Here is a 922746-nt window from a genome sequence, read left to right as displayed (position 1 = left end):
CCGGCGTCGTCGGCCTCTCGGTGTCCGAGCTCCAGCCAGGCATCGAGATCAACTGGTGGCTCGGCCGCCAGTTCTGGGGCCAGGGCTACGCCTCCGAGGCCGCCCAGGCCACCCTGGAGTTCGCCCTCCAGGACCGAGGCATCGACCGGGTCGTCGCCCTGATCCGCCCGGGCGACACGGGGTCGGAGAACGTCGCCCGCAAGCTGGGCATGACGGAGGAGAACGAGTTCCCGCACCCGAAGCACGGCTTCTCGCTCCAGGCGCACGCGATCGACCTCACGGAGTACGAGGGCTGACGCGCGAGGGGGCGGCACCGAACGGTGCCGCCCCCCAACTTCCCTGCGCCCTACGTCACTTGACGTTGACCGCGGCCCACGCCCGGTCGACCGCCTTGTACTCCGCCGAGGAGGCGCCGTACAGGTCGGACGCCGCGCTCAGGGTGCCCGTGCGGGCCTTGGCGTAGTTCGTGTCGGTCGTGAAGTACGTCGTCAGGGCCTTGAACCAGATCTTCTCGGCCTTGTCGCGGCCGATGCCCGCGGCCGGCTGGCCGTCGGCGGTCGGGGAGTCGTACGAGACCCCGTTGATCTCCTTCTTCCCGCTGCCCTCGCTGAGCAGGTAGAAGAAGTGGTTGGCGATGCCCGACGAGTAGTGGACGTCGACGTTGCCCGCGCCGCTCTTCCAGTTGTCCAGGGACGCGCCGTCCTTGCTCGGCTTGTCCATGTAGCGCAGCGGGGTGCCGTCGCCGTTGATGTCGATCTTCTCGCCGATGAGGTAGTCACCGACGTCCTTCGGGTTGTTCGCGTGGAACTCGACCGCCGTGCCGAAGATGTCGGAGGTGGCCTCGTTCAGGCCGCCGGACTCACCGCTGTAGATGAGGCCCGCGGTCGCCGCGGTGACGCCGTGCGACATCTCGTGGCCCGCCACGTCGATCGACGTCAGGGGCTTCTTGTCGCCCTCGCCGTCGCCGTACGTCATGCAGAAGCAGCTGTCGTCCCAGAACGCGTTGACGTACGCGTTGCCGTAGTGGACCCGCGAGTACGCGCCCTTGCCGTCGCCGTTGATGCCGCTGCGGCCCTGCACGTCCTTGTAGTAGTCCCACGTCACCTGGGCGCCGTAGGCGGCGTCGACAGCGGCCGTGGCCGCGTCGTTGGTGGTGCCGTCGCCCCACTTGTCGTCCGCGTCGGTGAACAGCGTGCCCTTGCCGGACGACCCGTGCTTGAGGTCGTACGTGCTGTGGCCGCCGCGCGCCGCGTCCGTGAGGGCGTACGAGGAACCGGACTTGGACGAACCGACGGTCACGCTGCCGCTGTACTGGCTCTCGCCGGCGCCCGTGTGGATCGCGTCCCACTGGAAGATCTTCTTGCCGGTCGCGGCGTCCGTGACGACGTGCAGCTTGCGCGGCGTGCCGTCCTTCTGCGTGCCGGTGACGACCTTCTCGTAGGCGAGGCGCGGGGTGCCGGACGCCGCCCAGACCACCGTGCGGGCGCCCTTCGGGGCGGCCTTGAGGGTGGCGGGAGCCGTCGACACGTCGATGCTCTTCGAGGTCGCGCGGGTGACGCCCTCGGACTTGCCGGCCTTGGACTCGTGGACGACCAGGTCGCCGCCGAGGACCGGGAGTCCGTCGTAGGTGCGCTCGAAGCGGGTGTGCGTCGTGCCGTCGCGGTCCTTGACCACGTCACGGACGACGAGCTTCTCCTTGGAGCCGAGCTTCAGCTCCTTGGCCGTCTCGGCCTTCTTCGCGTCGGCGTCCTGGAGGAGGCCGGCGCGGGCTGCGCCCGAGAGCTTCATGGGCGCGGCGCTCGGCGTGGCGTCGGCCACGGGCTGTGCGGATGCGCCGGTGGTCATTCCGGCGGTCAGCAGGGCTCCGGCGGCAACAGCGGTGGCTATGGCCAGAGTCGAACGCTTCTTGGTGAAGCGCGATATGTGGGGGGTCACGCAAGCTCCTTGTATGTGGGGTAAGAGAGCTGTGTGGTGCTGAACTGAGTGGTGCTTAGCTGTGTGTTGCGTGTGGTGCGTGGGGGAAGCGTGCCAGTTGAGGCTTGTACATGTCAGGAGGGCGATCGCAGGTTGGCCGGAAATCGTCCGTTGAGCGATGTCTCTTGTACGTATTGCGAACGGCACATGAACGGGCGCGCCGTCCCGGGGAGTTGACTCACCCGGGGCGACGCGCCCAGACCGTGCGGGCCGAACAGCTCTCGATCGGCCTTGAGTTACCGCTGCGTGCGGTTTACGGGAAGGTGAGCTTCCAGCTGTTGATGTAGCCGGTGTCCTGCGCGGCCACGTCCTGGACCTTCAGCTTCCAGGTGCCGTTGGCCACCTCGGAGGACGCGTTGACCGTGTAGGTCGCGTTGACGTTGTCCGCAGAGTCGCTGCCGCTGGAGTTCTTCAGGCGGTACGTGGACCCGTCCGGAGCCACCAGGTCGATGACCAGGTCACCGCGCCACGTGTGCACGATGTCCACGGCGACCGCGAGGTTGCTCGGCGCGTTGCCGGTACGGCCGGTCACGGCGATCGACGAGGTGACCGCTGCTCCGGCGTCCGGGATCGCGACGTCGGTCGTGTTCTCGAACGACGTACCACCGCCGCCGCCACCGGAGCGCGAGCCCACGTTGACGCCCGCCCAGGCGTCCTGCACGGCCTTGTACTCGGCGCTCGTGGTGCCGTACAGCTCACCGGCCGCGGCCAGCGTGCCGGTGCGCGCGCCCGCGTAGTTCGTGGTGGTGGTGAACTTCGTGGTGAGCGCCTTGAACCAGATCAGCGCGGCCTTGTCGCGGCCGATGCCGGTGACCGGAAGACCGTCCGACGTCGGCGAGTTGTAGCTCACGCCGTTGATGACCTTGGCGCCGCTGCCCTCGCTCAGCAGGTAGAAGAAGTGGTTGGCGACACCCGACGAGTAGTGCACGTCGAGGTTGCCGACACCCGAGTACCAGGAGTCGGCGGACCCGCCGTCCTTGCTCGGCTTGTCCATGTAGCGCAGCGGCGTGCCGTCGCCGTTGATGTCTATCTTCTCGCCTATGAGGTAGTCACCCACGTCGGAGGCGTTGTTGGCGTAGAACTCGACGGCGGTGCCGAAGATGTCGGACGTCGCCTCGTTCAGGCCGCCGGACTCACCGCTGTAGTTGAGACCGGCCGTCGCGGCGGTGACGCCGTGGGTCATCTCGTGGCCCGCCACGTCGATCGACGTCAGCGGGTGCAGGTTGCTCGTGCCGTCGCCGTACGTCATGCAGAAGCAGCTGTCGTCCCAGAACGCGTTGACGTACGCGTTGCCGTAGTGCACCCGCGAGTACGCGGCGACACCGTCACCGCGGATACCGGAGCGGCCCTGGACGTTCTTGTAGTAGTCCCAGGTCAGCGCCGCGCCGTAGTGCGCGTCCGCGGCCGCGGTCTCGGTGTTCGAGGCGCTGCCGTTGCCCCACACGTCGTCCGCGCCCGAGTAGAGGGTCCCGGTGCCGGACGAGCCGTGGTTCAGGTTGTACGTCTTGTGCCCGCCGCGCCCGGTGTCGTTGAGCGTGTACGACGATCCGGACAGGGCCGTGCCGAGCGTCACGGAGCCGCTGTACTGCGTGTTGCCCGTGCCGTTCTCGATGCCCTGCCACTCGTACAGCTTCTTGCCGGTGGCCGCGTCCGTGACGACGTGCAGCTGGTTCGGCGTGCCGTCGTCCTGGAGACCGCCGGCGACGGTCTCGTACGCGAGAGTCGGCTTGCCCTGCGCCATCCAGACGACCTTGCGTGGCGCGCGGTCCGCCGTGGTCTTCTTCGACCCGTCGGCCGCCGCGGCCTTGACCGCCTGCCGCTCCGCCGCGGCCGGCTTGACCGCCGCGCTGGTGGCGACGCCCTTGAGCGCCGACTTCGCGGCGCGCGTCACGCCCTCGGTCTTCCCGGACTTGGCGGTGTCGACGACCAGGTCGCCGCCGAGGACGGGCAGTCCGTCGTAGGTGCGCTCGTAGCGGGTGTGCGTCGTGCCGTCACGGTCCTGGAGGACGTCCCGTACGACGAGCTTCTCCTTGGCACCGAGGCCGAGGTCCTTGGCGGTGTCCGCCTTGGTGGAGTTGGCCTCGCGCAGCAGCTCCGCGCGCTTGGCGGGGGAGAGCTTCACGGGGAGGGCGCCGGGGTCGGCGCCCTTCGCAACGGCCTTGGCGGCCGCCGCGGCCGGCTGGACGTCCGCCGAGGCCGTGCCGCCGGCCTGGACGGCGCCGGCGAGCAGGGCGGTGGCTGCCGCGAGCGCACCGTAGGCGGTCGCTCGCTTGCGGGAGGCGGATCTGTGGGAGGTGTCGGACGATCTCAAGGCTGACTCCTTCTGCGGGCCGCGGATCGCGCGGCCGGGGAAGACCGGACGGCGAATGACCGTCCGGGCAGAACAAGGCAGAACAAGGCAGAGCAGGGCCGTGCAGGGCGGTACGAGGTGGAACTGCGAAGCCGGGCACAACTGGGCACATCTGGGCACAACAGGCCGTGCTGCACTTCACGAACGGGACCCGCCAGTTCGGCTGTGGGACAGCTGTGCGAGGCCGAGGGAAGAGTGGCAGCAGAGAGCGTTGTCTGTCAGGACCGCGTCAATATGTTGGCCGGAAATAGTCCGTTGCCCGGAGGTTCACGTTCGATATACGGAGCTGTCGCCCGGGCGTGGTGGGGCCGCGTCCGGGCCGCGGCTCAGCCGACCACGCTCTCCCGCCAGGCACGATGCAGATCGGCGAACGCTCCTGTACCGCAGATCAGTTGGTCCGGTGTGCCGTCCTCGGCAATCCGCCCGTGTTCCATGACCAGAACACGGTCGGCGATCTCCACCGTCGACAGCCGGTGCGCGATGACGACCGCGGTACGGCCGCGCAGCACTGTGTGCATCGCGCGCTGCACCGCCCGCTCGCCGGGGATGTCCAGGGAGCTCGTCGCCTCGTCGAGGATCAGGACCGCCGGGTCGGCGAGCAGCGCGCGTGCGAACGCGACCAGTTGTCGCTGCCCGGCCGAAATTCGCCCCCCGCGTTTGCGCACATCCGTGTCGTAGCCGTCAGGGAGCGCCGTGATGAAGTCGTGCGCGCCGATCGCCTTCGCCGCGCGCTCGATCTCCTCGCGGCTCGCCTCGGGCCGGCCGATCGCGATGTTCTCGGCGACCGTGCCGGAGAACAGGAACGCCTCCTGCGTCACCATCACCACACCCCGCCGCAGCTCGGCCGTGCCCAGGTCGCGCAGGTCGACGCCGTCGAGCAGGACCCGGCCCGCCGAGGGGTCGTAGAAGCGGGCCAGGAGCTTGGCCAGCGTCGACTTCCCGGCGCCCGTGGAGCCGACCACGGCGACCGTCTGTCCCGCGGGCAGCGTGAGGTCGAAGCGGGGGAGCACCTCGCCGCCGGTGCGGTAGCCGAACGAGACCTGGTCGAAGACGACCTCGCGGCCGGGACGGTCGCCGGCGAGCTCGGGCAGATCGAGCGGCGACGGCGGCTCCGGCACGGTCGGCGTCTGGTGCAGCAGCCCCGCGATCTTCCGCAGCGAAGCGGCCGCGGACTCATAGGAGTTGAGGAACATCGCGAGCCGGTCGATGGGGTCGTACAGACGGCGGATGAACAGCACGGCGGCCGCCAGGACGCCCAGCTCGAGCGTGCCGTCGGCGACACGGTAGGCGCCCCACAGGACCATTCCGGCCACCGCGGTGTTCGCGAGGAGGCGGGAGCCGACGACGTAGCGCGCCATCTCGAGCATCGCGTCACCGTTGACCCGCTCGTGACGGTGGTTCAGGCCCGCGAAGTCCGCGTCGTTGGCGCGCTCGCGGCGGAAGGCGCGCACCGGCCTGATCCCGTTCATCGTCTCGGCGAATTTCACGATGACGCGCGCGATCGCCGATGACCGCTCCGCGTACACCCGGGCCGCGCGCCGCCGGTACAGCTGGATGAGGACGGCGAGCGGCAGGAACGACAGGGCGGCCACGGCGCCGATGCCGACGTCGAGCCAGAGCAGCATCGCCGTGATGTACACGGAGGCCAGGATGATGTTGATGAGCTCCTGGAGCCCCTCGGCGAGCAGCTCGCGCAGGGACTCGACGTCCGTCGTCGCACGGGAGATGAGCCGCCCGGACGTGTAGCGGTCGTGGAAGTCGACGCTGAGGGCCTGCGCGTGCCGGAAGATCCGGCCGCGCAGATCGAGCAGCACGTTCTGGTTCACCCGCGCCGACACCTGCACGAACGCGAACTGGAAGAGGCTGGAGCAGGACGCCGCCAGGAGATAGCCGACCGCCACCGCGATCAGCGGGCCGTGGTCACTCGCGCGGAAGGCGGGCACCGCGCTGTCGATGGCGTACGCGACGAGCAGCGGCCCCGCCTGCACGGCGGCCTGCTGGAGCAGCAGACACAGCACGGCCAGCCACACCGTGCGCCGGCTCGGAGCGAGCAGGGAGCGCAGCAACGCGCCGGTCGCGCCCTTGGGGGTGGGCAGGTCGTCCTGGTCGAAGGGGTCACCGGGGGAGGGGAGCCGCAGTTCCTCGCCGTCGTTGCTGCCTTCGGCCGCCGGATCCTGCGGCGTACGGTCCGGTTTGGTCGTCGTGGTCATCGCGTGCCCTTCCCCTCCGGCCCGTGTGGCCCGTCGTCTTCCCTCTCCAGGTCCGCACCGGACATGAGATGCCGGTACTCGGCGTTCGCGCGCAGCAGTTCCTGGTGCGTGCCCACGGCGGTGATCCGCCCGCCCGACAGGAGGGCGACGCGGTCGGCGAGCAGCACCGTCGACGGCCGGTGCGCGACGACGAGCGCCGTGCTCGCGGCGAGCACCTCCCGCAGGGCCGCCTCCACCAGGGCCTCCGTGTGCACGTCGAGCGCGGACAGCGGGTCGTCGAGCACGAGGAAGCGCGGGCTCCCCACGACCGCGCGGGCGAGCGCGAGCCGCTGCCGCTGCCCGCCGGAGAGGCTGAGCCCCTGCTCGCCGACCTGCGTACCGGCCGCGTCCGGCAGCGCCTTCACGAACCCGGCCTGCGCGACGCCGAGCGCCCGGTCGAGCTGCGCGGCCTCCGCTTCGACCGCACCCATCAGCACGTTCTCCGCGACGGAGGCCGAGAACAGCGTCGGCTCCTCGAAGGCCACGGAGACGAGGGTGCGCAACTCCTCGCGCTCCATGGATCCGATATCCCGCCCGTCGAGCGTGATCCGCCCGCCGGTGAGCTCGTGCAGCCGGGGCACGAGCGCGGTCAGGGTCGTCTTGCCGCTGCCGGTCGCCCCGACGAGCGCCATGGTCTCCCCGGACCGCACATGCAGATCGATCCGCTCCAGGACGGGCTCGGACGCGTCGGGGGCGTCCGGGTACCGGAAGCGGACCCCCTCGAACCGCAGCCCGCCCGCACCGTCTTCCGCCGCGGGAGCGTCCGCCGCCGAGACCCCCTCGCTCTCCTCCGGCTCGTCCATGACCTCGAAGAACCGCCGGGTCGCCGTCGCCGCCTCCTGGCTCATGGCGAGCAGGAACCCGATCGAGTCGATCGGCCAGCGCAGCGCGAGGGCCGTCGACAGGAAGGCCACCAGCGTCCCCGCGGACAGCTTCCCGTCCGCGACCTGCACGGACCCGAGCACCAGCGCGGCCCCGAGCGCCATCTCCGGCAGCAACGTGATGACGCCGAGGATCCCCGCGAGCAGCCGCGCCTTGGTGAGCTCGGTCCCGCGCAGCGTGCGCGACAGGTCACGGAAGGCCCGCGCCTGGCTGCGGTGCCGCCCGAACCCCTTGATGATCCGGATCCCGAGAACGGACTCCTCGACCACCGTGGTCAGATCCCCGACCTGGTCCTGGGCGCGGCGCGCGGCCGACGCGTACCTCGACTCGAAGCGGTAGCAGAGCACCATCAGCGGCAGCGCGGGCGCCAGCAGGACAAGGCCGAGCCCCCAGTCCTGCGCGACGAGCAGCACGAACCCGGCGACGATCGTCACGCCGTTGACGATCAGGAACGTCAGCGGAAAGGCCAGGAACATGCGTACGACCATGAGGTCGGTCGTCCCGCGTGACAGCAACTGGCCCGAGGCCCACCGGTCGTGAAACGCGACGGGCAGCCGCTGGAGATGCCGGTACAGATCACCCCGCATGGCCGCCTCGACCCCCGCCAGCGGCCGCGCCACCAGCCACCGTCTCAGCCCGAAGAGCAGCGCCTCGGCGACCCCGAGGGCCAGCAGCATGCCCGCGCCCAGCCACACCCCGCCCGGGTCGTGGTCCGTGACCGGCCCGTCCACGATCCACTTCAGGACGATGGGGAAGACGAGTGACAGACAGGAGGCCACCACGGCGACCGTCGCCGCCCCGGCCCAGCGCGCCCGCACCGGCCGTACGTACGGCCACAGGCGCAGCAGCGTGCGCACGGCGGACTGCTCTGCCGCCGGGACGAGTTGGTCGGGGTCCGTGGCCGGTGCATGTGTAGTGGGCATCAGAGGTGAGACTACGGATCGGCACTGACAACGCCCACCGGGTTTCCGGCGAACCCGCCCCCGCGCCATGGCCCGCCCCGCAGGGGTCGTAGCGCCGTATCAACCGATCGGCTGATGCCCTTTCGAGCGCGATGGGCGATGCCGCGAAGGGGCCCGCGCCGGGATTCTCGGAGCATGACGACGACACACAGCGCAGCACGGGGCGACAGGCCCCTGATCGAGGTCGCCGGGCTCCGCAAGGTCTACGCCGGGCGGGCCGTCGTCGACGACCTCTCGTTCACCGTCGGGGAGGGCGAGATCTTCGGCATCCTCGGCCCGAACGGTGCCGGCAAGACGACCGCGGTCGAATGCGTCGAGGGGCTGCGCGTCCCCGACGCCGGCCGCGTCCGCGTCGCGGGCCTCGACCCCGTCGCCGACCACGACCGCGTCACCGAAATCCTCGGCGCCCAGCTCCAGGAGAGCGAACTCCAGGCGAAACTCACCGTCCGCGAGGCGCTCGAACTGTACGCGGCGTTCTACCCGAACCCGGCCGACTGGCGACCCCTGGCCGAGCGCCTGCGCCTCACGGACAAGCTCGGCACCCGGTTCGCGAAGCTCAGCGGCGGCCAGAAGCAGCGCCTGTTCATCGCGCTCGCGCTGATCGGGAACCCGCGGGTCGTCGTCCTCGACGAGCTGACCACCGGCCTCGACCCGCGCGCCCGCCGCGACACCTGGCAGCTCATCGAGGACGTCCGCGACAGCGGCGTCACCGTCCTCCTGGTCACACACTTCATGGAGGAGGCCCAGCGCCTGTGCGACCGGATCGCCGTGATCGACAAGGGCAGGATCGCCGCCCTCGACACCCCGGCGGGGCTGATCAGCCGCGCCGCCGGGTCGACCGTCATCTCCTTCACCCCGTCCGCGCCGCTCGACGGCCGTGAACTGGCCGCGCTGCCCGGGCTCGCCTCCGACGAGCACAGGGACGGCCGGGTGACCCTGACCGGCACCGACGAGACCGTCAACGCCGTGATCACGCTGCTCGCCCGCCACCACGTCACCGCCCACCAACTCCGCGTGTCCGACGCCACGTTGGACGACGCCTTCCTCGACCTCACGGGAGCCGGTCAGTCATGAGTGCCGCCACCGCTGTCGCCGCGCGCCGACCGGGCGCGAACGCCGCTGTTCTCAAGGCCGAGGTCCGGCTGTTCCTGCGCGAGCCCGGGAGCCTCTTCGGGATCGCGGTCTTCCCGCCCGTGCTGCTGGTGATCCTCGGCTCCGTCCCGGCGTTCCGCGAGGCCGATTCCGGGCCCGACGGCCTGCGCCTCATCGACGCGTATGTCCCCGTCACCGTGCTGCTGCCGCTGATCGTGGCCGGCCTGCAGGCGATGGCCCCGGTCGTCGCCGGGTACCGCGAGCGCGGCATCCTGCGCCGGATGTCGACGACGCCGGTGCGGCCGCCCGCGCTGCTCGGCGCGCAGATGACCATCCACGGCGTCGCGGCCCTCTTCTCTTCGCTGCTCTCGCTCGCCATCGGACGGCTCGCGTTCGACGTGCGGCTGCCGCACCAGGCCTTCGGCTATCTCCTCGCGCTCGTCCTCTCGGCCGTCGTCGCCCTCGCGCTCGGCGCGCTGGTCGCCGCCCGGGCCCGCACCCAGAAGGTCGCGAGCGCCATCGGCTCGGTCGTGTTCTTCCCCAGCATGTTCTGCGCCGGGGTGTGGCTGCCGGTGCAGTCGATGCCGGACGCGCTGGCCCATGTCGTCGAGCTCACGCCGTTCGGCGCCGCGTCCCAGGCCATGAGCGAGGCCGCCGCCGGGGGCTGGCCCTGGTCGCACCTGGCCGTGCTGGCTGTGTGGGCCGTGCTGCTGTCCGGCGCCGCCGCCCGCTGGTTCCGCTGGGAGTGAGCCGATGACCGAGGGCGGAGCCGTGCAGACTGAGTGCATGACGACGGGAACGGACCAGGGCGGCGCCGCCGCCGAGGAGGCTGCCAGGACGGTCGAGGAGCGCTGGGCCAACTTCCACCGCTACGGCCCGTACGGCCTGCTCTGCGTCGGCATCGTCCTGTCCGTCGCCACGGCCGACGTCGTCGGCATGGACCGGACGGACTGGTACGTCTTCGTCCCCCTGTCCGCCGCCGCGGTTGCCCTCCAGCTGTGGTGGGGCCGGGCGATGCGCACCCGGCCGGGCCCGTCCCCCGCAGGCGTCTTCTACTACTGGGTCCGCTGGGCGATCGCCTTCGTCGGCTCCCTGATCAACCCGTTCTACGTGTTCTACGCGGCCTGCGGCTACTTCGATGTCGAGCGGCTGCTGCCGCGCCGCCAGGTCAGGCCGGGCCTGTTCGCCGCGATCGTCGTCGTGGCGGGTTCCCAGGCCGGCGGTCTGCCGCCGGACAACTCGCTCGGCTGGGTCCTGTTCGGCGGACTGCTGGCCGTCAACTCCGTACTGGTCGGGTTCATGGGCCACATCAACAACAAGGAGAAGGAACAGGCCCGCATCCAGATCGAGACCATCGCCGAACTGGAACGCACGAACACCGCGCTCCAGCAGGCCCTCGACGAGAACGCGCAGCTTCACTCCCAACTCCTCGTCCAGGCACGGGAAGCGGGCGTCGCCGACGAGCGCCGCCGGCTCGCCGCCGAGATCCACGACACCATCGCGCAGGGCCTGACCGGGATCATCGCCCAGCTCCAGGTCGTCGCGGGCACCACCGACCCGGAACAGGCCCGCCAGCACCTCGACCGCGCCGCCGACCTCGCCCGGCACAGTCTCGGCGAGGCCCGTCGCTCCGTGCACAACCTCTCCCCGGCGGCTCTGGAGGACTCCTCGCTCCCGGAGGCGCTGAAGAAGACCGTCACCGAGTGGTCCCGGCGCACCGGCGTACGTGCCGAGTTCACCGTCACCGGCACCACCGAGCAGCTGCACGACGAGATCGAGGCGACCCTCCTGCGCATCGCCGAGGAGGCCCTGTCGAACGCGGCCCGGCACGCCCACGCCGGACGGCTCGGCGTCACGCTCTCCTACATGGCGGGCGAGGTCACCCTCGACGTGCGCGACGACGGCCGCGGCTTCGACCCCCTGGAGCTGCCCGCCCGCACCGGCACCGGCGGGTTCGGCCTCGACGGGATGCGGGCCAGGGCCGAACGCATCGCGGGCGCACTGACGGTGGAGTCGGAGCCCGGCGGCGGCACGGCCGTCTCGGCTCGCGTACCGTTGGTCCGCCATGACCAGTGACTCCGCCATGCCCCATGACTCCGCGATCTCCCTGCTGATCGTCGACGACCACCCCGTCGTACGGGACGGCCTGCGCGGCATGTTCGAGTCGGCCGACGACTTCACGGTCCTCGGCGAGGCGTCGAACGGCGTCGAGGCCGTCGAACTGACCGCCCGCCTCGACCCGGACGTCGTCCTCATGGACCTGCGCATGCCCGGCGGGAACGGCGTCGACGCCATCAAGGAACTCACCCGCCGCGGTGCCCGCTCCCGCGTCCTCGTCCTCACGACGTACGACACGGACTCGGACACGCTGCCCGCGATCGAGGCGGGCGCCACCGGCTACCTCCTCAAGGACGCCCCGCGCGAGGAGCTGTTCACGGCCGTACGCGCCGCCGCCGACGGCCGCACCGTGCTGTCGCCGGCGGTCGCCTCCCGCCTGGTCACCGCGGTGCGCACCCCGGCCGCCCCGGCCGACGAGCCCCTCTCGGCCCGCGAGCGCGAGGTCCTCGCCCTGGTCGCCAAGGGCACGTCGAACAAGGAGATCGCCCGCGTCCTGTTCATCAGCGAGGCGACGGTGAAGACCCATCTCACCCATGTCTACGGCAAGTTGGGCGTGAAGGACCGCGCGGCGGCGGTCGCCGTGGCGTACGACCGGAAGATCCTCGGCTAGGGCCGGTTCAGCCCTCCCCGTTGTCCGAGTGGAGCACCCGCAGCAGCAGGACCGTTCGCCCTGGCACGGTGATGACCGCCCCCGCCGCGTGCGTCACCGCCGGTGCGTCCTGCTGCTCCTCCAGTGACGTGTCCACCACGACCTCGTACGCCCGTGCCCACGGTCCGCCGGGCAGGACACAGCTCTCCGGCCGGTCCCCCGCGTGCAGGACCGCGAGGAAGCTGTCGTCCGTCACGGGCGCGCCCAGTGCGTCGCGGCCCGGGATGTCGCGCCCGGAGAGGTACATCCCGAGCGTGGCCGCGGGCGCGTACCAGTCCCGCTCCGTCATCTCCGTGCCGCCGGCCGTGAACCACGCGAGGTCCCGCAGCCCGTCCGCCGAGTGCGCGCGCCCCGAGAAGAACGCGCGCCGCCGCAGCACCGGATGTGCGTGCCGCAGCGCGATCAGCCGCGACGTGAGGTCGAACAGGGCCCGCCAGCCCGGCTCTTCGAGGAGCGACCAGTCCACCCAGCTGATCTCGTTGTCCTGGCAGTACGCGTTGTTGTTGCCGCGCTGCGTGCGCCCCAGCTCGTCACCGGCGACGAGCATCGGCACCCCGGTGGACAGCAGTAGCGTCGTCACGAGATTCCTCAACTGCCGTCTGCGCAGGGCGAGTACGCCCTCGTCCGCCGTCTCGCCCTCCGTGCCGCAGTTCCAGGCCCGGTTGTCGTCGGTGCCGTCGCGGTTGCCCTCGCCGTTGGCCTCGTTGTGCTTGCGGCCGTACGACACCAGGTCGCGCAGGGTGAACCCGTCGTGGGCGGTGACGAAGTTGACCGACGCGTACGGGCGGCGCCCGCCCCACGCGTACAGGTCGCTCGACCCGGACAGGCGGTAGCCCAGGTCCCGCACATCGGGCAGGGCGCCGCGCCAGAAGTCCCGTACGGCATTGCGGTAGCGGTCGTTCCACTCGGTCCACAGGGGCGGGAAGGCGCCGACCTGGTAGCCGCCCGAGCCCACGTCCCAGGGCTCCGCGATCAGTTTCACCCGCCGCAGGACCGGGTCCTGCGCGATCACCGCGAGGAACGGCGACAGCATGTCCACGTCGTGCATCGAGCGGGCGAGCGCCGCCGCCAGGTCGAAGCGGAAGCCGTCCACGCCCATCTCCGTCACCCAGTAGCGCAGGGAGTCGGTGAGCAGGCGCAGCACGTGCGGCTGCACGACGTGCAGGGTGTTGCCGCAGCCCGTGTAGTCCGCGTACCGGCGCGCGTCGTCCTGGAGGCGGTAGTAGCCGCGGTTGTCGATGCCCTTCAGAGACAGCGTCGGGCCGAGCTCGCCCGCCTCCGCCGTGTGGTTGTAGACCACGTCGAGGATGACCTCGATGCCGGCCTCGTGCAGCGCCCGCACCATCCGCTTGAACTCGCCGACCTGCTGCCCGCCCGTCCCCGACGCCGCGTACGCCGCGTGCGGGGCGAAGTAGCCGATGGAGTTGTAGCCCCAGTAGTTGCGCAGGCCCCGCCTGAGCAGGTGGTCCTCGTGGGCGAACTGGTGCACGGGAAGCAGCTCGACCGCCGTCACACCCAGCTTCACCAGATGCTCCACGGCCGCGGGATGCGCGAGCCCCGCGTACGTCCCCCGCAGTTCCCCGGGGATCCCCGGGTGCCGCTGGGTGAACCCCTTCACATGCAGCTCGTAGATCACCGAGTCCGCCCACGGCGTCTTCGGCCGCCGGTCGTCCGCCCACTCGTCGTCGGGTGCGTCGTCGTGCACGACCACCCCCTTGGGGACGTACGGGGCCGAGTCCCGGTCGTCGCGCACGGTGTCGGCCACATGCTGCTCGGGCCAGTCGCGCACATGGCCGTAGACCTCGGGCGGCAACACGAAGTCCCCGTCCACGGCCCGCGCGTACGGGTCGAGGAGCAGCTTCGCCGGGTTCCAGCGTGCGCCCGTCCACGGGTCCCAGCGGCCGTGCACCCGGAACCCGTACCGCTGCCCCGGCAGCACGTCCGGTACGAAGCCGTGCCAGATCTCGTGCGTCAGCTCGGTCAGCGGGGCGCGCCGCTCGCGGCCCGCGTCGTCGAAGAGGCAGAGGTCGACCGACTCCGCGCCGCCCGCCCAGAGCGCGAAGTTGGTGCCCGCCGTGCCGTCAGGACCGACCCGGAAGCGCGCGCCCAGCGGGGTCGGGGCGCCCGGCCACACCGGCTCGACGGGCGGCGGCCTCTCTCTCGTGCGGCGGACCTTCCGTCCGGTCGCGGAGCGCGCCTGCGGAAGCCCCGCGTGCCGTTCCACCAGGGCATCCTGTGGTGCCTCCTGCTCGGGTGCGCTCGCCACCTGTCATGCCTCCCGCGGCTCGGTCGGGCCGGCGCCACCGGCAGGGGAAGGGCGTGCGGCGTCCCGGCCGCGGCTCCCCGTCGCGTCGTCCTCCCCAGTGTTCTGCCCAGAGCTTGGGTCGCACTCACGTTTCCCCGGCGGGGTGACGGTCGTTGATCGGGTGTGAGAACAGCTGTGAGAAACGCAGGGGCCACGCTGGCCGCCGTACTGACCTGGGCGGTGGTGCTGACCGGAGTCACCGGATGCACCGCCGCGGAGGATCTGCTCGGCAAGCCGCGGTCCCCCGAGGAAGCAATCAAGGTCGTCCCGGGCGACGGGACCAAGAACGTACGGGCCGACCGGCAGATCGAGGTGAAGGTGCCGGACGGGCGCCTGCAATCGGTCAAGGTCGTGAAGCTCCAGGACGGGGAGGAGGTTCCGGTCCAGGGCCGGATCGACGAAGACGGCACGCGATGGCGGCCGACCGACGAACGGCAGCTCTCCCTCGCCGCCAAGTACACCGTGGACGTGGTCGCGCGCGACGAGGACGGTCACCGCTCGGCACGCCACACCACCTTCACGACGTCCGTCCCCGCCAAGCGGTTCGTCGGCTACGTCACGCCGGAGGACCGGTCCACCGTCGGCACCGGCATGATCGTTTCGCTCGAGTTCAACAGGGACATCGAGAACCGGGCCGCCGTCGAACGCGCCATCCACATCACGACGAAGCCCGCCGTGGAGGTCGCCCCGCACTGGTTCGGCAAGTCCCGCCTCGACTTCCGGCCGCGCGACTACTGGAAGCCGGGCACGGAGGTCACCGTCGACCTGGGGCTGCGCGACGTGCAGTCGGCCCCCGGTGTGTACGGCGTGCAGCACAAGAAGATCGCCTTCACCATCGGCCGCAGCCAGACCAGCCTGGTGGACGCGGACGAGGACACCATGGAGGTACGCCGCGACGGCGAACTCGTCGACACCATCCCCATCACCGCCGGGGCGGTCAAGACTCCCACGTACAACGGGAAGATGGTCGTCAGCGAGATGCTCGAGATGACCCGGATGGACAGCCGCACCGTCGGGTTCGGCGGCGAGTACAACGTCCCCGACGTGCCGCACGCCATCCGGCTGACGACATCCGGAACGTTCCTGCACGGCAACTACTGGACATCGGACGCCTTCGGTAACCGCAACATCAGCCACGGCTGCATCGGCCTTGCCGATGACAGGGGCGGCAGCTCGGATTCGCCCGCGGGTTGGTTCTTCGACCGCACCCTCGTCGGCGACGTCATCGAAGTGGTCAACAGCAAGGACAAGGTAGTCGCGCCCGACAACGGCCTCAGCGGCTGGAACATGAACTGGAAGGACTGGAAGGCGGGCGCTGCCAAGCACTGAGCCCCGCGGTCGGCCGACCCGGCCCATGCCTCACCCCACGCCCCGTCAAAGCCGGACCAGTTGGGACTGAACGGTGACATACCTGGGGATCCATAACTGCAGGTCGTGTGGTTATCTGTCGCAGTGCGCGCTAGGACGCGCTGGGGTGCGGGCCTGACCGGCCTTGCGCGAGGGGAGACGAGATCGTGAACGGGCGACGACCGATATCGGGGGCTCTGCTGGGGGCCGCTCTGCTGCTGGCCACGGCTTGCGGCGGAGGGGGCGGCGGCTCCGGTGCGGGGAGTGACGGCAAGGGCGGCGACTCGGGGAAGGCGGACACCAACAAGCCGTCCCAGGCCGTCGTCACCATCGCCCCGAAGGACGGCGCGGACGGCGTGGCCACCAGCGGAGACCTCCGGATCACCGCCGACAAGGGCAAGTTGACCGAGGTGAAGGTCGCCGACACCAAGGGCAACCCGGTCGAGGGAAAGATCGTGGACGGCGGTGCCGGCTGGACGCCCGCTCACCACCTGGCCGCCTCCACCAAGTACAAGGTGCACGCGGTCGCCAAGGACTCCGAGGGCCGCGCGTCCGCGAAGGACGTCGCGTTCACGACGCTGGTCCCGAAGAACACGTTCGTCGGCCAGTTCACGCCGGAGGACGGCTCGAAGGTCGGCGTCGGCATGCCGTTCTCGGTCCACTTCACACGGGGCATCACGCACCCGGAGGACGTGGAGAAGGCCATCGAGATCAAGACGGAGCCGTCCGTGCCGGTCGAGGGCCACTGGTTCGGCAACGACCGCCTCGACTTCCGCCCCGAGAAGTACTGGGCCGCGGGCACCAAGGTGACCGTCAAGCTCAACCTCGACGGCGTCGAGGGCCGGCCGGGCGTCTACGGCAAGCAGGCCAAGACCGTGAAGTTCACGATCGGCCGCAGCCAGGTCTCCACGGTCGACGCCAAGTCGCACATGATGACCGTGAAGCGCGACGGCAAGACGATCAAGAAGGTCCCGATCACCACGGGCAAGCCGGGCTACTCCACGTGGAACGGCCAGATGGTCATCAGCGAGAAGCTCACCGTGACCCGTATGAACGGCGAAACGGTGGGCTACGGCGGCGAGTACGACATCAAGGACGTGCCGCACGCGATGCGCCTGACGACGTCCGGCACGTTCATCCACGGCAACTACTGGGGCGGCGGCGCCTTCGGCAACTACAACGCCAGCCACGGCTGCGTGGGCCTGCGCGACGTGCGCGGCGGGTACGACAGCAAGGTGCCCGCGGCCTGGTTCTTCAACAGCTCGATGATCGGTGACGTCGTCGAGGTGAAGAACTCGCAGGACCGGACGGTGGCCCCGGACAACGGCTTCAACGGCTGGAACATGTCCTGGGAGAAGTGGAAGGCCTGACCCCCTTCCGTCCCTGAGCGAAGAGGCCCGGCGCACTGTGACCAAGTGCACCGGGCCTCTCCCGTTAACGCGCACTAACCTGCTGTCCATGACTGCCTACCTCGAAGTCGCCGAAGGCGTCGGCACGATCCGGCTCGACCGGCCGCCGATGAACGCTCTGGACATCGCCACCCAGGACCGCATCAAGGAGCTCGCCGAGGAGGCCTCGCGCCGCGACGACGTGCGCGCCGTGGTCGTCCGCGGCAGCGACAAGGCGTTCGCCGCGGGCGCGGACATCAAAGAGATGCAGGCCATGGACCACGCGGCCATGATCGTGCGCTCCCGCGCCCTGCAGGACTCGTTCACGGCCGTCGCGCGCATCCCCAAGCCGGTCGTCGCCGCGGTCACCGGCTACGCGCTCGGGGGCGGCTGCGAGCTCGCGCTGTGCGCCGACTTCCGCATCGCCGCCGACGACGCCCGGCTCGGCCAGCCCGAGATCCTGCTCGGCCTGATCCCCGGCGCGGGCGGCACGCAGCGCCTCGCGCGCCTGGTCGGCCCCTCCAAGGCGAAGGACCTCATCTTCACCGGCCGCCATGTGAAGGCCGAAGAGGCCCTCGCCATCGGCCTGGTGGACCGGGTCGTGCCCGCCGCAGAGGTCTACGAGCAGGCGCACGCCTGGGCCGCGAAGCTGGCGCAGGGGCCGGCGCTCGCGCTGCGCGCCGCGAAGGAGTCCATCGACGTGGGCCTGGAGACGGACATCGACACCGGTCTCGCCGTCGAGCGGAACTGGTTCGCGGGCCTGTTCGCCACCGAGGACCGCGAGCGCGGCATGCGGAGCTTCGTCGAAGAGGGCCCGGGCAAGGCCAAGTTCCTCTAGCCGGTGCGCCGGTGCGCCCGACGCCGGCACACGAGCTCGCAGACCGCGCGAGAAGCCCGTATCAACTTCCCCTGATCTACTTGCAGTTGACGGGATGTCTCACCGCTGTCCCTCGTTGGGGCGGTTTATCGCAGCCTTAAGGGAACCTTAAGGCCGTTGGGGTCGCCGAGGTCGGTGATCGGGTCGAATCGCGCGATCGTCGCAGCTCAGCAGGTATGCGGCAAGGGTCTAACTGCCAGGGTCATATGCCAAACCAGCCCCCCGGAATGGAAGGTTCCGGGGGGCTTATTCGGCAGGAACGGCCCCGGAGCGCGCTCTGGGCAGCCATGATGGGTGCATGGCGGGGCTGGAGGGTATCGAACAGCCGCGGAGGCACGGGAGTGCGACCGCGGCGCGCTGGTCGCCTGCGGTCGAGGACGAACGGGCTCTGAAAGCACTGGAGTTGTTCGGGAATCCGGCCGAGGCGGAGGTGCCGCTGCCGTCGCGGCCCGAGTCGGCGGCGACCGCGCGCAGGCTCGCCCAGGTGGTCGTCCTGCGGCACTGGGGGCTCTCCCCGAAGGTGACCGAGGACGTCGTGCTGCTCGTCTCCGAGCTCGTCGGCAACGCGGTGCGGCACACGGGGGCCAGGATCTTCGGGTTACGGATGGTCCGCAGGCGCGGCTGGATCAGGGTCGAGGTGCGGGATCCCTCGCGCGGCCTCCCCTGTCTGATGCCCGTCCATGAGCTCGACATCAGCGGGCGCGGACTCTGTCTGGTCGACAAGCTCTCCGACCGCTGGGGCGTGGACCTGCTGCCGCGCGGCAAGACCACCTGGTTCGAGATGCGGGTCGCCGACCGCTGAGTGCGGGTCCCGGCGGCAGCAGAGATGTCGGGGGCGTCCGGGGGTACACGAAAGCCCCCGTTTTCGCCTTGTGGGGCGCCGCGGGGGCTTTCGTGGAGCGCCGTGGATGGTGGGGGTGTTATCCACGGCCGCTGTCGACGACCGAGCCCGGGTCAATGGGGGTCGTGTTCCCGACTATGGCAGACCCCGGCCCGTGAGGCCAAATGAATCCTCGGTGACATGGGCCACGAGCCTGGCAAATGAAGATTTATTAATGACCCCGTCCAGTAATTGTTAAGACTCTCGGGTCGGTAAGTCCCTTTTGTGCCGTATTGGCCTTCAATGTGACAGGTGACCACGACCGACCGCCGCGGAGCCCTCCGCTTCGGCGCCGGACTCACCGCCGCCGCCCTCACCACCGGCTGCTCCACCACGCCCCGCGACCCGGTGGCCGCAGGGCACTCCGCGAGCCCGGCCCACTCCGCGAGCCCGGCCCACCCCGCGCGCGCCGCCCCGGCGGCCCCGGGCCCCCGCCGCTTCCCCGGGCAGCCCGCCCAGATCGACCACGGCCCCCGCAACCGCCCCCGCGTCGCCCTCACCTTCCACGGCCAGGGCGACCCGGCGATCGCGTACGCGCTCCTCAAGGAGGCCGAACGTGCCCACGCCAGGGTGACGGTCCTGGCCGTGGGCACCTGGCTCGACGAGCACCCCGCCGTGGCCCGGCGCATCCTCGACGGCGGCCACGACCTGGGCAACCACACCCTGAACCACCGTGACATCAACGCGATGTCCGAGGCCGAGGCGCGAGCGGAGATCACCGGCTGCGCGGACCGCATCCGCCGGCTCACCGGCTCCATCGGCACCTGGTTCCGGCCCTCGCGCACCCAGCGGGCGACCCCGCTCGTCGAGCGTCTGGCCGCCGCCGCCGGCTACCCGCACGTCCTGTCGTACGACGTCGACTCCCTCGACTTCACCTCGCCGGGTGCCGCCGCGGTGACCCGCAAGGTCACCTCGGAGATCCGCGATGGCTCGGTCGTGAGCCTGCACTTCGGTTACGCGGACACGGTCGCCGCGCTGCCCGCCCTCCTGGAAGCCCTCGACCGCCGCGGACTTGCCGCGGTGACCACCACGGAGCTGCTGACATGACACCGCGCCGCACCCGCGCCACCGCAAGTCTCATCGCCGCCACCACCGTCCTCGCGGCCCTCGCGGGCTGCGGCGCCGAGCCCAAGCCGCACCGGGCCACCGAAGCGCTCGGTACGCACGGCGTGAAGGCCGTCGAGCCGAAGCCGAAGCCGAAGCCGGTCGTACAGGGCCTGCCCGGCATGCCGCCCGTCCTCGACCCCAAGGACCTCTACGCCGCCGACCGCCCCAACAAGCTGTCGCCGGTCGTCAAGGACTTCCCGTCCCGCGTCTACGTGCCCAACACCGAGTCCGACACCGTCTCCGTCATCGACCCCAAGACGTACAAGGTCATCGAGACGATCGACGTCGGCAGGCAGCCGCAGCACGTCGTGCCGTCCTGGGACATGAAGACGCTGTGGGTCAACAACGACAAGGGCAACACGCTCACGCCCATCGACCCGAAGACCGGCAGGGCCGGCAAGACGGTGGACGTGCACGACCCGTACAACCTCTACTTCACGCCCGACGGCAAGTACTCCATCGTGATGGCCTCGCTCGACCGTGAACTGGTCTTCCGCGACGCGCACACCATGAAGACGCTCAAGACCGTGCCCGTCAGCTGCTACGGCGTCAATCATGCCGACTTCTCGGCCGACGGCCGGTACTTCATCGTCTCCTGCGAGTTCAGCGGCGAACTCCTCAAGGTCGACACCGCGAAGATGAAGGTCGTCGGCCAGGAGCGGCTGCCGTTCAAGGGTGCGATGCCGCAGGACGTCAAGATCTCCCCGGACGGCAAGACGTTCTACATCGCCGACATGATGGCCAACGGCATGTGGGTCCTGGACGGCAAGAACTTCACCACCCCCAAGCTCCTGCCCACCGGCAAGGGCGCCCACGGGCTCTACGTCAGCCGGGACTCCCGCGAGATGTACATCTCCAACCGCGGCGAGGGCACCATCTCCATCTTCGACTTCGCGAAGAACAAGCTGACCAAGAAGTGGACGCTGCCCGACGGCGGCAGCCCCGACATGGGAGGCGTCTCCTCCGACGGCAAGATCCTCTGGCTGTCCGGCCGCTACGACTCCGAGGTGTACGCCATCGACACGCGTACGGGGAAGCAGATCGCCCGCATCCCCGTCGGGGACGGCCCGCACGGCCTGGCCGTGTACCCGCAGCCCGGCCGCTACTCGCTCGGGCACACCGGCATCTTCCGCTAGGGCCTCTCGTCCGGATCAGGCCGGGCCGCTACCGGGGTGCCGTGAAAAGCGCCTCAGCGCCGACGGGACGGTAACCGGCCGCTTGGAACGCCCGCACACTGCGGGCGTTCCCGGGGGACTGCTGGGACCACACCGGTCCGCCGTCCGGGACCAGATGCCGGGCGGACACCGCGAGGAGGCGGCCGAGGCCCCGGTGGCGCGCCTCCTCGTCGACCTCGATGGCCGTCTCCCAGCGGCCCGCGACGCCGCGCCCGAGGACCAGCACCCCGCCGTCCGCCGCCCACATCCGCACGTCGTCGCGGCGCAGCCGCGCCCGCACCACCCGCGGATGGTCCGGGTCCGCGATCTCCTTCAGGGTCACCGGCGGCCCGCCCGGCAGCGCCGGAGCCACCGTGAGCAGGTCCGTCGTGTCATGACGGCGCCCGGTCCGCTCCATGAGCGCGCCGAGGAACCGCGGATTCATCGTCGCCGCCAGCGGATCGCAGTCCAGGCCGCGCAACGTCTCGTGCACCCACCCCGGGTCCTCGTCCGTGAACACCACCGAGTGGGCGGTGAAGGACAGCACGCCCGCATCCCGGTGATCCGCCTGCGGCACCACCGTCGTGCCCCCGTCCGGCGGAGGGAAGACCCCTCGCGCCGCGGCGTCCAGAATGTTCCGCACACTGTCCGGCATGGCGTTCCCCTCGGCTCGCTTGAGTCTCCACCCACTGGAAGGCCCAGACTCCTCAACATGATCGACGACGGCCCGCGGCTGCTCACCATCGGGCAGCTGTCCCGGCGCACCGGCCTGTCGGTGCGCACCATCCGCTACTGGTCCGACGTGGGCGCCCTGCCGCCCGTCGGACGCAGCTCGGGCGGCTACCGCCTGTACGACGCACAGTCCCTCGCCCGGCTCGAACTCATCCGCACCCTACGGGAGTTGGGCCTCGGCCTGGACGACGTACGCAGCGTGGTGGACGGGGAGTCGGACATCGCGTCCGTGGCCGCCGCGCACGTGGCGGCACTGGATGCGCAGATCCGCTCGCTGCGGCTGAACCGGGCCGTCCTTTCGACCGTCGCGAAGAGGAACTCGAGCGCAGAGGAGATGGCCCTGATGAACAAGCTGGCGCGGCTGAGCGCCGCCGAGCGCAAGCACATCATCGACGACTTCATGGAGCAGACCTTCGGCGGCCTGGACGCCGCCGACCCGGACATCCGCACCCGGATGCGGGTCATGGTCCCCGACCTGCCGGACGACCCGACGGCCGAGCAGGTCGACGCGTGGGTGGAGCTGGCCGAGCTGATGCAGGACCCGGACTTCCGGGCGCACATGCGCAGCATGATCGAGTTCAACGCCGCCGACCGGGGGCCCGACGTGCCGCCGGGCAGCTCGCTGTGGTTCATGAGCCGCCTGGTGCAGCTCGCCGGGGAGGCACGGGAGCGTGGCGTCGAGCCCGAGTCGCCCGAGGCGGAGGAGGTGCTGCGGGGGCTGCTCGGCGCCGGCGCCGACCTGGCCGCCGTACTGGAGCGCATGGAGGCCGCGGCCAACCACGACGTGGCCCGTTTCCGTGACCTGGTGTCCCTGGTGCGGGGCCTGGAGACGCTGCCCCGGCACAACGAGGAGTTCGCGTGGGTGGTCGCCGCACTGCGCGCTCGTACAGCCGGTTAATCTGACCCCCGTCAGTGTTACAGCAAGAAGGGGTGGACCCGGTGGCGGACATCGAGGAAGCACGCAAGGCGTTCCAGCGGTTCGACGTGGACGGCGACGGCTTCATCACAGCGGCCGAGTACAAGAGCGCGATGGCTCAGATGGGCGACTTCAACGTCACCGAGTCGGTCGCCGAGGCGCTCATCGCCCGGCAGGACGCCAACGGGGACAAGGTCCTCTCGTTCGACGAGTTCTGGGCGAACCTGAACAAGGCCTGAGCGCTGCGACCCCAGCCACGTCCGCGAGTCCCGGTGCCCGAGGTGCCGGGACTCGCGGACGCTTCGCTGCTCACCCTCCTCGGACTCGGCCCCGAGGAGGACGCCGTCTACCGGCTCCTGGTGGACCGGCCCCTGGAAGGCGCAGGTGGCGCCGACCGCGGACGTGCTGGCCGGCGCCGCCACGTATGGCCGGGTCTCCTGCTCCTCCGGTACGCAGCCGGCCCCGTCCCTCGGTGATGGCCGGGGGATCGCGTGGCTGGACACGAGCGCCGCGGCGACCGATGTCGTGAGCCGGAAGACGCTCGCGGGCACCTGCGAGTAGCCCGGCCCGACCGTCATCGCGGCGGCGTCCACCGGACGTCCCACCGGACGTCCCACCGGACGTCCCACCGGACGTCCCACCGGACGTCCCACCGGACGTCCCACCGGACGTCCCACCGGACGTCCTGGTGGGCGCCCCCTATTTCCTACCGCGCCGCCACCGCCCGGTTCACGGCCGCCAGGACCGCCTGGACCGACGCCGCCAGCGGCGAGGGGTCACGGCCCGCGCCCCACGCCGTCACGCCGTCGACCCGGCACTGCGCGTACGCCGTCGCCTCCTCGCCGTGCGCGTCCTCGGTGAAGTCCACGATGTCGACGCCGACCCCGGCCGCCGCGAGCGCGTCCACGAACGCGGAGAGCGTTCCGCCGCCCCGCCCCTCGAAGTCGCCCGTGCGGTCGCCCACTTGGAGGGTGCACACGAACCGGTGCGCCTGCCCGTCGCCGTCCGTGGACCACGCCGTCAGGGACACGTGCCCGGCGCCGCGCCCCGGCTCCAGGTAGGTCGAGCGGAACAGTTCGTACAGGTCCTTCGGGGTCGCCTCGTGCCCGCTGTCGTCCGTGGCCTCCTGGACCACACGCGCGTACTCGGGCCGCATGCGCGCCGGCAGGTCGACGCCGTGGTGCGCGGCGAGCAGATGCGCCATCCCGCCCTTGCCCGACTGCGAGTTGACGCGGATCACGGCCTCGTAGCTGCGGCCCACGTCGGCCGGGTCGATGGGCAGGTACGGCACGTCCCAGCGGGCCTCCTGTGCCGGGACCCCGGCCGCGGCGGCGGACGCTGCGTGATGCGCGAGGCCCTTGCTGATCGCGTCCTGGTGCGTCCCGGAGAACGCCGTGTAGACGAGGTCGCCGCCGTAGGGGTGGCGGGGGTGGACGGGCAGCCGGTTGCAGTGCTCGACCACCTCCCGTACGGCGTCGATGTCGGAGAAGTCGAGCATGGGGTCGAGGCCCTGCGCGTACAGGTTCATGGCCAGGGTGACCAGGTCGACATTGCCGGTGCGCTCGCCGTTGCCGAAGAGGCAGCCCTCGACGCGCTGGGCGCCCGCGAGGACCGCGAGTTCGGCGCAGGCGACGCCCGTGCCGCGGTCGTTGTGCGGATGCACGGAAAGGATCACCGCGTCGCGGCGGGACAGGTTCTTGTGCATGTACTCGATCTGGTCGGCGTACACGTTCGGCGTCGCGATCTCGACCGTCGCCGGGAGGTTGTGCGTGACCGGCCGGTCGGGGCTCGCGTCCCACAGCTCGGTCAGGCCGTCGCAGATCTCCAGGACGAAGTCCGGCTCGGTGACGTTGAAGGTCTCCGGGGCGAACTGGAAGCGGATGTGCGCGCCGGGCCGGGCGTCCGCGAGGCGCGCCATGTGCGCGGCGGCGTCCCGCACGGTCTCCCACACCTGCCCGCGGTCGCGGCCGAGCACGACGTCGCGCCAGACTCGGGAGGTCGGGATGTACAGGTGGACGACCGCGCGCGGCAGACCCTCGATCGAGGCGAAGGTGCGCTCGATCAGATCGCGCCGCGCGGGCGTGAAGACGACGGGCGTGACGTCGTCGGGGACGGCTCCCGACGTCACCAGGTGGCGTACGAAGTCGAAGTCGGTGCGGCTCGCCGACGGGTAGCCGACCTCGATCTCCTTGAACCCCGTGCGGACGAGCAGGTCGAAGAAGCGGCGCTTGCGGCCGGTGTCCATCGGTTCGGCGAGCGCCTGGTTGCCGTCGCGCAGGTCGACGGGGACCCACAGGGGCGCCCGCTCGATCCGGGCGCCCGGCCAGCTCCGCTCCCGCACGGGGACGTCGACGCGGTCGTGGTGCGGGCGGTAGCGGTGGTACGGCATGGGGCCCGGCTGCTGCGGGTTCCAGTCGTGGGCGGTGGTCATGGGGTGACGTGTCCTTCGGCTCGGTCGGACGACGACCGGCAGCACGGCATCCCGCGGCGGGGTGCCGGTCGTGTCAGGCCCCGCCGCGGCAGCCGAGAAGAAGAAGCTGATGCCCGCAGCTGATCACGAGCAGTAGGCTAGTCACAGCTCAGGTCCTCAGACAAGTTGTTTGGGGAAAAGGAAAGGTCCGGTCAGCAGGGGGATAAAGTCTCCGCGTTCACGCGGTGTTCAGGATGAGCAGCGGTGTTCAACAGCGGTGTTCAACAACGGTGTTCAAGAAGAGCAGGTGATTCCCGTGGCGCTCGGCGCGCTCCGTCCCAGCCCTCTGGTCGAACAGGCCGCCGAGCGGCTGCGCGAGCAGATCGCGTCGGGGCACTGGCCGGTCGGCACCAAGCTGCCCGGCGAGACGACCCTCGCCAGGGAACTCGGCGTCGGCCGCTCCACGGTCCGCGAGGCCCTGCGGGCCCTCGCCGGGGCCGGTCTGGTCCGGGCCCGGCAGGGCGCGGGCGTCTTCGTGACCGCCGACCGGCCCGTAGAGGACTGGCCCGCGCGGCTGCGCGCCGCGGCCGTCGCCGACGTCTACGAGGTCCGCGTACTCCTTGAAGTGCAGGCCGCGCGCCTCGCCGCCCGGCGCCGCACCGACGGGGACGTCACCGCGATGCGGTCCGCGCTCGCCGGGCGACGGGTGGCCGCCGCCGAGGGTGGCGCCGCGTTCGTGGACGCCGACATCGCGCTCCACGCCACCGTCGTCGCCGCCGCGCACAACCCCGTCCTCACCGACCTCTTCGCCGAGTTCGCCCCCGCCCTGCGCCAGGGCCTCGTCGACCTGCTCGCCCTCGTCGACGTGCGCGCCGCCGAGTCCGACCACGGGGACGCGGCCCACGCCGCGCTCGTGGACGCCGTCGAGGCGGGCGACGAGGACGCCGCGGAACGCGAGGCACGGCAGGAACTCGCCGTGATGCAGGGCAAGTTGGCCCGCCGTGACTAGCCTCCCGTACGTCAGGTGACCCGAATGGCCGGTAGGCCGGAATACGTCCACCAGGCCGCCGGTTGACCGCCGTATCACCCCGCACGCACATCCGGAAGGGCTCCACATGAAGATCGGCATCATCGGCGCCGGCAACATCGGCGGCAATCTCACCCGCCGTTTCACCGCGGCCGGCCACGACGTGTCCGTGGCCAACTCGCGCGGCCCCGAGACCCTGCGCGACCTCGCCGAGGAGACCGGAGCCACGCCGGTGACCGTCGCCGAGGCGGCCCGTGGCGCCGACGTCGTCGTGGTCACCGTCCCCATGAAGGCCGTCCCCGGCCTGCCCGATGACCTCCTCGACGACGCGCCGGAAGGCGTCACCGTCATCGACACCGGCAACTACTACCCGCAGCAGCGCGACGGCCGGATCGCCGCCATCGAGGAGGGCATGCCCGAGAGCCGCTGGACCGAGCTCCAGCTCGGCCACCCGGTCGTCAAGGTCTTCAACGGCACCTACGCCCACGAACTCCTCGACAAGCCGCGCCCCAAGGGCGACCCCGAGCGCATCGCCCTGCCCGTCGCCGGCGACGACGAGGCGGCCAAGACGGTCGTACGCGGCCTGCTCGACGGGATCGGCTTCGACTCCGTGGACACGGGCGGCCTCGACGAGTCCTGGCGCCAGCAGCCCGGCACCCCCGTCTACGGCCTCGCGGCGGACGCGGACACCGTCCGCAAGGCCCTCGCCGAGGCGTCCCCGGAACGCACGGCGGAGTGGCGCGCCTGAGTCACCCGGTGCGAGGGCGCGTCACGGGGTGGCCCAGTCCCGCAGCGCGCCCTTGCTCGTGAACTGGGCGACGTCCTTGTCGTGCGGACTGTCCGTGTACTGATGGAACTTCCAGGCCGCCTTGATGCGCGGCTTGCCGGCCGTCGTGTAGTCGGCGATCCAGAGCCCGTCACCGGCGTAGGACGTCGTGTCGACGTTCAGCCAGAAGTTGCGGTTCGTGTAGAGCAGCACCCGGTGATGGGGGCGCAGGCGCTTCACCTCGCGGATGAAGCGGTCCTTCTCCGCGTTGCTCGCGCGGGTGCCCTCCCCGGTCGTCTCCCAGTCCACGGCGAGCAAGTCCCCTGCCTTCTCCGGGGCCTTGCTCACGAAGTACTCGGCCTGGGCCGTGAGGTTGCCCGGCCACAGGAAGTGGTAGAAGCCGACGACGCAGCCGCCGTCGCGTGCCAGTTTCGTCTGCGCCGTGAGCCGCGGATTGACGTACGAACGCCCCTCCGTCGCCTTGATGAAGACGAACGACTGGCCTTCCGTGTCGAAGGTGGACTGGTACGAGCTGACGTCGATACCGCGCAGCATGCTGGCCTCCCGGTCGGTGGGGCGACGAGGTCGAACATCCATCGTCCCCGATCCGATCCCGTCGGGGTACCTCTTTCCGCACGTTGATCCGCTGTGCGGTGCGGCGCCGCACCAGGACGTTTCGATCGCCTCAGTCTTGGAACACGCTTTACACGGCTTCGTGCAACTGCCGGAGCCGTGTCGCTGTCTGACAGGGAGTTGGGCCCGATGGGGGGCATGGGGTGACTCGGAGAGTGGGGCAGGTCGTGGGACGGCGCAAGGGCGGAATAGGGATCGCGCTCGTGACGGTCGCGGTGCTGGTGGGTGCGAGCGCCTGCGGCGGCGGCAGTGGCGACAAGAAAACGGGCGGGGACGACGGGAAGGCGGCGGGGAAGCCGGGCACGAGCGCCTCGCCCACACCGGCGAAGCCCAAGGGTCCGCCGATGCTCCTGGAGACGATCACTCCGCTGAACGACGCCAAGGTCGGTGTGGCGATGCCGATTTCGGTGGTCTTCACCAACCCGGTGGCCGCCAAGGCGCGCGCCTCCGTCGAGAAGCACATGAAGGTCAGCACCTCGCAGCCGGTGGCCGGTGCCTGGCACTGGTTCGGCGACAAGCGCGCGGACTGGCGCCCGAAGACGTACTGGCCCTCCGGTACGAAGGTGAAGATCGACGCCGACATGAAGGGCGTCAGCAACGGCAACGGCCGCTACGGCGTGCACGGTTACACGCACACCTTCACGGTCGGCGACGACGTCCGGGCCGACGTCTCCGTCACCGGTCACACCATGAAGGTCACCAAGAACGGCCAGGCCGTGCGCACGCTGTCGATCAACGCCGGCAGCGCCGAGTATCCGACCTGGAACGGCACGATGGCCGTCATCGACAAGCAGGAGAAGGTCCACATGACCTCCTGCAGCGTCGGCATCAGCTGCAACAAGGGCAGCGCCAACTACTACGACCTGACGCTGCCCTGGGACGTCCACCTCACCCAGTCCGGCACGTACGTCCACTACTCGACCGGTGACCCGAACCCGGGCAGCGGCTCCGCCCGTGGCTCGCACGGCTGCGTCCACCTGTCGCTGGCCGACGCCAAGTGGTTCTACGGCCAGGTCAAGCAGGGCGACCCCGTCACGATCACGGGCTCGCCGCGCGCCAAGGCTCCGGCCGACAACGGCTACGCGGCCTTCAACCTGAGCTGGGACCAGTGGCTCGCGGGGAGCGGGGCGGGGGAGGGCACGACGGCGACCCTGTGACCGCCGTCGCCCTCAACACCTGCTGATCCTCAACACCTGCTGATCCTCAACACCTGCTGATCCTCAGCACTCGATGATGTTCACCGCGAGCCCGCCGCGGGCCGTCTCCTTGTACTTGACGGACATGTCGGCGCCGGTCTCCTTCATGGTCTTGATGACCTTGTCGAGGGAGACGTGGTGGCGGCCGTCGCCGCGCAGCGCCATACGGGCCGCGGTGACGGCCTTCGCGGCGGCCATGCCGTTGCGCTCGATGCAGGGGATCTGGACGAGGCCGCCGACGGGGTCGCAGGTCAGACCGAGGTTGTGCTCCATACCGATCTCGGCGGCGTTCTCGACCTGCTCGGGGGTGCCGCCGAGGACCTCGGCGAGGGCGCCCGCGGCCATCGAGCAGGCGGAGCCGACCTCGCCCTGGCAGCCGACCTCGGCGCCGGAGATGGAGGCGTTCTCCTTGAAGAGCATGCCGATGGCGCCCGCGGAGAGCATGAAGCGGACGACGCCTTCCTCATCGGCGCCGGGCACGAAGTTGATGTAGTAGTGCAGGACCGCGGGGATGATGCCCGCGGCGCCGTTGGTGGGCGCGGTCACGACGCGGCCGCCCGCGGCGTTCTCCTCGTTGACGGCCATCGCGTAGAGGGTGATCCACTCCATGGCGCGGGCCGTCGGGTCGCCTTCGGCGCGCAGCTGGCGGGCCGAGTTGGCGGCGCGGCGGCGGACCTTGAGGCCGCCGGGCAGGATGCCCTCGCGGGACATGCCGCGCGAGACGCAGGCCTGCATGACGCGCCAGATGTCGAGGAGGCCGGAGCGGATCTCGTCCTCGGTGCGCCAGGCCTTCTCGTTCTCCAGCATCAGCGCGGAGATGGACAGGCCGGTGTCCTCGGCGAGGCGGAGCAGCTCGTCGCCGGTGCGGAAGGGGTACTTGAGGACCGTGTCTTCGGGCACGATCGGGTTGTCGCCGGCCACGGCATCCTCGTCGACGACGAAGCCGCCGCCCACCGAGTAGTACGTCTTCTCCAGGACGAGCGCGCCCTCGTGGTCGTAGGCGAAGATCGTCATGCCGTTGGCGTGGTACGGCAGTGCCTTGCGGCGGTGCAGGATCAGATCGTCGTCGAAGCTGAACGGGATCTCGTGGACGCCGAGCAGGCTGATCTTCCCGGAGGCCTTGATCGCCTCGACGCGGTCGTCGGCCTTCTCCACGTCGACGGTGCGGGGGGAGTCGCCCTCCAGACCCAGCAGGACCGCCTTGGGGGTGCCGTGGCCGTGTCCGGTGGCGCCGAGGGAGCCGTAGAGCTCCGCCCGTATCGAGGCGGTGTGGGCGAGCAGGCCCTCGTTCTTCAGGCGGCGGGCGAACATGCGGGCTGCCCGCATCGGGCCGACCGTGTGGGAGCTGGACGGGCCGATGCCGATCGAGAACAGGTCGAAGACCGAGATGGCCACGGGGAACTCCTAGGTGGGGTTTCGGCGGACGCCGTTGTCCGCCGGGTGGTGCGCAGGGCGATACGGAGGGCGGTGCATGGGGCGGGGCACCGCTCTCACTGTCCAGTGTGCGCGGTGCCCCGAAATTTCATACGCACAAATGCGTACGAAACTACTTCAGGCCGGGGTACAGGGGGTACTTGTCGGCGAGAGCGGTGACGCGGGCCTTGAGGGACGCCGCGTCAGTACCCCCGAAGGGAGCGGGCGCCTTGAGGGCCTCGGCGATGATGTCGGCGACCTCGGTGAAGTCCTCGGCCTGGAAGCCGCGGGTGGCCAGGGCCGGGGTGCCGATCCGCAGGCCGGAGGTGACCATCGGCGGGCGCGGGTCGTTCGGGACCGCGTTGCGGTTGACGGTGATGCCGACCTCGTGGAGACGGTCCTCGGCCTGCTGGCCGTCGAGCTCGGACTCGCGCAGGTCGACCAGGACCAGGTGGACATCCGTGCCGCCGGACAGCACGTTCACGCCCGCGGCGCGCGCGTCGTCCGAGGTCAGACGGGCGGCGAGGATCTGGGCGCCCTCGATGGTGCGCTGCTGGCGCTCCTTGAAGTCCTCGCTCGCGGCGACCTTGAAGGAGACGGCCTTGGCCGCGATCACGTGCTCCAGGGGGCCGCCCTGGAAGCCCGGGAAGACGGACGAGTTCAGCTTCTTCGCGAAGTCCTTCTTGGCCAGGATGATGCCGCCGCGCGGGCCGCCCAGGGTCTTGTGGGTGGTGGAGGTGACCACGTCCGCGTACGGCACCGGGTTGGGGTGCAGGCCGGCGGCGACCAGGCCGGCGAAGTGGGCCATGTCGACCCACAGGAAGGCCTCGACCTCGTCCGCGATGCGGCGGAACTCGGCGAAGTCCAGCTGGCGCGGGTAGGCGGACCAGCCGGCGATGATGACCTTGGGGCGGTGCTCCTTGGCGAGGCGCTCGACCTCGGCCATGTCGACCAGGCCGGACTCGTCGACGTGGTAGGCCACGACGTCGAACTGCTTGCCGGAGAAGTTCAGGCGCATGCCGTGGGTGAGGTGGCCGCCGTGGGCGAGGTCCAGGCCCAGGATCGTGTCGCCGGGCTTGGCGAGCGCGAAGAGGGCGGCCTGGTTGGCGGAGGCGCCGGAGTGCGGCTGCACGTTGGCGTACTCGGCGCCGAACAGGTCCTTGACCCGGTCGATGGCGATCTGCTCGGTGACGTCGACGTGCTCGCAGCCGCCGTAGTAGCGCCGGCCGGGGTATCCCTCGGCGTACTTGTTGGTCAGGACCGAGCCCTGCGCCTCCATGACGGCGACCGGAGCGAAGTTCTCCGACGCGATCATCTCGAGGGTGGACTGCTGACGGTGCAGCTCGGCGTCGACCGCGGCGGCGACGTCCGGGTCGAGCTCGTGCAGGGGGGTGTTCATGAGCGACATGGTCGTGGTGTCCCTAGTTGCCGGAGCCGGAGAACGCGTCGTACTCGTCCGCGGAGAGCAGGTCCTTCGGCTCTTCCGAGATGCGGACCTTGAACAGCCAGCCGCCCTCGAACGGGGCGGAGTTCACCAGCGCCGGGTCGTCCACGACGTCCTGGTTCGCCTCGACGACCTCGCCGGTGACCGGGGAGTACAGGTCGCTGACGGACTTGGTCGACTCGAGTTCGCCGCAGGTCTCGCCCGCGGTCACCGTGTCACCGACCTCGGGGAGCTGGGCGTAGACGACATCGCCGAGCGCGTTGGCCGCGAACTCGGTGATGCCGACCGTCGAGACGCCGTCCTCGGCGCCCGACAGCCACTCGTGCTCCTTGCTGTAGCGCAGCTGCTGGGGGTTGCTCATGATCTGAATTCTCCTGTACGCGAATGGGTGCTGCGGAACGAGAGGGGTGTGCGCTGGGTTACTTCCGGCGGCCCCCGTGAGGACTGGTCGGGCTACTTCTGGCGCTTGTAGAACGGCAGCGCCACGACCTCGTACGGCTCGTGGGCGCCGCGGATGTCCACGCCGACGCCCTCGGTGCCGGGGGCGGCGTGCGCCGCGTCGACGTAGGCGATGGCGATCGGCTTGCCGAGCGTGGGGGAGGGGGCGCCGGAGGTGACCTCGCCGATCACCTGGCCGCCGGCGACCACGGACATCCCGGCGCGCGGCACGCGGCGGCCCTCGGCGATCAGGCCGACGAGCTTGCGCGGCGGGGCGGTCTCGGCGCGCTCGGCGGAGGCCTGCAGCGCCGTGCGCCCGACGAAGTCGCCGGTCTTCTCGAACTTCACGACCCGGCCGAGACCGGCGTCGAACGGCGTCAGCGCCGTGGTCAGCTCGTGCCCGTACAGCGGCATACCCGCCTCCAGGCGGAGCGTGTCGCGGCAGGAGAGGCCGGCGGGGACGAGCCCGACCGGCGCGCCCGCGTCGGTCAGCGCCTGCCACAGCTTCTCGGCGTGCTCCGGGGCGACGAACAGCTCGAAGCCGTCCTCGCCGGTGTAGCCGGTGCGGGCGATGAGGGCCGGGACGCCGGCGACGGTGCCGGGCAGGCCCGCGTAGTACTTGAGGCCGTCCAGGTCGGCGTCCGTGACGGACTTCAGGATGCCGGGGGACTCGGGGCCCTGCACGGCGATGAGCGCGTAGGCGTCGCGGTCGTCGCGGACCTCGGCGTCGAAACCAGCGGCGCGCTCGGTGATGGCGTCGAGGACGATCTGGGCGTTGCCGGCGTTGGCGACGACCATGTATTGAGGAAGACCGGCCTCGGTCTCGCCCAGGCGGTAGACGATCAGGTCGTCGACGATCCCGCCGTCCTCCTGGCAGATCATGGTGTAGCGGGCGCGGCCGGGGCCGATCGTGGACATGTTGCCGACGAGGGCGTGGTCGAGGAGGTCGACGGCCTGCGGCCCGGTGACGGTGATCTCGCCCATGTGCGACAGGTCGAAGAGGCCCGCCTTGGTGCGGACCGCGATGTGCTCGTCGCGCTCGCTGCCGTACCGCAGCGGCATGTCCCAGCCCGCGAAGTCGGTCATCGTCGCGCCCAGCGAGCGGTGCAGTGCGTCGAGGGCGGTCTTACGGGGGGTGTTGCTCATGAGTGGTGCTCCAGGATCCCAGGCATGACAGACGAGGGCGATGGTCTTCCTCCCCATCTGTCATCGGAACCTGAGAGGTTCGCCGGCGCCACACGTACTGGTGGTCGCGGCTTGCACCTTGGGTGGAGCGGCCGAGGGCCGCCCGCTTTTCAGATATGCCTCGCCCGCGCGGTACGGGGCCTGAGAGATTCAAGGGAGGAACTTGCTCCTTCGGCGCCCCCGGGGACGCGTAGGCGTCCGGGGAGCTCTCCCGCGCGGATTCAAGCGGCCGGTATGCAGTTGGTTGTGCTCTTGGCGGGCACATCATTGCATGCCGACCGTACGGGGGAACCACTTGTACGGCATTACCGTCTCTTTACACTTGGCGGGCAAGGGTGGCGTGACCGGAACGGGGAGGACGATCACGGTGCACAAGGCAGCGGCGGGTGCGTACGCGGCGGCAGGGGTCGGACAGCGTGCGATGCCCCGCCCGGGGTCGGTGACGGGGCGCGGTCCGGTCGTCAGGGATCTGCGCGGCAGAGGCGGCCGCACGCCGAGGCGCCTCGGCTTCGCGCGGGGTGACCTGATCGTGGTCTCGGGGCTCCCGGGCAGCGGCAAGTCCACGCTGATGCGCCGCGTGGTCGGCGCCGGGGGAGCCGTGCGCATCGACTCGCAGGACGCCCGTGACCGCTGGGCGGCCCGACTGCCCCGGCTCCTCCCGTACGCCGTGTACCGCCCGCTCGTGCGGCTCGCGCACTTCGCCGGGCTGCGGCGGGCCCTGCGCTCGGGAGGCAGCGTCGTCCTGCACGACTGCGGCACCCAGGCTTGGGTGCGGCGCTGGCTGGCCAGGGAGGCCGGGCGGCGCGGCGCGGACCTGCATCTGATGCTGCTCGACGTCGACGCGGACACGGCGCTCGCGGGCCAGCGGGACCGCGGCCGCGGGGTCTCGCGCTACGCGTTCGCCCGGCACCGCCGCGCGGTCGCGGGTCTCGTGGAGTCGGCCGAGCGCGGTGACCTGCCGTGGGGCTGCGCGTCCGCGGTGCTGCTCGACCGGGACGCGACGGATGTGCTGAACGGGATCGCGTTCGAGGGCGGTTGACGTAATGCCGCGACCGCCTGTGAGTGTGTGGATGCAGAGGGTGTCGTGTCATTCGCACGCGCTAGGGTTCGGCCGCAGACAGAGCGGTTCCAGAGCGGGTGGTAGGCACATGGACATTCCGGCGCAGGCTCATGCACATCCGTACGGCGGGTGGCCGGCCAACGAGCTGGAGGAGGTGCTCGCCGCCTCCCTCGGGGTCGACTCGGCGGGCGGCCGGATCGTCGAGGTCCTCGGACGCAGTCAGGTGTGGATACCGCTGCCCCAGGGCGGCGGACCCGGCAGCCCGAACCTCGACCTGCCGACGCTGGAGATCGAGGGCCAGGCCTATGTGCCCGTCTTCAGCTCGGAGGAGCAGTTCCTCGCGGTCGCCGGCGACCGGATGGGCTGCACGGTCGCGCCGGCCGTCGAGTTCGCGCGCGGGCTGCCCCCGCAGGTCGGCATCGCGGTGAACCCGGACGGCGCCGTCGGCGTCCCGCTGCCCCCGCCCGCCGTCGCCGAGCTGTGCAGGTCCGGCCGTACGCCGCTGGACGGGCCGGCCTCGGGCGGCCGGGTCAGCCTCTACGAGCCCGACTGGCAGAACGACCCGGTCGACTTCCTGGCCGCCGTGCGCGAGGAGTTCGAGGCGTCCGGCGTCGTCCTCACCGCCCGCCGCTGCCTCGCCAGCGTCGAGGGCGGCGACCCTCTCCTCTTCGTCGGCGTCGAGCTGTCGCAGTGGGAGGGCCCCGCGCGCAACCTGCCCATGGACGCCCTGGGCCGCGCTCTGGGCCGGGTCCCGGCGCCCTGGCCGGTGAACCTCGTCCTGCTCGACATCACCCAGGACCCGGTCGGTGACTGGATGCGCGCCACGCTGCGGCCGTTCTACACGCAGGGTCACTGAAAGCCCGGCGCCGGTCCCCGTTCGGGAGAACACGGGAAAGCGGTCGACCGCGCGTACGTCAAGTCGGTGTCAGGATCGCCGCTTAAGCTGGTTTCATGACCTGTCTGGGCGGTCCCGCCGCGGGGAGCGGGTCGAAATCGTCGGGTACGTCACGAAGGGGCGGTTACGGGTGAGTGCGTCGGGCACGGCCGCGGCCGGTCAGGTCGAGCACATGCTGCGCCAGGTGACGCCGGGGCGTTACGACGCCTACGAGGCGCTGCTCAACGCGCTCGCGGACCCCGGCGCCGGCCAGGTGTGGATGCTGCTCTGGCACGGCCAGGCCGGATCCCCCGACGCGCAGTACGGGAACATGGAGGTCGAAGGCTTCTCGTACGCCCCCTGCGTCACCTCGGCCCAGGAGCTGTCCGCCTCCGGCTGGAGCCGCGCGTACGAGGTCGTCGGCGGGGTCGACGCGGCCCGCACGCTCTACCCCGACCACTACGGCCTTTGGCTCAACCCGCACGCGCCCGGCGGCGGCGTCGGCATCCCGTGGCTCGACCTGCGCCGGATCGCGGGCGGCCTCGACCGCCAGCCCGCCGGGCCCCTGCGGCTGAGCGACCCCGCCATCGAAATCCCCCAGTTCTACGCCCTGCTGACGCAGAACGCGCACCGCACCACCGCGATCCGCTCGCTGCGCCGCGCCTGGGTCCAGCCGACGCTCGGCGCGCCCTATCTGGCGATCGGCCTCGAGGTGTACGACACGTCGCCGGTGTCCGTGGACGCGGTGCGCGCGATGATGCAGCAGTCGGTCGTCGCCGTGCCCGACGGACTGCCCGTCTCCACGGTCGCGATGTCCGACGAGCACGACCCCGTCGCCATGTGGCTGCGCGCCAACGCCCGCCCGTTCTACGACCGCGAGGCCCACGCGGCCCCGCCCGCGTCCGCCCCCGTCGCGGGGTACGGGTACCCGCCGCCGCACGGGACGTACTGAACTGTTCGGTCTTCAAGTGACATTACGGAACGCTTGGTTGAACGTAAATGAACCGCCCCTCCGCAGTTCACGTGAAGACCAGGTGAGAGCGCTTACGTAATGCCCTGACCAGGTTTCGAGCGCACGCGTGGAGACTCGCAACTCGCGATCATCACTGTATAGTCACATCGATTCGGTGGCCGACGGGGGCGGATGGGACGCCCGTGTCCGGTCCACTCCTTAGGGGGGAGCCGTCGTGACAGCAGAAACAACAGCGAGTTACCGAATTCTCGGCCCACTCGAAGTCATCGGCGGCGATCTGCGGGAATGCCGCATCGCGCGCGGCAGGCAGCAGGTGATCCTGGGCATGCTGCTCCTGGAGGCCAACCGTGTCGTGAGCGCGGAGAGCCTGATCACGGCCGTGTGGGGCGATTTTCCGCCATCCACGGCGCGCACCCAGATACAGGCCTGCATCTCTTCGCTGCGCAGCGCCCTCGGGGAAATCGGTGAAGGCGACGCGATCGTGACCAGGGATCCCGGATATGTGATCCAGGTAGGCGATCAGCAGATCGACAGTCAAGTTTTCGCTAAGAAAGTCTCCGAGGCCAACTCCCTGATTGCCGAAGGGGCCCCGGGCGCCGCCGAATTGCTCGACGAAGCGCTCGGCCTGTGGCGCGGACGCGCCCTGAGCGGAGTTGTCAGCAGCAAATTGCTGTCGAAGGCGTCGGAGCTCGACGAAAACCGGCTGGTCGCCCTGGAGACGTACACGGACCTCGAGTTGGCGTCGGGACGGGCGGGCCGGCTGGTCGGCTCGCTGCGCGCGCTCGTCGCCGAGCACCCGCTGCGCGAACGCGTGCGCGGCCAGCTGATGCTGGCCCTCTACCGCTCCGGCCGGCAGGCGGAGGCACTGGAGACGTACCGCGCCGGACGGCTCCTCGCGATCGAGGAGCTCGGCCTCGAACCGAGCGACGAACTCAAGCGGCTGGAACTCGCCGTCCTGTCGGGCGAGGCAGCGCTGCACCCCGCCCCCGAGCCCGTCACCGCGCCGCGGGAGGCGGAGCCCGGGGCCGCCCCCGGACCGGAGCGCGTCGCCGACCCCGGGGCGCCGGTGTCCGTCTCGCCGCTCGTGCCGTTCCAACTGCCGTCCGACACCGCCGGGTTCACCGGCCGGGCCGCCCTGATCGAGGGGATCGACCGGGCCCTGCGCGACGACGGCAACCAGGCCACCCGCATCGTGACGCTGACCGGGCCGCCGGGCGCGGGCAAGAGCACCCTCGCCGTCCACATCGCCCACCGTGTCGCCGCCCGCTTCCCGCACGGCCAGCTGTACTGCGACGTCGGCGGCACCCGCGCCCAGCCCCTGACCCCCGCCGCCGTACTCGGCCGGTTCCTGCGCGCTCTCGGGGTGCCCGGCGCCGCACTGCCGGACGACGTGGACGAGCGCGCGGAAATGTTCCGGCACCTGCTCGCCGACCGGCGGGTCCTCGTCGTCCTTGACAACGTTCGCAGCGAACGCCAGCTGCGCATGCTGCTGCCCGGCAGCGCCAGTTGCGCCGTACTGATCACGGGAGGCCCGCGGATCACCGGGCTCGCCGGGGCCCGCGCGTTCAACGTCGACGTGTTCGAGAACGCCGAGGTCCTCGAAATGCTCGAAGGGGTCATCGGGGCGCAGCGCGTACGCGACGAGGCGGCCGCGGCGGAGACCCTCGGGCACATGGTCGGGCGGCTGCCGCTGGCGCTGCGGATCGTCGCCGCGCGCCTCGCCGCCCGCCCGCACTGGTCCCTCGCCTGGATGGTGGAGCGCCTCTCCGACCAGCACCGCACCCTGGACGAACTGGCGCACGGCGACCTGGCGATCAGGACCAGCCTCGCCCTGATGTACAACGGGCTCGACGAGGAGGCGCGCCGTCTGCTGCGGCTCCTCAGCCTCCTCGACGGCACGTCGATCCCGGCCTGGACGGCCGCCGCCCTGCTCGACACGGGCCTGCCCCGCGCCGCCGACCTGCTGGAGCTCCTCGTCGACGCGCAGATCCTGCACGTCGAGGGGACCGACCCGACGGGGTCGCCCCGCTACAAACTCAACGGGCTCATACGCCTGTTCGCCCGCGAGGAGCTGGACCGGAACGAGGGGCCCGAGGGACAGCGCGCGGCGGTCGCCCGCGTCGTCGGCGGCTGGCTGGCCGCGGTGGAGGAGGCCCATCGCCGCATCTACGGCGGCCACTTCACGGTCCTGCACGGCACGGCGCCGCGCCTGCGGTTCCCCGCCGGGTACTTCGACCGCGTGCTCGCCGATCCGCTCGGCTGGCTGGAGTCCGAGCGCGCCAACGCGTGTGCGGCGATCCGGCTCGCGGCCGACGCCGGTGAGGCCGAGGCCTGCTGGGACCTGGCCGTCAGCCTCGTCTCGCTCTTCGAGGCCCGCTGCTACTTCGAGGACTGGGAGCAGACCCATCTGTGGGCCCTCGACTGCGTGCGCGAGGCGGGGGCGCGGCGCGGGTACGGCGCCCTCATGTGCTCGCTGGGCTCCCTGCACATCAGCCGCTCGCAGCTGACCGCGGCCGGACAGCGGCTCGGCGTGGCCCGCGACGTCTTCGCCGAACTCGGCGACGTGCACGGGCAGGCCATGACCCGGCGCAACCTCGCCCTGCTCGACCAGCGGCGGGGCAACAACGAGGCGGCCCTCGCGCAGTACCGGCCCGCACTCGAGGAGTTCCGCTCGGCCGGTGACTCGGTCGGCGCCGCGAGCGTCCTCGTACACATGGCGAGCATGGAGATCGACCGCGACAACTTCGACGCCGCGGGCGCCCATCTCTCCGAGGCCCTGACGATCTGCCGTGCCACCGGAAGTCAGCGGGTGGAGGTGCAGGTCCGCTACGTACTCAGCGTGCTGCGCCAGCGCCAGGGCCGCTACACGGAGGCCGAGGAGATCCTCACGGGCATCCTGCGCCAGGTCCGCGAGCGCCGGGACATGGCGGGGGAGTCGCGCATCCTGCACCGTCTCGGACTGGTCAACGCCCGGCTCGGCCGCACCGGGGTCGCCCAGGGCCGGCTGCGTGAGGCCATCGCGATCCGCGAGCGGATCATGGACCGGGTCGGCGCGGCCGAAGCGCGCCTGGAACTCGCTCAGTTGGAGGTCGCCATCGAGGACCGGATGCTCCTCGGCGACCACGGCGGTGTCGTCTGCCGCACTGGTGGACCGGCCGGTCCGACGAACACCGCCGGCCCGGGCCGGCCCTGGGGCGACGGTCTGCCGGACAGGCCCTGAGGCCTTCGGTGGACTAGGCGGCGCCCTCGGCCGAGTTGGAGCCCGGGCCCGGCCACGGAGTGTCGAACGGTGTGACGGTGCTGTGCGCGGCAGCGGTGATGCCGGCCTGTGGGCCGGGCCACGGAGTGTCGTCGGTGGCCGCCCCCAGGCCCAGGGTGAGGGGCAGGACGGCCGCTGCGACGAGTGCTGCCAGGGTGAACGTGGTGGTCCTACGCACGTGTTCCCGCTTTCCCTTGTGAACGGGCCCGGACCTCTGCCCGGACCCAGCCCGTGGATCGTAGGTGACCCCGCTATCACTCAGCTATCGCTTCGCCACCGGCAATGTCCCCGGCGGCGACGGCCGACCGAGTCCGCGGCAGCAGCGGACCAGTAGGGCTCATGGTGATGATGCGTGACGGCGGCCGGAGCAGCGTCGGCCGACAGATCCTCGAACTCCCCGGCGCCGACCCAGGTGCCGTCATCCGACGAGGTCCGGGCGACCCCCGGGCATGGAGGCTGGTCCGTGGACGCGCCGTACCCTTCGCACTCCCTGCCGATCGGGGCGACCTTCGCCCGGCAGGCCCGCCGGACGCCCGACAGGACCGCGGTCCGCGGTGACGACGGCGAACTGACCTACGGCGAACTGGACGACCGCTCCGACCGTCTCGCCCGGCACCTCCAGGACCTCGGGGTGGCCGTCGGCGACGTCGTCGCCCTGGACGCCGGGCGCTCCGTCGCCGCCGTCGTGGGCCTGCTCGGCATCCTCAAGGCGGGCGCCGCCTATCTCGCGCTCGAACGCCGCTATCCGCCGGAGCGGCGCCGGCTGATCCTCGAGGACGCGGGCGCCCGGTTCGTCCTCACCGCGCCCGGCGCATCAGGGGAGTTGCCTCCCGGGTGCACGGCCCTGCCGCTCGAAGCGGAGCTGCCCACGCGGGCGCCCGCCGACCCCGGCGTGACCCCCGCCGACTCCGCGTACCTCGCCTACACCTCGGGATCGACCGGCGCGCCGAAGGGCGTCTGTGTCCCGCACCGCGCCGTGTCGCGCCTCGTGCTCGGCGCCGACTTCCTCGTCACCACCGCGGACGACGTGTTCCTGCAGTACGCGCCGATGGCCTTCGACGCGTCCACCCTGGAGATCTGGGCGCCGCTCCTCAACGGCGCGCGCCTGGACCTCGCCCCCGACCGCGACCTGTCCGTCAGCGAACTCACCAAGCTGGTACGGCACTCGGGCACGACCGTGCTGTGGCTGACCGCCGGTCTCTTCCAGCAGGTCGTCGAGTCCGGCCTGGACGACCTGCGCGGGTTGCGCGTCCTCCTCGCCGGCGGGGACGTCCTGTCGCCGCCGCACGTGAACCGCGCCGTCGCCGCGCTGCCCGGCACCACACTTGTCAACGGCTACGGCCCCACCGAGAACACCACCTTCACCTGCTGCCACGTCATCACCGGGCCCGTGACGGGAGCCGTGCCGATCGGCCGGCCGATCCGCGGCACCGGCGTCCACGTGCTCGACGCGGACCTGCGCCCCGTCCCCGACGGGGAGACCGGCGAGCTCTTCGCGACGGGCGAGGGACTGGCCCACGGCTACCTCGGCAGTCCGGAGCTGACCGCCGAGCGCTTCCTGCCCGACCCGTACGCGACCCGGCCGGGCGCCCGGATGTACCGCACCGGCGACCTGGTGCGCAGGCGCCCCGACGGCGTCCTCGAGTACCACGGGCGCGCCGACCAGCAGGTGAAGATCCGCGGCTTCCGCATCGAACCCGGCGAGGTGGAGTCCGCCCTCGCGGCCCTGCCCGGTGTGGCCGAGGCGGCCGTCGTGGCCCAGCCGCAGCCGGCCGGCGGCAAGAGCCTCGTCGCGTTCGTCACGGGCCGTCCCGGCGACGAGCTCTCCACCCTCGACCTGCGCAGGCGCCTCGCCGACGTGCTGCCGGAGTACACGATCCCGTCCCGGGTCAGGATCGTCGACGCGCTGCCCCTGACGGCGAACGGGAAGGTCGACCGCGCCGCGCTCACCGCCGAGCGGTCGCCCGGCAGGCCCGAACTCGCGGCGGCGTACCGGGAACCGGCGCCCGGGACCGAGACGGCCGTCGCCCGCCTGTGGAGCGACCGCCTCGGCATCGACGGCGTCGGCGCCGACGACGACTTCTTCGAACTCGGCGGCCACTCCCTGATCGGCGTCCGCATCACCGCGGACCTCCAGCGCGAGTACGGCGTGGAGATATCCCCGGTCGCCTTCTACCTCGACCCGACCCCGGCGGGCCTCGCCGCGGCCGTCGAGAAGGCGCGGGACGCCGCGTGAGGATCACCGCCGGATGCGTTCCCGTCCCGGCCGCGGACCTCGCGAAGGCCGATCTCTTCGACCCCGGGTTCCACGCGGACGGCGACCTCCATGCCGTGTGGGCGCGCATGCGGTCCGACGCGCCGCTGCACCGCCAAGTGCTGCCCGACGGGCGCGCGTTCACCTCGGTCACCCGTTACGCGGACGCCTGTCGCGTCCTGGGCGACCACCGTGCCTTCACCTCCGAACGCGGCAGCATCCTCACCCAGCTCGGCCACGACGACACCTCCGCCGGCCAGATGCTGGTCTCCACCGACCCGCCGCGCCACGGCGAACTGCGCCGTCCCCTCAACGGGAAGCTCACCGCCCGCGCGCTCGCCGACTGGGAGGGCAGGATCCGGCAGGCCGTCACCCACTTCCTCGCCCCCGCGCGCGACGGCGGCGTCTGGGACGTGGCGCGGCGCGCCTACGACCTGCCGATGACCGTGGCCGGCGCGCTGATGGGCGTACCGGAGTCCGACTGGGACGACCTGGTGCGGTGGACCGCGATGGCGGCGGCGCCGGACGACGAGACCTTCCGCGTCGGTACCAGCGGGGCAGCGACGCTGGCCATCGCGCACCACCAGCTTTTCGAGTACTTCGCGCAGACGCTGCGCACACGTCGCTCCGAAGGGCCGGGCGAGAACCTCGTCGGCCATCTGATGACCATGGACGCCGGCGGCGCGAAGCTGAGCGACGCGGAGGTCATCTACAACTGCTACAGCCTCCTCCTGGGGGCCAACGCCACGACACCGCACACCGTCTCGGGCACGCTGCTCGCCCTCTCCGAGCACGAGGACCAGCTGCGCAAGGTCGCCGACGACGCCGCGCTGATCCCCGGCCTGGTGGAGGAGGGGCTGCGCTGGACGTCCCCCGCGAGCAGCTTCCTGCGGTACGCGGTCGAGGACACCGAACTCAGCGGGGGACGAGTGCCCGCGGGCGAGGCCGTCGCCGTGTGGATCGGCTCGGCCAACCGTGACGAGAGCGTGTTCACCGACCCGTACCGGTTCGACGTGCTGCGCGCCGACAACCGGCACATCGCCTTCGGGCACGGCCCGCACTACTGCCTGGGCGCCACGCTCGCCCGCGTCACCTTCCGGATCCTCTTCGAGGAGTTCCTCGCCGGGTTCCGGTCCGTCGAAGTGGCCGGGCCGCCGCAGCACCTGAAGTCGGTCTTCATCGCCGGGATGACCAGCCTTCCCGTCGTGACCGCGCCGCGCTGACCTCCGCCCGGCGCCCAACGGAAGCCCCCCCGAAGCACTCGAGACACACCGAGATAGGTGAAGTATGTCTGCGAATCCTGTGTCCACCGGCGTCAGGGCCACCACGCCCTGGCTCCTGCGGAAGCCCTCGGACGACGCGACGGCCCGCGTCTTCTGCTTCCCCTACTCCGGGGTCGGCGCGTCCATGTTCAACGCGTGGCCCGCCCGCTTCGGCGCCGCCGACGCCGTCGAGGTGTGCGCGGTCCAGCTGCCCGGCCGCGAGAACCGGATGCGCGAGCCGCACTACGGCACGTACGAGGAGCTCGCCGGGCACCTCGTCGAGGCTCTGACGCCCTACCTCGACCGGCCCTTCGCGTTCTTCGGGCACTGCGCGGGATCGCTGCCGGCGTTCGAGACGGCGCGGCTGCTCGCGGCGCGTGAACTGCCCCTGCCCGAGACGGTGTTCGTGTCGGCGCAGGTCGCGCCGCACGACTGCCCGCACGACCGCTTCCTCGACATGACGGACGACGAACTGAAGGCCGAGCTGGAGTTCCTCGCCGTCTCCCGCGGCGGCACCGCCCACCCCGCGCTCATCGAGCTCGGCCTCGCCGTGCTGCGCGAGGACCTCGGCGCGAACCGGGTGTACGCGATGGAGCGGCCCGTACGGGTGCCGTTCGGCATCACCGTCCTGCACTGGTCCGACGACCCCGAGGTCACCCACGACGAGCTCAAGGGCTGGGACGCGTACGCCGACGGCGTCGCCTTTCCCGTACTCGACGGCGGGCACTACGACTTCCTGAAGGCCCCCGACGCTCTGATGGAACGGCTGGCCGATGCGTTCACAGCATGACGTGGACGTGTTCCGCGTGCCCGGCTTCCGGCGCCTCCTCGTCGGGCGCACCCTGTCCTTCCTGGCCACGGCGCTCGTGCCGACGGCGCTCACCCTCGCGGTGATCAGGGCGACGGGCAGCGCCGGGGACCTGGGGATCGTGCTGGCCGCCGAACTCGTGCCCCAGCTCGTGCTGCTGCCCGTCGGCGGCGTGCTCGCCGACCGCTTCCCCGCCCAGCGGGTGGCGTTCGCCGCCGACCTGGTGCGCGGCATCGCCCAACTCGCCATCGGTGCCGAGCTGTTGCTCGGTGTTGTGCGGATCGGCGACCTCTCGGTGCTCTCCGCCGTCACCGGCGCCGCCATCGCCTTCGGTACGCCGACCATGTCCCCGCTGGTCGCCGCCACCGTTCCGCAGGAGGCACGGCTGCGTGCCAACGCCCACCTCGGCGTGGCCCGCGGCTTCGCCCTCGTGGCGGGGCCCGGCATCGCGGGTGTCCTGGTCGTCGCCGTCGGCGCGGGCTGGGCCTTCGTGTTCACCGCGATGGTCTTCGGCGTCGGCGCCGTCACCCTGGGCGGCCTGCGGACCGAGCCCAGGGAGGCGAAGGCGCACACCCCGACGTTCTTCAGGGAACTCGCGGAGGGCTGGCAGGAGGTGCGCAGCCGCCCCTGGTTCTGGACCAACCTCGTCGGGCACGGGGTCTCCAACCTCGCGGCCGGGGTGCTCATGACGCTCGGACCGCTCATCGCCATCGAGCGGCTCGGCGGAGAGATCTCCTGGGTCGTCGTCTACCAGGCGGGTATGGCCGGCATGCTGGCGGGCGCGTTCGTCGCCCCGCGCCTGAAGGCCACGCGCCCCCTGGTCGTCACCTCGGTGTGCGGCGCGCTGTTCGCCCTCCCGATGATCACGTTCGCGGTGCCGCTGGCCGTGTGGGTGAACGCGCTCGCCTACGGGATCGCCATGCTCGGCATCGGTGTCCTCAACACGCTGTGGCAGACCACCATGCAGCGCCACTTCCCGCCGCACGCGCTGGCCAGGGCCGACTCGTACGACGCCCTGCTGTCCTTCGCGGCCAGACCGCTCGGGCTCGCCGTCGCCGCGCCGGTCGCCGCCCTCACCGGGTCCGCCGCGCCGCTCCTCGTCACCGCGGCACTCGTCGCCGTGGCCAACCTGGCGTGCCTCGCGCTGCCCGACGCCCGCGCCATCACGAACCGCGCCGAGCCCGACGTGCGCGTCGCCTGAATCCGTCCGGACCGCTCGACCTTCCACACTCACAGGGGGCAGGACCCATGGGCACGATCGAAGAGGGAGCGGCGCTCGCCGTCGTCGGCGCGGCTTTCGAATTCCCCCAGTGCGCCGACTGGGACACGCTGACCGCGCTGCTGCGCGAGGGCCGCAGCGCGATGCGCGGGCTCCCGCACAAGCGCGCGGAGTCCACCGGCGTCGTGCGCACCGCGAGCGACCGCGAAGGCGGCTGGATCGACGACGTCACCGGCTTCGACCACCGCTACTTCGGCATCTCCAAGGCCGACGCCGAGCTGACCGACCCGCGCCAGCGCCGCATGCTCCAACTCGCCGTGCGCGCACTCGGAGAGGCCGGATACACGCCCGACGAGCTGGCGGGCAGCGACACGGCGGTCCTCGTGGCCGGCTACGGCGCCCCGCATCCGAGCCTGTACAACCTCCTGCCCGCCGGGCAGCAGGGTGCCGGGCCCGCGATGACGGGCAGTCTGCACGCGTACGCGGCGGGCCGGGTCGCCTACCACCTCGACCTGCGCGGCCCCGCCGAGGTCATCGACACCTCCTGCTCGTCCTTCCTCGTCGCGCTGCACGAGGCCCGCTGGAAGCTGGCGCGCGGCGAGTGCGACCTCGCCCTCGTCGGCGGCTTCGAACTCGTCCTCGGCCCGCTGCCGCGCCGCACCACCGGCACGGACGGCCTCGGCGTCCTGTCGGCGGACGACCGCTGCCGTCCCTTCGACAGCGCGGCCGACGGCACGACCTACGGGGAGGGCGGCGGATTCGTCCTGGTCAAGCGGTACGAGGACGCTGTGCGCGACGGCGACACCATCTGCGCGGTCGTCCGCGGCAGCGCCGTCAACCAGGACGCCGGACGCAGCACCGGCCTCACCGCCCCCAGCCCCGCCGCGCAGAGCGAGGTCATCAGCGCCGCCTGGCAGGACGCGGGCGTCGACCCGGCGACCATCGGCTACGTCGAGGCGCACGGCACGGCCACGAAGATCGGCGACCCCATCGAGATCCAGGGCCTCGCCGGCGCGTTCGCCGCAGGGCGGGACGCCACCGGCGTACGGCCCGTGTCCTCGGTCAAGGGCAACCTCGGGCACCTCGGCTCCATGGCTTCGTTCGCCGGACTGATGCGCGTCATCGCCCAGTTCAGGGCCGGCGAGATCTTCCCCACCGCGCACTTCCGCGAGGCGAACCCGCTGCTCGCCCTGCCCGAGGACACCCTGCGCATCGCCGCCGGCGCCGAGCCGTGGCCCACCGGCCGTGGCCCCCGCCGCGCGGGCATCAGCAGCTTCGGTCTCAGCGGCACCAACGCGCACATGGTCGTCGAGGAGGGGCCGGCCGCCCCGCCGCCACCCCCGTACACGAATGTCGAGCGCCCCTTCGTGCTCTCCGCGCGCGACCTGTCGGGCCTCGACCGCCAGGTGCGCCGGCTGCGTGACCTGATCGCCGCCGACCTCACCGGCTTCGACCTGGCCGCGGCCGGCGAGGTCCTCACTGCGGCGCGCGAACACTTCCCGCTGCGGCACGCCTGGACGGCGCGCGACACCACCGAGCTCCTCGGCCATCTGGACGCCGTACTTCACGGGCCCGCCCAGGCGCCCGTGCCCGGCACGACGCCGCCCCTCGTCGTGGCACTCGGCGACACGGTCGCCACCACGGTCGCGGACCTGCGTGCCTGCGCCGCCGGACACCCCGCGTTCGCCGACGTCCACGAGGAGGCCGGGCGGGCGCTGCCCGCGGGCGAGTGGAACGCGGCGCAGCGCACGCTGGTGCGGCTGGTCGGCGGGCACGCGATGCTCGCGCGGGCCGGTCTCGCGCCCGCCCTGGTACTCGCCCACGGCGTCGGCGCCCACGCGGCCCGCGTACTGCGGGAGGAGACGGACCTCGCCACCGCCCTGACCGCCCTGAGCACTCCGCCCGACGAGCCCGCGCCGCCCAACCCTGAGGCCCTGCGCGGCGCCCTGTCCGGGCTCGCCGGGCACCCCCTGATCGTCGATCTGGCGCCCGGCAGCGCCCTGTCCGGGCTCCTTGCCGCACAGCCCGTCACGGCCGTCGCCACCACCCCCGTACAGGCCCTGGCCCTGGCGTTCGCCCACGGGCACACCGTGGACTGGCGGGCCTTCCTCGGCCGCCCGCCCGTGCGGCGAATACCGCTGCCGGTGGCGGCCCTCGCGGAGGAGCACTGCTGGCCGACGACGACAGCGGCCCCGGCCGAGCCGGACGCGCCCGAGCCGGAGACGGACGAACCCGCTCCCGGCGGCAGCGTCACGGACGTCGTGCTCGGCTTCGCCCGGGACGTTCTCAAGGAGCCGGGGCTCGGCGAGGACGACGACTTCTTCGACGCGGGCGGGAACTCGCTGAACGGCACCCAGCTCGTGGCCAGGATCAACGAGCACTTCGGCACCGACTTCGAGGTCCTCGACCTGTTCGACCTGCCCGACCTGCGCTCCCTCGCGGACGCCGTGGCCGGGGCCGCCCCGCAGGCGGCGACACCCAGGCCGGACGACGAACAGGAAGAAGGCACGGCACGGGGAGCCGGGGGCGGCGATGTGCGCGAAGGCCCCCTGTGCGGGCAGCAGACCGCCATCTGGGCCGCGCAGCAGCTCGACCCCGAGTCGGGCGCGTACAACGTGCCGGCCGCGCTGCTCCTCGACGGCGAGCCCGACCCCCGGGCGCTCGCGGCCCGGCTCACCACGCTGGTGCGCCGGCACCCGATGCTGCGGGCCTTTCTGCGGGACACGCCGGACGGTCCCGTGCAGTGCGTCGCGCCGGCCGACGGCGCCGAAGTCGTCCTGGAACACGTCGAGTCGGACCTCTCGGACCACACCCTGTCCAGCGGTGAAGGCGCCCTGCTCGAACGGCTGCGCGCCCTCGTCGCGGCACCCCTCTCGCCGTACGGCCGGCCCGCGGCCCGCCACCAGCTGATCCGCGCGCGCTTCGCCGACGGCGAGCGGCACGTCCTGCTGCTCACGTACCACCACCTCTTCGTGGACGGCTGGTCGTGGCGGCTCCTGTTCGAGGACCTGGCCGGTACGGCCCCGGAGGCCCCCGAGCCCGGCCGCCACTACCTCGACTACGTGACCGAACAGCGCGAACGCCTCGGACAGGAGACCGGGCGCACTCTGGAGGCGTTCTGGTCCGGCTATCTCAGCGGCTCCCGCCCCGCGCCGCTGCCTGAGGACCCGGCGGACCCGACCGCCCCCGGCGCCGCCGTCCGCGAACTGCCCGTCGCGCCCCGGCTCGCCGAGCGGCTGCGCGAGCTCGCCCGGCGCGAACGCGCCACGTCCAACATGGTGTTCCTCGCGGCCTGGGCGGCCCTGCTGTGGCGCATCACCGGAGAGACGGACGTGACGGTGGCCGTGCCGGCGGCGGGGCGCGCGCCGGTGGACGAACCCGTGGTCGGCAACTACGCCAACACCCTGGTGCTGCGCGTGCGGGTGCGGCCCGACGAGCCCTTCTCCGCGCTGCTCGCCGCGGTGCGCGACGCCTCGCTGGCCACGCTCGCCCACCAGGACCTGCCCACCGACCGCATCCGCCGCACCGCGCGTCCCGGCTCGGCCGAGCCGCTCGCCGCCACGATGTTCGGCTTCAACAGCGGTGTCGCGCCACTGCGGCGCCTCGGGCCCGACGGGCCGGCCGTCGAACTCCTCGACGTGGGCCAGGGCGCCCCGGCCTTCCCCGTGAGCGTCGCCGTCCTCGAATACGGCGAGGAGATGCGGGCCGGTGTCCAGTACACGCCCGACCGCTTCCGCGCAACGACGATCGAGGGCTGGCTCGACGCCTACCGGTCGCTGCTGGAGGCTGTCGCCGGACGCGGGACGGGCGCACGGACGGCGGACCTGCTGGGCGCCGCGCCCACGCCGCGTTCCGCGGCGGCCACCGACTCCACGGCGCCCGCCGCTGACGCGAGCGGCGGACACGTGGCTCCTCGTAGCCCCGTAGAACGTGAACTCGCCGCGCTCTGGGCCCAGTTCCTCAAGCGGGACCGGGTCGGGGTCACCGACGACTTCTTCGACCTCGGCGGCGACTCGATCACCGCCATCGCGATCGCCTCGGAGGCCGGACGCCGTGGCCTTGCCCTGCGGCCGCGGGCCGTCCTGGAGCTGCGTACGGTCGAAGCGGTCGCGGCCCGCACGACGCGGGCCGAGCCCGCTCCCGGACTTCCGGACATCGTGGCCGCCGACACCGCAGCCGACGCCCCGGACGAGACCGATCCCGCCGAACTCACCGAACTCACGCCGCCGCAGCTGGAGTTCCTCGCGCGGGGCGCCGCCAGGCCCGACCACTGGAACCACGGTGTGCTCTACCGCGCCCGCCGCCCCCTGGACGCGGCCGAAGTGGGGCGCGCCCTGCGGACGCTCGCGCTGCGGCACCCGGTGCTGCGCGCCAGACTGCGCGAGGACGAGGGCCTGTGGCGCCAGTCGGCCGGGCCCGAGGCCCCGCCCGTGACCGAGTTCGACCTGCGCGGCGCGGACGCCGGACGCATCGCCGAGACCGTCGACGCGCGCGCCACCGAACTGCACGAGTCCCTCGACCTGCGGGAGGGACCCGTCTGCCGGGCGGGCCTGTTCCGCCTCCCGGCCGGGCTGCCCGACGAACTCGTCCTCGTCGTCCACCACGTCGTGGTCGACCTCTACTCGTGGAACATCCTCACCGAGGAACTGTCGGCGCTCCTGCGCGACGGCGACGACCGGGCGCTCGCCCCGGCGGGGCCCTCCTACTTCCACTGGGCGCGCCGCCTGGCCCGCCACGTCGCCGACCGGCCCGACGACTTCGACGGCTCGTACTGGCTGGACCGCACCTGGGGCGAGGGCACGCAGCGGGCGACCGTCCCACCGGGCCCGCGCGGCGTCGAGGGCAACACCCAGGAGCTGGTCACCGACCTTCCCGTGCCGGACACCGCGGGCCAGGGCGTCACCCTGTACGAACGTCTGCTCGCCGCGCTCGGCGCCGCCTTCCAGGACTGGCTGGGCGTACGCGGCGGAGAGGTCGCCGTGCAGCTCGTCGCGCACGGGCGGGAGGACCTGTTCCCCGAGGGAGCACCGGCCGGCGCGGACGCCGGAGTCGACCTCGGCCGCACCGTGGGCTACTTCAACACGACCTATCCCTTCGCGCTCGCCCTGCCCGGGCGCCGAGCCGCCGCCGACCACACCGCGTACGTCGCACAGGAGCTGCGGTCCGTGCCACGGGCCGGCTTCGGCTTCGAGGCGCTGCGCCACCACCACCCGGACCCGGGAGCGCGGCGCGCGCTCGGCGCCATCGGGGTGCCCGGGGTGCTCTTCTCCTTCTGGGGCCGCCCGGCCTTCCTGGACGCCGGACAGGCCGGCGACGAGGACGGCGTCCTCACCGGCGTACGCACCGAACTCGTCGGAAGGGACCGGCCGTTCGACATGGAACGGCCCTGCCCCGTCGAGGTCTACCCCAGCCTCGCCGACGGCCGCCTGACCGTGCGCTGGCGCTTCAGCGGCGAGTTGTTCACCGCCGCGCGGATCCAGGACCTGGCGGACGCGTTCGGCGCGGCCCTCGGCACCTGACCGCCCTCATCCGTCCGGTACGGGATCAGGCCCGTACAGGAACTTCCCCACCACCAGCTAGGAGTAGCGATCCCATGACCGCGACCCCCCGGAAGAGACTCTTCCGGCTCAGGCCCCTGGCCGCCCTCGCCCTCGGCGCGGCCCTGCTCCCCCTCGGAGTGAACGGCCCCGCGCACGCGGCGGACGCCGACAGCATGCCCGCGAACGCCCTCGCCAAGGTGATGGCCGACGAGGTCACCGGGCCCGGCGCCTTCCGCCACCTCGAGGCGATCAACAAGGCGACCCTCGACAACGGCGGCACCCGCGTCTCCGGAACCCCGGGCTACGACGCGAGCGCCGCGTACATCACGAGTGAGCTCACCAAGGCCGGATACCAGGTCAAGAGGCAGGAGTTCGAGTTCCTCGACTACGACATCCTGTCCGAGCAGGGCTCCGTCGTGGCGCCCGAGGCAAGGACCCTGCACCCGACGATCGCCCGGTTCTCCGTGTCCACGCCGGACGGCGGCCTGACCGCCGACCTCGCGCAGCCGTCCGGCAAGAGCACCGGCTGCAGCGTCGACGACTACGCGGGCACCGACGTCAAGGGCAAGATCGTCCTGGTCGACGTGGGCACCGACTGCTTCATCACGCAGAAGCAGCTCGTCCTCAACGAGCTGGGCGCCTCGGCGATGCTCATGAACGTCAACTCGCCCAACCCCGACCTCAATCTGCGCTACCGCATGGTCCCGCCGACCGACGCCCGGATCCCCACCGGCACCCTGTCGCGGGCCGAGTCCGAGGCACTGCGCGCCGACGCCGCCAAGGGGCCCGTCTCGCTCCGCCTCGACCTGCGCGGCAACAACAAGATGACCAAGACGTACAACCTGCTGGCCGACACCCCGACCGGCCGGGCCGACAACACCGTGGTCATGGGCGCGCACCTCGACACCGTGGACACCACTGCGGGCGCGAACGACAACGGGGCCGCCGCCGCGATGGTCCTGGAGACCGCGCTCAAGCTCGCCCCGCACCGTAACCAGGTCAAGAACCGGGTGCGGTTCGCCTGGTGGTCCGCGGAGGAGAAGGGCCTGTCCGGCTCGCAGTTCTACGTCGACCAGCTCACGCCCGAGCAGCGCAAGCAGACCGCGCTGTACCTGAACCTGGAGATGATCGCTTCGCCGAACTTCGCCCGCCAGGTCTACAACGGCCAGACCGCGACCGGACCCGCCCCGGCCGGCTCGGAGCAGATCTCCAAGCTCGTCAACGGCTACTTCGCGGACCGTCACCTGCCGACCGTGCCGCTGATCCTGGACGGCCGCTCCGACCACTCGCCGTTCATCACGGCCGGCATACCCGCGGGCGGCGTCAACGCCGGCGCGGACACCGTGAAGTCGCAGGAGTGGGCCGACCTGTTCGGCGGCACGGCCGGGCAGATGCTCGACCCCTGCTACCACCAGGCCTGCGACACGCTCGACCACGTCAACAAGACGATCTTCGACCAGAACGGCCGCTCGATGGCCTGGGCCGTCGGCCGGTTCGCCGTCGACACCTCGGACATCAACGGCGCGGCGGCGTCACAGCAGTAACACCCGCCGTACGAGCAGCAGTTCACCGCGCACACCGGACCGGGGCCGCCCGAGCAGAGTCTTCGGACAGGCCCCGGTCCGCCTCCCGGGAGGAACGACGGATGTCATTTGGGATCGTGGCCTCGGGCCACGCGCTGGGCGCCCCGGTCACCGTGGACGAGCTGGTGGCCCACGAGGGCGCCGACGCCCGCAAGCTCACGGCGTGGGGCTACCGCCGCTTCCACCGCGCCGACGACGGCGTGGGGCTCACCGACCTGGCGGCCCGCGCCGCGGCTGCCGCGCTGCGCCGGGCCGGCGTCGCCGCCGACGAGGTCGACCTGGTCGTCCTCGCCATCCCCGACATCGCCGAGTACCTGTACTGGGACCCCGCCGCGGCCCTCCAGGGGCGGCTCGGGGCGCACCGCGCGGAGGCCGTGCTCCTGAGCCAGGCCTGCGGCGGCGGGGTCACCGCGTTCGACACGGTGGCCGGCCGGTTCGCCACCCATCCAGACCACCGCACGGCCCTCGTCGTCGCCGCGAGCCGGGTGGCGGAGCCGTACTGGGACCGCACCGGCAGCGGTACCTCCCTGACCTCGGACGGCGCGGCGGCCGTCGTGCTGCGCCGCGGGCACGACGCGTGCGCATGGCTCGCCACCGAGACCCTCACCGACGGCCGCTACGCCGACTTCATGCGCATGGAGACCGGGGGGGCGGCCCGTCCCTTCACGCCCGAGAGCCCCGCGATCCCGGCCGTGGCGAGCGTCGTCGACCGGATGGACACCTTCTTCGAGGGGGACGGCAGGGCCACGTACGAGTTCGCCACCCTCGTGAACACGCGCAACCGCGAGGTCCTCGAACGGGTCTGCGCACGCACCGGGACGCCCGTCGGGTCCGTCGAACGCGTCCTCTACCTGCACGACAACCGCAAGGCCTTCGAGGAACTCGCCAAGGAACTCGGCGTCCCCCTCGACCGCACCAACGCCGATGTCGCCATGGAGCTCGGCCACTTCGGCCCCGCCGACCAACTCCTCAGTCTGGACCGCCTCCTTGCCGCCGGAGAGCTCGTCACCGGCGACACGGTGGCCCTCCTGAGCATGGGCAGCGGCATGCACTGGACCTGCACCCTGCTGCGCGTCTGACCGACACGGATCACCGACCTGGACCACCGACGTAGATCACCGACGTAGAACACCGACGCAGATCACCGACCCGGAAGGAACGCTGGCTGTGGACGACCTGCTCCAGCGGGTGCGGCGCCTCGCCGGACCCGAAGCGGCACCTGACCCCGCCCTCCTCGCCGAGCTGGCCCGCAGCCAGGACGTCACCCTCGTACGAGAGGCGGGACGGCACCTCGCCGCGCTCGACCCCCGGCTCGTGACGCCGCCGGGCCGCACCCCGCGCCCCCTGCGCGTCGCCGTCGTCCCCTCGTTCACGGCTGACAACGCGCTGCCGCTGCTGCGTGTCGGCCTGCTCGCCGCCGGCATCGCCCCCGAGTTCCATCTCACGGCGCCCGACCAGCAGTTGATGGCCCTGGGCCGCCCCGGCTCGCCGCTCGACGACTTCGCCCCCGACCTCACGCTCTGCCTCGCCCACGAGGACGTCTTCCTGCCGCGGGACTGGGACCCCACGGACCTCGCGGGCCTCGCGGCCGCCGCCGACGAGCGCGCGGAGCGGTACACCGCCGCCGTCGCCTCCTTCGCCGGACGGACCACCGGCAGCGTCCTCCTGCACACCGTCCCGCTCCCGTCCGCCTGGCCGCGCACGGTCACCTCCCACCGGTCCCGGGCCGGGATCGGCAGGCTGTGGCGCGAGCTGAACCTGCGCCTCCTCGACCTCGCCGAGCGCACCGCGTCCGTCGACGCGCTCGACCTGGAGACCCTGCTCGCCGACTGCCCCTCACCCCTGCGCGACGAACGGCTCTTCCGCTTCGCGAGCATGGCGTGGGCCCCGGCCGTGGAGCGGCTGTACGCCCAGGAGGCCGCCGGATACGGGCGCGCGCTGGCCGGGCTCGGCAGGAAGTGCCTGGTCCTCGACCTCGACAACACCCTGTGGGGCGGGGTGCTCGGCGACGACGGGCCGGAGAACATCGAGATCGGACCGATGTACCCCGGCAACGCCTACGCGGCGCTCCAGCGCACCGCCCTCGCCCTGCGCCGCCAGGGCGTCCTGCTCGCGGTCGCCAGCAAGAACGACCCCGGCCTCGTGACGCGCGTTCTCGCCGAACACCCCGAACTCGTCCTGCGCCGCGAAGACTTCGTCTCCGTACACGCGAACTGGGACGCCAAGGACGGCAGCATCAGGGCCATCGCCGACGAGCTCAACATCGGCCTCGACAGCATGGTCTTCCTCGACGACTCGCCCTTCGAATGCAACCTCGTGCGCAGCACGCTGCCCCAGGTCGAGGTCGTCCGGGCGGCCGGTGACCCCGCGCAGCACGTCAACACCCTCCTGTCCGGCGGGTACTTCGACGTCCTCGACACCACCGTCACCGACGCGCGGCGCACCGACCTCTACCGCGCCAGGGTGGAGCGCCGGGAGTGGACCGAACGCCAGGGCCAGGCCTCGCCGGCCGACTATCTGGAGGGCCTCGGCCTGGAGGTCACGGTCCGTGCGGCCGACGCCTATCTGCTGCCGCGGGTCATCCAACTGGGCGTTCGCACCAACCAGTTCAACCTCACGGGAAGCGCACACGCCGAGGCCGAGACGCGGCGCATGGCCGGGTCCGACGACCACGAGGTGCTCGGCTTCGCGGTCCGCGACCGGTTCGGCGACGAGGGGGTCGTCGGCGCGCTCTGGATCGCCCGGCACCCTGACCACTGGATCGTCCAGAACGCGGTGATGAGCTGCCGGGTCTTCTCCCGCGGCATCGAGTTCGCGGTCCTGGCCGCCGTCGCCGACGCGGCCCGCGCCGCCGGAGCCACCCGTATCGAGGCCGACTTCCGCGACAGCGGGCGCAACGGACCCGCCGCCCGCTTCCTCGCCGACGCCGGATTCACCCCGCGGGACGCGCCCGCGGCCGACGGCACGGTCCGGCACGTACTCCCCCTCGAACCCGCCCCGGCGCTCGCCCCCGCGTGGATCTCCGTACGCGACGAACGCCCCGTCCCCACCGAAGGATGACGCACGCGATGACCGACCCGACCACCGGCGCCACCGCCACCGACACCACCGCCACCGACACGGCCACCGCCCCTCGCACAGACGAACTGGTGGAAGTCATCTCGGCCGTCACCGACGCCCCCGCCGGCACCCTCACCGGCGCCTCCCGGTTCGACGAGCTGGACAACTGGAGCAGCCTCGCCGCCCTGCGCCTGCTCACCGCCGTCGAGGACGCGTTCGGGGTGCGGCTGAACCTGCGCGCCTACCTCGCCACCGAGACCGTGGACGGCCTCGCCCGGATGATCGCGACCGGCCCCACGGGAGGCCGGTCATGACCGCAGACCTGCTCAGGGAGGAACGCACCATGGCGCCCGAGACCGCACCGCGTACACCGTCCGGCACGGCGGCCCACCGGTTCCTCGACATCGCCGCCCGCTGCGGCGCGCGCCCCGCGCTCCGCCAGGGCGATGTGACGTACACCTACGAGGAGTTGGCCCGGTCGGCGGGCGGCGTGGCCCGCTGGCTGCGGGAACAGGGCGTCGGACGGGGCGACGTCGTGGCCACGCTCATGGACCGCTCGCCCCGCTGCATGGCCGCCGTCCTCGGCGCCTGGGCCGTCGGCGCCGCCTACGTCCACCTGGAGGCCGCCGACCCGGACCCGCGCGTCGCCACGCTCCTCGCGACGACCGGGGCCCGCGCCGTCCTCACCGACGAACGCAACGCGCCACGCGCCAGGGACCCGTACGGGCGTCCCTCCCGCACCGTCCCCGACGCGGCGCAGGGCGCCCCGTACGAGATCGGCCCGGACCTGGACCCCGCCGACGTCGCCTACCTGGTGTGCACCTCGGGCTCGACCGGCACACCGAAGGCGGTCGTCGTCCAGCACAGCGCCCTCCTGAACTACTGCGACGCGTTCTGGGAGCGGGTCACCCCCGAGGCCCTCGACAGCTTCGGCCTCGCCACGACGTTCGCCGCCGACCTCGGCAAGGTGTCGGTGTACGGGGCGCTCCTGTCCGGCGCCCGCCTCGACGTGTACCCGCGCGACACCACGCTCGACCCGGCCGCGCTCGCCGCCGACCTCAAGGCGCACCCCGCGGACTGCCTCACCTACACGCCGTCGCAGCTGGAGGCCCTCGGCGCCGAGGGGGACCTCGCGGCGCTGCTGCCCGAGCGGGTGCTCGTGGTCGCGGGGGAGGCGTTCCCGCCCCGGCTCGCGGAAGCGGTCCTGCGCGTACGGCCCGACCTGGAGGTCCACAACGGCTACGGGCCCTCCGAGGCCACCATCCTCGCCACCACGCACCGCGTCGACCTCGCCGACGGCGGGCGGGCCCGCGTCCCCGTGGGTACCCCGCTCGCCGGGGTCCGCGCCCGGGTGCTCGGCGAGGACGGCCGCCCCGTGCCCGACGGCACCCCGGGGATCCTGTACCTCGGCGGTGCCTGCGCGGCCGCCGGGTACCTGGGCGAGCCCGAGCTCACCGCGGCCAAGTTCGTGGCGCTGGACGGGCCGGAGGGGGGAGTCTTCTACTGCACCGACGACCTCGTCGTCAGGGAGCCCGGCGGCGTCCTCGACTACCTGGGGCGCGCCGACCGGCAGCTCAAGGTCAGGGGCAACCGCGTCGAGCCCGGCGAGGTGGAGAGCGCGCTGCTCGCGCTGCCCGGCGTCCGGCAGGCCGTCGTCACGGGTGAACGGCCCGCACCCGAGGCCCCGTTGGAGCTCGTCGCCTATCTCGTGGGCGAGGCGGACCCGAGGGAGCTGACCCGGGAGCTGCGCGCCACCCTGTCCGCCGCGCTCGTCCCCAGCCGGCTCCACGTGGTGCCCGCCATCCCCGTGAACCTCAACGGCAAGGCCGACTTCGCCGCGCTGCGGGCCGCCGTGGAAGCCGCCGCCCGCACCCTTGCGGGCGGCGCGCCCGCAGAGCCGCCGCGCCCCGGCACCGAGCAGCTGATCGCGGACATCTGGGCGCAGGCCCTCGGCCGCGACGCGCTCGGCCGCAACGAGCGGTTCCTGGAGATCGGCGGCGACTCGTTCAAGGCGCTGACCGTCTTCGCGCGCCTGCGCAAGCACCACCCGAAGCTCGTCATCGCACAGCTCTACGCGCACGCGACGATCGCGGCGCTCGCCGCGGAACTCGACGGCACCGGCGCGACGGACAAGACGCCCGCACCGGCGGCCGTCGTCGAGCTGTGACCGCCACCGCCACCGCCACTGCCACCGCCACCACCCCAGGAAGGGTGACCGCCCCATGACCCACGCCGTCGTGGTCAACGATGAGGGATCCCACTCCCTCCGGCCGCCGCGCCGCACCCCGGGCGAGGCGACATGAAACGCCGCCAACTCACCCCGCTCCTCTGGCAGTTCGGTGAACACTCGCCGTCCCCGGCACGGACGTTCGTCCTCGCGCCCTTCGGCGGCGGCAGCGCCTACGCCCTCGCGGAATGGCTGCCCGGGCTCCTGGCCGAGGGCGAGAGCGCGCTCGCCCTCCAGTACCCCGGCCGCGGCCCCAGGGCCGGCGAGCCGCCCGCCGAACTCCTCACGGAACTCGCCGCCCAGGCCGCCCGCGAGATCGACGCCCGCACGGAGGGGCCCCTCGTCCTGGTCGGCCACAGCCTGGGCGCCGTCCTCTCGTACGAGATCGCGCACCGCCTGGAGGCCGCGGGCCGCGACCTCGAACTCCTCGCCGTCTCGGCGGCCAGGCCCCCGGACCTCCAGCGCCTCGACCCGGCCGCCGTGCTCGCCATGACCCGGGACGACTGGCTGACGGAGCTGGCCACCGGCGGCAACGCCGACATCGGCGAGAGCGCGCTCGCCGACATCGTCGACCTCATGATCCCGGTCCTGCGCGCCGATTACCTCCTGCTGGCCCGCTACGCCCCCGGCCCCCGCAGGCCGGTGGCGTGCCCGCTGCTCGCCACCGGGGGAGCGGACGACCCGTGGGTCGCCCGCGCCTACCTGGACGCCTGGCAGGCGTGGACGACCGGCGCGTTCACCGGCCGGCTGCTGCCCGGCGGCCACTTCTACTACCGGGACCGCACCGCCGACTTCTGCCGGACGGTCAGGGACTGCCTGCGCCCCGCCGCCGACCGGGTACCGGCGGCCGGCCCGCGCCACGGACAGGAGGCATGATGCGCAAGACCCTCATCGTGGTGTACGCGGACGGCGCGGCCCACCCCGGCGACATCGCCGTCGGCCTCGCCGACTGGGCCCGCTGCGTCTTCGTCACCGCCCCCGACGACCACACCCGGGCCATGGAGCCCCTGCTCGCCGGGTTCGGGCCCGTCGTGACGGCCGGGTCCCCGGCACAGGCCGCCGCGAAGGTGCGGGCGTACGAGCCCGAGGGCATCGTCACGTACAGCGAGCGGGCGCTGGCATACACGGGCGAGCTGGCCGAGGCGCTCGGGCTGCCGTTCCACGACCGGCGCACCGTCGGCCTGCTGACCGACAAGTGGCAGCAGCGGGACGCGCTGCGGGCCGCCGGGGTCGACGCGGTGCGGTGCCGCCGGATCGACACCGTCGAGGACTGGGCGGACGCGGTCGCCGAGACGGGCCTGCCCGCCGTCCTCAAGCCCGCGCACGGCGGCGGCAGCCGCAACACGTTCTTCGTGGAGGACGCCGGGGCGGGCCTCGCGCTCGCCCGCACCCTCCTCGCCGAGGACCGGCCCGGACTCGTCGCCGGCGGCACCCTGGTCCTCGAGGAGTATCTGCCGGGCCGGGACACGGGCGCGTTCGGCGACTACGTGTCCATCGAGAGCGTCGTACGCGAAGGCACCGTCATCGACATCGCCGTGACCGGCAAGTTCCCCATGGTGCCGCCCTTCCGGGAGACCGGCCGCTTCTGGCCCTCGCCCCTCGAACCGGCCGAGGAGGAGCAGGCGCGGGACCTGGCGCGGCGCTCCGTCGAGGCGCTCGGGATCCGCACGGGCCTCACCCACACCGAGATCAAACTGACCCCCGACGGGCCCCGGCTCATCGAGGTCAACGGCCGGCTCGGCGGCGGCATCAACGAGCTGTCCGTCCGCTCCCAGGGCCTCGACCTCATCGAACTCGCCGGCCGCACCGCCCTCGGCGAGCACCCGCCGCTGCCCGCCCTCTACGCCGGCCGCGCCTGCTTCCAGCTCTTCCACCCGGCACCCCGCCGCCCCGGCACCCTCCTCGCCATCGAGGGCACCGACGAGGTCAAGCGGATTCCGGGCGTCACCCTGCACCGCCCCTACGCCAGGCCCGGCACCCGCTTCCCCGGCGGGGTGCAGACCCTGGAACTCGACATCGTGATGGGTCAGGCCCGCGACCTGGCCGAACTCACGGTGCTCGCCAAGGACATCGAGTCGACGCTGCGGTACCGCTTCGCGTTCGAAGACGACGACGACACCCCGGACGCCCGCCTCACGACCACCCGCCTCACGACCACCGAGGTCACCGGCGCGGAACTGGGCGCCCTGTGACCTCGCCCCCCCGTCCCCGTCCCGGCGCCGCCCTCCGCGCACGGACAGCACAGCGAATGGAGAAACCCGTGAACGACAGCACGACGGCCGTGGCGCCCGAGGCCCTGCTCGCGGACATCTGGAAGGAGATCCTCGGCGTCGGCGAGGTCGGTCCCGACGACGACTTCTTCTCCCTCGGCGGGGACTCGCTCCTGGCCCTGAAGGTCATCGGCGCCGCCCAGGAGCAGGGCCTGTCCCTCTCCCTCCTCGACCTGTTCAAGAACCCGACGCCGCGCGGCGCGTGCCGGTCCCTGACCCGGGCCACGGACCGCCCGGCCCACGGCGCCCTCGACCAGCTCTCCGTCCTGGACCGGGCCCGGGTGCCCGCCGACGCCGAGGACGCCTACCCGGCGGCCAGGCTCCAGCTCGGCCTGATCTACGAGAGCCTGGTGAGCGACGGCGCCTTCTACCTCGACGTCATCTCCCGCACGGTCCTGCGCCCCCTCGACCCGGCGGTCCTGCGCGCGGCCCTCGACCTGCTGTCCGCCCGCCACCCCCTCCTGCGTACCCGCTTCGACCTGGGCATCTTCAGCGAGCCGATGCAGCTCGTGCAGAAGGAGGCGCCGATCCCGCTGGTCACCGCGGACCACGGGGACCTGACCGGGGCGGCGGCCACGGAGGCGTACGAGAAGGTGATGGCGGAGCTCGCCGAGCCCTACGACGCTGAGAGCGCTCCGCTGCTGCGCGTCCACGCGGCCACAACGGGGTCGGGGTCCGGCTCCTTCCGGCTCTCCTACTCCTTCCACCACGCGATCCTGGACGGCTGGAGCGAGTCGGTTTTCTTCAATGAGCTGGTCGTCGCCTACGCGGCCCTCCTCGACGGCACCCGGCCCGAGTTCGCCGACCCCGTCCCCTACGCGGAGTTCGTGCGCCTGGAGCGCGAGGCGCTGCGCGACGAGCAGTCCGTGCGGCACTTCCGTGACCTCCAGGCGGAGCTGCCGCCGCAGCGGGAGGCGTCGTCGGCGGAGCCCGAGCACCGCAAGGCGAGCGCCGACGTGCCCGCCGAGGACGCCCGCCGCCTCGGTGAGATGTCCGCGCGCTGGGGACTGCCCGTCAAGAGCCTGCTGCTCGCCGCCAACTGCGTGGCGGTGGGCGCCGCCTGGGAGACCGAGACCCCGGCCGTCGGCCTCCTCCTCAACGGGCGGCCCGAGCGCACGGGCGCGGACGTCACCCTCGGTCTGTTCCTCAACCAGCTGCCCATGCGCCTCGACCTGCGGGACGCCGACTGGCGGACCGCGGCCCGCCGTGCCCTCGACGCGGAGAACGCCCTGCTGCCGCACCGCCGCTTCCCGCACTCGGAGCTGCGCCGGCTGCTCGGCCGCAACCCGTTCGAAGTGACCTTCAACTACGTCCACTTCCACCCGCGCGACGAACTCCTCGCCGCCGGCCTCCTGGCCGCCGACGAGGACATGCGCGACCACACGAGCCTGCCCGTGCGGATCGAGGCGCTCGACGACCCCGAGGGCGGCGGACTGAGCCTGCACGTCACCGCGGACGTGCACCGCTTCGGCGAGGAGCTGCCGGGCCGGCTCGTCGAGGGCCTGCTCGCCGCGATCCACGCCCTGGTCACCGACGAGGAGGCGGCCGCGCGACTGCCCTGGTCATGACCTGGGACGACGGGCCCGTCCGGGGTGTTCTGCCCGCCTTCGTCGCGGTGGCGGGCGCGTTCGGGGAGGCGGCGGGCGCGGTCCTGTTTCCCGAGGAGCGCGCGTACGTCGCGGGCGCGGCCGCGTCGCGGCGCCGGGAGTTCGGCGAGGTGCGCCACTGCGCCCGACGCGCCCTCGGCGCCCTCGGGATCCGCCCGCTGCCGCTGGTGCCGGGCGCGGACCGGGCGCCGCGCTGGCCGGGCGGGGTGGTGGGGAGCATGACCCACTGCCCCGGCTACCGCGCGGCCGCCGTCGCGTCCCGTACGCGCCTGCTCTCCCTCGGTATCGACGCGGAACCGCACGAGCCGCTGCCGGCGGGCGTCCTCGATCTGGTCGCCGACCCGGTCGAGCGCGCGGCGCTGGCCCGTCTCGCGCGCACGCATCCCCGGATCCACTGGGACACCCTCCTCTTCTCCGCCAAGGAGAGTGTGTTCAAGGCGTGGTTCCCCCTCATGGGGAGCTGGCTCGACTTCACGGACGCCCGGCTCCGCTTCCGCCCCCGGGACGCGGCCTTCGACGTCCGCGTCCGGGTGCCCGTCCCGCCCCGGTCGCCGCTTCCGGGACAAAGCGCCATTACACCCTGTTTCACGGGCAGTTGGTGCATCGCGCGGGGCATTCTCGCCACATCGGTCACGGCGTCACATTCCGGACCCGTCGCCGAGGGGGTCGACGGGAGCGAATTGTCCGCTCAGCCGGTTCCCACGTCCGCATACTGCACGCCTGTCGCCTCATCACGGTTGCGCAACCTTTCACGGTGAGGGCTGGCGGCTGGTCACAGGCGCATTGAAGACTCCCTGCAGACACGGGGTTTCGACTCTGTGTACGAGCTGAACGGTCAACTACGAGGCCATGCCCCCGGACTGTCCAGCGTGTGAAACAGGATCAAGCCGCTACAGCGGCGGGCGTGGGCCGGCCACCGTCGGCCGAGAGGGGTCAACCACACCGTGACCGCACCGATCGAGACCACTGGGGCCCAGGCCGAGGTGCAGCCCGAGGCTGTGCTCGCCGGCACCAAGGGGCAGCAGATCGAGGGGCGCTCCCTCGGGCGCATCGCCTGGAACCGTTTCAAGAGGGACAAGGTCGCCGTCGCCGGCGGCGTCATCGTCATCCTCCTGATTCTCGTGGCCGCCCTGTCGCGCCCGATCCAGTCCCTCCTAGGCCTTGACCCGAACGCCTTCCACCAGGACCTCATCGACGCCAGCACCTCACTGCCCAAGGGCGAGTGGGGCGGCATGAGCGCCGATCATCCCCTGGGCGTCGAGCCGAAGTTCGGCCGGGACATCCTGGCCCGCATCCTCGAGGGCTCCTGGGTCTCCCTGGTGGTGGCCTTCGGCGCGACCGTGCTGTCGAACGTCATCGGCGCGGTCCTCGGTGTGGTCGCCGGCTACTACGGCGGCCGGGTCGACGCGATCATCAGCCGCCTCATGGACACGTTCCTGGCCTTCCCGCTGCTCCTGTTCGCCATCGCGATCTCCGCGACCCTGCAGGGCGGCGCGTTCGGTCTCGACGGACTTCCGCTGCACATCTGCGTGCTGATCTTCGTCATCGGATTCTTCAACTGGCCCTATCTGGGCCGGATCGTGCGCGGGCAGACCCTTGCCCTGCGCGAGCGCGAGTTCGTGGACGCGTCCCGCGGCATGGGCGCCCGCGGTCCGTACATCCTCTTCCGCGAACTGCTGCCCAACCTGGTCGGCCCGATCATCGTCTACTCGACGCTGCTCATCCCGACCAACATCATCTTCGAGGCTTCGCTGAGCTTCCTCGGTGTCGGCATCCAGCCGCCGCAGGCCTCCTGGGGCGGCATGCTCGACCAGGCCAAGGACTACTTCCAGGTCGATCCGCAGTACATGATCGTCCCCGGCCTCGCCATTTTCGTCACCGTGCTCGCGTTCAACCTGCTCGGTGACGGTCTCCGCGACGCTCTCGACCCGCGCAGTCGCTGAATCCGGCCGCACAGAGAGCTCCACAAGTTTCCGACAATGGAGGGGATTCCGACCATCATGCGAAGGTCATCACTTGCCGCTGTTGCGGCCATCGGCAGCGTGAGCCTGCTGCTCGCCGGCTGCAGCAAGGCCGACGACGGCAACGGCGACGGCAAAACGAAGTCGGCCGGCGCGGACGCCGCGACGAAGAAAATGGTCAACGCGTCCACGAAGAAGGGCGGCACGGTCACCTACGCGATGTCGGACGTCCCCGACTCGTTCGACCCGGGCAACACGTACTACGCGTACATGTACAACTTCAGCCGGCTCTACGCGCGCCCGCTGATGACCTTCAAGCCGGACGCCGGCGAGAAGGGCAACACGCTCGTGCCCGACCTGGCCTCCGAGCCGGGCAAGCAGAGCGACGGCGGCAAGACCTGGACGTACAAGCTGCGCGCGGGCCTCAAGTACGAGGACGGCTCGCCCATCACGTCCAAGGACGTCAAGTACGCCGTCGAGCGCTCCAACTTCGCGCGTGACGTACTCTCGCTCGGCCCGAACTACTTCCAGCAGTTCCTCAAGGGCGGCGACAAGTACAAGGGCCCGTACAAGGACAAGAGCGCCGAGGGCCTCAAGTCCATCGAGACGCCGGACGACACCACCATCGTCTTCCACCTCAACGAGCCCTTCCAGGAGTTCGACTACCTGGTCGCCACGCCGCAGACGGCTCCGGTCCCGCAGGCCAAGGACACCGGCGTCGACTACGTCAAGAAGATCGTGTCCTCGGGCTCGTACAAGTTCCAGAGCTACACCGAGGGCAAGCAGGCCGTCCTCGTGCGCAACAAGAACTGGGACGCCAAGACCGACCCGCTGCGCAAGCAGTACCCGAACAAGATCGTCGTCAACCTGAAGGTCAACCAGTCGACGATCGACAAGGACCTCCAGTCCGGCGACACCCTGATCGACCTCCAGGGCAAGGGCGTCGAGACCCAGACCCAGGCCCAGCTGGTCACCGACCCGGCGAAGAAGGCGAACACCGACAACGCCTACGGTGGCCGTCTCGTCTACGCGGCGATCAACTCCAAGCTGAAGCCGTTCACGAACGTCGAGTGCCGCAAGGCCGTGCAGTACGCGGTCGACAAGGTCTCCGTGCAGACCGCCGAGGGCGGCGACATCCGTGGTGACATCGCCACCACGGTCCTGCCGCCGGACATCACCGGCTACGAGAAGGCGGACACGTACGCCACCGCCGGCAACAAGGGTGACGCGGCCAAGGCCAAGGACGCCCTGAAGGCCTGCGGCAAGAAGACGATCTCGACCACCATCACCGCGCGCAGCGACCGTCAGGAAGAGGTCGACGCGGCCACGGCGATCATCGCGTCGCTGAAGAAGGTCGGCATCAACGCCTCCCTGAAGCAGTACCCGTCGGGCAAGTACTTCACCGACTACGCGGGCGTCCCGAAGTTCAACCAGAAGAACAACGTCGGCATCATGATGATGCAGTGGGGTGCCGACTGGCCCTCCGGCTACGGCTTCCTGCAGCAGATCCTGAACAGCAAGGCGATCGGCGCCTCCGGCAACACGAACCTGTCGGAGTTCACCAACAAGGCCGTCGACGCGAAGCTGGCCAAGGCCATCGCCGCGCCCGACGAGGCCACCCGCAACAAGCTCTACGCGGAGATCGACAAGCAGACCATGGATGAGGCGGTCCTCGTTCCGCTGACCTACTTCAAGGTCCTGCTCTACCGCTCGCCGTACGCCACCAACCTGGTGTCCACGTCGGCCTTCAGCGGTGAGTACGACTACCTCAACATCGGCACCACGAAGTAGCAGCGGCCCCGGAAGGCAGGTGAAGGCATTGGTGCCCGCAGGCCCAGCGGTCTGCGGGCACCAGCGCCGGTCCCCGTGATCTCGTACATCTTCCGCCGGACGATCGCGGCAGTGATCCTGCTGCTGGTCGTCACTGCGGTCACCTTTGGCATCTTCTTCCTGCTGCCACGTCTCGCCGGTCAGACCCCTGACCAGCTGGCGCAGCAGTACATAGGCAAGAGCCCCACGGCCGCGGACATCGCGGCGGTCAAGCACAACCTCGGTCTGGATCAGCCCGTCTACGTCCAGTACTGGCACTTCATCAAGGGGATCGTCACCGGCGCCACCTACGACCTCGGCCCCACCACGGCACACTGCAACGCGCCGTGCTTCGGCTACTCCTTCAAGAACCACGTCCCGGTGTGGCCCGAACTGACCTCGCGGCTCCCGGTGACGCTGTCGCTCGCTGCGGGCGCGGCGGTGATCTGGCTGCTCTCCGGCGTCACGGTCGGGGTGATCTCGGCCCTCAAGCCGGGCTCGTTCTTCGACCGAGCGTTCATGGGAGTCGCCCTCGCCGGTGTCTCGCTGCCCATCTTCTTCACGGGTCAGCTGGCGCTGCTGCTCTTCACCTATCAATGGCCGATCTTCGGCAGAACCTACGTCCCGTTCACCGAGAACCCGGCGCAGTGGGCCAACACCCTCTTCCCGGCCTGGTGTTCACTGGCGCTCCTCTACTCCGCCATCTACGCGCGGCTCACCCGCTCCGGGATGCTGGAGACGATGAACGAGGACTTCATCCGCACGGCACGCGCCAAGGGCCTGCCCGAACGCACCGTGGTCGGCCGGCACGGCCTGCGCGCCGCGCTCACGCCGATCATCACCGTCTTCGGCATGGACCTCGGTCTGCTGCTCGGCGGCGCCGTGATCACTGAGCAGGTCTTCTCACTGCACGGCATCGGCGAGTACGCGGTGCAGGGAATCACCGACAACGACCTGCCGAAGGTGCTCGGCGTGACGTTGCTCGCCGCGTTCTTCGTCGTCCTGTGCAACCTCGTGGTGGACCTTCTCTACGCCGCCGCCGACCCGCGGGTGAGGCTCTCGTGACCGAACTGTCCAAAACCGGTGCCGCCGTGGGCGAGCCGGTGGCCGCGGGCCCGGCCAAGCCCCCGACCGCCTTCCTCGAAGTGCGCGACCTCAAGGTGCACTTCCCGACCGACGACGGCCTCGTCAAGTCCGTCGACGGGCTCAGCTTCAAGCTGGAGAAGGGCCAGACCCTGTCCATCGTGGGCGAGTCCGGGTCCGGCAAGTCCGTGACATCGCTGGCGATCATGGGCCTGCACCGGCTCGGCGCGCGCGGCAAGAACGTGCAGATGTCCGGCGAGATCTGGCTCGACGGCAAGGAGCTGATCGAGGCCGCCCCGGACGACGTGCGCCGGCTCCGCGGCCGCGAGATGGCGATGATCTTCCAGGATCCGCTGTCCGCGATGCACCCGTACTACACGGTCGGCAACCAGATCGTGGAGGCGTACCGCGTCCACAACGACGTGAACAAGAAGGCCGCGCGCAAGCGGGCCGTCGAACTGCTCGACCGGGTGGGCATCCCCGAGCCGGCCAAGCGCGTCGACAGCTACCCGCACGAGTTCTCCGGCGGTATGCGCCAGCGCGCGATGATCGCGATGTCGCTGGCGAACAACCCGCAGCTGCTCATCGCGGACGAGCCGACCACCGCCCTCGACGTCACCGTCCAGGCGCAGATCCTCGACCTGATCAGGGATCTGCAGAAGGAGTTCGAGTCCGCGGTCGTCCTCATCACCCACGACCTGGGTGTCGTCGCCGAGATCGCCGACCAGGTCCTGGTCATGTACGGCGGTCGCTGCGTGGAGCGCGGCCCCGTCGACAAGATCTTCGCCGAGCCGCAGCACCCGTACACCTGGGGTCTGCTCGGATCGATGCCGCGCATCGACCGTGAGCAGACCGAGCGGCTCATCCCCGTCAAGGGCCAGCCGCCGTCCCTCATCAACGTCCCCTCGGGCTGCGCCTTCCACCCGCGCTGCCCGTACGCGGACCTGCCCAAGGGCGGCATCACCCGCACCCAGCGGCCCGAGCTGCACGAGGTCGGCAGCGACCACTTCTCCGCCTGCCACCTCGCGCCGGAGGACCGTACGCGGATCTGGACCGAAGAGATTGCGCCGAAGCTGTGAGTGAGCCCGTGAGCGAGACGAAGAAGGCATCCGCAGGGGACACAGCGGACACTGCGGCGGCCACGGTCCCCGCGCAGGCGGCGTCCCCCGAGGACCGGGAGGTGCTGCTCAAGGTCGAGGGCCTGGTCAAGCACTTCCCGATCAAGAAGGGGATCCTCCAGCGGCAGGTCGCCGCGGTGAAGGCCGTCGACGGGATCGACTTCGAGGTCCGCAAGGGCGAGACCCTGGGCGTCGTCGGCGAGTCCGGCTGCGGCAAGTCGACCATGGGCCGGGTCATCACGAAGCTGATCGAACCCACCGGCGGCAAGATCGAGTTCGAGGGCCAGGACATCACCCGCCTCGGCGCGCGGGGCATGCGCCCGCTGCGCCGGGACATCCAGATGATCTTCCAGGACCCGTACGGCTCGCTGAACCCCCGGCACACCATCGGCTCGATCGTCTCTGCGCCGTTCCGGCTCCAGGGCGTGGAGCCCGAGGGCGGGGTGAAGAAGGAGGTCCAGCGCCTCCTGGAGCTGGTGGGCCTCAGCCCCGAGCACTTCAACCGCTACCCGCACGAGTTCTCCGGCGGCCAGCGCCAGCGCATCGGCATCGCCCGTGCGCTCGCGCTCAAGCCGAAGCTGGTCGTGGCGGACGAGCCGGTCTCCGCGCTCGACGTGTCGATCCAGGCGCAGGTCGTCAACCTCATGGACGACCTGCAGTCCGAGCTGGGCCTGACGTACGTGATCATCGCGCACGACCTCTCCGTCGTCCGCCATGTCTCGGACCGCATCGCGGTGATGTACCTCGGCAAGGTCGTCGAACTCGCCGACCGCACCTCGCTGTACGAGGCGCCGATGCACCCGTACACCAAGGCCCTGATGTCGGCCGTGCCGGTGCCGGACCCCAGGCGCCGCGGCGCCAAGAGCGAGCGGATCCTGCTCAAGGGAGACGTGCCGTCGCCGATCTCGCCGCCGAGCGGCTGCCGCTTCCACACGCGGTGCTGGAAGGCGACGGAGATCTGCAGGACGGCCGAACCGCCGCTGCTCCAGCTCGCCCCCGGACGCCAAGTGGCCTGCCACCACCCGGAGAACGCCGAGGACCAGGCGCCGGGCGACACCAAGCTGCTCGCGGTCGCCAAGGAGGCGATCGAGGTGGTGACGCTGGCGCGGACGGACGCGGACGACGCTCCTGACGAGCCGGCCGAGGCATCGGCCAAGGAGCCGGCCAAGGAGCCGGCCAAGGCGTCGGTTGAGAAGCCGGCCGAGGAGTCTGCTGAGGCTCCCGAGGCGGCTGCCGACGCCGGTGACGACAGTGACGTACAGCCGTCGGACGACGCGGGTGACGCGGACGGGACGGATGACGTACAGGAGTCGTCCGGCAGTTAGCGGGGATTTGACCGAGCAGGTCATGTACACGCCCTGACGGGAGAGTGCAGAGTCTGCGTGTCCGTTACATCGGAACACGCGCGAAGGGACGACTCGATGGCACTCTCCCGTTCGGCACGTCTGGCGGCGGTCGCGACAGCGGCCGCCTCGTTCTGTCTGATCGCCGCGGCCCCGGCCCCCACCCCCGGCTCGGACGGCATCGGCGACCCGTACTTCCCGCAGCTCGGCAACGGCGGCTTCGACGCCACCCACTACGACCTGAACGTGGCCTACGACCCCGCGACCGACCGCCTCGACGGCGTCACCACCGTCACCGCGCGCGCCACCCAGAACCTCTCCTCCTTCGACCTCGACCTCCAGAAGCTGACCGTCACCTCCGTCGAAGTGAACGGCAGACGCGCCCAGTTCACGCGCTCCGGCGACGAGATACGCGTCACCCCGCGCGACGCGATCCGCGACCACCGCACGTTCTCCGTCACGGTCACCTACGCCGGCGTCCCCGAGGCGCTCAACGGCCCCATCGTCTTCGGCTCCGACTACGGCTGGATGAAGACCGACGACGGCGTCTTCGTCGCCTGCGAACCCAACGCCGCCTCCACCTGGTTCCCCTCCAGCGACCACCCCTCGGACAAGGCGACCTACGACATCCGCATCAAGGCGCCCAAGGGCCTCACCGGCGTCTCCAACGGCCGCCTCGTCGACACGTACGACGTCCGGGGCGGGCAGACCGTGCACCACTGGCGCGAGTCCCGGCCGATGGCGACCTACCTCGCGACCGCCTCCATAGGGAAGTTCGACGTCAGGACCGGCAGGACCCCTTCGGGCATTCCGATCTACGTAGCCATCGACCCGGTCCTGAAGAACAGCAACAACGTCGACGTCTACGGCGTCACGGCCGAGGTCACCGACTACTGGTCGAAGGTGTTCGGCCCCTACCCGTTCGAGGAGACCGGCGCCGTCGTCGACGACATGCCGGAGGCGGGCTTCTCGCTGGAGACCCAGTCCAAGCCGAGCTACTCCGCCGTCCGCTCCGAGGGCACGATCGTGCACGAGCTGGCCCACCAGTGGTTCGGCGACTCCGTCTCGGTGCGGCAGTGGAAGGACATCTGGCTCAACGAGGGCTTCGCGAGCTACGGGCCCTGGCTGTGGAACGAGCACAAGGGGCGTACCACCGCCCACGACTCCTTCCTCGCCGCCTACAACTCCGTCCCCGCCTCCTCATCCTTCTGGCAGAGCGTCATCGCCGACCCGCAGCGCGACACCATGTTCAACAGCGCCGTCTACAACCGCGGCGCGATGACACTCCAGGTCCTTCGCGAGCGGATCGGTGACAAGGACTTCTTCAAGCTCCTTCGCACCTGGACCGCCACACACCGCTACGGCAACGCGCAGACCGCCGACTTCATCCGCCTCGCCGAGAAGGTCTCCGGGCAGGATCTCGACGGGCTCTTCCAGACGTGGCTCTACACGAAGGGCAAGCCCGCGTTGTAGGCCATGCCACACCTGGCTCGGGGGGCACCCGGCGGTGCGTAAGAATGTCGGGTGCTTCTGGAACTCTTCACCCCCTCCGTCCAGCATTGGCTGGACCTCATCGGGATCTTCGTCTTTGCGATCTCCGGCGCTCTCCTCGCGGTCCGCAAGAACTTCGATGTCTTCGGCATCGCCGTTCTCGCCGAGGTCACCGCGCTGGGCGGAGGGCTGTTCCGTGACGTGATCATCGGTGCCGTCCCGCCGGCCGCGTTCACCGACCTCGGGTACTTCCTGACCCCGCTGGTCGCCGCCGGCCTCGTGTTCTTCCTGCACCCCGAGGTGGAGCGCACCCAGGTCGCGGTGAACATCTTCGACGCGGCGGGCCTCGGCCTGTTCTGCGTCACCGGCACGGTCAAGGCGTACGACTACGGGCTGGGGCTCACGGCCTCCGCGGCGCTCGGCCTCACGACTGCCGTGGGCGGCGGCGTGCTGCGCGACATCATCGCCAACGAGGTCCCGTCCCTGGTCCGCTGGGACCGCGACCTGTACGCGGTGCCGGCGATCGTCGGCTCGACGATCATCGTCCTGTGCATCCGCTTCGACGTGCTGTCCGCGTTCAGCAGCGGCGCCGCGGTCATCACGGCGTTCGTGCTGCGGCTGCTCGCGATGCGCTACCACTGGCGGGCGCCGCGGGCCTGGCACCGCAGGTCGTCGGCGGCGGAGGTGCCGGAGGAGACGCCCTGACCGGGGTCTCGGCGCTCGGCCTGCAATAAAAGCTACCGCTTAGTAGTTTCTTGTTGTACTGTACCTGCATGGCACAGGTATCGTCCGCCGCGCAGGCGGTCATCGGCGACAGCGAGTTCGACCGCGACACCGCGGTCACCCGGCGCGAGCCCGGTGTGTACGACATCGACCTCTCGGCCGGCTGGACGATCATCAGCGCCGTCAACGGCGGCTACCTGCTCGCCGTGCTCGGCCGCGCCCTCGGTGACGCCCTGCCGCACAGCGACCCGTTCACCATCTCCGCGCACTACCTGACCGCGTCCCGGCCCGGTCCCGCCGTGATCAGGACCGACGTGGTCCGCACCGGCCGTACCCTCTCCACCGGCCAGGCCTCCCTCTTCCAGTACGACGACGAGGGCGCCGAGGTCGAGCGGATCCGCGTCCTCGCCTCCTACGGCGACCTCGACGCGCTCCCGGACGACGTCCGCACCACCGCGAAGCCCCCTCACCTCCCGCCGGCCGAGCAGTGCTTCGGCGCGCAGGACGGCCCCACGCCGATCAAGGGCAGCTCCGCCATCACCGAGCGGCTCGCCCTCAAGCTCGACCCGGCCACGCTCGGCTGGGCGATCGGTTCGCCCTCCGGCAAGGGCGAGATGCGGGCCTGGTTCGGCCTCGCGGACGGGCGCGACGCGGACCCGCTCTCCCTGCTCCTCGCCGTGGACGCGCTGCCCCCGACCGCGTTCGAGATGGGCCTGACCGGCTGGGTCCCGACCGTCGAACTGACCGTCCACGTGCGCTGCCGCCCCGCCCCCGGCCCCCTGCGCGTCTCCATCACCACCCGCAACCTCGCGGGCGGCTTCCTGGAGGAGGACGCCGAGGTCTGGGACAGCGAGGACCGCCTCGTGGCCCAGTCCCGGCAGCTGGCGCGGGCGAAGCTGAGCTGACCGGGGCTCGGTCGCACGGCGTGCGCCGGGTCGGGGTGTGACGTGCGCCGGGTCGGGCTGTGAGGTGAGCCCGGCGCCCTCGGGCGCCGCGCGCCGGGTCGGGCTGTGAGGTGAGGTGAGGCCCCGCGCCTTCGGACGCCGTGCGCCGCGAGATCCTCTGACGTGTGAAATCCGACCGGCTGCTCTCGATCCTGCTGCTGCTCCAGACCCGTGGGCGGGTCGCCGCCCCCGAGCTCGCCGAGCGGCTCGAAGTGTCCGTGCGCACCATCTACCGCGATATCGAGGCGCTCTCCGCCGGCGGCGTCCCGGTGTACGCCGAGCGCGGCCGGCACGGAGGCATCGCCCTGCTGCCCGGCTACCGCACGGACGTCACCGGACTCACCGCCGACGAGTCGCGCGCCCTGTTCATCCTGGCCGCCCAGGGTGCCCACAGCGCGCTCGGTCTCGACGCCGCGTTCCGCTCGGCCCTGCGCAAGGTGATGGCCGCGCTGCCCGAACCGCACCGTCCCGCCGCCGAGCTGACCAGCCGCCGCATCCTCGTGGAGGCGTCACGCTGGAGGGGCGGGCCCATGCCCGCCGTGGACCTGGGCGTGCTCCAGGAGGCGGTGCTCGCCGAGCGGCGTCTGCGCCTGCGCTACCGGCACAGCGGCACCGACACGCCCCGCACCTACACCGTCGACCCGTACGGACTCGTCTCCAAGGCCGGGGTCTGGTACCTCGTCGCCGACCGGCGCGCCGAGCCCCAGCTGTTCCGGGCGGACCGGGTGCGCGAGGCGACCCTCACGGACGCGCCCGTACGGCGGCGCCACGGGGTCCAACTGGCCGATGCCTGGGCCGTGTTGAAGCGTCAGGTCGAGGACAGGCCGAGCGCTGTCGAGGCCACCGCGCGCGTGCGGCGCACCCACCTCGACCTGTTCCTGCGGCTGTGCGGCAACGCGCTGACGGCGCCGCCCGACGACGACGGCCGCAGCGAGTGGATCACCGTGCGTCTCGGCTACGGGGAGGTGCGCGAGGCGCGCTCACTCCTGTCGTTCGCCGACAATGTCGAGGTCGTCGGCCCGCCCGAGATCCGTGACGAACTCGCCCGCTGCGCCGCCGCGATCACCGGCGTGTACGGTCCGCCCACAGGAACTCCGTGACAGCACCGGTCAGTTCGGCCGGCGCGTCCTCCTGTACGAGATGCCCCGCGCCCTCGATCAGCCGCAGCTCCGCGCCCGGGATCAGCTTCGCCAGCTCGTGCCCCCGCGCGACCGGGATCCAGGTGTCATCGGTGCCCCAGCAGATCAGCACGGGCAGGTCCAACTCCCCGTACCGGCCCTGGATCTCGTCGGTGAAACGCTGGTCGTTCTGCTCGATCTGACGGTAGAACGCGGGCTGTCCCTCGGGCGTGCACCAGGGTGCGACCAGTCGGTCGAGTGTCGCCGGGTGCAGGCCCCGGTGGCTCGCCGACCTGATGTACTCGCGCACGAGTGCTTCGTGCAGGGCCGGCGGGAGCTGGGCGAACACCTCGGCGTGCGCGCCGAGATGGCGGTATGTGGGGGAGCCCCACGGGGCGAGCGCCACCGGGTCGACGAGTGCGAGCCGCTCGTAGCGCGCGCCGTGCAGCAGGCGGGCGCGCAGGGCGACACAGCCGCCGAAGTCATGGGCGACGACGGCGGGTTCGGCGCCGGGCCGGTCCAGGCCCCAGTGGCCGAGCAGCTCGGTCAGGACACGGGCGTGCGCGGCCAGGGAGACGTCCTGCCCGTCGTGCTGGGCCGAGGCGCCGTACCCGGGCAGGTCCCACACGTACACGCGGTGCCGGGCGGCGAGCGCGCGGGCCGGGCCGCGCCAGACGTACGAGGAGAAGGGCGTGCCGTGGACGAGGACGACCGGCGGCGCGTCCGCAGGGCCGAGCGCGGCCCAGGCGACGTCACCGGACGAACTGGCGTAGGAGCGGTCGAGGTTCCAGTCGGCGGTCATGCCCTTCAGGCTAGGGCGTGTCCCGGCCGCGGGCGTGGGGGCGCGGGCACCGGTGGCAGGTCACGGGTGGCAGGCCACCTGTGGGCCGGCTTCAGTCCAGCCAGTGCGCCCTGCCGAGGTTGACGAGGCGCAACTGCCGTGTGGCGACGTCGATCGCCGCGTCCATGCGCTCCGGCGGGGTCTCCAGGAAGGCGGACGCGGTCATCACCATGTGCTCGACGTAGTGCCAGGCGAGCATCCGCAGGTCGTCGCGGCTCCAGCCGGCGGACACGGGGTCCGCGGCCAGTCCCTCGGCCACCTCCTCGGCGAACCGCGCGAGCTGCCCGCCGATGGCATCCCGCACCCGCTGGACACCGCCGTGCCGCTCACGCGCGATGAAGCGCACGTGGGAGGGGTGCGTGCGGACCAGACGGGCGATCAACTCGACGGTCCGGCCGAGGCGTTCCTCGTTGCTGCCCGTCGTGGTCAGCATCGTGGTGATCGTCTCGTGCAGGCTGCCGAGCGCCTCCTCGACGAGCGCGACGCCGAGCTCGGCCGTCGAGTCGAAGTGCCGGTAGAACGCGGTCGGCGCGACCCCGACGGCCCGGGTGACCTCGCGCAGCCCCAGGCTCGACAGGCTCTGGTCCTCGAGCAGCTCCAACGCCGCGTCGAGCAGCGCCTGTCGGGTCTTCTGCTTCTGGGCCTGCCGGATGCCGAGGGTGTGACTCATGCCATGCAGTTAACACTTGTTCTCTGTAATGCGGAAGCCGTGCGCGCGCTAGACTCGGGAGTCAGTGAACGGTTGTAATCCCAACTGTCACCGACCCGACCATGAGAGGCACTCATGCTGTTCCTCGTAGCCGCCCTGCTTCTGTTCGGCGTCGCGCTGGGCTCCGTGGCCCACGCGCCTCTTCCCGTCACCCTCGTCGCCGCCGCCGTCATCGGCATCTGGCTGGTCGTCTTCGCCGTGCGCGAGCGGACCGCCCGGCGACGCCACCAGCACTGATCCGATCTGCTTCACCAGAGGGGGTACCACCATGCAACTCACCGCCGAAACCCGTACGACTCCTGACGTGACGCCGCGCGGCGGCGCGCGGGACGCCGACGGAATGGCCGTCGCCTCGTTCGTCCTCGGGCTGCTCGGACTGCTCGTCCTCAACCTCTTCCTCGGCCCCGTCGCCATCGTGCTCGCCGGTCTCGCCCTGTGGCGCGGCACCGCCCGCCGTGGCCGTGCGCTGCTCGGACTCGGGCTCGGCGTGGCCGACCTGGCGGTCCTCGCGGCGTTCGTCGCCGCCGACCACACGGTGTCCTGGAGCCTCACGGGCTGACCCCTGTCACGCTCTGCGTGGGACGGGACCCCACGCGGCGCGGAGCACCGGGACCGGGGCTCGTAGAATCGAGCCCACCATGGCTTACCTCGACCACGCCGCGACCACTCCGATGCTCCCGGAGGCCGTCGAGGTGATGACCGCCCAGCTCGCCGTCACCGGCAACGCGTCCTCGCTGCACGCAGCGGGCCGGCGCGCCCGACGCACCGTCGAGGAGTCCCGCGAGACCCTCGCCGAATCCCTCGGCGCCCGCCCCAGTGAGGTCGTCCTCACCTCAGGCGGCACCGAGGCCGACAACCTCGCGGTGAAGGGTCTGTACTGGTCCCGCCGCGACGCGGACCCCGCCCGCACCCGCGTCCTCTCCAGCCCCGTCGAACACCACGCCGTCCTCGACGCCGTGCACTGGCTCGGTGAACACGAGGGCGCCACCGTCGAGTACCTGCCCGTCGACGCGTACGGGCGCGTGCACCCGGACGCCCTGCGCGAGGCGATCTCCCGCAACCCGGACGACGTGGCCCTCGCCACCGTCATGTGGGCGAACAACGAGATCGGCACGATCCAGCCCGTCCGTGAACTCGCCGACGTGGCCGCCGAGTTCGGTGTCCCGCTGCATGCCGACGCCGTCCAGGCCTACGGTCAGCTCCCCGTCGACTTCGCCGCGTCCGGCCTCGCCGCGATGACCGTCTCCGGCCACAAGATCGGCGGCCCGTACGGTATCGGGGCGCTGCTCCTGGGCCGCGAGTACACCCCCGTACCCGTGCTCCACGGCGGCGGTCAGGAGCGGCATGTGCGCTCCGGGACGCTCGACGTGCCGGCCGTCGCCGCCTTCGCCGTCGCCGGGCGGCTCGCCGCCGAACAGCGCGAGTGGTTCGCCCGCGAGATCGGCGGCCTGCGTGACGACCTGGTCGACGCCGTGCGCGCGGCCGTCCCCGGGGTGATCCTCGGCGGCGACCCGGCCCCCGGCGGCCGGCTGCCCGCCAACGCCCACTTCACCTTCCCCGGCTGCGAGGGCGACTCCCTGCTGCTGCTTCTGGACGCCCAGGGCATCGAGTGCTCCACCGGCTCCGCGTGCACGGCCGGTGTGGCGCAGCCCAGCCACGTACTGCTGGCCACCGGCACCGACCCGGACCTCGCCCGCGGCACCCTGCGCTTCTCCCTGGGCCACACGTCGACCGAGGCGGACGTCGCAGCGGTGGCGGACGCGATCGGACCGGCGGTGGACCGGGCCAGGACGGCCGGGCTGAGCTGACGGCCGGGCTGGGCCAGGGTGTGTCCGGCCCGTGCCGGGCGGCCTACGCCTTGGCCGTGCGCCCCTCTTCATGGGCGCGCTTGACCAGGCGCATGTACCGGTCCCAGTCCCAGTGCGGACCCGGATCGGTGTGGTCCGTGCCCGGCACCTCGACGTGCCCGATGATGTGCTTCCGGTCGACGGGTATCCCGTAGCGCCTGCATATCCCGGCGGTGAGCCGCGCGGAGGACGCGTACATGGCGTCCGTGAAGTCGGCCGGGCGGTCCACGAACCCCTCGTGCTCGATCCCCACACTGCGCTCGTTGAATTCCTTGTTCCCCGCGTGGAACGCCACGTCCAGCTCGCGGATCATCTGCGCTATGTGCCCGTCCTTGCGCACCACATAGTGCGCGGCCGCCCCGTGCCACGGGTCCTTGAAGACCTTCAGCGTGCCCTGGTAGCTGCCCTGTGTGACATGGATGATCACGCGGTCGATCGTGTAGTCCGCAGGGCGGTCCGCCCGCCGCCAGTTCGCTGCCGCCGCGGCCACCCACTCCGCGCCCCTGAAGTCGACCTCGCCGGCCTTGCGCGGCTTGTCGATGCCGGGCATCTGCCACCACATGTGCGCCAGGTCGCTGCGGGCGAGCAGGCCCACGCCGACGGCCGTCGCCGCGCCTCCGATCAGCAGCGTCCGCCGGCTGACCCCCCGGTCACCGTCGCGCTTCGCGCGGCCCCCGGACTTCCGCCGGGACTTTCCCTGTGCTCCCACGACCCGCCCCCGTTCACGTCGTACGAGATCCACAACGGATACTCGCGGGATTCGGTTCCCGCGGCCCCGTACCCTGTTAGAGCTATGACTTCGCAGACCCCGCAGAGCACCCGCCCCCTTCGCGTCCTCGCCGCCATGTCGGGCGGCGTGGACTCCGCCGTCGCCGCCGCCCGCGCGGCGGAAGCGGGCCACGACGTGACGGGCGTCCACCTCGCCCTCTCCGCGAACCCGCAGTCGTTCCGCACCGGAGCCCGCGGCTGTTGCACCATCGAGGACTCCCGCGACGCCCGCAGGGCCGCCGACGTCATCGGCATCCCCTTCTACGTCTGGGACCTCGCCGAGCGGTTCCGCGAGGACGTCGTCGACGACTTCGTCGCCGAGTACGAGGCCGGGCGCACCCCGAACCCGTGCCTGCGCTGCAACGAGAAGATCAAGTTCGCCGCGCTCCTCGACAAGGCGCTCGCCCTCGGCTTCGACGCCGTCGCCACCGGCCACTACGCGAAGGTGGTCGAGCACCCGGACGGCACCCGCGAACTGCACCGCGCCTCCGACATGGCCAAGGACCAGTCGTACGTCCTCGGAGTGCTCGACGACCGCCAGCTCGCGCACGCCCTGTTCCCCCTCGGCGACACGGTCACGACGAAGGACGAGATCCGCGCGGAGGCCGAGCGACGCGGCCTCGCCGTCGCCAAGAAGCCCGACTCGCACGACATCTGTTTCATCGCGGACGGCGACACCCAGGGCTTCCTGGCGTCGCGCCTGGGCAAGGCCGAGGGCGACATCGTCGACGAGACGGGCAGCAAGGTCGGCACGCACGAGGGCGCCTACGGCTTCACGATCGGCCAGCGCAAGGGCCTGCGCATCGGCACCCCGGCCCCCGACGGCAAGCCGCGCTACGTCCTCGACATCTCGCCGGTGAACAACACGGTGACGGTCGGCCCCGTCGACTCCCTCGACGTCACGGCCCTCACGGCCATCAAGCCCCGCTGGTGCGGTACGGCCCCCTCGGGACCGGGCAGGTACACCGCGCAGCTGCGCGCCCACGGCGACGAGACGCCGGTGACGGCGGAGCTGGTCGACGGCACCCTGACCGTCACCTTCGACGAGCCCGCACGCGGCGTCGCCCCCGGCCAGGCCATCGTGCTCTACGACGGCACGCGCGTGGTCGGCTCGGCGACGATCGCGACGACCACGCGCGCGAAGGCCGTCGCCTAGGGGCTTTCGTTTGGATCATGCTGGGCTCGCGGGGTGCGCGGGCCTACGCCGAGAAGAAGTCGGTGAGCAGCGGACCGAGCGTGTCCGGGTCCACCGCGTGGGTCTGGCCGTCCAGCGTGCGGTACGTCCCGTCGGGCACCGCCTCCGCCACTGTCCGCGCCGCCTCGCGCATCCACGCGGGGCTCGCCCCGCCCGCGACGACGAGCACCGGCACGGTGATCGAGGCCAGCCGCTCCCGCGGCACCAGACCGTCACCCATCGCGGCGTCGTCGTAGGCGAGGGTCGGCGCGACCGCCTCCATGTCCAGCCACCAGGGTGACCGCCGGGCGCCCGCGATCAGCTCGGCGGGCGTGCCGGTGAGCGACATGAACAGCTCCACCGCGTCCCCGTTGCGACCGTCGGCCAGGAGCCCGGACAGCTGCCGCGTGTACTCCGCGCGCTCCTTGCCGCCCCCTTCGTCGGGCGCGAACGGGGGTTCGTACACGGCGACTCGGGTCACCGCAAGCCCGCTCGCCGCGGCCTCCAGGGCCAGCGCCGCGCCCGAGGACATGCCGTACAGCGCCGCGCTGCCGCCCACCGCGTCGATGAGCGCCGCGATGTCCTCCACCTCGCGGGCGACCGCGTACGGGGCCGTGTCACCGCTCGCGCCCCGGCCCCTGCGGTCGTACGGGACGGCGCCGAGTCCGCCGCTCAGCCGGGCGGCCAGCGGCTCCATCGACGAGCCCGCCGACAGGGCGCCGCTCACCAGGATGACCGCCGGACCCGCGCCGGTGCGCTCGTACGCGATGGCCGTGCCGTCGGAGGAGTTCGTCTTCTTGTCCATGAACGTGAAGACTCCCCCGCCCGGCGGAACTCATCACGCGGTCAGGCGATTTCCACCTCGTAGAAGCACAGGTGGTCCTTGATCTCGGCCACGTCCGGCTTCGGGTCCGGGTACGACCACACCAGGTCGGGGGCGTCCGGCAGGGACCAATAGGACGCCGTTCCCTTGAAGGGGCAGTACGTTTGCGTGTCGGACGGGGTCAGCAGATCCACGCGGACGTCCGCCGGCGGGATGTAGTAGCGCACGGGACAGCCCGTCTCGCGCAGCAGCAGCGGACGTGTGCTCTGCGCGAGCACCACCCCGCCGTGGACGACGCGTACGGAACCGGTGCCCTGCTCGATCGTGATCGTGTGTCCATCAGCCATACCTGAGACAGCACCGGCAGGGGCGCCGTTCTTCCCCCGTACCGTAGGACGAATGAACATCTGCGTCTTTCTCTCCGCCGCCGACCTCGCCGACCGCTACACCCGCCCCGCCCGTGAGTTCGCCGAACTGCTCGGCAAGGGCGGGCACACGCTCGTGTGGGGCGGTTCGGAGAGCGGGCTCATGAAGGTGGTGGCGGACGGCGTGCAGGAGGCCGGAGGGCGCCTCGTGGGCGTCTCCGTGGACTTCCTGGCCGCCAAGGCGCGGACGAACGCCGACGAGATGGTGATCGCCCGTGACCTCGCCGAACGCAAGGCACTGCTCCTGGAGAAGGCCGACGCCGTCGTCATCATGGTGGGCGGCACGGGCACGCTCGACGAGGCCACCGAGATCCTTGAGCTGAAGAAGCACGGCAAGCACACCAAGCCGGTCGTCCTGCTGAACACGGCGGGCTTCTACGACGGCCTCAAGGAGCAGTTCCGCCGCATGGACGAGGAGGGGTTCCTGCCGCTGCCGCTCACCGAACTCGTCTTCTTCGCCGATGAGCCCGTCGGCGCGCTGGCCTACCTGGAGACGCACCCATCAGCGGCTGCCGCCGCGGAAGTCGGCACGCTCTAATGCGAGCATGGCCCGTATGGCAACACATGTGATCACCGGGGCCGGATCAGGTATCGGCGCGGCAGTGGCGCGCCGTCTGCACGCACGCGGGGACGAACTCGTCCTCCACGCGCGCGACGCGGCCCGCGCGAAGGAACTCGCGGCCCAGTTCCCCGGCGCGGGCACCCTCGTCGGCGACCTCGCCGACCCGGACAGGCTCTCCTGGGCGTTCTCGCACCAGTCGCTGCCCGACCGGGTGGACTCGCTGCTGCACATCGCGGGTGTCGTCGACCTCGGCCCGGTCGGCGAGCTCACCCCCAAGTCGTGGCGCCACCAGCTGAACGTGAACCTGGTCGCCCCCGCCGAGCTGACCCGCCATTTCCTGCCCCAGCTCCGCGTCGCCCACGGCCACGTGATCTTCGTCAACTCCGGTGCGGGCCTCAGCGCACATGCCGACTGGTCCGCGTACGCCGCCTCCAAGCACGGCCTGAAGGCGCTCGCCGACTCCCTGCGCCAGGAGGAGCACGGCAACGGCGTGCGGGTCACGTCGGTCTACCCGGGCCGCACGGCCAGCGCCATGCAGGTCAAGGTGCACCAGCAGGAGGGCAAGCCGTACGACGCCGCCCGCTGGATCGACCCGGAGTCGGTCGCCACGACCATCGTCATGGCCCTCGACCTGCCGCGCGACGCCGAGGTCAACGACCTCACGGTGCGCCCCGGCCGCTGACGGAGCCTCGGTCCACCTGCGCTTGAGCCGGCCCCGGCCCCGTTACGTACGCTTCGCGGGTGAGCGAAAACAGCAAGTTCAGGCCGGGGCCCGCCACCGGCGTCGGATCGATGCCCGGTGGCGACGCGCGCGAGGCGGCCAAGACGGTCACCGGCAGTGTCGAGGAGTTTCCGTATCTGGCGGAACTGCCCGCACGCGGACCCGGCGCCGACATGATCGGCCGGACCGCCGGACTGCTCGTCGAGCTCTACGCGCGCGTGGAGCCCAGCGGCTGGCGGCTCGGGGACCGGCCGGGCCGCGACACCCGGCGCGCCCGGTCCTGGATGGGCGAGGACCTTGACGCCCTCGAGGAGTTCACGCAGGGCTACCAGGGGCCGTTGAAGGTGCAGGCGGTCGGCCCCTGGACGCTCGCCGCCGCCCTGGAACTCCGCAACGGCGAGGTCGCCCTCTCCGACGAGGGCGCCTGCCGCGACCTCGCCGGCTCGCTCGCCGAGGGCCTGCGCCTCCACCTCGACGACGTGCGCCGCCGCGTCCCCGGCGCCGAGATCGTGCTCCAGCTCGACGAGCCGTCCCTCATCGCCGTACTGCGCGGCCAGGTCAAGAGCGCCAGCGGATACCGCACCCACCGCGCCGTCGACCGCCAGCTCGTGGAGAGCACGCTCCGCGAGGTCGTCTCGGTCCACGACGGGCCCGTCGTCGTGCACTCCTGCGCCCCCGACGTCCCGTTCGCCCTGCTGCGCCGCGCGGGCGCCGACGCCATCTCCTTCGACTTCTCGCTGCTCACCGAACGTGACGACGACGCGATCGGTGAGGCCGTCGAGGCCGGCACGCGGCTCTTCGCAGGTGTCGTGCCGGGCACGGACAGCCCATCGGCGCCATTGTCGGACCCTGCCGGTAGCGTCATGGGAGTCAGGACGCTGTGGCGCAGGCTGGGGCTGAATCCCGGCTCCCTCGCGGAGTCGGTCACGGTCACTCCGTCGTGCGGTCTCGCGGGGGCCTCTCCCGCGTACGCGCGCGCCGCGCTCGCCCACTGCGTCCGGGCGGCGAGATCACTCGCGGACAACCCAGAGTGACGGGTCCGGGTCCGCACAGGGACAAACGGGAGGACGAGACGGTGGCCGGCGAACAGCAGCACGCACAGCCCGCAGAGGTGCCCGCGACGGCACGGGAGCAGCACGCGCGGCTCGCCGAGCAGATCGACGAGCACCGCTTCAGGTACTACGTGAAGGACCAGCCGGTCGTCAGCGACGGCGAGTTCGACCAGCTCCTGCGCTCCCTCGAAGCGCTGGAGGAGCAGTACCCCGAGCTGCGCACGCCCGACTCGCCGACGCAGAAGGTCGCGGGCGCGTACGCCACGGAGTTCACGGCAGTCGAGCACCGCGAGCGCATGCTCTCCCTCGACAATGCCTTCGACGACGCCGAGTTGGCCGCCTGGGCCGACCGCATCGCCCGGGACGTCGGCACGCCCGACTACCACTTCCTGTGCGAGCTCAAGATCGACGGCCTCGCGGTCAACCTCACGTACGAGGACGGCAGGCTCACCCGCGCCGCCACCCGCGGAGACGGCCGCACCGGCGAGGACATCACTCCCAACGTGCGCACGATCGCGGAGATCCCCCACCGCCTCAAGGGCGACCGCGTCCCGGCACTCGTCGAGATCCGCGGCGAAGTCTTCTTCCCCATGGAGGCGTTCGATCAGCTCAACGCGCGCCTGGTCGAGGCCGGCGACAAGCCCTTCGCCAACCCGCGCAACGCGGCGGCGGGTTCGCTGCGCCAGAAGGACCCCCGCGTCACCGCGACCCGCCCGCTCCACATGGTCGTGCACGGCATCGGCGCCCGCGAGGGCTTCGACATCGACCGCCTCTCCCAGGCCTACGAGCTGCTGCACGAATGGGGCCTGCCCACCGCCCGGCACAACAGGGTGGTCGACAGCATCGAGGACGTACGGGAGTTCATCGCCCACTTCGGGGAGAACCGCCACTCCATCGTCGAGCACGAGATCGACGGCGCCGTCGTCAAGCTCGACGAGATCCCCCTCCAGGGCCGCCTCGGCTCCACGTCGCGCGCGCCGCGCTGGGCCATCGCCTGGAAGTACCCGCCGGAGGAGGTCAACACCAAGCTGGTCAACATCCGCGTGGGCGTCGGCCGCACCGGCCGCGTCACGCCGTACGCACAGGTCGAGCCGGTCACCGTGGCCGGCTCCGAGGTCGAGTTCGCGACCCTGCACAACCAGGACGTCGTCAAGAAGAAGGGCGTCCTCATCGGGGACACCGTCGTCCTGCGCAAGGCGGGCGACGTCATCCCGGAGATCCTCGGCCCGGTCGCCGACCTGCGCGACGGCAGCGAGCGGGAGTTCGTGATGCCCGCCGAGTGCCCCGAGTGCGGCACCCCGCTGCGGCCCATGAAGGAGGGCGACATCGACCTCCGCTGCCCGAACGCCCGGTCCTGCCCGGCCCAGTTGCGCGAGCGCCTCTTCTACCTCGCGGGCCGCAAGTCCCTCGACATCGAGAACTTCGGTTACGTGGCGGCCGCCGCCCTCACCAAGCCCCTGGAGCCGGCCGAGCCGGTGCTCGCCGACGAGGGCGACCTGTTCGACCTCACCATCGAGCAGCTGCTGCCGATCCGGGCGTACGTCCTCGACCAGGACAGCGGCCTGCCCAAGCGGGACCCGAAGACCGGTGAGGAGAAGATCGCCACGGTCTTCGCCAACCAGCAGGGCGAGCCCCGGAAGAACGCCCTGTCCATGCTGGAGAACATCACGGCGGCCAAGGAGCGGCCGCTCGCCCGCATCATCACCGGCCTGTCCGTGCGCCATGTGGGGCCCGTCGCCGCGGAGGCGCTGGCCCGTGAGTTCCGCTCCATCGACCGCATCGAGCAGGCCACCGAGGAGGAGCTCGCCGCCACCGACGGCGTCGGGCCGATCATCGCCGCCTCGCTCAAGCAGTGGTTCGCGGAGGACTGGCACCGCGAGATCCTGCGCAAGTGGCGGGCCGCCGGGGTGCGGATGGAGGAGGAGGGCGCCGGTGAGGACCAGGGACCGCGTCCCCTCGAAGGCCTCACCGTCGTCGTCACCGGCACCCTCGAGCACCACACCCGAGATGGCGCGAAAGAGGCCCTGCAGAGCAGAGGCGCCAAGGTGACGGGCTCCGTTTCCAAGAAGACCTCCTTCGTCGTAGTGGGGGACAACCCGGGCTCCAAGTACGACAAGGCGATGCAGCTGAAGGTTCCGGTTCTGAACGAGGACGGGTTCGCCGTCCTGCTCGAACAGGGACCGGACGCGGCGGCGGACGCGGCGCTTCCGACCGAGGAGTAGCGGTTGAAGGCCACCCGTTCAGCGCATACCAGATGCATACGGGTGGCCGGGGCGCATTCGGGCAACCGTGGGCGACCGCTGCCCCTGGAAGCCTTCTGCGGCCTACTGTTGAGGGGTGCGCCTGCCGTGCCCGGCTGCGGATGGGGCACCCCCTGCCCACGACGGGCACGGGGCAGTGAACGAGGACGCGGTACCGCTGACGGAAGTCGTCCGCGGCGGATCGCGTGGCGTGGGCACCGCCGGCTGTGAGAGGGACGGGAATGGAACCGACCGAGAGCGCCGCTCCGGACTCACGGCTGCGCACGCGCTGGCGCGTGTGGCGAGGCGCCGAAAGCCCGGCGCCGGCCGCGCGCAGCGTGCCGGGACAGGACGAGACCGGCGAGAAGGACGAGACCGGCGAGACGGACCAGGGGGACGGGCGCCGCGCGGACGACGCCGCCCCGGCAGCGCGCTCCGCGGACGACGGTCCGGGCGGGAGCGAGCGCGGTGGTTCGGTGAGCAGGCGCGGTGCGTGGCGCGCAGCGTTCGGGATCCGCGGCGCAGGGCGTACGCGCCGTCGCGCGGGCTCCGGTGCGCAGGGCGAGAGCGGACGGAGCGGCTCCGCAGGCGCATCGGCGGGATCCGCGGCGCCCGCACCCGGCTGGCCCGCGTCCGGTTCGAACGGCGGAGCCGGGATCGGCGCCTACGGCGTCCCCGGATCCGGTGCGGTGGCGCCCGGTTGGCCCGCCCCGGGTTCGAACGGCGGGGCGGGCATCGGTGCCATCGGCGGTACCGGCTCCGGAGCGGCGGTGAGCGGCGGGACCGGCTGGACCGGGGCCGCCGCTGACGGTGGTTCCGGGTGGACGGGCGCCGAAGCGGGAGACGCGGGCGGCTGGCCGCGTGCGTACGGGACCTTCGGCGGGGCGTTCGGCGAGGCCTTCGGTGAGGAGGGGGACGGCCGGGAGCGCTCCTGGCTGGGCGCGCTGCCCATGCCGCCCCTCGCGATCGTCGCCCTCGCCTCCGCCGTGCTCGGCACCGGCTTCTACCGCGCCTTCACGGGCAGTCACGCGCTCTTCCCGTCCGGCGCCGTCGGCTGGTCCCTCGCCGTACTGACCGGCATCATCGTCGGCCACCTCGTCGCGCTCGGCCGCGACCGCTGGTGGGGCGGCACCGGCTCGGGCGCGGCCTTAACGCTCGCGGTCCTGCTGCTCTACGGCTGGGTGCCCGCCGGCATGGTCAGCCTCACCGTCGTCGTCCTCGTCGGCATCGCCCGCCGGCACCGCTGGCGCCAGGGCATCCTGCACGGCGCGGTCGACATCATCGGCATCGGCGCGGGCGCCCTCGTGCTCGCCGTGTTCGGCCAGGTCCCGTCCGTGGAGTCCCCCTGGAAGCCGGAGACCTGGACGGTTCTCAACGCCCCCGAGGTGGCGCTCGTCGCGGCCGCCTACCTCGCGGTCACCCGCAGCCTGCTCTGGTACGTCCACGCGCCGCGTGCCTCCGGGCTGCCCACCGTCGCCCGCACCGCCCTTCTGCGGCAGGGCCTCGTCGGCGTCGCGCTACTCGGCATCGCCCCGCTGATCTGCGTGGTCGCGATCGCGCTGCCCGTGCTGCTGCCGCTGTTCGCCGTCCCGCTCATCGCGCTCGACTCGACGCTGTGGATCGCCCGGGCCCGCGCCGAGGAGCAGCTGCGCGACCCGCTCACCGGGCTGCCCAACCGGCAGTGGCTACTGGAGCGGACGTGGACCGCGCTCGACGACGCCGAGCGGATCGGCGCGCGCAGCGCCCTCCTGCTCATCGACCTGGACCGCTTCCGGGCGGTCAACGACACCCTCGGCCACCTCGCGGGGGACCGGCTCCTGCTCCAGATAGCCGACCGGCTCCGGATGGCCCTGCCCCGCGGGGCGGAGGCCGCACGCCTCGGCGGCGACGAGTTCGCCGTACTCCTGCCCGTGGCCGACTCCACGACCTCCGCCACGCGAGTGGCGCGCACCCTGGTCGCCGCCCTCGGCTCCCCGCTCGACCTGGACGGGCTCACTCTGGTCCTGGAGGCCAGCGCCGGGCTCGCCGTCTTCCCCGACCACGCGCTCGACGCCGAAGGGCTCCTGCGCCGCGCGGACGTCGCCATGTACCAGGCGAAGCGCGACCGTACGGGCGTCGAGGTCTACGAGTCGAAGCGGGACTCCAACACCCCCGACCGCCTCGGCCTGCTCGGCGATCTGCGCCGCGCGCTCGACGCGGGCGACGTGGAGCTGCACTACCAGCCGAAGGTCCGCTTCGACGGACAGGTCGCCGGCCTCGAGGCGCTGGTGCGCTGGGTGCACCCCGAGCGGGGGAAGGTCCCGCCGGACGAGTTCATCGCCATCGCCGAGTCGTCCGGACTCATGCCCCATCTGACCGAGTACGTCCTGGAGACGGCGCTCGCGCAGGTTGCCCGCTGGCGGGCGCAGGGCCTGCGCGTGCCGGTCGCGGTGAACGTGTCGCCGAGGGACGTGCACACCCCGGGATTCGCCGGCGCGGTCGCCGCGCGGCTCGCCCGGCACGGCGTCCCCCCTGGCGCCCTCCAGCTGGAGATAACCGAGCACGTCCTGCTGGAGGACCCCCAGCGCGCCGCCGACACGCTCGCCGGGCTCACCGGGCACGGAGTGAAGATGTCCCTCGACGACTTCGGCACCGGCTACTCCTCCCTCGTCCACCTGCGCCGCCTTCCGGTCAGCGAGCTGAAGATCGACCGCTCGTTCGTGGCCCGCCTGGCGGTGGACAACGAGGACGCGGAGATCGTCCGCTGCACCGTCGACCTGGCGCACTCGCTCGGCCTGCTCGTCGTCGCCGAGGGCGTCGAGGACGACGAGACCTGGGAGCGTCTGCGCGACCTCGGGTGCGATGCCGTCCAGGGCTGGCTGGTCGCCGCCGCGATGCCGCCGGACGAGACGACGGCGTGGCTGCGGGCACGCGGCTCCCGCGGATGGCAGCGGCCCTCCGTCCTCGCCGCCGAGGCCGAGGACCAGTCATCGGGACAGACGGTCAACTGAGCCGTACAGGGGTGACCGGGGAGCGTCAGGACCCCTGAACGGGAAACCGTTTAGGGGGCACGGCCCCCGGCCCCATAGGATTGGGGCCAGTCGTCCCACACCCGTCTGTCGTGCGACGCCCGGCACGCACGCTCGCCGCGTTGCCGAATCGTCCACGCGGCTCCGCCGCGAGGACGCTCCGGCGCCTTGCGATCACACGCACCAGACGACGCACGACCCGCCCTTCGGGCGGACGACGGGAATGGGACGACTGGCCCCGGCCCACACCACACTCACTCACCCCAGAGGATCGCTGCATGCCTGGCATCACGCGCGAGGAGGTCGCACACCTCGCACGGCTGGCGCGTCTGGAGCTGAAGGACGAAGAGCTCGACCACTTCGCCGGACAGCTCGACGACATCATCGGCGCGGTCGCCCGCGTCTCGGAGGTCGCCGACCAAGACGTACCGCCGACCTCCCACCCGCTCCCGCTGACGAACGTCATGCGGGCGGACGAGGTTCGTCCGTCGCTCACCCCCGAGCAGGCGCTCTCCGGCGCCCCGGCCCAGGAGCAGCAGCGTTTCAAGGTGCCGCAGATCCTGGGGGAGGACTAATCACCATGACGGACAGCAACATCATCAAGCTCACCGCCGCCGAGATCGCCTCGAAGATCGCCGCCGGCGAGCTCACGGCCGTCGAGGTCACCGAGGCTCACCTGGCCCGGATCGAGGCAGTCGACGAGAAGGTGCACGCCTTCCTGCACGTCGACCGTGAGGGTGCGCTCGCGCAGGCCCGCGCCATCGACGCCAAGCGCGCCGCGGGCGAGAAGCTCGGCCCGCTGGCCGGCGTACCGCTCGCGCTGAAGGACATCTTCACCACCGAGGGCATCCCGACCACGGTCGGTTCGAAGATCCTCGAAGGCTGGATCCCGCCGTACGACGCCACCCTGACGCGCAAGCTGAAGGAGGCCGACGTCGTCATCCTCGGCAAGACCAACATGGACGAGTTCGCCATGGGGTCGTCGACGGAGAACAGCGCGTACGGCCCGACCGGCAACCCGTGGGACCTCACCCGGATTCCGGGAGGCTCCGGCGGTGGCTCCTCCGCGGCCCTCGCCGCTTACGAGGCCCCGCTCGCCATCGGTACGGACACCGGCGGTTCCATCCGCCAGCCCGCCGCCGTCACCGGCACCGTCGGCGTCAAGCCGACCTACGGCGGCGTCTCGCGCTACGGCATGGTGGCGTTCTCGTCCTCCCTCGACCAGGGCGGGCCCTGCGCCCGTACGGTCCTGGACGCGGCGCTCCTGCACGAGGTCATCGCCGGCCACGACCCGCTCGACTCGACGTCCATCGACGCGCCGGTCCCGCCGGTCGTCGAGGCGGCGCGCAACGGCTCGGTCCAGGGCATGCGCGTCGGCGTCGTCAAGCAGTTCTCCGGCGAGGGCTACCAGGCCGGCGTCGTCCAGCGCTTCAACGAGTCGGTCGAGCTGCTCAAGTCGCTCGGCGCCGAGATCGTCGAGCTGGACTGCCCGACCTTCGACCTGGCCCTGTCGGCGTACTACCTGATCGCGCCGTCCGAGTGCTCGTCCAACCTGGCCCGCTTCGACGCCATGCGCTACGGCCTGCGGGTCGGCGACGACGGCACGAAGTCGGCCGAGGACGTCACCGCCCTCACCCGTGAGGCCGGCTTCGGCGACGAGGTCAAGCGCCGCGTCATCCTCGGCACGTACGCGCTCAGCTCCGGCTACTACGACGCGTACTACGGCAGCGCCCAGAAGGTCCGCACCCTGATCACCCAGGAGTTCGAGCGGGCCTTCGAGCAGGTCGACGTGATCGTCTCGCCGACGACGCCCACCACCGCCTTCCCGATCGGCGAGCGCGCCGACGACCCGATGGCGATGTACCTGGCCGACGTGTGCACGATCCCGACCAACATGGCGGGCAACGCCGCCATGTCCCTGCCGTGCGGCCTCGCGCCGGAGGACGGCCTTCCGGTCGGGCTGCAGATCATCGCCCCCGCCATGAAGGACGACCGCCTGTACAAGGTCGGCGCTGCCGTCGAGGCCGCCTTCGTGGAAAAGTGGGGCCACCCGCTGCTCGAGGAGGCTCCGTCGCTGTGAGTGCCATGGCAAAGAAGGCCAAGAACTTCAAGAAGTCCAAGACCGGCGTGTACGTGTCGCTGGCGAGCACCGCTTTCGGCGCGATCAGTGTCGCGAAGCAGGCCAAGCTGGCCCGCAACGACAACGACACTCTGCGGCTGATCGACGCCGCGGTGTCCGCCGCCGCCATCGCTACCGGCCTGGCGATCCTCTACCGGGAGCTGAAGCGCCTGGGCGACGACGACGTCCTGCTGGGCTGAGAGGGAAAGTCTCACCGTGACCGTCACTGAACTGATGTCGTACGACGCGGCACTCGCGACGTACGACCCCGTCATGGGCCTCGAGGTCCATGTCGAGCTGGGTACGAAGACCAAGATGTTCTGCGGGTGCTCCACCGAGCTGGGCGCCGAGCCCAACTCGCAGACCTGCCCCACCTGTCTCGGCCTGCCCGGCTCACTCCCGGTCGTCAACGCGATCGGCGTCGAGTCGGCCATCAAGATCGGCCTCGCGCTCAACTGCGAGATCGCCGACTGGTGCCGCTTCGCCCGGAAGAACTACTTCTATCCGGACATGCCGAAGAACTTCCAGACCTCCCAGTACGACGAGCCCATCGCCTTCAACGGCTACCTCGACGTACAGCTGGAGGACGGCGAGATCTTCCGCGTGGAGATCGAGCGCGCCCACATGGAGGAGGACACCGGCAAGTCGCTGCACGTCGGTGGCGCGACGGGCCGTATCCACGGCGCCTCGCACTCCCTGCTCGACTACAACCGCGCCGGCATCCCCCTCATCGAGATCGTCACCAAGCCGATCGAGGGCGCCGGGGAGCGTGCGCCGGAGGTGGCGAAGGCGTACGTCGCCGAGCTGCGCGAGGTCATCAAGGCGCTCGACGTCTCCGAGGCCCGCATGGACAAGGGCCAGATGCGCTGCGACGTGAACCTGTCGCTGCGCACGGGCCCCGAGGCGCCCCTCGGCACCCGCTCGGAGACGAAGAACGTCAACTCGCTGCGTTCCGTCGAGCGCGCCGCCCGTTACGAGATCCAGCGCCACGCCGCTGTCCTGTCGTCCGGCGGCACGATCGTGCAGGAGACCCGTCACTTCCACGAGGAGGACGGCTCCACCACGTCGGGCCGCATCAAGGACAACGCCGAGGACTACCGCTACTTCCCCGAGCCGGACCTGGTGCCGGTGGCGCCCGCCCGCGCCTGGGTGGAGGAGCTGCGCTCGGAGCTGCCCGAGATGCCGCGCGTGCGCCGCAACCGGCTGCGCGAGGACTGGGGCGTCTCCGAGCACGACATGCAGTCGATCCTCAACGCGGGCGCGGTCGACCCGATCGTCGCCACGGTCGAGGCCGGCGCGGACTCCGTCTCCGCCCGCAAGTGGTGGATGGGCGAGCTCGCCCGTCACGCCAACGAGTCGGGCACCGCCCTCGACGAGCTGCCCATCACCCCGGCCCAGGTGGCCCGGGTGGCGGCGCTCGTCTCCGCCGGTGACCTCAACGACAAGCTGGCGCGCCAGGTCATCGAGGGTGTCCTCGCGGGCGAGGGCGACCCGGACACGGTCGTCGAGAAGCGCGGCCTGAAGGTCGTCTCGGACGAGGGCGCGCTGTCCACTGCCGTGGATGACGCGATCGCGGGCAACGCGGGCATCGCGGACAAGATCCGCGGTGGCAAGGTCCAGGCGGTCGGTGCGCTGGTCGGCGCCGTCATGAAGGCCACCCGTGGCCAGGCGGACGCCGCGCGCGTCAAGGAACTGATCCTCGAGAAGCTGGGCGTCGCCGACGGCTGAGGTTCTGTGTCCTCAAGCGCCGGACGGGCTGAATTCAGCCCGTCCGGCGCTTGAGCAATTCCTGGAGCAGCACCTTGAACACCCTTCCCGCCGAACTCCTCTCCGTCGCCCTCCTCCTGCTCATCCTCGGCTTCGCCGTGGTCCGTCCCCGGCAGCTGCCGGAAGCCGTCGTCGCCGTGCCCGCCGCGGCGATCGTCGTGGCCGTCGGCGCCGTGTCGCCCGCGCACGCGTGGGCCGAGACGCGGGACCTGCTCCCGGTCGTCGGATTCCTCGCCGCCGTCCTGGTGCTTGCTCAGCTCTGCGCCGACGATGGCCTGTTCAAGGCCGCGGGCGACGCCATCGCGCGGGCCTGCAAGGGCAGTCCGCGCCGCATGCTCGGCGGGGTCTTCGCCGCGGCCGCCGTGATCACGGCCGTACTGAGCCTGGACGCCACGGTCGTGCTGCTCACGCCGGTCGTCCTCGCCACCGCCCGCCGGATCGGCGCGAGGCCGCGCCCGCACGTCTACGCGAGCGCCCACCTCGCCAACTCCGCCTCGCTGCTCCTGCCGGTCTCGAACCTCACCAATCTGCTCGCCTTCACCGCGAGCGGACTCACCTTCGCGCGGTTCGCGGGGCTCATGGCCCTGCCGTGGCTGGGCGCGATCGCCGTCGAGTACGCGGTGTTCCGGCGGTACTTCGCCGACGACCTGGCGGCGCCCGCGCACGAGCCGGACGCCGAGGAGCCGCCCGGCTTGCCGGTGTTCACCCTCACCGTCCTCGCCCTGACGCTCGTGGGCTTCGTGGTCACCTCGTTCGCCGGGATCGACCCGCTGTGGGCGGCGATCGTCGGCACGGTCGTCCTCGCGGTGCGGGCGCTCGGGCAGCGGCGCACGAGCCCGCTCGCGCTGGTGAAGTCGGCGCACCCGTACTTCTGCCTCTTCGTCCTCGCGCTCGGGATCGTGGTCAAGGCGGTCGTCGACAACGGGCTCGGGGACGGCATCGACCGGCTGCTGCCCGAGGGCTCGTCGCTGCCCGCGCTGCTCGCCGTCGCCGGGGTCGCGGCCCTGCTCGCCAACCTGATCAACAACCTTCCGGCCGTTCTCGCGCTGCTCCCCGTGGCGGGGCCCGCGGGTCCGGGGCCGGTCCTCGCCGTTCTCATCGGCGTCAACCTCGGCCCCAACCTCACGTATGTGGGCTCGCTCGCCACGCTCCTGTGGCGCCGCATCGTCCACGCCCACGACGTGCATCCCCAGCTCGGTGACTTCACACGGCTCGGCGTGCTCACGGTCCCGGCGACGCTGGTCGTGTCAACGGTGGCGCTCTGGGCGGGACTTCAGTTCCTCGGCTGACGGGTCAGAGAAGGCGAGCAGCGTCATCGGACCGGAAGGTGACCGTGAATTCCTGCACACTCTTGTGACTAAGGCCACGAAAGCGACAAAAGATCACCTCTTGCTGTAAGAGTGGCTTGCCATTGCTCATGTGTCTTTGCGGGCCCTTCCCGGTGAAGATCCACAAACCCTGGGAGCACGTCCGTGGCAGCTCTCGCACGATGGTGTGCACGGCACCGCCTCGTAGTCGTCCTGCTGTGGCTCCTCGCCCTCGGCGGCACGAGCGCGGCAGCGGTCGTCGCGGGCTCCTCCTACTCGAACGACTACGAGGCACCGGGCACCGAGTCGGGTCGCGCCACCCAGCTCCTGAACGACGGATTCCCCAGCCTCGGCGGCGACAGTGACACCGTCGTCTGGCACACGGACGGCAGCATGGTCCGCGCCGCCGACGTGAAAGAGCGCATGACCCGCACGCTCGACAGGATCGAGCACCTGCCCGGCATCGCCGCCGTCACCGGACCGTACGAGCAGCAGAGCACGAGTCAGATAAGCGCCGACGGACGCACCGCCTACGCCACGGTCACCTTCGACCAGCAGTCCGGCGACATCGCCAAGGCGGACGCCCAGCGCCTCGTCGACACGGCCAAGGCCGCCGAGAAGAACGCCCCCGACGGACTGCGGGTCGAACTCGGCGGCAGCGCCGTCGCCCTCACCGAGTCCGCCCAGGGGCATGTCGCCGAGATCGTCGGCGTCGTGGTCGCCGCCGTCGTCCTCCTGCTCGCCTTCGGCTCCCTCGCGGCCAGCGCCCTGCCGATCGCCACGGCACTGGTCAGCGTGGGCACCGCCGCTTCCGGCATCGTGCTCCTCGGCCATGTGATGACTGTCGCCGACTTCGCCCCGATGCTCGGCATGCTCGTCGGCCTCGGTGTCGGCATCGACTACGCGCTGTTCATCGTGACCCGGCACCGGCGCGGCCTGAAGCAGGGCCTGCCCGTGAACGAGGCGGCGGAGCGCGCCGTCGCCACCACCGGACGCGCCGTCGTCTTCGCCGGCGCCACCGTCTGCATCGCGCTCCTCGGCATGCTGATCCTGCGCCTCAGCTTCCTCAACGGTGTCGCGATCGCCGCCTCTCTGACCGTGCTCCTCACCGTCGCCGCGTCCGTCACGCTGCTGCCCGCGCTCCTGTCGTTCATCGGCATGCGCGCGCTCAGCAGGCGCCAGCGGCGCAGACTCGCCGCACACGGGCCCGAGCCCGAGCTGCCGACCGGGCTCGCCGCCCGCTGGGCCGCCTTCGTGGAGCGCCACCCCCGGCTCCTCGGCGGCCTCGCCATCGGCGTGATCGCGGTGCTCTCGGTGCCCACGCTCTTCCTGCACCTGGGCACGTCCGACCAGGGCAACAACGCGTCGTCGTCCACGACCAGGCAGGCGTACGACCTCCTGGCCGACGGATTCGGGCCCGGCGTGAACGGGCCGCTGACCCTCGTCACGCCCATAGACGGCGCCGGCGACCAGGTGGCCGTGAGCCGTCTGGAGTCCATGATCGGCTCGGCCGAGGGCGTCTCCTCCGTGACCCCGGCGACGTACAACGACAGCGGCACCGCCGCCTTCCTGACCGTCGTGCCGAAGTCCGCGCCCCAGTCCCAGAAGACCAGCGAGCTCGTCGACCGGCTGCGCACCGACGTGATCCCCGCGGCCGAGAAGGGCACCTCCCTCGATGTGCAGCTCGGCGGCGTCACCGCCAGCTACGACGACTTCGCCGACGTCATCATCGGCAAACTGCCGCTCTTCGTGGGCGTCGTCATCGGACTCGGCTGCGTCCTGCTCCTCCTCGCCTTCCGCTCGATCGGCATCCCCCTCAAGGCCGCCGCGATGAACGTCGCGGCCGTCGCCTCCGCCTTCGGCGTCGTCGTCGCGATCTTCCAGTGGGGCTGGGGCAGCGAGATGCTCGGCCTCGGCAGAGCGGGCCCCATCGAGCCCTTCCTCCCCGTGATCATGGTGTCGGTCCTGTTCGGGCTCTCGATGGACTACCAGGTGTTCCTGGTCAGCCGCATGTACGAGGAGTGGCTGGAGACCCACGACAACCGGCGGGCCGTCCGCGTAGGGCTCGCCGAGACCAGCCGCGTCATCAACTCCGCGGCCGTGATCATGATTTCGGTCTTCCTGGCCTTCGTCCTCAGCGGCGACCGCGTCATCGCGATGTTCGGCATCGCCCTGGCCGCCGCCGTCGCCCTCGACGCGTTCGTCCTGCGCACGCTCCTGGTGCCCGCCCTCATGCACATGCTCGGCGGCGCCAACTGGTGGCTGCCCAAGTGGCTCGACCGCCGGCTGCCCCGCATCAGCATCGAGCCGCCCGAGTGCCGCGAGCCGCATGCGAGTATTCCTGGACAGCACCCGGCCGCGGACGGCGCGCTGCTGGACACACTGGTGAAGGCCGAAGGCGAGGAGCGGAAGCGCGATGTACACGATTTCCCTGGGTGACGACGGCGCGGAACTGCGGCCCCTGGAGACGTGGCACGCCGAGCAGTTCCTCGCCCATCTGGAGCGTGGCCGCGAGTTCATCGGGCAGCACATCTCGTTCGGCTCGAACATCAAGGACGTCGCCTCGGCCCGTGGCCTGCTCAGGTCCTACGCCGACAAGCGTGCCGCCGACAGCGGAAGCCTGCACGGGATCTGGCTGGACGGGACGCTCGTCGGCGGACTGCTCTTCCGGGTCTTCGACGCGGAGGGCGGCACCTGCGAGATCGGCTGCTGGCTCGAGCCCGCCGCCGCCGGACGCGGCCTCGTCACGCGCGGCGCGCGCGTCCTCATCGACTGGGCGGTCCTCGAACGCGGCATCCACCGCGTGGAGTGGGTCGCCTCCTCCGAGAACGGGCCCAGCCTGAACGTGGCGCGGCGGCTCGGCATGAAGCGGGAGGGCGTTCTGCGCGCGGCAAGCACGCACAAGGGCGTCAAGCAGGATCTTGAGGTGTGGTCGGTGCTCGCGCCGGAGTGGCGCGCGCTGATCCGCCGGGCCGTTCCGGTTGCCAGTGACCTCGTAGTGCGGGGCTAGGGTCTTTCGTTTGGATCATGCCGGGCTCGCGGGGCCTGATCCAAACGAAAGACCCTAGCTCGCCGGTTGTGAGGCGGGTGACTCGGGGGCGGGGGACTCTGCGCTCGACGGCGGGGCCGACGACGCTCCGGGTGCCTCGGACGACGGCGGCTGCGACGACGCGGATGACTGGGACGACGCGGATGACTGGGACGACTGGGATGTCTCGGACGACGAGGCTGTCGAGGCGTTCGAGGGGGAGACCCCGGGCGGGGTGCGCGGCGTGGTCTTCCGGTCGCTGCCGCCCGTGGTCCCCGCGGTTCGGGTGAACCAGCCCTCGGTCTCCGGGTCGTACATCACGAACCTGTTCACCGGCTGCGGCGCCGGCGACACGACCACCACGTTCGACGACTTGTACCCCGACCAGGCCTTGCCCTGACGCTTCACCGACCCCTGCAGAGGCACCGGCGCGAGCAGCGGGTTCCCGCACGAGCACCGCACGCGCGGCTCCCCGCGGTCGTTCACGAGCACGGCCGTGCCGGACTGGAGCACGGACTGGAAGGTCGTCGCCGCGCCGTCGCGGAAGCCGTGGTTCGTGACCCGGGTGTCGAGGCGGAGCTGGACCGGCGTCAGCGACCGCAGATAGGCGGGGACGCCGGACGGATCGAGACCGAGGACCGAGGCGAACGCCTTGTTCTTGTCCGGCTCCGCGCCCAGCGTGCGGATCTGCTTCTCCACGTCGCAGCTGGAGACGTTGCGGGTGCCGCCGTACAGACCGGGGGCGGAGCCCTCGACGCCCCGGACGATGTTCGCGTTCTGCGACGGGCCGGTCCCTGGGGCGCTCGGCAGCGTGCTCGGCGTCGTCGCGGTGGCGCCCTTCCGGGTGCTCGACCCGGTGTACGGGTCGGGGCCGGACGAGTCGGCGCTCTGGAGGAAGAGCTCGTCGCCGGCCGCGGTTCCGCCGCCTCCACCGCCGCCGCCGGAGCTGGTGAGGACGACGGTGAGGACCACTGCGGCGACGATCAGGACGCCGAGCGCCACGAGCTTCTTGGGCGTGAACCGCCACCAGGGGCGATCGGGGTGAGGGCCGTCCGGGGGCGGGGTGCCGCCCGGGGGTGGCGTGTCGCCGGGACCGCCGCCCGTACTGCCGGAGCCTGAACCGGCGCCCGAGCCGGAGCCTTCGCCGGGCGGTGGTTCTGAGGGGTGCCCAGGGGGCGGCGGGGGTACGGACGCGGGCTGGGTCGGGCCCGAGAGTGGGCCGGATGGGGGGCCGGTGGGGCGGCCGGGCTCCGTCGGTCGGTCACTCACGGGCGCTTCTTCTCACCGTAGGAGGCATGGGGCGGGACGGGGGAGGGCCCGCCTCGCGATCCGGCGGCCCAGGCCTCTATATCCCGTTACCTCCACATTGTGTGCTCCGTGCTCGTACGGCCCGCAAGCCGAACTCGTACGGCCCGTGACGCGACGCGGCCGGCCCTCCCGAGGGGCGGACCGCCCGGCGCCTGCCTAGCGTGGCCCCCGTGAGTGAACAGGCATCCGACGGCCGGACCGGCACCAGGCGCAGCGCGAAACACGGCTGGGCGGCGGCCCTCGTGGCCGTGCTCGCCGGGCTCGTGGCCATGGTGGTCACGGCGGTTCTCGGCCTGTGGGCCGCGGGCGCGGCCGGGCTTCCCGGGAGAGCCTTCCCCCGAGTGGTCGCCGCCGTCGTGGTGATGGCGGCCGGCGGCTCCGTCGAACTGGACGGAAACGCCGGAGAGCTCGCCCAGACACACGCCAACATCTCGGTCCTGCCCCTCTCCGTGACCCTCGCCGGAGCACTGGTGATCGCCGCGGGCTTCCTGCGGCCCCTGCGCCACCGGGCCATCGCGAGCGGCGGCGAACTCCTCGGCTGGGCCGGGCGGGTGGCCGTGCCGTGGGTGGTCGCGCTCATCGTCCTCTCGCTCCTGGCCAGGCAGGACTTCCACATCCCCGTCACGGACCCGACCGGCGGCATCATCGAGGACGTCCTGGACGGCGGACCCAAGGTCGGATTCCGGACGAACCTGGCCCTCACGCTGCTCTTCGGCCTGCTGTGGCTCGCGGGCGTCATGATCCTCGCCGTCCTCGTTTCGCGCGCCGCCCCGCTCCCCGCCCGCCTCATCCGCTTCCAGGAGTCGGTGCGCCCGGCCGCGTACGCGATGGTGGCGCTGCTGCTCGTGTACGTGGCCCTGGGCGTCGTCATCGGTCTCGTCGTCGCCGCGACGCGCGGCCACGCGTCCGAGACGTTCGCCGTGATCCTCCTCGGCCTGCCCAACCTCGTCTGGTTCGGCTACACCATCGGCCTCGGCGCGTCCTGGGAAGGCAAGGTCGACGGTCCGTTCGGCCTGCCCATGCCGCACATCCTCGACGCCGTACTCCGCACGCCCGACATTTCCACCGTCGACGTCAGCACGCTCGCCGAGCAGGACGGCCGTATCTGGTGGTCGGTCGCGGTGGCCGCGATCCTGACGCTGGCGGCCGCGTTCGGCATGGCGCTGCGGTCACCCGCCCGGATGCGGGCCTGGCAGCACGCCCTCCACATGGCGGTGGCCCTCGTCCTGACCGTGCTCGCCATCTGCCTCCTCGCCCGCGTCTCCGCGCACTACGGCCTGTCGCTCCTCGGCATCGGCGACATCGGCGGCGGGCTCGGCGGCGAGGTGTCGCTCCGCCCGAAAGTGTGGAGCGCCCTCGGTCTCGCGGTCCTGTGGGGCCTGGTCACCGGGTTCCTCGGGGGGCTGCTCGCGTCCCGGCGCCACCGGCGCGGAGAGGTGGATACGGCGAAACCGGACCGGAGTTGACCGGATCGGAGCTGAGCTGAAGGGAGGGGAGGGGAGGGGAGGGGCTAGCGCACGAGGCCCGTGAAGACCGGCAGCGCCCATCGCGGGGGTGCGGGCGGGGGTTCGGCCGTGGGGGACCACGTACCGATCCGGCCGTTCACCTGCGTGGGGGGATGGTTGTCCCGGGCGCCGCCACGGGCCGCCGCGCGCAGGGCCGCCACGAACTGGAGGCACGAGTCGTAGCGGTCGTCGGGGCTCTTCGCCAGCGCCTTGGCGAGTACGTCGTTCATCGCCGCCGGGAGATCCGGGCGCAGCCCGGTCACGGGCGGCGGCGGGTCGAACTGGTGGGCCCACAGCAGCGCCATGTCGTCGTCGCGCTGGAACAGCGGCAGACCGGTCAGGGTCTCCTGGACGACGCAGGCGAGGCTGTAGACGTCGCACCGGCCGTCGACCGGGCGGCCGGAGATCTGCTCGGGCGCCACATAGTCGAGCGTGCCGACGAACTGGCCCACGGACGTGAACCCCGTCAGCGACAGCGACTTCTTCGTCAGACCGAAGTCGGTGAGGTAGACGTGCTCGGGGTGGTCGCTGTCCGTTCCCGCGGCGACCAGGATGTTGCCGGGCTTCACGTCCCGGTGCACCAGGTCGTGGTCGTGGGCGGCGTCGAGCGCGGACGCGACCTGCGCGGCGATCCGTACCGCCGTCCCCACGGGCAGCGGACCCTGGCGGTCGATGAGCGCGCGCAGGTCCTGGCCCGCGACGAAGCGCATGGCGATGTAGAGGATGCCCTCGGTCTCGCCGGCCTCGAAGACCGGCACGATGTGCGGATGGTCGATCGCGGCGGCGACGCGCGACTCGTGCGTGAACCGTTTACGGAAGGTGTCGTTACGGACGAGTTCGGGGGCGAGCAGCTTGAGCGCGACGGTGCGGTCTAGGCGCAGGTCCTTGGCCCGGTAGACGACCGCCATGCCGCCCCGGCCGATCTCGCTCTCCACGCGGTACCCGGCGATCTGCCGCCCGAGCAGATCGGACGGCCGGCCGACGGGCAACTGCGGATCATCCGTCATCACCGGTCACCTGGCCGGGGGCCGTCCCGTACGGGAGCGGGGGCCGAGGGCTCCTGGGCGCCGCGCTCCGCGGGGTCGTAGCCGTTCATCTCTTTCGGGTCCACGATGCGTGTCGGCTCGGGGGCGGGGGGTGCCCCATCGGCGTTCTCGTCCGGGCCCGAGTCGGCGACCTCTTCCGGGTCCACGACGCGCGTGGGTTCCGGGGCCGCGGCCGGGGCCCCGGCAGGTGCAGGTGCAGGTGCAGGTGCGGGTGCGGGCTCGGCCGCGGGCGCGGGCGCCGGTGTCGCCCCGCTCGGCCGTCCCGGTCCCGCCCCCGCCGCGTACGTACTCAGCTGCGTGCCGTCGCAGTACACCCACCGCTCGTGCTCGGCGTCGTACAGCCACACCGCCTCTCCGTCGACGACCATTCCCACCCGCAGCCCCTGCGTGCGGCGCTGGAACGTCTCCCCGTCGATGCGCTCCTCGGCCAGTTCCTGCGCGGCCCGCCGGTACTGGCCCGCGGCCTCCTCGACGCGCGCCATCAGCGGACGCGGATCCGCCGTGCGGGCCATGGGCTTTCCGGCCTCCGGCGGGTCGCGCGGCACGGCGACGAGCAGGCGACCGTCGACCCACGCCGACCAGCCGTTGGCGCACACGATCCGGCCCCAGTCCGCGCGCCGGTCGACCAGTTCGACGGGGAGCAGCGGGTCGAGCGGCTGCGTGGGCCGGGACACGTCCGGCTCCTCCCAGGCAGGCATCCCGTCCGGGGGCACGACGTGGGTGGGGCGGAACTCCGGTGTCGCCATGGGCGCCTCTCCGCTGTCTTTCCGCTACTTCCGCATGATGGCGGGCTCGTGCCGGCGCAGCAGGCGCGCGACGGCGAAACCGAAGACGACCGAGAGCACGACCAGCATCCCCATGTTGAGCAGCCACACCCCGGCGGAGTGTTCGAACAGGGGGTCGCTCGTCAGCTTCCCCGGCACGATCCGGGACAGACCGACCGTGCCCGCCATCGCGCTCAGCGCCCACCGCGACGGGACCAGCCACGACAACTGCTCGATTCCGGGCACCCCGTGCAGTTTGAGCAGCGCACCGCAGAACACGACCTGGATGATCGCGAGGAGTACCAGGAGCGGCATGGTGACCTCCTCCTTGCGCACCAGTGCGGACACGAGCAGACCGAGCATCATCGCCGTGAACGACAGGAGGGCCACGGTCAGCGTGATCTCCGCCAGCGGAGGCATCAACACTCCCTTGCCACCTGGCGCGTTGAGGTCGACACCGACGAGCCCGACGAGCGTCAGCACGATGGCCTGAAGCACCGTGATCGTGCCGAGGACGACGACCTTGGACATCAGATACGCGGATCTGGACAGCCCGACGGCACGTTCCCGCTGGTAGATCACCCGTTCCTTCACCAGCTCGCGCACGGCGTTGGCGGCGCCCGTGAGCACACCGCCCACACACAGGAGGAGCAGCGCGTTCATCGCCGACTCCTGGGTGAGACGGCTGCCGGCCAGCGCACGCACCATCGCACCCATGACGAACGGCAGCGCGATCATGATGGCGAGGAAGGTCCGGTCGGCGCTCAGCGCGGCCGCGTACCGGCGTACGAGCGTCCGCAGCTGCGCTCCCCAGCTCCGGGTCCTCGGCGGCGGCGCCACCTCCGCCGAGGGGGCGGTCGGCAGCCGGGGCTGTGCCGTGGAGTTCACGATGTACTGACGGTGGAACAGGGACGTGTTGTAGTCCTCCGCCCAGCCGCGGTCGCGGTCGTTCTCGAAGGCCTCGAACGCCTCCGGCCACTCCTCGAAGCCGAAGAACCCGAGCGCGTCCCCCGGCGGGCCGTAGAACGCGATCTTCCCTCCGGGGGCGAGGACCAGCAGCCGGTCGCACACCTCCAGGCTGAGGACGCTGTGCGTGACGACGATGACGGTCCGCCCGTCGTCGGCGAGGCCACGCAGCATGTGCATCACCGAGCGGTCCATGCCCGGGTCGAGCCCGGACGTCGGCTCGTCGAGGAAGAGCAGTGACGGCTTCGTGAGCAGTTCGAGGGCGACGCTGACGCGCTTGCGCTGGCCGCCGGAGAGGCTGTGGATCGGCTGCGTTGCCCGCTGTTCGAGGCCCAGCTCGCGGACGACCTCATCGACGCGGTCGCGCCGTTCCGACTTCTCGGTGTCCTGCGGGAAGCGGAGTTCGGCCGCGTAGCCGAGGGCCCGGTGCACGGTCAGCTGGGAGTGCAGGATGTCGTCCTGCGGCACGAGCCCGATGCGCTGGCGCAGTTCGGCGTAGTCGCGGTACAGGTCGCGGCCGTCGTACAGGACCGTGCCCTGATCGGCGGGGCGCAGCCCGGTCAGGGCGTTGAGCAGCGTGGACTTGCCCGCGCCGCTCGGGCCCACGACGGCGAGCAGGCACTTCTCGCCGACCGGGAACGAGACGTGATCGAGGAGCGTCTTGCGGCCCCGGTCCACGGTGACCGCCAGGCCCTGGACGTCGAGCGAGATGTCGCCGGTGTCGACGAACTCCTGCAGCGTGTCGCCGACCAGGCAGAACGCGGAGTGGCCGATGCCCACGATGTCCCCGGGCGAGACCCGGGCGCGGGAGACCGGTGTGCCGTTGAGGTAGGTGCCGTTGTGCGAGCCGAGGTCGACGATCTCGTACGTGCCGTCGGGCTGCGCCCGCAGCTCCGCGTGGCGGCGGGAGACGATCAGATCGTCGACCACGAGGTCGTTGTCGGCGCTGCGGCCGATGTGCACGGTGCGGGCGGGCAGCGGCCGCACGGTCGTCGGCTGCCGGAACGTGCCGGTCGCGCCGGGCATGGAGACGGAGGAGGGCCGTTCGGGGGCGCGGGGTGTCGCTGACACCTGATCAAGTACGTGATCAGGAATGCGGTCCGGTACTTGATCCGCCAGGTGATCCGTCACGGGCTTGGGTGGCGGTGTCTCATGGCCGACCAGTACGGCGCGCGGCCCGTCCGCGGGGTGACCGAACCTGATGACCGTCCCCGGTCCCACCCCGGACTCGTGGATGCGCCGGCCCCCGGTGTACGTGCCGTTCGTACTGTCCTCGTCCTCCAGAGACCAGTGGTCGGCGACGGGCCGGAGCACAGCGTGGTGCCACGAGACGCGGACGTCGTCGATGACGATGTCACTCAGGGGGTCGCGACCGACGTGGTAGTCCCTGCTCGGGCTCATCACCGTGGGTCCGGCATCGGTTTCGAGCACAAGCTCGGGCGCAGTCGGCGCGACGGGCCGCTCTGCCATGTCCGAATTCTATCGACGGGTACTGGTATGCGCCTGATCGGGCGAGTGCCCCGGCCGCACACAGGCCCGGCACAGGCCGGTCTCAGCCCGGACTCAGCTCGTTAAGAGAGCTCTCAGACTCCGTCCGTACGGTGCGGGGCATGGTTACGAAGACAGATGACGAGACGACCGAGACCCCCGAGTCCACCACCGCCGAGGCCGCTGAGGCTGCTGCCGAGACTCCTGAGGTCATCGAGGTCACCAAGGAGGCCGAAGGCACCGGCGCCGCCGAGGCTGCCGACGCCCCCGAGGGCACGGACGCGGACGCGGACGCGGACCTTGACGACGAGCCGTTCGAGACGGCCGCGCCCGGGGAGGACTCCTCCGGTGCGGGGCAGGGCGCCGGCGCCGTCGTCTCCGCGGCACTCGGCGTCGTCGCGCTCAGCGGCAGCTGGGTCGCGACCGTCGCCTCGGCCCGCGAGTCCCTGATCGGCCAGCTCCAGACCTCGCAGAGCGCGAGCGTCGCCAAGCAGGTCTCCGAGGTCTACGGCGACTCGTGGCACGCCACCGCCCTGGTCGGCGGTATCTTCGCACTCCTCGCGCTGATCGTCGGCGCGGTCGTCCTGGCCAGGCCCGCGTTCGGCGCCCCGGGCAGGCCGCAGGCCGTGTGGATCAAGTCGGTCGCGTGGGCGGGTGTCTCCCTCGGCGTCCTCGGTCTGCTTCTCGCCGTGGCGAAGTACACCGACATCCTTATGGCGCTCCCCTCGACCTCTTCCTGATTCCTGCTTCCTGAGACGTGCGCCGGGGGTGCCTCAGACCGGGTCGGGGCTGCCTCAGACCGGTCTGAGGACCTCTGAGGTACGTCTAAGGCACCCCGCACCCGGAACATGCGGCACTCTCCCGATGTGGCGGACCCCCCTGGGAGACGAGTGTTGAGGCATCGCAGAAAGCGAAGCCGAAACCCACTCGCCACCAGGGAGCACCAGATGTACGAGTACGAGATCCACCAGGTCCGCGCCGCCGAACTGGTCCGCCAGGCCGAGCACAGCCGCCTGGTCCGCGAGGCCCGTGAAGCCCGGCGCAGCCGGCGCGCGGAGCGCCGCGCCGCCTCTGCCGGCCAGGACGCGGAGGGTCGGGTGAACAGTCCGCGCTCACGCCGCTCGCGTTTCGCACGTGCGGCCTGACGATGAGGGCAGAGCCGGGGGAGGGCCACACGGGTGTGGTCCTCCCTTTCCACTTCAGCTCCCACTTCGACGCAGCCGACAGGCATATCGACGCAACTGCCCCGCGCCCGACTCCGCCCTCGGAGATAACGGGTGCCGCTGCGTCGGACCCCTGTGCGATGCTCGCCCCTGTGGAGACCAGGTGCGTCAGCCCGGTGTTCGTCGGCCGCGCCGGCGAACTGGGCGTACTCAACAAGGCGCTCGCCCGTGCCACCACGGGGGAGCCGCAGGCCATGCTGCTCGGCGGGGAGGCGGGGGTCGGAAAGACCCGTCTCGTCGAGGAGTTCGCGCTCGCCGCGGGACGCGAGGGCGCCGTCGTCGCGCTCGGCGGATGCGTCGAGATCGGTGCGGACGGGCTTCCGTTCGCCCCCTTCTCGACCGCTCTGCGCGCCCTGCGCCGACTGCTGCCCGAGGAGTTCGTCGCGGCGGCCGCCGGACAGGAGACCGAGCTCGCACGGCTCCTGCCCGAACTCTCCCCGGCGCCGACCGGACGCGACGGACGCCACGACGAGGAGAGCATGGCCCGGCTCTTCGAGCTGACGGCCCGTCTCCTGGAACGCGTCGCCGCGGACCGCACCGTCCTCGTCGTCCTGGAGGACCTCCACTGGGCCGACGCCTCCACCCGCCACCTCCTCTCCTATCTCTTCCGTACGCTGCGCAGCGGCCGCCTCGTCATCGTGGCCACGTACCGCGCCGACGACGTCCACCGCCGCCACCCCCTGCGCCCGCTCCTCGCCGAACTCGACCGCCTGCGCACCGTCACCCGCCTCGAACTCGACCGCTTCAGCCGCGACGAGGTGGCCCGCCAGGTCGCCGGGATCTTCGCCGCCGAGCCCGAACAGGCCCAGGTCGACGACATCTTCGAGCGCTCCGACGGCAACGCGTTCTTCGTCGAGGAACTGGCCGTCGCCTCCAGCGAGGGCAGTTGCACCGGCCTGTCCGAGACGCTGCGCGACGTGCTCCTCGTGCGCGTCGAGAGCCTTCCCGACGACGCCCAGCGCGTGGCCAGGATCGTCGCCGAGGGCGGCTCCACCGTCGAGTACGCACTGCTCGCCGCCGTCGCCCGGCTCGGCGAGGACGAACTGATCGAGGCCCTGCGCGCCGCCGTCGGCGCCAACATCCTGCTCGCCACCCCCGACGGGGACGGCTACCGCTTCCGCCACTCCCTGGTCCGCGAGGCCGTCGGCGACGACCTCCTGCCCGGCGAACGCTCCCGCCTCAGCCGCCGCTACGCCGAGGCACTCGAGGCCGACCCCTCGCTCGTCCGCGCCGACGAACGCGTCACGCGCCTCGCGAGCTACTGGTACCACGCCCACGACCCGGCCAAGGCCCTGCCCGCCGTCCTCGACGCATCCGTCGAGGCCCGCCGGCGGCACGCCTACTCCGAGCAACTGCGGCTCCTGGAACGGGCGATGAACCTCTGGGACGAGACCCCCGAGGACATCCGCGCCGGACTGCGCCCCGTCGACTACACCGAGGTCTACCCGCCCTGCGGCTGCGACCCTGCCACCACCCCTCTGCGCTATCTCGACCTGATGGCCGAGGCCGCCGTCGCCGGCCGCCTGTGCGGCGAACGCGAACGCTCCCTCAAGATCACCAAGCGCGCTCTGCGCCTCATCGACGACGCCGACGACGAGAAGGACCCCCTGCGCGCCGCCTGGTTCTGGATCCAGCGCTCCCGCCTCGTCCCGTCCCTCGGCCGCGGCGACGGCTGGGCCGAGATCGCCACGGCCCAGGAACTCGTACGCGGACTGCCGCCGTCCGAGGTGCACGCCGAGGTCCTCACCAACATCGCCTCCTGGGGCATGCTCCACAACCCCGGCGAGGAGACCCTGGCCGCCGCCGAACGGGCCGTCGAATACGCCCGCATGGTCAAGGCCGAGGACATCGAACTGAACGCGAGACTCACCCTCGGCAGCCTCCTCGTCGACGCGGGCGAGGCCGACCGGGGCTTGGCCGAGATGTACGCCGTCCGCGACCGTGTCGTCGAGATCGGCCTCGTCCCGCAGGTCGGCCGCGTCCACATCAATCTCGCCTCCGCTCTGGAGAGCGCGGGCCGCTCCCTCGAGTCCGTGACCGTCTCCGAGTCGGGCATGGACCTGTGCCGCCGGTACGGCCTCCTCGACTCGGAGGGCTGGGTCCTGACCAACATGGCCGAGTCCCTCACCTCCCTGGGCCGCTGGACCGAGGCCGACGCCGTCGTCGACACGGCGCTGCGGTCCTCCGCCCTGAGCGCCAAGCCCCGCGGCACGGCCGCCCTCCGCCGCGCGACCGTCGCCCTCGGCCGCGGCGACCATGCCGAGGCGGCCGCCCAGCTCACCGCCGCCCGCGCCACCTACGGCACCCACGACACCATGCCCCAGTACGCGCTGCCCCTGTCCGCCCTCGCCGTAGGCATCGCGGCCGCCGCCGGCGGCACCCAGGGACTCCTCGACGCCCGCGCCGAACTCGCCCGCGTCGTCGCCGAGGGCATCCCGCCCAGCAACCAGCGCTACGCCTGGCCCCTCCTCGTCGCGGCCGCCGTCGCCGAGGCCGACGCGCGGGGCCTGCCGACCGCGGAGCCCGGCCGCGCCGGAGCCGTCGACCGCATCCGCACCGCCGCCAAGCACCTGGCCACACCCATGCCCGTGTGGCTCGCCCACGAACAGTGGGTCCGCGCCGAACTCCTGCGCGCCGAAGGCCGCGACACCCCTGACGACTGGTCCCATCCCCTCACCACCTTCGAGTCGCTCGACCGCCCCCACGACCTCGCCCGAGTCCGCTTCCGCGCGGCGGAATCCCTCCTCGCGGCAGCCGCCACGTTCGAGGACGAGAGGGAGCGGGCCACGGAACTGCTGCGGCTCGCCGGAGCCGTCGCCGACCACCTCGGAGCGCGCCCGCTCACCGAGGCGGTCGCCCTCCTCGCCCAGCGCGCCCGTCTCACCCTGAACCCCGCCGTGCCACGCCCCCAGATCCCTGCCGACCCCGCCGAGGAACTCGGCCTGACCAGCCGCGAACGCGACGTCCTGCGCCTCGTCGCCGCCGGACGCAGCAACCGCCAGATCGCCGAGGAGCTCTTCATCTCCCCCAAGACGGCGAGCGTCCACGTCTCCAACATTCTCGCCAAGCTGGGTGTCGCCGGGCGCGGCGAGGCAGCCGCCCTGGCCCACCGCCTGAGACTGTTCGCGCCGACGGGCTGAGCCCCAGGCCCGCACTGGATCGTCACGAAGGGTGAAATTTCGCGCTGTCGTACGCTGGACTGAGGTCTCGGCCACCCGGAGGCGCCGTGTTCAACATGTTCGAGGAGCTGTTCTCGCCCGGCCGCAAGCACACCAACGAGGAGCGCAAACGGCTGGAGCTGACCCGTGTCGACCTCAACGACGGCGACCCGGGGCGCGGCCCCATAGACCTCACCTCCGGCAAGGTGGTGGTCCGCGTCCCCGCCCAGGCCCCACCGGGCCTTACGGACCCGATGGTTCCGATGGACCCGACGGACGAAGCGGATTCGGGGGAGCCGGCCCCCGAGGCGGACGCGCCCGACCTCGCCCCCACAGCCCCCTCCGACGGCGAGAGCTGAGCCCTGGCTCCGCTCCCGCCCCGGCCCGGGACCGGGGCCCGCCCCGGCCCTCAGGACACCTCCAGCTCCAGGACCCGGTCGTCGCCCTTCCGGGGCGTGCCTCTCGAGTCCGTGTTGCTCGTCGTCAACCACAGCTTGTTCCGGCCCGCGGCGACCACTGTGCGCAACCTCCCGTACTCGCCCTGCTCGGTCGCCTCGTCGATGAGGAAGGACTGGGGCTCCGCCGCCACCTTCGCCCCCTTCAGGGGGATCCGCCACAGCCGCTCGCCTCTCAGGCCCGCCATCCAGACCGAGCCTTCCGCGTAGGCGATGCCGCTCGGTGACGCCTCGGACGTGTGCCACACGGCCACCGGGTCGTGGAAGCCGGACTTGCCGCTCTTGCCCTCCACGTCGGGCCAGCCGTAGTTGTCACCCGGCACGATCAGGTTGAGCTCGTCCCACGTGTCCTGGCCGAACTCCGAGGCCCACAGCCGCCTGTCCTTGTCCCAGGCGAGCCCCTGCACATTGCGGTGACCGTACGTATAGACCACGGAGTCGCCGAAGGGGTTTCCGGGCGCCGGTTTGCCGTCCGGGGTCATCCGGAGGATCTTGCCGCCCGGGGACTTCTTGTCCTGGGCGTACTTCTTCACGTACGTCTCGCCCGTGCCCGCGTAGAGCAGCTTGTCCGGGCCGAACGCGATGCGCCCACCGTTGTGGTTCGTGCCCTTCGGGATGCCCTTGAACACCGTCTCGGGCGCGCCCAGCTGATCACCCTGCGGCTTCTTCACGTCGTACCGCATCCGCACGATGCGGTTGTCCGACTTCGCGGTGAAGTACGCGTAGAGCCAGTGGTCGGAGGCGAAGGACGGGGAGAGGGCCAGGCCGAGCAGTCCGCCCTCGCCGCCAGGGACCACCCCGGGCACGGTGCCGACCTCGGTCTTCCTGCCTGTCTTCGTGTCGACCCGCGTGATCGTCGCCTCGTCCCGCGAGGACACCAGCAGGCCGCCGCCCGGCAGCGGAGCCAGGCCCCAGGGGGAATTCAGGCCCTCGGCGACCGTGCGCACCACCTTCACCGAGCCCTTCGCCGGACCGGTGTCGCCCCCCGCGCGCCCGGAAGCGGACTTTCCTGGTTCGGACGAGCCGGGGGAGGCGCTGCGACGGCTGTCCGACGGACCGCCGTCACCCGAGGAACACCCCGCCGTGAACAGGATCGAGGCGCAGGCCAACACGGCCAACACGGGCTGCACACCTGGACGTTGCACGATCGGATCCCCTCGACGCTGCGGACTGGGCTGCTCTTCTGCGCTGCGGTTCTACCGTTCATACACCGCAGCCACCCCGCAGGTTCCCGATCAACCCCGACGCGTTCGGACCAACCCACTCCCGCCCGCCGCTCTCACAGCCCCAGCCGTCAAAACTCCCCAGCCGTCAAAACTCCCCCCGCCCTCAAAACTCCCCCCTCAGCCCCCAGAACTTCCCCCTCGGCCCCCAGAGCTCCCCCCAGTCCCAAGAGCCCCCCTCAGTCCCAAGACCCCCGAGCCCGCGGCAGCTCCCCGATCTCCGCCAGATCACGGTCCGTGAGCCGCAGTTCCGCGGCCGCAGCGTTCTCCGCCGCCCACCGCTCCCGCTTGGCACCCGGAACCGGGACCACGTGCCGCCCGCGGCTCAGCACCCACGCCAGCGCCACCTGCGCAGGAGTGACCGCTTCCCCGTGCCGCGCGGCGATCCGGCGCAGGCCCGCCACGATCGGCTGGTTGGCCGCCATCATCTCCGCGGTGAACCGGGGATGCCGGGCCCGCAGATCGTCCGGTTCGAAGCCCTGCCCCGGCGTCAGCGTGCCCGTGAGGAAGCCGTTGCCCAGCGGCATCGCCGCGAGGAACCCCACGCCCCGCGCCTCGCACCACGGCAGCAGCGTCTCCAGGGCCTCCGGCGACCACACCGAGAGCTCGGCCTCCACCGCGCTCACCGGGAACACCTGCTGCACCCGCTCCAGCTGCCGGATCGTTCCCGCATGCAGCCCGGCCCTGCCCCGCCGTGTCGCCCGCGCCCCCACCGCGCACAGCCCGAGCGCCCGCACCTTCCCCGCGCCCACCAGTTCCGCCATGGCGCCCCACGTCTCCTCGACGGGCACCTCGGGGTCGGCCCGGTGCAGCTGGTACAGATCGATCGTGTCGGTCTGGAGCCGCCGCAGCGACGCGTCGCAGGCCCGCTTCACATACCCGGGCCGGCCGTTGGCGACGATGTGCTGTTCCCCGACGAGCAGCCCGCACTTGGTCGACACGAAGGCGTCGCCCCGGCGCTCCTTCAGGACCCGTCCGAGCAGCAGCTCGTTCGTGAACGGCCCGTACATGTCCGCCGTGTCCAGCAGGGTCGACCCCCGGTCCAGCGCGGCATGCACAGTGCGTACGGACTCGTCCCCTCGCTGCCGCGAGCCGGTGTAGGCCCAGCTCATCGGCATGCACCCGAGCCCGATCGCGCCCACCTCGAGCGCTGCCGCCCCGATCGTCCTGCGCTCCACCTGGAAGTAGCCTCCCCCTGCGTGTTCGAGAGGCACCCAAACTAACCTCTGGGACCCGGCCCGCCGCGCACAGCCCACCTCCCATTAGCCTCCTGACCATGAGTGCTGAGGTATCCGCCGACGTTTGGCTCCCGTTCCGTGAAGACGAGGTCCCCGGGCTTCCCGAGGGGCTCAACTACCGCTTCTGGGACGGCGGCCCCGACTTTCCCGCCGACCCGGCCGACTGCGCCTTCTACGTGGTCCCCTACATGAAGGGCGCGGACGTCGGCGTACGCCCCATGGCGGAGATGACGTCCGTACGGGCCGTGCAGACGCTCTCCGCCGGCGTCGACCACGTACAGGGAGGCCTCAAGGCGCTCCCGTCGGGCGTGCGGCTGTGCAACGCGCGCGGTGTGCACGAGGCGAGCACCGCCGAGCTCACCCTCGCCCTGATCCTGGCGTCCCTGAGGGGCATCCCCGGGTTCGTGCGGGGACAGGAGAGCGAGGAGTGGCGCTCCGGTTTCTATCCGGCGCTCGCCGACAAGAACGTACTGATCATCGGGTACGGGTCGATCGGCTCCGCCATCGAGGACCGGCTCGCTCCCTTCGAGTGCGCGCGGGTGGTGCGCGTCGCACGCTCCGCCCGCACGACCGCACGCGGCCCTGTGCACCCGCTCACCGAACTGCCGGCGCTGCTCCCCGACGCGGACGTGGTGATCCTTTCGACGCCGCTCAACGAGGCGACGCGTGGTCTCGCGAACGCAGCCTTCCTGGCACGACTCAAGGACGGCGCCCTCCTCGTGAACGTCGCGCGCGGGGCCGTCGTCGAAACCGAGGCGCTCCTGGCCGAACTGGAGAGCGGCCGGATCACCGCCGCTCTCGACGTCACCGATCCCGAACCCCTGCCCCAGGGGCACCCGTTGTGGCACGCTCCGGGAGTGCTCGTCAGCCCGCACGTCGGCGGCTCCACATCCGCCTTCTGGCCGCGGGCCAAGCGCCTGCTCGCCGCGCAGCTGACCCGGTTCGCGGCGGGAGAACCGCTCGAGAACGTCGTCCTGACGACGGACTGAGGGCGGGCTCCGGAGAGGCCCATCCGCCGCCTCCCGGCCCGGCCTCGCGCGCCCCCGCACACGCTCCGCGCTCGTCCGGATGCGCCCCGTACGCACATCTCTGCTGGTCGTCACGGAGAGTAGAGAGGCTATGTCCCTGAGTGACGAGTCTGGTGTATCGTCCCGACTGGGGTAGCGCCGTGGAGAGTTCGGCGCCGGGGACGGACAACCGGACTGCGAGGGGGGCGACGGGCGATGCACGGCCTATGGGCGAACGATCCGACGCGGCGGGGCCGCCGGCGACGATCCGCGCGCGCACCGGTCCGCACAAGCCGGCCCAGCTGCCACGGCAGCCGCAGGGGCGTACGCCACAGGAGCGGCGGACGCAGAAGGCCTCAGCAGGCAGCACACGGAAACCGGGACACGGGGGCGGCACGGACCGGAGTGACCCCGTGAGCGCCCCCGGAACGGTGATCACCGGCCGCCGCCTGTTCCAGGGCGGAGGGTCCGGCCTCGCCTCGCAACTCGTGTTCGCCCTCCTGTGCGGCGGGTACGCCACGGGGTCCGCGCTCGGCTGGGGATCCGAGCGACTCGCCCTGTTCATGGGCGACTTCGGACTCAGCGCCGCCGCCGCGGTCGCCGCCGTGTCGAACTTCGCGTACGCACGCAGCCGGCGCAGCTGCTTTCGACCGGCCTGGATCCTGTTCGCGGTCTCCTCCGCCATGGCGTCCCTGGGGAACGGGGTGTGGGGCTGGTACGAGGTCGTCCTCCAGCGCCCCGTGCCGACGCCGAGCCTCGCCGACCTCTTCTTCCTGTGCTTCGCGCCGCCCGCCATCGTCGGGCTGCTCGTCCTCGCCAAGCGCCCCTTCACCAAGGCCGGTTGGGTCTGTCTCGCGCTCGACTCCTGGCTCATCGCCGGCTCGCTGATCACGCTGTCCTGGAGCCTCGCCCTCGCGCACACCGCGCGGTTCGAGGGGCAGAGCGTCACCCGTACCGCGCTCTCCCTCGCGTACCCGCTCCTCGACATCGTGCTGGTCAGCATGGTGCTCGCGCTGCACTTCCGCCGCTCGCCCGGCAACCGCACGGCGGTGAACACCGCGATCGGCGCGCTCGCCCTGACCGTGATGTGCGACGCCCTGTTCACCTCGCCACTGCTGCAGGCGAGTTACCACTCGGGGGAGATCCTCGACGCCGGCTGGTTCGCCGGGTCGCTGCTGCTCGCGTGCGCGCCCTGGGTGGGGCCGCGGCGCGGGGAGTGCGACGGGGGACCCGCGTTCGCGCGGTACCAGGTCACCCGCCCCATCTCCGGATCGCTCGCGGCGCTCACGCCCTATCTGGCCGCCGCCGTCTGCACGTTGGGGATTCTCTACAACGTCCTCAACGGCCACAGCGTGGACCGCGTGGTCCTCTTCACGGCCTGCACGGTCGTCCTGGCGCTCGTCGTGCGCCAGGGCATCATGCTCCTCGACAACATCACCCTCACCCAGGAGCTGGCGCAGAAGGAGAACCACTTCCGCTCCCTGGTGCAGGGCTCCAGCGACGTCATCATGATCGCCGCTCCGAACGGCATCCTCAGATACGTCAGCCCGGCCGCCGCCGGGGTCTACGGGCGCGACGCCGAGGAGCTCGTCGGCTCCGAGCTCGCCTCGATCATCCATCCCGAGGACCTCGGGCGCGTGGTCCACGAAGTGCGCCGCTTCCTCGCGGCGAGCCAGATCGAGGAGCCCACGACCCGCATCGAGTGCCGCTTCCGCTCCGGCACCGGCGCCTGGCTGAACGTGGAGTCGACGGTCAACCGCCACCACGGCGGCCTCATCCTCAACAGCCGGGACGTCACCGAACGGGTACGTCTCCAGGCGCAGTTGCAGCACAACGCCGAGCACGATCCGCTCACCGACCTGCCCAACCGCGCCCTGTTCACCAAGCGGGTCGGCCACGCGCTGGGAGGCCGCCGCGCCACCGACCGCGGCACGGCCGTCCTCTTCATCGACCTCGACGGCTTCAAACAGGTCAACGACACCATCGGCCACCAGGCGGGCGACGAACTCCTCGTCCAGGCCGCCCGGCGGCTGGCCGAATCCGTACGCTCCGGGGACACCGCCGCCCGCCTGGGAGGCGACGAGTTCGCGGCGCTGATCGTCGGCGACGGCAGCCGGGACGACACCGCGCGTGAGCAGCACATCTACGAGCTCGCGGACCGCCTCAGGGTCACCCTCTCGCAGCCGTACACCATCGACGGCAACGATGTCCGGGTGGCCGCCTCCATCGGCGTCGCCTTCGCCGAACCCGACGTATCCGCAGGCGAGTTGCTGCGGAACGCGGACCTGGCGATGTACCGGGCGAAGGCCGCCGGCAAGGGCCGGGTGGAGCTGTACGCGCCCCAGATGCAGGCCGACGTCGTCCGCAAGGCGGAGCTCGCCACCCGACTGCGCACCGCCCTGCACGAGGGCGAGTTCGCCCTGCTGCACCAGCCGGTCGTCTCCCTCGACACGGGCCGGATCACGTCGGTCGCCGCGCAGGCCCGCTGGCGCTCGACCCAGGGCATCCTGTTCACGCCCGCCGAGTTCCTGCGTACCGCCGAGGAGGGCGAGCGCACCGCCGAGCTCGGCCGCTGGATGCTGGAGGAGGCCGTCGAGCAGGCCGCCGAGCGGGGCCGCAGAGGTCATGCCGTGCCCGTGGCCGTGCGGATCAGCGCCCGCAGGCTCCTCGACCGGTCGCTGCCCCTCGGCTCCATCGAGGCGCTCCTGACCCGGCACGGGCTGCCCTCCGGCGCGCTGGTCATCGAGCTGGCCGACAGTGACCCCAGGGTCCCCCTGGACGAACTGGAGCGCCGTCTCACCGCGCTGCGCAGACTCGGCGTCCGGATCGCCCTGGACGGCTTCGGCAGCGGATACGCGGCCATCACGGCGCTGCGCAGGCTCCCTGTCGATGTACTGAAACTCGACCGCAGTCTTGTAGAAGGAGTGGTGGAATCCGCCCGCCTGCACAAGATCACCAGTGGTCTGCTGCGCATCGCCGGTGACCTCGGCCTGAATTCCGTGGCCGACGGCGTCGACCTGCCCGAGCAGGTCGTCGCACTGCGCGCCATGGGGTGCACACATGGACAGGGGATGGCCTTCTCCGGGCCGCTCGACGAGTACCGGCTGCGCCGCGCGCTGGCCTCGGGGAACTACCCGGTGCCCAGCGGTCCGGCCGAGCCGGTGTTCGCGGGCGTACCGTCGCCGTCCGGCCGGACGGCCCTGCTCCGCTCACATAATGAGACTCCCGTCCCACCTACTTGACACGCACTGTGTGCCGGAGGGAGGGTCAATGCCATGCGCACCCGAATTCTCGTACTTGGAAAGCGCGTCGGCTGAAGCTGGGACCCACCGGTCGGAACACCGGATCCCAGCGACCGCACCCGGCGCGCTCCCCTCGCTTGCCTCACGGCACGAGGGGTTTTTTGTTGCACAAGCGCGTGTAGTCCAGTAACCAAACACCGTACAAACCTCGCAAAAACCCTCAGCATCGAGAAGAGAATGCCGATGACCGAGCAGGCCACCGGGGCCCACCATCCGCAGCCGCGGCCCCGAGGACAGCAGTCCGCCCCCGTCGAGCACGTCACGGGTGCGAAGTCCCTCATCCGTTCGCTCGAGGAGGTCGGGGCCGACACGGTATTCGGCATTCCTGGCGGTGCGATCCTTCCCGCGTACGACCCGATGATGGACTCCACCCGCGTCCGTCACGTGCTCGTCCGGCACGAGCAGGGCGCCGGCCACGCGGCGACCGGCTACGCGCAGGCCACCGGCAAGGTCGGGGTGTGCATGGCCACTTCGGGCCCCGGCGCCACCAACCTCGTCACCCCGATCGCCGACGCGCACATGGACTCCGTGCCGCTCGTCGCGATCACCGGCCAGGTCGCCTCCAAGGCCATCGGCACGGACGCCTTCCAGGAGGCGGACATCGTCGGCATCACCATGCCGATCACCAAGCACAACTTCCTGGTGACCAAGGCCGAGGACATCCCGAAGACGATCGCCGAGGCGTTCCACATCGCCTCCACCGGCCGTCCCGGCCCCGTCCTCGTCGACATCGCCAAGGACGCCCTCCAGGCGCAGACCACCTTCAGCTGGCCTCCGCAGATGGACCTGCCCGGCTACCGCCCGGTGACCAAGCCGCACGCCAAGCAGATCCGCGAGGCCGCGAAGCTGATCACCGCCGCGAAGCGGCCGGTCCTCTACGTCGGCGGCGGTGTGCTCAAGGCGCACGCCACGGCCGAGCTGAAGGTCCTCGCAGAACTCACCGGAGCGCCCGTCACCACCACCCTGATGGCGCTCGGCGCATTCCCCGACAGCCACCCGCTGCACGTGGGAATGCCGGGCATGCACGGTGCGGTCACCGCCGTCACCGCGCTGCAGAAGGCTGACCTGATCGTCGCCCTCGGAACCCGCTTCGACGACCGCGTCACCGGCAAGCTGGACAGCTTCGCCCCCTTCGCGAAGATCGTCCACGCCGATATCGACCCGGCCGAGATCGGCAAGAACCGCGCCGCCGACGTGCCGATCGTCGGTGACGCCCGCGAGGTCATCGCTGACCTGGTCCAGGCCGTGCAGAAGGAGCACAGCGAGGGCCACAAGGGCGACTACAGCGCCTGGTGGAAGGACCTCAGCCGCTGGCGCGACACCTACCCGCTGGGCTACGACCAGCCGGAGGACGGTTCGCTCTCGCCGCAGAACGTCATCGAGCGGATCGGTCAGCTCGCGCCCGAGGGCACGATCTTCGCCGCGGGCGTCGGCCAGCACCAGATGTGGGCAGCGCACTTCGTGCAGTACGAGAAGCCCGCCACCTGGCTCAACTCCGGCGGCGCCGGAACGATGGGCTATTCGGTGCCGGCCGCGATGGGCGCGAAGGCCGGCATGCCGGACCGCACCGTCTGGGCGATCGACGGCGACGGCTGCTTCCAGATGACCAATCAGGAACTGACCACCTGCGCGCTCAACAACATCCCGATCAAGGTCGCCATCATCAACAACGGCGCCCTCGGCATGGTCCGCCAGTGGCAGACGCTGTTCTACAACCAGCGCTACTCCAACACGGTCCTGCACTCCGGCCCCGACGACGTGCAGGCCAACAAGGGCACCCGCGTCCCCGACTTCGTCAAGCTGTCGGAGGCCATGGGCTGCTACGCCATCCGGTGTGAGCGCCCCGAGGACCTGGACAAGGTCATCGAAGAGGCCAACTCCATCAACGACCGCCCTGTCGTGGTCGACTTCATCGTCCACGAGGACGCCATGGTGTGGCCTATGGTCGCCGCCGGCACCTCCAACGACGAAGTCATGGCCGCCCGCGGGGTCCGCCCCGACTTCGGCGACAACGAAGACGACTGAGACCGAGAGCGAAAGAGAGACCAAGAGCCATGTCAAAGCACACGCTCTCCGTCCTGGTCGAGAACAAGCCCGGTGTCCTCGCCCGGATCACCGCATTGTTCTCCCGCCGCGGGTTCAACATCGACTCGCTGGCGGTCGGCGTCACCGAGCACGCCGACATCTCCCGCATCACCATCGTGGTGAACGTGATCGAGGCCCTGCCGCTCGAACAGGTCACGAAGCAGCTCAACAAGCTGGTCAACGTCCTGAAGATCGTCGAACTGGAGCAGGGCCACGCCGTCCAGCGCGAGCTCGTCCTCGCCAAGGTCCGCGCCGACAACGAGACGCGCTCGCAGATCGTCGAGATCGTCCAGCTGTTCCGCGCCAAGACCGTGGACGTCTCCCCGGAGGCCGTCACCATCGAGGCCACCGGTTCCAGCGACAAGCTGGAGGCGATGCTCAAGATGCTGGAACCCTTCGGCATCAAGGAGCTCGTCCAGTCGGGCACCATCGCGGTCGGCCGCGGCTCGCGCTCGATCACCGACCGGAGCCTGCGGGCGCTCGACCGCACGGCCTGAGCCCCCAGGTGCTCTCGAGCGCCCTCTCGTATACCGAGACCCGAAAACTTCCCTCCGCAATCCCGCCGTACGGTGGGACGCAACACCTGCACACCAAGGAGAAAATCCAGTGGCCGAGCTGTTCTACGACGACGATGCCGACCTGTCCATCATCCAGGGCCGCAAGGTCGCGGTGATCGGTTACGGCAGCCAGGGCCACGCCCACGCGCTGTCGCTCCGTGACTCGGGTGTCGACGTCCGCGTCGGTCTGCACGAGGGCTCCAAGTCCAAGGCCAAGGCCGAGGAGCAGGGCCTGCGCGTGGTGACGCCGTCCGAGGCCGCCGCCGAGGCCGACGTCATCATGATCCTGGTCCCGGACCCGATCCAGGCCCAGGTCTACGAGGAGTCCATCAAGGACAACCTGAAGGACGGCGACGCGCTGTTCTTCGGCCACGGCCTCAACATCCGCTACGGCTTCATCAAGCCCCCGGCCAACGTGGACGTGGCGATGGTCGCGCCCAAGGGCCCGGGTCACCTGGTGCGCCGCCAGTACGAAGAGGGCCGCGGCGTTCCGTGCATCGCGGCCGTCGAGCAGGACGCCACGGGCAAGGGCTTCGAGCTGGCCCTCTCCTACGCGAAGGGCATCGGCGGCACCCGCGCCGGCGTCATCAAGACGACCTTCACCGAGGAGACCGAGACCGACCTGTTCGGTGAGCAGGCCGTTCTCTGCGGTGGCACCGCCGCGCTGGTCAAGGCGGGCTTCGAGACGCTGACCGAGGCCGGCTACCAGCCGGAGATCGCGTACTTCGAGTGCCTCCACGAGCTGAAGCTCATCGTCGACCTCATGTACGAGGGCGGCCTGGAGAAGATGCGCTGGTCGATCTCCGAGACCGCCGAGTGGGGCGACTACGTCACCGGCCCGCGCATCATCACGGACGCCACCAAGGCCGAGATGAAGAAGGTCCTCGCCGAGATCCAGGACGGCACGTTCGCCAAGAACTGGATGGACGAGTACCACTCGGGCCTGAAGAAGTACAACGAGTACAAGACCCAGGACGAGAACCACCTCCTGGAGACCACCGGCAAGGAGCTCCGCAAGCTCATGAGCTGGGTGGACAACGACGAGGCGTAAGCCTTGCGACGAGGGGGCCGGGGCGAATGCCCCGGCCCCCTCGTCGAGGTGGACGGCCCGCGTCAACTTGGTTGTCCACCGTGTCCAGCCACGGACGGGTGATCCTTCCGTGGAGGCGCAAGACCACCTCCGAAGCGCCACTAGACTGCAGAACACATTCGCGTCGGGCCCACAGCGTCGTGCGTCTACCACGCGGCACAGCGACATCGAAGAAGTGCATTCACGCCCCGGCGTCTGCGAACGACGCGGGAACGCACCCGCACTTCCCCGGCGCCGCTGACACCCCTCCACCGCCTGCGGCCGTCGGGACGGCCGTCCGCAATGGGACTTGTGAGGACTCACGTGAGCACTGCTGCAACCGGCAAACCTGTCGTACTCATCGCGGAAGAGCTGTCTCCCGCGACCGTCGACGCGCTCGGCCCTGACTTCGAGATCCGTCAGTGCAACGGCGCCGACCGGGCCGAGCTGCTCCCGGCCATCGCCGACGTCGACGCGATCCTGATCCGCTCGGCCACCAAGGTCGACGCCGAGGCGATCGCCGCCGCGAAGAAGCTGAAGGTCGTCGCACGAGCCGGTGTCGGCCTCGACAACGTCGACGTCTCCGCCGCCACCAAGGCCGGCGTGATGGTCGTCAACGCCCCGACCTCCAACATCGTGACCGCCGCCGAGCTCGCCTGCGGCCTGCTCATCGCCACCGCGCGCAACATCCCGCAGGGCAGCCAGGCCCTCAAGGCCGGCGAGTGGAAGCGCTCCAAGTACACGGGCGTCGAGCTGGCCGAGAAGACCCTCGGCGTCGTCGGCCTCGGCCGCATCGGCGCGCTCGTCGCGCAGCGCATGTCGGCCTTCGGCATGAAGGTCGTCGCCTACGACCCGTACGTGCAGCCCGCGCGCGCCGCCCAGATGGGCGTCAAGGTCCTCACCCTCGACGAGCTGCTCGAGGTCTCCGACTTCATCACCGTGCACCTCCCCAAGACCCCCGAGACGGTCGGCCTCATCGGCGACGACGCGCTGCGCAAGGTCAAGCCGACCGTCCGCATCGTCAACGCCGCGCGCGGCGGGATCGTCGACGAGGCGGCGCTGTACTCGGCGCTCAAGGAGGGCCGCGTCGCCGGCGCCGGCCTCGACGTGTACGCCAAGGAGCCCTGCACGGACTCCCCGCTGTTCGAGTTCGACCAGGTCGTGGCCACCCCGCACCTCGGTGCTTCCACGGACGAGGCACAGGAGAAGGCCGGTATCGCCGTCGCCCGCTCCGTGCGGCTCGCGCTCGCCGGTGAGCTCGTACCGGACGCGGTGAACGTCCAGGGCGGCGTCATCGCCGAGGACGTCAAGCCGGGCCTGCCGCTCGCCGAGAAGCTCGGCCGGATCTTCACCGCGCTCGCGGGCGAGGTCGCGGCCCGCCTCGACGTCGAGGTCTACGGCGAGATCACCCAGCACGACGTGAAGGTGCTCGAACTCTCCGCTCTGAAGGGCGTGTTCGAGGACGTCGTCGACGAGACGGTGTCGTACGTGAACGCTCCGCTGTTCGCGCAGGAGCGCGGCGTCGAGGTCCGCCTCACCACGAGCTCCGAGTCCCCGGACCACCGGAACGTCGTCACCGTGCGCGGCACGCTGACCGGCGGCGAGGAGATCTCGGTCTCCGGCACGCTCGCCGGCCCCAAGCACCTCCAGAAGATCGTCGCCGTCGGCGAGTACGACGTGGACCTCGCCCTGGCCGACCACATGGTCGTCCTGCGCTACGAGGACCGTCCCGGTGTCGTCGGCACCGTGGGCCGCGTGCTCGGCGAGGCGGGCATCAACATCGCCGGCATGCAGGTCGCCCGTGCGGACGTGGGCGGCGAGGCGCTGGCCGTCCTGACCGTCGACGACACGGTTCCCGCCGGGGTGCTCAGCGAGCTGGGTGACGAGATCGGCGCGACGTCGGCTCGCTCCGTGAACCTGACGGACTAGTTCTTGGTACGTGGTTGGGCCCGGGTCACCCTTTTGGTGGCCCGGGCCCTTCTTTTTTCTCCGCCAACCCGAACGGGGCGGGCCGGGGGAGAGATCAGGCCGTCGCCCGCTCCGGCTCCCGCTGCTCTTCCCGCTGCGGCGCAGCCACCTCGCGCAGGCCCCGCAGGGCCAGTACCGCCGCCCCCAGCAGGACCGCCCCGCCGGCCAGCGCAGCGATGTGCATGCCGCTCGTGAACGCCTCCCGGGCTGACGCGAGGAGCGCGTCGCCCGCCCGGCCCGGCAGGTGCTGCGCCACCGCGAGCGCTCCGCCCAGCGTCTCCTTCGCCTCGGCCGGCGCGTCGCCGATCTCGTGGCGGTAGACCGCCGTACCGATCGAGCCCAGGACGGCCATGCCGAGGGCGCCGCCGAACTCCTGGCCCGTCTCGAGCAGGGACGACGCCGCGCCCGCCTTCTCCGCGGGGGCCGCGCCGAGCGCCAGGTCGGTCAGCTGCGAGCCCACGATCACCGCGCCGGAGGCGAGTACACCCGCTCCGGCCAGGACGGTCCACAGGGAGTCCGTACCGGTCAGTGTCAGGAGGCCGTAGCCGCAGGCGCTGGTCAGGAAGCCGGCCGTGACGACGGAGCCGCGGTGCACGCCCCGCTGCACGAGGACCGTCGCGATGGGGGCCGCGAGACCGATGAACACGGTCGGCGCGAGCGCCCACAGCGCCGCTTCGAGTGCGCTCTTGCCGAGGACGGCCTGGAGGTACTGCGTCGTGAAGTAGGCCGACCCCATCATCGCGAAGGCCGAGATGAGGTTGAGGGTGACGGCGGGGCCGAAGCCGCGGCTCCGGAAGAGGGCCGGCGAGATCATCGGTGACTCGACGGTGCGCTGACGGCGTACGAACAGGGCGCCGAAGACGAGGCCGACGACGATCGAGGCGACGTAGAGCGGCTCGAAGCCCTCGGAGGGGATCTCCTTGATGCCGTAGACGAGGGGGAGCACCGCGGCCATCGACAGCGGGACGCTCAGGAAGTCGAAGCGGCCCGGCTGCGGGTCCTTGAACTCCGGGAGCAGGACCGGGGCGAGCAGCAGGAGCAGTGCCATCGCGGGCAGGTTGACGAGGAAGACCGAGCCCCACCAGAAGTGCTCGACGAGGATGCCGCTCATCACCGAGCCGAGCGCGATGCCGCCGGTCATGACGCCGGACCAGATGCCGATGGCCGTCGCGCGCTGTTTGTCGTCGCGGAACATGTTGCGCACCAGTGCCATCGTCGTGGGCATCAGGGTCGCGCCGCCGATGCCGAGGATCGCACGGGCCGCGATCAGCATTTCCGCGCTGTTCGCGTAGGCCGCGCAGACGGAGGCGGCGCCGAAGGCGGTGGCGCCGACCATCAGGAGCTTGCGTCGGCCGATGCGGTCGCCGAGGGAGCCCATCGTCATCAGCAGGCCGGCGAGCACGAACGCGTAGATGTCGAAGATCCACAGCTGCTGCGTGCCGGTCGGCTCCAGGTCGGCGCTGATCGAGGGGATCGCGAAGTAGAGGACGGAGACGTCCATCGAGACGAGGAGCAGCGGAAGCATCAGGACCGCGAGAGCCGTCCATTCACGGCGCCCCGCACGGGAGTTGGTGCTCGGTGAGTTCGTCATGAGGAGGACTGTACGGATGTCTTAAACGGTTGTCTAGTACGACCGTATAGATCGATTGTGTAAGACGTAGGTATGGGACGTTGGTATGGGACGCCCGTATGGGACGCCCGTATGAAACGGGGGTACGGTGGCCGCATGGGACATCGCGAGGATCTGCTCGAAGGCGCCAAGCGCTGCCTTCTGGAGAAGGGGTTCGTGCGCACGACGGCGCGCGACATCGTCAAGGAGTCGGGGACCAACCTGGCGTCGATCGGCTACCACTACGGCTCGAAGGACGCGCTGCTCGCGCAGGCGTACGTGGCACTGGCCGAAGGGGCCTCGGACGACTGGAGCGCGGTGGGCGAACTGCCCGGTGCGCCCGGCTCGTTGGAGCGGTTCCGGGCCGTGATGGCCGGGATCACCGACAGCCTCGGAAAGCCCGGGTCGATCTGGCACCTGAGCATCGAGCTCGTGACGATGGGCGACAAGATGCCGGTCGTGCGCGAGCAGCTGGCGCAAGCTCAGCACGAGGCGGGGCGCGGCTTCATCGGCATGGTCATGGGGGAGGAGCCGCCGGCCGACGATCCGAGCGTGCACACGCTCGGGAAGCTCTTCTCGGTGCTGGTCCTCGGGCTCGTCGCCCAGCACACCTTCGACGCGGACTACTCGCCCAGCGCCGACGAACTCACCGAGGGCTTGCGGCTGTTGCTGGATGCGATGCGCGCGTCACAGGCGTGACGCCTTGAGCCCCATGTGCAGCAGCAGCCGGTCCTCGCCGTCGTCCAGGTCGAGCCCGGTGAGCTGCTCCACGCGGGACAGGCGGTAGTAGAGGGTCTGGCGGTGGATGCCCAGCTCCGCCGCCGTGCGGCCCGCCTGGCCCGCGCAGTCGAGGAACACCTCGGTGGTGCGGGCCAGTTGGCGGTTGGCCGGCAGCAGGAGCGGGGCCAGGACCGGGTCGTGCGCCGTGTCCGGGGGCAGCGCGGTGAGCAGGCGGTACGGGCCGATCGCCGCCCAGTGCGCGTCCGGGCCGAGACGCGGCTCGGCGAGCGCCGCGCGCGCCGCGGCCGTCGCCTCCTGCCAGGCGGCCCCGAGGTCACCCAGTTCGCGCCGCGGGCCCCCGAACCCCGCCGCGACGACCGCCGTACCGGCGCGCTCCCGCAGCTTCGCCGTCGCCGTCATGGCCGGCCCGAGCGCGTCCGCCGAACGCAGCCGCACCAGGAGGGCCAGGGCCTGCCCGGCCGCGCCCCACGGCACCGTGCACAGTGCGTCGGCCGCGGGGATCGTACGGAAGGAGGGCGCGTCGTCCGGGTCGGCCGAGGGCCACGGCGCGACGCACACCACCGCGTGCAGCCCGTCCGCGCGCGAGCCGAGCGCCGTGCGCAGGGCCGCCACCGCCATGTCCCGCTGCCAGCCGCGCTCGGCCGTGAGCACCTCGCGGAACTCGCGGGTCAGGTCGGCGCCCGCCTGTGCCTCGTCCGCGAGCAGCGCGCCGATGCGGCCCGCCACCTCCATCGCGGCGTCCAGCTGCTGCTCGGTCGGCCCCGGATCGTCGTCCAGCAGCCACACATAGCCGAGGACGACACCCCGATGGCGTACGGGAAGGCAGATGCGGCCCCGGTAGACCCCGGCCTCCGGCGTCGGCGGGATGCGGACGGGCCCGGTGGCGCGGGCGATGCCGAAGCCCTCGAACCAGGTGCGCACCGCCGCGGTGGAGCGGCGGGTCAGGATCGAGCGGGTGCGGACGGGGTCCAGCGTCGATTCGTCGAAATTGCTGTCGCTGTCGTGCGCGCCGAACGCGATCAGCCCGAAATCCCGGTTCTCCAGCGTCGCGGGGGCGCTGAGCAGCGCCGAGATCTCGTCGACCAGTTCCTGGTAGTCGCCCTTCACCCCGCCATTCTCGCGCACCTCACGACGCTCTTCAGACAAATGTCTGAGGTGGTGGCCACAGATGCGTGACAGCTGTCGATGGCACAGGATCGGAGGGATCCTTAGATTTCACGGTGGTTCTCCGTGCCGTACCGGTCTGTTGCGATTCAGTTCGTTTACGCCGATACGGCCACTCGTTCGTACTCTCCGTGGAGGTGCCCCGTGCTGGGTCCCGTGATTCTCGCCGCGTCGCGCAGCGACAGGATGCGCCGTTTCATCTCGGCAGCCCCCGGCACGAAGCAGGTCGTCGACCGGTTCATCGCCGGTGAGGGCGTCGACGACGTCGTGCCGATCGTCGTGGACGCCTGCGACAAGGGCCTCGAAGTCACCCTCGACGTGGTCGGCGAGGACATCACCACCCCCGAGCAGGCCGCCGCCGCGCGCGACGCCTACCTCGAGCTGATCGCGCGCCTCAAGGACCTGGGCCTCGGCACCAAGGCCGAGATGTCCGTCAAGCTGTCGATGTTCGGCCAGGCGCTGGAAGGCGGCCACGAGCTCGCCCTCGCCAACGTCCGTCCGGTCGTCGAAGCCGCCGCCGCGATCGGCACCACGGTCACCCTCGACGCCGAGGACCACACCACCCTCGACTCGATGTTCGCCATCCACGAGGAGCTGCGGAAGGACTTCCCGCAGACCGGATGCGTCATCCAGGCCTACCTCTTCCGCACCGAGGACGACGCCCGCCGCCTGGCCGCCGCCGGCAGCCGCGTGCGCATCGTGAAGGGCGCCTACAAGGAGCCCGCCTCCGTCGCGTACCAGGACAAGGGCGAGATCGACAAGGCGTACGTCCGCATCCTGAAGGTTCTGATGGAGGGCGACGGGTACCCGATGATCGGGTCCCACGACCCGCGCCTCATCTCCATCAGCCAGGAGCTCGCCCGCCGCGCCGGGCGCAAGCTGGACGAGTACGAGTTCCAGATGCTGTACGGGATCCGCAGCGACGAGCACATCCGTCTCGCCGCCGAGGGCCACCGGATGCGTGTCTACACCGCGTACGGCACCGACTGGTACGGCTACTTCATGCGCCGCCTCGCGGAGAAGCCCGCCAACCTGCTGTTCTTCGCCCGCTCCATCCTCACCAAGGGCTGAGCCCCACCCCTCTCAAAGGAGTTCCGAGACTCATGGACGCTGTAACCCAGGTCCCCGCTCCCGTCAACGAGCCGGTGCACGGCTACGCCCCCGGCTCCCCGGAGCGGGCGCGCCTCGAGGTCAAGCTCAAGGAGCTTGCCGAGAACCCGATCGAGCTGTCGATGACCATCGGCGGCGTCAAGCGCCTCGGTGGCGGTGACGAGTTCACCGTCGTCCAGCCGCACAACCACAAGGCCGTCATCGGTACGGGCCGCGGCGCCACGCAAGCGGACGCGCAGGACGCGATCGACGCCGCGCTCGCCGCCGCCCCGGCCTGGCGCGCGATGTCCTTCGACGACCGCGCCGCGATCATCCTGCGCGCCGCCGAGCTGCTGTCCACGACGTGGCGCGAGACGCTCGCCGCGTCCACGATGCTCGGCCAGTCGAAGACCGCGCAGCAGGCCGAGATCGACACCCCCTGTGAGCTCGTCGACTTCTGGCGCTTCAACGTGCACTACGCGCGCCAGATCCTCGCCGAGCAGCCCCCGGCGAACTCCACCGGCGTGTGGAACCGCATGGACCACCGCCCGCTCGAGGGCTTCGTCTACGCGATCACGCCCTTCAACTTCACCGCCATCGCGGGCAACCTCCCCACCGCCCCCGCCCTCATGGGCAACGTGGTGGTCTGGAAGCCGTCCCCGACGCAGACCCACGCCGCCGTGCTGCTCATGCAGCTCCTCGAAGAGGCCGGTCTGCCCAAGGGCGTCATCAACCTCGTCACCGGTGACGGCATCGCGGTCTCCGAGGTCGCCCTCAACCACCGCGACCTGGCCGGCATCCACTTCACCGGCTCGACCCCGACCTTCCAGCACCTGTGGAAGACGGTCGGCGAGAACATCGCGAAGTACCGCACCTACCCGCGTCTCGTCGGCGAGACCGGCGGCAAGGACTTCGTCGTCGCCCACCCGAGCGCCGACCGCGCCGTCCTCAAGACGGCCCTGACCCGCGGCTCCTTCGAGTTCCAGGGCCAGAAGTGCTCCGCGAGCTCGCGCGCGTACATCCCGGCCTCCATCTGGAACTCCGGCTTCAAGGAGGAGTTCGCGGCCGAGGTCGACGGCATCAAGATGGGTGACGTCACCGACCTGTCGAACTTCATCGGCGCCGTCATCGACGACCGCGCGTTCGCCAAGAACAAGGCGGCCATCGACCGCGCCAAGGCCGACGACTCCTGCACCATCGTCGCGGGCGGCACCTACGACGACTCGGTCGGCTACTTCGTGCGCCCGACCGTCGTCGAGTGCGCGGACCCGGAGAACGAGGTCTTCAAGACCGAGTACTTCGGCCCGTTCCTCGCCGTCCACGTCTACGAGGACGACAAGTACGACGACATGCTGACCCAGATGGAGTCGGCGTCGGACTACGCCCTGACGGGTTCGGTCATCTCCAACGACCGCGCCGCGGCCGCCTACACGATGGAGAAGCTCCGCTACGCCGCGGGCAACTTCTACATCAACGACAAGTCGACCGGCGCCGTCGTCGGCCAGCAGCCCTTCGGCGGCGGCCGCGCCTCCGGCACCAACGACAAGGCCGGCGCCCCGCAGAACCTGCAGCGCTGGACCCTGACCCGCGCCATCAAGGAGACGCTGGTCCCGCCGACCGAGTACGGCTACCCGCACATGGGCTGACGCCCACCCCGGGCGGCCCGCACGGACCGCCCCACCCGCCCCCGCCTCCGACCAGGGCCCCACCCCGGTCGGAGGCGGTGTCGTGTCCGGGGTCAGAGCAGTGCGTCCACGGCGACGCGCGTGATGTCGGCGGCGATCCGGTCCTCGCCCGGGGTGTCCGGGTCGAGCCGGGTCGTGTACACGGAGACGACCAGGGGAGCCCCGCCGCCCGGCGGCCAGGCCACGGCCACGTCATTGACCCCGCCGTAGGCAGGCGACCCGGTCTTGTCGCCGACCCGCCAGCCCGGCGGGAGCCCCGCGCGGATCCGCTTGTCGCCGGTGGTGTTCTCCACCAGCCACCGGGTCAGCTGGCCCCGGTCGAGCGGGTGGAGGGCGTCGCCGAGGACCAGCGCGCGCAGGTCCGCGGTCATGGCGGCGGGCGTCGTGGTGTCCCGCCGGTCGCCGGGGAGGTTCGTGTTGAGGTCGGTCTCCCACCGGTCGAGCCGGGTCACGGAGTCGCCGAGCGAGCGGGCGAACGCGGTGATGCCGGCGGGGCCGCCGATCCGGCGCATCAGCAGATTGGCCGCGGTGTTGTCGCTGTACGTGATGGCGGCGTCGCACAACTCCCTTACCGTCATGCCGGTTTCGAGGTGCAGTTCGGTGCGGGGCGAGGCGGCCACGAGGTCGTCGCGTCCGTAGCGGATCAGTACGTCGAGCAGTCCGGGCTCCTGCGCGCGCGCCCTGTGCAGGATCGCCGAGGCGGCAAGCACCTTGAACGTCGAGGCGATCGCGAAGCGCTCGTGCGCGCGGTAGGCGAGGACGGCGCCGGTGCCGGTGTGCAGGGCGTGCACCCCGATGCGGCCGGGGTAGCCCGCCTCCAGCTCGCGCAGCCGGCGCCGGGCGTCGCCGCCGGCCTCGGGGGAGGGCGCGGCGCTCGCGGTGCCGGGCACGGAGAGGAGGGCGGGCGCCAGGGCCGCGGCGCCGAGGAGGGTCCTGCGGGAGGGAGGTAAATTCATGATCTCGAAGGTACGTGAGCGGGGTCGGGGATGCCGGTGTCATCGCCTGGTCCGTGGCGCCGCGCGGCCCGCTGTGACCGGCCGCGTCAGCTCCAGCCCGCCACGATGAGCGAGAGACCGGCCGCGAAACCGCCGCACAGCAGGCCCAGGTAGAGCCCGTAGAGCCTGCGCAGCCGGTGCACCAGGAAGCCGAACACGCCGAACGCGAGCCCCACGGTGAGCGTGCGCGAACCTCGGGCACGCGCCGACTCGGACAGCCAGTCCGTGACGGGGACGTCCGCGCGGCCCGCCTCCTTCACGTAGACCTTGAAGGGGATGCCGTTCCAGGGCTGGTGGCGTACCGCCGACGCGCCCTCGACGGACAGGTCGTGACGGACCTCCGCCCGCATCCGGTCCGTCGTCAGGGGTGCGGGCAACGACACGCCCATGGACGCCAGTTGGAGCGCGAGCAGGCCGCCCGCGAGGCTGCCCGCGAGCGCCGTGACGGACAGCTTCAGGGCCCGGCGCGGCACCGCCACGCACGCCACCGCGAGGAACAGCTCCGGCATCAGCGGCCAGCTCAGCGCCTCCGCGCACGCCCACGCGAAGGCCAGGAGCAGCCCGAGCCGTGCGCTGATCACGCGGGCCAGGACCTTGCGGACGCGGGAGTCCCGCAGCGGCTCCGCGACCGTACGGTCATGCAGCGCGGCGACCGCTTTGCGGGCCTCTTCCGGTGTCGCCGTGTACGGGAGCGGCTCGCCGATCCGCACCCGGACCAGGGACGGGCGCAGCCTGCCGTGCTTGGGCAGCAGCCGGTCCGTGCCCGCGATCCCGACCGGCACGACCGGCACGCGCGCGTGCTCCGCCAGGACCAGCGCGCCCCGGTGGAACGACCCCAGCTCACCCGCACGCGCGCGCGTGCCCTCGGGGAAGAGGACCACGGCGCGGCCCGCGCGCAGCGTGTCCGCCATGCCGAGCAGGTCGTCCATGCCCCCGCCCGAGCGCCGCACCGGGAACCCGGCGGCGAGGCGGCTGCAGATCCGGCTGCGCCAGGGCGAGGCGAACCAGTAGTCGGCCGCCGCACCGATCGCCGGCGCGTGCGAGGCGTCGAGCGCGGCGAGCAGTGCCGCGGTGTCGGCGTGCGAGGTGTGGTTGGCGACCACGACGCAGCCGCCGCGCGGGAGCCGGCCCCGGCGTTCCACACCGCCGGTGAGGGTGAGGACGAGCCACCACAGGGCGTGGCGCAGGCGGGCGGCCGCACGGGGCGGGCGCACACGGGCCGCAGCGGTCACGGTCGTCGTCACAGGGTCACCACCATCACGAGGAGCAGGGCCACGAGGAGTGAGTCGATACGGTCGAGGAGCCCGCCGAAGCCCGGCAGCCAGCTGCCCGCGTCATTCACGCCCGCCTCGCGCTTCACCATCGACTCGACGAGATCGCCGAGGACGCAGCCGGCCAGGACGGCCGCCCACAGGACCGGCGTGAACGCGCCGACTGCCGCGAGCGCGGCGGCAGTTGCCGCAGCGGCGCCGACCACACCCGCCCACGTCTTGTTGGGGGACAGTGGCGAGAGGCGCCGCGCGAGCGGCCCCCGCCGGCCGAGCGCCGTACCGCCGCACCACGCGCCCACGTCACCGAACGCCACGGCGACCCCCACCGCGAGCGCCGTGTCGCCGAGCAGCACCAGGCCGCTGAGCGACACCGGGATCCACAGCAGACCGAAGAGCGTGCGGCACGCGCGCGTGAAGCCCTGTTCGGCGTCGCCCGCGCAGACCGCCGCGAGGACGGCGAGTACGAGAAGCGCTCCCGTCGTACGGGGGTCGGGCCCCGCAAGTGCCGCGCCAGGTACGGCGATTGCCGCGGCGACCAGTACGGCCCGCTCGGCGCGGGGCAGGCCCGCCATCCGTGCGTACTCGCCCACGGCGACCACGCCGAGCCCGGCCGCGAGCGCGAACGCGCCCGCGCGGCCCACGAAGAAGGCCCCGATGAACAGCGGCGCGGACAGCGCCCAGGTCCGCCACCGCCTGCACAGCTCGGCCCGCATCCGTACCCGGGACGGCAGCGAGGCGACGGCGACACCACCGGCCCCGAGGACCCCGGCCACGACCGGCACGGCCCGCCCGGCCACCTCGCCGGCGACGAACACGGCGCTCATCGGGTGCCCCGCAGTTGCGTGCCGTGGTCCGCGGGGGACTGCGGGCGGGTGTGCGTGATGCCGCCGGACACCTCGCCGGGGTCGAGGGGGAGGCTCCGAGCGTGCTCAGAGGGAAGGGAGCTGAGCGTGGGGGAGGAGGACGGGGACGGGCGGCGACGGGTGGCCGGGGACGCGGGCTCCGCCACCCGCACCGCAGGCTTCTCGCTCGCCACAGTCCTCTCTGCAGCCACAGTCCTCTCTGTAACCACAGCCCTCTCGGTAACCACAGCCCTCTCGGTAACCACAGCCCTCTCGGTAACCACAGCCCGTTCTATAGCCGCAGTAGGCGTAGCAGCCACAGCCGCCTCGGGCTTCCCAAGCGCCCTCCATACCCACACCGCCCGCACCACCGCCGTCACCGCGGACCCCGCCGCGACGACCGCGAGCACCGGTACCGCCCAGCCCGAGGCCGCGGCCACGACCGCCAGGAGGCAGCGCTCCGTCTTGCCGACCGGGCCGCCGTTGCGCCGGGGCGCACCCGCCGCCGCGCCCGCCAGCGAGACCCACGAAGGGAGCGTCGCCGCGAAGGCTGCCGCGGCCACCAGCCACAGCGGGGCCAGCGGCAGGAAACCCGCGATGACGAGCAGGTCGGCCGCGCGGTCACCCAGCTCGTTCAGGAGCGCGCCGCGCCGCGTCGTGCGGCCGGTGTCGCGGGCGAGCGCGCCGTCCAGGTTCGCGAAGGCGAGCCGCCCTGCGAGCAGCACCGCCACCGGAAGCGTGGCCAGTGACGCCGGCAGCCACGCGAGCGCCGCTGCCGCGCCCGCGGCGCACACGACACCGGCCGCCGTCAGGGTGTCGGGCGAGACCTGCCGGGCGGCGAGCGCGCGACGCAGGCCGGAGAGCCGGTCCGCATACCAGGGCTTGAGAGCGTAAAGGCCGTTCATGAGGACGACTGTGCCGCCGCGGACGCGGCGTGAAATCGGCACGCGTACTCAAATAGCGCGTGAGTACGGTGTCCCGGTGACCACGCTGAGCACCGCACACACCGCCGACCTCACGCGAGCCGAACTCCGGTCCGTGCGCGCCCTGTTGGACGACGCCTTCGACGGCGGCTTCAGCGACGACGACTGGGACCACGCCGTCGGCGGCCTGCACGCTCTCGTGCGCGACAGCGCCGGTGACCTCGTCGCGCACGGCTCCGTGGTGCAGCGCAGGGTCGCGCACGCGGGCCGCTCGCTGCGCACCGGCTACGTCGAGGGCGTCGCCGTCCGCGCCGACGCGCGCAGGAGCGGTCTGGGCGGGGTCGTCATGGCGGCCCTGGAGCGGGTGATCGACGCCGCCTACGAACTGGGCGCGCTGTCGGCGTCGCCCGACGGGGCCGGGCTCTACGGGGCGCGCGGCTGGGAACAGTGGCAGGGCGCTTTCGCCGCGAACGGCCCCGACGGGCCGGTGCCACTGCCGGACGACGAGAGCGCGCCATACCTGCGCCGCGTCACCGCCGCACTCGACCCGGCCCACGCGCTCCTCTTCGACTGGCGGGGCGGCGACATTCTCTGAGCTCAGAGCGCCAGCTGACCCGGCGCGGAGTCACCCGTCGCCGTGACTGCCGTCTCAGATAGTAGGAAGTCCGAGTAATTGTGGAGACAGAAGCAGGCTCCTCGCTTAGCTTTGTAGGAGCCGAACGTCTCGCTCGATCCAGCGAATGGCGGTCGTGAGCTGAGCAGAAGGCAGGCAACCCCTGCGGCTCCAGGCTCCCCGCCTCTTCCGGCGCCTCGAAATCCCAAGTGATCTCAAGGAGTCGATCTCTCATGGCCACAGCGACGCCCGTCCGCCGCCGAGTCCGTCACACCTCGCCGTCCGATTCAGACCGCAAGAACGCTGCCGCTGCCCTGCAGCGAGCCCTCGACCGCAGGGACAACGGCGGCGAGACGGGGCACGAAAGCCGTTAGGGCCCCGCCCCTACGGCTGTGTGCCGCGCCTGATCTCGAAGTAGTCGATGCGCTCGCCGCTCTCGGCCAGTGCGGAGACCTTCAGTGTCGGTGTCACGCCCGCCCCGCCGGTCTCCGCCTCCACCGCGAGGAACGAGAAGCCGGTGTACCGCACCCGGGACCACTCCACGGTGTCCGGGTCCGGCAGGCGTGACTTCGTCCAGTGGAACGTCACGATCGACTCGCGGTCGTGGACATGGCCCTCGTAGCTGTCCCCGACCCCGATGCCGAACCCGTAGAGGTCCTTGCCGGCGCCGCCCGCGGTGACGTACACGATGCCGTCGCGCGTCGGATCGGTCGACGCGCCGACCGGCACCGGCTTGCCCACCTCTCCGTCCTTGATGGCGTCCGTGCGCTCGTACACGTGGTTGTGCCCGTTGATCACCAGGTCCACCTGGTGCTCGGCGAACAGCGGCAGCCACGCGGCGCGCACCCCGCCGTCGGAGGCGTGCGTCGACGTCGAGTACGCGCAGTGGTGGAAGAAGACCACCACGAAGTCGATGTCCTTGCGCGCGCGCAGCTCACCGAGCCGCTCGGCCAGCCACGCGGTCTGCTTCCCGTCCGTGTAGCCCTTGTTGGCGGGGATCTCGTACGAGACGTCGTTCGCGTCGAGCGCGACGACGCCCACGTTCCCGTACACGAAGGAGTAGACGCCCGGCGCGTTCCGCGGGTCCGGGCCGTTGTCCGGCAGGGTCCAGCGGGCCGACTGGCCGCCGTAGCCGTTGGGGGAGTACCAGGCCTCCATGTCGTGGTTGCCGGTCGTCACCATCCACGGCACCGACTTCGCGACCGACTCCGTCTGCGCGAGGAACTGGTCCCACACGCGCGCGTCGTACGTGTCCGACTCCTTGCCGTGCCCGCTGCTGTCGGCGTAGCAGATGTCGCCCGCGTGCAGATGGAACGAGGGGTTCTGGCCCAGGATCAACTGGTCGTTGGCGAGCGCGTCATAGCTGACGCCCTGGTCGCCGAAGGCCGTGAAGACGAATTTCTCCGCCTTCGCCGGAGCCGTGCGGAAGGAACCGATCGTCGCGATGCGCTCCGCGGACGCCGGGTCGAAACCGTCGTGGCCCACTCCGTAGTAGTACGTCGTCCCGGGCGTCAGGCCGTCCAGGGCCGCGTGCAGATAGTGCTGCTCGACCGCCGGGAGCTTCTTCGACAGGCTCGGGGTGTGCAGCGCGCGCACCTCCGCCTCGATCTTCCGGCTGAGGTCCCAGGGCTTGAGGCCCACCCGTATGAACGCCTTGCGCACCGCGAACGGCACCTGCCAGGAGATCCGCATCTGCGTCTTCGGGTCGGCGCCGAACGCGAGATGGCGGGCGAAGGGCGCGACGAGGGAGCCGTCGACCTGCACGGCCGCCGAGCGGGCGGGCGCGGCGGGCGAGGCGGCAGCGGACGGCGCCGCGTACGCCGAGGAGGCCGAGCCGCCCAGGAGGGTCAGGCCGCCCACGCTCGCCGCGGTCCCGGTCAGCGCGCGCCGCCTGCTGAACCGGGCCCGCAGGTACTCGTGCTGCTCCGGCATGCTCAGACGGCGGGCCAGCTGCTCGGGAATGCCGACGTTCGGTGTGGGGGGTCCGGGGGGTGTCCCCCTGGAAGTCACAGTCATGAGAAGAAAACTTCCCAGTAACAACCAACAAGGGCCATACCTGCGGGTGAACAGAAATCGACCGCACGGCGGCCCGTACGGCGGCCCATACGGCGGACCCGCGACGGCCCGCATGAAGCCTGTCCGAATGGCGGACAGCGAGTGTCATCCCATGGGACGCCGAAGTAGGGTGCTGGTATGTCGGCTAGCTCTCGCATCCTCAATCTCGCAGTGATCCCCGGTGACGGCATCGGCCAGGAGGTCGTGGCCCAGGGGCTCAAGGTCCTCGGCGCCGTCCTCCCGCAGGATGTGAAGCTGGAGACCAAGGAATACGACTTCGGCGCCAGGCGCTACCACGCGACCGGTGAGACCCTCACCGACGCCGACGTCGAGGCGCTCAAGCAGCACGACGCCATCCTGCTCGGCGCGATCGGTGACCCCTCGGTCCCGTCCGGCGTCCTCGAGCGCGGCTTCCTGCTCAAGCTCCGCTTCCTCTTCGACCACCACGTCAACCTCCGCCCGAGCAAGCTGCTCCCGGGTGTGGCGACGCCCCTCAAGGGCCAGCCGGAGATCGACTTCATCGTGGTCCGCGAGGGCACCGAGGGCCCGTACACGGGCAACGGCGGCTCGATCCGCACCGGCACCCCGCACGAGGTCGCCACCGAGGTCTCCGTCAACACGGCGTTCGGTGTCGAGCGCGTGGTCCGTGACGCCTTCGCCCGCGCCCAGGCCCGCCCCCGCAAGAAGCTCACGCTGGTCCACAAGAACAACGTGCTGTCCTTCGCGGGCCACCTCTGGACGAACATCTTCAACAAGGTGGCCGTGGAGTTCCCCGAGGTCACCACGGACTACCTGCACGTGGACGCGGCGACGATCTTCCTCGTCACCGACCCCGAGCGCTTCGACGTGATCGTCACCGACAACCTCTTCGGCGACATCATCACCGACCTCGCCGCCGCCGTCTCCGGCGGTATCGGCGTCGCGGCCTCCGGGAACATCAACCCGTCCCGCGAGTTCCCGTCGATGTTCGAGCCGGTCCACGGCTCGGCCCCCGACATCGCCGGCCAGGCCAAGGCCGACCCCACGGCCACGGTCCTGTCCGTGGCGCTCCTGCTGCGTCACCTCGGTTACGAGGCCGAGGCCGCCCGCATCGAGGACGCCGTCTCCGCCGACCTGGCCGAGCGCGGCACCAGCGCGCGGTCGACCGACGAGATCGGCGACGCGCTCGCCGGACGAGTAGCCGGCTGACCCGCCGCTCTTAATGCACTTAAGCAGCCGCCGGGTCGCATCCGCACCCGGCGGCTTCACCTTTGCGGTCCCCGGGTGCCACCATCAACCCCAGGGCCGCACCTCACGCAGGACCCGTACGGGCTGTTTTCGTCCACCGGACCCCACGAGCGATAATCGGACGTGGGGCCGCGGTGAACGCAAAAGCTCGGACGACCAAGTAGTCGGGAAGTTCGTGCTTCCAGCTGCGCGAGCGTGAAAAGCGGTCCGTCACACACAACCGGTGAAGGACACGCAACCATGACGACGCCCACGATCGAGCTCAAGCCCTCCTCGACCCCGCTGTCCGGCGCGGAGCGCGAGGCGATCCTGGCCAACCCGGGATTCGGCCGCCACTTCACCGACCACATGGTGACGATCCGGTGGACCGAGGGCCGCGGCTGGCACGACGGGCAGCTCGTGCCCTACGGACCGCTCTCCCTCGACCCGGCGACGAACGTCCTGCACTACGCGCAGGAGATCTTCGAGGGCCTCAAGGCCTACCGCCGGCCCGACGGCACCGTCGCCACCTTCCGCCCCGAGATGAACGCCAAGCGCTTCCAGGCCTCGGCGCGCCGCCTGGCCATGCCCGAGCTGCCGGTCGAGACGTTCATCGAGGCGTGCGACGCGCTGGTCCGGCAGGACATCGCGTGGGTCCCGGCGCACGGCGGCGAGGAGTCCCTCTACCTGCGCCCCTTCATGATCGCGACCGAGGTCGGCCTGGGCGTGAAGCCCGCCAACGAGTACCTCTTCATCGTGATCGCCTCGCCCGCGGGCGCCTACTTCGCCGGTGGCGTCAAGCCGGTGTCGATCTGGCTGTCCGAGGACCGCGTGCGCGCCGTCCCCGGCGGCATGGGTGACGCCAAGACCGGCGGCAACTACGCGGCGTCCCTCCTCGCCCAGGCCGAGGCCGCCGCCGAGGGCTGCGACCAGGTCGCCTACCTCGACGCCGTCGAGCACAAGTGGGTCGAGGAACTGGGCGGCATGAACCTGTACTTCGTGTACGGCGCCGAGTCCAATGAAAAGCCTGTGATCGTCACCCCCGAGCTGACCGGCTCGCTCCTCGCGGGCGTCACCCGTGACTCGCTCCTCTCGGTCGCCCGCGACCTGGGCTACGAGTCCGTCGAGGGCCGCGTCTCCATCGACCAGTGGCAGGCCGACACCGAGAACGGCACGCTGACCGAGGTCTTCGCCTGCGGCACCGCGGCGGTCATCACGCCCGTCGGCACCGTCAAGCGCGCTGGCGCCGAGTGGCAGCAGTCGGGCGGCGAGCCCGGCAAGGTCACGCTGAAGCTGCGTGAGGCGCTGCTCGACATCCAGCGCGGCACGACCGAGGACCAGCACGGCTGGATGCACCGGCTCGGCTGAGCCTGGTCGCCCCCCGCCGGTCGGTCCGGCGGGCACGCCCCGGCGCCGTCGCGGTGAAAACGAATGACCCGGCAACGTCCAGTTGCCGGGTTCGTTTTTTCTTGGTTGCCCGGGCGTCAGGCGGGGGCCGCTACGGGCTCCTCCTCCGCCTTCGCCGCCTCGGTGGAGGCCGGGACAGCGGGGGGCTTCTGCCCGATGTTCAGCGTCAGGTAGGCGAGGGTCGTGATGGTGGCGGACAGCAGGAAGCTGAAGTCGATGCCACCCGTGTATGCGACCAGGGGCCCGGTGTAGGTCGGGGTGGCGTCGACGCAGAGGACACCGACGACCGCGCCGATCGCCCAGGCGAGGGCGGCGCGGACGTTCCAGCCGGCCTGGAACCAGTAGATGCCACCGACGGCGCCGCGGTTGTAGACCTGGAGGGACTCGGAGTCGTACGCACCCTTGCAGCGGAAGTGGTTGAGCAGGGTGATCACGGCCCACGGGGTGCCGAGGGCGGTCAGGATCAGCACGAACGCGGTCATGGCGTCCGCCGCGTTCCACAGGTAGTGGCCGGCGTAGACGAGGACGGTGGAGGCGCCGGCGATGACGTAGGTGCACTGGGTGCGGCTCGCCCTCGGCAGGATCGCGTCCATGTCCAGACCCATGCTGTAGAGCATCAGGCCGGCGTTGCCGACGGAGCCGGCGGAGGCGGCGAGCACCAGCGGGATCAGGTACCAGCCCGGGGCCATGGCGACGAGGCCCACGGCCCAGTCGTCGGCGTGCACCGCGATGGCGCTGAACGTACCGAACAGCTGCGGGATCAGCAGTCCGAGCATCAGGCCGGCGTAGGTGCACAGGTAGACGGCCTTGCTGCTGTGGCGCCTGGGCGAGATGTAGCGGGTGTAGTCGCCGAGCAGGGTGATGAACGCGATCGGACCGCTGAGACCGGCGGCGACGGCGGAGAGGATCCAGGTCGGCCAGAAGCCGCCCAGCGCGTAGCCGCTCGGGTCGGGCGCGGCGGTGGTGAAGTGGGGTGCGTAGGCGACCACGCCCAGGACCAGCAGGATCGTCATGCCGATGGCCAGCACGCGGCTCATACGGAGCAGGAGCTTGAAGCCGAACACGGCGCCGAAGGCGGTGGCGAAGGCCAGCACGGCGTAGACGACCCCGGTGGTCACGCCGTTCGCGGGGAGCCCGATGACGCGGTGCAGGGCGCCGACCACCGAGTCACCGCCGACCCAGAGGGTCAGCGCGGTGTAGCCGAGGGAGAGCAGCAGACCGATGATCGAGCCGAGGAGCCGGCCCCGGACGCCGAAGGCCGCGCCACTGCTGGTGGAGAGGTTGGTCGCGGTGCGCAGGGAGACCAGGGAGAGCGGCGCCACGAGGATGCTGCCGACGATGGTGCCGGTGACCAGTGCCGTGAAGGAGTCCCACCATCCGAGACCGAACGTCACCGGCAGCGCGCCGAAGATGATCACGCCGAGCGCGAGGTTGGAGCCGAGGAGGATGCTCATCAAGTCCCGTGGGCGACTGGTGCGTTCTTCGTCCGGGACGGTGTCGACACCGCGCGTTTCGATCGGCATATGCCTGCTCTCCTGGGGGCGAGTCACGGGTTAGAGCGTCGTTCAATGACGCTTTAATGTGACTGACACGTCAACTCGCGTCAACACTTCACGAGTATGAAATCGATTGTTAGAGTGATGCTCTAAATCGAAGCTCGTCCAGTGATAACGGCTGGTCGTCGAAAGCGACGGACAGTGAACGGGACGGCTTCAGGCAACGACTTAAGGACACGGAGGTGTGGCGGCGTGCGTCTGACCCCCACGGAACGCGACCGGCTGCTGCTGTTCGGCGCCGCGGAGCTGGCCAGGGCCCGGAAGGCACGGGGCCTGCGGCTTAATGTCCCCGAGGCGACGGCCCTGATCGCGGACACGGTGTGCGAGGCGGCCAGGGACGGCCGGCGGCTCGCCGAGGCCATCGAGGCGGCGCGCTCCGTCCTCGGCCCCGACGATGTGCTCCCCGGCGTCTCCGACGTCGTGACGGAGGTGCACGTCGAGGCCGTCTTCGACGACGGGTCCCGGCTCGCCGTGGTCAGCGACCCGATCGGCTCATCGCTGGGCGACGAGGCGCCGGGCGCGCTGCTCCCGGGCCCCGAGCACAGCGACCCGCCGGCCACGGTGACGGTCACGGCGACCAACACGTCGAGCGTCCCCGTCTCCGTCACCTCCCACTTCCACTTCTTCGAGGCCAACCCGCGGCTCGACTTCGACCGCGCGGCCGCGTACGGCATGCGGCTCGCCGTCCCCGCCGGGTCGTCGGTGCGGTTCGGGCCGGGGGAGAGCGCCGAGGTGGGCCTCGTGCCCATCGGCGGCGCGCGCGTCGCGATCGGCTTCGCCGGGCTCGTCGACGGCCCGCTGGACGCGCCGGGCGCCAAGGAGGAGGCCCTGCGCAGGGCAGCCGCCTGCGGATATCTCGGAGCGAAGGGAACGGGCGCATGAGCAGGCCCACCAAGCACAGCGACCACTGCGCGCCGGGCAGCCGGCACATCGACCCGCACGCGTACGCCGCCACGCACGGCCCGCGCGCCGGTGACCGCGTCCGCCTCGGCGACTCGGGCCTGACCGTCCGCGTCGAGTCCGACGCGCAGGCGTACGGCGACGAGTTCCTCGCCGGGTTCGGCAAGACGGCCCGCGACGGACTGCACCTCAAGGCCGCCGCCGTCCGCGAGACCTGCGACGTCGTGATCAGCAACGTCCTCGTGATCGACGCCGTGCAGGGGATCAGGAAGGTCTCCATCGGCATCCGCGAGGGACGGATCCACGCCATAGGGCGCGCCGGCAACCCGGACACCCTCGACGGGGTCGACGTCGTCGTCGGCACCGGCACGTCCATCGTGTCCGGCGAGGGCCTCATCGCCACCGCGGGCGCCGTCGACACCCACGTACACCTGCTGTCGCCGCGCATCATGGAGGCCTCGCTCGCCTCCGGCGTGACCACGATCATCGGCCAGGAGTTCGGGCCCGTGTGGGGCGTGGGCGTCAACTCGCCCTGGGCGCTGCGCCACGCCTTCAACGCCTTCGACGCCTGGCCCGTCAACATCGGCTTCCTCGGCCGGGGCTCGTCCTCGCACGACGCCCCGCTGATCGAGGCGCTCGCCGAGGGCGGCGCGTCCGGCTTCAAGGTCCACGAGGACATGGGCGCCCACACCCGCGCCCTCGACACCGCGCTGCGCGTCGCCGAGGAGCACGACGTCCAGGTCGCCCTGCACAGCGACGGCCTGAACGAGTGCCTGTCCGTCGAGGACACCCTGCGGGTGCTCGACGGGCGCACCATCCACGCCTTCCACATCGAGGGCTGCGGCGGCGGGCACGTACCGAACGTCCTGAAGATGGCGGGCGTCCCGAACGTCATCGGGTCGTCCACCAACCCCACGCTGCCGTTCGGCCGCGACGCCGTCGCCGAGCACTACGGCATGATCGTCTCGGTCCACGACCTGAAGACCGACCTGCCGGGCGACGCCGCCATGGCCCGCGACCGGATCCGCGCCGGGACGATGGGCGCGGAGGATGTCCTGCACGACCTGGGCGCCATCGGCATCACGTCCTCGGACGCGCAAGGCATGGGCCGCGCGGGCGAGACGGTGCGCCGTACGTTCGCCATGGCCGGGAAGATGAAGGCCGAACTCGGCCCGATGGAGGGCGACGGCGAGTACGACGACAACGCGCGCGTCCTGCGCTACATGGCGAAGCTGACCATCAACCCCGCCATCGCGCACGGCCTCTCCCACGAGGTCGGCTCCATCGAGGCCGGCAAGCTCGCCGACATCGTGCTGTGGCGCCCCGAGTTCTTCGGCGCGAAGCCGCAGCTCGTCCTGAAGTCCGGCTTCCCCGCGTACGGCGTCGTCGGCGACCCGAACGCGGCCACCGACACCTGCGAACCCCTCGTCCTGGGGCCGCAGTTCGGGGCGCACGGCGCGACCGCGGCGGACATCTCCGTCGCCTTCGTCGCCCAGGCCGCCCTCGATCAGGGCAACGACAAGATGCCCACCCGCCGCCGCCGCGTCGCCGTCCGCGGCACCCGCGGCATCGGCCCCGCCGACCTGCGCCTCAACTCGCGCACCGGCTCCATCGACGTCGACCAGGCCACCGGACTCGTCACGCTCGACGGCGACCCGGTCCGCTCCGAACCGGCCGACTCCGTCTCCCTGAACCGTCTCTACTTCCTGTGAGGACCCGCTCATGAGCAGCTTCCACATGCCCCCGGAGTGGGCCCCGCACGAGCGCACCTGGATGGCCTGGCCGAGCCCCAACCCGACCTTCACCAACGACGAGGAGCTGGCCGAGGCGCGCGAGGCCTGGGCGTCCGTCGCCCGCGCCGTGCGCCGCTTCGAGCCGGTGACCGTGATCGTCGCCTCGGGCCAGAGCGACTCGGCCCGCGCGCTCCTCGGCGACGACATCGAGCTCGTCGAGCGTGACCTCGACGACGCGTGGATGCGCGACATCGGCCCCACGTTCGTCGTCAGAGACGGCCAACTCGCCGCCGTGGACTGGACGTTCAACGGCTGGGGCGCCCAGGACTGGGCCGTCTGGGAGCACGACGCGAAGATAGCCCGCCACATCGCGGACCTCGCCGGCGTTCCCGTCCACTCCTCCTCCCTCGTCAACGAGGGCGGCGGCATCCACGTCGACGGCGAGGGCACCGTGCTCCTCACCGAGACCGTGCAGCTCGACCCCGACCGCAACCCGGGCCGCACCAAGGCCGAGGTCGAGCAGGAGATCCACGCCAGGATCGGCACCACCAAGGCGATCTGGCTGCCGCGCGGCCTCACCGGCGACTACGGCGTCTACGGCACCCGAGGCCACGTCGACATCGTCGCCGCGTTCGCCGCGCCCGGCGTCGTCCTGGTCCACTCGCAGCAGGACCCCGCCCACCCCGACCACGAGCTGAGCAAGCAGCTCATCGCCCAGCTCAAGGGCGAGACGGACGCCAAGGGCCGGCCCCTGGAGGTCGTCGAGGTCCCCGCGCCGACCGTCCTCAAGGACGACGAGGGCTGGGTCGACTACTCGTACATCAACCACTACCTGTGCAACGACGGCGTCGTCCTGTGCTCCTTCGACGACCCGAACGACGAGGTCGCGGCCGGGATCTTCCGCCGGCTTTTCCCGGGCAGGACCGTCCAGCTCGTGGACGCCCGTACGATCTTCGCCGGGGGCGGTGGCATCCACTGCATCACCCAGCAGCAACCGAAGATCACGCCCGCAGACTGAAACACCCGCAGGAGTCCCCGTGGCCCAGGCCCGCCGGAAGAACGCCCCTCCGCGCGAAGAGGTCCTCGCCGCAGCCATGGAGATGATCGCCGAGCGCGGCCTGGAGAAGCTCACCATGGCCGCGCTCGGCCGCGAGGTCGGCATGAGCAGCGGCCACCTCCTCTACTACTTCGGTTCGAAGGACGAGCTGCTCCTGCGGACCCTGGAGTGGAGCGAGGGCCGCCTCGGCGCGGAGCGGGCCCGGCTGCTCTCCGGCGGCGGCACGGTCCGCGAGCGTCTCGACGCGTACGTCGACCTGTATGTCCCCGACGCGGAGGGCGACCCGCACTGGACACTGTGGCTGGAGGTCTGGAACCGCTCGCAGAACGCCGACGGCGACGCGCGCGAGCGGCAGGCCGCGATCGAGCTGGCCTGGCACCGCGACCTCGTCGCGCTGCTCGCCGAGGGCACCTCGCGCGGCGAGCTCCCGCCGCTCGACCCCGACCGGTTCGCGTCCCGGCTGCGGGCGCTGCTCGACGGCTTCTCCATCCATGTCGCGATCGGCCTGCGCGGCACGGACCGGGCCCAGATCCTGTCCCACGTACGGGAGTTCCTGGACGAGGCACTGGCCAAGAACCCCGCGTAGCCCTTCGTGCGCGCCGCATCCGCTGACGTTCCATGAACACTATGAACGCAAGTACGCATGATCGTTGCGCGTTACACCCTTGTCATGGAGCGAAGCATTCCGGCACCGTGGCCGCCCATGGGACGAGAGCAATGGAAGAAGATCCTGGTCGGGTCGGCCGGGAACATGGTCGAGTGGTTCGACTGGTTCGTGTACGCGAGCTTCGCCACGTACTTCGCGGGAGCCTTCTTCCCCGACGGAAACCCCACGGCACAGCTGATGAACACCGCCGGCATCTTCGCCGTCGGCTTCTTCATGCGGCCCGTGGGCGGCTGGCTGCTGGGCAGGGTGGGGGACCGCAAGGGCCGTAAAGCGGCGCTCACCCTGACCGTCACGCTGATGTCGGCGTCCGCCGTCCTCATCGCGATCGCGCCCACCTACGCGGTCGCCGGGTACGGCGGCGCCGTCGTCCTGCTCATCGCCCGCCTTCTGCAGGGCCTCTCGGTCGGCGGCGAGTACGCGGCCAGCGCCACCTACCTCACCGAGGCGTCCGACCCGAGCCGCCGCGGCTTCGCGTCCAGCTTCCAGTACGTCTCCATGACCGCGGGTCAGATCGTGGGCCTCGGCCTCCAGATCGTCCTCCAGCGCACCCTGTCCGACGACGCGCTGCACAGCTGGGGCTGGCGCGTTCCGTTCATCATCGGCGCGCTCGGCGCCGCGATCATCTTCTACCTGCGGCGCAACATGCTGGAGACCGACGTCTACGAGGAGTCCGCCGACGACGCGGGCGCCGACCAGAAGGGCACCCTCAAGGCCCTGTGGGCGCACCGGCGCGAGGCGTTCCTCGTGATGGCCCTGACGATGGGCGGCACCGTCGCGTACTACACGTACACGACGTACCTCACCAAGTACCTCTCGAACTCCGCCGGTCTGAGCAAGGAGACCGCGACGCTCGTCTCGTTCTGCGCGCTGATCGTCTTCGCCTGTATCCAGCCGCTCGCGGGCCGGCTCTCGGACCGGATCGGCCGCCGCCCGCTCCTGATCACCTTCGCGGTCGGCTCCACCTTCCTGACCGTGCCGATCATGACGATGCTGAAGCACGCGGGCTCCTTCTGGCCGGCCCTCGGCCTCGCCCTGCTCGCCCTCGTCGTCGTCACCGGCTACACGTCGATCAACGCGTGCGTGAAGGCCGAGCTGTTCCCGACCGGCATCCGCGCCCTCGGCGTCGCCCTCCCGTACGCCATCGCCAACGCGCTCTTCGGCGGCACGGCGGAGTACGTGGCCCTGTGGTTCAAGGACGCGGGCCTGGAGTCGGGCTTCTACTGGTACGTCGCCGGGTGCGCCGCCGTGTCGCTGATCGTCTATCTGACGATGCGCGAGACGAAGGACATCGACCTGAACCGGGTCGCGGACCCGGCGCCCGAGGCGCGGCCGGCCGGCGTGGCCTGAGCCCACATCGTGAGACCACAGTCCGGGCCCTGTCCGGGCTGTGGCACACTGCGTGCGTGCTCTCGTTCGCCATGATTATTGGCAGCAGGCGCGCCGGTCCGCAGTGACCGCCACGTACGACCACGTACGGGCGGACATCGTCGTCTCGACCCGCGCGCAGACCTCTCGCACCCGCGAGGGGTTTTTTCGTTTCCTGGCCCACCACAAGCCAGGGCCGGAGCGCGAGGGATCATAGGGGGACGGTGGAGCCGGTCATTCCGGTAGACCGAGATCCGACACAGGAGCCAGATCAGCATGACGGACGCAACCGACGACCATTACCCCGCTTCCCGCGTCGACGACGACTTCCACGTCTTCGACACCACGCTGCGCGACGGCGCTCAGCGTGAGGGCATCAATCTGACCGTCGCGGACAAGCTGACCATCGCCCGGCACCTGGACGACTTCGGCGTGGGCTTCATCGAGGGCGGCTGGCCGGGCGCCAACCCCCGCGACACCGAGTTCTTCGCCCGCGCTCAGCAGGAGATCGACTTCAAGCACGCGGAGCTCGTCGCGTTCGGCGCCACCCGCCGCGCCGGCGCCAAGGCCTCCGAGGACCCGCAGGTCAAGGCCCTCGTCGAGTCCGGCGCCTCGGTCGTCACCATCGTCGCCAAGTCGCACGACCGCCATGTCGAACTTGCCCTGCGCACCACCCTCGAGGAGAACCTCGAGATGGTCCGCGACACCGTCACCTACCTGCGCGAGCAGAGCCGCCGCGTCTTCGTCGACTGCGAGCACTTCTTCGACGGCTACCGCGCCAACCCCACGTACGCCAAGGCCGTCGTCACGGCCGCGCACGAGGCGGGCGCCGACGTGGTCGTCCTGTGCGACACGAACGGCGGCATGCTGCCCGCCCAGGTCCAGGCGATCACCGCCACGGTCCTCGCCGACACGGGGGCCCGCCTCGGCATCCACGCCCAGGACGACACCGGCTGCGCCGTCGCCAACACCCTCGCCGCCGTCGACGCGGGCGCGACCCACGTCCAGTGCACGGCCAACGGCTACGGCGAGCGCGTCGGCAACTCCAACCTCTTCCCGGTCGTCGCCGCCCTGGAGCTGAAGTACGGCAAGAAGGTCCTCCCCGAGGGCGCGCTGCGCGAGATGACCCGCATCTCCCACGCTATTGCCGAGGTCGTCAACCTCACGCCCTCCACGCATCAGCCGTACGTGGGTGTTTCCGCGTTCGCCCACAAGGCGGGTCTGCACGCCTCGGCGATCAAGGTCGACCCGGACCTCTACCAGCACATCGACCCGGACCTGGTCGGCAACCGCATCCGCATGCTCGTCTCCGACATGGCGGGCCGCGCGTCCATCGAGCTCAAGGGCAAGGAGCTCGGCGTCGACATCTCCGACGACCGCGAGCTCGTCGGCCGCGTCGTGGAGCGTGTCAAGGAGCGCGAGCTCCAGGGCTACACGTACGAGGCGGCCGACGCCTCCTTCGAACTCCTTCTGCGCGAGGAGGCCGAGGGCCGCGCCCGGCGCTACTTCCGCGTCGAGTCGTGGCGGGCGATCGTCGAGGACCGCCCCGACGGCAGCCACGCCAACGAGGCGACCGTGAAGCTGTGGGCCAAGGGCGAGCGCATCGTCGCCACGGCCGAGGGCAACGGCCCGGTCAACGCCCTCGACCGCGCCCTGCGCGTCGGCCTGGAGCGGATCTACCCGCAGCTCGCCAAGCTGGAGCTCGTCGACTACAAGGTCCGCATCCTGGAGGGCAAGCACGGCACGTCCTCCACGACCCGCGTCCTGATCTCCACGAGCGACGGCGCGGGCGAGTGGTCCACCGTCGGCGTCGCCGAGAACGTCATCGCCGCGTCGTGGGGCGCCCTCGAGGACGCCTACACGTACGGGCTTCTGCGGGCCGGGGTCGAGCCGGTCGAGTAGAGACAGCACATGCGCGGACGCCGGAGGGGCCGTGGTCGGCCCCTCCGGCTTTCCGTTGCCCCGGCTACCGGATTGCTACCAGGTGAACGTCGCCGAGGTCTTCGCGGGCAGCGAGTAAGTGGCGTGCTGCCCGCCCCAGTTGACGGTCACCGTCTTCGCGGACGTGCCGCCGTTGTACGCGATGAGCGCCTTCGAGCCGTCCGGATTGCGCCAGGCGACGTTCGGCACGGCCGAGCTGCCGGTCGAGGCGATGCGCTGGGCGCCCGGCCGGACGAACTTCGTCAGATGGCCCATCGTGTAGTACTCGACGGTGTAGTCCACCTGTCCGCTGCGCCCGTCACCGTTGTGCACGGTCACGAGCCCCGTGCAGGTGCCACAGCCGCCGTTGTGCGGGCCCATGTTCTGGTCCACGGCGAGCGACCACTTGGTCACCGACTTCGCCCAGTTGCGGGTGTAGTCCACGATGTTGAGCATGTCCTCGCGCTGCTGGTCGGCGATCCACGTGCCGCCCGAGTGCTCGGTCCCGAAGGCGTCGAGCTGGGGGTAGCGGTCATGGATGCTGCTCTGCTTGGCGACGTCGCCGCCGTAGCCGTGCCACGCGATCCCGCCGAAGTTCGGGTGTGCGCGCACCGCCGCGTCGTCCACGGTCTGCGCCGCGTAGCCGTCGTAGGTGTCCCAGTTCCAGTCGTGCGCGAGGACCTTGGTGGTCAGGCCGGCGGCCGCCAGCTTCGGCAGCAGCTCGCTCTTGGTGAAGTAGGCGAGCCCCGAGGCGTTCCAGCTCATCGAGGGGTAGCCCCCGCAGCACGTCGGCTCGTTCTGCGCGCTGACGTAGTCGACCGGGACGCCCTGGTCCCGGTACGCCTGGAGGTACTTCACGAAGTACGAGGCGTAGGTGCCGTAGTCCTCGGCTTTCAGCCAGCCGCCGTTGAGCTGTCCGCTGTCCTTCATCCAGGCGGGCGCGGTCCACGGGGAGGCCATCACGGTGACCTTCGGGTTGAGCTGGCGGGCCTGCTTCGTGAGGGGCAGGACGTCCGCGAGGTCGTGGGCGACGGAGAACTCGGAGAGGTCGGGATCGGTCTGCCCGGCGGGCACGTCGTCGAACGTGTAGCCGTAACGCGCCAGGTCCGAGCCGCCCATCGGGTTGCGCAGGAACGACAGGCCGATGCCGTCGGTGGGGGAGAACAGCTTGCGCATCGTGGCGTCGCGCGTGGCCGGTGACAGGGCGCCGCTGCTGTTCATCAGCCAGGCCGCGGTGTCCGTGAACGAGGCGCCGCCGCCGGTGAACGTCTGGTAGCGGGTGTTCTCGTCGACGGTGATGTTCTCGCCACCGCCGCCCGTGCCCGCCTGGAAGGCGAACGGGGCCTGCTGTTCGAGACCGCGGACGACATGGCGTCCGCCGGCGTCGTCCGTCGTGGTCAGCCAGGCCGTGACCGGCTCGCCCGCGGCCTGCGCGGGGGAGGCCACGAGCCCGGTCAGGCCCGCGGTCGTGAGCAGCCCTGCGGCGAGCAGCCGGGCCGCCCGGCGCGGACCCGAACGGAGTTGTACGGGGGTTCTCATGGTGCGCCGCCCTTCGTGGGGGTGAGGAGATGGGGCGTGCGAGGCGTGAGTAAATGACGGCTGCGAACGGGAGTCAAGGGGGCGCGCGTTCAGAAACTGAATGCTCAACTGCCCTTGTGGGCGACGGGAATTGGCTGTGCACCGGTTCTGACGTGAAGTCTTGACGGGTTCACGGGGCACCAGTTAACTCACGGCGTGAGCTAAGTCATGAGCTTCACCAGGGACTCCCGTCACCCCCAGAGGTTGCGGCGCGTACCCGAACCGGCCGAAGGGAAGTCCATGCGAAGAACCGCCCTGCTTGTCTCCGCAGCCCTGCTCACGGGGCTGCTCCCGCTCGCGTCGGCAGGCGCGGCGACCGGCGCCGAGGAACCGCCGCCGGTGCCCGTCGACCGCTTCGAGGGCGAGGTCCCCTTCGCGTCCCAGCCCTCGGAGGGCATCTTCACCTGGGGCGGCGACAGTGACGACCCGCCCGAGCTGGAGCTCGCGGCGCGCGACGACGCCCCCGAGGGCGACAAGGTCCTCTCCGGGACGTACGACATCAGCGGCTACGGCGGCTTCACCCACGACTTCGCCGCGAACGAGCCCGGCCACGACTGGTCCGCGCACAAGGGCATCCGCTTCTGGTGGGACGGGAAGAACACCGGCAAGCGGGTCAACTTCGAGATCAAGGACGGCGGTGCGAACGGCGAGGCGTCCGAGCTGTGGACGACCTCGTTCACCGACGAGTGGACCGGCTGGCACCAGGTCGAGATCCCCTTCACCGACTTCGCCTACCGCACCGACTACCAGCCCGTCGGCGGCATCGACCAGAACCTCGGCCTCACCGAGATGTGGGGCTACGCGCTCACGCTGCCCACCGGCACGCCCGGCACCTTCGCCATGGACGGAGTGGAGCTGTACGGCACGGCCGACCCCGCCCTGACCACGAAGGTTCTGACCAGCTCCGCCGTCTACCCGGTGAAGGAGGGCGGTACGGCCGGCGTGCGGATCTCCGTCGCCACCACCGGCTCCGCCCCGCTCGCCGAGCCGGTCACGGTCGCGTACGAGAGCGCGGGCGGCAGCGCCGGCGCGGGCACGGACTACACGCCGGTCAAGGGCGAGTTCACCTTCCCGGCCGGTACCGCTTCGGGCGCCACGCACACCGTGTCCGTACCGACCCTGAAGGACAAGGCGGCCGAGCCCGCCGAGACGATCCCCCTGAAGCTGACGGTCACCGGCGCCAAGGCGCCCGCCGAGACCCCGCAGGTGGTGATCGACGCCCACGGCCTGCCCTACCTCGACGCCAGGCTCCCGGTGAAGCGGCGCGTCGCCGACCTGCTCTCCCGGATGTCCCTGGAGGAGAAGGCCGGCCAGATGACGCAGGCCGAGCGCAACGCGGTCGGCACGGGCGGCGACATCGCCGCGTACGACCTCGGCTCACTGCTCTCCGGCGGCGGCTCGACACCGACGCCGAACACCGCCGCGGCCTGGGCGAAGATGATCGACGGATTCCAGCTCCGGGCGCAGGCGACGCGGTTCCAGATCCCGCTGATCTACGGCGTGGACGCGGTGCACGGCCACAACAACCTGGTCGGCGCCACGGTCCTGCCGCACAACATCGGCCTCGGCGCGACCCGCGACCCGGGGACGGCCGAGAAGGCGGGCGCGGTCACGGCCGCCGAGGTCCGCGCCACCGGCATCCCCTGGGACTTCGCGCCCTGCCTGTGCGTCACGCGTGACGAACGCTGGGGCCGGTCGTACGAGTCCTTCGGCGAGGACCCCGCCCTCGTGAAGCAGATGGAGACGGTCGTCCAGGGGCTCCAAGGGGCACGCGACGGTAAGGACCTCGACCGGGACGACAAGGTCCTCGCCACCGCCAAGCACTTCGTGGGCGACGGCGGCACCGAGTACGGCTCGTCGACCACCGGCTCGTACACCATCGACCAGGGCGTCACCAAGGTCACGCGGCAGGAGCTGGAGGCGGTGCACCTCGCGCCGTTCCAGGAGGCCGTGGACCGTGGGGTCGGCACGGTCATGCCCTCCTACTCGTCGCTCGACATCATCGGCGACGACGAGGGCCCGGTGAAGATGCACGCCGACGCCGCCATGATCAACGGAGTCCTGAAGGACCGCATGGGCTTCGACGGCTTCGTCATCAGCGACTGGCAGGCCATCGACCAGCTCCCCGGCGACTACGCGTCCGACGTCCGTACGTCAGTCAACGCCGGCCTTGACATGATCATGGTTCCGTCCGCGTACAAGGACTTCCGGACGACGCTGATCGACGAGGTGAAGGCCGGCCGGATCAGCGAGAAGCGGATCGACGACGCGGTCTCGCGGATCCTGACCCAGAAGTTCAAACTGGGTCTCTTCGAGAAGCCGTATGCCGACACGAGCGGGGCCGCCGCCATCGGCTCGGCCGGACACCGCGCCGTCGCCCGCACCGCCGCAGCCGAATCCCAGGTCCTCCTGAAGAACGCGGGCGGCGTGCTCCCCCTCAAGAAGAGCCAGAAGGTGTACGTCGCCGGGTCCAACGCCGACGACATCGGCAACCAGACCGGCGGCTGGACCGTCACCTGGCAGGGCTCGTCCGGAAAGATCACCGACGGCACGACGGTCCTTGAGGGCATGAAGAAGGCCGCGCCCGGGGCCACCATCTCCTACTCCAAGGACGCCTCCGCGCCCACGGACGGCTATGACGTGGGCGTCGTCGTGGTCGGCGAGACCCCGTACGCGGAAGGGATCGGCGACGTAGGCAACGGCAACGACCTGGAGCTCACGCCCGCCGACCAGGCCGCCGTGGACAAGGTGTGCGGCGCCATGAAGTGCGCGGTGCTCATCGTCTCCGGCCGCCCGCAGCTCATCGGCGACCGGCTGGGCGACATCGACGCGCTCGTCGCGTCCTGGCTGCCCGGCACGGAGGGCGACGGCGTCGCGGACGTCCTGTACGGGGCGAAGCCCTTCACCGGGCAGCTCCCCGTGACCTGGCCCAGGTCGCAGGCCCAGCTGCCGATCAACGTCGGGGACACGGCGTACGACCCGCAGTTCCCCTTCGGCTGGGGACTGACGACGCTGCGCACCCCGCCGGGCGGCGGCACGCTCACCCTCAAGGCCCTCGCCCTCGCGGCCGCCGCGGCGCAGAAGGCCGGGTCGGCGGAGGCCGGCCGCGCGGTGGTGGGCAAGGCGCGGCTGCTCGTCCAGCAGAAGGTGGGGCAGGACATCACGCCGGCGGTGGCCAAGCCGTTCGCCGACGCGGACCACCTGCTCCTGTCCGGGCGCTACGCGGACGCGGTCGCGAAGCTGACCGAGGCGTACCGCGCCGCGTGAGACGGCGAAGGGAGGGGCCCACCGCGGAGCCGGTGGGCCCCTCCCCGCGGTACATACGGCATATGGGTCCCTCCTGCGTTAGCGTCGAGGTATGAGGCCCACCCGTCGGGCATCGCGCCTGATATCCGTCCTGTCCGGTTCACTTCTCGCCCTGGGGGCCATGACGGCGGTGACACCGGGGGCCCAGGCGGCTGCCTCCGACGTCTCGACGGTGGCCGACGCTCTTAAGAAGAGCCCCGTGTACGTCGACCCGGCCGCCTCCGCGCAGCTGTCCGCCGGGGACGCCGACGCACTCACCAAGAAGATCAAGGACGCGGACAAGCCCGTCATGGTGGCGGTGCTGCCCGCGAACTTCCCCACGCAGGACCTGTTCACCGACCTGCGCACCAAGACCGGCGTCACCGGCGTCTATGCGGTCCGCCTCGGCCAGAAGTTCGACGCCAGGGCCGACAGCCGGGTCATGTCCCAGGACGCGGTCAGAAACCTGACGACCAGCGTCCAGGGCGAGAACGTCACCACCCAGCTCAACGACTTCGTCGACACGGCCGTCCGTAACGCGCACGGCTCTGCGCCCTCTGCGTGGGGCGCGGGCGGCGGTGACAGCGGCGCCCCGGTCGGCGCCCTGATCGGCATCGGCGCGGTCGTAGTCGCGGGCGGCGCCGCCGCGTACACGGTGTCCCGCAGGAGGCGCAGGCAGCGCGAGGACGAGCAGCGGGCCGCCCTGGAGCAGCTCCGCGTGGTCGTCGACGAGGACATCACGGCGTTCGGCGAGGAGCTGGACCGCCTCGACTTCCACCCCGCCGAGCCCGGCGCCGACGACACGATGCGCGCCGACTACGAGCGGGCGCTCGACTCGTACGAGAAGGCGAAACAGTTCATGGCCGCCGCCCAGCGCCCCGAGGAGGTGCGCGGGGTGACGCAGGCCCTGGACGACGGGCGGTTCTCGCTGGCCATGCTGGCCGCGCGCCGCGAGGGCCGGCCGCTGCCCGAGCGCCGGGTGCCCTGCTTCTTCGACCCGCGGCACGGGCCCTCCGTGACGGACGCGCTGTGGTCGCCCCCGTCTGGCGCCGAGCGCGAGGTCCCCGTCTGCGCGGCCGACGCGACCCGTCTCAAGGACGGCGTCGAACCCATGGTCCGCACGGTCGACACGGGTTACGGCGAGCGGCGCCCCTACTACGACGCGGGCCCGGCCTACGGCCCCTGGGCGGGCGGCTACTTCGGCGGCGGCATCCTGCCCGGACTCCTCCTCGGCACGCTGCTCGGCTCGATGATGTCGAGCCCTGCCTACGCGGCCGACTACGGCTCCGGATACGGCGACTTCGGCGCGGGAGCCGGATACGACGGCGGGGACTACTCGGGGGCGGACTTCGACTCGAACGACTTCGGGGACTTCGGAGGCGGCGGGGACTTCGGCGGCGGAGGCGACTTCGGGGGAGGCGGGGACTTCGGCGGCGGGTTCTGAGCGCTCTGCTGGTCCAAAAAACTGGTCCAAAAACTGGTCCAAAAAAGGGGAGGCGCGAAGGCCGGTGCCCCGGCTAGCCTGACCGCACTCTTACGAACCGCTTCCCCAGAAGTACGCCGCAGACGGGAAGCAAGCCGGCACGTACACACCGTGCGCGGTCCCGGAGGGGCGGCAGCGAGATTCCGCATGCCCCCTTCCGAAGGAGCTCCACCCCATGCGTACCGCGCGCACCCCGCGTATCGGCCTCGGCCTGCCCGTCGACGACCCCGCCGTCCTGCTCGACTGGGCCCGTCGCGCCGACGCGACCCCCTTCTCCACGCTCGGCCTCCTCGACCGGCTCGTGTACGACAACCCCGAGCCTCTGATCACCCTCGCCGCCCTCGCCGGAGCCACCTCCCGCGTCCGCGTCCAGACCGAGGTCCTGCTGGCCCCGCACCACGGCACCGCCCTGCTCGCCAAGCAGACCGCGACCCTCGACCGGATGTCCGGCGGCCGCTTCACGCTCGGCATCGGCGTCGGCGGCCGTGCGGACGACTGCCGTGCAGCGGGCATCGACATCCGCCGCCGCGGCCGCCGCCTCGACGAGCAGATGGAGACCCTGCGCCGCACCTGGGCGGGCCACCCTTACGACGACGCCGAGGGCGTCGGCCCGATCGGCCCCGCCCCCGTCACCCCCGGCGGCCCCGAGGTCCTGTTCGGCGGCTTCGCACCGGCGGCCCTCGCCCGGGTGGCCCGCTTCGGCGACGGTTTCCTCGGCGCCGCGCTGCCCCCGCAGTGGATGGACCCGATGTTCCGCGACGTGGAGCGGCTCTGGGACGAGCACGGCCGCCCCGGCCGCCCGCGCCTGGTCGCCCAGGTCAATGTGGCGCTCGGCCCGGACGACCTGATCGCCCGCGCCCGCGACGCCATCACCGCGTACTACGGCTTCGACCCGCGCGCCGCGGGATCCGCCGAGCGGATGCTCGCCACGCCCGCGCAGATCCGCGAGGCCGTCGCCGGCTTCACGGACATCGGCGCGGACGAGGTGATGCTCTACTGCTGGGGCACCGACCCCGACCAGGTCGACCGCCTGGCCGACGCGTTGTTCTGACGCCGCTTTCGCGCCTCACTGGTGCTCGCGCCGCGCCTCCTCGTACTCCCGGGCGGTCGGCTTCGGCACCTGCGCGCCCTCTCCGTTGAGGGCGCGCGAGAGGCGCACCCGGAGCCGCTCGGACCGGGGTATGCGCCGCTGCACGCCGTTCACGTCGGTCTCCGGCCCGCTCTCCAGGGCCGGGGGCTGCTCGTGCGCGGTCAAGGTGTGCAGCTCGGCCTGGGTGAGCGGCTCGTGGATCTCGACGTACTCGCCGTGCGGAAGGCGCTTGATACGGCCCGACTCCCTTCCGTGCAGCACCAGTTCGCGGTCCCGGTGCTGGAGCCCGAGACAGATCCGCCGCGTGACGACGAAGGTGATCACCGGGCCCACGACGAGCGCGACGCGCACGAACCAGGTGACCGCGTTCAGCGACACATGGAAACGCGTGGCCCAGATGTCGTTGCCGCCGCCCACCAGGGCCACGAGGAAGAACGTCAGCCAGGCCACCCCGAGCCCTGTGCGCACCGGCCGGTTGCGCGGCCGGTCCAGGAGGTGGTGCTCGCGCCGGTCGCCCGTGACCCAGGCCTCTACGAACGGATACACGCCGATCACGACGAGCACCGCGGGGAAGACGACCAGCGGGACGAGCACGCCGAGGGCCAGCGTGTGCCCCCACAGCGTGATCTCCCAGCCCGGCATCACCCGCAGCAGCCCCTCCGCGAACCCCAGGTACCAGTCGGGCTGCGCCCCCGTGGACACCTGGTCGACGCGGTAAGGCCCGTAGTTCCAGACGGGGTTGATGGACGCGACGGCCGCGAGGAACGCGACGACCCCGAACACCAGGAAGAAGAAGCCGCCGGCCTTGGCGAGGTAGACGGGGAAGAACGGCGCCCCCACGACATTGCGCTCGGTCTTTCCCGGACCCGGGAACTGCGTGTGCTTGTGGTAGACGACCAGGATCAGATGGGTCACCACGAGCGCCGCCATGACGCCGGGGAACAGCAGCACGTGCACCGAGTAGAAACGCCCCACGATGTCGTGCCCGGGGAACTCCCCGCCGAAGAGGAACATCGACAGATACGTCCCGACGATCGGCACCGACAGGATCGCCCCGTCGAGGAAGCGCATACCCGTACCGGAGAGCAGGTCGTCCGGCAGCGAGTACCCCAACAGGCCCTCGAACAGACCGAGTAGGAGCAGCGTCCAGCCGAACACCCAGTTCAGCTCGCGCGGTTTGCGGAACGAGCCCGTGAAGAAGTGCCGCATCATGTGGAGGAGCATCGCCGCGACGAAGATCAGCGCCGCCCAGTGGTGGATCTGCCGGATCAGCAGTCCGCCCCGGACGTCGAAGCTGATGTCGAGCGTGGAGGCGTACGCCTCGGACATCCGGATCCCGTTCAGCGGGACGTAACTGCCGTGGTACTCCACCTCGTTCATCGAGGGGTGGAAGAACAGGGTGAGATAGACCCCGGTGAGGACCAGGATCACGAACGTGTAGAGGCAGACCTCGCCGAGCAGGAACGACCAGTGGTCCGGGAAGACCTTGCGCAGGTACTTCCTGGACAGGGTGTGCAGGCCGAGGCGGCCGTCCGCCCAGTCCGCGAGCCGCTCACCGGCCGGTGCCGGCCCTCTCTCCCGCGCCGTCCCCGTGCTGCCTTCCGCGGCCCTCTCGGACATCAGGCTCGCTCCTCCCCTGGGCGCTCACCACATGGGTGCTCGCCACTTGGACGGAAGGGACGGGCCGGAATGTGACATCAGAGAGGTGCTGGGTGACCCACATCACATGCGCGTATGCCCGGTCAGCCCAGAAGCTTCGACTGCCAGCGCGTGAAGATCTCCTCCGGGGCGCCGTGGCACGACCACGGGACGCGGGTCGCCTGTCCGTCGAGAAGCCGGAAGAGGTGCGCGGCCTCGCCGGTCAGGTCGGCGTAACAGGACGCGTGCGCAAGGGTGTTGAGATCCGCGATGTCCTGCGCGTACGTGTACTGCCGCTGCTCGATCCACAGGTTCCAGGTGCGACGGGCCTGCGACGCGCTGTTCTCGTTGTTCCAGAACTGGAGCAGGCCGATCGCCTGGGAGCCCTCCCGCTCGACGCGGTGGCGGTACTCCTCGATCCGGGCGACCTGCGGCAGCACGGCGAGGGGCGACCCGGGCGGGAGGGTGGCCGTCACGTCCTGCGCGAAGTTGTACATGACGCCGTGCGAGCCGTGCCAGCGCGCCGAAAGATGGCGCAGCACCTGGTGGTTGCCCTCGCGGTTGTACGGGTCGCGCTGGTGCAGTTCCTTCCACCAGTGCTCCATGGACGGATGCCCGCCGGGGAACAGGCGGGCGACCGTCAGGAGCGAGACCCAGGGCACCGGATCCGCGGGAAACGCCTCCGCCGCCCGCAGTGCGGTGTGCACGGCCCGCTCCAGCTGGTCCGGGTCGACCGCGTTCCCCGGGCCGGCCGCCATGGCCAGGTTGAAGGCCCGCATCACCTCGGTCTCGGCCCGCAGGACCAGCGCGTCGGCGTTCCGCGGCTGCGACTCGTGCCAGGACTCGGCGACGGACGTGCCCGCGGTGGCCTGGGCGAGCAGACGCATCCGGAACGTCCGCCGGTCCCAGTCGGAGCCGGCCGCCGCGCACAGCTCGGGCAGACCCTGCCAGCGACCGATCGTGATGTCCGCACGGGCCTCCGCCAGTGCCCGGTCGCCGTTCGTGGGATCGAAACGGACGGTCATCGGCGTCCTCGCCAGTCAGTAGTCGGTGATGGTCCTGCGTGCGGTCGGTCGGTCCGCCGGCAGTTGTGGGTGCTGCTCAGAAGTCCGTGGACAGGGTGTCGCCGGACGATGCCGCGTACACCGGCGCCTGCTGCCCGTACTCGGCGTGCACCTGCTCCGAGCGCGCCGCGTCCAGGCGGGCGGGCCGGTAGTAGGCGGAGCCCTTGGCGCGGTACCAGAGCATCGGGACGAGACCCACGGCGATGCCGCCGACGCCGATCGAGACGGCCGTGCCCGACAGGCTGCCGAGGGACTCGACGAACACCCAGATCATGAAGAGCGAGCCGGTCAGCGGCCACAGACCGCCGAAGAAGAAGTTGGCCGCCGACTTGAACAGCAGCTTGCGGTACGCCACGACGACGGCGAGGCCCGCGAGGCCGTAGTAGACCGCGATCTGCAGTCCGATCGCGGCGACGGCGTCCTCCAGGACGGCCGAGACCGAACCGAGCGCGGTCGCCGCCACGAAGAGGGCGAGGGCGACGACGCCGACGACGACGATCGCGACCCACGGCGTCTGCCAGCGCGGGTGCGACTTGCCGAGGGCGGACGGCAGCGTACGGTCGCGGCCCATGGAGAACAGGGAACGCGTCACCTGGATCAGCGTGGTCTCCAGGGTGGCGATGGTGGACAGCATCACGGCCACGATCAGCAACTCGCCGCCGGGGCCCGGCAGTACGCGGTCGCCGAGCAGCCCCATGATGTTGTCGCTGGTCGCGATCTCCTTGGGCGTGAGCAGCATGTTCGTGGCGATCGTGAAGACCTCGAAGAGGACGAAGACGATGCCGACACCGATCAGCCCGGCGAGCCCCGAGGTCTTCCGGCTGTTACGGGTCTCCTCGCTGAGGTTGCTGGTGACGTCCCAGCCCCAGTAGTAGAACGCGGCGATCAGCGCGCCCGCGGCGAACCCGGAGGGCCCGTCGAAGTGGCCGAACCCGAGCCAGGACCAGGAGAAGTCGTTGACGCGCTTGTCGCTGAACACCGCGGCGACGGCCACCACGAGCAGGATGACCAGCTCGATCCCGGACATCACGAGCTGGGCGTGGACGGTCAGTTTGGCGCCCATGAGGACGACGAACAGCATGGCCAGGAACCAGACGGCGCCCACGGCCGCGGCGAGCGCGGTGTTGTCGGCGTGGGAGGGCGCGAGGAGTTCGAGGGTCATCGCGCCCGCGGGGAGCGAGCCCGCGACCATGAAGATGGTCGCCGAGATCACCAGGGACCAGCCGCTGATGAAGCCGAGGAAGGGGTGCAGGGCGCGGCCGACCCAGGAGTAGCTGGCGCCCGCGTTCACGTCGAGGCGGCCCAGGTAGTTGAAGGCCCAGGCGATGCCGAGCATGGGTATCGCGCAGTAGAGGAGCGCGGCCGGTGCGGCGAGGCCCACCGTGCCGATCAGCACGGCGGTGGTGGCGGCGATCGAGTAGGCCGGCGCGCTGCCCGCCACGGCCATCACGATGCTGTCGGAGGTGCCGAGGGCATTGGCCTGAAGCCCTCTGTTCGTGCTCATGGGAACGGTGGCGCCTTTCGGGGAACGGCAGAAGGCCTGCCCTGCGGCGCCACCGGGGCGCGACAAGGAGGGGGAGACCTCTGGGGGCGAGCGGAGTCGATTCGAGCGGAGTCGATCGCTCGACAGTCGCACGCAGCGTAGCGCCGTGTGATGCCCAAGTGAAGAGAGAGTAATGAGTCGTCTCAAGTGACGGGATTACCGGAAGGTAGCCTTCAATTTCCTTTGCCGCGGCCCGTGTTGTCGCTCCGGCAGACCCCCGTATACGACGAGAGCCCGCCCTTCGTCCGCGGGGGACGGGAAGGGCGGGCGCGCTCGTGGTGCCGGGAGCCGTGAGGGGCGGGCTCTCGGCGGCAGCGTCAGGCCGCGTTCTTGATCGCCGAGATGTCGAAGGTCAGCTTGATCTTGTCCGCGACGAGGACGCCGCCGGTCTCCAGGGCCGCGTTCCAGGTCAGGCCCCACTCGGAGCGCAGGATCTCGGCCTTGCCCTCGAAGCCGACGCGCTCGTTGCCGAACGGGTCCGTCGCCGAGCCGTTGAACTCCAGGTCGATGCTGAGCGGCTTCGTGGTGCCGAGGATCGACAGGTCGCCGGTCACTCGGTAGTCGTCGCCGCCCAGGGCCTCGGCGGAGGTGGAGCGGAACGTCATCGTCGGGAACTCGTCCGTCTTGAAGAAGTCGGAGCTCTTCAGGTGGGTGTCACGGTCGGCGTTGCCGGTGTCGACGCTGGTCATCGTGACGTCGATCGACGCGGTCGACTTCGACGGGTCCGCGCCGTCCAGGTGCAGGGTGCCCGACGACTCGGTGAAAGAGCCCTTCACGTTCGTGACCATGGCATGGCGGGCCACGAAACCGATCGTGGTGTGCGCGGGGTCGATGGTGTAGTCGCCGGTCAGGGCGGCGAGGTCGGGGTTGACCGCGCCGGTGGCGGCGGGGGTGGCGTCGTCGTGCTTGCGGCCGAAGAGACCCATGACTGCTCCTTGGGGACGGGGCGGGGCGGGGGAGTCGGTTGAATGTTTAACGTTCAACGAGAACGACTGTAGCGCCGTTCTGTTCAACTTTCAACATCAAGCAACCCGTGTCGATTCGATTACACCGCGTCGTCATCTGACGCGCTCTGGCGGACGCGCGTAGAACTCGGGCACTATCTCCTTGCTCCACCTGCACAGCCGTCTCACAGCCAGCACGGTCACCAGCAGGAAGGACCTCCTCCCCATGAGAATCCGCTCGGTCGTGAGCGCCCTCGCGCTCGTACTCGGCGCCCTCTTCGCCCCCGGCTTCGGTGTGTTCAGCTCGGCCACCGATGCCCAGGCCGCCACCAAGATCAGCCACGCCACCGCGACCTCGATGTTCCGCCAGGTGGGCATCACCTGGTCGTCCTCCGGCGGCTGCTCCGACCGCAACAACCCCACCTGTACGTCCTTCGAGCAGCTCAACCTCGCCACCGCCCAGGGCGCCCAGACCCTCAAGAGCGCCACCGGCTGCGCCCTGAACATCACCGGCGGCACCGAGACCGGCCACGCGAGCGGCACCTACTCGCACTGGAACGGCTACAAACTCGATTACGGGAAGAACACCTGCGTCACGAACTACATCAAGAACACGTTCACGTACATCGGCCTGCGCGGCGACGGAGCCCCGCAGTACAAGTCGGGCTCCGGCAACATCTACGCCGACGAGGGCAGCCACTGGGACGTCCTCTACTACAACTGCGGCGGCTGCTGACCGAACCGGCGCCCGCGTGCGGTGACTTGGACTTCCGGGCGGTGGTTGTTGGACTGCCGCCGCCCGGAAGCGCCGAGTCCGTTGACCCGCCGCGCCCGCGCCGATACCCAGTCCCCTATGTCACGAAGATCTCGCGCCGCCTGCGCCGTCGCGGTCGCCGCCGCATCGTCCGCCGTGTTCGCCCTCACGGGCCCCGTACTGCCGGCCGCCGCCGACCCCGCGCCCGCCGTGGCGCAGGCCGTCATCGGATCCGCGCAGCTGTCCGTCGCCGTCGCCGACGACTTCCCGCGCGTCCTTGCGTACACCGACCGCGCTTCCGGAGCCGAACTGCTGGGCAGCACGAACCCGGTGGACAAGGTCACCCTGAACGGCAAGGCGTACGCCGTCGCCGTCAAGAGCGCCCCCGTCGTCACCGACTCCACGGCCTCGTACACGCTGACCTTCCCCGACCTCACCGGCGTCGAGATCGACGCCTCGCTGAGCGTCAGCGGGCGCGCCACCACCTTCAAGGTGACCGCCGTGCGCGACACCGAGGCCTTCCGCGTCGGCACGATCGACATACCCGGGCACGACCTCGTCTCCGTGGGCAGTGCGGACGGCGGCGCCGAGACCGCGTTCACGACGCTCGACAACGACTCGACGCGCACCGCCGACGTCTTCGGCAAGGTGGCGACGGACACCCCGGCCGACGCCTCGCCCGTCGGCGCCTCGTACGCCATCGTCAACACGGGGCGGCTCGCCGCCGCCGTCGAGTCCAACTCGACGTACGACAAACCGAGCGGCAAGACCGGCGGCGACGACGCCCGCTTCTGGCACCAGGCGCGCAAGTCGGCCGACGGCTCCACCCGCGTCGGCGTCTGGTCGGGCCAGTGGACCTACCGCGGCGAAGGAGCCCCGGCGCCGGACAAGGACCTGCCGTGGGCCAAGGTCGTCGTCACGCCCGACGCGAACGGCGACGGCAAGGTCGACTGGCAGGACGGTGCGGTCGCCTTCCACTCGATCGGCGTGAAGGCGAAGGGCAGCGACGGCACCCCCGACCGGGTCATCACGCACATCCCGTTCAACTTCGCCAGCCAGGCCACGCACCCCTTCCTGCGCACGCTCGACGACGTCAAGCGGATCTCGCTCGCGACCGACAACCTCGGCCAGTTCGCCCTGCTCAAGGGCTACGCCTCCGAGGGCCACGACTCCGCGCACCCCGACTACGGCGGCAACATCAACAAGCGTGCCGGCGGCCTCAAGGACCTCAACAAGCTGCTCAAGGGCGGCAAGAAGTTCGGCACCAGCTTCGCCGTGCACGTGAACGCCACCGAGGCGTACCCCGTCGCCAAGCACTTCACCGGCGACCTCGTCGACCCCAAGGCCCCGGGCTGGAACTGGCTCGACCAGAGCTACTACATCAACCAGCGCCGCGACATCAACAGCGGAGACCTCGCCGCCCGGTTCAAGCAGCTGCGTGAGGAGACCGACCCGAACCTCACGACGATCTACCTCGACGTCTACTACACGCACGGCTGGATCGCCGAGAAGACCGCCGAGGCCGTCCGCGCCCAGGGCTGGAACCTGGCCTCCGAGTGGGCCGACAAGTTCGAGCGCGAGTCGCTGTGGTCGCACTGGGCCAACGACCTCGACTACGGGCCCAAGACCGACAAGGGCCTCAACTCGAAGATCATCCGGTTCATCCGCAACGGCGAGAAGGACGTCTGGAACAGCGACCCTGTCCTCGGCCAGACCGCCATCGACGAGTTCGAGGGCTGGACCGGCGAGAACGACTGGAACTCCTTCTACGACAACGTCTGGCAGCGCGACCTGCCCGCCAAGTTCCTCCAGCATCAGCAGATCACGAGCTGGAACGGCAACGACATCACGTTCACCGGCGGGCTCCGCGGCACCGTCGAGGACGGCCGGCGCACCTTCTACGACCACGGAAGGAAGGTCCTCGACGGGACCTCCTACCTGCTCCCGTGGGACGGCGACAAGAAGCTGTACCACTACAACAAGGACGGCGGCACGACGAGCTGGGCCGTGCCCGGATCCTCGTACACCGTCTACAAGCTCACCGACAACGGCCGCGTGAAGACCGGCACCGTGCGCGCCTCCGGCGGCAAGATCACGCTCAAGGCCGACGCCAAGCAGCCCTACGTCCTCTACCCGGCGGACAACACCCCCGACGCGGTCGACCCGGCCTGGGGCGAGGGCACGCACGTCCAGGACCCCGGCTTCAACGACGCCCGCCTCGCCGCCTGGGACAAGGACGGCACGGTCGGACGCGACACCGACGACCACGGCCGCAACAGCGCCGCCCTGAGCGGGACCGGCACCGCCGCGATCGAGCAGCGCGTGAGCGGCCTCGATGCGGGCAAGCGCTACACCGCCTCCGCCTGGGTCGAGGTCGAACCCGGCAAGTCCCGCCGTACGACGCTCAGCGCGGGCGGCAAGTCTGTCGCGGTCGAGCGCTCCACGCTGCAGAACGGCGTCTCCTCCGGCGACTGGGGCGGCACCTACATGCAGCGCGTGAAGGTCAACTTCACCGCGCCCGCGAACGGCCGCACCACGCTGCGGATCGAGGCCGCCAAGGGCTCGTCCGCGAAGGTCCGCATCGACGACGTACGCCTCGTGAGCAACGCCCCGTCGACGAAGCCCGGCACCGTCGTGCACGAGGACTTCGAGGACGTCGACCAGGGCTGGGGGCCCTTCGACAAGGGTGACGCCGGCGGCGTCACGGACCCGCGCACGCACATCGCGCAGAAGAACGCCCCGTACACCCAGGCCGGCTGGAACGGGAAGCTCGTCGACGACGTCATCGGCGGCGGCGAGTCCCTGAAGTCCCACGAGGAGAACGCCGGCGTCGTCTACCGCACCTCCCCGGCCGACGTGCCGATGACGGACGGGCACGCCTACAAGGTCGCGTTCGACTACCAGTCCAGCCACGCGGGCGCCTACCAGTGGGTGAGCGGCTACGACCGGATCGCCGCCGACGGCACCCCCGACCAGGTCGAGACCGCGAGCACCCCGATCGGGCAGCAGCGCACCACGGGCCACTACGAGGGCACCGTCACGGCGGGCTGCGGCGACACCTGGACCGGCCTGCGCAAGCTCGAAGGGGCCCCGGACGGCGCCGACTTCGTGCTCGACGACTTCACCGTCACCGACCTCGGCCCGGCCGAGGAGAAGGCGGCCTGCGGCACCTTCGCCCTGAAGTCGGACGAGACGCTGGAGCCCGGCCAGAAGAACAAGGTCGAGGCCACCTTCACCAACTACGAGGCGAGCGAGGTCAAGGGCGCGTCCCTCTCGCTCGACCTGCCCGAGGGCTGGCAGGCCGAGCCCGCGGGCCCCGTCGCGCTCGACCCGGTCGCGCCCGGCGCCAAGGCGACGGCCACCTGGCAGGTCACCCCGCCGGTCGACGCCAAGTACCAGCCGTACCAGCTGAGTTCGAAGGCGACGTACACCGTCGGGGACAGCACGCGGACGCTGACCGCGGGCGCCACCGTACGCACGCTCCCGCCGCCGCCCACCGCGGACACGTACGCCAGTGACCTGGACTGGACGGCCATGGACAACGGCTGGGGTCCCGCAGAGAAGGACATGGAGAACGGCGAGACCGGCGCCGGCGACGGCAAGCCGCTGACCGTCAACGGCACCGTCTACGCCAAGGGCCTCGGCACCGCGTCCCCCGGGAAGATCCGCTACTACCTGGGCGGCCGCTGCACCTCGTTCACCGCCGAGGCCGGCCAGGACGACTCGCAGGGGACGCGCGGCAGCGTGCAGTTCTCCGTCGAGGCGGACGGCACCCAGAAGGTCCAGTCGCCGGTCCTCAAGGCCGCCGACAACGCCTGGTCGCTGACCGCGGACGTGACCGGCGCCAAGTACGTCGACCTGATCACGGGCGACGGCGGCGACGGCCCGGGCAACGACCACGCCGACTGGGGCAACGCCCGCTTCCACTGCGGTAGTTGACCCCGCCACGCCCCCGGGGCCCCGCACCCAGCGGCGGGGCCCCTTCCGCGCACACCGTAGACAGCGCTTTCTACGACTGATTAGGTGCAGCCCCATGACACCCACGCGTCGCACGTTCCTCCTCGCGTCAACTCTCCTCGCGAGCGCCGCACTTGCCCCGCCCGCGCATGCGGCACAGGCCGCGGACGACGAGTTCGACACCCTGCGCAAGCGATGGCTGGAGATCTCCCTCGGCACCGGCTACGACGCCACCGCCGAGCCCTACGCCTCGCGCCTGAAGGAACTCGGAGACCTCGCCCGCGGCTTCAGAGCGACGATGGCCCCGACCGCCACGTCCCTCTGGCCCGGCTACCCCTTCGACCCGCCGGCCGGCATCACCCAGGCCTACAACCGCCTGTGGACGATGACCCAGGCCTACGCCCAGGAGGGCACGGGATCCACCGGTGACGCGGGCCTCCTCGCCGACATCGTCAAGGGCCTCGACCACCTCGCCGCGACCGTCTACAACGCGACCACCACGCGATACGGGAACTGGTGGGAGTGGCAGATCGGCAGCCCCCGACTCCTGATGGACATCGTCGCCGTCCTCTATGAGCACCTCACGCAGGACCGGCGCGACGCCGCCTTCGCCGCCGTCGACCACTTCATCCCCGACGCGGTCCTGCGCGACTACTCGGGCACCTCCACCGGCGCCAACCGCGTCGACCTGTGCCGCTCGGTCGCCCTGCGCGGCATCCTCGGCAGGAACGCCGACAAGACGGCCCTGGCCCGCGACGCCCTCTCGCCCGTCTTCCCCTACGTCACCAAGGGGGACGGCCTCTACGCCGACGGCTCGTTCATCCAGCACACGTACATCGCCTACTCGGGCACCTACGGACAGGTCATGCTCGACGGGCTCGGCCGGCTCTTCGCGCTGCTCGCCGGGTCCACGTGGGCCGTCACCGACCCGAACCGGCAGATCATCCTCGACAGCGTCGAGCACGCCTACGCCCCGCTCCTCTTCGACGGCCTGATGATGGACAGCGTCAACGGCCGCGCCATCAGCCGCGGTTACCTCAACAGCGACGACCTCAAGGTCATGCGCAGCGACCACTTCCACGGCCAGGGCCTGATCGCCGCCATGGCGCAGCTCGCCGCCGGCGCGAGCGCGGCCGAGCGCGAGCGCTGGCACGGGCGGATCAAGGGCTGGATCGAGCGCGACACGGTCACGCCCCTGCTGACCGCCAGGCAGTTCGGGGTCGCCGACCTGTCCCGGCTGCACGCCGTCGCGGACTCCGCCGTCGCGGCCGCGCCCGAGCCCGTCGGACACCAGCTGTTCGCCGCCATGGACCGCGCGGTGCACAAGCGCCCCGGCTTCGCCGCGAACATCTCCATGTCCTCGGACCGGATCGCGTACTACGAGTGCGGCAACGGCGAGAACCCGCGCGGCTGGCACACCGGCGCCGGCATGCTCTCCTGGTGGGCCGCCGGGAAGCGCAGCGATCGGTCCGATCAATACACAGACTGGTTCTGGCCGACCGTCGACTTCTACCGGCTGCCCGGCACGACCGTCTCCACCAAGCGCCTGGCCGACAAGGCCGGCGGCGAGTGGGGTGCGGCCCGGCCCGGCGTGAAGTGGGTCGGCGGCGCCACTGACGGCGAGTTCGCGGCGGTCGGACAGCACGTCAAGGGCCTCGGCTCGACGCTCCAGGCCCGCAAGTCGTGGTTCTGCCTCGCCGACACCGTCGTGTGCCTGGGCGCGGGGATCACGGCGGCCGACGGTGTCCCCGTGGAGACCGTCGTCGACAACCGCAACCTCGGCGAGGGCGGCACCCAGGCCTTCACCGTCGACGGCGCAGCCCGCGCCCGCTGGGCCCACCTGGAGGGCCACGGCGGCTGGGTCTTCCCCGGCGGCGCCCCGCTGCGCCACCTGCGCGAGGACCGCACCGGCGCCTGGTCCGACATCAACACCACCAGCTCCACCGAGCGCCGCACCCGCCGCTGGCAGACGCTCTGGCTCGACCACGGCACGGACCCCACCGACGCCGCGTACGCCTATCTGCTGATGCCGGGCGCCTCGAAGCACGACCTCGCGCGGCGCGCGGGCGACCGCCACTGGCTGTCGGTCCTCGCCAACACGGCCGCCGCCCAGGCCGTCGCCGTGCCCTCCCTCGGCGTGAGCGCGGCGAACTTCTGGCAGGCCGGGAGCGCGGGGGAGCTCACGGTGTCGGCTCCCGCAAGCGTCCTTTTGCGCAGGCAGGGGCGCACCGCGACGCTGACCGTCAGCGAACCGCCGCGCACGGGGGAGCCCGTGGACATCACCTGGGACCGGCCCGTGAGCCGCGTCGTCAGCCACGACCCCTCGGTCGAAGTGGTCGCCACGGGCCGTAGGCTGCGGCTGCGCGTCACTCCGGGGGCGGCATGTGTGAGCCATCGGTGTGAGGTGACTCTCAGCTGAGCCATTTGTGTGACCCCTACAAGACAGCGGGGCCCTGAGCAGTCACTTCGCCTGCATGGCGACGGCGTTCTGTTCGGGGGTACCAGGAAAACGGGCCGGAGACTGTACGGAGTCGACGGCCCGTTTTGCTTGGTCGCCTTCGTAAGGTCGCTACATGACCGTTTTGGACGACACCGCCTCAGCCGGTTCCGCCGGGGATGAGCCCACCGATGCGCGTGGACGCGTCGCCGAGCTGCACGCGATCCGTGAGGAGGCGCTGCGCGGGCCCAGTGACAAGGCGACCGAGGCTCAGCACGCGAAGGGCAAGCTGACCGCACGCGAGCGGATCGAGCTGCTGCTCGACGCGGGATCGTTCAACGAGGTCGAGCAGCTGCGCCGGCACCGGGCGACCGGCTTCGGCCTGGAGGCCAAGAAGCCCTACACCGACGGTGTCATCACCGGCTGGGGCACGGTCGAGGGCCGCACGGTCTTCGTCTACGCGCACGACTTCCGCATCTTCGGCGGCGCCCTGGGCGAGGCCCACGCCACCAAGATCCACAAGATCATGGACATGGCCATCGCGGCCGGTGCCCCGCTGGTTTCCCTGAACGACGGCGCGGGCGCCCGTATCCAGGAGGGCGTCTCCGCGCTCGCCGGCTACGGCGGCATCTTCCAGCGCAACACCAAGGCGTCCGGCGTCATCCCGCAGATCAGCGTGATGCTCGGCCCGTGCGCCGGCGGCGCGGCCTACAGCCCCGCCCTCACCGACTTCGTCTTCATGGTCCGCGAGACCTCGCAGATGTTCATCACCGGACCGGACGTCGTCAAGGCGGTCACCGGCGAGGAGATCACCCAGAACGGCCTCGGCGGCGCGGACGTGCACGCCGAGACCTCGGGCGTCTGCCACTTCGCGTACGACGACGAGGAGACCTGCATCGCCGAGGTCCGCTACCTCATCTCGATGCTGCCCTCCAACAACCGCGAGAACCCGCCGACCGTCGCCTCCGAGGACCCGGCCGACCGCCGCTCGGACGTGCTCCTCGACCTGGTACCGGCCGACGGCAACCGCCCGTACGACATGACCAAGGTCATCGAGGAGCTCGTCGACGACGGCGACTACCTCGAGATCCACGAGCGCTGGGCGCGCAACATCATCTGCGCCCTGGCCCGCCTGGACGGTCAGGTCGTCGGCATCGTCGCCAACCAGCCCTCGTCCCTCGCGGGCGTCCTGGACATCGAGGCCAGCGAAAAAGCTGCCCGCTTCGTCCAGATGTGCGACGCTTTCAATATTCCTATCGTGACCCTCCTGGACGTTCCCGGCTTCCTGCCCGGTGTCGACCAGGAGCACGGCGGGATCATCCGGCACGGCGCCAAGCTGCTGTACGCGTACTGCAACGCCACCGTGCCGCGGATCTCGCTCATCCTGCGCAAGGCGTACGGAGGTGCCTACATCGTCATGGACTCGCAGTCGATCGGTGCCGACCTCACCTACGCCTGGCCCACCAACGAGATCGCCGTGATGGGCGCCGAGGGCGCCGCCAACGTCATCTTCCGCCGTCAGATCGCCGAGGCCGAGGACCCCGAGGCCATGCGCACCCGCATGGTGAAGGAGTACAAGGCCGAGCTGATGCACCCGTACTACGCGGCCGAGCGGGGCCTGGTCGACGACGTCATCGACCCCGCCGAGACCCGCGAGGTGCTCATCCGCTCCCTCGCGATGCTGCGCACGAAGCACGCCGACCTGCCTTCGCGCAAGCACGGCAACCCCCCGCAGTAACCCCACAAGGAGATCACTGCACATGTCTGCACACGACATCCGCGTTGAGAAGGGCCACGCCGAGCCCGAGGAGGTCGCGGCCCTGACCGCGATCCTGCTGGCCCGCGCCGCAGCCGCACCGACCGACAGCCCCGCCCTGCGCGGCCGCGACAAGGCCGGCTGGCGCCGCCTGGAGCGCCAGCACGGGTTCCGGGCCCCGCACAGCTGGCAGGGCTGACGTCTCGGGGCTCTGCCCCGGACCCCGGTCCTCAAACGCCGGACGGGCTGGATGGTGACATCCAGCCCGTCCGGCGTTTTGGCGTCCGTTCGTGGACTACCGAAGACGCGCCATGAGCGCGTGCTCCACGAGCGTGATCAGCGCGGACTTGGCGTCAGCGCGGTGTCGGGCGTCCGTGGTGATGATCGGGGTGTCCGGGCCGATCTGCAGCGCCTCACGGACCTCGTCCGGCTGGTACGGCTGGCTGCCGTCGAAGCCGTTGAGGGCGACGACGAAGGGCAGTCCGGAGTTCTCGAAGTAGTCGACGGCCGGGAAGCAGTCGGCGAGGCGGCGGGTGTCGACGAGGACGATCGCGCCGATCGCGCCGCGGACCAGGTCGTCCCACATGAACCAGAAGCGGTCCTGACCGGGCGTACCGAAGAGGTACAGGATCAGGTCCTGGTCCAGGGTGATGCGGCCGAAGTCCATCGCCACCGTGGTGGTGGTCTTGTCCCCGGTGTGGGTGAGGTCGTCGATGCCCGCGGACGCGGACGTCATGACGGCCTCGGTGCGCAGAGGGTTGATCTCCGAGACGGCGCCCACGAAGGTCGTCTTGCCGACGCCGAAGCCGCCCGCCACCACGATCTTCGCGGACGTGGTGGAGCGGGAAGGCCCTCCGCTAGAGCTTGCGAAGTCCACTGAGCACCCTTTCGAGCAAAGTCACGTCTGGCTGGCCGCCGGCGTTCTCTTCGCCGCCGGGCTGATGAATGGCGACCAGGCCCGCCTCCGCCAAGTCGGCGACGAGAATCCTGGCCACACCGAGGGGGATGCTGAGCAGGGCCGAGACTTCGGCCACTGACTTGATCTCTCGGCAGAGGGTGCAGATCCGCTGGTGCTCGGGCAACTGGCCCTGCAACTGGTGCGGCTGCGCGGTGGTGTGCACCAGCGCCTCGATGGCGAGCTGGTAGCGCGGCCTGGTGCGGCCACCCGTCATGGCGTAGGGACGCACCAGGGGGTTGTTGGCAGCCGGCGCAGGGGTGTCGGGACGCCGCTGCGGCTGCACGGGCTGGATGCGCGGTGCCGACGGCTGGTCGTACGGCCCCGGCTGCCGCGGCTGCGGCGGGTGCGGGGGCGCGTACGGCTGTCGCCGGTGGCTCGGCGCGGAGGGGAAGTTGTACCGGTTCGGCGCGTCACCCTGCCCCTGGCCCTGGCCCTGGCCAGGCCCGTAGGACCAGTTCGCCGATGAACCGCTCGGGGGTGTTGCAGAACCAGCCACGCTTTCCTCCTCCAACTGTGCCGGGCACCATCACCGTGGAGCCGCGTCCCGAAACCTTACGGCCACGGGACGCGAAATCGCACCGCTTGTCTGTCAGTTGAGAAGGCTCCCCTGAAGCTCGGCCCGCAGGTCGGGAGTGAGAACCGTACCCGCGCGGTCGACAAGAAGTGCCATCTCGTACCCGACGAGGCCAATGTCCGCCTCCGGGTGTGCGAGGACAGCGAGGGAAGAACCGTCGGAGATGGACATGATGAAGAGGAATCCTCGCTCCATCTCCACAACTGTCTGGTTCACGCTGCCGCCCTCGAAGATGCGGGACGCGCCCGCGGTCAGCGAGGTAAGTCCCGACGCGACGGCCGCCAGCTGGTCGGCACGGTCACGCGGGAACCCTTCGGACATCGCCAGAAGGAGTCCGTCGGCGGAGACCACCACCGTGTGGGACACCCCAGGGGTGTTGTCCACGAAGTTGGTGATCAACCAGTTCAGGTTCTGTGCCGCCTGGCTCATCGGGCTCACACTAACGCTCCTGGTTGTAGGTGCTGTCAGGACCACTGTGCTGATTCGTGGCCTGGCCGTTCGTGTCACTTCCTGCTTCGCGTCCCCGCTGCACGCCACGGCGCAGGTTGCTCAGCCTGCCCCTGACGTCCTCAGGCGCGCGGGAGACCTGGGGGCCGCCCTGCGGGGTCGATTCCGCCGTGCCCTCGACCAGGTTGGCCTTGGGCACCCGGCGCGGCAGACCGGAGGAGGTGACTCCGCCGGCCTTGGGCTTCCGGAGCTGCTCCGCGCGGACCCAGCGCTCGTCGTTGGACGAACGCCAGTCGTCGGGGCCGCTGCCGTCGCTGCTGCTGCCGTTGTCCTGGGTGGTGTTGTCGCCACGGTCGGGCGCCGGCGTCGCCGCCGGGGCCTGGCGCTGCTGCCCGCCCGAACCGCGCATCGGAAGACCGGCGTCGGTGAGCGAACGGGCGGCGGACGGGGTGGGGCCGGCCGGCGCCGCGGGACCGTGCGGGTCGAAGCCTACGCGCTCCTGCTGACCGGCGTCAGCGCGCTGCGCGGATTCCGCTTGAGCGGTGTGCTCGGACCGGTAGGACTCCTGGTAGCCGTCCTGCGCCTGCCAGTCGCCCTGCTGCGAGCCGCGCATCGGCCCGTCACCGAAGGCCGAGTACGTCTCCTGGACGGGTTCCGCATAGGCGTCCTGCGACGCGTAGCCGTCCTGCGGTGCGAAGAACGAGTCGTTGTAGGAGCCGTTCTGCGGCTGCTCGTCGTACGTCTGCCGGCCCTGCGCGTAGACGGACGAGGGGTCCTCGTACGTCTGCTGCTGACGGTCGTCGTACGCGGGCTGCGCGGGAGCATAGGTGGTCTGCTGCTGCTCGTACGGGTCCTGCCCTTGCGCCGCCTCGATCTCGTCGCGGAACAGGGGGCGGTCGTCACCGGTGTGCGCCTGGGCCTCCAGGGCCGCGCGGCGCTCCTCGCGCATCAGCGAACGGCCGACCGGGTCGAGGTCATGCAGGTCGTCCGGGGTCTCGCCGTAGCGGCTGTCGTCGAAGCCGAGCTCCGCGGCGGTGCGCAGCGGGGCGGGCTCGTACGCGGACTGCGACGGGATCATCGACGAGACGGTGAACTCGGACTCGGGGAGCTGGTCGCCGCTGCCACCGTGGGTGATGGCGTCGGGCAGCATGACGAGCGACGTCGTGCCGGCCTGCTCGCCCGAGGGGCGCAGCTGGACGCGGATGCCGTGCCGGTCGGACAGGCGGCCGACCACGAACAGGCCCATGCGCTGCGAGATCGCGGCGTCCACCGTCGGCGGGTTGGCCAGCTTGTGGTTGATGTCCGCGAAGTCCTCGGCGGTGAGGCCGATGCCCTTGTCGTGGATCTCGACCATGACGCGGCCGTCGGGGAGACGGGTCGCGGTGACGCGGACCTTGGTCTGCGGCGAGGAGAACGTGGTGGCGTTCTCCAGGAGCTCGGCGAGCAGGTGCACGAGGTCGGTCACCGAACGGCCGTGGATCTCGGCCTCCGGCACGCCCGACAGCTCGATGCGCTCGTACTGCTCCACCTCGGAGGAGGCGGCGCGCAGGACGTCGACCAGCGGGACCGGCTGGTCCCAGCGGCGGCCCGGCTCCTCGCCGGCGAGGACGAGGAGGTTCTCGCCGTTGCGGCGCATACGGGTCGCGAGGTGGTCCAGGCGGAAGAGGTTCTCCAGCTGGTCCGGCTCGGCCTCGTTGTTCTCCAGGTCCGTGATGAGGGTCAGCTGGCCCTCGATCAGGGACTGGTTGCGGCGCGACAGGTTGGTGAAGATCGCGTTGATGTTGCCGCGGAGCAGGGCCTGCTCGGCGGCGAGCCGGACGGCCTCGCGGTGCACCTGGTCGAAGGCGCGGGCGACCTCGCCGATCTCGTCCGTGGAGTTGATCGGGATGGGCTGGACACGGGTGTCGACGCGGCCCGGGTCGGTGCGCGAGAGCTGGTCGACGAGCATCGGCAGGCGCTGCTCGGCGACGTCGAAGGCGGCGGTGCGCAGTCGGCGCATCGAGCGGCTCATCTGACGCGCCATCATCCCGGCCAGCGCGAACGCGGCGAGCAGGGCGATCAGGACGACCGCACCGGTGATGAACGTGGACCGCTTGGCGTCGTCGGCGATGCCGGCGGCCTCGTTCACCGCCTTGTCGGCGAGGTCGGACTCGATGGTGCGGTACGCGTTGAACTTGGCGGTGTTGACCGCCCACCAGTTCTCCGCGGTGACGCCGTCCTGCGCGATGGCGACGCGGGCGCTCGGCTGCGTGGTGGGCAGTGCCGCGATCTCGGCCACCATCTGCGTGGGGTCGGTCGGCGGCGGGACGTAGGTCTTGCCCTGCGCCTTCGCGGCCGCGACGGCCTGCTTGGCCTGCTTCGCGCCGTCGATCGCCAGCTGCTTCTTGGCGGCGTCGAGCTTGTCGACGTCGGCCTGCGTGCCGCCGCCCTTGTACTCCTCGACGGCGATGCCCTCGAGGTAGGCGTAGGAGGAGAGCGCGATCTTCTGCTTGCCGAAGGTCGCGGCCGTCGGGCCCGGCTTGACCAGCAGGTGCATACCGATGGACCGCTCCAGCGAGAGCGCGGCCTTGGACAGCGAGATCGCGTAGACCGTGCGGCCGTAGCTCGTGATGTTTCCGGTGCCGAGGCCGAGCTCGTTGGCGAACTCCATCAGCGGGTGCTGGATGCCGACGTAGTTCTCTTCGGTCTGCACGGCGGGGAGCTTGCTCGTGTACGCGTCGGCCCGCAGCTTCTCCAGGCCGGGCTCGACCTTACGGAACTGCGTGAGGCGGCGCTCGAGGCCTTCCTTGGCCGGCATGTTCTTCGCGGCGGCGTCGAAGGCGTCGGCGGCCTCGTTCGTCGTCTCGCGGGCCTTGACGACCTTCGGGTCGTTCTTCTTGCCGAGCAGGAGAGGAGCCGCGGAGATGTCGCGCTCGTCGATCAGGCTGTTGGCGTACGTCAGGGACGCCTGCACGAGACGGGCGGTGTTCTCCGCGTCCTCGGCCTCGTTCCAGGTGTCGATCGAGCCCTTGACCTGGAAGCCACCCATGATCAGACCCACGAGCACGGGTATGAGCAGGATCGCGTTCAGCTTGGTGGGCACACGCCAGTTGCGCGGCGACATCCGGCCGCCGGACGGCGCCGGGGGCGCCTCGGCCCGTGGCACATGCGCGGCCGGCGCCGCTGCACGCGGCGGCGGGGTGAAGTTGCCCCGTGCCGACGACGGCTCGGGACTGTTCTTGCTTCGCCTCACTCGACCAACAACCTCTCGGCGTCGGCACCTACGCTGTGCCGCTGTCTCCAGGCCCTTACCTACTGGGCAGTTCAGCGCATTCCAGCACGTCAGGCGGTTCTCTTCCAAACACCGGGAACCGGAACCTCCGAGTGACGGATGCCCCAGATAAAACGGTCATAAAGAGCGAGCCCCGCCAAAAGGCGGGGCTCTTGTGCGCACAGTGGAACCGGGTGTGCGCGACCTGTGTCTGAGGCGCTGGAATTCTCTGTCGAAACGTTATGAACACGGAGGCCGACCGTGTCAAAGGACACAGCGGCCTCCGGGCACACTACGACAACTGCCGTATGGATCTAGCCACTTGGTGGCCGGATTTCCGGCGGTTGAGCTACTTCAGGCGGGCCATCAGGGCGTGCTCGACCAGCGTGATCAGGCCACTCTTTGCATCCGCACGGTGTCGGGCGTCCGTGGTGATGATCGGGGTGTCCGGGCCGATCTGGAGCGCCTCGCGCACCTCGTCGGGCGTGTAGGGCTGGTGCCCCTCGAAGCCGTTGAGGGCGACGACGAAGGGCAGTCCGGAGTTCTCGAAGTAGTCGACGGCCGGGAAGCAGTCGGCGAGGCGGCGGGTGTCGACGAGGACGATCGCGCCGATCGCGCCGCGGACCAGGTCGTCCCACATGAACCAGAAGCGGTCCTGACCGGGTGTACCGAAGAGGTACAGGATCAGGTCCTGGTCGAGCGTGATGCGGCCGAAGTCCATCGCCACCGTGGTGGTGGTCTTGTCCCCGGTGTGGGTGAGGTCGTCGATGCCCGCGGAGGCGGACGTCATGACGGCCTCGGTGCGCAGAGGGTTGATCTCCGAGACGGCGCCCACGAACGTGGTCTTGCCGACGCCGAAGCCGCCCGCCACCACGATCTTCGCGGACGTGGTGGAACGGACGCCTCCGCCGTTAGAGCTTGCGAAGTCCACTGAGCACCCTTTCGAGCAGTGTCACGTCGGGCTGGCCGCCGGCGTTCTCGTCGCCGCCGGGCTGGTGGATGGCCACCATTCCCGCTTCCGCCAGGTCCGCGACGAGGATCCGGGCCACACCGAGAGGCATCGACAGCAGGGCCGACACCTCCGCCACCGACTTGACCTCGCGGCACAGGTGGCAGATGCGCTGGTGCTCGGGGAGCAGCCCTATCAGCTGGGCCGGGTCGGCGGTCGTGCTGACGAGCGCCTCGATGGCGAGCTGGTAGCGCGGCCGTGTCCGGCCACCGGTCATCGCATAAGGACGCACCAGCGGCTGGTCGCCCTCAGGACCGTACGAGGCGTGCGGAGACGCGCCGTACGGGTCGTGAGAGGCGGTGGGCGGGGTCATGGATCCTCCGGGCGGGACAGCAGGTGGTCTGCGTGCCGTCTGACGGGGCCGGTGGGGGCGGTGGCGGCCTGACGGTGCGGTCATACGTGCGTGTGGGGGAGGTCGTGACTAGTGCAGCAGGCTGCCCTGCAGTTCGGCGCGGAGATCGGGGGTGAGCACGGAACCCGCGCGGTCCACGAGCAGCGCCATCTCGTAGCCGACGAGGCCGATGTCGCAGTCGGGGTGCGCGAGCACCGCGAGGGACGAGCCGTCCGAGACCGACATGAGGAAGAGGAAGCCACGCTCCATCTCCACCACGGTCTGGGCCACCGTGCCGCCCTCGAAGATCCGGGACGCACCCGCGGTCAGCGAGGTGAGGCCGGATGCGACCGCGGCCAGCTGGTCGGCGCGGTCCCGGGGGAACCCCTCCGACATGGCGAGCAGCAGGCCGTCCGCGGACACGACGACGGTGTGGGAGACCCCCGGCGTGTTGTCCACGAAGTTGGTGATCAACCAGTTCAGGTTCTGTGCCGCCTGGCTCATCTGGGTCAACTAACGCTCCTGCTGGTGAGTGGGGCTGGGGAAGCTGCCGGTCTGGCCCGTACCGGCCTGGCGACCCTGCTGGATGCCCCGACGGAGATTGGTCAGCCGGCCGCGAACGTCATCAGGCGAACGCGAGACCTGCGGACCGGTTTGGTGCTGTTGCTGCTGAGCCGTACCCGCGACGAGGTTCGCACGCGGGACGCGACGCGGGAGCCCGGAGACGGTGACTCCGCCGGCCGAGGGCTGGCGGACCCGCTCGGCCTGGCGGCCGAGCTCGTCGTTGGGCGACTGGCGCCAGTTGGCGGGCGCCTGAGCCTGCTGGGGCGCCGCGGGTGCGGCGGCCGCCGGGCGGGCGGGCGCGGGGGTGGCGTTGGGCGACTGGGGCTGCTGCGGCGAGCGCTGCGGCAGGCCGCCCGGACGGCCGTTGTTCTGCTGGGGGGCGGGCGCCTGCGGCCGGTCCTGCTGCTGCGGGGCCTGCTGGCCCGACTGCTGGCCGTGGAACCAGTTGGTCTCAAGGGTGTCGAAGAGCGGCGTGCGGCCGTCGCCGGGTCCGGCGGGCGGCAGCTCGTCCTGCCGGCCGGGGGCCTGCGGCTGCGCCGGGAACCCCTGTTCCTGGCCGCCCTGGGCGGGCGGGCGCGGCATGGAGAAGTCCGCCGCGTCCCGGGAGCCGAGCTGCGGCAGGTCGCGCGCGGGACCGCCGCGGCGGCCCTGCGGCTGCGACTGGCCCTGTCCCTGTCCCTGGCCCTGCGTCTGGCCGAAGCCGTCGCCGCCGGGGAACTGGCCGTCCTGGCGCGGACGCCCCGGGGTGTTCTGGCCGGGGGCCGCGAACTGCCCGGTGGCGGACGGGTCCTGAGCGCCGGGGCGCAGACCGTCGTCGAAGCCGGGCGCCGCGAACTGGCCGGTCTGGTGACCCTGGTTCTGCGGCTGGCCAGGCGCCTGGTTCTGGGGCTGGAAGTGGTTCGGGTTCTGTGACTGGCTCTGCTGACCGCCGAAGACGTCGTTACGGACGTACGCCCCCGTGTCCTGACCTTGGCCCTGGTCGAGCGGGGCGGGCGCGCCGGGACGGGGCCCGTCGAAGTCGGGCCGGGGGAACTCGGCCGTCGAGCCGGGGCCCTGACGGTCGTCCACCCGCGGGAACTGCGACGTGGAGTCCGGCTCCTCGTGCCCGCGAGGCGCGTCGAGCGAGGCGCGCGGCACCGGCGGCTGCGCGTCGTCGTTGCCCCAACTCGGCACGCGCGGCTGGGGGTTGCCCCCGGGCAGCTCGGCACGGGGACCGCCACGCGGCGGCAGGACCGGCCTGCGGCCCTGCTCGGGCGCCTGGTTCGTACGCTGCTGGGGCGGCACGGGACCGTTCTGGCCCGGGCCCTGGCCGAGGCCCTGACCCTGCGGCTGACCCTGGCCGGGACCGCCCTGCAGACCCTGCGCGCCGAACATGCCGGCCGGAGCCGGACGACCCTGCTGAGGGGACTGCTGCGGCTGCTGGGACTGCGGAGACTGAGGCGCCTGCGGGCCACCGGCCTGCGGCCCGTTGCCGTCACGCCCGGGCAGCGCCGCGCGCGGACCCGAGCCCGCGACCTGCGGACGCGCCGCGCCGGGACCGGCACCGAGCCGGCCCGCGCCGCCGGGACCGCCCTGCGGACCCGCACCCGCGCCGACCCCACGCCGTGCGGCGGCCACACCGGCGGCGGCCTGCGCGGCGGCGGGGCCACCGGAGGCAGCGCCGGGACCGGGCTTGCCGGGAGCCTTCTTGCCGCCCTGGGCGACGTCGACGGGCAGCATGACGAGCGCCGTCGTACCACCGGAGTCGGACGGGCGGAGCTGGATACGGATGCCGTGACGCTGCGACAGACGGCCGACCACGAACAGGCCCATGCGGCGCGAGACCGACACGTCCACGGTGGGCGGCGACGCGAGCCGCTCGTTGATCGCGGCGAGGTCCTCGGGGGAGAGGCCGATGCCGGTGTCGTGGATCTCGATGAGCACACGGCCGTCGGGCAGCGCGTGACCGGTGACCTTGACCTTGGTCTGCGGCGAGGAGAACGAGGTCGCGTTCTCCAGCAGCTCGGCGAGCAGGTGCACGAGGTCGTTGACGACGCGTCCGGCGACCTCGGTCGAGGGGACCGAGGCCAGCTCGATGCGCTCGTACTGCTCCACCTCGGAGGCGGCGGCGCGCAGGACGTCGACCAGCGGGACCGGGCGGGTCCAGCGGCGGCCGGGTTCTTCACCGGCGAGAACGAGGAGGTTCTCGCCGTTACGGCGCATGCGGGTCGCGAGGTGGTCGAGCTTGAACAGCGAGGACAGCTGGTCGGGGTCGGCCTCGCGCGACTCCAGCTCGGAGATGAGCGAGAGCTGGCGCTGGATCAGACCCTGGGAACGCCGCGAGAGGTTGGTGAACATCGCGTTGACGTTGCCCCGCAGGAGGGCCTGCTCGGCGGCCAGACGGACCGCCTCGCGGTGCACGTCGTCGAAGGCCGAGGCCACCTGGCCGATCTCGTCGCGCGAGTGCACACCGACGGACTCGACGGAGGTGTCGACGTCCTGCGGGTCCGACTCGGACAGCTGCTTGACCAGCTCGGGCAGGCGGTCCTGGGCGACCTTGGTCGCGGTGTCCTGGAGCCGGCGCAGCGAGCGGATCATGGACCGGGCCACGACGAACGCGCCGACGAGCGAGACGCCGAGGACGAGCAGGATCAGCGCACCGTTGATGATGGCCGTGCGCTCGGACTCGTTGCGCAGCTCGCGGGCCTGCTGCTCCATCTGGTTGAGCAGCGTCAGCTCGATCTTGGACATTTCCTGCAGGCGCTGGCTGTCCGCGTCGACCCAGTCCTTGTAGGACCGCTTGTCCTGGATCCTGATGCCGCCCTCCTGGCTGAGGGCGCGGCGGGCGTACTGGTCGGCGGCCTTGATCGTCGCGTTGCCCGAGTCGATGGGCTTCATCAGCTCGGTGGCGGCGACGTTTCCGTAGACGGAGCTGAAGCCCTTGAGGTCGGACTCCTGGTTCTCCAGCGCGGACTCGCCGTAGCGGCGGTCGGTCTCGGAGAGCTTGCCGAAGTCACGGTCGTTCGGGGGCAGGGCGGCCGCGATGACGGCGCGCTGCACGGACGCGTACTCCTTGGCGGAGGAGAACGACGCCAGGGCGCGCGTGCGCTTGATCATCTCGGGGTTGCTGGTCGCCTGCGCCATGTCGGTGGACAGCGACAGGAGCTGCTCGACGAGGCGGCTGTAGGCGTCGATCGTCTGGGACGAGGTGCTGCGTTCCTTGAACGCGTCCTGCCGGATGCCCTTGAGGTTGTTGAGCTGGCCGGCGATCTGCGTGACGTGGTCCTGCACACCGTCGAGACCGCTGTTGCTGGTCCCGTCGGTGATCTCGTACGTGCCTTCCATGAAGGCCTTGCGCGCGCGGTCGGTCTTCTCGCGCGCTCCCTTGACGGTGTAGTCCTCGGTCGCCTTGCCGCCGTTGGCCAGCGGGCCCGCCGACTGGTCGCGCTCCTCCTGGAGCGCGGACGCGAGCTCGGTGGCCTGCTTGGTCATGTCGGTCAGCAGCTTCATGTTGTCGAGCTGCTGGATGTCGCTCATCGACTCGCCGATACGCAGCGCGCCGAGGGAGGTCGCGGCGACCACGGGGAGGGCGAGCAGCGACACCAGGCGGGTGGAGATACGCCAGTTGCGCAGGGCTATTCGCGAGCCGGGGCCGGTCGGGCTCTTCGGCTTCGCGGCGGTCTTGGGCGCGGCCGAGGCCGCCGTACTGCCCTCGACGGAGGCGGTCCGGCCCGGGTTCTGGGCGTGCTGGGGCGAGGAACTGCCTGTCATCGGGCCAGTCCCGCCGCGCGGCTCCGGCTCCGCCGCAGCGCTGCCATCCCTGTTCTTACGTCCCTGCACTAGCGTCGCAACCTCTGGACCAGGCGTCCCCCGCGTGCGCGGACGGGACGGTGTCGGCGTAGTTCGGGGGCGAGCTGACACGCCCCCTTCGGTCGTCGGTGACCGGCGCTGCTCCCCCTTCCCGCCGCGACTCGGCGCTGCGTTGCGCCCCGTGCGCGCCGGCTCGATCTCGCGGCGGTCCCGCGAATTCCAGCACAGTGCAGGATCTCCAACAAGGGCCGAGGGTCAGGACTGGACCAGTGTGACGCCTTGTGAGGGGTGCGTCACGAGACGTAGAAAGTGATCTCGTCGATAACGGACTTTTACTGACGTTCCACCTACACCCCGGGGGTGTCCCAGTCGCCATGATCGGGAGCGGAATGATGGCTTCAGTGGCGGAATGCCCGTTTCGATGCAGCGCACTTCGGGTCCGAATTGAAACTTTTGCCCACCCTCTGGTGAGCAAACTCACATGAAGAACTTCGACTCTTCCTCGCTTTCGACGGGAATCAGATGTTTAGCCTGACGCTTTACAGGGATGGCGAATCCGACAACCGGCGCCCTGAGGGCGCCCGCACCGACAAGGTCACGAGCGACACATGAAGACTGTGAAGTCCGCGATGTTCCGCAACATCGCCAACCCGCGGCGTACGACGCTGATGCACCTCAAGGACGCCGACGAGCTGCAGACGGCACCGGAGCTCCCGGAGTACTCCGTCGACCTCCCCGCGCAGACGGCCAACCCGCGCCGCGCCATCCTGATGGAAACCCCGGAGCAGACGCCCGTCGCCTCCTGACGCGCGGCAATCCGCGAGGCCGGGTGCCCGAGCCGCGTTAGCCTGGGACGTCAGATTCCAGCCAGCGGAAGTAGAGGGGCGCAAGGCACCCGTGCGCATCGCCAGATTCTCCATCGACGGCAATGTCGCCTTCGGCGCGGTCGAGGGCGACAGTCCCCCCGGAACGACCGATGGGCTTGTCCTCGACATCATCAAGGGCATCCCGTTCGCGGACTTCGAACTCTCCGGCACGAAGGTCCCGCTGAGCAAGGTCAGGCTTCTGCCGCCGGTGCTCCCGAACAAGGTCGTCGCCTTCGGCCGCAATTACGCGGAACACGCGAAGGAACTGGGCAACGAGGTCCCGGACGCCCCCTTCGCGTTCTTCAAGCCGTCCACCTCGGTGATCGGCCCCGGCGACGCGATCGCGTACCCCTCCTTCTCGCAGGAACTGCACCACGAGGCCGAGCTCGCCGTGGTCATCGGCCGCATGTGCCGTGAGGTCCCGCGCGAGCGCGTCAAGGACGTCATCCTCGGCTACACCTGCGCGAACGACGTCACCGCGCGTGACGTCCAGAAGCGCGAGAAGCAGTGGGCCAGGGCCAAGGGCTTCGACACCTCCTGCCCGCTCGGCCCGTGGGTGGAGACGGACCTCGACCCCAGCGACCTGACGATCCAGTGCACGGTCAACGGACAGCAGCGCCAGCTCGGCCGCACGTCCCAGATGATCCACTCGATCGAGGACCTGATCGTCAACATCTCCGAGGCCATGACGCTGCTCCCCGGCGACGTGATCCTCACGGGTACCCCGGAAGGGGTCGGCCCGCTCAACGTCGGCGACGAGGTCGCCGTCACCATCGAAGGCATCGGCACTCTCACCAACAAGGTGATCAAGCGTGGCTAACGCGACCCCTGTACGCGTACGTTTCTGTCCCTCCCCGACCGGCAACCCCCACGTGGGCCTGGTCCGCACGGCGCTGTTCAACTGGGCCTACGCCCGGCACAACCAGGGCACCCTGGTCTTCCGTATCGAGGACACCGACGCGGCCCGCGACTCCGAGGAGTCGTACGAGCAGCTCCTCGACTCGATGCGCTGGCTCGGCTTCGACTGGGACGAGGGCCCCGAGGTCGGCGGCCCCCACGCGCCGTACCGCCAGTCGCAGCGCATGGACATCTACAAGGACGTCGCCGAGAAGCTCCTCGCCGCCGGCCACGCCTACCGCTGCTACTGCTCCACCGAGGAGCTCGACGCCCGCCGCGACGCCGCCCGCGCCGCCGGCAAGCCCTCCGGTTACGACGGCCACTGCCGCGACCTGAGCGCCGAGCAGATCGCCGCGTACGAGGCCGAGGGCCGGCAGCCCATCGTCCGATTCCGCATGCCCGACGAGGCGATCACCTTCGAGGACCTCGTCCGCGGCGAGATCACCTACCAGCCGGAGAACGTCCCGGACTTCGGCATCGTCCGCGCGAACGGCGCCCCGCTGTACACGCTGGTCAACCCGGTCGACGACGCCCTGATGGAGATCACCCACGTCCTGCGCGGCGAGGACCTGCTCTCCTCCACGCCCCGCCAGATCGCCCTCTACAAGGCGCTCACCGAGCTCGGCATCGCGAAGCTCACGCCCGCCTTCGGCCACCTGCCGTACGTCATGGGCGAGGGCAACAAGAAGCTCTCGAAGCGTGACCCGCAGGCCTCGCTCAACCTCTACCGCGAGCGCGGCTTCCTGCCCGAGGGCCTGCTCAACTACCTGTCCCTGCTCGGCTGGTCCTTCTCGGCCGACCAGGACGTCTTCTCCATCGAGGACATGGTCGCGAAGTTCGACCTCGCGGACGTCAACTCGAACCCGGCGCGCTTCGACCTCAAGAAGGCCGAGTCGATCAACGGCGACCACATCCGCATGCTGGACGTGAAGGCGTTCGCGGCGGCCTGCGAGCCGTGGCTGCGCGCCCCGTTCGCCAACTGGGCGCCCGAGGACTTCGACCAGGCGGCCTGGGAGGCCATCGCCCCCCACGCGCAGACCCGCGTGACGGTCCTGTCCGACATCACGGCCAACGTCGACTTCCTGTTCCTCAAGGAGCCGGTGGAGGACGAGGCGTCCTGGACCAAGGCCATGAAGGGCGACCCGGTCGGCCTCCTGACCACGGCCCGCGCGAAGCTCGAGGCCGCAGACTGGGCGTCGGCCGACTCCCTCAAGGAGGCCGTCCTGGCCGCCGGTGAGGAGCACGGCCTCAAGCTCGGCAAGGCGCAGGCCCCGGTCCGCGTCGCCGTCACCGGCCGCACGGTCGGCCTGCCCCTCTTCGAGTCCCTGGAGATCCTGGGCAAGGACAAGACCCTGACCCGCATCGACGCCGCCCTGGCCAAGCTCACGGCCTAAGCTCGGGCACATGCCGATCCGCGCGGTCCTGTGGGACGTAGACGACACGATCTTCGACTACGCGAACGCGGACCGCGTGGGAATGCGGGACCACCTTCGGGCCGAGGGCCTGGCCGACGGATTCACCTCCGTCGGCCAGGCCCTCGCCCGTTGGCGCACCCTCACCCAGGAGCACTGGGCGCGCTTCGAGGCGGGCGAGACCGACTGGGAGGGCCAGCGCCGCAATCGCGTACGGGCCTTCGTGGGGCGCGGCGCCGACAACGCCGACAGCATGGACGATGCCGAGGCGGACGCCTGGTTCGGGCGCTACATCGTCCACTACGAGGCTGCCTGGGCACTGTTCCCCGACACCGTCCCCGTGCTCGACCTGCTCGCGGAGCGCTACCGGCACGCGGTCCTGTCCAACTCCTCGCTCCACAACCAGGACCGCAAGCTGCGCGTCCTCGGCGTGAGGGACCGCTTCGAGGCCGTCGTCTGCGCCGCCGAACTCGGCGTGGCCAAACCGCAGGCCGCTGCCTTCCACGCCGCCTGCGAGGCCCTGGAACTGCCCCCGCACGAGGTCGCGTACGTCGGGGACCAGCCCGACACCGACGCCCGCGGCGCCGAGGAGGCGGGGCTCACCGGCATCTGGCTGGACCGTGCGCGGACCGGTGGCCGTCCGGAACTGACGCGCATCACAGGGCTCGACCAGCTCCCCGCCCTGCTGGCCCCGGATACCCGTTTTGGAGCGCCGTCCACCTTCGGGTAATGTTCTTCCTGCGCCAAGGGAAACGGGCCGACAGGCCGGACCCGGAAGCGTAAATCAAACAGAACCCTCGCAAGGGGTTGCTTTTTGATGGCCTATGGTGTAATTGGCAGCACGACGGTTTCTGGTTCCGTTAGTCTAGGTTCGAGTCCTGGTAGGCCAGCTCGCAGAGCTTATCTGCATCGCGGATTCCAGATCCGCAAAGCCCCCGTTGTGTAGCGGCCTAGCACGCTGCCCTCTCAAGGCAGTAGCGCCGGTTCGAATCCGGTCGGGGGTACAGATCCTTCCCAGGGGGACAGTCCGGGTCGCACCCGCTGTTTTTCATGCAGGATCGCTAGGGCCCCCGTTGTGTAGCGGCCTAGCACGCCGCCCTCTCAAGGCGGTAGCGCCGGTTCGAATCCGGTCGGGGGTACTGATCGGGCCATCCAGGCCTGGATCGCATTGGGCTATGGTGTAATTGGCAACACGACGGTTTCTGGTTCCGTTGTTCTAGGTTCGAGTCCTGGTAGCCCAGCTGGATAGTGTGGCAACACAAGATCCTTGCCCCCGTTGTGTAGCGGCCTAGCACGCCGCCCTCTCAAGGCGGTAGCGCCGGTTCGAATCCGGTCGGGGGTACAAGACAGCAAGAGGCCCTCCCCAGCAGGGGAGGGCCTCTTCGCGTTGTCCGGAGCGCGTGCGCGTGAAAGGTCTCACCAAGTCTCAACTCGGGCCGGTCGCTGCGGCGTTGAAGCGGCCGGCCCGAGGGGGAGCGGTGTGGTGGGGAGGGTCAGCCGGTGCGGCGCAGGGCCTCGGAGAGGCGGCCCGCCGCGTCGATGACGGCCTGCGCGTGCATGCGGCCCGGGTGGCGCGTCAGGCGCTCGATCGGTCCGGAGACCGAGACCGCAGCGACGACACGGTTCGAGGGGCCGCGCACCGGCGCGGAGACGGACGCGACGCCCGGCTCCCGCTCGCCGATCGACTGGGCCCAGCCACGGCGCCGTACGCCCGACAGGGCCGTCGCCGTGAAGCGGGCGCCCTGGAGGCCGCGGTGGAGGCGCTCGGGCTCCTCCCAGGCCATCAGGATCTGCGCCGACGAGCCCGCCTTCATCGTGAGCGTGGAGCCCACGGGGACGGTGTCCCTGAGGCCCGACAGGCGCTCGGCGGCCGCGACACAGATGCGCATGTCGCCCTGCCGGCGATAGAGCTGCGCGCTCTCGCCCGTCACGTCACGGAGGTGGGTGAGTACCGGACCCGCCGTTGCGAGCAGGCGGTCCTCGCCCGCCGCCGCGGCCAGCTCGGCCATGCGCGGGCCGAGGATGAATCGGCCCTGCATGTCACGCGCCACCATGCGGTGGTGTTCCAGTGCCACGGCGAGACGGTGTGCCGTGGGTCTTGCCAGTCCGGTCGCCGCGACCAGCCCCGCGAGGGTGGCCGGACCGGACTCCAGGGCGCTGAGAACAAGGGCCGCCTTGTCCAGAACGCCGACGCCGCTAGAGTTGTCCATGCGTCGATACTCGCGTCTCACTCTGTGAAACGCAAGTTCAATTTCCCGTGAAACTTGACACCCTGTACTTACAGCGGCCCGCAGACCAACGGGCCGGGACGTTCACGTCCGGTACGAGGGGTACGGACGTCGGCGACCACGATCTCTAGTTGGGCCGGCTCACGATGCCGGCCGGAGGGAAAGCGATGGGTAGGACACTCGCGGAGAAGGTCTGGGACGACCACGTCGTCCGGCGCGCCGAGGGCGAGCCCGACCTCCTCTTCATCGATCTGCACCTGCTGCACGAGGTGACCAGCCCGCAGGCCTTCGACGGCCTGCGTCAGACCGGTCGCCAGGTGCGGCGCCTCGACCTCACCATCGCGACCGAGGATCACAACACCCCGACCCTCGACATCGACAAGCCGATCGCGGACCCGGTCTCGCGCGCCCAGCTGGAGACGCTGCGCAAGAACTGTGCCGACTTCGGTGTTCGCCTGCACTCGCTGGGTGACGTCGAGCAGGGCGTCGTGCACGTGGTCGGCCCGCAGCTGGGCCTGACCCAGCCGGGCACCACGGTCGTCTGCGGTGACTCCCACACGTCCACGCACGGCGCGTTCGGCGCGCTGGCCTTCGGCATCGGCACCTCCCAGGTCGAGCACGTCCTGGCCACCCAGACGCTGCCGCTGGCCCGCCCGAAGACGATGGCCATCACCGTCGACGGCGACCTGCCCGACGGTGTGACCGCCAAGGACCTGATCCTCGCCATCATCGCGAAGATCGGCACGGGCGGCGGCCAGGGCTACATCCTGGAGTACCGCGGCTCCGCCATCGAGAAGCTCTCGATGGAGGCCCGCATGACCATCTGCAACATGTCCATCGAGGCCGGTGCCCGCGCGGGCATGATCGCCCCCGACGAGACCACCTTCGCCTACCTCGAGGGCCGCGCGCACGCCCCGAAGGGCGAGGACTGGGACGCCGCGGTGGCGTACTGGAAGACGCTGAAGTCGGACGACGACGCGGAATTCGACGCCGAGGTCGTCATCGACGCCGCCGCGCTGTCGCCGTTCGTCACCTGGGGCACCAACCCGGGCCAGGGCTTGCCCCTGTCGGCGCAGGTCCCCGACCCTGCTTCGTACGAGGACGCTTCGGAGCGCCTCGCCGCCGAAAAGGCCCTGGAATACATGGGGTTGACCGCCGGGCAGCCGCTGCGCGACGTCAAGGTCGACACCGTCTTCGTAGGTTCGTGCACCAACGGCCGCATCGAGGACCTGCGCGCCGTGGCCGAGATCGTCGAGGGCCGTAAAGTCGCCGACGGTGTACGGATGCTGGTCGTTCCCGGCTCCGCGCGGGTGGGTCTGCAGGCCGTCTCCGAGGGCCTGGACAAGGTCTTCAAGGAGGCCGGCGCCGAATGGCGGCACGCGGGCTGCTCGATGTGTCTGGGCATGAACCCCGACCAACTCGCCCCTGGCGAGCGCTCCGCGTCCACCTCGAACCGCAACTTCGAGGGACGGCAGGGCAAGGGCGGCCGTACGCACCTGGTCTCGCCCCAGGTCGCCGCCGCCACCGCCGTGCTTGGCCACCTGGCCTCTCCGGCCGACCTGTCCGACACTGACGCCCGTACGCCCGCTGGAGTCTGATCAGCCATGGAAGCATTCACCACGCACACCGGCCGGGCCGTCCCGCTGCGCCGCAGCAACGTCGACACGGACCAGATCATCCCCGCCCACTGGCTCAAGAAGGTCACCAGGGACGGTTTTGAGGACGGGCTGTTCGAGGCCTGGCGCAAGGACCCCGAGTTCGTGCTGAACAAGGCCGAACGCGAGGGCGCCACGGTCCTGGTGGCAGGTCCCGACTTCGGTACCGGATCCTCCCGCGAGCACGCGGTGTGGGCGCTGCAGAACTACGGCTTCAAGGCCGTCATCTCCGCGCGGTTCGCCGATATCTTCCGCGGCAACTCGCTCAAGAACGGCCTGCTCACGGTGGTGCTCGACCAGAAGGTCGTGGACGCGCTCCAGGACCTGGTGGAGAACGACCCCCAGGCCGAGATCACGGTCGACCTGGAGGCGCGTGAAGTGCGGGCCGAGGGCATCACCGCCGCCTTCGAACTCGACGAGAACGCGCGCTGGCGGCTGCTGAACGGCCTGGACGACATCAGCATCACGCTCCAGAACGAGGGCGACATCGCGGAGTACGAGTCCAAGCGTCCCGCGTTCAAGCCGCAGACCGTGCAGATCTGAACTCTGCAAGGCTGATTCCGGCCATCGCGCCAAGCCTCTGTACCCCCAATCGTGGACGGTTGGGGGTACAGCTGTGTCCGGCCCCGGACCGCTCGCCAAGTGCCGTTCCGGAGCTCTCAACTCCCCGTGTTTTCAAGGGTGTTCAGGGGGTACGCGCGTCTCCTGGCGCCCGTGCGCGCGCGCCCCTCGGAGGGGCCCAGGAGGCCCGCCAGGGACGGCAGTTACCCCCTGCGGAGGCGACAACTCGCCCCAGATGGCACAATCTGTGCATGGAACACGACGGCCAACTCCAGCTCTATGCGGCGGTCGCGGACCAACTCAAGGAAGCGCACTCCAGGGTGCGCGCACTGCAAGTCCCGGAGGGCGTACGGATGGCGCTGACCCGGAAGCTGCTGGTCATTACGGCCGCGGCCAAGCACGATCTCGCCGATGCGGCAAGGCGACTGGACCGATTCATGGTGGACCTCGACGAGGGTCGATTCTCACAAGAGGACCACTGAGTAACTTCGCGACAGCCCGAGTTCGTTGCGGCACAAGGGTGATTAGCCCGTTTCGTGTTTGATTTGCGGTATATATCTGCCTAACGTGCGAAAAAGCCGGATCGGATACGTTCCGGCAATGTCTCCGAAGGGGAAGACGTGAACAAGGCGCAGCTCGTAGAAGCGATTGCCGACAAGGTCGGCGGCCGTCAGCAGGCCGCGGACGCCGTCGACGCGGTCCTGGACGCCATCGTCCGTGCCGTCGTCAGCGGGGACCGGGTCTCGGTCACCGGCTTCGGCTCGTTCGAGAAGGTCGACCGCCCGGCCCGCTACGCCCGTAACCCGCAGACGGGTGAGCGCGTACGGGTCAAGAAGACCTCCGTTCCGCGTTTCCGTGCCGGTCAGGGCTTCAAGGACCTCGTCGCGGGCTCGAAGAAGCTCCCGAAGGGCGAGGTGGCCGTCAAGAAGGCCCCCAAGGGCAGCCTGACCGGCGGTGCTTCGGCGACGGTCAAGAAGGCCGCGGCCAAGAAGGCCACGACCGCCAAGAAGGCGGCGGCGAAGAAGGTCACCGCCAAGAAGACCACGGCCAAGAAGACGACGGCCGCGGCGAAGAAGACCACGGCGACGGCGAAGAAGACCACCGCCAAGAAGGCCACCGCCACGGCGAAGAAGGCCGCCGCCAAGAAGGCCGCCCCGGCGAAGACCGCCGCGAAGAAGGCCACCGCGAAGAAGACGGCGCCCGCCAAGAAGGCCACGGCCAAGAAGGCGCCCGCCAAGAAGTCCACTGCGCGCAAGACGACCGCCAAGAAGACCACCGCCCGCAAGAAGTAAGGGCGACGGCCTCAAGGGCCCCTCACGCGCCGGGCCGGGCTCCCCTCGGGGAGCCCGGCCCGCGGTGTATTCGCGAAAGCCCGGTTCGGCGCAGGCTCAGAGCGTCTGCAGCGTTACCAGCGTGATGCGCCGCGCCTCGCCCTCACCCTCGACCTCGATACGGACCCGCTGCCCGGGGCGCAGCAGCCGAAGACCGCCCGCGTCGAACGCAGGGCCGTCGAACGGCACGGGGGTGCCGTCGTCGAGCAGCACGCTGCCGGAGCGGGAGTCGGGGTCGTATGTGTACGCGGTCGCCTGCATGCAGGCAGCGTACTCAGTCCGGGATCAGCAGCCCGGCGGCCGCCCCCGCGGTGCGCGGGCCGACGCCGAGCGACAGCGCCACCCGCAGGTCCTCGCCGGTGTCCACGTCCTGGCGCACGGAGTCGACGCCCGTCAGCGGGAGTTCCACCGCGCCGGACGCGGCATGACGGGCCCGCGACGCGGTGCCGAATGCGGGACGCAATTCCGTACCGGAACCCGCACTGAGAAGTGTGGTCCCGATTCCCGCCGCATCGGGGAGAAATGCACGGGGAAATAGCGCGGCCTCCGCGAGAACCCGGGACAATTCCGCGGACCGCAGGGCCGGCAGATCGGCGTTGAGCGCCGCGACGGCCGCATCCGGGCGCCGGGCCCGCGCCGCCGCCGCACCGTGCGCCAGGGCGGCGTTCAGGCCCGCTCCCGGGGCATCGGGGACGATCAGGGCACCCAGGGCAGCCAGCTCCCTCCCGGCGAGCGCATCGTCCGTGACTACCACCACATCCCGCACCCCGGCCGAGGCGGTCGCGGCGGCCACGGTGTCCTGCGCGAACGCCAGCGCGAGCCCGGGACGCACCCCGTCACCAGCAGTGGGCGCCAGCCTGCTCTTGGCCCGCACCAGGGGTTTCAGCGGTATCACGAGAGTCCACTGCACGTGAGGTCCGTCCCTTCGGGTCGCGCTCATTGTGGCCCGGCGCGTGAGGTGGGCATAAACGTGCGGGCGTACGGTGTTCTCGACAGACCGGCGGCCTGGGGCGACACTTGTGCGGCTGACCAGGTCCGAGAGGGCCTTCAAGGGTCCATAGAGGAAGGTGTCCGAGTGTCCCGCCGCAGAATCGGCTTCTGGTACCGCCTGGCGGCGGTCATCGCTAAACCGCCGCTCGTGGTTCTGATCAAGCGGGACTGGCGCGGAATGGAGAACATTCCGGCCGACGGCGGCTTTATCACCGCGGTGAACCACAATTCGCATCTGGACCCGTTCGCGTACGCGCACTTCCAGTACAACACCGGACGCGTTCCGCGATTCCTCGCCAAGCACGGGCTCTTCAAGAAGGGGTTCATCGGCGCCATCATGCGCGGCACCGGACAGATCCCCGTCTACCGCGAGACCACGAATGCGCTCAGTGCGTTCCGTGCCGCCATCGACGCCGTCGAGCGCGGGGAGTGCGTCGCCTTCTACCCCGAGGGCACCCTCACCCGCGATCCGGACCTGTGGCCCATGACCGCCAAGACGGGCGTCGCGCGCGTGGCACTGCAGACCAAGTGCCCCGTGATTCCCGTCGCCCAGTGGGGCGCCAACCTCGTGCTCGCGCCGTACGCGAAGAAGCCCGACCTGCTGCCGCGCAAGACGCACCACGTCCTCGCCGGACCGCCGGTCGACCTGGAGCGCTTCTACGACAAGGAGATGACTCCGGAACTCCTCAAGGAGGCCACCGAGGTCATCATGACGGCGATCACCGGACTGCTCGGTGAACTGCGCGGCGAGCTGCCTCCGCAGCGGCGTTACGACCCCCGTGAGGCGCGCATCGCGCAGCGCCGCAAGGCCGCCGGCACCAACACCCTTACGGAGCAGGCCGGTTCGGCCGCCATCGAGCACGGAAGTCCTGAGGAGAGCAAGTGACCCCACCCGTCAAGGCGGCCGTCTTCGGAACCGGCTCCTGGGGTACGGCCTTCGCCATGGTGCTCGCCGACGCGGGGTGCGACGTCACCCTGTGGGCGCGCAGGCCCGAACTGGCCGAAGCGGTCAACTCCACGCGTACGAACCCCGATTACCTCCCCGGCATCGAACTCCCCGGCAACATCAGGGCCACCACCGACGCCGCCGAGGCCGCGGACGGCGCCGAGTTCACGGTGCTCGCCGTGCCCTCGCAGACGCTGCGCGCCAACCTCGCCGAGTGGACGCCGCTGCTCGCGCCCGGCACGGTCCTCGTCTCCCTCATGAAGGGCGTCGAACTCGGCTCCGCCATGCGGATGAGCGAGGTCATCGAGGACGTCACCAAGGTCGGCGAGGACCGCATCGCGATCGTCACGGGCCCCAACCTCGCCCGCGAGATCGCCGCCCGGATGCCCGCCGCCGCCGTCGTCGCCTGCCGCGACGAATCGGTTGCGCAGCGCCTCCAGACCGCCTGCCACACGCCGTACTTCCGTCCGTACACGAACACCGACGTGATCGGCTGCGAGCTCGGCGGAGCCGTGAAGAACGTCATCGGGCTCGCCGTCGGCATCGCCGACGGCATGGGCCTCGGCGACAACGCGAAGGGCTCGCTCATCACGCGCGGCCTCGCGGAGACCACCCGGCTCGGCCTCGCGCTGGGCGCCGACCCGCTCACCTTCTCAGGGCTCGCGGGCCTCGGCGACCTCGTCGCCACCTGCTCTTCGCCCCTCTCGCGCAACCACACCTTCGGCACCAACCTGGGCAAGGGCATGACCCTCCAGGAGACCATCGCGGTCACCAAGCAGACCGCCGAGGGCGTCAAGTCCTGCGAGTCCGTGCTCGATCTGGCGCGCCGCCACGGTGTCGACATGCCGATCACGGAGACCGTCGTCGGCATCGTCCACGAGGGGAAGTCGCCGGTCGTCGCCCTCAAGGAGATCATGTCGCGCAGCGCCAAGCCCGAACGGCGCTGACGCGGGGCTCGCCGGACGCTGACTCCGCTGCTACCAGCAGGTACGCTCAACGCGATATGAGCAGCGAGAACCTTCCCCAGAGCAGCCGCCCGTCGGGCCAGAAGCCCCGTGTGGCCGTCGTCTTCGGCGGTCGCAGCTCCGAGCACGGCGTTTCCGTCGTCACCGCAGGCGCCGTGTTGCGGGCCATCGACCGCACCAAGTACGACGTGCTGCCGATCGGCATCACGCGGGAGGGGCGTTGGGCGCTGACGGCCGACGATCCCGAGCGGATGGCCATCACCGACCGCAAGGTGCCGGACGTCGCCGAACTCGCCGAGTCCGCCGAGGGCGGGGTCGTGCTGCCCGTCGACCCGTCGAGCCGCGAGGTCGTCTACACGGAGCCCGGCTCCGTGCCCAAGGTCCTCGGCGACGTCGACGTCGTGTTCCCCGTCCTGCACGGCCCGTACGGCGAGGACGGCACCATCCAGGGCCTGCTCGACCTGTCCGGGACGCCGTACGTCGGCTGTGGCGTCCTGTCCTCGGCCGTCGGCCAGGACAAGGACTACATGAAGCGGGTGTTCACCTCGTTCGGGCTGAAGGTCGGCCCCTACCTGGTGATCCGGCCGCGCGAGTGGGAGCAGGACCGGGAAGGCGCGCGGCGTCGCATCGCGGACTTCGTCGGCGAGCAGGGCTGGCCGCTGTTCATCAAGCCCGCGCGCGCGGGTTCGTCGATCGGCATCACCAAGGTCGACTCCTTCGAGGGCCTCGACGAGGCGATCGAGGAGGCCCGCAGCCACGACCCGAAGATCATCGTGGAGGCGGCGCTCGTCGGCCGCGAGATCGAGTGCGGAGTCCTGGAGTTCGAGGACGGGCCGCGCGCGAGCGTGCCGGCCGAGATCCCGCCGGTCCAGGCCCACGACTTCTACGACTTCGAGGCCAAGTACATCGACTCGGCGTCCGGCATCGTGCCCGCGCCGCTCACCGACGAGCAGACGGCCGAGGTGCAGCGGCTCGCGGTCGAGGCGTTCGACGCGGCGTCCTGCGAGGGCCTCGTGCGCGCCGACTTCTTCCTCACCGAGGACGGCGAGTTCGTGATCAACGAGATCAACACGCTGCCCGGCTTCACCCCGATCTCCATGTACCCGCGGATGTGGCAGGAGAGCGGTGTGAGCTACCAGGAGCTGGTGGACCGCCTCATCCAGGCGGCGCTGAACCGGTCGACGGGGCTGCGCTAGTCCCGTAGCGATCCGATCCGTGCATGTCAGTCGGCGATCCCTTCGGGGATCGCCTTCTTGACGGGCTCGGCGAAGTCGACCAGGGGCGAGGCCCCCTCGGCGGCCAGCTCCTTGGGCAGGGTGACTTCCACGTAGGCGACCCGCAGCGTCGTCGTGAGCACCTGCGTGCCGTCGTCCCGCTTCTCGTACGCCCAGCCCACGCCGTTCACCTTCACCGGCAGAGCCTGTGGGTCGTCCATCAGCGCGGGCCGTGCGACACCGCAGCGCAGTATGATCGCCGGATCTCCCCACCCCGCGGTCAGCTCGGACCGCGGAGAGGGGTCGTTCCTTCCGTGCCCGTCCACCGTGTCCGGAAGCCTTTTGTGCAGGTTCCGGCACAGGTCCGTGACCTTGGCGTCAGGGGTGGGAACCGCTGCGTGCGCCGTGTCGTCTGCTGAGGAGCAGCCCGAGACGGCGAGCAGCAGGGCCAGGGCGGGGAGCCCGGTGGCAAGGCGGGGCCGGTGACGGAAGAAGTTCACCGGCCAAGGTTAGACGGGGGCTACAAGTGCACGACCGGGCAGGTCAGGGTGCGGGTGATGCCGTCCACTTGCTGGACCTTGGCGACCACCATGCGGCCCAGTTCATCGACTGTGTCGGCCTGTGCGCGCACGATGACGTCGTAGGGACCTGTCACGTCCTCGGCCTGGATCACCCCCGGGATCTTGCCGATCAGCTCGGCTACGGTCGACGCCTTGCCGACTTCGGTCTGAATCAGGATGTACGCCTGTACCACGGAACCTCCAGGGCGGCCACGAGGATCATGTGGGGAGAAGAGACGCCACGGTATCGCGTCGCCGCTCGCCGCGGGGAGACCCGCGGTGGCTGTGGCGTACACACTGCGACTGACGGACGGCGGGCACCGGTCCACGGGACGGTCCCGCCCACGACAATGACCGTACCGATGACAGAGACGGCTCGCGACCGCAAGCGGACCGGGGCAGAAGGGGCAGTACGCGCATGAAGGGCACCGTCGGCGAGCTGGGCGAGTTCGGGCTCATCCGAGAGCTCACCTCCCGGCTCACCACCACCCCGGCCGTACGACTCGGCCCGGGCGACGACGCGGCCGTGGTGGCCGCGCCGGACCGCAGGGTCGTCGTGAGCACGGACATCCTCCTCGAAGGGCGGCACTTCCGCCGCGACTGGTCCACGGCCTACGACGTCGGGCGCAAGGCGGCCGCGCAGAACCTCGCGGACATCGCCGCGATGGGCGCCGTCCCGACCGCGCTCCTGCTCGGCCTCGTGGTCCCCGCCGAACTTCCCGCCAGCTGGCCGAACGAGCTGATGGACGGCCTGCGCGACGAGTGCCAGGTCGCGGGCGCCGCCGTCGTCGGAGGCGATGTCGTACGCGGCGACACCATCACCGTCGCGATCACCGCGCTCGGCGACATGCGCAACCACGAGCCGGTCACGCGCTCCGGCGCACAGCCCGGCGACGTCGTCGCGGTGACCGGCTGGCTCGGCTGGTCCGCGGCCGGGCACGCCGTCCTCTCGCGCGGCTTCCGCTCGCCCCGCGCCTTCGTCGAGGCCCACCGCCGCCCCGAACCGCCGTACCACGCGGGCCCCGCGGCCGCCGGGCTCGGCGCCACCGCCATGTGCGACGTCAGCGACGGCCTCATCGCCGACCTGGGGCACATCGCGGAGGCCAGCAAGGTCCGTATCGACATCAAGTCCGGCAAGGTCGACGTGCCTTCGCAGATGAACGACATCGGGCAGGCCGTCGGCGTCGACCCGATCCAGTGGGTGCTCACCGGGGGAGAGGACCACGCGATCGTGGCCACGTTCCCGCCGGACGTGAAGCTGCCCGCCCGCTGGAAGGTGATCGGCGAGGTCCTCAACCCGTCGGCGCTGCCCCAGGTGACGGTCGACGGCGCCCCGTGGACGAACAAGGGCGGCTGGGACCACTTCGGGGACATAGAGGCCTGACGGGCTCACCGGCCGCGTACCGCCGCGGCCGGTGCGTCCAGCAGGGCCGGGTAGTCCTTCAGGTCGAGCGCGGTCGCGGCCTTCTCCGTCAGGCGCTTGAAGAACCCGGCCATCAGGCGGGAGCTGAGCAGCCGGTACATCCGGTCGCGGCTGCGGATCTTCCGCTCGGTGGGCGGCGCGAAGAACGGGCCCGCGTTGCCCGAGATCTTCTGGCAGCCCTTCGCGAAGCCCCCGATCTGCGCCTCGTAGGCGGCGAACGCGGTGCGGTGATCGCCGCCGGCCAGGGCCAGTTCACCCGCCAGGACGTACGCGCCGACGATGGCGACTCCGGTGCCCATGCCGCCCATCGTGGCGCCGTACCCGGCGTCGCCGAGCAGGACCACGCGGCCCTTGGTGAGCCGGTCGACGTGGATCTGCGCGATGGCGTCGAAGTACAGGTCGTCCGCGTCCTCCAGCGCCTTGAGGACCCGCGGCGCCTCCCAGCCCATCCCCGCGAACCGCTCCGCGAGGATCCGCTTCTGCTGGTCCACGTCCCTGCGGTCGTGGTCGAGAGGCTCGGAGCGGAACACCAGGAGCGCGCCCGCGCGGTCCGGGTCACCGTCGTAGTTGCTGACGGAGACCGCCCGGCCCGGGTCGCTGTACAGCCGGCCCGTGCGGTCGAGGCCCAGGTGGTTGGGGATGCCGAAGCCGGCCACGTAGTGGTCGAGGAACCGCAGGTAGCGGGACTCGTCGCCGAACACGAGGCGGCGGGTGGGGGAGTGCAGTCCGTCGGCCGCCACGACGAGGTCGAAGCGGCGGGGCGCCGCGCGCTCGAAGGTGACGTCGACCCCGTTGTCGTCCTCGGTCAGGGTGGCGATCGAGTCACCGAAGACGTACTCGACGGTGTCCCTGCTGTGCTCGTACAGGATGTGGGCGAGGTCGCCGCGGAAGATCTCCACGTCGCCGCTCATCAGCTCCGCCGGCAGATCGACGCGCGGGGTGCCGTCGGCGTCGACGACTGTCTGGCGGCCCATGCGGGTCTGGCGCGCGTGGATGTCGTCGTGGATGCCGAGGGCGGTCAGGACCGTGCGGTGCACCCAGCCGCGGAAGTCGACCGCGAATCCGCCCTCGCGCAGGGCGGGGGCCTTCTCGACGACGGTGACGCGGGCTCCGTGGAGGGACAGGGCGAGGGCGACGGCGGGGCCGGCGACGCTGGCGCCGGAGACCAGGACGTCGAGGTGGGACAGCCGGGTCGATGCGTACGGGGTGTGTGTGTTCTTCATGTCCCCGAGCGTCGCGGGCGCCCCTGACCACCCGCTTACCGTCCGCTGACCGCCGCTGACCGCATCGCCCGGCCCTCCTCGAACGCCTTCTCGTACGTCTCTGGAGTGAGCGCCGCACGGACCCGCGCCTCTACGGGGGCGACGTCCGGGTCCCCGGCGAGCGCGAGGCCGCGCAGGCCCGCTCCGGCCCCGAGCAGCACCGCGGCCTCGCGCGGATCCTGCGCCACGGAGGCCAACGCCTCGGCCGCGTCGGCGAGTTCGAGGACCCGCGTGGGCCCGTCGCAGAGCGCGATGCCCTGCTCGAACCAGTCGCGCGCCTCGTCCGGCCGTGACGCGGCGAGGGCGACGCGGCCCAGACCGATGAGGGTCCGCACGGTCTCGCCGACGCTGAACCAGTTCGCCGCGCACAGTTCGAGAGCCGCTTCGTAGTGCACGCGCGCGTGCTCCGTGTCCCCGCCGATCCGTGCCACATCGCCGAGGCCGCGCCGCGCGCTCGCCACCTTGTCGGGGACAGCCGCAGTGCGGGCCATCGCGGCCGACCGCGTGAAGTGATCGGCGGCGTCCCGGAGTTGGCCCTGGTGAAGCAGGACGTACGCCCGCCGGTGCAGCAGATCGGCGGTCTCCTCCGGGGCTTCGAGCGCGGCCACGTGCGCGAGACCCTCGTCAAGCAGCGCCAGGGCCCGCTCCCGATCACCGCGCCAGTCCGCGAACATGCCCAGCGGATCAAGGCAGTTGGCCATGCCCCACCGGTCCCCGGTCGCCCGGAAGCCGGCGAGCGCCCGCTCGAAATGCTCCTCCGACGTGACGGGGCGCCCCGCGAACCACTCCTGGAAGCCCAGGCCGACATCGAGCAGCGCGAGCCCCCAGGGCGCTTCGCCGACCTGCCGGCGCACCCGCTCCTTCACGGCGTACTGCGGCCCGTACGCCACCGACCACAGGACCACCACGAACGGCCGCCGCAGCGCGTGGTCCCGGGATGCGAGCACGGCCTCCGCGCGGGCCAGGCGCTCCGGTTCGCGCGGGTCGTTCCCGTCGCCCGCGACCGTGTTGATCACGCACAGGACGTACTCCTCGGCAAGGTCCTCCGGCGGCTCGTCCCCGAGCGCCGCCAGCAGCTCGCGGGCCAGCGGCACATGCGCGCCGTGCAGCCCGCGCAGCCGCCAGAACCAGGACAGGTCCGCCATCAGCCGCAGCGCCGCGCGCGGGTCCGCGCGCACGAGATGACGCAGGGCCGCCGACAGGTTGTCCCGCTCGGCCCCGAGCGCGGCCAGCCGCGGCAGCTGTCCGCCGCCGCGCAGATACGGCTCCGCCTGCGCCGCCAGTCCCCGGAAGTACGCGGCGTGCGCGTCCCGCAGCCGCGACAGCTCGCCCTCGTCGGCCAGATGCTCCGCGCAGAACGCGCGGATCGTCTGAAGCATCCGGTAGCGCCCACCGGCCGCCTCCAGGAAGGACTTCTCCGTGAGCGAGGCCAGCAGGTCCTCCGGATACGGCACCCCGCACACGGCCTCGACCGCGGCGAGCGTCGCGCCCCCGGACGACCCTCCGGCGAACACGGCCATCCGCCGCGCGAGATCCCGCTCCTCCTCGTCGAGCAGCTCCCAGCTCCACTCGACGACCGCGCGCAGCGTGCGGTGCCGGGGCGCCTTGGTCCGGTCGCCGCGGGACAGCAGCCGGAAGCGGTCGCCGAGGCGGTCGGCGAGCTCGTCAACGGTGAGCGTGCGCAGCCTGGCCGCGGCGAGTTCGATCGCCAGCGGCAGCCCGTCGAGGGCCTCGCAGATCCCGTGAACGGCCTCCACGCGCGCGTGCAGATCGGCATCGGGCCGTACGGCGGCCGCCCGGTCCATGAACAGACGCGCGGCGGGACCGGCCGCGAGCGGCGGCACCGGGCACAGCGCCTCACCGGTGATGCCGAGCGCCTCCCGGCTCGTGGCGAGGATCCGCAGCCCGGGACACACGCCGAGCAGCACGCCCGCGGTGCGGGCCGCGTCGTCGACGAGATGCTCGCAGTTGTCGAGCACGAGCAGCACCTCGCGCCCCTCCAGCGCGTCGATCAGCCGCTCGACCGGATCCCCCTGGGGCCCCCGGAATCCCTCACGCACCCCGAGCGCCGCGAGCAGCGCGTGCGGCACCTGCTCCCCGCCGGCGAGAGGCGCCAGCTCGGCCCAGCACACGTCGGCCCTGTCCCGCGCGGCCTCGGCCGCGAGCCGGGTCTTGCCCGCCCCGCCCGGACCCGTCAGCGTCACGAGCCGCGCCCCGGTGAGCAAGGCGTCGATCCGCGAGAGCTCGTCGGTCCGCCCGACGAACCGGGTCAGCTGCGCGGGAACGCCCCTCCCGCGCGCGGGCTCCCGCCCCCGCAGGAGTTCCAGGTGCAGCGCCGAGAGCTCCGCCGAAGGGTCGGCCCCCAGCTCGTCGGCGAGGACGCGCCGCACCTCCTCGTACACGGCGAGCGCCTCGGCGGGCCGCCCGTCCGCGTGGAGGGCGCGCATCAGCTGACCGTAGAGGCGTTCGCTGAGGGGATGGGCGGCGATCAGCTCCCGCAGCTCGGGGACGAGACCGCCACCCGAGCCGAGCGCGAGTTCCGCCTCGATACGGGTCTGGGCGGCGGTGAGCCTGATCTCGTCGAGACGGCTGCCGAAGGCGGCAGGCAGGTCGGCGAGCGCCGGACCGCGCCAGAGCCCGAGCGCCTCCCCGAGGAGTGCGGATGTCTGGGAAGGGTCCCCGGCCGTGAGTGCACGCTCGCCCTCGGCGGCCAGCCGCTCGAAACGGTGCACGTCCACGTCGTCAGGGCCGACGGCCAGCCGGTAGCCCGCCGGGGTGGCCTCGATGTCGAGGGAGAGCCGCTTGCGCAGCCGAGAGACCTGCGACTGGAGGGCGTTGGCGGCGCCGGCCGGCGGCTCGTCCCCGTACAGGCCGTCGATCAGGCGCTCCACCGGGACGGTCCGGCCCGCCTCCAGGAGCAGCAGCGTCAGCAACGCCCGCGGGCGCGGACCGCCGGGGTCCAGCGGGGTGCCGTCGGGGGCGCGTACGTCGAGGGGGCCGAGGATGCCGAAGCGCATTGGGCAGATTGTGGCAGGGGCTACGGGGAGCATCCCGGGTCTGTGCCCTTGGGACTCCTCCCGGCATGAAAACGGCATAAAAAAAGAACCGGTCCCCGAGGGGACCGGTTCTTCAAGCAACCAGCTAGGTGGCCGCGCTACGCGTTACGTCAGCGCGAGACCTTGCCGGCCTTGATGCACGAGGTGCAGACGTTGAGGCGCTTCGGCGTCCGACCGACCACTGCACGCACACGCTGGATGTTCGGGTTCCAGCGACGGGACGTACGGCGGTGCGAGTGCGAAATGTTGTTGCCGAAGCTCGGCCCCTTGCCACAGACGTCGCAGTTGGCAGCCACGGGTCACTCCAAGACTTCAGATGCACTTACGGTTGATCCCGGCATGCCGGGATCGGATCGGAGGATCTGAGTGGCGGTGCCAGGGGAAGGCCCGATGGATATCGGGCAACCGGAGCAGCATACAACGGCTGCTTCGGTAGAACGAAACTACCATGGTTGCCCCGGTTGCCGTCCCGGGCCCTCTTCCGGAGGGACCCCCTCCGGGGTCTACGCTGCGATGCCAGTTCGGCTGCTCTAGGAGGCGCAGGTGCCGCAGGTGCTCGACGTCCACGCGGTGCGCGCCTGGTGCGCACTGGCCCTGGAGGCGCTCGGGCGGGACCGCGAGGAGATCGACGCGATCAACGTCTATCCCGTCGCGGACGGGGACACAGGCACCAATCTGTACCTGACCGTCGAGTCCGCGGTACAAGCTGTGGAAGCGGTCTTCACGGGCCTCGAACCCGCACCGCCCGCGCTGCCCGACGTCGTCCACGCGATGGCTCACGGAGCACTGATAGGGGCCCGCGGAAACTCCGGAACGATCCTCGCGCAGCTCCTTCGCGGCATGGCCCAGGTCCTCGCGGGCGACGCCGGCGGTGAGGCGGATCACAGCGAAGACGCCGACGGGGACAGCCTGCGGCGCGCACTGCGCCGGGCCGCCGAGTCCGCCCGGGAGGCGGTCGCGCACCCCGTGGAGGGCACGGTTCTGACGGTGGCGGCTGCCGCTGCGGACGCCGCGGACATCTCCGGCGGGCCGCGCGGCGACTGCGTGGACGTGGCCCGCGCCGCGTACGACGGTGCCTGTGCCGCGCTCGACGCGACGCCGGGACAGCTCGCGGTCCTGGGGCGCGCGGGTGTCGTGGACGCGGGCGGGCGCGGGCTCGTGGCCGTACTCGGTGCGCTGACCGAGGCGCTCTCGGGCGACCCGGTGGCACCTCCGGGCGGTCGGGGCGTGCACCACGCGCGCGTGGCCGCCGACCAGTCGCTGGACTGTGCGGACGGCGAAGGGCCGGCCTTCGAGGTGATCTACCTCCTGGAGGCCGACGACCAGGCCGTGGCGCGGCTGCGGACCCGGCTCGACGGCCTCGGCGACTCCCTCGTGGTCGTCGGCGGCGACGGACTGTGGAACGTCCATGTGCACGTCGACGACGCGGGCGCCGCCGTCGAGGCGGGCGTCGAGGCCGGCCGCCCGTACCGCATCCGCATCACGCACTTCGCCGCAGGCGACGCCCATACGACGCACCCCACGTCCGGCTCCGCGCCGACCGGGGAACGCGCCCAGCGCGCGATCGTCGCCGTGGTCCCCGGGGAGGGGCTCGCCGGTCTGTACAGCGAGGCGGGCGCCACCGTCGTACCCGAGCGGCCCGGCGAGGTGCCAGGCAGCGGTGAACTGGTCGAGGCGATCCGGCGGGCGCACGCGCGCGAAGTGGTGCTCCTGCCGAACGACGCCGAACTGCGCCACACCGCCGCAGCAGCGGCCGAGCAGGCCCGCACCGAAGGCGTGCGGGTCGCCCTCATCCCCACCCGGTCCGCGATCCAGGGCATCGCCGCGCTCGCCGTCCACGAGAAGGAGCGGCGCTTCGACGAGGACGTCGTCGCGATGACGTCGGCGGCCGGCGCGACCCGCTACGCCGAACTGGCCGTCGCCGAGCGGCAGTCGTGGACGATGGCCGGCATCTGCCAGGCCGGGGACTTCCTCGGCCTCATCGACGGGGACGTCGCCGTGATCGGCGAAGAGGTGACGCGGACGGCCCGTACGACCCTCGACAGGATGCTGGCCGCGGGCGGCGAGATGGTCACCCTCGTCCTCGGCGACGAGGTGCCCGACGAGGTCGCCGACCGGCTCGAACGGCACGTACGCGAGACGTACCTGGCCGTCGACACCGTGGTCTACCGGGGCGGACGGAACTCCGCGCTCATGCTCATCGGTGTCGAGTAGCCCCCGGTGGGCCCCCTTTGTCAGTGGCGTGGTGTGCAATGGATCTCGTGCCCGCGCTCGAAGAACCGCTGAAGAAAGCGCTCGGTCCCGCCACCGCGAAGGTGATGGCCGAGCACCTGGACCTGCACACGGTCGGTGACCTGCTCCACCACTATCCGCGCAGATACGCGGAGCGCGGCGAGCTCACCCGCCTCGCCGACCTGCCCCTCGACGAGCACGTCACCGTGGTCGCCCAGGTCGCGAGCGCCCGCATCCTGAAGTTCAACGGCGGCGCCGGCCAGCGCCTCGAAGTGACCATCACGGACGGCAGCGGCCAGCTCCAGCTGGTCTTCTTCGGCCGTGGCATCCACAAGCCGCACAAGGACCTCCTGCCCGGCACGCGCGCGATGTTCGCGGGTAAGGCCTCCGTCTTCAACCGCAAGATGCAGCTCGCGCACCCGGCGTACGAACTGCTGCGGGCCGACGCCCTGGACGCCGGCGAGGCCGACGAGGCGATCGGCTCCTGGGCCGGCGCCCTCATCCCGATCTACCCGGCCACCGCCAAGCTGGAGTCCTGGAAGATCGCCAAGGCCGTCGACATGGTGCTGCCCAGCGCCCAGGAGGCCCTCGACCCCCTGCCGGACTCGCTGCGTGCGGGCCGCGGCCTCGTCCCGCTGCCCGAAGCACTCCTGAAGGTCCACCGGCCCCACACGAAGGCGGACATCGCCGACGCCCGCGCCCGCCTCAAGTGGGACGAGGCGTTCGTCCTCCAAGTCGCCCTCGCCAGGCGGAGGTTCGCCGACGCGCAGCTGCCCGCCGTGGCCCGCGTCCCCCGCCCCGACGGCCTGCTCACGGCGTTCGACGCGAAGCTCCCCTTCACCCTCACCGACGGCCAGCAGAAGGTCTCCAAGGAAATCTTCGACGGCCTCGCCACCGAACACCCGATGCACCGCCTGCTCCAGGGAGAGGTCGGTTCCGGGAAGACGATGGTCGCCCTGCGCGCCATGCTCGCCGTTGTCGACGCGGGCGGGCAGGCCGCGATGCTCGCGCCGACCGAGGTCCTCGCCCAGCAGCACCACCGCTCCATCACCGAGATGATGGGCGAGCTCGCCGAGGGCGGGATGCTCGGGGGCGCCGAGCACTCCACCAAGGTCGTTCTGCTCACCGGCTCCATGGGCGTCGCGGCCCGCCGCCAGGCCCTTCTCGACCTCGTCACGGGCGACGCGGGCATCGTCATCGGGACGCACGCCCTGATCGAGGACAAGGTCCAGTTCCACGACCTGGGACTGGTCGTCGTCGATGAGCAGCACCGCTTCGGCGTCGAGCAGCGCGACGCCCTGCGCGGCAAGGGCAAGCAGCCCCCGCACCTGCTGGTCATGACGGCCACCCCCATTCCCCGTACGGTCGCGATGACGGTCTTCGGTGACCTGGAGACCTCCGTCCTCGACCAGCTGCCCGCCGGGCGCTCGCCCATCGCCACCCATGTCGTGCCCGCCGCCGACAAGCCGCACTTCCTCGCGCGCGCCTGGGAGCGCGTACGCGAGGAAGTGGAGAACGGGCATCAGGCGTACGTCGTCTGTCCCCGCATCGGCGACGAGGAGGAGCAGGGCAAGAAGGGCAAGGGGGCCAAGAAGGAGTCCGCCGAGGACGCGGCCGAGAAGCGGCCTCCGCTCGCCGTCCTGGACGTCGCCGAGGAGCTGGCCCACGGCGCCCTGCGCGGGCTGAAGGTGGAGGTTCTGCACGGCAGGATGCAGCCCGACGACAAGGACGCCGTGATGCGCCGCTTCGCCGCGGGCGAGACGGACGTCCTGGTCGCGACCACGGTCATCGAGGTCGGGGTGAACGTGCCGAACGCCACAGCCATGGTGATCATGGACGCCGACCGCTTCGGCGTCTCCCAGCTCCATCAGCTGCGCGGCCGCGTCGGCCGTGGCTCGGCGGCGGGCCTGTGTCTCCTGGTCAGCGAGATGCCGGAGGCCAGCCCGGCCCGCGCCCGTCTCGGCGCCGTCGCCGCCACGCTCGACGGGTTCGAGCTCTCCCGTATCGACCTGGAGCAGCGCCGCGAGGGCGACGTCCTCGGGCAGGCCCAGTCCGGGGTGCGCTCGTCCCTGCGCATGCTCGCCGTCATCGAGGACGAGGAGATCATCGCCGAGGCCCGCCAGGAGGCGACGGCCGTCGTCGCCGCCGACCCGGACCTGGAGCACCTGCCGGGCCTGCGCACGGCCCTGGACGCGCTCCTGGACGAGGAGCGCGAGCAGTACCTCGACAAGGGCTGACAAACTGGAGGTCCCCGCACGTCCCTTCAGCCCCTTCTCCACTAGGACTCAGATGACCCGCGTGATCGCCGGCCGGGCCGGCGGACGTCGCCTGTCCGTCCCGCCGGGCAACGGCACCCGCCCCACGTCCGACCGGGCGCGCGAAGCCCTCTTCTCCACCTGGCAGTCACTGCTCGGCGGCGGCCCGCTGGACGGCGAGCGCGTGCTCGACCTGTACGGCGGCTCAGGCGCCGTGGGCCTGGAGGCGCTGTCGCGCGGCGCCGGGCACGCGCTCCTGGTGGAGGCCGACGCACGCGCGGTCCGCACCATCCGCGAGAACGTGAAGTCCCTCGGCCTCCCCGGCGCCGAGGTCAGAGCGGGCAAAGCGGAACAGATCGTCCGGGGCCCGGCCCCCGCCACCCCGTACGACCTGGTCTTTCTCGACCCTCCGTATGCCGTCCCGGACGACGATCTTCGGGAGATTCTGCTCACACTCGCCTCTGGGGGCTGGCTCGCGGACGAAGCGCTCGTCACCGTGGAGCGAAGCACCAGGGGCGGTGTTTTCCCGTGGCCGGACGGATTTGAGGCACTGAGGTCCCGTCGCTACGGCGAGGGAACGTTTTGGTACGGTCGCGCCGCCCTGAAGAGCACCGTCACGTGCGAGGAAGCGCCGTGACCGGACCGGAGAGCGAGGGACTCACGTTGCGCCGCGCCGTCTGTCCGGGGTCGTTCGACCCCATCACCAATGGCCACCTCGACATCATCGGCCGAGCGTCCAAGCTGTACGACGTCGTGCACGTCGCGGTGATGATCAACCAGTCGAAGAAGGGCCTCTTCGAGATCGAGGAGCGGATCGAGCTGATCCGCGAGGTCACCGCCGAGTTCGGCAACGTCGAGGTCGAGTCGTTCCACGGACTGCTCGTCGACTTCTGCAAGCAGCGCGACATCCCGGCCATCGTGAAGGGCCTGCGCGCCGTCAGCGACTTCGACTACGAACTGCAGATGGCCCAGATGAACAACGGCCTCACGGGCGTGGAAACCCTCTTCGTCCCCACCAACCCGACGTACAGCTTCCTGTCCTCGTCCCTGGTGAAGGAGGTCGCGGCCTGGGGCGGCGACGTCTCCCACCTGGTGCCGCCGGTGGTCTTCGAGGCGCTCACCCAGCGCCTCCCCAAGAAGTGACATCCGGGCGCCAGTTGGCCGTACAGTCGTCCCGTCCGTCTCCAACACCCCTGTAGAGAGTGGCGAGCACACGGTGGACGTGCAGAAGAAGATCGACGAGATCGTCGCCGCGGTCGGCAATGCCCGGTCCATGCCCATGTCGGCCTCGTGTGTGGTCAATCGCGCCGACCTGCTCGCGATGCTCGAAGAGGTGCGCCAGGCGCTGCCCGGCTCCCTCGCGCAGGCCGAGGAGCTGATCGGCGGACGCGCGCAGATGGTCGAGCAGGCCCGCCAGGAGGCCGAGCGGATCATCGAGACGGCGCACGCCGAGCGCGGTTCCCTGATCTCCGACACCGAGGTCGCGCGCCGCTCCCAGGACGAAGGGGAACGAATCCTCGCCGAGGCCCGCAAGGAGGCCGAGGAGATCCGCGCGGAGGCCGACGACTACGTCGACTCCAAGCTCGCCAACTTCGAGGTCGTCCTCACCAAGACCCTCGGCTCCGTGGGCCGCGGCCGCGAGAAGCTCCTCGGCACGGGCCCGGGCGTCGACGACCAGGGCTACGAGGACGAGGACGCCCCCGAGCGCAGCCACGACCCCGAGACCCTGCGCCGCGACGCCGACTCGTACGTCGACGTGAAGCTCGGCGCCTTCGAGGCGGTCCTGGCCAAGACCCTGGAGGCGGTCGGCAAGGGCCGGCACACCCTCCAGGGCCGCGTCGCCAGCGACGAGCTCGGCACCCTCGGCGACGGCACGGGCGCCCAGCACACCAGCGACGCCGACTACCTCGCCGGTCTCGCGGAGATCGGCAGCGTCCCCGCCGAGCCGGACCGGGAGATCCCCCAGGCCCCGCAGATCCCGGCCCAGCAGCCGGTGTACGCCCAGCAGCAGGACCCGCAGCAGGATGTGTACGGCTACCAGCAGCAGCCCTACGGCCAGCAGGATCCGTACGCGGTGTACCAGCAGGACCCGTACGGGTACCAGCAGCAGGACCCGTACGCCTACCAGCAGCACCAGCAGCAGGGCTACGACCAGGCCCAGGCGGGCTATGCGCAGCCGCAGGTGGCGCACGAGCCGGCGGCGCTCGACGAGACCAGCCTCTTCGACACGAGCATGATCAGCACGGAGCAGCTGAGGCAGTACGAACAGGGGCGCTGACTCCGGATTGGGCCGTGAGCGAAAGGTCCAGTATCCTGGTTCTTCGGTCGCGCGTACGTCCGCGATCACAGCTGCCCGGGTTGATTCGGGACAGCGATCCCCTTGAGCAGCTTGAACAACCTGAGCATCGAAGACCGAAAGCAGGACCAGCCCTGAGTACGCACCTCGACCACCGCAACCCTCTCGTGTTCGATACGCACGAGCTGGGACGGCGTCCTGGTGCCCAGCAGCGGCTGACCCGCACGGTCGACGCCCCCAAGGACTTCGGTATCGAAGGGGTCATCGGAGTGCCGGAAGGCGCGCCGATGGAGCTCGAGGTCCGTCTCGAGTCGGTCATGGAAGGGGTGCTTGTCACAGGCACCGCCCGTGCATCGGCTCAGGGGGAGTGCGTAAGGTGTCTGGAGCCGCTCGGCCTTGAGGTCGACGCGGACTTCCAGGAGATGTTCTCGTACCCTGACGCCGACGACCGGGGCCGCACCGCGGAACCGGCCGACGACGCCGAGGAAGACGAGGACAGGCTCTTTCTCGAGGACGGCATGTTCGACCTCGAGCCTGTGCTGCGTGATGCGGTGGTGCTCGCACTGCCGATGCAGCCGGTGTGCCAGGACGACTGCCCGGGTCTGTGCTCCCAGTGCGGAGCTCGGCTCGCGGACGATCCGGACCACCACCACGACGCCGTCGACATCCGTTGGGCGGCACTGCAGGGACTCGCCGGGACCATCCAGGACGGCGAGAAGGACGAGATGAGCGGCGCCGAAGCTGGCGTCGACGAGAAGCAGGAGAAGTAGCCGTGGCTGTTCCGAAGCGGAAGATGTCGCGCAGCAACACGCGCCACCGCCGGTCGCAGTGGAAGGCTGCGGTCCCCACTCTGGTTTCGTGTGAGCGTTGCCAGGAGCCCAAGCTGCAGCACATCGCGTGCCCGGCTTGCGGCACTTACAACAAGCGCCAGGTCCTCGAGGTCTGAGCGGCTGGTGAGAGGCGCAATGTCTGAGTCGAACAAGACGGACAATGCCTCGTCCCACACGCTTCTGGAAGGGCGGCTCGGGTACAAGCTCGAGTCCGCCCTTCTGGTGCGTGCACTGACCCACCGCTCGTACGCGTACGAGAACGGCGGTCTTCCGACGAACGAACGGCTCGAGTTCCTCGGGGACTCCGTGCTCGGCCTCGTCGTCACGGACACGCTGTACACCACCCACCCCGACCTGCCCGAAGGCCAGCTGGCCAAGTTGCGGGCCGCGGTGGTCAATTCGCGTGCACTTGCGGAGGTCAGCCGTGGGCTCGACCTGGGTTCCTTCATCCGGCTCGGCCGGGGCGAAGAGGGCACGGGCGGCCGGGACAAGGCGTCCATCCTCGCCGACACGCTTGAAGCGGTGATCGGCGCCGTCTATCTCGACCAGGGTCTGGATGCGGCGGGCGAACTCGTCCACCGTCTCTTCGATCCCCTGATCGAGAAGTCCTCGAATCTGGGTGCGGGCCTGGACTGGAAGACCAGTCTCCAGGAGCTCACCGCGACCGAAGGGCTCGGCGTTCCCGAGTACCTGGTCTCGGAGACCGGCCCCGACCACGAGAAGACCTTTACTGCTGCCGCCCGCGTCGGAGGCGTCTCGTACGGCACCGGCACCGGCCGCAGCAAGAAGGAAGCGGAGCAGCAGGCCGCTGAATCGGCATGGCGCGCGATCCGCGCGGCTGCCGACGAGCGCGCCGAGGCGGCGAAGACGGCTGATGCCGTCGAGGCCACCGCGGCAGCCGAGGAGAACGCCGACTCCTCCTCGGCGTCTGCCTGACACCCGCATCCGAACTGTCCGGTGCCGACCGTCCTGAGGGGCGGTCGGCACCGTTCGTTTCTCATCCGAGCTTCCAGAGCCCTCACAAGGAGACACCGTGCCCGAGCTGCCCGAGGTCGAGGTCGTACGCCGCGGACTCGAGCGCTGGGTCGCCCACCGCACCGTCGCCGACGTGGAGGTCCTGCACCCGCGCGCCGTGCGCCGTCACATCGGGGGCGGCGAGGACTTCGCGAACCGGCTGAAGGACCAGCGCATCGGCGTACCCGAGCGGCGCGGGAAGTATCTGTGGCTTCCGCTGGAGCCGACGGGCGGCGCGGTTCTCGCGCACCTCGGCATGAGCGGGCAGCTCCTGGTGCAGCCGGCCGAGGCGCCGGACGAGAAGCATCTGCGCATCCGCGTCCGCTTCGCCGACGAGCTGGGTACGGAGCTGCGCTTCATCGACCAGCGCACCTTCGGCGGCCTCTCGCTGCACGAGACGGACCCCGACGGGCTGCCGGACGTCATCGCGCACATCGCGCGCGACCCGCTGGACCCGAAGTTCGACGACGCGGCGTTCCACGAGGCGCTGCGCAGGCGCCGTACGACCATCAAGCGGGCCCTGCTCGACCAGTCCCTGATCAGCGGCGTCGGCAACATCTACGCGGACGAGGCGCTGTGGCGCTCGCGGCTCCACTACGAGCGGCCGACCACCGGCTTCACGCGCCCGCGCACGGCCGAACTCCTCGGCCACGTACGGGACGTGATGAACGCGGCCCTCGCCGTCGGCGGCACCAGCTTCGACAGCCTCTACGTGAATGTGAACGGCGAGTCCGGCTACTTCGACCGCTCGCTCGACGCCTACGGGCGCGAGGGCGAGCCCTGCCGGCGCTGCGGCACGATCATTCGCCGGCGCCCCTGGATGAACCGATCCAGCTACTTCTGCCCGCGCTGTCAGCGCCCGCCGCGCGCCCCGTCCGCGTCGTAGCGGGCGCGCGAGGCGAGCACGTCGTCCATGCGCCCCTCGACGAACTGGATGAGGGTCAGCAGGCGTTCGGAGATCTCGCGCCCGAGCGGCGTCAGCTCGTAGTCCACGCGCGGCGGGTTGGTCGGCTGCGCCTCGCGATGCACGAGGCCGTCGCGCTCCAGCGCGTGCAGGGTCTGCGACAGCATCTTCTCGCTCACGCCGTCCACGCGGCGCCGCAGCTCGTTGAAGCGGAAGCCGCCCTCGTGCAGCGCCCCGAGCGTGAGCGCACCCCAGCGGCCCGTCACGTGCTCGAGGGTGCCGCGGGACGGGCACTGCCGGGAGAACACGTCGTACGCGAGGTCGCTGCCGCTCGATTCCATGCGGCAAGCGTACTCCGGCACAGCGCGAACCTCAGGGGTGCGCTAACCAGCGGTTAGTACGGGGCGTTGGCGTCAGAAGCCGAAGTCCTGCGTCCACCACGGGCCGCCCGAACCGAAGTGCACGCCTACACCCAGCGTCTTGTAGTCGCAGTTGAGGATGTTCGCGCGGTGGCCGGGGCTGTTCATCCAGGAGTCCATGACGGACTGGGCGTTGGCCTGGCCGCGGGCTATGTTCTCGCCGCCGAGATCCGTTATGCCGGCCTTCTTCGCGCGGTCCCAGGGCGTCGCGCCGTCCGGGTCGGTGTGGTCGAAGAAGCCGCGCGCCGCCATGTCCTCGCTGAAGTTCCCGGCGAGGGAGGCGAGGCCGCTGTCCGCGGTCACCGGCCTGCAGCCGGCCTTGGCCCGCTCCGTGTTGACCAGCGCGAGCACCTGGGCCTCGGCCGACGTCTCGCCGGACGGGGCCTTCAGGCTGGGCGCGGCCGCCGGGGGCTTCGGGTCCGTGGTGGCGGTCTTCGACGGGGCCGCGGTCTTGGGCGAGGTCGCCGTGCCGCCGGAACCGGAATGCGAAGCGGAACTGGAGGACTTGCTCGGTGATGCCGTCTTCGACGGGGTCGAAGACGGCATCGACGAAGATTGTGAAGGAGAAGCGGAAGGGGAGCCCGAGCGCTCCGCGCTGCGGCTCGCGGCCGAGGGGGCGCGGTCGGCGCTTCCGTCCGTCCCGCCCTGCGTCTGGAGCCCCGAGGGGGAGTCGGCGGCGCGCACCTTGTCGGCGCCGTTGCCGCCGCCCAGCGAGTAGTTGTCCATGCCGGGAATCACCCCGGAGGCCACCGCGACGGCGCCCATCGCCACGGCGGCCGAGACTCCGAGGAGCCCCGTCCGCACCGGCCTGGCGACGCGCTTCCTGCGGCGGTGCGAGCTGCTGCCCGGGCTCCCGGAGGGCGTGTACGCGGCCTGGGGCTCGCCCGGGTAGGCGTCGTCGAAGGCCCACCCCAGGTCGCTGTTCGCCGTGCCGTGCGAGCCCGTGCCGTACGGGCCGGCGAATCCGCCGGCGGCGTATCTCTCCCCGTGCGCGCCGTCGTACGCGCCTGTCTGCCCGGCCTTGTACGTACCGTCGTGCCCGGCATACGAACCGGCCGTGCTGTCCGTGGCGCGGCCCGTGGCGGCGCGGCCGGCGTCGGTGCGTCGGTGGCGTCCCATCTTGTGGCCTTCCTCGTCCTCGCTGTGGTCAAGGCGACTCACCCATACGGGTGAGGCGCATTGGTCCGGGACCGTACCCCACCACGCAAGGGGGCGAAGTGCTCCGAGTGCAATTGGCCGGTTAGCGTGCCCCTATGAACGAAGACGTACGCATCACCGCCTGGGTGCGCGGACGCGTCCAACGTGTGGGTTTTCGCTGGTTCACGCGGGAGAAGGCTCTCGAGATCGGCGGCCTGAGTGGCTTTGCTCTCAATTTGGACGACGGCCGGGTCCAGGTCGTCGCGGAGGGGCCACGCGAGAGTTGCCAGGGCCTTCTCGACTGGCTCCGCGACGGCGACACACCCGGGAGGGTCGACGGAGTCACGGAGATCTGGGACGCCCCGCGCGGCGGATACGCCGACTTCGCCATTCGCTGAGAAGGACGCGCAGGCCAGGACCGTGAGAGGCATTCATGGCATGCCCCGGGCAACTGCGCGGGGCATGAATGACCTGGTGGTTGCCAATAAGAGCTTGTCGTGGCAGGCTCGCGAAGTAAGGATGATCTCCACGCCCCCAGGGGCCCGAAGTGAGGCCGCGCCGAAGTTTTCACGGTGCCGAGCCCCCGGGCTTACCCGCCAATACGGGGTGTGATCGTGTTGACCGTCAAACTTTTTGGTGAGACTCTGGAAGCCCCGCGCACCTTAGCTGTTTGGCATGTATGAACGGCAGCAAGACAACGAGTGCCAGGCACCGCGGGTGCGATTCCCTCACGACCCACACCGCTTCGGTCGGTCACTCATTGTGGAGGACCATCCATCATGGCAAAGGCGCTTCTCGGTTACGTCGGCGGTTCCGACCCGCGACTCCTCGCCGAGATGCGACGGCTCCAGCAGCGCGTCCAGGACCTCGAGTCCGAACTCGTTCGGATCCAGTCCGAGAACGACGCGCTCGCGGCTGCCGCTTCTCACGAATCGCTCCTCGAGAGCATCGACGTACCCCAGGCGGAGCCTGCGCTCACCTGACCACATCCCGCACACGACACCAGTGGTCAGGCAGCCCTTTCATCAAGCCGCTTGATCAGGTTTCTCAGATCTGCAAGGGACGCTTTCGCGTCCCTTCTTTCTGACTTTCCGCTCCCCATGCGCCGCCCCGTACCGCGCCCCCTCGAATGCCCCGTCAATGCTCCGCGCGTCGACGTCTTTCTTTAACGTCTGATGTGCCCTGCACTTTCCTGGGCGAAACCGCGGGTTCATGGAGTGAGACACACGCGGCGGGTAGAGTCCGGCGGCGTGCACCTCAAGGCCCTGACCCTGCGCGGGTTCAAATCGTTCGCCTCGGCCACCACACTGCGGTTCGAGCCGGGCATCACCTGCGTCGTCGGCCCCAATGGCTCGGGCAAGTCCAATGTCGTGGACGCCCTCAGCTGGGTCATGGGCGAGCAGGGCGCGAAGTCGCTGCGCGGCGGCAAGATGGAGGACGTCATCTTCGCCGGCACGACCGGGCGCCCGCCGCTCGGCCGCGCCGAGGTGTCGCTGACCATCGACAACTCCGACGGCGCGCTGCCCATCGAGTACGCCGAGGTCACCATCACGCGGATCATGTTCCGCAACGGCGGCAGCGAATACCAGATCAACGGCGACACGTGCCGGCTGCTCGACATCCAGGAGTTGCTGTCCGACTCCGGCATCGGCCGCGAGATGCACGTCATCGTCGGCCAGGGCCAGCTCGACTCCGTGCTGCACGCCGACCCGATGGGACGCCGCGCCTTCATCGAAGAGGCCGCCGGTGTCCTCAAGCACCGCAAGCGCAAGGAGAAGGCGCTGCGGAAGCTGGACGCGATGCAGGCCAACCTCGCGCGCGTGCAGGACCTTAACGACGAGTTGCGGCGGCAGTTGAAGCCGCTCGGGCGCCAGGCCGCCGTCGCGCGCCGCGCCGCCGTCATCCAGGCCGACCTCCGCGACGCGCGGCTGCGGCTCCTCGCCGACGACCTCGTACGCATGCGGGGTGCGCTGCGCACCGAGATCGAGGACGAGGCGGCGCTCAAGGAACGCAAGGACGCCGCCGAGGCCGAGCTGAAGAAGGCACTCCAGCGCGAGGCGCTCCTGGAGGCCGAGGTCCGGCAGCTCACGCCGCGGCTCCAGCGTGCCCAGCAGACCTGGTACGAGCTGTCGCAGCTGGCCGAGCGGGTACGCGGCACCGTCTCGCTGGCCGACGCACGGGTCAAGAGCGCGACGTCCGCCCCCGCGGAGGAACGGCGCGGGCGCGACCCCGAGGACATGGAGCGCGAGGCCGCCCGGATCCGCGAGCAGGAGGCCGAACTGGAGGCCGCCCTCGAAGCGGCCGAGCGCGCCCTCGACGACACGGTGGCCCACCGGGCCGACCTGGAACGGGAGTTGGCGGCCGAGGAGCGCCGGCTCAAGGACGCCGCCCGGGCCATCGCCGACCGGCGCGAGGGGCTCGCGCGGCTGAACGGGCAGGTCAACGCCGCCCGTTCGCGGGCCGCCGCGGCGCAGGCCGAGATCGACCGTCTCGCCGCTGCGCGGGACGAGGCGCGGGAGCGGGCCGTCGCGGCGCAGGAGGAGTACGAGCAGCTCAAGGCCGAGGTCGACGGGCTCGACGCCGGGGACGCGGAGCTCGGGGACCGGCACGATGCGGCCAGGGCCGCCCTGGCCGACGCGGAGTCCGCGCTGACGGCGGCCCGGGAGGCGCTGACGTCCGCGGAACGCAAGCGGGCGGCGGTTTCGGCCCGGCACGACGCCCTCGCGCTCGGGCTGCGCCGCAAGGACGGCACCGGCGCGCTGCTCGGCGCCCGCGACCGCCTGACGGGAGTCCTCGGCCCCGCGGCCGAACTGCTCTCCGTCACCCCCGGCTTCGAGGTCCCGGTCGCCGCGGCGTTCGGTGCCGCGGCCGACGCCATCGCCGTGACCACGCCCGCCTCCGCCGCGGAAGCGATCCGCCTCCTGCGCAAACAGGACGCGGGGCGCGCGGCGCTGCTGCTGGCGGGGGAGGAGGACGCGTCCGGTGTGGCCGGGGGCGTGCCCGCGCCGTCGGCCGGGGGGTCCCCTCTTGGCGGCGGCCCCCTTGGTGGCGGGCCCGCGGGTGGTGGGCCTGAGGCTGATGGCGACGGTGGCGTTGCCCATGCGCAGAGGGGTGCGTCGGCGGCCGGGGCGGTCGGTGATGGTGACGGGCCCGGTGGCCTCGGGAGTGCGTACCCGGGACGGCCCGCGCGGGGCGGGGACGGGCCGCCCCGCGTGGCCGATTTCGTGCGGGGGCCCTCCGAGTTGATGCCTGCCGTGCGGCGGTTGCTGCGGGGGATTGTGGTCGTCGGGACGCTCGAGGACGCCGAGGATCTTGTCTACGCGCGGCCCGAGCTGACCGCCGTCACCGCTGAAGGGGACCTGCTCGGGGCGCACTTCGCTCAGGGCGGTTCCGCCGGGGCGCCCAGTCTTCTCGAGGTGCAGGCCTCCGTCGACGAGGCCGCGGGCGAGCTGACCGAGCTCGGGGTGCGGTGCGAGGAGCTGGCCGAGGCGCAGCACAGCGCGGTCGCACGGCGCGCGGAGGCCGCCGCGCTCGTGGAGGAGCTGGGGGAGCGGCGCCGGGCCGCCGACCGGGAGAAGTCGTCCGTGGCGCAGCAGCTCGGCCGGCTGTCCGGACAGGCGCGGGGCGCTGCCGGGGAGGCCGAGCGCAGCGCCGCCGCGGCCGCCAAGGCGCAGGACGCGCTGGAGAAGGCCGTACAGGACGCCGAGGAGCTGGCCGAACGGCTCGCCGTCGCCGAGGAGATGCCGGCCGACGAGGAGCCGGACACCGCGGTACGCGACCGGCTCGCCGCCGACGGGGCCAATGCCCGCCAGACCGAGATGGAGGCCCGGCTCCAGGCGCGTACGCACGAGGAGCGGGTGAAGGGCCTTGCCGGACGCGCCGATTCGCTGGACTGGGCGGCCCGTGCGGAGCGCGAGGCACGCGCGCGTGCGGAGCGGCAGCGCTCCCGGCTGCGCCACGAGGCGGCCGTGGCCGAGGCAGTGGCCTCCGGCGCCCGGCAGCTCCTCGCCCACGTGGAGGTCTCGGTCGGACGGGCCGAGCAGGAGCGGGCGTCCGCCGAGAGCGCCAAGGGCGAGCGGGAGCGGGAGCTCGTCGCCGAGCGGGCCCGGGGCCGTGACCTGAAGGCGGAGCTCGACAAGCTGACGGACTCGGTGCACCGGGGCGAGGTGCTCGGCGCCGAGAAGCGGCTGCGGATCGAGCAGCTGGAGGCCAAGGCGCTGGAAGAACTCGGTGTCGAACCGGCGGGACTCGTGGCGGAGTACGGGCCGCAGCAGCCCGTACCGCCCTCGCTCCCGGCCGAGGGCGAGGAACTGCCCGACACTGATTCCGATAGCGGCTCCGCCGCGGGCGAGCACTCCCGCAACCAGCAGCGGCCGTTCGTGCGCGCGGAGCAGGAGAAGCGGCTCAAGTCGGCCGAACGGGCGTACCAGCAGCTCGGAAAGGTGAATCCGCTGGCTCTTGAGGAGTTCGCCGCGCTGGAGGAGCGCCACAAGTTCCTCAGCGAGCAGCTCGAGGACCTGAAGAAGACGAGGAGCGATCTCCTTCAGGTGGTGAAGGAAGTCGACGAGCGCGTGGAGCAGGTTTTCACCGAGGCGTACTGGGACACGGCCCGGGAGTTCGAGGGCGTCTTCAGCCGGCTCTTCCCCGGCGGCGACGGACGGCTGATCCTGACCGATCCCGACAACATGCTCACCACGGGCGTCGATGTGGAGGCCCGCCCTCCGGGCAAGAAGGTCAAGCGGCTGTCGTTGCTCTCCGGCGGCGAGCGCTCCCTGACCGCGGTGGCGCTGCTCGTCTCGATCTTCAAGGCGCGGCCCAGTCCCTTCTACGTGATGGACGAGGTCGAGGCCGCGCTCGACGACACCAACCTCCAGCGGCTCATCCGCATCATGCAGGAGCTCCAGGAGGCCTCCCAGCTCATCGTGATCACGCACCAGAAGCGCACGATGGAGGTCGCCGACGCGCTCTACGGGGTGTCGATGCAGGGCGATGGTGTGTCGAAGGTGATCAGTCAGCGGCTGCGCTAGCCGCACGCAGGTCCGCCCGGAAATCGATCACCGTTCCGCCCGGATCCCGGTCACCGGTGCCGCATCGGCCCCGGCGTCAGCCACAAGATCATTCACAGGTTGATGTTCAATACTTGAACGACACCTGCCACCAGGGCGTCTGAAGTTTGCAGTTACCCCCCTCTTGACTTCGAAACTTGAAGGCATAGTCTCTGCAACGTTGCTTTTACCTTCAGGTGGTGGGCGGCGTGAAGTTGTGCGCCACTGGAAGGGCTCTCACCCCCACCCCCGGCACCGTTGCCGGTGGCCCGAGGAGTACACGTGACCAGCACAGCGAAGCCGCCAAGCGCCCGAGAGGCTCACCCCGACCATCTCGGCCACGTCATCTTCATCACGGCGGCGGCCGCGATGGGCGGCTTTCTCTTCGGCTACGACAGTTCCGTGATCAACGGAGCCGTCGAGGCCATCCGTGACCGGTACGACATCGGCTCCGGAACGCTCGCCCAGGTCATCGCCATCGCCCTGATCGGCTGTGCGATCGGCGCGGCCACCGCCGGCCGGATCGCGGACCGCATCGGCCGTATCCGCTGCATGCAGATCGCCGCCGTCCTCTTCACGGTCAGCGCCGTCGGCTCCGCACTGCCCTTCGCCCTCTGGGACCTGGCCTTCTGGCGGATCGTCGGCGGCTTCGGCATCGGCATGGCCTCCGTCATCGGCCCGGCCTATATCGCCGAGGTCTCGCCGCCCGCGTACCGCGGCCGCCTCGGCTCCTTCCAGCAGGCCGCGATCGTCGTCGGCATCGCCATCTCACAGCTCGTCAACTACGGCATCCTGCAGGCCGCCGGCGGCGACCAGCGCGGTCAGGTCCTGGGCCTCGAGGCCTGGCAGGTCATGCTCGGCGTGATGGTCATCCCGGCCGTTCTCTACGGCATGCTGTCCTTCGCGATCCCCGAGTCGCCGCGCTTCCTCATCTCGGTCGGCAAGGAGGCCAGGGCCAAGGAGATCCTCGCCGAGGTCGAGGGCACGAAGGTCGACCTGGACGCCCGCGTCGCCGAGATCGAGCATGCGATGAAGAGCGAGCACAAGTCCACGTTCAAGGACCTGCTCTCCGGCAAGGGCAACGGCGGTCTCTACTTCAAGCCGATCGTCTGGATCGGTATCGGCCTCTCGGTCTTCCAGCAGTTCGTCGGCATCAACGTCGCGTTCTACTACTCCTCGACGCTGTGGCAGTCGGTCGGCGTGAACCCGACGGACTCGTTCTTCTACTCGTTCACCACGTCGATCATCAACATCATCGGCACCGTGATCGCGATGCTCCTGGTGGACCGCGTCGGACGTAAGCCGCTGGCCCTGGTCGGTTCCGCCGGCATGGTCATCGGTCTCGCGCTGGAGGCCTGGGCGTTCTCGTACGACCTGGTGGACGGCAAGCTGCCGGCCACGCAGGGCTGGGTCGCCCTGATCGCCGCCCACTTCTTCGTTCTGTCCTTCGCCATGTCCTGGGGTGTCATCGTCTGGGTCTTCCTCGGCGAGATGTTCCCGAACAAGATCCGTGCCGCCGCGCTCGGCGTGGCCGCGTCCGCGCAGTGGATCGCCAACTGGGCCATCACCGCGAGCTTCCCGTCGCTGGCCGACTGGAACCTCTCCGGGACGTACATCATTTACACATTCTTCGCCGCGCTCTCGATCCCCTTCATGCTCAAGTTCGTGAAGGAGACCAAGGGCAAGGCGTTGGAGGAGATGGGTTAAGTCCCCGCTGCCATCTCCTCACCCTCGTCACTGCCCCGGCTCAGACCGCAAGGTCTTCGAGCCGGGGCAGTACGTTTTCGCAGAACAGATGCAGGCTGCGCCAGCCCTCGTCGATGGGCATACCGCCCGAGAGCGGGTGCAGCACATAGCTGTCGAGGGCCTGTTCCACGCACTCGTCGGGCGTGAGGATCCGGTAGACGCCCTCGGCGCGCAGCTCGTCGACCGTCGTGGCCCCCGACTTCACCGCCGACTTGATGTCGTCGGACTGCCAGGACGCGTACGTCCGCGCCTCGTGCAGGAAGTGCTCTCCGTGCTCGGCCCACACGCGGTCGGGGTCCTCGGCGACGTGCAGCAGCGGGGTGACCGCCGCGGGCATCATGGTCCACCCCTCGGTGCCGTGCTCGACGAGCTGTTCCTTGTAGTGCGCCTCGAGTTCGGGCAGATGCGCGCTCGGGAAGAACGGCAGGCCGAGGCGGGCCGCGCGCCGCGCCGCCGCCCGCGAGGAGCCGCCGACCAGGAGCAGCGGGTGGGGCTGGGTGAACGGGCGCGGCGTGACGCGGACCGTGCGGCCGCGGTAGCTGAACTCCTCGCCCGTCCACGCCTTGAGGAGGGTGTCGAGGAGTTCGTCCTGGAGCTTGCCCCGCTGCTTCCACTCGACGTCGAACTGGCCGTACTCCTCGGGCCGGTAGCCGATTCCGGCCACGGTGACGAGCCGGCCGCCGCTGAGCAGATCGAGTACGGCGATGTCCTCCGCGAGGCGCAGCGGATCGTGCAGCGGGCCGATGATCGCGGAGACCGTGACGGCGATGCGCCGGGTCGCGCCGAAGACGGCGCCCGCGAAGGTGAAGGGCGACGGCAGCCAGTTGTTGGCGACGCCGTGGTGCTCCTCGGTCTGGACGGTGGAGATGCCGCGGTCGTCGGCGTACGCCGCCATCTCGACGGCCGCCCTGTAGCGGGCGCTCAGCGATTCGGGCGTCGCCGCGGGGTCCACGAGGTTGAAGCGCACGACCGTGACGGGCATGAGAAGTCCCCCTTCACAGGGCGGAGTTGGGCCGCTGATGAAGGGGGACGGTAGCTGACGGAGCGTCAGACAGCCAGGGTCTCGCGCTCCTCTTCGGTGGAGACCTCGGGCGGGACGGCGACGGCGGGCTTCGGCAGGACGACGTACAGCAGGCCGGAGATCACGATCGTGGCGACCCAGCCGAGGCCGTACTCGCCGATCGGGTTGTTCGCGGCGAGGGGGCCGGTGAACCAGTCGGACGTGGTGAACATCAGGCCGCCGATCAGGCCGATGGCCCAGGAGGCGACGGCCGCCGGGCTGAAGCCGCCCTTGTACCAGTAGGCGCTGGTGCGCGTCGTGTCGACGAGGGCCTCGGCGTCGTACTCCTTGCGCCGCAGCATGTCGGCGCCGAAGACGCCGACCCAGGCCGAGAAGGCCACCGCGAGCAGCGACAGGAAGGCGATGAACGAGCCCATGAAGCTGGTCGCGACGAGCATCAGGATGCCGCCGAAGATCAGCGAGATCAGCGCGTTGATCGAGACGGCCCAGTGGCGCGGGACCTTGAAGCCGAGGGTCTGGGCGGTGAAGCCCGCCGAGTACATCGACATCGAGTTGATCAGCAGCATGCCGACCAGGGCGATCAGGAGGTAGGGGACCGCGATCCACAGCGGCAGGATCTCGCCGAGGAAGGAGACCGGGTCGGCGGCCGAGGCCAGGTCGGGCGTGGAGACCGCCATGACGGCGCCCATCAGGACCATCGGCAGGACGACGATGCCCGCGCCGCCGACGGAGTTGCGCACGATCGCGACCGACGAGGCCGTGCGCGGCAGGTAGCGCGTGAAGTCCGGCGACGAGGGGATCCAGCTGACGCCGCCCGCGGCGATCAGGCCGATGCCGGCGACCATCAGCGACATCTTGCCCGCGGGCTGGTCGAAGACGCGGGTCCAGTCGGTGTTGGCGATCAGGTAGGCCAGCACGAGGACCGAGAAGAGGCCGAAGAGGTACGTCGCGTACTTGTTGCACTTCTGTACGGCGTTGATCCCGAGGCCGGAGATCACGAACGTCGTGACGACGAAGAGCAGCAGCGTGACGATCACCAGGACGTTGTTGCTCTTCACGCCGAAGAGGATGTCCAGGACGGTGAGCACGGCGTACGCGCCGGTCACCGCGTTGATCGTCTCCCAGCCCCAGCGGGCGACCCAGATGAGCGAGCCGGGCAGCAGATTGCCGCGCTGGCCGAAGACCGCGCGCGACAGGGCCATGCCCGGCGCACCGCCGCGCTTGCCGGCGATGCCGATCAGGCCGACGAGGCCGTACGAGACGATGGGGGCGGCGATCGCGACGACGAGCGCCTGCCAGAAGTTGAGCTTGTACGAGACGACCAGGCTCGCGCCCATCGTGAGCAGCAGCACACTGATGTTGGCGGCGACCCAGGTGGGGAACAGCTCACGGGTCCTGGCGGTGCGCTCGGACTCGGGGACGGGCTCGATGCCGCGTGTCTCGAGTGCGCCTTCGGATTCGGCGGTCTTGCTCATACGGTGGGGTTCCGTGCCTCTCGCTCGGCTCCGTGGGTGGTGGTGGGGGAGCCGGTGGGGGGTGTGGGGAGGGGACGCTTTGGACTCTACGCGCGTTGCATCATCCTCTTCCATCGTACTTTAGTCCGAGTAATGCACTCAAGTGGCTTATGTTCTTTGGAGGAAGCCACAAGCGGGGTGTCCCGGGGGCCCATGGCTGATACTGTGACGAGTTATGGAAATCGTCATCCTTGCTGTAGTCATCGCCGTGGTCGTGATCGGCGCACTCGGCGGGCTCGTGGTCGGCAGCCGCAGAAAGAAGCAGCTGCCCCCGCCGCCCCCCTCCGTGCCCGACATCACCGCCCCTCCGGCCGAGCCGCACGTCGGCGAAGAGGCCGAGACGCCGCGCGACGAACCCCGCCGCACGATCGAGGAGGTCGACCTCCCGCTCGTCGAGCCGGAGCCGTCCGCGCCCATCGCGGTGGAGGAGCCCCCGGCTCCGGCCGCGCCCGAGATCGAGGTTCCGGAGCCGACCGCGGGGCGTCTCGTGCGTCTGCGCTCCCGGCTCTCCCGCTCGCAGAACGCGCTCGGCAAGGGGCTGCTCACGCTCCTCTCGCGCGAGCACCTGGACGAGGACACCTGGGAGGAGATCGAGGACACCCTGCTCACCGCCGACGTCGGCGTGCAGCCCACGCAGGAGCTCGTCGACCGGCTGCGCGAGCGCGTCAAGGTGCTCGGCACCCGCACGCCCGACGAGCTGCGCACGCTGCTGCGCGAGGAGCTGGTCCAGCTCCTCGTCCCGGAGTTCGACCGCTCGGTCAAGACCGAGGCGCTGGACGGGCCGGGCATCGTGATGGTCGTCGGGGTGAACGGCACCGGCAAGACCACCACCACCGGCAAGCTCGCCCGCGTCCTGGTGGCCGACGGGAAGAACGTGGTGCTCGGCGCCGCCGACACCTTCCGCGCCGCGGCCGCCGAACAGCTCCAGACCTGGGGCGAGCGCGTCGGCGCCCGCACCGTGCGCGGCCCCGAGGGCGGCGACCCCGCGTCCATCGCGTTCGACGCCGTCAAGGAGGGCATCGAGGAGGGCGCCGACGTCGTCCTCATCGACACCGCGGGCCGGCTGCACACCAAGACCGGCCTCATGGACGAGCTCGGCAAGGTCAAGCGCGTCGTCGAGAAGCACGCCCCGCTCGACGAGGTCCTCCTCGTACTCGACGCGACGACCGGGCAGAACGGCCTGGTCCAGGCCCGCGTCTTCGCCGAGGTCGTGGACATCACCGGCATCGTGCTCACCAAGCTCGACGGCACGGCCAAGGGCGGCATCGTCATCGCGGTGCAGCGCGAGCTGGGCGTGCCGGTGAAGCTGATCGGCCTGGGCGAGGGACCCGACGACCTGGCTCCGTTCGAGCCGGAGGCGTTCGTGGACGCGCTGATCGGCGAGTAGCCGTACGGACGTCTCTACGCACATGGAAGCGCCCGCTCCCCAGGGAGCGGGCGCTTCCATGTGTGCGGGCCGCCGCTAGGGCCCCTCGTTCGGATCAGGCAGACGAAGGGCCCTAGACCGCCGGCGAGCGATGGGCCACGTACGCCAGGGTGCCGAGGACGAGGCGAGCCTGCGGGGGCTGGGTCGCCGAGTCGAGTCCGGGGGGACGCAGCCAGCGGACCGGGCCGAGGCCGCCGCGGTCGGAGGGCGGGGCGGTGATGTGAGTGCCGGGGCCGAGCGCGTGCAGGTCGAGGGCCGCGTCGTCCCAGCCCATCCGGTAGAGCAGTGAGCCGAGTTCGGCGGCGGAGCCCGGCGCCACGAAGAAGTGGGCGCGTCCCTCGGGGGTCGCCGTCACGGGGCCGAGCGGCAGCCCCATCCGCTCCAGGCGGACGAGTGCGCGACGGCCGGCGGCCTCGGGTACGTCGATGATGTCGAACGCGCTGCCGACGGGCAGCATCACCGCGGCGCCGGGGAACTGCTCCCAGGTCTCGGTGACCTCGTCGAGCGTCGCCCCGGCGGGGACGGTCGGCGCGTGGTCGATGGGGTGGGCGCCGGGTGAGGGGCAGTTCGCCTTGCCGCAGGAGCAGGCGCCCGCCGAGGCGCGTGTCCCCGGCACCGCCTCCCAGCCCCAGAGCCCGGTGAACTCGGCCACCGAGGTGCAGTCCGACGCGCGGCCCGCAGTGCGGCCGCGGCGGCGCGTGCCGGTCCGGATGTCGAGAATCCCGCGGCTGCCGCCGATCGTGAAGCCCATGCCCCCTCCAACGGGTCCTGCGCACCGGTGGTTACGAGACGGAATCGGATCGTGACCCTCTGCTTCCGTAGGGCCCTGAACCACCGACTCAGGGCGGCGCTCGATAGCTTTGGGAGTGGTGCGCCCGGTGCCGCACGCCCCGACGTACACCGCTCCGCCCACTTTCGGCCGTCCTATGTCAAGTGAATCGTGTGTGGCGCTCCCCTAGTTCATTCGAAGGGGTGGCGAATGGTGGCGTTTCCGGGTTCGCCATGGCCGGAGGGGTGATCGTAGGATTACTTTCAGTACACGAGCCCCTGGGATGTATGCACTTTTGGGTATGCCGCAGGCAAGTCGGTATCCCGTTCGAGGAGTGACAACCACCGGACGGGCGGCCGTAGTTGACGGCATGCTGATAGGGCTTGACGCACATCGCACCCCGCAGCAGCGGGGTGGCGAAGAGGTGGCTTCAGGGATGGGGGCGTTCCAGTGGGCGGCAGCGACGGAAGCGTGACGAACGCTGAGAAGCGCCCCAATGAGCTGCTGAGCTCGTGGTTCCTGCGCAGCGGCTGGTCCAAGGGCGAGCTGGCGCGCCAAGTGAACCGCCGAGCGCGGCAGTTGGGCGCCAACCACATTTCCACGGACACCTCGCGGGTGCGCCGCTGGCTCGACGGCGAGAATCCGCGCGAGCCGATCCCGCGGATCCTGTCCGAGCTGTTCTCCGAGCGCTTCGGCTGCGTCGTGGCGGTCGAGGACCTCGGCCTGCGCGCCGCGCACCAGTCGCCCTCCGTGTCCGGCGTCGACCTGCCGTGGACCGGCCCGCAGACGGTGGCGCTGATCGGTGAGTTCTCCCGCAGTGACCTGATGCTGGCGCGCCGCGGATTCCTCGGCAGCGCCCTCGCGCTCTCCGCGGGCCCCGCCCTCATCGAGCCCATGCAGCGCTGGCTCGTGCCCACGCCCGGGACCCCCGCGGCGGAGCCCGACCCGGCGGCCCTGCGCCGGGGGAACCGGCTCTCGAAGCCCGAGCTCGACCTCCTGGAGTCCACGACGGTCATGTTCCGTCAGTGGGACGCCCAGTGCGGCGGCGGGCTGCGCCGCAAGGCCGTGGTCGGCCAGCTGCACGAGGTGACCGACCTGCTCCAGGAGCCCCAGCCGGGGGCCACGACGAAGCGGCTCTTCAAGGTCGCGGCCGAACTGGCCGAGCTGGCGGGCTGGATGAGCTACGACGTGGGCCTCCAGCCCACCGCCCAGAAGTACTTCGTCCTCGCCCTGCACGCGGCCAAGGAAGCCGGCGACAAGCCCCTCGGCTCGTACGTCCTGTCCAGCATGAGCCGGCAGATGATCCACCTCGGCCGGCCCGACGACGCGCTGGAACTCATCCATCTCGCGCAGTACGGCAGTCGCGACTGCGCCAGTCCGCGCACGCAGGCCATGCTGTATGCGATGGAGGCCCGCGCGTACGCGAACATCGGGCAGCCCGGCAAGTGCAAGCGGGCCGTCCGGATGGCCGAGGAGACCTTCCACGACGCCGACGACTGGGACGAGCCGGACCCCGACTGGATCCGCTTCTTCTCCGAGGCCGAGCTGCACGGGGAGAACTCCCACTCGTACCGCGACCTCGCCTATGTGGCGGGCCGCAGCCCCACGTACGCCTCGATGTCCGAGCCCCTGATGCGGCGCGCCGTCGAGCTCTTCGAGAAGGACGCCGAGCACCAGCGGTCGTACGCGCTGAACCTGATCGGGATGGCCACGGTGCATCTGCTCCAGCGGGAGCCTGAGCAGTCCACGGTGCTTGCCGAGCAGGCCATGATCATCGCCAAGAAGGTGCGCTCCGAGCGGGTCAACACCCGTATCCGCAAGACCGTGGACACCGCGGTCCGTGAGTTCGGGGACGTCGCCGAGGTCACGCACCTCACCGACCAGCTCGCGATCCACCTGCCGGAGACCGCCGAAGCGGTCTGAACCCTTGTCCCCGGCCGCGGCCGGCCCTCCCGGACTGCCCGACTCGGCTCCCCCATTGCCAGGTCAACCGGATGGCCGCCGCGGCCGGTCTTTGTTGGTTGCGTCACGATAACGATCGCCTCACCCCGTATCAGGCAGTTCATTGACGCGTAACACGCACGACCTCTTCGTCACTGCGGCGAAACATCGAGGGGCGTCCACGGAAACGGCGCTGCACCATTCTCATGGCGCATAACCGGCCCACCCCTCTTGACCGCACAGGCTTCGCCCGCACGGGGCCGTACCAACGACGAGGAGACGCCGATGCCCCCAGGCATCACGCTTGCCGCAGACGCACCCACGCTGTCTGCCGCCAATACAGGGTTCATGCTGATCTGTTCCGCCCTGGTGATGATCATGACGCCGGGACTCGCCTTCTTCTACGGAGGCATGGTCCGCGTCAAGTCCACCCTGAACATGCTGATGATGAGCTTCATCAGCCTCGGGATCGTCACGATCCTGTGGGTTCTCTACGGCTTCTCCGCCGCCTTCGGCACCGACCACGGCAGCCTCATCGGCTGGTCGTCGGACTACGTCGGGCTCAGCGGCATCGGCCTGACTCAGCTGTGGGACGGCTACACCATCCCGATCTACGTCTTCGCCGTGTTCCAGCTGATGTTCGCGATCATCACGCCCGCCCTGATAAGCGGCGCGCTCGCGGACCGCGTGAAGTTCAGCGCCTGGGCGCTGTTCATCACCCTGTGGGCCACGCTCGTGTACTTCCCCGTCGCGCACTGGGTCTGGGGGACCGGCGGCTGGGCGTTCGACCTCGGCGTCATCGACTTCGCCGGCGGCACCGCGGTCCACATCAACGCGGGTGCGGCCGCTCTCGGTGTGATCCTCGTGATCGGCAAGCGCGTCGGCTTCAAGAAGGACCCGATGCGGCCCCACTCGCTGCCGCTGGTGATGCTCGGCGCCGGTCTGCTGTGGTTCGGCTGGTTCGGGTTCAACGCGGGCTCCTGGCTCGGCAACGACGACGGCGTCGGCGCGCTGATGTTCGTCAACACGCAGGTCGCCACCGCCGCCGCGATGCTCGCCTGGCTGATCTACGAGAAGATCAGGCACGGCGCGTGCACCACCCTCGGCGCCGCCTCCGGTGCGGTCGCCGGACTCGTCGCGATCACCCCGTCCGGCGGCTCCTGCTCGCCGCTCGGCGCGATCGCCATCGGCGTCATCGCGGGTGTCCTGTGCGCCATGGCCGTCGGCCTCAAGTACAGGTTCGGCTACGACGACTCGCTCGACGTCGTCGGCGTCCACCTCGTCGGCGGGGTCATCGGCTCGCTCCTCATCGGCTTCTTCGCCACCGGCGGCGGCCAGTCCGACGCGCAGGGCCTCTTCTACGGCGGCGGCCTGACCCAGCTGTGGAAGCAGCTCGCCGGCGTCGGCGCGATCCTCGCGTACTCGCTCGTCGCCTCCGCGATCCTGGCCTTCCTGATCGACAAGACGATCGGCATGCGGGTCAGCGAGGACGACGAGGTCTCCGGCATCGACCAGGTCGAGCACGCCGAGACCGCGTACGACTTCAGCGGCGCGGGCGGCGGCACGGCCCCCCGCTCGGCCGGCCCGGTGCAGGAGGCAGCAGCGCAGACCAAGAAGGTGGACGCATGAAGCTCATCACGGCGGTCGTCAAGCCGCACCGGCTCGACGAGATCAAGGAAGCCCTCCAGGCCTTCGGTGTCCAGGGCCTGACCGTCACCGAGGCCAGCGGCTACGGCCGCCAGCGCGGCCACACCGAGGTCTACCGCGGCGCCGAGTACACCGTCGACCTCGTACCGAAGATCCGCATAGAGGTCCTCGTCGAGGACGACGACGCCGAACAGCTCATCGATGTCGTGGTCAAGGCCGCCAGGACCGGCAAGATCGGGGACGGCAAGGTCTGGGCCGTCCCGGTGGAGACCGCCGTCAGGGTCCGCACCGGTGAGCGCGGGCCGGACGCGCTGTAAACGGAACAGAGGAGTCGCTGGGTGACGAGTGTGGATGTGCAGACCGAAAAATCGGACGACGACGATTCAGCACCCAGCGGCTATGCGGCGGCCCGGCTGCGCCTCCTCCAGGGGGAGGCGCAGTCCGGGCCGCCGCGCCGTGCGGCGCTCGCGGAGCTGACCGACGGCTGGCTCGGCGAGCTGTTCACCGCCGGGGCGCGCGAGCTGACCGGGGTGTCCCTCGTCGCCGTCGGCGGTTACGGACGCGGCGAGCTGTCCCCGCGCAGCGACCTCGACCTGCTGCTCCTGCACGACGGCAGCGCCGGCCCCGGTGCCATCGCCTCCCTCGCGGACCGCGTCTGGTACCCCGTGTGGGACCTGGGGCTCGCCCTCGACCACTCCGTCCGTACGCCCGCGGAGGCCCGTAAGACGGCGGGCGAGGACCTCAAGGTGCAGCTCGGCCTCCTCGACGCCCGGCACATCGCCGGCGACGTCGGCCTGACGGCGGGCCTGCGCACCGCCGTCCTGGCCGACTGGCGCAACCAGGCGCCCAAACGCCTGCCCGAACTGCGCGACCTGTGCGACGAACGGGCCGAGCGCCAGGGCGAGTTGCAGTACCTGCTCGAACCCGACCTCAAGGAGGCCAGGGGCGGGCTCAGGGACGCCACCGCGCTGCGCGCCGTCGCCGCGTCATGGCTCGCGGACGCCCCCAGGGAAGGCCTCGCCGACGCGCGGCGCAGGCTCCTCGACGTACGGGACGCCCTGCACCTGGCCACCGGCCGCGCCACCGACCGCCTCGCCCTCCAGGAGCAGGACCAGGTCGCAGCGGAACTCGGCCTCCTCGACGCCGACACCCTGCTCCGCCAGGTCTACGAGGCCGCGCGCACCGTGTCGTACGCCAGCGACGTCACCTGGCGCGAGGTCGGGCGCGTGCTCAAGTCGCGGGCCGTGCGGCCCCGGCTGCGCGCCATGCTGGGCGGCGGGAGCAAGCCCGTCACCGAGCGGTCACCGCTCGCCGAAGGCGTCGTCGAGCAGGACGGCGAGGCGGTCCTCGCCCGCGCGGCCAGGCCCGAGCGCGACCCCGTGCTGCCGCTTCGCGCAGCCGCGGCCGCCGCCCTGGCCGGACTGCCGCTGTCCCTGCACGCCGTCCGCAGGATGGCCGCCGCCGCGCGCCCCCTGCCCACGCCGTGGCCCGCCGAGGCCCGCGAACAGCTCGTGACGCTGCTCGGCGCGGGCCGGCCGACCGTCGAGGTCTGGGAGGCGCTGGAGGCCGAGGGCCTGATCACGCGGCTACTGCCCGACTGGGAGCGGGTGCGGTGCAGGCCGCAGCGCAACGCCGTGCACACCTGGACCGTCGACCGGCACCTCGTCGAGACCGCCGTGCGCGCCGCCGAACTCACGCGCCGCGTCGGCCGCCCCGACCTGCTGCTCGTCGCCGCGCTCCTGCACGACATCGGCAAGGGCTGGCCCGGCGACCACTCCGTGGCCGGCGAGATCATCGCGAAGGACGTGGCCGCGCGCATCGGCTTCGACCGCGCGGACGTCGCCGTCGTCGCCACCCTCGTACGCCACCATCTGCTGCTCATCGAGACGGCGACGCGGCGCGACCTGGAGGACCCGGCGACGGTGCGGGCCGTCGCGGACGCCGTCGGCTCCGTGGGGACGCTCGAACTGCTGCACGCCCTGACGGAGGCGGACGCGCTCGCCACCGGGCCCGCGGCCTGGTCCTCGTGGCGCGGGTCGCTCGTCACCGACCTCGTCAAGCGGGTCGCCGCCGTCCTCGCGGGCGAGGACCCCGACGGCGGCGACGGCCCTGCCGCGGCCGAGCCCACGGCCGAACAGGAGCGGCTGGCCGTGGAGGCGTTCCGCACGGGCGGCCCGGTGCTGTCCCTGCGCGCGCAGACCGAGGCCCCCGTCGACCGGGACGCGGAAGGCGCCGAGTCCGCGCCCGCCGACCCGGAGCCCCTCGGCGTCGAACTGCTCATCGCCGTCCCCGACCAGCCGGGCGTGCTGCCCGCCGTCGCCGGGGTGCTCGCCATGCACCGGCTCGCCGTCCGCACGGCGGAGCTGCGCGCCCTCGACCTGCCCGCCCAGGTGCCGGGCTCGGTCCTGCTCCTCGACTGGCGCGTCGCCGCCGAGTACGGCTCCCTGCCCCAGGCCGCCCGGCTGCGCGCGGATCTCGTGCGGGCCCTGGACGGCTCCCTGGACATCGCCGCCCGGCTTGCCGAGCGGGACGCCGCGTATCCGCGGCGGCGCGGCACCGTGGCGCCGCCGCCGCGGGTGACGGTCGCCCCCGCCGCCTCGCGGCACGCGACGGTGATCGAGGTCCGGGCGCAGGACGCACCGGGCCTGCTGCACCGCATCGGCCGGGCGCTCGAGACGGCGGACGTACGGGTGCGGTCCGCGCATGTGTCGACCCTCGGGGCGAACGCGGTGGACGCGTTCTATGTCACGCGGGCCGAGGGGGAGCCGCTCCCCGCGGCGGACGCGGCCGCGGTGGCGGGCGCGCTGGAAGGGGCGCTGCGGGGGTAGCGGGGCCGAGGGGGAGGCCGGCGGACGGGGGCGCCGGTGTCCCCGGGAGCGCTTCGTACGGCCTCGGGAACGCTTCGTACGAATGGGGTGGAGACCCCACTGGACACCTCCGGATACCCTGGAGGACGACCTGTCCGCCCGCCCTTCAACCCGAGGATTCGCGACCGCCGTGTTCGACACTCTTTCCGACCGCCTCGCAGCGACATTCAAGAACCTCCGCGGCAAGGGGCGCCTCAGCGAGGCGGACATCGACGCCACGGCGCGCGAGATCCGTATCGCCCTGCTCGAAGCGGACGTGGCCCTGCCCGTCGTCCGCGCCTTCATCAAGCAGGTCAAGGAGCGTGCGGCCGGCTCGGAGGTCTCGCAGGCGCTGAACCCCGCTCAGCAGGTCATCAAGATCGTCAACGAGGAGCTCATCGGCATCCTCGGCGGCGAGACCCGGCGCCTGCGGTTCGCCAAGAACCCGCCCACCGTGATCATGCTCGCCGGTCTGCAGGGTTCCGGTAAGACGACCCTCGCCGGAAAGCTCGGCCACTGGCTGAAGGGCCAGGGCCACGCCCCGCTGCTCGTCGCCTGTGACCTCCAGCGCCCCAACGCCGTGAACCAGCTGAGCATCGTCGCCGAGCGCGCCGGCGTCGGCATCTACGCCCCTCAGCCGGGCAACGGCGTCGGTGACCCGGTGCAGGTCGCCAAGGACTCCGTCGAGTTCGCCCGGCAGAAGCAGTACGACGTCGTCATCGTCGACACCGCCGGCCGCCTGGGTATCGACCAGGAGCTCATGCAGCAGGCCGCGGACATCCGCGACGCCGTCTCTCCCGACGAGGTCCTCTTCGTCGTCGACGCCATGATCGGTCAGGACGCGGTCAACACCGCCGAGGCCTTCCGTGACGGCGTCGGCTTCGACGGCGTGGTGCTCTCCAAGCTCGACGGTGACGCCCGTGGTGGTGCCGCCCTGTCGATCGCGCACGTCACCGGCCGCCAGGTCATGTTCGCCTCGAACGGCGAGAAGCTGGACGACTTCGACGCGTTCCACCCGGACCGCATGGCGTCCCGCATCCTCGGCATGGGCGACATGCTCACGCTGATCGAGAAGGCCGAGCAGACCTTCTCGCAGCAGGAGGCCGAGAAGATGGCCTCCAAGCTGGCCTCCAAGAAGGGCCAGGACTTCACGCTCGATGACTTCCTGGCCCAGATGGAGCAGGTCAGGAAGATGGGCTCCATCTCCAAGCTGCTCGGGATGCTGCCCGGCATGGCGCAGATGAAGGACCAGATCAACAACCTCGACGAGCGTGACGTCGACCGTACGGCCGCCATCATCAAGTCGATGACCCCGGCCGAGCGCGCGGACGCCACGATCATCAACGGCTCGCGCCGTGCCCGTATCGCCCGTGGTTCGGGCGTCGAGGTCAGCGCGGTGAAGAACCTCGTCGAGCGGTTCTTCGAGGCCCGCAAGATGATGTCCCGCATGGCGCAGGGCGGCGGCATGCCGGGGATGCCCGGGATGCCGGGCATGGGCGGCGGCCCCGGCCGGCAGAAGAAGAAGCAGAAGCAGGCCAAGGGCAAGCAGCGCTCCGGCAACCCGATGAAGCGCAAGCAGCAGGAGCTGGAGGAGGCCGCGCGCCGCGAGGCCGCCGATCAGGGCGGCAACGCGTTCGGTCTGCCCGCGGCCGACCAGGACAAGAACTTCGAACTGCCCGACGAGTTCAAGAAGTTCATGGGCTGACCGGCCACTTCGTAGGCATGTGTAAGTAGACATGTGTAAGGGGCGTCCGCCATTGCGGGCGCCCCTTACACATGGGCGGGTCAGGCTGCCCGCGCCGCCGCCTGACTGATCTCCGTGCCGTTGGCGAGCCCCGCCGGATCGAGGCCGAGCGCCGCCGCGGCCGTCGCGCCCACGTCCGCCAGGCTGCCCGCGTCCGGCAGCAGTTCGACACCGGCCGCACCCGGGCGGTGGACGAGGACCGGCACGAACTCCCGGGTGTGGAAGGCGTGGCCGATCGTCGGGTCGTTGCCGTGGTCGCCGGTCACGATCAGCCGGTCGCCGTCCGCGTCGAGCAGCGAAACGAGCGCCGCGAGCCCCGCGTCGACCTGCTCCAGGACGTGCCCGTAGCGCTCCACGTCCTGCTGGTGGCCGGCCAGATCGCTCTCCTGCACATTGGCCACGACCAGCGCCTCGCCCTCCGCGCGAACGGCTTCGAGCGTGTACGCGAGCACGTCCGCGGTCGGCACGGCCGGGCGCCGCACCGCGTCGTCGCAGGCCAGGATGTCCGCGGCCTTCCCGACGAGCGTGACGGGGATCCCGGCCCGCGCCGCCAGGTCCGGGAGCTGCCGCGTGTGGTCGAGGCCCGCGCCGAGATGCCGCACCTCAAGGCCACCGTTGCGGTAGAAGCCGCTCGCCGGGGTGTCGAGGCCGACCGTGCCGCCGTCCCCGTCGCGTACGAAGTCGGAGAGCGGACCGCTCGCGTGGCCGCCCACCGCGATCACCCGCGCGACGGGCGCCACCGCACGCACCGTGCGCGCGACGGAGAGGATCCCGTCGAAGCCCAGGTCGTCGAGGCGACCCGAGGCGTTCCAGTTGATACCGGGGTCGGCCTCCAGGTTGTCGTGCACGAGCACGACGCCGTCGACCACCAACAGGGGCCTGCCGTCGAGGAGTTCGACCCGGTGGCCCGCGGCCTCCAGGGCGGCGGTGACCTCGTCGAGGTGGTCGCCGAGCCGCGCCACCGTCACCCGGCTGAAGTCGGCGCCCATCATCGTCTGGTGGCCCGCGTACGTGTCCGCGCCGGGGTAGCCGAGCCCGGCCCGGCCCGCCGCGACCGGCAGATGGGTGCGCCGGGCGAGGTCCGGGTGCGGGTGCACCAGGCCGAGCCCGAGCGCGCCGAGCGCGGGCAGCCGCAGCGGCCGCCCGAACGCCTCGCGGCACCGGTCGAGCACATGTCCGCAGGTGTCCGCCGCCAGGTCGCCGGGGCGCAGGGCACCCGCGTCCGGCATGGCGCCGACACCGAATCCGTCGACGACGACGATGACGGTCTTGGCTCTCACAGGGCCCTTCCTTGCGCGTCGTACAGGCCGGTCAGGCGCGGGGACCCGGACGACAGGCCCGCCACCACCGCGACCGTCGAGCGGGTCACGAAGATCTGCGTGCGGAACGAGAGCAGCGCCGTGTCGCCCGCCGCGACGGCGTGGCCGGGGGCGGGCGCGTCGAGCAGCCGGTAGTAGTCGATGTTCTCCGCCGGCGCGTCCCGCACCGCGAGGCGCCGGCCCGAGCGGGGCAGCAGTGCCGAACCGATGTGCGCGCGGGGGTAGAAGCCGCCGCCGAACACGGCGGGCCTGCCGTTGGCGAGGGTGTGGGCGACCTCGGTGACGTAGACGTACGCGGGCTTCTCGGGCTGGCCGGCGTCGCGGGCGTGCAGGGGTGTGGTGCCGGTGAGCGCGTGGCCCGGCTCGCCGTGGGTCGCGCCGTGTTCCGCGAGGAGGGAGAGGCTGGCCATGGAGGTGGCGCTCGGGGCGCTCAGCTTCAGGTCTTCGTAGCCGCGCGAGGTGAGCAACTCCCTTGCCTTGACGGCGAGTTCGAAGTTGGCGGTGGGGTGTGGCGTGCCCGTCGCCGGGTCGCACAGGACGCACGGGAACGCGGTGACGCCCGCGATCCGCACTCCCGGCAACTGTTCGACGGCGGCCGCGAAGCCGTCGAGCGCGCCGAGCGGAACGCCGCCTTCCTGCCCGGGATAGACCGCACCCTCCGCCCCTTCGAGGCGCACGAGGACGTCCTGGACGACGCCCTGCGCGCGGGCCTCGTCCGAGACCGCGCGGGCGTTGTCGACGTCGAAGACGGTCACGGTCTCCGGGCGCCAGGCCAGCATCTCGGGCAGCGAGCGTCGCGGGATCTGCACGAGGTGGCCGAGGTTCCCCGCCCGTGCTCCCGCCGCGTGCAGGGTGCGTGCCTCCGGCGCGTCGATGGCCGCGTACTTCGGGATGTGCCGGGCGATCGCCCTGATCAGCTCGGGGTTGCGGCCGAGCTGCTTCACGACGAACCAGAGGGTGAGCCCGAGCCGGTCGGCCTCGGCGGCGAGCAGCGCGGCGTTCGACTCGATCGCGTCGAGATCCATGACGTACGTGTCGGGCGGGATCGCGCCCCGCCGGTGGAGGTCGGCCGCGGCGTCGACGAGCTCGGGGTTGCGGGTGAGCAGACTGTCGAGGAACACGGTCAGTCGTCCTTTGCGTGGTGCTTCAGTACGTCGAGGGAGTGGCGCAGGATGTCGATCACGAGGTCGGCGCCCGCCCGCATCGGGTTGATCCGCACCGTCCAGTCCGCGAGCCCGGGGGAGTCGTCGAGGGACGAGCTGGACATGCGGTAGAACAGCGGCGCGATCTCGTAACGGGAGTTGGAGCCGACGGGATAGGGCGCGGCGCCGAACCGGGCGGCGGCAGCGGGGAGTTCCCGCGCGACGGGCCGGTCGAGGCGCACGAGCAGACACCGGTCCTGCGCGTTCGCGAGCCGCACCTCGGCGACGCCCTCCACCTCACCGGCGGCGAGCCGCTCGGCGACCTGGGCGCCCACCCGCGACTGCACCGCCCACATCACCGGCACGTGCGTCAGGGCGCGCAGCACGTCCAGCGCCTGATGGCCCTGGACCTGACCGCCGCCCGAGTAGTTGTCGGCCCGGACCCGTGCGACGAGGTCGCGCGCCCCGACGACGATTCCCACGCCTTCGGGCCCGTGCAGCTTGAACAGCGAGAAGCAGGAGGCGTCCGCCCCGAGTTCGACCCCCGACGCGGGCACGCGCAGCACGGCGTAGTTGTCGTCGACGACCGTGCGCACCCCGGCCGCCCGGCACGCGGCGAGCACCTCGCCCGGGTCGTACGAGTCGCCGAGCCGCTGCCGGGTGTGCTGGACGTACGCCCACCGGAAGCGCCCCGATGCGAGGGCCTCGCGCAGCGCGCCCAGGTCGTTGAAGTCGACCTCTTCGGTACGGACGCCGATGCCGCGCAGCGTGACCTCGGTCGTCCGGTACACCGGCGCCCTGTGGATCAGCAGCGGATCGCCCGCGCTCACGGCGGCGTTCAACGCGGCACGGATCGCCCCGGTGCCCGCGCCCTGGACGAACGCGGCGCCCTCGGCCCCGAAGAAGTCGGCGAGCACCGCCTCGGCCTTGGCGGTCGTCCGGGGGCGGCCGAGACCGGGCACGACGCCCGCGTCGGCGCTGAACAGCTCCTCGCCGGCGAAGTGCGCGGCGGTGCACTCGATCAGCCGGAACTGCCGGGCCATCGCCTCGTCGACCGGGATCGTGGCGAGCGGAAAGGTCTCGGGGAGCGCGGGTGCGGCTGAGTAGGTGGGCGTCATCGTCAGATCTCCTCCACGCTCGCGCCGGTCAGGAAGCGCAGCGGATTGCGGCGCGTCATCAGGTCCACCAGGGCGTCGTCCACGCCCGCGGCACGCGCCCGGGGCAGGAACGACCGGAACAGATGCCCGTAACCCTGACCGCCCTCGCGCTCCAGATAGCCGTGGCGCGAGATGTCGCCGCTGAGCAGGACACGGTCGGCGTAGCCGGCTTCGAGGAGGGCGAGCAGCAGCCGGAGCCGGACGTCGTCGCTCTGGTAGCTCTCCTTGCCGACCGTGTCGAACGCGACGTACGCGCTGCTCGCGGCCAGCTCCTTGTGCACGGCCGGATCGTCGAGGAGGTCCTGGTGGCCGACCGAGATCCGGTGCGGTGCGAGGCCCTCGCCCGTGAGCAGCTCCAGTTGGGCGAGCCCGCCGCGGCCGAGCTGCGCGTGCGTGGCGACCGACAGGCCCGTGGCAACGGCGGCCCGCGCCGCAGCACGCAGAGCACGTGACTCCGGCTCGCTGGGCACGTCACCGTGGCTGCCGACCTCGCCGAGCACGCCCGGCCGGACGCCCGTGGAGCCGAGACCGCCGTCGATCTCGCGGACCAGCATGTCGGCCAGCTGCCCGACCTCCGCCCCGGCCAGCTCGGGCGTGTGGAACGGCTCGTAGTACCAGCCGGTGGCCGCGACGACGGCGACCTGCGCGTCCCGGGAGATCCGGGCCAGGGCGCGCGGGTCGCGCCCCATGCCGCGGCACGTCAGCTCGATCACCAGGGCGAGGCCGAACTCCTCGCGCAGGGCTGCCAGTTCGGACGTGACGGCCGGTCCGTGCGCCTCGGGGTCGAGGATCGCGCCGCCGTGGCCGTGCCGGTCGAGGTCGAGCACCAGATGCTCATGGGCGAGGGCCGGGCCCTGTACGGCGGCCGCGGGGAGCGGGCCGGTGACGGTGTGGATGAGGGGCGGGGTGTGCATGGTGCGGTGGGTGTCCTTCCTGGCGTACGTACCCGGCCTCAGCCCTTGATCGGGGTGAACAGGTCGAGCCAGTACAGGAGGTTGAGCAGGATGCCGCCGACGATCACCGCGGCGGGAGCGGCCGCCATCCGTACGACCGGGCGGCCCATCGCCTCGTTCAGCAGATAGAGCCCGCCGACGACGAGGATGCCGAGACCGCCGCCCATGGCGTTGGCCGCCATCAGCGAACCGAAGAGGATCGCCAGCTGGAGCGTGTCGGTGATGGCGCTGCGCAGATGCTCCGACGAGTCGCGCACGCTCGGCAGCTTGCCGAGGAACTTGCCGATGTAGGAGAGGGCGAGCACTTCGACGGCGAACACGGCCGCGCCGACGATCGCCGCGAGGAACGGGTTCGGCATCAGATAGCCGATGGGATAGACGAGCGTGAAGCCCGCGATGCCGTACGCCCCAGAGGCGAGCGCCGTCGTCGCGATCAGCGGGATGAAGCCGAACACCCGGTAGAAGTCGACCTGGGCGGCCTCCGAGTACTGCCCCTTCGCGATCAGGAAGCTGGTGGCCTCACCACCGCCGAATATGTGCATCTGCGCCAGCACACAGACACCCGCGCCGAGCACCATGAACAGCGGCAGGAACTTTCGCAGCCGCGTCGCGCTGGAGCTGAACAGCGACGCCATCGGGTCGTCCGCGAGGACCACTTCCTCGACGCCGCCGCCCTCGGCCCGCGCGGCCTTGCGCTCCCGGACGTCCTTGCCGATCGCGAGGCCGATGAGCATCAGGACACCGACCGCCATGGCGAGCGCGCCCGCGAACATGTTCGGCCAGATCTTCATGGTCATCACGACGAGGGCCAGTTCGAGGACGCCCGCGACGCCGCCCCACATCCGCCCGAACTGCTTGGTGATCGCCAGCACCGGGAACAGCGTGAACAGGAACAGGATCGGCGTCGACATCTGCTGCATCGCGGTGAGGAAGTCGACCGGCAGGTCGTGGGCCACGTTGTTCGCGCCGTTCAGGCCGAACACGACGACGGCGCCCCAGGCACCGCCCAGGATCGGGGCGATCCACTTCTTCGGGGCGAGGAGCCCGAGGATGTCCGTGGGCAGGAACAGCAGCCACGGGTTGAGTACGCCGGTGGAGAGAGCCATCGGCGCGCCGAGGCCGAAGATGAACCCGGCGGAGAGCCCGAAGGAGACCGCGGTGGTGGCGCTGCGGGTGGACCGGCCCTGGATGAAGTCCAGCATGAACGGGCGTACACCGTCGTTGAAGACGGCCAGTGCCATGTGCGAGATGAACGCGGTGAGCGCGCACAGGGCGATCACGGTCAACTGCTGCGCCAGAGAGAAGTCGAGGTTCGCACCTGCGGCGAGAGTGGTGTTCACGGGGCTCACGGGATCTCCTTCGTGCCCGGGGCGGAGGTGCCTGGTGTGGTCAGGCGCGCGCGGCGATGGCGCGGGCGATCAGCGGAGCGATGACGTCGATCTGGTCCATGGAGAAGCCGAAGACCTTCTTGCCCTGGTCGAGCAGGGAGTTGACCTCGTCCTCGGTCGGTACGGAACGCCCGAAGGTGTGGCAGGCGGGCTGTCCCATGAGCCCGACGAGGACGCCGAGCGAGGCGCCCGCGCCGGTGTGACAGGTGCCGAGGTAGAAGTCGGCCTGGCCCACGCGGAGCTTCATTGCGGCGTCCATGTCGCTGGAGACGATGATGTCGACGCCGGCGAGGGCGAGCGCCTTGACGGTCCCGGTGACCTCGACCTTGCCTACGCCGCCGGTGAGGATCTTCTTCATGGGGTGGTCCTTGGGGGTCGGGAGTCGGTTGATGGCTGTCCCGCCAGCACCGCAAGATGCATGGCCAGGAAGTTGATCTCGGAGTCGGGCAGGGTGGCGCCGAGCTGTTCGCGGGCGCGGGCGGCGACCTCGCGGGCGCCGGCCACGGCGTGGGGGTGGCCGGCCAGTTCCGCGGCCACCTGCTCGTCGGTGAGGAACTGCTCGATCGGCTCCCCGTCGACGAGCCGGGTCAGCGCCATCATCAGATGGCTGGTGAGCATGCCGGCGGTCTGCTCGGTGACCTCGTTCCCGCGTTCCGCGAGGGCGGTGAGTTCGGCGGTCACGAAGTCGGCGACCTCGGGCCTGACCTGGCCGCCTTCGCGGAACAGCCGGATACGGAGGGCGAGTTGGTCGTCCATGGGATCTCCTTCCGGGTTCCACGGGCAATTCGACAATAATCAGGATTCTGGATATTCAGGTCGGGGAAAGGGTGGGTGAATCCTTCCGGCCTCACCCCTGCCGGCTCAGTACGACGGCACGCGCTCCCCCCGCAACACCTCGGCCTGCAGTGACGTCACCGTCGACAGGTCGACCGCGTCCCGCACCGCGGAGAGCGCCTTCGCGCCCTCGGTCCTGCCGATGATCGCCGCGCTGGAGTTGCGCAGGGACAGATCGCGGGTGACCTCGTCGCCCAGCGGCAGCACCTCCCCGCCCATCCCTGTCCGGCCCTGTACCTCGTCGAGATTCCAGACAGTGGCGTCGGCCAGGTTCTGCGCGAACAGGTCCCGCAGCTGCATGTACGAGGACTCGACCCACTTGATGTCGGAGCGCCCGGCGAACGCGCGCTCGGCGAGCATCCGCTGGTCCTCGGAGGTGGGGTCCACGGCGACCCGCAGGCCGGGCGCGTCGAGCGAGGCGCCCTCGCGCAGCAGCAGTCCGTGGGCACCGACATACGTGGCCGGGCCCAGGTCGGCGACGAGTGCGAGCTGACCGGGGTGCTCCTCGATCAGCCGGTCGGCGGCGAAGCGCGAAAGCACCACCAGGTCGACCTTGCCTTCGAGCAGGGCCGTGGTCCGGGCGCCCGCGCCACGCATGAACGTGATCGCGAACGGGGTGCCCGCCTCCTCGAAGGCGGTGCGCAGACCGGTGGCCAGGCCCTCGTAGCGGCGGGAGTAGGGGAGGGGCATCGCGGCGAGCAGGGTGCCGAGGCCGGAGAGGCGCCACAGTACGGAGCGCTCGGAGCGCACCAGGAAGGTGCCGAGGTGGCCGCGCGCGGCGGTCTCGATGGCGCCGGACTCCTCCAGGAGCCGCAGGGCGGCCTGGACCGTGCCGTTTCCGCACCCCAGTTCCTCGGCGAAGTCGCGGACCCGGGGCAGTCGTGTGTCGGGCTCGTGGTTGAGCAGCAGGACCGCGAGCTGGCGGGCCGCGAGGCCGTTGCGCGTAAGGAAGCGCTCGTCAAAACCGTGCACGGATCGGACAGTAACCAGGATTCTGGATACTGGCAAGGGTCCCGGATGTGTGCGGTCATGGGCGGGAGGCGTGACGGCAGGAGGAGAGCAGGCGTGGCCAACCCCGTACCCCCGCGCGACCGGACGGACCAGCCGTGGCGCTCCGAGGGGGCGCCGCCTCCACCGCCCGCCAAGCCGCCGCGGAAGAAGATGCCGGGCGGCTGGGGCGGCCTCATCCTCACCGCTCTGATCGTCTACCTCATCGCCAACCTCGTGCTGTCGTTCTTCAACCAGGGCAACGAGCCGACGATCTCGTACACCGAGTTCAGCAAGCAGGTCGCCGACAACAACGTCACCAAGATCTACTCCAAGGGCGACGCGATCCAGGGCCAGCTCAAGAAGGAGCAGCCCACGCCCGCCGGCAGTGACAGCTCGAGCAAGAACTACACCAAGTTCAAGACCCAGCGGCCGTCCTTCGCGGACGACGACCTCTGGGTGAACCTGGAGAAGCACAACGTCACCGTGACGGCCTCACCGGTCGTCCAGGAGCGCAGCTTCCTCGCCAACCTCCTCATCTCCCTCGCCCCGATGTTCCTGCTCGTCGTGCTGTGGATCTTCATCGCGCGGCGGATGCGGCAGGGCATGGGCGGCGGCATGGGGGGAGGAATGCTCGGGCGCAAGCAGCCGCCCAAGCCGGTCGAGCTGGAGCCCGGCATGCAGCGCACGACGTTCGCGGACGTCGCCGGCATCGACGAGGTGCAGGGCGAGCTCAGTGACGTCGTCGACTTCCTCAAGAACCCCGACGCCTATCGCGAGATGGGCGCGAAGATGCCCCGCGGCGTCCTCCTGTCGGGCCCGCCGGGAACCGGCAAGACGCTCCTGGCCAGGGCCGTCGCGGGCGAGGCCGGGGTCCCGTTCTTCTCCGCGTCCGCCTCCGAGTTCATCGAGATGATCGTCGGAGTCGGCGCCTCGCGCGTACGCGAACTCTTCGCCGAGGCCCGCAAGGTGGCGCCCTCGATCATCTTCATCGACGAGATCGACACCATCGGCCGGGCCCGCGGCGGCGGCTCCGCCATGGGCGGCCACGACGAGCGCGAGCAGACCCTCAACCAGATCCTCACCGAGATGGACGGCTTCTCGGGATCCGAGGGCGTCATCGTCATCGCGGCCACCAACCGAGCGGACGTCCTCGACCCGGCCCTCACCCGCCCCGGCCGCTTCGACCGCGTCGTGACCGTCAGCCCGCCCGACCGCGGCGGCCGCGAGGCCATCCTCAAGATCCACACCCGGCAGATCCCGCTCGCCTCCGACGTGGACCTGACGCAGGTCGCCCGTACGACCCCCGGCATGACCGGCGCCGACCTCGCCAACCTCACCAACGAGGCCGCCCTCCTCGCCGTCAAACGCCAGCAGAAGACGGTCACCCAGACCGACCTCTCCCAGGCGCTCGAAAAGGTCCAACTGGGCGCAGAGCGGCCTCTCGTGATGCCGGACGAGGAGCGCCGCCGCACCGCGTACCACGAGAGCGGCCACGCCCTCCTCGGCATGCTCCAGCCCGGCGCCGACCCCGTCCGCAAGATCACCATCGTGCCGCGCGGCCGCGCGCTCGGCGTCACCCTGTCGACCCCCGACGTCGACAGATACGCGTACACGGAGGAGTACCTGCGCGGGCGCATCATCGGCGCGCTCGGCGGTATGGCGGCCGAACACGTCGTCTACGGAGTGGTCACCACCGGCGCCGAGAACGACCTCGAACAGGTCACCAACATCGCGCGCGGCATGGTCGCCCGCTGGGGCATGAGCGACCGCATCGGCCGCCTCTCCGCTCTGCCGAGCGACGCCCAGCAGGCGTACGGGCTCTCCGCCGCGCCGCACACCCTCGACACCATCGACCACGAGATGCGCCGCATCGTCGACGAGTGCTACGAGGAGGCCTGCACCAAACTCCGCGACCACCGCGGCCAGTTGGACGCCCTGGCCGCGGCACTCCTCGCGAACGAGACCCTGGACGAGGCGGAGGCCTACCGCGTCGCCGGCGTCATCCGCCTCACCAAGGACGAGGAGGCGCAGGGGACTCAGGGGACTCAAGGGACTCAGGACACCGACGGCCAGGGGACGGCGACGGACCACTAGCGACCGTCACGGGGTGCGCGCGATCACGTAGCGGAACACGTTCGGCATCCACACCGTCCCGTCCTGCCGCTGATGCGGATGCAGCGCCTCCGTCATCTCCTTCTCGACCTGGGACCGGTCCGTCGCGCCGATCGCCGCGTCGAACAACCCCGTCGACAGCAGCCCGCGCACGGCGCTGTCCACGTCCGCGTAGCCGAACGGACAGGCGACCCGGCCCGAGCCGTCCGGCCTGAGCCCGGCCCGATGTGTGACCTCCTCCAGGTCGTCGCGGAGCGCGGGCCGCCAACTTCCCGTGCTGCGCAGCGGATCGGCGAGCTTCGTCGCGACCCGCAGGACCGACGACGTCGCGCACCGCTCCGGCGGACCCCAGCCGGCCAGCACCACGGGAGTACCCCGCTCGGCGAACGGCGACGCCGACTCCAGGAGCGCGCCGAGCCCCTCGGAGTCACCTGCCGTGCAGCCGATCGGCTGGAACGCGGTGATCAGGTTGTACGGCGGATCGTCCGGTTCCGCCGCGTCCCCGGGGCCCCCTTCGGTCAGTCGCGTGTCGCCACGCGCGCGCGTGCCCCACGTCTCGCCCTGGAGACGCTCTCTGGCCAGTGCGAGCCGCTCGGGCGCGGCCGCCTCGACGCCCGTGACCGCCGCGCCCCGCGACGCCGCCATCAAAAGGGCGAGCCCCGAGCCGCAGCCGAGGCCGAGAAGCCGGGTGCCGGCCGCTTCGCCGACCTCCAGCCGTTCGTAGACCGCTTCGTAGAGCGGGACCAGCATCCGTTCCTGTATCTCCGCCCAGTCACGCGCGCGTGCGCACAGGTCCATGCGGGGCACGCGCCCCGCGTGGGGGAGGTGCCGCTGCACGAGCGTAGGTGTCATCGAAAGCGCCCCAATCCGCCGAGAGTTACTGCTGTGGCGTGTTCCTGCGGTTCGTCCGCCCCCGTACATGTGCGCTCGCAGTTCCCCCGTATGCCAGAGAACTCCGCATCCGTCGTCTCGTCTAGGGGGTGTTCCCAAGGGCCTTCGCGCGCTGCGCGCGGGCCTGCGCCGTGCGGCCGGACGGGGGTAAAAAGATTGCCGACCGGGCGTAATCGCGCCGTAGCATGCGCGCCATGGCCAAGACACCCGTTCTCACGCCTCAGGCAGAGGACTTCCCGCGCTGGTACCAGGACATCGTCAACAAGGCCGAACTGGCCGACAACGGTCCAGTGCGCGGCACGATGGTCATCCGACCGTACGGCTACGGCCTGTGGGAGCGGATGCAGCAGGACATGGACGCCCGCATCAAGGAGACGGGCACCCAGAACGCGTACTTCCCGCTCCTGATCCCGCAGTCGTACCTCCACAAGGAGGCCGAGCACGTCGAGGGGTTCGCGCCCGAACTCGCCGTGGTGACGCACGGCGGCGGCAAGGAGCTGGAGGAGCCCGCCGTCGTCCGCCCCACCTCCGAGATGATCATCAACGAGTACTTCGCGAAGTGGGTGCAGAGCTACCGCGACCTGCCCCTCCTCATCAACCAGTGGGCGAACGTCGTCCGCTGGGAGCTGCGCCCCCGCCTCTTCCTGCGCACCACGGAGTTCCTCTGGCAGGAGGGCCACACCGCGCACGCCACGTACGAGGAGGCCCGCGACTTCGCGGCCCGCATCCACCGACACGTGTACGCGGACTTCATGCAGGACGTCCTCGCGATGGACGTCGTCCTCGGCCGCAAGACCGCCAAGGAGCGCTTCGCCGGCGCCATCAACACCCTCACGCTCGAAGGCATGATGGGCGACGGCAAGGCCCTCCAGCTGGGCACCAGTCACGAACTCGGCCAGAACTTCGCCAGGGCCTTCCACACCCAGTACCTGTCCAAGGAGGGCAAGCAGGAACTGGTCTGGCAGACCTCCTGGGGATCGACCACCCGCATGATCGGCGCGCTCGTGATGATGCACGGCGACGACAACGGCCTGCGGATCCCGCCCCGGCTCGCCCCCACCCAGGTCGTGGTGCTGGCCATCAAGGGGGACGACGCCGTTCTGGCCAAGGTCCACGAGATCGGCGGCGCCCTCAAGGCGGCCGGCATCCGCGTCCATGTCGACGACCGCACGGACACCCCGTTCGGCCGCCGCGCCGTCGACTGGGAACTCAAGGGAGTGCCGGTACGCGTCGAGATCGGCCCGCGCGACCTGGAGAACGGCACGGCGATGCTGGCCAGGCGCATCCCCGGCGGCAAGGAGCCGGTGGCCATCGAGGCGCTCGCCGCGCTGCTGCCCACCGTCCTGGAGGAGGACCAGGCGCTGCTCCTGAAGCAGGCCCGCGAGCGCCGCGAGTCCCGTACGGCCGACGTGACGACGGTCGACGAGGCCGTCGAGGCCGCCACTTCGGGCGGCTGGGCCCGCATCCCGTGGGCCACGCTCGGCGAGGCGGGCGAGGCCGCGCTGGCCGAGCACTCCGTCTCCGTACGGTGTCTGGTCACCGAGGACGGGGCGGTGCCGGACGCGGATGACGCGGCGGGTAACGTCGCCGTCGTGGCACGCGCGTACTGAGCCACCGCACCTGCGAAGCGAGCGGCGCGAGAGAGGCCGAAAGGCCCCTTGCATATCAGAGGGACACAGTCGCCCCGGCGTGCGGACATCGTCTACGCGCCGGGGCGTACGTATGCCTACGCACCACCTTGGTGTGAGCTGTGAGGCTTCTCCGCAGATCAGCGCACCCGCCCTCGTCCGGACGCATGAGCGGCAACTGACTGGTACGTGCAAATTATTTGGGATGCCCCGGAATAGGAACACAGAGGCATCCCGGCTCGTTGTCACGACGTGAGCACGACACCACCTGTTCTCGCCGCAGAGCTGGCACAGGCGTGGGCCGACATTCAGCGGCACCACCCTGAGCTGCCAGATCTAGCCGCGCCCGAATCCCTGATCGGGGAGTCGTCGTCCGCCTGCGGACACGAGCTCTCCTTCGAGCGACTCCTCCATGAGGCAGTCCATGGCATCGCCGCCGCCCGAGGAGTCCGCGATACCTCCCGCGCCGGCCGGTACCACAACCGCAGATTCCTCGCCATCGCCGAAGAGCTGGGCCTCGACCACCCCGAGGAACCGCACCCCAGCAGCGGCTTCTCGCTGGTGACGCTCAACCCCGAGGCGAAGCAGCGTTACCGGCCGACGATCGAGCGGCTCAAGAGCGCCCTCAAGGCGCACACCGTGGCCACCGCCGCGGACACCAAGCGCAGCTTCCGCGGCCCGGCCGCGCGGCACGGCTCCTCCGGGGGCGGCGTCCGCGTCAAGGCGGTCTGCGACTGCGGGCGCAATGTGCGCGTGGTGCCCTCGGTGCTCGCCCAGGCCCCGATCGTCTGCGGCGGCTGCGGCAAGCCGTTCCGCATCCCGGAGGCCGTCGGCGCGGGCGTCGGGTGATCTCCGGCTGATCTTCGGTGAGGGTGTGCGACCTGCTGCGGGGCGCCCAGACCGGATTCGGCCGCCCCGCCGGCGTATGGCACAATGGCTAGCTGTACTCGACAGCCGCATAGGAACCCTCTCGCCTCCGGCTGACGCGTCCATCGGGCACTCCGAGTACCGCAACCCCACGTGGCATCCCGTTGTGCCCAACCACGTCAAGACCAGGAGACACCACTCCAGTGGCAGTCAAGATCAAGCTGAAGCGTCTGGGCAAGATCCGTTCGCCTCACTACCGCATCGTCGTCGCCGACTCCCGTACCCGCCGTGACGGCCGGGCCATCGAGGAGATCGGCCTGTACCACCCGGTGCAGAACCCCTCGCGCATCGAGGTCAACTCGGAGCGTGCCCAGTACTGGCTGTCCGTCGGCGCCCAGCCGACCGAGCCGGTCATGGCCATCCTGAAGCTCACCGGTGACTGGCAGAAGCACAAGGGCCTCCCGGCCCCCGCGCCGCTGCTCGTCGCGGAGCCCAAGGACAAGCGCGCCGCGTTCGAGGCCTTCACCAAGGGTCTCGAGGGCGACGACGCCAAGGGCGAGGCCATCACCCCGAAGGCCAAGAAGGCTGACAAGAAGGCGGACGAGGCCCCGGCGGCCGACTCCACCGAGTCCACCGAGGCCTGAGCATGCTCGAGGAGGCTCTTGAGCACCTCGTGAAGGGCATCGTCGACAACCCCGACGATGTGCAGGTCGCCTCGCGCAACCTGCGCCGTGGGCGCGTTCTCGAGGTCCGGGTTCACCCCGACGACCTCGGCAAGGTGATCGGCCGCAACGGCCGCACCGCGCGTGCCCTGCGTACCGTCGTGGGCGCCATCGGCGGCCGCGGTGTCCGCGTCGACCTCGTCGACGTGGACCAGGTTCGCTGAGCCGGACCAACGGTTCGGCGACAAATGAAGCACCGGCTCGGGCCGGGGAGGGCCTCAGGGCCGTCCCCGGCCCGTGGCCGTATGACAGGAGAGTTGTTCACGTGCAGCTGGTAGTCGCGCGCATCGGTCGCGCCCACGGCATCAAGGGCGAGGTCACCGTCGAGGTACGCACCGACGAGCCCGAGCTGCGGCTCGGCCCCGGTGCCGTGCTCGCCACCGACCCGGCCTCCACGGGGCCGCTGACGATCGAGACCGGCCGCGTGCACAGCGGCCGCCTCCTGCTCCGCTTCGAGGGCGTACGCGACCGTACGGCCGCCGAGGCGCTGCGCAACACGCTCCTCATCGCCGAGGTCGACCCGGAGGAACTGCCGGAGGACGAGGACGAGTACTACGACCACCAGCTGATGGACCTGGACGTGGTCACCACGGACGGTGTCGAGGTCGGCCGGATCACCGAGATCTCGCACCTGCCCTCGCAGGACCTGTTCATCGTGGAGCGCCCCGACGGCAGCGAGGTGATGATCCCCTTCGTCGAGGAGATCGTCACCGAGATCGACCTCGAGGAGCAGCGGGCGATCATCGACCCGCCGCCCGGGCTCATCGACGACCGCGCCGAGATCGCCTCCAGCCGCGACGCGGACGAGGGCTCCGGCGAGGACTCCGGCAAGCGCTCCGAGGCGGGCGGCGCCTGATGCGGCTCGACGTCGTCACGATCTTCCCCGAGTACCTCGACCCGCTGAACGTCTCCCTCGTCGGCAAGGCCCGCGCGCGCGGGCAGCTCGACGTACGGGTGCACGACCTCAGGGAGTGGACGTACGACCGGCACAACACGGTCGACGACACCCCGTACGGCGGCGGCCCCGGCATGGTCATGAAGACCGGTCCCTGGGGCGATGCCCTCGACGACGTGCTCGCCGACGGCTACGAGACCGGGTCCCACGGCCCCGCTCTCGTCGTCCCCACGCCCAGTGGCCGCCCCTTCACTCAGGAGCTCGCCGTCGAGCTCTCCGAGCGCCCCTGGCTGGTCTTCACGCCCGCGCGCTACGAGGGCATCGATCGCCGCGTCATCGACGAGTACGCGACCCGGATGCCGGTCTACGAGGTCTCCATCGGCGACTACGTGCTGGCCGGCGGAGAGGCCGCCGTACTCGTCGTCACGGAGGCCGTCGCGCGACTGCTGCCCGGGGTCCTCGGCAACGCCGAGTCCCACCGGGACGACTCCTTCGCGCCCGGCACCATGGCCAACCTCCTCGAAGGGCCCGTCTACACCAAGCCCCCCGAGTGGCGCGGCCAGGGCATCCCCGACGTGCTGCTCAGCGGCCACCACGGCAAGATCGCGCGCTGGCGCAGGGACGAGGCGCTGCGGCGCACCACCCGCAACAGGCCCGATCTCGTGGAGCGTTGCGACCCGTCGGTCTTCGACAAGAAGGACCGCGAGATGCTCTCCATCCTGGGCTGGCGGCCGGGCCCCGACGGCCGATTTGGGCGAGACCCCGAAGCCGTGGAACAATAAGCCGCTGCTGTACGTCCAGCGTGCGCCCCTGCCACAGGGGGAACGACGCCCGCCCGACGCGATCAGCTACCGAATCCTCATTTCGAACATTCCCGCCGATGACCTGTGGCATCGGTGAAGAAAGCAGACGATCATGTCTCACCTGCTCGACTCCGTCGACAGCGCGTCGCTGCGCAGCGACATCCCGGCCTTCCGCCCGGGTGACACCGTCAACGTCCACGTCCGCGTCATCGAGGGCAACCGCTCCCGTGTGCAGCAGTTCAAGGGCGTAGTCATCCGCCGCCAGGGCGCCGGTGTCCGCGAGACCTTCACGGTCCGCAAGGTCTCCTTCTCCGTCGGCGTCGAGCGCACCTTCCCGGTGAACAGCCCGATCTTCGAGAAGATCGAGCTCGTCAGCCGCGGTGACGTCCGTCGCGCCAAGCTCTACTACCTCCGTGAGCTGCGCGGCAAGGCCGCGAAGATCAAGGAGAAGCGCGACAACTGAGCTCGCGCACGGGGTCACAGCCGGGCCGGATAGCATCTGGCCTCGATGGACACCGAAGCACAGACAACGGAACGCGATCGCGCCTCCCACCCCTCCGTACACGAGGGCGATGAGGAGCGGTCGCGTTTCGCGTTTGTGTCGCGGGCCGCGTCCTGGCTTCCCGGCGGCCGCCTGACCCTGTCGGCGCTGCTCGGCCTCGTGTCGCTGCTCCTGCTGAGCATCTTCGTGGTGCAGCCCTTCCAGATCCCCAGCGGTTCCATGGAGCCCGCATTGAGGGTCGGGGACCGCGTTCTCGTAAACAAGTTGGCGTACCGTTTCGGTGCTGAGCCGCAGCGGGGCGACGTCGTGGTCTTCGACGGGACCGGGTACTTCGGTGACGCCGACTACATCAAGCGGGTCGTGGGCGTGGGGGGAGACCATGTGGTCTGCTGCGACAGCAAGGGGAGGATCGGGGTGAACGGCGAACCGGTGGACGAGAGCACGTTCCTGTACCCCGGCAACACCCCCTCCGAGGTCCCCTTCGACCTCGTCGTGCCCGACGGCACCCTCTTCCTGCTCGGTGACCACCGGGGCGACTCCCGGGACTCACGCGACTACCTGGGCGCGCCCGGCGGCGGCATGGTCCCCGTGGGCGAAGTGATCGGCAAGGCCCAGTGGATCGCCTGGCCGACGGGCCACTGGGGCTCCCTGTCCCGTAACGACGTCTACGCGCGCGTGCCCGCACCCGGCGGTGCCCATGGGTAACCGCGGACGCTCCCACTCGCGCCGGGGCGGCGGCGACACCCGCCTGCCCACCGGGACGCGCCGCGCCGGCAGCCCGCCGATGCCGGGCCGTGCCGAGCGGCGAAGGCTGGCGCGCAAGGTCAAGCGACGCCGACGACGCTCCGCGCTCAAGGAGATCCCGCTCCTCATAGGCGTGGCGCTGCTGATAGCACTCGTCCTGAAGACGTTCCTCGTCCAGGCCTTCGTGATCCCGTCCGGCTCCATGGAGCAGACGATCCGGATCGGCGACCGGGTCCTGGTCGACAAGTTCACCCCGTGGTTCGGCGCGAAGCCGCAGCGCGGCGATGTCGTCGTCTTCAAGGACCCCGGTAAGTGGCTGGAACAGGAACAGGGCACGAAGAAGGACGCCCCTGTCGGCGTCAAGCAGGTGAAGGAAGGTCTCACCTGGATCGGCCTGTTGCCCTCAGACGACGAGCGCGACCTCATCAAGAGGGTCGTCGCGGTCGGCGGTGACACCGTCAAGTGCTGCGACAAGCAGGGCCGCGTGACGGTCAACGGGACGCCCCTGAGCGAGCCGTACATCCATCCGGGTGACGTGCCGTCGAAATTCGAGTTCGAGGTCAAGGTGCCCAAGGGGCGCCTGTTCGTGATGGGAGACCACCGCTCCAATTCGGCCGACTCCCGCTTCCACCGCACTGAGGCCTTCAGCGGCACCGTCTCGGAGAAGTCGGTCGTCGGCCGGGCCCGCGTGATCGCCTGGCCGGTCGGTCACTGGCGGACGCTTCCGGAGCCGGAGACCTACGCGTCGGTGGCCGACGCGCAGAACGGGTCGGCCACGGCCCCGGAACCGTCGCATAGGGTGGCCTCCGCGGATCTGAACGGATTGATCCCTCTCCCGAGCCCTGCGGAACTCCCGCTCGTTATGGGAGTGGTGGGCCTGCATCGCGTATGGGACAGGCAGCGGCACGGAATGAGGAGTGGATGTGGGGGACTTGGCGGTCGGCGCACGGTCAGGGCACGGGCCCGACGAGCAGCCCGGGCGATCCGACGACGGAGCGGCAGCGGCCGCGACGGGCGCCGTGAACCTCGAGAGTGACGGCGCGGACGGCAACGGGCACGGTGGTGGCCACGGAGACGGTCCAGGAGACGGCTCCGGTGGCGGCAGCAGGTCGGGCGGTCAGGCGAAGAAGCCCCGCTCCTTCTGGAAGGAGCTTCCGCTCCTCATCGTCATTGCGCTGGTCCTGGCGCTGGTCATCAAGACGTTCCTGGTGCAGGCGTTCTCGATTCCGTCGGCGTCGATGGAGAACACCCTGCAGATCGGCGACCGTGTGCTCGTCGACAAACTGACGCCGTGGTTCGGCTCCGAGCCCGGGCGCGGCGAGGTCATCGTCTTCCACGACCCGGACGGCTGGCTGAAGGACGAGCCGACGGCCGAGCCGAATCCGGTGCAGCGCGTCCTCGGCTGGATCGGCCTCATGCCGTCCACGAACGAGAAAGACCTCATCAAGCGCGTCATCGGCGTCGGCGGCGACACCATCGAGTGCAACGGGACGGGACCGCTCGAGGTCAACGGCAAGGCGCTCGACGAGCCGTACGTCTACCCGGGGAACACCCCGTGCAGCGACGACAATGTGGGCGGCAAGTTCAAGGTCACCGTACCCATTGGCAAAGTTTGGGTCATGGGTGACCACCGCCAGGACTCCATGGACTCCCGGTACCACCAGCAGGACAGCAACCAGGGCTTCGTCCCCGTGGACAACATCGTGGGCCGCGCGATCGTGGTCGCCTGGCCGCCCACCCGCTGGACGACCCTGCCCGTGCCGGACACCTTCGACCAGCCGGGCCTGAGCGCCGCGATGGGAGCGGCCCCGGGCGCGCTCGGGCTCGCGGGCGCCGCGCCGCTCGTGCTGTGGCGCAGGCGTCGGCTTACCCAGGGGAACACCAGGGTTTCTGAGGTGAAGACCGCCGGGTAGGGTGCCGTCCCAGATCGCCGATCTTCCGCGGCGAATCTCCGAGGCGGGGAGCAACTGGGATGAGCAGGACACGTCGTACGGACGAGGGCCATGGCCGGCTCGGCAGCACGCTGTCGGGGTTGGCCGTGGCCCTCGGCTGTGTGCTGTTCCTGGGCGGGTTCGTGTGGGGCGCCATCGTGTACCAGCCGTACACCGTGCCCACCGAGTCGATGACGCCGACGATCGGCGCCGGCGACCGGGTCCTCGCGCAGCGCATCGACGGCAGTGAGGTCAAGCGCGGCGACGTCGTCGTCTTCACGGAGTCGGCGTGGGGCGACATGCCCATGGTCAAGCGCGTCGTCGGCATCGGCGGCGACAAGATCGCCTGCTGTGAGGCCGGCAAGCTGACCGTCAACGGCAAGGAGATTGCCGAACCGTATCTCCCCAAGGGGCAGGGCCCCTCGGCCACGGGCATCCCGACCACCACGGTCCCCGAGGGCCGCCTCTTCCTGCTCGGTGACGAGCGCAGCGGCTCCCTCGACTCCAGCGTCCACATCGGCGACTCCAGCCATGGAACGGTGCCGCGCAGCGCCGTGGCCGCCCGGGTCGACGCCGTGGCCTGGCCGATGGACGGCATGCTCGCGCGGCCCACCGGCTTCGAGGCGCTGCCGGGCGGGCTCTCCCAGCCGGGCCCCCTGAAGCTGGTCCTGGCCGCCGTGGTCGCGGGCGCCGTCCTGGTGCTGGGCGGGGCCGCGTACGGGCCGATCGCCAAGCGCGCGAGCAAGGGCCGCGGCCGGTCGCGTGCGTCGGCGGGGGAGCGGGCCCTTGCGGGCTGAGCCGCCCGGCGCCGGCCGGGAGCTGCGGAAGGTGGCACGGGTCGTGCTGCTTGACCCCGACGACCGCATTCTGCTCCTGCACGGGCACGAGCCGGGGGACACCGCCGACGACTGGTGGTTCACCCCGGGCGGCGGCCTGGAGGGCGACGAGACCCGTGAGCAGGCCGCACTGCGCGAGCTCGCGGAGGAGACGGGCATCACCGACGTCGAGCTCGGCCCGGTCCTGTGGCGGCGCACGTGCTCCTTCCCGTTCGACGGGCGGCGCTGGGACCAGGACGAGTGGTACTTCCTGGCTCGTACGACGGCTGCGGTGGCCGGGGCGGAGGTCGCCGGGGCGGGCCTGACCGAGCTGGAACGGCGCAGCGTCGCCGGAGCACGTTGGTGGACGTGCCGGGAACTGACCGAAGCACATGAGACGGTGTATCCGACCAGGCTCGCCGGGCTGCTGAAACGGCTGCTCGACGAGGGTCCCCCGAGTCGTCCCCAAGTCCTCGACACGGAAATCGTCTAGAGGCGTGCGGGGCTGACGCACAATAGGGGGACGCACGGCTGAAGGGGAACATGCCATGAGCGCCGAGGACCTCGAGAAGTACGAGACCGAGATGGAGCTGAAGCTCTACCGGGAGTACCGCGACGTCGTCGGTCTGTTCAAATACGTGATCGAGACCGAACGGCGCTTCTACCTCACCAACGACTACGAGATGCAGGTGCACTCGGTCCAGGGTGAGGTTTTCTTCGAGGTATCCATGGCGGATGCCTGGGTGTGGGACATGTACAGGCCCGCACGGTTCGTGAAGCAGGTCCGGGTACTCACGTTCAAGGACGTGAACATCGAGGAGCTGAACAAGAGCGATCTGGAGCTGCCGGGCGGGTGATCCGGAGCTGTTCGGCGGGTCATCCAGAGCCCTTGAGCGGGTGATCCGGAACCATGAGCGGGTGGAGCTCGCTGGATCGGGTGGCTGGGTTGTCCACAACCCGTGAGTAGTTCACCAAGATCCACTTCTTCGGCGCCCATGCCTCAGCGTGGGCGTCGGAGGTGGTGCCGACATGAACGCGTCCAAGGCACGCAGCGCACTCGGAAAGTACGGCGAGGAGCTGGCCGCACGGCGGCTGGCCGAGTCCGGAATGACGGTCATCGAGCGCAACTGGCGCGCGGGCAGGACCGGTGAGATCGACATCGTCGCCCGGGAGGGCGACGCCCTCGTCGTCTGCGAGGTGAAGACCCGCAGGGCGGGCGGCCGCGCCGGGTCCTTCGAGCATCCGATGGCCGCGGTCACACCCGTCAAGGCCCAGCGGCTGCGCGACCTCGCGGAGCGCTGGGTGCAGGAACACGGGGGAGCGCCACCCGGCGGCGTACGCATCGACGTGATCGGGATCCTTCTGCCGGAGCGCGGTGCCCCCGTCGTCGAGCATGCGCGGGGGGTGGCCTGATGGGGTTCGCGCGTACATGCTCCGTGGCGCTCGTCGGCGTCGAGGGCGTGGTCGTCGAAGTCCAGGCCGACCTGGAGCCCGGGGTGGCCGCTTTCACGCTGGTCGGACTGCCCGACAAGAGCCTGTCGGAGAGCCGCGACCGGGTCAGGGCGGCGGTCGTCAACTCCGGCGGGGAGTGGCCGCAGAAGAAACTCACGGTGGGGCTCAGCCCGGCGTCCGTACCCAAGAGCGGCAGCGGATTCGACCTGGCCATCGCCAGCGCGGTGCTGGGCGCGGCCGAGCGGATCGACCCGGGGGTCCTCTCCGAGGTCGTGATGATCGGCGAGCTGGGGCTCGACGGCCGGGTCCGGCCCGTTCGCGGGGTGCTCCCGGCCGTCCTGGCGGCGGCCGACGCGGGCTACGAGCAGGTCGTGGTCCCCGAGTGCTCGGCCGGCGAGGCCGCGCTCGTCCCGGGCGTCTCGGTCCTCGGAGTACGGAGCCTGCGCCAGCTCATCGCGGTCCTCACGGACGAGCCGGTCCCGGACGAGCCACCCGACGAGACCGGACGCCCCGACCCGATGCTCGCCGGCCTGAGCATCCCGGGCCAGGGCCTCGGTGTGGGCCTCGCCGGGATGCCGCACGACGCCCACATCCTCGATCTGGCCGATGTCGTCGGCCAGCGCGCCGCACGCACGGCGATCGAGGTCGCGGCCGCCGGTGCCCATCACGTCCTCCTCCAGGGACCGCCAGGTGCCGGCAAGACCATGCTCGCCGAGCGGCTGCCGCTGGTCATGCCGCCGCTCACCCGCGAGGAAGCCCTCGAAGTGACGGCCATTCACTCGGTGGCGGGCATGCTCCCGCCGGGCAAACCGATGGTCGACGCCGCCCCCTACTGCGCGCCCCACCACTCGGCGACGATGCAGTCGCTCGTCGGCGGCGGACAGGGGATGCCGCGGCCGGGCGCGGTGTCGTTGTCCCACAGAGGAGTGCTCTTTTTGGACGAGGCGCCGGAGTTCAGCGGTCAGGCACTGGACGCACTGCGCCAGCCGCTGGAGTCGGGCCACGTGGTCATCGCCCGCAGTGCTGGGGTGGTGCGGCTGCCCGCCCGCTTTCTGATGGCGCTGGCCGCCAACCCGTGCCCGTGCGGCAACCACGCCCTTGTGGGTGGCGGCTGCGAGTGCCCTCCGGCGGCGGTCCGCCGCTATCAGGCGCGCCTCTCCGGGCCCCTGCTCGACCGCGTCGACCTCAGGGTGGACGTGGAGCCCGTCACGCGTACCGAGCTGACCGGGAGCGGCGGACAGGGCGAGACCACCGCCGTCGTCCGCGAGCGCGTGCGGGCCGCCAGGGAGCGGGCCGCGGCACGGCTCGCGGACACGCCCTGGCGGACGAACAGCGAGGTTCCCGGGCACGCCCTGCGCACCCGGTGGCCCGCGGCGCCGGGGGCCATGGACGAGGTCGAGAACGACCTGGAGCGCGGCTTCCTGACCGCCCGGGGCGTCGACCGTGTGCTGCGGGTGGCCTGGACCGTCGCCGACCTGTGCGGCCACGACCGGCCACGCGCGCAGGACGTGGCGCTCGCCCTTCAGCTGCGCACCGGGATCTCGCGTGGTGTGGCCATGGCCATCGGGGGATCGGCATGAGCGGGGCGGAGGTCTCCGACGGAATCCGGCTCGCCAGGGCCGCCCTCACCCGGATCGTCGAGCCCGGCGACGAGAGGGCGGGGCGGTGGCTCAGGGAGTTCGGGGCGGTGGACGTCGTGCGGCGCATCGTCGAGGACGGGGAGCCGCTGCCCGGGGTGAGCGAGGGCCGCTGGGCGGGGCTGCGGGCCAGGGCGGCCGGCGTGCTGCCCGAGCGTGACCTGGAGCGGGCGGCGGGCGTGGGGGCGCGGATCGTGTGTCCCGGGGACGCCGAGTGGCCGGCCCAGCTGGACGATCTCGGCGACGCGCGGCCCGTCGCCCTGTGGGTGCGGGGGCGGCCCTCCCTGCGGATATGGGCGTTGCGGTCCGTCGGGGTCGTGGGGGCGCGGGCCTGCACGGACTATGGGGCGAGGGTGGCGGCGAGCCTCGGCGCGGGGCTCGCGGAGCGCGGCAGCGTCGTCGTGTCGGGCGGGGCGTACGGGGTGGACGCGGCCGCCCATCGCGGGACCCTGGGCGCGAGCGGTGCCACCGTGGCGATCCTCGCCTGCGGGGTCGACCGGCCCTATCCGCGCGGCCACGTCCAGTTGATCGAGCGGATCGCGGAACAGGGTCTCGTCATCGCGGAGTTGCCACCCGGTGATCATCCGACGCGGAGCAGATTCATCCTCCGTAACCGCCTGATCGCCGCGCTCACCCGGGGGACCGTCGTTGTGGAGGCCGCGTACCGCAGCGGTGCTCTCGGTACGGCGCGCTGGGCGCAGCGTCTCGGCCGTCACACGATGGGGGTTCCTGGGCCGGTCACGAGCACCCGTTCCGCAGGGGTGCACGAACTGCTGCGCGGGGAAGCCGTTCTCGTCACCGACGCGGCGGAAGTCATGGAGCTGGTCGGGGACATGGGGGAGCTCGCGCCGACGCGGCGCGGTCCCGTACTGCCGCACGATCTGCTCGCGCCGGGCGCCGCGGCGGTCCTGGCGGCGCTGCCCGCCGGCGGAGCTGTCGGGGCGGGGGACATCGCCCGGGCCGCGGGCACCGGAGTCGACGACGCAATCGGGAGGTTGTACGAACTGCGCTCACTGGGGTTCGTCGAACGACACAGCGATGGCTGGCAGTTGACACGCCAGGCGATCCAGCCTGTCTTGCCGGAAGAAGATGATCGGTGACGGAGGGTGTTGCGCCGTCCGGATGACGGCCGAACCCCTTGGCATTACGGGGCGTTGGCGTTTCGACCCTGTCACTTACAGCGACGGATGTGATCCCGCAAGTCGCCCAACGGAACGTATCTGCGCACGTGCGATCCCATGGCCTTCGCACACTGCGACGCTGCAGTCACGCTACGCTCACCAGGATTCCGGCTCGTTCGGTCGATCCGGAATCAGCCCGGCAACGAAGAGCAACCACGATCAGATGGGCAACCGAGCATCAGAGAGTTAACTTGGGATCTTTACCATCAGTCCGGCGCCAGGCGCACAAATCCCCAGTTCACGGCAGAACGGCACAAGGCGACGAATGCCCCAGCACACCTCCGGGTCTGACCGGGCTGCGGTTCCCCCCGCTGCCCGTGGCAGCGTGCGGCCTCCTGCTCCCTCTTCGCTCGAGGAGCTGTGGAGGTCGTACAAGGCGACGGGCGACGGGCGATTGCGCGAGCAGCTCATCCTGCACTACTCGCCGCTGGTCAAGTACGTCGCGGGCCGCGTCAGCGTCGGGCTGCCGCCCAATGTCGAACAGGCCGACTTCGTGTCCTCGGGTGTCTTCGGACTGATCGACGCGATCGAGAAGTTCGACATCGAGCGCGAGATCAAGTTCGAGACGTACGCGATCACCCGGATCCGTGGCGCCATGATCGACGAACTCCGGGCGCTCGACTGGATTCCGCGCTCCGTACGGCAGAAGGCGCGCAACGTCGAGCGGGCGTACGCCACGCTCGAGGCGCAGCTGCGGCGGACTCCGTCGGAGAGCGAGGTCGCCGCCGAGCTCGGCATCAAGGTCGAGGAACTGCATGCGGTCTTCAGCCAGTTGTCCCTCGCGAACGTGGTGGCCCTCGAAGAGCTGCTGCATGCCGGCGGCGAGAGCGGCGACCGGCTCAGCCTGATGGACACGCTCGAGGACCAGGCTGCCGACGACCCGGTCGAGGTCGCCGAGGACCGCGAGCTGCGGCGTTATCTGGCGCGCGCGATCAACACGCTGCCGGAGCGCGAGAAGACCGTGGTGACGCTCTACTACTACGAGGGCCTGACCCTCGCGGAGATCGGCAATGTGCTCGGGGTGACCGAGAGCCGCGTCAGCCAGATCCACACCAAGTCCGTCCTCCAGCTCCGCGCGAAGCTGGCCAGCTTCCGGCGCTGACGATGCGGAATCGTCCCTGCCGGGCCGTGCCTGGGGCGGGACGACTCCCGCGGCGCGCGTCCCGTCCGTAAAGTGGTGGCGTGCCAAGGATTCGAGCGGCCTCAGTGGCCGAGCACCGGTCGATGCAGCGCGGCGCCCTTCTGGACGCGGCGCGCTCCCTGCTGTCCGAGGGCGGGACGGAGGCGCTGACCTTCCCCGCGCTCGCCGAGCGCACCGGGCTCGCCCGGTCCTCCGTGTACGAGTACTTCCGGTCGCGGGCCGCGGTCGTCGAAGAGCTCTGCGAGGTCGACTTCCCCGTCTGGGCGGCGGAGGTCTCCACGGCGATGGAGCGCGCTGGTACGCCCGAGGGCAAGGTCGAGGCGTATGTGCGGGAGCAGCTCTCGCTGGTGGGCGACCGCCGGCACCGCGCTGTCGTGGCCATCTCGGCGAGCGAACTCGACTCAGGGGCGCGCGAGAAGATCCGCGCCGCGCACGGCGGGCTGGTCGCGATGATCGTCGAGGCCCTCGCCGAAATGGGCCACACGGAACCGCGCCTCGCGGCGATGCTCCTTCAGGGGGTCGTGGACGCGGCGGTCCGCCGGATCGAACTGGGCGCGGCGGAAGACCCCTCGGCCATTACCGAAGCGGCCGTGAGCATGGCCCTGCGGGGCGTCAACGGCTGATCCGGGGCGCGAGCCCTGGAGGAGGTGGCGGGACCAGCAGCGGTGGAACCGGACCCGGTGCGGTGCCCGGCGCCGTACCGGCGCGGGCGCCCGCCCGGACCGGCAGGAGCGGGACCAGCAGCGGTGGGTCGGCCCCGGGCGGGACCAGCCCCGGTGCCGCAGCAGTCGGGGGTACCGGCAACAGTCGCGACGGACCTCGTCGCAGCAGCCGCGGGGGCAGTAGTGACAGCGGGTCCAGATAGGTGTCGCCCCGCAGCAAGCCCCAGTGCAGGCATGACGTAGGGCCGCAGTGATCTGTCGGGGGTTCCAGTGCACCCAGTACCTCGCCCGGCGCTACCCGGGCGCCCCTCTTCACCGATGGCGTCACCGGTTCATACGTAGTTCGCAGCGGCGGGTCGCCCGTTCCGGACAGTTCCACCGCCACCACCCCTCTGCCCGCCACGCGCCCCACGAAGGACACCCGGCCGCGCGCCACCGCTCTGACCGGGGCGCCGACGGGCGCGGCCAGGTCCACTCCGCGGTGGCCCGCCCCGTACTCCGTCGCCGGCGGGGCCCACCCCCGTACGATCGGGGGCCTCGTCCCCACCGGCCAGGCGGCGCCCACGGCGGGTACCGGCGGGGGCGGCACGAGGCCCGCCAGCGCCGCGGTCATCGTCAGCATCAGCATCAGTCGCATGCACTGAACGGTCCCGTCCCGACGCGATCCGCGGGGATCATGGACCGGAACGGTGGACTACCGACCGGTTGTGGACAGCGCCGTCACCCGGCACCCCGCGGGTCCCGTACACTTCTGGTGGCGATCCGGGTCACCGGATCGACTTCGCACGCCCCAACACCAGTTCATTCGTGACGGTGTCCGCGCTCCTCGGTCCCTCGTGGCACAGCGCGCGGGGCGTCAGGCGCGACAGCAATCCTGCGGTCGCGGCAACCGAGAACCCAAGGAGTACGGCCATGGCCGTCGTCACGATGCGGGAGCTGCTGGAAAGCGGCGTCCACTTCGGTCACCAGACCCGTCGCTGGAACCCGAAGATGAAGCGCTTCATCTTCACCGAGCGCAACGGCATCTACATCATCGACCTGCTCCAGTCGCTGTCGTACATCGACCGCGCCTACGAGTTCGTCAAGGAGACCGTCGCCCACGGCGGCACGGTCATGTTCGTCGGCACGAAGAAGCAGGCGCAGGAGGCGATCGCCGAGCAGGCGACCCGCGTCGGCATGCCCTACGTCAACCAGCGCTGGCTGGGCGGCATGCTCACCAACTTCTCGACCGTCTACAAGCGTCTGCAGCGCCTCAAGGAGCTTGAGCAGATCGACTTCGAGGATGTGGCCGCGTCCGGCCTCACCAAGAAGGAGCTGCTCGTCCTCTCCCGCGAGAAGGCCAAGCTGGAGAAGACCCTCGGCGGTATCCGCGAGATGTCCAAGGTGCCCAGCGCCGTCTGGATCGTGGACACCAAGAAGGAGCACATCGCGGTCGGTGAGGCCCGGAAGCTCAACATCCCGGTCGTCGCGATCCTCGACACCAACTGCGACCCCGACGAGGTCGACTACAAGATCCCGGGCAACGACGACGCGATCCGCTCCGTCACCCTGCTCACCCGCGTGATCGCCGACGCCGTCGCCGAGGGCCTCATCGCCCGTTCCGGTGCCGCCACCGGCGACCAGAAGCCGGGCGAGAAGGCCGCCGGCGAGCCGCTCGCCGAGTGGGAGCGCGACCTGCTCGAGGGTGAGAAGAAGGCCGACGAGCAGCCGGCCGCCGAGGCTGAGGTCCAGACCTCCGCCGAGACGGAGAAGGTCGCCGACGCCGAGGCCGAGGTCGCCACCGAGGTTGTCGCCGAGGCTCCGGCCGCGGACGCCGAGCAGGCCTGAACCTCACCGGTTCGGTAGTTGACGGCGGGGGCCGAGTCGGCCCCCGCCGTTCACCCGTAGATCTTTCAGACTTCGAGAGAGAATTTCAGGATCATGGCGAACTACACCGCCGCTGACGTCAAGAAGCTCCGCGAGCTCACGGGCGCCGGCATGATGGACTGCAAGAAGGCGCTCGACGAGGCCGACGGCAGCGTCGACAAGGCCGTCGAGGCCCTGCGCATCAAGGGCCAGAAGGGCGTCGCCAAGCGCGAGGGCCGCTCCGCCGAGAACGGCGCTGTCGTCTCCCTCATCGCCGACGACAACACCTCCGGTGTCATCCTCGAGCTGAAGTGCGAGACGGACTTCGTCGCCAAGGGTGAGAAGTTCCAGGCCGTCGCGAACTCCCTCGCCGCCCACGCCGCCAAGACGAACCCGGCCGACATCGCGGCGCTCCTCGCGTCCGAGATCGAGCCCGGCAAGACCGTCCAGGCGTACGTCGACGAGGCCAACGCCAACCTCGGCGAGAAGATCGTCCTCGACCGCTTCGCGCAGTTCTCCGGCGCCTACGTCACCGCGTACATGCACCGCACCATGCCCGACCTGCCCCCGCAGATCGGTGTTCTGGTCGAGCTGGACAAGGCCGACGCCGACCTCGCCAAGGGCATCGCGCAGCACATCGCCGCCTTCGCGCCGAAGTACCTCTCCCGCGAGGACGTCCCGGCCGAGGTCGTCGAGTCCGAGCGTCGCGTCGCCGAGGAGACCACGCGCGCCGAGGGCAAGCCCGAGGCCGCGCTCCCGAAGATCGTCGAGGGTCGCGTCAACGGCTTCTTCAAGGAGGCCACGCTCCTCGGCCAGCCGTACGCGCTGGACAACAAGAAGTCCGTGCAGAAGGTCCTGGACGAGGCCGGTGTCACCCTGAAGCGCTTCTCGCGCATCAAGGTCGGCATCTGAGTCCGTACCGCGACAGCCGGAAGACACCGCTAGGGTCGACGAGATCCCAGTAGGGTCGACAGCAGTCTCCCGCGTACGCCGCCACGCGCGTGCGCGTCGGGCGACCGCAGATGTGACGAGGAGGCCATTGCCGAGTATGGGATGCGAACAACACCCCACCGGCAATGGCCTTCTTTGTATGTGTGCCAAGTAAAGAGGCGAGATCACCATGACCACCACCAAGGCCGACAAGGGCGACAAGAGCGACGACGGCAAAGGCGCGGGGCGCTTTTTGCTGAAGCTGTCCGGCGAGGCGTTCGCCGGTGGCGGGGGTCTGGGCGTCGACCCCGACGTGGTGCACAAGATCGCCCGTGAGATCGCGGCCGTCGTGCGCGACGGCGCGCAGATCGCCGTCGTCATCGGCGGCGGCAACTTCTTCCGCGGCGCCGAGCTCCAGCAGCGCGGCATGGACCGGGCCCGCTCCGACTACATGGGCATGCTCGGCACCGTCATGAACTGCCTCGCGCTCCAGGACTTCCTGGAGAAGGAGGGCATCGACAGCCGCGTGCAGACCGCCATCACCATGGGGCAGGTCGCCGAGCCGTACATCCCGCTGCGCGCCGTGCGCCACCTGGAGAAGGGCCGCGTCGTCATCTTCGGCGCCGGTATGGGCATGCCGTACTTCTCCACCGACACGACCGCCGCCCAGCGCGCCCTGGAGATCGACGCCGAGGCGCTGCTCATGGGCAAGAACGGGGTGGACGGGGTCTACGACTCCGACCCGAAGACCAACCCCGAGGCCGTGAAGTTCGACGCGCTCAGCTACGGCGAGGTCATCACCCGCGACCTCAAGGTCGCCGACATGACCGCGATCACCCTGTGCCGCGACAACAAGCTGCCCATCCTTGTCTTCGAACTGCTCGCCGAGGGCAATATCGCGCGAGCGGTCAAGGGTGAGAAGATCGGCACGCTCGTGGGCGACCACGGAACGCGGGCCTGACACGACCCCCCCCCGCCAGGGGATGGACAATGTCCTGCCGGTCGGACACCGTGCAGGAAAGACACACGACGCAGCCGGCCGCCCTGGGCGCATGCCGGGCCTCACTCAAGACACGCAGGAGCAAGTGGTGATCGAAGAGACCCTCCTCGAGGCCGAGGAGAAGATGGAGAAGGCCGTCGTGGTCGCCAAGGAGGACTTCGCCGCGATCCGCACCGGCCGTGCGCACCCGGCGATGTTCAACAAGATCGTGGCGGACTACTACGGCGCGCTGACCCCGATCAACCAGTTGGCCTCGTTCTCCGTGCCCGAGCCGCGGATGGCCGTGGTGACCCCGTTCGACAAGAGCGCGCTGCGCAACATCGAGCAGGCGATCCGCGACTCCGACCTCGGCGTCAACCCGAGCAACGACGGCAACATCATCCGTGTGACGTTCCCTGAGCTGACCCAGGACCGCCGCAAGGAGTACATCAAGGTCGCCAAGACCAAGGCCGAGGACTCCAAGATCTCGATCCGCTCCATCCGCCGCAAGGCCAAGGAGACGATCGACAAGCTGGTCAAGGACGGCGAGGTCGGCGAGGACGAGGGCCGCCGGGCCGAGAAGGAGCTCGACGACACCACCGCGAAGTACGTCGCCCAGGTGGACGAGCTGCTCAAGCACAAGGAAGCCGAGCTGCTCGAGGTCTGAGGAATCCGTGAACGACTCTTCCTGGGGAGCGCCGACCGGAGCCGGGTACTGGGGGCCGCCCGACCAGGGGCCTTCCCAGGGGGCTTCCCCGGCGGGTCCCGCGTACGAACAGCATGCGGTTGAGGAGACTCGGCCCATGCCCATCGTGCCCGAAATGCCCGACGTGCCTGCCGGTGGTCGTGACCAGGACGACGATCGGGGGGCTGCTCGGCCGAGCGGTCCCCTGTTCCGCGACGAGTCGCCGGGCGGGACGCAGCACGAGCACCCTCACGGGCCCCGGCACGAGCAGCCGCGCGGGAACTCTCAGTACGAGCAGCCGCGCGGGGCACAGCACGAACCGCAGCATCCGACACAGCATCAGACGCCGTATGTGACGCCGCACGAGGCGCAGCACGAGAGCCGGCAGGAGCCCATGCCAAGCGCCGCACAGCCCGCCCCCGCACCGCCGAAGAAGAGCGCGGGCCGTGACCTTGGGGCAGCCATAGGAGTCGGGGTGGGGCTCGGCGCGGTGATCGTCGCGTCGCTCTTCATCGTCAAGGCCGTGTTCATCGGCGTGATAGCGGTGGCCGTCGTCGTCGGCCTCTGGGAGCTCACCTCGCGGCTCGAGGAGCGCAAGGGCATCAAGGCGCCCCTCGTGCCGCTCGCGATCGGCGGAGCGGCGATGGTCGTCGCCGGATACGTCCGCGGCACCGAGGGCGCCTGGGTGGCGATGGCGCTCACCGCGCTCGCGGTCCTGGTCTGGCGCATGACGGAGCCCCCCGAGGGCTACCTCAGGGACGTCACGGCCGGTGTCTTCGCCGCGTTCTACGTACCGTTCCTCGCGACCTTCGTGGCGCTGATGCTCACCGCGGACGACGGGCCGCAGCGCGTCCTGACGTTCCTGCTGCTCACGGTCGTCAGCGACACCGGCGCGTACGCGATCGGCTGGCGTTTCGGCAAGCACAAGCTCGCCCCGCGCATCAGCCCCGGCAAGACCCGCGAGGGCCTGGTCGGCGCGGTGACGTTCGCGATGGCCGCCGGCGCGCTGTGCATGCAGTTCCTGATCGACGACGGTGCCTGGTGGCAGGGCCTGCTGCTCGGGCTCGCGGTCGCGGCCAGCGCCACGCTCGGCGACCTCGGCGAGTCGATGATCAAGCGCGACCTCGGGATCAAGGACATGGGCACGCTCCTCCCCGGGCACGGCGGGATCATGGACCGCCTCGACTCGCTGCTCCCGACGGCGCCGGTGGTCTGGCTGCTCCTGGTGATCTTTGTCGGCGTCGGCTGACCGACCCGCAAATCCCGGCTGACCTGCGCGGTTTCAGGTGACGGGCTCGTTGTCCACAGGGCGGCGGGCCCGTTGTCGTATGTCTGCGACACTGGAAGGGTTATGCCTAAGCCCGGAGAACTCACTTTCGTTGCCCCGCGCGGAGCCAAGAAGCCGCCGCGGCACCTCGCCGACCTCTCGCCCGCCGAGCGGAAGGAGGCCGTCGCCGCGATCGGTGAGAAGCCGTTCCGCGCCAAGCAGCTGTCGCAGCACTACTTCTCGCGGTTCGCGCACGATCCCGCGGAGTGGACCGACATCCCCGCCGGCTCGCGCGGCAAGCTGCAGGAGGCGCTGCTTCCGGAGCTGATGACGGTCGTCCGGCATCTGTCGACGGACCAGGACACCACCCGCAAGACCCTGTGGCGGCTCTTCGACGGCACGCTCGTCGAGTCCGTACTGATGCGCTACCCGGACCGGGTCACCATGTGCATCAGCTCGCAGGCGGGCTGCGGAATGAACTGCCCGTTCTGCGCCACGGGACAGGCCGGTCTCGACCGGAACCTGTCGACGGGCGAGATCGTGCACCAGATCGTCGACGGCATGCGCGCGCTGCGCGACGGCGAGATCCCGGGCGGCCCGGCGCGCCTGAGCAACATCGTCTTCATGGGCATGGGCGAGCCCCTGGCCAACTACAAGCGGGTCGTCGGCGCCATCCGCGCGCTCACCGACCCCGAGCCGGACGGCGTCGGTCTCTCGCAGCGCGGGATCACCGTCTCGACCGTCGGTCTGGTCCCCGCCATGCACCGGTTCGCCGACGAGGGCCTCAAGTGCCGCCTCGCCGTCTCGCTGCACGCCCCCGACGACGACCTGCGCGACACCCTCGTCCCGGTCAACACGCGCTGGAAGGTCCGCGAGGTCCTCGACGCGGCGTGGGAGTACTCCGAGAAGTCGGGCCGCCGCATCTCGATCGAGTACGCGCTCATCCGGGACATCAACGACCAGGCCTGGCGCGGTGACCGGCTCGGCCGCCTGCTCAAGGGCAAGCGCGTCCACGTCAACCTGATCCCGCTGAACCCGACGCCGGGCTCGAAGTGGACGGCCTCGCGCCCCGAGGACGAGAAGGCGTTCGTCGAGGCCATCGCGGCCCACGGCGTGCCGGTCACCGTCCGCGACACCCGTGGCCAGGAGATCGACGGGGCGTGCGGTCAGCTCGCCGCCACCGAGCGGTAACCTGACTGGCGTACGTACATCTTCATATTCCGACAGGGGAGCGCCACAGCGCTGAGAGTGCGGCATCGGCCGCAGACCCTCTGAACCTTGCCCAGGTCATTCTGGGTAGGAAGTTCGGTCGCCACTCAAGCTGTTGCGCCCTGCCCGGGAATCGTCCGCGATCCCGGGCAGGGCCGCGTCTCTTCCTGGTCACCCAGGAGGGAACTTAAGTGAGCACGATCATCAAGGCCACGGCCGTCGCCGTGGCGGCCGGTCTCGGACTCGTCACGCTCTCCGCGTGCGGGGGGTCCGGCTCCGGCAAGGACTCGGCGGACTCCAAGACCGTCACCCTTGTCAGCCATGACTCGTGGGCCGTATCCAAGAGCGTGCTCAAGGACTTCGAGAAGCGTTCCGGCTACAAGGTCACGGTCCTGAAGGACGGTGACGCGGGCGAGGCCGTGAACAAGGCCATCCTGTCCAAGGACAACCCGCAGGGCGACGTCCTCTTCGGCGTCGACAACACGCTCCTGTCGCGCGCCCTCGACAACGGGCTCTTCCAGCCGTACGAGGCCAAGGGCCTGGACCAGGTGGGGACCGAGTACCAGCTCGACAAGGACAAGCACCGGGTCACCCCGATCGACACCGGCAACATCTGCGTCAACTACGACAAGAAGTACTTCGCCGATCACAAGCTGACGCCGCCCGCCTCGTTCGACGACCTCGCCAAGCCCGCGTACAAGAACCTGCTGGTCACGGAGAACGTGTCGACGTCGTCGCCCGGCCTCGGCTTCCTGCTGGGCAGCGCCGCGCAGTACGGGGACAACGGCTGGCAGGGCTACTGGAAGAAGCTCAAGGCCAACGGCGTGAAGGTCGTCGACGGCTGGGAGCAGGCCTACAACGAGGAGTTCTCGGGCTCCGCCGGTGGCAGGAAGGCGGGCGGCGACCGGCCGCTCGTCGTGTCCTACGCGTCGTCGCCGCCGGCCGAGGCGATCTACTCGGACCCGCAGCCGAAGTCCGCCCCGACCGGGGTCGCGACCGGCACCTGCTTCCGCCAGACCGAGTTCGCGGGCCTGCTGAGCAACGCGAAGAACGAGAAGGGCGGCAAGGCGCTCCTCGACTTCCTGATCGCGAAGCAGTTCCAGCAGGACATGCCGCTGAACATGTTCGTGGACCCGGTGACGAAGGACGCGGCCCTGCCCGCCGACTACGCGAAGTACGACGTCAAGGTCGACGCCCCGAAGACCATGGCCCCGAAGAAGATCGCCGACAACCGTGACGCCTGGGTCAAGTCGTGGACCTCACTCGTACTGAAGTAACGCCCCCCGGAGGACCTCCGGCCGAGCGCCCGGCCAAGCACCCGGCCAAGCACCCGGCCAAGCACCCGGCCAAGCGCCCGGCAAAGCACCTGGTAAAGCCTCCGGCAGAGCCCCGTAAGGGTCGTCGCAGCGGGAGCGCGGCGCGGCTCGGCCTGATGGCCGTGCCCGTCGCGTTCTTCGCGATCTTCTTCGCCTATCCGGTCGCGGCGATCGTCTCCCGCGGCCTGAAGGCGGGCGGCCACTGGCAGTTCGGGCGGATCGCCGACGTGCTCGGGCAGTCCGACATCCGGCACGTCCTGTGGTTCACGACCTGGCAGGCGTTCGCCTCGACCGTGCTCACGCTGCTGATCGCGCTCCCCGGCGCGTACGTCTTCGCGCGCTTCGAGTTCAGGGGCAAGCAGGTTCTGAGGGCCGCCGTCACCGTGCCGTTCGTGCTGCCGACCGTCGTCGTCGGCACGGCGTTCCTGGCGCTGGTCGGCCGCGGCGGGCTGCTCGACGGTCTGTGGGGCGTACGCCTCGACACCACGGTGTGGGCGATCCTGCTCGCCCATGTCTTCTTCAACTACGCCGTCGTCGTGCGCACCGTCGGCGGACTGTGGTCGCAGCTCGACCCGCGGCAGGAGGAGGCCGCCCGGATGCTGGGCGCCTCCCGCTGGACGGCCTGGCGGAAGGTGACGCTGCCCGCGCTCGGGCCCGCCGTCGCGGCCGCCGCGCTGATGGTCTTCCTCTTCACGTTCACGTCGTTCGGCGTGGTCCAGATCCTCGGCGGGCCGACGTTCTCCACTCTTGAGGTGGAGATCTACCGGCAGACCGCGCAGATCTTCGACCTCTCCACGGCGGCCGTCCTCACGATCGTGCAGTTCGCCGCCGTGGGGATCATCCTCGCCGTGCACGCCTGGAGCGTGCGCCGGCGGGAGAGCGCGCTGCGCCTCGTCGACGCGGCGCACACCGCCCGGCGCCCGCGCGGCGCGGGCCAGTGGGCGCTGCTCGCCGGGGTGGTCGCCACGGTCGCGGTGCTGATCCTGCTGCCGCTCGGCGTGCTGATCCAGAGGTCCTTCGAGGGGCTCGACGGCTTCGGGTTCGCCTACTACAAGGCGCTCACCTCGTCCGACAGCGGTGTGTTCCTGGTGCCGCCGATCGAGGCGATCGGGAACTCCCTCACGTACGCGCTCGCCGCCACCGCCATCGCGGTCGTGATCGGCGGACTCGCCGCCGCGGCCCTGACGCGGAGAGCCGGCCGTCTCGTACGGGGCTTCGACGCGCTCCTCATGCTGCCGCTCGGCGTCTCCGCCGTCACCGTCGGCTTCGGCTTCCTGATCACCCTGGACAAGCCGCCCCTCGACCTGCGCGGCACCTGGATCCTGGTGCCGCTGGCCCAGGCCCTCGTCGGGGTGCCCTTCGTCGTCCGCACCATGCTGCCGGTCCTGCGCGCGGTCGACGGGCGGCTGCGCGAGGCCGCCGCCGTCCTCGGCGCCTCGCCGCTGCGGGCCTGGCGCGAGGTCGACCTGCCGATGGTGCGCAGGGCTCTGCTGATCGCGGCCGGGTTCGCGTTCGCCGTGTCGCTCGGCGAGTTCGGGGCGACCGTGTTCATCGCCCGCCCGGACCACCCGACCCTTCCGGTCGCCGTGGCGCGGCTCCTCGGCCGCGCCGGTGACCTCAACTACGGCCAGGCAATGGCCCTTTCGACGATTCTCATGGTGGTGTGCGCGGTGTCGCTGCTGCTGCTCGAACGCATCCGCACGGACCGTACGACGGGGGAGTTCTGATGGCCCTGCTGACCCTGGACGACGCGACTGTGCGGTTCGGCGGTCCGTCCAGAACGGCGCACGCTGCGCTCGACCGGGTCGATCTGGAGGTCGCCGAGCACGAGATCGTGTGCGTGCTCGGCCCCAGCGGCAGCGGCAAGTCGACGCTTCTGCGGGTCGTGGCCGGGCTCCAGGGGCTCGACGGGGGACGCGTGTTCCTCGACGGCCGTGACCAGTCGGGCGTGCCCGCGCACCGGCGGGGCGTCGGCCTCATGTTCCAGGACCATCAGCTGTTCCCGCAGCGCGCCGTGGGCGGCAATGTCGCGTTCGGGCTGCGGATGCACGGCGCCGCACGCTCCGAACAGCAGGACCGCGTACGGGAGTTGCTGGCGTTGGTCGGGCTGCCCGGCGCCGAGGGGCGCGCCGTGGCCTCGCTGTCCGGCGGCGAGCAGCAGCGCGTCGCCCTCGCCAGGGCACTCGCCCCACGACCCCGCCTGCTCATGCTCGACGAGCCGCTCGGCCAGCTCGACCGCTCGCTGCGGGAGCGTCTGGTCGTCGAACTCAGGGAACTCTTCGGCGAGTTGGGCACGACGGTGCTCGCCGTGACGCACGACCAGGGCGAGGCCTTCGCGCTCGCCGACCGCGTCGTGGTGATGCGCGACGGACGGATCGCCCAGTCCGGTACGCCACTTGAGGTGTGGCAGCACCCGGCCGACGCGTTCGTGGCACGCTTCCTCGGCTTCGACAACGTGGTCGACGCCACGATCGTCGGGGAGGCGGCCGACACGCCCTGGGGAAAGGTGCCCGTGCCCGCGGGGTCCCCGCAGGGCCGCGCCAAGATCCTGGTCAGGCCCGCGGGCGTACGCCTCGTGCCCGCCGCCGAGGCCCAGTTGACGTGCACGGTCACCGCGCGCACCTTCCGCGGCACGCATGTCGCCGTACACCTCCAGGCCACGCAAGCACCCCGCCTCGAAGCGGCCTGCGCGCTGCGGGACGCGCCGGAGCCGGGGGACGAGGTCGGGGTGGCGTTCGACGCGGGCGAAATCGTGGTGCTGGACGGCCCGTCCGCGGCATAGGGTCCGCCGTATGACGACGGAGACCGCGGCATCCGGACAGCTTGCCCACGACCGCTACTGCGACGAAGTCGTCGCGCAGACCGCCCTGTTGGCCGGGCATCTCGTCGGCGCCGACCTGACGGGGACCGTGCCGACCTGCCCCGACTGGACCCTGCGCGACCTCGTCGTGCACCTCGGCGGCGTGCACCGCTGGGTCGAGGCGATCGTACGGACCGGGGCCACCGAGCCCGTCCCGGACGAGAAGGTGCCGGGCTTCGACGGCCCCGGGAGCAACGACCCGGCCGCGCTCGCGGCCTGGCTCCTGGAAGGCGCCGAGCTGACCGCGCGGACGCTGCGCGCCGCGGGCCCCGACACCCGCGTGTGGACCTGGTCCTGGCAGCAGACCACGGGGTTCTGGGCGCGCCGCATGACGCACGAGACCGTGATCCACCGGGCGGACGCGGCGCTCACGGCGCAGGCCGCGTACGAGGTGGCGCCCGAACTCGCCGCCGACGCGATCGACGAGTGGCTGCAGATCGTCGCCCACGCCCAGCGGTCGGACCCGTCCGACACCGCGGCGGAGCTGCGCGGCGGCGGGCGCAGCCTGCACCTCCACGCCACCGACGCACCGGCGGAGCTGAACGCCGAATGGCTGGTCGAGCTGGGCGAGGACGGCTTCACCTGGCGCCGCGGCCACGAGAAGGCGACCGTCGCCCTGCGGGGGCCGCTGACCGATGTGCTGCTCGCGTTCTATCGGCGCGCGCCCCTCGACGACGGACGCGTGGAGGTCCTGGGAGAGCGGGAGCTGCTGGACTTCTGGCTGGAACGGGCGACGTTCGGGTAGCCCAGGCCCGGCTTCCGCGCAGTCCGCCAAGGAGTTCAGCCAGCCGCAGAGCTCAGCTCGCCGAGGAGGTCAGCCCAGCTTCTCTCGATCTCACGGCCGGCGTCCGTGTGCGGGATCGCGGGCCTGCGCGGGGCGGGTTCAGGGGTCTGTACCTGCCCGTGCCAGGACGCCGTACTCCTGAAGATCAGCCCTGGACGGCCGCCGGGTCCATCCACATGATCTCCCAGGTGTGACCGTCCGGGTCGTCGAAGGCGCGGCCGTACATGAAACCGTGGTCCTGCTTCTCACCGGTCTCGGTGCCACCCGCGGCGATCGCCTTGTCGACGAGCTCGTCGACCTTCTCGCGGCTCTCGGCGCTCAGACACAGCAGCACCTCGGTGTTCTTGGTCGGGTCGACGATCGTCTTCTTCGTGAAGCCGGCGTACTTCTCCTTGGTGAGGAGCATGACCACGATGTGCTCGCTGACCACCACGGCGGCGCCGGTCTCGTCGGAGAACTGCGGGTTGATCGAGTACCCGAGCTCGGTGAAGAACTTCTTCGACGCGTCGAGGTCGTTCACGGCGAGGTTCGGGAAGATCATCTGCTGGTACATGGTGGGGCCGTCTCTTTCGCTCGCTGGTCTCGGTGTTGCGTCGCTGTGCCGTACGCAGGGTTAGACGTGAGGCCCGCCCGTAACTCATCGCCCGCCGCGAACTTTCTTTCGATCTTTTTCGGGGGCCCGCAACGAGAGGGTGCGGGCCCCGCTCAGGGCGCGAGCGGGAGCGCCGCCAGTTCCGCGACGGCCCATGTCAGCAGCCCGAACACGGCGAGCAGTGCCGCCGCGCGCAGCCCGGCCGCGCCCCGGAGGAGACTTGCGGGGGCGCCGAGCCGGAGCAGGGCGGCCGTGGTGTCGGAGCGGGCGTGCTTGGCCTCGACCGAGGCCGTCAGGAGCGTGGCGACCGTACAGCCCATGACGAGGACGGCGCCGAGCGCGGACAGCGGGCCGAGGTCGGGCTGACGTCCCGACCAGAGGGTGAGCCCCGCGTACGCGCCGGAGGCCACCGCGCAGACCACGCCCAGGGGGCGGCCGATACGACGGGCCTCCTCCTGAAGCACCCGGCCCGCCAGGAGCCGCGCCGCCCCGGGCCGCACCGACTGAAGGGCCCGGCCGCACTGGTACGTGAGTCCGGGACCCGCGAGCGCGAGGCCGAGGGCCGTCAGTGTCCAGCCGGCCAGCACGCCCGCCGGGCTGCCGCCGAGACCGCCCGGCATGGGGAACCCCGCGGTGCCGGGCGCGCGGGAGGCGTATGTCTCCACGGCGAGGCCTATGGCCAGCAGCGCCACGCCCCAGGGCAGGCCGGTCGGCGCGGGCACCGGGGCGGCGGGATCGCGTGGGTCCGGCTGGGGCTCGCCGGCCTTGGCGGCGCGCGGGCGCAGCACGAGGGCACAGGCGCCGGACGCGGCGAGCGGGACCAGGGCGAGCAGGGTCAGGGTGGCGGCCAGGGGCAGGGGCCGGTCGGCGGCGAGGAGACCGCGTGCCGCCCCGTCGAAGGGCAGTCCGGAGAGGTCGCCGCGCAGGTGCAGGAAGACCAGCAGCGCCAGCATCGAGCCGAGCGTGCAGGCGACCGCGGTGGAGATCGCCGAGATGAGCGTGAGGCGTGCCGGGCCGAGGCCGACCGCGGACAGGCCGGGACGCGGCTTGGTGCCCGGGTCGGTGCGGGCGACGGCGACGGCGAGGTGGACGGTCGCGGCGATCGGCACCACGCACCAGGCCAGGCGCAGTACGGATCCGGTGGAGGCGTCGGGGTGGCCCATCGCGTAGCCGAGCGTGCACAGCAGGAGGAATCCGGTGCCGGCGGAGGCGGCCGCGACCAGCAGCCTGCGCAGCTGGACGACGGGCTGGCCCCCGCGGGCTAGACGGAGAGCGAGCACGCGGCCCGGCCTTCCGCGTCGGTGCCGCCGGGAACCCCGGGCAGATGGAGCGTGTGCACGCGGCGCCCGTCGAGGAGCGACATCGTGCGGTCGGCCAGGGCGGCCACCTCGGTGTCGTGCGTGGCGAGGACGACGGTGATGCCGTGCGAGCGGGCCGCGGCCATCAGGGTGCGCAGGACGTGGGCGCGGTCGGCGCGGTGCAGGGGCGCGGTGGGCTCGTCGGCGAAGAGCACCGAGGGCGCGGTGACCAGGGCGCGGGCGATGGCGACGCGCTGGCGTTCCGACTGGATCAGGGCGTGCGGGCGCTTGCGGGCGCACATGCCGATGTCGAGGCGCTCCAGCCACTCCAGGGCACTGGCCTTGGCGGCGCGGCGGCTGCCGCCGCGCATCATCAGGGCGAGCGCCGTGTTCTCCCAGGCGTTCAGCTCGGGCACGAGGTGGGGCTCGGGGTCGATCCAGGCGAAGCGGTCGCGGCGCAGCCGTTCCCTGACGAGCGGACCCATGGTGTGCACGGGGGTGCTGTTGAACCAGACCTCGCCCTGCTGCGGCAGGAGCTGGCCGGAGAGGCACTGCAGGAGCGTCGTCTTGCCGCTGCCGCGCGGCCCTGTGACGGCGAGGATCTCGCCCTCGCGGACACCGAGCGAGACGCCGGTGAGCGCGGGCGAGCCGTTGTGGGAGAAGTGCAGGGCGCGTGCCCAGAGTACGTCGTTGTCCGGTGGGGCCACCATGGCGAACACCTCGTTCAGAGACTGCAGATCAGAAATGCCGTAAGACGAGCCGTCCCCCTTACGGGGGAACGAAGGCAGGGCCGATCGGTCACTGGGCACGCTAGGTATTCGCCGGCGCGGGTCGGGAAAGGACGCGGCCCGGCCGCCCCCATCTCACTCGGATGGGCGCAGCCGGGCCGCGGGAGCCGTCAGGCTCAGATCTTGCTCCAGGCCTCCGTGAGGACCTGGCGGATGATGCCCTCGATCTCGTCGAAGGTGGACTGGTCCGAGATCAGCGGCGGCGACAGCTGGATGACCGGGTCACCACGGTCGTCGGCGCGGCAGTACAGGCCGTACTCGTAGAGCTTCTTGGACACGAAGCCGTAGAGCACGCGCTCCGACTCCTCGTCCGTGAAGGACTCCTTGGTGTCCTTGTCCTTGACGAGCTCGATGCCGTAGAAGAAGCCGTTGCCGCGGACGTCGCCGACGATCGGCAGGTCGTGCAGCTTCTGCAGCGTCTTGAGGAAGCTGGCCTCGTTGTCGAGCACGTGCTGGTTGAGCCCCTCGCGCTCGAACAGGTCGAGGTTGGCGAGCGCCACGGCCGAGGAGACCGGGTGGCCACCGAAGGTGTAGCCGTGCAGGAAGGTGTTGTCACCCTTGTAGAACGGCGCCGCGATCCGGTCGGAGACGATGGTCGCACCGATCGGGGAGTAGCCCGAGGTCATGCCCTTGGCGCAGGTGATGATGTCCGGGATGTAGCCGAACTTGTCACAGGCGAACATCGTGCCGAGGCGGCCGAAGGCGCAGATGACCTCGTCCGAGACGAGCAGCACGTCGTACTGGTCGCAGATCTCGCGCACGCGCTGGAAGTAGCCGGGCGGCGGCGGGAAGCAGCCACCGGCGTTCTGCACGGGCTCGAGGAAGACCGCGGCGACGGTCTCGGGGCCCTCGAAGAGGATCTCCTGCTCGATCTGGTCGGCGGCCCAGCGGCCGAAGGCCTCCGGGTCGTCGCCGTGGATCGGCGCGCGGTAGATGTTGGTGTTCGGCACCTTGTGCGCGCCCGGGACGAGCGGCTCGAAGGGGGCCTTCAGGGCCGGCAGACCCGTGATGGACAGGGCGCCCTGCGGGGTGCCGTGGTAGGCCACCGCGCGGGAGATCACCTTGTACTTGGTGTGGTTGCCGTTCAGCTTGTGGTACTGCTTCGCAAGCTTCCAGGCGGTCTCGACGGCCTCGCCACCACCGGTGGAGAAGAAGACCTTGTTGAGGTCACCCGGGGCGTAGTGGGCCAGGCGCTCGGCGAGCTCCACGGCCTTCGGGTGGGCGTACGACCACACCGGGAAGAAGGCCAGCTCGGTCGCCTGCTTGGCGGCGACCTCGGCGAGCTCGCGGCGGCCGTGACCGGCCTGCACCACGAACAGGCCGGAGAGGCCGTCGAGGTACTTCTTGCCCTTGTCGTCGTAGATGTAGGTGCCCTCGCCACGCACGATGGTGGGAACGGGCGCGTTCTCGTACGACGACATGCGGGTGAAGTGCATCCACAGGTGGTCGTACGCGGTTCGGCTGAGGTCCTTGCTCACGGCTATCGGGTTCCCCACATATAGGTCTGCTTCTTGAGCTTGAGGTAGACGAAGCTCTCGGTGGAGCGCACGCCGGGAAGGGCCCGGATGCGTTTGTTGATGACGTCCAGGAGTTGGTCGTCGTCCTCACACACGACCTCCGCGAGGAGGTCGAACGAGCCCGCGGTCATGACCACGTACTCGACTTCCGGCATGGCCGTCAGCGCTTCTGCCACGGGATCGAGGTCGCCCTCTGCGTTGATACCGACCATCGCCTGCCTTCGGAAGCCCACGGTGAGTGGGTCCGTGACGGCGACGATCTGCATCACGCCCTGGTCGAGCAGCTTCTGGACGCGCTGCCGCACGGCCGCTTCGGAGAGGCCGACGGCCTTTCCGATGGCGGCATACGGCCTACGGCCGTCTTCCTGGAGCTGTTCGATGATGGCGAGGGAAACGGCGTCCAACGGCGGAGCGCCGTTGCCGTTCCTGGATCCCTTTGGGTCTGCGCTGCGACTGGCCACGTCCACCACTGTGCACGAGGAGTCGACAGTTCCGCAAGCCCAGATCGATGAAATTCGTTGTTTGGGGGCTCGAACTTCACGGATTTCGCAGATCTGGGGGGTCAGGGGGTGTTGAAAGCGTGGGCCGACGGATTAGGGTGGGTATCTCATCCAATGGACATCCGACCAGGAGGGCCGCCCCAGTGACCAGCGAGCTGCGTCGTCTGCGCAATTACATCGACGGTGAGTTCCGGGACGCCGCCGACGGACGGACCACCGAAGTGGTCAATCCCGCCAACGGTGAGGCGTACGCGACCGCGCCGCTCTCCGGCGACGCCGACGTCGACGCGGCCATGGCCGCCGCCGCGGCCGCGTTCCCGGCCTGGCGTGACCTCACGCCGAGCGAGCGCCAGAAGGCCCTCCTCAAGATCGCGGACGCGTTCGAGGAGCGGGCCGAGGAGCTCATCGCCGCCGAGGTCGAGAACACCGGCAAGCCGACCGGCCTGACCCGGTCCGAGGAAGTCCCGCCCATGGTCGACCAGATCCGCTTCTTCGCGGGTGCGGCGCGCATGCTCGAGGGCCGCTCGGCCGGCGAGTACATGGAGGGCCTGACCTCGATCATCCGCCGCGAGCCGATCGGCGTCTGCGCCCAGGTCGCGCCGTGGAACTACCCGATGATGATGGCCGTGTGGAAGTTCGCCCCGGCGCTCGCCGCGGGCAACACGGTCGTCCTGAAGCCGTCGGACACCACCCCGGCCTCCACCGTGCTGATTGCCGAGATCATCGGTTCGATCGTCCCCAAGGGCGTTTTCAACGTCATCTGCGGTGACCGTGAGACCGGCCGCGCGATGGTCGAGCACAAGACCCCGGCGATGGCCTCCATCACCGGCTCGGTGCGCGCGGGCATCTCGGTGGCCGAGTCCGCCGCCAAGGACGTCAAGCGCGTCCACCTGGAGCTCGGCGGCAAGGCCCCCGTCGTGGTCTTCGAGGACACCGACATCGCCAAGGCCGTCGAGGACATCTCGGTGGCGGGCTTCTTCAACGCGGGCCAGGACTGTACGGCCGCCACCCGCGTCCTCGTCCAGGAGTCCATCCACGACGAGTTCGTGCAGGCCCTCGCCAAGGCGGCGGCCGACACGAAGACCGGCCGGCCGGACGACGAGGACGTGCTCTACGGGCCCCTCAACAACCCGAACCAGCTCGCCCAGGTCACCGGCTTCATCGAGCGCCTGCCCGCGCACGCCAAGGTCGAGGCCGGCGGCCACCGGGTCGGCGACAAGGGCTACTTCTACGCCCCGACCGTCGTCTCGGGCCTCAAGCAGGACGACGAGATCATCCAGAACGAGGTCTTCGGCCCGGTCATCACCGTCCAGTCCTTCACGGACGAGGCGCAGGCCGTCGAGTGGGCGAACGGCGTCGAGTACGCGCTGGCCTCCTCGGTCTGGACGAAGGACCACGCGCGCGCGATGCGCATGTCCAAGATCCTCGACTTCGGCTGTGTGTGGATCAACACCCACATCCCGCTGGTCGCCGAGATGCCGCACGGCGGCTTCAAGAAGTCCGGCTACGGCAAGGACCTCTCCGCGTACGGCTTCGACGACTACACGCGCATCAAGCACGTCATGACGTCGATCGAGGGCTGATCAGCGGCACCGACCTGCTCCACCCGCCCCCGCGTGGCTCCGGCCGCGCGGGGGCGGTCGCGTGTCCGGGGCAGGTGGGTGCGCGGCGGGGTGCCGGGTGATGATCGACAGTGTGTCGGCTCTCACCCGGTCGGCTTGACGCAGCGTCCATTGTCCGGCCCCGCTGGTCGCGGGCATCCTGCACAGGTGCGAGCGACCCCGATGAACCCCAAGCCGTCCCTGTCCCGGCGTTCCCTGATGCGTGCCCTGGGCGGAGGTGCCACGGCCGCGGCGGTCGGCGCGCTCGCCTCGGGATGCGGTGTGCCCGCCGCCTACGTCGCGCCGGGGGACCGCGCCGCGACCGACCGCTCCGGCAGCGACAAGCGGCTCGTCTTCGCCAACTGGCCGCTCTACATCGACGTCGACGACGACGATCCGTCGAAGCGGCCCACGCTCGACGCCTTCCGGAAGCAGACCGGGATCGACGTCAAGTACACCGAAGAGATCAACGACAACGACGAGTTCTTCGGCAAGATCAGCCCGTCCCTGATGAACCATCAGAAGACCGGCCGGGACCTCATCGTCATCAGCGACTGGATGTGCGCCAAGTTCGTGACGCTCGGCTGGGTCCAGGAGATGGACCGTGCCCGGCAGCCGCACGTCGCCAAGTACCTCGACCCGCTGCTGCGTTCACCGCACTTCGACCCCGGGCGCAAGTACACCGTCCCGTGGCAGTCCGGCATCACCGGCATCGCGTACAACAAGCGCAGGGTCGGACGCGAGATCAAGCACGTGTCCGACCTGTGGGCGGCCGATCTCAAGGGCAAGGTCACGCTGCTGTCCGGGCTCGACGAGTCGTTCGCGCTGCTCATGCAGGGCAACGGCGTCGACATCACCCGGTGGACCCCGGACGACTTCCACCGCGTGTGCGACCAGGTCGAGAAGCTCGTCAAGAGCCACCACATCCGCCGCTTCACCGGCAACGACTACATCAAGGACCTCTCCAGCGGCGACGTCCTCGCCTGCCAGGCCTACAGCGGTGACGTCATCCAGCTCAAGGCCGACGACCCGGACATCGAGTTCGTCGTGCCCGAGGAGGGCGGAGAGCTGTGGGCCGAGTCGCTGATGATCCCCAACCTCGCCGACCACAAGCGCAACGCCGAGAACCTCATCGACTACTACTACCGGCCGGAGGTCGCCGCAGAGCTGGCCACATGGGTCAACTACGTGAGCCCTGTGCCGGCCGCCCGCGAGATCCTCGCCGACTCGAAGGACAAGGACACCGCGGCACTCGCCGAGGACCCGCTGATCTTCCCCGACGACACGATGCGCCGACGGCTCGCGATCGCGCGCGACATCACGTCCAAGGAGCGCCCGGAACTCGCCAAGCGGTGGAACGCGATCGCGGGGTTGTGAGATCGCGGGGTGGTGCGAGGGGGCCGGCCGGCGCCGGCCCGTTCACCTCCGGCCCGTTCACCTCCGGCCCGTTCACCTCCGGCCCGTTCGGTTCCGGCCCGGTCAGTTCCACAGTGGCGTGGTCATGACCTGCTGGAACGCGTCCGGGTGGCCGTTCGGGTAGGTGAGCGTGATGCGGGAGTAGTGCTGAGTGCCACGGTGCTTGGTCCAGGACTGCGGGTGGTCGAGGCGGACCGTGACGCGGTACGAGCGGAACTTGCCAGCGGCGCAGTACGGCTTGCAGTCGTTCACCCAGCTCGTGCCCGTGGCCACCGCCTTGCGCGGGCCCCACTGCGACCAGTGGAGCGAGGTGAGGCGGCTGTTGCCGTCCCCGCACGCGAGCAGGAAGTCCGTGGGTCGCACCTGTGGCTGCCAGGTGCAGCTGACGATCACGGGGACGCCGGTCCGCGGCTGCGGCTTCGGCGCCGCGGCGGTGGCGGAGGCCGGAGCCATGGCTGCTGCGAGGGATGCGGCTGCACAGAGTGCGAGCGCTGCCTTCAGTGGGTTGCTCCGCAAAGTATGCTCCCGGCCGATCGGGGGGCTCTGGGCCCCGTGGGCTCGTTCCGACGCTAAGGCCGCGGCGTGAGATGCGCCACTCGATCGGGCTAAGGTCGCACGGACGGGTACAGGCGGGCAGGTCAGCGCTTGATCGCCGCCATGCTGATGCCCCCGCGACAGGTCGCGGGGGCCGGGCGATCAGTCGCCGCGCAGCCCGCACAGGACGTCGATGCGGTTCGTCGTGATCGAGTCGACGCCGAGGTCGAGGAGACGCCGCATCGCCGACTTCGTGTCCGGGGTCCACGCGGAGACCAGCAGGCCCTGGCGGTGCACATGGGCCGTCAGCTCCCGACCGACCAGCGGGAAACGGTAGTTGAGCCAGGTCGGCCTGATCGCTTCGAGCACGCCGGGCCGCGGAGGGGCCAGCGTCGTCCAGGTCAGCGCGATCTCGGCGGCCGGGTCCGCGCGCCGCACCGCCAGCATCGTCTCCGCGCCCGCGCAGTAGTAGGCACGCTCGTCGGCGCCGCAGTCACGGATGACGCCGATGACCGTACGGACCGTGCGCACGTCCGCGCCCGGCAGGTCCACCATCGCCCGCCGCTCGGCCAGTACCTCAAGGGCCTGTTCGAGGGTGGGCACGCCGCCCGCGGTGACGCCGCGCACCTCGTCGTACGAGAGCGCGGAGAGCGGGCGGTCGTGGTCCCACAGCCGCTTGAGCGTGGAGTCGTGCAGCAGTACGGGCACGCCGTCGCGGGTCAGACGGACGTCGATCTCGACCGCGTCCGCCCCCTGCTCCAGCGCGGAGCGCAGGGAGGCGAGGGTGTTCTCACGGACGCGGTAGGGGTCGCCCCGGTGGGCCACGGCAGTCACGGTACGCATGGCCCCATTGTGGTCAGCCGGTCATGCCCGGGCGAGCCACGTGTCCGTGTAGGTGTCGATCTCCGCGGTGATACGGGCCTTGCCCGGCTCGTCGAGGAACGACGCGTCGACCGCGTTCCTGGCGAGCGCGGCCACGCCCCGCTCGTCGAGGTCGAGGAGGCGGGCGGCGACGGCGTACTCGGTGTTGAGGTCCGTGCCGAACATCGGCGGGTCGTCGGAGTTGACGGTGACGACGACCCCGGCGTCGACGAACTGCTTGATGGGGTGCTCCTCGAGGGTCTTCACGGCGCGCGTCGCGATGTTCGACGTCGGGCAGACCTCGAGCGGGATGCGGTGCTCGGCGAGGTGGGCGAGGAGCTTCGGGTCCTGGGCGGACGTCGTGCCGTGGCCGATGCGTTCGGCGCCGAGGTGGACCAGCGCGTCCCAGACCGTCCCGGGGCCCGTCGTCTCGCCGGCGTGCGGCACGGAGTGCAGGCCCGCGGCGATCGCGCGGTCGAAGTACGGCTTGAACTGGGGCCGCGGCACGCCGATTTCGGGCCCGCCGAGCCCGAAGGAGACCAGGCCCTCCGGGCGGATCGTGTCAGTGGTCGCGAGCCGCACGGTCTCCTCGGCGGACTCGAGCCCCGCCTCGCCGGGGATGTCGAAGCACCAGCGCAGGACGGTGCCGAACTCGGCCTCGGCCGCCTTGCGGGCGTCCTCGATCGCCTCCATGAAGCCGTACTCGTCGATGCCGCGGCGGACGGAGGAGTACGGGGTGATGGTCAGCTCGGCGTAGCGCACGTTCTGCCGGGCCATGTCCCGCGCGACCTCGAACGTGAGGAGGCGGACGTCCTCCGGCGTGCGCACGAGGTCGACGACCGAGAGGTATACGTCGATGAAGTGCGCGAAGTCCGTGAACGTGAAGTAGTCGGCCAGCGCCTCGGGGTCCGTCGGGACCTTGGAGTCCGGGTGGCGGGCCGCGAGCGTGGAGACGATCCGGGGGGACGCCGAGCCGACGTGGTGCACATGCAGCTCTGCCTTTGGCAGTCCGGCGATAAAGGCATGCAGATCGGTCACGGATTCCTCCCCAGGAACTTGGTTGATCGGCTGATCGGTGGGTCGCAGTCATCGTAGGCGTGCCCCGGCCGCGCCCCGGCGGCGGCCGTAGCATGACGGGACGTCTGGGTGGGAGAAGAAGGGGACGAACGAGCGATGTCCAAGGACACAGAGGGCAGAGAGAGCGCTGACGGCGCGGAGGGTTCCAACGGTCCGGCGGCTTCGCCGGAGTGGGGGACGGGGACGGGGCCGGGGCAGGGGGACCGGGGTGCGGGGGACCCGCCTGAGGGCAGGGTGTCCCTGGGGAAGCGGGGACCGGACCCATGGGCGGCCCCGGCGGACCCGGGCCCGCGGGACGCGGTGCCGCAGGACGCCGCCGGGCCGGCTGCTCCGGCGCCCGCGCATCCGTTCGCCCCGCCGTCGCAGGGGGAGACGCAGGTGGACCCGTTCACCCCGCCGTCCCATGCCGAGACGCAGGTGGACCCCTTCGCGGCGCCTTCGTCCCCGTCCTCGCCGACCCCGCCCGCCGAGCCGTACAACCCGTTCGCCCCGCCCTCCCCGGGCGCCGCGCCGGCCCCCGGCCGCTGGTCACAACAGCCGCAACACCCGCACCCGCACTCACACGCCCAGCCGCCGGGTGCCCCCTACGCGATGCCCCCCGGCTACCCGGCGACGCAGGCCGGGGCCCCCTGGGCGCCGGGGGCCAACCCCTTCGCGCCGCCCGGAGAACCCGTGCCCCCGCCGCCCGTCTCGCCCGACGGGCCAGGGCAGATGCACTACGGCTACCCGGCCGCCCCGTACGGCTACGGCTACGGCCGCCACGCAGCGACCGGCCCGGCCCCGATGCCCTACGGCGGTCCCGGCTACGGCTGGCCCGGGATGCAGCCGCGCCCCGCGAACGGCATGGGCGTCGCCGCCCTGACGCTCGGGATCATCTCGGCCGTCGGCTTCATCCTGTGGCCGATCGCGATCGTGGTCGGGATCCTCGCCATCATCTTCGGCGCCATCGGCCGCGCCAGGGCGACCCGGGGCGAGGCCACGAACTCCGGTCAGGCGCTGGCCGGACTGATCTGCGGCATCGGCGGACTGGTGCTCGCGCTGGTCCTGATGTTCTTCGTCATCGCCGACAGCGGCTCGTCGAGCGACAGCGACAGCAGCGACGACAGCGGCTACTCCGCCGCCCTGTAGGACACCGCCTGTAGGTCACCGGCAACGGGGGCAGGACCGGGCCTGGCGGACCGGGCCGTCAGGCCCGGTCCGCCAGCCGCTCACGCGCCGCCATCAGCGCGAACCCGAGCAGATTGGGCCCACGCCACCGTCTCGGATCGCCGGCGGCCTCCGCGTCGGCCGCGAGTCCGATGCCCCACACGCGGTCGAGCGGGCTGGCCTCGACCAGGATGCTCCCCCAGCCTTCGGCCGGGGGGACCCCCATCTCGCTTCGCTCGCCCGTCCCGAGCAGGAACTCCCGCAGATCCGCGTGCGCCGCGAACTTGTGCACGCTGCCCTCGACGACGATCCCGAACCGCTCGCGCGTCCAGGTGTCCTCGTCGAAGCCGCGCACGAGGCGCCCCGCCTTCTTGGCCTGCGAGGGATGTGCCGCCCCGACGGCTCTGCGCTCGGCCTCCGCGTCCCCGAACAGCCGGGCCTTCGCGGCCATCATCCAGTGCTCGGCCGTCGCGTACTCGACCCCGTCCACCGTGAACGGCGCGACCCACCACTGACTGAGGCAGCTCGCCCCGACCGTGCCGTCCGCCCGCGGTGTGTGCCCCCAGAAGTGCAGGTACTTGACCCGTACACCCGCTTCCACCGCCCTGACCAGCGAGTCCTGGTCGTGGATGGACTCGCGGCCCTCAAGCTTGTCGATCTTCCCCATGCACGCGAGTCTGGCACGCACCACGGACACTCCGTCCTTGGTTCTTCAGGGGGACTCGACACCTGGTCGACAGATTCCGTCGCGTAACCAAAAGGCAACAACGGAATCACTTGTTGCAGTACATCGCCTCTGTCAGGATCGGCACTCAAATCGAGCTGGAGCTACGCCAGCCCCCGCGGAGCGGGGTGCCGGCGGAGGAGAGCGATAATGCACAACCCTGGCAACAGCACCCGCTTCCAGGCCCAGGACCGGTTCGCCGAAGGCGCCCAGTACATCGCGGGCCGTCTCACCAAGGGCACATCCGGCCGCACCCACGCAGTCGTCGACCCGGCCACGGGCCAGGACGTCTACACGTACGAGCTGGCCGGCACCGAGGACGTCGACGCCGCCGTGGCCGCGGCCCGCGAGGCCTTCCCCGGCTGGGCCGGCGCCACGCCGGGCGAGCGGTCCGACGCGATGCACCGCTTCGCGGGTGTCCTGGCCGAGCGCGCCGAGGACCTCGCACAGGCCGAGTCCCTGCAGTGCGGCAAGCCCCTCAAGCTGAGCCGCGAGTTCGACGTCCCCGGGACCGTCGACAACACCGCGTTCTTCGCGGGCGCCGCCCGGCACCTCCAGGGCCAGTCCGCCGGCGAGTACAGCGGCGACCACACCTCGTACGTGCGGCGCGAGCCCATCGGTGTCGTCGGGTCCATCGCTCCCTGGAACTACCCGCTCCAGATGGCCGCCTGGAAGGTTCTTCCGGCGATCGCGGCGGGCAACACCATCGTGCTCAAGCCCGCCGAGCTGACCCCGCTCACCTCCCTCCTGTTCGCGCAGGCCGCGACCGAGGCGGGCATCCCCGACGGTGTCGTCAACATCGTCACGGGCGCGGGCAGGGACGCCGGCGAGCACCTCGTCGGACACCCCGACGTCGCCATGACCTCCTTCACCGGGTCGACGGGCGTCGGCAAGCGCGTCGCCGAGATCGCCACCTCCACCGTGAAGCGGCTGCACCTGGAGCTCGGCGGCAAGGCGCCGTTCGTCGTGTTCGACGACGCCGACCTGGAGGCAGCCGTGCACGGTGCGGTCGCGGGCGCCCTCATCAACACGGGCCAGGACTGCACCGCCGCCACGCGCGCGTACGTGCAACGCCCCCTCTACGACGCCTTCGTGCAGGGCGTGGCCGACCTCATGGAGGGCATCCGGGTCGGCGACCCGTTCGCCCCGGACACCGACCTCGGCCCGCTGATCTCGCACGCCCAGCGCGACCGCGTCGCCGGATTCGTCGACCGGGCCCGCTCCTACGCGCGCGTGGTCGCCGGCGGCGTCATCCCCCAGGGCGACCTGAAGGCGGGCGCGTACTACCGGCCGACCCTCGTCGCGGACGCCGCCCAGGACAGTGAGATCGTCCAGGCCGAGATCTTCGGCCCGGTGCTCGTCGTGCTGCCCTTCGACAGCGACGACGAGGGCATCCGCCTCGCCAACGACACCCCCTACGGCCTGGCCGCCTCGGCCTGGACCAGGGACGTGTTCCGGGCGGGCCGCGCCACCCGCGACATCAAGGCGGGCTGCGTCTGGGTCAACGACCACATCCCGATCCTCAGCGAGATGCCGCACGGCGGCTACAAGGCGTCCGGCTTCGGCAAGGACATGTCTGCCTACTCCTTCGAGGAGTACACGCAGATCAAGCACGTCATGTTCGACAACACTGCGGTCGCCCGGAAGGACTGGCACCGCACGATCTTCGGGGACCGATAGTCATCAGGCCGCCCACAGGGCGGCCGCACACCCTCCCGCAAGGGACCCTCCCGAAAGGGCATCCACGCGCATGGAGCAGTACGAGCCCGACAGCCTGTCCCCGGTACAACTCGCCGCCATGCGGCGCAGTTTCCGCAACGGCAGGGCGGCCATGACCCGCCGTTCCCTGCTGCGCGCGTCCGCGGGCGGCGCACTCGCCGTCGGCGGGATCGCGTCGCTGAGCGCCTGCGGCATTCCCGCGGCGAGCAAGAGCCAGGGCGGCGTCTCGTCCGAGGACCACTCGGCCAAGGAGAAGGTGGTCAACTTCTCCAACTGGACCGAGTACATCGACCTCAGTGACGACGAGAAGCACCGGCCCACCCTGGACGCGTTCACCAAGCGCACCGGGATCAAGGTCAACTACACCGAGGACATCAACGACAACGTCGAGTTCTTCGGCAAGATCAAGCCTCAGCTCGCGGCGGGCCAGGACACCGGCCGGGACATCATCGTCCTCACCGACTGGCTGGCCGCCCGGCTGATCCGCTTCGGCTGGGTCCAGAAGCTCGACCCGGCCAACCTGCCCCACGCGTACGCGAACCTGTCCCCGCAGTTCCGCAGCCCCGACTGGGACCCGGGCCGCGCCTACTCGTACCCGTGGCAGGGCATCGCCACGGTGATCGCGTACAACTCCAAGGCCACGAACGGCAGGGAGGTCACCTCCGTCTCGCAGCTGCTCGACGACCCCAAGTTGAAGGGCAAGGTCGGCCTGCTCTCCGAGATGCGTGACACCGTCGGGATGATGCTGCTCGACATGGGCAAGGACCCGGGCACCTTCACGTCCGACGACTTCGACGCGGCGATAGCCCGGATGCAGAAGGCCGTCGACAGCAAGCAGGTCCGCCGCTTCACCGGCAACGACTACATCGCGGACCTCAGCAAGGGCGACGTGGCGGCCTGTCTCGCCTGGTCGGGCGACATCGTGCAGCTCCAGGCGGACAACCCGGACGTCAAGTTCCACATCCCCGACACCGGTTTCATGTCCGGAACGGACAACATGCTGATCCCCAACAGGGCCCGTCACAAGACGAACGCCGAGAAGCTCATGGACTACTACTACGAGCTGCCGGTCGCCGCCGAACTCGCCGCCTGGATCAACTACGTGACGCCCGTCGACGGCGTGAAGCCCGAACTGGCCAAGATCGACAAGAGCATCGCGAACGACCCGCTGATCGTTCCCGACAAGACCATGGGTGCCAAGGCGCACGGTTTCCGCTCTCTCACCTCCAAGGAAGAGAAGGCGTTCGAAGAGAAGTTCGCCCAGCTCACCGGCGCGTGAGACCCGCAGCACCGAGCCCCCTGCCCCCTCGACTCCTTGGACTGCACCATGACGACAGAAAACGGCGGCGACGTCCGCCTTGCCGGGATCAGCAAGACCTACGGCTCCTTCACCGCCGTCAAGCCGCTGGACCTGACCGTGCCGCAGGGCTCCTTCTTCGCCCTCCTCGGCGCCTCGGGCTGCGGCAAGACCACGACCCTGCGGATGATCGCGGGGCTCGAGGAGCCCAGCTCCGGCACGGTCATGCTCGGCGACCAGGACGTCACCGCGCTGCCCCCCTACAAGCGCCCGGTGAACACCGTCTTCCAGTCGTACGCGCTCTTCCCGCACCTCGACATCTTCGAGAACGTCGCCTTCGGCCTGCGCCGCCGCGGCGTCAAGTCGGTGAAGAAGCAGGTCGGCGAGATGCTCGACCTGGTCCAGCTCGGCGAGCAGGCCCGCAAGAAGCCGCACCAGCTCTCCGGCGGCCAGCAGCAGCGCGTCGCCGTGGCGCGGGCCCTGATCAACCACCCCAAGGTACTGCTCCTCGACGAGCCGCTGGGCGCCCTCGACCTCAAGCTGCGCCGCCAGATGCAGCTCGAACTCAAGCGCATCCAGACCGAGGTGGGCATCACGTTCGTCCATGTCACGCACGACCAGGAGGAGGCCATGACCATGGCCGACACCGTCGCCGTGATGAACGCGGGCCGCGTCGAACAGCTGGGCGCCCCGGCCGACCTCTACGAGAACCCGGGGTCCACCTTCGTCGCCAACTTCCTCGGCACGTCGAACTTCATCGAGGCCGAGGTCGCCGGACGCAGCGGCGACGACCTCACCCTGAAGGCCGGCGGCGGCAAGCTCGTACTGCCCGCCGCCCGCTGTACGGCCGCCACCACCACCGGCGGGAAGGTCCTCGTCGGCGTGCGCCCCGAGAAGATCTCCCTCACCCACGCCGACGACGCGGGCTCCATACCCGACGGCCGCAACCGCATCACCGGCCGCGTCGCCGACAGCAGCTTCATCGGTGTCTCCACGCAGTACGTCATCGACAGCCCGCTCTGCGACGCGTTCGAGGTCTACTCCCAGAACATCGAGCGCGACAGCCGGCTCACTCCCGGCGCCGAGGTCGTCCTGCACTGGAACCCCGCGCACACCTTCGGCCTCGACGCCGCCCAGGACATCGAGGCGGGCGCCGCGAAGGTCGAGGAGGACGCCGCAGCATGACGACCGTCACCAAAACCCCCGCGGAGCCTGCGGAGCCCGTGGCGCCGGTCGCCGAGACCGCCCGCCGGCCACGCAAGCGCGGCCGCCTCGTCCCCTACTGGCTGCTCCTGCCCGGCCTGCTCTGGCTGGTCGTCTTCTTCGCCCTGCCGATGGTCTACCAGGCGTCGACGTCGATCCAGACGGGCTCCCTGGAGGACGGCTTCAAGGTCACCTGGCACTTCGCGACCTACTGGCAGGCGCTCGCCGACTACTGGCCGCAGTTCCTTCGCTCGGTGCTGTACGCGGGCGCCGCCACGATCCTTTGCCTGGCGCTCGGTTACCCGCTGGCCTACCTCATCGCCTTTCGCGCGGGACGCTGGCGCAACGTCGTCCTCATCCTTGTCATCGCGCCGTTCTTCACCAGCTTCCTGATCCGCACGCTGGCCTGGAAGACGATCCTGTCCGACGGCGGCCCGGTCGTCAGCACGCTGAACGCCCTGCACATCCTGGACGTCACGAGCTGGATCGGCATGACGGACGGCGACCGCGTCCTCGCGACCCCGCTCGCCGTGATCTGCGGACTCACGTACAACTTCCTGCCGTTCATGATCCTGCCGCTCTACACCTCGCTGGAGCGCATCGACGGCCGGCTGCACGAGGCCGCGGGCGACCTGTACGCCCGCCCCTCCACCACCTTCCGCAAGGTGACGTTCCCGCTCTCCATGCCGGGCGTCGTCTCCGGAACCCTGCTCACCTTCATCCCCGCCGCCGGTGACTACGTCAACGCGGACCTGCTCGGCTCCACCGACACCCGCATGGTCGGCAACGTCATCCAGACGCAGTTCCTGCGCATCCTGGACTACCCGACGGCGGCGGCGCTCTCCTTCATCCTGATGGCCGCGATCCTGATCATGGTCACCGTCTATATCCGCCGGTCCGGAACGGAGGACTTGGTCTGATGCCCTTCGTACGCTGGCTGCGCCGCAATCTCGTCGTCATCGCGGGTCTGGTGACCCTCGGCTATCTGCTCCTGCCCAACGTCGTCGTGACGGTGTTCTCCTTCAACAAGCCGAAGGGGCGCTTCAACTACGAGTGGCAGCAGTTCTCGCTCGACGCCTGGAAGAACCCCTGCGGCGTCGCCGACATGTGCGGCTCGCTGTCCCTGAGCCTCCAGATCGCGTTCTGGGCGACGATCGGCGCCACGGTCCTCGGCACGATGATCGCCTTCGCCCTTGTGCGCTACCGCTTCCGGGCCCGCGGCGCCGTGAACTCGCTGATCTTCCTGCCGATGGCGATGCCCGAGGTCGTCATGGCCGCCTCGCTGCTCACGCTCTTCCTCAACATGGGCGCACAGCTCGGCTTCTGGACGATCCTGATCGCCCACATCATGTTCTGCCTGAGCTTCGTCGTCACGGCGGTCAAGGCACGCGTGATGTCCATGGACCCGCGCCTCGAACAGGCCGCCCAGGACCTCTACGCCGGTCCCTTCCAGACCTTCGTACGGGTCACGCTGCCGATCGCCGCGCCGGGCATCGCGGCGGGCGCGCTGCTCGCCTTCGCGCTCTCCTTCGACGACTTCATCATCACCAACTTCAACGCCGGCTCGACCGTGACCTTCCCCATGTTCGTCTGGGGATCGGCGCAGCGCGGCACACCCGTTCAGATCAATGTCATCGGTACGGCCATGTTCATCGTCGCCGTACTGCTCGTCCTTGCCGGGATGCTGGCCGGCAAGCGAAAGAACAAGGCAGCTTGAGGGAGTTGAAATCATGGCCGCACGTGCCATGAACCGTGGTACCGACTGGATCAAGTCACTGGCGGACGCCAAGCCGCTGTCCTACTGGCTGGACGACCCCGGCAGGCCCGGGGCCCGGCCGGCGCTCACCGGCGACGAACGCTGCGACCTGCTCGTCGTCGGCGGCGGCTACAGCGGACTGTGGACCGCGCTCCTCGCCAAGGAGCGCGACCCCGGGCGCGATGTGGTCCTGCTCGAAGGGCAGGAGGTGGGCTGGGCGGCGTCCGGCCGCAACGGAGGCTTCTGTGCCGCCTCCCTCACGCACGGCGTCGCGAACGGGCTGGCCCGCTGGCCCGGCGAGATCGGGAAGCTGGAGGAGCTCGGCAACCGCAACCTCGACGCGATCGAGGACGCGGTCGCCCGCTACTCCATCGACTGCGACTTCGAGCGCACCGGCGAACTGGACGTGGCCACCGAGCCGCACCAGGTCACCGAACTCCGGGAGTTCCACCAGGAGTTGACCGAGGCCGGACTCGCCGGCGGCACCGAGCTGCTCGACGCCGACGCGACCCGCGAACAGGTCGACTCGCCGACCTTCCTCGGCGCCCTGTACGACCGGCGCGGCGTCGCGATGCTGCACCCCGCCAAGCTCGCCTGGGGCCTCAAGCAGGCCTGCCTCGACCTCGGCGTGCGCATCCACGAGCACACCCCGGCGCTCGAACTCTCTTCGTCCGGCGCCGGGACCGCGGTCCGCACCCCCTACGGGCGCGTCTTCGCCCAGCACGTGGCGCTCGGCACGAACGTCTTTCCGTCCCTGGTCAAGCGCGTGCGCTCGTACACCGTCCCGGTCTACGACTACGCGCTGATGACCGAGCCCCTTAACCACGACCAGCTGGCCTCCATCGGCTGGAAGAACCGCCAGGGCCTCGGCGACTCGGCCAACCAGTTCCACTACTTCCGGCTCTCCGCGGACAACCGGATCCTGTGGGGCGGCTACGACGCGATCTATCCGTACGGCGGACGGGTGCGCGCCGAGTACGACCACAGGCCCGAGACGTACGCGAAGCTCGCCGGCCAGTTCTTCACCTGCTTCCCGCAGCTGGAGGGGGTGCGCTTCAGTCACGCGTGGGGCGGCGCCATCGACACGTGCTCCCGCTTCTCCGCGTTCTTCGGCACGGCCCACAAGGGCCGGGTCGCGTACGCCGCCGGGTACACCGGCCTCGGCGTGGGCGCGACCCGATTCGGCGCGGACGTGATGCTCGACCTGCTCTCCGGCGAGCGCACGGAGCGTACGGAACTGGAGATGGTCCGCACGAAGCCGCTGCCCTTCCCGCCCGAGCCGTTCGCCTACACCGGGATCGCGCTCACCAAGTGGTCCCTGGCGCGCGCCGACGACAACGGCGGCCGGCGCAACCTGTGGCTGAAGGCGATGGACAAGGCGGGCCTCGGCTTCGACAGCTGACCCGAGTCCGGAACAACTCGTGGGCAGAACCCGCGTAATGCTCGCGCCCCGGCCTCCTCTCCCTGGTGACACGCACAGCTTTCGGCAGCTGCGTACCAGGAAGAGGAGGTTCCGCCATGACTGGCTCGGGGGCGAAGTCGGCGGTCGAGTGGCTGGCGTCCGTGGCGCCTGATCCGGACGCCTGCCGCTGGGAATGGGAGCGCAACCCCCTCGGGGTCGCGCTCCTTCCCGCGGGCAGGCTCTGGGACGTACTGATCCTCCCCGGCGAGCTGGGGTATCCGACGCTCGACGTGCTCACCCGCGTCATAGACCAGCCGGGCCCCGTGCTCGCCGACTTCGGTGACGCCCGCATGGGCTTCTTCGTGCCCTCCGGCACGGCCACCCGCTGGCTCGGCACGGGGGTGCGGGGCGCCGGCCGCGGCACCTGGATCGTCGTGCCGCATCCCCTTCCGGGCCGCGCCGCCGGCGGGGTCCGCTGGCTGATCCCGCCCGACGGCTCGGGCACCCTCACCGACCCGACCGTCCTGGAACTGGCGATGCACGAGGCGGCGGCGCAGCTCGCGCGGGACGACACGCACGAGTAGCCCGATGGGCGGGCCGGGTCAGCCGCGCGGCGCCCGGCCCGCCCACACCGCGCACATCACGTACAGCAGGACCACCGAGAGGCACCAGCCGCCGACGACGTCCAGCGGCCAGTGGTAGCCGCGCCGCACCAGACCGAGGCCGACGGCCGCGTTCAGGACGGTGTAGCCGATGACGAGTTCGCGCCGTACGTAGGCGCCGCGCATGTACGGCAGCAGGAGGAGCAGACAGGCGCCGTACGCGACCGCAGCCGTCGTCGCGTGTCCCGACGGGTAGAAGCCGGTGCCGGGGCCCATCACGGCCGGGCCCGTCCGGGCGACGGTCTCCTTGATCGGGACGATCAGGAGCGGGACGGCGGCCATCGTGAGCGCGGCGGTGACGGGGCGCGTCCACCAGCGGGGCACGCCGTCGCGGCGGGCGCGCCAGGCGGCGTACCCGAGGACGGCGGCGAGGACCGGGAGCGCGACGGTGATGTTGCCGAGGTCGGCGAGGAGTTCGGCGGCCCGCTTCGGCAGGCGGCCGACGCCGATCGCGTCACCGAGGCGTTCGTCCGCGCGGCGCAGCGCACCGCCGGCGGCGATCTGCCAGGTGAGGAAGAGGAAGAGCAGGGCGCTCAGAACGGCGGCCCAGCGGAAAATGGCCGGCCGCCCCGGAACAGGGGGGGTAGTTCCGAGGCGGCCGATCTGACCGGTTTGCCGCACGCCCCGGGGGGTTTGGGGCGGGCGGCCATCCGATCGGTGAGGAGTTCCGGAGCCGGAAGCTCCGGGTGTGTGCGCGAGGGCACGACCAGGGCGGGGCTGGGGAGGCTCCGTCCCGGTTTCGCCCACAGTCCCCTGTGGGCGGGGTGTTTCTCTCATCTGCAGAAACCGTACGGCAGGGCGTGGACGTCCGACAGCCGGAAAGGTAACCCGACATCGGCCCCGCACACGTTCTTCACACGCCCTGACCGTTACCTGAAGTCACGGAAGTCGGCTCAGACGCCCGCGAACGCGGTCTCGATGATGTCCAGGCCCTCGTTGAGCAGGTCGTCACCGATGACGAGCGGGGGAAGGAAGCGCAGCACGTTGCCGTAGGTGCCACAGGTGAGGACCAGCAGACCCTCGGCGTGGCAGGCCTTGGCGAGCGCGGCGGCGGCCGCCGGGTGCGGCTCCTTGGTGCCCTTGTCCTTGACGAGCTCGATGGCGATCATCGCGCCACGGCCACGGATGTCGCCGATGATGTCGAACTTCTCCGCCATGGTGGCGAGGCGGGCCTTCATGATGGCCTCGATGTTCTTCGCCTTGGCGTTGAGGTCGAGCTCCTTCATGGTCTCGATGGCGCCGAGCGCACCGGCGCAGGCCACCGGGTTGCCGCCGTAGGTGCCGCCGAGGCCGCCCGCGTGCGCGGCGTCCATGATCTCGGCGCGGCCCGTCACGGCGGCGAGCGGCAGACCGCCCGCGATGCCCTTGGCGGTCGTGATCAGGTCGGGGACGATGCCCTCGTCCTCGCACGCGAACCACTGGCCGGTGCGGCAGAAGCCGGACTGGATCTCGTCCGCGACGAAGACGATGCCGTTGTCCGCGGCGAACTGGCGGATCGCGGGCAGGAAGCCCTTCGCCGGCTCGATGAAGCCGCCCTCGCCGAGGACCGGCTCGATGATGATCGCGGCGACGTTGTCGGCGCCGATCTGCTTGGTGATCTGGTCGATCGCCTGGGCGGAGGCCTCGGCGCCCGCGTTCTCCGCGCCGGTCAGCCAGCGGTAGCCGTAGGCCACCGGCACGCGGTAGACCTCGGGCGCGAACGGGCCGAAGCCGTTCTTGTACGGCATGTTCTTGCTGGTCAGCGCCATCGTCAGGTTCGTACGGCCGTGGTAGCCGTGGTCGAAGACGACGACGGCCTGGCGCTTGGTGTACGCACGGGCGATCTTGACGGCGTTCTCGACGGCCTCGGCGCCCGAGTTGAACAGCGCGGACTTCTTGGCGTGGTCACCCGGCGTGAGCTCGGCCAGCGCCTCGGCGACGGCCACGTAGCCCTCGTACGGCGTGACCATGAAACAGGTGTGGGTGAAGTCCTGCAGCTGGGCGGAGGCGCGGCGCACGACGGCCTCGGCGGAGGCGCCGACCGAGGTCACGGCGATGCCGGAACCGAAGTCGATCAGGCGGTTGCCGTCGACGTCCTCGATGATGCCGCCGCCCGCGCGGGCGGTGAAGACCGGCAGCGTGGAGCCCACGCCGGCCGCGACCACGGCGTTACGTCGGGCCTGCAGCTCCTGCGACTTCGGACCGGGGATGGCGGTGACGACGCGGCGCTCCTGCGGGACTGCGCTCATGCGGGGCTCCTGGGGGTGTTTCGGGTGCTTTCTTCGCAGGTTAGGGGTGAGGGGCGGGGTGGGGCATGCTCCATCCGGGCGCGGTTCGCGGATTGCGTTGTCCGCCGTGGACATAGGGCGGCGCTGCAGGGATCGCCCCAGGTCCGGGCGCGTAACCGGTGAACTCCCCATGCAGGGGCACTAGATTGACCCGCGGACACACAGACCGGCAGGTCAGGGGGCAAGGGCAATGGACACCGACGGCACGCAGGGCGCTGGCGGCACGCACGACGCTCGTGGCACACACGCCACACCGGTGCCGCGCCCCGCGGGGCCGCCGACGCCTCCGGCGGTGTCGGCCAATGGGGGAACCGGCGAGGGAGCGGGCATAGGTTCGCCCGCACGCCCCAGTGCCCCGCCGCCCCGCCCCACGCACGCCCCCGGCGCCGCCGGAGCGTCCGACGGGGCCGTCGGGGCCGCCTTCCTCGGGTGGCTGAGAGCCCCGCGGCCCGCCGCCGAACCGGGCATCTGGCGGTTCGCGCACCGGCCGAGGCCCGCGCAGGAACCCGAGGTCGTCCCGGCCCGGCAGCTCCTCAGCGGAGCGGTGATCGCGTTCCTCGTGGGGTGGCTCGTCTGGTCGCTGCTCTGGAACGGCTACCTCGGCGGCTGGTGGCTGCTCCCGCTGTACGCGATGGTCCCCGACTCCTGGGCCCAGCCGCACTCCGTCGGCTCGGTCGTCGTGGTCTACCTGTACTACGCCGTGTTCGCCGTCGGCATCATGATCGCCGTCGGCCGGCTCGGCCGTTGGGGTGAGGTCTGGCGCCGCTACGGCCTGCCGGCCTGGCGCAAGGCCGTGCCCGTCGCCCAGGAGCGCCCGCCCGCGCCCGAGGAGGACCCGGCACGCTGGCCACAGCTCCGGGCCGCCGGCGCCGCCGACGCCGCCGACCGGCTCGCCGCCGACGCCCGCGCCGGGCTGATGCGCGACGTCGACCAGGCCCGGATCGCCCGCGCCTGGCAGGGCGTACGCCGCGGCAGCCACCCCCTCGCCTCGTTCACCGCGGCCGTCGTGAAGGACGGCGCCGCCGCCTGCCTGCACCCCTCTGGCGCGCGCGACCTGCCCGCCCGCGCGGCCCGCCACGACCTCGCCACCGCCCAGGTCAGGATCGGCACGACCGCCGACGACGTCCGCAACCCCTACGCCTACCGCGGCACGGGCCTCGCCTTCGGGCCCGATCTGCTCGGCACCTCGCTGCTCGCCGTCGGCCCCGCGGGCGCCGGCAAGACCGGCAGCGTCGTCTGGCCGATCGCCGAGTCCCTGTGCCTGGGCGCGTTGGCCGGCCGCGCCGTCGTCGTGGTCGTCGGCCCCGCCGGGGCAGGCCTCGGCGCCGCCGACGGCTATGACGTCGTCATCCGCATCGGTCACCCGGAGTCCGTCCACGACCTGGACCTGTACGGCGGCACGAGCGACCCCGACGAGGCCGCGGCGATGCTCGCCGAGGCGCTCGTCGGGGACCTCGCCGACCCGCACCCCGGCGGCGACAGCCGGCGCTCCACCACCGTCATCGCCCAGCTCATCGGGCCGTACCACGCCGTCCACGGCCGCTTCCCCTCCGTGCCCGAGCTGCGCCGCCTCCTGGACGGCGCCCCGGAGCCGCTCGCCGCGCTGCGTCAGGCACTCACCGACTCGGGTCACGAGGCGATGCTCCGCGAACTCGACGCACGCGAGCGGCAGTTGGGGCACCCGGGGGACGTGGGCGCGGTGCTCGCCGACCGGGTGGCGCTCCTCGACCGGCCCGCGTTCGCCTCGTTCTTCGACACGACGGGCCGGGGCAGGCCGTTCTCGCTGCGCGCCCTCGACCGCCCCGTACGCGTCCGCATCGACCTGCCCGAACGCGGGCACGCCGACGCGTCGCGGATCCTCGCGCGCCTCGTGCTCGCCCAGTTCGTCGCCAGCGCGTCCGTCCGCGACGACCGCTCGCTCTTCGCCTGCCTGATCCTGGACGACGCGACCGGCGCCGTGACCCCGCAGGCCGTGCGCGGCATCCAGCGGCTGCGGTCCGCGAACGCGGGCGCCGTCCTGACCCTGCGCACCCTCGACGACGTGCCGCGGCCCCTGCGCGGACCGCTCCTCGGCGCCGTCGGCTGCCGCATGGCGCTGTCCGGCCTCACCCCGTGGGACGGCCAGGACTTCGCCGAGGTGTGGGGCAAGGAGTGGACCGAGACGCGGGACGTCACCGACCGGCAGATCATCGCGGAGACCCCCCTCGGCAAGACCGTCCACATGCTGCGCCGCGTCATCACCGGCAACGCGCCGACCGCACGGGCCGTCACCGTCCGCCAGGTCGAGCGCGAGCGCTGGTCCGCCTCCGAACTGGCGCACGCCGTCCCGCCCGGCCACGCCGTCCTGTCCCTGACGACGGTCCGCGGCGAGCACGCGCCCCCGCTCCTGGTGGACCTGCGCGACTGAACAGGCCCGCTGAGTGGGGGAGGCCGCAGACGTACGTACGGTGAGGCAGAATCGACACTGGTCGTTCATACGTACCGGCCAAAAGATCCACAGGATCCACCCTCACCCGAGCACCACCTGTCGCACACCTGAAGGCCTCATGCCGCCCACGCTCGCCTCCCTCGTCCACCACTCCGCGCTCAAGCTGACCGTGCGCGCCGGGGAGGAACGGCTGGACACCGCCGTGCGCTGGGCCCACGTCAGTGAGCTCGCCGACCCCGTGCCGTACATGGAGGGCGGCGAGTTGCTCCTGTTCACCGCGCTCAAGCTGGACGCGGAGGACCCGGAGGCGATGCGCCGCTATGTGAAGCGGCTCGCGGGCGCCGGGGTCGTCGGGCTCGGCTTCGCCGTCGGCGTCAACTACGACGCGGTGCCGCAGGCCCTCGTCGACGCGGCGCGCGAGGAGGAGTTCCCGCTCCTCGAAGTGCCGCGCCGCACCCCCTTCATCGCCATCAGCAAGGCTGTCTCCGCCGCCATCGCCGCCGACCAGTACCGCGCCGTCACCGCGGGGTTCGCCGCCCAGCGCGAGCTGACCAAGCAGGCGCTGAGCGGCGGCCCCGAGGGGCTGCTCGGCGCGCTCGCCGGCCAGGTCGACGGCTGGGCCGCGCTGTACGACGCCTCGGGCGCCGTGGTCGCCGCCGCGCCGGAGTGGGCCGGGCGCCGGGCGGCCCGGCTCGTCGCCGACGTCGAGCGGCTGCGCGAGCGGCCCGCCCCGGCCAGCGCCGTGGTCGGCGGCAGCGAACAGCACGGCGGCGGCGACGAGGACCGCGTAGAACTGCACTCGCTCGGCACCGGACGCAGGCCCCGCGCCGCGCTCGCCGTGGGCACCGCCGCGGCCCTGGGCACCGCCGAGCGCTACGCGCTGCACTCCGCCATCGCCCTGCTCACCCTCACCACCGAGCGCTCCCGCTCGCTGCACTCCGCCGAGCAGCGCATCGGCGCCGCGGTCCTGCGGATGCTGCTCGCCGGGGAGCCCGAGCACGCCAGGACCGTCGCGGGGGACCTGTACGGAGGGCTGCTCGACGCGCCCTTCCGGATGATCGTCGCCGAGGTCGCGTCCGCGTCGGCGGGCCGTGCGCACGCCGACGGGCACGCGCGCGTGGCCCTCGACAAGCCGGAGCGGCCCGCGCCGGGCACGGGGGCGGCGGCCGTCGCCGCCTCCGGCGACCCGCTCACCGGGCTCGCCGATGTCGTGGAGGCCGCCGCGGCCCGCTCCGGCGAGGCCGTCCTCGTGGTGCCCGACGGGGACCGGCTCGTCCTGCTCGCCGCCGACGGCGGGGCGTCCGCGGGCGCCTGCACCCAGTACGCCGAGGCCCTGGAGACCGCCCGCCTGACCCAGCGCGAGCAGGGCGGCGCGGGCGAGGACGACGAACTTGTGGTGGGCCTGTCCGCACCGGCCGGGCCGATCGCCGCCGCGACCGCGTACAAGCAGGCCGAACAGGCCTTGTCGGTCGCCCGGCGGCGCGGGCGCGCCCTCGTCGAGCACGAGGAGGTCGCGGCGGGCTCCGTCGTGCCGCTGCTCGCCGACGACGCCGTACGCGCCTTCGCCGACGGCCTCCTGCGGGCCCTGAAGGACCACGACGCGACCGGCCGCGGCGACCTCGTGGCGTCGCTGCGCGCCTGGCTGTCACGGCACGGCCAGTGGGACGCGGCCGCCGCCGACCTCGGCGTGCACCGCCACACCCTGCGCTACCGGATGCGGCGCGTCGAGGAGATCCTCGGCCGCTCGCTCGACGACCCGGACGTGCGCATGGAGCTGTGGCTGGCCCTCAAGGCGACGGGCGCGGGCGGCGAATAGGCCCACCGGGCCCGCCCTTCCGGGCGGAACCCGCACCCGCCTCTGCCAAAGAGGCGCGCCGCACTCGCGGACTCCGACACGTCGGACAAACACGGCTCCGGCCGGGCCCGCCTACCGTTGGTCCGGAAAGACCCCAGTACACACCCACTGCGGAAGGGCCGGGACCGACTATGACCGCCACTCACGCCTTCTGGCTCGCGGGCCGCGAGGCCACCGGTGACGCCACCTTCGACGTCACCAACTCCTACGACGGTCGGCTGGTCGGCAAGGTCAGCGTGCCCACGGACGCGCAGGTCGAGGAGGCCGTCGCCGCCGCGTACGCCGTCCGCGACGAGTTCGCCGCCACCCCCGCCCACGTACGGGCCAAGGCCCTCAACCACGTGGCGGACCGACTGGCCGAGCGCACCGAGGAGATCGCCCAGCTGATCTCCGCCGAGAACGGCAAGCCGATCAAGTGGGCGCGCGGCGAGGTCGGCCGTGCCGTCTCCGTCTTCCGCTTCGCCGCCGAGGAGGCCCGCCGCTTCAACGGAGGCGAGGCCCAGCGTCTCGACACCGACCCGGGCGGCACCGGCCGGCTCGCGCTCACCCGCAAGATCCCCAAGGGCGTCGTCCTCGGCATCGCCCCGTTCAACTTCCCGCTGAACCTCAGCGCCCACAAGGTCGCCCCGGCCATCGCCGTCGGCGCCCCGATCATCCTCAAGCCGGCCCCGGCCACGCCGATCTCCTCGCTGATCCTCGGCGAGCTGCTCGCCGAGACGGACCTGCCGGCCGGCTCCTGGTCCGTCCTGACGGTTCCGAACGACCGCATGCCCGCCCTGGTCCAGGACGAGCGCCTGCCGGTCATCTCCTTCACGGGCTCGGACAAGGTCGGCTACGCGATCATGGACAGCGTGCCGCGCAAGCACTGCACGCTGGAGCTCGGCGGCAACGGCGCGGCCGTCGTCCTCGGCGACTGGGCCTCCGACGAGGACCTGGACTGGGCGGCGACCCGCATCGCCACCTTCTCCAACTACCAGGGCGGCCAGTCCTGCATCTCCGTGCAGCGCGTCATCGCCGACGCCTCCCTGTACGAGCGTCTCCTGCCGAAGATCGTCGCGGCCGTCGACGCCCAGGTCACCGGTGACCCCGCGGACGACGCCACCGACGTCGGCCCGCTCGTCAGCGAAGACGCTGCGAAGCGCGTGGAGTCCTGGGTCGACGAGGCCGTCAAGGCGGGTGCGTCGCTGCTTGCGGGCGGCAAGCGCGACGGCGCCACGTACGCCCCGACCGTCCTCGCCGACGTGCCGGCCGACGTGACGATCTCCTGCGAGGAGGTCTTCGGTCCGGTCCTCACGGTCAAGAAGGTCGACGGCGAGGCCGAGGCGTACGCCGAGGTCAACAGCTCCAAGTACGGCCTCCAGGCGGGCGTGTTCACGCACGACCTGCAGACCGCGTTCCGCGCCCACCGCGCCCTCGAGGTCGGCGGTGTGGTCATCGGCGACGTCCCGTCCTACCGCGCGGACCAGATGCCGTACGGCGGCGCCAAGCAGTCCGGCGTGGGCCGCGAGGGCGTGCGCTACGCGATGGACGACTACACGTACGAGCGCGTGCTCGTCCTGACGGGCCTCGCCCTTTAGGACCCAGCAAGACCCCGGCGTACGCCTGATCCGTACGCCGGCCATGGACGGCCGGAGCCCACTGTGCGGGGGCTCCGGCTGTCCGCGTTCCCGGGCCTTCGTTTGACGACAGGCCCGACGGACCCATGTCCCCCGGATGGCGCTACCGATGACCCGATCGGTGCACGAGGGGTGGTCGGGTTGCCGGTTTTCGGGTACATACGACCGAGTAGCACCCGTCGGTAGCCGATGCCGAACGGCCCCTACTCGCGGCGAGGTGAGCCCCATGGCGGCCCCAACTTCCCAAAAGCCATCCGTGACGGAACGCGAGGCCCGGCAGGTCGCCGAGGCCGCGCGCGAACAGGGCTGGCGCAAGCCGAGCTTCGCCAAGGAGCTCTTCCTCGGGCGCTTCAGGCTGGACCTGATCCACCCCCATCCACAGCCGGCGGGCGAGGACGTCCGGCGCGGCGAGGAGTTCCTCGCCAAGCTGCGCGACTTCTGCGAGACACACATCGACCCGGCCCGTATCGAGCGCGAGGCACAGATCCCCGACGAGGTGATCAACGGGCTCAAGGAGCTCGGCGCCCTCGGCATGAAGATCGACATCAAGTACGGCGGCCTCGGCCTCACGCAGGTCTACTACAACAAGGCCCTCGCCCTGGTCGGCTCCGCGAACCCCGCGATCGGCGCCCTCCTGTCGGCCCACCAGTCCATCGGTGTACCGCAGCCGCTGAAGATCTTCGGGACGCAGGAGCAGAAGGACACCTTCCTGCCGCGCTGCGCCCGCACCGACATCACCGCGTTCCTGCTGACCGAGCCCGACGTCGGCTCGGACCCGGCGCGCCTCGCCACGACCGCGGTGCCCGACGGGGACTCGTACGTCCTCGACGGCGTGAAGCTGTGGACGACGAACGGCGTCGTCGCCGACCTGCTCGTCGTCATGGCGCGGGTGCCGAAGGCGGAGGGGCGCAAGGGCGGCATCACGGCCTTCGTCGTCGAGGCCGACTCCGAAGGGATCACGGTCGAGAACCGCAACGCCTTCATGGGCCTGCGCGGCCTGGAGAACGGCGTGACCCGCTTCCACCAGGTCAGGGTCCCGGCCGCGAACCGCATCGGCCCCGAGGGCGCCGGCCTCAAGATCGCCCTCACCACCCTCAACACGGGCCGGCTCTCGCTGCCTGCGATGTGCGTGGGCGCGGGCAAGTGGTGCCTGAAGATCGCCCGCGAGTGGTCGGGCGCCCGTGAGCAGTGGGGCAAGCCGGTCGCGTTCCACGAGGCGGTCGGCCAGAAGATCTCGTTCATCGCCGCGACGACCTTCGCGCTCGAAGCCGTCGTCGACCTGTCCTCGCAGATGGCCGACGAAAACCGCAACGACATCCGCATCGAGGCCGCCCTCGCCAAGCTCTTCGGCTCCGAGATGGGCTGTCTGATGGCCGACGAGCTGGTCCAGATCCGCGGCGGCCGCGGCTTCGAGACCGCCGAGTCCCTCGCCGCGCGCGGCGAACGCGCCGTCCCCGCCGAGCAGCTCCTGCGCGACCTGCGCATCAACCGCATCTTCGAGGGCTCGACGGAGATCATGCACCTCCTCATCGCCCGCGAGGCCGTGGACGCGCACCTGTCCGTCGCCGGTGACCTGATCGACCCCGACAAGTCCCTGTCCGACAAGGCGAAGGCGGGCGCGAAGGCCGGCGGCTTCTACGCACGCTGGCTGCCGAAGCTCGTCGCCGGACCCGGCCAACTCCCCAACTCCTACAGCGAGTTCCACCCCGACGGCCACGTCGACCTCTCCGGCCATCTGCGCTACGTGGAGCGCTCGGCGCGCAAGCTGGCCCGCTCCACCTTCTACGCCATGTCCCGCTGGCAGGGAAAGATGGAGACCAAGCAGGGCTTCCTCGGCCGGATCGTCGACATCGGCGCCGAACTCTTCGCGATGAGCGCGGCCTGCGTGCGGGCCGAGCACCTGCGCGCCACCGGCGAACACGGCCGCGAGGCCTACCAGCTCGCCGACGTGTTCTGCAGCCAGTCCCGCGTCCGCGTCGACGAACTCTTCGGGCGCCTGTGGCACAACACCGACGAACTGGACCGCAAGGTCACCAAGGGTGTCCTCGGCGGGTCCTACACCTGGCTGGAGGAGGGCGTCATCGACCCGAGCGGCGACGGCGCGTGGATCGCGGACGCGACCCCCGGCCCCTCGAAGCGGGAGAACGTCCGCCGCCCCATCCGCTGAACCGCGCCCCGGGGCCCGCGGGTATCTTGCTCACCGCAAGACCCACAGGCCCCGGGGGAGATGGCAGTGCGTGACGAGCGCAAGTACCGAAACGACCTGGAACGACGGTTCCTCGACCAGGCGCTGAAGACGCGCACCCGCGGCTTCTGGCTCCTCGTCGTCGCCGCGCTGCTGTGGCTGTACGTCCTGGCCCGGCTCCTGCTGCCGCCGGGCTTCCTCCTCGCGTCCGACGGTGAACACGGCGCCGGCTGCGACGGCCCGCTCCTCTTCGAGCAGATCCGCAGCGGATACGACGACAGCATCGCCAACGTCTGCGTCCTCGAACCCTGGCCGATGATCTTCGCCGTCCTCGCGCTCTCCCTCCCCATCGGGATGGCCGGCGCGATCCTCTACGTGCGCGGTGTCCTCAGCGCCAACCTCAGTCACTACATCCGGTCCATGACCGGGCAGTGAGCCGGGCCCCGCCTCCTTGCCTCAAAGGGCGACGAGGCGGACATTGGGTACAGGGGGGAGGCTCCTGTGCCGGGTACCGGGTTCGACCACATCACCACCAAGATCATGCGCGCGGGCGAAGGCAGGATCCTGCGCAAGCTCCAGCGCGTCGCCGACCAGGTCAACTCGGTCGAGGAGGACTTCCGCGCACTCACCGACGCCGAGCTCCAGGCCCTCACCCCCGAGTTCAGGCAGCGCCACACCGACGGCGAGAGCCTGGACGACCTCATGCCCGAGGCCTTCGCCGCCGTCCGCGAGGCCGCGCGCCGCACGCTCGGCATGCGCCACTTCGACGTACAGCTCATGGGCGGCGCCGCGCTCCACCTCGGCAACATCGCCGAGATGCAGACCGGCGAGGGCAAGACCCTGGCCGCGACCCTGCCCGTCTACCTCAACGCGCTGGCCGGGAAGGGCGTCCACCTCGTCACCGTCAACGACTACCTCGCCGAGCGCGACGCCGCCTGGATGGGCCGGGCCTACCGGTTCATGGGCCTCACTGTCGGCGTCGTCAAGAACGACATGGACCCGGCCGAGCGGCGCGCCGCGTACGCCTGCGACATCACGTACGGCACCAACACCGAGTTCGGCTTCGACTACCTGCGCGACAACATGGCGTGGTCGAAGGCCGAACTGGTGCAGCGCGGCCACCACTACGCGATCGTCGACGAGGCGGACTCGATCCTCATCGACGAGGCCCGCACGCCGCTGATCATCTCCGGCCCGGCCGACCAGCCCACCCACTGGTACGGCGTCTTCGCGGGACTGGTCCAGCACATGAACGGCGTCCAGGTCCAGGACGAGCACTTCACCAGCCAGGCCGACAAGGACCGGCTCGCCGGGCTGCGGGCCACGTACGACTACGAGTACGACCCGAAGAAGCGGACCGTGGCGATCCTGGACCGTGGGGTCTCCTACCTGGAGGACCAGCTCGGCATCGAGAACTTCTACGAGGCGGCCCACACCCCGCTCATCGGGCACCTGAACAACGCGCTCAAGGCCAAGGAGCATTTCAAGAACGACAAGGACTACGTCGTCATCGACGGCGAGGTCCTCATCGTCGACGAGCACACCGGCCGCATCCTCGACGGCCGCCGCTACAACGAGGGCCTGCACCAGGCCATCGAGGCCAAGGAAGGGGTGACGATCAAGGACGAGAACCAGACGCTCGCCACGATCACCCTGCAGAACTTCTTCCGCCTCTACTCCAAGCTCGGCGGCATGACCGGCACCGCCATGACCGAGGCCGCCGAGTTCCACCAGATCTACAAGCTGCACGTCGTGCCCATCCCCACCAACCGGCCGATGGTCCGCCGCGACGACCCCGACCTGATCTACCGCACCGAGAGGGCCAAGCTCGACGCGATCGTCGAGGACATCGCCGAGAAGCACGCCACCGGCCAGCCCGTCCTTGTCGGCACCACCTCCGTCGAGAAGTCCGAGCTCCTGTCCGAACAGCTCAGGAGGCACGGCATCCGGCACGAGGTACTCAACGCCAAGAACCACCGCCGCGAGGCCCAGATCGTCGCGCAGGCCGGCCGCAAGGGCGCCGTCACCGTCGCCACGAACATGGCGGGCCGCGGCACCGACATCATGCTCGGGGGCAACCCGGAGGCGATGACCGCCGCCGCACTCGACGAACGCGACCCCGCCGAGGACGACGGCCCCGACCGGCGCCGCGCCGTGGAGGAGAGCGTCGCCGCGTCCGCCGCCGCCGAGCACGACGAGGTGAAGGAGCTCGGCGGGCTCTACGTCCTCGGCACCGAACGGCACGAGTCCCGGCGCATCGACAACCAGCTGCGCGGCCGCTCGGGACGCCAGGGCGACCCCGGGGCGTCCCGCTTCTACCTGTCCCTCGAGGACGATCTGATGCGCCTGTTCCGCGCCCAGGCCGTCGACCGGGTCATGGCGATGGCGAACGTCCCCGCGTCCGTGCCCATCGAGAACAAGATGGTCACCCGCGCCATCGCCTCCGCCCAGTCCCAGGTCGAGCAGCAGCACTTCGAGTCCCGCAAGGACGTCCTCAAGTTCGACGAGGTCCTCAACCGGCAGCGCACCCTCATCTACCGCGAGCGGCGCCGCGTCCTGGAGGGCGAGGACCTGCGCGCCCAGATCCTCCTCTTCATGGACGACACCATCGAGGCGTACATCACCCACGAGACCGCCGAGGGCTACCCGGAGGAATGGGACCTCGACGCGCTCTGGGCCGCCTTCCACGAGCTCTACCCGTGCGGCATCACCCCCGACGAGCTCGACGACGAGGCGGGCGGGCGTGCCGGTCTGACCGCCGGCCTCCTCCTCGACGCGGTCACCGACGACATCCACGCCCGCTTCGAGGAACGCGAGAGCGAGCTTGGCGCCGAGGCCCTGCGCGATCTGGAACGCGTCGTGGTCCTCGCAGTCCTGGACCGCAAATGGCGCGAACACCTCTACGAGATGGACTACCTCCGCGAAGGCATCGGCCTGCGCTACACGCTGGGCCGCGAGCCGATCTTCGAGTACGAACGCGAGGGGTTCGACCTGTTCACGGCCATGATGGACGCCATCAAGGAGGAGTCTGTCGGCTACGTCTTCAACCTCGACACCACCGCCGACGCACCGCCCCCCGAAGCCCTCGACGCGGCCCGCCGCCCCGACCGTCTCCACTACAGCGCGCCCACCGTGGACACCGCCGGGGGCCTACAGGAAGGCAACTTCAATACGGCCCCCGCCGAGCTCGCACCGGGCGACGTGGAGCCGCCCCCAGGCTCCCCGCGGCCGCCCTCCCGGCCGTAGGGCCGCCGCCGGCGCAGGCGATGACGAACCGCCGGGGGACGCGCTGTCCAGGAGGACCTCGGGCCACGCCACAATGGGGGGCATGAGCGACAGCGCATCCCCCCTCGCGGACCCGCACCTCGTCTTCGACCCCGCCGGCTCGGACGGCCCGCGGGACGTCGTCATCCTCGGCTCCACGGGCTCGATCGGCACCCAGGCCATCGGCCTGGTGCTGCGCAACCCCGACCGGTTCACGGTCACGGCGCTGTCCGCCGCGGGCGGCCGGGTCGGCCTGCTCGCCGAACAGGCCAGGCAGCTGCGCGTACGTACCGTCGCGGTCGCCCGCGAGGACGTCGTGCCCGCCCTGCGCGAGGCCCTGAGGGCGCAGTACGCCGACGGCGAGCCGCTCCCCGAGATCCTGGCGGGACCCGACGCGGCCACCCAGCTCGCCGCCTCCCCCTGCCACACGGTGCTCAACGGCATCACCGGATCCATCGGCCTCGCCCCGACACTCGCCGCCCTGGAGGCCGGACGCACCCTCGCCCTCGCCAACAAGGAGTCGCTCATCGTCGGCGGTCCCCTGGTCAAGGCGCTCGCGAAGCCGGGCCAGATCATCCCGGTCGACTCCGAGCACGCCGCGCTCTTCCAGGGCCTCGCGGCCGGCAAGCGCTCGGACGTCCGCAAGCTCGTCGTCACCGCGTCCGGGGGCCCCTTCCGGGGACGGACCAAGGCGGACCTCGCGCACGTCACGCCCGAGGACGCGCTCGCGCACCCGACCTGGGCGATGGGCCCGGTCATCACCGTCAACTCCGCGACCCTCGTCAACAAGGGCCTGGAGGTGATCGAGGCGCACCTCCTCTACGACATCCCGTTCGAGAGGATCGAGGTGGTCGTGCACCCGCAGTCGTACGTGCACTCCATGGTCGAGTTCACGGACGGCTCCACCCTCGCCCAGGCCACGCCCCCCGACATGCGCGGACCCATCGCGATCGGCCTCGGCTGGCCCGAGCGGATCCCCGACGCGGCGCCCGCGTTCGACTGGACGAAGGCGTCGAGCTGGGAGTTCTTCCCTCTCGACACCGAGGCCTTCCCCTCGGTCGGGCTCGCCCGGCACGTCGGCGAGCTCGCGGGCACGGCCCCGGCAGTGTTCAATGCCGCAAACGAGGAGTGCGTGGACGCGTTCCTGAACGGCGCGCTGCCGTTCAACGGCATCATGGACACCGTCACGAAGGTCGTCGAGGAACACGGCGTACCTTCGACCACGACGTCGGGAACTTCCCTGACCGTCGCGGACGTCCTCGAAGCGGAGACCTGGGCACGCGCCCGGGCCCGTGAACTGACGGCACAGGCGACATCGACCGCGGAGGCTCGTGCATGACGACCCTGATGATGATCCTCGGCATAGTCGTCTTCGCGATCGGACTCCTCGTCTCGATCGCCTGGCACGAGCTGGGGCATCTGTCGACCGCGAAGCTCTTCAAGATCCGCGTGCCGCAGTACATGGTCGGCTTCGGCCCGACCATCTGGTCGCGCAAGAAGGGCGATACGGAGTACGGCGTCAAGGCGATCCCGCTGGGCGGCTACATCCGCATGATCGGCATGTTCCCGCCCGGCTCGGACGGGAAGATCCAGGCCCGCTCCACCTCACCGTTCCGCAGCATGGTCGAGGACGCGCGGGCGGCGGCCTTCGAGGAGCTCCAGCCGGGCGACGAGACGCGGCTCTTCTACACGCGCAAGCCGTGGAAGAGGGTCATCGTGATGTTCGCGGGCCCCTTCATGAACCTGATCCTCGCGGTCGGCCTCTTCTTCACCGTCCTGATGGGCTTCGGCATCACGCAGCAGACCACCACGGTCAGCTCGGTCCAGAGTTGCGTGGTCAAGCAGAGCGAGAACCGCGACACGTGCAAGAAGTCCGACCCCGCGTCCCCGGCCGCCGCGGCCGGACTGCGGGCCAAGGACAAGATCGTCTCGTTCAACGGCGTGAAGACCGACCAGTGGAACACCCTCTCCGACGAGATCCGCGCCAACCCCGGCAGGACCGTCGACATCGTCGTCCTGCGCGACGGCCAGGAGAAGGTCCTGCATGCCAAGATCGCCACCAACCAGGTGGCGAAGAAGGACAGCAGCGGCCAGATCGTCCAGGGCGAGTACATCAACGCCGGATTCCTCGGCTTCAGCGCCTCGACCGGTGTCGTGCGCCAGGACTTCGGCGACTCCGTGACGTGGATGGGCGACCGGGTCGGCGACGCCGTCAACTCGCTCGCGGCGCTGCCCGGCAAGATCCCGGCCCTGTGGGACGCGGCCTTCGGCGACGGCCCGCGTGAGCCGGACTCGCCGATGGGCGTGGTCGGCGCCGCCCGCGTCGGCGGGGAGATCTTCAACCTGGACATCCCGGCGACCCAGCAGCTCGGCATGGCCCTGATGCTCGTCGCGGGCTTCAACCTGTCGCTGTTCCTCTTCAACATGCTGCCGTTGCTCCCCCTGGACGGCGGGCACATCGCCGGCGCCCTGTGGGAGTCCCTGCGACGGAACGTGGCGAAGGTCTTCAAGCGGCCCGACCCCGGCCCGTTCGACGTGGCGAAGCTGATGCCCGTCGCCTACGTCGTGGCCGGAATCTTCGTCTGCTTCACCGTCCTGGTACTGATCGCGGACGTCGTCAACCCGGTCAAAATCACGTAGTTACCCATAGTTCATGGCGGCCAGGCATGCTCTGTGCCCGGCCGCCTACCTTTGGGTGGACTTCCGGACGTGATGTGCTCGGCGCCGGGCCGGTGCCGTAATCTCGAAGCCTGGAGCCCGCTCACCACGGGACCCCGATCCGTGTCTTCTTCTCGGGTCTCGATTCCACACCTTGGGGTTGCACAGCAGATGACTGCGATTTCTCTCGGCATGCCGTCCGTTCCGACCAAGCTCGCCGAGCGCCGCAAGAGCCGGCAGATCCAGGTCGGCACCGTGGCGGTCGGCGGAGACGCACCGGTGTCGGTGCAGTCCATGACGACGACCCGTACGTCCGACATCGGCGCCACGCTCCAGCAGATCGCCGAGCTCACCGCGTCCGGCTGCCAGATCGTCCGTGTGGCCTGCCCCACGCAGGACGACGCCGACGCGCTGCCCGTCATCGCGAGGAAGTCGCAGATCCCCGTGATCGCGGACATCCACTTCCAGCCGAAGTACGTCTTCGCCGCCATCGAGGCGGGCTGCGCCGCGGTCCGGGTGAACCCGGGCAACATCAAGCAGTTCGACGACAAGGTCAAGGAGATCGCGCAGGCGGCCAAGGACCACGGCACCCCGATCCGCATCGGCGTGAACGCGGGCTCGCTCGACGCCCGGCTCCTGAAGAAGTACGGCAAGGCCACCCCCGAGGCGCTCGTCGAGTCCGCCCTGTGGGAGGCGTCCCTCTTCGAGGAGCACGGCTTCCGCGACATCAAGATCTCGGTCAAGCACAACGACCCGGTCGTGATGGTGAACGCCTACCGCCAGCTCGCCGCCCAGTGCGACTACCCGCTGCACCTCGGCGTCACCGAGGCGGGCCCCGCCTTCCAGGGCACCATCAAGTCCGCCGTCGCGTTCGGCGCGCTGCTCTCCGAGGGCATCGGCGACACCATCCGCGTCTCCCTGTCGGCCCCGCCGGTCGAGGAGATCAAGGTGGGCAACCAGATCCTGGAGTCGCTCAACCTCAAGCCGCGCCGCCTGGAGATCGTCTCCTGCCCGTCCTGCGGCCGCGCCCAGGTCGACGTCTACAAGCTCGCCGAAGAGGTCACCGCGGGCCTCGACGGCATGGAGGTTCCGCTGCGCGTCGCCGTCATGGGCTGCGTCGTGAACGGACCGGGCGAAGCCCGTGAGGCCGACCTCGGCGTCGCCTCCGGCAACGGCAAGGGCCAGATCTTCGTGAAGGGCGAGGTCATCAAGACCGTCCCCGAGTCGAAGATCGTCGAGACCCTCATCGAAGAGGCGCTGAAGATCGCCGAGCAGATGGAACGGGACGGCGTCACCTCCGGCGAGCCGACGGTGGCCGTCGCCGGCTGACCCATGTCGTGACCTTGAGGCCCGTCGCCCCTTCGGGGACGACGGGCCTTTGCGTGTCCGAGTTCCCGGGGTGCGGGCCGTGGGTGGTTGCTCGCGCAGTTCCCCGCGCCCCTTCGGCATGCGGCTGCGCCGCTGCCTCATCGATGAGATGCCCTGGCGAAGCCAGGCAGCTCAGGGGCGCGGGGAACTGCGCGACCGGCCACGACGGCGCCGCAGTCGCCCGACGACAGCAGCCCTCCGGCCGGGAAGGCGCGGGGCCGCCGCAGGCAGGCCCCCTGAACCCCGCCTACCAAAGAGGCAGGGGCGCCGCACAATTCCGGCAGGTACAGTGCGGAGATCAGCAGACCGTATGGTGAGGCCCCCGCACGTGTTGACTCAGACCACCACCCGGGTCCTCGAACCGAGTGACCTCGACGCCGCGCTCGCGGTGCTGGACCGCGAGCCGGTTGCCAATGCCTTCGTGGCGTCCCGCGTCCAGGTAGCGGGCCTCGACCCGTGGCGTCTGGGCGGCGAGATGTGGGGCTGGTACGAGGACGGGATGCTCGAGTCCCTCTGCTACGCGGGCGCGAACCTGGTCCCGATCTGCGCCACCCCGAGGGCCGTGCGCGGGTTCGCCGACCGGGCCCGCAGGGCCGGGCGCCGCTGCTCCTCCATCGTCGGCCCCGCCGAGCCCACCGCCCAGCTGTGGCGGCTGCTCGAACCGAACTGGGGCCCGGCCAGGGACGTGCGCGCCCAGCAGCCCCTCATGGTCACCGACCGGCTCCCCGACGACATCGTCCCGGACCCGTACGTCCGTCGCGTCCGGAAGGACGAGATGGAGACGATCATGCCGGCGTGCGTGGCGATGTTCACGGAGGAGGTCGGCGTCTCGCCGCTCGCCGGTGACGGGGGCCTGCTGTACCAGGCGAGGGTGGCCGAGCTGGTCGGCTCGGGGCGCTCGTTCGCCCGGCTCGACGAGCACGGCAAGGTGATCTTCAAGGCCGAGATCGGTGCACAGACGACGCGGGCCTGCCAGATCCAGGGCGTGTGGATCGCCCCCGAACACCGCGGCCGCGGCCTCGCCGCCCCGGGCATGGCGGCGGTCCTGCGCTATGCGCTCGCGGATGTCGCGCCGCTGGTCAGCCTGTACGTGAACGACTTCAACACCCCGGCGCGGGCCGCGTACCGCCGGGTCGGATTCGAGGAAGTCGGCGCCTTCATGAGCGTCCTGTTCTGACGCGTCGGCGCGCTTCCCGTGGCACCTGTCTCACATTTCTGGCGCCATTTGACATTAGCGCCCCTTATGGAAGATAAAGAAACTCCTTTGGTTCAAGCTTCACCCAGTGTGACCAACCTCCGTGTGCACACCGGCGTGGATGCTGATGAGTTTCTACGCGAATGAGTGCCGCCATGCCCGACCGTGCCAGTGACCCCTCCCAGGCAGCCTGGGAGGAGTGGCGTGCCGAGCGGCACCGCTCCGTCACCGGTCCCACCGGGAACCTCGCCCTCGTCGAGACCCGCTGGCTGCACGCGGGCGAGCGCCCCGACCTCACGGCGGCCCGCGCCGGACAGCGCGACAGCGTGACCGTCACCACCGTCGAGCGCACCGACATGGTGACCGGCGAGCCCGAGTACGCGCTGCGGTTCTGGGACGCCGAGTCCCCCGCGATCCGGAACTTCGAGCGCACCGACGCGTTCCCGTTCGACCCGGCCTGGGTCCTGGACGCCACGTACACCCCCGTCGAGGACGGCCGCCGCGTCGCCTTCGAGCACATCCGGGACAACGGCGGCACCCGTGACCTCGCCGTCCCCGGCGACATCGCGCTCACCGTCGACGGCACCGACTACACGCTCAGCGCCTTCGACGACGACGGCACGCTGCTGCTCGTCTTCGGCGACCCGACCAACGGGACGGCCACCTACGGCGCGGGCCGGTTCCTCTTCGTCGAGCACACGGGAGAGGGGCGGGTGCGGCTCGACTTCAACCGCGCATTCGTCCCGCCGTGCGGCTTCTCCGATCAGTACAACTGTCCGATGCCGCCGCGGCAGAACCGCTTCCATCTGCCCGTGGAAGCGGGCGAGAAGCTCCCCGTCTTCCGCGACGGCTTCGCCGACCAGCACTGATCCCCGCGCTCCCCCTCCCCGCGCCCCGTACGAAGGCAGCCTCCATGAACCTCCCCAAGAAGCCCCTGTCCGCCGGTGTGCTCACCGTCGCCCTCGCCGTGACCCTCGCCGCGTGCGGCGGCTCCGGCGACAACAACAGCAGCGGCGGCAGTGGCTCGTACGACAAGAACGCCACGGTCAACATCGGCTCCCTGTACGAGCCGCAGAACCTCGACAACACCGGAGGCGGCGGCCAGGGCGTCACCGAGGCGCTCAACGGCAATGTCTACGAGGGCCTGTTCAAGCTCACCGACGACGGCAAGGTCGACAAGCTCCTCGCCAAGGACTACAAGGTCTCCGGCGACGGGCTCACCTACACCTTCACCCTGCGCGACGGCGTGAAGTTCCACAGCGGCAAGGCGCTGACCAGCAAGGACGTCAAGTACAGCCTGGAGAAGGTGATCGTGCCGGACTCGCAGTCCGCGCGCAAGAGCAACCTCGAGGTCATCAAGGCGGTCGACACCCCCGACGCGAAGACCGTGAAGGTCACGCTGAAGCAGAAGTCGATCTCCTTCGTCTACAACCTGTCCTACGTCTGGATCATCAACGACCAGGCGAAGAACCTGAAGACGACCGAGGACGGCACGGGCCCGTACAAGCTGGGCAAGTGGACGCGCGGCTCCGCGCTCGGCCTCGACCGCTTCCCCGGCTACTGGGGCACCGCCGCCACGAACAAGCAGGTCGTCTTCCACTACTACAAGGACGCGACCGCGCTGAACAACGCGCTTCTGACGAACGCCGTGGACGTCGTCACCAGCGAGCAGTCGCCCGACGCCCTCGACCAGTTCAAGTCCAACCAGAGCTACAAGGTCAACGACGGCAACTCGACGACCAAGCTCCTGCTCGCCTTCAACGACAAGGCCAAGCCCTTCACGGACGTCAAGGTCCGCAAGGCCGTCTCGTCCGCGATCGACGACAAGAAGCTCCTCGAGTCCGTGTGGGGCGGCTACGGCAAGGAGATCGGGTCGATGGTGCCGCCCACCGACCCCTGGTACGAGGACCTGACCAAGGTCAACGCGTACGACCCGACCGAGGCCAAGAAGCTGCTCAAGGAGGCCGGTTACGCGAAGGGCTTCAGCTTCACGCTGGACACCCCGAACTACGACCCGCACCCGACGGCCGCCACCTTCATCAAGTCGCAGCTCGCCAAGGTCGGCATCACCGTCAAGATCAACACGATCACGCCCGACGAGTGGTACACGAAGGTCTACAAGAACCACGACTTCTCGGCCACGCTCCAGGAGCACGTGAACGACCGTGACGTCGTCTGGTACGGCAACCCCGACTTCTACTGGGGCTACGACAACAAGCAGGTCGTCAAGTGGGTCGAGGACGCCGAGAAGGCATCGTCGACGCAAGCGCAGACCGACATCCTCAAGAAGGTCAACCGCAAGACCGCCGAGGACGCCGCCAGCGACTGGCTGTACCTGTACCCGCAGATCGTCGTCGCCAACAGCAAGCTGTCCGGCTACCCGCTCAACGGCCTGAACTCGCAGTTCTTCGCGTACGACATAAAGAAGGGCTGATGACCGGCTATCTCCTGCGCCGCCTCGCCTTCCTCGTCGTCTCCCTGGTCCTCGCGAGCATCGTCCTGTTCGTGCTGCTGAGGATGCTGCCCGGCGACCCGGCGAACGCGCTCACCTCCGTGGGCGCCTCGCCGGAGCAGATCGCGGCGGCACGGCACTCCATCGGCTCCGACAAACCGCTGCCCGAGCAGTTCACCCACTGGATTGGGCAGCTCGCGACCGGCGACCTCGGCACGTCCTTCGTCAGCTCGCTGCCCGTCGGACCCGAGGTCGTCCAGCGCCTGAGCGTGACCGTGCCGCTGACCCTGTCCGCGTTCGTGCTCGCCGTGCTGATCGCGGTCCCGGCCGGCTTCGTCGCCGCGTACAAGCGCCGGACCTGGTACGGCGCCCTGCTCAGTGGGGTGTCCCAACTGGGCATCGCCGTACCGGTGTTCTGGCTCGGCATGATCCTCATCGTCGTGTTCGCGCTGAACGCGGGCTGGCTGCCGTCCGGCGGCTTCCCGCAGAACGGCTGGTCCGACCCCGCACAGGCGATCCGCTCCCTCGTCCTGCCCGTCGTCACCATCGCCCTCGTCATGTCGGCGTCCCTGATCCGCTACGTCAGATCGGCGACGCTCGACGTCCTCGACAGCGACTTCCTGCGCACCTCGCGCGCCCTCGGCTCGTCCTTCGGACAGGCCATGTGGCGCCACGGACTGCGCAACGCCTCCGTGCCGGTCATCTCGATCCTCGGCATCGAGCTGGCGTCGACCCTGCTCGGCGCGGTCGTCGTCGAGTCCGTGTTCGCGCTGCCGGGGCTCGGCTCCCTGCTCGCCACCGGCATCGCCCAGCACGACTACCCCGTCATCCAGGGCGTCCTGTTCGTCTCCACCCTCGCCGTGCTGCTCATCGGCTTCGCCGCCGACCTCGTGCAGCGGATCATCGACCCACGGCTGCGCAACCGGCTCTCGGGAGGCGCCCGATGAAGCGTTCCGCGACCCTGTGGACGGGGTGCGTCCTCGCCGGACTCATCGCCCTCATCGCGCTCGTCTCCCTCTTCTGGCTGCCGTACGACCCCTCGGACACCTCCGGCGGACGGCTCGCCGGGCCGGGCGACGGACACCTGATCGGCACCGACAAGCTCGGCCGCGACCTGCTGACGCAGCTCATGACCGGGTCCAGGATCGCGATCGCGGCCGGGCTCGGGTCCGTCCTGATCGCGGCCGTCGTCGGCATCACGCTCGGCCTCATAGCGGCGTTCGCGCAGGGGTGGTTCGACGACACCGTCTCGGCGCTGCTCGACATCCTCATCGCGTTCCCGACGCTGCTGCTCGCCATGCTGATCGTCTCCGCCCGCTCGGCGACCCTCACCTCGGCGATCATCGCGATCGGTCTCGCCCAGAGCGCGATCGTCGCGCGCCTCACCCGGATCCTGGCCAAACGCGTCCTCGCGCAGGACTACATCACCGCGTCCCGCACCTCCGGCACGTCCTGGCCGCGGATCGTCGGCGAGCACGTGCTGCCCAACATCTGGCCGACGCTCTCGGTCAACCTGGCGCTCCAGTTCGGACTCGCCGTCCTCGCCGAGGCGAGCCTGTCCTACCTCGGCCTCGGCGCCCCGCCGCCCAACGCCTCGTGGGGGCGCATGCTCCAGGAGGCCCAGGCGACGTTCACGACCGCGCCGGCGGGCGCCCTCGCGCCCGGCATCCTCCTCGTGCTGCTCGTCATCGGCGTCAACCTCGTCGCCGACGGCCTGCGCGACACCTTCGACCCGGCCCGGCGCAGGAGGACAGCGGCATGAGCCTGCTCGACGTACGCGACCTCACCATCCGCACCGGCGACGGCCGCGCCCTCGTATCCGATCTCACCTTCTCGGTCGACCGGGGCGAACGGCTCGGCCTCATCGGCGAGTCCGGGTCCGGCAAGTCACTCACCACCCTCGCCGTGCTCGGCCTGCTCCCCGACGGGATGACCGCCACGGGCAGCGTCGAACTCGACGGCACCCAGATCGTCGGCGCGAGCGAGAAGCGGCTGGTCGACGTACGCGGCCGCGTCGCCGCGATCGTCTTCCAGGAGCCGCTGACCGCGCTCGACCCGCTCATGCGCGTGGGCAGGCAGCTCGCCGAACCGCTGCGCCGCCGCCGCGGCCTCAAGGGCGAGGCGCTCCGCAAGGCCGTCGCCGAAGCCCTCGAGCAGGTCAGGCTGCCCGAACCCGGGCGCATCGCCCGCGCGTTCCCGCACGAGATCTCCGGCGGCCAGCGCCAGCGCGTCGCCCTCGCCATGGCGCTCGCCTGCGACCCCGACCTGCTCATCGCCGACGAGCCGACCACCGCGCTCGACGTCACCGTGCAGTCCGAGATGCTCGTCCTGCTCGACACCCTCGTGGGGGAGCGCGGCATGGCCGTCCTCTTCGTCAGCCACGACCTGGCCGTCGTCTCGCGCGTCACCGACCGCGTCCTCGTGATGAAGGACGGGCGCGCCGTCGAGGACGGGACGGTACGCGACCTGGTGCGCGCGCCCCGGCAGGCGTACACGAAGGCGCTCGTCGACAGCGCGCGGAAGCTCGAATCCGCCCTCGACCTGGGAGAGCCCCGATGACCGCCGTACTGGAACTCGACTCGGTCGGACACACCTACCGGGGGAGCGCGGCGCCCGTCGTCGAGGACGTCTCCCTCAAGGTCGACGCGGGCCACAGCCTCGCGCTCGTCGGCGAGTCGGGGGCCGGCAAGACGACCCTGCTCCGGCTGCTCCTCGGCCTCGCCGGCCCCACCACCGGGACGGTCCGCTTCGACGGGGATCCGCTGCGGCTCGGCGACCGCGAGCAGATGCGGCGCTTCCGGCGCTCCGTGCAGTGCGTCTTCCAGGACCCGTACGCCTCCCTCGACCCGCGCCGGCGGGTCAGCCGCATCGTCGCGGAGCCGCTGCGCTCGCTCGGCGTGGCCACCGGCGCCGCCGCGCAGGCGAAGGTCGCCGAGGCTCTGGAACAGGTCGGGCTCCCGGCGGACGCGGCGTCGCGCTACCCGCACGAGTTCTCCGGCGGCCAGCGCCAGCGCATCGCCATCGCCCGGGCCACCGTGTGCGATCCGCGCGTCCTGCTCGCCGACGAACCCGTCAGCGCGCTCGACGTCACCACCCGCGTCAAGGTCGTCGACCTGCTCGGCGAGCTCAAGCGGGAGCGGGGCCTGACCATCGTCATGGTCTCCCACGACCTGTCCGTGGTGGCCGCCCTGTGCGAACGGACCGCCGTACTCGAACGCGGACGCGTCGTCGAGCAGGGCGAGACCCGTGACGTGCTCGGATCGCCCCAACACCCCTACACGCGGCGGCTGCTCGACAGCGTTCCCAGGCTGCCCGTCTGATCAGATGAGGGCCGTCGGACGGCCCTGTAGTCTCCCCGTCATGACCCAGGACGACGTCGTCACCATCGGGCCTCTCGACCTCGCGGAACACGTGGACGAGGCACTGGCCGTGCAGGCGTACGCCTTCGGCCTGAGCGACGACGAGATCGCCGTGCGCCGCCAGATCGTGCTGCGGCACCTCACCTACCCCGGAGCGCGCGCCCTCGGCGCCCACACCGGGGGCGGCCGGCTCGTCGGCTTCGTCTACGGCATGCCGAACGACCGCGCCCACTGGTGGTCCACCGTGGTGGAGCCCTATCTGCGCTCGCGCTCGCTGGACGGATGGCTCGACGACTCCTTCGTGATCACCGAGCTGCACGTCCACCCCCGCTACCAGAACCGCGGGATCGGCCGGTCCCTCATCACGACCATCACGGACAGCGCCGACGAGCCCAGGTCGATCCTCTCGGCCATCGACTTCGACAGCCCGGCCCGCGGCCTGTACCGCTCGCTCGGCTACGAGGACCTCGCCCGGCAGGTCCTCTTCCCCAGCGCTCCCCGGCCCTACGCGGTCATGGGCGCACCGCTCCCGCTGCGTCGCTGAAGGCAGCCGATTTCCGGGCGCGGGACGGACCCGGCTAACCTCCTGCACATCCCTACCTTTCGCAGCAGGAGTCAAAATCATGGCCCAGGTCCAGCGCATGTCCCGGTTGATGGTCAAGACACTGCGTGACGACCCGGCCGACGCCGAGACGCTCAACCACAAGCTGCTCGTCCGTGCCGGGTACGTGCGCCGCACGGCCGCCGGCATCTGGTCCTGGCTGCCGCTGGGCAAGAAGGTCCTCGAGAACGTCGCCCGCGTGGTCCGCGAGGAGATGGACGACATGGGCGGCCAGGAGGTCCTGCTCCCCGCCCTGCTGCCCAAGGAGCCCTACGAGGCGACGGGACGCTGGGAGGAGTACGGCCCCGAGCTGTTCCGCCTCAAGGACCGCAAGGGCGCGGAGTACCTCCTCGGCCCGACCCACGAGGAGATCTTCACGCAGCTGGTCAAGGACCAGTGCTCGTCCTACAAGGACCTGCCCGTGATCCTCTACCAGATCCAGGCGAAGTACCGCGACGAGGCCCGCCCGCGCGCCGGCATCCTGCGCGGCCGCGAGTTCCTCATGAAGGACTCGTACTCCTTCGACACCACCGACGAGGGCCTGGCCGAGTCGTACGCCCTGCACCGCGAGGCGTACATCAAGATCTTCGAGCGCCTCGGCCTCGACCACCGCATCGTCTCCGCCGTCTCCGGCGCGATGGGCGGCTCGGCCTCCGAGGAGTTCCTCGCCCCGGCCCCGGCCGGCGAGGACACCTTCGTCGACTGCCCGGCCTGCGACTACGCCGCCAACACCGAGGCCGTCACCTTCGCCGCCCCGGTCCCCGCGAGCGCCGAGCACCCGGCCGTCGAGGAGCTCGACACCCCCGACACCCCGACCATCGAGACCCTCGCCGCCCACCTCGGCGTCCAGGCCTCACAGACCCTGAAGAACCTCCTGGTCAAGGTCGACGGCGAGATCGTCGCCGTGGGCGTGCCCGGCGACCGCGAGGTGGACCTCGGCAAGCTCGGCGAGCACCTCTCCCCGGCTGTCGTCGAGCTCGTCACGGCCGAGGACTTCGAGGGCCGCGACGACCTCGTACGCGGCTACGTGGGCCCGCAGGGCCTGGAGAAGGTCCGCTACATCGCCGACCCGCGCATCGCCGCCGGCACGGCCTGGATCACCGGCGCCAACAAGCCCGGCAAGCACGCGAAGAACGTCGTCGCGGGCCGCGACTTCGAGGTCGACGACTACCTCGACGTCGTCGTGGTCGAGGCGGGCGACCCCTGCCCCAAGTGCGGCACCGGCCTGCGCCTCGACCGCGCCATCGAGATCGGTCACATCTTCCAGCTCGGCCGCAAGTACGCCGATGCCTTCCAGCTCGACGTCCTCGGCAACCAGGGCAAGCCGGTCCGCGTGACCATGGGCTCGTACGGCATCGGCGTCTCCCGCGCGGTGGCCGCCCTCGCCGAGCAGACCGCGGACGACAAGGGTCTGTGCTGGCCCAAGGAGATCGCCCCGGCCGACGTCCACGTGGTCGCCGCCGGCAAGGCCCTCCAGACGGAGCTGGCGCTCGACGTCTCCCAGAAGCTGGGCGCCGCCGGAGTCCGCGTCCTGGTCGACGACCGCGCCGGTGTCTCGCCGGGCGTGAAGTTCACCGACGCCGAACTGATCGGTGTCCCGCAGATCCTCGTCGCCGGCCGCCGCTCGGCCGAGGGCATCGTGGAACTGAAGGACCGCAAGACCGGCGAGCGCGAGGAAGTGACGGTCGAAGAGGCCATCGCGCGCCTCACGGCCTGATCGGTACGCACGGAGGGCCGGGACTTACTGTCCCGGCCCTCCGTCGTGCCCCAAAGGGGCGCGGGGAACTGCGCGACCAGCCACACACAGCCCGCACGCGCAAACCGTCAGAGCCACCCCGCGAACTCGAGCAGAAGCTCCGCATCCCGCGAACGCCCCACGCGCAGTGCCCGTACACCGGACTCCACCGCACGGAACAGCGTCCAGCCGCGCAGCCGCTCCTGGTCCACTTCGAGGGACTCCGCGAGCCGCTTCACGCGCCGCCGCGTCGTCGCCGCACCGGACGGCGACGCGATCAGGTCCTCCACCCGGTCCCTGACGAGCCGCGCGAGATCGAAGGCGCACTCGCCGACGACCGGGTCGGGCCCGACCGCGAGCCACGGCGTCCGCTCCCCGGCCAGCACCTTGCTCTGCCGGAACGTCCCGTGCAGCAGCCGCACCTCCGGCGGAGCCACGAGCAGCTCGTCCCGCGCCGTGAGCGCCGCGTCGACCAGGGGCACGACATCCGGCTCCGCGGCGGCGGTGGCCCGCATCGCCTCGGCCTGACGGCCCGTCCGGTCGGCGACCGTCTCGCAGGAACGCCAGGACGGCGGGTCCACCCACAGCCTGCGCAGCGTGCCGGCCGCCTCCAACAGCGCCTTCGCCTCGGGCAGCGAGCGCACCGACACCTCGGGATGCAGCCGCTCCAGGAGCAGGTCGCCCCCGTCGCCGAGGAGCTGCACCGCCCCGAAGCCGTTCCAGTGCGTGAGAGCCGCGTGCTCGGCCTCCGGGCGGAAGCGCTCCGGCGCCAGTTTGAGGACGGCGGGTGACCCGTCGGCCCGCCGCACCAGGACGACGAGACTGCTGCGCCCGCCCGGCACATGCACCCGCTCGACCGTCAACTCAAGCCGTTCCACGGCCTCTTGAAGAATCTCGGGCACCCTCGCCAGCCACGCGGACGCTCCGTCGTCCCGCACCTCGCCGAGCGCGTTGACCAGCCGCTTCGGCGGTTCGAAAGACATGCGTGAGTAACTCCCTTCCCCGTGACCGTCCCCGTGACCGCGGACCGTACGTGTGACCGTGCCGGCTACGCCTGCGGTGTCGCGGACGCTTCGGGCGCCGCGGACCGCTCGGCGAGACCAGGGAAGGCTACGCTGCCGCCCCGCCACCGCACCGCCCGCACCGCCGCCTCCCGCAGCGCGTCCGCCGCCCCTCTGCGTCGCACGCCCTCGGAGGCCCGCACCAGGTCCGAGTAGACCCCGGCGACACGGTCCTCGATGTCCGCCGCGAGCCGCGCGGCCGCCGCCGGGTCCGGCACGGGGAAGGGCAGCGCGTAGGCGCCCGCGGACGGCTCGGGGTCGCCGCCGAGGTCGCGGACCGTGCGCCGCAGGTCGTCGCGGCGCGCGCGGTGGGAGTCGTACGCGGTGCGCGCCTCGGGCCTGCGGGCCTCGCTGATCCGGCCGCCGACGACGCCGTAGCCGTACACGGCCGCGTGCTCGGCGGCCAGTGCGGCCTGGACCGCGGTGAGGAGCTGCTTGTCGCTGTCGTCCTTGTCGCGCATGTCGGCCATGTCAGTCCTTCGTCAGCAGATACGCGTGGCCGGCACCCGCGGCGGCCACCGAGGCGAGCAGGCGCGCCAGTTCGGCGGGGGCTTCGACCAGGGCGGCGGCACGGCGGTCGGCGAGTTCCCGCTCGGCCTTCGCCAGTGCGCTCACCGTGTCCTTCTCGGAGGCCGGTGAGGCGGACGGCGACGGCGACGGCGAGGGAGAGGGAGAGGCCGGTGCGGCCGGGCGCGCCGGGGCACCGAAGCTCTTCGCGTGCCGGGCCACCTCGTCGCGCAACGGGCCGAGCCGCGCGGCCAGGGCCGGATGGGCCGCGAGCGCCGCCTCGTAGCGGTCGAGCAGGTCGCCGCTGTCGCGGGCGGCGCGCGCCTTGATCCGCTGTGTGGCGGAGGCGCTGCGGGCGCCCCTGGCACCGTCCGACGCGGGGTCCTCGGCGTCGGAACAGCCCGTCAGGAGCGCGGCCCCGGTCACCGAGGCCAGCAGGCTCCTTCTACGCGGCCCCGCGGGGGCCCCAGTGGTCAACGGCACGGCAGACGTCCTCGGCAGGAAGGATGGCAGGAAGGATTCAGCAGGAGCGGCGGGCGGCAGGCCCGGTGATCACCGTACCTTCGGCCCCCGCCTGGTGGACGGCAACACCCCCCTGGACCGGATACCCTTTGACCTGACGCACGACGAGACCACAACAGCACACGCGGCCGAGGAGTCACCCGGATGAGCACCACCCAGAGCGAGAGGCTGCGGTCACTACTGGAACCGCTCGTGAGCTCCCAGGGCCTCGATCTCGAAGAGATCGAAGTGGCATCGGTCGGACGTAAGCGAGTGCTGCGAGTCGTCGTCGACTCCAATTCCGGAGCCGATCTGGACCAGGTCGCCGATGTGAGCCGCGCGCTCTCGGCGAAGCTCGACGAGACGGACGCCATGGGCGAGGGCGAGTACGACCTCGAGGTCGGCACCCCCGGCGCCGAGCGGCCGCTGACCGAGCACAGGCACTACCTGCGTGCGGTCGACCGCCTGGTGAAGTTCCAGCTGGCCGACGGCGCCGACACCGAGCTCGTCGCGCGGATCCTGAAGGTCGACGACGAGGGCCTGGACCTCGAGGTGCCCGGCGTGAAGGGGCGCAAGCCCACCGCCCGCAGGCTCACCTTCGACGACATCGCCAAGGCGCGCGTCCAGGTCGAGTTCAACCGTAAGAACAAGAACGACACAAACGAAGAGAATGCAGAGGAGGCGTAGCCGTGGACATCGACATGAGTGCCCTGCGGGGTCTGGTGCGGGAGAAGGAGATTTCCTTCGACCTGCTGGTCGAAGCGATCGAGTCGGCCCTCCTCATCGCCTACCACCGCACCGAGGGAAGCCGCCGCCACGCGCGCGTGCGCCTCGACCGTGAGAGCGGACATGTGACGGTGTGGGCGAAGGAGGACCCGGCGGAACTCGAAGAGGGCCAGGAGGCCCGGGAGTTCGACGACACCCCGTCCGACTTCGGCCGTATCGCCGCGACGACCGCGAAGCAGGTCATCCTGCAGCGGCTGCGCGACGCCGAGGACGACGCGACGCTCGGCGAGTACGCCGGCCGCGAGGGCGACATCGTGACGGGCGTGGTCCAGCAGGGCCGCGACCCGAAGAACGTGCTCGTCGACATCGGCAAGCTCGAGGCCATCCTGCCGGTGCAGGAGCAGGTCCCGGGCGAGGAGTACCAGCACGGCATGCGCCTTCGCTCGTACGTGGTGCGTGTGGCGAAGGGTGTGCGCGGTCCTTCCGTGACCCTGTCGCGCACGCACCCGAACCTGGTGAAGAAGCTGTTCGCGCTCGAGGTCCCCGAGATCGCCGACGGTTCCGTGGAGATCTCCGCCATCGCGCGCGAGGCCGGGCACCGCACGAAGATCGCGGTCCGCTCGACCCGCTCCGGCCTGAACGCCAAGGGCGCCTGCATCGGCCCGATGGGCGGCCGTGTGCGCAATGTCATGGCCGAGCTCAACGGCGAGAAGATCGACATCGTCGACTGGTCCGACGACCCGGCCGACATGGTGGCCAACGCCCTGTCCCCGGCGCGGGTGTCCAAGGTCGAGGTCGTGGACATGGCTGCCCGCTCGGCACGGGTGATCGTGCCGGACTACCAGCTGTCGCTCGCCATCGGCAAGGAGGGCCAGAACGCCCGCCTCGCCGCGCGGCTCACGGGCTGGCGGATCGACATCCGTCCGGACACCGAGCAGCAGCCGGCGGAGTAGCCACCACAAAGATCACGACAACAACCGTTCGATTTTTGCCCCAAAGGGGTGAGGTCGGTGCGGGGAGGTAGACTTAAGCGTGTCTGGCCGGACGCATGCCGGTGCATGCCCAGAGCGCACGTGTGTGGGATGCCGGGAGCGAACGGCCAAGAGCGATCTGCTGCGCATCGTGGTGATCGAGGGTAAGTGTGTCCCCGATCAGCGCGGTACGCTGCCCGGCCGGGGTGCGTATGTGCACCCCGCCCTGGTCTGTCTCGACCTGGCGGTCCGCCGCCGGGCGTTCCAGCGGGCGTTCAAAGCCCCTGGACCGTTCGATACGGAGGCACTGCGCCACCGCGTCGAGCAGGTAACACCGTAGAACGTGCCGTACGGGACCCCGTGCGGTCCTGGTACCCCCGCGAGTTGGAAGTAGGTCGAGATTGCGATGAGCACTCGATGAGCACGCGATGAGTACGCCCATGAAGTAGCGACGGTCCGGCGTAACCCGGACCTAAAAGGAGCGAAGTGGCTAAGGTCCGGGTATACGAACTCGCCAAGGAGTTCGGGGTGGAGAGCAAGGTCGTCATGGCCAAGCTCCAAGAACTCGGTGAATTTGTCCGTTCGGCGTCCTCGACGATCGAGGCGCCTGTAGTACGCAAGCTGACTGACGCCCTCCAGCAGGGCAGTGGCGGCGGCAAGCCCGCCGCCCGCAAGGCCGCGCCCGCGAAGCCTTCGCCGGCCCGTCCGGCCCCGTCTCCGGCGCAGGCCGCAAAGCCTGCTGCTCCGCGCCCGCCGGCCCCGAGGCCTGCGGTTGCGGAGAAGCCCGCTGCCGCCGCCCCGGTGACCCCGGCCGCCGGTCAGCGTCCGACGCCCGGCCCGAAGCCGGCCCCGCGTCCCGTGACTCCGGCCCCGGCCGCGCCCGAGTTCACGGCGCCGCCCGCGGCTCCGGTCGCTCCCGCTGCCCAGGCCCCCGCGGCCTCCCCGGCAGCCGGTCCGCGTCCGGGTGCCCGTCCCGGTGCCCCCAAGCCCGGTGGCGCCCGTCCGGCCGGTCCCGGCCAGGGCGGTCAGGGTCAGGCCCGTGGCGACCGCGGTGACCGCGGCGACCGTCAGGGTGCCCCGCGCCCCGGCGGCCAGGGTCAGGGCCAGCGTCCCGGCGGTCGTCCCGCCGGCCCGCGTCCCGGTAACAACCCGTTCACCTCTGGTGGCTCCACCGGCATGGCGCGCCCCCAGGCGCCCCGTCCCGGCGGTGCCCCGCGTCCCGGCGGCGGCCAGGGTGGCCCCGGCGGCCCGCGTCCGCAGGGTGGCCCCGGTGGCGCCCCGCGTCCGCAGGGTCAGGGCGGCGCTCGTCCGACCCCGGGCGGCATGCCCCGTCCGCAGGGCGGCGCCCCGCGTCCCGGTGGCGCTCCGAGCGGTAACCGTCCGAACCCGGGCATGATGCCGCAGCGTCCCGCTGCCGGTACTCCGCGTCCCGGTGGTGGCCCCGGCGGTGGCCGTGGTCCCGGTGGCGGCGGCGGTCGTCCGGGTGGCGGCGGCGGTCGTCCCGGTGGCGGCGGCGGCTTCGCCGGTCGTCCCGGTGGCGGCGGCGGTTTCGCCGGCCGTCCGGCAGGTCCCGGTGGCGGCGGTGGCGGTTTCGCCGGTCGTCCCGGTGGCGGCGGCGGTTTCGCCGGTCGTCCCGGTGGTGGCCGTCCCGGCGGTCCCGGTGCCCGTGGTGGCACACAGGGTGCGTTCGGCCGTCCCGGCGGGCCCGCCCGTCGTGGTCGCAAGTCGAAGCGGCAGAGGCGCCAGGAGTACGAGGCCATGCAGGCCCCGTCGGTCGGCGGCGTCATGCTGCCTCGCGGCAACGGACAGTCCGTCCGTCTGTCGCGCGGTGCCTCCCTCACCGACTTCGCGGAGAAGATCAACGCCAACCCGGCGTCGCTCGTCGCCGTGATGATGAACCTCGGCGAGATGGTCACTGCCACGCAGTCCGTCTCCGACGAGACGCTGAAGCTCCTCGCGGATGAGATGAACTACATCCTCGAGATCGTCAGCCCCGAGGAGGAGGACCGCGAGCTGCTCGAGTCCTTCGACATCGAGTTCGGCGAGGACGAGGGTGGCGAGGAGTTCCTCGTCGCGCGTCCGCCGGTCGTGACCGTCATGGGTCACGTCGACCACGGTAAGACCCGACTGCTCGACACCATCCGCAAGACGAACGTCGTTGCGGGCGAGGCCGGCGGTATCACGCAGCACATCGGTGCGTACCAGGTCTCCACCGAGGTCAACGACGAAGAGCGCCGCATCACCTTCATCGACACCCCGGGTCACGAGGCGTTCACCGCCATGCGTGCCCGTGGTGCGAAGTCGACCGACATCGCGATCCTCGTGGTGGCGGCCAACGACGGCGTCATGCCGCAGACGATCGAGGCGCTCAACCACGCGAAGGCGGCCAACGTGCCGATCGTCGTCGCGGTGAACAAGATCGACGTCGAGGGTGCCGACCCGACCAAGGTGCGCGGTCAGCTCACCGAGTTCGGTCTGGTGGCCGAGGAGTACGGCGGCGACACGATGTTCGTCGACATCTCCGCCAAGCAGGGTCTGAACATCGACTCCCTGCTCGAGGCCGTGGTCCTGACCGCGGACGCCTCGCTCGACCTGCGGGCCAACCCGGAGCAGGACGCGCAGGGTATTGCGATCGAGTCCCACCTCGACCGTGGCCGTGGTGCCGTCTCGACGGTCCTGGTCCAGCGCGGCACGCTGCGCATCGGCGACACGATGGTTGTCGGCGACGCGTACGGCCGTGTCCGGGCGATGCTCGACGACAACGGCAACAACGTCGAGGAAGCGGGTCCGTCGACCCCCGTCCTGGTCCTGGGTCTCACCAACGTCCCGGGTGCCGGCGACAACTTCCTGGTGGTCGACGAGGACCGTACGGCCCGTCAGATCGCCGAGAAGCGTGCCGCTCGCGAGCGCAACGCCAACTTCGCGCGGCGTGGCGTCCGGTTCTCCCTGGAGAACCTGGACGAGGCCCTCAAGGCCGGTCTGGTGCAGGAACTCAACCTCATCATCAAGGGCGACGCGTCCGGTTCGGTGGAGGCTCTCGAGTCCTCGCTGCTCCAGCTCGACGTCGGCGAAGAGGTCGACATCCGCGTCCTGCACCGCGGCGTGGGTGCCGTCACCGAGTCGGACATCGACCTGGCGACCGGCTCCGACGCGATCGTCATCGGCTTCAACGTCCGCGCTGCGGGCCGCGCGGCCCAGATGGCGGACCGCGAGGGCGTCGACGTCCGCTACTACTCGGTGATCTACCAGGCCATCGAGGAGATCGAGGCGGCCCTCAAGGGCATGCTCAAGCCGGAGTACGAAGAGGTCGAGCTCGGCACGGCGGAGATCCGCGAGATCTTCCGCTCGTCCAAGCTGGGCAACATCGCCGGTGTGCTCGTCCGGTCCGGCGAGGTCAAGCGCAACACCAAGGCGCGCCTGCTGCGCGATGGCAAGGTCATCGCGGAGAACCTCAACATCTCCGGTCTGCGTCGTTTCAAGGACGACGTCACCGAGATCCGCGAAGGCTTCGAGGGCGGTATCAACCTCGGAAACTTCAACGACATCAAGATCGACGACGTCATCGCGACGTACGAGATGCGCGAGAAGCCGCGCGCCTGATCCGCGCACGGTGAAGGTCGGGGCCGGTCGGCGGGACGAAATCCCGTCGATCGGCCCCGGCCGTTGCGTGTACGGTTCTGGTGTCCCTGCCAAGTGGTTGGCGGGGCCACGAACCCGAACCGGCGGGACATCCGGACACACATGTATGTGGGGACTCTGTCCTTTGATCTGCTCCTCGGCGACGTCCACTCGCTGAAGGAGAAACGCTCCGTGATCCGCCCGATCGTCGCCGAACTCCAGCGCAAGTACGCGGTGAGTGCGGCGGAGACCGGGAGCCAGGAACTTCACCGCAGGGCCGAGATAGGCCTGGCGATGGTCTCCGGGGAGACGGGGCACCTCACCGACGTACTGGACCGGTGCGAGCGCTTTGTCGCCGCCCGTCCCGAGGTGGAGCTGCTCTCCGTTCGACGCAGGCTCCACGGCGACGAAGACTGACTTTAAGAGCAAGGCGAAGAAGGAGACGGCGCAGTGGCCGACAACGCGCGGGCGAAAAGGCTGGCGGACCTCATCCGAGAGGTGGTGGCCCAGAAGCTCCAGCGCGGGATCAAGGACCCGCGGCTCGGTACGCATGTGACCATCACGGACACCCGGGTGACGGGTGACCTGCGGGAGGCGACCGTTTTCTACACGGTCTACGGCGATGACGAGGAGCGTGCCGCTGCCGCGGCCGGCCTCGAGAGCGCCAAGGGCGTACTCCGTTCGGCGGTGGGCCAGGCGGCCGGTGTGAAGTTCACGCCGACCCTGGCCTTCGTGGCGGACGCCCTGCCGGACAACGCCAAGGCCATCGATGACCTCCTCGACAAGGCCAGGATCTCGGACGCGAAGGTCCGGGAGGCGTCCGCCGGTGCCGAGTTCGCCGGGGGCGCGGACCCGTACCGCAAGCCCGAGGACGAGGACGAGGACGGCGCGGACGAGGACGGCGAAGCCTCGGAATGACGCAGAAGAACACCCCGACGCCCGACGGTCTTGTCATTGTCGACAAGCCGTCGGGCTTCACTTCGCACGACGTGGTGGCCAAGATGCGCGGGATCGCGAAGACCCGCCGCGTCGGCCACGCGGGCACGCTCGACCCCATGGCGACCGGTGTCCTGGTCCTCGGTGTGGAGCGGGCGACCAAGCTGCTCGGCCATCTCGCGCTGACCGAGAAGGAGTACCTGGGCACGATCCGGCTCGGCCAGAACACGCTGACCGACGACGCCGAGGGCGACCTCACCTCGTCCACGGACGCGTCCGGCGTGCGCCGCGACGCGATCGACGCCGGGGTCGCCAAGCTGACCGGCGCCATCATGCAGGTGCCGTCCAAGGTCAGCGCCATCAAGATCAACGGCGTGCGTTCCTACAAGCGGGCCCGTGAGGGCGAGGAGTTCGAGATCCCGGCGCGGCCGGTCACCGTCTCGTCCTTCACCGTCTACGACATAAGGGACGCGGTCGCCGAGGACGGTACCCCGGTCCTCGACCTGGTCGTCTCGGTGGTCTGCTCGTCCGGGACGTACATCCGGGCCCTCGCCAGGGACCTGGGCGCGGACCTGGGCGTCGGCGGTCACCTCACGGCGCTGCGGCGCACGCGGGTGGGCCCCTACAAGCTGGACTCCGCGCGCACCCTCGACCAGCTCCAGGAGGAGCTGACCGTGATGCCCGTCGCGGACGCCGCTACCGCCGCGTTCCCCCGCTGGGACGTGGACGCCAAGCGCGCCAAGCTGCTGCTCAACGGGGTCCGTCTGGAGGTGCCCGGCGAGTACGCGGGCGCCGGGCCCGTCGCCGTGTTCGACCCCGAGGGTGTGTTCCTCGCGCTCGTGGAGGAGTCGAAGGGCAAGGCGAAGAGCCTCGCCGTCTTCGGCTGATCTCTTCGCCGGCCCCCGCCGTGGAGCGGCGCGCGCAGTCAGCTGCGTGCCGCTCCACGATCCCCCCTCCAAGGGTCTATCCATCACCCCCGATCTGTTCACCCCTTCGGGCGGGCGCTCGGAGTGAACCGAGGGAGTGGAAGGGGGCGCGTTCGCTCCGGCGCCTGTTCCGCTGATCACCGCGCGCCTACCGTCGGTCCTACGGGGCGTGGCGGGGAGGTTCGACGATGGCGGGACGTGGCCCCCGGGCCGGCGACGGGGACGCGACGGGTCCCGGGACCGGGCCGCCCCTCGTCCATGTCTTCGATCTGGCCGGACGCCCGCGCGGCGCCGGCTTCGTCGCCGACGACCACGGGACCGTCGTCACCAGCCATGAAGTGATCGACGGACTCGGCCGCGTCGTGCTGCGCGCGCCCGGCGGGATCACCTGCGTCGTGGGCGCCGCCGACATCGTCCCGCTGCCCGAATCGGCCCTCGCGCTCATCCGCAACGACGCGACGGAGGGCCTCGGTATGCGCCCGCTGCCGGTGGCCGTCCGGGGCCCGGCCGGAGCGGGGGCCTATGTGCGGATCGCCGCCGGGGGCTGGCGCGAGGCGCGCGTCCTCGGGCATGCCGACGTCACGTACACCGCGACCGACCGCTTCCATATCGTTCCCGGGGCCATGGAGCTGGCCATCGGCACGGACGGCCGAGACGCGCTGCGGCTCGGAGGAGGGGCGGCGGGGGGACCTGTCGTCGACGCCGCTTCGGGCGCCGTCCTCGCCGTTCTCGGCACCGCGCTCGAGGCCGGGCATCGCGCCGCCGGATTCGCCGTGCCGCTGCGGGAGGCCGCTGCCGCCGACCCGGAGGGGCCGCTCGCCGCGCTCCTCGCGCGGAACGCGGCCACCGTGCCGGTGTACGGGGACGACCTCAATCTGGCGGGCGCGCTCCAGCTGACGGCCACGTCGGTCGGGTCCGACGGGCCGGGTGCGGTCCTCGACCCGGAGCCGGTCGAACGGCCTGAAGTGGCAAGGGAGTTCGCCGCGTTCGAGGCGTCCGGCGCGGCGGTCCTGGCCCTCGTGGGGGCGCCGGGCAGCGGCCGTACGACGGAGCTCGCCGCCTGTGCCGCGCGACGCGGCCGCGGTGCCCACCCCGCCCCCACCCTCTGGCTGCGCGGCGCGGACCTGCACGGCGACGACCGGAGCGTGGCCGACGCCGCGAGGCGGGCGCTGGTCAGGGCCGGGCGCATCGTCGCGGCGTCACTGCCCGGGGCCGTCCCCGGACAGACCGGCGAGCCCGGGGGCCCGGAGCCCGGCGGTGTCGGTGTCGGCGATGTGTCGCCGGAGCGGATCGCGACGCCCGCACGCGCCGCCGGCCGGCCCCTCGTCCTGCTGCTCGACGGGCCCGAGGAGATGCCGCCCGTCCTGGCGCACCGGCTGGCGGAGTGGACCGAGGGCACGGCGCGCTGGCTGCGGGAGACCGGCGTACGGCTCGTCGTGGCGTGCCGGGGGGAGTACTGGGAGCGCGCGGGCGAGCTGTTCCCGCCTGGTGTGCTGTACGGACGGACCGGGCGGCTGCCCGCCTGTGTCCTGCTGGGGGAGCTGACCGGCGACCAGGCCCGCGTGGCGCGGGAGCGGTACGGGCTGCCCGAGGACGCGCTCGCCGGCCGCGATGCACAGCATCCGCTCGCCCTGAGGCTCCTCGCCGAGGTGCGGGCCGCGCTGCCCGGGCCCGTGCCGGGCAGCGCCGACCGGGACGCCGTCTTCGCCGCGTATCTCGACCTCATGTGCCTGCGGGTGGCGGTGCGCCTCGCCGCTGTGAACGGGCTGCGCGGCACGGCCGTGCGCAGGCTCGCCGCCCGGGTGTCCGGTCAGGTCCACGAGGCGGCGCGGCGCTGCCTGGGGCCGGGGCAGGGCGAGCTGGACCGGGAGGCGTTCGAGGAGGTGTTCCCCTGGGGCGCGCTGCCGGGGCGGCGCGGCGGGGGCGTCACGGCGTGGGCCCCGGCCGTCCTCACCGAAGGCGTACTCGTCCCTGCGGGGCGCGGCTACCGGTTCGCGCACGAGGAGGTCGCCGACTGGATCCAGGGCATGCACCTGGACCTGGACGAGGCGCTGCGGGCGCTCGTGTACCGCGACCGGGACGCCGGCCGGGCCGTGCCCACGGTGCCCGTGCCCCGGCACCGCGCGGGCCCCGTCGTCCAGGCCCTGCTCCTCGTCGAACGCCAGCAGGGACCGGCCCAACTGGGCGCACATCTGGCCGAGTTGGCGCTCAGTTCCCTCACGCCCGGCGACGTCGACGCCTCCTGGTGGGCGGCCCATCTCGTCGAGGAGGCGCTCCTGCGCGTGCCCGACGCCACTCCTTATCTCGGGGTGCTCGAACCGCTCGCCGACCGCGGACGCCTCGACCCTTCGTTCTGGCGCCGGATCTCCGTCACGGACGCCGAACGCCTCGGCCTCCTGCGCCGCCTCGTCGTGCACGATCCGCCGCCCGGGAGCCACGACCGCCACCTGGACACCGTCGCCGAGCTGCTCACCGCAGACCCGGCCGGCGTCCAGGTCCACCTCACCCGCTGGTTCGACGACGCGCGGCCGCTGCCCGCCCTGCCCGACGCGACCGTCGCCACCGCGGCCCAGGCGCTCCTGCACACCCACCGGCACCGCGCCGTCGACGACCTCACCGAGGCCCTCGCCGACTGCGCGCACCCGCACGCCGACGAACTCCTCGCCGTGCTCGCCGACGAGGAGCCGTCCGCGCTGTGCCGCGCCGTCGACCGCTGGGCCCACGACGAGCGCCCCGCCCGCCGCGCGTCCGCCGTCACCTACGCGCTGCGGGTCGCCCCGCACGTCACCACCGACGCCGATCGCGGCCTGCTGCGCTACGCCGCGCTCGCCCTGCTCGCCCGCACCACCGACAGCGCCCGGCACGGCGCCGCGCTCGCCCTCCTCGTGCGCGACCCGCAGACCCGCGGCACCTATCTGGCGCGCGCCCTGGAGCGGTTCGCGGAGGGCGATGCCCAGTTGCCCGTGAGCGCGCTCGCCGCCGCCCTTGCCACGCACCCGGAGCCGGTACTCCGCGCTTTCCGGGCCCGTGTGCGGGAGCCGGGCGGTGCGGCCGACGTGCTGGGGGCACTCGCCGGCGTGACCGCGCCCGCGCTCGCGCGGCGGGCGGCCGCCCTCGTCGAGGACCTCTCGGCGGACCGGCCCGACGCCGCGCAGGACGTCGCCGCGTACGTCGACCGGTGCCTGGAGCACGGGCCGGCCGGGCGGGCGGTGCTCTTTCCCCTCGTCACGGGGCTGCTCCGGACCTGTCCGGCCCCCGGGCGGGCCGCGCTCGCGCCCGTCCTCGCCGCACCCGGCACCGGCGCCTCACGCGCCCTGCGCAGCGAGCTCCTCGACGTACTGCTCGCCCACGAGGACGACCCGGATGTGCTCGACGCCGTCCTGCGGACCGCCGCCCGCAGCGCCGGGGGCGCCGGAGCGACCCGTACCCGCGACCTGGTGCGGCGCACCGGACAACGGCTCGTCCGCACCCCGGAGGGAGCCGCCCGCTTCGACCGCGCCCTCGTCGAGTTCGCCGACTCGGTGCCCGGGTTCGCCGCCCTTCTCGTCCAGTGGCTGGCGGGGGCGCCGCGCGAGTGGGCCGCCCTCGTCGGGCCGAGCGCCCGCCGCGTGATCGGGGGTCTGGCCGGGGTACGCGTACCCGCCTGACCTGCCCCGGCCGGTACGGCGCCTCCCGATGCTGGGCGTGGGCGCTCGGCATGGCACTCTTAGACCTGCGTATTCGGCAAAGAGACGTAACAGTCGTACACAGGTTCGCGAGGAGCAATCACCGTGCAGCGCTGGCGTGGCTTGGAGGACATCCCCCAGGACTGGGGGCGCAGCGTCGTCACCATCGGCTCCTATGACGGAGTGCACCGCGGCCATCAGTTGATCATCGGCCGGGCCGTCGAACGGGCCCGTGAGCTCGGTGTGCCCGCCGTCGTCGTCACCTTCGACCCGCACCCCAGCGAGGTCGTGCGCCCCGGCAGCCACCCTCCGCTGCTCGCCCCGCACCACCGGCGCGCGGAGCTGATGGCCGAGCTCGGCGTCGACGCCCTGCTGGTCCTGCCGTTCACCACCGAGTTCTCGAAGCTGTCGCCGGCCGAGTTCGTCGCGAAGGTCCTCGTCGACAAGCTGCACGCGCGCCTCGTCGTCGAGGGGCCGAACTTCCGCTTCGGCCACCGCGCCGCGGGCAATGTCGCGTTCCTCGCCGAGCAGGGCACGACGTACGACTTCGAGGTCGAGGTCGTCGACCTGTACGTGAGCGGCTCGGCGGGCGGCGGCGAGCCCTTCTCGTCCACGCTGACCCGGCGGCTCGTCGCCGAAGGTGACATGGAGGGCGCGCGCGAGATCCTCGGCCGCCCGCACCGCGTCGAGGGCGTGGTCGTGCGCGGCGCCCAGCGCGGCCGTGAGCTGGGCTTCCCGACCGCCAACGTCGAGACGCTCCCGCACACCGCGATCCCGGCGGACGGCGTCTACGCGGGCTGGCTGCACGTCGGGGACGAGGCGATGCCCGCCGCGATCTCCGTGGGCACCAACCCGCAGTTCGACGGCACCGAGCGCACGGTCGAGGCCTACGCCATCGACCGCGTGGACCTCGACCTGTACGGGCTGCACGTCGCCGTCGACTTCCTCGCCTATGTGCGCGGCATGGCGAAGTTCGACTCGATCGAGGCGCTCCTGGTCGCCATCGCGGACGACGTGAAGCGGTCGCGGGAGCTTATTGAGGCGTACGACGGGGAGTAGGCGGAGTGTGGTGGGGGCCTCGGGGGCCCTGCCCCCGGACCCCCGGTCCTCAAACGCCGGACGGGCTGGACGTGCCGGACGTGCTCGTGACCTGTGCCGACGCCCAGTGGCAGGCCACCTGGGTCGTGCTCGCGCCCGACAGCACCGGCAGGTCCTCCCCGCGGCAGCGGTCCGCGACGCCGGACCGTTCGGCCTCGCCCGACGCCAGGATCTGGCAGCGGGCGTGGAAACGGCAGCCGGACGGGATGCGCGACGGGTCCGGCGGCTCGCCCGTGAGGACGACCGGATCACCCGGCGCCTCCGGCAGAACCGACAACAGAGCCTGCGTGTACGGGTGTTGAGGTGCCGTCAGGACCTCCTCCACCGTTCCCGTCTCGACGATCCGGCCCAGGTACATCACCGCGACCCGGTCCGCGATGTTCCAGGCGAGACCCAGGTCGTGCGTCACCACGAGGGCGGACAGGCCCAGTTCGTCGCGCAGCCTGAGCAGCAGCGCGAGGATCTCGCCGCGCACCGACGCGTCGAGGGACGCCACGGGTTCGTCCGCGACGATCAGTTCGGGGTCGAGGACGAGCGCGCCCGCGATCACCACGCGCTGCCGCTGGCCGCCCGACAGCTCGTGCGGGTAGCGCAGGAAGAAGCGGTCCGGTGGGCGAAGTCCCGCTCGTGACAAGGCGTTCGCCACCGCCTCGCGCTCGTCGCCCGCGTACCCGTGGATGCGCAGGCCCTCGGCCACCGCGTCGTACACCGTGTGCCGCGGGTTCAGCGAACCGCTGGGGTCCTGGAGGACCAGCTGCACGCGCTTGCGGTACGCCTTGAGGGCGCGCGAGGAGTAGTCGAGGGGCTTCCCGTCGAACGTGACCCGGCCGGACGTCGGCGGTACCAGGCCGAGCAGGGAGCGGGCGAGCGTCGTCTTGCCGCAGCCCGACTCGCCCACCAGCGCCACGATCTCGCCGGGCGCGATGTCGAGGTCGACGCCGTCCACGGCCCGCGCGGGGTCCGCGCCACGGCGGCCGGGGAAGGTGACGTGCAGCGCGCCGGCCGTGAGCAGGGGGGACGTACTGGTCATGCTGTGGTGCTCCTTGCCTCGGCGCCGGCGGCGTCGTCCGGATCGGTGGCGCCGCCCACGTGCACACAGGCCGCCCGCCGGCCCGTGGCCGCGGCCCGTAGTTCCGGGTCCTCGGTGATGCAGCTGTCGAGCGCCACCGGGCAGCGCGGGTGGAACGTGCAGCCCGTGGGCAGCGCCGACGGGTCGGGCGGGTCGCCGGGCAGACCGCGCGGCGCGAACCGGGACGCGGCGTCGCCGATCCGAGGGAACGCCGCCGACAGGGCCTTCCCGTACGGGTGTTGCGCGTTCTCGTAGACCTCGGAGGCGGGGCCCTCCTCGACGACGCGGCCCGCGTACATCACCGCGAGCCGGTCGCAGGTGTCCGAGAGGACCGCGAGGTCGTGGCTGATCATGATGAGGCCGAGGTCCTGATCGGACACGAGCTGCTCGATCAGGCGCAGGATCTGCGCCTGGATCATCACGTCGAGCGCCGTCGTCGGCTCGTCCGCGATGATCAGGCCCGGGTCGCAGGCGAGCGCCATCGCGATCATCACGCGCTGGCGCTGGCCTCCGGACAGCTCGTGCGGATACGCGTCCGCGCGGGCGGCGGGCAGGCCGACGTGCTCCAGGAGTTCCGCGACCCTCTTCTTCGCGCCCGCGGGCGTCGCCTTCCTGTGCAGCAGGATCGGCTCGGCGATCTGGTCGCCGATGCGGTGCACCGCGTTGAGCGAGTGCATCGCGCCCTGGAACACGATCGAGGCGCCGGCCCAGCGCACCGCCCTGACCTGGCCCCACTTCATCGTGAGGACGTCCTCGCCGTTGAGCAGGATCTCGCCGGAGACCTTCGTGCCGGCCGGCAGGAGACGCAGCAGTGCGAGCGCGAGCGTCGACTTGCCGCAGCCGGACTCGCCGGCGATGCCGAGCTTCTGGCCCGCGTCGACACTGAGGTTCACTCCGCGGACGGCCCGTGCCCCGCCCGCGTACGTCACTTCGAGGTTTCTGACGTCGAGAAGGCTCACCTGGCCACCCCCAGCTTCGGATTGAGGACGGCTTCGATGGCGCGGCCGCACAGCGTGAACGCGAGTGCGACCAGCGCGATGGCGAGTCCGGGAGGCGCGAGATACCACCAGTCGCCCGCGCTGACCGCGCCCGCCTCGCGCGCGTCCTGGAGCATGCCGCCCCACGACGTGATCGTCGGGTCGCCGAGGCCGAGGAAGGCGAGCGTGGCCTCGGTGAGGATCGCGCTGGAGATCACGAGCGTGGTCTGCGCGAGGACGAGCGGCATGACGTTCGGCAGGACGTGGCGCAGCATGATGTGCCCGTGCCCGCCGCCGAGCGCGCGGGCCCGCTCGATGTACGGCCGCGACTCCACGGCGAGCGTCTGCGCGCGGACCAGGCGGGCCGTCGTCGGCCACGTCGTCACGCCGATCGCCAGGATGACCGTCCAGATGGAGCGGGACATCACGGTGGCGAGCGCGATCGCGAGGACCAGCGTCGGCATCACCAGGAACCAGTCGGTGACCCGCATCAGGACCGTCGAGTACCAGCCACGGAAGTGGCCGGCGACGATGCCGACGACCGTGCCGATCGCCACGCACAGGAACGCGGCCAGCAGGCCCACGGTGAGGGACACGCGCGCACCCCACACCAGCAGGGCGAGCACGCTGCGGCCGAACTGGTCGGTGCCGAGCGGGAATTCACCACTGGGCGCCTCAAGGGCGCCGCCGGGCGCGTCGGTGACGCTCTGCGAGTCCGCGCCGACGAGCAGGGGCGCGCAGATCGCGATGAGGGCGATCAGGATCAGCCCGGCGAGACCCCACAGCCCGCTCCGGTGGGTGCGGTACTCGCGCCAGAAGCGGGCGGCGGAGCGGCGCTTGCGGGCCCGCGCCAGGGCCCGCGCGCTCTTCTCGGCCGGCGGCGGGAGCTGCGCGGTGTCGAGGTCGTTCGTGTCGGCAGTCATCGGCCCACCCGGGGATCGAGCAGCGGATACAGCACGTCGGCGAGGGTGTTCGCCAGGATCACCGCGGTGGCGAAGACGAAGAACAGCCCTTGGACGAGCGGCAGGTCGGGCACGCTGAGTGCCGAGTAGAAGAGGCCGCCGAGGCCGGGCCAGGAGAAGACCGTCTCGACGAGGATCTGACCGGCCACGACGTGCCCGAGGTTCACGAACATCAGCGTGAACGTGGGCAGCATCGCATTCGGGACGGCGTGCTTGCGGCGTACGACGTCGTCGCGCAGGCCCTTCGCGCGCGCCGTCGTCAGATAGTCGCTGCCCATCTCGTCGAGCAGCGAGGAGCGCATCACGAGGAGCGTCTGCGCGTAGCCGACCGCCACCAGCGTGACCACCGGCAGGACCAGATGGTGCGCGACGTCCATGACGTACGCGAACCCGCTCTCGCCGCCCGACTCCAGACCGCCCGTCGGGAACAGACCCGGGATCGGGCCCAGCCCCACCGAGAAGACGATGATGAGCAGCAGACCGAGCCAGAACGACGGGATCGAGTAGAGCGTGAGGGCGAACGCGGTGTTGAAGCGGTCGCTGCGCGATCCGTTGCGCCAGGCGGTGCGCGTGCCGAGCCAGATGCCGAGCGCGGTGTAGAGGACGTACGCCGTGCCGGTCAGGAGCAGCGTCGCCGGGAGCGCCTCGGTGATCTTGTCGATGACCGGGGTGTGGAACTGGTACGACGTGCCGAAGTCGCCGGTCAGCGCGTCACCGATGTAGTTGGTGAACTGCTGCCACATCGGCAGGTCGAGACCGAACTGGTGGCGGAGCGCTTCGAGCTGCTGCGCCGAGACACGGCGCCCGCCGGTCATCTGCTTCACCGGATCGCTGGGGATCAGGCGGAACAGGAAGAAGCTGGTGACCAGGACCGCGAAGAGCGACACGATCGCCCCCGCGATCTTGCCCGCCACGTACTGGAGATAGGCCTTGGCGTTGCGCGCACGTGGACCGCGGGCCGCCGACGGCCCGGCTTGCGCCGGACCGTCGGTGTCCGCACTCTGCACGAGCGCCGGAGTGCTCTCTGCTGTCATGTGGAACTCTCGTTACTCGTGCGGTACTTGCGACGCCTGCGGACGGACGTGACGCGTTCTCTCCTGACCGGGTGCTGCTACTCGCGGTCGTCCGCCGAGGTGCGGCGGCGCCGCGCGAGGAACAGCCCGCCGCCGCCGAGGACGACGACGGCCGCGACGATACCGATGATCACGCCGGTCGAGCCGGAACCGCCGCCGTCACCGCCCTTCGAGTCGCTCGTGCCGTCCGCCGGAACGGCCGACCACCAGCTCCAGTACCCGTCCTGGCCGTAGATGTTGCCGGCCGCGGTGGGCATGGTCCGGATCGACTTGATCTGGTCGGTGCGGTAGGCCTCGACGGCGTTCGGGTACGCGATGACGTTCATGTACCCGGAGTCGTACAGCCACGACTCCATCTGCTTGACGATGTCCGCGCGCTTGGCCGGGTCGTACTCGGCGAGCTGCTTCTTGTACAGGTCGTCGTACGTCTTGTCGCAGATGAAGTTGTCCGTCTGGGCGCTCTCCTTGGCCTTGACGGGCAGCGCGGCGCAGGTGTGGATGCCGAGGACGAAGTCCGGGTCGGGGTTGACCGACCAGCCGTCGAACGCGAGGTCGTACTCACCTGCGTACCAGGGCACCGAGACGTCGTCGAGGCAGTCGACCTTCAGGCCGATGCCGAGCTTGCCCCACCACTCCTTGAGGTACTTGCCGATCGCCTTGTCGTTCGGGTCCGTGGCGTGGCACAGGATGCGGAGGTTCAGCGGCTTGCCGTCCTTGCCGACGCGCTCGCTGCCCTTCATCTTGTAGCCGGCCTCGTCGAGCAGCTTGCCTGCCTTATCGGGGTCGTACCCGAGGGCCTGGCTGCCGGACGGCTTCCAGAAGTAGTCGCCGAAGCGCGGCGGAATGTAGCCCTCGCCCTCGACGGCGTGGCCCTGGAAGACCTTGTCGACGATCGTCTTGCGGTCGATCGACAAGAACAGCGCCTGGCGCACCTTCTGGTCGAGAAGGGCCTTGTTGCCGTTGCCGAACTTCTTGCGGTCCTTGGTCTGCGCGCCAGGGTTCGTGGCGAGTGCGAAGAAGCGGCGGCCGGGGCCCTCGTTGACCTTGATGTTCGGCTCGCCCTTGAGCGACGCCGCCTGAGCGGGCGTCAGGGCGGGGGAGCCGGCCACGAAGGAGACCTCGCCCTTGCGCAGGGCGGCGACCGCGGCGTCCTGGTCCTTGTACGTCTTGAAGACGACCTCGTCGAACTTGGGCGCGCCGCGCCAGAAGTCCTTGTTGGCCTTCAGCTTCACGTACTGGTCGACCTTGTAGTCCGTCAGCACGAACGGGCCGTTGCCGACGACCGGGAAGGTCTTGTCGTTGTTGAACTTCGAGAAGTCCCTGACGTCCTTCCAGATGTGCTCGGGCACGATCGGGACGTCGAGCGCGGCCATGGTGGCCTGCGGCTTCTTCAGCTCGATGACCAGCTTGGTGGCGCTGGGGGCGGTGACCTTCTTGAAGTTGGAGACGAAGCTGCCGTTCGCGGTGGCGGCGCCCTCGTCCGTCATGATCTTGTTGAAGGTGAAGGCGGCGTCGGCGGCGGTGGCCTGCTTGCCGTCGGACCACTTCGAGTCGGACCTGATGGTGTAGGTCCAGGTGAGCTTGTCCGCGGACGGCTTCCACTCGGTGGCGAAGCCCGGGACGGCGTGGTTGTCCTTGGGGTCGTAGTTGGTCAGGTACTCGTACATCATCCGGTGGATGCTCGTACTGACCAGTCGCTGGGCGAGGAACGGGCTCAGCGAGTCGACGCTCTGGGCGAGGGCGACGGTGAGGACCTTCTTGCCGCCGTCGGCCGCCTTGGCCTCTTGGGGTGCGGGGTTGAGCGGCGTGGCGAGGCCGGCCGTCAGGGTGAACGCCGCGGCGCCGGCCGCCAGGAGGACCCGCAGGGTCCGGCGGGGCGCGCGCCGTGGGGAACGGGAGAAGAGCGGAGCGTGTGCTCTCTTGTGCTGATCTTTTGTGTCCATGGGTCGGTGACCTCGCGTCGTTGCTCGCGCAGGAGTGGCAGGTTGATCATGGGACGCCAGCTGGTTGATGTGTGTGTCTATCAGCGGCAGTCTGCGCACGTCAACGGCACATGAACCCCATGTGGCCTGCGGAAATAACGAGTTGACCTGCATTTCACGCACATTGGTCGAGACCTCTGACGCTTTGCAGGCCAGGGCGTGATGCCCGTTGCGCTCAACAATGGGTGCCTGGTGGCTATTTGGCGGAATTTCGGTAGGCACGGAAAAGGCCCGCACCGTGGTGTTGGTGCGGGCCCTTCGCTGTGCCCAAGTGGCCGGGATATCAGCGTTGTTACTGCTGAGGCGGCTGGGGCTGTGCGGTGTACGGGGGAAGCGGCTGGCCGGGCTGACCGGGGGCGGCCTGGCCGGGGGCGGGCGGCTGACCGGGCGCGGGCTGACCCGGCTGGGCCGGGGCGGGGGGCTGCTGCTGCCACATCTGCGGGGGGCCGGGCTGGCTCGGCTGACCCGGCTGCTGGGGCTGGCCGGGGGCGCCGGCCTGGGCCTGGCCGGGCTGCTGCGGATACGGCTGGCCGGGGTAGGGCTGGCCCGGGAACTGCTGCCCCGGAGCGGGCTGTTGACCCGGCGCGGGCGGCTGGGGCGCGCCCGGCTGCCCCGGATACGGCTGGCCCGGGTAGGGCTGCTGCGCGGGGTACGGCTGCTGCTGGTGGCCCGGCACCGGGGGAGCCATGGTGGGCGGCGGGTTGCCGTCCGACGTCCACAGGCCCTGCTGCTGCTGGGCCCGCGCGAAGTCCTCCGCGACCATCGCCGAGAGGTTGAAGTACGCCTCGCGCACCTTGGGCCGCATCATGTCGAGGTCGACCTCGGCGCCGGCCGCCAGGTGCTCGTCGAACGGCACCACCACGACGCCGCGGCACCGCGTCTCGAAGTGCGACACGATGTCGTCGACCTTGATCATCTTGCCGGTCTCACGGACCCCGGAGATGACCGTGATGGAACGCGACACCAGGTCCGCGTACCCGTGTGCCGACAGCCAGTCGAGCGTCGTACTGGCGCTGCTCGCGCCGTCCACGGACGGCGTCGAGATGATGATCAACTGGTCGGCGAGGTCGAGGACTCCGCGCATCGCGGAGTACAGCAGACCGGTGCCGGAGTCGGTGAGGATGATCGGGTACTGCTTCCCGAGCACGTCGATCGCGCTGCGGTAGTCCGTGTCGTTGAACGTCGTCGAGACCGCCGGGTCCACGTCGTTCGCGATGATCTCCAGGCCGGACGGCGCCTGCGAGGTGAACCGGCGGATGTCCATGTACGAGTTGAGGTGCGGGATCGCCTGCACCAGGTCTCGGATGGTCGCCCCGGTCTCACGGCGCACGCGGCGGCCGAGCGTGCCGGCGTCCGGGTTGGCGTCGATCGCGAGGATCTTGTCCTGGCGCTCCGTGGCGAGCGTCGAACCGAGCGCGGTCGTCGTGGTCGTCTTGCCCACGCCGCCCTTGAGGCTGATGACCGCGATCCGGTAGCAGGACAGGACCGGCGTGCGGATCAGGTCCAGCTTCCGCTGCCGCTCGGCCTCCTCCTTCTTGCCGCCGAGCTTGAAGCGCGAGTTGTTGCCGCCGGGGCGGGTGCTCTTCGCCTTCTGCCTCTTGTTGTTGAGCAGGCGGTCGGCCGACAGCTCCACGGCCGCCGTGTAGCCGAGCGGCGCACCGCCGACGTTCGTGGGCGTGCGCTGGTCGTGCTGAATGGGCTGCGGCCAGGCGCCGCCGGCACGGGGGTCGGCGGGGGGCGCCTGTCCGGGGAAGGGCTGATCGGGCTGGCCCTGGAACTGGCCGGGCTGACCCTGGACCTGCTGATCGGGCTGGCCGGGGTGGGGGGCCGGGGCCTGTGACGCGGGCGGCTGCTGGTGCGGCTGCGGTTGCTGTGCAGCCGGGGGCTGGGGGCCGGGCTGCTGCGTGTGCGGTGCCGGCGGCTGCTGGGGGTTCTGCTGCGCCGGGAGGTGCGGGGCGGGCGGGGCCGGGGTGTTGGGTCCGGCCGGGTGTCCCTGAGCGGGTGCTCCGGGCTGCGGCTGCGGGAACCCGTAGCCCGTGCCGGGCTGGGGCTGCTGTGGGAACCCGTAACCGCCTTGCGGGGCGGGCTGGTTGGGCGTGCCGGGCTGGGGCTGCTGCGGGAACCCGTAACCACCCTGCGGGGCAGGCTGGTCCGGTGCGGCGGGTGCGGGCGGCGTCGGCTGTGGGAACCCGTAGCCCTGCTGTTGCGGCGGTGCCGGAGGTGCGGGCTGCTGCGGGTCGCCGGGGGCCGACTGCTGCGGGAAGCCGTAACCACCCTGCGGCGTGGGCGGGGTGTTCTGCGCGGGCCAGGCCGGCGGCGCGGGCGCGGCCTGGGCCGGAACCGGCGCGCCGGGCTGCTGCTGCGCGGGCCACTGCGGGGCCGACGTGGGGGCGGCGGGCTGGAACGTCGGGGGCAGCGGCGGGATACCGTCCTGCGGCACGGGCGGCGGGGCCCAGGCGGCGGGGGCGTCCTGTGCGTCCTGTGCGTCGGGGGTTGCGGGTGTGTCGGTGTCGGCGGGCGTACCGGTGTCCGCGCCCGCGTCGGCCGATGCGTCCGTGGTAGCGGCTTCGGCGGTGTCGGAGCCGGTGTCGTCCGAGCCCTCCGAGCCCTCCGCCTGGGACGCATCGTCAGAGGCAGCCTCGGAGTCGGTGCTGTCGGCCGCGGCCTGAGAGGTGTCCGGGTCCCCGTCCTCCGCGGACTCCGCGGAGGCGCTCGCCACCTCGTCGTCCCCGGTGGGTCCGGCCGCGGCGACCACAGCGAAGTCACCGGAGTCACCGGAGTTACCCGAGCCACCCGAGTCGGAGCTGCCGGACGCGGCGTCCGCGCCCTGCTCCTCGGCCGCCGGCTCGGCCTTCTGCTCGCCCTGTGCGGCCAGCTCGGCGAACTCCCGCTTCAGCGCGGCCGCGGAGAACCGCATCGTCGCGCCGCTCTCCAGATCCCCGTTCCCCGAACCCGCGTTCGGCTCAGGGGCCGAAGCGGCGGGCGTGTACGGCGTGTAGGGCGCGGGCGGCGCCGGGGGCGTCACAGGCGCGGGCGCGGGCGCGGGCGCGGGAACCGGAGGAACCGGCGGCGGAGGCGTGGCCGGTGTGGCCGGTGTGGCCGAGGGGGTCTCGCCCGTGCCGGACGACGCGTTCTGCGTGTACCAGGCCGGTGGGGCGTAGTCGATGGTGAACTCGCCCGTCGTCTCAGTGGCGGACTCCGCGTCGGAGTGATCATCGACGGGTGTGTCCCAGCCCCCGCGGATCTCGTCCCGATCGCTGTTCACAATGCCTCCTGGTGTGGTCGAGCACCCTCGTGCCGTGGTGGGGGGCGACCGTTCCTGTCGTCCGATCCGCCGCGCTCTTCCCCTGGGACGCGTACGAGCCGCTCGTGGGTTCTCGCGCGCGTCCTGGTCCCAGCCTAATCACCAAAACCACGAGCACGGCAGGCCCGTCCGTCCCGCCGACGCCGTCCAGGAGGTCACACCCGGCCAACAAGTGATGCCCAACGGACACGGAAGTGACGAACACCCCCCAGTCCGCCGCGCGCAAACTGCCCGAATAAGCCGCAAAGGGGACCGAGTTCGATCGTCGGAGCGCTCGGGGGCGGGCTCCGGGCCGGTCTCAGTCCATCCGGCGTGCGTTACCCAACAATCCGGTCTCGGCGTCCGTCGCCCGGGTCATCACGTACTGCCGGTCGCGGTCGGTGCACCACAGAGTGACGCCGTCCGCGAGCGTCGGGAGGGACTCCCACTCGCCGCGCGGCAGTCCGATGACACGGCCGATCTCCGCCGCCTCGTCCGGCGAAACCCGCTGGACCCCGACGAGCCGCGCCTGGCGCATCAACCGGGGCGCCACCGGGCTCAGATAGGGCAGCAGCGTCAGCACGGACTGCCACGGTGCGGAGGCCACCCGCCCGCGCGGCGGCCGCATCCCGCAGTCCCGCACCACGAGCACCGGGCCACCGGCGGACGCGCCCTGCGGCGGCACCCGCCCGACGTCGTGCACCGTCATCCCGGACTGGCCGCCACCGACCGCCTGCACCAACTGCGCCCAGGCCTGCGCCCGCCCGGTCTCCACCGCGACCCGCGCGCCCGTCGCAGCGGCCCGCAGCGCGAGCACCTGAGCCGTCCACAGGCCACCGATGAGCACCATGTCGTAGGGCGTCGGCCGGTTCACCCCGAGCACGGCGGGCTGGCCGTCGGCATCGACGCCGACGACGACACCGTCGTCGCCGATGGGCAGCGCGAGCGAGTTCAACTGCTCTACAGAGAGCGTGTGACGCTGGTGCCGCGGCCCGAAGAGTCCGAACCCCGTACGGGGCCGGTCACCGGCGGCAGGTGCGGGAGCCGCGCCCGCATTGCCGTTTCCGTTCCCATTGCCGTTGCCGTTCCAGGAGTTTCCGTCCCAGGAGCCTGCCCCGGCCGGGGGAGATGACGTCATGGCCATCAGCGCGCACCTCCGAGGGGCAACGTGGCGAGAACTCCGGGCAGTTGTTCGCGGTCGAGCCGGACGAGACCCGTCTTGGCCTGCCGGGCGGCGGTCTCCAGGGACCGCCGGGCCGTGGTCAGCTCGCTCTCGCTGCGTCCCGTGATCCGCATGTGCCCGCAGAGCTGGATGTCCCGCTGGTCACCGCGGGACAGCGTCAGGCTGAACGTCGTGGCCAGCGCGGGCACCGTGGTCAAGAGTGCGACCAACTGGTGCAGAGCGGGCCCGGATCCGCCGAGCTGCGGCCAGCGCCGTACCCAGTACGTGGTGTGTCTGCGGTTGTCGCAGCGCCAGCTGCGGCCGGACTCCTCGGTCCTGCGCTGCGGCAGCTCGCTCCGCCCGGCCTGCGCCGTCACCATGGGGTTGGCGCACGCCGACGTGGCGACGGCGGCCGTGAGCTCCTCCTCCGTCAGCACGCTGGCGCGGAAGCCCGCGCCGGTCAGTCGGCTCGCCAGATGCTGGGCCGCGCGGGCCACGCACTTCTGCGCTCCCGCGGTGCCGCCACCGCGCGCGGCCACGGCCTCCGGGCACAGCTCCGGGTCGAGCTTCAGGGCGATCCATGTGATGCGGACTGCGGGGGAGCCGGTCTGGGCCTGCAGTGGCGCGTAGTTGCTCACCGCCACGGACTGCTGCGGCAGGTGCAGCGCGGGCGCGGGCTGCGTGTGCAGCACGATCTGCGCCGATTCGAGCTGGATCCCGTCGACGTCGAGGGCGTCCCGCACGATCCCTATCGGCAGCGGCCGCCGGGAGCGTTCGGCCCGCAGGGCGGTGGCGTCCGACTCGACCTGGAGCACGGCGGTCAGGAAGCCGCCGTCGCCGACCATGCCGATGGGCCGCTGGTCGCGGTCATCACCGCGGCTGTAGCTGTACGTCCGCAGCGAGGGGTCGCACTCGACGGCGGGCGCGAGGCCCGGCTCCGTGCCGGGCGGGACCGGTGTGCTCGCCGCACGGCGCTTGCGCGCGCGCAGCGCCAGGACGGTGCCGAGCCACTCGGGCAGCGACCGCCCTCGACGGCGTACGACGGCGAACAGGACGAGGATCACGGCGACTACGCCCGCGGGCACCAGTGCCAGCTTGTCGACGACCGCGGCGCCGACGACCAGCGCGGCGGCGACCTCGATCATCACCATCTGCTGGAGCCGGAACGACCCGGCCCGTCCGGAGCGCGACTTCAGATGAAGCGAGACCGGACCGGCGGGCGCCGCCGGAGAGCCGGCCCCACCGCCGGACCGAGCCGCCGGCGCACCGTCTCCCGGTCCCGGCCGACCGTTCGACCGCGACCGGGATTGCGACCGCGACCGGGTCCGCGTTGCGGAAGCCATCACTCCAAACCCCCCGAACTCTCCCGAAAATCCCTGACGTACAGGGCCTTTGAAGGCCCCAGCACCCTACCCGTCCCACACGCACAACCACGCAACAGGCATAGTAGGGGCCGGGTCTGACAACGGAGGGCGGGGGACGCAGGTACCCCCGAGTGCTGCACGGGGAGAAGCGGACACAGATGGCATCACGGCGGGACGAACTCAACGCCTACACCTTCGCGAAGCGTCGTACGCTCGCGTCCTTCCTCCAGCCCTCACCCTCCGGTTCGGAGGAAGGGGCACCGAAGCCGCTGCGTGCGGTGCTGCCGGGCGTCATCGTCGGCATCGTCGTCCTCGCGGTCTTCGGGGCATGGGGGATGTTCAAGCCGACGGCTCCGCCAAAATGGGATGAACTCCATAAAAACGTGATCGTCGCGAGCAAGTCGACGACGCGTTACGTGGTCCTGGAGACGAAGGGCAAGGTCCAGCTGCACCCCGTCCTCAACATGGCATCGGCGAAACTCCTCGTCGACCCGAGCGACAATCCCATCGTGACGGTGTCCGAGACGGTGCTCGACAGCGGCAAGATCCCGCACGGCGCCACGATCGGCATCCCGTACGCCCCCGACCGCCTGCCGCCGGACTCGGAGGCCGAGTCCGCCAAGCGCTGGGCCGTCTGCGAGCGCCCGGGCGACGGCGGCCGCGCCATCCAGAAGGCGGCGTTCGTCCTCGCGAAGCGGGACGAGCCGAAGACCGAGGGCCGCGAGTCGAAGCTGCACGGCGGCGACCTGATGTACGTCGTCGGCCCGGACAAGGCCAAGACGGAGTACGTCGTCGACGCGAGCGGGACGGCCTACCGCATCGCCAAGCAGACCACGAAGGCAAACCAGCAGAAACTCCTGACCGCCCTCGACATCACCGCCGCGAACCAGGAGCCGCAGCGCGTCTCCAGGGACTGGCTCGACACCCTCCACAAGGGCACGCCGATCACCTTCCCGACGCTGGAGGGCCACCCCGGCGACCCCGCCAACGCGAACAGCACGCTCGACGACTCCGCGAACCGGGTCGGCATGGTCCTCAAGACGCCGGACCAGTATTACGTCGTCCTGCCGGGCAAGGTCGCCCCTGTCAGCGACTTCACCGCGCACCTGCTCCTGTACAGCCCCGACCTGGTTCCCCTGGACCAGGGCGGCGAGCCGCTCAAGGTGAGCCCCGGCGCCGTGGTCGCCGGCCAGAGCTTCGGGCCGGGCAACTGGCCGACGTACACGCCGAAGAGGGTCAACGATGCCTCCACCGGGACCGGCAGCCGCAACACCGTCTGCAACGTCCTGGACAAGGTCGACAGCGACAACGGCGACACCACGCTCAGCACATGGGCGGGCACGAAGTTCCCCGCGCCCCTTCCCACCGGCTCCTCCAGCGCCTACGTCACCGCCGGATCGGGCCAGCTGTACCGCCAGTTCACGGGCACCGCGACCAGCGTGGGCCCCGTGTTCCTCGTCACCGACACGGGCCTTCGTTACGCGATGCAGTCCAACGGCGACAGCGGCGCCGACGACGCGGGCATCGGCACGACCGCGAAGGAGCGCGAGGCACGGCGCAAGGAGGCCAAGCAGGCGGTGACCCGGCTCGGCTACGACAAGGTGGACCCGGCACCGATCCCGCTCGCCTGGTCGCAGTTCCTGCCCACCGGCCCGCGCCTGTCCACGACCGCGGCCAGCCAGCCGCAGGGCTCCTAGGGCCGGGGGACACGATGGCGTACGCATCCGGGGAATCCGCAGCCACGTGGACGCGCAGGGCGGCACTTGTCGCCGCGCTGACCGTGACCGTGACGACCACCGCGCTCCTGCCCGCCGGGCCCGCGGCCGCCGAGGGTGAGCAGTGCACCTTCGGCCCGAAGAACCCGAAGTACGCGGGCCGTCCTTGGTCGCTCCAGCGCGTCCTCCTGGACGACCTGTGGAGCGAGACCAAGGGCAAGGGCGTCAAGGTCGCCGTCATCGACACGGGCGTGGACGTCAAGAACCCGCAGCTCACCCATGCCGTGGACACGTCCAAGGGCAAGAACCTCATGGACCCGAACCTCAAGGACGACAACGGCGACAAGATCGAACGCGGCAAGGAGAACGGCACCACCGACACCGTCGGCCACGGCACCCGCGTCGCGGGCATCATCGCCGCGCGTCCGGCCAAGGGCACCGGCTTCGTGGGCCTGGCCCCCGAAGCCACGATCATCCCGATCCAGCAGAACGACGCCGAGGGCCACGGCACGGCCGAGTCCCTCGCGAGGGCCATCCTGTACGCGAAGTCCGTGGGCGCACAGGTCATCAACATCTCCCAGGACACGGCGAACGCGGTCGAGCCGGCCCAGGCGCTGCAGGACGCGGTCGACTCGGCGCTGGCCGCCAAGATCGTGGTCGTCGCCTCGGCCGGCAACGACGGCCTGGACGGCAAGGTGAAGGAGACGTACCCGGCCTCGTTCCCCGGCGTCCTGGCGGTCGCGGCATCGGACCGCAACAACGAACGCGCCTCGTTCTCCCAGTCCGGCGAGTTCGTGGGCGTGGCGGCGCCGGGCGTGGACATGGTCTCCACGGTTCCTGGCGGCGGCCACTGCTCGGACAACGGCACCAGCTTCTCCGCCCCGTACGTGGCCGGAGTCGCGGCCCTCGTCAAGGCGAAGCACCCCGACTGGACGGCGGCCGAGGTCGTCGCCCAGATCGAACAGACCGCGGAACGCTCGACCGTGGGCCACGACCGCCTGGTCGGCTGGGGCGTCGTCGACCCCGTCCGCGCGGTCACGGAGGATCCGGATCACCCGATCGAGTCCCCGTCCCCCGACGAGGGTGTCACCCGGGCGGAGGCTCCTACGGCGGCGAAACTCCACTTCGGCGAGACGGCGGAACAGCGCAACACCCGCCTGGCCACCTACACGGTCGTCGGCACGGCGGTGCTGGTGGCGGGCCTGGGAGGGGCGGCGGTCGCGGTACGGGACGCACGGCGGCGGGGCCGGAGGGCGGCGGGCGGGGCATGAGCGCGATGATCGCGCTGAGCTTCGGCATCGCCGTCGTGCTGTTGCTCGCCGCATGCGTCAAAGCGGACCGCGTGCGCGGCTGGCGCCAGAGCCTCAACCCGTCGGCGCCCGACGTCCCCGACGCCTTCTTCGTCGTGGGCCGTGTGATCTTCCTGATCATGGCCGGCGTCATGGTGTTCGAGGGGTTCAACCTGCTGAGGGTCTCCGCCGACTCGGGCTGGAGCGACGACGAACTGACCAGCGCGGTACGCCAGGCCACGGGCGACCTGGACGGCTGGATGTACCGCGACGACGGACTCACCACGGACTCCGCCTACTTCGACGACTACGCGTCCCTGCTCGAGGACAAGGTCATCCAGTACGGCGGCGGGGGAGCACCCCAGTCCGGCGTGGGCGCCGACCCGGCTGACGCGAACACGGACACCGACGCGTACTTCACGGTGCGCGCGGACGGCGCGGACGTGGCGTTCTGCACGCACATCGAGCGCACCCGCCGCACGAAGGACGACTACACGCCCCCGGGCATCGCGGGCGGCGAGGGAACGATCACCCAGCGCGCGTACCGTCTGGCGGTGACGACGCAGGAGGGCGAGTGCTGAGGCGTCAGAGCCGACCGCAACCACCGCCCTGGGCAACGGAGTTCGCCCGCTTCTCCACACTGCTGGAGAACGCGACCTTCCCGTCGACCACCAGCCGGCACCGCTCGCCATCCACCGCCGACGCGGGCTGCGCCCGTCCCAAGACTGGCGGATTCCCTGCTTGCATTCGCCCTGGGTTGGCCTTGCGGCGTAGGACGTACGGGACGCTCTTCGGCGCTGGAAGGGGCCGTGGGGTGGAGTGGTGAAGGGGCAGTGAGGGGGCGCGTTGAGGCGCGTTTCCGCTGGTAGCGTGCCTTTGCCCGGTGCTGTCGGGTGTGCGTGCAGGTGGAGTTGAGAGGGGGGAGCCGCCGTGGTTGCGGATCTCGGAGTCGGCCCAGGCGTCTTGAAACAGGGCGCGAAAGACATGGTGGAAATCCTCAAACCGGTCAAGAAGGTGGACCTTGGGGACGCAGCGGACCTGTCCACCAAGATGGGGAACGATGACGTGGCCGCGTCCCTGGTGACGTTCTGCGCGACGTGGGAGTCGGGGGGAGCGTTCCTGGCCGACTGCGCGGCGACCCTGGCAGACGGACTGGAAGCGGCCAACGGCAACTACGAGGACACGGATGAGGCCATCCGTGACGCCGTGAAGTCCGTCAAGACCGCGCTTGCCTGACGGTGTTGATCCAGCACTGACCCGAAGTCAAGAACAAGAACAGAACAGGGATTCCGCACTCAATGGCAGCGACGCTCGGGTCGACTGACGACCCGAAGGACCTCATCCCGGGGGAAGCCGGCAAGCTCGGCGACATCGAGACCGCCTTCAATGGCTGGTCGGACAAGTTCGAGAAGATCGGCGACGGCTTGCGCGACCTGCGCATCAATGGCTGGGTCGGTCAGGCCAGCGAGGCCTTCTGGCCCACCTTGGGCAAGGAAAAGACCAACTGGTACTTCGCGAGCGACGCGATGTCGGGGGCCTCCAAGGCCGTTCACTCGTACTCCTCCATGTTGACCTGGGCGCAGGGGCAGGCCGGAACCGCGATCGACAAGTGGAAGGCCGGCGACCATGAGGGCGCCGAAACCCTCCTGAAGGGTGCGCAGAAGCAGCTCAAGGAAGAGTCCGAGAAGCTCACTAAAAAGCTCCACGACCTCGCGGGCGACTCCAAGGACAGCCCTGACTGGCTTACTGCGATCCGAAGTGGCGTGGACGCCAAGAAGTGGTTGGAGGACCACGGCGTCGGCAAGGCCGCCATCGGGCCCAAGGCCTGGGCCAAGGAGAACGAGCGGTGGTTCGGCACCACGGAGAACCCGCGCCACAGGGAGAAGGAGTGGGGCCGCAACGAGGACGGCAGTTGGTACTTCCGGGACAAGGCCGATGCGGCCGGCGGCGACGATGCGACCAGGCCCCCCAAGAAGGCCGAGGTGAGTATCAAAATCGCCGAGTGGTCGGGTAAGGCCAGCGTATGGTCGGACGGCATCGACGGCGACGGGAAATTGGGCGACGCCAAGTACAAGTACGCGGCAGGTGTCCAGGCGCTGGGCGTAGACGGTTCGGCCGGTCTGAGTGTCACCGACGGACGGTTCAAGGCCGGTGCTTCGGGATCCGCGTACCTCGCCCAGGCGTCCGCGAATGGCAGTGTGGAGTACGGCCTCGCTGCAGCCCAGGGTGAGGCGAAGGCCTTCGTGGGTGCCGATGCGTCGGTGGAAGCCTCCGTCGGCAAGGACGGAGTGCACGGCGGCGCGGAGGCGTTCGCCGGAGCCAAGGCGACAGGATCCGCCTCAGCCGACGTCGCCGGTGTCGGCGCTGGTGTGAACGGCGAGGCCTGGGCAGGCGTGGGAGCCGAGGCGCATGCCGACCTCGGCATGAAGGACGGCAAGTTCACCATCGGCGGCGACGTCGGAGTGGGTTTGGGTCTTGGCGGCAAGGTCGGATTCAATGTCACCGTTGATACCGGCAAGCTGACCGGCGCGCTCAGCGATGGTGCCGACGCCGTGGGCGATGCCTGGGACAGCACAGTCGGCAGCTGGCTCTAGCCCGAGCCGAAGTTCACTGAAGGATTGGATCCACCATGGCAGCCACGTTGCCGGTCAAGATTTCCTTTTCACTGCCGGACGGCTGGCAGGCGGCGCCGCCGGACGAGGTCGGAGCGCCGAACGTAGCGTTCGTCGCGCTCCACGCGGCCTCCGCCGACGGCGGATTCACAGCGAATATCACCATCTCCGGCGAGATGCGCAACGATGGCGCCACCATCTCGCAGATCGCCGACGAGTCGGTACCTCGGCTTGAGCAGGGCGGGCCTGTGCGCGTCCTCAAGAAGACCGAGATCGGGACGCCGGACCTCCCCGGGCTCACGGATTCTCCGGGAATCGTGCAGAACCTCGTTCTCTCCACCACGCTGCGGGGGGAGCCGATCGAGCTGTGCCAGAGCCAGGTGTACCTCGGCATGGAGGACGTACGGAACCCGGCTCAGCGCGCGGTGATCGAAATCGTTCTCACCGCGACGCAGAACCAAATCGGTGAAGTCATCGAGGACTACAAGAAATTCCTGCGCACCGTGCAGCAGGCCGATGACTCCGCCGGCGGGGCCAACTAGCCGTCGACACGCGCAAAGTGCCCCTTGACCCGGTGACTTCTAGATCCGGGGCAAGGGGCACTTTGCATTTCCTCAGGCGGCTGTCCACACCTGCGCGGGAATCCGTTCCATGACGTCGCACAGGTAGTTCAACCGGTTCTCGATCTCCTGCTCATTCAGGTAGCCGGTGTACCACGTGAACAGTTCGTCGTCGCGCAGGCGAAGGGGGTGCGTCTCGGCACGCTGATCCGAGAGGAGAAAGGCCCGCATGTCTTCAGTCAGGACGCTGCGGACGAAAGCTTCGTCACGCGTGTCGACGCGGAACTTCTTGTCGAATTCCGGCACACCGAGCAGCATCCTCGGCCCTCGGCCCATCATCCTGTCGATCTTGCTCGGTCGCCCCACGTGCATGACCGGCGTCCCCATACCGGGCGCCGAGATGAGGAACACGGACTCGTGCGTGAGCTGCCTGTTGCCGGCCTGGGTGTCGCCCGACAAAGGGTTCACGTACCGGTACTCGAAGCATTTGAAGGAGCGGCCGCGGAACTCCCCTGTGATGTAGTGCCACGCGCTCAGGTTGGAGCCCTTGCCCGGCATCGGACCCACGCCGCAGTACTCGGTGGCCCGTCCGTGCGCGCGCCGCTCATAGGTCCAGCCACGCGCAGCGGCAACCCCTTCGAGGGCCTCCCAGTCTTCTTGGATCCGGTCCCCCGCTCGGTTACTGCGGATGATCCCCCTGATGGCGAGCGCGACCAGTCCCAAAATGACGCCGTATACGAGGATCTTCACCAGGATCCCAACCAGCTGTTCCATGGGCGGAGATTATTCCGGACGCCGTGTGCTCCTGTGAACCGAGGTCGGCCACACGACCACAACCTGAGATTGCGCGAGTGAAGATCCTCCGCTGGTGAGGTGAAGGGTCCGAGGTGTGCTCCGATTTGCCCGTAGTTCGGAGAAATGCGCCAAGTGGGAGTCTCCTGTGCGCCATATGCTGGGCACGCCGAAGGGGGCGGTCTGCCCTTTTCGGCTTTCTGTGACCTGCTTCTCCAGCCACCGGAACGGACCCCCCCCATGATCAAGTCCCGCCTCTCCGCCGCCACGTGGACCCTGTCGGCCGTAGCCGCAGGCGCCCTGCTCGTCGGCTGCTCGGGGTCGGTGAGTGTGGGGAAGTCCGACCCGAAGGTGTCCAAGGCCAAGCTGGCCGATACCGTCGCCGAAAAACTCGCCGCCACCACGGGTCAGCCGAAGCCGGACGTCACCTGCCCCGAGGATCTCGTCGGGAAGGTCGGCAACACCGGCCGCTGCACGCTCACGGCGAGCGACGGCAGCACGCTGGGCGTGACGGTCAAGGTTTCCTCGGTCGACGGAGGCAACGTCAACTTCGACATCAAGGCCGACGAGACGCCTTCCCCGGCTGCGAGCTGACCCTTTCGACTCCACCGCGCCTCTCGCGAAGCGAAATGCTCGCTAAGCGAAATGCTCGCGAGGAAGTTTGCCCCCGTAAGCCCGGTAGGAGCTTGCGGCGACGAACCACAAGGGTCCTGCTGAGGGCACTCACCCCTCGGCGCAGGCCCCTGAACCGGCGGCCGCCGTCGCGTACTCCTTGATGAACCGGAGCATGTCCGCCGGTGCCGAATCATCCGAAACGCGTGCCGTCACCCAGAACGAGCCGTCCGCACCGGCCGACTTCGGGCACTCCACGCGACCGACGGCCCCGGTCTTCGAGTAGATGAACCGGCCGGCGTCCGCGCCGGTGTCGTTCGGATTGACGCCGATCGCGGACGTGGCGACATCACGGGCCGAGGTGTCGGCGCCCCGCTTCTCCACACTGGTGGAGAACACGACCTTCCCGTCGACCTCAAGCCGACAGCGCTTCACACCGACCGCCGACGTGGGCTTGACCGCCATCTTCTTCCCCGGCGGCAGCAGCGGCTCCAGGGAACCGGCGGACACCTTGGTGCCGCACAGTTCCTTCGGCGTTGCGTACTCCCGCTCGGGTGCGGACGACGAACAGCCGGCCACCGAAGCGACGAGCAACGCCGCACCGATCGCCGCTGCCAAGACCGAACGTGCTCTGCCCCGCGGGAGTCCATGCATGACGTCTTCCATCGCCTTCGGTGATCGTGCCGGTGAGTCGCGCGGCATCAGTCGGGGATCTCGGTGTCGAGGTCCTTGGCCATCGCGTGGATGTCTGTGTTGGCGTCGTTGAAGCCCGTCGCGGTGCCTTCGCTGACCCAGGTGTCGATCTGGTCCGAGTAGTCCGCGTGGTGCGCCTTGGCGGCCTCGGTGGCCGCCGCGTAGTTGACGTTCGTGGTGGTGTCCTTGATCGTCTCCCACCGCGTCGCGATGTCATGACCGGCTTCCGAGCGGTACTGGCCGGAGTCGTCCTTGAAGAACGCCTCCATCACCACCGATGTCACCGTGCCCGCGGCGCCGCCCGCGGCCGCGCCGACCACGGGGGACGCGATGAAGCTCGTACCGATGCCGACGCCCGTACCGACGATGCCCGAGATCACGTTCTTCTTCTGGCTGACGGCGTAGTCGAAGTCGCCGTCCTTCTCGTTGGCCGGGCCGAGCACCGCTTCCTGCCGGCCCTGGGCGAGCAGGCCGCTGAACTCCCCGGACTTGCGCGACAGGCTGGTGATCGTGTCCTTCGCGTCGTGCGGGTAGCGCTGGTCCTCGGGGAGGTCGGGGTTCAGGTGGTAGTCCATCAGGTTGGCGGTGTACGCCTTCTCGCCGACGCTCAGCGCGCTGTACCCCTCCGGGTTCTGGCTCGCGGTGACCAGGAAGCGGGACACGGCGCTGTGATCGAGCTTTGCGTCCGCGCCGTCGTTCGGGTACAGCAGGTTCCACCCGGACTTGTCCCCGTCGCCGACCGTGGGGCCGTCGGCCATCGCCCGGTGGATGTCGGGCAGGTACTCGGACCCGATCTGCCCGATGCTGTCCGACATGTAGTCGTGGTCCTTGAGGCGGTTCGGGTCCTCGGAGATGGAGTTGACGAGGTCCCGCATCAGCCCGGCCTGATCGGCGGTGTGCGCCGGAGTGTCCGCCGTCGGCAGCTCGCACGCCGGATGCCCGGTCGTCCCCGCCTCCAGCGCCAGGGCGAGGTTGTTGCGCCCGGTGTTGAGGTCGTCGCCGTGCATGTCGGACTCCTGCGGCCACTCCCGGTCCTCGAAGAGGTACTTGAAGTTGCTGGCCGCCGCCTTGTCGCCGTCCTTCGGCGTGTACTCCTCGTTGAAGAACGAGGTAGCCGCGTCCGGGCTGTTGGACAGGCCCTTCAGGTAGCCCGTGAGCGGGTCGGAACCGCTGTCCTCGCCGATCCGGTTGAGCCAGGGGTCCATGCCCATGTGCTGCCACGCCATGTTGCGGTGCTCGCCGTCGCCGGTGAGCTTGCGCTCGGTGGCCATGAGTTTGGTGCCGTAGTCCTCCATGAACCGGTCGTCGTAGTCGCCGGTCCGCATGAGGTTGCTCATGACCTGGAAGCCCATCGGCCCGCCGCGATCCCCGTAGAGCGGCTTGTCGCCCAGGTCGATCATCTTGGACTTCCACTCGTACATCGCGCTCGAGTCGCTCTGCGTCGCGTGGGCCAGCGACATGCCGAGGTTGCGCTGGAGGTCGTCGAACTGGTCGAGCCGCTCGTGCCCCAGCTCGTAGTTGCCGCGGGCCGGGTCGTTGATCCCCGTCCAGAACTCAAGGATCTTCTGCGGGCCGACCTTCGTGGCGAACCGCTCGGAGAACAGCTCGTCGTCGGCGTACTTCTTGAACCCGGCGTTGAGCCGGTCGAACTCCTCGACCGACAGGTCCTTCGGGTCCTTCTGCGCGAGCTTCGCCAGCTCGTCGGCTTCATTGACGGCGGCGGCCGCGGAGTCTCGGTCCGAGTAGATCGCGTCGGAGAAGCCCATGGACGTCTGGTTGACCAGCAGCTTCAGGACCGTGGTGGCCGTGTTGTCGCTCTCGCTCGCCCCGTCGACGATTTTCTGGATCTCGTTGCGGACCCCGGCGACGTCGCCGTCGGTCGGCTTGGGGTCCTTGGCGTCGTCCTTGGCGCGGACGGTGAAGCCGCCGCTGCCCGACGCCGTGACGCTGATGTCCTTCGTGCCCGCGTTCTGTATCGCCGTCGTGAGATTGCCGTGGTACGTCCTGAGTTCACCCGCGGTGTCCCGGAGAATGTCGTAGATCGACTTCGCCTGGGTGTGCGCGTCGTCGAATTCACCGACCGTCTTGCCGATGAATTCCTTGGAGACCGTGGCATTCGCGCCGGCCCAGACGGCCTTGCCCGTGGACGCCTTCATGCCCGTACGGGCTTCCTTCGCCAGCGCGTCGAGATTCTTGACCATCGTCGACCAGTCCTCGACAGCGTCGTCGAGGAGCTTGAAGTTGGCGTGGAGGAGCGCCTCGAAATGCATCAGTCGTCCTTCTTCTTCGGCTCGCCGTACACCGGGTTCTTCTTGCCGGGGTCACCGACGCGCTCGTCGAAACCGGCGTCGAGCATGTCGATGCTGCTCATCTGGCGCTGGATGAAGTCCTCGTCGTCCCCGTGCAGCTTCTTGGTGCGGTGCATGTGGTTGGCGATCTGCGCGGTGGCGTCCATCAGCGAGCGGAGCTGCTCCTCCCAGCGGTTCGACACCTCCTGCAGGCCCCCGCCCAGCGAGAAGCCCTGCTTCGTGAGGTCCGATGCCGCCGAGTCGCTGCTGGGTACGGCCACGCGGGCCTTGTCCCACATCTGGCCGTACAGCTTGTGGGCGTCCGAACCGACCTTCTCGAGGTCTCCGTGCCCGACCGCGAGGTCGCCGTACTGGGACGGCGGCGGCCCCCCGCCCTCATCGTCCGGCACGCGGTTCAGCTGCATCTGCGTCGACTGACGCCCCGCCGCCTCAGTCTTCAGCTGCTCCCACTCGTCCCACGCCATGAGCGAGCTCCTTCCCCCGTGTGCGTGCCGGATCCTGCCGATGGACGGCAGTCGTCCGGTTCAAGCTAGCAACTCGGCCGCGAGGAGTGGCCGTTCGGAACGGTGCTCGAGATGCTGCACAAGTGAAGGTCTTGTGGACGACGCGAGTTGTAGCCGTGTATCCGTAATGGCGGACCTTGCGCGTTCGGTCCCCATCCGTTTCAATCCGCTCGCCTCCGGCTCTTCGGCAATTCCGTGATCGCGATTTCGACGACGTACGCGCCACCGAGAGTTGTGGAGATTTTTCCCGTCGCAATCTCCGCCCGTGCAACTCTTCTGTAGGAAACTCGACCCGCACATTGATCCGTTGGAACGGAGCCTTTTCCATCCGAGCCGGCGGGCGTCGGATCACGGGGAAGAGGTCAGGGCATGGCTTGGGACGAATGGGAGCAGCTGAAGTCCGACGCTGCCGCCCGCCGGAGCGAAAAGATGCAGCTCAATCAGCTGGCCCCGGAACCCGGCGGCGGTGGCTCCGCGGGCGCCGACCTGGTGGTCAACCAGGACGATCTCGGCGCCGTGGGCCACGAGGCCTTCATCCTCCACGACCACCTCCACACGCAGGCCGACATCGCGGGAGCCGGCGCCGACAAGCACGGCTCGGGATCCACGACGCAGGCCGCGACGGCCCTCAAGGTCAGCAACTTCGAGATGGGGTCGGCCCTCGAGACGACCATCAGTGTCTGGACGACCCAGGTCAAAACGGTCCTTCAGGCGTGCGCGCACATCTCCAACCACCTGGACTACAGCAAGAAGCTGCACGCCCAGGCGACGCGACCATCGCGGTCGACCTCCATCAGCGTGACGGCTCGGCCGTGCCCGTGTCCCGGCTGAACGACCTGCTCAAGTAGGAGGGCGGGCCAGGACACTCAAGTACACGGATCTGACCGAGGTCGACCTCGCGAAACTGGGCGCGTCCGTCGCCGACCGGAAAGCGACCGTCGATCACCTCAAGACCCTGGCGGAGAACGCCAGGACGGGAATGCAGGCGAAATCGGACGGGGCCCGATGGGCCGGCCAGAACGCCGACGTGGTGCGCGTGCTCATCGGCAAGACCACCAAGGAATTCGGGGACCTGCACGGTGAGGCCAACAACATCTTCCAGGTGCTCGACGACGCCCACCAGGAGCTGACGCAGCTCCAGCGCAGCACCAAGAGTCTCGTCTCGGAGGCGATCGGCAAGGGATACCGCGTATTCGACAACGGCGACACCAGCGTTCCCGTCATCGAATACGTCGGACCGGGCGAGCCCCCCAAGGGCGTCCCGGGAAAGGAACTCCAGCACTACGCCGACCAGATCACGGCTTCCTCAGAGAAGTGGGCCAGGACCCGCATGCGTACTCGGCGATCACCGCGGCGCAGCAGGCGTACACGGCGGACGTGGTGAACGGTGTCGTCAACGACCCCACCACGTCGACGACGTCGATGGACGGCCGCGTGCGCGACGCGGTGGCTCCGGGGGCGGCCATCGCGGGCATCATGAGCGACTCGCGCGCGGACGCCATTTACCAGTACCACGCGGCGTCCGACGCGGATTTCAACGAGGCCGCGGCCGACAAGGCGAAGTGAGTGAGCCGCATCCTGGGCATGGGCGTCGACAAGGCGGCCGAGCACGTTCCGATCCTGGGCGCGCCCATCGGGTGGGCGTCGGAGGACATCCAGGAGAGCGTCATGAAGAGCATCGAGCAGGACACGACGACGGAAGCGGAGCACAAGGCCGGCGGCGAGTACTCGCACGGCCGCTCGGAGGCGATCCGCTCGGCCCAGGACGCCGTCGACAACGCCGTGCGCCACAACCCGAATATCGACATGCAGACAGCGGATGACCTGCAACGCGCCGCACGGACCGCAGCCGGCATCAGCCATTCGGACGGAGCACAGTGGAACTCGGAAAGCCATCACTGAGGCCGGCCCGCGGGGTGCGGTTCCTGCCTCTGGCCGCCGTCACCGCCGTGATGGTGGCGGCGGCAGCGGGCTGCGGCGACTCGGCAGAGCGCGAGTACACCGTGCCGTCCTCGCTGTGCGGCATTCACATCAAGGCGGCGACGCTGGCGCCGTTGCTGCCGCCCGGGAAGCACGTGTCCGTCAAACCGGACAACCCGGTCCCCGACGCCATCACGACCTGCGAGGTCGCGGTGGACAAGAAGGTCGTGCTGTCCGTCGAACGAGAGCGACGCGAACCGGGCGCCGCGGCGCGCGACATCGCCGTGGACCAACTCTCCGCCCTCGACCCCAAATCCGCGGCGGCCCGCACGATCGCGTACACGGACTCGGCCGCCGTATCCATCACCCGGTGCACCGCCCAGGACGTGGTCAAGGAGGACATCTCCACGGTCATCAGGGTCTTCGAACCGGGACACAAGGATGAACCGGCGCTCAAGAACTTGATCACGGAATACACGGCGGCGCTGAAGAGGTCTTCGCCTTGCGAAGTGAAATCAGGCTGAATTGTTGAACGCCGCTTCCCCTGCCTTCCCCGTGGTCACGACGGTGAAGATTTCATGGAGGAATGTTCGCCTGCCGGAGAGTGCGCCGGGCCCCCGTGCGGGCAGTGCCTGCGCACGAGCGTCACGACCTCCGGCCGGGCGTCGAGCACGCGTCGGCGAGATGAGAAGATTGCTCCCGAAAGCGCGATACGGGAAGAGCGTTTCGTAACTGACTTAACACATAGGCCAGTTGGTTCGGTTGTACAGGGTGACTACAGTGGTAAAGGCGCGATGAGGGACGCTCGCGCCACCGCGCTCGGGGCGCGGACTGAAGGACCGACGGGGAACGGGGAAGGGGGCACGTCATGCTTCCTGCGGACATGGCGATGGGCGGGGTGTCGGCTGCGGCTGCTGCAGACCTCAAGGTCGGCGCGGGAGTACTCAAGACCTTCAAGCAGCGCGTCGACACGCTGTTGAGCGAGTTCGAGGGCTCGGACGGAGCGCCGTCCAAGGTCGGTGGCCAGCGGATCGCGCCGACCTCCCTGCGTGGCGCGGGTACGAAGTTCCCCGAAGCCGACGGTCTCTACGAGCAGTACAACGTCGTTCACGAACGGCTCACCTCGCTGTCGAAGACGCTCAGCCTCCAGATCGAGGCGATGGGCATCGCCGCGGATGGCGCGGAGGTGGGCTACGACAACCTCGAGGACGAACAGCGACGCCGGTTCTGGGCCATCCAGTCGAAGATCGAGCATGACCAGCATGCTGCGGAGCGCGAGAAGGCTGGCGCACCTGAGCAGCCGCGTAACGACAAGAAGCAGTCGAAGAAGGGATTCGGGCTGTGACTGGCAAGGACGACTGGGACAAGCTGTCCGGCCAGGAACAGAGCAATGTCCAGGTCGGCGTCACCGACATGACTAATCGGATTTCCGAGGTCATCCACGACGCGTTCGGCTTCAGCAGGGTTCGTGCACCCGGTCAGAAGTCGAACTTCGAGGACCACGACCTCAACGACATGATCGACATCGTTGAGAACACGAACCCGTCGGACCTCGAGGGCGCCGGTGAGGCCCTGTGGAAGGCACAGAAGGCCATCTCGGACGCGGCGACCGAACTCCGCGGTCACTTGACGGCAGCCGAGGACGACTGGAAGGGCGAGGCGGGCAAGGCCTTCCAGATCTGGGGCAAGGGACTCGCCGGACACGCGGACGATCTCGCCGACTACGCGAAGGCCGCAGGCGTTCAGATCACGTCCGCGGGCACGGGCCTGGCATCCGTTCGCAGCGCCATGCCGCCCCGGGACAGCCGTCTCGTGCGGAAGTCGGTCGGCGACATTCCGGTGGTTGCGCGGGTCGAGACCAACGACGAGTACACCGCGGCTACGAAGGTTGAGGGCCATCGCCAAGAGGCCATCAACCAGATGAACCGGCTGTCGTCGTACTACGTCGTCTCCGAGGAGTCGCTCAAGGGCCTGGAACCTCCCACGTTCGAGGCGATGCCTAATGTGGGGGTGCCGAAGCCGTCGGGGCGCGGCTCCGCGCCGACCGACTGGTCCGGAAACGAGACGGCCGGCACGACGCAGCGGCATGAGGCAGTGACCGAAGGCGTGGTCGCGCACGAGCGCACGATCGCCCCGCGCACGGATGTCACTACGACGCCCGTCAAGGAAGTCCACGGCGATGTCACCCTCCCCGATCGACCTGTCGGCACGGCAATCGACAGCGTCGACACGCTGCCTCAGCAGACGCCGACGACCCCCGTGACAAGCACCACCAACCCGACCACGACGCCGACAACCGGCCCGCAAGGACTCCCGCTTCCGACCTATGCCCAGGGTGTTCCGAATCCCATGGGCAAGGGTCCTGTGGGGCGGGCGCTCGGTACGACCGGCGTGCCGAGGAATCCGGCGACCGCACAGGGACGAGCCGGAACCCCCGGACCTGCTTCGGCTCGAGGCCTCGGCCAGGGCGGCCCGAACCCGATGGGGCGCCCGAACGCGACCGGCCAGCCGGGTGTCAAGGGCGGCATGCCGGGCGGCCGTCCGACCTCCGGAGTCACCGGAGGAACGCCCAAGCAGAGCGGCACGTCGGCCGGTCGCCAAGGCCTGGGGCCGAGGGGCGCGGGCCGGAGCAACGGCGGCGTCATAGGGGGAAGGCCCACCTCGACCGGTGCGTCCGCAAAGTCGGGTCCCAAGGTGCCGAGAGGCACGGTCATCGGCGGCGAGGGAGCGGCCGGTTCGCGGACCTCGAGCGGCGGGATCAGCCAGCGGGGAGTCATGGGGGCGCCGAGTGTGACGAACGGCGCTGCCAGGAACCAGATGCCGCGCGGTTCCATGGGTAACTCCGATGGCGTGACGGGTGCTCCCGCAGGACGCAACTCCGCCTCTCTCGCGGGCAGGAACGGCTTCACCGCCGGCGGTTCCGGCCTCGTACGAGGTTCCGATGGCAGCCAGAGTTCCGACCAGGAAGAGGGCGATGACGTACAGCGGCCCGACTACCTCGTCGAGGACGAACAGACCCATCTCCCCAAGAAGCCGCAGCGCGATGTGCCCCCGGTGATCGACCAAGCATGAGCGAGGACGTACGAAGCATGAAGTCAGGGACCAGCCGACGCGGCAGATGGACTGTGCCCCTCCTGGGGCGGGTCGGGAGACGCGCGTCCGCGGTGGGCGCAGCGGTTGGCGCTCTTGCCGTCATGTCCACCGGGCTGGCCCCGAGCGCCGTCGCCGACGACGTGCACGCCAAGCAGTGGTACTTGGACGACATGCTGGCTGAGCGGTTGTGGAAGGTGAGCACGGGCAAGGGCATCAAGGTCGCGGTTATCGACTCAGGAGTCAATCCTGCGACGCCTTCCCTGAAGGGTAAGGTTCTGACGGACGATGTTCCCGCTGCCGCATCGTATGGAGCGACACGTGACTACGGCGGTCACGGCACATCCATGGCGGAGCTGATCGCCGGGTCCGGGGCCGGAGGGGGGCTCCAGGGGCTCGCCCCGGGAGCCAGGATCATTCCGGTGCGGACGGTGCTCACCACGTTGACGGACAAGGCCGAGCGCAAGAAGACCGCCTCGATTCCCCGAGCGATCAGGGCTGCTGCCGACTCAGACGCACAGATCATCAGCATGTCCTTCGGTGCCGAGTACCCGGATGCCGAAGAGACAAGCGCGATCAAGTACGCGGCCAAGAAGGGCAAGCTCATGTTTGCCGCGGCTGGGAACTCCGGCGACAAGGACAACTTCATCGGTTTCCCGGCCGCGCTCCCCGAAGTGGTTGGGGTCGGTGCCTCCGATGCGACTGGAACGGTAGGCAAGTTCTCCCAGTCCGGTGACTACATCGATCTGGCGTCGCCGGGTGTGAACGTCCCTACCTGGTGCGACGCGACCTTCAAGCAGTACTGCCAAGGCAAGGGAACAAGTCAGGCCACCGCCATCGCCTCGGCCTCGGCCGCCCTCATCTGGTCGGCGCACCCCAAGTGGACAGCCAGTCAGGTCCTCCGGGTAATGATCGACACTGCCGGTCGTGACTGGCCCAAGAACCAGCCGAGCAAGTATCTCGGATATGGACTGATCAGGCCCGCCCAGAACTTGATCGCCGGCAAGGGGAACCCAGGCGCCCCCGATGTCGATCCGATCACCAACGAAAAGACGTCAGTTGCCGGTTCCACTACCGGCGCTACCCCCTCCGCTTCCGTACCAGCCTCGTCACAGCCCCCGAAATCCACTTCAGGCGGCGAGACCTCGGCGGCAGGATCGACTTCGAAGTCTTCTTCGAACGGCAACGACCAGTTGTGGATCGTCCTCGGAGTCGCGGCTGCGGTGGTGGTGATCGGGGGCGGGGCGTTCGCGGTGGTGCGGACTCGACGCTCCGGCTGAGCGGCAGGTACACGACGTTTGTCGAGTGGGGAAGGTCCATTCCCTGCGAGGCAGCATCCGGAAAGTTCCAGCAGTAATCAGGAGAGGAAGGCCGAACATGGCAGACGGACAGCGGCTCTCAAACGATGAGATGGTTGCGCTCGAGCGCAAGATCGCCGATAAATTCGACAACATCAAGTCCACGGTGCACCGCCTTCAGGGGACGATCGACAGCCTGGAAGGTAACTGGAAGGGCATCGGCGCCAACGCCTTCAACACGAAGCAGCACGAGATCAACACGTCGATGAAGAACATCGGCAACATCCTCGTGAAGTTCCTCGATGCGATGACCGGTACTCGGAAGATCAACGATGAATCCGAGGACCACGTGCGCCAGCAGGTCAACAAGATCAACGTGTACGACGGCGCTCCGAAGTCCACGCTCAGCGGTTACTGATCGCCCCGGTTGTCGCGCGTCAGTAGTTAACGAAACCACGGGAGATGGAGAAGTAGATCATGGGTCTGAACCACGACGAGATGGTCGTCAAGTACGGCGCTCTCGACACCGCGGCCACCGAAATCGGAAACATGGCCAAGCAGCTCGAGGCCGACCTGCAGGAGATCAAGCATCTGGTCGCGGGCACGGTCGCCTACTGGGAGGGCGAAGCCCAGAGCAAGTACGGCGAAGAGCAGCAGAAGTGGGACAAGGAAGCCCGCGACATCCACCAGGCCCTCCAGAGCATCGGCCACGTGGTGCACCAGGCCGGCGGTGACTACATGGGCGGCGACAAGAAGGCCGCCAGCTTCTTCCTGTAGAGCGAAAAGTACGGATGCGGGGTGGGCGCGCGCGGGAGGCGCCCACCCCTTCCTATTGGTCCGACGGGTGGAACATGAAAAATCGGTTCGCGCTCGTCGTTGAAAGGGAAAGCAGTTCATGTCATTCGGACCGGCGCCCTCTCCGTTCACGCAGTCCCTGCGTGCGGCAAAGGATCGCAAAAAGCAGCGCGTGAAGCGGTGGCTGTCCATTTGCGGCGTTCTCGTCGTCGTGACCGGCGTTGGCTCATGGTTTATCTGGGGTGGAAGCCCAGCGGCGAATGACGCTAAGTCGAGCAACGTGCCCAGTTCTGCCCGGCAGGCCCCGGACGAGGTGAGCGAGGCTGATGGAAAGACTCCGGTCAACCCTGAAGCCCGCATGGCAGTCGAGTACAACGACAAGAAGCTGAAGCCGGGCGAAAGCTCCTACCTGCCAGGCAGTTGGGCTACCGCCAAGACTTTCGCCATGGCACAGGAAAGTACACTCACGGGGTACCGATTCAGGCAATGGGACCCTGTCTGGAGCACCAGGTTGAGCGGTGCCATCTGCTCGACGACGCGGCATGTGACAGTCGATGGCCGAACTGCCGTCGTTGCTCAGTCTGGTCGTGGGGGCAAGGCAAACGCCAAGTCCGCATGTAACTCGCTCGTGGTATTCAACGTGAACACCGGCAAGAAAATGTGGGAAGTGACGCTGCCCCACTCCGACGATGCGTACGCGACCAATATGAATGTGACGCTGACGCGAGGCGTCGCCGTGACGGCATGGGGATCGGGTTCGGCCGCGTACGACCTGCGTCAGGGCAAGAAGCTCTGGGAGACTCCAGGCAGGGAAGCCTGCAACGACAGCGGATTCGCGGGCGGACGTGACTTGCTGGCGCTACAGACCTGTGGAAGCAGTGGTGACGACACTTCATACCGCGTCCAGAAGATTGACCGACGTACAGGAAAGCCCGAGTGGACGTACCAGGTGGGTCGGGGTGTCGGGGCAACCTACTTGGTGTCGTCGAATCCACCAGTAATCGCTGTCGCTGCGGGCGCGGACACAGTGACGGACCTCATCGTTCTTGACGCGCACGGCAAGCACAGATCGACGATGGCACTGGGAGTTGACCGCTATGTCACCGACTGTGGCGGTTCGCTTTTCGGGACTGTAGAGTCCTGCGACTCGGTGATTGTGGGGAGTCGTCAGGTATTCGTGGGCGGAAAGGGAGCCATCGAGGACCTCTTCACCGACCGTCCCGCGAACTCGATTACTGCTTTTGACCTGGATTCGGGGAAGCCCGTGCGTAAGTTCAAGTCTAAGGCTCGCCGTCCCATGTATCCCATCCAGACGAGCGGTGACCAACTCCTGGCATTCAGGGCAAGTAACGACGGGCGAGCGCCGGCGGCGGTCGTGAGTATCAACCCGAAGACGGGCGCAGCGCGTCCCTTTCTCCTGTTCGAGATGCCTTCCGAGTCGTTGGCGCTCGGAGAGCCAGAGTCGGCAGACATGACCGTCAGCCACGGACGGGTCTTCTTCCGGCTCAAGGAGATTCTCGCGCCAACCAAGGCCGACGGTTCGGGTCTCGTTCCGGGCGTTGTTGGTTACGAAAGCGCCGGCTAGGAGCGGGGTACTCAGATGTCATCTCCCTACGCTGGGGTGTAGGGAGATGCGGGTGATCAAGCGCGCAGGGCGAGCAGAGGACCGGCAAAGCGGACCCCGTAGCCCGGACTCCTCGGCCCCGCTTTAGTCGTAGGCCTCCTCTACCCCGCGTCCGGCCTCGGCGCGTCCTCCAAATCAAACTCCCCGTCCCGAGCCCCCAGCACGAACGCCGTCCACTCCGCTTCCGTGTACCGCAGCACCGTTTCCGGATCCACCGAAGACCGCATCGCCACCGCGCCGTCCGGCAGATACGCGATCTCTACGCGCTCCTCGTGGTCCTCGGTGCCGGGGGCGCTGTGCCATTCGGCGCCGGAGATGTCGAGCGCGTAGAGCTCGTTCTTCTCCCGCTCCTTGCGCGCCTTGACGTCCTCGTCCTGCTCCTGGGAGACCTGCGCGTCCTGTGCCTCGGCCATGTGGGGCGGCCCCTTCTCGACGTACGAACAAGCTGTCCACTCAGCGTACTTGGAAGTCCGCTGCGGCAGGTGGCCGTCAGAAGACCGGCATGGCCACGGCGTCCCCAGCATTCAGCAGGAAGACCCGATTCCCGGTGGCCGTCATGCGCCATGTGCCGCCGCGAGTGGGCCGGTACGTCCAAGCGGGGTGCCCTGTGCTCCTGTCGAAGGCGGTGACGCCCTTGGCGTTGCCGCCCTCCGCCAGCCACAGTGAAGCGCCCTGGAAGACGGGCGCGGCGAGAGGCGCGGCATCGCCCATTGGCACTGCCAGCCAGGAGTCGTCGTAGTCACCGGTGGCGGTGTCATAGCTCATAAGGCGCGGCTGCGGTGCGCCCCAGTCCTGTGCTGTCATCGCCAGGAGGTCTGTGCCGTCCAGGACCGGAGGTCCGTACGTGCCGGTCTCCCGCCATATCTCCTCCCCGTCCACAAGACCGCGGGCACTCAGGGAGGCTCCGCCCAGGTACACGATCCCTGAGTCGACGAAGGGGCGTAGCGCTCGTCCGTCGCTGGTCTGGCCGGACCGGTGCCAGGCTTCCTTGCCCGTGCCGGACCGCAGGGCCGTCACGCTGCCGTCCTGGCTCGCGACCACCAAGTGCCCCTCTGCAGCCACCGCTTGGGCTGTGGTGTCGACCGGCGCCGCGTACGCAAGCGGCTTGGTCCAGCGGACCTTGTGTCCGTCCGCCGTGGCTACGGCCCGGATCGTGTCGTCGGCGGTGCCGACGTACACCGTGGTCGCGTCGGCGGCGAGTACGCAGGTCGCTCCCGCCGATGCGCTCCACAGCCGTTCGCTCGTGGATGCATCGTGGATGTGTACGTTGCCCTTGCTGTCGGCGGCCGCGAACCGGCCGTTGGCCATCGCCGCGTACTGGGCCGTCGCATCGATGTCGGGGAGGACCCACTTCTCCTTGCCGTCCGTCACCTTCCGTGCGGTCAGGCCCCCGCCCTTGGCCGCGAAGATGACGACATCGCGCAGGACGATCGGTGGCGGCGAGTCCTCGGCGGCGACGGGCAGCGGTCCCCACAGGGGCTTTGGCGCCTTGTCGCTGGAGGACCCGCCCTCGACGGGGGAGGCGAGGAGCTCGGCGGGCGGCGGTGTGGCGCCGGCCTCGGGAAGATCCTCGCCGCGTAGCCACCACGCCGTCGCGCCGCCGCCCGCGAGCAGAACGGCTCCGCCTGTGGCGAGGGAGGCGAGGAAACGGCGGCGGGAAGGGCGGCGCTGGGCGGGGACTCCGACGACGGTTGTGTACTGCTTCGTCTGTGCCTCGTGTTCCTTGATCTCAGCAGCGAGAGCCCCGTGCTTCCATACGCGCTGCGCACCCCGGGGTGGGGCGAAGGCCGCGGCGATCTGCTCGGGCGACGGCCGCAGGGCCGGGTCCTTGGACAGACAGGGACGGATGAGGGGCTGGAGGAGGCCGGGTACCGCTGTGAGATCCGGCTCGCCGTGCACCACCGCGTACTGCAGGGAGGCGACTTGAGGGCCGTCGTACGCCCTGCGGCCCGAGGCCGCGTAAGCGAGCACAGCCCCCAGCGAGAAGACGTCGGCCGCGGGGCTGACGCGCTGTCCGGTGACCTGCTCGGGGGCGCCGTATCCGGGCGTCGCAGGCACCTGGCCGGTCGTGGTCAGGGTCAGCCCGTGCTCGGGGCGGGCGATCCCGAAGTCGATGACACGGGGGCCGGTCGAGGTGAGGACGATGTTGGCGGGCTTGAGGTCGCGGTGGATCAGCCCGGCCGCGTGGATGTCCCGCAGCGTGCCGGCAAGCGAATGAGCCAGTGCGCGCAGGGCCGGCTCTTCGAGCGGGCCGCGCTGGGTGACGGCCTGCTCCAGGGTGGGGCCCGACAGGAACTCCGAAGCGATCCAAGGGCGTCCGCCGTCAAGTTCCGCGGCCAGGACCCTGGCGACGCCCTCGCTCTCCACGGACCGCGCGGTCTGGGCCTCGCGCAGGAAACGCTGCGCCAGATTCGGGTCATGGGCGAGTTCAGGATGCAGGACCTTGACGGCGGTCACGGCACCGACGGAGTCCTGGCCGACGTACACCTTGCCCATCCCGCCTTCGCCGAGCACTCCGAGGAGACGGTAGGGACCGAGCCGGAGCGGGTCGCCGAAGCCGAGCGGGGTCATGAACTGCGCCATCCTTCTTCTGTGGTCTGCCTTCTGTGGTCTGCGCGGTGGGCCGTCGCGGGCTGAGCTTGCGCTATTCCAGTGGCAGGGCGACGAGGGAGCGGTCCGCCACAGCGAAGAGCCGTGCCTTCGCGCGCTGGGCGGTGAGTGAGGTTGCCTTCGCGCGCACGGTCCACGCCGGGGTGCGGCTGCTGAGATCCACTGCGCAGATTCCCGTACCGGAATGCTTGTAGACGCACTTCTTGCCCACGACCGGGGCAACATCGAGGCTGCCCGCAGAGGCGTTCGAGTCCTTCTCCCGCCACAGCAGCTTTCCGGTGGCCGCGTCGACGGCGACGAGCGGACGTGTTGCGTCGGCCTCGACGGCGTACACCACACCGTCCTGTACGACCGGGGCGCCGAACGCCGCGCGGCCGCGGTACGTCCACAGGGTTCGGCCGTTGGTGAGGAGCTGTGCGCGAAGTATCTCCCCACCCCAGAAGACTCGCTTGTCGTCCGTGGCCAACTCGCTGCGTCCGCGGTGCAGTTCGGCCTTGTCGGCCCTGCGCGTCCACGCGGTCGCGCCTGTCACCGCGTCGTACACCGTGACGGCGGGACCGGACCCGGCGTCGCTGGTCACGACGAGTCGGTCACCCGCGGCACGGGCGGCGCTGAAGCGCCGTTCCGACGCAGGGAGGTGTGCGAGCGTCTCGTCCCAGATGTCCTTGCTGGTCGCGAGATCGATGGCGATCAGGCTCCATGACTTGGGGTTCGTGGTTGCCTGACTGCCCCTGTCCGGGGCTGTCTTGACTCCGGCGACGGCGAAGGCCTGCCCGTTGCCCACGGCGAGGAGTTGCTCGTTCTTCAGCCCTCCTGCCCAGCGGTCGAGGAGGATGGCGGAGCCCTGGGTGGAGCCGTCGCGCGGGTTGATCGCCGAGACAGTGAATCCGTACGGGTGTGAATCGACAGGGGCGAGGGCGTACAGCCGCTCGCCGTCCGTGGCGGCGCGCCAAGGGCCCGACGTGTCGGTGGTGTTCCAGGCGTCGTCGCCTGTGTCGGCGCGGAAGCCGCGCACTCCCACCGCGCTGTCCACCACGATGGTGTCACCCACCACCATGGGCGGGGTGTGCCGCGGTGCGGTGGGTGCCTGGAAGGCCGTACGCCAGAGGGCCGCGGGGGCTGCCCTGTCAGGGCCGGAACGGGCCCATGCCCAGGCGCCCGCGCCGGCGGCGGACAGTGCCAGCAAGGAACCTCCGCCGATGAGTAGCTTCCGGCGCGAGGGGTGGACGGAACGCCCGGAGTGGACTGTGGTGTCGTACGCGTGCCCTGAGGAAGCAGGACTGGGCAGCCGGTGGGTAGTGGTTCGCCAGACCTCCGTCGCCCTGCGGCCGATCTCGAGGAGCAGCGGGTCCGGCAGATGGGAGGCGAACTCGCCCTGGGGCCCGGCAAGTTGTTCCCGCAGTTCGGCGGTGGACGGACGCCGGTCCGGGTCCTTGCTCAAGCACATCGCGAGTACCGACGCCAGGGCCGACGGCACTCCCGCCAGATCCGCCTCCGCGTAGCGCACCCGGTACAGCAGGTCCGCCGCCTGACCCGAACCGAAGGGCGCACGGCCTGTGGCCGCGAACACCAGCACGCCCGCAAGGGCGAAGACATCGCCCGCGGCCATGTGTTCGACACCGGTCGCCTGCTCGGGAGACATGAAGGCCGGTGTGCCGGCCGCCGCGCCCGGTCTGGTGAGCCGGTCGTCGCCGATGGCGCGAGCGATACCGAAGTCGATGAGTCGCGGACCGTCGGCAGTGACCATGATGTTGGACGGCTTGAGATCGCGGTGCACGACATCCGAACTGTGCAGCTGGGCGAGTGCCTCGCACAACGCCGCACCCAGCGCGCGTACCGCTGCCTGTGGCAGCGGACCGCTCGTGGTGACGGCCTCGCCCAGCGGCGGTCCGAGCACGTACTCCGTGGCGAGCCAAGGGGTGGCGGCCATGGCGTCCGCGTCGAAGACCTGGGCTCCGTACTGTCCCCCGATCACCCGCGCCGCGTCGATCTCGAGCCGGAAGCGGGTACGGGACTCCGGATCGGCAGCGATCCGGGCGTGCATGGTCTTGAGCGCGGCGGTACGGCCCGACGCCGTACGGGCGAGATAGACGGTGCCCATGCCGCCGCTGCCGAGCCGCGCGACGAGGCGGTATGCGCCGATCTCGGCGGGGTCGTCGTGTGTCAGAGGGGAGAGCATCGGGGGCCGGTCACCTCGGAGCGAGAGGGGGATCCGCGGCGAGCACCGAGGCCGACTGGCGGGCCAGCGCGGCGATGATGCCGGCAGGGAGGGGGAGAGCCGCGGTGGTGTCGAGGACGGTGGCCTGCGATGCCACAGCCGTGGGCGTCAACCGGTGCATCAACTCGGCGGCCTGCGGACGTCGTGCCGGGTCGCGCGAGAGACAGGCGGCGACGGTGGCGCGCAGAGAAGCGGGCAGCTCGTCGCGCTCCGGGGCGGTGTGTCCCGTTGCCGCAAAGGCGATCACCGCGCCGAGCGCATGGACGTCACCGAGCGGCCGGGGGCGTCCGCCTGCGGCCTGCTCGGGCGCGACGCAACCGGCTGTCAGCCACGGGATGTCACCGCGCGCCTCGCCGTCGGGTCCGGCGGCGCGCACCGCGCCGAAACTGCCGATGCGTGGCCCTTCGGTTGAGAGGAACACCGCCGACGGGGACAGCCCGGCGTGCACCACACCCTTCGCGTGTGCTGCCGCCAGGCCTGCCGCCAACGACGAACCCAAGGCCAGGACGGTGCGCTCCGGGAGAGGACCTCCGTGAGCGGCCAGCGCCTCGGGCAGGGTGAGCAGAGGGACGTATGGCGTTGCGTACCAAGGGAGTTCCGCGGTCGTGTCCGCCTCGATGACGGGGAGGAACCCCGGCACCGAAAGACTTGCGGCGGTCGCCGCCTCCACCGCCCACCTCCCGCGATCCGAGTCGGGAAGGGGCACGCAGACGAGGACGGTGCGCTCGCCGTCGCCCGACCGTGCGAGGAACCGGCTTTCCGCCACGGGCAGTTGACCGAGGGTCGCCTGAAAGGGGGCGATGACCCGGTACGGCCCTACGGTCGCCGGAGTTTGGCTCACACGTGCTCCTCGCCCATCCACCCCGTCTGGACCAACGGCTTCCCCCGCTTGCGCGACACGAACACGCCACGCCCCGCCGGCATCGGCCGTGGCCGCACGCCGCCCATGAGGTCGCCCTCGCCGGGGTCGCCCGCGAGGACGAGGCCCTGGGCGCCGAGCTCCTTCATCCGCTGGATGAACGGCTCGTACGCGGCCCGGCCGCCGCCCGCCGAGGAGCGGGCGATGATGAACCGGACGCCGACGTCCCGCGCGAACGGGAGCAGTTCGGTCAGGCCCGAGAGCGGGTTGCCGCTCGACGTGGACACCAGGTCGTAGTCGTCGATGATCACGAAGACGTTCGGACCGCGCCACCAGCTGCGGTCCCGCAGCTGCTGCGCCGTCACCTCGGCCGTCGGCGTACGCCGCTGCATCAGGTCGGCGAGCGCGTCCATGTGGTGCCCCATGGAGTTCGACATGGGGATGTACTCCGCCAGGTGCGAGCGCGGGGTCACGTCCAGCAGGGCGCGACGGTTGTCGACGACGAAGAGCTTGCAGGAGTCGCCGTCGTAGCGCTCGGTGAGGCGCTTGATGAGCAGGCGCAGCAGGTTCGACTTGCCGGACTCGCTCTCTCCGAAGATGAGGAAGAACGGGTCCTGCTCGAAGTCGAGGAACACCGGCTCCAGGTTGTCCTCGTCGAGCGCGAAGGACACGCCGCGGTCCGGGAACACGTTCCCCGGGGGCAGCCGGTCCGCCGCGAACTCGCGGGGGAGCAGCCGCACTTCGGGGGCGCCTGGCGCCGTCCAGTGGCGGGTCACCTCGGCGGTCAGCGCTGCCGTGGCCTCGGCCAGGTCCGTGTCCGACGACAGGCCGTCGATCCGCGGGACCGCCGCCATGAAGTGCTGCTTCTGCGGCGACTGGCCGCGGCCGGGCACGCCCGTCGGCACGTTCGCCGCGACCTTGCGGTCGAACTCGGAGTCCATCGTGTCGCCGAGCCGCAGCTCGAGGCGGTTCATGAGGTGGTCCTTCATGTTCGCCCTGACCTCCATGGACCGCGAGGCCGTGAGCACCAGGTGGATGCCGTAGCCCAGGCCGCGGGCGGCGATGTCCAGGATCGCCGGCTCCAGACCCTCGTAGTCCGTACGGAAGTTGCCCCAGCCGTCGACGACGAGGAACACGTCACCCCACGGCTGGTCGGTGACCGAGATGTCGCCGCGCGCCCTGCGTGCGCGGAAGTCGCCGATCGAGGCGATGCCTGAGGAGCGGAAGTACTCCTCGCGGCGCATCATCACGCCGTAGACCTCGGCGACCGTGCGCCGCACCTTCTCGGGGTCGAGGCGCGAGGCCACCCCGCCGACATGCGGCAGCCCGGCGACGGCCGACAGACCGCCACCACCGAAGTCGAGCCCGTAGAACTGCACTTCGTACGGGGTGTGCGTCAGGGCGAACGACGCGATGAGCGAACGCAGCAGCGTCGACTTACCGGACTGCGGGCCGCCCAGGATCTGCATATGGCCGGCCGCACCGGAGAAGTCGCACCACAGCGGGTCGCGCCGCTGCTCGTACGGCTTGTCGACGAGGCCGGCCGGGACGATGAGCCGTCCCGCGCCCTCGTAGCCCGGCTGTGTGAGCCCGCGGCCCTGTACGGCAGCGAGGCCGGGAAGGAGGCTGTCGAGCGACGGCGGGCTGTCCAGGGGCGGCAGCCACACCTGGTGGGCCGCCGGACCCTGCGCCTCGAGCCTGCGCACGATCACGTCCAGCACGGTGTCCGACAGGGCGTCGTCGGTCGTGGTCGCGGCCTCGGGCCGCTGCTGGGGCACGGCCACGTACTGCACCGGCACCTCGGCCGCCGTGAACAGCACCGGCCGCCGGTCCATCGGAAGCGGCCCGCCCGCCACCGCCGTCTGCGCGGAACCGGAGCGGTAGGTCCCGGACACGTACGCCGCCTTGAAGCGGAGCATCTCGTCCGTGCCGTACTTCAGGAAGCCGGAACCCGGCACGTTCGGCAGCTCGTACGCGTCGGGGACGCCGAGCGCCGCGCGCGACTCGGCGGCGGAGAACGTCCGCAGACCGATCCGGTACGAGAGGTAGGTCTCCAGGCCGCGCAGCCGGCCCTCTTCGAGGCGCTGCGAGGCGAGAAGCAGATGCACACCCAGCGAACGGCCGATGCGGCCGATCTGCACGAACATCTCGATGAAGTCGGGCTTGGCCGTCAACAGCTCGCTGAACTCGTCGATCACCAGGACGAGCGACGGGATCGGCTGGAGCGGGGCGCCGGCCGCGCGCGCCTTCTCGTAGTCGTGGATGTTCGCGTAGTTGCCCGCGTCACGGAGCATCTCCTGGCGGCGGTTGAGCTCACCGCGGATGGAGTCACCCATGCGGTCGACGAGCGTCAGGTCGTCCGCGAGGTTCGTGATGACGGCCGCGACGTGCGGCATCTGGGCCATGCCCGCGAACGTCGCACCGCCCTTGAAGTCGGCGAGTACGAAGTTCAGTGTCTCGGAGGAGTGCGTGACCGCGAGGCCGAGGACGAGGGTGCGCAGGAGCTCCGACTTTCCGGAACCCGTCGCACCGACGCACAGGCCGTGCGGGCCCATGCCCTCCTGAGCCGCTTCCTTGAGGTCGAGCATGACGGGCCGGCCGTCCTCGCCGACGCCGATCGGCACGCGCAGCCGCTCCGCCTGGGAGCGCGGGCGCCAGGTGCGCTTGGTGTCCACGGAGGCGGCGTCGCCGAGGCTCAGCAGATCCGTGAAGTCCAGGTTCGCCAGCAGTGGTTCGTCGTCGTCGCCGCCCGAGGCCATGCGCAGCGGCGCCAACTGCCGCGCCAGCGCGTCCGCGGCCTCGTAGGAGAGCAGGTCGGGCGTGCCCTCGTAGACCACGCCGTGCGCCGACTCCAGCGTCAGGGAGCGGGGTTGCACGACGATCGAGAGGTCGCCGCGACCCGTCGTCAGCTCGCCGGGCACGACCTCGACGACGGACACACCCTGCAGACCCTCGGGGCTGGCCAGCATCGACACCGGCGGCAGGGACACGCCGTCGAGCACGACGACGAGGTGCGGCTGCTCGGGGACGGGCGCCCCACCAGGGTGGAAGCGCGGACGGCCCTGGAGGCGCGTGGTCAGCATCGCCTCCAGCTCCATCGGGTCGGTGGTGATCAGACGGCGGCTGCCGGCGCCGTCCGTCTGGCCCGCGGCCTGGCTGTGCGGCAGCCACTTGGCCCACTCCCACTGCGGCGCGGCCTCCCGGCCCGTCGCCACGGCGATCACCAGGTCCTCGGGGGAGTGCAGCGACGCGAGCGAGGCGACGACGGCGCGGGCCGTGCCGCGCACCGTCTGCGGCTCACCGCTGACCGTCACGTGGTAGAAGGCCCGCAGCGAGACCGCCATCGGCAGGTCCTCGAGCGTGCCGTGCGCGGCGAGGAAGCGCTGCATGGCGCCCGCCGTCAGCGGCTCCAACTCGTCCACGGGCGCGGTCTGCGGGGGCACCAGCGGAGTGGCGAGCCCCTGCGGGCCGAGGCCGACGCGCACCTGCCCGAAGTCCTCGTCGCCCGTGCGCCGCTCCCAGACGCGGCTGCCCTCGGCGACGAGTGCCCACAGCTGCTCGGGGGAGGGGTGCAGGTAGTACTGCGCGTCGCGCTGCTTCCTCGCGGTCTTCGTGGCATCGCGCCGGGTTTGCGACAGATAACGCAGATAGTCGCGGCGCATGTCCGACATCTGGCCCTGCGAGCCGCGCCGGTAGCGCACCAGCATCGCGATGCCCATGCCCAGCGTCGACGCGATCATCACCATGCCCATGATCTTCATGAACGGCTGCGCGCTGGGATTGAAGAAGAACACGACGGATCCGCCCATGCCGAGCATCGGCAGGAGCTGCATCATCGCGCCTTCCTGCTGCCCACGCGGCAGCTCGGGCGGAGGCTGCAGGATCACCTCTTCCGTGGGCACTTCGGACGGCAGCGCCCGAGGCGGGCGCTTCACGACGATGTGACTCACTTCGCACCAATTCCCTTGCCGGACCGAGGCGTTCCGTCCGCCGCCCCGTGTCAGGCGGACGTCGATCGTGATTTGCGATCCTACTGACGGTCACTGACAACGGTGGGCGGTAGGGTGCCGGAGGTGCAGTCGAGCACCGCGGATCCGCCCGGGGAAACAGGGCATTTCACGCGGTCGGGAGCGAGCGCGGCCGCGAACGCCGGTCCTGGAAGCCTCGTTGACAGGCGGCGGGGACGCGTGCGAGCGACGTACACAACACCTCCACATCCGGCTGCATCACCGGACACACCAACCGAGGGGGAACAGCAGGTGAGCATGACGGCTTCCGCTTCCGCGACGGCCGGCGCGACCGGCGGAGCGGGCACCGGAGCCCCTTCGGGGGCCGGCACGGGCCTCGGCTTCTGCCGCGTCACCATCGTCGCGCCCGACAGCCGGATCGATGTCGCACTGCCCGACGACGTCCCGGTCGCCGACCTCAACCCGGAGATCCTGCGGCTCTCCCAGCAGAGCCCCGCCGAGGGCGCGCCGGTCGGCTACCACCTCGTACGCCGCGACGGCACCGTCCTCGACAGCGCCCGGTCCTTCGCCGCGCAGCGCATCCTCGACGGCGAGCTGCTCACCCTGCGCCCGTTCTCCGAGTCGCTGCCGCCGGCCGTCTTCGACGACGTCTCCGAAGCGGTCGCCTCGGCCGTCACCCGCGACCGCACCCTGTGGAACGGCGACCTGACCCGCGGCGCCGGACTCATCGGCGGCGGCGTCCTGCCCGCCCTCCTGGCCTTCGTCACGTGGACGGCCGAGCCGCACCACGACATGAACAGCCTCCAGGGCGTCCTCGCCGCGGTGGCCGGCCTCCTCCTCGTCGTCCTCGCCTGCGTGCGCGCCAGGGTCTACGACGACCGCGGCTCGGCCGTCGCCCTGGGACTCGGCGCCCTGCCGAACGTGGCGGTGGCGGGCTCCGGTCTGCTGCCCCTCGCCGACCACCAGGGGATCGGACGGCTCCAGTTCCTGCTGGCCTGCACGGCCGTACTGCTCGCCTCCGTGGTCCTCACCCTGGTCTCGCCGGGCGGCGACGGTCCCTTCGTGGCCTTCGTTTTCGCGTCGGCCGGCGGGGTGCTCACGACGTTCATCGCCACCCTCACGGACCTGACGGCCGTGGAGACCGCCGGCCTGTGCGCGCCGCTCTCCGTAGGGGCCCTCGCCTTCCTGCCGGGCCTCTCCATGCGCTTCGCCCGCCTCCCCATCGGCTTCGAACCGCCGAGCATGGCCCGCGGCGAGTACGGCAGCGACCCCGCGAACCAGGAGCCCGTCGAAGCCGACCGCATCGCGGCCCAGGCCCGCCGCGGCCACGAGCTGCTCGTCGGCCTGGTCGGCGGCTGCGCCCTGGTGTCCGTCGGCGCCGCGGCCGTCCTCGGCTTCTCGAACGACGTATGGGGCCAGCTCCTCGCCTTCGCCACCGGCGTCGCGATGCTGATGCGCGCGCAGCTCTTCCGTTACACCGCGCAGGTCGGCCCCCTCCTAGCCGCCGGCCTCGCCGCTCTCGTCCTGCTCGGCCTCGGCCTCTCTCTCCACCCGCCCGTGGACTACCTGACCGACTTCTTCATGAAGAACGACCCCACGGCCCTCAACATCCGCACGGTCTGGCTCGTCGCGGTGATCGCGACGGCCACGGCGCTGATCACGTCGATCGGCCTGATCACGCCCCGCCGCGGAGTCAGCCCCTTCTGGGGACGCTTCATGGAGATCGCGGAGACGTTCGTCCTGCTCACACTGGTCCCGCTGACGCTCGCCGTCTTCGACGTGTACGCACAGGCCCGCGCGATGACCGGCTGACCGGACGGTCGGGTGCACACGGAGCGGCTGGTACGCTGTGTGACGGCCGTTTGTGTACGCGCCCTCAGGTCTCCGGTTTCCCCGGAATCTGAAGACTGCGCCCAGCGGACCTCGCCTCCCGAGTTACGGAAGCTCCCCTGAGATGTGGACCAGGGGCACTCGGTGGCCACGAAAAGACTACGAGGAGTACGCGTGTCGCTCGACGCCGCTACGAAGAAGCAGATCATCACCGAGTTCGGCCAGAAGGAGGGCGACACCGGCTCCCCCGAGGTCCAGGTCGCCATGCTGTCCCGCCGGATCTCGGACCTGACCGAGCACCTCAAGACGCACAAGCACGACCACCACTCCCGTCGTGGTCTGCTGATCCTGGTCGGCCAGCGTCGCCGCCTTCTGCAGTACCTGGCCAAGAAGGACATCCAGCGCTTCCGTACGCTGGTCGAGCGCCTCGGCATCCGCCGCGGTGCGGCCGGCGCCCGCTAAGACGCCGTGAAGGGAGCGGTTCCCACCGACAGGGGGCCGCTCCCTTTGCTGTACATGCGAAGTGTCACAGACGCTTTGTAGTCTGGACGCACGACAAAAGCACCACCGCACGCACCACGCACGCATCACCACATGCATGCACCGCTTCGATGCACCGCACCCAGTTGCACCGCATCACCGCGACGCATCACCGCACGAGGAGAAGCGCACCCTCGCCGCCGCCGGTCCTCGGTAGTGGCCCCCGGGAGACGGATCCCGTCCACCCCGGGTGCTTCGATCGAAGACCGGCCCGCACACAAGGCGCGCTTCTCCGGCCCCGTCCCTCCGCCACACGGGCGGAACGGGACAAAAGACGAAAAGTAACGGAGAAAACGCTAGTGGAGAACGAGACCCACTACGCCGAGGCCGTCATTGACAACGGCACTTTCGGCACCCGCACCATCCGCTTCGAGACGGGCCGTCTGGCCCGTCAGGCCGCCGGCTCCGCCGTGGCGTACCTGGACGACGACACCATGGTGCTGTCGGCCACGAGCGCTTCCAAGAAGCCCAAGGACCAGCTCGACTTCTTCCCCCTCACGGTGGACGTCGAGGAGCGGATGTACTCGGCCGGCAAGATCCCCGGCTCCTTCTTCCGCCGTGAGGGCCGTCCCTCCGAGGACGCGGTCCTGACCTGCCGCCTCATCGACCGCCCGCTGCGTCCGTCCTTCAAGAAGGGCCTTCGCAACGAGATCCAGGTCGTCGAGACGGTCATGGCGCTCAACCCCGACCACCTGTACGACGTGGTCGCCATCAACGCCGCCTCCTGCTCCACGCAGCTGGCCGGCCTGCCCTTCTCCGGCCCGGTCGGCGGCACCCGTGTCGCGCTGATCAAGGGCCAGTGGGTCGCGTTCCCGACGCACACCGAGCTCGAGGACGCCGTCTTCGACATGGTCGTCGCCGGTCGCGTCCTCGAGGACGGCGACGTCGCGATCATGATGGTCGAGGCCGAGGCCACCGAGAAGACCATCGAGCTCGTCAAGGGCGGCGCCCAGGCGCCGACCGAAGAGGTCGTCGCCGCCGGTCTCGAGGCCGCGAAGCCGTTCATCAAGGTCCTCTGCAAGGCCCAGTCGGAGCTGGCCGCCAAGGCCGCCAAGCCGACCGGCGAGTTCCCGATCTTCCTCGACTTCGAGGACGACGTGCTCGAGGCCCTCACGGCCGCCGTCAAGACCGAGCTCGCCCAGGCGCTCACCATCGCCGGCAAGCAGGACCGCGAGGCCGAGCTGGACCGCGTCAAGGGTCTGGCCGCCGAGAAGCTGCTCCCGAAGTTCGAGGGCCGCGAGAAGGAGATCTCGGCGGCGTACCGCGCGCTGACGAAGTCCCTGGTCCGCGAGCGCGTCATCAAGGACAAGGTCCGCATCGACGGCCGTGGCGTCACGGACATCCGTACGCTCGCCGCCGAGGTCGAGGCCATCCCGCGCGTGCACGGCTCGGCGCTCTTCGAGCGTGGCGAGACCCAGATCCTGGGCGTCACCACCCTCAACATGCTCCGTATGGAGCAGCAGCTGGACACCCTTTCCCCGGTGACCCGCAAGCGCTACATGCACAACTACAACTTCCCGCCCTACTCGGTCGGCGAGACGGGCCGCGTCGGCGCCCCGAAGCGCCGCGAGATCGGCCACGGCGCGCTCGCCGAGCGCGCCATCGTGCCGGTCCTGCCGACGCGCGAGGAGTTCCCGTACGCGATCCGTCAGGTCTCCGAGGCCCTCGGTTCCAACGGCTCGACGTCCATGGGCTCGGTCTGCGCCTCCACCATGTCGCTGCTGAACGCCGGTGTGCCGCTGAAGGCCCCCGTCGCCGGTATCGCCATGGGCCTGATCTCCCAGGAGATCAAGGGCGAGACGCACTACGTCGCCCTCACCGACATCCTCGGTGCGGAGGACGCCTTCGGTGACATGGACTTCAAGGTCGCCGGCACCAAGGACTTCGTCACCGCTCTCCAGCTCGACACCAAGCTGGACGGCATCCCGGCCTCCGTCCTGGCCGCGGCCCTCAAGCAGGCCCGCGACGCCCGCCTCCACATCCTCGACGTGATGATGGAAGCGATCGACACGCCGGACGAGATGTCCCCGAACGCCCCGCGGATCATCACGGTCAAGATCCCCGTGGACAAGATCGGTGAGGTCATCGGCCCGAAGGGCAAGATGATCAACCAGATCCAGGAGGACACCGGCGCCGACATCACGATCGAGGACGACGGCACCATCTACATCGGTGCCCAGCAGGGCTCGCAGGCCGAGGCCGCGCGCGCCACGATCAACTCGATCGCCAACCCGACCATGCCGGAGGTCGGCGAGCGCTACCTGGGCACCGTCGTGAAGACGACGACCTTCGGTGCGTTCGTGTCCCTGCTCCCGGGCAAGGACGGCCTGCTGCACATCTCGCAGATCCGCAAGCTGGCCGGCGGCAAGCGCGTGGAGAACGTCGAGGACGTTCTCGGCGTGGGCGCCAAGGTCCAGGTCGAGATCGCCGAGATCGACTCCCGCGGCAAGCTCTCCCTCATCCCCGTCGTCGAGGGCGAAGAGGGCGACGAGACGAAGGACGACACCGACAAGTGACGTCCCGTAGCTCCAAGGCGACGGCCCGCACCTCCTCGGAGGCGCGGGCCGTCGCCCGTACCCAAACCCTGATCAAGGGCGAGAACGGCATCGGTACGGTCCGTAGGACCACCCTCCCCGGCGGCCTGCGGATCGTCACCGAGACGCTGCCCTCCGTACGGTCCGCGACCTTCGGGATCTGGGCGAACGTCGGCTCCCGCGACGAGACGCCCACGCTGAACGGCGCGACGCATTACCTCGAGCACCTCCTCTTCAAGGGCACCTCCCGCAGGAGCGCCCTCGACATCTCGTCCATGATCGACGCGGTCGGCGGCGAGATGAACGCCTTCACGGCGAAGGAGTACACGTGCTACTACGCGCGCGTGCTCGACACCGATCTCCCCCTCGCGATCGACGTTGTCTGCGACATGCTGACCGGCTCGCTCATCGAGGAGGCGGACGTCGACGCCGAGCGCGGCGTGATCCTCGAAGAGATCGCCATGACGGAGGACGACCCGGGCGACTGCGTGCACGACCTGTTCACGCACACCATGCTCGGCGACACCCCGCTCGGCCGCCCGGTCCTCGGCACGGTCGACACGATCAACGCGCTGAGCCGCGACCAGATCGCCCGCTTCTACAAGAAGCACTACGACCCGACGCACCTCGTCGTCGCGGCTGCGGGCAACGTCGACCACAACAAGGTCGTACGCCAGGTGCGTGCCGCCTTCGAGAAGGCCGGCGCCCTCACCCGCACCGACGCCGTCCCCATGGCCCCGCGCGACGGCCGCAAGCCCGTGCGCGCGGCCGGCCGCATGGAACTCCTCGGCCGCAAGACCGAGCAGGCCCACGTCATCCTCGGCATGCCGGGTCTCGCCCGCACCGACGAGCGCCGCTGGGCCATGGGCGTACTCAACACCGCCCTGGGCGGCGGCATGTCGTCCCGCCTCTTCCAGGAGGTCAGGGAGAAGCGCGGCCTCGCCTACAGCGTGTACTCGTACACCTCGGGCTTCGCGGACTGCGGCCTCTTCGGGGTCTACGCGGGCTGCCGGCCGAGCCAGGTCCACGACGTGCTCAAGATCTGCCGCGACGAGCTCACCCACGTCGCGGAGCACGGTCTGTCCGACGACGAGATCGGCCGCGCCATCGGCCAGCTCTCCGGCTCCACGGTCCTCGGCCTCGAGGACACCGGCGCGCTCATGAACCGCATCGGCAAGAGCGAGCTCTGCTGGGGCGAGCAGATGTCCGTCAGCGACATGCTGGAGGAGATCGCCTCGGTCACCCCCGACGAGGTGCGCGCGGTGGCCCGCGACATCCTGGGACAGCGCCCCTCGCTGTCGGTCATCGGCCCGCTCAAGGACAAGCAGGCGGCGCGCCTGCACGAAGCGGTGGCATAGCCCACCCGTTCGCAACTCGCGTAAGGAACGAAGAAGATGAGCAAGCTGCGCGTGGCGGTCCTCGGCGCCGGGGGCCGCATCGGCTCCGAGGCCGTACGGGCCGTCGAGGCCGCCGACGACATGGAACTGGTCGCGGCCCTCGGCCGGGGCGACAAGCTGGAGACCCTCGTGGAGTCCGGCGCCCAGGTCGCGGTCGAACTGACCACGCCCGACTCGGTGATGGACAACCTCGACTTCTGCGTACGCCACGGCATCCACGCCGTCGTCGGCACCACCGGCTGGACCGACGACCGCCTCGCCGAGCTCACCAGCTGGCTCGCGGACTCCCCGCGGACCGGTGTGCTCATCGCCCCGAACTTCTCCATCGGGGCCGTCCTCACCATGAAGTTCGCCGAAGCGGCGGCGCCGTACTTCGAGTCCGTCGAGGTCATCGAGCTGCACCACCCGAAGAAGGTGGACGCGCCCAGCGGCACGGCCGCCCGTACGGCGCAGCTCATCGCGGCGGCCCGCGAGAAGGCCGGCAGCGCCCCGCAGCCGGACGCCACGGCCACCGCTCTCGACGGCGCCCGCGGCGCGGACGTCGACGGCGTCCCGGTCCACTCCGTGCGCATGCGCGGCCTCCTCGCCCACCAGGAGGTCCTCCTGGGCGGCGAGGGCGAGACGCTGACCATCCGCCACGACTCGCTGCACCACAGCAGCTTCATGCCGGGCATCCTGCTCGGCGCCCGCCGCGTCGTGACCACTCCCGGCCTCACCTTCGGCCTGGAACACTTCCTCGACCTGAACGTCTGACGGACCTCATGCGCGCAAAGCTCACCTACCTCGTCACCGCCCTCGTCCTGGTCTTCTACTTCGTCCTGGTCGGCAGCCGCGGCCTGCTCCTCATCGAGCAGGGCACCCTGCTCACCGTCACGTTCGGCGTGGCCGTACTGATCCTGCCGGTGATCGGCCTCTGGTTCCTCTGGGCCAACACCCAGTTCGTCCGCAAGGCGAACCGGCTCGCCGAGCTCCTGGAGGCCGAGGGCGGCCTGCCCGTGGACGAGCTGCGCCGTGACCAGTACGGCCGCATCGACCGCGACTCCGCCGACGAGGTCTTCGCCCGGCGCAAGGCGGAGACCGAGGACACACCGGGGGACTGGCGCTGCTGGTTCCGCCTCGCCGTGGCCTACCGCGACGCCCGGGACACCCCGCGCGCCCGCAAGGCGATGCAGCGCGCCATCGCCCTCCAGGAGGGCAGGACGGTCAGCGCCTGAGGACGTGTGCGTCCTGGGTACGCGTGAAGGGCCGCACCGGTACGCGTGAAGGGCCGCGCCGGTGTTCCGGTGCGGCCCTTCACGTATGCCTGGTTCAGGCCTGGTGCGGCCGGTACTCCTCGGCCCACACCTCGATGGTGTCCGACGCCCGGTCGAAGGCCTCGGTCCGCGCGAGGAAGTCCGCACCATGACTGGTCACCAGGGCGGACCTCTCATCGGCCTTGTCCCGCCGTACGAGGAGCAGCGCCTGCCCCTGCACCGTGCGGGGGAGTCCGAGCCAGCGGACCGGCTGCTGGACGGTACGGACCGTCACGACCTGGGCCCACGGGACCGTCTGGGTCTGGAAGAAGGCCACACGGCGCAGGCCGTGCGCGCTCACCCACGTACCCACCCGCAGCAGGCGCAGGGCCGCCCCGATGATGAGCAGGGCGATGACGCCGCACACCGCGCCGCTGCCGAGACCACCCGTGAAGGCGACGATCACCGCGGCGAACATGACGTACGAGGCGAGCAGCAGGAGCAGCGCGGCGAATCCCACGCGCCACGGCCCCGGCCGGTAGGGACGCCGCCATTGGTCGCGATCGTCGAAAGGCAGCGCGACGTCGTCGGCCACCTCGTCAAAAGCGCGGTCGGCCGTCAGGAAGGGCAGGGGCACGACTGGTCCTCACTCAATCCACGCTGTATTCGGGCTGTGCCCGGTGAGGCTACCTAGGCGTGCGCCCGCCTTCCACCCCTGGGGGGCCGGACGGGGGGCAGGCCGTCAGCGGCTGTCGGACGCTTCGGACTGCTGCGTGTGCGCCGGTGCCTGACCGGACGACAGGGCGGGCATCCCCAGGAGCAGGGCGCCCACGAGCCCGGCGACGACGGTGAGGCCGACGAGCGAGCGACCGGCGATCTGGCCGGCCGACGCGCGTTCGCGCGGGGGTGGAGTGACGTTACTGCGGAACTTGTCGGCTTCGGCGATGAAGGCGAACGGAACTGGCTCGCTGGGGGCCCCTCCCGGCGGTAGCTGGGGGCGGAACATGGGTGCTGCTTCTCCTCGTCAAGATCGAACGTTCAGGTCATCGAAGCGCTGAGAGCGCGGAGAGCGGCGAACGAACCGCCCGTTACCCATACAGACGCACGGATGCACGAAAAGGTGCCCTGTTTCGCCGAATTCACAGAAGTTCGGCGATGTTCGGATCGGAATGTCGCGAGGCACGACCGAATGCCCCGTTGTCAGTGCCTGCCCGTAGAGTGGGCGCCGCCCGAGCGAAGTGATGGAAGGACCCCTCGAACCGTGACCGAAACCCCTGCTGACGACCTCAAGCCGACCTTCCGCGGCGACGTGACGGTCGAGCTGGTCAAGCACACCGCGAGCGACACCGACGTGCTGTTCGCCGCCCGCGTCTCCACCGCGGGAGAGCAGTCCCTCGACGAGCTGACCAAGGACCCGGAGCGCTCCAAGGGCCTGATCAACTTCCTGATGCGGGACCGTCACGGCAGCCCCTTCGAGCACAACTCGATGACGTTCTTCATCAACGCCCCGATCTTCGTGTTCCGCGAGTTCATGCGTCACCGCGCGGGCTGGTCGTACAACGAGGAGTCGGGCCGCTACAGGGAGCTCCAGCCGGTCTTCTACGTCCCGGAGGCCTCCCGCAAGCTGGTGCAGCAGGGCCGCCCCGGCAAGTACCAGTTCGTCGAGGGCACGCAGGGCCAGCAGGAGCTCACCGGGCGCGTGATGGAGGACTCGTACCGCCAGGCGTACGAGGCGTACCAGGAGATGCTCGCCGCGGGCGTCGCCCGCGAGGTGGCCCGTTCGGTCCTCCCGGTCGGCCTTTTCTCCTCGATGTACGCGACGTGTAACGCGCGCTCCCTGATGCACTTCCTCGGCCTGCGCACCCAGCACGAGCTGGCCAAGGTCCCGTCCTTCCCGCAGCGGGAGATCGAGATGGTCGGCGAGAAGATGGAGGCGGAGTGGGCCAAGCTCATGCCGCTCACCTACGCCGCGTTCAACGGGAACGGCCGCGTCGCTCCGTAGCCGTAGAAGCGTGGACACGGCACAGATGTACGGTTCAGCCGTGTGAAGTGTCCGTATTGCGGCATTTCGGAAAGTTCATCTAGCCTGATCAAACGGACCCGGCACTGCTTGAACCCCCGAGCAGGCAGTGCCGGGATCCATCCCCGCCACACCCCCTGGCATCCCCCGAGGGGGGACCGCGCGCTGAGCAGCGAGTAGCGTATTACCCATGGCTCCGACCTCCACTCCGCAGACCCCCTTCGGGCGGGTCCTCACCGCTATGGTCACGCCGTTCACGGCGGACGGCGCACTTGACCTCGACGGCGCGCAGCGACTCGCCGCCCATCTGGTGGACGCAGGCAACGACGGACTCGTCGTCAACGGCACCACCGGCGAGTCCCCGACCACCAGCGACGCGGAGAAATCGGATCTCGTACGAGCCGTGCGACAGGCGGTCGGCGACCGCGCCCACGTCATCGCCGGCGTCGGTACGAACGACACCCACCACAGCATCGAGCTCGCCCGCGCCGCCGAAAAGGCCGGAGCGCACGGCCTGCTCACGGTGACGCCGTACTACAACAAGCCCCCGCAGGAAGGCCTCCTGCGGCACTTCACCGCAATCGCCGACGCCACCGAACTGCCGGTGATGCTGTACGACATCCCGGGCCGCAGCGGCGTACCCATCAACACCGAGACGATCGTCCGCCTCGCCGAGCACCCGCGCATCGTCGCCAACAAGGACGCCAAGGGCGACCTCGGCCGCGCCAGCTGGGCCATCGCCCGCTCCGGCCTCGCCTGGTACTCCGGCGACGACATGCTCAACCTGCCGCTGCTCTCCGTGGGCGCGGTCGGCTTCGTCTCCGTCGTCGGCCACGTCGTCACCCCCGACCTGCGCGCCATGCTCGACGCGTTCGTCAGCGGCGACGTGCAGAAGGCCACCGAGATCCACCAGAAGCTGCTCCCGGTCTTCACCGGCATGTTCCGCACACAGGGCGTCATCACGACCAAGGCGGCACTCGCCCTCCAGGGCCAGCCCGCCGGACCGCTGCGCCTGCCCCTCGTGGAGCTGACGCCCGACGAGACCGCCCAGCTCAAGATCGATCTCGCCGCCGGCGGGGTACAGCTCTAAACACAGACTTCACAACTGAATACGCACGACCGCAGGACACAGCTCCTGCACCCACACAAGACAACTGCTACTGCACGAACGTCACGCGCGCCACGTGCCTTACAGGTACGTGGCGCGCGTGGTGAGGAGAGTCTTTTGAGTCATCCGCATCCTGAACTCGGCGCCCCGCCGAAGCTCCCGAAGGGCGGCCTGCGCGTCACCCCGCTCGGCGGCCTCGGTGAGATCGGCCGCAACATGACGGTCTTCGAGTACGACGGCCGCCTGCTCATCGTCGACTGCGGCGTGCTCTTCCCCGAGGAGGAGCAGCCCGGCATCGACCTGATCCTGCCGGACTTCACGTCCGTCAGGGACCGCCTCGACGACATCGACGGCATCGTGCTCACGCACGGCCACGAGGACCACATCGGCGGCGTCCCGTACCTCCTGCGCGAGAAGCCGGACATCCCGCTGATCGGCTCCAAGCTGACGCTCGCCCTCATCGAGGCGAAGCTCCAGGAGCACCGCATCCGCCCATACACGCTGGAGGTCGCCGAGGGCGACCGCGAACGTCTGGGCCCCTTCGACTGCCAGTTCGTGGCGGTCAACCACTCGATCCCGGACGCGCTCGCGGTAGCCATCCGCACGCCGGCCGGCATGGTGGTCCACACGGGCGACTTCAAGATGGACCAGCTCCCGCTGGACCGCCGCCTCACCGACCTCCCCACGTTCGCCAAGCTCGGCGAGGAAGGCATCGACCTTCTCCTCACCGACTCGACGAACGCCGAGGTCCCGGGCTTCGTCCCGCCCGAGCGCGACATCTCGAACGTGATCCGCGGCGTCTTCGCGGGCGCGCAGAAGCGCATCATCGTCGCCTCCTTCGCCAGCCACGTGCACCGCATCCAGCAGATCCTGGACGCCGCCCACGAGTACGGCCGCCGGGTCGCCTTCGTCGGCCGCTCGATGGTGCGCAACATGGGCATTGCCCGTGATCTCGGCTACCTGAAGGTCCCGCCGGGCCTGGTCGTGGACGTCAAGACGCTGGACGACCTCCCGGACAACGAGATCGTCCTCGTCTGCACCGGCTCGCAGGGCGAGCCGATGGCCGCGCTGTCCCGCATGGCCAACCGCGACCACCAGATCCGGATCGTCTCCGGCGACACGGTGATCCTGGCGTCGTCCCTGATCCCGGGCAACGAGAACGCGGTCTACCGCGTCATCAACGGCCTGACCCGCTGGGGCGCGAACGTCGTCCACAAGGGCAATGCCAAGGTCCACGTCTCGGGCCACGCCTCGGCCGGCGAGCTGCTGTACTTCTACAACATCTGCAAGCCGAAGAACCTGATGCCGGTCCACGGCGAATGGCGCCACCTGCGCGCCAACGCCGAGCTCGGCGCCCTCACCGGCGTCCCGCACGACCGCATCGTGATCGCCGAGGACGGCGTCGTCGTCGACCTCGTCGAGGGCAAGGCCAAGATCGTCGGCAAGGTCCAGGCCGGTTACGTCTACGTGGACGGCCTCTCGGTCGGCGACGTCGGCGAACCCGCGCTCAAGGACCGCAAGATCCTCGGCGACGAGGGCATCATCTCGGTCTTCGTGGTGGTGGACTCCAGCACCGGCAAGATCACCAGCGGCCCGACCATCCAGGCGCGCGGCTCCGGCATCGACGATTCGGCGTTCAGCGCCGTCATGCCGCGGATCCAGGAAGTCCTGGACAAGTCGGCCCAGGACGGTGTCGTCGAACCCCACCAGCTGCAGCAGCTCATCCGCCGCACGCTGGGCAAGTGGGTCTCCGACACCTACCGCCGGCGCCCGATGATCCTCCCGGTCGTCGTGGAGGTCTGAGCACCTGAGGAGCGGGGCGCCTCGATTTGCATCGAGGCGCCCCGCTCCAGTAGGTTTACGGCTCCGCCCGAGGGGAAACCGGCGCACTCACGTGCCCGATTCAACCTCCCCGAGTGGGCCGGAAATTTCGACTCAGAATCTCTGATAAAGTCGGAACCGCCGGAAAGGGAAACGCGAAAAGCCGAAAGGCCGGAGCGGAAACCTGAAAGGCACCGAGGAAATCGGACACGAAAGAGTCTGATAGAGTCGGAAACGCAAGACCGAAGGGAAACTGCCCGGAGGAAAGCCTGAGAGAGTCTCTCGGGTGAGTACAAAGGAAGCGTCCGTTCCTTGAGAACTCAACAGCGTGCCAAAAGTCAACGCCAGATTGACAACCCCGGCCCACCTTTGGTGGGTTGGAGGTTCCTTTGAAAAAGTCCTCACTCCCACACCGGGGTGAGGCGCACTAGCGAGGACGCAGTGAATCGTGGGGATTATTCCTCCCGACGGTTCCGCTCTCGTGGTGTTCACCGGGATTACCCGGAAACATTCACGGAGAGTTTGATCCTGGCTCAGGACGAACGCTGGCGGCGTGCTTAACACATGCAAGTCGAACGATGAAGCCCTTCGGGGTGGATTAGTGGCGAACGGGTGAGTAACACGTGGGCAATCTGCCCTGCACTCTGGGACAAGCCCTGGAAACGGGGTCTAATACCGGATAACACCCTCTCTCGCATGGGAGGGGGTTGAAAGCTCCGGCGGTGCAGGATGAGCCCGCGGCCTATCAGCTTGTTGGTGAGGTAGAAGCTCACCAAGGCGACGACGGGTAGCCGGCCTGAGAGGGCGACCGGCCACACTGGGACTGAGACACGGCCCAGACTCCTACGGGAGGCAGCAGTGGGGAATATTGCACAATGGGCGAAAGCCTGATGCAGCGACGCCGCGTGAGGGATGACGGCCTTCGGGTTGTAAACCTCTTTCAGCAGGGAAGAAGCGAAAGTGACGGTACCTGCAGAAGAAGCGCCGGCTAACTACGTGCCAGCAGCCGCGGTAATACGTAGGGCGCAAGCGTTGTCCGGAATTATTGGGCGTAAAGAGCTCGTAGGCGGCTTGTCACGTCGGTTGTGAAAGCCCGGGGCTTAACCCCGGGTCTGCAGTCGATACGGGCAGGCTAGAGTGTGGTAGGGGAGATCGGAATTCCTGGTGTAGCGGTGAAATGCGCAGATATCAGGAGGAACACCGGTGGCGAAGGCGGATCTCTGGGCCATTACTGACGCTGAGGAGCGAAAGCGTGGGGAGCGAACAGGATTAGATACCCTGGTAGTCCACGCCGTAAACGGTGGGAACTAGGTGTTGGCGACATTCCACGTCGTCGGTGCCGCAGCTAACGCATTAAGTTCCCCGCCTGGGGAGTACGGCCGCAAGGCTAAAACTCAAAGGAATTGACGGGGGCCCGCACAAGCAGCGGAGCATGTGGCTTAATTCGACGCAACGCGAAGAACCTTACCAAGGCTTGACATATACCGGAAAGCATCAGAGATGGTGCCCCCCTTGTGGTCGGTATACAGGTGGTGCATGGCTGTCGTCAGCTCGTGTCGTGAGATGTTGGGTTAAGTCCCGCAACGAGCGCAACCCTTGTTCTGTGTTGCCAGCATGCCCTTCGGGGTGATGGGGACTCACAGGAGACTGCCGGGGTCAACTCGGAGGAAGGTGGGGACGACGTCAAGTCATCATGCCCCTTATGTCTTGGGCTGCACACGTGCTACAATGGCAGGTACAATGAGCTGCGATGCCGCGAGGCGGAGCGAATCTCAAAAAGCCTGTCTCAGTTCGGATTGGGGTCTGCAACTCGACCCCATGAAGTCGGAGTTGCTAGTAATCGCAGATCAGCATTGCTGCGGTGAATACGTTCCCGGGCCTTGTACACACCGCCCGTCACGTCACGAAAGTCGGTAACACCCGAAGCCGGTGGCCCAACCCCCTTGTGGGGAGGGAGCTGTCGAAGGTGGGACTGGCGATTGGGACGAAGTCGTAACAAGGTAGCCGTACCGGAAGGTGCGGCTGGATCACCTCCTTTCTAAGGAGCACTTTGACTGCCAGACATTGTCTGGTGGTCCAAGAGCCATTTCGTCGGCAAATGTTCGACGGTGGTTGCTCAAGGGTGGAACGTTGACTATTCGACCGGGTTTACGGGTCGGAGGCTGTGAGTACTGCTCTTCGGGGCGTGGAAAGCATGATCTCCGGGCGGAACCGGGTCGGGCACGCTGTTGGGTGTCTGAAGGTACGGCCGAAACGGTCGCCTTCAGTGCCGACCCCAGTGCACTCGGATCTGTTGGTTCGGGGTGATGGGTGGTTGGTCGTTGTTTGAGAACTGCACAGTGGACGCGAGCATCTGTGGCCAAGTTTTTAAGGGCGCACGGTGGATGCCTTGGCACCAGGAACCGATGAAGGACGTGGGAGGCCACGATAGTCCCCGGGGAGCCGTCAACCAGGCTTTGATCCGGGGGTTTCCGAATGGGGAAACCCGGCAGTCGTCATGGGCTGTCACCCATACCTGAACACATAGGGTATGTGGAGGGAACGCGGGGAAGTGAAACATCTCAGTACCCGCAGGAAGAGAAAACAACCGTGATTCCGGGAGTAGTGGCGAGCGAAACTGGATGAGGCCAAACCATATGCGTGTGATACCCGGCAGGGGTTGCGCATGTGGGGTTGTGGGATCTCTCTTTCACAGTCTGCCGGCTGTGAGACGAGTCAGAAACCGTTGATGTAGGCGAAGGACATGCGAAAGGTCCGGCGTAGAGGGTAAGACCCCCGTAGTCGAAACATCAGCGGCTCGTTTGAGAGACACCCAAGTAGCACGGGGCCCGAGAAATCCCGTGTGAATCTGGCGGGACCACCCGCTAAGCCTAAATATTCCCTGGTGACCGATAGCGGATAGTACCGTGAGGGAATGGTGAAAAGTACCGCGGGAGCGGAGTGAAATAGTACCTGAAACCGTGTGCCTACAAGCCGTGGGAGCGTCGCTGTATGTGCTTGCACATACAGTCGTGACTGCGTGCCTTTTGAAGAATGAGCCTGCGAGTTTGCGGTGCGTTGCGAGGTTAACCCGTGTGGGGAAGCCGTAGCGAAAGCGAGTCCGAATAGGGCGATTCAGTAGCGCGCTCAAGACCCGAAGCGGAGTGATCTAGCCATGGGCAGGTTGAAGCGGAGGTAAGACTTCGTGGAGGACCGAACCCACCAGGGTTGAAAACCTGGGGGATGACCTGTGGTTAGGGGTGAAAGGCCAATCAAACTCCGTGATAGCTGGTTCTCCCCGAAATGCATTTAGGTGCAGCGTCGTGTGTTTCTTGCCGGAGGTAGAGCACTGGATAGGCGATGGGCCCTACCGGGTTACTGACCTTAGCCAAACTCCGAATGCCGGTAAGTGAGAGCACGGCAGTGAGACTGTGGGGGATAAGCTCCATGGTCGAGAGGGAAACAGCCCAGAGCATCGACTAAGGCCCCTAAGCGTACGCTAAGTGGGAAAGGATGTGGAGTCGCACAGACAACCAGGAGGTTGGCTTAGAAGCAGCCACCCTTGAAAGAGTGCGTAATAGCTCACTGGTCTAGTGATTCCGCGCCGACAATGTAGCGGGGCTCAAGCGTACCGCCGAAGTCGTGTCATTCATACACATATCCCCAACGGGAGTATGGATGGGTAGGGGAGCGTCGTGTGCCGGGTGAAGCAGCCGCGGAAGCGAGTTGTGGACGGTTCACGAGTGAGAATGCAGGCATGAGTAGCGATACACACGTGAGAAACGTGTGCGCCGATTGACTAAGGGTTCCTGGGTCAAGCTGATCTGCCCAGGGTAAGTCGGGACCTAAGGCGAGGCCGACAGGCGTAGTCGATGGATAACCGGTTGATATTCCGGTACCCGCTGTGAAGCGTCAAACATTGAATCAGGCGATGCTAAGTCCGTGAAGCCGTTCCGGACCCTTCGGGGAAAGGAAAGTGGTGGAGCCGACGGACCAGACTTGTAGTAGGTGAGTGATGGGGTGACGCAGGAAGGTAGTCCAGCCCGGGCGGTGGTTGTCCCGGGGTAAGGGTGTAGGGCGCTGTCTAGGTAAATCCGGACAGCATGAGCCTGAGACCTGATGCCGAGCCGATTGTGGTGAAGTGGATGATCCTATGCTGTCGAGAAAAGCCTCTAGCGAGTTTCATGGCGGCCCGTACCCTAAACCGACTCAGGTGGTCAGGTAGAGAATACCGAGGCGTTCGGGTGAACTATGGTTAAGGAACTCGGCAAAATGCCCCCGTAACTTCGGGAGAAGGGGGGCCATCACCGGTGATTGAATTTACTTCATGAGCTGGGGGTGGCCGCAGAGACCAGCGAGAAGCGACTGTTTACTAAAAACACAGGTCCGTGCGAAGCCGTAAGGCGATGTATACGGACTGACGCCTGCCCGGTGCTGGAACGTTAAGGGGACCGGTTAGTGCACTTTCGGGTGTGCGAAGCTGAGAACTTAAGCGCCAGTAAACGGCGGTGGTAACTATAACCATCCTAAGGTAGCGAAATTCCTTGTCGGGTAAGTTCCGACCTGCACGAATGGCGTAACGACTTCTCGACTGTCTCAACCATAGGCCCGGTGAAATTGCACTACGAGTAAAGATGCTCGTTTCGCGCAGCAGGACGGAAAGACCCCGGGACCTTTACTACAGTTTGATATTGGTGTTCGGTTCGGCTTGTGTAGGATAGGTGGGAGACTTTGAACTCTGGACGCCAGTTCAGGGGGAGTCGTCGTTGAAATACCACTCTGGTCGTGCTGGATGTCTAACCTGGGTCCGTGATCCGGATCAGGGACAGTGTCTGATGGGTAGTTTAACTGGGGCGGTTGCCTCCTAAAGAGTAACGGAGGCGCCCAAAGGTTCCCTCAGCCTGGTTGGTAATCAGGTGTTGAGTGTAAGTGCACAAGGGAGCTTGACTGTGAGACCGACGGGTCGAGCAGGGACGAAAGTCGGGACTAGTGATCCGGCGGTGGCTTGTGGAAGCGCCGTCGCTCAACGGATAAAAGGTACCCCGGGGATAACAGGCTGATCTTCCCCAAGAGTCCATATCGACGGGATGGTTTGGCACCTCGATGTCGGCTCGTCGCATCCTGGGGCTGGAGTCGGTCCCAAGGGTTGGGCTGTTCGCCCATTAAAGCGGTACGCGAGCTGGGTTTAGAACGTCGTGAGACAGTTCGGTCCCTATCCGCTGTGCGCGTAGGAATATTGAGAAGGGCTGTCCCTAGTACGAGAGGACCGGGACGGACGAACCTCTGGTGTGCCAGTTGTCCTGCCAAGGGCATGGCTGGTTGGCTACGTTCGGAAAGGATAACCGCTGAAAGCATCTAAGCGGGAAGCCTGCTTCGAGATGAGTATTCCCACCCCCTTTGAGGGGTTAAGGCTCCCAGTAGACGACTGGGTTGATAGGCCAGATCTGGAAGCCCGGTAACGGGTGGAGGTGACTGGTACTAATAGGCCGAGGGCTTGTCCTCAGTTGCTCGCGTCCACTGTGTTGGTTCTGAAACCACGAACAACCCCATTGTCGGGCCACGACTTTGGTGCGGTTGACAGTTTCATAGTGTTTCGGTGGTCATAGCGTGAGGGAAACGCCCGGTTACATTCCGAACCCGGAAGCTAAGCCTCACAGCGCCGATGGTACTGCAGGGGGGACCCTGTGGGAGAGTAGGACGCCGCCGAACTCCTTTTATAGAGCTGGTCCCTGAACTTCGGTTCAGGGACCAGCTCTTTTTTGTTTCGCGTCACTTGTCGTTCACGTTGTGCAGCCAACATCCCGTGCCATGGGGACAGTTGCAATGCTGAGGGCCGCCGGTATCGGAACCGGTGACGAGGTCATCGTGCCCGCCTACGGGAACGTCGAGGTCGCGGAGGCCGTCGAACTGGCCGGTGCCAGGCCGGTGTTCGCGGACATCGACCCGGACACGTACTGCCTCGCCCCCGTCTCGGTCGAGGCCGGCGTCAGCCCACACACCGCGGCGATCATCGCCGTACACCGCTTCGGGCAGCCGGCCGATGTGGCGCGGCTCCGGGAGATCGGTGGGCGGCGCGGGCTGCTCGTCCTGGAGCAGGGCGAGTCGGAGCAGCCGCACGACGGGCTCGCCAGGCGGCGGGCGCAGGCCGGCTATCTGAACGCGCGGCTCAGTGGCGTACGGACGCCCGCCGAGAGCGAGCGGCACACCTACCAGCAGTACGTCGTACGGGTGCCCGGCAACGGGCGGCCCGACCGGGACGCCTTCGCACATGCCATACGGGCCAGGGGAATTGACTGCCGCGTGCCGGTGAAGACGCCCGTGCACCGACTGCCGCAGTTCCGGCGTGACGTCGCGCTGCCGGAGACGGAGCGGGCCGCCGACGAGACGCTGGCGCTGCCCGTCAGTGCCACGCTGTCGCGGCGCGAGCTCCACAAGGTCGTCTCCGCGTGCAATGCGCTCGGTGGGCTGCTGCAGCCCGCTTTCTGACGCGCAGGCAGGGCGGTTCGAACCGAGCTGAAGTTCGGGTATGCTTAATTCCGTTGCTGCGGGGGAAACCCCGGGAAAGCAACAGGCCCCTATAGCTCAGTCGGTAGAGCGTCTCCATGGTAAGGAGAAGGTCAGCGGTTCGATTCCGCTTGGGGGCTCAGACATAAAGGCCTCCGCCCTTCCGGGCGGGGGCCTTTTGCGTTGGGGCTCTCAGTCCTTCTGGAGTTCCGGGACGCGCATGGTCAGGATGGCCATGTCGTCCGAAGGGGCGTCAGACGCGAAACGTTCGACCGCGCGCATGATGCGGGCCGCTACTGCGCCGGCCGTCAGACCCGTACAGGTCGTCAGGACGTCCGCCAGGCCGTCGTCGCCCAGCATGCGGGTGCCTTCGCGGCGTTCGGTGATGCCGTCCGTGACACAGAGGAGGACATCGCCCGGGTCGAGCGTCATCGTCTGCTCGTAGAGCTCCAGGTCCTCCATGACGCCGAGGAGCGGCTGCGGCTCCGCGTACGGCTCGACTGTGCCGTCCTGGCGCAGGCGCAGGGGGAGCGGGTGGCCGGCGCAGACCATCTTCAGGACCGCCGAGCCGTCCTCCTGCGGCCACAACTCGCCGTAGAGGAGCGTGAGGAAGCGGCTTCGGGCGCCCTCGTCGAGGATGGCGGCGTTCAGGCGCTCCAGGACCGCGGGGCCGCCGAAGCCCTCGCGGGCCAGGAGGCGCAGGGCGTGCCGGGCCAGACCGGTGACCGCCGCGGCCTCCGGTCCCGTACCGCAGACGTCGCCGATGGCGAAGCCGTAGGCGCCGTCGCGGATCGGGAAGAGGTCGTAGAAGTCGCCGCCCACCTCGTTTCCCTCGCCGGCCGCGCGGTAGATGACCTCGACCTCGACGCCCGGGATGTGCGGGAGCTCAGGTGGGAGCAGGCTTCGCTGGAGGGACTGACTGATGGCCATGCGCTCCGAGTAGAGGCGCGCGTTGTCCAGGGCGAGCGCGGCACGGCGGCTCAAGTCCTCGGCCAGTTCCAGGATTTCCTGGCGGAAGTGCTCGTCGGACGGCTTGCCGAGTGTGAGCATGCCGATGACGCGGTTGCGGGCGACCAGGGGGAGGACGACCGTCTCGCCGCCGACCGCGGAGGCCGTGGCGAGGGTCGTGCCGATGCCTGAGCTGACGCTCGCCGGTGCGCCGAGGCCGAGGCTGCGCTTGGACGTCCGTAGAGCCGCCTGGTGGGCCGCTTCGGCGGGTGCCGCCCAGACGCGGGCTCCGGGGGTGGGGACCGGGTCGGGCGGGGCGATCTTGGAGAGGAGTGCCTTGAGGCCGTCGATGCGCTCCTCGTCCTCGTGCAGGACGTACGAGAGGTACGGCTCCGAAGACTGGTCGGCGATCGTGTAGACGGCGCACCAGGTGGCGAGCGTCGGGACCGTCATCTGGGCCATGAGCGCCAGGGTCTGGTCGCGGTCGAGGGTGCCGGCGAGGAGGTCGGATGCCTCGACGAGGAAGCTGAGGGAGCCGCGGCGGAGCTTTTCGAGCTCGCCGAGGCGGGCCGACTCGACGGCCAGGGCGATGCGGTCGGCGGCGAACTGGAGGCGCAGGGCCTCCTCGTTCGAGTAGCGGTCGGGTGCCTCGGCCGCGACGCCGAGGGAGCCGGTGAGGCGGCCCTCGACCTTGAGCGGGACCGTGACGACCGAGCGCATGCCCGTGCCGTTGAGGAGCGGGACGGCGCCGGGGACGACTGTGAGGTCCTCGTGGACGGCCGGCATGCGAGCCGAGCCGTAGCGGCCGGGGCCCACCTCCACGGGGACGCGGGCGAAGCGCTGGCGGGCCGACGGAAGGCCCGTGGAGGCGCGGACCTCCAGCTCGGTCTCGTCGTCGGTCGCAAGGAGCAGGAAGGCGGAGTCACCGTCGAGCATGTCACGGGCGCGTTCGACCGTGCGTTGGAGCAGGCTGTCGAGGTCGTCCGGGGCGGGTGAGCCGATGAAGACCTGGAACGGGTCGGACGCGTTGCCCTCGGACAGCGTGCCGCTCTCCGAGGTGGTCTGGCCGCGCAGCGGGGTCTGGAGGACGGCGCGCTCGTGGTCGCGTACGAGGAGGCAGACCGTGGAGGGATCGCCGCCGGCGTCGCGGACGCGCAGGTGGGAGGCGTAGACGGGCGTCACGCGGCCGTTGGCGCCGCGGACGCCGTAGCTGCCCTCCCAGCGCGAGAACTGCAGTGCGTCGGCGATTCCCGTGCTCGTGCCGGGGGTGTGCGGCCAGGCCGCGAAGTCGGTGAGGGGTTTACCGATGACCTGTTCGGCGACGTATCCGAAGAGGTGCTCCGCGTCCTCGCTCCAGGCGGCGACGGCTCCGGTGCGGTCGATCTGGACGACGGCGACCCGCACTCTGCTGTCGGCCAGCGGGAGGAGGTCCGTGGGGAGGGCGGGGCCCGCGGTGCGGGTGCCCACCGAGCGCTGGGGAAGGGCGAGTTGGAACCAGACGAGTTTGTGCGTCGGCGTGTAGTCGACGCCCCAGCGGGTGGCGAGGGCCGCGCAGAGCTGGAGGCCGCGGCCGCCCTCGCGGTCTGGGTTGCCCATGTTGATCGCGGACTGCTGGAGCGGGATCTCGCGCTCCGGATAGCGGTCGGCGACCTCGATGCGTACACCGTCGTCGGTGCGCAGGCACAGGACCTCGGCGGAGGTGCCGGCGTGCACGACGGCGTTCGTCACGAGTTCACTGGTGAGGACGACCGCGTCGTCGATGATGTCGGGGAAGCCCCACCCCTGGAGGGTGTCGCGCACAAAGGCGCGGGCGGTCGCGACGGACCGCCCGACGGGGTCGAAGGTGGCAGCCGCGCGCGCGGTGATCACAGAACTCCCTGTATCAGTCGTACGAGTCTCGACGCCCATGTCTCCCGAACTCATGGCGCGGCCGCCCCCTCCGATGCCCGTCGTCCTCGTGCCACCACCCTGGCCGGGCGGACCGGGGTGGGTGGACAGCCGCATGCAAGGTTACTTACCTTCGCCGTCCATGCGGATGCCGGTCGCCAGTGTTTCCGCCCGGAGGGTGTGCGGACGGTGTGCGAAGCTGCCGAACTGTTATGGCCTGGTTCAGCCATGGTGAAACACTGGGCAGGCTTCCGAAGAGAACCCGAGCAATCCGAGCAGTACGGCCGACCCTTGCGGGAGGGACACAGTGGAGTCTGGCGCAGCGTCGCGAGGCACGAATACGCGCGCAAAGGGCGGACAGTCCCTGGCGAAACAGCGTAAACCGCGCAATGGGACCACAGCGGTGGACACCGCTGCCCTGAACAGACTGCTCGCCGGTCTTGTGGCGATGCGGGACGGTAACTTCCGCAAGCGCCTCACGGTGTCGGGCGACGGCCTCATGGCCGAGATTGCGGCGGTCTTCAACGAGGTCGCGGACCGGAATCTGCACCTCACCGGTGAGCTGTCGCGGGTGCGGCGGATGGTCGGGCGTGAGGGAAAGCTCACCGAGCGGCTTGAGGCGGGCGCCTGTGAGGGCTCCTGGGCTGCGGCGATCAATGCGTCGAACGCCCTGGTCGACGACCTCGTACGCCCGGTCTCCGAGGTCGGACGGGTGCTCACGGCGGTCGCGGAGGGCGATCTGTCGCCGCGCATGGAGCTGCGTTCGCAGGTGCCGGACGGCAACGGTCATCCGCTGCGGGGCGAGTTCCTCAAGGTCGGGCGCACCGTCAACAACCTGGTGGACCAGCTGTCGACGTTCACCGACGAGGTCACGCGGGTGGCCAGTGAGGTGGGCACGGAGGGCAAGCTGGGCGGTCAGGCCCGGGTGCGCGGTATGTCCGGTTCGTGGAAGGACCTCACGGATTCGGTCAACACCATGGCGTACCGGCTGACGGCTCAGGTGCGTGACATTGCTCTCGTGACGACCGCGGTGGCGAAGGGTGATCTGTCCAGGAAGGTCACGGTTCACGTCGCGGGCGAGATGCTCGAGCTGAAGAACACCGTCAACACGATGGTGGACCAGCTGTCGTCCTTCTCCTCCGAGGTGACCCGGGTGGCCCGCGAGGTGGGCACGGAGGGCGAGCTCGGCGGCCAGGCGCAGGTGCCGGGTGTGGCGGGTGTGTGGAAGGACCTCACCGATTCCGTAAATCTTATGGCCGGCAACCTGACGGCCCAGGTGCGCGGGATCGCGCAGGTCACGACGGCGGTCGCCAGCGGTGATCTGTCGCAGAAGGTGACGGTGTCGGCACGCGGTGAGGTCGCCCAACTCGCCGAGACGATCAACCAGATGACCGAGACGCTGCGCACGTTCGCGGACGAGGTCACGCGCGTGGCCAACGAGGTCGGTGCGGAAGGGCAGCTCGGCGGGCAGGCGAATGTGCCGGGTGCGGCGGGGACGTGGAAGGACCTCACCGATTCGGTGAACACGGTCTTCCGGAACCTGACCACGCAGGTGCGCGACATCGCGACCGTCACGACGGCGGTGGCGAACGGTGATCTCTCGCAGAAGGTGACCGTCGACGTCGCCGGCGAGATGCTCGAGCTCAAGAACACCGTCAACACGATGGTGGACCAGCTGTCCGCGTTCGGCTCCGAAGTCACCCGCGTGGCACGGGAGATCGGTGTCGAGGGTGAGCTGGGCGGCCAGGCGCATGTGCAGGGCGCGGCCGGTACGTGGAAGGACCTGACGGACTCCGTCAACACGGCCTTCCGCAACCTGACGGGCCAGGTCCGCAACATCGCGCAGGTGACGACGGCGGTGGCCAACGGCGACCTGTCGCAGAAGGTCACCGTCGACGTGTCCGGCGAGATGCTCCAGCTGAAGAACACCGTGAACACGATGGTGGACCAGCTGTCCTCGTTCGCCGACCAGGTGACGCGCATGGCGCGCGACGTGGGCACCGAGGGCCGGCTCGGCGGTCAGGCGCGGGTCGACGGCGTGTCCGGCACCTGGAAGGAACTCACCGACTCCGTCAACTTCATGGCGGGGAACCTGACTTCACAGGTGCGCCAGATCGCACAGGTGACCACGGCGGTGGCGCGGGGTGACCTGTCGCAGAAGATCGACGTGGACGCGCGCGGTGAGATCCTCGAGCTCAAGAACACCATCAACACGATGGTCGACCAGCTCTCCGCGTTCGCCGACCAGGTGACGCGGGTGGCCCGCGAGGTGGGTACGGAAGGCCGGCTCGGCGGTCAGGCGCAGGTGCCCGGCGTCGCCGGTGTGTGGCGCGACCTGACCGACTCCGTGAACGGCATGGCCGGCAACCTCACCGCCCAGGTGCGCAACATCGCGCAGGTCGCCACGGCGGTGGCGCGCGGTGACCTGTCGCAGAAGATCGACGTGGACGCGCGCGGCGAGATCCTGGAGCTGAAGAACACCCTCAACACGATGGTGGACCAGCTCTCGAACTTCGCCGAGCAGGTCACGCGGGTCTCCCGCGAGGTGGGTACGGAGGGCATCCTCGGCGGGCAGGCCGAGGTCCAGGGTGTCTCCGGCACCTGGAAGGACCTCACGCAGTCCGTGAACGGCATGGCCAACAACCTGACCCTTCAGGTGCGCAACATCGCCGAGGTCACCACGGCCGTCGCCCGCGGCGACCTGTCCAAAAAGATCACCGTCGACGCGAAGGGCGAGATCCTCGAACTCGTCACGACCGTCAACACGATGGTGGATCAGCTGTCGTCGTTCGCCGAGCAGGTGACCCGCGTGGCCCGCGAGGTGGGTACCGAGGGCCAGCTGGGCGGCCAGGCGCGCGTGCGGGGCGTCACGGGCATCTGGAAGGACCTCAGCGACAACGTCAACCTGATGGCCAACAACCTGACCAGCCAGGTGCGCAACATCTCGCAGGTCGCGGCGGCCGTCGCCAATGGCGACCTCACCAAGAAGGTCACGGTCGAGGCGCGCGGCGAGGTCGCGCAGCTCGCCGACACGGTCAACACCATGGTGACGACGCTGAGTTCGTTCGCCGACCAGGTGACCCGCGTGGCCCGCGAGGTGGGCACCGACGGCATCCTCGGCGGGCAGGCCCGCGTACCGGGGGTCTCCGGTACGTGGAAGGACCTCACCGAGTCCGTGAACGGCATGGCGTCGAACCTGACCGGACAGGTCCGCAACATCGCGATGGTCACGACCGCCATCGCCAAGGGCGACCTGACCAAGAAGATCGACATCGACGCCCGGGGCGAGATCCTCGAACTCAAGACGACGATCAACACGATGGTCGACCAGCTGTCCTCGTTCGCCGAGCAGGTGACCCGGGTTGCCCGCGAGGTGGGTACGGAGGGCCAGCTGGGCGGTCAGGCCCGGGTGCGTGACGTCGACGGCACCTGGCGCGACCTGACCGAGTCCGTGAACGAGATGGCCGGGAACCTGACCCGTCAGGTGCGCGCCATCGCGGCCGTCGCCACGGCGGTGACCCGCGGCGACCTGAACCTCAAGATCGACGTGGACGCGGCGGGCGAGATCCAGGCCCTGCAGGACAACATCAACAAGATGATCTCCAACCTGCGCGACACCACGGTCGCCAACGAGGAGCAGGACTGGCTGAAGGGCAACCTGGCCCGTATCTCCGGTCTCATGCAGGGCCGCCGCGACCTGGAGGACGTGGCCTCGCTGATCATGAGCGAGCTGACGCCGGTCGTCTCCGCCCAGCACGGCGCGTTCTTCCTGGCGCTGCCGACGGACGAGGCCGAGGCCGGTTCCGCGCCCGAGGATGCGTACGAGCTGCGCATGCTAGGCAGCTACGGCTACTCGATGGGGTCCATGCCGACCTCGTTCCGGCCCGGTGAGACGCTCATCGGGACGGCGGCCCAGGAGAAGCGCGCGATCCTCGTGGAGAACGTGCCGCAGGGCTATCTGAAGATCGCTTCCGGGCTCGGGGAGGCGCCGCCCGCACACGTCATCGTGCTGCCGGTGCTCTTCGAGGGGACGGTCCTCGGTGTGATCGAGCTGGCGACGTTCCAGCCGTTCACGCAGATCCAGAAGGACTTCCTGAACCAGATCGCCGAGATGATCGCGACGAGCGTGAACACCATCTCCGTCAACACGAAGACGGAGGTGCTGCTCAAGCAGTCGCAGGAGCTCACCGAGCAACTGCGCGAGCGGTCCGCGGAGTTGGAGAACCGGCAGAAGGCGCTCCAGGCGTCCAACGCGGAGCTGGAGGAGAAGGCCGAGCTGCTCGCCCAGCAGAACCGCGACATCGAGGTCAAGAACACCGAGATCGAAGAGGCCAGGCAGGTCCTGGAGGAGCGCGCCGAGCAGCTCGCGGTCTCCATGCGGTACAAGTCCGAGTTCCTGGCGAACATGTCGCACGAGCTGCGTACACCGCTCAACTCCCTGCTGATTCTGGCCAAGTTGCTCGCCGACAACGCGGACTCGAACCTGACCCCGAAGCAGGTCGAGTTCGCCGAGACGATCCATGGCGCCGGTTCCGACCTGCTCCAGCTGATCAACGACATCCTCGACCTGTCGAAGGTCGAGGCGGGCAAGATGGACGTGTCGCCGACCCGCATCGCTCTGGTGCAACTCGTCGACTACGTAGAGGCCACTTTCCGCCCGCTGACCGCAGAGAAGGGCCTCGATTTCTCCGTACGGGTCTCGCCCGAACTGCCCGCGACGCTCCACACGGACGAACAGCGCCTGCTCCAGGTGCTGCGCAACCTGCTGTCCAACGCGGTCAAGTTCACCGACTCCGGAGCCGTCGAACTGGTCATCAGGCCGGCGGGCGCGGACGTGCCCGACGCCATCCGTGAGCAGCTCCTGGAGGCGGGCTCCCTGCGGGAGGCGGACGGCGACCTGATCGCCTTCTCCGTGACCGACACCGGCATCGGCATCGCGGCCAGCAAGATGCGGGTGATCTTCGAGGCGTTCAAGCAGGCCGACGGGACGACGAGCCGCAAGTACGGCGGTACGGGCCTCGGCCTGTCCATCAGCCGTGAGATCGCGCGGCTGCTCGGCGGTGAGATCCACGCACAGAGCGAACCCGGGCGTGGCTCCACGTTCACGCTGTACATGCCGCTGCACGCGAGCGAACTGCCGCCGCAGGGCTACCCGCAGCTCGCGCCCACCATCGAGCCGGGGATGCACGCCGTGCCGATGGAGGTCATGCCGCCCGAGGCGTCGATGCCGCCGGAGGTCAGGTCGTACCAGGACACCCAGCACGGTCCCGCCGCGCTCTTCAGGCGGCGCCGCAGGCAGGTGGCCGCGCCCGAACAGCGGCCGGCGCTGCCGGGACAGCCCGGGCAGCAGGGGCCGGTGGCGCCCGCGCAGGAGCGCGCCCAGGAGCAGTGGGCGGGCACCGGTCAGGAAGGGGCGCCGCAGGAGCGACGCACGTTCCTCTTCGGTGGCGAGAAGGTGCTCATCGTCGACGACGACATCCGTAACGTCTTCGCGCTCACCAGCGTCCTGGAGCAGCACGGCCTGTCCGTGCTGTACGCCGAGAACGGCCGGGAGGGGATCGAGGTCCTCGAACAGCACGACGACGTGACGGTCGTCCTGATGGACATCATGATGCCGGAGATGGACGGCTACGCGACGACGACGGCGATCCGCAGGATGCCGCAGTTCGCCGGGCTGCCGATCATCGCGCTCACGGCGAAGGCGATGAAGGGCGACAGGGAGAAGGCCATCGAGTCCGGGGCCTCCGACTACGTCACGAAGCCGGTCGATCCGGATCATCTGCTTACGGTGATGGAGCAGTGGATGCGCGGGGAGTGACCGGGTAGGTGTGCGTTGCTGAGCAGTTGTTGACCGGGTGTGGCCGAAGCCGTGTAGAACTGCGGTATTCGGGGAACCTTCTGGTCTCCCACTGCGTTTGTGCTACGTGCACAGTGACATCGCGGTGACAGGGTGTGGCGACGGGCGGGGTGCGGCTACCATGACCGGCACAAGGACGGGCGACGCAAGGGAGTCGCCCTCTGGGGCGGCTTCCGGAGCCGCCCCAAGTCCTGCGGACAGGGGCGGCCCCATGCCGGGGCGAGGAGGGCGGGCCATGGTGCAGAAGGCCAAGATCCTCCTGGTCGATGACCGGCCGGAGAATCTGCTGGCGCTGGAGGCCATCCTCTCCGCGCTCGATCAGACACTGGTGCGGGCATCGTCCGGGGAGGAAGCACTCAAAGCGCTGCTCACGGACGATTTCGCGGTCATTCTGCTGGATGTCCAGATGCCGGGAATGGACGGTTTCGAAACCGCGGCGCACATCAAGCGTCGGGAGCGGACACGCGACATCCCGATCATCTTCCTCACGGCCATCAACCACGGCCCGCACCACACGTTCCGTGGGTACGCGGCCGGTGCGGTGGACTACATCTCGAAACCGTTCGACCCGTGGGTCCTGCGCGCGAAGGTCTCGGTCTTCGTCGAGCTGTACATGAAGAACTGCCAACTGCGGGAGCAGGCGGCCCTGCTGCGGCTCCAGCTCGAGGGCGGCGGGAAGTCCGACGTCGGCGACTCCAAGGAGCCGGCCGGGCTGCTGGCCGAACTCTCCGCGCGGCTCGCGGCCGTTGAGGAGCAGGCAGAGGCGCTCTCGAAGCAGCTCGACGACGAGTCGGCGGACGCTGCCGCGGTCGCCACGGCCGCGCATCTCGAACGCAAACTCACCGGGCTGCGCCGCGCCCTTGACGCACTGGAGCCCGGTACGGGAAGCGGCGCACCGTCACTTCCTTCGCAGAACTGAGCAGCAGCCCACCATTTGAGGAAGCGTCACCTCCGGGCACTCCGATCCGCGACACGGACGGGTGAAGCAGTAGGCACACGTGTCCGCAGTGGTCTCCACCGGTAACCTCGCACTCATGGCCTCACGTCCCGCAGCCAAGAAGACGCCCGCGAAGAAGGCGGCCGCGCCGACCAAGGCTCCGGCGAAGAAGGCCCCTGCCAAGAAGACGGCCGCGAAGAAGCCCGCGGCCAAGAAGGCGCCCCCGAGGAAAGCCGCGGCGAAGAAGCCCGCGCCCAAGCCGGCGCCCAGCCCCACCGGGGGCGTGTACCGGCTCGCACGGGCGCTCTGGCTGGGCGTCGCGCACAGCGTGGGCGCGATGTTCCGCGGCATAGGCCGTGGCGCCAAGGGGCTCGACCCGGCGCACCGCAAGGACGGCCTCGCACTCCTCCTCCTCGGTCTGGCGCTGATCGTCGCGGCGGGCACCTGGTCGAATCTGCGCGGACCCGTCGGCGACCTCGTCGAAATGCTCGTCACGGGCGCGTTCGGCCGTCTCGACCTGCTCGTGCCTCTGCTGCTCGGCGGCATCGCCGTACGCCTCATCCGGCACCCCGAGAAGCCCGAGGCCAACGGGCGCATCGTGATCGGCCTGTCCGCGCTCGTCATCGGCGTACTCGGCCAGGTCCACATCGCCTGCGGCTCGCCCTCCCGCACCGATGGCATGCAGGCCATAAGGGACGCCGGAGGGCTCATCGGCTGGGGCGCCTCCACCCCGTTGAGCTTCACCATGGGCGAGGTGCTCGCGGTACCGCTCCTCGTCCTGCTCACCGTCTTCGGACTGCTCGTGGTCACCGCGACGCCCGTGAACGCGATTCCGCAGCGACTGCGGCTGCTCGGTGTGAAGCTCGGCGTCGTCCATCCGGACCCCGAGGACGACGCGCTCGGTGCGGCGGACGACGACGAGCGCTACGACGAACAGTGGCGCGAGTCCCTGCCCGCGCGCTCCAGGCGGCGCCCGGCGGACCCCGAGACGTACGACCCCGACCAGGCGGAGCAGGAGGCGCTCTCCAAGCGGCGTAGGCCCCGGCGCACCCCTGTGCAGCCCGTCGTGACCCGGCCCATGGACGCGGTCGACGTGGCCGCAGCGGCCGCTGCCGCGCTCGACGGGGCCGTGCTGCACGGCATGCCGCCGTCGCCGCTGGTCGCCGATCTGACGCAGGGGGTCGGTACGGAGCGGGAGAGCGCTCCGGAGCGCACGGCGCCGGTGCCTACCGCGCGGGCGAAGGCCCCGGCGAAGGAGACCAAGGAGCCGGCACCTGAGCCTGCGGCCGCAGCGGCAACCGCAGCCGCGGCGGCCAAGGCCGGCGTGCCCGACCTGACGAAGTCCGCCCCCGATGCCCCGCGCGACCTCCCGCCGCGCGCCGAGCAGCTCCAGCTGTCCGGTGACATCACCTACTCGCTGCCGTCGCTCGACCTCCTGGAGCGCGGCGGCCCCGGCAAGTCACGCAGCGCGGCCAACGACGCCGTCGTCGACTCGCTGTCGAACGTCTTCTCCGAGTTCAAGGTCGACGCCCACGTCACCGGCTTCACGCGCGGCCCGACGGTCACCCGCTACGAGATCGAGCTCGGCCCCGCCGTGAAGGTCGAGAAGATCACGGCGCTGGCCAAGAACATCGCCTACGCCGTCGCGTCCCCGGACGTCCGGATCATCTCGCCCATCCCCGGCAAGTCCGCCGTAGGCATCGAGATCCCGAACACCGACCGCGAAATGGTCAACGTGGGCGACGTCCTGCGCCTCGCCGACGCGGCCGAGGACGACCACCCGATGCTCGTCGCGCTCGGCAAGGACGTCGAGGGCGGTTACGTCATGGCCAACATGGCCAAGATGCCGCACATCCTCGTCGCCGGAGCCACGGGCTCCGGAAAGTCCTCCTGCATCAACTGCCTGATCACCTCGATCATGTGCCGGGCGACCCCCGAGGACGTGCGCATGGTCCTCGTGGACCCCAAGCGCGTCGAGCTCACCGCGTACGAGGGCATCCCGCACCTGATCACGCCGATCATCACCAACCCCAAGCGGGCCGCCGAGGCGCTGCAGTGGGTCGTGCGCGAGATGGACCTGCGCTACGACGACCTTGCGGCGTTCGGATACCGGCACATCGACGACTTCAACCAGGCGATCCGCGACGGCAAGCTCAAGACGCCCGAGGGCAGCGAGCGCGAGCTGAAGACGTACCCGTATCTGCTGGTCATCGTCGACGAGCTCGCGGACCTGATGATGGTCGCGCCGCGGGACGTCGAGGACTCGATCGTGCGCATCACGCAGCTCGCGCGCGCGGCCGGCATCCACCTGGTGCTCGCCACCCAGCGCCCGTCGGTCGACGTCGTCACCGGCCTCATCAAGGCCAACGTCCCCTCCCGGCTCGCCTTCGCCACCTCCTCGCTCGCCGACAGCCGCGTCATCCTCGACCAGCCCGGCGCCGAGAAGCTGATCGGCAAGGGCGACGGGCTGTACCTGCCGATGGGCCAGAACAAACCCACCCGTATGCAGGGCGCCTTCGTCACCGAGGACGAGATCCACGCGGTCGTCCAGCACTGCAAGGACCAGATGGCGCCCGTCTTCAGGGACGACGTCACCGTCGGGACCAAGCAGAAGAAGGAGATCGACGAGGACATCGGCGACGACCTCGACCTGCTGTGCCAGGCCGCTGAGCTGGTCGTTTCCACGCAGTTCGGCTCCACGTCGATGCTCCAGCGCAAGCTGCGCGTCGGCTTCGCGAAGGCCGGGCGGCTCATGGACCTCATGGAGTCGCGGAACATCGTGGGGCCGAGCGAGGGTTCGAAGGCACGTGACGTTCTTGTGAAGCCTGACGAACTGGATGGAGTGCTCGCCGTGATCCGCGGGGAGGCTCAACCGTGAGGCGCGCGTCGCAGGGACAGCGCGCGCCCCGCAGGACGAACGGACGGCTCACACTCGCGATCGACGCTCACTCGTTAGGGAGCGTGAGGCAACCGTTTCCCCTCCGCGTACGTCAAGTTGAGGGAGGGAACAGGTATGTGTCCCAGCATCGGGGTGACCGGCCGTCGTGTCCGGCCATTCCGATGGCGTAAAGGTCTGACCGCCCGGTTGCCCCACCCTTTCGTACCCCCCCTAGACTGAACCTCCAGCAGGTGGTTACACGCTCGAAAGGCGCCCCCGTGTCCATCGGCAACTCCCCTGAAGACGACCGTCCTTCGGATGACGTTCGCTCGACGACCCCGCCGGCCGTCGAGCAGGCGCCCACGCCCTCGGACGACCGCCCCTCGATCGGACGCGTCCTCCGTCAGGCGCGCGACGACGCCGGGATGACCGTCGACGAAGTCAGTACGACCACCCGGGTGCGCATCCCGATCGTGCACGCGATCGAGGAGGACGACTTCTCGCGGTGCGGCGGCGACGTCTATGCCCGCGGTCACATCCGGACCCTGGCGCGCGCCGTGGGTATCGATCCCGAGCCGCTTCTCGCCCAGTACGCCGACGAGCACGGTGGGCGGCCCGCGCCGACTCCGGCCGCTCCGCTGTTCGAGGCCGAGCGGATCAGGTCCGAGCCGCGCCGGCCGAACTGGACGGCGGCCATGGTCGCCGCGATCGTCGCGGTGATCGGCTTCGTCGGGTTCACCGCGTTCGGCGGCAGCGACGACGGTGCCAAGCAGCAGGCAGCCGACGGTGCGACACCGGCCTCCGGCAAGCCCAAGCCCACGCAGACCCCCAAGGCCAACAAGCCCACCGACCCCAAGCCCGACCCGACCGACAGCGCGATCGCGGCCGCACCCCGCGACAAGGTCACCGTCAAGATCAACGCGGCGGACGGGCGCAGCTGGATCTCCGCGAAGGACCACAACGGACGGATCATGTTCGACGGCCTGCTCGAACAGGGCGAGTCGAAGACCTTCCAGGACAACCAGAAGGTCGACCTCGTCCTCGGTGACGCCGGCGCCATCCAGCTGTACGTGAACGGCAAGCAGGTGGACAACGAGTTCGAGCCCGGACAGGTCGAGCGCCTCACCTACACCAAGGGTGATCCCGAGGTCGGATGAGCGGGAGGTTGCCCGGCGATGATCTCCGGGTAACCCTCGCGGGCGGTGCTGTCGGTGGGACGAAGTAGTCTTGAGCCCATGCCCGAACGCCGTACCGTCGCCCTTGTCACTCTTGGCTGCGCCCGTAACGAGGTGGACTCGGAGGAGCTCGCAGGCCGCTTGGAGGCGGACGGCTGGGAGCTCGTCGAGGACGCCGAGGCCGCAGACGTCGCTGTCGTCAACACCTGTGGCTTCGTCGAAGCCGCCAAGAAGGACTCCGTCGACGCCCTTCTCGAAGCCAATGACCTCAAGGGCCATGGCAGAACCCAGGCCGTCGTGGCCGTCGGCTGCATGGCCGAGCGGTACGGCAAGGACCTGGCGGAAGCCCTCCCCGAGGCCGACGGCGTGCTCGGCTTCGACGACTACGCCGACATCTCCGACCGGCTCCAGACCATCCTCAACGGCGGCATCCACGCCTCGCACACCCCGCGCGACCGGCGCAAGCTGCTGCCGATCAGCCCTGCCGAGCGGCAGGACGCGGGCGCCGAGGTGGCGCTCCCCGGACACGCCCCCGTGGACCTGCCCGACGGCCTCGCGCCCGCGTCCGGCCCCCGCGCCCCGCTGCGCCGCCGCCTCGGGACGAACCCCGTCGCCTCGGTGAAGCTGGCGTCCGGCTGCGACCGCCGCTGCTCGTTCTGCGCCATCCCGTCCTTCCGCGGCTCCTTCATCTCGCGTCGGCCCAGCGACGTCCTCGGTGAGACGCGCTGGCTCGCCGAGCAGGGCGTCAAGGAGGTCATGCTCGTCTCCGAGAACAACACCTCGTACGGCAAGGACCTCGGCGACATCCGACTCCTGGAGACGCTGCTGCCCGAGCTGGCCGCCGTTGACGGGATTGAGCGGGTGCGCGTCAGCTATCTGCAGCCCGCCGAGATGCGCCCCGGCCTCATCGACGTCCTCACGGGCACCGACAAGGTCGTTCCTTACTTCGATCTCTCGTTCCAGCACTCGGCGCCCGCCGTGCTGCGCTCCATGCGGCGCTTCGGTGACACCGACCGCTTCCTCGAGCTGCTCTCCACGATCCGCGACAGGGCGCCGCAGGCCGGTGTCCGGTCCAACTTCATCGTGGGCTTCCCCGGCGAGAGCGAGGCCGACCTGGCCGAGCTGGAGCGCTTCCTCACCGGCGCCCGCCTCGACGCGATCGGCGTCTTCGGCTACTCCGACGAGGAGGGCACGGAAGCGGCGACGTACGAGCACAAGCTCGACGAGGACGTCGTCGCCGAGCGCCTCGCGCGTGTGTCGCGGCTCGCCGAGGAGCTGGTCTCGCAGCGCGCGGACGAGCGCGTCGGCGAGGCGGTCCACGTGCTCGTCGAGTCCATCGACGACGAGGACGGTGCTGTCGGGCGCGGAGAGCACCAGGCTCCCGAGACTGACGGACAGGTGCTGCTCACCAGCAGCGAGGGCCTGAGCGTGGGTCGTATCGTCGAGGCAAAGGTGATCGGTACCCAGGGCGTTGATTTGGTCGCCGAGCCGCTCGAGTGTTCTGAGGAGGCGGGCAGATGACCGGAGTCCCGGCATCCGCTACGGGCGGTTCCGGTAGGCCGGCGCCCAGCGGCAAGTTGGGCGCTGCGGCCGTCAACCAGGCCAGCCTGTGGAACATCGCGAACATCCTGACCATGCTCCGGCTCGTACTCGTGCCGGGCTTCGTGGCGCTCATGCTCGCCGACGGCGGCTACGACCCCGTCTGGCGCGCCTGGGCCTGGGCGGCCTTCGCCGTCGCCATGATCACGGACGTGTTCGACGGACATCTGGCACGCACGTACAACCTGGTCACGGACTTCGGGAAGATCGCCGACCCCATCGCCGACAAGGCGATCATGGGGGCGGCGCTCATCTGTCTCTCGAGCCTCGGCGACCTGCCCTGGTGGGTGACGGGAGTGATCCTCGGGCGTGAGCTCGGGATCACCCTGCTGCGCTTCTGGGTCATCCGGTACGGGGTGATCCCGGCCAGCCGCGGCGGCAAGATGAAGACCCTCGCCCAGGGCACGGCGGTCGGGATGTACGTCCTGGCGCTGACCGGGCCGCTGGCCACCTTCCGGTTCTGGGTGATGGCGGTGGCGGTCGCGCTGACCGTGCTCACCGGCCTCGACTACGTGAAGCAGGCCGTGGTGCTGCGCCGGCAGGGCATGGCGGCTGAGCGTGCCGCCCGCGACGAACGTGAGGCGGCGGCGGAGCAGTGACGTCCGGAGCGGTCGGCGGTGGCGGGGCGGACGGCCTCACCACCGCCGCCGTGGTGCTCCGGCTGCTCGCCGAGCGCGGCGAGACCCTCGCGGTCGCCGAGTCGCTCACCGGCGGCCTCGTGGCGGCGGACATCACCTCGGTGCCGGGCGCCTCGCGCGTCTTCCGCGGATCCGTGACCTCGTACGCGACCGAGCTGAAACGGGACGTCCTGGGCGTCGACGGCACTCTCCTGGCCGAGCGCGGGGCGGTCGATCCCGAGGTCGCCGTGCAGATGGCGACCGGGGTGCGCAGGGTCCTCGGTGCCGACTGGGGGATCGCGACCACAGGCGTCGCCGGGCCCGACGAGCAGGACGGGCAGCCGGTGGGGACGGTCTTCGTGGCCGTCGCCGGCCCGGGCGATTCCACGCCGTTCGAAGCGGGTTCCGGAGGGGCTGACGCGGGAGCCGGCGCCGGGGTTGAGCGGTCCGGGGCGCAGGCCGGCAGTTTCGCTCGTAGCCGGAAAGTGGCCGCGTTGCGGTTGAACGGCGACCGTTCGGAAATCCGTATGAAGAGTGTACGGAGTGTGCTTGAGCTGCTCCTTGAGCAGGTCTTGAGCGAACACGCAGAGAATGAGCGGGCACAGGATACGGAACAGAACGGGGGGTTTTGATGTTTACAGCCCTGAGTGAACACGACATCGCTCCCCGCACGGCCGCGGCGCAAGGCGGTACGGTGGGGCGTGAAGGATGCGGCTACGCGGTCCGAGGAGGGAGCCACCGATGATTCTGCTCCGTCGCCTGCTGGGTGACGTGCTGCGTCGGCAGCGCCAGCGCCAGGGCCGTACTCTGCGCGAAGTCTCCTCGTCCGCCCGAGTCTCGCTCGGCTATCTCTCCGAGGTGGAGCGGGGGCAGAAGGAGGCATCCTCCGAGCTGCTCTCCGCTATTTGCGACGCGCTTGACGTACGGATGTCCGAGCTCATGCGCGAGGTGAGCGACGAGCTCGCTCTCGCCGAGCTGGCCGTGTCGGCAGCGGCTACTGATCCGGTGCCCGCACCGGTTCGCCCGCGGCTCAATTCTGTCTCCGTGGCCGGTGTCCCACCGGAACGGGTGACCATCAAGGCGCCTGCGGAAGCGGTGGACGTCGTCGCTGCGTGATCCCGCGCGGCGTGACGCCTCGTGCAGGTGTCACTCATAAGTGTGTGAAAGCCCCGGCCGGGAGATCGGCCGGGGCTTTTGCATGTCGTGGCTCTCGCATGTCGTGGCTCTCGCATGTCGAGTGGCGCCCGGGCCGGCGCGGCTGGAGGGCGGGGCGCCTGGAGTGGTTGGCCAGAGGCGGCGCCAGGCAGGGCTCGACATGCCCGCATCAGGGCATTCGTGCCATGGTGAAGGGGATTTCGACGTGCGCGGGAGCGCCTTCGGTGTGCGGGAACGCCTCCGGGGCGCCCTGCCGCCGGGTGGCGCCGGCGTTCGGGTTCGATCCGATCCGATCCGGCATCGGGCAGGAGGTGGCGGCCGTGGCGTGGCGGACCGTGCGCGGAATACCGGCCGGGGTGTGGCGGACCGCGCGCTGGATACCGGCTGTGGCCTTCGGGGCGCTGTGGTGGTGGGGCCTGCTGCGTCTGGCCTTCTCGCCGGACGCGGGTGCCTTCGAGGGGGCCGTGGCAGCCGGTGGGTGGGGGCTGAGCCTGCTGCCGGTGCACACCGTGCCCAAGTCACGGGCGGCGGGGGCGGTGGGATCCGTGCGGCCGGGTGGGACTTCTGCGGGGTCGATCCGGCCCCCTGGAGCGTCTGTGGGAGCAGTGGGGGCCGGTGGATCGTCTGTGGGGGGCGCGAGGCGGGGCGGGACTTCTGCGGGGGAGATGCGGTCCGAGAGGGCCGGGGGCGCGGGTGGGTGGCTCACCAGGGCATGGCGACGCCGCCGTTCGGGCGGAGGATCTGGCCCGTCGTGAACGATGACGCGTCCGATGCCAGGTGCAGGACGGCGTGCGCGATGTCGTCCGCCTCGCCCACGCGGCCCAGCGGGGACATCCGGACCATCAGGGCCTCGGTGTGCGACTGCTCCGACGCGTCGTGCCGGCCGGTCATGGGCGTACGGATCCAGCCGGGCGCGACCGCGTTGACGCGGATGCCCTGCGGGCCGACCTCGGTCGCCAGAGTCTTCGTCAGCTGGACGACGGCGGCCTTCGAGACGCCGTAGCAGAGCAGTCCGGGGCCGCCGGTGTCCACAGCCCCCGACGCCATCGTGACGATGCTGCCGCGTGTGCCCGTCGCGATCATGGCGCGGGCGGCCTCCTGGCAGGCGTACAGCACGCCCTTGAAATTGATGCCGAGGACGCGGTCGAGGTCTTCGTCGCGGGTCTCCAGGACGGGGCTGCTGTGCATGACGCCGGCGATCGCGGCCATGACGTCGAGGCGGCCCGTCGCGTCGACGGCCGCTGCCACCGCCTCTGCGAGCTGGGTGCGGTCCGCGACGTCGAGGGGGTGCGTGCGGGCCGTGCCTCCCCTTGTCTTGATCAGCGTCGCCGTCTCGTGCAGGCCCTGCGCGTCGCGGTCGGCGCAGTGCACAGTGGCTCCGGCGTCGGCCAGGAGCAGGGCGGAGGCGCGTCCGATGCCGCTAGCGGCGCCGGTGACGAATGCGGTGCGTCCGGTGAGGTCGTACGCGGTGACGGGCATGAGGGGACCGTACGAGCATTTCTGACGGGTCGTCAATTAGTGTGTACGGGCTATCTGGTGAGGCTGTGTCATCTGACGGGCGGGGGCTGCTTGGCGTACGGGCGCGGGGCCGGGCCGTGTTGGCAGGAGGGGCACCAGTAGGTGGGGCGTTCGCGGGAGCCGTCGCCCTGGTCTGCCACGCGGATCGGGGTGCGGCAGCGCAGGCAGGGGCGAGGCGCCCGGCCGTAGACGTAGAGCCGCTGGCCGGGGCGGCCGCTGCCGGTGGTGACGCGCGCGGGTCGGTCGCGATTGGCTTCGAGGAGCTTCTTGGCGAGCTCGGGGAGGCGGGCGGCGGTTTCGTCGGGGAGGTCGCCGACAGGCAGCCATGGGGTGACCTGGAGGAGGAAGCACAGCTCGGACTTGTAGACGTTGCCGATGCCCGCGAGATTGCGCTGGTCGAGGAGCGCCTCGCCGAGGGGGCGGGCCGGCTCGCAGAGGAGGTTACGGAGGGCTGTGCCGGCGTCCCAGTCCGGGCCGAGCAGGTCGGGGCCGAGGTGGCCGACCACCTTGTTCTCGTCGGCCGTGCGCAGGAGTTCGAGGACGGGGAGGCGGTAGCCCACTGCGGTGCGGGTGGCGTTGCCGAGGACCGCGCGGATCTGGTGGCCGGGGCCACCGGTCCACCGCTCGCCCGGTGCGTACACCTTCCAGGAGCCGTCCATGCGGAGGTGCGAGTGGAGAGTGAGGCCGCCCTCGATGCGGGTGAGGAGGTGCTTGCCGCGCGGAGTGACGTCGAGGACGGTGCGGCCGGTCAGGTCGGCCGTGGCGAAGCGGGGGACGCGCAGGTCGGAGCGGATGAGCACCTGGCCCGCGAGGGCGGTGTGCAGACGCTGCGCGGTCTGCAGGACGGTGTCTCCTTCGGGCATGGGTCAAGGGTGGCACGGGTCGCTGAGGTGGGGTGGTCGGCGTGGGGCGGCATGGCGGGGAGGGCGGGGTGGGGTGGGTCGGTGTGGGGTCAGGGTGAGGTGGTGGGAAGGGGGTCGGTGCGGGATCGGGGCGACCTGGTGGGGGTCGGTGCGGGCGTGTTCGGTGACGGGTCGGGGGGCTACGCGCGCAGGCGTAGGCCTCGCGGGGTTGCGTGGAAGCCGGCGGTTTCCAGGAGGGACGAGAACGGGGAGGTCAGAGCGGCTGAGCCGTTGATCCGCTCCACGGTGATCGTGCCGAGGGAGCCCGCCTTGGCGGCGTCGGCCACTGCTTCCGCCGCGGCGGGCAGCCGGGAGTCCTCGGCCATGTCGGCGGCGGTGAGCGCGCCGGCGTCGCCTTCGGATGCCGGCCAGGCGAGCAGGGTCTTGCCGCCGCGCTCCATGTACAGGGTCAGCTCGCCGTCGACGAGCACGACCAGGGAGCCCGCCTTGCGGCCCGGCTTGTGTCCGGCGCCGGTGGGGGAGTCGGGCCAGGGCAGAGCCGCCCCATAGGCGTTCGCCGGGTCGGCGGCGGCGAGGACGACGGCTCTGGACGCGGCTCTGCGGCGGCGCGGGGGGCGACCGGGGCCGGGGCCGGAGCCGGGGTGGCTGGGTGCGGGCCAGGCGTCGTGTTCCGCGAAATCCGGGGGGAAGTCCGGGACGGCGCCCGGAGGAAAGTCCGGGGGGAAGTCCGGGACGGCGTGTGGTTCGGCGGCCATGGACCGTGAGGGGTCCCAGGCCGCCGACGGGTCGGTCGTGGGGCTCGCGGGCGGGCCTGCGTAGGGGTCGGGCGGGGCGTCGCCGCGGTCGCGGGCGTTCGCGGCCGCGCGCAGGCGGTCCACCGCGCCGTCCATCGCGAACTGCGCGGCGCCGAGGCCCTCGACGACGTACCCCCGCCGGGCCTGGCCGCTCTCCTCGAAGGCGGACAGGATGCGGTACACCGCGGAGAAGCCGCCCTCCACGCCCTCCGCGGCGACGGCGCCCCGGGTCACCACGCCGTGCCGGTCGAGGAGCGTGCGGGCCAGGGCGTGGGCGCGCACTGTCGGGTCGGGGTCGACTGCGGGCAGCAGTGACCAGCGGCCCGCGACGGTCGGCGGGCCCGATCGGGAGGCGGTCCGCGCGGCGGCGGTGAGGCCTCCGTAGCGCCCGCGCGGGATCGCGCGGCGGGCGCGATGAGCCGTGGATCCCGCGGTGCGGCCCGACCCCAGGAGCGAGCGCATCGGGGCCAGCGTGTCGTTCGTGAGCCGCCCGGACCAGGCCAGATCCCAGAGCGTGTCCGCCAGTTGGGGATCGGTGGCATCGGGGTGCGTCGTCGCACGGACCTGGTCGGCGATCTGACGGAAGAACAGACCGTAACCACCGGAGAGCGTGTCCAGGACGGACTGGTGGAGAGCGGTGAGCTCCAGGGGGTGCGGCGCGGGGAGCAGGAGGGGTGCCGTGTCGGCCAGGTACAGGGAGACCCAGCCGTCCTTGCCGGGCAGGGAACCCGCGCCCGCCCACACGACCTCGCCCGACGCCGTGAGTTCGTCGAGCATCGCGGGCGCGTAGCCCGAGACCCGGGACGGCAGGACGAGCTTCTCAAGGGCGGACGCCGGTACGGACGCGCCCTGCAACTGCTCGACCGCACGCACCAGACCGTCCACACCGCGCAGCCCGTGCCCGCCCAAGTGCTGCCACTGGGGCAGGAATTGGGCGAGGGCGGCGGGCGGGACCGGCTCCAGCTCGTGCCGCAGGGCCGCGAGCGAACGCCGGCGCAGACGGCGGAGCACCGTCGCGTCGCACCACTCCTGGCCGATGCCTGCCGGATGAAACTCGCCTTGCACTACCCGCCCGTTCGCCGCCAGGCGTTGCAGGGCGCCGTCCGTGACGGCTGCGCCGAGACCGAAGCGGGTGGCGGCCGCGGCGGAGGTGAACGGGCCGTGCGTGCGCGCGTACCGGGCGAGAAGGTCGCCCAGGGGATCCTTGACGGGCTCCGTGAATGCCTCGGGTACGCCGACTGGCAGCGCTGTGCCGAGCGCGTCCCGCAGCCGGCCCGCGTCCTCGATCGCCGCCCAGTGGTCGGCTCCCGCGATACGGACCCGGATGGCGCGGCGGGCGGACGCCAGCTCCCGGGCCCACCCCGGCTCGGCGCCCCGCTCCGCCAACTCGGCGTCCGTGAGCGGCCCGAGGACGCGCAACAGGTCGGCGACGCCCTCGACGTCCTTGACGCGGCGGTCGTCGGTGCGCCACTGGAGCTCCTGCTCCAGCTCGGCGAGCACGTCCGCGTCGAGGAGCTCGCGCAACTCGGCCTGGCCGAGCAGTTCGGCGAGCAGCCGCGAGTCCAGCGACAGAGCCGCGGCACGCCGCTCGGCGAGCGGGGAGTCGCCCTCGTACAGGAACTGGGCGACGTAGCCGAACAGGAGGGAGCGGGCGAACGGGGAGGCCTCCGGGGTGGTCACCTCGACGAGGCGGACCTTGCGGGACTCGATGTCACCCATCAGCTCGGCGAGGCCGGGCACGTCGAAGACGTCCTGGAGGCACTCCCGTACGGCTTCGAGGACGATCGGGAACGAGCCGAACTCGCTGGCCACCTGGAGGAGTTGGGAGGCGCGCTGGCGCTGCTGCCACAGGGGGGTGCGCTTGCCGGGGTTGCGCCGGGGCAGCAGCAGGGCGCGGGCCGCGCACTCGCGGAAGCGGGCGGCGAACAGGGCCGAGCCGCCGACCTGGTCGGTGACGATCTGGCTGACGTCGCCCTTGTCGAAGGCGACGTCGGCGGCCCCTAGGGGGGCCTGGTCGGCGTCGTACTCCGAACCGGCCTTGGAGGGCTCCTGGTCCAGGAGGTCGAGGCTCATGAGATCGGCGTCGGGAAGGCGCAGCACGATGCCGTCGTCGGCGTGCATGACCTGGGCGTCCATGCCGTACTTCTCGCCGAGCCTGGCCCCGAGAGCGAGCGCCCAGGGAGCGTGCACCTGCGCGCCGAAGGGGGAGTGCACGACGACCCGCCAGTCGCCCAGCTCGTCACGGAACCGCTCGACCACGATGGTGCGGTCGTCCGGGATGTGGCCGCAGGCCTCGCGCTGCTCGGACAAATAGGCCAGCACATTGTCTGCGGCCCATGCGTCGAGGCCCGCCGTGAGCAGCCGGAGCCGGGCGTCCTCCGGGGACAGGGATCCGACCTCGCGCAGGAACGCGCCCACCGCGCGTCCCAGTTCGAGCGGCCGGCCGAGCTGGTCGCCCTTCCAGAACGGGAGTCGGCCCGGGACGCCGGGCGCGGGGGAGACCAGTACGCGGTCGCGCGTGATGTCCTCGATGCGCCAGGAACTCGTACCGAGGGTGAACACGTCGCCCACCCGGGACTCGTAGACCATCTCCTCGTCGAGCTCGCCTACCCGGCCGCCGCCCTTCTTGGGGTCGGATCCGGCGAGGAACACCCCGAAGAGGCCGCGGTCCGGGATCGTGCCCCCGGAGGTGACGGCCAGGCGCTGGGCACCGGGGCGTCCGGTGATCGTGCCGGCGATGCGGTCCCACACCACGCGTGGACGCAGCTCGGCGAACGCGTCGGAGGGATAGCGCCCGGCGAGCATGTCGAGGACGCCGGTGAACGCGGACTCCGGCAGCGACGCGAAGGGGGCCGCGCGGCGCACGAGCGCGAGCAGGTCGTCCACCTGCCAGGTGTCGAGCGCCGTGATCGCGACGAGCTGCTGGGCCAGCACGTCCAGGGGGTTGGCGGGGATGCGGAGCGACTCGATGGAGCCTGTGCGCATCCGCTCGGTGACCACGGCCGCCTGGACGAGGTCGCCCCGGTACTTCGGGAAGACGACGCCTGTGGAGACCGCGCCCACCTGGTGTCCCGCACGGCCCACGCGCTGGAGGCCGGACGCCACGGAGGGCGGAGACTCCACCTGGACGACGAGGTCCACCGCGCCCATGTCGATGCCCAGCTCGAGGCTGGACGTGGCGACCACGGCGGGCAGCCGGCCCGCCTTCAGGTCCTCCTCGACGAGGGCGCGCTGCTCCTTGGAGACCGATCCGTGGTGGGCGCGGGCGATGACCGCCGGCGCTCCGTTCGCCGCGCCCGAGCCGCCCATCAGCTCGGCCGGTGCGTGGTCCTCGGGGAGGGTCTCGCCCGTCGCCCGCTCGTACGCGATCTCGTTCAGCCGGTTGCACAGGCGCTCGGCCAGGCGGCGGGAGTTGGCGAAGACGATCGTCGAGCGGTGCGACTGGACCAGGTCGGCGATGCGCTCCTCGACATGCGGCCAGATGGACGGCCGCTCCGCGGCCTGGTCGGAGTCGGCGACGGGCGAGCCGCCGAGCTCGCCCAGGTCCTCCACGGGGACGACCACCGAGAGGTCGAACTCCTTGCCCGAGCGCGGCTGGACGATCTCCACCTTGCGCTGCGGCGACAGATAGCGCGCCACCTCGTCGACAGGACGGACCGTCGCGGACAGGCCGATCCGGCGGGCGGGCCGGGGCAGCAGCTCGTCGAGCCGCTCCAGGGACAGCGCGAGATGGGCGCCGCGCTTGGTGCCCGCGACCGCGTGCACCTCGTCGAGAATCACCGTCTCGATGCCCGTGAGCGCGTCACGCGCGGCGGACGTGAGCATCAGGAACAGCGATTCGGGCGTCGTGATCAGAATGTCCGGCGGCCGGGTCGACAGGGCGCGGCGCTCGGCCGGGGGAGTGTCCCCGGAGCGGATGCCGACCTTCACCTCGGGCTCGGGCAGTCCCAGGCGCACCGACTCCTGCCGGATGCCGGTGAGCGGGCTGCGCAGATTGCGCTCCACGTCGACCGCGAGGGCTTTGAGGGGCGAGACGTACAGGACGCGGCAGCGCTTCTTCGGGTCGGCCGGTCGCGGCGTCGACGCCAGCTGGTCCAGGGCGGCCAGGAACGCGGCCAGGGTCTTGCCGGAACCCGTCGGCGCGACGACCAGCACGTCCGAGCCCTCGCCGATGGCCTGCCACGCCCCGGCCTGCGCGGGCGTGGGCGCGGAGAACGCCCCCGTGAACCAACTGCGGGTCGCGGGGGAGAAACCGTCGAGCGGGCTGCGTGCGGACCTGACCATGCACCCATCGTGCACCTCCCCACTGACAATGGCCCGGACCTGCGCAAACGCTCCGCGCCCGGACCCCGGCGCCGGGCGGTGCGGCCCGCTCGTGGCGCAGAATGGAACACATGGCGGGGTCGGGAACGAAGGAATGGGCCAGGCACTGGCGCTACGAACAGCTGCCGGGCCTCGACCTGCTGCGGGCGCGCTACGTCCGCCACACCTTCCCCCGCCACAGCCACGACGGGTACGTCTTCGGCGCGGTCACCAGCGGCATCGAGGACGTGGGACTGCCGACCGGCACGGTGCACGCGGGACCCGGCACCGTCGTCATGATCAACCCCGAGGTGGCGCACACCGCGCGGGCCGGGGAGCCCGACGGCTGGGCGTACCACACGCTTTATCCGTCGGCCGATGTCATAGCGGAGATCGCCGGCGAGACCACGTCGGTCCGCGGGACGGCCGCGTTCGCCGAACCGATCGTCGGCGACCCGCACGCGGCCCACCTCATCCGCGAGGTGCACCGCGCGGCGGAGGAGGGCAACGCGCTCGCCGCCGACAGCCTGCTGCGCGTCGTGGTCGCCCGGCTGCTGCGCGATCACGGGCAGCCTATGACCGCGCGCCCCATGCGGTCCGCCGGCGCCACGATCGCAGCACGCGCGCGCGCCGTGCTCGCCGAGCGGATGGCACAGCCGCCGTCGCTGGAGGCCCTCGCCACCGAACTCGGCACCAGCCCGTTCGCCCTGCTGCGCGCCTTCAGGGACGCGTACGGGATGCCGCCGCACACCTGGCTCACCGACGCGCGCGTGCGGGCCGCCCGCCGCCTCCTGGACGGCGGCACGGCACCTGCCGACGCCGCCGTGACGGTCGGCTTCACGGACCAGCCGCACCTGAACCGGCACTTCACGCGGATCGTCGGCGTACCGCCCGGCGCCTACCAGCGGGAGCGCAAGAACGTACAAGACCCGGCCGCGCGCTCCCTCGTACCGTCACAGGCGTGGCAGAACAGACAACATCCGCGGCGATACGCGCCGGATCAGCACGGGACGGGCAAGCAGGGCGGCCCGGCGACGGAAGGCCTGAGAAGGCCGATTCCGCCGTCGTCCGGGACGCGCTCGGGGTCGGCGTCGCCGTCGGACTCTCCGGGTTCGCCTTCGGCGTGACCTCGGCCGGCAGTGGCCTCAGCGTGCTCCAGACCTGCGCGCTCAGCCTGCTCGTGTTCACCGGGGCCTCGCAGTTCGCCCTCGTGGGCGCGATCGCGGCCGGCGGCAACCCGCTCACCGCCGCTGCGGGCGCCTTCTTCCTCGGCGTGCGCAACTCGTTCTACGGGCTGCGCCTGTCCCAGCTGCTCGCGCTCCCGCGCGTGGTGCGCCCCTTCGCCGCGCACTGGGTCATCGACGAGACCACCGCCGTCTCGCTCGCCCAGCCCACGCGCCGCAGCGCCCGTATCGGCTTCACCGTCACGGGGCTGACCCTGTACGTGCTGTGGAACCTCACGACCCTGCTCGGGGCGCTCGGCGCGGAGGCCATCGGGGACACCGACGCCTGGGGGCTCGACGCGGCCGGACCCGCGGTCTTCCTGGCGCTGCTCGCGCCGATGCTGCGTACATCCACGGAACGGGCCGTGGCCGGTATCGCCGTCATCCTCGGCCTCGGGCTGCTGCCTGTTCTGCCGGCCGGTGTGCCGGTCCTGGTGGCCGCGCTTGCCGCGCCGGCCGTGCTCTACGCAGAGGGGCGCCGGGCGGCACGGAGAGCGACCGGACAGAACCCACAAGAGGACCCGCGGAAGGCCGACGGCCGACAGGGAGAAGGCCGATGAACATCTGGATCGCGGTCGCGGTGACCGCAGTCGGCTGCTACGCCGTCAAGCTCATCGGCCTCCTCGTGCCCGCCGGTGTCCTGGAACGGCCACTCGTCCGACGACTGGCGGCGCTGCTCCCCGTGGCCCTGCTGGCCGCGCTCACGGCCCAGCAGACCTTCGCCGACGGCACCACGCTCGTTCTCGACGCAAAGGCGGCCGGGCTGGCCGCGGCGGCGGTCGCGCTGATCCTGCGCGCGCCGTTCCTGGTCGTCGTCGCGGCGGCCGTCGTGGTCACGGCCGGGCTGCGCGCCGTCACGGGATGAGCCCGCACGCGCGCGTGGACCGGCGGCCTCCGCCTGCGTCACCCGGGATGCGGGATGCGCCCCACGCGCGTGTGGACCCCTTGCACACCAGCCATCCGCACTCAGTGCGCCACCGGCACCTGCGGCACCGACCCCGCCTCGGGTTCCGGTAGGCCGAGTCGCCGGGCCGTTGTCTCCGGGCGGCAGAAGAGCGCCGCCAGGACCCCCGCTGTCACCAGCAGCCCGGCGGTGAGGAGCCAGCCCTCTTCGTAGCCGGCCGACACCGTCCGGGCGCGGTCCACCATGCCGCCGAGCACGAGGGGCGACAGGATGCCGCCCAGCGCGTAGACGAAGGTCAAGGTGCCGAGAACGACGCCGCGTTGGGCCGGAGGAGCGATGCGGGCACAGGCCGTGGATGCCACGGTCAGCATCACCATGGCGAGCGCCATGGGGCCGAGCATCATGGGCACCTTGACCGCCAGGGAGTCCGTCGTGCCGTACACGGCGGTGGCGCAGCCCGCGACGGTGACGAGAAGACCCGCACCGGACCCTGGGGGCAGGCGCCGGGGTGTGCCCTTGCGGGCGGAGCGCTGGGCGATCAGGCCGTGGCCGAGGATGACCGCCCCGTTGGCGAGGGCGCCCAGGCCGACCATCGTGCCTGCCTGGTGAAGGTTCCAGCCGACGACGCTCTCCAGGTAGTCGGGTGCCCACGTCAGCATGGTGCTCATCGACCAGTAGGCGGCGAACGAGCCGAACGCGGCGGTCAGGAACGTGCCGGAGAGCAGGATGGCGCGCAACGGCACTGTGTCTGTCGTGGACGTCCGCTCTGTGGCCTCGGACGGCTTCCTGGTGAGCGGCGGGGCCAGCGGCCCGTCCGCGCCCCACAGCCGCCAGCAGACGGCCCACAGAAGGCCCGCCAGACCGACGACACCGAACGACCAGCGCCAGCCCCAGTGCGTGATCACCCAGGTGAGCACCGGCGAGGCGACGGCCACTCCGGCCGCCGCGCCGACCAGCAGGACCGCTGTGGGCAGGGCCCGCTCACGCTGCGGGAACCAGCCGTGGACGTGGTGCATGGCGACGGGGGAGGCGGGCCCCTCCGCCGCACCGAGGAGCACGCGCGTGGCCAGTAGAGTGCCGAACCCCGCCGCTCCCCACAGCATCGGCAGTTGCGCCACCGACCACAGCAGCGCCAGTACCAGCAGGAGGGTCGTCGTCCGCACGCGCCGTGTGAGGGCCGAGACGCCGAGCGCGGCCAGCGAGAACAGTGCGAAGAACGCCGACTGCGCCGTGCCGAACTCCTGCCGCGTGATGCCGAAGTCCGCCCGGATCTCCGGGCCCGCGAGCCCGAGCACGGCCTTGTCCGCGAAGTTCACGAGCATGAAGGCGAGCAGCAGCCACGTGGTGCGCCACGCCCGGCTCATCAGCAGCAGCCGTCTTCGTCGTCGACCACACCGACGCTGATCGCCCCCTCGGCCCGCCTGCGTCCCTCCGGGGAGCGCGTCAACTCCGTCTGCACGTCCGTGCCGGCGGCCACGGCCGCCGATTCGGCGGCGGCCCAGTGGAAGACACCCCGCGCCATGGTCGACGTCTCCTGAAGGGCGCGCCGTGCGAACACATCGGCACGCACGCGTGCCACCTCCTGGTCGGCGGGCGCTGCGAGGGCCGCGGTCTCCGCCAGATGCGAGGCGAGGCGCAGCTCCCCGGCGGCGAGCAGCTCGGAGGCGCGGAGCGCCAGCGCGGACGCTCCACCCGCGGCGCGTGCGAACTCGGCCGCGACGTCCGCCTCCGGGGCGGGCTTGAGGTGCGCGGGGTTCTGGTCGTACCAGCCGCCCCACAGGCGCCACAGGTTGCGTACGACGAACTCCGGCTCGTCGTAGGCCGGGTGGAGGTACGGCTTCGCCAGCAGCTCCTCGGGGACCTTCACCCCGTGGATGACCGCGTCGAGGCGGTGGCCCGCGTTCATCAGCTCCCTGGTCTGCTCGCACAGCGACTCCAGGAGGCGCGCGGTGTCGTCGAGGGCCTGGTGCACGCGGCGGGAGCCGACGACGGGAACGCCGTGTCCAGGCAGGAGGAGTTCGGCGCCGAGCTCCTGCATGGCGCGCAGGGCGCGTGCCCAGTCCTCCGGATAGCGCTGCACCTTCTGGGGGTTGCCCGCGTTCGGCGTGTTCCAGATGAACAGGTCGCCCGTGCACAGCGTCCTGAGTTCGGGGATCCATACATAGGTGTGGTCGTCGGTCTCCCCGCGCGCGTGCACGAGCTCGAACGTCAGCTCCCCGCGCCGCACGGTCAGCCGGTCCCTGTAGACGACGTCCGGATAGCGGTACGTGGTGGGCCACTCCAGGGAGGGCACTCCGAACTGCCGGCGATTGATCCAGGAGTTGTAACCCGCCGTCCTGATGTAGCGGTCGAACCGCGCGGGGACGGCCTCGTGGGCGATCACCTCGGGACGCGGGCCGCCGCTCTTGTCGGCCTCCTGGTCGAAGGGGGCCACTCCGAAGACGTGGTCCACGTGACCGTGCGTGTACACCACGGAGCGCACCGGTCCCCCGCCGAACCCGGAAACCGCCTCGTGCAGTTGGGCCGCCGTACGGAAGTCGCCCGAGTCGACAAGGACCACGCCGTCGCCCGTGTCGAAGGCGGCCACGTTGGCGAACGCCGGGAAGAAGCCCACGCGGTCACGCAGGCGCACCAGTTCACTCCCGGAGTACGTGCCCGCCAGATGAGGCAGCAGCGTCTCGGTGCCCTGCCAGACCCGGTCGATGTAGTCGGCGTAGGAGCCGTACGCGGAGTGCTGGGCGTGGTCCTGCTCTTTGTGTCCGGTCATGTCCTCGGCTCCTCGTGTGCAGTGCGGTCGATCGCCACCGGCCACGAGTTTCGGCCCCCGATGTGAGATCGAACACCGCCTCGCGTCACACGTCCCGCCCGTGGGTAATGTGACGCGTCACAAACGCAGTGCCCCGTCCAGTCCATGGGGGAATGGAGGAACAGTGGCCCTGTCGCCCGAAGCCCGTTCCCTGGCCGCGCGCTGCGAACCGAGAGTCAACGAACTCGCCCGCCGCATGGCTCGCGAGGCGTTCGAGGAACTGCCCGGATACGCCGAACTCCCGGATGACGTGAAGGACTTGGAGGTCGCCGCGACCGCTCGGCACGGCGTACGGCTCTTCCTGCGACGTGTCAGCGAGCCGGACCTGGTACAGCCCGGCAGTAACCGGCTGTTCCGCGAGCGCGCCGCTCAGCGGGCCGAGGAGGGCATGCCGCTGCACCTCCTCCTGCGCACCTACGCGCATGGCCTGTACGTCCTGTGGCAGGCCTTGCGCGATGTCGCGGGCCCCGGAGAGGAAGGCGCGCTGGTCGAGCTCGTCGACGTACTGCTGCAGTCGCACCCGGGGATCGTGGGCGCCGTGGCCGAGACGTATCTCGACGAGCGGTCCGCCCTGGAGGCCGAGCAGCGGGCCCAGGTCCGCTCCCTTGTACGCGGCCTGCTCGACGGGATGGTCCCGCCCGGGCACGTCCTCCTGGACCAGCTCCGCCTCGAAGGGCCCGTTCTCGTACTGGCCCTCGGCCTCGACGCGGATCCCGCCGAGGGACCGGTCGCCGTGCGGCGCAGGCTGCGTCGGCTGCAGACCGCCCTGGACCACACCTTCGGAGTGGAGGTGCTCGCGCTCCTGGAGGGCGACGGCGGTCGGGTCATCGTGCCCAAGGACTGCCCGGCCCCGGACGATCTGGCGGGCCGTCTCGCCAAGGCCGGCGGGTTCGAGGTCCGGGTGGCCGCGGTGCAGGCGGCCGGCCCCGAGGAGGTGACCGCGGCGGCCCGCACCGCCACCGAGATCCTGCGCATCACGCGCGCGTGCGGCATCCCGGCCGGGCTGCACCGCCTGGACGACGTGCTCCTGGAGTACCACCTGTCCCGTCCCAGCGAGACGAGCCACCGGATAGCGGCCCTCCTGGACCCCGTGGCCGGCCGGCCCGAACTCCTCGAGACCCTGCGCACCCATCTCGCCCACCAACAGGACCGCAGGGCGACAGCCGCCGCGCTCGGCCTGCATCCCAACACGGTCGACAACCGGCTCGCCCGCATCGGCGAGCAGACGGGCATCGACCTGTCGGCTCCGCGCGGGACGGCACTCGCCATCGCCGCGCTTCTACTGAGGGACGCGGTCGACGCCACCTGAGGCGCCGCCCACGAAGGCGTCAGGCGATCGGCCGCCCATACGCCCGCAGCGTGCGCAGCGCCTCGACCGTCACCACGGGGCGCGCCTCCAGCGCGACCGCCGGGGCCCACTGGCGCCAGCGGATCGGCCACCCGCCGTCGTCCTGCTGCTCGCCCGCGAGGAAGTCCAGCGAGCGCGCCATCTCCTCATCCGTGAACCACGCGCGCGCCAGCGACTCCGGAGTCTTCGCGTAGTCGTGCGGAAGGTGGTGCTCACCCGGCGCGTACCCGGACGCTACGGGGTACGCATCCGGCCGCCCGGGATCGAGCAGCGCAAGCCGCTGCTCGCGCACGAGCCGGCCGAGCCGGTCGGCGGCCGCCTCCGCGCGCGGGCGGTCGGGGGCGCCGTCCAGGAAGGCCACGGCCGCCTCGATCTCGTAGGGATGGGACTTCTTCAGGGACTCGACCGCGGCCCAGCAGAAGTCGGTCGCCCGGAACAGCCACGCGTGCCACACCTGGTTGCGGTGCAGCAGGCCGACGACGGGGCCCGTGGCGAGCAGCTCGCTCGGCGGGTCGTCCACCACCGGCACGAAGGGTGCGCACGGGTAGCCACGCTGGCTGGGATGGATCGCCGGGAGAGCGCCCTCGGCGGTCGACACGGATGTCAGGTAGCGGCACACGCGCTCCACCCGCTGGCCGCTGCAGCGGCCGATCGAGTCGAGGACACGGAGCGCCTGCCCGGTGTGCAGGGGCTGGCTCACCGGGCCGCGGAGATCGGGTTCGAGGGCGTGGCCGTAGCCCTCGTCCTCGTTGCAGTAGGCGGAGAGGGCGGTCTCGACGGCGTCTGCGCCCGCCCGGCCCGCGCCGAGGAAGTGGTAGGCGAAGCGTCGCTGTTCCAGCACGCGCGCGGTCAGCCAGACGAAGTGCTCGGCACGGGAGAGCGGGGAGGGCGCCGAGCTGGTCTGAGGGAGTGGGGATGCTCCGTTTTCGGCCATGCACCGACCGTAGGACGGAAAGCGTTCTCGGTGAGCCTTCCGTGCCGGGCTGCACTCTCAGGGGCGGGATACTGGTGTCATGCGGTTGACGGTCTTCTGGCAGCGGATGGCGGATCACTTCGGTCCTGGCTACGCCGACACATTCGCGCGTGATCATGTGATGACGGAACTCGGTGGGCGCACCGTGCACGAGGCGCTCGACGCCGGCTGGGAGGCGAAGGACGTGTGGCGTGCGGTGTGCGGCACGATGAATGTTCCGTCGGAGAACCGCTGACCTGCCCGAACGAGCGGGGGCGGTGACCGGCTGTCGGTGGCGTGGGCGAGACTGGCTCCGTGGCACCCACAGACGAGACCTTGCAGGCGGCATCCGACGCCTCTCCGCCCGGCCGGACGCCCCCTGGGGGCGGGGCCGCGAGCGCGCCTGCGCGGATGCCGGGCTGGCTGCCGCGCGCCATGGTGCTCGCCCTGGCCCTCATCGCCTGTTTCCAGCTGGGCAGTTGGGCGTTCCACCAGCTCACCGGGCTGTTGATCAACGTATTGATCGCGTTCTTCCTGGCGCTCGCCGTGGAGCCTGCCGTCAGCTGGATGGCCGGGCGCGGCATACGCAGGGGGATGGCCACCGGGATCGTCTTCCTGGGCGTCACGATCGCCGGCGCGGGTTTCGTGGTCCTGCTCGGCTCGATGCTCGCGGGCCAGATCGTCAGCATGGTCGAGGACTTTCCCGACTACCTCGACTCGGTGATCAACTGGATCAACCAGACGTTCCACACGGCCCTGAACAGGGTCGCCGTCCAGGACAGCCTGCTCCACTCCGACTGGCTCCAGAAGTACGTGCAGAACAGCGCGAGCGGCGTCCTTGACGTGTCGGGGCAGGTCCTCGGAGGCCTGTTCCGGCTGCTGACGATACTGCTGTTCTCGTTCTACTTCGCCGCCGACGGCCCCCGGCTCCGGCGCGCGCTGTGCTCGGTGCTGCCGCCCGCCAAGCAGGCCGAGGTGCTGCGCGCCTGGGAGATCGCGGTCGACAAGACCGGCGGCTATCTCTACTCGCGCGGCCTGATGGCACTGATCTCCGGGATCGCGCACTACATCCTGCTCGAGGCCCTGGGCGTGCCCTACGCGCCCGTGCTCGCCGTCTGGGTCGGCCTGGTGTCCCAGTTCATCCCGACCATCGGCACGTATCTGGCGGGCGCCCTGCCGATGCTGATCGCCTTCACGGTCGACCCCTGGTACGCGCTGTGGGTGCTGATCTTCGTGGTCGTCTACCAGCAGTTCGAGAACTATGTGCTCCAGCCCAAGCTGACGGCGAAGACCGTGGACATCCACCCGGCGGTCGCCTTCGGCTCCGTCGTCGCGGGCACGGCACTCCTCGGCGCGGTCGGCGCGCTGATCGCCATCCCCGCGGTGGCGACGCTGCAGGCCTTCCTCGGGGCGTACGTGAAGCGCTACGACGTCACGGACGACCCCCGGGTGCACGGTCACCGCACCAGACCCGGTGCGTCCCTCCTCGCGCGCATGCGGGCCGTCCTGCGCAGGACGGACGATCCGCGGGCCGAAGCGGAGCCGGGGCCCGAAGCGGATGGGGACGGGGACGATACGCGGGACGACTCCCGGTAGACGGCTACCGGCCGAGCGCGCTCAGTAGGTGATCGCCGCCCAGATCCCGGCGGCGGCGACGGCGGCCGCGTAGCAGGCGACCGCACCGCGCATCACGCCGTTCCTGGTCCTCTCGCTCCATGCCGTACGGGACATCAGCCAGGCCAGCGCGGGCAGGACGAGTACGGCGTGCAGGCTGACGCCGTGCAGCGGCTTGAGGGGCGCGGTCGAGTGGTAGGCCGCCTCCTGGTGGCCGGTCTTCGTGAGGATCACCCCGCGCGCGATCATCGCGGCGCCGGACGCCAGCGCGACGAGCAGAATCGCGAATCCGGACCGCAGTGCGAGCGGCATCCCCGTGGGCCCCGACGGCCGGCGCCGGAACGAGGCGACCGCGAACACGGAGAGCAGCACGACCAGGATCCCGCCGCCCACCGCGAGGGACATGGACACGGCGGTGTCGAAGCCGGACTCCATGTTGAGATGCGACGGCACCCGCCGCCATGCCTGGAGGGTGATCCCGCCGACCTCCAGGACACAGTCGGCGGCGAACACGACGAGCAGGACCTTCCTGGTGCGGGCGCCGATCCGCAGATACGACGTCACCCAGGTGAGCGCGATCAGCGTCAGGCCGAAGGAGACGCCGAACGTGACCGGCTTGCGCCACGAGACAGGTCCGTCCCACGGCCCTCCGTCGACCGCGAAGACCAGCAGGTGGGCGAGGCCGGAGAGGGTCAGAACTGCGCCGGTGGCGTAGCAGAGGCGCTCGGAGGGGCGGGCGGCGCGCCACAGGTCGCGTACCGCGCCGGTCAGGGCGGGGCATGCCGGGCCCGGCAGGGGGGTGGCTGTGGTGGGCGAGGACATCAGACGCGCACCTCCTTGGGGCTGCCGAACCGGAGCACGGACACGGCACCGGCCACGACCATGCCGGCCAGGGCGAGGAGCTCGGCCGGAGCGGACGCGATGAAGAGTGAGTCATCCGAGGAGAGGTGGTCGCCGGTGTCGGGGGTGACGACGGCGCAGATGAACAGGCCGACCGCCAGGGCGAGCCCGGCGGTCCAGCGGTTCGGCCGCCAGGCCAACAGCGCGGCGGCCACCGCCGGGATGACGATGCCGGGCGGCACGGCGGGGTAGTCGGCGCCGGCCGCGATCTGGCCGACGATCGTCAGCGCGAGCAGCGCCAGGGAGGCGAGCGTGACGACGACGCCGGGGCGCCGGACCGGGAGGGGGTCCCGCGGGTGCTCCGGGAGCTGGTCCTGCGGGATCCCCGGGCGGTGGTTCTGCGCGTTCTCCATGGCACAAGCCTCGCGATCGGGGATCGTGCCGTCGTCCCCCGGCCGAAGGCACCGCTCGTACGCCGGGGGGAGTAGCCGCCGGGGAGCAGCCAGGGACCCGCGGGACTGCCGGTGATGGGCCGGGCTTCGGAGGGTTGCCGGGCCGGACTCAAGAAGGCTGCCGGGTGGAGGCCGGGCTCTCAGGGCGAACCGTAGGTCACCACCACGCCGTGGAAGAAGTTCTCCGCGCCGGCCCCGCCCGCGCCGATGTTCCCGACGCCCCAGACCTGTCGGCTGCCGGGCACCCGCTCGAGCTCGTGCAGCAGTAGTTCCTGTCGGCGGTCTGCCTCAGTGACCTTGCCTGTCCTGCCCGGCAGGAAGGGAGGCCGCCCGATCCCGGTCACCTTGCCCCCCGCCGTGCGCTGCGCCTCCCCGAAGACCAGCCCTTCCGCGCCGTCCGAGGCGACGGGGACGCAGCAGCCGGCCACGTCCGGGGCCGCTTCCTTCACCCAGCGGCTGCCGTCCCAGCGCAGGAGGATGGCCTCGTCGTCGGGCTCGTTGCCTTCGTCCCCACGGTTGAAGGTGTGCCGCCCGGTCGCCCACACCCCGCCCGACCCGGACACGACGACCTCGTCCAGGCCTGCCTGGGGCTCCGAGAGACCCGGGTCCGTGAAGCGGTACCGCGGGGTCTCGGTCAGCCGCCAGCTGTGCCCGTCGTAGTGCATGGCGGCGAGCTTCGTCAGTTCCACGTCGTCGGGGGCATTGCCCACCGCCCAGATGTCATCTCCTGACCGCCCCTCGATGGCCTCGGCCTGGGCGGGCAGCCGGACGGAGGTCCACCGGTCGCCGTCCCAGTGCCACGCCGCCTGCTCGCCGGCGAGCCGATGTCCCGGGGGCGGGTTCCTCTGCTCGCCGGCGAGCAGCCAGACGTCGTCGGGGGCGAAGACCGCCGCGTCCTTCACCTTGTCCGTCATCGCCGGAGGGAGTGGGACCTCCCGCCAGCGCTTGCCGTCCCAGCGCGCGAAGGCGGGGTCGGTCCCCAGGGTGCCCAGCGGAAGGTCGGTGCTGAACAGCCAGACGTTGTCCGGCCCGGACGCCTCCAGGACGGTCAGGCCGAGAGTGGCGAGCTTCGGCAGCTCGGCAGCAGCGTCGTATTCCTGCCACGACTTTCCGTCGTAGTGGAGGAAGAAGGTCGAGTACCCGCCGGCCTTCTCGGTGGCGGTGCTCACATGGGCTCTGTCGCGACCGATCGCCCAGCCGTCGGTGGCAGAGGCGGCGGCGACGTCCATGATCTCGGCGTCGTCGGACTCGCTGACGTACGCGCTGCGCCAGCTCTCCCCCTCCGGCAGGGCGGCGGACGGCGAGGCCGGCTTGGGTGAAGCGGGCCCGGGCGAGGCCTTCCCGGAGTCGCTCGTATCCCGCCCGCACCCCGCCAGAGAGACGATGAGGAGGACGGACAGCACCGCGGTCCTGAGGCGCAGGAGCAAGGGCATCTACGGACCTCCAGGCCTCGGGGAGCCCCGGAGTCGCCTCGGGGAGCCCCAGAGTCTACGAGCCCCGCGTCGCAGGCGTGTGGTGTGCGTGGTGCGCTTGACACCAAAATCGAACATCCATTCTTATGGAGTGTCCGGCGGCTCTCTCCCCAGTGTTTTCGGGGATTTCGGTGAGAGTGGCAGGGCTGTGAGCCTCGAGTTATCCACAGGCGGACGGGCGTCGAGGCCGATTGTCAGTGGCAGGCGTTAGCGTCTTTGACGTGAAGCGATCGACTCAAGCAAATCGGGTGGAACCCATGGCAGGAACTGACCGCGAGAAGGCGCTCGACGCCGCGCTCGCACAGATTGAACGGCAATTCGGCAAGGGCGCAGTGATGCGCATGGGCGAGCGGCCGAATGAGCCCATCGAGGTCATCCCCACCGGGTCGACCGCGCTGGACGTGGCCCTCGGCGTCGGCGGCCTGCCGCGCGGCCGCGTGGTGGAGGTGTACGGGCCGGAGTCCTCCGGTAAGACGACCCTGACGCTGCACGCTGTGGCGAATGCCCAGAAGGCCGGCGGCTCGGTGGCCTTCATCGACGCCGAGCACGCGCTGGACCCCGAGTACGCCAAGAAGCTCGGCGTGGACATCGACAACCTGATCCTGTCCCAGCCGGACAACGGCGAGCAGGCGCTGGAGATCGTCGACATGCTGGTCCGCTCCGGCGCGCTCGACCTGATCGTCATCGACTCCGTCGCCGCCCTGGTGCCGCGCGCGGAGATCGAGGGCGAGATGGGCGACTCGCACGTGGGTCTGCAGGCCCGCCTGATGAGCCAGGCGCTCCGGAAGATCACCAGCGCGCTCAACCAGTCGAAGACCACCGCGATCTTCATCAACCAGCTGCGCGAGAAGATCGGCGTGATGTTCGGCTCCCCGGAGACGACGACCGGTGGCCGTGCGCTGAAGTTCTACGCCTCGGTGCGACTCGACATCCGCCGCATCGAGACCCTGAAGGACGGTACTGACGCGGTCGGTAACCGCACGCGCGTCAAGGTCGTCAAGAACAAGGTCGCACCGCCCTTCAAGCAGGCCGAGTTCGACATCCTCTACGGCCAGGGCATCAGCCGCGAGGGCGGCCTGATCGACATGGGCGTGGAGAACGGCTTCGTGCGCAAGGCCGGCGCCTGGTACACGTACGAGGGCGACCAGCTCGGCCAGGGCAAGGAGAACGCGCGCAACTTCCTGAAGGACAACCCCGACCTGGCCAACGAGATCGAGAAGAAGATCAAGGAGAAGCTGGGCGTCGGTGTGAAGCCGGAGGCGCCCACGGCCGAGCCCGGCGCCGACGCGGCGGGTGCCACCCCCGCCGAGGACGCGGCCAAGATGGTTCCCGCTCCCGCGGGCAAGGCCACCAAGTCCAAGGCCGCGGCGGCCAAGAGCTAGTCCGTGACGCGACGAACCGACTGGGCCGATCACGCCTACCCCGCCTCCCCGACGGACCTGGGCGACGGGGGCCCGGGTGACCCGGACGGGCACGGGGCGCCGCGTGACGGCGACGGACCGAGTGACGGCGACGGGGCACGGGGCGGTGGCGGTACCCGTGGCGGCGGGCGCAGCCGTGGCCGTCGGCGGCGCGGCGGCTTCGGCGAAGCGGCCGGAGGGCAACAGGACAGCGGCTCCCCGTCCTCGTCGAGGGCCGAGAAGGGGGAGCCGCCTGCGGACCCGGCGGAGCGGGCGCGCGGCATCTGCCTGCGCCTGCTCACCGGGCAACCGCGCACGCGCAAGCAGCTCGCCGACGCGCTGGCGAAGCGGGACATCCCCGATGAGGTGGCGGAGGAAGTGCTGTCCCGCTTCGAGGAGGTCGGTCTGATCAACGACGGCGCCTTCGCGGACGCCTGGGTGGAGTCGCGCCATCACGGCCGCGGGCTGGCCCGGCGGGCGCTCGCCCGGGAGCTGCGGACCAAGGGGGTGGACTCGGCGGTGATCGACGAGGCCGTCGGGCAGCTCGACTCCGAGCAGGAGGAGGAGACCGCCCGCGAGCTCGTGGCCCGCAAGCTCCGCTCCACATGCGGCCTCGACCGTGACAAGCGCCTGCGCCGCCTCGCGGGCATGCTCGCCCGCAAGGGATACCCGGAGGGCATGGCGCTCAGGGTGGTCCGCCAGGCCCTGGAGGAAGAGGGCGAGGAGACCGAGGACCTCGGGCTGGGGGACTTCTGAGCTCCGCCTGGCGGGGGAATTCCGAGCAAGTGGTCGGGGGGATTTCTGAGCCCCCCTGGTGAGGGGCTTTCGAGCTCGGCCGGGTGAAGGGTATTCGAGCCGACGCGGCGATCGCGGCCGCGTCCGCCGGGTGAGGGGCTTCTGAGCTCCGCCGGGTGCGTGGGTTTCTGATCTCCGCCGGGTGAGAGGCTTCTGATCTCCGCCGGGTGAGGGGATTTTGAGCTCCCCCTGGTGAGGGAGAGGGCGGCGTCGGTACGGGGGTCCGACGCCGAACTCGCCCTCACCCAGGTGGGGTTAACCCCCGGGTCGTGACGCCTGGTCACCGCAGTGCACAGGGACGTGTGCACAGGCGAGTGTGTACGCATGACACCGGAACCCGGCTCCGCCACTCCCGCCGGCGGCCAGGAGCTGAGCGATCTCAGCGCTCTGAAGGCGCTGGCTCAGCCCCGCCGCCAGCAGATCCTCCAGCACCTCACCCTCCACGGCCCCGCGACCTCCGCGATGCTGGCCCGCGACCTCGGGCTCAACACCGGCGCCACCAGCTACCACCTGCGTGAGCTGGCCCGCTACGGATTCACCGAGGAGAGCTCGGCCCAGGGCCGGAGCGTGGGTGGGCGTGAGCGCTGGTGGCGAGCCGTTCCGGGCGACCGCCGCTTCCCGCCCCGCAGCCGCCAGAACCCCGAAACCCGGCTCGTCATGGACGAGTTGAATCACCTCGCGTACGCCGCCGACCTCGAACTCTTCGAGCGGCTCCAGCGGCAGGGGCAGGACCTGGGGGAGTGGGCCGACGCCTTCCCCTACTCGCGCGGCATGATCCGGCTCACGCTGCCCGAACTCCGGGCGTTCTTCGAGGAGTTCATCGCCCTCCTCAACCGCTACAAGCGCCCCGACAGCGAGACCCCGGACGGCGCACGCACCGTCCTGACCCGCCTGCTCGCCTTCCCGGCGCCGGCCCGCGCCGATGACACCCGCGCCGACGACGCCCCGGCGCACCAGGCCCCGGCTCACCAGGCTCCCGCCGACGACGCCGCTCCCGCCGACGGCGCACCGGCGCACCAGGCTCCGGCCCACCAGGCTCCCGCCGAGGCCGCCCCGGCGCACCAGGCTCCGGCCGACGGAAGTCAGGCCTCGGCCGAGGGAATCCCGGCCCCCCGCACCACCACAGAGACGGACACGCCATGATGCTGCGCTACGCACTGCACACCGTCCGGGACCGCAAAGGCGGCTTCCTCGGTGCCTTTCTCGCCCTCATGTGCGCGGCCGCTCTCATCACGGCCTGCGGCACCCTTCTGGAGACCGGCCTGCGCGGCACCGTCCGCACCGAGCGGTACGCGGCCGCCCCCGTAGTCGTCTCCGCCGACCAGAACGTCCACAAGACCACGGTCAAGCACAAGAAGGGCAAGACCAAGGTCAAGCACAAGGCCAAACCCATCGCCGAGCGGGCCTGGCTGCCCCAGGACACCGCGGGACGGCTCCGCGGCCTCCCGGGCGTCGAGCGGGTCGTTCCCGAACTCACCTTCCTGGCGCAGCCCTTGGCGCCGGGAGCCGCCGCCCCCGACAGACCTGCGTACGGGCACGCCTGGGACTCCGCCGCGCTGACCCCCTACGCCCTGACAGCCGGGACCCCACCCACCAAGCCCCAGGACCTCGTCGTGGACCGGGACCTGGCCGACCGCGCCCACCTCGCGCCCGGAGACAGCCTCACCGTCCAGTCCACCCAGGCACCGCGCACCTACCGCGTCACCGGGATCGCCGCGCCCGCCGGGCATGCGTCGGTGACCCACCAGACCTCCCTGTTCTTCACCACCTCGGAGGCCCGCCGCCTCGCCGACCACCCCGGCCAGGTCACCGCCCTCGGCGTCATCCCCGCCCCCGGCCAGAAGCCGGCAGAGCTGGCGCGTGCCGTCGCCAAGGCACTCGACGGCACGACCGCCCAGGTCACCACCGGCGACGCCCGCGGCCCCGTCGAGTTCCTCGACGCAGCGGGTGCCCGCATCAAGCTCGTCAGCATGGGTGGCGCGATGGGCGGCACCTCCCTCCTCGTCGCGGTCCTCGTCGTCGTCGGCACCTTCGCGCTCTCCGTTCAGCAACGCCACCGCGAACTAGCCCTGTTGCGCGCCATCGCGGCCACACCCGAGCAGATCCGCAAGCTCCTGGGCCGTGAGGCGCTCATCGTCGGCGCCGCCGCGGGCGTCCTCGGCTCCCTCGCCGGGCTTCCACTCGGAGGGTGGCTGTATCACCGCTTCGTCGAACTCGGAGCGGTGCCGCCGACCCTCGAACGGACCGTCGGCGTCTTCCCGTTGTTCGCGGCCGTCGGCGCCACGCTCCTCGGCGCCTGGGCCGCCGCCCGGATCTCCGCCCGGCGTATCGCCCGTATCCGCCCGGCCGAGGCACTCACGGAGGCCAGGGTCGAGCGTGCCCGGCCCGCATGGGGTCGCGTCGCAGCCGGGATCGCGCTTCTCGCGGGCGGCGCTGTCCTCGTCGCCGTGCTCAGCGTGCTGCGCACGGAAGCGGCGTCAACTCCAGTGACATTCCTGGCCGTTGTCGTCCTCGCCTCCCCCGTCTCGCTGCTCGGCCCGCTCCTCGTGAAGGGCGCCGCGGCCCTCCTGGCCGGACCGCTGCGCCTCGCCGGGCCCGGCGGCAAGCTGGCCACCGCCAACCTCCGCGGCAACGCCGCCCGCATGGCCGCCGCCGTCACCCCGCTCGCCCTCCTCATCGGCATGACCTGCACCGTCCTCTTCACCCAGCCGACCCTGGGCAACGCGGCACGAGCCCAGGCGCGCGAAGGCATCCGGGCCGACTGGATCGTCGCGGCCCAGGGCCCCGGCGTCCCCGCCGAGGCCGCACGCAAGCTCCGTACGGTCAAGGGCACCGTCGCGACCGAGGTCGTCCGCACCACCGTGCGCGTAGGACTCGACAAGTACCCGGCTCAGGGCGTCACCCGCGAAGGCCTCACGCGTACGTGGGACCCGGACGTCACCGCGGGATCACTGAAGGACTTCCGCCGGGACGGCGTCGCCGTCAGTGAACTCGCCGCCGATCAGCTCCACTTGAAGCCCGGCAGCAGGCTGAAGCTGACACTCGGGGACGGCACACCGGCCACCCTCACCGTGGCGGCCGTCTACGCGAAGGGTCTCGGCTTCGGCGATCTGACCCTGGCCCACGACCTGGTGGCCCGGCACGTCGACAATCCCCTCGCCTCCTCCGTACTCGTCAGGACCAGCCGTACACAGGAACAACTCGCGAGCACCGTCCGGGAGTTCCCCGGTCTGCGCGTTCTCGCCCCCGAGGCGGCCGACGACCTGCAGGCCGAACGTCAGCAGGACAACGCCGAGGTCAACCTCCTCGCCATGGGCCTGATCCTCGCGTTCACCGCCATCGCCGTCGTCAACACCCTCGCGATGTCGGTCTCCGAACGCATCCGGGAGTTCGCGATGCTCCGCCTCGCCGGCGCCACCCGCCGTCAGGTCCTGAGGATGCTGCGCACCGAGGCCCTCGCCGTGCTGTTCATCGGCACGACCCTGGGCAGCGGTATCGCACTGGCCGTCCTGACGGCGTTCAGCGTCGGCATGACCGGCGGCGCCGCCCCCGCCGTCACACCCCTCGTCTACGTGGCGGTGGTCGCCGCCGCCGGGCTCCTCGCGCTGACCGCGACCGCGCTGCCCGGCCGCGCCGCCCTGAAGCTCCGACCGGTAGAGGTGGCAACAGCCAAGGAGTAAGGGGCAGTACGCAATGGTGGGCGCCCCTTACACCAGGGCGCCCACCATCACGTACTCCTACAGCCGCACGCGACCGTCACTCGGCCACCGGCAGCCCCGCCGCTTTCCACGCCTGGAATCCGCCGACCAGATCCGTGGCCCGGTGCAGCCCCAGCTGCCGCAGGGAGACGGCGGCGAGGCTCGACGCGTAGCCCTCGTTGCAGACGACCACGACGCGCAGATCGTGGCTCGTGGCCTCGGCCGCGCGATGGCTGCCCTGCGGATCGAGCCGCCACTCCAGTTCGTTGCGCTCCACCACGAGTGCCCCGGGGATCAGCCCGTCCCGCTCGCGCAGCGCCGCGTAGCGGATGTCGACGAGGAGCGCGTCGCCCGCGGTGGCGGCTGTGTACGCCTCATCGGCCTCGACCCGGTCCAGGCCGAGGCGCACCCGGTCGAGCAGCTCGTCGATGCCCTCGGGCCGTTCACCCCGAGAGCCGCTCACGTCACTCACCCCAGCAGTCACGTCACCCACCCTGCCCCCTCCGCTCACTGCCAGTCCTCCGGCCGCTCCACCGTCTCGAGTCGCAGCACCGCGCCCGTGCGGCTATAGCGGCGGATCTGCGGGAGCGGCGGGTAGTAGGCGTGCACGGAGACCGCGTGCTCGCTCGTGGACTCGTTGAGAACCTCGTGCACATGGTGCTGCCCGAAGGCCCTGCCCTTGCCCGCGGCCAACGTCCGTTCGCGGTCGACTCCTTCGGACAGCTCGAGCGTCTTCCAGCCGTCGGCGGGCAGCCGGACCGCGAGTGAGTTCTCCTTGAGCCCGCCCGACGCCGTGAGGAAGGCGCCGACGGATTCGGCGTGGTCGTGCCAGCCGGTGCCGGTGCCGGGCGGCCAGCCGATGAGCCAGGCCTCGCTGCCGCCGGGCCCTTCGAGCCGCACCCATGTGCGGCCCTCGGGGTCCAGCGGGAGCGAGGCGATGAGTTCGTGGTCCTCGGCGGTACGGCGTACGAAGTCGAGGAGGTCACGCTGCGTGGGCGCGGCGGTCACCAGGGAAGGGGAGACTGAGGCAGACACGGATACCGTCCTGAAGGTTCGCGGAAAGCGCGCGAGAAGGCCCGGAAGAATCGGTGAACCCGGGAAAACGGGGCGCGCAGGGGGAAAGGCGAATTCAGCAGGACGGGCGACACACGCAGCCCGGATAGCGGACGAGGTCCATATGGACCCTCCGCCACAGGCGCACATCGGTGTCGGTCACGCTCCGGAGTACACCATGGCGGAGGGGGTCGGTCAACTTGTTCCGGCGGCGCTCCCGGCCTTCGCGCCGTCCTCCACGGGCCCCCCGAGCGCGGCTTGCGCGGCCGCGTACAGCTGAGCGGGATGCACCCCGCTCAGGGCCGTGACCAGGTGGCCGTCCGGGCGCACAAGCAGCACGGAGTGTGCCGGGGCGCCCGGGTAACTCTCCGCCACCAGCAGCTCCGCCTCGTGCGGCAGGGCCGTGACGGCGGCCGCGAGCCGTGGCATGACCCCGGCCGAGACCCAGTGCCGCCGCTCCCACACACCCGTGCCGGGCGCGATCAGGACGACGAGCAGGTGCCCGAGGCCGAGCCGGTCCCGCAGTCGGACGAAGGTCCCGTCGGGGGCCGTGACTCGCACGTCCCGGACGGGCGCGCCCGGAGCCGTACCCACGTCGACCTCCGCTTCGGAGGGCTCCGGCGCGAGAGGCGATTCGGCGTACGACCCCGGAGCGCCCAGCGCCCCGTGCCCCAGATGACCGTCCGTGAGCAGCGCGTCATGGCCGCGCGCGGATCCGGCGACGTACGAGCGCAGCCCCTTGCCGCCCCGCAGTATCGGCAGTGCCTGGTCGGCGGCGCGCAGCCGGCCCGCGACGACGGCGCGGCGCTCGGCCTGATAGCTGTCGAGGAGCGCCTCGTGCGGGCCGTCGTGCCAGGCGAGGGCCAGCTTCCAGGCGAGGTTGTCCGCGTCCCTCAGGCCCTCGTCGAGGCCCTGGGTGCCGAGCGCGCCGAGCAGGTGCGCCGCGTCACCGGCGAGGAAGACCCGGCCGACCCGCCACCGCCGGGCCAGGCGGTGGTGCACCGTGTGCACTCCTGTGTCCAGCAGCTCGTACGGCGGTGTCGAGCCGGCGCACCAGCCGGCCAGCGTCTCCCGGATGCGGGTCACCAGGATGTCGGGCGTGACCAGCTCGCTGCGGGGCGGCAGCAGCCAGTCGAGGCGCCAGACGCCGTCGGCGAGGGGGCGGCCGACGACCTCCCCGCCGGACGGGCCCGACGTCCGCCAGGGAAGGTTCCGATGAAGCAACGCCTCGTCGGGCCAGGGGAGTTCCGTGCGCAGCGCGGCGACGGCGTGTCGCTCGACGGACGTGCGGCCGGGGAAGCGGATGTCGAGCAGCTTGCGGACCGTGGAGCGCGGGCCGTCGCAGCCCACCAGGAAGCTTCCGCGCCACCAGGTGCCCTTCGGGCCGCGGGTGTGCGCGGTCAGTGCGCCGCTCTCCTGCTCGATCGAGTCGAGGCGGCTGTTCACGGCGACCTTGATGAGCCGCTCGCCGGCGGCGGCCTCCCGCAGGGCGCCCGTCAGTTCGTGCTGGGCCAGATGCAGGGGCGAGGGCATCTGCTCACCGAAGGTGAGCTCCCGCATCACCTGTTTGCGCCGCAGCGAACGCCAGCCGGTCCAACGCGCGCCCGTCGCGTCGAAGGGCGTCCGGGCGAGCCGCTCCATGAGGGCGGCGGTGTCCTCGCGGAGGATCACGGTCCGTGCGGGGCGCTGTTCGTCCTTGCCGGGGCCCTCGTCGAGCACGACGGAGGGCACGCCGTGGCGGGCGAGAGCGAGGGAGAGCGTGAGCCCGACGGGGCCGGCGCCGACGACGATCACCGGGTCCACGGCGCGGCTCCTCCTGCCCCGGGGAGTGCTGTGGGAGGCGTACAAGAAAGGGCAGTTGGAGCGGGGTGCGCGATCACAGAACGTATGCAACCCATTGCGGGTGCTTGCGTCAAGTGACGGAGGCAGTGGCGATCATGCCACTGCCTCCGTTTGCTCACATCTCGTCAGTTCTTCTGCAGGGCCGTTCAGTCGGTCCCGTCCACGACGGAGGGCTCGGTGGCGGCCGCCACCGCGATGCCCGTCTTGGCGCGACGGCCGCGCCGCTCGATCCAGGTGGCGAGCCCGGCCAGGGCCAGACACAGTGCCACGTAGATCGCGCCGACGACGATGACCACTGCGGTGATGGGGTTCTCGCCGTTGACGATGATGTTGCTGGCCATCGTGCGGGCCGCGAACAGCAGCTCGCTGTACGTGATGATGTAGCCGAGCGAGGTGTCCTTGAGGGTCACCACGAGCTGGCTGATCATCGTCGGCAGCATGGAGCGCACGGCCTGCGGCAGCAGCAGCATCGTCATGACCTGCGACTTGCGCAGCCCCAGCGCGTACGCGGCTTCCACCTGTCCGCGCGGCACGGCGTTGACGCCCGCCCGGATCACCTCGGCCTGCACACAGCCGTTGTAGACGGTCAGACCGATGACGAGCGCCCAGAAGGCGGTGTTGTCGCCGACGACGCCGAGGCCGTTCTTGTAGGTCAGGAACAGGAACCACAGGGCGTAGATCGTGATCAGCAGCGGGATCGCGCGGAACAGTTCGATGAAGCCCGTGGCCGCCCAGCGGACCGTCTTGTGCTCGGACAGGCGCGCGACGGCCAGGAGCAGGCCGAGCACCAGGGAGAGCACGCCGGCGACGGCGAACACCTTCAGCGTGGTGACCACGCCGTCGCGGATGCTGGTCCGCACACCGGCGTTGTTGAAGATGTTCCAGACCTCGGGCTCCAGCTGCCCCTTGACGTTCATCCGGTAGAGGGTGAACGCGATCAGGCCGAGCACGGCCAGGGAGCCGATGACCGTGTAGAGGCGGTTGCGCACCCGGGCCTTGGGGCCCGGTGCGTCGTACAGGACGCTCGAACTCATCGTGCGACCCCCATGCGCCGCTCGAGCAGCCGGAAGAGACCGCTGATGGTGAAGGTGATGACCAGGTAGCCGAGAGCCACCCAGAGGAAGATCCAGGCGATGGCGAAGCCCTGGTCGCTGAGCAGCTTCTGCACGCCGAACAGCTCGGTGACACTGAACGCGCCCGCGATCGCCGAGTTCTTCGTCAGCGCGATGAAGATCGAGCTGAGCGGCGGCAGGACGGTGCGGGTGGCCTGCGGAAGGATGATCAGGCGCAGCGTCTGGAAGAAGGTCATTCCGATGGACCGGGCGGCCTCGGCCTGTCCCAGCGGCACCGTGCTGATGCCGGACCGGACGGCCTCGCACACGAACGCCGAGGTGTAGAAGCCCAGCGCCATGAGGGCCTTGGCCCACGGGCTGAGGCCCGGCATGAAGATGACCGGAACGACGAACCACGCCACAAGGAAGAGCAGGGTCAGCGGGGTGTTCCTGAAGAGCGTGACCCAGGCGGTGCCGAAGAAGCGCAGCGGGGGCACGGGTGAGACACGGAACCCGGCGATGATGACACCCAGGACCATCGCGAGGAGCCCGCTGGCCAGGGTCAGCAGGACGGTGCCTATGAACCCCTCGCGGAATTCCGCGAGATGGTCGAGCAATACGTTCACGGGGATGTCCTCGTGGGCGGCGGCGGACAGGCAGCGCGGGCCGTGCCACGGGCGCACTGTGCGGTTGCGCCCGTGGCGGGCCGGTCACTGCCGGAGGGTCGTACGGTGCGGGCCGGGGCCCGCACCGCTAGGGGGTGTCCGGCCCTGATCCGCCGGACACCCCCTTGCGCGTCAGTAGCGCTCGAGCGCCGGCGGCGCGGTGTACGCGGACTTGGACAGGCCGAGCGTCGCGTCGTACGCCTTCTTGTAGTCGCCGTTCTTCTCGTGCGCCTCGATGGCCTTCGAGACCGCCTCGCGCAGCGCCTTGTCGTCCTTGTTCATGCCGACGCCGTACGGCTCCTCGGTGAACGGCTTGCCGACGACCTTCAGCTTGCCGGGGCGCTGGGCGGCGTAGCCCTTGAGGATCGCGTCGTCGGTGGTGACGGCGTCGACCTCGTTGTTGAGCAGCTGCTGCACGCACTCGGAGTACTTGGAAAGCTCGACGGTCTTGGCGCCGTACTTGGCCTTCTTGATCTCCTGGAGCGGGGTCGAGCCCTTGATGGAGCAGACCGTCTTGCCCTTGACGGACTCCGGACCCGTGATGCCCTTCTCGTCGCCGCGGACGAGGAGGTCGGCGCCGGCCATGAAGTACGGGCCGGCGAAACCGACCTGCTTCTTGCGCTCGTCGTTGATCGTGTAGGTGCCTACGTAGAGGTCGACCTCGCCCTTGGAGATGGTCGTCTCACGGACGTTCGAGTCGATCGTCTTGAACTCGATCTGCGACGGCTTGAAGCCGAGGTCGGCGGCGACCATCTTGGCGATCTCGATGTCGAAGCCGGAGCGCTTGCCGTCGGTGTCCTGGAAACCGAGGTACGGCTGGTCGTTCTTGGCGCCGATGACGATCTTTCCGGCCTTCTGCGCCCGCTTCAGCGTCGCGGAGTCCAGCTTCACGCCCGAGGCGACCGTGTACGTGGGCAGCTTCGGCTGGTCCTTGCCGCCGGCGCCGCCGGCGGGCTTGTCACCGGCGTTGCCGGAGTCGCCGCCGCACGCGGTGGCGGCGAGGGCGAGTACGGCGACAGTGGCCGCCGCGGCGGCGGACTTGCGGAGCTTCATGGTGAATATCCTTCGTGTCGGCAGAATTCGGCCGTGGGAAAGTCGGACGCCCGTGCGTCAGCCTCAGTGGGCGTCAGTGGTGCAGGATCTTCGACAGGAAGTCCTTGGCCCGGTCGCTGCGCGGGTTGCTGAAGAACTGGTCGGGGGTGGCCTCTTCGACGATCCGTCCGTCCGCCATGAAGACCACGCGGTTGGCCGCCGAGCGCGCGAAGCCCATCTCGTGGGTGACGACGATCATCGTCATGCCGTCACTGGCGAGCTGCTGCATGACCTCGAGGACCTCGTTGATCATCTCCGGGTCGAGGGCCGACGTCGGCTCGTCGAAGAGCATGATCTTGGGGTCCATCGCCAACGCCCGTGCGATCGCGACGCGTTGCTGCTGCCCGCCGGAGAGCTGCGCGGGGTACTTGTCCGCCTGCGTGCCGACGCCCACCCGGTCGAGCAGGGTGCGCGCCTTGGCCTCGGCCGCCTTCTTGTCAGCCTTGCGGACCTTGATCTGCCCCAGCATCACGTTCTCGAGCACGGTCTTGTGCGCGAAGAGGTTGAAGGACTGGAAGACCATGCCCACGTCCGCGCGGAGGCGGGCCAGCTCCTTGCCCTCCTGGGGCAGCGGCTTGCCGTCGATCGTGATCGCACCCGTGTCGACGGTCTCCAGGCGGTTGATCGTGCGGCACAGCGTCGACTTGCCGGAGCCCGAGGGTCCGATGACGACGACGACCTCACCACGCGCGATGGTCAGGTCGATGTCCTGGAGCACGTGCAGCGCGCCGAAGTGCTTGTTGACGTTGTTCAGCACGACCAGCTCGTCGGCCGCGGGAATGGCGTCCTTGGTCACCGATACATCGGTCATCGGGGTCTTGCTCCATCCTCCTCGGTTGGGAGGACAGTAATGACGCCGTACGACCAGCGTCATTACATCTGAGCGGAACTTGAGCATAACGATCCGGCTGCGACCGGACACGATGCGTGAAGAGGGTGGCCCGGCGCGTACCGGCTGGATAACGGAAGGCTTCGGTAACCGGAACGCTCTTGACGGCGTCCTTATGTTTCGGAGTGGATGCCCTGGTGCGTTTCACGCGCGCGCAGGGTTAGCGCCCGTCGGGGTGCCACGACCGAACGATCGATGAACCGAAGGGGGCCGTGATGAGACTGCTTCTCGTCGAGGACGACGACCATGTCGCCGCCGCTCTGTCGGCGGTCCTCGCCCGGCACGGCTTCGACGTGACGCACGCCCGCAGCGGCGAGGAAGCGCTCCGGAAGCTCGTCCCCGAGGCGGACGCCTTCGGTGTCGTACTCCTCGATCTCGGCCTGCCCGACCAGGACGGCTACGAGGTGTGCGGCAAGATCCGCAAGCGCACGTCGACACCCGTGATCATGGTGACCGCGCGCGCGGACGTACGCTCCCGCATCCACGGCCTCAACCTCGGCGCCGACGACTACGTGGTGAAGCCGTACGACACGGGGGAGCTGCTCGCCCGTATCCACGCGGTCAGCCGGCGCAGCGTGCCGGACGAGACCTCCGCCTCGGCCGAGGACGGTCTGCGGCTCGGGTCCGTGCACATCGAACTGCCCACCCGCCAGGTCAGCGTGGACGGTTCGGTTGTCCAACTGACCCGCAAGGAGTTCGACCTTCTGGCGCTTCTCGCGCAGCGCCCCGGGGTGGTGTTCCGCCGGGAACAGATCATCAGCGAGGTCTGGCGCACCAGTTGGGAGGGCACGGGCCGCACCCTGGAGGTGCATGTCGCGTCCCTGCGCTCCAAGCTGCGCATGCCCGCCCTCATCGAGACCGTGCGCGGCGTCGGGTACCGGCTCGTCGCGCCGGCCGCCTAGAGGCCGCGGGTGCGCGCTCGCCTCCTCCCGCTGCTCATCGTCCTCATGGCGGGCGTGCTGCTCGCGCTCGGCTTCCCGCTCGCCGTGAGCGTGGCGGCCGCCCAGCAGCAGAAGGTCGTCGTCGACCGCATCGACGACACGGCACGCTTTGCCGCGCTGGCCCAGTTCGTCACCAAGCGCTCGACGGGTTCCCGCGTACACGTCACGGACGAGCGCCAGCAGACCCTGCAGAACGAACTCACCCGCTACTACGAGGTGTACGGGATCCGCGCGGGCGTCTTCTACCGCAACAGCGACCCCATGGGGCGCGCCCCGGATGGCTGGCAGCTGCCCCGCGACGGAGCCGTGCGCGAGGCCTTCGACGAGGCCCTGTTCTCGCGCGGCAGCCACGACCCCCGGCAGGTGTGGCCCTGGCAGCGCGGCCGGCTCGTCGTCGCGTCACCGGTCATCAGCGACGGCGACGTCGTCGCGGTCGTCGTCACCGACTCGCCCACCGGCAAGATGCGCTCCAAGACGCTCCAGGGATGGCTGCTCATCGCGGCGGGCGAGGCGGCCGCGATGCTCCTGGCCGTCGGCGCCGCGCTGCGGCTGACGGGCTGGGTCCTGCGGCCCGTGCGCGTCCTCGACGCGACCACCCACGACATCGCCACCGGACGCCTGAAGTCCCGCGTCGCCCCGTCCGGCGGACCGCCGGAACTCCAGCGCCTGGCCCGGTCGTTCAACGAGATGGCCGACAACGTCGAGGACGTCCTGGAGCAGCAGCGCGCCTTCGTCGCCGACGCCTCGCACCAACTGCGCAATCCGCTCGCCGCCCTGCTCCTGCGCATCGAGCTCCTGGCCTTCGAACTGCCCGAGGGGAACGAGGAGATCGCCTCGGTGCGCACGGAGGGCAAGCGGCTCGCCTCGGTCCTCGACGACCTCCTCGACCTGGCCCTCGCCGAACACACCGAGGCGGACCTGCGGCTCACGGACATCGGCGAGCTGGTGACCGAACGCGTGGGCGCCTGGCGGCCGGTCGCCGACGAGAAGGGCGTGCGCCTGACCGAGGACTGCCCCGCGGTCACCGGCTGGGCGGACCCCGTGACGCTGTCGAGCGCCCTGGACGCGGTGATCGACAACGCACTGAAGTTCACCCCCTCCGGCGAGGAGGTGAAGGTCTGCGTCGCCCGTAACGGAGAGTCCACACAGATCGTGGTCGCGGACCGGGGTCCGGGCCTGCGCGAGGACGAACTCGCGCGGATCGGCGACCGGTTCTGGCGCAGCGCGGGCCACCAGAACGTCAAGGGCTCGGGCCTCGGCCTGTCCATCTCGCGGGCGCTGCTCGCGGCGGGCGGCGGCTCCATCACGTACGCCCCTCACGAGCCGCACGGGCTGCGCGTGACGGTGGCGGTGCCCCGGACCCATCGGGAAGGCTGAGGCGGCGGGCCAGGGCCCTACGGCTTCACCGAGCGGTAGTAGCGGCGGGCGCCCTCGTGCAGCGCCAGCGGATCCGTGTAGAGCGCCGTCCGCAGGTCCACGAGCTGCGCCGCGTGCACCTGCGCGCCGATGTGGTCGCGGCTGTCTATCACCGTGCGCGTCACCGCCTCCGTGAGGCGGGGGTCCGCACGGTCCGTGGTGACCAGCAGATTCGCCACGGCCAGCGTGGGCACCGAGACACCCTGCTGCGCGTCCGGATAGGCGTCCGCGGGCATCACGGCGGCCCGGTAGTAGCGGGACGCGCCGCCCTGCTTGTGCAGCGCGTCGACGAGGTTGCCGAGCTCGACGAGACGGATGGGGTAGTTCTCCGACAGCTTGCGCACATGGGTCGTCGGCAGGCCGCCCGACCAGAAGAAGGCGTCGATGTCGCCGTCCTTGAGCGCCTGGGGCATGCCGTCGATCCCCGTGGAGACCGGCTTCATGTCCTTCTCCAGGTCGAGGCCGGTGGCCTCGACCACGCGCTCCGCGATGAGCCGTACCCCGGAGCCCCTGCCGCCCACGGCGACCCGGAGGCCGCGCAGGTCCTGGACCGACCTGATCGACGACGAGCGGGGCACGACCAGCTGCACGTAGTCGTCGTACAGGCGGGCGCAGCCGCGCAGCCGGTCCCCTCCGGCGCCGCCCTGGAGCTTGTACTTCTCCACGGCGTCGGCGGCCGCGATCGTGAAATCGGCCTTCCCGGTGGCGACCCGCTCGACGTTCTCCTGGGACCCCTCGCTGTTCGTCAGGCGTACGTCGAGGTCCGGCAGGTCGTGGCCGAGCGCGGTCTTGAGGAGGTTGCCGTAGCGCTCGTACACCCCGGTCCGCTGGCCCGTACTGAAGGTCACGCTGCCCCCCGGCCTCCCGTCGTCCAGCGGCAGCAGCCACCACAGGAGCAGCCCGAGGACCACGAGGGCGGCGGCCGAGCCCTCCAGGGCTCGGCGCCTGCTGATACGGGGGAGGGCCTTGGGCATGCGGGCGATCCTGCCATTTGACTCACCGTGCTGGCCAGGGGCGCCGGCCGGTCACCGCGAGCGCCTCTCCAGTGACGCTGCAGCCGCGCCCGGCAGGCTGATGCCGACGCCGGGCGGCCGGAAGGGCCGCCGCGAAGGGAGTTCGCCATGTCTCAGCCCGTCGGGACCCTCCGCCAGCAGGTCACGGGTGACCTGTACGCCGAGGTGCAGACGTTCTACGCCCAGCAGATGCGTCGGGTCGACGCCCTGGACATCGAGGGCTTCGCCGACACGTTCACGGACGACGGGGAGGTCGTCCACGCGGGCGGTCAGCGGCAGAGCGGCCGGGTGGAGATGATCGCCGGGATGCGCGCCAACCTGCCGCGCTACAAGGACATCGCCGTACGCCACTGGTTCGGCCACCTCCTCATAGAGGCCGACCCCCAGGACGGGGACACCATCCGGGTCTCGTACTACACGCTGGTCACCCAGACCGACCGCGAAGGGAAGGTCTCCTTCCAGCCGACGTTCACCGTCGACGACGTGCTCGTGCGCCGCGACGGCGGGCTGCTGACCCGCTCCCGCGTCATCCACCGCGACAGCCCCGCAGCTCCCGCGGCTTCCTGACCGGCCTGTACACGGAACCGGCCTGAACACGGAGATCCGGCACATGGCCGAGGGGCCCCTGTCGAGGGGCCCCTCGGCCATGTGCCGACCGATGACACGTTCTGGGCGGCGGCTCAGTCGATGCCCCGGCAGATGTGGGGTTCACTCCCGTCGTCGTCGAGGTCCCCGGCCAGCAGCAGAGGTATCCGGCACGGCACCCCGTGGAACTCCAGGTGCGTCGGGGGTGCCACGTGCGTCTCGCGGTCCAGCAGAATCGTCTCCATCGACGACTCCTTTCAGTACGGCGGTTTCGTCGGTGCGGGGTCTCGGCCTCCGGTCTGTGAGGTAACGGCGCTGTGAGGTTCCGGTCCGGGAGTTCCGGTCCGGGAGGTTCCGGACTGTGCGGTCAGGCGTGGCAGGAGGGCAGGGCGCCGTGGAAGGCGACCATCTCCTTGAAGGACGCCGCGACATCGATACGGGCGCCAGGTGCCAGGCCCTCGAGTTCGGCGTACGCGCGGTGCAGGTTTCCGACCAGGCGCTCGGAGTCCAGGAGCCCGGCGAACGCGCCGAGGTCCGCGTCCCGGGCCGCCTGGAGCGGGCCCACGCCGCGCCGCAGGCCGTCCCGTGCGAGGTCCTGGAGCCAGTGGACGTAGGCCTCCGTCGCGTCGAGGAGCTCGGGGCCGCCGACCGGACCGTGCCCGGGGACGACCACGGAGGCACCGAGCGCGCGCATGCGCTCCAGGGCCCGCAGCGACCCGGTGACGGAGCCCATCAGGAGGTACGGGGTCACCCCCGACCACACCACGTCCCCGGTGAACAGCACGCCGCGCTCCGGCACCCACGCGATCACGTCGTTCGCGGTGTGGGCGGGGCCCACGTGGAGCAGCTCGGTGCGCAGGCCGCCCTCCGCATGCAGGGTGAGCTCGTCCCGGAAGGTGAGTGTGGGCAGGGTCAGCGGGGTCTCGCCCCACTCGACGTCCGGCCACAGGTGGCGCAGACCGAGGCCCGCCTCCTGCGTGTCGGACCGGGTGCCCGCGTGCGCCACGACGGCGGCACGCGGCGTGAACTGGCCGTTGCCGAACGTGTGGTCGCCGTGGAAGTGGGTGTTGACCACGTAGTCCGGGCCACCCGGCACCACGCGCTCCACCTCCTCCCGCAGCGTGCGGGTGCGGGACTCGGTCGCCGCCGTGTCGATCAGGACCGCCTGGCCGCCGCCGGCGACGAGGCCGGCGTTGTTCAGGCACCAGCCGCCCTCCGGCTGGACGAAGGCGTACACCCCGTCGGCGACCTGCCGCAGGCTGCCGGGCGCAGCCACCGAGGACGCAGTTGTCGCACTCACGCGGCCGCCTCCCTCTGCTCGGCGGACGAGGCGGACGAGCTGGACGAGGCGGGCGACAGCCGGCCGAACTTGCCCTGGTGGAACAGGAGCGGGTCCGGCTCGGACGACCCGCCGGACAGGGCGACGACCCGGCCGATCAGCAGCGTGTGGTCGCCGGCCGTGTACTCCGCGTCCAGCACGCACTCGACGTACGTCTCCGCGGCGGGCAGCACGGCGTTGCCGGTGACGCCCTCCTCGGCGGACAGGCGCAGCATCGCGGCGCGGCCCTCCGGCCGGTCGGGCCGGCAGAACTCCAGCGCCAGATCCAGCTGCGCCTCGGTGAGCACGCTCACGGCGAAGCTGCCCGCCTGCGATATCCGCGGGCGCATCCGGCCGGACGCCTTGACGGAGACGAGGATCAGCATCGGGTCGAGCGAGACCGAGGTGAGGCTGTTCAGGGTCATCACGATGGTCTCGTCGCCGCTTCCCTGGGTGAGCAGGGTGACGCCCGTCGGGAATCGGCCCATCGCGGCCCGGAAGGCGGCCACATCGGGTTCGGCGAGAGTTGCGCCGGCGGTCACAGCAGTCATGTCAGGTACTCCGTTTCTGCTCGTCGTCAGGGCCGTCGCAGGCGTCGCCGGGATCGGCGGCACCGGGGCCATCAGTAGTTGCCGAGCCCGCCGCAGACGTTCATGGCCTGCGCGGTGATGGACCCGGCCGGGTCCGACGCGAGGTAGCCGACGAGCCCGGCGACCTCCTCGGGGGTGGAGTAACGGCCGAGCGGGATCTTGGCGTTGAACTTCTCCTGGATCTCCTGCTCGCTCACTCCGTAGTGGCCCGCGTAGCCCTGCCGCACGCGCTGGGCCATGGGGGTCTCGACGTATCCGGGGCAGACGGCGTTCACGGTGATGCCGGTCGCGGCGAGCTCCTTGCCGACGGCCTTGGTGAAGCCGATCACTCCGTGCTTGGAGGCGGAGTAGGGCGCGGCGAGCTCGACGCCCTGCTTGCCGCCGGTGGAGGCGATGTTGATGATCCGGCCCCAGGACCCCTCGCGCATCAGGCCCGTGCTGAGCACTTCCCGGGTGACACGGAAGGTGCCGTTCAGGTTGGTCTCGATCACGTCGTCCCAGAGCGCGTCGGGCAGCTCCGCGGTCACCCCGCCACCGCCGCGGCCCGCGTTGTTGACGAGGATGTCGATGCGGCCGTACTCGGCCACGGCGGCGGCCACGGCCTGCTGGATCTGCGTCACGGACGTCACGTCGCACACCGTGCCGGCTACCTCGTGGCCCTGCTCGCGCTGCGCCTTGACCATGGCGGCGACGTTCTCCGCGTCCCGCGCCACACCGAACACCGCGACGCCCTGCCGGGCCAGCAGCTCGGTCACGGCCAGGCCGATCCCGCTGGTCGCCCCGGTGACGAAGGCTACTCGTCGTCCCGCGTCTGTCATCGTGCTCTCCCCATCGCTCGTGTCGATCCGGTCCACGTCGGCTCGACGGTGGGCCCGTGGCCTTGCGGGTTTCTCGCCCCCGGGTGGAGCCGCGGTGGAGGCCGGCTGTTCGAGCCGTACTCGACACGGGGCCTAGCGAGGGCCGTCAGCTTGGGTGCATTCGATGCCGTGGCCGGGCGGATACCTGGCCGGAGCGAGGAGGCCCCGTGCCCGAGCAGACGCAGACCCTGCCCGACGTCAGGAAGTCGGTGACCGTGGCGGCGACGCCCGACGAGTGCTTCAAGGTCTTCACCGAGCGCCCGGCGGACTGGTGGCCGCCGAGCCACATCCTGGTGCGCAAGGAGCGGGCCGGCCTCGCCTTCGAGGCGGGCGTCGGCGGGCGCTACTACGAGTGGGACGTGGAAGGCACCGAGATCGCCTGGGGCCGCGTGCTGGAGTGGGTGCCGGGCCGCCGCGTCGTCATGACCTGGCGGATCGACCCCAACTGGCAGTCCATCCCCACCGACGACGGCGCCAGCCAGATCGAGGTCGACTTCGAGGCCGTCGACGCGGGACACACCCGTGTCTCGCTCGCCCACGTCAAGCTGGACCGGCACGGACCCGGCGCCGAGCGGATCTTCAAGGCGCTCGACGGGCCGAGCCCCGGCGAGACGCTGGAGCGCTTCGCCCGCGCCCTCACGGACGGGTCCGGATCGTGAGCGTCGACCTCGGCGTCCTCGCCGCTCCCGACGCCGGCCCGGCGGTTCCCGCCACCGGGCTCGTCGCCGCCGCCGACGGGATACGCCTGCTCGCGGCGCGCCACGCGGCGGACGCGGACACGGGCCGCAGCCTGTCCCGCGAGGTCACCGACGCGATACGGGAGGCCGGGTTCGCCCGGCACTTCGTGGCCGCGCGGTTCGGCGGCACGGAGGGCTCGTTCGCCAACCTGACCCGGGCCGTCATGTCCGTCGGCGAGGGCTGCGCCGCCTCGGCCTGGTGTGCCTCGCTCGCGGCGTACTCGGCCCGCTTCGCCTCGCACCTGCCCGAGCAGGGGCACCAGGAGCTGTGGGGCGCGGGCCCCGACACGGTCGTGGCGACCGGTCTGATGCCCGCCGGGCGGGCCAGGCAGGCGGACGGCGGCTGGCGGGTCACCGGCGAGTGGGCCTACGTCAGCGCCGTCGACTTCGCCGACTGGGTGATGGTCTGTGCGGCCGTCGCGGGCGGTGAGGGACCGCCGCAACTGCGCTTCTTCACCCTGCCGCGGGGCACGTACACCGTGCGCGAGACCTGGGACAGCATCGGGATGCGGGCCACCGGCAGCCACACGGTCGTGGTCGACGACGTGTTCGTACCGGCGCATCTGACCTTCGACCGCACCGACATGCTCACCGGCCGCAACGGCGCCTCGCGCGTGTCCGCGCACAACGTGCCCTTCCAGGCGGTGGGCGGCCTGACCTTCATCGCCCCCGTCGTCGGCGCCGCCACCGGCGCGCTGGCCGCCTGTACGGGATCGATCCAGGGGCGCCGGCGCAACCAGACCGCCGAGCTGACCGTCGTACGTGCCTCCGGCCGGATCGACGCCGCACGCCACCTCGTCATGGAGAACGCCCAGGTCCTCGACCGGCGCCTCTTCACCCCCGAGCACATGGCGCGCAACGAGCGGAACGCCACCTTCGCCGCCGAGATCCTGCGCGAGGCCGTGGCCCTCCTCGTGGGCGCGGCCGGGACCGGCGGCCTCGGCGAGGGGCACACGCTCCAGCGCTTCTGGCGGGACATCACATCAGCGACGAGCCATGTGGCGCTGCAGTACGACACCGCCGCCCGCAAGAACTACTCCGCGGTGCTGCTCGGCCCGGAGGGTTGATCCGTACCGCACGGCGAAGGGGGCGTCCGGCACCACGGACGCCCCCCTTCGCCATGCGCGGCGGAGCACCTCAACTTCCTCTAGTTCAGGGCGACTTGGCCTCGATCGGCCCTCCGTACGGTGAGATCCGACCCGTAACGTCCCAAGCGGAGGATCTATCGTGACAGTCACCCAGGAGACAGCCAGCCAGGAGACGGCGCCCCAGGGCGCCGGCTGCCCGGTGGCGGGAGTGTTCCCCTTCAGCGGTTCCAGTTACCGTGGCCCCGCCCCGGCGTACGCCGCCCTGCGCGCCGAACAGCCGGTGGTGAAGGTGCCCACCGCGGGAGGTGTGGACGCCTGGCTGATCACCCGTTACGAGGATGTGCGGCGGCTCTCCGCCGACCCCCGGCTCAGCCGGGCCCAGGCCTGCGGCGAAGGCGCCCCCCGCGTGGGCGGCACGATGCACACCACGCCGGAGATGATCATCTCGCTCGACGCGCCGGAGCACTCCCGGCTGCGGAAGCTGGTGGCCGGCGCGTTCACCATGCGGCGGGTCGAGCGGATGCGGGACAACGTCCAGAAGGTCACCGACGAACTCCTCGACGACATGGCGGCCAAGGACGGGGTCGTGGACCTCGTGCAGCAGCTTGCGGTGCCGCTCCCGCTGACCGTCATCGGGGAACTCCTGGGCGTACCGGCCCAGGACCTGCGGGAGTTCGAGCAGTGGGCGCGCGCCTTCGCCACGGTCGACGACCGGGCCGGCGGCGAGGAGTCGCTGCACGCGCTCGGCAAGCTCAGCGAGTACATCGTCGGGCTCATCGCCGAGAAGCGCGCCAACCCCGCCGACGACATGCTGTCCGAGCTGATCGCGGCCCGCGACGACGACGACCGGCTCAGCGAGCCCGAGCTGGTCACCTTCGGCTTCACGCTGATCGGCGCCGGCTTCGACACCACCGCCAACCAGCTGGCCAACTCCGTCCTGGCCCTCCTCGTGGACCACCAGGACCAGTGGCGTCACCTCGTCGAGGACCGCTCCCGGATCCCGAGGGCCGTCGAGGAACTCCTGCGCCACGTCAACCTGTTCGCGACCGACACCTCCGGATTCCCGCGTATCGCGGCCGAGGACATCGAGGTCGGCGGCGTGACGATACCCAAGGGTGACGCCGTGCTCCTCTCGCTCGCGTCGGCCAACCGGGACGCGGAGGTCTTCCCCGACCCGGACCGGCTCGACCTGACCCGGGAGCGCAACCCGCACATCTCCTTCGGCCACGGGATGCACTACTGCCTCGGCAAGCACCTGGGGCGGATGGAGATGGAGATCGCCATCGACGGCCTGGTGCGCCGCTTCCCGGATCTGCGGCTCGCGGTCCCCGAGAGCGAACTGCCCTGGCACAAGGGGGAGATCAACCACACCCTGACCAGCCTGCCGGTCGTCCGGGGGCAGTGAGTCCACCGGCTCCGTGCGGTCCCGTCCCCTCTCGGAAGGGGACGGGACCGCAGGCGTACCGAGGTCCGTGGGGCAGCGCGAAGCCGCCGCACCCCGCGCGAGGCGGTGAGTACGGCGGCGGGATGATCCCGGGTGTGTTCACACCCGCGGGCGCGGACCCGGTCTCAGGTGCGGACGGCGACCCTCTCCGCGGGGGACGTGCGGGGAAGCTTCTTCAGGTCGAAGCCGGGCGCGCGCACCTCGCCCGGCGTCAGAGCGGTGCCCGAGGCGAGCAGCCGGCGTGAAATGCCGTGGTCCGCAGGCCGGTTCACCGACTCCACGCCGATCAGCCGTCCGGCACGGAAGCAGAAGACGGAGAACCGTCCGCCCTCCACGTCGCCGCTCGTGACCACCTCGTCGTGGCCTGCCGTGAGTCCCGCCAGCTGCATCCGCAGCCCGTACTGCTCGGACCAGAACCAGGGCACGGAGGTGTACGCGAACGGCTCGTCGCAGATCCCGGCGGCCACGCACTTCGCCTGGTCGGACGCGTTCTGCACCGACTCGATGCGCAGGTGGCGCTCGGCGTGCGGGCTGGGGAAGCGGGCGCAGTCGCCGAGCGCGTAGATGTCGGGATCGCTGGTGCGCAGTCGCTCGTCCACCACGATCCCGTCGCCGACCATCAGATCGGCGGTCAGGGCCAGGTCGGTGTGGGGCAGCACCCCGACCCCGATCACGGCCAGATCGGCGGCGATGCGTTCACCGCCGTCCAGCTCCATGATCTGGACCTGTCCTTCGGCGTCGCCGTGCAGGGCCGTGACCTCGCGGCCCAGCAGCACCCGCACCCCCTGGGCGCGGTGCTCGGCGACGACCCTCGACGACAGCACCGGGGTGAGGGCCCGGGCCAGCGCCCGCCGCTGGACGTCCACCACCGTCACCTCGTGGCCGAGGCCGCGTGCGGTGGCGGCGACCTCCAGGCCGATGAACCCGGCGCCGACCACCACCAGTTGGCGCGGCGGACCGCTCAGCCGCGCGCGCAGCTCGTCGGCGTCGGAGCGCGAGCGCAGGGTGAGCACCCCGTCCAACGAGACGCCTGGCACGGGGAGTTGGCGGGGCCGGGAGCCGGTGGCGAGGACCAGACGGTCGTACGGCACCCGCAGTCCCGACCTCAGCGTCACGGTGCGGCGCTCCGGGTCGACGGAGGACGCGCGGTCCCCGACCCTGATCTCGATGTCCCGCTCGGCGAAGAACGAGGCGGGGCGAAGGGCCGTGTCCTCGGCGGGCGCCGTGCCGGCGAGATACCCCTTGGACAGCGGTGGCCGGTAGCCGGCCCACGGCGGTTCGTCGCCGATCAGGGTGATGCGGCCGGTGAAGCCCCGGCCGCGCAGTGCGGCCACTGTCTCCACTCCGGCCTGACCGGCGCCGACCACGACCACGGCGGGCGCGGCCATCAGCTCTGCGCCTCGGGCAGGTGCACCAGCAGCCCGTCGAGGGCCTCGGTGACCGGCAGCTGGCAGCTCAGCCTGCTGTGCTCGCTACGTTCGCACGCCGTGCCGTAGAGGACGTCGTCCTCGACCGGGTCCATCTCGGGCAGTACGACGGTGCTCGCCTCGTCCACGTAGACATGGCAGGTGCCGCACTGGGCGGAACCGCCGCACTGGGCCTCGATGCCGTCGATGTTGTTGAGCTTCGCGCCGCGCATGACCGTGTTGGGCGCTTCTACGTCGACGACGGTGACGGTTCCGTTCGGATGCTGGTAGGTGATCTTGGCCATCGTGGGCTCTCCTCGGGGAATGTCGGCCGGCCGTGCGGAGACACGCCTTGGGACTGTGGCGAGAGGTCCTGCAGCGGCGGTGGAGTACTTCTCGACGCACCGGGTCGAGCGGGGCTCCGTGCGCCCTCGACGCGCGGTCCGCCGCACCGGCGCAGCGTGCCCGTATGACCATGACTACGCGCACGCACCGCACACCGGGACCTTCGCCAAGGGCCGCGCCCCGACTCGGACTTGTGCTGTTCGCCTGCTGCCTGGGGCAGTTCATGAACGTGCTCGACGCCTCGGTGGTGAATGTGGCGCTGCCCGTCATCTCCGACGACCTCGGCTTCGACCCGCACAACCTCCAGCTCGTCAACAACGCCTACACCGTGGTGGTCTGCGGCTTCCTGCTGCTCGGCGGGCGGCTTGCGGACCTGTTCGGGCAACGCCGGATCTTCCTGGGCGGGGTCGGTCTGTTCACCCTCGCCAGCCTGGTCGGCGGGGCGGCCGACAGTCCGACGACCCTGATCCTGGCCCGCGCCCTCCAGGGGCTCGGCGCCGCGGTCATGGCCCCCGCCACGCTCACCGTGCTCGGCACGACCTTCACCGAACCGGCCGCGCGGGCCAAGGCGTTCGGCTGGTGGAGCGCCGTCTCGGGAACGGCGGGCGCGGTCGGCGTGCTGGCCGGAGGAGTGATCACCCAGTGGTTCTCCTGGCGCTGGATCCTGCTGATCAACGTCCCCATAGGACTGGCGCTGTGCGCACTGGTCGGCTGGGCGGTCCCGGAGACCCGGCGACCCGGAATCCGCCGCAGGCTCGACCTGCCGGGCGCCGTCACCGTCACCCTCGGTCTCATGGCCGTCGTGTACGGGACGTCCGAGTCCCCCGGACACGGCTGGAGTTCGGGACACGTCCTCGGCCCGATGTTCGCCGGAGCCGTGCTCCTCGGAACGTTCCTGGTGATCCAGGCGAAGTTCGCCCCCGAGCCGCTGGTGCCCCTCGGAGTCTTCCGCAACCGCTCGGTGGCCGCCGCCAACCTGGTCGCCTTCTTCGGGATCGCGGCCCTCTTCAGCACCTTCTACTTCTTCACGCTGATGCTCCAACAGGTACTCGGCTACAGTCCGTTGCGCACCGGCCTCAGCTATCTGCCCCTGTCCGTCGGGATCGCGCTCGGCGGCTGGGGCATCGCGCGCTTCGTACCGCGCACCGGGCCGCGGCCGGTCCTCCTCGCGGGGCTCGCCCTGTCCGCCGTCGGACTGCTCTGGCTGTCGCGGCTGGCCGTCGGCGCCGGCTACGTGAGCGACGTACTGGCCCCGGAGATCCTGCTCGGCCTCGGTATGGGCGCCGTCCTCAACGCGACCACCAACGCCGCCACCGCCGGACTGCCTCCGGAACAGGCGGGCCTCGCCTCGGGGCTGCTCAACACCACCCGCCAACTAGGCAGCGCGGCAGGCCTGGTGACCCTGGCGGCGCTCTCCGCCGCCCGCATCGACAGCGAGGCCGCCGCCGGCACCCCGCACGCCGCCGCCCTGGCCTCCGGCTACGGCCTCGCGCTCACCGGCGCCGGGCTCTGCGCCCTCGCCGGCCTGGCGGCCGCCCTGTGGGTCCCGGCCAGGGAACGCCCGCGCGACTGAGCACGGCAGGCGGCCCGCACCCGCACATGCCGGACGGCCGGTCACCCGCGAAGCGGTGACCGGCCGTCCGGCATGTGTCAGGCGGCGACCTCCACGCTCGAGTGGTCGCCGACCACCAGCCGGTAGTGGTCGTCGAGCACGGCCGAGCTCACCGTGGCGTCGCGGCCGATCAGGGAACCCTTGACGCCGCTCACCCGGTCGACGGCGGCGCCGTCCAGCATGATCGAGTACTCCACGCCCGCCGCGCTGAGCCGGCAGTCGCGGCCGATGGAGGTGTGCGGGCCGACATAGCTGTCCGCCACCACGGAACCGGCGCCGATGATCGCCGGCCCGACGACGCGTGAACGCACCACGCGAGCGCCGGGCTCGACCACGACCGCCCCGATCAGTTCGCTGCTCTCGTCGACCTCGCCCAGCACCGACCGGTCGAGGCGGTCCAGGAGGTTGCGGTTGCAGTCCAGGACGTCCTCGACCCGGCCGGTGTCCTTCCAGAAACCCGGGTAGACCCGGGCCTGGACGTCGGCCCCCGAGGCGATCAGCCACTGCAGCGCGTCGGTGATCTCCAGTTCGCCCCGTGCGCTCGGCTCGATGGCGGCGACCGCCTCGTGGATGGCCGGGGTGAAGAAGTAGAGGCCGATCACCGCGAGATCGCTCCGGGGGAACTCGGGCTTCTCCACGAGCCGCAGTACACGGCCGTTCTCATCGACCTCCGCGACGCCGAACTCCCGCGGATCGGCCACCTTGCGCACCACGACCTGGGCTGCCGGGCGGCGTGTGCGGAAGTCCTCCGCCAGGTCGGCCGCGCCGTCGGCGAGCATGTTGTCGCCGAGGACCATCACGAAGTCGTCGTCCTCGCCGAGGAAGTCACGGGCGATGCGGACGCAGTGGGCCAGCCCCAGGGGTTCGTCCTGCGGGATGTAGGTGATCCGGACGCCCAGCGCCGAGCCGTCGCCGAGCGCCGAGACGATGTCCTTGCTTCGGTTGCCCACGACGATCCCGACCTGGGTGGCGCCCATGTCCCGCAGCTGGTCCATCACATGGGCGAGAACCGGTTTGTTGGCGATCGGGATGAGTTGCTTCGGCATGGAGTGACTGAACGGGCGCAACCGGCTGCCCAGGCCTCCGGCCAACACGAGTGCTTTCATCAGAGCCCTCCTCAGAGCCTCGCGGGGCCGTCGCGGGAGCGACGACCACCGTGCCGTGCGTCCCGGTGGCTCGGCGTTGCTGCGAGGGCGGAGCCGCACCGCGCACGCAGCTTGTGGGGGCGTGGTCGCGGATCGCTCAATCCCTGATGGGCCGAGGCCGCCGACCAGGTGGCACCGCCGGAACGGCGCGCGCGAAGGCCTGCTCCACGCTGCGGCGAGCCGGAGTCGAGTGCAGTGCGGAACGCTTCCGTCCTGATATCTGTCTCTGCATTCCTAGAGGAAGAGGCCTCATGGATTCCGCTTCCGACGAATCCGTCGGCCAAGTGGCCGACCGCCGACGGTGGTTGGCTCTGGCCGTGGTGATGACCGCGTCCTTCCTGGACCTGGTCGACGTAACGATCGTCAACGTCGCCGTGCCACGCATCGAGGAGGACCTGGGTGCCTCGTTCAGTTCGATCCAGTGGATCACCGCCGGGTATGCCCTGGCATTCGCCATCGGCCTGATCACGGGCGGCAGGCTCGGGGACATCTACGGCCGCAAGAGGCTGTTCCTCATCGGGATGGCCGGCTTCACGGTCGTCTCCGCCGTCTGCGGTCTCGCGCCCGGCCCGGAAACCCTGGTCGTCGCACGCTTCCTGCAAGGGGCGATGGCCGCCCTGATGGTGCCGCAGGTGCTGTCGATCATCCACGTCACCTTCCCCGCGGAGGAGCGGGGCAAGGTCTTCGGCATGTTCGGCGCGATGATCGGCCTCGGCGCCGTCGCCGGTCCCATGATCGGCGCGCTGCTCACCGAGTGGAACCTCTTCGGCCTGGAGTGGCGTCCGATCTTCCTGGTCAACCTGCCGGTCGGCATCGCCGGCCTCGTCCTCGGACGGCGCTACATCAGCGAGTCCCGGGCACCGCAGGCGCTCCGCCTCGACCTGGTCGGCGTGGCGCTGGCCAGCGTCGGACTGCTGCTGCTCCTCTACCCGCTGATGCAGGGCAGGGAGCTGGGCTGGCCGCTGTGGGGCTTCCTCTCGATGGGCGCCGCCGTGCTCGTGTTCGTCGTCTTCGTCTGGTACGAGCGTGACAAGAAGACGCGGGACGGCTCACCGCTGGTGGAGCTGTCGCTGTTCAAGGTGAAGAGCTTCGCGGCCGGCATCGGCGTACAGCTCACGTACGGGGTGATCTCCGGGATCTTCTTCCTGATCTGGACCCTGTACATGCAGCTCGGCCTCGGCTGGTCCCCGCTGCACGCCGGTCTGACCGGTGTGCCTTTCTCGGTCGCCGCCTCGGTCTCCGCGGGCGTGTCCGTGCAGATGCTCGTGCCGCGGTTCGGGCGGAAGGTGCTGCAGGCCGGAGCGCTCGTCAAGCTCGTCGGCGTGCTGCTGTACATCTGGGAGGCCGATCAGCACGGCAGCGCCATCACCACCTGGCAGATGCTGCCGCCGCTGGTGGTGATGGGGCTCGGCATGGGCCTCATCATCGCCCCCATCACGGACGCGGTGCTGTCGGAGGTGCCCACGGAGCACGCGGGCTCGGCCTCCGGGCTCATCAACACCATCAACCAGCTCGGACTGGCACTGGGCCTCGGCCTCGTCGCCGTGGTGTTCTTCTCCGTCGTCGACTCCGGCCAGGCGGCCCACCGGCCCGTCGGCGACGTCTTCTCCGACGCCTTCACCCACGCCCTGTGGTGGGTGGCCGGGGGCCTGGCGCTGGTCTTCGCGTTGATGTTCGCGCTGCCGAGGTCGGTGAACCGGGGCGAGACGGCGCCGGCCGCCGGAGTGGAGGAGCTCGCCGTCTGAACGGCCGGACCCGCGGCCGCCCACCGACCAGGTGGGCGGCCTCTGGCGTGTGCGCGGGAGGCGCACGGGTCCGGCCGGGCGACTCCACAGATATTCGAGCAGGTATCCACAGTGCTGGGGGACGTTGTGGCTCCGGCTTTCCGCCCACCATGTCGGACGCCGGTCAATCCAACGACGCTCGGCAGTGAAGGAGGCGCTCCATGTCAGCGTCACATGTCCCGTCCACCGGGGCCGGAGAACAGTCCCGGCTCCCCTCTCTCACCGGTCTCCGCTTCGTCGCCGCGCTCCTGGTGGTGCTGTCGCACGCGGGCGGATTCCTGCTCGTACGCATGGGGGGCTCCGGGGAGAGCTATTCGCAGTACCTGTTCGGCGCGGGCAACAAGGGAGTCTCCTTCTTCTTCATCCTCAGTGGGTTCGTGCTCACCTGGGTGGCCCGGCCGGGAGACACCCGCATGCGGTTCTGGCGCCGCCGACTGGTGAAGATCTTCCCCAACCACCTGGTCACGCTGACCGCCACGGTGCTTCTGATGCTGTACGCGGGAATCGCCGTCACGGTCGCCAACACCGTGCCCACCATGTTCCTGGTGCAGAGCTGGATACCGGACTTCGACGTGATCCAGGGCCCGGGCACCAACACCCCCAGCTGGTCGCTCGCCTGTGAGGTGCTCTTCTATCTGGCGTTCCCCTGGCTGCTGTTGCTCATCCGGCGCATCGAGCCGGCCCGCCTGTGGCGCTGGGTGGGCGCCATCACGCTGGCGATCATCGCGGTGCCGTTCCTCGCCGAACTGCTTCCCAACGCACCGCGCATGCAGTTCGATCCCATTCCCTGGTGGAAGTACTGGTTCGTCTACTACTTCCCGCTCACCCGGCTCCTCGAGTTCGTGCTGGGAATCCTGATCGCCCGCGTCGTCCTGACCCGACGCTGGATCAACCTGGGCCTCGGCTGGTCGATGCTCCTTACCGTCGCCGCGTTCGCGCTCGCGTCCCAACTGCCGGGCGAGTACGGCCGGGTGGCGCCGACCGCGCTGCCGCTGGCGCTGCTGATCGCCTCCGCCGCCACCGCGGACCAGCGGGGCCGGCGCACCCCGTTCGGCGGCCGGGTCATGGTCTGGCTGGGCGAAGTGTCGTACGCCTTCTACATCGTTCATTTCCTGGTGGTCACCTACGGGCCGATCGGAACCGCGTATCCCGAGTTCTGGATGGAGAAGTGGAGTGGCCCACAAGCGCTGCTGGATGTCGGTCTCACGATCGCGATCAGTCTGGCTCTCGCCTGGGCGCTGCACGGCCTTGTCGAGCGGCCGCTCATGCGCCGGTGGAGCCGCCCCGCCGCTACGGCGGCCGCGCCGGTGACGCCGGACGCGCCGGACTCGCCGGGACAGGAGGCCGCGCCGCAGGGGGCGAGCGTCAACTGACCGAGCAGGCCGGGGCCCGGTCGCGTGTCCCTCGGGACGCGTGGCCGGGTCTTCCGCATGTCGCGCGTTGGGTGTGCGGACAGCGGAACGGCCCCGCCCGCGCCTCCCGTAGGGGGCGCGGGCGGGGCCGTTCCCGGCCGGGGTTCAGGCCCGGGTGGCGTCCTCCGTGACGGGCACCGTGGCCGTCAGGGTGTCGTTCACGTCGTAGACCTTGGTCTCGCCGGAACCGGTGAAGGTGTCGCCGCTGACGACGATGTTCTGCTTGACGTCCAGACGCCCGAGGTAGGTCCCGTTCCCGTCGAACATCGGCTCCGCGAGGCGGTACGAGTAGTGGTTGGTGCTGGTCTTGGTCCAGGGGCCCGAACCACCGGACGAGGCGGCGAACGCGATCCCGCCCGGGGTGAAGTGAATGTTGGTCACGACGTCCGGGCTGCCCGGTATGTGGACGTGTACCGCCCAGGTGCCGGCCACGTTGGCCGCGGCCTCCGTGGCGGCGGATCTCGAGGTCTCGCCCTGGGCCTGTGCGGTTGACGCGCCGGCGAGGGGGAGCACCAGCAAGGCCGCGGCGGTTGCGGCAGCCAGCGCCCGGGACTTGCTGCCCTTGATACCTGTGCGACTCATTGAATTCCTCCGTTGGGTGCCGTGCGGATTCTCTGTGGGAGCACCCTGCGACAGCGGGCTAGACGCACTCTTGAGCCCCGCTGCACACACCGCGTACTCCAGTGCCGGTCGAGGCGGCCCTCGCACCCTGAGTCCCTCAACTCGGGCCCGCGACAAGGAGGTGGCCGACGGATGGCAGACACACCGGTGTCCGGAACGGTGGCCGGTGCCTGGACGGCACGGGTCGCACGACCTTCCGGGACGGCGTCGAGCACGTTCCACTTCACCCCGGGCGGCCGGGCCTTTCTCGTCTCGGGCGGTGTCGGCGCCGGAACCTGGACCGCCACCGGGCCCGACCGGTTCTCGTACCGGATCTCCGAGCTGCTGCTCGACGGGAGCGGGGCCCGGATCGGCTGGGTGGACATCGACCAGCAGGCCGTCCGCTCGGGAGACACCTTCACCAGCACGGGCGTGACCGTCGTCTACGACATCGACGACGTCAGGACGCACAGCGCCACGGTCGGCGTCTCGGCCGTACGGGCGGACGCCCCGGGGATGCACCGTCTCTCGAGGAAGCGTCCAGCGGATCCGGCCAGCATGAGCGAGGCCCACGCGACCACCGGTGCGCCGGCGCGGCCCACCGACAGAGCAGGAAAGGAAAGGTGACCGGACCCGTGCGTGTCGAAGAGACAGCAGTCCCCGGGGCGTACGTCATCACCCCGGAACAGATCAGGGACGACCGGGGCAACTTCTACGAGTCCCTGCGCGCGGACGAGCTGGAACGGGTGCTGGGGTACCCGTTCGTGCCGCGCCAGATCAACTACTCGGTCTCCCGCCGCGGCACGCTGCGCGGCATCCACAGCGTGAGCACGCCGCCCGGGCAGGCGAAATACGTCACCTGCGTGCGCGGCGCCCTGCGCGACATCGTGGTGGACCTGCGGGTGGGCTCGCCGGCGTTCGGCCGGCATGCGGTGGTCGAACTGGACGCCGAGTCGGGGCGGTGCGTCTACGTCCCCGAGGGCGTCGGCCACGGATTCCTGGCGCTCGCCGACGACACCTGCATCAGCTACGTCGTGTCCAGCGCCTACGTACCCGGCACCCAGGTGCACATCCAGCCGCTCGACCCGGAACTGGCCCTGCCGTGGGGGTTCTCGGAACCACCGGTGATGTCCGCGAAGGACGCGGGCGCGCCCACTCTGGCCGAGGCCCGCACCGCCGGAATCCTCACGCCGTGGCACCTCGACGGACGCGTCCCGGCCGGGGTGGGCGCATGAGAATCCTGGTCACCGGCGCCGCCGGTTTCATCGGCTCCCACTACGTCCGCACCATGCTGGCGGGCGGGTACCCGCAGTACGAGGACGCCCGGATCACCGTCGTGGACAAGCTCACCTACGCCGGAAACCGCGACAACCTTCCCGACACCCACCCCCGCCTCGACTTCGTCCGGGGGGACATCTGCGACCTGCCGCTCCTCCTCGACCTGCTGCCCGGCCACGACGCCGTGGTCCACTTCGCCGCCGAATCGCATGTCGACCGTTCCATCGACTCGGGGGCCGACTTCGTACGGACCAATGTGGCAGGTACCGAGAACCTCCTCGCGGCCTGCTTGCGCACCGGCGTCGGCCGGGTGGTCCACATCTCCACGGACGAGGTGTACGGCTCCATCGAGGAGGGGTCCTGGACGGAGGAATGGCCGCTGGAGCCCAACACGCCCTATGCCGCGTCCAAAGCGGGATCCGACCTCATCGCCCGCTCCTTCTGGCGCACGCACGGCCTCGATGTGTCGATCACCCGGTGCTCCAACAACTACGGACCCCACCAGCACCCCGAAAAGCTCATTCCGCTCGCCGTCACCAACCTCCTGGAGGGCCGCCCCGTCCCGCTGTACGGCGACGGCGCCCATGTCCGCGAGTGGCTGCACGTCGACGACCACTGCCGGGCGATCCAGCTGGTCCTCACCCGGGGCCGGGCCGGCGAGGTCTACAACGTGGGAGGCGGCAACGAGCGGACCAACACCGAGGTCGCCGGACGCCTCCTGGAGCTGCTCGGCGCCGACCGCTCCGCGCTGCGCCGGGTCGCCGACCGCAAGGGGCACGACCGGCGCTACTCGCTGGACGACACCAAGATCAGGGAGCAGTTGGGCTACCTGCCGATGACCCCCTTCGAGCAGGGGCTCTCCGACACCGTCGACTGGTACCGGGACAACCCGCACTGGTGGAAGGCGGCGAAGTCCGCGGAGGCCGCACGATGAGAGCGGTGGTCCTCGGCGGAACCGGCTTCCTGGGCCGCCACATCCACGCCGCGTTCCAGGACGCCGGGGCGCGGGTGGTGCCGGTGTCGCGGTCCGACGCCACACACACCGACCTCACCACGGACTCCGGGCTGCGCAGCCTCGCCGAACTGCTGGCGCGTATCCGGCCCCACGCGGTCGTCAACGCCGCAGGACGGGCCTGGCAGGCCGACGAACGGCAGATGGCGGAAGGAAACGCCGAGCTGGTCGACCGGCTCATCGGCGTCCTCGCCGCACAGGACCACAGGCCGAGACTGATCCATCTGGGCAGCGTCCACGAGTACGGGCCCGGTCATGCCGGGACGAGCACGGCGGAGGAGCACCCGGCCGCCCCGACCACGCCGTACGGACGGACCAAGCTGCTCGGCACCCGCTCCGTTCTGCGCGCTGTCGCGGCGGGCGAGGCCGACGGGGTCGTGTTGCGCCTCGCCAACGTGTCCGGGCCCGGCACCCCCCGGGGCAGCCTGCTCCGGCAGGTGGCCGACCACCTCGTGGAGGCGGCGCGGGCACAGGACCGGGGGGAGACCCCCGCGGCGCTGAGGTTCCGGACGCTGGCCGTCCGGCGTGACTTCGTGGACGCCCGGGACGTGGCCGACGCGGTACTGGCGGCGGCGGCCGCTCCGCTGTCCTCGGTGAACGGACAGATCGTCAACATCGGCCGGGGCGAGGCGGTGCGGATGCGGCACCTGGTCGCTCGCATGGTCGCCCTGAGCGGTCTGCCCGTCGAGGTCGTCGAGGACGCGGACGGCCGCTCACTGCGTGAGGACGCGCAGTGGCAGCGGCTGGACGTCTCCAAGGCCCGGCGCCTGCTCGGCTGGCACCCACACCGTGATCTGGACCGATCGCTGCGAGACCTGCTCGACACGGCATGCGTACCAGTACGCGGAGAAGAGAGGGAAGAGGCACAGACATGAGCGATCACAAGGCATTGGTCCTGGACGCGGTGCGGGCATACCACCGGGCAGCCGGCTCGGCCGAGCCGTTCACACCCGGTGTGACGGAGATCTGGCCGTCCGGCGCGGTGCTCGAGGAGGAGGACCGGCTGGCGCTGGTCGAGGCCGCGCTGGAGATGCGGATCGCGGCGGGCCCGAGCTCACGCAAGTTCGAGTCGTCGTTCGCCAAGAAGCTGAAACGCCGCAAGGCGCACCTGGTGAACTCCGGGTCCTCCGCGAATCTCCTGGCGGTCTCGGCGCTGACCTCGCACCTCCTGGAGGACCGCCGGCTCCGCCCCGGCGACGAGGTGATCACGGTGGCCGCGGGCTTCCCCACCACGGTGAACCCGATCCTGCAGAACGGCCTGGTCCCGGTCTTCGTCGACATCGAGCTCGGCACGTACAACACGACGGTGGAGCGGGTGGCCGAGGCGATAGGTCCCCGGACCCGCGCGATCATCGTCGCCCACACCCTGGGGAATCCCTACGCGGTCGCGGAGCTCGCCGAACTGGCGACCCAGCACGACCTGTTCCTGATCGAGGACAACTGCGACGCGGTCGGCGCCACCTATGACGGAAGGCCCACGGGCACCTTCGGTGACCTGTCCACCGTCAGCTTCTACCCCGCGCATCACCTGGCGATGGGGGAGGGCGGCTGCGTCCTCACCTCCAACCTGGTGCTGGCCCGGGTGGTGGAGTCGCTGCGCGACTGGGGCCGTGACTGCTGGTGCGAGCCCGGTGTGAGCGATACCTGCCTCAAGCGGTTCAAGTACCAGCTGGGCACGCTGCCCGCCGGCTACGACCACAAGTACATCTACTCCCACGTCGGTTACAACCTCAAGGCCACCGACCTGCAGGCGGCTCTCGGGCTCACCCAGCTCGACAAGCTGGACCGCTTCGTGGACGCGCGCCGGCGCAACTGGCGACGGCTGCGCGAAGGGCTGGACGGGCTTCCGCACCTGATCCTTCCCGAGGCCACGCCGCGCAGTGACCCGAGCTGGTTCGGCTTCGTGCTCACCGTCGATCCCGAGGCGCCTTTCGGCGCGGCCGAGCTGGTGGCCTTCCTGGAGGAACGGAAGATCGGCACCCGCCGGCTGTTCGCCGGCAACCTGACCCGGCACCCCGCCTACGCGGACCAACCGCACCGCGTGGTCGGGGAGTTGACCAACAGTGACATCGTCACCCTGGGCTCCTTCTGGATCGGCGTCTACCCGGGGCTGACCGACGAGATGCTCGACTACGTGATCTCCTCGGTCAAGGAGTTCATCGCGGCACGCGCCTAGAGGTGCATGGTGGGACTGCTCCCGCCCGAAGTGCTGTCAGCGCCGCCCGGACCTGCATCCGGGCGGCGTCGGCGTTACTGCCGACAGCCGACAGCCGACAGCCGACAGCCGACAGCCGACAGCCGACAGCCGACAGCCGACAGCCGACAGCCGACAGCCGACAGCCGACAGCCGACAGCCGGCTCCGGCCCCGGGCATGGCCAAGACGCCGCCCGCCGCCGGGGTGCATGGCGACGGGCCGCGTCGGGTTCCTGGTCACTACCGGCGGCGATACCGTGCGGTCAGCCCTTCCAGGACCGGGACGATGTCGTGCGGGCTCGGCGTGGAGAGCCAGTCGGCGTGCAGCGTGTCCGCGCCGGCCCGGAACTGCGGCTCCCGGAGGACCCGCTGGATCCTGGCGCGCATCTCCTCATGGGACTGCTCCTTGTGGTCGAGGGTCAGGCCCGCGCCGCGGTCGGTGAGATATCTGGCGTAGGCCGGCCCCTCCACCCCCTCGTCGCGCAGGACGAGTTGCGGCACCCGGTGGGCCACGGCCGCCGACAGCGTGCCGCCACCACCGTGGTGGATGATCGCCGAGCAGCTGGGCAACAGCTGGTTGAGCGGCAGGTAGTCGACCGTACGGACATTGTCCGGTACACGCTGACCAGCCAGCTGCGCTTCGTTCAGCGTGGCCACCACCTCGGCGTCCAGACCGCCGACCGTCTCCAGCATGTCGGCGATCATGGCCGCGTTGTTGTGGAACAGCCGTCCGGACATCCCCAGGGAGAGCGCCACCCGCGGCCGCTGTGGCGCGCGGTGCAGCCACCCGGGCACGGCACCGACGCCCGTGTACGGCACCCTGCGCACCGCGACCGTGCGGGCCCCGGTGCGCAGCCGCATCGCCGCCGGCGTGGGGTCGACGCTCCACTGGCCGAGGAGCAACTCCTCGTCGACGTCCAGGCCGTAGTGCTCGGCGACCGGCCGCACCACGTCGACCAGCGGGTCCTCAAGGCCCAGTGCGGGGGCCCCGCCGCGTTCGAGGAACCGGGCGCGGGCCCAGCCGCAGTAGTCCGGCCCCCAGAGCGTGCGGGCCTGAGCGGCGCCGCAGAGCCGGGCCGCCACGGCCGCGGCCGGCCACTGGTCCCAGAGCACCAGGTCCGGTTGCCAGCTGCGGGCCACGTCGACCAGATGCTCCACACCCGGGGCGAGAGCCGAAGAGCCCTCGGGCGTATGGAAGATGCGCAGGGCCGCCAGGGCGTAGTCGCTGAACATCTGCCACGCGTCCTGGTCGCCGGGCCCGATGGCCAGCGCCTCGGCGAGCCGGCTGCGCTCCTCGTCGTCGATCATGAAGCGGCCGACGGCCGAGAGCGGAGGCATGGTGTCCGCGTCGGACAACGGCACCGCGGTGAGACCCGCGGCGGTGACCGACTCCGTCAGCGCGGGGTGGGAGGCGACGCGCACCTCGTGCCCCGCACCCTGCAGGGCCCAGGCGAGCGGAACGACGGGATACAGATGCGCCGACATCGGCCACACGGTGAACAGGACGCGCATCGTGAGCTCCTCAGGGGATCAGGGCTGAGCTGTCTGGAGAGTCACGAGCCTTTCGCCGGTTCCTCGTGCGGATCTGGAGCGCTCCTGGACACGGGCCGTCGGCGCCCTGGAGCAGTGGCTTCCGCTCCAGCGCCCCTCGAGCGCCGTGCACTACCCATGAGGGAGACAGGGGCCCGCCGCGTCGGCGCTCAGGAACGATCACGAGGAGAGAGATGACCACCATTCCGAAGACGGCCCGGGAAGTCCGTATGGCCTCGCACGTGGAGGGGCGGCCGGTCCTCGGCAACTTCGACCTCGTCGAGGTGGAGGTGCCCGAACCGGGCGAGGGAGAGGTCGTCGTCAGGACGGATCACCTGAGCCTCGCCGCGGCCTACGCGGACTTGATGAAGGCCGACTGCAAGCTGCCGCTCCCGCCGTGGAAGGTGGGCGACCGTCTGGGCGGCGGCGCGGTCGGTACCGTGGTGCGTTCCAACAGCCCCGACCTGGCCGTGGGCGACGTCGTCCAGGGCATGAGCGGCTGGTGCGAGTACTCGGTCGGTCCGGCCCAGGGTTACTTCAAGCTGCCCGTCGGTGCCTTCCCGAGCCCGGTGTACTTCCTCAGCCAGGGCCCGACCGCGTACTACGGGATGGCCGAGATCGCCAAGGCGGGCAAGGACGACGTGGTGTTCGTCTCCGGTGCGGCGGGCGGGGTCGGCTCGCTGGCCGGCCAGATCGCCAAGTGCCGGGGTGCCGCGCGCGTCATCGGCAGCGCCGGAAGCAAGGCCAAGGTCGACTACCTGGTCAACGAGCTGGGCTTCGACGCGGCCTTCGACTACCACGACGGTCCTGTCGTCGACCGCCTGCGCGAGCTGGCACCCGACGGCATCAACGTCTTCTTCGACAACGTCGGCGGCGAGCAGTTCGAGGCGGCCGTCGAGGTGGCGGCCCCGCACGCCAGGTTCGCCCTCTGCGGTGCGCTGTCCGGTCAGATCGGTGACACCGAGGCCGGCCGGCCGAGGCTGGACCTGATGACCGCGATCACCAAGCACCTGGAGCTGCGGCCGTTCGCCTGCTACCACACGCCGGAGCAGATCTGGGCCTGGGCGGAGCACTTCGGGACCTGGCTGGGCGAGGGGCGCTTCGTCTTCCCGCACACCGTGGTCGAGGGCGGCATCAAGGAGGCCCCCCAGACGCTGCTGTCGCTGCTGGACGGCGCGTACCGGGGCAACGTGTCCCTCACCGTCTCGGGCTGACCGCGCCCGCCGCACGGCCGGCTACAGGTGCTTGCCGGCGTCGACGACGCCGACGGTGAGCGTCGGGGTGCCTTCCAGGATCTCGCCGATCCGGTCCACCTGGGCGGTCAGTTCGGAGCGCCGGCCGGCGGAGAGCGGGGCGAAGGGCTCCACCCGGATGTCGAGGCGGCGCCCGGACCGCCGTTGGTGCCACACGCCGGCGACCACTCCGTCGATCAGAACCACAGGTACGTTCCCTGCCTGGCCGCCGGAGAGTGCCCGGCCGGCGGCCGGGCCGGGGAACACCGCGTCGCGCGGGTGGCAGCCGATGACGTAGGGGTCGAAGTACGGCAGCAGCTTCAGGCCGCTGCGGGGGCTGGGTGCCGTGGGGCCGGCCGGTTCGGTCGTCCAGGCCGCCGCGCCGTCCAGGTCGACCGGAATCAACTCGTCCGTGATCGTGTCGAAGAGATCCGCCGACCACCTTCTCGGGGCGCCCAGCCACTGCGCGAACTGCTGGGAGGTCGCCGGCCCGTACGCGTGCAGATAGCGGCGCAGGACCTCGGCCGAGGCGGCCGCGCTGTCCATGGGGCGAAAGCCCGGCACCCACCGGCGCGGACTGGTGTACGTGACCTTGCGCCCCCGGTTCGGCCCGAAGCACAGGACACCCCGGTTCGCGGCGGTGTGCAGGGCGGCCCGCCACCGGGGCCAGGCACCGGAGAAGGCGGGCAGCGCCAGGTCGGCCGCCCAGGGGCCGGTGCGGCCGACGACCTCGTCGCCCAGTTCCTCGACGGTCAGTTCGCCGTCCTCGACGGCGGACTCGATCGCTTCCAGCACCTCTTCCACCTGATGCTCTGTCAGTAATGCGTGGGGCAGGGCGCTCGGGGGCTTCGGGATGCAGGACAGGGCGCCGACCCACATGGGGAGCTCCTCGGCCGCGAGCAGGTGCACGGTGCCGCGGGGCCCGTAGCTCTTCACGAGGCTGCGGTCCTTCCAGAGCGCCGACTGCACATCAGTGCGCGTCGTGCCCGGGACGCGCAGCCCGAGCGACATCTCGGCACCGGACATGACCTGCGCATGAGCGCCGCACATGGCGCTCGCGGCCTCCGTGATCCCCCCGCCGGGCGCGGTCCCAGCCAGGAAGTGCCTGCTCACACGGCGGGCACACGCCTCGGCCCAGGACATCCGTAGTTCGTCGGTGGTGCGGTCGGTCATGGAAGTGCGCTCCGTCCGGTCGTAATGATCTGCCGGATTGTCCCGTGCCGTGCTCGACTCCCGCTGGAGAATGACGCGGTGCCGTTCCAGCCGTGCGCGATCCGCGGTCGAGGGGCGCGGCCGAGAGTGGTGCGCGCGCGCTCGTGACGCGCGCACCGACGAAGGGGATGCACCGTGCCGCACCGATCAAGTTCCGCTCCGACCCGGGTCTCGGCCGAACTCCACGTGGAGGTCCAGGCGTTCTACGCGTTCCAGCTCCCGCTCCTGGAGGACCGGAAGCTGGAGGAGTTCGTGCACACGTTCACCGAGGACGGAAGTTATGCTCAGGTCAAGGACGGCTGGGAGCTGGCCGGCCGGGAGAATTTGCTCGCCGCGATGTCCCAGGCGATCCCCTATTACGGCAACAAGATCTTCCGGCACTGGTTCGACAAGTTCGTGATCGAGCAGGTGGCCGAGGACGAGATCAGCGTCGTCTTCCGCTCTCTGGTCAGCGTGACGGACGAGACCGGCGCCGTGGTCCTGGAGCCCAGTTCGACGGTGGAGGACATACTGGTCCGCCGCGACGGCCGGCTGTTCACCCGCTCGCGTGTGGTCCGGCGGGACGTGGCCGCCCCGGACGGCGCACCGGCCGACGCCGACTAGCCATGTCGCCCACCGGGGCGCACTGACCGGGCAGGAACCGGCCACGATACGAGAAAGGGCTGGCATGTCCGTGCTCTCCAACCTGGTGCTCAACCGGACGCTCCTGCAACGTCAGTTGCTGCTGCGCCGCACCGACGGCACCGCCCTCGAGGCGATCAGACACCTGGTCGCGATGCAGGGACAGGAGTGCAATGCGCCGTACGTGGGCCTGTGGGCCCGTGTGGCCGGCTTCGTGCACGAGGACCTGACGGCGCTGCTGCACGATCGCAGCGTGGTGCGGGGGGCGCTGCTGCGCACCACCCAACACCTCACGCCTGCCGAGGACTTCGCACTGCTGCGGCCCCTGGTCCAGCCGGTGCTCGACCGCTCGCCGCGGCAGGGATTCGGCAAGGAGATCGCCGGACTCGATCTCGCCGCCCTCGCCGCGGCCGGCCGGGAGCTGCTGGCCGGACAGACCCTCACCCGGCCCCAGTTGGGCCGGATGCTCGCGGAACGGTTTCCCGGTCGCAGCCCCCAGGCTCTCGGCGGGACGGCCCACTTCCTGCTGGCGCTGCTGCATCCGCCGCCCAGTGGCACCTGGGGCAAGTGGGGCAACCGCAAAGCCGTTCCCTGTGTGCTCGCCGACGAGTGGACCGGTCAGGCCCTGTCGACGTCACCCCAGGTGGAGACCATGGTGCTCCGCTATCTCGCGGCCTTCGGGCCGGCAGGGGTCATGGACGTACAGGCGTGGTGCGGACTCACCCGGCTCGGGCAGGTGCTAGACCGGATGCGGCCCCGGCTGAGGACCTACCGCGACGAGCGGGGCAGGGAACTCTTCGACCTCCCCGACGCGGTGCTCGCCGATCCCGGCCTGCCCGCCCCGGTGCGGTTCCTGCCGCCCTTCGACAACCTCCTCCTCGGACACAGCGACCGCAGCCGGGTGATCGACGACGACGACCGCAAGCAGGTCATGCCGGGGATGTCACAGGTCAGGCCCACGTTCCTGGTCGACGGCTTCGTCGAGGGCACCTGGGCGCTCAACGGGTCGACGCTGCTGCTGAGCCCGTTCCGGCAGCTGTCCGACGAGGACACCCGGGACGTCGTCGAAGAGGCCGGGAAGCTGGCCGCGTTCGTCGGCGAGGACGGCAAGGCCGGCGACGTCGCCTTCGCCTGAGAGCCCGTGAGGAGGCCCTCGCCACGGTCCGGGAACGTTCCAGTGCTGCTCAAGGAGACAGCGGGACGCTGGCCGTCTGACGAGAACGGAGGTTCGCCGTGGTGAGCGAGTTCCACACACAGCGGCCCACATGGTCGCTCGCACCGGGCGACGACCAGGCCGAGTACGCGACGATCGAGGTCCCCCGCGACTACGCCGACCCCGGGGGTGAACGCATCACGCTCGCCCTGAGCCGCCGCCGCGCCACCGACCCGGCGCGACGGCGCGGCATCCTGCTGGCCGTCAACGGCGGCCCCGGCGGCGACTGGGGACACGGCCGGGACCTGCCCGCGAAATTCGCCGGCACCCCGCTGAACGAGGTGTACGACCTCATCGGCTTCGACCCGCGCGGCACCGGGGAGTCCACCCGGCTGTACGCCGAAGTGGCCGTCCCCACCGCGCAGTTCGACTCCCGGCCGCCGGACGGCGCCTTCGCCGAACTGGCCGAGGACATGCGGCTGCGGGAGGAGGCGTGCGCCCGGGGCGGCGGTGAACTGCGCCCGCACATCAGCACCCGAAACACCGCCCGGGACCTGGACGTGATCCGGGCGGTTCTCGGTGAGGACCGGATCAGCTTCGTCGGGTACGCGTACGGCGCCTACGTGGGAGCCGTCTACGGCAGCCTCTTCCCGGCCGCTCTGGACCGGCTCGTACTGGACTCCTGCGTCGGTCCCGACTGGACCTGGCGCGAACAGTTCCTGTGGCAGGGCGACGCCGTGCAGCGCAATGTCGACCTGTGGGCCCGCTGGGCCGGCGAGCGGCACGGCCACTTCGGGATCGGCGCGTCCGCCGAAGCGGTGCTCACCACCGTTGAGGAGGTGGTCGCGGCGCTGGAGAAGCTGCCCGAGGACGCGGTACGGCTGCGGACCCTGTTCGACGGCGCCGTCGGCAACCGCGCGAGCGACCGCGGCCAGTGGGACGGACTCGCGGTCGTGGTCGCCGGCCTGCACGAGAAGGCCGTGGCGGGCGACCTCGACGGCTGCCGCGAACTGCTCGCCGCGCAGGGCACCTGGCGGCCCGCGGACAGCGAGGGCGATCTGCGCGTCGGCGTCCTGGAGGCCATCACGCTCGAGCACGCCTGGCCGTCCGACCTGGAGGTCTACTACCGCGACATGAGGGAGTTCAGGAAGCGGTTCCCGTACGGCTACGGCGTTCTGCGCGCCCAGCCGTGGGTCGGCGCCTTCCGGGCGTTCGAGGCCCCGGAGAAGCCGGTGGCGCTCACCAGGGACGGCTACGGCGCCGGCCTGATCGTGCAGGCCGACGGCGACCCGATGGACCACTACGCGGGCGGCGTGGCCATGGCCGAGCGGCTCGGCCACCACCTGCTCACCGTCGAGGACTCGGGCGAGCACGAGGTGTACGTGCTCGGCGGCAACCCGCATGTGGACGCCGTCGTCCACCGCTATCTCGTGGACGGCGAACTGCCGCCCGCCCGCTCCTCGGTCCCGGGACGCACCCCCCGCCCCGACATCGCGGCGGACACCGCCTGAGCCGGCACATCCGACAACCGCCCGGCCGGGGATCCCCGGCCGGGCGGTTCTCTGTCGGCATGTGACCGTCCGGATGTCAGCGGGCGGCCACGTCCATGCCGCCGTCCAGGGTGAGGATCTGGCCGGTGACGAGCGACTCGGTGTCCCGGGTCAGTTCGGTCACCCACCGCGCGACTTCGCCGGCCTCCGCGATCCGGCCGAGCGGCACCGACTGCGCGACCCCGGCGAAGAGACCCTCCGCCTGCTCGGGCGTCAGGCCGTTGGCCACATAGGCCTCGGTCCGTACGAAACCGGGGGCGACGGCGTTGACCCGGATGCCCTGCGCGGCGAGTTCGGCGGCCCAGCTGCGCGTGAAGCTGTGCAGCGCGGCCTTGCTGGCGGAGTACAGGGAGCTCTCCGGGCCCGGGTTGTGGCCGCCGCGGCTGGAGATCAGCACGATGTTCCCGCCGGGGGTGCGAAGCAGCGGGAGCAGATGGCGGGTCAGCACGACCGGGCCCAGGACGTTGGTCTCCAGCACCTCGCGGGCGACGGCGGTGTCGACGGACGCGAGCGGGCTGAAACGGAAGATGCCGGCGTTGTGCACGAGGACGTCCAGAGTGCCTCCGTGCTCGCGGACCGCCGAGACGACCGTCTCCGCTCCCGTCTCCGTGGTCACGTCGGCGGCGACGGGGACGATCGCCGGGTGTTCCGTGGCGACTTCTTCGAGTCGCTCCTTGCGGCGGCCGGTGATGATGACGGTGGCTGCGCCGAGCCGGGCGAAGGCCAGCGCGGAGGCGCGGCCGATGCCGGTGCCCCCTCCGGTGACGACGACGGTCCGATCGGCAAAAGGCTGGTCCGACATGGGAGTTCCCTCTCTCGGCCGGTGAAGGCGGGGTGACTGGGGCAGGCCCGGGGGCCGGGCAGCCAGTACAGCGAAACCGGCTGGGGCCCCGGTCGAGTGGACACGGAGCGTCCCGGCCCGCGCCGTACGGAGCGGGCTGTACACGCGGTCAAGCGAGCTTTGAGCCCTTCCGTCCAGGGTGTACGCGTCAGTTGCCCCGGCGAGACGCGCCATGCGCGGGAGGAACACATGAACCGATCGGGTACCGAAGGCGTCGGACCGGCGGCCAGACTGCTGCTCGTCGCCGCGGCCGCCGCGCTGGCAGCCGTCCCCGCGACGGGCACGGCGAGCGCCCGGCCTCAGCACGACCACGTGGTGCAGACCCCCGTCGGCAAGTGGAGCCTCAAGGTGAGCTTCAACGGGCAGACGTACGACAGCACGGTGCAGTTCACCAGGAACGGCCGGGCCTTTCTCGTCAAGGGCGGGGCGGGGACCTGGTCCCGTACCGGGGACAACCGCTTCACCTTCCGGATCGCCGAGCCGATCTGGGACTCCCAGGGCCACTACATGGGCCGCGTCGACGTCTCTCAGCGTGCCGTCCAGAGCGGTGACACGTTCACCAGCACCGGAGAGTCCAGGCAGTACGACGCGGACGACAGGCTCGGCCGGGTGGTGCACGCCGAGGACAAGGGCGCCCGGCTCTGACACGTACGTCATGCGCGTCGGCGGCCGTCCGTGAACCGTGGTTCGCGGACGGCCGCCGACGTGTGCGCGGCAGCTGCGGGGCCTTCGTCAGGACGGGTTGTGAATCTTGTCCGCCCAGTCGGCAGCGTCGTGGGTGACGACCCGGGAGCGGGTGAGGAGCTGTCCGGCGCGGCGGACGAGCACGTCCTCGACGACGGTGGTCGGCTCGAAGCTCACCTTGCCCCGCCGGTCGGTCATGCTCACGATCGCCTGGTACCGGACGTGCAGGGTGTCCTCGCCGGCCGTCGTGATGCGCATCCGGTCGAACCAGTAGCGGTACACCAGCCCGTCGTAGTACGGAATGTTCTCCTCCCGCGCGTTGCGCGCGGAGGTCTCCTCGGCGAGCGGCCGGTCCGGATCGCCCCGGCGGGCCTGCATCTCCGTCAGAAGCTGTGTGCGGCCCTCCAGCTTCCAGCCGTTGGGACGGTGCTCGATCGAGCCGTCCTCGGTCATGGTCTCGAGGAACTCCTCCAGCCTGCGCTCCTCGAGGAGCGGCATCTGCCGTGCGTAGAACTGCTGGACCTCCACGTAGAGCTCCGCTCCGACACCTTCCCGGACCTCCGGCAGTGTTTGCGACATCTCATCCTCTTCCGGTCATTGCGCACCACCTCGCCCGGTGATGCCAGCGGCGCTGCCAGCGTGCCGAACGCGACTGGAAGTGCCCTGGAGAGGCACTACACCGCCGGGTCGCGGGGGCGGGCGGCGTGTCCTTGCTCCGGAGCGGAGCGTTGTCCTGATCGCCGGCGTCGAACGGCGACGCACGAGCGCGAAGGGAAAGGCGGACCCGTGGTGAGGCCGGTGGCCGGAGAAGTGGACGAACGAGACCTGCTGGTGGCGGCGTGGGACACCCAGCGACAGGCGCTGCGGCGCGCGGTCGACGGCCTGACCGACCAACAGGCACGCGATACCCCCAGCGCCAGCGAACTGTCCCTGGCGTCCCTCCTCAAGCACGCCGCCCTCGGGGAACCCCCGTGGACCCCCGTGCTGCACGGCGAGGGGGCGGACTGGAGCGACCGCGACGGCGCGGCGGAGTTCGAGGTCGGCCCCGAGGAAACCCTGGACGAGCTGCTGCGCGCCCACGCGGAAGTCGCCGCGCGCACCGACGACGTCGTACGGGCCCTGCCGGATCTGGACCGGACGGTCCCCATGCCCGTGACTCCCTGGGGGCCGACCGCGCCCCCGCGCCCGGTGCGGGCGATCCTGCTTGACCTGCTCGTGGAAGCGGCTCGGCACGCCGGACACGCCGACATCATCCGTGAGTCCATCGACGGCGCGACGGCGCCCAAACTGGCCGGGTACCCGGGTGACCCGGGCAGCGATACGCACTAAGCGACGGGCTCCTGAGCGACGGGCTCGATCGTCACCTCGGTCCGTGTGCGGCCGGCTGCGGCGAAGGAGAGCAGCCGGGCGCCCTCCGCCTTCAGCTCCGTCCGCGCGCCGCGGCCGAGCGGGGACCAGGGTTCGACGACCAGACGGGCCGCGTCCCGCTCCCGCTCGATACGCCACAGCCCGTGGACGAAACCGTCGACCAGGAACGTGGACCGGATGATCCCGTTCCTGGTGAACACGAGGCGGCGCTGCTCCTCGGTGAGGATTCTGGACCGGTCGGCGTGGGAGAGCAGGATGTTGTCGAACTCCGGCAGGAACCGCACCGGCACCGGGGTGTCGCCCGAGGGGCGGGGCGCGCCCGGAAGGTCGTACAGCTGCTGCCCCTGCTCGTCCCGGAACACCCTGAGCCGGGGCCCGAGTTGCCTGACCACGGCGGCGAGGCGGGTCATCCCCGACCAGGTCTGCATGTCCTTCACCGTGGCAGGCCCGAACGCCGCCAGATACCGCTCCACCAGCGCCGCCGGGTCGGCGGCCGGATCGGCCGCCGCGCCCAGCCACGACTCGGCCGTCGTGTGCCGGGCCTGCCCGCTCTCGCCCCACAGCCCACGCGGTGGCACCTGGATCAGGGGCACCCGGTTGCGTACGGCGTTGGCGAGGGCGAAGGCGTCGTGCTCCGGCCATCGCCCGGCCAGAGCGGCGCCCAGCGCGCCCAGCGTCAGCGGTTCGTGCTCCACCAGCTTCCGGCCGAGCGCGGCCACCGCACCGAGGTCCGCGCCCGCCAGCTTCCGCCCGAAGGTGCTGATCAGCGAGCGCTCCAGCGACTCACGCAGCACCGGCCGCAGCCGCTGGCAGTCCCGCGCGGACACGAGATGGATCGTGCCGCGCATGAGGACGATCCTGACCACCTGCCTGGCCCGCACCGCGGCCGCGAGCTCCTCGATCGTGAACCCCGCCAGGCGGGTCCACAGCCCGATGTACGGCGGATCGGGCGCCTGCGCCTGGAGGCCCACCAGATGCTCCACCGCCTCGACCGCCGTCAACGGCGAGCGCTCCATGAGCAGTTGACGGGCGATCAGTGCACGGTTGAGTGCCCTGCGGTCCAGAGTCTGCGGCTCCGGTGCGGCCATGATCCTGCTCTCCCTGTTCCTCGGCTCGCGCGGACTCGAACCGTGCCGCTCAGCGCAAGGTACCGAAGAACGAACGCAGTTCGCCGACCAGCAGCTCGGGCTGCTCCAGCGCGGGGAAGTGGCCGCCGTGCTCGTGGTCGGTCCAGCGGCGCAGATCGGTGAAGCGGTGCTCGCACCAGGCGCGCGGCATCCGGGCGTCCTTGGGGAAGACGGCACAGGCCGTCGGCACGTCGACGCGTCCGAGGGCCATCTTGTTGTGGCTCTCCCAGTAGATCCGGGCCGACGAGGCGCCGGTCCCGGCGAGCCAGGCGAGCGTCACTGCGTCGAGCAGCCGGTCGCGGGGGATGACCTTCTCCACGTCACCGGTGTGGTCGCTCCAGGCCCAGTACTTCTCGATCATCCAGGCCAGCTGTCCGACGGGCGAGTCCGACAGACCGTACCCGAGTGTCTGCGGGCGGGTGGCCTGGAGAACGGAGTACGCCCCCTCGTTGGCCTGGAAGTCCTTGAGCGCGGCGAGGCCGGCGAGATCCCGCTCGTCGAGCTCCACGTGCTCCTGCGGCGGCCTGGCGAAGGGCATCGCCAGATGGATGCCGATCAGCCGCTCGGCCTCGGTCTCGCCCAGGATGGCGGTGAGGAAGGAGCCCCAGTCGGTGCCGTGGGCCGCGAACCGTTCGTAGCCGAGCCGGCGCATCAGCTCGGACCAGGCGGCGGCGGTGCGCTCCACGGTCCAGCCGGTGGTCCGCGGCTTGTCGCTGAAGCCGAAGCCCGGCAGCGACGGGCAGACCACGTGGAAGGCGTCGGCCGGGTCCTCGGGGTCCGTGAGCGGGCCGATGATGTCCAGGAACTCCACGACGGAACCCGGCCAGCCGTGGCTGAGCAGCAGCGGCCTGGCCTGCGGGTGCACGGACCGCACGTGCAGGAAGTGGATGCCGAGCCCGTCGATCTCGGTTCGGAACTGCGGCAGGGCGTTCAGCCGGGCCTCGGTGGCGCGCCAGTCGTACGTGCTCTGCCAGTACGCGGCCAGATCCTGGAGGTAGCCCGCGGGCACCCCCTGCGACCAGTCGTCGACGGTCTCCTTCTCCGGCCAGCGGGTCCGGGAGAGCCGCTCGCGCAGATCGGCGAGGTCCGTCTCGGCGAACTCGACGCGGAACGGCGTCACTTCGGTGCTCATGCGTCCTCCTCCAGGGCTGCCGAAGCCGGGACTGCGGCGTCGGGCGTCACGCTGTGTACGGCGGCTCGAACGCCGGTCGGCCTCACCACTTCACGGGCAGTTCCCACAGCCCGTAGATCACGGCCCCCTCCTTCCGGGGTATCTCCAGGAAGGGCTTGGCGAGTTCGAGGGTGGGGATGCGCTGGAACAGCTTGCTCCACACGATCTCCAGCTCCAGGCGGGCGAGGTCCGCGCCGATGCAGTGGTGCACTCCGTGCCCGAAGCCGAGGTGCTTGCGGCTGCCGCGGGTGATGTCGAGCTTCTCCGGGTCGGGGAAGACCTCCGGGTCACGGTTGGCGGCGAGACCGAGGCAGAGGATGCCGTCGCCCTTGCGGATGGTCTGGCCGCCGATCTCGATGTCCTCCAGGGCGACCCGCGGCACCGCGGTGTCACCGATCGTCGCGAACCGCACCAGCTCCTCGACGGCGGGCTTGACCAACGACGGGTCGGAGAGCAGGAGTTGCAGCTGGTCGGGGTTCTCCAGGAGGCAGGCGGTACCCAGCGAGATCTGGCTGGCGGTGGTCTCGTGGCCGCCGTTCATCAGCAGCCGCACCATGTTGAACAGATCGCGGTCGGTGTACGACTCGCCTGACGCCTCGTAGTCGGCCATCGCCCGGCTCAGCAGGTCCTCGCCCGGCTCGCGCTTCTTCAGCTGGATGAGGTCGCTGACATACGAGTTCACCTCGACGATCGCGGCCTGCCGCTCCTCGGTGGAGCTGTGGCCGCCGAGCAGCGCGGTGCCGTGCTTGATGAAGAACTCGTGCCGGTCCTGCGGGATCCCGAGGAGCTCGCAGATGACCGTCATCGGCACCGGCAGGGAGAACGCGTGGTGGAAGTCCACGACGGGCGTCATCGCAAGGAGCTTGTCGAGGTGGTCGTCGACGATCTCCTCGATCCGCGGCCGCAGCCTGCGCACCTGCCGGCTGGTGAACGTCAGGGCGGCCTTGCGGCGGGTGTCGCTGTGGTCCTTGCCGTCGTATCCGATGAACGACGTCTCGGTGCGGTACTCGGGCGGAGCGATGAAGTAGAAGGGGAAGTTGTCGTGCTTGCGGGACGCGCTGACCCGCGGGTCGGTGAGCAGCCGGCGGATCGTCTCGTAACCGGCGACCGTCCAGATCCGCAGGCCGGATCCCTTCAGCGTGACCTGGGAGACGTCCTTCTCGACGATCTCCTCGTACTCCTTCGGGGGCGTGAACGGGCACTGCCGGGCGTACGGAAAGGTCTTTGTCTCCGCCTCTGCGGCGCCCTGGTCCGTGGCACTGGTGGTCACAGTGAATCCTTCCTCCTGGGGGAGTTACCTCATGAAGAACCGGACAGACAGCAGTTCCCGGAAGACGGTGCCAGCGCGCGCTCGGGCACAGGTGGAGTCGAAGCCGACCACCGTCCAGGAGCGCTCGAGCGGTGCCCTGGCGCGGCTCCCTAGTCTCGCGGGATGGGCATAGCGACGACAGAGGGCCGGCCCCGCGGGACCGGCCCGTTGAGCGGGCTGCGGGTGGTCGAACTGGCGGCGATAGGGCCGGTGCCCTTCGCCTGCATGGTCCTTGCCGATCTCGGCGCCGAGGTGATCCGGGTCGACCGGGCCGACGGCCGGCGCTCCTTCGAGGAGTGGCACCGGGAGCTCGACCGGGGCCGCCGCCACGTCGCCCTGGACCTGAAGAATCCGGACGGCGTCGCGGAACTCCTGAGTCTGCTCGAGAGTTCGGACGTCCTGGTCGAGGGCTTCAGGCCGGGAGTGGCGGAGCGGCTGGGCATCGGGCCCGAGGTGTGCCTGGCACGCAACCCCGCACTCGTCTACGCCCGGATGACGGGCTGGGGCCAGGACGGCCCCCTCGCCACGTCACCCGGGCACGACATCAACTACCTCGCCCTGACCGGCGCCCTGGACGCGATAGGGGAGGCCGGCGGCCCGCCCGTCGTCCCGGTGAACCTCCTCGGGGACTTCGGGGGTGGCTCCATGTTCCTGCTCGCCGGCGTCCTCGCGGCCCTGTACGAACGCGAGTCGACCGGGGCCGGCCGGGTCGTCGACGCCGCGATCGTGGACGGGGTCGGCGCGATGCTCGGCATGCTCGTCGGGATGCGGTCGGCCGGACAGTGGCGGCACGAGCGCGGCACGAACCTGCTCGACGGCGGCGCCCCCTTCTACACCTGTTACGCGTGCGCCGACGGCGGATACGTCGCGGTCGGGGCCCTGGAGGAGCGCTTCTACGCGGCGCTGCTCGACGGCCTCGGACTCGACGCGGCAGCGCTGCCCGACCGCGACGACCCGCGGAACTGGCCCGCTCTGCGACGGACGTTCGCGAACTGCTTCGTCGGCCGGAGCCGGGACCACTGGGCACGGCTGTTCGAGGGAACCGAGGCTTGTGTGACGCCGGTGCTGAGCGCCGCCGAGGCCGCCTCGCATCCGCACCACCAGGCACGCGGCAGCGGACCCGCCGCGGTGGCCCCGCGCTTCGTCCGCACTCCGGCGCAATTGCCCTGACTCCGGCGTCGGCCCACGGTCCATCACCGCTCGAGCCGTTCTCCGGGCCACCGTCTGACGGTGGGTTCAGCATCCGGAGGCCGGTACCACCGGCGCACACAGGACAAGGGAGGGGCGATGGCCGAGCAGAGCTTCCAGCTCTACGACACGACCCTGCGCGACGGCGCCCAGCAGGAAGGCATGGTGCTGACGGTCGAGGACAAGCTCGCCGTCGCACGTGAACTCGACGGACTCGGCGTGGGATTCATCGAGGGCGGCTGGCCCGGGGCCGTACCCCGGGACACCGAGTTCTTCCGCCGGGCCCGCACCGAACTCGACCTGAAGCACGCCGAGCTGGCCGCGTTCGGAGCCACCCGCAGGCCCGGCGTCCCCGCCCCCGTCGACCCGCAGGTACGAGCCCTGCTCGCGGCCGAGACGCCCGTGGTGACCCTCGTCGCGAAGAGCCACACGGGCCATGTCCGCGACGCGCTGCGCACCACCCTCGCCGAGAACCTGTCCATGATCGGCGGCACGGTACGCCACCTGGTGCACGCGGGGCGGCGGGTCTTCGTCGACGCGGAACACTACTTCGACGGCTATCAGCTCAACCGCGAGTACGCCCTCGCCGTGGTCCGCACCGCGGCCGAGGCCGGCGCGGAGACCGTCGTCCTGTGCGACACCAACGGCGGCTCACTGCCCGACGAGGTGGCGGCCGTCGTCGCCGAGACCCGCGCCCTGACCGGCGTACAGCTCGGCATCCACTGCCACAACGACACCGGCTGCGCCGTCGCGAACACCATGGCGGCGGTGGACGCCGGCGCCGTCCAGGCCCAGGGCACCGCCCACGGCTACGGCGAACGGTGCGGCAACGCCGACCTGTTCACCGTCATCGCCAACCTCGTGCTCAAGCGCGGACGCGAGGTCGTGCCGCTGGAACGGCTCGCGGGCCTGGCCGCGACCGGCCGGGCCGTCGCCGAGCTGACCCAGCTCCCCGGCAGCGCCGCCGCGCCCTACATCGGCGAGTCGGCGTTCACGCACAAGGCCGGACTGCACGCCTCGGCCCTGCGCGTGGACCCCGACCTCTACCAGCACACCCGCCCGGCGCTGGTGGGCAACACGATGCGCACGCTCGTCTCCGACATGGGCGGCCGCTCCTCGATCGAGCTGAAGGCCCGCGAGCTGGGCTACGACGTCGAAGCGGGCTCCGACGAAGTGGCCCGCGCCGCCACCCGCGTGAAGGAACTGGAGAGCGCCGGCTACAGCTTCGAGTCCGCCGACGCCTCCTTCGAACTGCTGCTGCGCGAAGAGCTGACGGGCGCCCCGCGGTCCCACCCGTTCGAGGTCGAGTCCTGGTCCGTCAGTGTCTTCAGCGTCCCGGGCGTGCCCGACGACGAGGTCCGCACCGACGCCACCGTGCGCCTGTCCGTCCAGGGCCGGTCCATCACCGCGACCGGACACGGCAACGGCCCGGTCAACGCCCTGGACACCGCGCTGCACGCCGCCCTCGACCCCTGCTTCCCGGCCCTGGCCCGGCTCCGGCTCGTCGATTACCGGGTCCGCGTGCTCAGCGGCGAGACCGGCAGCAGTGCCAGTGCCCGCGTCCTCATCTCGTACCAGGACGGCGCCCGCCGCTGGGGCACCGTCGGTGTCGACGCCAACACCACCGCGGCCAGCTGGCACGCGCTGCTCGACGCCGTCCACTACGTCCTGCTCGACGAGCCGCCCGGCCGGGAACGGCCCACCGCACTCGGCGTCACCGAGCCGCTCGAACCGTTCCGCCTCTGACCCGCCGGACAGGCCCCGGCGAACGCACCGGCCGAGCCCCGACCTGACTTGGAGAGACAGTGCGTCTGGAAGACGTCTACATACGGGGGACCGCCACACGGCTTCCCGCTCGCCTCCCGATCGCCGACGCGGTCGCCTCCGGAGCCTGCCCGCCGGGGACGGCCGCGGCCACCGGCATGGAGTCGGTGGCGTTCTCGCCCGACGAGTCGGCCGCCGAAATGGCCGCGGCCGCCGCGCGGACCGCCCTGACCCGGGCCGGCAGCGACGGCGGTGACGTGGACCTGCTGCTGCACGCCGACACCTACCACCAGGGCCAGGACCTCTGGCCGGTCGCCTCGTACATCCAGCGCGAGGCGCTCGGCAACACCTGCCAGGCCATCGAGATACGGCAGATGTCCAACGGCGGGCTCGCCGCGCTCGACCTGGCGGCCGCCTACCTCACCGCGGGCCACGGACACCGTGACGCCCTCCTCACCACCGCCGACCGCTTCTGCGCCCCGGGCATCGACCGCTGGAAGACCGACCCCGGTACGCCCTACGCCGACGGAGCCACCTCGCTGGTGCTCTCCCGGCGCGGCGGCTACGCCCGGCTCGTCTCGCTCGCCCTGCACGCGGACCCCGACCTGGAGCCGCTGCACCGCGGCGATGACCCCTTCACCAAGGCCCCGTTCGGCCACCGCATCCCCGTCGACTTCGAGGCGGCCAAGCGCGCCTTCGTCGGCCGCGCCGGAATGTCGTACGCCATCTCCCGGGCGCACAACGGGCAGCAGACGGTGATCAAGCAGGCGCTGGCCGACGCCGGCTCCGAACTCGCGGAGGCCGACTGGGTGGTACTGCCGCACTTCGGCCGGCGGCGCCTGACGTCGATCTACTACAAGCCGTTCGGCATCGACCCCGCCCGCACCACCTGGGACTACAGCCGCACCGTCGGGCATCTCGGCGCGGGCGACCAGTTCGCCGGCCTCGACCACCTGACCGTCTCCGGGCGCGCGGCGCCGGGCGACCGGATCGTCCTGGTCAGCGTCGGCGCCGGTTACAGCTGGGGCTGCGCCGTGATCGACATGCTCGAACGCCCTTATCCGGCCTAGGAGTTGTCCCGAGCGGCGGCCCGAAAGGCCGGCCTCCGCAGGACATCGGCCAACGTTCCACCGGTTCTCCAGTTTCGCTTGAGCACACCATGCCAACCTTGTGATCCGCCCTGCAGCGGACAGTCCGAAGGGAATTGCCGTGGCGCCGACCACCTCCACTTCCGAGACCGCAGCGCTCCACGTCGCCGAGCACTCCATCACCGTGGCCGCGTCCGCCGCCACCGTCTACGCGCTGGTGGCCGATGTCGCCGAGTGGCCGCAGGTGTTCGGCCCCACGGTGCACGTCGAGGTGCTCGAAGAGGCCCCCGCCGAAGGCGGCGAGCAGCTCCTGCGCATCTGGGCCGTCGCCGGCGACAAGGTGCGCACCTGGACCTCGCGCCGCGTCCTCGACCCGGCGACCCGCACCATCACCTTCCGCCAGGTGGTGACGGCCCACCCCGTCGCCGAGATGGGCGGTGAGTGGCGCGTCCAGGAACTGGAGGACGGCACCACCCGCGTGACGCTGCTGCACGACTACCGTGCCGTGAACGGCGACCCGGCCGCCGAGGAACTCATCGAGCAGGCCGTCGACCGCAACAGCCGCGCCGAGCTCCTCGCCCTGAAGAACACCGCCGAACTCGGTGACGCGCGCGAGGAACTCCACTTCACCTTCAGCGACTCCGAGACCGTCTTCGGCGCGGCCGGCGACGTCTTCGCCTTCCTGGACCGCGCCGACCTGTGGCCGCAGCGGCTGCCGCACGTGGCCCGCCTCGACCTCACCGAGGACGAGGCCGGCATCCAGCACATGGACATGGACACCGCGAGCCCCGACGGCTCGACCCACAACACCACCTCCGTCCGCGTCTGCTTCGAGGACCGCAAGGTCATCGTCTACAAGCAGCTCAGGGTGCCCGTCGCGATGAGCGGCCACACCGGACGCTGGGTGATCGAATCGCTGGGTGACGGCACCGTCCGGGCCACGTCGTGGCACACCGTGACCCTGGACCCGGGCGGAGTACGCACCGCACTGGGCCCGCAGGCCACCCTCGCCGAGGCCCGCGCGCTGGTGCGCAAGGCGCTCGGGACCAACAGCTCCACCACGTTGCGCCATGCCAAGCAGTTCGCGGAGGAACAAGCACGTGCACAGTCGTAGTCAGGACACACCGCTCACGGTGGTCAACCGGTTCGAGGTCAAGAGCGACACCGCCTGGTTCGAGCGCGAGTTCCGGGATCACTCCCAGTACCTGCGCAGACGCAAGGGCTTCGACTTCCTGGTGACCGTACAGCTGGTCGAACGGCCCAACGTGTACATCCACCTCGGGCACTGGCAGAGCATGCGGGGCTTCCTCGACACGGTCCACGACGACACCTTCCAGGCCCACGTCAAGAAACTCGGCCCGCTCGTCAACACCGAGGTGGACCAGGCCGTGAGCGTAGGGCGGGTGCTCAAGGAGAACGCCGTCGTGGGAGCCCGGAACGTCGTCCTGACCCGGGCCAGAACCCTCGGCGCCACGTCGTCCTCGTTCGAGCGGCTCTTCGCCGAGACCAGCGAGCACTTCGGCCGGCTCGGCGGCTTCGGCGGCAGTGACCTGCTGCGCTCGACGCTCCGCCCCGACACCTACACGGGCATCCAGTGGTGGCGGGACACCGCGGACTGCGAGCGGGCCCTGGCCGACCCGGGCCACCGTGCGCAGGCCGAACAACTGCGCCGCGTCGCCGACATCGAGGTGGAGCGGACCCGGCACGTGGCGTACGAGCGCGTCGTCGCCTGACGCGTCCGCCGTTCCACCCGCACCGGAGCCGAGGGCCATCAGGTCCTCGGCTCCGGCGCGTCCGGGGCACGAGCCCGCTTCGAGCGGGTGGGCGCAGGCTGTCCTCATGGTGAACCAGATGCGTATCACTGTGGTCCGCGGCCGGCCCGACGAGGCCGAACTGGCGGCCGTGACCGCCGTGCTGCTCGCCCTCGTGCGACGCGCGGGCGAGCCCGACGACGAGGTCAAGGCCGCGTACGCGGGCTGGACCGTCAAGGGCGGCGGCCACGGCCTCGGGGCCGTCGGGAATGCGCCGTGAACGCGAGTTCGCCGTACATCCACCGGCGAGGCGGAGGTCCCCTCAGGGGCACCCTCGTCCCGCCGACAGCAGAGCCGGGCGCCGGCCGTCCCCGGGGACGGCGCCACGGCAGGGGAGGGGGAGGCGTGAACGGTCAGCAGACCTTTACGGAGCACATCCAGGACCGGGCGGCAAAGACGCCGGACCGGGAGGCGTTGATCCTCCTCACCGAACACGAGGGCACGCTGCGGCCCGAGACGATCACCTACGGCGAACTCGACCGCTCGGCCCGCAACCTGGCGTCCGTGCTCGCCCGGCACGTCGGCCCGGGGGACCGGGTGCTGATCGCCCACCGCTCCCGCGCGCTCTTCGTCACCAGCTTCCTCGCCTGCCTGTACTCGGGGGTGATCGCCGTCCCCGTCGCCCCGAGCGGCCGGCACGCTCACCACGACGACCGCTTCGCCGGGATCGTCAAGGAAGCCGCCGCGGCCTGCGTGCTCACGTCCACCACGGAGGCGCCCGACGTCTCCCAGCTGCTCGCCCGCACCGGACACGGCGACGTCGTCTGTCTGCCGGCCGACGGCCCCGCCGCGCTCGCCGACGCCGGGCCGCGGGAGCCCTTCGCACCCGGCCCCGACACGGTCGCCTACCTCCAGTACACCTCCGGCTCGACCCGCGACCCGCGCGGCGTGATGGTCACCCATCGGAGCCTGCTCGCCAACCAGCGGGCCATCCAGAAGGCACTCGGAACCCGCCCCGGCACACGGCTCGGCGGCTGGCTTCCGCTGCACCACGACATGGGCCTCGTCGGCCAGTTGCTGCACGCACTCTGGCTCGGCGGCACCGCCGTCCTGCTGACCCCGACGGCGTTCGTCAAGCGCCCGGCGAACTGGCTCGAGACCGTCTCGCGGTACGGCCTGACCGTCAGCGCCGCCCCCGACTTCGCCTACGAGATGTGCGTACGCCGCGTCAACGACACCCAGATCGCGGGCCTCGACCTGTCCGGCTGGGAGACCGCGGTCAACGGGGGCGAGCCCATAGACCCCGCGACGCTCGAGGCGTTCGCCGAACGGTTCGCCCCCGCCGGGCTGCGCCCCGGAGCCCTGACGCCCTGCTACGGCCTGGCCGAGGCCACCCTCATCGTCTCCGGCACGCGAACCGCCCCGGCCCCGGCCGGGCGCGCCGTGGACGCCGCCGCCCTGGAGAGCGGCCGGCTGACCGACCCCGTCGGCCCGGGCCGCACCGTCACGCACTGCGGCCCGCCCGCCTCCGTCGACGTACGCATCGTGGACCCGGACACCTGCGCTGAGGTGCCCGACGGCCGGATCGGCGAGATCTGGGTCCGCGGCGAGAGCGTCGGACCCGGCTACTGGGCCCGCCCGGCCGAGACCGCCGCGGCGTTCGACTGCCGGATCAGCGGCGGCGGCAGCGGCTTTCTGCGCACCGGCGACCTGGGCGCGTTCCAGGACGGCCTGCTCCATGTCACCGGCCGGCTCAAGGACATGATCGTCATCGCCGGACGCAATCTCTATCCGCAGGACCTGGAGCGTACGGTGCAGCAGGTCAGCGGCCTCTTCGGCGCCGCCACCGCCTTCGCGCTCCCCGGCGTCAGGGAACGGATCGTCATCATCCAGGAACTGCGCTCCGGCAGCCGCTACGACATCGACCTCGCCGGGCTCGCGGCCGCCGTACAGGAGCGGATCAGCGAGGAGTACGAGATACGGACCGCCGGCGTCGTGCTGGTGAGGCCCGGCACGGTCCGCCGCACCACGAGCGGCAAGGTGGAGCGGGCGGCCATGCGACGGCTCTTCCTGCGCGGCGAACTCACCCCGCTGCACCAGCGGATGGAACCCGAGGTCGAACAGCTGATGGCGGCCGGGAGGCGGCGATGACGACAGCAGAGGACCGGATCGACGCCCTGGAGCTGGCGTTCGGCTCCCTCGACGACCCGGACAACCCGCTCGGCGCCGCCGCCCTGCTCGCCGCCGACGCGGCCGGCGCGGTGCTGCCGGAGGCCGCACAGGTCCTTGACGCCTTCGGCCTCAACGCCGAGTTCGTGCCCGCCGACGTCGGGGGCAGGCTCGAACGGATGGACCTGCTGGGCCGGCTCCTGCGCCCGGTGTTCCGCCGGGACGCCTCCCTCGGTTTCGGCTACGGACTCAACTGCTTCTTCGCCGCCACCCCGGTGTGGACCGCGGGCGACGACGCGCAGCGCCGCCTCGCCGCCCGGCTGCTCCTGAGCGGCCGCCGCCTCGCCGTGGCCCGCCACGAGGTCGCCCACGGGAACGACTTCGTCCGCGACGAGTTCACCGCACGGGCGGTCCCGGACGGCCTGGTCATCGACGGCAGCAAGTCCGCCATCGCCAACGCCTCACGCGCCACCGGCCTGGTCGTCTTCGCCCGCACCGACGGAGCCGCCCGCGGGCGCAGCCACACCGTCCTGCTGCTCGACCGCGACGAACTGCCGGCCGGCTCCGTGGAGAGCCTGGCCCGCCGCACGACGACCGGGATGCGCAGCGCCGAGTTCGGCGGACTGCGGATCACCGACTGCCTCGTCCCGCACAGCGCCGTCCTCGGGGACATCGGCGACGGCTACGAGCTGTCGCTGCGCTCCTCCCTGCTCATCCGCGGCCTCATCCCGTCCATCGTGCTCGCGGGCGCCGACACCGCGCTGCGCACGGTGGCCCGGTTTGCCAACCGCGGCCGGGCGGACGGCCGTTCGTCCCTCGATGTGCGGCACGTGCGGGACGTGCTCACCGGCGGCTTCCTCGACCTGCTGATCATCGACTGCCTCGCCCTGGTCGCGACCCGGGCACTGCACCTGCTGCCCCGGCAGATGAGCGCCTACGCGGCGGCCGCCGCCTATCTCGCCCCGAAGCTCGTGGCCGAGAGCCTGAACGAGATGTCGTCGGTCCTCGGCGAGGAGACGTTCGCCGAGGACGGCGCCTACGCGATGTTCCAGAAGCAGCGGCGCGACCTGCCGGTCACCGCGCTGGGACACGCGGGCAGCGCGGGGCGCCAGGTCAGCATCCTGCCCCAACTCCCGTACTTCGCACGGCACGCCTGGTTCGCCGACCCCGAGCCGCCGCCGGACCTGTTCCGGCCGGACCGGCCGCTGCCGCCGCTGGACCTGTCCCAGCCCGCGCTGCTCGGTGACGGCGACCCGCTCGCCGCGACCCTGGTCGCCTGCACCGACCTCCTCGAAGCCGCGGAACCGCGGGACGAGACCGGCCTGGGCGGCCCGGCCCTGCGCTTCCTGGCCCGTGTCCTCACCGGTGAACTCGCCGAGCTGAAGAAGGCGTTCGAGAACGTCGCGGAGGGCGACCGCGAGGCCCTGTCCAGCCCGCAGAGCTTCGGCCTCGCCGACCGGTACACCCTGGTCCTCGCGGCGGCGGCCTGCCTCGGCGTATGGCGCGAGCAGCGCTCCGCACCCCACGGCCACGCCGACGAGTTCCTCGCCGCCCCCGCCTGGGTCACCGTGGTCCTCTACCGGCTGGTCGCGCGGCTCGGGCTGCCGCTGCCCGACCGGCCCGTCGAACCGGAACGGCTGGTGCTCGCCGAGGTCGTCGCGCGGCTGCACGACCGGCGCAGCTACGACCTCTACGCCTCGCCGCTCGCCTGACCATCGCCCCCACCCCCCGCCCGACAGGGAGCACACCCATGCAGGAGCAATCCCCCAGCGCCCAGGAAGACTTCGCTGTCGCCCACCGCGAATGGCTGACCGAGAGGGTCGCCCACTATCTCGGCCACCCCGTCGAGGACACCGCACGGCTGACCGAGGAGGGCCTCGACTCGGTGGCGGTGCTCAGCCTCTACGGAGACATCAACGAGGCGTTCGGCCCGCTGATCGAACCGGACGACATCTGGGCGTTCCCCACCGTGCGCCAGCTCGCGAACCTGCTGGTGATGCGTGACGCCGGCCGGCGCGGCGGCCAGGTCAGGGCCGCGTTCGTCTTCACCGGCCAGGGCTCCCAGCACCCCGGGATGACGTCCGGTCTCTATCTGAACTCCACCGGGTACCGCGCCTTCCTCGACGAGGCCGACGAGGCGATCCGCCCGTGGACCAAGCAGTCCGTGGTGGAGCTGATCCTCTCCGACGACCCGCGCATCCACCGCACCGCGCTCACCCAGCCCGCCCTGTTCGCCGTCGAGTACGCCCTGGCCCGGACCCTCGAGGAGGCCGGGGTGCGCCCGGCGGCCGTCCTCGGCCACGGAGTGGGGGAGTTCGCCGCCGCCACGATCGCCGGCGCGCTGACCCTGGCCGACGCCGCGAAGCTGGTGTCCATGCGCGGCGCCTTCATGCAGTACCTGCCGCCGGGAGGCGGCATGATGGCCGTCTGCATCACCCCGTACGAGGCCGCAGAACTGGTCAGTGCCGAACCGGCCGTGGGCATCAGCGCCATCAACGCCGCCAAGGCGATCGTGCTCTCCGGCGACCGCAGCGCGCTGAACCGCATCGAGGCCCGCCTCGCCGAACGCGGCATCCGCTGCCGCCACCTGGCCGTCTCGCACGCCTTCCACTCGCCGCTGATGGCGCCGGTGGTCCCCAAGTTCGAGGCCGTCGTCCGCAAGATGCCCGGCGGCACCGCCCAGGTCCCGTTCTACTCGACGGTCTACGGCCGTCTCGCCACCGAACCGCTCTACGCCCCGTACTGGACCGAACAGATCACCGCCCCCGTCCGGTTCGCCGACGCGGCGCGCAGCCTGCTCGCCCAGCAGGCACCCACCCACGTCGTGGAGATCGGCCCGCAGGCCGTCCTCACCCCGTATCTGCGGCGGATGGGCGGCGGCCTGCGCGGCCCCGCCTGCATCCCGGTGTGCCAGGGTCCGGCGAGCGACGCCGTCGACCTGGCGGGTGTCATCTCGGCGCTCGACGCGGGACCGCTGGCCGCGGCCCTGCCCGGAGCCTGAGGTGGGGGAACGGGTGGGACGCCCGTTGCCCGCACCAGGGCCCGCCGGACCGTGGGGCGACATCCACGGCGAACTGCGCCGCACCGGCAGCGTCGTGCTCTACGCGTCGATGCCCGACTGGCGGCCCGGCGACGGCACGGAAGCCGAGCTGCGCCGTCGCCTGGGACGCGACTGGCGGCGCTACGAGAGCCTCGACCGGCCCCGTGCGCGGGAGCGGTTCGTGGCCTCCCGGCTGCTGCTGCGCTATTCGGCGGCCGCGGTCCTGCGCACCGCCCCCGACCTGGTCGACCTGGCCTACCAGCCGGGCGGGCGCCCGTACGTCCGGGGCTGCGACCAGATCGATGTGAGCCTGAGTCACACCGACGAGATGATGGTCGTCGGGATCACCCGGCGGGGCCGGATCGGCGTGGACGTGGAACGGGCGGACCGGCGACTCGCCCACACCGGCTCGGAGCGCCAGGCGTGCACGCCCTATGAGAAGGCGCGCCTGGACGCGGGTGGCGACGAGGTGCGCAACGACACCATGGTGCAGCTGTGGACGCTCAAGGAGGCGTACAGCAAGGCGGTGGGGCAGGGACTGCGGTTCCGCTTCACCGAGTTCGGCTTCGCGCTGGACGACGGGGAGCCCCGGCTGACCAGACCGGACGGCTCCCGGGTACCCGGCGGCGAGTGGCAGTTCGGCACGTACCCCGCCGGGGCGGGGTACGTGCTGAGTGTCGCCGTGTGTGACGCGGGCTTCGGTGAGCTCGCCGACCTGTCGGTCGGGACGACGCTGGACGACGGCATGTTCGACGCGTTGCTCGGCGCGCCCGGTCCGGCCCGGGGCCTGGATCCGTCAGGGCAGCCAGCCGGCCTCCTCGGCGATACGGATGGCGTCGATGCGGTTGCGCGCGCCCAGCTTGCCGACGATGGCCGTGAGGTAGTTGCGGACCGTGCCCTTGGAGAGATAGAGGCAGCCGGCGATCTCGGCGGCCTCGGCGCCGCGGGCGGCTAGGCGCAGGACCTCCAGCTCGCGCGGCGACAGCGGATTCTCCGGCGAGTCCCAGGCGGACAGCGCGAGCTGGGGGTCCACGACCCGGCGCCCCGTCGCCACCGACCGTACGGCGAGGGCGAGTTGGCTCGGTGGCGAGTCCTTGAGGAGGAAGCCGGAGACCTGGGCGGACAGGGCGCGCCGCAGGGTGCCCGGACGTCCGAGCGAGGTGAGGATCAGCGTGCGGCAGCTGGGCAGCCGTTCATGGAGCTCGGCCGCCGCGGTCAGCCCGTCGATGCCGGGCAGATCGATGTCGATCACGGCGACGTCGGGCTTGGACTCGAGTGCGGCCGCGACGATCGTGTCGCCGCGGTCGACGGTGGACACCACGTGCAGATCCGGCTCCAGCTGGAGCAGCGCCACGAGTGCGCCCTGGATCATGTGAACATCCTCGGCGAGGAGGATCCTGACGGACAACATCTTTACCCCCGGTGAGATGTGTCAGGCTACGGCGGTTCTCTCCGGGCGCGTCGGCTCGAACACCAGCAGCTCGTTCTCGTCATGGCCTGTGGGTCTGAGCGGTGCCCAGACCTCCAGATGGAATCGGCCGTCCTCCCGCAGCCCCGCGGAGAGCCCCCCTCCGATGGCGGCGAACCGGCACCGCAGATTGTCCAGACCCGTGCCGCCCGAGCGGGCCGAGACGAGGTCGCTCGGTGCATGCGGATTGTCGTTGGTCAGACCGAGCCGGACCGTTTCTTCTTCAACCTCCGCCTTGATGGTGCAGACGCGCACCTGACTGTGCCTGAGGATGTTGGTGACCCCTTCCCGCAGTGCCGTGGCGAGCACGGTGTCGACCACCGGATGCAGCCGCCCGCACTCCACCTCGACCTCGGCACGGATATCGGCGGCGCAGAGCACCGTCCCCGTGGACTCCGCCTCCTCGATGAGTGACATGTTGCGGTACCCGCTGGACACCAGCCGTACGTCGGCCAGGGCCTGCCGTGCCACCTGGAGGACCGAGTCGGTCTCCTGGCGGGCCTTGTCCGGGCGGGTGCTGATCAGCCGCTGGATCAGCTCGCCCTTGAGCGTGATCGCGGAGAGGCTGTACCCGAGCAGGTCGTGCAGGTCCCGGGCGAACCGCAGGCGTTCCTGCGCGACGGCCATCCGGGCCAGTTCCTCACGGTTCTCGTGCACCTCGCTGACCAGGTCGGTGAGCCGGGTCAGGCCGTAGATGACGAGGCCGGTGAGGGTGCTGGCGATGGTGAAGTAGAGGATCAGGTCGACCGAGGCCCCCGCCAGCACGTTGTACACCGGGATGAAGGCGATCAGCAGCCCGTAGCTCGGCCAGGCGAACCGGGCCGGCAGGGTCAGCAGCAGCGAGGCGGCCAACGGGCCTTCCATGCTGCCCCAGCTGATGCTGAACCAGGCGAGAGGCGCGAAGGTGAGCACCGCCTGGAGGAGCAGGACGAGCGCCTTCCGCCGGGTCGGCCACCGGCGGGCCTGCGGCGAGGAGACCGCCAACTGCGTGCCGAACAGCGCCAGTACGAGAACGACGCACAGGACCAGCTCTCCCGTTCCGGGCCGTGTCCGCACCACGTTCAGTACGGTCATCGTGGCGTAGCAGGCCAGGGCGGCGACGATGATCGCGTGAGCCAGCCGCGGGGCCGGTGCCTGGGACCGTGGTGAGAACGGAACGACGTCCCTCGTCGGCATTGCCGCCTCCTTGCGAAGGATCAGTGTTGGCGGACGCATGCTATGTCGATTCGCTGGCTCCGAGCCAGCGAATCGAACCGACGGCCGAACTCAGACGAACAGGGGAATCGGGTTGATTTCCTCGTACGGAAGAGGGCGCGTTCGGCGTCCGAGCTCCACCGGTATATCGAAGAGACGGCCCGGGGCGAACCGTGCCCAGAAGTGGCGCATTCCCGGAATGATCACCTTCACAACGGGAAGTCCCACGTCGGGGCGTGTTTGATCAAGGATCAACAATTCCATGCCACGGCCACGTACAAGGGTTTCGGCCAACTCGATGTCGTCCAGCAGGTCGTTGTGGACCGGAAAGGAATAGGACTCCGGGGTCCGTGGAGCTTCGGCTGGATCCGCGCGAACGTATGGCTGATTCTCCACCGTCGCCCCCTGCCACCAGGCAGAAAGATCACGGTCCGCGGACCGGAATTCAGCCGGGTCCCCCTCCGGGGGAAGGAGTTGGGCCATTTCCGTGACCGCCCGCCGCAGAGCGAGCCGGGGATCGAAATGAGCCCCGAACCCGAACGAGATCGCCTGGGCCGGCCCGTCGGTGCGCCGGGACATGGCCACCACAACCGGAATGCCGAAGTCCGATGTGAGGTCGAGCGCCCAGACATGGCGGTGGAGCCGTTCGAACGTCTGCCGGGTGCGGGCCAGCCACGGCTCGTCGAAGGCGTCGAGGTCCACCGCGGGCTGGCGCGTGCGGTTGTACCACCACAGCGCCACCGCGTCCCGTTCCACCAGTTCGAGGAAGCCCTGCACGACGGCGTCCTCCGGGCTGCTGCCCGCCGCGTTGCCGTTGGAGTCGGCCCACGGCGTGGCCGGCACACCGTCGGGACCGGGGCCGAAGTACAGCATCGACGTCGGCAGCAGCCGCTGCGTGCCCGACGTGAGGGACCACACCGGCGTCCAGTCGGCCGGTGCCTGCGGGTCGAACGGCGGCGGGACCTGCTGGAAGCGCGAGTGCCGCGGATTCCACTGGTCCCGCTCCCGGAACTGCCGGTCGGCGAACAGCTGGCAGAGATTGGGATGCACGGCGGCGTCACCGAGCCCCGCCAGGGTGTCCCGCACCGTGGGCTCGTCGCCCTGCCGGGTACCGCAGTAGCGCTCCAGTGCCTCGCACAGCGCGCTGACCTCGGCCTCCTGCGGAGTGGTTCCCTTGCCTCCGCTCTGGCCGCGCAGGCCACCACGCAGCCCGGCCAGGGAACGGCTGTCGCCCAGTGCCAGATTGCGCCCGGCGACGTACCGGTTCAGTCCGTCCGGCGCGCCAGGGGCAGGACGGAGCTCGGACACGACGCCGGTGACCGGGTCGGCCAGATGCCGGTAGCGGGACAGCACCGCCTCCGCACTCTGCGACCGGTGATTGCCGCCCACCGTACGGACCTTGGGGCTGGAGCGCGGGGTGAAGGGTGCGCGTACCTGTCGTGCGACGAGCTCCGGATCCCCGCACGTGGAGCACTGCGGACGGCGGATCACCGGGTGCCGGCGGGTCGCGAGGGTTCGGGTGTCCAGCGTGCAGACGGCGCCCTGGCCCTCGTACCGCATGCCGGCCACCCACTTCGTCGCCTCCAGCACCGCGGTGTGCAGCCCCAGGGCGCGCACGGTGGCGAACGAGGCCTCCGGGACGGGCAGCACGCCCCCCAGTCCCAGGGCCTGCCGGACCGGCGCCGTCGACGACCGGTGCCCGCGCAGGCGGTGCGCCAGACACTCCCAGCACGCGCTGTCCCCGCCCCCGTACACCGGCCCCACCCAGGGCTCCGCGCCGCTCGGCTTCGCGAGGAGCCAGGAGCGGCCCGACGCCCGGTGGCGGGCGTCGACCTCGGCCAGCCGGGGGTCCAGGTAGTCGTCGCACAGGACGAGGGACAGTTCGGCCACGTCCTCGTCGCCGGGGCCGGCCATCCGCAGGCCCGCGGCCAGGCACTCGGCCCGCACCGCCGCGGGATCCCCCTTCCCCAGGTGCACGAGCGCCACCCGGGTCTCCCGGAACGAGGCGGACGCGCTGGGCCCGTGCAGCCCGGCGATCTCCCAGTACGCCTCCGTCGAGGCGTCGGTGGCCGGGTCGTGATAGCCGACCAGATCGGCCCGGGCGAGCTCGGCGATCATGCGGGCCGCGGTCGTCGGCGGCAGGGTCGCCGCCGCGTCCCGCAGCACGCCCGCCAGCGTGCGGGTCCCGTCCAGCAGGGCCGCGAGGTGCTGAACCTCACGGCCCTGCAAGGCAGTTGTCTCCCGCTCCGACAGCAGGTAGACGGCGTCCCCTTCGATCGCCTCCACCCGCAGATGTCTCTTGAACCCCACCAGAAGTTCGGTGGGTACCCCCCCGGATATGTTCATGCACGCGCCGCTTCGGCCTCTTCGCCGGGCAGGGGCGCCATGCCGGTGGCGCAGCCGTAGAGCATGACGGTGCCGGGCCGGTCCAGGTGGTCGATGACCAGGCCCCGGTCGGCGCTCCCGCCCTTGTACACCTCCCCGAAGAGGTCCGCGACGTCGTCGCCGTACACCGGCTCCACGGCGGGGAGACCGAACTCGGCGAGTACGGAGACGGGGTCGCTCGTGTAGCGCTGGGCCAGGTCGGGCTCGAGGCCGGCCCGGGCGGTGAGGAGTGCGAACTGGTGATCCGAAGTCAGCTGAACCGTAACGGTGTCCATGGAGAGCCCCCTGCTGAGTCGATCGTGCGAGACGTTGTTCGCTTGCCGAATTCCTGGATTCTGTGTCCCACCACGTCGAACGGCACAGTGCCACTGTCACCATCGGGACATGACATTTTCATGCCCGGTCACGTGACCACCTCACTGGGACCGCAATGCCGCGGGTGCGAGGGTCGGTGCAGACTCCGCGAATCCGTGCAGGCCCGCCGACGGACCTGCCGAACCAGCGCACGAAGGGGAGGGCGCCATCATGGAGATCAATGTCCTGGGGCCGTTGACGGCCCGTGAGAACGGGGTGTCCGTCGTACCCACGGCCGCCAAACCGCGCCAGATCCTGTCCCTGCTCGCCCTGCAGTCCGACCGGGTCGTGACCGTGGCGACGCTCATGGAGGAGATCTGGGGAGAGGACATCCCGCGCAGCGCGGCCACCACCTTGCAGACGTACATCCTCCAGCTGCGCCGCAAGATCGCCGCGGCGCTCGACGGCGACCCGGCCCGCCAGGCCAAGGACGTCCTGGTCACGCAGCACGGCGGCTATCTGCTCCAGGTGCAGCCGGGCCAGGTCGACGCGCACGAGTTCCTGCGCGTCACCGCGTCGGGCCGGGCCGCGCACGAGGCGGGGGACCACCTCGCGGCCTCCGAACTCCTCGGCCAGGCCCTGAAGATGTGGCGCGGCTCCGCCCTCGTCGACGTACGCGTCGGCACCGCGCTGGAGCTGGAGGTGCTCCGTCTGGAGGAGGACCGGATGGCCGCTCTGGAGAGGCGGATCGACTCCGATCTGAAGCTCGGCCGGCACAGCGAGATCGTGCCGGAACTGCGGGTCCTGGTCGCCCGGCACCCGATGCACGAGAACTTCTGCGCCCAGCTGATGACCGCACTGCACCGGTCGGGCAGCGCCTGGCGGGCGCTCGAGGCCTACCAGCGGCTGCGGGTGACCCTCGTCGACGAGCTGGGACTCGAGCCCTCGGCCCGGTTGCAGCAGCTCCATCAGGCGGTGCTGTCCGCCGACCCGGCCCTGGACGTCCACGTGCCCGTGACCGGCTGACCGGCCGGGGTTCTCTCCAGTACATCTCTAGCCGGCGTTCCTACGTTCGGCCGATGACGATCCTCGACGACATCACCGTCAGTCCGGCAGTCCCCGACCTCCGCCGTGCCACCGCGGAACTGCGGCGGCTCAAGGAGGAGGTGAGTCGCGGGCCCGATCCCGCGGCCACCCGGCGGCAGCACGAGAAGAACAAACTCACCGCGCACGAGCGCCTCGAACTCCTCTTTGACGAGGACACGTTCACCGAGATCGAGCCGCTGCGCCGGCACCGCGCCACCGGGTTCGGCCTGGAGGACCGCAAGCCGCACGGCGACGGTGTCGTGATCGGCTGGGGCCTGGTCCACGGCCGGACGGTCTTCGCCTACGCGCACGACTTCCGCGTCTTCGCCGGAGCACTCGGCGAGGCGCATGCCGCGAAGGTGCACAAGGTGATGGACCTCGCGGCGGACGCGGGTGCACCGCTCGTCAGCCTCAACGACGGGGCGGGCGCGCGTATCCAGGAGGGCGTCACCGCGCTCGCGGGCTACGGCGGCATCTTCCGCCGCAATGTCGCCTCCTCGGGGGTCATCCCGCAGATCAGCGTGATGCTGGGCCCCTGCGCCGGAGGCGCGGCCTATTCGCCGGCCCTGACCGACTACGTTTTCATGGTCCGCGAAACGGCGCAGATGTTCATCACCGGACCCGACGTGGTGCAGGCGGTGACCGGCGAGAAGATCACCCACAACGGTCTCGGCGGGGCCGACGTGCACGCCACGACCTCGGGTGTCTGCCACTTCGCCTACGACGACGAGGCCGACTGCCTGGAGGACGTGCGCTTCCTCATCGCGCTCCTGCCGTCCCACAACCGTGAGCTGCCGCCCGCGGTGCCCTGCGACGACCCCGCCGACCGGCGCACCGACGGCCTTGTCGACCTGGTGCCGGCCGACCCGGGCCGCAGCTACGACATCCGCGCGGTGATCGAGGAGATCGTCGACGACGGCGAGACCTTCGAGGTCCACGAGGCGTGGGCGCCCAACGTCGTGTGCACCCTGGCCCGCCTCGACGGCCGCACGGTCGGCATCGTCGCCAACCAGCCCGCCGCCCTCGCCGGCGTCCTCGACATCCACGCGAGCGAGAAGGCCGCGCGGTTCGTCTCCACGTGCGACTCCTTCAACATCCCGCTCGTCACCCTGGTGGACGTCCCCGGCTTCCTGCCCGGCGTCGACCAGGAGCACAACGGCATCATCCGGCACGGCGCCAAGCTCCTGCACGCGTACTGCAACGCGACCGTGCCCCGGATCTCCCTCGTCCTGCGCAAGGCGTACGGCGGCGCGTACATCGTCATGGACTCCCGCTCCATCGGGGCCGATCTCGCCTTCGCCTGGCCCACCAACGAGATCGCCGTGATGGGCGCGGAGGGCGCCGCCAACGTCATCTTCCGCCGCGAGATCGCCGCGTCGGACGACCCCGCTGCGGTACGCGCCCGACGCGTCGACGAGTACAGGACCGAGCTCATGCACCCCTACTTCGCGGCGGAGCGCGGCCTGGTGGACGACGTCATCGATCCCGGGGACACCCGCCGCATCCTCATCAGCTCACTCGCGATGCTGCGCTCGAAACGCGCCGAAGTGCCGTCGCGTAAGCACGGAAATGTCCCGACATAGGCGGGCAGTTCGACAGGTCCACGCGCACACGAGTCCGGTTCTAGGGCACGGACGTTCCATAGCTTCACCGGTCAGGGCAGCACGCTACGAGCGAGCCGCAGACCGGGACAGGCCGGCCGGGGGGGTTCCCACCCCGAACCCCCTCCGGCCGCTGCCACCGACCCATGATCAGCACGGATGAAGGGATCGACAGTGACCCCCAGAGTGCCAACCGGCTGGTGCGCAGCGACGCCCCAGGCCCCGTCGAAGGCCAGGTAGACCATGCGCAGAGTCGCCATCACCGGCCTGGGCGTCGTGGCCCCGGGTGGGGTCGGTGTCAAGGAGTACTGGGAGCTGCTCACGGCGGGCCGCACGGCCACCCGCCGGATCTCCTTCTACGATCCCTCACCGTTCCGCTCGCAGGTCGCCGCCGAGGTCGACTTCGACCCCTTCGCCGCCGGGCTCTCCCAGCAGGAGACCCGCAGGCTCGACCGGGCCGCGCAGTTCGCGGTCGTCTCCACCCGTGAGGCCCTCGCCGACAGCGGCCTGGAGATCTCCGCCCTCGACCCCGGCCGCGTCGGCACGGCGGTCGGCAGCGCGGTCGGCTGCACCACGAGCCTGGAGCGCGAGTACGCCGTCGTCAGCGACGGCGGCCGCAAGTGGAACGTCGACCACGAGTACGCCGTACCCGAGCTGTACCGGCATTTCGTGCCCAGCTCGCTGGCCGCAGAGGTCGGCAGGGCCGCCGGGGCGGAGGGGCCGGCCGCGGTCGTCTCCACCGGATGCACCTCCGGCCTCGACTCCCTCGGCCACGCCGTGGAACTCATCCGCGAGGGCACGGCCGACGTCATGATCGCCGGTGCCACCGAGGCGCCCATCTCGCCGATCACCTCGGCCTGTTTCGACGCCATCCTCGCCACCACACCCCGCAACGACACCCCGGAGAGCGCCTGCCGGCCCTTCGACCGGACCCGCAGCGGCCTCGTCCTCGGCGAGGGCGCCGCCATCCTGGTCCTGGAGGAACTGGAGAGCGCGAAGCGGCGCGGTGCCCATATCTACGCCGAGATCTCCGGGTTCGCCTCCCGCTGCAACGCGTACCACATGACCGGCCTCAAGCCGGACGGCCTCGAAATGGCGGAGGCCATCGACGCCGCCCTGGCCGAGTCGCAGCTCGCCCCGGACTCGGTCGACTACATCAACGCCCACGGCTCCGGCACCAAGATGAACGACCGCCACGAGACCGGCGCCTTCAAGCGCAGCCTCGGCGAGCACGCCTACCGCACCCCCGTGAGCTCCATCAAATCGATGATCGGCCACTCGCTCGGAGCCATCGGCTCCCTGGAGATCGCCGCCTGCGCCCTCGCGATGAAACACGGCGTCCTGCCGCCCACCGCGAACCTCCACGAGCCGGACCCCGAGCTCGACCTCGACTACATCCCGCTCGTCGCCCGCGAGCAGCAGACCGACGTGGTGCTCAGCGTGGGCAGTGGGTTCGGCGGATTCCAGAGCGCCATGGTGCTGGCCCGCCCGGACAGGAGGACCGTATGACCGCCGTCGTGACCGGCCTGGGGATCACCGCCCCCAACGGCCTCGGCACCGAGGAGTTCTGGAAGGCCACCCTGGCCGGCGAGTCGGGCCTCGGACCCGTCACCCGCTTCGACGCCGCCCAGTACCCGTCCCGCATCGCCGGCGAGGTGTCCGGATACGTCGCCGAGGAGCACATCCCCAGCCGGCTGATGCCGCAGACCGACCACATGACGCGCCTCGCGCTGACCGCGGCGGACTGGGCGCTGAAGGACGCGGGGATCGACACCGACGAACTCCCCGAGTACGGCATCGGCGTGGTCACGGCCGCGTCCGGCGGGGCCGTCGAGTTCGGCCAGCGCGAACTCCAGAACCTGTGGAGCAAGGGCAAGGAGTACGTCAGCGCCTACCAGTCCTTCGCCTGGTTCTACGCGGTCAACACCGGACAGATCTCCATCCGGCACAAGCTGCGCGGCCCCAGCGGAGTCCTGCTCACCGAGCAGGCCGGCGGCATCGACGCCATCGGGCACGCCCGCCGGCACATCCGCAAGGGCTTCCCCGCCGTCATCGCGGGCGGCGTCGACGCGGCCATCTGCCCCTGGGGCTGGGTGCCGCAGATCGCCTCCGGCCTGATGAGCACAGTCGACGACCCCACCCGGGCCTACCTCCCGTTCGCCGCCGAGGCCGGCGGATACGTCCCGGGAGAGGGCGGCGCCATCCTGCTCGTCGAAGAGGCCGGCTCGGCCGCCGCGCGCGGCGCCGGGCACGTGTACGGCGAGATCGCCGGATACGCGGCGACCCTCGACCCGGCCCCCGGCACCGGCCGCCCGCCCGGACTGCGCAGGGCCGCCGAGAACGCCCTCGCCGACGCCGGGATCACCCCCGGCGACATCGACGTCGTCTTCGCGGACGCCGCCGGCGTCCCGGACCTGGACCGGGCCGAAGCCCAGGCACTGACCGAGCTGTTCGGGCCGGCCGGCGTCCCCGTCACGGCCCCCAAGACGATGACCGGCCGCCTCCTCGCCGGGGGCGCCGCCCTCGACGCGGCGACCGCGCTGCTCGCCCTGCGCGACGGAGTCGTCCCGCCCACCGTCCATGTGACCGCTCCGGCCCCGGAGCACACCATCGACCTGGTCACCGAAGCACGCGAGGCCGATCTGCGCACCGCACTCGTCCTCGCCCGCGGCCACGGCGGCTTCAACGCCGCACTCGTGGTGCGCCGCACCGCCTGAACCGTTTCCCAGTCGCCACACCCCGCCACACCCCGCCGCATCAGCGAGCCCAACCGAGAGGACGGCACCAACCATGACCATCTCCACCGCCACCGTGACCCTGGCCGACCTGACCCGCATGCTCCGCGAGAGCGCGGGTGAGGAAGAGGGCGTCGACCTCGACGGCGATGTCATCGACACGCCGTTCATAGAACTCGGCTACGACTCCCTCGCCCTGCTCCAGGTCATCGGCGAGATCCAGCGCGACTACGGCATCAGCATCCCCGACGACGCCGTCGTCGACGCGGAGACCCCGGGCGCGCTCCTCGCCCTCATCAACTCCGGCCGGACGCCCGCCGCCTGAGCCGGACACCCCGCGGCCGCCCTGCCTTCGTTCCCCCGGCAGGCAGGGCGGCCGCTCCGTGCCCCGATCCCTTGACATCCATGCGGCCGAGCCACGGTCCACGAGGAGGGAACCATGTCACTCACGTCTCACAGTGCGGTGGTCCGCCGGCTGATCGTCAGCCCCGGCCCGGCTCCGCAGGAGCAGGCTCCGGTCGTGGCCTCGGCCACCGCCGTCTCGGCCGTACTGCGCGCCTTCGGCCGTTCCCCCGAGGACCTGCCGGCCCGAACCGTCGTCCTCATCGGATCCTCCGCCGTCGACCCCGGACTCGGGGCCGAGCACGAGGGCTTCACCGTCCGGACGGCGGCCACCGCCGGCCTGGCCCTGCGCCGCGCCCACCACGAACTCCACGAGGGCACCGCCGACCTCGTCCTCGTCGCGGGCTTCGGCGAACCCGACGCCCAGACCATCACCGTGTACGCGGTGAAGCGCGCCGCGGAAGCGGTGGCCGAAGGGGACGCCGTCCTCGGCGTACTCGATGTGACGGCCCCGCACAGCCCGCAGGACGCACCGCCCCTGCGGCCCGTGCGGCAGAACCCCCGCGGCACCGACCCCGACCGCCACCGCCTGATCCTCTGGTCCGGCCGGACCGCGGACGACGAGGTCCGGGTACGCGCCGAACTCCTGCCGATGCTCGGCGGAATCCACCGGGAGGCGTACCCCGCGCTGCCGACCGCCGTGCCCTGCGGCACCCCGCCCGGCCCGATACGCGGCGCGGCCGTCGCCGTGTCCACGCTCGCTGCCCGCGCCGTCCACCAGGCCCGCGCCGTCGACGTGTCCCGCAGTCGTCCCGTCGTCCTGCTCTTCCCCGGCCAGGGCTCGCAGCACGCCGGCATGGCGGCCGGCCTCTACCGCCGCGAGCCCGTCTTCACCGCGGCCGTCGACGCGGCCCTGGCCCACATGGGCGAGGAGGGCTCCCGGGTACGCGCCGACTGGCTGAACCCGCAGAGCGCCGCCATCGGCATCGACGACGTACGCCGCGCCCAGCCGCTGCTGTTCGCGATCGACTACGCGCTGGGCCGCCTGATCCTCAGCTGGGGTGTACGCCCCACGGCGTTCCTCGGCCACAGCGCGGGCGAACTCGTGGCAGCCACCTTCGCCGGCGTGGTCTCCCTGCGCGACGCCGTCGCCATGGTCCAGGCCCGGGTCAGGGAGGCCGTGAAGATCCCGGCCGGCGGCATGCTCGCCGTCGCCGCGAGCGAGGAGCGGCTGCGCCCCTACCTGACGGACGGGGTGGGCATCGCGGCCGTCAACGCCAACCAGCAGGTGATGCTGGCCGGTTCGGACCAGCCCCTCGGCGAGGTCGCCGACCGCCTGCGCGCGGACGGTCTCACGGTCGTCACGGTCCCCGCCACCAGCCCCTTCCACTCCCCGGCGATGGCACCCGCCTCCGACGCGATCGAGACCGACTACCGCGACATCCCGCTGCGCGAGCCGAAGCTGCCCCTCTACTCCGGCTACACCGGCACCCTGATGAGCCCCGAGGCCGCGCGCAGCCCCCGCTTCTGGGCCGACCAGATCACCGACACCGTCCACTTCCGCAACGCCCTGGACGAGCTCCTCGCGGCCGACGACGTCCTCCTCATCGAGGCCGGCCCGCGCCAGACGCTCACCGCCTTCGCCCGCAGGCACCGCTCGGTCCGCCTCGGCGCCGGCGCGGTCTGCCCGCTCCTCCCGGCCCGCCCGGGCACCCAGGAGGCCGACCGGCAGTCCGTGCTCAACGCGGCCGCCCGCCTATGGACCGAGGGCCACGACCTGGACCTGAACGCGATCGCCCGTCTGTGGACGTGGAGCGACGACGACGCATCCGCGGCGGCCGGCATCAGGACGCCGCCCATACCGGCAAAGGCTCTGGTCGCATGAGAATCGTCTCCAAGGCCCTGCGCGAGATCTTCCACTGGCTGACCGCCGCGGGATGGATCTGGCTGGGGATGTCCACCCTGGGCCCACCGCCGGTCGGGCCCGAGCCGAGCCTGGACGAGCCGCCCCAGGGGCACCCCGAGCGGCTCCGTCCGGACATCGCGCTGACTTCGACCGAACTCGCGCTGCAGAGGCAGCTCATGGAGCCGATCAGGGAGCAGCGGTGAACGTGAAGGACGTACGGCGTCTGGACCGGGTGATCATCCGGTTTGCGGGTGACTCGGGCGATGGTATGCAGCTGACGGGTGACCGGTTCACTTCGGAGACGGCGTCGTTCGGAAACGACCTCTCCACGCTGCCGAACTTCCCCGCCGAGATCCGCGCGCCCGCAGGTACCCTGCCGGGCGTTTCCTCTTTCCAGTTGCATTTCGCGGACCATGACATCCTCACCCCGGGCGACGCGCCGAACGTGCTGGTGGCGATGAACCCGGCCGCCCTGAAGGCGAACATCGCGGATGTGCCGCGCGGCGCGGAGATCATCGTCAACACGGACGAGTTCACCAAACGGGCGATGCAGAAGGTCGGTTACGCGACCTCCCCGCTGGAGGACGGCTCCCTGGACGGCTACAGCGTCCACCCGGTGCCGCTGACGGCCCTGACGGTCGAGGCGCTCAAGGAGTTCGAGCTGTCCCGCAAGGACGCGGGCCGCTCGAAGAACATGTTCGCGCTCGGCCTGCTCTCGTGGATGTACCACCGGCCCACCGAGGGCACGGAGAAGTTCCTCAAGTCGAAGTTCGCGAAGAAGCCGCAGATCGCCGAGGCCAACATCGCCGCCTTCCGCGCGGGCTGGAACTTCGGCGAGACCACCGAGGACTTCGCCGTCTCCTACGAGGTTGCCCCGGCTGCGTCCGCGTTCCCGACGGGTACGTACCGCAACATCTCGGGGAATCTGGCCCTGTCGTACGGCCTGATCGCCGCCTCCCGGCAGGCGGACCTGCCGCTCTACCTGGGCTCGTATCCGATCACCCCGGCCTCGGACATCCTGCACGAGCTGTCGAAGCACAAGAACTTCGGTGTGCGCACGTTCCAGGCCGAGGACGAGATCGCGGGCATCGGCGCGGCGCTGGGCGCGGCGTTCGGCGGTTCCCTGGCGGTGACCACGACATCGGGCCCCGGTGTGGCGCTGAAGTCGGAGACGATCGGCCTGGCCGTGAGTCTCGAACTGCCGCTCCTCGTCGTGGACATCCAGCGCGGCGGCCCGTCCACCGGCCTGCCGACGAAGACGGAGCAGGCGGACCTGCTGCAGGCGATGTACGGCCGCAACGGTGAGGCGCCGGTCCCGGTGGTCGCGCCGAGGACGCCCGCCGACTGCTTCGACGCGGCGATCGAGGCGGCCCGCATCGCGATCACCTACCGCACCCCGGTCTTCCTCCTCTCCGACGGCTACCTGGCCAACGGGTCGGAGCCGTGGCGTATCCCGGAGATCGACCAACTCCCCGACCTGCGCACCCAGTTCGCCTCCGGCCCGAATCACACCGAGGCCGACGGCACCGAGGTGTTCTGGCCCTACAAGCGCGATGCGAAGACTTTGGCCCGTCCGTGGGCGATCCCGGGCACGCCGGGTCTTGAGCACCGTATCGGCGGGATCGAGAAGCAGGACGGCACGGGCAACATTTCCTACGATCCGGCCAACCACGAGTTCATGGTCCGCACCCGGCAGGCGAAGATCGACGGTATCGAGGTCCCGGACCTGGAGGTCGACGACGCCTCGGGCGAGGCCAACACCCTGGTCCTTGGGTGGGGTTCGACGTATGGACCCATCACCGCCGCCGTACGCCGGCTGCGCACCGCCGGCGAGCTCATCGCGCAGGCTCATCTGCGGCATCTGAACCCGTTCCCGCGGAATCTGGGCGAGGTCCTGGGGCGTTACGACAAGGTGGTGATTCCCGAGATGAACCTCGGCCAGCTCGCCACCCTCATCCGGGCCAGGTATCTGGTGGACGCCCGCTCCTACAACCAGGTCAACGGCATGCCGTTCAAGGCTGAGCAGCTCGCCACGGCTCTCAAGGAGGCCATCCATGGCTGAGATGCTCAGCCTCGTGCCCAGGAGTGAAGTCGCCCTGAAGGCAAAGGACTTCAAGTCGGACCAGGAGGTGCGCTGGTGCCCGGGTTGTGGTGACTACGCGATCCTGGCCGCCGTGCAGGGCTTCATGCCGGAGCTCGGGCTGGCGAAGGAGAACATCGTCTTCGTCTCGGGCATCGGCTGCTCGTCCCGCTTCCCGTACTACATGAACACCTACGGGATGCACTCCATCCACGGCCGCGCCCCGGCCATCGCGACCGGTCTGGCCTCCAGCCGGCGGGACCTGTCGGTGTGGGTGGTCACCGGTGACGGCGACGCGCTGTCCATCGGCGGCAACCACCTCATCCACGCCCTGCGCCGCAACGTGAACCTGAAGATCCTCCTCTTCAACAACCGGATCTACGGGCTGACCAAGGGCCAGTACTCGCCCACCTCCGAGGTCGGCAAGATCACCAAGTCGACGCCGATGGGCTCCCTCGACGCCCCCTTCAACCCGGTGTCCCTCGCGCTCGGCGCGGAGGCCTCGTTCGTGGCCCGCACCGTCGACTCCGACCGCAAACACCTCACCGACGTGCTGCGGCAGGCGGCCGCCCACCCCGGCACGGCCCTGGTGGAGATCTACCAGAACTGCAACATCTTCAACGACGGCGCCTTCGAAGTCCTCAAAGACAAGCAGCAGGCCGAGGAGGCGGTGATCCGCCTCGAACACGGGCAGCCGATCCGCTTCGGCACCGGCCTCGCCAAGGGCGTCGTGCGGGACTCCCAGACCGGTGACCTGGAGGTCGTCGACGTGAGCGAGGACAACCAGTCACAGATCCTCGTCCACGACGCGCACGCGGCCTCGCCCACCACCGCGTTCGCCCTGTCCCGCCTGGCCGACCCGCACACCCTGCACCACACACCCATCGGCGTCTTCCGCTCCACCGAGCGGCCCGTCTACGACGTGCAGATGTCCGACCAGCTCGACGAAGCGATCGAACAGAACGGAAAGGGCGAGCTGAGCGAGCTGCTGGCCGGGGGTGACAGCTGGACCGTTGTGGGATGAATCCCGGGGTCCGGCGGCAGGAGCAAAGGGGCTCCCGGCACCGCCTACCCTGGAGTGCATGACCAGCAGCGACCGGAGCCAGGCAGTGGACGTTCAACAATTCAAGACGTACGAGGTGCGCACCTACGGGTGCCAGATGAACGTCCACGACTCCGAGCGGCTCTCCGGCCTCCTTGAGGACGCCGGATACGTCCGTGCGCCCGAGGGCGCCGACGGTGACGCCGATGTCGTCGTCTTCAACACGTGCGCCGTCCGCGAGAACGCGGACAACAAGCTGTACGGCAATCTCGGCCGCCTGGCGCCGATGAAGACGAAGCGGCCCGGCATGCAGATCGCCGTCGGCGGCTGCCTCGCCCAGAAGGACCGCGACACCATCGTGCAGCGGGCCCCGTGGGTGGACGTCGTCTTCGGCACGCACAACATCGGCAAGCTGCCCGTCCTCCTGGAGCGCGCCCGCATCCAGGAGGAGGCGCAGGTCGAGATCGCCGAGTCCCTGGAGGCGTTCCCCTCCACGCTGCCGACCCGCCGCGAGAGCGCGTACGCGGCCTGGGTCTCCATCTCCGTCGGCTGCAACAACACCTGCACCTTCTGCATCGTGCCCGCCCTGCGCGGCAAGGAGAAGGACCGCAGGACCGGCGACATCCTCGCCGAGATCGAGGCGCTCGTCGGCGAGGGCGTCAGCGAGATCACGCTGCTCGGCCAGAACGTGAACGCGTACGGCTCGGACATCGGTGACCGCGAGGCCTTCAGCAAGCTGCTGCGCGCCTGCGGGAAGATCGAGGGCCTGGAGCGGGTGCGCTTCACGTCCCCGCACCCGCGGGACTTCACCGACGACGTGATCGCCGCCATGGCCGAGACGCCGAACGTGATGCCCCAGCTGCACATGCCGATGCAGTCCGGCTCGGACACCGTCCTGAAGGCGATGCGCCGGTCCTACCGGCAGGAGCGCTACCTCGGGATCATCGAGAAGGTGCGCGCCGCGATCCCGCACGCCGCCATCTCCACGGACATCATCGTGGGCTTCCCCGGCGAGACCGAGGAGGACTTCGAGCAGACGATGCACGCGGTCCGCGAGGCCCGCTTCGCGAACGCCTTCACGTTCCAGTACTCCAAGCGGCCCGGGACCCCGGCGGCGACCATGGAGGGCCAGATCCCCAAGGAGGTCGTCCAGGAGCGCTACATGCGCCTGGTCGAACTCCAGGAGGAGATCTCCTGGGACGAGAACAAGAAGCAGGTCGGCCGCACCCTGGAGCTGATGGTCGCCGAGGGCGAAGGCCGCAAGGACGGTGCCACGCACCGCCTGTCCGGCCGCGCCCCCGACAACCGCCTGGTGCACTTCACCAAGCCGGACACCGAGGTGCGCCCCGGTGACGTGGTCACCGTCGAGATCACCTACGCGGCCCCGCACCACCTGCTCGCCGAGGGCGACGTCCTCGAAGTGCGCCGCACGCGCGCGGGTGACGCCTGGGAGAAGCGGAACGCGGAGCCCGAGCAGAAGCAGGGCGTCATGCTCGGCCTGCCCTCGGTGGGCGTCCCTGCCCCGCTGCCGGCGGCCACGGGCGGCTGCGCCGTCAACTGACGGCACCACTCCCTGCGTGCCGCATGAGGCGCAGTAGGCTGCCGATCATGCTTGTCGCCGCCGCCGTCTGCCCCTGCCCGCCCCTGCTCGTGCCCGAGGTCGCCGCGGGCGCGGCCCCCGAGCTGGACGCCGCGCGCGCGGCCTGTGACGAGGCCGTCCGCGCGGTCCTGGCCGCCCGGCCCGACCTGATCGTGGTCGTCGGCGAAGGGCCGGTGACCCGTGAGCACGAGCAGGGCACCGTGGGGAGTTTCCTGCCCTTCGGCGTGGACCACGAGGTCCGTCTCGGCGCGGTGCCCGAGGGCGCCGAGGCACCCGCGGACAGGCTGCCCCTGTCCCTCACGGTCGGCGCCTGGCTGCTCGCCAGGTCCGGCTGGACCGGCCGCGTGGCCGGCTACGTGGTCAAGGGCGACAGGTCCTGGCCCACCAACGGGGAGGACGGCACCCACCTCGCGAACTGGGCGGACCGCGTGGGGTTCCTCGTCATGGGCGACGGCACCGCATGCCGCAGTCTCAAGGCCCCCGGCTACCTGGACGAGCGTGCCGAAGGGGTCGACGCGGCGATCGCCGAGGCCCTGCGCAACGGCGACCGCGACGGGTTCTTCGCGAACCTCGACGCGGACCTCGCCCATGAACTCAAGATCTCCGGCCGGTCCCCGTGGCAGGTTATGACGGCGGCCTTCGACGAGGACCAGAACTGGCGCGTCCTGTACGAGGACGCTCCCTACGGAGTGGGCTACTTCGTCGCCACCTGGTCGTAGACGAGCGCTTCATCCGGGACGGCGGCGGGTCCCGGATACGCACGCACGAACGGCGACGGCCGCGGAGCCACAAAAGGCTCCGCGGCCGTCCGCAGTGTGCTGGTAGCGCGCCTCAGGAGGCGGGGGGTGACGGCGGTGTGCCGCCGCTGTCCGGGCTGCCGCCCTTGCCCTGACCCGGCTCCGCGAAGCGGTCCATAGCGTCCTTGGCCTTGCCCGTGCCTGTCTGGATCTGGTCGCTGTACTTGCCCTTGGTCTTCTCGTCGACCGTCTTCGCGACCTTGTCCATGCCCTGGTCGACCTTGTCCCCGTGCTGCTGCGCGAGGTCCGCGACCTTGTCCTTGCTGAGCTTGGCTTTCAACGTGTCCAGGATGCCCATGGGTTCACCTTCACTCGCGGTGGACTACTTGCGGGCGCCCTCACCGGCCTCGCTGTCGGCGGCCTGCTCCGCGGACTGCTGCTTGGGAATCTCCACGGGCTCCGCCGCGGCGGGCTCGGGGGTACCGGCAGCCTCCGTGGATGCCTCCGGCTCCGCGGCTTCGGCGGCCGCGGAGGTGTCGGCAGCCTCGGACGTCTCGGGGGAGGAGTCCTCGGCCTCGGGCTCGGCCGTCAGAGTGGCGGCCTGCGCCTCAGTGGTTGACGCCTCCTCCGCGCCCTTCGACTTCCGGCGAAACATGGCAAAAACACCCATTTCAACTCCATACGTTACTCGTGCGGGCGAAATCCCGCGTCGCCCGGTGCGTCCGATTGCGTCGCCCGGGTCTGAGGCACTCGAAACCGGCGGTCGGAACCTCGCAACAGGGAACGACCCCGGACCTGTGGCGTCACGTAGCTCGTTCGGGAACGGGCTCCGAGGTTTGCGAGACTGGGGCGGTGAGTAGTGCAGCTCCCGCTCCGCGGGTCATCGCCGTCGTCGGACCCACTGCGGCCGGAAAGTCCGATCTGGGCGTTTTTCTCGCCAGAGAACTCGGCGGCGAGGTCGTCAACGCCGACTCCATGCAGCTCTACCGGGGGATGGACATCGGCACCGCCAAACTGACGCCCGAGGAACGCGGCGGCGTCCCGCACCACCTCCTGGACATCTGGGACGTCACCGAGGCGGCCAGCGTCGCGGAGTACCAGAAGCTCGCCCGCGCCGAGATCGACCGCCTGCTCGCCGCGGGACGCTGGCCCGTCCTGGTCGGCGGCTCCGGCCTCTACGTCCGCGGAGCGGTGGACCACCTGGAGTTCCCGGGCACCGATCCCGAGGTGCGCGCCCGCCTGGAGGAGGAGCTCGCCCTGCGCGGCTCCGGCGCCCTGCACGCCCGCCTCGCCGTCTCCGACCCCGGGGCCGCCAAGGCGATCCTGCCGAGCAACGGCCGGCGCATCGTCCGCGCCCTCGAGGTCATCGAGATCACGGGCAAGCCCTTCACGGCCAACCTGCCGGGACACGAGTCCGTCTACGACACCGTCCAGATCGGCGTCGACGTGGCGCGCCCCGAACTCGACGAGCGCATCGCGACCCGCGTCGACCGCATGTGGGACGCCGGGCTCGTGGACGAGGTGCGCACCCTGGAGGCGCGCGGCCTGCGGGAAGGGCGTACGGCGTCGCGTGCGCTCGGCTACCAGCAGGTGCTCGCCGCGCTGGCGGGGGAGTGCACCGAGGACGAGGCGCGCGCCGAGACCGTCCGCGCCACCAAGCGCTTCGCACGCCGTCAGGACTCCTGGTTCCGGCGCGATCCGCGCGTCCACTGGCTCAGCGGCGCGGCGACCGAACGCGAGGAACTCCCGGCCCGGGCAATGACGTTGATCGAACGACCGGTCACAGCCTGATCACGTGATGGCATCGGGACGCTCCGGCCGTCATCGCGGCCCCTGGGAGCGTGCCATCATCGACCATCGATCGACCAGTGAAGTCCGAAGTGGGAGGGCGCGTGGCGATGGAGGCCGGCCCTCGTGACACCGCACCCGGCGGGGAACAGCTGAGCCCTGACGGACCGGACGCGACCCCGGACGGTGTGATCGCCGACGGCCCCACGGCCGAGGAGCTCGCATCGCAGGCCGGGGGCGCCGAGGTCGAGGTGGAGCTGCGCCCGCAGCGCCGCCTGCGCCTGTGGCAGCTCGCGCCCATCGTGATCCTCTCCGCGATCGGCTCCCTGATGTTCGCGTTCCCGCTCTTCTTCGAGTTCGGGGACGGCGGGGCCGTCGTGGCCATGCTGGGGCTGCTGATCAGCTCCTGCGCCGCCGGCTGGGGAATGATGGCCGCGCGCCGCGTCGGCTACACCTGGCCCGGCTTCCCGGCCCGCGGATCGGGCCGTCGCCCGGACTGGCGGGTCGTCGGCGCGTACGCGGTCGTGGTCGCCGCCGTCGCCGTCCTCGCCGTGTGGCGCGTCGCCCGCCTGCGCTAGGGCCTTTCGTTTGGATCAGGCTGGGCTCGCGGGGTCTGGCACGCGCATCTGCGGCGTTGTCGTCAATCACCGACTCCCCCGAGCTCTCGGCTTCGCTCGAGCAGGGGGGACCCCCATGACCCCGCTCCCTGATCCAGCCTGATCCAAACGAAAGACCCTGGTCCACGTACCGGGCCGTCCCGACGGGTTGTCGGCGCCACCCCGTACGATCGAGGAATGAGCACGCGGATCGCCTTCCTCAAGGGTCACGGGACCGAGAACGACTTCGTGATCGTCCCCGACCCGGAGAACGCCCTGGAGCTGCCCCCGGCGGCCGTCGCAGCCCTGTGCGACCGCCGCGCCGGAATCGGCGGCGACGGCCTGCTGCACGTGGTGCGCTCCGCCGCCCACCCCGACGCGCGGCACCTGGCTTCCCAGGCCGAGTGGTTCATGGACTACCGCAACGGCGACGGCTCGATCGCCGAGATGTGCGGCAACGGCGTGCGTGTGTTCGCCCACTACCTCCAGCGCGCCGGTCATGTCGGCGAGGGCGACCTCACGGTGGCCACGCGCGGAGGCGTGAAGAGCGTGCACATCGACAAGGAGGGCAACATCACGGTCGGCATGGGCAAGGCCCTCCTCCCCGAAGGGGATGTCACCGTCAGCGTCGCCGACCACAGCTGGCCCGCGCGCAACGTGAACATGGGGAACCCCCACGCCGTCGCCTTCGTGGACGACCTCGCCCAGGCCGGCAACCTCTTCACCGCCCCGCCCTTCACCCCGGCCACGGCCTACCCGGACGGGGTGAACGTCGAATTCGTCGTCGACCGCGGCCCCCGCCACGTCGCCATGAGGGTCCACGAGCGCGGCGTGGGCGAGACCCGCTCGTGCGGCACGGGTGCGTGCGCCGTGGCTGTCGCGGCGGCCCGCAGGGACGGCCTGGACCCGGCGGCCACCGGATCGCCGGTGACGTACGCCGTGGACCTGCCCGGCGGACGGCTCGTGATCACGGAGCGGGCCGACGGCGAGATCGAGATGACGGGACCCGCGGTGATCGTCGCCGAGGGAGAGATCGACACGGACTGGCTGACGGGTCTCGAAACCGTAAACCCCTGAACGTTCGCTCGAATGGGTGATCCGTTTCACGCTGGGCGAGAGGGGGACTGCTCCACGTGATGGGCTCGGTAGCATCAAGCACCGGCCCGGGCGGGAACCCCGCAGACCGCCGCCGGTCGACGCAGCCGGAGGTGCTCATGAGTGCGGAGGCGACCAATCCCGCTACGCCGGGCCCGATCACACCGGGCGCGCACCGCAGGCGCGGCCGCCCCCGGATCGACCTGCGCCGCATCGGCTGGGCCGCGCTCCTCGGCCCCGCCGCGGGCAACCGGCTGCCCGACGCGATCGGTCACGTGGTCGAGGCCCACCGCGCCCACCACCCGGAAGCGCCCCTGGAGCCGCTGCGCCGGGCGTACGTCCTGGCCGAGTCCTCCCACCGGGGACAGATGCGCAAGAGCGGCGAGCCCTACATCACACACCCGCTCGCCGTGACGCTGATCCTCGCCGAGCTGGGCGCCGAGACGACGACACTGACCGCGTCCCTCCTCCACGACACCGTCGAGGACACCGAGGTGACGCTCGATCAGGTGCGTACGGAATTCGGCGAAGAGGTCGCCTATCTCGTCGACGGCGTGACCAAGCTCGAAAAGGTCGACTACGGAGCGGCCGCCGAACCCGAGACCTTCCGCAAGATGCTCGTCGCCACCGGCAACGACGTGCGGGTCATGTCGATCAAACTCGCCGACCGGCTGCACAACATGCGCACCCTCGGCGTGATGCGCCCCGAGAAACAGGCGCGCATCGCCAAGGTCACCCGGGACGTCCTCATCCCGCTCGCGGAACGCCTCGGCGTCCAGGCACTCAAGACCGAGCTCGAGGACCTCGTCTTCGCGATCCTGCACCCCGACGAGTACACGGAGACCCGCGAGCTCACCGCGGCCAACGAGGCGCGGGACACCGATCCCCTCGCGGAGATCGCCGAGGACGCCCGCGTCGTCCTGAAGGACGCCGGGATCACGGCCGAAGTGCTGATCAGGCCACGGCACTTCGTCTCCGTGCACCGGGCGAGACGCAAGCGGGGAACGCTGCGCGGAGCGGACTTCGGGCGTCTGCTGGTACTCGTCGGTGAGGACGCCGACTGCTACGGGGTCCTCGGCGAGCTGCACACGTGCTTCACGCCCGTCGTCTCGGAGTTCAAGGACTTCATCGCCGTACCGAAGTTCAACCTGTACCAGTCACTGCACACCGCCGTGTCGCGCGGCGACGGCGAGGTCGCCGAAGTCCTCATCCGTACCCACCAGATGCACAAGGTCGCCGAGGCCGGGGTCGTCGCGCTCGGCAATCCCTACGCACCCCCTGCGGACGAGCAGACGGACAGCACGGGGGAGCGTGCCGACCCGACCAGGCCCGGCTGGCTCTCCCGCCTCCTCGACTGGCAGGAGGCCGCCCCGGACGCGGACACCTTCTGGTCGACGCTGCGCGAAGACCTCGCCCAGGACCGCGAGATCACCGTCTTCCGGCCCGACGGCGGCACGCTCGGCCTGCCCGCGGGCGCCAGCTGCGTCGACGCCGCGTACGCCCAGTACGGCGAGGACGCGCACGCCTGCATCGGAGCCCGGGTCAACGGCCGGCTGGCGACGCTCAGCACGGTCCTGAGCGACGGGGACACCGTCCAGCTCCTCATGGGCCAGGACCCCGCCTCCGAGCCCTCCAGGGACTGGCTCGACCACGCCCGTACACCCGCCGCGCGCATCGCCATCCGGCGCTGGCTCACGACCCACCCGGCCACGCCCCAGCCCGAGCCCGAGGGCAGGCGCGCCCCGGAGTCGGCCCCCAGGACGCCTCAGGGCGCGCCCGCGGGCCGCCCCGGCGAGGCGAACGCCGTCGTGGACCAACCGGGCGCCACGGTCCGCCTCGCGGGCTGCTGCACGCCCGTGCCGCCCGACGCGGTGACCGCCTTCGCCGTACGCGGCGGTGTCGTGACCGTGCACCGCGCGGAGTGTCACGGCGTGGCGCGCATGAAGAGCGCGGGACGCGCCGAGGTCGGCGTGCACTGGGGCGACACCACGGAGTGCCGGGTCTCCCTGATCGCCGAATCGTTCAGCCGGCCGCATCTGCTGGCCGATCTCACCGAAGCCATCGCCCTGGAGAGCGTCGCCGTGATCTCGGCGACCGTGGAACCGCCGACCCAGGGCCGCGTACGCCACACCTACACGCTCCAACTCCCCGACGCGACAACGCTGCCCGGACTGATGCGCGCCATGCGCAACATCGCGGGGGTGTACGACGTCAGCCGCGCACAGCACTCCGCCCAGACCACCTCGTAGGGTCTCGTTCGGGTGGGTGTGGCGCGTCCCGCCGGAGTCCGGACGCGCACGCTGGTAGCCGTTGTTCATGCTGCTCACCCCCCGCACCATCCGCATGGGCACCGCGCTCGTCGCCGCGGCCGCCTCCACCGCACTTCTCGCCGCGAGCGCGCCGCCGTCGGCCGTCCCGCTGGGCATCGGCGACCGGCTCTTCCCGCACCTCGGCAATCCGGGCTACGACGTGGAGTCGTACGACATCGCGTTCACGTACCGCGGTGACAACAAGAAGCCGCTCGACGCCGTCACCAAGATCGAGGCCACGGCGACCGCCCGCCTCGAGCAGGTGAATCTCGACTTCTCGCACGGAACCGTCCGCTCCGTAGAGGTCAACGGCAGGCCCGCGCGGTTCGACACCAGCGACGAGGACCTGGTCGTCACGCCCGAGACCGCCGTCCCGGAAGGCGCCCCGCTGGAGATCACCGTGCGGCACACCAGCAACCCGGTACCCGGCAAGGAGGAGGGCGGCTGGGTGCAGACCAAGGACGGTCTTGCCATGGCCAATCAGGCCGACGCCGGGCACCGCGTGTTCCCGAGCAACGACCACCCTTCGGACAAGGCCCTGTTCACGTTCCGGGTCACCGCCCCCAAGGCGCTGACGGTCGTCGCCAACGGGGTGCCCTTCCTCAAGATGCGCCACGGAGCGGACACCAGCTGGTCGTACCGCACCCTCCACCCCATGGCCACCGAGCTGGCGCAGGTCTCGATCGGTCGCTCCGCGGTGCTGCACCGCGAGGGGCCGCACGGGCTGCCCGTCCGTGACGTGGTGCCCGCCAAGGACCGCAAGGTCCTCGAACCGTGGCTCAAGAAGACGCCCGCCCAGCTCGCCTGGATGGAAGGGAAGGTCGGCCGCTACCCCTTCGAGAACTACGGCCTTCTGATCGCCCAGGCCCGGACCGGCTTCGAGCTGGAGACCCAGACGCTCTCCCTCTTCGAGAGGCAGATCTTCACGGAGCCCGCGTACCCCGCCTGGTACATCGACTCGATCATGGTCCATGAGATGGCGCACCAGTGGTTCGGCGACAGCGTCAGCCCGCGCACCTGGTCCGACCTGTGGCTGAACGAGGGCCACGCCAGCTGGTACGAAGCCCTCTACGCCCAGGAGAAGGGGCACCAGTCCATGGCCAAGCGCATGCGCGAGGCCTACCGCGCCTCGGACGGCTGGCGCGCCGCAGGTGGCCCGCCTGCCGCCCTCAAGGGCCCGAAGTCGGGCCAGAAGATCAGCATCTTCCGGCCCGTGGTCTACGACGGCAGCTCCCTCGTGCTCTACGCGCTCCGCCAGGAGATCGGCACCCCGGCCTTCGAGCGGCTGGAGCGCGACTGGGTGCGCACGCACCGTGACGGCGCGGCGAGCACGGCGGACTTCATCAGCCTCGCCTCGCAGACCTCCGGCCGCGATCTCCAGGGCTTCTTCCGGGCCTGGCTGTACGGCAAGAAGACGCCGCCGATGCCGGGGCACCCGGACTGGAAGTCGACGCCGGTGGAGAAGGCGAAGCCGGCCAGGGGATAGGCCATCGACCGGCGGCAAACAGCCTAGCCAGGACAGGCTTCGGGCCCGGCGCCGGCGGGCAATAAGTCGGGTGACGAGACGGGCCGTGCCGTGCGACCATCTTCAGGTCGGCGGCACGGCCGGCCCGGGAATCTACGGACGGCCCGGGACGTTGTGCCATTCGAAGGACCACGCCGTCATGCGCGGACCGTCACACATTCCGAACACCTCGACGTAAGGATCCAATGACCTCCTCTTCTTCCCCTTCCCAGGACGCGCAGAGCTTCGCGCAGAACAACCCCGAAGGTCTTCGGGCCGATGCCCTGATGGAAGAGGACGTCGCCTGGAGCCACGAGATCGACGGAGAGCGGGACGGCGACCAGTTCGACCGCTCCGAGCGCGCGGCCCTGCGCCGCGTCGCGGGCCTGTCCACCGAGCTCGAGGACGTCACCGAGGTCGAGTACCGGCAGCTCCGCCTGGAGCGGGTCGTGCTCGTCGGTGTGTGGACCTCGGGAACCGTCAACGACGCGGACAACTCCCTCGCGGAGCTCGCCGCTCTCGCCGAGACCGCCGGCGCCCTGGTGCTCGACGGCGTCATCCAGCGCCGCGACAAGCCGGACCCGGCCACTTTCATCGGCTCGGGCAAGGCGCGGGAGCTGCGGGACATCGTGCTCGAGACCGGTGCCGACACTGTCGTCTGCGACGGTGAGCTCAGCCCCGGTCAGCTCATCGCCCTCGAGGATGTCGTCAAGGTCAAGGTGGTCGACAGGACCGCCCTGATCCTCGACATCTTCGCCCAGCACGCCAAGTCCCGAGAGGGCAAGGCGCAGGTCGCCCTCGCACAGATGCAGTACATGCTGCCGCGACTGCGCGGCTGGGGTCAGTCGCTCTCCCGGCAGATGGGTGGCGGTGGCTCCTCCGGCTCCGGCGGCGGCATGGCCACCCGTGGTCCCGGTGAGACCAAGATCGAGACGGACCGGCGACGGATCCGCGAGAAGATGGCGAAGATGCGCCGGGAAATCGCGGACATGAAGACGGGCCGCGACATCAAGCGCCAGGAGCGCAAGCGCAACAAGGTGCCTTCGGTGGCCATCGCCGGATACACCAACGCGGGCAAGTCGTCCCTGCTCAACCGCCTGACGGGCGCCGGCGTCCTGGTGGAGAACGCACTGTTCGCCACCCTCGACCCGACCGTCCGCAGGGCCGAGACCCCCAGCGGCCGTCTCTACACACTGGCCGACACGGTCGGTTTTGTCCGGCACCTGCCGCACCACCTCGTCGAGGCGTTCCGCTCCACGATGGAGGAGGTCGGTGAATCCGACCTGATCCTGCACGTCGTGGACGGATCGCACCCGGCGCCGGAGGAGCAGCTGGCCGCCGTACGCGAGGTCATCCGGGACGTGGGCGCCACGAAGGTGCCCGAGATCGTGGTGATCAACAAGGCGGACGCGGCCGACCCGCTCGTCCTCCAGCGGCTGCTGCGCATCGAGAAGCGCGCGATCGCGGTGTCGGCCCGCACCGGGCTCGGCATGGACAAGCTGCTCGCGATCATCGACGACGAGCTGCCGCGTCCCGAGGTCGAGATCGAGGCGCTCGTGCCGTACACGCACGGCCAGCTGGTCGCGCGTGCGCACGCCGACGGCGAGGTGATCTCCGAGGAGCACACCGCGGACGGCACGCTGCTCAACGCGCGGGTGCACGAGGAACTCGCCGCCGAGTTCGCGCCGTACCTCCTGGCGGCGGCCGCGAGCTGACGCTCCGGCAGCAGCCAGGCATCCTGTGCCGATGGCGAGGGCCCGCCCCCAACTTCCTGGGGGCGGGCCCTCGTTCGTTCGGTGAAGCCGGCGGTTACTGGCTGCCGTACTTCTCGCTCATCGTGTCGAAGACCTGCTGGGCACCCTTGCCCAGCTGCGGTCCGGCCAGCCAGGTGTTCTCGGCCGGGCCGATCGACGTGTTCGACACCAGCTGCGTCTTCCCGTCGACCATCCGGAACCAGCCGCCACCGGACGAACCGCCGGTCATGGTGCAGCCGATGCGGTACATCGTCGGCATGTCGGGGCTGAGGGACAGACGGCCCGGGCGGTCGATGCACTTGTGCATCAGCTGGCCGTTGAACGGCGGCGCGGCCGGGTAGCCCCAGGCGCCCATGCTGCCGACCGACTGGACGGCGGGCTCGGAGAAGTCGACGGGCAGCGCGTTGCCGACGGTCTCCTCGAGGGACTTGGAACCCTGCTCCGGCTTCACGTGCAGCACCGCGTAGTCGTACGGAGCGCCCGCACCACCCGACTCGGCGCCCGTGTCGATCCACTCGTTGGAGGTGGAGGCCCAGTCGGCCCAGAAGGTGCCGTACGGGGCGATCTCCTGCGGGGCGGCGTTCTGCAGCTGCGCCTCGGACTTGCCCAGGTCGTTGTAGGCCGGGACGAAGGCGATGTTGCGGTACCAGCCGCCCGCCGCACCCGCGTGCACGCAGTGGCCCGCGGTCCAGACGAGGTTGGACTTGCCCGGGTTGCGCGGGTCCTTCACGACGGTGCCGGAGCAGACCATCGAACCCTCGGGCGAGTCGAAGAAGACCTTGCCGACCGGGGCGGCGTTCTCGTGGTACGGGGTCTTCTCGGGCACGGCCTTGACGGGCTGCGGCTCAGGGTCCGTGGCGCCCTGGTCGGCCGACGCGTCCTTCGCGGCGATTGTCTTGTCCGGGTCCTTGGCGGACTTCATCCGCTCGGGCTTCCAGTGGTCCTTGATGACCGGGTTGACGAAGTCCTTGGCCTCGCGCAGCCAGTCGCTCTTGTCCCAGTTCTTCCAGGCGCCGTTCTGCCACTTGTCCGGGTCGATGCCGTGCTTCTTGAGCTGGTCGGCGATGCCCCCGGGCAGCTTGCCGTCGGATCCCTTGTCGGCTCCCTGCGCAGCCGTGGCGGCCGACTTGTCACTCGTCTTGTCGTCGCTCGGACCGCAGGCCGTGGCGGTGAGCGCCAGGGCCGCGGCGAGCCCCGTAGCGGCGAAGACGTTGCGACGGCCCCGGCTCCACTTGGATGACGGACGTGTGGAACGCATGGTGCTGTTACCCCCGATGAAGCGAATGTGTCATGAGCTTGTCAGGTCCGATGTGAGCTCCGTGCGGAGATCTCGGACGCAGCACCCCACTATGCCTGTGGAGTTGAGGGCGAACGGCGGCGGGGTGGTGAAGGTTTCGTCACCCCGCCGCCGCCCGCTGCCCGCCTACTGGCGTTGCCAGTCCTACTGGCCGGCGTACTTCTTGCTGACCGCGTCGTAGATCCCCTTGGCCTCCTTGCCGAGGCGCGGGCCCGCGAGCCAGCCGGCCGTCACCGGGCCGATCGACGTGTTCGACACCAGCGACGGCTTGCCGCTGGAGCCCTGCGCGATCCAGCCGCCACCGGAGGAACCGCCGGTCATGGTGCACCCGATGCGGTACATCGTCGGCTCGGCCTTCGCGAGCGAGAGCCGGCCCGGCTTGTCGGCGCACTGGAACAGCGTCTGGCCGTCGTACGGCGGCGCAGCCGGGTAGCCCTTCGCCGTCAGCGTCGCGATCTTCGGCACCGCGGGCGCGTTGAAGTCGACCGGCACGGCCGTACCGACCGCCTCCTCAAGGGACTTCCCCTCGCTGCCCTTCTCCGGCGTGACCTGGATGACCGCGAAGTCGTACGGCGCGCCCTGCCCGCCCGTCGGACCGCCCTGCTCGATCCACTGGTCGGACGTCTGCGCCCACGCGCCCCACCAGACGCCGTACGGAGCGACCTCTTCCTTGGTGGCGGTCTTGAGCTGCTCGTCCGACAGGCCCGCGTTGTTGTACGAGGGCACGAAGGCGATGTTGCGGTACCAACCGCCGTTCTTGCCGGCGTGCACGCAGTGGCCCGCGGTCCACACCATGTTCGACTTGCCCGGGTGCGCGGGGTCCGTGACGACCGTCGCCGAGCAGACCATCGAGCCCTCGGGGCCGTCGAAGAAGAGCTTTCCGGCGTACGGCGCGCTGTCGTGGTACGGCGTGCCGACAGCCGCGGCCTTCACCGGCTGCGGCGTCGGGTCCGTCACGCCCTGGTCGCCCGAGATGTCGTTGTCGTCGACCTCGTTGTCCGGGTTCTTGTCGGCGTCACGCATCCGGTCCGGGTCCCACAGACCGTCGATGATGGGGTTGACGTAGTCCTGCGCCTCACGCAGCCACTTGTCCTTGTCCCAGTTCTTCCACTCGCCGTTCTTCCACTTGTCCAGATCAATACCGTGCTCCTTGAGCCGGTCCTTGATGTCGTCCGGGATCTGGATCTTGTCACTGCCGCCCTGCGTCGCGGACGCGGTCGGCTTCGAGTCCGCGTTGTCGTCGCCGGGACCGCACGCGGTGGCGGTGAGCGCGAGCGCCGCACCGATGGCGAGAGCGGCCGCCACGGGGGAGGTTCTGCGGCGCGCGCTCCTCCCGCGCTGAACGGTCAAGAGCGGACGTATGGGTCGCATGTCGTGAATCCCCCTGGGCTTCGAGAACTGTGCAGTGCCGGCCGCCGGCGGTCGTGAACCCGTCGCGCCACGCTGGGCACTTGATGTGCCTCGCTGCCCCGCGACCGAACCCTCCGCCCTCCGTCGAACGGCAACCCACCCTATGCGCGCGCTGTGGGGGACTACCCACGGAACGGCAACGGTTCCGTCACGGCATGGATCTTCCAAGGACAAGGAATTTCCGCCGACCCGTGATCCAGCGCAGTCACCGTCGTTGGTACGTACGGGGGATTCGCCGTCGTCGCTCGGTCCTTGGGGTTCCGCCCCGGACACCCATACGTCAACTGATCCCCCCGTACCGAGAATTCGACCGGATCCAGCGGGATCCAGGGGAGGACCAACAGTCGTGGCCGTCACCGAGCCTGCGCCCGCGGCGGTGTCCGCGGGGTATGAGGGGGGCGCCGCCCGTGAGGGCGCTGCCCAAGAGGGAATCCTGCGGCGGCAGTCCGCGCGGGAATCGGCGGCCCGCACCTATGCGCGCGCCCTGCCGATCGTGCCCGTGCGGGCACGCGGCCTGACGATCGAGGGCGCCGACGGACGCCGGTACCTCGACTGCCTCTCCGGTGCGGGCACGCTGGCCCTCGGCCACAATCACCCTGTCGTGCTCGAAGCGATCAGACGCGTACTCGACTCCGGCGCCCCCCTGCATGTGCTCGATCTGGCCACCCCGGTGAAGGACGCCTTCACGACGGAACTCTTCCGTACGCTGCCCGCCGGGCTCGCCGAGCGGGCACGGATCCAGTTCTGCGGACCGGCCGGCACCGACGCGGTGGAGGCCGCCCTGAAACTCGTCCGCACGGCCACTGGCCGCAGCGGAATGCTCGCCTTCACCGGCGCCTATCACGGGATGACTGCGGGGGCGCTCGAAGCGTCCGGCGGGGCGCAGGACGTCAGAGTCGCGCGGCTGCCCTTTCCACAGGACTACCGCTGTCCCTTCGGTGTCGGCGGTGAGCGCGGCGCCGAACTCTCCGCGCGCTGGACCGAATCCCTCATCGATGACCCCAAGTCGGGGGTGCCGCACCCCGCCGGCATGATCCTCGAACCCGTCCAGGGGGAAGGCGGGGTGATTCCCGCGCCCGACGCCTGGATGCGCCGGATGCGTGAACTCACCGCGGCACGCTCCATCCCGCTGATCGCCGACGAGGTCCAGACCGGCGTCGGCAGGACCGGCGCGTTCTGGGCCGTCGAACACAGCGGCGTGGTGCCCGACGTCATGGTCCTGTCCAAGGCGATCGGCGGCAGCCTTCCCCTGGCCGTCGTCGTCTACCGGGACGACCTCGACGTGTGGCAACCCGGGGCCCACGCCGGCACGTTCCGCGGGAACCAGCTCGCCATGGCCGCCGGCGCCGCGACCCTCGCCTATGTCCGGGAGAACCGTCTCGCCGAACGCGCCGCCCTCCTGGGCGCCCGCATGGTGGGCCAGCTCCAGGGCCTCGCCGCCGAACACCCCTGCATCGGGGACGTGCGGGGCCGCGGCCTGATGATCGGCGTCGAACTGGTCGACGTAGGCGCCACCCAGGACCCGGACCGGCCAGCCGCATCCGACGTGAGCCCACATCCTCCCGCGCCCGCACTCGCCGCGTCCGTGCAGCGCGAATGCCTCCGCCGTGGACTCATCGTCGAACTCGGCGGCCGCCACTCCAGCGTCGTACGCCTTCTGCCGCCCCTCACGATCACCGATGAACAGGCTGCCGCCGTCGTCGAGCGTCTCGCCGACGCCCTGGCCGAGGCGGCCCGCACCCATCGCGGATAGCCCAGCCGGGACCGGCCCCGCCCTGAAGCCCCACACCCACCAGGCCAGGGCCACCACGACACGGACCACCACGGACAGCAGCGGAACACCGGACAGTCCGGACCACCGCATCACGGAGTCAACTACCCCACAAGGAAGCCCCGTTGAACGCCAATCCCGCACCCGACGACCGACACCGCCCCCAGGCGACCGGAGCCTGCGACACGCAGCCCCAACTCGCCCCGGAACGCGGGACGGTCCCCCGGCAGAAGGACGGCAGCCAGGAGGCCGAGCATCTGCACGGCTCCACCGCCGACCTGCTGGAGCATCCCGACCCCGGCACCGCGGCCCAGGCCGCGGCCGTCGAGAACCTGCTCCGCTGCTGGGTGCGGGAGAACGATCTGGCCGAACCCCCGCACGGCACTCTGCGTATTCCTCTGCCCGCAAGTGGCACCGCCCTCCTCATCCCTGTCCACTACTGGTCCGCGACCGGCTGGCACCGGTTCGGCATGCCCCATCTCCAGGACGGCCCACTGGACGCCCCGCGCGTCGACGCCGTCACGGTCGCCGCCCTCCTGAGCCGCGAGGCATCGGGCCCGGGAAGCGCGGCCGAGGTGGGTGGTGGTGTCGGTGTCCAGGTGAGGGGCGGCGGCGGAAGCGGCGGTGATGCCCCCCGACGGGAGGGCGCCGTTCCGGGGTCGGCGGGCACGCCGGACACCGCATCCGGCGCCCCAGGCGGGCCGGAGTCGCCGACACCGATTCCGACTGCCCTGGCGCCGGCTCCGACCGCCTCGGCGCCGAACCCGAGCGTCTCCGCGCCGCCCACGCCGAACGTCCCGGCCACCCCCGAGGCCGTCGCCGTTACCGCCGCACCCGAGGCCCCGCGTCCGCACGCCGACCCCGTCGCGCAGCCCGACGTCAGCGGCGAGACCTCTTACCCGGAGGCGCAGGCCCCCCGCCCCGAGGCCACACGCCCCGAGCCGTCTCCCCCCGCCACCCCTAACCCCTCCCACCCCACCCCCTCAGGCGACGGAGCCGACCTGGTGGGGCGCGTCGCTGACTCGATTCGCCGCACCGCCGACTTCATCGCCCACCGCCGCAGCAACCCCCGCGACACGACCGACCTCTTCCTGGCCGCCGAACAGTCCCTCCTGCTCGGCCACCCCCTGCACCCCACCCCTAAGAGTCGCGAGGGCCTGTCCGAGGCCGAATCCCGGCTCTACTCACCCGAGTTGCAGGGATCCTTCCCTGTGCACTGGATGGCGGTGAACCGCTCGGTGCTCGCGATGGACTCGGCCTGGACCCAGCGGGGCCGCCCACTCCCGGCAGACCAGCTCACCCTCCAACTCGCGGGGACGGAACTGCCCCTGCCCGACGGCCACGCCGCGCTGCCCCTGCACCCCTGGCAGGTTCGCGAGCTCAAGCACCGCCCCCAGACTGCGGCCCTCCTCGACGCCGGCCTTCTGCGTGACCTCGGTCCGCACGGCGCCTCCTGGTACCCCACCTCCTCCGTCCGTACCCTCTACCGGCCCGATGCGTCGGCCATGCTGAAGCTCTCGCTCGGCCTGCGCATCACCAACTCCCGTCGGGAGAACCTCCGTAAGGAACTCCACCGCGGCGTCGAGGTCCACCGACTGCTGTGCACAGGGCTCTTCGAGCAGTGGCAGGCCGCCCACCCCGGATTCGACATCGTCCGCGACCCGGCCTGGCTCGCCGTCAACTGCCCGGACGGCGAACCGGTGCCCGGCCTGGACGTGATGATCCGGAACAACCCGTTCGTACCCGGAGACGACGCAGCCTGCATCGCCGGCTTCGTGTCACCCAGACCCCCGGCCGCGCCCCACGGGCAACGGGACCGCCAGCTCATGCGCTCCCGCCTCGCCGAGACGATCACCCGCCTCGCCGGCCGCACCGGACGCCCCCGCGGCGCTGTCGCCGCCGAGTGGTTCCTGCGCTACCTCGAACACGTCGTACGCCCCGTGCTCTGGCTCGACAGCACCGCCGGCGTGGCCCTGGAGGCCCATCAGCAGAACACGCTGCTGCTGCTCGACCCTGAAGGCTGGCCCGTCGGCGGCCGCTACCGCGACAACCAGGGTTACTACTTCCGCGAGTCCAGGCGCGCCGAGCTGGACGGCCGGCTGCCCGGCATCGGCAGCCACAGCGACACCTTCGTCTCCGACGACGTCACCGACGAGAGGTTCGCCTACTACCTCGGGATCAACAACGTCTTCGGTCTCATCGGCGCCTTCGGCTCCCAACAGCTGGCGGACGAAAGGCTGTTGCTCGCAGCCTTCCGCGGGTTCCTCTCCGATGTCGCGTCGGGCCCGGACAAGCTCCGCACCCCACTGCCCGGATACCTCCTCGACTCCCCGGCCCTGCGCTGCAAGGCCAACCTCCTCACCCGCCTGCACGGACTCGACGAACTCGTCGGTCCCGTCGACACCCAGTCCGTCTACGTCACCATCGCCAACCCCCTCCATTCCTGAGGAACATGCCCCACCCCATCCGCTGAGAGGAACGTCGCCGTGTCATCCACCGACGCGCGCACCGACGCCGGAGCCACGCCCGCCACCGCCCCTACTGATGCCGTCACCGACGAGATCGCCGACACGGGCCCCGGCGCCGACGAGCCCACAGGCTCCGACCCCGGCGCAGGCGCGGACGCCGCCGACACCCTGGACCTGCGTCTGCCCGACGAACTCCTCGACCTGATCGCCGGACAGGGTGGAACCGGCGGACAGGCCAACGGCAGCGCAGGCCAGGGGAGCGGTGCAGGCCCCTCCGGGTACGGGTACACAGGTGACGGAACGCGAACACACGCACCCGGCGGCACCTCGACGGCCCTGGCGGACGACGACCTGCTCGACAACGTCGGAGCGTGGGGACCGGTCACCACACGTTCCGGCGTCTTCCAGCTGGTTCCCGTCCGTATTGAACGCGACCTGCCGCTGATCAGTCGCTGGATGAACGACCCAGCCGTGGCCGCCTTCTGGGAACTTGAAGGCCCGGAGAGCGTCACGGAGAACCATCTCCGCCCCCAACTGGACGGCGACGGGCGCAGCGTCCCCTGCCTCGGCGTACTGGACGGCACCCCGATGAGCTACTGGGAGATCTACCGCGCCGACCTCGACCCACTGGCCCGCCACTACCCCGCCCGCCCGAACGACACCGGTGTTCACCTCCTCATCGGTGGTGTCGCCAACCGCGGCCGAGGACTCGGCACAGGACTGCTCAAGGCCGTCGCCGACCTCGTACTCGACCACCGCCCGCCCTGCGCTCGTGTCGTCGCAGAGCCGGACCTCCGCAACACCCCCTCCGTATCAGCGTTCTTGAGTGCTGGTTTCCGCTTCTCCGCCGAGGTGGACCTCCCCGACAAACGGGCCGCACTGATGATCCGAGACCGGGCCCTGCGCGCTCTGCTGTGAGCCCGTCACTCTTAGTACACCGCTCACCCCGATCCGGTTCCCTCCCGAGGAGTCGCCGTGCCGAATCCGTCCGAGCCCCAGACTTCCGCAGCGTCCCCCGCTCTGTACGACCCAGCGGAGCTGACCTCCGAGAACTGGGAGCGCGCAGCAGCCCGGCTGCTGGCGAAGATGATCGGCGAGTTCGCGTACGAGGAGATCATCGAACCGAAACGTGAGCCGGAGCCGTGGCCGGAGCCGGAGCATGGGCGGCCGGGTCCGGGGCCAGGATGGACAGACCTCTACACCCTCCCCGTCGAGGGCGCCCACATGCCGCCCGGCAGCGCGTTCCGGTTCAGGGCCCGCCGGGGCGCTTACGGCAGCTGGCTCGTAGATCCCGGCAGCATCCAGTGGATCGCCGGCCTACCAGACGAGATCGCCGGCCGCCCCGCCGAGACCGTCGGCCGCGCCGCACAGACCGACAAGGACGCGGACAAGGACGCGGAAGCCGCCGAGCCCAAGCCCTCGCTCCCCGCAACAAACCCGCCGGAACGCTTTACCGACCCCCTCGTCTTCCTCCTCCGCGCCAAGCACGTCCTCGGCCTCGACGGCGCCACGCTCGGGCATCTCATCCGCGAGCTCACCGTCACCCTCGCCGCCGACGCCCGTCTCGACCACACCGCGCTCACCGCGGCCCAGCTCGCCGAGCTCGGATACGCCGAACTGGAAGGCCACCAGACCGGCCACCCCTGGCTCGTCCTCAACAAGGGCCGCCTGGGGTTCTCGGCCTCCGACACGGCCCGCTGGGCCCCCGAGGCCCGTATCCCCGGGGCCCTCCCGTGGATCGCCGTCCACACGAGGATCGCCGCCTACAGAGGCGTCGCGGACCTGGCGACAGCCGATCAGCTGTACGACCGCGAGCTCTCCCCGGCGGCGCGGGACTCCTTCGCCGAAGCCCTCCGGGAGCGCGGCCTGGACCCGCAGGCCTACCTGTACCTACCAGTACACCCGTGGCAGTGGAACAACATCGTGCTGCCGCTCTTCGCCGGCCCCGTCGCGACGGACGCCATCGTGGCGCTCCCCACCGACGGCGACGTGCGCCTGCCCCAGCAGTCCATCCGTACGTTCCTCAACATCTCGCGCCCCGACCGCCACACGGTGAAGCTCCCACTGTCCGTACTCAACACCCTTGTGTGGCGCGGCCTGCCCACAGAGCGCACGCTCGCGGCACCGTCGGTCACGGCGTGGATGCACTCCCTCCGCAAAACAGACCCCTTCTTGAAGGACGATTGCGGGGTCATCCTCCTGGGAGAGGTGGCTTCGGTCGCCGTCGAGCACCCCGCATACGACGGCCTCGAAGAAGTCCCGTATCAGTACAAGGAGTTGCTGGGCGCCATCTGGCGCGAACCGGTCTCCCGGTATCTCGCCCCCGGCGAGCGGGCCCGCACCCTGGCCTCCCTGCTCCACGTGGACCCGCACGGCCGGGCATTCACCGGAGAGCTCGTCGCCCGATCCGGGCTGACCCCCGAGGTGTGGTTGCGCCGGCTCTTCGCGGCCCTGCTGCCCCCGCTTCTGCACTTCCTCTACCGCTACGGCACCGTGTTCTCCCCGCACGGGGAGAACGCCATCGTCGTCTTCGACGACCACGACGTGCCGGTGCGGCTCGCGGTGAAGGACTTCGTCGACGACGTGAACGTGAGCGCCGAGCCGCTGCCCGAACACGACCGCATGCCGCACGACGTACGCGAGATCCTGCTCACCGAGCCGCCCGCCTTCCTGACCCAGTTCATCCACTCAGGGCTCTTCGTCGGCGTCTTCCGGTATCTGGCGCCCCTGTGCGAGAAGCAACTGGGGGTCACGGAAGAGAAGTTCTGGTCCCTGGTGCGCGCAGAGATCGTGCGGCATCAGGCGCGCTTCCCCGAGCTCAAGGAGCGGTACGAGATGTTCGACCTCCTCACTCCCCGTATCGAGCGGCTCTGCCTCAATCGCAACCGACTGCACCTGGACGGTTACCGCGACCGGTCGCAGCGCCCCCACGCGGCCGTGCACGGCACGGTGCCCAATCCACTGCACCAGCCTTGATCGCGGGATTGTCAGTGGTGCCCCGTAGGGTGGTCGAGCTATGACGAAGCCCTCCCTCCCCGAGCTCCTGCACGCCGCCGTCGCCGCCGTCGGCGGTACGGAACGACCTGGCCAGGTGACCATGGCCGAGACCGTCGCCGAGGCGATCGACGGCGGTTCCCACCTGCTCGCACAGGCAGGCACAGGTACCGGTAAGTCCCTCGGTTACCTGGTCCCTGCCCTGGCGCACGGGGAGCGGGTCGTGGTCGCGACGGCCACGCTGGCCCTCCAGCGCCAGCTCGTCGAGCGGGATCTGCCGCGCACGGTCGACGCGCTGCACCCCCTGCTGCGCCGGCGCCCCCAGTTCGCCATGCTCAAGGGCCGGTCGAACTATCTGTGCCTGCACCGCCTCCATGAAGGAGCCCCGCAGGACGAGGAGGAGGGGCTCTTCGACCAGTTCGAAGCGGCCGCTCCGACCAGCAAGCTCGGCCAGGACCTGCTGCGGATGCGGGACTGGGCCGACGAGACGGAGACCGGCGACCGGGACGATCTGACCCCCGGAGTCTCCGACCGGGCCTGGTCCCAGGTGTCGGTCTCCTCCAGGGAGTGCCTGGGCGCCACCAAGTGCGCGTACGGACAGGAGTGCTTCGCCGAGGCGGCCCGAGAGCGGGCCAAGCTCGCCGATGTGATCGTCACGAATCACGCGCTCCTGGCGATCGACGCCATCGAAGGAGCGCCTGTCCTGCCGTCCCACGAGGTACTGATCGTGGACGAGGCGCACGAGCTCGTCTCCCGGGTCACGGGTGTGGCGACCGGAGAGCTGACCCCGGGGCAGGTGAACCGCGCGGTGCGCCGGTCCGCCAAGCTCGTCAACGAGAAGGCGGCCGATCAGCTCCAGACCGCAGCCGAGGGCTTCGAGCGGCTCATGGAGCTGGCGCTGCCCGGCCGTCTGGAGGAGGTCCCCGAGGACCTCGGCTACGCGCTGATGGCGCTGCGGGACGCCTCCCGGACCGTCATCTCGGCCCTGGGCACCACACGCGACAAGTCCGTCCAGGACGAGGACGCGGTACGCAAGCAGGCCCTGGCCTCAGTGGAGAGCATCCATGACGTGGCCGAGCGCATCACGAACGGCTCCGAATACGACGTCGTCTGGTACGAGCGACACGACCGCTTCGGCGCGTCCCTCAGAGTGGCCCCCATGTCGGTGTCTGGCCTGCTGCGGGAGAAGCTCTTCGCGGAGCGGTCCGTCGTGCTGACTTCGGCGACACTCAAGCTGGGCGGCGATTTCAATGGGGTGGGTGCCTCTCTGGGCCTGGCCCCCGAGGGCCAGGAGGGCGAGGGCCTGCCGCAGTGGAAGGGCGTCGATGTCGGATCGCCGTTCGAGTACCGCAAGCAGGGCATTTTGTACGTCGCCAAGCACCTGGCACGCCCCGCCCGTGAGGGCACCCGCAGCGACATGATGGACGAGCTGGCCGAGCTGATGCAGGCCGCCGGTGGCCGGACGCTGGGGCTCTTCTCGTCGATGCGCGCCGCCCAGGCCGCGGCGGAGGAGCTGCGGACCCGGCTCCCCGAGTACCCGATCCTGCTCCAAGGCGAGGAGACGCTCGGCGAACTGATCAAGGGGTTCGCGGCCGACCCGAAGACGTGTCTGTTCGGCACGCTCTCCCTGTGGCAGGGCGTGGACGTTCCGGGCGCCAGCTGTCAGCTCGTCGTCATGGACAAGATCCCGTTCCCGCGGCCCGACGACCCGCTGATGAGCGCCCGGCAGAAGGCCGTCGAGGACGCCGGCGGCAATGGCTTCATGGCCGTGGCGGCGACGCACGCGGCCCTGCTGATGGCCCAGGGCGCGGGCCGTCTCGTACGGGCGACGGGGGACCGCGGCGTCGTAGCGGTCCTGGACCCGCGGCTGGCGACGGCCCGGTACGGCAGCTATCTGCGGGCCTCGATGCCGGACTTCTGGTACACGACGGACCAGAACCAGGTGCGGCGCTCGCTGGCCGCGATCGATGCGAAGGCGACCGCCGAAGCCGAAGAGACCGCGTAGCCGCGCGGACCATGCGGACGCGTGGGCGGAGCTGCGGGCACCCGGAGCTCCGCCCACGCATCTGGCCCCGCAAACGGCAGGCCAAAGACACGGCAGGGAAAGGGCGCTCGACAGGCCCAGGACACAGCAGGGCCCCGGAACCGGCGCAGTTGGTTCCGGGGCCCGGTCAGGGGTGCGGCGTCACACTCGCCGCAGAACGGCCACCACCTTGCCGAGGATCGTCGCCTCGTCACCGGGGATCGGCTGGTACGCGGAGTTGTGCGGCAGCAGCCACACATGGCCGTCCTCGCGCTTGAAACGCTTGACGGTGGCCTCGCCCTCGAGCATCGCGGCGACGATGTCGCCGTTCTCCGCGACAGGCTGGCGGCGGACCGTGACCCAGTCGCCGTCACAGATCGCGGCCTCGATCATCGAGTCACCGACGACCTTCAGGACGAACAGCTCGCCGTCACCGACCAGCTGCCGGGGGAGGGGGAACACGTCCTCGACGGACTCTTCCGCGAGGATCGGGCCACCGGCGGCGATGCGGCCGACGAGCGGGACGTACGACGCGGCCGGCTTGCCCGCGGTGTCCGTGGGCTGCGCGCTCGGCTGGTCGGAGCCACGGACCTCGTAGGCGCGGGGGCGGTGCGGGTCCCGGCGCAGGAAGCCCTTGCGCTCGAGGGCCATCAGCTGGTGCGCGACCGACGAGGTGCTCGACAGGCCCACCGCCTGGCCGATCTCCCGCATCGACGGCGGGTAACCACGCCGCTGCACGGAGTCCCTGATCACCTCGATGACGCGGCGCTGCCTGTCCGTGAGCCCCGAGCTGTCCGCCCGGATTCCGGGAGGTCGGCCCGGCAGGGAGCGCGCGGGCTTTGGCCCCTCCGCGCTCATGGATGCGTCATTCATGGCATGCACCGGCTCGAGTCGGCCCTGGGAACGGTCCTGGGCAGTGATGGTGGCGCTGTCTGCGGTGGTGGTCACGTCGGTCGGCCCCTCTCGAGATGTTCTCCCTAGCTAGCCAACGGTAGTTGCTTTCGAAAGGTTGCGCCAAACACACGTTCGAGTGAAAAATCGTAGATTGCTTGTCGTGATCATGTGCCTGGGTGTATGCCTTGCGCTTCGCCGGAGTGGCAATTCGGTTCATTACGGTACGCTTCACCGCCGAGGTCGTGACCCACTCCGTGGGGCTCCCAGTGTGCCATCCGGTGGTCCGTCAACCCGGAACCGGCCCCCTCTCCGTGTGCCGCCGCCCGTGATCTGCGCGCATCCGTCATGGGCGCGCTCCCGCCCCGGTGTTCGCGAGGTGAAAGCGACACGCGTGGGGGCGAATTTGCGACCAAACCCCAGATCTAGTGGTTGGATTGCATCAGCAGCCCAGAAGTTGTGGTCCCCGGTCCGTCGCGGTCTCCGTCATCGCCTATGCTTGGGGCTGCTTCGAGGGGCCTGAAGGGCCTCCCGAGGCCATTGAGTCGTGCTGTGAAGGAGGGTTGGAGTTCCATGCACTGCCCCTTCTGCAGGCACCCCGACAGCCGTGTCGTCGACAGTCGCACCACCGACGACGGCACGTCGATCCGCAGGCGCCGCCAGTGCCCCGACTGCTCCCGTCGTTTCACGACCGTGGAGACGTGCTCGCTCATGGTGGTCAAGCGGAGCGGGGTGACCGAACCCTTCAGTCGTACGAAGGTGATCAACGGCGTCCGCAAGGCATGCCAGGGTCGCCCCGTCACCGAGGACGCCCTCGCCCAGCTCGGCCAGCGGGTCGAAGAGGCGGTGCGTGCCACCGGCAGCGCGGAGCTGACCACTCATGACGTGGGTCTGGCCATACTCGGCCCGCTTCAGGAACTCGACCTCGTCGCCTACCTGCGCTTCGCGTCCGTGTACCGGGCGTTCAATTCGCTGGAGGACTTCGACTCGGCCATCGCGGAGCTGAGGGAACAGCTGCCCGGTGTGAGCCGGGGTGGCGCGGGCGGAGAGCGCGAACCATGTGACTGCGGGCCCGGAGGGACTGTCGAAGTCCCCGTGCCCGCCACCGCTGCCGACTGACCGGCCCAGGGGTCGGTCGGCGGCCATTCAGACCTGTTGCGGGCGGCAAGAGCGGCGTCCGCAATACAAGACACACACCGTGCCACGGGAAGATCGAGGCACTTCGGGGCGTTTTAGCCCGGTATAGGGAGGCGGCATGACAGAGACGACGAGTGGCCCGGCACGAGGTTCCCGCGCCAAGGGAGCCAAGGCCAACAAGGGGCTGCGTATCGAGCGCATCCACACGACTCCCGGCGTGCATCCGTACGACGAGGTGGAGTGGGAGCGCCGTGACGTCGTCATGACCAATTGGCGCGACGGCTCGATCAACTTCGAGCAGCGTGGCGTCGAGTTCCCCGGCTTCTGGTCGGTGAACGCGGTCAACATCGTCACCAGCAAGTACTTCCGCGGCGCGGTCGGCACCCCGCAGCGCGAGGTGAGCCTCAGGCAGCTCATCGACCGGATCGTGAAGACGTACCGAAAGGCCGGAGAGGACTACAAGTACTTCTCCTCGCCCGCCGACGCCGAGATCTTCGAGCACGAGCTGGCGTATGCCCTCCTGCACCAGATCTTCAGCTTCAACTCTCCGGTGTGGTTCAACGTCGGTACGCCGCAGCCCCAGCAGGTCTCCGCCTGCTTCATCCTGGCCGTCGACGACTCCATGGAGTCGATCCTCGACTGGTACAAGGAAGAGGGCATGATCTTCAAGGGCGGCTCCGGCGCCGGCCTGAACCTCTCGCGGATCCGTTCCTCCAAGGAACTGCTGTCCTCGGGCGGCAACGCCTCGGGTCCCGTCTCCTTCATGCGTGGTGCCGACGCCTCCGCAGGAACGATCAAGTCGGGTGGCGCCACGCGCCGCGCGGCCAAGATGGTCATCCTCGATGTCGACCACCCCGACATCGAGAACTTCATCGAGACCAAGGTGAAGGAAGAGGAGAAGATCCGCGCGCTGCGTGACGCGGGCTTCGACATGGACCTGGGCGGCGACGACATCACGTCCGTCCAGTACCAGAACGCCAACAACTCGGTCCGTGTGAACGACGAGTTCATGAAGGCCGTGGAGACCGGCGGCAAGTTCGGTCTGCGCGCCCGGATGACCGGTGACGTCATCGAGGAGGTCGACGCCAAGTCGCTCTTCCGCAAGATGGCCGAGGCCGCGTGGGCGTGTGCCGACCCCGGCATCCAGTACGACGACACCATCAACCAGTGGCACACCTGCCCAGAGTCCGGCCGGATCAACGGCTCGAACCCGTGCAGCGAGTACATGCACCTGGACAACACGTCCTGCAACCTCGCGTCGCTGAACCTGATGAAGTTCCTGAAGGACGACGGCAAGGGCCACCAGTCCTTCGACGTCGACCGCTTCTCCAAGGTCGTCGAGCTGGTCATCACCGCGATGGACATCTCGATCTGCTTCGCGGACTTCCCGACGCAGAAGATCGGCGAGAACACCCGCGCCTTCCGTCAGCTGGGCATCGGCTACGCCAACCTCGGCGCCCTGCTGATGGCCACCGGCCACGCGTACGACTCCGAGGGCGGCCGCGCCCTGGCCGGTTCCATCACGTCGCTGATGACCGGTACCTCGTACAAGCGTTCCGCCGAGCTCGCCGCGGTCGTCGGCCCGTACGACGGCTACGCCCGTAACGCCGAGCCGCACCAGCGCGTCATGAAGCAGCACGCCGACGCGAACACCAGGGCCGTCCGCATGGACGACCTGGACTCGCCGATCTGGGCCGCCGCCACGGAGGCCTGGCAGGACGTCGTCCGCCTCGGCGAGAAGAACGGTTTCCGCAACGCGCAGGCCTCGGTCATCGCCCCGACCGGCACCATCGGTCTCGCGATGTCCTGCGACACCACCGGGCTCGAGCCCGACCTCGCCCTGGTCAAGTTCAAGAAGCTGGTCGGCGGCGGCTCGATGCAGATCGTCAACGGCACCGTCCCGCAGGCCCTGCGACGCCTGGGTTACCAGGAGGAGCAGATCGAGGCGATCGTCGCCCACATCGCCGACAACGGCAACGTGATCGACGCCCCCGGCCTGAAGACCGAGCACTACGAGGTGTTCGACTGCGCGATGGGCGAGCGTTCCATCTCCGCGATGGGCCACGTCCGCATGATGGCCGCCATCCAGCCCTGGATCTCCGGCGCGCTGTCCAAGACGGTCAACCTGCCCGAGACCGCCTCGGTCGAGGACGTCGAAGAGGTCTACTTCGAGGCGTGGAAGATGGGCGTCAAGGCGCTCGCCATCTACCGCGACAACTGCAAGGTCGGCCAGCCCCTCTCCGCCAAGACCAAGGAGACGGAGAAGGAGGCGGTCACCGCCAAGGCCGAGGAGACCATCCGTACCGCGGTCGAGAAGGTCGTCGAGTACCGTCCGGTCCGCAAGCGTCTGCCCAAGGGCCGCCCGGGGATCACCACCTCCTTCACCGTCGGTGGCGCCGAGGGCTACATGACCGCCAACTCCTACCCGGACGACGGTCTCGGCGAGGTCTTCCTGAAGATGTCGAAGCAGGGCTCCACCCTCGCCGGCATGATGGACGCCTTCTCGATCGCCGTCTCCGTAGGCCTGCAGTACGGCGTCCCGCTGGAGACGTACGTCTCGAAGTTCACGAACATGCGCTTCGAGCCGGCCGGCATGACGGACGACCCGGACGTGCGGATGGCACAGTCGATCGTCGACTACATCTTCCGCCGCCTGGCGCTCGACTTCCTGCCCTTCGAGACGCGCTCCGCGCTCGGCATCCACTCGGCCGAGGAGCGTCAGCGTCACCTGGAGACGGGCTCGTACGAGCCGTCCATCGACGATGTCGAGGTCGACGTCGAGGGTCTGGCCCAGTCCGCCCCGCTGCAGACCGAGTCCCTGAAGGCTGTCGTCGAGGCCCCCAAGGCCGAGGCCGTGGCGCCGGCTCCGCAGCAGGCGCACACCAGCGCCGAGCTCGTGGAGATGCAGCTGGGCATCCAGGCGGACGCTCCGCTGTGCTTCTCCTGCGGCACGAAGATGCAGCGTGCCGGCTCCTGCTACATCTGCGAGGGCTGCGGCTCGACCAGCGGTTGCAGCTGATCCGCTGACGCAGTGAGGTGAGGGGCGGCGGGCCAACAGGCCCGCCGCCCCTCACCCGTTCCGCGTTCACGGGGCGCTCAGTGTGCGCGGCCCATCGCGGCGGCGAACGAGGTCGGGTCGCTGTCGAAGCCCTGGAGGACCTCGCGGAAGGCCCACTCCCCGGAGTCGTCCCTCGCGAACTCGGCTATCACGGCCGCCGTGGAATCGGCCACTTCGGAGAAGTCGTTCTGCGCGAGGTCGGTGTATCCCTCGCGGATCCGCACCGAAGTGTTCGCCACCGCTCCGAACACCGTTGCCCGCTCCCCCTGTTGTATGGCGATACCGACGACCACGCGCGCGTAGGAGGGCGACAGGCGCTCCAGCTCCAGTGTCATGACTTCGTCGAACCCGAAGCCCTGGCCGGTCGTGCTGTCGCGGTTGAGGGTGATGGTCCCGTCGGGGGAGCGGCTGTCGAAGTGCACGACGTAGGCCGGTGCCCCGCCCGGATCGTCGGACGTGTAGGCCGCCGCGATGATGTCGAGATCATGGGGCGGCGCGCCGATCGGGCTCGGGTCCCATTTCAGCGCGACCTCTACCTTCTTGAGCCCCTTCTTGAAGCTGCTCACCGAACTCCCCCTCCTCGGCTGCTGGTTACGGCTGTCGATGACTGACTTCTGATGACTGTTCATGACTGCTACGGACACGCTACGTCCTACGATTGTGACCATGAACTGGAACGGGGAAGAGCTGGATCTCGACGCCTACTTGGCGCGAATCGGCTTCACGGGAGATGTGAAACCGGACCTGGAGACGCTGCGCGCGCTGCACCGGGCGCATATCGCGTCGATCCCGTTCGAGAACCTGGAGATCATGCTCGGGCGGCCGGTGAACCTGGATCTCGCCGCCCTCCAGGCGAAGCTCGTGCGACAGCGCCGCGGTGGCTACTGCTACGAGCAGAACCTGCTCTTCGCGGCGGCCCTGGAGCGAATCGGCTACTCCGTGACGGGACTTGGGGCGCGAGTCCGGGTGGGCGCCACGGCGATTCGCGCCGTCACCCACATGCTGACCCGCGTCACCGTGGAGGACGGCCAGGAGTGGCTGTGCGACGTGGGCTTCGGCGCCCAGGGGCTGCGCGAACCGATCCCTCTGAGGGACGGGATCGAGGTACGTCAGGGGCCGTGGACCTTCGGCCTCGTGCCGGAGGACAGCGGCGTTCTGGTCCTGCGGAGCCTGCGCCCCGGCGGCTGGGAGGAGATCTACGCCTTCACCCTGGAGGAGCGCCATCCCGTCGACTACGTGGTGATGAACCACTACACGTCGACGCATCCGCGGTCCGCCTTCATCCACCGCCCCGTCGTCCAGCGTGCCGCCGTCGACACCCAGCGCTCACTCATCGACATGCGGATGTCGGTCGAGTTTCCTGACGGCACTCGGGACGAACGGGACGTACGGGAAGGCGAGTTGATCGACCTGCTCGCCCATGAGTTCGGGATCGAACTGAGTGACGAGGACGGGCCACGACTGATCTGGATGTGCGGCGCCGGAGCGTGACCGAACCCACGTCGTGGGCCGTACGATGGCGCGGTGCTGGTCAAGTGGATTCGCTGCACCGTGACCGACCGACGCGGGTTCGAGCGGGGGCAGCGAAAGTGGGCGGGGCTTCTGGGGGAGCCGGGGTTCCGGGGACAGGGCGGGGGCTGGAGCAGAAATCGGCCGGGGGTGGCCCATGTCCTCGGTTTCTGGGAGAGCCGCGCCTTCTACGACTCCTTCATGGCGCGCTCGCACGACCGGCTCGCCGCCGCCCAGTCGGGCACGTACAAAGACATCCAAGTGAAGCTCTTCGACCACCGCTTCGACGTGAAGACGGGCTTCGAGCCGCGTTTCACGGACGCGGACACGGTGCGCCTCGCGCACTGCCGGGTGCACGCCGACCGCGAGGAGCACTTCGCGCTCATGCAGGAGAAGGTCTGGAACCCCGCGATGGCCGGCTCCCCGGGGATGGTGCGCGGACTGTTCGGTGAGGCGCCGGGCAACGAGTTCCTGATCCTGTCGATGTGGCACTCCGTGGCCGAGCACGGCAAGTACCAGGCCGAACGCGTGGAGCGGCTCTCGACCCGCGCCCAGACGGAGACCGACATCGCCGGGATCACGGGAGACATCGTTCACCTGGAACCTTCCTGGACGGTGTGAGCCGGATCGCCCACGCAGAGGGGCCGCACGGTGTGACATACGCCCGATGGAGCCCGTACGGGTGCTCGAACCGGGCCCTTCCGATCTAGGGTTTCCGCATGGCACGACCGCGGCGCATTGTCCTTGTCCGGCACGGCGAGTCGGAGGGCAACGCCGATGACACCGTCTACGAACGCGAGCCCGACCACGCCCTGGCCCTCACGGAGGCGGGGCACCGGCAGGCGGACGAGACAGGGACGTACCTGCGCGAGCTCTTCGGCCGTGAGCGGGTGAGCGTGTACGTGTCGCCCTACCGCCGCACGCACCAGACGTTCCGCGCCTTCCGGCTCGACCCCGAACTCGTACGGGTGCGCGAGGAGCCTCGGCTGCGGGAGCAGGACTGGGGAAACTGGCAGGACCGGGACGACGTGCGTCTTCAAAAGGCGTACCGCGACGCCTACGGCCACTTCTTCTACCGCTTCGCCCAAGGCGAGTCCGGGGCCGACGTGTACGACCGTGTGGGTGCTTTTCTGGAGAGCCTGTACCGGAGCTTCGAGGCGCACGACCACCCGTCGAACGTCCTCCTCGTCACCCATGGGCTCACCATGCGGCTGTTCTGCATGCGCTGGTTCCACTGGACCGTCGCCGACTTCGAATGTCTGTCGAATCCCGGGAACGGTGAGACGCGGGCGCTCGTTCTCGGGGAGGACGGCAAATACACCTTGGACCGGCCGTTCGAACGATGGCGTGATCCCGAGCCGTACGGAGTCACCGGTTAGAGTGGCAGGGCGATGACCGCTGATTCCTCTCCTCATGTGCGGCTTGACCGCGCCCTGTCCAGCCTGCGCGGCCTGGCGGTGGGGGATGCGCTGGGCTCCCAGTTCTTCGTGCCCGCCAACTATCCGCTGCTCAAGCGCCGCGAGCTGCCCGACGGCGTCTGGCAGTGGACCGACGACACCGAAATGGCGTGCTCCGTGGTGGCGGTCCTGGCCGCCGAGAACCGGATCGAGCAGGACGTGCTCGCCCGGTCCTTCGCGGAGCACCACGACTTCGACCGGGGCTACGGCCCCGCGGTGAACCGGCTGCTCCGGCAGATCCGCGAGGGCGGCGACTGGCGCGCCCTGTCCTCCGCGCTCTTCAAGGGCCAGGGCTCCTGGGGCAACGGCGCGGCGATGCGGATCGCGCCGCTCGGTGCCTGGTACGCGGACGATCCTGAGCAGGCCACGCATCAGGCCGAGATCTCCGCCTACCCGACGCATCAGCACCGGGAGGCCGTGGTCGGGGCCATGGCCGTGGCCGCAGCCGCCGCGATCGTGGCCGATCCGGCAGGACCGCCGACGCCGCAGGCGCTCCTCGACGGCGTGATCGCGCTCGTGCCGCGCAGTGCGGTGGGCGCGGGGCTCCGGCGGGCCAGGGACATGCTCGACTACGGCGACGCGGGGACGGTGGCCGCGGTCCTCGGCTGCGGCCGGCGCACCACGGCGCACGACACCGTGCCGTTCGCCCTGTGGTCGGCGGCGCGCGGGCTCGGCGACTTCGAGCGCGCGTTCTGGGACACGGCGCAGGTCGGCGGCGACATGGACACGACGTGCGCGATCGTGGGCGGAGTGGTCGCTTCCGGCCCGGGTGGCGCTCCGGCGGACCAGTGGTTGCAGCGGACCGAGCCGCTGCCGGAATGGGCTCCGGGCCTGCCGGTCTGACCTGCGGCTCGCTCACTGCCTCACTCGGCGTGGTGGATGCCGGGCCGCCCTCGGTACCTGGGGACGGCCCGGCATCCACTTCACGTAGTGGGCAGCGCCCCCCGTCAGCCGCCCGCCGGCCCGGCCGCGCCCGCGGTACCAGCGAGCGCTTCCAGGTCGCTCTTGCGCACCCGGATCACCACAGTGGCGACGACCAGGGCGAGCAGTGCCATCGCCGCTGCCGGAATGAATGCGGTCGAGATGCCCTCGGCCAGGACCTGGTGACCCCAGGGAGCCGGGAGCTGATGGGTCCTGGCGAACTCCGCCTTCTGCTCGGGCGTGGCCTGCGCCATGAAGGACGGGATCTGGTCCTTGGCCTCGTTCCGGCTGGCTGTGCCGAAGACCGTGGTCAGGATGGAGAGGCCGAGTGAACCTCCCACCTGCTGGGTCGCGTTGAGCAGCCCGGATGCCGCGCCGGCCTCGTGCTGGGCGACTCCGGAGACGGCGGTCAGGGTGAGCGTCACGAAGTTGAGCCCCATGCCGACGCCGAACAGCAGCATCGGGCCGAGCACCCCACCCACGTACGAGCTGTCGGGGGAGATGAACGTCTGCCAGCCGAGGCCGAGCAGGACGAGTGTCGCGCCGGTCATCATGAACGGCTTGGGGCCGAGTACCGGAAGCAGTCGCTGGGACAGGCCGGCGCCGACGATGATCGCGACCGTCACGGGGAGGAAGGCGAGGCCCGCCTCGATCGGTGTGTAGCCGAGTACGTTCTGTGCGAACAGGACGATGAAGAAGAACATGCCGAACATCGCCGCAGCCAGGCTCAGCATGATCACGTACGTGCCCGAGCGATTGCGGTCGGCGAACATCCTGAGCGGAGTGATGGGTTCCTTCGCCCGGCTCTCGATGAACGCGAAGGCGAGCAGAAGCACCACCGCGGCGACGAACGAGCCCACGCTGACGCTGTCCCGCCAGCCCTCCTCCGACGCGCGGATGAAGCCGTACACGAGCGAGGCCATGCCCGCCGTGGAGGTGAGCGCGCCCGCGATGTCGAAGCGTCCCGGGTGCCGTTCGGACTCGTTGATGTACATCGGCGCGAGTACGGCGATGAGGATGCCGATGGGTACGTTCACGAACAGCACCCAGCGCCAGTCGAGCCATTCGGTGAGCATGCCGCCGGCGAGGAGGCCGACGGCGCCGCCGCCCGCGGAGACGGCCGCGAACACGCCGAACGCGCGGTTCCGCTCAGGGCCTTCGGGGAACGTCGTGGTGATGAGGGCGAGCGAGGTGGGCGACGCGATCGCGCCACCGACGCCCTGCAGGGCCCGGGCCGCCAGCAACTGCCAGGGTTCCTGGGCGAGTCCGCCGAGCAGGGAGGCCAGCGTGAAGAGCAGGATGCCGGACATGAAGACCCGGCGGCGACCGAGGATGTCTCCCGCGCGGCCGCCGAGAAGCAGCAGGCCGCCGAAGGTGAGCGTGTACGCGCTGACGACCCAAGTGAGGTCTGTCGTGGAGAACTTGAGCGCGTCCTGAATGTGCGGGAGCGCGATGTTCACAATCGTCGCGTCCAGTACCACCATGAGTTGGCAGGCTGCGATGACCGCCAGGGCTATGCCAGGGTGCCCCGCCCGCCGCGCTGTTCCCGGCTTCCTTGCCTTGTCCGGCTTCTGATCTTGAGTTAACTGAGAGGTTGACACTATGGATCCCCCACAAGTGCGTTAGTGAACGTAACCGTTCACTGTTGAGCCAAACGGTAGTGACTCCCCATCAGTGAACGCAACCGTTCACTGAAGAAGCTGCCTTGAACGCCCGGATCCCCAACGGAGAGAAGACGATGGATACTTCGCGCTGGACGGCCGCCCCCGCTCGGACGGCCACCCTGCGCCGGCGTGGCCCTGTCCTGGAGCGGGCCATCCTGGAAGCCGCGCTGGAGCAGCTCAGTACGGTCGGCTGGAACGCCCTCACGATGGAAGGCGTCGCCGCCGGGGCGCAGACGGGCAAGGCCGCCGTCTACCGCCGCTGGCCCTCCAAGGAGGAGCTCGTCGCGGACGCCCTCCAGGCGGCGCTGCCCAGGCTCGACGGAGCGCCGGACCGCGGCAGCGTCCGGGAGGACCTGATCGAGCTGTGCCGCCTGATGCGTGAGGCGATGTACTCGCGCCCCGGCTTCGCTCTGCGGTCGGTGCTTCACGAATGCGACTCGGCAACGGCCCAGCGCTTCCATGAAGTGATCTTCGAGGGTGTCGTCCAGCCGAGCGTCGATCTGATCAAGGAGGTCGTACGCCGTGGGATCGAGCGGGGGGAGGTGCGCCCCGACGCCACGGACGCATACGTCTGCGATGTCATCCCGGCGATGATGATGTACCGGTCAAAGGTGTGCGCAAGCGAATGGGGCGAGCGTGATCTCACGGAGATGATCGATCAGGTGATGGTTCCGCTGCTGCGGCCGCTGGGGGCGTGACGCGGGGCGGCGCCGGCGGCTTGCGGCCTGTGGATTCGGGCCCGGCGTCAGGGGCCGTGCCTCCGTCCGGTCGGCCGTGAACCGCGGCTTCCTGACCCGCCGGTCTCACCTTTGGAGACCGGGCTGGTCATACCGGGTGTCGCTGAGGGGTCGAGGCGGCGTAGGCTATCTGGCGCCATGCCGTACGAACCACCCACTCACAGCGTCGAGCGCTCACTGCGCGCCACCACCGGAGCCAAGATCGTCGCCGGTGTGGACGAGGTCGGTCGCGGTGCGTGGGCGGGACCGGTCACTGTCTGCGCCGCCGTCACCGGGCTGCGCAGACCGCCCCAAGGTCTCACCGACTCCAAGCTGATCAGCCCGAAGCGGCGCGAGGTGCTCGCCGAGACGCTGGAGAGCTGGGTGACGGCACATGCTCTCGGGCACGCCTCCCACGAGGAGATCGACGAGCTGGGGATGACGGCCGCTCTGCGGCTCGCCGCGGTGCGCGCCCTCGAGGCCCTTCCGGTCCGTCCGGACGCGGTCATCCTCGACGGCAAGCACAACTACCTCGGCGCTCCCTGGCAGGTCCGTACGGTGATCAAGGGCGACCGGTCCTGTGTGGCCGTCGCCGCGGCATCGGTGATCGCCAAGGTTCGGCGCGACAAAATGATGGCCGAACTGGGCATCGAACATGGAGACTTCGGTTTTGCGGACAACGCCGGTTATCCGTCGCCGGTCCACAAAGCCGCGCTGGAGGAGCGGGGGCCCACCCCGTACCACCGGCTCACGTGGGCGTATCTTGATGCGCTGCCCCAGTGGCGGCATCTCAAGAAGGCCCGCAGCTGGGCGGACAGAAACGTTCCGGAGATCGAAGGCCAGCTCGGCTTCGACTTCTGATCTTTCGTTCGCACTCATGTGCCACCCGCCGGAGCCACTCGCACCGGCGTTTGATAGACATCAGCTCATGCCTCTCCTTCCCGAGGAGTCTCAGATTCACGAGAGTGCCCAGGGTCCCCGCGCCACTTCGGCCCCCAGCGGCCGCAACGCGCCGACCCCCCGCCCCGTACCCGGCCCGCGTCCCGCGGCGCCGCCGCGACCCGGACGCCCGGGTCCCGCACGGCCGATGCCGCCCGCGCAGCGCACGTCGCGCGAGTCGGTGTCCGCCGCCAAGCCGGAGCCTTCGGCTCCGGCCGCCCCCGCCGCTGTGCCGACCGCGCCCGCCTCGGCGGACGCGACCGCGCAGCCGCAGATCCAGCTGATCCCGGCTTCGGTCGAGGGCGCCCTGGATGCTGCGGAGGAAGCCGTCGACCTGCTCCTCGACTCGGGCCGCGCGCCCGGCGAGGTGCTGGTGATCACCACCGGTGACCCGCACCCGTGGGCCACGCACGAGCTGTCCTTCGGCGACGCCGCCTACTGGGCGCAGCACGACGCGGGTGACGACGTCTTCTACGCCGACGCCGGGGCCGCCGAGCGCGCTTCGAAGCGGCCTGTGGTCGTCGTCGCGCTGAACGGCGGTGCCGACGAGGCGGCCGCCACCGCTCTGCCTCTCGCCCTCGGCCGGGCGGGCGCCCTGCTGATCGTGTGCGGCGACCCGCAGCGGATCAACTCCCTGCTGGGCGCCGGAGTCTGACACGCCGCGCGCCGGCTGCCCGGACCGCTCGACGGTTCCGCGGGCGGCCGGCGGCGCCGTGTGTCCGCTGCCCGTGTCGGCAGGGACTCGTGTCGGCAGGGCTCGTTTCCGCGGCAGCTCTCAACGGGCAGCCGCGCGGCGCAGTACCTCCGACGCGGCTCCTCCTGCGCGCGGCAGTGGCGGCGCGCTGCCGCCCTCGTACGCTTCGGGGGTCGATCCAAGGGCCGGTCGCCTGCCGCCGCGCCCTTCGCCGAGTACCTGCCAGCCGTCCCGCGTCATGGTGATGTACGCCCCGCAGCGCAAGCCATGAAGTGTGCACGCATCACGCAGCCCCCACATCCACGCACCGTCCTCCTCGGTCCAACGCGCGTCGCCCTCACGGCAGTAGAGCAGCACGGCCGTTCGCACCGGTGTGCGGCGTCGGAGGTCGTGCGGGATGACCCGGCGCAGGTGCGTGAGCAGCGCGTTGCGGAATACCCAGCCGTCCGCCGCGCTCGCGCGCCGGGTGAACGACGCGCTGGCCCTGAGCCGCTCCTCCGTATCGAGAACGGCCACGACGGCCGTCTGGGGCTTGGGGCGGTGCCGGGCGTGCAGGCCGCTGACGACTTCGCGCGGATTGCGCAGCAGCGGGATCCCCGCCGCGGCCCATTCCGCGGGTTCGAGCATCCTGGCGAGCTGGTTGGCGGAGTCGGCGGACATGTCGGCACGCGTCGATGACGTCGACAATGATGCCGCCGAGGACGGAGCGAATCCGAAGGTCACGGTCCTCCCTTCGGCTACGCGCCCACACTGCGGGCGGGGTCGGACTGCGGGAGCGCACCGCGGCACAGCCCTACCGGACCACGATCGAGCCGCGCGGGAGCGATTCCAATTCTTCCCTTCGCACTGGCTTGCGGCAACGAGCAATTGGGGCCGGGGGCCGGTATCTGGGGAAGCGTCGGCTATATCCCTGCCCAATGCCGCCGCCTGCGACGCCAGGATCACGCCTTTACGGCCAGGACCAGCGGTAACAGCGCCCGACCTCGATGATCCGGGCGCCCCGGGAATGGAATCACGATGGGCTCGGCGCCTGGTGGGACACCCTCCGGGCGGCCGGGTGGACAGGGCCGGCGGTGATCATCACGGCGGGGGATTGGGCCGTTGTCAGTGGTGTGGGGTTGCATGGGGGCATGAGTAACCAGGAGCTGCGTGCCGAAGCCGACGCCATCCTCGCTGAGCTGGTCGGCGATCCAGGGGGTTCGGCGCGCCTTCGGGAGGATCAGTGGCAGGCGGTGGCGGCTCTGGTCGAGGAGCGTCGCCGTGCTCTTGTCGTGCAGCGCACCGGCTGGGGCAAGTCGGCGGTGTACTTCGTGGCCACAGCCTTGCTGCGGCGGCGTGGCTCCGGTCCCACGGTGATCGTCTCGCCGCTGCTCGCGCTCATGCGTAACCAGGTCGAGTCGGCGGCGCGGGCCGGCATCCAGGCGCGCACCATCAACTCGGCCAACCCCGAGGAATGGGACACGATCTACGAGGAGGTCGAGCGCGGGGAGACCGATGTCCTCCTCGTGAGTCCGGAACGCCTCAATTCCGTGGATTTCCGTGATCAGGTCCTGCCCAAGCTAGCGGCCACGACTGGACTGCTCGTCGTCGACGAGGCGCACTGCATCTCCGACTGGGGCCATGATTTCCGGCCGGACTACCGGCGGCTGCGGGCCATGCTGGCCGAGCTTCCCGCCGGTGTGCCGGTACTGGCCACCACCGCGACGGCGAACGCGCGGGTCACGGCGGACGTCGCAGATCAGCTGGGTACGGGAGCCGGCGAAGCGCTGGTGCTCCGCGGCCCCCTGGATCGGGAAAGCCTGCGCCTGGGCGTCGTCCGGTTGCCGGACGCTGCGCACCGTCTGGGCTGGCTCGCCGAGCACCTGGACGAGCTTCAGGGCTCCGGCATCATCTACACGCTGACGGTGGCCGCGGCCGAGGAGGCCACAGCTTTCCTGCGCCAGCGCGGCTTCAACGTGGCCTCGTACACGGGCAAGACGGAGAACGCCGACCGGCTCCAGGCCGAGATCGACCTTCAGGAGAACCGTGTGAAGGCGCTGGTCGCGACCTCCGCGCTGGGGATGGGCTTCGACAAGCCTGACCTGGGATTCGTGATCCATCTCGGCTCGCCGTCCTCGCCGATCGCCTACTACCAGCAGGTGGGGCGTGCGGGCCGTGGTGTGGCCCACGCCGATGTGCTGCTGCTGCCGGGCAAGGAGGACGAGGCCATCTGGCGCTACTTCGCCGATACGGCCTTCCCGCCCGAGGCGCAGGTACGGCAGACCCTCTCGGCTCTCGAGGGCGCGGGACGTCCACTGTCCGTGCCCGCCCTGGAGGCGGCAGTCGATCTTCGGCGCAGCCGCCTGGAGTCGATGTTGAAGGTGCTGGACGTCGATGGCGCGGTCAAGCGCGTCAAGGGCGGCTGGACGGCCACGGGAGCCGACTGGGTGTACGACTCCGAGCGCTACGCGTGGGTGGCCAAGCAGCGGTCGACCGAGCAGCAGGCCATGCGCGACTACGCGAGTACGTCCCAGTGCCGGATGGAGTTCCTGCGTGAGCAGTTGGACGACGAGGGTGCGGTTCCGTGTGGCCGCTGCGACAACTGTGCGGGGGCCTGGGCCGATTCCTCGGTTTCGGCGGAGGTGCTGACGGGGGCGGCCAGGGAGCTGGACCGCCCGGGGGTGGAGGTCGAGCCGCGCCGCATGTGGCCGACGGGGATGCCCGCGCTGGGCATCGACCTCAAGGGGCGCATCCCGGCCAAGGAACAGTGCTCCACCGGGCGCGCCCTGGGGAGGCTCTCGGACATCGGCTGGGGCAACCGGCTCCGCCCGCTGCTGGCCGAGAACGCGCCCGACGGGCCCGTCCCCGACGACGTCCTGAAGGCCGCGGTGGCGGTCATCGCCGACTGGGCGCGCTCGCCCGGGGGCTGGGCGCCGACCGTTCCGGACGCCTCTGCCCGGCCGGTGGGAGTCGTCGCCGTGCCGTCCCTGACCCGGCCGCAACTGGTCGGTTCGCTCGCCCAGGGAATCGCGACCATCGGCCGCCTCCCCTTCCTGGGCACGCTGTCGTACACGGGGCCGGGGGACGGACACCCGGTACGCCGCAGCAATTCCGCCCAGCGCCTCAGGGCACTGTCAGGCACCTTCACCGTTCCTGAGGACCTGGTCGCCGCCCTGGCCGGCGCTCCCGGTCCCGTCCTGCTCGTGGACGACTACACGGACTCCGGCTGGACCCTCGCGGTCGCTGCGAGGCTGCTCCGGAAGGCGGGGAGCGAGCAGGTCCTGCCGTTGGTCCTGGCTGCGGCGGGCTGAGGCATTTGATTACTCAGGGCTGAGCCTCACCCGACCACAAGAGCGGGGGGCCTCGCCTGACCTCGGCGTGTGCCTCGCACCTGAAGTTCCCGCCTATGCCCTGCCGCTGACCTGACGTCAGCGTTCGGCGCCCTGGACCGAGGCGCCGTGTCCAGCAGCGCTTGCTGCAAGCGGCGTTGGGTCATTCGACCTCGAAGCCTGCCGGTCGCCCGTCGCACCGGCGGGCGCCGGCCCCTCCCGCCGACAACAGCCAACTCGCCCGGGACAAGCATGGCCTGATGGGTCGGCATTGCGCGAGTGGCCCTCCCGGCCTGTGGACAACTTCTGTCGTGTCCCTGATCCGGGTTATCCACAGGTCAAAACGGAATCTTGAGATTCGCGGCATGGTCGTCACATGACGAATCACAGCGAAGCAGCCGGCGCACCCGGCACGGAACAGATCACCCTGCGCAACCCGTCCGAACTGGCCGAAGCGCTCCCGTACTTGCTCGGGTTCAAGCCCGAGGACAGCATCGTGCTCGTCGCCCTGCACCGCGGACGCTTCGGCGGTCGCGTGCGACTCGGAATCCCCGAGCGCCCCGGCGACTGGCCATCCGTCGCGGACGAGATGGCCAAGTGCCTGATCGGCGGATGCGAGCGCAAGGACGGAACGCCGGACGGCATCGTCGCGTTCCTCTGCCGGGATCCGAAGTCCACCGAGACCGGGCGGCAGATCATGGAACGCCTCCAACCGCTGGCACAGATGCTGCGTTTGGCGTGCGGCCGCCTCGACGTGCCCGTGGTCGAGACCCTCTGCATCTCCGACGATCACTTCTGGTCGTACAGCTGCCCGGTCGACGAGTGCTGCCCGCCCGACGGCACACCGCTGGCCGCGTCCGGTACGTCCGTCATGGCGGCCGCGATGACTTATGCGGGCGTCCAAGTGCGGCGCCCGCTAAGGGAGATGAGGGCCCGGCTCGCGCCATGGCAGACGGCAGCCGTGCCAGAACAGGAGCACGCGCTGGACGCCGCGGCCATGGCTCTCGTCCCCAGGATTCTCGCCGGAGTCCCGCGTGCCGAGGTCGCAGACGAGACGCTCGATCTCGCACGGCGGGTATGGAACCGGTTCGGGCACCTGCCGACCGGTGACGACACGCTGGAAACCGATCTCAGGGACGACGAGCAGCTCGCGCACGACGAGGCGGCCAGGTTGATCCTCGGCCTCCAGGACCGGCTGACCCGGGATCATGCGGCCGAGTGGATGGAGGGCGACGAGGCGCCGCTGGCTCTGCGCCTTTGGCGAGCTCTGGCCCGGCGCTGCGTGGGCCCGTACGGCGAGCACGCTGCGGCGCCGCTGACGCTCGCCGGCTGGGTCGCGTGGTCTCTGGGCGACCGCGTGGAGGCCGGCGAGGCCTTGGACATGGCTCTGGCCGCAGATCCGCGGTACGTCTTCGCCCGGCTCCTCATGGAGGCGTGCAGCGCGGACCTGGATCCGGAGCCGGTGCGGCGCAGCCTGCGCAAGACACGGGACGAGCGGAACGGGAGGCCGTGCGAGGCGAATTCGGAGAGGGCCTTTGACGGAGCCGGGGCAGGAGCAGCGGTAGGTGCGGGAACCGGTGCCGGTGCCGGTGCCGGTGTCAACGGCGAAGGCGCCGCTGGCCGTAAGGGCGCAGGATCCCCTGGGCGGCCGAGTGCCGAGGACTCTCGGGAACCGGCCGAGGATCGGGTGACGCGGGCCCTGGAGGCCGCTCTGCGCCGGCGCGGATCGCGACGTGCAGGTGCGGGCAAGGGACCTGCCCAGGCTGGGGCGCATGCGCCGCGGCGACCGCAGGGGCGTCGCCGCGTGGGTCGGCAGGGGACGAGGCGGGACGGATGAGTACCGACTCGTGGCGCAGGTCCCGTGAGCCCGTCTCTGTGGCCGAGCAGGCTCCGATCGGGGCGGGGGAGTCGGGGACGGGCATGGGGCGTCGGCTGCTCGGCTTGCTGCGCCGCGGGCGTGACTTGGGGTGGGGCAGGCCCGTTCACCTCTGTGGCACAGCCTCTGACCGGGCCGCGCCGCCGTCTCCCCGCCGACCCTTCGCAGCGCCATCGGCGCCTCGCGCGCGCCCAGCACGGAAGGAGCCACCCCATGCCGCCCCCCGCGTCGTCGACCGTGTCCGCCGTATTGACCTGCGCCGTACCCGTGGTGCTCGCCCTGGAGAAGGACACCCCACCAGGTGCCGACGGCCCGCACCGCGAGACCGGTACCGCTGGTTGTCCGGGGGCGAGGCGGCGATGATGCCTTCAGCCGCACGCGCGCCGGAGCCCGAAGACTCGTTCGAGAGCCCCTTGGAGGACTCGTTCGTCGACCGCCTCGTCGGAGGTGCGGGCCAGGCCCGTGGAATCGCCGTGGGGATCTCGCCTCCTCCACCGGCCGGGGTATCGACCGCGCCCGTTGGAGTGGTGTCCGCGGCGTTGGGTCTGGGAGCGTCATCCGAGACCGCAGGGCCGGCAACCGTCGTCGCGGGGCCGTCAATCGTCATGGCGGGGCTGTCAACGGTCGTCGCGGGAGCGTCATCGGCTCAAGCAGCGGCGTCGGCGGCCTCCCCAGCGATCTCCCCAGCCCGCCGCAAGGATCCGGCTCCGGTTCCACCCGCTACTCGCAACGCTCCGCCGCCACATGCGCACCCCGGTCGCGCGAACGCCCCCGCTCCCAGGCGCTCCACGGAGCTGCCGCCGGCACACACGACGCTGATCTGCGTGGCGCTGCCCTCGCTCGCGATCTCGTCGCCGCAAGGGCAGTTGACGGGCGACGGACTGGAAGGGTTCTACCGCGCGGGGCGCCGGTTGTTGTCGCGCTGCCTGCTCCGCGTGGCGGGGCGCGAGCCGATCGCGGTGCAGGCCCGCATGGTCGCCGCCGACCGGGCCCGGTTCGTGGCGACGCTGAGACCTGTCGTGGACGGCGGCCCCGACCCGGACATCATGGTCGAACGGATCCGGCATGCCGACGGCACGGAGCGGATCACGCTACGCAGCTCGGCCACCCGACCGCTGCGACTGCCGGTCGAGGTCGCCCTCGGTACGGATCTGGCCGAGCTGGGCGCGGTGGCGGCCGGACGGCCGGGGCGTGAACTGTCCGCCACCGTCCACGACTCAGGCATGCGATGGTCGTCGTCGGCAGGCCACGCCGCCGTCACCGCCGACCCGCCACCCCGCGACGCCCTCGCCTCCGCCGGGCTGCTGCGCTGGGAGTTCGATCTGCCTCCGGGTGGCACCTGGAGTGTCGAACTGCGGGTACGGGCCGACGGCGGGGCGGCGAGCAGGCCGGTCGGGCATGGCGCCGTACGCCCGCTCGCCGGGGCGGAAGCGGCTGGGGACGACGCACGAGTGGGCCCGCTGCTGAGAACCTGCGCAGAGGACCTGCACGCGCTGCTGCTGCGCGACCCGGCGCACCCCTCAGACCTCTACCTCGCCGCCGGCGCGCCCTGGCGCTGCGGTCTGGCTCCGGCCGAGGCGTTGGCGGCCGCGCGGATGGCGCTCCCTCTGGGGACGCGGTTGGCCGCGGGCACGCTCAGGGCCCTCGCTCGGACCCAACTCCCGGGGACGGGACGGGAGTCGGGGATGATCCCCGGCCCGCTGAGAGACGCAGGCCCGCATCTGCCGCCCGGCTGCACCGGAACCGAAGCGACGCTCCTGTTTCCGGCGCTCCTCGCGGAGGCGAGACGCTGGGGCCTTCCCGAGCAGGAGGTCGCAGAGCTGCTGCCCACGGCGGAGCGCTGCCTGCAGTGGCTGCGGACCGCCGTCGGCGACGGGGCGTACCTGGCGGACCCCGGCCCCGGAGGACCGTTGCGCTGCGAGACTCAGGCGCACGCCCACCGGGCCGCCCTGCTCGGCGCGGATCTCCTCGACGCCCATGGCCGACCCGGCGCCGTGGAACTGCGCCAGTGGGCTGAAACGCTGCGGACGCGGTTCAGGGAGGACTTCTGGGCCGAGGACCGTGGAGGCGGCCGGCCCGCCGCCGCCCGCACGCCGGACGGGCGCCTCCTGCCCCACCTGGGCAGCGCCGCGGCCCACCTCCTCGACACGGGGCTGCTCGGCGGCGGTCTGATGGCGCCGGGCCTCCTCGACAAGGTGCAGACGGAACAGCTCGCGCGGCTCCTGGGCGGTCCGGCGCTCGACTCCGGATGGGGTCTGCGCAGTCTGGGTGTACGGGAGGCGTCGTACAACCCGTTCGGGCACCGTGGCGGAGCTGTGCGGGTGCAGGAGACGGCGCTGGCAGTGGGCGGCCTGGCCGCTGCGGGCTACGAGAAGGAGTCGAGCTCGCTGCTGCAGGGCGTCCTGTCCGCGGCCGAGGCCTTCGGGTTCCGGCTGCCCGAGATGTACGCGGGGGAGCAGCGTTCCGAAGGGGGCGCCCCGCTTCCGCATCCGGCCGCCTGCAGACCCGCGGCCACCGCCGCGGCGTCAGGGGTGCAGATCCTCACCGCCCTCGTCGGGATCCGGCCGGACGCGCCTGCTGGGACGGTGACGTTGAGACCGATGCGCAGCGCACCGCTGGGGGAGATCGGACTGGCCGGGCTGCGGGTCGCGGGCGCCCCGTTCTCGGTGCGGGTCAGCAGGCTCGGTCTCGCCATGGTCGAGGAAGCGGCCGACGGGCTGCAGTTGGGGGTGTGACCGGCGCGGACGTGAGTTCGGAAGATCGGCGGGGTCCCACCTCGGGGACTTCGAAGAAGGCCTTGATCGACGATCGCGAAGGGAGTGTTTATCGTCAGGAAGACGACTATGATCGCGGCATGTCGCCCTACGACCCGTCGGCCTTCCCGCCCTTCGCAGTCACCGTCGACCTGGTCGTGCTGACCGTGCGCCGTCACGCGCTCTGTGCGCTCGCGGTGCGGCGAGGCGAGCCGCCGTTCCAGGGGCGCTGGGCACTCCCCGGCGGCTTCGTCCGGGACGACGAGGACCTGTCGTCGGCCGCGGCGCGCGAACTGATCGAGGAGACCGGGCTCTGCGCCCATGATCCCGCGGACCCGGACCAGGTCAACGGCGCGCACCTGGAGCAGCTGGCCACCTACGGCGACCCCAAGCGTGACCCTCGTATGCGCGTGGTCAGCGTCGCTCATCTGGCCCTGGCGCCGGATCTGCCGGCACCGCGTGCGGGTGGCGACGCGCACAGTGCGCGTTGGGCGCCCGTGGAGGACCTGCTGAACCAGAGCGGGTACGGGCGCGAGGGTGAGCAGGCGGCGCCCCTGGCCTTCGACCATGCGCAGATCCTCGCGGACGGCGTGGAGCGCGCCCGCTCGAAGATCGAGTACTCGTCACTTGCCACGGCCTTCTGCCCGCCCGAGTTCACGGTCGGTGAGCTGCGGCGCGTGTACGAGGCGGTGTGGGCCGTCGCGCTCGATCCGCGCAACTTCCACCGCAAGGTGACGGGCACCCCGGGCTTCCTCGTGCCCACCGGCGGGACCACCACCCGCCAGGGCGGCAGGCCGGCCCAGCTCTTCCGGGCGGGGGGCGCGACGCTGCTCAACCCGCCGATGCTGCGCCCCGAGGTATGACCCGGAGCTGACCGGGCCTGACCTCCGGGCTCTACCCGCCCGCGCCGCGCAGGGGACACCCGAGGCCCCACCCTGCCCGAAAAGTCGGAAATATCGCGTTATCTTGCTGTGGTACCCACGGGGTTCGTCCGTCCCCGCTCGGCGGACGGGCCCCGGCCGCCGAGCGGTCGCACATCCTGCGAGAGAAGCGATGATCCAGGCTTTCGGACTGACCAGCAATCCCCGCCAGGAGCTCCCGCCCGCTGTCGACGACGTGTCCTTCGAGGCACCGACGGGTCGCGTCACGGCGCTGCTCGGCGCCCGCGCGTCCGGCAAGACGACGGCGGTCCGGCTGATGCTCGAACTCCAGCAAGGCCGTGGAATCACGCATTTCAGAGGCCGCCCCCTGCACCGCATCCCCCATCCCTCCCGAGAAGTGGGGGTGTTGCTCGGCGAGGTCCAGGGTCATCCGTCCCGCAGCGTGCGTGGACAACTGCGTATGTTGTGCGCGGCCGCAGGCGTGCCGGTGCAGCGTGCGGACGAGGTCCTCGAAGTCGTCGGCATCGTCAGCCTGCGTGAGCAGCGGCTCGGCACGCTCTCGCGCGGCATGGACCGGCGCCTCGGCCTCGCCTGCGCGCTGCTCGCGGACCCGCACACGCTCGTCCTCGACGGGCCCGCGGACGGCCTCTCGGCGCGCGAGGGCAAGTGGCTGCACGGCATTCTGCGGGCCCACGCGTCACTCGGCGGCACCGTGCTCTTCACCACCGACGATGCCAAGGAAGCGGCGCGGACGGCTGACCGCGTGGTCACCCTGGAGGCGGGGCGCGTCATCGCCGACCAGGGCGTCGCGGACTTCTCCCGTACGAGGCTGCGCCCCCGCGTCGCCGTCCGCAGCCCACATGCGGCGCGGCTCGGTGTCCTGCTGGCCAAGGAGGCGCGCGCGACGCAGCGTTCCGTCGAGGTCGTGAACGAGGACGGCAACCGGCTCTCCGTATACGGCAGTAACTGCGCGGACGTCGGCGAAACAGCGTTCCGCCACAGCATCCTGGTCCACCAACTCGCAGACGAGGTCGGGGATGCGGGGCCTGCGGTGAGCGTTCCGGCGCGGGCGCGCACTGAAGAAGTCCGGCAGGCGGAGCCGACCGCGCCCCAGACGACAGCCGCGGATGCGTCGTCCGTAGCGGACACGTCTCTTCCGGCCACGGAGCCGTCGGAAGAAACCGTCGCACCGTCGGCGCAGGCACACGCTTCCTCCGCTCAGGAACCCCCGTCGCACCCCACGGGCACCCTCGTCCCGCTCTCCGCCGACGCGGACCTTGGCGGCGCCTCCTCCCCGGCCCCTCCCCCCGCCCCCCTCTCCTCCCTCCCGCCCCCCATCACGATCCACCCCGCACCCAGCCCGCTCCGTCCGCTGCGTTACGAGGTCCGCCGGGCGACCGGTATCGCCACCGGTTACCTCACCGCGGCCGCCGTCCTCGTCGCCTCCGCGATCGTCGCCGTGCTGCTCGCGCGGACCGGTCACACCCCGCAGGCGCACCTGCTGGCCGCCTGGCCCCAGGAACTACCACTTCCGCCGGCGGCCCTCGGTGCGGGACTGCTCGGAGCCTTCGCGTTCGGCGACGAGTTCCGTCACCCCGCGCTGGCCGCCGACCGTGGCACCGTCCCCCGTCGCCTGGGGCTTCTTTGCGCGAAACTCGTTGTCGCAGCGGCCATCGCCGTCTCGCTGGCCTTCCTCGTCGTCGCCTCCGACGCGGTGCTGCTCCACCTTGTATACGGAGAAGAGCTCGCCAAGGTTCCCGCCGACTGGCTTCCGACGAGCGCGAGTTGGCTCGCGCTCGTCGTGGGCTGCGCCTGGGCAGGGGTGCTGGCCGCCGGTGTCTTCCGGTCCACGACGGCCGGGCTGGCCGCCGTACTCGCCGTTCCGATCCTCGTGGTGCCCCTAGTGCAAAAGGCCTTGGAGGGACCATCTGTGCGAACGGCGGCGGGACTTCCGTCGAGGCTTCGTGATCTGGCGCTCGTGCACTGGCCGTTCGGGGCGGAGCGTTTTCTGGCCGCGGGACTGCGGATGATCGCCCAACCTGTGGGCGGTGCCCTGATGTTGTCGTTGACCGCTCTGCTCTGCGCTTATCTGCTCGCAGTGCTGCGCCCCAGGGCTCGATGACGACCGTCCGGCGCCTTCTGGTCCGGCCTCGCGCGCAACTCCCCGGCGAGCGCTCATTTCCGTCCGATAAGGCGTCAATTGCGACGGGGTAAGCGATCACCCTTTCGTGTGCTTTTCACCAAAGACCTCAAGGGACTTGGGGGCGACGCCGACAACAGATCCGTGAGTACCCTTGCGCACACCATGATGACCGCCGCCCGCTCCACCGACTCCGGCCTGGCCGGCCCGGGCGAACTCGACCGTTACCCCTATGGGGAGGCAAATGGCGCCGACCGTGTGGGCGCCCCTGTTTGGGATGTCGCGGACCAGGATCTCGGCCGGATGGGGCGGCGTGCCGCCGGCAGTCGCGGACGCGGCCTGCACGGCCAACTCGTCCAGCAGCTGGGCCAGATGATCGTTTCCGGGGACCTCGGCGCGGACCGCCCGCTCGTGCCCGAGGAGATCGGCCAGCGATTCGAGGTGTCCCGCACCGTCGTCCGCGAGTCGCTCCGCGTCCTCGAGGCGAAGGGCCTGGTCAGCGCCCGCCCCAATGTCGGCACCCGCGTCCGCCCCGTCAGTGACTGGAACCTGCTCGACCCGGACATCATCGAATGGCGCGCCTTCGGTCCGCAGCGCGACGACCAGCGCCGCGAGCTGAACGAGCTGCGCTGGACGATCGAGCCCCTCGCCGCGCGGCTCGCGGCCGGACACGGCCGTGAGGACGTCCAGCAGCGGCTCACCGACATGGTCGAGATCATGGGGCACGCCCTGGGGCAGGGCGACCCGATCACGTTCGCCCGCGCCGACGCCGAGTTCCACTCCCTGCTCATCCAGCTCGCGGGCAACCGCATGCTCGAGCACCTGTCCGGCATCGTCTCCGCCGCCCTCCAGGTCTCCGGGGGACCCGTCACGGGCTGCGACCGCCCGAACGAGGTGGCGGTCGCGCACCACGGCCGGATCGCCGACGCCCTCGCCGCGGGCGACGGCACGGGCGCGGAGGCGGCCATGCGCCAGCTGCTCACCGTCCACCCCGATGTCGAACGTGTGGTCCCCGCGCCCCGCGAGCACTGACGCGTTTCTCGGCGATCCGGTGATCCGGCGCCTCGGTGCAGGCCCTCGGCGCTCGATGCACCGCGCGGTCCGGATGCGCCCACCATCTGTTCCCCATGTGTCGCCGGATTGCGCCTGATCCCCCGGGACCCGGCGCAATCCGGCGACACATGTGTGGACCGTGGGTTCCGCCGGGTCGAGCTGGGTACCAGAAGAGTGGCCATGTTTGACCGTATCCGTTAGTTTTTGACCGCTTACGGGGTGTGACTCGGGCCACGCAGATTGGGCGTAACGCTCCTCGGAACAGCGCGATGACCTAAGAGGTGACAGCCGAGGAGGGAATACAGCAGCCGCGTTCGGCGCTGTGCATCTCCCCGGCCCCGCCCGCGCCGTCGGCCCATCCCCAAGCCGGCGGTCGTCGGCTCCGGTCCTCACAGGACGGGGCCGGAAGCCGTTTTCCAACGTTCCGAGAGGTTGTTCGTGTCGGCCAGCACATCCCGTACGCTCCCGCCGGAGATCGCCGAGTCCGTCTCTGTCATGGCGCTCATTGAGCGGGGAAAGGCTGATGGCCAGATCGCCGGCGACGACGTGCGCCGTGCCTTCGAGGCCGACCAGATTCCGGCCACTCAGTGGAAGAACGTTCTGCGCAGCCTCAACCAGATCCTCGAGGAAGAGGGTGTGACGCTGATGGTCAGTGCCGCGGAGCCGAAGCGCCCCCGCAAGAGCGTCGCAGCTAAGAGCCCGGTCAAGCGCACCGCCACCAAGACCGTCGCCGCCAAGACGGTCACGGCGAAGAAGGTCGCTGCCACGGCCACCCCCGAGTCCCCGGCTGTCGAGGCCGAGGCTGAGGACGCCGAACCCAAGAAGGTCGCAGCCAAGAAGACGACGGCCAAGAAGGCCGCCGCGAAGAAGACCGTCGCCAAGAAGGCGGCGGCGAAGAAGACGTCCGGCAAGAAGGACGACGAGGTCGACGACGAGGCCACCGAGGAGACCCCCGGTACGGCCAAGGCCGAAGGCGAGCCCGGCGAGGAGGGCGCGCAGGGCTTCGTCCTGTCCGACGAGGACGAGGACGACGCGCCCGCGCAGCAGGTCGCCGCGGCCGGCGCCACCGCCGACCCCGTCAAGGACTACCTGAAGCAGATCGGTAAGGTCCCGCTGCTCAACGCCGAGCAGGAGGTCGAGCTCGCCAAGCGCATCGAGGCCGGCCTGTTCGCCGAGGACAAGCTCGCCAACGCCGACAAGCTCGCGCCGAAGCTCAAGCGCGAGCTGGAGATCATCGCCGAGGACGGCCGCCGCGCCAAGAACCACCTCCTGGAGGCCAACCTCCGTCTGGTGGTCTCCCTGGCCAAGCGCTATACCGGCCGCGGCATGCTCTTCCTGGACCTGATCCAGGAGGGCAACCTCGGTCTGATCCGCGCGGTCGAGAAGTTCGACTACACCAAGGGCTACAAGTTCTCCACGTACGCCACCTGGTGGATCCGTCAGGCGATCACCCGCGCCATGGCCGACCAGGCCCGCACCATCCGTATCCCGGTGCACATGGTCGAGGTCATCAACAAGCTCGCGCGCGTGCAGCGCCAGATGCTCCAGGACCTGGGCCGCGAGCCCACCCCGGAGGAGCTGGCCAAGGAACTCGACATGACTCCGGAGAAGGTCATCGAGGTCCAGAAGTACGGCCGCGAGCCGATCTCCCTCCACACCCCCCTGGGTGAGGACGGCGACAGCGAGTTCGGTGACCTCATCGAGGACTCCGAGGCGGTCGTGCCGGCCGACGCGGTCAGCTTCACGCTCCTTCAGGAGCAGCTGCACTCCGTCCTCGACACCCTTTCGGAGCGCGAGGCGGGCGTCGTCTCGATGCGTTTCGGTCTCACCGACGGTCAGCCGAAGACGCTCGACGAGATCGGCAAGGTCTACGGCGTCACGCGCGAGCGGATCCGTCAGATCGAGTCCAAGACGATGTCGAAGCTGCGCCACCCGTCGCGTTCGCAGGTTCTGCGCGACTACCTGGACTAGAAGCGCGACCGCCCGGACCGGATCCGGGCGGTAGGTACGTCATCGAAGGGCCCGGCTCCCCTCAGGGGGCCGGGCCCTTCGCCGTGCTCGTGTGCATGACGCACGAAGTTCGCTCACGCTGGGTGTGTCGATACAACCCAGAGTGAGGACACCGAATGCGTCGCCCCTTCGCCCGAACGCCGTTCCGGGCGCCTGTCCTGCTGGCGGCGGCGGCCTTGCTGCCCCTGGCTTCCCCCGCCCCTTCGGTGGCGGACAGTGTCGTCATCGGAGGCCGGTCGGTCCGGGTGGCCGACAGTCCGTGGATGGTGGCGCTCTCCAGTCGTGACCGGTTCGGGGGTACCCGATCCGGTCAGTTCTGCGGGGGTGTCGTGGTCGGGCGGTCGACCGTCATGACCGCCGCCCACTGCCTGAGCCCCGAGGTCCTGGGCACCGCGCTGCGCGCCGTGGGTGACCTCAAGGTCATCGCGGGGCGTGGCGACCTGCGGACCCAGTCGGGCGCTGAGATCCCGGTACGCCGCACCTGGGTCAACCCCGACTACGACCCCGAAACCAACTCCGGGGATGTGGCGGTCATCACACTGAACGCGCCGCTGCCCGAGGGGTACGTGATCCCGATGGCGGGGGCGGGGGACTCTGCGTACGCGGCCGGGACCGGCGCCGCGATCTACGGCTGGGGCGACACCACGGGGGCCGGTGACTACGCGAACAGGCTGCGGGCCGCGGACGTGCAGGTGCTCGGTGACTCCGCGTGCGAGGCGGCCTATCCGGGCAGCTCCGAGGGAACGTTCCTCGCTCGCACGATGCTGTGCGCGGGGAAGCCGCAGGGCAGGCGCGATGCCTGCCAGGGAGACAGTGGCGGCCCCCTCGTGGCGCACGGGCGCCTGATCGGGCTCGTGTCCTGGGGGAGCGGCTGTGGGCGCCCTGGGAGCCCCGGCGTCTACACGCGGGTGTCGGAGGCTATGCGTGTCATGCCGGAGCCTGTCTGACGCCCTCAGGGCGCCTCATGGGCATATGTCAGGCTGATGCGAGGACGGGCGGCCACCCTGTGGTGCAGGGATGGCCGCCCGATCACCGGCCTGGGCCGGAGCTGGCTCGTCGTTGTGCGAGGCGTCAGCGTTCCTCGGTTTCGGCGCTTGCCGGAGCGGCGGTCAGGCGCTCCGTCTCGTCCTGTATCTCAGCGGCGATCTTCTTGAGTTCCGGCTCGAACTTGCGGCCATGGTGGGCGCAGAAGAGCAGTTCACCACCGCTGATGAGCACGACGCGCAGATATGCCTGGGCGCCGCAACGGTCACAGCGGTCAGCGGCCGTCAGTGGGCTCGCGGGGGTCAGAACAGTAGTCACGTCGCCTCTTCTCTAGCTCGACGAGCTGTCGTACCAGGGTCAACATCCAACCAGGCCGAAAACGTTCCCGCTCGTGGCTTTTCCTCGAAAAATCTTTCCGAGGGGCTGTCTGCTGCCGGTTGGCGGCGAATGTGCCGTATTGCGTCTCTTACGTGTCTTACGGGTTCGCGCGTTCCGTCAGGGTCGGTCCTCGCCGACTGGCTTGTCGGTTTGTTCATGAGGACGTGCCCGGAGCCTAAATGGTTCATGCGCCGAAGGGAACGTGATGTGTGCTTCACCCCATCGAGGGATCGAACACGCATGCGATGCTGGACTAGTCTGGGCGGAGGCGAGGGTTGCGTTACAACGGCTCTACCAGGCCTCGGTACCCTCTGAGCGGCGACCGAAGCCGACCCCTTACCCAAAAGGGTTCCAACTGAAATTCAGCGAGGAGCGAACTGCGTGACCGCCGAAACGTCCGTGCCGTCCACAGCGCTGCTGACCGGAGCAGGCGGCATCGTGGACAAGGACAGTTCCAACTACACCGCGCGGCACCTGCTCGTCCTTGAGGGGCTCGAGGCCGTACGCAAGCGCCCTGGCATGTACATCGGGTCGACGGACAGCCGTGGCCTGATGCACTGCCTCTGGGAAATCATCGACAACTCCGTCGATGAGGCCCTCGGCGGCTATTGCGACTTCATCGAGGTCATCCTCCACGACGACGCCTCCGTAGAGGTGCGGGACAACGGCCGCGGTATCCCCGTGGACGTCGAGCCCAAGACCGGACTCTCCGGGGTCGAGGTCGTCATGACCAAGCTGCACGCCGGCGGCAAGTTCGGCGGAGGGTCCTACGCGGCCTCCGGCGGCCTGCACGGCGTGGGTGCCTCCGTGGTGAACGCGCTCTCCGCGCGGCTCGACGTCGAGGTCGACCGCGGCGGGAACACGCACGCCATCAGCTTCCGCCGCGGCGTCCCCGGAGCCTTCGCCAAGCCGGGGCCCGACGCGACCTTCGACTCCTCCGCGCGGCTCAGCAAGGTCAAGCGGGTCCCGAAGAACCGCACCGGCACGCGCGTGCGCTACTGGGCCGACCGCCAGATCTTCCTCAAGGACGCCAAGCTGTCCCTGGAGAACCTGCACCAGCGCGCCCGCCAGACCGCGTTCCTCGTGCCCGGCCTGACCATCGTCGTGCGCGACGAGTACGGGCTCGGTGACGGCGGCAGTAAGGGCGAGGAATCCTTCCGCTTCGACGGCGGCATCAGCGAGTTCTGCGAGTACCTCGCCGCCGACAAGCCGGTCTGCGACGTCATCCGCTTCTCCGGGCAGGGCACCTTCAAGGAGACCGTCCCCGTCCTCGACGACCACGGTCAGATGACGCCGACCGAGGTCACCCGCGAGCTCGGCGTGGACATCGCGCTGCGCTGGGGCACCGGCTACGACACGACACTGAGGTCGTTCGTCAACATCATCGCCACCCCCAAGGGCGGCACCCACGTGAGCGGCTTCGAGCGCTCGCTCACCAAGACGATGAACGAGGTACTGCGCGCCCAGAAGCTGCTGCGCGTCGCCGAGGACGACGTCGTCAAGGACGACGCCCTCGAAGGCCTGACGGCCGTCGTCACGGTGCGTCTCGCCGAGCCGCAGTTCGAGGGCCAGACCAAGGAGGTGCTCGGCACCTCGGCGGCCAACAGGATCGTCGCGAACGTCGTGGCCAAGGAGCTCAAGGCGTTCCTGACTTCCACCAAGCGCGACGCGAAGGCCCAGGCCCGCGCCGTCATGGAGAAGGCCGTCGCCGCGGCCCGTACGCGGATCGCGGCCCGCCAGCACAAGGACGCGCAGCGCAGGAAGACGGCCCTCGAGTCGTCGTCGCTGCCGGCCAAGCTCGCCGACTGCCGCAGCGACGACGTGGAGCGCAGCGAGCTCTTCATCGTCGAGGGGGACTCCGCGCTCGGCACTGCCAAGCTGGCCCGGAACTCCGAGTTCCAGGCGCTGCTGCCGATCCGCGGCAAGATCCTCAACGTTCAGAAGTCGTCCGTGTCGGACATGCTGAAGAACGCCGAGTGCGGCGCGATCATCCAGGTCATAGGAGCCGGGTCGGGGCGGACCTTCGACATCGACGCCGCGCGCTACGGGAAGATCATCCTGCTCGTCGACGCCGACGTCGACGGCGCACACATCCGTACCCTGCTCCTGACCCTCTTCCAGCGCTACATGCGGCCGATGATCGAGGCGGGCCGCGTGTTCGCCGCGGTGCCGCCGCTGCACCGCATCGAGCTCGTCCAGCCGAAGAAGGGCCAGGACAAGTACGTCTACACGTACTCGGACCGCGAGCTGCGCGAGACGCTCCTCGAGTACCAGCGCAAGGGCGTGCGCTACAAGGACTCGATCCAGCGTTACAAGGGTCTCGGAGAGATGGACGCCGACCAGCTGGCCGAGACCACGATGGACCCGCGCCACCGCACGCTGCGCCGGATCAACATCGGCGAGCTGGAGGCCGCGGAGCAGGTCTTCGATCTGCTCATGGGCACGGACGTGGCGCCGCGCAAGGAGTTCATCAGCAGCTCGGCCGCGACGCTCGACCGCTCGCGCATCGACGCCTAGGGCCGACCCGGACGCCGGCTCCACCCGTGGGTGGAGCCGGCTGATCCACCCACGATCCACCCCAGCTCCGATCCCGTGAACTGGCCTTTTCCGTAACTTCGAAGACGTTGCTCGACGTCGCCGCTCGGCGTCGTCCGGCGAAGTTCTCGAAACTCTCGAAATCCTCGAAGTCACGGAAAGCCGGAGGCCGCCATGTCCGGGCTCACCAATGTGCTGGTGATCATCGCCGTCGTCGTGCTGGTGGTCGTCCGTCAGTTCAAGGCACAGCAGATCACCATGGACAAGCGCTGGTGGGTCGTGCCCGCCGTGCTCGTCTTCATGGCCCTGCGCAAGCCGGACCTCCTCGACCCCCACCACCAGGCACTCTCGGCCTCGCTCATGGGCGTCGAGCTGCTCGTCGGTCTCGCGATCGGCGCCGGCTGGGCCTGGACCGCCCGTCTGTGGACCGCGCAGGACGGCACGGTGTGGAGCAAGAGCACCAAGGCCAGCGGCGCCGTCTGGATCGTGGGTGTGGCCATACGGGCCGGTCTCTACGCCGTCGGCGCGGTCTTCGGCATCAAGCAGGGCAGCGCCGCCCTCATGCTCGCCCTGGCCGCCACGCTGCTCGTTCGCTCCGGAGTCCTCATCTGGCGTGCGCAGTCCCTGCAGACTGCACCCCAGGGGGCCGGGGCGTACGGTGACGGCGTGCCCGTGCCGTCGTGGAAGGACCGTGTGTGACGCCCGGAGCCTGGACCAGCTGGCCCTCGCGGGAGGCGCTCTCCCGCGAAGGGCTCACACGGGCACGGCGGGTCCTGGCACGCGTCGTGCGAGCGGTCGCGCTCACGGCTCTTGTGTGGACCGCCGCGGCGGAGCGTGGCGTGCACGGCTGGGCCGTCGCCCTGGCGCCGGTTGCGCTCATCGCCTGCGGCGCCGCGGCCTGGGGGTTCTTCCGGACCACGCTGGAACACCTGTTGTGGCCCTCCGTGGGACTGCTCGCCCTCCTGCTGGGCGCGGCATTCGCGGCGGAGCAGGCCGGGTTCAGAGGGCCGGCGCTCGTCCTCTGGTGCGGCTGTGCCGTCACCGCCCTTGAGCGGCTGCCCCTGGTCGCGGCCATTCCTCTCACGGCCGGCGCGCTCACCGGGTTCGCGGTCCTGAACAACGACGCATGGTTCACCACGGCGGTCACCACCATCGGGCTCTGCCTTGCGGGATACGTCCTGCGCCTCGACGCGGAGGCGAGAGGAAGTGCCCAGCGGCTGCTCCGCCAGGAGCGGGCCGCGAGGGCCGCGGAGGCGGAATCCGCCGCACTGGCCGAGCGGGCCCGGATCGCGCGGGAGATCCATGACGTGCTGGCGCACAGCCTCTCCGCCCAGCTCGTCCACCTCGAAGCGGCCCGCCTGCTCATCGAGCGGGGCGCGGATCTCGACCAGATCCACGAACGGGTCGTCGCCGCCCGGGGCATGGCACGTGACGGGCTCACCGAGACGCGCCAGGCACTCTCGGCGCTGCGCGGTGAGATGACCCCGCTGGAGGACTTCCTGCGCGAGCTCGTCGCCACGGACGGTGCGACGGTCTCGGTGGAGGGTGTGCGGCGCCCGCTGTCCGTAGAGGCGTCACAGACCGTACGCAGGGTCGCCCAGGAGGCCCTGACGAACGTCCGCAAGCATGCACCCGGTGCGAAGGCCCAGGTGAGACTGGAGTACGGCGCCGCCGAAGTGACCCTCGAGGTAAGGGATTCGGGCTCGGCCGCGCCGCCGGGAGAGCTCACTGTCAGTGGCTCCGGCTACGGTCTGTTGGGGATGAGGGAGCGTGCGGAGTTGCTCGGCGGCACGCTCGTGGCAGGGCCGTGCGAGGAGGGTTTCGCAGTGAAGCTGAAGGTACCGGCATGAGCGGGACGGACCCGGGGGCGAACGGGGCGGATCGCGCGGCGGACGCGGCAGGTTCGCAGACAGGCGCGGCAGACGCGCCGACAGGTTCGCAGACAGGCGCCGCGGACTCGGCTGGTTCGCAGAGGGGTGGTGCGGCGCGCAGGGACGCCAGAGTGGTGGTCGCCGATGACCAGACGGTCGTGCGCGAGGGCATCGTGATGCTGCTCGGGCTGTTGCCGGGCATCGAGGTCGTCGGAGCGGCCGGTGACGGGGACGAGGCCGTCGCACTGGTCGCCCGACTCGCCCCGGACGTCGTCCTCATGGACCTGCGCATGCCGCGCTGTGACGGGGTGGAGGCGACGCGGCGTATCCGCTCGGAGTACCCCGGGACCCAGGTCGTCATCCTGACCACCTACGCGGACGACGAGTCGCTGTTCCCCGCGCTCAAGGCCGGAGCCCGCGGCTATCTCACCAAGGACGCGGGCGGCGACGAGATCGTGCGGGCCGTCGAGGATGTGCTCTCCGGTGACGCGGGCCTTTCCCCGAAGATCCAGCGCCGTCTCCTGGAACGTCTTTCGGAGCCCGCACCGGCCCCCGCGCCCGTGGATCCGCCCGATGGGATCACCGCGCGAGAGGCCGAAGTTCTGGGGCTCATCGCCGAGGGTCTCACCAATCAGGAGATCGCCCGCGCCCTGCATGTCTCCACCGCGACGGTGAAGACGCACATCAACAATCTCTTCGCCAAGACCGGCCTCAAGGACCGGGCGCAAGCGGTGCTGTATGCCTATCGGCACGGCCTTGTTCAGCCACCGGGGTCGGCCATCACCTAATGGGGTGAAGGGGGATGTGAGAAGAGTCCGGGATCTTCCCGTTCTGCCCATCCTTGGGCTCGCGGCCTAAGTGGCCCGCGGACAAGGAGAGTTCGGTGGAGAAGCACGACGGGCGCGAGGTGGCGCAGACCCGGGCCGGTGATCGCGGTGTTCTCGGCGATCCCTGGTACGACGCGCTGGCCTCCGGGTGGGGCGAGTTGGACGGCACGGGGGCCCCGGCCCCGGCCGTGCCTCCCCAGGCCGCGCCCCCGGAGCGGAGTGCGGCCGCGATCTATCTGGAGGTGCAGCGCAGCGCCGCCTTCCAGGAAGTGCGCAGCCGCTACCGGAGGTTCGTCATTCCGGCCGCCGCGGCCTTCTTCGCCTGGTATCTCGCGTACATCCTGGCGGCGACGACGGCCCCCGGTCTGATGGGCAGGCCCGTCGCGGGCGCGGTGAACGTGGCGATGCTGGCGGGGCTCGGGCAGTTCCTGAGCACCTTCTTTCTGACGTGGCTGTACTCGCGCCACGCGCGGCTGCGAAGGGACCGCGCGGCGCTCGAACTGCGCTGGGACACCCAGGAGATGACCCGAGTGATCGAGGGTGGCCAGCGGTGACCGGGAACCATCAGACGCTGGCGCTGCTGCTGTTCAGCGTGTTCGTCGCCGTCACGCTGGCGATCACCACCTGGGTGAGCCGCAACAGGCACGGCTCGGCGGAGGAGTTCTACGCGGGCGGCCGGCTCTTCTCGCCCATGGAGAACGGTTTCGCCATCGCGGGCGACTACATGTCGGCCGCCTCCTTCCTCGGCATCTCGGGACTGATCGCGCTCTTCGGCTACGACGGCCTGCTCTACTCGGTCGGATTCCTCGTCGCCTGGCTCGTCGTGCTGCTGCTGGTCGCCGAACTCGTACGCAACTGCGGGCGGTTCACGCTCGCCGACGTCATCGCCGCCAGGATGCGGGAGCGTCCCGTACGGATCGCGGCGGGAACTTCCTCGGTGACGGTGTCCGTTCTCTATCTGGTGGCGCAGATGGTGGGTGCGGGCAGCCTGGTCGCGCTGCTGCTCGGCAGCACCGGCGGAGCCGTACAGGCATGGACCGTCGTCGGTGTCGGCGGGCTCATGGTCATCTATGTGTCGCTGGGAGGGATGCGGGCCACCACCTGGATCCAGATCGTCAAGGCGGTCCTGCTCATGGGCGGGGCGATCACCCTGACCGTGCTCGTCCTGGTGCGTTTCCACGGGGACTTCGACCAACTGCTGCGTACGGCGGCGCAGCGCAGCGGGCACGGAGCCGCGTTCCTCGCGCCCGGACTGAAGTACGGCGGCGACTGGACCGCGCGGCTCGACTTCATCAGCCTGGGGCTTGCGCTTGTGCTCGGCACTGCCGGGCTGCCGCACATCCTGTCGCGCTTCTACACAGTTCCGACGGCACGGGCCGCGCGCCGCTCGGTCATCTGGTCCATCGGACTCATCGGCAGCTTCTACCTGATGACCATCGTGCTCGGCTTCGGTGCGGCGGCGATCGTGGGCTCCGACGCCGTGCGTGGTTCGAACGCGGCGGGGAACACGGCGGTTCCGCTGCTCGCGCTCGACCTGGGCGGCGGTCCGGACTCCACAGGCGGAACGGTTCTGTTCGCGGTGGTCGCGGCGGTCGCCTTCGCCACGATCCTCGCCGTCGTCGCCGGGATCACGCTCGCCTCCTCGGCGTCCGTGGCCCACGACCTGTACGCGTCCTTGCGCCGCCCCCATGCCAAGCCGCGCAGCGAGGTCGCCGTGGCCCGCGTCGCCGCCGCCGGAATCGGCGTGGTCGCGATCGCTCTGGGGCTGCTCGCCCGCGACCTCAATGTGGCGTTCCTCGTGGGCCTCGCCTTCGCCGTGGCGGCCTCCGCGAACCTGCCCGTACTGCTCTACTCCCTGTTCTGGCGGAACTTCACCACGCGCGGCGCCGTGTGGTCCGTCTACGGGGGGCTCGTGCCCGCCCTCATCCTGGTGGTCCTGTCACCGGTCGTGTCCGGCAGCGAGACCTCGCTGTTCCCCGGCGTGGACTTCCAGTTCTTCCCGCTGGAGAACCCCGGCCTCGTCTCCATCCCCCTCGGTTTCCTGGCGGGCTGGCTCGGCACGGTCACCTCGCCCGAGCCACCGGACGAGGCCAAGCACGCGGAGACGGAGGTGCGTGCACTGACCGGGGCCGGAGCCGTCTGAGGACCGCGCCGCACATGTGGGGCCCGTGCCTCGCGCGGCTGCTGTGGCCCGAGCCGTCGCGCGGCTGACCCGGAGCGCTCAGGTCACCTCGATCACCTCGGTCACCTCAGGGCGCCACCCACACATAACGGTGCTCCGGACGCCCGGTGTCCCCGTACTTGAGCGAGAGGCGGAGCCGGCCCGACTGTTCCATGTGCCGCAGATACCGCTGCGCCGTGGAGCGGCTCAGGCCGGTCTCCGCCGCCACCTCGTGGGCGGACAGCGGATGGTCTGCGCGGTGCAGCACGCCGCAGATCAGATCCGTGGTCGGCTCCGACTGCCCGCTCGGCAGGCCGGGCGACGCGGGCATGGGCAGCGCCCGTAGCGCACCGAAGATCCGGTCGACCTGCTCCTGGCCCGCAGCGCCGCGGCCGCTGACCCGGTCCACGGTGCGGCGCAGCGCCGCGTACGAGTCGAGCCGCGAGCGCAGCGCGGCGAACGTGAACGGTTTGACCAGGTAGTGCAGTGCGCCCTGGCGCATCGCCGCCTGCACCGTCAGGACGTCGCTCGCCGCCGTGATCATGATGACGTCGGTGTTGTGGCCGTTCTCCCGCATCCGGTGGGCGAGTTCGAGGCCTGTCATGTCGGGCAGGTAGTGGTCGAGCAGCACGAGGTCGATGCGCTGGCGCTCCACGAAGGCCAGTGCCTGCGCGGCGTTGTGGGCGCGGGCCACCACTCGGAAGCCGGGAACCTTTCCCACGTACTTCGCGTTGATCTCGGCGACACGGAAGTCGTCGTCCACGACCAGGACGTCAATCATCGGGCCTCTCTCCCTCAAGCCCAGGCGAGCTGTTAAGCCCGTGTTTCGGCTCAGCTGTTGTAGCGCGAGCAAAACGAGCACAACAGTCTCTTGCAAGCAGAAGTCCGCCTTGCGCCCAGAAGACTGATGCGGTGTCCCAGGTCACATCTACCTTCCGGCCATGAGCACAGACACCGGCCCCGCCATCGAACTGCGGGGCGCGAGCAAAACCTTCAGGACGCCTTCGGGCGGCCTGCACACCGCGGTCAGGGAGCTCGATCTGACCGTCGCACGTGGCGAGTTCGTGGCCGTCGTCGGCCCCACCGGTTGCGGCAAGTCGACCACCCTCACCCTCGTCAGCGGCCTGGAGGAACCCACCGACGGCGAGGTCCTGGTGGCCGGCGAACCCGTCGAGGGTGTCGGCGACAAGGTCGGATTCGTGTTCCAGCAGGACGCGACGTTCCCCTGGCGAACGGTGCTGTCCAACGTCATGGCGGGCCCGCGCTTCCGCGGCGTACCGAAGGCCGAGGCGAAGGCCAAGGCCCGCGAATGGCTGGCCCGCGTCGGCCTCGCGTCCTTCGAGGACCGCTACCCGCACCAGCTCTCCGGAGGCCAGCGCAAGCGCGTCGCGCTCGCCGCCACGTTCGTCAACGACCCCGAGATCCTGCTCATGGACGAGCCGTTCTCGGCGCTCGACGTGCAGACCAGGGCCCTGATGTCCGACGAGCTCCTGGAGCTGTGGGAGGGCACGGGCGCCTCGGTCGTCTTCGTCACCCACGACCTGGAGGAGTCGATCGCGCTGGCCGACAAGGTCGTCGTCATGACCGCGGGCCCGGCCACCGTGAAGCAGGTCTTCGACATCGGCCTGCCGCGCCCCCGCAAGGTCGAATCGGTGCGCCTGCTGCCCGAGTTCATCGACATCTACCGCGAGATCTGGGAGTCCCTCGGCGAAGAGGTCCGCATCACGCGCGAGAGAGGTGCCGCCGATGTCGCCTGACACCGTCACCGCCGCGCCCGCCACCGATACCGCCAAGCCGGGACGCGCCGTCACCAAGGCCCGCGCCGCCCGCCGGCGCAAGGTGCTGATCGGCGGCGCCAGGGTCCTTCTCCTCGTCGCCGTCCTCGGCCTCTGGGAGGTGCTCGCGCGCGCCGCGATCATCGACCCGTTCAACTTCTCGATGCCGTCGAAGATCTGGGACCAGATCTGGACGTGGACCACCCACGGCACGGCGCTCGGCTCGCTGGGCGAACAGGTCTGGTACACGCTCTACGAAGCGCTCGTCGGCTGGATCATCGGCGTGATCGCCGGTGTCGTCTTCGGTATCGCGCTCGGGCGCATCACCTTCCTCGCCGACGTGCTCGGCCCGTACATCAAGGTCCTCAACTCCATCCCGAGGATCGTGCTCGCCCCGATCTTCGTGATCTGGTTCGGCCTCGGCCCGGCCTCCAAGGTCGCCTCCGCCGTCGTCCTGGTGTTCTTCCCGGTGTTCTTCAACGCCTTCCAGGGAGCCCGCGAGGTCGACCGGAACCTGGTCGCCAACGCGCGCATCCTCGGCGCCAGCGACCGCCGCGTGACGCTTCAGGTCGTCATCCCGTCCGCCACGTCATGGATCTTCACCAGCCTCCATGTGAGCTTCGGCTTCGCGCTGATCGGCGCCATTGTCGGCGAGTACATCGGCGCGACCAAGGGCGTCGGCCTGCTCGTCGCGCAGTCGCAGGGCACGTTCAACGCGGCGGGTGTGTACGCGGCGATGGTCATCCTCGCCGTCGTGGCCCTGCTGGCCGAGGGGCTGCTCACCTTCGCCGAGCGCCGCATCTTCCGCTGGAAGCCGACGGATTCGGACAGCTGACGGCCGCCCCCTCGGCGCGTGCCACCAGCGCTTCCCCGCACCGCTCTCCTCACCCGCTTCAGCCTCTTCACAAGGACGTGAACCACCATGCGTAAGACCGCGCGGCTCTGTGCCCTCGCAGCGACCGGCCTGCTCGCCCTCTCCTCGCTCACGGCGTGCGCCAACGACGCCGCCAGTACGAGTACCGGCTCCGGCAAGAAGGCGGACGGCAAGGGCGAGCACGTCAAGATCATGGTCGGCGGCCTGGACAAGGTCATCTACATGCCGGCGATGCTCACGGACCGGCTCGGCTACTTCAAGGATGAGGGTTTGAATGTCCAACTCCTGAGCGAGCCCGCGGGTGTCCAGGCCGAGACGGCGCTCGTCTCCGGCCAGGTCCAGGGGGCCGTCGGCTTCTACGACCACACGCTCGACCTGCAGGTCAAGGGCAAGGCCGTGGAGTCCGTGGTGCAGTTCTCGCGGGCCCCTGGAGAGGTGGAGATCGTCTCCAACAAGGCGTCCGGGGACATCTCCTCGCCCAAGGACTTCAAGGGCAAGAAGCTCGGCATCACGGGCCTCGGCTCCTCGACGGACTTCCTCACGAAGTACCTGGCGGTCAAGAACGGCGTCCAGTCGAGCCAGTTCTCGCCGGTGGCCGTCGGCGCGGGCCCGACGTTCGTCTCCGCGCTCCAGAAGGGCGCCATCGACGGCGGCATGACGACGGACCCCACCGTCGCCACGATCCTGGACAAGAAGCTCGGCAAGGTCCTCGTCGACATGCGGACCCCGGAGGGCTCCCAGGAGGCGCTCGGCGGCCCGTACCCGTCGTCGAGTCTCTACATGCAGACGGACTGGGTCAACAGCCACAAGCCGACGGTCCAGAAGCTGGCCAACGCCTTCGTGAAGACGCTCAAGTGGATGTCCACGCACAGCGCCGACGAGATCGCGGCCAAGATGCCGGCCGACTACTCCCAGGGCGACAAGAAGCTGTACGCCGAGGCGATCAAGGCCACACTGCCAATGTTCACGACGGACGGCGTGATGCCCAAGAACGGCCCCGAGACTGTTGAGAGTGTGCTCAAGGCGTTCAACCCGAACATCAAGAACGCCAAGGTCGACCTGAGCAAGACGTACACCACCGAGTTCGTGGACAAGGCCGCCGGCTGACCACGTCAACTCCTCGTACGTCGCTCAGGTGCGGGTCGCCCAGACATAGCGGTGTTCCGGGCGGCCCGCGTCGCCGTACTTGAGGGTCAGGCCGGCCCGGCCGGTGCGTTCCAGGAGCTTCAGATAGCGCTGGGCCGTCTGCCGGCTCAGCCCCGTACGGTCCGCGACCTCCTGCGCCGAGAGCGGGCCTTCCGCGTCCACCAGAGCCCTGCGTACGAGCTCCGCCGTGCTGAGGGAGTGTCCCTTCGGGAGGTCCGGCTCCGTGTCTGCGGAGAGGGCGCCGAAGATCCGGTCGACCTGGGCCTGCTCGGCCTCGCCGCCGCCGTCCAGCGTGCGGCGCAGCCCCGCGTACGCCTCCAGCTTGGCGCGCAGCCCCGCGAACGCGAACGGCTTGACCAGGTACTGCAGCGCCCCGAGCCGCATGGCGGCCTGCACCGTGGACACGTCACGCGCCGCCGTCACCATGATCACGTCGGTCTGGTGGCCGCGGCGCCGGATCTCCTGAACGGTCGCCAGGCCCGTCTCGTCCGGCAGGTAGTGGTCCATGAGGATCAGGTCGATCTGCGGCCGGGCCTCCACCTCACGCAGGGCCTCGGCCGAGCTGTGCGCCTCGGCCACCACGCGGAAGCCCGCCACCTTCTGCACGTAGGCCGCGTTCACGCGCGCGACGCGGATGTCGTCGTCCACGACCAGCACTTCGATCATCGCGGGTCCTCCTTCGTGGGGGTGGGGATGGCATCGGCGGCGGTGTGGGCCGTGGTGGTCATGGGTGCCTCGATGGCCTCCTGCGCGAGGCCCGGATCCGTGAGCGCCTCGGGCAGGACGACGGTGAACTCTGCGCCTCCGCCGTCCGGTTCCCCCACGTGGACGCTGCCGCCCTGCCGTTCCGCGAGCCGGCGCACGAGGGGCAGGCCGATACCGCGCTTCCCGTGGGAGGGCAGCTTCTTGGTGGACCACCCCTCCGTGAAGATCAACTCCCGTCGGGCGGCGGGGATGCCGGGCCCCGTGTCGCGTACCCGCAACACCACCGTGCGGTCGTCGGCCGCCCGTACATCGACCTCCACGCGCGCGTGGGGGGTGCCCGCGACCGCGTCCACCGCGTTGTCGACCAGATTCCCGACGATCGTGACGAGCCCCCGTGGGTCGATCAACCGGTCGGGGAGGAGCGTCCTGTCGGAGATCCACAACGCGACTCCGCGCTCCGCCGCCACCGTCGCCTTGCCGACCAGGAGAGCCGCGAGCAGCGGATCGTGCACCTTCTCGGTCACCTGTTCCGCGGTCGCCCTGTGGTCGCCCACCACCTCGCCGACGAACTCGACGGCGTCGTCGAACATCTCCAGTTCGAGCAGGCCGAGCAGCGTGTGCATGCGGTTGGCGTGCTCGTGGTCCTGAGCGCGCAGGGCGTCGATCAGGCCGCGCGTCGAGTCGAGCTCGCGCCCCAGCTGCTCCAGTTCGGTGCGGTCCCGGAGGGTGGCGACGGCGCCGCCGTCGTCCGTGGGCATGCGGTTGGCGATCAGGACGCGCTGGCCGCGGACCGTCACCAGATCCGTGCCCGTGGCCCGGCCCGCCAGCACGTCGGTCGTACGGCCCGGGCCCAACGCGTCGTCGAGCGACTGCCCGATCACCTCGTCGCCGATGCCCAGGAGCCGGTGCGCCTCGTCGTTGAGCAGCCGGATCCGGCCGCTCCGGTCCAGCGCGACGACGCCTTCCCGAATGCCGTGCAACATGGCCTCGCGCTCCGAGAGCAGCCCCGAAATATCGGAGAAAGCCAGGTCACGGGTCTGCCGTTGGACCCGGCGTGAGATCAGGTAGGCGGCCAGCGCACCGACGGCGAGGGCGCCGCCCGCGTAGGCGAACAGGCCCGGAATGGCGTGGATGAGCCGCGCCCTGACGCTGTCGTACTCGATGCCCACGGATACGGCCCCGACGATGTCGCCCCGCGCGTCGCGCAGGGGCACCTTCCCGCGCGCCGAGCGTCCCAGAGTGCCGCTGTCGATCTCCATGACCTCGTGGCCCGCGAGCGCCTCGCTGGGGTCCGTGGAGACGATCCTGCCGACCTCGCCCGGATCGGTGTGGGACCAGCGGACGCCTTCCTTGTTCATGATCACTACGTACTCGGCGCCACTGGCCCGGCGGATCCGCTCGGCCTCCCGCTGGACGGGACCGTCGACCGTGGGACGTGAATGCCGCAGGTCCTCGGCGATGCTCGGCTGGGCCGCGGTGGTCTGCGCGATCGCCAGCGCGCGGCGCATCGCCTGGTCGTCGAGCTGATCGCTGAGCGGCGCGAGGAAGAGCCCCGTCGCGAGCACGGCCACCCCGGCGGCGATCGCCACCTGCATCAGCAGCACCTGCGCGAAGACGCGCCGCGGCAGGCCGAAGCGCAGCCGGCGTGTGGGGGGAGTGGGGCTCATACGAAGAACGGTAAGGGGGCGAGCGGGGTACTCCGTAGCGGATGTGGCGGGTATCTCGCGTGCTGGGATGCACCTCGTAAGGGGTGGAGGGGTGCCGTGTGTACGCCGGTGTGGGGCGCGAGCCCGTCGGCTCAGCCGCTCGCGCTGAGGGGACCTGTGACGGCGGGCGCGATCTCGTCCACCGCGAGAACGTCCATGCGCGCCGGAGTACCCAGTGCGGCACCGCAGCTCTCGGGGCGGGGCGGCAGCGAAGCGCTCTGCGCGACCGTGACGTGCCAGCGGCGGCCGTCAGTGTGGGTGACGGTGACCTCCCAGAGGGCCCCGTGCCCCGGCGCCGCGGCCTCCGTGCCGACGACAGTCAGCACTCCGGCGTCATCGATCCCGGCCGACGTGCGCACGGCGAGCTCGGCGGCCTGGCCGGGCCGCTCCCACGCGGAGTTCCCGCGGCACCCGTCGGTGGCGATCCGGCCGGCCCGTACCGCGTCGAGGGTGTTCTTGACGTGGGCGGCGTCGGCACGGCCGTACGCGTAGCCGTAGGGCAGTACGAGCAGCGTGGGGGAGAAGCGGTGGCCGCCGAGGTGGGTGACCTCCCAGATGCCGTCCTGTGCGGACGCGGCGAGGTCGGCGGCGAGCGGCCGGCCCAGGAGGGCGCAGCAGCGGTCGCGCTTGCCGTTGGTGCAGACGAGCGCGAGCGGTGCGCCCTTGTGCGGCGTGCCGAAGCCGCGGTGATCACCCGCTCCGAGGGCGGCGAAGTCGAGTGCGAGCAAGTCCTGTGGGGACTCGGTCATGGTGCCGCGCAGCCATGTGTTTCCCGGGATGGTGTGGGCCACATACACATGGCGCCGGGTGGTGGTGTGGAAGTCCGCGTGCCGGCCCGGGCGCCTGATGAGGGCGACGCGTACGCCGGTCCCCTCCGCGGCCGCCTCCAGGGCACTGCCGAGCTCCGGGTCCAGATGGCTGGACGTCAGCGCCTTCACGCCCCAGGGGCCCGGCTGCTCGATCAGCAGCCAGGTACTCGCGGTGGCGGCGGTCCCCGCGAGAGGCTCGTTCAGATCCTGCGAGGCGGTCGTACACGTACTCACGTAGGGGAGCCTAACCTCACTCGGCCGGCGGTGGGGCGTCGGGCGCCGGCAACGGCTGAGGCGGGCGCAGCCCCACGTAGTGTCCGCTCGGCCGCATCCGCAGCGGGCGCTCGCCGTACTCCTCCAGGGCGTGCGCGATCCAGCCCGCCGTCCGGGCCACCGCGAAGACGGTCTCGCCGGCCTCGGCGGGCATGCCGCACGAGACGGTGAAGGCCGCGAGGGCGAGGTCCACGTTCGCGTGCAGGTCGGTGTGGCGGGCGGTCGTCGCCACGACGTCGCGGGCCGCGGCGAGCGCCGGGTGGACGTGCGGGATCTCTTCCAGGAGGGCGAACAGGGCCTGGGCGCGTGGGTCCTCGCCCTTGTACAGGCGGTGGCCGAGGCCCGGGACGCGGCGCCCGGCACGCAGTTCGTCCGCCACCACAGGGGCCGCGCTGCCGCGGTCGAGGACTTCGAGGAGCATGCGGTGCGCGAGACCGCTGGCGGCGCCGTGGAGCGGTCCCTCCAGGACGCCGAGGCCCGCGGAAACCGCCGCGTACGCGTGCGCGCGCGCCGACGCGGCGACCCGGACGGCGAGCGTCGACGCGGCGAGATCGTGGTCGACGAGAAGCCCAAGTGCCGTGTCCAGGACGTGCAGTGACGGATCGTCTGGTTCGCGTCCGGAGAGGCGGCCCCACAGGCGCTGGGCGAGCGGTCCACCGTCGCGATGCGTGTGTCGTACGGGTGGCAGGGCGGCCACCAGCGTCGGGATGAGGGTGCGGGCCGTGCCGAGTACGGCCTCTTCGGAGAGGTCGAAGCGCAGCGGGTCGGCGACGGCGGCGGCGACCGCGGCGACCCGCAGACGGTCGACAGGGCCGCTGTGTTCCGGCAGGGCCCCCACGGCGCGCCGGGCCGCGGCGAGGGACTGCCGGGGAGCGGTGAACCGGACCCCCGGCCGCAGCACCCCGGTCCACAGCCACTCGGCGACCTCTTCGTAGGAGTGGCGCGCGGCGAGCTCGGCGGCGTCGACCCCGCGGAAGTAGTAGCGGTCCTTGTCGATCAACGTGATGCGGGTGCGTACGGAGAGCTCGCCCGGGCCCGAACCGGCCGCGGGCTCCCGCTTGTTGCGCTGCGCGAGCCCCTCCACCTCGGCCGCGTCGAACGTGCTGCCGCGCGAGCCCGGCGCCGCCCGGCGGCTGCTGAGCTGACCGCGGCTCACGTACGCGTACACGGTCTCGGGCTTCACACCCAGCAGTTCGGCCGTCTCCCTGGTGCTGAGCCGCCGGGCTTCCCGCGCGGGTGCGGGTTCGTGATCCGTCATGCGCGCCACCGTATATCCGCATCGCTTGTATTGATTCAATCAATATTGACAGGCATTGAGTCAAGCATGGACAGTCGAATCAAGTCCAGGGAGGAAACATGCCGATCAACGGGACCACGGCCACCCCTGTCGACGTACCGCGGGGACTCGCGGGCGTCGTCGTCACCGACACCGAATTGGGTGACGTCAGAGGGCGTGAGGGCTTCTACCACTACCGCCAGTACTCGGCCGTCGAGCTCGCGCAGACCCGCGGCTTCGAGGACGTATGGCACCTGATGATCCACGGCGAGCTGCCTGACGCCGCGCAGTCCGCGGCCTTCGCCGCGCGTACGGCCGCCCTGCGCCGACTGCCCGACGACGTGCGGGCCGCGCTGCCCGTGATCGCCCGCGCCGGAGCGCTCTCCGGCCCGCTCGCCGGGCTGCGCAGCGCCCTGTCGCTCTTCGGCGCCTCACAGGGCTTCCGCCCCGTGTACGACATCGACGACGAGCGGCGGCGCGACGACACCCTGGCCGCCGCGGCGGTCGTGCCGACGCTGCTCACGGCGCTGCATCGGCTCGGTGACGGCCTCGAACCGGTCGAACCGCGCGACGACCTGTCGTACGCCGCGAACTACCTCTACATGCTCACGGGTTCGGAGCCGGAACCCGCTCACGCCCGTGCCATCGAGCAGTACCTGATCTCAACCATTGATCACGGGTTCAATGCGTCAACGTTCACGGCGAGGGTCATCACGTCGACCGGTGCCGATGTCGCGGCCTGTCTGGTCGGCGCCGTGGGAGCGCTCTCCGGGCCTCTGCACGGCGGCGCCCCGAGCCGCGCGCTCGACACCCTCGACGCGATCGGCACGCCGGACCGGATCGACGGATGGATCCGCGAGCGGGTCCTCGCGGGCGACCGGATCATGGGCTTCGGCCACCCCGTCTACCGCACGGAGGACCCTCGTTCGCGGATGCTGCGGGGCATCGCCGAGGGGTTCGGCGGGCCGACGGTGGAGTTCGCTGTCGAGGTCGAGCGCCACGTGGAGTCGATCCTCGCGGAGCTGAAGCCGGGCCGGGAACTTCACACGAACGTGGAGTTCTACGCGGGCGTGGTCATGGAGCTGTGCGGGTTGCCGCGCGCGATGTTCACCCCGACGTTCGCCGCTGCGCGGGTGGTGGGGTGGAGCGCCAACATCCTTGAGCAGGCACGGGATTCGAAGATCATTCGCCCGGCGGCCCGGTATGTGGGCCCGGCGGCTCCGGCGCCGGTACCGGTCGTGTCCTGAATGCGCCGGAGCCCGGCCCTTCGTGGGGGCCGGGCTCCGGGAAGCGGCGGGCTAGGCGTCCGGGATATCGGCCTTCGCGCGCACGAGCGTTTCGCGGCTGACGATCACGATGCGCTCGTAGTCGGCCAGTGAGGCGTCGTCCGGGAGCTCTTTGTCGAGCTCCGCGGTGGCCTCTGTGCCGATGACGGCGAAGTTGCCGTCACTCAGCTCGAATACGTCAGGGCAGTTCGCGCCCGAGGTACTGCCACGGGCGTGCGGGGGCACACCGATGCGGCGCACGATCTTCAAGGGGTACCGATCCTTAGAGGAGGCTTACTTCCGGCAGGATGCCGACAGGCTAATGCGCCCCTTGGGACTCATGCGTAACGACGCCGCGGAATTCCTCAGAGGACTCGCTCGTGTGAGTGATGTCAGCCTATTGACGGCAGGGGAGTCAGGACGTCGGCGGATCGCCGACCACCCACCACTCCTCGGTGTCCGCTTCCTCGAGCTCCTCGAGGAGACGGTCGCCGAGGCGGCCGAGCCGAGCTTCGTCGGAGGAGTAGATCAGGGTCGCCCGGTTAGGCCCACTGGCCCGCCAGTACTCGCGGAAGACCGGACTCTGGAACAGTTCGCGAAGACGGCCGTACAGCTCTTTCTGGTCGATGATGCCCGCCTGGTCCAAGTGGAAGAGGTTGACGTACCAGGCATTCGCGAAGAAGAACTGACGCACCTTCGCCGGTGGGATCTCGGGGTCGTACGTGTTGATCACAGCTGCGAGCGAGGGGTCGTCGATCGCCTTGAGTGACAGTTCCCAGTGCACGCGCTGCTGACGTGCCCGAGCGCTGCGCTGTTGCGACAACTCTTCCTGCTCCAGCTCCTCGATGCGCAGACGCGCCTCCTCGAGGCGACGCCGCTGCGCGGCGAGTGCGAGTGCGGCTCCCATGAGAGCCGCCCCGGCAATGACGGCGGACCCGATCCCCCGTACCCCAAAACTCTGTGTGGCCATGTCAACCCCCGGTTCAGGCGACCGTCCGCCGGTCGTCGGGTGCGGGGCGACGGGAAAGGACCGGCGAGCGGTGGGCGGCGCGCTTGCCGCCCCCCGGGGTGCCGAGCGGCGCTGGTCGGCGGGGAGGCGGAGAGGAGGCACACGGAGGGAAGCAGGGGTCGCTCGTCCGGGCGCCATGCCTGTCGTGTGCCCAGCCCGCGACGCTAACAATCGTTCACTTCGCGGTGTTTCTACGCGCTCGTATCCTGGGGCGGCATTCATTCGTCGTAAGAACGCCGGTATGCGCGTCCGTGGACGCGTCGGTGTGAGAGAGGTCGCGCGTTGAGTCAGCCGAGGCAGGAGCTTCCGCAGCAGATCCCCGTCGTCGTCCTCGCCGGGTTCCTGGGCTCCGGCAAGACCACCCTGCTGAACCATCTGCTGCACCACGGCGGCGGCACGCGGATCGGCGCGATCGTCAATGACTTCGGCTCCATCGAGATCGACGCCATGGCCGTCGCCGGGCAGCTCGGCGACTCCACCGTCTCCCTCGGCAACGGGTGCCTGTGCTGCGCCGTCGACGCGAGCGAGCTCGACGAGTACCTGGACCGGCTCACCCGGCCGTCGGCCCGCAACGGCATCGATGTGATCGTGATCGAGGCGAGCGGGCTCGCCGAGCCGCAGGAGCTCGTGCGCATGGTGCTTGCCAGCGAGAATCCGGGGATCGTGTACGGCGGTCTGGTCGAGGTTGTCGACGCCGTCGAGTTCGACCGGACGCGGGAGCAACACCCCGAGCTCGACCGGCATCTGGCCATCGCCGACCTCGTGGTGGTCAACAAGGCCGACCGGGTCCCGGAGAGGGAGCACCAGCGCGTCCTGGAGCGTGTGCGCGGGCTGGCCGGAGGCGCAGCAGTCGTTCCCGCGACGTACGCGCGCGTGGACCCCGAGTTCCTCTTCGACTGCCGGCCGACGCGCGAGCGGATCGGCCAGTTGTCGTTCGATGACCTCCACCGGTACGACGGCGACGGTGCGGGCGGAGACGAGTACGACGAGCATGACGAGCACGACGGCCATCTGCACTCCGCATACGAGAGTGTCTCCGTCGAGTCCGAAGTGCCGCTCGATCCACGCCGGTTGATGGCGTTCCTCGACAGCAGGCCCGAGGGGCTCTACCGCATCAAGGGGTACGTCGACTTCGGCGCGGCCGACACGCGTAACAAGTACACCGTGCACGCCGTCGGCCGGTTCCTGCGGTTCTCGCCGGAGCCCTGGGCGCCCGGGGAGCCGCGCGTCAGTCGGCTCGTCCTCATCGGGGCCGGGATCGACGCCCCGCGGCTGAGCAAGGAACTGACCGCCTGCGCCCAGGACGCCCCGCACACCTATGCCGACGAGCACAGCATGTGGGGCGTCCTGAGATACGTACAGGAACCGCAGGACGCGGACTAGACCGGCGCCGACTAGACCGGCCCCGCCACCACCGAGACCGTCTTCGCGAGGGAGACGCCCGAGCCGTCGCGGCGCGGGTCGACCTCGGGCAGCTCGGCCGGGGTGCCGTTCTTCTGCGCCGCGCGGGCCGGTGTCGGGCCCGCCCAGCCCAGGCTCAGGCAGTCCTCGCCCTTCAGGAAGCGCTGGCAGCGCACACCGCCAGTGGCCCGACCCTTGCGCGGGTACTGGTCGAACGGGGTGAGCTTCGCCGTCGTCTGGACGGAGTCGTCGAGCGTGCCGCGCGACCCCGCCACCGTGAAGACGATCGCGTCCACAGCCGGATCGACGGCGGTGAACGAGATCACCTTGGCGCCGTCGGCCAGCTTGATGCCCGCCATACCGCCCGCGGCCCGGCCCTGCGGACGTACCTGCGAGGCCTGGTAGCGGAGCAACTGCGCGTCGTCCGTGATGAAGACCAGGTCCTCCTCGCCGGTGCGCAGCTCCACTGCGCCGACGATGCGGTCACCGTCCTTGAGGCCGATGACCTCCAACTCGTCCTTGTTCGTCGGGTAGTCGGGCACGACGCGCTTGACCACGCCCTGCTCGGTACCGATCGCCAGGCCGGGGGACGACTCGTCGAGGGTGGTCAGACAGACCACCTTCTCGTCCGCCTCCAGCGACGACAGGAACTCCGTGACGGGCGCGCCTCCGGAGAGGTTCGGCGCCGAGGCCGTCTCCGGGAGCTGCGGCAGGTCGATGACATTGAGCCGCAACAGGCGCCCCGTGGACGTGATCGCGCCGATCTCGCCGCGCGCCGTAGCCGGGACCGCGGAGACGATCACGTCGTGCTTGGTGCGCCGGGCGTCCTCGTCGTCCCCGAACGGGTCGGCGGTCGCTGTCCGCGCCAGCAGGCCCGTGGACGACAGGAGCACGCGGCACGGGTCGTCGGCGACCTGGAGCGACACCGCGGCGACCGCCGTGCCCGCCGACTCCAGGAGCACGGTGCGGCGCTCGGTGCCGAACTTCTTCGCCACCGACGCCAGTTCGCCCGAGACGAGCTTGCGCAGCTCGGCGTCGGAGTCGAGGATCCCGGTCAGCTCGTCGATCTCGCCGTTGAGCCGGTCGCGCTCCGTCTCCAGCTCGATGCGGTCGAACCTGGTGAGGCGGCGCAGCGGCGTGTCCAGGATGTATTGCGTCTGGATCTCGCTCAGCGAGAAGCGCTCCATCAGGCGCTCCTTCGCCTGCGCGGAGTTGTCGCTGGAGCGGATGAGGCGGATGACCTCGTCGATGTCCACCAGCGCGACGAGGAGGCCCTCGACCAGATGCAGCCGGTCCCGCTTCTTCGTACGGCGGAACTCGCTGCGGCGGCGTACGACCTCGAAGCGGTGGTCGAGATAGACCTCCAGGAGCTCCTTGAGGCCGAGCGTCAGGGGCTGGCCGTCGACCAGCGCCACGTTGTTGATGCCGAAGGACTCCTCCATCGGCGTCAGCTTGTAGAGCTGCTCCAGGACGGCCTCCGGCACGAAGCCGTTCTTGATCTCGATGACCAGGCGCAGGCCGTGCTGGCGGTCGGTGAGGTCCTTGACGTCCGCGATGCCCTGGAGCTTCTTCGAGCCGACCAGGTCCTTGATCTTCGCGATGACCTTCTCGGGGCCCACCGCGAAGGGCAGTTCGGTGACGACGAGGCCCTTGCGGCGCGCCGTCACGTCCTCCACGGAGACCGTGGCGCGGATCTTGAAGGTGCCGCGGCCCGACTCGTAGGCGTCCTTGATGCCGGACAGGCCGACGATCCGGCCGCCGGTCGGCAGGTCGGGGCCCGGGACGAACTTCATGAGCGTCTCGAGGTCGGCGCCCGGGTGCCTGATCAGGTGGCGGGCGGCGGCGATCACCTCGCCGAGATTGTGCGGCGGCATGTTCGTCGCCATGCCGACGGCGATGCCGGACGCGCCGTTGACCAGGAGGTTCGGGTAAGCGGCCGGCAGGACGGCGGGCTCCTGCTCCTGGCCGTCGTAGTTCGCCCCGAAGTCGACCGTGTTCTCGTCGATCGACTCCGTCATCAGCGACGTCGCGGGGGCCATCCGGCACTCGGTGTACCGCATGGCGGCCGGCGGGTCGTCGTTCCCCAGGGAGCCGAAGTTCCCGTGGCCGTCGACCAGGGGGAGGCGCATCGAGAAGGGCTGGGCGAGCCGCACCAGGGCGTCGTAGATCGACGCGTCTCCGTGCGGGTGCAACTTACCCATGACCTCGCCGACGACGCGGGCGCACTTCACATAGCCGCGGTCGGGGCGCAGGCCCATCTCGTTCATCTGGTAGACGATGCGCCGGTGCACGGGCTTCATGCCGTCACGGGCGTCCGGCAGGGCCCGGGAGTAGATCACCGAGTAGGCGTACTCGAGGAAGGAGCCCTGCATTTCGTCGACAACGTCAATGTCGAGGATCCGCTCCTCGAAGTCGTCGGGAGGCGGGGTCTTCGTGCTGCGGCGGGCCATCGCTGCTGCGGCTCCTTCACAGATGCTGCCGGGGCATGTACGAGAATCTGACGCGCACCATTGTGGACCGCCCCACTGACAACGCTGACCGCGACCCGTCCGTACGGCGTTCGGTGCTCGCTCTCGGCGTACCCAGTGCGGGAACTTCGCCAGGCGTCAGAACGCTTGCATACAGTGGCAGAACTGGCAGCACATCTGCAGTTTCCGCGATAGTTCCGCGATCGAAGGGACGTACATGCCCATGGGTCACACGGCCACCGCCGAGGCCGGCTCCGGCGGCCTGACAGCGACCGAGCACCGCCTCGACAACGGGCTGCGGGTGGTGCTCTCCGAGGACCACCTGACCCCGGTCGCAGCCGTCTGCCTCTGGTACGACGTCGGCTCGCGCCACGAGGTCAAGGGCCGCACGGGCCTGGCTCACCTCTTCGAGCACCTGATGTTCCAGGGCTCGAAGCAGGTCCACGGGAACGGGCACTTCGAGCTGGTGCAGGGCGCCGGCGGCTCGCTGAACGGGACGACGAGTTTCGAGCGCACCAACTACTTCGAGACCATGCCGACCCACCAGCTGGAGCTCGCGCTCTGGCTGGAGGCCGACCGGATGGGCTCCCTCCTCGCCGCGCTCGACGAGGAGTCGATGGAGAACCAGCGCGACGTCGTCAAGAACGAGCGCCGCCAGCGCTACGACAACGTTCCGTACGGGACCGCGTTCGAGAAGCTGACCGCCCTCGTGTACCCGGAGGGCCACCCGTACCACCACACGCCCATCGGCTCCATGGCCGACCTGGACGCGGCCACCCTGGAGGACGCGCGGAACTTCTTCCGTACGTACTACGCGCCGAACAACGCGGTCCTCTCGGTCGTCGGGGACATCGACCCCGAGCAGACGTTGGCCTGGGTCGAGAAGTACTTCGGCTCCATCCCGCGCCACGAGGGCAAGCAGCCCCCGCGCGACGGCTCCCTGCCCGACCGGATCGGTGAGGGCGTGCGTGAGGTCGTCGAGGAGGAGGTCCCGGCCCGCGCGCTGATGGCCGCCTACCGGCTGCCGCAGGACGGCTCGCGCGCGTGCGACGCGGCCGACCTGGCCCTGACGGTCCTCGGCGGCGGCGAGTCGTCCCGGATCTACAACCGTCTCGTCCGCCGCGACCAGACCGCCGTCGCCGCCGGGTTCGGCCTCCTGAGGCTCGCGGGGGCGCCCTCCGTGGGGTGGCTGGACGTGAAGACGTCCGGCGACGTCGAGGTCCCGGTGATCGAGGAGGCCGTCGACGAGGAGCTCGCACGGTTCGCCGCCGACGGTCCCACTCCGGAGGAAATGGAGCGCGCCCAGGCCCAGTTGGAGCGCGAGTGGCTCGACCGGCTCGGCACGGTCGCGGGCCGCGCCGACGAACTGTGCAGGTTCGCCGTCCTGTTCGGCGACCCGCAGCTCGCCCTGACCGCCGTCCAGCGCGTCCTCGACATCACCGCCGAGGAGGTCCAGGAGGTGGCCAAGGCCCATCTGCGCCCCGACAACCGCGCGGTGCTCGTCTACGAGCCCACGGCCCCCGAAGAGGCCGACGAGACCGCCGACGAGATCGCCGGCGGGGCGACGGACGAGACCGCCGCAGCGACCACGGACGAGACCGCAGTCGGGACCGCAGACGAGGAGGCCGGCAAGTGACCGAGCTCGCGACCATGGACTTCCACCCGCAGCCCCAGGCCGGCACGGCGCGGCCGTGGGCGTTCCCCGCGCCCGAGCGCGGCACCCTCGACAACGGCCTCACAGTGCTGCGCTGCCACCGTCCGGGCCAGCAGGTCGTCGCCATCGAGATCAACCTCGAAGCGCCCCTGGAGGCCGAGCCCGCCGGGCTCGACGGCGTCGCCACCATCATGGCGAGGGCCTTCTCCGAAGGCACCGACAAGCTCGCCGCCGAGGAGTTCGCCGCCGAGCTGGAGCGCTGCGGCGCCACCCTCGACGCGCACGCCGACCACCCCGGCGTACGGGTCTCCCTGGAGGTCCCCGTCTCCCGCCTGCCGAAGGCGCTCGGCCTGCTCGCCGACGCCCTCAGGGCACCCGCGTTCGCGGACAGCGAGATCGAACGTCTCGTGCGCAACCGACTCGACGAGATCCCGCACGAGACGGCGAACCCCGGCCGCCGCGCCGCCAAGGAGCTCTCGAAGCAGCTCTTCCCGGCCACCGCGCGCATGTCCCGCCCGCGCCAGGGCTCCGAAGAGACCGTCGCGGCCATCGACGCGGCGGCCGTACGCACCTTCTACGACCGGCACGTGCGCCCCGCCACGGCCACCGCGGTCGTCGTGGGCGACCTCGCGGGCATCGACCTCGACGCGCTGCTCGCGGACACGCTGGGCGCCTGGACGGGGAACACGGCCGAGCCGCGCCCCGTACCGCCCGTGACGGCCGACGACACCGGCCGGGTCGTCATCGTCGACCGGCCGGGCGCGGTGCAGACGCAGATCCTGATCGGCCGCGTCGGCGCCGACAAGCACGACCGGGTGTGGCCGGCGCAGGTGCTCGGCACGTACTGCCTGGGCGGCACCCTCACGTCCCGCCTGGACCGCGTCCTGCGCGAGGAGAAGGGATACACCTACGGCGTGCGGGCGTTCGGCCAGGTGCTGCGCTCGGCGCCGGACGGGACGGGCGTCGCGATGCTCGCCATCAGTGGCTCCGTGGACACGCCGAACACGGGTCCGGCGCTCGACGACCTCTGGAAGGTGCTGCGCACGCTCGCCGCGGAGGGCCTCACCGACGCCGAACGGGACGTGGCCGTACAGAACTTGGTGGGCGTCGCCCCGCTCAAGTTCGAGACCGCCGCGGCCGTCGCGGGGACGCTCGCCGACCAGGTCGAGCAGCACCTGCCGGACGACTTCCAGGCGGAGTTGTACCGGCGGCTCGCCGCGACGGGCACCGTGGAGGCCACCGCGGCCGTCGTGAGCGCCTTCCCGATGGACCGTCTGGTGACGGTGCTCGTCGGTGACGCCGCGCAGATCGAGGAGCCCGTCAGGGCGCTCGGCATCGGAGAGGTGACCGTCGTCACGGGCTGACCGTGACCGGTGTGCAACGAGGGGCCCCGGTGGGCGAGATGACCACCGGGGCCCTTGTATGTCCGAATTGAACCAGTGGTTGCCTGTCTGCCCTGTGGCATGCGCTACAAAAGCCCGGTTCCGTTTGTTGATTGAAAGATGCCCCGCTTAGCGTCGGTCCGGCTGTCCGCCAGATGTACGCCGCGCCCGCGGCACCGGACAGTCATCGCCGAGTCCCCCAAGGCGCGAGCCGGGGGAGCCGGGGACCCACCGTCCCTGGGGTGAATCGGGCACCCTTCCCTGAAGGGGGTCCGTAGGAGACCTTCCTGCTCCGAACCCGTCAGCTAACCCGGTAGGCGAGAAGGAAGGAAAGGATCAGCCACTCCATGGCGTTCACCCGTGCCACCGGGAAGCACCGTCGCCCGAGCCGTGTCACGCGTACCACCGCGCAGGTCGCCGGCGTCGCCGCGCTCACCACGACCGGTGTCATCGGAGGCCTCGCTGCCCCCGCCCTCGCCGCTGACGACGCGTCTCTTGAGCAGACCGGCCTGACCAAGGCCATCTCCATCGGTGACTCCCTCGCGGAGCAGATCGACGCGCAGGCCGCCGCCCAGCAGCAGGCCGCCGACGAGGCCGCCGCGAAGGAGAAGGCCGAGGCCGCGGCCAAGAAGAAGGCCGAGGAGGACCGGCGCAAGGCCGCTGCCAAGGCCAAGGCCGAGCGCGAGGCCAAGGAGCGGGCCGCCCGTGCGGCCGAGCGCAAGCGCCTGAACGCCTTCGTCATGCCCGTCACCGGCTCGTACGTGTCGACCGCGTACAAGGCCAGCAGCGGCCTGTGGTCCTCCGGCAGCCACACCGGCATCGACTTCCACGCCGCCAGCGGCACCTCGGTCCACGCCGTGGGCGCGGGCACGGTCGTGGAGGCCGGCTGGAGCGGCGCCTACGGCAACAACATCGTCATCAAGATGAACGACGGTACGTACACGCAGTACGGCCACCTGTCGTCCATCGGCGTCTCCGTCGGCCAGGCGGTCATCCCGGGCCAGCAGATAGGCCTCTCCGGGGCGACCGGCAACGTCACGGGCCCGCACCTCCACTTCGAGGCGCGCACGAGCCCCGAGTACGGCTCGGACATCGACCCCGTCGCGTACCTGCGCTCGCACGGCGTCAACGTCTGACCTTCGCCGCGTACTCGCGCCAACGCACCGAAAGCCCCGGCTCACCGAGCCGGGGCTTTCGGCGTTACCGACGCGCTCGTTACCGACACGGTCGTTCGTTCCCGGCGGCGCTGTCCAAAAAATATCCATGGATTACGGCCTGCCGTCGGAAATTCGCGCCCGCTGGAATAGAGTCGCTGGGCAAGCGCGCTGAACGGACTTCAATCGCGCTGTACGAGCGACTGTCTACCGCGTTTCGCGGGGATTAATGCGGAGGTCGGTTCATGCGCATTCCGGCGCACTCGGTATGCACGGCGATCCGCGACGACATCGTCTCCGGTGTCTACGAGCGCGGCGGCAGACTCACCGAGGAGGTGCTCGCCCGCCGCTACGGCGTCTCCCGTGTCCCCGTGCGCGAGGCGCTGCGCACCTTGGAGGCCGAGGGCTTCGTCGTCACCCGCAGGCACGCGGGCGCGTGCGTCGCCGAACCCACCACGCAGGAGGCGGCGGACCAGCTGGAGATCCGGATGCTCCTCGAACCGCTCGCCGCAGCCCGCGCCGCGCAGCGCCGCACCGAGGCGCACCTGAAGGTGCTGCGAGGCCTGGTCAGGCTGGGCCAGGAGCGCTCCCGGCGAGGTCAGAGCGAGGATCTGCGCTCGCTGGGCGGCTGGTTCCACGAGACGCTGGCGCAGGCGTCCGGCAGCCCGGGGCTGATCACGATGCTCACGCAGCTCCGCCACAAGATCGCGTGGATGTACACCGTCGAGCAGCCCGCGCAGCCCGCCGACTCCTGGGCCGAGCACGGGGCGATCGTGGACGCCGTGGCGCGCGGAGACGTGGAGCGCGCGCGGGCGCTCACGGCGCAGCACACGGAGCGCGCCGCGGTCGCCCACCGCTTGCGCGCCCCCCGCCCGGGTGGCCGTGTGAGGACTTCGCAACATCCCGTCAACACAGTGGGGCTCCAGCATTAACAGAGGCGCCGTATACAAAGAGGGCGGCCCATTTCGAAGGGCTCTGTTTCCGCTGCCCCGGAATTATGAGAACAGGGCCGCAGAGAGAAAAAGGGTCTGCTCGGAAAATCCGAACAGACCCTTTATGTGGCGCGATCTTCTGCGAGCGGTGAACGGCGCCCAAGAATCCAGAGACCCGGTACGGGTCAATACTGAGCGACCCCGTACCGGCCCGTACTAGACGGTCTCGGGAAGCTCCTCGAGCCCTTCGGAGACCAGCTTGGCCAGACGGTCGAGCGCGATGTCCGCACCCTCGACGTCGGAGGACAGGACGATCTCCTCGCCGCCGCCGGCGCCCAGGCCGAGCACCGCGAGCATGGAGGCGGCGTTGACGGGGGTGCCGTCGATCTTGGCGATCGTCACGGGGACGCCGGCCGCCGTGGCCGCGCGGACGAAGATGGAGGCGGGGCGGGCGTGAAGGCCCTCGGCCCAGCCGACGTTGACGCGGCGCTCAGCCATGTGATGCTGCCCTTCAGGATTCTCACGGTTGTCTAGACCAGTCTCGCACACCGGTGGACGTGCCCGATGTGGGTCCTACGTACCGCCCACACACGCCCGTCGGCCCTCATAGCGTGCCTTCGGCCCGCTCGCGCCGCGACCCGTACGACTGTCACTGTCGCGCCGTACGCTTGGCCCATGCAGACCCCGTCGGACCGGCACGCATACCCCGCCCACTGGGAAGCAGACGTGGTGCTGCGCGACGGCGGCACCGCGCGCATCAGGCCCATCACCATCGACGACGCCGAGCGGCTCACGAACTTCTACGAGCAAGTCTCTGACGAGTCGAAGTACTACCGCTTCTTCGCGCCGTACCCGCGCCTGTCCGCCAAGGACGTCCACCGCTTCACCCATCACGACTACGTGGACCGGGTGGGCCTCGCGGCCACCGTGGGCGGCGAGTTCATCGCGACCGTCCGCTACGACCGCATCAACGCCCAGGGAATGCCCGCCTCCGCCCCCGCCGACGAGGCCGAGGTCGCCTTCCTCGTGCAGGACGCCCACCAGGGCCGGGGCGTCGCGTCCGCGCTCCTGGAGCACATCGGCGCCGTCGCCCGCGAGCGCGGGATCCGCCGCTTCGCCGCCGAGGTCCTGCCCGCCAACACCAAGATGATCAAGGTGTTCACGGACGCCGGATACACCCAGAAGCGCCACTTCGAGGACGGCGTCGTCCGCCTGGAGTTCGACCTCGAACCCACCGAGGCCTCGCTCGCCGTGCAGCGTGCCCGCGAGCAGCGCGCCGAGGCGCGCTCGGTGCACCGGCTTCTCGCCCCCGGATCCGTCGCCGTCATCGGCGTGGGCCGTACGCCCGGCGGAGTCGGCCGCAGCGTCCTCGACAACCTCCGCGACGCCGGCTTCACCGGCCGCCTCCACGCCGTGAACAGGGCGTTCCCCGACGATCTGCGCGACCTGGACGGCGTCCCCGCCCACCGCTCCGTCCACGACATCGACGCCGCCGAGCCCGTCGACCTCGCCGTCGTCGCCGTCCCCGCGCGGTACGTCCCCGAAGTCGTCGCCGAGTGCGGAGAGCACGGCGTGCAGGGGATCGTCGTGGTCTCCGCCGGATACGCCGAGTCCGGCAGCGAGGGCCGCGCCCGCCAGCGCGAACTGGTGCGCCAAGCCCGCTCGTACGGCATGCGCCTCATCGGGCCGAACGCCTTCGGCGTCATCAACACCTCGCCCGGGGTGCGGCTCAACGCGTCGCTCGCGCCCGAGATGCCGCGCGCGGGCCGCATGGGCCTGTTCGCCCAGTCCGGAGCCATCGGTATCGCGCTGCTCGCCCGCCTCCAGCGGCGCGGCGGCGGCGTGACCGGAGTGACAGGTGTGTCGACGTTCGTCTCCGCCGGTAACCGCGCGGACGTGTCCGGGAACGACGTACTCCAGTACTGGTACGACGACCCGGACACGGACGTCGCCCTGATGTACCTCGAATCCATCGGCAACCCGCGCAAGTTCACCCGCCTTGCCCGCCGCACGGCAGCCGCGAAGCCCCTCGTCGTGGTGCAGGGCGCCCGGCACAGCGGCATCGCGCCCCTCGGCCACGCGGTCCGCGCCACGCGCCTGCCGTACGCCACCGTCTCCGCCCTGCTGCGCCAGGCGGGTGTCATCCGCGTCGACACCATCACCGAACTCGTCGACACCGGCCTGCTGCTGGCCCGCCAGCCCCTCCCGCCGGGCCCCCGTGTGGCGATCCTCGGGAACTCGGAGTCGCTGGGCCTCCTCACGTACGACGTCTGCCTCGCCGAGGGCCTGCGGCCGAAGCCGCCGCGGGACCTGACGACCGCGGCGTCCGCCGAGGACTTCCACGCGGCGCTCACCGAGGCCCTCGCGGACGACAAGTGCGACGCGGTCGTCGTCACGGCGATGCCGGCGGTGGGGGAGTCGACCGCTGAGGACGCGGCGCTCGCCGAGGCGCTCAGTTCGGCCGCGGCCGGCACCCCCACCAAGCCCGTCCTGGTCGTGCACGTGGAGCTCGGCGGCCTTGCCGAAGCACTCTCCGCGGCCACCAGCACCGGTCCCCGCGCGCTCGCCAGGCCCCCCGGCGGCCTCCCGGCCGGACGCCCGCCCACGGACGAGCCCGCCCCGACGCCCGCGCTCATCCCCGCCTATCCTGCCGCTGAGCGCGCCGTCCGCGCCCTTTCCGAAGCCGTCAAGTACGCCCAGTGGCGGCGCGACGCGGCGGAGCCCGGCAAGGTCCCCGAGTACGACGGCATCGACGAGACGGGCGCCGCCGAGCTCATCACCGCGCTCCTCGCGAAGGACGACGACCCGCGCGGCGCCGAGCTCGCCCCCGAGGACGCCCGCGCCCTCCTCGCCCGCTACGGCATCGACGTACGGCAGACCCTGCCCGCCCCCGGACCCGACGAGGCGGCCACTGCCGCGCGCACGCTCGGCTACCCCGTCGCCCTCAAGACGACCGCCCCGCACCTGCGCCACCGAGCCGACCTCGGAGGAGTACGCCTCGACCTGGCGAACGAGGAGGAGCTGCGCCGCGCCTACGAAGAGCTGTCCGAGACGCTCGGCAAGCCCGAGGAGCTGCGGCCCGTAGTCCAGGCCATGGCACCCCGCGGCGTCGACACCGTCGTCCGCGCGGTCATCGATCCGGCCGCCGGCGCGGTGCTCTCCTTCGGGCTCGCGGGCGCCGCGTCCGAGCTGCTCGGCGACACAGCACACCGGCTGATTCCGGTCACCGACCGGGACGCCCAGTCGATCGTCAGGGGCATCAAGACAGCGCCCCTGCTCTTCGGCTGGCGAGGCTCCGCGCCGGTCGACACGGCCGCGCTCGAAGAGGTGCTGCAACGGGTCTCGCGGCTCGTGGACGACCATCCCGAGGTCGTCGCCGTCTCCCTGGAGCCCGTCGTCGTCGCCCAGAGCGGCCTGTCGGTCCTCGGCGCCTCGATACGGCTCGCCCCGCCGCCCGCCCGCGACGACCTCGGCCCGCGCACCCTGCCCGCGTACTGAGCGGGCCGGGTGAGACGAGCCCCACATACGGGTGTTTTCCGCACCCGTCCACAGGCGCACCGCGAGCCCCCCCGCCGGGCTTTAGGATGGACCTCATGGCCAAGACCAGTACGACGACCCAAGGGCTCCGCGCGGCGATCGAGCGCAGCGGCTACTACCCGGCCCTCGTGGCCGAGGCGGTGGAGGCCGCGGTCGGCGGCGAACCCATCGGGTCGTATCTGGTCCACCAGGAGACCACCTTCGACTCGAACGAGGTGCGCAGGCACGTCACCGTGCTCGTCCTCACCGGCACCCGCTTCATCGTCAGCCACACCGACGAGCAGGCCGCCGACACCACGTCGCCGACGCCGTACGCCACGACGTCCACCGAATCCGTGAAGCTCGGCCGGATCTCGTCGGTCGTGCTCAGCCGCGTCGTCGCCAACCCGGAGAAGTACGTCCCGGGCACCCTCCCCCGCGAGGTCGTCCTGACCATCGGCTGGGGCGCCGTCGCCCGCATCGACCTGGAGCCCGCGGCCTGCGGCGACCCCAACTGCGAGGCGGACCACGGGTACACGGGCAGCTCGACCGCCGACGACCTGAGCCTGCGCGTCAGCGAGACCGGGGACGGCCCCGACACCGTCCGTCAGACCCTCGCCTTCGCCCAGTCCCTGTCCGAGGCGACCGCGGCGACAGCGCGCTGATGGCCATGCCCGCCTGGGACGACGTAGAGCCTCTCGCCGTCCGGTCAGCCCCCGTGCCCGAGTACGGCGCCGGCTCCCTCGCCGACCTGCTGCCCACCCTCGGCTCCCACCTGGGCGTCCCCGACTGCGCTCCGGCGATACCCGAGCTCGCGCCCGCCGACCGCGCGTGCGTGTTCCTGATAGACGGGCTCGGCTGGCAGCAGCTCCAGGCCCACCCGGACGAGGCCCCGTTCCTGACCTCGCTCCTCGCCTCCTCGCGCGGCGGCACGGGCCGTCCGATCACCGCGGGCTACCCGGCGACCACCGCGACCTCGCTCGCCTCGGTCGGTACGGGACTGCCGCCCGGCGCGCACGGCCTGCCCGGTTACACGGTCCGCAACCCGGACACCGGCGAGCTGATGAACCAGCTCCGCTGGATCCCCTGGACCCAGCCGCACGTCTGGCAGCCGTACCCGACGATCTTCCAGCGCGCCCACGAGGCCGGTGTGCACACCGCGCAGGTCTCCGCCCCCGCGTTCGAGTCGACGCCTCTCACGAAGATCGCCCTCAGCGGCGGCACCTTCCGCGGGCGCCTCTCCGGCGAGGACCGCATGGACCTGGCCGCCGAGCAACTGGCGGCGGGCGACCGGTCGTTGGTGTACACGTACTACAGCGAGGTCGACGGCAAGGGCCACCGCTTCGGCGTCGACTCCGACCCGTGGCGCGGCCAGCTCATGTACGTCGACCGCCTCGCCCAGCGCCTCGCCGAGCAGCTCCCGCCGCGCAGCGCCCTCTACATCACGGCCGACCACGGCATGATCGACATCCCGTTCGACGAGCAGTCCCGCATCGACTTCGACGAGGACTGGGAGCTGCGCGCCGGCGTCGCCCTCCTCGGCGGCGAGGGCCGCGCCCGCCACGTCTACGCGGTGCCGGGCGCCGAGTCCGACGTCCTGACCGTGTGGCGCGAGGTGCTCGGCGAGCAGTTCTGGATCGCGAGCCGGGACGAGGCGATCGAGGCCGGCTGGTTCGGCCCGCACATCGACGAGCGGGTCTACGCGCGCCTGGGCGACGTCATCGCGGCCGCCCACGACGACGTGGTGATCATCGCCTCGGAGCGGGAGCCGAAGGAGTCGGCCATGGTCGGCAACCACGGCTCGATGACCCCCGCCGAGCAGCTCGTACCGCTGCTCGAAGTACGCTCCTGATCGTCCCCCACCACCGCGGAAAGGTCCTCAACTCCCCATGCCCGAGCTCGTGTTCTTCTCCGGAACGATGGACTGCGGAAAGAGCACCCTGGCTCTCCAGATAGAGCACAACCGCTCGGCGCGCGGCCTCAAGGGAATGATCCTCACGCGCGACGACCGGGCCGGTGAGGGCAAGCTCTCCTCGCGCCTCGGCCTCGTCACCGACGCCGTCGAGGTCGCCGACGAGCTCGACGTGTACGCGTACGTCGTCGACCAGCTGTCCCAGGGCGGCCGCGTGGACTACGTCATCGCGGACGAGGCGCAGTTCCTCGCCCCCGCCCAGATCGACCAGCTCGCCCGCGTCGTCGACGACCTGGGCCTCGACGTCTACGCCTTCGGCATCACGACCGACTTCCGGTCCAAGCTGTTCCCCGGTTCCCAGCGCCTGGTCGAACTCGCCGACCGCGTCGAGGTCCTCCAGGTCGAGGCCCTGTGCTGGTGCGGCGCCCGCGCCACGCACAACGCCCGCACGGTCGGCGGCCGGATGGTCGTCGAGGGCGCCCAGGTCGTCGTCGGGGACGTCGACCGGAGCGACGACGAGGTCGGCTACGAGGTCCTGTGCCGACGCCACCACCGCAAGCAGCTGACAAGCGCCACGGCGCACGCGGCGGCCCTGTCTCCCGAAGTACTGCCGGTCGCTTCGGCCTGAAGCCTGAACCGCCGCTGAGGTCCGCCAGGAGGCCCTAGGGCTTTTCGTCTGGATCATGCTGGGCTCGCGGGGTGTGGCACGCACATCTGCGGCGTTGTCGTCGGGCAACGACTCCCCAAGCTCTCGGCTTCGCTCGAGCAGGGGGGACCCCCATGACCCCGCTCCCTGATCCAGCCTGATCCAAACGAAAGGCCCTAGTCCTCCTCGCGCGGCGCCGACCGTACAAGGGTGAACACCGCGCCCTCCGGGTCCGCGACCGTCGCCAGGCGGCCCCGGGAGCCGTCGCGTGCGGGCTTCAGGACGTGGCCGCCGAGCTCCTCGACCAGGGCCACCGACTCGTCGACGTCCGCCACCTCGAAGTACGTCATCCAGTGCGCGCCCCGGTCGCGCGGGAGCGCGTGGCCCACGCCGTGCACCGACGCCACCGGGCTGCCGTTCAGATGCAGCGTCAGATAGTCGAAGTCGGCGGAGACGACGGCCTCCTCCTCGTAGCCGAAGGTCACCTCGTAGAACTTGGCGACGCTCGCCGTCTCCTGGGTCACCAGCTCGTTCCACGCCGGCGCCCCCGGCACCCCGGTGAGCGCCATCCCCAGATGCTCGGCCGCCTGCCAGATGCCGAACACCGCGCCCGCCGGGTCCGACGCGATGGCCATCCGGCCCGCCTCCCCGGCGTCGAGCGGGCCGACGCCGACGGTGCCGCCGCAGTGGCGGATGTTCTCGGACGTGGCGTCCACGTCGTCCGAGGCGAGGTACGGGGTCCAGGCGACGGGCAGATGGCGGTCGGGCGGCATCTGCCCGATCCCGGCCACCTCATGCCCGTCGAGCAGGGCCCGCACGTAGGGGCCGAGCTGCTGTGGTCCCGGCCGGAACTCCCAGCCGAACAAAGCCGCGTAGAACTCCTGGGTCGCCGCCATGCCGTGCACCATGAGACTCACCCAGCAGGGGGTGCCCGGCGCGCGCCTGGCTGCTGCCTCGGTCATCGTCACTCTCTCCTCGGAACAAAATCACGTGTCGCAACGCGCCCGAGCTGATGCTGGCACTCCGCGCCGCGCGACGCTCATCGGCCGCGCCGCCAAGGACGGACTCCTCGCACGGGGATGCCCGGTGAGATGTCCGTATCCTTTGCCGCGCCATGGCCTCGCGATGTCCGGTCGGTCAACGCTCGGTAGTCGATCGTGCACGCTAGCCGACCGACGGCGCTCGGGCCAGAGCATGAGCAAGGATGGCCCTCATGAATGCCATCATCTCCGCAATCGAACTCGCGAGCGAGTCGGCGGGCGGGAACCCGCCGGTCATCCTCGACGTCCGCTGGCAGCTGAGCATGGCCAAGGCCGCGGGGGCCCCGGCCTTCGACGGACGGGCCGCATACGAGGCCGGACACATCCCCGGCGCGGTCTACGTCGACCTCGACGCCGACCTCGCGGGACCGGCCGGAGCGGCCGGCCGGCATCCGCTGCCGGACGTCGCGTCCTTCGGCGCCGTGATGCGGCGGGCCGGTGTGTCGGCCGACCGGGACGTCGTCGTGTATGACGGCGGGCAGGGCTGGGCCGCCGCGCGCACCTGGTGGATGCTGCGCTGGACGGGTCACCCGTCCGTGCGAGTGCTCGACGGCGGTCTCGGCGCGTGGGAGGGCCCGCTGGAGACCGCGGTGCCGTCGCCCGTGCCGGGCACCTTCGAGCCCGCGCCGGGCGCCGTGGGGCTCCTGGACGCCGACGGGGCGGCCGCGCTGGCCCGCTCGGGGGTCCTGCTCGACGCCCGCGCCGCCGAGCGCTACCGGGGCGACGTGGAGCCGATCGACCGCGTCGGCGGCCATATCCCGGGCGCGGTGTCCGCTCCGACGTCGGAGAACGTGGCACAGGACGGCCGTTTCCTGCCCGTCGAAGCGCTCGCCTCCCGCTTCAAGTCCCTTGGCGCGTCCGGGGGTTCGGGCGAGGTGGGCGTGTACTGCGGCTCCGGCGTCTCGGGCGCCCACGAGGTGCTCGCCCTCGCGGTGGCGGGCATCGACGCGGCGCTGTACGTCGGTTCGTGGTCCGAGTGGTCCTCGGACGAGTCGCGCCCTGTGGCGACCGGTCCCGATCCCCAGTAGAGCCTCGGCAGTTGAGCACGCGAGAGGCCCGCGCCGATGTGGCGCGGGCCTCTTCTGCGTACGGTTTGTGTTCTGCCTACGGTTTGTGTTCTGCGTACGCCTCGGCTTCTCCGTACGGCATGTGGCTAGTCCTGCTTCTTGCGGCGGGTGCCGAAGACGATCTCGTCCCAGCTCGGCACGGCCGCGCGCCGTCCGGGACGGACCCCGTCGGCCTCGGCCTGGCGGTCGGTGGTGCCGGTGAGACGGTCCCGGTGTCCCGCGACGCTGCGGGGCATGAGGACGTCCGCGTAGGCGGAACCCGCTCCCGCGGACGCGGCGGGAGCCGGGGGCTCCTCCGCCTCGGCGGGCTCCGGCTCGTCCGTGACGGGCTCGGGTGAGGGCACCGTGGGGCGCTCGGGGACCACGATGTCGCCGCGGTAGCTGGGTACGGCTTCCAGGAGGCTGGTCAGCGAGTCACGCTCGGCGGCGGAGACGGCCGTCGGGCTCTCCTCGGTGATCTCCGGTGCGGGGGCCGGCGGCGCGGGGCGCTCCAACTGCCGGTCGAGGGCCCGGTCGAGCGGGCGGTCGCGGGGCAGCCTCGCGATGCGCGGCACGAACGGAAAGCTGGGTTCCGGCGCGGCGATGTCGTCGGTCTCGCCGATGAGCGAGCGCGCCTCGTCGTCGACGGCCTGGACGAGCCGCCGGGGCGGGTCGTACGTCCAGCTCGCCGAGTGCGGCTCACCCGCGACCAGGTAGACGAGCAGGACTTCCCAGGTGCCGTCGTCGCGACGCCAGGAGTCCCACTGGATGGTCTCCCTGTCGGCGCCGCGCAGCACCAGACGCTCCTGCACCGCCTCGCCGAGCTGCGGGCCCGCGTTCTCGCCGGGACGGCGTACAGGGGTCTTCCTGGCCCGCTCGGCCATGAAGGCGCGCTCCGCGAGGACAGGGCCCTCGAAGCGGCGGACACGGTCGACGGGGATGCCGGCGAGCTGGGCCACCTCCTCGGCGGAGGCACCGGCACGTATACGCGCCTGGATGTCGCGGGGGCGGAGATGGCTCTCCACCTCGATCTCGATCTGGCCGAGGCGCGGACGGTCGCCGCGCACGGCGGCCCGGAGGCGCTCATCGATCGGAAGCGTGTACTCCGTGCTGTCCGCAGCCTTCAGCACCAGCCGTGTGCCGTCGTTAGAGACGGCCACGACACGCAGTTCGGGCATGGGGACCTCCCGGGTGGTGCCTGCCGACGTCACGTGCGTCGCTGCTTCCGCTAGTCGAGTGTGGCCTGCCCGGGTGCAGCCTGCCACAACCTTGCCGAGTTGCCCGGCGTGTCGGGCCTGGGCCCTGGATCGCCGTTATGGCACGGTTACCCGTTCGCAACGCTAAGTGACCGAGCGCGTCACCCTGTGCAACGAACCCTCTCCCGGCGGTCCTGGAAGGCCCCGGGCACCCTGACGGGAGACCGGACCCAGGGCTCGCAACGGTACTCCATTCGGGCCACTCGGGTGGACCGGCACGCCATCGAAGTTCTCATGGGGGACGGGAGTTGGGTACGGGGTATCCCTCGTTCGGGGTTCATGGACGTGGCGTGCTTCACGGAACCCCCAGAAACGGAACTAATCACTTCGTGCATCCGTCCCTATCTCGTGAAGTAAGTCGAGAAAGGCAGGCAAGGGTCGGAGATGGGCGAGAAGCCGGAAACCTCCCAAGATGCACAAGAAAAGCCCAAGGGGAAGCGGCTCGACCTGAGTTTGCCCCAGGTGGCGGGCAGCGCCGTGGCCGCCGTGGTGGCGGCCAAGCTGGCCGCCGGGCTCGGTGTGTACGGGACGATCGTGGGCGCGGGAGTGGTGAGCGTGCTGGCCACCTGCGGCGGCTCGCTCTTCCAGCACTTCTTCCGGCGCACGGGCGAGCAGATACGTGATGTCGCGGGCCAGGCGATACCGAAGGGCCGGCAGGCCCCGGTGACGGGCGACGGGCGTCCGGTACCGGAGACCTTCCGGTCCGACGCGGTCGCTGCTTCCGTGGTGCCGCCCGCGGCCACGACGGCGATGCGGACCGACGTGCTCCCGAGGACGACGACCTGGGGGAGGGGCGGTGCGTCGGCACAGGACGCCGACGCGACGACTGTCCTGCCGGCGCTGGATGCCGAGCGGACGCGGTTCCTCAAGGCGGGTGGCGGCGATCCGGATCGGACGCAGCTCCTGACAGCCGGCGGTGGCGATCCGGACCGGACCCAGCTCCTGAACGCAGGCGTCGGCGGTGGCGATCCGGAGAAGACCCAGTTGCTCAGGGCCGGGGCCGGGGCCGGGGCCGGGGCCGGGGCCGGGGCCGGTGGTCCGGAACTGCCGCCTCCGCCGGGCGACTTGGGTGACGGGTCCACCGACGGGCTCATCAACGGACTCCCCGACGAGTTCACCGAAGGGACCACGCACCGCGCGCGCGTACGGAGCTGGAAGCGGCCCCTCGTCGCCGCTGCAGTGGTCTTCGGAGTGACCATGGGCGGCATCACGACGTACGAGCTCGCCTCGGGGCAGAGTTTCAGCGGTGACGGTCAGCGGACCACGCTCCGCGAGGCCTTCACCGGCGAAGGCGCCTCCTCGTCCCGCAACGACGACACCCCCGTGCCGAGCACCTCGCAGGAGCCGTCGGACAGCAGCAGCTCCGGGACGCAGAGCGGCACCCCGCAGGACGGCAGTGGGGCGCACAAGGGCGACACCGAGGAGCCCACGCCCACGCCCAGCGCGAGTGAGGACTCCCAAACCGGTCACGACGACGGCTCGGGCAGCGGTTCCGGGACCGGCGGGGACAAGTCCACGCCCACGCCGACCCCGACGCCCACTCCGAGTACCTCGCAGAGCAGCGACGGAGCCGACGTGCCGCAGCAGCAGGCCGAGACGCCCGCGGAGTGAGCGCGGTCAGTCGCCGATGACCCGCCGCAGATAGTCGTTGGCGAACAGGCGGTCCGGGTCGAGACGGTCGCGCAGCTCCGTGAACTCACCGAGGCGCGGATAGACCGTCGAGAAGTAGTCCGCGTCGCGCGTGTGCACCTTGCCCCAGTGCGGCCGGCCCTCGTGCGCGGTGAAGATGCGCTCGGCCGCCGTGAAATAGGCCTGGTACGGGGTGCCCTTGTACATGTGGACGGCGATGTACGCGCTCTCCCGGCCGGACGCCGTGGACAGCGTGATGTCGTCCGCGGGGGCCGTGCGGACCTCGACGGGGAAGCTGATGCGCAGGTTCGAGCGCTCGACCATGGACTTCAGCTCGCGCAGCGTATCGACGAGGGCCGCCCGCGGAACGGCGTACTCCATCTCCACGAAGCGGACGCGGCGCGGGGACGTGAAGACCTTGTAAGGGATGTCCGTGTAGGTTCGGGCGGAGAGCGCGCGGCTGGAGATCTTCGCGATCGACGGGATCGTCGAGGGGACCGCGCGGCCGAGTGAATTGACCGCCTGGAAGAGGCCGTTCGACAGGAGCTCGTCCTCGAGGAAGCTGCTGAACCTGCTGACGGGGGCTTCCGGCCCGGCGCTGCGGTTGTTGCGCTTGGTATTGCAGTTGCCGGTGTGCGGGAACCAGTAGAACTCGAAGTGCTCGTTCTCCGCGTACAGCGCGTCGAAGTCGCTCGTGACCCTGTCGAAGGTCATCGGCTCCTCGCGGGCGGTGAGCAGGAAGATCGGCTCCACGGCGAACGTGATCGCCGTGATGATGCCGAGGGCACCGAGTCCGATCCGTGCGGCCGCGAAGACCGCGCGTTCTCCGTCGGTCCCCTTCTCCGAGCAGGTGAGGACCGAGCCGTCGGCGGTGACCAGTTCGAGGCCCTTGATCTGTGCGGATATCGACGCCGATTCGCGGCCCGTGCCGTGCGTGCCGGTGCTGGTGGCCCCCGACACCGTCTGCTCCATGATGTCGCCCATGTTCGTGAGCGACAGGCCCTCGCGGGCCAGGGCGAGGTTGAGTCGCTTGAGCGGGGTGCCGGCCTCCACCGTGACGGTGCCGGCTTCGCGGTCAATGTTGCGGATGCCGGTCAAGAGTTGAGGGCGTATCAATACACCGTCGGTCGCCGCCGCCGCGGTGAACGAGTGCCCCGTACCGACGGCCTTCACCTTCAGGCCGTCGTCGGCGGCCGCGCGGACGGCCGCCGAGAGCTCCTCCACCGATGCGGGCGTCACCTCGCGGACCGGCCGGGCGGTGACGTTCCCCGCCCAGTTACGCCACGGTTCGTTCCGTGTCCTGGCCTGCTGGGCTTGCGTCGTTTCGCTGCCCGAGTTCCCCGTGCTCATTGGTTCCTCCCCGCTGCGACACCGGCTGCTTCAGCCGGCGGTACCCCAGGAACCCGACCGCCACCGCGACGGCGCCGGCCACGGCCGGAACCCCGTACCCGGCCTTCGCGCCGGCGGCGTCGATCACCCAGCCGGCTGCGGAGGAGCCGAGCGCGACACCGACCGCGAGTCCGGTGCTCACCCAGGTCATGCCCTCGGTCAGTTTCGCGCGTGGTACGTGCTGCTCGACGAGGGCCATCGTCGTGATCATCGTCGGTGCGATGGACAGGCCCGCGACAAAGAGCGCCACGGCCAGAAACGGAAGGTTCCCGACCAGTAGGAGGGGGATCATACTCACGGCCGTCGTGCAGACACCGACCAGCCACCGGCGTGCGGGCGCCCCCTTGAAGTGCAGCAGCCCGAAGACCGCCCCCGCGGCGCAGGAACCCGCCGCGTACACCGCGAGCACGAGACTGGCCGCCGCCTTGTGACCCTCGTCCTCGGCGAACGCGACCGTCACCACGTCCACCGCGCCGAAGATCGTGCCCGTCGCCACGAACGTCGCCACCAGGACCTGAAGACCGCGCGACCTCAGGGCGGACCCCCCGGAGTGCTGTCCGCGCGGATGCGGCACCGGCTCGGTCGCGCGCTGCGCGGTCAGCCAGAAGACACCGGCCGCGAGGAAACAGCCCGCGAGAAGAGGCCCCGCCTCCGGGAACCAGGCGGTCGACAGACCGATCGAGATGATCGGCCCGAAGATGAAGCACACCTCGTCGATGACGGACTCGAAGGAGTACGCGGTGTGCAGCTGAGGGGTGTCCCTGTAGAGGGCCGCCCAGCGCGCCCGGACCATCGATCCGACGCTCGGCACACAACCGATCAGCGCGGCGAAGACGAACAGCGTCCAGTCCGGCGCCTCGAACTTCGCGCACAGCAGCAGACCGGCGACGGCGACGAGCGAGACCAGGGCGGCGGGCCGCAGCACACGGCGCTGCCCGTGCCGGTCGACGAGGCGTGAGATCTGCGGGCCGATGGCCGCCGCCGAGAGCGCCACGGTGGCGGACAGGCCACCCGCGAGCCCGTATCGGCCGGTCAGCTGGGAGACCATCGTGACGATCCCGATGCCCATCATCGACAGGGGCATCCGGCCCAGGAACCCGGCGACCGAGAAGCTCTTGGTGCCGGGCAGGGCGAATATGGCGCGGTAGGGGCTGGGCAAGTCGACTCCGGTAAGGCGCGTAGGTGGCCAAGACAGCTTACGGGTCCCGGGGCTTACGGGCATGGCCCTTTTCCGCCTGTCAGTGACGGGTGGCAGGATCAAAGGCATGTCCGATGCGCTCGATCCCACGCCCTTCGACGGCTACGACGCCCTGCTGCTGCTCTCGTTCGGAGGCCCCGAAGGCCCGGACGACGTGGTCCCGTTCCTGGAGAACGTGACGCGTGGCCGGGGAATCCCCAAGGAGCGGCTCAAGGAGGTGGGGCAGCACTACTTCCTGTTCGGCGGGGTCAGCCCCATCAACGAGCAGAACCGCGCCCTGCTGGACGCGCTCCGCAAGGACTTCGCGGACCATGGCCTCGACCTGCCCGTCCACTGGGGCAACCGGAACTGGGCGCCGTACCTGACGGACACCCTCCGCGAGATGGTCACCGACGGCCACCGGCGCATCCTCGTCCTCGCGACCAGCGCGTACGCGTCGTACTCAGGCTGCCGCCAGTACCGCGAGAATCTCGCGGAGTCCCTCGCCGCCCTGGAAGCGGAGGGGCTCGAAGTGCCGCGCGTCGACAAGCTGCGGCACTACTTCAACCACCCCGGCTTCGTGCGCCCCATGATCGACGGTGTCCTGAGGTCGCTCGCCGACCTTCCCGACGACGTGCGGGACGGCGCCCACATCGCGTTCACGACGCACTCCATCCCGACCGCGGCCGCCGACGTCTCCGGGCCGGTCGACGACCACGGCGACGGCGGTGCCTACGTGAAGGAGCACCTGGACGTCGCGCGCGTGATCGCCGACGCGGTCCGTGAGGAGACCGGGGTCGACCACCCCTGGCAGCTCGTCTACCAGTCGCGGTCCGGCGCCCCGCACATCCCGTGGCTGGAGCCCGACATCTGCGACCACCTGGAGGAGCGGCACGGCGCCGGTGTGCCGGCCGTCGTGATGGCGCCCATCGGGTTCGTCTCCGACCACATGGAGGTCCTGTACGACCTCGACACCGAGGCCACGGCCAAGGCCGCCGAGCTCGGCCTCCCGGTGCGCCGCTCCGCCACGGTCGGCGCGGACCCCCGCTTCGCCGCCGCCGTCCGCGACCTCGTCCTCGAGCGGGCCGCCGCCGAGCGCGGCCGGGCCGTCACGCCGTGCACCCTGGGCGCGCTCGGCGCGAGCCACAACCTCTGCCCGGTGGGCTGCTGCCCCTCCCGTGCCCCCAAGCCCGCGGCCGCGGGCGCCGACAGCCCGTACGCGTAAGGATCTCGACATGACAGACCTGAAGGCCGAACTCCTCGAGGTCGCCCTGGAGGCCGCCGCCCGCGCCGGGACCTTCCTGCGCGACGGCCGCCCCGCCGACCTCGGCGTCGCCGCCACCAAGACCAGCGCCGTGGACGTCGTCACGGAGATGGACATCGCCTCCGAGAAGCTGATCACCGGCTTCCTCGCCGAGCGCAGGCCGGACGACGGCGTCCTGGGCGAGGAGGGCGCGAGCACCGAGGGCAGCAGCGGGATCACCTGGGTGATCGACCCCATCGACGGAACGGTCAACTACCTGTACGGGCGCCCCGAGTGGTCGGTCTCGATCGCCGCCCGCCAGGGCGACGAGACCCTCGTCGGTGTCGTCGCGGCGCCCCTGCGCGGCGAGACCTACCGCGCGGTCCTCGGCCAGGGCGCGTTCGTGAACGACCGCCCGGCACGCGCGCGCGTGGCGCCCCCCTTCGAGCAGGCGCTCGTCGGCACGGGATTCGGCTACCTCGCCGCACGCCGGGCCCACCAGGCCGATGTCGTACGGGAGTTGGTGCCCCACGTGCGCGACATCCGACGCGGCGGTTCGGCCGCCATCGACCTCTGTGACGTCGCCGTCGGACGCCTCGACGCGTACTACGAGCGCGGCCTGAACCCCTGGGACCTGGCGGCCGGAGACCTCATTGCCAGGGAGGCGGGCGCGCTCACCGGCGGCCGCCCGGGTGAGGTGCCGTCCGGCGAGCTGACGATCGCGGCGCCGCCCGGACTCTTCGAGCAGCTCCAGAACCGCCTTGAGGAGCTCGGGGCCTGGCACGACTGACGGACAGCGGCCTCCCGAGCGCGCAGGAAGCACGGGAACGGCACAAGAAAGGGCCCCGGCGCCTGCCTGGATCGACCAGGCGCCGGGGCCCTTCCGTACTGCGTCAGACGCGCGCGACGCCGAGCTCCACGCCGTGTTCGGCGGCGAGCCGATGCAGGTCGTCCAGCTCGTCCTGCTCGATCTCGACGAGGAATTCGTCGCCCGTCTCGCGAGCCCGGCTCAGATCGGACTCGGTCGCCTTGATGCGCTGCAGAAGTCCTGCGGTGAATGCGTCCATGGTTGCGCCCCCTCGTCCTGGGTCGTGGGTCGGTGGCACGGGGGTGTGCCCTCGGAAGGGGCGATCACGTCTCACACCGCCCTGCGGAAAGCGGGTCGTGGCACGCCACATACAAAGCGTGATCGCGGGTGTAAATCCGTCCTCCCCGCGCTCACTTACGCAGAAACCTCGACCGGCCAGAAAATCCCGCATTCCCGGGGCGCCCCATCGCCTTACAGCCGGTTTATGGCCGAAAGGGGCAGGATGGAGCCCACACTCCACGACCCGGACCTGCTCACAGGTGCTCAGAACCTGCCCGCAGGTCACACAGGAAGGACAGCGACGTGCGCGTACTCGTCGTCGAGGACGAGCAGCTGCTCGCCGATGCGGTGGCCACCGGACTGCGCCGGGAGGCCATGGCCGTCGACGTCGTGTACGACGGTGCGGCCGCCCTCGAGCGCATCGGCGTGAACGACTACGACGTGGTCGTCCTCGACCGGGACCTCCCGCTCGTGCACGGCGACGACGTCTGCCGCAAGATCGTCGAACTGGGCATGCCGACCCGCGTCCTGATGCTGACCGCCTCCGGCGACGTCAGCGACCGCGTCGAGGGCCTGGAGATCGGAGCCGACGACTACCTGCCCAAGCCGTTCGCGTTCAGCGAGCTGACGGCCCGTGTGCGGGCGCTCGGACGCCGTACGAGCGTGCCGCTGCCGCCCGTCCTCGAGCGCGCGGGCATCAAGCTCGACCCGAACCGCCGCGAGGTCTTCCGCGACGGCAAGGAGATCCAGCTCGCACCCAAGGAGTTCGCCGTCCTCGAGGTGCTGCTGCGCAGCGAGGGTGCCGTCGTCTCGGCCGAGCAGCTCCTGGAGAAGGCCTGGGACGAGAACACGGACCCCTTCACGAACGTTGTTCGGGTCACCGTCATGACCCTGCGCCGCAAGCTCGGAGAGCCCGCCGTCATCGTGACCGTGCCCGGCTCCGGATACCGGATCTGATCCCCTGTGGCCTCGACACCGGCGCCACCGGCCGCGCCTCCGAAACCCACATGGGACCCCAGAAAAGCCGAGCCGCCCTACCCGTGGCTGCGCCCGACCATCCGTATACGCCTCACCCTGCTGTACGGCGGCATGTTCCTGATCGCCGGCATCGTGCTGCTGTCGATCATCTATCTGCTCGCCGCGCAGGCGCTGAACGTCGGCAGTGACCTTCCGTTCACCGTCACGAACGGCTCGGTGAGCAGCGGTACCTGCCGTAACTTCTCGGGCCTCCCCGACCACCCCACGACGAGCCAGCTCAACGCCGCGCTGAACGAGTGCGTCAACGAGATGCGTCAACACGCACTCGACAACCTCCTCAGCCGCTCGCTCCTCGCCCTGCTCGGCCTCGCCGTGATCGCGTTCGCCTTCGGGTACGCGATGGCGGGCCGCGTCCTGTCCCCGCTGGGCCGCATCACGCGCACCGCGCGCCGGGTGGCCGGCACGGACCTGTCGCGGCGCATCGAGCTGGACGGCCCGGACGACGAGCTGAAGGAGCTGGCCGACACCTTCGACGACATGCTCGACCGCCTGGAGAGAGCCTTCACCGCGCAGCAGCGGTTCGTCGGCAACGCGTCGCACGAGCTGCGAACCCCGCTCGCGATCAACCGCACGCTCCTGGAGGTCCACCTCTCCGATCCCGGGGCGCCGATGGAGCTCCAGCAGCTCGGCAAGACGCTGCTGGCGACGAACGAGCGCAGCGAGCAGCTCGTCGAGGGCCTGCTCCTGCTCGCCCGCAGCGACAACCAGATCGTGGAGCGCAAACCGGTCGACCTCGCCGAGGTCGCCTCGCAGGCCATCGACCAGGCCCGCTCGGAGGCCGACGCGAAGGGCGTCGAGATCCGTGGCGAGCGCAAGGAGGCCGTCGTCCAGGGCAACGGCGTGCTCCTGGAGCGCATCGCCCTGAACCTCGTCCAGAACGCCGTCCGGTACAACGTCCCGGAGGGCGGCTGGGTCGAGGTCACCACCGAGGCCCAGCACGGCCAGGCGATCCTCGTGGTGTCCAATACGGGGCCCGTGGTGCCCGCGTACGAGATCGACAACCTCTTCGAGCCGTTCCGGCGGCTGCGCACCGAGCGCACCGGGAGCGACAAGGGAGTGGGGCTCGGTCTGTCGATCGCCCGCTCGGTGGCGCGCGCTCATGGGGGCCGTATCATCGCGGAGCCGCGTGAAGGGGGTGGGCTCGTCATGCGGGTCACCCTGCCGATCTGAGGCCTCCGAGACGCGTGTCACCTCCCGATCTGAGCGTTCCGAGATGCGGGTCGGCGACCGATCTGAGATGCTTCCGCCGACGTGCCGGGGGAGTTCGCTTTTAGCGGAATTTTCGGGACCTGGTCCCGCGAAGACCGTGTGTGATCGATCACAAGGGCGAATTTCCGGCCATCTACTCTCCGTGATCGCAAAAGCCCCCGGAAAGCCTGGAAAATCCGGGTTTTCAGGGGTCCTGATCACGGGAAGTACACGGGGTGGCGCCCGTGAAGTGCGACCTTTGGACCGTGTACGGTCCCGATCGCCATCCAACCCGATCACTCATGAGGGATCCGGTTGGGTGTCGATTGAGTAACAGACCTTGATGTGAGGCAAAATCTCCGCCTCAGGTCGGGCACAAAGTCCGGCCTCCCGCGCGTTGTGCGCTGGAGACACCGCATACACCCAGAGGGGGAGAGCGACACATGGCAACGGATTACGACACCCCACGCAAGACCGACGATGACGTCAACGAGGACAGCATCGAGGAGCTCAAGGCTCGGCGGAACGACAAGTCGACCTCGTCGGTCGACGTCGACGAGTTCGAGGCCGCCGAAGGCCTGGAGCTCCCGGGAGCCGACCTCTCGAACGAGGAGCTGGCCGTCCGGGTCCTGCCCAAGCAGCAGGACGAGTTCACCTGCATGAGCTGCTTCCTGGTGCACCACAGGAGCCAGCTGGCCCGCGAGAAGAACGGCCAGCCGATCTGCCGCGACTGCGACTGAGGCAGGGTCGGCCGTGACTGGCTCGACCCCGCCCTGGAAGCGCCGCTCCCGGAAGGACCGGGAAGCGGACGGTGGCCCGTCCGACGACGGCGTGCGTGACGACGAGCGAGGCTCTTCCCCCACAGGAGCAGCCTCGCTCGAGGACGCGGACGACCAAGAGGTGGCGGGCGACCTCGCAGCGGCGGGATACAGCGACGTGCCCGCCGTCTCCACCGAGGGTGACCAAGCGCCGATCGGCGGCCGTGCACAGGTCGCCAGGCGACGTGTGGCCGCCGTCAGGGACGGCGTCCGCAAGAGCGGCACCGCCGCCAAAGCGGGACTCGGCTATCTCGCCGACCGGATCATCGAGAACGCGCCGCGTGTGCCGGTGCGCGATCTGGCGACCCTGCGCAGACAGTTCCCCGGCCTGAGTGCCGAACAGCTCGCCGACAAACTCGTCGCGGGCGCCGCCAACGCCACCTCCACCGTGGGTGCGGGGATCGGCGCCGCCGCGATGATGCCCGTACCTCCCGCGATGCCCGCCGAGCTGGCGGCCGAGATCACCGGCGTCGCGGCCATCGAGATGAAGCTCGTCGCCGAGCTGCACGAGGTCTACGGCGTGCGCCCGCCCGGGACCCTCAAGGACCGCAGCGCCGCGTATCTGGCCTCGTGGACCGAGGAGCGCGGCATCGAGGTGACGAAGCCCTCGACGATCAATGCGGCGCTCGGCGGCCAGATGAAGCGCGAGCTGCGCCAGCAGATCATGAAGCGCATGGTGCGCAACCTGCCGAACCTGATGCCGTTCATGGTCGGCGCCGCGGTCGGGGCGGTCATGAACCGCCGCGACACCAAGAAGCTCGCGGGGCGGATCCGCAAGGACCTGCGCAAGATCCAGGTCCCCTGGGACGCACTGCCGGAGCTGCCGCCCCTGGAGCGCCCCAGCGACCCGCACCCGCTGATCCCGGGCGACGCACCCGGGCCCAAGGAGCTCGGAAGCTGACCGGCGCTACTTGCCGAGCGCCTTCGCCAGCCCCTTCGGGTCCCGCGTCGACAGATACACGTACGGGGTCGGGTCCTGCGGGTCGATGACGTCCACGCGCAGGGCCGTCGGGACATAGCTGCGCAGCAGCATGAAGGCGCGCGGGTCGGCCTTGTGCGTGCGCCAGGCGCGCGCCCCCTCGGCGTCCAGGATCTCCGCGTCGCCCAGCGCCGACAGCGGGATCTTCGCGTCCCCGGCGACCAGCGAGTCCGCCACGACGCGGATGCGCACGGAGCCGTACGAACTCGTCACCACCGCCGCCGCGGCCGTCCCGCCGACCAGTCCCCCGAGCAGCGGCAGCGTGCCGAACGGCAGCATGATCAGGGCGCAGGCGACGCCGAGCAGGAGTGAGACGAGCCACCACGAGCGGGGGGCGGTGAGGCGTTCTTCGAACGGTGCGGTGGAGAGCTCCATGCGGTCAAGCTTGGCACGGTGCGCTTTCTCCCAGGACGCGCGGGTAAGGTCTGCGCCTGTGAGTGGTACTTCTGCAGCTCTGACGCCCCCCGCCGACGCCATAGCGCCCGTGCGGCACCCCGATGCCCCGGCACCCGGCGAGCTCCTCGGCGCGCACTACGGACACTGTTTCGGATGTGGCGACGAACAGCCCCACGGGCTGCATCTGGCGGCTCGCGCGCAGGACGGCGTCCGCGTCACCGCCGAGTTCACGGTGCGGCCCGCCCACCAGGGCGCCCCCGGTCTCGCACACGGCGGAATCCTGGCCACCGCCCTCGACGAGACGCTCGGCTCGCTGAACTGGCTGCTGCGCGTCATTGCGGTGACCGGCCGGCTCGAGACGGACTTCGTGCGGCCCGTGCCCGTGGACACCGTGCTGTACCTCGACGCCGAGGTCACCGCCGTCGCCGGCCGCAAGATCTACTCGACCGCCACCGGCCGGATCGGCGGCCCCGACGGGCCCGTCGCGGTCCGCGCCGACGCCCTCTTCATCGAGGTGAAGGTCGACCACTTCATCGACAACGGCCGCCCGGAGGAGATCCAGGCGGCCATGAGCGACCCGGACCAGGTCCGGCGCACCCGTGCCTTCGAGGTGAACCCGTGACCCGAGCCCCTCTCGACGTGCTGATCAGGCGCGTCGACCCCGACGTACCGCTGCCCTCGTACGAGCACCCCGGTGACGCGGGCGCGGACCTGCGGACCACCGAGGCGTGCGAGCTCGCGCCGGGCGAGCGGGCCGTACTTCCCACGGGGGTGTCGATCGCGCTGCCCGAGGGGTACGCGGCCTTCGTGCACCCGCGGTCCGGACTCGCCGCCCGCTGCGGTGTCGCCCTGGTGAATGCCCCAGGGACGGTGGATGCCGGGTACCGTGGAGAGATCAAGGTGATCGTGGTGAATCTCGACCCGCGCGACAGCGTGCGGTTCGAGCGCTTCGACAGGATTGCCCAACTGGTCGTCCAGCAGGTCGAGAAGGTGCGCTTCCAGGAGGTGGCGGAGCTTCCCGACTCGGCGCGGGCCGAGGGGGGCTTCGGGTCCACCGGTGGTCATGCCGCCGTGGGGCCGGGCCCGGGTGGGCATCAGGGTGGGAATCGATACGCATCGGTCGTATCCGACCGGGAAGGACAGTGACGTGTTCGGACGTCGCAAGAAGAACGGCGCCGCCGATGACGCGGCGGGCGAGGCCGAGCAGGTCGTCGACGGCGTAGCCGGCGACAGCGACGCGGACGAGGGCGAGCCGCAGCGCGTGCGGCTCGAGCCCGAGCCGCGTCCCGACGGCCCCTGGGACGCCTCCGAGGTCCGCGAGCCCGGCGAGGGCCGCGTGGACCTGGGCGGACTCTTCGTCCCCGGAGTCGAGGGCATGGAGCTGCGGGTCGAGGTCGCGGGCGACGCGATCGTCGCGGCCACCGTCGTCCTCCAGGACAGCGCCGTGCAGCTCCAGGGCTTCGCCGCCCCCAAGAAGGAGGGCATCTGGGGCGAGGTCCGTGAGGAGATCGCCTCGGGCATCACTCAGCAGGGTGGCGTGATCGACGAGGTCGAGGGTCCGCTCGGCTGGGAGCTGCGGGCCCAGGTGCCGGTGCAGCTGCCGGACGGTACGGGCGGCTTCCAGGTCGTCCGGTTCATCGGTGTCGACGGCCCCCGCTGGTTCCTGCGCGGAGTGATCTCCGGGCAGGGCGCGGTGCAGCCGCAGGCCGCCGGGCTCCTCGAGCAGATCTTCCGGGACACCGTCGTGGTCCGCGGTGAGGGCCCGATGGCTCCGCGAGACCCGATCGTCCTGAAGCTGCCGGACGACGCGCAGATGGTCGCCGAGGGCGTGCAGCAGGAGCCGCAGGAAGGCTCCCGGTTCGCCGGCGGCATGGGGCAGCTGGCGCGCGGCCCCGAGATCACCGAGGTGCGCTGAGCCGCACCCTCAGGCCATGAACGGGCCGCACACTCCCCACGGAGTGTGCGGCCCATCTCCTTTGTGCGGCTTGCCCGTTGAGGGTTGCCCGGACCATTACGGGGCCCGCGCGCGGACACCCATGCCGTGCTGGTCGCACAGGGGATCGGTTTCGTGGGCGTACGGCGGCTGCCTGCCGTGGTGCGGGGGAGCGGGTCCCGCCGGAACGCGGAGGAGAGGGCGAGGAGTTCACGGTTCTGGACCGGGCGGGCACGCTCCAGTTGCCGCGGGACTACGTGGAGCGGTACGGGCTGCGCGGCCGGGTCCGGCTCGCGGGTGAGACGGGCCACGTGGGCGTATGGCCGGATCGCGACGACCGCTCCGACGGTTAACTGCGGCTCTTTCTTCACCTCTTGACGGAGGGCTGGTACGTACCTAAGGTCTGCGGCCAACACCCGTGTTCATAAAGGTACTTCACGTTCACATAGAAGAACGGATGGCCCCCCACATGCCGAACACACCGGCCCCCGCCCGCCACCGGCGCAGACGACGCACCGCCCTCCTCGCCACCCTCGCGACGACCACCACCGCACTCGTCGCCACCCTCCTCGCCTGGCCCGGCGCCGACCGCGCCGACGCCGCGCCCGCCACCTTCGCCCACCCGGGCGTCACGGTCTCCAAGAGCCAGCTCGACTTCGCCCGCGACAAGGTCAACGCCGGCGCCCAGCCCTGGAAGGGCGCGTACGACCAGATGCTGGCGAGCAAGTACGCCTCCCTCACACGCACCGCCAAGCCCCGCGCCACCGTCGAGTGCGGCTCCTACTCCAACCCCAACTACGGCTGCACCGACGAGCGTGAGGACGCGATAGCCGCGTACACCGACGCCCTCGCCTGGTACATCACGCGCGACGACCGCTACGCGAAGAAGTCCATCGAGCTGATGGACGCCTGGTCGGCCACCGTCAAGGAGCACACCAACAGCAACGCGCCGCTCCAGACCGGCTGGGCCGGCTCCTCCTGGCCCAAGGCCGCCGAGATCATCAAGTACACGTACACCGGCGGCTGGGCGAACGAGGGCCGTTTCCGGACGATGCTGCGCGACGTCTACCTCCCCAAGGTCATCAACGGCTCCAACTCCAACGGCAATTGGGAGCTGTCGATGATGGAGGCCGCCGTCGGCATCTCCGTCTTCCTGGAGGACAGGACGTCGTACGACAAGGCCATGGCCAAGTTCCGTACGCGCACGGCCGCCTACGTCTACCTCGCCTCCGACGGCGACCTGCCGAAGACCGTGCCGAGCCAGAACCTCGACACCAAGGCCAAGATCGTCAGCTACTGGCAGGGACAGTCCACCTTCGTCACCGGCCTCACCCAGGAGACCTGCCGCGACTTCACGCACGCCGGATACGGCATCTCCGCCATCTCCCACATCGCCGAGACCAGCCGCATCCAGGGCCAGGACCTGTACGGCACCGACGTCGGGCAGCGCCTCCAGCAGGCCCTCGGCTTCCAGGCCAAGTACGAGCTGGGCGAGGCGCCGCCGAGCTGGCTGTGCGGCGGGTCCGTCACGCGCGGGCTCGGACCCGTCACCGAGGTCGGCTACAACGCGATGCACACCCGCCTCGGCAACGCCATGACGAACACCCAGAAGCTCACCGAGCAGAACCGCCCGGCGGGCTCCAACAACCTGTTCGTCGCCTGGGAGACCCTGACCCACGCCGAGAACCCCAACTGATCCGGGCCATTGCCCGGCCGGGCGCCGCGTGACCATACTGGCGCCCGGCCGGGGAACGCACGGGGGAGCGCACATGAGTGAGAGCACGGAAGCGGGGACCGCCGTCCTCGACCAGGACGGCGGCGGCCCCATGGTCGTCATCGAGGACCTGCACCGCTCCTACGGCACCGGGGCCGCGGCCGTGCACGCCCTGCGCGGCGTCTCCTTCGAAGTGCCGCGCGGCGAACTCGTCGCCCTCAAGGGCCGCTCGGGATCCGGCAAGACGACGCTCCTCAACCTCGTCGGAGGGCTCGACGAACCCGACGGCGGGCGCATCACCGTCGACGGACAGGACCTCTCCGGGCTCGGCGAGAACGGGCTCCTGGAACTGCGCAGGGACCGCATCGGCTTCATCTTCCAGTCCTTCGGCCTGATCCCGATCCTGTCCGCCGCCGAGAACGTCGGGGTGCCGATGCGGTTGCGCAAGGCCGACCCCCGCGAACGCGAGGAGCGCGTCGAGCTGCTCCTCGCCCTCGTCGGCCTCGCCGACCACGCCAAGCAGCGCCCCGGCGAGCTGTCCGGCGGCCAGCAGCAGCGCGTCGCCATCGCCCGCGCGCTCGCCAACCGGCCCGCCCTCCTCATCGCCGACGAACCCACGGGCCAGCTCGACGCCGAGACCGGCCTCGCCGTCATGGAGCTGCTGCGCGCCGTCGTCCGCAGCGAACACGTCACCGCGCTCGTCGCCACCCACGACGCGGCGCTGCTCGACCTCGCCGACCGGGTCCTCGAACTGCGCGACGGCGAGATCACGGAGCTCACCGCGTCAGGGGAGACGTCGGGGCAGCGCTGACCGAAACGCCGCCGGTGCGGCGCGGCCCGCATCAGAGTTGCGTCAAAGACGCACGTCCGCGGCCCCCTCGCCCCATTTGCCGCAATTGGTGGCCGTAGGGTCGACGCTGCGTACAACACGTGAAGCGGGAAGACAATGGGGCCATGGGACGCGGCAAGCTTCGGATCTACCTCGGTGCGGCACCGGGCGTCGGCAAGACCTACGCGATGCTCTCCGAGGGCCACCGCCGGATCGAGCGGGGCACGGACTGCGCCGTCGGCTTCGTCGAGCACCACGGCAGGCCCCGTACGGAGGTGATGCTCCACGGCCTCGAACAGATCGCCCGCAAGGAGCTGACCTACCGCGGCGCCGTCTTCACCGAGATGGACGTCGACGCCGTACTCGCCCGCCGCCCCGACGTCGCCCTGGTGGACGAACTCGCCCACACGAACGTGCCCGGCTCGCGCAACGCCAAGCGCTGGCAGGACGTCGAGGAGCTCCTCGCGGCCGGCATCGACGTCGTCTCCACCGTCAACATCCAGCACCTGGAGTCACTCGGCGACGTCGTCGAGTCGATCACCGGCGTGCGCCAGCGCGAGACCGTCCCCGACGAAGTCGTGCGCCGCGCCGACCAGATCGAACTGGTCGACATGTCGCCCGAGGCGCTGCGCCGCCGCATGGCCCACGGCAACATCTACAAGCCGGACCGCATCGACGCCTCCCTCTCCAACTACTTCCGCCCCGGCAATCTCACCGCCCTGCGCGAACTGGCCCTGCTCTGGGTGGCCGACCGCGTCGACGAATACCTCCAGCAGTACCGTGGCGAACACAACATCCGCTCCACCTGGCAGGCCCGCGAGCGCATCGTCGTCGGCCTGACCGGCGGACCCGAGGGCCGCACCCTCGTCAGGCGCGCGGCGCGGATGGCCGCCAAGGGCTCGGGCAGCGAGATCCTCGCCGTCTACATCGCCCGCAGTGACGGCCTCACCGCCGCCTCCCCCAAGGAGCTCGCGCTCCAGCGCACCCTCGTCGAGGACCTGGGCGGCACCTTCCACCACGTCATAGGGGACGACATACCGGCCGCGCTCCTCGAGTTCGCACGCGGCGTCAACGCGACCCAGATCGTGCTGGGTTCCTCGCGTCGCAAGACGTGGCAGTACATCTTCGGACCCGGCGTCGGCATGACCGTAGCCCGTGAGTCCGGCCCCGACCTCGACGTGCACATCGTCACGCACGAGGAAGTGGCCAAGGGGCGCGGCCTCCCCGTCACACGTGGCGCGCGCCTCGGCCGCTCCCGCATCATCTGGGGCTGGCTCGTCGGCGTCGGCGGGCCCGCCCTGCTGACCCTCGCGCTCACCCATGTCGCCACCGATCTCGGCCTCGCGAACGACATGCTCCTCTTCCTGTCCGTGACGGTGGCCGCCGCCCTCGTCGGCGGTCTCGTGCCGGCGCTGGCCTCGGCCGCCGTCGGCTCGCTCCTCCTGAACTACTACTTCACGCCGCCGCTGCACCTGTTCACCGTCGCCGACCCCAAGAACATCGTCGCCATCGTGATCTTCGTAGGGGTCGCGGTGTCGGTCGCCTCCGTCGTCGACCTCGCGGCCCGGCGCACCCACCAGGCCGCAAGGCTGCGGGCCGAGTCCGAGATCCTCTCCTTCCTCGCCGGCAGCGTCCTGCGCGGCGAGAACAGCCTCGACGCACTGCTCGACCGGGTCCGCGAGACCTTCGCCATGGACTCCGTCGCCCTCCTCGAACGCGCGAGCGACGTCGAGCCGTGGACCCGCGCCGCCAGCGTCGGCCCGCACCCCCTGGAACGCCCCGAGGACGCGGACGTCGACATGCCGGTCGGCGACCACATGGCGCTCGCTCTGTCCGGCCGGGTGCTGCCCGCCGAGGACCGCCGTGTCCTCGCGGCCTTCGCGGCCCAGGCCGCCGTCGTCCTCGACCGCCAGCGCCTCCAGTCCGAGGCGGACCAGGCCCGCACCCTCGCCGAGGGCAACCGCATCCGCACCGCCCTGCTCGCCGCCGTCAGCCACGACCTGCGGACCCCGCTCGCCGGGATCAAGGCCTCCGTCTCCTCCCTGCGCTCCGACGACATCGCCTGGTCCGAGGAGGATCAGGCGGAACTCCTCGCCGGCATCGAGGAGGGCGCCGACCGCCTCGACCACCTCGTCGGCAACCTCCTCGACATGTCCCGCCTCCAGACCGGCACCGTCACCCCGCTGATGCGCGAGATCGATCTCGATGAGGTGGTCCCGATGGCGCTGGTGGGCGTCCCCGACGGCAGCGTCGACCTCGACATTCCGGAGAGCCTGCCCATGGTCACCGTGGACAAGGGACTCCTGGAGCGCGCCGTCGCCAATATCGTCGAGAACGCGGTCAAGTACAGCCCCGAGGACGAGACGGACAGCGTCGTATTGGTCTCGGCCAGCACACTCGGCGACCGCGTCGAGGTACGCGTCGTGGACCGCGGCCCCGGCGTCCCCGACACCGCGAAGGACCGCATCTTCGCCCCGTTCCAGCGCTACGGTGACGCACCGCGCGGCGCCGGAGTGGGCCTCGGCCTCGCCGTCGCGCGCGGCTTCGTCGAGGCGATGAACGGCACGCTCACGGCGGAGGACACCCCCGGCGGGGGTCTGACCATGGTCCTCACGCTCACCGCCGCGACCGGCCACCCGCCGGCCGCCCCCACCAGCTCAGCCATTGCTCAGAGAGGCAGGTACGCATGACCCGGGTGCTCGTGGTCGACGACGAGCCGCAGATCGTGCGCGCCCTCGTCATCAACCTGAAGGCGCGCAAGTACGAGGTGGAGGCCGCGGCCGACGGAGCGGGCGCGCTCCAGCTCGCCGCCGCGTTCCACCCCGACGTGGTCGTGCTCGACCTGGGCCTGCCCGACATGGACGGCGTCGAGGTGATCAAGGGGCTGCGCGGCTGGACCCGCGTACCGATCCTGGTGCTGTCCGCGCGGCACTCCTCCGACGAGAAGGTCGAGGCGCTCGACGCGGGCGCCGACGACTACGTCACCAAGCCGTTCGGCATGGACGAGCTCCTGGCCCGCCTGCGCGCCGCGGTCCGCCGGGCCGAGCCCACCGGCGGCGACGAGGACGAGGGCATCGTCGAGACCGACGACTTCACCGTCGACCTGGCCGCGAAGAAGGTCAACCGCGACGGCCGCGACGTGCGCCTGACCCCCACCGAGTGGCACCTCCTGGAGGTCCTGGTCCGCAACACGGGCCGCCTGGTCAGCCAGAAGCAGCTCCTCCAGGAGGTCTGGGGCCCCTCCTACGGCACCGAGACGAACTATCTGCGCGTCTACATGGCCCAGCTCCGCCGCAAACTGGAGTCGGACCCCTCCCACCCGCGGCACTTCATCACGGAGCCCGGCATGGGGTATCGCTTCGAGCGCTGACCCGCTCATCCGTTGTCTCCGCCCCCCGGTACGCTTGATTCATGAGTGCTGTCCCTCGTTCCGATACGCCGTCCGAGAAGCCGGCAGGCCGCTTCCGGCGCATGCTCGACCGGCTGTCCTCCTCCCAGGAGGACCTGGAGTCGGAAGAGCTGCGCGAGGACTCGCAGACCACGGGCTGTACCCGCATCGGGGACTGCCAGGACCGGCAGATAGTCACCGTTACTGGTACCTTGCGCACGGTCACCCTCCGACCACGCGCCGGAGTCCCGGCCCTGGAGGCGGAGCTGTTCGACGGCTCCGCGGCTCTGGACGTCGTATGGCTCGGCCGCCGGTCCATCGTCGGCATCGAACCGGGCCGCAAGCTGATCGCTTCCGGACGGGTCTCGATGAGCCGGGGCCGTAGGGTGCTCTTCAACCCGAAGTACGAACTCAGACCGCTCGGACGGGAGTAGCCGGTGACGTCCCTCGACAAGCCGACCGCGGATCAGGACTCCGACTCGAAGGCGGTGACCGAGGCCGCCCTCTTCGAGGCCTTCGGCGGCGTGCGGGGCTTGGTGGAGACCGTCGTTCCCGGTCTCCTCTTCGTGACCATCTTCACGATCAACAAGGACCTGCACATGTCGGCCATCGCGGCCCTCGCGGTGTCCCTGGTCCTGGTCGTGGTCCGCCTGGTCATGAAGGGCACCGTCAAGCACGCCTTCAGCGGCGTCTTCGGCGTGGCCTTCGGCGTCGTCTTCGCGATGATGACGGGCAACGCCAAGGACTTCTACCTGCCCGGCATGCTCTACACGCTGGGCCTGGCCGTCGCCTACATCGTCACCACGCTGTGCGGGGTGCCGCTGATCGGCCTGATCCTGGGACCGGTCTTCAAGGAGAACCTCTCCTGGCGCACGCGCAACCCCGGCCGCAAGAAGGCCTACGCGAAGGCCAGTTGGGCCTGGGGCCTGATCCTGCTCGCCAAGTGCGCGATCCTCTTCCCGATGTACTGGTGGGCCGACACCACGAAGTTCGGCTGGGTCCTGATCGCCCTGAAGATCCCTCCGTTCCTGCTCGCCGTGTGGCTGACCTGGGTCTTCCTGGCGAAGGCGCCCGCGCCTATCGACGTGTTCGCGGAGATGGAGGCGGAGGAGAAGGCCGAGAAGGAAGCGAAGGCCGCCCGTACGGAGGGGGCCGCGCGTCATCGCCGGGAGGCGTGAGGCTCGTTTGCGTCTGCGGGCCGGTGGGGGGCTGGTTGCGCAGTTCCCCGCGCCCCTAGGTGAGATGGGGCCCGGAGTGTGACACTCCGGGCCCCATCTGCGTACCTGCCGTACCTACGGGAAAGCCCTTCAGCCCGCGACGTCCTCGCGGCGGACCGACAGCAGGTCCTCGAGCTGTTCCTCGCGGGCCTGGGCGGCCACGAAGAGCAGCTCGTCGCCCGCCTCCAGGGAGTCCTCCTGGGACGGGGCCAGGACGCGGGTCCCGCGGATGATCGTCACCAGGGACGTGTCCTCCGGCCACTGGACGTCACCCACGCGCGTGCCGGCCAGCGCCGACTCGGGCGGCAGCGTCAGCTCCACCAGGTTCGCGTCGCCGTGGCTGAAGCGCAGCAGGCGGACCAGGTCGCCCACGCTCACCGCCTCCTCGACGAGCGCGGACATCAGGCGCGGCGTGGAGACCGCGACGTCGACGCCCCACGACTCGTTGAAGAGCCACTCGTTCTTCGGGTTGTTCACGCGGGCGACGACCCGCGGGACCCCGTACTCGGTCTTCGCGAGCAGCGAGACGACGAGGTTGACCTTGTCGTCGCCGGTGGCCGCGATGACCACGTTGCAGCGCTGGAGCGCCGCCTCGTCCAGGGACGTGATCTCGCAGGCGTCGGCGAGCAGCCACTCCGCCTGCGGGACGCGCTCGACCGAGATGGCGGTCGGCGCCTTGTCGATGAGAAGGACCTCGTGCCCGTTCTCCAGGAGCTCACCGGCGATGGACCGGCCCACCGCGCCCGCTCCGGCAATGGCGACCCTCATCAGTGACCGCCCTCCTCTTCAGGACCCTCGGCGAACGCCGCTTCGACCTTCTCGACGTCGTCGGTGCGCATCATCACGTGCACCAGGTCGCCCTCCTGCAGGACCGTCTGCGACGTGGGCAGCATCGCCTCGCCGAGCCGGGTGATGAACGCGACGCGGACGCCGGTCTCCTCCTGGAGCCGGCTGATCTTGTGGCCCACCCACGCCACCGAGGCGTGCACCTCGGCGAGCTGGACGCCCCCGGTGGGGTCGCGCCACAGCGGCTCGGCGCCGGACGGCAGGAGCCTGCGCAGCATCTGGTCCGCGGTCCACCGCACGGTCGCGACGGTCGGGATGCCCAGGCGCTGGTAGACCTCGGCGCGACGCGGGTCGTAGATACGGGCCGCGACGTTCTCGATGCCGAACATCTCGCGGGCCACGCGGGCGGCGATGATGTTCGAGTTGTCACCGCTGGAGACGGCCGCGAACGCGCCGGCCTCCTCGATCCCCGCCTCGCGCAGGGTGTCCTGGTCGAAGCCGACCCCGGTGACGCGGCGGCCGCCGAAGCCGGAACCCAGGCGGCGGAACGCCGTCGGGTCCCGGTCGATGACCGCTACCGTGTGCCCCTGTTGCTCAAGGGTCTGGGCCAGGGCTGAACCCACCCGGCCGCACCCCATGATGACGATGTGCACCGGCCGCTACCCCGCACTCCCGGTCGCCCCGATGACCTGCGAAAACATCTCGCTCACTCTTCTCTCTCAGTCTGCCGGGCAACTAGAGGCAATCGCGTGCCGCGTTGCCAGGAGACGAGCTTAAGCCGCATGGCCTCCGTTGCCAGCATCCGCGTAGCCGGAAGCTTGATCAGCTTCGCCGCGCGCTGCCCCTGCCCGCGATCTCGGCCGCGTCCCGCCTGAACGCCCCCTTCATCTCCGGTTCCATCGCGAGCACCGCGATGGCCGGCGCGAGCGGCACGGGCCGGCGGACGATCTTCCGCAGCGGGGTGGTGAGCCGCCAGATGAACAGCGCGATCAGGAACCAGGTGAGGTACCAGCGGTCGAGCAGGCTGATCGGGTACGTCGGGTCGTCGTTCGCCCAGCGCTTGAAGAAGCTGTACGCGACCTCGAAGGTCACGTACGGCACGGCGACCCCGGTCGCCAGGCGCTTGAGGCGTCCCGGGCTCGCGTCGTCGGCGGCTTCTCCGGCGGGGGCTCTCCCGCGTGAACCCGGACCACAGCGGCGTTACGGGCGTCACAGTGCCCACCTAGACTGGGGTCTTCCTTGGCCCGGTGAGCCGACGCGGATGTGGAAGAGGACGACGACGGTGGTGACGCGCGTGCGCGACTTCGATGACCGGCCCGCCTTCGACGACCCGCCGGCCGAGGTCATCGCGGAGGCGGCCGGCGCGTTCGGACTGCTCGCCTCCTCGGCCCGGCTGCACATCGTGTGGGCCCTCGCGCAGGGTGAGAGCGATGTCACAGGCCTCGCCGACCGCGTCGGCGGCGCGCTGCCCGCCGTGAGCCAGCACCTGACCAAGCTGAAGCTCGCCGGGCTCGTCCGGTCCCGGCGCGAAGGGCGCCGCCAGGTCTACTTCGTGGACGACCCGGACATCGTGGCCGTGGTGCGGCTGCTGGTCGGCCGGCTCGCCGAGCGCGTCGATCCGAACCGGGCCCCCCGGCTCCGCGGGGCCGGGGCCTAGAGAACGAAAGGCGCTGGAGGAGGCCGGGGATGGCGGAGCGGGGCGGACAGGTCAGGCGCAGGCCCTGGCTCTGGGGCGCGGTGCTGCTCGTCGTCCTGGTGGCCTGGGCGTGCGGGCGGTCGGGGGATACGGGCGCAGACGGGACCGGTGGGGCCACGGGGGCTACGGGGGCCAGGGGGAAGCCGGATGCGTCCGCCCACCCCTCGCGAACGCCCACGACCCCCACGCCGAAGCCCAGCCCCAGCAGCTCCAGCAGCCCCACCACCCCCTCGGGCAAGTACGACCCGGCGGCCTACGCCCCGCAGGTCCGCGCCCGCGCCGCCGAGGCCGGCGTCAGCCCGCGGCTCCTCATGGCGATCCTCTACAACGAGTCGTACAAACCCCACGACCCCGCCCTGGAACGCGCCTGGCAGCGCTACAAGCCGGGCGCCGCCTTCGGGCTCGCCAACATGCACCGCGCAGCGTTCGACGAGACCAAGCGGGGCCGGGCCTTCGCGGGGCGCCGGTGGGAGGAGCTGCCCGACGACCCGGACCTGGCCGTGCGCGCGGCCGCCTGGTACCTCCACGACCTGGCGCGGCAACTGCCCGCGCACCCCTCGGGCCCGTACGACAAGGACGAGTTGCTCGGGCTCGGCTACAACACGGGCGCGGGGAACATGCAGGCCTTCGCGCGCGGCGCGACGCCCGGCAGCCAGGCCGCCGACTATCTGGCCCGGCTGCGTTCGAACTGGGACAAGGCAGGGCAAGCCGTGGCCGGCGCAGGCGGCGACTGAGGAGGTAACGCCTCGCCAGGACCGCCCGGCGTGAGGCCCGATGTGAGGTTCCGGTGCACTTGGGGGGTGGTGGGTGGGCGGCCCCCCGTTCGAACGCTTACGATCCTCTGCGTGTCCAAACTGACCGACGTGCCCAAACGGATCTTGATCGGGCGCGCTCTGCGCAGCGACCGGCTCGGAGAAACGCTCCTGCCGAAGCGCATCGCCCTCCCCGTTTTCGCCTCCGACCCGCTGTCCTCCGTGGCCTATGCGCCGGGAGAGGTGCTGCTGGTCCTCTCCATCGCGGGCGTGTCGGCGTACCACTTCAGCCCCTGGATCGCCGTCGCGGTCGTGGTGCTGATGTTCACCGTGGTCGCCTCCTACCGCCAGAACGTCCACGCGTACCCGAGCGGCGGCGGTGACTACGAGGTCGCGACCACGAACCTCGGCCCCAAGGCCGGGCTCACCGTCGCGAGTGCCCTCCTCGTCGACTACGTCCTCACGGTCGCCGTGTCGATCGCCTCCGGCATCGAGAACCTCGGCTCCGCGATCCCCTTCGTCGTCGAACACAAGGTGCTCTGCGCGGTCGTCGTCATCGTGCTGCTCACGCTGATGAACCTGCGCGGCGTGAAGGAGTCCGGGAAGCTCTTCGCCATCCCGACGTACGTCTTCGTGGCCGGCGTCTTCATCATGATCGCGTGGGGCGCGTTCCGCGGACTCGTCCTCGACGACACCATGAAGGCGCCCACCGCCGACTTCCACATCAAGGCCGAGCACCAGGGTCTCGCCGGCTTCGCGCTCGTCTTCCTGCTGCTGCGCGCGTTCTCCTCCGGCTGTGCCGCGCTCACCGGCGTCGAGGCGATCAGCAACGGCGTCCCCGCGTTCCGCAAGCCGAAGTCGAAGAACGCGGCGACCACGCTCGCGGCCATGGGCATCCTCGCCGTCACCATGTTCTGCGGCATCATCGCGCTCGCCATGACGACCAAGGTCCGCATGGCCGAGAACCCGGCCACCGACCTGATCCACAACGGCGTCGCGGTAGGCGGGGCCTATGTCCAGAACCCGGTGATCTCCCAGGTCGCCGAGGCCGTCTTCGGCAAGGGCAGCTTCCTCTTCATCATCCTCGCGGCAGCCACGGCCCTGGTCCTCTTCCTGGCCGCCAACACCGCGTACAACGGCTTCCCGCTGCTCGGCTCGATCCTCGCCCAGGACCGCTATCTGCCGCGCCAGCTGCACACCCGCGGCGACCGCCTCGCGTTCTCGAACGGCATCGTGCTCCTCGCGGGCGCGGCCGCGCTCCTCGTCGTCATCTACGGCGCCGACTCGACGCGCCTGATCCAGCTGTACATCGTCGGCGTGTTCGTCTCGTTCACGCTGAGCCAGACCGGCATGGTCCGGCACTGGAACCGCCACCTGCGCACCGAGAAGGACCCGGCCAAGCGCCGCCACATGGTCCGCTCGCGCGCCATCAACACCTTCGGCGCGTTCTTCACCGGCCTCGTGCTCGTCGTGGTCCTCGTCACGAAGTTCACGCACGGCGCCTGGGTCGCCCTCCTCGGCATGTGCATCTTCTACGCGACGATGACCGCGATCCGTAAGCACTACGACCGCGTGGCCGAGGAGATCCAGGCCCCCGAGACGCCGACCGACGACAGCGTCCGGCCGTCCCGCGTCCACTCGATCGTCCTCGTCTCCAAGATCCACCGCCCGACGCTGCGTGCCCTCGCCTACGCGAAGCTCATGCGCAGCGACACCCTCGAGGCGCTCAGCGTGAACGTCGACCCGGCCGAGACGAAGGCCCTGCGCGAGGAGTGGGAGCGGCGCGGCATCGACGTACCGCTCAAGGTTCTCGACTCGCCCTACCGCGAGATCACGCGCCCGATCATCGAGTACGTGAAGAGCCTGCGCCGCGACTCCCCGCGCGACGCGGTCAGCGTGATCATCCCCGAGTACGTGGTCGGCCACTGGTACGAGCACCTGCTCCACAACCAGTCCGCCCTGCGCCTCAAGGGCCGCCTCCTCTTCACCCCCGGCATCATGGTCACCTCCGTGCCCTACCAGCTGGAGTCCTCCGAGGCCGCGAAGAAGCGGGCCCGCAGGCGCTCGGAGTGGAACGCGCCGGGCGCGGTGCGCCGCGGCCCGGTCGAGAAGCGCCCGAAGGAGCCGTCGAACAAGGGCTGACCCCCTCGGCTGTCGTGTGGCGAGCGGCCGGACAACACCCACGTAGACTGGTGGGCTGTTGTCCGGCCGTTCGCCGTGTCCCTTGCTTTCTTACGTTGTGGAGTCCCCCGCCATGCAGGCAGAACCGAAGAAGTCGCTGGTCGGGGAGGAGTACGAGGTCGAGATCGGCCCCGTCGCCCACGGAGGCCACTGCATCGCCCGCACGGACGAGGGCCAGGTCCTGTTCGTCCGGCACGCGCTGCCGGGCGAGAAGGTCGTGGCCCGCGTCACGGACGGCGAGGAAGGCGCCCGCTTCCTGCGCGCCGACGCGGTCACCGTCATCGAGGCGTCCAAGGACCGCGTCGAGGCGCCCTGCCCGTACGCCGGCCCCGGCCGCTGCGGCGGCTGCGACTGGCAGCACGCCAAGCCGGGCGCGCAGCGCCGCCTCAAGGGCGAGGTCATCGCCGAGCAGCTCCAGCGCCTCGCGGGCCTCACGCCCGAGGAGGCCGGCTGGGACGGCACGGTCATGCCGGCCGAGGGCGACAAGCTCCCGGCGGGCGAGGTCCCGCAGTGGCGCACGCGCGTGCAGTACGCGGTCGACCCCGACACCGGGAAGGCCGGACTGCGCCGCCACCGCTCGCACGAGGTCGAGCCCATCGAGCACTGCATGATTGCGGCACCGGGCGTCTCCGAACTCGGCATCGAGAAGCGCGACTGGACGGGCATGGAGTCCATCGAGGCGATCGCGGCGACGGGCTCCCAGGACCGCCAGGTCATCCTGACCCCGCGCCCCGGCGCGCGCCTGCCCCTGGTCGAACTCGACAAGCCGGTCTCCGTGCTGCGCGTCGACGAGAAGGACGGCGGCATCCACCGGGTCCATGGCCGCGGGTTCGTCCGCGAGCGCGCCGACGGCCGCACGCACCGCGTGGGCAGCGGCGGCTTCTGGCAGGTGCATCCGCAGGCGGCGGACACGCTGGTCAAGGCCGTCATGCAGGGCCTGCTGCCCCGCAAGGGCGAGATGGCGCTCGACCTGTACTGCGGCGTCGGCCTCTTCGCCGGCGCGATCGCGGACCGCATCGGCGACCAGGGCGCGGTGCTCGGCATCGAGTCGGGCAAGCGCGCGGTCGAGGACGCCCGCCACAACCTGGCCGCGTTCGACCGCGTCCGCATCGAGCAGGGCAAGGTCGAATCGGTCCTCCCGCGCACGGGCATCACCGAGGTCGACCTGATCGTCCTGGACCCGCCGCGCGCGGGCGCGGGCAAGAAGACGGTGGAGCACCTGGCGTCGCTCGGCGCCCGCCGCATCGCCTACGTGGCCTGTGACCCGGCAGCCCTGGCCCGCGACCTGGCGTACTTCCGCGACAGCGGCTACAAGGTCCGGATGCTGCGGGCGTTCGACCTGTTCCCGATGACGCATCACGTGGAGTGCGTGGCGATTCTGGAGCCGGTGAAGAAGGACGCCTGACCTGAGGTTTCGCGAGTGTGCGGCGGCCCCGCGAATCGAACCGTCGCGGGGCCGGCTTGCTCGTCCCACCTCCGGCTCCTGACCCAGGACGAGTTGCTGCGCGCCCTGGTGGCTGACGCGAACGCACGCAGCAGGCAGGGCATCTGGCGGCGCGACGGTCCACCGAGCGCCCCTCTTGAGAGTGCGGTGACCGCTGGTGTGCGGGTGCCGGCACGCCCTGCATTCCCCGTCGAGAGATCTGCCCCCGCGCGCACGGCCGGAAAGGCTGGGATCCTGTGGGTGAGCGGGCCCATGACTCGACCCCTGACAGGCAGCGGTGGTGAGCGCTGTGGCGGAGATCCACGAGCAGGCTCCTGGACCGGTCGATCCAAGTGTTCCGTGCGTGGATCCTCTGGGGGACTCGTTTCTCCGCACGCGGATCGCCCTGCCGGCGCGACCCGCCGCCTACCTGCGGCGGCAGCGGCTCGACCGGCACCTCGACAAGGCTCTTCGGACGCGGCTGACCCTGATCAACGGAGCAGCGGGCGCGGGCAAGACCCTGCTGGCCGCCGACTGGGCCGCCGGCCTGCCACAGCCGGTCGCCTGGCTCACCGCTGAGGACGAGGACCGGCAGCCCGGTGTGTTCTGGGCGTACGTGCTGGAGGCTCTCCGCGCATGCGGTGCGCCGGTCTCCGGAGCGGTCGGGGTCCCGATGGAGGCGGCCCGCGTGGACCGCAAGCTGCTGGCGGCGCTCGCCGCCGATCTGGACGCACGTGACCAGCCGGTGACCGTCGTGATCGACGAGTTCGACCGCGTGACCACCCCCGAGGTCGCGGAGCAGCTGGAATTCGTCCTGCACCACGCCGGGCAGGGCATGCGCCTGGTCCTCGTCACCCGCACCGAACCCCTGCTGCCGTTGCACCGTTACCGGGCGGCCGGCGAGCTGACGGAGCTGCGCGGCGCCGAGCTGGCCTTCACTCCCGAGGAGGCCGTCTCGCTGCTGGAACGGCACGGTCTGCGCCTGCCGGTCGACGCCGCGCGCGGCCTGGTGGACCGGACCCGGGGCTGGGCCGCCGGCCTGTGCCTGTGCGCCCTGGCCGCGCGGGAGAGCGCGGCCCCGGAGCTCTATCTGAAGGAGTTCGAGGCGGACCGGAGCGCGGTCGCGGACTTCCTGCTGGCCGAGGTGCTCAAGCGGCAGCCGGAGGAGACACAGGATCTCCTGCTGCGTGTCAGCGTCCTCCAGCGTTTCAGTCCTGATCTGGCGAACGCGCTGACCGGGCGGACCGACGCCGAGCCCCTGCTCGTCGAGCTGCACCGCGCGAACGCGTTCGTCGAGGACCTCGGGCACTCGTGGTACCGGCTCCACCCGCTGTTCGGGGAGATACTCCGGGCCCACCTGCGGGTCCGCCTGCCGGGCCTTGAGCCCGAGCTCCACCGACGTGCCGCGCTGTGGCTGCGCCGTTACGGATCCCTGCCGGAGACACTCGCTCACGGTGCCGCATCGGGCGACTGGGGTTTCACCGCCGGCGCCCTCGTCGACGACCTGGCGATCGGACAGCTCTTCACCGGTCTGCGCTCGGCCGACCTCGACCAGTTGTTCTCCGGGATGGACCCCGAGGCCACCGGCCCCGCGCCGGAGCTCGTCCGGGCGGCCCGTGACCTGTCCCGGTGCGACGTCGAGCGCGGTCTGTCCCATCTGCGCCGCGCCGAGGAGCGGCTTGCCGCCGACCCGCGCGACGGGGCGGCCGCGCAGCTGAGCTGTGCGCTGCTGGAGACGCTGGCCGCCCGGCTGACCGGTTCTCCCGAGCAGGCCGAGGCGGCCGCCTCCGCGGCCGCCCGGCTCCGGCGGGAGGTCCCGGAGCACCTCCTGGACAGGCATCCCGAACTCCATGCGCTCCTCATGACCCATCTCGGCTCCACCCGCCTGTGGGCCGGGCGCTTCGAGGACGCGCGTGCCGCCCTGACCACAGTGGCGGACACCCATGGCGAGGCGTCCACCCTGCTGCCCCGTGAGGAGTCGCTGGGGCACCTGGCACTGATCGACTACCTGAACGGCTGGATCGGCAGGGCGGAGCGCAAGGCTCTCGCGGGCGCCTCCGAGGCGGAGAGGCTCCGTCTGCCCGAGCCGGGCGCCTCCGGTGCCGGCACGGGCATCGGGTTGCTGGTGCTGGCCGCCGTGGCCGTGGACCGAGACGAGTTGAGCCGGGCGCAGACCCTTCTCGACGAGACGGCCCAACTCCGCTCTGCGACGCACGATCCGGTGATCGCCGCGGTCCGGGCCCTCACCAAGGCGCGTCTCCTGCTGGTCCAGGGCCACGCTCGGGCCGCCGTCGAGGCGGCGGACCCAGGCATCCGCGTCTTTGCGGCCTCGCCCTGGGCGGCGGGCCAGGAGGCGCTGTTCGCCTCGGCCGCGCACATGGCCGAAGGACGGCCTCGGATGGCCGCCGAGGTGCTCCAGGATGTCCCCGGCGACCAGCCGGCCTGCGCTGTGGAAGCCGCGCGGATGCTGCTCGCCGCAGGTCGCCCGGAAGAGGCCGTCGGCCTGCTCGACAGCATCGACACCGGGGGCCGGACCGGGCCGGCGGTGACCGTTCGGGCAGCGCTGGTCAGGGCTCAGGCCGCGCAGGGGGCGGGAGACGACGCCACAGCTGGCAGGCTCGTCGCGCAGGCACTCCTCGGCGCCCGGCGCGAGCGGCTTCGCAGACCCTTCCTCGATGCGCGGCCGTGGATCCGGCCCCTGCTGTCCACCGCGCCGCTCCAGGAGCTGGCCGCGGACTGGCTGACGCCCGCTCCGTCGCGTCCTGGTGAACCGGCCACGGTCGACGCGCGGCCCGCTGCGCTCGTCGCGGAGGAGCTGAGCGGACGCGAGCGGGACGTGCTGGAGCGGCTGGCCCTGATGATGTCGACCGAGGAGATCGCCGCCGACCTCTACGTGTCGGTGAACACCGTGAAGACCCATCTCAAGAGCGTCTACCGGAAGCTCGGGGTGAACCGGCGCAACGAAGCGGTGCGCCGCGCGCGCGAACTCGGACTGGTGTGAACGGGCCTCGGCGGCCGGGACCGAACACGCCGGCCCTGCCGCGAGCGCACAGGACACCGACGCTCCGGCGGGGCGGCCGGACCGACGCCCTCAGCCGAGCCCGAGGAGGCACCAGTGTCCCGAACCACCGGACCCGTCACGGGCCGACCGGACAGAGCCGAGAGCCGAGCAGGCGGCGACTACACAGGCGGCGTCTACGGATCCCTGCTCGCGGCCTCCGTGGTCGTCGGCGCCGGCTCGCTGGGCTCCTTTCCCCGCGCGGAGCTGGTGCTGCTGCTGTTGCTCACCGGCGTGGTGTTCTGGATCGCCCACGTACACGCGCAGCTGTTCGGAGCGCGGCTGGCGCGGCGGAAGGCACTGGACCGCGGGACCGTGCTGCGCGTGTGCCGCGACGAGTGGCCGATCGTCAATGCGGCCGTCCCGCCCGCCGCCGCGGTGGCCCTCAGCCCTCTCCTCGGGCTGGACGTGAAGGGCGCGCTCTGGCTGGCGCTGTCGGTCGCCGTGGCCGGGCAGGTGGGCTGGTCCGTGGCCGCGGCACGCCGGGCCGGTGCCCCCCGGCGTCTCATGGCCGTCACCGCCTTGGTCAACCTGGTGCTCGGTCTGCTGATCGTCACCTTCAAGATCGTCCTGAAGCACTGAGCCGGATCGTCGTGCGCCGGAGAAGGCAGGTCACCTGTACCGGGTGAGGCCGGGCCGGGCGCAGAGGCGGACGCTCGCAAGTGGGGCGTCGCATCGCCCACCCGCCCCCACGCTGCTCTCGGGAGAAAAGCCCATGCGTTACGAGATCCGCGTCGAGGGACACATGTCGGAAACGCTGACCAAGGCCTTCCCGGAGCTGGGCCACGTGATCATGGCCGGCCAGACGGTCCTGTTCGGCCCCGTCGTGGACGATGCGCACCTGTACGGGCTGCTGGCCCGGCTCCAGTCGCTGGGACTGCGAGTGCTGGAGATGCGGCAGTTGCCGGAGGGCCGGGCCGACTGATCAGAGGCGCTCCGCCCTGCTCCGCCCGGAGCGGCAGGCAGCTCCCAGCGCCTCGAAGTCCCGCTCGTTCTGGTCGGCGCAGGACTGGGCGAACCCGGAGAGCGCGCAGTCGAATCGGTCGCTGTCGCCCAGGTAGCGGATCGGCATCAACTCCGGTACGCGCGTGGCCGACTGACTCTCCAACACGCGCACGCGCGCGTCGCAAATCGGCTCGCTACGGTCATGGTCCTGCCTCCTCGTCCGACGTCCCGGTGTCGTTGGACGTGGTCGGCGACTCGCTGAAGGAGCCCGGGGCGGAGCCGTCCAGCAGGTGGTGGGCGGTGACGAGCGCGGCGGCCGTGAGCACGGCGCGGAGCACGGCCGCGACGGCCGCTCGCCGGCCGGGCCCGATGCGCCGCCTCCGCCGGGGCGGGCCCGGATCGGCAGGCATCCGTCCGGGCGGCTGGGGGATCGCTCATCTCGCCGCTCTTCGTTCCCGGCTGCCGCACGTCCAGCCGCAGGGCGTGCGAACGCCTCCGGTTCCACCCCGTCGCCCTGGCGGCGGCGCCGGATCACCCGCCGTGGGTGACCCGGCGGGCGGCGCCGCGCGGGACGCTGAGGCGGTCAGGTCCCCGCGTACCGCCGGCCCCTTCGGCGGTCCGGGAACGACCCGCTCGATCATGCGAGGAGGAGCCATGACCATGCCGCGTGGTCCGGCGCCGCAGACCGGACCGGAACCCCCCGCCGGCGGGGCGGCCCCCCGGCCGGTCGACGATCCCGCCGACGCGCTGGCGCGACTGGGCCGCTCATGGACCTGGATCCTGGGCTCGGCGGTCGTCACGCTGGTGCCCGGCATCCTGATCCTGGTCTGGCCGGCGGAGACACTGCACGTCCTGGCGGTCCTCATCGGCCTGTACCTGCTGGTCATGGGGGTGTTCCGGTTCGTGGCCGTCTTCGCGCGGGAGGAGCACGGCGAACGGCTGTCGGGGCTGCTCCTGGCCGTTCTGTTCCTCCTGGCCGGGGTGCTGTGCCTGCGGAACCCGCTCCAGACCATCACCGCCCTCTCCCTGATCGTCGGCGTCGTCTGGCTCGTGTCCGGCGTCCTCACCCTCTACACCGCCATCGCCGCCAAGGACCTGCCGCACCGCGGCGTGCTCCTGGGCGTCGCGGTGCTCGGCATCGTCGCGGGGATCGTCGTACTGGCCCTGCCTGCCGAGTCGGCACAGGCCCTGACCCGGTTGCTCGGCCTGTGGCTCGTCCTGCTCGGGCTGGCCGAGGCGGCGGTCGCCTTCGCCTGGCGGTCCGCGCTTCGGAAGGCGGGCGTCACGGGCTCGCCCGGCCAGGAACCGACGGCCTGACACCCCACCCACAAAGCTCACCCCCGTCGGGTGAGGCCACCGGGCCCCCGTCGGCCCACGCTGAAGACGGCAGGCAAAGGCGGCTGGGCGAGCGCCCGGGACGGAGAAGAGACATGAACGCGCAGACGTACCTGGCGTACGACTATCCCCTGATGAGCGTCTTCTGGAGCATGCTCTGGTTCTTCCTGTGGATCATGTGGTTCGTCCTGCTCTTCCGCGTCATCGGCGACATCTTCCGCGACGACGACATGAGCGGCTGGGGGAAGGCCGGCTGGCTGGTGTTCACCATCTTCCTGCCCTTCCTGGGCGTCTTCGTCTACATGATCGCCCGTGGCAAGAACATGGGCCGCCGGGAGATCGAGCAGGCCCGTGAGCAGCAGAAGGCCTTCGACAGCTACATCAAGAAGACCGCGGGCGGTACGGACCGGCCCAGCAGCGTCGACGAGCTGGCCAGGCTGTCCGAGATCCGCGCTCGCGGCGACATCACGGACGAGGAGTTCAGCAAGGCGAAGCAACTGGTGCTGGCCGGCCACAGTCCGGCCGAAGGCCCGGGTACCGACACCGCCTCCGGCTCCTCCGGTTCCGGACGCTGAGCGCGTGCCGGACGAACACGAAACGAGGCACCACCATGACCGCGACACACTCGCAGCCGGCCGACACGACGAAGCAGGCGTGGGCAGGCGGCCTGACGATCTTCGCCGGCATCATGCTCATGCTCGTCGGTGTGCTCGGCATCTGCCGGGGCATCATGGGGATCGCCAAGGACGACATCTTCGTCACCACACGCAACTACATCTTCCAGTTCGACCTGACCGGCTGGGGCTGGGTCCACCTCGTCCTGGGCGTACTCGCGGTGATCATCAGCTTCGGGCTGATCCGGACCGCGACGTGGGCACGCGTCGGCGGCGTGGTCATCGCCGGACTCGTCATCATCGCCAACTTCCTGTCCCTGCCGTACTACCCGGTCTGGTCGGTCGTGCTGATCGCGATCTCGGGCTTCATCATCTGGGCGCTGTGCGTGGTCCGGAAAGACGAGTCCGACGGGTTCTAGGGCGCACCTCACGGCGTGTAGGTGACGCGCCTCGACGCCGGCCGGTTCCAGGACCGTGGGCAGTACGTCGATGAGCTCGACCAGCGCGTCGGTGTGCTGCCCCTCGGGCAGACCCGGGCCTCGTCATCGCCCTCCAGGCGACTGCCACTGGATCCTGGAGATCCATCTGATCGATCGCGAGCGCGGCTTCGGCGGCTTCCACGAGGAGTTTCTCGACCTGGGATGACCGTATACAGGCCGTTGGGTAGGCCGTTCAGGCGCTGTCACTCGGGCGACGGCCTCCTCCTGCCGACATCTCTTAGCGGTGCCCGTGTTCACCGTCCGACGGACGGATCCGTGCATGGGCCGGGCTCCTGCCGGACATCGGCGTGCCCCGCACACCACTTGGAGACACGATGTCCATGCGTCACCGCCGACCGCACGCGGCCCTGATCGTCGCCGCCCTGTGTCTGGTCACCACCCTCGCCGGATGCTCGGACTCGGGCGACGGGTCCTCCACCAGCAGCACCCCGCCCGCGTCCGCTTCCGTTTCGGCGTCCTCCGCACCGTCCGCCTCCGCAAGCGTCTCCGCCCCGGCCTCGGCGTCCCCCTCGTCCTCCGAGAGCGGAAAGGGCGAAGTGAAGGTCACCATCAAGGACTTCGCCTTCCACCCGGCCACGTTCGAGGTCAGCCCCGGCACGAAGATCACCGTCACGAACGAGGACTCGGCCACGCACACGCTGACCGCCGACGACAAGTCCTTCGACACCGGCAACCTCGCGCAGGGGAAGTCGGCCACCATCACCGCGCCGTCCAAACCGGGCTCGTACTCCTACATCTGCACCATCCACCCGAACATGAAGGGCACCCTCACGGTCCGCTGACGTCGGCGCACCCCGCACGCCCTCGTCACCGGGAGGTCCCCGCCATGTCCCACGAACCGACCGACCCCCCGTCCCCCCGCCCCGCGCGCCGGCCATGGCGCGCGGCGGCCCGCATCCTCGCCGCCGCCGGACTCGCCGTCAACGCGTACGTGCACGCGGACCTCGCGTCCCGCTACGACCCCGTCAGCGCCGCGATCAGCCAGGGCTCCCTCTTCAGGATCGAGACCGCCCTCGCCGCGCTCGCCGCCGTGCTCGTCCTGTTCTGGCGCCGGTCCCTCGGCGACGTCTTCGCCTGGCTCACCGCGGCCGGCGGACTCGCCGCCCTGCTCGTCTACCGCTACGTTGACGTCGGCGCATTCGGGCCGCTGCCCAACATGTACGAACCCCTCTGGTACGCGGAGAAGGACCTCGTGGTGATCTCGCAGGTACTGACCGTCGTGGCGATGACCTTGCTCCTGGTCGGCCGGGGTCGCGAACGGCTCCTGGCCTGGCGGTCGGCCTCCGGACACTGAGTGATATCTGTTCCGGCGAGTGCAGAAATTGAGGGCGGGAGGCTGAAGTTTTTCCGGGCGGCCGGGCTGGGAAATTGGAGTTCTGCGGGATTTCGGGGTGGCATGCTACTGTTGGATTTAGTTGCAGTTGTGGTTCCCAAAAACTTCGAGTGCCTCCGTCGGAATATTTGTTCCGGCGGGAGCGCTTCTCTGTTTCCGGTGTCCTTTCCGGGCGGGGCGATGATCGCAGCGACAGGAGTTCGCACAGTGCGGGCTCCGGGCACTGCCCCGAAGGAGATATGACATGGCTACTGGCACCGTGAAGTGGTTCAACGCGGAAAAGGGTTTTGGCTTCATCGAGCAGGACGGTGGCGGCCCCGACGTCTTCGCCCACTACTCGAACATCGCCGCCCAGGGCTTCCGTGAGCTGCAGGAAGGCCAGAAGGTGAACTTCGATATCGGTCAGGGCCAGAAGGGCCCGACGGCCGAGAACATCGTTCCCGCCTGACGTCGTCGCTGACGCGTAGACCGTAGCTGGGGCCCGCACCTTGGGGTGCGGGCCCCAGCTCGTTGCTTTTCCGGGTGCCGTTCATCTTTTTGGCATCCAATTATTCGGCTCGTTCCTGCGATTCCCTGTGCTGTTCAAGTGTCGTGGGAATTCCCTGACGCGTGCCGTGCATTTTCGTGCCGCGTCCAGGAAGGTTTTGCCGATCATGAAACGTACGTATGGGGCAGGTCGAGAGGGTCGAGCCGGGCGAACGAGCCGGAGTGTGGTTTCCGGGGAGTTCGCGTTGCCGAAGACCGTTCGGCCGGGTCTGCCCGCCGTCGCTTCCTTCGGGGAACTCGCCCTGCCGGACGAGCTCCTGCGGATGCTCACCAGCCTCGGCATGAACGAGCCGTTCCCCATCCAGGCCGCGACCCTGCCCAACTCGCTCGCCGGGCGTGACGTGCTCGGCCGCGGCCGTACCGGGTCCGGCAAGACCCTCGCGTTCGGGCTCGCCCTCCTCGCCCGTACCGCCGGGCGGCGCGCCGAGCCCCGCAGTCCGCTCGCCCTGGTCCTCGTCCCCACCCGCGAACTCGCCCAGCAGGTCACCGAGGCGCTCACCCCGTACGCCCGGTCGCTGAAGCTGCGCCTGGCCACCGTCGTCGGCGGCATGTCCATCGGACGTCAGGCCGGAGCGCTGCGCGGCGGCGTCGAGATCGTCGTCGCCACCCCGGGGCGGCTCAAGGACCTCATCGACCGAGGCGACTGCCGGCTCGACGAGGTGGCCGTCACGGTGCTCGACGAGGCCGACCAGATGGCCGACATGGGCTTCATGCCCCAGGTCACGGCCCTGCTCGACCAGGTGCGGCCGGAGGGCCAGCGCATGCTGTTCTCCGCCACGCTCGACCGCAACGTCGACCTCCTCGTGCGCCGCTATCTGCACGACCCCGTGGTCCACTCCGTCGACCCGTCGGCCGGCGCGGTGACCACGATGGAGCACCACGTCCTGCACGTGCACCCCGTCGACAAGCATGCGGCCACCACCGAGATCGCCGCCCGCGACGGCCGGGTCATCATGTTCCTCGACACCAAGCACGCGGTGGACCGGCTGACCCGGGACCTGCTCGGCGTCGGTGTGCGCGCCGCCGCCCTGCACGGCGGCAAGTCCCAGCCGCAACGCACCCGCACCCTCGCCCAGTTCAAGAGCGGCCACGTCACCGTCCTGGTCGCGACCAACGTCGCCGCCCGCGGCATCCACGTCGACAGCCTCGACCTCGTCGTCAACGTCGACCCGCCCGCCGACCACAAGGACTACCTGCACCGCGGCGGCCGTACGGCCCGTGCCGGGGAGTCCGGCAGCGTCGTCACCCTGGTCCTGCCCCACCAGCGCCGGGACATGAGCCGGCTGATGCGCGACGCCGGGATCACCCCGCAGATCGCCCAAGTCCGGTCGGGCGAGGCCGAGTTGAGTCGCATCACCGGGGCGCGGGCGCCGTCCGGTGTGCCGGTCGTCATCACCGCGCCAGTGGCGGAACGCCCTCGGCGCAGCGGGGCGAGCACTCGTGGCCGCCGCAGCCGTTCCGCCGAGGCCCGGCGCGCCGCCGATCCGAGGCGCGCCGCCGACCAGCCGCGCACGGGGCAGGGCGCGGGAACCTTCCGGCAGTCCGCGCACCCGGTCGCCGCGGCGTCCTGACCTGTTACGCCACGGTCCGTAGCCACCCGCCCCGTCCCGCCATCCCGTAGGAGGCACTTTGACACTGGTCGAGACACATCCGCGCGAGACGGCCCGCCCCCCTTCGGGGGGTGCGTTCCCGAGGCCGTCGGGACCTCGCGTCTGGGCCGACATGACCGTCGAGGTCGCCCTGTCCGTCCTCGACAGCTCCCGTGCCGGCCGGCTTCTCCTCTGCGACGAGGACGGCCGCTGCACCGGTACGGTCAGCGGCGCCGAGCTGGGCGCCGCGCGCGCCAGCGCCCGCTACACCGATCGCATCCAGCTGCGGGACATCGTCCACAGCTCCGGTCCGTCCCTCTCCCTGTGAGGCCCCCATGCGCTGTGTCATCGCCAGATTTCCCTTCGAACTCTTCAGCAGTGATGTGCTGGAGGCGATGAAGGGCGTCAAACCCGAACCAGTCACCGGCGACTCCGTGCTCATCGGGCGGCGCCGCTACCCCGTCAAGCAGGTCGGGGCCGTCATCACCCGGCAGGACCGGCGCGACTTCACCTCCGGTGAGGTGGTCAGGGCGCTGACCGCGCTCGGCTTCGCCTGTACCGAGGTCTCTGCGGGCGGCTCCGACGGGGCTGAACTCACCCCGCTCCAGGTCGCGTCGGCTCTGATGGGCTCGCCCGCCTCCGCGTAGACACGCCGCCGGCCACCGAGGCCCGGCGGCAGAGGGCCCCGACCGAGACCCGGTCGGGGCCCTCTGCGTGCGCGCGGCCCGGCGGCGGCGCGGCCTTGCGGACGCATGGTGTTCAATTTGCCCGGGGCACGGCCGCCGCGACGGCGCCGGGGTCCCTCCATGCGCCCCTCGACGAGGTGAAATGACAGCAGAAGGACCGCTCGGCCGTCTCGACGACGATGATTACCCCGCCTTCACGATGGGCCGGGCAGCCGAGATGATCGGCACCACGCCCGCGTTCCTGCGGGCCATCGGCGAAGCGCGTCTGATCACTCCGCTGCGGTCGGCCGGCGGACACCGCCGCTACTCCCGCTACCAGCTGCGTATCGCGGCACGGGCCCGCGAGCTCGTCGACCGGGGCACCCCCGTCGAGGCGGCCTGCCGCATCATCATCCTCGAGGACCAGCTCGAGGAGGCCCTGCGCATCAACGCGGAGTTCCGCCGCGCGGCGGCCGGACCGCATGCCGGGGCCGAGGGCCGATAGGCCCCACCCGAAGACCCCGCCCCTCAGGCAACTCCCTGCCATGCAGCTTCCTGGCGTGGCCGGATGCGGACAGTGGGAGTGGCGCGGTGATCATCTCTGGGCACGCAGTCGGAACGGCCGAGACGGACCGGACCGGCGCAGGTCAACGCATCGAACGTACGCCGCACCGTACTCGCGAATGGAGACCTCCCATGTCCCGTGCCACCACCTGCTGTACCGTCCTCGCCGCCGCCGTACTCGGCGGGATCCTGTGGGCCGTGCCCGCGCAGGCCCTCCCCTCCGGGGCCACCGGGCACGGAGCCGGCGCCCCGAAGGCGGCCCCCTCCTCCGCCGACGACTTCGTGTGGCCGACCCCGCCGGCCCGGCCCCTCGACTTCGTGTGGCCGACCCTTCCGCAGCACCTGCCCGGCCTGCCCGGCATACCCACCTCGCCGGACGACTTCGTCTGGCCCGTCGCCCCTCAGCGGTGAGTGCGATGCAGACGACGACGCCCCGTCAGATCCACTCCCTGCGCGTGGCCTGCACGCCGGCCTCGATCGACTCCTGGGTCAGCGCGTTGACCGGATGGAACGCGAGGGACTCGCGCACGCAGGACTCGGCGAGGGCCTCCAGACGGATACGGATGTCGTCGACGTTGTCGAGGTGTTCCGTACCGTCCAGGGTGTTCGACCAGCCGGACGCCGTGTACTCGGCGGCGAGCGTGGCCAGCGCGGCGCGGTTCTGCTCGATGCGCTGCTGGCGCCAGGCCAGTTCGTTCTGCTCCCGCTGGAGGAGGACCTTCAGGCGCCGAGCGACGGGTTCACCGCCCGCAGCCGGCCGGGGGAGTCCGTCGAAGGTGCGAGGAGGGAGAGTTCGGACAGCCTGTCCAGGGCCGCCTCCACCGCCTCCGGTGTGCACTCGAGTAAAGCGGCGAGGCGCTTCGGATCGTGTTCCTTGTGGAACAGAATCGCGCGGTAGACACCGAGCGTCTGCCGGGCACGACCCTGCGCCTCTCCCGGTTCGCGTTCTGCCGTACCCGCGAGGGCGTACTGGTCCTGGAGTCGCCGCTCGTGAAGTTCCGCGCGGTGCTCGTGGACCGCGCGGCCCGCGAACTGGTCGCCGCCCTGGGCGAACCCGTCGCGGCCTACGCGCTCGGCACCGGCCTTCGCGAGGACGACGCCCTCGACGCGCTCGCCCACCTCGTGGGGGCCGGCTTCGTCGAACCCGCCGACGAGGAAGGCGCGTTCGTCTCCGGCACGGAGCCGACGCTGCGCCAGTGGGACTTCCACGACCTGCCGTTCCACTCCCGCATCCGCTCCGGGCGCTACGACGACGTGTTCGGCGCCGTCTACCCGTACCGCGGCGAGATCGACCCCCAGCCCGCCGTGAAGCCCGCCCCGGACGGACCGGCCGTGGACCTGTACCGGCCCACGCGCGAGGAGATCGCCGGGCGCGACCCGTCGCTCACCACCGCCCTGGAGACGCGCCGCTCCATCCGCTCCTACGGAGAGGGGGAGTTGACGGCCGAGCAGCTGGGCGAGTTCCTCTACCGGGTCGCCCGCGTCCGCGCCCACTACACCCCCGAGGACGGCAGCGGCCGCGACGAGGTCGTCTCCCGCCCCTATCCCAGCGGCGGCCAGGGCTACGAACTCGAGCTGTACGTGACCGCGCGGCGCTGCGCGGGGCTCGACGCCGGCATCTACTACTACGACCCCGTCGCGCACCGCCTCGTCCTCGTCAACGACGCGGGACGGACCGGGAGTCGCTCTTCCGTGTGGCGTCACGCGCCACCGGGATGGAGGCGCGCCCCGACGCGCACATCACCGTCACGGCGCGCTTCCAGTGCATGGCGTGGAAGTACCGCGCCATCGCCTGCGCCACGACGCTGCGGCACACCGGTGTGCTCTACCAGACCATGTACCTGGTGGCGACGGCACTCGGCCTCGCCCCGTGCGGCCTGGGCAACGGCGACGCCGACATGTCGGCCCGTGTCCTCGGCCTCGACTATCTGAAGGAGTCGTCCGTAGGCGACTTCCTGCTGGGCAGCCGCAGCCCCGACGACTCCGTGGCCGGCGATCCCGAAGCGGGCTGGGCCATGCTCAACAGTCCGGAATGGTCGCTGCCGGTTAATTCCCCCGTGATAAATGTCAGCGAGGGGGCGCAAAGACTGGCCACCGAATGACCGGCCGAGCATTATTAATTGCACAGCCACCGGTTGCGGAAAGAAAAAAGCCCCCCCGGAAATCTCCGGGAAGGTCCCTCCGGGGAATTGTGGGGCCCTTTTACGGGCCCCTTGTCGGGCCGCCGACGTCCCTGCGTCAGCCCCGCACGGCGACGTGGAACGACGAGGCCCACAGCACCAGCGCGGCGCCCAGGCCGACCACGACACGCACGGTCTCCATCGTCGTGCCGGTCGCGGCAACCACCAGGCCGGCCACCGCGACCGCGGTCAGGAACACGGCCGTCCACTTGTACTGCCACTGGTCGAAAAGACGGGCGAGCGGGAAGAAGTGCAGGCCCACGACCAGGCAGATGCCGGGCGGGATCAGCTCCGGGTGGCCGCTCGCGTTCGACACCGCGATCACCACGAAGATCGCCACCAGCTCGGCCATGTTCACCATGCCGACCCCGCGGTTCCACTTCTCCGGGAGCCGCACCATGCGCGAGGCCGGACCGGCCCCGCCGCGGAAGGCCAGGACCACCGCCACGACGGTCACCGCGGCGGCGAGCACGCCGACCGTCACCGAAACCCCCACGGCGCTTATGCCGGAGCCGCCCGCAAAAGCCCACACCAGGGCAAAAACCGCGAGGACGATGGCCCCGCGGCGGCGCAGATTCTGCGTGAGTGCAAGGCACTCCGTGTCCGTAGTCATGGCCGGAGGGTACAGCGATCTTGGCGCCTCCTAGGCAGTTTTCGGACAACCCGTCCGTGACTCGGCGGGCACCCGTGTCACGAAAGTGGTGACGTATGTAAGCGGCCGCCCCGCATTCCCTTTCCGGGCGCAAGCCGCCGCCACAGAATTCCAGTCAAAACATTCCGCAAGATCTGTTGAAGATTTCCTGGAAGGTGCGAAAACATGGGGGTTGAAGCGCCGGAGCGCACTGCCGTGAAGCCGGACTCCGCCGGCCTGACGGGAGTGCGGCTCCACACACGGATGCCGGTGACACCGGGGTGGCTCGCCCGGCACGTCGTGCCGGGCGCCCGCGCCCTGAGCGAACGGGGCACTCCCGCCGTCCAGTTGAGGCGCGGCTGGCTGCACGGCCCGCACGTCGATGTCCTCGCGCTCGCCCTCGCGGTGCCGGGCGGCCCCGACTGGACCGAGGTCGGGGACCTCCTCGACGCCGGGCCGCTCGACCCGCCGCGCGCCCTGACCGAGGAGGCGTACCTGGAGAGGACTGCGAGCGGATGTTCGGGGCGCCGTACTACGCGATCCACCGCGCGCATCTGCACGAGGCGCTGCTCTCGCTGGTCGACCGGGACAGCCTCCGGCTCGGCCAACGCCTGTGCCGCGCCGAGGAGTTGGGTGACGACGGCGCCCGGCTCACCTTCGAGGACGGCACCTGTCCGCGACGCGGAGGTCGTCGTCGGCGCCGACGGCATCCACTCGACCGTCCGCGAGACGTTCCTGCGCGACGAGCCGGTCTTCGCGGGACTCGGCATCTACCGGGGCCTGGTCCCCGTGGACCGGCTCCCCGACGAGGCGCGCGCCGCCCTCGTGCGCCTCTGGCTCGGGCCCGGCGGGCACTTCGTCTGCTACCCGGTCTCCGGCGGCCGCCACCTCAGCTTCGCCGCGACCGTCCCCATGACGGACGCGCCGCCCGAGTCGTGGTCGGCGCCCGGCGACCCGGAGGAGCTGCGCCGCGCGTTCGGCTCCTGGACCGGCCTGGTCGCGGACATCGTCGAGGCCGTCGACGTGACGCATCAGTGGGCGCCCCACGACCGGCCGCCGCTGCGGCAGTGGTCGAGCCGCCACATCACGCTCCTCGGCGACGCGGCGCACCCGATGCTGCCGTTCATGGCACAGGGCGCCAACCAGGCCATCGAGGACGCGATGGACCTGGTGGCCGGCCTCGCCGCCCCGACCGATGAGCCCACCGGCACCCGCCGGCCTCGCCGCCCCGACCGATGAGCCCACCGGCACCCGCCGGCCTCGCCGCCCCGACCGACGAGCCCACCGGCACCCGCCGGCCTCGCCGCCCCGACCGATGAGCCCACCGGCACCCGCCGGCCTCGCCGCCCCGACCGATGAGCCCACCGGCACCCGCCTCGCCTGCTACGAGTCCCTGCGCATCCCGCGCACGGCCGAGATCCAGCGCGGCTCCCGCGGCAACGCCGGCGTGCTGCACCTGCCCGACGGCCCGGCCCAGCGCCGCCGCGACGCACAGATGGCGGTGCACGCCGCCCTGCGCGACCGGACGACGCTGTACGCCCACGAGACGGGACGCAGCGTGGTGCCTTCGGGGGTGTGAGTTCGGGGGCGTGCCTTGTCGAGGTGCGACAGGCAATGTGACGGGGCGTCGGCCGCCGTCTACTGTTCGGCGCATGCAGTCCTACACCATCGGGCAGGCGGCGCGGCTGCTCGGCGTCAGCCCCGACACGGCACGCCGCTGGGCCGACGCGGGCCGCGTCGCCACCCACCGCGACGAGGGCGGCCGCCGCCTGATCCGCGGCCAGGACCTGGCCGCATTCTCCGTCGAGGTCGGCCAGTCGGGACCCGACGACGAGGACGCCTCGTACACCTCCGCGCGCAACGCCTTCCCCGGCATCGTCACCGGCGTGAAGCTCGGCGACGTGGCGGCCCAGGTCGAGATCCAGGCGGGCCCGCACCGGCTCGTCTCGCTCCTGACCCGCGAGGCCGTCGAGGAGCTCGGCCTGGAAGTGGGCATGCAGGCCATCGCCCGCGTGAAGTCGACCAACGTGCACATCGACCTCACCTGACCCGGCCCACCGGGCACCTGGATGTGAGGGGTGTACGTAGCAACACCCGAGGTCCGGGCCGTACGCCCCATGTGCCGGAAGGCCGCCGTCCCTAACGTCGTGGTCATGGCGCAGACAGCGCCGTGACGACGACGGTGGACGGGGAGAAACCATGTTCCGACGTACGGGCCGAGCGGGCGGCAGCGGACCGGCAGGGCACGGCGGCGAGGCCCTGCGCCTCGTCAAGGTCAGCAAGACGTACGGGGCCGGGGAGGGCGCCGAGAACGCCGTGACCGCACTCGACGACGTGACCCTGAGCCTGCGGAGCGGGACGTTCACCGCCGTGATGGGTCCCTCCGGCTCCGGCAAGTCCACGCTCCTGCAGTGCGCGGCCGGACTGGACCGGCCCGACAGCGGCATCGTGATGGTCGACGGCGAGGAGATGACGGGCGGCACCGAGGCGGCCCTCACCAAGTTCCGCCGCCGCCGGATCGGCTTCGTCTTCCAGCAGTACAACCTGCTGCCGACGCTGACCGTCGCCCAGAACACCACCCTGCCGCTCAGGCTCGCCGGGCGGCGCGTGAACCGGGCCCGCGCCCAGGAGATCCTCACCCAGGTCGGCCTCGGCGACCGGCTCGGCCACCGCCCCGACCAGCTCTCCGGCGGCCAGCGCCAGCGCGTGGCCATCGCCCGCGCCCTCGTCACCCAACCGAGCGTGATCTTCGCGGACGAACCGACCGGCGCCCTCGACACCGGCAGCGCCCGCGACGTCCTGCGCCTCCTCCAGGAAGCCGTGCGCCTGCACGGCAGGACCGTCGTCATGGTGACGCACGACCCGGTCGCCGCCTCGTACGCGGACTCCGTGCTCTTCCTCGCGGACGGCCGCCTCGCGGGCGAGATGACCGCGCCCACCGTCGACGCCGTGGCCGAACGCCTCGCGCACCTCGGCGACAGCACGCCGGCGGGGGTGTGAGCCGTGTTCGCACTCGCCCTGCGCTCCGTCCGGCTGCGCCCCGGCCGCCTCGTCGCGACGCTCCTGTCCGCCTTCCTCGGCGCGGCGATCATCATGACGTTCAACTCGCTGCACGACACGGCGGGCGCCCCCGGCGTCGACCACGTCAGCGCGGAGACCCTCACCACCGCGGCGAGCGTCGTCGGCGGCTACGGAACCCTCCTCGTGTTCTTCGCCGTCGCCTCCACCCTGACCGTCAACGTCCGCCAGCGCGCTGACGAGATCACCCTCCTGCGCCACACCGGCGCCACCCCCGCCCAGATCAAGCGCATGATCGTCGGCGAGTCCGTGATCGTCGCCCTCGCCGGTTCGGCGCTCGCCGTCGGGCCCGCGATGCTCGGCGGCCACGCCCTGCTCGACGTGTTCAAGGACAGCGGCCAGGTCGCCGATGGCGTCAGCTACGTATTCGGTTCCGTCGCCCTCACGTCCGGCCCCGCCGTCACCCTGCTCGCCTCCGCAGGCGCCGCGTTCCTCGCGGTGCGGCGCGCCACGAGGGCGGCCGCCGGGATGCGTCAAGGGCGGGGCAGGGCACGGAAGTTCGCGGCATGGGGCGCGCTCGCCGTCGGTGCCGCCGGTGTCCTGAGCACCTTCGCGATGAAGGCCACCGACGCGGCCCTCATGGCGGCGCCCGCCTACGGCGCGATCCTGCTCTCCGTAGGCTTCGCGCTGCTTTCCCCGGCCCTGCTGCGCACCCTCCTCGGCCGCGCGGAACCCCTGCTCACCGCACTCACCGGCGCGAGCGGCTATCTGACGGTACGGAACATGCGGCAGCGCGCCGAGCAGCTCTCCGGCGTCCTGATGCCGCTGATCCTCTTCACCGGCATGGCCACGGCCACCCTCTACATGCAGGCCGTCGAGAACGACGCGATCAAGGCGTCCGGTCTCGCCAAGTCCGTCGAGGACAAGAACCTGGAGACCCTCAACGTCGTGGTCGTCGGCATCATCGTCGTCTTCGCCTGCGTGATGCTCGTCAACACCCTGTACGCGGCGACCTCCTACCGGGTCCGCGAGTTCGGGCAGCAGCGCCTGGCCGGTGCCACGCCGGGACAGGTCCTCGGGACGGTCGCGGTCGAGAGCCTCGTCCTCACGGTGACGGGTGTGTTCTTCGGCACGGTCGCGGGCCTCGCGGGAATCGTGCCCTTCACCACCGTCCGCACCGACTCGCTCCTGCCCGACCAGGGCCTCGGGATCTGGCTCACGGTCGTGGCGTCGGCGGCCACGGCCACGTTCGTGACCAGTCTGGGCACGGCCCGCAGGACCCTGCGCGTCAAGGCCGTGGATGCCGTGGCGATCGCCGCCTGACACCGGATCCGCCCGCCCGGCACGGTCCGCGCCCGCAACCACGGCGGATGCGGACCGTGTCGCTGTTGGGCTGAACGGGTGACTTGGCGTAAGAATGGCGGGTGCAGACAAAAGTACGAGCCCGGACGGGGTGGGGGCAGTGAACAGCCACGACGTCACTGACGAACAGTGGGAAGGGCTCGCCCAGGTCGTACCTCTGCGCGGCCGTAACGCATGGCCGTCGGCGGTCGACCACAGGGCCGTTCCCGAAGCGGAGACGGAGGCGCGGCGACGGTTCGTCGTGCTGCGGGTCAACGTGTTCGCGGACGCCCGCGAGGTCGCCGAGACCGTGATGACGGGCATCCCCGTGCTGCTCGACCTGAGCGGCGCCGAGTCCGATGTCGCCAAGCGCGTCCTGGACTTCAGCAGCGGAGTGGTCCTCGGCCTCGGCTGCGGAATGCACCGTGTCGACCGCAATGTCTTCCTGCTCGCCCCTCCCGGCACCGAGGTGCAGGACTTCGTGGCGGGGGCCGTTCCCCGGGCCTAGGGTCTTTCGGTTGGATCAGGCCGGACCGGGCCCCGCGAGCCCGGCGTGATCCAAACGAGAGGCCCTCGTCACCCGGCCCAGGCCCTCCGGTCCCCCGATCGAAGGAAGGTCCGCCCGGAAGAACGGTTCTCCGGGCGGAGTGCCGCCTACCGTCCGGGACATGACCTTGCTCGCGCGGGGCGGCGGCGCACCCCCGGCCCCCCAGGACCGGCCGAGCCTCACCGAACTGCGGCTCTCGGCCTTCGCCGCGCACCGAGGCGCCGGCTTCCCGCTCGGCCCGCTGACCCTCTTCGCCGGACCGAGCGGCAGCGGCAAGTCCAGTGCCCTGAAGGCCTACGAGGGACTGGCCCGGCTCGGCGGCGGCGCGGCCCTCGACGAGGTGTTCCCCGACCCGTCCGCCTATGTCCCCGACCGGGCCCGGCCCGACGCGCAACGACGCCGCGGCTTCCGCATCGGCTGCACCGTCACCGGGCCCGTCGGCCCGGTCCGCCTCGACCTCGCGATCCAGGCGGAGCCCGAACTGCGCATCGTCGGCGAGCGGTTGACCTGCGAGGGCCGCACTCTCCTGGAGACCGCCCTGCGCGACCCCGGACGCCGCGTCGTCCAGGCCGCCTGGCACACGGCAGGGGCAACCCCCGTGACCCGCGCGCCCCTGCCGGACGACCTGCTCGGCACCGCGCTCCTGCCGCTGCGCGTCGCGGGCAAGACGGAAGGCCAGCGGCTCGTCATCGCCGCCGCGGAACAGGTCGTGGTCGCCCTGCGCTCCGTCTTCTCCTGCGACCCCCGGCCCGACCGCATGCGCCGCCCCGCCCCGGCCACCGCCGACCGCCTCCTGAGCGGATGCGACAACCTCGCCGCCGTCCTGTGGCGCACACGCTCCGAGTGCGGCACCCGGCACGCGCTGCTCGTCGCCGCAGCCCGCGCCGGCTGCGCGGGACCCGTCGTCGACGTCCTGTCGGAGGACCTCGGCAACGGCACGGTACGGGCCGTGCTCGACCGCGGCGACGGGCTGCGCACCCCCGTCGACCGGCTCGGGGACGGCGAGTTGAGGTACCTGGCGCTCGCCCTGGTCCTGCTCACCGGCCCCCGGGTGCTCGCGGTCGACCCGGCGGCGGAGGTCCCCGAGGCGTACCAGACGCTCACCGTCCTCGCCGACGGCCTCGACCGCAGCCTCGACCCGCGGCAGTTGCAGGAGCTGACGGCGCTCGCGGTGCGGATGTGCGGGCGCGGGCACATCCGGCTTGCGGGGGCGGTCGGCGACGGGACGTGGGCGGCACGGGAGCACGGCGCGGCGGTGGTAGACCTGGGGCCGTGACAGAACTTGATGTGGCGGGGCTGCAGCGCCGGCTGGCCCGATTCGCGGCGGCCAGGAACTGGGAGCAGTACCACACGCCGAAGAATCTGGTGGCCGCGCTGAGCGTGGAGGCGTCCGAACTGGTCGAGATCTTCCAGTGGTTGACCCCGGAGGAGTCGGCCGGCGTGATGACGGACCCGGACACGGCGCACCGGGTGCGCGACGAGGTCGCGGACGTCCTCGCGTATCTGCTGCAACTGTGCGAGGTGCTCGGGATCGACGCGCTGGCGGCCCTGTCGGCGAAGATCGACCGCAACGAGCACCGGTTTCCGGCGCCTGGGGAGGGCTGAGACCGGCTGGAGGGGCCGCATGACCGGTCTTGTCACTCTATGGAGTCACGGAATTATCAACATTGGATTCCGTGTCCACAGATTTCGGTCGTCCTCTGGCTTTTCGCCTCTCGGACCCTCACTCTGGGTAGTGGACAAGGGAGTTCGGGACGGGGGCGGCGCATGGACGCGGTGCGACTCATCAGGGCGAGCCGACGGGCCCTGGCGGAGAGCCAGGACGCGCCGGCCATCACGCGGGAGGCATGGCAGGCCCAGGCCCTCGCGCAGGCCATGGGGAACAGGCTGGCGAGAGAGGGCCCGCCGGAGCTGAGGGGCGAGGCGCTCGGACTGAGCGAGGCGGGCGGCAGAGGCTGCTCGGGCTCGGCGATCCCGGTCATCGGGTCGGGCGGCATACGGGCGGCGCAGCTCACGGAGCTGCCGGAGGCGCACAAGGCGCTGATCGGTCTGGCCGCGCTGCTCGGTGAAGTGGGGATCGCCCTGGTGGGCATAGCCAGCGAGGCGGAGGAGGAGGGGGCCTACTGGCACTGTATGGACGCCATCGACGCCGCCGACGAATCACGGGACAGGGTCCTCGAGATAATCCGCCGACTCGGGCTGCGCCGCGACACCATGTCGGAGTCGGAGCCGGACTCGGCGGCGTAGGGGCCGCCACTTGGTACGGCTGCGGCTGCGACGGCAGCGGGCTTCGGGGGCGCACCGGCATCGGTGCGACGCGCCCCCGGCGGGGTCAGAGGCGGTGGCCCTCGTCGGCGGACGGGGCGCCGGGTCCGGTGGACTGCTGAAGGTCGGCGTCGAGTTGCGACAGATCGGCGTTGAGCGCGGCCATCAGCTCTTCCATCTGCTGGAGCAGACCCTTGGGTGCGCCCTTCTGATCCGGCACGGCCGGTTCGTGCACGACCTGCTCGGACATGGCTTCCTGGGACATGGCGGCCTCCTCGGCCCTCGCTCTCCCCGCGGGGGAGGGCAGTTGACGCAGGCGTCGCCCGGCAGCGGCAGCCGCCGCCGGTGCGGGTGCCGGGCGGTCCGGCTCCGCCCGAGCCAACGATCACTCGCGTGGACGGGTCACTGGCGCGCGCCCCGGCCACATGCCCGGTTGACGGATATTCACCCGACAGGGGCGGGGCCGGAGCGGCGGGACCAGCGGAGTTGACGCTCAGCCGTGAAGCCGTGAAGCCGTGAAGCCGTGAAGCCGTGAAGCCGTGAAGCCGTACAGCCGCTCAGGAAGCCGGGAGGTGCGTGGTCTAGGAAAGCTGGGGCATCACCTCGGTGGCGATCAGCTCCAAGTGGTCCAGGTCGTCCAGGTCGAGCATCTGGAGATACATCCGCTGCGAGCCGACGGCCTGGTACGCGGCGATCCGCTCGACGACCTCGGCAGGCGAGCCGGCGAGCCCGTTCGCCTTCAGCTCGTCCACATCGCGGCCGATGGTGGCGGCGCGACGCCTGACGTCGGCGTCGCTCTTCCCGACGCACGCCACCAGGGCGTTGGAGTAGACGAGGCTGCCGGCGCTCCGGCCGTATTCCTCCGCCACCGCACGGACCCGCTTGAACTGCTGCTCCGTGTCGGTGAGCGACGCGAACGGGATGTTGAACTCGTCGGCGTACTGCGCGGCGAGCGCCGGGGTCCGCTTGGCGCCGTGCCCGCCGATCAGGACCGGCACCTTGTTCTGCGCCGGCTTGGGCAGCGCGGGGGAGTCCTTCAGCTGGTAGTACGTGCCGTTGAAGTCGAAGCGCTCGCCGACGGGCGTGCTCCACAGGCCCGTGACGATGGCGAGTTGCTCCTCGAGGCGGCCGAACTTCTCCTTCGGGAAGGGGATGCCGTAAGCCTCGTGCTCCGCTCCGTACCAGCCGGAGCCGAGGCCCAACTCCACGCGTCCGCCCGACATCTGGTCGACCTGCGCGACCTGGATCGCGAGGACGCCCGGGAGGCGGAAGGTGCCGGCGGTCATCAGTGTGCCCAGGCGGATCCGCTTGGTCTCGCGGGCGAGGCCGGCCAGCGTGATCCAGGCATCGGTGGGGCCGGGGAGCCCGTCGGCGGAGCCCATGTGCAAGTAATGGTCAGACCGGAAAAACGCTCCATAACTGAGGTCTTCAGCGGCCTTCGCCACGCGGAGAAGCGTCTCGTAGGTGGCGCCTTGCTGCGGTTCTGTGAAGACTCGAAGATCCATTCAGCCATCATGCACCGGTCACTTCTGGTGACCTTTTAGAACCGCAGCGTCCCCGGGGAGAAATGCGTGGTCGGGGGCGGTACTGGCGGACCATACTCGGACGCGTGTTCCTGACGATCAGCACGACCGGCACCCCTGAACGCCCCGCGACCGACCTCGGGTTTCTGCTGCACAAGCATCCCGGCAACGCGCAGGCGTTCTCCACCTCGCACGGAACCGCGCACGTCCTGTACCCGGAGGCGTCCGCGGAGCGCTGCACCGCGGCGCTGCTCCTGGAGGTGGATCCGGTCGCGCTCGTGCGCCGCGGCAAGGGCAAGGGCAAGGGCCGCGGCGGCGCCCCCGACGCGGCGCTCGCGCAGTATGTGAACGACCGGCCGTACGCCGCCTCGTCCCTGCTCGCCGTGGCGATCGGCAATGTGTTCTCCAGCGCCCTGCGCGGACAGTGCAAGGCCATGCCCGAGCGGGCCGAGCAGCCGATGCCGCTGCGTATCGAGGTGCCCGCGGTGCCCGCGCGCGGCGGGGTGGCGCTGGTGCGCCGGCTCTTCGAGCCGCTCGGCTGGGCCACGGTGGCGGCCGACCCGGTCGCGCTCGACGAGCGGTTCCCCGAGTGGGGCGACTCCCGCTATGTGCGTCTCGTCCTGGAGGGCGAGCTGCGCCTCGCCGAAGCGCTGCGGCATCTGTATGTGCTGCTGCCCGTGCTCGACGACGCCAAGCACTACTGGGTCTCGGCCGACGAGGTCGACAAGCTGCTCCGGGCGGGTGAGGGCTGGCTGCCCACGCACCCCGAGCAGAAGCTGATCACCAGCCGTTACCTCTCGCGACGCCGGGCACTCACCCGCAGCGCCATGGAGCGCCTGGAGCTGGTGCGGCTCGCCGACGCGGACGACACCGACGTGGAGGACATCGACAACGCGGTCGACGAGGCGACGGACACCGAGGAGCAGCCCGTACCGCTGGCCGTTCAGCGGCGCGACGCCATCACCGCCGCGCTCAGGGCGGCCGGGGCCGGGAGGGTGCTCGACCTGGGATGCGGACAGGGCCAGTTGGTGCACGAGCTGCTCAAGGACACCCGGTTCACCGAGGTCGTGGGTGTCGACGTGTCGATGCGGGCCCTGACGATCGCCGCCCGGCGCCTCAGGACCGACGGGATGGGGGAGCGCCAGGCCTCCCGCGTCACGCTCCTCCAGGGCTCGCTCGCGTACACCGACAAGCGGCTCAAGGGATACGACGCGGCGGTACTCAGTGAGGTCATCGAGCACCTCGACCTGCCGCGGCTGCCCGCACTGGAGTACGCGGTGTTCGGCTCCGCGCGGCCGAGGACGGTCCTCGTGACGACACCGAACGTCGAGTACAACGTCCGCTGGGAGAGCCTGCCCGCCGGACACGTCCGGCACGGCGACCACCGCTTCGAGTGGACCCGCGAGGAGTTCCGTACCTGGTCGCGCGCGGTGGCCGACCGGCACGGCTACGACGTGGAGTTCGAGCCTGTCGGACCCGATGACCCCGAGGTCGGCCCGCCCACGCAGATGGCCGTCTTCACCCTCACCGACCGGACCCGGACCGACCAGACCCGGACCGACCAGACCCGGACCGACCCGAGCCCGAAGGAGGCGAAGGCCGCATGACCAGCACCGGTTCCCACGCTCGTACGCTCCCCGTCACCGACCTGTCCCTCGTCGTCCTCGTCGGCGCCTCGGGGTCCGGCAAGTCGACGTTCGCGCGGCGGCACTTCAAGCCCACCGAGATCATCTCCAGCGACTTCTGCCGGGGGCTCGTCGCCGACGACGAGAATGACCAGAGCGCCAGCCGCGACGCCTTCGACGTGCTCCACTACATCGCGGGCAAGCGCCTCGCGGCCGGGCGGCTCACTGTCGTCGACGCGACCAACGTCCAGCAGGAGAGCCGCAAGCAGCTGGTCGACCTGGCGCGGCAGTACGACGTGCTGCCCATCGCCATCGTCCTCGACATCCCGGAGGAGGTCTGCGCCGCGCGCAACGCGGAGCGCGCCGACCGCGCCGGCATGGCGCGCCGCGTCATCTCCCGGCACACCCGCGAACTGCGGCGCTCCCTGCGCCACTTGGAGCGCGAGGGCTTCCGCAAGGTGCACATCCTGCGCGGCGTCGAGGAGGCCGACAGCGCCGAGGTCGTACGAGAGAAGCGCTACAACGACCTCACGCACCTCACGGGTCCCTTCGACATCATCGGCGACATCCACGGCTGCGCCTCTGAGCTGGAGACGCTGCTCACCAGGCTCGGCTACGTGGACGGTGTGCACCCCGCCGGCCGTACGGCGGTGTTCGTCGGCGACCTCGTCGACCGGGGGCCCGACTCCCCGGGCGTCCTGCGCCGCGTCATGGCGATGGTCAAGTCGGGCCACGCGCTGTGCGTGCCCGGGAACCACGAGAACAAGTTCGGCCGTTACCTCAAGGGCAGAAAGGTCCAGCACACGCACGGCCTCGCCGAGACCGTCGAGCAGTTCGCGGGCGAGAGCGAGGAGTTCACGCAGGAGGTCGCCGAGTTCGTCGACGGCCTCGTCAGCCACTACGTCCTCGACGGGGGCAAGCTCGTCGTGTGCCACGCGGGCCTGCCCGAGAAGTACCACGGGCGCACGTCGGGGCGGGTGCGCTCGCACGCGCTGTACGGGGACACGACCGGCGAGACCGACGAGTTCGGCCTGCCGGTGCGCTACCCGTGGGCCGAGGAGTACCGCGGCAGCGCGGCCGTCGTCTACGGCCACACACCGGTCCCGCAGGCCACCTGGCTCAACAACACCATCTGCCTCGACACCGGCGCCGTGTTCGGCGGCAAGCTGACCGCGCTGCGCTGGCCGGAGCGCGAACTGGTCGACGTACCCGCGGAGAAGGTCTGGTACGAGCCGTCGAGGCCGCTGCGGACCGAGGCGCCCGGCGGGCAGGACGGGCGGCCGCTCGACCTCGCCGACGTGCACGGACGGCGGTCCGTCGAGACCCGGCACGCCGGACGCGTCGCCGTGCGCGAGGAGAACGCGGCGGCGGCCCTCGAGGTCATGAGCCGCTTCGCCGTCGACCCGCGCCTGGTCCCGTACCTGCCGCCGACCATGGCGCCCACGGCGACCTCCAGCGCGGGAGCCCGCGGCGGAGCCGCTGATGAACCCTTCCTGGAGCACCCCGCCGAGGCCTTCGCCCAGTACGCCGCCGACGGGGTCGGGCGCGTCGTGTGCGAGGAGAAGCACATGGGCTCGAGGGCGGTGGCCCTGGTGTGCCGGGACGCGGAGGTGGCGCGCGAGCGCTTCGGCGTCCCGGAGGGGCCCACCGGCGCGCTCTACACCCGTACCGGACGGTCCTTCTTCGCCGACGAGCAGGTCACCGAGGAGATCCTCGGCCGGGTGCGCGCCGCCGTCACCGACGCGGGGCTGTGGGACGAGCTCGACACGGACTGGCTGCTGCTCGACACGGAGCTGATGCCCTGGTCGCTCAAGGCGTCGGGCCTGCTGCGCTCGCAGTACGCCGCCGTGGGCGCCGCGTCCGGTGCCGTGTTCCCGGATGCCATCGCCGGTCTGGAAGCGGCGGCGGCGCGCGGCGTCGACGTGGGCGAACTGCTCGGCAGGCAGCGTGAACGGGCCGCCGACGCGGCCGCGTTCACGGACGCCTACCGGCGCTACTGCTGGACGACGGACGGGCTCGAAGGGGTGCGGCTCGCGCCGTTCCAGATCCTGGCGGTGCAGGGCAGGTCGCTGGCCGCGCTGCCGCACGATGAGCAGCTCGCCCTCATCGACCGGATGGTCGAGCACGACGGCTCGGGGCTCCTGCAGACCACCCGGCGTCTCTTCGTGGACACCGGCGACGAGGCGTCCGTGAGCGCCGGTGTCGACTGGTGGCTGGAGATGACCGGGCGCGGCGGCGAGGGCATGGTCGTCAAGCCGGTCGAGGCGCTCACCCGCGACGGCAAGGGCCGGCTCGTACAGCCCGGCATCAAGTGCCGCGGCCGCGAGTACCTGCGGATCATCTACGGTCCCGAGTACACGCGCCCCGACCACCTGGAACGCCTGCGCGGCCGCTTCCTCGGGCACAAGCGCTCGCTCGCGATCCGCGAGTACGCGCTCGGTCTCGAGGCGCTGGACCGGCTCGCGGACGGGGAGCCGCTGTGGCGGGTCCACGAGGCGGTGTTCGCGGTCCTCGCGCTCGAGTCGGAGCCGGTCGACCCGAGGCTGTGAGAGCGCTGATGTGAGCCGCCACCCAGCTCCTTGATTGCACGGGCGCGGGCCCTCCGGCCGGGGAAAGATGGATCCATGGGATTCCACGTCGACTCCGAGGCCGGGCGGCTGCGCCGCGTCATCCTGCACCGCCCCGATCTGGAGCTCAAGCGGCTCACGCCGAGCAACAAGGACGCGTTGCTCTTCGACGACGTGCTGTGGGTGCGCCGCGCGCGGCAGGAGCACGACGGGTTCGCCGACGTGCTGCGCGACCGCGGCGTGACCGTGCACCTCTTCGGCGACCTGCTCACCGAGGCGCTCGCCATCGGGGACGCCAGGTCCCTCGTCCTCGACCGGGTCTTCGACGAGAAGGAGTACGGGCCGCTCGCCACCGACCACCTCAGGGCCGCCTTCGAGACGATGCCGGCCACGGACCTGGCCGAGGCGCTGGTCGGCGGCATGACCAAGCGGGAGTTCCTCGACCGGCACCCCGAGCCGACGTCGGTCCGCTTCCACGCGATGGACCTCGACGACTTCCTGCTCGGCCCGCTGCCCAACCACCTGTTCACCCGCGACACCTCGGCCTGGATCTACGACGGCGTCTCCATCAACGCGATGCGCTGGCCCGCCCGGCAGCGCGAGACCGTCCACTTCGAGGCGATCTACCGGCACCATCCGCTGTTCCGGGACTCGGGCTTCCACCTGTGGTCGGAGGGGCAGGCCGACTACCCGTCCACGATCGAGGGCGGCGACGTCCTGGTGATCGGGCAGGGCGCCGTACTCATCGGGATGAGCGAGCGCACCACCCCGCAGGCCGTCGAGATGCTGGCGCACAAGCTGTTCGCGGCGGGCTCCGCGCAGACGATCGTGGCGCTCGACATGCCGAAGCGGCGGGCGTTCATGCACCTCGACACCGTGATGACGATGGTCGACGGCGACACGTTCACGCAGTACGCGGGGCTCGGCATGCTGCGCTCGTACACCATCGAACCGGGCGTGGGGGAGCGGGAGTTGAAGGTCACAGACCATCCGCCGGAGCACATGCACCGGGCCATCGCGGCCGCGCTCGGCCTCAGCGAGATCCGGGTCCTGACCGCCACGCAGGACGTGCACGCGGCCGAGCGGGAGCAGTGGGACGACGGGTGCAACGTGCTGGCCGTGGAGCCGGGCGTGGTCGTCGCCTACGAGCGCAACGCGACGACGAACACCTATCTGCGCAAGCAGGGAATCGAGGTCATAGAGATCCTGGGCAGTGAGCTGGGGCGGGGGAGAGGCGGCCCGCGCTGCATGAGCTGCCCGGTCGAGAGGGACCCTGTATAGAGCGGCGGTCTCCGGAACCTGACCCTGTATAGAAATGTGGAGCATCGTATAGACTTCCAGCATCTCTGATGCACTGGCCCTTTACGCGTACCCCAGGAGCGCCCCATGGCGACAGTCCGTCCCGACCTCACCGGCCGCCACTTCCTCAAAGAGGTGGACTTCACCGCCGAGGAGTTCCGCGGCCTGATCGACCTCGCCGCCGAGCTGAAGGCGGCCAAGAAGGCGGGGACGGAGACGCGGCACCTCGCGGGCCGGAACATCGCGCTGATCTTCGAGAAGACCTCCACCCGTACGCGCTGCGCCTTCGAGGTCGCCGCGGCCGACCAGGGCGCTTCCACGACCTACCTGGACCCGTCCGGCTCGCAGATCGGCCACAAGGAGTCCGTGCGGGACACCGCCCGCGTCCTCGGCCGGATGTTCGACGCCATCGAGTACCGCGGGGACAGCCAGTCCGGTGTCGAGGAGCTCGCCGCGTACGCGGACGTGCCGGTCTACAACGGCCTGACCGACGACTGGCACCCCACGCAGATGCTCGCCGACGTGCTCACGATGGTCGAGCACTGCAGCAAGCCGCTCGACCGGATCGCCTTCGCCTACCTCGGTGACGCCCGCTTCAACATGGGCAACTCGTACCTGGTGACCGGCGCGCTGCTCGGCATGGACGTCCGCATCGTGGCGCCGCGTGAGTACTGGCCGGCCGAGGAGATCGTGGCGCAGGCCCGCAAGCTCGCCGAGACGAGCGGCGCCCGCATCACGCTCACCGAGGACATCCCCGAGGGTGTCGCGGGCGCCGACTTCGTGGTCACCGACGTCTGGGTCTCCATGGGGGAGCCCAAGGGGGTGTGGGCCGAGCGCATAGCTGCTCTCGCGCCGTACGCCGTGACGATGGACGTCCTGCGCGCCACGGGGAACGCGGACGTCAAGTTCCTGCACTGCCTGCCGGCCTTCCACGACCTGGGCACCAAGGTCGGGCGCGAGATCCACGAGACGTACGGCCTGGACTCGCTGGAGGTCACGGACGAGGTCTTCGAGTCGGCGCACTCGGTCGTCTTCGACGAGGCCGAGAACCGGCTGCACACCATCAAGGCGATCATGGTCGCCACGCTGGCCTGACGCCCGCCCCGGCAGGGGAGGCGCGTACTACTCCGGGCTCGTCCGCTGCGCCGGCACCGCGGGAAGGGTGAACCAGACCGCCTTGCCGGACGCGGTGGGGCGATGTCCGCAGGACGAGCTCAGGGTGCGGATGAGCAGCAGCCCGCGCCCGTGCTCCTGCCACGGGTCCGGCTCCTCGGCCGGACCGGGCAGGGTCAGATCGCCGGGCGGCGCCGGGTCCCCGTCGTGCACCTCGACCTGACAGCCCGACGCCAGCAGCTCCACCACCAGCTCGATGGGGCCCGCCCCCGCCGTGTGCTCGACGGCGTTCGCCACCAGCTCGGCTGTGAGCAGCTCCGCCGTGTCGCTGTCGAGCGAGGGCGACTCGATCTCCGTCAGGGCCGTGCGCACCAGGGCACGCGCGACCGGCACCGCGGCCGCGGTGTGCGGTAGCGCGATACGCCAGGAGGTGGGGGCAGGCGGTGTGGGCACGGTGGGTCCGTTCAGGGTGCAGGTGTCCTGACAGGGGGTGACAGGGGCTGACAGCGGAGGAGCTGTCCTGCTTTCAACCATACGAATGGTAAGGCGTCGTCGGACAGAGCCGTCCGACGCCCCTTTTCGGGACGTTCGTCACTTCGTCACTCGCCTCATACGCGCTCCCTACCTGGGCTGAACGCCTGCCGCCAGGATCCCGTATCGCGTACTCGTGACGGAAGTCACGAAGCGGTGATAACTTCATGGAGCGACGTGCCTGCCGCAGGCGCGCCGAACCGTCCGCCGCCCCCGCCCGAGGAGGCCGCACCGCCATGAGTCCCTTCACCGGCTCCGTGCCCCGCACCGACGACTGGCGGCATCTGAGGTACGCCGTCGACGACGGGGTCGCCACCGTCACCCTGGCCCGCCCCGACAAGCTCAACGCGCTCACCTTCGGCGCCTACGCCGACCTGCGCGACCTGCTCGCCGAGCTGTCCCGCGAGCGCTCCGTACGCGCCCTCGTCCTGGCCGGCGAGGGCCGCGGATTCTGCTCCGGCGGTGACGTGGACGAGATCATCGGCGCCACCCTCGCCATGGACACCGCCCAGCTCCTAGACTTCAACCGGATGACCGGCCAGGTCGTACGGGCCGTGCGCGAGTGCCCCTTCCCGGTGATCGCCGCCGTGCACGGGGTCGCTGCGGGCGCGGGCGCCGTCCTCGCACTCGCCGCCGACTTCCGCGTCGCCGACCCGAGCGCCCGCTTCGCGTTCCTCTTCACCCGCGTCGGCCTGTCCGGCGGCGACATGGGCGCCGCGTATCTGCTGCCCCGCGTCGTCGGCCTCGGCCACGCGACGCGCCTGCTCATGCTGGGCGAGCCGGTGCGCGCCCCCGAGGCCGAGCGCATCGGCCTGATCAGCGAGCTGACCGACGAGGGCCAGGTCGACGAGGTCGCGCAGGCCCTGGCCCGCCGCCTCGCCGAGGGTCCCGCCCTCGCGTACGCCCAGACCAAGGCCCTGCTCACCGCCGAACTCGACATGCCCCTGGCCGCCGCCGTCGAAATGGACGCCGCGACCCAGGCCCTCCTCATGAACGGCGAGGACTACGCCGAGTTCCACGCGGCCTTCACGGAGAAACGCGCGCCCAAGTGGCAGGGGCGGTGACCATGGGACCCCTGCGCGTGGCGGTCATCGGCGGCGGACCCGGCGGCCTGTACGCCGCCGCCCTCCTCAAGCGGCTCGACCCGCGCCGCGACATCACGGTCTGGGAGCGCAACGCCCCCGACGACACCTTCGGCTTCGGCGTCGTCCTCTCCGACGAGACGCTCGGCGGCATCGAGCACGCCGACCCCGTCGTCCACGCCGCGCTCCAGGCGGAGTTCGTGCGCTGGGACGACATCGACGTCGTGCACCGCGGCACCCGCCACACCTCGGGCGGCCACGGCTTCGCCGCGCTCGGCCGCCGCAGGCTCCTCGAAATCCTCCACGAGCGCTGCCGGCAGCTCGGCGTGAACCTCCGCTTCCGCTCTCAGGCACCGCCGGCAGCCGACCTCGCCCGCGACCACGACCTGGTCGTCGCCGCCGACGGAGTGCACAGCGCGACCCGCGAGGCCCACGCCGACGCGTTCCGGCCGCGCGTCGAGGAGCACCGCTGCCGCTACATCTGGCTCGCCGCCGACTTCGCCTTCGACGCGTTCCGCTTCGAGACCGCCGAGACCGAGCACGGCGTCATGCAGCTGCACGGATACCCGTACTCGGCGAGCGACAGCACCGTCATCGTCGAGATGCGCGAGGAGGTCTGGCGGGCGGCCGGGTTCGACGAGATCGACGTGCGCGAGTCCGTCGAGCGCTGCGCCAAGATCTTCACCGACGCCCTGGGCGGCCGTGGCCTCAGGTCGAACAACTCCGCCTGGACCGCCTTCCGCACGGTCGTGAACGAGAAGTGGTCGCACGGGAACGTCGTCCTCGTCGGCGACGCCGCGCACACCGCGCACTTCTCCATCGGCTCCGGCACCAAGCTCGCCGTCGAGGACGCCCTCGCGCTCGCCGCCTGCCTCCAGGAGCAGCCCACCACGGCCGAGGGGCTCGCCGCGTACGAGGCGGAGCGGCGGCCCGTCGTCGCCTCCACCCAGCGCGCGGCCCGCGCCAGCCTGGAGTGGTTCGAGAACCTCGGCCTCTATCTCGACCAGCCGGCACGCCAGTTCGCGTTCAACCTCCTCACCCGCAGCCGCCGCGTCACGCACGACAACCTGCGCCTGCGCGACCCCCGCTTCACCGAGGCCGTCGAACGCGACTTCGGCTGCCCGCCCGGCACACCCCCCATGTTCACGCCGCTGCGCCTGCGCGATCTGACCTTGCGCAACCGCGTCGTCGTCTCGCCCATGGACATGTACTCGGCCCAGGCCGGCGTCCCCGGCGACTTCCACCTCGTCCACCTCGGCGCGCGGGCCCTCGGCGGCGCCGGACTCGTCATGACCGAGATGGTGTGCGTCAGCCCCGAGGGCCGCATCACCCCGGGCTGCGGCGGTCTCTACACGCCGGAACAGGCCACGGCCTGGCGCCGCATCACAGAGTTCGCGCACACCCAGGCCCCCGGCACGGCGGTCGGCGTCCAGCTCGGACACTCCGGACGCAAGGGCTCCACGAAGCTGATGTGGGAAGGCATCGACGAACCGCTCCCGGAGGGGAACTGGCCGCTCGTCGCCGCTTCCCCGCTCCCCTACAAGCCGGGCAGCCAGACTCCGCACGAGCTGACGCGGGACGAACTCGCCGATGTCCGCGAGCAGTTCACGTCCGCCGCCGTGCGCGCCGCCGACGCCGGCTTCGACCTCCTCGAACTGCACTGCGCCCACGGCTATCTGCTGTCCGGCTTCCTCTCGCCGCTGAGCAATCACCGGACGGACGCGTACGGCGGCTCGCTCACGAACCGGCTGCGCTTCCCCCTCGAAGTCTTCGACGCCGTACGCGACGTGTGGCCCGGCGACCGCCCCATGACCGTCCGGATCTCCGCCACCGACTGGGCGGACGGCGGCACGGACGCGGACGACGCCGTGGAGATCGCCCGCGCCTTCGCGGCGCACGGCGCCGACGCGATCGACGTGTCGACCGGACAGGTCGTCGCCGACGAGAAACCCGCGTACGGACGCTCCTACCAAGTGCCGTTCGCGGACCGTATCCGCAACGAGACCGGCATCCCGGTGATCTCGGTCGGCGCGATCTCCTCGTGGGACGACGTCAACTCGCTGATCCTGGCCGGGCGCACCGACCTGTGCGCCCTGGCCCGCCCCCACCTCTACGACCCGCACTGGACCCTGCACGCGGCGGCCGAACAGGGCTACGCGGGTCCCGGTGTCGCCTGGCCGAAGCCGTACGAGGCGGGCAGTAGGCCACCGCAGACCGGACGTCTGGACGCGCCCAAGCCCCGGCTCACGCTGGGTGGTTGACGGTGGTGAACGCCGCCCCCGCGTCCCGCAGCCGCTCGTGCAGCGCCCGGAACACGCTCGCCGACCGCGTGCCCGGCCACCGCGCCGGCAGCAGCCCGGCGGGCAGCCCCGGGTCCGCGTACGGCAGATGGCGCCAGGAGTCGAGGGCGAGGAGGTAGTCCCGGTACGCCTCCTCCGGCGCGGCGTCGCCGGGGGAGCGGGCCTGCCAGGCGGCGAGCACCGGCGCGTGCTCGTCGAGGAACGCCTCGTGCAGCGCGGCGAGACGGTCCAGGTCCCACCAGCGCGCGACCGCGTCGGCCGTCGCTGCGAAACCCAGGTGCTCGCCGCGGAACAGATCGACGTACGGGGAGAGTCCGAGGCGTTCCAGGGTGTGCCGGGTCTCCTCGTGCAGGCCCGCCGGGGCGATCCACACGCCGGGCGCCGCCGAGCCGAAGCCGAGTCCGGCCAGCCTCGAGCGCAGGACGTGCCGCTTGGCGCGCTCGGCCTCCGGCACGGAGAACACCGCGAGCACCCAGCCGTCCGCCTCGCCGGCCGGCGCCCCGTAGATGCGCCGGTCGCCGTCGTCCAGGAGCTGCCGCGCGGCCGGCGACAGCGCGTACCCGGCGGCGCCCGACCCCGTGCGCTCCGGCAGGAGCAGCCCGCGCCGCTTGAGGCGGGACACGCAGGACCGCACGGCGGGCGCGTCGACGCCGACCGCGCCGAGGAGACGGATCAGCTCGGCGACAGGCACGGGGCCGGGGAAGCCGCGCCCGTAGGCGCCGTAGAGGGTGACGATCAGGGACCGGGGAGTGTGCAGCTCGGACACGTGGTCACTCTAGATCGCCGGCGGAGCGCAACCGGAACCGCTGGAGCTTCCCGGTCGCCGTGCGCGGCAGGGCATCCAGGAAGACGATCTCGCGCGGGCACTTGTACGGCACCAGCTCGGCCTTCACGAACGCCCGCAGCGCGTCCGGGTCCCGGCGGGCGCCCTCGCGCAGCACGACATAGGCGACCGCGATCTGCCCGCGCTCGTCGTCGGGGCGGCCCACCACCGCGGTCTCCGCGACGTCCGGGTGGCGCAGCAGCGCGTCCTCGACCTCGGGGCCCGCGATGTTGTACCCCGCCGAAATGATCATGTCGTCGGCGCGGGCGACGTACCGGAAGTAGCCGTCGGGCTCGCGGACATACGTGTCCCCGGTGACGTTCCAGCCGCCGCGGACGTACGTCGTCTGCCGCTCGTCGGCGAGATAGCGGCAGCCGACCGGGCCGCGCACGGCGAGCAACCCCGGTTCCCCGTCCGGCACTTCGGAACCCGCGGCGTCGACCACGCGCGCCTGCCACCCGGGCACGGGCACGCCCGTCGTCCCGGGGCGGATCGCGTCGTCGGCGGCGGAGATGAAGATGTGCAGGAGTTCCGTGGCGCCGATGCCGTTGATGATGCGGATCCCCGTCGCTTCGTGCCAGGCCCGCCAGGTCGCGGCCGGCAGGTTCTCGCCCGCGGAGACGCACCGCCGCAGCGACGAGAGCGCGCGCCCGTCGGTGCCGTCGAGGAGCGCTCGGTACGCGGTCGGGGCGGTGAACAGGACGGACACCCCGTGCTCGGCGATCGCCGGCAGCAGCTGCCTCGGCCCCGCCTGTTCGAGCAGAAGCGACGAGGCGCCGGCCCGCAGCGGGAAGATGACGAGCCCGCCGAGCCCGAACGTGAAACCGAGCGGCGGACTCCCCGCGAACACGTCGTCCGGCGTCGGCCGCAGGACATGGCGTGCGAAGGTGTCCGCGATGGCGAGGACGTCCCGGTGGAAGTGCATGCAGCCCTTGGGGCGCCCGGTCGTGCCCGACGTGAACGCGATCAGGGCGACGTCGTCGGCGGCGGTCGCCACGGCCTCGTACGTCTCGGGCAGCCCGGAGCCGCGCCTGAGGAGGTCGTCGGGCCCTTCGCCGCCGAAGGGCGTGACGTGCAGCCCGGGTACCTCGGCCTTCACCAGGTCGTCCAGGGTCCTGGCGTCGCAGAGCGCGTGCGTGACCCGCGCGATGGAGCAGACCGTCGCCAGCTCCTGCGCCCGCGCCTGCGCGAGCACGGTGACGGCGACCGCGCCCGCCTTCATCACGGCCAGCCAACAGGCCGCGAGCCAGGGCGTGGTGGGGCCGCGAAGCAGCACCCGGTTCCCCGGCCGCACGCCCAGCTCGCCGCTGAGCAGATGCGCGATCCGGTCGACGCGGCGCAGCAGCTCCCCGTATGTCCACACCTCCCCGTCGCCCGTGCGGAACGCGGGACGGTCGGGGCCGAACCGTTCGACGGTGCGGTCGAGCAGCTCGGCCCCGCAGTTCAGTTGCTGCGGATAGCGCAGTTCGGGGAGGTCGAAGACGAGGTCGGGCCAGAGTTCGGGCGGCGGGAGATGGTCGCGCGCGAAGGTGTCGACGTGGGCCGACGTGTGCTGTGGCGGAGCGTCTGTCATGGCCGTGCGCCCCCTAGGAACGAAAGACCCTGCTGTGGTGGGCTCGCGGAACGAGCGTATCGTGATGGTGACGACAGTCAACGGTCCGCGATACCGTGACGGAGCCGGCCCGAGCCGCCGGCGAACCGGGAGGCGCCGACAGATGACCGCAAAGTCCGCAGCTCCGTCATTCTCGCTCGATCCAGCGCAGACCGCCTGGTGTGCCGAGCTGCGCGCGCTCGCCGCCGAGCGGCTCGCACCCCTCGCCGAGAAGGGCGAGCCGGGGAAGGTGAACCGGCCGCTCGTCGCCGAGCTCGGCCGCCTCGGCCTCCTGGAGCGGCTGTTCCGCTCCGGCGCCCTCGACCTGTGCCTGATGCGCGAGTCCCTCGCCCGCGCCTGCACGGAGGCCGAGACCGCGCTCGCCCTCCAGGGGCTCGGCGCGCACCCCGTGCACGCGTACGGCACCGACGCCCAGCGCGCACACTGGCTGCCGCGCGTCAGTGACGGCACCGCCGTCGCGGCCTTCGCGCTCAGCGAGCCGGGCGCGGGCTCCGACGCCGCGGCCCTCGCCCTGCGCGCCGAGCCCGACGGCACCGGAGGCTGGTGCCTCATCGGCGAGAAGACCTGGATCTCGAACGCCCCCGAGGCCGACTTCTACACCGTCTTCGCCCGTACGGCCCCGGACGCCGGAGCGCGCGGAGTCACCGCGTTCCTGGTCCCCGCCGACCGCCCCGGACTCACCGGCACCCCCCTCGACATGCTGTCCCCGCACCCCATCGGCTCCCTCGACTTCGACGCGGTCCCGGTCACCGCCGACGACGTGCTCGGCGAACCGGACCGCGGCTTCCGCGTCGCCATGACCACCCTGAACCTCTTCCGCCCGAGCGTCGGCGCCTTCGCCGTCGGCATGGCGCAGGCCGCGCTCGACGCGACGCTCGACCACACCGCCCGGCGCGACGCGTTCGGCGGCAAGCTGAAGGACCTCCAGACGGTCGCGCACCAGGTGGCCGATCTCGCCCTGCGCACCGAGGCGGCCCGCCTCATGGTCTACGCGGCCGCGGCGGCCTACGACGCGGGCGCCCCCGACGTGCCGCAGCGCGCCGCGATGGCGAAGCTCCTCGCCACCGAGACCGCCCAGCACGTCGTCGACACCGCCGTCCAGCTGCACGGCGCCCGCGCCCTGCAACGCGGCCACCTCCTCGAACACCTCTACCGCGAGGTGCGGGCCCCCCGCATCTACGAAGGGGCGAGCGAGGTCCAACGCGCGATCATCGCAAAGGAGTTGTACGCGTGAGCGGCATCGAGCGGATCAACCCACCCGAACTCTCCCCGCCCACCGGCTTCTCGCACGCCGTCACCGCCACCGGCGGCCGCCTCGTCTTCCTCGCCGGCCAGACCGCCCTCGACGCGGACGGCAAGATCACCGGCGACACGCTCCCGGAGCAGTTCGAGCGGGCCCTGACCAACCTCCTCACCGCCCTGCGCCACGCGGGAGGCACCCCCGACACCCTCGCCCGCGTCACCGTCTACGCCACCGACATCGCCGACTACCGCACCCACGCCCGCGAACTCGGCCGAATCTGGCGCGAGTTGGCGGGCCGCGACTACCCGGCGATGGCGGTGATCGGCACGACCCGGCTGTGGGACGAGCAGGCTCTGGTGGAACTGGACGGCCTGGCGGTCCTGCCGGACTAGGGCCTCTCGTCTGGATCACGCCGGGCTCGCGGGTCCTGGCACCGCACCTCGCGGCGTTGTCGTCAGTCGCCGACTCCCCCAAGTTCTCGGCTGCGCTCGAGCAGGGGGGACCCCCATGGCCCCGCTCCCTGATCCGGCCTGATCCAGACGAAAGGCCCTGGGGCAGGGCCCGTCAGTCCCGGCCGCGAACCCCGGCGTCGAGCCCGAAGAGCACGCCCGCACCCCGATGTGAGGGGCCGGCCGGCTACTCCTGCGGCAGGATCACCGCGCGTCCGCGCACGGTCCCGTCGTGCAGCCGCTGGTAGGCGGTGGGCGCGTCGTCGATGCCGTACGTCTCCACGTGCACGGAGATGACCCCGGCCCGCGCCAGGTCGAGCACCTCCATCAGCTCGCTGCGGCTGCCCCAGTACGGCGCGGTCACCGACGCCTCGTACGGTGTGGTGCCGAAGCCGACCGCGAGGCTGCCGCTGCCGAGGCCGACGATGGTGACATCGCCCTCGACCGCCACGCAGCCGCCCGCCGTGGCCACCGTGGGCGCGGCCCCGACGAAGTCGAAGACCGCCTCGGCGCCCTTGCCGCCGGTCAACTCCCCGACGACAGCCACGGATTCGGCGTCCGACAGGATCGCCTCATGGGCGCCCACCTCGCGGGCGAGCGCCAGCTTCTCCTCGTTCACGTCGAGCGCGATCACCCACGCCGGGGACAGCGCGCGCAGGAGCTGGATCGCGACGTGCCCGAGCCCGCCCGTGCCGATCACGACGGCCGTCGACCCCGGCACCAGTTTCGGCAGCGACCGCTTGATCGCGTGGTACGGCGTCAGGCCGGCATCGGTCAGCGGCACCGCCTGCACCGGGTCGAGGCCGCCGAGCGGCACGAGATGGCGGGGGCTGTCCACGACCATGTACTCGGCCATGGCGCCGGGCGCGCCGAGGCCGGGCGGGTGGATACCGAGTTCCTTGGCGCGCAGACAGTAATTCTCCTTGCCCTCCGCGCACTTGGCACAGGTGCCGCAGCCCCACGGCCCGTAGACGGCGACCGCGTCGCCGACCTCGACGGCCACCACCCCGTCACCCACCGCAGCGACCGTGCCGACGCCCTCGTGGCCGAGCGTGAGCGGCAGCGGGAAGCCCAGCTGCTCGGCGGGCAGGCTCATCACGGCGACGTCGGAGTGGCAGACACCGGCCGCCGTCATCCGCAGCAGCACCTCGCCGGGACCGGGGGCGGGCACGGGGATCTGCACGACTTCGGGAGCGGCACCCACCGTGCGGTACTGGACGGCCTTCATCAGCTCGGTCACGTGCGTTCCTCCCGGGAGCGGTGCGGGGGCCCGGTGGCCACCCTCCCCGGGATCCATGTCACCGGCCGGCGGCCGTCACACCAGGAGACCCGCTCAGTGGTCCATGTGCGCCGCGATGTCCTCCACGCACGCGCGCAGGGCCGGGACGTGCGCGCGCAGTTCGTCGGCGCCGGTCAGGGCGACGGCCGCGCCGAGCGAGACGGCGAGGCGCGGCGCCTGTCCGTGCGGCGGGGGCACGGCGACGGCGATCGACCGGACGCCGACCTCGTTCTCCTCGTCGACCTCGGCCCAGCCGCGCTCGCGCACGGCGTCGAGCTCCTCGCGGACCGCCGCCGGGTCGGTCACGGTGCGGGCGGTGACCGCGCTCAGGTCGGCCGCGAGCAGCTCGTCGCGCTCGCGCTCGGCAAGGCCCGCGACGAGGACCTTGCCGAGCGAGGTCGCGTGCCAGGCGTTACGGGTGCCCTCCGCGCTGCGCAGCTGAAGGTGCTGCGTGCCCTGCGCGGTGAGGACGAGCAGCACGTCCCTGTCGTAGAGGATGCCCGCGATGGCGGGCAGGCCCGTGCGGTCGGCGAGCCTCCGCATCGGCGCCGCCGCCGCGGAGTAGCCGGCCGGTGAGCGCTGAAATCCCCGCGACAGTTCGAGCACCCGGGCGCCCAGCGCGTAGCGCCGGGTGTCCTCGTCGTACGCCACGAACCGTTCGGCGGCGAGCCGGCCGAGGAGCCGGTGGGCGCTGCTGACCGGGAGCGCCGCGGCGCGGGCCGCGGCGCTCACCCCCAGGCCCGCGGGATGGTCGGCCAGCACGGTGAGGAGTCGCAGGCCCCGGCCGAGCATGTCGTCGCCGGACGTCGTGGTCACGCTGCTCGTCTCCCGTGTGCTGCGCCCGAACGCCGGGACCGGTCCCCGGCGCACTCAGGTGGTGGTGGCAGCGGTGGGCTGCCGGTTCACCGTACCCGGGCGGGGACCGGACGGACGGGGCTCGTGCACCGCCAGCATCAGCGCGGCCGAGACCAGCGCGCCCGCCGCCATGAACGCGAAGGCCCCTGCGTCCCCGAGCGACGTGCCGCGCACCCAGCCCACGAGATACGTTCCGGCGAACGAGCCGAGCGCGCCGAACGAGTTGACCATCGCCACCGCTGCGCCCGAGACGCCCGCCGGGGCGAGCGTGGAGACGAGCGCGAAGTACGGGCCGTAGGGCGCGTACAGGCACAGGCCCGCCACCACGAGCAGCGCGAGCGCCACGGGGAAGTGGGACCCGGCCGCGTACGAGCCGAACAGGGCGAGCCCGCCGGCACCGAGCCAGGGCCACACGGCCGCCTTGCGCCGCCCGCTGTGGTCGGACAGCCGCGAGTTGAGCAGCATGGCGACGACCGCGAACGCGTACGGCACGGCGGTCAGCAGACCGGTGGCGCCGATGCCTTCGCCGGAGCCCTTCTTCACGATCGACGGCAGCCAGAAGATGAAGCCGTACATGCCGAACGACCAGAAGAAGTACTGCACGGCCATCAGCAGCACGGGGCGCGAGCGCAGGACCTTGCCGTACTCCTCGCGCAGGGTCCCGGAGGCGGTGGGCGCGGAGGCGCGGTCCCCGCGCAGGACTTCCAGCTCGGCCGGGGCGACCCACTTGGCGTCCTCGGGGCGGTCCTTGATGAGCCGCAGGCAGAACAGGCCCCAGATGACCGAGGGCACTCCCTCGGCGATGAACATCACGCGCCAGTCCGTGACCGACACCAGCCAGCCCGACAGGGCGGAGAGCCACATCACGGTGACCGGATTGCCCAGGATGAGCAGGGTGTTGGCGCGGCCGCGCTCGCCGTGCGTGAACCAGCGGCTGAGCAGCATCACCATCGACGGCAGCACCGCGCCCTCGACGACACCGAGCGCGAACCGCACGGCGATCAGCTGCCCCGGGCTGCTCAGCAGGCCCTGCACCACGGCGAGCAGCCCCCACAGCACCGTCGACCAGGCGACGAGCCGGCGCGCGCTGCGCTGCTCGGCGTAGATCGTGCCGGGGATCTGGAAGAAGAAGTAGCCGAGGAAGAACGACGCGGCGATCAGCGAGTCGAGGCCCGCGGACAGATGCAGCTCGTCGGCCATGCCGCCGGCGGAGGCGATCGCGTAGTTCGACTTGTCGAGATAGGCGAGCGAGTACGTGATGAACGCGACCGGTATCAGGTGCCGGGCGCGGGTCGAGCTCCAGAAGCCGCCGGTGGACGGCCGGGAGGGTGACGGCGCTGTCATCCCTTGACCCCCTGTTTTCCGTGAGATGGAAAGTGTTTCACTGGGCGGGAAGACGTTACGAGGGAGTGGCGGCCGGGTCAATGGGTCGCCCGCATGCCGCGACGGCAAGCAGCCGAAGGAGAAACCCGCGATGACCGATACCGACGTGCTCGTCCCCTGGCCGCAGCTCGACCAGCGCCACGGCCCCTGGCCCGACGGCGTCCGCGTCCACGTGTGGGACGGCGTGACGCCCGCGTCCGAACTCCCGCAAGACGTCCTGGACGCCGTGGAGTTCTGGGTGATGCCCTACGCGGTGCCCGACGCGGACCGGCTGCTGCCCCGGCTCCCGCGCCTGCGCGCCGTCCAGTCCCTCAGCGCCGGAATCGAGAAGCTCCAGCCGCAGCTCCCCGAGGGCGTCACCCTGCACAACGGCCGCGGCCTGCACGACGCCTCCACCGCGGAGCACGCCCTCGGCCTCATCCTCGCGGCCCAGCGCGAACTGCCCCGCTGGGCCGCCGACCAGGTGGCCGGCCGCTGGGACCCGCACTTCACGCGCTCGCTCGCCGACAGCCGCGTCGCGATCGTCGGCTACGGCTCGATCGGCTCGGCCCTGGAGGCCCGGCTCCTCGCCTGCGAGGCCGAGGTCGTCCGCGTCGCCCGACGCGCCCGCCCCGACGAGCGGGTCCATGCGATCGCGGACCTGTCCGAACTGCTCCCCGGCCTCGACATCGTGGTCCTCGTCCTGCCCGAGAACCCGGCCACGGTCGGCCTGTTCGGCCCGAAGGAAATGGCCGCACTGCCGGACGGCGCCCTCGTCGTCAACGTCGGCCGCGGCCGCACCCTCGACACCGAGGCCCTGCTCGCCGAGACCGTCACGGGCCGGCTGCGCGCCGCCCTCGACGTCACCGACCCGGAGCCCCTCCCCGCGGACCACGCCCTGCGCCACGCCCCCGGCGTCCTCATCACCCCGCACGTGGCCGGCGGCTCGGCGGCCTTCCGCCCGCGCGCCGAGCGCCTGATCGTGGAGCAGATACGCCGATGGGCCGCGGAAGAGGAACTGCTCAACCTCTTCCCGCGGCCCTGAACGACGTCAATCGCGTCAGATGTCCCGGAACGTCTCGATCTGTGCACCAACGGAGTTGAGCCGCTCGGCCAGGTCCTCGTAGCCGCGGTTGATCACGTAGACGTTGCGCAGTACGGACGTGCCCTCGGCGGCCATCATCGCGAGCAGCACGACGACGGCGGGGCGCAGTGCGGGCGGGCACATCATCTCGGCGGCGCGCCAGCGCGTCGGGCCCTCGACGAGGACGCGGTGCGGGTCGAGCAGCTGGAGGCGCCCGCCGAGCCGGTTCAGGTCCGTGAGATAGATCGCGCGGTTGTCGTAGACCCAGTCGTGGATGAGGGTCTGGCCCTGGGCCGCCGCCGCGATGGCCGCGAAGAAGGGCACGTTGTCGATGTTGAGGCCGGGGAACGGCATCGGGTGGATCTTGTCGATCGGCGCCTCCAGTTTGGAGGGCCGGACGGTGAGGTCCACCAGGCGCGTACGGCCGTTGTCCGCGAAGTACTCGGCGGAGCGGTCGTGGTCGAGGCCCATCTCCTCCAGGACCGCGAGCTCTATCTCCAGGAACTCGATCGGCACCCGCTTCACCGTCAGTTCGGACTCGGTGACCACCGCGGCGGCCAGCAGGCTCATCGCCTCGACCGGGTCCTCGGACGGCGAGTAGTCGACGTCGACGTCGATCTGCGGCACGCCGTGCACGGTGAGGGTGGTCGTACCGATGCCCTCGACGCGAATGCCCAGGGCCTCGAGGAAGAAGCAGAGGTCCTGGACCATGTAGTTCGAGGACGCGTTGCGGATGACGGTGGTGCCGTCGTGGCGGGCGGCCGCGAGCAGCGCGTTCTCGGTCACGGTGTCGCCGCGCTCGGTCAGCACGATCGGCCGGCTGGGGGAGACACCCGCCTCGACCTGCGCGTGGTAGAGCCCCTCGGTCGCCGTGATGTCCAGGCCGAACCGGCGCAGCGCGATCATGTGCGGCTCGATGGTGCGGGTGCCGAGGTCGCAGCCGCCCGCGTACGGCAGCTTGAAGTGGTCGAGGCGGTGCAGGAGCGGGCCGAGGAACATGATGATCGAGCGCGTGCGGCGGGCGGCGGCCGCGTCGATGGCGTCCATGTCGAGGGCGGCCGGCGGCACGATCTCCAGGTCCACGCCGTCGTTGATCCACCGGGTGCGGACACCGATGGAGTTCAGGACCTCGAGGAGGCGGTAGACCTCCTCGATGCGGGCGACGCGGCGCAGGACCGTGCGGCCCCTGTTGAGGAGCGAGGCGCACAGCAGCGCCACGCAGGCGTTCTTGCTCGTCTTCACGTCGATCGACCCGGACAGGCGACGGCCGCCGACCACGCGCAGGTGCATCGGACCCGAGTAGCCCAGAGAGACGATTTCACTGTCGAGCGCCTCGCCTATTCGGGCGATCATCTCAAGGCTGATGTTTTGGTTGCCGCGCTCGATGCGGTTGACGGCGCTCTGGCTGGTACCGAGCGCCTCGGCGAGCTGCGATTGTGTCCAGCCCCGGTGCTGCCGGGCGTCACGGATGAGCTTGCCGATACGTACGAGGTAGTCGTCTGCCATGGCGGCAGGCTATCTCAGATATGAGATGCCGCATTCCGGCGGGTCCATTGGGGTGACGGGCCGTCAACCGGCCCTGGTGGCGCGCCGGCGGGCGTGCGGGACGATGGGGGGGCGGTCCGCCGGTGGCGCGGCGGGACGGCTCGGCGAAACCCGGGCATGACCAGTCCGGCCTCATGTATTAGAGTTATCTCGACATCGAGATATCTACAGAGGCACACCGCAACCGCCATGCTCGGTAAGGGTTACCTAACTTAGCCCTACCTTAGCGGATCGGCGAACTCGTCGTGGCGGCAGGATGCGGTGGAACGCGCACATATATGAAGGAGACTGTCGTGTCGGCGAACAGCTTCGACGCCCGCAGCACGCTGCGCGTGGGCGACGAGTCGTACGAGATCTTCAAGCTGGACAAGGTCGAGGGCTCCGCGCGCCTCCCTTACAGCCTGAAGGTTCTCCTTGAGAACCTGCTCCGCACCGAGGACGGCGCGAACATCACCGCCGACCACATCCGGGCGCTCGGCGGCTGGGACTCCCAGGCCCAGCCGTCCCAGGAGATCCAGTTCACGCCGGCCCGCGTGATCATGCAGGACTTCACCGGTGTGCCCTGTGTCGTGGACCTCGCCACCATGCGTGAGGCCGTGAAGGAGCTCGGCGGCGACCCGGCGAAGATCAACCCCCTCGCGCCGGCCGAGCTGGTCATCGACCACTCCGTCATCGCGGACAAGTTCGGCACCAACGACGCGTTCGCGCAGAACGTCGAGCTGGAGTACGGCCGCAACAAGGAGCGCTACCAGTTCCTGCGCTGGGGCCAGACCGCCTTCGACGAGTTCAAGGTCGTCCCCCCGGGCACCGGCATCGTCCACCAGGTCAACATCGAGCACCTGGCCCGTACGGTCATGGTCCGTAACGGCCAGGCCTACCCCGACACCCTCGTCGGCACCGACTCGCACACCACGATGGTCAACGGCCTCGGCGTCCTGGGCTGGGGCGTCGGCGGCATCGAGGCCGAGGCCGCGATGCTCGGCCAGCCGGTCTCGATGCTCATCCCGCGCGTCGTCGGCTTCAAGCTCACCGGTGAGCTCAAGCCCGGCACCACCGCCACGGACCTCGTGCTCACGATCACCGAGATGCTGCGCAAGCACGGCGTCGTCGGCAAGTTCGTCGAGTTCTACGGTGAGGGCGTCGCCGCCACCTCCCTGGCGAACCGCGCCACCATCGGCAACATGTCGCCGGAGTTCGGCTCCACCGCCGCGATCTTCCCGATCGACGACGAGACGCTGAAGTACCTGAAGCTGACGGGCCGTGACGCGCAGCAGGTCGCGCTCGTCGAGGCGTACGCCAAGGAGCAGGGCCTCTGGCTCGACCCGGCCGCCGAGCCCGACTTCTCCGAGAAGCTGGAGCTCGACCTCTCCACGGTCGTCCCCTCCATCGCCGGCCCGAAGCGCCCGCAGGACCGCATCGTCCTCGCGAACGCCGCGCAGCAGTTCGCCGTCGACGTGCGCAACTACGTCGTCGACGACGACGAGGCGGGCAAGGAGTCCTTCCCGGCCTCCGACTCCCCGGCGAACCACCCGAACGGCGGCCCGTCGAAGCCGGTCCAGGTGACCGCCCCCGACGGCTCGACGTACGAGATCGACCACGGCGCCGTCACCGTCGCCGCGATCACCTCCTGCACCAACACCTCGAACCCGTACGTGATGGTCGCCGCCGCGCTCGTCGCGAAGAAGGCCGTCGAGAAGGGCCTGACCCGCAAGCCGTGGGTCAAGACCACGCTCGCCCCGGGCTCGAAGGTCGTCACCGACTACTTCGACAAGGCCGGTCTGACGCCGTACCTGGACAAGGTCGGCTTCAACCTCGTCGGCTACGGCTGCACCACCTGCATCGGCAACTCGGGCCCGCTGCCCGAGGAGGTCTCGAAGGCGGTCAACGAGCACGACCTGGCGGTCACGTCGGTCCTGTCCGGCAACCGCAACTTCGAGGGCCGCATCAACCCCGACGTCAAGATGAACTACCTGGCGTCCCCGCCGCTGGTCGTCGCGTACGCCCTCGCCGGTTCGATGAAGGTCGACATCACCAAGGACGCCCTGGGTATCGACCAGGACGGCAAGCCGGTCTACCTCGCGGACATCTGGCCGACGGAGGCCGAGGTCAACGACGTCGTCGCCAACTCCATCGGCGAGGACATGTTCAACAAGTCCTACCAGGACGTCTTCGCGGGCGACGCCCAGTGGCAGGCCCTGTCGATCCCGACCGGCAACACCTTCGAGTGGGACACCGAGTCCACCTACGTCCGGAAGCCCCCGTACTTCGAGGGCATGACGATGGAGACCACCCCGGTCTCCGACATCACGGGCGCGCGCGTCCTTGCCAAGCTGGGCGACTCGGTCACCACCGACCACATCTCCCCGGCCGGTGCGATCAAGGCCGACACCCCGGCCGGCCAGTACCTCACGGAGCACGGCGTCCAGCGCCGGGACTTCAACTCCTACGGCTCGCGCCGTGGCAACCACGAGGTCATGATCCGCGGCACGTTCGCCAACATCCGCCTGCGCAACCAGATCGCGCCGGGCACCGAGGGCGGCTACACCCGCGACTTCACCGTCGAGGGTGCCCCGGTCTCCTTCATCTACGACGCCTCGCGCAACTACATCGAGCAGGGCACCCCGCTGGCCATCCTGGCCGGCAAGGAGTACGGCTCCGGTTCGTCCCGTGACTGGGCCGCCAAGGGCACCGCGCTCCTCGGCGTCAAGGCCGTCATCGCCGAGTCCTACGAGCGCATCCACCGCTCGAACCTCATCGGCATGGGCGTCCTGCCCCTCCAGTTCCCGGAGGGTGCGACCGCCGAGTCCCTCGGCCTGACCGGCGAGGAGACCTTCTCCTTCACCGGCGTCGAGGAGCTCAACAACGGCACCACGCCGCGCACGGTCAAGGTGACCACCGACACCGGTGTGGAGTTCGACGCGGTCGTCCGCATCGACACCCCCGGCGAGGCGGACTACTACCGCAACGGCGGCATCATGCAGTACGTGCTGCGCAGCCTGATCCGCAAGTAAGCGGTACGGCACAGCAGTTGAGGGCCGCATTCCCGATGTTCGGGGGTGCGGCCCTTCGCGTGGTTGATGTTGATCCCGGTTGCCGGTAACGTCGCGCTCTTCGCCGGTGTCGGCCGCGCGGAGTCCTCCGGTAGGTCACGTCGATGACCGAATCTCTCGTGCTCGACCCGTACGCGATGTGGCGCGACGCGCTCACCGAAGTGGACACCGCCTTCGCCTCGCCACCCGCGCTCGACCGTCCGGTCTGGGGCTGTACGCACTGCACCCCTGAGTCGGAGCTGCGGCTGCTCGGCGGCGACCCGGCCCAGGTGTCGGACGACCTCCTCGGCCACTTCATGCGCGAGGTGGCCAGCCACTGGGCAGAGGACCAGTACCCCGTCCTGTGGCGCCGCTTCATCCCCCGTGCCCTACGCATGTGGGGCCCGGACGGGGACGACACCGACCCGTCGTACGAGGTGGGACGCCTAGGAGCTGGCGGCGCCCGCTTCGCGGACTGGCCCGTGGCCGAGCGCGTCGCGGTCGAGCGTGCCTTCCGGGCGCTGCTGACCGTCGCGGTGACCAGCGGCCGCCCACATGAGTGGTGCACCGAACTGATCGAGGGGATCGCCCAGGCGACGGGGACCCTGGACCCCTGGCTGGACCACATCGTCGGCCTCGCAGGCCCCGAGGCCGACGCCGGCGTGGTCCGCCTCGCGACCGGCTGGGCCGTCGAACTCCTCTGGGGCGAGATGGAGTTCACCTGGTGGTACGACGGCGATCCGCAGCTCATCGCCCGCTGGCTCCCCGCCCTGCGCCCCCGCATCGAGGCCTTCGCCGCGCGGCACCCCCGCTGCAAGAACGCGTCCGACGCGCTGATCGGGCTCGACGCGCTTGAGGCCGGTGCCCGGAGTCCCTGGCTCTACCCGTACCACGAGGGGGCGGTTCAGGTGCCGCTGGCCAGGAACGCGGCCCAGGCTTCCGGGGCGACCGTGAAGTGAGGCCCCTCGGGGTTCTTGGAGTCACGGACGTGGACGGCGGTGGGGTGGGCGGCGACCTCTACGCATGCGCCGCCCTCGCTGCCGCTGTAGCTCGACTTCCGCCAGTCGTAGGCGACTTCGAGGCAGGCGCCGCCTTCGTCGCCGCTGTAGCTCGACTTGAACCAGTTCAGTGCGGTGCTCATTGCTCTCCTCGCAGCCGGTCCAGCAGGCCCTTGGACTGCTCGGGCGTCAGGGCCTGTGATCGCAGCATCGCATACTTGCGCGCCAGGATGGACACTTCGTCCGGGGCGGAAACCCACTGGCTGCCGCGCTGGGACTCGGTGTACGCGAGGTGCTGGTGGTCCGGTGTCTCCAGGAGGATGAAGGCGCCGTTGAGACCGGCGTGAGTCGGGGCGTCGAGCGGCAGGAACTGCAGTGTCAGGCCGGGGAGTTCGGCGCATACGCGTAGGTGGCGGAGCTGTTCGGAACGGGCCTGCGGCTCCAGATATGCGAGCTTGAGCGCGGCCTCCCAGACGACGAAGCTCAGCGTTGGCGGACACCTCCGGTGCAGGACCTCATGCCGCTGGACGCGACCCGCCGTCTTCGTCTCGATCTCGTCCTCGTCGTACGCGGGGACGCGGTTGCGCAGAACCGTGCGGGCGCACTCCTCGGTCTGGAGAATGCCGGGCACGGTCAGCACGTCGTACCAGGACAACGCGATGGCCTCCCGCTCATGCGCCATGTACTGCTCGGCGTACAACGGGAACTGATCGATCTCCGGCAGCCCGGCGACCGTGACCGCCAATGCCCCCTTGGTGTCCAGGAGTTGATCCATCTGTGCGGCCACGTCCGGCAACAGCGGCCGTCTGCCCTGCTCGTACGCCGCGATGGTGGACTCGGCGATCACCAGCCGCTCGCCGAGAGTCGCCTGCGTGAACCCGGCCGCCTTGCGGAACAGGGCGAGCAGATCACCGACCATCTTCATCGCCGACGGGTTCTTCGGCGGGCGCTTTCCGGGGCTCATGACGGTCAATCTCCCCGCCCCCACTCTCACTCGACCCCACTCAGACCCCGACAAAAGATCTGTCGGGGTTCACGTACTGCTCCCAGTGAATCACCGTGCGCAATATTCCCGCCCATGAAACCCGTGACCGACGAACCCTTCCGCGAGCACTTCTACCGCCGAGAACGGCAATCGGTCCCCGCCGCAAGGGAGTTCACGCGTGTGGCACTCGCCGACTGGGGCGTGACAGAGGAGCGGGCGGCCGACATCCTGCTCTGCGTCAGCGAACTCACCACCAACGCTCTCGTCCATGGCGTCCCGCCCGGCCGCGGCTTCCTCCTGCGTGTGCTGCCGTACGGGGACGGGGTCCGCGTAGAGGTCCACGACAGCGGCGACGGCGTGCCGGCCATACCGCGACCGGCGGCCGATGCCGAGGGTGGCCGGGGCCTACTCCTCGTAGAAGCGCTCGCGGACAAGTGGGGCGTGGGGGAGCGGGATCCCGGACAGGTGGTGTGGTGCGAACTGGGTATGGTCCGGCGTGCCCCCGCGGCGATGAGTTCTTGCGGCAGGGAGAGTCCTACCGATGTCACCGCAACCGCAGGAGGAACACGTGACGCAGCTGCTGAGGGTTCAGAACTTCAATGTCTCCAGTGACGGGTTCGGTGCGGGGGAGGGGCAGAGTCTGGAGCGGCCGTTCGGGCATGCCGATCCGGGGGAGATGTTCGCGTGGTGCGGTGCCACGGCGAGCTGGCCCATGCGCACCGATCCCGGGGGCAGCCGGGGCCTGGACGACTACCTTGTCCGCGATTACCACCGCAACATCGGCGCCGAGATCATGGGCCGCGGCAAGTTCGGGCCGCAGAAGGGGCCTTGGGAGGACCTGGAGTGGCAGGGTTGGTGGGGTGACGAACCGCCGTTCCACACGCCGGTGTTCGTCATGACCCACCACCTCCGGCCGTCGTTCACCCTGTCCGACACCACGTTCCACTTCGTGGACGGCGACCCGGCCACCGTCCTCGAACAGGCGAAGGCGGCGGCCGGGGGCAAGGACGTCCGGCTCGGCGGCGGGGCGAACGTGATCCGCCAGTTCCTCGACGCCGGCCTCGTCGACACCCTGCACGTGGCGGTCTCGCCGGTGAAGCTCGGATCGGGGTCGCGGCTGTGGGAGTCGCCCGACGAGCTGCGCGACCGCTTCCACGTGGACGTCGTGCCCAGCCCCGGCGGCAACGTGACGCACCACCTGTTCTGGCGGAAGTGAGCTGGTATTACGGGACCAGGCGGGCGTGAACTCCTCACGCCCGCCTGCCATTTCACCCGTTCACCCGCCGGCGTCAGTTCCGGTACCGGAAGATGATCCGGCCGCGCGTCAGGTCGTAGGGGCTGACCTCCACGAGTACCCGGTCGTACGGCAGGATCTTGATGTAGTTCTTCCGGATCTTGCCGCTGATGTGCGCGAGCACCTTGTGACCGCTCTTCAGTTCCACCTGGAACGTGGCGTTGCGCAGGCACTCGACGACGGTGCCCTCGATCTCGATACCGCGGTTCGTCTTCGTCATCAGTGAAGTACGACCTCCAGGTTGCTGCCGGCGCGCTCGGCGCCGAAGCTGTCGAAGAGGGCCGAGGCGGCCCGGTTGAGTTCGCTGACCTCGGCCGACGCCGTCCGGACCCCGGACCGGTGCAGGGAGCCGAGGACTTCGGCGAGGAGCGCCCGGGCGATGCCGCGGCGCTGCCGGTCGGCCCGGACCGCGATGAGGCCGATCCGTGGCTGCCGCGGCACCGGCGCCACCCGGAGCAGTCCCACGTACGCGCCGGACTTCACGTCCATCGCGACCGCGTACTTCGTCGGGTCCACGACGGTGGCGTCGTCCAGGCGTGGCAGCACCTCGGCCGGCATCTCCTGCCATCCGGCACGGGCGCCGACCTCGTCCCGGATCGTGCGGTCCAGCGTGCGCAGGGGGCCCTTGTCCGCCTCGCCGAGGGGAAGGATCCTCACGCCCGCCGGCGGATGTGCCGAGCCGAGTCCGGTGACCTGCGGGTCGGTGGGCAGGAAATACACCCACTCGCGGCGCCGGATCGTGAAACCGGCGCGCTCCCACTGGGACCTCAGGTCCTGGTCGGACTCGTCGACCATCGTGTACAGCGGCCTCGGAAGGTCCGCGAGCATGGCGTCGGCGAGCCGGGCGAACGCCGCGTCGTGCCAGGAGTCGATGCTGAGGAAGAGCCGTCCGTCGAGCCGCGGCCAGGCCTCACCGCGACCGACCACCTGGTCGTCTTCGAGTGCGTGCCACTGCCGGTCGGCGACGCGCGTGATCTCTGTTGTATCCATAGGTCTCTGCCTTTCGGGATCGCCTTGTCCAGGCGCTCCCGGGCGACCTATGTCAGCCGACCGACCGTGGGGACGAGAGGAGCACCCACATACGTACTGCGTTCATGGGTCTCACCTCCTCGGGCCGCGTCACGGTTCGTGCCAGACATTAGGCGGGCTGACGGTGCCGTGTCCACGTAATTAACGGCAGCGCCGCTGAGCTGCGAGGCTCAGCGGCGCTGTCAGGCGTACGGGGCTAGCCCAGCAGCTCCACCTCCGCCACCGTCGCGGCCCCACCGGTGAACACCAGCCGGTAGTGCTTGTACGTCCCCGGGGACGCGACCGAGAACGCCCGCGTCTGCTTGTCCCAGGCGAAGGACTCGCCTGACCGCTGGTCCAGCGTCTTCCACGACGTACCGTCGGCCGAGGCCTCCAGCTTCCAGCCCGCCGGGGCCTTCGCCTTGTCGTCCGACGTCAGCGTGTACTGCACGGCCTTCGCGCCGTCCGCGCCGACCGGCAGGTCCACCGACTCCGAACTCGCGCTCGTCGCCGAGGAGTTGTCGAACAGCGGACCCGAACCCGTGATGGCGTCCTTGCGCGGCGACGGCACCTTGTCGTCCTGCGTGATGGAGACCGGCGCCGCGTTCTTGCCCGTGCCCCACTTCGACGGCTTCGGGCCCATCGCGAACTCCAGGACCCCGCCCTTCGCGACGACCGAGTGCGGCAGCGACGTCGACGTCCAGTCCTTGCCGTTGACCTTCAGCCCCTGCACGTAGATGTTCTTCGCGCTGTTCTCGGGAGCCTTGACGACCAGGTCCTTGCCGTTCTCCAGGTGCAGCGTCATCTTCGTGAACTGCGGGGAGCCGATGGCGTATTCACCGCTGCCCATGACCAGCGGGTAGAAGCCGAGCGAGGAGAAGAGGTACCAGGCCGACTGCTCGCCGTTGTCCTCGTCGCCGTGGTAGCCCTGCCCGATCTCGCTGCCCGTGTAGAGCCGGGAGAGGACCTCGCGGACCTTCTCCTGCGTCTTGTACGGCTGGCCCGCCGCGTCGTACATGTACGTGATGTGGTGCGCCACCTGGTTCGAGTGGCCGTACATGCCCATCCGGACGTCACGCGCCTCCGTCATCTCGTGGATGACGCCGCCGTACGAGCCCGCGACGTCGTTGGACGCCGTCTCCGGGGTGGCGAAGAACGTGTCGAGCTTCTTGCCGAGGCCGTCGCGGCCGCCGTAGAGGTTGGCGAGCCCGCGCGAGTCCTGCGGGGCGGTGAAGGCGTAGCCCCAGGCGTTGGTCTCCGTGTAGTCGTAGCCCCAGATGCGCGGGTCGAACTTCGACGACTCGACGCGCCAGTCGCCCTTCTCGCTCTTGCCCTGGAAGAAGCCCGCCTTCGGGTCGAACATGTTCACGTAGTCGCGGGCCCGGTTGAGGAAGTACTCCGACTCCTCCTTGTAGTGCTTCTCGCCGGTCTTCTTGTAGAGGGCCTGGCCCATCTGCGCGATGCCGTAGTCGTTGAGGTAACCCTCAAGCGCCCAGGACAGTCCCTCGTGGGTGTCCGTGCTCGTGTAGCCGAGGAACGGCGACGTCTGCATTCCCTTGCGGCCCACGCCGGCCGCGGGCGGCACGACGCTCGCGTTCTTCAGAGCCGCCTTGTACGCGGCCTCCGCGTCGAACTTGACGCCCTTGACGTACGCGTCGGCGAACGCCACGTCCGACGACGTGCCGGTCATCAGGTCCGCGTAACCCGGTGAGGACCAGCGCGAGATCCAGCCGCCGTCCTTGTACTGCTGCACGAACCCGTCGACGAGCTCGCCCGCCTTCTTCGGCGTCAGGAGCGAGTACGCGGGCCAGGTCGTGCGGTACGTGTCCCAGAAGCCGTTGTTGACGTACGGCTTGCCGTCGACGATCTTCGCGCCGGTGTGGGTCGGGGTGTCCGGACCCGGCATCGGCGAGAACGGCGAGGCGTACTGGTACGTCGAACCGACCTTCTCGAAGCCCGAGTTGGGGTACAGGTACAGCCGGTACAGGGACGAGTAGAGGGTGGTGCGCTGGTCGGCCGTGGCGCCCTCCACCTCGACCTTGCCGAGGAGCTTGTCCCACTGCGCGCGGGCGCTGTCCCGCACGGAGGAGAACGACGACCCGGACGGCAGTTCCTGCGCGAGGTTCGCCTTCGCCTGGTCGATGCCGATCAGGGACGTCGCGAGGCGCAGGGTGACCGCCTTGTCGGCGCCCGGCTTGAAGCGGAGGTATCCCTTGGGGCCGGTGGAGTCGCCGCCGGTGACCGGGGTGTCGAAGACGCCGTAGACGAAGAGCCGGGTCGCGCCCGCGGAGAGCCCGGACTTCACGTCCGAGTAGCCGGTGACGATGCCCTTGTCCTTGTCGAGCGTGAGGCCCGCCTGGTCGGAGACGTTGTCGAAGATCACGCTCGCGTCGTCACCGGGGTAGGTGAAGCGCAGCATCGCCGCGTGGTCGGTCGGCGTCATCTCGGCCTTGAGGCCGTTCTCGAAGCGCACCCCGTAGTAGTAGGGGCGGGCCGTCTCGTTCTCGTGCTTGAACGGCAGCGCGCGGCCGGCGCGCGAGGTGTCCGGGGTGCCGGACGCCGCCGACGGCATCATCTGGAACGTCTGCCGGTCGCCCATCCAGGGGCTGGGCTCATGGCTGGCGCTGAACGCCTCCATCGTCGGCAGGTTGTCCGCGTTGTTGTCGCGGCTGTAGTCGTAGAGCCAGCTGAGCGAGCCGGCGTTGGTCACCGGCGTCCAGAAGTTGAAGCCATGGGGCACCGCGGTGGCCGGGAACGTGTTGCCGCGCGAGAAGCCGCCGCTGGAGTTCGTGCCGCGCGTCGTGACCGCGTAGTCCGACAGATGCGCCTTCGGCGGCTCCGGCTTCGCGGCCTTCAGCGCGATGTCGTCGACCCAGCCGCGGAACTTCGCCGGGCCCTTCGGCGAGTCGTACGCCACCAGGATCCGGTCGACGGTCTTGCCGGCCGCGACCGAGCCGATGGAGGAGGCGACGGCGTTCCACTGGTTGACGTAGAGCCGCTTGGCCGCGCCCTGGCCCTGCGGCGTCAGCAGCCCGCCGTTGCTGTCGGTGGCCTTCAGGTCGCTCAGATAGGTGCCGTCGGTGAAGGCGAGGTCCACGGAGACGTTCGTGGCGTCGTAGTCGCGGTCGCCGTCCGCCATCGACGGGAAGATCTTGTACGAGAGCTCCGTGTCACGGGCGACGGCCACGTCGACGTCGAAGACCTTGTTGTACGAGTACGCGCGCGAGTCCGCCTTGTGCGTGCCGGCGTAGCGCAGGGCCTTCTTGCCGGTGAAGCCCGCCCCCGCCTTGGCGGTGGGGGAGCCGCTGGGGCCCTTGTCCACGAGGGACAGCATGTCGTCGGGCGTGGGCGAGCCGGTGTCGGCGGTGGCCAGCTGGAGGTCGGCGAGCTGCGTGGCGTCGCCCGCACCGTTGTTCTTGGTGAACTCGATCCGGAAGTGCTGGTACTCGGCCGGGCTCTGGAGGTCGTACTTCTTGGTCTGGAAGCGGTCGGCGAAGCTCTCCCCGGTGCGGGCGTCGAGCGTCGTCCACTCCTTGCCGTCGGTGGAGCCCTTGAGGGTCCAGTCCTTCGGGTCGCGCTCGGCGTGATCGTTGGCCGAAGTCAGCGCGTACGTCGTGATCTTGGCCGGCGCGTCCAGGTCGTACTCGACCCAGGCGGTGGGGGTGAAAGCCAGCCACTTCGTGCTGGACTCGCCGTCGAGGAGGTTCTCCTTGGTTTCACCGCCGCCCGAGTTCTCGTCGCTGGCGCGGACCTCCGTGACATGGCTGTTGACATTGCCCGGAAATCCGCCGCTGTCACCACCATCGACCCCAGACGACCGTTTCGTTCCGTCTGTGGCGGTATCCACGGTGTTCAGCCAGGCCGGGGCTGGATCGCCCGTTTCGAACGAGGAGCTGAACTCGCGGTCGGCGTGCGGCCGTTGGTCGGGGGATGCGGCGGACGCTCCCTGACCGGCGGCGACGAGCGCGAGTGAGGCCGCCCCCAGGGCGGCCGTGGACCTGAGTCTGTGTCTGGATCTGCCATGCATGCGCGAGCACCCTCCCGGCGCGAGACAACGTTGTCAATTCGCAGCGCAAGGTCCAGTAGGGAGGTAAGTCGCCTGTGGTGTCAAGGGTGTTGGGCGCGGCGGGCGCGGCGGGCGGGACGAGAAGAGTGGCGCGACCATCCATTAAGCGAGGTCATCCGCCGTCCGGGGCGCGCATGGGCCGCTCATGGGTGCCTCATATATCCGAGAGGTCTCAACTCGGGAAAGAACGCCGTCCAAACCTGCATTCGATCTTGCCCAGTTGGAGTGAAGTGGACTATACCTGTCGGCGTCTGCTCAGCCGTTTTCACCGGCCGTGGACAGCGCGGGGGGATGGGGGAAACGGTGAGGCGCGTATCCGAGCGCCGTCGGCCGTGTGTTTCCGACCGATCCCGGCGTTTAGACATCAGGCACGACCCCAGCTTCACATCACCGCGGTGCCGGGGAGGATCCGGTTCACCGCCTGAGTCCTGGAGAAGGCGAGGACTTGAGCATGGGATCCACTTCCGCCCAGAACAACGGTGAGGGCTTCGGCCGTCGCGATCTGATCAAGCGGTCCGCCGCACTCGGTCTGGTCGCCGTTCCCACGATGAGCTTCCTGTCGGCCTGCGCGAGCAGCGACAGCGGTTCGGGGAACAAGGCCAAAAAGGGCAAGACGTCCAAGAAGAACCCGCTCGGCGTGAACGAGACCGCGCCGCTCGCGGTCACCATCTTCGACGGCGGCTTCGGCACGAAGTACGCCACGGATGCCAACGCCGAGTACAAGAAGGCGTTCCCCAAGGCCAAGATCCAGTTCCACGCGACCCAGAAGATCCAGTCGGAGCTCCAGCCGAAGTTCAACGGCGGCACGCCCCCCGACCTGATCGACAACTCGGGCGCCGAGCAGATGGACATGGGCGTCCTCGTCGGCAAGAAGCAGCTCACCGACCTGACCCCGCTCCTGGACGCGCCGTCGATCGACGACCCGTCGAAGAAGGTCCGCGACACTCTGCGCCCGGGCATCGTCGAGATGGGCCAGTTCGACGGCGACCCGGTCTGGATCATGTACTACGCGTACACGGTCTACGGCGTCTGGTACTCGCAGAAGGCCCTGGACGGCCTCGACGCGCAGTACCCGGAGACCTGGGACGACATGCTCGCCCTGTGTGCCAAGGCGAAGAAGAAGGGCATCGCCGGCTGGACGTACGCGGGCAAGTACCCGTACTACCTGCCGTTCTCGCTCTACCCCTTCATCGCCAAGATCGGCGGCCGCGAGGTTCTCGACAAGATCGACAACCTGGAGCCGAACGCCTGGAAGGACCCGGCCGTCAAGTCCGCCTTCGAGGCGTACTACGAGCTGTACAAGAAGGGCTACATCCTCAAGGGCACGCCCGGCATCGACCACATCCAGTCGCAGACCGCGTGGGCCAAGGGCAAGGCGCTGTTCATCCCGAACGGCTCCTGGGTCGAGAACGAGTCGGCGAAGGTCATCCCCGCCGACTTCCAGCTGTCGGTCGGCGCGCCCACCGGCCTCGACTCCAGCGACAAGATGCCCTTCGGCACCATCTGGGCCTCCGGCGGTGAGCCCTTCATCGTCCCGGCCAAGGCGAACAACGCCGAGGGTGGCATGGAGCAGCTGCGCATCATGCTCTCCGAGGCCTCCTCGAAGAACTTCACCTCCTCGGTCAAGTCGCTCACCGCCTTCAACGGCGGCACCGACGGAATCGAGCTGACCCCGGGCCTCAAGTCCGGTGTCGCGGCGCTCGAGAAGGCCGGCGACAACGTGGTCAACCCGCGCCTCCAGGACTGGTACGTCAAGCTCCAGAAGGAGCAGATCGGCGTCTCCGTCCTCGGCGAGATGATGGCGGGACGGCTGACCCCGGCCGAGGCCATCAAGAAGGCGCAGGGCTACGCGGACGCGGCCGCCAAGGACTCGTCCATCAAGCACTACAAGCACCAGTAAGAGCTCGTGCGCACGCGTCATCAGCGGCGGCACCCGCGAATCGATCGGGGTCGGTAAACCATGCAACACGGTAAGTACAGGTTCATTGTGGGGTTCCTGGTGGCCCCCTTGGCGATGTATGCAGTCTTCGTCATCTGGCCGTTCATCCAGTCCATCTACTATTCGTTCACGGACTGGACCGGTCTGAGCCCGGACTTCAAGATGGTCGGCTTCGCCAACTACAAGCGGATGTTCGAAGACGACGTCTTCTGGAAGTCTTTGCAGCACAGCGTGTTGCTGGCATTGCTGCTGCCGCTGGTGACGCTGGGCCTCGCGCTCTTCTTCGCCTTCATGCTCAATGTCGGTGGGCGGCGCCGGAAAGGCGCCGCCATCACCGGAGTACGCGGTTCGGGTTTCTACAAGATCGCGTATTTCTTCCCGCAGGTGCTTTCGATCGCGATCGTCGCCATCCTCTTCCGGTTCGCCTTCAACCCCAATGACGGCGTGATCAACGGGACGCTGAAGGCCATCGGTCTCGGCAGCATCCAGCCGAACTGGCTGGGCGACCCGAACTTCGCTCTGTGGTGCGTCATGGCCGTCCTCGTCTGGAGCACCGTCGGATTCTTCGTCGTGCTCTTCTCGGCCGGCATGGCGTCCATCCCGAAGGACTTCTACGAGGCGGCCCTGCTCGACGGCGCGAGCCGGTTCACCACCTTCTTCAAGATCACGCTGCCGCTGCTCTGGGACACCGTGCAGTCCGGCTGGGTCTACATGGGCATCCTGGCCCTCGGCGCGGAGGCCTTCGCCTCGGTGCAGATCATGACGGTGGGCCCCGGCGGCCCCGCGTACTCGACCACGGTTCTCCCGCTGTACGTCTACCAATCGGCGTTCCGCGACGCCAACGCTGCCTACGCAACAACGATCGGCGTCGCCCTGCTCATCGTCACGCTGCTCTTCGCGGCGATCGTGATGCGGCTCGGCCGGCGCGAGCGGCTGGAGTTCTGACCATGAAGACCACTGACATCCCGCCCGCCGGACCCATCGAGGACCGTCCGCCGGTGAGCAAGACGGCGGCCCCGGCCGTCAAGGAGAAGAGCAGCGAGGGCAGCGTCCTCAACGTCTTCTCGCACGGCGTCCTCATCATCTGGGCGATCATGGTCGTCATGCCGTTGCTCTGGGCGGCGATGACGTCCTTCAAGGACGACAACTCGATCTTCAGCTCGCCCTGGTCCCTGCCGGACAAGCTGCACTTCGACAACTGGTCGCGCGCCTGGTCCCAGGCCCACATGAGCGACTACTTCGCCAACACCCTGATCGTGGTGGGCTGCTCGCTGGTCGGCACGCTCGTGCTCGGCTCCATGGCCGCGTACGTCCTGGCCCGCTTCGACTTCCCGGGCAACCGGTTCATCTACTTCCTCTTCGTCGGAGGAATGAGCTTCCCGATCATGCTGGCCCTGGTGCCGCTGTTCTACGTGATGCAGAACCTGCACCTCCTGAACACGCTGCAGGGCCTGATCATCGCCTACATCGCGTACTCACTGCCGTTCACGGTCTTCTTCCTGACCTCGTTCTTCAGGACGCTGCCCACCTCGATCGCGGAGGCCGCCTTCGTCGACGGGGCCTCGCACACCAGGACGTTCTTCCAGATCATGCTGCCGATGGCCAAGCCCGGCCTGATCAGCGTGGGGATCTTCAACTTCCTGGGGCAGTGGAACCAGTACATGCTGCCGACGGTGCTCAACACCGACCCCGACAAGAGGGTGCTGGCGCAGGGTCTGGTGGAGCTCGCGACGAGTCAGGGCTACAAGGGCGACTGGTCCGGTCTCTTCGCCGGCCTCGTGATGGCGATGCTCCCGGTGCTCGGGGCGTACATCATCTTCCAGCGCCAGGTCGTGCAGGGCCTGACCGCGGGGGCGCTCAAGTAACGCGGCGGACACGTCGGGTGAGGGCCCGGTTCCGGAACATCTCGTCCGGAACCGGGCCCTCACCCCTGTCCGCGCCCGTGTGTGCTCTTCTGTGCTCTTCTGCGCCGGGTATCGCTCAAGCTCTTGACGGGAGGCAACCCGAAAGGCTCAGCTTAGAGTTCAATAGTTGGACATACGCCGAGGCCTCATCGAAGCGGCCTCGCACGCAGGAGGTCGTCGTGGAGACTCCGGGGTCGCAGTCGTCGCTGCATCGGGCCAATCTGGAGCGGGTCGTACGCGCCGTGCGGCTCGCCGGTTCGCTCACGCAGGCGGAGATCGCGAGGACGACGGGCCTGTCCGCGGCGACGGTCTCCAACATCGTCCGGGAGCTCAAGGACGGCGGGACCGTCGAGGTCACGCCCACCTCGGCTGGGGGCCGCCGGGCCCGCAGCGTCTCGCTCAGCGGCGACGCGGGCATCGTCATCGGCGTCGACTTCGGCCACACCCACCTGCGCGTGGCGATCGGCAACCTCGCCCACCAGGTGCTCGCCGAGGAGGCCGAGCCCCTCGATGTGGACGCCTCCGCGGCGCAGGGCTTCGACCGGGCCGAGGAGCTTGTCGAGCGGCTCGTGGCGGCCACCGGCGTGGACCGTACGAAGGTGGCGGGCATCGGGCTCGGCGTACCGGGCCCCATCGACGTGGAGAGCGGCACGCTGGGCTCCACGTCGATCCTGCCGGGCTGGACCGGCACCAAGCCCGCCGAGGAGATGAGCAGGCGCCTCGGCGTGCCCGTGCACGTCGACAACGACGCCAATCTGGGCGCCCTCGGCGAGCTGGTCTGGGGCAGCGGGCGCGGCGTCAAGGACCTCGCGTACATCAAGGTCGCCAGCGGTGTCGGCGCCGGGCTCGTGATCGACGGGAAGATCTACCGGGGGCCCGGCGGGACCGCGGGCGAGATCGGGCACATCACGCTCGACGAGTCCGGCCCCGTCTGCCGCTGCGGCAACCGCGGCTGCCTGGAGACCTTCGCCGCCGCCCGCTACGTGCTGCCGCTCCTGGAGTCCAGCCACGGCACCGGACTGACCATGGAGTCCGTCGTGCGGCTCGCGCGGGACGGCGACCCGGGATGCCGGCGGGTGATCGCCGACGTGGGCCGTCACATCGGCAGTGGTGTCGCGAATCTCTGCAATCTGCTCAACCCCAGCCGGGTCGTCCTCGGCGGCGACCTGGCGGAGGCCGGAGAGCTGGTCCTGGGGCCCATCAGGGAGTCCGTGGGGCGCTATGCGATCCCCAGCGCGGCCCGTCAACTGTCCGTCCTTCCAGGGGCGTTGGGCGGCCGGGCCGAGGTGCTCGGGGCACTCGCCCTGGCGCTCAGCGAGATGGGCGATTCGACCCTTTTGGACGGATCTCTGTCCGTGGTAGCACCTGCCTTCACTTAGAGAACGCATGACACCGTTGCCATCTCGTTAAGGATTTACTCCTTGACGCCGGGGTTGCGGCCGAGTTGACTTCCCGCTACCTCGGCCGCAACGTCGCGGCCTCGTCAGGGAGGTTTCTGAAGTGAACACGCGTATGCGTCGTGCCGCCGTTGCGTTCTGTGCCACTGGTATGGCCGTCTCTCTCGCCGCTTGCGGCAGCGCCAAGGAGTCCGGCAACAAGGACAGCGGCGACAAGACGAGCTCCAAGAAGGGCGACGCCATCACCGTCGGCCTGCTGCTGCCGGAGAACCAGACCGCTCGCTACGAGAAGTTCGACAAGCCGATCATTGAGAAGCAGATATCGACGCTGACCAATGGCAAGGGCAAGGTCGAGTACCTGAACGCCAAGCAGGACGCGACCCTCCAGTCGCAGCAGATCGACACGATGATCACCAAGAAGGTCGACGTGCTGATCCTGGACGCGGTCGACTTCAAGGCCGTCGCCGGCGGTGTGAAGAAGGCCAAGGACGCGGGCATCCCCGTCGTCGCGTACGACCGCCTGGCCGAGGGCCCGATCGCCGCCTACACCTCGTTCGACAACGAGGAGGTCGGCAAGACGCAGGGCGAGGCGCTCCTCAAGGCCATGGGCTCCAAGGCCACCAAGAGCAGCAAGATCGTCATGATGAACGGCGCGATCACCGACCCGAACGCCGCCTTCTTCAAGAAGGGCGCCCTCTCCGTGCTCAAGGACAAGGTGACCGTCGCCAAGTCCTACGACACCAAGGAGTGGAAGCCGGAGAACGCCAACCAGAACATGGAAGGCGCCATCTCCGCGATCGGCAAGGACAAGATCGCCGGCGTCTACTCCGCCAACGACGGCATGGCGGGCGGCATCATCACCGCCCTGAAGGCCGCGGGCCTCAGCAAGCTCCCGCCGGTCACCGGCCAGGACGCCGAGCTCGCCGGTGTGCAGCGCATCGTCACGGGCGACCAGTACATGAGCGTCTTCAAGTCGTACCCGGCGGAGGCCGAGACCGTCGCCAAGATGGCCGTCTCGATCGCCAAGACGGGCAAGCTCGACAGCTCCCTGAAGACCAGCACGGTCGACAGCGGCACCGAGAAGGGCATTCCCTCCGTGATCGTCCCGGTGGTCTCCCTGACCCAGGACAACATCAAGGACACGGTCGTCAAGGAGGGTTACTACACCCTCGACGACATCTGCACGGCCAAGTACAAGGCCGCCTGCAACAAGATCGGCCTGAACTAACCAGGCCGGAGTCGCCCCGGCAACTCCCTTGTCCTGCACGGGACTCGAGCGCACCTTGAAGGAGCGCCCCGTGTGAGCACGTCCGGCGCCCTGTCGCCGACAGCCCCGCAAGCTCAACGGCGGGGCGCCGGACGGAACGACGTACGACGGCACCATCCCTGCACGTACGCACCCCCCTCTCAGTCTTTTCTGTTCAACCTCCCGCCGGGTCAGGCCTTTGGCGGCGAAGGAGATGGTTCACGTGTCCGCTACGCCCGTGCTGGCGTTGCGCGGAGTCTCCAAGCGATTCGGTGCCGTCCAGGCGCTCACCGATGTAGAGCTTGAGGTCCACGCCGGTGAGGTGGTCGCCCTGGTCGGCGACAACGGTGCCGGAAAGTCCACCCTTGTCAAGACGATCGCCGGCGTGCACCCCATCGATGAAGGTGTCATCGAGTGGGACGGCAAGGCCGTCGCGGTCAACAAGCCGCACGACGCCCAGAACCTGGGCATCGCGACCGTCTACCAGGACCTCGCGCTGTGCGACAACATCGACGTCGTCGGCAACCTCTTCCTGGGCCGTGAGCTCAAGCGCCGCGGTGTCCTCGACGAGGTCGAGATGGAGCGCCGCTCCAGGGAGCTGCTCGACACGCTGTCGATCCGCATCCCGAGCGTGCGCATCCCGATCGCCTCGCTCTCCGGCGGTCAGCGCCAGGTCGTGGCCATCGCCCGCTCCATGCTCGGCGAGCCCAAGCTGGTCATCCTCGACGAGCCGACGGCCGCCCTCGGCGTCGAGCAGACGGCGCAGGTCCTCGACCTCGTCGAGCGGCTGCGCGAGCGCGGCCACGCGGTCATCCTCATCAGCCACAACATGGCCGATGTGAAGGCCGTCGCCGACAAGGTCGCCGTCCTGCGGCTCGGCCGCAACAACGGTGTTTTCGAGGTCAAGACCACCTCGCAGGAAGAGATCATCTCCGCCATCACCGGCGCCACGGACAACGCCGTGACCCGTCGTGCGGCGCGCACCAACGCGGAGGCTCAGAAGTGAGCATCGAAAAGACCGACAAGCCGCAGGCCCCCGTGGACACCCCGGCGGTCGCCGGCGACGCGAGTGTCGCCATCGACCCCCGCCTCCTCGTGCGCGAGCAGGGATTCGCGGGCTACATAGGCGAGTTCAAGCGCAAGATGCGCGCCGGTGACCTCGGCGCCACCCCGGTCGTCATCGGCCTGATCGTCATCTGCGCGATCTTCCAGAGCCTCAACTCGGCGTTCCTGGGTGCGGAGAACCTGAACAACATCTTCGTCGCCATGGTCGCGACGGGCATGATGTCGGTCGGCATCATCTTCGTGCTGCTGCTCGGCGAGATCGACCTCTCGGTCGGTTCCGTCTCCGGTGTCTCCGCGGCGATCACGGCCGTGATGAGCGTCACCCACGGCGTCAACGAGTGGGTCGCGGTCCTCGCCGCCCTCGCGGCCGGTGCCGTCATCGGCGCCCTGCACGGCTTCTTCTTCGCCCGGATCGGCGCGCCCGCGTTCGCCGTGACCCTGGCGGGCCTGCTGTTCTGGAACGGCTTCATGCTCCAGGTCCTGGGCTCCAACGGCACGATCAACATCGACGGCGACGGCGTGGTCGGCAAGCTCACCACGTACTACTTCTCCGATGTCGCCGCCGCTTACGGGCTCGCGGTCGTCGCGGTCGCCGGTTACTTCCTGTCGGCCTTCCTCGGCAACCGGCGCCGTGAGGCCGCCGGGATCCCGTCCCGCCCGCTGAGCGAGCTCGTGCTGCGCACGGTGCTGCTCGCGATCGCGGCCTTCGCCGTGGCGATCATGTTCAACCAGTACAAGGGCCTGCCGCTCGCCGTGCTGCTGTTCGCGATCGTCCTGGTCGCCACCGACTTCGTGCTGCGCCGCACCTCGTACGGCCGCAAGATCTTCGCGCTCGGCGGCAGCGTCGAGGCGTCGCGCCGCGCCGGTATCAACGTCACGGCGGTCCGTGTCTCGGTCTTCGCCGTCGCGGGTCTGTTCGCGGCGGTCGGCGGCCTCTTCTGGGCCTCCAAGATCGCAGCGGCCAACCAGAGCGCCGGTTCCGGCGACCTCCTGATGAACGTCATCGCGGCCGCCGTCATCGGCGGCACCAGCCTCTTCGGTGGCCGGGGCCGCACCTGGAACGCCCTGCTCGGTGTCCTCGTGATCACGTCGATCCAGTACGGCCTGGCCCTCCAGGGCATCGCCACCCCGATCCAGTACATGATCACCGGCGGTGTGCTCCTCGCCACGGTCGTCATCGACTCGGTCACCCGCAAGACCCAGAAGTCGGCGGGCCGCGCGTAAGCGCTCCGCTCGCGACGTGTGATCTCTGCGGGCCGGCTGTGGCTGGTCGCGCCCATGCGGCGAAGCCGCAGAGTGTCACGTCCCGCGCCCCTACGGGGCTCGGGTCCTGTGCCCGGCGTCAATGACGACGCCGGGCACAGCCATGTCCGCATAGGAACGGTTCCCCATCTGTGCAGCCAATCGCGTGATGTACAACGCGGAGCCCGGGCGTCGCGCGCGCAGGCGGAACATTAGACTCGACAGACCCGGCAAAAGCTCGAACAGCTCTATCGCAAGGAGGCACGGGTGCCGCTGCTGACCCGCATCACGGGACCGCGCGATCTGGACCGGCTCAGCCTGGAACAGCTGGACCAGCTGGCCGGCGAGATCCGGACCTTCCTGGTCGACGCGGTATCCAAGACCGGCGGCCACCTCGGCCCCAACCTCGGCGTCGTCGAGCTGACCATCGCGCTGCACCGCGTGTTCGACTCGCCGAAGGACCGGGTGCTCTTCGACACCGGTCACCAGTCCTACGTGCACAAGCTGCTCACGGGCCGCCAGGACTTCGGCAAGCTGCGTACCAAGGGCGGCCTGTCCGGCTACCCCTCGCGCGCCGAGTCCGACCACGACGTGATCGAGAACTCGCACGCCTCCACGGTCCTCGGCTGGGCCGACGGCCTCGCCAAGGCGAACGAGGTGCGCGGCAAGGACGACCACGTCGTCGCCGTGATCGGCGACGGAGCGCTCACGGGCGGCATGGCCTGGGAGGCCCTGAACAACATCGCGGCCGCCAAGGACCGCCCCCTCGTGATCGTCGTCAACGACAACGAGCGCTCTTACGCCCCCACCATCGGCGGCCTCGCCAACCACCTGGCCACCCTGCGCACCACGGACGGCTACGAGCGGTTCCTGGCCCGCGGCAAGGACCTCCTGGAGCGCACGCCGGTCGTCGGCCGCCCGCTCTACGAGACCCTGCACGGCGCCAAGAAGGGCCTCAAGGACTTCATCGCCCCGCAGGGCATGTTCGAGGACCTCGGCCTGAAGTACGTCGGCCCCATCGACGGCCACGACATCGAGGCCCTGGAGTCGGCCCTGGCCCGCGCCAAGCGGTTCGGCGGACCGGTCATCGTGCACTGCCTCACCGAGAAGGGCCGCGGCTACAAGCCTGCCGAGCAGGACGAGGCCGACCGCTTCCACGGCATCGGCCCGATCCACCCGGACACCGGCCTGCCCATCAAGGCCTCGGCCGCCAGCTGGACGTCCGTCTTCGGCGACGAGATGGTCAAGCTCGGCCACGACCGCGAGGACATCGTCGCGATCACCGCCGCGATGCTCCAGCCCGTCGGCCTGAAGAAGTTCGCCGACGCGTTCCCGGACCGCATCTACGACGTCGGCATCGCCGAGCAGCACGCCGCCACCTCGGCCGCGGGTCTCGCCACCGGCGGGGTGCACCCGGTCTTCGCGGTCTACGCGACGTTCCTCAACCGCGCCTTCGACCAGGTCCTCATGGACGTCGCGCTGCACAAGTGCGGTGTCACCTTCGTCCTGGACCGGGCCGGCGTCACGGGCGACGACGGCGCCTCGCACAACGGCATGTGGGACATGTCCATGCTCCAGGTCGTCCCCGGCCTGCGGCTGGCCGCCCCGCGCGACGCCGAGCAGCTGCGCGCCCAGCTGCGTGAGGCCGTCGAGGTCGACGACGCGCCGACCGTCGTCCGCTACTCGAAGGGTGTCGTCGGACCCGCGGTCCCGGCCGTCGGCAAGGTCGGCTCCATGGACGTGCTGCGCAGGCCGTCGGCGGCCAAGCCGGACGTCCTCCTGGTCTCCGTCGGGGCGCTCGCCCCGATGTGCCTGGAGATCGCCGGCCTCCTCGACAAGCAGGGCATCACCACGACCGTCGTCGACCCGCGCTGGGTCAAGCCGGTCGACGAGGCGCTCGCGCCGCTCGCCGAGCAGCACCGCGTCGTCGTCACCGTCGAGGACAACTCCCGTGTGGGAGGCGTCGGTTCGGCGATCGCGCAGGCCCTGCGCGACGCGGGTGTCGACGTACCGCTGCGTGACTTCGGCATCCCGCCGCGCTTCCTCGACCACGCCTCGCGCAAGGAGGTCATGGCCGAGATCGGTCTCACGGCCCCCGACATCGCGCGTCAGGTCACCGGTCTGGTCGCCAAGCTGGACGGCCGCTTCGAGCGCGCGACGGCCACGGACGCGGTACAGCCCGCCCGCGACTGACACTGCCTACGGGCCCAGTGGGCCGGTTTCCCCACCCTGTACGAGTGGTGAAACCGGCCCATTCGCGTGAATCGACTTATGTCGGGGCATACGCAGCCCACGCCCCCTCGATCATGTCGAGGACGTCAAGCGTGGAGGTAGTCCCGTGAGCAGCACCCTCTTCAGGACGAAGAAGGTCGAACAGTCGATCTTGGACACTGAGGAGCCGGAGCACGCACTCAAGAAGTCGCTGTCCGCTCTGGACCTCACCGTCTTCGGCGTCGGTGTCATCATCGGCACCGGCATCTTCGTCCTCACCGGCAAGGTCGCCAAGGAGAACGCGGGCCCCTCGGTGGCCCTGGCCTTCGTCGCGGCCGGCGTCGTCTGCGGCCTGGCCGCGCTGTGCTACGCGGAGTTCGCGTCCACCGTCCCGGTCGCCGGATCCGCGTACACCTTCTCGTACGCGTCACTCGGCGAACTCCCCGCCTGGATCATCGGCTGGGACCTGGTGCTCGAGTTCGCGCTCGGCACGGCGGTGGTCGCCGTCGGCTGGTCGGGCTATGTGCGCTCGCTGCTGGACAACGCCGGCTGGCATCTGCCCGCTTCGCTGAGCGGGCGGGACGGGGCCACGGGGTTCGGCTTCGACATCCTCGCCGCCGCCCTGGTCCTGGTGCTCACCGTCATCCTCGTCCTCGGGATGAAGCTCTCCGCCCGCGTCACCACGGTCGTCGTCGCCATCAAGGTGGCCGTCGTCCTCATCGTGATCATCGCGGGGGCCTTCTTCGTCACGGCCGACAACTACAAGCCCTTCATCCCGAAGGCGCAGCCACAGGAGGCGGGCAGCAGCATCCAGTCCCCGCTCGTGCAGCTGATGTTCGGCTACACGCCGACCGACTTCGGAGTCATGGGCATCTTCACCGCCGCCTCCGTCGTCTTCTTCGCCTTCATCGGCTTCGACGTCGTGGCCACCGCCGCCGAGGAGACGAAGAACCCGCAGCGGGACATGCCGCGCGGCATCCTGGGCTCCCTCCTCATCTGCACGACGCTCTACGTGGCGGTGTCGATCGTCGTCACGGGCATGCAGAGGTACAGCGAGCTGTCCATCGACGCCCCGCTCGCGGACGCCTTCAAGGCGACCGGGCACCCCTGGTACGCGGGTGTCATCAGCTTCGGCGCCGCGGTCGGCCTGACGACGGTCTGCCTGATCCTCCTCCTCGGCCAGACCCGGGTGTTCTTCGCGATGAGCCGTGACGGGCTGCTGCCGCGCTTCTTCTCCGTCGTCCACCCGAGGTTCAAGACCCCGTACCGGCCGACCGTCCTGCTCGGCGTGATCATCGCGATCCTGGCCGGGTTCACCAGCCTCAGCGAGCTCGCGGAACTGGTGAACATCGGCACGCTCTTCGCGTTCGTCGTCGTCGCGCTCGGCGTCATCATCCTGCGCCGCACCCGCCCCGACCTGCCCCGCGCCTTCCGCACCCCCCTGGTGCCGTTCATCCCGATCCTGTCGGTGCTCGCGTCCCTGTGGCTGATGCTGAACCTGCCCGCGGAGACCTGGATCCGCTTCGCCGTCTGGATGGTGCTCGGCTTCATCGTGTACTTCGTGTATGGGAGGTCGCACAGTCGGCTGGGCAGGGACGCCGGACAGTAGGGCCTGTCGTCAAATTCCCGCCTGCCTGGCGGCGTCTGGCACGCACTCCCCCAAGCTCTCGGCTTCGCTCGAGCAGGGGGGACCCCCATGCGGCGTTGCCGAAAAACCCTAGTAGCTCCGCTACGAGGGCTCTCCGGCGCCTTGCGATCGCACGCACCAGACGCCGCCAGGCCCGCCCTCCGGGCGGACGACGGGAATTTGACGACAGGCACTAGGCGGCTGTGACACCCGGTAACGCTGTGGGGACGGATTTCGCTGAGGCATATGATGTGGCGAATTCATGGTTTCCCTGCGCACATGCCGGGCGTGAGGTTGACGGAAGGTGACGGCGGTCATGCGGGGCAGAAACGCTATCGACGAGCGAACCGATGACCACGGCGTCGAGCGTCGTACCGCCACCGGTGCCGCCGACGGGCGTTGGCTGACACGGGGCAAGGACGGCAGGCTCACCGCGTACGCGCTCACCGAGGGCGGCATGCTGCGGTGGACCGAGGTCACGCCCGGCGGCCCCCGGTGGACCGGGCCCGACTTCCTCCCCGGCACCCATCTCGGCCACGTCACCGTCGTGCAGGGCGCGGACACGTACGTGCACTTCCTCGGCCGCCGGGCGAAGCCGCGGGCCGACGGGGGAGTGGACGTCGACATCGTGCACGCCATCCAGTACCAGACGGGCAGGCCGGTCACCGAGTGGCGCTCGCTCGGCAACCCGCACAAGGACCGCGCGAAGGGCGCCCGGTTCGGTGTGCCGGTCGGAGCCGTGAACTCGAACGGCACGGTGCACGTCTTCGCCCGCAACGCCGGCGGCGGCCTGATGATGCGCCGTGAGGACAAGAAGGGCAGCTGGGAGGCGTGGGCGGACCTGAAGGGCAGCGGCCTCGGCGACGGAATCGCCGCCGTCCCCACCTCGGCCGGACGCGTCGAGGTCCTCGCCCCGACGCGCAACCCCGTTGCTCCGCACTGGTACCAGACCGAGACGGACGGCGAGTTCCACCAGTCCCCGAACGTCCCGCTCTCGGCGCCCGCCGACGGCGTCGTCGGTCTGGAGACGGGCCCCGACCGGCTGACGTACTACTGGAACGACACGGGCGGCAACGGGATCGTCGCCTACCGGCCCGGCAGTTGGGCGATCCCCCTGGGCGGCGCGCCCGCTCCCAGCCCGGTCGCCGCACTGCGCGCCAACCTCGACGGCTACGACTGCACGGTGCTCGCGCACCGTGGGGGCGACGACCAGATCATGCTCGCGGCCTGCGTCTCGGAGAACGAGAGCCAGGGGCTGTGGTGGTCTCCCACGGGTGAACAGGCCGTGGGCTCACCCGCGTTGGCGGTGGACGCCCTCGGCCGCGTGGTCCTCGCCGTCATCGGCAAGGACGGGGCGCTCTACGTCGCGCGCCAGCGGCGCGAGCCGGGCCTCGCCCTGGAGACCTCGGTCCGCGCCTGACGGCGGACCGCCCGCAATGCCGGTCCCGTCAGGCCGCAGGGCGCGACACCTGAACCACGAAGCGTCCCGCCCGGAGAGATCCGGGCGGGACGCTTCGTTCGTGACGGTGGGTCAGCCGCCCGTGGCGGGCGACTTCTTCGCCGACTCCGGGACGGGCTCGCCGGCCCGCAGCGCCTTCCAGAGGTCGTGCGCCTGCGGCTCGGCTGCGACGACCCGGTTGGGGTCCTGCTTGTCGTACGCCACCGGGAGCATGATCGTCTCCATGGTGTTGGGGTCGACGCCCTTCATGCTGCGTCCGAAGTCCGCGAGCGACGTCAGCGAGTCGAGGCCCGAGTCGGTGGTGAGCGACGACGTCAGCTTGTCGGCGATCTTGTAGGTCTTCGTGGGGCTGCCGAGTAGGTCCTGCTTCTTGATCTCGCTCAGCAGCGCCAGCATGAACTGCTGTTGCAGGCCTATGCGTCCGAGGTCGCTGCCGTCACCGACGCCGTGCCGGGTGCGGACGAAGGCGAGCGACTCGGTGCCGTTCAGCTTGTGCGTGCCCGCTTCGAGGTCGAGGCCGCTCGACTTGTCGTGAATGGGCTTGTCGACGGTCACCGTCACTCCGCCGATGGCGTCGACGAGGCCCTTGAAGCCGGCGAAGTCGATCTCCATGTAGTGGTCCATGCGGATGCCGGAGATCTTCTCGACCGTCTTCACGACACAGGCCGGACCACCCGTCGAATAAACGGAGTTGAACATCACGCGCTGTGCCTGGGGCAGTGACTTGCCCGAGGTCGTCGTGCACGCCGGGCGGGTCACCAGGGTGTCGCGGGGAATGCTCACCGCGGTCGCCCGGCTGCGGCCCTGCGGGATGTGCACCACGAGGGCGGTGTCGGAGCGGGCTCCGCTGACCTTGGCGCCGTCGAGCGCGGAGTTGGCGCCGGCGCGCGAGTCCGAGCCGAGCACCAGGATGTTCTGTCCGCTGGTCGGAAGCTTCTCGGGGCGGTCGTCTCCGAGAGCCTTGTCGATGTCGACGTTGTTCAGGTTCGAGTTGAGGCTGCTGTACATCCACCAGGCTGTGCCGCCCAGGGCGAGCAGTACGAGCACCAGGCCGAGGACGATCCAACGTCCCGTCCGGCGCTTGCGCTTGGGCTTCTTCTTACGCCGGTCGGGCGCCGCGCGCCGGGCGCCGCGCGCACCGGAGTCCGTCAGGGTGTGCGACATGCCAGGAGGCCTCTCTCCGCTTTCGATTTCCGATACCCGAGGTGCAGGTGGGACTGGGCTCGGGTGGGGGGAGGCGGCCGGCCCGGGGCTTTGCGTGGATGTCGATGCACTATAGACGTATTTTCGAATCCTCAGACTTGGCTTCTGTTCCTCCACTGTTCACGCTGTCTGCTATGTCCTGACGTACTACTGGAAGTCCGATTGATCCAGACATGTGGGCTGTGTTGACATCGGCCGAGTCGACACCTGAAGATGTGGCCAGCCTGTGAATGTCAGTCATTTCTTCGCACATTTCGGGCTTGATCACGCTTGATCGAAGTTTTTTAGGCAAAAGGCAAACGACTCGGGGGGGTCGCGCACGCCAGGACCTGAGGTTCGCCGCAGGTCCACGCCTGCGTTCCGTGATGGAGGAGTTGTTGTTGTCCGAGTGGCTGAGGCCGCGCGCCGGGGGGTATCGGGCGGCGCGATACGCCGGGGGGCGAGCCGCATGACGACCATCCCTGGGCCCATCACGTACTCGGACGCGTGGAACATCGCGCCGCAGTCCGTCCCGCCCCGCTCCGGTGTGCCGGCGCAGGTTCCCTCGTACCCGCAGGCCGAGACGCCGCACGAAGGCGCGTACGTAGAGACCTCGGTGACGCCGCTCGGCGCCCGCGAGGCCAACCGCTCGACCGTCGCCGCGCTGCTCGACGCCGAGGGCATCCCGCACTTCGCCGTCCGTGGCACGTCCGACCACGGCACCGTCATCGCCGTCGCCGAACCCGACCGTGATCGCGTTCTCGGGGCCGTCTTCCGCGGCCTGGGCCGGTTCCCCGGTCACCTCAGCGTCATCGCGCAGGACCCGGTGCGCGCCCCCAAGCCCCTGCCTTCCGGGGACCCCAGCGCCTGGCGGGGCGTGCGCGACGCCGCCGCGATCCAGGTCAGCTGGTACCGCACCGACCCCGGCGGCCACCTGCTGCTCGGTCACGAGTACGGGTGCGCCATCGAGTTCTGGCGCTGGCACGGCGGCCACCTCGTCGCACCCCGCGCCAACCGCGTGACCTGGTCCGTCTGGGGCGACCAGCCCAACGTGGCCGGACCCGCCCGCCTGTTCAGCCGCTTCGTCTCGGACGCGACGCCCGCGCACCTGGCACCCGCCCTGCCCACCCGGCAGGAGTTCCTGGTGCCCATGGCCGAGGACATCGACTTCCCCGTCGACGCGGTCTACACCTGGGTCGACGGCAACGACCCTGCCTGGCAGCGCCGCAAGGCCTCCGCAAAGGGCGAGGTCTACCACGCGGAGTCCGCCAGCGACGCGCGCTTCATCAGCCGCGACGAGCTGCGCTACTCGGTGCGCTCGCTGTACATGTTCGCGCCGTGGATCCGGAACATCTACATCGTCACCGACGACCAGGTGCCGGAGTGGATGCGCGAGGACCTGCCGGGCTGCCGCATCGCCACTCACCGCGAGATCTTCCGCAACCCCGCGGACCTGCCCACGTTCAACTCGCACTCCATCGAGAGCCAGCTGCACCACATCCAGGGCCTGTCCGAGCACTTCCTGTACTTCAACGACGACATGTTCATCGGCCGGCCGGTCGCACCCCACGCCTTCTTCACGCCGTCCGGCACGGCCCGGTACTTCCCCTCCCGCAACCGGATCCCGCAGGGCCCGGTCGTCGAGACCGACACCCCGGTCGACGCGGCCTGCAAGAACAATCGCGCCCTCCTGCGCGAGCGGTTCGGCAAGGTCATCACCCAGCCCATGGAGCACATCCCCTACGCCCTGCGGCGCAGCGCGATGGACGAGGCGGAGCTCGACTTCCCTCAGGCCTGGGCCCGCACGTCGGCGAGCCGGTTCCGCGCGATGACGGACCTGTCACCCACGTCGTCGTTCGCCCTCTACTACGCGGCGATGACCGGCCGAGCCCAGACCGGCTCCATGCCGTTCACCTACCTCCAGCTCGCGGTGCCGGACCTCGCGGACCGGCTGCAGCGTCTGCTCGACGGCCGCAGCCAGGACTCCTTCTGCCTCAACGACGCCTTCTCCACACCGGAGGACATCGAGGCGCAGCAGGAGCTCCTCGACGGATTCCTGAACGCGTACTTCCCCACACCCAGCCCCTACGAGCGATGAAACGGAGTTCATGAAGTGTCCGACTCGACGTCCATGAGCTCCGCCGCACACGTCTACCAGCGGATCGTTCCGCAGCCGGTCCGCTCCGTCGCCGCCCACAGCGTGCCGCCCCGCGTACGGCGCAAGGTGAAGGGCGGGCTCGCCAGGACCCTCAACCGCCGTGAGGCCCGGCTGCACCGGCGCGCGCTGCGCCGCGTCCGCAGGTCCGACGCCATCAGCGTCTCCGAGCGCCGCGTCCCCGCACCCGACGGCCGGATCGGCCACGTCCACACCGGGGTGACCGCCGACCTCGCGCGCCGCCTCGACCACGATCTCGTCACCTACGCCCTCGACGCGGCCGGCATCCCCTGGTTCACCGTGCCCGCGCTCGACGACCGCCGCGTCTGCATCGCCGTGGAACAGCGGGACAAGGGCCAGGTCCGGCGGGTACTACGCGCGTTGCTGGAGGAACACACCGGCTATGTCGTCTCGGTGTCGCCCTCCGCGAACGACACCGCGACCGTCCCCGGCAGCCACATCAAGGCGTGGAAGAACTACGGCAAGGCCAAGGTCGTACGGCTCACCTGGCTGCGCACCGACCCCACCCAGAACCTGTGGGTGGGTGACGACCAGGGCGTCGAGATCGAGTTCTGGACCGTCAACGACGAGCTGGCCGACGAGCGCCTCGTCGGGCCGCGTCCCAACCGCGTCCAGCGCGTCGTTCCGCGCGACGCCCTGGGCATCGAGATCGCCTTCGACCGGCTCTGCGCGTACTCCGACATCGACGGGGACGCCGAACCGACCATCACCCTCGAGGACTTCGACATACCGCGCCTCGAGGAGATCACGTTCCCCGTCGACGCGGTGGTCCTGTGGCAGCACCCGACCCCCTGGGGCGAGGAACTGCTCCGCGCGACCCTGCGCTCCCTGCATCAGTACGCGCCCTGGATCGACCTCGTCCACGTCGTCGCGCAGGCTCCGCCCCCGCACTGGCTGCGCGCGGACGAACGGCTCACCGTCGTCCCCGCGGGCGCCGGAGCCACCTCCCAGCTGCACCGGCTTCCCGACGTCGCCGAGACCTTCCTGCTGATGCGCCCCGGCGCCCTCCTCGGCCGTCCGGTGCGCCCCTTCGACTACTTCACGCCGCACCGCGAGACCCGCCCCCGCAAGGGTCTGTGGACCGCCGAGGAGTCCTTCCAGCAGTGGCCGCGGGCCGCCCTCGGCGCCACCGGGCGCGCCGTGTCGCACGGCTATGCCGCCGGCCCGCAGCCGCACTCGTGCCAGGCCCTCGGCCGGCTCGCGGGCGTCGGCATGCTGCTCGTTCCCGGCCCCGACGACCAACGGGTGCCCACACTCCCCGGCACCCACCCCGGCGACGGACTCGCGCACCACTTCGCTCACTGCTCCGGGCTCGCCGACCCCTCCGGCGAGGCCACCGTCGCGCTGCACGCCGCGCTGCCGCACATCGGCCGCCGCCTGGAACGGCTCCTGGTGCGGCGCGACACCCAGCAGATGCACTTCTTCGGGCTCGGCAGCGACGACGCGCTGGCCCACGGCGGCACCGACGCCGTCATCCGCTTCCTCCACCGCTACTTCCCCGTGCCCAGCCCCTTCGAGCACGGCGGCCCAGACGACCCGGACGACCACACGTGAGCAATGGCAACCCCGAGGCATCCGCGGCGGTGGGCGTATACCGCTCCCTCGTCCCCGCCTCCCTCAGACGTCGCGTCGCACGCCGCGTACCGGCGCGGCTGCGCATGGCCATCAAGCGCGTGCTGCGCCGCTTGACGACCCTGACCCTCGGTTTCCGCTTCGTCCGCGGGGTCCGGGCCCGACGGGCCTGGCCGCATCTGTTCGGCGACGGCGAACGGCTCGCCGTGCTCGCCGACCGGGGCGCGCAGATCGCCCTCGTACGCCCCACCACCTCCCCGCTCGGACTGCGCGAGGCCAACCTCGAACTCGTCGTCTCACTCCTGGAAGCGGCGGGCATCGACCACTTCGTGGTGCGCGGCACCTCCGAGTTCCGCTCCACGCTCGCCGTCGCCGAGGCCGACCGGGCGCGGGTGGCCGACGTCCTGGTGGGAACCCGCGCGTCCGCGCCCGTGTACATCGTCGCCTGCTACGGCGCGGCCCAGCGGGGCAAGCCCGTCCTGTGCGCGTCACGCGGCGGCCGGCGCATCGCCCGGACCGCGCCGGTCCTGCGCACCGGCATGGTGTGGAGCGACCCCGGCGCCTCGCTCGTCCTCGGCCTGGAGCACGGCTGCGACATCGAGTTCTGGCACGAGAGCGAGGGCCGCCTCGTCGCGCCCCGCCCCAACCGGGTCACCGAGGACATCACCCTCGACGAGCCCCGGATCAGCGTCCCCATCAGCCGCCTCACCGGCTTCGCCGCCCTGCACACCCGGCGCACCCGGTCCGTGCGCACCGTCGCAGCCTGCGCCCAGCCGCTGCCCGAGGACGTGCGCTTTCCCATCGACGTCGTCTACACCTGGGTCGACGGCAACGACCCCGCCTGGCAGCGCAGGCGGGCCGGTATCGAGGACGGCGGCTACCACGCCGAGTCCGCCAACGCGGCCCGCTACATCAGCCGGGACGAGCTGCGCTACTCCCTGCGGGCGCTGGAGCAGAACGCCCCCTGGGTGCGGCACATCTACGTGGTGACGGACCAGCAGCGTCCGGCCTGGCTGAACGAGCGGGGCTCGCGCATCACCGTCGTCGACCACTCCCAGATCTTCGACGACCCCGCCGCCCTGCCCACCTTCAACTCACACGCCATCGAGAGCCAGCTCCACCACATCGACGGCCTGTCCGAGCACTTCCTCTACTTCAACGACGACATGTTCCTCGGCGCGCCCGTCACCCCCCAGGACTTCTTCCTCTCCAACGGCGTGACCCGCACCTTCTTCTCCCCCTCCCAGCTCCCCCGCTGGGACGACGCGTCGGGGGACAGGCCGGTGGACGCGGCGGGCAAGAACAACCGCCGCCTCATCCTGGAGAACTTCGGCTCCGCGATCGTCCAGAAGCTGCGCCACGCCCCGTACGCCCTGCGCCGCAGCGTCCTCTACGAGATCGAGAGCGAGTTCAGGGACGCGCACCTCGGCACGTCCCACAGCCGGTTCCGCAGCACGACCGACATCTCCATCCCGTCGTCGCTGTACCACTACTACGCCTACTTCACCGGCCGCGCGGTCCCCTCGGACATCGCGTTCGCCTATCTCGACCTGGCAAGGCCGGAGATCGCGCGCCGCCTGGGGATCCTGCTGGCACGCCGGGACCGCCAGGCGTTCTGCATCAACGACACGGTCTCCGACACGTTCGACGTGGGGCGCCAGGGCGACATGGTGCGGGACTTCCTGGAGTCGTACTACCCCGTGCCGAGCCCGTTCGAGAAACAGCACGCGCCGCTGATCCCCACACAGCGTGTTCCCCAGCAGCGGAAGGAGAGCGGGATCCGATGAAGATCTCCTTCCTGATCAACAACATCTACGGCATCGGCGGCACCAACCGCACCGTCATCAACCTCGCCGAGGCCCTCGCCGTCCGCCACGACGTCGAGATCGTCTCCGTGTTCCGGCGCAGCACCGCCACGAAGTTCGAGATCTCTCCGCGCATCACCGTGCGGGCCCTCGTCGACCTGCGCCCCGGATCCTCCGACCGCGACGCCCCCGGCAGCGGCGAGCCGAGCGAGGTGGTGCCGCGCCAGGAGGAGTTCTACGCGCAGTACAGCAAGTTCAGCGACCAGCGCATCATCCAGGACCTGGAGCGCACGGGCGCTGACGTCGTCATCGGCACCCGCCCCAGCCTCAATCTCTTCGTCGCCGAGTTCACCCGCGACGGGGCGCTGCGCGTGGCCCAGGAGCACATGACACACCTGGCGATCCCGCCCGCCGTACGGGCCCGGATGGCGCAGGTCTATCCCCGCCTCGACGCCATCACCACGGTCACCGAGGCGGACGCTCGCTCGTTCATGGAGAACACCCCGATCCCGGGCATCCCCGTCGTCGGCATCCCCAACAGCGTTCCGCAGCCCGCCGTCGCGCCGTCGGACTGCGCGCGGAAGGTCGTCGTCAGCGCGGGCCGCATGCACCACATCAAGCGCTACGACCTCCTGATACGCGCCTTCGGCCTGCTCGCGGATGAGTTCCCCGACTGGCAGCTGCGCATCTACGGCGACGGCGGTGAAGCCGCCAAGCTGCGCACCCTGGTCACCGAACTCGGCCTGGCCGGACGGGCGTTGCTCATGGGCGGTTTCTCGCCCATCGAGTCCGAGTGGGCCAAGGGCTCCATCGCCGCGGTCACCTCGAGCGCCGAGTCCTTCGGCATGACCCTGGTCGAGGCCATGCGCTGCGGCCTGCCCGTCGTCTCCACCGACTGCCCGGTGGGTCCCCGGGAAATCCTGCGCCACGGCGAGGACGGTTTCCTCGTACGGACCGGTGACGCCGAGGCCATCGCCCAGGGGCTGCGCCGGCTCATGGCCGACGACATGCTCCGGGCCCACATGGGCGCGAACGCGCTGCGCAACTCGGCCCGTTACGACCCCGAGGCCGTCGCGGCCACCTACGTGGACCTCTTCGAGGATGCCGCGAGCCGCCGCGCCGCCGCCGAACGCGGCTACCGCAGGCCCGCCGCGCCGCGCGAGGCCACGCACGCCGACGCGACCGTGCCGCCCGTGTCCATGGGAGCGGCGCGCGCCGACGTCACGAGCGACGACGCGGGATGGCTGAGGTTCTCCGTCGACGGTCCGGCCGACGGCAAGCGCCGCTGGCAGTTCGTGCTGCGCCACAGCCCCTCCGACGGGCAGCCCCTGCCCGACATGGAGCTGCGGACCGTCCGCAAGCCCCTCGCCAACGGCGGCACCCGTTACGGCGCCGCACTGACCCCCGCCGCGCTCGACGAACTCGGCGACGGACGCTGGCGCGTGACCATGCGCTCCGCCAAGCACGAGAACGTCCACCTGAAGGCCGGGCTGCGCGACACCCGCGCGCTGATCGACGCCCGGGCCCGCCTGCTCTCGCATCCGGTGGCGGGTCAGGTCGGCTGGAACCTTCCCTACGCTCAGCCGAACGGCAAGCTCATGCTGCGCACCGTGGTGCGCGCGACCCACGTGGAGTGCACGTCCGTCGACGTCGGCGACCACGGGATCGTGCTGACCGGCGTGCTGTGCGGGGGACCCAGGATCCAGCCGGGCGCCCTCTTCGTGCTCAGCCGCCGCGGTCCGCACGCACTCAACTTCACGGTGCCCGTACAGGTCCTCGGCAGCCATTCCTTCCGCGCCGAGGCTCCGGTCCGCCGCGTCGTCGACCACCGCCTGGAGCGGTGGGAGGACTGGGACTGGTGGCTGCAGCCCGATCCGCACGACCGCGAGAAAGTGCGCATCTGCCATGTGCTCGAGGACTTCCCCGACGTCAAGAACGCCTTCGCCTACCCGGGCGTCCCGCTCGTCGGCGACGAGCCGTCGGAGTTCTCCGCCGTGCACCCGGCGAAGCCGGTGTGGGTGAGGCCCTACTGCTCGGCGTCCGGCGCCATGGCCATGAACGTCGTAGACCGCTGACGCCTTTCCGGGACCGACCGATCCCGCGGACGGAGATGAAATGAACCGCACACTGTTTGTCCTCGGGGATTCCGTACCGGCTCCCCGCACGGAGGAGGAAGCCCCGATGGCGGGGTGGGGCCAGAAGATCCAGGAACTTCTGGTGGGTCCGGTCGAAGTGGCCAACTACGCCCGCAGCGCGATGACGACGCGCAAGTACTTCACGGAGCGACTGCCCGCCCTGCTCAATCGGATGAGCCGCGGCGACATCGTCCTCATCGGGTTCGGCTGCGTGGACCACATGATCCACAACGGCACGCGGTACGTGCCGGTCCCGGAGTACCAGGAGCTTCTGCGCCTCTTCGCCGCGTACGTGCACGAGCAGGGCGGGGTGCCGGTCCTGGTCACGCCGATGGCGCGCTACGCGTTCTCGCCGCAGGGCGAGGTGCTCAACACCCTTGGCGACTACCCCCGTGCCATGACGGAGGTCGCCGCCCGGCTCGGTGTGCCGCTGGTGGACCTGACCAGCCGCACCATGCAGCTGTGGTCCCAGCTCGGTCCGGAGCGACTGCGCCAGTACTTCTGCTGGACGGACGCGGGCGAGCACCCGCTGCACCCCGACGGGACGATCGACTCGACCCATCTCAACCACACGGGAGCGTTCGAGGTCGCCCGCCTGATGCTGGCCGAACTGTGCAACCTCGGTGTCCTCGACAAGTCCGAGGTGAACGTCCCCGCTCTCATGGAGCCCCTGACGATTCCGCCGGTCTCCGGCGAATTCACGGTCCAGGCACCGGAGTCGGCCCTCCAGTACGGCCAGGGCACCGGCCCGGCCCCGGTGATCACCAAGCCGGCTCAGGGAGGGCTCGCCGGACCCATGGTGAAGTTCTCCGGGATCGCCGCGCCCGGTACGGACTATCTGCTCTTCTTCGAACAGGGCCGGTACATCGGCGGTACGAGCGTGGGCGGCGCGGGGCAGTGGAGCTGGCGCCGCTCGGTGAACTGGGCGGGCGGCGAGCACCTCGTTCAGTGCGTGGGACTACGAGGCAACGGCGTCTCGGCGATCGCGGAGCACCGGTTCACGGCGCTGACCGACGTGCCGAGCCCGCTGATCACGGCACCCGCCGATGGGGCCTTCGCCGGGCCCCGCCCCCGCTTCGCCGGCAAGGTGCAACAAGGCGTCACCAAGGTGGTGCTGATGGAGCGGGGCGTCCTGATCGGTGCGACCGGCGTCGACGACCAGGGCGAGTGGGCGTTCAAGCACGCGCACGCCTGGCGGCCCGGAACCCACACGATCGAGGTGATCGCCCTTTTCGGCGCGGCCGAATCGGCGCCCGCGCCCCACACGTTCAGGGTCGTCGGCATCCCCGAGGACAGCCCGATCCGCGGGCTGGGAGCTACCCGCCACGCGTGTGGTGACGTATGCGAGCACAGGCCGTTCACCGGGGACTGGTAGACGGCTCGGCGCCGGCAGGGAGAGCCTTGAGGAACGGACTCACCGCATGGGGCACGGCGGTCGTGGTCGCGATCGTGGTGCTGCTCGGCACGCTGTTCGTCCTGCCGCGCGAGAAGGCGAGCCCGGCGGAGGCATCGCGGGTGGTCCGTGTGCTGCAGTACAACCTGTGCGGTGCGGCCGTGGGGTGCCCGTGGAACGCGGGCGGGTCCGGGCGCGGTACGTCGGTGGCGCGTCTCGTGAAGTCCGCGGTCCGGTCAGAGCCGGACATCGTCACCGTCAACGAGATCTGCCTGACGCAGTACGAGGCACTCAAGGAACAACTCGCCCGCGCCGGCTGGCGGATGGACGGCACGTACGCCTCGTCCCAGGACAACGTGCCGGCCTGCGGCAGGACGGGCCGGTTCGGCAGCGCGGTGCTCAGCCGGGGCGACGTCCCGGACGACCGGCAGGACTACCGCCCCTTCACCCACACCGGCGGCGAGACCTACACCAACGGCGGGCGCACCGTCCTGGTGCACAGGGGACTGCTCTGTGCCCACACCCGCGTACACGGCAAGCGCCTCGTCGCATGCACCGCGCATGCCTACTCCAAGGCCCCTGAGCAGCTACGGGAGATCAGGGACTGGACGGCCGCGTTCCCCAGGAGGGTGCCCGTCGTACTCGCGGGCGACCTGAACCTGCCTCCTGACGCGCCCGCACTGTCCCAGCTCACCGGCCGGTTCACGGAGGCGGACCACGCGGACGACGAACCCACCGCCGGCGGACGGAAGATCGACTACGTCTTCGCCGAGCGGCGCTATGTCCGGTCCTCCAGCGCCGACGCGGTGAAGTATCCGGAGTCCGACCACGCTCTGCTGAGGGGAACGTTCGGGCTCACGCCCTGACCAGCGTAGGCCGGCCCGGGACGGATGGCGCGGGTAGCCACATGTGATCACTTTGTAATGAACTTATGTACAACAAGAGCTGATCGGCAAAAGTCTGATCAACCGTGAGACTTTCCATGGCAAGAGGGGTTCTGTTCCCCCTCGCTCTGATCGCCGCGGCAGCGGGCGGCCTCGCCGGGCCCGCCGACGCGCAGGACAGGACCGTGTCCGTCACCGGACTTCCGATGCAGATCGCCGTCACCCCCGTGATGCAGGACGGCGTGAGGCAGCCTCGGCAGCTCACTCTGTCGGTCGCGGACAGCACGGACGGCCCGGCGCCGCGCGAGTACGTGCTCCGCCTCGACCTCGGCGCGCTCAAGGGCGTCGTGGACGTCGACGCCAAGCCCTGCGACGTGGCAGCCGGTCAGGCCACGTGCCGGATCAAGGTGACCGACCCCGACCGCGCCCCCGGTGTCGCCCTGACGCTGAGGGCCGCGACCGGCAGCCAGGCCGGGGACTCCGGCGTGCTCCATGTGACGGGCGAGGCGGACGGCCGGGCGCTGAAGGCCGTGGACGCCACGGTGCAGGTAGGGGGCGCGAACCTGGTGGTTGCCGGCGACAGGCTGCCGACGGGTCTGAAGGTGGGCGACACCGCGCCGATCCCCGTCAGCTTCCGCAACGTGGGAAGCGCGTCGGCCTCGGGTGTCCTGATGGCGTTCCGCTTCACCGAGGGCAGCAAACCTGCCCGGCGCTTCGACAACTGCGAGTACAGCGAGCGCAGTTCCTTCGAGGAGAAGCGCTACGTGCTGTGCGCCTTCGCCGTCGACGTCCCGCCCCGGGCCGAGTTCCGGCTGCCCGACGACGCGGAGGTCGAGGTCACAGCCGCCGCCTTCCACGAACTGGTGCAGGTCGACGTGTACCCCGACGCCCCGGGGATGCGCGAATACCTTCGCCGTGGATACCCCTACGAGCGAGGCAGCGGACCGCAGTTGAAGCTGCGCGGGACGGACGGCCCCCAGACCGGCGAGCGGTACGGGAACGACACCTCCTGGGAGTCCACCTACTACATCACCAACACGGCGGATCTCTCCGTCACCGGTGCGGACATCAGCGGCAAGGTCGGTGACGAGGTCGTCGCCGACCTCGGGCTGCGCAACGACGGACCGGCCTGGCTCGGAGACGTGCAGGACCCGACGGAGTTCGCGTCGCTGCACGTCGAACTGCCCGACGGGGTGTCGGTCGTCGGCCTGCCGAAGGACTGCTTGCGGGGCGGGTCGGGCGAGTACGTCTGCCCCCTGGGACCGCTGGACTCCGATGCCCGGCTGTCCTTCCCCTTCAAGCTGAAGCTGGCGAAGCCGCTGAAGGACGCCCACGGAAAGGTCCGGGTACGGCAGGCGGAATGGTCCCGTTACGACACGAACCCGTCGAACGACTCCGCGCCCATCGGCTTCAGCACCACGTCCGCGTCCACCAGTGCCGACCCCAGTGCCGACCCGACCCCGGGGACGGGCGCCACCGGCGGCGACACAACCGGCGAACCGTCGCCCAGCGCCACGTCTGCGTCCGGCGGAGCACACTCCGGTGACGAGCCGGGTGACGGTGACCTGGCGTCGACCGGCGCCGGCACGGCCACGTGGATCGCGGCCCTCGCCGTCCTGCTCATCGGCGCAGGCATCGCGGCCCGCGCGGTGGTGCGCAGGCGTCGGGCGTAGTCCGGAACCACGAGGGCGCGCATCGCCCACCGCGCGCCCTCACCCTCCCGTACGAGATATGAGGCCCACTCGATGAGACCGTTCACCGGCACACGGCGCCGCCTCGCCCGCGCCCTTGCCGTCGTCCCCCTTGTGGCAGCCGCGGTACTGCTGCCACAGATCTCCTCGGGCGCGGCCGATGGCGGCCGGATGCCCCTCGGCCCCGATGACCTCGTCACGCAGGCCGGCGAGGTACGTACCCTCGCCGCCGGGGTCACCTACCAGACGTACACCCAGGGCACCGCCTCCGACCGCTGGACCGTGTGGGCGCAGCGGGGCGGGACGGAGACGTTCGGCAGCAAGACCGCCGCCGAGGCTTTCGCGGCGCAACTCGCCGACGAGGGTTTCAGCGGAACCGTCGACACCTTCACCGCCCCGGCCTCGTCCGACGCGTCCGGCGGAGTGTTCGGCTACGGAGTGCGCGTGGGTTCCTTCGCGCCGGATCTGAAGGCCTCCGCCGACCGCCTCGCGGGGTGGCTGAGGACGGCGGGATTCGGTGCCCGCGTCATCTACACCGCCCTGGACGGCAATCCCAGCACGGGCCCCTGGAAGGTTCATGTGGTCCGTGCCGCCCCGACGGCCGCGGTGAGCTTCAAGGCGGTTCACGGCACCGATGTCGCCACGGCCGCGACCGTACGGAGCATGGCCACCGAGAGCGGTGCCATCGCCGCCGTCAACGGCAACGAGTTCGACATCCACACGTTCCCTGGATTTTCCGGCTACGAAGGCGTTCCGCAAGGGCTTTACGTACAGAACAACGTCCTGCTCGGCGCTGCGAACAACGGCCGTACATCCCTGCTCCTGGAGGGAGCCGGCGCTCGGGTCCGGGTCGCTGAGGTCACGTCCACCGTGCAGGTCGCGGCGCCGAACGGGGATGTGCGGACACTCGACGGGGTCAACCGAGTGCCCGGCCGTGTGCTCGGCTGTGGGGGCGTGGGCGGCGATCACGTCGCCATGAACGGCACCATGACCGAGACCGATCGCCCTTGGCGCAATCAGCTCTGCCTCGACGACAGCGAGATCGTCATCTTCCGCCCCGAGTGGGGGAGTTCGACTCCTGGGCCCTTCAGCGGCGTGACGAACAGCGTCGATGTCGTCATGAGCGGCAACTGGGTGGTCCAGGAGATCCGTTCTCCGGCAGGCGGCCCCATCCCGGCCGGCGGCCGGGTCCTCCAAGGCATCGGCGAGGGCGCCGACTGGCTCACCGAACACGCCTTGGTGGGCTCGGCGTTCAAGCCCGGCGCCGCCATCAAGGACGCCGACGGCGCTTCGGTGACCAGCCCGACCCTCTCGGCGGTCGCGGGCGGCGGACCGGCCCTTGTGCGTAACGGTGAGGTCTTCCTCAACACCAAGGCGAACGGTATGACGAACTTCTCGTACGGCCCCAACAGCACCCTCGTGCAGCGCCATCCGCGCACCATGGCCGGCGTCACCGCCTCCGGCGAGCTGCTCCTGGTCACCGTCGACGGCCGTGACCCGGGCACCAGCGTCGGCGTCACCTGGCCGGAGGCCGCCGAGGTCATGAAGTGGTTGGGGGCCACCGACGCCGTCGGGCTGGGCAGCGGGGGCGACGCGACCATGGTCGTCGACGGCACGCTCGCCAACAGCCCGATGGACGACTGGGGTACCTCGATGGTCGAGCGGAAGATGAGCAGTGCCGTGGTGATCGTCCCGAAGAGCTGAAGAGCTGAGGGCGTGTTCTCCCCCTCGCCCGGGCCGCACCGTTCGCGGCCCGACGCACGTCGCGCCCAACCCGCCCACCCTGCACCGCAGTTCACGGTCGGCGGTGACCACGACCACATCGCCGGGCCGCTTCGCCCGTTCCACCAGCTCCACGATGTGGTCGTCCCCGCTCCCGGCCGCCGACTCGACCCGCACCCCCGGCACCGACTCCACACCGCGCGCCGCGCCCTCCACGACGAGCACGATGTCGACGCCCTCGCGCTCGGCGTACGTCACCAGGCTGTCCCGCAGGCGTTCGGCCGCGCCCCGTCGCCTCATGCCGGAACCCTGGCGCAAGGGCGCGGAGAAGGAGAAGTGGTTCAAGGACTGGTTCAAGGAGTTCTACGGCAGCGAGGAGGACGACATCTTCGCCCTCGCCTTCCAGTACCTGGAGGGCGCCCCGGTCAAGAAGGACGACGAGGGCATCGCCTACGGCAGTGACGCCAGCTTCGGGCCGATCAACCCGAACGGCAGCGAGGGCAACGACCTGCGCGACGAACTCTCCGACTTCTACGACTACCTGGGCATCCCGTACACCTTCCGGGACGGGGTCACGCAGCAGCCCGAGACCAAGCGCGCCCGGTCCGTGGACTGTTCCGGCTTCCAGCGTCTGGTGTGGGGCTACCGGGCCCGCTACCCCCTGATGTCCTCCGACAAGTCGGGCGACGGTCTGCCGCGCACCGCCAACGGCATGGCCCGCTCGGACGTCGGGGCCGAGATCATCCCGCTCAAGGGTGTCGGCGCCGCGGACCGGCCCAGGTCCATCGACGTGCTCCAGCCCGGAGACCTCGTGTTCTTCAAGCTCGACGCCCGCACGAATCAGCGCCTCGACCACGTCGGTCTGTACATGGGCCACGACACGGACGGCCACATGATCTTCGTGTCGAGCCGCGAAGAGGTCAACGGCCCGACGATCGGCGACAAGGGCGGCACGTCCCGCCTCGACGGCAACGGCTATTACGCGAGCACCCTGCGCAGCGCGAAGCGGCTCTGACCCCGCGCCGCGGCGTCCGCAAACGCCGGTGCCCGGCACGCCAGTCGGCATGCCGGGCACAGGGAACGCCGGGGAGTTACGCCGGAACGCTGGCCACGCCCTGCGCCAGGAACCGCTTGCCGGTCACCCGCTCGCTGACGCCCTCGCGGTCCAGGTACGGCGTGATGCCGCCCAGGTGGAAGGGCCAGCCGGCGCCGGTGATCAGGCACAGGTCGATGTCCTGGGCCTCGGCGACGACACCCTCGTCGAGCATGAGGCCGATCTCCTGTGCCACCGCGTCCAGGACGCGGTCGCGGACCTGCTCCTCGGTCAGGACGGAGTCGCCCTGCTTGAGGAGCGCGGCCACCTCGGGGTCGAGCTCCGGCTTACCGGAGTCGTACACGTAGAAGCCGCGCTTGCCCGCCTTGACGACCGCCGCCAGGTTCGGGGACACCGTGAAGCGCTCCGGGAAGGCGCGGTTCAGGGTCTCCGAGACGTGCAGACCGATCGCGGGACCGACCAGCTCCAGGAGCACCAGCGGGGACATCGGCAGGCCGAGCGGCTCGACGGCCTTCTCGGCGACCTCGACCGGGGTGCCCTCGTCGATGACGTTCTGGATCTCGCCCATGAAGCGGGTGAGGATGCGGTTCACGACGAACGCCGGGGCGTCCTTCACCAGAACCGCGGTCTTCTTCAGCTTCTTGGCGACACCGAAGGCCGTGGCCAGCGAGGCGTCGTCGGTCTGCTCGCCGCGGACGATCTCCAGGAGCGGGAGGATCGCGACCGGGTTGAAGAAGTGGAAGCCGACGACCCGCTCGGGGTGCTTCAGCTTCGACGCCATCTCGGTGACCGAGAGGGACGAGGTGTTGGTGGCGAGGATCGCGTGCGCCGGGGCGACCGCCTCGACCTCCGCGAACACCTGCTGCTTGACGCCGATCTCCTCGAAGACGGCCTCGATGATGAAGTCCGCGTCGGAGAAGCCCTCGGCCTTGTCCAGGACACCGGAGACCAGCGCCTTGAGGCGGTTGGCCTTGTCCTGGTTGATACGGCCCTTGCCGAGCAGCTTCTCGATCTCGGCGTGGACGTAGCCCACACCCTTGTCGACGCGCTCCTGGTCGATGTCGGTCAGAACGACCGGCACCTCGAGGCGGCGCAGGAAGAGCAGCGCGAGCTGCGAGGCCATCAGGCCCGCACCCACGACGCCGACCTTGGTGACCGGACGTGCGAGCGACTTGTCCGGCGCACCCGCCGGGCGCTTGCCGCGCTTCTGGACGAGGTTGAACGAGTAGATACCCGCGCGCAGTTCGCCACCCATGATCAGGTCGGCGAGCGCCTTGTCCTCGGCGTCGAACCCGGCCTGCAGGTTCCCGTCCTTCGCGGCGGCGATGATGTCGAGGGCGCGGTACGCGGCCGGGGCGGCGCCGTGCACCTTGCCGTCGGCGATGAACTTGCCGCGCGCGACGGCCTCGTCCCACGCCTCGCCACGGTCGACCTCGGCGCGCTCGACGGCCACGTCGCCCTTGAGGACGTTCGCCGTCCAGATCAGCGACTGCTCCAGGAAGTCGGCGCCCTCGAAGATCGCGTCGGCGATGCCGAGTTCGAAGACCTGCTTGCCCTTGAGCTGGCGGTTCTGGTTGAGCGAGTTCTCGATGATGACCGAGACGGCCTTGTCGGCGCCGATCAGGTTCGGGAGCAGCGCGCAGCCGCCCCAGCCCGGGACCAGGCCGAGGAAGACCTCGGGGAGCGAGAACGCGGGCAGCGCCTTGGAGACGGTGCGGTAGGTGCAGTGCAGACCGACCTCGACACCGCCGCCCATGGCCGCGCCGTTGTAGTACGCGAAGGTCGGCACGGCGAGGCCCGAGAGGCGCTTGAAGACCTCGTGGCCGCCCTTGCCGATGGCCAGCGCGTCGTCGTGCTTCTTGAGGAGCTCGACGCCCTTGAGGTCCGCGCCGACGGCGAAGATGAACGGCTTGCCGGTGATGCCGGCGCCGACGATCGTGCCGTCGGCCGCCTCCTTCTCGACCTGGTCGATCGCGGCGTTCAGGTTCGCGAGCGAGGCCGGGCCGAAGGTGGTCGGCTTGGTGTGGTCGAAGCCGTTGTCGAGCGTGATCAGCGCGAACCGGCCCGCGCCGAACGGCAGGTCGAGGTGGCGGACGTTCGCCGACGTGACGACCTCGTCCGGGAACAGCTCGGCGGCGCCCTTCAGGAGCTCAGCGGTGGTGGTGCTCACTTGTCGCCTCCGGCGTCCTTGTGGTGCGGGTTCTCCCAGATGACCGTGGCGCCCATGCCGAAGCCGACGCACATCGTCGTCAGGCCGTAGCGGACCTCGGGCTGCTCCTCGAACTGGCGGGCAAGCTGCGTCATCAGGCGCACGCCGGAGGAGGCCAGCGGGTGACCGAACGCGATGGCGCCGCCGTACTGGTTGACGCGCGCGTCGTCGTCGGCGATGCCGTAGTGGTCCAGGAAGGCGAGGACCTGGATGGCGAAGGCCTCGTTGATCTCGAAGAGGTTGATGTCCTCGATCGACAGACCGGCCTTGGCGAGCGCCTTCTCCGTGGCCGGGATCGGGCCGTAGCCCATGACCTCCGGCTCGACGCCCACGAAGGCGTAGGAGACGAGGCGCATCTTCACCGGGAGGTTGTTCTCGCGGGCGAAGTCCTCGGACGCGATGATCGACGCGGTCGCACCGTCGTTCAGACCGGCGGCGTTGCCCGCGGTGACGCGGCCGTGCACGCGGAACGGCGTCTTGAGGCCGGACAGGTTCTCCAGCGTGGTGCCCGGGCGCATCGGCTCGTCGGCGGTGACCAGGCCCCAGCCGGTCTCGCCGACGTCCGGGTTGGTGTTGCGCACGGAGACCGGGACCAGGTCCTGCTGGATCTTCCCGTTCGCGTACGCCTTCGCCGCCTTCTCCTGCGAGCGCACGGCGTACTCGTCGGCGCGCTGCTTGGTGATCTGCGGGTAGCGGTCGTGCAGGTTCTCGGCGGTCATGCCCATGAACAGGGCGGACTCGTCGACGAGCTTCTCCGACACGAAGCGCGGGTTCGGGTCGACGCCCTCGCCCATCGGGTGGCGGCCCATGTGCTCGACACCGCCGGCGATGACGGCGTCGTACGCGCCGAAGGCGATGGAGCCCGCGGTGGCGGTGACGGCGGTCAGCGCGCCGGCGCACATGCGGTCGATGGAGTAGCCGGGCACGGACTGCGGGAGGCCCGCGAGGATGCCGGCGGTGCGGCCGAGGGTCAGGCCCTGGTCGCCGATCTGCGTAGTCGCGGCGATGGCGACCTCGTCGATCTTCGCCGGGTCGAGGGCCGGGTTGCGGCGCAGCAGCTCCCTGATGGCCTTCACGACGAGATCGTCGGCGCGGGTCTCGTGGTAGATGCCCTTCGGGCCCGCCTTGCCGAACGGGGTGCGGACGCCGTCGACGAAGACGACGTCCCTGACGGTACGAGGCACGATGGCTCTCCTCCAGATGCGGGATGGCACTGCCGCGCGGCACGCACCCGGGATGCGGGAAGCGCGCTGCGAATACCGTCATGCTACTTGCGGGTAACCAAGTCGTGTAGTCCCCCCGGCCGGAGCGGCGAAGGTCACACCGCGCGATCGAGGATCGAGCGCACCACGGGCCCCGCCGAAGCCACCACGTCACGGACGAACCGCACCTGTCCCACCCCGAACCCGCGCAGCGCCGGGCCGTGGTCGCAGGCGACGACGAGCGCCGCGGCGAGGAGCAGCGCCCGCCACCCCAGGAGCACCAGGCGCCCCACCGGGCGCGGCATCCGCGCGAAGGCCTCGCGCAGCCGCTCGCAGTGGAACGGCACATGCCGCTCCTCGTCGGCGAGGATCGCCCCGGCCACCCGCGTCGTGAGCGAGTCGTCGGTGCCGTCGCGCAGCGCGCGGTAGTAACGCAGCGCCACGACCTCGGCGACCATCAGGACCAGGAGTTCGAGCCGCAGCCCGAGGAGCCGGCGCAGCCGGACGAAGACGGTGTCGCTCCAGTGCGAGGTGAGCGGCGGCACCCCGCAGGCGCCGAGCAGCAGCCCGAGCAGCCGGGCGTGGTTCTGCTCCTCGGCCACGAAGAGCCGCACGGCGCGCGCGTACGGGGCGTCGCCCGCCCGGTCGGCCTTGGCGATCAGGTTCGCCCCGTCACCGCTCTCGCCGACCTGGAAGCGCCGCACGCTCCGCCACACCGCGGGATGCACCCGCGCGCCCCGCTCCCAGGCGGGCTCCGGTGTCGTGGCCCGGCGCTCCCGCTCGTCCTCGAAGTCCCGCACCCATGCCTCGTACCCCCTGCTGATCATGGGCGTGACCGTAGACAGGCCCTCCCCGCCGCGACGGGCGAGGAGGGCCACCGGTACGAAACCGCGACGAACGCGAGGCGCCGCGCGGCGCCCCGCGGGTCAGGCGGTCTGCTTCAGGGCCTTGACGAGCAGCGGCGTGACCTGCTCGATCTGCCAGGGCCGCGCCCCGTACCCGCGCAGCGCCTCGGCCACCGCCGCCTCGGAGCGGTCGCCCGGAGGCTCCCAGCACACTCGGCGGACCGTGTCCGGCGTGATCAGGTTCTCCTGCGGCATGTTCAGCGTCTCGGCCAGCGCCGACACCGCGGCCCGCGCGGCGGAGAGCCGTGCCGCGGCGACCGGGTCCTTGTCGGCCCAGGCCCGTGGGGGAGGAGGCCCGGCGAGCGGGGCCCCGGGCTGCGGCAGCTCCGCGTCGGGCAGCTCCTTCGCCCGGTCCACGGCCGCCTGCCACTGCTCCAGCTGACGCCGGCCCGTACGGTGCCCGAAACCGGGCAGCGCGGCCAGCGCGTGCACATTCGCGGGAAGCGAGAGCGCCGCCTCGACGATCGCGCCGTCCCCGAGCACCTTGCCCGGCGACACGTCACGCCGCTGCGCGATCCGGTCCCGCGCGGTCCACAGCTCCCGTACGACGGCCATCTGCCGGCGGCGCCGCACCTTGTGCATCCCGGACGTGCGCCGCCACGGGTCCTTGCGGGGCGGCGCGGGCGGCGCCGAGGCGATGGCGTCGAACTCCTGGTGCGCCCAGTCGAGCTTGCCCTGCCGGTCGAGCTCCTTCTCCAGCGCGTCCCGCAGGTCCACGAGGAGCTCAACGTCCAGCGCGGCGTAGCGCAGCCACGGGTCGGGCAGGGGCCGCGTCGACCAGTCGACGGCGGAGTGGCCCTTCTCCAGGACGTAGCCGAGGACGTTCTCCACCATCGCGCCGAGCCCCACGCGCGGGAAACCGGCCAGGCGCCCGGCGAGCTCGGTGTCGAAGAGGCGGCTGGGGACCATACCTATTTCGCGCAGACACGGCAGGTCCTGCGTCGCGGCGTGCAGTACCCACTCGGCGTCGGCGATCGCGTCGCCGAGGGCGGACAGGTCGGGGCACGCGACGGGGTCGATGAGCGCGGAGCCCGCGCCCTCGCGGCGCAGCTGCACCAGGTAGGCGCGCTGCCCGTAGCGGTAGCCGGAGGCGCGCTCGGCGTCGACGGCCACGGGCCCGGTGCCCGCGGCGAAGGCCGCGACCACCTGGGCCAGGGAGGCCTCGTCGGCGATCACCGGCGGGATGCCCTCGCGCGGCTCGAGCAGGGGGATCGGCACCTCCGCAACAGAGCCGCCGTCGTCCGGGGGTGCGCCCCCGGTGGTTCGCAGTGAACTGTCTGCTGCGGTCTCTTGGGCGTCGGTCACCTGTCAAGGGTATCTGTGTATGTACAGCGCCCGTCGACGGAACGTTCCGTCGACGGGCGATGAAGGTACGTAAACCAGTCAGGGTCAGTGGATGATTCCGGTGCGCAGGGCCACGGCCACCATTCCGGCGCGGTCTCCCGTGCCGAGCTTGCGCGCGATGCGGGCGAGGTGGCTCTTGACGGTCAGTGCGGACAGGCCCATCGAGACTCCGATGGCCTTGTTCGACTGGCCCTCGGCGACGAGCCGGAGCACCTCGACCTCACGGCCTGACAGTTCGCGGTAGCCGCCCGGGTGGCTCGGAGCACCCGGGGGGCGGCGGTGCATACGGGCCGCGGCGGACCCGATGGGGGCGGCGCCGGGGCGGGAGGGCAGCCCGACGTTGGTACGGGTGCCGGTGACGACGTAGCCCTTGACGCCGCCCGCGAGGGCGTTGCGTACGGCACCGATGTCGTCGGCTGCGGAGAGGGCGAGCCCGTTGGGCCAGCCCGCGGCACGGGTTTCGGACAGAAGGGTCAGGCCGGAGCCGTCGGGAAGGTGGACGTCGGCGACGCAGATGTCGCGGGGGTTGCCGATGCGGGGACGAGCCTCCGCGACGGACGAGGCCTCAATGACGTCACGTACACCGAGCGCCCACAGGTGGCGGGTGACGGTGGAACGGACGCGGGGGTCGGCCACGACCACCATGGCGGTCGGCTTGTTCGGGCGGTAGGCGACCAGGCTTGCGGGCTGCTCGAGGAGAACGGACACCAGGCCTCCTGGGGTGCGGGACGGGACCGGCTCGGGGATGAAGCCGGGGCGAACCGTGCTTTCAAGGTCACAGACCTCTTCGGCAGTAAACCCGCCCGCCTTTAGAGAAAGATCACGATTTAGTGAGTAACAATTCGTGCAATTCGGACACGCGATCGATCATCCGAAGATCGAACCGAATCACAACGGGACCGGAACTCTTCGAGGTCCGGTCCCGATCGGTGCTGTCACTGCCCCTCGTCGCCGACGGCGGAAGGCCAAAAATCGCCTGCCGATGGCTGTTCCTCGTCGCTCGCCAGGACTTCCGCGTCGCCGTTCATGGCTCTCGCGTCGCCGTTCAGGACTTCTGCACCGCCGTCAGGACTTCTGCGGGCCCCGGCGCTGAGGTAGCGTCACCACGGACGCGTCCCCGGGACCGGCCGGCGGCAGGCCCGCGATCTGGCTGAGCAGATCGCACCAGGACGCCAGGTGAGAGGCCGTGTCCGGCACCCCGCCGAGCCCCTCACGCGGCGTCCACGAGGCGCGGATCTCGATCTGCGACGCCGGCGCACGCTCGCCGAGCCCGCCGAAGTAGTGCGAACTCGCCCGCGTCACCGTGCCGCTCGCCTCCCCGTACGCGAGGCCCCGCCCCTGGAGCGCGCCCGTCAGCCACGACCAGCAGACCTCGGGGAGCAGCGGGTCCGCCGCCATCTCCGGCTCCAGCTCCGCCCGCACCAGCGTCACCAGGCGGAACGTCCCGTGCCACGCGTCGTGCCCCGCCGGGTCGTGCAGCAGGACGAGGCGGCCGTCCGCGAGGTCGTCGTCGCCGTCCACCACCGCGGCCTCCAGCGCGTACGCGTAGGGCGCGAGGCGCTGCGGCGGCTTGGTCGGGTCCACCTCGATCTCCGGGCGCAGCCGCGCCCCCCGCAAGGCCTCGACCGCCGCCCGGAACGGCGGCGGAGCCGAGTCCACCGGGTCCTCCGTCTTGCGCCCCTCCCGCTCCGATTCACTCATTCCCTCAGCGCCGTCCGACAGTCGTCCCTCAGCCGCAGCCATGCGGGGAAGATTAAGGGGAACGCGGCCTTCGCGCAGGGAGAGACACCCGGCACCCTCACCTCGATGTCCCCGCGCCCGGCGGGGTTCGCGCCCGTGCGAGACTTTCCGACGTGAGTGCCAACCTCCGCCCCACGGGCCAGCAGCCGACAGCGACGTACGAATCCGCCTTTCTCAAGGCGTGCCGGCGTGAGCCGGTGCCGCACACCCCGGTGTGGTTCATGCGGCAGGCCGGTCGTTCGCTGCCCGAGTACCTCAAGGTGCGCGAGGGCATTCCGATGCTCGAGTCCTGCATGATGCCCGAGCTCGTCGCCGAGATCACGATGCAGCCCGTGCGCCGCCACCACGTCGACGCGGCCATCTACTTCAGCGACATCGTCGTACCGCTCAAGGCCATCGGCATCGACCTCGACATCAAGCCGGGCGTCGGTCCCGTCGTCGAGCAGCCGATCCGCTCGCGCGCCGACCTCGCGCGGCTGCGCGACCTCACGCCCGAGGACGTCTGGTACGTCACCGAGGCGATCGGCCTCCTGACGGCCGAGCTCGGCTCCACCCCGCTCATCGGTTTCGCCGGTGCGCCTTTCACCCTCGCGAGCTACCTCGTGGAGGGCGGCCCGTCCAAGAACCACGAGCACACCAAGGCGCTCATGTACGGCGACCCGCAGCTGTGGGCCGACCTGCTCGACCGCCTCGCCGAGATCACCTCCGCGTTCCTCAAGGTGCAGATCGAGGCCGGCGCCTCCGCCGTCCAGCTCTTCGACTCGTGGGTCGGCGCGCTCGCCCCCGCCGACTACCGGCGCTCCGTGATGCCCGCGTCGTCCAAGGTGTTCAAGGCCGTCGAGGAGTACGGCGTGCCGCGCATCCACTTCGGTGTCGGCACCGGTGAGCTCCTCGGTCTCATGGGCGAGGCCGGCGCCGACGTGGTCGGCGTCGACTGGCGCGTCCCGCTCGACGAGGCCGCGCGCCGCGTCGGCCCCGGCAAGGCGCTCCAGGGCAACCTCGACCCGGCGGTCCTCTTCTCCACGCCGGAGGCGGTGGAGGCCAAGGCGGACGAGGTCCTGGCCGCAGCGGAGGGGCTTGAAGGACACGTCTTCAACCTGGGCCACGGAGTGCCGCCGACGACGGACCCGGACGCGCTGACGCGCCTGGTGGAGTACGTCCACACGCACACGGCGGTCTGAGGGCGCGGGACATGACGCTGCCGCCGCCGGGCCCGGCGGCGGCAGCCTCGTAGTGCGTCAGACCTCGCAGCTGACGGGCGGGTTGCCGCCGGCCACTCGGCACACGTCGAAGCCGGTGCCGCCGTTCACGAGGCCCAGGTTGACGCCGGTGCGGAGGTAGTCGCCCTCGCTGTCGCCATTGACCTGGCCGCCCGGCGAGATGTTGTTCACCTGGACGTAGTCGCCCCCGGCGCCGCCTCTGACGATGCCGTTGACGATGCCGCCGGGCTGGACGGTGATGTAGTCCGAGCCGAGACCGCCGTCGACCGTGCCGTCGACATTGCCGGTGATGGCGATGTAGTCGTTGCCGCCGAGGCCGTTGACCGTATCGCCGGTGTTGACCGTTGAACATCGGATGAAGTCGCTGCCCGCTGTTCCGTTCACGGTCCCGCTGGAGACGGGGATGCCGTTGACCGTGCACGAGGTCGCGGCCTGGGCGGGCGAGCTCAGGGCGAGGGGGGCGATGACGAGCGAGGCGGCGCAGAGCGCACGCACAGTGTGTCTGATCATGCGACCAGTGACGCATGGTGATGAAGCGTTCGCAACCCGTCACTATGTGTCACCGGTCCGCCCGCGTCAGCCCGCCGCCCGGACACCCCTAGGGCCTTTCGTTTGGATCATGCCGGGCTCGCGGGGTCTGGCCTGATCCAAACGAAAGGCCCTAGCCCCTGCGCACCGCCGCGCTCGACTTGCGGGCCGCCACCAGGATCGGGTCCCACACCGGTGAGAACGGCGGTGCGTAGCCGAGGTCGAGGGCCGTCATCTGGTCCACCGTCATGCCCGCGGTCAGCGCGACCGCCGCGATGTCGACCCGCTTCGCGGCGCCCTCGCGGCCGACGATCTGCACACCGAGCAGGCGGCCCGTGCGGCGCTCGGCGATCATCTTCACCGTCATCGGGGCCGCGCCCGGGTAGTAGCCCGCACGGCTCGTCGACTCGATCGTGGCGGACACGAACTGCAGGCCGGCCCGCCGTGCGTCCTTCTCGCGCAGGCCCGTGCGCGCGATCTCCAGGTCGCACACCTTGCTCACGGCCGTCCCGACGACGCCCGGGAACGTCGCGTAACCGCCGCCCGCGTTCGTGCCGATGACCTGTCCGTGCTTGTTGGCGTGCGTGCCGAGCGCGATGTGGCGCTCGCGTCCCGAGACCAGGTCCAGGACCTCCACGCAGTCGCCGCCCGCCCAGATGTTCTCGTGGCCGCGCACCCGCATGGCGAGATCGGTGAGGAGCCCGCCGTGCTCGCCCAGGGGCAACCCCGCGGCGCGCGCCAGCGAGGACTCCGGGCGGACGCCGATGCCGAGGACGACGACGTCCGCCGGATACTCGTCGGACGTCGTCGCGACCGCCCGCGCCCGCCCGTCGTCGCCCGTGAGGATCTTGGTGACCTCGGCGTCGTCGACCATGGTGATGCCCATGCGGGTCATCGACTCGTGCACCAGGCGGCCCATGTCCGGGTCGAGCGTCGACATCGGCTCCCGCCCGCGGTTGACGACCGTGACCTCGTATCCGCGGCGGATCAGCGCCTCCGCCATCTCGACTCCGATGTAGCCCGCGCCGACGACGACGGCCCGCCGCCCCTGTGTCGCGGCGAGCGAGTCGAGCAGCGCCTGGCCGTCGTCGAGGGTCTGCACGCCGTGCACGCCCGGCGCGTCGATCCCGGGAATCCGCGGCCGCACCGGCCTGGCACCGGTAGCGATCACGAGTTTGTCGTACGAGGTCCAGGCCTCCGTTCCCGTGTCGAGCGCGCGTGACCTCACCCGCCCGCCCACGACGTCGAGTTCGGTCACCTCCGTGCGCATGCGCAGGTCGATGGACCGCTCCCGGTGCTCCTCGGGCGTGCGCGCGATCAGCTCGTCGCGCCCGGCCACCTCGCCGCCGACCCAGTAGGGGATGCCGCACGCCGAGTAGGAGGAGAAGTGCCCCCGCTCGAAGGCCACGATCTCCAGCTCGTCGGGGCCGCGCATCCTGCGGGCCTGCGACGCGGCGGACATGCCCGCCGCGTCGCCGCCGATGACCACCAGTCGCTCACGTGTAGGGCTCATGCCCATCAAACTACGTCCGCGCCCCCGTCACTCCTCCTCGCCCCGCTCCCCGGCCGGCGGATGCGCGGGCAGCGGGCCGAGCGCCGTCGCCAACGGCCGTGCGGCGGCGGTGGCCCTGCGCGGCAGCCGCGGCCGCACGAGACGCAGCCACACGAAGACCAGCAGGCCGCCCACCACGGCGAACGGCAGCACCGCGCCGACGGCCACCGCGACCCAGCGGAGCATCGTCACGAACGCGCCCCAGCCGCCGGCGACCGCGTCGGTGAACCCCGGGTCCTCGTCCTTGTGCCCCGCCGGCTTCACCGGGGTCTCGGTCAGCGACAGCGTGATCGTCGCCAGGCTCGTGCGGTCCTTGAGGGACGCCTGCTGCGCGAGCAGCGCCTCCAGATCGGACTCGCGGGTGCTCAACTCCCCTTCCAGGGCCACGACATCACTCAGTTTCGTGGCCTTGTCCATCAGCTCCCGCACCCGCGCCACGCTCGCCCGCTGCGACTTGACGCGGCTGTCGACGTCGACGACCTGGTCGGTGACGTCCTGCGCCTTCTTGTTCCGCTCGATGAGTTTGCCCGTGCCCGCGAGATCGCCGAGGACCTGCTCGTAGCGCTCCTGCGGGACGCGCAGGACGACACGGGAGCGCTCATGTCCCCCGCCGTCGCGGTCGGTCGTCTCGTCGCCGACCATGCCGCCCGCGTCCTCGGCCGCCGTGCGCGCCTTGTCGAGCGCCTGCGGGACGTCCTTGACCTGCACGGTGAGCGTCGCCGTGCGGATGATGTGGACGCCGGTGAGCTTGGGCGGCTCGCGCCGGGACGACTTCGCGTCCGACTGTCCCCCGCCCGCCTCCTTCGCGGCGCCCCGGTCCGCGGCGGCCGCCTCCCCGGCCGCGGCCTTGCTGGAGTCCCCGCTGTCCGAGGCGCCGGCGCTGCACCCCGTCAGCGCCAGCGCCGCCACGAGCAGGACGGCGCCGGCCGCCCGTATGCCGCGGCACCCCGGCCGCTTTCCTGTGGTGCCTGATATCTGCATCGACGTACCCCCGGAGGATGAGTGGGACGGCCGGCCCAAGGACAGGCCCTGGCCGCCTCCTTTGACGGTCCGGCGGTCCCTTTCGGTGGTTGCCGGACGGTCCCGATGCGGTCACGGTCGGGACTCGCCGGTCTGAGACAGTGGGGGCATGCGCGAAGCGGACACAGGCACGGGAACGGGACAGGCCCCCAGGGCGGTCGTCATCGGCGGCGGCATCGCGGGGCTCGCCGCGGCCCACCGGCTGCTCGCGGCCGGCGTGCAGGTCACCGTTCTGGAGGCGTCGGGCCGCCTCGGCGGCAAGCTGCGCGCCGGGGAGATCGCGGGTGTACGGGTCGACCTCGGCGCCGAGTCGATGCTCGCCCGGCGCCCCGAGGCGGTCGACCTCGCCCGCGAGGTGGGGCTCGGGGACCGGCTTCAGCCGCCGAGCACGGCCACGGCCTCGCTCTGGACCAGGGGCGAACTGCGCCCGATGCCCAAGGGCCATGTGATGGGCGTCCCCGGGGCGGCCGCCGCACTCTCCGGAGTCCTGTCCGACAAGGGCCTGGCCCGCATCGAGCAGGACCGTGACCTGCCCGCCACCGAGTTCGGCGACGACGTCGCCGTCGGCGCGTACGTCGCCGAGCGCCTCGGCCGCGAGGTCGTCGACCGGCTCGTGGAGCCGCTGCTCGGCGGCGTCTACGCGGGCGACGCGTACCGCATCTCGATGCGCAGCGCCGTCCCCCAGCTCTTCGAGGCGGCCCGCGCCCACCGCTCCCTGACCGAGGCCGTCCGCGCCATCCAGGAGCGTGCGGCGCGGAACCAGCAGACGGGCCCCGTCTTCATGGGCATCGAGGGCGGCATCGGACAGCTCCCGCTTGCCGTCGCCGAGTCGGTGCGCGCGCGGGGCGGCGAGATCCTCCTCGACAGCCCCGCCCACGGACTGCGCCGCACCCCCGACGGCTGGGAGGTCAGGGTCGACGACCACGTCATCGAGGCCGACGCCGTCGTCCTCGCCGTGCCCGCACAGAAGGCGGCCCGGCTCCTCGACACCGAGTCGCCGGCCGCCGCCGCGGAGCTGCGCACCGTGGAGTACGCCTCGATGGCCCTGATCACCCTCGCGTTCCGGCGCGACGAGGCGAACCTGCCCGACGGCTCCGGCTTCCTCGTGCCGCCGGTCGACGGCCACACGATCAAGGCGTCCACGTTCGCCTCGAACAAGTGGGGCTGGATCGCGGCCGAGGACCCGGGCCTGGTCGTCGTACGCACTTCCGTGGGCCGTTACCAGGACGAGAAGGACCTCGCGCGCGACGACGACGGGCTCGTCGAGGTGTCGCGCCACGACCTGCGGGAGGCCACCGGCCTGAGCGCCACGCCCGTCGCCACGCGCGTCACGCGCTGGCACGAGGGCCTGCCCCAGTACCCCGTCGGCCACCACGCGCGCGTGGCCCGCATCCGCGGCCACGTCGCCAAGATCCCCGGACTCGCCGTGTGCGGGGCGGCGTACGACGGCGTGGGCATCCCGGCCTGCATCGCGAGCGCCTACGCCGCCGTCGACCAGCTGGACGGTGACCTGACCGGCGTGGAGGAGCTCACCGCGCACCCGGTGCAGAGTCTGCACGGCGGCGCGGGAGAATAGCCCTATGAGTGACGACGCCCCCGCCAAGATCCCGAACGCAGGCAAGAAGGCCAAGGACCTCAACGAGGTCATCCGCTACACCCTGTGGTCCGTCTTCAAGCTCCGAGACGTCCTCCCCGAGGACCGGGCCGGCTACGCCGACGAGGTCCAGGAGCTCTTCGACCAGCTCGCCGCGAAGGACGTGACGGTCCGCGGCACGTACGACGTGTCCGGTCTGCGCGCCGACGCCGACGTCATGATCTGGTGGCACGCGGAGACCGCGGACCAGCTCCAGGAGGCGTACAACCTCTTCCGCCGTACGAAGCTGGGGCGCGCCCTCGAGCCGGTCTGGTCGAACATGGCGCTGCACCGGCCCGCCGAGTTCAACCGCTCGCACATCCCGGCGTTCCTCGCCGACGAGACGCCGCGCAACTACGTGAGCGTGTACCCGTTCGTGCGCTCCTACGACTGGTACCTGCTGCCCGACGAGGACCGCCGTCGCATGCTCGCGGACCACGGCAAGATGGCCCGCGGCTACCCGGACGTCCGCGCCAACACGGTCGCCTCGTTCTCGCTGGGCGACTACGAGTGGCTCCTCGCCTTCGAGGCCGACGAGCTGTACCGCATCGTCGACCTGATGCGTCACCTGCGCGCCTCCGAGGCCCGTATGCACGTCCGCGAGGAGGTCCCGTTCTACACGGGCCGCCGCAAGAGCGTCGCCGAACTCGTCGCGGGTCTCGCGTAGTTCATGTAGGCCCGGGTCTGTACGCGAAGGGGCCGGCCGGTCGTCGAACCGGTCGGCCCCTTCACGCGTGTGCCCGCGGTCAGTCCACGGCGAGCGGCGCCGGTTCGGGGTGCGGGGCGCAGGCAGCGGCGCGGGTCACCGGGATCCGCCCCTCCATCAGATACGCGTCGAGGTGGCTGTTGACGCACTTGTTGGGGCCGGCGGCGATGCCGTGGGTGCCCGCGCCGCGCTCCGTGACCAGGACCGACCCCGGAAGCCTGCGCCACAGCTCACGGGCGCCCTCGTAGGGGGTGGCCGCGTCCCGCTCGGCGGCCAGGATCAGCGTCGGGGGCAGCGCGCCGGGCGCGGTCCGTACGTCGACGGGACGCCGGCGCGGGGCGGGCCAGTACGCGCAGGGCAGGTTCATCCAGGCGTTGTCCCACGTCTCGAACGGGGCGCGGCGCGCCAGCCGGGTGTTGTCGCGGTCCCACACGCGGAAGTCGGTGGGCCACGCCGCGTCGTTGCACTCGACGGCCGTGTAGACGGCGGCGCTGTTCTCGTTCTCGGCGGCCGCCGCGGTCTGTGGCGCGGCCTGCTCGGCGAGCGGCTTCGGATTGCCCTTCAGATACTCCGACAGCGCGCTCGCCCGCATCGCCCAGTAGTCGTCGTAGTACCCGGCCTGGAGGTACGCGGACTGGAGCTGGCCGGGGCCGACGGTGCCGCCCGCGGGTTCGCTCGCGAGCCGCGCCCGGACCCTCTCGTAGCTCTGCTGCACACCGGCAGCGGTCGCGCCCAGGTGGTACGTCTTGTTGTGCTTGGCCACCCACTTCCGGAAGTCCGCCCAGCGCCGCTCGAAGGCCACCGACTGGACGAGGTTGTTGGTGTACCAGATCTGCTTCGGGTCGGGGTTCACCGCCGAGTCGAAGACCATGCGGCGCACATGCGCGGGGAAGAGCGTCGCGTACACGGCCCCGAAGTAGGTGCCGTACGACGACCCCATGAAGTTCAGCTTCCGCTCGCCGAGCCCGGCGCGCAGCACGTCCAGGTCGCGGGCGTTGTTGAGCGTCGTGTAGTGCCGCAGCGCGTCCCCGGCGTTCTTCGCGCACCCCTGCGCGTACGCCTTGGCCTGCGCGATCCGCTCCAGCTTGTACGAGGCGGAGGGCTGGGTCGGCGCCTGCGTGGGGGCCTTCGCGAACCGCTTGGGGTCCTCGCAGGACAGCGGGGCCGAGCGGCCCACCCCGCGCGGGGCGTAGCCGACGAGGTCGTACGCGGAGGCGATGCGCTTCCACTCCGGCATCAGAGCGACGAGCGGGAAGTACATGCCGGACGCGCCGGGGCCGCCGGGGTTGAAGACGAGGGAGCCCTGCCTGCGGACCGGGCTGCCGCCCTCCGGCGCCGTCGTGCCGGTGGCCTTCACCCGGCTGACGGTCAGTTTGATCTGCTTGCCGTCGGGGTGGGCGTAGTCGAGGGGGACGGAGACGGTGCCGCACTTGATGTAGGCCGGGAGGTGCTCCGCGGCGGCGCAGGTGCCGAAGGTGATTCCGGTGGCCGCGGCGCGGGCGGCGGCCACGGCCGTGCCGCGCGGTTCGGCCGTGTCGGGCGGGGCCTGGGTGTCGGCGCGGCCAGGGGCGGCGACGAGGGCGGTCAGGACCAGGGATCCGGCGGCCGCGTAGACGGCGGGGGCTGCTCTCATCGCTCTTGTGGGTCCCTTTCGTCCGGCCCTCGTACGGCCGTCTCGCGCGGCCTTTCGGGGCTGTCACCCGCCTGCCGGGAGCAGACGCGAACAAAGGGGATACTTCGTGCGGCAGTTGACGAAGTAAAGCACCGGCCTGCCGGTGTCGGCTCAATGACCCCGTTGCGCCGTCCCGAAGGCCTCGCGCAGGGCGGGGTCGGACACCGCGCGGACGCCGTGCACGGCGACGGCGGTCAGCAGGGCGGCCTCCCCGACCCCGTCACGTGCGCCCTTCGGCAGGGCGCCGATCAGCCGCTGTCCGGTGGGGGAGGCCCAGCGTGTGTAGGGGTGGACCTCGAAGCGGGCGATCGCCAGACAGGACAGCGTGAGGATGAGGGGCAGCGCGAACCACGCGGCGACCAGCACGCCGTCGCCCGGTTCCCCGCCCGGCATCGTGAGCGACACCCCGGCCAGGACCACGACGGCGAGCGCGGCGGCCCGCACCTGGCGGACCGCGGCCGCGACCCCGCCGCGCGCCCCGTCAGGAACGGCGAGGCCCGCTGCGACGAGCCGGTCGGCCAGCGCCCTTACCGCGTCCGCGGCCGCCGTCGCCCGGCGCACCGCCCCTATCCGGGACTGCCCGTCCGGCCCGATGGCGCCTATCACCGAGCGCTCGATGTCGTCGCCGCCGACCGGGTCGACCACGGTGGCCCAGCCGGTGTGCGCGAGCAGCAGCCGCCGGCTGCGCGCCATCGAGACGAGGGTCAGATCGGCGACCCGGAACGGGCCGCCCGACAGGAACGCGGCCTCGTACAGCGTCAGCTCGTGCGCCCCGCCCCCGGCCGGCTCGCTGTGCGCGGCGTGCGCCGCGGCGAGGCAGAGGCGCGCGCAGGACAGAAAGGCCGCGGCGCAGGCCATGAGCAGGAACAGAAGCCAGAACATGGCGTTTTTCTATGTCACCTGTTCGGGTGGCGCCACGGGTTGTTCACCATATGGACAGAGCGTTGTCTGCATGTGACGTTCCGTTTCCCTCCTTTCCCCTTGTCGTGTCAGGGCTTGGGCCGGGAGACCGCCGGGGGCAGCGGGAAGGAGGGGGACGGGGAGAGGGGCGTCGGGGGAGCGGGGGACGCCACGGGGCCCGGCGGGGCGGGGGAGCGGGTCTCCGGTGGCGTACTCGCGCCGGCGGCGTCCCGCGCGAGGGCGTCGAAGTCGACCAGGCCCGTGGACTCCAGGACCTTGATGTGGTCGAGGACGGTCTTGTTCGCGTCGTCCGCCAGGTCCCGTACGAGCGAGTTGCGTGTTGTCGCGCGGACCTGGGCGACCAGTGAGAAGACCTTCCCGTGGGCCCGGCGCAGGATGTTGGCGAACTTCCGCTCGTAGTCGTCGCCGTGCGCCGCGCTCAGCTCGGACAGCCAGTGCTGCTGTTGGCTGTTGGGCTGGTTGGGGAGTTCGAGGCCGAGCCGCGCGGCGACCTCGCGCACGCGCGCGTCCAGGAAGGTGTGCCCCTCGACGAGGTGCTCACCCGCGGTCCGCACCGCCGTGCTGGTCCCTCTCGCCTCGGCCTGCTGGCCCGCGGGCAGCTCCCACAGGCCCGCGAGCCGCACCTTCGTGACGAACTCGCGGTCCAGGGCCGACAGGGGGCCGGATCTGGTCGACACGGTCCCCTCGTCGAGCAGGTCCACGCCCGTGCCGGAGCGGTCGGCGTACGACCAGACCGGGAACACGAGAGCGGCGAGCGTGGTGACGAGCCCGGCGACGACGAGTCCGGTGCCGTTGACGAATCGGGTGCGCATGGTGCCTCCTGGTGCGGCACCGCACGCTAGTCCGCTTCACGGACGTGGGCTCGGGTAACCCCGGGAATACGTCAACTGCGGTACGGGCGCGGGGTGGTGGCGCTCAGGCCGACCGGAGAGCCGGACGGCCCCGGTGCAGGGCGGACCGCGCCGCGCGCACCAGGCGTGCCCCCGGGTGCGCGGCCGGCGGGGTGGGCCCCGACCGCTCCCGCCACCACCGCTCCAGCTCCCGTCGCGCCCCCGCGTCCCCGGGGCCGCCGGAGTCGAGCAGATGCTCGGCGAAGTCGAGGGCGTCCCGGCGGTAGCCGCCTGTCATGGGCCGGCACTGCGCGTACGACAGGAACGCCGGGCGGTACGCGGCCGCGCCGAGGATCTCCGGCAGTTCGGGTGCCACCTTCGCCACTACGTCCGCCCGCTTGGCGCACAGTGCCCGGCTCTGGACCCTGAGCCGCACCCGGTCGAACCCCTCCGGTGCGGGCGTCCCCGCGACGAGGGCGGACAGCAGCGCGGCCTGCGCGAGCGCGAGCCGCTGGCGGGCGGGGCCGGTGTCCTGCGAAGTTTCGGTGTCCCGCGAGGCCGGGTTCGAGGATGGCCGCACGGTACGCCCCTCGGCGGGCGCGGTTGCCAACGTCCCCCTGATCTCGTCGAGTTCACGCTCCAGTTCCTGTGGAGCCGGGAAGTTCTCGTCGCGCTCCAGGAGGACTCCGGGCGGCGAGACCCGGGACGCCAGGTCGGCGAGGATGTCGAGGACGGGGCGCGGCACGGGGTGCGCGTGGCTGTCGTGCCACACGCCGTCGCGCTCGAAGCCGCCCGCCACATGCACGTACGCGATGGCCTCGACGGGCAGTTCACCGAGAGCCTTCGCGGGGTCCTCGCCGCGGTTGACGTGGTTCGTGTGCAGGTTCGCCACGTCGATCAGGAGGTGCACGCCGGTGCGCTCCACCAGCTCGTAGAGAAACTGACCCTCCGTCATTTCCTCGCCGGGCCAGGAGAACAGGGCCGCGATGTTCTCCACGGCGAGGGGGACGGGCAATGCGTCCTGGGCGATGCGGATGTTCTCGCAGAGCGCGTCGAGGGCGTCCCTCGTGCGCGGGACCGGCAGCAGATGGCCGGCCTCCAGCGGCTGTGACGCGGTGAGCGCGCCGCCCGCCCGTACGAACGCGATGTGCTCGGTGACGAGCGGGGAACCGAGGGCCTCGGCGCGGGCCGCGAGGTCGGCGAGCCTGCCCTCGTCGGGCCGGTCGGCGCCGCCGAGGCCGAGCGAGACGCCGTGCGGCACGACGGTGACGCCGCGCTCGCGCAGCCGCAGCAGGGAGTCGGGGACGTGCCCGGGGCACACGTTTTCGGCGACGGCCTCGACCCAGTCGATGCCGGGCATCGCCTCCACGGCCTCCGCGATCTCCGGACGCCAGCCGATGCCCGTACCCAGACGCTCGATCCGCTGCATGGTTCCCCTCCTCCACCCCGGCCGTGTGCCGTGCGATGCCGGTGTCATGACCCCGGCGGACACCGCCGAACCCAGGAGGGGGGACGTTCAGAGGTTCATTTGAGGTTCTGCGCGACGCCGGCGCGCAGCGCCGGGTGCTCGGCGCCGCCGCCCTACCCCGGTGGAATCGGCCACAGCGGTCTTCGTACGTCTCCGTAAGGCTGTAAGGACAGGAGGGTCTTGTGAACTGGCGCGGAGCCGTGCCACCGCCAGAATTGTGAGGTACGTCAGGACATGGGTTCCCTTCCGCTGCACCATCTGCTGTGTGGGATTCGTGAACTACCTGTTCCGACACGTGCGCATCGTGTGGAGGTCGCACGGACCCCTCTTCATCGAACCGACTTTCGGCCTGGCGTAAACATGCCTTGCTCCTGCAACACCCAACTACCCAAGGTGGGTGGGCACTTGAGCATCAGGAGTCACAAGCATGCGTGCTTGACCCGGGCGGCCGTCCGTCCGGGGCATTGACGGGGGAAGCTGATACGAGGCGTGCGGACCGGCGCGGCATGACGCGTCCGGAGACCGCCGCGCGCCGCCTTTTGCCACACCTCCCCCTCTGCCGCCTCTTGGTGCCTTTCACCCGGTGCCCGAGAAGGGATAGGAGGGGGAATGCCGACGAATGCCGTGAGCGCCGCGAGGCCGACTTACCCGGGCGTCTACGTCGAAGAACTTCCCAGCAGCACCCGCGCCGTCTCCGCCGTGACCACTTCGGTGACCGCGTTCGTGGGGCACACCCGGCGCGGCCCGCTGAACGAGCCGGTGCGCGTCACCGGATTCGCCGAGTTCGAGCGGCGCTTCGGAGGGCTGAGCGCGCAGAGCCCGCTCGCCTACGCGGTGCACCAGTTCTTCGGCAACGGCGGCTCCGTCGCCGTGATCGTCCGGGTCGCCAAGGCGGGCAGCGGCAAGACCGCCTGCGTCGTCCTGGAGTCCACCGACGGCCGCAGCGAGAGTCGTGTGCTCGAGGTCCACGCCAAGGAACCCGGCGTGTGGGGCAACAGCCTGCGGGTCGCCGTCGACTACGACACGACGTGCCCCGACGAGACCTTCAACCTGCGGGTCCACGACGCCAGGGGCGACGCCCGCGAGAGCTTCACCGGCCTGTCCATGGACGCCGGCAGCGGAACGTACGCGCCCACCGTGATCAACGCCGGGTCGCGCCTCATCCGCGTCGACGCCGTGGGCGAGGGGCGCCCCGACCCGTCCGGCACCGTCTCCAAGCCGTTCGGCCACGAACTGCCCGATCTGGCCGTCGACTTGACGGTGAAGATCGGTGACGTGGAGCGCGAGTTCACGCTCTACGACGCCGACTGCGACGGCGAAGCCCCGTCCTCCGTAGCCGAGTTGGCCCTGCTTCTGGAGCGCAAGCTGCGGGCGCTGCCCGACGCGCCGGGCCGGCACGCCTTCGCGGGTGTCGAGGTCACCGCGTTCGGCCGGCGCATCCAGGTCGTCGCGGGCTCCACCGACCCCGAGGACGTCGTCCGCTTCCTGGGCGAGTGCGCCAACGACCTGGGCCTGGAGGCCTCGGTCAACCCGCCGGTGTTCCCGCTCGAGGGCGGCGAGGACGGCGAGGCCCCCGGCCCGCGCGACCTCATCGGCTCCGAGGCCGACAAGACCGGCATCCAGGCGCTGCGCGGGGTGGCCGACGTCAACCTGCTCTCGCTGCCGGAGCTGGCGTCGTACGAGAAGACCGAGGACGCGCTCACCGTCGTGTCCGCCGCTCAGCGGCTGTGCGAGGAGCGACGGATCTTCCTGCTGGTCGACGCGCCCGCCACCTGGGTGAGCGTGGACTCGGCGCGGGCGGGCCTGTCCGCCTTCGACGCCGTGCGCGGCAACCACGCGGGCCTGTACTTTCCGCACCTGCAGCTCACCGACCCGCTCACCGGGCGGCTGCGCGCCTTCCCGCCGTCCGGCGCGGTCGCCGGCGTCATCGCACGGACCGACTCCGAGCGCGGTGTCTGGAAGGCGCCGGCCGGTACGGAGGCGCAGCTCGTCGGAGTGCGCTCGCTGACCGTCGATCTGACGGACCGTGAGACGGGGCTGCTCAACCCGCTCGGTGTGAACTGCCTGCGCACCTTCCCGCTGGCCGGCCCGCTGGTGTGGGGCGCGCGCACGCTGGAGGGCTCCGACGCCCTCGACAGCGCGTGGAAGTACGTGCCCGTGCGGCGGCTCGCGCTGCATGTGGAGGAGAGCCTCCAACGCGGTTTGCAGTGGGTCGTGTTCGAGCCCAACGACGAGAGCCTGTGGCAGCAGATCCGGCTGTCCGCCTCCTCGTACCTGCACACGCTCTTCCGCCAGGGCGCCTTCAAGGGCAGCACGCCGCGGGAGGCGTACTTCGTCAAGTGCGACAGCGAGACCACGACGGACGAGGACGTGGCGAACGGGATCGTCAACGTGCTCGTCGGTATCGCGCCGGTCCGTCCGGCCGAGTTCGTGGTCGTCAAGATCCAGCAGACGTCCGGGCAGTTCGCTCTCTAGCGGCCCGGGATCCAGGGAGAGCTGAAGGAAATCGATGGCTGAGTTCACGGTCAACGCCCATCGCTTCGACCCGTACAAGAACTTCAAGTTCCTGGTCCTGTGGGACGGACGTACGGTCGCCGGCATCAGCAAGATCAGTCCGCTGAAGCGGACCACGGAGGTCGTCAAGCACCGCCACGGCGGTGACCCCTCCTCCCCGCGCAAGTCGCCGGGGCGCTCGGAGTTCGAGGGCATCACCCTCGAACGCGGGGTGACCCACGACCCCGAGTTCGACCGCTGGGCCAACAAGGTCTGGCAGGTCGGCGCGGGCCTCGGCTCGGAGGTGTCCCTCGCGGACTTCCGCAAGGACCTCGTCATCCAGGTCCTCAACGAGGCGGGCCAGGTCGCCGTCTCGCACAAGCTGTACCGGACCTGGCCCAGCGAGTACCAGGTCCTCGGCGAACTGGACGCCAACGCCAACGCGGTGGCCATCCAGTCGCTGAAGCTCGAGTGCGAGGGCTGGGAGCGGGACTACGAGGTGCCCGAGCCGGAGGAGCCCTCCTTCCTCAACCCGGCCTGAGCGATCGGTAGTTGAAGGGGAGGGGTATGGCGATCACCGGGGCGGCCGAACTGCTGGCTGCCTGGGAGGCGGGCCTCGGCGAGGCTCCGGTCGGGCGTGCGCTGCTGCTGCACCGCACGGCACGACCGGACGTCGGGGCGGAACGGCTGCCGGCACTGCCGGTGGGCGAGCGCGAGGCGGACCTGTTCGCATTGCGCCGGGCGCTGTTCGGCGAGCGGATGCAGGTGCGCCTGGCGTGCGGGGCGTGCGGGGAGGACATGGAGTTCGACCTGGACGCCGGGGAGCTCGCCGGGTCACTGGGCGGGCGCGGCGAGTCGGCCGTGCGGGTGCAACAGGACGGCTGGGACGTCGAGTTCAGGCTGCCCGGTGTCGCCGACCTGACGGCGGCGGCCCGGGCGGCGGACCCGCGTACGGCACTGCTCGCGCGATGCCTGGTCTCGGCGGTGCACGACGGGACGGCGGTGACGGCGGGGGAGTTGCCCGCGCCGGTGCAGCGCCGGATCGTCGAGGCCGTCGAGGCGGCCGACCCCGGCGCCGACCTGGCGCTCAACGTGGCCTGCCCCGAGTGCGGACAGGCCACCCGGGCCGAGCTCGACATCGCCTCCTACCTGTGGACCGAACTGGACGCGTGGGCGCGGGACGTGCTGCTCGACGTCCATCTGCTCGCCACCGCCTACGGCTGGAGCGAGCCGGAGATCCTGGCGCTCAGCCCGACGCGGCGCCGCTACTACCTGGAGCTGTGTGCGGATGTCTGACTCCGAGGCCCCTGGGGGCTCGCCGGACTCCGCCGACTTCTTCGATCGGCTGCTCGCGCGGCACACCGCCCCGCGGCCGGCCGCGGCGCGGGTACGGCCCCGGCTGCCCGGCCCGTTCGAGCGGGTCGAGGCGGTACGGGCCGCCGCACCGGCACCGGACGAGGACGCGCTGCTGTGGCCCGCGGCCACGCCGCCGGCCGTCCCGCTGCCGGATGCGCCGTCGCCGACGGTCGTGGCGGCACGGACGCACACGGAACGGGAGCGGACCGTCGTACACACAGAGCGGGCGGCTGAGCCGCAGGGGCCGCGTCCGGCCGCTTCGGCCCGCGCCGAGGCACCGTCGCTGCGTCCCGCCGCCTCCGTTGCGCCGGCGCCGCGACCGCTGCCCGACACCGGGCGGCGTGCGGCGGTGCGTGCGGAGCGGGACCCGGCACAGACCGCGGCTTCCGTGCCCGTCCCCCCGGGCAGGGGCGCCGCTCCCCACGCCGTGTCGGCGGCGCTGCCCCCCAGCGCCGCCGACCCGGCGGCAACGCGCGACGCCGTACGGCAGGCCGCGGCCCGGCGACCGGCACGCGCCACCGAGCAGGTGGTGCAGGTGCAGATCGGGCGGCTCGAAGTGACGGCGGGCGGGGCGCCCGGCGCCGGACGGTCCCGGACGCCCGCCGCGGGGAGGGCCGGGGCGGCCTTGAGCCTCGCGGAATACCTGGCGCGGGGGCGCGAGTGAACCTCGAACACGGATCAGTACGACGACCAGCAGGCCGAGAGGAACCGAGGAACTGACGCCATGAGCAACGCACTTGCCCTCGCGCATGTCACCCAGGCCCTCGCCCTGCTGCTCGAGTCCAACCTGGGTCCCGAGATCGACATGGCCGTCAAGGTCGAGCCGCGCAAGCCGCCGGCCGACCCGCCGACCGAGCCCACCATCTCCGTGTTCCTCTACCAGGTCACGCCCGACACGTCGCAGCGCAACAACGACCTGCCGACGCGTGCGGCCGACGGCACGCTGGTCAAGCGGCCCGTCGCGGCACTCGACCTGCACTTCCTGATCACCGCGTACGGCGACGAGACGGAGCTGGTCGGGCAGCGGCTGATCGGTTCCGTCGTGCGCGCGCTGCACGAGATACCGGTCCTGCCGAAGGACATCATCGAACTCGCCGGAGAACGGCCGTACTTGGCGGGCAGCAATCTCGCCGAGTCGGCGCAGCGCGTGCGGTTCACGCCGACGGCGATGGACGTCGACGAGACGTCGAAGCTGTGGGGGATGCTCTACCAGACGCCCTACACCCTGTCGGTGGTCTACCAGGCGGCCCTCGTCCTCATCGACGGCCGGGAGACTCCGGTGGCGGGCAAGCCGGTGGAGCGGCCGGAAGTGCGGGTGCTGCCGTTCGGGGCGCCGGGCGCGCCGGTCCCTCCGGGGGCGGAGCCGACTCCTGACGTGACATCAAATGAGCCCTCTCCCCGTGATGTCGTGCAGCAGGAGGCCGAACCCCCGGCCCGCCCGAGCGCCAAGAAGGCAGCCAGGACCCCTGCGAAGGCCGTCGCGAAATCCCCGGCCAAGGCCCCGGCACGCACGCGCAAGACAGCGCCCCGGGCCGCCAAGCCCGCGCAGGAGTGACACGGCATGGAGACGACGGGGGCAGGTGAGGACATGGGGACGTACGAACAGAGTGCGGCGGACGCGGGCCCGGGCGGTGCGACGCTGACCGCGGAGATCCGGCGCGTCCTGGCCCGCGTCGACGCGCATGCGGCACGTGTCACGGAGGAGAGCGGCGGTGCCCCCGGGGCGGGCGGCGGGCGCGAGGGCGCGGCCGCCGAACTCGCCACCGCGCCCGGCGGCCCCGGCACCGCCCCGCTCGACGCCCTCGTCTCCTGCTTCAGCATCACGCCCTTCGAGCGCGACCTCGTACTCCTCGCCGCCGCCCACGAGTTGGAGCCCACGGCCGCCGCCCGATGTGCCGCCGCCTGCGGTGACCCCGAACGGACGTACCCCACCTTCTCGCTCGCGCTGGCCGCGCTGGCCGAGCCGCACTGGAGTGCCCTGACGCCCGTGGCGCCGCTCAGGCGCTGGCGGATCGTCGAGCTGGACGACGAGTCGCGGTTGACGGCCTCCCGGCTGCGCCTCGACGAGCGCATCCTGCACTTCCTGCTGGGCTCGCCCTATCTGGACGCACGCCTGCACGGCCAGTTGCGCCGCACGCCGGCGCCTCAGGAGCTGACGCCGTCGTACGACCTGGCCGCGAGCCGGCTCGCCGAGGGCTGGGCGACGGCGGCGGACTCCGACGCGCCGCTCGTCGAGGTGACCGGGGGCGACCTGCGCAGCCGGGCCGACCTCGCCGCCGCGGCGGCCGCACGCTCGGGACTCGGGCTCTACTCGATGAGCGCCGAGGACGTGCCGTCCGACCCGGTCGAGCGCGACCGGCTCGCCCGGCTGTGGCAGCGTGAGGCGGTTCTGCTGCCCTCGGCGCTGCTCGTCGAGGTGGGCGAACTGGACCGCGACCAACGGGCGGCGACCGAGTCGTTCCTGGCCGGGGCCGCTGTACCGGTGGTGGTGTCGAGCGAGGATCCGCTGCGTTCGGAGCGGTCGTACGGGGCCCGGGTGGTCGTGCCGCGGCTGGACGACGAGGAGCAACTCGGGCTGTGGACCGGCGCGTTCGAGGGGGTGGACCTGGACGAGAGCGAACTCCGCTCCCTGGTCGCCCAGTTCCAGCTGCCGCCGCATGTCGTGCGTTCCGCGGCTGCCGCCGTACACCGCCGGCTGCCGCACGAGGACGAGCTGGACGCCGCCGAACTCGCCTGGCGCGCCGGGCTCGACGAGGCGCGGATCGGCATGGACGAGCTGGGGCGGAGGATCGCGCCGCAGGCCGGCTGGGACGACCTGGTGCTGCACGAGCGGCAGACGAGCGTGCTGCGCGAGATCGTCGCGCATGTGCGACAGCGGGCAACCGTCCACCAGGAGTGGGGGTTTGCGGCCACCCTGCGCCGCGGCCTCGGCGTGACCGCGATGTTCGCGGGCGGCTCCGGCACCGGCAAGACGCTGGCCGCCGAGGTCATGGCGAAGGAACTCGGCCTCGACCTGTTCGTCATCGATCTGTCGCAGGTGGTCAGCAAGTACATCGGCGAGACCGAGAAGAACCTCCGCCGGGTCTTCGACGCCGCCGAACGGGGCGGCGCGCTGCTCCTGTTCGACGAGGCGGACGCGCTGTTCGGCAAGCGCAGCGAGGTCAAGGACAGCCACGACCGGTACGCCAACCTCGAGGTCAGCTATCTGCTGATGAGGATGGAGGCCTACCGGGGCCTGGCCGTCCTCACCACCAACATGAAGAACGCCCTCGACACGGCCTTCCTGCGGCGCATCCGCTTCGTCGTCGACTTCCCCTTCCCGGCAGAGCACGAGCGCGCCGAGATCTGGCGCCGCGTGCTGCCGCCGCAGGCCCCGGTGAAGGACATCGACGCGTCGCTGCTCGCCCAGCTCACCGTCGCCGGCGGTTCGATCCGCAACATCGCCCTGTCCGGCGCCTTCCTGGCCGCCGAGGAGGGCGACCGGCTGCAGATGCGGCACATGCTCGCCGCCGCCCGCACCGAGTACCTGAAGCTGGAGCGCTCGCTGACGCCCACGGAGGTGCGCGGATGGGTGTGAATTTCTCGCGGGACCACTCGCGGAGCCACTCGCGGGACCAACCGCGGGACCGGGAGCCCTCGGCGATCCGCGTGGAGATCGGGCAGCTGGTACTCGACGGCTTCCGGGCGGATCCGGAGCGCGTCTCGGCCGCCTTCGAGAGTGAACTGACCCGGCTGGTACGGCTGCACGGCGTACCCCTGGCGGCGGACGGTCCCCTCGCGGTCGACGCGCTGTCCGGGCTGCCGCCCCTGCCCGCCGGACTGTCCGCGCGACGCCTCGGGCAGGAGCTGGCGCGTGCCGTGCACGAGGGACTGAGCGGTCACGGGGAGGTGAGCCGGTGAGCTCCCAGACCCAGGACGCCCGTTCGGAGCAGACTGCCGAGCAGCGGCGCCGCAAGCGCAAGGAGCGGGCCGCCAAGTCCCGTGCGCCCGAGCCGAAGAACATCGTCAGCGGCGCCGGACAGCCCCTCGATCCCGGTCTGCGACGGGAGTTGGAGGAGCAGCTTGGTCACGATCTCGGCCGGGTACGGCTGCACACCGGTCGGGACGCCGGGCAGCTGACCGAGCTGCTCGGCGCCGACGCGGTCGCGGTCGGCCAGGACGTCTTCTTCCGCGAGGGCGCTTACAGGCCCGGCACCGACGAGGGCCGCCGGCTGCTGACCCACGAGCTGCAGCACACGGTGCAGAACCCGCACGGCCTCGGCGCGCTGCGGGCCGGCCGCGAGCTCGGCGCCGTGAGCCTGCCGCAGCAGGCCATCGAGCGGGAGGCGGAAGCAGCTGCTCAGGCGGTGGTCCAGGAGGAGTCCGCCCCGCAGGTCGAGGAGGGCCAGGCCACGCCGGGCTGGCTGCGCTACGCCACCGTCGACGCCGACCGGATGCGCGCCGAGGCCGTCGACCCGGCGACCCTCGTGGACCGGCTCGCGGGCAACGTGCTGCGCAGTCTGCGGGGCGACCCCACCGACGCCTCCGGCCGAGTGCGGCTCCAACTGGCCCGGATGTCCGAGGAGTTGGAGGACGCGGTTGTTGACCGCCTCGAGAACCGTCTGCTGACACCCGAGTACGACCGGCTCCTGGAGATCGCCGACCAGGCCCGCCCCGGCCCCGTCGAACTCCAGCCGTCCGAGGTGCCGTTGCCGGAGGTCGACCTCTTCGAAGAGCTCGGTGTCGAACGCACCCAGTGGCAGAAGGAGCAGGAGTCGGCCCGCGGATCCGCCGACCAGCATGCCGCCGACACCCGCGAGGAACAGCAGGACGCCAGGACCCGCGACGAGAAGAACGGCAGCGACCGCAGCCGGGCCCGCGCGGACGCCGCCACCGAGGGGCAGGACGCCGCACGACGCACCGAGCAGGAGGACGTACGCAACGCCTCCCGGCAGCAGGCCAAGGAAGAGGAACAGCAGCAGGACGAACAGGGCGCCGCCGACCGCAAACGCACCGACCAGGCCACCGACGAGCGCACCCAAGGGCAGCAGCAGGGCGCCGAACAGGCCAAGGAGGAGCGCAAAGAACAGCGCGAACGCGAGGAGGCCGACCCGCAGCAGGCGAGTGCGCCGGGGGCCGACAAGCGCAAGGAGCGGGACGACCAGACCCAGCCGGGCGCCGGGTCGAGGAACGAGGGGCCGGATCCGAAGCAGAAGGCCCAGCCCGGCCCCGTACGCCCCGAGAAGGTCGACGAACGCGCCGAACAGCCCGACTCCGCGCTGTCCGAGCACGGGCTCAACGAGAAGGACGAGAGCGAGCGCGACCCCCGTGAGGAGGAGCAGCCGCTCGGCCTGGAAGCGGGTGCCGACCGGGAGGTCGTGGGCGGCGAGGTCAAGGAAGGCGAGCGGTCGGCGCCCGGCTCCGACGGCAAGCAGGACCGCGCCACCTCTGCCGAACTGGCGGTCGACGAGATCGCCTTCTCCGAAGACGCGTCACCGCTCTCCGTCGCGGGCGCGCTCGCGATCGTCGAACCCGAGGCGGAACCCGAAGCAGACGGAGCGAAGCCCGATGCCCAACAGGGGCAACCCGCCTGGGACCGGGGTGCCGAGGAACCCGCGATCGCTGACATGCCGGCCGAACAACCGGCGGATCAGGAGGTCGGCCAGGATCCGGAGCAGTCGGAGAAGGAGCAGGCCGAGCCGGAGGCCGAGGGGCAGAAGGACCCCCAGGAGCAGCAGAACCCTGACGAGGGCGCTTCCGAGGCGGGAACACAGAAGAACGCGCCCGGGGCCAAGGGCGAAGAGAGCCGGAGCGACGAGGAAAAGCCCGAGGCCGAAGGCGTCCAGGACGAGGAGAAGCGGCGTACGGCAGAGCAGCCGGCCGAGCGCGGCGACGACCCTGCGGCACGTCAGGCGACGCCTGGCCCGGCCGCGAAGGTGCCAGGATCCACCGAAGACGCGGACGCGACGCCTCCGGCCCCCGCACCGGCCGGCGCCCACAAACCCGCGGGATCTCATACGGCCCCGACGCCCGTCGAGGACCGCGACCCCTCGCCCGCCGCCCGGCGTGGTGCCGAACCGCCCCGGTCCGAGCGCGAGGCGCCGCAGGCCAAGAGCCAAGTGCCCAAGGAGAGCGGGCCCGGCGCCGCGCCGCGCGGACCCGTGGGTGGCGCCGAGAAGACCGGACCGACGACCGCAGCCGGACCCGGTGCCGCTCCGTCCGTCACGCAGGCAGCGGTGAGCCCGGCCGCCGAGCAGAGCGACGGGCCCGGCCAGACTGCGGCGACGGACGCGCCCCGGCCCGAGGCGTCCCTGGAGAAGGACGGCGGCGGCTGCGCGCCCCCCGCGCCCGCACCCGAGAAGGACGAGGGCGGGCAGGGCAGTTGCGGGGGCGGCGGTGGCGAGGCCGCGCCCGAACAGAAGCAGGAGGAACCGCCGGACGTCTCGGGGCAGGACCCCAAGGCCGCCGTGCAGACCGTGAGCAAGCTGGCGCCCGACCAGGCGGCCGCCGCCATGCCCGGGGTCGACAGGGCCGCGGACAAGAAGATCGGCGAGGAGCAGCAGCGGCTCGACGCGGCCCCGCCGACGCGCGAACGTCCTTCGGGGGCGCCGCAGACGCGTTCGGCGCCGCCCGAGGCCGCACCCGAGGCCGCTCAGGTCACCGGCAAGGTGGAACGGATCGGCCCGGAGGACCAGGGCGACAAGCAGAAGGCCAAGGGCGGTGACAAGGCCGAGGGCAAGGAGCCCACCGCCGACGTGCCGCCGCCGGCGGCCCCCGCCGTGCCCGACAAGGGGCTCAGCGAGGCCGAGGCGAAGAACGTCGAGGCGGCGGCCGACGCGGTCCCGACGACCGACCCGGAGCTGGAGAACAAGACGGTGGGCCCGGCGCCCAAGATCCGTCTCGAAGGCGCCAGCGACCCCACCCGCACCGACGACCAGGCCAAGGCGCTCAAGGACAAGCAGGCCGACCTGCAGACGACGGGCCGTGAGGACGCGGCCAAGCCGCTCGGCGAGGACCAGATCTTCCCGAACGCCCCCGCGGAACAGCTCCGCGGCAAGGCCTCCGGCGGTGCGGGCGGCGGCAAGGCGGGTGCGCTGGAGGCCACTCCCGCGCCGAAGGCCGGCGTCGGCGCCGTCGCCAAGCAGGAGAAGGGCACCGAGATCACCGGTGGCGCCGGCAAGGCGCAGGGCGACCTCGATGCCAAGGACAAGGAGCACCAGCAGAGCGAGCAGCAGGCCAAGCAGGACAAACAGACCGAGATCAACAGCGAGGTCGAGCGCAACACCGCGCAGCAGACCGCGGAACGCGGCCGGGTCGCCCAGGAGACGCAGAAGCAGCGCGAGGACTGGCGGGGCGAGCAGGACAAGAAGGTCGAGGACGCGGACAAGCAGTCCGACGACGAGCACGGCAAGAAGAACAAGGAGATCGTCAAGGCCCGCGACGACAAGGACAAGGAGGTCGGCGAGCGCAAGGACAAGGACAACGCCTCGATCGACACCGAGCGCGAGAACGCCGAGAAGGAGGCCCGGAAGAAGAAGGAGGAGAAGAAGCCCTCCGGAGGCCTGTTCGGCTGGATCGCCGACAAGGTCGCCGACTTCTTCAAGGGCCTGCTCGCGGCGGTCACCGCGGTCTTCGACGCGGCCCGCAAGGCGGTCAACGGGATCATCGACCAGTTCAAGGAGTGGGCCAACCAGGCGATCGACTTCGTACGGGACCTGGCCGTCAAGGCGATCAACGCGCTGGCGGACGTCCTGATAGCGATAGGCGACACGCTGCTGGCGGCCTTCCCCGAACTCCGGGACCGCTTCCGCAAGGCGATAGAGGGCCTGCGGGACGCGGCGATCGCGAAGGTCAACCAGCTGGCGGACGGCCTGAAGAAGGCGGTCAACAGCCTGCTGGACGCCCTCGCGGCCGGCCTGAACAAACTGCTGGACGTCCTGGAGGCGGGCGTAAAGGCGGTCATCAAGGCCTACCAGGCGATCATCGTGGGCGCGATCAAGTTCGCGCAGGCGGCGATCGAGGCGCTGGGGAAGTTCGCGGCGCTGGTCGCCGACATCGCGCCCGACCCGGGCGGCTGGATCTCCAAGGCGGGCAGCTCGGCCAAGACCGGGATCACCGACCACCTCTGGGGCGCCATCAAGGTGGCGGTGAAGGGGTGGTTCGACACGAAGGTCGAGGGGATCCTCGGCCTCGGCAAGGCTGTCATCGACGTCCTGGTCAAGGGCTGTGTCTCGATCAAGCAGATCGGCAAGATGGCCTGGGACGCGATCATCGCCTCCCTCCCGATGATGATCGCGACCCTGGTCATCGAGAAGGTCGTCTCGATGATCGTGCCGGCGGCCGGCGCGATCCTTACGATCATCCAGGGCCTGATGGCGGCCTGGTCGACCGTCAGCTCGATCCTCTCGGCGTTCGGAAAGTTCTGGGCCTACCTGAAGGCGGTCAAGGCGGGCCCGGCGGCGTGCCTGTTCGCGGAGGCGGTCGCGGCTGGTGTCGTGGCCCTGCTGGACTTCATCACCAACTTCCTCCTCCAGAAGCTGTCTTCGGCGACCAAGGGCGTCGGCAAGCGCCTCAAGGGCATGGCCCAGAAGATCATGGACGGCCTGAAGAAGACGGGCCAGGGCGCACGCAAGGCAGCCGGCGGAGCCGTGAACCGTGCACGCGGCGCGATGCGGAAGGCCAACCAGGCGCTTCGCGAGCCCGCCGGGCAGACCAGGTCCAAGCCCAAACGGCCGACCGGCGAGGACCAGCGCGCGACGAAACCCGAGCGGCCCGACCAGCGCCCCCAGCAGCAGAGGGACCCCGAGGACCAGCGCGAGCAGGCTCCCCCGCCCGGATCCAAACGGGAGACCACCCCTGATGCCGCCGGTCGCGACCAGAAGCCGGATCGCATTGCCACCGACAAGCCCGCTACGGACGCGGACGCCGGCCCACGGAAGGCGCCGGAGCAGGGCGCAGAGCCAGGAAAGAAGCCCGAGAAGACCACGAACGACCGAGAAGGAGACAACAGGCCGGACAAGAAGACGGAGGAGCCTGGCAAGAGCGAGGCTCCCGCCCGCAAGTCGCCCACACCGAAGATGGCCAAATCGCTTCCCGCGCGTGCCCTCAACCGAGTCAAGCAGGCAGTCAAGTCAGCGCTCAAGAAGACCCGTAACGCAGGGCGCACACTCGGCAGGAAGCTCAAGAAGAGCAAGGTCGGCCGGGCGGTTTCCCGCAGCGCCAAGGCGTTGCGGGACAAGTACCTGGCGAAGATCAGGAATCTGCGTGATCTGCACAGGAAGCAGCAGAAGGAGAACGCCGACAGGCGCGCCGGGAAGGACGACAAGGACAGGGACAATAAGGACAGGGAGGATCAGAAGCAACAACAGAACCCCCCGACTGTGACGGCCGCGTTCTCCATGAGCGGTGAAGGGCACAGGATGGTCCTCAAGCCGGTCGGAAATGATGTCGATGTCCGTATGGCGTCGAATAACCTCATGCCGCTCGGCGATCAGTACACGCAGGCGTACAACAACATGGAATACGTCAAGACCTACATTAATTCGATCGAGAACGAGAGGGTGCGCAATCAATTCAAGGAAGAAATCCTCGACGACGTCATCAGTTTCCAGAAGGACAGCGTAGGAGATTACAAGAAGGCCTTCAAAATGGCCTTCCCCGATCGTTCGCTGGAGCACAGGGCGCCCGACAGGGAAACTGCGGCCCAGGTGGAAGCGAAGGTGGCCGTGCTGCTGGAGAAGCTCCGCGGGATGAACGGGAAGATCAGCGGGTGGGCCCGCAGGACGGGTATCGAGGGTTTCGACAGGGAAGAGTTCGACAAGGTTCTTGCCGAAAAGGGAAAGACTATCTGGGAGCGTGAGTACAAGGCGATCAAGGGAATCATCGACCGCGTACTGAGCAAGGAGGACTACAAGAAAAAGCCGCTGGAGTACGTGGGCAGCTTGAAATGGGGGACGCGTGGTCCGCACAAGGGGCGGACGGCTTTCAATGTGGATGACTTCGACGTGGACCTCTTCGTGGTCCACCCCGAAGAGTGGAAGAGAGTGTATCCCCTCATCAAGCGGCGGTTCCAGGATGAGGTGGACGGTGAAAAGTTCTTCCCGAAGAACGTCGGCGACATCCTTGCCGAACTTGTAGTGAAAGGAGTGGATGTCGGAGGAAGGCTGGCCGATGCCCTGGAGGGACGCCTCAAGGACGACGATGAAATCAGGAACAAGACCGACATCGTATTGCGCTGGGAGTACCCGTAGAAATGCGTGAGATCGAGCAAAAGCCCCTGCGTCTACTCTATTTCTCCATTCGCTCCGATGTCCTGGAGCCGCCCGAGCGCCTGGCCGAACGCCTCGGGGAGATCATGGGTTGCTCATTCCGCGAGGGATACCACCGGGAGGAGACTGCGGCTCTGTGTACCGAGCTGCTCGGCATGGAGGTCTACCTTTACGAGTGGCGCGGCCAGCAGAATCGCCGAATCTACCGCTTTCACGGGAGTCAGGCCAGGGACAGGTTCAGGTCATATGTCGGCAAAGAGGGCATCGAATACGTTCGAATTGATATCAGTGACGCCATTATTGATCTCTTGGAAGCCCATGATGGTGGCGCGTGGTACCGGCCCACTGAAGTCGACATCGATGCGGAGATCGCATATGCCAACCGAATTTTGCGATCCGAATAAGGGTCGAACGGAGAAGACGTGACCCGCTACGCCGACATCCCCAAACCCATCCGCTCCGGAATAGTCGTGGTCGACCCCGACCGCGGCACGCCCCAGCGCGTCATCGTCCTGCAGTTCAACCCGGACACCCTGGAGCGAAGCATCGCCCCCCAGTCCGCCGGTGACAGCGGTGATTCCGGCGCCGGGGGCAATGGCAGCGGAGACAGGAACGAGGCGCTGCGGCTCAAGGGTCCCGCCGAGGAGACCTGGAAGTTCACCGCCGAGATCGACGCGACCGACCAGTTGGAGATCGCGGCGCCCGACGGGATTCATCCGCAGCTCGCCACTCTTGAAATGCTCGTGCAGCCGACCACCGCGCAGCTCCGCGCCGCCAGTCGGCTCGCGCAGAACGGGACCATCGAGATCAGTCCGATCGAGATGCCGTTGACTCTGTTCACGTGGGGGAGCAAGCGGGTTATGCCCGTGCGGCTTACCGAGCTTTCCGTCAATGAGTCCGCGTTTGACGTGAATCTCAATCCGATACGGGCCTCGCTGAGCATAGGGATGAAGATCCTCACCGTCAGTGATCTGCCGGCCGGGCACCGCGGTGCCGATCTGTACATGGCCCACCTCGCCCAGAAGGAGCGGCTCGCCGCCGCCGCGAGGGGCGGGAGTCTCGGGGCCCTCGGGCTGCCGGGTGCCGACGTGCTGAGTGGAAGGGGTTGACGGCCACCGTCATGGCTGACATCGAGTCTTACGAGAGTGCCCTGAGCGCGATACCCGGGGCCCATCCCTATCCGCGGAGCAGTCGGTACCACGACGTCGAGATAGGCATCCACCGGCTGCCCGACGGGACCGAAGTGCGGTACGCCAAGCGCCGGTTGCTGCCCCCTCTCGACGTGCGGGAGACGCAGGAGCATGTCGTCGGCGGCGGCGAGCGACCCGATCTGCTTGCCCAACGCTTCTTCGGCGACCCCGGTCAGTGGTGGCGGATCGCCGACGCCAATCCCGTACTCGATCCGAGGGAGTTGACGGACGAGGCCGGGCGGGTTATCGACGTTCCCGAGCCCGGGGGACATCGGCGTGTCTGAACAGCCTGTCGGGCAGGGCCCCGTCCACATCACGCTCCTCATGGGGCCGAAGCTCGCCCGCCCCGTGCCCGCCGAGGTCACCGAGGCCCTGCTGTCCGCCCAGATCACCGCCACCGCCGGCGAACGCAGCGGGTTCCAGCTGGCCTTCGATCTCACCAAGACCGGCGTCATCAACCAGCGGCTCCTGCCCGAGGGGTTCTTCGATCCCAAGACGCGGCTCATCGTCACCGTCAGTGTCCGGGGAACGCCCGATGTTCTCTTCGACGGGCTCATCGTCCGTCAGGAAGTAGGCGCCAGCAATCAGCCCGGGCACTCCACCCTCACCGTCACCGGCGAGGACCTGACGCTGCTGATGGACCTCGAGGAGCGCACCGCCCGATATCCCAACCTCCCGCCCTCCGAGCGCGTCCTCGACATCCTGCGCCGCTACTCCGACTACGGCATCCGGCCCGACGTCTACGCCGAGAAGATCACCCAGCCCCCGCACCAGGACCTTCGCGTCCATTACCAGACCGGCACCGACCTCCAGTACGTCACCGATCTCGCCCGCGCCAACGGCTATACCTTCTATCTCGACCCCGGGCCCAACCCCGGCCAGTCCTCCGCCCGTTGGGGACCCGAGGTCCGGCTCGGCATCCGGCAGCACGCCCTCAACGTCAACATGGACGCCAATACGACCGTCGATCAGTTGACGTTCGCCTACGACGGGACCGCGCGGGAAGAACCGCAGGCCCGCTGGCAGGACCCGGGAACCCGGCAGTCCACCCTCCTGCCGCAACCGGCGATCAGCCCCTTGCGCCCGCCCCTGGGCCGGCGCCCCACCCCGGCCCTCAAGCGCAAGACCCTCTCCGGCACCGCCAAGCAGCAGCGCGAGCAGGCCGAGGCCGAGCTTCTCGCCCGTGCCGCAGTTTCCGCCGACGTGATCTCCGGATCCGGGTCGCTCGACGTCAACCGGCACGGGTACATCCTGCAGCCCCGCCAGCTGGTGGGCGTGCGTGGCTCCGGGCGGGCGTACGACGGCGACTACTACGTCAAGTCGGTCACGCACAACCTGCGGCCGGGGTCCTTCCAGCAGAACTTCACGCTCTCCAGGGAAGGCCTGGAAGCCCGCAGCGACTACGTCCGGCCGTAAGTGCCGTAAGTCCTCACCGATCAGGAGCAGTTCAGCATGGCGGCACCCAATGATCGCTACCTCGGCAAGTTCCGCGGGCGGGTCGTGGACAACAACGATCCGCTGCGCATCGGCCGTATCACCGTCGAGGTCCCGGACGTCCTCGGTGACGAGGCGTCCACCTGGGCGCTTCCGTGCCTGCCGTTCACCGGGCCCGAGGCCGGGCAGTTCGTGGTGCCGCCGGCGGGGGCGGGGGTGTGGGTGGAGTTCGAGCAGGGAGACCCCAGTTTCCCTGTGTGGACCGGGTGTTGGTACGGCGCCGCCGAGGAGCTGCCGCCCGACGCGCGGCGTGAGCTGGCGGCGAACTCGCCCAGCAAGCCGGTCGTCGTACAGACACCGGCCGCGCACAAGTTTGTCATGAACGACACCGCCGGTGCCGAGCAGGGGATTCTGCTCCAGGCCCAGGGCGGGGCGTATATCCGCATCACCAAGGAAACCGTGGTCATCGCGAACGGCGCAGGCGCCGAAATCCTGCTGCGTGGCGATCAAGTGACCATCAACCAAGGCCAGTTGACCATCCAATCCAAGCGCTAGGACACGGGGGAGAAGAGAAGTTGTCCGGGAGTCTGCTCGACGCCGGCGCCGTGATCGGCTGCCTGCACGGCGGCCGCGTCACCGCCGCCACCACACCTTCCGGCGGCGTACGCATCGGGGGCGCCGCCGTCGCCACGGCCGCGCACACGTACGTCGTCACCGGCTGCCCCCACTCCGTCGCCGGGGTGCCCTCGCCGTGCGTCTCGGTCCGCTGGACCGCCGACGGCACCGGCGTCACCGTCGCCGGCGTCCCCGTGCTGCTCGACACCTCAGCGGCCCAGTGCTTCAGCGCGGCCTTAGTGCCGCAGGGGCCGCCCGTGGTCCAGGCCGCACAGCGAAAGGTCACCGTCCGATGAGCCGCCAGACGCGCCGACACCCGCGCACCGACATCGCGTTTCCCTTCCGCGCCGACCGTCGCGGGCGCACCGCGCATGCCGATCACGCCGCGCACGTCCACGACCTGATCGAGCAACTGCTGTTCACCAGCCCGGGCGAGCGCGTCATGCGCCCCGACTTCGGCTGCGGGCTCCTCGACCTGGTCTTCGCGCCCAACAGCCCCGAGCTGGTCAGCACCCTCGAACTGTCCGTGCAGGCCTCGCTGCAGCGCTGGCTCGGCGACCTCATCGACGTGGTGGCCCTGGACGTCGTCAGCGACGAGAACGTCGTACGCGTCTACCTGTCGTACGTCCTGCGGGCCACCGGAGCCCGGACGGACGACGTCTTCGAAGGGAGGGCGGCATGAGTACGGGTACGACCACCTCCCGCCGCGTCAAGGTAAGGGCCGCTCAGCTCAACGGAGTTGACTCCGTCGAGGTCAGTGACGACGGGCTGCTGCTCACCGTCATGTTCCTCGGCAAGGCGCCGCACGGCCTCGGGCCGGAGAACGTCCGGATCGACGGCGGCCGCCGGATCACCGGACTCACCGACATCACAGCCGTCGACGTCAGCATCGAGCGCGAGGAGGACCCGGAGCTCGACGACCGGCTCTACGTCACCCTCGACCGGGCCGGAGACACCTCGGAGTACGTGTTCTCGCTCGTCGAGACCGACCCGTACGGGCGTCCGGGAACGGAACCCTTCCGGGGCTTCGACCAGCGCTATCACCGCGCGTTCTTCTCCTTCCGGCCCGACTGCCCGACCCCCTTCGACTGCAAGGAGGACGAGCCGGAGCCGGCCGGCTTCCCTGCCGCGCCCGTCGTCGACTACACGGCCCGCGACTACGACACCATCCGCAAGCTGCTCCTGGACCGGCTCGCGCTCACCACCCCGGACTGGGTCGAGCGCAACCCCGCCGACCTGGGCGTCACGCTCGTCGAGCTGCTCGCGTACACCGGCGATCAGATCAGCTACCAGCAGGACGCGGTGGCCACCGAGGCCTACCTGGACACCGCGCGCCGCCGGGTCTCTGTACGGCGGCACGTCCGGCTCATCGACTACGCCATGAACGACGGCTGCACCGCACGGGCGTATGTCACCGTGCAGACCGCCGGTGACACCACCCTCGCTCCGGGCACTTTCCGCTTCGCCTCCGTCGATGTGCGCACCCTCGACCCGCACGACCGGCCCGAACCGGGCACGGTGATCGACGAGAGCGACGTCGGCGACCTGGACGAGCGCGGCTCGGTGGAGGTCTTCGAACCGGTCGTCGCCGCCGACCCGTTGGAACTGAAGGTGGCGCACAACAGGATCCGCCTGTGGACCTGGGGCGGTGAGGTGTGCACCCTGCCCACGGGCGCCACCTCCGCCACCCTGCGCGACGAGTGGAACGACCCGGAGACCTGCCGGGAGCGCCGACTCGCCCTCAGCCCTGGAGACGTGCTGGTCCTGGAGGAGGTGAAGGGCCCGCGCACCGGCACCCCCGGCGACGCCGATCCCCGCCACCGCCAGGCCGTACGCCTCACCTCCGTCACCCCGGGCGTCGACCGCATCGAGGACCAGCCGGTCCTGGAGGTCACCTGGGCCGCCGAGGACGCTCTGCGCTTCCCCCTCTGCCTCACCACGCGCGGCGGCCGCGACTGCCTGCCCGTCGAGGACGTGAGCCTGGCCCGCGGCAACGTCGTCCTCGTCGACCACGGCCGAACCCTCACCGGACTCCCGCAGACGGCCACCGTGCCGCCCGGTCCGGCCGTCGTCGCGCCCTGCGACCCTCCCGCCTTCGGCTGCGGCGACCGGAACGAGGGCAACGCGCCGGCCCGGCTCATCAACTCCCTCACGGACCGGGCGGAGAACGGGCAGGCACTCGTACCCGACGACATCCGCGAGCTGTTCGAGGTGGTGGGTGAGGCGGCGACCGTCCGCGCCGGACTCGGTCTGGAGCGCGCCGGGCAGCGGCACGAGCGTGTGGTGCCCGGCACGGCGTATGCCCAGACGGCTGCCCTGCGCACCCTGCTCGCGCAATCCGTCTACCCGGGCATCGCGCCCCGCTTCCGCCCCGTACTCGGCCGTTCCCCGGTCGTACAGGCGGTGCCGTTCCCGGACGCGCAGGTCGTGGCCGCCGGGCAGGCCGAGCGGATCGCCGCGATCGCGGGGCGGGTGCGACAGCGGCTCGTCGAGCTGTGGCGCAGCGCCCGCGACCGCGACGGGCTCGGGGACGAGGAGGTCGAAGAACTCGCCGTGATCTACGGCCTGAAGGTCCTGGAGCGGCTCGAACTCCGTACGCATCCCGTCCGCGCCCTGCGCGAACTCCTCCACAGGAACGACGAGTTGCTCGACGCGAAGTTGCGCCGCGCGGAGATCCTCGCGTCCCGGGCCCGTGCGGGCGCGGTCCTCGACGGGCACATCGCCTGGGAGATCGCGCACAGCTGGGGCCCGGCGTACGCGGCAGGACTGCACCCCGACGAGCCCGTGCTGCGGGGGTCCGCGGCCGCCGCGCTCGGCCAGGACCCGCGCAGGGCGCTGCCCGCCGTACACGTCGAGGACGGCGATCTGACCTGGGTGCCCCGGCGCGACCTGCTCCACAGCGGGCCCCGCGACCGGCACTTCGTCGGGGAGCTGGAGGACGACGGCCGCGTCGCCCTGCGCTTCGGCGACGGCAGGCACGGCGCCAGGCCGACGCCGGGCAGCCGGCTCGCCCTGCACTACCGGCTCGGCGGCGGCATCGCGGGCAACGTCGGCGCGGAGGCCATCAACCACCTGGTCATCCAGAGCGACTGTGAACAGCCGCGGGCCACCGTGGTCCGCAACCCGCTGCCCGCCACCGGCGGGGTCGAGCCCGAACCCGTCGAACAGGCACGCCAGTTGGCCCCGCTCGACCTGCGCCGCACCCGCCTGCGCGCGGTCACCGCCGAGGACTACGCGGACCTCGCCTGCGCCCTGCCGGGTGTGCAGCGGGCCGCGGCGGAGATCCGCTGGACCGGCAGCGTCCAGGAGGCCCACGTCGCGATCGACGCGTACGGCAGCGCACAGCCGCCGGCCGAGCTGCTCGCCCGGGTCGAGCAGTCCTTGGAGGCGTACCGGCGCATCGGCCACGACCTCGTGGTCGGCCCCGCCCGCCTGGTGCCGCTCGATATCGCGCTGAGCGTGTGCGCCGCGCCCGGCCATCAGCAGGGGCAGGTGCTGGCCGAGCTGTACCGAGTCCTCGGCAGCGGCCGCCTCCCGGGCGGACGGCTCGGGTTCTTCCACCCGGACGCGCTGACCTTCGGTGAACCCGTCCGCCTGAGCCGTCTGGTCGCCGTCGCGGCGGCCGTGCCGGGCGTGCGGAACGTCCAAGTCGACCGTCTGCGGCGGCTGTTCGAGCAGGACCGAGGAGAGAAGGAGGACGGCGTGCTGCGGCTCGGCCCGCTGGAGATCGCCACGTGCGACAACGACCCGGACCGGCCGGAGAACGGCCACCTGGCGATATCCCTGGGAGGTGCCCCCGATGACCGCCTCTGAAGAGTGCGCCTGCGGCTGCCGCGGCGGCCACGACGAGCGTCTCGCGCCCGCCCCGCTGCACAACCCGCCCGGCCGCACCGCCCTCGACTACCGCGTCGGCGAGTACGGCTCGTTCCTGGCCGCCCTGCTCGACCGGCTCGCCTCACCGGCGTACCCGGCGCTCGGTGGCCTGACCGTCCGTACCCCCGACGACCCGGCGATCGGCCTCTTCGACGCCACCGCCGTCCTCGGCGACCTGCTCACGTTCCACTCGGAGCGGATCGCCGACGAGGCCTACCTCCGCACGGCGGGCGAGCACCGGTCGCTGGTCCTGCTGGGCCGGCTCGTCGGCCACCGCCCGCGGCCGGGCGTCGCCGCGACCACCCACCTCGCGTACACCCTCGAACGCGACCCGCGTGCCGAGGCGTTGCCCGTGCTGATCCCGCGCGGCGCGCGCACCCACGGCGTGCCCGCCTCCGCCGACGAGGAGTCCGTGACCTTCGAGACCAGCCGGGACCTCACGGCCCGCTGGGACTGGAACGAGCTGAAGGTGCGCAGGCGCCGGCCGTCCCTGGTCACCCCGGAGGATCTGGAGCGCCGCTCCGAGCTCTTCGTCGAGGGCACCGCGAACTCCCTGCAGACCGGCGACCAGTTGCTCTTCGTCTTCGGCGAACAGGCGAGCGGGGAACGCAAGTTGATGCCTGTCGCAGGCGTACGCGTCGACCGGGACGACGACATCACGGCGATCTCCCTGCAGAAGTCGGCACCGCCCACGCTGAAGGAGCTGGTCGACGAGGTGCGGCGGTGGACCGCCGAACCCGCGGCGCCCGGTGAGCCGGGGGAGGAGCCGCCTACGCCGGAGGTCCCGAACCCGCGGCCGGTGAGCCGGTTGATCGAGGACTTCGAGGACCAGGTGCTGGGTCCTCTGCGGACGGCTCTGGACGGCGTGAAGACACCCGAGGGCCTCGCTGCCGGCCTGGCGGAGCCTGTTGCCCGGCTCGGTGAGGCGCAGGTGCTCGCCACTCCGTGGGAGGACGTGGCGGGATGGTTCGAGCAGTTGCAGGCCGTGTTGGCCGAACTTGCCGAGCGGGCACTTGAATTGGCGCCGGCTCAGACTGATGAGAGTGCTGCGAAGGGTGGTCTTCTGTCTGCGGCGCCGTCTGGGCTGGTCGCGCCCACGCGGCGGAGCCGCACGTCGACACGGCCCGCGCCCCTTAGGGGCGATCCGCGCACCGCTGCCTTCAAGGCGCTGTCTGCCGTACTTCCTGCCTTGCGCGGCGCCGGGCCGGCCCCGGAGACCGGTGCGCCACGTCCCAGTACCGACCCCGCCGCTGTCCTGGCGGCGCTCAACCCCGGCCTCCGCGGCCTCTACCCCGCCTGGCGCAAGGCCGCCGCCCCCGGCAGCGCGCAGCTCCTGCGCGACCTGCTCGCGATGCGCGTCACCGCGGCGCCCTTCGGCGCCACGGCCCCGCTCAAGCCCGTCCAGGACGACAAGGGCCGGGTCATCCGCAGCGCGGACTGGCCGCTCACCGGGGCCGTGCTGACCAGCCTGCGCGTCGTCCACGACACCGCGGGCAAGGCGCCGATCCGGGCGGAGTTCCAGTACGTCGAGGGCAACGGCTCCGACCAGCGGGCAGTGCCGCTGCCCGTCACCGGGCAGATCACCTTCGCGCTGGGCCCCGGCCAGGTCGACCTGTCGACGCGCTCCGCCCAGGACCGCGACCTGAGCTGGCTGGTCCGCCGGCCCGCCGACTCCCAGGAGCCGGGCGTCACCGCGCGCCTTCGCGACGGTCTGCCCGAATGCACCCTGTTCGTGTCCCGTCCGGACGAGGACGGCCTGATCCACGTCGGCATCAACAACGGCACCACGCAGGAGATCTCCCTGCGCCCGGGCGCCACCAAACAGTTCACCCACGGTGAGTACGAGGTGAGCCTGCGCTACGGAGTGGGCAGCAGCGAGCCCAAGGTCGAGATCGTCATCGCGGGCAAGCCCGCGCCCGTCAACCGGCGCGTGCTGCAGCTCGACACCGTGCACACCGGCATCACGGTCGGCAGCTGGGTCGCGATCCAGCGCCCCGCCAAGGGCGCCGAGGACGGCATACCCGGCGACGCCGAGCTCGCGTTCGTCACCACCCAGGTCGTGGCCGTGCGTACGGCGGCGTACACCAACTACGGGATCACCGGCCGCGGCACCGAACTCACCCTTGCCGACCCCTGGCTGGACGAGTTCGACGTCCTGCTGTCGCACATCCGCGACACCACCGTGCACGCGGCGGGCGCGCCGCTGCGCCTGGCCGACGAGCCGCTCGGCGAGGAGGTCCACGGCAACGGGATCGAACTCGCCGAGCTGTACGACGGGTTGGGCGCCGGGCGCACGCTCATCGTGACCGGCGAGCGCAGCGACATCCCCGGGACGGTCGGCGTCACCGCCACCGAGGTCGTCACGATCGCCGCCGCCGACGCGACCGTGGACGCGCACCTGCCGGGGGACCGCGTCCACACCCGCCTCACCCTGACCACCGACCTCGCCCACCGCTACCGCCGCGAGACGGTCCGCATCCTCGGAAACGTCGTCGAGGCCACCCACGGCGAGAGCCGGGAGGAGGCCATCGGGAGCGGCGACTCGGACCGCGTCAACCAGACGTTTGCCCTCTGGCAGTCGCCGCTCACCTGGCTTGCCGACGACAACCCCCTCGGCGCCACACCGGTGCTGGAGATCCGGGTCGACGGCGTCCTGTGGCACGAGGTCGACAGCCTTGCCGGACGCGGCCCGCGCGAGCGGATCTACATCACCGGCACCGCCTCCGACGGCCGGACGACGGTCACCTTCGGCGACGGCGTGCACGGGGCCCGGCTGCCCAGCGGTCACGAGAACGTCCACGCCCGCTACCGCTTCGGCACCGGCAAGGCCGCCAACGTTCCTGCCGACCGCCTCACCCAGCCCCTCACCCGTCCGCTCGGCGTCACCGCCGTCACGAACCCCCGTCCGGCGACGGGCGGCGCCGACGCGGACGGTCCGGGCCTGACCCGCAGGACGATCCCGCTGGCCGTCTCCGCCCTCGACCGGCTCGTCTCGGCGGCCGACTACGAGGACTTCGCCCGCTCCCGGGCAGGCATCGGCCGGGCCGCGGCACGCGAACTCTTCGACGGGCGGCGGCGCGTGCTGCACGTGACGGTCGCGGGCACCGACGACGTGCCCCTGGACGGAGACGGTCGGGAATCAGCCACCCTGCGCGCCCTGCGCGGGGCGCTCACCGCGTACGGCGACGCCAACCTGCCCGTCCGTGTGGACGTACGCGAGCTGGTCCTGCTGCTCGTCGCCGCCAGGGTGAAGGTCGCACCGGACCACGCCTGGGAATTCGTCGAACCGCGGCTGCGGCAGGTGTTGCTGCGCCGACTCGGCTACGAGGGGAGGGAGTTGGGGCAGCCGGCCCGGCTCTCCGACCTCCTCGCGGCGGCCCACACCGTGCCGGGTGTCGATTACGTCGACGTCGACGTCTTCAACGGCGTCCCCGCGTCCGCCACCCCGGAAGAGCTCGCCGAGCTGCTCACCGACCCCGGCGCACCGCGGTCGAGCGTTCCCGCGCACGAGGCGACGTACGACGAGAAGATCCACACCGTCCGTGACGCCGACGGCGAGACCCTGTCGGCGGTCTGCGCGCGCCACGGCATTCCGCTCGCCGAACTCCTGCGCCTCAACCCCGACATCACCGACACCCGGCGCCTGGCGAAGGGCCGGTCGGTGTTCGTCTTCCGCGGCATCCGCCCCGCCCAGCTCGCCCTGCTGTCCCCGCGAGCCGCGGACACCCTGATTCTGACGGAGGTCAAGTGATGGCCGCGCATTCAGCGGATGTCCAGTTCGACTCGGCAGCCCTCACCACGAACCGGGAACCCGACGGCCTCGCCGCCCTGCTGCCCCGCTGGCACCTCCTGCGCGACGCCGAGGAGGGCGAGCCGCTGCGCGCGCTGCTGGCGGTCATCGCCGAGCAGCTCGACCGGGTCCGCGACGGCGTCGAGCAGGGCTACGAGGACCTGTTCGTGGAGACGGCGGCCCCCTGGGTGCTGCCGTACCTCGGCGACCTGGTCGGATACCGCACCCTGCCGGGCTACGAACGCGTCCTCACCGCGGGCCTGCACGAGGGCGGGCGTGCCGCGCTGGCCGAGGCCGTCGCGCCGCGCGCGGACGTGGCGGCCACGGTCGCGGCCCGCCGCCGCAAGGGGACGCTGCACCTGCTGGAGGAGATCTCCGAGCAGGTCGCGGGCTGGCCCGCGCGGGCCGTAGAGCTGTCGCGGCTGGTCGCTCACCACCAGTCGGTGAAGCTGTACCGGGACACGGCCGCACAGAGGGGTCGTCTCCTCGACCTCCGGGACGGCTCGGCGCTCGCGCTCGCCGGCGGCCCCTTCGACAGCACTGCCCGCACCGTCGACATCCGCCGCGCCGACTCGCCTCGGAAACAGGGTGGTTGGACCCCGGCGGGAGTCGGCCTCTTCGTCTGGCGGCTCAAGGCGTACTCGCTGACGTCCTCTCCGGCGTACTGCATCGACCGCGCTCGCAACCTCTACACGTTCTCGATCCTCGGCCATGACAGCCCTCTGGTCACCGAGCCGGTCCCGGAGCCGTCGCCGACCCACATCGCCACCGTCGACAACGTCCCCGCGTTCATCACCCGCCGCCTGCTCCACGACCGCCTCCTCGACTACTACGGCCCCGGCAAGAGCTTCGTCATCCGGCGCGACGGCGAGGACAAGCCCGTACCGCCGTCGGACATCGTGGTCGCCGACCTGTCCGACTGGCGCTACCGGCCGAAGCGCGGTCAGGTCGCCGTCGACCCGGAGCTCGGGCGGATCGCGTTCGGTGCGCGCTCGGCGCCCCGGCAGGGCGTGTGGGTGGACTACCACTACGCGTCCGGCGCCGACATGGGCGGCGGCGAGTACGAGCGGCCCGACCGCGTGGACCGGCCCGACGCCGCCTTCTACCGGGTCGGCCCCGGACAGCCGTACCGGCAGATCATGGACGCGTACCGGGCCTGGCAGCACGACCGCCGTGCGGACCGCACCGGCCCCGACGGCATCATCGAGATCACGCACAGCGGCGCCTACCAGGAGCAGCTGGACTTCGACCTCGACCCCGGCGACCGGCTGGAGCTCCGGGCGGCCGAGGGCACGCGGCCGGTGATGCGCCTGCTCGACTGGTACAGCAACCGGCCCGACGCCCTCAACATCCGTGCCGTGGCGGACGACTGCGCCCCGCACGAGCGGCCGCGCATCGTCCTCGACGGGCTGCTGGTGGCCGGGCGCGGCATCAACGTCACCGGACCGATGGGAGCCGTCGTCCTACGGCACACCACCCTCGTACCCGGCTGGTCACTGGAGCCCGAGTGCGAGCCGCACTCGCCCGACGAGCCCAGCATCGTCCTGGACCGCACCACCGCCTGCCTCCAGATCGAGCACAGCATCCTCGGCACCATCGAGGTCATCGGCGACGAGGTCGGCGAGGACCCCCTCGACATCCACCTCCGCGACAGCATCCTCGACGCCACCGGCCACGACCGCGAGGCTCTGTCCGCCCCGGACTGCCGCCTCGCCCACGCCGTGCTGCACGCGCACCGCACGACCGTCATCGGCGAAGTCCACACGCACGCGGTGGAGATCGCCGAGAACTCGGTCTTCACGGGCAGGCTGCAGGTGGCCCGGCGCGGCATCGGCTGCCTGCGGTACTCGTACGTCCCCACCGGCTCGCGCACGCCACGACGGCACCGCTGCCAGCCCGATCTCACCCCCGGCGTACAGCCGCTGTTCGCCGCCGTGCGCTACGGGACGCCCTGGTACGGGCAGTTGGCCGACAGCTGCCCCGAGGAGCTCCGGCGCGGCGCGGACGACGGCGCCGAGATGGGCGCCTTCCACGACCTGTACCGGCCGCAGCGCGAGGACGGTCTGCGCGCACGGCTCGCGCAGTACACGCCCGCGGGCACGGACGCCGGAATCTTCTTCGTGACCTGAGCAGTGCCGCCGTACGACCCACCCGCACTTTCCTGAACCAGGGGGACCCCCTTCATGCACGCTGATCTCTCCCGTCTCACCTTCCACCCGGAGCGGCACTACTCCGCGGTCGTCGCCCAGCAGGGCCGCGTCCAGCTCGACGCCGACGCCAACGAGCAGACCGCGATCCAGCTCCACCAGGCCCGCACCCTCGCCGCGGACCTGATCGGCCGCTACGGCGGTCCGCGCGACGCGGCGGGCTTCCGCATCGAGTACGTGGGCGGCAAGCACGACATCGACACCCTCTACATCCACGGCGGCCGTTACTACGTCGACGGCATCCTGCTCGACGCGGACCGCCCGGCGCCCGGCACGCCCGTGCCGGACGAGGACGCCGAAGACGCCGAGGATGCGGAGGACACGGCCACCCAGCCTTCCTACTGGACCTACTGGGACCAGCCCGACGCCTTCCGCGACCCGGAGAAGCCCGGCGACCGGCTGCCCTCGCCCGCGCAGTCGCCGTTCGTGGTCTACCTGAACGTGTGGGAGCGGTCGGTGAACGCCGCCGAGGACCCGGCGCTGCGCGAGGTCGCCCTCGGCGCGGCGATGCCGGACACCGCGGCCCGCGTCAAGGTGGTCTGGCAGGTGCTGCCGCTGTCCCTCGCGGCGCTGGCGATCGAGGACGCCGACCCGTCGAAGGAGGTCGTCCGCGCGGCCTTCGACAAGTGGGCGCAGCGCCAGGCGGCGGCCACCGCCCGGCTGGCCGCCCGCAGCGAGCGGCCCGACCACGCCGACGAGGTCCCGTGCCTGGTCAGGCCCGACGCCCGCTACCGCGGTCCGGAGAACCAGCTCTACCGGGTCGAGGTCCATGCCGGCGGCGAGGCGAAGGACGCCACCTTCAAGTGGTCCCGCGAGAACGGCTCGGTCGTCTTCCCGGTCGACGCACTCGACGGCACCTGGGTGCAGCTGGCGTCCCTCGGTCACGACGACAAGCTCGACCTGGACGTCGGCGACTTCGTCGAGTTCACGGACACCGCCTACGCCTCCCGCCTGGAAGCCCTGCCCCTGCTGCGCGTCGAGGAGCTCGACCTGCCGGGCCGCCGGGTCCGCCTGTCCGCCGAGCCCGAGCCGGGCGTCGGCCGGCTTTCCCACCTGCACCCGTTCGTGCGCCGCTGGGACCACCGTGAGGGCCCGAAGCGCAAGGGCCGTACCGCAGCCCTGAAGGGCGGCGCCGTCCCCGTCGAGGAGGGGGAGTGGCTGCCCCTGGAGGACGGTGTCGAGGTGTACTTCGCCAAGGACGGCACCTACCGGACCGGCGACCACTGGCTCGTCCCCGCCCGCACCGCCACCGGCAGCGTCGAATGGCCGACGGACCCGGCGCGCCGCCCGCTGCTCCAGGGGCCCGCCGGTATCGCCCGCCACTTCGCCCCGCTGGCCCTGGTCAAGGGCGAGGAGAGCGCCGTCGACCTGCGCCTCGCCTTCGGCCCGCTCGCGATCAGCATCCCGGCCGCGGACGAGGCGGCCCTTGCGGCGGAGGAACAGGCACACCGTGAGGAACTCGCGGCCGAGGGCCCCTCGCACGGGAGGTCGCAGACCACCGCAGAAGCGGAGTCCGCCGTGGAAGGAGACGAGTGATGGCCACACCTCTGAGCGCGTCCAAGCTGGTGGAGATCCTGCGTAAGGAGGGCCTGACGGTCCACGAGGTGCGTAACTGGCGTACGCACAACCGCAATACGAAGGGTCCCTGGGGCCCGGTGAACGGCGTGATGATCCACCACACCGTCACCTCGGGCACGGACGCCTCCGTGAACATCTGCTACAACGGCTACTCGGGCCTGCCGGGGCCGCTGTGCCACGGCGTCATCGACAAGAAGGGCGAGATCCACCTCGTCGGCAACGGCCGTGCCAATCATGCGGGGTTGGGCGACAGCGACGTCCTGCGCGCCGTGGTCAACGAGTCGAGGCTGCCGCACGACAACGAGGCCGACACCGACGGCAACCGGCACTTCTACGGCTTCGAGTGCATCAACCTCGGTGACGGCAAGGACCCCTGGCCCGAGGCGCAGAAGGAGGCCATCGAGAAGGTGTCCGCCGCGATCTGCCGTCACTACGGCTGGAGCGAGCGGTCGGTCATCGGCCACAAGGAGTGGCAGCCGGGCAAGCAGGACCCGCGCGGCTTCACGATGGACGGCATGCGCAAGCGGATCGCCGACCGGCTCGCCGGGAAGTCCCAGGGTTCCGGCCCCGAGCCCGACCCGAAGCCCACGCCGTCCAAGCCGTCGCACGCCCCGTTTCCGGGCAGCGGCTTCTTCCACAACGGCCAGAAGTCCGCGCTCATCACGGCCATGGGCCGCCGCCTGGTCGCCGAGGGCTGCGACCACTACGAGGAGGGGCCCAGCCCCGAGTGGACCGACGCCGACCGCAAGTCCTACAAGGCCTGGCAGCAGAAGCTCGGCTTCAAGGGCAAGGACGCGGACGGCATTCCGGGCAAGACCAGCTGGGACAAGCTGAAAGTCCCGGCGACCTGAGAACCTGACCGGCCTGCCCGCCTACGCCGGGTCGGCGGGCGGGCTGCCCCGGACGCCGACGCGGAGCAGCCCGCCTACGGACGTCGTGCGCGCGGGAGAGGACAGAAGTGACTGCCCCCTTCGGCCACCACAGTGTTCCCGGGGGCGATCTCCGTGAATCCGGCGTCCCGGACCACCGGCAGGCCGCTCGTGGTCAGCTCGGCCCAGCGGTCCGCGTCCGCGGTGCGTACGGAAAGCGGGAAACCGGCGTCGCGCCACTGTGCGCGCTGCTCGTCCGTCAGTTCCCACCAGGCCAGCTGCGCGCCGTGGCCCGCCTGGGCCATCGACTTGCCCGCCGTCATGTCGAGGTCGGGGCTCAGCCACAGGACGGGTGCCGTGAGGTCCGGGTCCGCCAGGGGCTCCGGGTCGTCCAGCTCCGTTCCCGACACCTGGAGCCGGGCCAGATCCTTGGGCCAGCCGTCGAGCGGGACCGGCGGGAACACCCGTACCTCGGCCGACTTCCCCGTCACCGTGATGCCGTCGAGCGCCTCCGCCCTGCGCCACTCGGCGCCGCGCGCCCGCCGCACCACCTTGCGGATCCGGGCGTCCTGCCAGTCGCGCATGACCTGCGCCCACTCGCCGTCGCCGGTCGCGCGCGGATCGGAGAGGATCACGAGGACGGCGCGGGCCGCCGTCTCCAGGGCGTCGGTGCGGGCCGGGGGAGCGGCCCGCTCGATACGCACCACGAGAGGCAGCACGAACTGCTGAGCCTCGTCGCGTACGGTCCGCTCGGACCGGAAGGGGCTGTCCTGCGGCACACCGGCGGAGGCGCCGGCGGCGTCGTTCTGGAGGGTCTGGTCGTCACTGCTCACCGGACCAGTCTGCCAGGCGGAAGATCGGTTCTTCGCGGCGTCGTGCGACAGCCGCGGTCACCCCGAGCAGGACGTGCGCTGTGCCTCCTGCCATGCGCACACGGGGCACAGCGTCACGCCCTTGCGGGACTCCGGGTACTCGGTGGGCTTGCGGCACAGCACGCACTCGGCGAACGGTTCCGTGGGCGCGCCGGCCGGTTCGGATGCGTCGGGGTCCGTACGCGGACCCGGCCCGTCGCAGTAGTCAGCCATGACTCCCACCGTAGTCCGGTCCCCCGACAGGGCCCTGGTGCTCGGCCGCCGACCTGATCAGCTCCGACACCCGCACGAACCGGTACCCGCGCTCCCGCAGCTTCGGCACGACGGCGCGCACCGCGGCTTCCGTGGCGGGCGCCGCGCTGCGGGTGCAGTGCATGACGACGACCGAACCGGGCCGCACCCCGTCGAGCACCTGCTGCGCCACCGCGTCCGAGTCCGTCGCGAACGCGTCACCGCTCACCACGTCCCACTGCACGGCCGTGACGCCCGCCGGGGTCAGCTTCCGGAGCACCTCCTTGTCGTAACACCCGCCCGGGAAGCGGAAGTACGGCACTGTGCGCTTCACCCCGGCCCTGCGGAACGCGGTGAAGGCGCGCTCCACGTCCGACCGCATCTGCGCGGGCGGCATGGTGGGCAGGCCGTAGCACTGACCGGTGAAGGCGTAGTGGCTGTACGAGTGGTTGGCGACCTCGAAGAGCGGATCGCTCCCGATCGACTTCGCCTCGGCCGGGTACTCCTCGGCCCACCGCCCCGTCATGAACACCGTCGCGGGGACCTTCAGCCGGCGCAGGGTCGCGATCAGGGCCGGGTTGTCGAAGTGCTCACCGGCCGCGGCGCGGGGGCCCTCGTCGGCGGTCATGTCGGCGTCGAAGGTGAGGGCGACGGTGCGGTCCCGAGGGTGGGGTGCGCTCTTGAACACGGGGGTGAGACCGGCGGGGCCCGGTGCGAGTGTGGGCGGGCGCGAGGGCGCGGCGGACGCGGAGGTGCTCGCGCTCACCACCCCTCGCCCCGGGTGCCCGGCGGATCCGCCGCCCCCACTGCACGCGGCAGCTCCGACTCCCAGCGCGCCCAGGGCGCAGACCAGTGCAAATCTCCGTACATAGGTCATCACGCGGCGACAATAAACGTACTAATGGGATTAATTGCGCATCATGTCGCGTGTGCGGAGCGCCGTCGGGCCAGGTGGGCGAAGGGCGGGGCTGCGGGGCTCAGGTGTCCCGCAGCGCCCCGGTCACCTGGTCGAAGAACCGTGCGTGGGCGGACTCGCTCGCCGGGAGTTCGGGGTTCCAGGGGAGCAGGCGTGCCCCGGCCGCGACCTGCCGCCAGTGCGGGTCCGCCGCGTACCCCTCGCGCGCGGCCGCGTTCGCGCGGGAGTCGACGAGCACGATGTCGGGCGTGAGCGCGGCGGCCTGTGCCCACCCGGCCGTGTTCCAGTTGGCGCCCGGCCCCTGCGGCGGTTCGACGGTGCGTACGCCGAGGGCCGTCAGCGCGCTCAGGTCGGGCCACTTGGCGGGGCGGGCCAGATGCACACTGTCCGGACCACCCGGTGACAGGGCCAGTACCCGCCCCGGATTGTCCTGCGCGGCCTGCTCCAACTCCCGCATGGCGCGCTCCAGTTCGGTCCCGGCCCGGTCCCGCGCCCCGAGCGAGCGCGCCAGCCCGGCGAAGCGCTCCCTGACCGCGGTGAGCGAGCGGCCCTGCCCGACGTCGACCACGACGACCGGGACGTGCTCCTCCAGGTGCTTCGCCACGTCGGGATCGACGCCGTACACCTGGCCGCCGCCGTAGGTGACGGCGACGACGAGGTCGGGCTCGGCCGCGAGCACGGCCTCCAGGCCGAGCCCCGCGCCCGCGCCGAGGTAGCGGACCTCGCCGAGCGGCAGCGTCCCCGCCTTGGCCGGGTCGGCGGCGTCCCCGTCGTGGAACGAACCGAAGATCCCCACCGGCCGTATCCCGTGGTCCCACAGGGTGGCGCCGGCCTGTATGTAGGCCACCACCCGTAACGGCACGTCCCCCGCGGCCGCCACATGCCCGCGGTCGTCGGTGAACTCCCAGACTGCGTGACGTTCCATGTGTCCGTGTCCTTGTCCCTAGGGGGCGACGTCCTGAAGGGCCCTACGGGCCCGGCAGGACCCCTAAGACCCTGCCCAAGGGGCGGGATCGGCACGCTCGGTGAATCAGCCGCAGTTGTGGGCGGCGCCGGTGGGGCCGGAACCCTGCCTCACCCCTGCGCGAGCAACTGCTCCCTCGCCCCGGCCACGTCGAAGTCCGCCTTCGGGTACTTCGGGTCCAGCGCCTCCAGATGTTCCAGGAGCAGCTTGCTGACGGCCCAGTTGCGGTACCACTTGCGGTCGGCCGGCACCACGTGCCAGGGCACGGCGTCCGTCGAGCAGCGCTCCAGCGCGATCTCGTACGCCTCCTGGTACGCGGGCCACAGGGCGCGGTCCTCGATGTCGCCCATGCTGAACTTCCAGTGCTTGTCCGGGTTGTCGAGCCGTTCGAGGAGCCGCTCGCGCTGTTCCTCGTACGAGATGTGGAGGAAGCACTTGACGACCGTCACGCCGTCCTCGGCCAACGACTGCTCGAAGCGGTTGATCTGGCCGTAGCGGCCGCCCAGTCGGCGGCGCGGGACGAGGCCGCGGACGCGGGCGGCGAGCACGTCCTCGTACTGCGAGCGGTCGAAGATGCCGATCTCGCCGGGCTCGGGGAGCGCCCGCATGATGCGCCACAGGAACGGATGGCCGCGCTCCTCGGCGGTGGGCGCCTTGAAGGCCTTGATGCGGCAGCCGGAGGGATTGAACAGGCCGATGACGTGCTTGACCGTGCCGCCCTTGCCGCTGGTGTCCATGCCCTGGAGGATCAGCAGGATCCGGCGCCGGTCGCCCGCCGTGCCGGAGGCCCACAGGCGCTCCTGGAGGTCCGCGAGGCGTTCACCCATACGGGCGGTCGCCTCCACGCCGGCGGCCTTGCCGGAGGGGCCCGCGGGCGTCGCCCGTGCGTCGTAGGAGGCGAGATCCACGGGCTTGCCCGCGGGGATGCGCAGCAGCTCACGAAGCGCGACGGGCGACTTCGCGCCGGAGGACTTCCCGGACGGCTTCCCGGGGGCCTGTCCGGCCGTGGCCCGGGACTTCCCGGCGCTCTTGGCCGGCTCGCCCTTGCCCTTCCGCTTCGTGTCCTTGTCGGCCTTGGCCACCGCGCACCCCTTCACGTCAGGTCCCTCGATCGTGCGACGGACCGGGCGCCTGCGCTACCGCTGCCAGGGCCCCGTCACGGCGAAGGTCGTTCCGGGCGTGTAGCAGTTGACGTACATCGTGTCGCCGTCCGGGGAGAACGTGACGCCCGCGAACTCGCCCCACGCCGGTTCCTGCGCCGTGCCGATGTTCTGGCGCCCGCGCGCCATCGCGTACACGTCGCCGCGGCGGGTCACACCGAAGACGTGCTGCGCGCCCTCGCCGTCCTCGCAGACCATCAGGCCGCCGCTGGGCGCGAGGCAGATGTTGTCGGGCTCCTCGCCCGGCAGCTGGACGTCGGTGCTCGGGCCGAAGACGATCACCAGCGTGAGCCGGCGCTTGTTCGGGTCGTAGCGCCAGATCTGCCCGAAGTGGTCGGCCGCCGAGCCCTCCGCGCTGTGGGCGAAGGAGGAGACGAAGTAGACGGACGAGCCGCCCCAGTAGCAGCCCTCCAGCTTCTGCGCGTGCGTGATGCCCTTCGGGCCGAAGTCCTGGAGGCGGATGGGGGTCTGCGCGGCCAGCGGGTCGGGTACGTCGACCCACTCGATGCCGTCGAAGCTCGCGCCCGTCTCCTGGATCGCCGACAGGTCGGGCACCCCGGGCACCCGCATCGCCTGGAGCTTTCCGCCCGCCCGCAGTGAACCGAGGCCGCCCTCGGGCTTGTTGGGCAGGAAGCGGTAGAAAAGGCCGAACGGTTTCTGGAAGGCGTCCTCGGTCTCGTAGACGACGCCCCGCTTCGGGTCGATCGCGATCGCCTCGTGCTGGAAGCGGCCCATCGCGGTCAGCGGCACGGCGCCCGAGCGGTGCGGGTCGGCCGGGTCGACCTCGAAGATGAAGCCGTGGTCCTTGGTGTAGCCGTTCGTGCCGGCCTTGTCCTCGGTCTCCTCGCAGGTCAGCCAGGTGCCCCAAGGCGTGTGCCCGCCCGCGCAGTTGACGGCCGTGCCGGCGATGGCGACGCGCTCCGACAGGACATTGCCCCGATGGTCGAGCGTGAGCGCCGTACAGCCGCCCTTGCCCATCGGGTCGTAGGTGAGCCCCTCGACGGTCGGCACGGCGATCTTCGCGGTGACGCGGTTCTCGTGGTTGCGGACCAGGTGGACCTGGCCGTGTCTGCCCTTAAGGGCCGTCATGCCGTCGTGGTTGCTGGGCACCTTGCCCTCGCCGGAGCGCAGCGGGTCGCCCTCACGCGAGAGGACCTTGTAGCGGAACCCCGCGGGCAGGTCGAGCAGTCCGGCGGGGTCGGGCACCAGCGGGCCGTAGCCCTTGTTGCCGAGGCTCTGCGCGGCGGCCGTGCCCGCGAAGAGCTCGGAGAGGCTTCCGGCGAAGGCGATGGCGGCGACGGAAGCGCCGCTGCGCGCGAGGACCTGACGTCGTGTTGCGGGGGACTGAGCGGTACGTGCGGTACGTGCTTCAGACATGGGGCAACCTCCTGTTGGCGGACAGGAACTGTGACCCGGTCGTGTGTATCACGCGGCATGGTTCACGGGAACCACGCGTGTGACGGCCTGTCGCTCATGTCCCGGCCGTCACACGCCACCCATGCGCGCGCGTGAACCCCTGCTCCCTACGCCCCCACGAGCCCCTTCGCGTCCCGCGCGAGCGCGGTCAGGCGGGAGATCGCGCGGAAGTACTTCTTGCGGTAGCCGCCGTTCAGCATCTCCTCGCTGAACAGTTGGTCGAAGGGGAGTCCGGAGGCGAGCACGGGGATCTCGCGGTCGTAGAGCCGGTCGGCGAGCACGACGAGCCGCAGCGCCGTCGACTGGTCGGGGACCGGCTGCACGTCCGTGAGGCAGACCGCCTGCAGGTCGTCCGTCAGGGCGCCGTAGCGGCTGGGGTGCACGCGCGCGAGGTGGTCGAGCAGATGCGGGAAGTCGTCGAGCGAGGCGCCCTGCGTCGCGTACGCCGCCTTCGTCACCTGTTCGTCGGAGAACGGGGCGGGCGCTTCGGGCAGGCCGCGGTGGCGGTAGTCCTCGCCGTCGATGCGCAGGGGGCGGAAGTGGGCGGACAGGCCCTGGATCTCGCGCAGGAAGTCGGCGGAGGCGAACCGGCCCTCGCCGAGCTTGCCCGGCAGCGTGTTCGAGGTCGCGGCGAGCGCGACGCCCGCGTCGACGAGCTTGCCCAGCAGGGTCGACACCAGGACCGTGTCGCCCGGGTCGTCCAGCTCGAACTCGTCGATGCACAGCAGCCGGTGCTCGCCGAGCGTGCGCACCGTCTGCTGGAAGCCGAGCGCGCCCACCAGGTTCGTGAGCTCGACGAACGTGCCGAACGCCTTCTGCTCGGGGGCCGCCGGGGTGGCGTGCCAGAGCGAGGCGAGCAGGTGGGTCTTGCCGACGCCGTAGCCGCCGTCCAGATAGACGCCGCGGGGCCCGGTGGGTGCCGCGGGCTTCTTCGCGAACCACCGCCGCTTGCCCGCGCCGCTCGCGTGGGCGCCGCCGAGCCCGGCCGCGAAGTCGCTCAGGACCCGCACCGCCTCGGTCTGGCTGGGCTGATCGGGGTCCGGGATGTACGTCTCGAAGCGGACCGAGTCGAAGCGCGGCGGGGGCACCATCTCGGCGACCAGACGGTCCGCGGGGACGAGCGGTTCACGGGCGCACAGGGACAGCGGGGCCGCGTCGGCTATCGGACTCTGAGCCGGGGCGGTGGTGGAGGACGACACAGCACCCAACTCTAGACGCCGTGGGAGACTGCGTGACATGCGACGCCTGTTCCCTGTGACGTACGAAACAGCAGATCACGCGGCCCACGAACCCCGTGAATGGAGTCTCGACGAGCTCGCGGACGCCTATGCCTACCCCTTGGGGCAGGACGTATGGCTGCGGGCCAACATGGTCTCCACGCTCGACGGTGCCGCCCACCACGACGGCCGCTCGCAGGGCATCTCGTGCGCCGCCGACATGCGGATCTTCGGCACCCTGCGCGGTCTCGCGGACGCCGTCCTGGTCGGTGCGGAAACGGTCCGTCTGGAGGGCTATCGCCCGGCACGCGCGCGTGAGGCCTTCGCCGCGCGCAGGGAGGCGGCCGGACAGGGCCCCGCCCCGGCCATCGCTGTGATCACCGCGAGCCTGAACCTCGACTTCTCCCTTCCGCTCTTCACCTCGCCCCTCGTCCCCACCTTCGTGGTCACCGGCGCCGGAGCCCCGCCCGACCGTATGGAGGCCGCCCGCAAGGCCGGCGCCGAGGTGCTGATCGCCGGCGAGGGCTCCACGGTCGAGCCGGAGCGCGCGGTCCGGGCGCTCGCGGAGCGTGGGCTCACCCGGCTGCTCACGGAGGGCGGACCCCGCCTGCTCGGCCAGTTCGTGGCCGCACAGGTGCTCGACGAACTCTGTCTGACGCTGTCGCCGATGCTCACCGCCGGAGACGCCCAGCGCATTGCCGGGGGACCGTCCCTGACCGTCCCCGAGCGTTTCGAGATGGCTTCTGTGCTGGAAGAGGCCGGGTTCCTGTTCACCCGATACCGTCGGAGCTGACAATTAGCGGAATGTGCCGTTCCGTTTACCTTCCGCTGGGCACACTAAATCTCGCAGACCCCGTACGGCTACGGGGCAGGATGGTTTCCGCAGGGACCGGTCGCGAGTCGACGGCCCACGGAGGAGAGAAGAAGGGCGCCTGTCGTGTTCACGAGCGTATTGATGATCGAGAAGGCCCTGACGTCCGCCGACGTGGAGTTCGTCACCACCTTGCACGGTGACGAGGAAGTCGCGTTCCACGTGCTGCTCCAGCCCCGCGGCGACCAGGCCGACCGCCTGCTGCGGGCCATCGACGACGTCGCCATGGGGGAGCTCGACGACGCGGCGAAGGAGAAGGACGTACCCGAGGGCCAGGACGCCACGGATGCCGGCGAACAAGCACTCCAGGTCTCCCTCACCGCACTTCACCAGGCCGGCTGCGCGGCGGAGGGCCGCCTCGTCGAGGACCACCCCCTGGACGCGCTGAAGTCCCTCGTCGACGAGATCAGTGCCGACGAGGTCATCGTCCTGACCGACCCGCACTACGTGGAGGAGTTCTTCCACCGCGACTGGGCCTCGCGCGCCCGGCACAAGGTGGGCGTTCCGGTTCTGAAGCTCTTCTCGTACAGCAAGGCGTAGCCGCCGGGGCGGTACGGGGTTGCGCGGGCGGGGTGTACGGAGAAAGTAGGCTGAGCCTGCCCGCACAGTGGGCACGCAGCAGCACACCGTCCCAGGGAGAAACCAATGGCACCCGGCCTGCCCACCGCCATGGACCGACCGCACTTCATCGGCATCGGCGGCGCCGGAATGTCGGGCATCGCGAAGATCCTCGCGCAGCGCGGCGCCCAGGTCGCCGGCAGCGACTCCCGGGAGTCCGCCACGGCCGGGGCGCTGCGCTCGCTCGGTGTCACGGTCCACATCGGCCACAACGCCGCGCACCTCGCGCCGGACGCCACCTGCGTCGTCGTCTCCTCCGCGATCCGCGCCGACAACCCCGAGCTGGCCCGCGCCGCCGAGCTCGGTATCCCGGTCGTCCACCGCTCCGACGCCCTCGCCTCGCTCATGGACGGCCTGCGCCCCATCGCGGTCGCCGGCACGCACGGCAAGACGACGACCACGTCGATGCTGGCGGTGTCCCTGTCCTCCCTGGGCCTCGACCCCTCGTACGCCATCGGCGGCGACCTCGACGCCCCCGGCTCGAACGCGCTGCACGGCGCGGGCGAGATCTTCGTCGCCGAGGCCGACGAGTCGGACCGCAGCTTCCACAAGTACGCGCCCGAGGTCGCCATCGTCCTCAACGTCGAGCTCGACCACCACGCCAACTACGCGTCGATGGACGAGATCTACGAGTCCTTCGAGACCTTCGCCTCCAAGATCGTCCCCGGCGGCACGCTCGTCATCTACGCGGACCAGCCGGGCGCCGTCGAACTCACCCGCAGGCTGCGCGACACGACCTCCCTGAAGGTCGTCACGTACGGCGAGTCGGAGGCGGCCGACGTCCGCATCCACAAGGTCACCCCGCGCGGCCTGACCAGCGAGGTCACCGTCCTCCTCGACGGCAAGCTGCTCACCTTCACGGTCTCGGTCCCCGGCCGCCACTACGCGCACAACGCGGTCGCGGCGCTCGCCGCCGGCGTCGCGCTCGGCATCCCGTCCCGCAACCTGGCCGCCGCGCTGAAGTCGTACACCGGCGTCAAGCGCCGCCTCCAGCTCAAGGGCGAGGAGAACGGCGTACAGGTCATCGACTCGTACGCGCACCACCCCACCGAGATGTCCGCCGACCTCGAGGCGATGCGCTCGGCCGCGGGGGACTCCCGGATCCTGGTTGTCTTCCAGCCCCACCTCTTCTCCCGCACCCAGGAGCTCGGCAAGGAGATGGGCGACGCCCTCGCCCTCGCCGACGCGTCCGTGGTCCTGGACATCTATCCGGCCCGCGAGGACCCGATCCCCGGCATCACCAGCGGCCTCATCATCGACGCGGCCCGCGCCGCGGGCGCCGACGTGGACGCCGTCCACGACAAGGCGACCGTGCCCGACGTGATCGCGGGAATGGCCAAGCCGGGCGACCTTGTTCTCACCATGGGCGCGGGTGACGTCACGGAGCTCGGCCCGCAGATCCTGGATCGCCTTGCCAAGTGAAGGACTGAGCTGAATGTCGTACGACGTCGAAAAGCCGGACGAGGAGTGGCGCGCGGAGCTGACCCCGGCGGAGTACGCGGTACTGCGCCAGGCCGGCACCGAGCCCGCCTTCGTCGGTGAGTACACGGACACCAAGACCGAGGGCGTCTACTCCTGTCGCGCGTGCGGCGCGGAGCTCTTCACCTCGGGAGAGAAGTTCGAGTCGCACTGCGGCTGGCCGTCCTTCTTCGACCCGAAGGACACGGACGCCGTCGAGCTGATCGCGGACCGCTCGCACGGCATGGTCCGCACCGAGGTGCGCTGTGCCCGCTGCGGCTCGCACCTCGGCCACGTCTTCGAGGGCGAGGGCTACTCCACCCCGACGGACCAGCGGTACTGCATCAACTCGATCTCACTGCGGCTGGCGCCGGAAGCGGGCTGAGCCGGGCTCGGGGCTCCGGCGGAGGCTCAGTCCTCCGCCGGGGTCTCCGGGCGCATCATCGGGTGGACGACGCCCGGGAAGACGCGAGCCCGGACCACCGGCTCCGCGGAGCCGCCCTGCACGACCGTCTCGGCGATGCCCCAGGGGCGGCCGGGCAGGACGACGGTCAGCGTGTACGTCGACGCGCAGCCCATGCAGTCGTACTTGTCCATCCACGTCTCGACGTCCGTGAGGCTGCCGGGGGCGCGGCCCACGTGGCGGTGGCGGGCGTGGCAGCGGTCGCACGTCTCGCCGGGCTCGCAGGTGCCGCCGCAGGGGCAGGGGACGTCCAGGGAGTCCGCGGGCCGCCAGCGCTGGGTGCGCACGGCCTCGGCGGTCTGCCCCATGTCCTTCATCGCCTTGAGATTCTTGGCGGCGACGACGTACGACTCTCCGGTCGACGTCATCCTGTGCCGGATCACGTGCTTGCGTCCGCGGTTCGTCGTCATCTGGTTCCTCCTGGGTTCACGCAGCCCGCCAGGAGGCCCACGAGATCGTTCCTCCCCCACGGTACCGGGCCCGGCGGGTGCACCGGGCCACGAGAGACCGGGGGAGACGTCAGCCGGGGGCCGTGGCGACCGGGAGCTCCTTCACACCGTTGATGAAGTTCGACAGCAGACGCCGTGGTGGGCCCGCCAGCTCGAGCACCGGCAGGGTCCGGCAGGTCTCCTCGTACAGCACCCGCAGCTGCAGGCGCGCGAAGTGCGCGCCCAGGCAGACGTGCGGGCCGTCCCCGAACGAGACGTGCGGGTTGGGGCTGCGGGCGAGGTCGAGGCGGTGCGGGTCGGTGAAGACGCGTTCGTCGTGGTTGGCCGAGGCGTGGAAGACGACGACCTTGTCGCCCGCGCGGACACGGCGGCCCGCCAGGATCGCGTCGCGGGCGGCGGTGCGGCGGAACGTGAGGACCGGCGGATGGCGGCGCAGGAGCTCGTCGACCGCCGTCGCCGGGTCGGCCTTCCCGTCGCGCAGCAGACCGTACGCCTCCGGCGCCCGGGCCAGCTCCAGAAGGCCGCCGGGGGCCGCGCTGCGCACCGTGTCGTTGCCGGCGACCGTGAGCAGGAAGAAGAACATCTCGAGCTCGGCCGCGGTCAGGTCGGGATCGGTGGCCAGGACCGTCATGACGTCGTCCGCCGGGTGGGTCCGCTTGTGCGCGGCGAGCGAGCGCGCGTAGGCGAACATGTCGCGCAGCATCGCGGGTGAGCGCGGGTCGACCGGTCTGCCGTCGGCGCCGAGGACGGGCTCGTCCGCCTCGGCGGCCTCGTCGGGGTCCTGATAGCCGATGACGCGCTGCGTCCAGTGCAGGAGAAGGCCGCGGTCGGAGCCCGGGACTCCCAGGAGGTCGGCGAGGTTCAGGAGGGCGTAGTCGTCCGTGACGGCCGAGACCAGGTCGGCGGTGGGGCCGGGGGCCGCGACGGCCGCCGTGAGCAGGGCACGGGCCCGGTCGCGGGCGAGCGCGGCGAAGCGCTCCACGCGGCGCGGGGTGAACGCGCGGCTCACGAGGCGGCGCAGCCGGCCGTGGTCCGGCGGGTCCTGGTTGAGCATCATGGAGCGGATGAACGGCAGGTCCGCCGGGTCGGGGTCGCGGATCTGCGTGGCACCCAGACACGACGAGTACGTCGCCGCGTCCTTGAGGACGCGGACCACGTCGGCATGGCGCGTGACCGCCCAGAACCCGGGGCCCGCGGGCCAGCCCAGCACCTCCGGCTCCTCCTGCCAGGCGACGGGGTGGTGGTCGCGGAGCGTGCGGTAGCTGTCGTGGGGGACGCCCCGCGCGTACTGGCGGGGGTCGAAGACGTCCGGGACGTCCAGGGTGTCCGGGGCGTCCAGGGCGTTCAGGGCGTCCGCGGTGGGCGGTGCACTGTCCGGTTCTGTCATACGTGCGCCTCGCCGCCCGGCCCGTCCGCCCTCAGGAAATCCTCCACCGCCCGGATCAGGGCCAGCGGTGTCTCGTCCATCGCGTAGTGCCCGCACGCGGGGAGTTCGGTCAGTTCGGCGCGGGCGTACCAGCTCATCCACGTGGCCCGCATCAGGTCGGCCGAGAGCGCCGGGTCGAGCGCCCCGGTGACGGCGAGCGCGGGGACCGTGGTGCCCTCCACCCGGGTGTGGAAGTCCTCGCCGGCCCAGGAGTCCAGCCAGGCCCGGAACGCCTTCGCGTCGCTGACCTCCAGCGATCGCTCCACCATCCGGTCGAGCCAGGCGGCGGGGCGGGCGCCGCCGGTCGTGATGTCGAGGATGGCGCGGCGGTTCTCCGGGGTGTGGGACGCGCCGGAGAAGAGGTCCCACTGCTCGGGCGGCAGCGGCAGCCCGCACGCCGGTACGGGCGAGACGCCGACCAGCCTGCGCAGCCGGTGGGGCGCGGCGGCCAGGATCCGCTGGGCGACGCTCCCGCCCATCGAGTGGCCGATCACAGAGAACCGCTCCCAGCCGAGCCGGTCCGCCAGCGCGATCACGTCGTCGGCGGCCTCCGCCGTGGTGTAGGCGCCGCCCGCGTCCCTGGCCTCGCCATAGCCCCGCAGGTCCACAAAGGCGTACTGGAAGGCGGAGCGGTCGAGGTCGGCGAGCAGCGGGGCGTAGGCGCCGCGGTCGGCGAACCAGCCGTGCACGGCGACCACTTTGTGCGGTCCCGTGCCGTGCAGCTCGTGCGGGAGGACGAAGGAGGCCACGGTGACTCCTGACGGTCGGTGAGGGGGACGAGCGGTCCCTGCCTGCGCCGCACCACCGTGGCCCGCCACCTCGGGGGCGCACAAGGGCGCGCGGCGGCATCGGGGACAATGAAGGCTCCAACCGGGCGCAGGCGGCGACGCCGTGCCCGTCGAGCAGACACCACGTAGGAGACCGGGCCCGTTGTCCCAGAAGCGCGAAAACCGTCCTGAGGCCGTGGCGTCCGACGGGACCGTCCCGGGCACCGCAACCGTCCAGGGCACCTCCGTCCCGGCCACCACCGTTCCGGAGGCCGGGCACCGCCGCAGGCTCGACCTGCGCGCCGACTGCGGGAACTGCTTCGGGCTGTGCTGTGTCGCCCTGCCCTTCGCCAAGTCCTCCGACTTCGCCGCGAACAAGCCCGCGGGCAGGCCGTGCCACAACCTCCAGGACGACCTCCGCTGCGGCATCCACGCCACGCTCCGGGACAAGGGCTACTCGGGCTGCACGGTCTTCGACTGCTTCGGCGCCGGCCAGCAGGTGTCACAGGGCACGTTCGGCGGCGAGGACTGGCGTACGTCGCGCGGGACCGCGCGCGCGATGTTCGACGTCTTCCCCGTCATGCGCCAACTGCACGAACTCCTCTGGTACTTGACCGAGGCGCTGGAGTTGGAGCGGGCCCGCCCGGCGCACCAGGAGGTGCGGCGCGCCCTCGACGGGATCGAGGAGCTCACCCGCGCCGACGCCGCCACCCTCGCCGCGGCCGACGTCCCCACCCTCCGCGGCGAGGTCAGCGAGACGCTCCTGAAGGTCAGCGAACTCGTCCGGGCGGCCGTGCCCGGCCGCAGGAAGAACCACCGGGGCGCCGACCTGATGGGCGCCCGCCTCAAGGGCGCCGACCTGCGGGGCGCCAACCTGCGCGGCGCCTACCTGATCGCGGCCGACCTCACCGGCGCCGACCTGCGCGAGGCCGACCTCATCGGGGCTGACCTCCGCGACGCGCGCCTTCAGGGCGCCGATCTGACCGGCAGCATCTTCCTCACGCAGGCGCAGGTCAACGCGGCCCGCGGGGACGGCTCGACGAAGATCCCGGCCTCCTTGAGCCGTCCCGCGCACTGGTAGGCACCTGCGAGTCGTCAGATCCCCAGGGACTTCCTCAGGAAGTCGAGCTGGAACAGCAGCAGGTTCTCCGCGACGTCCTCCTGCGTGACCATGTGCGTCGCGCCCGGCAGGGGAAGCACCTGGTGGCTTCGGCCCGCCGCGAGCAGCGCCGCCGACAGGCGCAGGGTGTGCGCGACCGCCACATTGTCGTCGGCGAGCCCGTGCACCAGCAGGAGCGGGCGGCGCAGCAGCGGCGCGTCGGCGATCAGGGAGCAGCGCTCGTAGTTCTCGGGCTCCTCGTCGGGATGGCCGAGATAGCGCTCCTTCCAGTGCGTGTCGTACAGCCGCTGGTCGGTGGGCGGCGCGCCCGCCACCGCCGCGTGGAAGACGTCGGGCCTGCGCAGCACGGCGCCCGCGGCCAGGAACCCGCCGAACGACCAGCCACGGATCGCGACCCGCGTCAGGTCGAGGTCGGGGAACTCCGCCCCGGCCGCCTGCACGGCGGCGACCTGGTCGTCCAGGGCGTGGGTCAGGATGTCGCCGCGGATCTCCTTCTCCCACGCGGGACCGCGCCCCGGGGAGCCGCGCCCGTCCGTGACGAGGACCGCGAAGCCCTGCTCGGCGAACCACTGCGACAGATGCGCGGGCCAGCCGAGGCCGCGCGTGGCAACCAGCAGGTGCTGGCCCCCGTACGGGTTCACCAGGACGGGGAGCGTGGCGCTGCCCGGTGTGTGCCACGACGGCAGGAACAGCTGGCTGCGCAACTCCCGCTCGCCGAGCCGCAGATGGACGGGGCGCGTGGGGACGACGGGACGCTCGGCGAGCGAGGCGATCTCCCCGTCGGAGCTGCCTTTCTTCGTCACCTCTACGGTCACGGCGTCCTCCCGGCGGCTCACCAGGACCGTGGTGCCGCCCGCGGAGACCGCCGTGTGCACGCCCGGAGTGTCCGTGAGCCTGACGCAGCCCGCGGCGGGCGCCCAGGTCCACACATGGGTCTCGGTGGGCTCGTCACCGCCCTCGAACAGCACCGACTCGCCCTGGGCACCCAGGACTTGACGGACCTGGAGGCCCACCGGGGTCACCGGCTTCCCGGCCACGACGAGGCGGCGGGTGTCCTGCTCGTCGCGGGTCGTCACCAGCGCGCCGGACGCCGTGCGGCACGGGGCGCCGGGGACCAGCTCGACCCAGGCCGCGTCGCGCTGCTCGTCCAGGAGCCGGGTGACGCCCGTCGCCGGGTCCACGGCCAGCGTGCGCAGCGTCCGCTGGTCGCGGCTCTGCACCGCGGTGAACGGGCCGTGCGCGTCCCACCCGACCACGGGCACGTACTCGAACGCCCCGCGGTCCCAGTCCACTTCGGCCCGCGAGCCGTCCAGGTGCAGCACATGGAGCGACACGTCGGCATTGGCCGTGCCCGCCGCCGGGTAGCGCACGGCGCGCGGCGGCGCCGAAGGGTCGGCCGGGTCGGAGAGGTACCAGCGCTGCACGCGCGACGTGTCCACGCGCGCGGCGAGCAGCGCGCCGCCGTCGGGCGCCCACCAGTGACCGCGCGGCCGGCCCATCGACTCCGAGGACGCGTGGTCGGTCAACCCGTAGGTGATGTCGGGGCCTTCGGGCGCCGCGAGGAGCCGGTCCTCGCCGTCGAGTGTGACCACGTGCAACGCGCCGCCGGTGACGTACGCGACGAACCGGCCGTCGGGGGACAGGCGCGGGTCCACGACCGGGCCCGCCGCCGACACGGGGAACGGGACGCCGTCCGCGACACGGACCGCCCAGAGCGCTCCCGACAGCGCGTACACGACGGTGCGGCACTCGGCGTCGGCCGAGTACGAGACGAGCCCGACCGCGCTCTCTCGCGCCCGCTCCCTGCGGACCCGCTCGGCGGCCGGCACGTCTCCCGCGCGCGCGGTGCGCGAGACGTCCACGAGGACGCGCTCCGCACCGTCCTCGTGGAGCCACAGGGCGCTCACGGGGTCGGCGCCGCCGCCCGTGCGCAGGAACAGGACGCGCCCGCCGTCCGCCGAGACCGTGAACCGGCTCGGGGCGCCCAGGGCGAAGCGGCGGGTGCGGGCGTACTGGCGCGGGAACTCTCGGGCATCGTCCATGAGGGCACTCTGGCACGCCCCGCTGACACCCCGTCGGGTGGGCGACGGGGCGGGACCCCGCTCGCGTCAGTCGTCGGACTTCTCCCGCACCACCACGACCGAGCAGTGCGCGTGCTGCGTCACCTGCTGGCTCACCGAGCCGAGCAGCGCCCCCTTGAAGCCGCCGTAGCCGCGGGTGCCCACGACCAGGAGGTCGGCGGCCCCGGACGCCTCGACGAGGACCTTCGCCGGGGGCCCCTGCACCATGCGGCTGTGCACCGGGACGGGCGGGCTCTCGCCGACCGTCTCCGTGACGACGTCGATGAGCTTCACGCGCGAGGTCTCCTCGGGGGAGAGCAGCTCGCGGCCGCCCACCACCGTGTCCCCGTCGGCGGGCCCGCCGAGGCTGAAGGGGTTCGTGGACCACTCCCAGCTCATGACGGCGTGCACCCGGCCGCCGACGAGCGTGGCCTGCCGCACGGCCCAGCGGAGGGCGTCCTTCGAGTGCTTCGAACCGTCGACACCTACGACGATCAACGGCTCCGTGGCCTGGCTCACCGAAGACTCCTCAGATGGGGATCGGGTGGATCGGGTACCGCCCTCTTCCCCGTCCGGGCGCCCCTCAGTCGCCGGTTCACGCGATGGTGCGATCATGTGCCGCCGTCCGGATGCCCGCCGGGGGCCACGGGTAGGGCCGGGCCATGACGCAGCCGTTCGAACTGCCGCACTTCTACATGCCGTACCAGGCGCGGCTCAATCCACACCTCGACGAGGCGCGGGCGCACTCCACCCGGTGGGCCCGCGAGATGGGCATGCTGGAGGGGTCCGGCATCTGGGAGCAGAGCGACCTCGACGCGCACGACTACGGACTGCTGTGCGCGTACACCCACCCCGACTGCGACGGGCCCGCCCTGTCGCTCGTCACCGACTGGTACGTGTGGGTCTTCTTCTTCGACGACCACTTCCTGGAGACGTTCAAGCGGACCATGGACCGCGAGGGCGCCAAGGCCTATCTGGACCGCCTGCCCCTGTTCATGCCGATGGACCTATCGACCCCCGTGCCCGAGCCGCAGAACCCCGTCGAGGCGGGCCTCGCCGACCTCTGGGCGCGCACCGTGCCCGCCATGTCGGTGGACTGGCGCAGAAGGTTCGCCGAGTCGACCGAACACCTCCTCAACGAGTCGATGTGGGAGCTGTCCAACATCAACGAGGGGCGGATCTCCAACCCCGTCGAGTACATCGAGATGCGCCGCAAGGTCGGCGGCGCGCCCTGGTCGGCGGGGCTCGTCGAGTACGCGACCTCCGAGGTGCCCGCGTCCGTCGCCGGGGCGAGGCCGCTGCGCGTGCTGATGGAGACGTTCTCCGACGCCGTGCACCTGCGCAACGACCTCTTCTCGTACCAGCGGGAGGTCGAGGACGAGGGCGAGCTGAGCAACGGCGTGCTCGTCCTGGAGACCTTCTTCGGCTGTACGACGCAGGAGGCGGCGCAGACCGTCAACGACATCCTCACCTCACGCCTCCACCAGTTCGAGCACACCGCGCTCACCGAAGTGCCCGCCCTCGCCGTCGAGAAGGGGCTCACGCCGCCCGAGGTCGCCGCGGTCGCCGCGTACGCGCGGGGCCTCCAGGACTGGCAGTCCGGCGGCCACGAATGGCATCTGCGCTCCAGCCGGTACATGAACGAGGGGGCGACCGGGAGCAACCCCCTGGCGGGGCCCACCGGGATCGGCACGTCCGGTGCGGACGTCGGGGCGCTGCTCGCGGCGGCCGGCGCAGAACGGCTGCGCGCCTACACGCATGTGCCGTACCAGAAGGTGGGCCCGTCCCTGCTCCCCGACTTCTACATGCCGTTCCGTCTCCGGCTGAATCCCGGCCTGGAGGGGGCTCGCCGGCGCATCACCCCGTGGGCGCACGCCATGGGCATCCTGGAGGAGGGCGTCTGGGACGAGGACAAGCTCGCCGCCTACGACCTGCCCCTGTGCTCGGCCGGCATCGACCCGGACGGGGACCAGGACGCCCTGGACCTGAGCGCGCACTGGCTGGCCTGGGGGACGTACGGGGACGACTACTACCCGCTCGTCTTCGGGCACCGGCGCGACCTCGCCGCGGCGAAGCTCTGCACAGAGCGGCTCTCCGCCTGCATGCCCGTCGACGGCGGCGAGATCCCGCCGCCCGTGAACGCGATGGAGCGCGGCCTCGCCGACCTGTGGGCCCGCACCGCCGCCGGGATGACGACCGCGCAGCGGCGCACCCTGAAGGAGTCCGTCGACGTCATGACGCAGAGCTGGGTGTGGGAGCTGTCCAACCAGCTCCAGAACCGCATCCCGGACCCCGTCGACTACCTGGAGATGCGCCGCGCCACCTTCGGCGCCGACCTCACCATGAGCCTGAGCCGGATGGGCCACGGCCCGGCCGTGCCGCCCGGGATCTACCGCAGCGGCCCCGTCCGCTCCCTGGAGAACGCGGCCGTCGACTACGCGATGCTCCTGAACGACGTGTTCTCGTACCAGAAGGAGATCGAGTACGAGGGCGAGATCCACAACGGCATCCTCGTCGTGCAGAACTTCTTCGGCTGCGACTACCCGACTGCGCTCGGCGTCGTGCACGACCTGATGACGCAGCGCATGCAGCAGTTCGAGCACGTCGCCACCCATGAATTCCCCATCCTCTACGACGACTTCAAGCTGTCGCGGGAGGCTCGGGCGACCATGGACGGCTATGTGGTGGAGCTCCAGAACTGGATGGCCGGAATCCTCAACTGGCACCGCGACTGCCGCCGTTACGGAGCCGCCGACCTGGCCCGGCGCGCGCATGGCTTCGTACCGGGGCAGTTGCCGAACCTTTTCAGCCGGAATGAGGGATTCACGGAACCCTCGTGGGGTGTGGTGAGTCCTGTGGGGTGAAGGCGGCCACTGACCGGCCGCACCACGGGGGATGCAACACAGAACACGGGGGTGTTCTCACCATGACCGACATCATCGAGAGGATCACGGGCGGCCTGGCGGGCGCGGCGCGGGATGCCGCGCCCGCCGCGGCGGACGGTGAACTGACGCCGTACGCAGCGCCGTTGACAATTCCTCCCATCGTGCGCCCCGACTCCACGGACGTCCTGCGGGAGACCGAGATCGCACTGCGGCCGACGTGGGTGCGGCTGCACCCGCAGCTCCCGCCGACGCTCATGTGGGGGTACGGCGGATCGGTGCCGGGGCCGACCATCGAGGTCCGGCGCGGGCAGCGCGTCCGTATCGCCTGGACCAACCGCATCCCGAAGGGCAGCGAGTACCCGGTCACCGCCGTCGAGGTGCCGGCGGCGAACCCCAACCCGAGCACCGAACCGGGCCGCGGCGGCGTCCCGCCGATCGCGGACGTCGCCGCCCTGCCCGCCTGGACCGTCACCCACCTGCACGGCGCGCAGACGGGCGGCGGCAACGACGGCTGGGCGGACAACGCGGTGGGCTACGGCGACGCCCAGCTCTCCGAGTACCCGAACGACCACCAGGCGGTCCAGTGGTGGTACCACGACCACGCCATGAACGTGACGCGGTGGAACGTTCACACGGGCCTCTACGGCACCTACCTCGTCCGCGACGACGAGGAGGACGCGCTCCAACTCCCCTCCGGGGAACGGGAGATCCCGCTCCTCATCGCCGACCGCAACCTCGACACGGACGAGGACGGCGCGCACAACGGCCGGCTGCTGCACAAGACCGTGATCGTCCAGGAGAAGAACCCGGAGACGGGCAAGCCGGTCTCCGTGCCCTTCGCGGGCCCGTACACCACCGTCAACGGCCGCATCTGGCCCTACGCCGAGGTGGACGCGGCCTGGCACCGCTTCCGCCTGGTCAACGCGTCGAACGCCAGGATCTACGACCTCGTCCTGATCGACGAGGACGACAACCCGGTGCCGGGCGTCCTGCATCAGATCGGCAGCGACGGCGGGCTTCTCCCGCGCCCGGTGCCGGTCGACTTCGACGAGGCGCTGCCTACGCTGACCGTCGCACCGGCCGAGCGCATGGACCTGCTCATCGACTTCCGCGCGCTCGCCGGACGCCGCGTACGCCTCGTCAACAAGGGCGCGGGCCAGGCGCCCGGCGTACCCGACCCGGCGAACAACGTGCGCTATCCGCACGTCATGGAGTTCCGCGTCGGCGAGTGCGGCGCGGACGACCCGTTCGAACTGCCCGAGGTCCTCTCGGGCTCCTTCCGCCGCCTGACGCACGACATCGAGCACGGGCACCGCCTCATCGTGCTGACCCCGCCCGCTACGAAGGGCGGCGGCGGCCACCCCGAGATCTGGGAGATGACCGAGATCGAGGCCACAGAAGGCTCCGAGGAGCTTGAGCTCCCCGCGGACGGCGTCATCCAACTCCGCGGCGCCGACGGTGCGTTGAAGACGTACCGCCGCACCTCGCGCACCTTCAACGACGGCCTCGGCTTCACCGTCGCGGAGGGCAGTTACGAGCAGTGGAGCTTCTTGAATCTCGCGGTGAACCCGCCCGTCGTGCACCCCATGCACATCCATCTCGCCGACTTCCAGATCCTCGGCCGTGACGCCTACGACGTGTCGGGGTTCGACGTGACGGTCGGCGGCACGCGCGCGCCGCTGGCGCCCGACCCGGCCACTCCGGTCCCGCTCCCGCCGAACGAGCGCGGCCACAAGGACGTCTTCCGGGCGCTGCCCGGCCAGATGCTCCGCGTCATGGGCCGGTTCGACGGCGCGTACGGGCGGTTCATGTACCACTGCCATCTGCTGGAGCACGAGGACATGGGCATGATGCGGCCGTTCGTGGTGATGCCCGCCGAGGTGATGAAGTTCGACCACGGGGCGGGGCACGGCGGACATGGGGGGCACGGAGGGCACGGCGGCTGACCGGATGCCAGAAATGCCCGGTTCAGTCTCACTCGTTCGGGAATCGTCGCGCCGGACGCGGACGGGTAGGGCTTTGGCCGGAGGTGGGCCATGGAACAGACCGCGTTGCGCCCCAAGTCGATGCCCGGAGCTCCGCGTCGTGAGGCGGCGGCCGCCCGGGGGAACGGTTCGGGCGGCCGCCGCCCGCACGCGGCGCGGCGCCGCGGCAAGCGCCTCGTCACCCTGCTGCTCGGCCTGCTGTTCGGGGCCGTGCTCGTGCTGTCCGGCGTCGGCCTCGGCACGGTCGGCGCGGCCGTCATAGGCATGAGCAAGCTGGCAGAGATGCAGCAGCAGGCGGGGGCGGCGCCGCGGCCTCCCGCGCTCGCGCCGTCCCATCCGCCGACCGCCTCCACCTCCCCGTCGCCTTCCGTCCGCCCCGTGCGGGCGGCGCTCGGCGTCGAGGCGGTGGACGCGCCCAAGGGGGCGGGGGCGCTGCTCGTGGGCGTGCACGTCCCCGGTCCCGGCTACACGGCCGGTCTCGTCCGGGGCGATGTGCTGACCGCTTTCGGCGGGACCCGGATCGGCTCGGCGGGCGCGCTCGCCCAGGCGGTGGCGGCCGCGCGCCCGGGACGGCAGGTCACGCTGACGGTCCGGCACGAGTCGGGCGCGCACCAGGTGCTGGCGGTGACTCCTGGGGTGGTGACCTAGGGATCGCGAGGGGATCGCGAGGGGATCGTGAGGGGATCGCTCTCGCTCCGAGGGGGATCACACGACCCGGAAGTGCGTCGTCAGCCGCTGCTCGTCGTCGAGGATGTGGAAGGCTAGGCCCACCGGAGCGTTCCGGTCCGCCACACCCTCGCCCTCCCAGGGCAGCCGCAGCGTCCACGTCACACCCGGGCCGATCACCAGGGGGCGGCCCGCGAACACCGTGGCGGCCGGGGTGTGCGCGTGGCCCGCGATGATCCCGGCGATCTCCGGCCGCCGCTCCAACAGGGCGGCCAGGGCCCGCGGTTGGGCCAGCTGGTACGCGTCGGGCAGCGGGTGGTGCAGCGCCACTGGCGGGTGGTGGAACGCGAGCAGGACGGGCGTCTCGCCGTCGAGCCCGTCGAGGGTGTCCTCCAGCCAGCCGTACGTCTCCTCGTCGAGCCGGCCCTCGTCGGCGCCCGGAATGCTGGAATCGCACATGAGGACCATGGCGCCGCCCACGCGGTGGGCGCGGTTCACCGGCCCTTCGGCGGCGGGTTCGCGGAGCAGCGCCTTGCGGTAGGGCGCCCGGCTGTCGTGGTTGCCGGGACAGGTCAGGACGGGGAAAGGCAGGACGGGGAAAGGCAGGCCGGGGAAAGGCAAGCCGGGGAAAGGCAAGCCGGGGAAAGACGGGTCGGGGGGCGGTGGGGCGCCGTCGTTCGGCCCGCCCGTGTGCAGCCCGAGCAGGTCTGCCGCCTCCTCGTACTCGGACTCCGCGCCGTGGTCCGCGATGTCGCCGGTGACGAGGAGGGCGTCCACAGGGCCCGGCAGCGCCCGGAGGTGGTCGATCACGCGCCGGGCGCGCTCAGTGGCGCGGGGGGTCCCGTCGAGGTGCAGGTCGCTGATCTGGGCCAGCACAAGCATGGTCGTACGTCCTCCGGAGAAGGGGTTTAACGGATGAGGTCGATCTAACCATTAGTCATAATGGTTGATCAATGGGTTGGCATTAGGTGGCGGTCCGGCCGGGTGGCGCGCGCATGCGGGAATGGACTCGCGTCAGGCCCGGCGGGCGGGCAGGATGCTGCCCGTACGTCCTTTTTGTAGAAGCGATGTTCAGCTCGGAGTACCCGGAGGACCGGATGACCGCCACGCCCGCGCCGTTCACGGCCGACGACTACAAGGCGCGCATGGAGCGCGCCGCCCGGTCCGCGGCCGACGCGGGACTCGCCGGCGTCCTCGTCGCCCCCGGCCCCGACATGGTCTGGCTCACCGGCTACTCGCCCACGGCCGACACCGAGCGCCTCACGATGCTCGTCCTCGCCCCGGGCCATGACCCCGTCCTCGTCGTGCCGACCCTGGAAGCACCGGACGCCGCGAAGGCGGTGGGGGCAAAGGCCCTCACCCTGCGGGACTGGACCGACGGCAAGGACCCGTATGCGGTGACCGCGCCCCTCCTCGACGTCTCCGGGCGCTTCGGCATCAGCGACAACGCTTGGGCGATGCACCTCATCGGGCTGCAGAAGGCGCTGCCCGACACCTCGTACGCCTCCCTCACGGAGGCCCTGCCGATGCTGCGCGCCGTCAAGGACGCGGCCGAACTCGAACGGCTCACGGCCGCCGGCGAGGCGGCCGACGCCACGTACGAGGAGATCAAGAAGGTGCCCTTCGCGGGCCGCAGGGAGACCGACGTCGCGGGCGATCTCGCCGATCTGCTGCGGCAGTTCGGGCACTCCCAGGTCGACTTCACCGTCGTCGGATCGGGCCCGAACGGCGCCAACCCGCACCACGAGGCGGGCGAGCGCGTCATCGAGAACGGCGACATGGTCGTCCTCGACTTCGGCGGCCTCAAGCACGGCTACGGCTCCGACACCTCCCGCACCGTGCACGTCGGTGAACCGACCGCCGAGGAGCAGCGCGTCCACGACATCGTGCGCGAGGCGCAGGCGGCGGGCTGCGCGGCGGTCAAGCCGGGCGCCGCCTGCCAGGACGTCGACCGCGCCGCACGCGCCGTGATCACCGAGTTCGGCTACGGCCAGTACTTCATCCACCGCACCGGCCACGGCATCGGCGTCACCACCCACGAGCCGCCCTACATGATCGAGGGTGAGGAACAGCCCCTCGTCCCCGGAATGTGCTTCTCCGTGGAGCCGGGCATCTACCTTCCGGGCCGCTTCGGTGTGCGGATCGAGGACATCGTGACGGTCACCGAGGACGGCGTACGACGGCTGAACAGCACGTCGCGGGACATGGCGATCGTGAGCTAGACGCCATGTCCGACGCCCCGCGGCCCACCCAGGACACCGTACGAAGACTGCTGGGCGCCCTCCTCCCGGACGGCGGGCAGCTCGACGTCAGTGCCGTGTCCGAGGGCGGCGAGCACTCCACCTGGTGGGTCGGCACCCGCTATGTTCTGCGCCTCGCCCTCGACGCGCCGGCGTCCGTGCGCCAGCGCCGCGAGATCAGAGTCCGCGACCTCGTGCGCCAGCACGTCGGCATCGCCGTGCCCGCCTCGCTCGCGTCCGGCGAGTGGGCGGCCGGGCGCACGTACTCCCTCGACACGCGGCTGCAGGGCGCGTCGGGCGAGGCCGTCGACGTGACCGCGGTCGGCGAGGAGGATCTCGCGGGGCTGCTCGGCGGGCTGCGGGAGGTGCCCGCGGCGCGGGCCGAGGCGCTCGGGCTCGCGAGGACGGCGCCGCGCTCCCTCGACGTGCTGCGCCGGGAGGCGGCGCGGGCCGCCGAACTCCTCGGCGGTGACGGCGAGTTCGAACCCGCGCGGCTCGCGCAACTGACCGTGCAGGCCGCCGCTCAGCTCGCCCCGCAGCCCGGCGCCGTCGTCGTCCACCACGACCTCAAGGGCGAGCACCTCACCGTGACCCCCGACGGCCGGGTGCGCGGCGTCCTCGACTGGTCCGACGCCGTCATCGGTGACCCGGCCGAGGACATCGCGGGCCTGAGCATCTCGGTCGGTGCCCGCGCGGCCGTCCGCGCGGCGACCCTCGCCGGTTACGGCGCCCGCGCCAGCCTGCGCGGCCTGTGGCTGGCCCGCTGCGACACGCTCGTACGCCTCGGCGAGCGCCTCCACGGCACGGACGACAGCCCCGTGCCGCTGCTGCGCACCCAGCTGGAGCGCGCGTGGGAGGCGATCCTCCTCGAACTCGTGACGGAGCTCGCCGACAAGGACCCGGAGACCGGCTGAAACCCCCTACGGGCTGACGAGCACCGCGCACGACTGCGGCGGGACGGTGAGCAGACCGTCCTCGCCCGGCAGCCCCACCGGCTCCCACGCGGCGAGCACCCGGTAACCGTTCCGCCCGACCGGCACCGCGGCCGGTTCGTCCGACAGGTTCACCGCCACCCGCAGATCACCCCGCCGGTACGCGATCCAGCGGGCCTCCTCGTCGTACGCCACCCGCACGGCCGCGAGGTCGGAGTCCGTCAGGTCGGCCCGGGCATGCCGCAGCGCGATCAGCTCGCGGTACCAGGCCAGCACGCGCGCGTGAGGGCCGCTGTCCGGCTCCGACCAGTCCAGGCAGGAACGCTCCCGGGTCGCCGGGTCCTGCGGATCGGGGATGTCCTCCTCGGCCCACCCGTGCGACGCGAACTCCCGCCGCCTGCCCTTGCGTACGGCGTCCGCGAGCGCCGGGTCGGTGTGGTCGGTGAAGAACTGCCACGGGGTGCCGGCGGCCCACTCCTCGCCCATGAACAGCATCGGCGTGAAAGGCCCGGTCAGCACGAGCGTGGCCGCGCACGCGAGGAGCCCGGGGGACAGGCTCGCGGAGAGCCGGTCGCCCTGCGCGCGGTTGCCGATCTGGTCGTGGGTCTGGGCGTAGCCGAGCAGCCGGTGCGCGGGGGTGCGGGTGCGGTCGACGGGGCGCCCGTGATGCCGGCCCCGGAACGTCGAGTACGTGCCGTCGTGGAAGTAGCCCCGGGTCAGGGTCTTGGCGAGCGCGGCCATCGGCGCCTTCGCGAAGTCCTCGTAGTAGCCCTGGGACTCGCCCGTCACCGCCGCGTGCAGGGCGTGGTGGAAGTCGTCGCTCCACTGCGCCTGGAGCCCGAGGCCGCCGTGGTGGCGCGGGGTGATCACGCGCGGGTCGCCGAGGTCGGACTCGCCGACCAGGAACAGGGGTCTGTCCTGCTCTTCGGCCAGGGCGTCGACGGCCGTGGACAGCTCCTCCAGGAAGTGGACCGCGCGCGTGTCGCACAGCGCGTGCACCGCGTCGAGGCGCAGTCCGTCGATCCGGTAGTCGCGCAGCCAGGCGAGCGCGCTGCCGACGAGGTACGCGCGCACCTCGTCGGAACCGGGGGCGTCGAGGTTGACCGCGGCGCCCCAGGGCGTGTGGTGGGTGTCCGTGAAGTACGGCCCGAACGCGGGCAGATGGTTACCCGAAGGGCCCAGGTGATTCTGGACCACGTCAAGGACGACGCCGAGCCCGAGGCCATGCGCCATGTCGACAAAGCGCTTCAATGCCTCGGGGCCCCCGTACGGCTCATGCACCGCCCAGGGGCTGACGCCCTCGTAGCCCCAGCCGTGCTTCCCGGGGAACGGGCACAGCGGCATCAGCTCGACATGGGTGATGCCCAACTCGACGAGATGAGGCAGGTGTTCGCCTGCGGCGTCGAGCGTGCCCTCGCGCGTGAAGGTCCCCACGTGCAGCTCGTACAGGACCGCGCCCGGCAGGCCGCGCTCCGGCCCTGAGGGTGAGCGCCACGTGTACCGCGCGTGGTCGACGACCGCGCTCAGACCGTCGGGCCCGTCCGGCTGGCGGCGCGAGCGGGGGTCGGGCAGCACCGGACCGCCGTCGAGCGCGAACCCGTAGCGCGTGCCGTCCTGCGCGTCCGCCTCGCCCGTCCACCACCCCTCGCGGTCCGGGTCGCGCTCCAACGCGCGCGTGGTGCCCTCGCAGTGGAGCGCGACCCGCTCTGCCTGTGGTGCCCACACCTCGAACTGCACGGACGGTTCCCCCTTGTCTGCCGACAGTGACGACCCGTCCATCCTGCGTCAGCGGAGATCGATCCGCTGGGATTCGCGGCGGGTTCCGCGCATTCCTCGCCGGATCGGACCCGTCGGCCGAACCGGCCGGTGAACCTCAGACGAAATTGATGCGCTTCTCCGTGACCGGGTACCCGGCCTTCGTGAAGTTCGCCGCCATCGGGAAGTTCCCGTCGTCCGTCGCCCCGGCAACGAACTCGGCGCCGTGTTCCACCAGGAAGTGTGTCGACTCGACGAGCAGGTCGTACGCGTATCCGTGGCCGCGCTGCTCCGGCACCACGCCGATGAACCCGATGCACGGCCCGCCGGGGTTGTGGGCGGGGATGTGCAGGCCGACCAGCTCACCCTGAGGCGTGTACGCCAGCTGCCACCACTCGCGCGGCGACGGGCACCAGTGGAAGAAGTCCAGCTCCTCCTGCGCGGCCGTGTCGAGGCCCGACTCCTCGATGGCGCGGCGCGCGTGCGCGTCGAGCGTCGCCGAGTGGACCCGGCGCAGCACGTCGAGGATCACCTCGTCGTCGGGTTCGGCCCGGAACTCCAGGCGGCCGGGGCGCTCCGGCAGACCGTTGTCCGGCGTCCACCGGTAGCGCAGCCGCTCCACGAGGAGCTTCTTGCCGGCCCGCGTGACCGCCGCCATCCGCGCCTCGGCGGCCGCCCGCGTCCGCGGGTCCTCACTCCAGCCCGCAGGCAGGATCAGCTCGTACTCGACGTCGAACGGGGCCTGCCGCAGCAGTTCGGCGCCCGCCTCGATGTCGTCCTCCAGGACGTCGAACCAGTTCAGGTTCACCGGTTCCGTGTCATCCTTGCCGCCCCACCAGGCGGCCCGCGCGACCACGCGCCCTTCGCGCAGGGCGACCCAGGTCCAGTCGGGGCGGTAGTCGCCGCCCTCGGCGACGGTGCGATATCCGACGCCGGTGATGACACGGCCCACGAGGCCCGGATCCTCGAACGTACGGAAGAGTGGAACGTCTTCTTCGGTCAGTGCGCGGACGACCAGACGGGCGTCGTCGTGCGTCGGGTGCGGGCTTCCATGCGGTACAGCAGTCAAGAAATCTCCTGGTCCATGCGAACGCGCCCGGTGGCGGTCCTGGCTGCCGAACGTAGCAGCGGGCCCGCGCCGGGCGCGCCCGGTTTTCCGCACACCGCGTCAAGCCACTGTCCTTGCTGGTCAAGGCCGTACGGGGGCGGGCTGAACTTCGCCGTTTTCTGGACACCTCGGCCGCGCTGCCGGAGAATCACGTACGTGACCTCCTCGTTCGAGCACCATACGTACCCCGCGCGGCTGTCCGACGCCGAGCGCGACAGGGCGTTGCGGGAGCTCCGCGAGGGCGCCGCACTCGGCAGGCTGTCGCACGACACGTTCGTACGGCGAATGGAGCTGGCACTCGCCGCCCGCCGGTCCGACGAACTCGCCGCGCTCACCGCCGATCTGCACACCGAGGGCCGCTGGTCCCGCGTGGTCTTCGGCACGGTGGCGGCGGTCTCGGGCTTCACGGTGCGGCTGCGCGGGGCGTGGCAGCGCGAGCGCCTCCCGAAGCTGCAGCTGCCGTCGCCGAACAACCCCTACCCGCTGCGCATCGGGCGCGACCCGGCGAACGGACTGCGGCTCAGCCACGAGACCGTCTCCCGGGTGCACGCCGAACTGAGCAGGCAGGGCGGCATGTGGGTGCTGCGTGACCTCGGCTCCACCAACGGCACGTCCGTCAACGGGCGGCGGGTGGTCGGCGCGGCGGTCGTCCAGGACGGCGACCAGGTCGGCTTCGGACGGATGTCGTTCCGCCTCTCCGCCGACTCCGCCTGACTCGGGAGCGTTACAACTCCGGTCGCTCCACGGGGCGTTCGCGGTCAGTCGCCCGCCGCGAGCGTGTGCCGCACGGCCGCGACGGTCGTCCGCGACTGGTGCTCGACCTGGTGCTCCAGCGGCACCCAGCGCGCCCTGAACCGCTCGGCGAACGCATCGCACCAGCGCGTCACCAACTGCTCAAGACGCTCCGCGTCCGGGTCGTCCGCCTCCTTCAGGACCCGCAGGAGCATCGCGGCGGCCCGCAACGGCAGCCGTCTGGAGAACGCGTCGATGCTCCCCACGTACGCCATCGTGGCGTCCGGCGGCGGAGGTTGCAGCCAGTCGTCCGCAAGGCCCGGCACCAGCGCGACGGCCCAGCGCGTCGCCCGCATCAGCGGCCCGTCCACCTCGGGAAGCCGCGGCAGCGCCGACTGCAGGATCTCCTCCACCAGGAGCGTGTCCCGGCTCAGCCGCTGCGCCAGGCGCCGCAGCGCCCGGTCGGGGGCGGGGTGCGGCGCCGGGTCGTCCACGAGGTCGCTCGCCCACATCGGGACCTCGACGATCGCCGTGCGGCCCCCGTAGCGGTGGACGTGGTGCCAGGTGCTGTGCCGGGCGTCGTCCGGCAGGCTCGGGAACGCGGCCTCCGCGCCGGGCTCCGGCATCACATGGACGCCGGGTCCCGTCGCCGGCCAGCCCGCCGCGTCCGAGGCCCCCGTCTCCACCGGGATGTGCAGCTCCGCCGCCGACTTGGCGAACGGCTCCGCGAGCCCCGGTATGTCCCGCGTCAACTGCACCCAGCTGCCGCCCAGATCGGTGCCGTGCAGCGACACCTGGAGAAAGGGGCGCAGCTCGTCGATGACCCCGGTCAGGGTCCGTGTCTCGGGCGGCAGCCGGTCCGGCGGCAGCACGGAGGGCGACCATTCGGGCTGCTCGGGGCCCGCGGGTCGGAAGAAGTGCCGGTGGTAGTCGAGCAGGGTTTGCGGTGCGGGGGTGCGGTGCAGATCCGCGCCGTCCGGGTCGGCGCACAACAAGAAGTGCCAGGAGCAATCGGTGCGCAACTCCCACTCCATCAGGGCGCGTTCGGCCAGGCGCAGTAGAGTGGAGCCACCGGCCGGCTCGTTCGCATGGGCTCCCGCGACCACGAGCACCGCGCGGTGGTCGTGCCCCACCGACAACAGGTGCAGCGGCCGGCCCGCGCGTGAGGTCCCGACCTGGCGTAGAACGCACAGGTCGGGTCGGTGAGTCGCCAGCTCCCGTGCTGACTGGGCCAGTTCGGCCGCATTCGGGTAGTGCTGCTCCGTCAGGTGACTCACCCCCGTTGGTGCTCCACGCGTCGCATCCCGCAGTACCCCACGCTCCGCGGCACCTGTCAAGAAGGCCGCATCCCGTGCCTCACTGCTGGTGCGGCCCGCGGCCCGCCAGGCCGAGGAACGTCTCGCCGACGGTCTCGGAGAGCATGGGGCGGGCGTGGAGTGCCGGGCCACGTCGGAGGGCTGGACGTCCCAGCCGACGATCAGCCGGCTCTCCGCGATCATCTCGGAGACGTTCGGCCCGACGAGGTGCACCCCGAGACGCTCAGGCGCCCGCCTCACCCGTATGGGTGTACGAGGACTGCGGTGAGGGGCCCGCGGTGGTCCGCTGAGAAGACTCGCGCGTCTCCCGGCGCGCACCGGCACAAGGCTGGGGGCTCGGCGATGCGCGCAGTTCCGGGAGCCCAGGACCCGGCCGGGATCACCGGCCCTTCGGCGGCAGGCCGCGCCACGTGCCCCTTCGTGCCGTCCGAGGTCTTGGAGGCATTCGGCGCCGGCGGGCTCCGCCCCGCACCCGGCCACCGCGGTCCCGACGACCCACCCCCGCCCAGCCTCCGCGCACCGGGGACCGACCGCGACCCCTACCCCCTGTACCGGACGCTCAGGACGTCGTACCCGCTCGTCCACGACGAGGCCTTCGGGGCGTGGCTCATCAGCCGCTACGGGGACGTGCGCGCCGCGCTCGCCGATCCGCGGCTCGTCGCCCCGCCGCCGGGACGGCCCCTGGCGCACCTGGAGGACCGCACCCACGCCGTGCACCGCGCACTGCTCCAGCCGGCGCTGCGCGGCCGCGCCCTGGCCGCTCTGCGGGCCGGTGTGGAACGCGCCGCGTACGTGCTCGCACGTCGCCTGGCGGAGCGTCAGGAGGTCGATCTTGTCGCGGAGTTCTGCCAGTGGCTGCCGGCCCTGGCGGCGGTGACCGCGCTCGGGCTGCCCCACGAGGACATCGCGCGCGTGCGCGAGTGGTGCCGCGAGGGCCTCACGCACCTCGGCGACGGCCACGGTGACCTGGACGCCTTTCTGCGTCCCCATGTCGCACGCCGCCGCGCGCGTCCCGGCGACGACCTGCTGTCCGTCCTCAGCACCGCACGGGCGGACGGCAGCCACCTCCCTGACGAGACCGTCGTCGGCCTCGCCGGGACGCTGCTCGGCGCCGGAGGCGAGGCCACGCATCTCGCGCTCGCCTCGTTCCTCGCCAACCTGCTCGACCGCCCTGCCCAGTTGAGGCTCGTACGGGAGCGTCCCGCGCTGATACCGGCGGCCTGGGTGGAGTCCCTGCGCCGCGACCCCGCCGTGCACATCGTGCTGCGCCGCGCCCTCGTGCCCGTCGTCACCGGCGCCGGGACGATACCCGCGGGCGCCGACGTCGCCTGTCTCGTGGGCGCCGCGGGCCGCGACCCGGCGCGCTTCGCCGTCCCCGACCGCTACGACCTCCTGCGCCCGGCGCCCGGACAGCTGGCCTTCGGCGCGGGCCGCCACCGCTGCCTCGGTGTGCAGCTGGCCCGCCTCACCGCCGACTGCGCGCTGCACGCCCTCCTGGAGGCCCTCCCGCACCTGCGCTGGGCCCCTGGCGGCCGGCCCGCCTCCACCGGCCTCATCACGCGCGGCCCGAAGACGCTCCCGGTACTCCTCAGCTGACGGGCGCGCGTACGAGGAGTGCCACCGGATGCCGGTCGAACAGTTTCTCCACGCGCGCGTGGCCGGTGAACTCGCTTCCCGGGGCGAGCAGGTCGACCCACTGGCCCTCCGGGAGTGACAGCTCCGTGTCGCGCCAGCCGCCCGCCTCCGTGAGGCGCAGCGACAGTCGGGTCGCGGCGGCGACGACCTCTCCGGAGCGCGCGAACGCCACACAGTGCGCGGCGCCCGCCCCCCGCGCGGCGACCGGTTCGTACGTCGATCCGCCGCCGAACCACTCCGGGTGCGCCCGGCGCAGCCGCAGCGCGGCGACGGTGAGCGCCAGTTTCTCGTCGGACAGATCGCCGGGGACGTCCCCCTCGTCGGAGTCGAGCCGCTCCAGCAGATCCAGGTCGAAGCGGGCCGGCGCACGGTTGTCCGGGTCCACCAGCGCCCGGTACTCGCGCTCCGTGCCCTGGTAGACGTCCGGCACCCCCGGCATCGTCAGATGGGCGAGAGCGGCCCCCAGGACGTTCGCCCGGACATGGGGCCGCAAGGAGTCCGCGAATGCGGCGACGGCCTCCCTGGGCGGCCCGCACGGGCCGGCGGCCACGAAGTCGCGCACCGCCTTCTCGTAGTGCGCGTCCGGCTCGGTCCAGCTCGTGTGCAGCCCCGCCTCGCGCACGTGCTTGAGCATCGCGCCCTGGAGCCGCTCGCCGTCCTGGTCGCCGAACCCGACCGCCGTCTGCCAGGCCGCCCAGGCGAGTTGGGGATCGGGCGCGCTCGCGCCGCCCTCGCGCGCGGTCCGCTCGGTGACCTTCGCGAGCAGATCGGCCCAGCGCCCGGGACACTGCGTGAGCACGGAGATCCCCGCCCGCACATCGGCGCTCCGCTTGGTGTCGTGGGTCGACAACACGGTGCCCGTGTACGGCCAGTCGCGCTGCACGCGCGCGCAGTACGCGTGGAACGACTCCGGGTCCACCGCCGGGCTCTGCGGCGTCCCGCCGACCTCCGTCGCCGACAGGAGGGGCGCGTGCCGGTAGAACGCCGTGTCCTCGACCGCCTTGGCGCGCAGCGCGGACGCCGTCTGCGCGAACCGCGCCCGGAACGCCTCGTGTTCGGGCCCCGACCCGCGCTTCCCGAGCGCCAGGTCCCGCACGGTGTCCACCGCCTCGGCCTCCTCGGCGACGGCGAACACCCCCTTGGCGTCCTCGGCGTCACCGGGCGTGAGCACGGTCTCGGGGTCCGCGCCCCCGGTCACGTACGGCCGGTACACGTCGAGGCGCACCAGGAGTTCGCGTACGGCGGCGCGCAGGGCCCACGGGGCGTGGTCGCGCAGGGCGGCGTCGGCGGCGCACAGCCGCCCCGCGTCGCGTGTGAGGCGGTCCACCTCGGCCGCCAGCTCGTGCGTGACGACCTTGTACGCGGCGCGGCGCGCCGTGGCGTCCCAGTCGCCGCCCCGGTCGGCGGCGGCCGCCGTGAAGCGGCGGAACAGGCCGAGCAGTTCGTCCGCGCCCGACGGGTCGGTGAACAGGCCGTCGATCCGGCGCAGCGCGTCGTAGCCCGTCGTACCGGCCACCGGCCAGGCGGCGGGCAGCTGTTCGTCCTCGCCGAGGATCTTCTCGACGACGGTCCAGCGCCCGGCGGCCGCGTCGGCGAGGTCCTTCAGATACGCGCCGGGGTCCGCGAGGCCGTCGGGGTGGTCGACGCGCAGCCCGTCGAGTACGCCCTCGCGCAGCAGCTGGACGATCTTCTCGTGGGTGGCGTCGAACACCTCCCGGTTCTCCACGCAGACCCCGATGAGGTCCGAAATGGTGAAGAAACGCCGGTAGTTGAGCTCGGTGCGGGCCAGGCGCCACCAGCCGAGCCGGTACCACTGCGCGTCGAGCAGCTCCGGAAGGGGCAGCGTCTCCGTGCCCTCGCGCAGCGGGAACGCGTGCTCGTAGTAGCGCAGCACACGCCCGTCCACCTCGAGGTGGTCCAGCTCGTGGCTCAGCCGGTGGCCGAGCACGGGCAGCAGGACCCGCCCTCCCTGCGCCTCCCAGTCGATGTCGAACCAGTGCGCGTAAGGGGAGTGCGGCCCGTCCCGCAGTACCTCCTGGAGGGGCCGGTTGAGCCCGGCCGCCGACGCCATGTGGTTGGGCACGATGTCGGCGATCAGGCCGAGCCCGTGCTCCCGCGCCGTCCGCGCGAGCGCCCGCAGCCCGGCCTCACCGCCCAGCTCGTCCCGCACGCGCGCGTGGTCCACGACGTCGTACCCGTGCGTGGAACCGGGTACGGCCTCCAGAACCGGCGACAGATGCAGGTGCGAGACACCCAGCGAGGCCAGATACGGGACGGCTCCGGCGGCCGCGGCGAACGGGAACGCCGGCTGGAGCTGCATCCGGTACGTGGCCGTGGGCGGGGCGGGGACCCCGCCCTCTTGATGGTCCGGTGTCATGCGCGTCATGCGAACCTACGTACCCGCCCCGGCGTCTTTCGTGTCATCGCCGCATGCATATGTCACCGGCGCCGTCGATAGCTTCGAACGATGGCACAGGCAGCGGGGGGAACGTCGGCGACATACCGCGAGGTGCTCGGGGCGACCGGGGCACTGCTCCCGGTGATCTCGTTCTTCGGGCGGCTGCCGGTGGCGGTGATCCAGTTCGGCAGCGTCCTGCTGATCACCAGGACGAGCGGTTCCCTCGCGACCGGAGGGACCGTGGCCTGCGCGCTCGCGCTCGGACAGGTGGCCATGGGGCCCGTCGTCGGCCGGCTCGCCGACCGGCGCGGGCAGCGGAGCGTCGTCCTGTGCTGCTCGCTGCTGAACGCCCTCGCGATCGCCTGCTACACGCTCGGCGCCCTCGCGGGACTCCCCACGCCGCTCCTGGTGGCGCTCGGCGTGCTCGCCGGGGCCACGGTGCCGGGGATCGGCCCGCTGGCCAGGGCCCGGGGCGTCGCGCTCGTCCGCCGCGGGGGTGCGGACGAGCGCGTCGTGAACACGGTGCTGTCACTGGAGAGCACGATGGACGAGCTGTCGTTCGTCCTCGGGCCCGCGCTGATCGGCGTCGCGGCCTTCGTCGGCCACCCCGCGTACGCGTTCGGGGCCGCCGCTCTCCTGGTCGCCGGCTGCGGCACGGCGTTCGCGCTGCACCCGACGGCGACGGCGGTCCGGCCCGCGACGGCGCCCGCCCCCAAGGAGCCGCGGGCCCGGCGCCCCCGCATGCCGCGCGAGGTCCGGCTCGTGCGCCTCGGCCTCGTCCTCCTCGGCGTCCTCCTGGGCGGCTGCGGGGCCGGGATCACGGCGCTCACCCAGAAGCTCGGCCAGGAGGACCAGGCGGGCCTCGTCTACGCCGCCATGGGCGTCATGAGCGCCGCCGTCGGCCTGTCCATGGCCGCCGTGCCGGAGCGCTTCGGGCTCGCGCTGCGCTGGCGGGTCGCCACGGCCGCCGCCGCGCTCCTGTCCCTCCTGCTGATCGGCACGCAGAGCATGCCGGGCCTCTACGTGGCGGTGACCGTGTTCGGCGCTGTCTTCGCGCCGAACCTGATCACCGGCTTCGGACTCACCGAACGCGCCGTGCCGCGCGAACGTCTCGCCGAGGGCATGACGTTCGCCGCGAGCGCCTTCGTCGGCGGGCAGGCGGTCACGCTCGCCGTGGCGGGCCGCCTCGCCGAGTCCCACGGCCCCGCCGCGGCGTTCACCGTCGGCAGCGTGGCCGCGGCCCTCGCGTTCGGCGTCGCACTTGTCGTAAAGGCCCCGGCGGGACCAGGAGTCACGCCGGTCGCTGCAACACCGTCAGGCTCCGGTCGAGGAGCGTGAGGCGGTCACCGGCCTTTACCTTCGCGCCGGTCCCGAGGGGCACGGCTTCGGGCAGCGCCGTGTCCACGACGACCTCCCACTGCCGGCCGTGGTTGACCGGCACGAGGAACTCCAACGCGTCGGGCGACGCGTTGAACAGCAGCAGGAACGAGTCGTCCGAGATGCGCTCGCCCCGGGGGCCCGGCTCCGAGATCGCGTGCCCGTTGAGGAACACCGACAGGGCCCGCGCCTGCGCCGCGCCCCAGTCGTCCCGCGTCATCTCCTCGCCCTCCGGAGTGAACCAGGCGATGTCGCTCAGCTCGTCGTGGGTGCCCTCGACCGGCCGCCCGTGGAAGAAGCGGCGCCTGCGGAACACCGGGTGGTCACGCCGGAGCCGCGCCATCGCGCGCGTGAACGCCAGCAGGGCGTCCTGCTCTGTGCTCTCGGGGGTCTCGGGCCAGCGCACCCAGGCCAGCTCGCTGTCCAGGCAGTAGGCGTTGTTGTTGCCGTTCTGCGTGCGCCCCAGCTCGTCCCCGTGGCTGAGCATCGGCACGCCCTGGGAGAGCATCAGCGTCGCGATGAAGTTGCGGATCTGACGGTTCCGCAGGCCGAGCACCCCGGGGTCGTCGCTGTCGCCCTCCGTGCCGCAGTTCCACGACCGGTTGTGGCTCTCCCCGTCGCGGTTGCCCTCGCCGTTCGCCTCGTTGTGCTTCTCGTTGTACGAGACCAGGTCGCGCAGGGTGAAACCGTCGTGGCACGTGACGAAGTTGATGGAGGCGAGCGGCCGGCGGCCGTCGTCCTGGTAGAGGTCGGACGAGCCGGTCAGCCGTCCGGCGAACTCGGCGAGGGTGCGCGGCTCGCCCCGCCACAGATCCCGGACGGTGTCCCGGTACTTGCCGTTCCACTCCGTCCACAGCGGCGGGAAGTTGCCCACCTGGTAGCCGCCCTCGCCGACGTCCCACGGCTCGGCGATCAGCTTCACCTGGGAGACCACCGGGTCCTGCTGCACGAGGTCGAAGAACGACGACAGCCGGTCCACCTCGTGGAACTGCCTCGCCAGCGTGGCCGCCAGGTCGAAGCGGAACCCGTCGACGTGCATCTCGGTGACCCAGTAGCGCAGCGAGTCCATGATCATCTGGAGGACGTGCGGCGAGCGCATGAGCAGCGAGTTCCCGGTGCCCGTGGTGTCCATGTAGTAGCGGCGGTCGTCCGCGAGACGGTAGTACGAGGCGTTGTCGAGGCCCCTGAAGGACAGCGTCGGGCCCAGGTGGTTGCCCTCGGCCGTGTGGTTGTAGACGACGTCGAGGATGACCTCGATCCCGGCCTCGTGCAGCGCCCGCACGGCCGACTTGAACTCCAGGACCTGCTGCCCGCGGTCGCCCCAGGACGCGTAGGCGTTGTGGGGCGCGAAGAAGCCGATGGTGTTGTAGCCCCAGTAGTTGTTCAGGCCCATCTCCACCAGCCGGTGGTCGTTGACGAACTGATGGACCGGCATCAGTTCGAGCGCCGTCACGCCCAGCTCCGTGAGGTGCTCCAGGATCGCCGGGTGCGCGAGCGCCGCGTAGGTGCCGCGCAGCTCCTCCGGGAGCGCCGGGTGCGTCATCGTGAGGCCCTTCACATGGGCCTCGTAGATCACCGTGTGGTGGTACTCGGTGCGCGGTGGGCGGTCGTCGCCCCAGTCGAAGTACGGGTTGACCACGACCGACGTCATCGTGTGCGGCGCCGAGTCCAGGTCGTTGCGCTTGTCGGGCGACCCGAAGGGATACCCGTACACCGCCTCGCCCCAGTCGATCCGGCCGCTGATCGCACGTGCGTACGGATCGAGGAGCAGCTTCGACGAGTTGCACCGCTGCCCGCGCTCCGGGGTGTACGGGCCGTGTGCGCGGAAGCCGTACCGCTGGCCCGGCATGATGCCGGGCAGATACGCGTGCCGCACAAAGGCGTCGGTCTCCCGCAACTCGACCGCGGTCTCCGACCCGTCGTCGTGCAGCAGACACAGCTCTATGCGCCGGGCGGCCTCCGAGAAGACCGCGAAGTTGGTGCCGGCGCCGTCGTAAGTGGCACCGAGTGGATACGCCTGTCCAGGCCAGACCTGCATGGGTACGACTCTTCCACTCCCGGCCCGGATGCCCCGGGCGACTTCCGCCAGAGTCTTCCCGAAAGTGACGGAACCACCTAGGAATTGGGCCCCTCTTAAAGGAAGACCACGCATACCCGTCCGCCCACAGGTGGGGCCGCGGGGACAACAGGGGGAAGATGTGCGAGAGCTCGCAAGACGCCATCTGGGGAAAATGATGGCGGGAGCGGCCGTCGCGGCCGCGGCGACCGCCGTGCTGCTGGGCGTGACCCTGCCAGGGGAGGCGGGCGCGGGTGACCAGGCCAAGGCCGGCTCCGCCCAGCAGGACGCGATCCCGAAGGACGGCGTGGTGGAAGCCGCGCCGAAGGAGGGCGACAAGGGCGTCGGCAGGGACCCGCTGACCGACGACGAGATCAAGCGCGCCGAACGGATAGCCGTCGCGAGCAACGGGCTGCGCAGGAGCGCGCGGGACGTCGAGGGCGACCGGGGGCCGCAGCACCTGTCCACGAACCTCAGCGAGGTGGACCCCACGCAGAGCGGCGCGCAGGCGGCAGAGCGGCGCGCCGAGGTCGTCTACTACGACTACAAGGCCGACACGGTCGTGACCAGGACCGTGAACCTCGACAGCGGCAAGGTCGAGAACACCGACACGGCGCACGGCGTGCAGCCGCCGCCGAGCCCCGAGGAGCTCCGGGAAGCGACGCAGCTCCTCATCGCGAACCCCCTCGGCGCCGGCCTGAAGAAGGACTACAAGGACGCCACCGGCAAGCAGCTCACGAGCACGGACCAGCTCGAACTGAGCGGCATGGTCTTCCGCAAGAAGACCGTCGCCCACGTCCCGTCGGGCCTCACCGCCTGCGGCGAGCACCGGTGCCTGCGCGTCGTCACCAAGGTCAGGAACGGGCCGTGGATCGACACCCGCGCCCTGGTCGTCGACCTCAGCGCGCGCACCGTCGGCCGCCTCGGCTGAGCCCCCACGCCCTCTTCTCCTCCTGTTCGAAGGAGTCATTCCGTATGCACGTCAACAGACTTCGGCGCGCCCGCGCCCGGGCCGCCGTCGCCCTCACGTCCCTCGCGCTGCTCGGCACCGCCGTCACCGCCGCGGGCCCCGCCACCGCCGCCCCGCAGGCGCCCGCCGCCGCGGCCCCGGCCTGCAGCACCGCGTACAAGATCGAGCAGGTCCTCGACGGGGGCACGACCTGGCGCATGTGCTGGCACTACAACACGCTGTCCGGGCTCGTCCTCGACAACGTCAGCTACCAGCCCAAGGACGAGCCCCAGCCGATCGCCGTCCTCACCAGCGCCCGCCTCGCGCAGGTGCACGTCCCCTACGACGACGGCGAGAACGAGTACGACGACGTCACCGGCACCGACTTCGGGTACGCCCTGCAGAACCTGAAGCCCGGCGAGTGCCCCGGCGGCACCATCAAGACCGTCAAGGTGCCCGACCGGGGCAACGTGCAGGGCCTGTGCACCACCACGCGCGCGCGTGGGCACGCGTACCGGCTCAACGACGACGAGAGCACCGGCGGCAGCGGCAAGGTCTACACCGCCCAGGGCAAGGACCTCCTCGTCTACACGGTCAACAAGGCGTCCTGGTACGAGTACATCACCGAGTGGCGGTTCTCCTCCGACGGGACGATCACGTCGAACGTCGGCGCGACCGGCAGCCTCTCCCCGTACGACTACAACGGCACGGACGGCAAGGGCTGGCCGCTCGGCAAGGGCGCCCGCGCCTACGCCGAGAGCCACGCCCACAACGTCTTCTGGCGGCTCAACTTCGGCCTCGACGGCTCCCCCAAGAGCAAGGTCGAGCAGTACGACTCCAAGGTCACCGCGCCGCACGGCAGCGGCAGCCCCACCACGAAGACCACCCGCACCCCCGTCACCAAGGAACTCGCCGGTGACGCGAAGGACATGCGCTGGTGGCGGGTCGTCAGCACCGCGGGCAAGAACAAGGACGGCCACCCCAGGTCCTACGAGTTCGTGCCCGGCCGCACAGCCAAGTTCCCCGGCCGTTCGTTCACCAAGCACGACGTGTACTTCACCGAGTACAAGAAGTGCGAGCAGTACGCGAGCGACAACCCGGCCGGGCACTGCGGCGGCGCCAGCGTCGACAAGTGGGTCGGCGGGCAGACGCTCACGCACCCGATCACCTGGGTCAACATCGGGTTCCACCACATCGCCCGGGACGAGGACCAGCAGCCGATGCCGGTCCACTGGCAGGGCTTCTCACTGGCCCCCAGGGACGTGACCGCTATGAATCCGCTCACTCCCGCCGACCTCGCGGACCAGAACGGCGTGCCCAGAAACGGTAGTTGAGAAACTACCCTGCCCATCCGGCTGCACCGCCGACCGCTCCCGGAGTACCCTTCCTTGATCGTTGCTGGGGTTGCTCGGGGGAGCGGAAGGCGGTGCGTGGGTGAGCTCGGGTGGGCTGGAGCTGCCCCCTGGTGACGCAGGTCACGAGGGGAGCTCCGCTGACGTCCCGCCCGGAGCGGTGTCCTTGGCACGGCCGATGGACATGGGATCCCAGATCGGACCGGAGTCGGAGTTCGCCTGGGGCGCCGACGCCTGGAGCGAGGTCCGTACGCGCGCGCAGCGGGCCGGCCGCGCCTACATCTGGCTGAACCTGGTCGAACAGCGGCTGCGGGCCGTGGTGGCCGCCGTGCTGCGCCCCATCTACGAACCCGTCCACGGGGACGACTGGGTCGTGGCTGCCGCCGGGCCCGCCGGGCAGGAGTGGGTCCAGCGGGCCGTCGCCGTGCGCGAGGTGAGCCGCCGCAAGGGCTACCTGCTCGACCCGGCCGACGACAACGTCCTCAGCTTCCTCACCCTGCCGCAGCTGCGCGAGCTGATGGTGCAGCACTGGCCCTGCTTCGAGCCGTACTTCGACGACCGCCGCGACGTCGAACTCGCCCTCGACGAGCTCGAGGTGACGCGGAACGTCGTCTCGCGCAACCGCGCCCTGTCCGAGGCCGTCCTCGCCCAGGCCGAGCGCGCCTCCGGGCGCCTCCTGGAGATGCTCGGCGCGGGCTCGGACGTCCCGTCCGCCCGCAGGCTCCCGGTGGACGCCGTCGAGGAACTCGTCGGCGACCGGTACGCCGACGTCGTGGGCGTGCACTCGGACCGGGTGCGGCTCCTGCGCCAGTTCCCGGCCGAGGACATCTTCGGCGGCGCGCGCCGCCTCGACGCCATCGGCATAGGCCTGAACATGCTGGTGCAGAACTTCTCGGGCCGCCGCCTCGTCCGGCTCGCCGAGTCCGGCTGCCGGGTGCGGCTGCTCTTCCTCAACCCCGCCTCCAGCGCCGTCAAGCGCAGGGAGCGCGAGCTGGGCCTCAAGCGGGGCGAGCTGAGCCGCGCCGTCGAGATGAACATCCTGCATATGCGCCGGGTGCGGGCCCGGCTGCGCGACCCGGGCGCCTTCGAGATCCAGGTCTACGACGAGACGCCGCGGTTCACCGCGTATCTCGTCGACGGCGACGGGTCGGACGGCGTCGGGGTCGTCCAGTCGTATCTGCGCCGGGCCAGGGGCATGGAGGCGCCGGTCCTCGTATTGCGCGGGCCCGGGCGCGTGGTGAAGGCCAATGCCCGGGACGGGGAGGAAGCCGGACTTTTCCCGACGTATCGCGAAGAATTCGAGCTGGCGTGGGCGGACGCCCGGCCCGTGTCCTGACCCCGCCGCACCCCGGGAAGCGGAACGCTCCCGGCCCGTTGTCAGTGCCCCATGTCATCGTGGTGGCCACTGGGGGAGACACGGGGACGCACCATGAAGAAGGGGGCCGCGATGGGATGGCACCAGGAGCTGCTGGTCGGCTTCGACCTGGAGACCACGGGGACGGATCCGCGCGAGGCGCGCATCGTCACGGGCGCGGTGATAGAGGTCAAGGACGCGAGGCCGCTGGGTCACCGGCAGTGGCTCGCGGACCCGGGGGTCGAGATCCCGGCCGACGCGGTCGCCGTGCACGGGATCAGCAACGAGAGAGCGGCGTCCGACGGTGAGCCGGCCGACCGGGTCGCGGACTCCATAGCGCAGACGCTCGTCGGGTACTGGCGCACGGGCGTGCCCGTCGTCGCGTACAACGCCGCGTTCGACCTGACCCTGCTCTCCGCCGAGCTGCGCCGCCATGGCCTGCCGTCGCTGCGGGAGCGGCTCGGCGGCATGGACCCGGCGCCCGTCATCGACCCGTACACGATCGACCGCTCGGTGGACCGCTACCGCAAGGGCAAGCGGAACCTCGAGGCGGTGTGCGCGGAGTACGGCGTGACGCTCGAGTCCGCGCACGACGCCTCCGCCGACGCCCTCGCCGCCGCGCGCCTGGCCTCCGCGATAGCCGGCCGCCACCCGAAGGTCGCCTCCCTCGGACCGGCTCGCCTCCACGAATCCCAGATCGAGTGGTACGCGCAATGGGCGGCGGACTTCCAGTCCTTCCTGCGCCGCAAGGGCGACGCACAGGCGGTGGTCGAGGCGACGTGGCCGATGCGGGAGCTGACGGGGCCCGGGGTCTGAGCGGTGAGGCGGGGGGCTTCACGGAGCCACCGGCCCGGGGGCCGGTGGCTCCGTGAAGATCCCGCCGCCACCGGGCCGCCCTACACGGCCACCCGCCTCCACTGCTGCGACGCCGCGCCCGTGTACGTCTGCTGGACGACCGCCGTGCCCGTCGCCGTCGAACCGCCGGCCGCGCCGAGGGACTTGCCCGTGCGGACGCACACCAGGCGGACGTGGCCACCGTCCGTGGACTCCGCGCGCCAGTGCTGGTTGTCCGCGCCGGTGGCCCGGTACTGGACGATCGGGGCGTTCTCCGTGGCCTGGCCGCCGCTGACGTCCGCCGTCAGGCCGGAGTGCACGTTGGTCAGGCGGTGGCCGCCGTCCAGGGCCTCCGCGAACTTCCACTGCTGCGACGCGCCGCCCGTGCGCGCGCCCAGGACCAGCGGCGCGGACTCGGCGGTCCCCGACACCTCGATCGCCATGCCGCTGTCGGCCCGGTTGACGAGGACGTAGCGCTGCGACGCGTACGAGGGGGCCAGGGTGATGCTCGCGCCCGGCTTCAGGCTGACGTCCTTCGTCCAGGAGCCGGCCCGTACGCGGGTGGTGCGGCCGCCGGTCGAGGTGAGCCGGAGCTTCGTCGCCACGCCGTCCTTCCACTCCAGGTCGGCCGTGAACCCGCCGCGCACGCCGATGCCGGTGACCTTGCCCGACGCGCCCCACGCGACCGGCAGAGCGGGCAGGAGTTCGACGAGGCCGGGGCGGGAGTAGAGAAGCATCTCGATCACGGCGGCCGTCGTGCCGAAGTTGGCGTCGATCTGGAACACCGAGCTGTCGCCGCCCAGTTGGTACATGTCGAAGAAGTTCGGCGCGGTGCCGTTGCTGTGGTTCACGGAGGGCCGCAGCACCGTGCCGACGAGCTGGTACGCCTTCTCCGCGTCCTTCATCCGCGCCCAGCACAGGGCGCGCCACGCGCAGCCCCAGCCGTAGGTGTCCATGCCGCGGGCCGTGAGGCCCTTGTCGACGCCGACGAGGACGTCGTGCGGGCTGCGGTCGCGGCTGACGCGGTCGCCGGGGAACAGGCCGACGAAGTGGGAGAGGTGCCGGTGCTGCGTCTCGCCGAGGTTCGCGCCGCCCATCCACTCCTCCATCCACCCAGTGGTGGGGCTGACACGCGGCAGGTACAGCCGGTCCTGGAGGGCGGTGACGCGGCGGGCGTACGCCTTGGAGGTGCCGAGGGCCGCCGTGGCGGTGCGGAAGTTCTCGAAGAGCTGCCACACCAGCTCCTGGGCGTACGTGATGCCGCGCGCGTCGGTCGGGCCGTGCTCCGGCGACCAGTCGTGGTCGTCGACGAGCACCTCGACGTCCGCCCCGGTCCTCGGGTCCTTCACCGTCGCCGTGACGAGCCGCTTCTCCCAGAACGCGCAGGCCCCCTCCAGGAGCGGCAGGATCTTCGCCAGGTAGCGCCGGTCGAGGGTGAACTCGTAGTGCTCGAAGAGGGAGTTGCACAGCCAGGCGTTGCCCGCCGGGTGCCACCACCAGCCGGGGCCGCCCATGGTGTTGGTGGAGATCGCCGTGGTCCAGCCGGCGATCTCGCCGCTCGTGTTGCGGAAGCCGTTGCGCGGGTCGTTGAACAGTTCGCGGGTGCGCTTCTCCCAGTGCGGGACCTGGGCGAGGCAGTAGTCGGCGAGCGCGTCGAAGCAGTCGGGCAGGCCAGTCCTGTCGGTGGGCCAGTAGTTCATCTGGAGGTTGATGTCGGTGTGGTAGTCCGCCATCCACGCCGGGTCGTTCCGGTCGATCCACAGGCCCTGGAGGTTGAGCGGCAGCGAGGAGCGCGAGCCGCACACCGTGAGGTAGCGGCCGAACTGGACGTACGACGCCTCGAGTTCGGGGTCGGGGCGGCCACCGGAGGCCTGCCGGGCCAGGAGCCGCTTGTCGGTGTCCAGGGCCCGCTGCGCGTCGGTGGACGCGCCCAGGTCGACGCTCATGGTGTCGAACAGGGCGCGGTGGTCGGCGACATGGGCGGCGAGAAGACGGGTCGCGCCGGCCTGCGCCGCTGCGGCGGTCCGCGCGGCGGCGGTGGCGTGCGGGTCGGCGTCGCGGTCGATGAACCCGTCGGCGTCGGGGGAGTAGGAGGTGCCGCCGCTCAGGACGAGGAGCACCTCGTCGCAGCCCTCGAAGGTGACCGAGGAGCCGCTCGCGCCGACCGTGCCGCCGCGGTGCGTCGCGGCCCGCGCGACAGCGGCGTAGGCGAGGCCGTTGTCGAGTTTCGCGGCGAAGCCGGCCGAGGCGGTGGCGGGGTCCACGGCGATCGGCTCGCCGCGTGTCCCGGTCAGCGTGAGGCGTCCGCTCCAGGTGCCACCCCCTACGCGTGTGAGCCGGACGACGATCACGTCGTCGGGGTGGCTGCAGTAGATCTCCCGCCGGTAGCGGGTGCCACCGAGCTCGTACTCCACCGTAGTCATGCCGTTGCTGAGGTCGAGGCGGCGCCGGTAGCCGCTCACGGCGGACGGGTCGTGCCCCGGCACCTCCAGATACGCCTTGACGAGGACGCCGTACGAGCCGAAGTGAGCGGTGTCGTAAGGGAATTGGCCGTCCGACTCCAGCGCGTCGTTCGCCCCGCCCGTCCACAGGCTGACGTCCGAGACGGACAGGACCTCGCGGGACGGGTGCCCGGAGACGACGGCCCCGAGGCGGCCGTTGCCGATCGGCAGCCCCTCCCGCATGAGCTGGTCCTCGGCGGCCGGGGACCCGTACCGCAGCGCGAGCGCGTCGGCCTCGGGTACGAGGCGTGGCGCGGCCGGGCGCCCGCCGGGTCTCGGCGCCGCCTGCGCCGCGAAGGCGGGTACTTGGCTCAGGGCCAGGAGAGATCCGATGGCTGAGCCGTATTTGAGAACGGAGCGGCGGGAGACGGCGGAGCCGGGTTCAGGGCGTGCGGGCATCAGGTCCTCCAGGCAAAGGTCGGCCAACTCCGCCGTACCTTGCTCCAGGACCCCATCACGGGAAAGAGATCGGATGAATTCAGCGCGAAAGTCCAACAACTCCTGAGCGGGAGTCCAACCGCCGCTTCGCGAGCGGAAGTTCGGCCGCCCATGCCCGAGCGGAGGTTCAGTCAAGCGCCGGGAACGGCACCCGTCAGAACGGGTACCAGCGCACCGCCGGATCCCCGTCCCGCAGAGACGCCACCCTGCGCTCGAACTCCGCGAGCGCCTTGGGGTTGGCCGGCGCGTGCTGGGCGACCCACGCGCAGCTCGCCGTCTCGCGCGCGCCGCGCAGCACGGCGCACCCGTCCCACTCCCGCACGTCCCAGCCGTACGTCCGCGTGAACGCGTCGTACGCCTCGGGGTCGAGGCCGTACCGGTCGCGGGAGAGCGCCATGACGACCAGGTCGTGCTCGCGCAGGTCGGCGGAGAACGTCTCCAGGTCGACGAGGACGGGCCCGTCGGGGCCGATGTGCACGTTGCGCGGCAGCGCGTCCCCGTGGATCGGGCCCGGCGTCAGACGCGGGACGAGCGCCGCCGCCGCGTCCGCGAAGCCGTCGCGCCGTTCACGCAGATACGCGGCGTCGGCGGGGGCGATCGCGTCGCCCGCGAGCCGCAGCCACCGCTCGACGCCGCCGAGCAGCTCGCGGCGCGGCAGCGCGAAGGGCGGCGCGGGCAGGGCGTGCACGAGGCGGAGCAGCTCGGCCAGGTCGCGCGGTTCGGCGGGGCGCAGCGCGGCCGGAACGCGGTGCCACAGCGTCACCGGGTGGCCGTCCACGAGGAGCGGTTCCGGCTCGGCGGCGCGCACGGCCGGCACGCCCTGGCCGGCGAGCCAGCCCGCGACGGCGAGCTCGTGCCGCGCCCGCTCCAGGAGTTCGGGGTCGCGGCCCACCTTGACCACGAGGTCACCGAGCGCGAACACGGCGTTCTCGCCGAGCGCCAGCAGCTCGGCCTCCAGCTCGCCGCCCCGCTGCCCGCCGGGGAGCCCCGCCGCCGCGAGCACCTTCCGCGCCTGCGCCTCGTCCATCACTTGCCTCCCGCCGATCACATGGTCCGGGCCCAGTCTCGCACCCGTTTCACGTGCGCAGACGCCCCGGTCGGCGCCGTAACGGACAACGTCGTGCGCAGTGGCTTGACGAGGCACGGGTCCCTCAGCACGATGACGGGGGCCGCCGGGGCGGCCGGACCCCCACCCGCCGCCCGAAGGAGTCGAATCCGTGACCTTGACGACCGCGACGACGCGGCCGGTGAAGCGTGCGTCCGGGCCACCCGGGCGGGGGCGCCCGGCGGACCGCGGAGCCTGGTTCCTGGTCCTGCCCGCGCTCATCCCGATCCTTGTGCTCAGCGTCGGGCCCCTGCTCTACGGCATCGCGCTGGCGTTCACCGACTCGCAGGCCGGCCGAACGGCGCCGACCCAATGGGTGGGGGCGCTCAACTTCCAGGACCTGCTGCACGACACGCTGTTCTGGGACTCGTTCCGGATCGGCCTGCTGTGGGCGGTCGGGGTGACCGTCCCGCAGTTCCTGCTCGCGCTCGGCCTCGCGCTCCTGCTCAACCAGAACCTCCGCTTCCGCTGGCTGGCGCGGGCGCTCGCGATCATTCCCTGGGCGATGCCCGAGGTGGTCGTCGGCATCATGTGGCGCCTCGTCTACAACCCGGACGCGGGCATCCTCAACGAGACCATCCGCGACCTCGGCCTCGGTGACGGGCGCGACTGGCTCACCGGTCTGGCGACCGCGCTGCCCGCCGTGATCGTCGTCGGCATCTGGGCGGGCATGCCACAGACCACCGTCGCCCTGCTCGCCGGACTCCAGAACACCTCGCCCGAACTCCACGAGGCCGCCGCGCTCGACGGCGCCGGCGCCTGGGGCCGCTTCCGCGCGGTGACGTGGCCCGCGCTCAGGCCGGTCGCCCTCGCCATCACCGCGCTCAACTTCATCTGGAACTTCAACTCGTTCGCCCTGGTCTACGTCCTGACCAACGGCGGCCCGGGCGGCCGGACCCGCCTGCCCATGCTCTTCGCCTACGAAGAGGCCTTCCGCTACGGCCAGTTCGGCTACGCGGCGGCGATGGGCTGCGTGATGGTCGCGGTCATCTCGGTCGTCCTCGCCTTCTACCTCGTGGGCCGGCTCAAGGGGGGCGACGAGCAGTGAGCCGTACCCGGACAGGCATCCGGCCGAGCAGGCCGGCGCGCGCGGGCCAGTACCTCGCGCTGCTCGCCTATCTCGTCTTCCTCGCGTTCCCGTTCCTGTGGCTGATCTCCACGGCGTTCAAGCCGCCCCGCGAACTCGCGAGCCTGCACCCCACGTGGATACCCAAGGACCCCACACTCGCCAACTTCCGCCAGGCCTTCGACGAGCAGCCGCTCCTGAGGGCCGCCGCCAACTCCGTGCTCGTGGCGGTCTGCGCGGCCCTGATCGCCGTCGTCATCGCGACCCCGATGGCGTACGTGATGGCCCGCCACCGCTCCGCGCTGTCCCGCGCGGCGACGGGCTGGGTGGTGGTCAGCCAGGCGTTCCCGTTCGTCCTGCTGATCATCCCGCTCTTCCTGATCCTGAAGAACCTGCACCTGATCAACTCGCTGCCCGGCCTGACCATGGTCTACGTCGTGTGGTCGCTGCCCTTCGCACTGTGGATGCTGGTCGGCTACGTCCGGGCCGTGCCGCCCGAGCTGGAGGAGGCGGCCGCCGTCGACGGAGCCGGAAAGCTGCGCACGCTCGTCTCCGTCACGGCGCCGCTGCTCGCGCCGGGCCTGGTGGCGACGGCCCTGTTCGCGTTCATCACCGCGTGGAACGAGTTCTTCTTCGCGCTGGTCCTGATGAAGACCCCGGAGCGGCAGACGCTGCCGGTGGTCCTGACGCACTTCCTCGGCGCGGAGGGCGTCGCCGACCTCGGGCCGCTGGCCGCCGCCGCGTTCCTCGCGACCCTGCCCTCACTGGTGATCTTCGCGCTCATCCAGCGCAGACTCACCGGCGGGATGCTGACCGGGGCGGTGAAGTCATGAGGCGCGTATCCCGGCTGGCCGCCGTCGCCGCGGCCGTGGCCCTGCTGCTCACCGGCTGTTCGTCCGGCGGGACGGCCGACGACGGCAAGATCACTCTCGAGTTCCAGTCCCTCGCCTGGCAGAAGGAGTCCGTCGACGCCAACAAGCAGCTCGTCAAGGAGTGGAACGCGGCGCACCCGGACATCCAGGTCAAGTACGTCCAGGGCAGCTGGGACAGCGTCCACGACCAGCTGCTCACCTCCTTCGAGGGAGGGGAGGCGCCCGACGTCATCCACGACGCCTCCGACGACCTTGCGGACTTCGCGTACGGCGGCTACCTCGCCGATCTGCGCGACCTGCTGCCCGCCCGCCTCAAGTCCGACATCCCGCAGCACAGTTGGGAGACCGCGACCTTCGGTGACGGCGTCTACGGCGTGCCGTTCCTCCAGGAGCCGCGCGTCCTCATCGCCAACGCGAAGATCCTGAAGGCGGCGGGTGTACGGATCCCGACGCCTGTGAAGCCCTGGTCCTGGGAGGAGTTCAGGGCTGTCACGAAGAAGCTGAGCGGCGACAAGAAGTTCGGCGTCGCGTGGCCGTTGAAGGAGCCCGTCTCGGCGACGCTCAACCTCTCCCTCTCGGCCGGCGGACGCATGTTCCACCGCGGCGCGGACGGCAAGGTGACGGTCGGCTTCGACGCCGCGGACCAGGTCGTGCCCCGCACGGTCCACGACCAGGTCAACACCGACGGCAGCGCCTCGGGCGCGACGCTCGGCATGGGCGGCTCGGACACGCTTCCCGGCTTCTTCGCGGGCAAGTACGCGATGGTCCCGCTCGGCTTCTCCTACCGCCAGCAGATCGTCCAGCAGGCGCCCAAGGGATTCGACTGGCAGGTGCTCCCGGCGCCCGCGGGACGTGACGGTCTGGCCCAGGGAGTATCCCCGCAGACCCTGTCCGTCGCCGAGGACAGCCCGCACAAGAAGGAGGCGGCGCAGTTCATCGACTTCCTCCTGCAGCCGCCGAACATGGTGCGCCTGGCGCTCGGTGACTGGATGCTGCCCACCGGCACCGAGGCGCTGAAGGACCCGGCCCTGCACACGGAGAAGAACGACTGGGCGACCGGCACGGCCCTCGCCGGTGACCTCCGCTCGGCCCCGGCGCAGTCGGTGCGCGGCTACGCGGAGTGGAAGGACAAGGTCGCGACGCCCGCGCTCCAGGAGTACTACAGCGGCTCGATCGGACTCGGTGAACTGCGTGACCGGCTGGTGAAGGACGGAAATCTGGTGCTCGCGAGGTATCAGAGGTAGGGCGGGACGTGGGGGAGGAGGAGGGGGTCACATGTCGAGGACGAGGCGTGCGCCCCGGCAGCGTGAGACGCAGATCATCAGCGTCTCGCCCGCCGCCCGCTCCTCCGCGGTGAGCACCGAGTCCCGGTGGTCCGCCGTGCCCTCCACGATGTCGGTCTCGCAGGTCCCGCAGGTGCCTTCCGCGCAGGAGTACAGCACCTCGATCCCCGCCTCCTGCACCGTGTGCAGGATGCTGCGGCCGGGCGGCACGGTCAGGGTGCGGCCGGAGCGCCGCAGCTCCACCGCGAAGGCGTGGTCCGTGCCGTCGGCGCCGGCAGGTCCGTCCTGCGCCGGCCGGAAACGCTCGGTGTGGGCGGCGCCCCGGGCCTCGACGGCGTCGAGGAGCGGTCCCGGGCCGCAGCAGTAGACCAGGGTGTCGTCGCCGTCCGTGTCCGGCGGGCCGAGATATCCGTCGAGGTCGAGGAGGCCCGTCTCGTCCTCCGGCGCGACGCGCACCTTCGCGCCGTAGGCGGAGAGTTGGCCGAGGAACGCCATCGAGCCGCGTGTCCGGCCGCCGTACAGCAGGCTCCACTCGGCGCCCGCCGCCTCGGCGGCGGCCACCATCGGAAGGATCGGGGTGATCCCGATGCCGCCCGCCACGAAGCGGTAGCCCGGTGCCTCGTGGAGCGGGAAGTGGTTGCGTGGTCCCCGGACGCGTACGACCGCGCCCGGGGTCAGGTTCTCGTGCACGTACGCCGATCCGCCGCGTCCGCGCGGTTCGTGGAGGACGGCGACGGTCCAGGCGGTGCGGTCGGCGGGGTCGCCGCACAACGAGTACGGGCGGACCAGGTCGTCGGTGAGGACCAGGTCCACGTGGGCACCCGGCTCCCAGGCGGGCAGTGGGTCACCCTCTGGGTGACGGAGCGTCAAGGACGCGACGCTGGTGGCCTCTTCGGTCCGTGCGGCGACGACGAGGTCGGTTTCGTAGGGCGGGGTCACCGGTCGTCCTCCTGGTGATCGGGGTGGGACAGCATCCACTGCCACATCGCCACGGGGTCCTGCGTGTCGTGCTCGGCCCCGCAGTGGCAGATGCCGTGCAGTTCGTCGGTGCCGGGGACCCAGTCGACGCGGTACACCTCGGCGGTGGGCGGGCGGCTCATCGCGCGACGTTGTCGGGGGCCGCGGACCGGTCGCCCTCGGCGGCGAGGCGGGACAGGATCCGGCGGGCGGCGAGACCGCCCGTGTCGATGTTGATACTGAGTTCCTGGTAGCCGGCGGGCTCGCTCTCCAGGGTCTTCTGGAGCAGGTTCAGCGCGTTCACGTCCTGCATGACCACCTCGTGGTTGAAGTCGCGCAGGAACGTGGACATCTCCTCGTCGCCGTGGCCGAAGTCGCGGGAGACGGCCCAGAAGTCGTAGACCTGGTCCGGCGTGGACGGTGTGATCGCGTAGGTGATCTCCACGTGGAAGGCGTCCGGGTCGGTGCCGTCGGGGTTCGGCAGGACGCCCTGCGGGGCGATGCGGCTGTGCAGCAGGTACAGGCAGGGGGCGTGGTACTCGATGTCCTGCCAGCGGGTGATACGGCCCTTGATGCCGGTGGAGTTGGCGTAGAACGGCGGACACTCGGCGTCGTCCATGTGCCGGCTGACGCGGACGATGCCCGCGCCCTCGTCGACCTCCGTCGTCATGGGGGTGTCGGCGACCTCGGGCGTGCCGATGTAGCCGCCGTGCAGATACGTCTCGTGGGAGAGGTCCATCAGGTTGTCGACCAGCAGGCCGTAGTCGGCGTCGATGGGCTCCATCCCGCCGACCGTCGTCCAGTGCGCGGGGTCGGCCAGGTGCGGGGCCCGCGGGATCGTCGTCCGGTCCGCGAGCGCCGGGTCGCCGATCCACACCCACACGAAGGAGTCCAGCTCGGCCACGGGGTACGAACTCACCCTGGCGGTACGGGGGATGCGCTTCTGCCCGGGGACGTACACGCAGGTGCCGGTCGTGTCGTAGGTGAAGCCGTGGTAGCCGCAGACCACCTTGTCGCCGTCGAGCCGGCTGTGCGAGAGCGGGAAGCGGCGGTGCACGCAGCGGTCCGCCAGGGCGACGACCTCGCCCGTGTCCTCGGTCCGGTAGAAGGCGATCGGTTCGCCGAGGACGGTGCGGGCGAGGAGCTCCCGCCCGACCTCGGTCCCGTACGCCGCTACATACCACTGGTTCCGTGCGAACTCGGACATGGCACTCCCGTCCCTGAAGGGCGAAGCGGCTCTGCTTCGCCGTGCCGTGGTGTGCCACCAGGGTCGTGACGGGGACGAGCCCCCGGCAACGGCTCTTCCGCCGGGCGGAAGCCGGAGAATGTCGGGCCTCTCTAATGATTGACCTCGACAATTATTGCGATCTACATTCCACGCATTCGCCGATACCCCCGGCGGCACTCCCGCCCGCACTTCCCTCGCACTCCCTCAGAACGGAGCGCCTCATCGTGCCCGCACCTCTGCCCCGCACCCTCGCCGCCCTCGGCGCCGCACTGGTTCTCGCCCTCGCGACCCCGGCCACCGCCGAGGCGGACACCGCGGCGACCGCCCGACACCTGACCGGAACCCTGGCCGACGACGCGACCTGGATCGCGGACGTCCCCGCCCACTGGAACGGCACCCTCGTCCTCTTCTCCCACGGCTTCGGGCCGACCGTCGCCCAGGACGCGCCCACCCCCGCGGTGCGCTCCCAACTCCTCGCCGAGGGCTACGCGTTGGCGGGCTCCTCCTACGATCCGCACGGCTCGATGTGGGCGCTGGAGAGCGCCGAGCGCGACCAGTTCGCCACGCTCGACGCGTTCGCCGCCGCGGTAGGACGCCCGGCGCGCACGCTCTCCCTGGGCCAGTCGATGGGCGGCCTGGTCAACGCCCGGATCGCCCGCGACGGCGGTGGCCGCGTCGACGGAGCGCTCGGCATGTGCGGCCTGGTCGCCGGCGGCACCGACCTCGACACCTATCAGCTCAACGCGGAGTACACGCTCGCCAGGCTGCTGCTGCCCGGGCAGGAGGTCCGGCTCACCGGGTTCGCCGACGCGGCCGAGGCATCGGCCACCGCGGACCGGCTCACCGCGGCCGTGACGTCCGCGCAGGGCACGGCGGAGGGCCGGGCCCGCATCGCGCTCGCCGCCGCCTATCTCAACCTGCCCGCCTGGTCGTCCGGCGAGAAACCGCCGGCGCCGCACGACGCGGTGGCGCAGGAGAAGCAGCAGTACGCGTGGCTGGCTCAGGGGCTCCTTACGTTCATCGAGGGCGGCCGGTACGCGATGGAGCAGTCGGTGGGCGGCAACAACTCGGGGAACGCCGGAACCGACTACGCCACGCTACTGGCCCGCTCCGAACATGCCCCGCAGGTCCGGGAGTTGTACCGCGCCGCGGGACTCGACCTTCGTGATGACCTCGCCGTGCTCGCCGCGGGGCCCCGGACCGTGGCCGATCCCGCCGCGGTGGCCGCCGCGCGGCGCACCTCGTCGGCCGGACAGGGCCTCGACGTCCCGCTGCTCGATGTGCACACCACCGCCGACAACCTCGTACCCGTGGAGCAGGAGAACGCGTTCGCGGACCGGGTGCGGGCCGGCGGGGACGGGGCCCTGCTGCGGCAGGCGTACGTCGCGCGCCCCGGGCACTGCACCTTCACCACTGCGGAGACCGTCGCCGCGGTGCACGCGATCGACCGCAGGGTCGCCCTCGGACGCTGGGACGGCGCCGAGCGGCCCGCGGCCCTGCAGCATGCCGCGCTCGGACTGCACCTGGGAGACGCCGCGTATGTCCCGTACCGGCCGGGCGAGTTGAACGGCGCGGCCCGCTCCCACTGAACCCCTTCCCCGAACCTTCGACCCAGGGATGTCCCATGCCCGTACGAAGAATCACCGGCCGCTTCACCGCCGGAACCCTGATCGCCGGATGCCTCGCGGTCTGTCTCGCCCAGATCGGCATCGCCCTTCCCGCCACCCTCAACGGCCTGTTCCAGGAGCATCTGCACCCGGTGGGCTCCCAGTTGACCTGGATATCCGACGCGTTCCTGCTCCCCGTCACCGTCCTCGAGCTGACCTTCGGCGTCCTCGGTGACCTCTTCGGGCGCAAGCGGCTGCTCGTCGGCGGCGCCGTACTGCTCGGCATCGGCGAGTCGGTGGCCGCCGCCAGTGAGGGGGTGCATCAGCTCTGGGCGGGGCAGGCGCTGGCCGGGCTCGGCGCGGCGGCGCTGTTCCCCACCTCGCTGGCGATGATCGCCGCGGGCAGTACCACCGCGGCGGGCCGGACCCGGTCCATCGCCCTGTGGGCGTCCAGCCTGTCCGCGGGCGGCTTCCTCGCCCCGCTGCTCGGGGGCATCACCGGGAACTACGGCTCCTGGCGGTGGGCCTTCGTCGTGGTGACGGGCATCGCGGCGGTGAGCGCCCTCACCAGCCTGCTGCTCGCCCACGACTCCCGTGCGCCCGAGGGCCGTTCGCTGGACATCGGCGGCCAGATCACCATCGGAGTGGGGGCGTTCGCCCTGCTCTACGGGGTCATCCAGGGACCGATGGACGGCTGGGATTCCGTGCCCGTGATCACCGCCTTCCTCGTCGCCGTCGTCTTCCTCGGCCTGTTCGTCGTCGCGGAACTGCGGACGCGCTCACCGCTGTTGCGCCTAGACCTGTTCGCCGACCGGTCTTTCGCGGTGGCCTCCGTCGTCACCGTGGTGGGCATGTTCGCCTTCCTGGGCACCGCGTACGCCGCCAGCATCCGGCTCGGCCCGATCCAGCACCAGAGCCCGCTGCGCACCGCGTTCGCCTTCCTGCTGCTCAACGGCATCACCCCGTTCCTCACCCCGCTCACCACACGACTGCTCACCCGTGTGGCGCCGCGCCTGCTGCTCGCCGGCGGCCTGGCGCTGATGGCCGCGGGCGACTTCGCCGCCGCCTCGCTGCGGGTGACCGACCGGGCCCTGCCGTCGCTGATCCTGCCGCTCGGCCTGGTCGGGGTGGGCTTCGCCTTCACCGTCTCCTCCGTCACGGCGACCGCCGTCAACGCGGCCCCCGCCCACCTCGCGGGCATGGCCAGCGCCTCGACGAACCTGCTGCGCGACTTCGGCTTCACGCTCGGCCCCGCCGTCATCGGCGCGGTGGCACTCAGCCAGGCGGCGTCCCACCTCGACGGCGCGATCGGTACGTCGGACCTGGCGCCGGGCGCGAAGGCGGCGGCCGGGGAGGTCCTCGCCGAGGGCGGGCCGCTCGCCCTGAACTCGGTACCGGCCGGCTCCCCGCCCGGAGCGGCCGGACCCTACGCCCTTGAGGCGCTGGGCCACGGCTACGCGATCGGATTCGTGGTCTGCGGGGGAGCCGCGGCGCTGTCGGCGCTCCTGGTGCTCGTCGCCCTGCGGCGCGGGAAGGGCACGGACACAACCGCGCGGGACGCCGACGGTTCAGCCGCCACCGCCCTGCCGGACGTCGGCGCGGTCTCTCCCTGACCCCTCAGGGCCGCCAGCCCAGCGCGCGCGAGATGCCGCGCCCCGCGAGTCGTACGGCCGGGATCAGCGAGTGCGGCTGTGTCCCGGCCGAGGGGACCACGAGCGATACCGCGGCCACGACGTCGCCCCCGGGCCCGCGCACGGGTGCGGCCACCGAGACCGCGTCGTCCGTGATCTGGCGGTCCGCCACCGCGCAGCCGGTGCGCCGCACCTCGGCCAGGGCGCGGCGCAGCCCGACGGGGTCGGACAGGGTGTGCGGGGTGAAGGCGGCGAGCGGCCGGCCGCAGACCTGGTCCTGGAAGGTCCTGGCGCTGTGGGCGAGGAGGACGAGTCCGACGCCCGTCGCGTGCAGCGGCCAGCGTGCTCCGACCCGGCTGCGCACGCCGACCGCGTGGCGGCCGGACAGCCGCTCGATGTAGACGACGTCGAGGCCGTCGCGCACCGCGAGGTGCACGTTCTCGTGGGTCGCCTCGTAGAGGTCCTCGAGGAAGGGCAGCGCGGCCTCGCGCAGGGCGGGGCCGCGCGGGGCCAGCGCCGCGAGCTCCCAGATCCGCAGCCCTATGTGGTAGCTGCCCGCCGCGTCGCGCTCGAGGGCGCCCCACGCGGTGAGCTCGCCCACCAGGCGGTGGGCGGTGGCCAGCGGCAGTCCGGCCCGGCGGCCTATCTCGGTGAGGGACAGCGCGGGTCTGCGGTGGTCGAACGCGCCGAGCACCGCAAGCAGCCGCTCCGCCGCGGAACGGCTGCGCGCCGCGCCCGCGGGGTCCTCCGACGGCTCGGTCATGTCCGGCGCGTCAGTCCCGGTCCGCTTCCGCGACCCGCGCCAACAGGGCCTGCAACGTGGCCCGTTCCCCGGGGGCGAGGGGGGCGAGCAGTTCGTCGGTGACGCGCCGGCTGCCCTTGTCGGTGTCGCGCAGGACGTCCTTGCCCCGGTCCGTGAGGGCGACGATGCGGCTGCGCCGGTCGCCCGGCGCGGGTCCCCGCTCCACCAGGCCGAGTTCCTGCAGGTCGTCCACGAGGCTCACGATGGCGCTCGGGTCGTAGCCGAGCCGGTCGCTCAGTTCGCGTTGCAGGGCGCCCTCCACGGTGGCGAGGTAGCGCAGCAGCGCGTAGTGGCGCAGCCGCAGGCCGAACTCTTCGAGCGTGGCGTTGAACAGCCGGCCCGAGTGCAGCCCGAGCCGGTAGAGGAGATAGCCGGTGTCGGCGTGCAGCGCGCGCATCCAGGGCGCCTCTTCGTCAGTGATGTCGGGCTCCGGGGTCGGTCCGTGCGGGCACGGGGGTGCGTGAGGTCGTGCGTGAGGCTCCAGCATGAAGGAGTTCAAGGCCAACGGCAACTATTGACGACAACAATGATTGGTCATAGCGTCTTTCTCGTCGGCCGGTACCCGTACCTGGAAGGACCCGCTCAGTGCCTGACACACCCTCAATTTCCCTCTCCGGCAAGGTCGCCGTCGTCACCGGAAGCGGCCGCGGACTCGGCCTCGCCTACGCCACGGCCCTCGCCCGCTCGGGGGCGAGCGTCGTCGTCAACGACATCGACGCGGACGTCGCCGCGCAGGCCGTCAAGACGATCACCGAGGCCGGCGGCCGGGCCGTCGCCGAGGTCGTCCCCGTCGGCACCACCGAGGCCGCCGAGCGCCTCGTCGACCGGGCCGTCTCGGAGTTCGGCCGCCTTGACGTCATGGTCACCAACGCCGGAATCCTGCGCGACAGGGTGCTGTGGAAGATGACCGACGACGACTTCGACGCCGTCGTCACCACCCACCTCAGGGGCACCTTCACCTGCGCCCGTTCCGCCGCCGTGCGCATGCGCGAGCAGGGCGAGGGCGGCAGCCTGGTCCTCGTCGCCTCCCCGGCCGGCCAGCGCGGCAACTTCGGGCAGACCAACTACGCGGCCGCCAAGGCCGGGATAGCGGCGATGGCGCGCACCTGGTCCATGGAGCTGGCCCGCGCGGGCGTCACCGTGAATGCCATCGTGCCGGTCGCCGCGACCGCGATGACCGAGACCATCCCCGCCTTCGCCCCGTACGTCGACGCCCTGCGCGGCGGCGAACCGCTGCCCGGCTTCCTGCGCAAGGGCGAGGGCTTCGGCACACCGGACGACTGCGCCGCACTCGTGCCCTTCCTCGCCTCCGAAGCGGCCCGGGACGTCACGGGCCAGTGCATCGGCATCGGCGGCGACAAGCTCGCCCTGTGGTCGCACCCGCAGGAGGTGTCCGTCGCCTACGCGGACGGCGGCTGGAGTCCGCGGACGATCGCCGAGACCTGGCACACGTCGGTCGGACGCGAGCCGCAGACCGTCGGCATCCCCGCACCGAAGATCCCGGGAGAGTGACGCCGCCATGACCACGATCGACGTGGACGAACTCGTCGCGATCGACGTCCACACCCACGCCGAAGTATCCGCCAAGGGACAGGCCTCCCTCGACGACGACCTGCACACCGCCTCCAGCGCCTACTTCAAGGTCGAGGGGAACCGGAAGCCCACCCTCGAGGAGACCGCCGCGTACTACCGCGAGCGGCGGATGGCCGCCGTCGTCTTCACCGTCGACGCCGAGTCCGCCACCGGCACCGAGCCCGTCCCCAACGAGGAGGTCGCCGAGGCCGCGTACGCCAACCCCGACGTGCTGATCCCGTTCGCGAGCATCGACCCCTTCCGGGGCCGCGCCGGGATCCGGCAGGCCCGGCGCCTGGTCGAGGAGTACGGGGTGCGCGGCTTCAAGTTCCACCCCAGCATCCAGGGCTTCTTCCCCAACGACCGTATGGCGTACGGCCTTTACGAGGTGATCGAGGAGACCGGCGCCGTCGCGCTCTTCCATACCGGCCAGACCGGCATCGGCGCAGGCGTGCCCGGCGGTGGCGGCATCCGCTTGAAGTACTCCAACCCGATGCACGTGGACGATGTCGCCGCCGACTTCCCCCATCTGAAGATCATCCTCGCGCACCCGTCGTTCCCCTGGCAGGACGAGGCCCTCGCCGTGGCCACGCACAAGCCCGGGGTGCACATCGACCTCTCCGGCTGGTCGCCGAAGTACTTCCCGCAGCAGCTGGTCCAGTACGCCAACACCCTGCTGAAGGACAAGGTGCTGTTCGGCTCGGACTACCCCGTCCTCACCCCCGACCGCTGGCTCGCCGACTTCGCGAAGCTCCCGATCAAGGACGAGGTCAGGCCGAAGATCCTCAAGGAGAACGCCGCCCGGCTGCTCGGACTCGCCGATGCCGGTTCCTGAAAGGGCACTTGATGCGCAATGAGGGACTGGGGTCGTGGCCCGCACGCCGGGCCCGCAAGACCCCGCACCGCACCGCACTGATCCATGGCGACACCACCGTCAGCTACGCCGCACTGCACGAGCGCACCACCCGGCTCGCCCACGCCCTGCGGGCGCTCGGCGTCCGGCGCGGCGACCGGGTCGCCTACCTCGGCCCCAACCACCCCTCGTTCCTGGAGGCGCTGTTCGCCACCGGGCTCCTCGGCGCGGTCTTCGTACCGCTCAACACCCGGCTCGCCGAGCCCGAGCTGGCCTTCCAGATACGGGACTCCGGCGCCACGGTGCTGCTGCACGCCGCCGCGAGGGGCGGTGACCTGCAGGGCATCCGTACTGCTGTCGAGGCGGACGGACCGGCCTACGAGGAACTGCTGGCCGCCGCCCCGGTCCTCCCGATCGACGAGCAGGTCGGCCCCGACGACGTGTGCATCATCATGTACACCTCCGGGACGACGGGCCGGCCCAAGGGCGCCATGCTCACGCACGGGAACCTCACCTGGAACGCCGTCAACGTCCTCGTCGACCAGGACCTGATCGCCGACGAGATCGCGCTCGTGGCGGCGCCGCTCTTCCATACCGCCGGCCTGAACATGCTCACCCTGCCCGTTCTGCTCAAGGGCGGCAGCTGTGTCCTGGTGGGATCGTTCGACGCGGCGGCGACCCTGGAACTCGTCGAGCGCCACCGGGTCACCTTCATGTTCGGCGTCCCGACGATGTTCGACCAGCTCACACGGCAACCGAACTGGCCGGACGCCGACCTGTCGTCGCTGCGGATGCTCAGCTGCGGCGGCTCGCCCGTCCCGACCCCGCTCATCGCGGCCTACCAGGACCGCGGACTCACCTTCCTGCAGGGCTACGGGATGACCGAGGCGGCGCCAGGCACCCTCTTCCTCGACGCCGAGCACGCCGTCAGCAAGGCGGGCACGGCGGGCGTGCCGCACTTCTTCAGCGACGTACGCGTGGCGCGCCCCGATCTCGCGCCGGTGGAGCCGGGCGAGACGGGTGAGGTCCTGGTGCGCGGGCCGCATGTCATGCCCGGCTACTGGGGCCTGCCCGGCGAGAGCGCCGCCGCGTTCGCCGACGGCTGGTTCCGGACGGGGGACGCCGCCCGGATCGACGCGGACGGCTACGTCACCATTGTCGACCGCTTCAAAGACATGATCATTTCGGGCGGCGAGAACATCTACCCCGCGGAGGTCGAGGACGCCTTGCTCGCCCACGCGGACATCGCGGAGTGCGCGGTCATCGGCGTACCCGACGAGAAGTGGGGTGAGGTCGGCAGGGCGGTCCTCGTCGCCCGCGAAGGCCGCGCGCCCGACCCGAACGAGGTCCTCGCGTCGCTGTCCGGACGCCTGGCCCCGTACAAGATCCCGAAGTCGGCCGTCGTCGTGGACGCCTTGCCTCGCACCGCCTCGGGAAAGCTCGTGAAGGCCGACGTCCGCCGCCTGCACGGCACTTCATGACCCCCTCCTACTCGTATCGCACTCACATCAGCACGCACCGAAGGAGCCCCTCATGGGCATCACCGTCAACGGCCTGGCCGAACTGAAGAAGCTCGCCGGCAGCGACCTGGGTTCCAGTGAATGGACCGACGTCACGCAGGAGCGGATCGGCACCTTCGCCGACGCCACCGGCGACCATCAGTGGATCCACACCGACCCCGAGCGGGCCAAGGAAGGCCCCTTCGGCGCGCCCATCGCGCACGGATATCTGACGCTCTCCCTCTTCATCCCGATGTTCACCGAGCTCCTGGACGTCGAAGGCGTCACCACCAAGGTCAACTACGGCCTGAACAAGGTCCGTTTCCCCGCCCCCGTGCCGGCGGGCTCCCGTATCCGCCTGGCCGCTCGCCTCGCCGGAGTCGAGGACGTGCCGGGCGGCGTGCAGATCACGGTCGACGGCACCGTCGAGATCGAGGGAGCGGCCAAGCCGGCGTGCGTCCTGCAGAGCGTCTCCCGGTTCTACGCGTAGGTGTCGGCGAAAGGGCGACATTATTAAGTTGCACGAGACGGTTCGTCTCGCTTACGGTGTCGGCATGACCGTCCCCAGCAACGCCCATATCGCCATGTTCTCCATCGCCGCCCACGGGCACGTGAACCCGAGCATCGAGGTGATCAGGGAGCTCGTCGCCCGCGGGCACCGCGTGACGTACGCGATCCCGCCGCAGTTCGCCGAGAAGGTCGCCGAGGCCGGGGCCGAGCCGAAGATCTGGCACTCGACGCTGCCCACCGACGACGACCCGGACGCGTGGGGCACGGAGCTGATCGACAACCTCGAACCCTTCCTGACCGACGCGGTCCAGGCGCTGCCGCAGCTCATCGGCCTCTACGAGGACGACGAGCCGGACCTCGTCCTCTACGACATCACCGCCTACCCCGCCCGCGTCCTGGCCCACCGCTGGAACGTCCCGATCGTGCAGTTCTCACCGAACCTCGTGGCCTGGGAGGGCTACGAGGAAGAGGTCGGCAAGCCGATGTTCGAGCCGCTGAAGCAGACGCCGCGCGGCAAGGCGTTCTACGAGAACTTCGAGCAATGGATCCGGTCGAACGGAATCGACCTCTCGGTCGAGGACTTCATGGGCCGCCCCGACCGCTGCCTCGTCCTCATCCCCAAGGCGCTCCAGCCGAACGCCGACCGGGTCGACGAGAGCCGCTACACCTTCGTCGGCGCCTGTCAGGGGGACCGCTCGGCGCAGGGCGAGTGGCAGCGCCCGGCCGGCGCGGAGAACATCCTCCTCGTCTCGCTCGGCTCGACCTTCACCAAGCAGCCCGCCTTCTACCGCGCCTGCATCGAGGCCTTCGGTGACCTGCCCGGCTGGCATGTGGTGCTCCAGATCGGCAAGTTCATCGACGAGAAGGAGCTCGGGGAGATCCCCTCGAACGTCGAGGTGCACCCCTGGGTGCCGCAGCTGGCGATCCTGAGGCAGGCCGACGCCTTCATCACGCACGCGGGCGCGGGCGGCAGTCAGGAGGGCCTCGTCACCGCGACGCCGATGGTCGCGGTCCCGCAGGCCGTCGACCAGTTCGGCAACGCCGACATGCTCCAGGGGCTCGGCGTCGCACGCCACGTACCGATGGAGGAGGCCACGCCCGCGACGCTCAGGGAGGCGGTACTCGCCATGGCGGCCGATCCCGAGGTGGCGCGCCGCCTCGAGGAGATCCGGGCGGACATGGCGGGCGAGGGCGGCACGGCCCGGGCAGCCGACCTGGTGGAGGCGGCGGGGAGGGGCGGCGGTTTCGCCCCCTGATCACCCGGGAGTCCCCCATATGCCATATTCAGCGTAACTTCGGATGCTATCGGTCGTTTTCGGGCAATACGCCGCTGCCGACCCATGGATTCGTATTGCCACGGTTCAGTGTGATTGTCCCCGTTTATATGGTGCAGGCATATCTGCATGAATGCCTTGAATCCGTCCTGGAGCAGCCCTTCACGGATCTTGAGCTGATCGCGATCGACGACTGCTCACCGGACGGCAGTGGAACGATCATCGACGAGTTCGCGGCCCGGGATCCGCGTGTGCGCGCCATCCATCTGACGGAGAACACGGGTCTCGGCCGAGCCCGCAACGCCGGGCTCGAACGCGCCACCGGCGAGTATGTGATCTTCCTGGACAGCGACGACTCCCTCACCCCTGACGCGCTGCACGCGATCTCGGACCGGCTCAAGAACACGGACACCCCCGACGTCCTGGTCTACGACTACGAACGGACGTACTGCACCGGGAGGACGGCCCCCAACGTCGTCACGGCCCAGCTCACCGAGGAGGGCCCGGCGGCGTTCACCCTGGACGACAGGCCAGGCCTGCTGAGAGTCCTGCACGTCGTCTGGAACAAGGCCTACCGCCGTGAGTTCCTGGAGCGCGCGGGCTTCACCTTCGCTCCCGGCTACTACGAGGACGTCTCCTGGACCTATCCGGTGCTGGTGACCGCGAACTCGATCGCGGTGCTCGACCGGGTCTGTGTGCGGTACCGGCAGCGCAGACAGGGAGCGATCACCTGCTCCCCCGGGCGCAGGCATTTCGAGATCTTCGACCAGTACGACCGGGTCTTCGCCTACCTGGACGCGCACCCCGAACTGGCACGCTGGCGCCCCTTCGTCTTCCGCCGGATGCTCGACCACTTCAGCACGGTGTTCACGGCGCGCGACCGGCTGCTGCGCGGCAGCCGCGCAGCGTTTCTGCGCCAGGCCCGCACCTACAGCCGCCGCTACCGCTGCCCGGGCGCGACTCCCCGAGCGCGCACCAGAATCCGGCACGCCCTGGTACGCCTGGGCGCGCACCGCAGCTACCGCGCCCTGTACCGCGCACGAGCCCTCCAGCGACACGTCCACCGCGCTGCCGTCGCCGCATACCGTGCCGTCAGGGCGGCCGCACTCCAGATCCACTACCGCATCCAACGGCTCCTTCCGCTGCGCGAGAACGACGCCGTGTTCTCCGCCTACTGGGGCCGTGGCTACGCCTGCAGCCCGGCGGCGATCGAGGCGAAGGTCCGCGAAGTGGCGCCCCGCATCCGCACCGCCTGGATCGCGGGCCCCTCGCACGACCACACGATCCCGGCGGCCACCCGTCGCCTCACCCCCGGCTCGGCCGCGTACTGGACGGCGCTGGCCCGCTCCAAATACCTGGTCAACAACGTCAACTTCGACCGAAGACTCGTCAAAGCCCGGGGCCAGGTGTTCCTGCAGACCCAGCACGGCACCCCGCTCAAGCACATGGGCCTCGACCTGCTCGACCGGCCCGCCGCAGTCGGCGACACCGACGTCGGGCGCATGCTCGCCAACTGCGACAAGTGGGATTACGTCCTGTCCGCGAACCGCCATTCCACGCTCGTCTGGGAGCGGGTCTACCCCGCCGCCTACACCACGCTCGAGTACGGATATCCGCGTAACGACATCTACCAGCACGCCACCGGCAAGGACGTGGCCCGGCTGCGCGCGACCCTGGGCATCCCCCGGGATTCGGTCGCGATCCTGTACGCCCCCACACACCGGGACTACCGCCGCACCCAGCGCCACGCGATCGATCTGGAACGCATGCTGCGCTCACTCGGCCCCAGCTTCACGCTGCTCACCCGCGCCCACCACCTCTCCGGCATTCCGCTCGCGGGCAAGGGCTCGTCCCGGCTGGTCGACGTCTCGGACCACCCCTGCGTCGAATCCCTCTGCCTGGCGAGCGACGCGCTGGTCACGGACTACTCCTCGCTGATGTTCGACTACGCCAATCTGGACCGCCCGATCGTCGTGTACGCCGACGACCGGGAGGCCTACGAGGCGGCCCGCGGCACCTACTTCGACCTCTGGGCCTTCCCGCCCGGCGCGGTCGCCACCGGCGAGGACGAGCTGATCGACATCTTCGCGACCGGCGAGTGGCGCAGCCCGCGCTCCGCCCAGCGGCGGGCCGCATTCCGCAGCCGCTTCTGCCCGTACGACGACGGGGGCGCCGCCGAGCGGGTCGTGCGGCATGTCTTCCTCGGGGAGACGGCGGGCCTGCCGTCCGTCGTGCCGTTGGACGAGCGGCAACCGGCAAAGGCCCCGGCGGCATCCGGTCCGCAGACGGAGCCGGAGGTAACCGTGACCCTGCCCACCAGCGCTGCTTGAACGCCCACCGAAGGAGAGTGTGTTGCCCCGCTTCAGCGTTGTTGTTCCCGCCCACGACGGGCCGGGGCGACTGCCCGACTGTCTTGATTCGGTGCTCGGCCAGGCCTTCGCCGACCTCGAACTGATCGCCGTCGTCAGCGCCCCGGAAGGGCTGTGTGCCTCGATCGTGGCCGCACACGCGGACCGCGATCCGCGGATCAAGGTGGTGCACTCGCCACCGGGGCACGGCCTGCCGGGCGCACGCAATGCCGGGATCGCCGTTGCTGAGGGCGAGTTCCTGCTCTTCCTCGACGGCGACGACACGCTGGTGCCCGGTGCACTGGGAATCCTCGACGCCCGGCTCGCCGAGTCCGAAGAGCCCGATCTGCTGCTCTTCGACCATGAGCGGGTGCACTGGTTCGACGGGAGCTGGGGGGCGACGCTCGAGCGGCTGTGGCAGGGGGCCCCGGCCGGGACCTTTACCGTGGAGCAGCACCCCGCGCTGCCCGATGTGCTGGTGCCCGCATGGAGCGCGGCCTATCGGCGCGACTTCGTGTCCCGGCACGAACTGGCCTTCGTACCCGGCATGTTCACCGACACGGTGTGGAGCGTGCTGGCCGCGCTGCGGGCCGAGCGGATCGCGCTGCTCGACCGGATCTGCGTACGCCATCTGCTGCGCCGCCAAGGCAGCCGGAACCAGATCCCCGGACTCCACCACATGGATCTGCTCGACCAGTTCGACCTGGTGATGCGCCGGGCGGCGGAGCTGAAGCCGAACGCGGCGCTGCTCGGCAGGGTCTTCCACCAATTGGTGTGCGGGGTGCTCAAGACCGCGGCATCGCCCGCACGGCTGCCGAGGCCCGCGCTGCGGCGACAGTACTTCCGCAGGGCCGCCCGGCTCTACCGTCAGCACCGACCCACGGGCCACCGCCCGCCAGGAGGCAGCGTGGGGCTGCAGCACGCGTTGCTGGCTTCCCGCTCCTACACGGCATTCCGCGCACTGCGCGGCACGAAGCACTGCCTCGGCAGGATGGCGCGGCCCGTCGGACGGCTCCTCAGGAGACTGCGCAAGCGGACCGGCAACCCGTACGGGGCCTTCCTCAGACGGCCGGTCGACGAGAACCTCGCTGTCTTCTCCTCGTACTGGGGTCGCGGCTACAGCTGCAACCCCGCCGCCATCCACGCGGCGGCGCGGCGTCTGGCCCCGCACATCAAAACGGTCTTTCTGGCGACCGGGGACCACGCGCGGCAGATGCCGGAGGACGTGGAGAGCGTGGTGATCGGAAGCGCCCGCTACTGGGAGGTGATGGCCACCGCCAAGTACACCTTCAACAACGTCAACTTCGAGATGTCGGTCAAGAAGCGCCCCGGCACCGTCCATGTGCAGACCCAGCACGGCACCCCGCTCAAGCGCATGGGCGTGGACCAGGTGGAGTTCCCGGCGGCGGCGGCCGCGGCCGGCCCGCTCGGCAAGCTCCTGCAGCGCGTGGACCGCTGGGACTTCAACCTCTCCTCGAACCGCCACTCCACCGAGGTCTGGGAGCGGGCCTACCCGGGCGAGTACGAGAGTCTGGACGTCGGCTATCCGCGCAACGACGCGTTCTACATGTCGACGGCCGAGGACGTGGCCGCGATCCGGCGCCGCCTCGGCGTCCCCGAGGAACGGATCGCGGTGCTGTACGCGCCGACCCACCGCGACTACCGCACGGACTTCCTCCCCCAGCTGGACCTCGTCGCGTTCTGCGAGGCGCTCGGCGAGGAGTTCGTCGTGCTGCTGCGGGCCCACCACTCCTACGAGGGGGCCGCAGGCCTCGAAGGGATGCTGCGCTCCGGCGCGTTGATCGACGTGACGGAGCACCGTTCGCCCGAGGAGGTGTGCCTCGCCGCGGACGCGCTGATCACGGACTACTCGTCGATCATGTTCGACTACGCCAACCTCGACCGCCCGATCGTCGTGTACGCCGACGACTGGGACATCTACCGGGAGACACGGGGCGTCTACTTCGATCTGCTCGCCGCGCCGCCGGGTCCGGTGGCCCGTACCCAGGACGAGCTCACGCGGATCTTCCGCGGCGGTGAGTGGGACGGCGAGGCCGCGGCCCGGCTGCGCGGCGCGTTTCGTGAGCGGTTCTGCGAATTCGACGACGGGCTTGCCGCGGAGCGGGTGGTGCGCCGGGTGCTGCTCGGTGAGCCGGCCGAGGCCCTGCCGCCGGTCGTTCCGCTGGGCGAGCGCGTTCCGGCCCCGGCCGCAGCCCGCGTCCCGCACCACTGACCCGTCCGAACCGCACGCCCCCATCCCTCACGACCGTGGAAGAGCCCGTGCCTCGTTTCAGCGTCATCGTCCCCGTCTACAAGGTCCAGGGCTACCTGCGCGAGTGCCTCGACTCGATCCTGACGCAGTCCTGCACCGACATCGAGGTCATCGCGGTCGACGACTGCTCACCCGACAACTGCGCCAACATCATCGACGAGTACGCGGCGCGCGACGCACGGGTCACCGCGGTCCACCTGCCGGAAAACGTCGGCCTCGGCCGGGCACGCAACGCGGGGGTCGGCCACGCCACCGGCGACTATCTGCTCTTCCTCGACAGCGACGACAGCTACACCCCCGGAGCACTGCGAGCCATCGACGAGCGGCTCGCCGTCACTGGCGACCCGGACGTTCTCGTCTTCGACCATGTGCGCACGCACTGGTGGGGCCGTGGCGGCAGGAGCATGACGGCGGATCTGCTCGCCTCCGCGGGCACGGACACGTTCGACATCATGAGCAGTCCCCAGTATCTGCATCTGTTCCTGGTCGCCTGGAACAAGGCATACCGTCGCGACTTCTTCACCGGCCACGGATTCACCTACCAGCAGGGTCTCTACGAGGACGCCCCGGTCACCTATCAGGCGTTGATGTGCGCCCGCCGCATCGCCTGTCTCGACCGGGTGTGCGTCCAGTATCTGCAGCGCAGGCGTGGCGCGATCACCCGCACCCCGGGACGCAGGCACTTCGACATCTTCGCGCAGTACGCGGGGTTGTTCGCGTTTCTCGACGAACACCCGGAACTGGACGGGGCGAGGCCGCTCCTCTTCGAGCGGATGATCAACCACTTCCTGGCGACGATGCCGCTCGGCGAGCGAGTACTGCCCGAGGACCGGGCCGCCTTCTACCGGGAGACAGTGGGGCTCTACCGGCGCTACAAGCCGGACGGTTTCACCCCGCCGGACGACGCCTACCGCACCCAGTGGCGCCTGCTCCCCGGCAGCCCCTATCCCGTGTTCCAGGCCTGCGTGCTGGCTGCGCGGCTGCGCAACGCGTCCCTCCGCAAGAAGAGCGAGGTGCGCAAGGCGACCACACGGCGGATCAACAGAGCCATCGCCGGGACCCAGCGCCGGCGCCCGCTCGATCCGAATCTCGCCGTGTACTCGGCCTTCTGGCACCGTGGTGTGCTCGGCGATCCGGCGGCCATCCATGACGTGGCCCGGATGCTGGCCCCGCACATCCACCCGGTGTGGGTGGTGCGGCCGGACGACGTGGAGCGGCTGCCGGGAGGCATCGACCACGTCGCCCCGGACACACCGGGTTACCACCGGGTGATGAGCCGCGCCACGTATTTCGTCAACAACGTCGACTGGACACTCGGCCTGGTGAAGCGCCCGGGGCAGATCCATGTGCACACCCACCAGGGGACGCCCCTGGGACACATGGGCGTCGACCTGCTCGGCCGCCCGGCCGCGAAGTATCACGTCGATGTCCGTGCGATGCTCCGGCGTGCGGACCGCTGGGACTTCAGCCTGGTCTCCAGTCCGTACGCGCAGCAGATCTGGGACCGCGCCTATCCCTGTCACTTCACCTCACTGCCGACCGGCGCCCCGCGCAACGACGTGCTGGTGCGGGGGGACGCGTTGCGGACGGTCGCCCTGCGCAAGCGGCTCGGTGTCCCGGACGGCAACACCGTGGTGCTCTACGCCCCGACCTGGCGCGACCACCGCAAGTCGTACGTGCCGCGGCTCGACTTCGAGCACCTGGTCAGGGAGCTGGGGCCGACGGTCACCCTGCTCGTCCGGTTGCACCCGAGGGACGCCAAGGCCGAGATCCGTGATCTGCAGCTGCGCGACCTCCAGCGGCGCGGGCAGCTCCTCGACGTCACCGACGAGCCCTCGGTACAGGACATGATGCTCGTCTCCGACGCCCTGGTGACCGACTACTCGTCCCTGATGTTCGACTACGCCAACACGGACCGCCCGATCATCGTCCACGGCGACGACTGGGCGGCGTACCGGGCGGCCCGCGGCGCCTACCTCGATCTGCCGGCCGAGCCGCCGGGCCATGTCTCCACCAGCACCGGAGAGCTGACGGATCTGTTCGCCTCCGGGGCATGGCAGGACGCGCGCTCCGCCGCTCTTCGCGCCGCCTTCCGCCGACGGTTCTGTCCGTACGACGACGGGCACGCGGCCGCCCGGGTGGTCTCCCTGATCATGCTCGGCCAGGAGCACCCCCCGTCGGCCATCCCTCAGCAGGACGCACGACAGCTCCGCGACGCCGCGCACCCCGCAGTCCCGGACGGCACACGATGACCAGGGCCGCAGCGTGGGCCACCGCCCTGTCCTTCCTCTCACCTTCCGCTCGCCGCTCCGGTCCGAACGCCCTGGAGATCTCCGCCATGACAGCCACAGCGCCCCGTTCCCGGCTCCATTCCTCAACGGCGGCAGCCAGGGCCCACGAGCTGTGGTCGCGCGTACCGCCGGCGCTGCGGTTGCCGCTCGTCGTCTACCTTTCCTGCCAGGCCTGTTACTTGCTGTGGTGGATGGCGTTCTACCCAGGCCTGATCGACTACGACGCGCTCGCCTACACCTGGCAGGTCACCACCGACCACTGGATCTCCAATCACTCGGTCCTCTACAACTCCCTGCTCTGGCTGTCCCTCAACAGCACCGGGGGCTTCGCGGCGCTGACGCTCCTGCAGACGGTCGCGATGTCCGCGGTGCTCGGTTACACGTGCGCGAGCCTGTGCACACTCGGCGTACGCGGACGGTGGAGCGCACCGGCCGCGGTGGCCTGCGCGGCGGCTCCACCGCTCGGTGTGTTCACCGTCTACGTGGGCAAGGACGTGCCGTTCACGATCTGTGCGGTGCTGGCCTTCGCCGTGACGGTACGACTGGTGGGCAGGCGGTTGCAGGGGAGGTGGAACGGCCACCTGCGACGCTCCGAACTCCTGCTGCTGTGCGTCGCGTTCCTCGGAATCGGCCTCTTCCGCAACAACGGCTTCCCCGTTGCCGTGATCGCCGCCCTGAGCCTTCTTCTGGTGCTGCCCGGGGCCCGCCGCGTGATCGCCGTGCTGGTCACCGTCACCACCGCCGTGACACTGACGCTGATGCTCGTGGTCTATTCGGCGGTCGGCATCCAGAAGCCGCCCAAGGCGCTGGTCTACAACCTCCACTACGCCGACCTGGCGGTGACCTATGCGCAGGCGCCGGGCCTGTTCACCCAGGATGATCTGCGGTTGATGGCCCGGGCGGCGCCGCTCTCGGACTGGCGTACGACCGGAGCCACCTGCTTTGCCTCCGACCCGCTGTACCGGAAGCTGAAGGGGCATGTCACCGACCAACTCAACGAATCCCTCGTGCAGTTGTGGTGGCGCACCCTGCGCAAGGCCCCCCAGAAAGTGATGGGCGCACGGATCTGCCGCGGGCACATCGCCTGGGCCGTCTTCCCCGGGCCGCAGGATCAAGGAGGCAGGACGTACAACTCCCTCAACTGGGTGAACCCAGTGTTCTACAAGTGGTACCCGGAGATGCGGACGAGCCCCTACCGACAGGCGGCCCAGCCCCAGCCCCCGTCCCAAGCCCTCCACGACGTCGGCGTCTTCGCGTATGCCGCCTCGCGCGTTCCCCAGCTGGAGTGGCTCCTGTGGCGCGGCGCGATCTGGTGCTACGCCACCTACGTGCTCGTCACCCGGCTCGCCCGGGCCCGTGGCTGCCGCCCCCTGTTCGCCCTGGCAGGCGTCACCTTCGGCAATCAGCTCACCGTATTCGTCGCGACCCCCTCGCCGTGCTTCCGCTACATGGCGGCCCCCATGTTCATCGGCGTGCTCTGCCTGTCACTCATTCCCGCGCTGCGCGGTGCCGGACGCCCCGTCGTCCCGCCCCCGGCGTCCCGAGCGACACCATCCACCACCGCAGCGACCTCACCCACCTCACCGAAGAACGTGGAGTACATCCCGTGAGAAGCGCACGGAGCAGCTGGAACCGCCCGGTGTCCGAACGCCCAGGAGATCTCCGTTTATCCCCCACAACAAGTCCGTTCCGGCCGGTCCGATGTGAAGACGGCCACGAAGGCCCGGGCCCTCTGGTCGCGCGTACCTCCGGAACTACGGTTGCCGCTGGCCGTCTTCCTCTCGTGCCAGGCCTGCTACCTGCTGTGGTGGGCGGCCTTCCACCCGGGTCTGATGAGCATGGACTCGGTCGTCTACACGTGGCAGGTCACCACCGACCACTGGCGCTCGGACCACTCGGTGCTCTACAACTCGCTGGTCTGGCTGACCCTCAACATCACGGGGGACTTCGCGGCGCTGACGCTGCTGCAGACGGTCGCGATGTCCGCGGTACTCGGTTACACGTGCGCGAGCCTGCGGACTCTGGGTGTACGGGGGCGATGGAGCGCACCGGCCGCGGTGGCCTGCGCGGCGGCTCCACCGCTCGGGTCCTTCACCGTCTTCGTCTGGAAGGACGTGCCGTTCACGATCTGTGCGGTGCTGGTGTTCGCAGTGTCGGTACGGCTCCTGGGTAGGCGCTCGAACGGCACGTGGAACGGCCGTCTGCACAGCTCGGAGCTCTTGCTGCTGTGCGCCGGGCTCCTGGGCGTCGACCTCTTCCGCAACAACGGCTTCCCGATGTCCGTGATCGCATCGCTGGCCCTGCTCCTGGCGCTGCCCGGAGCCCGGCGCATGATCGCCGGCCTCGCTGCCGCCACCACGGCCCTGACGCTGCTGCTCATGCTCGTCGTCTATCCGGCGGCCGGCGTCGAGCAGCCGAGCAAGGCATTCATCTACAACTTGCACTACGCCGACCTGGCGGTGACCTTTGCGCAGGCGCCCGGCCTGTTCACCCCGGATGATCTGCGGCTCATGGCCGGGGTGGCGCCGCTTTCGATCTGGCAGGGCGCCGGCACCAACTGCTATGTGTCCGACGTGCTCTACTACAGCCCCTCGCTGGACCGGGCCGCGGCCGACCGGCTCACCGAACCGCTGGTGCGGTTGTGGTGGCGCGTCCTGCGCACGTCCCCCCAGCAGATCTTCGGCGCGCGGCTGTGCCGAGCGCACATTGCCTGGGCGGTCTTCCCCGGACCGCGGGGCATGAGCGCCAGGACATGGACGTACGGCACATCGATCCCCGCCGACCTGTGGGGTTTCCGCCCGATCCAGGACAGCCCGTACCGGCCGGTGCTCACAGCCCGGCCGCTGTCCCGGACCCTCAACCACGCGGCCACCTTCGGCCGTTCCGCCTTCCGCGTCCCCCAGCTCGAGTGGCTCTTCTGGCGTGGCGCCACCTGGTGCTACGCCACCTACGCGCTCGTCGCCCTGCTCGCCCGGGCCCGCCGCTGCCGTCCCTTGCTCGCCCTGGCGGGCGTCACCCTCGGCGTGCAGCTCACCGTGCTCGCAGCCAATCCCGCGCCGAGCTTCCGCTACATGGCAGCGCCGCTGTTCATCGGCGTGCTCTGCCTGTCGCTGATCCCCGCCCTACGGGCCTCGGCCCGATGAGACCGTGTCGATTCTTGCACGTGGACCAATAACGCACGATCATGCCCACGACGGTTATCTGAAAGGGCATCAAAAGACATGGCCTATGACCCTCAACAGCGGTTCTTGAGTTTGGTTCCCGGCGGAAACGGAATTATCTACGCGATTCAGGCCGACGGAAATCTGTATTGGTATCGGCATATCAATTGGATGACGGGAACCCCCGCCTCCTGGGCAAATTCTGGTGCCCCTCGGCTCATCGGCACCGGATGGCAGAAATTCCGTTTCGTCCTGGCCGCCGCCGACGGACAGATCTTCGCGTTCCTGCCCAACGGGGACCTTATTTGGTACCGATACATCCTGTCCAACCTCGGCACCGGCGCCGGGAGCTGGCACTCGGCAAGCGGCAGTCGCATCGGTACCCAGTGGAACTTCCCGCGTGTCATCGGCGGGTGGGGCAACGTCCTCTACGCGCAGGATGGCAACGGGGACCTGCGTTGGTACAAATACACCGGCACCAACGGCTCCTTCAGCTGGGCGGCGAATTCGGGTGCGAAGATCGGCTCGAAATGGCAGCCCTACACCCAACTGTTCGCCGACCCGAACGGCGTTATTTTTGGAACGCGGCACGGCAGCGCGCTCAGCTGGTTCCGCTATCTCAGCTCAACTGGATCGTTCAACTGGGCGAACGGTGGCGCGCCTGTCGACACCACCATTTTGGGGCCGTTCGAGAGGGGCCTTTTCTCCAACGGTTCCGGTGCCGTGTACAAGATCAACACGAGCACCGCCAATCCGCCGGGCCCCGACAACCAACTCCAGTGGTATCGCCTGCTCAACTCCGAGACCGTCGATACCAGCGGCGTTCAATGGGCCAGCGGGTCCGGCACCGTGGTCGGGTCGGGTTTCACCCGCGAGAATTCGGCGGCGTTGCAGGGCTATCCGACGTCACTGTCCACTCGACAGGGCACGAGTCTCGGCATCCATGTCTCCACGACGTTCCCTTCGTACACGTCGTCCACTGTTCGCCTCGCTCCTGCCTCCGGTGGCCCCGTCACAGTCACCCCGCCCGCCACCCGAACCGGGCAGTTCCAGCTGCTGCGGAGCGGATATCACAGCGCAGGGTGCGGGTGGAATCCGTCCTTCTCGGTATCCGTGGGGACCGGGGCGAGCTGGCCTTCGGGCGTATACGCATCACAATTGAAATCACCCCAGGGCAAAGAACACAACGTGATGTTCGTCGTGCGGCCCTCATCGCCACAGCGACAGATCGCCGTCCTGGTGCCGACCAATACTTATAACGCCTACAATTTCTGGGGCGGGCACAATCAATATACGACCGGTCAATCCGGTGCGCAGCGGACCGTCACCCTGCAGCGCCCCAATATGGGAACCTCGTGGGACAACTCCTATGTGACCGCGACCGGAATCATCGACCACCTGCTCTACAGTGACCTGCTGCTGTTTCGATGGATGAGCTCACAGAACATCCAGTACGACTGCTACGCGGACAACGACCTGCATGCGACGGGTGCCGACTGGCTGCGGACACCTGCACAGGGCGGGAATTACAAGGTGCTGGTGCTGACCACCCATCCCGAGTATTTCACGCAAACCGCGCGTGACAACATTGCCGCCTTCCAGAACAACGGCGGCCGCATCATCTACCTGGGCGGGAACGGAATCTACGAACGGATGCAGTACACGCCGGACGGTAACGCAGTCATTTTCCGACGGCCCAACGGCTCACGAGATGTTTTCGCAGATTCCGGACAGTCCGAATCGCAAATCCTGGGCGTATCGCACTTCCCGCCGACGTATATGTCCTTCGCCCCGTACAAGGTGCGCGACACCGATAACAATCCTTTTACGGCGGGAACCGGTCTGAACGTGGGAGATACCATCGGCAGCGTCTCCTACGACGTCGCCGCCAGCGGCTGGGAGGTCGACCGTCGACAGGCCGCCGTGCCCGGATCCGTACTTATCGCGGAAGGGCTCAACAATTCGGGCGGGGCCGAAATGCTCTACGTGCCGCCCGTTTCCCCGAAGGGCTGGGTGTTCACGGCCGGCTCCCTGTCCTTCACCGGCAGCATTCCGTTCGACACCGCGATCCAGAAGATCCTGCTGAACGTTTTCTCGAAAGCGGTGGCCTAGTGTCTTGACACACAAGATCAGGTACCGCCGACGAGGAGAGGAGAGAATATGAAGGAGACCTCGCGTCGCACCGTACTGGTCGGCGCCGCGGCCGCGGCGATTGCGCTGGGCCTTCCCGCCTCGACTGCTGGTGCGGAGTCAGGGCAAGAGGAACAGCCGGCTACCGCGAAAGAGAAACGGCAGGCAACCAGCACCTGCGGAAATCTGGGCAGCACGAGGGTCTGCGTCACGGCACGAGAAGTCCAGGATGTAACCGGCCTCCAGTACGTCATCACAAATGGCGGCGCCCGGCCGATGACCTACACGGTGTGGTACGTGGATACGACCGGGGGGCCTGAATCAGGCAGGGTCACGGAAACGGTGAAGGCAGGGGAGACCGCTACCGGCTACTTCTATGGCGCCATCCAGCACTGTTTCACACTGCATGTGTGCGAAGAGGCTGGGACCGCCTGCATCACCCTCGGCCCTGTTTGCGGCGAAGAGTCGGCAGGCTGGTAGGAGGGAAGAAGAACGGGCCAAGTCCCCGAACCCGGACACCCCTTGGGTCGTTCCACAGCACATGAAGCAGAACAGTGAAGCGCCGCTCGCTCCGGTCCGGATCGCAGCCTGGGCCCAGGTCGACGAGTCGGCTGCGGTGGGCCCCGGCACCGCCGTGTGGGAGCTCGCCCAGATCCGTGAGACGGCCGTGCTGGGCGACAACTGCGTGGTGGGGCGGGGCGCCTATATCGGCCCCGGAGTCCGGATCGGCGACGGGGTCAAGATTCAGAACCACGCCCTGGTCTACGAGCCGGCGGAGCTCGGCCACGGTGTCTTCGTAGGTCCCGCGGTCGTGCTGACCAACGACCACAACCCGCGCTCGGTCGACCCCGAAGGGCGGCCCAAGCGAGGTGCCGACTGGGAGCCCGTGGGGGTCACGGTCGCCGAGGGCGCGTCGCTCGGCGCGCGATCGGTCTGCGTGGCTCCGGTCCGCGTCGGCCGCTGGGCGATGGTGGCCGCCGGTGCCGTGGTCACACGGGACGTGCCGGACTTCGCCCTTGTCGCCGGCGTCCCGGCCCGTCACATCGGCTGGGTGGGGCGTGCGGGCCTGCGGCTCAGCGAGGTCCCCGGCTCAACCGGGATGTGGGAATGCCCGGGCACCGGCGTCCTGCACGCCGAGAACGACGGCGTTCTCACGGAGGTCTGATGCGAGAACGCCGCCATGGGTCCGGCTGCGGCGGACTTCATCCGGAGCCTTTGATCGCGGCGGTGGCGGCTGGGCGGTCCGGGCTCTCCTGGATATCGAGCATGAGGGCGCCGATGAGAAAGTGAATTCCGGTGAGGATCGGCATGGTTGCCAGCAGGACACTTCCTGCGCTGGCGCTCGCAGGCCCGAGCGTGTGGACCAATACCCACGTGCTTGCCGCGCTGCCGAAGGCGATCAGGAACAGTCCCGCCAGGAGCAGGAGAGCGATCGGCGAGAAGGAGAAGACGACGTACTTCAGGACGACGCGTCGGCCGGACCCGCGAGCCAGCTGGCCAATCAATGCCGGAATGACCTTGTGCATCCGCATGGTTGACACCTCATCCCCGTAGACCGCGGGAATCGGGACGTCGCAGGCCGGGATCCGAAGGATGTTCAGATTGATCAGCAGGTCGTTTTCGAATGAGTAGTCCTTGGCCACGCGGTCGAGGTTCAACCGTTCCAGCGCCGCCCGGTGGATCGCGGTGTACCCGTTCTGGGGGTCGAACAGGTGCCAATACCCGGATGCCAGCTTGGTCATGAAGGAGAGGATGACGTTGCCGAGAATCCGGTGTTTCGGCATGCCGCGGTAGGAGTCGCGCGAGTAGAAGCGGTTCGCCTTCGTGAAGAGAGCGGTCCCGTCACAGATCGGAGCCAGCAGGGCGGGAAGATAGGCCGGGTCCATTTGCCCGTCGCCCGCCATGACCACCGAGACGTCACACCCCAGCCGCAATGCCTCCTTGTGCCCGTCGCAGACCGCTCCACCGACCCCGGTGTTTCTCTCGTGCTGGATGAGCACCACCCGCGGGTCGCCGGCGTCGATCGCCTCGACGGCCGTCGAGTCACTGCTGGCGTCGTCGATCACCACGATATGGTCGACGAAATCGGGCGTGGTGTTGATCGTCCGGGCGATCAACTTTTCCTCGTTGTACGCCGGCACCACAACCGCGACTTTCATATTTTGATACACGGAGAAAAAACCTCTCACGGTTCTTCAACTGGAGCCCGTCTGCGACGATGGGCTGGAGCAGGGGGGAAGGTACCAGAAATCGTACGGAAACTGTGGGACACCGTTTGTCGCTTTTCCTCGGCTGATACGACAAGGTTCCTTCTTGTGGGAGGGCTGTGCTACCTGATCGATGTCGGGACGCTGGTCCTGCTGCACGGCGGACTTCGTATGCCGTTGGCCGCGGCCACCTCGCTGGCGTTTGTGACCGTACTGGCGGTCAATTTCGGCCTCAACAAGGCTTTCGTATTTCGCAGCGGCGCACTGGCCGGACCGGCCTTTGCCAAATATCTTGTGCTCGTCGGGCTGAATTACAGTGCAACTGTGGCGACGGTCACCGGGTTGACAGCTCTGGGCTTGCCCTATGTAGCGGCGAAGACCACGTCGACCATCGTCAATGCGGTGGTGAATTACGGCGTATTTCGGTGGTGGGTCTTCAGGCCGCCCGGTGTGCGAAGCCACGGCAGTCCGGGCAGGCCCGAGCCGACCCGACTGCCGTGACCGGGCACCTCACGACCGCTGGGTGACCGCCGCCAGATTCCGGGGGTGCGGGCTCTGCAGCGGCAGGTCCGTCTTCCGCCGTGCCGAGTCGAGGACCGCCTCGGCGACCTCGACCGTCCTCAGCCCCTGCTCGAGGGTGACGATGTCCGTGCCCTTGCCTTCCACGGCGTCGCGGAACCGCTCGTGCTCGACGAACAGCGGCTCGCGCTTGGGGATGGCGTACCGGACCATGTCGCCCTCGGCGGCTCCGCGGAAGGTGCTCAGCGCTTCCCACTCCGTGGCGACGGCGCCGTTGGCATGGAAGGTGAGGTCCGCGGTGAGGGTGTCCGCGATGAAGCAGCCGTGCTCACCGGTCACCGCCGTGAAGCGCTCTTTGAGCGGGCTCAGCCAGTTCACGAGGTGGCTGACCATGGTGCCGTTGGTGAGCTCACCGACGACCGCGACCATGTCCTCGTGCGGGCGGCCGCTCTTGGAGAGCGTGCGGGCCGCCAAGGAAGCGTAGTGACACCCCGTCACCCAGCTGGTGAGATCGATGTCGTGGGTCGCCAGGTCCTTGACGACGCCCACGTCCGCGATGCGCTGCGGGAAGGGCCCCTGCCGCCGCGTGACCACCTGGAACATCTCACCCAGCTCGCCCGCCTCCAGGCGCGAACGCAGGCTCTGCAACGCCGGGTTGAAGCGCTCGATGTGCCCGACCCCGGCGATCAGACCGGCCCTGTCGAAGGCGTCGACCAGTCGTCGGGCCGCAGCCGCGGAGTGGGCGAGCGGCTTCTCGATCAGCGCGCACACGCCGTCCGCGGCCAGGGCGAGGCCGATCTCCTCGTGCAGCGCGGTGGGGCAGGCGACCACGGCGTAGTCGAGGCCGAGCGCGAGCAGTTCAGGCAGGGCGGCGACGACCGGGGCGCCACGTGCAGCGCCCGTGGCGTCTCCCGCCGGGTCCATGACGCCGACGAGTTCGACGCCGTCGAGCGACGACAGCACCCGGGCGTGGTTGCGTCCCATCGCCCCCAGACCGACAAGTCCCGCACGCAGGGTCTGCTTGCTCACCGGGCACCTCCGGCGACGCTCACGGCCCGGGCGACACGCTCGAGCTCGCCCTGCCCGAGGGTCGGGTGGACCGGCAGCGAGAGCACCGCGGCGGCAGCGCGGTCGGTCTCGGGCAGGGGAGGGCCGACCGGGTCGTGGTACGGCTTCAGACGGTGGATCGGCGTCGGGTAGTACACCGCGCTGCCGATGCCCTGCCGCGCCAGTTCCTGCTGTACGGCGTCCCTGCGGCCGTCGGGGATGGCGACGGTGTACTGGTGGTAGACGTGCCGGGCGCCATCGGCCACCTGCGGCACGGACAGCCCCTCGATACGGGAGTCGAGCACCTTGGCGTTGGCCCGCCGCTGCTCGGTCCACGCAGGCAACTGCTTCAGCTGCTCACGGCCGACGGCCGCCGCGACGTCGGTCATCCGCATGTTGGCGCCGACGATCTCGTTCTCGTACCGCTGTTCCATGCCCTGGTTCCTGAGCAGTCTGAGGGTGCGGGCCAGTTCGGGATCGGCGGTGGTGATCATGCCGCCTTCGAGCGCGTGCATGTTCTTCGTCGGATAGAAGCTGAAGCATCCGGCCTGCCCGAAGGTTCCGACGGGCTGACCGTGCAGGGCGGCGCCGTGCGCCTGGCAGGCGTCCTCGACGACGGCGAGGCCATGGCGCGCGGCGAGCGGCATCAAGTGGTCCATGGCGGCGGGGTGTCCGTACAGATGCACCGGCATCAGCGCCGCGGTTCGCGGGCCGATCGCAGCCGCCGCGGCGAGCGGATCGAGGCAGTAGGTGCCGGGCGTGATGTCGGCGAAGACGGGTTCGGCGCCCACCAGGCGTACCGCGTTGGCGGTGGCGGCGAACGAGAAGGAGGGCACCACCACCTCGTCGCCAGCTCCGATGCCGAGCGCCATGAGGCTCAGCTGCAGCGCGGAGGTGCCGGAGTTGACCGCTACACAGCTACGGTCGGCGACCAGCTCCGAGAACTCCTCCTCGAAGGCGGCCACCTCTGGCCCCTGGATGACATGGCCGCTACGCAGGACGCGTACGGCGGCTTCGATCTCGGCTTCGCCGATCACGGGCCGGGCGGCTGGGATGGGCAGGCTGGACGCGCACACGGGCAGTCTCCGTTCGAGAGCGAGGGAGTCGGCCTGCCTTTAACCGCAGTTCCGTGTCAGGGGTTTCTGATGGCACCACCAATCAACCCGGAAGGCAGTATGCGTAGGATGAGGTGATTTGCCCGAATGAGGTGCTCGCCATCTCGGCCACGTAGTCGGCGGCCCGGTTCCACGGGAGGCGTGAAGTGATCGCGCGTTTTAGGTAACGGTCAGGTCATTCCATAACGCTCGGGTAACGCAGGTGGCGCCTGGCGAAGTCATCGACTTGGTCATGGGGTTCGACCGTTACCCCCGGCCAAAGGTTGCACGCTGCGCTACTTGAACCTCGTATGAAGTGCTTTCTAGCGTGAGATGAACTCACCTCGAACGCCAGGAAGTTGACCAGCCATGCGCCGAGACATACCGCCCCTCGACGAGGTGCGCCGCATCACCCAGAAGAAACGGGACGCGTGGTGGACCGTGCTCCTCGTCGACCCGGTCGCCACGCCGCTGGTGCGGCTCACGGCGATGCGTACGAGAATCACCCCGAACCAGATCACCTGGGGCGCCTTCATCCTGGGCCTCGGCTCCGCCGTCCTCTTCTGGCTGGGGGACTGGCGCTGGCTCATCGCCGGCGCCGTCGTCTACCACCTGTCGTTCGTCCTCGACTGCATGGACGGCAAGGTCGCCCGGCTCACCGGCCAGGGGTCGGTCTTCGGCGCCTGGCTGGACTTCGTCTTCGACCGCATCCGCGTCATGGTGTGCGGGGTCGCGCTCATGGCGGGTCAGTACGAACGCACCGGTGACGAGCTCTACATCTGGCTCGCCCTGGCCGTCGTCGGCCTCGACACCCTGCGCTACATCAACTCCCTGGAGATCTTCAAGATCCGCCACTCCATGCGCAAGCAGATCAAGGAGCGGGTCAAGGAGGCGCGGCGCGCGGAGAACGAGGCCGAGCTCGCCTTCATGGAGGACCTGCTCCGCGACAACCCCGAGGCGGACATCGAGCAGGACCTCCAGAAGGCACACTCGGCCCAGGGGATCGCGGAGGCCGCACCGCAGCCCGCGCCCCAAGTGGTCGACCTGCACCAGGAGTTCAGGAGCCGCTTCCCCGTATACCTGCGGATGCGCTCGTTCCTGCTCCGCCACCGCATCCGTACCCATCTGATCAGCGGGATCGAGTTCCAGATGGGCGTCTTCATGATCGGCCCGCTGATCGACCAGGTCCTGTGGGCGACGATCGCCTCCGGAGCGCTTCTGCTCCTCTTCGAACTCGCCATCATCTACAAGCTGTTGCTGTCGACCCGCGACTTCACGCGCACGATCGACTCGTTCGCGCAGCGCAGCCGGCAGGCCGCGGCGGCCTGAACGTGAGGGGTGCCCCGCCGGACCCGACGGTCCCGCGGGGCACCCCCCGACGCGTACCTCAGCCGTACGCTGTCGTCACACCCCCACCCTCTCGTCCGTCACGGCCGGCGGCGGGGGAGCGGCCACCTCGTCGTGCGTCAGGTCGGGCAGCCGGTGCAGCCACTTCGGCAGGTACCAGTTCCGCTCGCCGAGCAGCGCCATCACGGCGGGGAGCAGGATGCCGCGGATGACCGTCGCGTCGATGAGCACCGCGGCCGCCAGGCCCACGCCCATCTGCTTGAACGACTGCATGGAGAGCGTCCCGAAGATCGCGAAGACGGCCACCATGATGACCGCCGCGCTGGTGACCACGCCCGCGGTCGTCACCACGCCGTGCGTGATGGCGTCCTTGTTCGTACGTCCCTGAAGCCGCGCCTCCCGGATCCGCGACACCACGAACACGTGGTAGTCCATCGAGAGCCCGAAGAGGATCACGAAGAGGAAGAGCGGCAGCCAGGAGATGATCGCGCCCACGCCCTCCGCGCCGACCAGGGATGCGCCCCAGCCGTTCTGGAAGACGGCGACCAGGATGCCGTAAGCGGCGCCCACGGACAGCAGGTTGAGGGCGATCGAGGTGATCGCCACCGTCAGTGAGCGGAACGACAGCAGCATCAGCAGGAACGCGAAGACCACGACGAACGCGAACACCGGGACCACCGAGCCGACGATCTGGTCGTTGAAGTCCTTCGAGCCCGCGACCTGACCGGTGACGGGCGCCTCGACCCCGTCGACCTTGCCGAGCGTGTCCGGGCGCACCTGGTCCCTGATCAGCGCGAGGCTCTTCTCCGCCCTGTCCTGGTCGGAGCCGCCGACCAGCGGGACGCTGATGAACGCCACGTTCTCGCGGCCGTGCACGGTGAGGTCCACCGGGCCGCGCGAAGCGCCCGAACCGACCGCCGCCGCACGGAAGTCGGCGATCGCGCTCCGCACCTCGGGCGCGTTGATGTCGGCGGCCCTGACGACCACCTCGGCCGGCTCGGAGCCGCCGGGGAACGCGTCGTTGAGCCGGTCGTACGTCGCCACGATCGGCAGCGAGTCGCCGAACTCCTGGTCCAGGGTGAGGTTCTGGGTCTTCATGCCGAGCGCCGGGGCGGTCACCGCGAGCAGCGCGCCGATCGCGACGACCACGGACACGGCGGGCCGGGCGAGGACGACGCGCAGCACCGCCTGCCAGAACCGGCTGCCCTCCGGAGCCCCGCTCCCGTTACGTCGCCTGCCGCGGTTCAGGAACGGCAGCCGCCCCTTCTCGACGCGCTCCCCGAGCAGCGAGAGCAGCGCCGGCAGCACCGTCACGGAGCCCACCATGGCGACCGCCACGACCATCAGCGAGGCGAGGCCCATCGCCTGGAACTCGGCGAGCCCCGTGAACAGCATGCCCGCCATCGCCACGCACACCGTGACACCCGAGACGATGATGGCCCGGCCGCTCGTCGCCGCCGCCACCCGCAGCGCGGTCTGCGGGTCGTGGCCCTTCATCCGCTCCTCGCGCTCGCGCCGCAGATAGAACAGGCAGTAGTCGACGCCGACCGCGAGACCCACCAGCAGCATCACGGAGTTGGCGGTGTCGCTCATCGGCTGGAGGTGGCTGACGATGCCCATCAGGCCCATCGTCGCCATGATCGCGGTGAGGGCCAGGGCGACCGGGAGGAGCGCGGCGACCAGCGCGCCGAACGCGATGAGGAGGATGCCGAGCGCGACCGGGACCGCCGAGTACTCGGCCCGCTGGAAGTCGTTGCCGAAGGCGTCCTCGAACGTCTTGCCCATGCTCGCGCCGCCGATCTCCTCGATCCGCAGCGAGCCATGGGTCCGCTGGACCTTCTCGACGGCCTTGAGCACCGGTTCGACGCGGTCGCTCGCCGTACCGGGGTCGCCGCGCATGTCGAACTGGACGAGCGCGCTGCGGCCGTCCTTGGAGACCGTCTTCGCCCGCGGGTCGTAGGGCGACTTCACGTTCGTGACGGCGCCGGTGCCCTGGACCGCCTTCACGACCTCGTCGACGGCCCGCCGGAAGTCGGCGTCCGTCGCCCGCACGTTGCCGTCCCTGCCCTGGACGAGCACGGTCTCGCCCGCGGGCTCCTCGATACCGGCGTCGTCGATGATGCGCGCCGCCTGTGTTGTCTCTCCCTGGAGCTGATCGCTGTCCGACACGTCGACGCGGCCGGCGGCCGAGCCGATCCCCATGGCCAGGACCACGAACAGCACCCAGATCCCCACGGCAGCCCATCGGTGCCGCACGCTCCAGCCGCCGGCCCGGGCCGCCAGGCCCCGTACCCGCGTGTCTCGGTTCCCCATGACGGACTGCCCCCTTGTGTGCGGTGACAGCACCGTGCCGCCACCTCCGTATCGAAGGTATGGGCCCGATAAGTGCGTCTCGTCGTGCTGCCCGGTGAGCCGGCGGGGGCCCGCCTCCTCCTTGCGGGCGGGGCGTGCTCCCCACTCAGGAGGACTGAAGGCCCCTACATCTATGGGGAATTCCCGGAGTCCGAAGTGTCGGTCGAAGCCCGAATTGTTATTACGAAGGCTTGTTGAACAAGTCACAGCTGTATGTAGGTCTTGATCTGGTCGCGTCAATCGGACAGGGTTTCGTGCCAACCCCCGGAGATCTTCCGGAGATTGCCGGGGGATGCATGAGATCCATCAGCAAACCCCCCACAAACCCCCCCACAGAAACCACGAGGAGACCCCTCTTCATGGCAACTCACAAGCGTGCCCGCAGCACGATGAAGCTCACCGCGGCGATAGCCACCGCTGCCACCGCGGTCGGAGTGACCGTCTTCGCGGGCTCCCTGGCCGGCGCCTCGACCCCGGCCGAGGGCAAGGTCTACGGGCTCGACGCCAAGGGCGCCGTCTCCGGCAGCTACATCGTGCTGCTGGACCAGAAGACGAACACGGACGCCAAGCAGGACCTCGCCAAGGAGTACGGCGGCAAGCTGAAGCGCGCCTACTCCTCCGCCGTCAACGGATTCTCCGTGAACGGTCTTTCGGAGACCGAGGCCAAGCGCCTCGCCGCCGATTCGACGGTCGCCAAGGTCGTCCAGAACAAGAAATTCCACATCGACGCGACCCAGGACAACCCGCCGTCGTGGGGCCTCGACCGCATCGACCAGGCGGACACCGCGGGCGACAAGAAGTACACCTACCCGGACAGCGCCGGTGAGGGCGTGACCGCGTACGTCATCGACACCGGCGTCCGCGTCAGCCACAAGGACTTCGGCGGCCGCGCCACCTCCGGCTTCGACGCCATCGACAACGACGACAACGCCGACGACGGCAACGGCCACGGCACGCACGTCGCCGGGACCATCGCCGGTGAGGCGCACGGCGTTGCCAAGAAGGCGAAGATCGTCGCGGTCCGCGTCCTCGACAACGAGGGCTCGGGCACCACCGAGCAGGTCGTCGCTGGCATCGACTGGGTCACCAAGAACCACCAGGGCCCGTCCGTCGCCAACATGTCCCTCGGCGGCGGCGCCGACGAGGCGCTCGACGCGGCCGTTCAGAAGGCCATCGCCTCCGGCGTCACCTTCGCGGTTGCCGCGGGCAACGAGTCGACCGACGCGTCCGGCGGCTCCCCGGCCCGCGTCAAGGAGGCCATCACCGTCGCCTCCTCCACCAAGGAAGACGAGCAGTCCGACTTCTCCAACTACGGCTCCGTCGTGGACATCTACGCCCCCGGCTCGGACATCACCTCCGACTGGAACACCGGCGACGACGCCACCAACACCATCTCCGGTACGTCGATGGCGACCCCCCACGTCGTGGGCGCCGCCGCCGTCTACCTGAGCGGTCACCCGGACGCGACCCCCGCGGACGTCTCCAAGGCACTGACCGACGGCGCGACCCCCGACAAGATCTCCAACGCGAGCGAGGGCACGCCGAACAAGCTCCTCAAGATCGTCGAGTAGCACCGGCTGCACCTCTGACCGGCGGCCGCCGTGCCCTCCCCCACGGGGCGCGGCGGCCGCCCAGAGCCTGTCTTCGAGCCCCGACCAGCCGCCCCGCGCTGATCCGGTCGGGGCTCGAAGACAGGCTCTTCAACTGTTGGGGTTTCGGCTTAAGGATCCTTATGGATGCTACGTACCAGAGCGCGCGTGAGCCTGTGGGCAACTCTGGCTCGCCTCCCGCGATGGTGTGATGTTCAAGCCGGTTTGGGGTCTCAGGTGAGGGTGGGGTCATAGGTTCCTGTTCATGGAACTTCTTCGGTTGGCGGTGGCTGCGCGGCGGGTGGGTGTACATCCGGGCACGCTGCGGCTGTGGGCGAACGAGGGCAAGGTTCCGGTGGTGTGGGTGGGGCGGGAACGACGCTTCTCCAGTGCCGCGTTGGAGGAGTTGACCGGTGGTCCGGGTGCTGGTGGTCGGCGTGAGGCGCTGTATGTACGGGTCTCGGGCACCAGTGGGCAGGAGTCGTCGCTGGCCGCGCAGGAGGCCGAGTTGCGGGCTTCTGCTTCTGGGACGGTCGTCGCGGTTTTCAAGGACCGTGCCTCGGGGCTGAGGGAGTCGCGGCCGGGTTTGGACCGGCTGTTGAAGCGGGCCGCGCGGGGCGAGTTCACCCATGTACGAGTCACGCACGGCGATCGGTTGGCCCGCTTCGGTGCGGGCTGGCTGACGCAGGTGCTGGCACATCATCACGTGACCGTCGAGGTGTTGCACGTCAAGGGGGCGGCCGGAGGGATGGAGGAGTTGCTGGACGACTTCATGTCGCTGGTCGCCACCTTCGCCGGTCGCATGTACGGGTTGCGTTCGCGCGAGGCGCGCCGAAGGCTCCTGGCCGAGGCCGAGGTCCGCATGGAGAACCCTGCCACCGGAGTCGGAGTCGGAGTCGGAGTCGGAGTTGAGGGTGAGAGGCGTGGCTAGGTTGATGGCGACCGCCACGTGTACCGCCTTCTCGGGTGTCATGGAGTCCACCGGTGAGCGGGTTGGACAGGCTCTGCTGCTGGAACGGGTGGGGTTTGTGGCCCGGTTGAGCCAGGAGATGACCGGCGCCCTGGTCACCTCCCGGTGGGACGAGGAGTCCCTGGATGTGCTGGCCGCCGGATTCGACGTGCAGGGCGAGGTGCTGCCGTCCAAGGGCTGGATGGCGCTGAGGCGTCTGGGCTGGACCGGCGCGGCGGTGCCCCCGGCCGGGGTGTATGTCTCGGACCGGGTGCGCCGGGGCGCCGAGGAGTACGCGGCCCGCACCCTGCGCCTGGCTCTGCACCGGCGGGCCCTCGTGGCCGCGCTCCTGGCCACCTGGCCAGACGATCCCCGCCGTCGCACCGAAGCGGAGTGGGCGGCGCTGCGGAAGCTGTTGCCCCCTGGGGTGAGCGGCGCGGAGATCCGCAACCGGACCCGGCAGATCCGCGCGCATCTGGCCGAGCACGGGCAGTTGCCCGCCGGACTGTGCGCTCTGGAAGACCCGCCGCAGATCGCGCCGTTGGTGCTCCTTGCGGCGATGGACCGCCAGCAGGTAACCCTGGTCCGCCTTGACGCGGCCACCGCCCGGATGCGAGTCAAGCTCCCCCTGTGCGCGGCCCCCGCTACGGGGCGGCAGTGGGCCTGGCATGTCCTGGACGTCCGTCTGCCCTCCGCCGTCGATGCGGATGCGGTGCTGCACACTCCGACCCTGCGTCCCACCCGAACCGGCCGCATCGCGGTCGACCTGCCGCACTCGAAGTCCGCACCCGCCCTCAAGGCGACGGGTCATACGGTGGGGCTCGGCTTCGACTGGGGCGTCAACACTCTGCTCACCGGCACCCTGGGCCGCCTCACCGGACGGGGAGCAGGCACGCGCGTGGTCACCGACGGCCGTCCGCTGATCTTCGATGCCACCGGTATCAGCGCGAGACTCCACCGGCTGCGTGGCCACCGCGAGCACCTCGCGGCCAAACGTGACCACTATCAGGCCCTGGCCGACGGCCTGGGCTCCCCGCACCTGGGATGGGGTGAACACGCCGCACGGGCAGGGGTGTTGGCACTCGAGCATGCGCGGGTGTGCGCCCGCATCCGGCACCTGAACGACGCGCTGGCCTGGGCGGCCGCCCGCTGGGCCGTCGACCAGACGGTCGCGCTCGGCGCGTCCGTCATCTACCTCGAAGACTTCGCCACCCTCGAAGCACGAGGCCACCGCAAGGGCAACGCCCGCCTGTCCGGACAGGTCCGCGGCACCGTCGCCGAGGCGATGCACCACCTCGCCGCGAAGAGCGGCATCGCGGTGGTCACCGTCCCCGCCCGAGGCACCTCCAAGCTCTGCCCGACCTGCCTGAACTCCCTGACCCACCACCCCGCCCCCGACCGGATGTCCGAGCGGGGATGGAAATGGGCTCAGTGCGCCGGGTGCGGGCTGTCGCTGGACCGGGACCACGCGGCGTCCCGCCGGATCGTCTCCCGCGGCTTGCTCGCCGGGGCCCACACCACCCTCGACCGGTCCACCGGCATCCGGACCATCCGCACCACGGTGGAAGGCACCGTGAGCATGGTGCGGCGTCCGAAGAAGACCACCCGACGGCTGCGACGCCAGCGCCAGGCCGAGACAGCCACGGCCCACCCGCGCGGACCCAAGACCACCCCGGGCAAGGGGTGCCCCACCCCCAACGGGCCCAGCAGCCCCGGACGTCGCAGCGGCCGCCGCGCTGCCGCCCTCCCGGACCCCGGTCCGGGCCCTCAGACTTCCCCCCGTGCGCTTGATGCGCGTACGGTCCCCGCCACCACCCCCACCAGGGTGGTAAAGCGTCCGGCGGGGCATGACACCCAGGCACCAGCCGCAGTCCAGCCGGTGCCAGGTCATGGAGTACCCGCCTCCGGCCAGCCCGAAGAAGCACTTCTTCGGGCTGGCCGGAGGCGGGTCTCACACAGAATCTGTCGGCAACGCACCCGCAGTGCCGAGCGGACCGGCTTCCACCATGTGTACGCCACCGAGGTCCACCCCCTCACCCCGAGGTTCGGACCCCACCAAGGCAACCGCACACGGCCACGCCGCGCCCGAAAAGCCCGGAACACTCAGGCAAACACAGGATTCTAGAGACGCTCTATCGTGTCCCCATGGCGACAAAGGCGTATGCGGCACTGCTCCGCGGCATCAATGTGGGCGGCAGCAAAAAGGTCCCGATGGCGCGGCTTCGCCCCCTGATCGAAGGCCTCGGGCACGGCGACGTACGGACGTACCTCCAGAGCGGCAACGCGACGTTCAGCAGCGAACACGGCGACGAGGAGACCCTCGCGACCGAGCTGAGCGAGGCCATCGAGAAGGAGTTCGGCTTCGCCGTGGACGTGATCGTGCGCGACCACGCCTACCTCGCGTCGGTCGCGGACGCGTGCCCCTTCGACGCCGAATCGCTCGAAGGCAAGCAGCTGCACGTCACCTACTTCTCCGGGCCTGTCGACCCCGAGCGGTTCGCCTCCGTCGACCCGGCCGAGTTCGCCCCCGAGGACTTCCGGCTCGGCCCGCGCGAGCTGTACCTCTACGCCCCCGAGGGCCTCGGCCGCTCGAAGCTCGGCGCCGTGCTCTCCCGGCCGGCCCTGAACAAGGGCCTCATCGCCACCTCCCGCAACTGGAACACCGTCGTCAAGCTCGTGGAGATGACCGGTGCCTGAGCTCGACGACGCCGTCGACGCCGCCATCGAGGGTGAACTGCGGCTGCTCGACCCGGCCGTGCGCCGCTCCCCGGAGCTGCTCGGCGCGCTGCTGCACCCCGACTACTTCGAGTTCGGCGCGTCGGGCCGCCGCTGGGACCGCGCCTCGATCATCGCCGAGCTCTCCGCCACGCGCGAGCCGGGCGTGCGGCCCCTCACCGTCTCGCGGATGAAGGGCGTGCGACTCGGCCCCGGGCTCGTCCATCTGACCTTCGACACCGACCGCAACGGCGCCTGCGCACACCGCAGTTCACTCTGGCGGCAGGGCGTCGAGGGCTGCTGGCTGCTGTACTTCCACCAGGGGACGCCGTTCAGCCGGGAGTGAGCGCGGCGGCGCGGTGACGTCAGCGCGCCGGCTTCGAGCGGGAGCGGCGGCGGACCCCGACGGCGACGCCCGCGAGGACGCAGGCCCCGATGGCTCCGGCGACCGCGACCAGGACGTACGTGGGATACATGTCGTCGCCCGACGGGTACCGCTCACCGCAGAGCCGCACCACGCCGGGATGGTCGCGGGCGGCTTCCAGACACACCCGGTGACCCCGGGACTGCCGGGGCCCGTGCCCAGCGACCTCCTGACGGTGTACCGGTGACCCTGGACCTCGTACGCGATCACCTGCTCGTACCCACTCTTCGGCACGTGCTCGACGGCGGTGACGACGCCGGTCACGCGGACCGGAGCCGCGTCGATCCGCTCCGCCTGCCGCCACTGCCGGGATGCCGAGCAGCCGCCGAGAACCGCCACGAGCAGGCAGAGGAGTCCGGCCCCCCAGAGGGCCAAGCGTGTACGCACGGGGAGCAGGCTCGCACGCCTCAGTGCGCGGAGCGCGAGAGTTTGCCCGATCGTGAGTGGCCCCTACAGCCTTCTGTGACAGTCTCGTTGGCATGCGCTACGTCATCATCGGAACAGGGGCGGTCGGCGGTGCCATCGGCGGCCGGCTCGCACAGGCCGGGCACGACGTCGTCCTCGTCGCCCGCGGCAAGCAGTACGAGGCACTGCGGGACCACGGACTCCGCCTCGTCACCCCCGACGGCCCGCACATCCACCGCCTCCCGGTCGTCGCCGGACCCGAGGAGCTCGGCGAACTGAGCCCGGACGACGTCCTCGTGCTCGCCGTGAAGACCCAGGACAGCGTCGCCGCGCTCGAAGCGTGGGCCGGGCGGCCGGTCGCCGGAGGCGGCACCGCCGCCGAGCTGTTGCCGCTGGTCTGCGCGCAGAACGGAGTGGAGAGCGAGCGCCTCGCGCTGCGGCTCTTCCGGCGCGTGTACGGCATGTGCGTGTGGCTGCCCGCCACGTTCGTCGAGCCCGGCGTCGTGTCCGCCGCGGGCAGCCCGCTCACCGGCATCCTGCACATCGGCCGGTACCCGGGAGGCACCGACGAGATTGCCCACCGCATCTCCGCCGACCTGGAGAAGTCCTTCTTCGAGGCCCCCGTCGTGCCCGACGTGATGCGCTGGAAGTACGCCAAGCTCCTCGGCAACCTGGCCAACGCGATCGAGGCCGTGTCCGGGGTGATCACCAGCGAGGAGGGGCTCGCCCTCCACGGGCGCGCCCGCGCGGAGGGCGAGGCCGTGCTCGGTGTGGCGGGCATCGCGTTCGCCTCCAAGGAGGAGGAGAAGGAGTCCCGCGGCGACAAGATCCGGTTCGAGCCCTTCGACGGCTCGGAACGCAGCGGCGGCTCGTCGTGGCAGTCCCTCAGCCGGGGCACGGGCACCATCGAGTCCGACTACCTCAACGGCGAGATGGGCCTGCTCGGACGGCTGCACGGCGTGCCGACCCCGGTCAACGACGCCCTGCAGTCGGTGGCCGACCGCTTCGCCCGCGAGCGCAGGCCGGCCGGGTCCATGACGATCGCGGACCTCGTGGCGGAGGCCGACGCGGCGACGCGGTAGCTGTCGCATTTCTTCAAGCCGCCGGCCGCCCCCGCGCGAGACGCTTTCCGCATGGAAAACGAGTACACCTCCATGATCGAGTACACGTCGATGAAGGAATGCGCCGCGGAGGCCGCCAGGGTCGCCCGGGGCGTCGACGCGGCGCGCCTGGCCGAGCCGAGCGGATGCGGCGACTGGGACGTCCGCGCCCTCGTCAACCACTGGGTCCTCTACACCTCGCACGGCCTGGAGCACCGGGCCCTGCGCAAGCAGCTCCCCGACGAACTCACCGCACGCGACTTCACCGCCGACCCCGACTGGGCCGAGGCATACGCGGCACAGCTCGCACGGGCCGTCGCCGCCTGGTCCGACCCGCAGGTGTGGGAGGGCGAGATCGACCTGGGCTTCGCGAAGACGCCCGCGCCCGAGATCGCCCGCCTGCTCGTCGCCGAACTGGCCCTCCACGGCTGGGACGTGGCCCACGCCACCGGACAGAAGTTCCACGTCCCCGACGACACGGCCCGCCTCCTGCTCGACGTCGTCGAGGCGAACGCGGAGGAATACCGCCGGTACGAGGGCTTCGCCGACGCGGTCCCGGTGCCGGCCGACGCGCCCTTGTTCCACCGGGCGATTGCGCTGAGCGGGCGGGAACCGCGCTGAACGGCGAAGAGAAACTGAATGCCTCGGAGGAACTGGACGCCTCGGAGGAACTGACGGTCTCGGAGAAGACGGGATGAGGGGACGGCGGTCTCCTGACGCGTCGCCTCAGGCGCCCACCGCCACCAACTCCCGTACCGTCGCCGCCTCATAGCGGCGCACGAGCAGTCGTGCCACCTCCGGGGCCGGGCCCAGTACGTCCGCGAGGACGTCCGCTTCGCAGGCGCCGCGGGCGATGCGGTCCGGGAGGAAGCCGGGGGCCAGGACGTAGGGGGCGACCGCCACCCGGCGGACGCCCTCGGCGCGCAGCCCAGCCACGGCGTCCTCCGTGCGCGGCAGAGATGCGGAGGCGAACGCAGGTCGCACGGCGCACCAACCGGTGTGCCGCCACTCCCGCGCGATTTCAGCGATCACTGCGATCGCCTCCGGGTCGGTGGAGCCCGCCGAGGCCAGGACGACCCCGGTCGTGGGCTTGTCGGCCGGGGTGAGCCCGGCCTCGTACAGACGGCGTTCGAGCGCCGCCGTCAGGAGCGGCGAGGGGCCGAGCACCTCCGCCTGGCGGATCCGCAGCCGGGCCGGGGCCTGCCGCAGGACCGCCGGGATGTCCGCCTTCGCGTGGAACGCGCGCGTCAGGAGCAGCGGGAGCGCGACCACGTCGCGCACGCCCTCCGCCGCCAGGGACTCCAGGACGCCGTTCACCGAGGGGACGTTGAAGTCCAGGAACCCCGTCTCCACGCGCAGCCCCGGCCGCAGCGCCCGTACTTCGCGTACGAGCGCGTGGACCGTCGCGGCATGGCGCGGATCGCGGCTGCCGTGAGCGATCACGAGCAGGACCGGGCGGGCGGGGCGCTGGTGCATGGCGGGGTCAGCTCCTCACCAGGAGACCGCGGCTGCGCAGGACGCGCCGCTCCAGGGGGCTGAAGATCAGCAGGTCGATGGCGATGCCGACGATCAGGATCAGGAAGATGGCGAGGAAGACCATCGACATGGAGCTGGCGTTGCGGCCGTTCTCCAGGAGCTGTCCGAGGCCGATGCCCAGGTCCGGCGACGAGGCGATGATCTCCGCGGCCATCAGCGAGCGCCACGAGAACGCCCAGCCCTGCTTCAGGCCCGCGAGATAGCCGGGCAGCGCGGCCGGGAGCACGATGTGCCAGGTGTGCCGCAGGCCCGTCGCGCCGAGGGTGCGGCCGGCCCGCAGGAACAGCGGCGGCACCTGGTCGACGCCCGACACCAGGCCGTTGGCGATCGAGGGGACCGCGCCGAGCAGGATCACGGCGTACATCATCTTGTTGTCGAGGCCCAGCCAGATCACGGCCGGCGGGACCCAGGCGACCGAGGGCAGCGACTGGAGGCCGGACAGGATCGGGCCGATCGCGGACCGGATGAACCGGACCCGGGCGACGACCAGGCCGAGCGGTGTGCCGATCACCAGCGCCAGCAGGAAGCCGAGCAGGCCGCGCGACACACTCGTCCAGATGTAGTCGAGAAGCGTCCCCTGCAACCACGCGTCGGACACCTCGTCCCACACCGCGGACGGCGAGGGCAGCTTGCTCGGGTCGTCGACGATCTTGAACGACACCAGTCCCTGCCACACCACCAGGACCAGGAGCACCGCCGTCAGCGGCGGCAGCACCTTCTGGACCAGCGTCTGGCGCAGCGGGGTACGGGCGGTCTGCACGGTCTCCAGTGCGTCGAGCCCCGCTTCGAGACCGGCCAGGTCCTGTGCGGCGCCCGAGTCCTTGACGGCGCCCGTGTCCTTGCTCGCGGTCGTCGTCTCAGTGCTGGCCATGGCGGCGGATCTCCCCACGCAGTTGTTCGGTGATCTCGACGGACAGTTCCGCCACGGCGGTGTCCTCGATGCGGCGCGGCTGCGGAATGCCGACCCGCCACTCGTGCGCCACCCGGCCCGGCCGCGAAGAGAGCAGCACGACCCGCTCGGCGAGCCGCACCGCCTCGCGGACGTTGTGCGTGACGAACAGGACGGAGACGTTCGTCTCGCGCCAGATACGGGTCAGCTCGTCGTGCAGCACGTCGCGCGTGATGGCGTCGAGCGCGGCGAACGGCTCGTCCATCAGCAGCAGTTGGCTGTCCTGCGCGAGCGCCCGGGCCAGCGCCACACGCTGGCGCATACCGCCGGACAGCTCGTGCACCCGCTTGCCGTACGCGCCGTTCAGCCGGACGAGCTCCAGGAGCTCCTCCGCCCGTGTGCGGCGATCGGCCTTCGCGACGCCGCGCAGTTTCAGGGCCAGTTCGATGTTCTTGCCCGCGGTCAGCCACGGGAAGAGGGCGTGCTCCTGGAACATCAGCGCCGGCCGGCCCTGCGTGCTGATCTCGCCGGACGAGGGCCGGTCGAGGCCCGCGACCAGGTTGAGCAGCGTCGACTTCCCGCAGCCCGAGGCTCCCAGGAGGGTGACGAACTCGCCCGGAGCGACATCGAGCGTGATGTCGTCCAGGACGAGCTGCTGCCCGGCGGGCGTGGCGAAGGACTTCGAGACGTGCTCGATCCGCGCGGCGTGGCCGGTGGTCTCCGTGCCGTCCACGGCCTTGGCGAGGGTCGTTGCCATGGTCGTCACCTCCTGGGAACTCAAGCGATTACGGGATTGCCTGACGCGGTTACTTGACGCCGAGGCCGGCGTCGGGGACCGCGCCCTTGCCCTCGGCCTTGAGGACCTTGTTCAGCGGTGCGAGGTCGTAGATGCCCTTGAGGTCGGGCTTCTCCAGCAGGCCCGCCTTCACCGCGTGCGCCGCCTCGGTGTCGAGGGTCGAGGCCAGCGGGTCGTCGGTGAACTGGATCGACTTCCAGGCCGGGTCGAGCACGTCCGCGGGCAGCGCCTTGCCGGAGTCGGCCGCCAGCTGCTTGTTGGCCGCGGCCTTCGCCTCGTCCGGGTTGGCGTTGATCCACGCGTTCGTCTTCACCGAGCCGCGCAGCACGGCCTCGACGACGTCCGGGTGCTCCTTGAGGAACTTCTGCGACACGATGATGTTCGTGATCACGAACTTCTTGTCGGGCCACAGGTCGGACTCGTCGAGGAGAACCTTGCCGCCCTCGGCCACGAGCTTGGACGCGGTCGGCTCCGGCACCCAGGCGCCGTCGATGGAGCCGGACTTGTAGGCGTCCGGGGTGATCTTGTTGTCCGTACGGACCACGGAGACGTCGCCCTTGCCGCTGTTGGCGTCGACCTTCCAGCCCTTCTCGGCGATCCAGTTGAGGAACGCGACGTCCTGCGTGTTGCCGAGCTGCGGGGTGGCGATCTTCTTGCCCTTGACGTCGTCCAGGGACTTGATCGTCTTCGGGTTCACCACCAGCTTCACCCCGCCGGACGCCGAACCGCCGATGATGCGCAGGCTCTTGCCCTGGGACTTGGTGAAGCCGTTGACCGACGGCGAGGGGCCGATCCAGCCGATGTCGATGGAGCCGCCGTTGAGCGCCTCGATCTCGGACGGGCCCGCGTTGAAGATCTGGTACTTGGCCTGCGTGCCCTTGAGCTCCTTCTGGAAGAAGCCCTTCTGGTTGCCCACGAGGGCGGTGCCGTGCGTCAGGTTGCCGAAGTAACCGATCTTCACGGTGTCGGCGGAGAGCTTCTTGCCCTTGGCGGCGACGTTCGTCTTGTCGGACGTGTCGTCCTTGGCCGTGGAGCCGTAGCCGCAGGCCGTCGCGGCGAGCGCGAGGAGCGGCAGGGCGGCGACGGCGGCGAGGCCGCGGCGCCAGGAGGCGGAGTTGGCAGGCACGGGAGGTGGTCCTCTCGTTGGCCCGGCGGTCACGCTCTCAGAGCGTGGCCGGGAGGTCGGCAGGGTTTCGTCTTCGTACGAACAGATCGCGGGGGGTGTGGGCGCGCAGGCAGTGCGCGTACGTCAGCACGCACATCGCCCGACCCCGCCCTGGCCCGCGCCGAGGGCGCCGCTGCCGACGCGGCCGCCCTCTTTCGCGAACGTCGCATAGATGTCGATGGGCGTCATGACTAGAAGTCCCAGCCGTCGTCGTCGGTGGCCTGCGCGGTCTCTTCCGCGTGGGCCGCCTGCGGCTTGCCGGCGAACGCCTCGCCCGCCATGCCGGCGGCGAGCGTCGTCCCGTCGGCCGGGTCGATGAGGAGGAACGAACCGGTGCGGCGCGAGTCGGCGTAGTCGTCGAGCGCGATCGGCTCGGCGGTGCGGACCTTGACGCGGCCGATGTCGTTGGCGACCAGCTGCCCCGGCTCGGGGTGCTGGGACAGGTCGTCCAGGGTGAGCCGCGAGGGGATCTCCTTGACGATCGCCTTGACCGTGCGCGTCGTGTGCTTGAGCAGCACGCGCTGGCCGACGGCGAGAGGCTGGTCGGCGACGTGGCAGACGGTCGCCTCGACGTCCTGCGAGGTCGCGGGCGCGTCGCCGCTCGGCACGATCAGGTCGCCGCGCGAGATGTCGATGTCGTCCTCCAGGAGGAGGGTCACCGACTGCGGCGTCCACGCCACGTCGACCGCCTTGCCCAGCAGGTCGATCCCGGAGACCTTCGACGTGCGGCCCGACGGCAGCACCGTGACGGACTCGCCGACGCGGAACGTGCCGGCCGCGATCTGGCCCGCGTAACCGCGGTAGTCGGGGTGCTCGGCGGTCTGCGGGCGGATGACGACCTGGACGGGCAGCCGCGCGTGGCAGCTCGTCAGGTCGTGGCTGACCGGGACCGTCTCCAGGTGCTCGAGGACGGTCGGGCCGCCGTACCAGTCCATGTTCGCCGACGGCTCCACGACGTTGTCACCGGCGAGCGCGGAGATCGGGATCGCGGTGATCTCGGGAACGCCCAGGTCGGACGCGTACGCCGTGAATTCCTCGGCGATCTTCGCGAAGACGGGCTCCGCGTAGTCGACGAGGTCCATCTTGTTCACCGCGAGCACGACGTGCGGGACGCGCAGGAGCGCGGCGACGGCGGCGTGCCGGCGGGTCTGCTCGATGACGCCGTTGCGGGCGTCGACGAGGACGACGGCGAGGTCGGCGGTGGATGCGCCGGTCACCATGTTCCGGGTGTACTGCACATGGCCCGGGGTGTCGGCCAGGATGAACCGGCGCCGGGGCGTGGCGAAGTAGCGGTAGGCGACGTCGATGGTGATGCCCTGCTCGCGCTCGGCGCGCAGGCCGTCGGTGAGCAGCGCCAGGTCGGGCGCCTCCTGACCGCGGTTGCGGGACGCGTGCTCGACGGCCTCCAGCTGGTCCGTGAGGACCGACTTGGAGTCGTGCAGCAGGCGGCCCACGAGGGTGGACTTGCCGTCGTCGACGGAACCGGCGGTGGCGAACCGCAGCAGGGTGGTGGCCGACAGGTCGGCCAACTGCTCTGTGGTGGTGCTCATTTAGAAATACCCCTCGCGCTTGCGGTCTTCCATCGCGGCCTCGGACATCTTGTCGTCGGCGCGGGTCGCGCCCCGCTCGGTGATCCGGGACACGGCGATCTCGGCGATCACCGCGTCCAGGGTCGCCGCGTCGGAGTCGACGGCGCCGGTGCAGGACATGTCGCCGACGGTGCGGTAGCGGATGAGGCGCTTCTCGACGCTCTCGCCCTCCTTGGGGCCGCCCCACTCACCGGCGGTCAGCCACATGCCGGAGCGCTTGAAGACGTCCCGCTCGTGCGCGAAGTAGATCTCCGGCAGCTCGATGCCCTCGCGGGCGATGTACTGCCACACGTCCAACTCGGTCCAGTTGGACAGCGGGAAGACGCGCACGTGCTCGCCGGGGGCGTGGCGGCCGTTGTAGAGCTGCCACAGCTCGGGGCGCTGGCGGCGCGGGTCCCACTGGGAGAACTCGTCGCGCAGGGAGAACACGCGCTCCTTGGCGCGGGCCTTCTCCTCGTCGCGGCGCCCGCCGCCGAAGACGGCGTCGAAGCGCTCCGCCTGGATCTTCTCCGTCAGCGGCACCGTCTGCAGCGGGTTGCGCGTCCCGTCCGGGCGCTCCTTGAGGGCGCCGCGGTCGATGTAGTCCTGCACGGACGCGACGTGCAGCCGCAGCCCGTGCTCGGCCACGACGCGGTCGCGGTACTCCAGGACCTCGGGGAAGTTGTGCCCGGTGTCGACGTGCAGCAGCGTGAACGGCACCGGCGCCGGCGCGAACGCCTTGAGCGCCAGGTGCAGCATCACGATGGAGTCCTTGCCGCCGGAGAAGAGGATCACCGGCCGCTCGAACTCGCCCGCGACCTCACGGAAGATGTGCACGCCTTCGGACTCGAGGGCGTCCAGGTGCGAGAGCGCGTACGGGCTGTCGGTCTCTTCGCCGGTGGTGGGTGCGACGGTCGTCATGCCGACTCCCTTTCGTTCGCTTCTCCGCCTGCGCGGCGCAGAGGCGCGGGCATCGTGGTCGTCTGCAGCCGGGCGGCCGCACATGCGTCGCTCACAGGACACCCCTTTCGGTGAGCAGCGCGAACAGCGCGGCCGCTGACTCCTGCACGGTCTGGGTGTGCGACTCGATGCGCAGGTCGGGCGATTCGGGCGCCTCGTACGGGTCGTCGACCCCGGTCAGCCCGGAGAGCTCGCCCGCCGCCTGCTTCGCGTACAGGCCCTTCACGTCGCGCACGGAGCACACCTCGACGGGCGTGGCCACGTGCACCTCCAGGTAGCCGGTGCCGCCGGCCTGGTGGCGCTTGCGTACCGCCTCCCGGCTGTCCGCGAACGGCGCGATCACCGGGACGAGCGTCAACACGCCGTTACGGGCGAGGAGTTCGGCGAGGAAGCCGATGCGCTGCACGTTCGTGTCGCGGTCCGCGCGGCTGAAGCCGAGGCCCGCCGAGAGGAACTCGCGGATCTCGTCGCCGTCGAGCACCTCGACGCGGCGGCCGTCGGTACGCAACTGCTCGGCGAGCTCGTTGGCGATGGTGGTCTTGCCCGCGCTCGGCAGACCCGTGAGCCAGACGGTGGCTCCGGTCACTTGCTTCTCCAAAGTCTCTGTGGGTCCGGGCATCAGCCGTGGATCCCGCACTCGGTCTTGTTGCGTCCCGCCCAGCGGCCGGCCCGCGCGTCCTCGCCCTCGAGCAGGCGCCGGGTGCAGGGGGCGCAGCCCACAGACCCGTAGCCGTCCATGAGCAGGGGGTTGGTCAGCACACCGTGCTCGGCGACGTACGCCTCGACGTCGTCCTGCGTCCAGCGGGCGATCGGCGAGACCTTCACCTTGCGGCGCTTCTCGTCCCAGCTGACGACCGGGGTGTTCGCCCGCGTCGGGGACTCGTCGCGGCGCAGTCCCGTGGCCCACGCCGTGTACGAACTCAGGCCGTCCTCAAGGGGCTTGACCTTCCGCATGGCGCAGCACAGGTCGGGGTCGCGGTCGTGCAGCTTCGGCCCGAACTCGGCGTCCTGCTCGGCGACGGTCTGGCGGGGCGTGAGCGTGATGACGTTCACGTCCATCACGGCCTCGACGGCGTCCCGGGTGCCGATGGTCTCCTCGAAGTGGTAGCCGGTGTCGAGGAAGACGACGTCCACGCCGGGCCTGGCGCGCGAGGCGAGATGGGCGACGACCGCGTCCTCCATGGAGGAGGTCACGCAGAAGCGCTTGCCGAACGTGTCGACCGCCCACGTGAGGATCTCCAGGGCGGACGCGTCCTCCAGTTCGCGCCCGGCCCGCTCCGCGAGCTCCCGCAGGTCGGGCTCGGTCCGGTCGGTGACCTCAGTGGCCTGAGTGGTCGTCATATGTCTTCCCCTCCACCGTCGTTGCGCTGAACTCCCCGGGTCAGCAGACCGAGGAACTTCAACTGGAAGGCCCGATTGCACGCCGCGCATTCCCACGCACCGTGCCCGGTCTCGTTCGGACGCAGGTCCTCGTCACCGCAGTAGGGGCAGTAGAAGGGGGCGGCGCGCTCGCTCACGAGAGGGCCTCCCTCTTATTGGAGGCTCGGTTCGCCTCCGGGGCGCCTGTTGCCGGTGTCGAGATACCGACCGTGCTCAACCCTTCGGGCCTCCGCGCGCTCGGCATCTCGACACCGGCGCGCCCCTTCGGCTCACTCGCCGAGCTCACGACAAGGCCTCCTCGGAAGCGCGGGAAGTCCACGTGGCGAAGCGCTCGCCGTCCTCGCGCTCCGCCTGGAAGCGCTTGAGGACCCGCTCGACGTAGTCGGGGAGCTCGGCCGCGGTGACCTTCAGGCCGCGGACCTTGCGGCCGAACCCGGCCTCCAGGCCCAGCGCGCCGCCCAGGTGCACCTGGTAGCCCTCGACCTGGTTGCCGTCCTTGTCCAGCATCAGCTGGCCCTTGAGACCGATGTCCGCGACCTGGATGCGGGCGCAGGCGTTCGGGCAGCCGTTGATGTTGATCGTGAGGGGCTCGTCGAACTCCGGGACGCGGCGCTCCAGTTCGTCGATCAGCGAAGCGCCGCGCGCCTTCGTCTCGACGATCGCGAGCTTGCAGAACTCGATGCCGGTGCAGGCCATGGTGCCGCGCCGGAAGGGGGACGCGTTGACCTTCAGGTCCAGCGCCTCCAGCGCCGCCACCAGCGACTCGACCTGGTCCTCGGCCACGTCGAGCACGATCATCTTCTGCTCGGCGGTGGTGCGCAGCCGGCCCGAGCCGTGCGCGCCCGCGACCTCGGCGATCTTGGTGAGGGTCGCGCCGTCCACACGGCCGACGCGGGGTGCGAAGCCGACGTAGAAGCGGCCGTCCTTCTGGGGGTGCACACCGAGGTGGTCGCGCCAGGTGCCGGCGGGCTGCTCGGGCGCGGGGCCGTCGACCAGCTTCCGCTGGAGGTACTCGTCCTCCAGGACCTGCCGGAACTTCTCGGTGCCCCAGTCGGCGAGCAGGAACTTCAGGCGGGCGCGGGTGCGCAGGCGGCGGTAGCCGTAGTCGCGGAAGATGCCGATGACGCCGCCGTAGACGTCCGGCACCTCGTCGAGCGGCACCCAGGCGCCGAGGCGCTGGCCCAGCTTGGGGTTGGTGGACAGGCCGCCGCCGACCCAGAGGTCGAAGCCGGGGCCGTGCTCGGGGTGGTTCACGCCGACGAACGCGATGTCGTTGATCTCGTGCGCCACGTCGAGCTGCGGGGAGCCGGAGATCGCGGACTTGAACTTGCGCGGCAGGTTGGAGAAGTCCTTGTTGCCGATGAAGCGGCGCTGGATCTCGTCGATGGCGGGCGTGCCGTCGATGATCTCGTCGGCGGCGACCCCGGCGACGGGCGAGCCGAGGATGACGCGGGGCGTGTCACCGCAGGCCTCGGTGGTGGAGAGCCCGACCGCCTCGAGGCGCCGCCAGATCTCCGGCACGTCCTCGATGCGGATCCAGTGGTACTGGATGTTCTGCCGGTCGGTGATGTCGGCGGTCCCGCGGGCGAACTCCTGCGAGATCTCGCCGATGACGCGCAGCTGCTCGGTGGTCAGCCGGCCGCCGTCGATGCGGACGCGGAGCATGAAGTACTCGTCGTCCAGCTCCTCCGGCTCCAGGATCGCGGTCTTGCCGCCGTCGATCCCGGGCTTGCGCTGGGTGTAGAGCCCCCACCAGCGCATGCGGCCCCTGAGGTCGTTGGGGTCGATGGAGTCGAAGCCGCGCTTCGAGTAGATCGTCTCAATGCGTGTCCGCACATTGAGACCGTCGTCGTCCTTCTTGAACTGCTCGTTGCCGTTGAGCGGCGTGAAGTGACCCACGGCCCACTGGCCCTCGCCGCGGTGACGGCTCACCTTGCGGCGCGGCGCGGCGGTCGTGGGCTTTTCAGGGGTGGCAGCCATGGGTGTACGTCCTTCAGGCGGGCGGAGGCTCTGACAGCTTTGACCAGCACACTTCGCGCGACGGCGCGGCGGTGCGCAGGGTGCTGTACGGGGAGAGAGTGCGGCGGTGCTGGTGGAGTCAGCTCACCGGACACATGGCGCTGGACATGCGGCCGAGGTCGACGTGCCGCCGACTCACCAAGGCAATTCCAGCTCGATCCATGACGGAAGCGTGTCATGGGACTTTCGGCCCAGTCCACCACTGTCCAGAAGGTGGACAAGACTGTCTCGCATCGCGGACAGATGTGTCGCGCGTCACTGGAGGGGACGGGAATGGACCGGAGAGAAGGGGAGCGTACGGGAAGGGGCGCCGCGGTGTCCCGCGGCGCCCCTCAAGTTCTTGTCCCTACTCTTACGCCCCCGGCTGCGCCCCGGGCCACGGCCCCGGCGTCGCCACCTCGGGCTCCTCTTCGACCTTCGTGTCGAAGAGGCGGAACCCGCGCCGCTCGTAGTTGGCCATCGCGTGCTCACCGTCCTTGCTGCACGTGTGCAGCCAGACCCGCTTCGTCGGCGTGCGGTCCGGCCACCGCTCGGCCAGGTCCCAGGCGCGGGCCACTGCGTAAGACAGGAGGTGACCGCCGATGCGGCGGCCCCGGAAGGCGGGAATGAGGCCGAAGTAGACGACCTCGACGACGCCGTCGTCCTGCGCCTCCAGCTCGACGTAACCGGCCGGAGTCCCCTTCTCGTACGCCACCCACGTCTCGGTGCCCGGACGCGCCAGGACTTCCTGCCAGCGCGCGTACGTCCAGCTCAGGCGGTCGGTCCAGAGGATGTCGCCCCCGACGGACGCGTACAGGAAGCGGCTGAACTCCGGCGAGGGCACCTCGGCGCGGACGATACGGAAGTCGCCGCCCTCGGGTGCGGCGGCCGGCCGGAGGTCGGAGGGAGCGGTCTGCTCCAGGGACCAGGTGGTCACAGCGATGTTGCTCATGCACGTCAGGCAATCACGGGCCCCGCACCCTGGCCAAAGCGGTCCGGGATACGGGAAGATCCGCCCGCGCCATGCCACCCCCCGCGCACGACGCACCCGGAGGAATGTTCATGCCCCGCAGGACAGCTCGCCGCACACCCCGCGGTCTCCTCGCCACGGCCATCACCACCGTGGCCCTCGCGACCCTCGCCGCCCCGGCCTCCGCCACGGCCGGTGCCCAGGCCGCGGACCCGCAAGGCCGGATCTTCATGGTCAACCCCGTCCAGTCGTCCGGCGACCAGACCCTCACCGACGCGAAGGACTCCGCGACCGCGGTGCCCGCCTCCGCCTACACCCTCGCCGCCCTGCGGAACCTCGACGCGAGCGGCGGCCTCTCGGGCAAGTGGGTCTCCGTGAGATCGAACACCGGCGGCGCCGCCTCGGTCGCCGGCGCCGGCGGCTACGACCGCAAGGACGACCAGTTCGAGCAGGTCATGGCCTACTTCTGGGTCAACGAGGCGCAGGAGTACCTCCAGAGCCTCGGCTTCGGCAGCGAACTGCCCGGCGCCAACGACCGGCAGCAGCCGGTCCGTATCGACCAGTGGGGCGCCGACAACTCCTTCTTCACCGACAAGAAGGCCGAGATCCGCTTCGGCAAGGGCGGCGTCGATGACGCGGAGGACGCCGAGGTCATCGTCCACGAGTACGGACACGCCGTGCACAACGCGCAGGTCCCCGGGTTCGGCACCTCCGAGGAGGCCGGCTCCATCGGGGAGGCGTGGGGCGACTACCTGGCGGCGTCCGTCGGTGCCTACGCGGACGCCAAGTACGGCTGGCCGCGCAAGACCGACCTCGCCTGTGTCGCGGACTGGGACTCGGTCTCGTACACGGCCACCGCCCCGCACTGCCTGCGTCGCCTCGACACCGGCAAGACGTACGCCGACAAGGTGGGGGAGGTGCACGCGGACGGTGAGATCTGGTCCCAGGCGCTGTTCGACATCAGGGGCGCGCTCGGCGCGCGCACGGCCGACCGCGTCATCGTCGACGCGCAGTTCGGCTTCGCCCCGGACACCAGCTTCACGGACGCGGCCCTGACGACCGTCGCTACCGCGCAGAAGATGTACGGAAAGAGCGCGGCGGACGCCGTGCGCAAGGCGTTCCAGGCCCGGGGCATCCCCGGGGTGTGAGTCCGCGCGGGACCGGAGGGTGCGGGACCAGCGGATGTCCAGGAACCCCCTCCGTAAGTCCATGGAGTCGGGCCCGGCCGGGCGGCACGCTCTGAGCCACCCCGCCGGGCGACTCCATCCCCTCCGGCCCCCGCAACCACTCACGGAGGTATTCATGAGACGCAGCGTCAGCACCACGTTCGCCGCCCTCTGCGCCGCCGCGACCGCCGGCGTCACGGCCCTCGCGGCCGCCCCCGCCGCCACGGCCGACCCCCCGCTCAAGGCGCGCGCCCATTACGTCGACTGCCGGGCCGGCACCGGCCCCGAGAAGGGCACCCAAAAGGCGCCGTGGCGCACGCTCGCCGCCGTCAACGCCCAGCACCTGGGTCCCGGCGACCAGGTGCTCCTCAAGCGCGGCACCCACTGCACGGGCACGCTCACCCCGAACGGTGCGGGCGCCCCCGGCAGCCCCGTCCGCATCGCCACCTACGGCACCGGGGCGAAGCCCGTGATCGACGGAGCGGGCGCCCCCGACACCGTCCTCCTGCGGAACACGCAGTGGATCGAGGTCTCCGACCTGGAGATCACCAACGCGGCGAACCCGGGCACGAAGCGCCGCGGCGTGCGCGTGGTCCTGAACGACTACGGCACGGGCAGGCACTACCGCCTCACCGGCCTCGACATCCACGACATCCGCGGCGACGACACCAAGGACAACGACGGCTCCGCGGGCATCCTCTTCTCCGTCACCGGGTCGGCGAAGGAGACGCACTACGACGACGTGCGCGTCGAGGACAACACCCTCAAAACCATCGACCGCGAGGGCATCTTCGTCTCCTCCAGCTGGAACCAGCGGCCCGCCATCAGCGGCTACGACCCGAACGGCCCGCACTGGGTCCCGTCCACCGGCGTCGTCGTGCGCGGCAACACCCTGAACGACCTCGGCGGCGACGGCATCGTCATGACGGCCACCAAGAACGCCCTGGTCGAGCACAACACCCTGCACGGCTTCCAGCGGCGCTCCGGCGGATACAACGCGGGCATGTGGCCGTGGAACGCGGACGGCACCGTCTTCCAGTACAACGAGACGTCCGGCGGCGAGACGACCCGCGACGGCATGGCGTACGACGTCGACGAGGGCTCCTTCGGGACCGTCTTCCAGTACAACTACAGCCACGACAACGCGGGCGGCTTCTTCCTCGTCTGCAGCGCGGACGGAACCCTCGGCGACGCCGTGATCCGCTTCAACATCAGCCAGAACGACCACTTCAGGGGCATCGAGACCTGCCGCGGCTCGTTCTCCGGGGTCCGCTTCCTGCACAACACGATCTACGTCGGTGACGGCGTCAGCCAGACCGTCGTCAACGAGAACACCACCAGCCGGCACGAGATCGCCTTCGACAACAACATCGTCGTGAAGGAGGGCACCGGCACGGCCGCCTTCACACTCCGCTCCGGCGGCGTCACCGCGTCCCACAACATTCTGTACGGGATCGGCGCGACGCCCTCCAACCCCGGTGGCGCCACCGCCGACCCGCTGCTCACCCGTCCGGGCACTGCCACGGGTTACGGGGACGCCGCGGCCGCCTACGCCCTGCGTGCCGGATCGCCCGCACTCGGCGCGGGGGCGCCGCTCGCCGACGCGGGCACCCGCGACTTCGCGGGCAACCCGGTGGTGCCGGGAGCGGCGCCCAACATCGGCGCGTGGAACGGGAGTTCGTCCGACCGGTGACGGTCGGCGGGGCGCCCTGATCCTGGTCGGGGCGCCCTACGGGGCGCTGACCGGCACCGGCGCGTTCCAGCGCTGCGTGCCCGCTCCGGCCGGCGCGAGCTTCACGCCGGAGCCGTCCCGGGTGAGGTACCGGCCGGTCGCCGGGTTCACCAGGGTCTTCTTGCCGGGGTTGTACTTCCACAGCTTGGCCGGGTCGGTGACCTTGCCGCCGGTGGCGATGTCGCCCGCGCAGTCGGCGATGCGCACGCTCTTCTTGTCGCTCGCGGTCAGGCAGTAGTTCGACGGCAGCCGGACGGTGCCGTCGGCCGCGAGGACCCAGGACTGCTCGAAGGCGCCGGGGCCGTTGTCCTTGCATGCGGCGAGCGTGAGCGCCGCGCCGTCCTTGCTCGCGCCGCGCGGGGCGAGGCACTTGTCGTCGGGCGCGGAGATCTCGGCGCGCTTCGAATTGCCCAGTGCCAGACGCTGGTTGGTGCTTCCGTCGGGACGCGCGTCCACGGCGGCGGCGCACGGCGGGTTGCTCTTCGTCCTGGTCACCGAGCTGACGGCCGCGCCGGCGCCGACTGCGGTGCCGGTGGGCAGGCCGAAGTGGGCGTCCGAGTACGGCTGGTCGTAACAGGTGGCCCGCGGGTCGTTCCACTCGAAGTACTCGACCCAGTCGATCAGGCCCGTGGACTTGATGGCGGTGGCCGGCGTCTGCACACTGCCGAGCTTGAACGACTCGCCCGTGGTCCTGTCGTGGATGGTGGCGCCGAACCAGCCGTCGCCCTCGTAGGCGACCGTGGACGTGTAGGTGTGCCCCTCCTCCCAGTCGTGGTTCATGCGACAGCTGGAGCCCTCGCCCTCGCCGCCGAACTGGAGGCAGTAGCTGCCCTCCGAGCCGGGCTTGCGCTCGAAGCTGTCCCACACCGAGAACAGGAACGTCGGCTTGTCGCCGCCGTTGCGCTGCATCCCGATGTAGGCGCCGTTGCCGACGTTGAAGCCGAACTGGTGGCTCCAGAAGGTGTTCGCGTTGTAGCCGGGGTCCTTCTCGACCGTCGTGGACCAGGTGACCTCGCTGAGCCCGTCGGCCGCCGACGGGAACGAGTAGTAGGTGTACGTCCCCGGGGTCGTGCCGATGGTGTCGTCCGCGTTCGCCGCGGGGGCAGAAGCCAGGCCGGCTCCGGCGGCGAGGCCGAGCGTCGCGAGGAGCGGCACGGACCGCCGCTTGAGGGAACGGGTGAAGCGTCCAGTCATCGAAAACCCTGCCTGTGATGGAGGTGGATGCGTGAAGGGAGTGCATCGGGCTGCACTGCGCGACATGGTGCGCGAAGGTGATTGAAAGTGCGCGACTTAGAGCATGATCGCGCGCGCCGGGCACATCTTGCGCCATCGGGCGGCGTGGGGCAAGAGGGGGCGCGCAGGGCCGTCACAGTGCCGAGAACGCCTCGTCCACGGCCTCGCAGGTGCGCCGGATGTCGTCCTCCTCGAGTGCGGCGGAGACGAACCAGCAGGCGAGGCCGTACACGTTGACGTGGATGCCCCGCACCAGCAGCTCGTGGCGGAAGCGCTCGTAGCGGTCCAGATCGGCGGCGAAAAGATCGCGGTAGTGGCGGGTCGGGGCGCCGTCCGCCGAGAACACGATCTGGAACATCGCGCCGACCCCCTGGACCGCGCACGGCACGCCGTGGTCGCGGGACGCCCGCAGGACCGCCTCCATGACGCGCCGCCCCGCCTCGTCGATCCGGCCGGCGACCGCGGGATCGGCGAGCTGGGTGACCGTCACCAGGGCGGCCGTGGCGCACAGGGGTGAACCGTTGTACGTGCCGCCCTGCTTGATCCGGTTGTCGCCGACCTGCTCCATGATCTCCCGGCAGCCCGCGAACGCCGAGATGGGCAGCCCGCCGCCGAGCGCCTTGGAGTAGACCGCGAGGTCGGGCACGACCCCGAAGAGGGCCTGCGCACCGCCGGGTCCGGTGCGGAACCCCGTGCAGACCTCGTCGAAGACGAGCACGATGCCGCGCCGCGTGCACTCCGCGCGCAGGGTCTCCAGATAGCCCGGGACCGGCATCGTGCAGGCGTTGTTGGCGACGATCGGCTCGCAGATGACCGCGGCGATCCGGCCGCGGTGGGCGTCGAGGACGTCACGCAGGACCCCGGCGTCGTTCCACGGGCAGATCACCACGTCGTCGAGCACGCCCTGCGGGATCCCGCGCGAGTGCGGCTTCGCGAACGGCGCCTCGTACGGGCCGACTTCGTCCCGCGTCGACTTGCTGGACACCGCGAGCGTGTCGGTCCAGCCGTGGTAGTGGCCCTCGAACTTCACGACGAGGGAGCGCCCGGTGAAGCCGCGCGCGGCCCGTATCGCGCCCTGGACCGCCTCGGAGCCGGAGTTCGCGTAGCGCACGAGGTCGGCGCACGGCACCGACTCCCGGATCTTCTCGGCGAGTTCGATCTCCGGGACGTTGCACGTGCCGAACATGGTGCCGCTCGCCAGGACCGTCGAGAGGGCGTCGGTGAGCAGCGGGTTCGCGTGGCCGAGGACGGCGCTGCCGTAGGCGAGCAGATAGTCCACGTAGGTGTTGCCGTCCACGTCCCGGATGCGCGCACCGGAGCCGCTCTCCATGTACAGCGGATGGGGCTCCGACCCGGTGGTGGTGATGCGGGAGGAGGAGCTGGTGCCGCCCGCGAGCGACCCTCGTGCGCGCTCGAAGAGCTCGCGGCTCTTGTGATATGCCATCAATTCCTCCTGTTTTCAAGGCGTTGACACGGATTCCGGTGGGAGTGAGACTCCATGCCCGAGAGATCCTGGAATGTTGCAGAGGGGAAAACGGACATGGTCGAGAAGGTGGCCGTCATCACCGGCGCCGGCGTCGGAATCGGTCGGGCCTGCGCCCTCGGGCTCCTGGCGCGGGGCTGGTCGGTCGTCCTCGTGGGCCGCCGCAGGGCGCTCCTCGAAGCGACGGCCGCGGATGCGGGCGAGCACGCGGACCGCGCCGTCCCGTTCGTCGCGGACATCACCGACCCGGAGGCGGTGACGCGCCTGTTCGCCGCCGTGGGCGAGCGGTTCGGCCGCGTCGACCTGCTGTTCAACAACGCCGCCGAGACGATGCCGTACATCCCCACGGAGGATGTCGAGGCCGACGACTGGCACCGCGTCATGGGCTCGATCGCGACCGGTACGTTCCTGTGTTCCCGGGCGGCGTTCCGGATGATGAAGGAGCAGAGCCCGCGCGGCGGCCGCATCATCAACAACGGCGCCCCGTCGGCGCATGTGCCCCGCCCGGACTCGATCGCGTTCACCGCGGCCAAGCACGCCGTCGCCGGTATGACCCGCTCGCTGTCCCTCGACGGGCGTGAGCACGGCATCGCCTGCGGGCAGATCGACATAGGCAACGTGACCCCCGCCGACCGCCCCCAGCCCGCCGTCCTCCAGGCGGACGGCAGCCGGCGCGTGGAGCCGACCATGGACATCCGCCATGTCGTCGACATGGTCGCCGCCATGGCCGAGCTCCCCGTCGACGTGAACATCCAGTCCGTCACGGTGATGCCGAGCGCGATGCCCTACGTGGGCCGCGGTTAGGGCCTCCCGTCCGCCCCGTCATCCCTGACGCCCGGCCTGCTCGGCCTCGTACTCCGTGAAGTGGTGCTCGACGAAGAGCTCCGGCCACCCCTCGCCCGCGAGCCGGAGCTCCCGGGCGCGGGCGAGCATGTGCCGCCAGTACGGCTTCACGGGCCGCCAGCGGACGCCCGTCTGCGCGTAGGAGCTGTCCACCATGTACCGCTCACGGCTCTCCCCGTGGGGAGCCGTGCGGCGGGTGTGGAACAGAGCCGAGTGGATCAACACGGTGGAGCCGGGTGGCAGTTCACCGATGAAGACCTCGCCCGGCAGCTCGGACGTGCCGAGGTGGGCGCGGGCCGTCTTGGTGGCGGTCTCGCGGTGCGAGCCGGGCAGTACGGCGAGCCCGCCGACTGAGGCGTCGAGCCCGCCGAGGTAGTGCAGCGCGTGGACCATCGTGTGGGTTCGCTCCGCCCGCGGGCCGAGCTCGTAGTCGTGGTGCCAGTCCTTGCCGGGCGCGTTCGGCGGGCGGCGGTCGCTGTGCAGGTGGTGGAAGACGAAGGGCCCGCCGATCAGCCCGGCGAGGACTTCGAGCAGCGGCGGATGGGCCAGGATCCGGCCGTGCGCCTCCATCTCCAGCTCCATCAGGGGCGGCAGCCCGTACGCGTCGGGGGAGACGGCCGAGGCTATGGACCGCTGCCGCGCACCCGAGTCCACCCAGTGGTCGACCTCGGCCTTTGCGCGCTCCGCGAGGGCCGCGGGGAGGAAGCCCGGGAGGACGAGATAGCCCTCCTCCTCGAACTGTCTGCGGTCCTGTGCGGTCAGAGCGGCGTCGGTTCCGACGATTCCCGTGATCCCCATTGGCCTTCCTTCAACTTGGTGCTTTTTGTGCCCTGTTGTGGGAGGTGGTCGCGCGGCGAACAGAAAGGAACCGTAGCGATAGTTGCTTGTTTTTGCACGCAGGGGCTCTCAATCGAGCAGCTTCGTGCATACTGCTGTGCGTTCCTGCAACATCCCGGGTCAGGAAGGCCAGATGCAGCAGCACTCAACCCGCACCCCACTCGTCTCCGTGGTCGTCACCTGCTTCAACTACGACCGGATGCTGCCGCGCGCGCTCGAGAGCGTCCGGGCCCAGACGGCGGCCGACTGGGAGCTCGTGATCGTCGACGACGGCAGCACGGACACCTCGCGCGACGTCGCCCGGACCTTCGCCGCCGCCCACCCCGAGCTGGCCGTGACCCTCGTGTTCACCCGCAACGGCGGCCTCGGGCGCGCCCGCAACCTCGGCATATCCGTGGCCCGCGGCCGCTACGTCGCCTGCCTCGACGCGGACGACCACTACGAGCCGCACGCCCTGGAGAAGCTCTCCGCCGCCCTGGACCGCGACCCGACCGCCGAGGTCGCCCGGCCCTACCTGCGCTCCTTCGGCGTGGAGGAGCGGATCTGGGAGTACCCGGACTACGACTTCGACGCGTCGACATCGGTGAACCAGGCGCCGTACTGCGCCATGTTCCGCCGCTCCGCGTGGCAGCGGGCGGGCGGCTACCACGAGGGCATGCCGGCGTACGAGGACTGGAACTTCTGGATCGCCGTCGGGAAGCACGGCGGCCATATGACGACCGTCCCCGAGCCGCTGCTCCACTACCGCACCAGCGTCGACGGCATGTTCGCCCGCCACCGCGTCCACGACCTCGCGCTGCGCGCCACGATCGTGACCAACCACCCCGACGTGTACGACAGTTCGTGCCAGGACCTGGCCCGCCGGATCCTCGCCGGGGAGAACGTCGACGACGACCTCAAGGCGAGGCCGCCGCACGCGATCTTCGCCCTCTCCTATCCGGCGAGGACCCTGCGCGGCGAGGACATCAGCGCGGACTTCGGCGCCGTGAGCTGAATCATGGGCGACCCCATCATCGAGGCGCGGGCCCTCACCAAGCGGTTCCGCGTCGCGAGGAAACGCCCCGGGATGCGCGGGGCGCTGCGCCACCTGGTCCGCGGCGAGTGGGAGGACAGGACCGCCGTCGACGCCGTCGACCTGCGCGTGGCGCCCGGCGAGAGCGTCGCCTACGTCGGCCCGAACGGCGCCGGCAAGTCGACCACCGTCAAGATGCTCACCGGCGTCCTCACCCCGACCTCGGGCGACCTGCGCGTCGCGGGCGTCGTCCCGTACGAGGACCGGGTCGCCAACGCGCGGAACATCGGCGTCGTCTTCGGGCAGCGCACCCAGCTGTGGTGGGACCTGCCCGTGCGCGAGTCGTTCCGCCTGCTCGGCGACATCTACCTCGTCCCGAAGCGGGAGTTCGACACCCGCCTCGACGAACTGATCGCACTCCTCGGCATCGAGGACCTCCTGGAGCGGCCCGTCCGCCAGCTCTCGCTCGGCCAGCGCGTCCGCTGCGACGTGGCGGCCTCGCTGCTGCACGCGCCGCCCGTCCTCTTCCTCGACGAACCCACGATCGGCCTCGACGTCTCGGTGAAGGCCCGGCTCCGCGAGTTCCTCGCCACCCTGCACCGCGAGCGCGGCGTCACCGTCGTGCTCACCTCGCACGACCTCGGCGACGTCGAGTCGCTGTGCACCCGCATCGTGCTGATCGACCGCGCGCGGATCCTCCTCGACATGCCGGTCGCGGACATGCTCGCCCGCTACGGCACGCGCCGCACCGTCACCGTGAGCGGCGCGGAACGGCTCACCGCCGTGCCCCTCGAAGGGTGCTTCGACGACCGCGTGACGGTCCGTCAAAAAGACGCCAACACCCTCGAGATCGGCTACGACCGCAGCACCCTCGCCACCCGCGACGTCATCGCCCAGGCACTCGCCACCTTCCCCGTGGACGACATCCAGGTCGGCGCGCCCAGCATCGAGGAGATCATCCGGAACCTGTACGAGGGCGGAGTGGATGCCGCTCTCTAGGGCACCCGAGCCCGCGCGCCCCGTACACCCCGGCCCTGCGCACCCCGCCCCCGCGCACCCCGCCCCCGCGCACCCCGCCCCCGTACACCCGGTACGCCCCGCCGTCCGCGCTCCCTACCGCTCGCTCTACCTCGCCTCGCTCCAGCAGGCCCTCGCCCACCGCCGAGCCGTCCTCGTCGACCTCGCGGGCAACGCCGTCTGGGCGGCCGTCCTCTACTACCTCTGGCGCTCGATCTTCGCCGGCGCCACCAGCGTCGGCGGATACTCCTGGGACCAGATGCGCACCTACGTCCTGCTCTCCTTCGCGCTCGGCCAACTCCTCGCGTTCCAGGCCGAGATGCAGATGCACAGGGACATCCGCAGCGGCCAGGTCGCCCTCGACCTCGTACGCCCCGTGAACTATCCGGCGATGCAGCTCGTCAGGGCACTCGGCGCCGGTACCCCGCACATGGCCGGCGCACTCGCAGGGACCGCGGTCATCGGCGGAGCGCTGCTGCACGCGCTGCCGCCGCACTCGCCGGCCGCCGCGCTGCTCTTCCTGCTCACCCTGGCCGTCGGGGTCGCCGTCAACGCGATGCTCTGCTTCCTCACCAGCCTGCTCTGCTTCTGGACGGAGAGCGCGTACGGCCTGATCCTGGCGCGGCAGGCCGTAACCACTTTCATGGCGGGCGGCATGGTTCCCCTCGCCCTCTTCCCGGCGCCGTTGCGCGTCGTCGCCGAGTGGCTGCCGTTCAGCGCCATCGTGTCCACGCCCGTGCAGATGTACCTGGGCCGGCTCACCGGTGACGACGCCCTGCTTGCCCTCGGACGCCAACTCGCCTGGGCCGTGGTCATGTCGGCCCTGACGGTCCGGCTGTGGCGGGCGGCGCGCCGCCACCTGACCGTCAACGGAGGATGACCCGGTGCCGAGCCTCAGCCCGAGACACCCCAGCCCGGGACACCCCAGCCTCAGATATCTGTCGAGCGCGGCCAAGCTGTACCGGATCAGGCTCCAGTCGCAGCTGGAGTACAAGGCGGACTTCGTGATCGGCGTGCTCGGCGCGTTCTGTCTGCACGCCGCCGGGTTCGGGACCGTGTGGATCATCCTGCGGCAGGTCCCGGACATCGCCGGGTGGACGATCTGGCAGCTGTCGGTGACCTACGCGCTCGCGATCGTCCCGCGCGGCCTGTGCGTGATGCTCTTCGACGGCGTGTGGGAGCTGCGACACCTGGTCGTGAAGGGGGAGTTCGACCAGTTCCTGACCCGGCCGCTCTCGCCGCTCCTCCAGCTGTGCACCCTGCGGGCGAACCCGGCCGGCGCGGGCGACGTCGTCCTCGGCCTGACGCTCCTCGTCCTCGCGGCGCGCCACGGAGCCTTCGCCGTGAGCGCCGCGTCCCTCGCCGTGCTCGTCGTCGCGGTCTGCAACGGCGTGGTCGTCGTCGGCTCGCTCAACCTGGCCACGAACAGCCTCGTGTTCTGGGACGGCGCGGAGCAGAACAGCGTCTCGATCCTGGTGGGCAACACCGCCGACCTCGCCAAGTTCCCCCTCACGCTCTACGACTCCGCCGTCGCGTTCGTCTTCACGTTCGTGCTGCCCTTCGGCCTCCTGAGCTACTACCCGACGCTTGCGCTGGCTTCCGGCGGCCTCGAACTCCTCGGCCGTATCGCCCTGTTGCTCCTCGGCGGCGCGGCGACGCTGACGGTGGCCGGGCTGATCTGGCGGGCCGGTCTGCGGCGGTACCGGGGCGCGGGCTGAGCGGCCCGTACGGGCACGGCGAAGGGCCCCGCACGCCACAAGCGTGCGGGGCCCCTGTTCGTCGTTCTTCACCGCGTCATGTCAGCCGCAGAGCCACTTCGCCCCGCCCCAGCTGGCATGGTCGTTGCCGTTCCCGTCGCCGCCGTCACCGACGACGAGCTCGACGTACTTCGCGCCGGAGACGTCGGCGTCCAGCTTGTACGCGCTGTCCGAGGCCTTCAGGACCGGGCTCTCGGCGACCTTCTTGCCGTCCGCCAGAACACTGAACTGCACCGAGCCCGCGGTCTTCTGCGCGTCGTCGACACCCACCTGGGCGGTGAACGCCTCGCAGCTGCCGCCGAGGTAGTACTTCACGTCGGCGGGCGCGTGCGTACCGAGGCCCTTCGGGAAGGCCGTGCCGCCGATGCTGATCGGCTGCCCGTCGCCGGAGCCGACCTCGCCGTTGGAGAGGTCTTTCTCGGGCGGCCCCCAGCCGTTCTCGACCGACACCCAGTCCATGTCGCTCACCCAGGTGTCCACGGTGGGCGGCGGGGCGAGGGTGTGGATCGAGATGCCGTCCGTGAGGGACTTGGTGTCGCCGCCCGCCTCGTACGACGCCTTGGCGGTGAGCGAGTAGCTCTTGTACTCGGCCTCTGCCGGCGGGGTGACGTTCCAGGTCGCCGTCACCTTGGCGCCCGCGGCGACGGAGTCGAACGTCGTCGCGCCGGCCGCCTCGGCCTTCCAGCCCTCCGGCACGTCGAGCGTCACCTCGACGTTCTTGGCCGCGGTCGCCTCGTGGTTGGCGAACGCCGCCGTCACCTTGTTCGCGCTGCCGGGCTCGAGCGTCGCGTTGTCCGAGGTGAGACCGAGCGTGGCGCACGCGGTCCGCTCGTCGGTGGCGCCGAGGTCGGTGACGGTGAAGTTGTCGAGGACGAAGTCGGCGCCCTCGGGTGCGTTCTCCGCCTTGGTGAGGCCGGTCCACACGTCACCGCAGCCGCCGACGACCCGCTCGCTGAAGTGGCCGGTGGTGCGCTGCTGCGGCAGTGCGGTCCTGCGGGTGGTCACGCCGGTCGGCTCGCCGCCGGTGACCGTGTCGTATCCGGTGGTCCACTGGTAGGCGCCCGCGTGGCTGTTCTGGTAGTCGAACTCCACCTTGTAGGCGTGGCCCGCCTCGAAGGGCACGGACGCGGGAGTGGTGCGGTAGACGAGGCCGTCGTTCTCCTCGTGCGACTTCAGGGACTCGCCGTCGCCGATCACGTCGTCGATGAGCTTCCCGTTCCAGCCGGCCTGCGTGTACGGGGCGTGCTGCTGCGCGATGTGCGTGCGCGGGTCGTTCTCGCCGCCCGACTCGCCCTTCACGAAGGGGCCCCAGCCCTGGTCGACGGCGTCGAAGTCGTCGTAGGCGACCGTCCCCTTCTTCGTCGCGGGGTCGTTCTCCACGATCCGTACGTCGTCGAGGCCGACCTTCGCGTCGCCGTCGCCCGCCGCCGAGATCCGCAGTGTCGCGGAGCCGTTCGCGGGAGTGGTGAAGTGGACCTTGACCCGCTGGTAGTAGGTGCCGTGCCGCTCGTCGCCCGCGATGTAGTTCTTGGCCGTCGAGCGGTCCACCGTCAGCCTCTCGCCGCCGATGGCGATGGTTGTGGGACGCGTCTTGCCGGGCTCGACCTCGACGTTCACGGACGCGCTGTAGCCCTCGCCGGGGGTGAGGCCGGTGACACGCTGCTCGATCGCGGCCGCCTTGCCGCCGCCGAGGGCCGCCCCGCGGTGGCCGAAGTCGTCACGGTCGCTGGTGACCGGTCCGGTCTTCTTCCAGTCCGCCAGGGCGATGTCGTTGAAGCCGGGGTCCTTGACCTTGCCGCCCTGGCCCCAGTCGGGGTCGGCCTGCTGCGGCGCGTGGTCCGGGTAGAGGACGTACGGCTGTCCGGCGGCCGCGGTCAGCGTTACCTTGCCGTCCTTCGGGGTGACCGTGGACTGCTTGACGCGGCCGTTGTCCGTCAGCTTGTAGACCGTGAACTCGCCTGCGTCCGCGAAGGGTTGGGGCACGGTCCAGGTGCTCGTGCCGCCCTTCTTCGACCAGTGGTAGAGCTTGTCCTGCCGCTTGCTGTCCTCCGACTTCCAGGGCAGCAGGTAGGAGTCGCCGTCGATCACCTTGGCGCCGCCGAGGGACACCTCGCGCTTGCCGTCGGTGACGGTGCCGCGGACGCCGCCGGTGAAGGTGACGTCGTTCTTGTCCCAGTCGGTGATGCGGTAGTGCTGGAGGAACTTCGCCGGAAGGTTGCGCTCCCAGACGTTGGCGGAGAAGTCGTTCCAGTCGTTCTCGCCGGTCCAGCCCTCGAAGCCGACCAGTGCGGTCTGGCCGAGCACCGGGTCGTCGTTCCAGACGTCCTTCTCACCGTTGCGGATGAAACGGATGATCTTCGAGTTGAGGCCCTTGTTCGTCTTGGGCCCGTAGTCGAGGTCGTTGGCCCAGTGCGACCACAGCGCCTGACGCTCGAACTTGTTGCCGAACTCAGTGGCCATGCCCCAGCCCTGGTTCTTCAGCTCGGTCAGCGTCCGGTCCGCGATCCAGCCGTGCGTGTAGTAGACGTCGATGTAGATGAGCGACAGGTTGGGGTCGGTCTCGTCGCGCAGCTGCTGGAAGCGCCTCGCCAGGTTTCCGCTGTTGATGTCGTGGCGCTGGTCGATGTAGTACGACTGCCCGAGCCAGTTCCAGCCGGGCTTCGACTTGTCCACCAGCTTGTCGTCGAAGGCGTTCGCCTCCGCGTACGCCTCGGTGGCGTTCACGTGCACCCCGAAGGTGGAGCCCCACTTCTTGCCGCCCTTGAGCAGCTTGTTGAGGTCCTTGAGGCCGCCCGCGCGCTTGTTGATGTTGCCGCCGTAGTCGGGGTGCGCGGAGTCGTGCCCCTCGGACGCGTACCCCTTGAGGATGCTCAGCTGGCCGAGCCCGTCCGTCGACAGCGAGATCCGCTTCACGTCGTCGAGAGTGCGCAGGAACGGGTGCGTGGCCTGGCTGGCGAAGTTGTACGGGATGTGGGTGATCACCCGGTCCGGGGTCTTCTCGCCGCCCTTGACCTTGATGCCGATGTCGTGGAACGCGACGGCGCCGTCCTGCCAGTCCACCGTCTTGTCGCCGTTGGCGTCGGGCGTCACGACGACCTTCGCCCAGGGCAGCTCCTTCTCCGGCGCGGGCGCACCGTCACCGCGATAGGTCCACTGCCCCGACCAGACGCCGACGCGGACGCTGCCGTCGGCGCCCTTGCGGGCCTGGTGCCAGAAGCGGGCGTTGTCGCCGTTGGTGGCCCCGGCGGGCTTGTCGTACGTCGAGTTGGACTCGACGGCCGCCGCGAGCGAGGCGGTGTTCACGATCGCGTACGAGGCGCCGGCCGGGGACGCGTCGGGCGCGGTGGACGCCGTGACCTTGCCGAACACGTCGGCGGTGCGGGTCGAGTCGGTGTCGAGCCGGGTGAACGCGGTCTCGGCGCCGGCGTCCGCGGAGCCCACCGAGATCAGGTCGTGGCCCGGTATGTCGAGCGTGCCGAGCCGGAACGCCTCGGTGTCACGCACGGCGGTGACCTTGAAGGTGGTGGCCCGGCCCGCGACGTCGAGCGCCGCGTCGATCTCGACGCCGGGCAGGCCTGGGAAGACCAGCGTGTACGCGGCCCGGTGGGCGGTGACCTCGGGCGCCGCCTTGAGGCCCACCTTGTACGCCTTGCCGTTGAGCGTGACCTCCGTGACCGGGCTCGTACTGCCGAGCAGCCGCGCCCCGCTCGCCCGGTCGGTGTAGGAGAGGACGCGCGGGAAGTCCTTCGCGACGCTCACGGAAAGGGCGCCGGACGTGATCGCCACGCCGTCCCCGGCCGCGTCGGCTCCGGCGGAAGAGGCGTCTGCGGAGGACGCGTCCGCGAAGGAGGGGTGCGCGGAGTCGGCGAGGGCCGGGACGGCACCACCCGCCAGGGTCAGCGCGAGGGCAACACCGACGGCGCCCGAGAGGCGGCGTCTGCCTGGGGATCTGGACATGTCTCTCCCTGCTGCGACGGTGCGGGACACGCACTGTCTAGTGGGCGGTCCAGGGCCCTAGGAAGCAATTTCCACCAAAGTCCAAACACCAGCGATCGTTAGTCCAAACACAGAAGGGCAGCTTCGCCCAGGTCGGGGGCGGTGCGTGCGACTGCGGTGGCCGTGTTCGTTGCCTGCGCGTTTCATGCGTGAAGCTGCAAGATCTAAATAGTTACCAATCAAGTCTTGTCATCCCTCGGCAGGCTGACGCAAGATTCCGGTACCTCGCGCGCCGGGCCGCAGCCCCCGCGAGGGCCCTGTGAAACCAACCCTCGCTCGCCACTCGACGCAGGAGGTGAATGTGTCGGCCGCTGCGTCCGCATCGCCCACGCCCACATCGCAAAACCCGCCCGACCTAACGCACGAGGCACCCGGAACATCGGGAAGGAAGAAGGCGTCCGGCACGAAGGGGACGTCGGGCAGGAAGGGGACGCCGGGCAGGAAGGGGCGAAAGCCCGCCGGCCGGCGGAGCCTGCGCGAGCGGCTGAGGCAGGACCGCACCCTGCTCCTGCTGTGCGTGCCGGGCATCCTCTACTTCGCGGTGTTCTTCTACCTGCCGCTCGCGGGCAACAGCATCGCCTTCCAGGACTATCAGACCTACCTCGGCTTCAAGGGAAGCCCGTTCGTCGGCTGGGACAACTTCACGGCCATGCTCGAACAGCCGGAGTTCTGGACGGCCGTCTGGAACACCCTGCAGATCAGCGCCGTACAGCTGATCCTCTACTTCCCGGCGCCGATCGCCCTTGCGCTCTTCCTCAACTCGCTGATCAGCAACAAGACCCGGCGTCTGATGCAGACGGTGGTCTATCTGCCGCACTTCCTGTCGTGGGTCGTGGTCGTCGGCATGTTCAAGCAGGTCTTCGGCGGCGCCGGCACGGTCACCAGCTACCTGAACGACCACGGCGTGCACGTCGGCAACATCATGAACAACCCCGACACCTTCATGTACCTGATCACCTCCCAGAGCGTCTGGAAGGACGCCGGCTGGGGCGCGATCATCTTCCTCGCCGCGATGGCCTCCATCGACACGTCGCTCTACGAGTCGGCGGCGATGGACGGAGCGGGCTGGCTGCGCCGCATGTGGCACATCACGCTGCCCGGCATCAGGCCCGTGATGATCATGCTGCTCATCCTGCGTCTCGGTGACATCCTGTCGGTCGGCTTCGAGCAGATCATCCTCCAGCGCGACAACGTCGGCCGGGACGCCTCCGAAGTCCTCGACACGTACGTCTACTTCCACGGCGTCGTCGACGGCGACTGGGGCATGTCCACCGCCGCCGGGCTGATGAAGGGCGGCATCGGCTTCGTCTTGATCGTCCTCGCCAACAAGTTCGCGCACCGCCTCGGCGAGCAGGGGGTCTACCAGTGAGCACCGCGCCCATATCCACCACCGTGCGCCGCGAGAACCGCGTGCGCGCCGGAGCCAAGAAGCGCCGCGGCTCCGCCGAGCGCCCGGCCTGGATGGAACAGCCCAACCCTGCGGCCCAGACGCTGAAGTTCCTCGTCATCGTCGCGATGATCGTGGCGGTCGGCTATCCGTTCCTGCTCGCCATCGGCACCAGCCTCTCCTCCAAGGCCGAACTCGCCGCGAACGGCGGCTACGTGCTGTTCCCGTCGCACCCCACGCTCGAGGCGTACCAGGTGGTCCTGTCCGGCGGCATCATCACCCGCGCCGCCTTCGTCAGCGTCGGCGTCACGGTCATCGGCACCGCACTGAGCCTGCTCTGCACGATCGCGCTCGCCTACGGCCTGTCGCGGCCCCGGACCTTCGCGGGCAAGCCGCTGCTCCTGATCGTGGTGGGCACGTTCCTGTTCACCCCGGGCATCATCCCCAACTACCTGGTGGTGCAGGAGCTGGGACTGCTCGACTCCTACGGCGCGATGATTTGGCCGATCCTGCTCAATGCTTTCAACATCATCGTGGTGCGGGCGTTCTTCCAGGGCATCCCCGACGAGCTGCACGAGGCGGCCCGCCTCGACGGCGCCGGCGAACTCACCATCCTGTGCCGGATCGTGCTCCCCCTGTCGAAGGCCGTCATCGCCGTGGTCGGCATGTTCTACGCGGTGACGTACTGGAACAGCTTCTTCAACGCGATGCTCTACATCAACGACCCGGACAAGCTGCCCCTCCAGGTGGTCCTGCGCGGTTACGTCCTCCAGGGCGACACCTTCAACGCGAAGGCGCTCGGCGTGAGCGTGCTGCCCGCCAGCACCGCCCTGTCGATGGCCGTGCTCATCCTCGCGGTCCTGCCGATCATCGCGGTCTACCCGTTCCTCCAGAAGTACTTCGTCAAGGGCGTTCTCACCGGCGCCATCAAGGCCTGAGCCACCCCCCTGAGCCACCACCCTCAACCGCTCCTCGCCCCTTAGGAGAGCCATGTCCTCCAGAGACTTCAACCGCCGCGGGTTCCTCGGTGCCGCGACCGTCGCTGGCCTCACGATCGCCGGTGCCGGTTCCCTCACGGCCTGTGGTTCCGGTGCGGCCTCGGGTGGTGGCGGCGCCAAGGCGTCGGCCAAGCTGAAGCTGCCGACGTACGTCCCCGCGAACGTCCCGGCGCCCGACCTGCCGGGCAACGCGGCGGGCCTCGACCCGGCGTACCTGCGCTACCCCAAGTCCCCGGTCCGCAGCGTCACCAAGAAGCCGGGCGACGGCAAGCCGTTCACCGCGCTCACCGAGACATTCACCACCGCGGCTCCGGCGATGAACCGCAACGCGTACTGGCAGGAGCTCAACAAGCGCCTGGGCTCAGAGATGCAGATGACGATCGTGAACGGCCTCGGAGCCGACGACGTCTACCGTGCGAAGTTCAATGCGACCATCGCCGGCGGGGATCTGCCCGACCTGATGTGGTTCCCGCCGAACCAGGGCCTCAAGAACGTCCCGGCCCTGCTCGAAGCGAAGTTCCACGACCTCACCTCATACCTGTCCGGCGACGCGATCAAGAAGTACCCGAACCTCGCCAACATCCCGGACTTCGCCTGGCGGACCGCCGTAATTGACGGAAAGATCTGGGGTCTTGCGGTTCCCTACGGTCGGCAGGGGCAGGTCTACGTCGCCAACGAGGACTTCTGGAAGCCGGTCGGCGGCGTGCAGTTCGACAGCGCCCAGGACTTCCTCGACAAGGCGAAGGAACTCCTCGACGTCAAGCGCAAGAAGTACGTCCTCGAGCCGGCCTACTACAACCACATCGTTCAGTTTGCGATGTGGCACGGGGCGCCCAACACTTGGAGCCTGGACGGCGGCAAGCTCACCCACTTCTACGAGACGGATGAGTACTTCGCTGCCATTGAGTTCGCTCTCAAGTGCCAGAAGGCGCAGCTGTTCTGGCCGGACCCGAACCTGCCGACGACGCTGGAGAAGATGGAGGGCGGATTCCTCGGACTGCACGTCCAGTCGTTCCCGGGCTTCCTCAACGACAGCAACATGTACGACTGGCCGGAGAAGGTCGTCGTCCCGTTTGCCGCAGAGAAGGGCATGACGCCCAGCTACTGGTACGGCTACGGCTCGGTCGGCTTCACGGCCATCAACAACAAGGTGAGCAAGGACCGTATCGAGACCCTGCTTCAGATCATGAACTACCTCAGCGCCCCCTTCGGCACCGAGGAGCGGCTCTTCCTGGACAACGGCCTCGAGGGCATGCACCACACCCGCGCCAAGAACGGCGATGTACTGCTGAACAAGAAGGGCAATGCCGAGGTCCTCACCACTCGGCAGGCCATCAATTTCTTCGGCAACGCCCCGCAGACCCTCTACCTGCCTGGCAAGTCGGACACCACCCGCTCCATCCACGAGACCGAGGTCGCGCTGATGAAGCTGGGCAAGGCGAACCCGACCACGGGCTACTTCTCGGACACCTACGCGAACAAGTACGCCTCTTCAACCGATGAGATGCGCGTGTCCATCATCGACATCGTGTCCGGCCGCAAGCCGCTGTCCCACTTCAAGAAGGAAGCTCTGCCCAAGTGGCAGCGCGACGCGGGCAACGCGATCCGCGACGAGTTCGAGAAGGCCATCGCCGACAGCAAGTAACACCGTCCGGCAGGACCCCGCATCCCCAGGCGTATTGCACACAGAACAGGACACCCGCACGTGGAAGACCTGCGCATCGGAGTCATCGGGCTCGGACTGCGACGGAACCTGGCGACCGCCGCGCACCGCCCCGGCAAGGGGTCGGTCGTGGCGGCGGTGGCCGACCTCGACCCGCAGATCCGGGCGAAGGTACCGGAGTTGTACGAGGGCGCGGTCGCCGTCGACGACTACCGAAGGCTCCTCGACGACCCCTCGATCGACGCCGTCATCGTCGCCACCCCCGACGACACCCATGAAGCCATCGCCTGCGAGGCGCTCGAAGCGGGCAAGCCGGCCTACGTCGAGAAGCCGCTCGGCATCTCGGTCGAGCAGTGCGACACCATCCTGCGCACCGCGTACAAGACCGGCACCCGCCTCTACGTCGGCCACAACATGCGCCACATGGGCGTCGTGCGCCTCATGCGCGACATCATCGCGCGCGGCGACATCGGCGAGGTGAAGACCGTGTGGGTACGGCACTTCGTCTCGTACGGCGGTGACTACTACTTCAAGGACTGGCACGCCGACCGCACCCGCACCACGGGCCTCCTGCTCCAGAAGGCCGCGCACGACCTCGACGTGGTGCACTGGCTGGCCGGCGGCTACACCAAGCGCGTCAACGCCCTCGGCGACCTCATGGTCTACGGGGACCTGCCGCGCCGCGAGCCGGACACCCCGCGCCCCGACGGCTGGCTGAAGGAGTTCGACTGGCCGCCGACGGAGCGCCACGACCTGCACCACGTCGTGGACGTCGAGGACGTGTCGGTGATGAACATGCAGCTGGACAACGGCGTCATCGCCGCCTACCAGCAGTGCCACTTCAGCCCCGACTACTTCCGCAACTACACGGTCATCGGCACCGAGGGCCGCCTCGAGAACTTCGGGGACAGCCCCGGCGACGAGGTCCGGGTCTGGAACACGGGCCCGACCGGCTACCGCAAGGACGCCGACATCGTGTACCGCGTGCCCGAGGCGACCGGCTCGCACGGCGGCGCCGACGAGCGCATCATCGGCGAGTTCTGCCGCTTCGTGCGCGAGGGCGGCGTCACCGACACGTCGCCCGTCGCGGCCCGGATGAGCGTCGCCGCCGGTGCGCTCGCCACCCGCTCGCTGCGCGAGGGGGGCATGCCGTACGACGTCCCGGAGCTCGAGCCGGAACTTCTCGCGTACTTCGACGGCGGGCAACCGCCGCGCGAAGCAGGGGAGTAGCAGCCACAGCGCAGGCGTGGGCGGGCCCGTCGGAGGGGGCGGGCCCGCCCACGCCTGCGTGCGCACACAGACGGTCACGTGTAAGTGCGCGGATGATCACGTCTGGATGCGGAGAACGGCGCGGGTTACGCTACGCGCGTCGCGAGGAGGAACAAGTGGGCGCACACGCCCGATGGACCCAACTGCTGGAAATTCTCGGCAATGAGGGTCATCTCGATGTCACGGAGGCGGCCGAGCGACTGGGCTGTTCCTCCGCCACGATCCGGCGCGACATGGACGAACTGGCCCGGCAGTCCCTGCTGACCCGCACGCGCGGCGGGGCCGTGGTGAGTTCCGTCGCCTACGACCTGCCGCTGCGCTACAAGACGGCCCGCAAGGCGGACGAGAAGCAGCGGATCGCGAAGGCGGTCGCCGAACTCGTCCCGTCGGGCTCCGTCGTCGGCATCAACGGCGGCACCACGACCTCCGAGGTCGCCAGGGAACTGGCCGTCCGCACCGACCCGGGCGGCACGTCCGGCGGCATCGCGCTCACCGTCGTCACCAACGCGATCAACATCGCCAACGAGCTGGCGATCCGCCCCCACGTGAAGATCGTCGTCACGGGCGGCGTGGCCCGGCCGAGCTCGTACGAACTCGTCGGCCCGCTCGTCACGTCCGTCCTGCAGAGCCTCGCCCTCGACTACACGGTCCTCGGCGTGGACGCGGTCCACCCGCACTTCGGCGCGGCCACCCACGACGAGTCGGAGGCCAGCGCGAACCGCTCGCTCGCCGAACGCGCGGGCACGGTCATCGTGGTGGCCGACTCCTCGAAGCTGGGCCGCCGGGCGTTCGCCCAGGTGTGCGCGCTGAACGCGGTGTCGATCCTGGTGACGGACAAGGACGCCCCCGAGGCGCTCGTCGAGGAGATCACGGCGCAGGGCATCGAAGTCATCTGCGTGTGACCGGGCGCCCGTAGGGCCTGTTGTGGCGGCGCCCGGTCACGTCTGCATCAACTGGGCGTCGTCCAGCGCTGGTTGGCGCCGCCCGAGCACGTGTAAGTGATCAGCTTCGTGCCGTCCGCGCTCGCGCCGCCCTCGGCGTCCAGGCACTTGCCCTGGTTGAGGAGGGTGTCCCCGGAGCGCTGCCACTGCTGCGCGGCCGAGCCGTTGCACGTGGACAGCTGCACCGAACTCCCGCTCACCGTCATGCACTTGTAGAGCGCGCGCACGGTGCCGTCGTGGGCGAGGACCCAGTTCTGGTTGTTGCCGCCGGTGCAGGTCCACAGCTCCAGCGGGGTGCCGTCGGTGCTGCTGCCGCCGGTGATGTCGGCGCACTTGCCGCCGATGCCGGTGATGTCGCCGGAGGCCGAGTTGCCGGTCGCGTCGTCGTGCACGCTGCCGCCGGAGACCTGGGTGACCTTGGCGTACTGGGTGCAGGTGCTGCTCGTGGATGTCGAGCTGACGGAGGCGGTGACGGCGGAGCCGCCCGTCGACGTGCCCTTGGGGAGGTCGAAGCGGGCCCGTGAGTAGGGCTCGTCCTCACAGGTCGCCGAGTTGCTGTTCCAGTCGAAGTACTCGACCCAGTCGACCATGCCGCCCGCGCTGATCCGGGCGCCCGAGCCGACCTGGAGGCTGCCCAGGACGAAGGACGTGCCGGCCGTGACATCGGAGATCGTCGCCTTGTACCAGCCGTCGGTCGTGTCGGGGGAGATGCGGTACGTGTAGTGGTGTCCCGCCGTGAACGCCTGGTTGTAGCGGCACGTGTACCCGGTGCCCGACTCGTCGAAGGTCTGGCAGTACGTACCGGCCGAGCCCGCCTTCGCCGCCGTCGAGCCCCACAGGGAGAACAGGAACATGCCGGTGCCGGTGCGCCAACGCTGCTGGCCGACGTAGCCGCCGACGCTGTTGGTGAAGTCGAACTGGTGGGCCCAGTAGACGTTTCCGCGGCCCGGGTCCGCCTCGACCGTCGTACCCCACGTGGCCTCGGTGAGGGCCGTCGTGCCGGACGGGAAGCCGTAGTTGGTGTAGGTGCCGGGGGTCTGCCCGGCGGCCTGGGCCGGCGCGGACAGGCCCAGAGTGGCGGCGACCGCGACGACGGCGGTCACACAGACGGATCTGATCGATCTGAAGCGACGCACAGGTTCCTCCTGAACGGTGGGGGAGGGAGGTGCTTGCAGACGTGTGCTCGTGCTCGTTCTTGTGCTCGTGCTCGACAAGAGAGTGGCCGCGGTGGGTGGGCAAGGGCATGGACTTCTGGAGCGCGTACATGGACTCTCGGCGGAGTTCGGCGGGGTTGGCTGATCTCAAATGCTTGAAAACGCGCTATAACTTGCACAACCAAGCATGTGCTGGGATGTGAGGGTGCGCCATGAGCCATATCGAGAACGAGCTGCACAGCCAGCCCGAGTGCTGGGGCCGGGCGGCCGAACTGGCCCTGAGCCGGAAGTCGTTGCTTCCCGAACCGGGTGAGCGGGTCGCGATCGTCGGCTGCGGCACCTCGCTCTTCATGGCGCAGGCCGCCGCCGCGCTGCGCGAGGACGCCAGCCACGGCGAGACCCACGCCCACGCGGCCTCGGAGTTCCCGGCCGGACGCCACTACGACCGGGTCGTCGCCCTGACCCGCTCGGGCGCCACCACCGAGGTGCTCCGCCTCCTCGCCGGGCTGCGCGGACGCGTCAGGACCACCGTGATCACCACGGACGCCGCGACCCCGGTGGCCTCGGCCGCCGACGACGTGCTCGCACTCGACTTCGCCGACGAGAAGTCCGTCGTGCAGACCCGCTTCCCGACCTCGGCCCTCACCCTGCTGCGCACCCACTTCGGGCTGCACTCGCAGGATGTCGTGGACGACGCGCACGACGCGCTCGCCGAGCCGTTGCCCCCGTGGCTCGTCGGCTGCACACAGTTCACGTTCCTCGGCCGGGGCTGGACCGTGGGGCTCGCGGGCGAGGCGGCCCACAAGATGCGCGAGAGCCAACTCCCTTGGACCGGCGCACATCCGGCCCTGGAGTACCGGCACGGCCCGATCAGCGTCTCGACCCGCGGCACGGTCACGTGGATGCTCGGCGAGGCGCCCGCCGGCCTCGCCGACGAGGTGCACGCCACGGGCGGCATGTGGGTGGCCGGCGGCCTCGACCCGCTGGCCGAACTGGTACGGACGCAGCGCCTCGCGGTGGCGGTCGCGGTGGCCGGCGGCCGCAACCCGGACCGGCCCCGCCACCTCACGCGCTCGGTGATCCTCGCCCGGGTCTGAAGGGTCAACTCCGCCTGAGGAAACCGCTGTTGTGGGGGCGGGGTCAGTGCGCCGGCGCCGACCGTGATCTCAGCACGCCGGGCGCCACCGAGTGCGGCAGCAGGTCCGCCGGGCTCTGCGGGAGCACCACCTCCAGCTCCGCCTCCTCGTGGAAGCGGTACGGGCGGTGCCCGAGCAGGCTGCCGAGATAGCGGCGTACGCGCGACATCTCGGCGCGCACCGTCACCGTGCGCGTCGGATCGCCGAACATGTCCTGTGCGAGGCCCGACGCGCTGCGCCCGCCGGGGCGGTGCAGGGCCAGCAGATAGAGGAGTTCGGCGTGGCGCGGGCTCAGCTCGTGCGTCCAGGACCGCGTGCCGTCCGTCACCGTGACCGACCAGCGCCGGGGCCTGCTCACGTCCAGGACGACACGGGTGCCGCCGAGCGGCTCGGCCGCCGCCCCGTCCGGGCCGTCGGGCCGCAGCAGCCAGCCGCCCGGCAGCGGCGCCACCGCGCACATTCCCAGCGTCGGCACCCAGGCCCGCCCGTCCGAGAGTTCCGAGAGCTCGGACAGCGACTTGGGCAGCGCGATCCGGTCCACCGGCTGCATCCCCGTCACCGCCGCCGTCCAGCCCTGGACGTCCACCGCGACCGCCCGGCCGCCGATCCGCGCGAGGACCGGAGCCGCGACCGCCCGCAACCGGTCGAGGGCCGCCGCATGATGCTCCCGCAGCCGCGCCTCCGCCAGCTGCGCGACCGTCCCGACGAGCGACAGCGTCGCCGGGTGCATCGTCTCCAGCGGGCCGCTCACATCGACGACGCCGATCAGCTGCCCGTCGCGCGGGTCCGTGATCGGCGCCCCCGTGCACGTCCACGTGTGCTGCGACACCACGAAGTGCTCGGCGGAGAAGACCTGCACCGGGCGCCGCGTCACGAGCGGTGTGCCCACCCCGTTCGTCCCGACGGTCTCCTCGGCCCAGTCCGCGCCCAGTTCGAAGCCGAGCCGGTCGGCCTTGTGCAGCACCGCCGCGTTGCCCTCGCGCCACAGGACGCGCCCCTCCGCGTCGGACACGACCATGATGTGCTGCGCCGCGTCCGCGACGGTGACCAGCGCCTCGCGCAGCACCGGCAGGACCTCCAGGAGCACGGACGACTGGCGGCGCTCCTCTATCTCCTCCACGCTCAGCAGGCCCGAGCGCACATCACGGTCCGGGTCGACCCCGCTGCGGAGCATGCGGTTCCAGGACTCGCCGATCACCGGGCGCGGCAGGATCTGCGGCCGCTGCCCCGACAGGGTCGCGGCGCGGACACCTTTCAGGAGCCGCGCGGCCAGGGAGCAGTCCATGGTGGACAGCCGGCCGAGATCGACGGTCGAGTTCTTCTGCGTCACGGGTCCTCCTGGAACAGACCAGTGCGTGGGGACGTGTGCTCATCGTGCCGCTTCACCGGCCCTTGTGGGGCGGAAAGGCGGGCGCGACAGTTGCAACCCTCTGCAACTCTGGCGAACAGCCGTACGTCGGTCGAAGCTGAAACCGTGCCGCTCCGGCGGCGCGGGAGCTCCTCAAGGGGCCTGAAAGGCGGGGGTGATGCCGTGTCGGCGCAGCATCACCCCCGTGACCTCAGGGGTCAAGGCCTGTGACCTCAGTCGTCACCCCGTGACCTCCGCCCGGCCGGTCGCTCAGCTCACAGGGCGCGCCCGCTCGACGACCGACCGCAGGTCCAGACTGTGCGGCAGCGTGCCGAACGCCGCACCCCAGTCCCCGCCGAGCCGCGAGGCGCAGAACGCGTCCGCGACCTCCGGCGGCGCGTGACGCACCAGCAGCGAACCCTGGAGCACGAGAGCGATCCGCTCCACGACCCGGCGCCCCCGTGCCTCGATGCCCTCCAGGTCGGCGAGTTCGGTCAGCAGGTCCTTGATCGCGCCGTCGAGGCGGTGATCGGCGCCGCGCGCCCTGCCGACCTCCTGGAGGAACGCGTTGAGCGCCTGCGGCTCGCGCTGCAACGCCCGCAGCACGTCGAGCGCCTGCACATTGCCGGACCCCTCCCAGATCGAGTTGAGCGGCGACTCGCGCAGCAGCCGCGGCATGCCGGACTCCTCCACGTAACCGTTCCCGCCCAGGCACTCCAGGGCCTCCGCCGCCATGGGCGTACACCGCTTCGTCACCCAGTACTTGGCGGCCGGCACCGCGATCCGCAGGAACGCCCGCTCCTGCTCCGACCCGGTGTCCTGCACGGCGTCCTGGGCCGCCGCGAGCCGCAGCGCCAGCGTCGTCGCGGCCTCCGACTCCAGCGCCAGGTCGGCCAGCACGTTGCGCATCAGCGGCTTGTCGATGAGCTTGCCGCCGAACGCCTCGCGGTACGTGCAGTGGTGGATCGCCTGCGCGACGGCCTGGCGCATGATCGCGGCCGAACCGAGCACACAGTCCAGGCGCGTGGCGGCGACCATCTCGATGATGGTGCGCACCCCGCGTCCCTCGTCCCCGACCCGGCGCGCCCACGTCCCGTCGAACTCGACCTCGGCCGACGCGTTCGACCGGTTGCCCAGCTTGTCCTTGAGCCGCTGGATCGCGAACGGGTTGCGCGTGCCGTCCTCCAGGACGCGCGGCAGCAGGAAACACGTGAGTCCCTCCGGCGCCTGCGCTAGGACGAGGAACCCGTCCGACATGGGCGCCGAACAGAACCACTTGTGCCCGGTCAGCTCGTACGTGCCGTCCTCGGCGAGCGGCGTCGCCCGAGTCGTGTTCGCGCGGACGTCGCTGCCGCCCTGCTTCTCCGTCATGCCCATCCCGAACACGACGCCCGCCTTCGCGGCGGCGGGCCGCAGCCCCGCGTCGTACACCGTCGACGTCAGCCGGGGCTCCCACTCGGCGGCCAGCGCGGGGTCGGCCCGCAGCGCGGGCACCGCCGCGTGCGTCATCGACAGCGGGCAGGTGTGGCCCGCCTCGACCTGGCTCCACACCAGGAACGCGGCCGCGCGCCGCAGATGGCCGCCGGGCCGCGACCAGGCCGACGTGAGTCCGGCCGAGACGCCCTTGGCCATGAGCCGGTGCCAGGCCGGATGGAACTCGACCTCGTCGATGCGGTGCCCGTAGCGGTCGTGAGTGTGCAGCGTCGGCGGATTCCCGTTCGCGAGCACGCCCCACTCCTGCGCCTGGACGGAACCGGCGGCACGGCCGAGGCCGCCGAGTTCCTCGCGGACCTCGGCCGTGAGCGAGGGCTCCAGATGCCGTTCGACCCCCTCGGTGAGGGCCCTGTCCGCGGCAAAAACGTCATATCCCACCAGGGGCGGAGCCTGGTTGGTCACTGCGTGGGTGGTGGCTGCCATGACAGATACGGTAAGGACGTGCACCAGGCAAAAGAAACACCCGATCGGCCACGCAGAGGCCGACTCCACCGGGCCCGCGCCCTCTATCGCAACGTCTCCAAGCGCAGGACCGCCTGGCTGCTGCTCAAGGACACCGTCAACTCGTGCATGGAGTACCGCATCCTGGGGCTCGCGGCCGAGGCGGCGTTCTTCACGCTCCTGTCCGTGCCCCCGCTGCTCCTCTCCCTGATCGGGCTGCTCGCCTACGTCGACACCTGGACCGGCGCCCACACGATCGCGGGCGTCCGCGACAACATCCTGGAGGCGTCGCGCACCGTCCTGACCGACGAGGGTGTGAAGGGGATCGCCCGGCCGATCCTCGACGACGCGATGAAGGGCCGCCCGGACGTCATCTCCATCGGCTTCCTGTTCTCGCTGTGGTCGGGCTCGCGCGCCGTGTCCACGTTCGTCGACACGGTGACGGTCATGTACGGGCTCGACGGTGTGCGCGGCATCGTCAAGACCCGGCTGCTCGCCTTCCTGCTGTTCCTCGTCGCGCTGATCGTCGGCTCGGTCGCGCTGCCGCTGATGATCGCCGGCCCGGACGCGGTGATCGCCCTGGTCCCGTGGTCGGAGACCGTGGTCCAGGTCCTGTACTGGCCCGTCGTCCTCCTCCTGTCCGTGGTCTTCCTGACGACGCTGTACCACGTGTCCGTGCCCGTGCGTTCGCCGTGGATCGAGGACGTGCCCGGCGCGCTCGTGGCCCTCGCGATGTGGGTGCCGGGCAGCTTCCTGCTCCGCCTCTACATCACCAGCACCATCGAGGGCCCCACCATCTACGGGTCCCTGGCCGCGCCCGTCGCCGTGCTCCTGTGGATCGGCGTATCGGCGTTCGCGGTGCTCGTCGGCGCCGCGGTGAACGCGGCGATCGACCGGGTCTGGCCGTCCGTCGCGACCTCGGCCGCCCGCGCCGCCAACGAGCGGTGGCGGACCGCGCAGGCCGCGGAGTACATCGCCCGCTCCGCCGCCCGCGAGGGGCACAGAGGTACCGACGACGCCGACGACCCGGACATGCCGTCCGAGTTCCCCGAGCGCTGGTCGAAGTTCCTGCCCCCGGACGACGTGTCGTCCCGCCTGCGCGCGCACGTGCGCAAGAACGGCGACCATCCGCAGGACCCCAACCAGCACGACCGCGACCACCACGACCACAACTGACCGGCCGGCCTCCCCGCGGACGCGGCGTAGCCTCGAAGGCGTGGCTGACGTGTACCGGGAGCGGGCGGCGCGGAGGGTGGCGGGCGCGGTCCTGTGGACCCGTACCGTCACCCCGGGCGGCGACGGCCGAAGCCCCGCACCGGACGTTCTGCCCGACGGCTGCATGGACCTGCTGTGGACCGAGGGACGCCTCTTCGTCGCCGGACCCGACACACACGCGTACCGGCCCGGCATCAGCGGCGCCACCCGGTTCGCCGGTATCCGCTTCTTCCCCGGCACCGCGCCCGCCGTCCTCGGCGTCCCGGCCCAGGAACTGCGCGACCGGCGCGTCGACCTCGCCGACCTGTGGCCGTCGGACCAGGTGCGGCGCCTGACCGAACGCGTCGACGCGGCACCCGACCCGGCGGCCGCCCTTGAAGCCGTGGCCCTCGAACGGGGAGCCGGGCCGCCCGACGCCGTCCTCGCGCACATCGTGGCGTCGCTCGGCGAGGGCCGCACCGTCGCCGAGACCGCCGACAGCGCGGGGCTCGGCGCCCGCAGCCTGCACCGGCGCTCCCTCGCCGCGTTCGGCTACGGACCGAAGACCCTGGCCCGCGTCCTGCGTCTGCAACGCGCCCTCGCGCTGGCCCGCGGGGGAGTGCCGCTCGCCGAGACGGCCGCGCGGGCGGGCTACGCCGACCAGGCCCATCTGGCGCGCGACGTAAGGGAGTTGGCGGGCGTCCCGCTGACCTGCCTCGTCTGACGCGGCCGCCGCGCCTACCAGGGCGAGATCGGCTCGATCCCGACCCGGCGCCCCTCCTCGTCGAGCAGATGCCCCATGCGCTTGACGGTGTGCAGGCCGACGATGCGGTCCGTCACGGTGAGCGTGGGCAGCCGGGCGCACAGCGCGGTCTCGCGGCGCTGGATGTCTCCCAGGTCGTGCACCCACAGCGTGGCGAAGATGTTCGCGGGACCCGTGACGGCCGCGACGAGCCGGCACTCCGGGAGCGCGGCGAGCGTGCGGTGGACGGTGCCGATGTCCCGCGCGGGGACCCGGCCGAGCAGTGACACCGGGACCGGGTGCCCGGCGAGCGCGGACGCGATGTCGCAGCGGAACGTCAGGACCGCCGAGTCCGTGAGGCGGCGCAGCCTGCGGCGGACGGTGGGCGGGCTGGTGTCGGTGCGCTCGGCGAGTTCGGCGAGGCCGAGGCGTCCGTCGCGGACGAGTTCGCCGAGCAGGGCCCGGTCCACGGGGTCGAGTTCGAGCCCGCGCGCCGGCTCCTGCGCCGCCGTCGCAGTGCCCAGCGCCGTCATCTGCGAGGGGTCGAGGGAGCGCAGCCGCCAGCGACTGCCCTCGACGTAGAGCGACGTGGCGAACAGGGCGCTGACCGACACGATTCCCGGCAGCTGGTCCAGCTCCCGCGTGAGGAAGCGGCTGAGCGAGGGCAGGTCGGGGGCCAGCACGTCGAGCAGCAGGTCGGAGCTGCCCGGGGCGGTCACCTCGATCGTCACCGCCTCCGGGAGTGCGCTCAGCCGGGCGAGCAGCCGCGACCGCTCCTGAGGCAGGCAGCGCAGCAGCACGAACGCCGTGCAGCGGTTGCGGGTGAACTCACGGCCCGGCGCCGCGTACACCCAGGCGAGCCCCGCCCGCGTCAGCCGGTCCCAGCGCCGCGCCAGCGTGCCCGCGGTGACGCCGAGCAGCGGCGAGAGCTCCGACCAGGACGCCCGGGGCCGCAGCTGGAGGGCGTTCACCAGAGCGAGATCGAGCTCGCTGGCGGTGACCGTTTCTCGCATCACAAGCACTCCGTACGTACGAATCCATGAATATTCGGGGCCGTCCGTGCCTCGGCCCGCACAGTAGCGACCACATTCGGTTCCGGCCACCAGAAGATCCAGAGGTGAAGCTGTGTCCACACACACAACGGGAACGGGACGCGGACCCAGAGCGGTGAGCTCCGGCCCGGCCATGGTCGCGACGATGGCCGTCGTCGTCCTGTTCAGCGGCATCGTCCAGGGCTATCTGACCCCGCTCCTCCCCGAGGTCGGCCGGAGCCTGCACATCGGGACGGTCGGGCAGAACAACATCTACCTGCTCTTCCAGCTCGCCTGCGCCGTGCTGACGCCGCTGCTGTCCCGGCTCGGTGACCTGCACGGACACCGCAGGCTGCTGCGGGTGGCGCTCGCGATGGTGGCGGGCGGCTCGCTCCTGATCGCCGCGTGGCCGTCCGCCGTGACCCTCGCCGTCGGCGTCACCCTCCAGGGCGCCCTCGTCGGCTTCTTCCCGCTCCTCGTGGGCATCCTCCGCTCCCGCGCCCCCGAGCAGAACCGCACCGGGATCTCCCTCCTCGTGGGCGTCCTGCTCATCGCGATCGGCGTCGGCGGGCTCGTGGCCGGCGCGCTCAGCGAGGGACACGCGGAGGCGGGCCTGTGGACCGCGGTCCCCGTCGCCGTGCTCGCCGTCGTCGCCGGTCTCGTACTGCCGGACAGCGACATCCCGCGCGGCGGCCGCTTCCACTACGGCGCGGCGGCGCTGCTCACCGCGGGCCTCATCGCGCTCGTCCTCGTCCTTGCGCAGGGCAGCACGTGGGGCTGGGGCTCGGCGCGCACGATCGGGCTCGCCGTCGTGGCCGTCGCCGTCCTCGCGGCCTGGGTGGCCGTCGAGCGCCGGTCCGAGAACCCGCTGGTCAGCGTCCGCATGCTGGCCAACCCGCGGCTCGCGGTGGTCAGCGGCTACACGTTCTGCGCCTCGTTCGGCACGATCGGCTTCCTCGGCGCCAACGCCCTCTTCCTCGGCTCCTCACGGGCCGAGAACGGCTACGGCATGGACATGGGGCCGCAGGCCATCGCCACGATCTCGCTCGCCATGGTCGTGGCCGGATTCGCCGGATCCACGCTGACGCCGCGCCTCGCCCGGCGCATCGGCGACCGCGCCGTGCTCGCCACGGGCGGCCTCCTCGTCGCGCTCGGCTTCCTGGGCATGGCCCTCTTCCACGACAGCCTCGGCCAGTACGTGACCTCCGCCCTCGTCGTGGGCCTGGCGACCGGGCTCTTCGAGTCGATCACGCGGACCCTGTCGGCGGAGGTCGTCGAGGAGCACGAGACCGCGCTCGCCGTCGGCCTCAACGAACTCGCCCTCTCGCTGGGCGCGGCCATCGGCGCCGCAGTGATCGGCGGCTTCTTCACCGCCCACGCCGTGCGCGGCACCACGCGCATCGCGGAGTCCGGCTACCTGTGGGGCTGGGGCGCGTGCGCCTGCGCCGCCGTCGTCGGAACGGCCCTCGCCCTGCGCTACCGCGCGCCCCGCGTCGACGCCACCACCCCCGTACCGCACCTCGCCCCGACCGGAGACCTCGCATGACCGACACCCCGACCGCGCGCAAGACCGTGACCGGCGCCGTACGGAACTGGCGAGAGCCGGTCGTCGCCCTCAGCCACGCCCTGCACGACGACCCCGAGACCGCACTGCAGGAACACCGCGCGGCGGCCCGGATCGCCGACCTCATGGAGAGCGCCGGCTTCACCGTCACCCGCGGCGCCGGAGACCTCCCCACCGCGGTGCTCGCCACCTACGGCACCGGCGATCTCGTCATCGCGTACTGCGCCGAGTACGACGCCCTGCCCGGCATCGGCCACGCCTGCGGGCACAACGTGAACGGCGCCGCGTCCGTCGGCGCCGCGCTCGGCCTCGCCGCCGTCGCCGGCGAACTCGGCGTCACGGTCAAGCTGATCGGCACGCCCGCCGAGGAGGACATCGGCGGCAAGGTGCTCCTCATGGACGCCGGGATCTTCGACGACGTCGCCGCCGCGATGATGGTGCACGCCGCCCCCGACGACACCGTCGGCGCCTCCTCGCTGGCCATCGGCGCCTGGGACCTCGCCTACCGGGGCAGGCCCTCGCACGCCGCGCTCGCCCCCTGGGAGGGCGTCAACGCGCTCGATGCCATGACCGTCGCCCAGACCGCCGTCGGCCTCCTGCGCCAGCAGCTGCCGCCCGGCGTCGTCGTGCACGGCATCGTCACCGACGGCGGCCAGGCCGTGAACGTCATCCCGGCCCGCACCGCCGCCCGCTACGAGGTCAGGGCGCGCACCGTGGAGCAGCTCGCCGAGGCCTGGCAGCGGGTCAGGGCGTGCTTCGAGGCGGGCGCGCTCGCCACCGGCGCCGAGCTCGAAGTGCGCGCGCACGGAAGGGACTTCGCCGACCTGTGCCAGGACGAGGAGATGACCCGGTCCTACGCGAGGGCCGCCGGTGAGCTGGGCCGTACGGTCACCTCGCTGCACGGCGAGACGATGGCGTCGACCGACATGGGCAACGTCTCGCAGCGCATCCCCTCGATCCACCCCACAGTCGGCTACGACACGGGCGGTGCCAAGCAGCACACCCCGGAGTTCACCGCCCACGGCAAGACTCCGGGCGCCGACCTCGCGGTGCTCGACGGGGCGACCGCCCTCGCCCTCGTGGGCGTCGACCTCGCGACGTCCGGGGCACAGCGCGCCCGGCTGCTCGACGGGGTACGCAAGCGCCGGGCGAACGCGTCCTAGCGGGGTGAACGCGTCCTAGCGGGGCGGACGCTTCTCAAGAGGTGGTGGCCAGCGGTGCGAACAGGTCGACCCCGTTCCCGTCCGGGTCGAGGACCACGGCGTACCGCTGGCCCCAGAACGCGTCCCACGGCTTGAGCTCGCCGTCGTACCCGGCGGCCACCAGCTCCTCGTAGACGGCGTCCACCCCGGCCGCGTCGCCGCAGTCGAAGGCCAGCCCGTGCCGGGAGGCGCCACGGGCGGGCGCCCGCCAGGACGGGTGGAACGACTTCACGGTCTCCTCGGTGTCGAGCAGGACGCGCAGGCCGCCGGGCAGGACGGCCTCCGCATGCGGCTGCTCCTCGGCCCCTTCGGGGAACGCGAGGCCGAGGCGGCGGTAGAACGTGACGGCGGCGGCCATGTCGGAGACGACGACGCCCACGGCGTCGAATCGTGCGCTGATCTCGGTCATGCCCCCACCGTAGGCACGCGCCCCCGCACGGGTCTTGAACGAATCGGACACCGCCGCGCCGCATCTGCGCCCGGTCGCCGACCCGCGCCGCTCAGCGACGTACCGCCGCCGCGAGCGCCGCGATCCGGCCAGGGCCCACGCGGCAGCACCCCCCGATCAGCCGCGCCCCGGCCCGCTCCCAGCCGGCCACGCGGTCCGCGGTGAACGTGGCCGCGCCCCGCCAGCCGCGCGCCCCCGCGTCCCAGGACTCGCCGCTGTTGGGATAGGCCACCACCGGCTTCCCCGTGACGCGCGCGGCCAGCGCCACCGCGGGTTCGACGTCCTCCGGGGCGCAGCAGTTGACCCCCACCGCGACGATCTCGTCCGCGTCGGCGGCGAGCGCGAACGCCTCCTCCAGGGGCTGCCCGGCGCGGGTGCGGTCACCGGCGACGCTGTAGGACAACCACGCCGGGACGCCGAGCCCCCGCACGGCCCGCAGCAGCGCCCGCGCCTCGTCGGTGTCCGGCACGGTCTCCAGGGCGAGCATGTCCGGCCCGGCCGCGGCGAGGACGTCGAGCCGGGGCCGGTGGAAGGCCTCCAGCTCGGCCACCGTCAGGCCGTAGCGGCCCCGGTACTCCGAACCGTCGGCCAGCATTGCCCCGTACGGGCCCGCCGACGCGGCCACCCACAGCGGACCCGGCACCCCCTTCGCCTCCGCGCGCCGGGCCGCCTCGCGCGCCAACTCGACGCTCAGGGCGAGCAGTTCGGCGGCCCGCTCGCGGGAGACCCCGCGCCGCGCGAAACCCTCGAACGTCGCCTGGTAGCTCGACGTGATCGCCACCGAGGCCCCCGCCTCGTAGTACGCGAGGTGCGCGGCCACGATCGCCTCGGGCCGCTCGGCGAGGAGCCGCGCCGACCACAGCTCGTCGCCCAGGTCGTACCCGGCGGACTCCAGCTGGTTGGAGAGCCCGCCGTCCAGGACGACGGGCCCCGCGGCGAGGGCTTCGGCAAGAGGAGGTGACGTCATACAACGACGCTAACCCTGAGCGACGCCGACCCTTTCGGATCCCGGACGGGATCAGCGCTTGAAGGCCACCGCCGCGTACACGTTGATGTCGTCGTCGGTGACGTCGTTGATGTCGCGGTACATCGTCTGCTCGATCGGGTCGAGGCTCGCCACGTACGCCTCGTCGCGGCCGGCGGCGGCGTGGTCGGTGTCATGGTCGGCGACGTGGTCGGGCCGCCAGTGATGGGCGGGCACGATGCCCGGCTCGACGATCTCCAGGCCGTTCTCCGTGAAGAACCGGCGCACCTCGTCCGCCGAGCGCAGCACGAACGTGAAGCCGCGCTCGTGGTACGTCTCGGCCACCTTGGCGATCTTCTCGGCGTTCAGGTCGGAGGTGAGGTGGCTCAGGAACAGCGCACTGCCCACCGGCAGCGCGTCCACCAGCGTGCGCACGATGTCGTACGCCTCCGCGTCCTCGATGAAGTGCAGGATCGCCACGAGACCGAGCGCGACCGGCGCGTCCAGGTCGATGGTGCTCGCGGCGTACTGGAGGATCTTCGCCGGGTCGCGCAGGTCCGCGTCGATGTAGGCCGTCGCGCCCTGGGGGCCGCTCGCCAGGAGGGCGCGGGCGTGCGCGAGGACGACGGGGTCGTTGTCCACGTAGACGATCCGCGTCTCGGGGGCGATGCGCTGGGCGACCTGGTGCACGTTCTCCTGCGTCGGCAGGCCCGTGCCGATGTCGAGGAACTGGCGCAGGCCCGCCTCGCGCGTCAGGTAGTTCACCGAGCGCCGCATGAAGTCGCGGTTGTGCCGCACGTCGAGGTAGCCGCGCGGGTTCGCCGCGAGGGCGGCGGCCGCCGCGTTCCGGTCGGCCGCGTAGTTGTCCTTGCCGCCGAGGAAGACGTCGTACACCCGCGCCGGGTGCGCCTTCGAGCTGTCGATCCGCTGGTGCAGCTGCTCGGCGGAGTCGTGCTGGGGAGCGTCGTCGCCCATGAAGGCCATCCCTCGTAGCTGGTCGTCGTAGGGACAACAACCTAGCCCCTACGAGCATGTGTTCGTGATCGACTCCGGCCCGCCCGTACCGTCAACTCCCGGGTACGGGACAGGCCTTCGCCCGTGGCTCAGCCCGCCGCCGAGAACGTGAAGGCGAACGTGGCCGGGGCCACCTCGTGCACGTACTGCGGGAGCGGGCCGGGGCCGCAGGACTGGGAGCCGATGCCGTGCTGGGCGTGGTCCAGGTTCACCCACACCGTGTCCCCGGCCACCAGGTCCGTGCGGTGCCAGGCCGCGTCGAGGTGTTCGCTCGTCCAGCGGCGGGCCGTGAACCAGAACTCCGGCTCGCCGTAGATCCGCAGGCCGCCGATCTCCACCCGGCGGACATCCGCGCGCGCACCGTTCTCCTGCGGGCGCACGTACGGAGTCTGGAGCTCGTCGACGGACGCCTCCCACAGGCCGAGCCGCGACGCGGCACGCGTGTCCGGGTAGGCCTCGCCGGGGCCGCCGCCGAACCAGCGCGCGTGCGTCGCGGACGACGGCAGGTCGAGGCGGACGCCCAGGCGGGGGAGCGGCACCGTCCAGTCGCCCTCGGGGGTCACCGAGACCGTCAGGGTCAGACGGCCCGTCTCGTCGGCCGTCCAGCGGTACTCCGTGCCGAGCGCGAACTGCCCGGCCGCGGGGGCCACCCGGGTCCGTACCGTCAACGCGCCCGACTCCAGGGCGACTTGATCGAGACGGTGCCGCATGCGGTGCAGCCCGGCCGCTCGCCACAGGAGGCCGAACCGCCGGTCCGTCTGCCAGTCTGCGCCGCTGTCGTTGTCCGTCGGCGCCCGCCACACGTCCAGGCGCACCCCAGTCACCGGCACCTGTCCTACGCTCCGCAGCTCGCCCGTACGCGCGTCGAAGACGGCCGGGCCGAGCGCGATGGCGTCCGCGTCCCGCACCGGCGACACCCCGCTCGCGGGAACGACCGACTGCCGTCCCGATACGGGGAGTTGACCCCACGCGACCACATGGCCCCGGTCCGCCCACGCGGTGTCGTCCACGAGCGCCGCCCGTACCGTCCACTGCGTCTCCGCGCCCCGCGCCGCGTCCGGCGGGGCGGGCAGCTTGACGTCCGCGCTCTCGCCGGGCGCGAGCGCCGGCACGGGAAGCGGGCCCGACTCCACCGGCGCGCCGTCCACCTCGTACGACCAGGTGAAGGCGAGCATGCCGAGGTCCGCGAAGTCGTGGCGGTTCGTGACACGGACCGTGCCGGCCGTCCCGTCGCCCTCGATCAGGACCGGCTCGATCACCTTCTTGTACTCGACGAGTCCGGGCGAGGGCGTGCGGTCGGGGAAGAGGAGCCCGTCGCACACGAAGTTGCCGTCGTGCAGCTCCTCGCCGAAGTCACCGCCGTACGCGTACCCGTACCGCCCGTCCGCGAGGCCGTGGTCGATCCACTCCCAGACGAACCCGCCCTGGAGCCGGTCGTACGTCTCGAACAGGCGCTGGTACTCGGAGAGTCCGCCGGGTCCGTTGCCCATCGCGTGCGCGTACTCGCACAGGATGAACGGGAGTTCGCGGCGCGCCTCGGGGCCCTCGTCCTCGTACCGGCCGATGCGCTCGACCTCGGCGTGGTCCGCGTACATCCGCGAGTAGACGTCGGTGTCGGCGCACGACGGGTCGCCCTCGTAGTGCAGCGGGCGGGACGGGTCGCGGTCGCGGATCAAGCCGGCCATCGCGCTCAGGCCCGCACCCGTACCGCACTCGTTGCCGAGCGACCAGATGATCACCGACGCGTGGTTCTTGTCGCGCTCCACCATGCGGGCCGCCCGGTCGAGGAGCGCCGGGGTCCAGCGCTCGTCGTCGACCGGATTGCGCTGCCACCGCTCGTGGGTGAAGCCGTGCGTCTCCAGGTCGCACTCGTCGATCACCCACAGGCCGAACTCGTCGCACAGGTCGAGGAACGCGGGGTGGGGCGGGTAGTGCGAGGTCCGCACGGCGTTGACGTTGTGCCGCTTCATGAGGAGGACGTCGTGGCGCATCGTCTCCTCGTCCACGGCGCGGCCGCGCTCCGGGTGGAACTCGTGCCGGTTGACGCCGCGGAACAGGATCCGCCTCCCATTGACCTTGAGGACGCCGTCCTCCACGACGACGGTACGGAAACCGGCGCGGAAGGGGATGATCTCCCCGCCCGGCGTGGCCAGTTCACCCGCGTACAGGCGCGGCGTCTCGGCCGTCCACGGTTCCACCGGCAGCGTCACCGGCTCACCCGCCCCGACATCCACGCCGAGTTCGGGCACGGTCACGCGCCCTCCCGCGCTCGCCTCGACCCGCAGCGTGCCTTCCCCGGTGCGGTGGTCGTACGCGGTGTGCACGAAGAAGTCGGCGTCCGCACCATCGGGCCGGTGCAGCAGCGTGACCCCACGGAAGATGCCGGGCAGCCACCACTGGTCCTGGTCCTCCAGGTACGAGCCGGACGACCACTGATGGACGCGTACGGCCAGGACGTTGCCCTCCGCGCGCAGCAGCCCCTCCACCGCGAACTCGTGCGGCAGCCGCGAGCCCTTGAACTCGCCGAGCTCCTCGCCGTTCAGCCAGACCCGCGCACACGACTCGACCCCCTCGAAGCGCAGCACGGCCGCCCCCGACGCCGGCCAGTCGTCCGGCAGGTCGAAGACGCGCAGATGGTCACCCGTCGGGTTCTCGGTCGGGACACGCGGCGGGTCGACGGGGAACGGGTAGACGGTGTTCGTGTACGCCGGTGACCCGTGGGCCCCCTCGCCCTGGAGCACCCAGTGCCCCGGCACCGTCAGATCCGTCCAGGCGGACGCGTCGTGGCCGGGGCGCGCGAAGGACTCGTCGTGCGCGTCAGCCGTCGCCGAGAGGCGGAAGCGCCACGGGCCGTCCAGGGACAGGGACGCGGCGTCGGAGGCGGCGTACCAGGAGCGCGGCGCGACACCGCCGGTCCCGGGGGACACCTGCTCGTAGTAGGGGAGTGCGGATTCCTCAGGGAGGGACACCTCGGGGAGGGACATCGTTCTCCTTGACGGTCAGGTCGTGTGCGGGGTGAGGGTGGTGCCGGTCAGGCCCGGCGACGACAGCACGCCTTCCAGGGCGAAGGTCGCCGCGCCCAGGCTCACGGGGTCGGTCGGTATCGGGGACAGGACGATCTCGGTGGCCGCGAACGGGCTGCTCAGCGCGTGCCGCGCGACGGCCTCGCGCACTTCGGTCAGCAGGGGCGTACCGAGCGCGGCCGCCACCCAGCTGCTGAGCACGATCACTTCGGGGTTGAGCAGGTTCACCAGGTCCGCGACGGCGGCGCCGAGATGGCGGGCGGTCTCCCGGACGACCCGCAGCGCCACCGGGTCGCCGCCGGCGGCCGCGCGGCCGAGCGCGCCGATCGTGGCGGTCTGGTCCTCGTCGGTCAACAGCGCGCTGTCCGGGGCGAGTTCGCGCAGCGTCCGCATGATGGCGGGCGCGCCCACGTACGCCTCCACGCACCCGGCGTCGCCGCAGCGGCACGGCCGCCCGTCCAGGACGAGCGTGGTGTGACCCCACTCGCCGGCGCTGTTCGTGACGCCGCGGTGCAGGGCGCCGCCGAGCGCGAGGCCCGCGCCGACGCCGGTGCCGAGGTTGATCACCACGGCGTCGTCGCGGCCGCGCGCGGCACCGAACCACAGCTCCGCGACCGTCGCCGCCCGCAGCGGGTTGTCGAGGTGGACCGGGTAGGGGAGGCGCTCGCCGAGCAGTGCGGTCAGCGGCACGTCGCGCCAGCCCCAGTTCGCGGCGCGGACCGCGACGCCGCGCTCGCGGTCGACCTGCCCCGGCATCGTGACGCCCACCCCGAGCACCCGCGGCGGGCGGCGCGCGTCCGCGGCGGCGACCACGGCCCCCACCGCCGCCGCGATCCGGCCGACGACCTCCTCCGGGGCGGACTCGCCGGGCCGCAGTTCCTCCTCGGCGCGCGCCACGACGCCCAGCGTGAGATCGAAGAGCTCCGCGTGGACGTACGTCTCCGCCACGTCGACGCCGACGAGCGCGCCGCCCGCCGCGTCCACCGCGACCAGCGAGCGCGGACGCCCGCCCGCGGACTCCTCGAAGCCGACCTCGACGAGCAGGCCGAGCGCCGTGAGCTCCCCCACGAGCGTGGCGACCGTCGCCTGGCTGAGCCCGGTCGCCTCCGCCAACTCGCCCCGGGAAGCGGGGGACTTGGCGATGAGGTGGCGCAGCACCGCGTACCGGTTCGCCGTCCTGATGTCGCGGGATGTGCGCTTCACCGTGTTCCCTTCCTACGGCCCTCTCGGCCCGCTTCGACGCTACGGCCGCCCGTACCCTTTCGACAAGGGGTTTGAAAAGGGGTTGCCAAAAGTCCCCGCCCGCGAGGGGGTGATCGCCACGGAGTACCGTCCGACCGCATGACCCAGACCGAGAACGCGACAGCGCTGTCGCGCACGCTCCCGCAGACCGACCGTACCCGCCACAGCAGGCTCCGCGAGCAGGGCAGCCTCGAACGCTCCGACCTCGAGGCGATCCTCGACGCGGGGTTCGTCTGCCACCTCGGCGTCCTCGTCGACGGCCGCCCCGTCGTCGTCCCCACCGTCTACGGCCGTGACGACGCCCGGCTCTACCTGCACGGATCGGTCGCGAGCCGCAGCCTGGCCGCCGACCCCGACGCGCCGATATGCGTGACCGTCACCCATGTCGACGGCCTCGTCCTCTCCCGCTCCGTCTTCGAGCACGGCGTGAACTACCGCAGCGCGATGATCCACGGCGTACCGCGCGCGGTCACGGACCCGGACGAGAAGCTGGAGGGCCTGCGCCGCCTCACCGAGCACGCGACCCCGGGGCAGTGGATGTACGCCCGGCAGCCCAACCGCAAGGAGCTGGCCGCCACCACCCTCCTCGCGCTCTCCCTCGAAGAGGCCTCCGTCAAGATCCGCACGGGCGCACCCGACGACGGCGACGGGCCCGACGCCGCCCTCGGTCTGTGGGCCGGCACCCTGCCCCTGACCTCCCGCTGGGGCGCGCCCACCGCGGACCCGCTGCTGCCGCCCGGCATCACCGCCCCGGCACACATCGTGGCGCGCGCGGGGACCCGGCACGCCTGACCGGCAAGCGGGGGCATACCGTGAGTTCCCGAGCACTGGTTCTGGGAGCGAGGAGAACGGGATGCAGAGCCGCACGGCGCTGGTCGAGGACCTGATGGAGCGCTTCCCGCACGTGCCGCGGGAAGCGGTGTTCAAGGAGGACCTGCTGCGCGGCGGCGTGGCGTTCGACAAGTCCGCGCTCAGCGACAACGAGTCCGGTGACGTCAAGCCGAAGTCGTACTTCATCTTCTCCTTCGACCACGGCACTCTCCCCGAGCTCGGCGAGGCCGCGCTGCGCCGCCCGCCGGAGGAGATCATCCTCACCGGCGGCCCCTACGACCTGCGGCGCACGGTCGTCTCGGTCCGCGTGAACCCTTCGTCGCCCTACCGCGTCGCGGCCGACGAGGACGGGATGCTCGGGCTCTACCTCGACGGGAAGCGGATCTCGGACGTCGGCGTCCCGCCGATGCCGGAGTACTACCGGCACAAGCTCTCCAACGGAAAGTCCGTCATGGAGGTGGCCCCCACCATCCAGTGGGGCTACCTGATCTACCTGACCGTCTTCCGCGTCTGCCAGTACTTCGGCGCCAAGGAGGAGTGCCAGTACTGCGACATCAACCACAACTGGCGCCAGCACAAGGCGGCCGGCCGCCCGTACACCGGCGTCAAGGACGTCGACGAGGTCCTCGAAGCCCTCGAGATCATCGACAAGTACGACACCACGAAGGCGTCCACCGCCTACACGCTCACCGGCGGCGCGATCACCTCCAAGCTCCAGGGCCGCGACGAGGCCGACTTCTACGGTCTGTACGCCAAGGCCATCGAGGAGCACTTCCCCGGCCGCTGGATCGGCAAGGTCGTCGCCCAGGCGCTGCCAAAGGACGACGTGCAGCGCTTCAAGGACTACGGCGTGCAGATCTACCACCCCAACTACGAGGTGTGGGACCGCCGCCTGTTCGAGCTGTACTGCCCCGGCAAGGAGCGCTACGTCGGCCGCGACGAGTGGCACAAGCGCATCCTCGACTCCGCGGACGTCTTCGGCGCGCGCAACGTGATCCCGAACTTCGTGGCCGGCGTCGAGATGGCCGAGCCCTCCGGCTTCACCACCGTCGACGAGGCCATCGCCTCCACCACCGAGGGCCTGCGCTTCTTCATGTCGCACGGCATCACACCCCGCTTCACCACGTGGTGCCCCGAGCCGACGACCCCGCTCGGCAAGGCCAACCCGCAGGGCGCGCCGCTGGAGTACCACATCCGGCTCCTGGAGGCCTACCGCTCCACGATGGAGGAGTACGGCCTCTCCTCGCCCCCCGGCTACGGCCCCGCGGGCGCCGGCCGCGCCGTGTTCTCCGTCAGCTCGTTCATGGACAGCCTCGCGCCGGAGCCGGCCCCGGCCGGCTAGCCGCGGGATCCGGGCGCGGTGTCGGCCCGACACCCGCCCGGTCCACCTGTGTTCAGGCCGCCCGCTCGCGCAGCACCGCGAGCGCGCGGTCGGCGTGGGCGCTCATCCGGAACTCGCTGCGGACCACTTCGAGGACGACGCGGTCCTGGCCGAGCACGAACGTGGCCCGCTTGGTCGGCGCGATCGAGAAGCCGCGCGCCACCCCGAACCGCTCGCGCACCTCGCCCTCCGCGTCCGAGAGCAGCGGGAAGCCGAGCGTGTGCTTCCCGGCGAACTCCGCCTGGCGCTCCACCGGATCGGCGCTGACGCCAACGGGCCGCGCGCCGACGGCCGCGAACTCGCTCGCGAGATCGCGGAAATGACAGGCCTCGGCCGTGCACCCGGGCGTCATGGCGGCCGGATAGAAGAACAGGACGACGGGCCCCTCGCCCAGCAGCTCCGACAGCCGGGTCGGGGTGCCGCTCTCGTCCGGCAGGGTGAAGTCCTCGACGGTGTCGCCCACTTCGACGCGCTTGCTCATGATCCGGCCTCCTGGGCCCTGGCCACGCCGCGCGCCCACAGGACGAGCGGCACCTGAAGGGGAAGCCGCACGAGGGCCGCGGTCCTCAGCGGCGCGGGCTTGTCGCGCCAGTCGACCGCCATCTGCACATTGGCGGGGAAGACGCCCACGAAGAACGCGGCCGTGGCCCGTGCGGCCCTGCGGCGCGTCCACGGCAGCGCGATGCCGGCCGCGAGCGCGAGCTCGACGGCGCCGCTCGCGTACGTCCACGCACGCGCCGACCCCGGCAGCGCGCACGGCACCGTGGCGTCGAAGGACTTCGGGGCGACGAAATGCGTCACCCCGGCGCCGGCGAGCAGCCCGGCGAGGGCGAGCGCCTTGCGCGTGGACGGTGAGCGGGTGCCGCGACCGGTCTCGGGACCGGGGCGGGAAGGTGATCGGGGCACGGAACCTCCTCGAAAGATCTGGAGCGCGATATTACTGGGCGGTAAGTACTCGCGGGAAGCGGTGCCCACGGCGACTTCCGATTGATTGATGCGTGGCGCGCGGACCGTCTGATTAATGCTTGGCGCGCGGGCCGCCCCGTCCCGTACGCTCGGCGATGCCCGCCACGCAGTGGTGTGTGCACACACGAGAAGCCAGGAGGTGGACTTCGATGAATGCCGTCACGCAGGGCGCTGCCCGCGTCCAGAAGCCCGTTCATCCCACCTCCGTGGCCACCGGCTGACCAACCACTTCTCCCGCGCCTGCGAGCGCGCGCCGGGGCCACCCTTGTGAAGGGTCACCCCTTGAACTCCCCTTTCTCCACGGATATTTCCCGGCATCCCCTCGCCGACTTCGGCTGGGACGACGACTGGGCCGCCGCGTTCGCCCCGTACGCCGCGCAGGGCTTCGTGCCCGGTCGCGTCGTCCGTGTCGACCGCGGTCAGTGCGACATCGTCACCCCCGAAGGACCCGTGCGCGCCGACACGGAGTTCGTCACCCCGCACGACCCGCTGCGGGTCATCTGCACCGGTGACTGGGCGGTGGTCGACGCGGACGGCGGCGATCCCCGCTACGTCCGCACGTATCTGCCGCGCCGCACGTCCTTCGTGCGGTCGACCTCGTCGAAGCGGTCGGAGGGCCAGATCCTCGCGGCCAACGTCGACCACGCCGTGATCGCCGTGTCGCTCGCCGCCGAGCTCGACCTCGGCCGTATCGAGCGGTTCCTCGCCCTGGCGTGGGAGTCCGGCGCCCAGCCCGTCGTCGTCCTCACCAAGGCCGACCTCGTGCCGGACGCGGCGACCACCGCGCACCTCGTCTCCGACGTGGAGACGGCGGCGCCCGGCGTGCAGGTCCTCGCGGTCAGCGCCGAGCAGGGCCACGGCATCGACGTGCTCGGCGCGCTCCTCGACGGGACGTCGGTGCTCCTCGGCCAGTCCGGAGCGGGCAAGTCGACGCTCGCCAACGCCCTGCTCGGCGCCGACGTCATGGACGTGCACGCCGTGCGCGACGTCGACGGCAAGGGCCGGCACACCACGACCACCCGCAACCTGCTGGTCCTGCCGACCGGCGGCGTCCTGATCGACACCCCCGGGCTGCGTGGCGTCGGGCTCTTCGACGCCGAGGCCGGCGTCGGGCAGGTCTTCTCGGAGATCGAGGCCCTGGCACAGGGGTGCCGGTTCCACGACTGCGCCCACGACGCCGAGCCGGGATGCGCCGTGCTGGCCGCGCTCGACGACGGGACGCTGCCCCCGCGCCGCCTCGACAGCTACCGCAAGCTGCTGCGCGAGAACCAGCGGCTCGCCGCCCGCACCGACGCCCGCCTGCGGGACGAGATGCGGCGCGTCTGGAAGATGCGCGGAGCGCAGGGCCGCGCGGCGATGGAGGCCAAGCGGGGCCGCTTCATCTAGGCCCTTCCGGGCTCGTGGGTTCCCCGCGCTCCTCCAGGGGCGCGGGGCCGTGCCGATCAGCGGCTCCGCCGCGGGGCGCGAGCAACCACGACGAACCCGCACACGGCAACGCACCCCCGGCACGCAGCGCCATGTCCGATTTCCGCCAGCCCCAAGCGGCGCGCAAGCGCACACTGGAGGGCGTGATGATCGATGAGGACACGCGGTACGAAGCGGTGCGCAGCCGCGACGCGCGCTTCGACGGGGAGTTCTTCTTCGCCGTCGAGACGACCGGCATCTACTGCCGCCCCAGCTGCCCCGCGGTCACCCCCAAGCGAAAGAACGTCCGCTACTACGCCACCGCCGCGGCGGCGCAGGGCTCCGGTTTCCGCGCCTGCCGGCGCTGCCGCCCCGACGCCGTGCCGGGCTCGGCCGACTGGAACGTACGCGCCGACGTGGTGGGCCGCGCCATGCGCATGATCGGCGACGGCGTCGTCGACCGCGAGGGCGTCGCCGGGCTCGCGGTGCGCCTCGGGTACAGCGCCCGCCAGGTGCAGCGCCAGCTCACCACCGAGGTGGGCGCCGGACCTGTCGCCCTGGCCCGCGCCCAGCGCGCACACACCGCGCGCGTCCTGCTCCAGACGACCGGCCTGCCGATCACGGAGATCGCGTTCGCCGCGGGCTTCGCGAGCGTGCGCCAGTTCAACGACACGATCCGCGCGGTCTACGCCCGTACGCCCACGGAGCTGCGCGCCGAGGCCCCCGCCACCCGCGCCACCGCCACAGCGGCCGGTATCCCCCTGCGCCTCGCCCACCGCGGCCCCTACCAGGCCCGCCCCCTCTTCGACACCCTCGCCCGCGAGGCCCTCGACGGCGTCGAGGAGATGACCGGAACGCCGGGCGCCCGCACCTACCGGCGCACCCTGCGCCTGCCGTACGGCACCGGCGTCGTCTCCGTCGACGAGCGCACCAGGTCGACGCCCGCGAGCCGCGCCGCGCACCACGGCGGCTGGCTCGACGCCCGCATCCACCTCACCGACCTGCGCGACCTGACGACGGCCGTGGGACGCCTGCGGCGCCTGTTCGACCTGGACAGCGACCCGTACGCGATCGACGAGCGCCTCGGCGCCGACCCGCACCTCGCGCCGCTCGTCGCCGCACGGCCCGGCCTGCGCGCACCGGGCGCCGCCGACCCCGACGAGCTGGCCGTGCGGCTCCTCGCCGGGCGGGCGGAGTCGGCGCGGCTCGTCGAGCGGTACGCGAAGGCCGTCGACGCGCCCTGCGGCACCCTCACCCATGTCTTCCCGTCGCCCGACGACCTCGCCGGGGAGCCGGGACCCGTCGGCGCGCTCGCCACGGCCCTCGCCGACGGCGCCCTGCGCCTCGATCCGGGCGCCGACCGCGACGACGCCGAGGCCGCCCTGCGCGCCCTGCCCGGCGTCGACGCCCGCACCGCCGCCCTCATCCGCATGCGGTCCCTGGCCGACCCGGACGTGGCCCTGCCCGACGGGCCGGGGCAGGACCCCATACCGGCCCCCGTACCGGATACCTGGCGCCCCTGGCGCACGTACGCACAGCAGCACCTATGGACGCAGCAACACCTATGTACACAGCGACAGTTGGAGCAGCAGTCATGACCGTCTACTACACCGTGCTCGACAGCCCCGTCGGTGAACTCCTGCTCACCGGCGACGAGTCGGGCGCCCTCACCTCACTGTCCGAACCCGGGCAGAAGGGCGGCCGCACGGTGCAGCCCGGGTGGCGGCGCGCACCCGAGCGCTTCGCCGACGCCGAGAAGCAGCTCGCCGCCTACTTCGCCGGTGAACTCAAGGAGTTCCAGCTGGAGTTCAGCACGGAGGGCACCGAGTTCCGCGAGAAGGTGTGGGCGGCGCTCGACGCCGTGCCGTACGGCGCGACGACCACGTACGGCGCCGTGGCCGCGAGCATCGGCGCGTCGCGCGCTGCGGTCCGCGCCATCGGCGGCGCGATCGGGGCCAACCCCCTCCTCATCGTCCGCCCCTGCCACCGGGTGATCGGCGCGGACGGCTCCCTCACCGGCTACGCGGGCGGCCTGGAGCGCAAGCAGCAGCTCCTGTCCCTGGAGGGAGTCCTCCAGGACCACTAGTCGTCGAGGCGTCTGGTCTTCGAGGCGCCTAGTCGTCGAGCCCCCAGCTGTGGATCTTGTGCGGGTGGATGCGGATGAGTTCCTCGCTGAAGTGCGCGCCCAGGTGGTGCGGGCCGGTGAGGAGCTCGGCCTCACCCCGGATGTCGACGCCCCGCACCTTCCACGGCTTGAGGCTGAGGATGTCGTCGACGACAAGCGCGACCTTCGGGTTCGCCTGGAGGTTGCGCCACTTCTTCGTTGTCCCGAGCGCGTATCCGCCGACCAGGATCGTCCCGTCGTCCTGCGGGAAGAACCCCACCGGGTTCGCCTGCGGCTGGCCCTTCGGGTCGACGGTGGCCAGCCGTCCCAGGCGCTGGGACTTCAGATACGTGATCTCGGCCTCGCTGAATTCGGTCATGGCCTCAGCCAAACACGATCGCCCCCGCCACGCATCGGGCCCCGGTCCTAGGGCCGTTGCCCGATGCGCCGCGACGGCTGGGGCCTCTCGTTTGGATCAGGCTGGGCTCGCGGGGTCTGGCACGCGCATCTGCGGCGTTGTCGTCAATCACCGACGCTCCGCGTCGCCTCAATCCTCCGCCTTGCAGCTGCACGCACCAGACCCCGCTCCCTGATCCAGCCTGGTCCAAACGAAAGACCCTACGAGAAGAGGCGTGCGTACCTGTCGTGCCAGGGGTGCGCCTCCTCCAACTGCGCGCTCAGGGCGATCAGGGTGGCCTCGTCGGCGGGGCGGCCCACCAGGGAGACGCCCACCGGGATGCCGCCCTCCGGGGTCCAGTACAGGGGGACGTTGACCGCCGGCTGGCCCGTCATGTTGTACGGGCTGGTGAACGCGCTGAACGCGCTCTGGCGGCGCAAATTGTCGAGCGGGTCACCGGACTCGTCGAAGAACTCGAGCGGTTGCGGCAGCGTCGCCAGGGTCGGGGTGAGCACGGCGTCGTAGCCGGACGTCGCCCGTACCGCGTGGCGTGCGGCGCGCTGCATCCCGGTGATCGCGGCCGCGAGCTGCTCGCCGCTGACCCCGCGCCCGAACTCGCGCCAGGCCCGGGTCACCGGCCGCAACAGCTCCTCCGCCCCGGCGTCGAGGGCGTGGCCGAGCGACTGCACCCCCCACGCCGTCACGAAGTGGCCGCTGATCTCGGGGCCGAACGGCGTCGGGATGTCCTCCACGATGTGCCCGAGATCCTCGAGCAGTCGCGAGGCGTGCTCCCAGGCCGCCACGCATACCGGGTCCACCGTCACGCCTTCGGCGGCGGGCCGCGCGTACCGGCCGATGCGCAGCCGCCCGGGGGAGCGCTCGGCGTGGGAGAGGAACGTCTCGCCCGGCGGGAGCGGCGGCGCCCAGTGCGGGTCGCCCTGCTCGGGCCCCGCCAGCGCGTCGAGCAGCGCCGCCGCGTCGCGCACGCTGCGCGCCAACGGACCTTGCACGGACAGGCCGTTGACCTCGATCCCGGTCGGGCCCGAGCTGACCCGGCCCCGCGACGGCTTGATGCCGAACAGGCCGCAGACGCTCGCCGGGATCCGGATGGAGCCGCCCCCGTCGCTGGCATGGGCGACCGGCACAAGGCCGAGCGCCACGGCCACCGCGGCCCCGCCGCTGGATCCCCCGGCGGACAGGGCCGGATCCCACGGGTTGCGGGCCGGACCCGCCACATCGTTGTCGGTGTAGCAACAGCAGCCGAATTCAGGGGTGTTGGTCTTGCCGAGGCTGATCGTGCCTGCCTCGCGCAGCCGGGTCACGCTGTAGGCGTCGGCGTCCGGCACATGGTCCGCGAAGGCTGTGGACCCGTACGTCGTGCGCACGCCGGCCGTGTCGACCAGGTCCTTCACCGCCGTCGGTACGCCGAACAGCGGTGGCAGGTCCCCGTCCGCGCGCCGCTCCTGCGCGGCCGCCGCCTCGGCCAGAGCGGCGTCGGACGTCACCGTCAGGAACGCGCCGAACTGCTCGTCGTAGCGCTCCACCCGGTCCAGGTGATGCCGTACGAGTTCCACCGGGCCGACCTCGCCCTTGCGGACGGCGGCGGCCTGTTCGAGCGCGCCGAGTGCGTGCAGTTGAGTCGGGGCGGTCATGCGGTGCTCTCCTTCAGTTCGGCGACCTGCCGGGCCACCAGCTTCTCGTGCTCCTCGACGTCGCGGCGGGCGTCGCGCGGCCGCCACCTGCCCGTCATCACGAAGATGAACGGCAGGAACAGCACCTGCCCGCCGAGACACACCCACCACCAGGTCTGCCACGCGTGTGCGTTGTCCGCGCTCGCCCGCTGCACCTCGGGTCCGTGCTCCCGCAGGATCTTCAGCTGCGGCGCCGCCTTCTGCACGGTCTCCAGACCTTCGACGCCGACCTCCTTCTGTGCCTGGGCGAGCAGCGGGGCGGGCACCTTGTCCGGTGCGTAGGTGCCGAGTTCGGCGAAGAGCTTCGGGTGGGCCTTCGTGATGGCGAGGGCCGGAGCCGCCTGCACCGACGCCGCCTTGACCTCCGCGCCGTGTTCGATCAGCGGGGTCACGGTGCTCACCACGAGCGGCACGAAGGCGGCGGACAGGGCGACGGTGATCCGCACGATCCAGCCCCACACGGCGAGACCCGTGGCGGTGGCCGCCGGGTTGTGCCGCTCGACCGTCTCCGTGAAGCTCGCCATCCACGGCGAGTACGCGATACCGCTGGTGACGCCGATGCCCGCCACGATGAACGCGAACGTGTAGTAGCCGGTGTGCGGTTGGGTGGCGTGCAGGGTGAACGCCAGCGTGAAGCCTATGGACCCGAGCGCGCCGAGCAGCATGAAGGGCTTGCGCACGCGCAGGCGGTCCGAGAAGAGGCCGGCGAGGACCAGGGAGATCGCGTTCGCTCCCCAGTACCAGTTCAGCAGGGCGTTCGCGCGCTGGGGGGAGTACCCGAAAGTGGTGGCGAAGTAGAGCACGAAGTTGCCGACGGCGGCGAAGTACAGCAGGAGGTAGACGCTGATGGCGACGGCGGAGCCGATGACGTCGAGGCGGAGCATCTGGCGCCACTGACCGCGCAGCGCCGCCTCGGTGTCCATCCCCTTGGCCCGCGCCTCGACCAGCGCACGGTCGCGCAGGCTCACCATGATCTGGTCGCGCAGCGCCGGGGCGAGCTCGCGCAGTCCGAACAGCGCGACGACGAACACGACGAGGCCGCTGATGCCCGCGTAGCGGATCTCGTCCTGCCAGGTGGTGGCGCCGCTGAAGGTGCGGGAGGTGACGGCGGTGACCACGAGGCTGCCGATGATCGGCCCCATCGTCCAGTAGCCCATCGCCGAGGCCCGGCCGAGCTGCGGCGAGAAGTCCCTGATGAGCGCCGGGGTGGCGACCAGGATCATGCCCTCGACGAGTGACACGGCCGAGTAGACGACCAGATAGCTCGCCTTGCCCGGCGCGTTGGGCAGGACGAACGTGGTGAGCAGGCCGACCAGGAGCAGGCCGTAGACCACGATGTTCGCCCGGCCCCAGCGGTCGGCGAGACCGGCCACCAGGGACGAGAAGGCGCCCACCGCGTTGGCGGCCACCGATACGTACACGAAGTACAGGAACGTCATGTGGTAGTGGCTGATGATGGCTGTCGACACCGCGTACTGGATGTACAGCTGGTAGTAGAGAACGATCGTGGCGAGCACGACGATCGCCAGGTACCAGTACCGGGGACCGCTCTCGGGGTAGCGGTCGAGCCGTCTGCCGCCGAGGCCGTTCAGTGCCGACGGGAACGGCCGGCTGGTGCGCCGCGCCGTGTCCGCCGGTGACGAAACCGACATCATGCCTCCCTGCTGTCGAGACACACGCCAGCGCGTGCATGGTCGGGGAGGCTAATACCGTCCGGTCGGTATCTCATAAGGGTGGGGCAAGGATTTGTGATCCCGTTTACGGCCGGAGGGTGGGGCCAGGGCCGGCCGGCCCTGCGCTGGGCGGGGCCGGCCCGGGCCACGGGTCACGTCAGGCGGGCAGTCCCCAGCGCGCGGCCGGCGCGTTCGCCGTGACCGGCCCGACGCTCAGGTCGGGGCGGTCGCCCTTCGCCGTGACGAGCGCCGAGTCGCCCTCGCGCAGCGTGATCCGGATCGCCCCGTCGCCCGCGTCCTCGTAGCGAAGTGGCCTGCCTCGCCCGTCGCGTACGTCGACCGCGCCCGCGATCCCGTGCCGCACCACGCACGGTGCGCCCGCCTCGCTCACGAGCCGCACCCAGCGCGTCGTGCCGCCCTCGCGCACGGCGCTCAGCAGAAAGGCTCCCTGCGTACGGAAGTTGTGGACGGTGAGGTCTGCCCAGGCCGCCGGGAGGGCCGGGAAGACGCGGACCACGCCGCCCCAGGACTGGCACACCATGTCGTGCAGGGACTGGGCCGCGGACAGCGGCGTCTCGATGACGGGGCCCGACTCCTTGTACATGGTGTTGGCCTGGATGAAGCGGGACATCAGCTGGCCCAGGTACTTGAGCGCGTCCTCGCCCTTGCCGAGCAGCGCCGACATCGAGGCCGCGCCCGTGAACGTATAGCCCTGGAGGGCCCCCTCGAAGCCGACCCAGTGGGCCAACGACCTTTCGATCAGGGCGAGTTCGTCGGGGGTGCGGCCGGTCAGCTCGTACAGCGGGTACACCGCGAGCATGTGGGAGTAGTGGCGGTGGGACTTCGCGAAGGGGATGTCCGCGCCGATCATGAACCCGTTGGCGTCGGTGGGGTACGGGGTGCGCTTGGCCAGGACCTCGCCCCAGCGCGGCGCCAACTCGTCGTCGATGCCCAGGAGTTCGGCCGAATCCAGGAGGGTCCGGCAGCCCCACGTCAGGAGCATCAGGTCGTAGTTGCAGTCGCGGGTGTTGCCGCCGTACTCGGGGGAGTAGGTGGCCGGGAGGTGCAGCTTGCCGTCGGCTCCCGGCTCCAGGAAGTGCAGGTAGTAGTTGATCGCCTTGCGCAGGAGCGGGTACAGGACATCGCGCAGGATCTTCTCGTCCATCGTGTGGCGGTAGCTCAGCCACACGTTGTGCAGGGCCCACGTGAGGTTGCCGACCTCGGGCGTCGGCGTGGACTGGCCGGGGATGCCGACGCCGTAGCCCTGCGCGTTGCTCGTCGCGCCGCCGTTGACGAGGTGCATGTCCGTGGTGCGCGGGATGCCGAGCGAGTCGGCGCGGTAGGGGGCGGCCATCTCGGCGGTGAGGTTGTCCCGGAACTCGCCCAACGCCCTTGTCACCGCGTCGAGTTCCAGGTGGTTCGAGCCGTGGATCAGCCAGTACTCCAGCTGCACGTTGAGGTTCCACCAGGTCGCGGGCCACGGCGTCGGCTCCAGCCACGGGCCGCTGGTCGCCATCACGGGGGCGTCGCGGCGGGCGGCGGACGCCGTCTTGTACAGCTGGATCCAGTAGAAGCGCTGGATACGGGCGTCCGGGACGGACAGGAAGCTCTTCCGGTAGTACGCGTGCCACCAGGCGCGATGGGCCACGCGCAGGGCGTCGTACGGGAGCAGGGCCGCGGCCCGCACCGTCGACACGGCCTTCTCGCGCGCGGTCGCCTTGGGGAACGAGTGCGCGACGTTCACATACAGGGTGCGCTGCTCGTCGCGCGTGACCTCCCGCCACGCGGTGACGTACTCGCCGCCGGACAGCAGCGGCTGGACGGTGGCGGACACCCCGTCGTCCTCTGCCGTCTCGGCGGGCGGGTTGCCCTCGTAGCCGGCCGGGATCGGCTGGAACGCGGCGCGCGGGCTGATCGACTGGGCGGGGTGGAAGACCCAGGCGAAGCCACGCTCGCCCTCGGACGGGGTCACCTCGACGGCGAGTACGGAGAGCGCGTTGGTGACCTGGGCGCGGATCGTGAGGGTGCCCTTGTCGGTGGTGAGGGTGCCGGTCAGCTCCGCGTCGCGAAGGCGCAGGCGCCAGTCGAGGCCGGTGACGGCGCCGACGGGTTCGAGCGTGAAGTAGCCGATGGGCAGCCGCGCCAGACCGAACAGCGAGCCGAACTCCGGGCGGTGGTCCTGGACCTCGGAGTGCTGGACGTTGAAGCGGATCGCGTTCTTCCCGGGCTCCTGGTAGATCCCGGAGCCGAGCAGGCCGTTGCCCAGGTACGGGCCCTCGTACCAGGTCTTCGGCATCTTCTGCCAGACGAGGTCGGCGTCGTCGAGGACGGTGCGCCAGGCGTCTTCGGAGGGAGCGCTCGCCGCTGTGGCGGGGGTGGCGGCGGTTGCCTGTGTAGGCAGCCCGCCCGCCAGCGCGGCGCCGGCGAGGGTGGATCCGGTGGCGAGCACGGTCCTTCTGGACGGTCTTGGCATGGCGCGGCCTCCATGTGTCGAAGCGGACGTCGATTCATCGGAGCTATCCCCTGCGGCAAGCTAGAGATGTGACGAGAGCCCGTCAATATGTCGGGAGAGATCCGATGTAACTCGCACTATGTGGATGCTGTACGCGTACATGAACCGGAGCGCCTAGCCCCAGATCACGGCCCCGATCCAGGCGCCCACGATGAGCAGGCAGGCGAAGAGTTCGGCCAGGACGCTGGAGCCGCCGGCGCGCATCGCGGTCCGGGTCGAGGCGACGGCGTCGCCGTGCCGGCCGAGCCGCAGGCGCTCGCAGAGGTAGATACCTCCGATGAACCCCGGGATCGATCCGATCACCGGGATCACGCAGAAACCGACGAGGGCTCCGGTCCCCGCCCATATCGCGGTGCGGCGCGTGGCCCCGCTCTCGCGCAGCCGGCGCTGCGGGAGCTGCCAGCGAAGCACCTGGGCGGCGAGCAGGACGGCGGTGGCGCCGACCAGAACACCCCAGGCCAGCCCGTTCGGGTCCTGGAGCGACCACACGAGGACCGCGGCCCACACGAGCCACGACCCGGGCACCCCGGGCACGAGCACCCCGCACAGGCCGAGCAGCATCACCACTCCCACCAGCAGGAGTTCCCACACGCCCATCTGCCAAGAGTGCCGGACAACGACGGAACCCGCAGATCGCAGAGCTTCACGCTCCGCCACCACCGACGGCTTCCGGCCGCGGAACTCAGCCCTCCGCGACGTGCTCCCCGCGCGGCTGTGCCGGCACGTCCCGAGACACCCAGCCCCGCTCGTACGCGTGCCAGCCCAGCTGGAGCCGTGTCGTCACACCGCCCAGTTCCATCAGGCGCTTCACCCTGCGCTGGACCGTGCGAAGCCCCAGGTCGAGCTGCTTGGCGACGCTCGCGTCCGTGAGTCCTGCCAGGAGAAGGGAGAGGATCTCCAGGTCCGTGCCGTCCGGGCCGTCCGGCTCCTGCTCGGTGATGGCGCGGCTGCTCTCGCCGAGCCGCAGCGGCAGCGCGTCCCGCCAGACCGCCTCGAACAGTCCGGACAGCGACTCCAGGAGCCCGCTCGCGTGCACGACGAGCGCCGCGGGCTCCGCCGCGCGTGAGGTCAGCGGCACCATCGCGAGCGCCCCGTCGGCGATCACCAGCTTCGTCGGCACCCGGTCCACGACCCGTACCTGCTCGTCCCGCCCGATCGCGGCCGACAGCTCGGTCAGCCCCGTCGGCATCGAGAGCACCTCGCGCTCCACCACGACCCGGTAGGCGACGCCCCGGCTGGTGGCCTGCTCCTCCGCCTCGTTGTCCATGCCCGAGACGGCGATCGGATTGCCGGTGACCAGCGCGCACACCTCGTCCGTCGCGCCCAGCTGAAGCTGGAGGAACCGCTGGGCGACGGCCGCCGCGCCCGTGACCACCTCGACCAGATCGTGCACGGCCGGCTCGGCGGCCTGCGCCCGGTACTCCTCCGCGAGCAGCGCCGCCGCCAGCTCCGCCTTCTCCAGCTCATGCCGCTGCTGCGTCAGGAGCGCGCCGAGCGCGACGCCCGGCGGGGCCGCCACCCAGCGCCCCGGCCGCGCGGACGACTGCGCCGCGAGCCCGTGCCGCTCCAGCCTGCGCAGCGCGTGCTCGGTCTCGTACTCGGCGAGGGCGAGCCGCCCCGCGAGATCGGGCACGTCGGCCGCGCCCAGCGACACGAGCGCGCGGTAGGCGCTCTCGTGCATCTCGTCCAGACCTATCGCACCCAGCATGCGGCGATGCCCCTCCCCGAGCCTCGGTTCCGGCGGCACCGTGGCGGGAAACGGCCACGGCACAAACCCGCCGCGCCCCATCTTCCCCGTACCACCGCTCTCTCTGCCAATGTGGCGCCACCGCAGCACCAACATCCGCCGGGAATACGGCCTTTGCGCCGTATTCACCTGCGCTTTCACCTGGGGAGAGGGAGAGCGATGCGCGCGATATCGCGTACAGCCTCGGTGGCGGCGACCGCCGTCGTCCTGGCCGTCACCGCGGCCTTGCCGACCGTGGCCGAGCCGCGGGGGGACGACAGGAGACCGTTGGTCGGCAGCGAGGCGGCCGCGAAGGAGGGGGCGGGTTCCGTCGTCACCCTCGTCACGGGCGACCGGATCCTGGTGACCAAGGACGGCTCGGGCCACAGCGCGGCGACCGCGCTCCCCGGCGAGGACGGCACCGCCCCGCTCGTACAGACGCGGACGTCGGGCCAGGACCTCTACGTCTACCCCGCGGGCGCCGTCGCGGCGATCGCCGACGGCCGCGTCGACGAGGAGCTCTTCAACGTCACGGGCCTCGTCCGCCAGGGCTACGACGACGCGCACAGCAAGACGCTGCCGCTCATCGCGGTCTACGACAAGTCCGTCGACGTCGCCCGCAGCGCTCCCGCCGCCCCGCGCGGTGCCGAGCGCGGCCTCGTGCTCGACCCCGTCGACGGCGTGGCGCTGAAGGCCGACAAGAAGATGGCCGCCGACTTCTGGGCGGACGTCACCAACACCCGCTCCCGCGCCGCCGGTTCCCTCAAGAAGCTCTGGCTCGACGAGAAGGTGCAGGCATCCCTCGACCAGTCGACGAAGCAGGTGCACGCCCCCGAGGCGTGGGCCGCCGGCTACGACGGCAAGGGCACCAAGGTCGCCGTCCTCGATACCGGTGTCGACACCGACCACCCCGACCTCAAGGGGCGCGTCGCCGAGTCGAAGAACTTCACCGACTCGCCCGACACGACCGACCACCAGGGCCACGGCACCCACACCACGTCCACCGTCGGCGGGACCGGCGCGGCGAGCGACGGCAAGCAGCGCGGCGTCGCCCCCGGCACCACGCTCCTCAACGGCAAGGTCCTCAACGACTCGGGCTCCGGCGCCACTTCGTGGATCATCGCCGGTATGCAGTGGGCCGTCGACCAGGGCGCCGACGTCGTCTCCATGAGCCTCGGCAACCCCGCGCAGACCGACTGCACCGACCCGATGGCCACCGCCACCGAAGAACTCGCGCAGTCCTCGAAGAACACCCTCTTCGTCATCGCGGCGGGCAACACCGGCCCCGGCAACAACACCGTGTCCTCACCCGGCTGCGCCCCGAGCGTCCTGACCGTCGGCGCCGTCGACCGCGACGACTCCACCGCGAACTTCTCCAGCCGCGGCCCGGCCTACGGCTCGCACACCCTCAAGCCCGAGATCACCGCCCCCGGCGTCGCCATCTCGGCCGCCGCCGCGGGCGGCCGGGGCGTCTACGCGTACCAGTCCATGAGCGGTACGTCGATGGCGACCCCGCACGTCGCGGGCGCCGCCGCCATCGTCAAGCAGCGCCACCCCGACTGGAGCGCCCAGCAGATCAAGTCGGCCCTCGTGTCCTCCGCGGACGCGGACATCCCGGGCGACGTGCGCGAGACCGGTGGCGGCCGCCTCGACGTGAAGGCCGCGACCGACGAGAAGGTGCTCGGCGCGAGCGCCGTCCAGGGCGGCAGCTTCAACTGGCCGCAGGGCAGCAGCGACCGGACCACCGTCGACGTGCCGTACACCAACACCACGGACAAGCCGCTGCGGTTGAGCTTGGACGTCAAGGGCGTCACCGGTAATGACGGCTCAGCGGTCCGCTCCTCGGTCGCCAAGCTCGGCGAGCGCACGGTCACCGTCCCCGAGGGCGCGACCGTCAAGGTCACCCTCAAGCTCGACCCCACGGCCTCGCTCAAGGCGGCCCAGTACGGCGACGTCACCGGCCGCGTCCTCGCGACCGCCGACGGCGTCAGCGTCTCCACGCCCTTCTCGCTGTACGTGCAGCCCGAGACGGTCACCCTGCGCGTCAAGCTCGTCGACCGCTCCGGCAAGCCCGCCGGCGCCCAGTCCTCCGTCGACCTGATCGGCACCGACGACGCCAGCGGCGAGCGCCGCTTCAACGAGGGCGCGACCGACCAGACGTACCGGGTGCGTCCGGGCCGCTATTTCCTCTCCAGCTTCGTCGCCACCCCCGAGTCCGAGGGCGATCTCCTCAGCTCTCTCTCCTACCTGGCCCGTCCGCAGCTCGAGGTGAAGAAGGACACCACCGTCGTCCTCGACGCCCGCAAGGCGAGCCGGCTCACGGTGAAGACCGACCGGGCCTCCGAGTCGCGCGGCGCCACCCTCGGGTTCGCCCGCAGCTGGGACGACACCTGGGTGCACGCCGGCACCGCGGCGGGCACCCGGACTATCGAGGGCTACTACGCCGACGTCGAGGGCCGCGCCACGGACGGCACCTTCGAGTTCGACAGCTTCTGGCGCGCGGCGGCCCCGCAGATCTCCGAACTCGCTGTCGTCGGCGGGCAGATGCTGCACCCGGTGACTGCCAACGCCAGCTCCACGAACCTGGACGGCACCGGACAGGCGCAGATCGTCGACGCCAAGACCGGCACGCCCGAGGAACTCACGGCCGCCGGGGTCAAGGGCAAGATCGCGCTCGTGAAGCTGCCGGACACCGGCGCCGCCTCCACGGTCGCGTCGAACGCCAAGGCCGCCGGGGCCGTCGCGGTCATCGGCTACCGCGAGGCAGCGGGCCGCTGGTACCCGTCCACCGGCTATGTGGGCGGCGCCCTGCCCGTCCTCGGCCTGCCCACCGACGAGGCCACGGCCCTGCTCGGCAAGCTCGGCTCCGACGAGGTCACGCTGCGCTGGAAGGCCACGGCGAAGAGCCCGTACCTCTACAACCTGGCCTTCCCGGAGTCCGGCCCGATCGGCTCGGACCGCACCTACCGGGTCCGTGACAAGGACCTCGCCGCGAACAAGGCCACCTACCGCGCGATGGGCACGGCCACCGACTACCTCGACCTGCCCTCCGCCGCCCGGCCCTCCGGTCTCGTCGCGTACAGCGGCGGCCTCGACACCGTCGCCGCGCCCTCGCAGCGCACCGAGTACTACTCGGCGGGCACGACCGGCTGGGGCCACCAGGTCTCCAGCAGCTTCCCGTGGGGCGAGTTCATGATCGACCCCGTGCGGACGTACAAGAAGGGCGAGCAGCGCACCGAGGAGTGGTACGGCGGCGTCCTCGCGCCGACGAGCCCGCTCGACGACAGCGGACAGCAGGTGCTCGCCGCGGAGCGCCAGGGCAACCTCATCGGTGTCGCGCCCGGCTTCTGGGGAGACACCGAACACCAGGGAGTCCAGGGCAGTTTCGGTGACATCGGCGGAATGTCGCTCAAGCGTGACGGCGAGCTGATCGGCTCCAGCGGCTGGCCGTCCGGAGTGTTCACCGTCCCGGCCGACGACTCCGCGTACGAACTCAGCCTGGAAACCCACAAGATCGGCTCCAAGGTCTGGAAGCGCTCCACCGGGACCCTCACCACGTGGTCGTTCCGCTCGCACCTCGAGGAGAACGTCTACTCGCAGGGCATCCCGCTGCTCTTCCCGCACCTGACCCTGCCCGATGACGGTCTCAAGACCCTCGCAGCGCAGGACGGCCAGCAGATCGGCCTGACCGCGACCGGGCACGCCGGCTACACGCCCGGTGACCTCACCGAGGTGTCCCTCGCGTACTCGTACGACGACGGCGCGACCTGGACCGAGGCGAAGACGGCCGAGCGCGGCGGCAAGTGGAGCGCGACCGTGAACCACGCGGGCGCCTCAGGCAAGCCGGTCACGCTCAAGGCCGAACTGACCGACTCCAAGGGGAACTCGGTCACGCAGACGGTGACGCGCGCCTACGACGTGCGCTGATCACCGAACGAGCCGGTCCGCCGGGCGTCCTTCCCGTGGGGGGTGGGGTCGCCCGGCGGACCTTTTTCGCTTCAAGTTTCGCTTCAAGCCGGGTCATTTGGGGCCATTTCTGGTCGTTTTCGAGTGTCCCGTTTTCGTAAGGCCCGTGCGGTGGACAATAAGGGCATGAGCCAGCAGGGGGAGAGGAACTCCGGCCGACACGGTCAAGGCGACGACTGGTGGGGGCAGTTGTACGACGAATCCACCGACGACACGGGCCCGACCCCGGCCCCGGACACCCTCGACGACCGCTTCGCCTCGGCGTCGGGGACGGTCTCGCCACCAGGATCCGACAGGGGTGAGGAGCAGGTCCCGGAACCGGTGCCTGAGCAGGTCCCCGGGCCGGTGCCCGAGCAGGTCACGGAGCGGGCGCCGGTCCCGGAGCAGGTCACCGGGCGGGCGCCGGTCCCGGAGCAGCGGAGGGTGCCGCCAACGTCGCCGCCACCTGCCTCGCCCGCCCGGCCCATGGACCGGCCGCCGGATCCGGGCGCCCCGCGCGCCCCGTGGGAACCCCCGGCACACGCTCCGGGGCGCCCCCAGAGTTTTCCGCCCGGGCCACCGCCGCCCGGCCACCGGCCGGCACCGCCCCCTCCCGCCGCCGCGCCGGACCTCCGCGCGCCCGACGCCGATGCGCACGCCCCCGACGCGGCTCCTGACGCCGGCCCCGGCCAGGGCGCGGTCGTCGCCGAAGAGCCCGAGGCCCGCCCCGAACCCCCCGTCGTCCCCTACGTGGGCGACGGCCCGCCCACGTACGACGCCGAACCCACCGCGCTCCCGCCCGCCGACCCCGACACCCTCGACGACCTCGTCGCCGACACCGTCCTGGACGGCGCCAGGTACGGGACCTCCACCCTGCGCGCGGTGTCGGTGCGCGGCGACTCCGCGCGCTACCGGGGCGAGCCCCGCCGCGACTGTCTGCTCACCGCCCGGTTCGGCACGGGACCCGGCGCCCTCATCCTGGTCGCCATGGCCACCGGCGCCCGCGCCGCCCCCGGAGCGCACCGCGCGGCGGCCGAGGCCTGCGACTGGATCGGCCGCGCCGTCGGCCGCAGTCACGCGAGGCTCGCCGAGGACATCCGCGCCGCCCACCGGGGCGACCTCAAGTCGGGCCTTCACCGCCTGACCGACCGCAGCCTCGGCAGACTCAGGGCGAGCGCCGCCGAGCAGGGCCTCGAACCGGAGGAGTACACGGCGAGCCTGCGCTGCCTCCTGCTGCCCGCCGACCCCGGCTGCCGCACCCGCGTGTTCTTCGGCGTCGGCGGGGGCGGCCTGTTCCGGCTGCGCGACGGCGAGTGGCAGGACATCGAGCCGCAGGTCTCCGAGGCGTCGGGCGCCCCCGTCGTCGGCTACGGTTCGCCGCCGCCGCAGACCCCCGACGGCGACCGCCTGACCATGGATCTCGGGATCACCACGCCCCCGAGCCCCTACGAGCCGGCGCCCGAGCAGCCCCGCGACCCGTTCCGCTTCCGCGCCTCCGTCGCCCGCCCGGGTGACACGCTCCTGCTGTGCACAGCGGGCCTCGCCGAGCCCCTGCGCGGCGAGCCGGAGCTGTCCGGGCACCTCACGCGCCGCTGGGACGGGAGCGGCCCGCCCGGCCTCACCGCGTTCCTCGCGGACACCCAGGTACGGGTCAAGGGGTACGCGGACGACCGCACGGCCGCCGCCGTTTGGGAGGCGTAACCGCGCCCGCTGTGAATTCATGGGAACCAAGTGTCCAGTGTGTCCGGAGTGACCAGAGTCTCCGGAGTTGCCGGTTCGTGAAGGGGCGCGTGAGTCATGGCCAAGCAGAACGTCGCCGAGCAGTTCGTCGACATCCTCGTCCGCGCGGGCGTCAAGCGTATGTACGGCGTCGTCGGCGACAGCCTGAACCCGGTCGTTGACGCGATCCGCCGCAACTCCGCGATCGACTGGATCCACGTACGGCACGAGGAGACCGCAGCATTCGCCGCCGGGGCGGAGGCGCAGATCACCGGGAAGATGACGTCCTGCGCCGGCTCCTGCGGGCCCGGCAATCTGCACCTCATCAACGGGCTCTACGACGCCCACCGCTCCATGGCCCCGGTCCTCGCCCTCGCCTCGCACATCCCGTCGAGCGAGATCGGTCTCGGCTACTTCCAGGAGACCCACCCCGACCGGCTCTTCCAGGAGTGCTCGCACTACAGCGAGATGATCTCCGACCCGCAGCAGATGCCGCGCGTCCTGCAGACGGCGATCCAGCACGCGGTCGGCCAGTCGGGCGTCAGCGTCGTCACGCTGCCCGGCGACGTCGCCGACCGGCCCGCCCCCGAGAAGTCGGTCGAGACGGCGATCGTCACGTCCCGGCCGACCATCCGCCCCGGCGACACCGAGATCGACCGGCTCGTCGAGATGATCGACGACGCCGCCAAGGTCACCCTCTTCTGCGGCAGCGGCACCGCGGGCGCGCACGCCGAGGTCATGGACTTCGCCGAGAAGATCAAGTCACCGGTCGGGCACGCCCTGCGCGGCAAGGAATGGATTCAGTACGACAACCCGTTCGACGTCGGCATGAGCGGGCTGCTCGGGTACGGCGCCGCGTACGAGGCGACGCACGAGTGCGATCTGCTCATCCTGCTCGGCACGGACTTCCCGTACAACGCGTTCCTGCCGCAGAAGGACGTGAAGATCGTCCAGGTCGACGTCAGGCCCGAGCACCTCGGCCGGCGCTCGAAGCTGGACCTCGCCGTGTGGGGCGACGTGCGCGAGACGCTGCGCTGTCTGATCCCGCGCGTGCAGCAGAAGACGAACCGGCGCTTCCTCGACAAGATGCTGAAGAAGCACGCGGACACCCTCGAAGGCGTCATCAAGGCGTACACGAAGAAGGTCGAGAAGCACGTCCCGATCCACCCCGAGTACGTCGCCTCAGTGCTGGACGAACTCGCCGCCGACGACGCCGTGTTCACGGTCGACACGGGCATGTGCAACGTGTGGGCGGCGCGCTACATCTCGCCCAACGGCCGTCGGCGCGTGATCGGTTCGTTCTCGCACGGCTCCATGGCCAACGCGCTGCCGATGGCGATCGGCGCCCAGTTCGTCGACCGGAACCGCCAGGTCGTCTCGATGTCGGGCGACGGCGGGTTCTCCATGCTGATGGGCGACTTCCTGACCCTCGTCCAGTACGACCTGCCGGTCAAGGTCGTCCTCTTCAACAACTCCTCCCTCGGAATGGTCGAGTTGGAGATGCTCGTGGCCGGGCTCCCGTCGTACGGGACGACGAACAAGAACCCCGACTTCGCGGCCGTCGCCCGCGCGTGCGGCGCGTACGGGGTGCGCGTGGAGAAGCCGAAACAGCTGGCCGGGGCACTCAAGGACGCTTTCAAGCACAAGGGCCCCGCCCTCGTCGACATCGTCACCGACCCCAACGCCCTGTCGATCCCGCCCAGGATCAGCGCCGAGATGGTGACGGGCTTCGCGCTCTCCGCCTCCAAGATCGTCCTGGACGGCGGCGTCGGCCGCATGGTGCAGATGGCCCGCTCCAACATCCGCAACGTGCCGCGCCCGTAGCCGCAGGAGTCGGCCGGGTTCCCGGCCGTCGGGCCACGAGTTCGTTGGTGGATGAATCCACAGGAGTGCGGACATGCGTGCGGGGCATGCATTCCCGTGTACGCGTTCGAGCGTGGTCGCAGGAGAAGGGTCAAGGTCATCGGCGTGCGGGCGGGGGTCATGAAACGGCTGGTACGAGGGCGTGTTCCCACCACGGTGGCCGGACGCTCCCCAACGGAGGAAGCGCCAGGGAGCGACGGGGCGGCGAACGACGGCACGACGGACGACAGCACGACGGATGACGGCACGACGGATGACGGCGGAGGCGCGCTGCTGAGGCGCAGGCTGGGGCGGTCCGATCTGCGGGCGGTGCCCGAGGCGAGGCGCGCACTGCGCGAACTCCTGGACGAGTGGGGCCCGCCGGAGAGGTCGGAGACCGCGGAGCTGCTCACCAGTGAACTGGTGACGAACGCCCTGGTGCACACCGACCACGACGCCGTCCTCACGGCCACCGTCGGGCCGAAGCGGCTCCGGGTGGAGGTCAGGGACTTCGTGGGGCGCAGGCCGAGGCTGCGCGTACCGGTCGCCGACGACGGTACGAACGGCCGGGGCCTCGTCCTGGTGCAGTCCCTCGCGGACGCCTGGGGCGTACGGGCACTGGGCGTGGGCAAGGTGGTCTGGTTCGAACTGGACGGCGGCCCCGCGTGACACCGCGGGACCGCCGCCCGGAACGGCACGCCCGCCCGGCCGAACTCCCTTCGGACGCCCCCTAGCCGAATTGCTGCTCGAGGTCCTTGAGCTTCTGCTCCAGTGAGTCGAGCCGCGGCAGGGCCTGGGTGTCGTCCTCCGCCGTGAGGTCGACCGTGACGGGTCTGCCGGCTTCAGGGCCGCCTCTGACGGCCTGGAGGGAGGGACGCGCGCGCAGCGGGAGCTGTTCCTGGGGTGAGGGCGGCGGGTCCTCCGATATGGCAGGCTCCGCGCCCACCTGCCCCGCGCCGGCCCCCGCGGAAACGGCGGTCTGTACGTCCACCTGGCGCCCTCCGCGCCCGCCGAGCGTGGGGTGGCCCCGGCTGATCGCCTTGAGCTGGGCCCGCTCCAGCTTCTCGTGCTCGCGCCTGCGCAGCCGGGTCTGCTCCTTCTCGCGCTTGTCCTCCCGCACCTCGTCCACCGCCTCGTCCAGGGTGCGCACACCCTCGAGCAGCATCAGCGACCAGGCGCCGTACGTCTCGCGGGGCGCGCGCAGCCACCGCACGATCCGGATCTGCGGCAACGGCCGTGGCACCAGGCCCTGTTCACGCAGGGCCGCGCGGCGCGTCTGCTTCAGCGCGCGGTCGAAGAGGACCGCGGCCGACAGTGACATGCCGGCGAAGAAGTGCGGGGCGCCCGCGTGGCTGATGCCGCGCGGCGCGTGCACCCAGTTGAACCAGGCGGCGGCGCCCGCGAAGGTCCACACGAGTATCCGGGAGCCGAGCGCCGCGTCGCCGTGGCTCGCCTCGCGCACCGCGAGTACGGAGCAGAACATGGCCGCGCCGTCGAGGCCGAACGGGACGAGGTACTCCCAGCCCCCGGACAGGTTCAGGTTCTGCTGGCCGAAGCCGACAAGCCCGTGGAAGGAGAGTGCGGCGGCCACGGCGGCACAGCAGAACAGCAGCAGGTAGGACGCGGTGCCGTAGACGGCCTCCTTGCGCCTGCGGCGTTCCTCGCTGCGCTCCCACGAGTCGTCGGACGATGCGGCGGCCCTCTCCCCGGCGCGCTTGCTGCGCGCGAGGACCGCCACCGCCGCCAGCAGGCCCAGGAGCAGCACGGCGCCGGGAAGCAGCCAGTCCAGCGATATGTCGGTCAGTCTCATCTGGGGTCCCTTGCGTCGCGGTAGGGCTTTTCGGCCGCCATATTGGCTCAAGGTCACCGGTGCGCAAGGAGTTTCGGGACAAGAGAACGCCATTGGAGTGCGAGGGGGCGTACGAAGCGGGCATGCGCTCGAACTCTCTTGAGAATGAGGGAAGTTGAGTTCGAATCGCGTCACCCGAAAGGGTGGTTCATGGCGAGGGGGTTGCCGTCGTCGCGTTCAGGCGGTTGCGCTCAGCCTCGCCACACGGTCCGCGTCGCAGGTGCGGGGGCACGTCACACAGGTGTCCTCGGGGCGCAGCGTGTAGAAGAGGCAGCAGCTCGCCCGGTCGCGGGTCGGCAGCGACTGCCCCTCGGGGCCGGTGAGTTCACGGAACGCGGGCTGGCCGACGTACGGCTTCGTCGTGCCGGGCAGCAGCAGTTCGAGCTCCTGCATCGCCCGGCGCTCCTCGCCGAGCAGATGGGCGATGTACCAGAGGCCCTCGACGATCTCGTCCGTCGCCATGCCCCACAGGGCGCGCGGGCCGCGCCGCATCCGCGGTCCGAATCCGGTGAGCACCGGACCCAGGTGGTCGGCGACGGCCGCGCGCACCTCGGCCCGCAGTGCCTCCTCGTCCGGCACGACGTGGGCGCCGGGCAGTGCGGCGGCCGGGTCGCCCGGCAGGCAGGCGAAGTCGGTGACGCGTACGGCCATCCGTCCCAGCGTGCGCTGGAAGGCGACGTTCGTCACGGGCAAGCGCGGGACGCGGCGGTCCAGGAACCACGGCACCGTGACCAGCAGGCAGGCGGGCCAGGCGTAGCGGTGCAGGCCGAAGCTGGCGACGACGTCCGGGCGGGCCTGCTGCCCGTAGTCCTTGAGCACCTGCGCGTTGTCCCACGCGAGGAACGCGTCGAGGGCGGGTCCGCCCTCCGCGAGCCGGGCGGCGGTGACCCAGCCGCTGCCCTGAGGGGGCTGCTCGGTCTCGGCGAGCTCCGTGATCCGCAGACCCGCGAACACCTCAGTCAGCCGGGTGTACGCGGGCGTGAGCGCGCTGGTGGCCACGGGGGCCGATGCGGGAAAAGGCATGCAGGGGACCACCGAATCGCGATCGTTTGCAGGTAAGCCTTACCTTACCCGAACGGTCGGGGGTTTGAACTGAGGGCCCAGCGGCCTATGGTTCTGCGTTGGACGAATTCCGCGGATTACCGACGACCGGGGAGGACCTGGGTGGAGCAGGCCAGAACGCGCGCCGACAGCGCCGCCTCAGGGCTGCCCGCGGGCGTTCCCGAGCAGCGGGGCACCGTCGGCTGGCACCAGGTGCCGGAGCAGACCCGGGGCGAGCACACCCACAGCGAGACGCCGCTGCCGCCACGCCCCCGCGTCGAGCGGACCTCCGTGCGCGGGCAGGTGCTCGACGCGCTGCGCACCGCGCTCGTCGACGGCGAGCTCGTGCCCGGCGAGGTCTACTCCGCGCCTGCCCTCGGGGACGGCCTCGGCGTCTCGGCGACGCCCGTGCGGGAGGCGATGCAGCAGCTGGCCCGCGAAGGCGCCGTCGAGGTCGTGCCGAACCGCGGCTTCCGCGTCACCGAGCGCAGCGCCCGCGAGCTCGCCGAGCTGGCCGAGGTGCGGGCGCTGATCGAGGTGCCCGTGGTGCTGCGGCTCGCCCGTACGGTGCCGGTGGCGCGCTGGGCCGAGCTGCGGCCCCTGGCCGACGCGACGGCCGTCGCGGCCGCCGGCGGTGACCGCGCGCACTACGCGGAGACGGACCGCGCCTTCCACCGCGCGATGCTCGCCCTGAGCGGCAACGAACAGCTCGTCCAGGTCGCCGACGACCTGCACCGCCGCTCGCAGTGGCCCCTGCCCGGCGGCGGACCGCTGTCCCGCCGCGCCGACCTGGTGGCCGACGCCGCGGAACACATGGCACTCCTCGCGGCACTGGAGGCCCAGGACCTCACGGTGGTGCAGGCGCTGGTGCGGGAGCACTTCGCCGGGGCGGCGGACTAGGGCCTCCAGCAGGCTCCCCGGATCGTCAGGCCCCCGGACCGTCAGGCCGCCGTCGGCAAGTGCTCCGCCAGCCACGTCGGGACGCCGCCCAGGAGGCGGAACAGGCGGGACGCCTCCGCGCGCAGCCGCGCCGCCGCCTCCGGATCGGGCTCCGCCTCCGCCAGGGACGCGAGCGCGGGGGCCGTGCCGACCAGGTAGCCGAGCTCCTCACGGATGCGCAGCGACTCGGCGAAACCGTGCCGCGCCTCCGCCAACTCCCCGTCGCGCAGGGCGAGTCCGGCCAGATGGCGCCAGGTGAAGGAGAGCAGCAGCGGATCGGGGTGCGCCGTCGCACCCGCGTGGGCCCTGCGGTACGCGGCCCTGGCCGCCTGCGGCGAGTCGGACAGGTTCTCCGCCATCAGGCCGCGCCGGAAGTCGAGCAGGGCGCGCCCCGGGGCGCCGGGCGGGAGCAGCGCGGCGGCCCTGCCGAGCGCGGAGCGCGCCTCGTCGGCCCGGTCACGTACCCCCAACAGCGTTGCCGAGTAAGCGAGTTGGCCGCGCTCGCAGGCCGCGGCGCCGCGTTCGCCGTCGTCGTGGGCCAGGGCCTCGGCGGCGCGCAGCGCGTCCTCCGCGGCGGCCCAGCCCTGCTCGGTGTAAAGGCAGCGCTCCCCGAGCAGCGCGGCCCGCTGGAGCGCGGCCCGCGCGTCCGTCGCGGCGAGCCGCTCGAGCAGCGCGGCCGCGTCGGTCCAGCAGGCGCGCGAGCGCAGCCGCCATACCGCGGTCTGGAGTGGATCGTCCCCTGCAGTCGTTCCGGAACCAGACATGGCGGTATGCGCCACGTTGCCCTCCCCGAGCACACCATTGAGCCGAGCTGTCGTGCGCGCATCTCAGCACGGATGTGCGCACTCGGCCAAGGGGGTAGGTGAAAGATTTCACAAACGCATGGGGTGGCGGACGGGGTTCGAAACACCCCTCGGGGGGCCCGAGTTCAGCTCATACGCAGGGCCAGGAAGAAGTCCAGCTTGTCCTCGAGCCGCGAGAGATCGCGGTTGGTGAGCTGTTCGATCCGCCCGACGCGGTAGCGCAGCGTGTTGACGTGGAGGTGCAGACGGCTCGCGCAGCGCGTCCACGAACCGTCGCAGTCGAGGAACGCCTCCAGGGTCGGAATGAGCTCGGCGCGGTGCTTGCGGTCGTAGTCGCGCAGCGGGTCGAGGAGGCGGGCAGTGAAGGCGCGGCGCACGTCGTCCGGGACGAACGGCAGCAGCAGGACGTGCGAGGCCAGCTCCTGGTGGCCCGCGGCGCACACGCGCCCCGTGCGGGCCGCGGCGACGCGCCGGGCGTGCCGGGCCTCCTCCAGGGCCCCGCGCAGCCCCTCCGCCGAGTGCACGGCGGCGCTGACGCCCAGCGTGAGCCGGCCGTCGTCCGCGAGGCCCGCCGTCAGCGGGTCGCGTACGGAGTCCAGGAGCGCGTCGGCGTGCAGCCCCGTCTCCGCCCCGTCGTGCTCGTCCGGCACGGCGGGCAGCGGCACCAGGGCGATGGCCTCGTCGCCGTTGTGGGCGACGGCGATGCGGTCGGAGGGCTCGGGCCCGGCCGACAGGGGGTCGACGAGGATCTCCTCCAGGAGCGACTGGGCGACCGGGCCGCCCTCGATGCCGCCGCTGTCCCACTCGACCTTCGCCACGATGACCTGCCAGTGCGGGGCGGCGCCGAGGCCGGGGAGCAGCACGGGCGCGGCGACGCGCAGGCGTGCGGCGATCTCGGCGGGGGCTGCGCCCGTCTGGACCAGTTCGAGGACCTCCTGCGCGAGCCGGCGGCGCACGGTGCGGGCCGCGTCGCGGCGGTCGCGCTCGACGGCGATCAGCTGGGTCACGCCCTGGAGCAGGTCGAGCCGCTCCTCGGGCCAGTCGCTCGCGTCCGCCTCGACGGCGAGCAGCCAGTCGGACAGGACCGTCTCGCGCACGTCACGGGAGGCGGGCGTCGCGCCGCGGCCCGCGCTGCGTATCGGGAAGAGCGAGTACGTCGTTCCTCCCGACCCGTCGCCCGGCCGCCGCCCCTCATCGAGACGCTTCGCGCCGCCCCCCTCGATCGTCACCCGGTGCGGCCCGCGCCGCCCGGTGCGGGTGGCCGCCAGGTGCTCGGCCGCGAGGCGGGCGCAGACGGCGGCAGGCAGCTCGGGGCCGGCCGCGCTCGACCCGGCGATGGCCCGGCCCGCGGGGGAGAGCACCCAGGCGCGCAGGTCGAGGTCGGTGCCCAGGAGGTCCAGGACCACGTCGGGGCCGCCGCCCGCCGGGCCGGACGTCATGAGGCGCCGGTGCCGGTCGACGACGGCGGCCAGGTCGCCGGCCCGCTCGCCCGAGACCTGGCGCACGACGTGCTCGGTGACCGTCGCGAAGGCGACGGACTCGTTCACCGCGAACAGCGGGAGCCGGTGGCGCGCGCACGCCTCGACGAGGTCGTCGGGGATCGCCCCGAGTTCGGCCTCACCGGCCGCGAGCCCGGCCACGCCGGCCGTCGCGAGGATGCGGACGAACGGTTCGGAGTCCGCCGCGTCGCGGCGCCACGCAAGCCCGGTGAGGACCAGCTCGCCCCCGGAGAGGTAGCGGCTGGGGTCCCGCAGGTCCGTGGTCATCACACCGCGCACGGTGCGGTCCAGTTCGTCCTCGCCGCCGAGCAGCCTGAGGCCCAGCGCGTCTGTATCAAGTAGGGCGCGCAGCCGCATCTCGTTGCCGCCGATCTGTCTCGAAGATTGTGCTTGTCTGAACGTGAGGCGGCCGGGGCCGCTCCCCAAGTACCGCGTCCGTGTTGCGCATGGTTTTGCGTTTCCAGGGGAAAGCGGTGAGGTTTCTGGTGACCGCTCTTTATATGAATCTACAAGACGTCCCGGTTGGCCAGCCAACTCCTTCATGGTTTCCGTGACTGACCACGGCGGAGTGCCGCGCTGTGTACTGAGCCCACTCCACGTAAACAGCACATGAACGAGCCTTCGAGGTCCGCACATCCCGTGGCTCGATCCGTTCGAACGACCGACCACGAGATCACGAAGAAGAGAGCCGCTCATGGACTTCCTTCGCCCCGCCAGCTGGGAGGAGGCGCTCGCCGCCAAGGCCGAGCACCCCACCGCTGTGCCGCTCGCGGGTGGCACCGATGTGATGGTCGAGATCAACTTCGACCACCGGCGCCCCGAGTACCTCCTTGACCTGAACCGCATCGGGGAGCTCGGCGAATGGGAGGTCGGGCAGGACACCGTCCGCCTCGGCGCCTCCGTCCCCTACACCAAGATCATGCAGAATCTGCGCGCCGAGCTGCCCGGCCTGGCCCTGGCCTCGCACACGGTGGCCTCGCCGCAGATCCGCAACCGCGGCGGCGTCGGGGGCAACCTCGGCACCGCGTCGCCCGCCGGTGACGCCCACCCCGCGCTCCTCGCCGCCGACTGCGAGGTCGAGGTGGAGTCCGTACGCGGCTCGCGCCGGATCCCGATCGACGCGTTCTACACCGGCGTGAAGCGCAACGCGCTCGCCCCCGACGAGCTGATCAGGGCCGTCCACATCAAGAAGGCCGACGGCCCGCAGCAGTACTCCAAGGTCGGCACCCGCAACGCGATGGTCATCGCCGTGTGCGCCTTCGGCCTGGCGCTGCACCCCGAGACCCGTACGGTCCGCACCGGCATCGGCTCGGCCGCGCCGACCCCGGTCCGTGCCAAGGCCGCCGAGGAGTTCCTGAACGCGGCGCTCGAAGAGGGCGGCTTCTGGGACAACGGCAAGATCATCACCCCTTCGGTCGCCAAGCAGTTCGCGGACCTCTGCTCGGCCGCCTGCAACCCGATCGACGACGTCCGGGGCACCGCGAGCTACCGCCGGCACGCCGTCGGCATCATGGCCCGCCGCACCCTGACGTGGACCTGGGAGTCGTACCGCGGCACCGCCGCAAGCACGGAGGGAGTCGCGTAATGCGCGTCAATTTCACGGTCAACGGCCGTCAGCAGGAAGCCGACGACGTGTGGGAGGGCGAGAGCCTCCTGTACGTCCTGCGTGAGCGCATGGGGCTGCCCGGCTCCAAGAACGCCTGCGAGCAGGGCGAGTGCGGTTCCTGCACCGTCCGCCTCGACGGCGTGCCGGTCTGTTCATGCCTGGTCGCGGCCGGCCAGGTCGAGGGCCGCGACGTCGTCACCGTCGAGGGCCTCGCCGACTTCGCCAAGCAGCGCGCACAGCACGGGGGCTGCGCGAGCGGCGCCTGCGGCGACGACGCGGGCAAGGCGGGCACCTCCCTCCAGGACGCCCAGCAGTGGCAGTCCAAGCCGAGCGACTCGCAGACCGGCGAGGGCGACGAGCTCTCGCCGATCCAGCAGGCGTTCATCGACGCCGGAGCCGTCCAGTGCGGCTTCTGCACCCCCGGCCTGCTCGTCGCGGCCGACGAGATGCTGGAGCACAACCCGAGCCCGACCGACGCGGACATCCGCGAGGCGCTCTCCGGCAACCTCTGCCGCTGCACCGGCTACGAGAAGATCATGGACGCGGTCCGCCTCGCGGCCGCCCGTCAGTCTGAGGCGGTCTGACCATGGGAACCACCGGTACACCCACGAACATCACGCAGGGCTCCAAGACCAAGGGCGGCATCGGCGAGTCCACGCTCCGCCCGGACGGCACCCTCAAGGTCACCGGCGAGTTCGCGTACTCGTCCGACATGTGGCACGAGGACATGCTGTGGGGCCAGATCCTGCGCTCCACGGTCGCCCACGCGGAGATCGTCTCCATCGACACCTCCGAGGCCCTCGCCCAGTCCGGCGTCTACGCCGTCCTGACCTACGACGACCTGCCCACGGCCGTGAAGAACTACGGCCTGGAGATCCAGGACACCCCGGTCCTCGCGCACGGCAAGGTCCGCCACCACGGCGAGCCCGTCGCCATCGTGGCCGCCGACCACCCGGAGACCGCGCGCCGCGCCGCCGCCAAGATCAAGGTGGAGTACCGCGAGCTGCCGGTCATCACGGACGAGGCGTCCGCGACCGCGCCCGACGCGATCCTCATCCACGAGGGCCGCGACGACCACCACATCGGTCACGTCCCGCACCCGAACATCGTGCACCGCCAGCCGATCATCCGCGGCAACGCGGACGAGGCCGCCAAGAGGGCCGACTTCGTCGTCAAGGGCGAGTACACCTTCGGCATGCAGGACCAGGCCTTCCTCGGCCCGGAGTCCGGCCTCGCCGTGCCCTCCGAGGACGGCGGCGTCGAACTGTACGTCGCCACCCAGTGGCTGCACTCGGACCTCAAGCAGATCGCCCCCGTCCTCGGCCTGCCCGAGGACAAGGTCCGCATGACGCTCTCCGGCGTCGGCGGCGCCTTCGGCGGCCGCGAGGACCTGTCGATGCAGATCCACGCCTGCCTCCTCGCGCTGCGCACTGGCAAGCCCGTCAAGATCGTCTACAACCGGTTCGAGTCGTTCTTCGGCCACGTCCACCGCCACCCCGCGAAGCTCACTTACGAGCACGGGGCGACGAAGGACGGCAAGCTCACGCACATGAAGTGCAGGATCGTCCTGGACGGCGGCGCCTACGCGTCCGCGTCCCCGGCGGTCGTCGGCAACGCCTCGTCCCTCGCGGTCGGTCCGTACGTCATCGAGGACGTCGACATCGAGGCGATCGCGCTCTACAGCAACAACCCGCCCTGCGGCGCCATGCGCGGCTTCGGCGCGGTCCAGGCGTGCTTCGCGTACGAGGCCCAGATGGACAAGCTCGCCGACAAGGTGGGCATGGACCGGGTCGCGTTCCGCCAGCTCAACGCGATGGAGCAGGGCACCCTGCTGCCGACCGGCCAGCCGGTCGACTCGCCGGCTCCCGTCGCCGAACTCCTGCGCCGCATCAAGGCGATGCCGATGCCGCCCGAGCGTCAGTGGGAGTCCTCCGAGGGCTCCGACGTGCGCCAGCTGCCCGGCGGTCTGTCCAACACCACGCACGGCGAAGGCGTCGTACGCGGTGTGGGCTACGCGGTCGGCATCAAGAACGTCGGCTTCTCCGAGGGCTTCGACGACTACTCGACCGCCCGTGTGCGCATGGAGGTCATCGGCGGCGAGCCCGTCGCGACCGTGCACACCGCGATGGCGGAGGTCGGCCAGGGAGGCGTCACCGTCCACGCGCAGATCGCCCGCACCGAGCTGGGCGTCGCACAGGTGACCATCCACCCGGCCGACACCCAGGTCGGCTCCGCGGGTTCGACGTCCGCGTCCCGTCAGACGTACGTCACCGGCGGCGCCGTCAAGAACTCCTGCGAGGCCGTGCGCGAGCAGGTCCTGGAGATCGGGCGCCGCAAGTTCGGCACCTACCACCCGGCGTGGGCCACCGCCGAACTGCTCCTGGAGGGCGGCAAGGTCGTCACCGACGGCGGTGAGGTCCTCGCGGACCTGGCCGACGTCCTCGAGGGCGAGGCCGTCGACGTGGAGCTGGAGTGGCGCCACCGCCCGACCGTGGCGTTCGACCTCGTCACCGGGCAGGGCAACGGCCATGTCCAGTACAGCTTCGCCGCGCACCGCGCCGTCGTCGAGGTCGACACCGAGCTCGGCCTCGTCAAGGTCATCGAACTGGCCTGTGCGCAGGACGTCGGCAAGGCGCTCAACCCGCTGTCCGTGATCGGCCAGATCCAGGGTGGCACCACCCAGGGCCTCGGCGTCGCGGTCATGGAGGAGATCATCGTCGACCCGAAGACCGCGAAGGTGCGCAACCCCTCCTTCACGGACTACCTGATCCCGACCATCCTCGACACGCCGACCATCCCGGTCGACGTGCTCGAACTCGCCGACGACCACGCCCCGTACGGGCTGCGCGGCATCGGCGAGGCCCCGACCCTGTCGTCCACGCCGGCCGTCCTCGCGGCGATCCGCAACGCGACGGGCCTGGAGCTCAACCGGACCCCGGTACGCCCCGAGCACCTCACGGGAACGGGCCCGGCCTGACAGCTCTCCGGACGGTGCGTGCCTCCCCGGAACGTCACACTTCCCAGCCCGCACCGTCCGGAGCCTTCAAGTACCGCACCGCTCGCGGTCCTTTCAGCACCACAGGCACCACAGCATCAACTCATCACCAGCAGCACGGTTTCTTGCGTAACACAGCTACGCATTACCCCGTTCGTCTCGGGCCGTCCCCCGGGTCGTGCAGCCACGCACCATCCCAAATCCCGCGAACTCCAACCACGTTCGTGCGGGTGTCCCTGTGAACCTTGGGAGTAGGCACCATGACCCAGCAGTCTCTGGAGCCGAAGACCACCGCCGAAGACGCGGGCGCAGGTTCGCGTCCGTCGGCCGGCAGGTCTTGGCTCGACCGGTACTTCCACATATCCGAACGAGGATCCACTGTCGCGCGTGAGGTGCGCGGCGGCGTCACGACCTTCATGGCCATGGCGTACATCCTGCTGCTCAACCCCCTGATCCTGTCCGGCAAGGACGCGGCGGGCGACACGATGGGCCAGAAGGCCCTCATCACCGCCACCGCCTTCGCCGCGGCGTTCACCACGCTCCTCATGGGCTTCGTCGGCAAGGTGCCGCTCGCACTCGCCGCCGGCCTCTCCGTCTCAGGTGTGATCTCCTCGCAGGTCGCCCCCGAGATGACGTGGCCGCAGGCCATGGGCATGTGCGTGATGTACGGCGTGGTGATCATGCTCCTGGTCGTCACCGGCCTCCGTGAGATGATCATGAACGCGATTCCGCTCGCGCTCAAGCACGGCATCACGATGGGCATCGGCCTCTTCATCGCCCTGATCGGCCTCTACAAGTCCGGCTTCGTACAGGTCGGCAAGGCCACCCCGCTCTCCCTCGGCGCCACGGGCGAACTGTCCGGCTGGCCCGTCCTGCTCTTCGCGGGCACCCTGCTCCTGATCTTCATGCTCCAGGCCCGCAACACCCCCGGCGCCATCCTCATCGGCATCATCACCGGCACCGTCGTCGCGATGATCCTCAACGCGCTCGACGTGATCAACCCCAAGCAGTGGGCCAACGGAGCCCCCGAGCTGCACGGCAGCGCGGTCTCCACGCCCGACTTCTCGCTCTTCGGCCATGTCGAGTTCGGCGGCTGGGGCAAGGTCGGCGCGATGACCGTCGGCATGATCGTCTTCACCCTGGTGCTCGCCGGCTTCTTCGACGCGATGGCCACCATCATCGGCGTCGGCACCGAGGCCAAGCTCGCCGACGACAAGGGCCGCATGCCGGGCCTCTCCAAGGCCCTGTTCATCGACGGAGCGGGCGGTGCCATCGGCGGCGTCGCCGGCGGCTCGGGCCAGACCGTGTTCGTCGAGTCCGCGACCGGCGTCGGCGAGGGAGCCCGCACAGGCCTCGCGTCCGCCGTGACCGGCCTGTTCTTCGCGGCCTGTCTGTTCTTCACCCCGCTCACCGCGATCGTGCCCCAGGAGGTCGCGTCCGCCGCGCTCGTCGTCATCGGCGCGATGATGATGATGAACGCCCGGCACGTCGACTGGGCGGACCGGGCCACCGCGATCCCGGTCTTCCTGACCGTGGTCCTGATGCCCTTCACGTACACCATCACCACCGGTGTGGCCGCGGGCGTCATCTCCTGGGTCGCCATCAAGATCGCCCAGGGCAAGGCCCGGGAGATCGGGGCCTTCATGTGGGGCCTCACGGCGATCTTCCTCGTGTACTTCGCCCTCAACCCGATCGAAGGATGGCTGGGCGTCCACTGACGCCCGGCCCGAGTGGGCCCCGCGCCCTCCACGCAACCGACAAGGAGACCTAGAGATGCTGGACATCGCCGAAGAGCTGCACCGGTGGGTCGAGCAGGGACGCGACTTCGCCGTGGCCACCGTGGTGGCCGTCGGCGGGAGCGCGCCCCGGCAGCCGGGAGCCGCACTCGCCGTCGACAGCGACGGCACAGCGATCGGCTCGGTCTCCGGCGGCTGCGTGGAGGGCGCCGTCTACGAACTGTGCCAACAGGCGCTCGAGGACGGCGAGACCGTCCTCGAACGCTTCGGCTACAGCGACGACGACGCCTTCGCCGTGGGGCTCACCTGCGGCGGAATCATCGACATCCTGGTCACCCCGGTTCGCGCGGGCACCCCGGGACGGGAGGTGCTCGCGGCGGCGCTGTCCGCCGCCGCCCGAGGAAGGGCGGCGGCGGTCGCGCGCATCACCCGGGGACCGGCCGAACTCATGGGCCGCGCCATCCTCGTACGCGACGACAGCGACTCCGGGAGCGACTCCGGGAGCGGCTTCGCAGGTGACTACGAGGGCAGCCTCGGCGGCCACCCCGAACTGGACCGCACCGCGGCCGGCGAGGCCCGCGCGCTCCTCGACGCCGGACGCACCGGCACGGTGGAGATCGGCGAGAGCGGCTCGCGCTGCGGTCAGCCCCTCACCCTCCTCGTCGAGTCGTCCGTCCCCCCGCCCCGCATGATCGTCTTCGGGGCCATCGACTTCGCGGCGGCGCTCGTCAGGATCGGCAAGTTCCTCGGCTACCACGTGACGGTGTGCGACGCGCGCCCCGTCTTCGCGACGCCGGCCCGCTTCCCCGACGCCGACGACATCGTCGTGGAGTGGCCCCACAAGTACCTGGAGCGCACGCGGACGGACGGACGCACCGTCCTGTGCGTCCTCACCCACGACGCCAAGTTCGACGTCCCGCTCCTCCAGCTCGCGCTGCGCCTGCCCGTCGCCTACGTCGGCGCGATGGGCTCCCGCCGCACCCACCTCGACCGCAACGAACGCCTGCGTGACGTCGGCGTCACCGAGCTCGAACTGGCGCGCCTGCGCTCGCCGATCGGCCTCGACCTCGGCGCCCGCACCCCCGAGGAGACAGCCCTGTCCATCGCGTCCGAGATCGTCGCCAACCGGCGCGGCGGCAGCGGCGTCGCGCTGACGGGCGCCCACACACCGATTCACCCCGACGGAGTGCGGGCGCCCTCCGGGCGGATCGGGTCCGTGGCCTGACCGGCTTCACCAGCCTGACCGGCTTCACCGGCCTCAAGCCCGAGCGCCGACTCCCGGGCGGATCCGAGCAGCTGGTCGAGCGCTACGACGAGCATCCGATGCGCCAAGTCCCGTACGAACAAAGGCTGTTCGTACGAGAACCCCGGCTCGTTCGTCGCCTCGGCGACACGGGCGAGACGCCCGAGGACCGCGTCGAGGCGGTCGCGGGCCTCCTCGCCGAGGGTGTCGTGGCGCGAGGTCAGGAGCGCCTTGAGATCACCCTGTGCCCGGTCGGCCTGCTCCCTGATGAGCCCGAGAGTCCTGGCGCTGACCGACCCTGCCTCGTGCTCCCTGAGCTCTCCCAGCCGGTCCCCGAAGGTGCCGTGGAGGTCGATGAGGAGCGCCGGGAGCGTGTCCGGCAGTTCTTCCGTGGGAGTCTCGGGGGCTGCATCCGGGAGTGACTCGCCGGCGGCTTCGGGCGAGGGTGCAGCGGACTCCCGTGCGGGTGTGGGGGCGGGGATGCGTACGGGGTCCGGCGCGGACTTCGCTTCCGGCTTCGCTTCGGGCGGTGCCATCTGTTCCGGCAGCTTCACCGCGGCCACCACCGCCTCCACCACCGTCGGTTCGGCCTCCCG

General features: G+C 70.8%; 757 protein-coding genes, 6 tRNA genes, 3 rRNA genes, 11 pseudogenes and 3 riboswitches (2 of these 780 only partly in view). Of the genes and pseudogenes, 510 read left to right on the top strand and 267 right to left on the bottom strand.

Annotation, left to right across the window (positions count from 1 at the left end; translation table 11 throughout):
• Positions 1-296 carry the 3' portion of a GNAT family N-acetyltransferase gene (locus OHA58_RS10600; protein WP_405478488.1) on the top strand. 226 nt of this gene lie to the left of the window's left edge, so only the last 296 of its 522 coding nucleotides appear in the window; its start codon lies beyond the left edge, outside the window; its stop codon occupies positions 294-296.
• Positions 297-351: 55 nt separating this feature from the next.
• On the opposite strand, the gene OHA58_RS10595 is transcribed toward OHA58_RS10600, so the two are convergent.
• The 4 genes from OHA58_RS10595 to OHA58_RS10580 all read right to left on the bottom strand — a co-directional run bounded on the left by OHA58_RS10595 (position 352) and on the right by OHA58_RS10580 (position 8378).
• Positions 352-1935: a M4 family metallopeptidase gene (locus OHA58_RS10595; RefSeq protein ID WP_405478487.1), complete on the bottom strand. Its 1584-nt coding sequence runs from the start codon at positions 1933-1935 to the stop codon at positions 352-354.
• Between the two features lie 292 nt (positions 1936-2227).
• Positions 2228-4285: a M4 family metallopeptidase gene (locus OHA58_RS10590; protein WP_405478486.1), complete on the bottom strand. Its 2058-nt coding sequence runs from the start codon at positions 4283-4285 to the stop codon at positions 2228-2230.
• Between the two features lie 365 nt (positions 4286-4650).
• Positions 4651-6534, bottom strand: a complete 1884-nt coding sequence (locus OHA58_RS10585) for an ABC transporter ATP-binding protein (protein ID WP_405478485.1) — start codon at positions 6532-6534, stop codon at positions 4651-4653.
• Positions 6531-8378, bottom strand: coding sequence for an ABC transporter ATP-binding protein (locus OHA58_RS10580; RefSeq protein ID WP_405478484.1), 1848 nt, complete (start codon positions 8376-8378; stop codon positions 6531-6533). Before OHA58_RS10580 ends, OHA58_RS10585 begins: the two co-directional genes overlap by 4 nt.
• Before the next feature lie 174 nt (positions 8379-8552).
• Here OHA58_RS10580 and OHA58_RS10575 point away from each other — a divergent pair, with 174 nt between their 5' ends.
• The 4 genes from OHA58_RS10575 to OHA58_RS10560 are packed head-to-tail and all read left to right on the top strand — an operon-like array spanning position 8553 to position 12237.
• Positions 8553-9491, top strand: coding sequence for an ABC transporter ATP-binding protein (locus OHA58_RS10575; RefSeq protein WP_405478483.1), 939 nt, complete (start codon positions 8553-8555; stop codon positions 9489-9491).
• Complete coding sequence (locus OHA58_RS10570) at positions 9488-10258, top strand: ABC transporter permease (protein WP_405478482.1); 771 nt, start codon at positions 9488-9490, stop codon at positions 10256-10258. Before OHA58_RS10575 ends, OHA58_RS10570 begins: the two co-directional genes overlap by 4 nt.
• Before the next feature lie 37 nt (positions 10259-10295).
• The gene (locus OHA58_RS10565; protein WP_405478481.1) at positions 10296-11585 is read left to right on the top strand and encodes a sensor histidine kinase; all 1290 of its coding nucleotides are present in this window, start codon (positions 10296-10298) and stop codon (positions 11583-11585) included.
• 7 nt (positions 11586-11592) lie between these two features.
• Positions 11593-12237: a response regulator gene (locus OHA58_RS10560; RefSeq protein ID WP_405484891.1), complete on the top strand. Its 645-nt coding sequence runs from the start codon at positions 11593-11595 to the stop codon at positions 12235-12237.
• A gap of 7 nt (positions 12238-12244) precedes the next feature.
• Here the strand turns inward: OHA58_RS10560 and glgX (OHA58_RS10555) are convergent, their stop codons facing one another.
• Positions 12245-14542 carry a glycogen debranching protein GlgX gene (gene glgX / locus OHA58_RS10555; protein ID WP_405478480.1) on the bottom strand — a complete coding sequence of 766 codons (2298 nt, stop codon included), beginning with the start codon at positions 14540-14542 and terminating at the stop codon, positions 12245-12247.
• 174 nt (positions 14543-14716) lie between these two features.
• Here glgX (OHA58_RS10555) and OHA58_RS10550 point away from each other — a divergent pair, with 174 nt between their 5' ends.
• From OHA58_RS10550 to OHA58_RS10525, 6 genes are all read left to right on the top strand, one after another.
• Positions 14717-15910, top strand: a complete 1194-nt coding sequence (locus OHA58_RS10550; RefSeq protein WP_405478479.1) for an Ig-like domain-containing protein — start codon at positions 14717-14719, stop codon at positions 15908-15910.
• 185 nt (positions 15911-16095) lie between these two features.
• Entirely contained in the window at positions 16096-17298 is a 1203-nt protein-coding gene (locus tag OHA58_RS10545) for an Ig-like domain-containing protein (RefSeq protein WP_405478478.1), read from the top strand.
• An 88-nt stretch (positions 17299-17386) separates the two neighbouring features.
• The gene (locus OHA58_RS10540) at positions 17387-18154 is read left to right on the top strand and encodes an enoyl-CoA hydratase/isomerase family protein (protein ID WP_116509701.1); all 768 of its coding nucleotides are present in this window, start codon (positions 17387-17389) and stop codon (positions 18152-18154) included.
• A gap of 232 nt (positions 18155-18386) precedes the next feature.
• Positions 18387-18995, top strand: coding sequence for an ATP-binding protein (locus OHA58_RS10535; protein WP_405484889.1), 609 nt, complete (start codon positions 18387-18389; stop codon positions 18993-18995).
• 330 nt (positions 18996-19325) lie between these two features.
• Entirely contained in the window at positions 19326-20120 is a 795-nt protein-coding gene (locus tag OHA58_RS10530; protein ID WP_405478477.1) for a polysaccharide deacetylase family protein, read from the top strand.
• Positions 20117-21316, top strand: a complete 1200-nt coding sequence (locus tag OHA58_RS10525) for a hypothetical protein (protein ID WP_405478476.1) — start codon at positions 20117-20119, stop codon at positions 21314-21316. The genes OHA58_RS10530 and OHA58_RS10525 overlap by 4 nt, the downstream gene beginning before the upstream one ends.
• 28 nt (positions 21317-21344) lie before the next feature.
• On the opposite strand, the gene OHA58_RS10520 is transcribed toward OHA58_RS10525, so the two are convergent.
• A complete protein-coding gene (locus OHA58_RS10520; protein ID WP_405478475.1) occupies positions 21345-21989 on the bottom strand; it encodes a GNAT family N-acetyltransferase in 645 nt (214 codons plus the stop codon).
• 57 nt (positions 21990-22046) lie between these two features.
• Between OHA58_RS10520 and OHA58_RS10515 the strand changes: the two genes are divergently transcribed.
• The 3 genes from OHA58_RS10515 to OHA58_RS10505 all read left to right on the top strand — a co-directional run bounded on the left by OHA58_RS10515 (position 22047) and on the right by OHA58_RS10505 (position 23543).
• Positions 22047-22964 carry a MerR family transcriptional regulator gene (locus OHA58_RS10515; protein WP_405478474.1) on the top strand — a complete coding sequence of 306 codons (918 nt, stop codon included), beginning with the start codon at positions 22047-22049 and terminating at the stop codon, positions 22962-22964.
• A gap of 41 nt (positions 22965-23005) precedes the next feature.
• On the top strand, positions 23006-23221 hold the full coding sequence (locus OHA58_RS10510) for an EF-hand domain-containing protein (RefSeq protein WP_405478473.1): 216 nt from the start codon (positions 23006-23008) through the stop codon (positions 23219-23221).
• A gap of 145 nt (positions 23222-23366) precedes the next feature.
• A complete protein-coding gene (locus OHA58_RS10505; RefSeq protein ID WP_405478472.1) occupies positions 23367-23543 on the top strand; it encodes a hypothetical protein in 177 nt (58 codons plus the stop codon).
• Positions 23544-23688: 145 nt separating this feature from the next.
• Here OHA58_RS10505 and OHA58_RS10500 read toward each other — a convergent pair whose 3' ends face one another.
• Positions 23689-25413 carry a 2-isopropylmalate synthase gene (locus OHA58_RS10500; protein ID WP_405478471.1) on the bottom strand — a complete coding sequence of 575 codons (1725 nt, stop codon included), beginning with the start codon at positions 25411-25413 and terminating at the stop codon, positions 23689-23691.
• A 295-nt stretch (positions 25414-25708) separates the two neighbouring features.
• On the opposite strand from OHA58_RS10500, the gene OHA58_RS10495 reads away from it, so the two are divergent.
• Both OHA58_RS10495 and OHA58_RS10490 read left to right on the top strand, forming a co-directional pair.
• On the top strand, positions 25709-26401 hold the full coding sequence (locus OHA58_RS10495; protein ID WP_405484887.1) for a FadR/GntR family transcriptional regulator: 693 nt from the start codon (positions 25709-25711) through the stop codon (positions 26399-26401).
• Between the two features lie 106 nt (positions 26402-26507).
• On the top strand, positions 26508-27167 hold the full coding sequence (locus OHA58_RS10490) for an NADPH-dependent F420 reductase (RefSeq protein ID WP_405478470.1): 660 nt from the start codon (positions 26508-26510) through the stop codon (positions 27165-27167).
• Positions 27168-27188: 21 nt separating this feature from the next.
• On the opposite strand, the gene OHA58_RS10485 is transcribed toward OHA58_RS10490, so the two are convergent.
• The gene (locus OHA58_RS10485; protein ID WP_405478469.1) at positions 27189-27740 is read right to left on the bottom strand and encodes a glycoside hydrolase family 25 protein; all 552 of its coding nucleotides are present in this window, start codon (positions 27738-27740) and stop codon (positions 27189-27191) included.
• A gap of 245 nt (positions 27741-27985) precedes the next feature.
• Here OHA58_RS10485 and OHA58_RS10480 point away from each other — a divergent pair, with 245 nt between their 5' ends.
• Positions 27986-28975, top strand: coding sequence for an Ig-like domain-containing protein (locus OHA58_RS10480; RefSeq protein ID WP_405478468.1), 990 nt, complete (start codon positions 27986-27988; stop codon positions 28973-28975).
• A 63-nt stretch (positions 28976-29038) separates the two neighbouring features.
• Here the strand turns inward: OHA58_RS10480 and OHA58_RS10475 are convergent, their stop codons facing one another.
• From OHA58_RS10475 to gcvT, 4 genes are all read right to left on the bottom strand, one after another.
• Positions 29039-30409 (bottom strand): L-serine ammonia-lyase, encoded by a 1371-nt coding sequence (locus tag OHA58_RS10475; RefSeq protein WP_405478467.1) that lies wholly within the window; start codon positions 30407-30409, stop codon positions 29039-29041.
• A 151-nt stretch (positions 30410-30560) separates the two neighbouring features.
• Positions 30561-31835, bottom strand: a complete 1275-nt coding sequence (gene glyA / locus OHA58_RS10470; protein ID WP_405478466.1) for a serine hydroxymethyltransferase — start codon at positions 31833-31835, stop codon at positions 30561-30563.
• A 13-nt stretch (positions 31836-31848) separates the two neighbouring features.
• Complete coding sequence (gcvH, locus tag OHA58_RS10465; protein WP_405478465.1) at positions 31849-32232, bottom strand: glycine cleavage system protein GcvH; 384 nt, start codon at positions 32230-32232, stop codon at positions 31849-31851.
• A 92-nt stretch (positions 32233-32324) separates the two neighbouring features.
• Positions 32325-33455, bottom strand: coding sequence for a glycine cleavage system aminomethyltransferase GcvT (gcvT, locus tag OHA58_RS10460; RefSeq protein ID WP_405478464.1), 1131 nt, complete (start codon positions 33453-33455; stop codon positions 32325-32327).
• Between the two features lie 159 nt (positions 33456-33614).
• Positions 33615-33718: riboswitch (glycine riboswitch) on the bottom strand.
• 197 nt (positions 33719-33915) lie between these two features.
• Between gcvT and OHA58_RS10455 the strand changes: the two genes are divergently transcribed.
• The 4 genes from OHA58_RS10455 (at position 33916) to OHA58_RS10440 (ending at position 39621) form a co-directional block, all read left to right on the top strand.
• Positions 33916-34533, top strand: coding sequence for an AAA family ATPase (locus OHA58_RS10455; RefSeq protein WP_405484885.1), 618 nt, complete (start codon positions 33916-33918; stop codon positions 34531-34533).
• 109 nt (positions 34534-34642) lie between these two features.
• On the top strand, positions 34643-35410 hold the full coding sequence (locus OHA58_RS10450) for an enhanced serine sensitivity protein SseB (protein WP_405478463.1): 768 nt from the start codon (positions 34643-34645) through the stop codon (positions 35408-35410).
• A gap of 169 nt (positions 35411-35579) precedes the next feature.
• Positions 35580-36380, top strand: a complete 801-nt coding sequence (locus OHA58_RS10445) for an enhanced serine sensitivity protein SseB C-terminal domain-containing protein (protein ID WP_405478462.1) — start codon at positions 35580-35582, stop codon at positions 36378-36380.
• Positions 36381-36615: 235 nt separating this feature from the next.
• On the top strand, positions 36616-39621 hold the full coding sequence (locus tag OHA58_RS10440; RefSeq protein WP_405478461.1) for an AfsR/SARP family transcriptional regulator: 3006 nt from the start codon (positions 36616-36618) through the stop codon (positions 39619-39621).
• 13 nt (positions 39622-39634) lie between these two features.
• On the opposite strand, the gene OHA58_RS10435 is transcribed toward OHA58_RS10440, so the two are convergent.
• The gene (locus OHA58_RS10435; RefSeq protein ID WP_405478460.1) at positions 39635-39838 is read right to left on the bottom strand and encodes a hypothetical protein; all 204 of its coding nucleotides are present in this window, start codon (positions 39836-39838) and stop codon (positions 39635-39637) included.
• A 285-nt stretch (positions 39839-40123) separates the two neighbouring features.
• On the opposite strand from OHA58_RS10435, the gene OHA58_RS10430 reads away from it, so the two are divergent.
• The 23 genes from OHA58_RS10430 to OHA58_RS10320 all read left to right on the top strand — a co-directional run bounded on the left by OHA58_RS10430 (position 40124) and on the right by OHA58_RS10320 (position 73062).
• The gene (locus OHA58_RS10430; RefSeq protein ID WP_405478459.1) at positions 40124-41896 is read left to right on the top strand and encodes an amino acid adenylation domain-containing protein; all 1773 of its coding nucleotides are present in this window, start codon (positions 40124-40126) and stop codon (positions 41894-41896) included.
• Positions 41893-43137, top strand: coding sequence for a cytochrome P450 (locus tag OHA58_RS10425; RefSeq protein ID WP_405478458.1), 1245 nt, complete (start codon positions 41893-41895; stop codon positions 43135-43137). Before OHA58_RS10430 ends, OHA58_RS10425 begins: the two co-directional genes overlap by 4 nt.
• Positions 43138-43201: 64 nt before the next feature.
• A complete protein-coding gene (locus OHA58_RS10420; protein ID WP_405478457.1) occupies positions 43202-43966 on the top strand; it encodes a thioesterase II family protein in 765 nt (254 codons plus the stop codon).
• Positions 43950-45185, top strand: a complete 1236-nt coding sequence (locus OHA58_RS10415; RefSeq protein ID WP_405478456.1) for an MFS transporter — start codon at positions 43950-43952, stop codon at positions 45183-45185. The genes OHA58_RS10420 and OHA58_RS10415 overlap by 17 nt, the downstream gene beginning before the upstream one ends.
• A gap of 47 nt (positions 45186-45232) precedes the next feature.
• Positions 45233-50722, top strand: coding sequence for a condensation domain-containing protein (locus tag OHA58_RS10410; RefSeq protein ID WP_405478455.1), 5490 nt, complete (start codon positions 45233-45235; stop codon positions 50720-50722).
• Positions 50723-50796: 74 nt separating this feature from the next.
• Positions 50797-52287: a M28 family peptidase gene (locus OHA58_RS10405; RefSeq protein ID WP_405478454.1), complete on the top strand. Its 1491-nt coding sequence runs from the start codon at positions 50797-50799 to the stop codon at positions 52285-52287.
• A 101-nt stretch (positions 52288-52388) separates the two neighbouring features.
• On the top strand, positions 52389-53405 hold the full coding sequence (locus OHA58_RS10400; protein WP_405478453.1) for a 3-oxoacyl-ACP synthase III family protein: 1017 nt from the start codon (positions 52389-52391) through the stop codon (positions 53403-53405).
• Positions 53406-53493: 88 nt separating this feature from the next.
• The gene (locus OHA58_RS10395) at positions 53494-55386 is read left to right on the top strand and encodes an HAD-IIIC family phosphatase (protein ID WP_405478452.1); all 1893 of its coding nucleotides are present in this window, start codon (positions 53494-53496) and stop codon (positions 55384-55386) included.
• Positions 55387-55394: 8 nt separating this feature from the next.
• Positions 55395-55700 (top strand): acyl carrier protein, encoded by a 306-nt coding sequence (locus tag OHA58_RS10390; protein WP_405478451.1) that lies wholly within the window; start codon positions 55395-55397, stop codon positions 55698-55700.
• The gene (locus OHA58_RS10385; protein ID WP_405478450.1) at positions 55697-57553 is read left to right on the top strand and encodes a non-ribosomal peptide synthetase; all 1857 of its coding nucleotides are present in this window, start codon (positions 55697-55699) and stop codon (positions 57551-57553) included. The genes OHA58_RS10390 and OHA58_RS10385 overlap by 4 nt, the downstream gene beginning before the upstream one ends.
• A gap of 132 nt (positions 57554-57685) precedes the next feature.
• Positions 57686-58489 (top strand): thioesterase II family protein, encoded by an 804-nt coding sequence (locus tag OHA58_RS10380; protein ID WP_405478449.1) that lies wholly within the window; start codon positions 57686-57688, stop codon positions 58487-58489.
• The gene (locus tag OHA58_RS10375) at positions 58489-59805 is read left to right on the top strand and encodes an ATP-grasp domain-containing protein (RefSeq protein WP_405478448.1); all 1317 of its coding nucleotides are present in this window, start codon (positions 58489-58491) and stop codon (positions 59803-59805) included. The genes OHA58_RS10380 and OHA58_RS10375 overlap by 1 nt, the downstream gene beginning before the upstream one ends.
• Positions 59806-59873: 68 nt before the next feature.
• Positions 59874-61451 (top strand): condensation domain-containing protein, encoded by a 1578-nt coding sequence (locus tag OHA58_RS10370; protein ID WP_405478447.1) that lies wholly within the window; start codon positions 59874-59876, stop codon positions 61449-61451.
• On the top strand, positions 61448-62248 hold the full coding sequence (locus OHA58_RS10365) for a 4'-phosphopantetheinyl transferase (protein WP_405478446.1): 801 nt from the start codon (positions 61448-61450) through the stop codon (positions 62246-62248). Before OHA58_RS10370 ends, OHA58_RS10365 begins: the two co-directional genes overlap by 4 nt.
• Before the next feature lie 186 nt (positions 62249-62434).
• Positions 62435-63433, top strand: a complete 999-nt coding sequence (locus OHA58_RS10360) for an ABC transporter permease (protein WP_405478445.1) — start codon at positions 62435-62437, stop codon at positions 63431-63433.
• A 36-nt stretch (positions 63434-63469) separates the two neighbouring features.
• Positions 63470-65242, top strand: coding sequence for an ABC transporter substrate-binding protein (locus tag OHA58_RS10355; RefSeq protein WP_405478444.1), 1773 nt, complete (start codon positions 63470-63472; stop codon positions 65240-65242).
• A gap of 75 nt (positions 65243-65317) precedes the next feature.
• A complete protein-coding gene (locus OHA58_RS10350; RefSeq protein WP_405478443.1) occupies positions 65318-66325 on the top strand; it encodes an ABC transporter permease in 1008 nt (335 codons plus the stop codon).
• On the top strand, positions 66322-67422 hold the full coding sequence (locus OHA58_RS10345) for an ABC transporter ATP-binding protein (RefSeq protein ID WP_405478442.1): 1101 nt from the start codon (positions 66322-66324) through the stop codon (positions 67420-67422). The genes OHA58_RS10350 and OHA58_RS10345 overlap by 4 nt, the downstream gene beginning before the upstream one ends.
• 8 nt (positions 67423-67430) lie before the next feature.
• Positions 67431-68786, top strand: a complete 1356-nt coding sequence (locus OHA58_RS10340; protein WP_405478441.1) for an ABC transporter ATP-binding protein — start codon at positions 67431-67433, stop codon at positions 68784-68786.
• Between the two features lie 96 nt (positions 68787-68882).
• Entirely contained in the window at positions 68883-70277 is a 1395-nt protein-coding gene (locus OHA58_RS10335) for a M1 family metallopeptidase (protein WP_405478440.1), read from the top strand.
• Positions 70278-70328: 51 nt separating this feature from the next.
• The gene (locus OHA58_RS10330; RefSeq protein ID WP_116509627.1) at positions 70329-71000 is read left to right on the top strand and encodes a trimeric intracellular cation channel family protein; all 672 of its coding nucleotides are present in this window, start codon (positions 70329-70331) and stop codon (positions 70998-71000) included.
• 68 nt (positions 71001-71068) lie between these two features.
• A complete protein-coding gene (locus OHA58_RS10325; RefSeq protein WP_405478439.1) occupies positions 71069-71923 on the top strand; it encodes a thioesterase family protein in 855 nt (284 codons plus the stop codon).
• 164 nt (positions 71924-72087) lie between these two features.
• Entirely contained in the window at positions 72088-73062 is a 975-nt protein-coding gene (locus OHA58_RS10320; RefSeq protein ID WP_405478438.1) for a helix-turn-helix transcriptional regulator, read from the top strand.
• On the opposite strand, the gene OHA58_RS10315 is transcribed toward OHA58_RS10320, so the two are convergent.
• Both OHA58_RS10315 and OHA58_RS10310 read right to left on the bottom strand, forming a co-directional pair.
• A complete protein-coding gene (locus tag OHA58_RS10315; RefSeq protein WP_405478437.1) occupies positions 73025-73882 on the bottom strand; it encodes an alpha/beta fold hydrolase in 858 nt (285 codons plus the stop codon). The genes OHA58_RS10320 and OHA58_RS10315 overlap by 38 nt on opposite strands.
• Positions 73883-73973: 91 nt before the next feature.
• Positions 73974-74591, bottom strand: a complete 618-nt coding sequence (locus OHA58_RS10310) for a TetR family transcriptional regulator (RefSeq protein WP_405478436.1) — start codon at positions 74589-74591, stop codon at positions 73974-73976.
• Positions 74592-74705: 114 nt separating this feature from the next.
• On the opposite strand from OHA58_RS10310, the gene OHA58_RS10305 reads away from it, so the two are divergent.
• From OHA58_RS10305 to OHA58_RS10295, 3 genes are all read left to right on the top strand, one after another.
• Positions 74706-74867, top strand: a complete 162-nt coding sequence (locus OHA58_RS10305) for a hypothetical protein (protein WP_405478435.1) — start codon at positions 74706-74708, stop codon at positions 74865-74867.
• A gap of 31 nt (positions 74868-74898) precedes the next feature.
• Positions 74899-75189, top strand: coding sequence for a DUF4190 domain-containing protein (locus tag OHA58_RS10300; RefSeq protein ID WP_405478434.1), 291 nt, complete (start codon positions 74899-74901; stop codon positions 75187-75189).
• A 79-nt stretch (positions 75190-75268) separates the two neighbouring features.
• Entirely contained in the window at positions 75269-76438 is a 1170-nt protein-coding gene (locus tag OHA58_RS10295; protein ID WP_405478433.1) for a cysteine desulfurase family protein, read from the top strand.
• Between the two features lie 43 nt (positions 76439-76481).
• Here the strand turns inward: OHA58_RS10295 and OHA58_RS10290 are convergent, their stop codons facing one another.
• Positions 76482-77186, bottom strand: a complete 705-nt coding sequence (locus tag OHA58_RS10290) for an N-acetylmuramoyl-L-alanine amidase (RefSeq protein ID WP_405478432.1) — start codon at positions 77184-77186, stop codon at positions 76482-76484.
• Positions 77187-77270: 84 nt separating this feature from the next.
• On the opposite strand from OHA58_RS10290, the gene mnmA reads away from it, so the two are divergent.
• Entirely contained in the window at positions 77271-78401 is a 1131-nt protein-coding gene (gene mnmA / locus OHA58_RS10285; protein ID WP_405478431.1) for a tRNA 2-thiouridine(34) synthase MnmA, read from the top strand.
• Between the two features lie 43 nt (positions 78402-78444).
• Here the strand turns inward: mnmA and OHA58_RS10280 are convergent, their stop codons facing one another.
• Both OHA58_RS10280 and OHA58_RS10275 read right to left on the bottom strand, forming a co-directional pair.
• Positions 78445-79224, bottom strand: coding sequence for an alpha/beta fold hydrolase (locus OHA58_RS10280; RefSeq protein ID WP_405478430.1), 780 nt, complete (start codon positions 79222-79224; stop codon positions 78445-78447).
• A gap of 41 nt (positions 79225-79265) precedes the next feature.
• A complete protein-coding gene (locus OHA58_RS10275) occupies positions 79266-79589 on the bottom strand; it encodes a DUF427 domain-containing protein (protein WP_405478429.1) in 324 nt (107 codons plus the stop codon).
• Between the two features lie 52 nt (positions 79590-79641).
• Between OHA58_RS10275 and OHA58_RS10270 the strand changes: the two genes are divergently transcribed.
• The 12 genes from OHA58_RS10270 (at position 79642) to OHA58_RS10215 (ending at position 95453) form a co-directional block, all read left to right on the top strand.
• On the top strand, positions 79642-80205 hold the full coding sequence (locus OHA58_RS10270) for a TIGR00730 family Rossman fold protein (RefSeq protein ID WP_405478428.1): 564 nt from the start codon (positions 79642-79644) through the stop codon (positions 80203-80205).
• 7 nt (positions 80206-80212) lie between these two features.
• The gene (locus OHA58_RS10265; RefSeq protein WP_405478427.1) at positions 80213-80911 is read left to right on the top strand and encodes an SDR family oxidoreductase; all 699 of its coding nucleotides are present in this window, start codon (positions 80213-80215) and stop codon (positions 80909-80911) included.
• Positions 80912-80970: 59 nt separating this feature from the next.
• A complete protein-coding gene (locus tag OHA58_RS10260; RefSeq protein ID WP_405478426.1) occupies positions 80971-81984 on the top strand; it encodes a methionine synthase in 1014 nt (337 codons plus the stop codon).
• Between the two features lie 41 nt (positions 81985-82025).
• Complete coding sequence (gene ligA, locus OHA58_RS10255) at positions 82026-84224, top strand: NAD-dependent DNA ligase LigA (protein ID WP_405478425.1); 2199 nt, start codon at positions 82026-82028, stop codon at positions 84222-84224.
• 752 nt (positions 84225-84976) lie between these two features.
• Positions 84977-87232, top strand: coding sequence for a putative bifunctional diguanylate cyclase/phosphodiesterase (locus OHA58_RS10250; protein ID WP_405484883.1), 2256 nt, complete (start codon positions 84977-84979; stop codon positions 87230-87232).
• A 296-nt stretch (positions 87233-87528) separates the two neighbouring features.
• Complete coding sequence (gene gatC, locus OHA58_RS10245; protein ID WP_016642027.1) at positions 87529-87825, top strand: Asp-tRNA(Asn)/Glu-tRNA(Gln) amidotransferase subunit GatC; 297 nt, start codon at positions 87529-87531, stop codon at positions 87823-87825.
• A complete protein-coding gene (gatA, locus tag OHA58_RS10240) occupies positions 87825-89330 on the top strand; it encodes an Asp-tRNA(Asn)/Glu-tRNA(Gln) amidotransferase subunit GatA (RefSeq protein ID WP_405484880.1) in 1506 nt (501 codons plus the stop codon). The genes gatC and gatA overlap by 1 nt, the downstream gene beginning before the upstream one ends.
• A 5-nt stretch (positions 89331-89335) precedes the next feature.
• Complete coding sequence (locus OHA58_RS10235; RefSeq protein WP_135333581.1) at positions 89336-89569, top strand: hypothetical protein; 234 nt, start codon at positions 89336-89338, stop codon at positions 89567-89569.
• Between the two features lie 16 nt (positions 89570-89585).
• On the top strand, positions 89586-91097 hold the full coding sequence (gene gatB / locus OHA58_RS10230) for an Asp-tRNA(Asn)/Glu-tRNA(Gln) amidotransferase subunit GatB (RefSeq protein WP_405478424.1): 1512 nt from the start codon (positions 89586-89588) through the stop codon (positions 91095-91097).
• 74 nt (positions 91098-91171) lie between these two features.
• Positions 91172-92425, top strand: coding sequence for an SLC13 family permease (locus OHA58_RS10225; RefSeq protein WP_405478423.1), 1254 nt, complete (start codon positions 91172-91174; stop codon positions 92423-92425).
• A gap of 183 nt (positions 92426-92608) precedes the next feature.
• Positions 92609-94882 (top strand): MMPL family transporter, encoded by a 2274-nt coding sequence (locus tag OHA58_RS10220; RefSeq protein WP_405478422.1) that lies wholly within the window; start codon positions 92609-92611, stop codon positions 94880-94882.
• A complete protein-coding gene (locus OHA58_RS10215; RefSeq protein WP_405478420.1) occupies positions 94860-95453 on the top strand; it encodes a GNAT family N-acetyltransferase in 594 nt (197 codons plus the stop codon). The genes OHA58_RS10220 and OHA58_RS10215 overlap by 23 nt, the downstream gene beginning before the upstream one ends.
• A 54-nt stretch (positions 95454-95507) precedes the next feature.
• On the opposite strand, the gene OHA58_RS10210 is transcribed toward OHA58_RS10215, so the two are convergent.
• Positions 95508-96740, bottom strand: coding sequence for a DUF6777 domain-containing protein (locus OHA58_RS10210; protein ID WP_405478418.1), 1233 nt, complete (start codon positions 96738-96740; stop codon positions 95508-95510).
• 209 nt (positions 96741-96949) lie between these two features.
• Between OHA58_RS10210 and OHA58_RS10205 the strand changes: the two genes are divergently transcribed.
• The gene (locus OHA58_RS10205) at positions 96950-98245 is read left to right on the top strand and encodes a streptophobe family protein (protein ID WP_405478416.1); all 1296 of its coding nucleotides are present in this window, start codon (positions 96950-96952) and stop codon (positions 98243-98245) included.
• 44 nt (positions 98246-98289) lie between these two features.
• Here the strand turns inward: OHA58_RS10205 and OHA58_RS10200 are convergent, their stop codons facing one another.
• Genes OHA58_RS10200 through OHA58_RS10190 form a run of 3 tightly spaced genes read right to left on the bottom strand, consistent with a single transcriptional unit; the run spans position 98290 to position 102530 of the window.
• Positions 98290-99291, bottom strand: a complete 1002-nt coding sequence (locus OHA58_RS10200) for a serine/threonine-protein kinase (protein WP_405478414.1) — start codon at positions 99289-99291, stop codon at positions 98290-98292.
• Positions 99291-100076, bottom strand: coding sequence for a hypothetical protein (locus OHA58_RS10195; protein ID WP_405478412.1), 786 nt, complete (start codon positions 100074-100076; stop codon positions 99291-99293). Before OHA58_RS10195 ends, OHA58_RS10200 begins: the two co-directional genes overlap by 1 nt.
• A gap of 24 nt (positions 100077-100100) precedes the next feature.
• Complete coding sequence (locus OHA58_RS10190; protein ID WP_405478410.1) at positions 100101-102530, bottom strand: FHA domain-containing protein; 2430 nt, start codon at positions 102528-102530, stop codon at positions 100101-100103.
• A gap of 140 nt (positions 102531-102670) precedes the next feature.
• Between OHA58_RS10190 and OHA58_RS10185 the strand changes: the two genes are divergently transcribed.
• From OHA58_RS10185 to OHA58_RS10170, 4 genes are all read left to right on the top strand, one after another.
• Complete coding sequence (locus tag OHA58_RS10185) at positions 102671-103288, top strand: hypothetical protein (RefSeq protein WP_405478408.1); 618 nt, start codon at positions 102671-102673, stop codon at positions 103286-103288.
• Positions 103289-103495: 207 nt separating this feature from the next.
• Positions 103496-103693, top strand: coding sequence for a hypothetical protein (locus OHA58_RS10180; RefSeq protein ID WP_266559781.1), 198 nt, complete (start codon positions 103496-103498; stop codon positions 103691-103693).
• A gap of 158 nt (positions 103694-103851) precedes the next feature.
• Positions 103852-106911, top strand: coding sequence for an AAA family ATPase (locus tag OHA58_RS10175; protein ID WP_405478405.1), 3060 nt, complete (start codon positions 103852-103854; stop codon positions 106909-106911).
• A gap of 86 nt (positions 106912-106997) precedes the next feature.
• The gene (locus OHA58_RS10170) at positions 106998-107288 is read left to right on the top strand and encodes a DUF6191 domain-containing protein (protein WP_405478403.1); all 291 of its coding nucleotides are present in this window, start codon (positions 106998-107000) and stop codon (positions 107286-107288) included.
• Between the two features lie 50 nt (positions 107289-107338).
• On the opposite strand, the gene OHA58_RS10165 is transcribed toward OHA58_RS10170, so the two are convergent.
• Together OHA58_RS10165 and OHA58_RS10160 are read right to left on the bottom strand one after the other, a co-directional pair.
• Complete coding sequence (locus OHA58_RS10165) at positions 107339-108514, bottom strand: PQQ-dependent sugar dehydrogenase (protein WP_405478401.1); 1176 nt, start codon at positions 108512-108514, stop codon at positions 107339-107341.
• 272 nt (positions 108515-108786) lie between these two features.
• Positions 108787-109785: an aldo/keto reductase gene (locus tag OHA58_RS10160; protein ID WP_405484877.1), complete on the bottom strand. Its 999-nt coding sequence runs from the start codon at positions 109783-109785 to the stop codon at positions 108787-108789.
• A gap of 98 nt (positions 109786-109883) precedes the next feature.
• Between OHA58_RS10160 and OHA58_RS10155 the strand changes: the two genes are divergently transcribed.
• The 6 genes from OHA58_RS10155 to serA all read left to right on the top strand — a co-directional run bounded on the left by OHA58_RS10155 (position 109884) and on the right by serA (position 119794).
• Positions 109884-110834 carry a 2-hydroxyacid dehydrogenase gene (locus tag OHA58_RS10155; RefSeq protein ID WP_405478399.1) on the top strand — a complete coding sequence of 317 codons (951 nt, stop codon included), beginning with the start codon at positions 109884-109886 and terminating at the stop codon, positions 110832-110834.
• Between the two features lie 431 nt (positions 110835-111265).
• A complete protein-coding gene (locus OHA58_RS10150; protein ID WP_405478397.1) occupies positions 111266-114094 on the top strand; it encodes a putative bifunctional diguanylate cyclase/phosphodiesterase in 2829 nt (942 codons plus the stop codon).
• Between the two features lie 237 nt (positions 114095-114331).
• Entirely contained in the window at positions 114332-116179 is a 1848-nt protein-coding gene (locus OHA58_RS10145) for an acetolactate synthase large subunit (RefSeq protein WP_405478395.1), read from the top strand.
• Positions 116180-116208: 29 nt separating this feature from the next.
• The gene (gene ilvN, locus OHA58_RS10140; protein ID WP_405478394.1) at positions 116209-116736 is read left to right on the top strand and encodes an acetolactate synthase small subunit; all 528 of its coding nucleotides are present in this window, start codon (positions 116209-116211) and stop codon (positions 116734-116736) included.
• A 109-nt stretch (positions 116737-116845) separates the two neighbouring features.
• A complete protein-coding gene (gene ilvC / locus OHA58_RS10135) occupies positions 116846-117847 on the top strand; it encodes a ketol-acid reductoisomerase (protein ID WP_116509561.1) in 1002 nt (333 codons plus the stop codon).
• A 321-nt stretch (positions 117848-118168) separates the two neighbouring features.
• Entirely contained in the window at positions 118169-119794 is a 1626-nt protein-coding gene (serA, locus tag OHA58_RS10130; protein ID WP_266559766.1) for a phosphoglycerate dehydrogenase, read from the top strand.
• Between the two features lie 94 nt (positions 119795-119888).
• On the opposite strand, the gene OHA58_RS10125 is transcribed toward serA, so the two are convergent.
• A complete protein-coding gene (locus OHA58_RS10125) occupies positions 119889-121424 on the bottom strand; it encodes an MFS transporter (protein ID WP_405478391.1) in 1536 nt (511 codons plus the stop codon).
• A 135-nt stretch (positions 121425-121559) separates the two neighbouring features.
• Between OHA58_RS10125 and OHA58_RS10120 the strand changes: the two genes are divergently transcribed.
• On the top strand, positions 121560-122141 hold the full coding sequence (locus OHA58_RS10120) for a TetR/AcrR family transcriptional regulator (RefSeq protein WP_375991163.1): 582 nt from the start codon (positions 121560-121562) through the stop codon (positions 122139-122141).
• On the opposite strand, the gene OHA58_RS10115 is transcribed toward OHA58_RS10120, so the two are convergent.
• Positions 122130-123308 (bottom strand): PucR family transcriptional regulator, encoded by a 1179-nt coding sequence (locus OHA58_RS10115; protein WP_405478389.1) that lies wholly within the window; start codon positions 123306-123308, stop codon positions 122130-122132. The two genes, OHA58_RS10120 and OHA58_RS10115, sit on opposite strands and share 12 nt — an antisense overlap.
• A 183-nt stretch (positions 123309-123491) precedes the next feature.
• On the opposite strand from OHA58_RS10115, the gene OHA58_RS10110 reads away from it, so the two are divergent.
• Complete coding sequence (locus tag OHA58_RS10110) at positions 123492-124418, top strand: proline dehydrogenase family protein (RefSeq protein WP_405478387.1); 927 nt, start codon at positions 123492-123494, stop codon at positions 124416-124418.
• A 32-nt stretch (positions 124419-124450) separates the two neighbouring features.
• Positions 124451-126082: an L-glutamate gamma-semialdehyde dehydrogenase gene (pruA, locus tag OHA58_RS10105; RefSeq protein ID WP_405478385.1), complete on the top strand. Its 1632-nt coding sequence runs from the start codon at positions 124451-124453 to the stop codon at positions 126080-126082.
• Between the two features lie 92 nt (positions 126083-126174).
• On the opposite strand, the gene bla is transcribed toward pruA, so the two are convergent.
• The 4 genes from bla to OHA58_RS10085 form a co-directional block, all read right to left on the bottom strand.
• Positions 126175-127077 carry a class A beta-lactamase gene (gene bla / locus OHA58_RS10100; protein ID WP_405478384.1) on the bottom strand — a complete coding sequence of 301 codons (903 nt, stop codon included), beginning with the start codon at positions 127075-127077 and terminating at the stop codon, positions 126175-126177.
• Positions 127078-127163: 86 nt separating this feature from the next.
• Complete coding sequence (locus OHA58_RS10095) at positions 127164-128360, bottom strand: lysophospholipid acyltransferase family protein (RefSeq protein WP_405478382.1); 1197 nt, start codon at positions 128358-128360, stop codon at positions 127164-127166.
• On the bottom strand, positions 128357-129211 hold the full coding sequence (locus tag OHA58_RS10090; protein ID WP_405478380.1) for a phosphatidate cytidylyltransferase: 855 nt from the start codon (positions 129209-129211) through the stop codon (positions 128357-128359). Before OHA58_RS10090 ends, OHA58_RS10095 begins: the two co-directional genes overlap by 4 nt.
• Complete coding sequence (locus OHA58_RS10085; RefSeq protein WP_405478378.1) at positions 129208-130134, bottom strand: hypothetical protein; 927 nt, start codon at positions 130132-130134, stop codon at positions 129208-129210. The genes OHA58_RS10090 and OHA58_RS10085 overlap by 4 nt, the downstream gene beginning before the upstream one ends.
• Positions 130135-130210: 76 nt before the next feature.
• On the opposite strand from OHA58_RS10085, the gene OHA58_RS10080 reads away from it, so the two are divergent.
• Entirely contained in the window at positions 130211-130747 is a 537-nt protein-coding gene (locus tag OHA58_RS10080) for a GNAT family N-acetyltransferase (protein WP_405478376.1), read from the top strand.
• Between the two features lie 402 nt (positions 130748-131149).
• On the opposite strand, the gene OHA58_RS10075 is transcribed toward OHA58_RS10080, so the two are convergent.
• Positions 131150-132697: a purple acid phosphatase family protein gene (locus tag OHA58_RS10075; RefSeq protein ID WP_405478374.1), complete on the bottom strand. Its 1548-nt coding sequence runs from the start codon at positions 132695-132697 to the stop codon at positions 131150-131152.
• 261 nt (positions 132698-132958) lie between these two features.
• Here OHA58_RS10075 and OHA58_RS10070 point away from each other — a divergent pair, with 261 nt between their 5' ends.
• Positions 132959-134008 (top strand): 3-isopropylmalate dehydrogenase, encoded by a 1050-nt coding sequence (locus OHA58_RS10070; protein ID WP_405478372.1) that lies wholly within the window; start codon positions 132959-132961, stop codon positions 134006-134008.
• Positions 134009-134287: 279 nt separating this feature from the next.
• A complete protein-coding gene (locus tag OHA58_RS10065; RefSeq protein ID WP_405478370.1) occupies positions 134288-135394 on the top strand; it encodes a branched-chain amino acid aminotransferase in 1107 nt (368 codons plus the stop codon).
• Between the two features lie 116 nt (positions 135395-135510).
• Here OHA58_RS10065 and OHA58_RS10060 read toward each other — a convergent pair whose 3' ends face one another.
• Positions 135511-136956 carry a cytosine permease gene (locus OHA58_RS10060; RefSeq protein ID WP_405478368.1) on the bottom strand — a complete coding sequence of 482 codons (1446 nt, stop codon included), beginning with the start codon at positions 136954-136956 and terminating at the stop codon, positions 135511-135513.
• Positions 136957-137181: 225 nt separating this feature from the next.
• Between OHA58_RS10060 and ureA the strand changes: the two genes are divergently transcribed.
• The 6 genes from ureA (at position 137182) to cimA (OHA58_RS10030) (ending at position 144613) form a co-directional block, all read left to right on the top strand.
• Positions 137182-137871: an urease subunit gamma gene (gene ureA, locus OHA58_RS10055; protein WP_405478366.1), complete on the top strand. Its 690-nt coding sequence runs from the start codon at positions 137182-137184 to the stop codon at positions 137869-137871.
• Positions 137868-139601 carry an urease subunit alpha gene (locus OHA58_RS10050; RefSeq protein ID WP_405478364.1) on the top strand — a complete coding sequence of 578 codons (1734 nt, stop codon included), beginning with the start codon at positions 137868-137870 and terminating at the stop codon, positions 139599-139601. The genes ureA and OHA58_RS10050 overlap by 4 nt, the downstream gene beginning before the upstream one ends.
• 10 nt (positions 139602-139611) lie before the next feature.
• Positions 139612-140640 (top strand): agmatine/peptidylarginine deiminase, encoded by a 1029-nt coding sequence (locus tag OHA58_RS10045; protein ID WP_405478362.1) that lies wholly within the window; start codon positions 139612-139614, stop codon positions 140638-140640.
• A gap of 76 nt (positions 140641-140716) precedes the next feature.
• Positions 140717-141265, top strand: a complete 549-nt coding sequence (locus OHA58_RS10040; RefSeq protein ID WP_405484875.1) for a TetR/AcrR family transcriptional regulator — start codon at positions 140717-140719, stop codon at positions 141263-141265.
• Between the two features lie 117 nt (positions 141266-141382).
• Entirely contained in the window at positions 141383-142693 is a 1311-nt protein-coding gene (locus OHA58_RS10035) for an MFS transporter (protein ID WP_405478361.1), read from the top strand.
• A 294-nt stretch (positions 142694-142987) separates the two neighbouring features.
• The gene (gene cimA, locus OHA58_RS10030; RefSeq protein ID WP_405478360.1) at positions 142988-144613 is read left to right on the top strand and encodes a citramalate synthase; all 1626 of its coding nucleotides are present in this window, start codon (positions 142988-142990) and stop codon (positions 144611-144613) included.
• Between the two features lie 78 nt (positions 144614-144691).
• Here the strand turns inward: cimA (OHA58_RS10030) and OHA58_RS10025 are convergent.
• Positions 144692-146170: pseudogene (locus tag OHA58_RS10025) on the bottom strand (glycoside hydrolase family 30 protein); the annotation flags it as partial.
• Between the two features lie 279 nt (positions 146171-146449).
• Here OHA58_RS10025 and OHA58_RS10020 point away from each other — a divergent pair.
• From OHA58_RS10020 to OHA58_RS10010, 3 genes are all read left to right on the top strand, one after another.
• Complete coding sequence (locus tag OHA58_RS10020) at positions 146450-149476, top strand: glycoside hydrolase family 3 protein (RefSeq protein WP_405478359.1); 3027 nt, start codon at positions 146450-146452, stop codon at positions 149474-149476.
• Between the two features lie 91 nt (positions 149477-149567).
• Positions 149568-150938, top strand: coding sequence for a hypothetical protein (locus OHA58_RS10015; RefSeq protein ID WP_405478358.1), 1371 nt, complete (start codon positions 149568-149570; stop codon positions 150936-150938).
• Positions 150939-151152: 214 nt separating this feature from the next.
• A complete protein-coding gene (locus OHA58_RS10010; RefSeq protein ID WP_405478357.1) occupies positions 151153-152028 on the top strand; it encodes an LLM class flavin-dependent oxidoreductase in 876 nt (291 codons plus the stop codon).
• Positions 152029-152043: 15 nt separating this feature from the next.
• Here OHA58_RS10010 and OHA58_RS10005 read toward each other — a convergent pair whose 3' ends face one another.
• From OHA58_RS10005 to OHA58_RS09990, 4 genes are all read right to left on the bottom strand, one after another.
• Positions 152044-153687, bottom strand: coding sequence for a cytochrome bc complex cytochrome b subunit (locus OHA58_RS10005; protein WP_405478356.1), 1644 nt, complete (start codon positions 153685-153687; stop codon positions 152044-152046).
• 122 nt (positions 153688-153809) lie between these two features.
• Entirely contained in the window at positions 153810-154730 is a 921-nt protein-coding gene (locus tag OHA58_RS10000; protein ID WP_405478354.1) for a hypothetical protein, read from the bottom strand.
• Between the two features lie 76 nt (positions 154731-154806).
• Positions 154807-156273, bottom strand: coding sequence for an APC family permease (locus tag OHA58_RS09995; RefSeq protein WP_405478353.1), 1467 nt, complete (start codon positions 156271-156273; stop codon positions 154807-154809).
• Between the two features lie 356 nt (positions 156274-156629).
• Positions 156630-157238, bottom strand: a complete 609-nt coding sequence (locus tag OHA58_RS09990; protein WP_405478352.1) for a YceI family protein — start codon at positions 157236-157238, stop codon at positions 156630-156632.
• Between the two features lie 244 nt (positions 157239-157482).
• Here OHA58_RS09990 and OHA58_RS09985 point away from each other — a divergent pair, with 244 nt between their 5' ends.
• The 5 genes from OHA58_RS09985 (at position 157483) to OHA58_RS09965 (ending at position 166359) form a co-directional block, all read left to right on the top strand.
• Complete coding sequence (locus OHA58_RS09985) at positions 157483-157992, top strand: hypothetical protein (RefSeq protein WP_383090550.1); 510 nt, start codon at positions 157483-157485, stop codon at positions 157990-157992.
• A gap of 117 nt (positions 157993-158109) precedes the next feature.
• The gene (locus OHA58_RS09980) at positions 158110-161949 is read left to right on the top strand and encodes an endo-alpha-N-acetylgalactosaminidase family protein (protein WP_405478347.1); all 3840 of its coding nucleotides are present in this window, start codon (positions 158110-158112) and stop codon (positions 161947-161949) included.
• A gap of 94 nt (positions 161950-162043) precedes the next feature.
• Entirely contained in the window at positions 162044-164386 is a 2343-nt protein-coding gene (locus OHA58_RS09975) for a polysaccharide lyase 8 family protein (RefSeq protein ID WP_405478345.1), read from the top strand.
• Positions 164387-164540: 154 nt separating this feature from the next.
• Positions 164541-166142: an acyl-CoA carboxylase subunit beta gene (locus tag OHA58_RS09970; protein WP_405478343.1), complete on the top strand. Its 1602-nt coding sequence runs from the start codon at positions 164541-164543 to the stop codon at positions 166140-166142.
• 22 nt (positions 166143-166164) lie between these two features.
• Complete coding sequence (locus tag OHA58_RS09965; protein ID WP_116509484.1) at positions 166165-166359, top strand: acyl-CoA carboxylase epsilon subunit; 195 nt, start codon at positions 166165-166167, stop codon at positions 166357-166359.
• Between the two features lie 96 nt (positions 166360-166455).
• On the opposite strand, the gene OHA58_RS09960 is transcribed toward OHA58_RS09965, so the two are convergent.
• The 8 genes from OHA58_RS09960 to OHA58_RS09925 all read right to left on the bottom strand — a co-directional run bounded on the left by OHA58_RS09960 (position 166456) and on the right by OHA58_RS09925 (position 177112).
• Positions 166456-167037, bottom strand: coding sequence for an ATP/GTP-binding protein (locus tag OHA58_RS09960; RefSeq protein ID WP_054239772.1), 582 nt, complete (start codon positions 167035-167037; stop codon positions 166456-166458).
• A complete protein-coding gene (locus tag OHA58_RS09955) occupies positions 167018-167614 on the bottom strand; it encodes a DUF742 domain-containing protein (protein WP_227297381.1) in 597 nt (198 codons plus the stop codon). The genes OHA58_RS09960 and OHA58_RS09955 overlap by 20 nt, the downstream gene beginning before the upstream one ends.
• Positions 167615-167707: 93 nt before the next feature.
• Complete coding sequence (locus OHA58_RS09950) at positions 167708-168121, bottom strand: roadblock/LC7 domain-containing protein (protein ID WP_033321188.1); 414 nt, start codon at positions 168119-168121, stop codon at positions 167708-167710.
• Positions 168122-168131: 10 nt separating this feature from the next.
• On the bottom strand, positions 168132-171371 hold the full coding sequence (locus OHA58_RS09945) for a nitrate- and nitrite sensing domain-containing protein (protein WP_405478340.1): 3240 nt from the start codon (positions 171369-171371) through the stop codon (positions 168132-168134).
• Between the two features lie 367 nt (positions 171372-171738).
• Entirely contained in the window at positions 171739-172320 is a 582-nt protein-coding gene (locus tag OHA58_RS09940; RefSeq protein ID WP_405478338.1) for a GTP-binding protein, read from the bottom strand.
• Positions 172301-172711, bottom strand: coding sequence for a DUF742 domain-containing protein (locus OHA58_RS09935; RefSeq protein ID WP_405478337.1), 411 nt, complete (start codon positions 172709-172711; stop codon positions 172301-172303). Before OHA58_RS09935 ends, OHA58_RS09940 begins: the two co-directional genes overlap by 20 nt.
• 108 nt (positions 172712-172819) lie before the next feature.
• Positions 172820-173233 carry a roadblock/LC7 domain-containing protein gene (locus OHA58_RS09930; protein WP_362904909.1) on the bottom strand — a complete coding sequence of 138 codons (414 nt, stop codon included), beginning with the start codon at positions 173231-173233 and terminating at the stop codon, positions 172820-172822.
• 9 nt (positions 173234-173242) lie between these two features.
• Positions 173243-177112 carry a nitrate- and nitrite sensing domain-containing protein gene (locus OHA58_RS09925; RefSeq protein ID WP_405478335.1) on the bottom strand — a complete coding sequence of 1290 codons (3870 nt, stop codon included), beginning with the start codon at positions 177110-177112 and terminating at the stop codon, positions 173243-173245.
• Positions 177113-177690: 578 nt separating this feature from the next.
• On the opposite strand from OHA58_RS09925, the gene OHA58_RS09920 reads away from it, so the two are divergent.
• The 9 genes from OHA58_RS09920 to OHA58_RS09880 all read left to right on the top strand — a co-directional run bounded on the left by OHA58_RS09920 (position 177691) and on the right by OHA58_RS09880 (position 181599).
• Positions 177691-177888 carry a hypothetical protein gene (locus tag OHA58_RS09920; RefSeq protein ID WP_405478333.1) on the top strand — a complete coding sequence of 66 codons (198 nt, stop codon included), beginning with the start codon at positions 177691-177693 and terminating at the stop codon, positions 177886-177888.
• A 91-nt stretch (positions 177889-177979) separates the two neighbouring features.
• Positions 177980-178768 (top strand): fumarylacetoacetate hydrolase family protein, encoded by a 789-nt coding sequence (locus OHA58_RS09915; RefSeq protein ID WP_405478331.1) that lies wholly within the window; start codon positions 177980-177982, stop codon positions 178766-178768.
• On the top strand, positions 178761-180239 hold the full coding sequence (gene gltX, locus OHA58_RS09910; protein ID WP_405478329.1) for a glutamate--tRNA ligase: 1479 nt from the start codon (positions 178761-178763) through the stop codon (positions 180237-180239). The genes OHA58_RS09915 and gltX overlap by 8 nt, the downstream gene beginning before the upstream one ends.
• 10 nt (positions 180240-180249) lie before the next feature.
• Positions 180250-180987 (top strand): HAD family hydrolase, encoded by a 738-nt coding sequence (locus OHA58_RS09905; RefSeq protein WP_405478328.1) that lies wholly within the window; start codon positions 180250-180252, stop codon positions 180985-180987.
• Between the two features lie 88 nt (positions 180988-181075).
• A tRNA-Gln gene (locus tag OHA58_RS09900) sits at positions 181076-181147 on the top strand.
• Between the two features lie 41 nt (positions 181148-181188).
• Positions 181189-181261: transfer RNA gene (locus tag OHA58_RS09895), tRNA-Glu, on the top strand.
• Positions 181262-181323: 62 nt separating this feature from the next.
• A tRNA-Glu gene (locus OHA58_RS09890) sits at positions 181324-181396 on the top strand.
• 30 nt (positions 181397-181426) lie between these two features.
• A tRNA-Gln gene (locus tag OHA58_RS09885) sits at positions 181427-181498 on the top strand.
• Between the two features lie 28 nt (positions 181499-181526).
• Positions 181527-181599, top strand: a tRNA-Glu gene (locus tag OHA58_RS09880).
• A 151-nt stretch (positions 181600-181750) separates the two neighbouring features.
• On the opposite strand, the gene ndgR is transcribed toward OHA58_RS09880, so the two are convergent.
• On the bottom strand, positions 181751-182467 hold the full coding sequence (ndgR, locus tag OHA58_RS09875) for an IclR family transcriptional regulator NdgR (protein ID WP_100595026.1): 717 nt from the start codon (positions 182465-182467) through the stop codon (positions 181751-181753).
• A gap of 185 nt (positions 182468-182652) precedes the next feature.
• Here ndgR and leuC point away from each other — a divergent pair, with 185 nt between their 5' ends.
• From leuC to OHA58_RS09855, 4 genes are all read left to right on the top strand, one after another.
• The gene (gene leuC / locus OHA58_RS09870) at positions 182653-184083 is read left to right on the top strand and encodes a 3-isopropylmalate dehydratase large subunit (RefSeq protein ID WP_405478326.1); all 1431 of its coding nucleotides are present in this window, start codon (positions 182653-182655) and stop codon (positions 184081-184083) included.
• 6 nt (positions 184084-184089) lie between these two features.
• Positions 184090-184683, top strand: a complete 594-nt coding sequence (gene leuD, locus OHA58_RS09865; RefSeq protein ID WP_405478324.1) for a 3-isopropylmalate dehydratase small subunit — start codon at positions 184090-184092, stop codon at positions 184681-184683.
• Between the two features lie 269 nt (positions 184684-184952).
• Complete coding sequence (locus OHA58_RS09860) at positions 184953-185183, top strand: hypothetical protein (protein WP_266559656.1); 231 nt, start codon at positions 184953-184955, stop codon at positions 185181-185183.
• Positions 185184-185321: 138 nt separating this feature from the next.
• Positions 185322-185993 (top strand): HU family DNA-binding protein, encoded by a 672-nt coding sequence (locus OHA58_RS09855; RefSeq protein WP_405478322.1) that lies wholly within the window; start codon positions 185322-185324, stop codon positions 185991-185993.
• A 96-nt stretch (positions 185994-186089) separates the two neighbouring features.
• On the opposite strand, the gene OHA58_RS09850 is transcribed toward OHA58_RS09855, so the two are convergent.
• Together OHA58_RS09850 and cofC are read right to left on the bottom strand one after the other, a co-directional pair.
• The gene (locus tag OHA58_RS09850; RefSeq protein ID WP_266674557.1) at positions 186090-186293 is read right to left on the bottom strand and encodes a hypothetical protein; all 204 of its coding nucleotides are present in this window, start codon (positions 186291-186293) and stop codon (positions 186090-186092) included.
• A gap of 13 nt (positions 186294-186306) precedes the next feature.
• Positions 186307-186942 (bottom strand): 2-phospho-L-lactate guanylyltransferase, encoded by a 636-nt coding sequence (gene cofC, locus OHA58_RS09845; RefSeq protein ID WP_227297395.1) that lies wholly within the window; start codon positions 186940-186942, stop codon positions 186307-186309.
• 165 nt (positions 186943-187107) lie between these two features.
• On the opposite strand from cofC, the gene OHA58_RS09840 reads away from it, so the two are divergent.
• From OHA58_RS09840 to OHA58_RS09830, 3 genes are read left to right on the top strand one after another with little or no spacing between them, the layout of a single operon-like run.
• Entirely contained in the window at positions 187108-187908 is an 801-nt protein-coding gene (locus tag OHA58_RS09840) for a lysophospholipid acyltransferase family protein (RefSeq protein WP_405478319.1), read from the top strand.
• The gene (locus OHA58_RS09835) at positions 187905-188915 is read left to right on the top strand and encodes an NAD(P)H-dependent glycerol-3-phosphate dehydrogenase (protein WP_405478317.1); all 1011 of its coding nucleotides are present in this window, start codon (positions 187905-187907) and stop codon (positions 188913-188915) included. Before OHA58_RS09840 ends, OHA58_RS09835 begins: the two co-directional genes overlap by 4 nt.
• A 56-nt stretch (positions 188916-188971) precedes the next feature.
• Entirely contained in the window at positions 188972-190129 is a 1158-nt protein-coding gene (locus OHA58_RS09830) for a D-alanine--D-alanine ligase family protein (RefSeq protein ID WP_405478315.1), read from the top strand.
• A 26-nt stretch (positions 190130-190155) separates the two neighbouring features.
• Here OHA58_RS09830 and OHA58_RS09825 read toward each other — a convergent pair whose 3' ends face one another.
• Both OHA58_RS09825 and OHA58_RS09820 read right to left on the bottom strand, forming a co-directional pair.
• A complete protein-coding gene (locus OHA58_RS09825) occupies positions 190156-190647 on the bottom strand; it encodes a DUF3515 domain-containing protein (RefSeq protein WP_116509432.1) in 492 nt (163 codons plus the stop codon).
• Between the two features lie 20 nt (positions 190648-190667).
• Positions 190668-190901 carry an Lrp/AsnC family transcriptional regulator gene (locus tag OHA58_RS09820; RefSeq protein WP_016642988.1) on the bottom strand — a complete coding sequence of 78 codons (234 nt, stop codon included), beginning with the start codon at positions 190899-190901 and terminating at the stop codon, positions 190668-190670.
• Between the two features lie 224 nt (positions 190902-191125).
• On the opposite strand from OHA58_RS09820, the gene OHA58_RS09815 reads away from it, so the two are divergent.
• The gene (locus OHA58_RS09815) at positions 191126-192091 is read left to right on the top strand and encodes a thiamine-phosphate kinase (protein WP_389856742.1); all 966 of its coding nucleotides are present in this window, start codon (positions 191126-191128) and stop codon (positions 192089-192091) included.
• A 5-nt stretch (positions 192092-192096) separates the two neighbouring features.
• Here OHA58_RS09815 and OHA58_RS09810 read toward each other — a convergent pair whose 3' ends face one another.
• The 3 genes from OHA58_RS09810 to rpmB all read right to left on the bottom strand — a co-directional run bounded on the left by OHA58_RS09810 (position 192097) and on the right by rpmB (position 196744).
• Entirely contained in the window at positions 192097-193353 is a 1257-nt protein-coding gene (locus tag OHA58_RS09810; RefSeq protein WP_405478313.1) for an FAD-dependent monooxygenase, read from the bottom strand.
• A gap of 35 nt (positions 193354-193388) precedes the next feature.
• Entirely contained in the window at positions 193389-196409 is a 3021-nt protein-coding gene (locus tag OHA58_RS09805; RefSeq protein WP_405478311.1) for a BTAD domain-containing putative transcriptional regulator, read from the bottom strand.
• Positions 196410-196558: 149 nt separating this feature from the next.
• A complete protein-coding gene (gene rpmB / locus OHA58_RS09800; RefSeq protein WP_003951095.1) occupies positions 196559-196744 on the bottom strand; it encodes a 50S ribosomal protein L28 in 186 nt (61 codons plus the stop codon).
• Between the two features lie 247 nt (positions 196745-196991).
• Between rpmB and OHA58_RS09795 the strand changes: the two genes are divergently transcribed.
• The 9 genes from OHA58_RS09795 to mutM all read left to right on the top strand — a co-directional run bounded on the left by OHA58_RS09795 (position 196992) and on the right by mutM (position 205961).
• Positions 196992-198662, top strand: a complete 1671-nt coding sequence (locus tag OHA58_RS09795; RefSeq protein WP_405478310.1) for a DAK2 domain-containing protein — start codon at positions 196992-196994, stop codon at positions 198660-198662.
• 38 nt (positions 198663-198700) lie between these two features.
• On the top strand, positions 198701-200917 hold the full coding sequence (gene recG, locus OHA58_RS09790) for an ATP-dependent DNA helicase RecG (RefSeq protein ID WP_405478308.1): 2217 nt from the start codon (positions 198701-198703) through the stop codon (positions 200915-200917).
• 52 nt (positions 200918-200969) lie between these two features.
• Positions 200970-201572, top strand: a complete 603-nt coding sequence (gene rsmD / locus OHA58_RS09785; RefSeq protein WP_405478306.1) for a 16S rRNA (guanine(966)-N(2))-methyltransferase RsmD — start codon at positions 200970-200972, stop codon at positions 201570-201572.
• 26 nt (positions 201573-201598) lie between these two features.
• Positions 201599-202078 (top strand): pantetheine-phosphate adenylyltransferase, encoded by a 480-nt coding sequence (coaD, locus tag OHA58_RS09780; protein ID WP_199841845.1) that lies wholly within the window; start codon positions 201599-201601, stop codon positions 202076-202078.
• Between the two features lie 73 nt (positions 202079-202151).
• Positions 202152-203213 (top strand): ATP synthase F0 subunit B, encoded by a 1062-nt coding sequence (locus OHA58_RS09775; protein ID WP_405478305.1) that lies wholly within the window; start codon positions 202152-202154, stop codon positions 203211-203213.
• Between the two features lie 152 nt (positions 203214-203365).
• Positions 203366-204001 carry a DUF177 domain-containing protein gene (locus OHA58_RS09770; protein WP_116513387.1) on the top strand — a complete coding sequence of 212 codons (636 nt, stop codon included), beginning with the start codon at positions 203366-203368 and terminating at the stop codon, positions 203999-204001.
• 2 nt (positions 204002-204003) lie between these two features.
• Positions 204004-204177, top strand: a complete 174-nt coding sequence (gene rpmF / locus OHA58_RS09765) for a 50S ribosomal protein L32 (protein WP_030361955.1) — start codon at positions 204004-204006, stop codon at positions 204175-204177.
• 19 nt (positions 204178-204196) lie between these two features.
• Positions 204197-204997, top strand: a complete 801-nt coding sequence (rnc, locus tag OHA58_RS09760; protein ID WP_405478302.1) for a ribonuclease III — start codon at positions 204197-204199, stop codon at positions 204995-204997.
• 97 nt (positions 204998-205094) lie between these two features.
• Complete coding sequence (mutM, locus tag OHA58_RS09755) at positions 205095-205961, top strand: bifunctional DNA-formamidopyrimidine glycosylase/DNA-(apurinic or apyrimidinic site) lyase (RefSeq protein WP_405478300.1); 867 nt, start codon at positions 205095-205097, stop codon at positions 205959-205961.
• On the opposite strand, the gene OHA58_RS09750 is transcribed toward mutM, so the two are convergent.
• The gene (locus tag OHA58_RS09750) at positions 205928-206320 is read right to left on the bottom strand and encodes a winged helix-turn-helix transcriptional regulator (RefSeq protein ID WP_405478299.1); all 393 of its coding nucleotides are present in this window, start codon (positions 206318-206320) and stop codon (positions 205928-205930) included. The two genes, mutM and OHA58_RS09750, sit on opposite strands and share 34 nt — an antisense overlap.
• A 72-nt stretch (positions 206321-206392) precedes the next feature.
• On the bottom strand, positions 206393-207517 hold the full coding sequence (locus OHA58_RS09745; protein ID WP_405478297.1) for a CAP domain-containing protein: 1125 nt from the start codon (positions 207515-207517) through the stop codon (positions 206393-206395).
• A gap of 134 nt (positions 207518-207651) precedes the next feature.
• On the opposite strand from OHA58_RS09745, the gene OHA58_RS09740 reads away from it, so the two are divergent.
• From OHA58_RS09740 to OHA58_RS09725, 4 genes are all read left to right on the top strand, one after another.
• Positions 207652-207933 (top strand): acylphosphatase, encoded by a 282-nt coding sequence (locus OHA58_RS09740; protein ID WP_405478295.1) that lies wholly within the window; start codon positions 207652-207654, stop codon positions 207931-207933.
• Between the two features lie 381 nt (positions 207934-208314).
• Positions 208315-208518, top strand: a complete 204-nt coding sequence (locus OHA58_RS09735; RefSeq protein WP_116509408.1) for a hypothetical protein — start codon at positions 208315-208317, stop codon at positions 208516-208518.
• 267 nt (positions 208519-208785) lie between these two features.
• The gene (locus OHA58_RS09730; RefSeq protein ID WP_405478293.1) at positions 208786-212562 is read left to right on the top strand and encodes an AAA family ATPase; all 3777 of its coding nucleotides are present in this window, start codon (positions 208786-208788) and stop codon (positions 212560-212562) included.
• Positions 212563-212862: 300 nt separating this feature from the next.
• Positions 212863-214287: a sugar porter family MFS transporter gene (locus OHA58_RS09725; protein WP_405478292.1), complete on the top strand. Its 1425-nt coding sequence runs from the start codon at positions 212863-212865 to the stop codon at positions 214285-214287.
• A gap of 40 nt (positions 214288-214327) precedes the next feature.
• On the opposite strand, the gene OHA58_RS09720 is transcribed toward OHA58_RS09725, so the two are convergent.
• Both OHA58_RS09720 and OHA58_RS09715 read right to left on the bottom strand, forming a co-directional pair.
• Positions 214328-215308 carry an LLM class flavin-dependent oxidoreductase gene (locus tag OHA58_RS09720; RefSeq protein WP_405478290.1) on the bottom strand — a complete coding sequence of 327 codons (981 nt, stop codon included), beginning with the start codon at positions 215306-215308 and terminating at the stop codon, positions 214328-214330.
• 65 nt (positions 215309-215373) lie between these two features.
• Positions 215374-216822 carry a cytosine permease gene (locus OHA58_RS09715; protein WP_405478288.1) on the bottom strand — a complete coding sequence of 483 codons (1449 nt, stop codon included), beginning with the start codon at positions 216820-216822 and terminating at the stop codon, positions 215374-215376.
• A 214-nt stretch (positions 216823-217036) separates the two neighbouring features.
• Here OHA58_RS09715 and ftsY point away from each other — a divergent pair, with 214 nt between their 5' ends.
• Positions 217037-218248 carry a signal recognition particle-docking protein FtsY gene (gene ftsY / locus OHA58_RS09710; protein WP_405478286.1) on the top strand — a complete coding sequence of 404 codons (1212 nt, stop codon included), beginning with the start codon at positions 217037-217039 and terminating at the stop codon, positions 218246-218248.
• A 112-nt stretch (positions 218249-218360) separates the two neighbouring features.
• Here the strand turns inward: ftsY and OHA58_RS09705 are convergent, their stop codons facing one another.
• Positions 218361-219038, bottom strand: a complete 678-nt coding sequence (locus tag OHA58_RS09705; RefSeq protein ID WP_405478284.1) for a bifunctional DNA primase/polymerase — start codon at positions 219036-219038, stop codon at positions 218361-218363.
• Between the two features lie 468 nt (positions 219039-219506).
• Between OHA58_RS09705 and OHA58_RS09700 the strand changes: the two genes are divergently transcribed.
• The 5 genes from OHA58_RS09700 to ffh all read left to right on the top strand — a co-directional run bounded on the left by OHA58_RS09700 (position 219507) and on the right by ffh (position 227195).
• Positions 219507-220979, top strand: coding sequence for a hypothetical protein (locus OHA58_RS09700; RefSeq protein WP_405478283.1), 1473 nt, complete (start codon positions 219507-219509; stop codon positions 220977-220979).
• A 303-nt stretch (positions 220980-221282) separates the two neighbouring features.
• A complete protein-coding gene (locus tag OHA58_RS09695; protein WP_405478281.1) occupies positions 221283-222626 on the top strand; it encodes an ammonium transporter in 1344 nt (447 codons plus the stop codon).
• On the top strand, positions 222623-222961 hold the full coding sequence (locus tag OHA58_RS09690) for a P-II family nitrogen regulator (RefSeq protein ID WP_116509391.1): 339 nt from the start codon (positions 222623-222625) through the stop codon (positions 222959-222961). The genes OHA58_RS09695 and OHA58_RS09690 overlap by 4 nt, the downstream gene beginning before the upstream one ends.
• A 21-nt stretch (positions 222962-222982) precedes the next feature.
• Positions 222983-225472: a [protein-PII] uridylyltransferase gene (locus tag OHA58_RS09685; RefSeq protein ID WP_405478279.1), complete on the top strand. Its 2490-nt coding sequence runs from the start codon at positions 222983-222985 to the stop codon at positions 225470-225472.
• A 169-nt stretch (positions 225473-225641) separates the two neighbouring features.
• Complete coding sequence (ffh, locus tag OHA58_RS09680) at positions 225642-227195, top strand: signal recognition particle protein (RefSeq protein WP_405478277.1); 1554 nt, start codon at positions 225642-225644, stop codon at positions 227193-227195.
• A gap of 80 nt (positions 227196-227275) precedes the next feature.
• On the opposite strand, the gene OHA58_RS09675 is transcribed toward ffh, so the two are convergent.
• From OHA58_RS09675 to yhfZ, 8 genes are all read right to left on the bottom strand, one after another.
• The gene (locus tag OHA58_RS09675; RefSeq protein WP_405478275.1) at positions 227276-228514 is read right to left on the bottom strand and encodes a phosphopentomutase; all 1239 of its coding nucleotides are present in this window, start codon (positions 228512-228514) and stop codon (positions 227276-227278) included.
• The gene (locus OHA58_RS09670) at positions 228511-229674 is read right to left on the bottom strand and encodes a YhfX family PLP-dependent enzyme (RefSeq protein ID WP_405478274.1); all 1164 of its coding nucleotides are present in this window, start codon (positions 229672-229674) and stop codon (positions 228511-228513) included. The genes OHA58_RS09675 and OHA58_RS09670 overlap by 4 nt, the downstream gene beginning before the upstream one ends.
• A 2-nt stretch (positions 229675-229676) precedes the next feature.
• Positions 229677-230813: an aminotransferase class V-fold PLP-dependent enzyme gene (locus tag OHA58_RS09665; RefSeq protein ID WP_405478272.1), complete on the bottom strand. Its 1137-nt coding sequence runs from the start codon at positions 230811-230813 to the stop codon at positions 229677-229679.
• Positions 230814-230815: 2 nt separating this feature from the next.
• Positions 230816-231766, bottom strand: coding sequence for a phosphotriesterase (locus tag OHA58_RS09660; RefSeq protein ID WP_405478270.1), 951 nt, complete (start codon positions 231764-231766; stop codon positions 230816-230818).
• A 38-nt stretch (positions 231767-231804) separates the two neighbouring features.
• A complete protein-coding gene (locus OHA58_RS09655) occupies positions 231805-233145 on the bottom strand; it encodes a YhfT family protein (RefSeq protein WP_405484872.1) in 1341 nt (446 codons plus the stop codon).
• Between the two features lie 49 nt (positions 233146-233194).
• On the bottom strand, positions 233195-233551 hold the full coding sequence (locus tag OHA58_RS09650) for a DUF2620 domain-containing protein (protein ID WP_405478268.1): 357 nt from the start codon (positions 233549-233551) through the stop codon (positions 233195-233197).
• Positions 233548-233949, bottom strand: a complete 402-nt coding sequence (locus tag OHA58_RS09645) for a PRD domain-containing protein (protein WP_405478267.1) — start codon at positions 233947-233949, stop codon at positions 233548-233550. The genes OHA58_RS09650 and OHA58_RS09645 overlap by 4 nt, the downstream gene beginning before the upstream one ends.
• A gap of 105 nt (positions 233950-234054) precedes the next feature.
• Positions 234055-234999, bottom strand: a complete 945-nt coding sequence (gene yhfZ, locus OHA58_RS09640) for a GntR family transcriptional regulator YhfZ (protein WP_405478265.1) — start codon at positions 234997-234999, stop codon at positions 234055-234057.
• Positions 235000-235092: 93 nt separating this feature from the next.
• Between yhfZ and ftsH the strand changes: the two genes are divergently transcribed.
• Entirely contained in the window at positions 235093-237111 is a 2019-nt protein-coding gene (ftsH, locus tag OHA58_RS09635) for an ATP-dependent zinc metalloprotease FtsH (protein ID WP_405478263.1), read from the top strand.
• A 6-nt stretch (positions 237112-237117) separates the two neighbouring features.
• Here the strand turns inward: ftsH and OHA58_RS09630 are convergent, their stop codons facing one another.
• Positions 237118-237981, bottom strand: coding sequence for an SAM-dependent methyltransferase (locus OHA58_RS09630; protein ID WP_405478261.1), 864 nt, complete (start codon positions 237979-237981; stop codon positions 237118-237120).
• A gap of 233 nt (positions 237982-238214) precedes the next feature.
• Here OHA58_RS09630 and proS point away from each other — a divergent pair, with 233 nt between their 5' ends.
• From proS to OHA58_RS09540, 18 genes are all read left to right on the top strand, one after another.
• Positions 238215-239630, top strand: coding sequence for a proline--tRNA ligase (proS, locus tag OHA58_RS09625; RefSeq protein WP_405478260.1), 1416 nt, complete (start codon positions 238215-238217; stop codon positions 239628-239630).
• A 270-nt stretch (positions 239631-239900) separates the two neighbouring features.
• Positions 239901-240497, top strand: a complete 597-nt coding sequence (locus OHA58_RS09620; protein ID WP_266559563.1) for a hypothetical protein — start codon at positions 239901-239903, stop codon at positions 240495-240497.
• Between the two features lie 221 nt (positions 240498-240718).
• Positions 240719-241159 (top strand): 30S ribosomal protein S16, encoded by a 441-nt coding sequence (gene rpsP, locus OHA58_RS09615; protein ID WP_405478257.1) that lies wholly within the window; start codon positions 240719-240721, stop codon positions 241157-241159.
• 2 nt (positions 241160-241161) lie between these two features.
• On the top strand, positions 241162-241401 hold the full coding sequence (locus OHA58_RS09610; protein WP_014176063.1) for an RNA-binding protein: 240 nt from the start codon (positions 241162-241164) through the stop codon (positions 241399-241401).
• A gap of 101 nt (positions 241402-241502) precedes the next feature.
• Positions 241503-242093 carry a ribosome maturation factor RimM gene (rimM, locus tag OHA58_RS09605; RefSeq protein WP_405478255.1) on the top strand — a complete coding sequence of 197 codons (591 nt, stop codon included), beginning with the start codon at positions 241503-241505 and terminating at the stop codon, positions 242091-242093.
• A complete protein-coding gene (gene trmD / locus OHA58_RS09600) occupies positions 242093-242914 on the top strand; it encodes a tRNA (guanosine(37)-N1)-methyltransferase TrmD (RefSeq protein ID WP_405478253.1) in 822 nt (273 codons plus the stop codon). The genes rimM and trmD overlap by 1 nt, the downstream gene beginning before the upstream one ends.
• A 133-nt stretch (positions 242915-243047) precedes the next feature.
• Positions 243048-243398: a 50S ribosomal protein L19 gene (gene rplS / locus OHA58_RS09595; protein ID WP_127829940.1), complete on the top strand. Its 351-nt coding sequence runs from the start codon at positions 243048-243050 to the stop codon at positions 243396-243398.
• A gap of 45 nt (positions 243399-243443) precedes the next feature.
• The gene (gene lepB / locus OHA58_RS09590; protein WP_405478251.1) at positions 243444-244142 is read left to right on the top strand and encodes a signal peptidase I; all 699 of its coding nucleotides are present in this window, start codon (positions 243444-243446) and stop codon (positions 244140-244142) included.
• Positions 244135-245217: a signal peptidase I gene (gene lepB, locus OHA58_RS09585; protein WP_405478249.1), complete on the top strand. Its 1083-nt coding sequence runs from the start codon at positions 244135-244137 to the stop codon at positions 245215-245217. Before lepB (OHA58_RS09590) ends, lepB (OHA58_RS09585) begins: the two co-directional genes overlap by 8 nt.
• Positions 245105-246094, top strand: a complete 990-nt coding sequence (gene lepB, locus OHA58_RS09580) for a signal peptidase I (protein WP_405478247.1) — start codon at positions 245105-245107, stop codon at positions 246092-246094. The genes lepB (OHA58_RS09585) and lepB (OHA58_RS09580) overlap by 113 nt, the downstream gene beginning before the upstream one ends.
• Positions 246095-246153: 59 nt before the next feature.
• Complete coding sequence (gene lepB / locus OHA58_RS09575; protein ID WP_329569893.1) at positions 246154-246909, top strand: signal peptidase I; 756 nt, start codon at positions 246154-246156, stop codon at positions 246907-246909.
• Positions 246899-247420 (top strand): NUDIX hydrolase, encoded by a 522-nt coding sequence (locus tag OHA58_RS09570; protein ID WP_405478245.1) that lies wholly within the window; start codon positions 246899-246901, stop codon positions 247418-247420. Before lepB (OHA58_RS09575) ends, OHA58_RS09570 begins: the two co-directional genes overlap by 11 nt.
• Positions 247421-247475: 55 nt before the next feature.
• Positions 247476-247784 carry a DUF2469 domain-containing protein gene (locus OHA58_RS09565; protein ID WP_003965949.1) on the top strand — a complete coding sequence of 103 codons (309 nt, stop codon included), beginning with the start codon at positions 247476-247478 and terminating at the stop codon, positions 247782-247784.
• Positions 247785-247956: 172 nt separating this feature from the next.
• Positions 247957-248340: a YraN family protein gene (locus tag OHA58_RS09560; protein WP_405478243.1), complete on the top strand. Its 384-nt coding sequence runs from the start codon at positions 247957-247959 to the stop codon at positions 248338-248340.
• Positions 248340-249959: a YifB family Mg chelatase-like AAA ATPase gene (locus OHA58_RS09555; protein WP_405478241.1), complete on the top strand. Its 1620-nt coding sequence runs from the start codon at positions 248340-248342 to the stop codon at positions 249957-249959. Before OHA58_RS09560 ends, OHA58_RS09555 begins: the two co-directional genes overlap by 1 nt.
• Positions 249956-251116, top strand: a complete 1161-nt coding sequence (gene dprA, locus OHA58_RS09550; RefSeq protein ID WP_405478239.1) for a DNA-processing protein DprA — start codon at positions 249956-249958, stop codon at positions 251114-251116. The genes OHA58_RS09555 and dprA overlap by 4 nt, the downstream gene beginning before the upstream one ends.
• Positions 251117-251462: 346 nt before the next feature.
• A complete protein-coding gene (whiG, locus tag OHA58_RS09545) occupies positions 251463-252299 on the top strand; it encodes an RNA polymerase sigma factor WhiG (protein ID WP_405478238.1) in 837 nt (278 codons plus the stop codon).
• A 104-nt stretch (positions 252300-252403) separates the two neighbouring features.
• Positions 252404-252961, top strand: a complete 558-nt coding sequence (locus OHA58_RS09540; protein WP_405484870.1) for a TetR/AcrR family transcriptional regulator — start codon at positions 252404-252406, stop codon at positions 252959-252961.
• Positions 252962-253133: 172 nt separating this feature from the next.
• Here the strand turns inward: OHA58_RS09540 and OHA58_RS09535 are convergent.
• Positions 253134-253628, bottom strand: a pseudogene (locus OHA58_RS09535) (peptidoglycan DD-metalloendopeptidase family protein); the annotation flags it as partial.
• 284 nt (positions 253629-253912) lie between these two features.
• Between OHA58_RS09535 and rpsB the strand changes: the two are divergent.
• From rpsB to OHA58_RS09485, 10 genes are all read left to right on the top strand, one after another.
• Entirely contained in the window at positions 253913-254827 is a 915-nt protein-coding gene (rpsB, locus tag OHA58_RS09530) for a 30S ribosomal protein S2 (protein WP_375984873.1), read from the top strand.
• Positions 254828-254920: 93 nt separating this feature from the next.
• Positions 254921-255757 carry a translation elongation factor Ts gene (gene tsf / locus OHA58_RS09525; protein WP_100595085.1) on the top strand — a complete coding sequence of 279 codons (837 nt, stop codon included), beginning with the start codon at positions 254921-254923 and terminating at the stop codon, positions 255755-255757.
• Positions 255758-255965: 208 nt separating this feature from the next.
• Positions 255966-256736, top strand: coding sequence for a UMP kinase (gene pyrH / locus OHA58_RS09520; RefSeq protein WP_100595086.1), 771 nt, complete (start codon positions 255966-255968; stop codon positions 256734-256736).
• Positions 256737-256863: 127 nt separating this feature from the next.
• The gene (frr, locus tag OHA58_RS09515; RefSeq protein ID WP_093780078.1) at positions 256864-257421 is read left to right on the top strand and encodes a ribosome recycling factor; all 558 of its coding nucleotides are present in this window, start codon (positions 256864-256866) and stop codon (positions 257419-257421) included.
• A gap of 7 nt (positions 257422-257428) precedes the next feature.
• Complete coding sequence (locus tag OHA58_RS09510; RefSeq protein ID WP_405478236.1) at positions 257429-258688, top strand: phosphatidate cytidylyltransferase; 1260 nt, start codon at positions 257429-257431, stop codon at positions 258686-258688.
• Between the two features lie 102 nt (positions 258689-258790).
• Positions 258791-259897 carry a 23S rRNA (adenine(2503)-C(2))-methyltransferase RlmN gene (gene rlmN, locus OHA58_RS09505; protein ID WP_405478234.1) on the top strand — a complete coding sequence of 369 codons (1107 nt, stop codon included), beginning with the start codon at positions 258791-258793 and terminating at the stop codon, positions 259895-259897.
• 24 nt (positions 259898-259921) lie between these two features.
• A riboswitch (TPP riboswitch) is annotated at positions 259922-260027 on the top strand.
• A 79-nt stretch (positions 260028-260106) separates the two neighbouring features.
• The gene (locus OHA58_RS09500) at positions 260107-261192 is read left to right on the top strand and encodes a thiamine ABC transporter substrate binding subunit (RefSeq protein ID WP_405478232.1); all 1086 of its coding nucleotides are present in this window, start codon (positions 260107-260109) and stop codon (positions 261190-261192) included.
• Positions 261193-261347: 155 nt separating this feature from the next.
• A complete protein-coding gene (locus OHA58_RS09495) occupies positions 261348-262958 on the top strand; it encodes an ABC transporter permease (RefSeq protein ID WP_405478230.1) in 1611 nt (536 codons plus the stop codon).
• Positions 262958-264013, top strand: a complete 1056-nt coding sequence (locus OHA58_RS09490) for an ABC transporter ATP-binding protein (protein ID WP_405478228.1) — start codon at positions 262958-262960, stop codon at positions 264011-264013. Before OHA58_RS09495 ends, OHA58_RS09490 begins: the two co-directional genes overlap by 1 nt.
• Before the next feature lie 10 nt (positions 264014-264023).
• On the top strand, positions 264024-264836 hold the full coding sequence (locus tag OHA58_RS09485; RefSeq protein ID WP_405478226.1) for a maleylpyruvate isomerase family mycothiol-dependent enzyme: 813 nt from the start codon (positions 264024-264026) through the stop codon (positions 264834-264836).
• A 184-nt stretch (positions 264837-265020) separates the two neighbouring features.
• On the opposite strand, the gene OHA58_RS09480 is transcribed toward OHA58_RS09485, so the two are convergent.
• The 5 genes from OHA58_RS09480 to OHA58_RS09460 all read right to left on the bottom strand — a co-directional run bounded on the left by OHA58_RS09480 (position 265021) and on the right by OHA58_RS09460 (position 269531).
• Positions 265021-265428: a VOC family protein gene (locus OHA58_RS09480; protein WP_405478225.1), complete on the bottom strand. Its 408-nt coding sequence runs from the start codon at positions 265426-265428 to the stop codon at positions 265021-265023.
• Between the two features lie 152 nt (positions 265429-265580).
• Entirely contained in the window at positions 265581-266747 is a 1167-nt protein-coding gene (locus OHA58_RS09475) for a hypothetical protein (protein WP_405478224.1), read from the bottom strand.
• Complete coding sequence (locus OHA58_RS09470) at positions 266729-267475, bottom strand: ABC transporter ATP-binding protein (protein ID WP_405478222.1); 747 nt, start codon at positions 267473-267475, stop codon at positions 266729-266731. The genes OHA58_RS09475 and OHA58_RS09470 overlap by 19 nt, the downstream gene beginning before the upstream one ends.
• A gap of 194 nt (positions 267476-267669) precedes the next feature.
• Positions 267670-269049: an aspartate aminotransferase family protein gene (locus OHA58_RS09465; RefSeq protein ID WP_405478220.1), complete on the bottom strand. Its 1380-nt coding sequence runs from the start codon at positions 269047-269049 to the stop codon at positions 267670-267672.
• On the bottom strand, positions 269034-269531 hold the full coding sequence (locus OHA58_RS09460) for an Lrp/AsnC family transcriptional regulator (protein ID WP_405478218.1): 498 nt from the start codon (positions 269529-269531) through the stop codon (positions 269034-269036). The genes OHA58_RS09465 and OHA58_RS09460 overlap by 16 nt, the downstream gene beginning before the upstream one ends.
• A 182-nt stretch (positions 269532-269713) precedes the next feature.
• On the opposite strand from OHA58_RS09460, the gene OHA58_RS09455 reads away from it, so the two are divergent.
• Both OHA58_RS09455 and OHA58_RS09450 read left to right on the top strand, forming a co-directional pair.
• Positions 269714-271153 (top strand): gamma-aminobutyraldehyde dehydrogenase, encoded by a 1440-nt coding sequence (locus OHA58_RS09455; protein WP_405478216.1) that lies wholly within the window; start codon positions 269714-269716, stop codon positions 271151-271153.
• Positions 271154-271354: 201 nt separating this feature from the next.
• A complete protein-coding gene (locus OHA58_RS09450) occupies positions 271355-272548 on the top strand; it encodes a spermidine/putrescine ABC transporter substrate-binding protein (RefSeq protein ID WP_405484868.1) in 1194 nt (397 codons plus the stop codon).
• A gap of 102 nt (positions 272549-272650) precedes the next feature.
• Here the strand turns inward: OHA58_RS09450 and OHA58_RS09445 are convergent, their stop codons facing one another.
• From OHA58_RS09445 to OHA58_RS09435, 3 genes and pseudogenes are all read right to left on the bottom strand, one after another.
• On the bottom strand, positions 272651-273040 hold the full coding sequence (locus OHA58_RS09445; RefSeq protein ID WP_405478215.1) for a hypothetical protein: 390 nt from the start codon (positions 273038-273040) through the stop codon (positions 272651-272653).
• 243 nt (positions 273041-273283) lie between these two features.
• Positions 273284-273964 (bottom strand): glycerophosphodiester phosphodiesterase, encoded by a 681-nt coding sequence (locus OHA58_RS09440; protein WP_405478213.1) that lies wholly within the window; start codon positions 273962-273964, stop codon positions 273284-273286.
• Between the two features lie 21 nt (positions 273965-273985).
• Positions 273986-275094: pseudogene (locus tag OHA58_RS09435) on the bottom strand (adenosine deaminase); the annotation flags it as partial.
• Between the two features lie 343 nt (positions 275095-275437).
• Between OHA58_RS09435 and OHA58_RS09430 the strand changes: the two are divergent.
• Positions 275438-276187, top strand: coding sequence for a DUF4190 domain-containing protein (locus OHA58_RS09430; protein ID WP_405478211.1), 750 nt, complete (start codon positions 275438-275440; stop codon positions 276185-276187).
• Positions 276188-276245: 58 nt separating this feature from the next.
• Here the strand turns inward: OHA58_RS09430 and OHA58_RS09425 are convergent, their stop codons facing one another.
• Entirely contained in the window at positions 276246-276872 is a 627-nt protein-coding gene (locus tag OHA58_RS09425; RefSeq protein ID WP_405478209.1) for an NADAR family protein, read from the bottom strand.
• Between the two features lie 207 nt (positions 276873-277079).
• On the opposite strand from OHA58_RS09425, the gene OHA58_RS09420 reads away from it, so the two are divergent.
• From OHA58_RS09420 to OHA58_RS09390, 7 genes are all read left to right on the top strand, one after another.
• Positions 277080-278609 (top strand): gamma-aminobutyraldehyde dehydrogenase, encoded by a 1530-nt coding sequence (locus tag OHA58_RS09420; protein ID WP_405478208.1) that lies wholly within the window; start codon positions 277080-277082, stop codon positions 278607-278609.
• A 70-nt stretch (positions 278610-278679) separates the two neighbouring features.
• Positions 278680-279927 (top strand): PotD/PotF family extracellular solute-binding protein, encoded by a 1248-nt coding sequence (locus OHA58_RS09415; protein ID WP_405478206.1) that lies wholly within the window; start codon positions 278680-278682, stop codon positions 279925-279927.
• Between the two features lie 48 nt (positions 279928-279975).
• Positions 279976-281130: an ABC transporter ATP-binding protein gene (locus OHA58_RS09410; RefSeq protein ID WP_405478204.1), complete on the top strand. Its 1155-nt coding sequence runs from the start codon at positions 279976-279978 to the stop codon at positions 281128-281130.
• Positions 281127-282068: an ABC transporter permease gene (locus OHA58_RS09405; RefSeq protein WP_405478202.1), complete on the top strand. Its 942-nt coding sequence runs from the start codon at positions 281127-281129 to the stop codon at positions 282066-282068. The genes OHA58_RS09410 and OHA58_RS09405 overlap by 4 nt, the downstream gene beginning before the upstream one ends.
• Positions 282068-282865: an ABC transporter permease gene (locus OHA58_RS09400; RefSeq protein WP_405478200.1), complete on the top strand. Its 798-nt coding sequence runs from the start codon at positions 282068-282070 to the stop codon at positions 282863-282865. The genes OHA58_RS09405 and OHA58_RS09400 overlap by 1 nt, the downstream gene beginning before the upstream one ends.
• A gap of 13 nt (positions 282866-282878) precedes the next feature.
• Positions 282879-284306 carry an NAD(P)/FAD-dependent oxidoreductase gene (locus OHA58_RS09395; protein WP_405478198.1) on the top strand — a complete coding sequence of 476 codons (1428 nt, stop codon included), beginning with the start codon at positions 282879-282881 and terminating at the stop codon, positions 284304-284306.
• Positions 284307-284422: 116 nt separating this feature from the next.
• The gene (locus tag OHA58_RS09390; protein ID WP_405478196.1) at positions 284423-284890 is read left to right on the top strand and encodes a hypothetical protein; all 468 of its coding nucleotides are present in this window, start codon (positions 284423-284425) and stop codon (positions 284888-284890) included.
• Positions 284891-284908: 18 nt separating this feature from the next.
• Here the strand turns inward: OHA58_RS09390 and OHA58_RS09385 are convergent, their stop codons facing one another.
• Both OHA58_RS09385 and gabT read right to left on the bottom strand, forming a co-directional pair.
• A complete protein-coding gene (locus OHA58_RS09385; protein WP_405478194.1) occupies positions 284909-285589 on the bottom strand; it encodes a phosphatase PAP2 family protein in 681 nt (226 codons plus the stop codon).
• A gap of 272 nt (positions 285590-285861) precedes the next feature.
• Positions 285862-287196: a 4-aminobutyrate--2-oxoglutarate transaminase gene (gene gabT, locus OHA58_RS09380; RefSeq protein WP_266674696.1), complete on the bottom strand. Its 1335-nt coding sequence runs from the start codon at positions 287194-287196 to the stop codon at positions 285862-285864.
• 229 nt (positions 287197-287425) lie between these two features.
• Here gabT and OHA58_RS09375 point away from each other — a divergent pair, with 229 nt between their 5' ends.
• The 18 genes from OHA58_RS09375 (at position 287426) to OHA58_RS09290 (ending at position 311933) form a co-directional block, all read left to right on the top strand.
• A complete protein-coding gene (locus tag OHA58_RS09375) occupies positions 287426-289642 on the top strand; it encodes an ATP-binding protein (protein WP_405478192.1) in 2217 nt (738 codons plus the stop codon).
• Positions 289643-289781: 139 nt separating this feature from the next.
• Positions 289782-291479 carry a PucR family transcriptional regulator gene (locus OHA58_RS09370; protein ID WP_405478190.1) on the top strand — a complete coding sequence of 566 codons (1698 nt, stop codon included), beginning with the start codon at positions 289782-289784 and terminating at the stop codon, positions 291477-291479.
• A 170-nt stretch (positions 291480-291649) separates the two neighbouring features.
• A complete protein-coding gene (locus OHA58_RS09365; RefSeq protein ID WP_405478189.1) occupies positions 291650-293095 on the top strand; it encodes an aldehyde dehydrogenase family protein in 1446 nt (481 codons plus the stop codon).
• 265 nt (positions 293096-293360) lie between these two features.
• The gene (locus OHA58_RS09360) at positions 293361-295301 is read left to right on the top strand and encodes an acyl-CoA dehydrogenase family protein (protein WP_405478187.1); all 1941 of its coding nucleotides are present in this window, start codon (positions 293361-293363) and stop codon (positions 295299-295301) included.
• Positions 295302-295367: 66 nt separating this feature from the next.
• Entirely contained in the window at positions 295368-295754 is a 387-nt protein-coding gene (locus OHA58_RS09355; protein WP_405478186.1) for a hypothetical protein, read from the top strand.
• 105 nt (positions 295755-295859) lie between these two features.
• A complete protein-coding gene (gene secA, locus OHA58_RS09350) occupies positions 295860-298565 on the top strand; it encodes a preprotein translocase subunit SecA (protein ID WP_405484866.1) in 2706 nt (901 codons plus the stop codon).
• A gap of 82 nt (positions 298566-298647) precedes the next feature.
• Positions 298648-299922 (top strand): 1-deoxy-D-xylulose-5-phosphate reductoisomerase, encoded by a 1275-nt coding sequence (dxr, locus tag OHA58_RS09345; RefSeq protein ID WP_405478184.1) that lies wholly within the window; start codon positions 298648-298650, stop codon positions 299920-299922.
• A gap of 8 nt (positions 299923-299930) precedes the next feature.
• On the top strand, positions 299931-301223 hold the full coding sequence (locus OHA58_RS09340; protein ID WP_405484864.1) for a M50 family metallopeptidase: 1293 nt from the start codon (positions 299931-299933) through the stop codon (positions 301221-301223).
• Positions 301224-301412: 189 nt separating this feature from the next.
• Positions 301413-302570, top strand: a complete 1158-nt coding sequence (gene ispG / locus OHA58_RS09335; protein WP_405478182.1) for a flavodoxin-dependent (E)-4-hydroxy-3-methylbut-2-enyl-diphosphate synthase — start codon at positions 301413-301415, stop codon at positions 302568-302570.
• Positions 302571-302937: 367 nt separating this feature from the next.
• Positions 302938-303786, top strand: a complete 849-nt coding sequence (locus tag OHA58_RS09330) for a GNAT family N-acetyltransferase (RefSeq protein WP_405478180.1) — start codon at positions 302938-302940, stop codon at positions 303784-303786.
• A gap of 161 nt (positions 303787-303947) precedes the next feature.
• The gene (locus tag OHA58_RS09325; protein WP_405478178.1) at positions 303948-304673 is read left to right on the top strand and encodes a DUF1684 domain-containing protein; all 726 of its coding nucleotides are present in this window, start codon (positions 303948-303950) and stop codon (positions 304671-304673) included.
• A gap of 44 nt (positions 304674-304717) precedes the next feature.
• Complete coding sequence (locus tag OHA58_RS09320) at positions 304718-306238, top strand: ABC transporter substrate-binding protein (protein ID WP_405478176.1); 1521 nt, start codon at positions 304718-304720, stop codon at positions 306236-306238.
• The gene (locus OHA58_RS09315; RefSeq protein ID WP_405478174.1) at positions 306238-307203 is read left to right on the top strand and encodes an ABC transporter permease; all 966 of its coding nucleotides are present in this window, start codon (positions 306238-306240) and stop codon (positions 307201-307203) included. Before OHA58_RS09320 ends, OHA58_RS09315 begins: the two co-directional genes overlap by 1 nt.
• Positions 307200-308018, top strand: coding sequence for an ABC transporter permease (locus OHA58_RS09310; protein ID WP_405478172.1), 819 nt, complete (start codon positions 307200-307202; stop codon positions 308016-308018). Before OHA58_RS09315 ends, OHA58_RS09310 begins: the two co-directional genes overlap by 4 nt.
• Positions 308015-308815 (top strand): ATP-binding cassette domain-containing protein, encoded by an 801-nt coding sequence (locus OHA58_RS09305; RefSeq protein WP_405478170.1) that lies wholly within the window; start codon positions 308015-308017, stop codon positions 308813-308815. The genes OHA58_RS09310 and OHA58_RS09305 overlap by 4 nt, the downstream gene beginning before the upstream one ends.
• Entirely contained in the window at positions 308812-309576 is a 765-nt protein-coding gene (locus OHA58_RS09300) for an ABC transporter ATP-binding protein (protein ID WP_405478168.1), read from the top strand. The genes OHA58_RS09305 and OHA58_RS09300 overlap by 4 nt, the downstream gene beginning before the upstream one ends.
• Positions 309577-309616: 40 nt before the next feature.
• A complete protein-coding gene (locus tag OHA58_RS09295) occupies positions 309617-310159 on the top strand; it encodes a GNAT family N-acetyltransferase (RefSeq protein WP_405478167.1) in 543 nt (180 codons plus the stop codon).
• Between the two features lie 79 nt (positions 310160-310238).
• Positions 310239-311933, top strand: a complete 1695-nt coding sequence (locus OHA58_RS09290; RefSeq protein WP_405478165.1) for a proline--tRNA ligase — start codon at positions 310239-310241, stop codon at positions 311931-311933.
• A gap of 107 nt (positions 311934-312040) precedes the next feature.
• Here the strand turns inward: OHA58_RS09290 and OHA58_RS09285 are convergent, their stop codons facing one another.
• The 3 genes from OHA58_RS09285 to OHA58_RS09275 all read right to left on the bottom strand — a co-directional run bounded on the left by OHA58_RS09285 (position 312041) and on the right by OHA58_RS09275 (position 313945).
• Complete coding sequence (locus OHA58_RS09285; protein ID WP_405478163.1) at positions 312041-312934, bottom strand: aminoglycoside phosphotransferase family protein; 894 nt, start codon at positions 312932-312934, stop codon at positions 312041-312043.
• A gap of 65 nt (positions 312935-312999) precedes the next feature.
• Entirely contained in the window at positions 313000-313482 is a 483-nt protein-coding gene (locus tag OHA58_RS09280) for a ferritin-like domain-containing protein (protein ID WP_405478162.1), read from the bottom strand.
• 1 nt (position 313483) lies between these two features.
• Positions 313484-313945, bottom strand: a complete 462-nt coding sequence (locus tag OHA58_RS09275) for a hypothetical protein (protein ID WP_405478160.1) — start codon at positions 313943-313945, stop codon at positions 313484-313486.
• Positions 313946-314185: 240 nt separating this feature from the next.
• Here OHA58_RS09275 and rimP point away from each other — a divergent pair, with 240 nt between their 5' ends.
• The 9 genes from rimP to OHA58_RS09230 all read left to right on the top strand — a co-directional run bounded on the left by rimP (position 314186) and on the right by OHA58_RS09230 (position 325921).
• Positions 314186-314707, top strand: coding sequence for a ribosome maturation factor RimP (gene rimP / locus OHA58_RS09270; RefSeq protein ID WP_405478159.1), 522 nt, complete (start codon positions 314186-314188; stop codon positions 314705-314707).
• A 2-nt stretch (positions 314708-314709) separates the two neighbouring features.
• Positions 314710-315699, top strand: a complete 990-nt coding sequence (gene nusA, locus OHA58_RS09265; protein ID WP_116509245.1) for a transcription termination factor NusA — start codon at positions 314710-314712, stop codon at positions 315697-315699.
• 79 nt (positions 315700-315778) lie between these two features.
• The gene (locus tag OHA58_RS09260) at positions 315779-316057 is read left to right on the top strand and encodes a YlxR family protein (RefSeq protein ID WP_405478157.1); all 279 of its coding nucleotides are present in this window, start codon (positions 315779-315781) and stop codon (positions 316055-316057) included.
• A gap of 146 nt (positions 316058-316203) precedes the next feature.
• Positions 316204-319317 (top strand): translation initiation factor IF-2, encoded by a 3114-nt coding sequence (gene infB / locus OHA58_RS09255; protein ID WP_405478155.1) that lies wholly within the window; start codon positions 316204-316206, stop codon positions 319315-319317.
• Between the two features lie 141 nt (positions 319318-319458).
• Positions 319459-319752, top strand: a complete 294-nt coding sequence (locus tag OHA58_RS09250; RefSeq protein ID WP_405478154.1) for a DUF503 domain-containing protein — start codon at positions 319459-319461, stop codon at positions 319750-319752.
• A 33-nt stretch (positions 319753-319785) separates the two neighbouring features.
• A complete protein-coding gene (gene rbfA / locus OHA58_RS09245) occupies positions 319786-320253 on the top strand; it encodes a 30S ribosome-binding factor RbfA (RefSeq protein ID WP_405478152.1) in 468 nt (155 codons plus the stop codon).
• A complete protein-coding gene (truB, locus tag OHA58_RS09240) occupies positions 320250-321158 on the top strand; it encodes a tRNA pseudouridine(55) synthase TruB (RefSeq protein ID WP_227297573.1) in 909 nt (302 codons plus the stop codon). Before rbfA ends, truB begins: the two co-directional genes overlap by 4 nt.
• A gap of 227 nt (positions 321159-321385) precedes the next feature.
• Positions 321386-324844 carry a serine protease gene (locus OHA58_RS09235; protein WP_405478149.1) on the top strand — a complete coding sequence of 1153 codons (3459 nt, stop codon included), beginning with the start codon at positions 321386-321388 and terminating at the stop codon, positions 324842-324844.
• Positions 324845-324967: 123 nt separating this feature from the next.
• Entirely contained in the window at positions 324968-325921 is a 954-nt protein-coding gene (locus tag OHA58_RS09230) for a bifunctional riboflavin kinase/FAD synthetase (protein WP_405478147.1), read from the top strand.
• 49 nt (positions 325922-325970) lie between these two features.
• On the opposite strand, the gene OHA58_RS09225 is transcribed toward OHA58_RS09230, so the two are convergent.
• The 8 genes from OHA58_RS09225 to eccE all read right to left on the bottom strand — a co-directional run bounded on the left by OHA58_RS09225 (position 325971) and on the right by eccE (position 337811).
• Positions 325971-326990: an oligopeptide/dipeptide ABC transporter ATP-binding protein gene (locus OHA58_RS09225; protein WP_405478146.1), complete on the bottom strand. Its 1020-nt coding sequence runs from the start codon at positions 326988-326990 to the stop codon at positions 325971-325973.
• The gene (locus OHA58_RS09220; protein ID WP_405478145.1) at positions 326987-327988 is read right to left on the bottom strand and encodes an ABC transporter ATP-binding protein; all 1002 of its coding nucleotides are present in this window, start codon (positions 327986-327988) and stop codon (positions 326987-326989) included. Before OHA58_RS09220 ends, OHA58_RS09225 begins: the two co-directional genes overlap by 4 nt.
• The gene (locus OHA58_RS09215) at positions 327985-328929 is read right to left on the bottom strand and encodes an ABC transporter permease (protein ID WP_100595139.1); all 945 of its coding nucleotides are present in this window, start codon (positions 328927-328929) and stop codon (positions 327985-327987) included. Before OHA58_RS09215 ends, OHA58_RS09220 begins: the two co-directional genes overlap by 4 nt.
• Entirely contained in the window at positions 328926-330002 is a 1077-nt protein-coding gene (locus OHA58_RS09210; protein WP_405478143.1) for an ABC transporter permease, read from the bottom strand. Before OHA58_RS09210 ends, OHA58_RS09215 begins: the two co-directional genes overlap by 4 nt.
• A 77-nt stretch (positions 330003-330079) precedes the next feature.
• Positions 330080-331984: an ABC transporter substrate-binding protein gene (locus OHA58_RS09205; RefSeq protein ID WP_405478141.1), complete on the bottom strand. Its 1905-nt coding sequence runs from the start codon at positions 331982-331984 to the stop codon at positions 330080-330082.
• A 331-nt stretch (positions 331985-332315) separates the two neighbouring features.
• The gene (locus OHA58_RS09200) at positions 332316-335288 is read right to left on the bottom strand and encodes an SCO5717 family growth-regulating ATPase (RefSeq protein WP_405478139.1); all 2973 of its coding nucleotides are present in this window, start codon (positions 335286-335288) and stop codon (positions 332316-332318) included.
• Positions 335289-335625: 337 nt separating this feature from the next.
• A complete protein-coding gene (locus tag OHA58_RS09195; RefSeq protein ID WP_405478138.1) occupies positions 335626-336450 on the bottom strand; it encodes a hypothetical protein in 825 nt (274 codons plus the stop codon).
• A complete protein-coding gene (gene eccE, locus OHA58_RS09190; RefSeq protein ID WP_405478136.1) occupies positions 336450-337811 on the bottom strand; it encodes a type VII secretion protein EccE in 1362 nt (453 codons plus the stop codon). The genes OHA58_RS09195 and eccE overlap by 1 nt, the downstream gene beginning before the upstream one ends.
• Positions 337812-337990: 179 nt before the next feature.
• Here eccE and eccB point away from each other — a divergent pair, with 179 nt between their 5' ends.
• From eccB to OHA58_RS09160, 6 genes are all read left to right on the top strand, one after another.
• Complete coding sequence (gene eccB / locus OHA58_RS09185; RefSeq protein ID WP_405478134.1) at positions 337991-339529, top strand: type VII secretion protein EccB; 1539 nt, start codon at positions 337991-337993, stop codon at positions 339527-339529.
• 14 nt (positions 339530-339543) lie between these two features.
• Positions 339544-340818: a type VII secretion-associated serine protease mycosin gene (mycP, locus tag OHA58_RS09180; RefSeq protein WP_405478132.1), complete on the top strand. Its 1275-nt coding sequence runs from the start codon at positions 339544-339546 to the stop codon at positions 340816-340818.
• Positions 340815-341417: a hypothetical protein gene (locus tag OHA58_RS09175; protein ID WP_405478130.1), complete on the top strand. Its 603-nt coding sequence runs from the start codon at positions 340815-340817 to the stop codon at positions 341415-341417. Before mycP ends, OHA58_RS09175 begins: the two co-directional genes overlap by 4 nt.
• A 403-nt stretch (positions 341418-341820) precedes the next feature.
• A complete protein-coding gene (locus OHA58_RS09170) occupies positions 341821-342072 on the top strand; it encodes a hypothetical protein (RefSeq protein WP_405478128.1) in 252 nt (83 codons plus the stop codon).
• A gap of 62 nt (positions 342073-342134) precedes the next feature.
• The gene (locus tag OHA58_RS09165) at positions 342135-343430 is read left to right on the top strand and encodes a putative T7SS-secreted protein (protein WP_405478126.1); all 1296 of its coding nucleotides are present in this window, start codon (positions 342135-342137) and stop codon (positions 343428-343430) included.
• A 35-nt stretch (positions 343431-343465) separates the two neighbouring features.
• On the top strand, positions 343466-343990 hold the full coding sequence (locus OHA58_RS09160) for a hypothetical protein (RefSeq protein ID WP_405478124.1): 525 nt from the start codon (positions 343466-343468) through the stop codon (positions 343988-343990).
• Positions 343991-344062: 72 nt separating this feature from the next.
• Here OHA58_RS09160 and OHA58_RS09155 read toward each other — a convergent pair whose 3' ends face one another.
• Complete coding sequence (locus OHA58_RS09155; RefSeq protein WP_405478122.1) at positions 344063-344782, bottom strand: hypothetical protein; 720 nt, start codon at positions 344780-344782, stop codon at positions 344063-344065.
• 258 nt (positions 344783-345040) lie between these two features.
• Between OHA58_RS09155 and OHA58_RS09150 the strand changes: the two genes are divergently transcribed.
• Positions 345041-345394: a DUF4333 domain-containing protein gene (locus tag OHA58_RS09150; protein ID WP_405478120.1), complete on the top strand. Its 354-nt coding sequence runs from the start codon at positions 345041-345043 to the stop codon at positions 345392-345394.
• Positions 345395-345523: 129 nt separating this feature from the next.
• On the opposite strand, the gene OHA58_RS09145 is transcribed toward OHA58_RS09150, so the two are convergent.
• The 3 genes from OHA58_RS09145 to OHA58_RS09135 form a co-directional block, all read right to left on the bottom strand.
• The gene (locus OHA58_RS09145) at positions 345524-346030 is read right to left on the bottom strand and encodes a hypothetical protein (RefSeq protein ID WP_405478119.1); all 507 of its coding nucleotides are present in this window, start codon (positions 346028-346030) and stop codon (positions 345524-345526) included.
• 83 nt (positions 346031-346113) lie between these two features.
• Positions 346114-348375, bottom strand: a complete 2262-nt coding sequence (locus OHA58_RS09140; protein WP_405478117.1) for a hypothetical protein — start codon at positions 348373-348375, stop codon at positions 346114-346116.
• Complete coding sequence (locus OHA58_RS09135) at positions 348375-348878, bottom strand: hypothetical protein (protein WP_405478115.1); 504 nt, start codon at positions 348876-348878, stop codon at positions 348375-348377. Before OHA58_RS09135 ends, OHA58_RS09140 begins: the two co-directional genes overlap by 1 nt.
• A gap of 408 nt (positions 348879-349286) precedes the next feature.
• On the opposite strand from OHA58_RS09135, the gene OHA58_RS09130 reads away from it, so the two are divergent.
• The 11 genes from OHA58_RS09130 (at position 349287) to OHA58_RS09080 (ending at position 357605) form a co-directional block, all read left to right on the top strand.
• Positions 349287-349748, top strand: a complete 462-nt coding sequence (locus OHA58_RS09130) for a hypothetical protein (protein WP_405478114.1) — start codon at positions 349287-349289, stop codon at positions 349746-349748.
• Between the two features lie 148 nt (positions 349749-349896).
• A complete protein-coding gene (locus OHA58_RS09125) occupies positions 349897-350301 on the top strand; it encodes a hypothetical protein (RefSeq protein ID WP_405478112.1) in 405 nt (134 codons plus the stop codon).
• Positions 350295-350483, top strand: a complete 189-nt coding sequence (locus OHA58_RS09120; protein WP_405478110.1) for a hypothetical protein — start codon at positions 350295-350297, stop codon at positions 350481-350483. Before OHA58_RS09125 ends, OHA58_RS09120 begins: the two co-directional genes overlap by 7 nt.
• Positions 350484-350819 (top strand): hypothetical protein, encoded by a 336-nt coding sequence (locus tag OHA58_RS09115; RefSeq protein ID WP_405478108.1) that lies wholly within the window; start codon positions 350484-350486, stop codon positions 350817-350819.
• Between the two features lie 14 nt (positions 350820-350833).
• Complete coding sequence (locus tag OHA58_RS09110) at positions 350834-351361, top strand: hypothetical protein (protein ID WP_405478107.1); 528 nt, start codon at positions 350834-350836, stop codon at positions 351359-351361.
• Between the two features lie 344 nt (positions 351362-351705).
• The gene (locus tag OHA58_RS09105) at positions 351706-352182 is read left to right on the top strand and encodes a hypothetical protein (RefSeq protein WP_405478105.1); all 477 of its coding nucleotides are present in this window, start codon (positions 351706-351708) and stop codon (positions 352180-352182) included.
• The gene (locus tag OHA58_RS09100) at positions 352179-353909 is read left to right on the top strand and encodes a hypothetical protein (RefSeq protein ID WP_405478104.1); all 1731 of its coding nucleotides are present in this window, start codon (positions 352179-352181) and stop codon (positions 353907-353909) included. The genes OHA58_RS09105 and OHA58_RS09100 overlap by 4 nt, the downstream gene beginning before the upstream one ends.
• Before the next feature lie 122 nt (positions 353910-354031).
• Positions 354032-355207: a S8 family serine peptidase gene (locus OHA58_RS09095; protein ID WP_405478102.1), complete on the top strand. Its 1176-nt coding sequence runs from the start codon at positions 354032-354034 to the stop codon at positions 355205-355207.
• Positions 355208-355304: 97 nt separating this feature from the next.
• Positions 355305-355643, top strand: coding sequence for a WXG100 family type VII secretion target (locus OHA58_RS09090; RefSeq protein ID WP_405478100.1), 339 nt, complete (start codon positions 355305-355307; stop codon positions 355641-355643).
• A gap of 59 nt (positions 355644-355702) precedes the next feature.
• A complete protein-coding gene (locus tag OHA58_RS09085) occupies positions 355703-356002 on the top strand; it encodes a WXG100 family type VII secretion target (RefSeq protein ID WP_405478098.1) in 300 nt (99 codons plus the stop codon).
• 118 nt (positions 356003-356120) lie between these two features.
• Entirely contained in the window at positions 356121-357605 is a 1485-nt protein-coding gene (locus OHA58_RS09080) for a PQQ-binding-like beta-propeller repeat protein (RefSeq protein WP_405478097.1), read from the top strand.
• A 140-nt stretch (positions 357606-357745) separates the two neighbouring features.
• Here the strand turns inward: OHA58_RS09080 and OHA58_RS09075 are convergent, their stop codons facing one another.
• The 5 genes from OHA58_RS09075 to eccCa form a co-directional block, all read right to left on the bottom strand.
• Complete coding sequence (locus OHA58_RS09075) at positions 357746-358057, bottom strand: DUF397 domain-containing protein (RefSeq protein WP_405478096.1); 312 nt, start codon at positions 358055-358057, stop codon at positions 357746-357748.
• A gap of 76 nt (positions 358058-358133) precedes the next feature.
• On the bottom strand, positions 358134-360227 hold the full coding sequence (locus OHA58_RS09070; RefSeq protein ID WP_405478094.1) for a protein kinase domain-containing protein: 2094 nt from the start codon (positions 360225-360227) through the stop codon (positions 358134-358136).
• Positions 360228-360288: 61 nt separating this feature from the next.
• Entirely contained in the window at positions 360289-362433 is a 2145-nt protein-coding gene (locus tag OHA58_RS09065) for a protein kinase domain-containing protein (RefSeq protein WP_405478092.1), read from the bottom strand.
• A gap of 10 nt (positions 362434-362443) precedes the next feature.
• Positions 362444-363313 (bottom strand): serine/threonine protein kinase, encoded by an 870-nt coding sequence (locus OHA58_RS09060; protein WP_405478090.1) that lies wholly within the window; start codon positions 363311-363313, stop codon positions 362444-362446.
• Complete coding sequence (eccCa, locus tag OHA58_RS09055; RefSeq protein ID WP_405478088.1) at positions 363310-367281, bottom strand: type VII secretion protein EccCa; 3972 nt, start codon at positions 367279-367281, stop codon at positions 363310-363312. The genes OHA58_RS09060 and eccCa overlap by 4 nt, the downstream gene beginning before the upstream one ends.
• Before the next feature lie 315 nt (positions 367282-367596).
• Here eccCa and eccD point away from each other — a divergent pair, with 315 nt between their 5' ends.
• From eccD to OHA58_RS09025, 6 genes are all read left to right on the top strand, one after another.
• Positions 367597-369111: a type VII secretion integral membrane protein EccD gene (gene eccD / locus OHA58_RS09050; RefSeq protein ID WP_405478086.1), complete on the top strand. Its 1515-nt coding sequence runs from the start codon at positions 367597-367599 to the stop codon at positions 369109-369111.
• A 192-nt stretch (positions 369112-369303) separates the two neighbouring features.
• Entirely contained in the window at positions 369304-369591 is a 288-nt protein-coding gene (rpsO, locus tag OHA58_RS09045; protein WP_116509164.1) for a 30S ribosomal protein S15, read from the top strand.
• Between the two features lie 377 nt (positions 369592-369968).
• On the top strand, positions 369969-372185 hold the full coding sequence (locus tag OHA58_RS09040; protein WP_100595167.1) for a polyribonucleotide nucleotidyltransferase: 2217 nt from the start codon (positions 369969-369971) through the stop codon (positions 372183-372185).
• A complete protein-coding gene (locus OHA58_RS09035; protein ID WP_405478084.1) occupies positions 372182-373561 on the top strand; it encodes a M16 family metallopeptidase in 1380 nt (459 codons plus the stop codon). The genes OHA58_RS09040 and OHA58_RS09035 overlap by 4 nt, the downstream gene beginning before the upstream one ends.
• 36 nt (positions 373562-373597) lie before the next feature.
• Positions 373598-374353 carry a 4-hydroxy-tetrahydrodipicolinate reductase gene (dapB, locus tag OHA58_RS09030; RefSeq protein WP_405478082.1) on the top strand — a complete coding sequence of 252 codons (756 nt, stop codon included), beginning with the start codon at positions 373598-373600 and terminating at the stop codon, positions 374351-374353.
• 8 nt (positions 374354-374361) lie between these two features.
• Positions 374362-374814, top strand: coding sequence for a hypothetical protein (locus OHA58_RS09025; protein ID WP_405478081.1), 453 nt, complete (start codon positions 374362-374364; stop codon positions 374812-374814).
• A gap of 94 nt (positions 374815-374908) precedes the next feature.
• Here OHA58_RS09025 and OHA58_RS09020 read toward each other — a convergent pair whose 3' ends face one another.
• Together OHA58_RS09020 and OHA58_RS09015 are read right to left on the bottom strand one after the other, a co-directional pair.
• Positions 374909-375469, bottom strand: a complete 561-nt coding sequence (locus OHA58_RS09020; protein WP_405478079.1) for a PH domain-containing protein — start codon at positions 375467-375469, stop codon at positions 374909-374911.
• A 105-nt stretch (positions 375470-375574) separates the two neighbouring features.
• On the bottom strand, positions 375575-375838 hold the full coding sequence (locus OHA58_RS09015) for a hypothetical protein (RefSeq protein ID WP_405478077.1): 264 nt from the start codon (positions 375836-375838) through the stop codon (positions 375575-375577).
• 255 nt (positions 375839-376093) lie between these two features.
• Between OHA58_RS09015 and thyX the strand changes: the two genes are divergently transcribed.
• The 8 genes from thyX (at position 376094) to OHA58_RS08975 (ending at position 386404) form a co-directional block, all read left to right on the top strand.
• On the top strand, positions 376094-376834 hold the full coding sequence (gene thyX, locus OHA58_RS09010; protein WP_100595173.1) for an FAD-dependent thymidylate synthase: 741 nt from the start codon (positions 376094-376096) through the stop codon (positions 376832-376834).
• Positions 376835-377042: 208 nt separating this feature from the next.
• Positions 377043-377942 (top strand): 4-hydroxy-tetrahydrodipicolinate synthase, encoded by a 900-nt coding sequence (gene dapA, locus OHA58_RS09005; RefSeq protein WP_405478074.1) that lies wholly within the window; start codon positions 377043-377045, stop codon positions 377940-377942.
• Between the two features lie 135 nt (positions 377943-378077).
• Positions 378078-379763, top strand: coding sequence for a ribonuclease J (locus OHA58_RS09000; protein ID WP_405478072.1), 1686 nt, complete (start codon positions 378078-378080; stop codon positions 379761-379763).
• Positions 379764-380291: 528 nt separating this feature from the next.
• Positions 380292-381819 (top strand): 16S ribosomal RNA (locus OHA58_RS08995).
• Positions 381820-382138: 319 nt separating this feature from the next.
• Positions 382139-385262 (top strand): 23S ribosomal RNA (locus OHA58_RS08990).
• A 90-nt stretch (positions 385263-385352) separates the two neighbouring features.
• Positions 385353-385469 (top strand): 5S ribosomal RNA (gene rrf, locus OHA58_RS08985).
• Together the 16S, 23S and 5S rRNA genes form the textbook arrangement of a ribosomal RNA operon.
• A 114-nt stretch (positions 385470-385583) precedes the next feature.
• Positions 385584-386246, top strand: a complete 663-nt coding sequence (locus tag OHA58_RS08980; protein ID WP_405484862.1) for a DegT/DnrJ/EryC1/StrS family aminotransferase — start codon at positions 385584-385586, stop codon at positions 386244-386246.
• A gap of 85 nt (positions 386247-386331) precedes the next feature.
• A tRNA-Thr gene (locus OHA58_RS08975) sits at positions 386332-386404 on the top strand.
• 52 nt (positions 386405-386456) lie between these two features.
• On the opposite strand, the gene OHA58_RS08970 is transcribed toward OHA58_RS08975, so the two are convergent.
• A complete protein-coding gene (locus tag OHA58_RS08970) occupies positions 386457-389135 on the bottom strand; it encodes a SpoIIE family protein phosphatase (protein WP_405478070.1) in 2679 nt (892 codons plus the stop codon).
• Positions 389136-389406: 271 nt separating this feature from the next.
• On the opposite strand from OHA58_RS08970, the gene OHA58_RS08965 reads away from it, so the two are divergent.
• The 8 genes from OHA58_RS08965 to OHA58_RS08930 all read left to right on the top strand — a co-directional run bounded on the left by OHA58_RS08965 (position 389407) and on the right by OHA58_RS08930 (position 403278).
• Positions 389407-394917 carry a HAMP domain-containing protein gene (locus OHA58_RS08965; RefSeq protein WP_405478068.1) on the top strand — a complete coding sequence of 1837 codons (5511 nt, stop codon included), beginning with the start codon at positions 389407-389409 and terminating at the stop codon, positions 394915-394917.
• Between the two features lie 274 nt (positions 394918-395191).
• On the top strand, positions 395192-395875 hold the full coding sequence (locus OHA58_RS08960) for a two-component system response regulator (protein ID WP_116509145.1): 684 nt from the start codon (positions 395192-395194) through the stop codon (positions 395873-395875).
• A gap of 115 nt (positions 395876-395990) precedes the next feature.
• Entirely contained in the window at positions 395991-398771 is a 2781-nt protein-coding gene (locus tag OHA58_RS08955; protein WP_405478066.1) for a DNA translocase FtsK, read from the top strand.
• A 278-nt stretch (positions 398772-399049) separates the two neighbouring features.
• On the top strand, positions 399050-399928 hold the full coding sequence (locus OHA58_RS08950) for a helix-turn-helix domain-containing protein (RefSeq protein ID WP_405478065.1): 879 nt from the start codon (positions 399050-399052) through the stop codon (positions 399926-399928).
• A gap of 78 nt (positions 399929-400006) precedes the next feature.
• On the top strand, positions 400007-401467 hold the full coding sequence (gene rimO, locus OHA58_RS08945) for a 30S ribosomal protein S12 methylthiotransferase RimO (protein ID WP_405478063.1): 1461 nt from the start codon (positions 400007-400009) through the stop codon (positions 401465-401467).
• Positions 401464-402144, top strand: coding sequence for a CDP-diacylglycerol--glycerol-3-phosphate 3-phosphatidyltransferase (pgsA, locus tag OHA58_RS08940; protein ID WP_405478061.1), 681 nt, complete (start codon positions 401464-401466; stop codon positions 402142-402144). Before rimO ends, pgsA begins: the two co-directional genes overlap by 4 nt.
• Entirely contained in the window at positions 402141-402794 is a 654-nt protein-coding gene (locus OHA58_RS08935; protein ID WP_405478060.1) for a CinA family protein, read from the top strand. Before pgsA ends, OHA58_RS08935 begins: the two co-directional genes overlap by 4 nt.
• 109 nt (positions 402795-402903) lie before the next feature.
• Complete coding sequence (locus OHA58_RS08930) at positions 402904-403278, top strand: helix-turn-helix domain-containing protein (protein WP_383094896.1); 375 nt, start codon at positions 402904-402906, stop codon at positions 403276-403278.
• 208 nt (positions 403279-403486) lie between these two features.
• On the opposite strand, the gene OHA58_RS08925 is transcribed toward OHA58_RS08930, so the two are convergent.
• The 4 genes from OHA58_RS08925 to OHA58_RS08910 form a co-directional block, all read right to left on the bottom strand.
• Positions 403487-403825 carry a hypothetical protein gene (locus tag OHA58_RS08925; RefSeq protein ID WP_405478058.1) on the bottom strand — a complete coding sequence of 113 codons (339 nt, stop codon included), beginning with the start codon at positions 403823-403825 and terminating at the stop codon, positions 403487-403489.
• 194 nt (positions 403826-404019) lie between these two features.
• Positions 404020-404796 carry an SDR family NAD(P)-dependent oxidoreductase gene (locus tag OHA58_RS08920; protein ID WP_116509139.1) on the bottom strand — a complete coding sequence of 259 codons (777 nt, stop codon included), beginning with the start codon at positions 404794-404796 and terminating at the stop codon, positions 404020-404022.
• Positions 404797-404864: 68 nt separating this feature from the next.
• The gene (locus tag OHA58_RS08915) at positions 404865-405698 is read right to left on the bottom strand and encodes an Fpg/Nei family DNA glycosylase (protein ID WP_405478056.1); all 834 of its coding nucleotides are present in this window, start codon (positions 405696-405698) and stop codon (positions 404865-404867) included.
• 179 nt (positions 405699-405877) lie between these two features.
• Positions 405878-410776: an ATP-dependent helicase gene (locus OHA58_RS08910; protein ID WP_405478054.1), complete on the bottom strand. Its 4899-nt coding sequence runs from the start codon at positions 410774-410776 to the stop codon at positions 405878-405880.
• A gap of 101 nt (positions 410777-410877) precedes the next feature.
• On the opposite strand from OHA58_RS08910, the pseudogene OHA58_RS08905 reads away from it, so the two are divergent.
• The 3 genes and pseudogenes from OHA58_RS08905 to OHA58_RS08895 form a co-directional block, all read left to right on the top strand.
• Positions 410878-411642 (top strand): annotated as a pseudogene (locus OHA58_RS08905) (AraC family ligand binding domain-containing protein); the annotation flags it as partial.
• 113 nt (positions 411643-411755) lie between these two features.
• Complete coding sequence (locus tag OHA58_RS08900; protein WP_405478053.1) at positions 411756-412577, top strand: AzlC family ABC transporter permease; 822 nt, start codon at positions 411756-411758, stop codon at positions 412575-412577.
• Positions 412574-412882 carry an AzlD domain-containing protein gene (locus tag OHA58_RS08895; protein WP_227297675.1) on the top strand — a complete coding sequence of 103 codons (309 nt, stop codon included), beginning with the start codon at positions 412574-412576 and terminating at the stop codon, positions 412880-412882. The genes OHA58_RS08900 and OHA58_RS08895 overlap by 4 nt, the downstream gene beginning before the upstream one ends.
• 101 nt (positions 412883-412983) lie before the next feature.
• On the opposite strand, the gene OHA58_RS08890 is transcribed toward OHA58_RS08895, so the two are convergent.
• Together OHA58_RS08890 and OHA58_RS08885 are read right to left on the bottom strand one after the other, a co-directional pair.
• A complete protein-coding gene (locus OHA58_RS08890; RefSeq protein WP_405478051.1) occupies positions 412984-414285 on the bottom strand; it encodes an MFS transporter in 1302 nt (433 codons plus the stop codon).
• Entirely contained in the window at positions 414285-415688 is a 1404-nt protein-coding gene (locus OHA58_RS08885; RefSeq protein WP_405478049.1) for an alkyl sulfatase dimerization domain-containing protein, read from the bottom strand. The genes OHA58_RS08890 and OHA58_RS08885 overlap by 1 nt, the downstream gene beginning before the upstream one ends.
• A 163-nt stretch (positions 415689-415851) precedes the next feature.
• Here OHA58_RS08885 and OHA58_RS08880 point away from each other — a divergent pair, with 163 nt between their 5' ends.
• Positions 415852-417036: a PucR family transcriptional regulator gene (locus OHA58_RS08880; protein ID WP_405478048.1), complete on the top strand. Its 1185-nt coding sequence runs from the start codon at positions 415852-415854 to the stop codon at positions 417034-417036.
• Positions 417037-417055: 19 nt separating this feature from the next.
• Here the strand turns inward: OHA58_RS08880 and OHA58_RS08875 are convergent, their stop codons facing one another.
• Positions 417056-418009 (bottom strand): hypothetical protein, encoded by a 954-nt coding sequence (locus OHA58_RS08875; protein ID WP_405478046.1) that lies wholly within the window; start codon positions 418007-418009, stop codon positions 417056-417058.
• A gap of 79 nt (positions 418010-418088) precedes the next feature.
• On the opposite strand from OHA58_RS08875, the gene OHA58_RS08870 reads away from it, so the two are divergent.
• Together OHA58_RS08870 and OHA58_RS08865 are read left to right on the top strand one after the other, a co-directional pair.
• Positions 418089-418283, top strand: a complete 195-nt coding sequence (locus OHA58_RS08870) for a DUF3046 domain-containing protein (protein WP_116509123.1) — start codon at positions 418089-418091, stop codon at positions 418281-418283.
• Positions 418284-418342: 59 nt separating this feature from the next.
• On the top strand, positions 418343-419623 hold the full coding sequence (locus OHA58_RS08865) for an AI-2E family transporter (protein ID WP_405478045.1): 1281 nt from the start codon (positions 418343-418345) through the stop codon (positions 419621-419623).
• Between the two features lie 21 nt (positions 419624-419644).
• On the opposite strand, the gene OHA58_RS08860 is transcribed toward OHA58_RS08865, so the two are convergent.
• The 3 genes from OHA58_RS08860 to OHA58_RS08850 form a co-directional block, all read right to left on the bottom strand.
• Positions 419645-420463 (bottom strand): hypothetical protein, encoded by an 819-nt coding sequence (locus OHA58_RS08860; protein ID WP_405478043.1) that lies wholly within the window; start codon positions 420461-420463, stop codon positions 419645-419647.
• A complete protein-coding gene (locus OHA58_RS08855; RefSeq protein ID WP_405478042.1) occupies positions 420463-420894 on the bottom strand; it encodes a hypothetical protein in 432 nt (143 codons plus the stop codon). The genes OHA58_RS08860 and OHA58_RS08855 overlap by 1 nt, the downstream gene beginning before the upstream one ends.
• 179 nt (positions 420895-421073) lie before the next feature.
• Entirely contained in the window at positions 421074-422366 is a 1293-nt protein-coding gene (locus OHA58_RS08850; RefSeq protein WP_405478040.1) for a hypothetical protein, read from the bottom strand.
• 296 nt (positions 422367-422662) lie between these two features.
• On the opposite strand from OHA58_RS08850, the gene recA reads away from it, so the two are divergent.
• From recA to OHA58_RS08830, 4 genes are all read left to right on the top strand, one after another.
• Positions 422663-423787 carry a recombinase RecA gene (recA, locus tag OHA58_RS08845; protein ID WP_405478039.1) on the top strand — a complete coding sequence of 375 codons (1125 nt, stop codon included), beginning with the start codon at positions 422663-422665 and terminating at the stop codon, positions 423785-423787.
• Positions 423788-423790: 3 nt separating this feature from the next.
• On the top strand, positions 423791-424561 hold the full coding sequence (gene recX / locus OHA58_RS08840; protein ID WP_405478037.1) for a recombination regulator RecX: 771 nt from the start codon (positions 423791-423793) through the stop codon (positions 424559-424561).
• A gap of 363 nt (positions 424562-424924) precedes the next feature.
• Positions 424925-425743 carry an ArsR family transcriptional regulator gene (locus OHA58_RS08835; RefSeq protein WP_405478035.1) on the top strand — a complete coding sequence of 273 codons (819 nt, stop codon included), beginning with the start codon at positions 424925-424927 and terminating at the stop codon, positions 425741-425743.
• Positions 425740-428280: an FtsX-like permease family protein gene (locus OHA58_RS08830; RefSeq protein ID WP_405478034.1), complete on the top strand. Its 2541-nt coding sequence runs from the start codon at positions 425740-425742 to the stop codon at positions 428278-428280. Before OHA58_RS08835 ends, OHA58_RS08830 begins: the two co-directional genes overlap by 4 nt.
• A 76-nt stretch (positions 428281-428356) precedes the next feature.
• On the opposite strand, the gene OHA58_RS08825 is transcribed toward OHA58_RS08830, so the two are convergent.
• The 7 genes from OHA58_RS08825 to OHA58_RS08795 all read right to left on the bottom strand — a co-directional run bounded on the left by OHA58_RS08825 (position 428357) and on the right by OHA58_RS08795 (position 434813).
• A complete protein-coding gene (locus tag OHA58_RS08825) occupies positions 428357-428761 on the bottom strand; it encodes a rhodanese-like domain-containing protein (protein ID WP_405478032.1) in 405 nt (134 codons plus the stop codon).
• Positions 428762-428805: 44 nt separating this feature from the next.
• Positions 428806-429333, bottom strand: coding sequence for a cysteine dioxygenase (locus OHA58_RS08820; protein WP_405478031.1), 528 nt, complete (start codon positions 429331-429333; stop codon positions 428806-428808).
• Positions 429334-429546: 213 nt separating this feature from the next.
• Positions 429547-431154 carry an FAD-dependent monooxygenase gene (locus OHA58_RS08815; RefSeq protein WP_405478029.1) on the bottom strand — a complete coding sequence of 536 codons (1608 nt, stop codon included), beginning with the start codon at positions 431152-431154 and terminating at the stop codon, positions 429547-429549.
• A 185-nt stretch (positions 431155-431339) separates the two neighbouring features.
• Positions 431340-432227 carry an amino acid ABC transporter permease gene (locus OHA58_RS08810; protein ID WP_405478028.1) on the bottom strand — a complete coding sequence of 296 codons (888 nt, stop codon included), beginning with the start codon at positions 432225-432227 and terminating at the stop codon, positions 431340-431342.
• Positions 432224-432871: an amino acid ABC transporter permease gene (locus OHA58_RS08805; protein WP_116509108.1), complete on the bottom strand. Its 648-nt coding sequence runs from the start codon at positions 432869-432871 to the stop codon at positions 432224-432226. The genes OHA58_RS08810 and OHA58_RS08805 overlap by 4 nt, the downstream gene beginning before the upstream one ends.
• Positions 432872-433042: 171 nt before the next feature.
• The gene (locus OHA58_RS08800) at positions 433043-433963 is read right to left on the bottom strand and encodes a glutamate ABC transporter substrate-binding protein (protein WP_266559257.1); all 921 of its coding nucleotides are present in this window, start codon (positions 433961-433963) and stop codon (positions 433043-433045) included.
• Between the two features lie 73 nt (positions 433964-434036).
• Positions 434037-434813 carry an amino acid ABC transporter ATP-binding protein gene (locus OHA58_RS08795; protein ID WP_405478025.1) on the bottom strand — a complete coding sequence of 259 codons (777 nt, stop codon included), beginning with the start codon at positions 434811-434813 and terminating at the stop codon, positions 434037-434039.
• Positions 434814-435106: 293 nt separating this feature from the next.
• Here OHA58_RS08795 and OHA58_RS08790 point away from each other — a divergent pair, with 293 nt between their 5' ends.
• Entirely contained in the window at positions 435107-435793 is a 687-nt protein-coding gene (locus OHA58_RS08790; RefSeq protein WP_405478024.1) for a response regulator transcription factor, read from the top strand.
• Positions 435794-435802: 9 nt separating this feature from the next.
• The gene (locus OHA58_RS08785) at positions 435803-437209 is read left to right on the top strand and encodes a sensor histidine kinase (protein ID WP_405478022.1); all 1407 of its coding nucleotides are present in this window, start codon (positions 435803-435805) and stop codon (positions 437207-437209) included.
• Positions 437210-437226: 17 nt separating this feature from the next.
• Here the strand turns inward: OHA58_RS08785 and OHA58_RS08780 are convergent, their stop codons facing one another.
• Positions 437227-438222 (bottom strand): TAXI family TRAP transporter solute-binding subunit, encoded by a 996-nt coding sequence (locus tag OHA58_RS08780; protein WP_405478021.1) that lies wholly within the window; start codon positions 438220-438222, stop codon positions 437227-437229.
• Between the two features lie 147 nt (positions 438223-438369).
• Between OHA58_RS08780 and OHA58_RS08775 the strand changes: the two genes are divergently transcribed.
• Positions 438370-438828, top strand: coding sequence for a nuclear transport factor 2 family protein (locus tag OHA58_RS08775; protein ID WP_405478019.1), 459 nt, complete (start codon positions 438370-438372; stop codon positions 438826-438828).
• 113 nt (positions 438829-438941) lie between these two features.
• On the opposite strand, the gene OHA58_RS08770 is transcribed toward OHA58_RS08775, so the two are convergent.
• From OHA58_RS08770 to OHA58_RS08755, 4 genes are all read right to left on the bottom strand, one after another.
• Complete coding sequence (locus tag OHA58_RS08770; protein WP_405478017.1) at positions 438942-439091, bottom strand: hypothetical protein; 150 nt, start codon at positions 439089-439091, stop codon at positions 438942-438944.
• Positions 439092-439213: 122 nt separating this feature from the next.
• Complete coding sequence (locus OHA58_RS08765) at positions 439214-440146, bottom strand: MBL fold metallo-hydrolase (RefSeq protein ID WP_405478015.1); 933 nt, start codon at positions 440144-440146, stop codon at positions 439214-439216.
• Positions 440143-440715, bottom strand: coding sequence for a flavin reductase family protein (locus OHA58_RS08760; RefSeq protein ID WP_266559241.1), 573 nt, complete (start codon positions 440713-440715; stop codon positions 440143-440145). The genes OHA58_RS08765 and OHA58_RS08760 overlap by 4 nt, the downstream gene beginning before the upstream one ends.
• Positions 440716-440786: 71 nt before the next feature.
• Complete coding sequence (locus OHA58_RS08755) at positions 440787-441572, bottom strand: SDR family NAD(P)-dependent oxidoreductase (RefSeq protein ID WP_227297702.1); 786 nt, start codon at positions 441570-441572, stop codon at positions 440787-440789.
• A gap of 206 nt (positions 441573-441778) precedes the next feature.
• On the opposite strand from OHA58_RS08755, the gene OHA58_RS08750 reads away from it, so the two are divergent.
• The 3 genes from OHA58_RS08750 to OHA58_RS08740 all read left to right on the top strand — a co-directional run bounded on the left by OHA58_RS08750 (position 441779) and on the right by OHA58_RS08740 (position 444841).
• Positions 441779-442270: an SRPBCC family protein gene (locus OHA58_RS08750; RefSeq protein ID WP_266559237.1), complete on the top strand. Its 492-nt coding sequence runs from the start codon at positions 441779-441781 to the stop codon at positions 442268-442270.
• On the top strand, positions 442267-443415 hold the full coding sequence (locus OHA58_RS08745) for a hydrolase (protein WP_405478012.1): 1149 nt from the start codon (positions 442267-442269) through the stop codon (positions 443413-443415). The genes OHA58_RS08750 and OHA58_RS08745 overlap by 4 nt, the downstream gene beginning before the upstream one ends.
• A gap of 160 nt (positions 443416-443575) precedes the next feature.
• On the top strand, positions 443576-444841 hold the full coding sequence (locus OHA58_RS08740; RefSeq protein ID WP_405478010.1) for a cytochrome P450: 1266 nt from the start codon (positions 443576-443578) through the stop codon (positions 444839-444841).
• 164 nt (positions 444842-445005) lie between these two features.
• On the opposite strand, the gene OHA58_RS08735 is transcribed toward OHA58_RS08740, so the two are convergent.
• Together OHA58_RS08735 and OHA58_RS08730 are read right to left on the bottom strand one after the other, a co-directional pair.
• Positions 445006-446268 carry an NAD(P)/FAD-dependent oxidoreductase gene (locus OHA58_RS08735; protein WP_405478009.1) on the bottom strand — a complete coding sequence of 421 codons (1263 nt, stop codon included), beginning with the start codon at positions 446266-446268 and terminating at the stop codon, positions 445006-445008.
• Positions 446268-446591, bottom strand: coding sequence for a 2Fe-2S iron-sulfur cluster-binding protein (locus tag OHA58_RS08730; RefSeq protein WP_405478007.1), 324 nt, complete (start codon positions 446589-446591; stop codon positions 446268-446270). Before OHA58_RS08730 ends, OHA58_RS08735 begins: the two co-directional genes overlap by 1 nt.
• A 164-nt stretch (positions 446592-446755) precedes the next feature.
• On the opposite strand from OHA58_RS08730, the gene OHA58_RS08725 reads away from it, so the two are divergent.
• Complete coding sequence (locus OHA58_RS08725) at positions 446756-448204, top strand: MFS transporter (protein ID WP_405478005.1); 1449 nt, start codon at positions 446756-446758, stop codon at positions 448202-448204.
• Positions 448205-448281: 77 nt separating this feature from the next.
• On the opposite strand, the gene OHA58_RS08720 is transcribed toward OHA58_RS08725, so the two are convergent.
• The gene (locus OHA58_RS08720) at positions 448282-449349 is read right to left on the bottom strand and encodes a glucose-1-phosphate thymidylyltransferase (RefSeq protein ID WP_405478003.1); all 1068 of its coding nucleotides are present in this window, start codon (positions 449347-449349) and stop codon (positions 448282-448284) included.
• Between the two features lie 290 nt (positions 449350-449639).
• Between OHA58_RS08720 and OHA58_RS08715 the strand changes: the two genes are divergently transcribed.
• Both OHA58_RS08715 and OHA58_RS08710 read left to right on the top strand, forming a co-directional pair.
• Positions 449640-451133, top strand: coding sequence for an MFS transporter (locus tag OHA58_RS08715; RefSeq protein WP_405478001.1), 1494 nt, complete (start codon positions 449640-449642; stop codon positions 451131-451133).
• 200 nt (positions 451134-451333) lie between these two features.
• Positions 451334-452545: an acyltransferase family protein gene (locus tag OHA58_RS08710; RefSeq protein WP_405477999.1), complete on the top strand. Its 1212-nt coding sequence runs from the start codon at positions 451334-451336 to the stop codon at positions 452543-452545.
• Between the two features lie 144 nt (positions 452546-452689).
• On the opposite strand, the gene OHA58_RS08705 is transcribed toward OHA58_RS08710, so the two are convergent.
• The gene (locus OHA58_RS08705; protein WP_405477998.1) at positions 452690-453166 is read right to left on the bottom strand and encodes a hypothetical protein; all 477 of its coding nucleotides are present in this window, start codon (positions 453164-453166) and stop codon (positions 452690-452692) included.
• 171 nt (positions 453167-453337) lie between these two features.
• Here OHA58_RS08705 and OHA58_RS08700 point away from each other — a divergent pair, with 171 nt between their 5' ends.
• The 5 genes from OHA58_RS08700 to rfbH are packed head-to-tail and all read left to right on the top strand — an operon-like array spanning position 453338 to position 457650.
• On the top strand, positions 453338-453811 hold the full coding sequence (locus OHA58_RS08700; RefSeq protein ID WP_405477996.1) for a hypothetical protein: 474 nt from the start codon (positions 453338-453340) through the stop codon (positions 453809-453811).
• Between the two features lie 8 nt (positions 453812-453819).
• Positions 453820-454419: a dTDP-4-dehydrorhamnose 3,5-epimerase family protein gene (locus OHA58_RS08695; protein WP_405477994.1), complete on the top strand. Its 600-nt coding sequence runs from the start codon at positions 453820-453822 to the stop codon at positions 454417-454419.
• Positions 454416-455396 carry a dTDP-glucose 4,6-dehydratase gene (gene rfbB / locus OHA58_RS08690; protein ID WP_405477992.1) on the top strand — a complete coding sequence of 327 codons (981 nt, stop codon included), beginning with the start codon at positions 454416-454418 and terminating at the stop codon, positions 455394-455396. The genes OHA58_RS08695 and rfbB overlap by 4 nt, the downstream gene beginning before the upstream one ends.
• Positions 455393-456349 carry an NAD-dependent epimerase/dehydratase family protein gene (locus OHA58_RS08685; protein ID WP_405477990.1) on the top strand — a complete coding sequence of 319 codons (957 nt, stop codon included), beginning with the start codon at positions 455393-455395 and terminating at the stop codon, positions 456347-456349. The genes rfbB and OHA58_RS08685 overlap by 4 nt, the downstream gene beginning before the upstream one ends.
• On the top strand, positions 456346-457650 hold the full coding sequence (rfbH, locus tag OHA58_RS08680; protein WP_405477988.1) for a lipopolysaccharide biosynthesis protein RfbH: 1305 nt from the start codon (positions 456346-456348) through the stop codon (positions 457648-457650). Before OHA58_RS08685 ends, rfbH begins: the two co-directional genes overlap by 4 nt.
• 258 nt (positions 457651-457908) lie before the next feature.
• On the opposite strand, the gene OHA58_RS08675 is transcribed toward rfbH, so the two are convergent.
• A complete protein-coding gene (locus OHA58_RS08675; RefSeq protein ID WP_405477986.1) occupies positions 457909-459180 on the bottom strand; it encodes a nucleotide disphospho-sugar-binding domain-containing protein in 1272 nt (423 codons plus the stop codon).
• Positions 459181-459392: 212 nt separating this feature from the next.
• On the opposite strand from OHA58_RS08675, the gene OHA58_RS08670 reads away from it, so the two are divergent.
• Positions 459393-460412: a zinc-binding dehydrogenase gene (locus OHA58_RS08670; protein ID WP_405477985.1), complete on the top strand. Its 1020-nt coding sequence runs from the start codon at positions 459393-459395 to the stop codon at positions 460410-460412.
• Between the two features lie 21 nt (positions 460413-460433).
• Here OHA58_RS08670 and OHA58_RS08665 read toward each other — a convergent pair whose 3' ends face one another.
• On the bottom strand, positions 460434-461603 hold the full coding sequence (locus OHA58_RS08665; RefSeq protein WP_405477984.1) for a winged helix DNA-binding domain-containing protein: 1170 nt from the start codon (positions 461601-461603) through the stop codon (positions 460434-460436).
• A gap of 174 nt (positions 461604-461777) precedes the next feature.
• Between OHA58_RS08665 and OHA58_RS08660 the strand changes: the two genes are divergently transcribed.
• The 3 genes from OHA58_RS08660 (at position 461778) to OHA58_RS08650 (ending at position 464927) form a co-directional block, all read left to right on the top strand.
• Positions 461778-462245 (top strand): nuclear transport factor 2 family protein, encoded by a 468-nt coding sequence (locus OHA58_RS08660; protein WP_405477982.1) that lies wholly within the window; start codon positions 461778-461780, stop codon positions 462243-462245.
• Between the two features lie 64 nt (positions 462246-462309).
• Positions 462310-463398: a winged helix DNA-binding domain-containing protein gene (locus OHA58_RS08655; protein WP_405477980.1), complete on the top strand. Its 1089-nt coding sequence runs from the start codon at positions 462310-462312 to the stop codon at positions 463396-463398.
• 101 nt (positions 463399-463499) lie between these two features.
• Positions 463500-464927 carry an alpha/beta fold hydrolase gene (locus OHA58_RS08650; protein WP_227297722.1) on the top strand — a complete coding sequence of 476 codons (1428 nt, stop codon included), beginning with the start codon at positions 463500-463502 and terminating at the stop codon, positions 464925-464927.
• A 76-nt stretch (positions 464928-465003) separates the two neighbouring features.
• Here OHA58_RS08650 and OHA58_RS08645 read toward each other — a convergent pair whose 3' ends face one another.
• A complete protein-coding gene (locus OHA58_RS08645) occupies positions 465004-465768 on the bottom strand; it encodes an SDR family NAD(P)-dependent oxidoreductase (RefSeq protein WP_376543849.1) in 765 nt (254 codons plus the stop codon).
• A gap of 228 nt (positions 465769-465996) precedes the next feature.
• Here OHA58_RS08645 and OHA58_RS08640 point away from each other — a divergent pair, with 228 nt between their 5' ends.
• Entirely contained in the window at positions 465997-466452 is a 456-nt protein-coding gene (locus OHA58_RS08640) for a hypothetical protein (protein ID WP_405477978.1), read from the top strand.
• Between the two features lie 87 nt (positions 466453-466539).
• Here OHA58_RS08640 and OHA58_RS08635 read toward each other — a convergent pair whose 3' ends face one another.
• Positions 466540-467070 carry a nuclear transport factor 2 family protein gene (locus tag OHA58_RS08635; protein ID WP_351442504.1) on the bottom strand — a complete coding sequence of 177 codons (531 nt, stop codon included), beginning with the start codon at positions 467068-467070 and terminating at the stop codon, positions 466540-466542.
• Between the two features lie 231 nt (positions 467071-467301).
• Between OHA58_RS08635 and OHA58_RS08630 the strand changes: the two genes are divergently transcribed.
• On the top strand, positions 467302-467820 hold the full coding sequence (locus OHA58_RS08630; protein ID WP_405477976.1) for a DinB family protein: 519 nt from the start codon (positions 467302-467304) through the stop codon (positions 467818-467820).
• Here OHA58_RS08630 and OHA58_RS08625 read toward each other — a convergent pair.
• The 3 genes from OHA58_RS08625 to OHA58_RS08615 form a co-directional block, all read right to left on the bottom strand.
• Positions 467817-468947: a winged helix DNA-binding domain-containing protein gene (locus OHA58_RS08625; RefSeq protein ID WP_405477975.1), complete on the bottom strand. Its 1131-nt coding sequence runs from the start codon at positions 468945-468947 to the stop codon at positions 467817-467819. The genes OHA58_RS08630 and OHA58_RS08625 overlap by 4 nt on opposite strands.
• A gap of 49 nt (positions 468948-468996) precedes the next feature.
• A complete protein-coding gene (locus tag OHA58_RS08620) occupies positions 468997-470118 on the bottom strand; it encodes an epoxide hydrolase family protein (RefSeq protein WP_405477973.1) in 1122 nt (373 codons plus the stop codon).
• A gap of 82 nt (positions 470119-470200) precedes the next feature.
• Positions 470201-471427, bottom strand: coding sequence for a cytochrome P450 (locus OHA58_RS08615; RefSeq protein ID WP_405477972.1), 1227 nt, complete (start codon positions 471425-471427; stop codon positions 470201-470203).
• Between the two features lie 162 nt (positions 471428-471589).
• Between OHA58_RS08615 and OHA58_RS08610 the strand changes: the two genes are divergently transcribed.
• The 10 genes and pseudogenes from OHA58_RS08610 to OHA58_RS08565 all read left to right on the top strand — a co-directional run.
• A complete protein-coding gene (locus OHA58_RS08610) occupies positions 471590-472636 on the top strand; it encodes a CaiB/BaiF CoA transferase family protein (RefSeq protein ID WP_405477970.1) in 1047 nt (348 codons plus the stop codon).
• Positions 472637-472753: 117 nt separating this feature from the next.
• Positions 472754-474400: a citramalate synthase gene (gene cimA, locus OHA58_RS08605; protein WP_405477968.1), complete on the top strand. Its 1647-nt coding sequence runs from the start codon at positions 472754-472756 to the stop codon at positions 474398-474400.
• A gap of 59 nt (positions 474401-474459) precedes the next feature.
• Positions 474460-475488: a ketoacyl-ACP synthase III family protein gene (locus OHA58_RS08600; protein WP_405477966.1), complete on the top strand. Its 1029-nt coding sequence runs from the start codon at positions 474460-474462 to the stop codon at positions 475486-475488.
• A 139-nt stretch (positions 475489-475627) separates the two neighbouring features.
• Complete coding sequence (locus tag OHA58_RS08595) at positions 475628-476620, top strand: aromatase/cyclase (RefSeq protein ID WP_405477965.1); 993 nt, start codon at positions 475628-475630, stop codon at positions 476618-476620.
• Entirely contained in the window at positions 476607-477239 is a 633-nt protein-coding gene (locus tag OHA58_RS08590) for an antibiotic biosynthesis monooxygenase family protein (RefSeq protein WP_405477963.1), read from the top strand. The genes OHA58_RS08595 and OHA58_RS08590 overlap by 14 nt, the downstream gene beginning before the upstream one ends.
• 118 nt (positions 477240-477357) lie before the next feature.
• Positions 477358-477537 carry an acyl-CoA carboxylase subunit epsilon gene (locus OHA58_RS08585; RefSeq protein ID WP_405477961.1) on the top strand — a complete coding sequence of 60 codons (180 nt, stop codon included), beginning with the start codon at positions 477358-477360 and terminating at the stop codon, positions 477535-477537.
• A 125-nt stretch (positions 477538-477662) separates the two neighbouring features.
• Positions 477663-479408 (top strand): fatty acyl-AMP ligase, encoded by a 1746-nt coding sequence (locus tag OHA58_RS08580; protein WP_405477959.1) that lies wholly within the window; start codon positions 477663-477665, stop codon positions 479406-479408.
• Positions 479405-481138: an acyl-CoA dehydrogenase gene (locus tag OHA58_RS08575; RefSeq protein ID WP_405477957.1), complete on the top strand. Its 1734-nt coding sequence runs from the start codon at positions 479405-479407 to the stop codon at positions 481136-481138. The genes OHA58_RS08580 and OHA58_RS08575 overlap by 4 nt, the downstream gene beginning before the upstream one ends.
• 38 nt (positions 481139-481176) lie before the next feature.
• Positions 481177-482427 carry an acyltransferase domain-containing protein gene (locus OHA58_RS08570; RefSeq protein WP_405477955.1) on the top strand — a complete coding sequence of 417 codons (1251 nt, stop codon included), beginning with the start codon at positions 481177-481179 and terminating at the stop codon, positions 482425-482427.
• Between the two features lie 109 nt (positions 482428-482536).
• Positions 482537-483133 (top strand): annotated as a pseudogene (locus tag OHA58_RS08565) (4'-phosphopantetheinyl transferase family protein); the annotation flags it as partial.
• A gap of 129 nt (positions 483134-483262) precedes the next feature.
• Here the strand turns inward: OHA58_RS08565 and OHA58_RS08560 are convergent.
• From OHA58_RS08560 to OHA58_RS08545, 4 genes are all read right to left on the bottom strand, one after another.
• Positions 483263-483877, bottom strand: a complete 615-nt coding sequence (locus OHA58_RS08560; protein WP_227297739.1) for a DNA-binding response regulator — start codon at positions 483875-483877, stop codon at positions 483263-483265.
• Between the two features lie 21 nt (positions 483878-483898).
• Entirely contained in the window at positions 483899-485110 is a 1212-nt protein-coding gene (locus OHA58_RS08555) for a sensor histidine kinase (protein ID WP_405477953.1), read from the bottom strand.
• Between the two features lie 90 nt (positions 485111-485200).
• Positions 485201-487474 carry a TOMM precursor leader peptide-binding protein gene (locus tag OHA58_RS08550; protein WP_405477951.1) on the bottom strand — a complete coding sequence of 758 codons (2274 nt, stop codon included), beginning with the start codon at positions 487472-487474 and terminating at the stop codon, positions 485201-485203.
• Positions 487471-487788, bottom strand: coding sequence for a hypothetical protein (locus OHA58_RS08545; protein WP_405477949.1), 318 nt, complete (start codon positions 487786-487788; stop codon positions 487471-487473). Before OHA58_RS08545 ends, OHA58_RS08550 begins: the two co-directional genes overlap by 4 nt.
• A gap of 250 nt (positions 487789-488038) precedes the next feature.
• On the opposite strand from OHA58_RS08545, the gene OHA58_RS08540 reads away from it, so the two are divergent.
• From OHA58_RS08540 to OHA58_RS08495, 10 genes are all read left to right on the top strand, one after another.
• Complete coding sequence (locus OHA58_RS08540) at positions 488039-488833, top strand: BTAD domain-containing putative transcriptional regulator (protein WP_375996140.1); 795 nt, start codon at positions 488039-488041, stop codon at positions 488831-488833.
• Positions 488834-488886: 53 nt separating this feature from the next.
• Positions 488887-490476 carry an acyl-CoA carboxylase subunit beta gene (locus OHA58_RS08535; RefSeq protein WP_405477948.1) on the top strand — a complete coding sequence of 530 codons (1590 nt, stop codon included), beginning with the start codon at positions 488887-488889 and terminating at the stop codon, positions 490474-490476.
• Positions 490477-490737: 261 nt separating this feature from the next.
• Complete coding sequence (locus OHA58_RS08530; RefSeq protein WP_116509049.1) at positions 490738-492003, top strand: beta-ketoacyl synthase; 1266 nt, start codon at positions 490738-490740, stop codon at positions 492001-492003.
• Entirely contained in the window at positions 492000-493211 is a 1212-nt protein-coding gene (locus OHA58_RS08525) for a ketosynthase chain-length factor (protein ID WP_405477945.1), read from the top strand. The genes OHA58_RS08530 and OHA58_RS08525 overlap by 4 nt, the downstream gene beginning before the upstream one ends.
• 73 nt (positions 493212-493284) lie before the next feature.
• Positions 493285-493554 (top strand): acyl carrier protein, encoded by a 270-nt coding sequence (locus tag OHA58_RS08520; protein WP_116509045.1) that lies wholly within the window; start codon positions 493285-493287, stop codon positions 493552-493554.
• A gap of 114 nt (positions 493555-493668) precedes the next feature.
• On the top strand, positions 493669-495456 hold the full coding sequence (locus OHA58_RS08515; protein ID WP_405477943.1) for an acyltransferase domain-containing protein: 1788 nt from the start codon (positions 493669-493671) through the stop codon (positions 495454-495456).
• Positions 495457-495508: 52 nt separating this feature from the next.
• Entirely contained in the window at positions 495509-497539 is a 2031-nt protein-coding gene (locus OHA58_RS08510; protein WP_405477941.1) for a 2-oxoacid:acceptor oxidoreductase subunit alpha, read from the top strand.
• Positions 497532-498581: a 2-oxoacid:ferredoxin oxidoreductase subunit beta gene (locus OHA58_RS08505; RefSeq protein WP_405477939.1), complete on the top strand. Its 1050-nt coding sequence runs from the start codon at positions 497532-497534 to the stop codon at positions 498579-498581. The genes OHA58_RS08510 and OHA58_RS08505 overlap by 8 nt, the downstream gene beginning before the upstream one ends.
• 58 nt (positions 498582-498639) lie before the next feature.
• Positions 498640-500160: a tRNA (N6-isopentenyl adenosine(37)-C2)-methylthiotransferase MiaB gene (miaB, locus tag OHA58_RS08500; RefSeq protein WP_266559153.1), complete on the top strand. Its 1521-nt coding sequence runs from the start codon at positions 498640-498642 to the stop codon at positions 500158-500160.
• 47 nt (positions 500161-500207) lie between these two features.
• Positions 500208-500918, top strand: a complete 711-nt coding sequence (locus tag OHA58_RS08495) for a class III extradiol dioxygenase subunit B-like domain-containing protein (RefSeq protein WP_405477937.1) — start codon at positions 500208-500210, stop codon at positions 500916-500918.
• 112 nt (positions 500919-501030) lie between these two features.
• Here OHA58_RS08495 and OHA58_RS08490 read toward each other — a convergent pair whose 3' ends face one another.
• Together OHA58_RS08490 and OHA58_RS08485 are read right to left on the bottom strand one after the other, a co-directional pair.
• On the bottom strand, positions 501031-501294 hold the full coding sequence (locus tag OHA58_RS08490; protein WP_405477935.1) for an antitoxin: 264 nt from the start codon (positions 501292-501294) through the stop codon (positions 501031-501033).
• A 24-nt stretch (positions 501295-501318) separates the two neighbouring features.
• Positions 501319-501606 (bottom strand): hypothetical protein, encoded by a 288-nt coding sequence (locus OHA58_RS08485; protein WP_405477933.1) that lies wholly within the window; start codon positions 501604-501606, stop codon positions 501319-501321.
• 182 nt (positions 501607-501788) lie between these two features.
• On the opposite strand from OHA58_RS08485, the gene miaA reads away from it, so the two are divergent.
• The 6 genes from miaA to hflX all read left to right on the top strand — a co-directional run bounded on the left by miaA (position 501789) and on the right by hflX (position 509943).
• Positions 501789-502727 (top strand): tRNA (adenosine(37)-N6)-dimethylallyltransferase MiaA, encoded by a 939-nt coding sequence (miaA, locus tag OHA58_RS08480; protein WP_405477931.1) that lies wholly within the window; start codon positions 501789-501791, stop codon positions 502725-502727.
• Between the two features lie 107 nt (positions 502728-502834).
• Positions 502835-503302, top strand: a complete 468-nt coding sequence (locus OHA58_RS08475) for a hypothetical protein (protein WP_227300606.1) — start codon at positions 502835-502837, stop codon at positions 503300-503302.
• Positions 503303-503518: 216 nt separating this feature from the next.
• Positions 503519-504397: a diaminopimelate epimerase gene (gene dapF / locus OHA58_RS08470; protein ID WP_405477929.1), complete on the top strand. Its 879-nt coding sequence runs from the start codon at positions 503519-503521 to the stop codon at positions 504395-504397.
• 137 nt (positions 504398-504534) lie between these two features.
• Entirely contained in the window at positions 504535-506664 is a 2130-nt protein-coding gene (locus OHA58_RS08465) for a RelA/SpoT family protein (RefSeq protein WP_405477927.1), read from the top strand.
• A gap of 67 nt (positions 506665-506731) precedes the next feature.
• Positions 506732-508210: a M1 family metallopeptidase gene (locus tag OHA58_RS08460; protein ID WP_405477925.1), complete on the top strand. Its 1479-nt coding sequence runs from the start codon at positions 506732-506734 to the stop codon at positions 508208-508210.
• A 224-nt stretch (positions 508211-508434) separates the two neighbouring features.
• Entirely contained in the window at positions 508435-509943 is a 1509-nt protein-coding gene (hflX, locus tag OHA58_RS08455; RefSeq protein WP_405477923.1) for a GTPase HflX, read from the top strand.
• A 94-nt stretch (positions 509944-510037) separates the two neighbouring features.
• Here the strand turns inward: hflX and OHA58_RS08450 are convergent, their stop codons facing one another.
• Together OHA58_RS08450 and OHA58_RS08445 are read right to left on the bottom strand one after the other, a co-directional pair.
• Positions 510038-511240 carry a trypsin-like serine peptidase gene (locus OHA58_RS08450; protein ID WP_405477921.1) on the bottom strand — a complete coding sequence of 401 codons (1203 nt, stop codon included), beginning with the start codon at positions 511238-511240 and terminating at the stop codon, positions 510038-510040.
• Between the two features lie 183 nt (positions 511241-511423).
• Positions 511424-512650, bottom strand: a complete 1227-nt coding sequence (locus OHA58_RS08445; RefSeq protein WP_405477919.1) for a trypsin-like serine peptidase — start codon at positions 512648-512650, stop codon at positions 511424-511426.
• A gap of 385 nt (positions 512651-513035) precedes the next feature.
• On the opposite strand from OHA58_RS08445, the gene OHA58_RS08440 reads away from it, so the two are divergent.
• From OHA58_RS08440 to OHA58_RS08420, 5 genes are all read left to right on the top strand, one after another.
• Positions 513036-514442: a diaminobutyrate--2-oxoglutarate transaminase family protein gene (locus OHA58_RS08440; protein ID WP_405477918.1), complete on the top strand. Its 1407-nt coding sequence runs from the start codon at positions 513036-513038 to the stop codon at positions 514440-514442.
• 143 nt (positions 514443-514585) lie between these two features.
• On the top strand, positions 514586-516907 hold the full coding sequence (locus tag OHA58_RS08435) for an IucA/IucC family protein (protein ID WP_405477916.1): 2322 nt from the start codon (positions 514586-514588) through the stop codon (positions 516905-516907).
• Positions 516908-516946: 39 nt separating this feature from the next.
• Positions 516947-517846, top strand: a complete 900-nt coding sequence (locus OHA58_RS08430; protein ID WP_405477915.1) for a GNAT family N-acetyltransferase — start codon at positions 516947-516949, stop codon at positions 517844-517846.
• Positions 517847-517903: 57 nt separating this feature from the next.
• Positions 517904-519904 (top strand): IucA/IucC family protein, encoded by a 2001-nt coding sequence (locus OHA58_RS08425; protein ID WP_405477913.1) that lies wholly within the window; start codon positions 517904-517906, stop codon positions 519902-519904.
• Positions 519905-519944: 40 nt separating this feature from the next.
• On the top strand, positions 519945-521927 hold the full coding sequence (locus tag OHA58_RS08420; RefSeq protein ID WP_405477911.1) for an ATP-dependent DNA helicase: 1983 nt from the start codon (positions 519945-519947) through the stop codon (positions 521925-521927).
• Positions 521928-522107: 180 nt separating this feature from the next.
• Here the strand turns inward: OHA58_RS08420 and lexA are convergent, their stop codons facing one another.
• Complete coding sequence (gene lexA / locus OHA58_RS08415; protein WP_100591111.1) at positions 522108-522893, bottom strand: transcriptional repressor LexA; 786 nt, start codon at positions 522891-522893, stop codon at positions 522108-522110.
• Between the two features lie 516 nt (positions 522894-523409).
• Here lexA and nrdR point away from each other — a divergent pair.
• The gene (gene nrdR, locus OHA58_RS08410; RefSeq protein ID WP_405477909.1) at positions 523410-523955 is read left to right on the top strand and encodes a transcriptional regulator NrdR; all 546 of its coding nucleotides are present in this window, start codon (positions 523410-523412) and stop codon (positions 523953-523955) included.
• 136 nt (positions 523956-524091) lie between these two features.
• Positions 524092-526992 (top strand): vitamin B12-dependent ribonucleotide reductase, encoded by a 2901-nt coding sequence (locus OHA58_RS08405; protein WP_405477907.1) that lies wholly within the window; start codon positions 524092-524094, stop codon positions 526990-526992.
• 77 nt (positions 526993-527069) lie between these two features.
• On the opposite strand, the gene OHA58_RS08400 is transcribed toward OHA58_RS08405, so the two are convergent.
• Complete coding sequence (locus OHA58_RS08400) at positions 527070-527597, bottom strand: TerD family protein (RefSeq protein ID WP_405477905.1); 528 nt, start codon at positions 527595-527597, stop codon at positions 527070-527072.
• A gap of 100 nt (positions 527598-527697) precedes the next feature.
• On the opposite strand from OHA58_RS08400, the gene OHA58_RS08395 reads away from it, so the two are divergent.
• The 4 genes from OHA58_RS08395 to OHA58_RS08380 all read left to right on the top strand — a co-directional run bounded on the left by OHA58_RS08395 (position 527698) and on the right by OHA58_RS08380 (position 530840).
• Positions 527698-528522 carry an arylamine N-acetyltransferase gene (locus tag OHA58_RS08395; protein WP_405477903.1) on the top strand — a complete coding sequence of 275 codons (825 nt, stop codon included), beginning with the start codon at positions 527698-527700 and terminating at the stop codon, positions 528520-528522.
• 33 nt (positions 528523-528555) lie between these two features.
• Positions 528556-529161, top strand: coding sequence for a YdbC family protein (locus OHA58_RS08390; protein WP_405477901.1), 606 nt, complete (start codon positions 528556-528558; stop codon positions 529159-529161).
• A gap of 98 nt (positions 529162-529259) precedes the next feature.
• Positions 529260-529919 carry a histidine phosphatase family protein gene (locus tag OHA58_RS08385; RefSeq protein WP_405477900.1) on the top strand — a complete coding sequence of 220 codons (660 nt, stop codon included), beginning with the start codon at positions 529260-529262 and terminating at the stop codon, positions 529917-529919.
• Positions 529920-529931: 12 nt separating this feature from the next.
• Positions 529932-530840 (top strand): ADP-ribosylglycohydrolase family protein, encoded by a 909-nt coding sequence (locus OHA58_RS08380; protein WP_405477898.1) that lies wholly within the window; start codon positions 529932-529934, stop codon positions 530838-530840.
• Between the two features lie 104 nt (positions 530841-530944).
• On the opposite strand, the gene OHA58_RS08375 is transcribed toward OHA58_RS08380, so the two are convergent.
• Positions 530945-532519, bottom strand: coding sequence for an MFS transporter (locus OHA58_RS08375; protein ID WP_405477896.1), 1575 nt, complete (start codon positions 532517-532519; stop codon positions 530945-530947).
• Positions 532520-532656: 137 nt separating this feature from the next.
• On the opposite strand from OHA58_RS08375, the gene OHA58_RS08370 reads away from it, so the two are divergent.
• The 3 genes from OHA58_RS08370 (at position 532657) to OHA58_RS08360 (ending at position 534892) form a co-directional block, all read left to right on the top strand.
• Positions 532657-533280, top strand: a complete 624-nt coding sequence (locus tag OHA58_RS08370) for a TetR/AcrR family transcriptional regulator (protein WP_405477894.1) — start codon at positions 532657-532659, stop codon at positions 533278-533280.
• A 177-nt stretch (positions 533281-533457) separates the two neighbouring features.
• Positions 533458-534159, top strand: coding sequence for a ribonuclease HII (locus OHA58_RS08365; RefSeq protein ID WP_405477892.1), 702 nt, complete (start codon positions 533458-533460; stop codon positions 534157-534159).
• Between the two features lie 67 nt (positions 534160-534226).
• On the top strand, positions 534227-534892 hold the full coding sequence (locus tag OHA58_RS08360) for a hypothetical protein (protein ID WP_405477890.1): 666 nt from the start codon (positions 534227-534229) through the stop codon (positions 534890-534892).
• A 120-nt stretch (positions 534893-535012) separates the two neighbouring features.
• On the opposite strand, the gene OHA58_RS08355 is transcribed toward OHA58_RS08360, so the two are convergent.
• On the bottom strand, positions 535013-535654 hold the full coding sequence (locus OHA58_RS08355) for a hypothetical protein (protein ID WP_405477888.1): 642 nt from the start codon (positions 535652-535654) through the stop codon (positions 535013-535015).
• A 407-nt stretch (positions 535655-536061) separates the two neighbouring features.
• On the opposite strand from OHA58_RS08355, the gene OHA58_RS08350 reads away from it, so the two are divergent.
• From OHA58_RS08350 to OHA58_RS08310, 9 genes are all read left to right on the top strand, one after another.
• A complete protein-coding gene (locus OHA58_RS08350; protein ID WP_405477886.1) occupies positions 536062-538221 on the top strand; it encodes a RecQ family ATP-dependent DNA helicase in 2160 nt (719 codons plus the stop codon).
• Between the two features lie 394 nt (positions 538222-538615).
• Complete coding sequence (locus OHA58_RS08345; RefSeq protein WP_405477884.1) at positions 538616-540076, top strand: DUF4192 domain-containing protein; 1461 nt, start codon at positions 538616-538618, stop codon at positions 540074-540076.
• A gap of 252 nt (positions 540077-540328) precedes the next feature.
• Entirely contained in the window at positions 540329-540478 is a 150-nt protein-coding gene (locus OHA58_RS08340; protein WP_405477882.1) for a hypothetical protein, read from the top strand.
• Between the two features lie 461 nt (positions 540479-540939).
• Positions 540940-542850, top strand: coding sequence for a glycogen debranching N-terminal domain-containing protein (locus OHA58_RS08335; protein WP_405477880.1), 1911 nt, complete (start codon positions 540940-540942; stop codon positions 542848-542850).
• A gap of 119 nt (positions 542851-542969) precedes the next feature.
• Complete coding sequence (locus tag OHA58_RS08330; protein ID WP_116508987.1) at positions 542970-543731, top strand: NUDIX domain-containing protein; 762 nt, start codon at positions 542970-542972, stop codon at positions 543729-543731.
• A 190-nt stretch (positions 543732-543921) separates the two neighbouring features.
• The gene (locus tag OHA58_RS08325) at positions 543922-545871 is read left to right on the top strand and encodes an ATP-binding cassette domain-containing protein (protein ID WP_405477878.1); all 1950 of its coding nucleotides are present in this window, start codon (positions 543922-543924) and stop codon (positions 545869-545871) included.
• 162 nt (positions 545872-546033) lie between these two features.
• Positions 546034-546921, top strand: a complete 888-nt coding sequence (locus tag OHA58_RS08320) for a FadR/GntR family transcriptional regulator (protein WP_405477876.1) — start codon at positions 546034-546036, stop codon at positions 546919-546921.
• 453 nt (positions 546922-547374) lie between these two features.
• A complete protein-coding gene (locus OHA58_RS08315; protein WP_266674911.1) occupies positions 547375-548913 on the top strand; it encodes an RNA polymerase sigma factor in 1539 nt (512 codons plus the stop codon).
• A 155-nt stretch (positions 548914-549068) separates the two neighbouring features.
• On the top strand, positions 549069-549899 hold the full coding sequence (locus OHA58_RS08310; RefSeq protein WP_405477873.1) for a S1 family peptidase: 831 nt from the start codon (positions 549069-549071) through the stop codon (positions 549897-549899).
• 124 nt (positions 549900-550023) lie between these two features.
• Here OHA58_RS08310 and OHA58_RS08305 read toward each other — a convergent pair whose 3' ends face one another.
• Positions 550024-550254, bottom strand: coding sequence for a hypothetical protein (locus OHA58_RS08305; protein WP_018535956.1), 231 nt, complete (start codon positions 550252-550254; stop codon positions 550024-550026).
• A 441-nt stretch (positions 550255-550695) separates the two neighbouring features.
• Between OHA58_RS08305 and OHA58_RS08300 the strand changes: the two genes are divergently transcribed.
• From OHA58_RS08300 to OHA58_RS08275, 6 genes are all read left to right on the top strand, one after another.
• Positions 550696-552831 (top strand): type IIA DNA topoisomerase subunit B, encoded by a 2136-nt coding sequence (locus OHA58_RS08300; RefSeq protein ID WP_405477871.1) that lies wholly within the window; start codon positions 550696-550698, stop codon positions 552829-552831.
• A gap of 192 nt (positions 552832-553023) precedes the next feature.
• Positions 553024-553548 (top strand): DUF1453 domain-containing protein, encoded by a 525-nt coding sequence (locus OHA58_RS08295; protein WP_405477869.1) that lies wholly within the window; start codon positions 553024-553026, stop codon positions 553546-553548.
• Positions 553545-554699, top strand: coding sequence for a sensor histidine kinase (locus OHA58_RS08290; protein ID WP_405477867.1), 1155 nt, complete (start codon positions 553545-553547; stop codon positions 554697-554699). Before OHA58_RS08295 ends, OHA58_RS08290 begins: the two co-directional genes overlap by 4 nt.
• A 152-nt stretch (positions 554700-554851) precedes the next feature.
• On the top strand, positions 554852-555508 hold the full coding sequence (locus OHA58_RS08285; RefSeq protein WP_405477865.1) for a response regulator: 657 nt from the start codon (positions 554852-554854) through the stop codon (positions 555506-555508).
• A 95-nt stretch (positions 555509-555603) separates the two neighbouring features.
• A complete protein-coding gene (locus tag OHA58_RS08280; protein WP_405477863.1) occupies positions 555604-556101 on the top strand; it encodes a DUF485 domain-containing protein in 498 nt (165 codons plus the stop codon).
• Positions 556098-557690, top strand: a complete 1593-nt coding sequence (locus OHA58_RS08275) for a cation acetate symporter (protein ID WP_405477861.1) — start codon at positions 556098-556100, stop codon at positions 557688-557690. The genes OHA58_RS08280 and OHA58_RS08275 overlap by 4 nt, the downstream gene beginning before the upstream one ends.
• 106 nt (positions 557691-557796) lie before the next feature.
• On the opposite strand, the gene OHA58_RS08270 is transcribed toward OHA58_RS08275, so the two are convergent.
• Positions 557797-558489, bottom strand: coding sequence for a response regulator (locus tag OHA58_RS08270; protein ID WP_405477859.1), 693 nt, complete (start codon positions 558487-558489; stop codon positions 557797-557799).
• Between the two features lie 160 nt (positions 558490-558649).
• Between OHA58_RS08270 and OHA58_RS08265 the strand changes: the two genes are divergently transcribed.
• The 3 genes from OHA58_RS08265 (at position 558650) to OHA58_RS08255 (ending at position 561464) form a co-directional block, all read left to right on the top strand.
• Positions 558650-559465: an ABC transporter ATP-binding protein gene (locus OHA58_RS08265; RefSeq protein WP_405477857.1), complete on the top strand. Its 816-nt coding sequence runs from the start codon at positions 558650-558652 to the stop codon at positions 559463-559465.
• Positions 559455-560318 carry an ABC transporter permease gene (locus tag OHA58_RS08260; RefSeq protein ID WP_405477855.1) on the top strand — a complete coding sequence of 288 codons (864 nt, stop codon included), beginning with the start codon at positions 559455-559457 and terminating at the stop codon, positions 560316-560318. The genes OHA58_RS08265 and OHA58_RS08260 overlap by 11 nt, the downstream gene beginning before the upstream one ends.
• Before the next feature lie 87 nt (positions 560319-560405).
• Positions 560406-561464, top strand: coding sequence for an ABC transporter substrate-binding protein (locus OHA58_RS08255; protein WP_405477853.1), 1059 nt, complete (start codon positions 560406-560408; stop codon positions 561462-561464).
• A 24-nt stretch (positions 561465-561488) separates the two neighbouring features.
• On the opposite strand, the gene OHA58_RS08250 is transcribed toward OHA58_RS08255, so the two are convergent.
• The 4 genes from OHA58_RS08250 to OHA58_RS08235 form a co-directional block, all read right to left on the bottom strand.
• Positions 561489-562169 (bottom strand): response regulator, encoded by a 681-nt coding sequence (locus tag OHA58_RS08250; protein ID WP_100591139.1) that lies wholly within the window; start codon positions 562167-562169, stop codon positions 561489-561491.
• Complete coding sequence (locus tag OHA58_RS08245) at positions 562166-563875, bottom strand: ATP-binding protein (RefSeq protein WP_405477851.1); 1710 nt, start codon at positions 563873-563875, stop codon at positions 562166-562168. The genes OHA58_RS08250 and OHA58_RS08245 overlap by 4 nt, the downstream gene beginning before the upstream one ends.
• A 131-nt stretch (positions 563876-564006) precedes the next feature.
• On the bottom strand, positions 564007-564957 hold the full coding sequence (locus OHA58_RS08240; protein ID WP_405477849.1) for a sucrase ferredoxin: 951 nt from the start codon (positions 564955-564957) through the stop codon (positions 564007-564009).
• A gap of 16 nt (positions 564958-564973) precedes the next feature.
• Complete coding sequence (locus OHA58_RS08235) at positions 564974-566254, bottom strand: citrate synthase (protein WP_405477847.1); 1281 nt, start codon at positions 566252-566254, stop codon at positions 564974-564976.
• A gap of 98 nt (positions 566255-566352) precedes the next feature.
• Here OHA58_RS08235 and OHA58_RS08230 point away from each other — a divergent pair, with 98 nt between their 5' ends.
• A complete protein-coding gene (locus OHA58_RS08230) occupies positions 566353-567519 on the top strand; it encodes a citrate synthase/methylcitrate synthase (RefSeq protein WP_405477845.1) in 1167 nt (388 codons plus the stop codon).
• Positions 567520-567570: 51 nt separating this feature from the next.
• On the opposite strand, the gene OHA58_RS08225 is transcribed toward OHA58_RS08230, so the two are convergent.
• Positions 567571-567807 (bottom strand): hypothetical protein, encoded by a 237-nt coding sequence (locus tag OHA58_RS08225; RefSeq protein WP_116508950.1) that lies wholly within the window; start codon positions 567805-567807, stop codon positions 567571-567573.
• Positions 567808-567952: 145 nt separating this feature from the next.
• A complete protein-coding gene (locus OHA58_RS08220) occupies positions 567953-568444 on the bottom strand; it encodes a DUF6082 family protein (protein WP_405477842.1) in 492 nt (163 codons plus the stop codon).
• 384 nt (positions 568445-568828) lie between these two features.
• On the opposite strand from OHA58_RS08220, the gene OHA58_RS08215 reads away from it, so the two are divergent.
• Positions 568829-569929, top strand: coding sequence for a CobW family GTP-binding protein (locus tag OHA58_RS08215; protein WP_405477840.1), 1101 nt, complete (start codon positions 568829-568831; stop codon positions 569927-569929).
• A gap of 11 nt (positions 569930-569940) precedes the next feature.
• Here OHA58_RS08215 and OHA58_RS08210 read toward each other — a convergent pair whose 3' ends face one another.
• Positions 569941-572397, bottom strand: coding sequence for a DNA topoisomerase (ATP-hydrolyzing) subunit A (locus tag OHA58_RS08210; RefSeq protein ID WP_405477838.1), 2457 nt, complete (start codon positions 572395-572397; stop codon positions 569941-569943).
• Between the two features lie 241 nt (positions 572398-572638).
• Here OHA58_RS08210 and OHA58_RS08205 point away from each other — a divergent pair, with 241 nt between their 5' ends.
• The 4 genes from OHA58_RS08205 (at position 572639) to OHA58_RS08190 (ending at position 577537) form a co-directional block, all read left to right on the top strand.
• Positions 572639-574051, top strand: coding sequence for a M16 family metallopeptidase (locus tag OHA58_RS08205; protein WP_405484859.1), 1413 nt, complete (start codon positions 572639-572641; stop codon positions 574049-574051).
• Positions 574048-575433 (top strand): M16 family metallopeptidase, encoded by a 1386-nt coding sequence (locus tag OHA58_RS08200; protein WP_405477836.1) that lies wholly within the window; start codon positions 574048-574050, stop codon positions 575431-575433. The genes OHA58_RS08205 and OHA58_RS08200 overlap by 4 nt, the downstream gene beginning before the upstream one ends.
• Before the next feature lie 196 nt (positions 575434-575629).
• Positions 575630-575786, top strand: a riboswitch (cyclic di-AMP (ydaO/yuaA leader).
• Positions 575787-575798: 12 nt separating this feature from the next.
• Entirely contained in the window at positions 575799-576587 is a 789-nt protein-coding gene (locus tag OHA58_RS08195; protein ID WP_405477834.1) for a M23 family metallopeptidase, read from the top strand.
• A gap of 263 nt (positions 576588-576850) precedes the next feature.
• Entirely contained in the window at positions 576851-577537 is a 687-nt protein-coding gene (locus tag OHA58_RS08190) for a GntR family transcriptional regulator (protein WP_405477832.1), read from the top strand.
• Positions 577538-577753: 216 nt separating this feature from the next.
• Here OHA58_RS08190 and OHA58_RS08185 read toward each other — a convergent pair whose 3' ends face one another.
• Positions 577754-578035: an HPr family phosphocarrier protein gene (locus tag OHA58_RS08185; protein ID WP_405477830.1), complete on the bottom strand. Its 282-nt coding sequence runs from the start codon at positions 578033-578035 to the stop codon at positions 577754-577756.
• Between the two features lie 177 nt (positions 578036-578212).
• Here OHA58_RS08185 and OHA58_RS08180 point away from each other — a divergent pair, with 177 nt between their 5' ends.
• From OHA58_RS08180 to OHA58_RS08165, 4 genes are all read left to right on the top strand, one after another.
• Complete coding sequence (locus OHA58_RS08180; RefSeq protein ID WP_405477828.1) at positions 578213-581035, top strand: GNAT family N-acetyltransferase; 2823 nt, start codon at positions 578213-578215, stop codon at positions 581033-581035.
• 95 nt (positions 581036-581130) lie between these two features.
• The gene (locus OHA58_RS08175) at positions 581131-581718 is read left to right on the top strand and encodes a DUF5998 family protein (protein ID WP_116513360.1); all 588 of its coding nucleotides are present in this window, start codon (positions 581131-581133) and stop codon (positions 581716-581718) included.
• Positions 581718-582905, top strand: coding sequence for an alkaline phosphatase family protein (locus OHA58_RS08170; RefSeq protein WP_405477825.1), 1188 nt, complete (start codon positions 581718-581720; stop codon positions 582903-582905). The genes OHA58_RS08175 and OHA58_RS08170 overlap by 1 nt, the downstream gene beginning before the upstream one ends.
• A gap of 37 nt (positions 582906-582942) precedes the next feature.
• Positions 582943-583593 (top strand): thymidine kinase, encoded by a 651-nt coding sequence (locus OHA58_RS08165; protein WP_405477823.1) that lies wholly within the window; start codon positions 582943-582945, stop codon positions 583591-583593.
• 194 nt (positions 583594-583787) lie between these two features.
• Here the strand turns inward: OHA58_RS08165 and OHA58_RS08160 are convergent, their stop codons facing one another.
• Positions 583788-584573, bottom strand: a complete 786-nt coding sequence (locus OHA58_RS08160) for a VOC family protein (RefSeq protein ID WP_405477821.1) — start codon at positions 584571-584573, stop codon at positions 583788-583790.
• Positions 584574-584824: 251 nt separating this feature from the next.
• Between OHA58_RS08160 and OHA58_RS08155 the strand changes: the two genes are divergently transcribed.
• Positions 584825-585679 (top strand): sulfurtransferase, encoded by an 855-nt coding sequence (locus tag OHA58_RS08155; protein WP_405477819.1) that lies wholly within the window; start codon positions 584825-584827, stop codon positions 585677-585679.
• A 125-nt stretch (positions 585680-585804) separates the two neighbouring features.
• Here the strand turns inward: OHA58_RS08155 and sepH are convergent, their stop codons facing one another.
• A complete protein-coding gene (gene sepH / locus OHA58_RS08150; protein WP_405477817.1) occupies positions 585805-586875 on the bottom strand; it encodes a septation protein SepH in 1071 nt (356 codons plus the stop codon).
• A gap of 540 nt (positions 586876-587415) precedes the next feature.
• On the opposite strand from sepH, the gene OHA58_RS08145 reads away from it, so the two are divergent.
• On the top strand, positions 587416-588564 hold the full coding sequence (locus OHA58_RS08145) for a hypothetical protein (protein WP_405477815.1): 1149 nt from the start codon (positions 587416-587418) through the stop codon (positions 588562-588564).
• Between the two features lie 6 nt (positions 588565-588570).
• Here OHA58_RS08145 and OHA58_RS08140 read toward each other — a convergent pair whose 3' ends face one another.
• Together OHA58_RS08140 and OHA58_RS08135 are read right to left on the bottom strand one after the other, a co-directional pair.
• Complete coding sequence (locus tag OHA58_RS08140; protein ID WP_405477813.1) at positions 588571-589932, bottom strand: D-arabinono-1,4-lactone oxidase; 1362 nt, start codon at positions 589930-589932, stop codon at positions 588571-588573.
• Positions 589859-591130 carry an MFS transporter gene (locus OHA58_RS08135; protein ID WP_405477812.1) on the bottom strand — a complete coding sequence of 424 codons (1272 nt, stop codon included), beginning with the start codon at positions 591128-591130 and terminating at the stop codon, positions 589859-589861. The genes OHA58_RS08140 and OHA58_RS08135 overlap by 74 nt, the downstream gene beginning before the upstream one ends.
• Positions 591131-591236: 106 nt before the next feature.
• Here OHA58_RS08135 and OHA58_RS08130 point away from each other — a divergent pair, with 106 nt between their 5' ends.
• Both OHA58_RS08130 and OHA58_RS08125 read left to right on the top strand, forming a co-directional pair.
• Entirely contained in the window at positions 591237-592373 is a 1137-nt protein-coding gene (locus OHA58_RS08130) for a ferrochelatase (protein WP_405477810.1), read from the top strand.
• Between the two features lie 10 nt (positions 592374-592383).
• Positions 592384-593181 carry an inositol monophosphatase family protein gene (locus tag OHA58_RS08125; protein WP_389531552.1) on the top strand — a complete coding sequence of 266 codons (798 nt, stop codon included), beginning with the start codon at positions 592384-592386 and terminating at the stop codon, positions 593179-593181.
• Between the two features lie 103 nt (positions 593182-593284).
• On the opposite strand, the gene OHA58_RS08120 is transcribed toward OHA58_RS08125, so the two are convergent.
• Entirely contained in the window at positions 593285-593458 is a 174-nt protein-coding gene (locus OHA58_RS08120) for a hypothetical protein (RefSeq protein WP_165914605.1), read from the bottom strand.
• A 323-nt stretch (positions 593459-593781) separates the two neighbouring features.
• Between OHA58_RS08120 and OHA58_RS08115 the strand changes: the two genes are divergently transcribed.
• The 4 genes from OHA58_RS08115 to OHA58_RS08100 all read left to right on the top strand — a co-directional run bounded on the left by OHA58_RS08115 (position 593782) and on the right by OHA58_RS08100 (position 597423).
• Positions 593782-594435 carry a response regulator transcription factor gene (locus tag OHA58_RS08115; protein WP_055544891.1) on the top strand — a complete coding sequence of 218 codons (654 nt, stop codon included), beginning with the start codon at positions 593782-593784 and terminating at the stop codon, positions 594433-594435.
• A gap of 6 nt (positions 594436-594441) precedes the next feature.
• Positions 594442-595686, top strand: coding sequence for a sensor histidine kinase (locus OHA58_RS08110; RefSeq protein ID WP_405477807.1), 1245 nt, complete (start codon positions 594442-594444; stop codon positions 595684-595686).
• Between the two features lie 461 nt (positions 595687-596147).
• Positions 596148-596444 carry a DUF4193 domain-containing protein gene (locus tag OHA58_RS08105; RefSeq protein ID WP_030357326.1) on the top strand — a complete coding sequence of 99 codons (297 nt, stop codon included), beginning with the start codon at positions 596148-596150 and terminating at the stop codon, positions 596442-596444.
• Between the two features lie 13 nt (positions 596445-596457).
• Positions 596458-597423 carry a hypothetical protein gene (locus OHA58_RS08100; RefSeq protein ID WP_405477805.1) on the top strand — a complete coding sequence of 322 codons (966 nt, stop codon included), beginning with the start codon at positions 596458-596460 and terminating at the stop codon, positions 597421-597423.
• 6 nt (positions 597424-597429) lie between these two features.
• Here the strand turns inward: OHA58_RS08100 and OHA58_RS08095 are convergent, their stop codons facing one another.
• Positions 597430-597876, bottom strand: a complete 447-nt coding sequence (locus OHA58_RS08095) for a DUF3093 domain-containing protein (RefSeq protein ID WP_116508893.1) — start codon at positions 597874-597876, stop codon at positions 597430-597432.
• A 58-nt stretch (positions 597877-597934) separates the two neighbouring features.
• Between OHA58_RS08095 and OHA58_RS08090 the strand changes: the two genes are divergently transcribed.
• From OHA58_RS08090 to OHA58_RS08050, 9 genes are all read left to right on the top strand, one after another.
• Entirely contained in the window at positions 597935-598519 is a 585-nt protein-coding gene (locus tag OHA58_RS08090) for a PaaI family thioesterase (RefSeq protein WP_116508891.1), read from the top strand.
• Positions 598516-599043 (top strand): dUTP diphosphatase, encoded by a 528-nt coding sequence (gene dut, locus OHA58_RS08085; protein ID WP_100591168.1) that lies wholly within the window; start codon positions 598516-598518, stop codon positions 599041-599043. The genes OHA58_RS08090 and dut overlap by 4 nt, the downstream gene beginning before the upstream one ends.
• A 1-nt stretch (position 599044) precedes the next feature.
• Positions 599045-599812: a DUF3710 domain-containing protein gene (locus OHA58_RS08080; RefSeq protein ID WP_100591169.1), complete on the top strand. Its 768-nt coding sequence runs from the start codon at positions 599045-599047 to the stop codon at positions 599810-599812.
• Positions 599813-600299: 487 nt separating this feature from the next.
• On the top strand, positions 600300-601526 hold the full coding sequence (locus OHA58_RS08075; protein WP_405477802.1) for an alginate lyase family protein: 1227 nt from the start codon (positions 600300-600302) through the stop codon (positions 601524-601526).
• Between the two features lie 73 nt (positions 601527-601599).
• On the top strand, positions 601600-602355 hold the full coding sequence (locus OHA58_RS08070; protein ID WP_405477799.1) for an ABC transporter ATP-binding protein: 756 nt from the start codon (positions 601600-601602) through the stop codon (positions 602353-602355).
• Between the two features lie 143 nt (positions 602356-602498).
• Positions 602499-605063: an ATP-binding protein gene (locus OHA58_RS08065; protein WP_405477797.1), complete on the top strand. Its 2565-nt coding sequence runs from the start codon at positions 602499-602501 to the stop codon at positions 605061-605063.
• Complete coding sequence (locus OHA58_RS08060) at positions 605060-605743, top strand: response regulator (protein ID WP_405477795.1); 684 nt, start codon at positions 605060-605062, stop codon at positions 605741-605743. The genes OHA58_RS08065 and OHA58_RS08060 overlap by 4 nt, the downstream gene beginning before the upstream one ends.
• A 41-nt stretch (positions 605744-605784) precedes the next feature.
• Positions 605785-606195 carry an OB-fold nucleic acid binding domain-containing protein gene (locus tag OHA58_RS08055; protein ID WP_100591174.1) on the top strand — a complete coding sequence of 137 codons (411 nt, stop codon included), beginning with the start codon at positions 605785-605787 and terminating at the stop codon, positions 606193-606195.
• A 3-nt stretch (positions 606196-606198) separates the two neighbouring features.
• Positions 606199-606939: a DUF3159 domain-containing protein gene (locus OHA58_RS08050; RefSeq protein ID WP_405477793.1), complete on the top strand. Its 741-nt coding sequence runs from the start codon at positions 606199-606201 to the stop codon at positions 606937-606939.
• Positions 606940-607068: 129 nt separating this feature from the next.
• Here the strand turns inward: OHA58_RS08050 and OHA58_RS08045 are convergent, their stop codons facing one another.
• The 3 genes and pseudogenes from OHA58_RS08045 to OHA58_RS08035 form a co-directional block, all read right to left on the bottom strand.
• Complete coding sequence (locus tag OHA58_RS08045) at positions 607069-607746, bottom strand: TrkA family potassium uptake protein (RefSeq protein ID WP_116508876.1); 678 nt, start codon at positions 607744-607746, stop codon at positions 607069-607071.
• Positions 607746-608417: a potassium channel family protein gene (locus tag OHA58_RS08040; RefSeq protein ID WP_405477790.1), complete on the bottom strand. Its 672-nt coding sequence runs from the start codon at positions 608415-608417 to the stop codon at positions 607746-607748. The genes OHA58_RS08045 and OHA58_RS08040 overlap by 1 nt, the downstream gene beginning before the upstream one ends.
• Positions 608418-608664: 247 nt before the next feature.
• A pseudogene (locus tag OHA58_RS08035) lies at positions 608665-608910 on the bottom strand (hypothetical protein); the annotation flags it as partial.
• A 148-nt stretch (positions 608911-609058) separates the two neighbouring features.
• Here OHA58_RS08035 and OHA58_RS08030 point away from each other — a divergent pair.
• The 7 genes from OHA58_RS08030 to OHA58_RS08000 all read left to right on the top strand — a co-directional run bounded on the left by OHA58_RS08030 (position 609059) and on the right by OHA58_RS08000 (position 617799).
• Complete coding sequence (locus OHA58_RS08030; protein ID WP_405477788.1) at positions 609059-609421, top strand: ArsR/SmtB family transcription factor; 363 nt, start codon at positions 609059-609061, stop codon at positions 609419-609421.
• Positions 609422-609450: 29 nt separating this feature from the next.
• The gene (locus OHA58_RS08025; protein ID WP_405477786.1) at positions 609451-610194 is read left to right on the top strand and encodes a transglycosylase SLT domain-containing protein; all 744 of its coding nucleotides are present in this window, start codon (positions 609451-609453) and stop codon (positions 610192-610194) included.
• Between the two features lie 111 nt (positions 610195-610305).
• Complete coding sequence (locus OHA58_RS08020; protein WP_405477784.1) at positions 610306-612354, top strand: APC family permease; 2049 nt, start codon at positions 610306-610308, stop codon at positions 612352-612354.
• A 112-nt stretch (positions 612355-612466) separates the two neighbouring features.
• Positions 612467-613798, top strand: a complete 1332-nt coding sequence (locus OHA58_RS08015) for a class I SAM-dependent RNA methyltransferase (RefSeq protein WP_326710710.1) — start codon at positions 612467-612469, stop codon at positions 613796-613798.
• A 328-nt stretch (positions 613799-614126) separates the two neighbouring features.
• The gene (locus OHA58_RS08010) at positions 614127-616817 is read left to right on the top strand and encodes a LuxR C-terminal-related transcriptional regulator (RefSeq protein WP_405484857.1); all 2691 of its coding nucleotides are present in this window, start codon (positions 614127-614129) and stop codon (positions 616815-616817) included.
• 114 nt (positions 616818-616931) lie between these two features.
• Entirely contained in the window at positions 616932-617456 is a 525-nt protein-coding gene (locus tag OHA58_RS08005) for a hypothetical protein (protein ID WP_405477782.1), read from the top strand.
• Positions 617457-617589: 133 nt separating this feature from the next.
• A complete protein-coding gene (locus OHA58_RS08000; protein ID WP_405477780.1) occupies positions 617590-617799 on the top strand; it encodes a hypothetical protein in 210 nt (69 codons plus the stop codon).
• Here the strand turns inward: OHA58_RS08000 and OHA58_RS07995 are convergent, their stop codons facing one another.
• Entirely contained in the window at positions 617800-617991 is a 192-nt protein-coding gene (locus OHA58_RS07995) for a hypothetical protein (protein ID WP_405477778.1), read from the bottom strand.
• 28 nt (positions 617992-618019) lie between these two features.
• Positions 618020-618157, bottom strand: a complete 138-nt coding sequence (locus tag OHA58_RS07990) for a hypothetical protein (RefSeq protein WP_405477776.1) — start codon at positions 618155-618157, stop codon at positions 618020-618022.
• 316 nt (positions 618158-618473) lie between these two features.
• Here OHA58_RS07990 and OHA58_RS07985 point away from each other — a divergent pair, with 316 nt between their 5' ends.
• The 12 genes and pseudogenes from OHA58_RS07985 (at position 618474) to OHA58_RS07930 (ending at position 625376) form a co-directional block, all read left to right on the top strand.
• A complete protein-coding gene (locus tag OHA58_RS07985; protein WP_405477774.1) occupies positions 618474-619136 on the top strand; it encodes an HdeD family acid-resistance protein in 663 nt (220 codons plus the stop codon).
• Between the two features lie 113 nt (positions 619137-619249).
• The gene (locus tag OHA58_RS07980) at positions 619250-619729 is read left to right on the top strand and encodes an SHOCT domain-containing protein (protein WP_405477772.1); all 480 of its coding nucleotides are present in this window, start codon (positions 619250-619252) and stop codon (positions 619727-619729) included.
• Between the two features lie 35 nt (positions 619730-619764).
• Positions 619765-620187: a hypothetical protein gene (locus OHA58_RS07975; protein WP_405477770.1), complete on the top strand. Its 423-nt coding sequence runs from the start codon at positions 619765-619767 to the stop codon at positions 620185-620187.
• Between the two features lie 142 nt (positions 620188-620329).
• A pseudogene (locus tag OHA58_RS07970) lies at positions 620330-620413 on the top strand (aminopeptidase); the annotation flags it as partial.
• Positions 620414-620582: 169 nt separating this feature from the next.
• Complete coding sequence (locus OHA58_RS07965; protein ID WP_405477768.1) at positions 620583-621050, top strand: cupredoxin family copper-binding protein; 468 nt, start codon at positions 620583-620585, stop codon at positions 621048-621050.
• A gap of 44 nt (positions 621051-621094) precedes the next feature.
• Positions 621095-621562, top strand: a complete 468-nt coding sequence (locus OHA58_RS07960) for a hypothetical protein (protein ID WP_405477766.1) — start codon at positions 621095-621097, stop codon at positions 621560-621562.
• Between the two features lie 283 nt (positions 621563-621845).
• Entirely contained in the window at positions 621846-622049 is a 204-nt protein-coding gene (locus tag OHA58_RS07955) for a cold-shock protein (protein ID WP_327578695.1), read from the top strand.
• A gap of 205 nt (positions 622050-622254) precedes the next feature.
• On the top strand, positions 622255-623718 hold the full coding sequence (locus OHA58_RS07950; RefSeq protein WP_405477763.1) for a DEAD/DEAH box helicase: 1464 nt from the start codon (positions 622255-622257) through the stop codon (positions 623716-623718).
• A gap of 151 nt (positions 623719-623869) precedes the next feature.
• The gene (locus OHA58_RS07945; protein WP_405477761.1) at positions 623870-624064 is read left to right on the top strand and encodes a hypothetical protein; all 195 of its coding nucleotides are present in this window, start codon (positions 623870-623872) and stop codon (positions 624062-624064) included.
• 7 nt (positions 624065-624071) lie between these two features.
• Positions 624072-624383, top strand: a complete 312-nt coding sequence (locus tag OHA58_RS07940; RefSeq protein ID WP_405477759.1) for an SCO5918 family protein — start codon at positions 624072-624074, stop codon at positions 624381-624383.
• Positions 624384-624564: 181 nt separating this feature from the next.
• Complete coding sequence (locus tag OHA58_RS07935) at positions 624565-624906, top strand: MerR family transcriptional regulator (protein ID WP_405477757.1); 342 nt, start codon at positions 624565-624567, stop codon at positions 624904-624906.
• Positions 624907-625097: 191 nt separating this feature from the next.
• Positions 625098-625376, top strand: coding sequence for a hypothetical protein (locus OHA58_RS07930; protein ID WP_405477755.1), 279 nt, complete (start codon positions 625098-625100; stop codon positions 625374-625376).
• A gap of 25 nt (positions 625377-625401) precedes the next feature.
• Here the strand turns inward: OHA58_RS07930 and OHA58_RS07925 are convergent, their stop codons facing one another.
• Positions 625402-625803, bottom strand: a complete 402-nt coding sequence (locus tag OHA58_RS07925; protein WP_405477753.1) for a hypothetical protein — start codon at positions 625801-625803, stop codon at positions 625402-625404.
• A 29-nt stretch (positions 625804-625832) separates the two neighbouring features.
• Between OHA58_RS07925 and OHA58_RS07920 the strand changes: the two are divergent.
• From OHA58_RS07920 to OHA58_RS07910, 3 genes and pseudogenes are all read left to right on the top strand, one after another.
• Positions 625833-626156 (top strand): annotated as a pseudogene (locus tag OHA58_RS07920) (hypothetical protein); the annotation flags it as partial.
• A 524-nt stretch (positions 626157-626680) separates the two neighbouring features.
• Positions 626681-626839 (top strand): annotated as a pseudogene (locus OHA58_RS07915) (dehydrogenase); the annotation flags it as partial.
• Positions 626840-626863: 24 nt separating this feature from the next.
• Positions 626864-627067: a hypothetical protein gene (locus OHA58_RS07910; RefSeq protein WP_405485425.1), complete on the top strand. Its 204-nt coding sequence runs from the start codon at positions 626864-626866 to the stop codon at positions 627065-627067.
• A gap of 136 nt (positions 627068-627203) precedes the next feature.
• Here OHA58_RS07910 and OHA58_RS07905 read toward each other — a convergent pair whose 3' ends face one another.
• The gene (locus OHA58_RS07905) at positions 627204-627758 is read right to left on the bottom strand and encodes a DUF7010 family protein (RefSeq protein WP_405477751.1); all 555 of its coding nucleotides are present in this window, start codon (positions 627756-627758) and stop codon (positions 627204-627206) included.
• 204 nt (positions 627759-627962) lie between these two features.
• Here OHA58_RS07905 and OHA58_RS07900 point away from each other — a divergent pair, with 204 nt between their 5' ends.
• The 9 genes from OHA58_RS07900 (at position 627963) to OHA58_RS07860 (ending at position 634929) form a co-directional block, all read left to right on the top strand.
• Positions 627963-629015, top strand: coding sequence for an FAD-dependent monooxygenase (locus OHA58_RS07900; protein WP_405477749.1), 1053 nt, complete (start codon positions 627963-627965; stop codon positions 629013-629015).
• Between the two features lie 76 nt (positions 629016-629091).
• Positions 629092-629355: a hypothetical protein gene (locus tag OHA58_RS07895; protein ID WP_405477747.1), complete on the top strand. Its 264-nt coding sequence runs from the start codon at positions 629092-629094 to the stop codon at positions 629353-629355.
• Positions 629356-629428: 73 nt separating this feature from the next.
• Entirely contained in the window at positions 629429-629824 is a 396-nt protein-coding gene (locus OHA58_RS07890) for a molybdopterin-binding protein (protein WP_405477745.1), read from the top strand.
• A 151-nt stretch (positions 629825-629975) separates the two neighbouring features.
• On the top strand, positions 629976-630776 hold the full coding sequence (locus OHA58_RS07885) for an ABC transporter ATP-binding protein (protein WP_405477743.1): 801 nt from the start codon (positions 629976-629978) through the stop codon (positions 630774-630776).
• A 3-nt stretch (positions 630777-630779) separates the two neighbouring features.
• Complete coding sequence (locus tag OHA58_RS07880; protein WP_405477741.1) at positions 630780-632117, top strand: FtsX-like permease family protein; 1338 nt, start codon at positions 630780-630782, stop codon at positions 632115-632117.
• Between the two features lie 139 nt (positions 632118-632256).
• A complete protein-coding gene (locus OHA58_RS07875; RefSeq protein ID WP_405477739.1) occupies positions 632257-632643 on the top strand; it encodes a cell division protein SepF in 387 nt (128 codons plus the stop codon).
• Positions 632644-632803: 160 nt separating this feature from the next.
• Positions 632804-633958: an AAA family ATPase gene (locus OHA58_RS07870; RefSeq protein WP_405477737.1), complete on the top strand. Its 1155-nt coding sequence runs from the start codon at positions 632804-632806 to the stop codon at positions 633956-633958.
• Entirely contained in the window at positions 633955-634287 is a 333-nt protein-coding gene (locus OHA58_RS07865; RefSeq protein WP_405477735.1) for a nucleotide pyrophosphohydrolase, read from the top strand. Before OHA58_RS07870 ends, OHA58_RS07865 begins: the two co-directional genes overlap by 4 nt.
• A gap of 162 nt (positions 634288-634449) precedes the next feature.
• Positions 634450-634929, top strand: coding sequence for a DUF6099 family protein (locus OHA58_RS07860; RefSeq protein ID WP_326710655.1), 480 nt, complete (start codon positions 634450-634452; stop codon positions 634927-634929).
• A gap of 85 nt (positions 634930-635014) precedes the next feature.
• On the opposite strand, the gene OHA58_RS07855 is transcribed toward OHA58_RS07860, so the two are convergent.
• Complete coding sequence (locus tag OHA58_RS07855; RefSeq protein ID WP_389522869.1) at positions 635015-635212, bottom strand: hypothetical protein; 198 nt, start codon at positions 635210-635212, stop codon at positions 635015-635017.
• 316 nt (positions 635213-635528) lie between these two features.
• Positions 635529-636452: an LLM class F420-dependent oxidoreductase gene (locus tag OHA58_RS07850; protein ID WP_405477732.1), complete on the bottom strand. Its 924-nt coding sequence runs from the start codon at positions 636450-636452 to the stop codon at positions 635529-635531.
• A 104-nt stretch (positions 636453-636556) separates the two neighbouring features.
• On the opposite strand from OHA58_RS07850, the gene OHA58_RS07845 reads away from it, so the two are divergent.
• The 4 genes from OHA58_RS07845 (at position 636557) to argF (ending at position 643056) form a co-directional block, all read left to right on the top strand.
• Positions 636557-638077: a 3' terminal RNA ribose 2'-O-methyltransferase Hen1 gene (locus OHA58_RS07845; RefSeq protein WP_405477730.1), complete on the top strand. Its 1521-nt coding sequence runs from the start codon at positions 636557-636559 to the stop codon at positions 638075-638077.
• Positions 638074-640644 (top strand): polynucleotide kinase-phosphatase, encoded by a 2571-nt coding sequence (locus OHA58_RS07840; RefSeq protein ID WP_405477728.1) that lies wholly within the window; start codon positions 638074-638076, stop codon positions 640642-640644. The genes OHA58_RS07845 and OHA58_RS07840 overlap by 4 nt, the downstream gene beginning before the upstream one ends.
• A gap of 75 nt (positions 640645-640719) precedes the next feature.
• Complete coding sequence (locus tag OHA58_RS07835; RefSeq protein ID WP_405477726.1) at positions 640720-641943, top strand: arginine deiminase; 1224 nt, start codon at positions 640720-640722, stop codon at positions 641941-641943.
• A gap of 105 nt (positions 641944-642048) precedes the next feature.
• Positions 642049-643056: an ornithine carbamoyltransferase gene (gene argF / locus OHA58_RS07830; RefSeq protein WP_405477724.1), complete on the top strand. Its 1008-nt coding sequence runs from the start codon at positions 642049-642051 to the stop codon at positions 643054-643056.
• A gap of 27 nt (positions 643057-643083) precedes the next feature.
• Here the strand turns inward: argF and OHA58_RS07825 are convergent, their stop codons facing one another.
• Positions 643084-643608, bottom strand: a complete 525-nt coding sequence (locus tag OHA58_RS07825; RefSeq protein ID WP_405477722.1) for an ATP-binding protein — start codon at positions 643606-643608, stop codon at positions 643084-643086.
• A 233-nt stretch (positions 643609-643841) separates the two neighbouring features.
• Here OHA58_RS07825 and OHA58_RS07820 point away from each other — a divergent pair, with 233 nt between their 5' ends.
• Both OHA58_RS07820 and OHA58_RS07815 read left to right on the top strand, forming a co-directional pair.
• Positions 643842-644669, top strand: a complete 828-nt coding sequence (locus OHA58_RS07820; protein WP_405477720.1) for an enoyl-CoA hydratase family protein — start codon at positions 643842-643844, stop codon at positions 644667-644669.
• A 2-nt stretch (positions 644670-644671) separates the two neighbouring features.
• Positions 644672-646948 (top strand): bifunctional salicylyl-CoA 5-hydroxylase/oxidoreductase, encoded by a 2277-nt coding sequence (locus OHA58_RS07815; RefSeq protein WP_405477718.1) that lies wholly within the window; start codon positions 644672-644674, stop codon positions 646946-646948.
• On the opposite strand, the gene OHA58_RS07810 is transcribed toward OHA58_RS07815, so the two are convergent.
• Entirely contained in the window at positions 646932-647753 is an 822-nt protein-coding gene (locus tag OHA58_RS07810; protein WP_405477716.1) for a PaaX family transcriptional regulator C-terminal domain-containing protein, read from the bottom strand. The two genes, OHA58_RS07815 and OHA58_RS07810, sit on opposite strands and share 17 nt — an antisense overlap.
• A 4-nt stretch (positions 647754-647757) precedes the next feature.
• Positions 647758-649383: an AMP-binding protein gene (locus OHA58_RS07805; protein ID WP_405477714.1), complete on the bottom strand. Its 1626-nt coding sequence runs from the start codon at positions 649381-649383 to the stop codon at positions 647758-647760.
• A 142-nt stretch (positions 649384-649525) separates the two neighbouring features.
• Here OHA58_RS07805 and OHA58_RS07800 point away from each other — a divergent pair, with 142 nt between their 5' ends.
• A complete protein-coding gene (locus tag OHA58_RS07800; RefSeq protein ID WP_405477712.1) occupies positions 649526-650656 on the top strand; it encodes an acyl-CoA dehydrogenase family protein in 1131 nt (376 codons plus the stop codon).
• Positions 650653-651057 carry a RidA family protein gene (locus OHA58_RS07795; RefSeq protein ID WP_405477710.1) on the top strand — a complete coding sequence of 135 codons (405 nt, stop codon included), beginning with the start codon at positions 650653-650655 and terminating at the stop codon, positions 651055-651057. Before OHA58_RS07800 ends, OHA58_RS07795 begins: the two co-directional genes overlap by 4 nt.
• A 244-nt stretch (positions 651058-651301) precedes the next feature.
• Here the strand turns inward: OHA58_RS07795 and OHA58_RS07790 are convergent, their stop codons facing one another.
• From OHA58_RS07790 to OHA58_RS07780, 3 genes are all read right to left on the bottom strand, one after another.
• A complete protein-coding gene (locus tag OHA58_RS07790; RefSeq protein ID WP_405484856.1) occupies positions 651302-652342 on the bottom strand; it encodes an NAD(P)-dependent alcohol dehydrogenase in 1041 nt (346 codons plus the stop codon).
• A 105-nt stretch (positions 652343-652447) separates the two neighbouring features.
• Positions 652448-653209, bottom strand: a complete 762-nt coding sequence (locus tag OHA58_RS07785; protein ID WP_405477708.1) for an IclR family transcriptional regulator — start codon at positions 653207-653209, stop codon at positions 652448-652450.
• Between the two features lie 54 nt (positions 653210-653263).
• Positions 653264-654592: an MFS transporter gene (locus tag OHA58_RS07780; protein ID WP_405477706.1), complete on the bottom strand. Its 1329-nt coding sequence runs from the start codon at positions 654590-654592 to the stop codon at positions 653264-653266.
• Positions 654593-654722: 130 nt separating this feature from the next.
• On the opposite strand from OHA58_RS07780, the gene OHA58_RS07775 reads away from it, so the two are divergent.
• Positions 654723-655655, top strand: coding sequence for a 2-hydroxyacid dehydrogenase (locus OHA58_RS07775; protein ID WP_405477704.1), 933 nt, complete (start codon positions 654723-654725; stop codon positions 655653-655655).
• Between the two features lie 15 nt (positions 655656-655670).
• On the opposite strand, the gene OHA58_RS07770 is transcribed toward OHA58_RS07775, so the two are convergent.
• Positions 655671-657200: a helix-turn-helix domain-containing protein gene (locus OHA58_RS07770; RefSeq protein ID WP_405477702.1), complete on the bottom strand. Its 1530-nt coding sequence runs from the start codon at positions 657198-657200 to the stop codon at positions 655671-655673.
• A 332-nt stretch (positions 657201-657532) separates the two neighbouring features.
• On the opposite strand from OHA58_RS07770, the gene acnA reads away from it, so the two are divergent.
• Both acnA and OHA58_RS07760 read left to right on the top strand, forming a co-directional pair.
• Positions 657533-660250, top strand: coding sequence for an aconitate hydratase AcnA (acnA, locus tag OHA58_RS07765; protein WP_405477700.1), 2718 nt, complete (start codon positions 657533-657535; stop codon positions 660248-660250).
• Between the two features lie 143 nt (positions 660251-660393).
• The gene (locus OHA58_RS07760) at positions 660394-661227 is read left to right on the top strand and encodes a hypothetical protein (protein WP_405477698.1); all 834 of its coding nucleotides are present in this window, start codon (positions 660394-660396) and stop codon (positions 661225-661227) included.
• Here OHA58_RS07760 and OHA58_RS07755 read toward each other — a convergent pair.
• The gene (locus OHA58_RS07755; RefSeq protein ID WP_405477696.1) at positions 661173-661409 is read right to left on the bottom strand and encodes a DUF397 domain-containing protein; all 237 of its coding nucleotides are present in this window, start codon (positions 661407-661409) and stop codon (positions 661173-661175) included. The genes OHA58_RS07760 and OHA58_RS07755 overlap by 55 nt on opposite strands.
• Positions 661406-662230, bottom strand: a complete 825-nt coding sequence (locus OHA58_RS07750; RefSeq protein ID WP_405477694.1) for a Scr1 family TA system antitoxin-like transcriptional regulator — start codon at positions 662228-662230, stop codon at positions 661406-661408. The genes OHA58_RS07755 and OHA58_RS07750 overlap by 4 nt, the downstream gene beginning before the upstream one ends.
• A gap of 114 nt (positions 662231-662344) precedes the next feature.
• Here OHA58_RS07750 and OHA58_RS07745 point away from each other — a divergent pair.
• Positions 662345-662740: pseudogene (locus tag OHA58_RS07745) on the top strand (ATP-binding protein); the annotation flags it as partial.
• Positions 662741-662819: 79 nt separating this feature from the next.
• Positions 662820-663467, top strand: coding sequence for a dihydrofolate reductase family protein (locus OHA58_RS07740; protein WP_405477692.1), 648 nt, complete (start codon positions 662820-662822; stop codon positions 663465-663467).
• A gap of 73 nt (positions 663468-663540) precedes the next feature.
• On the opposite strand, the gene infA is transcribed toward OHA58_RS07740, so the two are convergent.
• The 3 genes from infA to OHA58_RS07725 form a co-directional block, all read right to left on the bottom strand.
• Complete coding sequence (gene infA, locus OHA58_RS07735) at positions 663541-663765, bottom strand: translation initiation factor IF-1 (protein ID WP_405477690.1); 225 nt, start codon at positions 663763-663765, stop codon at positions 663541-663543.
• Complete coding sequence (locus OHA58_RS07730) at positions 663765-664535, bottom strand: GNAT family N-acetyltransferase (RefSeq protein ID WP_405477688.1); 771 nt, start codon at positions 664533-664535, stop codon at positions 663765-663767. Before OHA58_RS07730 ends, infA begins: the two co-directional genes overlap by 1 nt.
• Positions 664536-664770: 235 nt before the next feature.
• Positions 664771-668580 (bottom strand): GH92 family glycosyl hydrolase, encoded by a 3810-nt coding sequence (locus OHA58_RS07725; protein ID WP_405477686.1) that lies wholly within the window; start codon positions 668578-668580, stop codon positions 664771-664773.
• Positions 668581-669070: 490 nt separating this feature from the next.
• On the opposite strand from OHA58_RS07725, the gene ngcE reads away from it, so the two are divergent.
• From ngcE to OHA58_RS07675, 10 genes are all read left to right on the top strand, one after another.
• Positions 669071-670519 carry an N-acetylglucosamine/diacetylchitobiose ABC transporter substrate-binding protein gene (gene ngcE / locus OHA58_RS07720; RefSeq protein ID WP_405477684.1) on the top strand — a complete coding sequence of 483 codons (1449 nt, stop codon included), beginning with the start codon at positions 669071-669073 and terminating at the stop codon, positions 670517-670519.
• Positions 670520-670579: 60 nt separating this feature from the next.
• Complete coding sequence (locus tag OHA58_RS07715; RefSeq protein ID WP_405477682.1) at positions 670580-671503, top strand: carbohydrate ABC transporter permease; 924 nt, start codon at positions 670580-670582, stop codon at positions 671501-671503.
• Between the two features lie 2 nt (positions 671504-671505).
• A complete protein-coding gene (locus tag OHA58_RS07710) occupies positions 671506-672423 on the top strand; it encodes a carbohydrate ABC transporter permease (RefSeq protein WP_405477680.1) in 918 nt (305 codons plus the stop codon).
• 218 nt (positions 672424-672641) lie between these two features.
• Positions 672642-673841 carry an ROK family transcriptional regulator gene (locus OHA58_RS07705; protein ID WP_405477678.1) on the top strand — a complete coding sequence of 400 codons (1200 nt, stop codon included), beginning with the start codon at positions 672642-672644 and terminating at the stop codon, positions 673839-673841.
• Positions 673842-673974: 133 nt separating this feature from the next.
• Positions 673975-675087: a sugar ABC transporter substrate-binding protein gene (locus OHA58_RS07700; RefSeq protein WP_405484855.1), complete on the top strand. Its 1113-nt coding sequence runs from the start codon at positions 673975-673977 to the stop codon at positions 675085-675087.
• A gap of 232 nt (positions 675088-675319) precedes the next feature.
• Positions 675320-676111, top strand: a complete 792-nt coding sequence (locus tag OHA58_RS07695; protein WP_227297905.1) for an ATP-binding cassette domain-containing protein — start codon at positions 675320-675322, stop codon at positions 676109-676111.
• Positions 676108-677394, top strand: a complete 1287-nt coding sequence (locus OHA58_RS07690; RefSeq protein WP_405477676.1) for a sugar ABC transporter permease — start codon at positions 676108-676110, stop codon at positions 677392-677394. Before OHA58_RS07695 ends, OHA58_RS07690 begins: the two co-directional genes overlap by 4 nt.
• 285 nt (positions 677395-677679) lie before the next feature.
• Positions 677680-679605, top strand: a complete 1926-nt coding sequence (gene dxs / locus OHA58_RS07685; RefSeq protein ID WP_405477674.1) for a 1-deoxy-D-xylulose-5-phosphate synthase — start codon at positions 677680-677682, stop codon at positions 679603-679605.
• Between the two features lie 145 nt (positions 679606-679750).
• Positions 679751-681232: an amino acid permease gene (locus OHA58_RS07680; RefSeq protein WP_405477672.1), complete on the top strand. Its 1482-nt coding sequence runs from the start codon at positions 679751-679753 to the stop codon at positions 681230-681232.
• Positions 681233-681566: 334 nt separating this feature from the next.
• Positions 681567-682670, top strand: coding sequence for a hypothetical protein (locus OHA58_RS07675; RefSeq protein ID WP_405477670.1), 1104 nt, complete (start codon positions 681567-681569; stop codon positions 682668-682670).
• A 111-nt stretch (positions 682671-682781) separates the two neighbouring features.
• Here OHA58_RS07675 and OHA58_RS07670 read toward each other — a convergent pair whose 3' ends face one another.
• On the bottom strand, positions 682782-683873 hold the full coding sequence (locus OHA58_RS07670) for an LCP family protein (protein WP_405477668.1): 1092 nt from the start codon (positions 683871-683873) through the stop codon (positions 682782-682784).
• Positions 683874-684360: 487 nt separating this feature from the next.
• Between OHA58_RS07670 and OHA58_RS07665 the strand changes: the two genes are divergently transcribed.
• From OHA58_RS07665 to OHA58_RS07625, 9 genes are all read left to right on the top strand, one after another.
• Positions 684361-685989 (top strand): stealth family protein, encoded by a 1629-nt coding sequence (locus OHA58_RS07665; RefSeq protein WP_405477667.1) that lies wholly within the window; start codon positions 684361-684363, stop codon positions 685987-685989.
• Positions 685990-686004: 15 nt separating this feature from the next.
• Entirely contained in the window at positions 686005-687621 is a 1617-nt protein-coding gene (locus tag OHA58_RS07660; protein ID WP_405477665.1) for a sugar phosphotransferase, read from the top strand.
• Complete coding sequence (locus tag OHA58_RS07655; protein ID WP_405477663.1) at positions 687618-689426, top strand: stealth family protein; 1809 nt, start codon at positions 687618-687620, stop codon at positions 689424-689426. Before OHA58_RS07660 ends, OHA58_RS07655 begins: the two co-directional genes overlap by 4 nt.
• Positions 689423-691519: a glycosyltransferase family 4 protein gene (locus tag OHA58_RS07650; RefSeq protein ID WP_405477661.1), complete on the top strand. Its 2097-nt coding sequence runs from the start codon at positions 689423-689425 to the stop codon at positions 691517-691519. Before OHA58_RS07655 ends, OHA58_RS07650 begins: the two co-directional genes overlap by 4 nt.
• A gap of 40 nt (positions 691520-691559) precedes the next feature.
• Positions 691560-692954: a GDSL-type esterase/lipase family protein gene (locus OHA58_RS07645; protein ID WP_405477659.1), complete on the top strand. Its 1395-nt coding sequence runs from the start codon at positions 691560-691562 to the stop codon at positions 692952-692954.
• 26 nt (positions 692955-692980) lie between these two features.
• Entirely contained in the window at positions 692981-693838 is an 858-nt protein-coding gene (locus tag OHA58_RS07640; protein WP_405477657.1) for an endonuclease/exonuclease/phosphatase family protein, read from the top strand.
• Positions 693839-693954: 116 nt separating this feature from the next.
• The gene (locus OHA58_RS07635; protein WP_405477655.1) at positions 693955-695529 is read left to right on the top strand and encodes a hypothetical protein; all 1575 of its coding nucleotides are present in this window, start codon (positions 693955-693957) and stop codon (positions 695527-695529) included.
• Between the two features lie 72 nt (positions 695530-695601).
• On the top strand, positions 695602-697251 hold the full coding sequence (locus OHA58_RS07630; protein ID WP_405477653.1) for a phosphodiester glycosidase family protein: 1650 nt from the start codon (positions 695602-695604) through the stop codon (positions 697249-697251).
• Between the two features lie 154 nt (positions 697252-697405).
• Positions 697406-698284: a C40 family peptidase gene (locus OHA58_RS07625; RefSeq protein ID WP_405484853.1), complete on the top strand. Its 879-nt coding sequence runs from the start codon at positions 697406-697408 to the stop codon at positions 698282-698284.
• Between the two features lie 76 nt (positions 698285-698360).
• Here OHA58_RS07625 and OHA58_RS07620 read toward each other — a convergent pair whose 3' ends face one another.
• From OHA58_RS07620 to OHA58_RS07595, 6 genes are all read right to left on the bottom strand, one after another.
• Positions 698361-700493 carry a 3-hydroxyacyl-CoA dehydrogenase NAD-binding domain-containing protein gene (locus OHA58_RS07620; protein ID WP_405477651.1) on the bottom strand — a complete coding sequence of 711 codons (2133 nt, stop codon included), beginning with the start codon at positions 700491-700493 and terminating at the stop codon, positions 698361-698363.
• Entirely contained in the window at positions 700490-701716 is a 1227-nt protein-coding gene (locus tag OHA58_RS07615) for an acetyl-CoA C-acyltransferase (RefSeq protein ID WP_100591258.1), read from the bottom strand. The genes OHA58_RS07620 and OHA58_RS07615 overlap by 4 nt, the downstream gene beginning before the upstream one ends.
• A 134-nt stretch (positions 701717-701850) precedes the next feature.
• On the bottom strand, positions 701851-702561 hold the full coding sequence (locus OHA58_RS07610) for a ferritin-like domain-containing protein (RefSeq protein WP_405477649.1): 711 nt from the start codon (positions 702559-702561) through the stop codon (positions 701851-701853).
• A 99-nt stretch (positions 702562-702660) separates the two neighbouring features.
• On the bottom strand, positions 702661-703944 hold the full coding sequence (locus OHA58_RS07605; RefSeq protein ID WP_405477647.1) for an HRDC domain-containing protein: 1284 nt from the start codon (positions 703942-703944) through the stop codon (positions 702661-702663).
• An 84-nt stretch (positions 703945-704028) separates the two neighbouring features.
• Positions 704029-704691, bottom strand: coding sequence for a response regulator transcription factor (locus OHA58_RS07600; protein ID WP_100591261.1), 663 nt, complete (start codon positions 704689-704691; stop codon positions 704029-704031).
• Positions 704692-705048: 357 nt separating this feature from the next.
• Complete coding sequence (locus OHA58_RS07595; RefSeq protein ID WP_405477644.1) at positions 705049-705684, bottom strand: DUF3000 domain-containing protein; 636 nt, start codon at positions 705682-705684, stop codon at positions 705049-705051.
• Positions 705685-705836: 152 nt separating this feature from the next.
• On the opposite strand from OHA58_RS07595, the gene hemE reads away from it, so the two are divergent.
• Entirely contained in the window at positions 705837-706904 is a 1068-nt protein-coding gene (gene hemE / locus OHA58_RS07590) for a uroporphyrinogen decarboxylase (protein WP_405477642.1), read from the top strand.
• Between the two features lie 57 nt (positions 706905-706961).
• On the opposite strand, the gene OHA58_RS07585 is transcribed toward hemE, so the two are convergent.
• The 3 genes from OHA58_RS07585 to OHA58_RS07575 all read right to left on the bottom strand — a co-directional run bounded on the left by OHA58_RS07585 (position 706962) and on the right by OHA58_RS07575 (position 710004).
• A complete protein-coding gene (locus OHA58_RS07585; protein WP_405477640.1) occupies positions 706962-707453 on the bottom strand; it encodes a hypothetical protein in 492 nt (163 codons plus the stop codon).
• 151 nt (positions 707454-707604) lie between these two features.
• Complete coding sequence (locus OHA58_RS07580) at positions 707605-708990, bottom strand: FAD-dependent oxidoreductase (RefSeq protein ID WP_405477638.1); 1386 nt, start codon at positions 708988-708990, stop codon at positions 707605-707607.
• Positions 708991-709011: 21 nt separating this feature from the next.
• Entirely contained in the window at positions 709012-710004 is a 993-nt protein-coding gene (locus OHA58_RS07575; RefSeq protein ID WP_405477636.1) for a DUF4349 domain-containing protein, read from the bottom strand.
• Between the two features lie 148 nt (positions 710005-710152).
• Here OHA58_RS07575 and hemG point away from each other — a divergent pair, with 148 nt between their 5' ends.
• Together hemG and hemQ are read left to right on the top strand one after the other, a co-directional pair.
• Positions 710153-711619 (top strand): protoporphyrinogen oxidase, encoded by a 1467-nt coding sequence (hemG, locus tag OHA58_RS07570; RefSeq protein ID WP_405477634.1) that lies wholly within the window; start codon positions 710153-710155, stop codon positions 711617-711619.
• A gap of 4 nt (positions 711620-711623) precedes the next feature.
• Positions 711624-712343, top strand: a complete 720-nt coding sequence (gene hemQ / locus OHA58_RS07565; protein WP_116508688.1) for a hydrogen peroxide-dependent heme synthase — start codon at positions 711624-711626, stop codon at positions 712341-712343.
• 79 nt (positions 712344-712422) lie between these two features.
• On the opposite strand, the gene OHA58_RS07560 is transcribed toward hemQ, so the two are convergent.
• The 4 genes from OHA58_RS07560 to OHA58_RS07545 form a co-directional block, all read right to left on the bottom strand.
• Positions 712423-714015, bottom strand: a complete 1593-nt coding sequence (locus OHA58_RS07560; RefSeq protein ID WP_405477632.1) for an alpha/beta hydrolase — start codon at positions 714013-714015, stop codon at positions 712423-712425.
• Positions 714016-714165: 150 nt separating this feature from the next.
• Complete coding sequence (locus tag OHA58_RS07555; protein WP_405477630.1) at positions 714166-714936, bottom strand: TIGR04222 domain-containing membrane protein; 771 nt, start codon at positions 714934-714936, stop codon at positions 714166-714168.
• A 107-nt stretch (positions 714937-715043) separates the two neighbouring features.
• Complete coding sequence (locus tag OHA58_RS07550; RefSeq protein ID WP_405477628.1) at positions 715044-715787, bottom strand: DUF4142 domain-containing protein; 744 nt, start codon at positions 715785-715787, stop codon at positions 715044-715046.
• 103 nt (positions 715788-715890) lie between these two features.
• On the bottom strand, positions 715891-717234 hold the full coding sequence (locus OHA58_RS07545; RefSeq protein ID WP_405477626.1) for a DUF692 domain-containing protein: 1344 nt from the start codon (positions 717232-717234) through the stop codon (positions 715891-715893).
• A 648-nt stretch (positions 717235-717882) separates the two neighbouring features.
• Here OHA58_RS07545 and OHA58_RS07540 point away from each other — a divergent pair.
• Genes OHA58_RS07540 through OHA58_RS07445 form a run of 20 tightly spaced genes read left to right on the top strand, consistent with a single transcriptional unit; the run spans position 717883 to position 746907 of the window.
• On the top strand, positions 717883-719748 hold the full coding sequence (locus OHA58_RS07540; protein WP_405477624.1) for a phage tail sheath family protein: 1866 nt from the start codon (positions 717883-717885) through the stop codon (positions 719746-719748).
• A gap of 34 nt (positions 719749-719782) precedes the next feature.
• Positions 719783-720307, top strand: coding sequence for a phage tail protein (locus tag OHA58_RS07535; protein WP_100591276.1), 525 nt, complete (start codon positions 719783-719785; stop codon positions 720305-720307).
• 26 nt (positions 720308-720333) lie between these two features.
• Positions 720334-721062, top strand: a complete 729-nt coding sequence (locus tag OHA58_RS07530) for a hypothetical protein (protein ID WP_405477620.1) — start codon at positions 720334-720336, stop codon at positions 721060-721062.
• Positions 721055-721786 (top strand): hypothetical protein, encoded by a 732-nt coding sequence (locus tag OHA58_RS07525; protein ID WP_405477619.1) that lies wholly within the window; start codon positions 721055-721057, stop codon positions 721784-721786. Before OHA58_RS07530 ends, OHA58_RS07525 begins: the two co-directional genes overlap by 8 nt.
• A 60-nt stretch (positions 721787-721846) precedes the next feature.
• Positions 721847-722677: a Pvc16 family protein gene (locus OHA58_RS07520; protein ID WP_405477617.1), complete on the top strand. Its 831-nt coding sequence runs from the start codon at positions 721847-721849 to the stop codon at positions 722675-722677.
• 33 nt (positions 722678-722710) lie between these two features.
• Positions 722711-724699 (top strand): ATP-binding protein, encoded by a 1989-nt coding sequence (locus OHA58_RS07515; protein WP_405484851.1) that lies wholly within the window; start codon positions 722711-722713, stop codon positions 724697-724699.
• Positions 724690-725022, top strand: a complete 333-nt coding sequence (locus OHA58_RS07510) for a hypothetical protein (RefSeq protein WP_405477615.1) — start codon at positions 724690-724692, stop codon at positions 725020-725022. Before OHA58_RS07515 ends, OHA58_RS07510 begins: the two co-directional genes overlap by 10 nt.
• A complete protein-coding gene (locus OHA58_RS07505) occupies positions 725019-731351 on the top strand; it encodes a DUF4157 domain-containing protein (protein ID WP_405477613.1) in 6333 nt (2110 codons plus the stop codon). Before OHA58_RS07510 ends, OHA58_RS07505 begins: the two co-directional genes overlap by 4 nt.
• Before the next feature lie 2 nt (positions 731352-731353).
• Positions 731354-731773 carry a hypothetical protein gene (locus OHA58_RS07500; protein WP_405477611.1) on the top strand — a complete coding sequence of 140 codons (420 nt, stop codon included), beginning with the start codon at positions 731354-731356 and terminating at the stop codon, positions 731771-731773.
• Positions 731774-731791: 18 nt separating this feature from the next.
• Complete coding sequence (locus tag OHA58_RS07495) at positions 731792-732478, top strand: hypothetical protein (RefSeq protein ID WP_405477610.1); 687 nt, start codon at positions 731792-731794, stop codon at positions 732476-732478.
• 11 nt (positions 732479-732489) lie between these two features.
• Positions 732490-732843, top strand: a complete 354-nt coding sequence (locus OHA58_RS07490) for a hypothetical protein (RefSeq protein ID WP_405477608.1) — start codon at positions 732490-732492, stop codon at positions 732841-732843.
• On the top strand, positions 732836-733975 hold the full coding sequence (locus OHA58_RS07485) for a hypothetical protein (RefSeq protein ID WP_405477606.1): 1140 nt from the start codon (positions 732836-732838) through the stop codon (positions 733973-733975). The genes OHA58_RS07490 and OHA58_RS07485 overlap by 8 nt, the downstream gene beginning before the upstream one ends.
• Before the next feature lie 36 nt (positions 733976-734011).
• Complete coding sequence (locus OHA58_RS07480) at positions 734012-734548, top strand: phage baseplate assembly protein V (protein ID WP_405477604.1); 537 nt, start codon at positions 734012-734014, stop codon at positions 734546-734548.
• A 20-nt stretch (positions 734549-734568) separates the two neighbouring features.
• The gene (locus OHA58_RS07475; RefSeq protein ID WP_405477602.1) at positions 734569-734904 is read left to right on the top strand and encodes a hypothetical protein; all 336 of its coding nucleotides are present in this window, start codon (positions 734569-734571) and stop codon (positions 734902-734904) included.
• Positions 734901-735290 (top strand): GPW/gp25 family protein, encoded by a 390-nt coding sequence (locus OHA58_RS07470; protein WP_405477600.1) that lies wholly within the window; start codon positions 734901-734903, stop codon positions 735288-735290. Before OHA58_RS07475 ends, OHA58_RS07470 begins: the two co-directional genes overlap by 4 nt.
• Positions 735287-738421 (top strand): putative baseplate assembly protein, encoded by a 3135-nt coding sequence (locus OHA58_RS07465; RefSeq protein WP_405477599.1) that lies wholly within the window; start codon positions 735287-735289, stop codon positions 738419-738421. The genes OHA58_RS07470 and OHA58_RS07465 overlap by 4 nt, the downstream gene beginning before the upstream one ends.
• Positions 738408-742232, top strand: a complete 3825-nt coding sequence (locus OHA58_RS07460) for a putative baseplate assembly protein (protein ID WP_405477597.1) — start codon at positions 738408-738410, stop codon at positions 742230-742232. The genes OHA58_RS07465 and OHA58_RS07460 overlap by 14 nt, the downstream gene beginning before the upstream one ends.
• Positions 742232-744400, top strand: a complete 2169-nt coding sequence (locus tag OHA58_RS07455) for a hypothetical protein (RefSeq protein ID WP_405477595.1) — start codon at positions 742232-742234, stop codon at positions 744398-744400. The genes OHA58_RS07460 and OHA58_RS07455 overlap by 1 nt, the downstream gene beginning before the upstream one ends.
• Before the next feature lie 54 nt (positions 744401-744454).
• A complete protein-coding gene (locus tag OHA58_RS07450) occupies positions 744455-746014 on the top strand; it encodes a DUF6519 domain-containing protein (RefSeq protein ID WP_405477593.1) in 1560 nt (519 codons plus the stop codon).
• Positions 746014-746907, top strand: coding sequence for a peptidoglycan-binding protein (locus tag OHA58_RS07445; protein WP_405477591.1), 894 nt, complete (start codon positions 746014-746016; stop codon positions 746905-746907). Before OHA58_RS07450 ends, OHA58_RS07445 begins: the two co-directional genes overlap by 1 nt.
• A gap of 74 nt (positions 746908-746981) precedes the next feature.
• On the opposite strand, the gene OHA58_RS07440 is transcribed toward OHA58_RS07445, so the two are convergent.
• The 7 genes from OHA58_RS07440 to zapE form a co-directional block, all read right to left on the bottom strand.
• The gene (locus OHA58_RS07440; protein ID WP_405484849.1) at positions 746982-747704 is read right to left on the bottom strand and encodes an aminoacyl-tRNA hydrolase; all 723 of its coding nucleotides are present in this window, start codon (positions 747702-747704) and stop codon (positions 746982-746984) included.
• Positions 747705-747815: 111 nt separating this feature from the next.
• The gene (locus OHA58_RS07435; RefSeq protein WP_405477589.1) at positions 747816-748010 is read right to left on the bottom strand and encodes a hypothetical protein; all 195 of its coding nucleotides are present in this window, start codon (positions 748008-748010) and stop codon (positions 747816-747818) included.
• Positions 748003-748905, bottom strand: a complete 903-nt coding sequence (locus OHA58_RS07430; RefSeq protein ID WP_405484847.1) for a polysaccharide deacetylase family protein — start codon at positions 748903-748905, stop codon at positions 748003-748005. The genes OHA58_RS07435 and OHA58_RS07430 overlap by 8 nt, the downstream gene beginning before the upstream one ends.
• Positions 748906-749005: 100 nt before the next feature.
• Positions 749006-749869 carry an ABC transporter substrate-binding protein gene (locus OHA58_RS07425; protein ID WP_405477587.1) on the bottom strand — a complete coding sequence of 288 codons (864 nt, stop codon included), beginning with the start codon at positions 749867-749869 and terminating at the stop codon, positions 749006-749008.
• A gap of 149 nt (positions 749870-750018) precedes the next feature.
• Positions 750019-750843, bottom strand: coding sequence for a polyphosphate kinase 2 family protein (locus tag OHA58_RS07420; protein WP_405484845.1), 825 nt, complete (start codon positions 750841-750843; stop codon positions 750019-750021).
• Positions 750844-751044: 201 nt separating this feature from the next.
• Positions 751045-752445: a PhoX family protein gene (locus tag OHA58_RS07415; RefSeq protein WP_405477585.1), complete on the bottom strand. Its 1401-nt coding sequence runs from the start codon at positions 752443-752445 to the stop codon at positions 751045-751047.
• Positions 752446-752591: 146 nt separating this feature from the next.
• On the bottom strand, positions 752592-753683 hold the full coding sequence (zapE, locus tag OHA58_RS07410; RefSeq protein ID WP_405477584.1) for a cell division protein ZapE: 1092 nt from the start codon (positions 753681-753683) through the stop codon (positions 752592-752594).
• A 37-nt stretch (positions 753684-753720) separates the two neighbouring features.
• Here zapE and OHA58_RS07405 point away from each other — a divergent pair, with 37 nt between their 5' ends.
• The 4 genes from OHA58_RS07405 (at position 753721) to msrB (ending at position 757033) form a co-directional block, all read left to right on the top strand.
• Positions 753721-754494 (top strand): pyrimidine reductase family protein, encoded by a 774-nt coding sequence (locus OHA58_RS07405; RefSeq protein ID WP_405477582.1) that lies wholly within the window; start codon positions 753721-753723, stop codon positions 754492-754494.
• Between the two features lie 144 nt (positions 754495-754638).
• Positions 754639-755112, top strand: coding sequence for an indole-3-glycerol phosphate synthase (locus OHA58_RS07400; RefSeq protein WP_405477580.1), 474 nt, complete (start codon positions 754639-754641; stop codon positions 755110-755112).
• A gap of 105 nt (positions 755113-755217) precedes the next feature.
• Positions 755218-756612 (top strand): UDP-N-acetylmuramate--L-alanine ligase, encoded by a 1395-nt coding sequence (gene murC / locus OHA58_RS07395; protein WP_405477578.1) that lies wholly within the window; start codon positions 755218-755220, stop codon positions 756610-756612.
• A gap of 13 nt (positions 756613-756625) precedes the next feature.
• Positions 756626-757033 carry a peptide-methionine (R)-S-oxide reductase MsrB gene (gene msrB, locus OHA58_RS07390; protein WP_405477576.1) on the top strand — a complete coding sequence of 136 codons (408 nt, stop codon included), beginning with the start codon at positions 756626-756628 and terminating at the stop codon, positions 757031-757033.
• Positions 757034-757059: 26 nt separating this feature from the next.
• On the opposite strand, the gene OHA58_RS07385 is transcribed toward msrB, so the two are convergent.
• The 3 genes from OHA58_RS07385 to OHA58_RS07375 all read right to left on the bottom strand — a co-directional run bounded on the left by OHA58_RS07385 (position 757060) and on the right by OHA58_RS07375 (position 759735).
• Complete coding sequence (locus OHA58_RS07385; RefSeq protein WP_405477574.1) at positions 757060-757521, bottom strand: hypothetical protein; 462 nt, start codon at positions 757519-757521, stop codon at positions 757060-757062.
• A gap of 109 nt (positions 757522-757630) precedes the next feature.
• Positions 757631-758947 carry a cytochrome P450 gene (locus tag OHA58_RS07380; RefSeq protein ID WP_405477572.1) on the bottom strand — a complete coding sequence of 439 codons (1317 nt, stop codon included), beginning with the start codon at positions 758945-758947 and terminating at the stop codon, positions 757631-757633.
• Positions 758944-759735 carry an alpha/beta fold hydrolase gene (locus OHA58_RS07375; protein WP_405477570.1) on the bottom strand — a complete coding sequence of 264 codons (792 nt, stop codon included), beginning with the start codon at positions 759733-759735 and terminating at the stop codon, positions 758944-758946. Before OHA58_RS07375 ends, OHA58_RS07380 begins: the two co-directional genes overlap by 4 nt.
• A 313-nt stretch (positions 759736-760048) precedes the next feature.
• Here OHA58_RS07375 and OHA58_RS07370 point away from each other — a divergent pair, with 313 nt between their 5' ends.
• Complete coding sequence (locus OHA58_RS07370; RefSeq protein WP_405484843.1) at positions 760049-760834, top strand: pentapeptide repeat-containing protein; 786 nt, start codon at positions 760049-760051, stop codon at positions 760832-760834.
• Positions 760835-760848: 14 nt separating this feature from the next.
• Here the strand turns inward: OHA58_RS07370 and OHA58_RS07365 are convergent, their stop codons facing one another.
• Both OHA58_RS07365 and OHA58_RS07360 read right to left on the bottom strand, forming a co-directional pair.
• The gene (locus OHA58_RS07365) at positions 760849-762915 is read right to left on the bottom strand and encodes a prolyl oligopeptidase family serine peptidase (RefSeq protein WP_405477568.1); all 2067 of its coding nucleotides are present in this window, start codon (positions 762913-762915) and stop codon (positions 760849-760851) included.
• Positions 762916-762981: 66 nt separating this feature from the next.
• Positions 762982-763452 (bottom strand): universal stress protein, encoded by a 471-nt coding sequence (locus tag OHA58_RS07360; protein ID WP_405477566.1) that lies wholly within the window; start codon positions 763450-763452, stop codon positions 762982-762984.
• Between the two features lie 143 nt (positions 763453-763595).
• Here OHA58_RS07360 and cyc2 point away from each other — a divergent pair, with 143 nt between their 5' ends.
• The 3 genes from cyc2 (at position 763596) to OHA58_RS07345 (ending at position 768451) form a co-directional block, all read left to right on the top strand.
• Positions 763596-765797, top strand: coding sequence for a germacradienol/geosmin synthase Cyc2 (gene cyc2, locus OHA58_RS07355; RefSeq protein ID WP_405477564.1), 2202 nt, complete (start codon positions 763596-763598; stop codon positions 765795-765797).
• 62 nt (positions 765798-765859) lie between these two features.
• Entirely contained in the window at positions 765860-767764 is a 1905-nt protein-coding gene (gene phsA, locus OHA58_RS07350; RefSeq protein WP_405477563.1) for an O-aminophenol oxidase PhsA, read from the top strand.
• A gap of 90 nt (positions 767765-767854) precedes the next feature.
• The gene (locus OHA58_RS07345; protein ID WP_405477561.1) at positions 767855-768451 is read left to right on the top strand and encodes a PDZ domain-containing protein; all 597 of its coding nucleotides are present in this window, start codon (positions 767855-767857) and stop codon (positions 768449-768451) included.
• 57 nt (positions 768452-768508) lie between these two features.
• Here the strand turns inward: OHA58_RS07345 and OHA58_RS07340 are convergent, their stop codons facing one another.
• Positions 768509-769351: a metallophosphoesterase gene (locus tag OHA58_RS07340; protein ID WP_405477559.1), complete on the bottom strand. Its 843-nt coding sequence runs from the start codon at positions 769349-769351 to the stop codon at positions 768509-768511.
• A gap of 215 nt (positions 769352-769566) precedes the next feature.
• Here OHA58_RS07340 and OHA58_RS07335 point away from each other — a divergent pair, with 215 nt between their 5' ends.
• Positions 769567-770691, top strand: a complete 1125-nt coding sequence (locus OHA58_RS07335) for a M24 family metallopeptidase (protein WP_405484841.1) — start codon at positions 769567-769569, stop codon at positions 770689-770691.
• Positions 770692-770696: 5 nt separating this feature from the next.
• On the top strand, positions 770697-771623 hold the full coding sequence (locus OHA58_RS07330; protein WP_405477557.1) for an aminoglycoside phosphotransferase family protein: 927 nt from the start codon (positions 770697-770699) through the stop codon (positions 771621-771623).
• A gap of 6 nt (positions 771624-771629) precedes the next feature.
• On the opposite strand, the gene treZ is transcribed toward OHA58_RS07330, so the two are convergent.
• Positions 771630-773378: a malto-oligosyltrehalose trehalohydrolase gene (treZ, locus tag OHA58_RS07325; protein WP_405477555.1), complete on the bottom strand. Its 1749-nt coding sequence runs from the start codon at positions 773376-773378 to the stop codon at positions 771630-771632.
• Between the two features lie 136 nt (positions 773379-773514).
• Positions 773515-774465: a GNAT family N-acetyltransferase gene (locus OHA58_RS07320; RefSeq protein ID WP_405477553.1), complete on the bottom strand. Its 951-nt coding sequence runs from the start codon at positions 774463-774465 to the stop codon at positions 773515-773517.
• Positions 774466-774660: 195 nt separating this feature from the next.
• Here OHA58_RS07320 and OHA58_RS07315 point away from each other — a divergent pair, with 195 nt between their 5' ends.
• The gene (locus OHA58_RS07315; RefSeq protein ID WP_356279466.1) at positions 774661-775218 is read left to right on the top strand and encodes a DUF1707 and FHA domain-containing protein; all 558 of its coding nucleotides are present in this window, start codon (positions 774661-774663) and stop codon (positions 775216-775218) included.
• Positions 775219-775262: 44 nt separating this feature from the next.
• On the opposite strand, the gene OHA58_RS07310 is transcribed toward OHA58_RS07315, so the two are convergent.
• Positions 775263-776513: a M14 family zinc carboxypeptidase gene (locus OHA58_RS07310; protein WP_405477551.1), complete on the bottom strand. Its 1251-nt coding sequence runs from the start codon at positions 776511-776513 to the stop codon at positions 775263-775265.
• 79 nt (positions 776514-776592) lie between these two features.
• Positions 776593-776771: pseudogene (locus OHA58_RS07305) on the bottom strand (dihydrolipoyl dehydrogenase); the annotation flags it as partial.
• A 123-nt stretch (positions 776772-776894) separates the two neighbouring features.
• On the opposite strand from OHA58_RS07305, the gene OHA58_RS07300 reads away from it, so the two are divergent.
• On the top strand, positions 776895-778148 hold the full coding sequence (locus OHA58_RS07300; RefSeq protein ID WP_405477549.1) for a cytochrome P450: 1254 nt from the start codon (positions 776895-776897) through the stop codon (positions 778146-778148).
• Here OHA58_RS07300 and treY read toward each other — a convergent pair.
• Positions 778141-780564 (bottom strand): malto-oligosyltrehalose synthase, encoded by a 2424-nt coding sequence (gene treY / locus OHA58_RS07295; protein ID WP_405484839.1) that lies wholly within the window; start codon positions 780562-780564, stop codon positions 778141-778143. The genes OHA58_RS07300 and treY overlap by 8 nt on opposite strands.
• Before the next feature lie 90 nt (positions 780565-780654).
• Between treY and OHA58_RS07290 the strand changes: the two genes are divergently transcribed.
• Positions 780655-781923 (top strand): MFS transporter, encoded by a 1269-nt coding sequence (locus OHA58_RS07290; protein WP_405477547.1) that lies wholly within the window; start codon positions 780655-780657, stop codon positions 781921-781923.
• Here OHA58_RS07290 and glgX (OHA58_RS07285) read toward each other — a convergent pair.
• A complete protein-coding gene (gene glgX, locus OHA58_RS07285; RefSeq protein WP_405477545.1) occupies positions 781877-784000 on the bottom strand; it encodes a glycogen debranching protein GlgX in 2124 nt (707 codons plus the stop codon). The genes OHA58_RS07290 and glgX (OHA58_RS07285) overlap by 47 nt on opposite strands.
• A 160-nt stretch (positions 784001-784160) precedes the next feature.
• Between glgX (OHA58_RS07285) and OHA58_RS07280 the strand changes: the two genes are divergently transcribed.
• The 4 genes from OHA58_RS07280 (at position 784161) to OHA58_RS07265 (ending at position 788489) form a co-directional block, all read left to right on the top strand.
• Entirely contained in the window at positions 784161-784949 is a 789-nt protein-coding gene (locus OHA58_RS07280) for a Tat pathway signal sequence domain protein (protein WP_405477543.1), read from the top strand.
• A gap of 44 nt (positions 784950-784993) precedes the next feature.
• Positions 784994-786301, top strand: coding sequence for a copper amine oxidase (locus OHA58_RS07275; RefSeq protein ID WP_405477541.1), 1308 nt, complete (start codon positions 784994-784996; stop codon positions 786299-786301).
• Between the two features lie 100 nt (positions 786302-786401).
• The gene (locus OHA58_RS07270) at positions 786402-787655 is read left to right on the top strand and encodes an SAV2148 family HEPN domain-containing protein (RefSeq protein ID WP_405477539.1); all 1254 of its coding nucleotides are present in this window, start codon (positions 786402-786404) and stop codon (positions 787653-787655) included.
• 111 nt (positions 787656-787766) lie between these two features.
• Positions 787767-788489 carry a 3'-5' exonuclease gene (locus tag OHA58_RS07265; RefSeq protein WP_405484837.1) on the top strand — a complete coding sequence of 241 codons (723 nt, stop codon included), beginning with the start codon at positions 787767-787769 and terminating at the stop codon, positions 788487-788489.
• 80 nt (positions 788490-788569) lie between these two features.
• Here the strand turns inward: OHA58_RS07265 and OHA58_RS07260 are convergent, their stop codons facing one another.
• Positions 788570-791407, bottom strand: a complete 2838-nt coding sequence (locus tag OHA58_RS07260) for a glycosyl hydrolase family 95 catalytic domain-containing protein (RefSeq protein ID WP_405477537.1) — start codon at positions 791405-791407, stop codon at positions 788570-788572.
• 193 nt (positions 791408-791600) lie between these two features.
• Positions 791601-792473 carry a phosphotransferase enzyme family protein gene (locus OHA58_RS07255; RefSeq protein ID WP_405477535.1) on the bottom strand — a complete coding sequence of 291 codons (873 nt, stop codon included), beginning with the start codon at positions 792471-792473 and terminating at the stop codon, positions 791601-791603.
• 190 nt (positions 792474-792663) lie between these two features.
• Between OHA58_RS07255 and OHA58_RS07250 the strand changes: the two genes are divergently transcribed.
• From OHA58_RS07250 to OHA58_RS07240, 3 genes are read left to right on the top strand one after another with little or no spacing between them, the layout of a single operon-like run.
• Positions 792664-793599, top strand: coding sequence for a carbohydrate ABC transporter permease (locus OHA58_RS07250; RefSeq protein WP_405477533.1), 936 nt, complete (start codon positions 792664-792666; stop codon positions 793597-793599).
• A gap of 17 nt (positions 793600-793616) precedes the next feature.
• Positions 793617-794450 carry a carbohydrate ABC transporter permease gene (locus tag OHA58_RS07245; RefSeq protein ID WP_329059487.1) on the top strand — a complete coding sequence of 278 codons (834 nt, stop codon included), beginning with the start codon at positions 793617-793619 and terminating at the stop codon, positions 794448-794450.
• Positions 794447-795733 carry an ABC transporter substrate-binding protein gene (locus OHA58_RS07240; RefSeq protein ID WP_405477531.1) on the top strand — a complete coding sequence of 429 codons (1287 nt, stop codon included), beginning with the start codon at positions 794447-794449 and terminating at the stop codon, positions 795731-795733. Before OHA58_RS07245 ends, OHA58_RS07240 begins: the two co-directional genes overlap by 4 nt.
• Before the next feature lie 27 nt (positions 795734-795760).
• On the opposite strand, the gene OHA58_RS07235 is transcribed toward OHA58_RS07240, so the two are convergent.
• The 3 genes from OHA58_RS07235 to OHA58_RS07225 are packed head-to-tail and all read right to left on the bottom strand — an operon-like array spanning position 795761 to position 797936.
• Entirely contained in the window at positions 795761-796711 is a 951-nt protein-coding gene (locus OHA58_RS07235; RefSeq protein WP_405477529.1) for a PDR/VanB family oxidoreductase, read from the bottom strand.
• Positions 796708-796872: a hypothetical protein gene (locus OHA58_RS07230; RefSeq protein WP_165914601.1), complete on the bottom strand. Its 165-nt coding sequence runs from the start codon at positions 796870-796872 to the stop codon at positions 796708-796710. Before OHA58_RS07230 ends, OHA58_RS07235 begins: the two co-directional genes overlap by 4 nt.
• Positions 796869-797936: a Rieske 2Fe-2S domain-containing protein gene (locus OHA58_RS07225; protein WP_405477526.1), complete on the bottom strand. Its 1068-nt coding sequence runs from the start codon at positions 797934-797936 to the stop codon at positions 796869-796871. The genes OHA58_RS07230 and OHA58_RS07225 overlap by 4 nt, the downstream gene beginning before the upstream one ends.
• A 245-nt stretch (positions 797937-798181) precedes the next feature.
• Between OHA58_RS07225 and OHA58_RS07220 the strand changes: the two genes are divergently transcribed.
• Entirely contained in the window at positions 798182-799546 is a 1365-nt protein-coding gene (locus OHA58_RS07220; protein WP_405477525.1) for an alpha/beta hydrolase, read from the top strand.
• Between the two features lie 35 nt (positions 799547-799581).
• Positions 799582-801177: an MFS transporter gene (locus OHA58_RS07215; RefSeq protein WP_405477523.1), complete on the top strand. Its 1596-nt coding sequence runs from the start codon at positions 799582-799584 to the stop codon at positions 801175-801177.
• A gap of 4 nt (positions 801178-801181) precedes the next feature.
• Here the strand turns inward: OHA58_RS07215 and OHA58_RS07210 are convergent, their stop codons facing one another.
• The gene (locus OHA58_RS07210) at positions 801182-801958 is read right to left on the bottom strand and encodes an IclR family transcriptional regulator (RefSeq protein WP_405477521.1); all 777 of its coding nucleotides are present in this window, start codon (positions 801956-801958) and stop codon (positions 801182-801184) included.
• Between the two features lie 10 nt (positions 801959-801968).
• On the bottom strand, positions 801969-802394 hold the full coding sequence (locus tag OHA58_RS07205) for a MarR family winged helix-turn-helix transcriptional regulator (RefSeq protein WP_405477519.1): 426 nt from the start codon (positions 802392-802394) through the stop codon (positions 801969-801971).
• Positions 802395-802582: 188 nt separating this feature from the next.
• Between OHA58_RS07205 and OHA58_RS07200 the strand changes: the two genes are divergently transcribed.
• From OHA58_RS07200 to OHA58_RS07140, 13 genes are all read left to right on the top strand, one after another.
• Positions 802583-803509, top strand: coding sequence for an SDR family NAD(P)-dependent oxidoreductase (locus tag OHA58_RS07200; protein WP_405477517.1), 927 nt, complete (start codon positions 802583-802585; stop codon positions 803507-803509).
• A 16-nt stretch (positions 803510-803525) separates the two neighbouring features.
• Positions 803526-804404, top strand: a complete 879-nt coding sequence (locus tag OHA58_RS07195) for an amidohydrolase family protein (RefSeq protein WP_405484834.1) — start codon at positions 803526-803528, stop codon at positions 804402-804404.
• An 11-nt stretch (positions 804405-804415) separates the two neighbouring features.
• Positions 804416-805903 carry an acyl-CoA synthetase gene (locus tag OHA58_RS07190; protein ID WP_405477515.1) on the top strand — a complete coding sequence of 496 codons (1488 nt, stop codon included), beginning with the start codon at positions 804416-804418 and terminating at the stop codon, positions 805901-805903.
• A gap of 52 nt (positions 805904-805955) precedes the next feature.
• Positions 805956-806411, top strand: a complete 456-nt coding sequence (locus OHA58_RS07185; protein ID WP_405477513.1) for a MaoC family dehydratase — start codon at positions 805956-805958, stop codon at positions 806409-806411.
• Between the two features lie 64 nt (positions 806412-806475).
• Positions 806476-807687, top strand: a complete 1212-nt coding sequence (gene mgt / locus OHA58_RS07180; protein WP_405477511.1) for a macrolide-inactivating glycosyltransferase — start codon at positions 806476-806478, stop codon at positions 807685-807687.
• 95 nt (positions 807688-807782) lie between these two features.
• Complete coding sequence (locus OHA58_RS07175; protein WP_405477509.1) at positions 807783-810035, top strand: CDP-glycerol glycerophosphotransferase family protein; 2253 nt, start codon at positions 807783-807785, stop codon at positions 810033-810035.
• 22 nt (positions 810036-810057) lie between these two features.
• A complete protein-coding gene (locus OHA58_RS07170) occupies positions 810058-812286 on the top strand; it encodes a CDP-glycerol glycerophosphotransferase family protein (protein WP_405477508.1) in 2229 nt (742 codons plus the stop codon).
• A 47-nt stretch (positions 812287-812333) separates the two neighbouring features.
• Positions 812334-814577, top strand: coding sequence for a CDP-glycerol glycerophosphotransferase family protein (locus tag OHA58_RS07165; RefSeq protein WP_405477507.1), 2244 nt, complete (start codon positions 812334-812336; stop codon positions 814575-814577).
• Positions 814574-816226, top strand: a complete 1653-nt coding sequence (locus tag OHA58_RS07160; protein WP_405477505.1) for a hypothetical protein — start codon at positions 814574-814576, stop codon at positions 816224-816226. Before OHA58_RS07165 ends, OHA58_RS07160 begins: the two co-directional genes overlap by 4 nt.
• Positions 816227-816376: 150 nt before the next feature.
• Positions 816377-817759 (top strand): hypothetical protein, encoded by a 1383-nt coding sequence (locus OHA58_RS07155; RefSeq protein ID WP_405477503.1) that lies wholly within the window; start codon positions 816377-816379, stop codon positions 817757-817759.
• 78 nt (positions 817760-817837) lie between these two features.
• The gene (locus OHA58_RS07150; protein ID WP_405477501.1) at positions 817838-819889 is read left to right on the top strand and encodes a N,N-dimethylformamidase beta subunit family domain-containing protein; all 2052 of its coding nucleotides are present in this window, start codon (positions 817838-817840) and stop codon (positions 819887-819889) included.
• A 48-nt stretch (positions 819890-819937) separates the two neighbouring features.
• The gene (locus OHA58_RS07145; RefSeq protein WP_405477499.1) at positions 819938-820387 is read left to right on the top strand and encodes a hypothetical protein; all 450 of its coding nucleotides are present in this window, start codon (positions 819938-819940) and stop codon (positions 820385-820387) included.
• A 61-nt stretch (positions 820388-820448) separates the two neighbouring features.
• On the top strand, positions 820449-821072 hold the full coding sequence (locus tag OHA58_RS07140) for an acyltransferase (RefSeq protein ID WP_405477497.1): 624 nt from the start codon (positions 820449-820451) through the stop codon (positions 821070-821072).
• A gap of 37 nt (positions 821073-821109) precedes the next feature.
• Here the strand turns inward: OHA58_RS07140 and OHA58_RS07135 are convergent, their stop codons facing one another.
• Positions 821110-822078: a glycosyltransferase family 2 protein gene (locus tag OHA58_RS07135; RefSeq protein ID WP_405477495.1), complete on the bottom strand. Its 969-nt coding sequence runs from the start codon at positions 822076-822078 to the stop codon at positions 821110-821112.
• 144 nt (positions 822079-822222) lie between these two features.
• On the opposite strand from OHA58_RS07135, the gene OHA58_RS07130 reads away from it, so the two are divergent.
• The gene (locus OHA58_RS07130; RefSeq protein ID WP_405477493.1) at positions 822223-822615 is read left to right on the top strand and encodes a GtrA family protein; all 393 of its coding nucleotides are present in this window, start codon (positions 822223-822225) and stop codon (positions 822613-822615) included.
• A 9-nt stretch (positions 822616-822624) separates the two neighbouring features.
• Here OHA58_RS07130 and OHA58_RS07125 read toward each other — a convergent pair whose 3' ends face one another.
• Complete coding sequence (locus OHA58_RS07125) at positions 822625-823617, bottom strand: Gfo/Idh/MocA family oxidoreductase (protein WP_405484832.1); 993 nt, start codon at positions 823615-823617, stop codon at positions 822625-822627.
• A 41-nt stretch (positions 823618-823658) separates the two neighbouring features.
• Positions 823659-824756 (bottom strand): DegT/DnrJ/EryC1/StrS family aminotransferase, encoded by a 1098-nt coding sequence (locus OHA58_RS07120; RefSeq protein ID WP_405477491.1) that lies wholly within the window; start codon positions 824754-824756, stop codon positions 823659-823661.
• Between the two features lie 387 nt (positions 824757-825143).
• On the opposite strand from OHA58_RS07120, the gene OHA58_RS07115 reads away from it, so the two are divergent.
• Positions 825144-826103, top strand: a complete 960-nt coding sequence (locus OHA58_RS07115) for a CDP-alcohol phosphatidyltransferase family protein (protein ID WP_405477489.1) — start codon at positions 825144-825146, stop codon at positions 826101-826103.
• Between the two features lie 75 nt (positions 826104-826178).
• On the opposite strand, the gene OHA58_RS07110 is transcribed toward OHA58_RS07115, so the two are convergent.
• The gene (locus tag OHA58_RS07110; protein ID WP_405477487.1) at positions 826179-828434 is read right to left on the bottom strand and encodes an MMPL family transporter; all 2256 of its coding nucleotides are present in this window, start codon (positions 828432-828434) and stop codon (positions 826179-826181) included.
• Positions 828435-828832: 398 nt separating this feature from the next.
• Between OHA58_RS07110 and OHA58_RS07105 the strand changes: the two genes are divergently transcribed.
• From OHA58_RS07105 to OHA58_RS07085, 5 genes are all read left to right on the top strand, one after another.
• Positions 828833-830044: a S8 family serine peptidase gene (locus OHA58_RS07105; RefSeq protein WP_405477485.1), complete on the top strand. Its 1212-nt coding sequence runs from the start codon at positions 828833-828835 to the stop codon at positions 830042-830044.
• Between the two features lie 283 nt (positions 830045-830327).
• Positions 830328-830993 (top strand): IS607 family transposase, encoded by a 666-nt coding sequence (locus OHA58_RS07100; protein ID WP_405477483.1) that lies wholly within the window; start codon positions 830328-830330, stop codon positions 830991-830993.
• Positions 830986-833136 carry a zinc ribbon domain-containing protein gene (locus OHA58_RS07095; RefSeq protein WP_405477481.1) on the top strand — a complete coding sequence of 717 codons (2151 nt, stop codon included), beginning with the start codon at positions 830986-830988 and terminating at the stop codon, positions 833134-833136. Before OHA58_RS07100 ends, OHA58_RS07095 begins: the two co-directional genes overlap by 8 nt.
• A gap of 20 nt (positions 833137-833156) precedes the next feature.
• Complete coding sequence (locus OHA58_RS07090; RefSeq protein ID WP_405477479.1) at positions 833157-833708, top strand: DUF1697 domain-containing protein; 552 nt, start codon at positions 833157-833159, stop codon at positions 833706-833708.
• Positions 833701-834072, top strand: coding sequence for a DUF4440 domain-containing protein (locus OHA58_RS07085; RefSeq protein ID WP_405477477.1), 372 nt, complete (start codon positions 833701-833703; stop codon positions 834070-834072). Before OHA58_RS07090 ends, OHA58_RS07085 begins: the two co-directional genes overlap by 8 nt.
• A 19-nt stretch (positions 834073-834091) precedes the next feature.
• Here the strand turns inward: OHA58_RS07085 and OHA58_RS07080 are convergent, their stop codons facing one another.
• Entirely contained in the window at positions 834092-834244 is a 153-nt protein-coding gene (locus OHA58_RS07080; RefSeq protein WP_405477475.1) for a hypothetical protein, read from the bottom strand.
• Between the two features lie 385 nt (positions 834245-834629).
• On the opposite strand from OHA58_RS07080, the gene OHA58_RS07075 reads away from it, so the two are divergent.
• Together OHA58_RS07075 and OHA58_RS07070 are read left to right on the top strand one after the other, a co-directional pair.
• Entirely contained in the window at positions 834630-835637 is a 1008-nt protein-coding gene (locus tag OHA58_RS07075) for a ketopantoate reductase family protein (RefSeq protein ID WP_405477473.1), read from the top strand.
• A 51-nt stretch (positions 835638-835688) separates the two neighbouring features.
• A complete protein-coding gene (locus OHA58_RS07070) occupies positions 835689-836276 on the top strand; it encodes a TIGR03086 family metal-binding protein (protein WP_405477471.1) in 588 nt (195 codons plus the stop codon).
• A 105-nt stretch (positions 836277-836381) separates the two neighbouring features.
• Here OHA58_RS07070 and OHA58_RS07065 read toward each other — a convergent pair whose 3' ends face one another.
• The 12 genes from OHA58_RS07065 to OHA58_RS07010 form a co-directional block, all read right to left on the bottom strand.
• Positions 836382-837131 (bottom strand): sirohydrochlorin chelatase, encoded by a 750-nt coding sequence (locus OHA58_RS07065; protein ID WP_405477469.1) that lies wholly within the window; start codon positions 837129-837131, stop codon positions 836382-836384.
• 7 nt (positions 837132-837138) lie between these two features.
• A complete protein-coding gene (locus OHA58_RS07060; RefSeq protein WP_116508494.1) occupies positions 837139-838062 on the bottom strand; it encodes an ABC transporter permease in 924 nt (307 codons plus the stop codon).
• Positions 838049-838837 (bottom strand): ABC transporter ATP-binding protein, encoded by a 789-nt coding sequence (locus OHA58_RS07055; protein ID WP_405477467.1) that lies wholly within the window; start codon positions 838835-838837, stop codon positions 838049-838051. Before OHA58_RS07055 ends, OHA58_RS07060 begins: the two co-directional genes overlap by 14 nt.
• A 49-nt stretch (positions 838838-838886) precedes the next feature.
• Complete coding sequence (locus OHA58_RS07050) at positions 838887-840002, bottom strand: aliphatic sulfonate ABC transporter substrate-binding protein (protein WP_405477465.1); 1116 nt, start codon at positions 840000-840002, stop codon at positions 838887-838889.
• A gap of 230 nt (positions 840003-840232) precedes the next feature.
• Complete coding sequence (locus tag OHA58_RS07045; protein WP_405477463.1) at positions 840233-841591, bottom strand: sulfate adenylyltransferase subunit 1; 1359 nt, start codon at positions 841589-841591, stop codon at positions 840233-840235.
• Positions 841592-842530, bottom strand: a complete 939-nt coding sequence (gene cysD, locus OHA58_RS07040; protein WP_405477461.1) for a sulfate adenylyltransferase subunit CysD — start codon at positions 842528-842530, stop codon at positions 841592-841594. It lies immediately after the preceding gene.
• Between the two features lie 91 nt (positions 842531-842621).
• On the bottom strand, positions 842622-843188 hold the full coding sequence (cysC, locus tag OHA58_RS07035; protein WP_405477459.1) for an adenylyl-sulfate kinase: 567 nt from the start codon (positions 843186-843188) through the stop codon (positions 842622-842624).
• Entirely contained in the window at positions 843188-843910 is a 723-nt protein-coding gene (locus OHA58_RS07030) for a phosphoadenylyl-sulfate reductase (protein ID WP_405477457.1), read from the bottom strand. Before OHA58_RS07030 ends, cysC begins: the two co-directional genes overlap by 1 nt.
• Positions 843907-844086, bottom strand: a complete 180-nt coding sequence (locus OHA58_RS07025; protein WP_100591340.1) for a hypothetical protein — start codon at positions 844084-844086, stop codon at positions 843907-843909. Before OHA58_RS07025 ends, OHA58_RS07030 begins: the two co-directional genes overlap by 4 nt.
• A 145-nt stretch (positions 844087-844231) precedes the next feature.
• A complete protein-coding gene (locus OHA58_RS07020; protein WP_405477454.1) occupies positions 844232-845929 on the bottom strand; it encodes a nitrite/sulfite reductase in 1698 nt (565 codons plus the stop codon).
• 118 nt (positions 845930-846047) lie between these two features.
• Positions 846048-846131, bottom strand: a complete 84-nt coding sequence (locus tag OHA58_RS07015) for a putative leader peptide (RefSeq protein ID WP_324902501.1) — start codon at positions 846129-846131, stop codon at positions 846048-846050.
• Between the two features lie 189 nt (positions 846132-846320).
• The gene (locus tag OHA58_RS07010; protein ID WP_405477452.1) at positions 846321-846899 is read right to left on the bottom strand and encodes a GNAT family N-acetyltransferase; all 579 of its coding nucleotides are present in this window, start codon (positions 846897-846899) and stop codon (positions 846321-846323) included.
• A 110-nt stretch (positions 846900-847009) separates the two neighbouring features.
• Here OHA58_RS07010 and OHA58_RS07005 point away from each other — a divergent pair, with 110 nt between their 5' ends.
• Positions 847010-848065 (top strand): M36 family metallopeptidase, encoded by a 1056-nt coding sequence (locus OHA58_RS07005; RefSeq protein ID WP_116513338.1) that lies wholly within the window; start codon positions 847010-847012, stop codon positions 848063-848065.
• Between the two features lie 154 nt (positions 848066-848219).
• The gene (locus OHA58_RS07000) at positions 848220-849776 is read left to right on the top strand and encodes a right-handed parallel beta-helix repeat-containing protein (protein WP_405477449.1); all 1557 of its coding nucleotides are present in this window, start codon (positions 848220-848222) and stop codon (positions 849774-849776) included.
• Positions 849777-849812: 36 nt separating this feature from the next.
• Here OHA58_RS07000 and OHA58_RS06995 read toward each other — a convergent pair whose 3' ends face one another.
• Both OHA58_RS06995 and OHA58_RS06990 read right to left on the bottom strand, forming a co-directional pair.
• Positions 849813-851009: a DUF3472 domain-containing protein gene (locus OHA58_RS06995; protein ID WP_405477447.1), complete on the bottom strand. Its 1197-nt coding sequence runs from the start codon at positions 851007-851009 to the stop codon at positions 849813-849815.
• A 172-nt stretch (positions 851010-851181) separates the two neighbouring features.
• Positions 851182-852492, bottom strand: a complete 1311-nt coding sequence (locus tag OHA58_RS06990) for an aspartate aminotransferase family protein (protein WP_405477445.1) — start codon at positions 852490-852492, stop codon at positions 851182-851184.
• 96 nt (positions 852493-852588) lie between these two features.
• Here OHA58_RS06990 and OHA58_RS06985 point away from each other — a divergent pair, with 96 nt between their 5' ends.
• Positions 852589-853335, top strand: coding sequence for an SDR family oxidoreductase (locus OHA58_RS06985; RefSeq protein WP_405477443.1), 747 nt, complete (start codon positions 852589-852591; stop codon positions 853333-853335).
• A gap of 18 nt (positions 853336-853353) precedes the next feature.
• Here the strand turns inward: OHA58_RS06985 and OHA58_RS06980 are convergent, their stop codons facing one another.
• Positions 853354-854172, bottom strand: coding sequence for a phytanoyl-CoA dioxygenase family protein (locus tag OHA58_RS06980; RefSeq protein ID WP_405477441.1), 819 nt, complete (start codon positions 854170-854172; stop codon positions 853354-853356).
• Positions 854173-854344: 172 nt separating this feature from the next.
• Here OHA58_RS06980 and OHA58_RS06975 point away from each other — a divergent pair, with 172 nt between their 5' ends.
• The 4 genes from OHA58_RS06975 to OHA58_RS06960 are packed head-to-tail and all read left to right on the top strand — an operon-like array spanning position 854345 to position 857958.
• Positions 854345-855205: a glycosyltransferase family 2 protein gene (locus tag OHA58_RS06975; RefSeq protein WP_405477439.1), complete on the top strand. Its 861-nt coding sequence runs from the start codon at positions 854345-854347 to the stop codon at positions 855203-855205.
• 3 nt (positions 855206-855208) lie between these two features.
• Positions 855209-856222 carry an ATP-binding cassette domain-containing protein gene (locus OHA58_RS06970; protein WP_405477437.1) on the top strand — a complete coding sequence of 338 codons (1014 nt, stop codon included), beginning with the start codon at positions 855209-855211 and terminating at the stop codon, positions 856220-856222.
• Positions 856209-857120, top strand: coding sequence for an ABC transporter permease (locus OHA58_RS06965; protein ID WP_405477435.1), 912 nt, complete (start codon positions 856209-856211; stop codon positions 857118-857120). The genes OHA58_RS06970 and OHA58_RS06965 overlap by 14 nt, the downstream gene beginning before the upstream one ends.
• A 4-nt stretch (positions 857121-857124) precedes the next feature.
• Positions 857125-857958 carry an ABC transporter permease gene (locus OHA58_RS06960; protein WP_405477433.1) on the top strand — a complete coding sequence of 278 codons (834 nt, stop codon included), beginning with the start codon at positions 857125-857127 and terminating at the stop codon, positions 857956-857958.
• An 81-nt stretch (positions 857959-858039) separates the two neighbouring features.
• Here OHA58_RS06960 and OHA58_RS06955 read toward each other — a convergent pair whose 3' ends face one another.
• Complete coding sequence (locus OHA58_RS06955) at positions 858040-861954, bottom strand: endo-alpha-N-acetylgalactosaminidase family protein (protein WP_405477431.1); 3915 nt, start codon at positions 861952-861954, stop codon at positions 858040-858042.
• Positions 861955-862465: 511 nt separating this feature from the next.
• Here OHA58_RS06955 and OHA58_RS06950 point away from each other — a divergent pair.
• The 5 genes from OHA58_RS06950 (at position 862466) to OHA58_RS06930 (ending at position 868212) form a co-directional block, all read left to right on the top strand.
• Positions 862466-863362, top strand: a complete 897-nt coding sequence (locus OHA58_RS06950; protein ID WP_405484830.1) for an ABC transporter permease — start codon at positions 862466-862468, stop codon at positions 863360-863362.
• A gap of 11 nt (positions 863363-863373) precedes the next feature.
• On the top strand, positions 863374-864318 hold the full coding sequence (locus OHA58_RS06945) for a carbohydrate ABC transporter permease (protein ID WP_405484828.1): 945 nt from the start codon (positions 863374-863376) through the stop codon (positions 864316-864318).
• 52 nt (positions 864319-864370) lie between these two features.
• A complete protein-coding gene (locus OHA58_RS06940; RefSeq protein ID WP_405477429.1) occupies positions 864371-866023 on the top strand; it encodes a hypothetical protein in 1653 nt (550 codons plus the stop codon).
• A 60-nt stretch (positions 866024-866083) separates the two neighbouring features.
• Complete coding sequence (locus tag OHA58_RS06935) at positions 866084-867271, top strand: Gfo/Idh/MocA family protein (protein WP_405477427.1); 1188 nt, start codon at positions 866084-866086, stop codon at positions 867269-867271.
• A gap of 155 nt (positions 867272-867426) precedes the next feature.
• Entirely contained in the window at positions 867427-868212 is a 786-nt protein-coding gene (locus OHA58_RS06930; protein WP_405477425.1) for a DeoR/GlpR family DNA-binding transcription regulator, read from the top strand.
• 47 nt (positions 868213-868259) lie between these two features.
• Here OHA58_RS06930 and OHA58_RS06925 read toward each other — a convergent pair whose 3' ends face one another.
• Positions 868260-869387 carry a ricin-type beta-trefoil lectin domain protein gene (locus tag OHA58_RS06925; RefSeq protein ID WP_405477423.1) on the bottom strand — a complete coding sequence of 376 codons (1128 nt, stop codon included), beginning with the start codon at positions 869385-869387 and terminating at the stop codon, positions 868260-868262.
• Between the two features lie 230 nt (positions 869388-869617).
• Here OHA58_RS06925 and OHA58_RS06920 point away from each other — a divergent pair, with 230 nt between their 5' ends.
• Complete coding sequence (locus tag OHA58_RS06920) at positions 869618-870502, top strand: SIS domain-containing protein (protein ID WP_405477421.1); 885 nt, start codon at positions 869618-869620, stop codon at positions 870500-870502.
• A gap of 43 nt (positions 870503-870545) precedes the next feature.
• On the opposite strand, the gene OHA58_RS06915 is transcribed toward OHA58_RS06920, so the two are convergent.
• Positions 870546-871826: a GAF domain-containing protein gene (locus OHA58_RS06915; RefSeq protein ID WP_405484826.1), complete on the bottom strand. Its 1281-nt coding sequence runs from the start codon at positions 871824-871826 to the stop codon at positions 870546-870548.
• 333 nt (positions 871827-872159) lie between these two features.
• Positions 872160-873806, bottom strand: coding sequence for an acyl-CoA dehydrogenase family protein (locus OHA58_RS06910; RefSeq protein ID WP_405477419.1), 1647 nt, complete (start codon positions 873804-873806; stop codon positions 872160-872162).
• Between the two features lie 18 nt (positions 873807-873824).
• Here OHA58_RS06910 and OHA58_RS06905 point away from each other — a divergent pair, with 18 nt between their 5' ends.
• Both OHA58_RS06905 and OHA58_RS06900 read left to right on the top strand, forming a co-directional pair.
• Positions 873825-875000, top strand: coding sequence for a YihY/virulence factor BrkB family protein (locus OHA58_RS06905; protein WP_405477417.1), 1176 nt, complete (start codon positions 873825-873827; stop codon positions 874998-875000).
• Between the two features lie 49 nt (positions 875001-875049).
• Positions 875050-875742 carry a DUF6597 domain-containing transcriptional factor gene (locus tag OHA58_RS06900; RefSeq protein ID WP_405484824.1) on the top strand — a complete coding sequence of 231 codons (693 nt, stop codon included), beginning with the start codon at positions 875050-875052 and terminating at the stop codon, positions 875740-875742.
• 14 nt (positions 875743-875756) lie between these two features.
• Here OHA58_RS06900 and OHA58_RS06895 read toward each other — a convergent pair whose 3' ends face one another.
• Entirely contained in the window at positions 875757-876773 is a 1017-nt protein-coding gene (locus OHA58_RS06895; protein WP_405477415.1) for an Lrp/AsnC family transcriptional regulator, read from the bottom strand.
• A gap of 154 nt (positions 876774-876927) precedes the next feature.
• Here OHA58_RS06895 and OHA58_RS06890 point away from each other — a divergent pair, with 154 nt between their 5' ends.
• Positions 876928-878337, top strand: a complete 1410-nt coding sequence (locus OHA58_RS06890) for an MFS transporter (RefSeq protein WP_405477413.1) — start codon at positions 876928-876930, stop codon at positions 878335-878337.
• Positions 878334-879518, top strand: a complete 1185-nt coding sequence (locus tag OHA58_RS06885; RefSeq protein ID WP_405477411.1) for an amidohydrolase — start codon at positions 878334-878336, stop codon at positions 879516-879518. The genes OHA58_RS06890 and OHA58_RS06885 overlap by 4 nt, the downstream gene beginning before the upstream one ends.
• Positions 879519-879552: 34 nt before the next feature.
• Here OHA58_RS06885 and OHA58_RS06880 read toward each other — a convergent pair whose 3' ends face one another.
• The 5 genes from OHA58_RS06880 to OHA58_RS06860 all read right to left on the bottom strand — a co-directional run bounded on the left by OHA58_RS06880 (position 879553) and on the right by OHA58_RS06860 (position 886209).
• Positions 879553-879966, bottom strand: coding sequence for a VOC family protein (locus OHA58_RS06880; protein ID WP_405477409.1), 414 nt, complete (start codon positions 879964-879966; stop codon positions 879553-879555).
• A gap of 91 nt (positions 879967-880057) precedes the next feature.
• On the bottom strand, positions 880058-880972 hold the full coding sequence (mmuM, locus tag OHA58_RS06875) for a homocysteine S-methyltransferase (protein ID WP_405477407.1): 915 nt from the start codon (positions 880970-880972) through the stop codon (positions 880058-880060).
• A 51-nt stretch (positions 880973-881023) separates the two neighbouring features.
• Entirely contained in the window at positions 881024-881944 is a 921-nt protein-coding gene (locus tag OHA58_RS06870) for an SAM-dependent methyltransferase (RefSeq protein ID WP_405477406.1), read from the bottom strand.
• A 128-nt stretch (positions 881945-882072) separates the two neighbouring features.
• Entirely contained in the window at positions 882073-884967 is a 2895-nt protein-coding gene (locus OHA58_RS06865) for a glycoside hydrolase family 2 TIM barrel-domain containing protein (protein ID WP_405477403.1), read from the bottom strand.
• Positions 884968-884982: 15 nt separating this feature from the next.
• Positions 884983-886209 carry an ROK family transcriptional regulator gene (locus OHA58_RS06860; protein WP_405477401.1) on the bottom strand — a complete coding sequence of 409 codons (1227 nt, stop codon included), beginning with the start codon at positions 886207-886209 and terminating at the stop codon, positions 884983-884985.
• Between the two features lie 138 nt (positions 886210-886347).
• Here OHA58_RS06860 and OHA58_RS06855 point away from each other — a divergent pair, with 138 nt between their 5' ends.
• Together OHA58_RS06855 and OHA58_RS06850 are read left to right on the top strand one after the other, a co-directional pair.
• On the top strand, positions 886348-887040 hold the full coding sequence (locus OHA58_RS06855) for a pyridoxamine 5'-phosphate oxidase family protein (protein ID WP_405477399.1): 693 nt from the start codon (positions 886348-886350) through the stop codon (positions 887038-887040).
• Between the two features lie 61 nt (positions 887041-887101).
• Positions 887102-888421, top strand: coding sequence for a radical SAM protein (locus OHA58_RS06850; protein ID WP_405477397.1), 1320 nt, complete (start codon positions 887102-887104; stop codon positions 888419-888421).
• Positions 888422-888473: 52 nt separating this feature from the next.
• Here the strand turns inward: OHA58_RS06850 and OHA58_RS06845 are convergent, their stop codons facing one another.
• Complete coding sequence (locus tag OHA58_RS06845) at positions 888474-888941, bottom strand: peroxiredoxin (RefSeq protein WP_405477395.1); 468 nt, start codon at positions 888939-888941, stop codon at positions 888474-888476.
• Positions 888938-889366, bottom strand: coding sequence for a hypothetical protein (locus OHA58_RS06840; RefSeq protein WP_405477393.1), 429 nt, complete (start codon positions 889364-889366; stop codon positions 888938-888940). The genes OHA58_RS06845 and OHA58_RS06840 overlap by 4 nt, the downstream gene beginning before the upstream one ends.
• Positions 889367-889708: 342 nt before the next feature.
• Here OHA58_RS06840 and rsgA point away from each other — a divergent pair, with 342 nt between their 5' ends.
• The 3 genes from rsgA to OHA58_RS06825 all read left to right on the top strand — a co-directional run bounded on the left by rsgA (position 889709) and on the right by OHA58_RS06825 (position 892916).
• Positions 889709-890812, top strand: a complete 1104-nt coding sequence (gene rsgA, locus OHA58_RS06835) for a ribosome small subunit-dependent GTPase A (protein WP_405477391.1) — start codon at positions 889709-889711, stop codon at positions 890810-890812.
• 185 nt (positions 890813-890997) lie between these two features.
• Positions 890998-892428, top strand: a complete 1431-nt coding sequence (locus tag OHA58_RS06830) for a DNA-3-methyladenine glycosylase 2 family protein (RefSeq protein WP_405484822.1) — start codon at positions 890998-891000, stop codon at positions 892426-892428.
• Complete coding sequence (locus OHA58_RS06825; protein WP_405477389.1) at positions 892425-892916, top strand: methylated-DNA--[protein]-cysteine S-methyltransferase; 492 nt, start codon at positions 892425-892427, stop codon at positions 892914-892916. Before OHA58_RS06830 ends, OHA58_RS06825 begins: the two co-directional genes overlap by 4 nt.
• A gap of 28 nt (positions 892917-892944) precedes the next feature.
• Here the strand turns inward: OHA58_RS06825 and OHA58_RS06820 are convergent, their stop codons facing one another.
• The 6 genes from OHA58_RS06820 to OHA58_RS06795 all read right to left on the bottom strand — a co-directional run bounded on the left by OHA58_RS06820 (position 892945) and on the right by OHA58_RS06795 (position 900915).
• Positions 892945-893313, bottom strand: a complete 369-nt coding sequence (locus OHA58_RS06820) for a PPOX class F420-dependent oxidoreductase (protein WP_356285442.1) — start codon at positions 893311-893313, stop codon at positions 892945-892947.
• Positions 893314-893552: 239 nt separating this feature from the next.
• Positions 893553-894983, bottom strand: coding sequence for an amidase (locus tag OHA58_RS06815; protein ID WP_405477387.1), 1431 nt, complete (start codon positions 894981-894983; stop codon positions 893553-893555).
• Positions 894980-896674 (bottom strand): MFS transporter, encoded by a 1695-nt coding sequence (locus OHA58_RS06810; protein WP_405477385.1) that lies wholly within the window; start codon positions 896672-896674, stop codon positions 894980-894982. Before OHA58_RS06810 ends, OHA58_RS06815 begins: the two co-directional genes overlap by 4 nt.
• A gap of 178 nt (positions 896675-896852) precedes the next feature.
• Positions 896853-899168, bottom strand: a complete 2316-nt coding sequence (locus OHA58_RS06805) for a glycosyl hydrolase family 95 catalytic domain-containing protein (protein ID WP_405477383.1) — start codon at positions 899166-899168, stop codon at positions 896853-896855.
• A gap of 153 nt (positions 899169-899321) precedes the next feature.
• Positions 899322-899804, bottom strand: coding sequence for a DUF456 domain-containing protein (locus tag OHA58_RS06800; protein WP_227298044.1), 483 nt, complete (start codon positions 899802-899804; stop codon positions 899322-899324).
• A gap of 85 nt (positions 899805-899889) precedes the next feature.
• Entirely contained in the window at positions 899890-900915 is a 1026-nt protein-coding gene (locus OHA58_RS06795; RefSeq protein ID WP_405477381.1) for a winged helix-turn-helix transcriptional regulator, read from the bottom strand.
• A 198-nt stretch (positions 900916-901113) separates the two neighbouring features.
• Here OHA58_RS06795 and OHA58_RS06790 point away from each other — a divergent pair, with 198 nt between their 5' ends.
• The 4 genes from OHA58_RS06790 to OHA58_RS06775 all read left to right on the top strand — a co-directional run bounded on the left by OHA58_RS06790 (position 901114) and on the right by OHA58_RS06775 (position 909108).
• Complete coding sequence (locus OHA58_RS06790; RefSeq protein WP_405477379.1) at positions 901114-904860, top strand: S8 family peptidase; 3747 nt, start codon at positions 901114-901116, stop codon at positions 904858-904860.
• Positions 904861-905025: 165 nt separating this feature from the next.
• A complete protein-coding gene (locus tag OHA58_RS06785) occupies positions 905026-906579 on the top strand; it encodes a protein phosphatase 2C domain-containing protein (protein WP_405477377.1) in 1554 nt (517 codons plus the stop codon).
• Positions 906580-906675: 96 nt separating this feature from the next.
• Positions 906676-908421, top strand: coding sequence for a pyruvate dehydrogenase (locus tag OHA58_RS06780; protein WP_405477375.1), 1746 nt, complete (start codon positions 906676-906678; stop codon positions 908419-908421).
• 159 nt (positions 908422-908580) lie between these two features.
• Complete coding sequence (locus tag OHA58_RS06775; protein WP_405477373.1) at positions 908581-909108, top strand: ATP-binding protein; 528 nt, start codon at positions 908581-908583, stop codon at positions 909106-909108.
• A 61-nt stretch (positions 909109-909169) separates the two neighbouring features.
• On the opposite strand, the gene OHA58_RS06770 is transcribed toward OHA58_RS06775, so the two are convergent.
• Together OHA58_RS06770 and OHA58_RS06765 are read right to left on the bottom strand one after the other, a co-directional pair.
• Positions 909170-910249, bottom strand: coding sequence for a DUF2637 domain-containing protein (locus tag OHA58_RS06770; RefSeq protein WP_405477371.1), 1080 nt, complete (start codon positions 910247-910249; stop codon positions 909170-909172).
• Between the two features lie 216 nt (positions 910250-910465).
• Positions 910466-911311: a (2Fe-2S)-binding protein gene (locus OHA58_RS06765; RefSeq protein WP_405477369.1), complete on the bottom strand. Its 846-nt coding sequence runs from the start codon at positions 911309-911311 to the stop codon at positions 910466-910468.
• A 141-nt stretch (positions 911312-911452) separates the two neighbouring features.
• Here OHA58_RS06765 and OHA58_RS06760 point away from each other — a divergent pair, with 141 nt between their 5' ends.
• The gene (locus OHA58_RS06760) at positions 911453-912229 is read left to right on the top strand and encodes a GntR family transcriptional regulator (protein WP_405477367.1); all 777 of its coding nucleotides are present in this window, start codon (positions 911453-911455) and stop codon (positions 912227-912229) included.
• A gap of 41 nt (positions 912230-912270) precedes the next feature.
• On the opposite strand, the gene OHA58_RS06755 is transcribed toward OHA58_RS06760, so the two are convergent.
• Together OHA58_RS06755 and OHA58_RS06750 are read right to left on the bottom strand one after the other, a co-directional pair.
• Positions 912271-913032 carry a hypothetical protein gene (locus OHA58_RS06755; RefSeq protein WP_383749211.1) on the bottom strand — a complete coding sequence of 254 codons (762 nt, stop codon included), beginning with the start codon at positions 913030-913032 and terminating at the stop codon, positions 912271-912273.
• A gap of 164 nt (positions 913033-913196) precedes the next feature.
• On the bottom strand, positions 913197-914927 hold the full coding sequence (locus OHA58_RS06750; protein ID WP_405477364.1) for a PucR family transcriptional regulator: 1731 nt from the start codon (positions 914925-914927) through the stop codon (positions 913197-913199).
• Positions 914928-915264: 337 nt separating this feature from the next.
• Between OHA58_RS06750 and OHA58_RS06745 the strand changes: the two genes are divergently transcribed.
• The 5 genes from OHA58_RS06745 to OHA58_RS06725 all read left to right on the top strand — a co-directional run bounded on the left by OHA58_RS06745 (position 915265) and on the right by OHA58_RS06725 (position 922132).
• On the top strand, positions 915265-916155 hold the full coding sequence (locus tag OHA58_RS06745; protein WP_116508363.1) for a xanthine dehydrogenase family protein subunit M: 891 nt from the start codon (positions 915265-915267) through the stop codon (positions 916153-916155).
• Positions 916155-916760, top strand: a complete 606-nt coding sequence (locus OHA58_RS06740) for a (2Fe-2S)-binding protein (RefSeq protein WP_116508360.1) — start codon at positions 916155-916157, stop codon at positions 916758-916760. The genes OHA58_RS06745 and OHA58_RS06740 overlap by 1 nt, the downstream gene beginning before the upstream one ends.
• Before the next feature lie 2 nt (positions 916761-916762).
• Positions 916763-919153: a xanthine dehydrogenase family protein molybdopterin-binding subunit gene (locus tag OHA58_RS06735; RefSeq protein ID WP_405477362.1), complete on the top strand. Its 2391-nt coding sequence runs from the start codon at positions 916763-916765 to the stop codon at positions 919151-919153.
• 278 nt (positions 919154-919431) lie between these two features.
• A complete protein-coding gene (locus tag OHA58_RS06730; RefSeq protein WP_405477360.1) occupies positions 919432-920889 on the top strand; it encodes an NCS2 family permease in 1458 nt (485 codons plus the stop codon).
• A 55-nt stretch (positions 920890-920944) separates the two neighbouring features.
• Positions 920945-922132: an XdhC family protein gene (locus OHA58_RS06725; RefSeq protein ID WP_405477358.1), complete on the top strand. Its 1188-nt coding sequence runs from the start codon at positions 920945-920947 to the stop codon at positions 922130-922132.
• Here OHA58_RS06725 and OHA58_RS06720 read toward each other — a convergent pair.
• Positions 922081-922746, bottom strand: the final stretch of a protein-coding gene (locus tag OHA58_RS06720) for a hypothetical protein (protein ID WP_405477356.1). The gene runs 1191 nt beyond the window's last position; only the last 666 of its 1857 coding nucleotides appear in the window; its start codon lies beyond the right edge, outside the window; it ends in the stop codon at positions 922081-922083. The genes OHA58_RS06725 and OHA58_RS06720 overlap by 52 nt on opposite strands.

The organism is Streptomyces sp. NBC_00009 (genome assembly GCF_045040855.1).
GTDB lineage: Bacteria > Actinomycetota > Actinomycetes > Streptomycetales > Streptomycetaceae > Streptomyces > Streptomyces aureus.
This window is presented reverse-complemented; position numbering and strand designations above follow the sequence as displayed.

Excerpts from the sequence above, each read along its gene's own strand:
- OHA58_RS07560 (WP_405477632.1), bottom strand. The coding sequence starts at position 714,015 with ATGAGAGCAGCCCCCGCCGTCTACGCGGCCGCCGGATCCCTGGTCCTG.
- OHA58_RS07930 (WP_405477755.1), top strand. The coding sequence starts at position 625,098 with ATGTCCCGTGCCACCACCTGCTGTACCGTCCTCGCCGCCGCCGTACTC.
- OHA58_RS07770 (WP_405477702.1), bottom strand. The coding sequence starts at position 657,200 with ATGGCAGACGACTACCTCGTACGTATCGGCAAGCTCATCCGTGACGCC.
- OHA58_RS07945 (WP_405477761.1), top strand. The coding sequence starts at position 623,870 with ATGACCGTCGAGGTCGCCCTGTCCGTCCTCGACAGCTCCCGTGCCGGC.
- OHA58_RS08060 (WP_405477795.1), top strand. The coding sequence starts at position 605,060 with ATGACCCGGGTGCTCGTGGTCGACGACGAGCCGCAGATCGTGCGCGCC.
- mmuM (WP_405477407.1), bottom strand. The coding sequence starts at position 880,972 with ATGACGTCACCTCCTCTTGCCGAAGCCCTCGCCGCGGGGCCCGTCGTC.
- mnmA (WP_405478431.1), top strand. The coding sequence starts at position 77,271 with ATGACTTCGCAGACCCCGCAGAGCACCCGCCCCCTTCGCGTCCTCGCC.
- OHA58_RS08070 (WP_405477799.1), top strand. The coding sequence starts at position 601,600 with ATGAGTGAGAGCACGGAAGCGGGGACCGCCGTCCTCGACCAGGACGGC.
- OHA58_RS10050 (WP_405478364.1), top strand. The coding sequence starts at position 137,868 with ATGAGCAGGCCCACCAAGCACAGCGACCACTGCGCGCCGGGCAGCCGG.
- OHA58_RS07775 (WP_405477704.1), top strand. The coding sequence starts at position 654,723 with ATGACCGATACCGACGTGCTCGTCCCCTGGCCGCAGCTCGACCAGCGC.
- OHA58_RS07340 (WP_405477559.1), bottom strand. The coding sequence starts at position 769,351 with ATGCTTGTGCTGGCCCAGATCAGCGACCTGCACCTCGACGGGACCCCC.
- OHA58_RS07815 (WP_405477718.1), top strand. The coding sequence starts at position 644,672 with ATGGGACCCCTGCGCGTGGCGGTCATCGGCGGCGGACCCGGCGGCCTG.
- OHA58_RS09285 (WP_405478163.1), bottom strand. The coding sequence starts at position 312,934 with ATGTCTTTCGAACCGCCGAAGCGGCTGGTCAACGCGCTCGGCGAGGTG.
- OHA58_RS10335 (WP_405478440.1), top strand. The coding sequence starts at position 68,883 with ATGGCACTCTCCCGTTCGGCACGTCTGGCGGCGGTCGCGACAGCGGCC.
- leuC (WP_405478326.1), top strand. The coding sequence starts at position 182,653 with ATGGGTAGGACACTCGCGGAGAAGGTCTGGGACGACCACGTCGTCCGG.
- OHA58_RS09210 (WP_405478143.1), bottom strand. The coding sequence starts at position 330,002 with ATGACAGCAGAGAGCACTCCGGCGCTCGTGCAGAGTGCGGACACCGAC.
- OHA58_RS08645 (WP_376543849.1), bottom strand. The coding sequence starts at position 465,768 with ATGTCGGACCAGCCTTTTGCCGATCGGACCGTCGTCGTCACCGGAGGG.
- OHA58_RS06740 (WP_116508360.1), top strand. The coding sequence starts at position 916,155 with ATGCGCGTCAATTTCACGGTCAACGGCCGTCAGCAGGAAGCCGACGAC.
- OHA58_RS09015 (WP_405478077.1), bottom strand. The coding sequence starts at position 375,838 with ATGTTCCGCCCCCAGCTACCGCCGGGAGGGGCCCCCAGCGAGCCAGTT.
- OHA58_RS09305 (WP_405478170.1), top strand. The coding sequence starts at position 308,015 with ATGAGCCTGCTCGACGTACGCGACCTCACCATCCGCACCGGCGACGGC.
- OHA58_RS07780 (WP_405477706.1), bottom strand. The coding sequence starts at position 654,592 with ATGACAGCGCCGTCACCCTCCCGGCCGTCCACCGGCGGCTTCTGGAGC.
- OHA58_RS08170 (WP_405477825.1), top strand. The coding sequence starts at position 581,718 with ATGGCCATGCCCGCCTGGGACGACGTAGAGCCTCTCGCCGTCCGGTCA.
- sepH (WP_405477817.1), bottom strand. The coding sequence starts at position 586,875 with ATGCCCGAACTGCGTGTCGTGGCCGTCTCTAACGACGGCACACGGCTG.
- OHA58_RS07030 (WP_405477457.1), bottom strand. The coding sequence starts at position 843,910 with ATGACGACCACTCAGGCCACTGAGGTCACCGACCGGACCGAGCCCGAC.
- OHA58_RS07545 (WP_405477626.1), bottom strand. The coding sequence starts at position 717,234 with ATGCAGCGGATCGAGCGTCTGGGTACGGGCATCGGCTGGCGTCCGGAG.
- OHA58_RS06755 (WP_383749211.1), bottom strand. The coding sequence starts at position 913,032 with ATGTCTGGTTCCGGAACGACTGCAGGGGACGATCCACTCCAGACCGCG.
- OHA58_RS08260 (WP_405477855.1), top strand. The coding sequence starts at position 559,455 with ATGTCGCCTGACACCGTCACCGCCGCGCCCGCCACCGATACCGCCAAG.
- OHA58_RS07695 (WP_227297905.1), top strand. The coding sequence starts at position 675,320 with ATGGTTCACGTGTCCGCTACGCCCGTGCTGGCGTTGCGCGGAGTCTCC.
- OHA58_RS09360 (WP_405478187.1), top strand. The coding sequence starts at position 293,361 with ATGGCGGCCCCAACTTCCCAAAAGCCATCCGTGACGGAACGCGAGGCC.
- OHA58_RS09650 (WP_405478268.1), bottom strand. The coding sequence starts at position 233,551 with ATGAAGAAGATCCTCACCGGCGGCGTAGGCAAGGTCGAGGTCACCGGG.
- OHA58_RS08780 (WP_405478021.1), bottom strand. The coding sequence starts at position 438,222 with ATGCCCAAGGCCCTCCCCCGTATCAGCAGGCGCCGAGCCCTGGAGGGC.
- OHA58_RS08640 (WP_405477978.1), top strand. The coding sequence starts at position 465,997 with ATGAACCGATCGGGTACCGAAGGCGTCGGACCGGCGGCCAGACTGCTG.
- hflX (WP_405477923.1), top strand. The coding sequence starts at position 508,435 with ATGACCTCCTCTTCTTCCCCTTCCCAGGACGCGCAGAGCTTCGCGCAG.
- OHA58_RS06810 (WP_405477385.1), bottom strand. The coding sequence starts at position 896,674 with ATGTCGGTTTCGTCACCGGCGGACACGGCGCGGCGCACCAGCCGGCCG.
- OHA58_RS09985 (WP_383090550.1), top strand. The coding sequence starts at position 157,483 with ATGAGAATCCGCTCGGTCGTGAGCGCCCTCGCGCTCGTACTCGGCGCC.
- OHA58_RS07805 (WP_405477714.1), bottom strand. The coding sequence starts at position 649,383 with ATGACAGACGCTCCGCCACAGCACACGTCGGCCCACGTCGACACCTTC.
- msrB (WP_405477576.1), top strand. The coding sequence starts at position 756,626 with ATGTCGTACGACGTCGAAAAGCCGGACGAGGAGTGGCGCGCGGAGCTG.
- OHA58_RS10500 (WP_405478471.1), bottom strand. The coding sequence starts at position 25,413 with ATGACCACCGCCCACGACTGGAACCCGCAGCAGCCGGGCCCCATGCCG.
- OHA58_RS09935 (WP_405478337.1), bottom strand. The coding sequence starts at position 172,711 with ATGACCCCGCCCACCGCCTCTCACGACCCGTACGGCGCGTCTCCGCAC.
- ngcE (WP_405477684.1), top strand. The coding sequence starts at position 669,071 with ATGGGATCCACTTCCGCCCAGAACAACGGTGAGGGCTTCGGCCGTCGC.
- OHA58_RS07910 (WP_405485425.1), top strand. The coding sequence starts at position 626,864 with ATGTCGGCCCGTGTCCTCGGCCTCGACTATCTGAAGGAGTCGTCCGTA.
- ilvN (WP_405478394.1), top strand. The coding sequence starts at position 116,209 with ATGTCAAAGCACACGCTCTCCGTCCTGGTCGAGAACAAGCCCGGTGTC.
- OHA58_RS09995 (WP_405478353.1), bottom strand. The coding sequence starts at position 156,273 with ATGAGCACGAACAGAGGGCTTCAGGCCAATGCCCTCGGCACCTCCGAC.
- OHA58_RS06725 (WP_405477358.1), top strand. The coding sequence starts at position 920,945 with ATGCTGGACATCGCCGAAGAGCTGCACCGGTGGGTCGAGCAGGGACGC.
- OHA58_RS07525 (WP_405477619.1), top strand. The coding sequence starts at position 721,055 with ATGTCTGACTCCGAGGCCCCTGGGGGCTCGCCGGACTCCGCCGACTTC.
- OHA58_RS07445 (WP_405477591.1), top strand. The coding sequence starts at position 746,014 with ATGGCCACACCTCTGAGCGCGTCCAAGCTGGTGGAGATCCTGCGTAAG.
- OHA58_RS10390 (WP_405478451.1), top strand. The coding sequence starts at position 55,395 with ATGACCGACCCGACCACCGGCGCCACCGCCACCGACACCACCGCCACC.
- lepB (WP_329569893.1), top strand. The coding sequence starts at position 246,154 with ATGAGCAGGACACGTCGTACGGACGAGGGCCATGGCCGGCTCGGCAGC.
- OHA58_RS08495 (WP_405477937.1), top strand. The coding sequence starts at position 500,208 with ATGCTTGTCGCCGCCGCCGTCTGCCCCTGCCCGCCCCTGCTCGTGCCC.
- OHA58_RS10280 (WP_405478430.1), bottom strand. The coding sequence starts at position 79,224 with ATGGACAAGAAGACGAACTCCTCCGACGGCACGGCCATCGCGTACGAG.
- rsmD (WP_405478306.1), top strand. The coding sequence starts at position 200,970 with ATGACCCGCGTGATCGCCGGCCGGGCCGGCGGACGTCGCCTGTCCGTC.
- bla (WP_405478384.1), bottom strand. The coding sequence starts at position 127,077 with ATGAATTTACCTCCCTCCCGCAGGACCCTCCTCGGCGCCGCGGCCCTG.
- OHA58_RS06920 (WP_405477421.1), top strand. The coding sequence starts at position 869,618 with ATGAGCCATATCGAGAACGAGCTGCACAGCCAGCCCGAGTGCTGGGGC.
- OHA58_RS08475 (WP_227300606.1), top strand. The coding sequence starts at position 502,835 with ATGGAGGCCGGCCCTCGTGACACCGCACCCGGCGGGGAACAGCTGAGC.
- OHA58_RS07965 (WP_405477768.1), top strand. The coding sequence starts at position 620,583 with ATGTCCATGCGTCACCGCCGACCGCACGCGGCCCTGATCGTCGCCGCC.
- OHA58_RS07140 (WP_405477497.1), top strand. The coding sequence starts at position 820,449 with ATGAAGCAGAACAGTGAAGCGCCGCTCGCTCCGGTCCGGATCGCAGCC.
- OHA58_RS08165 (WP_405477823.1), top strand. The coding sequence starts at position 582,943 with ATGCCCGAGCTCGTGTTCTTCTCCGGAACGATGGACTGCGGAAAGAGC.
- OHA58_RS08625 (WP_405477975.1), bottom strand. The coding sequence starts at position 468,947 with ATGGCCGCACCGGAGCCGCAGACTCTGGACCGCAGGGCACTCAACCGT.
- OHA58_RS07465 (WP_405477599.1), top strand. The coding sequence starts at position 735,287 with ATGAGTACGGGTACGACCACCTCCCGCCGCGTCAAGGTAAGGGCCGCT.
- OHA58_RS09750 (WP_405478299.1), bottom strand. The coding sequence starts at position 206,320 with ATGGAATCGAGCGGCAGCGACCTCGCGTACGACGTGTTCTCCCGGCAG.
- OHA58_RS10455 (WP_405484885.1), top strand. The coding sequence starts at position 33,916 with ATGCCCCGCCCGGGGTCGGTGACGGGGCGCGGTCCGGTCGTCAGGGAT.
- mgt (WP_405477511.1), top strand. The coding sequence starts at position 806,476 with ATGACCGTCCCCAGCAACGCCCATATCGCCATGTTCTCCATCGCCGCC.
- OHA58_RS10005 (WP_405478356.1), bottom strand. The coding sequence starts at position 153,687 with ATGTCCGAGAGGGCCGCGGAAGGCAGCACGGGGACGGCGCGGGAGAGA.
- OHA58_RS06770 (WP_405477371.1), bottom strand. The coding sequence starts at position 910,249 with ATGAGACTGACCGACATATCGCTGGACTGGCTGCTTCCCGGCGCCGTG.
- glgX (WP_405477545.1), bottom strand. The coding sequence starts at position 784,000 with ATGCAGGTCTGGCCTGGACAGGCGTATCCACTCGGTGCCACTTACGAC.
- cysD (WP_405477461.1), bottom strand. The coding sequence starts at position 842,530 with ATGACGACCGTCGCACCCACCACCGGCGAAGAGACCGACAGCCCGTAC.
- OHA58_RS10090 (WP_405478380.1), bottom strand. The coding sequence starts at position 129,211 with ATGAGCGCCGTGTTCGTCGCCGGCGAGGTGGCCGGGCGGGCCGTGCCG.
- OHA58_RS07895 (WP_405477747.1), top strand. The coding sequence starts at position 629,092 with ATGAGCCCACCGGCACCCGCCGGCCTCGCCGCCCCGACCGATGAGCCC.
- OHA58_RS08770 (WP_405478017.1), bottom strand. The coding sequence starts at position 439,091 with ATGGAGACGATTCTGCTGGACCGCGAGACGCACGTGGCACCCCCGACG.
- recA (WP_405478039.1), top strand. The coding sequence starts at position 422,663 with ATGGCAGGAACTGACCGCGAGAAGGCGCTCGACGCCGCGCTCGCACAG.
- OHA58_RS09970 (WP_405478343.1), top strand. The coding sequence starts at position 164,541 with ATGACCGTTTTGGACGACACCGCCTCAGCCGGTTCCGCCGGGGATGAG.
- OHA58_RS06780 (WP_405477375.1), top strand. The coding sequence starts at position 906,676 with ATGGCCAAGCAGAACGTCGCCGAGCAGTTCGTCGACATCCTCGTCCGC.
- OHA58_RS07610 (WP_405477649.1), bottom strand. The coding sequence starts at position 702,561 with ATGATCAGCAGGGGGTACGAGGCATGGGTGCGGGACTTCGAGGACGAG.
- OHA58_RS10270 (WP_405478428.1), top strand. The coding sequence starts at position 79,642 with ATGAACATCTGCGTCTTTCTCTCCGCCGCCGACCTCGCCGACCGCTAC.
- OHA58_RS07335 (WP_405484841.1), top strand. The coding sequence starts at position 769,567 with ATGACCGCCACGCCCGCGCCGTTCACGGCCGACGACTACAAGGCGCGC.
- OHA58_RS09395 (WP_405478198.1), top strand. The coding sequence starts at position 282,879 with ATGGCCGCACGTGCCATGAACCGTGGTACCGACTGGATCAAGTCACTG.
- OHA58_RS09310 (WP_405478172.1), top strand. The coding sequence starts at position 307,200 with ATGAAGCGTTCCGCGACCCTGTGGACGGGGTGCGTCCTCGCCGGACTC.
- OHA58_RS07290 (WP_405477547.1), top strand. The coding sequence starts at position 780,655 with ATGGCACAGGCAGCGGGGGGAACGTCGGCGACATACCGCGAGGTGCTC.
- OHA58_RS10120 (WP_375991163.1), top strand. The coding sequence starts at position 121,560 with ATGGGACATCGCGAGGATCTGCTCGAAGGCGCCAAGCGCTGCCTTCTG.
- OHA58_RS07225 (WP_405477526.1), bottom strand. The coding sequence starts at position 797,936 with ATGTCCGAGTTCGCACGGAACCAGTGGTATGTAGCGGCGTACGGGACC.
- OHA58_RS08075 (WP_405477802.1), top strand. The coding sequence starts at position 600,300 with ATGCCGAACACACCGGCCCCCGCCCGCCACCGGCGCAGACGACGCACC.
- OHA58_RS09140 (WP_405478117.1), bottom strand. The coding sequence starts at position 348,375 with ATGCATTTCGAGGCGCTCCTCCACGCCAACTTCAAGCTCCTCGACGAC.
- OHA58_RS08575 (WP_405477957.1), top strand. The coding sequence starts at position 479,405 with ATGACGACAGCAGAGGACCGGATCGACGCCCTGGAGCTGGCGTTCGGC.
- OHA58_RS09300 (WP_405478168.1), top strand. The coding sequence starts at position 308,812 with ATGACCGCCGTACTGGAACTCGACTCGGTCGGACACACCTACCGGGGG.
- OHA58_RS08220 (WP_405477842.1), bottom strand. The coding sequence starts at position 568,444 with ATGGGAGCCGCACTCGCACTCGCCGCGCAGCGGCGTCGCCTCGAGGAG.
- OHA58_RS08635 (WP_351442504.1), bottom strand. The coding sequence starts at position 467,070 with ATGTCGCAAACACTGCCGGAGGTCCGGGAAGGTGTCGGAGCGGAGCTC.
- OHA58_RS10490 (WP_405478470.1), top strand. The coding sequence starts at position 26,508 with ATGAAGATCGGCATCATCGGCGCCGGCAACATCGGCGGCAATCTCACC.
- OHA58_RS07760 (WP_405477698.1), top strand. The coding sequence starts at position 660,394 with ATGACCGAATCTCTCGTGCTCGACCCGTACGCGATGTGGCGCGACGCG.
- OHA58_RS07070 (WP_405477471.1), top strand. The coding sequence starts at position 835,689 with ATGGAAAACGAGTACACCTCCATGATCGAGTACACGTCGATGAAGGAA.
- OHA58_RS09295 (WP_405478167.1), top strand. The coding sequence starts at position 309,617 with ATGACCCAGGACGACGTCGTCACCATCGGGCCTCTCGACCTCGCGGAA.
- OHA58_RS08460 (WP_405477925.1), top strand. The coding sequence starts at position 506,732 with ATGCTGCTCACCCCCCGCACCATCCGCATGGGCACCGCGCTCGTCGCC.
- OHA58_RS08125 (WP_389531552.1), top strand. The coding sequence starts at position 592,384 with ATGACAGACCTGAAGGCCGAACTCCTCGAGGTCGCCCTGGAGGCCGCC.
- OHA58_RS06850 (WP_405477397.1), top strand. The coding sequence starts at position 887,102 with ATGCAGAGCCGCACGGCGCTGGTCGAGGACCTGATGGAGCGCTTCCCG.
- OHA58_RS10180 (WP_266559781.1), top strand. The coding sequence starts at position 103,496 with ATGTACGAGTACGAGATCCACCAGGTCCGCGCCGCCGAACTGGTCCGC.
- dapF (WP_405477929.1), top strand. The coding sequence starts at position 503,519 with ATGAGCACGCGGATCGCCTTCCTCAAGGGTCACGGGACCGAGAACGAC.
- OHA58_RS10185 (WP_405478408.1), top strand. The coding sequence starts at position 102,671 with ATGGTTACGAAGACAGATGACGAGACGACCGAGACCCCCGAGTCCACC.
- OHA58_RS07530 (WP_405477620.1), top strand. The coding sequence starts at position 720,334 with ATGGCGATCACCGGGGCGGCCGAACTGCTGGCTGCCTGGGAGGCGGGC.
- rnc (WP_405478302.1), top strand. The coding sequence starts at position 204,197 with ATGTCTGAGTCGAACAAGACGGACAATGCCTCGTCCCACACGCTTCTG.
- pyrH (WP_100595086.1), top strand. The coding sequence starts at position 255,966 with ATGACCACCACCAAGGCCGACAAGGGCGACAAGAGCGACGACGGCAAA.
- OHA58_RS07075 (WP_405477473.1), top strand. The coding sequence starts at position 834,630 with ATGCGCTACGTCATCATCGGAACAGGGGCGGTCGGCGGTGCCATCGGC.
- OHA58_RS10315 (WP_405478437.1), bottom strand. The coding sequence starts at position 73,882 with ATGACCGCCGACTGGAACCTCGACCGCTCCTACGCCAGTTCGTCCGGT.
- OHA58_RS08045 (WP_116508876.1), bottom strand. The coding sequence starts at position 607,746 with ATGAGGGTCGCCATTGCCGGAGCGGGCGCGGTGGGCCGGTCCATCGCC.
- ftsY (WP_405478286.1), top strand. The coding sequence starts at position 217,037 with ATGGAAATCGTCATCCTTGCTGTAGTCATCGCCGTGGTCGTGATCGGC.
- OHA58_RS08570 (WP_405477955.1), top strand. The coding sequence starts at position 481,177 with ATGCAGGAGCAATCCCCCAGCGCCCAGGAAGACTTCGCTGTCGCCCAC.
- OHA58_RS10405 (WP_405478454.1), top strand. The coding sequence starts at position 50,797 with ATGACCGCGACCCCCCGGAAGAGACTCTTCCGGCTCAGGCCCCTGGCC.
- OHA58_RS08250 (WP_100591139.1), bottom strand. The coding sequence starts at position 562,169 with ATGATCGAAGTGCTGGTCGTGGACGACGACATCCGCGTCGCGCGCGTG.
- gabT (WP_266674696.1), bottom strand. The coding sequence starts at position 287,196 with ATGAGCGCAGTCCCGCAGGAGCGCCGCGTCGTCACCGCCATCCCCGGT.
- OHA58_RS08885 (WP_405478049.1), bottom strand. The coding sequence starts at position 415,688 with ATGACCGGACACAAAGAGCAGGACCACGCCCAGCACTCCGCGTACGGC.
- OHA58_RS06970 (WP_405477437.1), top strand. The coding sequence starts at position 855,209 with ATGGGCGACCCCATCATCGAGGCGCGGGCCCTCACCAAGCGGTTCCGC.
- OHA58_RS08520 (WP_116509045.1), top strand. The coding sequence starts at position 493,285 with ATGACCATCTCCACCGCCACCGTGACCCTGGCCGACCTGACCCGCATG.
- OHA58_RS10325 (WP_405478439.1), top strand. The coding sequence starts at position 71,069 with ATGGCACAGGTATCGTCCGCCGCGCAGGCGGTCATCGGCGACAGCGAG.
- OHA58_RS09440 (WP_405478213.1), bottom strand. The coding sequence starts at position 273,964 with ATGCGTACCGTGACTGCCGTGGCCCACCGGGGCGACCCCTACCGCGTC.
- OHA58_RS09470 (WP_405478222.1), bottom strand. The coding sequence starts at position 267,475 with ATGGTGGCCCCACCGGACAACGACGTACTCTGGGCACGCGCCCTGCAC.
- OHA58_RS09980 (WP_405478347.1), top strand. The coding sequence starts at position 158,110 with ATGTCACGAAGATCTCGCGCCGCCTGCGCCGTCGCGGTCGCCGCCGCA.
- gcvH (WP_405478465.1), bottom strand. The coding sequence starts at position 32,232 with ATGAGCAACCCCCAGCAGCTGCGCTACAGCAAGGAGCACGAGTGGCTG.
- OHA58_RS10585 (WP_405478485.1), bottom strand. The coding sequence starts at position 6,534 with ATGACCACGACGACCAAACCGGACCGTACGCCGCAGGATCCGGCGGCC.
- mycP (WP_405478132.1), top strand. The coding sequence starts at position 339,544 with ATGGCGTACGCATCCGGGGAATCCGCAGCCACGTGGACGCGCAGGGCG.
- OHA58_RS09085 (WP_405478098.1), top strand. The coding sequence starts at position 355,703 with ATGGGTCTGAACCACGACGAGATGGTCGTCAAGTACGGCGCTCTCGAC.
- OHA58_RS10570 (WP_405478482.1), top strand. The coding sequence starts at position 9,488 with ATGAGTGCCGCCACCGCTGTCGCCGCGCGCCGACCGGGCGCGAACGCC.
- OHA58_RS08725 (WP_405478005.1), top strand. The coding sequence starts at position 446,756 with ATGACCATGACTACGCGCACGCACCGCACACCGGGACCTTCGCCAAGG.
- OHA58_RS08095 (WP_116508893.1), bottom strand. The coding sequence starts at position 597,876 with ATGGAGCTCTCCACCGCACCGTTCGAAGAACGCCTCACCGCCCCCCGC.
- OHA58_RS09805 (WP_405478311.1), bottom strand. The coding sequence starts at position 196,409 with ATGCGCTTCGGCATCCTCGGCCCCCTCGACGTACGCGCCCCCGACGGC.
- OHA58_RS06880 (WP_405477409.1), bottom strand. The coding sequence starts at position 879,966 with ATGACCGAGATCAGCGCACGATTCGACGCCGTGGGCGTCGTCGTCTCC.
- OHA58_RS08140 (WP_405477813.1), bottom strand. The coding sequence starts at position 589,932 with ATGAGCACGGGGAACTCGGGCAGCGAAACGACGCAAGCCCAGCAGGCC.
- OHA58_RS09560 (WP_405478243.1), top strand. The coding sequence starts at position 247,957 with ATGAACGCGTCCAAGGCACGCAGCGCACTCGGAAAGTACGGCGAGGAG.
- OHA58_RS07670 (WP_405477668.1), bottom strand. The coding sequence starts at position 683,873 with ATGTCGCACACCCTGACGGACTCCGGTGCGCGCGGCGCCCGGCGCGCG.
- OHA58_RS09250 (WP_405478154.1), top strand. The coding sequence starts at position 319,459 with ATGTATGTGGGGACTCTGTCCTTTGATCTGCTCCTCGGCGACGTCCAC.
- OHA58_RS08490 (WP_405477935.1), bottom strand. The coding sequence starts at position 501,294 with ATGGGCATCCTGGACACGTTGAAAGCCAAGCTCAGCAAGGACAAGGTC.
- OHA58_RS07540 (WP_405477624.1), top strand. The coding sequence starts at position 717,883 with ATGCCGACGAATGCCGTGAGCGCCGCGAGGCCGACTTACCCGGGCGTC.
- OHA58_RS08000 (WP_405477780.1), top strand. The coding sequence starts at position 617,590 with ATGCGTTACGAGATCCGCGTCGAGGGACACATGTCGGAAACGCTGACC.
- OHA58_RS10415 (WP_405478456.1), top strand. The coding sequence starts at position 43,950 with ATGCGTTCACAGCATGACGTGGACGTGTTCCGCGTGCCCGGCTTCCGG.
- OHA58_RS07950 (WP_405477763.1), top strand. The coding sequence starts at position 622,255 with ATGAAACGTACGTATGGGGCAGGTCGAGAGGGTCGAGCCGGGCGAACG.
- nrdR (WP_405477909.1), top strand. The coding sequence starts at position 523,410 with ATGCACTGCCCCTTCTGCAGGCACCCCGACAGCCGTGTCGTCGACAGT.
- OHA58_RS10060 (WP_405478368.1), bottom strand. The coding sequence starts at position 136,956 with ATGCCGATCGAAACGCGCGGTGTCGACACCGTCCCGGACGAAGAACGC.
- OHA58_RS07405 (WP_405477582.1), top strand. The coding sequence starts at position 753,721 with ATGCGACGCCTGTTCCCTGTGACGTACGAAACAGCAGATCACGCGGCC.
- gcvT (WP_405478464.1), bottom strand. The coding sequence starts at position 33,455 with ATGAGCAACACCCCCCGTAAGACCGCCCTCGACGCACTGCACCGCTCG.
- OHA58_RS06735 (WP_405477362.1), top strand. The coding sequence starts at position 916,763 with ATGGGAACCACCGGTACACCCACGAACATCACGCAGGGCTCCAAGACC.
- OHA58_RS07345 (WP_405477561.1), top strand. The coding sequence starts at position 767,855 with ATGGAACAGACCGCGTTGCGCCCCAAGTCGATGCCCGGAGCTCCGCGT.
- dapB (WP_405478082.1), top strand. The coding sequence starts at position 373,598 with ATGAGCAAGCTGCGCGTGGCGGTCCTCGGCGCCGGGGGCCGCATCGGC.
- OHA58_RS08015 (WP_326710710.1), top strand. The coding sequence starts at position 612,467 with ATGCAGGCAGAACCGAAGAAGTCGCTGGTCGGGGAGGAGTACGAGGTC.
- OHA58_RS07980 (WP_405477772.1), top strand. The coding sequence starts at position 619,250 with ATGAACGCGCAGACGTACCTGGCGTACGACTATCCCCTGATGAGCGTC.
- OHA58_RS07750 (WP_405477694.1), bottom strand. The coding sequence starts at position 662,230 with ATGAGCCCCGGAAAGCGCCCGCCGAAGAACCCGTCGGCGATGAAGATG.
- OHA58_RS10300 (WP_405478434.1), top strand. The coding sequence starts at position 74,899 with ATGCAACTCACCGCCGAAACCCGTACGACTCCTGACGTGACGCCGCGC.
- OHA58_RS09105 (WP_405478105.1), top strand. The coding sequence starts at position 351,706 with ATGCTTCCTGCGGACATGGCGATGGGCGGGGTGTCGGCTGCGGCTGCT.
- OHA58_RS06865 (WP_405477403.1), bottom strand. The coding sequence starts at position 884,967 with ATGTCCCTCCCCGAGGTGTCCCTCCCTGAGGAATCCGCACTCCCCTAC.
- OHA58_RS10365 (WP_405478446.1), top strand. The coding sequence starts at position 61,448 with ATGACCTGGGACGACGGGCCCGTCCGGGGTGTTCTGCCCGCCTTCGTC.
- rlmN (WP_405478234.1), top strand. The coding sequence starts at position 258,791 with ATGCCTAAGCCCGGAGAACTCACTTTCGTTGCCCCGCGCGGAGCCAAG.
- OHA58_RS07755 (WP_405477696.1), bottom strand. The coding sequence starts at position 661,409 with ATGAGCACCGCACTGAACTGGTTCAAGTCGAGCTACAGCGGCGACGAA.
- OHA58_RS08850 (WP_405478040.1), bottom strand. The coding sequence starts at position 422,366 with ATGCCCTTGCTCCTGCGCCTCAGGACCGCGGTGCTGTCCGTCCTCCTC.
- OHA58_RS08555 (WP_405477953.1), bottom strand. The coding sequence starts at position 485,110 with ATGCCGACGAGGGACGTCGTTCCGTTCTCACCACGGTCCCAGGCACCG.
- OHA58_RS09450 (WP_405484868.1), top strand. The coding sequence starts at position 271,355 with ATGAACCCCAAGCCGTCCCTGTCCCGGCGTTCCCTGATGCGTGCCCTG.
- OHA58_RS09990 (WP_405478352.1), bottom strand. The coding sequence starts at position 157,238 with ATGGGTCTCTTCGGCCGCAAGCACGACGACGCCACCCCCGCCGCCACC.
- OHA58_RS08395 (WP_405477903.1), top strand. The coding sequence starts at position 527,698 with ATGAACTGGAACGGGGAAGAGCTGGATCTCGACGCCTACTTGGCGCGA.
- OHA58_RS09690 (WP_116509391.1), top strand. The coding sequence starts at position 222,623 with ATGAAGCTCATCACGGCGGTCGTCAAGCCGCACCGGCTCGACGAGATC.
- OHA58_RS06785 (WP_405477377.1), top strand. The coding sequence starts at position 905,026 with ATGAGCCAGCAGGGGGAGAGGAACTCCGGCCGACACGGTCAAGGCGAC.
- tsf (WP_100595085.1), top strand. The coding sequence starts at position 254,921 with ATGGCGAACTACACCGCCGCTGACGTCAAGAAGCTCCGCGAGCTCACG.
- OHA58_RS10215 (WP_405478420.1), top strand. The coding sequence starts at position 94,860 with ATGTACACGATTTCCCTGGGTGACGACGGCGCGGAACTGCGGCCCCTG.
- OHA58_RS10560 (WP_405484891.1), top strand. The coding sequence starts at position 11,593 with ATGCCCCATGACTCCGCGATCTCCCTGCTGATCGTCGACGACCACCCC.
- OHA58_RS10380 (WP_405478449.1), top strand. The coding sequence starts at position 57,686 with ATGAAACGCCGCCAACTCACCCCGCTCCTCTGGCAGTTCGGTGAACAC.
- OHA58_RS08730 (WP_405478007.1), bottom strand. The coding sequence starts at position 446,591 with ATGGCCAAGATCACCTACCAGCATCCGAACGGAACCGTCACCGTCGTC.
- hemG (WP_405477634.1), top strand. The coding sequence starts at position 710,153 with ATGCGCGAAGCGGACACAGGCACGGGAACGGGACAGGCCCCCAGGGCG.
- OHA58_RS07550 (WP_405477628.1), bottom strand. The coding sequence starts at position 715,787 with ATGCGCACCCGATTCGTCAACGGCACCGGACTCGTCGTCGCCGGGCTC.
- OHA58_RS07110 (WP_405477487.1), bottom strand. The coding sequence starts at position 828,434 with ATGGGGAACCGAGACACGCGGGTACGGGGCCTGGCGGCCCGGGCCGGC.
- OHA58_RS09320 (WP_405478176.1), top strand. The coding sequence starts at position 304,718 with ATGAACCTCCCCAAGAAGCCCCTGTCCGCCGGTGTGCTCACCGTCGCC.
- OHA58_RS09420 (WP_405478208.1), top strand. The coding sequence starts at position 277,080 with ATGCACAACCCTGGCAACAGCACCCGCTTCCAGGCCCAGGACCGGTTC.
- OHA58_RS07820 (WP_405477720.1), top strand. The coding sequence starts at position 643,842 with ATGAGTCCCTTCACCGGCTCCGTGCCCCGCACCGACGACTGGCGGCAT.
- OHA58_RS09095 (WP_405478102.1), top strand. The coding sequence starts at position 354,032 with ATGTCCACCGGGCTGGCCCCGAGCGCCGTCGCCGACGACGTGCACGCC.
- OHA58_RS08185 (WP_405477830.1), bottom strand. The coding sequence starts at position 578,035 with ATGGCTGAGCGCCGCGTCAACGTCGGCTGGGCCGAGGGCCTTCACGCC.
- OHA58_RS06745 (WP_116508363.1), top strand. The coding sequence starts at position 915,265 with ATGGACTTCCTTCGCCCCGCCAGCTGGGAGGAGGCGCTCGCCGCCAAG.
- OHA58_RS07935 (WP_405477757.1), top strand. The coding sequence starts at position 624,565 with ATGACAGCAGAAGGACCGCTCGGCCGTCTCGACGACGATGATTACCCC.
- OHA58_RS08265 (WP_405477857.1), top strand. The coding sequence starts at position 558,650 with ATGAGCACAGACACCGGCCCCGCCATCGAACTGCGGGGCGCGAGCAAA.
- OHA58_RS07145 (WP_405477499.1), top strand. The coding sequence starts at position 819,938 with ATGAAGGAGACCTCGCGTCGCACCGTACTGGTCGGCGCCGCGGCCGCG.
- OHA58_RS06955 (WP_405477431.1), bottom strand. The coding sequence starts at position 861,954 with ATGTCCAGATCCCCAGGCAGACGCCGCCTCTCGGGCGCCGTCGGTGTT.
- OHA58_RS09135 (WP_405478115.1), bottom strand. The coding sequence starts at position 348,878 with ATGGCGTGGGACGAGTGGGAGCAGCTGAAGACTGAGGCGGCGGGGCGT.
- OHA58_RS07215 (WP_405477523.1), top strand. The coding sequence starts at position 799,582 with ATGCCCGTACGAAGAATCACCGGCCGCTTCACCGCCGGAACCCTGATC.
- rimO (WP_405478063.1), top strand. The coding sequence starts at position 400,007 with ATGCCCGAACGCCGTACCGTCGCCCTTGTCACTCTTGGCTGCGCCCGT.
- pruA (WP_405478385.1), top strand. The coding sequence starts at position 124,451 with ATGGACGCTGTAACCCAGGTCCCCGCTCCCGTCAACGAGCCGGTGCAC.
- OHA58_RS07825 (WP_405477722.1), bottom strand. The coding sequence starts at position 643,608 with ATGGTTGAAAGCAGGACAGCTCCTCCGCTGTCAGCCCCTGTCACCCCC.
- OHA58_RS06915 (WP_405484826.1), bottom strand. The coding sequence starts at position 871,826 with ATGGACTGCTCCCTGGCCGCGCGGCTCCTGAAAGGTGTCCGCGCCGCG.
- OHA58_RS06990 (WP_405477445.1), bottom strand. The coding sequence starts at position 852,492 with ATGGCATATCACAAGAGCCGCGAGCTCTTCGAGCGCGCACGAGGGTCG.
- ispG (WP_405478182.1), top strand. The coding sequence starts at position 301,413 with ATGACTGCGATTTCTCTCGGCATGCCGTCCGTTCCGACCAAGCTCGCC.
- hemQ (WP_116508688.1), top strand. The coding sequence starts at position 711,624 with ATGAGTGACGACGCCCCCGCCAAGATCCCGAACGCAGGCAAGAAGGCC.
- cimA (WP_405477968.1), top strand. The coding sequence starts at position 472,754 with ATGGCCGAGCAGAGCTTCCAGCTCTACGACACGACCCTGCGCGACGGC.
- dxr (WP_405478184.1), top strand. The coding sequence starts at position 298,648 with ATGAGCGACAGCGCATCCCCCCTCGCGGACCCGCACCTCGTCTTCGAC.
- OHA58_RS09150 (WP_405478120.1), top strand. The coding sequence starts at position 345,041 with ATGATCAAGTCCCGCCTCTCCGCCGCCACGTGGACCCTGTCGGCCGTA.
- OHA58_RS08510 (WP_405477941.1), top strand. The coding sequence starts at position 495,509 with ATGGATCTGGCTGGGGATGTCCACCCTGGGCCCACCGCCGGTCGGGCC.
- OHA58_RS07840 (WP_405477728.1), top strand. The coding sequence starts at position 638,074 with ATGACCAGCACCGGTTCCCACGCTCGTACGCTCCCCGTCACCGACCTG.
- OHA58_RS08610 (WP_405477970.1), top strand. The coding sequence starts at position 471,590 with ATGGGCATAGCGACGACAGAGGGCCGGCCCCGCGGGACCGGCCCGTTG.
- OHA58_RS10575 (WP_405478483.1), top strand. The coding sequence starts at position 8,553 with ATGACGACGACACACAGCGCAGCACGGGGCGACAGGCCCCTGATCGAG.
- OHA58_RS09155 (WP_405478122.1), bottom strand. The coding sequence starts at position 344,782 with ATGGAACAGCTGGTTGGGATCCTGGTGAAGATCCTCGTATACGGCGTC.
- OHA58_RS10015 (WP_405478358.1), top strand. The coding sequence starts at position 149,568 with ATGAGGCCCACCCGTCGGGCATCGCGCCTGATATCCGTCCTGTCCGGT.
- OHA58_RS08655 (WP_405477980.1), top strand. The coding sequence starts at position 462,310 with ATGTCCGTGCTCTCCAACCTGGTGCTCAACCGGACGCTCCTGCAACGT.
- OHA58_RS06795 (WP_405477381.1), bottom strand. The coding sequence starts at position 900,915 with ATGCTGGGTGCGATAGGTCTGGACGAGATGCACGAGAGCGCCTACCGC.
- OHA58_RS06980 (WP_405477441.1), bottom strand. The coding sequence starts at position 854,172 with ATGGGGATCACGGGAATCGTCGGAACCGACGCCGCTCTGACCGCACAG.
- OHA58_RS09215 (WP_100595139.1), bottom strand. The coding sequence starts at position 328,929 with ATGACTGCCGACACGAACGACCTCGACACCGCGCAGCTCCCGCCGCCG.
- OHA58_RS08860 (WP_405478043.1), bottom strand. The coding sequence starts at position 420,463 with ATGTCCTCGCCCACCACAGCCACCCCCCTGCCGGGCCCGGCATGCCCC.
- OHA58_RS07595 (WP_405477644.1), bottom strand. The coding sequence starts at position 705,684 with ATGAGTGAATCGGAGCGGGAGGGGCGCAAGACGGAGGACCCGGTGGAC.
- OHA58_RS08065 (WP_405477797.1), top strand. The coding sequence starts at position 602,499 with ATGGGACGCGGCAAGCTTCGGATCTACCTCGGTGCGGCACCGGGCGTC.
- OHA58_RS09975 (WP_405478345.1), top strand. The coding sequence starts at position 162,044 with ATGACACCCACGCGTCGCACGTTCCTCCTCGCGTCAACTCTCCTCGCG.
- OHA58_RS10450 (WP_405478463.1), top strand. The coding sequence starts at position 34,643 with ATGGACATTCCGGCGCAGGCTCATGCACATCCGTACGGCGGGTGGCCG.
- treY (WP_405484839.1), bottom strand. The coding sequence starts at position 780,564 with ATGACACCGGACCATCAAGAGGGCGGGGTCCCCGCCCCGCCCACGGCC.
- OHA58_RS07470 (WP_405477600.1), top strand. The coding sequence starts at position 734,901 with ATGAGCCGCCAGACGCGCCGACACCCGCGCACCGACATCGCGTTTCCC.
- OHA58_RS06815 (WP_405477387.1), bottom strand. The coding sequence starts at position 894,983 with ATGACCGCCCCGACTCAACTGCACGCACTCGGCGCGCTCGAACAGGCC.
- OHA58_RS08760 (WP_266559241.1), bottom strand. The coding sequence starts at position 440,715 with ATGACTGCTGTGACCGCCGGCGCAACTCTCGCCGAACCCGATGTGGCC.
- OHA58_RS08310 (WP_405477873.1), top strand. The coding sequence starts at position 549,069 with ATGCGTCGCCCCTTCGCCCGAACGCCGTTCCGGGCGCCTGTCCTGCTG.
- OHA58_RS08685 (WP_405477990.1), top strand. The coding sequence starts at position 455,393 with ATGAGAGCGGTGGTCCTCGGCGGAACCGGCTTCCTGGGCCGCCACATC.
- OHA58_RS07490 (WP_405477608.1), top strand. The coding sequence starts at position 732,490 with ATGGCTGACATCGAGTCTTACGAGAGTGCCCTGAGCGCGATACCCGGG.
- OHA58_RS09160 (WP_405478124.1), top strand. The coding sequence starts at position 343,466 with ATGGCAGCCACGTTGCCGGTCAAGATTTCCTTTTCACTGCCGGACGGC.
- miaB (WP_266559153.1), top strand. The coding sequence starts at position 498,640 with ATGACCAGCAGCGACCGGAGCCAGGCAGTGGACGTTCAACAATTCAAG.
- OHA58_RS09665 (WP_405478272.1), bottom strand. The coding sequence starts at position 230,813 with ATGACGCCCACCTACTCAGCCGCACCCGCGCTCCCCGAGACCTTTCCG.
- OHA58_RS08535 (WP_405477948.1), top strand. The coding sequence starts at position 488,887 with ATGACGATCCTCGACGACATCACCGTCAGTCCGGCAGTCCCCGACCTC.
- OHA58_RS07425 (WP_405477587.1), bottom strand. The coding sequence starts at position 749,869 with ATGGAACGTCACGCAGTCTGGGAGTTCACCGACGACCGCGGGCATGTG.
- OHA58_RS10020 (WP_405478359.1), top strand. The coding sequence starts at position 146,450 with ATGCGAAGAACCGCCCTGCTTGTCTCCGCAGCCCTGCTCACGGGGCTG.
- OHA58_RS09830 (WP_405478315.1), top strand. The coding sequence starts at position 188,972 with ATGAGCAGCGAGAACCTTCCCCAGAGCAGCCGCCCGTCGGGCCAGAAG.
- OHA58_RS07190 (WP_405477515.1), top strand. The coding sequence starts at position 804,416 with ATGCGCAATGAGGGACTGGGGTCGTGGCCCGCACGCCGGGCCCGCAAG.
- OHA58_RS10265 (WP_405478427.1), top strand. The coding sequence starts at position 80,213 with ATGGCCCGTATGGCAACACATGTGATCACCGGGGCCGGATCAGGTATC.
- murC (WP_405477578.1), top strand. The coding sequence starts at position 755,218 with ATGGCACCCGGCCTGCCCACCGCCATGGACCGACCGCACTTCATCGGC.
- OHA58_RS06985 (WP_405477443.1), top strand. The coding sequence starts at position 852,589 with ATGGTCGAGAAGGTGGCCGTCATCACCGGCGCCGGCGTCGGAATCGGT.
- OHA58_RS07900 (WP_405477749.1), top strand. The coding sequence starts at position 627,963 with ATGGGGGTTGAAGCGCCGGAGCGCACTGCCGTGAAGCCGGACTCCGCC.
- OHA58_RS09165 (WP_405478126.1), top strand. The coding sequence starts at position 342,135 with ATGGCAGCGACGCTCGGGTCGACTGACGACCCGAAGGACCTCATCCCG.
- infA (WP_405477690.1), bottom strand. The coding sequence starts at position 663,765 with ATGACGAAGACGAACCGCGGTATCGAGATCGAGGGCACCGTCGTCGAG.
- OHA58_RS07435 (WP_405477589.1), bottom strand. The coding sequence starts at position 748,010 with ATGGCTGACTACTGCGACGGGCCGGGTCCGCGTACGGACCCCGACGCA.
- OHA58_RS10375 (WP_405478448.1), top strand. The coding sequence starts at position 58,489 with ATGCGCAAGACCCTCATCGTGGTGTACGCGGACGGCGCGGCCCACCCC.
- OHA58_RS09490 (WP_405478228.1), top strand. The coding sequence starts at position 262,958 with ATGGCCCTGCTGACCCTGGACGACGCGACTGTGCGGTTCGGCGGTCCG.
- OHA58_RS07645 (WP_405477659.1), top strand. The coding sequence starts at position 691,560 with ATGAACCGCACACTGTTTGTCCTCGGGGATTCCGTACCGGCTCCCCGC.
- OHA58_RS09315 (WP_405478174.1), top strand. The coding sequence starts at position 306,238 with ATGACCGGCTATCTCCTGCGCCGCCTCGCCTTCCTCGTCGTCTCCCTG.
- OHA58_RS07625 (WP_405484853.1), top strand. The coding sequence starts at position 697,406 with ATGTGGTCGTCCCCGCTCCCGGCCGCCGACTCGACCCGCACCCCCGGC.
- OHA58_RS07885 (WP_405477743.1), top strand. The coding sequence starts at position 629,976 with ATGTTCCGACGTACGGGCCGAGCGGGCGGCAGCGGACCGGCAGGGCAC.
- OHA58_RS10525 (WP_405478476.1), top strand. The coding sequence starts at position 20,117 with ATGACACCGCGCCGCACCCGCGCCACCGCAAGTCTCATCGCCGCCACC.
- OHA58_RS09415 (WP_405478206.1), top strand. The coding sequence starts at position 278,680 with ATGGAGCAGTACGAGCCCGACAGCCTGTCCCCGGTACAACTCGCCGCC.
- proS (WP_405478260.1), top strand. The coding sequence starts at position 238,215 with ATGGCCAAGACACCCGTTCTCACGCCTCAGGCAGAGGACTTCCCGCGC.
- OHA58_RS07010 (WP_405477452.1), bottom strand. The coding sequence starts at position 846,899 with ATGAGCAACATCGCTGTGACCACCTGGTCCCTGGAGCAGACCGCTCCC.
- OHA58_RS07890 (WP_405477745.1), top strand. The coding sequence starts at position 629,429 with ATGCAGTCCTACACCATCGGGCAGGCGGCGCGGCTGCTCGGCGTCAGC.
- OHA58_RS06790 (WP_405477379.1), top strand. The coding sequence starts at position 901,114 with ATGCGCGCGATATCGCGTACAGCCTCGGTGGCGGCGACCGCCGTCGTC.
- OHA58_RS09065 (WP_405478092.1), bottom strand. The coding sequence starts at position 362,433 with ATGCTCTCCCCTCTGACACACGACGACCCCGCCGAGATCGGCGCATAC.
- OHA58_RS10485 (WP_405478469.1), bottom strand. The coding sequence starts at position 27,740 with ATGCTGCGCGGTATCGACGTCAGCTCGTACCAGTCCACCTTCGACACG.
- OHA58_RS09715 (WP_405478288.1), bottom strand. The coding sequence starts at position 216,822 with ATGAGCAAGACCGCCGAATCCGAAGGCGCACTCGAGACACGCGGCATC.
- OHA58_RS08195 (WP_405477834.1), top strand. The coding sequence starts at position 575,799 with ATGGCGTTCACCCGTGCCACCGGGAAGCACCGTCGCCCGAGCCGTGTC.
- OHA58_RS08210 (WP_405477838.1), bottom strand. The coding sequence starts at position 572,397 with ATGGCCCGCCGCAGCACGAAGACCCCGCCTCCCGACGACTTCGAGGAG.
- OHA58_RS06870 (WP_405477406.1), bottom strand. The coding sequence starts at position 881,944 with ATGGGCGACGACGCTCCCCAGCACGACTCCGCCGAGCAGCTGCACCAG.
- OHA58_RS08670 (WP_405477985.1), top strand. The coding sequence starts at position 459,393 with ATGACCACCATTCCGAAGACGGCCCGGGAAGTCCGTATGGCCTCGCAC.
- OHA58_RS07790 (WP_405484856.1), bottom strand. The coding sequence starts at position 652,342 with ATGAAGGCCGTCCAGTACCGCACGGTGGGTGCCGCTCCCGAAGTCGTG.
- OHA58_RS08295 (WP_405477869.1), top strand. The coding sequence starts at position 553,024 with ATGTCCGGGCTCACCAATGTGCTGGTGATCATCGCCGTCGTCGTGCTG.
- OHA58_RS07975 (WP_405477770.1), top strand. The coding sequence starts at position 619,765 with ATGACCGCGACACACTCGCAGCCGGCCGACACGACGAAGCAGGCGTGG.
- OHA58_RS10275 (WP_405478429.1), bottom strand. The coding sequence starts at position 79,589 with ATGGCTGATGGACACACGATCACGATCGAGCAGGGCACCGGTTCCGTA.
- OHA58_RS09375 (WP_405478192.1), top strand. The coding sequence starts at position 287,426 with ATGGACACCGACGGCACGCAGGGCGCTGGCGGCACGCACGACGCTCGT.
- OHA58_RS07630 (WP_405477653.1), top strand. The coding sequence starts at position 695,602 with ATGAGACCGTTCACCGGCACACGGCGCCGCCTCGCCCGCGCCCTTGCC.
- OHA58_RS08810 (WP_405478028.1), bottom strand. The coding sequence starts at position 432,227 with ATGAGTTCGAGCGTCCTGTACGACGCACCGGGCCCCAAGGCCCGGGTG.
- OHA58_RS09365 (WP_405478189.1), top strand. The coding sequence starts at position 291,650 with ATGACCGCCACTCACGCCTTCTGGCTCGCGGGCCGCGAGGCCACCGGT.
- OHA58_RS10295 (WP_405478433.1), top strand. The coding sequence starts at position 75,269 with ATGGCTTACCTCGACCACGCCGCGACCACTCCGATGCTCCCGGAGGCC.
- OHA58_RS06885 (WP_405477411.1), top strand. The coding sequence starts at position 878,334 with ATGACCGACACCCCGACCGCGCGCAAGACCGTGACCGGCGCCGTACGG.
- OHA58_RS08245 (WP_405477851.1), bottom strand. The coding sequence starts at position 563,875 with ATGAGCCCCACTCCCCCCACACGCCGGCTGCGCTTCGGCCTGCCGCGG.
- OHA58_RS08405 (WP_405477907.1), top strand. The coding sequence starts at position 524,092 with ATGACAGAGACGACGAGTGGCCCGGCACGAGGTTCCCGCGCCAAGGGA.
- OHA58_RS10305 (WP_405478435.1), top strand. The coding sequence starts at position 74,706 with ATGCTGTTCCTCGTAGCCGCCCTGCTTCTGTTCGGCGTCGCGCTGGGC.
- OHA58_RS08855 (WP_405478042.1), bottom strand. The coding sequence starts at position 420,894 with ATGGAGAACGCGCAGAACCACCGCCCGGGGATCCCGCAGGACCAGCTC.
- OHA58_RS07185 (WP_405477513.1), top strand. The coding sequence starts at position 805,956 with ATGGGCATCACCGTCAACGGCCTGGCCGAACTGAAGAAGCTCGCCGGC.
- OHA58_RS08340 (WP_405477882.1), top strand. The coding sequence starts at position 540,329 with ATGCCGCCCCCCGCGTCGTCGACCGTGTCCGCCGTATTGACCTGCGCC.
- cimA (WP_405478360.1), top strand. The coding sequence starts at position 142,988 with ATGACGGACGCAACCGACGACCATTACCCCGCTTCCCGCGTCGACGAC.
- OHA58_RS08870 (WP_116509123.1), top strand. The coding sequence starts at position 418,089 with ATGCGGTTGACGGTCTTCTGGCAGCGGATGGCGGATCACTTCGGTCCT.
- OHA58_RS07700 (WP_405484855.1), top strand. The coding sequence starts at position 673,975 with ATGCGTCGTGCCGCCGTTGCGTTCTGTGCCACTGGTATGGCCGTCTCT.
- OHA58_RS08665 (WP_405477984.1), bottom strand. The coding sequence starts at position 461,603 with ATGACCGACCGCACCACCGACGAACTACGGATGTCCTGGGCCGAGGCG.
- OHA58_RS08505 (WP_405477939.1), top strand. The coding sequence starts at position 497,532 with ATGGCTGAGATGCTCAGCCTCGTGCCCAGGAGTGAAGTCGCCCTGAAG.
- OHA58_RS07710 (WP_405477680.1), top strand. The coding sequence starts at position 671,506 with ATGAAGACCACTGACATCCCGCCCGCCGGACCCATCGAGGACCGTCCG.
- OHA58_RS09555 (WP_405478241.1), top strand. The coding sequence starts at position 248,340 with ATGGGGTTCGCGCGTACATGCTCCGTGGCGCTCGTCGGCGTCGAGGGC.
- OHA58_RS08800 (WP_266559257.1), bottom strand. The coding sequence starts at position 433,963 with ATGAAGCTCCGCAAGTCCGCCGCCGCGGCGGCCACTGTCGCCGTACTC.
- OHA58_RS07725 (WP_405477686.1), bottom strand. The coding sequence starts at position 668,580 with ATGCATGGCAGATCCAGACACAGACTCAGGTCCACGGCCGCCCTGGGG.
- OHA58_RS07300 (WP_405477549.1), top strand. The coding sequence starts at position 776,895 with ATGCGCGCAGTTCCGGGAGCCCAGGACCCGGCCGGGATCACCGGCCCT.
- OHA58_RS07055 (WP_405477467.1), bottom strand. The coding sequence starts at position 838,837 with ATGGCAACGACCCTCGCCAAGGCCGTGGACGGCACGGAGACCACCGGC.
- OHA58_RS10010 (WP_405478357.1), top strand. The coding sequence starts at position 151,153 with ATGCGTACCGCGCGCACCCCGCGTATCGGCCTCGGCCTGCCCGTCGAC.
- serA (WP_266559766.1), top strand. The coding sequence starts at position 118,169 with ATGGGACTTGTGAGGACTCACGTGAGCACTGCTGCAACCGGCAAACCT.
- OHA58_RS07005 (WP_116513338.1), top strand. The coding sequence starts at position 847,010 with ATGCCCCGCAGGACAGCTCGCCGCACACCCCGCGGTCTCCTCGCCACG.
- OHA58_RS08105 (WP_030357326.1), top strand. The coding sequence starts at position 596,148 with ATGGCAACGGATTACGACACCCCACGCAAGACCGACGATGACGTCAAC.
- OHA58_RS08700 (WP_405477996.1), top strand. The coding sequence starts at position 453,338 with ATGGCAGACACACCGGTGTCCGGAACGGTGGCCGGTGCCTGGACGGCA.
- OHA58_RS08130 (WP_405477810.1), top strand. The coding sequence starts at position 591,237 with ATGTCCGATGCGCTCGATCCCACGCCCTTCGACGGCTACGACGCCCTG.
- OHA58_RS08705 (WP_405477998.1), bottom strand. The coding sequence starts at position 453,166 with ATGAGTCGCACAGGTATCAAGGGCAGCAAGTCCCGGGCGCTGGCTGCC.
- OHA58_RS10565 (WP_405478481.1), top strand. The coding sequence starts at position 10,296 with ATGACGACGGGAACGGACCAGGGCGGCGCCGCCGCCGAGGAGGCTGCC.
- OHA58_RS08465 (WP_405477927.1), top strand. The coding sequence starts at position 504,535 with ATGAGTGCGGAGGCGACCAATCCCGCTACGCCGGGCCCGATCACACCG.
- OHA58_RS08980 (WP_405484862.1), top strand. The coding sequence starts at position 385,584 with ATGCTGAGGGCCGCCGGTATCGGAACCGGTGACGAGGTCATCGTGCCC.
- OHA58_RS09445 (WP_405478215.1), bottom strand. The coding sequence starts at position 273,040 with ATGGCTCCGGCCTCCGCCACCGCCGCGGCGCCGAAGCCGCAGCCGCGG.
- rfbH (WP_405477988.1), top strand. The coding sequence starts at position 456,346 with ATGAGCGATCACAAGGCATTGGTCCTGGACGCGGTGCGGGCATACCAC.
- OHA58_RS09125 (WP_405478112.1), top strand. The coding sequence starts at position 349,897 with ATGCAGGCGAAATCGGACGGGGCCCGATGGGCCGGCCAGAACGCCGAC.
- OHA58_RS07460 (WP_405477597.1), top strand. The coding sequence starts at position 738,408 with ATGACCGCCTCTGAAGAGTGCGCCTGCGGCTGCCGCGGCGGCCACGAC.
- OHA58_RS06975 (WP_405477439.1), top strand. The coding sequence starts at position 854,345 with ATGCAGCAGCACTCAACCCGCACCCCACTCGTCTCCGTGGTCGTCACC.
- OHA58_RS10420 (WP_405478457.1), top strand. The coding sequence starts at position 43,202 with ATGTCTGCGAATCCTGTGTCCACCGGCGTCAGGGCCACCACGCCCTGG.
- OHA58_RS09280 (WP_405478162.1), bottom strand. The coding sequence starts at position 313,482 with ATGGCCGACATGCGCGACAAGGACGACAGCGACAAGCAGCTCCTCACC.
- OHA58_RS09390 (WP_405478196.1), top strand. The coding sequence starts at position 284,423 with ATGACTGGCTCGGGGGCGAAGTCGGCGGTCGAGTGGCTGGCGTCCGTG.
- OHA58_RS09965 (WP_116509484.1), top strand. The coding sequence starts at position 166,165 with ATGTCTGCACACGACATCCGCGTTGAGAAGGGCCACGCCGAGCCCGAG.
- OHA58_RS07380 (WP_405477572.1), bottom strand. The coding sequence starts at position 758,947 with ATGACAGAACCGGACAGTGCACCGCCCACCGCGGACGCCCTGAACGCC.
- OHA58_RS10580 (WP_405478484.1), bottom strand. The coding sequence starts at position 8,378 with ATGCCCACTACACATGCACCGGCCACGGACCCCGACCAACTCGTCCCG.
- OHA58_RS09610 (WP_014176063.1), top strand. The coding sequence starts at position 241,162 with ATGCTCGAGGAGGCTCTTGAGCACCTCGTGAAGGGCATCGTCGACAAC.
- OHA58_RS08025 (WP_405477786.1), top strand. The coding sequence starts at position 609,451 with ATGGCGGAGCGGGGCGGACAGGTCAGGCGCAGGCCCTGGCTCTGGGGC.
- OHA58_RS07385 (WP_405477574.1), bottom strand. The coding sequence starts at position 757,521 with ATGACGACGAACCGCGGACGCAAGCACGTGATCCGGCACAGGATGACG.
- OHA58_RS07960 (WP_405477766.1), top strand. The coding sequence starts at position 621,095 with ATGTCCCACGAACCGACCGACCCCCCGTCCCCCCGCCCCGCGCGCCGG.
- OHA58_RS07585 (WP_405477640.1), bottom strand. The coding sequence starts at position 707,453 with ATGATCAGACACACTGTGCGTGCGCTCTGCGCCGCCTCGCTCGTCATC.
- OHA58_RS09645 (WP_405478267.1), bottom strand. The coding sequence starts at position 233,949 with ATGGACGACCAACTCGCCCTCCGTATCCGGCTGTTCCGCGAAGGCGGC.
- OHA58_RS09850 (WP_266674557.1), bottom strand. The coding sequence starts at position 186,293 with ATGCAGGCGACCGCGTACACATACGACCCCGACTCCCGCTCCGGCAGC.
- OHA58_RS08235 (WP_405477847.1), bottom strand. The coding sequence starts at position 566,254 with ATGACGGATCACGAACCCGCACCCGCGCGGGAAGCCCGGCGGCTCAGC.
- OHA58_RS07450 (WP_405477593.1), top strand. The coding sequence starts at position 744,455 with ATGCACGCTGATCTCTCCCGTCTCACCTTCCACCCGGAGCGGCACTAC.
- OHA58_RS08160 (WP_405477821.1), bottom strand. The coding sequence starts at position 584,573 with ATGACCGAGGCAGCAGCCAGGCGCGCGCCGGGCACCCCCTGCTGGGTG.
- OHA58_RS08550 (WP_405477951.1), bottom strand. The coding sequence starts at position 487,474 with ATGAACATATCCGGGGGGGTACCCACCGAACTTCTGGTGGGGTTCAAG.
- OHA58_RS07800 (WP_405477712.1), top strand. The coding sequence starts at position 649,526 with ATGACCGCAAAGTCCGCAGCTCCGTCATTCTCGCTCGATCCAGCGCAG.
- rimP (WP_405478159.1), top strand. The coding sequence starts at position 314,186 with ATGAGCACCACCCAGAGCGAGAGGCTGCGGTCACTACTGGAACCGCTC.
- OHA58_RS09130 (WP_405478114.1), top strand. The coding sequence starts at position 349,287 with ATGGCTTGGGACGAATGGGAGCAGCTGAAGTCCGACGCTGCCGCCCGC.
- OHA58_RS10310 (WP_405478436.1), bottom strand. The coding sequence starts at position 74,591 with ATGAGTCACACCCTCGGCATCCGGCAGGCCCAGAAGCAGAAGACCCGA.
- OHA58_RS07580 (WP_405477638.1), bottom strand. The coding sequence starts at position 708,990 with ATGGGCATGAGCCCTACACGTGAGCGACTGGTGGTCATCGGCGGCGAC.
- OHA58_RS07985 (WP_405477774.1), top strand. The coding sequence starts at position 618,474 with ATGACCATGCCGCGTGGTCCGGCGCCGCAGACCGGACCGGAACCCCCC.
- OHA58_RS06825 (WP_405477389.1), top strand. The coding sequence starts at position 892,425 with ATGACCGTCTACTACACCGTGCTCGACAGCCCCGTCGGTGAACTCCTG.
- gatC (WP_016642027.1), top strand. The coding sequence starts at position 87,529 with ATGCCTGGCATCACGCGCGAGGAGGTCGCACACCTCGCACGGCTGGCG.
- cysC (WP_405477459.1), bottom strand. The coding sequence starts at position 843,188 with ATGCCCGGACCCACAGAGACTTTGGAGAAGCAAGTGACCGGAGCCACC.
- OHA58_RS08530 (WP_116509049.1), top strand. The coding sequence starts at position 490,738 with ATGCGCAGAGTCGCCATCACCGGCCTGGGCGTCGTGGCCCCGGGTGGG.
- OHA58_RS08910 (WP_405478054.1), bottom strand. The coding sequence starts at position 410,776 with ATGGTCAGGTCCGCACGCAGCCCGCTCGACGGTTTCTCCCCCGCGACC.
- OHA58_RS08255 (WP_405477853.1), top strand. The coding sequence starts at position 560,406 with ATGCGTAAGACCGCGCGGCTCTGTGCCCTCGCAGCGACCGGCCTGCTC.
- OHA58_RS06765 (WP_405477369.1), bottom strand. The coding sequence starts at position 911,311 with ATGCCTTTTCCCGCATCGGCCCCCGTGGCCACCAGCGCGCTCACGCCC.
- OHA58_RS06830 (WP_405484822.1), top strand. The coding sequence starts at position 890,998 with ATGATCGATGAGGACACGCGGTACGAAGCGGTGCGCAGCCGCGACGCG.
- OHA58_RS10125 (WP_405478391.1), bottom strand. The coding sequence starts at position 121,424 with ATGACGAACTCACCGAGCACCAACTCCCGTGCGGGGCGCCGTGAATGG.
- glyA (WP_405478466.1), bottom strand. The coding sequence starts at position 31,835 with ATGTCGCTCATGAACACCCCCCTGCACGAGCTCGACCCGGACGTCGCC.
- OHA58_RS09175 (WP_405478130.1), top strand. The coding sequence starts at position 340,815 with ATGAGCGCGATGATCGCGCTGAGCTTCGGCATCGCCGTCGTGCTGTTG.
- OHA58_RS07535 (WP_100591276.1), top strand. The coding sequence starts at position 719,783 with ATGGCTGAGTTCACGGTCAACGCCCATCGCTTCGACCCGTACAAGAAC.
- OHA58_RS08325 (WP_405477878.1), top strand. The coding sequence starts at position 543,922 with ATGATCCAGGCTTTCGGACTGACCAGCAATCCCCGCCAGGAGCTCCCG.
- OHA58_RS09370 (WP_405478190.1), top strand. The coding sequence starts at position 289,782 with ATGCCGCCCACGCTCGCCTCCCTCGTCCACCACTCCGCGCTCAAGCTG.
- OHA58_RS06730 (WP_405477360.1), top strand. The coding sequence starts at position 919,432 with ATGACCCAGCAGTCTCTGGAGCCGAAGACCACCGCCGAAGACGCGGGC.
- OHA58_RS07230 (WP_165914601.1), bottom strand. The coding sequence starts at position 796,872 with ATGAGCCGCCCGCCCACCGCCGAGGTGTACCGCGTCGACTGGGTCCCC.
- OHA58_RS09235 (WP_405478149.1), top strand. The coding sequence starts at position 321,386 with ATGGCGGGACGTGGCCCCCGGGCCGGCGACGGGGACGCGACGGGTCCC.
- OHA58_RS08120 (WP_165914605.1), bottom strand. The coding sequence starts at position 593,458 with ATGGACGCATTCACCGCAGGACTTCTGCAGCGCATCAAGGCGACCGAG.
- OHA58_RS07060 (WP_116508494.1), bottom strand. The coding sequence starts at position 838,062 with ATGGCCAGCACTGAGACGACGACCGCGAGCAAGGACACGGGCGCCGTC.
- OHA58_RS07860 (WP_326710655.1), top strand. The coding sequence starts at position 634,450 with ATGGACGCGGTGCGACTCATCAGGGCGAGCCGACGGGCCCTGGCGGAG.
- OHA58_RS08450 (WP_405477921.1), bottom strand. The coding sequence starts at position 511,240 with ATGCGTTCCACACGTCCGTCATCCAAGTGGAGCCGGGGCCGTCGCAAC.
- OHA58_RS08180 (WP_405477828.1), top strand. The coding sequence starts at position 578,213 with ATGCAGACCCCGTCGGACCGGCACGCATACCCCGCCCACTGGGAAGCA.
- OHA58_RS07330 (WP_405477557.1), top strand. The coding sequence starts at position 770,697 with ATGTCCGACGCCCCGCGGCCCACCCAGGACACCGTACGAAGACTGCTG.
- OHA58_RS10385 (WP_405478450.1), top strand. The coding sequence starts at position 55,697 with ATGACCGCAGACCTGCTCAGGGAGGAACGCACCATGGCGCCCGAGACC.
- OHA58_RS07650 (WP_405477661.1), top strand. The coding sequence starts at position 689,423 with ATGAAGATCTCCTTCCTGATCAACAACATCTACGGCATCGGCGGCACC.
- OHA58_RS08675 (WP_405477986.1), bottom strand. The coding sequence starts at position 459,180 with ATGCGCGTCCTGTTCACCGTGTGGCCGATGTCGGCGCATCTGTATCCC.
- OHA58_RS10035 (WP_405478361.1), top strand. The coding sequence starts at position 141,383 with ATGGGACGAGAGCAATGGAAGAAGATCCTGGTCGGGTCGGCCGGGAAC.
- OHA58_RS10155 (WP_405478399.1), top strand. The coding sequence starts at position 109,884 with ATGAGTGCTGAGGTATCCGCCGACGTTTGGCTCCCGTTCCGTGAAGAC.
- OHA58_RS10045 (WP_405478362.1), top strand. The coding sequence starts at position 139,612 with ATGAGCAGCTTCCACATGCCCCCGGAGTGGGCCCCGCACGAGCGCACC.
- recG (WP_405478308.1), top strand. The coding sequence starts at position 198,701 with ATGGATCTCGTGCCCGCGCTCGAAGAACCGCTGAAGAAAGCGCTCGGT.
- OHA58_RS07205 (WP_405477519.1), bottom strand. The coding sequence starts at position 802,394 with ATGCGCGCGCTGCACGCCGACACCGGCTATCTCCTCTACCGGCTCGGG.
- OHA58_RS08380 (WP_405477898.1), top strand. The coding sequence starts at position 529,932 with ATGACCGCTGATTCCTCTCCTCATGTGCGGCTTGACCGCGCCCTGTCC.
- OHA58_RS10355 (WP_405478444.1), top strand. The coding sequence starts at position 63,470 with ATGGAGGGGATTCCGACCATCATGCGAAGGTCATCACTTGCCGCTGTT.
- OHA58_RS08190 (WP_405477832.1), top strand. The coding sequence starts at position 576,851 with ATGCGCATTCCGGCGCACTCGGTATGCACGGCGATCCGCGACGACATC.
- OHA58_RS10400 (WP_405478453.1), top strand. The coding sequence starts at position 52,389 with ATGTCATTTGGGATCGTGGCCTCGGGCCACGCGCTGGGCGCCCCGGTC.
- OHA58_RS07150 (WP_405477501.1), top strand. The coding sequence starts at position 817,838 with ATGGCCTATGACCCTCAACAGCGGTTCTTGAGTTTGGTTCCCGGCGGA.
- OHA58_RS07275 (WP_405477541.1), top strand. The coding sequence starts at position 784,994 with ATGCACGTCAACAGACTTCGGCGCGCCCGCGCCCGGGCCGCCGTCGCC.
- OHA58_RS08360 (WP_405477890.1), top strand. The coding sequence starts at position 534,227 with ATGCCTCTCCTTCCCGAGGAGTCTCAGATTCACGAGAGTGCCCAGGGT.
- OHA58_RS08540 (WP_375996140.1), top strand. The coding sequence starts at position 488,039 with ATGGAGATCAATGTCCTGGGGCCGTTGACGGCCCGTGAGAACGGGGTG.
- OHA58_RS09740 (WP_405478295.1), top strand. The coding sequence starts at position 207,652 with ATGAACGAAGACGTACGCATCACCGCCTGGGTGCGCGGACGCGTCCAA.
- pgsA (WP_405478061.1), top strand. The coding sequence starts at position 401,464 with ATGACCGGAGTCCCGGCATCCGCTACGGGCGGTTCCGGTAGGCCGGCG.
- OHA58_RS08890 (WP_405478051.1), bottom strand. The coding sequence starts at position 414,285 with ATGAGCCGGGCGTGGCGCACCACGTGGCTGCTGCTCGCCTTCATGCTC.
- OHA58_RS08915 (WP_405478056.1), bottom strand. The coding sequence starts at position 405,698 with ATGCCCGAAGGAGACACCGTCCTGCAGACCGCGCAGCGTCTGCACACC.
- OHA58_RS07020 (WP_405477454.1), bottom strand. The coding sequence starts at position 845,929 with ATGGCTGCCACCCCTGAAAAGCCCACGACCGCCGCGCCGCGCCGCAAG.
- OHA58_RS07125 (WP_405484832.1), bottom strand. The coding sequence starts at position 823,617 with ATGGGACGCAACCACGCCCGGGTGCTGTCGTCGCTCGACGGCGTCGAA.
- OHA58_RS09695 (WP_405478281.1), top strand. The coding sequence starts at position 221,283 with ATGCCCCCAGGCATCACGCTTGCCGCAGACGCACCCACGCTGTCTGCC.
- OHA58_RS10540 (WP_116509701.1), top strand. The coding sequence starts at position 17,387 with ATGACTGCCTACCTCGAAGTCGCCGAAGGCGTCGGCACGATCCGGCTC.
- OHA58_RS09480 (WP_405478225.1), bottom strand. The coding sequence starts at position 265,428 with ATGTACCAGCAGATGATCTTCCCGAACCTCGCCGTGAACGACCTCGAC.
- lepB (WP_405478251.1), top strand. The coding sequence starts at position 243,444 with ATGGACACCGAAGCACAGACAACGGAACGCGATCGCGCCTCCCACCCC.
- OHA58_RS08715 (WP_405478001.1), top strand. The coding sequence starts at position 449,640 with ATGGATTCCGCTTCCGACGAATCCGTCGGCCAAGTGGCCGACCGCCGA.
- OHA58_RS06910 (WP_405477419.1), bottom strand. The coding sequence starts at position 873,806 with ATGGCAGCCACCACCCACGCAGTGACCAACCAGGCTCCGCCCCTGGTG.
- OHA58_RS08835 (WP_405478035.1), top strand. The coding sequence starts at position 424,925 with ATGACACCGGAACCCGGCTCCGCCACTCCCGCCGGCGGCCAGGAGCTG.
- whiG (WP_405478238.1), top strand. The coding sequence starts at position 251,463 with ATGCCCCAGCACACCTCCGGGTCTGACCGGGCTGCGGTTCCCCCCGCT.
- OHA58_RS09950 (WP_033321188.1), bottom strand. The coding sequence starts at position 168,121 with ATGAGCCAGGCGGCACAGAACCTGAACTGGTTGATCACCAACTTCGTG.
- OHA58_RS09735 (WP_116509408.1), top strand. The coding sequence starts at position 208,315 with ATGGCAAAGGCGCTTCTCGGTTACGTCGGCGGTTCCGACCCGCGACTC.
- OHA58_RS08230 (WP_405477845.1), top strand. The coding sequence starts at position 566,353 with ATGCCGATCAACGGGACCACGGCCACCCCTGTCGACGTACCGCGGGGA.
- OHA58_RS09075 (WP_405478096.1), bottom strand. The coding sequence starts at position 358,057 with ATGGCCGAGGCACAGGACGCGCAGGTCTCCCAGGAGCAGGACGAGGAC.
- OHA58_RS09080 (WP_405478097.1), top strand. The coding sequence starts at position 356,121 with ATGTCATTCGGACCGGCGCCCTCTCCGTTCACGCAGTCCCTGCGTGCG.
- OHA58_RS10175 (WP_405478405.1), top strand. The coding sequence starts at position 103,852 with ATGCTCGCCCCTGTGGAGACCAGGTGCGTCAGCCCGGTGTTCGTCGGC.
- OHA58_RS10000 (WP_405478354.1), bottom strand. The coding sequence starts at position 154,730 with ATGACCGTCCGTTTCGATCCCACGAACGGCGACCGGGCACTGGCGGAG.
- OHA58_RS08350 (WP_405477886.1), top strand. The coding sequence starts at position 536,062 with ATGAGTAACCAGGAGCTGCGTGCCGAAGCCGACGCCATCCTCGCTGAG.
- OHA58_RS06855 (WP_405477399.1), top strand. The coding sequence starts at position 886,348 with ATGACCCAGACCGAGAACGCGACAGCGCTGTCGCGCACGCTCCCGCAG.
- OHA58_RS07940 (WP_405477759.1), top strand. The coding sequence starts at position 624,072 with ATGCGCTGTGTCATCGCCAGATTTCCCTTCGAACTCTTCAGCAGTGAT.
- OHA58_RS10410 (WP_405478455.1), top strand. The coding sequence starts at position 45,233 with ATGGGCACGATCGAAGAGGGAGCGGCGCTCGCCGTCGTCGGCGCGGCT.
- OHA58_RS08875 (WP_405478046.1), bottom strand. The coding sequence starts at position 418,009 with ATGGCCGAAAACGGAGCATCCCCACTCCCTCAGACCAGCTCGGCGCCC.
- ndgR (WP_100595026.1), bottom strand. The coding sequence starts at position 182,467 with ATGGACAACTCTAGCGGCGTCGGCGTTCTGGACAAGGCGGCCCTTGTT.
- OHA58_RS09340 (WP_405484864.1), top strand. The coding sequence starts at position 299,931 with ATGATGATCCTCGGCATAGTCGTCTTCGCGATCGGACTCCTCGTCTCG.
- OHA58_RS10085 (WP_405478378.1), bottom strand. The coding sequence starts at position 130,134 with ATGAACGGCCTTTACGCTCTCAAGCCCTGGTATGCGGACCGGCTCTCC.
- trmD (WP_405478253.1), top strand. The coding sequence starts at position 242,093 with ATGCGGCTCGACGTCGTCACGATCTTCCCCGAGTACCTCGACCCGCTG.
- OHA58_RS06845 (WP_405477395.1), bottom strand. The coding sequence starts at position 888,941 with ATGAGCAAGCGCGTCGAAGTGGGCGACACCGTCGAGGACTTCACCCTG.
- OHA58_RS06805 (WP_405477383.1), bottom strand. The coding sequence starts at position 899,168 with ATGCCAAGACCGTCCAGAAGGACCGTGCTCGCCACCGGATCCACCCTC.
- OHA58_RS07365 (WP_405477568.1), bottom strand. The coding sequence starts at position 762,915 with ATGGACGATGCCCGAGAGTTCCCGCGCCAGTACGCCCGCACCCGCCGC.
- OHA58_RS08485 (WP_405477933.1), bottom strand. The coding sequence starts at position 501,606 with ATGGGTGTTTTTGCCATGTTTCGCCGGAAGTCGAAGGGCGCGGAGGAG.
- OHA58_RS07065 (WP_405477469.1), bottom strand. The coding sequence starts at position 837,131 with ATGCACCAGCGCCCCGCCCGCCCGGTCCTGCTCGTGATCGCTCACGGC.
- rfbB (WP_405477992.1), top strand. The coding sequence starts at position 454,416 with ATGAGAATCCTGGTCACCGGCGCCGCCGGTTTCATCGGCTCCCACTAC.
- OHA58_RS09815 (WP_389856742.1), top strand. The coding sequence starts at position 191,126 with ATGAAGGGCACCGTCGGCGAGCTGGGCGAGTTCGGGCTCATCCGAGAG.
- OHA58_RS08205 (WP_405484859.1), top strand. The coding sequence starts at position 572,639 with ATGGGTCACACGGCCACCGCCGAGGCCGGCTCCGGCGGCCTGACAGCG.
- OHA58_RS07870 (WP_405477737.1), top strand. The coding sequence starts at position 632,804 with ATGACCTTGCTCGCGCGGGGCGGCGGCGCACCCCCGGCCCCCCAGGAC.
- OHA58_RS07240 (WP_405477531.1), top strand. The coding sequence starts at position 794,447 with ATGAGGCGCGTATCCCGGCTGGCCGCCGTCGCCGCGGCCGTGGCCCTG.
- OHA58_RS08970 (WP_405478070.1), bottom strand. The coding sequence starts at position 389,135 with ATGAGTTCGGGAGACATGGGCGTCGAGACTCGTACGACTGATACAGGG.
- OHA58_RS09425 (WP_405478209.1), bottom strand. The coding sequence starts at position 276,872 with ATGGGGAAGATCGACAAGCTTGAGGGCCGCGAGTCCATCCACGACCAG.
- OHA58_RS09070 (WP_405478094.1), bottom strand. The coding sequence starts at position 360,227 with ATGGCGCAGTTCATGACCCCGCTCGGCTTCGGCGACCCGCTCCGGCTC.
- OHA58_RS07500 (WP_405477611.1), top strand. The coding sequence starts at position 731,354 with ATGCGTGAGATCGAGCAAAAGCCCCTGCGTCTACTCTATTTCTCCATT.
- OHA58_RS07715 (WP_405477682.1), top strand. The coding sequence starts at position 670,580 with ATGCAACACGGTAAGTACAGGTTCATTGTGGGGTTCCTGGTGGCCCCC.
- OHA58_RS10200 (WP_405478414.1), bottom strand. The coding sequence starts at position 99,291 with ATGACGGATGATCCGCAGTTGCCCGTCGGCCGGCCGTCCGATCTGCTC.
- OHA58_RS07555 (WP_405477630.1), bottom strand. The coding sequence starts at position 714,936 with ATGTTCTGGCTTCTGTTCCTGCTCATGGCCTGCGCCGCGGCCTTTCTG.
- dprA (WP_405478239.1), top strand. The coding sequence starts at position 249,956 with ATGAGCGGGGCGGAGGTCTCCGACGGAATCCGGCTCGCCAGGGCCGCC.
- OHA58_RS09410 (WP_405478204.1), top strand. The coding sequence starts at position 279,976 with ATGACGACAGAAAACGGCGGCGACGTCCGCCTTGCCGGGATCAGCAAG.
- phsA (WP_405477563.1), top strand. The coding sequence starts at position 765,860 with ATGACCGACATCATCGAGAGGATCACGGGCGGCCTGGCGGGCGCGGCG.
- OHA58_RS07015 (WP_324902501.1), bottom strand. The coding sequence starts at position 846,131 with ATGGATCGAGCTGGAATTGCCTTGGTGAGTCGGCGGCACGTCGACCTC.
- OHA58_RS10075 (WP_405478374.1), bottom strand. The coding sequence starts at position 132,697 with ATGCCGGAGCAGCACGAGTACCTGCGGGCCCGGTTCAGCAGGCGGCGC.
- OHA58_RS08330 (WP_116508987.1), top strand. The coding sequence starts at position 542,970 with ATGTCGCCCTACGACCCGTCGGCCTTCCCGCCCTTCGCAGTCACCGTC.
- OHA58_RS07260 (WP_405477537.1), bottom strand. The coding sequence starts at position 791,407 with ATGCCCGCACGCCCTGAACCCGGCTCCGCCGTCTCCCGCCGCTCCGTT.
- OHA58_RS09205 (WP_405478141.1), bottom strand. The coding sequence starts at position 331,984 with ATGGACACAAAAGATCAGCACAAGAGAGCACACGCTCCGCTCTTCTCC.
- OHA58_RS07510 (WP_405477615.1), top strand. The coding sequence starts at position 724,690 with ATGGGTGTGAATTTCTCGCGGGACCACTCGCGGAGCCACTCGCGGGAC.
- OHA58_RS08920 (WP_116509139.1), bottom strand. The coding sequence starts at position 404,796 with ATGCCCGTCACCGCGTACGACCTCACCGGACGCACCGCATTCGTCACC.
- OHA58_RS08560 (WP_227297739.1), bottom strand. The coding sequence starts at position 483,877 with ATGTTGTCCGTCAGGATCCTCCTCGCCGAGGATGTTCACATGATCCAG.
- OHA58_RS10195 (WP_405478412.1), bottom strand. The coding sequence starts at position 100,076 with ATGGCGACACCGGAGTTCCGCCCCACCCACGTCGTGCCCCCGGACGGG.
- OHA58_RS07835 (WP_405477726.1), top strand. The coding sequence starts at position 640,720 with ATGGGATTCCACGTCGACTCCGAGGCCGGGCGGCTGCGCCGCGTCATC.
- OHA58_RS07665 (WP_405477667.1), top strand. The coding sequence starts at position 684,361 with ATGACGACCATCCCTGGGCCCATCACGTACTCGGACGCGTGGAACATC.
- OHA58_RS09195 (WP_405478138.1), bottom strand. The coding sequence starts at position 336,450 with ATGGCCATGACGTCATCTCCCCCGGCCGGGGCAGGCTCCTGGGACGGA.
- OHA58_RS08585 (WP_405477961.1), top strand. The coding sequence starts at position 477,358 with ATGCGTATCACTGTGGTCCGCGGCCGGCCCGACGAGGCCGAACTGGCG.
- OHA58_RS06800 (WP_227298044.1), bottom strand. The coding sequence starts at position 899,804 with ATGGGCGTGTGGGAACTCCTGCTGGTGGGAGTGGTGATGCTGCTCGGC.
- OHA58_RS07675 (WP_405477670.1), top strand. The coding sequence starts at position 681,567 with ATGCGGGGCAGAAACGCTATCGACGAGCGAACCGATGACCACGGCGTC.
- OHA58_RS07455 (WP_405477595.1), top strand. The coding sequence starts at position 742,232 with ATGGCCGCGCATTCAGCGGATGTCCAGTTCGACTCGGCAGCCCTCACC.
- OHA58_RS10065 (WP_405478370.1), top strand. The coding sequence starts at position 134,288 with ATGACGACGCCCACGATCGAGCTCAAGCCCTCCTCGACCCCGCTGTCC.
- OHA58_RS08445 (WP_405477919.1), bottom strand. The coding sequence starts at position 512,650 with ATGCGACCCATACGTCCGCTCTTGACCGTTCAGCGCGGGAGGAGCGCG.
- OHA58_RS09860 (WP_266559656.1), top strand. The coding sequence starts at position 184,953 with ATGGAACACGACGGCCAACTCCAGCTCTATGCGGCGGTCGCGGACCAA.
- OHA58_RS09225 (WP_405478146.1), bottom strand. The coding sequence starts at position 326,990 with ATGACCAGTACGTCCCCCCTGCTCACGGCCGGCGCGCTGCACGTCACC.
- OHA58_RS09920 (WP_405478333.1), top strand. The coding sequence starts at position 177,691 with ATGAAGACTGTGAAGTCCGCGATGTTCCGCAACATCGCCAACCCGCGG.
- OHA58_RS07210 (WP_405477521.1), bottom strand. The coding sequence starts at position 801,958 with ATGACCGAGCCGTCGGAGGACCCCGCGGGCGCGGCGCGCAGCCGTTCC.
- OHA58_RS09745 (WP_405478297.1), bottom strand. The coding sequence starts at position 207,517 with ATGGGACGCCACCGACGCACCGACGCCGGCCGCGCCGCCACGGGCCGC.
- lepB (WP_405478249.1), top strand. The coding sequence starts at position 244,135 with ATGGGTAACCGCGGACGCTCCCACTCGCGCCGGGGCGGCGGCGACACC.
- OHA58_RS09325 (WP_405478178.1), top strand. The coding sequence starts at position 303,948 with ATGAGTGCCGCCATGCCCGACCGTGCCAGTGACCCCTCCCAGGCAGCC.
- OHA58_RS07515 (WP_405484851.1), top strand. The coding sequence starts at position 722,711 with ATGGGGACGTACGAACAGAGTGCGGCGGACGCGGGCCCGGGCGGTGCG.
- OHA58_RS07955 (WP_327578695.1), top strand. The coding sequence starts at position 621,846 with ATGGCTACTGGCACCGTGAAGTGGTTCAACGCGGAAAAGGGTTTTGGC.
- OHA58_RS08175 (WP_116513360.1), top strand. The coding sequence starts at position 581,131 with ATGGCCAAGACCAGTACGACGACCCAAGGGCTCCGCGCGGCGATCGAG.
- OHA58_RS07575 (WP_405477636.1), bottom strand. The coding sequence starts at position 710,004 with ATGCAGATATCAGGCACCACAGGAAAGCGGCCGGGGTGCCGCGGCATA.
- OHA58_RS08790 (WP_405478024.1), top strand. The coding sequence starts at position 435,107 with ATGAGACTGCTTCTCGTCGAGGACGACGACCATGTCGCCGCCGCTCTG.
- eccE (WP_405478136.1), bottom strand. The coding sequence starts at position 337,811 with ATGGCTTCCGCAACGCGGACCCGGTCGCGGTCGCAATCCCGGTCGCGG.
- OHA58_RS09660 (WP_405478270.1), bottom strand. The coding sequence starts at position 231,766 with ATGCACACCCCGCCCCTCATCCACACCGTCACCGGCCCGCTCCCCGCG.
- OHA58_RS08795 (WP_405478025.1), bottom strand. The coding sequence starts at position 434,813 with ATGACCGATGTATCGGTGACCAAGGACGCCATTCCCGCGGCCGACGAG.
- argF (WP_405477724.1), top strand. The coding sequence starts at position 642,049 with ATGGCGACAGTCCGTCCCGACCTCACCGGCCGCCACTTCCTCAAAGAG.
- OHA58_RS07520 (WP_405477617.1), top strand. The coding sequence starts at position 721,847 with ATGAGCAACGCACTTGCCCTCGCGCATGTCACCCAGGCCCTCGCCCTG.
- OHA58_RS07480 (WP_405477604.1), top strand. The coding sequence starts at position 734,012 with ATGGCGGCACCCAATGATCGCTACCTCGGCAAGTTCCGCGGGCGGGTC.
- OHA58_RS08525 (WP_405477945.1), top strand. The coding sequence starts at position 492,000 with ATGACCGCCGTCGTGACCGGCCTGGGGATCACCGCCCCCAACGGCCTC.
- OHA58_RS08345 (WP_405477884.1), top strand. The coding sequence starts at position 538,616 with ATGACGAATCACAGCGAAGCAGCCGGCGCACCCGGCACGGAACAGATC.
- OHA58_RS06820 (WP_356285442.1), bottom strand. The coding sequence starts at position 893,313 with ATGACCGAATTCAGCGAGGCCGAGATCACGTATCTGAAGTCCCAGCGC.
- OHA58_RS08620 (WP_405477973.1), bottom strand. The coding sequence starts at position 470,118 with ATGAGCACCGAAGTGACGCCGTTCCGCGTCGAGTTCGCCGAGACGGAC.
- secA (WP_405484866.1), top strand. The coding sequence starts at position 295,860 with ATGCGCGCGGGCGAAGGCAGGATCCTGCGCAAGCTCCAGCGCGTCGCC.
- cyc2 (WP_405477564.1), top strand. The coding sequence starts at position 763,596 with ATGACGCAGCCGTTCGAACTGCCGCACTTCTACATGCCGTACCAGGCG.
- OHA58_RS08735 (WP_405478009.1), bottom strand. The coding sequence starts at position 446,268 with ATGGCCGCGCCCGCCGTGGTCGTGGTCGGCGCCGGTCAGGCCGGAGTG.
- OHA58_RS08270 (WP_405477859.1), bottom strand. The coding sequence starts at position 558,489 with ATGATTGACGTCCTGGTCGTGGACGACGACTTCCGTGTCGCCGAGATC.
- OHA58_RS07850 (WP_405477732.1), bottom strand. The coding sequence starts at position 636,452 with ATGGATCTTCGAGTCTTCACAGAACCGCAGCAAGGCGCCACCTACGAG.
- OHA58_RS08830 (WP_405478034.1), top strand. The coding sequence starts at position 425,740 with ATGATGCTGCGCTACGCACTGCACACCGTCCGGGACCGCAAAGGCGGC.
- OHA58_RS06775 (WP_405477373.1), top strand. The coding sequence starts at position 908,581 with ATGAAACGGCTGGTACGAGGGCGTGTTCCCACCACGGTGGCCGGACGC.
- OHA58_RS08420 (WP_405477911.1), top strand. The coding sequence starts at position 519,945 with ATGACGAAGCCCTCCCTCCCCGAGCTCCTGCACGCCGCCGTCGCCGCC.
- OHA58_RS08370 (WP_405477894.1), top strand. The coding sequence starts at position 532,657 with ATGGATACTTCGCGCTGGACGGCCGCCCCCGCTCGGACGGCCACCCTG.
- OHA58_RS06940 (WP_405477429.1), top strand. The coding sequence starts at position 864,371 with ATGTCCTCCAGAGACTTCAACCGCCGCGGGTTCCTCGGTGCCGCGACC.
- OHA58_RS08775 (WP_405478019.1), top strand. The coding sequence starts at position 438,370 with ATGTCTCAGCCCGTCGGGACCCTCCGCCAGCAGGTCACGGGTGACCTG.
- OHA58_RS09290 (WP_405478165.1), top strand. The coding sequence starts at position 310,239 with ATGGCCCAGGTCCAGCGCATGTCCCGGTTGATGGTCAAGACACTGCGT.
- OHA58_RS07255 (WP_405477535.1), bottom strand. The coding sequence starts at position 792,473 with ATGGACGAGGCGCAGGCGCGGAAGGTGCTCGCGGCGGCGGGGCTCCCC.
- OHA58_RS08365 (WP_405477892.1), top strand. The coding sequence starts at position 533,458 with ATGCCGTACGAACCACCCACTCACAGCGTCGAGCGCTCACTGCGCGCC.
- OHA58_RS07415 (WP_405477585.1), bottom strand. The coding sequence starts at position 752,445 with ATGTCTGAAGCACGTACCGCACGTACCGCTCAGTCCCCCGCAACACGA.
- OHA58_RS07160 (WP_405477505.1), top strand. The coding sequence starts at position 814,574 with ATGACCAGGGCCGCAGCGTGGGCCACCGCCCTGTCCTTCCTCTCACCT.
- eccB (WP_405478134.1), top strand. The coding sequence starts at position 337,991 with ATGGCATCACGGCGGGACGAACTCAACGCCTACACCTTCGCGAAGCGT.
- OHA58_RS06895 (WP_405477415.1), bottom strand. The coding sequence starts at position 876,773 with ATGCGAGAAACGGTCACCGCCAGCGAGCTCGATCTCGCTCTGGTGAAC.
- OHA58_RS10515 (WP_405478474.1), top strand. The coding sequence starts at position 22,047 with ATGATCGACGACGGCCCGCGGCTGCTCACCATCGGGCAGCTGTCCCGG.
- OHA58_RS08930 (WP_383094896.1), top strand. The coding sequence starts at position 402,904 with ATGATTCTGCTCCGTCGCCTGCTGGGTGACGTGCTGCGTCGGCAGCGC.
- OHA58_RS09405 (WP_405478202.1), top strand. The coding sequence starts at position 281,127 with ATGACGACCGTCACCAAAACCCCCGCGGAGCCTGCGGAGCCCGTGGCG.
- OHA58_RS07045 (WP_405477463.1), bottom strand. The coding sequence starts at position 841,591 with ATGAGCACCACCACAGAGCAGTTGGCCGACCTGTCGGCCACCACCCTG.
- truB (WP_227297573.1), top strand. The coding sequence starts at position 320,250 with ATGACGCAGAAGAACACCCCGACGCCCGACGGTCTTGTCATTGTCGAC.
- OHA58_RS07090 (WP_405477479.1), top strand. The coding sequence starts at position 833,157 with ATGGCGACAAAGGCGTATGCGGCACTGCTCCGCGGCATCAATGTGGGC.
- OHA58_RS08055 (WP_100591174.1), top strand. The coding sequence starts at position 605,785 with ATGAGTGCTGTCCCTCGTTCCGATACGCCGTCCGAGAAGCCGGCAGGC.
- OHA58_RS09705 (WP_405478284.1), bottom strand. The coding sequence starts at position 219,038 with ATGGGCTTCACGATCGGCGGCAGCCGCGGGATTCTCGACATCCGGACC.
- OHA58_RS10040 (WP_405484875.1), top strand. The coding sequence starts at position 140,717 with ATGGAGATGATCGCCGAGCGCGGCCTGGAGAAGCTCACCATGGCCGCG.
- eccD (WP_405478086.1), top strand. The coding sequence starts at position 367,597 with ATGACGGCTTCCGCTTCCGCGACGGCCGGCGCGACCGGCGGAGCGGGC.
- OHA58_RS10235 (WP_135333581.1), top strand. The coding sequence starts at position 89,336 with ATGGCAAAGAAGGCCAAGAACTTCAAGAAGTCCAAGACCGGCGTGTAC.
- OHA58_RS06995 (WP_405477447.1), bottom strand. The coding sequence starts at position 851,009 with ATGACTGGACGCTTCACCCGTTCCCTCAAGCGGCGGTCCGTGCCGCTC.
- OHA58_RS08720 (WP_405478003.1), bottom strand. The coding sequence starts at position 449,349 with ATGAAAGCACTCGTGTTGGCCGGAGGCCTGGGCAGCCGGTTGCGCCCG.
- OHA58_RS09720 (WP_405478290.1), bottom strand. The coding sequence starts at position 215,308 with ATGCCCGTCACGGTCGTGCGCTTCAACCTCGTGGACCCCGCGGCGACG.
- OHA58_RS09630 (WP_405478261.1), bottom strand. The coding sequence starts at position 237,981 with ATGACACCTACGCTCGTGCAGCGGCACCTCCCCCACGCGGGGCGCGTG.
- OHA58_RS07855 (WP_389522869.1), bottom strand. The coding sequence starts at position 635,212 with ATGTCCCAGGAAGCCATGTCCGAGCAGGTCGTGCACGAACCGGCCGTG.
- OHA58_RS10190 (WP_405478410.1), bottom strand. The coding sequence starts at position 102,530 with ATGGCAGAGCGGCCCGTCGCGCCGACTGCGCCCGAGCTTGTGCTCGAA.
- rplS (WP_127829940.1), top strand. The coding sequence starts at position 243,048 with ATGTCTCACCTGCTCGACTCCGTCGACAGCGCGTCGCTGCGCAGCGAC.
- OHA58_RS10145 (WP_405478395.1), top strand. The coding sequence starts at position 114,332 with ATGCCGATGACCGAGCAGGCCACCGGGGCCCACCATCCGCAGCCGCGG.
- OHA58_RS07905 (WP_405477751.1), bottom strand. The coding sequence starts at position 627,758 with ATGACTACGGACACGGAGTGCCTTGCACTCACGCAGAATCTGCGCCGC.
- rpsB (WP_375984873.1), top strand. The coding sequence starts at position 253,913 with ATGGCCGTCGTCACGATGCGGGAGCTGCTGGAAAGCGGCGTCCACTTC.
- OHA58_RS09565 (WP_003965949.1), top strand. The coding sequence starts at position 247,476 with ATGAGCGCCGAGGACCTCGAGAAGTACGAGACCGAGATGGAGCTGAAG.
- OHA58_RS08515 (WP_405477943.1), top strand. The coding sequence starts at position 493,669 with ATGTCACTCACGTCTCACAGTGCGGTGGTCCGCCGGCTGATCGTCAGC.
- OHA58_RS07100 (WP_405477483.1), top strand. The coding sequence starts at position 830,328 with ATGGAACTTCTTCGGTTGGCGGTGGCTGCGCGGCGGGTGGGTGTACAT.
- OHA58_RS08960 (WP_116509145.1), top strand. The coding sequence starts at position 395,192 with ATGGTGCAGAAGGCCAAGATCCTCCTGGTCGATGACCGGCCGGAGAAT.
- OHA58_RS08710 (WP_405477999.1), top strand. The coding sequence starts at position 451,334 with ATGTCAGCGTCACATGTCCCGTCCACCGGGGCCGGAGAACAGTCCCGG.
- OHA58_RS07730 (WP_405477688.1), bottom strand. The coding sequence starts at position 664,535 with ATGGATACAACAGAGATCACGCGCGTCGCCGACCGGCAGTGGCACGCA.
- OHA58_RS09170 (WP_405478128.1), top strand. The coding sequence starts at position 341,821 with ATGGTGGAAATCCTCAAACCGGTCAAGAAGGTGGACCTTGGGGACGCA.
- dapA (WP_405478074.1), top strand. The coding sequence starts at position 377,043 with ATGGCTCCGACCTCCACTCCGCAGACCCCCTTCGGGCGGGTCCTCACC.
- OHA58_RS09485 (WP_405478226.1), top strand. The coding sequence starts at position 264,024 with ATGACGACGGAGACCGCGGCATCCGGACAGCTTGCCCACGACCGCTAC.
- OHA58_RS08385 (WP_405477900.1), top strand. The coding sequence starts at position 529,260 with ATGGCACGACCGCGGCGCATTGTCCTTGTCCGGCACGGCGAGTCGGAG.
- OHA58_RS07000 (WP_405477449.1), top strand. The coding sequence starts at position 848,220 with ATGAGACGCAGCGTCAGCACCACGTTCGCCGCCCTCTGCGCCGCCGCG.
- OHA58_RS09905 (WP_405478328.1), top strand. The coding sequence starts at position 180,250 with ATGCCGATCCGCGCGGTCCTGTGGGACGTAGACGACACGATCTTCGAC.
- OHA58_RS07115 (WP_405477489.1), top strand. The coding sequence starts at position 825,144 with ATGCGCCGAGACATACCGCCCCTCGACGAGGTGCGCCGCATCACCCAG.
- OHA58_RS07635 (WP_405477655.1), top strand. The coding sequence starts at position 693,955 with ATGGCAAGAGGGGTTCTGTTCCCCCTCGCTCTGATCGCCGCGGCAGCG.
- OHA58_RS09025 (WP_405478081.1), top strand. The coding sequence starts at position 374,362 with ATGCGCGCAAAGCTCACCTACCTCGTCACCGCCCTCGTCCTGGTCTTC.
- leuD (WP_405478324.1), top strand. The coding sequence starts at position 184,090 with ATGGAAGCATTCACCACGCACACCGGCCGGGCCGTCCCGCTGCGCCGC.
- OHA58_RS06965 (WP_405477435.1), top strand. The coding sequence starts at position 856,209 with ATGCCGCTCTCTAGGGCACCCGAGCCCGCGCGCCCCGTACACCCCGGC.
- OHA58_RS09400 (WP_405478200.1), top strand. The coding sequence starts at position 282,068 with ATGCCCTTCGTACGCTGGCTGCGCCGCAATCTCGTCGTCATCGCGGGT.
- OHA58_RS10520 (WP_405478475.1), bottom strand. The coding sequence starts at position 21,989 with ATGCCGGACAGTGTGCGGAACATTCTGGACGCCGCGGCGCGAGGGGTC.
- OHA58_RS09930 (WP_362904909.1), bottom strand. The coding sequence starts at position 173,233 with ATGAGCCAGGCGGCACAGAACCTGAACTGGTTGATCACCAACTTCGTG.
- OHA58_RS09495 (WP_405478230.1), top strand. The coding sequence starts at position 261,348 with ATGGCCGTGCCCGTCGCGTTCTTCGCGATCTTCTTCGCCTATCCGGTC.
- OHA58_RS07105 (WP_405477485.1), top strand. The coding sequence starts at position 828,833 with ATGGCAACTCACAAGCGTGCCCGCAGCACGATGAAGCTCACCGCGGCG.
- OHA58_RS10070 (WP_405478372.1), top strand. The coding sequence starts at position 132,959 with ATGTCGGCTAGCTCTCGCATCCTCAATCTCGCAGTGATCCCCGGTGAC.
- OHA58_RS08155 (WP_405477819.1), top strand. The coding sequence starts at position 584,825 with ATGAATGCCATCATCTCCGCAATCGAACTCGCGAGCGAGTCGGCGGGC.
- OHA58_RS07430 (WP_405484847.1), bottom strand. The coding sequence starts at position 748,905 with ATGACCTATGTACGGAGATTTGCACTGGTCTGCGCCCTGGGCGCGCTG.
- OHA58_RS09090 (WP_405478100.1), top strand. The coding sequence starts at position 355,305 with ATGGCAGACGGACAGCGGCTCTCAAACGATGAGATGGTTGCGCTCGAG.
- OHA58_RS07265 (WP_405484837.1), top strand. The coding sequence starts at position 787,767 with ATGGGATGGCACCAGGAGCTGCTGGTCGGCTTCGACCTGGAGACCACG.
- OHA58_RS06750 (WP_405477364.1), bottom strand. The coding sequence starts at position 914,927 with ATGCGGCTGCGCGCCCTACTTGATACAGACGCGCTGGGCCTCAGGCTG.
- OHA58_RS08955 (WP_405478066.1), top strand. The coding sequence starts at position 395,991 with ATGGCCTCACGTCCCGCAGCCAAGAAGACGCCCGCGAAGAAGGCGGCC.
- OHA58_RS08545 (WP_405477949.1), bottom strand. The coding sequence starts at position 487,788 with ATGGACACCGTTACGGTTCAGCTGACTTCGGATCACCAGTTCGCACTC.
- OHA58_RS09810 (WP_405478313.1), bottom strand. The coding sequence starts at position 193,353 with ATGAAGAACACACACACCCCGTACGCATCGACCCGGCTGTCCCACCTC.
- OHA58_RS08895 (WP_227297675.1), top strand. The coding sequence starts at position 412,574 with ATGAACATCTGGATCGCGGTCGCGGTGACCGCAGTCGGCTGCTACGCC.
- OHA58_RS08755 (WP_227297702.1), bottom strand. The coding sequence starts at position 441,572 with ATGACAGACGCGGGACGACGAGTAGCCTTCGTCACCGGGGCGACCAGC.